General features: G+C 45.0%; 625 protein-coding genes, 11 tRNA genes, 1 other RNA gene and 3 pseudogenes (1 of these 640 running past the window's edge). 330 read left to right on the forward strand and 310 right to left on the reverse strand.

Annotation, left to right across the window (positions count from 1 at the left end):
* From ACFO4O_RS02515 to purF, 9 genes are all read left to right on the forward strand, one after another.
* On the forward strand, window positions 1–93 hold the final stretch of the coding sequence (locus ACFO4O_RS02515; protein WP_382405738.1) for a segregation and condensation protein A. The gene continues 777 nt to the left of window position 1, outside the view; 93 of the gene's 870 nt are visible here — the last part of the coding sequence; its start codon lies beyond the left edge, outside the window; the stop codon is at window positions 91–93.
* On the forward strand, window positions 90–704 hold the full coding sequence (gene scpB / locus ACFO4O_RS02520; RefSeq protein WP_382405739.1) for an SMC-Scp complex subunit ScpB: 615 nt from the start codon (window positions 90–92) through the stop codon (window positions 702–704). Before ACFO4O_RS02515 ends, scpB begins: the two co-directional genes overlap by 4 nt.
* A gap of 1 nt (window position 705) precedes the next feature.
* The gene (gene rluB, locus ACFO4O_RS02525; protein ID WP_382405740.1) at window positions 706–1578 is read left to right on the forward strand and encodes a 23S rRNA pseudouridine(2605) synthase RluB; all 873 of its coding nucleotides are present in this window, start codon (window positions 706–708) and stop codon (window positions 1576–1578) included.
* 12 nt (window positions 1579–1590) lie between these two features.
* Window positions 1591–2376: a tRNA pseudouridine(38-40) synthase TruA gene (gene truA, locus ACFO4O_RS02530; RefSeq protein WP_382405741.1), complete on the forward strand. Its 786-nt coding sequence runs from the start codon at window positions 1591–1593 to the stop codon at window positions 2374–2376.
* Between the two features lie 184 nt (window positions 2377–2560).
* Window positions 2561–3445 carry an acetyl-CoA carboxylase, carboxyltransferase subunit beta gene (gene accD, locus ACFO4O_RS02535; RefSeq protein WP_382405743.1) on the forward strand — a complete coding sequence of 295 codons (885 nt, stop codon included), beginning with the start codon at window positions 2561–2563 and terminating at the stop codon, window positions 3443–3445.
* A 21-nt stretch (window positions 3446–3466) separates the two neighbouring features.
* Window positions 3467–4933, forward strand: a complete 1467-nt coding sequence (folC, locus tag ACFO4O_RS02540; RefSeq protein WP_382405744.1) for a bifunctional tetrahydrofolate synthase/dihydrofolate synthase — start codon at window positions 3467–3469, stop codon at window positions 4931–4933.
* 42 nt (window positions 4934–4975) lie between these two features.
* Window positions 4976–5611, forward strand: coding sequence for an SPOR domain-containing protein (locus ACFO4O_RS02545; protein ID WP_382405746.1), 636 nt, complete (start codon window positions 4976–4978; stop codon window positions 5609–5611).
* A 68-nt stretch (window positions 5612–5679) separates the two neighbouring features.
* A complete protein-coding gene (locus ACFO4O_RS02550; protein WP_382405748.1) occupies window positions 5680–6171 on the forward strand; it encodes a CvpA family protein in 492 nt (163 codons plus the stop codon).
* A 13-nt stretch (window positions 6172–6184) separates the two neighbouring features.
* On the forward strand, window positions 6185–7702 hold the full coding sequence (purF, locus tag ACFO4O_RS02555; RefSeq protein ID WP_382405749.1) for an amidophosphoribosyltransferase: 1518 nt from the start codon (window positions 6185–6187) through the stop codon (window positions 7700–7702).
* Window positions 7703–7905: 203 nt separating this feature from the next.
* Here purF and ACFO4O_RS02560 read toward each other — a convergent pair whose 3' ends face one another.
* The 4 genes and pseudogenes from ACFO4O_RS02560 to ACFO4O_RS02575 form a co-directional block, all read right to left on the reverse strand.
* Window positions 7906–8511, reverse strand: a complete 606-nt coding sequence (locus tag ACFO4O_RS02560; RefSeq protein WP_382405751.1) for a Yip1 family protein — start codon at window positions 8509–8511, stop codon at window positions 7906–7908.
* 342 nt (window positions 8512–8853) lie between these two features.
* On the reverse strand, window positions 8854–12117 hold the full coding sequence (locus tag ACFO4O_RS02565; protein WP_382405753.1) for a S41 family peptidase: 3264 nt from the start codon (window positions 12115–12117) through the stop codon (window positions 8854–8856).
* A 194-nt stretch (window positions 12118–12311) separates the two neighbouring features.
* Window positions 12312–12533, reverse strand: a pseudogene (locus ACFO4O_RS02570) (VF530 family protein); the annotation flags it as partial.
* 95 nt (window positions 12534–12628) lie between these two features.
* Window positions 12629–12907 (reverse strand): RNA recognition motif domain-containing protein, encoded by a 279-nt coding sequence (locus tag ACFO4O_RS02575; RefSeq protein ID WP_382405755.1) that lies wholly within the window; start codon window positions 12905–12907, stop codon window positions 12629–12631.
* Between the two features lie 201 nt (window positions 12908–13108).
* On the opposite strand from ACFO4O_RS02575, the gene miaE reads away from it, so the two are divergent.
* Window positions 13109–13933: a tRNA isopentenyl-2-thiomethyl-A-37 hydroxylase MiaE gene (miaE, locus tag ACFO4O_RS02580; RefSeq protein ID WP_382405756.1), complete on the forward strand. Its 825-nt coding sequence runs from the start codon at window positions 13109–13111 to the stop codon at window positions 13931–13933.
* Between the two features lie 35 nt (window positions 13934–13968).
* On the opposite strand, the gene ACFO4O_RS02585 is transcribed toward miaE, so the two are convergent.
* The 3 genes from ACFO4O_RS02585 to ACFO4O_RS02595 form a co-directional block, all read right to left on the reverse strand.
* Window positions 13969–14841, reverse strand: a complete 873-nt coding sequence (locus tag ACFO4O_RS02585; protein ID WP_382405757.1) for a hypothetical protein — start codon at window positions 14839–14841, stop codon at window positions 13969–13971.
* Window positions 14842–15059: 218 nt separating this feature from the next.
* Window positions 15060–15785 carry a UDP-2,3-diacylglucosamine diphosphatase gene (gene lpxH, locus ACFO4O_RS02590; RefSeq protein ID WP_382405759.1) on the reverse strand — a complete coding sequence of 242 codons (726 nt, stop codon included), beginning with the start codon at window positions 15783–15785 and terminating at the stop codon, window positions 15060–15062.
* 43 nt (window positions 15786–15828) lie between these two features.
* Window positions 15829–16320, reverse strand: coding sequence for a peptidylprolyl isomerase (locus ACFO4O_RS02595; RefSeq protein WP_382405760.1), 492 nt, complete (start codon window positions 16318–16320; stop codon window positions 15829–15831).
* Between the two features lie 135 nt (window positions 16321–16455).
* Between ACFO4O_RS02595 and cysS the strand changes: the two genes are divergently transcribed.
* Window positions 16456–17847 carry a cysteine--tRNA ligase gene (gene cysS / locus ACFO4O_RS02600; RefSeq protein WP_382405761.1) on the forward strand — a complete coding sequence of 464 codons (1392 nt, stop codon included), beginning with the start codon at window positions 16456–16458 and terminating at the stop codon, window positions 17845–17847.
* On the opposite strand, the gene ACFO4O_RS02605 is transcribed toward cysS, so the two are convergent.
* Window positions 17844–19505: a lytic transglycosylase gene (locus ACFO4O_RS02605; protein ID WP_382405762.1), complete on the reverse strand. Its 1662-nt coding sequence runs from the start codon at window positions 19503–19505 to the stop codon at window positions 17844–17846. The genes cysS and ACFO4O_RS02605 overlap by 4 nt on opposite strands.
* Window positions 19506–19557: 52 nt before the next feature.
* Window positions 19558–20334, reverse strand: coding sequence for a hydroxyacylglutathione hydrolase (gene gloB / locus ACFO4O_RS02610; RefSeq protein WP_382405764.1), 777 nt, complete (start codon window positions 20332–20334; stop codon window positions 19558–19560).
* 93 nt (window positions 20335–20427) lie between these two features.
* On the opposite strand from gloB, the gene ACFO4O_RS02615 reads away from it, so the two are divergent.
* Both ACFO4O_RS02615 and ACFO4O_RS02620 read left to right on the forward strand, forming a co-directional pair.
* Window positions 20428–21309, forward strand: a complete 882-nt coding sequence (locus ACFO4O_RS02615; RefSeq protein ID WP_382405765.1) for a methyltransferase domain-containing protein — start codon at window positions 20428–20430, stop codon at window positions 21307–21309.
* Between the two features lie 61 nt (window positions 21310–21370).
* Window positions 21371–21856 carry a hypothetical protein gene (locus tag ACFO4O_RS02620; RefSeq protein ID WP_382405767.1) on the forward strand — a complete coding sequence of 162 codons (486 nt, stop codon included), beginning with the start codon at window positions 21371–21373 and terminating at the stop codon, window positions 21854–21856.
* Between the two features lie 42 nt (window positions 21857–21898).
* Here the strand turns inward: ACFO4O_RS02620 and metG are convergent, their stop codons facing one another.
* Window positions 21899–23941 carry a methionine--tRNA ligase gene (metG, locus tag ACFO4O_RS02625; RefSeq protein ID WP_382405769.1) on the reverse strand — a complete coding sequence of 681 codons (2043 nt, stop codon included), beginning with the start codon at window positions 23939–23941 and terminating at the stop codon, window positions 21899–21901.
* Between the two features lie 109 nt (window positions 23942–24050).
* Between metG and apbC the strand changes: the two genes are divergently transcribed.
* Window positions 24051–25187 (forward strand): iron-sulfur cluster carrier protein ApbC, encoded by a 1137-nt coding sequence (gene apbC / locus ACFO4O_RS02630; RefSeq protein ID WP_382405770.1) that lies wholly within the window; start codon window positions 24051–24053, stop codon window positions 25185–25187.
* 168 nt (window positions 25188–25355) lie between these two features.
* A complete protein-coding gene (dcd, locus tag ACFO4O_RS02635) occupies window positions 25356–25955 on the forward strand; it encodes a dCTP deaminase (protein WP_382405771.1) in 600 nt (199 codons plus the stop codon).
* 9 nt (window positions 25956–25964) lie between these two features.
* Here dcd and ACFO4O_RS02640 read toward each other — a convergent pair whose 3' ends face one another.
* Window positions 25965–26654, reverse strand: coding sequence for a 2OG-Fe(II) oxygenase (locus ACFO4O_RS02640; protein WP_382405773.1), 690 nt, complete (start codon window positions 26652–26654; stop codon window positions 25965–25967).
* A 167-nt stretch (window positions 26655–26821) separates the two neighbouring features.
* The gene (locus ACFO4O_RS02645; protein WP_382405775.1) at window positions 26822–27523 is read right to left on the reverse strand and encodes a hypothetical protein; all 702 of its coding nucleotides are present in this window, start codon (window positions 27521–27523) and stop codon (window positions 26822–26824) included.
* A gap of 426 nt (window positions 27524–27949) precedes the next feature.
* Here ACFO4O_RS02645 and ACFO4O_RS02650 point away from each other — a divergent pair, with 426 nt between their 5' ends.
* The 4 genes from ACFO4O_RS02650 to ACFO4O_RS02665 all read left to right on the forward strand — a co-directional run bounded on the left by ACFO4O_RS02650 (window position 27950) and on the right by ACFO4O_RS02665 (window position 31557).
* Window positions 27950–28588 (forward strand): nucleotidyltransferase family protein, encoded by a 639-nt coding sequence (locus tag ACFO4O_RS02650; protein WP_382405777.1) that lies wholly within the window; start codon window positions 27950–27952, stop codon window positions 28586–28588.
* A gap of 113 nt (window positions 28589–28701) precedes the next feature.
* Window positions 28702–29169: a (2Fe-2S)-binding protein gene (locus ACFO4O_RS02655; protein WP_382405778.1), complete on the forward strand. Its 468-nt coding sequence runs from the start codon at window positions 28702–28704 to the stop codon at window positions 29167–29169.
* 1 nt (window position 29170) lies between these two features.
* Window positions 29171–31360: a xanthine dehydrogenase family protein molybdopterin-binding subunit gene (locus ACFO4O_RS02660; RefSeq protein ID WP_382405779.1), complete on the forward strand. Its 2190-nt coding sequence runs from the start codon at window positions 29171–29173 to the stop codon at window positions 31358–31360.
* Between the two features lie 120 nt (window positions 31361–31480).
* Window positions 31481–31557, forward strand: a tRNA-Pro gene (locus ACFO4O_RS02665).
* Window positions 31558–31673: 116 nt separating this feature from the next.
* On the opposite strand, the gene ACFO4O_RS02670 is transcribed toward ACFO4O_RS02665, so the two are convergent.
* A complete protein-coding gene (locus tag ACFO4O_RS02670) occupies window positions 31674–32075 on the reverse strand; it encodes a CopD family protein (protein WP_382405781.1) in 402 nt (133 codons plus the stop codon).
* On the reverse strand, window positions 32072–32395 hold the full coding sequence (locus ACFO4O_RS02675; protein ID WP_382405782.1) for a DUF3817 domain-containing protein: 324 nt from the start codon (window positions 32393–32395) through the stop codon (window positions 32072–32074). The genes ACFO4O_RS02670 and ACFO4O_RS02675 overlap by 4 nt, the downstream gene beginning before the upstream one ends.
* Before the next feature lie 136 nt (window positions 32396–32531).
* On the opposite strand from ACFO4O_RS02675, the gene ACFO4O_RS02680 reads away from it, so the two are divergent.
* From ACFO4O_RS02680 to ACFO4O_RS02690, 3 genes are all read left to right on the forward strand, one after another.
* Window positions 32532–33542 (forward strand): GlxA family transcriptional regulator, encoded by a 1011-nt coding sequence (locus tag ACFO4O_RS02680; RefSeq protein WP_382408196.1) that lies wholly within the window; start codon window positions 32532–32534, stop codon window positions 33540–33542.
* Window positions 33543–33705: 163 nt separating this feature from the next.
* Complete coding sequence (locus ACFO4O_RS02685) at window positions 33706–34539, forward strand: spondin domain-containing protein (protein ID WP_382405783.1); 834 nt, start codon at window positions 33706–33708, stop codon at window positions 34537–34539.
* Between the two features lie 679 nt (window positions 34540–35218).
* Window positions 35219–35812, forward strand: coding sequence for a DUF4136 domain-containing protein (locus tag ACFO4O_RS02690; RefSeq protein WP_382405785.1), 594 nt, complete (start codon window positions 35219–35221; stop codon window positions 35810–35812).
* On the opposite strand, the gene trhA is transcribed toward ACFO4O_RS02690, so the two are convergent.
* The 3 genes from trhA to ACFO4O_RS02705 all read right to left on the reverse strand — a co-directional run bounded on the left by trhA (window position 35806) and on the right by ACFO4O_RS02705 (window position 38943).
* Entirely contained in the window at window positions 35806–36456 is a 651-nt protein-coding gene (gene trhA, locus ACFO4O_RS02695; RefSeq protein WP_382405786.1) for a PAQR family membrane homeostasis protein TrhA, read from the reverse strand. The two genes, ACFO4O_RS02690 and trhA, sit on opposite strands and share 7 nt — an antisense overlap.
* A 153-nt stretch (window positions 36457–36609) precedes the next feature.
* Window positions 36610–37947 carry a magnesium transporter gene (locus ACFO4O_RS02700; RefSeq protein WP_382405787.1) on the reverse strand — a complete coding sequence of 446 codons (1338 nt, stop codon included), beginning with the start codon at window positions 37945–37947 and terminating at the stop codon, window positions 36610–36612.
* Window positions 37948–38022: 75 nt separating this feature from the next.
* On the reverse strand, window positions 38023–38943 hold the full coding sequence (locus tag ACFO4O_RS02705; protein WP_382405789.1) for a mechanosensitive ion channel family protein: 921 nt from the start codon (window positions 38941–38943) through the stop codon (window positions 38023–38025).
* A gap of 308 nt (window positions 38944–39251) precedes the next feature.
* Between ACFO4O_RS02705 and rimK the strand changes: the two genes are divergently transcribed.
* The 3 genes from rimK to ACFO4O_RS02720 are packed head-to-tail and all read left to right on the forward strand — an operon-like array spanning window position 39252 to window position 41658.
* Window positions 39252–40157 carry a 30S ribosomal protein S6--L-glutamate ligase gene (rimK, locus tag ACFO4O_RS02710; protein WP_382405791.1) on the forward strand — a complete coding sequence of 302 codons (906 nt, stop codon included), beginning with the start codon at window positions 39252–39254 and terminating at the stop codon, window positions 40155–40157.
* Between the two features lie 2 nt (window positions 40158–40159).
* On the forward strand, window positions 40160–41209 hold the full coding sequence (locus tag ACFO4O_RS02715; protein WP_382405792.1) for a succinylglutamate desuccinylase/aspartoacylase family protein: 1050 nt from the start codon (window positions 40160–40162) through the stop codon (window positions 41207–41209).
* On the forward strand, window positions 41206–41658 hold the full coding sequence (locus tag ACFO4O_RS02720; protein ID WP_382405793.1) for an ATP-dependent zinc protease family protein: 453 nt from the start codon (window positions 41206–41208) through the stop codon (window positions 41656–41658). Before ACFO4O_RS02715 ends, ACFO4O_RS02720 begins: the two co-directional genes overlap by 4 nt.
* Before the next feature lie 74 nt (window positions 41659–41732).
* Here the strand turns inward: ACFO4O_RS02720 and lipA are convergent, their stop codons facing one another.
* The 13 genes from lipA to leuS form a co-directional block, all read right to left on the reverse strand.
* The gene (gene lipA, locus ACFO4O_RS02725; protein ID WP_382405794.1) at window positions 41733–42695 is read right to left on the reverse strand and encodes a lipoyl synthase; all 963 of its coding nucleotides are present in this window, start codon (window positions 42693–42695) and stop codon (window positions 41733–41735) included.
* Window positions 42688–43272, reverse strand: a complete 585-nt coding sequence (gene lipB, locus ACFO4O_RS02730; RefSeq protein WP_382408198.1) for a lipoyl(octanoyl) transferase LipB — start codon at window positions 43270–43272, stop codon at window positions 42688–42690. The genes lipA and lipB overlap by 8 nt, the downstream gene beginning before the upstream one ends.
* A 71-nt stretch (window positions 43273–43343) precedes the next feature.
* Window positions 43344–43610, reverse strand: a complete 267-nt coding sequence (gene ybeD / locus ACFO4O_RS02735; protein ID WP_382405795.1) for a DUF493 family protein YbeD — start codon at window positions 43608–43610, stop codon at window positions 43344–43346.
* A complete protein-coding gene (locus tag ACFO4O_RS02740) occupies window positions 43607–44755 on the reverse strand; it encodes a serine hydrolase (RefSeq protein WP_382405797.1) in 1149 nt (382 codons plus the stop codon). The genes ybeD and ACFO4O_RS02740 overlap by 4 nt, the downstream gene beginning before the upstream one ends.
* A 110-nt stretch (window positions 44756–44865) precedes the next feature.
* Window positions 44866–45840, reverse strand: coding sequence for a septal ring lytic transglycosylase RlpA family protein (locus tag ACFO4O_RS02745; protein WP_382405798.1), 975 nt, complete (start codon window positions 45838–45840; stop codon window positions 44866–44868).
* A 28-nt stretch (window positions 45841–45868) separates the two neighbouring features.
* A complete protein-coding gene (gene rodA / locus ACFO4O_RS02750) occupies window positions 45869–46981 on the reverse strand; it encodes a rod shape-determining protein RodA (protein ID WP_382405799.1) in 1113 nt (370 codons plus the stop codon).
* A complete protein-coding gene (gene mrdA / locus ACFO4O_RS02755; protein ID WP_382405800.1) occupies window positions 46978–48906 on the reverse strand; it encodes a penicillin-binding protein 2 in 1929 nt (642 codons plus the stop codon). The genes rodA and mrdA overlap by 4 nt, the downstream gene beginning before the upstream one ends.
* 11 nt (window positions 48907–48917) lie before the next feature.
* Window positions 48918–49388: a 23S rRNA (pseudouridine(1915)-N(3))-methyltransferase RlmH gene (gene rlmH / locus ACFO4O_RS02760; protein WP_382405802.1), complete on the reverse strand. Its 471-nt coding sequence runs from the start codon at window positions 49386–49388 to the stop codon at window positions 48918–48920.
* 13 nt (window positions 49389–49401) lie between these two features.
* Window positions 49402–49719: a ribosome silencing factor gene (gene rsfS, locus ACFO4O_RS02765; protein ID WP_382405804.1), complete on the reverse strand. Its 318-nt coding sequence runs from the start codon at window positions 49717–49719 to the stop codon at window positions 49402–49404.
* Window positions 49716–50480, reverse strand: a complete 765-nt coding sequence (locus tag ACFO4O_RS02770) for a nicotinate-nicotinamide nucleotide adenylyltransferase (RefSeq protein ID WP_382405806.1) — start codon at window positions 50478–50480, stop codon at window positions 49716–49718. The genes rsfS and ACFO4O_RS02770 overlap by 4 nt, the downstream gene beginning before the upstream one ends.
* Window positions 50480–51511 (reverse strand): DNA polymerase III subunit delta, encoded by a 1032-nt coding sequence (gene holA, locus ACFO4O_RS02775; protein ID WP_382405807.1) that lies wholly within the window; start codon window positions 51509–51511, stop codon window positions 50480–50482. The genes ACFO4O_RS02770 and holA overlap by 1 nt, the downstream gene beginning before the upstream one ends.
* On the reverse strand, window positions 51511–52134 hold the full coding sequence (locus ACFO4O_RS02780) for an LPS-assembly lipoprotein LptE (RefSeq protein WP_382405808.1): 624 nt from the start codon (window positions 52132–52134) through the stop codon (window positions 51511–51513). The genes holA and ACFO4O_RS02780 overlap by 1 nt, the downstream gene beginning before the upstream one ends.
* 57 nt (window positions 52135–52191) lie before the next feature.
* Complete coding sequence (gene leuS / locus ACFO4O_RS02785; RefSeq protein ID WP_382405810.1) at window positions 52192–54834, reverse strand: leucine--tRNA ligase; 2643 nt, start codon at window positions 54832–54834, stop codon at window positions 52192–52194.
* Between the two features lie 241 nt (window positions 54835–55075).
* On the opposite strand from leuS, the gene ACFO4O_RS02790 reads away from it, so the two are divergent.
* Window positions 55076–57478, forward strand: coding sequence for a Lon protease family protein (locus ACFO4O_RS02790; RefSeq protein ID WP_382405811.1), 2403 nt, complete (start codon window positions 55076–55078; stop codon window positions 57476–57478).
* Window positions 57479–57511: 33 nt separating this feature from the next.
* On the opposite strand, the gene ACFO4O_RS02795 is transcribed toward ACFO4O_RS02790, so the two are convergent.
* Together ACFO4O_RS02795 and yhbY are read right to left on the reverse strand one after the other, a co-directional pair.
* Complete coding sequence (locus ACFO4O_RS02795; RefSeq protein WP_382405813.1) at window positions 57512–58276, reverse strand: SDR family NAD(P)-dependent oxidoreductase; 765 nt, start codon at window positions 58274–58276, stop codon at window positions 57512–57514.
* A gap of 58 nt (window positions 58277–58334) precedes the next feature.
* Entirely contained in the window at window positions 58335–58631 is a 297-nt protein-coding gene (yhbY, locus tag ACFO4O_RS02800; RefSeq protein ID WP_382405814.1) for a ribosome assembly RNA-binding protein YhbY, read from the reverse strand.
* 489 nt (window positions 58632–59120) lie between these two features.
* On the opposite strand from yhbY, the gene ftsH reads away from it, so the two are divergent.
* The 6 genes from ftsH to ACFO4O_RS02830 all read left to right on the forward strand — a co-directional run bounded on the left by ftsH (window position 59121) and on the right by ACFO4O_RS02830 (window position 64756).
* Window positions 59121–61055: an ATP-dependent zinc metalloprotease FtsH gene (gene ftsH, locus ACFO4O_RS02805; RefSeq protein ID WP_382405816.1), complete on the forward strand. Its 1935-nt coding sequence runs from the start codon at window positions 59121–59123 to the stop codon at window positions 61053–61055.
* A 180-nt stretch (window positions 61056–61235) separates the two neighbouring features.
* Window positions 61236–62069 (forward strand): dihydropteroate synthase, encoded by an 834-nt coding sequence (folP, locus tag ACFO4O_RS02810; RefSeq protein WP_382408200.1) that lies wholly within the window; start codon window positions 61236–61238, stop codon window positions 62067–62069.
* Between the two features lie 14 nt (window positions 62070–62083).
* Window positions 62084–63430 (forward strand): phosphoglucosamine mutase, encoded by a 1347-nt coding sequence (glmM, locus tag ACFO4O_RS02815; protein WP_382405818.1) that lies wholly within the window; start codon window positions 62084–62086, stop codon window positions 63428–63430.
* Between the two features lie 88 nt (window positions 63431–63518).
* Window positions 63519–64253, forward strand: coding sequence for a triose-phosphate isomerase (gene tpiA, locus ACFO4O_RS02820; RefSeq protein WP_382405819.1), 735 nt, complete (start codon window positions 63519–63521; stop codon window positions 64251–64253).
* A 12-nt stretch (window positions 64254–64265) separates the two neighbouring features.
* Window positions 64266–64655, forward strand: a complete 390-nt coding sequence (gene secG / locus ACFO4O_RS02825) for a preprotein translocase subunit SecG (RefSeq protein WP_382405820.1) — start codon at window positions 64266–64268, stop codon at window positions 64653–64655.
* 15 nt (window positions 64656–64670) lie between these two features.
* Window positions 64671–64756 (forward strand) — tRNA-Leu (locus tag ACFO4O_RS02830).
* Window positions 64757–65003: 247 nt separating this feature from the next.
* On the opposite strand, the gene ACFO4O_RS02835 is transcribed toward ACFO4O_RS02830, so the two are convergent.
* Window positions 65004–65342, reverse strand: coding sequence for an HPF/RaiA family ribosome-associated protein (locus tag ACFO4O_RS02835; protein ID WP_382405823.1), 339 nt, complete (start codon window positions 65340–65342; stop codon window positions 65004–65006).
* 268 nt (window positions 65343–65610) lie between these two features.
* On the opposite strand from ACFO4O_RS02835, the gene nhaR reads away from it, so the two are divergent.
* Window positions 65611–66513: a transcriptional activator NhaR gene (nhaR, locus tag ACFO4O_RS02840; protein ID WP_382405824.1), complete on the forward strand. Its 903-nt coding sequence runs from the start codon at window positions 65611–65613 to the stop codon at window positions 66511–66513.
* A gap of 110 nt (window positions 66514–66623) precedes the next feature.
* Here the strand turns inward: nhaR and ACFO4O_RS02845 are convergent, their stop codons facing one another.
* Entirely contained in the window at window positions 66624–66995 is a 372-nt protein-coding gene (locus ACFO4O_RS02845) for a hypothetical protein (RefSeq protein ID WP_382405826.1), read from the reverse strand.
* 459 nt (window positions 66996–67454) lie between these two features.
* Between ACFO4O_RS02845 and pnp the strand changes: the two genes are divergently transcribed.
* From pnp to ACFO4O_RS02865, 4 genes are all read left to right on the forward strand, one after another.
* Window positions 67455–69572 carry a polyribonucleotide nucleotidyltransferase gene (gene pnp, locus ACFO4O_RS02850; protein ID WP_382405827.1) on the forward strand — a complete coding sequence of 706 codons (2118 nt, stop codon included), beginning with the start codon at window positions 67455–67457 and terminating at the stop codon, window positions 69570–69572.
* A gap of 156 nt (window positions 69573–69728) precedes the next feature.
* Window positions 69729–70034 carry a DUF1244 domain-containing protein gene (locus ACFO4O_RS02855; protein WP_382405828.1) on the forward strand — a complete coding sequence of 102 codons (306 nt, stop codon included), beginning with the start codon at window positions 69729–69731 and terminating at the stop codon, window positions 70032–70034.
* A 104-nt stretch (window positions 70035–70138) separates the two neighbouring features.
* A complete protein-coding gene (nlpI, locus tag ACFO4O_RS02860) occupies window positions 70139–71044 on the forward strand; it encodes a lipoprotein NlpI (RefSeq protein ID WP_382408202.1) in 906 nt (301 codons plus the stop codon).
* Between the two features lie 9 nt (window positions 71045–71053).
* The gene (locus tag ACFO4O_RS02865; RefSeq protein WP_382405830.1) at window positions 71054–72901 is read left to right on the forward strand and encodes an SEL1-like repeat protein; all 1848 of its coding nucleotides are present in this window, start codon (window positions 71054–71056) and stop codon (window positions 72899–72901) included.
* Here ACFO4O_RS02865 and cysZ read toward each other — a convergent pair.
* A complete protein-coding gene (gene cysZ / locus ACFO4O_RS02870) occupies window positions 72843–73595 on the reverse strand; it encodes a sulfate transporter CysZ (RefSeq protein ID WP_382405832.1) in 753 nt (250 codons plus the stop codon). The genes ACFO4O_RS02865 and cysZ overlap by 59 nt on opposite strands.
* Before the next feature lie 205 nt (window positions 73596–73800).
* On the opposite strand from cysZ, the gene smc reads away from it, so the two are divergent.
* From smc to ligA, 3 genes are read left to right on the forward strand one after another with little or no spacing between them, the layout of a single operon-like run.
* Entirely contained in the window at window positions 73801–77361 is a 3561-nt protein-coding gene (gene smc / locus ACFO4O_RS02875; RefSeq protein WP_382405833.1) for a chromosome segregation protein SMC, read from the forward strand.
* Between the two features lie 21 nt (window positions 77362–77382).
* Entirely contained in the window at window positions 77383–78966 is a 1584-nt protein-coding gene (gene zipA / locus ACFO4O_RS02880; protein WP_382405834.1) for a cell division protein ZipA, read from the forward strand.
* Between the two features lie 55 nt (window positions 78967–79021).
* Entirely contained in the window at window positions 79022–81046 is a 2025-nt protein-coding gene (ligA, locus tag ACFO4O_RS02885; protein WP_382405835.1) for an NAD-dependent DNA ligase LigA, read from the forward strand.
* A 33-nt stretch (window positions 81047–81079) separates the two neighbouring features.
* On the opposite strand, the gene ACFO4O_RS02890 is transcribed toward ligA, so the two are convergent.
* Entirely contained in the window at window positions 81080–81601 is a 522-nt protein-coding gene (locus tag ACFO4O_RS02890) for a DUF2062 domain-containing protein (RefSeq protein ID WP_382405837.1), read from the reverse strand.
* A gap of 43 nt (window positions 81602–81644) precedes the next feature.
* Here ACFO4O_RS02890 and ACFO4O_RS02895 point away from each other — a divergent pair, with 43 nt between their 5' ends.
* The 5 genes from ACFO4O_RS02895 (at window position 81645) to kdsB (ending at window position 88136) form a co-directional block, all read left to right on the forward strand.
* Complete coding sequence (locus tag ACFO4O_RS02895; protein WP_382408204.1) at window positions 81645–84062, forward strand: DNA internalization-related competence protein ComEC/Rec2; 2418 nt, start codon at window positions 81645–81647, stop codon at window positions 84060–84062.
* A gap of 88 nt (window positions 84063–84150) precedes the next feature.
* Window positions 84151–85914, forward strand: coding sequence for a lipid A export permease/ATP-binding protein MsbA (gene msbA, locus ACFO4O_RS02900; RefSeq protein WP_382405838.1), 1764 nt, complete (start codon window positions 84151–84153; stop codon window positions 85912–85914).
* Window positions 85915–85917: 3 nt separating this feature from the next.
* A complete protein-coding gene (gene lpxK, locus ACFO4O_RS02905; protein WP_382405840.1) occupies window positions 85918–86940 on the forward strand; it encodes a tetraacyldisaccharide 4'-kinase in 1023 nt (340 codons plus the stop codon).
* Between the two features lie 46 nt (window positions 86941–86986).
* Window positions 86987–87343, forward strand: a complete 357-nt coding sequence (locus ACFO4O_RS02910; RefSeq protein WP_382405841.1) for a Trm112 family protein — start codon at window positions 86987–86989, stop codon at window positions 87341–87343.
* Window positions 87336–88136 (forward strand): 3-deoxy-manno-octulosonate cytidylyltransferase, encoded by an 801-nt coding sequence (kdsB, locus tag ACFO4O_RS02915; RefSeq protein WP_382405842.1) that lies wholly within the window; start codon window positions 87336–87338, stop codon window positions 88134–88136. Before ACFO4O_RS02910 ends, kdsB begins: the two co-directional genes overlap by 8 nt.
* Here kdsB and rimO read toward each other — a convergent pair.
* A complete protein-coding gene (gene rimO, locus ACFO4O_RS02920; protein ID WP_382405844.1) occupies window positions 88133–89563 on the reverse strand; it encodes a 30S ribosomal protein S12 methylthiotransferase RimO in 1431 nt (476 codons plus the stop codon). The two genes, kdsB and rimO, sit on opposite strands and share 4 nt — an antisense overlap.
* A 256-nt stretch (window positions 89564–89819) precedes the next feature.
* On the opposite strand from rimO, the gene ACFO4O_RS02925 reads away from it, so the two are divergent.
* Both ACFO4O_RS02925 and ACFO4O_RS02930 read left to right on the forward strand, forming a co-directional pair.
* Window positions 89820–90719 (forward strand): class I SAM-dependent methyltransferase, encoded by a 900-nt coding sequence (locus tag ACFO4O_RS02925; protein WP_382405846.1) that lies wholly within the window; start codon window positions 89820–89822, stop codon window positions 90717–90719.
* A gap of 29 nt (window positions 90720–90748) precedes the next feature.
* Window positions 90749–91219 carry a DUF2919 family protein gene (locus ACFO4O_RS02930; protein ID WP_382405847.1) on the forward strand — a complete coding sequence of 157 codons (471 nt, stop codon included), beginning with the start codon at window positions 90749–90751 and terminating at the stop codon, window positions 91217–91219.
* A gap of 102 nt (window positions 91220–91321) precedes the next feature.
* Here ACFO4O_RS02930 and ACFO4O_RS02935 read toward each other — a convergent pair whose 3' ends face one another.
* The gene (locus ACFO4O_RS02935; protein WP_382405849.1) at window positions 91322–91729 is read right to left on the reverse strand and encodes a hypothetical protein; all 408 of its coding nucleotides are present in this window, start codon (window positions 91727–91729) and stop codon (window positions 91322–91324) included.
* A gap of 22 nt (window positions 91730–91751) precedes the next feature.
* On the reverse strand, window positions 91752–92651 hold the full coding sequence (locus ACFO4O_RS02940) for a LysR family transcriptional regulator (RefSeq protein ID WP_382405850.1): 900 nt from the start codon (window positions 92649–92651) through the stop codon (window positions 91752–91754).
* A 131-nt stretch (window positions 92652–92782) separates the two neighbouring features.
* On the opposite strand from ACFO4O_RS02940, the gene ACFO4O_RS02945 reads away from it, so the two are divergent.
* Window positions 92783–93427, forward strand: a complete 645-nt coding sequence (locus ACFO4O_RS02945) for a DedA family protein (protein ID WP_382405851.1) — start codon at window positions 92783–92785, stop codon at window positions 93425–93427.
* A gap of 218 nt (window positions 93428–93645) precedes the next feature.
* On the opposite strand, the gene ACFO4O_RS02950 is transcribed toward ACFO4O_RS02945, so the two are convergent.
* Both ACFO4O_RS02950 and tcdA read right to left on the reverse strand, forming a co-directional pair.
* Entirely contained in the window at window positions 93646–94065 is a 420-nt protein-coding gene (locus tag ACFO4O_RS02950) for a hypothetical protein (RefSeq protein ID WP_382405852.1), read from the reverse strand.
* Window positions 94066–94272: 207 nt separating this feature from the next.
* Complete coding sequence (gene tcdA / locus ACFO4O_RS02955; protein WP_382405853.1) at window positions 94273–95100, reverse strand: tRNA cyclic N6-threonylcarbamoyladenosine(37) synthase TcdA; 828 nt, start codon at window positions 95098–95100, stop codon at window positions 94273–94275.
* Between the two features lie 115 nt (window positions 95101–95215).
* Here tcdA and ACFO4O_RS02960 point away from each other — a divergent pair, with 115 nt between their 5' ends.
* From ACFO4O_RS02960 to ACFO4O_RS02980, 5 genes are all read left to right on the forward strand, one after another.
* Window positions 95216–96175 carry a glutathione S-transferase family protein gene (locus ACFO4O_RS02960; RefSeq protein ID WP_382405854.1) on the forward strand — a complete coding sequence of 320 codons (960 nt, stop codon included), beginning with the start codon at window positions 95216–95218 and terminating at the stop codon, window positions 96173–96175.
* Window positions 96172–97044, forward strand: a complete 873-nt coding sequence (locus tag ACFO4O_RS02965; protein WP_382405855.1) for a pirin family protein — start codon at window positions 96172–96174, stop codon at window positions 97042–97044. Before ACFO4O_RS02960 ends, ACFO4O_RS02965 begins: the two co-directional genes overlap by 4 nt.
* A gap of 135 nt (window positions 97045–97179) precedes the next feature.
* Window positions 97180–98631 carry a phosphohexomutase domain-containing protein gene (locus ACFO4O_RS02970; RefSeq protein WP_382405856.1) on the forward strand — a complete coding sequence of 484 codons (1452 nt, stop codon included), beginning with the start codon at window positions 97180–97182 and terminating at the stop codon, window positions 98629–98631.
* 216 nt (window positions 98632–98847) lie between these two features.
* Window positions 98848–100917 (forward strand): TonB-dependent receptor, encoded by a 2070-nt coding sequence (locus ACFO4O_RS02975; RefSeq protein WP_382405857.1) that lies wholly within the window; start codon window positions 98848–98850, stop codon window positions 100915–100917.
* A gap of 19 nt (window positions 100918–100936) precedes the next feature.
* Window positions 100937–102064, forward strand: coding sequence for a PepSY-associated TM helix domain-containing protein (locus ACFO4O_RS02980; protein WP_382405858.1), 1128 nt, complete (start codon window positions 100937–100939; stop codon window positions 102062–102064).
* Between the two features lie 64 nt (window positions 102065–102128).
* On the opposite strand, the gene ACFO4O_RS02985 is transcribed toward ACFO4O_RS02980, so the two are convergent.
* Together ACFO4O_RS02985 and gltA are read right to left on the reverse strand one after the other, a co-directional pair.
* The gene (locus ACFO4O_RS02985; protein ID WP_382405859.1) at window positions 102129–102545 is read right to left on the reverse strand and encodes a DUF3429 domain-containing protein; all 417 of its coding nucleotides are present in this window, start codon (window positions 102543–102545) and stop codon (window positions 102129–102131) included.
* A gap of 115 nt (window positions 102546–102660) precedes the next feature.
* Window positions 102661–103938: a citrate synthase gene (gltA, locus tag ACFO4O_RS02990; protein WP_382405860.1), complete on the reverse strand. Its 1278-nt coding sequence runs from the start codon at window positions 103936–103938 to the stop codon at window positions 102661–102663.
* A gap of 429 nt (window positions 103939–104367) precedes the next feature.
* Here gltA and sdhC point away from each other — a divergent pair, with 429 nt between their 5' ends.
* The 14 genes from sdhC (at window position 104368) to ACFO4O_RS03060 (ending at window position 130139) form a co-directional block, all read left to right on the forward strand.
* A complete protein-coding gene (sdhC, locus tag ACFO4O_RS02995) occupies window positions 104368–104742 on the forward strand; it encodes a succinate dehydrogenase, cytochrome b556 subunit (protein WP_382405861.1) in 375 nt (124 codons plus the stop codon).
* On the forward strand, window positions 104736–105083 hold the full coding sequence (gene sdhD, locus ACFO4O_RS03000) for a succinate dehydrogenase, hydrophobic membrane anchor protein (RefSeq protein ID WP_382405862.1): 348 nt from the start codon (window positions 104736–104738) through the stop codon (window positions 105081–105083). The genes sdhC and sdhD overlap by 7 nt, the downstream gene beginning before the upstream one ends.
* 1 nt (window position 105084) lies before the next feature.
* Window positions 105085–106857, forward strand: a complete 1773-nt coding sequence (gene sdhA, locus ACFO4O_RS03005; RefSeq protein ID WP_382405863.1) for a succinate dehydrogenase flavoprotein subunit — start codon at window positions 105085–105087, stop codon at window positions 106855–106857.
* 13 nt (window positions 106858–106870) lie between these two features.
* A complete protein-coding gene (locus ACFO4O_RS03010) occupies window positions 106871–107581 on the forward strand; it encodes a succinate dehydrogenase iron-sulfur subunit (RefSeq protein ID WP_382405864.1) in 711 nt (236 codons plus the stop codon).
* Between the two features lie 178 nt (window positions 107582–107759).
* Window positions 107760–110585, forward strand: a complete 2826-nt coding sequence (locus ACFO4O_RS03015; RefSeq protein WP_382405865.1) for a 2-oxoglutarate dehydrogenase E1 component — start codon at window positions 107760–107762, stop codon at window positions 110583–110585.
* Between the two features lie 9 nt (window positions 110586–110594).
* Window positions 110595–112106 (forward strand): 2-oxoglutarate dehydrogenase complex dihydrolipoyllysine-residue succinyltransferase, encoded by a 1512-nt coding sequence (gene odhB / locus ACFO4O_RS03020; RefSeq protein WP_382405866.1) that lies wholly within the window; start codon window positions 110595–110597, stop codon window positions 112104–112106.
* Between the two features lie 138 nt (window positions 112107–112244).
* The gene (sucC, locus tag ACFO4O_RS03025) at window positions 112245–113411 is read left to right on the forward strand and encodes an ADP-forming succinate--CoA ligase subunit beta (protein WP_382405867.1); all 1167 of its coding nucleotides are present in this window, start codon (window positions 112245–112247) and stop codon (window positions 113409–113411) included.
* Entirely contained in the window at window positions 113411–114283 is an 873-nt protein-coding gene (gene sucD / locus ACFO4O_RS03030; protein WP_382405868.1) for a succinate--CoA ligase subunit alpha, read from the forward strand. Before sucC ends, sucD begins: the two co-directional genes overlap by 1 nt.
* Before the next feature lie 514 nt (window positions 114284–114797).
* Window positions 114798–117740 carry a TonB-dependent receptor gene (locus ACFO4O_RS03035; protein WP_382405869.1) on the forward strand — a complete coding sequence of 981 codons (2943 nt, stop codon included), beginning with the start codon at window positions 114798–114800 and terminating at the stop codon, window positions 117738–117740.
* 115 nt (window positions 117741–117855) lie between these two features.
* Complete coding sequence (locus ACFO4O_RS03040) at window positions 117856–119346, forward strand: tryptophan halogenase family protein (RefSeq protein ID WP_382405870.1); 1491 nt, start codon at window positions 117856–117858, stop codon at window positions 119344–119346.
* Window positions 119347–120831 carry a tryptophan halogenase family protein gene (locus ACFO4O_RS03045; protein ID WP_382405871.1) on the forward strand — a complete coding sequence of 495 codons (1485 nt, stop codon included), beginning with the start codon at window positions 119347–119349 and terminating at the stop codon, window positions 120829–120831.
* Between the two features lie 330 nt (window positions 120832–121161).
* Window positions 121162–124173 carry a TonB-dependent receptor gene (locus tag ACFO4O_RS03050; RefSeq protein ID WP_382405872.1) on the forward strand — a complete coding sequence of 1004 codons (3012 nt, stop codon included), beginning with the start codon at window positions 121162–121164 and terminating at the stop codon, window positions 124171–124173.
* 71 nt (window positions 124174–124244) lie between these two features.
* Window positions 124245–128600, forward strand: coding sequence for an alpha-1,6-glucosidase domain-containing protein (locus ACFO4O_RS03055; protein WP_382408206.1), 4356 nt, complete (start codon window positions 124245–124247; stop codon window positions 128598–128600).
* Window positions 128601–128924: 324 nt separating this feature from the next.
* Window positions 128925–130139 carry an RICIN domain-containing protein gene (locus tag ACFO4O_RS03060; protein ID WP_382405873.1) on the forward strand — a complete coding sequence of 405 codons (1215 nt, stop codon included), beginning with the start codon at window positions 128925–128927 and terminating at the stop codon, window positions 130137–130139.
* 110 nt (window positions 130140–130249) lie between these two features.
* Here the strand turns inward: ACFO4O_RS03060 and ACFO4O_RS03065 are convergent, their stop codons facing one another.
* Together ACFO4O_RS03065 and ACFO4O_RS03070 are read right to left on the reverse strand one after the other, a co-directional pair.
* On the reverse strand, window positions 130250–132127 hold the full coding sequence (locus tag ACFO4O_RS03065; RefSeq protein WP_382405875.1) for a hypothetical protein: 1878 nt from the start codon (window positions 132125–132127) through the stop codon (window positions 130250–130252).
* Entirely contained in the window at window positions 132124–134064 is a 1941-nt protein-coding gene (locus ACFO4O_RS03070) for an SGNH/GDSL hydrolase family protein (RefSeq protein ID WP_382405876.1), read from the reverse strand. The genes ACFO4O_RS03065 and ACFO4O_RS03070 overlap by 4 nt, the downstream gene beginning before the upstream one ends.
* Window positions 134065–134309: 245 nt before the next feature.
* On the opposite strand from ACFO4O_RS03070, the gene ACFO4O_RS03075 reads away from it, so the two are divergent.
* The 6 genes from ACFO4O_RS03075 (at window position 134310) to ACFO4O_RS03100 (ending at window position 142673) form a co-directional block, all read left to right on the forward strand.
* Window positions 134310–136226 carry a carbamoyltransferase family protein gene (locus ACFO4O_RS03075; protein WP_382405877.1) on the forward strand — a complete coding sequence of 639 codons (1917 nt, stop codon included), beginning with the start codon at window positions 134310–134312 and terminating at the stop codon, window positions 136224–136226.
* 1 nt (window position 136227) lies between these two features.
* Window positions 136228–136692, forward strand: coding sequence for an SxtJ family membrane protein (locus ACFO4O_RS03080; RefSeq protein WP_382405878.1), 465 nt, complete (start codon window positions 136228–136230; stop codon window positions 136690–136692).
* 1 nt (window position 136693) lies between these two features.
* Window positions 136694–136846 carry a DUF5989 family protein gene (locus tag ACFO4O_RS03085; protein WP_382405879.1) on the forward strand — a complete coding sequence of 51 codons (153 nt, stop codon included), beginning with the start codon at window positions 136694–136696 and terminating at the stop codon, window positions 136844–136846.
* A 174-nt stretch (window positions 136847–137020) separates the two neighbouring features.
* The gene (locus ACFO4O_RS03090) at window positions 137021–137755 is read left to right on the forward strand and encodes a hypothetical protein (RefSeq protein ID WP_382405880.1); all 735 of its coding nucleotides are present in this window, start codon (window positions 137021–137023) and stop codon (window positions 137753–137755) included.
* 323 nt (window positions 137756–138078) lie between these two features.
* Window positions 138079–140043: an alpha-amylase family glycosyl hydrolase gene (locus ACFO4O_RS03095; protein ID WP_382405881.1), complete on the forward strand. Its 1965-nt coding sequence runs from the start codon at window positions 138079–138081 to the stop codon at window positions 140041–140043.
* Window positions 140040–142673 carry a glycoside hydrolase family 31 protein gene (locus ACFO4O_RS03100; RefSeq protein ID WP_382405882.1) on the forward strand — a complete coding sequence of 878 codons (2634 nt, stop codon included), beginning with the start codon at window positions 140040–140042 and terminating at the stop codon, window positions 142671–142673. Before ACFO4O_RS03095 ends, ACFO4O_RS03100 begins: the two co-directional genes overlap by 4 nt.
* A 184-nt stretch (window positions 142674–142857) precedes the next feature.
* Here ACFO4O_RS03100 and ACFO4O_RS03105 read toward each other — a convergent pair whose 3' ends face one another.
* Together ACFO4O_RS03105 and ACFO4O_RS03110 are read right to left on the reverse strand one after the other, a co-directional pair.
* A complete protein-coding gene (locus tag ACFO4O_RS03105; RefSeq protein WP_382405883.1) occupies window positions 142858–143562 on the reverse strand; it encodes a hypothetical protein in 705 nt (234 codons plus the stop codon).
* Between the two features lie 203 nt (window positions 143563–143765).
* A complete protein-coding gene (locus ACFO4O_RS03110) occupies window positions 143766–145250 on the reverse strand; it encodes a tryptophan halogenase family protein (protein WP_382405884.1) in 1485 nt (494 codons plus the stop codon).
* Between the two features lie 252 nt (window positions 145251–145502).
* Here ACFO4O_RS03110 and ACFO4O_RS03115 point away from each other — a divergent pair, with 252 nt between their 5' ends.
* Window positions 145503–146966, forward strand: coding sequence for an MFS transporter (locus ACFO4O_RS03115; RefSeq protein WP_382405886.1), 1464 nt, complete (start codon window positions 145503–145505; stop codon window positions 146964–146966).
* Between the two features lie 4 nt (window positions 146967–146970).
* On the opposite strand, the gene ACFO4O_RS03120 is transcribed toward ACFO4O_RS03115, so the two are convergent.
* Window positions 146971–147726, reverse strand: a complete 756-nt coding sequence (locus ACFO4O_RS03120) for a TrmH family RNA methyltransferase (RefSeq protein WP_382405887.1) — start codon at window positions 147724–147726, stop codon at window positions 146971–146973.
* Between the two features lie 177 nt (window positions 147727–147903).
* On the opposite strand from ACFO4O_RS03120, the gene rlmE reads away from it, so the two are divergent.
* On the forward strand, window positions 147904–148524 hold the full coding sequence (rlmE, locus tag ACFO4O_RS03125) for a 23S rRNA (uridine(2552)-2'-O)-methyltransferase RlmE (RefSeq protein WP_382405888.1): 621 nt from the start codon (window positions 147904–147906) through the stop codon (window positions 148522–148524).
* Between the two features lie 42 nt (window positions 148525–148566).
* Here rlmE and fdxA read toward each other — a convergent pair whose 3' ends face one another.
* Window positions 148567–148890 (reverse strand): ferredoxin FdxA, encoded by a 324-nt coding sequence (fdxA, locus tag ACFO4O_RS03130; protein WP_382408208.1) that lies wholly within the window; start codon window positions 148888–148890, stop codon window positions 148567–148569.
* Between the two features lie 216 nt (window positions 148891–149106).
* On the opposite strand from fdxA, the gene ACFO4O_RS03135 reads away from it, so the two are divergent.
* Window positions 149107–150747, forward strand: a complete 1641-nt coding sequence (locus ACFO4O_RS03135; RefSeq protein ID WP_382405889.1) for an NAD(P)/FAD-dependent oxidoreductase — start codon at window positions 149107–149109, stop codon at window positions 150745–150747.
* 3 nt (window positions 150748–150750) lie between these two features.
* Here the strand turns inward: ACFO4O_RS03135 and ACFO4O_RS03140 are convergent, their stop codons facing one another.
* Window positions 150751–151797, reverse strand: coding sequence for a LacI family DNA-binding transcriptional regulator (locus tag ACFO4O_RS03140; protein WP_382405890.1), 1047 nt, complete (start codon window positions 151795–151797; stop codon window positions 150751–150753).
* Window positions 151798–152181: 384 nt separating this feature from the next.
* On the opposite strand from ACFO4O_RS03140, the gene glnS reads away from it, so the two are divergent.
* Window positions 152182–153912 carry a glutamine--tRNA ligase gene (glnS, locus tag ACFO4O_RS03145; protein ID WP_382405891.1) on the forward strand — a complete coding sequence of 577 codons (1731 nt, stop codon included), beginning with the start codon at window positions 152182–152184 and terminating at the stop codon, window positions 153910–153912.
* Between the two features lie 109 nt (window positions 153913–154021).
* Here glnS and ACFO4O_RS03150 read toward each other — a convergent pair whose 3' ends face one another.
* Window positions 154022–154783, reverse strand: coding sequence for a YciK family oxidoreductase (locus ACFO4O_RS03150; RefSeq protein ID WP_382405892.1), 762 nt, complete (start codon window positions 154781–154783; stop codon window positions 154022–154024).
* Between the two features lie 260 nt (window positions 154784–155043).
* On the opposite strand from ACFO4O_RS03150, the gene ACFO4O_RS03155 reads away from it, so the two are divergent.
* The 3 genes from ACFO4O_RS03155 (at window position 155044) to sohB (ending at window position 161580) form a co-directional block, all read left to right on the forward strand.
* Window positions 155044–157656, forward strand: coding sequence for a VolA/Pla-1 family phospholipase (locus ACFO4O_RS03155; RefSeq protein ID WP_382405893.1), 2613 nt, complete (start codon window positions 155044–155046; stop codon window positions 157654–157656).
* Window positions 157657–157904: 248 nt separating this feature from the next.
* Window positions 157905–160460 carry an acylase gene (locus ACFO4O_RS03160; protein ID WP_382405895.1) on the forward strand — a complete coding sequence of 852 codons (2556 nt, stop codon included), beginning with the start codon at window positions 157905–157907 and terminating at the stop codon, window positions 160458–160460.
* Between the two features lie 103 nt (window positions 160461–160563).
* The gene (gene sohB, locus ACFO4O_RS03165; RefSeq protein ID WP_382405896.1) at window positions 160564–161580 is read left to right on the forward strand and encodes a protease SohB; all 1017 of its coding nucleotides are present in this window, start codon (window positions 160564–160566) and stop codon (window positions 161578–161580) included.
* A gap of 155 nt (window positions 161581–161735) precedes the next feature.
* Here the strand turns inward: sohB and ACFO4O_RS03170 are convergent, their stop codons facing one another.
* The gene (locus tag ACFO4O_RS03170) at window positions 161736–162125 is read right to left on the reverse strand and encodes a hypothetical protein (RefSeq protein WP_382405898.1); all 390 of its coding nucleotides are present in this window, start codon (window positions 162123–162125) and stop codon (window positions 161736–161738) included.
* 99 nt (window positions 162126–162224) lie between these two features.
* On the opposite strand from ACFO4O_RS03170, the gene ACFO4O_RS03175 reads away from it, so the two are divergent.
* Window positions 162225–162992, forward strand: a complete 768-nt coding sequence (locus tag ACFO4O_RS03175) for a Nif3-like dinuclear metal center hexameric protein (protein ID WP_382405899.1) — start codon at window positions 162225–162227, stop codon at window positions 162990–162992.
* Between the two features lie 84 nt (window positions 162993–163076).
* Window positions 163077–163829 carry a methyltransferase domain-containing protein gene (locus ACFO4O_RS03180; RefSeq protein ID WP_382405901.1) on the forward strand — a complete coding sequence of 251 codons (753 nt, stop codon included), beginning with the start codon at window positions 163077–163079 and terminating at the stop codon, window positions 163827–163829.
* A gap of 71 nt (window positions 163830–163900) precedes the next feature.
* Here ACFO4O_RS03180 and ACFO4O_RS03185 read toward each other — a convergent pair whose 3' ends face one another.
* A complete protein-coding gene (locus tag ACFO4O_RS03185; protein ID WP_382405903.1) occupies window positions 163901–164389 on the reverse strand; it encodes a glutathione peroxidase in 489 nt (162 codons plus the stop codon).
* Window positions 164390–164596: 207 nt separating this feature from the next.
* Window positions 164597–166234, reverse strand: a complete 1638-nt coding sequence (locus ACFO4O_RS03190; RefSeq protein WP_382405904.1) for a response regulator — start codon at window positions 166232–166234, stop codon at window positions 164597–164599.
* Window positions 166235–166666: 432 nt separating this feature from the next.
* Here ACFO4O_RS03190 and ACFO4O_RS03195 point away from each other — a divergent pair, with 432 nt between their 5' ends.
* From ACFO4O_RS03195 to gmhB, 5 genes are all read left to right on the forward strand, one after another.
* On the forward strand, window positions 166667–168157 hold the full coding sequence (locus ACFO4O_RS03195; RefSeq protein WP_382405905.1) for a CoA-acylating methylmalonate-semialdehyde dehydrogenase: 1491 nt from the start codon (window positions 166667–166669) through the stop codon (window positions 168155–168157).
* Window positions 168158–168186: 29 nt separating this feature from the next.
* On the forward strand, window positions 168187–169341 hold the full coding sequence (locus ACFO4O_RS03200; RefSeq protein WP_382405906.1) for an acyl-CoA dehydrogenase family protein: 1155 nt from the start codon (window positions 168187–168189) through the stop codon (window positions 169339–169341).
* A gap of 41 nt (window positions 169342–169382) precedes the next feature.
* Window positions 169383–170624: an enoyl-CoA hydratase/isomerase family protein gene (locus ACFO4O_RS03205; RefSeq protein ID WP_382405907.1), complete on the forward strand. Its 1242-nt coding sequence runs from the start codon at window positions 169383–169385 to the stop codon at window positions 170622–170624.
* Window positions 170625–170676: 52 nt separating this feature from the next.
* On the forward strand, window positions 170677–171579 hold the full coding sequence (mmsB, locus tag ACFO4O_RS03210) for a 3-hydroxyisobutyrate dehydrogenase (RefSeq protein WP_382405908.1): 903 nt from the start codon (window positions 170677–170679) through the stop codon (window positions 171577–171579).
* 83 nt (window positions 171580–171662) lie between these two features.
* The gene (gmhB, locus tag ACFO4O_RS03215; RefSeq protein WP_382405910.1) at window positions 171663–172238 is read left to right on the forward strand and encodes a D-glycero-beta-D-manno-heptose 1,7-bisphosphate 7-phosphatase; all 576 of its coding nucleotides are present in this window, start codon (window positions 171663–171665) and stop codon (window positions 172236–172238) included.
* A 77-nt stretch (window positions 172239–172315) separates the two neighbouring features.
* On the opposite strand, the gene ACFO4O_RS03220 is transcribed toward gmhB, so the two are convergent.
* A complete protein-coding gene (locus tag ACFO4O_RS03220) occupies window positions 172316–173851 on the reverse strand; it encodes a DUF3413 domain-containing protein (protein WP_382405911.1) in 1536 nt (511 codons plus the stop codon).
* A gap of 88 nt (window positions 173852–173939) precedes the next feature.
* Complete coding sequence (locus tag ACFO4O_RS03225) at window positions 173940–174164, reverse strand: YejL family protein (RefSeq protein WP_382405913.1); 225 nt, start codon at window positions 174162–174164, stop codon at window positions 173940–173942.
* A gap of 179 nt (window positions 174165–174343) precedes the next feature.
* Here ACFO4O_RS03225 and yejK point away from each other — a divergent pair, with 179 nt between their 5' ends.
* The 3 genes from yejK to ACFO4O_RS03240 all read left to right on the forward strand — a co-directional run bounded on the left by yejK (window position 174344) and on the right by ACFO4O_RS03240 (window position 177249).
* Window positions 174344–175372, forward strand: coding sequence for a nucleoid-associated protein YejK (gene yejK, locus ACFO4O_RS03230; protein WP_382405915.1), 1029 nt, complete (start codon window positions 174344–174346; stop codon window positions 175370–175372).
* Window positions 175369–176256, forward strand: coding sequence for a 6-carboxytetrahydropterin synthase (locus ACFO4O_RS03235; protein WP_382405917.1), 888 nt, complete (start codon window positions 175369–175371; stop codon window positions 176254–176256). The genes yejK and ACFO4O_RS03235 overlap by 4 nt, the downstream gene beginning before the upstream one ends.
* A gap of 222 nt (window positions 176257–176478) precedes the next feature.
* Window positions 176479–177249, forward strand: coding sequence for a M23 family metallopeptidase (locus ACFO4O_RS03240; RefSeq protein WP_382408210.1), 771 nt, complete (start codon window positions 176479–176481; stop codon window positions 177247–177249).
* Window positions 177250–177323: 74 nt separating this feature from the next.
* On the opposite strand, the gene gnd is transcribed toward ACFO4O_RS03240, so the two are convergent.
* Window positions 177324–178790: a decarboxylating NADP(+)-dependent phosphogluconate dehydrogenase gene (gene gnd / locus ACFO4O_RS03245; protein WP_382405919.1), complete on the reverse strand. Its 1467-nt coding sequence runs from the start codon at window positions 178788–178790 to the stop codon at window positions 177324–177326.
* Window positions 178791–179363: 573 nt separating this feature from the next.
* Here gnd and ACFO4O_RS03250 point away from each other — a divergent pair.
* A complete protein-coding gene (locus ACFO4O_RS03250) occupies window positions 179364–180161 on the forward strand; it encodes a MerR family transcriptional regulator (protein WP_382405921.1) in 798 nt (265 codons plus the stop codon).
* Between the two features lie 510 nt (window positions 180162–180671).
* Window positions 180672–181235: a tail fiber protein gene (locus ACFO4O_RS03255; RefSeq protein ID WP_382405922.1), complete on the forward strand. Its 564-nt coding sequence runs from the start codon at window positions 180672–180674 to the stop codon at window positions 181233–181235.
* A 181-nt stretch (window positions 181236–181416) separates the two neighbouring features.
* Here the strand turns inward: ACFO4O_RS03255 and ACFO4O_RS03260 are convergent, their stop codons facing one another.
* A complete protein-coding gene (locus ACFO4O_RS03260; protein ID WP_382405923.1) occupies window positions 181417–183225 on the reverse strand; it encodes a M61 family metallopeptidase in 1809 nt (602 codons plus the stop codon).
* A 161-nt stretch (window positions 183226–183386) separates the two neighbouring features.
* On the opposite strand from ACFO4O_RS03260, the gene ACFO4O_RS03265 reads away from it, so the two are divergent.
* Complete coding sequence (locus tag ACFO4O_RS03265) at window positions 183387–183848, forward strand: Mpo1 family 2-hydroxy fatty acid dioxygenase (RefSeq protein WP_382405924.1); 462 nt, start codon at window positions 183387–183389, stop codon at window positions 183846–183848.
* A gap of 111 nt (window positions 183849–183959) precedes the next feature.
* Here the strand turns inward: ACFO4O_RS03265 and ACFO4O_RS03270 are convergent, their stop codons facing one another.
* On the reverse strand, window positions 183960–184955 hold the full coding sequence (locus ACFO4O_RS03270; RefSeq protein ID WP_382405926.1) for an ATP-dependent 6-phosphofructokinase: 996 nt from the start codon (window positions 184953–184955) through the stop codon (window positions 183960–183962).
* 67 nt (window positions 184956–185022) lie between these two features.
* Between ACFO4O_RS03270 and ACFO4O_RS03275 the strand changes: the two genes are divergently transcribed.
* The 3 genes from ACFO4O_RS03275 (at window position 185023) to ACFO4O_RS03285 (ending at window position 188189) form a co-directional block, all read left to right on the forward strand.
* The gene (locus tag ACFO4O_RS03275) at window positions 185023–185865 is read left to right on the forward strand and encodes a DUF6279 family lipoprotein (protein ID WP_382405927.1); all 843 of its coding nucleotides are present in this window, start codon (window positions 185023–185025) and stop codon (window positions 185863–185865) included.
* A gap of 172 nt (window positions 185866–186037) precedes the next feature.
* Window positions 186038–187489, forward strand: coding sequence for a choice-of-anchor L domain-containing protein (locus ACFO4O_RS03280; RefSeq protein ID WP_382405928.1), 1452 nt, complete (start codon window positions 186038–186040; stop codon window positions 187487–187489).
* Between the two features lie 16 nt (window positions 187490–187505).
* Window positions 187506–188189, forward strand: coding sequence for a peptidoglycan-binding domain-containing protein (locus ACFO4O_RS03285; protein ID WP_382405929.1), 684 nt, complete (start codon window positions 187506–187508; stop codon window positions 188187–188189).
* 46 nt (window positions 188190–188235) lie between these two features.
* Here the strand turns inward: ACFO4O_RS03285 and ACFO4O_RS03290 are convergent, their stop codons facing one another.
* Window positions 188236–189882 (reverse strand): response regulator, encoded by a 1647-nt coding sequence (locus ACFO4O_RS03290; protein ID WP_382405930.1) that lies wholly within the window; start codon window positions 189880–189882, stop codon window positions 188236–188238.
* A gap of 187 nt (window positions 189883–190069) precedes the next feature.
* On the opposite strand from ACFO4O_RS03290, the gene ACFO4O_RS03295 reads away from it, so the two are divergent.
* The 9 genes from ACFO4O_RS03295 (at window position 190070) to ACFO4O_RS03335 (ending at window position 201520) form a co-directional block, all read left to right on the forward strand.
* Window positions 190070–190885 (forward strand): hypothetical protein, encoded by an 816-nt coding sequence (locus ACFO4O_RS03295; protein ID WP_382405931.1) that lies wholly within the window; start codon window positions 190070–190072, stop codon window positions 190883–190885.
* Between the two features lie 312 nt (window positions 190886–191197).
* Window positions 191198–192193: an oxygen-dependent tRNA uridine(34) hydroxylase TrhO gene (trhO, locus tag ACFO4O_RS03300; protein ID WP_382405933.1), complete on the forward strand. Its 996-nt coding sequence runs from the start codon at window positions 191198–191200 to the stop codon at window positions 192191–192193.
* An 80-nt stretch (window positions 192194–192273) separates the two neighbouring features.
* Window positions 192274–192534, forward strand: coding sequence for an EF-hand domain-containing protein (locus ACFO4O_RS03305; protein ID WP_382405935.1), 261 nt, complete (start codon window positions 192274–192276; stop codon window positions 192532–192534).
* Window positions 192535–193104: 570 nt separating this feature from the next.
* Entirely contained in the window at window positions 193105–194316 is a 1212-nt protein-coding gene (locus tag ACFO4O_RS03310; protein ID WP_382405936.1) for a metallophosphoesterase, read from the forward strand.
* Between the two features lie 124 nt (window positions 194317–194440).
* Window positions 194441–196378 carry a glycoside hydrolase family 2 protein gene (locus tag ACFO4O_RS03315; RefSeq protein WP_382405938.1) on the forward strand — a complete coding sequence of 646 codons (1938 nt, stop codon included), beginning with the start codon at window positions 194441–194443 and terminating at the stop codon, window positions 196376–196378.
* 208 nt (window positions 196379–196586) lie between these two features.
* Window positions 196587–198164 (forward strand): TolC family protein, encoded by a 1578-nt coding sequence (locus ACFO4O_RS03320; RefSeq protein WP_382405939.1) that lies wholly within the window; start codon window positions 196587–196589, stop codon window positions 198162–198164.
* Complete coding sequence (locus tag ACFO4O_RS03325; protein ID WP_382405940.1) at window positions 198154–199128, forward strand: HlyD family secretion protein; 975 nt, start codon at window positions 198154–198156, stop codon at window positions 199126–199128. Before ACFO4O_RS03320 ends, ACFO4O_RS03325 begins: the two co-directional genes overlap by 11 nt.
* Window positions 199129–199190: 62 nt before the next feature.
* Complete coding sequence (locus ACFO4O_RS03330; protein WP_382405941.1) at window positions 199191–200378, forward strand: ABC transporter permease; 1188 nt, start codon at window positions 199191–199193, stop codon at window positions 200376–200378.
* Complete coding sequence (locus ACFO4O_RS03335) at window positions 200375–201520, forward strand: ABC transporter permease (RefSeq protein WP_382405943.1); 1146 nt, start codon at window positions 200375–200377, stop codon at window positions 201518–201520. Before ACFO4O_RS03330 ends, ACFO4O_RS03335 begins: the two co-directional genes overlap by 4 nt.
* A 19-nt stretch (window positions 201521–201539) precedes the next feature.
* On the opposite strand, the gene ACFO4O_RS03340 is transcribed toward ACFO4O_RS03335, so the two are convergent.
* The 3 genes from ACFO4O_RS03340 to ACFO4O_RS03350 form a co-directional block, all read right to left on the reverse strand.
* Window positions 201540–202883, reverse strand: a complete 1344-nt coding sequence (locus tag ACFO4O_RS03340; RefSeq protein ID WP_382408212.1) for a DEAD/DEAH box helicase — start codon at window positions 202881–202883, stop codon at window positions 201540–201542.
* Between the two features lie 165 nt (window positions 202884–203048).
* Complete coding sequence (locus tag ACFO4O_RS03345; RefSeq protein WP_382405945.1) at window positions 203049–203708, reverse strand: 3-oxoacid CoA-transferase subunit B; 660 nt, start codon at window positions 203706–203708, stop codon at window positions 203049–203051.
* Window positions 203708–204415 (reverse strand): CoA transferase subunit A, encoded by a 708-nt coding sequence (locus ACFO4O_RS03350; RefSeq protein ID WP_382405947.1) that lies wholly within the window; start codon window positions 204413–204415, stop codon window positions 203708–203710. Before ACFO4O_RS03350 ends, ACFO4O_RS03345 begins: the two co-directional genes overlap by 1 nt.
* 104 nt (window positions 204416–204519) lie before the next feature.
* On the opposite strand from ACFO4O_RS03350, the gene ACFO4O_RS03355 reads away from it, so the two are divergent.
* From ACFO4O_RS03355 to ACFO4O_RS03365, 3 genes are all read left to right on the forward strand, one after another.
* Window positions 204520–205416, forward strand: coding sequence for a LysR family transcriptional regulator (locus ACFO4O_RS03355; RefSeq protein WP_382405948.1), 897 nt, complete (start codon window positions 204520–204522; stop codon window positions 205414–205416).
* 247 nt (window positions 205417–205663) lie between these two features.
* Window positions 205664–206869: a DEAD/DEAH box helicase gene (locus ACFO4O_RS03360; protein WP_382405949.1), complete on the forward strand. Its 1206-nt coding sequence runs from the start codon at window positions 205664–205666 to the stop codon at window positions 206867–206869.
* A gap of 117 nt (window positions 206870–206986) precedes the next feature.
* Window positions 206987–208345 (forward strand): mechanosensitive ion channel family protein, encoded by a 1359-nt coding sequence (locus ACFO4O_RS03365; protein WP_382408214.1) that lies wholly within the window; start codon window positions 206987–206989, stop codon window positions 208343–208345.
* Here ACFO4O_RS03365 and ACFO4O_RS03370 read toward each other — a convergent pair.
* From ACFO4O_RS03370 to ACFO4O_RS03380, 3 genes are all read right to left on the reverse strand, one after another.
* On the reverse strand, window positions 208342–209925 hold the full coding sequence (locus ACFO4O_RS03370; protein WP_382405950.1) for an ABC-F family ATPase: 1584 nt from the start codon (window positions 209923–209925) through the stop codon (window positions 208342–208344). The genes ACFO4O_RS03365 and ACFO4O_RS03370 overlap by 4 nt on opposite strands.
* Window positions 209926–210232: 307 nt before the next feature.
* Window positions 210233–211003, reverse strand: a complete 771-nt coding sequence (locus ACFO4O_RS03375) for a hypothetical protein (RefSeq protein WP_382405951.1) — start codon at window positions 211001–211003, stop codon at window positions 210233–210235.
* Window positions 211004–211022: 19 nt separating this feature from the next.
* Entirely contained in the window at window positions 211023–211739 is a 717-nt protein-coding gene (locus ACFO4O_RS03380; protein ID WP_382405952.1) for a sensor histidine kinase, read from the reverse strand.
* A 223-nt stretch (window positions 211740–211962) separates the two neighbouring features.
* Here ACFO4O_RS03380 and cysB point away from each other — a divergent pair, with 223 nt between their 5' ends.
* Complete coding sequence (gene cysB, locus ACFO4O_RS03385; protein ID WP_382405953.1) at window positions 211963–212937, forward strand: HTH-type transcriptional regulator CysB; 975 nt, start codon at window positions 211963–211965, stop codon at window positions 212935–212937.
* Window positions 212938–213114: 177 nt separating this feature from the next.
* On the opposite strand, the gene ACFO4O_RS03390 is transcribed toward cysB, so the two are convergent.
* From ACFO4O_RS03390 to pabB, 3 genes are all read right to left on the reverse strand, one after another.
* Window positions 213115–214488, reverse strand: a complete 1374-nt coding sequence (locus ACFO4O_RS03390) for an L-serine ammonia-lyase (protein WP_382405954.1) — start codon at window positions 214486–214488, stop codon at window positions 213115–213117.
* A 138-nt stretch (window positions 214489–214626) separates the two neighbouring features.
* Window positions 214627–215217 carry a CoA pyrophosphatase gene (locus tag ACFO4O_RS03395; RefSeq protein WP_382405955.1) on the reverse strand — a complete coding sequence of 197 codons (591 nt, stop codon included), beginning with the start codon at window positions 215215–215217 and terminating at the stop codon, window positions 214627–214629.
* A complete protein-coding gene (gene pabB / locus ACFO4O_RS03400; protein ID WP_382405956.1) occupies window positions 215217–216707 on the reverse strand; it encodes an aminodeoxychorismate synthase component I in 1491 nt (496 codons plus the stop codon). The genes ACFO4O_RS03395 and pabB overlap by 1 nt, the downstream gene beginning before the upstream one ends.
* Window positions 216708–216821: 114 nt before the next feature.
* On the opposite strand from pabB, the gene ACFO4O_RS03405 reads away from it, so the two are divergent.
* Both ACFO4O_RS03405 and ACFO4O_RS03410 read left to right on the forward strand, forming a co-directional pair.
* Window positions 216822–218351 carry a fumarate hydratase gene (locus ACFO4O_RS03405; protein WP_382405957.1) on the forward strand — a complete coding sequence of 510 codons (1530 nt, stop codon included), beginning with the start codon at window positions 216822–216824 and terminating at the stop codon, window positions 218349–218351.
* A gap of 12 nt (window positions 218352–218363) precedes the next feature.
* Window positions 218364–219920 carry a DNA recombination protein RmuC gene (locus ACFO4O_RS03410; protein ID WP_382405958.1) on the forward strand — a complete coding sequence of 519 codons (1557 nt, stop codon included), beginning with the start codon at window positions 218364–218366 and terminating at the stop codon, window positions 219918–219920.
* Window positions 219921–219935: 15 nt separating this feature from the next.
* On the opposite strand, the gene ACFO4O_RS03415 is transcribed toward ACFO4O_RS03410, so the two are convergent.
* From ACFO4O_RS03415 to ACFO4O_RS03430, 4 genes are all read right to left on the reverse strand, one after another.
* Window positions 219936–220964: a sugar phosphate isomerase/epimerase family protein gene (locus ACFO4O_RS03415; protein WP_382405959.1), complete on the reverse strand. Its 1029-nt coding sequence runs from the start codon at window positions 220962–220964 to the stop codon at window positions 219936–219938.
* 51 nt (window positions 220965–221015) lie between these two features.
* Window positions 221016–222098 (reverse strand): hypothetical protein, encoded by a 1083-nt coding sequence (locus ACFO4O_RS03420; protein WP_382405960.1) that lies wholly within the window; start codon window positions 222096–222098, stop codon window positions 221016–221018.
* A gap of 63 nt (window positions 222099–222161) precedes the next feature.
* Complete coding sequence (locus ACFO4O_RS03425) at window positions 222162–222566, reverse strand: OsmC family protein (RefSeq protein ID WP_382408216.1); 405 nt, start codon at window positions 222564–222566, stop codon at window positions 222162–222164.
* A 24-nt stretch (window positions 222567–222590) separates the two neighbouring features.
* The gene (locus ACFO4O_RS03430) at window positions 222591–223463 is read right to left on the reverse strand and encodes a CvfB family protein (protein WP_382405961.1); all 873 of its coding nucleotides are present in this window, start codon (window positions 223461–223463) and stop codon (window positions 222591–222593) included.
* A 90-nt stretch (window positions 223464–223553) separates the two neighbouring features.
* On the opposite strand from ACFO4O_RS03430, the gene ACFO4O_RS03435 reads away from it, so the two are divergent.
* From ACFO4O_RS03435 to ACFO4O_RS03450, 4 genes are read left to right on the forward strand one after another with little or no spacing between them, the layout of a single operon-like run.
* Window positions 223554–224285 (forward strand): 5-oxoprolinase subunit PxpA, encoded by a 732-nt coding sequence (locus tag ACFO4O_RS03435; protein ID WP_382405962.1) that lies wholly within the window; start codon window positions 223554–223556, stop codon window positions 224283–224285.
* Window positions 224285–225295, forward strand: a complete 1011-nt coding sequence (locus ACFO4O_RS03440) for a 5-oxoprolinase subunit B family protein (RefSeq protein ID WP_382405963.1) — start codon at window positions 224285–224287, stop codon at window positions 225293–225295. Before ACFO4O_RS03435 ends, ACFO4O_RS03440 begins: the two co-directional genes overlap by 1 nt.
* Window positions 225288–226298, forward strand: a complete 1011-nt coding sequence (locus tag ACFO4O_RS03445; RefSeq protein WP_382405964.1) for a 5-oxoprolinase subunit C family protein — start codon at window positions 225288–225290, stop codon at window positions 226296–226298. Before ACFO4O_RS03440 ends, ACFO4O_RS03445 begins: the two co-directional genes overlap by 8 nt.
* 45 nt (window positions 226299–226343) lie before the next feature.
* A complete protein-coding gene (locus ACFO4O_RS03450) occupies window positions 226344–227201 on the forward strand; it encodes an aminotransferase class IV (RefSeq protein WP_382405965.1) in 858 nt (285 codons plus the stop codon).
* 135 nt (window positions 227202–227336) lie between these two features.
* Here the strand turns inward: ACFO4O_RS03450 and fur are convergent, their stop codons facing one another.
* Window positions 227337–227765: a ferric iron uptake transcriptional regulator gene (fur, locus tag ACFO4O_RS03455; protein WP_382405966.1), complete on the reverse strand. Its 429-nt coding sequence runs from the start codon at window positions 227763–227765 to the stop codon at window positions 227337–227339.
* A 138-nt stretch (window positions 227766–227903) separates the two neighbouring features.
* On the opposite strand from fur, the gene ACFO4O_RS03460 reads away from it, so the two are divergent.
* Window positions 227904–229919, forward strand: coding sequence for a methyl-accepting chemotaxis protein (locus tag ACFO4O_RS03460; RefSeq protein ID WP_382405967.1), 2016 nt, complete (start codon window positions 227904–227906; stop codon window positions 229917–229919).
* Window positions 229920–229980: 61 nt separating this feature from the next.
* Here the strand turns inward: ACFO4O_RS03460 and ACFO4O_RS03465 are convergent, their stop codons facing one another.
* From ACFO4O_RS03465 to ACFO4O_RS03485, 5 genes are all read right to left on the reverse strand, one after another.
* Window positions 229981–232875 (reverse strand): M14 family metallopeptidase, encoded by a 2895-nt coding sequence (locus ACFO4O_RS03465; protein WP_382405968.1) that lies wholly within the window; start codon window positions 232873–232875, stop codon window positions 229981–229983.
* 356 nt (window positions 232876–233231) lie between these two features.
* A complete protein-coding gene (gene fldA / locus ACFO4O_RS03470) occupies window positions 233232–233756 on the reverse strand; it encodes a flavodoxin FldA (RefSeq protein WP_382405969.1) in 525 nt (174 codons plus the stop codon).
* A 28-nt stretch (window positions 233757–233784) separates the two neighbouring features.
* Window positions 233785–234003 (reverse strand): DUF2788 domain-containing protein, encoded by a 219-nt coding sequence (locus ACFO4O_RS03475; RefSeq protein ID WP_382405970.1) that lies wholly within the window; start codon window positions 234001–234003, stop codon window positions 233785–233787.
* A 173-nt stretch (window positions 234004–234176) separates the two neighbouring features.
* Window positions 234177–235037: an alpha/beta fold hydrolase gene (locus ACFO4O_RS03480; protein ID WP_382405971.1), complete on the reverse strand. Its 861-nt coding sequence runs from the start codon at window positions 235035–235037 to the stop codon at window positions 234177–234179.
* 7 nt (window positions 235038–235044) lie between these two features.
* Window positions 235045–236688 (reverse strand): electron transfer flavoprotein-ubiquinone oxidoreductase, encoded by a 1644-nt coding sequence (locus ACFO4O_RS03485; protein ID WP_382405972.1) that lies wholly within the window; start codon window positions 236686–236688, stop codon window positions 235045–235047.
* A gap of 680 nt (window positions 236689–237368) precedes the next feature.
* Here ACFO4O_RS03485 and ACFO4O_RS03490 point away from each other — a divergent pair.
* The 4 genes from ACFO4O_RS03490 (at window position 237369) to ACFO4O_RS03505 (ending at window position 241958) form a co-directional block, all read left to right on the forward strand.
* Entirely contained in the window at window positions 237369–238127 is a 759-nt protein-coding gene (locus ACFO4O_RS03490) for an electron transfer flavoprotein subunit beta/FixA family protein (RefSeq protein WP_382405973.1), read from the forward strand.
* The gene (locus ACFO4O_RS03495; RefSeq protein WP_382405974.1) at window positions 238124–239050 is read left to right on the forward strand and encodes an electron transfer flavoprotein subunit alpha/FixB family protein; all 927 of its coding nucleotides are present in this window, start codon (window positions 238124–238126) and stop codon (window positions 239048–239050) included. Before ACFO4O_RS03490 ends, ACFO4O_RS03495 begins: the two co-directional genes overlap by 4 nt.
* Window positions 239051–239235: 185 nt before the next feature.
* Window positions 239236–240747: a RimK family protein gene (locus ACFO4O_RS03500; RefSeq protein WP_382405975.1), complete on the forward strand. Its 1512-nt coding sequence runs from the start codon at window positions 239236–239238 to the stop codon at window positions 240745–240747.
* Between the two features lie 11 nt (window positions 240748–240758).
* Window positions 240759–241958: a GNAT family N-acetyltransferase/peptidase C39 family protein gene (locus tag ACFO4O_RS03505; RefSeq protein WP_382405976.1), complete on the forward strand. Its 1200-nt coding sequence runs from the start codon at window positions 240759–240761 to the stop codon at window positions 241956–241958.
* 134 nt (window positions 241959–242092) lie between these two features.
* On the opposite strand, the gene ACFO4O_RS03510 is transcribed toward ACFO4O_RS03505, so the two are convergent.
* Complete coding sequence (locus ACFO4O_RS03510; RefSeq protein WP_382405977.1) at window positions 242093–243664, reverse strand: protein adenylyltransferase SelO; 1572 nt, start codon at window positions 243662–243664, stop codon at window positions 242093–242095.
* Between the two features lie 226 nt (window positions 243665–243890).
* Between ACFO4O_RS03510 and ACFO4O_RS03515 the strand changes: the two genes are divergently transcribed.
* The gene (locus ACFO4O_RS03515) at window positions 243891–245375 is read left to right on the forward strand and encodes a PepSY domain-containing protein (RefSeq protein ID WP_382405978.1); all 1485 of its coding nucleotides are present in this window, start codon (window positions 243891–243893) and stop codon (window positions 245373–245375) included.
* A 229-nt stretch (window positions 245376–245604) separates the two neighbouring features.
* Here ACFO4O_RS03515 and ACFO4O_RS03520 read toward each other — a convergent pair whose 3' ends face one another.
* The 6 genes from ACFO4O_RS03520 to ACFO4O_RS03545 all read right to left on the reverse strand — a co-directional run bounded on the left by ACFO4O_RS03520 (window position 245605) and on the right by ACFO4O_RS03545 (window position 252390).
* The gene (locus ACFO4O_RS03520) at window positions 245605–247716 is read right to left on the reverse strand and encodes an ATP-binding protein (protein ID WP_382405979.1); all 2112 of its coding nucleotides are present in this window, start codon (window positions 247714–247716) and stop codon (window positions 245605–245607) included.
* Window positions 247713–248726, reverse strand: coding sequence for an ABC transporter substrate-binding protein (locus tag ACFO4O_RS03525; protein WP_382405980.1), 1014 nt, complete (start codon window positions 248724–248726; stop codon window positions 247713–247715). The genes ACFO4O_RS03520 and ACFO4O_RS03525 overlap by 4 nt, the downstream gene beginning before the upstream one ends.
* A 166-nt stretch (window positions 248727–248892) precedes the next feature.
* Window positions 248893–249111, reverse strand: a complete 219-nt coding sequence (locus tag ACFO4O_RS03530) for a DUF6500 family protein (protein ID WP_382405981.1) — start codon at window positions 249109–249111, stop codon at window positions 248893–248895.
* Window positions 249112–249198: 87 nt separating this feature from the next.
* Entirely contained in the window at window positions 249199–250173 is a 975-nt protein-coding gene (locus tag ACFO4O_RS03535) for an alpha/beta fold hydrolase (RefSeq protein ID WP_382405982.1), read from the reverse strand.
* A gap of 203 nt (window positions 250174–250376) precedes the next feature.
* A complete protein-coding gene (locus ACFO4O_RS03540; protein WP_382405983.1) occupies window positions 250377–251654 on the reverse strand; it encodes an aminotransferase class V-fold PLP-dependent enzyme in 1278 nt (425 codons plus the stop codon).
* Window positions 251617–252390 (reverse strand): tryptophan 2,3-dioxygenase family protein, encoded by a 774-nt coding sequence (locus tag ACFO4O_RS03545; protein ID WP_382405984.1) that lies wholly within the window; start codon window positions 252388–252390, stop codon window positions 251617–251619. The genes ACFO4O_RS03540 and ACFO4O_RS03545 overlap by 38 nt, the downstream gene beginning before the upstream one ends.
* Before the next feature lie 281 nt (window positions 252391–252671).
* Here ACFO4O_RS03545 and ACFO4O_RS03550 point away from each other — a divergent pair, with 281 nt between their 5' ends.
* The 4 genes from ACFO4O_RS03550 to ACFO4O_RS03565 all read left to right on the forward strand — a co-directional run bounded on the left by ACFO4O_RS03550 (window position 252672) and on the right by ACFO4O_RS03565 (window position 258069).
* Entirely contained in the window at window positions 252672–253127 is a 456-nt protein-coding gene (locus ACFO4O_RS03550; RefSeq protein ID WP_382405985.1) for an Lrp/AsnC family transcriptional regulator, read from the forward strand.
* A gap of 244 nt (window positions 253128–253371) precedes the next feature.
* Window positions 253372–254559 (forward strand): efflux RND transporter periplasmic adaptor subunit, encoded by a 1188-nt coding sequence (locus ACFO4O_RS03555; RefSeq protein WP_382405986.1) that lies wholly within the window; start codon window positions 253372–253374, stop codon window positions 254557–254559.
* Complete coding sequence (locus ACFO4O_RS03560) at window positions 254556–257747, forward strand: efflux RND transporter permease subunit (protein WP_382405987.1); 3192 nt, start codon at window positions 254556–254558, stop codon at window positions 257745–257747. Before ACFO4O_RS03555 ends, ACFO4O_RS03560 begins: the two co-directional genes overlap by 4 nt.
* Window positions 257748–257775: 28 nt before the next feature.
* Window positions 257776–258069 carry a hypothetical protein gene (locus ACFO4O_RS03565; RefSeq protein WP_382405988.1) on the forward strand — a complete coding sequence of 98 codons (294 nt, stop codon included), beginning with the start codon at window positions 257776–257778 and terminating at the stop codon, window positions 258067–258069.
* Here the strand turns inward: ACFO4O_RS03565 and ACFO4O_RS03570 are convergent.
* From ACFO4O_RS03570 to ACFO4O_RS03580, 3 genes are all read right to left on the reverse strand, one after another.
* On the reverse strand, window positions 258066–258968 hold the full coding sequence (locus ACFO4O_RS03570) for a DMT family transporter (RefSeq protein WP_382405989.1): 903 nt from the start codon (window positions 258966–258968) through the stop codon (window positions 258066–258068). The two genes, ACFO4O_RS03565 and ACFO4O_RS03570, sit on opposite strands and share 4 nt — an antisense overlap.
* A gap of 106 nt (window positions 258969–259074) precedes the next feature.
* Complete coding sequence (locus ACFO4O_RS03575) at window positions 259075–261354, reverse strand: TonB-dependent receptor (protein ID WP_382405990.1); 2280 nt, start codon at window positions 261352–261354, stop codon at window positions 259075–259077.
* 73 nt (window positions 261355–261427) lie between these two features.
* Window positions 261428–262429, reverse strand: a complete 1002-nt coding sequence (locus tag ACFO4O_RS03580) for a GlxA family transcriptional regulator (protein WP_382405991.1) — start codon at window positions 262427–262429, stop codon at window positions 261428–261430.
* Window positions 262430–262567: 138 nt separating this feature from the next.
* Between ACFO4O_RS03580 and ACFO4O_RS03585 the strand changes: the two genes are divergently transcribed.
* The 5 genes from ACFO4O_RS03585 (at window position 262568) to ACFO4O_RS03605 (ending at window position 267308) form a co-directional block, all read left to right on the forward strand.
* The gene (locus ACFO4O_RS03585; RefSeq protein WP_382405992.1) at window positions 262568–264373 is read left to right on the forward strand and encodes an acyl-CoA dehydrogenase; all 1806 of its coding nucleotides are present in this window, start codon (window positions 262568–262570) and stop codon (window positions 264371–264373) included.
* An 11-nt stretch (window positions 264374–264384) separates the two neighbouring features.
* Window positions 264385–265407 (forward strand): NADP-dependent oxidoreductase, encoded by a 1023-nt coding sequence (locus tag ACFO4O_RS03590; protein WP_382405993.1) that lies wholly within the window; start codon window positions 264385–264387, stop codon window positions 265405–265407.
* Complete coding sequence (locus ACFO4O_RS03595; RefSeq protein WP_382405994.1) at window positions 265404–266171, forward strand: SDR family NAD(P)-dependent oxidoreductase; 768 nt, start codon at window positions 265404–265406, stop codon at window positions 266169–266171. Before ACFO4O_RS03590 ends, ACFO4O_RS03595 begins: the two co-directional genes overlap by 4 nt.
* Window positions 266172–266209: 38 nt before the next feature.
* Window positions 266210–266971 carry an SDR family oxidoreductase gene (locus ACFO4O_RS03600; RefSeq protein WP_382405995.1) on the forward strand — a complete coding sequence of 254 codons (762 nt, stop codon included), beginning with the start codon at window positions 266210–266212 and terminating at the stop codon, window positions 266969–266971.
* Between the two features lie 178 nt (window positions 266972–267149).
* Complete coding sequence (locus ACFO4O_RS03605; RefSeq protein WP_382405996.1) at window positions 267150–267308, forward strand: YqaE/Pmp3 family membrane protein; 159 nt, start codon at window positions 267150–267152, stop codon at window positions 267306–267308.
* 139 nt (window positions 267309–267447) lie between these two features.
* Here ACFO4O_RS03605 and ACFO4O_RS03610 read toward each other — a convergent pair whose 3' ends face one another.
* Together ACFO4O_RS03610 and ACFO4O_RS03615 are read right to left on the reverse strand one after the other, a co-directional pair.
* On the reverse strand, window positions 267448–268644 hold the full coding sequence (locus ACFO4O_RS03610; RefSeq protein ID WP_382405997.1) for an amino acid aminotransferase: 1197 nt from the start codon (window positions 268642–268644) through the stop codon (window positions 267448–267450).
* A gap of 135 nt (window positions 268645–268779) precedes the next feature.
* Window positions 268780–269562, reverse strand: coding sequence for an NRDE family protein (locus tag ACFO4O_RS03615; protein ID WP_382408218.1), 783 nt, complete (start codon window positions 269560–269562; stop codon window positions 268780–268782).
* Window positions 269563–269702: 140 nt separating this feature from the next.
* Between ACFO4O_RS03615 and ACFO4O_RS03620 the strand changes: the two genes are divergently transcribed.
* Complete coding sequence (locus tag ACFO4O_RS03620) at window positions 269703–270959, forward strand: cystathionine gamma-synthase family protein (RefSeq protein WP_382405998.1); 1257 nt, start codon at window positions 269703–269705, stop codon at window positions 270957–270959.
* A gap of 224 nt (window positions 270960–271183) precedes the next feature.
* Window positions 271184–271795, forward strand: coding sequence for an FMN-dependent NADH-azoreductase (locus tag ACFO4O_RS03625; RefSeq protein ID WP_382405999.1), 612 nt, complete (start codon window positions 271184–271186; stop codon window positions 271793–271795).
* Between the two features lie 140 nt (window positions 271796–271935).
* Here ACFO4O_RS03625 and ACFO4O_RS03630 read toward each other — a convergent pair whose 3' ends face one another.
* Complete coding sequence (locus ACFO4O_RS03630; RefSeq protein ID WP_382406000.1) at window positions 271936–272487, reverse strand: glutathione peroxidase; 552 nt, start codon at window positions 272485–272487, stop codon at window positions 271936–271938.
* Window positions 272488–272757: 270 nt separating this feature from the next.
* Between ACFO4O_RS03630 and ACFO4O_RS03635 the strand changes: the two genes are divergently transcribed.
* Window positions 272758–275286 carry a S9 family peptidase gene (locus ACFO4O_RS03635; RefSeq protein WP_382406001.1) on the forward strand — a complete coding sequence of 843 codons (2529 nt, stop codon included), beginning with the start codon at window positions 272758–272760 and terminating at the stop codon, window positions 275284–275286.
* Window positions 275287–275331: 45 nt separating this feature from the next.
* Here ACFO4O_RS03635 and rrtA read toward each other — a convergent pair whose 3' ends face one another.
* Window positions 275332–275973, reverse strand: coding sequence for a rhombosortase (gene rrtA / locus ACFO4O_RS03640; protein ID WP_382406002.1), 642 nt, complete (start codon window positions 275971–275973; stop codon window positions 275332–275334).
* 112 nt (window positions 275974–276085) lie between these two features.
* On the opposite strand from rrtA, the gene ACFO4O_RS03645 reads away from it, so the two are divergent.
* Window positions 276086–276853, forward strand: coding sequence for an enoyl-CoA hydratase-related protein (locus tag ACFO4O_RS03645; RefSeq protein WP_382406003.1), 768 nt, complete (start codon window positions 276086–276088; stop codon window positions 276851–276853).
* A gap of 16 nt (window positions 276854–276869) precedes the next feature.
* On the forward strand, window positions 276870–278723 hold the full coding sequence (gene ggt, locus ACFO4O_RS03650) for a gamma-glutamyltransferase (RefSeq protein WP_382406004.1): 1854 nt from the start codon (window positions 276870–276872) through the stop codon (window positions 278721–278723).
* 12 nt (window positions 278724–278735) lie between these two features.
* Here ggt and ACFO4O_RS03655 read toward each other — a convergent pair whose 3' ends face one another.
* Together ACFO4O_RS03655 and cysK are read right to left on the reverse strand one after the other, a co-directional pair.
* Complete coding sequence (locus ACFO4O_RS03655) at window positions 278736–279188, reverse strand: hypothetical protein (protein ID WP_382406005.1); 453 nt, start codon at window positions 279186–279188, stop codon at window positions 278736–278738.
* A gap of 249 nt (window positions 279189–279437) precedes the next feature.
* Complete coding sequence (cysK, locus tag ACFO4O_RS03660; RefSeq protein WP_382406006.1) at window positions 279438–280403, reverse strand: cysteine synthase A; 966 nt, start codon at window positions 280401–280403, stop codon at window positions 279438–279440.
* Between the two features lie 350 nt (window positions 280404–280753).
* Here cysK and ACFO4O_RS03665 point away from each other — a divergent pair, with 350 nt between their 5' ends.
* From ACFO4O_RS03665 to ACFO4O_RS03685, 5 genes are all read left to right on the forward strand, one after another.
* Window positions 280754–281599 carry an AAA family ATPase gene (locus ACFO4O_RS03665; protein ID WP_382406007.1) on the forward strand — a complete coding sequence of 282 codons (846 nt, stop codon included), beginning with the start codon at window positions 280754–280756 and terminating at the stop codon, window positions 281597–281599.
* The gene (locus ACFO4O_RS03670; protein WP_382406008.1) at window positions 281589–282767 is read left to right on the forward strand and encodes a vWA domain-containing protein; all 1179 of its coding nucleotides are present in this window, start codon (window positions 281589–281591) and stop codon (window positions 282765–282767) included. The genes ACFO4O_RS03665 and ACFO4O_RS03670 overlap by 11 nt, the downstream gene beginning before the upstream one ends.
* Before the next feature lie 92 nt (window positions 282768–282859).
* Window positions 282860–283843, forward strand: a complete 984-nt coding sequence (locus ACFO4O_RS03675; RefSeq protein WP_382406009.1) for an alpha/beta hydrolase — start codon at window positions 282860–282862, stop codon at window positions 283841–283843.
* A 152-nt stretch (window positions 283844–283995) separates the two neighbouring features.
* Complete coding sequence (locus tag ACFO4O_RS03680; protein ID WP_382406010.1) at window positions 283996–284721, forward strand: pseudouridine synthase; 726 nt, start codon at window positions 283996–283998, stop codon at window positions 284719–284721.
* Complete coding sequence (locus ACFO4O_RS03685) at window positions 284718–286073, forward strand: MATE family efflux transporter (protein WP_382406011.1); 1356 nt, start codon at window positions 284718–284720, stop codon at window positions 286071–286073. The genes ACFO4O_RS03680 and ACFO4O_RS03685 overlap by 4 nt, the downstream gene beginning before the upstream one ends.
* Here ACFO4O_RS03685 and ACFO4O_RS03690 read toward each other — a convergent pair.
* Window positions 286000–290289, reverse strand: coding sequence for a S8 family serine peptidase (locus ACFO4O_RS03690; protein WP_382406012.1), 4290 nt, complete (start codon window positions 290287–290289; stop codon window positions 286000–286002). The two genes, ACFO4O_RS03685 and ACFO4O_RS03690, sit on opposite strands and share 74 nt — an antisense overlap.
* A 310-nt stretch (window positions 290290–290599) precedes the next feature.
* Here ACFO4O_RS03690 and ACFO4O_RS03695 point away from each other — a divergent pair, with 310 nt between their 5' ends.
* The 8 genes from ACFO4O_RS03695 to ACFO4O_RS03730 all read left to right on the forward strand — a co-directional run bounded on the left by ACFO4O_RS03695 (window position 290600) and on the right by ACFO4O_RS03730 (window position 300750).
* Window positions 290600–291787, forward strand: coding sequence for a thiamine pyrophosphate-dependent dehydrogenase E1 component subunit alpha (locus tag ACFO4O_RS03695; protein ID WP_382406013.1), 1188 nt, complete (start codon window positions 290600–290602; stop codon window positions 291785–291787).
* Window positions 291787–292764 (forward strand): alpha-ketoacid dehydrogenase subunit beta, encoded by a 978-nt coding sequence (locus ACFO4O_RS03700; protein WP_382406014.1) that lies wholly within the window; start codon window positions 291787–291789, stop codon window positions 292762–292764. Before ACFO4O_RS03695 ends, ACFO4O_RS03700 begins: the two co-directional genes overlap by 1 nt.
* Before the next feature lie 10 nt (window positions 292765–292774).
* Window positions 292775–294487 (forward strand): dihydrolipoyllysine-residue acetyltransferase, encoded by a 1713-nt coding sequence (locus ACFO4O_RS03705; RefSeq protein ID WP_382406015.1) that lies wholly within the window; start codon window positions 292775–292777, stop codon window positions 294485–294487.
* A gap of 179 nt (window positions 294488–294666) precedes the next feature.
* Complete coding sequence (gene rlmJ / locus ACFO4O_RS03710) at window positions 294667–295599, forward strand: 23S rRNA (adenine(2030)-N(6))-methyltransferase RlmJ (protein WP_382406016.1); 933 nt, start codon at window positions 294667–294669, stop codon at window positions 295597–295599.
* 37 nt (window positions 295600–295636) lie between these two features.
* Complete coding sequence (locus ACFO4O_RS03715) at window positions 295637–297478, forward strand: serine/threonine protein kinase (RefSeq protein WP_382406017.1); 1842 nt, start codon at window positions 295637–295639, stop codon at window positions 297476–297478.
* Between the two features lie 173 nt (window positions 297479–297651).
* Entirely contained in the window at window positions 297652–298518 is an 867-nt protein-coding gene (locus ACFO4O_RS03720) for an acyl-CoA thioesterase domain-containing protein (RefSeq protein ID WP_382406018.1), read from the forward strand.
* Window positions 298519–298552: 34 nt separating this feature from the next.
* Complete coding sequence (locus tag ACFO4O_RS03725; protein WP_382406019.1) at window positions 298553–299074, forward strand: gamma carbonic anhydrase family protein; 522 nt, start codon at window positions 298553–298555, stop codon at window positions 299072–299074.
* Between the two features lie 446 nt (window positions 299075–299520).
* Window positions 299521–300750 carry a nucleoside recognition domain-containing protein gene (locus tag ACFO4O_RS03730; RefSeq protein WP_382406020.1) on the forward strand — a complete coding sequence of 410 codons (1230 nt, stop codon included), beginning with the start codon at window positions 299521–299523 and terminating at the stop codon, window positions 300748–300750.
* A gap of 33 nt (window positions 300751–300783) precedes the next feature.
* On the opposite strand, the gene ACFO4O_RS03735 is transcribed toward ACFO4O_RS03730, so the two are convergent.
* Window positions 300784–301428: a Maf family protein gene (locus ACFO4O_RS03735; protein WP_382406021.1), complete on the reverse strand. Its 645-nt coding sequence runs from the start codon at window positions 301426–301428 to the stop codon at window positions 300784–300786.
* A 202-nt stretch (window positions 301429–301630) separates the two neighbouring features.
* Here ACFO4O_RS03735 and yceD point away from each other — a divergent pair, with 202 nt between their 5' ends.
* The 14 genes from yceD to ACFO4O_RS03805 all read left to right on the forward strand — a co-directional run bounded on the left by yceD (window position 301631) and on the right by ACFO4O_RS03805 (window position 312984).
* Window positions 301631–302152 (forward strand): 23S rRNA accumulation protein YceD, encoded by a 522-nt coding sequence (yceD, locus tag ACFO4O_RS03740; RefSeq protein ID WP_382406022.1) that lies wholly within the window; start codon window positions 301631–301633, stop codon window positions 302150–302152.
* Between the two features lie 9 nt (window positions 302153–302161).
* Complete coding sequence (gene rpmF / locus ACFO4O_RS03745) at window positions 302162–302332, forward strand: 50S ribosomal protein L32 (protein ID WP_371192983.1); 171 nt, start codon at window positions 302162–302164, stop codon at window positions 302330–302332.
* Window positions 302333–302350: 18 nt separating this feature from the next.
* On the forward strand, window positions 302351–303364 hold the full coding sequence (gene plsX, locus ACFO4O_RS03750; RefSeq protein WP_382406023.1) for a phosphate acyltransferase PlsX: 1014 nt from the start codon (window positions 302351–302353) through the stop codon (window positions 303362–303364).
* A gap of 19 nt (window positions 303365–303383) precedes the next feature.
* On the forward strand, window positions 303384–304343 hold the full coding sequence (locus ACFO4O_RS03755) for a beta-ketoacyl-ACP synthase III (RefSeq protein ID WP_382408219.1): 960 nt from the start codon (window positions 303384–303386) through the stop codon (window positions 304341–304343).
* 101 nt (window positions 304344–304444) lie between these two features.
* On the forward strand, window positions 304445–305362 hold the full coding sequence (fabD, locus tag ACFO4O_RS03760; protein WP_382406024.1) for an ACP S-malonyltransferase: 918 nt from the start codon (window positions 304445–304447) through the stop codon (window positions 305360–305362).
* 9 nt (window positions 305363–305371) lie between these two features.
* Window positions 305372–306109: a 3-oxoacyl-ACP reductase FabG gene (fabG, locus tag ACFO4O_RS03765; RefSeq protein WP_382406025.1), complete on the forward strand. Its 738-nt coding sequence runs from the start codon at window positions 305372–305374 to the stop codon at window positions 306107–306109.
* A gap of 219 nt (window positions 306110–306328) precedes the next feature.
* Window positions 306329–306568, forward strand: coding sequence for an acyl carrier protein (acpP, locus tag ACFO4O_RS03770; protein ID WP_382406026.1), 240 nt, complete (start codon window positions 306329–306331; stop codon window positions 306566–306568).
* A gap of 79 nt (window positions 306569–306647) precedes the next feature.
* Window positions 306648–307886, forward strand: coding sequence for a beta-ketoacyl-ACP synthase II (fabF, locus tag ACFO4O_RS03775; protein WP_382406027.1), 1239 nt, complete (start codon window positions 306648–306650; stop codon window positions 307884–307886).
* An 85-nt stretch (window positions 307887–307971) separates the two neighbouring features.
* Window positions 307972–308817 carry an aminodeoxychorismate lyase gene (gene pabC, locus ACFO4O_RS03780; protein WP_382406028.1) on the forward strand — a complete coding sequence of 282 codons (846 nt, stop codon included), beginning with the start codon at window positions 307972–307974 and terminating at the stop codon, window positions 308815–308817.
* Complete coding sequence (gene mltG / locus ACFO4O_RS03785; protein ID WP_382406029.1) at window positions 308818–309873, forward strand: endolytic transglycosylase MltG; 1056 nt, start codon at window positions 308818–308820, stop codon at window positions 309871–309873.
* A gap of 2 nt (window positions 309874–309875) precedes the next feature.
* Complete coding sequence (tmk, locus tag ACFO4O_RS03790; protein ID WP_382406030.1) at window positions 309876–310508, forward strand: dTMP kinase; 633 nt, start codon at window positions 309876–309878, stop codon at window positions 310506–310508.
* Between the two features lies 1 nt (window position 310509).
* Window positions 310510–311439 carry an AAA family ATPase gene (locus tag ACFO4O_RS03795; protein ID WP_382406031.1) on the forward strand — a complete coding sequence of 310 codons (930 nt, stop codon included), beginning with the start codon at window positions 310510–310512 and terminating at the stop codon, window positions 311437–311439.
* Between the two features lie 7 nt (window positions 311440–311446).
* A complete protein-coding gene (locus ACFO4O_RS03800) occupies window positions 311447–312223 on the forward strand; it encodes a TatD family hydrolase (protein WP_382406032.1) in 777 nt (258 codons plus the stop codon).
* Window positions 312220–312984: a hypothetical protein gene (locus tag ACFO4O_RS03805; protein ID WP_382406033.1), complete on the forward strand. Its 765-nt coding sequence runs from the start codon at window positions 312220–312222 to the stop codon at window positions 312982–312984. The genes ACFO4O_RS03800 and ACFO4O_RS03805 overlap by 4 nt, the downstream gene beginning before the upstream one ends.
* Before the next feature lie 112 nt (window positions 312985–313096).
* Here ACFO4O_RS03805 and ACFO4O_RS03810 read toward each other — a convergent pair whose 3' ends face one another.
* The 6 genes from ACFO4O_RS03810 to ACFO4O_RS03835 all read right to left on the reverse strand — a co-directional run bounded on the left by ACFO4O_RS03810 (window position 313097) and on the right by ACFO4O_RS03835 (window position 318816).
* Window positions 313097–313498, reverse strand: coding sequence for a hypothetical protein (locus ACFO4O_RS03810; protein WP_382406034.1), 402 nt, complete (start codon window positions 313496–313498; stop codon window positions 313097–313099).
* A gap of 180 nt (window positions 313499–313678) precedes the next feature.
* Window positions 313679–314323 carry a protein-methionine-sulfoxide reductase heme-binding subunit MsrQ gene (locus tag ACFO4O_RS03815; RefSeq protein ID WP_382406035.1) on the reverse strand — a complete coding sequence of 215 codons (645 nt, stop codon included), beginning with the start codon at window positions 314321–314323 and terminating at the stop codon, window positions 313679–313681.
* Window positions 314324–314372: 49 nt separating this feature from the next.
* Complete coding sequence (gene msrP / locus ACFO4O_RS03820) at window positions 314373–315374, reverse strand: protein-methionine-sulfoxide reductase catalytic subunit MsrP (RefSeq protein WP_382406036.1); 1002 nt, start codon at window positions 315372–315374, stop codon at window positions 314373–314375.
* 263 nt (window positions 315375–315637) lie between these two features.
* The gene (locus ACFO4O_RS03825; RefSeq protein WP_382406037.1) at window positions 315638–316960 is read right to left on the reverse strand and encodes an anti-phage deoxyguanosine triphosphatase; all 1323 of its coding nucleotides are present in this window, start codon (window positions 316958–316960) and stop codon (window positions 315638–315640) included.
* A 27-nt stretch (window positions 316961–316987) separates the two neighbouring features.
* Window positions 316988–317587 (reverse strand): 5'-deoxynucleotidase, encoded by a 600-nt coding sequence (gene yfbR / locus ACFO4O_RS03830; RefSeq protein WP_382406038.1) that lies wholly within the window; start codon window positions 317585–317587, stop codon window positions 316988–316990.
* 8 nt (window positions 317588–317595) lie between these two features.
* Entirely contained in the window at window positions 317596–318816 is a 1221-nt protein-coding gene (locus tag ACFO4O_RS03835) for a pyridoxal phosphate-dependent aminotransferase (protein ID WP_382406039.1), read from the reverse strand.
* Between the two features lie 224 nt (window positions 318817–319040).
* On the opposite strand from ACFO4O_RS03835, the gene ACFO4O_RS03840 reads away from it, so the two are divergent.
* Together ACFO4O_RS03840 and ACFO4O_RS03845 are read left to right on the forward strand one after the other, a co-directional pair.
* Window positions 319041–319571, forward strand: a complete 531-nt coding sequence (locus ACFO4O_RS03840; RefSeq protein ID WP_382406040.1) for a hypothetical protein — start codon at window positions 319041–319043, stop codon at window positions 319569–319571.
* Window positions 319572–319735: 164 nt separating this feature from the next.
* On the forward strand, window positions 319736–320530 hold the full coding sequence (locus tag ACFO4O_RS03845) for a DUF2189 domain-containing protein (RefSeq protein WP_382406041.1): 795 nt from the start codon (window positions 319736–319738) through the stop codon (window positions 320528–320530).
* Window positions 320531–320635: 105 nt separating this feature from the next.
* On the opposite strand, the gene ACFO4O_RS03850 is transcribed toward ACFO4O_RS03845, so the two are convergent.
* The 6 genes from ACFO4O_RS03850 to cmoA form a co-directional block, all read right to left on the reverse strand.
* Entirely contained in the window at window positions 320636–322435 is a 1800-nt protein-coding gene (locus ACFO4O_RS03850) for a sugar phosphorylase (RefSeq protein WP_382406042.1), read from the reverse strand.
* Window position 322436: 1 nt separating this feature from the next.
* Complete coding sequence (locus ACFO4O_RS03855; protein ID WP_382406043.1) at window positions 322437–323663, reverse strand: glycosyltransferase family protein; 1227 nt, start codon at window positions 323661–323663, stop codon at window positions 322437–322439.
* Window positions 323656–324543, reverse strand: a complete 888-nt coding sequence (locus ACFO4O_RS03860; RefSeq protein WP_382406044.1) for an HAD-IIB family hydrolase — start codon at window positions 324541–324543, stop codon at window positions 323656–323658. Before ACFO4O_RS03860 ends, ACFO4O_RS03855 begins: the two co-directional genes overlap by 8 nt.
* Window positions 324531–325427: a kinase gene (locus ACFO4O_RS03865; RefSeq protein WP_382406045.1), complete on the reverse strand. Its 897-nt coding sequence runs from the start codon at window positions 325425–325427 to the stop codon at window positions 324531–324533. The genes ACFO4O_RS03860 and ACFO4O_RS03865 overlap by 13 nt, the downstream gene beginning before the upstream one ends.
* 270 nt (window positions 325428–325697) lie before the next feature.
* A complete protein-coding gene (gene cmoB, locus ACFO4O_RS03870) occupies window positions 325698–326696 on the reverse strand; it encodes a tRNA 5-methoxyuridine(34)/uridine 5-oxyacetic acid(34) synthase CmoB (RefSeq protein WP_382406046.1) in 999 nt (332 codons plus the stop codon).
* Between the two features lie 2 nt (window positions 326697–326698).
* The gene (gene cmoA, locus ACFO4O_RS03875; protein ID WP_382406047.1) at window positions 326699–327493 is read right to left on the reverse strand and encodes a carboxy-S-adenosyl-L-methionine synthase CmoA; all 795 of its coding nucleotides are present in this window, start codon (window positions 327491–327493) and stop codon (window positions 326699–326701) included.
* Between the two features lie 192 nt (window positions 327494–327685).
* On the opposite strand from cmoA, the gene ACFO4O_RS03880 reads away from it, so the two are divergent.
* Together ACFO4O_RS03880 and add are read left to right on the forward strand one after the other, a co-directional pair.
* On the forward strand, window positions 327686–328321 hold the full coding sequence (locus ACFO4O_RS03880) for a response regulator transcription factor (protein ID WP_382406048.1): 636 nt from the start codon (window positions 327686–327688) through the stop codon (window positions 328319–328321).
* Window positions 328321–329319, forward strand: coding sequence for an adenosine deaminase (gene add / locus ACFO4O_RS03885; RefSeq protein ID WP_382406049.1), 999 nt, complete (start codon window positions 328321–328323; stop codon window positions 329317–329319). The genes ACFO4O_RS03880 and add overlap by 1 nt, the downstream gene beginning before the upstream one ends.
* Window positions 329320–329618: 299 nt before the next feature.
* On the opposite strand, the gene fadE is transcribed toward add, so the two are convergent.
* The 4 genes from fadE to purM all read right to left on the reverse strand — a co-directional run bounded on the left by fadE (window position 329619) and on the right by purM (window position 334804).
* The gene (gene fadE / locus ACFO4O_RS03890; RefSeq protein WP_382406050.1) at window positions 329619–332093 is read right to left on the reverse strand and encodes an acyl-CoA dehydrogenase FadE; all 2475 of its coding nucleotides are present in this window, start codon (window positions 332091–332093) and stop codon (window positions 329619–329621) included.
* Window positions 332094–332221: 128 nt separating this feature from the next.
* Window positions 332222–333103, reverse strand: coding sequence for a DUF3108 domain-containing protein (locus ACFO4O_RS03895; RefSeq protein WP_382406051.1), 882 nt, complete (start codon window positions 333101–333103; stop codon window positions 332222–332224).
* The gene (gene purN, locus ACFO4O_RS03900; RefSeq protein ID WP_382406052.1) at window positions 333090–333737 is read right to left on the reverse strand and encodes a phosphoribosylglycinamide formyltransferase; all 648 of its coding nucleotides are present in this window, start codon (window positions 333735–333737) and stop codon (window positions 333090–333092) included. The genes ACFO4O_RS03895 and purN overlap by 14 nt, the downstream gene beginning before the upstream one ends.
* Window positions 333738–333760: 23 nt before the next feature.
* Entirely contained in the window at window positions 333761–334804 is a 1044-nt protein-coding gene (gene purM / locus ACFO4O_RS03905; RefSeq protein ID WP_382408221.1) for a phosphoribosylformylglycinamidine cyclo-ligase, read from the reverse strand.
* Between the two features lie 144 nt (window positions 334805–334948).
* Here purM and ACFO4O_RS03910 point away from each other — a divergent pair, with 144 nt between their 5' ends.
* The gene (locus ACFO4O_RS03910) at window positions 334949–336166 is read left to right on the forward strand and encodes a DUF2066 domain-containing protein (RefSeq protein ID WP_382406053.1); all 1218 of its coding nucleotides are present in this window, start codon (window positions 334949–334951) and stop codon (window positions 336164–336166) included.
* A gap of 10 nt (window positions 336167–336176) precedes the next feature.
* The gene (gene hda, locus ACFO4O_RS03915; protein WP_382406054.1) at window positions 336177–336902 is read left to right on the forward strand and encodes a DnaA regulatory inactivator Hda; all 726 of its coding nucleotides are present in this window, start codon (window positions 336177–336179) and stop codon (window positions 336900–336902) included.
* Window positions 336903–336905: 3 nt separating this feature from the next.
* Here the strand turns inward: hda and ACFO4O_RS03920 are convergent, their stop codons facing one another.
* From ACFO4O_RS03920 to arsC, 4 genes are read right to left on the reverse strand one after another with little or no spacing between them, the layout of a single operon-like run.
* On the reverse strand, window positions 336906–338879 hold the full coding sequence (locus ACFO4O_RS03920) for a hypothetical protein (protein ID WP_382406055.1): 1974 nt from the start codon (window positions 338877–338879) through the stop codon (window positions 336906–336908).
* A gap of 1 nt (window position 338880) precedes the next feature.
* Window positions 338881–339363 (reverse strand): DUF2069 domain-containing protein, encoded by a 483-nt coding sequence (locus ACFO4O_RS03925; RefSeq protein ID WP_382406056.1) that lies wholly within the window; start codon window positions 339361–339363, stop codon window positions 338881–338883.
* A 26-nt stretch (window positions 339364–339389) separates the two neighbouring features.
* Complete coding sequence (wrbA, locus tag ACFO4O_RS03930) at window positions 339390–339977, reverse strand: NAD(P)H:quinone oxidoreductase (protein WP_382406057.1); 588 nt, start codon at window positions 339975–339977, stop codon at window positions 339390–339392.
* Window positions 339970–340326, reverse strand: a complete 357-nt coding sequence (gene arsC / locus ACFO4O_RS03935) for an arsenate reductase (glutaredoxin) (RefSeq protein ID WP_382406058.1) — start codon at window positions 340324–340326, stop codon at window positions 339970–339972. Before arsC ends, wrbA begins: the two co-directional genes overlap by 8 nt.
* Window positions 340327–340360: 34 nt before the next feature.
* Between arsC and ACFO4O_RS03940 the strand changes: the two genes are divergently transcribed.
* The gene (locus ACFO4O_RS03940; RefSeq protein WP_382406059.1) at window positions 340361–340834 is read left to right on the forward strand and encodes a TlpA family protein disulfide reductase; all 474 of its coding nucleotides are present in this window, start codon (window positions 340361–340363) and stop codon (window positions 340832–340834) included.
* 126 nt (window positions 340835–340960) lie between these two features.
* Here ACFO4O_RS03940 and bepA read toward each other — a convergent pair whose 3' ends face one another.
* The gene (gene bepA, locus ACFO4O_RS03945; protein WP_382406060.1) at window positions 340961–342421 is read right to left on the reverse strand and encodes a beta-barrel assembly-enhancing protease; all 1461 of its coding nucleotides are present in this window, start codon (window positions 342419–342421) and stop codon (window positions 340961–340963) included.
* A 171-nt stretch (window positions 342422–342592) separates the two neighbouring features.
* On the opposite strand from bepA, the gene ACFO4O_RS03950 reads away from it, so the two are divergent.
* Complete coding sequence (locus tag ACFO4O_RS03950) at window positions 342593–343675, forward strand: AI-2E family transporter (RefSeq protein ID WP_382406061.1); 1083 nt, start codon at window positions 342593–342595, stop codon at window positions 343673–343675.
* A gap of 79 nt (window positions 343676–343754) precedes the next feature.
* Here ACFO4O_RS03950 and bcp read toward each other — a convergent pair whose 3' ends face one another.
* Window positions 343755–344222: a thioredoxin-dependent thiol peroxidase gene (gene bcp / locus ACFO4O_RS03955; RefSeq protein WP_382406062.1), complete on the reverse strand. Its 468-nt coding sequence runs from the start codon at window positions 344220–344222 to the stop codon at window positions 343755–343757.
* The gene (locus ACFO4O_RS03960; protein ID WP_382406063.1) at window positions 344200–344799 is read right to left on the reverse strand and encodes a glycine cleavage system transcriptional repressor; all 600 of its coding nucleotides are present in this window, start codon (window positions 344797–344799) and stop codon (window positions 344200–344202) included. Before ACFO4O_RS03960 ends, bcp begins: the two co-directional genes overlap by 23 nt.
* 69 nt (window positions 344800–344868) lie before the next feature.
* Here ACFO4O_RS03960 and dapA point away from each other — a divergent pair, with 69 nt between their 5' ends.
* From dapA to purC, 3 genes are read left to right on the forward strand one after another with little or no spacing between them, the layout of a single operon-like run.
* Window positions 344869–345750 carry a 4-hydroxy-tetrahydrodipicolinate synthase gene (gene dapA / locus ACFO4O_RS03965; protein WP_382406064.1) on the forward strand — a complete coding sequence of 294 codons (882 nt, stop codon included), beginning with the start codon at window positions 344869–344871 and terminating at the stop codon, window positions 345748–345750.
* A 2-nt stretch (window positions 345751–345752) separates the two neighbouring features.
* Window positions 345753–346844 (forward strand): outer membrane protein assembly factor BamC, encoded by a 1092-nt coding sequence (gene bamC, locus ACFO4O_RS03970; protein ID WP_382406065.1) that lies wholly within the window; start codon window positions 345753–345755, stop codon window positions 346842–346844.
* Window positions 346845–346856: 12 nt separating this feature from the next.
* Complete coding sequence (gene purC, locus ACFO4O_RS03975) at window positions 346857–347570, forward strand: phosphoribosylaminoimidazolesuccinocarboxamide synthase (protein ID WP_382406066.1); 714 nt, start codon at window positions 346857–346859, stop codon at window positions 347568–347570.
* Window positions 347571–347629: 59 nt separating this feature from the next.
* On the opposite strand, the gene yfaE is transcribed toward purC, so the two are convergent.
* The 4 genes from yfaE to ubiG form a co-directional block, all read right to left on the reverse strand.
* Complete coding sequence (yfaE, locus tag ACFO4O_RS03980) at window positions 347630–347872, reverse strand: class I ribonucleotide reductase maintenance protein YfaE (RefSeq protein WP_382408223.1); 243 nt, start codon at window positions 347870–347872, stop codon at window positions 347630–347632.
* A gap of 36 nt (window positions 347873–347908) precedes the next feature.
* Window positions 347909–349039: a class Ia ribonucleoside-diphosphate reductase subunit beta gene (gene nrdB, locus ACFO4O_RS03985; protein WP_382406067.1), complete on the reverse strand. Its 1131-nt coding sequence runs from the start codon at window positions 349037–349039 to the stop codon at window positions 347909–347911.
* Window positions 349040–349067: 28 nt separating this feature from the next.
* On the reverse strand, window positions 349068–351389 hold the full coding sequence (gene nrdA, locus ACFO4O_RS03990) for a class 1a ribonucleoside-diphosphate reductase subunit alpha (protein WP_382406068.1): 2322 nt from the start codon (window positions 351387–351389) through the stop codon (window positions 349068–349070).
* A gap of 384 nt (window positions 351390–351773) precedes the next feature.
* Window positions 351774–352493, reverse strand: coding sequence for a bifunctional 2-polyprenyl-6-hydroxyphenol methylase/3-demethylubiquinol 3-O-methyltransferase UbiG (gene ubiG / locus ACFO4O_RS03995; protein ID WP_382406069.1), 720 nt, complete (start codon window positions 352491–352493; stop codon window positions 351774–351776).
* Window positions 352494–352771: 278 nt separating this feature from the next.
* Between ubiG and gyrA the strand changes: the two genes are divergently transcribed.
* From gyrA to pyrF, 9 genes are all read left to right on the forward strand, one after another.
* Window positions 352772–355438, forward strand: a complete 2667-nt coding sequence (gene gyrA, locus ACFO4O_RS04000; protein ID WP_382406070.1) for a DNA topoisomerase (ATP-hydrolyzing) subunit A — start codon at window positions 352772–352774, stop codon at window positions 355436–355438.
* A 182-nt stretch (window positions 355439–355620) separates the two neighbouring features.
* Window positions 355621–356706: a 3-phosphoserine/phosphohydroxythreonine transaminase gene (gene serC, locus ACFO4O_RS04005; protein WP_382406071.1), complete on the forward strand. Its 1086-nt coding sequence runs from the start codon at window positions 355621–355623 to the stop codon at window positions 356704–356706.
* Between the two features lies 1 nt (window position 356707).
* Window positions 356708–357991 carry a 3-phosphoshikimate 1-carboxyvinyltransferase gene (gene aroA, locus ACFO4O_RS04010; RefSeq protein ID WP_382406072.1) on the forward strand — a complete coding sequence of 428 codons (1284 nt, stop codon included), beginning with the start codon at window positions 356708–356710 and terminating at the stop codon, window positions 357989–357991.
* Window positions 357992–358064: 73 nt separating this feature from the next.
* Window positions 358065–358745: a (d)CMP kinase gene (cmk, locus tag ACFO4O_RS04015; RefSeq protein WP_382406073.1), complete on the forward strand. Its 681-nt coding sequence runs from the start codon at window positions 358065–358067 to the stop codon at window positions 358743–358745.
* Window positions 358746–358868: 123 nt separating this feature from the next.
* Window positions 358869–360539, forward strand: a complete 1671-nt coding sequence (rpsA, locus tag ACFO4O_RS04020) for a 30S ribosomal protein S1 (RefSeq protein WP_382406074.1) — start codon at window positions 358869–358871, stop codon at window positions 360537–360539.
* Window positions 360540–360628: 89 nt separating this feature from the next.
* A complete protein-coding gene (ihfB, locus tag ACFO4O_RS04025; RefSeq protein ID WP_382406075.1) occupies window positions 360629–360907 on the forward strand; it encodes an integration host factor subunit beta in 279 nt (92 codons plus the stop codon).
* A 61-nt stretch (window positions 360908–360968) separates the two neighbouring features.
* Window positions 360969–361229, forward strand: coding sequence for a lipopolysaccharide assembly protein LapA domain-containing protein (locus ACFO4O_RS04030; RefSeq protein WP_382406076.1), 261 nt, complete (start codon window positions 360969–360971; stop codon window positions 361227–361229).
* Complete coding sequence (lapB, locus tag ACFO4O_RS04035) at window positions 361230–362399, forward strand: lipopolysaccharide assembly protein LapB (protein WP_382406077.1); 1170 nt, start codon at window positions 361230–361232, stop codon at window positions 362397–362399.
* Window positions 362400–362469: 70 nt separating this feature from the next.
* Window positions 362470–363210 carry an orotidine-5'-phosphate decarboxylase gene (gene pyrF, locus ACFO4O_RS04040; RefSeq protein WP_382406078.1) on the forward strand — a complete coding sequence of 247 codons (741 nt, stop codon included), beginning with the start codon at window positions 362470–362472 and terminating at the stop codon, window positions 363208–363210.
* Window positions 363211–363310: 100 nt separating this feature from the next.
* Here the strand turns inward: pyrF and ald are convergent, their stop codons facing one another.
* A complete protein-coding gene (gene ald / locus ACFO4O_RS04045) occupies window positions 363311–364441 on the reverse strand; it encodes an alanine dehydrogenase (RefSeq protein WP_382406079.1) in 1131 nt (376 codons plus the stop codon).
* Between the two features lie 125 nt (window positions 364442–364566).
* Here ald and lrp point away from each other — a divergent pair, with 125 nt between their 5' ends.
* The 6 genes from lrp (at window position 364567) to serS (ending at window position 371311) form a co-directional block, all read left to right on the forward strand.
* On the forward strand, window positions 364567–365052 hold the full coding sequence (gene lrp, locus ACFO4O_RS04050) for a leucine-responsive transcriptional regulator Lrp (RefSeq protein ID WP_382406080.1): 486 nt from the start codon (window positions 364567–364569) through the stop codon (window positions 365050–365052).
* Window positions 365053–365206: 154 nt separating this feature from the next.
* Window positions 365207–367654, forward strand: coding sequence for a DNA translocase FtsK (locus ACFO4O_RS04055; RefSeq protein ID WP_382406081.1), 2448 nt, complete (start codon window positions 365207–365209; stop codon window positions 367652–367654).
* 1 nt (window position 367655) lies between these two features.
* A complete protein-coding gene (gene lolA, locus ACFO4O_RS04060) occupies window positions 367656–368306 on the forward strand; it encodes an outer membrane lipoprotein periplasmic chaperone LolA (protein ID WP_382406082.1) in 651 nt (216 codons plus the stop codon).
* A gap of 4 nt (window positions 368307–368310) precedes the next feature.
* Window positions 368311–369627 (forward strand): replication-associated recombination protein A, encoded by a 1317-nt coding sequence (locus ACFO4O_RS04065; RefSeq protein ID WP_382406083.1) that lies wholly within the window; start codon window positions 368311–368313, stop codon window positions 369625–369627.
* Window positions 369624–370007 (forward strand): fluoride efflux transporter CrcB, encoded by a 384-nt coding sequence (gene crcB, locus ACFO4O_RS04070; protein ID WP_382406084.1) that lies wholly within the window; start codon window positions 369624–369626, stop codon window positions 370005–370007. The genes ACFO4O_RS04065 and crcB overlap by 4 nt, the downstream gene beginning before the upstream one ends.
* A gap of 8 nt (window positions 370008–370015) precedes the next feature.
* Entirely contained in the window at window positions 370016–371311 is a 1296-nt protein-coding gene (gene serS / locus ACFO4O_RS04075) for a serine--tRNA ligase (protein ID WP_382406085.1), read from the forward strand.
* A gap of 149 nt (window positions 371312–371460) precedes the next feature.
* Here serS and ACFO4O_RS04080 read toward each other — a convergent pair whose 3' ends face one another.
* The 5 genes from ACFO4O_RS04080 to ACFO4O_RS04100 form a co-directional block, all read right to left on the reverse strand.
* Complete coding sequence (locus tag ACFO4O_RS04080) at window positions 371461–371826, reverse strand: TusE/DsrC/DsvC family sulfur relay protein (RefSeq protein WP_382406086.1); 366 nt, start codon at window positions 371824–371826, stop codon at window positions 371461–371463.
* Window positions 371827–371828: 2 nt separating this feature from the next.
* Window positions 371829–372194, reverse strand: coding sequence for a DsrH/TusB family sulfur metabolism protein (locus ACFO4O_RS04085; protein ID WP_382406087.1), 366 nt, complete (start codon window positions 372192–372194; stop codon window positions 371829–371831).
* Between the two features lies 1 nt (window position 372195).
* A complete protein-coding gene (tusC, locus tag ACFO4O_RS04090; RefSeq protein WP_382406088.1) occupies window positions 372196–372564 on the reverse strand; it encodes a sulfurtransferase complex subunit TusC in 369 nt (122 codons plus the stop codon).
* Window positions 372561–372932, reverse strand: coding sequence for a sulfurtransferase complex subunit TusD (gene tusD, locus ACFO4O_RS04095; protein ID WP_382406089.1), 372 nt, complete (start codon window positions 372930–372932; stop codon window positions 372561–372563). The genes tusC and tusD overlap by 4 nt, the downstream gene beginning before the upstream one ends.
* Before the next feature lie 114 nt (window positions 372933–373046).
* Window positions 373047–373706 carry a Bax inhibitor-1/YccA family protein gene (locus ACFO4O_RS04100; RefSeq protein ID WP_382406090.1) on the reverse strand — a complete coding sequence of 220 codons (660 nt, stop codon included), beginning with the start codon at window positions 373704–373706 and terminating at the stop codon, window positions 373047–373049.
* 255 nt (window positions 373707–373961) lie between these two features.
* Here ACFO4O_RS04100 and ACFO4O_RS04105 point away from each other — a divergent pair.
* A tRNA-Ser gene (locus tag ACFO4O_RS04105) sits at window positions 373962–374053 on the forward strand.
* Window positions 374054–374182: 129 nt separating this feature from the next.
* Here ACFO4O_RS04105 and ACFO4O_RS04110 read toward each other — a convergent pair.
* The 19 genes and pseudogenes from ACFO4O_RS04110 to ACFO4O_RS04200 all read right to left on the reverse strand — a co-directional run bounded on the left by ACFO4O_RS04110 (window position 374183) and on the right by ACFO4O_RS04200 (window position 385082).
* On the reverse strand, window positions 374183–375190 hold the full coding sequence (locus ACFO4O_RS04110) for a tyrosine-type recombinase/integrase (protein WP_382406091.1): 1008 nt from the start codon (window positions 375188–375190) through the stop codon (window positions 374183–374185).
* The gene (locus tag ACFO4O_RS04115; protein ID WP_382406092.1) at window positions 375180–375389 is read right to left on the reverse strand and encodes a DUF4224 domain-containing protein; all 210 of its coding nucleotides are present in this window, start codon (window positions 375387–375389) and stop codon (window positions 375180–375182) included. The genes ACFO4O_RS04110 and ACFO4O_RS04115 overlap by 11 nt, the downstream gene beginning before the upstream one ends.
* Window positions 375390–375392: 3 nt before the next feature.
* Entirely contained in the window at window positions 375393–375932 is a 540-nt protein-coding gene (locus ACFO4O_RS04120) for a hypothetical protein (protein ID WP_382406093.1), read from the reverse strand.
* Window positions 375929–376084 carry a hypothetical protein gene (locus ACFO4O_RS04125; protein ID WP_382406094.1) on the reverse strand — a complete coding sequence of 52 codons (156 nt, stop codon included), beginning with the start codon at window positions 376082–376084 and terminating at the stop codon, window positions 375929–375931. Before ACFO4O_RS04125 ends, ACFO4O_RS04120 begins: the two co-directional genes overlap by 4 nt.
* Window positions 376081–376554 (reverse strand): hypothetical protein, encoded by a 474-nt coding sequence (locus ACFO4O_RS04130; RefSeq protein ID WP_382406095.1) that lies wholly within the window; start codon window positions 376552–376554, stop codon window positions 376081–376083. Before ACFO4O_RS04130 ends, ACFO4O_RS04125 begins: the two co-directional genes overlap by 4 nt.
* Window positions 376547–376840: a hypothetical protein gene (locus ACFO4O_RS04135; RefSeq protein WP_382406096.1), complete on the reverse strand. Its 294-nt coding sequence runs from the start codon at window positions 376838–376840 to the stop codon at window positions 376547–376549. The genes ACFO4O_RS04130 and ACFO4O_RS04135 overlap by 8 nt, the downstream gene beginning before the upstream one ends.
* Window positions 376837–378321 (reverse strand): DNA cytosine methyltransferase, encoded by a 1485-nt coding sequence (locus ACFO4O_RS04140; protein ID WP_382408225.1) that lies wholly within the window; start codon window positions 378319–378321, stop codon window positions 376837–376839. Before ACFO4O_RS04140 ends, ACFO4O_RS04135 begins: the two co-directional genes overlap by 4 nt.
* Window positions 378321–378902: a hypothetical protein gene (locus tag ACFO4O_RS04145; protein ID WP_382406097.1), complete on the reverse strand. Its 582-nt coding sequence runs from the start codon at window positions 378900–378902 to the stop codon at window positions 378321–378323. The genes ACFO4O_RS04140 and ACFO4O_RS04145 overlap by 1 nt, the downstream gene beginning before the upstream one ends.
* A gap of 82 nt (window positions 378903–378984) precedes the next feature.
* Window positions 378985–379362 carry a transglutaminase-like cysteine peptidase gene (locus ACFO4O_RS04150; protein ID WP_382406098.1) on the reverse strand — a complete coding sequence of 126 codons (378 nt, stop codon included), beginning with the start codon at window positions 379360–379362 and terminating at the stop codon, window positions 378985–378987.
* Window positions 379359–379922, reverse strand: a complete 564-nt coding sequence (locus ACFO4O_RS04155) for a DNA N-6-adenine-methyltransferase (RefSeq protein WP_382406099.1) — start codon at window positions 379920–379922, stop codon at window positions 379359–379361. The genes ACFO4O_RS04150 and ACFO4O_RS04155 overlap by 4 nt, the downstream gene beginning before the upstream one ends.
* Before the next feature lie 101 nt (window positions 379923–380023).
* Entirely contained in the window at window positions 380024–380212 is a 189-nt protein-coding gene (locus tag ACFO4O_RS04160) for a hypothetical protein (protein WP_382406100.1), read from the reverse strand.
* 92 nt (window positions 380213–380304) lie between these two features.
* Window positions 380305–380670 (reverse strand): annotated as a pseudogene (gene ssb, locus ACFO4O_RS04165) (single-stranded DNA-binding protein); the annotation flags it as partial.
* The gene (locus ACFO4O_RS04170; protein ID WP_382406101.1) at window positions 380670–381068 is read right to left on the reverse strand and encodes a hypothetical protein; all 399 of its coding nucleotides are present in this window, start codon (window positions 381066–381068) and stop codon (window positions 380670–380672) included. The pseudogene ssb and the gene ACFO4O_RS04170, both read right to left, overlap by 1 nt.
* Window positions 381069–381094: 26 nt before the next feature.
* On the reverse strand, window positions 381095–381334 hold the full coding sequence (locus ACFO4O_RS04175; RefSeq protein WP_382406102.1) for a hypothetical protein: 240 nt from the start codon (window positions 381332–381334) through the stop codon (window positions 381095–381097).
* A gap of 287 nt (window positions 381335–381621) precedes the next feature.
* Window positions 381622–382050, reverse strand: coding sequence for a hypothetical protein (locus ACFO4O_RS04180; protein WP_382406103.1), 429 nt, complete (start codon window positions 382048–382050; stop codon window positions 381622–381624).
* A gap of 362 nt (window positions 382051–382412) precedes the next feature.
* Window positions 382413–382991: a hypothetical protein gene (locus tag ACFO4O_RS04185; RefSeq protein ID WP_382406104.1), complete on the reverse strand. Its 579-nt coding sequence runs from the start codon at window positions 382989–382991 to the stop codon at window positions 382413–382415.
* A 10-nt stretch (window positions 382992–383001) separates the two neighbouring features.
* Window positions 383002–383850: a DUF3037 domain-containing protein gene (locus tag ACFO4O_RS04190; protein ID WP_382406105.1), complete on the reverse strand. Its 849-nt coding sequence runs from the start codon at window positions 383848–383850 to the stop codon at window positions 383002–383004.
* On the reverse strand, window positions 383844–384641 hold the full coding sequence (locus tag ACFO4O_RS04195; protein ID WP_382406106.1) for a HipA family kinase: 798 nt from the start codon (window positions 384639–384641) through the stop codon (window positions 383844–383846). Before ACFO4O_RS04195 ends, ACFO4O_RS04190 begins: the two co-directional genes overlap by 7 nt.
* A gap of 24 nt (window positions 384642–384665) precedes the next feature.
* Window positions 384666–385082, reverse strand: coding sequence for a helix-turn-helix domain-containing protein (locus ACFO4O_RS04200; protein WP_382406107.1), 417 nt, complete (start codon window positions 385080–385082; stop codon window positions 384666–384668).
* A gap of 89 nt (window positions 385083–385171) precedes the next feature.
* On the opposite strand from ACFO4O_RS04200, the gene ACFO4O_RS04205 reads away from it, so the two are divergent.
* From ACFO4O_RS04205 to ACFO4O_RS04535, 67 genes are all read left to right on the forward strand, one after another.
* A complete protein-coding gene (locus ACFO4O_RS04205; RefSeq protein ID WP_382406108.1) occupies window positions 385172–385393 on the forward strand; it encodes a transcriptional regulator in 222 nt (73 codons plus the stop codon).
* A gap of 51 nt (window positions 385394–385444) precedes the next feature.
* Window positions 385445–385921 (forward strand): phage regulatory CII family protein, encoded by a 477-nt coding sequence (locus ACFO4O_RS04210; RefSeq protein ID WP_382406109.1) that lies wholly within the window; start codon window positions 385445–385447, stop codon window positions 385919–385921.
* Window positions 385921–386271 carry a hypothetical protein gene (locus ACFO4O_RS04215; RefSeq protein WP_382406110.1) on the forward strand — a complete coding sequence of 117 codons (351 nt, stop codon included), beginning with the start codon at window positions 385921–385923 and terminating at the stop codon, window positions 386269–386271. Before ACFO4O_RS04210 ends, ACFO4O_RS04215 begins: the two co-directional genes overlap by 1 nt.
* Window positions 386272–386540: 269 nt before the next feature.
* The gene (locus ACFO4O_RS04220) at window positions 386541–386840 is read left to right on the forward strand and encodes a hypothetical protein (protein WP_382406111.1); all 300 of its coding nucleotides are present in this window, start codon (window positions 386541–386543) and stop codon (window positions 386838–386840) included.
* A gap of 412 nt (window positions 386841–387252) precedes the next feature.
* A complete protein-coding gene (locus ACFO4O_RS04225) occupies window positions 387253–388101 on the forward strand; it encodes a replication protein (protein ID WP_382406112.1) in 849 nt (282 codons plus the stop codon).
* Between the two features lie 2 nt (window positions 388102–388103).
* The gene (locus ACFO4O_RS04230) at window positions 388104–388892 is read left to right on the forward strand and encodes an ATP-binding protein (RefSeq protein WP_382406113.1); all 789 of its coding nucleotides are present in this window, start codon (window positions 388104–388106) and stop codon (window positions 388890–388892) included.
* A gap of 153 nt (window positions 388893–389045) precedes the next feature.
* Complete coding sequence (locus tag ACFO4O_RS04235) at window positions 389046–389318, forward strand: Ref family recombination enhancement nuclease (RefSeq protein WP_382406114.1); 273 nt, start codon at window positions 389046–389048, stop codon at window positions 389316–389318.
* Window positions 389315–389761, forward strand: coding sequence for a hypothetical protein (locus ACFO4O_RS04240; protein ID WP_382406115.1), 447 nt, complete (start codon window positions 389315–389317; stop codon window positions 389759–389761). The genes ACFO4O_RS04235 and ACFO4O_RS04240 overlap by 4 nt, the downstream gene beginning before the upstream one ends.
* Window positions 389758–389985, forward strand: a complete 228-nt coding sequence (locus ACFO4O_RS04245; protein WP_382406116.1) for a helix-turn-helix domain-containing protein — start codon at window positions 389758–389760, stop codon at window positions 389983–389985. The genes ACFO4O_RS04240 and ACFO4O_RS04245 overlap by 4 nt, the downstream gene beginning before the upstream one ends.
* Window positions 389966–390343 carry a hypothetical protein gene (locus tag ACFO4O_RS04250; protein ID WP_382406117.1) on the forward strand — a complete coding sequence of 126 codons (378 nt, stop codon included), beginning with the start codon at window positions 389966–389968 and terminating at the stop codon, window positions 390341–390343. The genes ACFO4O_RS04245 and ACFO4O_RS04250 overlap by 20 nt, the downstream gene beginning before the upstream one ends.
* A 116-nt stretch (window positions 390344–390459) precedes the next feature.
* Window positions 390460–390939, forward strand: coding sequence for a hypothetical protein (locus tag ACFO4O_RS04255; protein WP_382406118.1), 480 nt, complete (start codon window positions 390460–390462; stop codon window positions 390937–390939).
* Window positions 390940–391214: 275 nt separating this feature from the next.
* On the forward strand, window positions 391215–391412 hold the full coding sequence (locus tag ACFO4O_RS04260) for a type II toxin-antitoxin system TacA family antitoxin (RefSeq protein WP_382406119.1): 198 nt from the start codon (window positions 391215–391217) through the stop codon (window positions 391410–391412).
* A 196-nt stretch (window positions 391413–391608) separates the two neighbouring features.
* Window positions 391609–391839 (forward strand): hypothetical protein, encoded by a 231-nt coding sequence (locus ACFO4O_RS04265; RefSeq protein WP_382406120.1) that lies wholly within the window; start codon window positions 391609–391611, stop codon window positions 391837–391839.
* Window positions 391840–391845: 6 nt separating this feature from the next.
* The gene (locus ACFO4O_RS04270; RefSeq protein WP_382406121.1) at window positions 391846–392235 is read left to right on the forward strand and encodes a DUF5675 family protein; all 390 of its coding nucleotides are present in this window, start codon (window positions 391846–391848) and stop codon (window positions 392233–392235) included.
* A 5-nt stretch (window positions 392236–392240) separates the two neighbouring features.
* Window positions 392241–392747, forward strand: a complete 507-nt coding sequence (locus ACFO4O_RS04275; RefSeq protein ID WP_382406122.1) for a hypothetical protein — start codon at window positions 392241–392243, stop codon at window positions 392745–392747.
* Window positions 392738–392953: a hypothetical protein gene (locus ACFO4O_RS04280; protein WP_382406123.1), complete on the forward strand. Its 216-nt coding sequence runs from the start codon at window positions 392738–392740 to the stop codon at window positions 392951–392953. The genes ACFO4O_RS04275 and ACFO4O_RS04280 overlap by 10 nt, the downstream gene beginning before the upstream one ends.
* Window positions 392954–392961: 8 nt before the next feature.
* Window positions 392962–393294 carry a hypothetical protein gene (locus ACFO4O_RS04285; protein ID WP_382406124.1) on the forward strand — a complete coding sequence of 111 codons (333 nt, stop codon included), beginning with the start codon at window positions 392962–392964 and terminating at the stop codon, window positions 393292–393294.
* Window positions 393291–393734, forward strand: a complete 444-nt coding sequence (locus ACFO4O_RS04290) for a response regulator (protein WP_382406125.1) — start codon at window positions 393291–393293, stop codon at window positions 393732–393734. The genes ACFO4O_RS04285 and ACFO4O_RS04290 overlap by 4 nt, the downstream gene beginning before the upstream one ends.
* Window positions 393735–394313, forward strand: a complete 579-nt coding sequence (locus tag ACFO4O_RS04295) for a hypothetical protein (RefSeq protein ID WP_382406126.1) — start codon at window positions 393735–393737, stop codon at window positions 394311–394313.
* 171 nt (window positions 394314–394484) lie between these two features.
* Window positions 394485–395006, forward strand: coding sequence for a terminase small subunit (locus tag ACFO4O_RS04300; RefSeq protein WP_382406127.1), 522 nt, complete (start codon window positions 394485–394487; stop codon window positions 395004–395006).
* 82 nt (window positions 395007–395088) lie between these two features.
* On the forward strand, window positions 395089–396921 hold the full coding sequence (locus ACFO4O_RS04305) for a phage terminase large subunit family protein (RefSeq protein WP_382406128.1): 1833 nt from the start codon (window positions 395089–395091) through the stop codon (window positions 396919–396921).
* The gene (gene gpW, locus ACFO4O_RS04310) at window positions 396911–397123 is read left to right on the forward strand and encodes a gpW family head-tail joining protein (RefSeq protein WP_382406129.1); all 213 of its coding nucleotides are present in this window, start codon (window positions 396911–396913) and stop codon (window positions 397121–397123) included. The genes ACFO4O_RS04305 and gpW overlap by 11 nt, the downstream gene beginning before the upstream one ends.
* Window positions 397123–398712, forward strand: a complete 1590-nt coding sequence (locus tag ACFO4O_RS04315; RefSeq protein WP_382406130.1) for a phage portal protein — start codon at window positions 397123–397125, stop codon at window positions 398710–398712. The genes gpW and ACFO4O_RS04315 overlap by 1 nt, the downstream gene beginning before the upstream one ends.
* Window positions 398687–400012 (forward strand): S49 family peptidase, encoded by a 1326-nt coding sequence (locus tag ACFO4O_RS04320; RefSeq protein ID WP_382406131.1) that lies wholly within the window; start codon window positions 398687–398689, stop codon window positions 400010–400012. Before ACFO4O_RS04315 ends, ACFO4O_RS04320 begins: the two co-directional genes overlap by 26 nt.
* A 1-nt stretch (window position 400013) precedes the next feature.
* Entirely contained in the window at window positions 400014–400373 is a 360-nt protein-coding gene (locus tag ACFO4O_RS04325) for a head decoration protein (protein WP_382406132.1), read from the forward strand.
* Between the two features lie 13 nt (window positions 400374–400386).
* Window positions 400387–401418 carry a major capsid protein gene (locus tag ACFO4O_RS04330; RefSeq protein ID WP_382406133.1) on the forward strand — a complete coding sequence of 344 codons (1032 nt, stop codon included), beginning with the start codon at window positions 400387–400389 and terminating at the stop codon, window positions 401416–401418.
* A 51-nt stretch (window positions 401419–401469) separates the two neighbouring features.
* Complete coding sequence (locus tag ACFO4O_RS04335) at window positions 401470–401706, forward strand: hypothetical protein (protein ID WP_382406134.1); 237 nt, start codon at window positions 401470–401472, stop codon at window positions 401704–401706.
* Window positions 401706–401996, forward strand: a complete 291-nt coding sequence (locus ACFO4O_RS04340) for a hypothetical protein (RefSeq protein ID WP_382406135.1) — start codon at window positions 401706–401708, stop codon at window positions 401994–401996. Before ACFO4O_RS04335 ends, ACFO4O_RS04340 begins: the two co-directional genes overlap by 1 nt.
* Window positions 401989–402417: a hypothetical protein gene (locus tag ACFO4O_RS04345; RefSeq protein ID WP_382406136.1), complete on the forward strand. Its 429-nt coding sequence runs from the start codon at window positions 401989–401991 to the stop codon at window positions 402415–402417. The genes ACFO4O_RS04340 and ACFO4O_RS04345 overlap by 8 nt, the downstream gene beginning before the upstream one ends.
* Before the next feature lie 62 nt (window positions 402418–402479).
* Window positions 402480–402902, forward strand: a complete 423-nt coding sequence (locus tag ACFO4O_RS04350; protein ID WP_382406137.1) for a hypothetical protein — start codon at window positions 402480–402482, stop codon at window positions 402900–402902.
* Window positions 402902–403252 (forward strand): hypothetical protein, encoded by a 351-nt coding sequence (locus ACFO4O_RS04355; RefSeq protein ID WP_382406138.1) that lies wholly within the window; start codon window positions 402902–402904, stop codon window positions 403250–403252. Before ACFO4O_RS04350 ends, ACFO4O_RS04355 begins: the two co-directional genes overlap by 1 nt.
* A 148-nt stretch (window positions 403253–403400) precedes the next feature.
* Window positions 403401–405395, forward strand: coding sequence for a hypothetical protein (locus tag ACFO4O_RS04360; RefSeq protein WP_382406139.1), 1995 nt, complete (start codon window positions 403401–403403; stop codon window positions 405393–405395).
* Complete coding sequence (locus ACFO4O_RS04365) at window positions 405392–406012, forward strand: hypothetical protein (protein WP_382406140.1); 621 nt, start codon at window positions 405392–405394, stop codon at window positions 406010–406012. The genes ACFO4O_RS04360 and ACFO4O_RS04365 overlap by 4 nt, the downstream gene beginning before the upstream one ends.
* Window positions 406012–406632, forward strand: a complete 621-nt coding sequence (locus ACFO4O_RS04370) for a KH domain-containing protein (RefSeq protein ID WP_382406141.1) — start codon at window positions 406012–406014, stop codon at window positions 406630–406632. The genes ACFO4O_RS04365 and ACFO4O_RS04370 overlap by 1 nt, the downstream gene beginning before the upstream one ends.
* Window positions 406629–410306 carry a hypothetical protein gene (locus ACFO4O_RS04375; protein WP_382406142.1) on the forward strand — a complete coding sequence of 1226 codons (3678 nt, stop codon included), beginning with the start codon at window positions 406629–406631 and terminating at the stop codon, window positions 410304–410306. The genes ACFO4O_RS04370 and ACFO4O_RS04375 overlap by 4 nt, the downstream gene beginning before the upstream one ends.
* Window positions 410306–410983 carry a hypothetical protein gene (locus ACFO4O_RS04380; protein WP_382406143.1) on the forward strand — a complete coding sequence of 226 codons (678 nt, stop codon included), beginning with the start codon at window positions 410306–410308 and terminating at the stop codon, window positions 410981–410983. Before ACFO4O_RS04375 ends, ACFO4O_RS04380 begins: the two co-directional genes overlap by 1 nt.
* Window positions 410980–413067, forward strand: a complete 2088-nt coding sequence (locus tag ACFO4O_RS04385; protein WP_382406144.1) for a hypothetical protein — start codon at window positions 410980–410982, stop codon at window positions 413065–413067. The genes ACFO4O_RS04380 and ACFO4O_RS04385 overlap by 4 nt, the downstream gene beginning before the upstream one ends.
* 49 nt (window positions 413068–413116) lie before the next feature.
* Window positions 413117–413923, forward strand: a complete 807-nt coding sequence (locus ACFO4O_RS04390) for a hypothetical protein (RefSeq protein ID WP_382406145.1) — start codon at window positions 413117–413119, stop codon at window positions 413921–413923.
* Window positions 413923–416373 (forward strand): hypothetical protein, encoded by a 2451-nt coding sequence (locus ACFO4O_RS04395; RefSeq protein ID WP_382406146.1) that lies wholly within the window; start codon window positions 413923–413925, stop codon window positions 416371–416373. Before ACFO4O_RS04390 ends, ACFO4O_RS04395 begins: the two co-directional genes overlap by 1 nt.
* The gene (locus ACFO4O_RS04400) at window positions 416367–416726 is read left to right on the forward strand and encodes a hypothetical protein (protein WP_382406147.1); all 360 of its coding nucleotides are present in this window, start codon (window positions 416367–416369) and stop codon (window positions 416724–416726) included. The genes ACFO4O_RS04395 and ACFO4O_RS04400 overlap by 7 nt, the downstream gene beginning before the upstream one ends.
* Window positions 416713–417363: a hypothetical protein gene (locus tag ACFO4O_RS04405; RefSeq protein WP_382406148.1), complete on the forward strand. Its 651-nt coding sequence runs from the start codon at window positions 416713–416715 to the stop codon at window positions 417361–417363. Before ACFO4O_RS04400 ends, ACFO4O_RS04405 begins: the two co-directional genes overlap by 14 nt.
* On the forward strand, window positions 417363–420041 hold the full coding sequence (locus ACFO4O_RS04410) for a hypothetical protein (RefSeq protein WP_382406149.1): 2679 nt from the start codon (window positions 417363–417365) through the stop codon (window positions 420039–420041). The genes ACFO4O_RS04405 and ACFO4O_RS04410 overlap by 1 nt, the downstream gene beginning before the upstream one ends.
* Before the next feature lie 14 nt (window positions 420042–420055).
* Window positions 420056–420310, forward strand: a complete 255-nt coding sequence (locus ACFO4O_RS04415; protein ID WP_382406150.1) for a hypothetical protein — start codon at window positions 420056–420058, stop codon at window positions 420308–420310.
* Between the two features lie 761 nt (window positions 420311–421071).
* Window positions 421072–421956 carry a hydroxypyruvate isomerase family protein gene (locus tag ACFO4O_RS04420; protein WP_382406151.1) on the forward strand — a complete coding sequence of 295 codons (885 nt, stop codon included), beginning with the start codon at window positions 421072–421074 and terminating at the stop codon, window positions 421954–421956.
* Between the two features lie 58 nt (window positions 421957–422014).
* Window positions 422015–423652, forward strand: a complete 1638-nt coding sequence (locus tag ACFO4O_RS04425) for a sulfatase-like hydrolase/transferase (protein WP_382406152.1) — start codon at window positions 422015–422017, stop codon at window positions 423650–423652.
* A complete protein-coding gene (locus tag ACFO4O_RS04430; RefSeq protein WP_382406153.1) occupies window positions 423649–424605 on the forward strand; it encodes a sugar phosphate isomerase/epimerase family protein in 957 nt (318 codons plus the stop codon). Before ACFO4O_RS04425 ends, ACFO4O_RS04430 begins: the two co-directional genes overlap by 4 nt.
* A 98-nt stretch (window positions 424606–424703) precedes the next feature.
* The gene (gene uvrY / locus ACFO4O_RS04435) at window positions 424704–425348 is read left to right on the forward strand and encodes a UvrY/SirA/GacA family response regulator transcription factor (protein ID WP_382406154.1); all 645 of its coding nucleotides are present in this window, start codon (window positions 424704–424706) and stop codon (window positions 425346–425348) included.
* 6 nt (window positions 425349–425354) lie between these two features.
* The gene (gene uvrC, locus ACFO4O_RS04440) at window positions 425355–427184 is read left to right on the forward strand and encodes an excinuclease ABC subunit UvrC (RefSeq protein ID WP_382406155.1); all 1830 of its coding nucleotides are present in this window, start codon (window positions 425355–425357) and stop codon (window positions 427182–427184) included.
* Between the two features lie 524 nt (window positions 427185–427708).
* Entirely contained in the window at window positions 427709–428143 is a 435-nt protein-coding gene (locus ACFO4O_RS04445) for a hypothetical protein (RefSeq protein ID WP_382406156.1), read from the forward strand.
* Between the two features lie 179 nt (window positions 428144–428322).
* Window positions 428323–428586, forward strand: a complete 264-nt coding sequence (locus ACFO4O_RS04450) for a BrnT family toxin (protein ID WP_382406157.1) — start codon at window positions 428323–428325, stop codon at window positions 428584–428586.
* Window positions 428576–428842, forward strand: coding sequence for a type II toxin-antitoxin system BrnA family antitoxin (gene brnA, locus ACFO4O_RS04455; RefSeq protein ID WP_382406158.1), 267 nt, complete (start codon window positions 428576–428578; stop codon window positions 428840–428842). The genes ACFO4O_RS04450 and brnA overlap by 11 nt, the downstream gene beginning before the upstream one ends.
* 31 nt (window positions 428843–428873) lie before the next feature.
* Complete coding sequence (locus ACFO4O_RS04460) at window positions 428874–429308, forward strand: hypothetical protein (protein ID WP_382406159.1); 435 nt, start codon at window positions 428874–428876, stop codon at window positions 429306–429308.
* Window positions 429309–429465: 157 nt separating this feature from the next.
* A complete protein-coding gene (locus tag ACFO4O_RS04465; RefSeq protein ID WP_382406160.1) occupies window positions 429466–429750 on the forward strand; it encodes a BrnT family toxin in 285 nt (94 codons plus the stop codon).
* The gene (locus tag ACFO4O_RS04470; protein ID WP_382406161.1) at window positions 429747–429980 is read left to right on the forward strand and encodes a BrnA antitoxin family protein; all 234 of its coding nucleotides are present in this window, start codon (window positions 429747–429749) and stop codon (window positions 429978–429980) included. Before ACFO4O_RS04465 ends, ACFO4O_RS04470 begins: the two co-directional genes overlap by 4 nt.
* A 544-nt stretch (window positions 429981–430524) precedes the next feature.
* Complete coding sequence (gene pgsA / locus ACFO4O_RS04475) at window positions 430525–431094, forward strand: CDP-diacylglycerol--glycerol-3-phosphate 3-phosphatidyltransferase (protein ID WP_382406162.1); 570 nt, start codon at window positions 430525–430527, stop codon at window positions 431092–431094.
* A 146-nt stretch (window positions 431095–431240) separates the two neighbouring features.
* A tRNA-Gly gene (locus ACFO4O_RS04480) sits at window positions 431241–431316 on the forward strand.
* Window positions 431317–431384: 68 nt separating this feature from the next.
* Window positions 431385–431458, forward strand: a tRNA-Cys gene (locus tag ACFO4O_RS04485).
* A 15-nt stretch (window positions 431459–431473) separates the two neighbouring features.
* Window positions 431474–431560 (forward strand) — tRNA-Leu (locus ACFO4O_RS04490).
* A gap of 210 nt (window positions 431561–431770) precedes the next feature.
* Window positions 431771–434137, forward strand: coding sequence for an Ig-like domain-containing protein (locus ACFO4O_RS04495; RefSeq protein ID WP_382406163.1), 2367 nt, complete (start codon window positions 431771–431773; stop codon window positions 434135–434137).
* A gap of 164 nt (window positions 434138–434301) precedes the next feature.
* Window positions 434302–434772, forward strand: a complete 471-nt coding sequence (locus ACFO4O_RS04500; RefSeq protein WP_382406164.1) for a hypothetical protein — start codon at window positions 434302–434304, stop codon at window positions 434770–434772.
* Between the two features lie 83 nt (window positions 434773–434855).
* Window positions 434856–435914, forward strand: coding sequence for a glycosyltransferase family 2 protein (locus tag ACFO4O_RS04505; protein ID WP_382406165.1), 1059 nt, complete (start codon window positions 434856–434858; stop codon window positions 435912–435914).
* A 124-nt stretch (window positions 435915–436038) separates the two neighbouring features.
* Window positions 436039–437346 (forward strand): hypothetical protein, encoded by a 1308-nt coding sequence (locus tag ACFO4O_RS04510; RefSeq protein ID WP_382406166.1) that lies wholly within the window; start codon window positions 436039–436041, stop codon window positions 437344–437346.
* Between the two features lie 32 nt (window positions 437347–437378).
* Window positions 437379–438275 (forward strand): sulfurtransferase, encoded by an 897-nt coding sequence (locus ACFO4O_RS04515; RefSeq protein ID WP_382406167.1) that lies wholly within the window; start codon window positions 437379–437381, stop codon window positions 438273–438275.
* Window positions 438276–438315: 40 nt separating this feature from the next.
* Complete coding sequence (locus tag ACFO4O_RS04520; RefSeq protein ID WP_382408227.1) at window positions 438316–438903, forward strand: LysE family translocator; 588 nt, start codon at window positions 438316–438318, stop codon at window positions 438901–438903.
* 96 nt (window positions 438904–438999) lie between these two features.
* Window positions 439000–439728 carry a DUF975 family protein gene (locus ACFO4O_RS04525; RefSeq protein WP_382406168.1) on the forward strand — a complete coding sequence of 243 codons (729 nt, stop codon included), beginning with the start codon at window positions 439000–439002 and terminating at the stop codon, window positions 439726–439728.
* Complete coding sequence (locus tag ACFO4O_RS04530) at window positions 439721–440491, forward strand: glucosaminidase domain-containing protein (protein ID WP_382406169.1); 771 nt, start codon at window positions 439721–439723, stop codon at window positions 440489–440491. The genes ACFO4O_RS04525 and ACFO4O_RS04530 overlap by 8 nt, the downstream gene beginning before the upstream one ends.
* A 74-nt stretch (window positions 440492–440565) precedes the next feature.
* A complete protein-coding gene (locus ACFO4O_RS04535) occupies window positions 440566–441222 on the forward strand; it encodes a DUF2987 domain-containing protein (RefSeq protein ID WP_382406170.1) in 657 nt (218 codons plus the stop codon).
* Window positions 441223–441229: 7 nt separating this feature from the next.
* On the opposite strand, the gene rssA is transcribed toward ACFO4O_RS04535, so the two are convergent.
* From rssA to ccoN, 12 genes are all read right to left on the reverse strand, one after another.
* Entirely contained in the window at window positions 441230–442150 is a 921-nt protein-coding gene (rssA, locus tag ACFO4O_RS04540; RefSeq protein WP_382406171.1) for a patatin-like phospholipase RssA, read from the reverse strand.
* 35 nt (window positions 442151–442185) lie between these two features.
* Window positions 442186–443055, reverse strand: a complete 870-nt coding sequence (gene ttcA / locus ACFO4O_RS04545; protein ID WP_382408229.1) for a tRNA 2-thiocytidine(32) synthetase TtcA — start codon at window positions 443053–443055, stop codon at window positions 442186–442188.
* Between the two features lie 148 nt (window positions 443056–443203).
* Window positions 443204–444106, reverse strand: a complete 903-nt coding sequence (uspE, locus tag ACFO4O_RS04550; protein WP_382406172.1) for a universal stress protein UspE — start codon at window positions 444104–444106, stop codon at window positions 443204–443206.
* Between the two features lie 89 nt (window positions 444107–444195).
* The gene (fnr, locus tag ACFO4O_RS04555; protein ID WP_382406173.1) at window positions 444196–444933 is read right to left on the reverse strand and encodes a fumarate/nitrate reduction transcriptional regulator Fnr; all 738 of its coding nucleotides are present in this window, start codon (window positions 444931–444933) and stop codon (window positions 444196–444198) included.
* 27 nt (window positions 444934–444960) lie between these two features.
* On the reverse strand, window positions 444961–445629 hold the full coding sequence (locus tag ACFO4O_RS04560; protein WP_382406174.1) for a sulfite exporter TauE/SafE family protein: 669 nt from the start codon (window positions 445627–445629) through the stop codon (window positions 444961–444963).
* Window positions 445622–445921, reverse strand: a complete 300-nt coding sequence (gene ccoS, locus ACFO4O_RS04565; RefSeq protein WP_382406175.1) for a cbb3-type cytochrome oxidase assembly protein CcoS — start codon at window positions 445919–445921, stop codon at window positions 445622–445624. The genes ACFO4O_RS04560 and ccoS overlap by 8 nt, the downstream gene beginning before the upstream one ends.
* A gap of 7 nt (window positions 445922–445928) precedes the next feature.
* The gene (locus tag ACFO4O_RS04570; protein WP_382406176.1) at window positions 445929–448388 is read right to left on the reverse strand and encodes a heavy metal translocating P-type ATPase; all 2460 of its coding nucleotides are present in this window, start codon (window positions 448386–448388) and stop codon (window positions 445929–445931) included.
* 5 nt (window positions 448389–448393) lie between these two features.
* The gene (locus ACFO4O_RS04575) at window positions 448394–448885 is read right to left on the reverse strand and encodes a FixH family protein (protein ID WP_382406177.1); all 492 of its coding nucleotides are present in this window, start codon (window positions 448883–448885) and stop codon (window positions 448394–448396) included.
* A 132-nt stretch (window positions 448886–449017) separates the two neighbouring features.
* Entirely contained in the window at window positions 449018–449971 is a 954-nt protein-coding gene (gene ccoP, locus ACFO4O_RS04580) for a cytochrome-c oxidase, cbb3-type subunit III (RefSeq protein WP_382406178.1), read from the reverse strand.
* Window positions 449972–449974: 3 nt separating this feature from the next.
* Window positions 449975–450148 carry a cbb3-type cytochrome oxidase subunit 3 gene (locus ACFO4O_RS04585; protein ID WP_382406179.1) on the reverse strand — a complete coding sequence of 58 codons (174 nt, stop codon included), beginning with the start codon at window positions 450146–450148 and terminating at the stop codon, window positions 449975–449977.
* A gap of 25 nt (window positions 450149–450173) precedes the next feature.
* Entirely contained in the window at window positions 450174–450779 is a 606-nt protein-coding gene (gene ccoO, locus ACFO4O_RS04590) for a cytochrome-c oxidase, cbb3-type subunit II (protein ID WP_382406180.1), read from the reverse strand.
* Window positions 450776–452224 carry a cytochrome-c oxidase, cbb3-type subunit I gene (gene ccoN / locus ACFO4O_RS04595; protein ID WP_382406181.1) on the reverse strand — a complete coding sequence of 483 codons (1449 nt, stop codon included), beginning with the start codon at window positions 452222–452224 and terminating at the stop codon, window positions 450776–450778. Before ccoN ends, ccoO begins: the two co-directional genes overlap by 4 nt.
* A 213-nt stretch (window positions 452225–452437) precedes the next feature.
* On the opposite strand from ccoN, the gene ACFO4O_RS04600 reads away from it, so the two are divergent.
* Window positions 452438–452887 carry a hypothetical protein gene (locus ACFO4O_RS04600; protein ID WP_382406182.1) on the forward strand — a complete coding sequence of 150 codons (450 nt, stop codon included), beginning with the start codon at window positions 452438–452440 and terminating at the stop codon, window positions 452885–452887.
* A gap of 38 nt (window positions 452888–452925) precedes the next feature.
* Here ACFO4O_RS04600 and bfr (ACFO4O_RS04605) read toward each other — a convergent pair whose 3' ends face one another.
* The 3 genes from bfr (ACFO4O_RS04605) to ACFO4O_RS04615 all read right to left on the reverse strand — a co-directional run bounded on the left by bfr (ACFO4O_RS04605) (window position 452926) and on the right by ACFO4O_RS04615 (window position 455708).
* Window positions 452926–453393, reverse strand: a complete 468-nt coding sequence (bfr, locus tag ACFO4O_RS04605; protein WP_382406183.1) for a bacterioferritin — start codon at window positions 453391–453393, stop codon at window positions 452926–452928.
* 2 nt (window positions 453394–453395) lie between these two features.
* On the reverse strand, window positions 453396–453866 hold the full coding sequence (gene bfr / locus ACFO4O_RS04610; protein WP_382406184.1) for a bacterioferritin: 471 nt from the start codon (window positions 453864–453866) through the stop codon (window positions 453396–453398).
* A 222-nt stretch (window positions 453867–454088) separates the two neighbouring features.
* Window positions 454089–455708 carry a cation:proton antiporter domain-containing protein gene (locus ACFO4O_RS04615; RefSeq protein WP_382406185.1) on the reverse strand — a complete coding sequence of 540 codons (1620 nt, stop codon included), beginning with the start codon at window positions 455706–455708 and terminating at the stop codon, window positions 454089–454091.
* A 182-nt stretch (window positions 455709–455890) separates the two neighbouring features.
* On the opposite strand from ACFO4O_RS04615, the gene ACFO4O_RS04620 reads away from it, so the two are divergent.
* Window positions 455891–456688: a YiiX/YebB-like N1pC/P60 family cysteine hydrolase gene (locus tag ACFO4O_RS04620; RefSeq protein WP_382406186.1), complete on the forward strand. Its 798-nt coding sequence runs from the start codon at window positions 455891–455893 to the stop codon at window positions 456686–456688.
* On the opposite strand, the gene ACFO4O_RS04625 is transcribed toward ACFO4O_RS04620, so the two are convergent.
* From ACFO4O_RS04625 to ACFO4O_RS04635, 3 genes are all read right to left on the reverse strand, one after another.
* Window positions 456689–456889 carry a tetraspanin family protein gene (locus ACFO4O_RS04625; RefSeq protein WP_382406187.1) on the reverse strand — a complete coding sequence of 67 codons (201 nt, stop codon included), beginning with the start codon at window positions 456887–456889 and terminating at the stop codon, window positions 456689–456691. It abuts the gene before it with no gap.
* Window positions 456890–456994: 105 nt separating this feature from the next.
* Window positions 456995–457978 carry an alpha/beta fold hydrolase gene (locus ACFO4O_RS04630; RefSeq protein WP_382406188.1) on the reverse strand — a complete coding sequence of 328 codons (984 nt, stop codon included), beginning with the start codon at window positions 457976–457978 and terminating at the stop codon, window positions 456995–456997.
* Window positions 457975–459432 carry a flavin-containing monooxygenase gene (locus ACFO4O_RS04635; RefSeq protein ID WP_382406189.1) on the reverse strand — a complete coding sequence of 486 codons (1458 nt, stop codon included), beginning with the start codon at window positions 459430–459432 and terminating at the stop codon, window positions 457975–457977. Before ACFO4O_RS04635 ends, ACFO4O_RS04630 begins: the two co-directional genes overlap by 4 nt.
* A 195-nt stretch (window positions 459433–459627) precedes the next feature.
* Here ACFO4O_RS04635 and ACFO4O_RS04640 point away from each other — a divergent pair, with 195 nt between their 5' ends.
* On the forward strand, window positions 459628–460617 hold the full coding sequence (locus ACFO4O_RS04640) for a DUF481 domain-containing protein (RefSeq protein WP_382406190.1): 990 nt from the start codon (window positions 459628–459630) through the stop codon (window positions 460615–460617).
* 200 nt (window positions 460618–460817) lie between these two features.
* Here ACFO4O_RS04640 and ACFO4O_RS04645 read toward each other — a convergent pair.
* The 3 genes and pseudogenes from ACFO4O_RS04645 to ACFO4O_RS04655 all read right to left on the reverse strand — a co-directional run.
* Window positions 460818–461081: pseudogene (locus ACFO4O_RS04645) on the reverse strand (glutaredoxin family protein); the annotation flags it as partial.
* Window positions 461082–461370: 289 nt separating this feature from the next.
* Window positions 461371–463065, reverse strand: coding sequence for a GMC oxidoreductase (locus tag ACFO4O_RS04650; RefSeq protein ID WP_382406191.1), 1695 nt, complete (start codon window positions 463063–463065; stop codon window positions 461371–461373).
* Between the two features lie 9 nt (window positions 463066–463074).
* The gene (locus ACFO4O_RS04655) at window positions 463075–463650 is read right to left on the reverse strand and encodes a gluconate 2-dehydrogenase subunit 3 family protein (RefSeq protein ID WP_382406192.1); all 576 of its coding nucleotides are present in this window, start codon (window positions 463648–463650) and stop codon (window positions 463075–463077) included.
* Window positions 463651–463919: 269 nt separating this feature from the next.
* On the opposite strand from ACFO4O_RS04655, the gene ACFO4O_RS04660 reads away from it, so the two are divergent.
* A complete protein-coding gene (locus ACFO4O_RS04660; RefSeq protein ID WP_382406193.1) occupies window positions 463920–464861 on the forward strand; it encodes a LamG domain-containing protein in 942 nt (313 codons plus the stop codon).
* Between the two features lie 45 nt (window positions 464862–464906).
* Window positions 464907–465767 carry an NAD(P)-dependent oxidoreductase gene (locus ACFO4O_RS04665; protein WP_382406194.1) on the forward strand — a complete coding sequence of 287 codons (861 nt, stop codon included), beginning with the start codon at window positions 464907–464909 and terminating at the stop codon, window positions 465765–465767.
* On the opposite strand, the gene ACFO4O_RS04670 is transcribed toward ACFO4O_RS04665, so the two are convergent.
* Both ACFO4O_RS04670 and ACFO4O_RS04675 read right to left on the reverse strand, forming a co-directional pair.
* A complete protein-coding gene (locus tag ACFO4O_RS04670) occupies window positions 465759–466208 on the reverse strand; it encodes a YaiI/YqxD family protein (protein WP_382406195.1) in 450 nt (149 codons plus the stop codon). The two genes, ACFO4O_RS04665 and ACFO4O_RS04670, sit on opposite strands and share 9 nt — an antisense overlap.
* A gap of 53 nt (window positions 466209–466261) precedes the next feature.
* Window positions 466262–467656, reverse strand: a complete 1395-nt coding sequence (locus tag ACFO4O_RS04675; protein ID WP_382406196.1) for an SLC13 family permease — start codon at window positions 467654–467656, stop codon at window positions 466262–466264.
* 131 nt (window positions 467657–467787) lie between these two features.
* Here ACFO4O_RS04675 and ACFO4O_RS04680 point away from each other — a divergent pair, with 131 nt between their 5' ends.
* Together ACFO4O_RS04680 and ACFO4O_RS04685 are read left to right on the forward strand one after the other, a co-directional pair.
* Complete coding sequence (locus ACFO4O_RS04680; RefSeq protein WP_382406197.1) at window positions 467788–468414, forward strand: hypothetical protein; 627 nt, start codon at window positions 467788–467790, stop codon at window positions 468412–468414.
* Window positions 468411–469163, forward strand: a complete 753-nt coding sequence (locus tag ACFO4O_RS04685) for a DUF3307 domain-containing protein (protein WP_382406198.1) — start codon at window positions 468411–468413, stop codon at window positions 469161–469163. Before ACFO4O_RS04680 ends, ACFO4O_RS04685 begins: the two co-directional genes overlap by 4 nt.
* Here ACFO4O_RS04685 and ACFO4O_RS04690 read toward each other — a convergent pair.
* From ACFO4O_RS04690 to ACFO4O_RS04705, 4 genes are all read right to left on the reverse strand, one after another.
* Window positions 469160–471478, reverse strand: coding sequence for a putative bifunctional diguanylate cyclase/phosphodiesterase (locus ACFO4O_RS04690; RefSeq protein WP_382406199.1), 2319 nt, complete (start codon window positions 471476–471478; stop codon window positions 469160–469162). The two genes, ACFO4O_RS04685 and ACFO4O_RS04690, sit on opposite strands and share 4 nt — an antisense overlap.
* A gap of 506 nt (window positions 471479–471984) precedes the next feature.
* Entirely contained in the window at window positions 471985–472131 is a 147-nt protein-coding gene (locus ACFO4O_RS04695; RefSeq protein ID WP_382406200.1) for a DUF2256 domain-containing protein, read from the reverse strand.
* Window positions 472118–473656 (reverse strand): cryptochrome/photolyase family protein, encoded by a 1539-nt coding sequence (locus tag ACFO4O_RS04700; protein ID WP_382406201.1) that lies wholly within the window; start codon window positions 473654–473656, stop codon window positions 472118–472120. The genes ACFO4O_RS04695 and ACFO4O_RS04700 overlap by 14 nt, the downstream gene beginning before the upstream one ends.
* Before the next feature lie 5 nt (window positions 473657–473661).
* A complete protein-coding gene (locus ACFO4O_RS04705) occupies window positions 473662–475107 on the reverse strand; it encodes a cryptochrome/photolyase family protein (RefSeq protein ID WP_382406202.1) in 1446 nt (481 codons plus the stop codon).
* Between the two features lie 145 nt (window positions 475108–475252).
* Between ACFO4O_RS04705 and ACFO4O_RS04710 the strand changes: the two genes are divergently transcribed.
* Window positions 475253–476563: a DASH family cryptochrome gene (locus ACFO4O_RS04710; RefSeq protein ID WP_382406203.1), complete on the forward strand. Its 1311-nt coding sequence runs from the start codon at window positions 475253–475255 to the stop codon at window positions 476561–476563.
* 33 nt (window positions 476564–476596) lie between these two features.
* Window positions 476597–478087, forward strand: a complete 1491-nt coding sequence (locus ACFO4O_RS04715; RefSeq protein ID WP_382406204.1) for a cryptochrome/deoxyribodipyrimidine photo-lyase family protein — start codon at window positions 476597–476599, stop codon at window positions 478085–478087.
* 134 nt (window positions 478088–478221) lie between these two features.
* On the opposite strand, the gene ACFO4O_RS04720 is transcribed toward ACFO4O_RS04715, so the two are convergent.
* Window positions 478222–478572, reverse strand: coding sequence for a hypothetical protein (locus tag ACFO4O_RS04720; protein WP_382406205.1), 351 nt, complete (start codon window positions 478570–478572; stop codon window positions 478222–478224).
* 224 nt (window positions 478573–478796) lie between these two features.
* Here ACFO4O_RS04720 and fabA point away from each other — a divergent pair, with 224 nt between their 5' ends.
* Window positions 478797–479315 carry a bifunctional 3-hydroxydecanoyl-ACP dehydratase/trans-2-decenoyl-ACP isomerase gene (fabA, locus tag ACFO4O_RS04725; RefSeq protein ID WP_382406206.1) on the forward strand — a complete coding sequence of 173 codons (519 nt, stop codon included), beginning with the start codon at window positions 478797–478799 and terminating at the stop codon, window positions 479313–479315.
* Window positions 479316–479435: 120 nt separating this feature from the next.
* Here the strand turns inward: fabA and rmf are convergent, their stop codons facing one another.
* From rmf to rluC, 22 genes are all read right to left on the reverse strand, one after another.
* Window positions 479436–479612 (reverse strand): ribosome modulation factor, encoded by a 177-nt coding sequence (gene rmf / locus ACFO4O_RS04730; RefSeq protein ID WP_382406207.1) that lies wholly within the window; start codon window positions 479610–479612, stop codon window positions 479436–479438.
* 293 nt (window positions 479613–479905) lie between these two features.
* The gene (locus ACFO4O_RS04735; protein ID WP_382406208.1) at window positions 479906–481555 is read right to left on the reverse strand and encodes a DUF3466 family protein; all 1650 of its coding nucleotides are present in this window, start codon (window positions 481553–481555) and stop codon (window positions 479906–479908) included.
* 14 nt (window positions 481556–481569) lie between these two features.
* Complete coding sequence (gene uup, locus ACFO4O_RS04740; protein ID WP_382406209.1) at window positions 481570–483531, reverse strand: ATP-binding cassette ATPase Uup; 1962 nt, start codon at window positions 483529–483531, stop codon at window positions 481570–481572.
* Window positions 483528–483779 carry a glutaredoxin family protein gene (locus ACFO4O_RS04745; RefSeq protein WP_382406210.1) on the reverse strand — a complete coding sequence of 84 codons (252 nt, stop codon included), beginning with the start codon at window positions 483777–483779 and terminating at the stop codon, window positions 483528–483530. Before ACFO4O_RS04745 ends, uup begins: the two co-directional genes overlap by 4 nt.
* Complete coding sequence (gene rlmKL / locus ACFO4O_RS04750) at window positions 483776–485893, reverse strand: bifunctional 23S rRNA (guanine(2069)-N(7))-methyltransferase RlmK/23S rRNA (guanine(2445)-N(2))-methyltransferase RlmL (protein ID WP_382406211.1); 2118 nt, start codon at window positions 485891–485893, stop codon at window positions 483776–483778. Before rlmKL ends, ACFO4O_RS04745 begins: the two co-directional genes overlap by 4 nt.
* A complete protein-coding gene (pyrD, locus tag ACFO4O_RS04755; RefSeq protein ID WP_382406212.1) occupies window positions 485886–486890 on the reverse strand; it encodes a quinone-dependent dihydroorotate dehydrogenase in 1005 nt (334 codons plus the stop codon). Before pyrD ends, rlmKL begins: the two co-directional genes overlap by 8 nt.
* Before the next feature lie 110 nt (window positions 486891–487000).
* Window positions 487001–491839, reverse strand: a complete 4839-nt coding sequence (locus tag ACFO4O_RS04760) for an NAD-glutamate dehydrogenase (protein ID WP_382406213.1) — start codon at window positions 491837–491839, stop codon at window positions 487001–487003.
* 319 nt (window positions 491840–492158) lie between these two features.
* Window positions 492159–494477, reverse strand: a complete 2319-nt coding sequence (locus tag ACFO4O_RS04765; RefSeq protein ID WP_382406214.1) for an efflux RND transporter permease subunit — start codon at window positions 494475–494477, stop codon at window positions 492159–492161.
* 11 nt (window positions 494478–494488) lie between these two features.
* Window positions 494489–495514 carry a sialidase gene (locus ACFO4O_RS04770; protein ID WP_382406215.1) on the reverse strand — a complete coding sequence of 342 codons (1026 nt, stop codon included), beginning with the start codon at window positions 495512–495514 and terminating at the stop codon, window positions 494489–494491.
* Window positions 495515–495571: 57 nt separating this feature from the next.
* The gene (locus tag ACFO4O_RS04775) at window positions 495572–496939 is read right to left on the reverse strand and encodes a DUF1329 domain-containing protein (RefSeq protein ID WP_382406216.1); all 1368 of its coding nucleotides are present in this window, start codon (window positions 496937–496939) and stop codon (window positions 495572–495574) included.
* A 10-nt stretch (window positions 496940–496949) separates the two neighbouring features.
* Window positions 496950–499019, reverse strand: a complete 2070-nt coding sequence (locus tag ACFO4O_RS04780) for a DUF1302 domain-containing protein (protein WP_382406217.1) — start codon at window positions 499017–499019, stop codon at window positions 496950–496952.
* Window positions 499020–499163: 144 nt separating this feature from the next.
* Window positions 499164–499391 carry a DUF2835 family protein gene (locus tag ACFO4O_RS04785; protein ID WP_382406218.1) on the reverse strand — a complete coding sequence of 76 codons (228 nt, stop codon included), beginning with the start codon at window positions 499389–499391 and terminating at the stop codon, window positions 499164–499166.
* Window positions 499392–499408: 17 nt separating this feature from the next.
* Window positions 499409–502054 (reverse strand): aminopeptidase N, encoded by a 2646-nt coding sequence (pepN, locus tag ACFO4O_RS04790; RefSeq protein ID WP_382406219.1) that lies wholly within the window; start codon window positions 502052–502054, stop codon window positions 499409–499411.
* Between the two features lie 80 nt (window positions 502055–502134).
* Window positions 502135–503616: a Na+/H+ antiporter NhaC gene (nhaC, locus tag ACFO4O_RS04795; protein ID WP_382406220.1), complete on the reverse strand. Its 1482-nt coding sequence runs from the start codon at window positions 503614–503616 to the stop codon at window positions 502135–502137.
* 29 nt (window positions 503617–503645) lie between these two features.
* Window positions 503646–504971, reverse strand: coding sequence for a sodium-dependent transporter (locus ACFO4O_RS04800; protein ID WP_382406221.1), 1326 nt, complete (start codon window positions 504969–504971; stop codon window positions 503646–503648).
* Between the two features lie 50 nt (window positions 504972–505021).
* On the reverse strand, window positions 505022–507100 hold the full coding sequence (prc, locus tag ACFO4O_RS04805; protein WP_382408231.1) for a carboxy terminal-processing peptidase: 2079 nt from the start codon (window positions 507098–507100) through the stop codon (window positions 505022–505024).
* Window positions 507101–507146: 46 nt separating this feature from the next.
* Window positions 507147–507794 carry an RNA chaperone ProQ gene (gene proQ, locus ACFO4O_RS04810; protein WP_382406222.1) on the reverse strand — a complete coding sequence of 216 codons (648 nt, stop codon included), beginning with the start codon at window positions 507792–507794 and terminating at the stop codon, window positions 507147–507149.
* Between the two features lie 33 nt (window positions 507795–507827).
* A complete protein-coding gene (locus ACFO4O_RS04815; RefSeq protein ID WP_382406223.1) occupies window positions 507828–508103 on the reverse strand; it encodes a hypothetical protein in 276 nt (91 codons plus the stop codon).
* Window positions 508100–508552 carry a GAF domain-containing protein gene (locus ACFO4O_RS04820; protein ID WP_382408233.1) on the reverse strand — a complete coding sequence of 151 codons (453 nt, stop codon included), beginning with the start codon at window positions 508550–508552 and terminating at the stop codon, window positions 508100–508102. The genes ACFO4O_RS04815 and ACFO4O_RS04820 overlap by 4 nt, the downstream gene beginning before the upstream one ends.
* Window positions 508553–508587: 35 nt before the next feature.
* Entirely contained in the window at window positions 508588–509331 is a 744-nt protein-coding gene (locus ACFO4O_RS04825; protein ID WP_382406224.1) for an SIMPL domain-containing protein, read from the reverse strand.
* Window positions 509332–509510: 179 nt separating this feature from the next.
* Window positions 509511–510146, reverse strand: a complete 636-nt coding sequence (locus ACFO4O_RS04830; RefSeq protein WP_382406225.1) for an HAD-IA family hydrolase — start codon at window positions 510144–510146, stop codon at window positions 509511–509513.
* Window positions 510136–511080, reverse strand: a complete 945-nt coding sequence (rluC, locus tag ACFO4O_RS04835; RefSeq protein ID WP_382406226.1) for a 23S rRNA pseudouridine(955/2504/2580) synthase RluC — start codon at window positions 511078–511080, stop codon at window positions 510136–510138. The genes ACFO4O_RS04830 and rluC overlap by 11 nt, the downstream gene beginning before the upstream one ends.
* 528 nt (window positions 511081–511608) lie before the next feature.
* Here rluC and rne point away from each other — a divergent pair.
* Entirely contained in the window at window positions 511609–514788 is a 3180-nt protein-coding gene (gene rne, locus ACFO4O_RS04840) for a ribonuclease E (protein WP_382406227.1), read from the forward strand.
* A gap of 140 nt (window positions 514789–514928) precedes the next feature.
* Here rne and ACFO4O_RS04845 read toward each other — a convergent pair whose 3' ends face one another.
* On the reverse strand, window positions 514929–515489 hold the full coding sequence (locus ACFO4O_RS04845; protein ID WP_382406228.1) for a DUF2058 domain-containing protein: 561 nt from the start codon (window positions 515487–515489) through the stop codon (window positions 514929–514931).
* Between the two features lie 5 nt (window positions 515490–515494).
* A complete protein-coding gene (gene topA / locus ACFO4O_RS04850; protein ID WP_382406229.1) occupies window positions 515495–518140 on the reverse strand; it encodes a type I DNA topoisomerase in 2646 nt (881 codons plus the stop codon).
* 327 nt (window positions 518141–518467) lie between these two features.
* Between topA and astB the strand changes: the two genes are divergently transcribed.
* A complete protein-coding gene (astB, locus tag ACFO4O_RS04855) occupies window positions 518468–519808 on the forward strand; it encodes an N-succinylarginine dihydrolase (RefSeq protein ID WP_382406230.1) in 1341 nt (446 codons plus the stop codon).
* A gap of 93 nt (window positions 519809–519901) precedes the next feature.
* Here the strand turns inward: astB and ACFO4O_RS04860 are convergent, their stop codons facing one another.
* Window positions 519902–522505, reverse strand: a complete 2604-nt coding sequence (locus ACFO4O_RS04860) for a beta strand repeat-containing protein (protein WP_382406231.1) — start codon at window positions 522503–522505, stop codon at window positions 519902–519904.
* 143 nt (window positions 522506–522648) lie between these two features.
* Between ACFO4O_RS04860 and ACFO4O_RS04865 the strand changes: the two genes are divergently transcribed.
* Entirely contained in the window at window positions 522649–524001 is a 1353-nt protein-coding gene (locus ACFO4O_RS04865) for a dicarboxylate/amino acid:cation symporter (protein WP_382406232.1), read from the forward strand.
* A gap of 166 nt (window positions 524002–524167) precedes the next feature.
* Here ACFO4O_RS04865 and ACFO4O_RS04870 read toward each other — a convergent pair whose 3' ends face one another.
* From ACFO4O_RS04870 to dnaQ, 7 genes are all read right to left on the reverse strand, one after another.
* Window positions 524168–525397, reverse strand: coding sequence for an FtsX-like permease family protein (locus ACFO4O_RS04870; protein ID WP_382406233.1), 1230 nt, complete (start codon window positions 525395–525397; stop codon window positions 524168–524170).
* Window positions 525397–526074 (reverse strand): lipoprotein-releasing ABC transporter ATP-binding protein LolD, encoded by a 678-nt coding sequence (lolD, locus tag ACFO4O_RS04875; protein WP_382406234.1) that lies wholly within the window; start codon window positions 526072–526074, stop codon window positions 525397–525399. Before lolD ends, ACFO4O_RS04870 begins: the two co-directional genes overlap by 1 nt.
* 101 nt (window positions 526075–526175) lie before the next feature.
* Window positions 526176–526252 (reverse strand) — tRNA-Asp (locus ACFO4O_RS04880).
* A gap of 22 nt (window positions 526253–526274) precedes the next feature.
* Window positions 526275–526351 (reverse strand) — tRNA-Asp (locus ACFO4O_RS04885).
* Window positions 526352–526381: 30 nt separating this feature from the next.
* Window positions 526382–526458: transfer RNA gene (locus tag ACFO4O_RS04890), tRNA-Asp, on the reverse strand.
* Window positions 526459–526648: 190 nt separating this feature from the next.
* The gene (locus ACFO4O_RS04895; protein ID WP_382406235.1) at window positions 526649–528052 is read right to left on the reverse strand and encodes a TIGR03503 family protein; all 1404 of its coding nucleotides are present in this window, start codon (window positions 528050–528052) and stop codon (window positions 526649–526651) included.
* Window positions 528053–528071: 19 nt separating this feature from the next.
* Window positions 528072–528782 (reverse strand): DNA polymerase III subunit epsilon, encoded by a 711-nt coding sequence (gene dnaQ / locus ACFO4O_RS04900; protein ID WP_382406236.1) that lies wholly within the window; start codon window positions 528780–528782, stop codon window positions 528072–528074.
* Between the two features lie 84 nt (window positions 528783–528866).
* Between dnaQ and rnhA the strand changes: the two genes are divergently transcribed.
* Both rnhA and ACFO4O_RS04910 read left to right on the forward strand, forming a co-directional pair.
* Window positions 528867–529337 carry a ribonuclease HI gene (gene rnhA, locus ACFO4O_RS04905; RefSeq protein ID WP_382406237.1) on the forward strand — a complete coding sequence of 157 codons (471 nt, stop codon included), beginning with the start codon at window positions 528867–528869 and terminating at the stop codon, window positions 529335–529337.
* On the forward strand, window positions 529334–530593 hold the full coding sequence (locus ACFO4O_RS04910; RefSeq protein ID WP_382406238.1) for a class I SAM-dependent rRNA methyltransferase: 1260 nt from the start codon (window positions 529334–529336) through the stop codon (window positions 530591–530593). The genes rnhA and ACFO4O_RS04910 overlap by 4 nt, the downstream gene beginning before the upstream one ends.
* Before the next feature lie 52 nt (window positions 530594–530645).
* Here the strand turns inward: ACFO4O_RS04910 and ACFO4O_RS04915 are convergent, their stop codons facing one another.
* The 4 genes from ACFO4O_RS04915 to ACFO4O_RS04930 form a co-directional block, all read right to left on the reverse strand.
* Window positions 530646–530948 (reverse strand): PilZ domain-containing protein, encoded by a 303-nt coding sequence (locus tag ACFO4O_RS04915; RefSeq protein ID WP_382406239.1) that lies wholly within the window; start codon window positions 530946–530948, stop codon window positions 530646–530648.
* 79 nt (window positions 530949–531027) lie between these two features.
* A complete protein-coding gene (hrpA, locus tag ACFO4O_RS04920; protein WP_382406240.1) occupies window positions 531028–534918 on the reverse strand; it encodes an ATP-dependent RNA helicase HrpA in 3891 nt (1296 codons plus the stop codon).
* Between the two features lie 57 nt (window positions 534919–534975).
* Complete coding sequence (locus ACFO4O_RS04925; protein WP_382408235.1) at window positions 534976–535983, reverse strand: isoaspartyl peptidase/L-asparaginase family protein; 1008 nt, start codon at window positions 535981–535983, stop codon at window positions 534976–534978.
* A gap of 256 nt (window positions 535984–536239) precedes the next feature.
* Window positions 536240–536491 (reverse strand): hypothetical protein, encoded by a 252-nt coding sequence (locus ACFO4O_RS04930; protein ID WP_382406241.1) that lies wholly within the window; start codon window positions 536489–536491, stop codon window positions 536240–536242.
* 408 nt (window positions 536492–536899) lie between these two features.
* Here ACFO4O_RS04930 and sbcB point away from each other — a divergent pair, with 408 nt between their 5' ends.
* The 3 genes from sbcB (at window position 536900) to ACFO4O_RS04945 (ending at window position 540232) form a co-directional block, all read left to right on the forward strand.
* Window positions 536900–538318 carry an exodeoxyribonuclease I gene (gene sbcB, locus ACFO4O_RS04935; protein WP_382406242.1) on the forward strand — a complete coding sequence of 473 codons (1419 nt, stop codon included), beginning with the start codon at window positions 536900–536902 and terminating at the stop codon, window positions 538316–538318.
* Between the two features lie 26 nt (window positions 538319–538344).
* Window positions 538345–539991, forward strand: coding sequence for a DUF342 domain-containing protein (locus ACFO4O_RS04940; RefSeq protein ID WP_382406243.1), 1647 nt, complete (start codon window positions 538345–538347; stop codon window positions 539989–539991).
* Window positions 539992–540085: 94 nt separating this feature from the next.
* A complete protein-coding gene (locus ACFO4O_RS04945) occupies window positions 540086–540232 on the forward strand; it encodes a hypothetical protein (protein WP_382406244.1) in 147 nt (48 codons plus the stop codon).
* Between the two features lie 78 nt (window positions 540233–540310).
* Here the strand turns inward: ACFO4O_RS04945 and ACFO4O_RS04950 are convergent, their stop codons facing one another.
* A complete protein-coding gene (locus tag ACFO4O_RS04950) occupies window positions 540311–541483 on the reverse strand; it encodes a thiolase family protein (protein ID WP_382406245.1) in 1173 nt (390 codons plus the stop codon).
* A gap of 251 nt (window positions 541484–541734) precedes the next feature.
* Between ACFO4O_RS04950 and ACFO4O_RS04955 the strand changes: the two genes are divergently transcribed.
* The 6 genes from ACFO4O_RS04955 to ACFO4O_RS04980 all read left to right on the forward strand — a co-directional run bounded on the left by ACFO4O_RS04955 (window position 541735) and on the right by ACFO4O_RS04980 (window position 548905).
* The gene (locus ACFO4O_RS04955) at window positions 541735–542130 is read left to right on the forward strand and encodes a MerR family transcriptional regulator (RefSeq protein WP_382406246.1); all 396 of its coding nucleotides are present in this window, start codon (window positions 541735–541737) and stop codon (window positions 542128–542130) included.
* Window positions 542130–543299, forward strand: a complete 1170-nt coding sequence (locus ACFO4O_RS04960) for an isovaleryl-CoA dehydrogenase (protein WP_382408237.1) — start codon at window positions 542130–542132, stop codon at window positions 543297–543299. Before ACFO4O_RS04955 ends, ACFO4O_RS04960 begins: the two co-directional genes overlap by 1 nt.
* Window positions 543300–543504: 205 nt before the next feature.
* Window positions 543505–545112 (forward strand): carboxyl transferase domain-containing protein, encoded by a 1608-nt coding sequence (locus tag ACFO4O_RS04965; RefSeq protein WP_382406247.1) that lies wholly within the window; start codon window positions 543505–543507, stop codon window positions 545110–545112.
* A gap of 13 nt (window positions 545113–545125) precedes the next feature.
* A complete protein-coding gene (locus ACFO4O_RS04970; RefSeq protein ID WP_382406248.1) occupies window positions 545126–545932 on the forward strand; it encodes an enoyl-CoA hydratase/isomerase family protein in 807 nt (268 codons plus the stop codon).
* The gene (locus ACFO4O_RS04975) at window positions 545922–547997 is read left to right on the forward strand and encodes an acetyl/propionyl/methylcrotonyl-CoA carboxylase subunit alpha (RefSeq protein WP_382406249.1); all 2076 of its coding nucleotides are present in this window, start codon (window positions 545922–545924) and stop codon (window positions 547995–547997) included. Before ACFO4O_RS04970 ends, ACFO4O_RS04975 begins: the two co-directional genes overlap by 11 nt.
* Window positions 547997–548905 carry a hydroxymethylglutaryl-CoA lyase gene (locus ACFO4O_RS04980; RefSeq protein ID WP_382406250.1) on the forward strand — a complete coding sequence of 303 codons (909 nt, stop codon included), beginning with the start codon at window positions 547997–547999 and terminating at the stop codon, window positions 548903–548905. The genes ACFO4O_RS04975 and ACFO4O_RS04980 overlap by 1 nt, the downstream gene beginning before the upstream one ends.
* Window positions 548906–549016: 111 nt before the next feature.
* On the opposite strand, the gene ACFO4O_RS04985 is transcribed toward ACFO4O_RS04980, so the two are convergent.
* A complete protein-coding gene (locus tag ACFO4O_RS04985) occupies window positions 549017–550186 on the reverse strand; it encodes an MFS transporter (protein ID WP_382406251.1) in 1170 nt (389 codons plus the stop codon).
* Window positions 550187–550549: 363 nt separating this feature from the next.
* On the opposite strand from ACFO4O_RS04985, the gene ACFO4O_RS04990 reads away from it, so the two are divergent.
* Window positions 550550–551425 carry a mechanosensitive ion channel family protein gene (locus tag ACFO4O_RS04990; RefSeq protein ID WP_382406252.1) on the forward strand — a complete coding sequence of 292 codons (876 nt, stop codon included), beginning with the start codon at window positions 550550–550552 and terminating at the stop codon, window positions 551423–551425.
* Between the two features lie 131 nt (window positions 551426–551556).
* Complete coding sequence (gene glgC, locus ACFO4O_RS04995) at window positions 551557–552810, forward strand: glucose-1-phosphate adenylyltransferase (protein ID WP_382406253.1); 1254 nt, start codon at window positions 551557–551559, stop codon at window positions 552808–552810.
* On the opposite strand, the gene ACFO4O_RS05000 is transcribed toward glgC, so the two are convergent.
* Window positions 552796–553662, reverse strand: a complete 867-nt coding sequence (locus ACFO4O_RS05000; protein ID WP_382406254.1) for an alpha/beta fold hydrolase — start codon at window positions 553660–553662, stop codon at window positions 552796–552798. The two genes, glgC and ACFO4O_RS05000, sit on opposite strands and share 15 nt — an antisense overlap.
* A 2-nt stretch (window positions 553663–553664) precedes the next feature.
* On the reverse strand, window positions 553665–554687 hold the full coding sequence (locus ACFO4O_RS05005; protein WP_382406255.1) for a helix-turn-helix transcriptional regulator: 1023 nt from the start codon (window positions 554685–554687) through the stop codon (window positions 553665–553667).
* Window positions 554688–554820: 133 nt separating this feature from the next.
* Between ACFO4O_RS05005 and ACFO4O_RS05010 the strand changes: the two genes are divergently transcribed.
* Window positions 554821–556005, forward strand: coding sequence for an alkane 1-monooxygenase (locus tag ACFO4O_RS05010; protein ID WP_382406256.1), 1185 nt, complete (start codon window positions 554821–554823; stop codon window positions 556003–556005).
* A 274-nt stretch (window positions 556006–556279) separates the two neighbouring features.
* Window positions 556280–557083, forward strand: coding sequence for an acyl-CoA thioesterase (locus ACFO4O_RS05015; protein WP_382406257.1), 804 nt, complete (start codon window positions 556280–556282; stop codon window positions 557081–557083).
* A gap of 12 nt (window positions 557084–557095) precedes the next feature.
* Here the strand turns inward: ACFO4O_RS05015 and ACFO4O_RS05020 are convergent, their stop codons facing one another.
* Together ACFO4O_RS05020 and ACFO4O_RS05025 are read right to left on the reverse strand one after the other, a co-directional pair.
* Entirely contained in the window at window positions 557096–557989 is an 894-nt protein-coding gene (locus ACFO4O_RS05020; protein ID WP_382406258.1) for an HDOD domain-containing protein, read from the reverse strand.
* A complete protein-coding gene (locus ACFO4O_RS05025) occupies window positions 557986–559053 on the reverse strand; it encodes a 2-dehydropantoate 2-reductase (RefSeq protein WP_382406259.1) in 1068 nt (355 codons plus the stop codon). The genes ACFO4O_RS05020 and ACFO4O_RS05025 overlap by 4 nt, the downstream gene beginning before the upstream one ends.
* A 159-nt stretch (window positions 559054–559212) precedes the next feature.
* On the opposite strand from ACFO4O_RS05025, the gene ACFO4O_RS05030 reads away from it, so the two are divergent.
* Window positions 559213–560508 carry a glycosyltransferase gene (locus tag ACFO4O_RS05030; protein ID WP_382406260.1) on the forward strand — a complete coding sequence of 432 codons (1296 nt, stop codon included), beginning with the start codon at window positions 559213–559215 and terminating at the stop codon, window positions 560506–560508.
* Here ACFO4O_RS05030 and ACFO4O_RS05035 read toward each other — a convergent pair.
* Entirely contained in the window at window positions 560505–562169 is a 1665-nt protein-coding gene (locus tag ACFO4O_RS05035; protein WP_382406261.1) for an aminotransferase class V-fold PLP-dependent enzyme, read from the reverse strand. The two genes, ACFO4O_RS05030 and ACFO4O_RS05035, sit on opposite strands and share 4 nt — an antisense overlap.
* 194 nt (window positions 562170–562363) lie before the next feature.
* Here ACFO4O_RS05035 and ACFO4O_RS05040 point away from each other — a divergent pair, with 194 nt between their 5' ends.
* On the forward strand, window positions 562364–563014 hold the full coding sequence (locus ACFO4O_RS05040) for an energy-coupling factor ABC transporter permease (RefSeq protein ID WP_382406262.1): 651 nt from the start codon (window positions 562364–562366) through the stop codon (window positions 563012–563014).
* 198 nt (window positions 563015–563212) lie between these two features.
* On the opposite strand, the gene ACFO4O_RS05045 is transcribed toward ACFO4O_RS05040, so the two are convergent.
* Window positions 563213–563782 (reverse strand): phosphoribosyltransferase, encoded by a 570-nt coding sequence (locus ACFO4O_RS05045; protein ID WP_382406263.1) that lies wholly within the window; start codon window positions 563780–563782, stop codon window positions 563213–563215.
* Window positions 563783–563833: 51 nt separating this feature from the next.
* On the reverse strand, window positions 563834–565060 hold the full coding sequence (locus ACFO4O_RS05050) for a lipoprotein-releasing ABC transporter permease subunit (protein ID WP_382406264.1): 1227 nt from the start codon (window positions 565058–565060) through the stop codon (window positions 563834–563836).
* Between the two features lie 110 nt (window positions 565061–565170).
* Here ACFO4O_RS05050 and ACFO4O_RS05055 point away from each other — a divergent pair, with 110 nt between their 5' ends.
* The 5 genes from ACFO4O_RS05055 to ACFO4O_RS05075 are packed head-to-tail and all read left to right on the forward strand — an operon-like array spanning window position 565171 to window position 573699.
* The gene (locus ACFO4O_RS05055) at window positions 565171–565758 is read left to right on the forward strand and encodes a PilZ domain-containing protein (protein ID WP_382406265.1); all 588 of its coding nucleotides are present in this window, start codon (window positions 565171–565173) and stop codon (window positions 565756–565758) included.
* Between the two features lie 38 nt (window positions 565759–565796).
* On the forward strand, window positions 565797–569300 hold the full coding sequence (mfd, locus tag ACFO4O_RS05060; protein ID WP_382406266.1) for a transcription-repair coupling factor: 3504 nt from the start codon (window positions 565797–565799) through the stop codon (window positions 569298–569300).
* The gene (locus ACFO4O_RS05065) at window positions 569293–570759 is read left to right on the forward strand and encodes a CsiV family protein (protein WP_382406267.1); all 1467 of its coding nucleotides are present in this window, start codon (window positions 569293–569295) and stop codon (window positions 570757–570759) included. Before mfd ends, ACFO4O_RS05065 begins: the two co-directional genes overlap by 8 nt.
* A gap of 23 nt (window positions 570760–570782) precedes the next feature.
* The gene (locus ACFO4O_RS05070) at window positions 570783–571340 is read left to right on the forward strand and encodes a cob(I)yrinic acid a,c-diamide adenosyltransferase (protein ID WP_382406268.1); all 558 of its coding nucleotides are present in this window, start codon (window positions 570783–570785) and stop codon (window positions 571338–571340) included.
* Window position 571341: 1 nt separating this feature from the next.
* Window positions 571342–573699, forward strand: a complete 2358-nt coding sequence (locus ACFO4O_RS05075; protein WP_382406269.1) for a penicillin acylase family protein — start codon at window positions 571342–571344, stop codon at window positions 573697–573699.
* A gap of 71 nt (window positions 573700–573770) precedes the next feature.
* Here the strand turns inward: ACFO4O_RS05075 and ACFO4O_RS05080 are convergent, their stop codons facing one another.
* The 8 genes from ACFO4O_RS05080 to iadA form a co-directional block, all read right to left on the reverse strand.
* Complete coding sequence (locus ACFO4O_RS05080) at window positions 573771–574373, reverse strand: hypothetical protein (RefSeq protein WP_382406270.1); 603 nt, start codon at window positions 574371–574373, stop codon at window positions 573771–573773.
* Window positions 574374–574383: 10 nt separating this feature from the next.
* Window positions 574384–574680, reverse strand: coding sequence for an integration host factor subunit alpha (locus ACFO4O_RS05085; RefSeq protein ID WP_382406271.1), 297 nt, complete (start codon window positions 574678–574680; stop codon window positions 574384–574386).
* 4 nt (window positions 574681–574684) lie between these two features.
* Window positions 574685–577072 carry a phenylalanine--tRNA ligase subunit beta gene (gene pheT, locus ACFO4O_RS05090; RefSeq protein WP_382406272.1) on the reverse strand — a complete coding sequence of 796 codons (2388 nt, stop codon included), beginning with the start codon at window positions 577070–577072 and terminating at the stop codon, window positions 574685–574687.
* Window positions 577073–577084: 12 nt separating this feature from the next.
* On the reverse strand, window positions 577085–578065 hold the full coding sequence (pheS, locus tag ACFO4O_RS05095; protein ID WP_382406273.1) for a phenylalanine--tRNA ligase subunit alpha: 981 nt from the start codon (window positions 578063–578065) through the stop codon (window positions 577085–577087).
* Window positions 578066–578179: 114 nt separating this feature from the next.
* Complete coding sequence (locus ACFO4O_RS05100) at window positions 578180–579964, reverse strand: Mur ligase family protein (RefSeq protein WP_382406274.1); 1785 nt, start codon at window positions 579962–579964, stop codon at window positions 578180–578182.
* A gap of 66 nt (window positions 579965–580030) precedes the next feature.
* Complete coding sequence (gene cphA / locus ACFO4O_RS05105; protein WP_382406275.1) at window positions 580031–582853, reverse strand: cyanophycin synthetase; 2823 nt, start codon at window positions 582851–582853, stop codon at window positions 580031–580033.
* A gap of 163 nt (window positions 582854–583016) precedes the next feature.
* Entirely contained in the window at window positions 583017–583835 is an 819-nt protein-coding gene (locus ACFO4O_RS05110; RefSeq protein ID WP_382406276.1) for a cyanophycinase, read from the reverse strand.
* Between the two features lie 5 nt (window positions 583836–583840).
* Window positions 583841–584989 (reverse strand): beta-aspartyl-peptidase, encoded by a 1149-nt coding sequence (iadA, locus tag ACFO4O_RS05115; protein WP_382406277.1) that lies wholly within the window; start codon window positions 584987–584989, stop codon window positions 583841–583843.
* 247 nt (window positions 584990–585236) lie between these two features.
* Here iadA and ACFO4O_RS05120 point away from each other — a divergent pair, with 247 nt between their 5' ends.
* Window positions 585237–586091 carry a PA4780 family RIO1-like protein kinase gene (locus ACFO4O_RS05120; protein ID WP_382406278.1) on the forward strand — a complete coding sequence of 285 codons (855 nt, stop codon included), beginning with the start codon at window positions 585237–585239 and terminating at the stop codon, window positions 586089–586091.
* A gap of 8 nt (window positions 586092–586099) precedes the next feature.
* On the opposite strand, the gene ACFO4O_RS05125 is transcribed toward ACFO4O_RS05120, so the two are convergent.
* The 5 genes from ACFO4O_RS05125 to thrS form a co-directional block, all read right to left on the reverse strand.
* Complete coding sequence (locus ACFO4O_RS05125; RefSeq protein WP_382406279.1) at window positions 586100–586870, reverse strand: polysaccharide deacetylase family protein; 771 nt, start codon at window positions 586868–586870, stop codon at window positions 586100–586102.
* A gap of 118 nt (window positions 586871–586988) precedes the next feature.
* On the reverse strand, window positions 586989–587345 hold the full coding sequence (gene rplT / locus ACFO4O_RS05130) for a 50S ribosomal protein L20 (protein WP_382406280.1): 357 nt from the start codon (window positions 587343–587345) through the stop codon (window positions 586989–586991).
* 23 nt (window positions 587346–587368) lie between these two features.
* Entirely contained in the window at window positions 587369–587566 is a 198-nt protein-coding gene (rpmI, locus tag ACFO4O_RS05135) for a 50S ribosomal protein L35 (protein ID WP_382406281.1), read from the reverse strand.
* A 112-nt stretch (window positions 587567–587678) separates the two neighbouring features.
* Window positions 587679–588239, reverse strand: coding sequence for a translation initiation factor IF-3 (infC, locus tag ACFO4O_RS05140; protein WP_382406282.1), 561 nt, complete (start codon window positions 588237–588239; stop codon window positions 587679–587681).
* Window positions 588240–588318: 79 nt separating this feature from the next.
* Window positions 588319–590235, reverse strand: a complete 1917-nt coding sequence (thrS, locus tag ACFO4O_RS05145; protein WP_382406283.1) for a threonine--tRNA ligase — start codon at window positions 590233–590235, stop codon at window positions 588319–588321.
* 259 nt (window positions 590236–590494) lie between these two features.
* Between thrS and ACFO4O_RS05150 the strand changes: the two genes are divergently transcribed.
* The 3 genes from ACFO4O_RS05150 (at window position 590495) to ACFO4O_RS05160 (ending at window position 593725) form a co-directional block, all read left to right on the forward strand.
* Entirely contained in the window at window positions 590495–591535 is a 1041-nt protein-coding gene (locus tag ACFO4O_RS05150; RefSeq protein WP_382406284.1) for a DUF3080 family protein, read from the forward strand.
* A gap of 165 nt (window positions 591536–591700) precedes the next feature.
* A complete protein-coding gene (locus tag ACFO4O_RS05155; protein WP_382406285.1) occupies window positions 591701–592471 on the forward strand; it encodes a class II aldolase/adducin family protein in 771 nt (256 codons plus the stop codon).
* A 78-nt stretch (window positions 592472–592549) separates the two neighbouring features.
* The gene (locus ACFO4O_RS05160) at window positions 592550–593725 is read left to right on the forward strand and encodes a mandelate racemase/muconate lactonizing enzyme family protein (protein WP_382406286.1); all 1176 of its coding nucleotides are present in this window, start codon (window positions 592550–592552) and stop codon (window positions 593723–593725) included.
* 216 nt (window positions 593726–593941) lie between these two features.
* On the opposite strand, the gene ACFO4O_RS05165 is transcribed toward ACFO4O_RS05160, so the two are convergent.
* The 3 genes from ACFO4O_RS05165 to ACFO4O_RS05175 form a co-directional block, all read right to left on the reverse strand.
* Entirely contained in the window at window positions 593942–594706 is a 765-nt protein-coding gene (locus ACFO4O_RS05165) for an exodeoxyribonuclease III (RefSeq protein ID WP_382406287.1), read from the reverse strand.
* Between the two features lie 140 nt (window positions 594707–594846).
* Window positions 594847–595875, reverse strand: a complete 1029-nt coding sequence (locus ACFO4O_RS05170) for an amidohydrolase family protein (protein ID WP_382406288.1) — start codon at window positions 595873–595875, stop codon at window positions 594847–594849.
* Complete coding sequence (locus ACFO4O_RS05175) at window positions 595872–596606, reverse strand: SDR family oxidoreductase (protein WP_382406289.1); 735 nt, start codon at window positions 596604–596606, stop codon at window positions 595872–595874. Before ACFO4O_RS05175 ends, ACFO4O_RS05170 begins: the two co-directional genes overlap by 4 nt.
* A 242-nt stretch (window positions 596607–596848) precedes the next feature.
* On the opposite strand from ACFO4O_RS05175, the gene ACFO4O_RS05180 reads away from it, so the two are divergent.
* On the forward strand, window positions 596849–599008 hold the full coding sequence (locus tag ACFO4O_RS05180; RefSeq protein ID WP_382406290.1) for a TonB-dependent receptor: 2160 nt from the start codon (window positions 596849–596851) through the stop codon (window positions 599006–599008).
* 155 nt (window positions 599009–599163) lie between these two features.
* On the opposite strand, the gene ACFO4O_RS05185 is transcribed toward ACFO4O_RS05180, so the two are convergent.
* Window positions 599164–599565 (reverse strand): hypothetical protein, encoded by a 402-nt coding sequence (locus tag ACFO4O_RS05185; RefSeq protein ID WP_382406291.1) that lies wholly within the window; start codon window positions 599563–599565, stop codon window positions 599164–599166.
* A gap of 302 nt (window positions 599566–599867) precedes the next feature.
* Here ACFO4O_RS05185 and ACFO4O_RS05190 point away from each other — a divergent pair, with 302 nt between their 5' ends.
* From ACFO4O_RS05190 to ACFO4O_RS05205, 4 genes are read left to right on the forward strand one after another with little or no spacing between them, the layout of a single operon-like run.
* Window positions 599868–601448, forward strand: a complete 1581-nt coding sequence (locus ACFO4O_RS05190; RefSeq protein ID WP_382406292.1) for an ABC transporter transmembrane domain-containing protein — start codon at window positions 599868–599870, stop codon at window positions 601446–601448.
* A complete protein-coding gene (locus ACFO4O_RS05195) occupies window positions 601441–603582 on the forward strand; it encodes an ATP-binding cassette domain-containing protein (protein ID WP_382406293.1) in 2142 nt (713 codons plus the stop codon). The genes ACFO4O_RS05190 and ACFO4O_RS05195 overlap by 8 nt, the downstream gene beginning before the upstream one ends.
* The gene (locus tag ACFO4O_RS05200) at window positions 603572–604873 is read left to right on the forward strand and encodes an HlyD family type I secretion periplasmic adaptor subunit (RefSeq protein WP_382406294.1); all 1302 of its coding nucleotides are present in this window, start codon (window positions 603572–603574) and stop codon (window positions 604871–604873) included. Before ACFO4O_RS05195 ends, ACFO4O_RS05200 begins: the two co-directional genes overlap by 11 nt.
* 28 nt (window positions 604874–604901) lie before the next feature.
* On the forward strand, window positions 604902–612632 hold the full coding sequence (locus ACFO4O_RS05205; RefSeq protein WP_382406295.1) for a VCBS domain-containing protein: 7731 nt from the start codon (window positions 604902–604904) through the stop codon (window positions 612630–612632).
* Between the two features lie 132 nt (window positions 612633–612764).
* On the opposite strand, the gene ACFO4O_RS05210 is transcribed toward ACFO4O_RS05205, so the two are convergent.
* The gene (locus ACFO4O_RS05210) at window positions 612765–613574 is read right to left on the reverse strand and encodes a ferredoxin--NADP reductase (RefSeq protein WP_382406296.1); all 810 of its coding nucleotides are present in this window, start codon (window positions 613572–613574) and stop codon (window positions 612765–612767) included.
* 179 nt (window positions 613575–613753) lie between these two features.
* Between ACFO4O_RS05210 and ACFO4O_RS05215 the strand changes: the two genes are divergently transcribed.
* The gene (locus ACFO4O_RS05215) at window positions 613754–614866 is read left to right on the forward strand and encodes a cystathionine gamma-lyase (protein ID WP_382406297.1); all 1113 of its coding nucleotides are present in this window, start codon (window positions 613754–613756) and stop codon (window positions 614864–614866) included.
* Window positions 614867–614931: 65 nt separating this feature from the next.
* Here the strand turns inward: ACFO4O_RS05215 and ACFO4O_RS05220 are convergent, their stop codons facing one another.
* From ACFO4O_RS05220 to ACFO4O_RS05230, 3 genes are all read right to left on the reverse strand, one after another.
* Window positions 614932–617304, reverse strand: coding sequence for a DNA polymerase II (locus ACFO4O_RS05220; RefSeq protein ID WP_382408239.1), 2373 nt, complete (start codon window positions 617302–617304; stop codon window positions 614932–614934).
* A 245-nt stretch (window positions 617305–617549) separates the two neighbouring features.
* Window positions 617550–617626 (reverse strand) — tRNA-Val (locus tag ACFO4O_RS05225).
* Between the two features lie 101 nt (window positions 617627–617727).
* A complete protein-coding gene (locus ACFO4O_RS05230) occupies window positions 617728–618795 on the reverse strand; it encodes a patatin-like phospholipase family protein (RefSeq protein ID WP_382406298.1) in 1068 nt (355 codons plus the stop codon).
* Window positions 618796–619103: 308 nt separating this feature from the next.
* Between ACFO4O_RS05230 and ACFO4O_RS05235 the strand changes: the two genes are divergently transcribed.
* The 3 genes from ACFO4O_RS05235 (at window position 619104) to ACFO4O_RS05245 (ending at window position 620416) form a co-directional block, all read left to right on the forward strand.
* Window positions 619104–619487, forward strand: coding sequence for an arsenate reductase (locus ACFO4O_RS05235; protein ID WP_382406299.1), 384 nt, complete (start codon window positions 619104–619106; stop codon window positions 619485–619487).
* A 90-nt stretch (window positions 619488–619577) separates the two neighbouring features.
* Window positions 619578–620258, forward strand: coding sequence for a M15 family metallopeptidase (locus ACFO4O_RS05240; protein WP_382406300.1), 681 nt, complete (start codon window positions 619578–619580; stop codon window positions 620256–620258).
* Window positions 620255–620416 carry a DUF2897 family protein gene (locus ACFO4O_RS05245; protein ID WP_382406301.1) on the forward strand — a complete coding sequence of 54 codons (162 nt, stop codon included), beginning with the start codon at window positions 620255–620257 and terminating at the stop codon, window positions 620414–620416. Before ACFO4O_RS05240 ends, ACFO4O_RS05245 begins: the two co-directional genes overlap by 4 nt.
* Before the next feature lie 72 nt (window positions 620417–620488).
* Here ACFO4O_RS05245 and ACFO4O_RS05250 read toward each other — a convergent pair whose 3' ends face one another.
* The 6 genes from ACFO4O_RS05250 to pgm form a co-directional block, all read right to left on the reverse strand.
* Window positions 620489–620809, reverse strand: coding sequence for a heavy metal-binding domain-containing protein (locus tag ACFO4O_RS05250; RefSeq protein ID WP_382406302.1), 321 nt, complete (start codon window positions 620807–620809; stop codon window positions 620489–620491).
* A gap of 35 nt (window positions 620810–620844) precedes the next feature.
* On the reverse strand, window positions 620845–621279 hold the full coding sequence (locus ACFO4O_RS05255; protein ID WP_382406303.1) for an HIT domain-containing protein: 435 nt from the start codon (window positions 621277–621279) through the stop codon (window positions 620845–620847).
* Window positions 621269–622267, reverse strand: coding sequence for a succinylglutamate desuccinylase (gene astE / locus ACFO4O_RS05260; protein WP_382406304.1), 999 nt, complete (start codon window positions 622265–622267; stop codon window positions 621269–621271). Before astE ends, ACFO4O_RS05255 begins: the two co-directional genes overlap by 11 nt.
* A gap of 44 nt (window positions 622268–622311) precedes the next feature.
* Window positions 622312–623628, reverse strand: coding sequence for a putative bifunctional diguanylate cyclase/phosphodiesterase (locus ACFO4O_RS05265; RefSeq protein ID WP_382406305.1), 1317 nt, complete (start codon window positions 623626–623628; stop codon window positions 622312–622314).
* Between the two features lie 201 nt (window positions 623629–623829).
* A complete protein-coding gene (locus tag ACFO4O_RS05270) occupies window positions 623830–626379 on the reverse strand; it encodes a glycogen/starch/alpha-glucan phosphorylase (RefSeq protein WP_382406306.1) in 2550 nt (849 codons plus the stop codon).
* Between the two features lie 245 nt (window positions 626380–626624).
* Entirely contained in the window at window positions 626625–628262 is a 1638-nt protein-coding gene (gene pgm, locus ACFO4O_RS05275; protein WP_382406307.1) for a phosphoglucomutase (alpha-D-glucose-1,6-bisphosphate-dependent), read from the reverse strand.
* A gap of 289 nt (window positions 628263–628551) precedes the next feature.
* Between pgm and ACFO4O_RS05280 the strand changes: the two genes are divergently transcribed.
* The 3 genes from ACFO4O_RS05280 to ACFO4O_RS05290 are packed head-to-tail and all read left to right on the forward strand — an operon-like array spanning window position 628552 to window position 632464.
* A complete protein-coding gene (locus tag ACFO4O_RS05280) occupies window positions 628552–629460 on the forward strand; it encodes an AAA family ATPase (protein WP_382406308.1) in 909 nt (302 codons plus the stop codon).
* Window positions 629460–630470, forward strand: a complete 1011-nt coding sequence (locus ACFO4O_RS05285; protein WP_382406309.1) for a DUF58 domain-containing protein — start codon at window positions 629460–629462, stop codon at window positions 630468–630470. Before ACFO4O_RS05280 ends, ACFO4O_RS05285 begins: the two co-directional genes overlap by 1 nt.
* A 5-nt stretch (window positions 630471–630475) precedes the next feature.
* A complete protein-coding gene (locus ACFO4O_RS05290; protein WP_382406310.1) occupies window positions 630476–632464 on the forward strand; it encodes a transglutaminase TgpA family protein in 1989 nt (662 codons plus the stop codon).
* A 68-nt stretch (window positions 632465–632532) separates the two neighbouring features.
* Here the strand turns inward: ACFO4O_RS05290 and fusA are convergent, their stop codons facing one another.
* The 4 genes from fusA to ACFO4O_RS05310 all read right to left on the reverse strand — a co-directional run bounded on the left by fusA (window position 632533) and on the right by ACFO4O_RS05310 (window position 637239).
* Entirely contained in the window at window positions 632533–634623 is a 2091-nt protein-coding gene (gene fusA / locus ACFO4O_RS05295) for an elongation factor G (RefSeq protein ID WP_382406311.1), read from the reverse strand.
* Between the two features lie 118 nt (window positions 634624–634741).
* A complete protein-coding gene (rlmM, locus tag ACFO4O_RS05300) occupies window positions 634742–635893 on the reverse strand; it encodes a 23S rRNA (cytidine(2498)-2'-O)-methyltransferase RlmM (protein WP_382406312.1) in 1152 nt (383 codons plus the stop codon).
* Complete coding sequence (locus ACFO4O_RS05305; RefSeq protein ID WP_382406313.1) at window positions 635883–636344, reverse strand: DUF423 domain-containing protein; 462 nt, start codon at window positions 636342–636344, stop codon at window positions 635883–635885. The genes rlmM and ACFO4O_RS05305 overlap by 11 nt, the downstream gene beginning before the upstream one ends.
* Window positions 636337–637239 (reverse strand): transcriptional regulator GcvA, encoded by a 903-nt coding sequence (locus ACFO4O_RS05310; RefSeq protein ID WP_382406314.1) that lies wholly within the window; start codon window positions 637237–637239, stop codon window positions 636337–636339. The genes ACFO4O_RS05305 and ACFO4O_RS05310 overlap by 8 nt, the downstream gene beginning before the upstream one ends.
* Before the next feature lie 217 nt (window positions 637240–637456).
* Here ACFO4O_RS05310 and ACFO4O_RS05315 point away from each other — a divergent pair, with 217 nt between their 5' ends.
* Window positions 637457–637723, forward strand: a complete 267-nt coding sequence (locus ACFO4O_RS05315) for a hypothetical protein (RefSeq protein WP_382406315.1) — start codon at window positions 637457–637459, stop codon at window positions 637721–637723.
* Between the two features lie 54 nt (window positions 637724–637777).
* On the opposite strand, the gene ACFO4O_RS05320 is transcribed toward ACFO4O_RS05315, so the two are convergent.
* Window positions 637778–638182: a DUF4826 family protein gene (locus ACFO4O_RS05320; protein ID WP_382406316.1), complete on the reverse strand. Its 405-nt coding sequence runs from the start codon at window positions 638180–638182 to the stop codon at window positions 637778–637780.
* 20 nt (window positions 638183–638202) lie between these two features.
* A complete protein-coding gene (gene ydiJ / locus ACFO4O_RS05325; RefSeq protein WP_382406317.1) occupies window positions 638203–641235 on the reverse strand; it encodes a D-2-hydroxyglutarate dehydrogenase YdiJ in 3033 nt (1010 codons plus the stop codon).
* A 266-nt stretch (window positions 641236–641501) separates the two neighbouring features.
* Here ydiJ and ACFO4O_RS05330 point away from each other — a divergent pair, with 266 nt between their 5' ends.
* Window positions 641502–641666: a hypothetical protein gene (locus tag ACFO4O_RS05330; RefSeq protein ID WP_382406318.1), complete on the forward strand. Its 165-nt coding sequence runs from the start codon at window positions 641502–641504 to the stop codon at window positions 641664–641666.
* A 242-nt stretch (window positions 641667–641908) separates the two neighbouring features.
* On the opposite strand, the gene ppsA is transcribed toward ACFO4O_RS05330, so the two are convergent.
* A complete protein-coding gene (gene ppsA, locus ACFO4O_RS05335) occupies window positions 641909–644284 on the reverse strand; it encodes a phosphoenolpyruvate synthase (protein WP_382406319.1) in 2376 nt (791 codons plus the stop codon).
* A gap of 179 nt (window positions 644285–644463) precedes the next feature.
* Here ppsA and ppsR point away from each other — a divergent pair, with 179 nt between their 5' ends.
* Window positions 644464–645276 (forward strand): posphoenolpyruvate synthetase regulatory kinase/phosphorylase PpsR, encoded by an 813-nt coding sequence (gene ppsR, locus ACFO4O_RS05340; RefSeq protein ID WP_382406320.1) that lies wholly within the window; start codon window positions 644464–644466, stop codon window positions 645274–645276.
* 74 nt (window positions 645277–645350) lie between these two features.
* Here the strand turns inward: ppsR and ACFO4O_RS05345 are convergent, their stop codons facing one another.
* Together ACFO4O_RS05345 and ACFO4O_RS05350 are read right to left on the reverse strand one after the other, a co-directional pair.
* Entirely contained in the window at window positions 645351–645710 is a 360-nt protein-coding gene (locus ACFO4O_RS05345; RefSeq protein ID WP_382406321.1) for an RnfH family protein, read from the reverse strand.
* Complete coding sequence (locus tag ACFO4O_RS05350; RefSeq protein ID WP_382406322.1) at window positions 645710–646141, reverse strand: SRPBCC family protein; 432 nt, start codon at window positions 646139–646141, stop codon at window positions 645710–645712. Before ACFO4O_RS05350 ends, ACFO4O_RS05345 begins: the two co-directional genes overlap by 1 nt.
* A 103-nt stretch (window positions 646142–646244) precedes the next feature.
* Here ACFO4O_RS05350 and smpB point away from each other — a divergent pair, with 103 nt between their 5' ends.
* The 3 genes from smpB (at window position 646245) to ACFO4O_RS05365 (ending at window position 647480) form a co-directional block, all read left to right on the forward strand.
* Complete coding sequence (gene smpB / locus ACFO4O_RS05355) at window positions 646245–646712, forward strand: SsrA-binding protein SmpB (RefSeq protein ID WP_382406323.1); 468 nt, start codon at window positions 646245–646247, stop codon at window positions 646710–646712.
* A 79-nt stretch (window positions 646713–646791) separates the two neighbouring features.
* Window positions 646792–647150: a transfer-messenger RNA gene (ssrA, locus tag ACFO4O_RS05360) on the forward strand.
* Window positions 647151–647228: 78 nt separating this feature from the next.
* The gene (locus tag ACFO4O_RS05365) at window positions 647229–647480 is read left to right on the forward strand and encodes a hypothetical protein (RefSeq protein WP_382406324.1); all 252 of its coding nucleotides are present in this window, start codon (window positions 647229–647231) and stop codon (window positions 647478–647480) included.
* A 102-nt stretch (window positions 647481–647582) separates the two neighbouring features.
* Here ACFO4O_RS05365 and ACFO4O_RS05370 read toward each other — a convergent pair whose 3' ends face one another.
* From ACFO4O_RS05370 to ACFO4O_RS05380, 3 genes are all read right to left on the reverse strand, one after another.
* On the reverse strand, window positions 647583–648917 hold the full coding sequence (locus ACFO4O_RS05370; RefSeq protein ID WP_382406325.1) for a DUF2254 domain-containing protein: 1335 nt from the start codon (window positions 648915–648917) through the stop codon (window positions 647583–647585).
* Between the two features lie 82 nt (window positions 648918–648999).
* Entirely contained in the window at window positions 649000–649914 is a 915-nt protein-coding gene (locus ACFO4O_RS05375) for a hypothetical protein (protein ID WP_382406326.1), read from the reverse strand.
* Window positions 649904–652261 (reverse strand): putative bifunctional diguanylate cyclase/phosphodiesterase, encoded by a 2358-nt coding sequence (locus tag ACFO4O_RS05380; protein WP_382406327.1) that lies wholly within the window; start codon window positions 652259–652261, stop codon window positions 649904–649906. The genes ACFO4O_RS05375 and ACFO4O_RS05380 overlap by 11 nt, the downstream gene beginning before the upstream one ends.
* Before the next feature lie 254 nt (window positions 652262–652515).
* On the opposite strand from ACFO4O_RS05380, the gene ACFO4O_RS05385 reads away from it, so the two are divergent.
* Complete coding sequence (locus ACFO4O_RS05385; protein ID WP_382406328.1) at window positions 652516–653250, forward strand: hypothetical protein; 735 nt, start codon at window positions 652516–652518, stop codon at window positions 653248–653250.
* A 121-nt stretch (window positions 653251–653371) separates the two neighbouring features.
* Here ACFO4O_RS05385 and rpsO read toward each other — a convergent pair whose 3' ends face one another.
* The 7 genes from rpsO to ACFO4O_RS05420 form a co-directional block, all read right to left on the reverse strand.
* Window positions 653372–653641, reverse strand: a complete 270-nt coding sequence (gene rpsO / locus ACFO4O_RS05390; RefSeq protein ID WP_382406329.1) for a 30S ribosomal protein S15 — start codon at window positions 653639–653641, stop codon at window positions 653372–653374.
* Window positions 653642–653845: 204 nt separating this feature from the next.
* Window positions 653846–654826 carry a tRNA pseudouridine(55) synthase TruB gene (gene truB / locus ACFO4O_RS05395; protein WP_382406330.1) on the reverse strand — a complete coding sequence of 327 codons (981 nt, stop codon included), beginning with the start codon at window positions 654824–654826 and terminating at the stop codon, window positions 653846–653848.
* A complete protein-coding gene (rbfA, locus tag ACFO4O_RS05400) occupies window positions 654826–655215 on the reverse strand; it encodes a 30S ribosome-binding factor RbfA (RefSeq protein ID WP_382406331.1) in 390 nt (129 codons plus the stop codon). The genes truB and rbfA overlap by 1 nt, the downstream gene beginning before the upstream one ends.
* A gap of 69 nt (window positions 655216–655284) precedes the next feature.
* Complete coding sequence (gene infB / locus ACFO4O_RS05405; protein WP_382406332.1) at window positions 655285–657894, reverse strand: translation initiation factor IF-2; 2610 nt, start codon at window positions 657892–657894, stop codon at window positions 655285–655287.
* A gap of 23 nt (window positions 657895–657917) precedes the next feature.
* A complete protein-coding gene (nusA, locus tag ACFO4O_RS05410; RefSeq protein ID WP_382406333.1) occupies window positions 657918–659411 on the reverse strand; it encodes a transcription termination factor NusA in 1494 nt (497 codons plus the stop codon).
* Window positions 659412–659450: 39 nt separating this feature from the next.
* Complete coding sequence (gene rimP, locus ACFO4O_RS05415; RefSeq protein WP_382406334.1) at window positions 659451–659909, reverse strand: ribosome maturation factor RimP; 459 nt, start codon at window positions 659907–659909, stop codon at window positions 659451–659453.
* A gap of 309 nt (window positions 659910–660218) precedes the next feature.
* Complete coding sequence (locus ACFO4O_RS05420; protein WP_382406335.1) at window positions 660219–663146, reverse strand: methyl-accepting chemotaxis protein; 2928 nt, start codon at window positions 663144–663146, stop codon at window positions 660219–660221.
* A 493-nt stretch (window positions 663147–663639) separates the two neighbouring features.
* On the opposite strand from ACFO4O_RS05420, the gene ACFO4O_RS05425 reads away from it, so the two are divergent.
* Together ACFO4O_RS05425 and ACFO4O_RS05430 are read left to right on the forward strand one after the other, a co-directional pair.
* A complete protein-coding gene (locus ACFO4O_RS05425; protein ID WP_382406336.1) occupies window positions 663640–668079 on the forward strand; it encodes a PKD domain-containing protein in 4440 nt (1479 codons plus the stop codon).
* 60 nt (window positions 668080–668139) lie between these two features.
* A complete protein-coding gene (locus ACFO4O_RS05430; RefSeq protein WP_382406337.1) occupies window positions 668140–668679 on the forward strand; it encodes an outer membrane beta-barrel protein in 540 nt (179 codons plus the stop codon).
* Between the two features lie 60 nt (window positions 668680–668739).
* Here the strand turns inward: ACFO4O_RS05430 and ACFO4O_RS05435 are convergent.
* From ACFO4O_RS05435 to ACFO4O_RS05450, 4 genes are all read right to left on the reverse strand, one after another.
* Window positions 668740–668816: transfer RNA gene (locus ACFO4O_RS05435), tRNA-Met, on the reverse strand.
* Window positions 668817–668948: 132 nt separating this feature from the next.
* Window positions 668949–669248, reverse strand: a complete 300-nt coding sequence (locus ACFO4O_RS05440) for a 4a-hydroxytetrahydrobiopterin dehydratase (RefSeq protein WP_382406338.1) — start codon at window positions 669246–669248, stop codon at window positions 668949–668951.
* 162 nt (window positions 669249–669410) lie between these two features.
* Window positions 669411–672059: a TonB-dependent receptor domain-containing protein gene (locus tag ACFO4O_RS05445; RefSeq protein ID WP_382408240.1), complete on the reverse strand. Its 2649-nt coding sequence runs from the start codon at window positions 672057–672059 to the stop codon at window positions 669411–669413.
* Between the two features lie 300 nt (window positions 672060–672359).
* The gene (locus tag ACFO4O_RS05450) at window positions 672360–672803 is read right to left on the reverse strand and encodes a MaoC family dehydratase (protein WP_382406339.1); all 444 of its coding nucleotides are present in this window, start codon (window positions 672801–672803) and stop codon (window positions 672360–672362) included.
* Between the two features lie 124 nt (window positions 672804–672927).
* Here ACFO4O_RS05450 and ACFO4O_RS05455 point away from each other — a divergent pair, with 124 nt between their 5' ends.
* Entirely contained in the window at window positions 672928–673830 is a 903-nt protein-coding gene (locus ACFO4O_RS05455; RefSeq protein WP_382406340.1) for a LysR family transcriptional regulator, read from the forward strand.
* A 140-nt stretch (window positions 673831–673970) separates the two neighbouring features.
* Window positions 673971–674366: a DUF3718 domain-containing protein gene (locus ACFO4O_RS05460; protein WP_382406341.1), complete on the forward strand. Its 396-nt coding sequence runs from the start codon at window positions 673971–673973 to the stop codon at window positions 674364–674366.
* A 53-nt stretch (window positions 674367–674419) separates the two neighbouring features.
* On the opposite strand, the gene ACFO4O_RS05465 is transcribed toward ACFO4O_RS05460, so the two are convergent.
* The 3 genes from ACFO4O_RS05465 to ACFO4O_RS05475 all read right to left on the reverse strand — a co-directional run bounded on the left by ACFO4O_RS05465 (window position 674420) and on the right by ACFO4O_RS05475 (window position 679338).
* Complete coding sequence (locus tag ACFO4O_RS05465; RefSeq protein WP_382406342.1) at window positions 674420–675325, reverse strand: alpha/beta fold hydrolase; 906 nt, start codon at window positions 675323–675325, stop codon at window positions 674420–674422.
* An 85-nt stretch (window positions 675326–675410) separates the two neighbouring features.
* Complete coding sequence (locus ACFO4O_RS05470) at window positions 675411–677213, reverse strand: acyl-CoA dehydrogenase C-terminal domain-containing protein (protein ID WP_382406343.1); 1803 nt, start codon at window positions 677211–677213, stop codon at window positions 675411–675413.
* Window positions 677214–677226: 13 nt separating this feature from the next.
* The gene (locus tag ACFO4O_RS05475; protein ID WP_382406344.1) at window positions 677227–679338 is read right to left on the reverse strand and encodes a 3-hydroxyacyl-CoA dehydrogenase NAD-binding domain-containing protein; all 2112 of its coding nucleotides are present in this window, start codon (window positions 679336–679338) and stop codon (window positions 677227–677229) included.
* Between the two features lie 284 nt (window positions 679339–679622).
* On the opposite strand from ACFO4O_RS05475, the gene ACFO4O_RS05480 reads away from it, so the two are divergent.
* From ACFO4O_RS05480 to ACFO4O_RS05490, 3 genes are all read left to right on the forward strand, one after another.
* Window positions 679623–680531, forward strand: coding sequence for a haloalkane dehalogenase (locus ACFO4O_RS05480; RefSeq protein WP_382406345.1), 909 nt, complete (start codon window positions 679623–679625; stop codon window positions 680529–680531).
* An 18-nt stretch (window positions 680532–680549) separates the two neighbouring features.
* Window positions 680550–681314 carry an SDR family NAD(P)-dependent oxidoreductase gene (locus tag ACFO4O_RS05485; protein WP_382406346.1) on the forward strand — a complete coding sequence of 255 codons (765 nt, stop codon included), beginning with the start codon at window positions 680550–680552 and terminating at the stop codon, window positions 681312–681314.
* A gap of 249 nt (window positions 681315–681563) precedes the next feature.
* Window positions 681564–681956 (forward strand): DUF3718 domain-containing protein, encoded by a 393-nt coding sequence (locus ACFO4O_RS05490; protein WP_382406347.1) that lies wholly within the window; start codon window positions 681564–681566, stop codon window positions 681954–681956.
* 206 nt (window positions 681957–682162) lie between these two features.
* Here the strand turns inward: ACFO4O_RS05490 and ACFO4O_RS05495 are convergent, their stop codons facing one another.
* The 3 genes from ACFO4O_RS05495 to ACFO4O_RS05505 are packed head-to-tail and all read right to left on the reverse strand — an operon-like array spanning window position 682163 to window position 685069.
* Window positions 682163–683137, reverse strand: a complete 975-nt coding sequence (locus ACFO4O_RS05495) for an NADPH:quinone oxidoreductase family protein (protein WP_382406348.1) — start codon at window positions 683135–683137, stop codon at window positions 682163–682165.
* 27 nt (window positions 683138–683164) lie between these two features.
* Window positions 683165–684379: an acyl-CoA dehydrogenase family protein gene (locus tag ACFO4O_RS05500; protein WP_382406349.1), complete on the reverse strand. Its 1215-nt coding sequence runs from the start codon at window positions 684377–684379 to the stop codon at window positions 683165–683167.
* A 15-nt stretch (window positions 684380–684394) separates the two neighbouring features.
* On the reverse strand, window positions 684395–685069 hold the full coding sequence (locus ACFO4O_RS05505) for a histidine phosphatase family protein (protein WP_382406350.1): 675 nt from the start codon (window positions 685067–685069) through the stop codon (window positions 684395–684397).
* A 228-nt stretch (window positions 685070–685297) separates the two neighbouring features.
* Between ACFO4O_RS05505 and hemN the strand changes: the two genes are divergently transcribed.
* Window positions 685298–686686: an oxygen-independent coproporphyrinogen III oxidase gene (gene hemN / locus ACFO4O_RS05510; protein WP_382406351.1), complete on the forward strand. Its 1389-nt coding sequence runs from the start codon at window positions 685298–685300 to the stop codon at window positions 686684–686686.
* A gap of 47 nt (window positions 686687–686733) precedes the next feature.
* Here the strand turns inward: hemN and ACFO4O_RS05515 are convergent, their stop codons facing one another.
* On the reverse strand, window positions 686734–689082 hold the full coding sequence (locus ACFO4O_RS05515; RefSeq protein ID WP_382408242.1) for a zinc-dependent metalloprotease: 2349 nt from the start codon (window positions 689080–689082) through the stop codon (window positions 686734–686736).
* Between the two features lie 191 nt (window positions 689083–689273).
* On the opposite strand from ACFO4O_RS05515, the gene ACFO4O_RS05520 reads away from it, so the two are divergent.
* Both ACFO4O_RS05520 and dut read left to right on the forward strand, forming a co-directional pair.
* The gene (locus ACFO4O_RS05520; RefSeq protein ID WP_382406352.1) at window positions 689274–689699 is read left to right on the forward strand and encodes a hypothetical protein; all 426 of its coding nucleotides are present in this window, start codon (window positions 689274–689276) and stop codon (window positions 689697–689699) included.
* A 519-nt stretch (window positions 689700–690218) separates the two neighbouring features.
* Window positions 690219–690674, forward strand: a complete 456-nt coding sequence (dut, locus tag ACFO4O_RS05525; RefSeq protein ID WP_382406353.1) for a dUTP diphosphatase — start codon at window positions 690219–690221, stop codon at window positions 690672–690674.
* A gap of 88 nt (window positions 690675–690762) precedes the next feature.
* On the opposite strand, the gene ACFO4O_RS05530 is transcribed toward dut, so the two are convergent.
* The 3 genes from ACFO4O_RS05530 to ACFO4O_RS05540 form a co-directional block, all read right to left on the reverse strand.
* Window positions 690763–692445, reverse strand: a complete 1683-nt coding sequence (locus ACFO4O_RS05530; protein WP_382406354.1) for an AMP-binding protein — start codon at window positions 692443–692445, stop codon at window positions 690763–690765.
* Window positions 692446–692616: 171 nt separating this feature from the next.
* The gene (locus ACFO4O_RS05535) at window positions 692617–697260 is read right to left on the reverse strand and encodes an EAL domain-containing protein (RefSeq protein WP_382406355.1); all 4644 of its coding nucleotides are present in this window, start codon (window positions 697258–697260) and stop codon (window positions 692617–692619) included.
* A gap of 451 nt (window positions 697261–697711) precedes the next feature.
* Window positions 697712–699079, reverse strand: a complete 1368-nt coding sequence (locus ACFO4O_RS05540) for a ribonuclease J (protein ID WP_382406356.1) — start codon at window positions 699077–699079, stop codon at window positions 697712–697714.
* 221 nt (window positions 699080–699300) lie between these two features.
* On the opposite strand from ACFO4O_RS05540, the gene ACFO4O_RS05545 reads away from it, so the two are divergent.
* Window positions 699301–700035 (forward strand): heparan-alpha-glucosaminide N-acetyltransferase, encoded by a 735-nt coding sequence (locus tag ACFO4O_RS05545; RefSeq protein WP_382406357.1) that lies wholly within the window; start codon window positions 699301–699303, stop codon window positions 700033–700035.
* A gap of 33 nt (window positions 700036–700068) precedes the next feature.
* Here ACFO4O_RS05545 and ACFO4O_RS05550 read toward each other — a convergent pair whose 3' ends face one another.
* From ACFO4O_RS05550 to ACFO4O_RS05610, 13 genes are all read right to left on the reverse strand, one after another.
* Window positions 700069–700434 (reverse strand): hypothetical protein, encoded by a 366-nt coding sequence (locus tag ACFO4O_RS05550; protein WP_382406358.1) that lies wholly within the window; start codon window positions 700432–700434, stop codon window positions 700069–700071.
* Window positions 700435–700519: 85 nt separating this feature from the next.
* On the reverse strand, window positions 700520–701410 hold the full coding sequence (locus tag ACFO4O_RS05555) for a hypothetical protein (protein ID WP_382406359.1): 891 nt from the start codon (window positions 701408–701410) through the stop codon (window positions 700520–700522).
* Window positions 701411–701480: 70 nt separating this feature from the next.
* Window positions 701481–702056: a hypothetical protein gene (locus ACFO4O_RS05560; RefSeq protein WP_382406360.1), complete on the reverse strand. Its 576-nt coding sequence runs from the start codon at window positions 702054–702056 to the stop codon at window positions 701481–701483.
* 93 nt (window positions 702057–702149) lie between these two features.
* Window positions 702150–702677 (reverse strand): hypothetical protein, encoded by a 528-nt coding sequence (locus ACFO4O_RS05565; RefSeq protein WP_382406361.1) that lies wholly within the window; start codon window positions 702675–702677, stop codon window positions 702150–702152.
* Complete coding sequence (locus ACFO4O_RS05570) at window positions 702677–703084, reverse strand: hypothetical protein (RefSeq protein WP_382406362.1); 408 nt, start codon at window positions 703082–703084, stop codon at window positions 702677–702679. The genes ACFO4O_RS05565 and ACFO4O_RS05570 overlap by 1 nt, the downstream gene beginning before the upstream one ends.
* A gap of 82 nt (window positions 703085–703166) precedes the next feature.
* Window positions 703167–704096, reverse strand: coding sequence for a hypothetical protein (locus ACFO4O_RS05575; protein ID WP_382406363.1), 930 nt, complete (start codon window positions 704094–704096; stop codon window positions 703167–703169).
* A gap of 16 nt (window positions 704097–704112) precedes the next feature.
* Complete coding sequence (locus ACFO4O_RS05580; RefSeq protein WP_382406364.1) at window positions 704113–704646, reverse strand: hypothetical protein; 534 nt, start codon at window positions 704644–704646, stop codon at window positions 704113–704115.
* A gap of 103 nt (window positions 704647–704749) precedes the next feature.
* A complete protein-coding gene (locus tag ACFO4O_RS05585) occupies window positions 704750–706213 on the reverse strand; it encodes a hypothetical protein (RefSeq protein WP_382406365.1) in 1464 nt (487 codons plus the stop codon).
* Complete coding sequence (locus ACFO4O_RS05590) at window positions 706214–706870, reverse strand: hypothetical protein (RefSeq protein WP_382406366.1); 657 nt, start codon at window positions 706868–706870, stop codon at window positions 706214–706216.
* Entirely contained in the window at window positions 706867–708450 is a 1584-nt protein-coding gene (locus tag ACFO4O_RS05595; RefSeq protein WP_382406367.1) for a hypothetical protein, read from the reverse strand. The genes ACFO4O_RS05590 and ACFO4O_RS05595 overlap by 4 nt, the downstream gene beginning before the upstream one ends.
* Window positions 708447–710966, reverse strand: coding sequence for an FHA domain-containing protein (locus tag ACFO4O_RS05600; protein WP_382406368.1), 2520 nt, complete (start codon window positions 710964–710966; stop codon window positions 708447–708449). Before ACFO4O_RS05600 ends, ACFO4O_RS05595 begins: the two co-directional genes overlap by 4 nt.
* Complete coding sequence (locus ACFO4O_RS05605) at window positions 710959–713427, reverse strand: SUMF1/EgtB/PvdO family nonheme iron enzyme (protein WP_382406369.1); 2469 nt, start codon at window positions 713425–713427, stop codon at window positions 710959–710961. The genes ACFO4O_RS05600 and ACFO4O_RS05605 overlap by 8 nt, the downstream gene beginning before the upstream one ends.
* 161 nt (window positions 713428–713588) lie before the next feature.
* Window positions 713589–713996 (reverse strand): ACT domain-containing protein, encoded by a 408-nt coding sequence (locus ACFO4O_RS05610; protein WP_382406370.1) that lies wholly within the window; start codon window positions 713994–713996, stop codon window positions 713589–713591.
* 223 nt (window positions 713997–714219) lie between these two features.
* Between ACFO4O_RS05610 and ACFO4O_RS05615 the strand changes: the two genes are divergently transcribed.
* The gene (locus tag ACFO4O_RS05615; protein ID WP_382406371.1) at window positions 714220–718290 is read left to right on the forward strand and encodes an EAL domain-containing protein; all 4071 of its coding nucleotides are present in this window, start codon (window positions 714220–714222) and stop codon (window positions 718288–718290) included.
* A 208-nt stretch (window positions 718291–718498) separates the two neighbouring features.
* Here ACFO4O_RS05615 and ACFO4O_RS05620 read toward each other — a convergent pair whose 3' ends face one another.
* The 3 genes from ACFO4O_RS05620 to ACFO4O_RS05630 form a co-directional block, all read right to left on the reverse strand.
* The gene (locus ACFO4O_RS05620; RefSeq protein WP_382406372.1) at window positions 718499–718882 is read right to left on the reverse strand and encodes a hypothetical protein; all 384 of its coding nucleotides are present in this window, start codon (window positions 718880–718882) and stop codon (window positions 718499–718501) included.
* Between the two features lie 131 nt (window positions 718883–719013).
* Complete coding sequence (locus tag ACFO4O_RS05625) at window positions 719014–719604, reverse strand: hypothetical protein (protein ID WP_382406373.1); 591 nt, start codon at window positions 719602–719604, stop codon at window positions 719014–719016.
* A gap of 1 nt (window position 719605) precedes the next feature.
* Window positions 719606–720235, reverse strand: coding sequence for a hypothetical protein (locus ACFO4O_RS05630; protein WP_382406374.1), 630 nt, complete (start codon window positions 720233–720235; stop codon window positions 719606–719608).
* Window positions 720236–720908: 673 nt separating this feature from the next.
* On the opposite strand from ACFO4O_RS05630, the gene ACFO4O_RS05635 reads away from it, so the two are divergent.
* The gene (locus ACFO4O_RS05635; RefSeq protein ID WP_382406375.1) at window positions 720909–723038 is read left to right on the forward strand and encodes a S9 family peptidase; all 2130 of its coding nucleotides are present in this window, start codon (window positions 720909–720911) and stop codon (window positions 723036–723038) included.
* A 140-nt stretch (window positions 723039–723178) separates the two neighbouring features.
* Here the strand turns inward: ACFO4O_RS05635 and ACFO4O_RS05640 are convergent, their stop codons facing one another.
* The 9 genes from ACFO4O_RS05640 to ACFO4O_RS05680 all read right to left on the reverse strand — a co-directional run bounded on the left by ACFO4O_RS05640 (window position 723179) and on the right by ACFO4O_RS05680 (window position 736061).
* Window positions 723179–726742: an ABC transporter permease/M1 family aminopeptidase gene (locus ACFO4O_RS05640; protein WP_382406376.1), complete on the reverse strand. Its 3564-nt coding sequence runs from the start codon at window positions 726740–726742 to the stop codon at window positions 723179–723181.
* Between the two features lie 10 nt (window positions 726743–726752).
* The gene (locus ACFO4O_RS05645) at window positions 726753–727643 is read right to left on the reverse strand and encodes an ABC transporter ATP-binding protein (RefSeq protein WP_382406377.1); all 891 of its coding nucleotides are present in this window, start codon (window positions 727641–727643) and stop codon (window positions 726753–726755) included.
* 141 nt (window positions 727644–727784) lie between these two features.
* Window positions 727785–728399 carry a lytic transglycosylase domain-containing protein gene (locus ACFO4O_RS05650; protein ID WP_382406378.1) on the reverse strand — a complete coding sequence of 205 codons (615 nt, stop codon included), beginning with the start codon at window positions 728397–728399 and terminating at the stop codon, window positions 727785–727787.
* An 8-nt stretch (window positions 728400–728407) separates the two neighbouring features.
* Complete coding sequence (ansA, locus tag ACFO4O_RS05655; protein ID WP_382406379.1) at window positions 728408–729436, reverse strand: asparaginase; 1029 nt, start codon at window positions 729434–729436, stop codon at window positions 728408–728410.
* On the reverse strand, window positions 729437–732412 hold the full coding sequence (locus ACFO4O_RS05660) for a DUF349 domain-containing protein (RefSeq protein WP_382406380.1): 2976 nt from the start codon (window positions 732410–732412) through the stop codon (window positions 729437–729439).
* Window positions 732402–732695 (reverse strand): YeaC family protein, encoded by a 294-nt coding sequence (locus ACFO4O_RS05665; protein ID WP_382406381.1) that lies wholly within the window; start codon window positions 732693–732695, stop codon window positions 732402–732404. The genes ACFO4O_RS05660 and ACFO4O_RS05665 overlap by 11 nt, the downstream gene beginning before the upstream one ends.
* Before the next feature lie 4 nt (window positions 732696–732699).
* On the reverse strand, window positions 732700–733032 hold the full coding sequence (locus ACFO4O_RS05670) for a hypothetical protein (protein WP_382406382.1): 333 nt from the start codon (window positions 733030–733032) through the stop codon (window positions 732700–732702).
* 102 nt (window positions 733033–733134) lie between these two features.
* Window positions 733135–734769 carry an alanine/glycine:cation symporter family protein gene (locus ACFO4O_RS05675; protein WP_382408243.1) on the reverse strand — a complete coding sequence of 545 codons (1635 nt, stop codon included), beginning with the start codon at window positions 734767–734769 and terminating at the stop codon, window positions 733135–733137.
* A 164-nt stretch (window positions 734770–734933) separates the two neighbouring features.
* A complete protein-coding gene (locus tag ACFO4O_RS05680; protein WP_382406383.1) occupies window positions 734934–736061 on the reverse strand; it encodes a M14 family metallopeptidase in 1128 nt (375 codons plus the stop codon).
* Window positions 736062–736405: 344 nt separating this feature from the next.
* Between ACFO4O_RS05680 and ACFO4O_RS05685 the strand changes: the two genes are divergently transcribed.
* Window positions 736406–738874 (forward strand): EAL domain-containing protein, encoded by a 2469-nt coding sequence (locus ACFO4O_RS05685; RefSeq protein ID WP_382406384.1) that lies wholly within the window; start codon window positions 736406–736408, stop codon window positions 738872–738874.
* Window positions 738875–738893: 19 nt separating this feature from the next.
* Here the strand turns inward: ACFO4O_RS05685 and ACFO4O_RS05690 are convergent, their stop codons facing one another.
* Window positions 738894–740636 carry a PAS domain S-box protein gene (locus tag ACFO4O_RS05690; RefSeq protein WP_382406385.1) on the reverse strand — a complete coding sequence of 581 codons (1743 nt, stop codon included), beginning with the start codon at window positions 740634–740636 and terminating at the stop codon, window positions 738894–738896.
* A gap of 275 nt (window positions 740637–740911) precedes the next feature.
* On the opposite strand from ACFO4O_RS05690, the gene ACFO4O_RS05695 reads away from it, so the two are divergent.
* The gene (locus ACFO4O_RS05695; RefSeq protein ID WP_382406386.1) at window positions 740912–742060 is read left to right on the forward strand and encodes a polysaccharide pyruvyl transferase family protein; all 1149 of its coding nucleotides are present in this window, start codon (window positions 740912–740914) and stop codon (window positions 742058–742060) included.
* Window positions 742061–742112: 52 nt separating this feature from the next.
* Here ACFO4O_RS05695 and ACFO4O_RS05700 read toward each other — a convergent pair whose 3' ends face one another.
* Complete coding sequence (locus ACFO4O_RS05700) at window positions 742113–746903, reverse strand: S8 family serine peptidase (RefSeq protein ID WP_382406387.1); 4791 nt, start codon at window positions 746901–746903, stop codon at window positions 742113–742115.
* A 283-nt stretch (window positions 746904–747186) separates the two neighbouring features.
* Here ACFO4O_RS05700 and ACFO4O_RS05705 point away from each other — a divergent pair, with 283 nt between their 5' ends.
* On the forward strand, window positions 747187–748080 hold the full coding sequence (locus ACFO4O_RS05705) for a sensor domain-containing diguanylate cyclase (protein ID WP_382406388.1): 894 nt from the start codon (window positions 747187–747189) through the stop codon (window positions 748078–748080).
* Here ACFO4O_RS05705 and ACFO4O_RS05710 read toward each other — a convergent pair.
* Entirely contained in the window at window positions 748077–749546 is a 1470-nt protein-coding gene (locus ACFO4O_RS05710; RefSeq protein ID WP_382406389.1) for a glyceraldehyde-3-phosphate dehydrogenase, read from the reverse strand. The two genes, ACFO4O_RS05705 and ACFO4O_RS05710, sit on opposite strands and share 4 nt — an antisense overlap.
* Between the last annotated feature and the right edge of the window lie 719 nt (window positions 749547–750265).

Raw genomic sequence — 750265 nt, forward strand, 5'->3', positions numbered from 1 at the left:
GCAAGCCCTTACAGCAACATCCATGTTAAACTCGCCGCCGACGAGATTGACGATGCCACAGACTTTGGGCAAACGGACGATATACCCGCATGAGTAAAGTGAATGATGCCCAGTTAAAGCAGCTTATTGAGGCCGCTATTTTTGTTGCAGACGGCCCTTTATCTACAGATAAAATGCGAGCGACTATTTTGAGCGAGTTTGACGTATCAACGCGCCAGCTAAACAAAGCACTCAATGAGTTAGAATTAGACTATGCTCCGCGCGGCATTCAGCTTGTAAAAGTAGCTTCAGGTTATCGCTTTCAATCTAACTCAGGCTTAGCTCAGATATTGAGCCGTCTTTGGCAAGAAACCGTGCCTAAGTATTCGCGTGCGATGCTCGAAACCCTTTCGCTAATTGCTTATAAGCAACCGATTACCCGAGGCGAAATAGAGGACATCAGAGGCGTAGCGGTAAGCAGCCATATTATTAAGTCGCTGAGCGAACGTCAGTGGATAAAAGTAATCGGTCGTAAAGAAGTCCCAGGACGTCCGGCTTTATTTGCGACCACCCAAACATTTTTAGATTATTTCGCGCTATCGTCGCTATCTGAGCTTCCGTCGGCCGATTTGTTTAATGAGTCTTTAGATGCAGCCGAGGCTGCCGCGCTCAGTCCGTCAATTGATAATAATGACGATGAGAACAACACTGGAACCCTGCACTAACATGAGTGAAAAACTGCAAAAAGTCTTAGCTAACAATGGCGTTGGCTCAAGACGAGAGATGGAAAAATGGATTGAACAAGGTCGCATATCGGTAAACGGCAAGGTCGCTACCTTAGGCGATAGGGTGGAGCCGACCGATCAACTCAGGGTAGATGGCAACGCGCTTTCTCGCAACAAAGAAAAGTCGCCTTGTCGAGTACTCATGTATAACAAGCCAGAGGGTGAATTGTGCTCTAGAACTGACCCAGAAGGGCGCCCGACCGTATTCGACCGTCTTCCCATTATTACCGGAGAGCGCTGGATAGCAGTAGGTAGACTTGACATCAATACCAGTGGATTACTCCTTTTTACCAACGATGGTGAGCTTGCCAATCGCTTAATGCATCCTTCTCATGAAGTAGAGCGTGAGTATGCAGTACGCGTCTTTGGTGAGGTGACGCCGGCCATATTGCGTAATCTCAGTAATGGCGTTGAACTAGAAGACGGCAAGGCAAAATTCAACCATATTCATGTGCGTCCCACCGACGATGAGTCGCAAAATCAGTGGTTTAACGTCACGCTATCTGAAGGGCGCAACAGAGAAGTGCGCAGGCTTTGGGAGTCTCAAGGCTTACAGGTAAGTCGCCTGATTCGAGTGCGCTACGGTAATTTAGAGATGTTTAAACGCCTGCCGCAAGGCGCTTGGATTGAGCTCGACTTAGAGAATGTCAATGCGATACGCAATATGGTGAAACTGCCAAATGAAACCGAAACAAAGGTGCACACGCTAGATAAGCTTGATCACACAAAATTGAGCCGCATGCGCCGCTCTGTGCGCAAGCACAAAACCAATAAAGTGGCGAGTCATCGCCAGCGAGTAAAACCAAAACGATAAGACAGTAACACTATGCGAATTGCTTTAGGCATCGAATATCAAGGCGGTGCATATCGGGGATGGCAACGCCAGTCACACGTACCGAGCGTGCAACACGAAATAGAACTTGCCTTGGAAAAAATTCTTCGGCACGAGGTTGAGGTGACCTGTGCTGGTCGTACTGATGCAGGCGTTAATGCCACCGGCCAAATTGTTCACTTTGACACCGACGTAGAGCGCCCACTAAAGGCCTATCATAGAGGCATGAATACCTTGCTCCCCCATGATATTGCGATTACGTGGGCCCAGCCAGTAAGTGATGACTTTCATGCGCGATTCAGTGCATTTTCGCGCCGCTATCGCTATATTATTTACAATAATGCACTTCGCCCAGGCCTGCTTAACAGCGGCCTTACCCACTGTTTTCAAGACCTCGATGCAGAGTTGATGCACGAGGCGGCTCAGGCGCTGGTGGGTGAACATGATTTCACGAGTTTTAGAGCATCTTTATGCCAATCTAAGTCGCCATTTAGAACCGTGCAAAAAGTGAGTGTTGAGCGTCAGGGGCGCTTCATCGTGGTAGACATTCAAGCCAATGCATTTTTGCATCATATGGTAAGAAACATCGTAGGCTCATTGCTACTGATAGGCCAAAAGCTTGAGCCGGTTGACTGGATGGCGCACTTGCTCACGCTTAAAGACAGGACAAAAGCGGCGGCAACAGCAAAGCCAAACGGCTTGTATTTGGTCAAAGTGTTTTATCCAGAGCAATTTGCAATTCCAGATATCCCGGTTGGTCCGCTGTTTTTGGCCGACTGACGGAGCTATGTACTTTAAGACTCATCAGAGGTGTGCCGGATTTATCGTTTTTAGTTTTGCCGGTGCGTTGAATATGGTTTAATACTACAAATTTATGACACCACGATGACGTAAGATTTTTTACGCTCGCGCTATTAGAAGCGCGTTTCATTTGTCGCATTAAATGAACAATAGGACTAACTAAATGAGTTGGATTGAAAAGATACTGCCTAAGACACAATCCTCAATTAAGAGCAATGTTCCCGAGGGGATTTGGACTAAATGCAGTGGCTGCAACTCGGTGTTGTACAAAACGGAATTAGAAAAGCTCCTAGAGGTTTGTCCGAAGTGCGACCATCACATGCGTATTACGGCACGAGCACGAATTAATTCAATTCTCGACAGTGCCGACCGAGAAGAGATTGGCACGCAGTTTGAGCCGCAAGACGTGCTCAAGTTTAAAGATTCCAAGAAGTACAAAGACCGCTTAAGCGCAGCCCAAAAAGCAACCAATGAAAAAGATGCATTAGTGGTGATGAGAGGCAAGATGAATGGTATGCCTGTTGTTGTCGCAGCATTTGAGTTTGCGTTTTTAGGTGGTTCTATGGCGTCGGTGGTAGGGGCGCGTTTTGTCGCTGCCGTAAACGCTTGCTTGGAACACAATATTCCCCTTGTTTGTTTCTCTACAAGTGGTGGCGCGCGTATGCAGGAAGCTTTGCTGTCGCTCATGCAAATGGCAAAAACGAGCGCAGCACTGGCTAAATTAAGCGACAAGGGACTGCCGTACATATCAGTGTTAACCGACCCGACAATGGGTGGGGTGTCGGCTAGTTTAGCGATGCTGGGCGATATCAATATTGCAGAGCCAAAAGCCCTTATTGGTTTTGCAGGTCCGCGCGTGATTGAACAAACCGTCCGTGAAAAGCTCCCTGAAGGCTTTCAGCGCAGTGAGTTTTTGTTAGAGAAAGGTGCAATTGATATGATTGTGGATCGCCGTGAAATGCGTGACACGCTGTATCGCATTTTAAGCAAACTACAAAACGGCGCCGCTGCAAATCGAGCTGCCGACGAGCCCCTTAAAATAGAATAATACAACTGGACGTTTAGCATCATGCCAGCATTGGCAACATCTCTGACCAACTGGCTTACAAAAATAGAAGCAGGCCACCCTGTTGACATCGATATGGGGCTGGAGCGTGTTTCTGAGGTGGCTAAGCGACTTGATATACACTTTTCTGATGCGACTGTGATCACTGTTGCTGGCACTAACGGAAAAGGCACGACCTGCCGCCTGATAGAGCAAAGCTGCCTGCATGCTGGCTTGTCTGTAGCGGTGTATAGCTCCCCTCATATTCTGCAGTTTAATGAGCGTATTCGTATCAACGGCGCGGACGCAGTTGACGATGATATTTGTGACGCTTTTGAGCAGATTGAAGATGCAAAAGCAGAAATTAGCCTGACTTACTTTGAATACGCTACGCTGGCGGCACTGTATTTATTCGTTAAAGCGAAAACCGATGTTGTGATTCTTGAGGTGGGTTTAGGCGGACGCCTCGACGCAACCAATATAATAGATGCAGACATCAATGTGCTGACCAGTATTGGACTGGACCATCAAGACTATTTAGGCCACACATTAGACGACATAGCCGCTGAAAAGGCCGGGATAATTAAACCGAACAAAAATACGGTGATTGGCTTTGACCAGAAATATGAAAAAGCTGAAACATGGTTAGCTCAGCAGAACAATACTGTTTTAAGGCGAGGTCGAGACTTTGATCTGCTTGCCTCGCAGGCAAGCTCAGTTCAGGCGCAAGGCTCTATGCAAGCGCAAGGCTCTGGGCAAGCCCTAGCTCAGACTAATGCTCCAGCGCCAGAGCAAAAACAAGAAGCGGACGCGTCAGGTACGAATGAAATACTTAGTGAAGGCTTTATTCGACTTGGTGAAACAAGACAACTTTATCAGTGGCGCAAATGTGCAATCCCGAATCAAAACGTCATGACTGCCTTAGCTACTTTGTGGTCTTTGCACGCTCACTTAAAAACATTTAGCGATAGTGCTTGGGCTAAAGCGAAGGCCTTGGAGGGTATGCTTGCATCGTCAAAAGAGATGCAACGCGTCATAGAAAGCACCTCACTGGCAGGAAGAGCCCAAGTAATTGGACACTCGCCCACCATATTATTGGATGTTGCTCATAACGAGGCTTCTGCTGAACTCTTGCTCGATAAAATCCGCACCTTTGAGACAAATGAATGTCATATTGTGGTTGGCATGCTTAAAGATAAAAATATTGAAGCGACACTTAATGCATTGAGCTCGCTTAGCGCGCATTGGTATTGCGCGAGTTTGCCCGGTAAACGGGGAGAAAGTTATGAGCGCCTAGTAAGCGCAGTGCCTCAAGCAAATGCGCTGAGTATCAGTGGATATGTTGATATTGCGAGTGCTTTAGCAAAGGCTATTAACAAGGCGTCAAATACTGATATGATTGTGGTGTTTGGTTCGTTTGTCACCGCGGCGCAAACCATACATTATATTGACGAAAATAAACTTGACGAAAAAAAACTTAACGCAAAATAAACGCAAACCGTTAATTTGTTCACCTAAGATGGCCCTAATCACATGAATGCAGCTTTACAAAATAGATTGGTAGGCACCATTATTGTGGTCGCACTGGTGGTAATTTTACTGCCCGAGGTACTCGACGGTGAAAAAAGCGAGAATACCCAAGAGTTTGTAGAAATTCCTCAGGCGCCCAACGCGCTCGTGATAGAGCAAGCAGAACCTTTCCCTCAGGAGCAACTGTCTCAACAAACGTTGCAAAACGCTGAGATAGTTGATGAAACTGCGCTAGATGATATTGATGGTTCTCAAATTGTTGCCAACGAGGCTAAAGAAGACCAGCCGGCCAATTTATCGGATACATCGTCGGCAAGTGAAGTACCTCAAGCGCCAGCACAAACTCAAACGACGCCAGCACAAGCCCAAGAAGTTGAGATAGACGTGAAAGATTCAGGCTACGTAGTACAATTGGGCAGCTTCCGTTACGAGAAAAACGTCAATGAGCTTATTACAACATTGAAGCAAGCGGGATATCGTGCATATAGCCAACCAGTGAGAACCAGTGTAGGCGTGCTAAACAAAGTGTTTGTGGGACCCGAGTTAGAACGAGAGCGTCTAGAACAAGCATTGCCGCACCTTCAAGAGCTGACGAATCTAAAGGGTAAAATAACTGCATTTGAGGTTAGCGCTGAATAAGTTAATTTGCTAAACTTCGCGCCAAATTTGTTAGTCCGCTTTCATCTGTATTGGAACACTTGTCACATATGAATTGGTTTGACTTTACCATCTTAGGTATCATCGTATTCTCAGCGGTCATTAGCGTTGTGAGAGGATTCGTAAAAGAGGCGGTCTCTCTTGTGGTTTGGCTAGCCGCCTTTTTTGTTGCCAGCCAATTTTATCCAAATCTCGCCCAATTTCTTACTCAAATTGATGACACCATGGTGCGTAACGGTGTTGCCATCGCCATTTTGTTTATTGGCACCTTAATTGCCGGTGCGCTCATCAATTACGTAATTTCACAACTGGTAAAAGCGACCGGGCTTTCTGGCACCGACCGCGTCTTAGGAGCAGTCTTTGGCGCCCTGAGAGGCGTGCTGATTGTCAGCGCTGCACTATTTTTCTTAGATACTTTCACCCCTGCGTCGTCGTCTGTGTGGTGGTCTGAATCAATTTTAATCCCAGAATTTTCACTGATTATCGAATGGTTTTTTGAGTACGTAAAAGATAGCTCAAGCTTCCTCAACGACACTATATAAGGGCGTAATAAGTATGTGTGGCATTGTTGGCATAGTGGGTAAAGACGCGGTTAACCAATCGCTATACGATGCATTAATTGTATTGCAGCATCGTGGGCAAGATGCCGCGGGTATAATGACCATTGAAGATAACATGTTTAATTTGCGCAAAGACAATGGCTTGGTGCGCGATGTGTTTCATACACGTCATATGAAGCGACTAACCGGTAAGGTGGGTATTGGCCACTGTCGATATCCCACAGCGGGCAGTTCAAGTTCGGCAGAGGCACAACCCTTTTACGTAAATTCGCCCTTTGGTATTGCCTTTGCCCATAATGGCAATTTGACCAATTCTCACCAGCTTCAAGACGAAGTGTTTCAGATTGCGCGTCGGCATATCAACACGACCTCAGATTCTGAGCTCTTGCTGAATATTTTTGCTCATGCGCTGCATGAAACAACCGGAATGACCATTCAGCCGGATGAGATATTTACTGGCGTTGAAAAAGTGCATAAAAACATTAAAGGTGCTTATGCTGTTGTGGCAGCGATTATCGGGCAGGGCATGGTTGCATTTAGAGATCCGCACGGTATTCGTCCTTTAGTACTCGGTAAGCGCATTACCGAGAAAGGCGATGAATACATGGTTGCATCGGAAAGTGTCGCCCTCGATGCAGTTGGCTTTACGTTTATACGCGACGTGGCGCCCGGTGAGGCGATTTACATTACCGAGCAAGGTGAATTATTTACAAAGCAGTGCGCTGACAAACCGATTTGTAATCCGTGTATCTTTGAGTTTGTGTATTTTGCGCGCCCAGATTCTTTTATTGATGGCATATCGGTTTATGCGTCTCGCGTAAATATGGGGCGTAAACTAGGCGAAAAAATCAAGCGAGAATGGGACGATGTTGATATTGACGTGGTGATTCCTATTCCTGAAACCTCAATGGATGTTGCCCTACAGATTGCCAATACGCTAAATTTGCCGTACCGCCAAGGCTTTGTGAAAAATCGCTATATCGGTCGTACGTTTATTATGCCGGGCCAAAAAATGCGTCGTAAATCTGTGCGCCGTAAGCTAAACGCTATTTCGTCTGAATTTAAAGGTAAGAATGTACTGCTAGTTGATGACAGTATTGTGCGTGGAACAACCTCTGAGCAAATAATTGAAATGGCAAGGGAGTCGGGCGCAAATAAAGTTTACTTCGCATCTGCGGCTCCTGAGATTCGATTCCCTAACGTATACGGCATTGATATGCCATCTGCGAATGAGCTTATTGCTTACGGTCGCGAAATCGAACAAATTTGTGAATGCATCAAAGCCGACGGGCTGATATTCCAAGATTTAAAAGACTTGGTAGATGCAGTGTCACAAGAGAATCCGGTGATAACACAGTTTGAGACATCGGTGTTTGATGGGAATTACGTGACAGGTGATGTTAATCAAGATTATTTAGAACGCATAGACAAAGCGCGCTCAGAAACCTCTAAAGCGCCGCTGCGCATTCAGGCTGAACTTAGTAATTTAGAAATGCATAATATGACTAACTAAATATGACTATCTGGATAGGGCCATCTAAATTTGCAATGTTTTTAAATGGCCAACTAGACAACCGGCTAAATACCAGTAGCTAAGCATCGCTAGATTGGACAACAAATAAGCTAAGAAGCTCATAAAAAAAGGCCATCAACATGATGGCCTTTTTAATTTTTAGAACTATTCAGAAAGGGGCGTTGTCTTTACTTGTGCTGCTTTTACATGTGCTGCGGGCCAAGTCCGTAGCTCCATAAGATCACCGAGGCTGCCATCAAGATCACCATCAATACTAATCCGCAGGTCACTACAGAGCTCGAAAATATAAAGCCTTTTTCCTCTGGAATATGCAGCATGATGGGGACACCGGTATATAGCAGGTATACAGAGTAGGAGATACCTACTAAGACCACTGACATGATAAACCATAACTCTGGATAGAAAGCGCTAAAGCCGGCCATAAAAAGAGGTGTTGCTGTATAGGCAGCAATTTCTAAACTTTGCGTGTAGTTTGGATATACCTCAAAGGATTTTGCTAGCTCATGTATAAGTACCGCAAGGGCGATCACGCCAAACACTAAGCCAAAATACATGGCCACTGCCATCGACAGTGCACTTTGTTGCGTGAGTTTGATTGTTTCGGCGGTAACACCTGCACCTATATCCCATCCAAGATAAGCCGAGGCGTAATAGGCCATCGCTGAGGGGATCATCGCGATGATGAGTATATGACTTAAGGCATAAAAATAATTTTCGTGTTTGCGGTCTATATTTTGCCATTCTTCTTTTGGGGCAGTATATATTCCCCACAGATGGTTAAGTATCACTGTTTGTGCTCCTGATTATTGCCGATGAGTAGTTTCAAATCCTGCTGGGGGCGCTCTGGCGATAACAACAATATGAGCAAACCAGCAAATCAAAACAAGACAAAACGATATGTCTAAATTTACAAATAATATAAATCATTAACAAAGCCTTAACAAGCATGCACTTAAGTAAAACCTGATAATATTTAAATATCATCAGGTTTTTATATGCAATATCGTGTTTTGAGCCGAGATTCGATCAGGAAGTACAGTTTTTGCGCTAAGTTTTTTCTCGCGAAGTCAGCAAAAAAAAGTGTGGCATGCATGCACTGCATACCACACTAGCTGAATCAGAATCGCAACTTAGAGCTCGTTGAGCAACTCGTTAATAGAGCGCTCGAGCTGTTGATCGCGGCCTTCGGCCATTAGAGATGGTGAATTTTTAATGATGATGTCGGGAGTGGTTTGATTGTTTTCCATCCATTCACCCGCTTTGTTTTTTGCACTCACAGGCACAACACCCCAATAGCCTCCGCCAGGTAGCGATTCCCACCCGGCAAAACTGCAAGTGCCGGGAACCGGCATGCCAATTGACTTACCTAATTTAAGATCGGTATAGCCGCTGGCATAGCAATGTCCGTCGCTATACATTGCCTCGTTAAATATCGAGACGATGGGCTTGGTATAGCGAGAAGTGGGTTCTGTGCCCACTACTTGGTCAGCTCGTGCATAGGTAATAAACGCTTCGCCGGTAAAAAACATCGCTAGGTCTGCAACTAAGTCTCCGCCTCGGTTAAAACGGGCGTCTACCACAATGCCTTTTTTATCGAAAAAGCGTCCCATTATGTCATCATAAATGCTACGGTAAGGGCCGTCAGACATGCTCGGAATATGCACATAGCCCAATTGACCTTGGCTGGATTCGAGTACTTCTTGTTCGTTGGTTTTCACAAAACGCTGATAAAGCAAGTCATTCTGCTGAGCGCTAGAGATAGGCTTAACGGTAATTTGTACCGTTTTATCGGTGCTCGGTTTATAAATATCGAGCAGCACGAATTTATCAACCGTTCGGTTTAATAGTGCACTCCAATCAAAGCTAACATCAACGCTTACGCCGTTAATTTTTTGAATGATATCACCAGATGAAAGGTCAAATGCGGCTTTATCTAGCGGTCCGTCTTTAATCACTTCAACAATCTTAATGCCGTTACCGTTGCCGTTGTGGCTAAAATCGTAGAAAATACCCAGCTCTCCGGTATTGTCTGCATTGCTCATTTCGCTTCTGTATCCTGCTCCCGCGTGAGACACGTTGAGCTCACCGAGCATTTCGCTCAGCAACTCAGTAAATTCATGTCCATTGGCAACATGAGCCACTTTGCCTCGATACTCTTCGCGCATGAGGTTCCAATCAATACCGTGGAATGTGGGTTCATAGAATATTTTTGAGGTTCGTAGCCATACATGCTCAAACGATTTTTGACGAATCGCGTCGTGGTCAACTAGCATTTGTTCACTAATGTTGATGTTCTCGCGAGACTCATTTTCTAAATCGAGCTTCGCAATACTGCCGCCGCTCAACAAATAAAGATTCTCCATATCAGGGTCCCACATTAAGCTCCCGCCGCGAGCGCCCAAATTCATCACTTTTCTGGTTTCTTGCGTGCGCAGATTGGTTTCCCACAAATCATGTTTATCTTCAAACTCAGATAAGTAATAAAGCGTATCGGCCTCTTTATTTAGCACAGCATCTGCCAGTAAAGACGAATGAATTGTTAGGCGAGCGATTCGTCGGTCAAGCCCATCCCATTCAATATTTAGCGGCGAGACGCTAGTGTCTTCCTCTGAGGCATCTTCGTCGTCACTGGCAGATTCCTCGCCGTTTTCTTCGTCTTCAGCTTCCTTTTCGGCCTCTTCAATCGCTTGCACTAGTGCAAAGTCATCTTCGCTCAGATTAAATTTGTCCCATAATTCCTTTGTAAAGAACATGGTATACACATCACTTTGACTGCGACCACTTGTGGCATAACTGCGTAAACCTTCGCGGTTACTAAACCAAATGATTTGTTGCCCACCATTCACCCATTTCGGTTCAAAGTCGTAGTAGCCACTGGGTACCAATACCTGCTTTGTTTGTTCGCCAGATGCATCAACAATTGCAATATCTGCATTATTAAGAAGCTTATCGTGCTGCAGGAGTATCCACTGGCTGTCTGGACTCCAACTGAAATTCTGATCGCCGTCTCTAAAGTGAATGGTGTTATTTTTGTCTAAAACAGTCACGCTTTCGTTGTTGCTTAAATCGAGTACTTTAATGGTGCGGCGGTCTTCAACGTAAGCGAGTTTCTTGCCATCAGGTGAGAGCTTAGGTTGGTAATTGTCACGCTCGTTGCTAAGCAAAACACTTTCATTGATGAGCGTTGCCGCATAAAAGAAGGGCTCTTGCGCACGCTGTTTTTCAGCTTTGTAAATGCTCCATTTACCGTCGCGCTCGGAGCTGTAGAGCACATAATCACCCTCAGGCGAGAAGCTCACCGACGCCTCGGTGTCGGCGGTGTGCGTAATTTGCTTCGTAAACGTACCATCTGTATTGCTCACAAACACATCGCCGCGCGCGATAAAGGCTATCTCTTTGCCGTTTGGAGAAATGGACATGTCTGATATTTCGCCGTTAACGGCTAACAGCTCTTGCGAATTTTCTACGTCTTGGGTGCGAATGCTCAACTTAATTTTTGTGGGCGTGCCATTAACATCCATGGTGTACAGTTCACCATGATGCGTGAACGCTAGCGTATTGTTGGCATGCGATAGAAAACGCACCGGATGAAGGTTAAAATTGGTAAGCTGTTTAGGCGTATCTGTATTCTCGAGATTAAGCTGATACACATTAAACGTACCGTTCTGCTCACTTAAGTAGTACACGCTGCTTTCGTCTTCAGCGTATACTGGGTCTCGGTCTTCACCTATAAAAGTGGTAATCTGCCGATGCGTTTTGCGTGCAACATCATACGACCATACATCTCGGGTAGCGGCGCTCTTGTGGTGCTTGCGCCAGGGGTTTTCAGTGCCTTTGTCATCTTGATAAATAAACTGTGTACCATCGCTGTTTACCTGCAGCGCTTGAGCTGTGTGGGTAAATACCTGAGAGATGGCACCGCCGCTGCGAGGAACAGAATAAAGCTCTCCTAATCTAGCACTTGGAAACTGTCGATGCGCGGCCGTATCCATTCGCGCGCCTTCAAACAATATCTGGGTATTATCATGGCTAAAGGTGCTGGGAATTTCATTAGTTGAATGGAAGGTCAACCGCTCGGCTTGACCACCTTTTGCATCCATCACAAAAACGTCAAAATTACCAAAACGGTCGGAAGCAAAGGCAATCTGGGAGCCATCTTTGCTCCACACCGGTTTAAAATCGTGACTTTTATGAAAAGTGAGGCGCTGAGCCTGTCCGCCCGATGCCGCTACTGAATAAATATCACCTTTATAAGTAAATGCAATCGTACTGGCATCTGGAGAGATAGCAGGGTATCTAACCCACTGCGGCTCAACTTCGGCTATAGCAGGCAGACTGGGGGATAAGATACTCATACAGAGCATAAAAAATGCGGTGCGACGCAAAATATTCATAAGGTCCCTTCTTTTTGGTTAATGGAGCGGCTGATTTCTCAGCCAATCCTTCATATATTTTTACCCTGTGTTTTCGGTTCAGGTCTTGTCTGCGCATCTACAGCGCATCCACAGCTCCTAAATCCTGATACACATTTTTCAGACTACACACATTTTAGCCCACAAACGGCGTTTTCTTATTATGTGTGAGCTTTAGATTGTAAATAAAAATCTTCTACTTTTTTACGCGCCCACGGGGTTTTGCGTAAGAACTTAAGGCTTGATTTAACGCTTGGGTCGTGGGTAAAGCAACGAATATTGATGCGTTGCCCTAGCTCTTCAAAGCCATAGCGCTCAACCAGGTATTCGAGCAAAGCTTTCAGCGTGATGCCGTGCATTGGGTCATTGCTGCCTGCGTTATTTTTTATGTCTGTCATATCAATCGTTCGTTTGTCACTTTCGAGCAGCTTCTGTAAGTATCTGCTTAAGTATTCGCCTAAGTATCTGTTTAGTTATCTGTTTAGTTATCTGTTTAGTTATCATCGTCACTGGGAATTGCAGTATTGTTGCTCTTTGGCTCTACCTTTTTGACCCTTATTTTATTACCATCGATTTTTTTATAATTGAGCGCTTGAATCGCCGCCTTTGCCTCGCTAGCTTTTGGCATATCAACAAAACCAAAACCTTTAGAAGTGCCGGTATCTGTATCCATCACAAGGTTGCATGCCTGCACTGAACCAAATTCTGCAAAGGCAGCCTCAAGTGCTGCTTCGCCTGTAGTGCGTGCTAAATTTCGTACAAGAATTTTCATGAATACCTTATATTGAACGTATGTTGATTGCTAGGTGTGTGAATGATGGGTAAATAAAAAATCGAAACTTGTACAAGTGTATCGCCAAGCTAGGCTTTAATCCAATAAAAGCCACAAAAACGCGCATGAAATACCTTGCGCGCGCCCTCTCAATACGCATAATACCTGCTGATTACATGGTTTTACTACGGGCTTAAGAATATGACAGATGAACTGGAACCCATACGCCGCTTTTTATTGTGCGAAACTCCGCAGGCGTGGGTGGAGCAAGCCATCAAGCCAGAGAATTTAAGTGTACTGCTTACCGATCACCTTATTTGTGAACTCAAAGCTGCGCAATCTGCCATGTTTTTGATTCGTCGTTATGCGGTGGATGAACAAAGCGCAAAGGCGCTATTAGAGTGGCTGTCGCCCTACGAAAAGTTTGCCTACAGAAAAGAGGGAGACTGGCAGGCATTGAAACAGCACCAGCGCCTGAGCAAGTCGATGATAGCAAAGTCAGGTTCACCCTACGGACAAGAGCTAGTCGATAAAATGGTACTGCTAATAAAAGAGGAGCTTCATCACTTTTATCAGGTGCTCGAGGTGATGCAGCAATACAATATTGAATATGAAAACATCTCGTCGAGCCGCTATGCCAAAGGAATGCTTCGCCATGTTCGCACCCATGAACCTGCGGCACTGATTGATAAGCTTATATGTGGCGCATTTATTGAGGCTCGCTCATGTGAGCGTTTTGCAAAGCTAGCGCCGCATTTAGATGAAACCCTAGCAGCATTTTACACGTCTTTACTGCGCTCAGAAGCGCGACACTTTGAGGACTATCTGAGCCTAGCAAGAAGTATCGCAAGTGCAGATAGTCGATTAAGCACGCGAGAGGAAGTGGACGAGCGCATTGCTTTTTTTGCAGAATGTGAAGCGCAATTGATTCAGAGTAAAGATGAAGACTTCAAGTTTCATTCCGGTATACCAAACGCCGCTACCGAGGAGTTTGAGACCAACGCTCTTGCAGCTGGTCAAAATTAAGGGGCTAAGACAATGACCGGACTGAATAAGCGGGCTTAGTGAACTATCGTATGGCCTTGTGTTTCTAAGAGCTCTCCTTCAACCTCAAAGGTGGCCCTAAAATCGCCTGCGATGACCTCGCGGCCTCGCCCCATAGGAAACCGATAGAGCTGTGCGCGTTTTGATACAAATGATGATTTGGCTAATACTTCATTGTTAGGAGCGTAAATCGTCACAGCCACTTCGCTAGTGGGCGCTTTGCTAAATTTTGGTCTAACTAAAAACTCTTGGATGCACACTAATTCATCAAACTGGGGCTTTTCGCACTTGCGGCCCGACAGGTACACACTCTTGAGATAAATTGGATCTTCAATATCCGACTTAAGCTGCTCATTTTCAATCTTCAATTGCTCAATCTCTTTAATTAGCTCTGGGGCATTATCGGTCTGCGATGTCTGCGCGATAAGCTTCTCAAGCTCTGCAAGCTTAATTTTTTGCTCCTCTACTTGCACTTGCGCGGAGGCGAGCTCTCTTCGAGCTAATAGAAGTCTGGCGGCTTGCGCTTCACAGTTTGGTGCGGCCTGTGGTTTTGATACTACATCTAATTGCGCGGCCTGTTCCTTCAGCAGGCCTTCAGTGCTCAAGCGTTTCTCCTCGCAGCGTAGTAAAGATTGATTCACCGCTGTTTTATCGGAACTGAGACTTATAATGTCATCTTCAAACTGCTGTTGTGCTTTTTCAAGCTCCAATACAGCCATCTCTAAGTCAATAACAGAAGACTGCAAGTCGTCACGCTCTTCAAGCAAGCCAATCACAAATTGTGTGTCAAATACGCCTGTGTCTTCTGGCGCTTGATGCGCATAAAGCGTAAATAAAACGACGATATTAATAATCAACAATAATATGTATTTAATGCTGCGATTGAACAAGCGAAAGTCCTTTTCGTAGTGAAATAAAAGACATGATTTGTAAAATGTTACGACCTAAACGCTGTTCAATTATTCAGCATTTACGCAATGTTTCAAGCTATATTTATGAGAAAGGCGAAGTAAAAGGTAAGTGCTACCTAAAAAGATAAGTAAGAGACCTAATTTAGCAATATGATGCGTTAAACCAGTATGCGAATTTGTTAGGCCCAAAATCGCCGCTAACTAAAGGGGCGAATTTGTAATGAGAGCTCCTGTGGACTGGCAAATAAAATGGAGCCTTGATCATACCAATCGCCCAGCACAATGCGCTGGGCGGCTTTGCCATCAATGCTGATGTCATGCACAGCAGGGCGATGTGTGTGACCGTGAATAAACAGCTCAACGTCAAAGTCACGCATCACGCGTTCCACCTCTGACGGCGTAACGTCCATAATCTCAGCAGTAAGCGCTTTGTGATTATCTTGGCTGGTTTTTCTGCCATTTTCAGCGATTTTACGGCGTATGCTAAGGGGCAGGGCAAGCATCAATTTAGGCCACCACCAGCCTCGCGCTTTTTTACGAAACTTCATGTACTCAATATCGCGTGTACATAACTCATCGCCATGACTAATAAGCGTTTTACGTCCATACAGGTCAATCAGCGCTTGTTCAGGTAGTAGCTGCATACCGCTACGTTTAGCGAAGCGCTTGCCGATTGCAAAATCTCGGTTGCCATGAATAAAGTACACCGGCATGCGCTCGGAGACGCTTTTGATTGCGCGTGCAACGGTATCGTTAAAATCATTGACGTCGTCGTCGCCAATCCATACTTCAAATAAATCACCTAAAATATAGAGCGCTTCGGCCTCTAGCGCTTCGCTTTGCATAAAGCGCAAAAAGCACGCAGTGATATCTTCTCGCTGCGCGCTTAGGTGTAAGTCTGAAATAAAATAGGTGATTGGCATTAGCGTTTTAGGCGGCGCTTGTATTTGTTTAGCGCGCGTTGCATTAGGCTATGCGTGCACTTTTGATAATGATATCTTCAAGCGGAACGTCTTGATGATAGCCAGAGTTGCCAGTTTTCACGCCTCTAATTTGTTCAACCACATCCATACCGTCGGTCACTTCGCCGAACACACAATATCCATAGCCTTGTGAGTTGGCTGCGCTAAAATCTAAAAAGGTGTTGTCTTTTACATTAATAAAAAACTGTGCAGTCGCTGAATGCGGATCGTTAGTACGAGCCATAGCAAGTGTGCCTGTTTTATTGCTAAGGCCGTTATCTGCCTCGTTCTCAATTGGCTCGCGGGTGGTTTTTTCCTGCATGCCTGGCTCCATCCCGCCGCCTTGGATCATAAAGTCTTTAATGACGCGATGAAAAATGGTGTTGGTATAAAAGCCATCTTCAACATATTGTTTAAAGTTTGCGGTGGTTTTTGGTGCTTTATCTTCAAAAAGATTGATGGTGATATCACCGAAGTTTGTTTCTAAAATAACCATGCTGTTCTCATATTGATTGAATTGGAGGCAAGGGCGTATCTACACCCTCGATAAACACCGCGTAATGGTAGCCTAAAAGGGCTATCAGATGCTAGAATTCGGCCACTTTAAGTTAGCAAAGAATGTAATAAGAGCATGACCGAACTGCGCATATACAATACCTTAAGCCGTAAAAAAGAAGCATTTAAGCCCCTCCAGCCGAATAAAGTCGGTTTGTACGTGTGCGGCATTACGATTTACGACCTTTGCCATATGGGTCATGCACGCACCTATTTAAGCTTTGATATTATTGTGCGGTATTTACGCCACCTTGGATATGCGGTTGACTATGTGCGTAATATTACCGACGTAGACGATAAGATTATCCAGCGCGCGATAGAAAATGGTGAAACGCACAGCGAGTTAACCACGCGCACGATTGCCATGATGCATGAAGATTTTGCAGCATTAAACTTGCTCTTACCTGATATTGAACCGAAAGTCACAGAGCATATGCCAGAAATTATCGCTGTCATTGAGCGACTGATAGACAAGCAGTTTGCATACGTGTCGGAATCGGGAGACGTACTTTTTGATGTAAGTGCGTATGAGCAATACGGCAAACTGTCAAAGCAAGACCTTTCACAACTCGAGGCAGGTATCCGCGTGCAGACCACCTCTGACAAACAAGACCCATTAGACTTTGTGCTTTGGAAGCGCGCCAAGCCCTCTGAGCCAAGTTGGACATCTCCATGGGGCGAAGGACGACCGGGCTGGCATATTGAGTGCTCAGCAATGAATCATAAGCATTTAGGGGCGCATTTTGATATTCACGGCGGTGGCTCTGATCTTATTTTTCCGCATCATGAAAACGAAATTGCACAGTCATGCTGCGCCTTTGACACGCCTTATGTAAATACTTGGATGCACACTGGCATGGTGCAAGTCGACAATGAAAAAATGTCAAAGTCTCTGGGTAACTTTTTTACCTTAAGAGACGTGCTCAACAAGCATGACCCTGAAACCTTGCGCTTCTTTTTAATGTCGGCCCATTACCGCAGTCAGCTTAGTTACTCTCAAGATAATATTGCTCAGGCGAGGGCTTCTTTAGAGCGTCTTTATACCGCGTTAAGAGATGTGAAAGTAGATGGCGATGTTGCCTTAAGCTATGGCGGATATCTTGAGCGATTCGAAGCCGCAATGAACGACGACTTTAATATGCCCATTGCGTTTTCGGTATTGTTTGACGTGGCAAAAGAAATAAACAAAGAAGATGTATTCAGCGAGCATGCGCAGAAATTAGCAGGCGTGCTGAAGGGTCTAGGGGCGATCCTTGGTATTTTGCAGAGCGATCCGGCGAGTTATTTACAGGGCGGGGCTGAGCAAGATGAAGGCTTTGCCCAGCAGGTTGAAGCACTCATTACAAAACGCAATCAAGCTAGGCAGAATAAAGATTGGGCCAACGCCGATGCGGCTCGCGACGAGCTAACCGCGCTTGGTGTCGTACTTGAGGACGGTGCCGGCGGCACGACTTGGCGCAGGGTTTAGCTTTTGGTGATATCCACCAAAAGCTTTAGGCGCTGTCCGATTTGTAAGTACTGATTTTTACTCAATGCATTCCATTTCAGAATGTCGTTAACTTTGACGTTAAACTTGCTCGCAATAAGTGAGAGCGAATCGCCGCTTCTCACCGAGTAAGTGAGTGAGCGTGTATTTGCTCTTTGGTCATCGCCCACGTAAATGACCAGTTTTTTACCGAGACGCAGGGTGTCGTTCTTTTTCATCCGATTCCATTTGCTAATTTGCTGCACGCTGACATCGTAGACTTTAGCAATGTCCCATAGCGTATCACCCGCCCGCACGGTGTGGTTAAGCTTGATTTTACCTCGCTTGCTGGCGCTTGAATGATAGCTGTTCTGTGCTTCGGTTAGTGCATAAGAGTCAAGTTCGTTAAGTGACACCGGCACTAGTAAATGGTCTCCTGCGTATATCGTATTGTCTTTTAGCTCATTTACTTTCTTAATAACGTCAACGTTTGTATTGTACAGTTTGGCGATTTTGCCAATGCTGTCGCCTCGTCTAACCTGGTGACGCTCCCAGTTGAGGCGGTCTTTTTCTTCGGTTTCTGCCAAGGCTAAGGTAAATTGCTGAGCCTTATCAAGCGGCAATATTAGCAAATGCGGACCGGAAGGTGAGGTGGCCCATTTGTTAAATCCAGGGTTTAATGCCTGCAGTTCAGCGAGGGTTAAGCCAGACATCTTTGCCGCCATAGCAAGATCAATCTGCGAACCTACATCAACCACTTCAATTACGGGTGCGTTGTCTATTTTAGGCCAACTGAAATTATAGGAATCGCTGTTCTTTAATATGTCTGCGAGTGCCAAAAGCTTAGGCACATATGCGCGCGTTTCTTTCGGTAAATCAAGAGACCAAAAGTCGGTTTTTTTTCCAGCGCGTTTGTTTTTGCGAATGGCGCGCATAACGCGTCCTTCGCCGCTATTGTATGCCGCAAGTGCATGCATCCAGTTGCCGTCAAACATCTTATTTAAATACTGTAAATACGCAATAGCGCCCTTCGTTGACGCTACGACATCACGTCGTCCGTCGTACCACCAGTTTTGCTCCATGCCAAAGCGTTTGCCAGTACCGGGTATAAATTGCCACATGCCGGCGGCCCGGCCCGACGAATAGGCGAATGGGTCAAATGAGCTTTCAACAATGGGGAGCAGCGCAAGGTCCACTGGCATATCGTTTTGTTCTAGCTGCTCTACTATGTAATACAAAAACGGTCGGGCACGTTTAGCAACACGTGACATATAATCAGGATGTTTTAAGTACCATTTCTTTTGTGAATCGAGTCGCTGTTGGTTTTTAGGAATGGTAAATGCGAGCTGGTCGGCAATGCGCATCCACACATCATCTATCTCAGTTGTTTGGTCAACTTCGGGCGCTTGTGGTAGGGGCACCTCTACCGTTTGGACTGGATGAATAACGTCAAGAACGCCGTCTTGCTCGCTAGCACATGCTTGCGTATTGTGGCCGTTTGCACCATCGCCTCTGGTGATTGCGAGATTTTCATCGCTAAATTCGCATTGTTCTAAGGTAGCGAGCTGCTTGTTTTGCGCGTTAGCCTGTGTTTTCTCAGCAGAAGTCAATGCACAGCCGCTGAGAAAAACCGGCAGGCAAACCAACAATAAATACTTCATAACATCCTAATTCTTATTATTCGCGACAAATTGTACGTGAACCAAGACCGATTTAAAAATTATCCTTGGCCAAGCGAAGCGCTGCGAATGTATCGACAGCGCCGTGCAGCGTTTGTTGCAATTTTTCTGCCATTAAGCTCTGAAAGTCTGCATCATGGCAAAATAAGAAAGGATTAATACGTTTTTGTTCATCAATGCTTGAGGGGAGGGTGATGGCATCTTGCGCGCGCTGGCGCTTTGCCCACTGCTCGTAGTCTTTTAGTGCAGTATGCTCTGGCAAAAGCTCCCGTGCAAATTTGAGGTTGGCGAGGGTGTATTCGTGAGTGCAGTATATTTTTGTGTCTGCGTTGAGCGCCGAAAGCTTATCAAGCGAAGATAAAAAAACCTCAGGCGTGCCTTCAAACATACGGCCGCAGCCAGCAGAAAACAGCGTATCGCCGCAAAATAGCCATTGCGTATTATAAAAGGCAATATGATCCATGGTATGCCCTGGTGTTTCGAGCACCTCTAATGCTAGGGTTTTGTCGAACAACGACACGCTATCACCTTGAGCCACCTTTTCATTGATGCCTTTTATTTTTTCGTTATAAGGACCTATCACGCGAAGGTGAGGGATTGCCTGTTGCAGATTTAAAATACCGCCAGTGTGATCAAAGTGGTGATGGGTAATTAAAATTGCAGACAAATGCAGATTTTGACTAGATAAGAAGTCTAACACTGGCTCGGCGTCGCCTGGGTCAACCACCACAGCGGATTGTCCGTCGTGTAAGCACCAAATATAATTGTCGGTAAATGCTTTAATTGCCGTAATTTGAATTGCTTGGGACATGCTGCTCCTGTCGGAAAATGGTTGACCTTTATCGATATTCCGATAACTTTAAGAAGATTCAGGCTCACTTGCAAGTAAAGGAGATAAACGATTATGCTGATGCGCGAAGCGCGAACCGTTAAGCGCCTTAGTTATCCTGAGCAATGGCAAGCGTTGAGCCAAGGGCAAAACGTGCGAGATGAACTTGAGCGGGCTTTAGCACCCATTATGGAACGCATTTTTGGCTATTACTTAGTCAAACTTGGAAACTTAAGCTCGCAGTTGACGGTTAACTCGTGCCCAATAAAGCAAAAATTTAACCTTTCGCAAACGAGGATTGAGCAGTCGCATGTGAAGTCACAGTCATCTCGTTTGCCCTTGCAAAACAACAGTGTTGATGCATTTTTATTGGTGGCAGAATTAGATTTTGCGCAAGACCCCCACCAAATTATTCGAGAAATCGACCGCGCTATTACGTCCAACGGGCATGTGGTGATTGCAGGGTTTAACCCATTTAGCCTCGCGGGGGTTATGAAGTATTTGCCAATCAATAGAAAAAACATATTACATCAAGGCCGTTTTTTCACTGCTGCGCGCATAAAAGATTGGTTGCAACTGCTCGATTTTGAAATCATTCAGCAAGAACAAGTGATGTATTCAGGCTTGTTTATGCGACGAAGATTAAATCAGCGCAGTCGCATCCAAAAATGGTGCAAACGCTATCTGCCTTGGTTTTCGTCCATGTATATTATTGTTGCTCGTAAACGCGAGGTGCCGCTGTCGCCTATTAAGCCTAAGTGGCAGTTGTCGCCAAAGTTTTCGTCGAGTGCGGCGGGCGCGAGCATGAGGACGCGCGCCGAATCCATTACAAAGAATCTGACAAAGAATCTTACAAAGAACCTGACAAAAGACATAACAACAGACCTAGCAAAAGCCGCGACAAAAGACATCGCTCAGAGTGCGACGATTAACAAAGCGCGTGGGCTTGAGGTATAGTAAGGTATATTAAAGCGCCGTGGGTAAATACGGCTGACCTTACAAGCAAGGAAGTATTTTCATGACACTATCAAAATTTATGGTAAGTAAGCGCGTTTGCGCGTCGGTATTGGCACTCTCACTAGCGTTATTAAGCGGGTGCTCATCAACCGAAGAGAAGCAAGGTATACAAGATACCAATACCATGCTGATTATTGAGAAAACGGCCGAGATGGCGCCTCAGAGTATAGAAGGGGAGTTTATTTTACGCATCAAAAATACCGCAACGGTTAATCGTGATGTGATGCTAAATACGCAAAAAGACTATCGCGACCAGCGCAGCGTAACGGTTAAAATACCGCGTAATTTTGTATTAGCAATGACGCAAATGCACGGAGAGCATCCAGAGAAGTTTTTTGACAACAAGCGAATCAGGGTTAGAGGCACCGCTAAGCGCCAACGAATTGTGTTTTTTGATACGAATGGCCAAGCGACTGATAAATATTACTACCAAACCCACATTATCCCGGAACGACCTGAAACCATCGAGGTGATTCCGGGAATTTAGTCCACGCGCCTTAATCAAGGCGCTTGATTTAACTAATGCGCTTTATTTAACGCGCATGCCAGCTTTTGCTCCCTCATCGGGATTTAGGATGTATAGGTCTTTACCGCCAGGGCCGGCCGCTAGCACCATGCCCTCGGATATGCCAAAGCGCATCTTCCGCGGCGCTAAGTTGGCCACCATTACGGTATGTTTACCAATCAGGTCTTTTGGGTCATAAGCTGATTTAATGCCAGCAAAGACTTGACGCGTTTCGCCGTCTAGGTCGAGCTCTAAACGCAGAAGTTTGTCTGCTTTTTCTACGGCTTCGGCGTGCACAATCTTTACCACCCGTAAATCAACCTTTGCAAAATCCTCAAAGCTAATCGTTTCGCTGATAGGGTCATCTGCCAATGGACCTTCCGATTTAGCTGCATCAGCAGGTGCGTTTTTAGTTTCTTGCAGGTTTTCTTTACTTGCTTCTACCATCGCTTCAATCTTGTCCATTTCTACTCGCTGCATCATGGCTTTAAATTTATTAATGCTATGCCCGGTTTTAATATCTTTCACGCTGGCCCACGTAAACTCGTCTTGTAAAAAGACTTGCGCCTGCTCAGCAAGCTTAGGCAGCACGGGAGATAAATAAATCATCAGCGCTCTGAACATATGAATGCCCATCGAACACACATCGTGGGTAAGGCTTTGCAAGTCATCATTTTTGATAGTGACCCAGGGGGCTTGAGCGTCAATGTACTGATTTGCCTTATCGGCAAGGGCCATTATGTCACGAATGGCCTTGTGGTATTGACGAGACTCGTAGGCCACAGCAATGTCATTTTCTGCATCATGAAACTCCTGCAATAATGCTGGGTTTTCAATGTTGCTAGACAATTTGCCGTCAAATCGTTTAGTGATAAAGCCTGCACAACGCGAGGCAATATTGACGACTTTACCCACCAAGTCGGCATTTACCTTTTGTGCCAAGTCGGGCAGGTTGAGGTCGATGTCGGTGACGCTATCGTTCAGTTTACTGGCATAATAATAGCGCAAATACTCAGGGTTTAGGTGGTCGAGGTAAGTACGACCTTTAATAAATGTGCCTTTGGATTTTGACATTTTTGCGCCATTGACGGTGACAAAACCGTGAATGTTCACGCCTGTTGGCTTTCTAAATCCAGCACCCTCTAGCATCGCTGGCCAAAACAAGCAGTGGAAATAACTGATATCTTTGCCCACAAAATGATAAAGCTCGGTGTCGTTGCCGGGAGTCCAGTAGGGAGTGTCGTCTATGCCTTGTGCGTCGCAGTAGTTTTTAAAACTCGCCATATAGCCAACAGGTGCATCTACCCACACATAAAAGAATTTGTTTGGTGCGCCGGGAATTTCAAAGCCAAAGTAGGGCGCATCGCGGCTAATGTCCCACTGCTGAAGGCCCTGCTCAAACCATTCGTTGAACTTATTGGCCATTTCTTTTTGCACAGCACCATCGGCAATCCATTTTTTCAACATGGACTCAAATTGTGGCAGATCAAAAAAGTAGTGCTCCGACTCCTTCATCACAGGCTCAGCGCCTGACACCACTGATCGCGGGTTTTTAAGCTCGGTGGGCGAATAAGTAGCGCCGCATACATCGCAATTGTCGCCGTTTTGATCGGGCGCGGCGCAACTCGGACAAGTACCTTTCACAAAGCGGTCTGGTAGGAACATCTCCTTTTCAGGGTCGTACAACTGATTGATTGAGCGTTTTGAGATATAGCCGGCCTCATCTAAGCGCTTATAGATAAGTTCGCAGAAAGCCTTGTTTTCTGGTGAATGAGTCACATAATAATTGTTGTATTCAACGTGAAAATCGAGCAGGTCTTGATGGTGCTCTGCGCGAGTTTGCGCGACCATTTCTTCTGGCGTGATACCGAGCTCTTGTGCCTTAAGCATCACCGGTGTACCGTGCGCATCATCAGCACATACACTGTAGCAAGTATGACCGCGCAAACGCTGAAAGCGCACCCAAATATCGGTTTGGATGTGTTCAAGTAAATGGCCTAAATGAATAGAGCCATTCGCATAAGGTAGAGCACTGGTGACCAAAATACGGCGCTGAGCTTGTTGCATGTAAGGTGTAGCCTTGCTTGTTAGAATACTAATACTGGGCGCGGATTTTAGCCTAAAGCACGTTTTTTTGCACCCGTAATTCCATGCTATTTCGCATTTTAGGAGCACTATGTTTTTTCGTTCGAAACAAAAGAAAGCAGATGAACAGATGTGCCTGAGCGTAAAGCAAAGCTGTTGTGACTTTTTTGGGCACAATGTCTCTGAGCATGTCCACGTTGAGCGAGTAAGCGATGACGCTGTTAATATTCGTTTAGGCTTTGTGTGTGACACCGAAAAATCATCACTCATAGCGCACCTAAACGAACATTTTTCCGCTGCATCTCAGCCAGATCAATCTAAAGCAAATATAAATAAGGCGCTATCGAAAGCCCCGCTTGAATTTAACGTAAGGTATAACGTGCCGATCTTCGATAGCAAGCAGCCACCGGTTCGCAACGTTAAGAATATTATCGCGGTATCTTCTGGTAAAGGCGGCGTAGGAAAGTCGGCGACGGCTGTAAATTTGGCCCTCGCCCTTAAAGCGCAAGGGGCACGGGTAGGAATACTAGACGCCGATATTTATGGGCCGAGCATTCCGCTAATGTTGGGTACTGAAAATGCGTCCCCGATGAGTCCAGATAACAAGCACATGATGCCTATTGTTGCGCATGGGCTAGTGTCAAATTCCATTGGCTACTTGGTAAAAAACGAGCATGCGTCAATTTGGCGTGGACCCATGGCGAGCAAAGCGCTAACGCAACTTGTCACTGAAACAAACTGGCCTTTGTTAGATTACTTAATTGTAGATATGCCGCCGGGTACCGGAGACATCCAGTTAACCATGGCGCAGCAATTACCGCTTACCGCTGCGGTGGTGGTAACCACGCCACAAGATATTGCCCTGTCGGACGCTCAAAAGGGCATTGCCATGTTTAATAAGCTGCAAGTGCCCGTATTAGGCTTAGTTGAAAATATGAGCTTTTTTGAATGCCCTGCGTGTCATCATCAAAGCCATATATTTTCGAGCAAAGGCGCGCAAAAATTATCTGCAAAATATTCACTGCCAATCTTGGCAGAAGTGCCCTTGGCACCTCTAATTCGCGAGTACGCCGATGCTGGAGATTCGTTGTTTGAGCAAGCACCAGAGCACAGTCTATGTGCTATTTATTTACGAGGCGCTTATTTGCTGTCAAGACAAATGGCAAGTCAGTTGGTCATCTCACCATTGGCTCAGACCTCAAAGATTGAGGTGACGCAGCTAAACTAAGGGTGATTAGCGGTTGATTAGCCGTGCAAGAGTGCGCATAATTCGCGCACGTTTTAGGCATTGAGTTTTGATAACGGTAGACTGTGTTTTATACGCGGTTATTTGCGGCTAGGCAGCAGTTTTGTGGTATCAAAACAATTATTACATAACAAGGATAAAAGGTTTCTCATGCGCTTATGTGACAAAGATATCGTGCAATATTTGCAAGACGGGCTAATTAAAATTGAGCCAGCACCAGAGCATGATCAAATCAGCGGCGTGACAGTTGATGTGAGGTTGGGGAGCAAGTTTCGAACGTTTCAGGCTCATGCCGCGCCATACATTGATTTGAGCGGCCCTAAAGCAGAAGTACAGGCAGCATTAGACCGCGTGATGAGCGATGAAATTGCCATTGCAGACGATGAGTCGTTTTTTCTGCATCCTGGGGAGTTGGCAATAGCGGTTACGCATGAATCAGTAAGTCTACCCTCTAATATAGTTGGCTGGCTTGATGGGCGCTCGTCACTCGCGCGCTTAGGTCTTATGGTGCACGTGACGGCGCACCGAATTGACCCAGGCTGGTCGGGCAATATCGTGCTTGAATTTTTTAACTCAGGAAAGCTGCCGCTTGCGCTCAAGCCCGGAATGAAGATTGGGGCGATTAGTTTTGAAATGTTGAGTGGTCATGCTGAGCGCCCTTACAATTCACGGGTTGATGCGAAGTATCGCAACCAAGACGGCGCCATAGCGAGTCGCATCAGTGGAGACGGTGACAGCGACAAAAAGTAATCTTGGCAGTTATGACGGTGGGTCTACACGCTCTGCCGTGCTGCTATTTAGCCTGAACCACCCTGCAATTGAATAGCGGTCGCGCTTGGCAGGTTTTACTTCGTGAGGATATTGCTCACTCAAAAAAAACGTGAGCGTGCCGTATTCTGGATATACCGTAATACCTGATTTGTCTTTGTCGTTTTGATAAATAACAAGCTCGCCACCGTCTGCATCATTCCAGTCCTTATTAAGATAGGTAACTAAGGATAAGACGCGATTAGCCTCTCCCTTAAAGGCATCAACATGACGTTTGTAAAAACGACCTGGCGCATAGTGCGCAAAATGACTCTCAAATGAAAATAGACCCAAAAATAAACGCCGATTTAAATAAATCTGAAGTTCGCTGGTAAATTTTAGCCACTGCGTGCCGGCTGGACTGTCACCATTTATCCACGCGATCTCGTCACTACGAATACTCGTATTTTGCTGCTGAGCCAGCTGTCGACCGATGGCGGCGTCGCTGAATTTGTTATCTGGCATATTCGTTAAGTGATAGTGCAGAATGTCGGCAAGAGGCAAGGGAAGCGCTTTCTTTTGCACACTAAAGCCTTGATGCAAGATATCTTGAGCAATACATTCAAATAAGTGCTCAATACCATCGTATTCACAGGCGTATGTATTGCTGTTAGCTTTTTGCGATTTAAGTAGAGCTGTCAAGGTGAGGGGCATCCAAGAATTTCGTGCGTTTTACGCTGTTTTTTCTGTGGATGCAACAACTATTCTTTAGATAAATAATACTTGTCTAGGCACAAGCATTAGTTTGAGCCTTTAATTGCAAAAGGCGCGTAAGCGCGCCTTTTAGGTCATAGCGAGATAGGCATATGTTATGCGGCGTTTACGCGGCGCATTAGCAGCAATAAACCGCCGAGCAATGCAATTGTGAATGCGCCGGGCGAGGATACTTCTACACTCGACAAACGGTCTGATGCTAAAGACCATTGTGCATAAACGTTGGCCGGGCTATTGGTGGTTTCAAAAAGCGAATCGCCTCTATATTGAAAAGAATCATCTACTTCAAACGCGTTGGGGTTGTAGTTTTCGGTTCGTGCTCCTAATAGCATTAACCCCGATGGTGCGTTGAAATAACTAAGGCTTGTATCGCTTGTTGAACCGTAAAGCGTAATTACAAGACACGCATAAATGTTACCGCTAATGGTGTCGCAGCCGTAGGTAAGCTCTGGACGGGAGTCAAAGTCGTAATTTGGAACATCAAGAAACACTTGGTCGCTAAGTGCTACACTAAATCTAAATGCACTACTTAAATCATTGGCAAAAAACGTGGGATTGTCGCCAAAGATACTTTGATATGTGCCCTCAATAAACTGAACATCATAAGCAGTTCCCTCTACCATGACATTGTAAGCACCTGATAAAAGTTCGCTATCGTTGATGTCGAGCACCACGCCTGACGCATTAGATAGATCACTTACCAAACTTCCATCACTGGCTAAAATTAATTTTGCATGAGAAGCAAAGCTGCTCCCTAATAATAACGCCAATACTAGCAGTACGTTATATTTTTTCATTGGGTAAAATCCTTTGAGTTTATATTTGAAATTTTGAAAAGCGAAGCACTTCCGTGAGCGCCCAAACAGTTTTAGAAGGCGCAGATTGAGCAATGGTAATTGGGCTTTACTCTTAGTTGTTCACTCGTAATTAAACAGTAACAAGCAAATGGGTTTAGCAAGTCGTATACCATTAAATTACCTGTTTTAAATCATGGGTTTACCAGAATTGTTTTTATGAAGTGTAAATAATTTCGACACCCCAATGCACATTTTTTCATCTGTTGAAAGTTTTCTTTGTTTGTGTGCATGACGTGATTAAGCATAATGGTATTAAGATTTGCCAGATGTGCTTTACGCCCCTTTACAATTGTGCACATAAACGCGTTTATGCATAAGAGTAGCCATGAAAGGCTGCTAACAAGACAACAAAAGGTTTTATTATCAATGAGCGTTATGCAAGCCCCCACATTTTGCCTCCATGCGCTGTTGCTCGCTGGCGGACAGAGCAAACGCTTCGGCGCTATAAAGCAATTGCTTAACATAGGTTCTACAACCATGCTCGCGCATGCTGTTGATCAAATCAGTCATAATGACTTGCACGCATTGACCGTTGTGCACGGCGCGCACAGCAAAAGTGTTGCAAGAGAGTTAGTGGCGATTGAGCGCGTCTGGCCGCATCAAGACATTTGCCTGAATGTTGTCTTCAATGAGCATTGGCATACTGGGATGGGCTCAAGTATTGCAAGCGGTATAGCATCTATGCCTCGCCATATCAGTCACGTCATGATTTGTTTAGTCGACCAAGTTGCGCTCTCATCATCCGATTATGCCCGCCTCATAGCGTTTGCTAAGCAAGCTCCCGAAAACGTTGTTTGTGCTGTTTACAGCGGTATTTATGGCGTGCCTGCAATATTTCCACGAGCGTATTTTGAAGATTTGGCGCAAATTTCTGGTGACAAGGGGGCCAAATTGCTTTTACAAGCACTGCAAGCAGATGACGCGGCTATATCTGGTGTAGATATGCCCAAAGCAAGCATTGATATTGATACGCCAGAGGACTACCAAAATTGGCTAAGGCGTTAAGCTATTCACGTTTTATTTCTGTTTCTACTTCGGGCTGCATACTGTTGTATAAGTGTTTAATTTTGACTATGGTAAGTTAATGATCAATCAGCACCTGCACACAGGATATTCCGATGGCTAAAACGCTTACGATTAATGGCGAAAAGTATGAAATTACAGTAGATGAGGCAATGCCCCTGCTGTGGTTTTTACGAGATAAATTAGCGCTTACCGGCACTAAGTTTGGGTGCGGCATGGCATTGTGTGGTGCGTGCACTGTGCATGTTGACGGTGAAGCCGTGCGCTCTTGTGTTATGCCGGTATCGGCGGTAGCGGGAAAAACCATCACCACCATTGAAGGATTGGCTGAGAATAACGACCACCCTCTGCAAAAAGCATGGCTTAAGCATAAAGTGCCTCAGTGCGGCTATTGTCAGGCAGGCCAAATTATGAATGCAGCCAGCTTTTTGGAAAAAAATCCCAAGCCTACGCCACAAGAGATTGATTCTGCCATGCAGGGAAATATCTGTAGATGCGGAACATATCAGCGCATTAAAATTGCGATATCGGATGCTGCCCTTGAACTTGGGAAAGAGGTGTAAGATGACAATTGAAAATGTAAGCAGACGCAAGTTCATCAAGCAATCGGGCGCTATGGCAGGCGGTTTGTGCTTAGGCTTTATGTTGCCCAATGCAGCCATGGCTAAGTTGGGTTTAGATCAACACGCTGATAGTGCCGTGTTCAATCCTAATGCGTTCATTCATATTGCTGAAAATGGCGATACCCTTATTTATTGCGGTCGCTGTGAGATGGGTCAAGGTATCAGTACAGCTCTGCCCGCAGCAGTTGCCGATGAATTAGAAGCCGATTGGACGCGAGTAAGGGTTAAACAAGCAGATGGTAACGAAGCGCTATATGGCCCGCAGTCAACGGGCGGTTCAGCCAGTATTCGGACAATGTACATTCCCATGCGCGAAGCAGGGGCGGCGGCCAAAGTCATGCTTATTGCTGCTGCCGCGAAAAAATGGCAAGTAGCGGCGGAAGACTGCTATGCGCAATCGCATTTTGTGATAAATCGCAACACACAGCAAAAACTTGGGTTTGGGGAGCTAGCATCACTGGCTTCAGACGTGGACGTGCCAAAACAAGTTACCTTGAAATCCAAGCCCGACTATAAATATATCGGCAAAAACATAGCACGTCATAATCAAGGTGAAATAGTGAATGGCAGTTTGACCTATGGCGCAGATACTAAGGTAGCCGGTTTAAAATATGGTGCGGTGGTGCATTGCCCTGTATTTGAGGGGAAATTACTCAGTGTTGATAAAAGTGCGGCGCTTGCGATGCAAGGCGTGTTCGCGGTGGTTGAAATTCCGCGTATGGACGTGCCCTTTGGTTCAATAGGGGCAGTGGGCGTGGTGGCTAATAATACTTGGACCGCGCAACAAGCTGCTAAGAAGCTGAACATTGAGTGGGATTTAGGCCCAAATAAAACCTATGACTCTCAAGCATACAAAGCGCAACTTGTTAAAAATGTAGAGGCACCCGCAGAGAAAACCGCGCAGCGAGGTGATGTTGAGAAGGCCTTTGCAAGTGCTGCTGGCATTCACAGCGCCACCTACACCGGTGGACATCTTTCTCATTCTCCGATGGAGCCCAATGCAAGTGTAGTGTGGGTTCAAGATGACAGTTGCGAAGTATGGGCTGCCACGCAGAGCCCTGGCGATATTCAAAAAGTACTCGCGCAATATTTAGAGCGGGACCCTAAAGACATTCTCGTGCACGTGAACATGGCAGGTGGCGCGTTTGGCCGCAAATTCAAATGCGATTATGTGCAAGAAGCAGCAGCGCTATCAAAAGCGGTGAAAGCGCCGGTCCAGCTTACTTGGTCGCGCGAAGAAGATACACGTACAGGCTATTATCATTCGATAAACGCGCAGCATATTCAAGCGGCGTTAGATGAACAAGGTCATGTCACCGCATGGCTCCACCGAGCCGCTTTTATGCCTATTGCCTCGTTGTTTGACTCGAGCGTAGAGCGTGCACCTGCAGGCAGTTTAAATGACGTATTTAACCATCCATTCGGCATAGCGAATATGCGCACCGAATCAGGCGAAGCTAAGCGCCATACACGGATTGGCTGGTATCGAGCGGTATACGCGATTTTTTATGGATTCGCGTTTGGCGCTTTTGCCGATGAGCTCGCCATCAAAACCGGTAAAGATACGCTAAGCTTTCTCAATAATTTATACGACAGCAACAAAAATCCCGAGCAAGCAGAGCAGGTAAGGCGGTCTAAAGGTGCGCTTGCACTCGCTGCCGAAAAGTCAAAATGGCATTCTCGTGACAAACTACCAAAAAACCAAGGAATTGGTATTGCGGTGCACTATAGTTTTCAGTCTTATGTAGCCATGGCCGTGTTAGTCGAAGTGCAGGGTGATGAGATTAAAGTATTAGAGGTAGACTGCGCGGTAGACTGCGGACAAGTACTCAACACCGACAGTGCTGCTGCGCAGATGGAAGGGGCGGTGGTAATGTCGATTGGATTGTCACTGCGCACTGAAATCGTGTTTAGAGAAGGCGCGGTAGTAAACTCTAACTTTCATGACTATCCGGTACTGCGAATAAACGAGATGCCAATAGTGCGCTCTCACTTCATTGATAACGGCGACGAACCCACAGGACTCGGTGAACCTGGCTTAGGGCCATTTCCCGCAGCGCTTAGCAATGCTGTATTTGCAGCATCAGGAAAACGCTACCGAGACTTACCGTTTCAGCCAACAAAGGTGTGAGTGGATGTTACTACGTTCAAGTACGTCGTCGAGAAGTGCTTGAACATTCAACACTTAGATGAAATTCTTAGCAAAAGAGTAGATTTTTAGGCGTTTATCCATATAATGCTCAACTTCGGTCGGTGTGTGGCGCAGCTTGGTAGCGCACTTCGCTGGGGGTGAAGGGGTCGTAGGTTCGAATCCTATCACACCGACCAATTCTGCATCTGCTCAAAGCTAGCTCAATCATCTCTTTACAGAGCTTCTTCTATCTACAAGTTAAACAAAACGATATGCGTCTTCGAGCCATTGTTGCTACCTGGATTAATGGTCACTAGCGATTGACCACCGTATAAACAATCAAGATAAGCAATGGTGCTATTGCGTAGGCCGCTTTACTGAAGTGGATGACGGCAACGTCCGCAGAAGATGCTATTGAGGCTCTGCGCAACTTACCGGTAATTACGCCGTGAATGCCTGATAGCACCAACACCAGCACTATCTTTAATGATAGCCAACCGGTGCCAAATGCGCCGGTTAAATAGGCCAAACCCATTCCAAATATCCATACTGTGAGCATCGCTGGCGTAAAAAATGCTCTGTCGATCTGGCGTACTTTACTTAAAGTTTTAGCGTTGAGGTTCAAATACAAACTTAAGGCCACAAATATCATGCCTGCTAGCCAAAATACCACAGCCGATATATGTACGGTTTTAATTAATACGTACCAATTCATATTGCATCCTTTGCCTGTAGCTCTCGTTTGAGCCAGCGCTCATTTACAAAGCCACCGAAGGGGATCATGGCGCCAATCATGAGTCTTGTTGCGTGTTCACCTTTTAATAATCCCTCTGACCAAGTGCGCAAAACAATGTAATTAAAAAATATGAAGGCGATACCATGCACAGGCCCCATTACCTTGGTGAGTAGAGCATAATCTAGTAAATATTTAATAGGCACTGCTGCACATACCAGAACGACTAAGGTAATGGCTTCAAATAAAGTGGCTACTCTGAGCGTTTTACCAGAGCTTTTATGTGAAAGTTGTTGGTTCATAATGGTCTATAGAATGCTTTGCGAAACGCGCAGGCGTATATCGAAAAGCGAGGCTTCCTTAATCAATTCATTTTGAGTGAACTAGCGAACGTATCAACAGTATACCGATGCATGTCAGATGATGTGAGTGGCAGAAATGACTATTACCGATATATTTCTGCCAAAGTATTGCGATATACTAAGGCATGTTGATGTAGAAATAGGGCTTTACATGCACCAAATAGCGGTCTTAGCACTTCCCGAATTTGTTCCTTTTGATTTAAGTATCCCTTGCGAAATATTCGCTTATACCAGCTTACATAATAGCCAAGCGTTATATAACGTAAAAGTCTGTTCGCACGCACCCCAAGTAACAAGTAAGGCATTCAGTATCACTACTAACGCAGGCTTACATGCACTTGAGACCGCTGATACCGTGATTATCCCCGGTGTTGAAAACATGGGACAGCCGGTATCGGATGCTGTACTGGAGTCAATAAGGCGAGCTCACCGCAGAGGTGTGCGTATCGCTTCCATTTGCACAGGTGCTTTTGTACTTGCGCAAACGGGCTTACTTGACGGCTTGCGCGTCACCACGCATTGGGCCGCTGGAGCTGAACTAGCGAAACAGTATCCCAAGGTTGAGGTAGATGAAAATGTTTTATATGTCGACCAAGGACAGATAATCACATCGGCGGGTGCAGCAGCCGGGATAGATATGTGTTTGCACTTAGTTCGTAAAGACTATGGTGCGGCTGTTGCGGCTAATACAGCACGGATATTGGTGGTGCCGCTAGAGCGAGCAGGGGGGCAACAGCAATTTATTAAGCACGGTGTTGACCCGTCAAGCGACGCAATGGCTTACATATTAGATTGGATAGTAAAGCATATCCATACCGATATTACCGTTGACAGACTTGCCAAACAGGCAAATATGAGTCCTCGCACCTTTGCTAGAAAGTTTATGCAACAAACCGGAATAAGCCCCATGAAATGGATAAATCAAACACGTATTTTTCGCGCACGAGAACTGCTCGAAACCACCGACCTGTCGATGGAGCATATCTCAAATACGGTTGGCTTCAATAGTGCGGTGAGCTTTCGTACAAGCTTCAAGAAACATGTGGGTACTAGCCCCAGTCATTATCAGTCCTTATATAGAAAATAAGACTTAGAAAATAAGATATAGAAAACACGACAATCAAATCTCAATATTTGCGTGATACTTTTGTGATAACTCGAACATAAGGTGACAGTTGGGCGATGTTTGCCCATCAAGTCTTTACAACAAAAATACCTTAAACCATGTTCAACAGTAGGGAATACTCACAGTGAAAAAATACTCAAAAATATTGGGTGTAACGCTTACCATGGCCTGTTTATTGGGCACACAAGCACACGCAACAAAAGTAGAAGTAGAAGTCAGTAATTTATTTGCCGAAGGTGGCTTAGCATTAACGCCGCTCTGGGCAGGGTTCCACGATGGTAGCTTTGATACCTTCAATGCCGGTGAGACGGCATCTGCTTCATTACAAGCTTTAGCCGAAGAAGGTAACGCTGCCGGCATCATCGCAGACTTTAACGCATCAAGCTCCAACGGTGTGACTGGACTGGTATTCGGTCCTGAAGGCTTTGCTGGCGCGCCTGTAATAGAGCCGGGCGAAGTAACATCGGCGATGTTTAATATCGATGCGGTGAACAATGGCTATTTTAGCTTTCTTTCTATGCTGATACCCACTAACGATGCTTTTATTGGCAATGACGCACCTGATGCATATTCATTGTTTGATTCTTTAGGAAATTTTGTGGGCCTCGATATCATTGTGGTTGGTGCCAACGTATGGGATTCAGGTACTGAATTAAACCGAGGTTTTGGCTCTCCATTTTTGATTGGAGCAGGGGCTGAGCCTCGTCAAGACGAAAACGGTGTTGTGGGCTTGAGCAACGGACTTGGCGTATTGCCGGGCGGCTTCAGTATCATCGGTGGTATGACCCCCGCAGGATATTCTATTGACGCTTTAGCGGCTGATTTTACGGCTCAAGGTTTTGAAGTAGCGCGTATATCCGTTAGCGAAGTATCCGCACCCGCTGCTATGAGTGGCTTTGGCGCCATTGCGCTTCTTTTAATTGGTATGAGACGCAAACTCTTCGGTCACAAGGCCTAAGTTTCTATGATATTACGCACTCGTAAAGCTTGATGCGAGTGCGTTTACGGCACCTTCGCTATGGCAGTCTTTAAGCTGCATGCGAGTCTACTTAGCAATCAGCATGCTATATTCGACGCAAAGTCGAGGATGTACCTGTACCTCTACTCATTCCTCTTTTCAATAAAGTACTCATAGTGTGCCGACCTCGCGAGCAGCTTTTTGTTGATGCCGTGCTTACCTAGTCGAGATTCAGGATTGCTTGGTGTTTGTCTCTGTTAAATAAACGAATAGGGGTGGCATAAACCTTAGGTAAACACGTAATGTTGGTGTTTTTGTCTATCTTTTCTTGATCAGAATACGCTACATAGCAGTGGCGATAAACGATAGCAGCATTAGGAATAAAGACAGGGTCAATACTAGAGGTAGTGCCGTCTTCCCATTTGATAGTGACGAAGCATTCATTGTTATAACAAATTTGCTCACCGGTGACCCGACCGGTTTAAGTAAAGGTGGTGTTAGTGCATCCACTACATAAGACGAAAGAAACAGTGCTAATAAGGATATAATTATGCGTAATAATCATTGTGTTACCCACTACCTAATTTAAGCATGTCTGCTACTATATAGGCAAAAGGGATAGATTACTGCCCTGTTTAGTTCCTCCATTATTACAATGTCTAAAAACCGGAGAATATGCATGAGTGTATTAACAAGATTTTGTGTGGCTGCGTTAGTTGTAATGCTGTCGGCCTGCGCTTCGCAGCCTAAGGTGTTCACTGATTTTGACCCAGCGCAGGATTTTTCAGCTTACAAAACGTTTAGCTGGGTATCTGAAAGACCAATGATGGTGCAAAGTGAGTACATTATTAGTCCGCTGGTTGAGCAACGTTTAATGATGGCCATTCGCACTAACATGGAACAAAAAGGCTACGTATTTGTAGAGAATATCGGTAACGCTGACATGGGGATTGGTTTTACCATAGGCGCTCGGGATAAAATGCGAGTCACGCAAGAGCCTACCTTCATGATGAATTCAGGATGGGTGTGGGGCCGTCAATATTGGGGATTAACGCCAGCATTTACAGAGTCTACACGAGTATACTCTCAGGGCACGCTCGCCATCGATGTAATGGACATGGCGCGCAAAGCGCCGGTATGGCATGGAGTATCTGCAAAAACGCTATCTAATGCAGAGAAAACTGCATCTGGTGAATTTGTAGAGTCGGCAGTAGCGGTTACCTTGGCAAGCTTTCCGTCAAAAACGGCAACAGCCCAGAGCGAAAATCAATAAACAAAGAAGTAAATCGTCACAAAGTGACAAACAGCGCCACCTAGTACAAATAGGTGCCATAGAGCATGCGAGAAGTGCCGGCTTTTAAGTAAATACAGCGGAATGCCGGCGCTGTAGCATAACCCTCCTGCGATTAGCCACAAAAAACCTTGGTCACTGAGTGCCAAATAAATAGGGTAAATCATAAACAGCGCCATCCAGCCCATTACTGCATAAGTAATGATGCTAATTTTAGGATATTTATGTCCTAAAATTAGTTTGAACAAAATCCCAGCCAGCGCAATAAACCAAATTATTATTGTCCCAATACGGGCGACATAAGTGTCTACCGCAATCAAGAGGATGGGCGTGTATGAGCCTGCTATGAGCAGATAAATGGCAATATGATCAATTTTTCGCAGCAGTATGCGTCGCGCAGGAGCTTTAGTTAGGTGATACGACGACGACGACAAAAACATTGCCACCAAGCTGACACCATATACCCAAGCTGAAAATAGACCCATATTGGTTTGCGCGGCTTGTACCAGAAGGATTAATCCTACGATGGCCATAACAGCACCTAAAGCGTGGGTCGCGCTGCTCAGCCACTCCTCATGATTAGAATAAGCGCTTGGGTCCATTGAAGCGGGTTTCAGCGGGAGCATGTCTGAGCGATCCTCCAAATTTTATGTAATTTCATTAATTCCATTAGATACGATACATGTTAGATAGTTGTGATACGAGCCCAAAAGCTCCCTTTAGGTTCAAGCATTCTATTATTGGCTTTATTACGCCAGTAACAAAGAGCGTTACCATTGCTACAGAAGCAACAGTGTGCCTAAACCTAGAAAGGCAACAAAGCCTACGATGTCGGTTACCGTTGTGAGTATGACAGAACCGGCAAGTGCTGGGTCAATTTTTAGTTTATTGAGCAACACTGGCAAGGTAACGCCAGCAATCGCCGCCGCGATAATGTTAAGCAATATTGCCAGTGCAATCACCAAACCTAGCGTTGGGTCAGAAAACCAGAAATAAGCCACCAGACCAATTACAACGGCCCAAACCGCGCCGTTCAGACCGCCCACCCGAAGCTCTTTTTGCAGCAAAGCTTTGCGGTTGGCCCCGGTCACCTGTCCAAGTGCGAGACCGCGCACGATGAGGGTCAAGGTTTGACTACCTGCGATGCCGCCCATACTGGCAACCACAGGCATCAATACAGCTAGAGCAACAACCTGTTGTAGCGTCGCTTCAAATAAACCAATGAACCATGAAGCTAAAAATGCAGTGACTAAGTTTATCCCCAGCCACACCGCACGATTTTTGGCGCTCTTTCGCACCGGTGAAAACAAATCCTCTTCTTCGTCCATACCCGCGCCAGCCATGACTTGGCGTTCGTAGAACTCATTTACCAGTTCACTGGCAATGAGCATATCAACGCGGCCCAAAAACTGATTGTTATCATCTATTACCGGCAGCGAGGCAAAGCCAGATTTTTGTACAATGCGCGCAGCTAGCGTGCAGTCCTCGTCAGCTTTGATGACATCAATTTCTTCCTCACTCAAATCCACTAAGGGTAAATGTTCAGGCGCACCAAATACCTTGGTAAGCTTTACCGCTTCTGAAAATTGACCTGCACGGTTGAGCAAAAAGATACAGTCGGTGTAATCGGGTACTTCGCGACGAATAAGTCGAAGCGCGTCGCGCACTTTGGCGTTTAATGGCAGCACCAGCACGTCGTGACTTAACCAGTGACCAATTTGCGAATCGGTGTATTGACTGGCATCTTTAAAATATTGACGCTGTTGCTTGTCCATTGCCGCATAAGCACGGTCAACCAACTTATTTGGAAGCGTGTCGGATAATTCAAGTAGCTGTTCGGCGTCTACATCGGCAAACAGCGCTTCCCATTCCTGAGAGTCAATTTCATCGATAAGTGGTTCACGTGCATCTGCTCGCATTTCAACCAAAACGTCGAGCTTTTTATGTCTGGGGATGTCACGAAAAACAGCGAGTCGTTGCTCGTAAGGAATTGACTCAAGCAGCAGGGCGATATCATCTTCATCTTGACTAATAATAACGTTAGTTATTGCTTCGACCCGCTGCTGATCAGGAGCAGATACAATCTCGTCGATTAAATCAGGTAACTGTTCAGACATATTGACTCCTTATCAAATACGCAGGCGTTCATGAAGAAAATGGGCGTTATCTACCTTTGTTACGCCCTAGGCTTATTATTTTGGAGCGCTAATGTCGTTTGGACCATTTGCTTGGTCCTCAGCCTTTATCGTCAGCGCGCCGTCTATGTGAATGTCACGTTGTGGGAACGAAATCACAATGTCGTTTTCTGCAAACAGCTCATCAATACGATATCGGACGTTGCTACGAATGACCCGTAAGTCTCGTTCTACCGTTGCATTTACCCAAAAATATATTTCAAACACCAGAGCACTATCGCCAAAATCTTCAAACAATACTAGCGGAAGCGGGTCGGTCATTATATCGGGCTGCTCTTTTGCCGCTTGCTCAATAAGGGTAGACACTTTTTTAGCCGGTGAACCATAGGCAACACCTACTTTTACGGACGTGCGCATCATATTGTCCACTAATGTCCAGTTTACTACGGTGTTTTCGAGCAGTTTACTATTGGGAATCAGCATGTGGACACCATCAACTCGTCTGATGCGTGTAGAGCGCGTGTTGATTGCTTCTACTTTACCGCGCGCGACATTATCAATCTCTAAAAAATCATTGATGCGGATAGGGCGCTCCCACATGAGTATCCAGCCGCTAATAAAGTTGTTAATTATGTTTTGCGCACCAAAACCCACACCGATTGCGATAGCGCCCGAGACAAAAGCAAAGGCGGTAAGTGGCACATCCATTAGTTCTAAGGTGGTGATGAATAAAACGATGAGCGCTGCGACGTTGTAAATACGTTTAAATAGGTGCGCTACGTCGGGCTCAACCTTGTTTGCCATTAAGCGATTGAATATAAATCTGCCCAGCCATTTAATCACAAAAATACTAACAATGAGGTAGGTGGGCACAATAAGTATTTCGCCCACGGTAACCTCGTATTCGCCATAAGAAAAAGCCACGAAGTTAATTAGTGAATACAGTTGTTCTATCAGGTGATTAAACTCTTCTTTCATATAAATAAGCACTCTTTGTGCGTAAAAATGGCAAATTAATCAAAGCTTAATAGCAACAAGCCTCGCTGGTTAACATGATAGCTGAAAAAAATGTGTTTTCGAATGAAAGAATTTGTTTATCTATGCTGAAAAATCAAGTAAAAAGCGACAATTAAAATTTCTTAGTCAAACAGCCAACTATGTTCCATCCGTTTATATGGCCCTGCCTTGATTCGCTAATCAATACTACCTTTGTTATGGTAATTAAACGTGGTCAGCCTAATTCTGTTTTGATGCGGACCGCAAAACAACTTATAAAGGTTTAATATATGAAAATCGCAATACTATCTCGAAATAAGAACTTGTACTCAACTCGCCGCTTAAAAGAGGCGGGTGAGGCAAGAGGACACGAGGTGGACGTGATAGACACCTTGCATTGCTATATGGATATCACAAGCGCTAAACCTATGGTGAGATTTAAGGGCGAATCTCTACCACATTATGATGCGGTGATCCCGCGCATTGGTGCATCGGTTACTTTTTACGGCACCGCTGTTGTGCGTCAATTTGAAATGACAGGGTCGTTCAGTGTCAATGAGTCTGTTGCGATTTCTCGTTCGCGCGACAAATTGCGCTCGCTTCAGCTTTTATCACGCAAGGGCATTGGTTTGCCGCGTACGGGTTTTGCCCACAGTCCCGACAATATAAAAGACTTGATCAAAAACGTTGGCGGCGCGCCTCTTGTTATAAAACTGCTTGAGGGGACTCAAGGGGTGGGCGTGGTGCTTGCAGAAACGAGCAAGGCAGCAGAGAGTGTTATTGAGGCCTTTATGGGCATCAACACGAATATCTTGGTGCAAGAGTTCATTAAAGAGGCTGGAGGTGCTGACATCCGCTGCTTGGTAGTAGGCCAAAAAGTGGTTGCCGCTATGAAGCGTCAGGGCCAAGAGGGTGAATTCCGCTCAAATTTACATCGCGGCGGCTCAGCGCAAATCGTTAAAATTTCAGCAGCAGAGCGCGCAACCGCGGTGGCGGCAGCTAAAGCCATGGGGTTAAACGTATGCGGTGTTGACTTACTGCGCTCAAATCGAGGACCTGTGGTCATGGAAGTTAACTCATCTCCGGGCCTTGAGGGCATAGAAAATGCGACCGGCAAAGATATTGCCAGCATGATTTTTCAGTTTATTGAAACTAACCAAAAACCGCACAATACGCGCACTAAAGGAAAAGGGTAGAGATGAGCGCAGGCGCTAAACAATTGCTTACCATAGGCGACACAAGCATTAAACCTGGCATCAGAGTAAAATTACAGTTACCCGTTGCTAGCCTGTATACCGATACCGAAGTGTCGATTCCGGTTGAGGTGATACGAGCTAAAAAGCCAGGGCCAACCGTTTTTATTAGCGCGGCCATTCATGGGGATGAGCTAAACGGAATTGAAATTATTCGACGTTTGCTCACCATGAAGTCATTTCGATTATTGAGCGGTACATTAATTGCGGTGCCGATTGTGAATGTTTACGGCATGCTAAACCAATCGCGATATATGCCCGACCGACGCGACCTTAATCGCTGTTTTCCTGGCTCGCCAAAAGGCTCTTTGGCAGGGCGAGTGGCGCATTTGTTTTTGGAGGAAATTGTGAGCAAGTGTGACTACGGGATTGATTTGCACACCGGAGCCATTCATCGCAGTAATTTTCCGCAGGTGCGAGCAAACCTCAAAGACGAAGAAACCGAAGCGATGGCAAGAGCGTTTGGCGTGCCTGTACTGCTTAACTCGAGCTTACGCGATGGCTCGCTGCGCGAGGCAGCCTCAGAGCATGGCGTTAAGGTATTGCTATACGAGGCCGGACAAGCACTGCGTTTTGATGAGCTCTCTATTCGTGCGGGTTTAAAGGGCGTGCTCAATGTGCTTGCTCATCTTGGGGTTATTCGCAAACGACGCTCAAAATCAGCGCCGGTAGACCCTTTCATTGCTAACCACTCAAGCTGGGTAAGGGCCAGTGCCAGCGGCACTGTGCGCGACTTAAAACGCTTGGGTGATTATGTAAAAGCAGGCGAAGTCCTCGCAGAGATATGTAGCCCCGTGGGCTCATTTGTTGAGAAGTTAAAAGCGCCGAAATCTGGCGTTATTATTGGACGCCAGAATATTCCCCTTGTACAGGAGGGTGATGCGATGTACCACATTGCAAACTTTGAAGAGCATGGTGAGGTAGCTGATAATATTGAATTGTTGCAAGAAAGCCTTGTGCCGGAGCCAGACAGAGCGGAGACAATTTATTCATGAGTGAGTCAGCGCTGAACTATGTCAACGATAGAGTGATGGTAGGGGTGGTCGAAAGTATCGATTTGCCCTTAGTGGGTTTAAGTAGCATCAATACTCGCATCGACACCGGCGCGCAAACCTCTGCGCTGCATGTTGATCATATCGTTGTGCACAAAGAAGACAAACAGGTTAGTTTTGAATTTCATCCAGACTTTCACGATATTGATAAAACGATTCGTTGTAGGGCGCCCATCCATGACCGGCGCTGGATCAAGTCATCAAATGGTGAGCGAGAGCGTCGCTACGTGATTAAAACCCAAGCGATGATGTCGGGTATTTCATGGGATATTGAGTTGACCCTAACGGACCGCTCTTCAATGACGCACTTGATGCTATTAGGCCGAGAAGCTCTGAGTGGCATGTTCATAGTCGACCCAGGCGCTGACTATGTTGCATCAAATCGCACGTAAGAATAGGCAGGCCTAAGCAAGCGAAAGCAAGCCAAAGCGCTGCCCATGAGCCAATGGCTTAATCCGAGTCCTTGTTATTTAACTTCTTCGCCCATTGCTTGCTTGTCGGCATGGTAGCTAGAGCGCACCATAGGACCGCATGCAGCGTGCGTAAATCCGATTTTCTTGGCGTATTCACCTAGTGCATCAAACTCCGCTGGCGGCACGTATCGTTTTACCGGGAAGTGATGGCGACTCGGTTGCAAATACTGCCCTAGCGTAAGCATATTTACATTGTGAGCGCGCAGGTCGTCTAGTACCGTCTGCATTTCTTCACTGGTTTCGCCCATGCCCATCATGAGTCCTGATTTGGTAGGAACATCAGGATGCTGTTCTTTAAACTTACGCAACAATTCCAACGACCACTTGTAGTTTGCACCAGGACGACATTCTCTATAGAGGCGTGGGATAGTTTCTAGGTTGTGATTAAATACGTCTGGTACACCGTTTTTCAATATTTCTAAGGCTCTGTCCATACGGCCACGAAAATCTGGAACGAGTACTTCAATGGTTGTGTTAGGGCTGTGCTCGCGGATCGCATTGATACAATCAACAAAATGTTGTGCACCGCCATCTCTAAGGTCGTCACGGTCTACCGACGTGATAACCACATAGTTCAGTCCCATTTCGGCAATGGTTTTGGCGAGTTTTTCTGGCTCTTCAGCACTCGGTGGTAACGGTTTGCCGTGGGCAACATCGCAAAATGGACAGCGCCGCGTGCAAATGTCGCCCAAAATCATGAACGTAGCGGTACCCTTATTAAAGCATTCGGCTAAATTAGGGCAGCTTGCTTCCTCGCAGACTGAGTGCAGTTTGTTTTTACGCAAGGTCTGCTTGATGTGGTCTATGCGGTCGGTAGTGCGTGGTAGCTTAATCTTGATCCACTCAGGCTTACGCAGCATCTCGGCCTTTTCAGTCGGAACGATGGTGATGGGAATGTGTTTTACTTTATCCTCATCTCTAAGTTTAACGCCTGCTTGTGCTCGTGAATTACTCATCAAAACCTTCTTTAAACACCAGTTGATTAATCTTTAGGGCTTCGCAAAAATGCTTAACGACCGCGTTTTTCGCTTCGCGCATTGTTTGTGGGCCTTGTATTTGCGTGCAATCTATCATTTCAAGCCCGGCATATCCACATGGGTTAATACGATTAAACGGACTTAAGTCCATATCCACATTAAACGCTAAACCGTGAAATGATGCGCCTTTTCGGATACGCAGGCCAACAGAACATATCTTTTTTTCGTCAACATACACGCCTGGTGCATCTTTTTTAGGGTAGGCGTACGTGCCGTGCTCGGATAAGGTCGCCACAATACTCTGTTCGAGTGCAGAAACCAAATCACGCACACCCCATTTAGCGCGCCGAATGTCCAATAGAATGTACATCATTAGCTGACCGGGGCCGTGGTAGGTTACTTGTCCGCCTCTATCGACATCAACTATAGGAATATCGCCGGCGTTGAGAATATGTTCGGCTTTACCTGCTTGCCCTTGAGTAAAAACAGGACTGTGCTCGGTTAGCCAAATTTCATCTTGTGTTTGACTATCGCGGCAGTCGGTAAACGACTGCATTTTGTGCCAAATAGGCAAGTAGTCTTGTTGTCCTAAATCTCGAACAATCACGTCAGAAGATGCACTCAAACCTAAAGCACTACCTTTACAATGTCTATATTCGAAAGTTCCGTGTAAAGCGTTTCCATATGTTCTTTACTGGTAACGATTACGCTAATTGAAACGGCGTGATAGGTACCTTTACTGCTAGGCTTTACATTCGGAGAGTAATCTCCAGGTGCATGCACCTGAAGGCACTCAATAATCTTATCCGGCAAACTTGGATGCGCTAGCCCCATTACCTTAAAGGTTTGGGTACATGGAAAATCCAGCAGTTCGTCAAATCGTGTTTCCATCAATCTTCTAGCCCTAATTTAATGCTTACCCAATCCATCGCGCGGTCAAATATTCCGCCTTCTTGCACTTCTTCAAGCGTAACAAGCGGATAGCTTGCAATTGTTTCGTCTTCTAGTTTTAAACTCAAAACACCCACTTCTTTACCTTTACTAATGGGTGCTTCTAGTTTTTCTGAAAGCTCAAAATGCGCTTTTAACTGCGCGGCTTGTCCACGGGGAATAGTTATGGGGGTATCTACGTTAATTCCAAGCTCTACGGTGTCTTTATCACCCATGAAAATGCGATGGGCTACAAAACTCTGCCCCGCTTTGTAAGGTGTAAGTGATTCAAAAAATCTAAAGCCGTAGCGCAACAGCTTTTTGTTTTCAGCTTTTCGTGCTCGCTCACTTTCAGTGCCCATAACCACTGAAATAAGTCGCATATCGCCTTGAGTTGCTGAAGTTATTAGGCTGTAGCCAGAGTCTGATGTATGACCGGTTTTAATACCGTCTACGTTTAGGCTTTTATCCCATAATAAGCTGTTACGGTTAAATTGCTTTATGCCGTTGTATGTAAACTCGCGCTGGCTGTAATAAGCGTAGACCTGCGGCAGTTCGGCGATTAGAGCTTTTGACAACAGGGCCATATCGCGCGGTGATGTGTAGTGGTCAGGGTCGTGTAAACCATGGCTGTTAACAAAGTTTGTGTTGGTCATGCCAAGACTTTGCGCATGTGCGTTCATCATGCTGGCAAAGGCTGATTCAGAGCCTGCCACATGTTCAGCGATGGCCACGCACGCATCATTTCCAGATTGCACCATAATGCCTTGAAGCAATTCATCTACGCTAACGCGCGTGCCAACTTCAATAAACATTTTTGATGAGTCAGGGAAGTTTTTCGCCCATGCGTTCTCAGATATGAGCACTTCGTCGGTCAGCGAAATATTGCCGGCTTTTAGTTCTTTACCCACTACGTAAACCGTCATGATCTTGGTTAGGCTTGCCGGAGCGAGGCGCTGGTCAATGTTCTTTTCAGCAATGATGTGACCAGTATGGTGGTCCATCAATAAAAAGCCGCCCGCTGCTACCGTGGGGGCGGGGGGGATAACAACCGCAGCGTTCGCTAGGCTAACGGTTAACATAGTGATAATGAAGATAAATAAGCGCATGGTTTTAAAGCTACCTTTTTAGTGGTCTTTTTATTATCGAAATAACTCGGAATTTTAGCGTATTGCCGTGGCTAACAACAGTGTTTTACGGACTTTCTCAGCATTTAGCGCTACTGAGGATTAAATTCAACTTGGAATGCATTTTCAAATCCAATCTTCTGTAGGTCTTGGATAAGTTTTTGCGCACTTTGTTCATTTTCCATTGGGCCTAAATGCAGGCGATAGATATCATTAAGCTTAGGGATGCTGTTGGTGACTTGTAGTAAGTTTGACAAGCCGGTGGCAAGCTCTCTTACTTTTGATTCGTTCGAACTCGCCGTGACTTGCACAAACAAAAGCGTATCTTGCAAAGACTCCTCATTGATGTCGGGACTATTCTCAGCGTTAATGCGCATTTCTGTGGTGCTTAAAGACTGATTTATTTTGCTAGCGGCCGTACTGGTAACCACTTGGTTTTTTGCATTTACTGTGTTTGTTGCAGTCGTTTTTTGTGTGCTGGCAAGCATACTGTTGGTGGGGGCCGATTTCCCAATTGTTACCACACCGGAGGGACTAACATGTATTACCTCTATTTTTACTTTGGTGACGCCCTTACTGTGAAAGCCCAGTTTTTTCGCCGCGCCGTAGGATAAATCTAGAATTCTATCGTCATGAAAGGGCCCTCTATCGTTGACTCTAACAGTGGCAGTTTTGTTATTTTCTAGGTTAGTCACGCGTAAAAAAGAGGGAAGGGGGAGGGTTTTATGAGCAGCGGTTAGGGCAAACATATCAAAGGTTTCACCGTTTGCAGTGGTATGCCCATGAAATTTCTGCCCGTACCACGACGCATAGCCGGTATCTTCAAAGCCTTTAGCGTCTAACATTGGGGTGTAGTAACCGCCTAAAACGGTATATGGCCGGCTGGTCCAAACGCTGTAAGGTTCATAAACCGGAATTGGCTCCACAAAGCTGAGTTCGCCATACTCAAACTGAGGCGCAGAATCTTGTTTTTGTGTATAGCGACCGGTGGGCGCAGTTGAACAGGCCTGCATGAATATGAGGCAGGCTGACAGAATTAAAACACGCTTAAATTCAAGCCTAAACATAGCGTCAAGCACCTATTTTAAAAGAGAATTATCGCGATAGCAGGCGTTTTTGCGTGCTAATCGACATTAATATGCCAAAACCGGCAAGCAATGTCACCATCGATGTCCCGCCGTAACTGATTAAGGGTAAGGGGACGCCAACCACGGGCAAAAGCCCCGACACCATCCCCATATTTACAAACACATATACAAAGAATGTTAAGGTAATACTGCCGGCTACTAATTTGCTAAATGCGTCTTGCGCTCGGTTGGCAATGTAAAGTCCACGTAAAATAATGCACAAATACATGATGAGCAGGCCAATCACGCCTATTAAGCCAAACTCTTCGCTATACACTGCAAAAATAAAATCGGTATGTCTCTCTGGCAAAAATTCTAACTGCGATTGCGTCCCTTGAAGCCATCCTTTCCCTTCTACGCCGCCTGAACCAATGGCAATTTTCGATTGAATAATGTGATAACCCGAGCCAAGTGGATCACTCTCTGGATTAAGGAATGTGGTTACTCGTTGCTTTTGATACTCCTCCATCAAAAAGAACCACATTATGGGCGCAAAAGCGCCTCCAAGAAGTGCAATAAATCCTATGAGTTTCCACGCCATGCCCGATAAAAACAGCACAAAAATACCAGAGCTTGCAATGAGTAGCGAGGTTCCTAAATCAGGTTGCTTTGCAATCAATATAGTGGGTATAAAAACGAGTATGAAGCCTGCAAAAATGTCGCGGTAACGCGGGGGAAGATTGCCCTTGCTAATGTACCAGGCCACCATTAGCGGCACTGCAAGCTTCATGATTTCTGATGGTTGAAAGCGAATAAATCCAAAGTCGAGCCATCGCTGCGCCCCTTTTCCCATATCGCCAAAGAGCAAAACACCCACTAGCATTAAAATGCCGCCCGCATAAAAATATACTGCGATGCGCTGATAGAACATCATCGGTATTTGCGCAAGGATTACCATAACCGTCATAGCAAGCCCGAGGCGTACAAACTGTCTGTTCACTAATTCCCAGTCTTGGCCGCCAGAAGAATAGATGGTCAAAAGACCCACTACCATGAGTGACACTAGTGAAAAAAGTAAAAAACCATCAATATGGACTTTCTCTAATAAAGAACGTCTAGCGGGTGTAAATGCCTTGCTCATTGGCTCGCATCCGCAGCGTTTTTAGGTGTGTTTTGCATCGCATCACTGGTGGCTACCGCAATACGATTGTCGGGTCGATTTTCAAAATAAAAATCCATCACTTCACGCGCTAGAGGCGCTGCATTTGAGCCTCCACCGCCAGCGTTTTCTATGGTTACTGCGATACTTATTTCGGGGGCATCATAGGGGGCATAGCCAACGTACATGGCGTTGTCACGCAAATATTCTGATATGGCGTCTTCGTCATATTCAGCGTCTTGGGCAACCGTGAAGAGCTGCGCGGTTCCCGTTTTTCCCGCCGAGATGTAGCTTGTACCCTCAAATGCCTTCTTAGCAGTTCCGTCCTCGCGGTTAACAGTGCCATACAGAGCATCTAACACAATGTCCCAGTTTGCCTCGTCTTTTATTTGCATAGGTGGCTTCATTTCAATGGGAATATCTTGAATGTCGCCTTCAACCATGAAGCCTTTTAACAAACGCGGCACGTGTCTCTCGCCTTTGTTCACTAAAAAGTTCACAGACTGAGCGAGCTGCAGCGGGGTAGCATTCCAATACCCTTGTCCAATACCAACCGAAATCGTGTCACCCATGTACCACGCTTCGTTAAATCGAGCGCGTTTCCAGCCTCGTGAGGGCATAATAGCCTGAGATTCTTCGTATAAATCTACACCCGTAAATTCGCCAAAACCAAATTCAGTCATAGTTTCATGTAGGCGGTCAATGCCCAATTTAACCGCTAAATCGTAGTAAAATGTGTCGCACGACACTTCTATGGACTTGGTGACATCAACGTCGCCATGCCCCCACTTTTTCCAATCCCGCCAAACGTGAGATACATTCGGCAAGCGGTAAGTCCCGGTGTCTTTTATCTCGGTATCCGAATCAATTATGCCTTCTTCTAATCCCACTAATGCCAAATGCGGCTTAATGGTGGAGGCGGGCGGATAGCGTCCTTGAGTGGCTCGGTTGAGCAGTGGGCTGTATTTGGAGTTAAGCAATTTAGAATATTCTTTTTGGCTTATGCCGTGAACAAACAAATTTGGGTCGTAGCTTGGGCTGCTGTATAAAGCTAAAATACCGCCGGTGCGGGTATCGGTGATCACAACAGAACCTCTGCGACCGGCAAGTTGTGCCTGTGCTTTTTGTTGTAGCGTTATATCGATGTTTAATGCAATATCGCGTCCGGGGATGGGCGGCTGCACATCGAGCACGCGAATTATCCGCCCTTGGTTGTTTACCTCTACTTGCTGATAACCAACGGTACCGTGCAGTACGCGCTCGTGATATTTTTCAACTCCCTGTTTACCAATGTCATAGGTAGCCGCATAGTTTGCTGCTTCGCCGTTCTTCTCTAGCTTGTTTAGGTCACGTTTGTTAATGCGGGCCACATAGCCTAGCATGTGCGTAAGCGTATCTTTAAACGGGTAGTATCGCGACAGCCTGGCCTCTATGGTCACTCCATCAAAGCGGTGCTGGTTTGCGGCAAATAAGGCAACCTCTTCTTGACTTAGCTGATTACGAAGCACCACCGGCTTAAATCGGCGCTGGCGCTTTCGCTCTTTCTCAAAATTTTCGATTTCATCAGGGCTGAGCGACATTAATTCGCTCAGTTGAGCCAATGTTTCGCTTAAATCGTCGACTTCTTCCGGGATAATCTCAAGGCTGAAAACGGGTTTGTTTTCTGCCAATATCACCCCATTACGGTCGTAAATGAGACCGCGATTAGGTGGAATGGGCAAGACCTTTATGCGATTGCCATTTGAGCGTGTTTGATAATCCTCAAACTGATTAACCTGAAGATGGTAAAGATTAATGACAATCAGACTTAAAAAAGCGACCACCAGCAGCATTGACACAAACGCTCTGCGAGCAAAAAGATTTGCCTCAGCGGAATGGTCGCGGATGGTTTGACGTTTTTTCATCATTTTTTACTATACTACTCTCTATGGTAAGGGTGATTTTGCGTGACCGACCAAGCTCGATACAGCGCCTCGGCTACAATGACTCTTACCATAGGATGTGGAAGAGTAAGCTTTGACAATGACCACGTTTGCTCGGCTGCCTCTTTACACGCTTTCGACAAACCTTCTGGGCCGCCAATCAGCAGGCTCACATCGCGACCGTCCATTTTCCATCGTTCGATTTGTTGTGCCAATTGAGGCGTTGACCACGCCTTGCCGTCAACTTCGAGAGCGACGATGCGATTACCTTTGGCGATACTTTGCAGGCAGCGATGACCCTCATCAAAAATCGTTTTATCGATGTTGGTGGTTTTACCCCGTTTTCCGGGCGCAATTTCTGTAAAGTTTACTCGGCAGTCGATAGGAAAGCGCTTCACGTATTCATTGACGCCTTCGACCACCCATTTTGGCATTTTGTTCCCAACTGCAACAATTTGAATATGCATGTAGAGCGGTAGTCTATTGCCAGAGTTTTTCTAACTGGAAGAAGTCTCGGGTTTCATCTTGCATAACATGTGCAACGCAGTCACCTAAGTCTACCAATACCCATTCGCCAACGTCTTTACCCTCTACGCTTAACGGGGGATGTCCGGCAAGCTTGCTTTCTTTAATAAGGTTCTCAGCAATGGACGATACATGACGCTTTGAATTACCAGAGCAAATAACTAAAGTGTCGGTGACAGTGCTTTTACCGACCACGTCGATAACGACAACGTCACGGGCTTTCATGTCTTCAATTTTGTCGATAATAAACTGTGTTAATGTAGTATCTTTCAATCTTCTGCCTTTGTTTTATAAATAGAATGTTCCTGAATGTAATCAGCTACTTCAGGTAATAAATAGTGTTTAATTGAGTCACCGCGCGCCAATGCGTGCCTGACCTGAGTTGACGACACTTCATGAACCTTGTTCATAAAGAACACCACCTCGCCATGTTTTGATGCACGTAGTATACCGTTTATGTGTTGATTTTGCGCTTTTTGTCCTTGCTCGGCGCACAAATAAATGGTTTCTGGCAGTAAGGCTTGCAAAGAAGCCGGTAAATACCTAAGTGAGCTCGAATTTACGCCAATCGAAGCATCGGAATAGCCATCACCTGTAAGTTCATTTGCAAGATCACTATCTTCGTCTCTCATCATTACAATAAAGTGGCATTGCTTAAATAGAACCTCCGATTTATGCCATGAGGCGAGCCCTAAAAATGCGTCGAGACCTAAAATAAAACAAATGCTAGTGTTTGGGTGAGTTTGGGCAAGCTCAGCTAGCGTGTTTGAAGAGAAGCTCGGTCTATCATGTTTTATTTCAATATCGTTAACCTGCAAGCGAGAGTCTGCCTGAGCAAAATACCCGCACATTTTCAGTCTATGAGCGGCTGCAGTTTGAGTCTGTTTATGCACAGGGATATGGCTAGGCACGATATCGCAATGATCTAAATTAAGCGTGTCGAGCAAACTTAACAAGGGTCTTAGGTGCCCTAGATGAGGTGGGTCGAAGGTACCTCCAAATATAGCTTTGAGCGAATAGGGCGGTAAGCTCATTATGCGCTAAGCGAAAAGTGTTCGAGAGGAGCGGGTAAAAACAAGAGCGCTAAATGACTCAACATCACATACGGCTTATGTAAGGTCTCCGATTTTAATAAAGCGTCGGCTTGCTGCAGATGCCCAATGAGCACACTTAGATGACCGGCGCTTAAACGCATCAGGGCTGCGTTATACAGCGCCTGTTTGTTTTGCCATATACGCATTTTAGCAAATGGAATGCTCTCTCCGCGCTGACGAAAACTTTGACATTGTTCAAGGAGCTGGGCCTCTTTAATCAGCGACCATAAAATAATATTTGGCTCTAATCCTTCGCTTTCTAAGCGATAGAGTATTTTTATTGCTCGGCGCATATTGCCGCTTAACACTTCATCGGTAAATTGAAATACCGTAAAGCGAGACTGATCCACGCTCGACCTAGCCACATGACTTGCATCAATACTTGTTTCATTCACAAACAACAGAGCCAGTTTCTCAAGCTCTTGGTTGGCGGCAAGCAAGTTACCTTCGTTCATATCGGCAATCAGGCTAATTGCGTCTTGCGTAAGTGGAAGCTTGGCTTGAGCGGCTCTCTGTTTGACCCATTGCTGCAACTGTCCACCCTGAAGTTCATAACAGTGACAAAACCAAGCATGTGATAAGAGCTGTTTAAACCACTTTGTGTTTTGCACATCCTTTCCAATCTTGGGCCCCTGTATGAGCAAAAGCGTATCTTCGGTCAAGCTTGTGCTTAACTCGCTTAACACGGCAGCACCTTGTGTACCTGGTTTGCCGGTGGGCAAGGTAAGCTCAATATATTGCTTGTCAGAAAATAGAGACATGGCTTGGGTAGCATCGATTAGTTGCTGCCATGAAAAGTCGCCATCTGCCACTAATGTTTGACGTTCCTCGAAGCCGGCGAGCTTTGCTTGTTTACGTAAGGCGTCAATCACATCTTGCTTCTGCTGCGGCTCATCACCGAATAACAGCACGATAGAGGGCAGGGGGTTGCGACTTAAGTGCGCCTCAAATTGATTAGGCTTGAGCTGCATTAGTTCTGAACCGCATTATTGGTGTTTGCATTGCTTTGTGCCAAGGTATATTGGCTTGATAAAAGACGAATGATTCGGTCGGCTGTTTCGGCGCGCATTTCATTCATTACCAGCTCGAGCTCTCTGGATTTCGCTAATATTTGCTGCGGATCATCCTGATATTCTCTTGATACCGACATCGTATTGTTGATAGGAGCGGCATTCGGGAAGGTGACCTGATAGTCCACTGAATATATTAACTCGTACTCGGCAACCTGACCGCTTGAAAATACCGACAGCAGTCTTCTCTCAAGCGATTCGGGCTGCATACTCAACAGTACTACCTTGCTTGGGTCAAGGCTTTCAAGCTCGTTTGAGTCAGCGTTAATGCTGTTTAATTGATACACCGGCAAACGCCTGCTAAGGGCACGAGTCAGCGGGTTGTACTGTATCGAAGCGTTAATAACCACCGTATCGAGGGTGGGCGGCAGTGCTTGGGAGCCACGCAAAGTAAAGCCGCATGCGCCTAGCATTAAGGCAAGGCTTAGCAGAGCCGTTAAACATAAGCTTCGATACGCTTTTTGACTAACAAACGCACGAGACGCTTGATTGCCCCTCGGTTTAATTATTTGCTTGATATGCATTAGGCTTTTCCAGTATTGCTGCTTATGTCAGTGATTAAAGCCATGTTTTGTCCGGTATTAGTTTGCAACAATGTTTACGAGCTTGCCGGGCACAACAATTACTTTACGAAGCGTTTTACCCTCAGTGAAGCTTTTAACATTTTCGTGAGCCAGAGCCATTGCCTCTAACGAGGCTTTGTCGATATCAGCTGCTACGGTAAGTTTAGCGCGCAGTTTGCCGTTTACCTGAACAATGATCAATTTTTCATCTTCAACTAATGCGGCTTTGTCTACTTGAGGCCAAGCTGCCGTTTGCAGGGCTTCGGTTTGCCCGAGTAATTGCCACAAAGACTCACAAATATGCGGTGTGTAAGGGTTTAGCATTTTCACAAGCGCAATAAGACCCTCAGCATATATGGAGGCGTCCTGCTCATCTGCAATCTCATATTTTTGCAGAGCGTTGAGCAACTCCATCATTTTTGCTACCGCGGTATTGAAGGTCTGACGACGCTCAATATCATCGGTGATGGTTTCAATTTTGCTGTGTATCTCTTTTCTAAGCGCTTTTTGAGACTTAGACAGCGAGATTTTATCGATACTTTGCGCTTGGCTCTGAGCACATTGTTTCAAATGTGTTTGAGCAAACTCATTCACCAATCGCCACAACCTGCGTAAAAAGCGATTTGCTCCCTCTACACCCGACTCAATCCACTCCAAATCTTGCTCAGGTGGCGCAGCAAACATGGTATATAAGCGGATGGTGTCAGCGCCATAAATATCAATCACTTTTTGTGGGTCAATGCCGTTATTTTTTGATTTAGACATTTTGATCATGCCGGCGTATTCCACCTTCTCACCGCTTTCGCTAAGTGTGCCACCTATGATTCTGCCTTTGTCGTCTTTAATGGGTGTGACGGTGTCTGGTGCGTGCCAAATTTCTTTGCCGTTATCGGCTTTTGAATAAAACGCATTGGCCAGGACCATGCCTTGGCAAAGTAAACGATTGAAAGGTTCATCTGATGAAACCAAACCTTCATCGCGTAAAAGCTTATGAAAAAATCGCGCGTATAAAAGGTGCAATATCGCGTGTTCGATACCGCCTATGTATTGGTCTACCGGCAGCCAGTAGTTTGCTTCGGATGGGTTGAGCATTGCGTTTTTTGGCGCTGATGCATAGCGTGCGTAATACCACGAAGATTCCATGAAGGTATCAAAGGTGTCTGTTTCACGCTGCATAGCAACGCCATTGTGTTCGGTTTGAGCCCATTGTGGGTCAGCTTTTATAGGTGATGTTACGCCATCCATGACAACATCGGTGGGCAATACAACCGGTAGGTCGTCGGCGCTAACTGCATGCGAATTACCGTGCTCGTCGTTAACAATAGGGATGGGTGCGCCCCAATAACGTTGACGCGATACACCCCAATCACGTAAGCGGTAATTCACGGTTTTTTTGCCTTTATCCATACTGGCCAGTTTATTTGCGATGGCGTCAAATGCTTCTTCAAACGGAAGACCAGAGTATTCACCAGAATTAATAACAGTATGTTTTTCGCAATATGCCGCTTTCGATAAATCAGCGTCTGCATCTTCGCTCTTAAATTCAACAACTTGCTTAATTGGCAAACTGTACTTTGTTGCAAACTCCCAATCTCGTTGGTCGTGCGCAGGTACCGACATCACAGCGCCAGAGCCGTATCCCATTAATACAAAATTGGCAATCCAAATAGGCACTGTTTCGCCCGTTAGGGGATGGATAGCAGTAAGTCCGGTATCTATGCCAAGCTTTTCCATTGTGGCAAGTTCGGCTTCGGCGGTTTTGGTGTTTTTACACTTTTCGATAAATTCGCTAATGTCGTTGTTGTGCTCACCGAGTCCTAGAGCAATAGGGTGTTGTGCCGCAATCGCAAGATAGGTAGCACCATAGAGCGTATCTGGACGGGTAGTGTACACCTCAATTTCACTGTAACCCGCACTCTCTTGGCTTAGGCTAAAGCTTATTTCAACGCCTTCAGAACGGCCTATCCAGTTGCGCTGCGCGGTTTTTACTTGCTGCGGCCAGTCGGGTAATTTATCTAGGTCGTTTAGCAGTTGGTCGGCGTAGTCGGTAATTTTGATGAACCATTGCGGAATTTCTTTTTGCTCAACTAACGCACCAGAGCGCCAGCCACGTCCGTCAATCACTTGCTCGTTGGCTAATACGGTTTGGTCAACTGGATCCCAGTTAACCGTGGCGTTTTTCTTATACACCAAGCCTTTTTCAAACAAACGGGTAAAAAACCATTGCTCCCAGCGATAATATTCAGGGTCGCAGGTAGTCACTTCACGGCGCCAATCGTAGCCAAAACCTAAGGCATTTAACTGCCCCTTCATGTATTCGATGTTTTGCAATGTCCATTTGCTGGGCGCGGTTTTATTTTCAATCGCCGCGTTTTCTGCCGGCAGACCAAAGGCATCCCAGCCAATGGGTTGAAGCACGTTTTTACCGAGCATGCGCTGAAAACGACTTACCACATCACCGATAGTATAGTTGCGAACATGACCCATGTGCAGACGACCACTGGGATAGGGGAACATTGACATGCAGTAATATTTCTCTTTACTGTCGTCTTGGTTCGCATCAAACACTTTGGTGTTTAACCAATGCTGTTGTGCGTGTGATTCTATCGTTTGTGGGTCGTATTGGTGCGCGTTGTCTGCATTTTCGTCGTAACTGGACATGTAGCTTGCGATTCTCGTTTTTTTGTTAGCAATAGCCCTATAGAATAACTTGCCGCGTTGGTATATCACAAGCTTTTATGAGCCTTGTTGTGAGCGTTTTTTATCACTGCTATGCCTTCACATTTGTTATTGACCGATAATCAGATGGTAAAGCGGCGCAAAAAGTTGCAGTCTAGCCATTCATATTGCGATACACTCTTAATCGAAATGACCACTTTTTATAAAGCCTAAAAGCGAGAATATGACAATAAAAGATGTTGCACAAAGCACACGCCTAACCCACCTTCAGCTATCTGCCAATGTATCGCTAAAAGATATTACTGAGGCATCGCCAACACAAAGTCCAACGCCCGACTTATTGATAGGTCAGGAGCGGGCAAAGCGCGCCTTTGAATTTGGCCTTGGCGTTCGCTCCACTGGCTACAACATGTATGTAATGGGTGAGCAAGCAACCGGTCGTTTTACGCTGATAAAAGAACATATTCAGCAACATCAGTCTGCTCATTTAGAATTGTTCGACTGGCTTTATCTAAACAATTTAGAAAATGAACGCGAGCCGAAGGTGCTCAAAATGGCGGCAGGCGAGAGCGCCGCATTTGTCAAAGACATTGAAACCTTTATTGACGAGGTGCTTGCTACTTTTCCGGCGTCTTATGAAAACCCCGGATACCAGCGACGTAAGGCGGCCATTACTCGTCATTTTGAACAAAAGTACGACAAGGCGATTGATGAAGTTGAAAAACTCGCCTTTCAAAAAGGCATTGCATTAGTCGAAGAGGGCAATAGCGTGAGTTTTGCCCCCATCGTCGAAGGACAACCGGTCAGTGATGCAGATTTTTCAGCACAATCTGACCAAACGCGCGCGCATTATTATCAACTTATTGACGAACTAGAAGTAACGCTAACAGAAGCCTTGCTTGAATTGCCCGGTTGGCAGCGTGAGGCTGCGGAGCAGCAAAAAGCCTTGAAAGTACAGTTGGCAGAGCAGGGTGTTAAGCCACTCATTAAAGAGCTTGAGCAAAAATATAGCAGCGACATCTCAATTCTGATGTACCTCAAGCAGCTCAAAACGCATATCGTTGAAACGATTGTAGATATGCTTTGCGAGGAGAATAAAGACGAAAAACAAGACGAGTTTGACCGTCGAGCGATGCTGGTGGATATTTATTTACCGAACTGCTTGGTGAGCAATAAACAGAATGCTTCAGCACCTTTAGTGTACGAGGCCAACCCTAATTACCAAAACTTGTTTGGCAAGATTGAATATACGAGCGTGCAGGGGTCGGTCTATACCAACTACAGAATGATTACCGCTGGTGCACTGCATCGTGCAAATGGCGGCTATCTGGTTTTAGATGCCGATAAACTGCTGTCGCAGTCATATGTGTGGGAGGCGCTAAAACTCGCGTTAAAATTTGGAAGAATAAAGCTTGAACTGCCTCAGCAAGAGGCGGGTATGGTCAACTCTATTACGCAAAACCCTGAGCCAATTTCACTCGACTGTAAACTGATTTTGCTTGGGTCCCGTGATTTGTATTATACCCTACAAGACTACGATCACGAGTTTCCTGAGCTGTTTAGAGTGTTGGTGGATTTTGAGAATGAAATTGACGTCAATCAGCAAAACTTGGCGCATTTTGTTGCTAGAGTGAACAAAGAGGTTAGCGCCTTAGGGCTCGCGTCGATTGAGCTTAAAGCCAGTGAAAAGCTCGTGCAGCATAGCCTTCGCCTCTCTGAGCATCAGTCGAAGCTGAGCGCGCGTTTTGCTGATATTCTAGAGCTATTGCACGAAGCCAAATATTTTTGTGATATCGCGCAGCGCGATCATCTTTTAGTGGAAGATATAAATGCTGCGCTAAGCGCGAAGAAAATGCGTACGGGGCGAGTTGCAGACAACTTTTTGCAAGACATTCAAGAAGGGCACGTGTTAATTACCACCAGCGGCGATGCGGTGGGTACCTTAAACGGATTGACGGTGCTTGAGATAGGCGACACATCCTTTGGTACACCCGCACGGGTCACCGCCACAGTATATGCCGGAAGCAGCGGGGTGGTAGATATTGAGCGTGAAGTGGAGCTTGGACAGTCTATTCACTCAAAGGGCGTGCTCTTGATGACAGGCTACTTGGGTAATAAATATGCACAAGATTTTCCGCTGACCTTGTCAGCAAACATTGCCCTAGAACAATCTTATGGCTACATCGACGGTGACAGTGCATCGCTTGGTGAGCTACTGGCCTTAATATCTGCCCTTACCGATATTCCGCTTAAACAAAGCATTGCAGTTACCGGCTCTATCAACCAGTTAGGTGAGGTTCAAGCTGTTGGCGGCATCAATGAAAAAATCGAAGGGTATTTTGAACTGTGCAAAAATCGCGGCCTCACAGGTGAGCAAGGCGTGATGATCCCCTATTCAAATCGGGTTAATCTGATGCTCAGTGATGAGGTGATTGCTGCGGTCGAAAAAGGTGATTTTCATGTGTATACAATCGATAATGTTGACCAAGCGATTACAATAATGACAGGAAAAGCGGCAGGCGCACTAAATACCAGAGGACGCTTCCCTAAGCATTCGGTTCATCAGCGAGCGGTTCAGCGATTGTTCTCTATTTATGCGACGGTAAACGGGGGGCACGACGACTAAGCGTCGCCGCGGTTTATTGATTCAGCGTTGACCTTATTTAGGCGGCATGCGAAGGCCGCCGTCAAGGCGTATTGTCTCTGCGTTTATATATTTATTTTCAAATACATGTAGAACGAGTTTGGCAAATTCTTCAGGCAGGCCCAAGCGTTTTGGAAACTGCACATTTGCTGAGAGCGCATCCTGCACTTTATCGGGCATTGCAAGCAACATTGGCGTTCCCATAACGCCCGGCGCAATGGTATTGACCCTTATGCCCAGTGGCGCGAGGTCTCTTGCCATTGGTAAACACAGCCCGATGATGCCGCCTTTACTAGCTGCATAGGCAGTCTGGCCAATTTGCCCTTCATAACCTGCTACCGATGCGGTATTGATAATGACGCCACGTTCCCCGTCGGTATCCGCATTTTTTGCAAAATAAGACGCCACCACTCTGGCCACGTTGAAGCTTCCGATGAGATTTATTTGGATAACAGATGCAAAGTTATCGAGCGGCATTGGGGCGCTGTCTCTGTCGAGCATGCGCTTGGCTGGCGCAATGCCTGCACAATTTACGCATAGCCTTACATTTTCATTGTCTGCAAAAACCTTGGCGATAACCTCTTCAACCCCTTTCTCATGGGTTACGTCGGTTTTATAAAATCGACAGTGTTGCTCACCAAATTCTTCAATGCGGGCCTGTCCGGCCTCTTCATTCATATCGAGTATGGCAACGCGCCACCCTGCGCTGATTAATAACGCGGCTGTTGCATGGCCTAAGCCTGAGCAAGCGCCTGTAACAATTGCAGTGTGTTGAGTCATAGTATCCCCTGAAGGTATTCGCTAAATCTAAACAAAAAGCCTGTAGTAGTCGTGTAGCTTATTTACGCGGCAGGCTAATTTTAGGTTCGTCACTGGCCTTGTAAATAACAAGGGTATGGCCAATGGTTTGGACTTTGTGAGCTTTTGTCTCACCTACAATAGCGTCCATGATTAAAGCTTTTTCTTCACGATCGTCTGAGGGCACTTTTATTTTGATTAACTCATGATGGTTAAGCGCGTTTTCGATTTCAGCAACAACGCCTTCGGTAAGCCCGTTCGCGCCAAGCTGCACTACCGGCCTGAGTGTGTGGGCAAGCCCTTTTAAAAATTGTTTTTGTTTTGTTGTTAAATGCATGTACCTAACTAATCTGTTGTCTAAAGTTTTACACGACGGGCGTATAGTAGTTGTTGTAATGTTGAGCTATCACGAATCGCAAGCTCACTAATTATCAGGTTACTAATCGTCGGTTGTGCCTTGATTTTCTGCATTCTACCTTCACTTATACATCAATGCGACTATTGCAGACGGTAAAGGTACAAAAACATCTTAGTTCGCGTGATTTATGTAAGCTGTTAACATCGTGTTTGGGCTCGATAGGTGGGGGTGGATTAAATTTTTTACACTTTACCTAGCCCTTCGGTTTTTTGGTCGTTGTAGAATGAGCGAAAACCTAATGAACTGCGTAAGCATTGTGAGGTCGTAAGAATCCAAGCGTCAACTTGGCTGAGGCGATGTGCAGGTAGCGTAACTAGCGAAAGTATAGTAGTCTTTACGGCAGGTAAAACAAGTGATATGCCTGCATCCCAAATTTGAATTAGGCTTATTGATTAGAGGTAAGTAGCGTTGAGCGACATGGCAAAAAATCTTATTTTGTGGTTATTCATAGCGGTAGTGCTGATGATGGTGTTCAAGAATTTTTCTGGACAGCAGTCTGTTAGCCCGCAAACTGACTACACCACATTTCTAGCTGAAGTGCAGCGCGGAGACATTCGCGAAGTGACTATCAGCCAAAACGAAATAAAGGGCGTAAAACGCAATGGCGAGCCCTTTGTAACCTATATTCCATATCGCGACGACCAGCTGATGTCTGATTTGGCTAAGAACGATGTGAAGGCGTTTGGACAAGCGCCCGAACAGCCGAATTGGCTGGCTCAAATCTTTATATCGTGGTTCCCGATGCTGTTATTAATAGGCGTGTGGATTTTCTTTATGCGTCAGATGCAGGGTGGTGGCGGCCGCGGAGCAATGTCGTTTGGTAAGAGTAAGGCAAGATTGCTGAGCGAAGATCAAATTAAAACGACATTCGCGGATGTTGCAGGGTGTGATGAAGCAAAAGAAGATGTTTCTGAGCTAGTTGACTTTTTACGCGACCCGAGCAAATTTCAAAAGTTAGGCGGTAAGATTCCTAAGGGCGTGCTAATGGTAGGTCCGCCAGGAACCGGTAAAACATTGCTTGCGAAAGCGATTGCGGGCGAAGCGAAAGTTCCGTTTTTCACAATATCTGGTTCTGATTTTGTTGAAATGTTTGTGGGTGTTGGCGCGTCTCGCGTGCGAGACATGTTTGAGCAAGCCAAAAAGTCCTCGCCATGTATTATCTTCATCGACGAAATTGATGCAGTAGGGCGTCAGCGTGGCGCTGGTTTAGGCGGTGGACACGATGAACGTGAGCAAACGCTTAACCAAATGCTTGTTGAGATGGACGGTTTTGAAGGGCACGAAGGTATTATCGTGATAGCTGCAACTAACCGTCCGGATGTACTCGACCCTGCGTTATTGCGTCCTGGACGTTTTGACCGTCAAGTCGTAGTAGGATTGCCGGATATTCGTGGCCGTGAACAGATTCTTAAAGTGCATATGCGAAAAGTGCCTATTGACGACGATGTGCAGCCAGCCGTTATCGCACGTGGTACACCTGGATTTTCAGGGGCTGATTTGGCCAATCTAGTAAACGAAGCGGCGTTGTTCGCAGCGCGAACTAACCGACGTGTTGTATCGATGGAAGAATTCGATAAAGCCAAAGACAAAATCATGATGGGCGCTGAGCGCAAGTCAATGGTTATGACTGAAGAAGAAAAAACCATGACTGCTTATCATGAGGCTGGTCATGCAATTGTAGGTCGACTCGTGCCGGAGCATGACCCTGTGTATAAGGTATCTATTATCCCGCGCGGTAGAGCACTCGGTGTGACCATGTATCTGCCTGAACAAGACCGCGTGAGCTACACCAAACGTCACCTCGAAAGCATGATCTCAAGTTTGTATGGTGGTCGTCTCGCGGAAGAAATTATTTATGGCGAAGACATGGTAACCACCGGCGCATCAAACGATATAGAGCGCGCAACAGACATTGCTAAAAAGATGGTGACGCAATGGGGCTTGTCTAGCAAACTAGGTGCCCAGCTTTATGCGGAAGAAGAGGGTGAGGTGTTTTTAGGACGCTCAGTGAGCAAATCAGCAAGTGTGTCTGATGAAACCGCACGAGCGATAGACGCTGAAATTAAAAGCTTGATTGACCGCAATTATAAGCGCGCCGAGCAGATGCTTCGTGACAATATGGATATTTTGCATGCAATGAAAGATGCATTGATGAAATATGAAACCATTGATGCCCGTCAAATCGATGATTTGATGGCACGCCGCGAAGTTCGTCAGCCTGCTGATTGGGACAAAGACAATCGTTCTGATTCGACTCCTCCGTCGGGTGGTGCGAAACTAGATGTTGGGCGTCAAGATGAGCCAAAAGCAGACGGCGAAGGTGAGACGAATCCGTCGAGCTAAACGCTAAAACAGCTTACTACATTAGAAAACACCGGCATTTGTCGGTGTTTTTTTATTTGGCATGCTCCTTCCCGACCTGCAAAAATATTTTGCTAGGATTTTCAATTTGGTACTGTCAAAATTCCTGACAAGTACGGTATGATATACGTTAAGCAATACTGCTGAGGTGCTCTAACAATGATGACGTTTCGTGATAAAACCGTGTTGTTTAACGCGCCCAAAATCATGGGCGTATTAAATGTTACCCCCGACTCGTTTTCAGACGGTGGTAAATACAATCAACTCGACGCAGCGCTTCTGCAAACTGAGCGCATGATAAGCCAAGGTGCCACGTTTATTGACGTTGGCGGAGAGTCGACTCGACCCGGCGCAGAGCCAGTGGCCCTTGAGCAGGAACTAAAAAGAGTCATCCCCGTTATTGAAGCAATCGCAAAGCGTTTTGATGTTATTATTTCAATAGATACCAGCAAAGCAGAGGTTATGCGCCAAGCCGCCAACGCCGGTGCATCCCTGATTAATGATGTACGTGCCTTGAGCGAGCCAGGCGCGTTGGAGGTGGCAGCAGACCTAGCCGATCGATTCAATATACCTAGTTGCATAATGCATATGCAGGGCAGCCCTAGCACGATGCAGTTAGCGCCAGAATATGAATCTGTTGTAGATGAAATAATCGCCTTTTTTCGGCAACGCATCGATATCATGAGTAAGGCTGGTTTTAAGTATCATCAAATCATGCTGGACCCCGGGTTTGGTTTTGGAAAAACCTTGGATCATAATTATTCGATGTTAAAGAACTTTGTAGAATTCACCCAGTTTGACCTGCCGGTGCTTGCGGGTATGTCTCGTAAATCAATGATCAGTAAGCTGCTCAATGTTGATGTGAATGACACCCTAGCCGGAGGCATCTGTGTAAACACCGTTGCCGCACTCGCTGGCGCAAGCGTATTAAGGGTGCACGATGTAAAAGAAGCCATGGATGTGGCTGTAATTATTGAAAAATTAAACCAATTATAATAAAAGGACGACACATGTCGATAAGACAATATTTTGGAACAGACGGTATCCGCGGCAAAGTGGGTGAAAGTGTTATCAACCCTGAGTTTGTTACCAAGTTAGGATGGGCAGCGGGTAAAGTCCTAGCAGGCGCCGGAACCAACAAAGTATTGATAGGCAAAGATACCAGAATTAGTGGCTACATGCTTGAATCTGCCTTGGAAGCGGGTTTGTCGGCCGCAGGTATCAATATTGGTCTGCTAGGGCCAATGCCCACGCCGGCAATCGCTTACTTAACTAAGACATTTCGTTCAGAGGCTGGCATTGTAATTAGCGCCTCACATAATCCGTACTACGACAACGGCATTAAGTTCTTTTCATCTAATGGTCAAAAGCTAGACGACGACATTGAGCTAGCCATAGAGCAGCAAATGGAAAAACCCATGACCTGCGTTGCCAGTGATAAATTAGGGAAGGCCACCAGAGTAAACGACGCTGCCGGACGTTATATTGAATATTGTAAAGGCACATTTCCGTCAGACTTATCGCTTAAAGGCTTAAAAATAGTAGTGGACTGCGCGCATGGGGCAACCTATCACATCGCCCCTAACGTACTTTCTGAACTTGGCGCAAAGGTAATTGAAATCGGTACCGACCCAGACGGTTTAAACATAAACCACCAAGTGGGGGCAACCGCTCTCAGAGCCACCATTGATGCTGTAAAAGAGCACAAGGCAGACTTTGGGTTTGCATTAGACGGTGATGGTGACCGTATCATGATGATAGATGAAAATGGAAGCGTGATAGATGGCGACCAAATCATTTTTATCATTGCACGAGATGCGCTTAAATCAGGCAACTTAAAAGGCGGGGTGGTAGGCACTAAAATGTCTAATTTGGGCATGCAGTTAGCGCTTGAGCAGTTGGGCGTGCCGTTTCAACGTGCCGATGTGGGTGACCGCTATGTGCTTGAATTACTTAATCGTCACGACTGGTGCATAGGTGGAGAAAATTCTGGTCACGTACTTAACCTAAACTATGCCTCTACCGGAGACGGGATTGTGGCGGGACTGCAGGTCATTGCAGCAATGTTGCGTGCACATATGACATTAAGCGAAATATCGTCAGGTTTTAAAAAGTTTCCGCAAAAACTCATCAATGTAAAGTATGCCGAGTCTGAAAGTAATCCTCTAGACTCCGAGCAAGTACAAAACGCCGTGTCTGATGCCGAAAAGAGTATGGGCAGCACAGGCAGAGTATTGCTAAGAAAAAGCGGTACCGAGCCCTTGATACGCGTCATGGTAGAGGCAGAAGATAAGGATGTGTCTGAAAATTGGGCAAACAAAATTGCAGATGAGGTGAGAGCGCTTACCAAAGCGTAAAAAGTTGCATTCCTTGCTTGTATATTTGGCCTTGGTTGGTTAATATCACCGCCGCTTTTTGCACCGCAAGATTCAAAGGAGTCATCGCATGAGTACAGAACGTAAATATATGGTTGCTGGAAATTGGAAAATGAACGGCAATCGTGCGTTAGTCGATGACTTTAAGAAGAACTTGGCAGTACCGAGCGCGGTAGACGTGTTAATATGCCCACCTGCGCCGTATTTGTCTTTATTCGATGGTGCAGAATTTTTAGTGGGTGCGCAAACCATCAGCGAGTTTGAAAAAGGCGCTCACACGGGCGACGTTTCTGCCTCGATGCTGGCCGATTTGGGCGTAAACCACGTGATTTTAGGTCACTCTGAGCGACGTCAAGATCACGGTGAGAGCAACGAGCAAGTTGCAGCGAAAGTGAAACTTGCCTTGGATTCTGGATTAACGCCCATACTTTGTGTTGGTGAGCCATTATCGGTAAGAGAAGCTGGTGAGGTTAACGCCTACGTTCAGCAACAAATAGATGCAGTGCTTGACGTATGCGGAGATCGCTTTTTTGATAAAGCCGTTATAGCTTATGAGCCAATTTGGGCCATTGGTACCGGCAAGACAGCGTCTCCTGAGCAAGCTCAGGATGTTCACGCATTTATTCGTGCGCATTTGCTCAAAAGCAGCAGTGCGGCGCAGCAAATGCGGATTTTATATGGCGGTAGTGTTAACGCGCAGAACGCCAAAGAGCTATTTGCTCAAGCAGACATAGATGGCGGCTTAATTGGCGGTGCCAGTCTGAAAGTAGATGATTTTAATATAATTTGCCAAGCGGCGAGTTAACAAGGAAAAACAATGTTATACGAAGTGTTGTTGGTGTCTTATCTTATCGTAGCCTTATTGCTTATTGGCTTTGTACTGATTCAGCAGGGTAAGGGCGCAGATATGGGCGCATCTTTTGGAGCAGGTGGTTCGAACACGGTATTCGGTTCTAGTGGTTCGGGGAACTTTATGACTCGCACAACTGCAATTTTAGCAACCTTATTTTTCTTCATTTCATTAGTGATTGGTAGTATTTCGGCCAACAGAGATAAAGAAGTTGATGGGTTTCAGAATATTGACGTTCCGGTTGAAGAAGTGATTCCGGCAGTCACGCCTGAAAACGCAAGCGACATCCCAGGCACAGAAGTGGCGCCGATTGAGTTAGACGAGCCAAAAGCCGAAGAGTCTGATATACCTAACTAATAATTTAACGAATATGCGGAAGTGGTGGAATTGGTAGACACGCCATCTTGAGGGGGTGGTGAGCTATGCTCGTGCGGGTTCAAGTCCCGCTTTCCGCACCAATTTAAAAAGCGCTTACTCTTTTGGGTCAGCGCTTTTTTTACGCCCATGCGAAATCATATTAGCCTGGCTTAAAATATTATCGATATGCCTTTTTCTTGGTGCTTGAGAAAATTTACGTTGCAAGAAACGCTTCAGGCAAAATTATCTCAGCACAGTTTGATTGTGTTGCAAGCCTCGGCGTTGGAAAAGATCAGATAGTTACTAGCGAAGCAACGGTATGTAAAGGTAAAAATGCATATGGCAATACTAGGTTCGTGTCGTCATACTAGAGCCCAGCCTCGGCCCTCTATGATGTTTTAGATGCCGTTCAATTGAGCGCTTTGCCCTTGCGACCGCTTGACTAAAGCATAACTCGAGCTCTCTTGCATGATCTTCTATTTCAATCTCGTGCCCTGCATGAAGCAAAATGTGTATTTTGCATTTAACCGGCAGGTCTGGCTCTTGTTGCGTGTTGTTGGTAAATGTCAGGTCGCATTTTGCAATCAAATTAGCAAACCGCGACAGGCTCAAGCCCATTCGGGTGTCGATAATGTCTGTTTGATGGGGGCTTAACGAGAAGTCACTCTCTGTAATGTTGTAATCCATTGCTTCATCATCATCGCTTTCTTTTTTCAGTAATTTGAGATTATCAATTAAAAGTGAACGATTAAATTCGATTATATGTATAAGAGTTAGTCGGAAAAAGTGAGCTATTCATGTGGCAACCTTCCTTTACCAATTGAGGATTAGCGCCTATGTTTAGTGAAGAGCAGGCGCATTAATCGTATATCACTCGTAAACTATTCGTACAGTGCGCCCACGTGCGATGCATCACGGTCATGCATTCTACAGTTGAGGCGGTCATCAGACACTTATGGCAGAAAATTTGAATTATAAACACCTGCATTATTTTTGGGTAGTTGCCACAGAAGGAAGTATAGCGAGAGCGGCAGACAAACTGTTTATTACGCCTCAGACCATTAGCGGCCAGCTCAGCATGCTGGAAGAGCGCATTGGCCAGCCCTTGTTTGATAGGGTAGGCCGTCGGCTTCGCTTAACTGAAACTGGCCGTTTGGTACTGCGTTACGCAGACGACATTTTCGAACTTGGAAAAGAGCTGACCGATGTATTGCGTGGGGCACCTTTGGTAGGTACTTCTGAATTCATTGTGAGCGCCGCCAGCGCACTTCCCAAAACCATTGTGTATAAAATTATTGAACCTGCGCTTAGTTTGTCGCAAGAAGTAAGCTTAATGTGCCGCGAAGGTCCGGTTGAAACCATTTTAGGTGAGCTTGCAGTGCACGAGGTGGACATGGTGCTCACAGATACTCCGCTATCAAGCGCGTTTAGTATCAAAGCCTATAATCATTATTTGGGTCAGTCTGACTTGTCATTCTTTGCTTCGCCTGCGCTGGCTGCCAAATTAAGTGGTCCTTTTCCAGCTTGCCTGAATGAAGCGCCCATTTTGCTTCCTACCAAGCAATATGCTATTCGGCAGTTGTTCGATAAATGGTGTCACGATTCAAACATTTACCCATTAATACGCGGGCAATACGACGACAGTGCCCTGATGAAGTCGTTTGGTAAGGCAGGCTTTGGTATATTTTTCATGCCCAGTATTATTGAGCAAGAAGTAAAAGACAGCTTTGGGCTCACTGTAATTGGACGACTATCAGACATAAAACAAAAGTTTTACGCGATATCCGCTGAAAGAAAAGTTACCCATCCCGCCGTTGCAGCGGTATGCAGTACCGCCAGAGATATAATTTTTAAGTAGTCGTTTTCGCGAATACGCTGGAGCGCTTGCACTTGGCGTAACTGCGGCAGTGATACGAGGATGCCGGTCAGATAATGCGGCTCAGGCAAAAATGTTAAAGGCAATTACGCTTAGGTAAGCGCACTCACAATATGCGTTTCACGGCTTTGCGGTCTGAGTCGATGTTTAAGCTCTTCGATTTCCTGGTTGCTTAAGCCTTGCAGCCATTGTTGATAAAATTGTGCGGCGCGAGCATGTCTTTTATAACGACACTGTAGCAAAAACGCGCCACAGGCGGCAAAAAATACCGTGTTGCCTACCATCCATATTCCGCTTATTTGCCCAAATAAGGTCGCCGCAAGCATGATGATAAAACTGCTGCTTGCCAAATAAAGCATCAAATACTCGAAGGTACAGGGGCGGGCTCTAAAATCTTCAATCGTCATTAAGGTCATGTTTACTGCTCCTGCGGCCTTGCTAGGCTCGCTCATGATATTGTTCATCGCATTTTGTCCTGATTACAAAGACTATCGACCTATATTTCGCGCTTAGTTTATTGCATCGAATACTTGCGTATAAAAAATGCACACTTGCTGGCATTAGCTGGTATTAGCTGGCATTAGCTGGTATCAGCTGGCATCAGTAAAAGCGGTTCGGTCAAAAGCTCAGTCAAAATTTGTAGGGTAAAAACGCATAAGCAAAAACTGCGCCTATACGTATGTTGTGCTTAATGTTGCTCGTTTTATTTCAAATTAGCCTTTTTAAACTTGGTGGCTCGTAATAAGTAACTCACTTTTGAGATGTTTCAGTGGGGTATTTAGAGCAGTGAACAGGGCATAAGAGGGTGGGGTTTGGCGTTTTAAATGATTTATAAGCTTAATAATGGCATTGATAGTCACTTATCGGTATACTGTGCGCGCGATAAAAAGCATAAAAATCATAGATTAAATAAAGGATAGAGTGTGACTCCTATTACAAAAACATTTCAGTATGGTCAGCATACTGTCACCTTGGAAACAGGTGTAATCGCCAGACAGGCGACAGCAGCCGTTATGGCAAGCATGGACGATACAGCAGTACTGGTTACTGTTGTTGGTAAAAAAGAAGCAAATCCAGATCAGAGCTTCTTTCCGTTAACAGTAAATTATCAAGAGAAGACCTACGCCGCGGGTAAAATCCCAGGTGGGTTTTTCAAACGTGAGGGGCGTCCTTCAGAGAGTGAAACGCTTACATCACGCCTAATCGACCGTCCTATTCGTCCATTGTTCCCTGATGGTTTCATGAACGAAGTGCAAATTATTATCACGGTAGTATCGTCTAACCCCGATATTCCCACCGACATCATTGCACTTATTGGTACATCTGCTGCGTTGGCTATTTCAGGCATTCCGTTTAACGGTCCTGTAGGTGCCGCGCGTGTTGGTTACATAAACGATCAGTACGTATTAAACACTCGCACGTCAGAAGCCGCCGACAGCCAGTTAGATTTGGTTGTTGCGGGTACAGAAGGCGCAGTATTAATGGTTGAATCAGAAGCCAACATATTGTCTGAAGACGTTATGTTAGGCGCTGTAGTATACGGCCACGAACAATCACAAACGGTAGTTAACGCAATAAAAGAATTTGCAAGCGACGTTAACACGCCGGCTTGGGATTGGGTTGCGCCAGCAGAAAATACGGCACTTAAAGACAAAGTAAAAGCAGCTGCGCTAGACGGCATGTTAGCCGCTTACCAAATTTCAGATAAATTAGAACGAAAAGATGCGGTTAATGCCGTTACCGAAAAAACCGTCGCTGATTTAGTCGCTGAAGACGAAACGCTTGACCCGAAAGAAATCAGCAGCCTTTGCCACGACTTAGAGAGTGACGTGGTGCGCTCGCGTATATTAGCCGGTGAAAAACGCATTGATGGCCGCGATCCGCAAACGATTCGTGCGCTAGATATGGCGACCGGTTTGTTGCCACGTACACACGGCTCGGCTGTATTTACACGCGGTGAGACACAAGCAATTGTAGTGGCCACCTTGGGTACTGAAAGAGATGCTCAGATGATTGATGCACTTGGCGGTCGTGAAGACAGCCGCTTTATGTTGCACTACAACTTCCCTCCATACTGCGTGGGTGAAACCGGTTTTGTAGGTTCTCCTAAGCGCCGTGAAATCGGCCACGGTCGTTTAGCGAAGCGCGGTATTCAAGCAGTTATGCCTTCTGCGGACGAGTTCCCGTACGTTGTGCGTGTTGTTTCAGAAATTACTGAATCAAATGGTTCATCGTCTATGGCATCTGTGTGCGGTACTTCACTTGCACTTATGGACGCCGGCGTGCCAATCAAAGCCTCTGTTGCTGGTATAGCGATGGGCTTAGTAAAATCTGATGACAATTTCGTTGTACTTTCAGACATCTTAGGCGATGAAGATCACCTAGGTGACATGGACTTTAAAGTAGCCGGTACTACCAATGGTATTACTGCGCTTCAAATGGACATTAAAATTGAAGGTATTACCAAAGAAATCATGCAAATCGCGCTTAAGCAAGCTAAAGAAGCGCGCTTACACATTTTAGGCGTGATGGATAAGGCAATTTCTGGCCACCGCGATGAAATGTCAGAATATGCTCCACGAATTTACAAGATGAAAGTTGATCAAGACAAGATTCGTGACGTAATTGGTAAAGGTGGTGCGACGATTCGCTCAATCACCGAAGCCTCAGACACCAACATTGAAATTGAAGATGACGGCACAATCAAAATCTTTGCTACTGAAAAGGCCAAAGCGGATGTTGCCATTGAGCGCATCAAGCAGGTAACCGCTGAAATTGAAGTGGGCACTGTGTATAACGGTAAAGTCATGCGCATTGTTGATTTTGGTGCATTTGTTGAAGTATTACCTGGCAAAGAAGGCCTAGTGCATATTTCACAAATTGCTCATGAGCGTGTAAATAAAGTTACCGATCACCTGTCAGAAGGACAGATGGTAGACGTTAAGGTAATGGAGATTGACCGCCAAAATCGCGTTCGCTTGAGCATGAAAGAACTACTTGAAAAACCACAGGCATCAGATGCCGAAGGTGATAGCGAGTAATCTAACGCGAAAATTAACGCGTAATAGCTATTAAAAGGAGCCTAAGGGCTCCTTTTTTATACTTAAAAAAGGGGAGCACAGAACGCATCGGCTCACAACAAAGCGAGCGATTAACGAAACATATGTGCCCAACGATCAATATAACAAGGAATCATGATGGACAGTACTAAACAAACTGAAATCGAAGCGGCCACATTACGACGCTTACTTAATCATTTAGATAACAACAAAGATGTGCAAAACATTGATTTAATGATTGTGGCTGACTTTTGCCGCAATTGCTTATCGCGTTGGTATATGGAAGAAGCGCAAAAGCACGGAGAGGATGTCAGCGATGCTCAGGCGCGCGAGCACATTTATAAAATGCCCTACAGTGAGTGGAAAGAAAAACATCAAACCGCTGCAAGCGAAGAGCAGTTGGCCGCATTTAACGCGCGGGCTAAAAGTAAGCAGGCGCGATAAAAATTCGTGGATTGCTAGGCAAGGTTTGCATATTTGAGTACACTGATTATATAGATTGGCAGCACCTTAGTGAGTGTTGCTTGCCGACATTTTGCGTGAGACGCATACACAGAGGTATTAGCTTGATAGTAAAACACTGGCGTAAATTCTCAATTTTGCTCGTTATAATGCTGTTTGCGTCCGGCTGTACATCTGTGCGTCAAGGTCCATCGGTGAATTCTCTGCTGTTGGCAGAGCCTGAGCCAGTCAGTCAACGAGCGCAACTTGTAATTGCGCGGTATACCCATATTCTTTATCAAGCCCCTTTAAGTGATGAAGAGCGCGCTGAGCTTGTATTTCAGCGCGGTATTGCTTACGACTCTATTGGCTTAAACAGCCTAGCGCGGCTGGATTATGCCGAAGCGCTGCGTCTCAAACCAGACATGGCCGAAGCTTATAATTCGGTTGGCGTACACTACACCCAAGAAGGGCAGTTTTTGCAGGCCTATGAGGCCTTTGACTCGACGTTAGAAATCAATCCAGATTATCATTTCGCCTTGCTTAACAGAGGGATTGCGCTTTATTACGGAGGACGCAATGAGCTGGCGGCAAGAGACACATTGGCATTCTTGTCACAAGATGAAAGCGATCCGATTCGCGTGGTTTGGCACTATATTGCAGCGAGTAAGGTCGATAACGAAGCGGCGCTTGCTAATTTGCGTCAGCGCCGTGAAACCTTAGATGAGAATATTTGGTCAACGAGTTTGGTTGATTTTTATTTGGGCAAAGTCGACGAAGCGGCAGTAGTTGCAGCACTCATTCGTGATGTGCAGTCTCAGGCACAGCTGAACAATCGCCTTTGCGAGGCATATTTTTATTTGGGTAAATATCATGCTCAGCGCGGCAACAAAGTGACCGCAGCAAATTATTTCAAGCTGTCATTGAGCACCAACGTGCATGAGTACGTAGAACACAAATATGCTCGCATTGAGCTTGCAAATATCAGGGCAGCAGCGCGCGCTCAGGATTAAGCGCTGTATATGCGAGTTACATTTCAATTTGTTAGTCTGCTGCTTATCACTCTTTTACTGCTTCGCTACAGCAGCAACCATTCCGGTGAGCTTCTATTCAAGCAGGCCTTGGCCCTTTTTGACGAAAGACCATACGAAAGATCATACGAAAAGCCAGATGAAAAGCCGCATAGCCAAGCAAATAAACAATCAAATAAACAAGTAAATAAGCACACGAGTAAAACCGCCAGTGAAATCGTCAGTAAATCAGCCAGCGAAATACCAAACGATACTCAAAGCCAGCATGCACACTATCTTCTTTATGTGAGCGCCTCACAGGGGCATATCGGCGCCGCTACCATGCTACTAGAGGAGGCTCAAGCTCAATACGCCGCCAGTCAATCACTCTATTGGCATAAGGAGCTGGCAACGCTCGCTGAAAAAACGCTCATGACAAATGCTGAAGGCCCGCTTGCACGGCAGCAAAATCCTACTTCTGCCACCTTAGAAAGCTCAGCGGTGAGCACTGTCAATTCAGTGCTTGCTGATGCTGCTTTTAATTATGCCTTAAATTTACCCGGTAAAGGTTTAAAGCGGTATTGGCTTGGTGTTGCTTCTAAGCTATCCCACGCGCCAGCAAGTTTTGAGTTAGCACTATTATTGAGTGATAGCGGTGTAAGCAATGATAAAACACGTTTGTCATTGCTCAAAAAAGCGGGCGAGCAAGGCCACGTGCAGGCGCTTCGCACATTAGCCTCCTACTATTTTAATCGTCTAGATGCATCCACAGTGGCAGCATTTTTACAGCGTGATCGGCTCGCCAGCAATACACGCGCATATTCAGAGCTTGAAAACGCGCTTTATTGGCTCGAAAAAGCCGCATCCTTTGATGGCGCTAGTGCATTTACCTTGGCAGGTATGTATTGGGAGGCAGAGAAACCAGAGCACGCAATGAAGTACTACCGCATAGCCGAAGCGGCGAACCATGCCCTTGCTGCCGAGTACGTAAAAGTGATAAGTGAATACAATATTGTGCCGCTTGAGCATCTTTTCGGCGCAAACCGCAACAGCGCTAACACCTGTCTTCAAACGCTTCAGTTTGTTGCCAATGACCTACATTCAGTAGCGCAAGCGCGGCGTTTTAAACAACTGTTTGAGCAAGATGCCCGGTTTTCTAACCTCCCCATATGTGTCAACGACATTGCCTGGTTGTCATCTACCGAACTTCAATGCAAAACGGCTCAGCAAAGCCATCGTATTGACTGCGATTTGCGGCCGCTCGCAAATATGCTCGAAGCACCACAGTTTACCCATTTGATTGTATTTGCTGAACAGGGGAGGGCTTATGTTCAGCGCGGGGTTATGTATTTAGACAGGCAAGATGAATACTCGGTATTTGTGCATGAATTGGCGCACTTTGCCCACTTTGTGGATGAATATGCGCTAAGCCCTGCATTTGCACAGCAACAATGCAGGCTCGCTGATGCACCTAACCTGCTTATCGCACAAGCAAACCAGTCACTAGACAAACAGAAGCTAGCGTACTGGAATGAACTGTCGGGTGAATTAAGTGCTGCAAATACGCTAGAAATAAGCAAGAGTCGAACATGTGAAAATGCGGCAGTGACAAGCTATAAACCCAGTGCTGACATAACGTTTTTGGAACATCACGATACCCATTATATTCCGGCAATCTATTTGGATTTATGGCATCAAGAATTACGTAAAGATGGCGCTAAGACGGCGGTTGCACAGGAATTTATGCACTTGGCCATTCAAAACCAGTCATCAAGTGCGATACAGCATTGGCAAACTCAGCTTAAACGGTCGTCTCAGCTAATGCCTGCTCTCGAAAGCGCTCAGTCCACATCGCCGTAGCGCCGCAAATCGCAACCGGCATGACTAAAAAGTTCAGAATGGGCACCAGAGAGAATAAGCTGACCATAATACCAAACCCAAAGCAGCGACTCTTTTGTTCCAACAAGTGCATGCGCATAGGTTTGAAGCCAATTTTGTGATTATCAAAAGGATAGTCACAATACTGCACCGCCATCATCCATGCGTTGAACAAAAACCACAGGATTTGTCCAACGAGTGGAAGTATAAAAAACAGAATAAGAAAACCTAGGGCTCGCGGTAAAAAATATACGAGTTTAGACAGTTCGCGGCCTAGCGTGCGAGGGACATCTTTAAGCGCATCGAGCAAACCTTCATTGCCCATGTCTTGGTTAAGTAAATGACGCTCTACTTTTTCGCTTAACAAACCGTTGAAGGGCGCGGCAATCCAGTTGGCGAAGGTGCCAAAAATAAGTGCAAATACCAGCAAGACGGTAACAACAGCGATTGGCCACAATATGTAAATCAGGGCCTCTTTTAACCAACCGAGAAAGTCAGGGATGAAACCGATGATATAGTCCACACCGTATTGGATGTAATCTAGCACAAAGTAAAATGCGGTTGAAAATAACACAATATTGATAAACAAAGGCACAAATACAAAGCGCTTCAGTCCTTTCGTGCGAATGAGTTCAAAGCCTTGAAAAAAATAACTGCTGCCGCCGCGTTCTGACATTTACGCTCCTTATATCGGTGATGTTAGGTATTATATAGGGCTGAATATAAAAAGATATTTTCAATTGTTACGAAGTTTTTCTATTATCTTGATGACACATATTTTTAGCCTCACATTACCTATGTTTTTGTGAAGGGTAGTTGTTAAAAGGTGACTCGAATTACAGCTCAATCAAACGCTAAAAAAAAGAGAATATTATCACTACATGCGCTTAAAAAAGATTCGGCTGGCGGGCTTTAAGTCCTTTGTCGACCCCACCAACATTCCATTTCCCGGTGACATGACCGCGGTAGTGGGACCCAACGGCTGCGGCAAATCCAATGTGATTGATGCCGTGCGCTGGGTATTGGGTGAAAGTTCTGCGAAGAACTTGCGCGGAGATGCGATGACCGATGTTATTTTTAACGGTTCAAGCGCTCGCAAAGCGGTATCTCAATGCTCTGTGGAATTAGTTTTTGATAACTCCTCAGGACGCATCGGCGGTGAGTATGCCGGTTATAATGAGCTGTCGGTAAAGCGTATTGTGACCAAAGATGCCGTTTCTAGCTATCAACTTAACGCCAGCAAATGTCGACGGCGCGATATAACCGACCTGTTTTTAGGCACGGGTTTAGGACCTCGCAGTTACGCCATCATCGAACAAGGAATGATTTCAAAGCTTATTGAATCTAAGCCGCAAGAACTCAGAGTGTTTATAGAAGAAGCTGCCGGCATATCTAAGTACAAAGAGCGGCGTAAAGAAACCCTCAACCGCATTAGTCATACTAAAGATAATCTCACTCGTTTGGATGACGTACGCCAAGAACTTTCTGACCAATTAGCCAAGCTTAAGCGCCAAGCCACGGCAGCTACTCGGTACAAAGAATTAAAGGCGCAAGAACGTGAGCTTAAAGGTCAGTTAGCGACGGTGCGCTGGCTAGGGCAAAGCGAGCTGCTGCGTAAATCTGACGAGGTTATTGAGCAATACCAGCAAGAGCTCAACACCTTAGTGTCAGGTAAACAGGGCGATGAATCTGGCTTACAGGCACTTAAAAACGACCAGTCGGTATCTAAGCAAAAAATAAGCGACTTACAGCAGTTGATTTATCAGATGGGTAATGACATTACCAAGCTAGAGCAATCACAGCTTTTTGCCAAAAAACGTAGCGCGCAAATACAATCAGAAGTCTCTCAGATTATGCAGCAGCAACAAGATATACAACTGCAGGTTAACAGTATCGCAAAAGAAATAGAGCAAAGCGAAGCGCAGATACTGAGCCAAGAACCTGATATGCATATTCTTGAGGAGCAGCTGCATGAATTAGAAGATACCGTCGAGCGCTTTCAAGAACAGCAAAGCACGCTTGCAAAATCGCTTAAAGAGATAGAGCAAGACTACTATCAGCAAAAACAAAGCTTGCAGCAAAAGCATAGCCAACTGCAGCAGACATTGAGCCTGCAACAGCGCACCGAAGCACGGATTAATGAGTTAAACCAAGAGCTTGCAGAGCTTGAACGCTTCGACAGCAGTCGACAAGATGAGCTTGAGACACAGCTACGGTCGCTTGAGGCGCAGTACGATACCCTACACGCTGATCACGAAAAGATAGTTTTGTGCACAGAGGAGCTCAAAAGCAAGCAAAACGACATGGCACACGAGCGCCAGGTTGCGAGCACGCAATGCATTAAGTTGCGGGCTGAAATAGATGCTTTGAGCGCGTTGCAGCAAAGCGATGAATTAAGCCTTCCCGCCTATGCTGGCGGCGCACACAATGCAAATGCTACGGGTGATGCAAATGCTGCAGATGTTCCTAACCAAGACTCTGATAAAAAAGCAGTGCCGGTATGGCAAGCCTTGAGTCCAAAACCTGGCTTTGAGAAAGTATTGGAAAGCGCTCTGAGCCTGTTTGAAAATGCGCTGGTGGTGTCAGGTTTGGATATTGCTGAAGTACTTAAGTACGCAGATACGCAAGCCCATGGTCAGCACGCACTTTTATTTGAATCAAATTTCACTGAAAACAGCGATGAACATGATCGCTCTGAATACAAAAAACCCAGCAGCCTAGCCCAATTTGTGGAGCAGTCTCGCGTACCCTCATATTTTAATGATATTTTTGTTGCACAAAACGAGGCAGAGCTGGCCCATTTGTTAACGCACCTTGGCAGTTCGCAATATGTGATAACCAAGGGTGGTGAGCTATATGGAAAGAGCTTAATAGTGCCATACACAAAGTTAGGTGATGGCAAGGTAGTGCGCTCTGCTCGCATCGCTGCATTAAAAGAAAGCCTTGAGCAAGCAGAGCATGACCATAGTGCCTTGGAAGAGGAATTTGCTGTGCTCAGCGAACAGGTAAAACGCAGTGAACACGATGTCCAAGTGAGCGATGCCAAGCTTAACGAGAACCGAAACATGCGCACGCTCATCGCGCGCGATATTGATAACCTTAAAGCTTTGCAGTCGCAGCAGGAGGGGCGATTAGCACGCTTGAAGCAAGACCTTACTCAACAGCAAGAAACGCTTAGCCAAGAGCAAATGAGCTCTGAAATACTCAGTGAAGAAATTGAAGATGCCAGTATTGAGTTAGCGGAAATTGAAGCAAAAAAATATGATGTAGAGTCTGATCAACAGGGCGCACAAGTGCAGCTTGTTGGGGCGCAAACGCAATATCAACAGCTTCAGCACAAACTGCATGAGGGACGCCTATCGACTCAGCGTTTACAAAACAGTTACCAAATTTTGCAGGAGCAACGAAAGAATAAGGCCAATCAGCTACAAGACAACCAAGATAAGATTGAACTATTAAAAGAAGAAGCCGAGACCTTGCTAATGCCTGCCGAAGACCAGCAGGATAAACTACAAGACATGCTTGCCCAAAAGGAAACCTTAGAAGCGCAATTAGCAGAGCATCAGCAAGAGCTAGATGAGATTGAAGAAAAGATATCTACCTTAGAAAAAGGCCAGGTGGGGATAAATCAGAAAATCGATGCTATTAAACAACGCATTGAGAGTGAACGTTTGAGCGCACAAACGTCAAAGGTAAAGGCACAGTCGTTTGTTGAACAACTCGCTGAAATGAAACTTAATGTGCGTGACGTGCTCGAGACGCTTCCAGAGGACGCAAAAGAAAATGAATATCAGAGCAATTTAGATGCGGTACAGGCAAGTTTGTCGCGTTTAGGTGCAGTCAACTTAGCTGCTGTTGAAGAGTATGAAGAGCAGGCGGTGCGCAAACAACATTTAGACGATCAAAATGCAGATTTGACCCAAGCGCTCGATACGCTCGAAAGCGCTATGCGAAAAATCGATAAAGAGACTCGCGCTCGTTTTAAACATACCTTTGACCAAGTAAACGATGACCTAAAAATGCTGTTTCCGAAAGTATTTGGGGGCGGGTCAGCTTACTTGGCGCTTACTGACGACGATTTATTGGACACTGGCGTGACCATCATGGCGCGACCTCCTGGAAAGAAAAACAGTACCATTCACCTATTATCTGGTGGTGAAAAGGCACTAACCGCTTTATCATTAGTGTTTGCTATATTTAGATTGAATCCTGCACCGTTTTGTTTATTAGACGAGGTAGACGCACCATTAGATGATGCAAACGTGGGGCGTTTCTGTAAACTAGTCTCAGAGATGTCTAAAACCGTACAATTTATATACATTACTCATAATAAAGTAGCGATGGAAATGGCAAGTCATTTAACTGGCGTTACCATGGCAGAACCCGGCGTATCACGCATGGTGTCTGTTGATATGGAAGAAGCCTTGGCCATTGCACAATAACAACGAGACGAAAGGACTGTAATGCAAGAAGAACTCCGTATTGCTTTTTTTGTGATTGGCATTGTATTTATCGTGGGTATTTTACTGCACGGCGCGTGGACTATCAGAAAAAATAAAAAACAGAACCGTCCAAATACATTTCAGGCTGCTAGGGCCTCTGAACCTCGTTTTGAGCGAGCATCCGATAGCGAACTTGACGACGTAGATGATTTTGCTGAAGCTGGCGATGCAGACGATATTTACGACGACGTTGGCGTAGGACAGGCTCGAGTTATCAGTCGTACTGAATCTGTGCACGGTGATAAGGATGTTGCGTTTGGTGCAAATCCAAATGTTAATTTAGATACAGGCTACGAGAGCAATTCAGACCTCAGTACTGACAAAAGCGAAACTAAATCTGTTCCTATTTTGTCGGCGCAAGACCTTGTTCATTCGCCACTGTCGCCATCAGTTGATGACTCAAGCGAAGCTGACCACGTAAACAAAACCGCCATAGAGCCTGACATAAAAGACTTGAACGACAAACATGAGCCGGTGAGCTCATCTAATCTTACTGCTGAAGACGGCCGCCAGTCACCGGTTTATTCAGGCGTGGTTACCCAGCCCAAACCCGGATTCAGTAAACCTACAAAACCTATTGATGAAGGACTTGATAGCCAAAAAATTCCGGAACCACCGGGTTTTTTATTGAAAAAAGGCGAACTCGGAGCAAGTGTTGGCGCGGCTGATACGTCTGGCGATCAGAATATAAAAGCTCAAACGAGCGATGATGATACAGATGTTCATCTTGATACTCGCCCTGATACTAACGCTCACCCTGATCCTCAGACCCAGCCGCAAGCACAATTAGAGCCAGCCCCAGATTTTGCGCTTGACGTGCAGGAGGGTCCTGACAAACCGAAAGACAATGTTGACGCTAGCGACACGCCAAAAGGGGTTGAGAAGGAGCTTAGTTTTGCTGAACAAGCCAAGCGTTTTGTAACGCGGCGTAAAAAAACAGTGGCGGAAAAAATCCGCAAAGAGCCAGTGGTAAAAGCGAACGCTAAAAACAGCGAAGACCAAATGCGCATCGATTTTGAATCGGCCAGTCGCGTAGAAAATACGCGAGAGGAGCCCCGCCTTGACAAAGAAACTGTCTTAGAAGACAAGCCAAGCAGCAACACTAATGAGGCCGCTCCTCAAAATGATGTTTTGGTATTGAACGTGCGTGCGAGTAACGACAACCCCATAAGCGGCGCAGCTTTACTGCCTATGCTGCTTACCTTAGGGTTTAAGTTTGGTGAGCATGATATTTTTCATCGACATGTAAACACCAATGGTAAAGGGCCTATCTTATTTAGCCTTACCAATATGTTTAAACCTGGCGTGTTCGACATCGACAATATCGAAAATTTCACGACCTATGGGGTGTCATTGTTTATGATGCTGCCTATTGAGGGCGACGCACAGCAAGTCTTTAATATGATGCATAACGCGGCACGTAAAATCGCCGAAGAATTTGACTGCAAAATTTTAGACGCCAACAAGGTACTAATTTCAAAGCAGAGCTTGCAGCAATATTCAGAGCGCATTCGTGAGTTTGAGCGTCGTCGTTTAAGTCGATAACCCTAATTTTGAAAACATAGGGGCTTTAGCCCCTTTTTTGTGAGTATTTTTGGACATGTCAGACACTTCCTTAGCCAAGCAGCATCAAACGATAAAGCAGCAGTTAGAAACCTTTGCTCATCAATATTATGTGTTAGATGAACCCAGTGTTCCAGATGCAGAGTACGACCGACTAATGCAGGCATTGATTGCGCTTGAGAAGCAGGACCCAAGCCTCAGAACGCCAGATTCTCCCTCGCAAAAAGTGGGTGGAGCGGTACTCAGCAAGTTTGAGACAGTGGCCCATGAAATACCCATGCTAAGTCTTGATAATGGGTTTGCGGATGATGACCTATTGGCGTTTGAACAGAGAATTCTAGACCGCTTAAACATGACTTCAGAGATTGAGTTTGCCTGCGAACCAAAGCTAGACGGCCTTGCTGTATCAATTATGTATGAAAATGGCGTGCTTACACGAGCTGCAACCCGTGGCGATGGTCAAAGCGGAGAGAATATTACGGAAAATGTGAAAACCATTGCTAACGTTCCCCTTCGCCTGCGTGGCGATAAGCTGCCAGAACGTTTAGAGGTGAGAGGCGAGGTCTTTATGCCCAAGGAGGGTTTTGAAGCCCTCAACGCTGCGCAAAAACAAAAGCAAGCTAAAACCTTTGTGAATCCGCGCAACGCAGCAGCAGGTAGCCTTCGCCAGCTAGATTCAAAAATTACGGCTTCACGACCGCTACGCCTATATGCATATTCTGTGGGAGTGATTGAAGGCGGTGCAATCGAACAGGCAAGCACGCACAGTGAGCGCCTTGAGGCATTAGCTGAAATGGGCCTGCCGCTATGCAAAGAAACCGACACGGTTAAAGGTGCGCAGGCCTGTATAGACTACTTCAACAAGATTGGCCGCATGCGTGCAAATTTAAGTTACGACATCGACGGTGTGGTATTCAAAGTGAACAATATTGAGCTACAAACGCGGTTAGGCTTTGTTTCTAAAGCGCCGCGTTGGGCACTGGCGCAAAAATTTCCTGCACAGGAAGAAATGACGCGCTTGATGGCGGTTGAATTTCAGGTGGGTCGTACCGGCGCGATTACGCCTGTAGCGCGCCTGGAACCTGTTTTTGTTGGCGGCGTGACGGTGTCTAATGCCACTTTACATAATCAAGATGAAATAGAGCGCCTTGGCGTGAGGGTGGGCGATACGGTTATTATTCGCCGAGCCGGAGACGTTATCCCGCAAGTGGTTTCGGTTGTGCTTGATAAACGCCCTGACGACGCAGAAGAAATAGTATTTCCTAGTCATTGTCCTATTTGTGAATCGCATGTTGAAAAAATAGCCTCAGAGGCGGTTGCCCGCTGCACTGGCGGCTTGGTGTGCTCTGCCCAGCGTAAAGAGGCGATCAAACACTTTGCGTCTCGCAAAGCACTGGATATTGATGGCTTAGGCGATAAACTCGTGGAACAACTAGTAGAGCAAAAGTTGATTGAAAATCCAGCCGATCTTTTTCATTTAAGTTTACCTCAACTTACCTCTCTTGACCGTTTTGGTGATAAGTCGGCGGTCAATCTTTTGCGTGCGCTTGACGCGGCGAAAGAAACCACGCTGCCGCGTTTTTTATATGCCCTTGGTATTCGAGAAGTAGGGGAAGCAACGGCTAGAAATCTCGCTCTCCACTTTCTAAGCCTAGAAGAGGTGATTAAAGCTAGCTTTGAAGCCTTGGTAGAGGTGCAAGATGTGGGGGAAGTGGTTGCCCGCCACATATTTGAGTTCATGCATGAGCCAAGCAATCAAAGCATAATACAAAAGCTTCAAGAGGCTGGCGTTCACTGGCCTGTTATCGAACTTGCGCCTATTGAGCAGCAGCCTTTTGCCGGTAAAACCATTGTGCTTACCGGCACCTTATCGCAGATGGGGCGCAGTGAGGCTAAAGCGAAGCTTCAAGAGTTAGGTGCGAAGGTCTCATCAAGTGTATCTGCAAAAACAGATTTGTTGATTGCGGGCGAAAAAGCGGGATCAAAATTGGCAAAGGCTAGCGAGCTTGGCATTGAAACGTGGGACGAGCAAGCCTTGGTAGATTTTTTAGCGTCTCGTTAGCTAACTGCGGTGGGGACAGACCTTGAAAAAGGCCTAGGCCTGGGGTTTCTCGCCTCTGCGAGTGCGCCAGGCTTTGTTAACTGACCATCGCCATATGCCGTCTAGGCCAAAGTAACCTATAGCGCCTGCAACCACTGAACAGATTAAACAACCGAGTAAAAATGCCGGCCCTATGGTATTGATTGACTCAATTACCCAGCTCCAACTTAATTCGAAATGAAAGTTTGTCATTTCAGTCCCAAGTACAGTACTCCCCACCAAATATGCCCCGTAGAATATAGGCGGCATAGTCAGAGGATTGGTTATCCATACCGTAGCAATTGACAGCGGCAAATTAACCCTGAGTACGATTGCAGCCGCAGCCGACAGTACCATTTGAAACGGAACCGGCCAAAACGCGAAGAATAAGCCTAAGCCAAATGCGCCTTTGGCTGAACGACGATTTAGATGCCATAGATTGGGATCGTGCAACAGCGTACCGAACACTCTTAACGATTTGTTGGCTTTTACCGAATTATGATCGGGCAAAAATCGTTGAATAAATTTTCTTGGCATAAATTACTACAACCCTGGACTCGCCTTGACCACATCAGACAGAGTGCTGTTAACATTTATCATAATATTCGTCAGTAGCGCATTATGGCCTAAATTACCCCATCTTTCACTGCTAATTATTGGGACGATAGCTCTCATACTGTTGTGCGTAATTAAACATCGCTCGCATAATTGCTTATCGGCAATATCGCTAGGTGCATTACTAGGCTTTGTTTGGGCGGGTTTTACAGGCCATATGTATATTAGTTGGCAAATCGACCCTCAATTACATAATCAAAACCTAGTAATTGAGGGAAGGGTAAGTTCAGTAGTGATGACCAATGATGAGCCTGAAGATGCCTCATCACAGGGCGACCCAAGCGCAATTCGATTCAATATCCGCTTAACTCGAGCAGGAAAATCAGCTCTTTATACTTATCCGAAAGTGCGCCTTGCTTGGTACCGGCCCTCGTTTACACCTAAGCAAGGACAAAGTCTGCGCCTGCTGATAAATATGCGTGCGCCAAATGGTTTGGCTAATCCACATAGTTTTAATTATCAAACATGGTTAGTCAGTCGCAACATTGTTGCCACCGGCTATGTTTTAGATAGTCCCACAAACAAGGTGATTAAGAGCGAAGTGAGTCTTCGGCAATGGGGCATCGATGAGCTGCGTAACATCGGTTTATCAAACGATGCTTGGCTGCAAGCGTTAAGCTTTGGCTTTCGCGCTTTGCTCACCGATGATGACTGGTCACTTATGCAGGCAAGCGGTACCGCGCATTTATTTGCTATCTCTGGACTGCATGTGGGCATTGTATTTTCTTACGTGCTTTTTGCTGTGGCTAAACCCTTGGGATTTCTGCTAACGGTCGTGACTCGTTGGCAGAGCAATTATGCGATGCTCACGGGAATAATTGCTTGCAGTGCATGTGTGCTATACGCATATTTAGCCGGCTTTGAAGTACCGGTGCTCCGAGCCTTATTTGCCTTGGTGCTGTGGACCTATTTGAGCATAACCCAGTCTCACTGGCGTCTGTCGAGCATCATACTAAGCCTTTTGGCTACTTTTTTTGTGCTTTTTCCTTACGCCATTTTAGGTGTGAGCTTTTGGTTTAGTTTTATTGCGGTCTTTAGCATATGGCTATTTGTGTGGCGATTTTGGCCAAAGAAAACCCTCAGTCGCTTCGAGACATTTAAATGGGGAATTTACCTACAGATATGGTTGTCATTTATCACCCTTCCTTTAACGTTCTATGTATTTGGACAGGTGCCGATTTTTGCGTTATTTGCTAATCTTGTGCTCGTACCATGGGTGAGTATTGTGTTGGTGCCTATTTGTGTCTTAGGCACCTTGGCGCTTCTTTTGTCTTTGCCTGCCAGCATATATCAAACGTGTTTTTACCTTGCCGATGCTGCGATGAATTTTACCTTGTGGGTAATGCAGCTCACGCACACGCTCAATAGTGATGCTAAACAAGTTGCGGCAAGTCTATACGACCAGTTTTTCGTCCGCGGTATTGTCGCGCCTGACGCTTTTGTAAGCGTTTTATTAATTAGCTCGATATTGTTGATGTTATCAGTGTTGCTGCCATTTTGGAGGGGAAAGTACTGGGTGCTCAGTGCGGCAATGCTCTGTTTGATTACGCTTCATTTTACTGATGGCGCTTATGATAAAAGTAGCAACGGTGTGTCTAGAGCGCGGCTTGCAGTATTTGATGTGGGTCAGGGCAGTGCATCTTTGTTTGAGTTTACCGACTCAGAAAATGAAGCTAAGCTCTGGCTCTTTGATACTGGGGGCAGTTATCGTACGGGATTTTCCATGGCACAAAGCGTTATTGTGCCCTTTATCGACAGTGAGCTTGGCCCAAAACGCAACATTGACCATTTGTTCATTAGCCATCTTGATAACGACCATGCAGGCGGTATCAATTTTTTGTTGCAAGCACGACGAGTCGTAAAGCTCTCAAGCCCACAACATCGTTGCTCTCTGAGCACATTTACACCTCCCTCGACTTTGCCTAACAATATAAAAGTAGAAGTATTATGGCCCCTTAAACCAAGGCTAGGTGACATAAATGCAGACAGTTGCGTACTTATGCTTCATGTAAATCGCACTCGCATTTTATTTGCCGGTGACATTGAACATCAGCAGGAGCAAGCGCTGCTAGAGCTATATGACACGCGCAACAAGCTAAGCGCAGACATCTTAATTGCGCCTCACCATGGTAGCCGCACATCTTCAAGTAAGCCCTTTGTTACTGCGGTGTCGCCCAGTATTGTTGTATTTACCGCCGCTAAACCGAATCGCTGGGGGTTTCCAGATGAACATGTGCTCAAGCGTTATCAAAAACTGGGCACTGCGGTTTTGCAAACAGGCAAGCATGGCTTTATTGAATTTGATTTAAGCCAAAAGACGCTTGAATACAAAAGCTATCGCGAGCATCACTATCCTCGCTGGTATTTTAAAGCACCAATGTAAAGCGTCAAAGTAGCCTTAATACTCAGGCTTCGGGTATACTCACAGCATCAGTTACGAATAAGCCACGCTCAGCCTTATAAGGAGCATAATGGAACTTTCGGCGCATCAGCCTTTGAACAAACCTATCAGCAAGTCGATTATTCGACGTTTTGTTACTTATCTTAAGCCATTCAGAGGCCTTTTCTTGATTGCTATTGTGGGAATGGTGGGTTATTCAGCCATCGATACTTTTGTGTTGATGCAGCTACAACCCCTTATTGACGACAGCCTCAACAGTGGTAATTACCTTTATTTAAAGCTCGCAGCTTATTTTATTGTGCCTTTGTTTATTTTGCGGGGAGTGTTCAATTTTATGGGCACCTACACGCTTGAGTATGTCGGTACTAAAATCGTCATGACAATGCGCCAACAGTTATTTGAAAAATACATTCACTTGCCAATTGAATTTCATGACCACAATAGCAGCGGCACACTGATTTCAAAAATTATTTACGATACCGAACAGGTACGCAATGCCGCGGGTAAAGCTTTTTTAACGCTCATCCGAGAGGGCGCCTTGGTACTTGGCTTGTTAACTGCCATGTTTTATTACTCTTGGCAGCTATCGGTTATCTTTTTGTTGATTGGTCCACTGGTGGCGGTGATTGTTACCTTTGTGAGCAAACGTTTTCGCAAGGTAAGTAAAGCAATTCAGCAAGCGATGGGTTCGCTTACTTCGTCAATCGAACAAGCAGTAAAGGGTCATAAAGTTGTGCTTATGCACGATGGACAAGCTTTGGAGTCAGAGCGTTTTAACCAGCGTAACAATCAAAATCGTCAGCAAAATATGAAACTGGTGACATCGCAAATTTTATCTGTATCGAGCATACAAATCATTGCATCCATCGCATTAGCGGTTGTAATGTTCGTTGCCAGTATGCCGGTAATGGTGGAGCAGTTAACAGCCGGTATATTCATTAACGTGCTTGTATGTATGGTGATGCTGCTAAAGCCATTGAAGCTGCTGACGACCGTCAATACTGAATTTCAAAAGGGCATGGCCGCATGCGTCAGTATATTTGAGATATTAGATCATGAAAACGAAGCAGACACCGGAACTCATGAAATAGATAGGGCCAGCGGGCAATTAAGTTTCAATAATGTGAGTTTCACTTACCCAACAAAAACGAGCCCAGCAATTAAAAACGTAAGCTTTGAGGTAAAACCGGGTCAAACAGTAGCGCTAGTGGGGCGCTCGGGAAGCGGCAAATCGACAATATCAAACCTGCTCACGCGATTTTACTGCCCTGATTCGGGTACCATCAGCCTAGATGGCAAAAACATTCAAGACATCAAGTTGCGCTCTTTACGCAAGCAATTCGCCTTAGTGTCACAACAGGTGACCCTATTTAACGATACCATTGCAAATAATATTGCGTACGGCAAGCAAGATGAGGTGAGCCGTGAGGATATTATTCGAGCTGCTGATATTGCTTATGTGACCGATTTTGTGTCGAAGCAGTCAGACGGTTTTGATACTTTGGTAGGTGAGAACGGGCTTATGTTATCGGGTGGGCAGCGCCAGCGTATCGCGATAGCGCGCGCTATTTTGGCCGATGCACCCATTTTAATCCTCGACGAGGCGACCTCAGCCCTTGATACTGAATCAGAGAAGTTTATTCAGCGGGCACTCGACGAGTTACAAAAATCTCGCACCAGCATTGTTGTTGCACATCGCTTGTCGACGATAGAGGCTGCTGACATTATTTTGGTGGTAGAAGACGGCGAGATAATTGAGTCTGGCTCTCACGACACACTTCTCAATGCACAAGGCATGTATGCGCAGCTCCATAAAATGCAGTTTTCAGGATAATTGATGACCCTGCAAAAGGCGTGGTATCAGTCTGCAAAAGATGCTCCATGGTGGCTCTGTGTGCTTGCCCCCTTGCGTCTCTTATTCGCTATAGTCTCTGGGCTTCGCCGCAGGATGTTTCGTGTGGGTTTGCTCAGTTCATATCAGGCGGCTTTGCCGGTTGTTATCGTGGGAAATATCAGTGTTGGCGGTAACGGTAAAACGCCCTTTGTGTTGGGTTTAGCGGCATTTCTTGCAGGTAAGGGCATTAAAAGCGCAGTCCTGTCGAGAGGATATGGCGGCGAACAAAAGCACTTTCCATATTTAGTTAAGGCTGATGATAGCGCAAGAATAGTTGGCGATGAGCCAGCGTTGATGTGTCAGCGTTTGGGTGTACCTGTGGTGCTAGACCCAGTGCGCGCCCGCGGTGCACGCTTTATTAAAGAGCATACCGACGCTCAAATTATTTTATGTGATGATGGTCTGCAACACTATGCCCTGAAACGTGATATCGAGTTATGCGTAACAGATTCGCGCGGACTGGGGAATGGAATGTTGCTCCCCCAAGGGCCGCTAAGAGAAAGTAAAAGTCGTTTAAATACCGTTGACTGGATTATTTACAACGGCGCTGATAGTAAGCCGCAAGAAGTATTGCTGTCATCCTCCACACCTCTAGTTAACATGCATCTTAGGCCCGCATGTTGGATTAACCTAAGTAGCGGCAAAAAATTAGCAATAAGCGATGGTATTGATGCTTTTGCTCAAGCTCAGGATGTTACTGCGCTAGCTGGCATTGGCAGTCCTAAACGATTTTTTGATACGCTTGATACGCTTGGAATAAAATTATCGAAAACGATTTCATTTGACGATCACCACCAATTTATTGCAGATGATATCCCAAGCTCAGATGTCGTGCTAATGACTGAAAAAGACGCGGTTAAATGCCGCGCCTTTGCACATGAAAAATGCTGGTACTTGCAGGTTGATGCAATACTGGATGATGGCTTTTACGAGCAGCTTTTAAAAAAGCTAGCAATTGAAAACTGAAATGACCAAACAGCTCATATAAAAATAACGAAGCAGGTGGATACATATGACCTTTAATAAGAAGTTGCTAGATATTGTCGCTTGCCCGGTTTGCAAAGGGCGCTTAGTGCTGCATGAACAAAGCTGCCCGCTTTCTCAAACACACGACGCTCAAACACACGGCGCTCAAACACACGATGCTCAAACAAAGCAAACCGACCAAAAACAAGGCACATCGGTAAAGGCTAGCCTACAAAATAGTTCAGAACCTAACGTTGGAGGCACTGAAAGCTTAACTCAAAGTTTAGTTTGCCGCTTTGACCGTCTTTCATATCCAATAGAGGACGGCATCCCCGTTCTGCTTGAGAGCGATGCAAAGGTACTTAGCTTAGAAGAGTTAGAAAAGGTAAAAGCGCATGACTGATTTTACGGTGGTCATACCTGCTCGTTTTGCCTCTACACGTTTTCCGGGCAAACCCCTAGCGCTTATTGGCGGCAAAACTATGTTAGAGCATGTGCATCAGCGCGCCTTAGAGGCTGGTGCAAGTCAGGTGATTATTGCAACTGACGACTCCCGTATTGAAAACGCTGCCCAGCAGTTTTCAGCAGACGTATGCATGACCGATGACACCCATCAATCAGGTACCACTCGCATTGCTCAAGTCATTGCATTAAGAGGCATATCTGACGACGAAATTGTGATAAATGTTCAGGGAGACGAGCCGTTTATTCCCCCCGAAAATATACGCCAAGTGGCGCTTAATTTGGCACAAAATCCGCAATATCCGATGGCAACACTCTGCTATCCTATTGATAATGCTGAGGATGCAATCAATCCTAACGTTGTTAAGGTGGTCAAGAGCGACAGCGGCAGTGCGCTGTACTTTTCTCGTGCGCCTATTCCCTTTGGTAGAGGGCATATTGTGCAAGATAGTCAAGGTCGACTGACAATCGAAAACTGGCCAGCAAAAGGTATGCTAGAGCAAACTCCTATGTATTTCCGTCATATTGGGATTTATGGTTACAGGGCAAATTTTGTGACGCGTTTTAGTGAGATGCAAGACAGTAAGCTAGAGCAATTTGAATCGTTAGAGCAGTTACGAGTGTTAGAAAGGGGGCACCGTATTCATATTGAAGTTGCCACTGGCGCACCGCCCCATGGGGTCGATACGCCGGAAGATTTAGACCGGTTAAATGAGCAACTGAATAGGTCTTAGTCTTGGTCAGCGCTTGGCACCGCCCACATGTCATGCTCACCGGTATGAATGATTTCTACCCATAGCCTTTGACCTACGCTTAAGTCATGCACATCGTTGATATGGATAACACCGTCAATTTCTGGCGCTTCTCCAAAGCTGCGCGCGATGGCGCCTTCACTGTCTACGCTATCCACAATAACGTTGTACTCATTTCCAATTTTGGCTTGAAGGCGTTGATAGCTTATCTCAGATTGAACCTGCATAAAGCGCTTAAGACGTTGCTCTTTGACTTCTTCACTTACCGGATCAGGTAAGTCGTTTGCTCGTGCACCTTCAACGGGTGAGTATTTGAAACAGCCAACGCGGTCGAGCTGTGCTTCTTTTAAGAAGGTGAGCAACTCCTCAAACTCCTCTTCGGTTTCACCAGGGAAGCCTACAATAAATGTTGAGCGAATCACTAAATCAGGACACGTTTCTCGCCATTTTTGAATGCGCTCAACGGTGCGCTCGGCGCTCCCCGGTCGCTTCATTAAGCGCAGTATACGTTTGTTTGCATGCTGAAATGGAATGTCTAGATAGGGCAATATCTTACCTTCCGCCATCAGCGGTATTAAGTCGTCAACATGAGGATAGGGATAGACATAATGCAGCCTTACCCACATGTCCATATTGCCAAGCTGTTCACACAACTGCTGCATGTGGGTTTTTACCGGCATACCATCCCAAAAGCCGGTTTTGTATTTAACGTCTACGCCGTAGGCGCTCGTGTCTTGGGAAATAACCAATAATTCATTTACCCCAGCGGCCTTTAATCGTTTTGCTTCGCTTAATACTTCGCCAATTGGGCGACTAACTAAATCGCCACGCATGGAAGGAATGATGCAAAACGTACAGCGATGGTTGCAGCCCTCTGATATTTTCAAGTAGGCAAAGTGCTTCGGGGTAAGTTTAATACCGTGGTCGGGCACTAAATGCAGAAAAGGATTGTGCTTAGGCTTTGGTAAATGCTCATGCACTTGTGCTACCACAGACTCATAAGCGTGAGGGCCTGTTATCGACAGTACATTAGGATGCACCTCACGGATTTCATCCTCTTTCACGCCCAAACAGCCGGTTACAATCACTTTGCCATTTTCTGCTAATGCCTCGCCTATTGTGTCTAGAGACTCCTGCACCGCCGAATCAATAAATCCGCAGGTATTCACAATAACAAGTTCTGCATCGTGGTAGGTAGGCACAACATCATAGCCTTCAGTTCTCAACTGCGTGAGAATGCGCTCAGAGTCTACAAGGTTCTTCGGGCAGCCAAGGGATACAAATCCGATTTTAGCGCCTTGCTGCGTATTCATGTCTTGTTGGGAGGTGAGGACTTTTACAGGCGTTTCTAAGGTGGTCGACTGCTTTATTTTTACATCCTCTGATGGACGGTATTGCTCTACGCTCATTTCATGTTTCCGGATAATTTGGAATATGCATAGATTATATCGCAATTGCGCCGGCACAACACTCAACAAATGCCCAGCCACATAGATATAGCGTAAATAAAGCATGAGGAATGAAAGATATTTGAGTATGATTTGGTCTGTATTGTTTTGCTACGCATAAAACACTGGGCTACGCAAAAAAACACTAACCCAGACCGAAAATATCTAAGTGGGAACACTCCCAAATAGTGTATTACTTAACTAGGACGCAACTAATATGTTTTTATCTCAGTCATTGTTTATACGCCTCGCTACGAGCATCCTAATCGCAGCCATGGGGCTCACAAGCGCTTTATTTTACGCAAAAGCTCACGACGGCAATGAACAGTTAGCGGGTGTGGTGCTCGATAGAGCCGCTGACAAACGCGCCAGAGATGCGAGCCGTCATCCTGTTCAAACTCTTTCGTTCTTTCACCTTGAGCCGTCTATGCGCGTTGCTGAAGCGCTGCCAGGCACTGGCTGGTACTCAGAAATTATTGCTAACTACCTAGGTGAGAATGGAGCGCTTTATGGTATCAATTACAATGAGAGCATGTGGCCACTGTTTGGCTTTTTCACGCCTGAGCGCATCGAACAAATGTCGGCCCGCACAGCAGCCTTTCCTGAGTTAGTGGCCAATTTAGCCGACAATGGCATTACGGCAGGAGGCTTTACCTTTGATACTGCGCCAAAAAACCTTAACTCCACCCTTGACCGAGTGCTCTTTGTAAGAGCCTTGCACAATTTAGCGCGTTTTGAGTCTGAAGCTGGCACCCTTTCGCAGGCTCTTAAAGTTACTTATGAGCTACTAAAAGATGACGGTCTGGTTGGTGTAGTGCAGCATAGAGCGCCGGCCAATGCAGATGATAAATGGGCAGACGGTAGCGCTGGATATTTAAAAGAAAGTTTTGTAATTGAGCGTTTTGAAGATGCCGGTTTTGAGCTGGTAGCAAAAAGCGAAATTAATGCCAACAGCAAAGATAAACCCACCACTGACGATATTGTTTGGCGCTTACCACCGAGCTTTAACGGCACCGGCGATGATCCAGCAAAACGTGCGGCGGTTGAAGCAATAGGTGAGAGTGATCGTATGACGCTTTTATTTAAGAAGAAGGGCGCTAAGGTAAGACTTCATTAAACCGAGTATTCAGAGCATCGAGCACTCTCGTGCCGCTTAAATTTCCACTGCATCATTATGACGAAGCCGGGCGGCTAAAACCGCCCCTGTTGCTATATGCATTCTTATTGTTTCTATGCAGGGGATTTTTATTACTCATCATCTCATTATCGTTTAGAGAGGATAGTAGTCGCATGATGTCACTGTTTTTTCCAAACAAATGGGATTTTTATTTATCCTTATTACCCAGTATTCCCGCGCTTATCATTCTTATTTTATTTGCTCAGCGCAGCAAAATCTGGCTAAACGAACGTCAGTCATGGTTCAAGGTAGTGCCCATTCTATTTGTAATAGCCCTTGTTGGCGATATTGCCATACAGCTCAACATTCTATCTAGATTGGACTTTCGTTTTTCACTTACCCACGGTCTGTCGATACTGCTCGCATTGATTGGTTTGATATACGCGCATAAAAGTCGACATGTGAGAGAACTTCCAATAGATTGGGCGAAAGCAAATTGAGTGCGCGAATATAGCGCCAATACTAGGGGCGAACCCTTAGCCGAATCCCTGTCCGATTCTGAGGCTAACGCTAACGCAAGTTATAGCAATCCCTTGAATGGTTTAGTTGGTGTTAGCCATTAGCGCTTTGTCAAAATAGTCTTTTATTTTAACGTCGGGGTTTCGCACTAGTTTTTCAAAACATATTCCGGCAAAGGCATATGAGCGGTCTTTTATGACTAAGAAGATGGTGGGAGCATCAGGCGCGCTTGTGTCGTAATGCCATTGACCACCTGCAAGTGATTTAAACACCTCGCCGATATAAGCGCCATACATATTGCACAGCGTAAATACTGCTTTATCTTCTAAGGTTTCATTAGGAAAAGTGCGAATAAATTGTTCAATCGTCTCGTCAACCGACGAGATGCTATCTGCGCTTCTGTCTAATGTAATATCAAATTCTTCTTTGGCTGCTTGCACAGCGTCTTTCGCTGTTTCAACCATGAGTTCATCGAGTTCTTTTTGGAGCATTATCTTGCCAATCTGATTGATATTACGCTGACGGTAAATCAATTTTTCGATGTTGTAAAATAAGTTTTTCAAGAAGCGACGTGCCAGGGCCTTTGTCGTCAGGAGTGGGGCATATCAAAAATGCCGTCATTTGTTTAAATTCGCTGCCTTTGACGCTAATTCGCTGAAGCTTTTTTTCTGCCAGTAGCGTTTTTACCTTGTAAAGGGGCAACCAACAAAAGCCAATGTTATGCGTCAGCAAGTCTATGGCCGTATCGAACTGACTGACCGTCCAGCGGTTTTCTGATTTTAACCAACCTTGTTTTTCATCTGGCTTATCAGACGAGTCGGCAATGACAATTTGTAAATGCTGCGCTAAGGCGGTGGGTTCAACGCTGTTTAGCTGCGCCAACTCATGTTGTGGATGACATACCAATACAAACTCGACATGACACAGCGGTTCGCCTAAAAAACCTTTAGGAATAGACATGTGAATGGCTAAATCGGCCTCATGTTTTTTAATTGCATCGTCAGTGCCGGTAAGCACGGTATCTTTAATCTTGATGCGGCTACCACGTGATTCAGGTAAAAATGCCTGCAGCACCGGGTAGAGCGCTTCTCGAGGGTAGGCTAAGTCAACCGCTAATATAATTTCAGGTTCCCAATCTTGATGGATATTATGCGCAAGTAACTCCAAGGATTCGACATTTTGTGTCAGGTCACGAGAACGACGAAGCATCACTTCACCGGCTTCCGTAAGCACGGCCTTACGACCGATAACCTCAAGTAATTGAACACCCAACATAGTTTGTAACTTGGCAACGGCATGATTCAGCGATGACTGTGACTTATTAAGGGCGTCTGCCGCTTGCGCATAGCCTCCAAAATCTACCACCGCCTGCAGAATACGCCATTGTTCTAGAGTTGTTTTAGGTCTGTACATTTAACTACTCGCAAAGATGAGACATACAGTTTAGACCTTATTTTTAAGGTTAAATATTCGTAATTATAAAAATTAAACTATTCTTTATATTTACATGTAAATTTTGTTAGTACATCACAATAAGACATTTTATGAAATATGCTTCGTTTTTACCGCTCTCTGCCCTCGTTGCCCTAGGGCTAATCAATCTGCTCGTGCACTACGACGTCATTCCTCCAGGTATGAGTATATTAGAAAACTTACAGGGAGCCCTCGACCAAGGTTTTTACGCTGTGATATTTCTTATCATTCTTTTAGAGTCGATTATTTACGTCGGTTTTTACTTTCCCGGTCAATTTTTTGCGGTGCTGCTTGTGATAGGAGCCAAACCTACGCCGCTAGATGTGTTGTATTTAACATTAGCAATGGTGCTAGCGGCAACCATTGGTTCAATGATCAATTATTATCTAGGAAAAACCACAAAAGAAGAGAGCGAAGGGGAGTCGCAGACTAAACTAAAGCACCTTCTGCTCGCAATGATACACATTAATTCGTTGGCATTTTTTATGTTCAGTCAAGGTGCAAACAACAAGTCTTTTCGCGTAGTGTGGTTAGCGGGGTTATTGAATTTACCGTATTACCTACTGTTAATAGCAGGCACCGCCGTGCTTAGCGAAGAGGTGATGGCGATGGCTGAAAATACAGCCTTATTGTTTACTATCATTGGCATATGGCTAGCGGCATCACTGATTTATGATGTAAGAAAACATCAACAAAAAGATGAATGCGCCTCTTAGTTGGGTCGCTAGTTAAATTGCTAGTTAGTTTAGTCGCTGAGTCGCAAACAGCGTAGGCTGTATTGCAACTCAGCAGACTGACAAAAGCCGCGCGTATTTTCGGTGTTGGGTTTATACACCTATAATAAGCACTTCGTTGTGCGCCTAATTAAGAGCATTATTTCGATGTTATGTCGTCAATGCTATGTCGCGACCCGCACAGTAAAACGAACACTATGTTAGCTTAATTGATGACCTAACTTGTGTTTGTTGCCATGTTCGTCATGTTCCCAGCCTTCGGCTTTTTCGGGTTGTTTTTCAACAATATCAGCAACAAACTTGCCGCTCACGTCGAACAACCATGCGCGGTTTTCTTTATAAAAATACTTATACGACTGAATATCTCCCCAAACGGGTAGTGTATTACCTTTTGCATTGTAATGCGTTGCGCAAACCTCACCAATAATGATTTTTTTGACATTGTCAGCTTGCATAGCAGTATCGTTTGATAAGTGCAGACGACGTTGATTTTCGCACATGGCCAAGACGATTATCATTTCACGCTTGTGAACAAAGTGTGTTTCAACAAATAGAAAGGGTTTGAAGTTTTTTTCTCGTTGCGCAGAGATAAAGGCAAGATTATTACAGGTATGTTCCATTTTGATTCTCCATCAAGGTTTAAATGGAGAAAGTAACCATTCCAACAAAGCGTTAGGGCACTGCTGGCGCATTCTGTATTGCTACAGCGACCACCTTACTCATGCGCTTAATCATCAAAGCATAAGCAGGTTGGTGAAGTCTGGTGACTTTCTCTTAATGTCAGAACGGAGTATACAATCCTTTCAAGTAGATGTCTAGACGTCTATTTATTTTGTGATGTGCGCAATGGCGCGACTTGCGGCAATAAAACCAAAGGTGGCGGTTACACCAACAAAAGCACCAAAGCCTGTGCTGCAATCCATTTTCGATGCCCCTTGTGAATTTGATTTTTCAAACGAAACTTGTCCATCTGACGTCGGGTAGCGAAGCTGTTCGGTGGAATAGATTGCCTCAATTGAGAATCTTCGCTGGGGATTTGATGAAAATCTATGCTTACGCCTTAATTCACTTCTAACTTTGGCAAGCAGTGGGTCCTGCTTAGTTTTAGCTAGGTCGCCCGAAGTAATTTGTAGAGGATTTATCTGACCGCCAGCGCCTCCCACCGTCACGAGCTTAATTTTTTGCCGCTTACAGTGAGCGATTATCGCTACCTTTGCGCTTACGCTATCTATTGCATCAATCACGACGTCAAATGCTTGCGTTAAATATTCAGAAACATTGTCGGGCGTTACAAAGTCCTCAATCGCTTCTACTTGGCAGTCTGGGTTAATGTCGTTAATCCGAGTTTGCATTACCTCTACCTTGCCTTGGTCTATGGTTGAACTCATGGCATGTAATTGACGATTGATATTGCTTGTTGCAATGTCGTCGAGGTCAATTAGCGTGATGTTGTTGATACCAGAGCGTGCCAGCGCCTCTGCCGCCCATACTCCCACTCCGCCAATGCCGATAACCGCCACCGACGCGTTGGCTAATGCATGTAAGCCGTCTTCACCAAACAGCCGTAGTAAACCTGAGAACCGCTGTAAATAGTTCGCAGACAAAGATGTTTGTTTTGCAGGTTGCGTTGGGTGTCCGTTCTTGGCTTGTGTCATAGGTCTGTCACGTTACCTTTCTATTAAATAGGATGAATTTAGCAATTTAAGTCAATATTCATTCGGTTAAATCAATGTTTTAATGTGCTTATCAAAATCAAACAGGAGAAGCGTTATGGGATTATTAGTTGACGGACAATGGAAAGACCAATGGTACGACACAAAAAACAACGATGGCAAATTTGTTCGCCAAGATTCTAAGTTCAGAGACGTGATTGAAGCAAGCTCAGATGCCAAGTATCCAGCAGAATCTGGTAGATACCATTTGTATGTATCGCTGGCCTGTCCGTGGGCTCATCGTACGCTTATATTTCGAGCGTTGAAGGGCTTAGAAGAACATATAAGTGTATCGGTAGTGAGTCCCAATATGTTGGAAAATGGGTGGGAGTTTGGTGACTATGCTGGTGCTACACAAGACCATATATTTGGCTTTGACTACATGCATCAGGTCTATACTAAGGTTAAGCCTGATATCACTACGCGCGTGACCGTGCCGGTGCTTTTCGATAAAAAAACGCAGCAGATTATTAATAATGAGTCGGCTGATATCATTCGCATATTGAATACGGCATTTAACGACATCACTGGTAATGACGTGGATTACTATCCGAGCGATTTGCACGATCAAATCGACCTGATTAATTCTTTTGTATACGACAATATTAATAACGGCGTATACAAATCAGGCTTTGCCACAACCCAAGAAGCTTACCAAGAGGCTGTTACAAACTTATTTGATGCGCTCGATAAGGTTGAAGATATATTGGCAAAAAATCGTTATTTAGTAGGAAGTCGCTTAACCGAGGCTGATTGGCGCTTGTTTACTACATTGATTCGATTTGACCCTGTTTATGTCGGGCATTTTAAGTGCAATTTGAAGCGTATTTTCGACTATCCAAATATTTATAACTACATGAAAGAGCTATACCAAAATGAGGGCGTAGCCGAGACTACAAACTTTGATCATATTAAGCAGCACTACTACTACAGTCATACCATGATTAACCCTACGCAAGTAGTGCCAGCAGGCCCTGTGCAAGACTTAAAGAGCCCACACACACGAGGAGCGCTATGATGAATACGAACACAAATACGGAGCGTTTTGCGGATGCTAACATCACAGATACTAAAATTGTGCGCAAAGCTCAAGGCATGCCAGCGTCAGACGGTGCCGGTGTAAAGCTCTCGCGTATTATTGGCCAGCCCAGTCTAAAGCGCCTAGACCCGTTTCTCATGCTCGATGAATTTGGTTCCCACGAAGCTCAAGATTACATAGCGGGATTTCCAAAACACCCGCACCGAGGCTTTCAAACGGTGACCTACATGCTTGAAGGAAAAATGGGGCATAAAGATTCGGTTGGCAACGAAGGGGTAATAGAAGACGGTGGTTTGCAGTGGATGAATGCAGGTAAGGGGATTATCCATGAAGAAATGCCGCAACAAACACAAGGTAGAATGCGCGGATTTCAGCTGTGGGTAAATTTGCCGGCCAAAGACAAACTCTCAGAGCCTGGCTACCAAGACATTCCAACAGCCGACATTCCAGAGGTGGAGTTAAATGGCGCAAAAGTGAGAGTGCTGGCGGGTGAGTTTAATGGAGTGCAAGGTCCGGTAAAAACCCAAGCCATACAGCCGCAGTTTTTAGATTTGCATTTAACGAGTAACAGCACCCTTAGCATTGATACAGACTTGTCTCACGCAGGATTTATCTACGCATATGAAGGTAAGATAGAAATAGGCGAGCAATATCTGGAGAAGGGGCAGTTAGGTGTGCTTGAGTTCGGAAATAGGCTTTTGGTTAGGGCCTCAAACGACGCTCGTGCTATTTTTGTGAGCGGGAGCCCCATCAATGAGCCCATCGCGCAATACGGTCCATTTGTGATGAATACCGAGGCAGAAATTCAACAAGCCTTGCGTGATTATCAATCAGGTGTATTGGCCTAAAAATCAAGTGACTATTAATTGTCCCACTCGTTTTATAATCTTAAAGCGATATTCGCAGCAGGCATAATATAAGCCATTGAAATAGGGAAGGGATTTCCCTACTATCTATCAAAACCGAGCATTAAAAGGACGTTCATGAAAAAAATCACCTGTTTTAAAGCCTACGATATCCGCGGCGAACTCATTGAGCAATTAGACGAATCAGTTGCCTATCGTGTGGGGCGAGCGTTTGCCAGTTACCTTGAAGCAAAATCGGTGGTGGTAGGATCTGATGTGCGCCATACCGCAAAACCTTTGAAGTTGGCGTTGAGTGCGGGTTTGATTGACGGTGGTACAAAGGTGCTTGACTTAGGAATGGCGGGTACAGAAGAAATTTATTTTGCCACCAAGCACCTAGGTGTTGACGGCGGAATAGAAGTTACCGCAAGTCATAATCCGATTAACTATAACGGTATGAAGTTAGTCAAAGCAGGATCGGTGCCTATAAGCGGTGATAGTGGACTCAACGCAATTAAAGAGATTGCTGAAACATATTCAGAGGAACTGGTTGAATCTCGCTTAGGCTTTTATGGCGATAACGTCAGTGAACAGGATTTTTTAGCAGGTCACGCGAGTGTTCAAGAACTTAAGCTACTTGAAACCAAAGCCTATGAGCGCATTAGCTGCGTAAACGACTATATTTTGCACTTGTGTGAATATCTTAACGTGAAAAAGCTAAAACCGCTCAAACTAGTGGTAAACGCTGGTAATGGTGCTGCCGGGCATATTATCGACGCTTTGGAGCTTTTGTTTTCTCATCAAGGTGTGCCAGTTGAGTTTATCAAAGTGCATCATTTAGCAGATGGTGATTTCCCTAACGGCATTCCCAATCCATTATTAGTAGAAAACAGAGCCGACACATCTGACGCCGTTATTGCGCATAAAGCGGATATGGGAATTGCATGGGACGGCGATTTTGACCGCTGTTTCCTGTTCGACGAAAATGGCGATTTTATTGAGGGTTATTACATCGTTGGTCTGCTCGCTAAAGCATTTTTGAGCAAAGAGCAGGGTGCTAGTATTATCTACGACCCGCGAGTGTTTTGGAACACGGAAGACATCGTGAAAAAGGCAGGTGGCAAACCGATTAAATCAAAAACTGGGCATGCCTTTATTAAAGAGCGCATGCGCAAAGAAGATGCCGTTTATGGTGGTGAAATGAGCGCTCATCACTACTTCCGCGACTTCGCATACTGCGATTCAGGCATGATACCGTGGCTGCTTGTCGCAGAATTGCTATCCTCATCGGGTAAACCCTTATCGTCTTTGGTAAAAGAACGAATTGCGCTTTATCCCTCGTCAGGAGAAATTAACTACAAGGTTGAAGATGCGGGTAAAACAATAAAACGCATCATTGAAAAGTTCGAGTCGCAAGCTGAATTTATTGATAAAACCGACGGTATTGGAATGGAATTTTCAAACTGGCGGTTTAATTTGCGCAAATCAAACACAGAGCCGGTTATTCGATTAAACGTTGAATCGAGGGGCGATATAGCATTAATGCAAGAGAAGACCGAGCTGCTAGAGGCTATGATAAAGCAGTCGTAGTCGGGATAGTTAAAAAATCAAATGGCGATGGAGCGCTGTAATGGCGCAGTTCGGCAGTATCTATACTAGCGAAAGTGTCAGAGTAAGCCGGTAAGGCAAGGCGTTTTAAAAGCACATATCATTCACTATATTATTTAATAATACGAATAATTATCATTTACATAGCTCTTCGTGTTCATTATTATGGGGCAATCTTCATATGAGGCCCTATAACTTATGCCGACTCGTTCTTATATCAGTCTTTGCTTATTAGTCAGTTTATATTCAACTTCTCACGGTCAAGTCTTCGCACAAGACCAAGTTAAATCAATCGATGAGATGCCCACTGGCATGGAAAGTATCATCGTTAAGGGGGAACGTAGCGATAGGACTCTGCTCGATACTGCCTCTTCGGTAAAAGTTTTTCAGAGTGAAGATTTGGATTTTTTTGCTGGCGCTGACACATTAGCAACATTGTTTTACCAAACGCCCAACGTGACTCTCACTGGTGAAGGTAATCAAGGACCCACTATCAGAGGGGTCAATACAAGCGGCATATTAACCAGTTTAGAATCGTTTTTTGGTGGCTCACAGCCAAGAACGACGGTGCAAATAGATGGTCGCCAGCTTACGTTTAATGAATTTGTGTATAGCGGTGAATCTGCGTGGGACATTGAGCAGGTTGAGATTTTTCGTGGACCTCAAACCACTACCCAAGGTCGAAACGCGATATCGGGCGCTGTATTTATTAGAACCGCCAATCCTAACCATGTTGAGGCGGAGGGGCGGCTAAGACTGATAGCGGGGCAAGACAATACTCAGCAGATATCTGGCGTGTACTCAGCGCCCATTGGCGAGGGTGATTTTGCCTATAGAGTGTCGGCCGACTATCGCAAAACTGACAGTTACATTTCAATCTTAGGCGTGCCGGATGATTTTACCGAAGATGTAGATTTAAAAGAGACGCTTAACATACGCGCTAAGTTAGCTTATCAGCCACAGGCTAATGATGCGTTTAAAGCACTGCTTACCTATACACATACTGATACTCGTAGGCCTCAAACAGACAGTGTTGATGCGCCTTTTGAGTCACTCACCAGAACCAACCCTGGTATATCAATTTTTGAAACCTCAGCCAATAGCGCCATTGCAGATGTGAGTTATGAGCTTTCAGATAGCTTTGTTCTGTCAAACATATTCACCGTGACGAATGTTTCAGCAGAACGTTTGGTCACTCTAGGGCAGGGTAATGCACTTATTGATAACCAAGAACTCACAAATGAGCTATTGCTGCACTATAATAACAACGATTCGTTTACGATCTTTAGCGGTATTTACTTATCTCATATCGATACCGACGAGAGTTTAAATTTAAATGCATTTGGCTTGGGTATTGGTGACTTTACTGATGCACGCAAAAGTGCGGGCGTTTTTACAGAGGCGGCTTATACCCTTAATGATTTCGTTTTAACCATCGGCGGCCGGTACCAGCGAGACAGCCAAAACAGAAACGGTGGGTTTGCTGATATTATTCCCGTTGACTTTGATGAAAGCTTCGACGCATTTTTACCAAAACTAGAACTAACTTATGTTGTAGACAATGATCAACGCGTAGGTGTATCAGTAGAAAAAGGATTCAATGCTGGCGGTTTTACATTCAATTTCGATACTTTTTCTACAGAAACTTTCAACGAAGAATCTTTGAACAATGTTGAAGTGTTTTATCGAGGGGTGTTACTTAACAATAAGTTAAATGTAAACGCTAACGTGTTTTACAATGACTTTGACGATATGCAAATTGCCACTCTGGTTGATTTGGGTGATGACTTTTTCGCCAATGTGTTTAGTAATGTGAAAAGTGCGAAAAGCACAGGATTAGAAATTGACATAAGCTATCAAGCGAGCGACAACTTGCGATGGAATGTTGGACTTGGATTAACCAATACTGAAATTCTGGATGATTCAAATGCAGGAGCTCCCATCAAAGGAAATGATTTTCAGCGCTCTCCGGACCTTACGGCGATTACGGGGGTTATTTGGCAGCCTATCGATAAACTTTCACTGAGCGCATTTGCTCGATATAGCGATGGATACTTCAGTGATGATGCAAACTTGGCGGTTAACCGCACGGATAACTCTACAATAGTGGATTTGCAAGCGAGCTATCAGTGGGACAGTGTCCGACTATTCTTAGACGTGACTAACGCATTTGACGAGTTTTACACTGTTTCTGTGTTTGATGACGGTATGCTAGCAAGCATCGGTCAGCCACGGCATGTTAGCGCAGGTGTAGAGTGGGCTTTTTAGGTCAGGGATGTTTTTCAACATGCTGAATAAGTTTATTTTTCATGCCCATGCTTGGTTGGGCTTTATTTGTAGTTTATTTTTACTTGCGGTGGCGATTACAGGTATCGCATTCGCTTTATCAGGTCCATTACTTCATATAGAAACGGGCGCTTTCCCAAGTGAAGAGGCGCGTTCACCTGATTCTCCGGTAAATATCGAGCGACATGTCGAGGCTGCCAAAAAAGCCACATCCGCCGCTTTTATCCCGTTAGGATATATCGGTGGTTTTGCGGAAATAGAAACGCCCATAGAAATGGTTTATGGCCTGTCGAGCTTGCCAGAGCAGGGTGGCGAGGTACAGATAGTTACGTTTAATCCAAATACCGACGATATTATTGACAGCTTTTATCTAGACCGTACTATTACGCATCATATTATTGACTTTCATTATACACTTCTGCTCGGGAATATCGGCTTATTGGTAATGGCCGTTGTAGGCATTTTAATGGCGATAATGGCCGTGCTGGGTATTGTCATGTGGTGGCCAAGGCGCTTTACGTTTTTGGTATTTAAGCGTAAAGCACTTTATCTCAATCTAAGGGCATCGCTCACACAAATAAATTTCAATTTGCATAGCGTTATCGGTTTTTGGGGAGCGACTGCTATCATAGTCTGGGGGCTTACTGGTGCGTTTTGGTCAAAACCAGATTGGCAGCCAAGTTGGATGCTGCCCAATACCGACAGTTTACCCGCTGATAAACAAGCACGCCTAGAAACAATGACGTGCGAGGCTACAGTAACTATTTCAGACGCGGTTGCCATTGCGCGAGAAAAATTCCCAAATGCAGTTGTGCTGGAGGCAGAGTTTCCGGTACCTTGGCAGCCATATCATATACTGTATTTAAGCAATGGGAATGATGTAGATACGAAGGATGGCGACACTAGGGTATGGGTATCGGCAAGTTGTAAAGATATTGTGCATGTCGAGGAAAACGAAGGGCTTCATCTGGTTGGGGCCGCGAACAATAGTGTACATGCGGGCACATCATTTGGGATTATGCGTTTGCCTATCATTCTATCGGTAGGCTTAGCGCTAATATTTTTATCTGTTACGGGCTTGGTTTTATGGTGGAGACGATATATCAAGAGCCGTGTTATACCGTTATAATTTAAGTCGCAATAAATCTCCAGATTAGGTCGCAAGTACCGCAAACTTTATCTGCACAAACGCGCTAAATAGACGCCATGAACAAATGGCTTATCACAACAATCGTGGTAAGCATTGTGCGCATAAATGTATAGGGTAGTAGGATATCTTTTTCCAGTGCCAATACATATTTGTCGTACATTAACATACCGATATAGGCGATAGACAATACGCTTAAGAGTAAGTAGCCATCTAAAAATACCAATGATGTCCAGCCGACAATGCTTGGGAGCATAGATACATAAAGTTGATGGTTGCTTCGCCTATTTTGAATAGCATCTAGGTAGTGCATGCCGCCAAAAAAAGAAAGAATGATTGCAGAGTACTGCACAAAATACGTATAGGCCTGAAAATAATGGAGCTGGCCGGTGAGTGCCAGTACGGGTAAACCTACAAAGGGAATTAATCCGGCGTAACCTAATAAAATTGCAGTGCGAGGCATAGGTGTCTCTTTTATTTAATTTGAATCGGTGATAGTCAACTAACTGAGCATCAAAGTTACCATAAAAAAAGCGCGATATATCGCGCTTTTTCATCTGTTAGAACTTTCTAAATCACTACTTTACTGGTGTGTAGTCGCGTTTGCTATGACCAGTGTAAAGTTGGCGAGGGCGTCCAATTTTTTGCCCCGGCTGACTCATCATTTCATGCCAATGAGAAATCCAACCCACGGTTCTTGCCAAAGCAAAAATACAGGTAAACATGTTGGTTGGAATGCCAATAGCGCTTAGCACGATACCAGAATAAAAATCGACATTCGGGAAGAGCTTTTTCTCTGCAAAGTAGGGGTCGCTAAGGGCAATGCGTTCAAGCTCCATAGCCACTTCTAAGAGCGGGTTTTTCACGTCTAATTCTGCTAAAACTTCATGGCAGCTTTCGCGCATGACCGTTGCGCGTGGGTCGTAATTTTTATAAACGCGATGACCAAAGCCCATAAGGCGGAAGGGATCATTTTTATCCTTCGCTCGCTCAATGAACTCAGGGATGCGGTCTACCGAACCGATTTCTTCGAGCATGTTCAAGCATGCTTCGTTGGCGCCGCCGTGAGCTGGGCCCCATAAAGAAGCGACGCCTGCCGCAATACATGCGTAAGGGTTAGCGCCAGAAGAACCCGCTAATCTTACTGTAGAGGTAGATGCGTTTTGTTCATGATCGGCATGTAGTATGAAGATGCGGTCCATTGCGCGTTCAACCGCAGGGCTTATAACGTAGTCTTCTGCAGGCACTGAGAACATCATATTCAAAAAGTTACCGGCATAGCTTAAATCATTGCGAGGATAAACAAAGGGTTGCCCAACGTTGTACTTGTAACACATTGCTACGAGTGTTGGCATCTTAGCGATGAGGCGATGTGCAGAGCGTTTACGCTGCTCGGGGTCGCCCACGTCTAAGTCACTGTGGTAAAACGATGACATCGCACCAACGGTTCCGCAAAGCATCGCCATTGGGTGAGCGTCGTTTCTGAAGCCGTGGAAGAACATGTTTAACTGCTCATGCACCATGGTGTGGCGCGTGATGGTTTTACTAAACTCTTCGTATTCTTCTTTTGTGGGTTGGTCACCGTGTAGCAACATGTGACACACTTCTAAATAATCGGAGTCGCGAGCTAAATCTTCGATTGAAAATCCACGATGCAACAATATTCCTTTTGCGCCATCAATGAAGGTGATTGAAGACTCACACGAACCAGTCGCCATAAAGCCCGGGTCAAATGTGAAGTACCCCTTGCCGCCCAACGCTCTTACGTCTATTACGGGCTGCCCTTCTGTGCCTTCTAAAATGGGTAATTCGACTTCAATATCGCCGGCTTTTAACGTGGCTGATTTGTCTGACATGAAATACTCTCCTAAGTTGAGGTTCCCGCATTAAACGGAAAAAACACGCAAATTGTTCACAATGAGCAACAATTTGCTTATATCTGGCCGAAAAGTGCCGATATTCTTAACCTAATGGTGGGTGAAGTCAATTTAAATGCAAATATGCTCAATATATATTCTGCATAATTACGATAGATAAAGGCCTATAAACAATTGTTTACGACCAAAGTCCTAACATAGAACATTTCATTGCTATTAGAAACGCGGATTGCTATATTCAAACCCACTGAATTTAAAGGGTTATTTCTGTAATAACTTTATAATATTCGATTCACAAGTAGTTAACATTTGTTTGCGCTTCTGCGCACAAACACACACAACCAAAGTTGCATATCACAAGGCTTTAAGAGGTGATATCAATAGGAAAACAACAACAGGCGTTTAATTGTGAAAAAACAAAGACCAGTTAATCTCGATCTCACAACCATCAAACTACCCTCAGCAGGAAAAGCATCTATTTTGCATCGCGTAACCGGTGTTGCGATGTTTTTTGCGTTGATATTCGTTATCTGGGCATGGGCTACATCGGTCAGTTCTGCCGACGGTTTTGCGTTAGTCAAAGATATTATGCAGGGCGCATTTGGCTATGTAATTGCCTTAGGTACCCTGTCTGCACTTTCTTACCATTTCATTGGCGGCGTTCGTCACGTGGTTATGGATATGGGACATTGGGAAGAACTTAAATCGGGCAATACGAGCGCAAACGTGGCAATTGGCCTGTGGATTGTGGTCACTATCACATTGGGAGTAGTGTTATGGTAACGAATCAAGCGTCTATCAAACGAAACGGCATTCAAGATTACGTCACATTGCGGGCGTCTGCCGCGATTATCTCGGCCTTTTCCATTTATATGGTGTACTTCTTTATTGCCACCGAAGAGATAACTTTTGAGGTGTGGCAAGGTTTATTTGCATCAGTTTATATGAAAGCATTCACGTTAATCACATTAATCGCGATACTAATGCATGTCCGAATTGGTTTGTGGCAAGTATTAACCGATTATGTAAAGGCACATAAATTAAGAATCGTATTACAGTTTGGCCTAAATCTGCTGGCGTTCGTATATGTAGCGATTGGTTTATTCGTATTGTGGGGTGTATAAAATGACGTTACCAGTTCATGAATTTGATGCGGTAGTAATTGGAGCAGGTGGCGCGGGCATGCGAGCGGCCTTGCAAATTTCTCAGTCGGGGCGTTCGTGCGCATTATTGTCTAAAGTTTTTCCTACCCGTTCGCACACTGTGTCTGCTCAAGGCGGCATAACTGTTGCGCTTGGTAATTCCCACGAAGACAACTGGGAATGGCACATGTATGACACGGTCAAAGGGTCGGACTACATCGGCGACCAAGAAGCTATTGAGTATATGTGTAAAACTGGTCCCGAAGCCATTATTGAAATGGAAAATATGGGCTTACCGTTTTCAAGGTTTGAAAATGGCAAGGTATATCAACGCCCGTTTGGTGGACAATCAAGAAACTTTGGCGGTGAGCAAGCAGCGCGAACAGCAGCGGCTGCAGACAGAACAGGGCATGCTTTGTTGCACCTGCTATATCAGCAAAATGTTAAAAACAAAACCAAAGTATTCAGTGAGTGGTACGCGCTTGATTTGGTTAAGAATCAACATGGTCAAGTAGTAGGTTGTACAGCCATAGATATTGAAACAGGCGAAGTCGTGTATTTCAAATCTAAAGCGGTTGTGTTGGCAACAGGTGGTGCGGGCCGTATTTACGCTTCAACAACCAATGCACACATCAATACTGGCGACGGTATTGGTATGGCGCTCAGAGCGGGAGCACCGGCGCAAGACATGGAAATGTGGCAGTTCCACCCAACCGGTATCGCCGGCGCAGGTACACTGGTTACTGAAGGCTGTCGAGGAGAAGGTGGTTATCTTCTTAATAAAGATGGCGAGCGCTTCATGGAGCGTTATGCACCTAATGCAAAAGACTTAGCAGGTCGAGATGTTGTAGCGCGCTCAATGATGACAGAGATTCGAGAAGGTCGCGGTTGCGAGGGGCCTTGGGGCACGCACATCAAACTTAAGCTAGATCACTTAGGTAAAGACGTCCTTGAATCACGCTTACCGGGCATTTTGGAGCTATCGAGAACTTTCGCTCACGTTGACCCGGTAAAAGAACCTATACCCGTTATCCCAACTTGTCATTATATGATGGGCGGTATTCCTACCAACGTTGATGGCCAAGTGATTGGTATTGATAAAGACGGTAACGAGTCACAAATAGACGGTTTGTTTGCGTGTGGTGAGATTGCTTGTGTATCGGTCCATGGAGCAAATCGCTTAGGCGGAAACTCTTTACTTGACTTGGTGGTGTTTGGTCGTGCGACAGGATTGCATTTAGGCAAGAGCATGGATGAAATTGACGTTAAATCCGATGCGAGCACCTCAGACATCGACGCCGCTATGGCGCGCTTTAACCGCTGGGAAAGCTCAGAGAAAGGCAAAGGCGAAGACCCAGTGCAAATCAAAAAAGATATGCAAAAGTGTATGCAGCTTAACTTCTCTGTATTCCGCGAAGGCGAGGCGATGGCCGAAGGTCTTAAAGAACTTGGAGAGATACGTGAACGTTTAGCGCATGCGCGTTTAGATGACAAGAGCAGCGACTTCAATACGCAGCGTATCGAATGTTTAGAACTAGACAATTTAATGGAAACAGCTTACAGCACTGCTGTTGCTGCAAACTTTAGAACGGAAAGTCGTGGTGCACACAGCCGCTTTGACTTTACCGAGCGTGATGATGAAAACTGGTTATGTCACTCTGTTTATCTACCTGAATCTGATTCAATGAGAAAGCGTGACGTAAACATGGCACCGAAGTTGAGGGAAGCTTTTCCTCCTAAAGTGCGTTCGTATTAATAGGAGCAGTCTGATGCAACTTACTTTTTCAATATATCGTTACAACCCCGAAGTGGACGATGCGCCTCGCATGGAAGACTATCAACTTGAGGTAGAAGAAGGCCAAGATATGATGGTGCTTGACGCGTTAATTGCGTTGAAAGAAAAAGACCCATCATTATCGTTCCGCCGGTCATGCCGAGAGGGTGTGTGCGGCTCTGACGGTATGAATATGAACGGCAAAAATGGTTTAGCATGCATAACCCCGCTGTCAGCCTTAGGAAAGGGCAAAATTGTTGTTCGTCCGTTACCAGGTCTGCCTGTTGTGCGTGATTTGGTTGTTGATATGACACAGTTCTACACGCAATACGAAAAGATTAAGCCTTTCTTAATCAATGACGATAAACAACCACCGGCAAGAGAACATTTGCAAAGCCCTGAAGAGCGCGCGAAGCTCGACGGTTTATACGAGTGTATTTTGTGTGCATGTTGTTCTACATCGTGTCCATCTTTTTGGTGGAATCCCGATAAGTTTATCGGTCCTGCGGGCCTGTTACACGCCTATCGCTTTTTGATTGATACGCGCGATACAGCCACCGATGAAAGGTTGAACGATTTGGATGACGCGTTTAGCGTGTTCAGATGCCACGGCATCATGAATTGTGTGAGCGTTTGTCCGAAGGGCTTAAATCCGACGAAAGCAATCGGTCAAATTAAGTCGATGTTATTGCAAAGAGCTGTATAATTGCTGCGCGTCTGCGGTAAATAATGAAGTTTGTAATAGCCGTCCAGCAGTGGATGGCTATTTTTTTATCAATTTAGCGACTTTTTTTAGATTTTACTTACCACTATAGTGTTAGGCGATTTAAAAAGAAATTAACTTAGAATACAATACGGTTAACAACGGATATCAAGGCTAAACGATGCAAAATAGCGTGATGAAAGCATGGTGGGACTCTTCTCATATGGCCGGCGGCAATGCCGCTTATATAGAAGAGCTCTATGAAGCGTATCTCGAAGACCCTCAAAGCATACCTGAAAACTGGAAGTCTATTTTTGATGAGCTTCCCAGCATTGAAGGGGTGGCAGTTGAAACAAACCACACCTCTATTCGCGAAGAATTTAAAAAAATGGCGAGTCTCGGGCCAGCGGCTAGAGTTGGCTCAGCCGGTATCGCGCCCAGCGATGCCCCTAGCGACGAGCGCCAAGTTAAGGTATTGCAGCTAATAAATGCCTATCGCTTCCGTGGTCATCAGCACGCTAACCTAGACCCTCTTGGTTTGTGGCAGCAACCGCGGGTTCGTGACTTAGAGCTATCGCACCATAATCTTACTGAAAGCGATTTTGAGACCATGTTTAATTTGGGCTCATATGCGGTCGATGCTGAAAAGATGAAGTTGGGCGACCTGTTCAAGTCACTTAACCGCACATATTGTGGTTCGATTGGCTCAGAATATATGCATATTACAGATACTGAGCAAAAACGGTGGCTACAGCAACGCATAGAATCGGTAGAAGCGCGCCCGGTTATTGAGCGCGACGAAAAAATTAAGATTTTGAAAGGTCTGATTGCCGCAGACGGCATGGAGAAGTACCTTGGTTCGAAGTTCACTGGCGCAAAGCGATTCTCACTTGAGGGCGGTGATGCATTAATTCCCATGCTTAAGGGACTTATTTCAGAAGCTGGTGCAAAGGGCGCAAAAGAAGTCGTGCTTGGAATGGCTCACCGTGGACGCCTAAATGTATTGGTTAACGTGCTGGGCAAAAACCCGTCTGTGCTGTTTGATGAGTTCGCAGGTAAGCATGACGACACGCTCGGCGCAGGCGATGTGAAATATCACGCTGGATTCTCTTCTGACTTTGCCACGCCAGGCGGCAACGTCCATTTGGCCTTGGCCTTTAACCCCTCGCATCTTGAGATTGTTAATCCGGTGGTAATGGGGTCGGTTCGCGCACGTTTAATGCGCAGAAAATGCAAAGACGGTTCAGCAGTCTTGCCCATTACCATTCACGGCGACTCAGCCATTGCCGGGCAGGGCGTTGTACAAGAAACGTTTAATATGTCGCAAACCAGAGGTTTCTCGGTTGGCGGAACGGTTCGCATCGTGATTAACAACCAAGTTGGCTTTACTACCTCTAAAACAGAAGATACGCGTTCAACGCAATACTGTACCGACATCGCGAAAATGGTACAGGCACCTATTTTTCATGTGAACGCCGACGATCCAGAAGCGGTACTGTTTGTTACCAAGTTGGCCTTAGACTATCGCAACTTATTCAAGAAAGACGTGGTGATTGACCTTGTTTGTTATCGCCGCCACGGGCATAACGAGGCGGATGAGCCAAATGCAACTCAGCCTTTGATGTACCAGAAAATCAAAAAGCATCCTGTACCGCGTGAAATATACGCCAATCAACTTATGGCTGAAGGTTCGATTGAAAAGCATGAAGTTGAAAGACTGATGTCCGAATATCGTTCGGCATTAGATCATGGTGCTTGTGTGGTTGAAGAGTGGCGTCCAATGACGGAGCACTCTGTGGATTGGTCTCCTTATTTAGGTCACGACTGGGACGTAAAATACGATGCTAGCCTCAGCAACGACGAACTTGTCTCGTTAGGGCGAGCACTAACCACTATTCCTGAATCGCATCGTTTGCAATCGCGCGTGAAAAAGCTATATGCAGATCGCGTATCAATGATTGAGGGCGAGCGCCTGCTTGATTGGGGAATGGCTGAAAATTTGGCATATGCCGCAATATTGAAAGAGGGCACACATATTCGCCTAACCGGTCAGGATTCTGGTCGAGGCACCTTCTTTCACCGCCATGCTGTATTGCATGGCCAGGATGCCGGCGAAGAATATATGCCCCTTCGTCATATTGCTGACGAGCAAGGAAACATTGAAATATACGACTCGGTATTGTCTGAAGAGGCAGTGATGGCCTTTGAATATGGCTATGCAACTGCTGAACCGGCAACGATGACAATTTGGGAAGCTCAGTTTGGTGATTTTGCCAACGGTGCACAAGTAGTGTTCGACCAATTTTTGTCTTCTGGTGAGGCAAAATGGGGAAGATTATGCGGACTCACAGTACTGCTTCCTCATGGTTACGAAGGACAAGGCCCGGAGCATAGTTCAGCGCGCCTTGAGCGCTTCTTGCAGCTTTGTGCAGATCATAACTGGCAGGTGTGCGTGCCTTCAACGCCGGCGCAGGTATACAACATGCTGCGACGTCAGTCTGTGCGACCCATGCGCCGCCCATTGATAGTAATGTCACCTAAGTCTTTATTGCGTCATCCCTTAGCGGTAAGTAGCCTTGATGAACTCGCCAGTGGCGTGTTCCACAATGTAATTGACGAGCTTGATGAGCTTGAAACTAAGAACATAAAACGCGTGGTAATGTGTTCGGGTAAGGTGTACTACGACCTACTCGACCAGCGTCGTAAAAATGAACAAACTGACGTGGCAATTATTCGAATTGAACAGTTGTATCCTTTCCCATCTGAAGAGATGGCAAAAGTGGTTGAAAAATATCAGCACGTTAAAGATTGGGTTTGGTGCCAAGAAGAGCCGCAGAATCAGGGCGCTTGGTATTGTTCTCAACACCATTTTTGGCAGTCTGTACCAGACGATGCCAAGTTATCATATGCAGGTCGTTTAGCCTCTGCCTCGCCGGCAGTTGGGTATGTATCTGTTCACAATCAGCAACAAAAAGCGTTGGTTGAAGACGCACTTACAATTAAATAAGGAACCCAAATGGCACATGAAATAAAAGTTCCAGTTCTTCCAGAGTCGGTTGCAGACGCAACCATCGCTACGTGGCATGTAAAAGCGGGTGACAAAGTCACGCGTGATCAAAATCTGGTGGATATTGAAACTGACAAAGTTGTTCTTGAAGTCGTAGCACCGGCCGACGGTGTGATTGCAGACATCAGCGCAGAAGAAGGCGCTACGGTTTTAGGAGAGCAGGTCATTGGGACATTAGAAGCGGGTGATTCAGCAGATGCTCCTGCCGCTAAATCTGATAATAAATCGGACGACGCGCCTAAAGAAGAAAAGAAACCGGCTAGCGCTGCGAAAGACGATTCAAGCGGTGCGCAAAGCGACATTAAAGTACCGGTACTACCTGAGTCTGTCGCCGATGCTACTATTGCTACCTGGCATGTGCAGCCTGGTGAACAGGTGTCTAGAGACCAAAACTTAGTTGACATCGAAACAGATAAAGTTGTACTTGAGGTGGTTGCGCCAGCCGACGGTTCAATTAAAGAAATTCTTGCCAGCGAAGGCGAGACTGTTACCGCAGAAGCGGTAATTGCCACCTTCGTTGAAGGAGCTTCATCCGGTGCGCCAGCAGCGAAACAAAGCGAAGAAAGTGCCGATGCCAGTGAATCGGATGCATTATCTCCCTCTGTTAGACGCTTACTGGGCGAGAAAGATATTGACCCCAGCCAAGTTAAAGGCACGGGCAAAGGCGGTCGCATCACCAAAGAAGATGTTGAGAAGCATCTGAAGGGTGCAACGAAAGCTGCGCCGGCCGAGAGTTCAGAGCCGTCAGTGGCGGCGGGCAATCGTACTGAAAAACGTGTTCCAATGACGCGCTTGCGTAAGACAATCGCTAAGCGATTGTTGGAAGCAAAAAATTCAACGGCCATGTTGACTACGTTTAATGAAGTTAACATGAAACCTATCATGGATTTGCGCAAGCAATACCAAGAAAGTTTTGAAAAACGCCACGGCATTCGTTTAGGCTTTATGTCTTTTTATGTGAAAGCGGTTACAGAGGCGCTTAAGCGCTTCCCAGAGGTGAACGCATCGCTTGACGGTGATGATATTTGCTATCACAACTATTTTGATATTTCGATTGCGGTATCAACGCCACGCGGTCTGGTCACGCCGATATTAAGAGACTGCGATGCATTGGGCATGGCCGGTGTTGAAAAAGGCATTAAAGACTTAGCGCTTAAAGGTCGAGATGGCAAACTGTCGATGGACGACTTACAGGGTGGTAATTTTACTATCACTAACGGCGGTGTATTCGGTTCGCTTATGTCGACCCCAATTATTAATCCTCCGCAAAGTGCTATTTTAGGTATGCATAAAATTCAAGACCGTCCAATGGCGGTTAACGGTAAGGTCGAAATATTGCCGATGATGTACTTAGCGCTATCTTACGATCACCGTATTATTGACGGCAAAGAATCGGTTGGATTCTTGGTAACTGTTAAAGAAATGTTAGAAGAACCTACACGTTTGTTACTAGACGTTTGATACTTTGGTCTGAAAGCTAAATCTTAGATGATACGTCGTGTATCATCTGTAATTCCGCAGGATTCGTGATAGAATCCTGCGCTGTTTAAACAGGTCGCTTCTAGCGGCTTTTCACTCAACAAAATCGGATAAATCACCATGAATTTGCATGAATATCAGGGTAAACAGTTATTCAAAGAATACGGCTTGCCCGTTTCTGAAGGGTATGCTGCTGATACTCCTCAAGCTGCTGTTGAAGCGGCTGACCGCATCGGCGGTAACGAGTGGGTAGTAAAATGTCAGGTCCACGCAGGCGGCCGCGGTAAAGCGGGCGGCGTAAAACTGGTTAAGAACAAAGACGAAATAAAAGCCTTTGCACAAAACTGGTTGGGTAAAAACCTAGTCACCTACCAAACTGACGAAAACGGTCAACCGGTAAGCCGTATACTTGTTGAGTCACTGACTGACATCGACCAAGAGCTTTACTTAGGCGCCGTGGTAGACAGAACATCTCGCAAAATCGTATTTATGGCTTCTACAGAAGGCGGCGTCGAGATTGAAACCGTTGCTGAAGAAACGCCTGAAAAAATCCTAAAAGCTGAAATTGACCCATTGGTTGGCGCGCAGCCATATCAAGCTCGTCAAATCGCATTCGAACTTGGTTTGTCTGGCGTTCAAGTGAAGCAATTTACGCAAATATTCTTAGGTCTTGCTAAGATGTTTGAAGACTTGGATTTGGCCCTGATTGAAATCAATCCTCTTGTTATCAAAACAGACGGAAATCTACACTGCCTAGACGCTAAATTGGGCGTTGACAGTAACGCATTATACCGCCAGCCAAAAGTCCGTGATATGCACGATCCGTCGCAAGAAGATGCGCGCGAAGCTGACGCTGCTAAGTGGGAGCTAAACTACGTTGCTCTTGACGGAAACGTTGGCTGCATGGTTAACGGTGCAGGTCTAGCAATGGGTACTATGGATATTGTGAATTTGCACGGTGGCAACCCTGCTAACTTCTTGGACGTTGGTGGCGGCGCGACAAAAGAGCGCGTGGCAGAAGCATTCAAAATCATCTTGTCAGACAGCAACGTTAAAGCCGTATTGGTTAACATCTTTGGCGGCATCGTGCGTTGTGACATGATTGCTGAAGGTATTATTGGCGCGGTCAAAGAAGTAGGCGTTGAAGTACCTGTTGTTGTTCGCCTCGAGGGAACCAATGCAGAGCTTGGCCGTGAAGTCCTAGCCAATTCAGGTCTTGATATCATTGCAGCCGAGTCGCTAACAGACGCAGCGCAAAAAGTTGTTGCAGCAGCGGAGGGTAAATAATGTCGATTCTTATTAATAAAGATACTAAGGTAATTTGCCAAGGCTTTACTGGTGGTCAAGGTACCTTTCACTCTGAGCAGGCTATTGCTTATGGCACGCAAATGGTTGGCGGTGTTACGCCAGGCAAAGGCGGTACTACGCATCTAGGTTTACCGGTATTTAATACAGTTAAAGATGCGGTTGAAGCAACCGGCGCGACTGCGACTGTTATTTATGTACCTGCACCATTTTGTAAAGACTCTATTGTAGAGGCTGCAGATGCTGGTATCGAGTTGATTGTATGTATTACCGAAGGTATTCCAACAATCGATATGCTGTACGTAAAAGAATACGTCACGCACAAAGGCGTGCGTATGATTGGACCGAACTGCCCAGGTGTAATAACACCAGACGAATGTAAAATTGGGATCATGCCTGGTCACATTCATAAGAAAGGTAAAGTCGGCATTGTATCTCGCTCTGGTACGCTAACGTATGAAGCAGTAAAGCAGACCACTGATGAAGGTTTTGGCCAGTCTACTTGTGTGGGCATCGGTGGCGACCCAATTCCAGGCTCCAACTTTATTGACATCTTAGGTATGTTCGAAAAAGACCCAGAAACAGAAGCTATTGTGATGATTGGTGAAATAGGCGGAACTGCTGAAGAAGAAGCGGCTGAGTTTATTAAGGCGAATGTCACTAAGCCAGTTGTTTCTTACATTGCAGGCGTAACAGCGCCCGCTGGTAAGCGTATGGGTCATGCCGGCGCAATTATCGCTGGCGGAAAAGGTACGGCTGACGAGAAGTTCAAAGCCCTTGAAGCAGCGGGTGTTAAAACGGTTCGTTCTCTTGCCGAAATTGGAAAAGGCCTACGTGAAATTACAGGCTGGTAATACGCTGTAATTCACAAATTTGAAATTAAAAAATCCGCGATAAACGCGGATTTTTTTTTATTAGCTTAGTAATTAAATTCTTAAATTTTACTTAACACTTTTTTTTCGTTTTATCTGCGCTTTCTTAAAATTATCTTAAGGTCATATTCCCTCATAAGTTTACAGATTCTAGTAATCATCTTTACTTAATCGATTAAGGAAAATGTTGCAAAAATATTAAAAATCTGCGACATTAACGCTCGGTACTGTTAATTTAATGTATCGTCTTGGTTGGCGGACGGTAAATTAAGACTACCGTGATGGAACAAAATCGGCTTTCGCTATGGTAAAAAAAGGTGGTTTTGACATCATTTGCAGCAAAATTACGCTAATGCATTGTTTTTATTACGGTTGAATACGTATGCAGTAGTTAGCAAGATAACACGCATCTGAGTATGATGCGGAATGTTAAAAAACAGGTTGTAAATTGTTAGCAAGTTTTAACAATGCGAACCAATAATCTCAGGGCACACAGATGATAAAAAAACAACTATTCAAACCAGCGCTTCTGTCTATTGCAGTTTCTAGCGCACTTTACTCAGGGGCGGGTATCGCGCAGCAAGATGCGAATTCGGCTCTTCAAGACGAAAACACTGAAATCATTGCAGTAACGGGTATTCGCGGGTCGCTGATTCGTGCCCAAGCAGTGAAACAAGACAACTCATCTATTGTAGAAGCACTTTCTGCAGAAGACATCGGTAAGTTGCCAGACTCTTCTATCGCAGAATCATTGTCACGTCTACCAGGCCTTGCCGGTGAGCGTAGCGGCGGTCGTACTGCTGGTATCTCGGTTCGTGGATTTAAAGAAGATTTCACGGGCACAACCTTGAACGGTCGTGAAGTTCTTGGTATTGGCGATAACCGTGGTGTTGAATACGACTTGTACCCAGCAGAAATCATGACTGGTGCAACCATATATAAAACGACTGATGCATTGTTAATGACAACAGGCATTGGTGGTACGGTTGATTTGCAGACCGTTCGTCCTTTGCAAGCACAAGAAACCTTAACGGTTAATGCTGTATATGACATGACTGCAAACGATTCTGACAACCCTGAGTTTGACGACAACGGATTTAGAGTTGCCGGCGCTTGGGTAGGTAAGTTTATGGATGACACACTAGGCGTTGCACTTGCAGTGGCTAGCACAGAGTCGCCCACTAACCAACGTAAATATGGCGTTTGGGGTTATAGTGAAGATGACGCCGGAATCATCACTCCAACTGGTTTAGATATTTTCGCGATTTCAAAAGAATTGAAGCGTGATACCATTTCAGGTGTTGTGCAGTGGCAACCAACAGACGATTTAGACATCGTTGTAGATTATCTTACGATTGATTACGAAGACTCAGGTATTTTGCGTGGATTCATCGAACCATTCGCATCTGTAAATATTTCAGGTAGCGGCGCAAACAACACCGGTCGTCAGGTAGGCGCAAACCCTGTGTTGCGTACTGACCCTGAAAACACTGAGGGCACATTAGACGTGCTTGGCCTAAACTTAGAGTATGCGCTTAACGACGAGTGGACTGCATCATTTGATGTGGCTTACAACGAGTCAGAAAAGACGTATTTGCGCGCTGAGTCTTACGCGGGTATCGGTCGTTCAGGTTCACTTACTGCTGACCAACTTGGTTCTCGTGAGTTTACTATGAGCCCGAGCGGCATCTTCTTTACCGGCACATCAGGTATGGACTTTGGTGATTTTAACTCAATTAAATTAACCGGTCCTCAAGTATGGGGCGGCGGTTTGGCTTCACAGGCCGATTTGTTTGCATCTAACGTCCTGCAAGGAAACGGTTCAGGTAACACATATAGCTTCTTGAATGCGCAAGACGGCTTTATTAACTACGCTGATTTCACAGAAGAGCTAACCACCGCGCGCTTCGACATCGAAGGTTTAGTAGAGTGGGGCGTGTTTAATAAAATTACATTCGGCGCGTTTTATAGCGACCGAACTAAAACCAAAGACAACAACGGTGACTTTGTTACTACACCAGATTATCCTTTTGGTAATGGTAATCCAGATGGCAGCGTAGATAGCCTCATTCCTGAGCAGTATCGCTTTGGTTTAGCTGATTTATCTTGGGCTGGTTTAGGCAACGTTGTAGCTTACGACGGTTTTGGTCCTTACAACGATGGCACCTACACTCGAGTACAAGCAGAAACACTTGAGCCAGACCGTTTAGGTGATACTTACGAAATCAATGAAGAAGTGATGACCTTGTTTGTTCGCGGTGATTTTGAAACTGACATTGGTGATATGACCTTATTCGGTAACGTAGGTTTGCAATTTATTGATACTGACCAATCGTCAAACGGCTTTATCGCGATTGTTGAGTCTGATGCAACTGTATGCTTAGACGACGCTACTGGCACAGTTGATCAAGCATGTGCTGTTACTGACGGTGCAGATTATTCAATGGTATTGCCAAGCTTAAATATGTCTTTGCAATTGACCGATGAGCAGTTTATTCGTTTTGCAGCGTCTAAAACAATCAGTCGTGCACGTATAGACCAAATGAGCGCATCAGGTTTTGTTAAGTTTAACCAAAACATTGAGCTTATTGCGACTCCAGACACTGAAGCCGCTGTACGTGAGTTTGGTACGCCATGGTCTAAGCAGCAAGGTTCGCCAACATTGCGTCCGCTTGAGTCAAACAACTTTGATATCTCATACGAAAACTACTTTGCACCAGACGGCTATATCGCTGTGGCCTTGTTCTACAAAGACTTGGTTAACTGGACAGAGAATCGTAATGAGTTAATTGACTTTACGAATGATGCGACAAACGGCGGTGCTGATTATTTCATTCCTGGTTTCCACGACAGAATAATCGACGTAGCGGGAACGTATGGTCCATTAGACACTTTCTACAACGTGGGTGATTTGGTAACTCCACCAAGATTTGGTTTCTTTGATTCTTTCCAAGACGGTTTGACCGGCTCGGTAAGTGGTGTTGAGCTAACGGCTAACGTTCCACTTAACGTTTTCGCAGATGCGCTGGAAGGTTTCGGTGTTGCGGCCACAGCATCATTTATCGATGCTGAGCTAGACAATGGTTCCGCCATTCCTGGTCAGTCAGATACAACTTACGGATTAACAGCTTACTATGAAATGAGTGGTTGGGAATTCCGTGTTGCAGGTACTAAGCGTTCTGAGTTCCTAACGTATCAGCGTGGTGGTTCGAACAAAATTGCTGAAGCGACTCGTGATGGCGTAACCATCGTCGATGCGCAAATCAGTTATGACTTCGATCAATCAAACTTTGATGCTTTGGAAGGTCTGCGTATTTCACTACAGGGTCAAAACTTGACTGATGTAGAGGAAGAAACAGTTGATGGAAATGGCCTTGTAACCGAACGTCGTTCGTTCGGTCCACGTTACATGGTTAACTTCAACTACTCGTTCTATTAATAGTTAGTGTGTCAAAGGCCTCTAACCTTCGGGTTAGGGGTCTTTTTTTTGACTTTTTACGTATAGAACAAGGTAGTATTGGGCTATACGTAACAGGTTATTACAGGCGACATAGATGCAAAACCAAATTAAAAAAGTGGTGATTGCTGGCGGCGGAACCGCTGGATGGATGACAGCAGCATTGATGCAAAAAGTACTGCATCAACAAGTTGAAATAGAGCTTGTAGAGTCCGAAGACATCGGCATTGTTGGTGTAGGAGAGGCGACTATTCCGCCTATCCAAATATTCAATCAGTTTTTGGGTTTGGATGAAAAAGAATTTCTCAAAGAAACAAACGGCACCATTAAGTTAGCGATACAGTTTGATAATTGGAAGCATGAGGGGCATAGCTACTTTCATACCTTTGGCGCACCCGGTGCTAATCTTGGATTCTGTAATTTCCAGCACTATTGGTTAAGAGCGCAGAAACAAGGGTTTACCCAATCCTTGTGGGATTTTGACTTAAATTACCTGTGTTGTAAAAATGAGGTGTTTAATAAAATAAACACCCAAAACCCTGTTTACGAGGTGCCCTATGCCTATCATTTTGATTCGGCGCTTTATGGAAGATATCTTCGTAAAATAGCTGAAAAAGCCGGCGTAAAACGCACCGAGGGAATTATCGACCATATTGCTACTGACAAAGACAATGGTCACATTACGGGTATGCAACTTAAAGATGGGAGCCAAATAAAAGGTGACTTCTTTATTGACTGCACGGGCACCCGCGCTTTGCTTATTCAAAAGACTTTAGGCGTTGACTATTTGGATTGGTCACATTTATTACCCGCAAACCGAGCCTTGGCAGTACAGACTAATCGTTTTGATAAAACCTTGCCCTACACGCGCAGTATTGCGCACAAAGCGGGATGGCAGTGGCGTATTCCCTTAACACACCGTAACGGAAACGGGATTGTATATAGTTCGGACTACTTGAGCGATGACGAGGCTGAGCAGACTTTATTGGGTAATTTGCAATCTCAACCGGTTAATGATGTTCGCAAGATCACGTTTAAAACGGGTCGCACGCAGCATCAGTGGCACAAAAACGTGGTCGCAATTGGTTTATCAAGCGGTTTTTTGGAGCCGCTTGAGTCCACGAGTATTCATTTGATCCAGTCAGCGATAGTACGCCTGCTTAAACTTTTCCCGCATGACGGCATTAAAGAGGCTGCGGTGAGCGTGTACAACGAAGAGTCGGTGATTGAATACGAAACTATTCGCGATTTTATTGTTCTGCATTATGCAGTGAACGAGCGAACCGATTCTGACTTTTGGCATGACATGAGAAATCTGACCTTGCCGCATCGCTTGCAGCAAAAGATTGATGTGTTCAAAGAAGTGGGCGCTATCTTTAATGATCAGCACGATATTTTCAAAGACGCGTCGTGGCTACAGGTTATGATGGGGCAAGGCTTAATGCCTCAAGACTATCATCCAGCAGCCAATATATTGTCCGACCAGCAATTAATGGATACCATGCAGAAAATTGCGCATGCAAAGCAACAGCCGATGAGTAAAATGCTCCCGCACGATGAGTTTATTAAGCAATATGTGGGTGCGTAAATGACGTCTCAAGCTCATCGAATCGTTATCGCTGGTGGTGGCACTGCCGGTTGGATGGCCGCCAATTTATTACAGCATTATTGGCAACAATTAGACGTAGAAGTGCATCTGGTTGAGTCTGCGCAAATTGGTATCATCGGAGTGGGAGAAGGCTCCACTCCGTCACTAAAGCGCTTCTTTCAGACCTTAGAGATACCTGAATCTGAGTGGATGGAACAATGCAACGCGACTTATAAGGTGTCTATCCAGTTTAATGACTGGAGTCCCAAAGCAAAATACAACAGCTATCAACATCCGTTTATCTCTCAGGTTGATACATTTTCTGAACGTCGCTTTTATGTGAATTGTTATACCCGTCGTCTGGGTTTAGATGTTGAAACTCGTCCAGAAAAGTTTTTACTAAATGGCTGGTTAGCTAATCAAGGTAAGTCGCCGCTTGTGCCGCCAAACTTTCCTTTTGACGTTGAATATGGCTACCATTTTGATTCGGGCCTGCTAGGTCAGTTTCTTGCCGGTAGAGCCAAACAAAAAGGCGTAAAACATACCGAGGGCAATATTGCACAGGTACAAACATCTGCTAGTGGTGATATTTGTGCGCTTGTTCTGCAAGATGGTCAGCGTATCGAAGGTGATTTATTTATTGATTGCACAGGTTTTGATAGCCTGCTGCTGCAAAAAACACTTGGCGTAAAATTTAACTCATTTAAGTCCAATTTATTCAATGATGCAGCAGTGGCGATGCCGTCAGCTGCCATAACACCATTACAAAATCAGACGCATGCTAGCGCCTTATCGCATGGATGGGCGTGGCAAATTCCACTCACGCATCGCACAGGCAACGGCTATGTGTATTCGTCAGATTATATTAACGCTGAGCAAGCAGAGCACGAATTAAGAGCCAAACTTGGTTTATTAGATGCTGACGTACCGGTTAAGCATCTGAAGATGAAAGTAGGGCAGGTGGAGCAACATTGGGCGAAGAATTGCTTAGCGCTCGGTCTCTCACAAGGTTTTATTGAACCCTTGGAAGCAACTGCACTGCACCTAGTGCAAACGGCCATTGAAAGCTTTGCAGATGCCTACGGAAAGGGCAAATTTACTACACAGCATCAACAAAGCTATAACCAGCAGATGACCGAAAATTTTGAAGCTGTGCGCAATTATATCGTGGCGCATTATAAGCTTAACTCTAGAGACGATAGTCAGTATTGGAAAGATAATCGCGCAAATAACGCGATTTCAGATTCATTGAAACATATTCTGCAGGTTTGGTTTAATAACGGCGATTTACAACAAGAAATTAAGCGACAAAATTTAAGTTCTCATTTTGGTACTGCCTCTTGGCATTGCTTGCTGGCAGGATATGGCACCTTCCCTAATTTAGCGCCTAACCAACCGGGTAAAGGTGACTTGTATAAAGACTATAAGTTAGAAGAATTCTTCAGTGGCTGTATGCTTAACTTTTCAAAGGTGGCTAGCGTTTAACCTCATTTAAGCGCAGCCTCCTATCCCTCTATATTTTATTTCGTCTTGCCTTTGCATCGATAAAATCTAACGTTTTGCCGTCACTCACAGGCAATTTCTATACTTAATCGTTTTAGTTGTGCAGCACAGTGTTTACATAGCCTGCATGAATACGTATGCAGTGCTATGTTAAATTTGTTAGCAAAAATGTAACATTTCATAAGCGGTGGGTAATTTTTAATAATAGCGGCGTCAGTCCATTTATAGACCTCGTGCTTAAATCACATTGACGCTAAAACAACGATAAATACCTTCACCTTATGCACTTTTATAAAGTTACGGGACACTCATATGAACAAATTCAAGCCCAATCTGATCACTAGCGCACTTATTGCCAGTGGTTTGTTAATTGGAAGCTTCCCTCTCTATGCTCAGGAAGACTCGCCTACACCTGATGACGAAATTGAGGTTATTGAAGTACGAAGCTTTGGTACCAGTTTAATAAAATCACTAAATCAGAAACGTTTTAGCGATACGGTTACCGAACAGCTTTCTGCTGACGATTTAGGCGGTTTGCCTGATGTATCTATTGCCGATGCACTGACACGACTACCCGGTATTTCTGCGGTAAGAACCGGCGGGCAAGCGGCTGAAATCAATATTCGTGGTTTGTCTGGCGACTTTGTATTTTCGACCTTAAACGGCCGAGAACAGGTTTCTACCAGCGGCAGTCGCTCAATTGAATTTGATCAATACCCCTCTGAACTTATTTATTCTGGTGCGGTTTATAAATCTCCCAAAGCATCGCTTATTGAAGGCGGCGTTGCGGGTACCGTCGAACTGACAACGGCAAATCCACTGTCGAACACAGAAGAGCATAAATTTAATGCTAATGTGCGCGGTATGTACAACGACCGGGCCAGCGAAGTGCCTGATGCTGATGAGTTTGGGCATCGTATTAGTTTTTCATATCAAGGTCAGTTTTTAGACCGTACCTTGGGCGTCGCCTTAGGTTATGCTCGATTGTATCAGCCAAGTGTATCGACACAGTTTATAGGTTTGTCTTATAACCGAGAGGCTGACGTTGATGGTCTTCCCGGAGATACTGAAAACTTTAATCCAAATGCACCTGAGGCAGGGCAGTGCGTTGAATGCGAGCGTATTGGCGAAGGCTTTGAAATGCAGCATAAAGGCGGTGCAGAAACCCGTGATGGTTATGTCGCAACCGTAGAATGGGCACCTGTTGATAACTTTACGCTCAAGGGCGACATTTTTTATTCGACCTTTGATTCAGAAGAGTTCGCCCGTGGTTTTCGAGTAAAGCTTGAAGCGCCTAACGTTGGCATTACCAACCCTGTAGTCGTAGATAACCACGTAATCGGTGGAAACTTTGCGCGCTCCGGTACTGGCTTTACCCGCGTTGAGCTCGTTAACGATGATAACCAAGACTTTGATGAAATTAGAAATTACGGTCTAAATGGTGACTGGCAGATGACCGACAACTGGTCATTGAATTTTGACATCTCGCATTCGGCTGCCGAAAGTGACTTCCGTAACGGTCTTCTTTGGTCGCTAGTATCGGAAGATGCAAACGCGGTTAACCCTCAGCTTGATACAAATATTTCAATTTCATACCTACTTAACGGCCTTGACTTACCCGATCTTGGGTTTAATCAATCGGATGCATTTTCTGATATCAACCGAGTGTTGGTTTCAAAATACGGTATTTATCCATTCCAAAACTCAGACGAACTTGACGCATATCGCCTAGACTTTAAGTATGAGTTAGACAACGATTATTTCTCGAGCATAGAATTTGGTGCACGTTATTCAGACCGTACTTATACTAATGACAGAAGTGTGTTTGAGTATGGTAGTGACTCGGATTTTTCTACTACTCAGCCGCCACTGCGCTTAACCCAAGACATGGTTGAAGTGGTTAACTGGGAAGGTGATTTCGGCTATTTCCCTAGCTATTTATCAATTGATTTAGACGCTGCCCTGAATGCGTGGTTCCCGGGCGGTGCGCCGCAGCCTCGTCAAACTTGGGGCACCGGATTTGATGGCCTAGTCAATCCTGTTGACGGCGTAATTGTTGGTCCCGATACATCTTGGTCAGTGCTACAGAGCGGCGAGGTATACGAAGAAGTCACCTCAGCTTATGTCATGGCCAATATTGATACCGCCATAGGAGATATCGGTATTACCGGTAATATTGGCGTAAGGATGGTTGATTCAAAACAAGCGTCTACCTTCTTGCAAGATGTTGACGGCGATGTAGATGCCGGCGCACAGTTGATTGCTGATGAAGTTGGCTTGGTAACCGACCAGTACCGTTCAGTGATACTAGAAGACACCTATACCGATTATCTGCCGTCGCTTAACCTTAACTTTCGTGTCACTGACAATAGCTATGTGCGCGTAGCGGCGGCGAAAGTAATGGGGCGGGCACCGATTAACGAAATGTTTGCGAACTCTCGCGTAGATGTATTTAGACCGATTGCTGAGCGAGATATCGACACCGGAATTGTTACCGTGAGGGGCGAAGCGACTGTGTCTGGTCAATCAGACAATAGCCCGTATTTACGTCCTTTCTATGCAACCCAATATGATATTTCGTTTGAGCACTACTTTACAGAAACCGATGGTGCGGTGGTGCTAGCCTTATTTTACAAGGACATTGAGTCGTTCGTAGACCGCAATACCACAGACCCTTACGACTTTAGAGCAAACGGTTTTAATGTACCTGAGGAAGTTGACTTAGTAGTGCAAGAAGACGACGGTAACGGCACGTTGATACCGGTACTTGATGCTAATGGACTGCCGCTCACAGTAACTGTTCCGGTTGAAAATGGTGCCTACACCACAGCGATTAACAACTCCGAAGGTGGCTATATTCGCGGTGTTGAGATTGCATATACGCAGGTATTTAGCTTCTTGCCAGACTTATGGTCAGGTTTAGGCGTTAACGCGAGCTTTTCGCATACCGAGACAGAAATTATCCGTATTGCCGATCCAAACCAAGGCGTATTCTCATCTGACTTGCCCGGTTTATCACCAAATGTACTCAGCGGTACCTTGTTTTGGGAATATGAAGGCTTTGAGACTCGCGTAAATGCGCGTTATCGAGATGAGTTTGTTTCTCAACAAGTGGCGGTAAACTCACAGGTAGTGAACTTTGACTCAGAACTTGTGGTTGATTTTCAAGCGTCATATCAAATTAACGATAACGTAGGCATTTTGTTCCAAGCTAACAACATTACCGACGAACCTACCAAAAGCTTCTTTGGCAGCCAGTCTCGAACAGGCACCATTCAATACTTTGGTACACAATACTTCCTCGGGGTGACTTACTCATTATGAAACATTTTAATTTAAGCAATATTTGTCAATTAGCGGTTGGTAACAGCCGCCAGACATTGGAGTCATCAACCATGATCAATTTACGAAAAGCAGCTGGCGCGATATTTGTTATATTAAGCGCACTTATGCTCAGCGCTTGCGGAGGCTCGAGCGTAGAGTCAGGTGAGGTTGCGCTAACGTGTAGCGTACCAAACGTACCTAATGCTGCGGGCACGGCTTGTGTTCCGCCGCCGCCGATTCAGTGTACGCCACCAACGGTACCGAATCCTACTAACGATGCATGTATTGTGGGGGTTAATCCAGACCTTCCCGATCCTGTATTTTTCCCAGCAGCTGACCAAGCCGTGTTGTATTACAACCGAGGCGATGTCGACGCTGACAACAGCCCTAACGACGATGCCTATGAAGGCTGGCGCTTGCATACTTGGAGTAATGATGCATGCGATGCCTACGCAGATGCCGATACGCCTTGGGCCGATGGACGCATACACGATGGCATAGACCCTACCTATGGTGCGTATTGGATTTTAGACTTGAAACCCGGTTATGCGGGAACGCCTGGTGCCTGCCATAACTTTATTATTCACATCGGTACAGAAGACTCTGGTAAAGAGCTTGGCGGTGCCGACTTTAAAGGTAATTTGTCACAGGATGATCCGCGCTTTGCACGCATGAACTTTACCCTGTCGGGTGTACCGGAAGTGTATGAATTTCCGATTGATTCTTTGGGCGAACAACCTGTTTCGGTTGAAGGGGCTCAGGCTCATTGGTTAGATGCACAAACTGTTTTGTGGGACGTAGATTTTGCGCTCGTCAAAAACGTCAAACTGCATTACTCTGCTGACGCAAGTATTGATATAACGCTAGAGGACGGAGTACTCAACAGCACAACCGCGCCGCTTACCGAAGTTGATTTAACTGATGCGCAAAAAGCAATTGCTCCGCATCTTGATTCACTACCTGCCTTTGCTGGCGACTGGTCGGTAGATGACGCTAAAGCAGTATTGAAAACACAAGCAATATTGGGCGCTTACGACTCAGAAGATAAGCTTGTGGCTGCCACACGCTTACAAATTCCAAACGTTCTCGACCAAATATACACTGCCGGTGACAACGACGCTGACGAGCAAATGCTCGGACCGATTTACACTGATAGTGGCATAAGCTCTCGTGTTTGGGCGCCTACCGCGCAAAACGTTGCGCTCAAGCTATACAACCCGAATAAAACACTTGCCTCTACCAATGCAATGACCCTAGACCCTGCTACAGGTATTTGGTCGTATGAAGGTGATATGGGACTCGATCGCCAGTTATATCGCTTTGAGGTAACGGTTTATCATCCGGCGAGCGACACGATTGAAATATTGGATGTGACCGACCCATATTCGGTAAGTTTATCGTTAAACGGGCGTTTCTCTCAGTTTGTGAATTTAGATGATGAAGATTTGAAACCCGAAGGTTGGGACACGCACACTATTCCTACCATCGGGAACTTTGAAGATGCAGTCATTTATGAAGGCCACATCCGTGAGTTCAGTGCCAGAGATGAAAGCACAAGTGAAGCTAATCGCGGTAAGTATTTAGCATTCACTGAAAAAGACTCTGCGCCTATGCAGCATTTAGCCACATTAGCAGAAAAGGGGCTTACGCATTTCCATATCTTGCCTGCAAATGATATTGCAACAATTAACGAAGATGTAAACCGCACGGTTGATTGGACAAGCACTATACAAGAGTTTTGTGCCCTTGCACCGGCTTCTGACGTGTGTAATGACGGCACCGACCGAAATAGCACAATTAAAGAAGTGTATGAGTCGTTCAACGTGTTAACTGAGCCGGGTGCAGCGCAAGCCTTTGCCCAACAGTTGCGCGGTTTTGACCAGTTTAACTGGGGTTACGATCCTAAGCACTTCAACGCGCCCGAGGGCAGTTACTCTTCAGATCCCGATAGCGTTGTTCGTATCAAAGAAATGCGCGCAATGAATCAGGCTTTGCATGAAATTGGTCTGCGTGTGGCGCTAGACGTGGTGTATAACCATACTAACGCGTCTGGACTGTTTCAAAATTCAGTGTTCGATAAAGTGGTGCCGGGATACTATCATCGCTATAACATCGAAACTGGTGACATCATTCGTGAAACGTGCTGCGACGATACGGAGCCGCGCAATCGCATGATGGAAAAATTCATGGAAGATTCACTGTTGATGTGGGCTGAGCAATATAAATTTGATTCATTCCGTTTTGACATCATGTCGCAAGCATCAAAAACAACGATGGTAAATTTGTTTGAATCGGTAAAAACGGTTGACCCAGATACCTATTTCTACGGAGAAGGTTGGGGCAAAAATACCGCGCCATACGGAGACTTTGAAATTGCTAGCCAAGTCAATATGGCGGGCACTGAAATTGGTACTTTCAACGACCGTATTCGAGAAGCGATTCGACAGGGCCAGATATTTTCATCAGAAGAAGGTAGCGAAGCGGCGCTTGCTGCGCAAGACCGAGTGAAGATGGGCCTTTCAGGCACATTGACCGACTTTGTATTGAAAACAGCTGGTGGTGCTGATGCCAATACTTCTGCCCTAGGCGGCTATGCAAAAGATCCCGCAGACATAATCAACTACGTTTCAAAACACGATAATGAAACACTGTGGGATCAATTTAACTATGTGCTTCCGGCTGACCTTAGCTTAGAGCAACGCGTTCGCGCTCAAAACATCGGTATTACCTTACCGCTAATGTCACAAGGTATTCCGTTCTTGCAAATTGGTGGCGACTTCCTTCGCTCTAAGTCAATGGACAGAAACACCTATGATGCGGGCGACTGGTTCACCTACACTGATTTCACGCTTGCGAGCAACAACTGGAATGTGGGTCTGCCCTTAGCAGAAGACAACCAGAATCGTTGGTCTGAAATCTCGCAGTTTATGAACTCTCCAGACAGAGCAGCAGCGATGACTGATATTGAGTTTGCGGCTGAAGTGTTCCAAGAGTTTTTGTCTATCCGCTCAAGTAGCCCATTGTTTAGGCTAACCAGCGCTGATGATATAAAGGCACGCGTAGGTTTCCATAACCTAGGTGAGCGCCAGCAGCAGGGCCTAATTGTGATGAGCTTAGATGATGGCGTAGTTGAAGGGGCCGAAACGCAGTTGGCAGACCTTGACCCGATGTACGACGCTGTTGTGGTGGTTATGAACTCGGGTTACAACGAAAAGTCTATTGACGTTGCTACCGCAGCGGGTTTTGAGCTTCATAGCATCCATGCAAATTCAGTTGACCCACTCGTGCGCGGCGCAAGCTTTAGCGATAGCTCTGAGGGCGATAATGTTAAAGGTACATTTACCGTACCGGCGCTTACCATGGCTGTGTTTGTTAAAAACCAAGGTAGCGAACGCGCTTATGGATTATCTGCATTTGCCACTGCCGGTGCGCCAGATATTGTTCCTTACGGCGATACAACAGTATTTGTACGCGGCGAAATGAACGGCTGGGGTGAGGCTGACCCAATGACCTATAAGGGCAATGGTGTGTACGAAACCACAATTGCACTTGAAGGCGGTACAACCTATAACTTCAAAGTAGCTTCATCTGATTGGTCTACCGTAGATTTTGGTAACGACGACGCGCTTGTTGAAGAAGATGTGCCAAAAACCTTGATTCGTGGCAATGGCAACATGACCATCACGCCAAGTGTCTCAGCGAGCTTCATCTTCTCATTAGATGCAAACGAAGCAGAGTCGCCAGTGCTTACGGTAAGCAATGAAGAACCTTATGTGGGCATGCCAATCTACGTTCGCGGCAGTATGAACGGCTGGGGCACAGATAACGAGCTCTCATACGACGGTGGACGTATTTACCGAGCAACGCTTGATTTAGCGGCCCAAGGGCACGAGTTCAAGATAGCGAATGCCGACTGGGCTATGCCGAATCTAGGTGCAGTATCAGGTGCAGATGAAGATGCGATTGTTAACTTGGCTGAAAATACCGCGCTGGCGGAAAACGGTGATAACTTAAAACTTGATATCACCGAAGCGGGTAAGTACATCTTTGTATTTGATACCGTTGACTTAGATGCACCGAAGGTACGCGTATTTGCTGAAGAGTTCTTTGGCGCAACTACCGTATATGTGCGCGGCAGTCTAAACGGGTGGGGCGAATCTGACCCACTTGTTTACCAAGGCGATGGCGTATATTCGGTGAACATTGACCTAACAGGTGCTGATGTTGCCTTTAAAGTAGCAAGCTCTGACTGGTCGACTGTTAACTTAGGTGCCTTCTCTGATGCTGAGGCGGGAGTGCCGCTCGAAACGCTCAAACACCTAAATCAGGATGGTAACAGCGGTAATCTAACAATTGCCGGACCTGAGGCCGGCAATTATGAGTTTAGAGTGATTGGACGAGACGTTAAGGTTATCCGAAACGACTAAATAAAATCTAAGAAAGACCTCAAAACCGCCAGCAAGACTTGCTTTTGCTGGCGGTTTTTTTATGCGTAAAGATCAACACGGCCTAAGTGTAATTACTAAATCTAGTTATGAAATATAGTTAATAAATTAAATAACCAAAAATATGAATAGTAAATAACGTAATAAAATAGTTAAATTTAACAATCTGTTTTCATTAAATTAACACTTTAGTGGGGTATACATTCGCCGCATATCAGCCTAGTCTAATTTTGTTCAAATTTTGAACCACACTCGCACGACGACATACACACCAACTTATCGTTAATTTAAATAGGAACACATATTATGTTGAATTGTTTTAACGCAAAACGCATATCGCGGAAATCTGTCGTGGGATTTTCAGTTTTATTAACAACTTTCACACTTGGCTTATCGTCTGCCCATGCAGCTACTTCTTCAGGTGTCGACACCATCTACTCTGGTAACTATGCAAGTTCAGCGTGGCAAAGCGCTGAATTTAACGGCAGTAAATATCGAGATTTAAACAATAATCGAGTTACCATCAGTGTTGACCACAGCAAAGGCGGCTTTGATGCCAGCTTTGCGGGCACCTTCAGCATAGGCAAAGTAGATGATGTGTCATCAAAATTTGCAGTAAATGCCTCATTTAGCGTGAGTGGTTCTGGCAGCGGCTCTTGGTGGTATGGCCCTAAAGTGTCGGTTAACTGGATTTCTGGCAATCCAGACGGCTTAGCCGGATGGTACGAAAACTACATCATCGATAAAGCGAGCAGAACGCCTAAACAAATGCATGATTGGCTGCTGAACGATTGGGACAGTGGTAATCCACAAAACAAATATATTGGTGAGACTACCCATGACGGCGCTACCTATAAGCACTATGTGTTCTATTTTAGTGATTGGGTGCAGTACTGGGCCGTGCGTCAAACCTATCGAAACAGCGGTACTACCACATTAAAGCCTATTTTAAATAAATGGCGTCAAAATGGTTTGCCTAACAAACGTGTAGACGGCGTAAAATTTAACGTTGAAACACATGGCGAAAACTATCGCGACTTCACAATCACCCGTAAGTGTATTCCCGCCAGCTTTACTGACGGTTCGTGTGAAAATAAAAACACTGACTCGATTGCTGGAAATAAGCGCATAAAAGGCGGATGGAAAGGTCGTTACCTGCACGCCGGTAATAACTGGAATTGGGCGGGTGTTGAGGTGCTTAATCTCAATACCAACTGGTCATCACAAAAATGGGTCCTTGAGAAGGTCTCTAACAACGTGTACCGCATTAAAAACCGCCACACCAATAGATATCTTACTGCAGGCTCTACAAATCAATGGGACGTGGTGAAAGTGGCAAATTTAAATGTTAATTGGGGTTCACAAAAGTGGCGCTTTGAGAAGGTAGGCGATAAGTACCGCATTAAAAACCAGTGGTCTAAACTCTATTTACATGAAAATGCAGACAATGGCAGTCAGCTCGTGCAGGCACCATTAAACACCGGCTGGAGCTCACAGAAGTGGAAACTGACGGGCTACTAGCAATTAACGTTAGCACTCTATAACGGTCATCAAAAACGCACTGCAAACCGGGCATCTTTTGAACGGTTTGCAGCTTTTTTATTTCAAGATATGCCCATGGTGTCCACAGCCTACATATTCAGTCGACGTCGAATGCCTTCTATCTTATTATCAATATCTTTTCCCACAGCGCCTGCCATCCTTGCTCTTTTGTAATAATGTAAGGCCTCATTAAGTCGCGCCTGTTTGTACATAATATCGGCTACTTGCACATTATATAAGCCGTTATGGGGCAGGGCGTCAGCAAGAATTTGCAGTGTTTTGAACGTCATGTCTGCGTTGTTTTTAGCCCGATAGCGCTTGAGACTTTCTTCCATCATGAATAGCCAATTAATTTGCTTTTCGAAAAGGTCTTTCCCAAGCTCTTGTTGCCAGTCTGCTGGAGCAGGAAGCTTTAGCGCTATTGGTGAATCGACGAAAGGATAGTCAGACTTTAACTTTTGAATGGTGGCAAAAGCATAATACTCTTCGCTGGGCAGCACTAAGCGTTGTTGCCATGCCTTTTCGATAGGCACGTTCTGCCATGGCTGAAACAAACCACTCCCTTTGAGTGACTGATAAAAGCTTTCAGAAAGCACAAAGTAACCTTGTAGATTTGGATGCAGATGCTCCAACATCAAATTTTGACCCACTATCCCATGAGGACTGCGCTGCTCAAAAGCTTCAAGGGTGTCGACTAAATATACATCAGGAGAGCTTTCACTGAGTTCTTCTATATGCTGGTTAATGGCAGCAGGGGCGCGAAAGCGCAGTAAGTCGTGTTCAATGGCCAGCATGTAATGTTGTTTTGCCAGGCTATACAGCGATAAGGCTTCAAGGTGTTTGGCCACTTTAAAGTGTAACTCAGCGGACTGAGAAGAGATTAACGCGCTACTTGTTTTTTGCCATTCCCCTAATGCTGCTTTACGGGCAGAGTCGGTGGAATTATCGAGCGAAGTTGCCCGCATTTTATCAAAGAGGGCCTGATGCTGAGGACTTGCTGGTAAACTCGAAAAAGGCGTTTGATCTCGCTGATTGCTGGCGACAGTTCCGATAAATACAGGAATGCCAGCGTCTTTATATTTATTGATAAGCAAAGCCATATTACGTGCGAATTGCTCAATACCCGCGTTAAACATCTCGCTTTGATATTCGATGCGCTTATGCTTAGCGACTTGCGACATTACCGTCCTTGAGCTTGCCATTTTTTCGGCTGATGTTTTTACATGAGCATTTGCAGAGTGCTCTGCGTCGGCATCTTGAAGGGTGTTTTGGGCATTGCTTTCATCAGTGCTCAGCTTTCCGTTAAGCAGGTTCGCGTTAAAAAACAGATTTTGTATGAGCTGAAACACACGCCATTGTCTTAGATATAAAAACCACAAGGTGGTGCGGTTCGCGCCGGTAAAGGTGAAATTGCTTCCTACGCCCAGAATGCCCAAATACTCATTGTGGCCGGCATAAATAAGCACCGCATCCGGTTGTTGTGCAATAATTTCATCTGCAAAATCAAGCAGGGTATAGCTGTTGACCGCTGACAGGGCCGTGCCGATCACTTCGACATGTCGACCGGGCAGGGTTTGCTTTAAACGTTGATCAAGAGTTGCGGCAAGTGACGCGCCTAAACCATAGGGAAAGCCAGCAGCGGTACTGCCGCCCTGTACAAAAATTCGCAGGCCGTTGTCAGGTTTTTGCGCCAATAAAAAATTGGCCTCCAGGCTTAAGTTAGGTTGGGCAGCATTATCTGAAAAGTATCGTTTCATGATATCCGGCCGAGGCAGTAAATACTGAGGGTTAGCCGGATTTTCAATGAACAACGGCACGTCTTTGCCAAAGCCAATAAGCCTTAATCCGCCTTCAAGCAGCAAAAAAAACACGAAGGGGATAGCGCACGCAATTACATAAAACGCAAAGCGCCTGTTCGCTTGGGGCTTAACTTTGGTCTGCTTGTTACGAGTGTTTGCCTTATTCATGGCTTTATGGCTCTTAATATTTGTTTGGCTCTAAGATTTGCTGGGTCTTGGGCAATAACTTTGTTCAAGCGCTCTATTGCTCCATTAATATCACCGAGTTTAAATATTATCTCCGCCAGTGTGAGTTGATAATTTGTATCTCGAGGATTTAAGGTGACTGCTTTTTGCGCATAGTACTGGGCCAGCGGTAAGGCGTTTGCTCTAAGCAGCAGCAGTGAGGAAATGCGGGCAACCTGATGCTGGTTCGGTAGGGCGTCAAAGAGCACGCCTGCCCCGATACCCGCTTCTAAATATCGACCTTCTTGTTGCAAGACTTCAATCAGCTTTTGCTGAATATCAACAAAACTACCACCTTCGATTCGCTCTTTGAGTAAGCGATACTCGGCGTTTGACAGCACGGACCTATCTATATCATTAATTGACACATTTTTAGGCGTGTCGGTAAATGGATAGTCTGACATCAGCTGCATGATTTTATATTGCGCAAATACAAGGTCAATCTTCGACAGCGGTTGCCAGGCTAATGCTTGGGTTTTGCTTATTTTATGCAGTGGTGCAGGCAGTAATTTAGCCTTTAGCAACGACTGATAAAACGCCTCGGCAATTTCAAAATAACCTCGATTGTTAGGGTGTAAATGCTCAAGCATTAAGGTATTGCCAATAACCCCATACTCGCTTGCCTGTCGTAAAGCGCTAGCGCTATCGACGAACCTCGCCTCATGCGTGGCACTGACCGACTTAATAATCTGGTTAAATTCGCTAGGTGCTCTAAACCTAAGCAAATCGTAGTCTCGTGCATTTTCAAAATGTATCCTAGCTTGTACAGGCTTGTGTAAAAACATGACCAAGGCTAGGGCGTACTCAAAATCAGCATGAAAGCGGTTTTTATTTTGCTCGATGAGCGGCTCATACTCGTTAATCAACTGCGTTGGAGCATTTGCGCGCTGGCCACTTCCATAAGCATTTTCAAGAACATCCCCTAGATCATAACCAAGAACCTCACCAAGAAGGTTATTGAGGTTAGCCGCTGCGCTGTCAAACTCTGTATCTACAAGAGAATTAAAGGGTGCTTGGTCCTTTTCGTTTGAAGCAATGCTACTGACAAATGCGGGCACCTTCGCACTAGAGAATGCATTGAGGATGAGCGATAAATTTTGTCTAAACTGCTCTTTGCCAGTGTTATACAGTGCACTGTTATAGGCAATGTTCTTTTCTTTGGCGACGCTAGCCATTAATGTTCTAGCACTTGATGATGCTTGCTCTTCTTGGTTAGGCGTAACGCTTTCTATAAATATGCTGGCATATATTTTTTGAAGTAATTGATAAAGTCGCCATTCTTTAAAGCGCAAGAAGAGCAGGTTTGCGTTATAGCTGCCTTTGCCAGCGTAACTTGAGCCAACGCCCATTACGCCGAGGTATTCATTGTGGCCGGCATATATAAGCACTGCGTCGGGCTCGATGGAAACTATCTCATCGGTAAAATCAAGCAGGCTAAAACTATTGATGCTCGACATCGCAACTGAAATAACTTCAACATTAAGGTTTGGATGAGAAGCATTAATTCGCTGTTGCAACATGCCCGCAGGTGAGCCAAACCGTCCGTAAGGAAAGCCGGCCATTGTTGAGCCACCCAATGTAACGATTCGAAGGGTATTAGGTGCTTTTTGTTTTGGAAACAAGTAAGTATCAGGCGCGACATCAGGTGCATGTGCAGCGGGATAAAAAAACCGCTTAATAATATCTGGATTGGGCTGTAGATATCCCGATATTTGCGCAGAGGGGATGAACAAAGGATAACTTTGACCAAAGCCGCTTAAACGCAGCGCTCCCTCGAGTAGGCCAAAAAAAATAAATGGTAGCATCACCGCAATGACGTAAAATGCAGCTTTGCGTTTGTAATTTGAATGCATAGCCCGTGGGCTCGATTTAGGGCTCATTTATCTCACTTTTTACATGGCGATAGCATTTAACGCTCATCAAATGGATGAATATGATAGCCACTAAGTGTAACCACAAGGCGCGAGTACTTCATTATAATTTTGCTATCAATAAAGATTAAACAGATAGAGGCTTTTTTTGACGCCCACACAAATAATGAATAAAGATAAACACGCGCTAGTAACATCTTGTGAATAATTTAAGTACACTCACATTTATTTAATACACACTCAAATTCGTATATATGACGGCCATTTTAGGAATATCAGCGTTTTATCACGATAGTGCCGCTGCAATTGTGGTAAACGGAAAGGTGATTGCTGCGGCGCAGCAAGAACGCTATTCACGCATTAAACACGATGCGTCCTTTCCGAAAGAGGCCATTTCGTATTGCTTGATACAAGCTAACATGAGTATAAAAGACCTGGACGCAGTGGTGTTTTACGACAAGCCTTTGCTCAAATTTGAGCGTCTGCTTGAGACATTTTTAGGCAACGCTCCGAGAGGTTTTAGAGCATTTGCTCGTGCAATGCCCATTTGGCTCAAAGAAAAGCTCTATCTCAAGAGCCTATTGCGAAGAGAGCTACGTGCGCTGTTATTTGAGCAAATAAAAACCTCAGAGAACCTAGAGCAAGTAGATGTATCGGTAATTAAAAAGCGAGTGAAGGCGACTAAACTGCCGCAGCTTTATTTCACTGAGCATCATCAATCGCATGCAGCGGCGGCTTTTTATCCTAGCCCGTTTACAAGCGCAGCGGTGGTTTGCCTTGATGGTGTGGGTGAATGGGCTAGTTCATCTATTTGGCGCGGTGAAAACAGCGAACTGGTGCCGCTGGCAGAAATTCACTTTCCTCATAGCTTAGGCTTGTTGTATTCCGCTTTTACCTATTTTTGTGGCTTTAAAGTAAACTCGGGCGAATATAAGCTCATGGGTTTGGCTCCTTACGGCAAACCTAAGTATGTTGACATCATCAAAGAGAAACTCGTGCATATTCGTGATGATGGTAGTTTTACACTTGATATGCAGTATTTTGATTTTGCGGTTGGCTCTCGAATGACCAACGCAAAATTTGCAGCCTTGTTCAATACTGACCCTCATCCCTTTGACGCGCCGATTACCCAAGTCCAAATGGACTTGGCGTCTAGCATTCAGGTTATAACCGAAGAAATTGTGCTGAAAATTGCGGCTCATGCTAAAGCGCTTACAGCGTGCTCAAACCTTTGTTTAGCAGGCGGCGTAGCCCTTAACTGCGTTGCTAATGGTAAGCTGTTAGCGTCTGGCATGTTCGAAAATATTTGGGTGCAGCCAGCAGCAGGTGATGCTGGAAGCGCGCTAGGAGGGGCACTGCAGGTTTGGCACAGTGTATTTAAAGATAAGCATCAAGACACCGCCGTGCAAGACGAGCAATGCGATGGAATGCAAGGCGCTTATTTGGGTGACGAATTTAATGATGAAGCCATTATAAAAGCGTGTGAATCGCAGGATTTACCGTTTGAGCTCTTGAATGACCAAGCGCTTTACAGTCACATTAGCGAACAGCTTGCACAAGACAAAGTGGTGGGATGGTTTCAAGGGCGAATGGAATTTGGACCGCGAGCGCTTGGCAATCGCTCTATTCTGGGCGATCCACGAAGCGCAAACATGCAGTCACAAATGAATTTAAAAATAAAACAACGAGAGTCGTTCAGGCCTTTTGCTCCAGCGGTGCTTGCTGAAGACGCTGCAAAGTGGTTTGATTTGAGCGCTACTAGCCCTTACATGCTGATGGTTGCAAACGTGCGTGAAGAGCATCGGTTAGTGCAAGAAACATCCGCATCTGCGCTAACAGGCTTAGAACAGGTGAATAATATTCGCAGCAAGCTGCCAGCAATCACGCATGTTGACTATAGCGCGAGGGTGCAAACAGTCCATGAAAACATCAATCCTCGCTTTTATGCGCTGCTTAGTGAATTTAAACGCCTTACCAATATCGGCATGTTAATTAATACGTCGTTTAACGTTCGCGGCGAACCGCCTGTGCGCAGTCCGCAAGATGCTATTCGATGTTTTTTAGCCACTGACATGGATATTTTGGTGATGTGCAACACGGTGTTATACAAAACGCAGCAGCCAGCACTCGCTATTGAACGCGCTAAACGTGTTCGATTCGCAAAAGACTGATATGAGAAGTTCATTTATGTACAAATTTGTTTTAGCCTTATCCAAACCCTTCGACAGTATCATGCTGCCCCTTGCACAACCTGAAGATAAAGACACGCTGCAGAGTTTTGCCTTGACTATGGCAGTCGCGTTTCCAGTAGTTTTCATGTTGGCGGTTCCATGGTTGTTCGCGACGTCAGTGCCCATGTGGCCTGCAGTTGTGTCTCTTTTGCTTATGGTCCTGTATATTTTTAATGCGAAAATGCTTTATGTTCCTTATGTCCTTTGGATGATTGTTGCTTCAATCCTTGGGTGGTTAAATACCAAGTTAATTTTAGCGCTAGCCTACTTTTTATTAATTGTGCCGATGGGCATATGTATGCGCTTGTTGGGTAAACTCCAATACAAATCAATAGAAAGGCAAAAGAGCGCGTGGCAAGCGCGCTCCGCACCCATTACTAAGCAAAATCTCAAGGAGCCGTTTTAAGATGATGGAGTTTATTCAAGACCTGTGGCAGTTTCTAAAGGTAAGAAAAAAGATTTGGCTGTTACCGATCATTGTAGTGCTTGCGCTACTTGGAGCGGTTGTTGTGGCTACTCAGCAAAGTGCCCTAGCGACCTTTATTTATACGCTTTTCTAATATGTTGTTTAGCTTAAATTGTCTATTTTTTTTACACTTATCAAGGTGTCTTTTTGTAAGTGCATGAATCTAATGTAAAAAATTAGGGGCATGATTTATGCAAACCCTTCTGTAAGGGCGAACAGCTACGCTGTTACGCACATACCTTTTTTATAACTCTTACAGGATATACTCATGAAAAAATTGCTAATTGCACTTTGCGCAGCAGGCGCTTTATTGGCAGGTCAGGCACACGCGGCACCTATTACGGCGACAGCGGGTGTGTTTGCCAGCGGTAATATTCAATACGATGATACCAACGGATTTGACGGAACGATGTTCTTTTCTGTGTTTGGTCCTGATGTAATGCCTCCAGCGTTTGACCAGCAAGCACAATGGTCTTTAGGTCTTGCCGCTGAGAGCTTCCTAGTTGTTAATGATGCAGATGACCAAACTAACATCATCGATGAAATCACAAACTCAGAAACGCTGGTTGATTTAGGTACTTTCGCAATGGTTGACCAATTCAACTCTGGCTTTGGTATCGCCGATTACCCAGACGTATTTACGGCATTCACCTCATTGTTAACTACGTCTACCCCCACCATTGCTGAAGTTTTTGGTGCGGTAGAGGCAATTACCACAGCCGATTTATTTACACTTGCTAGCAACTTAGTAAACGACCCACAGCTTTTGGGTTTATTAACCGCTGCTGCTAACACTGTTACCTTTGAGTTAATAGGTTTTGACGGCGTTAATGGCGAAGTAGCCATTGGTGGTGGAGCGTTCCCTATGCCTTTAGGTGCACTTGACATTGAGTTTGGCGGTTCTGCTTTCTTGCAGGCTACTTACGAAGAAGTCAATGCTCCTGCACTTGCTGGTTTATTAACACTGGTGATTGGTGGCTTGCTCCTGCGTCGCAGAGCATAATTCGGTTAAATATGAACATCAGCTTAATTATAGCTGAGCAGTCTGGGTGCAACGTGTGTAAAAACAATCGTCCATAAAAACAATAATATGCGCCAACACGACTGAAAATATAAGAATGTAACTCGCACAAATTAGGAGCTTCGGCTCCTTTTTTGTGTCTACTGCTTTATCAATGAGATGTATGTAAGGCATATTTGCCCCCAATTTCGTCAAACTTTACACCTGCCGAATAACACCTGAATACGTATGCATCTGTTTTAACAAGCTGTTAACGGTTATCCTTATCCAAAGTTTCTGATTGTTTGGGGTTTATGCATACTGTTATGGTCAAACACACATTTAAATCATCTTTAAAGTTGTCATTAATCGCGCTAAGCCTAGCGGCGTTCATAAGTGCATGTAGCGACAAGTCATCACTAAGCGAAGACGGTAATGAGCAGGAGGCAGCGCCGATGGCAGTCCAAACACAGACTAAAAACGCGCTTGGGCACCATACACTTGGGCAGGGTAAGCCGGTCATTTATCAGGTGTTTACTCGTTTGTTTGGCAACACCAACACAACAAATAAACCATGGGGCACAATCGAAGAAAATGGGGTGGGTAAGTTTGATGACTTTACTGACGAGGCGCTTCAGGGTATTCGCGAACTTGGCACCTCTTATATTTGGTATACCGGCGTTCCTCATCACGCTGTTATAAACGATTATACCGACTATGGCATCAGCTTAGATGACCCTGACGTAGTTAAAGGGCGAGCGGGTTCGCCTTACGCGGTTAAAGACTATTACAACGTAAACCCGGATCTCGCGAACGACGTTGAGCAACGCTTACAAGAGTTTGAAGGACTGATTGCGCGTACTCATGAAAACGGCATGAAGGTGATTATAGACATCGTGCCAAATCATGTGGCGCGAGATTATGACTCATTGAGCAAACCATCAGGTGAAGATAACTTTGGTGCAAATGATGATAGCTCGGTTGAATATGCACGGGACAATAATTTTTATTACATCCCCAATCAATCGTTTGCTGTGCCGCAATCAGATAGCTATCAGGTGCTAGGCGGTGATTCACATCCACTTGCCGACGGAAAATTTGAAGAAGTGCCGGCCAAATGGACCGGAAACGGCTCGCGAGAGCCACAGCCTGATATTAATGACTGGTATGAGACTGTAAAGGTGAACTACGGGGTCAAACCCGATGGGACGTATGATTTTGAACGTTTGCCGGATGAATTCAGAGTGCTAGATTACCAGGCGCATCACGCGTTTTGGGCAGACAAATCCTTGCCTGATTCATGGTATAAATTTGAGAGTATTGTGCACTATTGGCTAGATAAAGGAGTAGATGGTTTTCGCTTTGATATGGCTGAAATGGTGCCGGTAGAGTTTTGGTCGTTTTTGAATTCGTCGATTAAGACCAAGCGCCCCGATGCGCTGTTGTTAGCGGAGGTCTATCAGCCACATCTATATCGAGATTATATTGAATTAGGCAAGATGGACTACTTATACGACAAGGTTGAGTTTTACGATGCCCTCAAACCGGTTATGCAAGGTAGTGCTGGCATGTCAGCAATAGCTGATATTCAAGCAAGCATGAGTGATATTGAAGCGCATATGCTTCACTTTTTAGAAAATCATGATGAACAGCGCATCGCCAGCCCAGAGTTTGCGGGAAGTGCAGAAAAAGGTAAGCCTGCGTTAGTAGTGTCAGCATTAATAAGTCGCTCGCCTACGATGATATACTTTGGTCAAGAGGTGGGAGAGGACGGAAGTGAAGAAACCGGATTTGGAGACCCTAGCAGAACCACAATTTTCGATTATGCTGGCGTGCCAGCTCATCAACGTTGGATGAACGAGGGTAAGTTTGACGGTGCCTTGTTAAGTGATAAAGAAAAGGAGCTGCGCCAGTACTATATCGATGTTCTTAACATTTCTGCCTATCATCGTCTGATGCGGGGTGCATACGACAATATTCATGCTTTGAATATAAATGCGCAAACATCCTACTCACAGCAACAGTTTGCTTTTGTGCGCCACGACAACACTGGCGCGCTACTAATTGTGAGCAATTTTAGTAAGCAAAGTGTCAGCACACCTGTGCAATTGCCAATTGACTTGATTGTGCAGTGGGGGCTGGATGAGGGCCAGTATGTGGTTAACGACCTCATCAGCGACGAAGAAAATTATTTACAGGTTGATAGAAAGCGCAGCGCAGCTGCCATAGATGTTAATTTAGCACCCTTAGAATCGAAAGTGTATGAGCTAAGTTTTGAGGCTACCCGATGAGTCATCTATCAGTTTTCACTCTTACAAAGCGACCTGCTTTATCGGCAAAAATAATTGCACGAACACTCGCAGCAATCATTGTCAGTATTGGTCTTTTATTTGCTGCTTTTGTTAATGCGAGTACAGCAATTAGCGAAGGCGGTGCTCAAACACTTACTCAAGCAGGTGAACCCGCCTTTAACGCTACAAGGCTACATTCAGCGAAACTGTCAGGTAACGTTCTTAATTTAGAAGTTGACGGTGCAAGTGTTAGCATTAGCGCCTTAGGTGAGCAAAGTGTTGAAGTGTTTTATCAACCAGACGGGCTCAAACAGTTGCCCTCGTTTGCGTTAGCAGATGGCATTCGCTCTGGTTCAGATGTACAAGCTTCGTTGAGCAGGCAAGGCGATGATTATGTATTTTCACTTAAATCGCTGGATGTTTTTATTCAGGCAAATCCCTTTAAACTGAGGTTTAAAAAAGGCGATACCGTGCTCACAGAAGAAGAGGCCGGATTATTTGTCTTTGATACTGTAAGAGGGTTTCGATTTGCGCTAGATGACACTGAACAAATTCTAGGTGGAGGCCAGCGAGTTTTAGGCATGGACCGCAGAGGTCACAGATTGCCCCTGTATAACAAAGCGCACTATGGGTATAGCACGCAATCGAATCAAATGTATTATAGCCTTCCGGCCATTATGTCGAGCAAAAACTACATTATTGCCTTTGATAACAGCGCCAATGGTTTTTTAGATATTGGACATACTGAGAACAAGGTGTTGCAGTTTGAGGCTGATGCTGGACGCACGTCTTATATTTTCACTAGCGGTGAAAATCCTGCAGATCTCGTTAGGAATTTTGTGCAAGTCACAGGAAAGCAGCCAATGGTGCCGCGATGGGCATTAGGTAACTATGCATCTCGATTTGGATATAAAACTCAGCAGCAGACCCTCGATACGATAAACGCATTTATTGACCAAGACTTTCCTGTTGATGCAGTGGTGCTCGATCTTTATTGGTTTGGCCCCGACATTAAAGGCCATATGGGTAATTTAAATTGGCACAAACCATCCTTTCCCGAGCCTGAAAAAATGATTGCTGAATTAAAAGAGAAGGGGGTGAAGACGATTATGATCACCGAACCTTTTATTTTATCTACCTCCTCTCAATGGCAAAGTGCAGTAGACAATAAGGCGCTTGCAAAAAACCTAGCCGGCAAGCCCAGACGTTTTGATTTTTATTTTGGCAACACAGGCTTAGTAGATGTATTTGATACAAACGCGCAAGATTGGTTTTGGCAGTACTATCAGGCCTTAAATGAGCAAGGTGTTGCCGGGTGGTGGGGCGACCTAGGAGAACCTGAGGTGCACCCAGGCGACAGCCTTCATCACTTTGATGGCGACTGGGTAACCGGTGATGAAATTCACAATGTTTACGGACATAAGTGGGCGCAAATGGTGTTTGAGCGCCAGCAGCGAGCAAGACCAAACGAGCGTCCGTTCATAATGATGCGGTCGGGATTTTTAGGCTCTCAGCGTTACGGCATGATCCCCTGGACCGGAGACGTGGAACGCTCATGGAATGGCTTGAAGCCGCAAGTTGAGCTGTCGTTGCAGATGAGTCTATTTGGTTTGGCTTACACACACTCAGATTTAGGCGGTTTTGCCGGCGGTGAAAGCTTTGATGCAGAGCTTTACACGCGCTGGATGCAGTACGGCGTATTTCAACCTGTGTACCGACCTCATGCACAAGACAATATTGCCCCTGAGCCGGTTTTTCACGACCAAACCACACAAGACTTAGTGCGTCCGTTCGTAAAACTTCGTTACCAGCTTTTGCCGTATAATTATTCTTTATCGATGGAAAATAGTCTTAGCGGTTTACCTATGATGCGTCCGCTTTTTTTATCATTTCCAGATGCGGATATTTCTCGTACAGACGCTTATATGTGGGGTGATGCTTTATTGGTGTCTCCAGTAGTGTCTAAAGATGTGCGTGAGCAATCAATTGCGCTACCAAAAGGCGTATGGTTTAACTTTTTTGGTTCGCACGAGCAATCTCGTCCACGCAGTTACACAGGTGGTAAAACCGTAACCGTGCCCGCGCCGATTGATGAACTGCCGGTGCTTGTAAAAGCAGGTGCTTTTGTGCCTATGGTAGATGCCATGCAAAATACGCAGAACTACTCAACTGAGCGCTTGCACGTACGCCATTATACAGATGCGTCGGTGCGCCAGAGTAAGTACACCATGTATGAAGACGATGGCGAAAACCCAGAAAGTTTGAGTAAAGGTGAATATCAGCGCATTGAGTTTAGCAGTGAGCGTTCAGATGATCTGCTTTCATTAAAAATGACGGTGAATGGTGCCTACACCGGGGCACCGGATGCGCGCAGAGTGATGTTTAAGATTTACGGTTTAGATGTTAAGCCGAGCACGGTAAATGTAAACGCGCTCGACCATGAGTTTACCCAAAAAGCCAAAGCCACTGACAAAAACACAGACATAAATGCTCTATTGATTAACGATAGCGATGGTGTTGATGAAGCGATGCTCGCAAAGCGTGACGGTGCGGTGTGGGATCAAGCCAGCCAAACCCTATTAATATCAAGTGAAGTGAATTCGTCACTTAGCGTAGATATAGGCTTGTAGTTTTAGGCTTGAGGTAAAGCTGTGCCCACGGTTTTATGGGCCGAGTTATTTGTGATGATATTCGCAGCCTTAGTCGCTGGGCTAAACGCTGCGTTGTGTGCCAAGGCCATACTCTGCTGATAAATACTATGGGTAAACCCCAAGTGCTAATCCCAAGTACAAGCCCTAAGTACAAGCCAAGCGCTTAGAATTGATAAACAAGACCAAGCGTCAAGTCGATACCAGTGTATTTATTGATATCAAGTGCTATGCCATCAAACTGCGGGCCAAAGGTTAATTTTCCTAAATCGGCTCGCTGTAGCGCCAGACTCCACGTAAACGTGTCTGACCAATGATATTGAATGTCGGTTTTAATATGCCATGTGAAACTTCTATCGCTATAGTTAAGCGTGTAGTCTTCATTTCTGTCAAAGGTGCGCAGGTCAATGTCATGTAGTGAAATGCCTGCTGCTAGTGAAACCCCCCATTGCCATTTGTCGGCCTGATACAACGAGCGTCCAATCGATAGCATAAGTCGCTGAGTATTAATATTTGTGCGTAAATGAGCCACTCTTATTGTGTCACCGAGATGACCGTTTATATCAAAGCGATATCGATACTCGTAATATCCTTGCAGCAGCCATTCATGCCAATGCCTGCCTGCGCTAAAATATACGCCGCTAACAAAGTCCTCTGAGCTATCGTGATCGTGAGATGAAAACTGATCGCTATAAATAAAAAGCTGCTCTTGCGATGCGCCACTCAATTGGGTTTTCTCTATGCTGGTATAACTAAGCAATATGCCAGACTCAATATGCAAGCGGGTATCGTCTGCTTTAGATGGACTGCAAAATAAGACTAGCATCAGTGATATACACAAAGTTAAGACAGGGGAGGTGTGTGACGTCATTTTATTGACCAATAAGCGTAAAATTTGCGTGTGGTCAAAGAGTTGCAAGGAGTAAGCCAAAGCGGGAAAAACTGAGCCAAGGCGTGGTAAAAAAGAAGCCTTATCAAGCAGCAAGCTAAAACAAGCAAGCAAAGAGCAAGTAATACACCTCAAACAACAGGCCGCTAGAAAGCGAGCGTATTCATTTGTTTTTTAGGTCTTTTTTAAGCATGCGTAAGGGCCGTAGCGTGGCTCATAAACTGTGCGCTGCTTTGAGCGATGTAAGCTTGAACCTGCTTCAGTGTATGCTTTGCTTGCGCACTAGGAGCGCGCGTTTGCTTATTAAATCTGCCATAGCCTGCCAATAAGCAATACCAAGAAACGGCCGGATAGTATTTATCCATTTCCTGCGCCTGTAAAGTCGGCGTTATGTCCTGACCGGCATCCCATGCATCAATCACAGCGCGCAAGTTATCCGATATTGGCACAGAGCGCTTTACTTCTTGCCAGTAGGGGGTGTCGCTGCGAGTATTTATTTTGTAATGGCATACTATATAGTCGCGTATGCCTTGATAGCGTCTCGACATATGTTGATTAAAGGCCTTTCTGTCGGCGTCTACACATTCACCTTGCTTGAAGTTTGCAATAAAGCTAATCAAGGTCTCAAGTACGAGATGCAGGGCAGTGGCCTCCAAAGGCTCTATAAAGCCCTGAGAGAGCCCAAGTGCAATCGTGTTTTTGTGCCAATGTTCCTGCACTTGTCCAACCTTCATGTGAATATGCCGAGCATCTTCACCGCTAGCGTCATCACCTATGTGGGCTCTAAGTTCGGCCTCCGCCTGCGTGAAATCACAATGCGCTCGGCTAAATACATATCCGTTTCCTACCCGATTAGTAAGCGGAATACGCCATGCCCAGCCATTATTTAAAGCAGTGGCCGTAGTTTCAGAGCTAATGGGACTTATATCGTGAGAGGCTAGTGCAATAGCGCTGTCGTTTATTAAGTTATCGCTGAACGATTCAAATCCCACCTGCAAAGTTTGCTGCATCAACTGACTTCTAAAGCCCGATGCATCAACAAACCAATCGCCGTTTACTACCCCACCGTCTTCAAATAACAAGCTAGCTATGCGGCCGTCAGGATGTTGGGCAACATCTTGTACTTTATTACTAATGTGCGTTACGCCCTCTTTGCAGGCAATGTTCTGCAAATATTTCCCAAGTAGTGTCGAATCAAAATGATAAGCATAGTTAAGGGGGGCTCCGGTTTTGCCAGGCGCGACTTTCGGGCTTAGATGATGCTGAGAAAGATAAGAGGATAAAAAGTATTGGTCAGGGTTAGTGGGTGCATCAATGCCCTTAAACTTTAAATGGCAGTGGGTTAAAAAGGCAGCCGCGGTTTGTCTGTCGGTGAAAGAGGGAAAAGGGTGGAAATAGCGATTTGATTCAAGATGAGATGTCCAGTTAACAAAGCTTATTCCATTTTTGTAGGTTGCATTACATGCTGCCATCCACTGCGATTCTGGAATGTTTAGCTCATCAAAAAAGACCTTTAAATGCGGTGTAGAACCCTCACCAACGCCAATTGTTCCAATATCGGGGCTTTCTACGAGCGTGATGTCAAAGCGATGCGCGTCGAGATGACGCCTAAGCAGGTTAGCCGCCATCCATCCTGACGTGCCGCCGCCTAATATAACGACCCTTTGCATGCTATACCTCTCAATAGTTTAATGTTTCAGATTTTGTTTGCTGAGTCTTGACTGTATTTGAATACGTATGCATTCAAATAGTGTTTATGCGCCTCTCAAGGTACAATCCATTCACTTAATACAACATAATGTGTTACAAGTATTTCACAATTATGCCTGAGCCTTAGGCTTACCGCATCATTAACATAGTCTTGTTAAAACGATAATACGGTGCAGTTAATCGCACAACAACAAAAATAAAGAGCAATTTTCATGGGAAAACAACAACCGCAGTTAAGCTTTTGGCAAGTATGGAACGTAAGTTTTGGCTTTTTAGGTGTGCAGTTTGGATTTGCCTTACAAAACGCAAACGTGAGCCGTATTTTATCTGACTTAGGCGCTGACCCTCACCAACTTTCATTTTTCTGGATTGTAGCGCCGTTGATGGGCTTAATTGTGCAACCTTTTGTAGGCGCCGCATCTGATCGCACATGGAATCGAATGGGCCGGCGCACGCCGTTTATTTTCGCTGGCGCTATTGCCGCAGCAATCGGTATGTTCTTAATGCCGAATGCGCCTTTATTCGTTGCATTTGTTGCCCCGATGATTTTTGGCGTGCTTATGTTGGCGCTAATGGATGCCTCGTTCAATGTATGTTTTCAGCCATTTAGAGCGCTAGTATCAGACATGGTGCCTGCCAGTCAGCGCAATGTCGGTTACTCTGTACAGTCTTTGCTGATTAACATTGGTGCAGTAGTGGGGTCACTTCTGCCGTTTTTACTGACCAATGTCATCGGCCTCGATAATACCGCGCAACAGGGCGAAGTGGCACAAAGTGTTATGTGGGCCTTCTACATCGGCGCTACGGTGTTGCTCGGCACCGTACTTTGGACGGTGTTTCGTACTAAAGAGTATCCACCTGAGCAATATTACGCCTACAAAGGTATGGATGCTGCCCAAGTAGCCAAGCAAAACGCAGAAAGCAAACCTGTGCTAGAGCGTTTAAAAAACTTCTTCGCCTTAGTCATTCACATGCCAGTTACCATGCGCGGATTAGCGGTTACGCAGTTTTTCTCGTGGTTTTCGCTCTTTATCATGTGGGTATACACCACCAATGCGATTACCCAGCATATTTGGGGTGTGGATAAGAAATGGTTTGATCAGTCATTTTTATCCTCGCTAGATGCAATCCCGCTAGAGATTGTCGCTGCAAAAGGCGCTGCTGGTGACTGGGTAGGTATTATTTTTGCGGCGTATTCATTGTTTGCCGCAATTTTCTCCATCTTTTTGGCAAAGTTAGCAGACAAAATTGGCCGCAAAGTGGTGTATGCCTCAGCCCTCGCACTTGGTGGTATAAGCTACATAAGCTTTATGTTCTTCCAAGATTTAACACCAGTAGACGTTAATTTGCTCTTTACCCAAGTTACCGTGCCAATGGGTGCTCTTTATCTGTTGTTGCCAATGGTTGGGGTAGGTATTGCATGGGCCGCTATTTTAGCAATGCCTTACGCTATGCTAGCAGGCTCATTACCCGCGGATAAAACGGGTATTTATATGGGGATATTCAATTTTACGATTGCTGCGCCACAGATTTTAAGCGCATTAACGGCAGGGCTTATTTTAAAGTATGTGTTTGACAACGTGGCCATTAATATTATTGCGCTGGCAGGAGTTCTGATGCTGTGTGCGGCTATCTCTGTTTTCTTTGTAAAGGAAACTGAGCGCCAAGAGGCTTAAGAAGTTAGTTAGAAAGTGACAGCTGGTAGGCGCAGATATTCACTGCGCTTGCCAAATTCAAAGAATCAATCGCCCCAGCCCCGTTTATGGTAAAAGCATCGGCATTGAGATTCGTCAACGCCTGTGTGGGTACGCCGCGAGCTTCATTGCCAAAAAGATAGCATTCGTACTTTGCAAAGTCGCTGCTAGATATCTCACTGCCGCGCATATCCAAATAAGCAAAGCGCTTGAAGCGTGTCGTTAAGTCTTCAAGCTCAAGTTCCAGTTCTATTGGTACATGAAATATGGCGCCCATGCTGGCACGAACGACTTTTGGGTTAAATGGGTCAACGCAGTTTTTACTCAACAACAGCGTAAAATCCCCAAACCAGGCCAATGACCGCAGTATTGTGCCGAGATTCCCTGGGTCTTGAATTTCATGTAAATACACGTTGCGATGAGCAGCCGGCTGCTGGTGCAAATCTTGAGGTTTAGGCAAAGGAAGCCTCGCGACGATACCTTGCGGGCTTTTAGTATCGCTGAGCTGCGTCATTTGCTTTGCAGACAGCACCTGTATATTAGCTTGTGTATTGCGCATATTTAGCTTATGCGCCCAACTCTCATGCTCTTCGCTGATGTAGATGCTTATATCGTTAAGGTCGTTTCGTATGTGCGTCGCCTTCGCTAACTCAAGCACCAGATGCTCGCCCTCAACCAAATAATAGCCAAACTTTGCTCGGTACTTTTTTTGATGGAGCTTTTTTACATCATCTAATTTCATCAATGCTTGTTGTCCGTTCGTGCGCATTAGAGCGAGTATTATGCAAAAGGTTGAGCGTAATTAGTAGTCCTTAATTTTGGTAAGCGCTATCACTGCTTTAGCATGAAAGGCGTTTGCAAATAACAACGCTGCCTTTACAATACGCCCGCGACTTACTTTCAATTAAACGGCAGATATATGGCTCGCTCAAAGACCAGCAAAAAATGGATGGAAGAACACGTAAACGACCCTTATGTGCAAAAAGCCAAGGCTGACGGTTACCGCTCTCGAGCAAGCTATAAACTAATCGAAATAAATGAAAAAGATAAACTTATACGCAGTGGCGATACCGTTATGGATTTAGGCTCTGCCCCCGGCGGTTGGTCGCAAATTGTTGCGCGTATCGTAGGGGAGCGAGGTAGAGTTATCGCTTCGGATATTCTGCATATGGACAGCATTGTTGGTGTCACGTTTATCCAAGGCGATTTTACCAGCGATGAAGTTTACGAGCAGTTACTGCAAAGCTTAGATTCACAGCAGGTTGACACCGTCATTTCTGATATGGCGCCTAATTTGAGTGGAGTGAATACCACCGATCAATACGCGTCTATTCATTTGGTTGAGTTAGCGCTTGATATGGCGCGCAATGTCCTTAAACCAGGAGGGAATTTTTGCGCCAAAGTGTTTCAGGGCGTTGGATATGAGGAGTATGTCAAAGACATGCGGTCCTCCTTTGCCAAAGTCCTTGTGCGTAAGCCCGCCGCCTCACGACCGCGCTCACGAGAGGTATACGTGGTTGGCAAAGGATTTAAAGGGTAAACGTTAAGCAGAATGTTGATGTACTCAGATTGTTTAGCGTTCTTAGCGCTCAAGCAGTTCGAGCTTGTTAGCTACGCCGTTCCACTCATCAGCGTCTTGCGGCGGCGCTTTAACTTCTCTGATATTAGGCCAGCTTTCGCAAAGCTTTGCATTGAGCGCCAAATATTCACGTTGCTCTGATGGCAGCTCGGTATCTTGATAAATTGCGTCAGCGGGGCATTCAGGTACGCACAATGCACAGTCAATACAGATATTAGGATCAATTGCTAAAAAATTAGGTCCTTCAAAAAATGCATCCACAGGACATACAGCAACGCAGTCGGTATACTTACATTTAATACAATTATCGGTTACCACAAAGGTCATTAGCATGGCTGTCCAAGCGTTAAGTTGCGCTAAGTGTAATCAAGCCAAACCAAAACTCAAGCGCTGTGTGCGCGTGTAATGGTAATTGATGTTTAATGTGGCTATCTATGACAGGCTAAGTCATTTAAAATGCGCTTATACTCAAAGGGAAGTAACCCTCATACTGGCTATGCTTGCTTAGGCAAACTGGCGCAACTTCAAAGAGATTAACAAGCAATGCTGCGGCTAACTGATATAAAACTTCCGTTAAATCATAATGAGCAAGCGCTAGAGCTCGCAATTTTAGGTAAGTTAGCGATTGCAAAAGAGCAGCTGATTGCTTTTTCAATGTTCAAACGTGGCTATGACGCGCGCAACAACAGAGACATTCAGCTCATCTATACCCTTGATGTTGAACTTAGCAATCAAGACCAACTGCTAGAGAAGTTCGCGGGGGATCCGCATGTTCGACTCACCCCAGATATGACTTATAAGTTTGTAACCCAAGCCCCTAAAAATTTGCAGCATCGTCCCGTTGTTGTAGGTTTAGGACCATGTGGTTTATTTGCGGCTCTCATCTTGGCCCAGATGGGATTTAAGCCCATTGTATTAGAGCGAGGTAAGGCGGTGCGAGAACGCACCAAAGACACCTTTGGTTTTTGGCGTAAGCAGCCCTTAAATCCCGAGTCAAATGTGCAGTTTGGTGAGGGTGGGGCTGGCACATTTTCTGACGGTAAACTCTATAGCCAAGTTAAAGATCGCAAACACTACGGCAGAAAAGTGCTGCACGAATTTGTTGCTGCCGGCGCTCCAGATGAAATCATGTACGTGAGCAAACCCCATATTGGTACCTTTAAGTTGGTAAATATGGTTGAAAAGATGCGTGAGCAAATTATTAGTTTAGGCGGCGAAATCCGCTTCAGTACCCGCGTAGAAAAGCTCGACTTAGTGGCAAAAGGAAAGGGGTTTGCATTAAAAGGACTGCATCTCTCAGATGATAAATATCTTGAGGCCAAACAAGTTATATTAGCGGTAGGACACAGCGCGAGAGATACCTTTGCGTCGTTATATGAGCAAGGCGTATACATCGAAGCAAAACCTTTTTCAGTGGGCTTTCGCATCGAACACGAACAAAGCATGATTGACCAATGCCGTTTTGGTGAAAATGCGGGTAATCCTATCCTTGGTGCAGCAGACTACAAGCTGGTGCATCATTGTAAAAGCGGACGCACGGTTTACAGCTTTTGCATGTGTCCGGGCGGAACCGTAGTTGCCGCGGCATCTGAACCTGGTCGAGTAGTGACCAACGGCATGAGCCAATATTCGCGTCATGAGCGAAACGCAAACAGTGCCATTGTTGTCGGTATCACACCAGAAAAAGATTATCCCGGGCACCCTCTGGCGGGTATAGACCTTCAGCGTAGCTTAGAAGAAATGGCATTTTCGGCGGGCGGTGAAAATTATCACGCGCCCGCGCAATTGATTGGCGACTTTTTAGCCGGCAAATCCAGTGAAGCACTCGGTGAGGTCAACCCCTCTTATACGCCCGGTGTCACGTTAACTGACTTAAGTAAAGTAGTGCCAGATTTTGTGAGCGAGGCAATTCGCGAGGCAATCCCAGCGTTTAATCGCCAAATAAAAGGCTTTGCTAAATCAGATGGCCTGTTAACCGGAGTTGAAACACGCACGTCGTCGCCTATTTGTATAAAACGCAGCGGCGACTATCAGAGCGTAAACGTTGAGGGTTTGTATCCTGCCGGTGAAGGCGCGGGCTATGCGGGCGGTATATGGTCAGCAGGAATAGACGGTATTCGTGTGGCCGAAGCCTTGGCATTGGCTTATGAGCAATCGCAAGAAGCAAAGAATGCTGGTGTATAGCCCTTAAGGCTTTAGTTTACACCCACAGGATTCGCGCACAACTAACTGCGGCTTCATCAGCATATCTTCAACGGTTTCGTTTCGTATCAGTTTAAGTAGGTTACTGACTAAGAGCTCACCGGCTAATAAAGTGTCTTGCAGGACAGTCGTTAATGGAGGAGTGGCAAATTGACTTATTTGAATATTGTCATAACCCACCACAGCGATATCCTCAGGCACGTTCATGCCTTGTGAACGTAGAGCGCGAATACATCCCATTGCGATGAGGTCTGAGGCGCAGAATATGGCGTCAGGAAAATCGCTCGGTGATGAGTATTGCTGCATGAGACGCTGCGCAGCCTCAAAACCCGCAGCCTCGGTTGAAATGGCGTCTGCCTGAGCTACACCGGTAGTGTCAAGTGATGCCTCGCTCATGGCTCGTTTAAGTCCACGCAGCCTTCCTAAAAATTCTGGCGCCCCCACATTGGCTTCGCCTAAAAATGCAAAGCGCTTGTGCCCTAAACTCACCAAATGTTGGCCCATCAAGTAACCGCCAATTTCATTATCCGAGCCTATAGAAACGCCGGGGTGCTTTTTGTCTGGCGCTCCCCATCGCAAAAATCGAGTGCCTTGCTCTTCAAGTTGACTGAGTTTGTATTCATAGTCGGTATAGCTGCCGTAACCCAACAAAATGAGACCATCGGCCTTATTCGTGTCCTCGTATAAATTATGCCAATCGTCGTTCATGTTTTGAAATGACACTAGCAAATCATAACCGGCGGTTGCGGTTGCTTTGGTGATGCTAGCTAACATGCTAATAAAGAAGGGGTTGATGAGAGAATCATCGTTGGTGGGGTCTTCAAACAAAAGCAAGGCGAGGGTCTGGCTATGTTGTCGGCGCAGATTACTCGCGTTTTTATCAACTTTGTAATTGAGCTCTTGGGCGATTTTTTTTATGCGCTCTCTGGTTTCCTGATTCACCAAAGGGCTATCGCTCAAAGCGCGTGATACCGTGCTTTGCGAAACGCCTGCCATATGTGCAATATCAAATGAAGTCGCTTTGCTTTTCATAATTCACTAAGGTTGCATTACTCTATGTATGTATACACTAGGCACAAACAAACGTTCAACTATATTATTCAAAAGCCCTCATTAACACAATCATGGCGCAGTATGAATTGCTCTAAAAACGTTTTATTAAGATAACTGCACGAAAAATACACAGCTGCCCAACCCCTTGTCGTGGCAATTCCTTGGTTTGTAAATATTCATTGTGATTTGATGCTAATTCAATCTGCATCATTTTGTTAGGGCATATCGTTAGGGCATATTGGTCAATGGCATTATCAAATAAAACGCGTGATGAAATTCCTTTGGCGATGTTATACTTGCCTGCACTAAACTAGCTTTCATTAAACTGCATTTTCAGTAGTAACATAAAAGGAAAGAAATGATATGGCCGAGACTCCGCCACGTCCGACCAACTTTATTCGTCAAATAATTGATAAAGACCTTGCCTCTGGCTTGCATAGCACTGTGTCAACCCGATTCCCGCCTGAGCCCAATGGCTATTTACATATGGGACATGCTAAGGCTATTTGCTTGAATTTTGGCATTGCACAAGACTACCAAGGTAGCTGCAACTTGCGCTTTGACGATACCAATCCTGAAAAAGAAAATATCGATTTTGTGAATTCGATAAAAAATGATGTGCATTGGCTGGGTTTTACATGGCAGGGAAAAGAGCGCTATTCATCAGATTATTTTGACCAACTTTATGGCTTTGCAGTAGAGCTTATTGAGAAAGGTCTGGCCTATGTCGACTTTAGCTCGCCTGACGAAGTGCGTGAAATGCGAGGTACCTTAAAAGAACCTGGCAAAAACAGCCCGTACAGAGACACGAGCGTGCAAGAAAACCTCAAGCATTTTGAAAAAATGAAAGCAGGGGAGTACAAAGAAGGAACCTGCAGTCTGCGCGCTAAAATTGATATGAGCTCGTCGTTTATGTGCATGCGCGACCCTGTGATTTATAGGGTGAAGTTTGCGCATCACCATCAAACCTCAGATAAATGGTGCATTTATCCGATGTATGATTTTACCCACTGCATCTCTGATGCGATTGAGGGGATTACACATTCTCTTTGCACGCTCGAGTTTCAAGATAATCGTCGTTTATACGATTGGGTGATTGAAAACATTAGTATTGACTGCACTCCTCGTCAATATGAATTTAGTCGTTTAAATCTTGAATATACCGTGTTGAGTAAACGTAAACTGATTCAACTGGTAGATGATAAACACGTAAGTGGATGGGACGACCCGCGAATGCCCACGATCGCCGGGATTCGCCGCAGAGGGTACACACCCGCCTCAATCCGCGAGTTTTGTCAGCGTATTGGCGTGACAAAAATGGACAATATGGTTGAGATGGGCATGCTCGAGGCGTGTATACGAGATGAGCTGAACGCAAGTGCGCCTCGCCGTATGGCAGTACTAGACCCTGTTAAAGTCGTTATCGAGAATTATCCAGAGGAACAAATAGAGTGGCTGGATGCACCTAATCATCCTAGCGATGACTCCATGGGTTCACGTAAAGTGCCGTTTAGCAAAGAGCTTTGGATAGAAAAAGAAGATTTCAGAGAACAAGCAAACAAAAAGTTTAAGCGCTTAGTGATTGATAAAGAGGTGCGTTTACGAAATGCATACTTTTTAAAAGCACAGCGCGTTGAAAAAGACGCCGATGGGAAAGTAACGACAATCTATTGTACCTATGATCCCGATACACTTGGCAAAGACCCAGTGGACGGACGCAAAGCGAAAGGCGTTATTCATTGGGTGAGTGCTGCCGAGGGCAGAGCGGCTCAATTTAACTTGTACGACCGCTTATTTACTCACGCAAACCCAGCGGCTCAAGAGGATTTTGCAAGCACGATTAATCCTCAGTCTTTAGTTATTAAGCATGGCTTTGTTGAGCCGTCGCTAGCACAAAGTGCCTTGCATAACGCAGACGACAATGCAGACGACAATGCTGCGAGTGATGCTTTGATAAGCGATGCAAGCGATACCAAGCGATTTCAGTTTGAACGCACAGGATACTTCTGTATTGACAGTCACAGCACGCAAAGCAAACTCGTGTTTAACCGCACGGTAGAGCTTAGGGATACATGGGCGAAAATGGGAGAGTAAGATTTAGTACCCGGCAATACGCTGACTTTTCCAGCCCATAAAAAGCCCGTTTAACGTCGTAACACGCGTACACGGGCTTTTTATTGCGTTGCTATTTACTATTTTTTGACTATTTTGGCTGGCAATCTAAGCTTTGACCATTCACGCCGCGAGATACGTCAGACATCAAGTAGACGTAGCTCGGCATGATTTGTTTTGGTGTTTTAAGCGTTTTCGGGTCTTCACCTGGATAGGCTTTGGCGCGCATGTCAGTGCGGGTGGCACCTGGGTTAATGCAGTTAAAACGTATGTTTTTCTTTTTATGTTCGTCGGCCAATATTTGCATCATGCCTTCTGTGGCAAATTTACTCATGCTATAAGTGCCCCAAAACGCGCGCCCTTGGCGCCCGACGCTAGAGGTGGTAAACACCACTGAGGCAGTGTCATTTTGCTTTATTAATGGCAGCGCCGCTTGCACTAATAAATATTGCGCCTTCACATTGATTTGCATGACCTGATCAAACTCTTTCTCTTTGATTTCAGAGAAGGGGCAAAGGGCCCCTAACACACTTGCGTTCAGCAAAATGCCGTCTAGCTTGCCATACTCGCCGGCGATAGTGTCGATTAAACCCTGATAATGCGCCGCACTTGCTCCTTCATGGTCGAGGGGGACAATGCTTGGCTCAGCGCTACCCTGAGCGACTATTTCATCAAAGGTTTGTTCAAGCTTTTTTAGTGTACGACCTAGCAAAATAACGGTGGCCCCGCACTCGGCGTAAGTTAACGCTGCTTGTTTCCCAATCCCGTCTCCCGCGCCGGTGACTAAAATCACTTTATTGGCTAAACATTGTTCATGTGCTTCAAATGCTAAGTGCGGCAGTGTATCGGTCATATTGTCTATACTTGCGTAAAAAAAGAGCGCGAATATTAGCGCAGAATTTGAATTACCTAAAGTATCCGCTAATACTTATTGGCATATTCAGTTTTTTTATTACATTACGTTTACAAACACTTTGCAAAGTCAACGTAAAGTCAATACTATAGGCGGAATGAAACTGGTCATACTAGTTATCACGGCGCTAACTGGCGATGATCGATAATAATTAGTCACTCAACATATATACGCATCTACATATTGAGTAGGGAGAAAGAATGAAAAAACTGTTAGTAAGCACAAGTATCATAGCAGCATTGGGGCTTGCCGGCTGTGGTGGTGATGAAACCATTTCAGACATACGCGAAGAAACTCAGGTACAAACACCTGTTTCTCGAATCGTGTTTGATCCAGCAAACGGTGATTTAAACATCCCTAACGACCTATTGATGCTACCAGGCGATGACGGTTTCTTTGATTACACCTTAAACATTCCGGTTGCTGATCCGAGCGATTTCAGTGACCCACAAAATGCACTCAATGTGCTAGATGGTTGGTCAACAAATACCCCTTTTACTATTGACGTACAAACGCCAAGTGGCGTGTCGATTGCGCGCGATACGCTTTCCAGCGGCATTCGAATTTTTGAGGCAACGCTTGGCTTGGATCAGAGCGACCCTGATTGTGCCGCGATTAGCATTCCTAGCGCAGGCTGTAAGGTAGGCGATGAGCTAAGCTTTGGTGTAGATTATACTCTACAGTTGCTCGACAGCGACACTGTGAGCGTGATTCCGCTGCGTCCACTTAAAGAAGCGCAAGGCTACGTGCTGGTTATGACAACAGCGCTACGAGACACAACGGGTAAGTCTATTCAAGGTTCTACAACTTGGGATTTGGTAAGACAAGACATCAACACAAATCCATTGGCAACTGAATCGCAGCTTTCTTTACAAGGCCTGATTAATACACACATAAACGCATTGGAGCCGGTTGGTTTTACTCGCGATGAACTGACTTACGTGTCTGCGTTTACCACACAGTCTATCACGCCAGTGATGTCGACTATTAAACAGCTCTACGTAAGCGAGTTTGCTCAGCGCAGCGCTGCCGGAGACCCAACTGCTGGACAGGCCCTACCTGCAATTGTTGTTAATACGCCAGCAGGCAATGTGATGGAAGCGCTTGGTGTGGTCTCGCAAGAAGCAGTTAACGGCGCGGTTGCGCTAGCCTTACAAAATCCTGCTGCTGCGCCACTGGCACCATTGTTTGAAGATAAAGACTTTTCAGCACTGACCTCATGTAATGGTCTTTTAGCTGCCGCTGGCGGTCAATTTGGTCCAGCAACAGGACAAAGTTTTGCACCCTTCGATGCCGAAGCAAACGGCGTAATTGCGCAAATTGGCGCTGGTATTCTCGGTCAAGGCGCAGGTCCATTATGCGCTGCTAACTTGTACCAAGGCAGTATTTCCCTACCTTATTACTCAGCGATTCCTCGCGCAGAAAACCCTGCAGCTCCAGCTAACGAATTTTGGGAAGCTGCCTGCGATTCAGGTATTGTACTTGCTGGCGCAGGCGCCGCTTTAGCGAATGCGACACCAGGCCCGAATGATGCTTTTTGCTCTGCATTAGGTTTACGCGATTTGCGTATCAACGGACAAAAAGTGGACCGCGATAGAAACCTGACTAAATTCAATCCTATTCCGCAGATGAAAGGCGGCAATATGGGTCGTGAAACGCTTCAAGTGCAGGTAACAGTACCTAACCCAGCGGTAGCAGCAGGCCTTGGTTTTAACATCAGCATGCCCGAGGGCGGTTGGCCGGTAGTGATGTTGGTACACGGCATCACCTCCAAAAAAGAAGACATGCTGTCAATCTCTGGTGCCTTGTCGTTAGCTGGCTTTGCGACAGTAGCAATTGATCAGCCGCTTCATGGTACCCGTGGTTTCGATGTTGACCCAACTAACCCAGGTGACGAAATTAACGCAACCACCGTCAGCGCAACTGCATTTCTAAACCTTGGTAGCTTGCCAACGGCGCGCGATAACTCGCGTCAAGCGGTATCTGATTTATTAGGGGTGCGTTTAGGACTAAATGCGTTTGTAAATGCAACGGGCGACAGTTCGGTGAGCATTAACGGCACCAATGTTTCATTAATGGGTGTATCTTTAGGCGCAATCACCGGGGGCAACTTTGCATCTCTTGCAAATACCCCATTTGATGGACAGCTTGCACCTTTGAGCGGTCTGTTTAACGTTAGAGCGGTCTCTTTAGAGTCTCCGGGCGGCGGTTTGGCGCAATTCCTACTGGAATCTGCCGCATTCGGTCCGCTTATTAAAGGGTTCTTATTGTCGTCTGCATCAGAAGATTTCCAAAACTTTTTGATAGCGACATTCGGCACGCTTGATGTGGATGAAGGACAGTTAGTACAGGGCACCAATGCGTTTTTAGGTGCGCTTAATGCAGAACAAGCGGCTGCGGTAAATGCAGTGTTTGCACAATTTGCCTTTGCTGCTCAAACGGTAAGCGACCAGTCAGACCCAATTAATTTTTATGAAACCTTGGGGCAGAATACCAACGTTCATATGCTGACAGTCATTGGCGATGGTGGCGACAACTTACCTGACCAAGTCATTCCTGTATCTACCTCGGTCCCGTTGTCTGGACAACTTCCACTGGCAACCTTGATGGATTTGGAGATGATTTCATCTACGGTGTCGTCTGCTGACCCACTTAGCGGTATCGTTAAATACACCGCGGGCGCGCACGCCAGCAGTATTAACCCGGCTCCCAACGCTGCGGTTACCGCTGAAATGCAAACGCAAATTGCAACCTATTTAGGTTCGGGTGGCCGCGTAATCCAAGTAACAAATCCAGGCATTACGGCTAACTAAGCTAGAAAGCTTGCATAGCAAATAACAGAGCCCGCGGTATTGAGTGAAACAAGGCATCTTCACTCTCATACCGCGGGCTTTTTTGTTTGCAGCACACAAACCTTTTTACGATATTCCCATTAAAAAATTTTCACTGCTTTTATTATGTAAATATAAGTTTAATAAATAGTTAATTCTATGTAATTAATCGTTTTAATATTCTATGCTTAAGTCTAACGCTCTATAGTAATGAACTTAAAGGTAGAATAATGAAAATAAACACATTTGATTCAGTTATAAAGCCACTTTCGTTTTGTGCCGTTGCGCTGGCGCTTATGGCATGCGGCGACGATAAGAATGATTTTTCCGATATTGAACGCCCTCAACCACCTGTTGTTCAGCCTCCACAGCCTGTGCCTCCTCAGGTGCCAAATTTTGACCCTGATGGCGTTCTTGAAGCGGATATTCGCTGGACCGAATTTGGCGTGCCGCACGTTAAAGCCGATAATCTAGAAAGCATGTCATATGGTGTTGGCTATGCTTTTGCACGTGATAACTTATGCATTCTGGCCGACCAAATTGTTAAATATAACTCTGAGCGCTCAAAATATTTAGGGCCCGACAGAGTCCCTGGCTCTGGTGATTCAGAGCATCTTATAAATGATTTTGGATTTTTAACGGTAGGCATTCGCGAACAAGCCGAACAAGGCTTTGCAAGACTGAGCGCTAATTCGCGTGCGCTGTATCAAGGCTATGTGCAAGGATATAATAAGTATCTTGAGGATACAGGTGTTGCCAACATTGACCCCCAATGCGCGGGTCAAGCTTGGATTCGGCCAATCGACGAAATTGACTTACTTACCTATGCCCTTGGCGTTGCGCTACTGCCGGGTAATGCGAATTTCTTAGGCGCAATGTTTATTGCCGCGCCACAAGGAGTAAATCCCTTACCTCGTATGGTGAGCAGCGCATCTGCAGAGCCCACAAATGCGGCTAATGCTGCTCCTATAAAGATGTCGCCTGTTGTAAAGATGCCAGAGCGTAACCCGCAAGAGATGGGCTCTAATGGCTGGGGCTTAGGCTCACAAAGAACAGAGAATGGCATGGGAATGGTATTGGGTAACCCGCATTTTCCTCACACCGGGAACCTACGTTTTTGGCAGTTTCAAACCACCATTCCTGGATTTTTAAATGTTATCGGTGGCTCATTGATGGGTATTCCGGGCGTAGTAAATATTGGCTATAACGATAATGTGGCTTGGACCCACACATTTTCTACCGCAGAACACTTTGTGGTTTATCAATTGCAGCTAGACGATGATGATGCGAGCAGTCTCACTCACATTGTTGATGGCGCTAAACGAACAATTTTTAAGAAAACCTATACGATTGACGTAGCCGTTGCTCCGGGTCAAACCATTAAGCTTGAAAAAGACAGCTACTTTACAAATTATGGACCGATGATAAACGTTCCCGGCAATTTTGAATGGGGGCCAGACGGAAATGCCTTTGCTATTAAAGATGCGAACTTACCTAACTTCGATATCGTGGACCATTGGTTAGCGATGAATCTAGCAAAAGACATGGACGAATTTAAGCAAGCATTTGTTGATTATGATGGCGTGATATTTAATAACACTATGGCGGCATCTAAATCAGGCGAGGTGTTTTATATAGATGATTCTACGGTTCCGAATTTGACGCCCACGGCAATTGACCAGCTCACTAACAATCCGCTCTTAGCAGGCATTAGAGAGGCGGCAGGTTTTACCGTATTGCCTGGATTTGCATCGGTATTTGACTATGACCGTGCAGTGCCTTATGAAAACGCACCTAAGTATGAAGGGCTAGACTATGTGCAAAACTCAAATGATAGCTTTTGGTTAACTAACTTAGAGAACCCAATTACCGGCGTAAATCCCCTTTACGGTAAGGTGGGGAATGAGCAAAGTTTACGCTCGCGTATGGCTCACGTCTTGTTAAATGACGCTGCAGGAAGCGATGGAAAATTTTCACCAAGCGAAGTAGAAGAGGCCTTGCTGAATAATCGAAGCTTTTTAGCAGATGCTGTATTGCCAGACCTATTGCAACTATGCCAAGCAAATCGAGAGAGTGTTGTGGTGCTCGACTCGGGAGAACAGGTGAGCAATTTAGGGCAAGCTTGTGATGCCTTATCTGCTTGGGATGGTCTAATGAACGCAGATAGCACTGGTGCACATGTATTTAGAGAGTTTGCATTTCAGTTTAATCGCAACCCTCAGTGGTTGGTGCCCTTTGATGTGGAGCAGCCGGTCACTACGCCGCGAGGACTCGCGCTTAATGATCTTACGCTCAAACAACTTGCCACAGCGGTAGATAAAATTAATCAGGCGGGTATTGCGTTTGATGCAAGCCTAGGCGAGGTACAATTTGTGGAAAAAAGCACGGTTAATGGTATGCCAAGCGGTGAGCGTTTTGCTTGGGGCGGTGCCCATAATGCTGAAGGTGGCTTTAACGTGTTTGATGTTAGAACGGGCAATAATGGTACCGAATTACCCCGGCATACATATCCTGTGATTGATTCGTCAACACGCTTGAGTGCACAGGCGAAGGGCTATCACATTACCTATGGCTCAAGCTGGATGATGGTGGTGAATTTTACCGAAGATGGACCAGTTGGTCGCGGCTTATTGTCTTATTCACAATCGAATGTAGTAGGTGCCGAGAGCTTTGATGATCAAACGCAATTGTATTCATCGCAACCCACGCTGCGCCCATTACGTTTTACTGAGGCAGAAATTGCAGAAGCATTAGTGGAGGAAATTTCAATTTCTAGTAATCCGTAAACGAACAAGCGATAATAAAAGCAAGAAAAAGGACCCTGGCGTCCTTTTTCTTTTTGTATTTGACCTTATATATAAAAAAGCTGAGTAAACTAGGAGCAGGTTTTTGGAGTTTTTATTTGAATATGGGCTATTTTTAGCCAAGGCGTTCACATTGGTGGTTGCGATCTTAGTAGTGGTGGGGTTTGTTCTTGCCATGGCGAGCCGCCAAAAGCAGAGTCCAGGTAATTTAGAATTCGACTCCGTATCAGACGTTTATGACGATTTAAAGCGTCAAGCAGAATCGGTACTGCTCGATAAGACCGAGTTAAAAGAAAAGCAAAAAGCCGAGAAGAAGGCGAAGAAAAAGAAAGAACCCGAAAAGGACAAAAAGCCTAATTTATTTGTGATTAATTTTGAAGGTTCGCCTATGGCGAAAGAAGTGGATTCTCTGCGCAAAGAAATCACAGCAGTGCTGTGTGTTGCTAAAGAGGGTGACGAGGTATTAGTTAACGTTGAGAGTGGCGGCGGTGTAGTGCATGGCTATGGCCTTGCTGCATCTCAACTGCAGAGAATTAAAGACAAGGGTCTAAATTTAACCATCAGCGTTGATAAAGTAGCCGCGAGTGGTGGTTATATGATGGCCTGTGTTGCAGATAAAATCATAAGCGCGCCTTTCGCCATTATTGGTTCAATTGGCGTTGTTGCCCAGCTACCTAACTTCAACAAGCTCTTGAAGAAAAACGATATTGATTTTGAAATGCATACATCAGGTGAATTTAAGCGAACGTTAACCGTGTTTGGTGAAAACACGGACGAAGGACGCGATAAATTTAAGCACGAGCTTCAAGAAGTGCACGATATGTTCAAAGATTTCGTTTTAAAGCATCGCCCTGACTTAGATATTGAAAAAGTCGCGACGGGTGAATATTGGCTTGGTCAGAAGGCCTTAGAATTGAAATTAGTCGACGCAATTCAAACGTCTGACGACTATCTGTTACAGGCGAATGACACCCATAAACTTTATCGCTTAAAGTATGCAACGAAGAAAACACTTGCACAAAAGCTGGGTATCGCAGCGTCAGAAGGTGTTGAAAGCGCCGTCTCTAAATTACTCACAGCAGCGAAAACCGCTTGGATGTAATGCGTAACCTAAATCCTGTAAGCTGAGGTTATTCAAGTGAAAAAATAAAAACAGCACCAAAGGGTGCTGTTTTTTTGTCTTTGATTTTTAAAAGCATGCTTCTATAACTAAGCCTTATGCTTCGAGTTCCTATACCTTGATGGGAAATCCTAAGCCTATCGAGGTGCTTTGCTACCTGGGTTGGCTTCCAAAATTTGTTGAGTATAAAAGTCTTTAACAGAGAAACTACCGGGCGCTTTTTTAGGCTTTTTCGCCGCCTTTTTGGGTGCTGGCTTTTTCTCTTTCGCAGCAGGTGCTGCTTTAGGTTCGGCCGCTTTGGCTGCAGGCTTTTTGGCTGCTTTTTTCTCAGCAGGCGCCGCTTTTGCTTTGCCAGCGCTCTTACCAAGCTCGTCAGCCATTTCGTCTAGCTGCGCAAGACGAATGTTCTTACCGCCGTCTACGCTATACCAGCCGCCTTTTGCCTCAATAGATGGAGCTTTGCCATTCGCGTCTTTATAAGCTGCGGTGAATTTTTCGATAACGCTGTCTTTATCTAGTTTGCTCATTGAGTAAAATCAACCTTTATTGTTTTAATAATGTTAATATTTATAAGTTTATACATAAACTTACGTAAAAGTCTAATTTCTTAACAAAAGGAGCTAAAATTGCTTCGTGAACAGCTTTTAAATGCCCTAAATTCAATATTGTCGCCGCAATCACAACGAGATTATTGTCCAAATGGTCTGCAGGTAGAGGGCAAAGAGAATATTGCTCATATCGTGACAGGTGTAACTGCGAGTCAGGCGCTTATTGATAAAGCGGTAGAACTCAGTGCCGATGCTCTATTGGTTCATCACGGTTACTTTTGGAAAAATGAAGACTACCCGATTGTTGGCATTAAAAAGCGTCGTATTGCAACACTATTGAAGCACGACATTAACCTCATTGCCTATCATCTTCCTTTAGATGTGCATGAAACACTCGGTAACAACGCTCAACTTGGCGCGCTGCTAGGCTTAGAGTCAATTACTGCTGTTGATAATATCGCGCCGACGGGAATAGTTATGCGCGGCGAGCTAGCCACGCCTTTGTCTCATGATGAATTAAGCGAGCGGCTCTTTGAACGCTTAGGGCGTACGGTAATAAGTGTTGGGTCAAAACAATCGATAAAATCGCTGGCGTGGTGCACAGGTGGAGGGCAGGGCTATATCGACCAAGTAGCCGCATCGAGAGCTAGCAGTTTGCCCATTGATGCTTTTATCAGCGGTGAAATATCCGAGCAAACAACTCACAGCGCTAGAGAGCTTGATTTAGACTTTTTTGCGGCAGGTCACCACGCTACTGAACGCTATGGCGTAAAAGCCCTAGGTGAGTATTTAGCTAAACACTATAACCTACAGGTTACTTTTGTGGATGTTGATAATCCTGCCTAGCTACTGATATGTGTTTATACCTAGGCTGAGCATCAGCTTATCAATAGACGGTAATTCGTCATACCATGATGGACAACAGGGTTTATGAAAAAAGGCAGTTTTGACGGTATCGCCAATAAATTTGACCAAAATATTTATGGCACGTCGAAGGGTAAAATTCGCCAGCTGTTGCTTGAGCATTACTTGCATAATGAGATTGAATCAACACAACCGTGCAAAGTCTTAGATGCTGGCGGCGGAACAGGCATGATGGCAGAAGTATTTGCCAGAGCCGGGCACAGCGTTGATATTATGGATGTTTCTCAAGAAGCTTTAGATATCGCAAAAAAACGTCTTGCACCATACAAAAACACGCAGTTTTTTTGTCAAGAGCTATCAAGCGTAAATAAGCAGTACGACCTCATATTATGTCATGCGGTGCTAGAGTGGTTAGAAAACCCAATGCAAGCCATTGAGCATCTTGCGCAACAACTGCTTCCGGGTGGCCTTTTGAGTTTAAGCTTCTTCAATAAAGATGCGATGTTGTTTAATAACGCAATCTACGGCAATTTTGATTATATTGAAAAAGGCATGAAGGTGCGCAATGTGGTGCGTCTCAACCCGCATAATCCACAATCACCCAGCGAAGTGCTTGAATTTATAAGGTCATTGAAAGACGTAAACCTCGAATTTAGCGCAGGCATTCGGTGCTTTCATGACTACATGCGAGATGTAAGTATGCAGAACACGCATTTTGACAGCATTCTTGCTCTTGAAAAGTCACACGGGGCGCAAGCGCCATTTAAATATCTCGGTAAATACTTTTATATAAAGGTAAGAAGGCTCACCGCGAGTTGATGTATCCTAGCTTGCCGGTAAAGATAAGGGCTTAGGCATGACCCAGAGCTTGCGGGCAAGGGCCCTTCAAATTAGGCCTGAAGAGCGCTTTCAATATCGCTAATCAATTCACTCGGTTTAGTGGTGGGTGCGTAGCGTTTTATCACTTCCCCATTTTTGCCCACTAAAAATTTAGTAAAGTTCCACTTAATTCGTTTAGATCCGAGTATTCCTGGCGCTTGCTCTTTAAGCGTTTTAAACAGAGGAGAGGCAGCTTCTCCGTTCACGTCAATTTTTTCAGATAACGCAAATTTCACGTCATAGTTGAGGCTGCAAAACTTAGCGATTTCCTCATTGTTACCGGGCTCCTGATGACCAAATTGGTCGCACGGAAAGCCCATAACAACTAATCCTTTGTCTGCATACTGCTCGTGAAGCTTTTCTAAGCCCTCATATTGCGGCGTAAATCCACATTTGCTAGCCGTGTTTACCAGCAATAACACCTTTCCACTATGTTGAGATAGTGAAAGCGTCTCGCCAGTATTTAAAGTAACGGTATGAGGGTGGATGCTCGCTGACATAAGTACTCCATAAAATAATGCGCGACAGTGCGCTCTTCTTTACAAAGAGTATCAGCTTGTTAAAAAATTGCTAGATCAACAGGCCCCGGCAATATTTTGAATGTGTTTCCATAAGCATATTTTTTGCACGGAACATTGCACGGAACATTGCACGGAATATTGCACCGATCATTAACCACTTTACATCGTATTGATAACTGAACTGGGTTACGCAATTTTTTTAAGTTTTTGGCGGATTGAATCCATGCGCTTTAAGTTTTTATCAGACAAAGAGATTGAGCCAAGTTCGTCAACGAGTTTATCGATACTGACATTTTTATACTCAGTTTGCTGCGCGTCGCTTAAACACTGCAGTAAATTCAAAGAAAAGGCAGGCACGCCGGGAAACATATTGTAAGCCCTATAAAAATACGACAAAGCACTTTGAAATTTATGCTGTTGATATTCAGCTAAGCCTTTTTCGTTAATCGCGAGTGCGCGCTCTTTGCCTATACCGAGGGATTTTTCGGTGGTAATTAATAAATCTGATGCAATCAAACTTTCAATGTGATTTTCGTGCGTCATTAACTGTTCATCACATTCATCTAGGAGGGCTCTTGCCTTTTCGGTATGACCTAGGCCAAACCAGACCCTTACAGCGTCGATCATGGTAGGAATATTTGCTTTGGTAAACTGATTGGTATGCGCGCTTTCGGCAATAATACGTTGGGCACGAGGTTTGTCATCATCGAGTAAATAGGCGAGGGCCAACATCGTATCTTTTTGCATTTGCGACTGACGGTCTGCAATACCTTTAGACGCTTTACCTAGCATTACCTTAGCTGCTGACAGACTCTCATCAGCGTGTTTTTCGCTAAAATGCTCCGCTAGATGCAGGTGGTAGCGAGCAAGTTCCATTGCATAATCGACTAAACGCTCTTTTACAGACAGATTGCTTTGCACCTTCTTCTCAAGCAAACATAATGCTTCTTCGCTTTTACCTTGGATTTTATAACATAGCGTTTTTAAACGCGTAGCTTGAATGGTGAGTTCGCTGTCTTTGATGTTGTCGAGAAGCTGTTCGGCGAGCACGTAATTTTGTTTGCCAATTTCAACGCTGGCTAACCACTCGTATGCTTTGTCTTTGGTTAAGCTCTCGTCAATTAATCGGTCGAGCATTTTTTTACAGTGCTGCCACTTGCCGGTAAAGAACTCACTCTTGATTAGCCCCCAATGTGCCCACAGCACACCATTAGAGCGCTCTAAAACGGACGAATAAAGCTGCGTGGCTTCTTCATAGCGTTTGTCTGATAAAAGTAAGCGGCCTTTGAGTTTTATAAAATCGGCCTCCACGCGCTTGGCAACGCCGTTGGATAAACGCTCATTAACAAACGCCAATGCATTTTCATTTTTCTTAGCGTCCATATATTGCAGGGCAGGGAGTAGCTGCTGGCGTGCATGAAGATAATGCTTAACGTTGGTAGTTAAGCCTTTAATAGTGTACGGCTTGATAACGATAACATCGGGATAAAGGTCTAATATTTGCCCAATCGTTTGCGGCAAACTGTCTGATGTGACAAAAAACAAACCCATAGATGGCCTGAAAGCACCAGTGTCTATAAGTTGCTGAATCCATTCCACCCCATTTTTTGCCTGACCTAAATGAAAGTCGATAAACACCATGTCAAAATTAGCGATACGCATGCCGTTACGCAGTTCCTTACCATTGCTGTAGCTGGCAATGTCGAAGTTATCGATGCTCATAAGGTGGCTTCGTAAGTTCATCCGCGCGGTAGCATTGTCTTCTACAATGGCAACACGTAGGCTTGATTTTGCGGGTGGCTTGTAACCTTCTAACTTAATCATAACGATACTTACACGCTCTTACTCAATTTACTTTCAACATGGATGACTTGCAGCTTTTACTCAAAGTAACATAGTCCTTTGGTTAAAAAATGCTCTGTTTACATACCTAAGCTTTATCTGAAATAAGAAACGTGTACGGTGGCGTAAGAGCGATGTGCTGCCATCTTACTTTTTCAATTTTTAAAATTGTTTGTCGCGCCCTTCATTTCAAACTTATTAATCAATGATTCTCATAGGCTATCGGCACAGCCGAAAAAATACTTATTTAATATCGTTTGTTGACCGACTTTGCCTGCGTATATGTGAATTATCAGTGCTAGAGCCACATAGACCACATAGACTTAACAAATGATTTACAAGACATACTACGATCATTTATAGTTTACGTTAACGTAAAGGTAAGATGGCGCGAAGGCGAACAAGAGAGTGTTTATGCAAAAAATTCAGCAGCTAATTAACGGTAAATTTGATCATTCTGAGGCCACAGAGATGATTGAGGTCACAAATCCTGCTAATAATCAGGTCATTGCGCATTTACCGGTGTCTACCGAAAATGAGATTGAACGTGCGATTGCCTGCGCAAAGGAAGCGTTTTTGACGTGGAAAAAAGTGCCGGTGTCGGAGCGCGCTAGAGTGATGTTGCGCTATCAACATCTTTTAAAAGCCCACCATGATGAAATTGCGACCATACTGTCTAAAGAAACTGGCAAAACCTTTGAAGATGCAAAAGGAGACGTCTGGCGTGGGATTGAGGTAGTTGAGCAGGCTGCCAACATCGCGTCAATGATGATGGGTGAAACGGTTGAAAATGTCGCCACCGATATTGATACCTATTCGATGATACAGCCTCTCGGTGTTTGTTTGGGTATCACCCCGTTTAATTTCCCCGCGATGATACCCCTGTGGATGTTTCCTATGGCGATTGCTGCGGGCAATACCTTTGTGCTTAAACCATCAGAGCAGGACCCTGCGACGCCGATGCGCTTAGCGGAGTTATTCATGCAGGCGGGTGCACCAGAGGGCGTGTTGAACGTTGTTCATGGTGGCAAAGACCAAGTAAATCATTTGCTAGAACACCCTGATATTAAAGCCGTGTCGTTTGTAGGCAGTGTGCCAGTTGGGCAGCACATATACCGAACCGCTACGCAAAACATGAAACGAGCACAGTGCTTCGCCGGCGCAAAAAATCATTCAGTGATAATGCCCGATGCGAACAAAAGCAAAGTCCTAAACAATTTAGTTGGCGCGTCAGTAGGCGCTGCTGGTCAGCGATGTATGGCTATATCGGTAGCGGTTTTTGTGGGGGACAGTGCAAATTGGATCCCCGAACTAGCAACAAAAATCGCAGAGGTTAAACCTGGCCTTTGGGATGATAAGGATGCGGGTTTTGGACCCTTAATAAGTCCTCAAGCAAAAGCCCGAGTACTCGACCTTATCGCACAAGGGAAAGCGCAGGGCGCAAGCTGTTTAGTTGACGGAAGTGAGTTTACCGTAGAGGGCTATGAGCAAGGCAACTGGATTGGCCCTACCGTATTTGCGGGCGTCACAGCGGATATGCGCATATACCAAGAGGAGATATTTGGCCCGGTTTTATGCTGTATGCAGGTAGATACCCTAGAGGAGGCAATTGAGCTTGTGAATGCCAACCCCTTTGGAAACGGAACCAGTATATTTACATCAAGCGGTGCAGCCGCTCGTAATTACCAGAGCAATGTAGAAGTAGGGCAGGTTGGCATTAATGTGCCCATTCCGGTGCCCTTGCCCTTCTTCTCATTCACCGGCTGGAAAAATTCTTTTTATGGCGATTTACATGCCTACGGCAAACAAGCCATTCGTTTTTATACCGAGACAAAAACAATCACTGCACGTTGGTTTGATGACGAAACCGACAGCGGACCCAATATGACGATTAACCTACGCTAAGTGCTATTTATCAAGCTACGGGATTGACCATGAATTTTGAGTTAACAGAAGACCAACAAGCATTTGCGCAAACTGCTAAGCAATTTGCAGAGACAGAGCTGGCACCTTTTGCCGCACAGTGGGACAAAGAGCATCATTTTCCTGTTGAAGTTATCAAGAAGGCCGGGGAATTGGGTTTTTGCAGTCTTTATACGCCTGAAGAGGCCGGTGGCTTAGGGTTAAGTCGCTTAGATTCGTCTATTGTTTTTGAGCAATTATCCATGGGCTGTACTACAACCACAGCGATGTTGACCATTCATAATATGGCGACTTGGATGATAGCAACATGGGGCAGTGAGCATGTGAAAAACGATTGGATGGACAAGCTAGTGACGGGCGACGCCATTGCTAGCTATTGTTTAACTGAACCGGGCGCAGGCTCGGATGCCGCTTCGCTTCGAACATCTGCACAATTAATTGATGGCAAGTATCACTTAAATGGCTCGAAGGTATTTATCTCCGGAGCTGGGGCAACACAAGTACTCGTGGTCATGGCGCGCACAGGCGATAAGGGTGCAGGGGGCGTAAGCGCTTTTGTCGTGCCTGCAAACGCCAAAGGTGTTAGCTACGGTAAGGCCGAAGAAAAAATGGGATGGAACGCACAGCCCACTCGCATGGTGACATTTGATGATGTTAAAGTAGACGCGAGTCATCGTTTAGGAGAAGAGGGTGAAGGTTTTAAGTTTGCCATGCAGGGGCTAGATGGCGGTCGCATAAATATCGCAACATGCTCAATTGGCACCGCGCAGCAGGCACTCAATACCGCAAGGGCCTATATGCATGAGCGCGCTCAATTCGGAAAACCTTTGGCTAGCTTTCAAGCTTTGCAGTTTAAGCTTGCCGATATGGCGACAGAGCTTGTTGCAGCCCGCCAAATGGTTAGGCTTGCGGCCAGCAAAATTGATAATAATCATCCAGATAAAACTACCTATGCTGCCATGGCAAAGCGCTTTGCTACTGACGTAGGTTTTGAAGTGTGCAATCAAGCCTTACAAATCCATGGCGGCTATGGTTATATCAAAGAGTACCCGTTAGAACGGCATGTTCGTGATGTGCGTGTCCACCAAATTCTAGAGGGAACAAATGAAATCATGCGAGTCATTATAGGGCGCAGATTATTAAGTGATGAAATCGAGGTGCTCTAGCAGCATTTGCTCATTAGCATTGATAAATGAAGGGATAAGCTATGCCAGCAGAATTGAAACAAGAGGGTGAGCAGAACGTTGATAAAGTCCTGATCACTTATTTGCCCTTGCAGTCGGTCACATTACCGAAGGGTGCTCGCATCGCGCACATTATGTTGAACAAGCCGAAGGCTCTGAATGCGCTCGACCTTGATATGGTAGAGATAATGCTCGACGCACTGGCAAAAATACGCGAAGACGACTCAGTAGTAGCGGTTTTGTTAGATAGCCATCATGAAAAAGCGTTTTGCGCAGGCGGCGACATTGTTTCTATGTATCAAGCAATGAAACACAACATTGCTACGAAGACTAATCCGCAGCATGGTTCGTTACCTGAAGACGACATTAATGCCTACACATGCCCTGCATTTTTACGCTCCTTTTTTACCCAAGAGTACCGCTTAGATTACTGTATTCACCGATTTCCTAAGCCTATCATTGTGTGGGGAAACGGCATCATTATGGGCGGTGGATTAGGTTTGTTCATGGGCTCACATATTCGCCTCGTTACCGAAACATCGCGCATCGCTATGCCTGAAATTACCATTGGCTTATTTCCTGATGTGGGCGGCAGTTACTTCCTCAATAAGCTACCGCCAGGCGTAGGTTTATTTCTAGGACTAACCGCGGCCAATTTAAACGCCAGAGACACTCATCACCTTGGCATGGCAGATGCCATCGTGGCTAACTCGTCAAAAGCACAGTTTATTGATGCCCTTTGTGCGCTCTCACACATAAGTAAAGACAGCGTGCTCGACCTAGCAAATAGCTTTGCCCCTGCAGATGGTGATTTACGTGAATCGAATATTGAGCGCAATCTTAAGTTATTTGAACGTCTTTCATCGTGCAGCGATATACGGGATGTACAAGCATCACTTGAAGCGCTTGCAGAAGAGCAAGCTGACAACGCGTTTATTATTAAAGCGCTCAAGAGTTTTAAACAAGGCAGCCCAATTACCGCGCATCTAGTGTTTGAGCAATTAGCTCGCGCAAAACACTTATCGCTTGCTCAATGTTTTGAAATGGAGCTGAGCATGGCGCATACCTGCGGTACTTTAGGTGAGTTTCAAGAGGGAGTGCGGGCACTGTTAATTGATAAAGACAATGACGCAAAATGGCTTTATCCGTCGATAGATGATGTGCCAAAGGCTGTTATTAACGCGCACTTTAATTATTTTACGCAATCGAATGCGCAAGCATCTGCGCCCCATCCTTTAGCGAAACTTGAACAAGAATTTGGCTAGGTTGAGTGCTGCGCTTTAACAATAACACTTACAAATAAACGTGGGGAATAACATGCTACACATCGCATTTTTTGGTTTAGGTAATATGGGCGCTGGTATGGCGGCAAACTTACTTAAAGCGGGCTACAAAGTAAGTGTGTTTGATTTAGTTCAGGCCCAAGTCGATAAGCTGTGTGCCCTTGGTGCAAGTGCCGGCGACACGCCCGCTGACACCGTAAAAAATGCCGATATTATTATCAGTATGTTGCCGGCTGGCCGCCACGTTGAGCAGCTTTATTTTGGAACGGCAGATGCAACTATGGGGATTGTGGCTCGTGCCCGTGCAGGCGCGATTTTTATTGATTGTTCAACCATAGAAGCGCAAACCGCACGCTCCATGTCGAGCTTGCTAAAAGAACGTGGACACAGCTTTGTCGATGCGCCTGTTTCTGGTGGTGTCGCAGGGGCGGCGGCCGGTACGCTTACGTTTATTGTTGGCGGCAGCGCTCAGACTGTGGAGGCTGTAAACCCTGTGCTGCAAGCTATGGGTAAGAATATCTTTCATGCGGGCGAGGCCGGCGCTGGGCAAGTGGCAAAAATTTGCAATAATATGTTGTTGGCGGTGCTAATGGCGGGTACGAGCGAAGCGCTCCAGCTTGCAATCGACAACGGCATCGACGCAGCCGTGATGTCGGACATCATGAAAAAGAGCTCGGGAAACAATTGGACGCTGCAAACCTATAATCCCTGTCCCGGCGTAATGGAAAATGTTCCCTCATCTAATCAGTATCAGGGTGGCTTTATGGTTGATTTGATGAATAAAGACTTAGGCCTTGCTATGGCAACCGCTGCCACTCACCAGTCGGCGGTGCCGATGGGGTCTCTGGCGCAATCGCTTTATCAGCTTCATGGCATGCAGGGGAATGGCAAGAAAGACTTCTCGAGTATTTTTCAGGCGTTTCGGCCTAAAGGCTAGCGGGCCTTGCCTTTGCCCATGGTTTTAATGATGTATATGCAAAATATTTTGTATACTCTTGCTTTTGACAGCGCGAGTTAATCTTGAAGAAAGCTCCTAACAAAGCCTTGTTTTTAGACCGTGATGGCGTGATTAACGTCAATCACGGCTATGTGTATAAACAAGAAAATTTCGATTGGATTGATGGAATATTTAGTCTGATCAGGCAGGCGAACTCGGCCGGTTATTTAGTGATTGTGGTCACAAATCAGTCGGGCATCGGCCGCGGGTACTACAGCGAAGCTGAGTTTCTGTCCTTAAGTGAATGGATGAAGAAGCGCGTGATGCAAGAGGGCGGGAACATTGATGATGTTTTTTACTGTCCTCACCACCCTCAAAGCGCAATAGGCGACTATTTGACCCACTGCCAGTGCAGAAAGCCCAGTATTGGTATGTTAAAAAAGGCTGCTGATAAATGGGATGTTGATTTATCAAACAGCATGTTGCTTGGCGATAAAGCCAGTGATATGCAGTGCGCAATAAATGCAGGTCTTGCGCGCGGCGTATGGCTAGTGACTGATATCGAGGATAGATCAGAAATGCTAACAAGTTTGGGTAATAAGACAAGCAATATAGAGATGATTACAGACCTGTCACAGCTCACTAAAAATCTCGTATAAACAGACGCACTCAGTCGCAAGCCGGCGGGCTCGGGCAGACTAGCCAAAGCTCGCATGCCATAGCACGTAAGCGGAAGCTATTTACTAAAATTTTCTAGATGTTTAATCGAACGACTCAGCATGTTGGTATCGATATCAACTAATACTTCACTTTGGTCACGAATGTCGGTGACCTGATAGCTGCCATCTTTTGCCACCTCAGTTAAATAGGGGGCTTTAAAATAAACAATATTCTCACCAACAGTGCTTACCAGCCAGTCGCGGCTTGGTTGTTGCAGTGCTTGTCCGGTTGAAAAGCGATATACCTCGGCAAAACACTCAAACTCATGCATGACCGTAGGCGCAATATCTTCATTGGTCGAGGCTTGCTCAGATTCTATAAAGTTAGAATAAAGCTTATACATTTTGCTCTCGCTGTCTTGTGCCATCACCAACACACTGGCTTTACTACTGAGTTCATCAAGGGCTAGGGCTGCGAGTTGGTCAGCACTCAATAGGCCCAAATACAAGCCTGAGGGTGCATCCATAGCCGAATCTTTGAAGTTGGTCCACTGCGCTGTTGCATCATCTCCCTCAACAGGGTTCTGTTCTGAGCCTGCAGAGGCATTCACATTGTAGGTCTGGTTGGGTACTTCAAAAGCGTTAAGTAAATCAAGCATCACTGGCGGTGAGGAGGTACGCAAAATTAAGTTTGCTGGAATACCGTACTGAAGCTGAGCAAAAAAGCGAGTTGGAGATGTTTGTGTGTTTAAGTGAAAAACATTAGGCTTTAAATCAGCCAGCAGCTCACTGCTGACTAACTCTGTCGTTGCAAGCACAACGACTTTTTTCTCACTATTGACGCTGCAAAATACGTTCTTCGGCGGATAAGTAAAACGACTGCTGACGCCCTGTAATTGTAGCTCTTCACGCTGCTGACGGTCTTCTAAATCTAAAAAACCATAGCGTGCCATAAGCGTCTTGGCGGTTGCCGGATAGCTCAAGGGAAACATATTGTCTTGTTTCAGCACCGGCGTGTACAGCTTTGCGTCTGCCCACACATGAATAGCGTGACTTGATACAAAGCACACCACAAACAGGGCAGTAATATAGGGGCCGATTCGCAAGCGCTGCAGACGGTTCATTCGTTTGTAAATCGCGTTTGCAATGACCAACTGAAACATTAGCCAAATAATAAACAGCAGGCTAAGGTAAAACCATTGCAGCCAGCTAAATGCACCAACCTGCACCTGAGTTTCGCTTCGCAGTAAAGCCGCAGAGCTAAAGCTAATATGAAAGCCAGTGTTGTTGTAAATAAGCGCGTCAAACGCAAGTAAAGCGAGTCCTACCGCGGAAACGACAGAACCTACCGCGCGCAACACACGCATATTGGTAATTTGGTAACAAAGCGGTAGCAGCACCACCACAAATACCAAGAAGGTCACAAAACTCATATGGCCAAACCATGTGGCGATCATATAAACAAAACTAAGGGGGGTATCTGCGACAGCGGTAGAAAATAAATAAATCGAAGAAATAATGATTGCCATAAAAATATTGGCAAGTGCAAACCAATGGCCCCAAGCAACCTGTTGAGTAATTTGTTTGCGTCTAGGAGATTCGGTATAAATCATAGGGTAACTTTATTCTTATTTTGTTTACGAGCGCTTGTGCGCAAAGTACATGGCTTGAGACTAAAGAGTCGAGTATGTGCCAAAGCCACTAAGCTTTTGCCTCAGTGGTACTTTTTTTCAAAACCTTACAAAACTGTTCAACCATTACTTCTCGGTCTGCAGCCTTTACTTGGCTGGTAAATATGGTTGCAAGCGTATTTCCTAGGGCCATGACAGCAAGGTCACGGTCTGCTTTGTTTTTTTCAATGGCAACAAATATATCTTGCATCAGTGCTTCAAATTCTTCATTGCTATACTTCGACTGAATGGGCATACATTTGTCCTATGATTTTTGTGCGAAAACTCGGTACAATTACGCAAAACCTCGCGTTGATTGCGTCAAAGTATAAAGGCAGTTACCGCGAACACCAACTTTTGTTGTTCTGAGCGTCAATATAGCCTTAATTCGGTGAAATGTCAGACAACCCCAAACCAAAAGGTTCTTTTAATTTTATGAGTGCGAACGTTCAGCAGTTTGTTGTGCACAGAATATTGCTTACTAACGACGGTAAATTAAATTTTTTACCACGCGGTAGCTGTTTTGAAGTCAATAGCGAAATCACCAGTCTTGGTGCTCAGCTTCATACAACCTTTAATACTAAGCCAGGTAAAGGTGTTGGCGGATTCAACGATGAGCAAGAAAATCCTGTTAAAGACCTGTTGCCCGACGTTATAAGCGGTGATCTTGATTTTCATGAATTCAGTTTAATCGCGGGTAAGCATTTACTCGATACCATCGTGAATGAAGCGATGCTTGAAACCGGCTTTGTTATTTTTAATCGATATGAGTACCTTGCTACCGATTACCTAATGATTGCCATGCTCGATACTAAAGAGCATGTTGAAGTTAACCACCATTTAGAAATCAGTCAAAGCCAGCATTTAGATTTGTCTAAAATGCAGATTGCGGTGCGTATAGACCTAACGCAGTTTGATATAAACAAAGAGCAAAATCGCTATATCAGCTTTCTAAAAGGACGAATGGGGCGCAAAGTCGGCGACTTTTTCATGCAATTTATTGGTTGTGAAGAAAAGGTAGACATTAAGCAGCAAAATAAACGGCTTTTGCATGAGGTAGATGAGTATTTATCAGCAGAGCAGCTAGACGCGTCTGAAAAGCAAGAGCATCGTCAAGCATTGGCAGAATACTACAAACAAAAAGTAGACCTTGGCGAAGAAGTGCAAATTACTGACTTAGATAATGTATTGCCCCGCCAAGGCGCTACTGAAGATGGCTTTTCAACGTATAACGCATCGCTACCACAGCCAATCGAAGCCCAGTTTCAGCCCGACCGCAGTATGATGACGGCAATGAAAAAATTCTCCGGCGCGGGCAATGGCGTATCCGTTAGCTTCGATAGAAAGCTTCTTGGTGAGCGTGTGCAGTATGATGTACACACCGATACTCTTACAATAAAAGGCGTTCCACCAAACTTAAAAGACCAGCTGACGAAGTCTGACAACAGCGGGTCTGGGCAATGAAGTTATTTGTAAATGACCTTACGGTCATGGATTTTTCTTACCTTTGTCCAAAGCGTGGCATGGTGGGAGAGAGCTGGATAGTCGATATCGTGCTCGACGGCGGTTTAAACGAAGAAAGCATGGTGCAAGACTTTGGGATTGTGAAAAAGCAGCTTAAACGCTTAATAGACGACTACGTAGACCACAAACTTGTTGTGCCCGCTGAGTGTGAACGGGTAAGGATTGCTAAAGATCAAACCCAAGGACGCGTCCAAGTCGATTTTAGCTTTGGCGCAGATTCGCTTCATAATGCTAAAACAATTCACCTATTGTGCCCACCTGAAGCTTACGCATTTGTGTATGACACCAGTGTGAATATGGCCTCGGTTACCGCCTATTTAAAAGATATTATCAAAACTCATTTGCCAGACAATGTGCAGGGCATAGACATATTTCTGCGTGAAGAAGTTATCAACTCTGCGTTTTATCATTACACTCATGGTTTGAAAAAGCACGATGGTAACTGCCAGCGTATTGCGCATGGGCATCGCTCGAAGGTCGTAATTATAGAAAATGGTGAGCGTAGCGAGCAGCGCGAACAGTTTTGGGCCAAGCGCTGGGCTGATATTTACATTGGAACGCGAGAGGACTTGGTAAAGGCGTCTGAGCTTAAACTAAGTGCTGATATAAGCGACGATACCCACTATTGCTTTGCATACGAATCTTCGCAAGGTGAGTTTGAAATGGCCATTGTGAAAAGCTCGTGCGAAATAATTGAATATGACTCAACAGTTGAGTGCCTCGCACAATTTATGCTTGAACGCCTAACCGAGATGTCTGATTCAAGCTTTATGGTAAGCGCGTTTGAAGGTGTAGGTAAAGGCGCAATAATTTCTAACGATTAGGGCAAGGCTGTAGGTACTGAACGCGTTTACGAGCACGGCTTTGATCTCGAATTTGAGCAACAGAGGTGTAAGCACATGACGGTTGCGGCGGTTATGACACAGGCGAGCAGACTAAAAAACATCGCTGTGACGATGGTTATTCAACATTTCGCAAATTTTCAGCTAAAGCGTACTGCGTTTCATCGCTATTTATTACTATGCGCATTGTTGATTGCATCTTGCATGTTTTCACATGGCGCGCATGCGCAAACGCCACCTGTGCTCATAGGCGAAATGACGCAGGGTAGTTTGATTCGAGGTAAAACTCAGCCGAATACTAGCGTGTGGCTTAACGGTGAGTCGCTTGACGTTTCAAGCGACGGTCATTTTGTGTTCGGTTTTGGTCGCGACGCAAACCTGTCACACACGCTCGAGTGGGAGTTCATGGGCAAAAAAGCGTCTTTGCCTCTTACCCTAGCGCAACGAGAGTACAACATCGACCGAATCGAAGGCGTAGAACAAAAATACGTGAGTCCACCTGATGAGGTGCTTGCCCGTATCAGGCAAGACAACCGTAAAATCGCAAAGGCTAGGGCGGTCAGCTCAAATCTACAAGACTTTCTAGATGATTTCATTATTCCTGCCAAAGGGCGTATATCTGGCGTTTATGGCTCACAACGCGTGTTTAATGGACAGCCCAAAAGGCCACATTTTGGCCTAGATGTCGCCAATAGTGTTGGTACTCCCGTAATTGCACCGGCAGGTGGCGTCATTAGCCTTGCAGATGATGATATGTATTATTCAGGCGGTACTCTTATTATGGACCATGGCTTTGGCGTATCTTCGACCTTTATACACTTAAGTAAAATTCATGTGGTAGAGGGGCAGAGAGTTGAAAAAGGCGAATTGATTGCAGAGATTGGTGCAACAGGCAGAGTAACTGGCCCACATCTAGACTGGCGCATAAACTGGTATAAAGAACGTCTCGACCCAGCTTTGCTATTAAGAGAATAATAAAATAATAGTAAAAAAATAGTTATGTAGCGTCTATGGTGCTGCATAACGAGCACCATAGACGCTAGTAAACGCTATACGTCGTAGGTGGTAGACGCCGTGTTACCGCCGCGGCCTGTCCAATTTGTATGGAAAAACTGGCCTCTTGGTTTGTCTTTACGCTCGTATGTATGCGCACCAAAATAGTCGCGCTGCGCCTGTAGCAAATTGGCCGGTAAGTGTTCTGTTCGGTAGCCGTCAAAATAGCTTAGCGCTGCTGAGATACACGGCATTGCTACGCCGTTTAGTGTGGCTGTAGCCACCACATTACGCCATCCCGGCTGAGCGCTAGCCAACATATCCTTGAAGTAATTGTCGAGCATCAAGTTATCTAGCTTCGGATTATTGTCGTAAGCTTGCTTGATATTGTCTAAAAATACCGAGCGGATGATGCATCCTTCACGCCACATCATAGCAATCGAACCATAATCTAAATGCCAGTTATATTCGCTGGCAGCCTCTTGGATAAGGGCAAACCCTTGTGCATAAGATACGATTTTTGCGGCTAAAAGCGCTTGCTTGATATCGTCAATGAACGCGGCTTTATCGCCAGTGAATGATACTTCAGGGCCCTTAATTGCTTGCGCTGCAATTACTCGCTGTGGCTTAAGCGCTGACAAACAGCGAGCAAACACCGCCTCACCAATTAAGGTAAGTGGAACGCCTAAGTGAAGAGCCGTTACGCCTGTCCACTTGCCGGTGCCTTTTTGCCCAGCAGTGTCTAAAATTTTCTCAACTAATGGTTCACCATCCTCTTTGAAGGCAAGAATGTCAGCGGTAATGTCAATTAAATAGCTAGACAGTTCTGTTTCTTTCCATTGTGCAAATACTGCTTGGATTTCATCGGCCGACATACCCAAGACATCGCGCATCAATAGATAGCCTTCGCAAATAATTTGCATATCGCCATATTCAATGCCGTTGTGCACCATTTTAACAAAATGGCCTGCACCGGCCTCACCAACCCAATCGCAACAAGGAATAGTAAGTTCACCGTTTTCATCCTTTACTTTCGCTGAAATTGCTTGAAAGATAGGTTTAACGTGTGGCCATGCCTCAGGATTACCGCCCGGCATAATCGACGGGCCCAATAGTGCACCTTCTTCACCGCCTGATACACCCGTGCCCACATATAAAATGCCTTTTGCGGCAAGGTCTGCGGTACGGCGATTCGAATCTTCAAACTGACTGTTGCCGCCATCTATAACAATATCACCTTCGCTAAGGTGAGGAAGCAGCAGGGCGATAAAATCGTCTACCGGTTGCCCTGACTTAACCATTAACATGATTTTACGCGGCGAGCTCAGCGAGGCCACCAAAGACTCGATTGAGTCGGCACCGCGAATGCTTTTTCCTTGAGCGCGTCCGGATAGAAAGCTTTCAACTTTATGATAAGAGCGATTATAAGCGGTAACGGTAAAGCCCTTACTCGCCATATTGAGAATTAAGTTCTCGCCCATTACGGCTAGTCCAACTACAGCAATATCTGACTGTTCTTTCATAAAGTTCCTTGATTACGTGATGCCCTTAAAATTAAGCGCTTGTTCTTAGCGCCTGTATAAACGACAAAATAAAAGTTGTGCTTATATTGTAAGTTCAACCGTGCTTATGACAACTACTTATTCTGTTAGCCCGTTATTTTATTTACTAATAATTAAGCTGAGCAATAAATACAGTAATAGTTACAGTAATAGTTACATTAATAAATAAAGGGCTATTTGCATTTTAGGATTGGAAACAGCTATTTTAAAACCGTTCTGACACGTCTGTTTTTTGCAAACCTTGGTTGGGTAGTTAAAAAACGATATTAAGCGCCATTAACGAGCGCATTGCACAAGCTTATCTTTAATTACTGCTGCAGGGAATTCGCTTTTACACAGAGGGATTGAGATACTTCGATGAATAGGAGAGAACACCTGCAGTGAATAACTGTTTCTGCAAAGTTCAGTGTTTATGCAGATTTGTTTAATTTATTGTTTTGAAGAGCTTGACTCTCACCTAAGGTAATACTTCAAGCTGTTGATGTTGGTAATTAAGAAGTAAGAAGTAAGAAGTAAGAAGAACGGATAATTCAAATGGCGGCTAAAAACCTATATACCGTTGGACAGTTGAGTAAGCTGATGGGAGTAAGCGTGCGTACATTGCATGTTTATGACCAGAAAGGAATTCTGATGGCCAAACGGGGCGGCAATGGCTACCGATTTTATACCAGCTATGATGCTGCCTTGTTGCAACAAATCATTGTCTATCGTCAGATGGACATGAGCTTGCAAGAAATTGCGACAATCGTTCACGATGAAAACTTCGATCTTCTTCGCGCGCTAGAGAAACAGCGCAGATTACTAATCGAGCGTCGGGATAATACCGACAATATGATTAAGCAAATTGAGGTATCAATCAAAATGGCTAAAGGTGAAGAAAATTTCGAAACAATTCTTGCGGGACTACCACAAGATAAAATAGAAGAGTGGAAAGCAGACCTTAAAAATGATGAGTTTGGCGATGCGGTCTTTGAGGCTTATGGAAAAATATCCGAGGACGACATCAAAGACTTAAAAACAGAGGCCGACGACTGGACTGAGAAGTACTTAGCCGTAACGCATCTTCCAGTAAGTGACGAACAGGTTCAAAAACTGATGAAAGATGCCTATGTGATAATGAATCGCATGTATTACGACACTGTCGACGACTTTGCAGGGGCGAACTATGAGTTTGTCAAACTCGCTTGCGAAAACGGAAGAGTAGACAAAGTGGTTGTCGATATTTATGAAAGCTATCAAAAAGGCATGGCAAAGCATTATTTCGATGCACTAGAGTATTTTGCAGAGCATACTCTTCAACATGATGAAGAAGCGTTTGTCCATTTAAGATAGTTTCTGAATGTGGCTCTAAGAAACTAAATCTCAATATAATCGCTAAGCCGATGTGGTGGTCTCAAAACTACCACCTTTAGCTGCGAGACATCAAAATAAACAGAACAAATAGAATTAAAGACGTTACATTCAGTGTAGGTTCTGCACGTCGCCTTCTCTTCATGCTTCGTATCATATCCTACACATTCCGACGCTAGTCGCCGAATTTGTTTATTTTTAACTTACTTACACCATGCATCGATGTGGAAAACTCAATATTCGATTTTAAAAAAGCGCGTGTTTTCGGTTTAAACCCCGTTTTCAGAGTTTACGATCAAACCTAAAACAGATGATGACCTTCGGGTGGCTTAGCTTGAGGCTAAAAAGTTAGCGAGTTCAATTCAAAAAGTGATGCCAACGAATGGCGAATTTATAAACAAGATGGTATCTTTCCTTAGATCGTGAATAGTAAAACGGGCATCAGCCCTGCGCCATTTCAGTTTATTGCAGCGGCAACTTAGGACACTCTTAATGAATAGAACTACCACCCGTAATATGTTTTCAGTTTTGTTCGCTACGCTAATGCTCGTGAAAAACTTCGCACAAGCGCAACAGCAACAGGTCCAGCGTGCAGTTGGCGATAGAGTCATGATGGCTGGTAGTTTTTGCCCATTAGGCTCGTGGCCAGCTGAAGGACAATGGTATGATTATGATGTAAATGATAATGCTGAGCTTTTTCAAAAGTTCTATGATCCTAGCGAGCACAGGCGAAACGGATTCTACCTGCCAGATTTGCGCGGCGGTCCACTCACTCAATGCATCGTATTTTCTCGGGATTTCGAAGGTCAACGTTATCTTGGAGAAGTTTATGAAAGTGAAGGTACCTGCCCCTTAGGTTCAGTCGCGACCGACGGCAAGAGCTTGAGTATTGGGGAAGCGCTTAATTTATATGGGCTAATTGGTGCATCTTATGGCGGAGACGGTGTCAGCAACTTTAAGCTACCAAGTTTAAACAATCTCGACCCATTCTACTGTATATCCATAAATGGGCTGTATCCTAAAAAAAATTCACAAAGCAGACCGATATCGAGTTAATAAGAGCTGTAGTTTAGTTACTTAACTGACAGAGCTATTATTTATAAATAACGCTATTCATTGACTTTCGATTGCTATATCTTTGATTTTATTTAATTTTTTCGCCCTAAAGGGACGCAAATAGTCAAATTAAGTAATAAATACTGAAACAAGCAGCGAGGGTGAGGGTCGCCTATTCTCGCTAACCCTCGAGTCCGAGCCACCGCATAAATGCGCTTTCATCTTCAATGGTAAAAAAGCAGGTATCTAATTGTGCAGGGCGTGCTTTTAGTTTCACTTCAATTAGCTGCTCATCTCGCATGATATGCAGGGTAACGGTATCCTCTAGCGCCGTTGCTTGTAGCATTCTATTGAGTTTTGAAGGACTTGCTTTGAAGCCATTGCACGCAACAATGATGTCATTTAATTGTATGCCGGCTTGAGCAGATGCGCTAGAGGCTAAAACTTGCGTTACTTTCATGCCCAATGATTGCTCTGCAAACATCAAACCTAAATCTCGGGTTTGCGGCAGTTTTGCAGGTTTGCCGCCTTTATCCGTAAAGGTTTCTCTGCTTCGCATATTAAGACTCAAACCAATGCTGTTAACCATACTAGATAAAGGTAAATCCATTACCGAGTCTACCGCAACGTGTAAAAAGCTCGACACATCGATGCCTAAGCTATGCTTACAAATATCGGCAACAACGTTATCTAATGTGCCGCTTTCTTGTTGACCAAACTGTTTCCATAGCTCACGCATTACATCATCTAACGAATACTTGTTGTCGCTCTGCTGGCGAAGTGTAATATCAAGTGCAAGCGCAACAATAGAGCCTTTCAAGTAATAACTTACAATATGATTTACCGAAGATGCGTCTTGCTTATAAAATCGTGTCCAAGCATCAAAACTCGATTCTGAAATACTCTGTAAATGCCTCCCGGGGTTTCGCATTAGGCGCGTGACGCTTTGTCCTAAGATTTGGCAATACTCCAAAGGCGATATCAACTGGGCCCTAGCCAGCGTGAGGTCGTCATATAAAGACGTGAACCCTTCATATATCCAAAGCTGAGGCGTGTAGGTTTCTTGACTTAAGTCTGGCTTTAGCATGACTTTCGGGCGAATACGTTTTACATGCCAAGTATGAAAAAGTTCGTGCGAGCACAGGCTTAAAAACTGTTGATAGCTCTCGCTTTTCTCCTCGCTGTCGCCAAGCATAGGCAGGTCAAACCGAGCGTATTGAAGCACGGTAGACGATTTATGCTCCAATCCGCCAAAGCCGTTTTCACATAAAAGAGTCATAAACCAATATTCGTCTACCGGACATTCACCAAACAAACGAATATGGTGCTCACAAATTGGTTTTAAATCATCGCATATGCGGTCTAAATCCATAGTTTCTCTGCCGGTAAACACCACATGAAAGGTCACGCCGCTTACCACAAAACTGCGCTTGCAAAGATCGCCACTAAGTACCGGATGGTCTATGAGTATGTCGTAGCTTTCACTTGCGTATACTGGGTAATCGCGGTGTAAAGTGTGCGGATAGTTTTCGCTTAGCGGCATCGCAGTTTGAGTTTGCCAGTGGGCGACTTGTTCGTTTGGCAGTACTTGCAAATAGTGAGTAAGATGCTCATGCCCGACTACATTTAAAAGGGTGCTGGTTCCGTTAAAAAAAGCAAATTCGTGATTGATGTAAGCGCTTCTTACCGATAGGTCAAAGGCAAAAATGCGATAGGTTATATCAAGTTGTTGAAAAAGCGCATCGTTGCGAGCCCTTATCTGCCACGTTTGCTTATCTGTTTTTTGAATGACAAGGTCGTTATGCTGACTTTGAATTTGCAACACATTGCGAGCAAAGTCTCTGATCATATAGCTACCGGGGATCCAAGCGGGCAATGTTAGCTCAATCCTATTTAGCGGCTCAGGCAGATGCGCTTTGAGACCAACCTCAAACAGATGTTCAGATAAATTAATCGCAGATATTTGATAACTTATAAAGGCTTGATGCATGTAAACTCGTGAATAACAAAAATTTCGCGTTATGGTAGCAAGAGCGATGCGCAAAACATAGGGCAGGGCGCTCATGCCTTGTTTAAACCTTGTTGAATGATGAGACTCGATGTAAACTTTGCTTTAACAAGTCGTCAACAAGTCAACAACAAGAGTGATGTATGCGCGAAATAGAAAGACTCATTAGCCACTATGGTGAAAGCCATCAGAATAAAACCAATATTCTCATTCACGCAGTTGCTGTTCCAAGCATCTACTTTGTCACAATAGGCTTAATTTGGTCCATTCCTGTACCCGAGATACTTGCGCAGATGCAGGTAACCTGGGCGCATGTGTTGGCAGTCCCCACGCTGTATTATTACTTTAAGCTGTCTGGCCCTATTGGTGCGGCCATGACTTTACTTACGCTAGCCTCCTTTGGCGGAATTAAACTGCTGGTGATGATGAATATCAGCGTTTGGCAGTTTTGTTTAGCCCTGTTTGTAGTGATGTGGGTCTTACAGTTTGTAGGGCACAAAGTTGAAGGCAAGAAACCCTCGTTTTTTGAAGACCTTCGGTATTTACTCGTCGGTCCAGCGTGGTGGTGGGTACACTGGCTAAAACGCATGAACATTCAATATTGATATTTATATTGCTACAGTCTTACATCGTAAACCTTTAGAAATAGACGTTAGAAGTAGGTTCACGTTACAGAAGGTAGCGTCTTGGTAAGAGGCTACATTCACAAGTGCCCCCTAACCAAGCAGGGTGATTTTATCTAGCATGCTCATTGAATAATGATTAAGAGGTTTACGGTCTTCTCTGCTCGTGCCTAAGGGAACAGACTCGGGATAGCGATGGCGTATGCCCGCCATCCGGCCGCGTTCATCATTTATCACCATTTCAACTGCAAAAGCACCCAGCTTTGAGGCCAAAATACGGTCTTGCCACACCGGAGAACCGCCCCGTTGAACGTGTCCTAACGTTAAAATGCGCGTATCTATGCCCGTCTCCGTCTGAAGAGAATCGCATAGAATATTGAGACCACCGGGCCATAGGTTTTCGGTTATTACAATAATGTGGCTGCTATTTGCATGATTTTTACGGCGTTGGTCAAGCTTATCTAAAATGCGTACCAGCTCATCGGCAGCAGATTCAAAGGTTTCGGGCAATACCACGTGGTCAGCGCCGCCGGCGATTGCAGAGTTTAGTGCAATAAAACCCGCTTCTCTTCCCATTACATCAACAATAAAAATTCGCTCAAATGCATCAGCGGTATCGCGCACTTTGTCTATGCTCTCGACCGCGGTTTGAATGGCGGTATGGTAGCCAATCGTGTAGTCAGTTCCCGCAATATCGTTATCAATCGTACCTGGCACACCTATAACAGGTTTGTCCCATATATCTTGGAGTAGTTCAGCGCCTTTAAAAGAGCCGTTGCCTCCAATCACAATTAAACCATCTATGCCGGCTTCATCGAGATTTGCAGCAGCTTTAATCCGGTGTTCTTCTTTAGTAAATTTTTCGCAACGCGCGCTGTACAAAACCGTGCCGCCACGCTGTATTAAATTTCTGATATCTCTATGCTCAAACTCAACAAAATCTTGCTTTAAAAGGCCATTGTACCCATGTTGATAACCAATGACCTCGATACCTTCGTTGCGTGCGGCTAAATACGCTGCGCGTATGCAAGCGTTCATGCCCGGTGCGTCGCCACCAGATGTCAAAATTGCAATTTTCTTTATGCTCATTGGAAACCTTTTTGGGTTTTATTGTCGTATCTAGCATAACAAATTCGTGTTAAAGGAAAACAACTGCATGAAGAAAATTATCGTTTTATTTGCAGTACTGCTCATAACAGGATGTTCAGCAAAGTTTGCGTATAAAAATCTCGATTGGTTGGTTTACTGGTATGTAGATGATTATGTTGAACTCAATAACGAACAAGAAGATAAATTTGATGCCTATATTGCCCAGTGGCAGGCCTGGCATATTCAATCGGAACTTCCCAAATATAAAGCGCACTTAGAAGAGCTTAGCAACGATATTTACACGCAAAATATAAGTATTGAGCGCATGAGCTATCATCAACAAAAAGCCCGAGACCATTGGTATCGACTGCGGGCACACATCGCGCCCGGTATGGCAGATATGGCAACCACCTTGAGCGAAGAGCAAATCACTTATTTTTTTGCAGCGCTTGAAAAAGAAAATGTTGAAGACGAAAAGGAAAGAGCCAAGCGCGAAGAAAAAAGCGCTCAAGAGCGGAAAGAGGCATGGATTGAGCGTAATCTTGATAATCTAAGTGACTGGCTTGGCAAACTTAACGATGAGCAAAAATCATTTGTAGAAAATAGTTACGGTCGATTTCGGTCAAACTCTAGCAACTGGGTAAGCTACAAGCGTGCCTACCAGCAAGCGATGCGCAGCGAATTTGCATCACCCGACCGTGGTGAGCGTTTTAAGCAAAGAATGATCGCGTTAATAAATAACCCTGAGGCGTATCGCAGTTCAGAAATGATTGAAGTGAGTGAGCATAATGAACGCGAGACTAAACTTTACATGTTGAGCTTATTCACGTTGAGTGATGAAAAGCAGCGTCGACATTTAATTGGAGAAATTGAAGATTTAAGAGACGATGTAGTGGACTTGGCGCAGTAGCTACAGCCTCATGTCAGCATTTTTTACACTTACAATACCCATTCGAACCGGGGCGGGCATTTGTTATTGGAAATCAATGCTTTATATGAGGGTTTTTAATGGCATGTTACTTGCTCCTTGCATGTGAATCCTGAAATAGATGCTTTCAGGTTAGTATTTCTAAGGACGAAACATGCTAATTGCAAACAAATTTTCAAGATTAACATTCTTATCAGCGGCTATTTCAACAGCTTTGGTAGTATCAACTGCTAATGCTATTGAGATTGTTACTTCTGAAGACCCAGCCGTACTGGCAAATTCACTCATTATCCCTGACTCGGGCGTTACGGTTACCAGCTCAGCGCTCAGTTTTGGTGTTGTTGGGGAGGGTGGTGGCCCAATCATTCCTGAATTCGAAGGTTTGGATGGCGTTTTGACAAGTCTAGATGATGGCCCACTTGAGACGGGTCCTTTCGAAGATGGTCCAACGCCCAACGAAACCATAGAAAGTCAAGCCGGTGTGTTTACCAACAATACAGGCACTTACGGTTTACCTAGTCAAGGCGGGCTAGTGTTCAGTACCGGCGACGTGAATGATTATGGCGATGGTGAAAACACAGCAAACGGCAATTCAACTAGCTTTGGTAATATTGCAACCGGCGGTCAAAACGATATCTTAAGTTCAATTACCGGTCAGTCAGAGCATTTTGACCCTGTTGTTTTGGATTTAACGTTTGACGTTAGCGAAGATGTAAGCGTCATTTCTTTTATTGCGGCATTTGGCTCCGAAGAATTTCCTAACTTCGTCAATTCAGGCTTTATTGACGGATTTGGCATGTTCTTGAACGGTGTAAATGTTGCTGGTGCTCTGCCAACAGGCGGTGTTGCAGGTGACCCGCTTCTGCCTATTAATATCAATCACCCAGACTTCGCTGCCATAGAAGGTACTGAGTTAAACGGTGTAATCGCTCCAAACGGTGTTCCGTTAGTGCGATTTGATGTGCCCGTAGAGCCGGGTAGCACGGGTAACACCTTTCAGCTCATTCTTGCTGATGCGGGAGACTCTGCGTACGATTCAACAATATATCTAAGCAGTTTCGGTAACTTTGACAGCGAAAGCGGAAACTCTGAGTTTACGCCAATTTTACCTGACCCAAGCAACCCTACTAATGAAGATGGCGCTTTTGTATTTGTATTACCTGAAGTGGATGCTGGCCAAACGATTTGGATTGATCCAGACATTGCCACTGGTTACACCTACGCTGTAGAAGATGGCGGACTGTTTGCAAGCGTTACGGCTCCATCACCATTGAGCGTTAATGATACAAACGGCTATACACTGTCGTTCATGGAAAATGGCGTTATGCAGATGGTTGACCTCGCTGCAGGCGGCACTTACTTATTTGGTACGCCGGTAGATATGTTTACTATCAGCGGTATTGATGTTGATTTGATGCTTAATCCTAATGACCCAACCGTTTTTGTTACTGGTGTGTCGTTTGCTGAAGCAGGTACATATACTGTTACGCAACTACCCATTACAACGTTTGTGCCAGATTCAACAGAAGTTTCTGCGCCAGGCACACTTGCTCTAATCAGCTTGAGCTTGTTCGGTTTAATGGTATTTAGAAAAAAACGCGCTTAATTTAGACGCGTAAATAATGCTAGACTCAAACCCGAGCGGGATTAACCGCTCGGGTTTTTTTATTTATAAAATCGTTATTGAGTATTACTTGATGAAAAAATTAGTAAACATCGTACTTACGCTTATGTTATTGAGCGCAGCTTCAATAAGCGCTGCTGCAGACGCCGACGGTAAATTTGCCGTGAAGGGTGCAGGTAAACGTTTATGTTCAAACTTTATTGTCGCGGCAAATGAAAAAACAACCGACTATTATTTATATGGGGGGTGGTTGGAGGGTTATTTGAGTTCATATAACAGCTTCCAAAGCGATAATTACGACATTACGCCTTGGCAAACAACAGAACTGATGCTGGCTTTTTTGCTGCAGCACTGCCACTCAAATCCTGATACGCATTTTTTGTCAGCGGTGAATTCCCTCATTAAAACGCTCTTTCCAATCAGGCTTACTAAAGAGTCGGAGTTGGTATCAATTAACGTCAATAATGCTACAAGCTACTATTACACCGAGATAATGACCCGTGCGAAAGAGAGACTCAAACATTTGGGTTTTATAGAGGGTAATATCACCAGCGGATATAATGAAGACGACATTAAAGCGTTTACTGCTTTTCAGAAGTCGATAGGCTTAAAGCCAACCGGCGTGCCGGATCAACAGACGCTCGCTAGTTTGTTTTTGCGTCCAACTAACAATAAAAACTAGATATGCTTGTGCGGGGTGTGAGAGGGTATTTGTTGGGTGTGCGCTCTTAGGAGATAACTTTTTCTACTTCCTCGCGCATATTGGCGAATTTTGTATGGTGCACATCCTTCAGCGGCATGCCCTCTATAAAACGATAAAGCTCTCTACCTTGCACAATATGCTGACCTTCGGGCTTTTTGGTTTTTGCAATAAGCTTCACTAGGCACTGCAAAAGGTTTAAGTTGACGTTGATATTCAGTGGGCACACTTTTTTAGCGGTAGTAAATTCTTCGTATGCTTCCTGGTAGCTACCGGAGCCATACAACTGCACCCCTTTTTTGTTATGTTTTAGATATTTTTCGTAAGTGTCAGCAGCATTGGCCGTTTCGCGCTCAATCAAATATAAAATAGACTCGTCCACTTTATCTTCGTTATTACGCAGCACTTTTATCAGTTTGTTTGCCTCTTCAAAATCGCCGAGGTCAAACATCAGCTTTAAGCTGTCTGCGGCTATTGCCACAGGATATTCCGAAAAGCTTTTCTCAATTTGGATTTGTGTCTGCTCGAAGCTCTTTTTCGCTTCAGACTGCTTGCCTTCAATGAGGAGCATGCGCGCATGGATCACCGATTCAAATATGTCAAAGTCAAAGTCATCTGGACTTTGATGAATAGTTTCATCAGTTTGCAGTCGCTGCATAGTCATTGATGTTTCTTGTAAATATCTATTTTTCACACTTTTATGCTCCGAGTTTTCCGCAATATCGAGCACAGAGCGAATGTATCCGCAGATATGGTTGATATTTTTATGCACGGAGCGTTGAGAGAGTTCGTAAATTGAACGGGCGCTGTGCATCGCGAGCTCAAAATGGCCGTTTTCTCGCGCAATCTCGCATACTCTGAAGTGTCGGTCTATAGACAGCGGCGATAGCTCTAAGGCCTCTAGAATATACTTCAAAGCCTCTGGCTTTTTATTATCCTGCAAATAAGCATCAGCAATAATATCGTAGGCCTCTACCGTGTTAACCGAGCTCTCAATGACGCACTTTGCCAGCTCAATGGCTTTGCCAAAATCTTTTTTCAGTAGGTGGGTTTTTGCCATCGAGCACACAGCCCAGTGCAAAGCACGCTCGTCGAGTACTTTGCTTAAGACTTTTTCAGCGGCGTCATATTGCTCAGTCTTCCAATAAAGCTTTACTAAAAGCTGCAGCAAATGATTAGTGTATCGAGGTTCGGTTTGTAAAAAATGCTTACATGTTTCAATACTCAAGGTATATTTTTGATGATCAATTTGACTGTAAAGCGCTGCTAATGTTACTCGGCGCTGAGTCGCTCGCGTGATTCGGGCATTGAGCTGAGCTTGCGAAAATGGTTTGACCAAATAATCGTCTGGTTGCTTTTCGAGCGAGCCAAGTACCATACTGCGTGCACTGTCGCCGCTTATCATGATAAATACGGTAGAGGGTTTCACAAGATGACACTTTCGAATTTCTTCTAAAAATTCAAAACCGTTTTTGCGGTTAGTGCCTAAATGCAAATCACTGACGATGATGTCGTATTTATTTAACTTACACGCTTTTAAGCCTGCTTCAGCAGATAGCTCAGTATTGACCTTTTTTGCGCCAAGCGCATTTAACAAGCCGCGCAAAAGCATCAGAAACGGGCGTCTGTCCTCAACTACTAAACATCGCTTGTCTGAATAATCTAGCTTTTCCATCGGTTACCGCAAATACTCATGTCCTGCTATTTACCTAAAATTAAATGACTGCTCGCATTCGTTATAGTTAACGTATCGCGTATTTTGAAAAAGCCTTGAGCTATTTCGACCCTTTGCCGATAGATTACTTATTGAATGCTTTATTTTTAATCAGTTATTTAACTGGCACGCCATGGTTTGTGTTTTTTTGAATATAACCATGGTCATCAACTCGGGTATCGACGTGAACATTAACGATTACATCCGTACGCAAAATACAATTAACGAGGCCCTTCATTCAGACGCATCATCGAAGGCTGGCTTTGCTTTGTTTGCGTCGATGTTAAGTGAACAGCTCGAAATATTTCGCGAACATATTGTTGACCCGGGTGGTGAACATAGCGCTACGTGTACAAAATTTCCATTCTCAGAAACGCTTGAAGGTATTGAGAGAAATACCCGACGAACTTGGCATTTAAAGGTTGAGGCTGATGATTATGCAAGGGCGAATAAATTAAATCGTACCATTATGCGAGCGTTTAATCCTGGGGGCGATAGTTCATGCAATAGTAACTCGGAGCAACGAGCTGATTGTAATCAGCGTTCTTCGCTTTATGATTTTAGAATGTTGGCATGCGCCCATTCTTATCCCTTGTCTATGCACAATGACCCAACTTATATACCTGCTGATGTTATCGCTAATTGCCCTTCGCATATTCAAAGCGTACTTTCCCATGAACAAAGAAGCCATAACCAAAGCACCCAGAGCCAAAGCACCCAGCGCCAAAGCACCCAGAGCCACGGAACTGAGCACGAACAACAAGCCTATCAGGAGTTTGTTGGCGGCAGTGGAGAAGAGGGTATCGACACCGATAACGGCACTTATTACACCAATGGCAACAACAATGATTTGAACAGTTACGACAGCCTGAACCCTATGGGAAAACACACTAACGAAGAGCGACCAGAGTGGCTTTTTGATATTATTCAGCAGTCAAAAATACAAAGCGAGTCATTGTCGTAAAAGATAGGGTACTCAACGATACAGTACTTTAATATAAAGCACTTTCCGATAGAGCACTTACCGATATAGCACTTACTAACGAAGTACTTATTGACGAAGTACTCATCATAGAAGCAACTCATTGCTCCGTACTTACGCTCTTTATGCCTATACCTCAACTTATGCCTATACCCATGCTCTTGCTATGGCCTTACAGTTATTGATCTGGCGCAAGCAATTGGCAAGTCACCTTCATTTTATTGCTGCTGTGTGCTAGCATGCGCGCCGCAATTTTGCATTGGTTTTACGTTCCAACATCGCAAAGGTAAAAAGATGAAACAATACTTAGTGTGCGCGTTATACAAGTTCGTGACGCTCGAAAACTACAAAGAAATGCGTGAACCTCTTCGCGCGCTCATGGAATCTCTCGACATTAAAGGCACAATCCTCTTGGCAAAAGAAGGTCTGAACGGCACGGTGTCAGGTCCTGAAAAGAGCATCAAAGCCCTATTAGCACATTTTAATTCAGATGAGCGAATAGCACCGGTATCGCATAAAGAATCGTGGCACGACGAACAGCCTTTTTACCGCACAAAGGTAAAACTTAAAAACGAAATCGTTACGATGGGAGTAGAAGGAATCGACCCGCGCCAAACGGTGGGTACCTATGTGAAACCGAAAGATTGGAATGCACTTATATCTGACCCAAACGTGACGGTAATAGATACGCGCAATGACTATGAAATTGAAATCGGTACGTTTAAACACGCAATAAATCCGCATACCGAATCATTTAGAGAGTTTCCTGACTACGTAGCCAAAACGCTTGACCCAAAAGAGCATAAAAAGGTGGCCATGTTTTGTACCGGCGGAATACGCTGTGAAAAATCTACTGCGTATTTAAAAGAACAGGGCTTTGATGAGGTGTACCATTTAGAAGGCGGCATACTCCAATATTTAGAAGATGTACCCGAGCAAGATTCTTTATGGGAAGGGGATTGTTTTGTGTTTGACAATCGTGTTGCCGTAAACCATAAGCTTGAAAAAAGTGATTATGACCAGTGTTATGGCTGCCGATTGCCAATAACCGATGAAGATAAAGAAAGTGATAAGTATGAGGCGGGCGTGACATGCCCAAAATGCTACGGAACTCACACAGATGAACAACTCGCGCGTTTTAGAGAGCGAGAAAAGCAAGTAAATTTGGCAAAGCAACGTGAGCACGAGCATGTAGGCACAGGGGCAAGAGACTTAATGCGTCAAAAGCGACTGGCAAAAGCCGAGGCTCAGCGCCAAAGAGCGCTCGCTCAAAAACAGGCTCAACAATAAATCATCAGGTTTTTTCCTAGACAGTAGTGAAGTTATCAGAGTAAACTTGATATTAAAGATGCACAAACAGGGCAATACCCATGAGTGATACTCAAACTTCACCTAATAAAATGACTGCCGAGCAAATCGCAGACATTAGAAAAGACTTCGATTTTTTTGATAGAGACCAGAACGGCCAAATAGATTTGCATGAGTTCATTGATTTGCTGACGATTTTATCGCCAAAAACAAAAATCAATCACGTACAAGAAGGCTTCGACCTTATTGACGGTAATGGCGATGGCTTTATTGATTTTGAAGAGTTTTTGTCGTGGTGGCAAGAATGCTGGTGGGAATACTAAGCCTCAAGCTTATAAAGTGTATGGCAGCAAGCGAGTAAAGTGACCTTGAATATTGCCGTGTTTCTTGCCAAATAGTTTGCCATGCAATTTGCCATGCCTCCTGCTAAACAAGGGCGCTCCGATGAGCGCTTTTTTTGTGTCTATAATTTGCTTAGTTTCTGGTTTTTTCATTTTTAGAGTAATAAAAATGTGTGAAAATACTATAAAAGAGGTGATTTTGACTCGTTTTATACTTTTCTATAAATGCATCTAAAAGTGTTGTATTGCTTTAAATATATCTAAAATTCATCAAAATTCGAATAAATTAAATTTAATTTGTTTGCTTTTAAAATTCATTAAAATAGGCATAAAGCTGCTAAAATCATTTAAAAGTAGTTAAATCATATAATATTCATTTTCTTATGTTTTAAATTTATGAACCTAGTCGATAATATGTATTACCATGTAATTTGCTGATACATAGTGATAATACTGCATTAGACTTGTTACCCTCATTCTCTCAGTTATTATAGTATTTCGAGCGATCCCTATCGTCATTATTTACCTATCGCATCATTTAAGGATATAAAGATGCTTAAAAAGTTTTTCATTATCGGTGCTTCGCTTTTTGTTCTGTTGATCATCACGGCCCTTTTAGTATCTCGGTTAGGATATGGCGGCATTAAGTTTTCAAATGGTACATACCTAGGCTATTCCTCAAACTTACAGCAGTGGTATTTTGCAGAATATCGAAATATGCCAGTCGGGATAGATGGACCGTATGTGAATCGCCAAGGCGATCATTATCTTGTTCAATACGTTGAGAGCGATGCCGACAACAATAATGTTGTTATAAACGAGACGTCTTCCGGCCGCGTGCGAGTCCGCGTAGATAACGATGATAAGACTGAGTTTTTCGTAAACATTCAACCAACACACTCGCGCTCTAAGCTAGTTTTTGAACAACCAGAGAAATTGCTTGCGCTCTCCGATATTGAAGGGAATTTTGAGGCCTTTACAAAGCTGCTTATTGCAAATAATGTGATTGATAGACAATTTAATTGGATATACGGCAGAGCCCATTTGATTTTACTCGGCGATATGGTGGATAGAGGGCAAAATGTGCTTCCCGTACTTTGGCTTATTTATAAGCTAGAAGCCGAGGCGAGAGCAGTTGGTGGGGATGTGCATTTTGTTTTGGGCAATCACGAGAGATACTTAATTGATGGAAGAATGAAGTCGGCACAAAGAAAATACGAAGGAACATATAGCGCACTTAATACCAACGGCGAAGAACTGTATTCAGATGCAACGGAGATTGGCCGTTGGATAAGAAGCAAGCCGGTTGTTGTGAAAATTGGCGAAACGCTTTTTATGCACGCGGGAATATCACCTAGTGTGCTTGCTTTAAGACCAAGCATTGAGACGATCGATACCGAAGCGACTGAGAATATTTCGATCGGTAATTCTATCATGCGCAATCATCCTGACAGTCTATTGCACGGTGCTGCGGGTATTTTGTTTTACCGAGGCTTCGCCGACGATATGTCGCAACATTCACTTGGTCCTAAAGCAAGCGAAGAGCATGTTGATGCTGTGCTAGCGCATTTTGACGTGAATAAAATAGCGATAGGGCATACTCTCGTGCCCACCATTAGCTACGATTATAATCAAAAAATTTTAAGGGTGGATGTACCTCACTCGCGCGGTGTGAGTGAGGCGCTACTCTATGATTCGGGAGATTGGTTCAAGGCAGATGACCTAGGCAATATTGAAAAAATAAAACAAATAGCGCCGCAATAAACCAAAGCCGTTTGGTGTAGCGGCGTGTTTAGAAACCTTCATTTGAACACCATTTACCATAGACAGTTGCATGATTTTTATCCATGATTAGATTATCTATACAAGCGGCTTCTGCAAACAATTCATGCTGAAACATAACTACGTACTTATCTTTATCGCGTTGACTATGTCCATTGTGAGCGCTTCCTGCCTCGCAAAATGGCAAAAACCTGTCGGTGTCATGTACACCTCGTGGGGCGAACAGGTGACGCCTGAGAATTCATGGACTGAATATCCGCGTCCTCAAATGGAACGCGAAAACTGGACTAACCTTAACGGCTTGTGGCAGTTTGCGACGGTTGATGCGAGTAAATTTGCACAAACAATCGTTTATGATCAAGATATTTTAGTGCCCTTTGTGATGGAATCGCCTCTGTCTGGTATTGGAGAGCGTTTACCCCAAGGGCATGTAATGTGGTATCAAAAACGGTTTGAATATGCGCCTAATCAACAAGGTCGCACATTGCTTAATTTCGAAGGTGTTGATTATAGCTGCAGAGTATGGGTAAACGGTATACACGTGGGCACGCACACCGGCGGTAATCTGCCCTTTAGTTTTGATGTTACTCACGCCATAAAGCAAGGGCAAAACACAATAAAGTTGCGAGTAATAGACGAAACAGACGCCGCTGACCGTTATCAGCTTCGCGGCAAGCAAAAAGTAGATAATCATAGTATTTGGTATACGCCCTCATCGGGCATCTGGCAGACGGTGTGGCTTGAAGACGTGCCAAACACTTATATTGAGTCTTTGCGCATGCAGGCTGATATGAATGGGCAATTTTTTCTTTCGGCTGAGCTAGGTGGGGCAGATTTATCTCAATACCATATTGCGCTTGAGCTTTTGCTGGCAGACAAAACTGTTCACAAAAGCATGTCTACTCACTCTCAAATGCAAATCACGCTAGACAATGTTGAGCTTTGGTCTGTGAAATCTCCTACCTTATATACGGTTAAAGTTACCTTGCAAGACAAAGCCGGTAACGTTTTAGACGAGGTGCAGTCTTACGCTGGATTTAGGCGTTTAGGAAAAGAAAAAGATGAGGCCGGAGACTGGCGGTTTACTCTAAATGGTGAGCAAGTATTTCATTGGGGACCATTAGACCAAGGCTGGTGGCCCGACGGGCTACTCAACCCACCGTCAGACGAAGCCATGGTGTTTGACTTGCAATACCTTAAGGCCGCGGGCTTTAACATGGTGCGCAAGCATAAAAAAGTAGAACCAAGGCGCTATTATTATCATACCGACCGCCTAGGCTTGTTGGTGTGGCAAGATCACGTATCAGGCGGCCGCGGCGAGACCGATTTTTCTTCTTCGGTGGAGGGCGAGGCCGAATGGCCGCAATGGAAGCGTTTGGAGTCCTTGAGCGAAAGCTGGAAGCCTCGCCCTCACTATCCTGTGCTGTATGCAAATCGAGAAACTGACATTGTTGAGGCGCACTGGCCCGATTGGGCGCATGCCCAATTTATGCTTGAATTGAAAACTATGATAGATACCCTCTATAACCATCCTAGCGTAGTGCTATGGACAACGTTTAATGAACGCTGGGGTCAACATCGCACGATGGAAGTAGGCAGATGGGTGGAACAATATGATCCAAGCCGTTATTTAAATATTGCTAGCGGCGGTAACTTTTTCCCAATTGGCGATGTGGCCGACCAGCATGATTATCCAAACCCTAGCTTTCCTTTAGACGTGCCACTTTATAACGACTACGTGAAAGTGGTGGGCGAGTTTGGTGGTCATGGGTGGCAAGTTGAAGGGCATCAGTGGGATACGAATAAAGACATTATGGTGTACGGCGGCACGCCTAAAAACAACGCTGATTTTAAACAACGTTATAAGAATACCATTGAGATGCTTGCCGATTTAAAAGCCAAGGGCATTGCCGCTGGCGTGTATACTCAAACGAGCGATGTTGAAATTGAACTGAATGGATTGATGACCTACGACCGTAAGTATTTAAAATTTACGGCACAAGAGCTCAAAACAATTCATCAAAATGCAGGCCTATCGAAATAAGCTCAGCTCTGGATAAGATACAGCGCCTCGGCCTGCTAAAAACGCGAATCACTGAATGTGAAAATTAAATAATAGTGTTTAATATCATGGATTTGCACTATTTCATATTCAGAGCTAAGGTTAACTAGACTGTTAATTTCGCCTATAGTTAAGCGGCAATAACCGAAGTTAGACGATAATAACCGATACGTAAGCAGATGAATAATCAATGCAAAATACACAAGTACCTCATTTTAAACCCTACCGAATAGCTTGCGTGCATGTAGCCGTGGCGCTTCGTTCGTTGCGCCTAAGCAAAGTGGCTAGTCGCTTATCAGCTATTGGCACGTCCATTATTAGCATAAGCGCTTTCTGTATAAGCTCAGCGCACGCAGCAACAGCGCTATCTTATAGCGAAGCGAAGGCATTGTTGAGCCAACAGTCAGATGCTATTCAAGCGGCGCAGTATCAAGTGGACAGTCAGCAAGATAAGCTTGCCTCACTTGACCGCTTGCATTTGCCAACGCTGAGTATTCTCGGGGGTGTTCACGCGTATGAGTCTAAACGAGAGCTTGATATTGAACCCATCAGAGATGCGGCTGGAGATCTTATTCCTGGCAGCGAGCAGTTTATTCGCAGCTCCATCGACGTCAACTTTAACGGTGTGCTACCCACTGCTGTGTTGATGTCGACATGGGAGTTATATGCAGGCGGGCGCATAGATGCAGCTCGACGGGCCGCCGATGCAGCAATAGCTGAGGCCAAGGCAGAGCAGTCAGGCACGTTCGAGGAACAAGAGAAGCTATTGGCAACGGTGTATTTTGGACAATTGTTGGCTAAACAAATATTACACATACGTGAAGAGGTGGCCAAAGATATTGCGCAACATGTTCATCAAGCTACGCGTTTTGAAGAAAATGGGCTTATTTCAAAAGTAGAGCGCCTTCATGCCCAAGTAGCCTATGACGAAGCTTTGCGAAATCTAGAGCAAGCTAAAGCCGACCTTGGGATGGCAAATAACGCATTGCAACGCTTGTTGCGCGTTAACACCAATATTCAGCCGCGCAATAAACTCTTTGTTATTAGTCAGCCTTTGCCGCCACTTGATTCCTTTTTGGCACAAGGCCTTCAAAATCACAGTCAGTTAACGCTCATCAGAGCAAAGCGTGAGCGTGCAGAGCAGGGTCAAGTTATAGAAGAGGCTCGCTTTAAGCCAAATGTATTCGCGTTTGGTAGCTACAATTTAGCGCCACAAGAGGCAGACTTTTCAGATCCTCTGCCGCTTCTAGAGCCCGACTGGATAGTAGGGATAAACGTGTCGTATAAACTTTTCGATAGCATTAATCGCAACAAAGCGATAAGCGCGGCAAGGTTACAAGTTGACCGCGTAGGGGCCTTAGAACGTGAATTTTCTATGCGTTTGGGCACCTACATTGAAAATAGTTATCGCTCGCTTGAAAAGGCGCGAAATCAATATGCTTTATTAGCCTCCAGCATAGACCTTGCTCAAGAAACCCTTAAATTGCGAGTGCGCTTATTTGAGGAGGGAATGGGGACTTCTCTGGACGTTGTAGACGCACGCTTGTCGGCCGCAAAGGCAGAAACCGAGAAAGCAGCAGCAGCGTATAATTTTGTTGTCGCGTTAGTTGACTTGTTAATAGGTGCCGGGCAACTGCATGAGTTTGAACGCTATATGACGCAGGCCGACATTTTAGTAAGCACCGATACTCTTTCTTTTATCCCGAGCACAGAGCAAATACCCGCGACTGCGCATGCCAGCATACAAGGAACGCAAAATGAAAACTAAGGTAGTTTTAGCCGCTGTATTTATCGCGCTTGCTGCATTTATCGCCGTCTCGCTTTACCTAATTGCTGCGCCAACGCCTCTGGTGTTTCAAGGGCAGGTAGAGGCTAGAGAGGTGGACGTTGCCGCAAAAGTGCCAGGCAGAGTAAGTGCTTTGTTAGTAAGGGTGGGCGATAGCGTGCAGGTGGGCGACAGTCTATTTGAAATGGATAGTCCAGAGATAGACGCCAAGATGCAGCAAGCGAGTTCGGGACGCGATGCGGCCATTGCGGTGAGCAATAAAGCCGATACTGGCGCGCGAGTCGAGGAAATTGAAATGGCTCGTTTTGCTTGGGACGGTGCTAAGTCAGCCGCAGAGCTTGCTGAGAAAACCCGCTCACGCCTCGAGTCATTGTACAATGAGGGGCTCGTTTCAGAACAAAAATACGATGAAGCAGTGACCATGGCACGCGCCTCGCAAGATGCCGCTAATGCAGCAAAAGCGCAATATGATATGGCGCTAAATGGCGCACGCGAGGAAGATAAGGCCGCTGCCGCTGCCGTGGTGGGGCAAGCAGAGGGCGTAGTTGCGGAGGTGTCAGCCTTTGCCGAAGAAACTCGCCTAAGTGCCCCTATATCAGGTGAAGTGACCGAAATTTTAGTTGATGTAGGTGAGCTTGCTCCCACCGGCTTCCCGGTTGTTACCTTGGTAGACCTAAACGACTCTTGGGTCATACTCAAAGTAAGAGAAGATCATTTGATGCATTTTAAAAAAGATGCGCAATTAGCGGCGACAGTGCCGGCGCTGGATAACGAGAACATTGTTCTTTCCGTATTTCATATTGCGGCTCAGGCTGACTTTGCTACGTGGCGGGCAACTCGCTATTCGTCAGGCTACGATGTTAAAACTTTTGAAGTCCATTTACGTCCAAGCAAAGCCATTGAAGGGCTGCGCCCAGGCATGAGCGTTTTGATAGATGTTGATTGAGCATTGATAGTGGATGTCGTTTACATTAGTTTGAGCACATTTACTCATGCTGTGAGCTTGGCATGAGTCACTCTGAACCTGCAGGTCCGGGGTTTTTTAACGCGCTTACAAGGGAGCTGCGTTACTATCGAAGCTGTTATGGCGATATTTGCATATCGCTTAGCATCCTTATTGGCAGCATGGTGGTTGTTGCTTGGATATTTTCTTCTGCCACCTTGACCAATTTACCTATTGCGGTTGTTGATACGGATAACTCAAGCCTGTCGCGCACCTATATTCGTATGCTCGAAGCGGCACCCGAGCTACACATTGCTGAAAAACTTAACTCCGTTGCTGAGGCCAGAGAGCGCCTAGAGCAGGCATCAATTTACGCATTTGTAGTCATCCCTAACGATTTTAGCAAGCAAATAAAAACTGGCGGGCAAACCACCGTTGTGGCCTGGCACAGTGGGCAGTTTCTTACTATTTCGGGTATGATATCTAAAAGTTTAAAAGTAGTCACCGGCACCATGTCGGCGGGGGTAAAGCTGACGTCATTGGAAAAACGAGGTGATAGTCAAGTTAAGGCTGCTGTTGACTTTATGCCGATTAAACCCGAGCTTCGCACCTTGTTTAATCCCTTTCAGAACTATCAATTTTTTTTAGTCGGTAGCGTACTGCCCGCTATGCTGCAGGTGTTTGTGATGGTGTGGACGGTTTTTGTCGTCGGACGCGAATACTCTCAAAACACCCAAGCTGTTTGGCTAAGCTCGGGTAAAGACGTGTTTCGGGCAGTAGCCGCGAAGGTACTTCCCATATTTATTATCTCAACGGTTATTGGCCTTAGCTGTTTAACATGGCTTTATGCGGTGCAAGGATGGCCGATAGAAGGCAGCGTAACCATGTTGTTTATAGGCTGGCTGGTAATGATTGCGAGCTACATTTCCTTGGGCCTATTGTTTGTTGCGTTTTCGCCACAGCTCGCAACCGCGTTGTCGTTAACGGTATTTTTTACCGCGCCCGCATTCGCCTATGCCGGTATTACTTTTCCGCAATTGGGCATGCCTTATTTAGCGCAGCTTTGGTCATATATACTGCCAATTCGCACGCTGTTGCGTTTGCAAATTGAACAGGTCGAAATTGCCGCACCTGTTACGCAATCTTTGCCAGAGCTTCTTATTTTAGTAGCCTTTGTCGTTGTGCCGCTGCCGTTTGCTCTGTATCGGATCCACACGCGCTGTAAAAGTAATAATGCTGAGGAGCCAGCATGAGGGCGTTTTTGCAAGCGTACGTTGCTAGCATTATGGCGGTTTTGCGAGACCGAAATATTCTGCTGTTGGTGATGGTTGGTCCAATTGTGTATTCCATATATTACCCATTTCCTTATAGCGCAGAGCAAGTGCGAGAAATACCCGTGGCGGTAGTGGATTTAGATAACTCTAGCGCCAGCCGTGAACTTATTCGCCTGGCCGACGCGAGCCCAGAAATAAAGGTGATGCAGGTGCTTAGCGACCCGTATGCGCTCAAGCAGGCGATGTGGAGCAATGACGTTGAGGGCGGATTAATTATTCCGCATGGCTTTAGGCGTAATATTTTGCGTAATGAAAGCTCTACGGTTATTGCCCTTGGCAATGGCGCGTATTTTCTCTTCAATAGAGGGGATTTATTTGGCTTTGCTGGGGCGGCGCAAACCTTATCGGCAAAGCTTGAAATAAAACACGAGCGTATTAATTCGTTTTCAGGCATCGAAGCCAAACAGCGCAGTAATCCGCTTCATTTGGAGCTAAGAGCTGCATCTAACCCGGGTGGTGGCTATTCAACGTATGTGGTGCCGGCAGTCGCGATAGCGGTACTGCAGCAAACTTTATTGCTCGGTGTGAGTATGTTACTCGCTACATGGCGTCAAACTAGCGCGCCTTTTGACATGAATGTGCCCACCAATCGACTTGCTCTAATGCTTGCTGCGGCTAGCTTTTGTATGGTCAATACGCTTTATTACCTAGGCATTGTTTATTGGCGTGAAGACTATCCGCATATGGGGCAATTAGGCGACCTATTAGTGCTCGTTTTCGTCTTTTCCCTCACTTTAGCGGCGTGGTCGCTCGTGATTGCATCTTGGTTTCGATACCGAGAGCAGGCGATTATCCATTTAATTCCTACTTCCATTCCTACCATTTTTGTCGCTGGCTTTGCATGGCCTATTGAGGCTATTCCTCAGCCCATTGTTGCTCTGAGCGCTCTACTGCCAAGCACCGCAGCGATTCAGGCCTTTCTAAACGTTGATCAAATGGGGGCATCGTTAACGCAGGTCATGCCCGAGGTGCTAAGTTTATTGGTGTTGCTCAGCGCGGCTATTGCTTACATCGTGTTTAAGCCGAAATGGTTGGTAGTGCCATCACATCGCAATAAATAAGATAAGCGCCAAATCGGCCTTAGTCTTCCTCTGTGCTGTCGATGTCGTCTTCTGGGGCCGCTCGAGGTTTGCGTTTTACCGGCGCAAAACCCATATCCTCAGACGATTCTAGTGGATTGAAACGTTTAGTGGCTTTTGGTTTGGCGGCAGTGGGTTTTGTTTTAGTGCGAGGCTCAACAACATTTTTTTGTTCGCTCTTCGGCTTGGTGCCTAAGCCTTTAAACTTAGCGACTAAGCCCTCTATTTCAGTAAATTCAAAGCGTCGCTCCAGGCGCGACTGAATAGCCAAAAAGCTACGCCAGTCTTTTCTGCTCACAAACGATACTGCGGCGCCTTTTTTACCGGCTCTCCCTGTGCGTCCAATCCGATGCACATACTCATCAGCGAACCTCGGTAAATCGTAATTAATCACCTTTGCGATATTCGCAATATCTAGGCCGCGCGAGGCTAGGTCGGTGGTTACCAATACGCCTATTTTTCCGCGGCCAAAGTCGTTGATAATCGCCGAGCGTTGGTTTTGCAGTAGGTCGCCATGCAAGAAAGCTGCGCTTATGTCGCTCTCTTTTAGCTGTTTTGCGAGGCGTTCGGTATCCTCGCGCGTGGCTGTAAACACCAAGGCTTGCTCACGTCCTTCAATATCAATTGCCTTCAATAAAAGCTTATTTTTGTGTGTAACACCATCGGCAAAATAAAAGGCTTGGCTGATATCCTCGTGAGGCGTGGCGACTTTATCGATGTTTATTTTAACCGGAGTCTTGAGCATTAGCTGGGTAACGTAGTTGACCTCAGCACTGTCGATAGTTGCTGAGAACATCATGGTTTGGCGTTTACGATGATCGGCGCTGCTGTGGATATTTTCGAGGGCTTTTTCAAAGCCCAGTTCTAACATGCGGTCAGCTTCGTCGAGCACCAACAGCTCCAAACCGTTTAAAAATAGATGTCGCGCAGCTAAATGATCGCTGATGCGACCTGCCGTTCCCACTACTATTTGTGGATTACGGCGCAAAGCTTTAGCTTGGTCGTTGTAGTTTTCGCCGCCCACAATCAAGGTGCACTGCAACGACATTTTTTGTGTCAGCGTTTTTGCTACCGAAAATACCTGCTTAGCAAGTTCTCTGGTTGGCGCTAGAATGAGGGCGCGGGCATCTCGTTTAGATAAGGCCTTTTGGGTGAGCAGGCGGTTAACTACGGGCACTAAAAACGCCAGCGTTTTACCAGAGCCGGTTTTAGAAGAGGCTAGCAAGTCTTTTCCCATCAATCCATGGGGAATAGCTTGTTGCTGAATGTCTGTTACATCACTTAACTGCATAGTGCTCAAAGCAGTAAGTAAACGGTTATCTAATGCGAGATCGGTAAATTGCAAAATGGCGCTCATTTATTCAAACGAGCGCCATTATAAAGGTTTACGCGGTTAAGCTAAATGTTTAATACCGCCATTTAGCACTTAATGTTGCAGCGCCGCCGGCGAGCGTCATTAATATAAGGTACATACACCGCCGGTTGTTAATTTGCTCCTACTAATGCGCTCCTACGCAAAGGTCATCTCAGGTACGTCACCCTCAATAACGAGCTTGCCTGCGGTTTTCGCTTCAATTTCTTCGATACTTACGCCGGGCGCACGCTCTCGCAGATAAAAAGCTTGGTTTTTCACTTCTAATACTGCTAAGTCGGTAATTATGCGCGTGATGCAGTTAACGCCAGTTAAGGGCAGGGTGCATGCTTGCAAGAGCTTTGAATTGCCATGTTTGTCAGCGTGGGTCATTGTTACAATGATATTTTTTGCGCCAGCCACTAGGTCCATCGCGCCGCCCATACCTTTAATCAGTTTCCCGGGTATCATCCAAGAAGCGATGCTGCCGCTTACGTCCACCTCAAAAGCACCGAGCACGGTAAAATCTACGTGCCCGCCGCGTATCATGGCAAAGCTTTCGGCAGAGTTAAAAATAGACGCGCCGGTGGATGCGGTGACGGTTTCTTTGCCTGCGTTAATCATGTCAGCGTCCACTTGGTCTTCGGTGGGGTAAGGGCCCATGCCGAGCAGGCCATTTTCCGATTGCAGCATCACGCTGATGCCGTTTGGCACGTAATTCGCTGCCAGGGTCGGGATACCAATGCCCAAATTAACATAGTTTCCGTCTTGAAATTCCTGCGCTACGCGCATTGCGATTTGGTCTCTACTTAATGCCATTAGCTTGCCTCCTTCGCGAGTACTTTGCGCTCAATGCGTTTTTCAAAGCTGCCTTTAATGACTCTGTTCACATATATGCCAGGTGTGTGTATTTGACTTGGTTCAAGCTCGCCCGGCTCCACAATTTCCTCTACTTCCACCACGGTAATTTTGCCAGCAGTAGCGGCCATTGGATTAAAATTCATAGCCGTGTGGCGATACATGCAGTTACCAAAGCGGTCAGCTTTCCACGCTTTCACAATAGCAAAGTCACCGGTGATACTCTCTTCCATGATGTAGGGGCGACCGTTGAACTCTTTGACTTCCTTACCTTCGCCAACAGGCGTACCGTATCCAGTTGCCGTATAAAATGCAGGAATACCTGCACCGCCAGCGCGCATTTTTTCCGCTAATGTACCTTGCGGAGTAAGCTCTACTTCAAGCTCGCCGTTTAACAGTTGTTTCTCAAAAAGTGCGTTTTCGCCCACATAAGACGACACCATTTTTTTGATTTGCTTGTCTTCGAGCAATAAACCCAATCCAAAGCCGTCTACACCGCAGTTATTCGACACTACCGTAAGACCACGCGTGCCCATGTTTTTAATTTGTGCAATCAGGCCCTCTGGAATGCCGCATAAACCAAAGCCCCCAGCTATTACGGTCATATTATCTTCAAGGCCCTGCATGGCCTCCTCATAGCTCGACACTACTTTATTAAATCCTGCCATTACATACTCTCCGTTACGTAAATTACTTAATCAGTATTTACGACTTGCCTTATTTTGTAAAATTAAATTATTATTGGTATTAATAGATTTAATGGAAGAATCCCATGTCAGTTTCTTATAAAAATATGTGTGCCTTTGTGAGCGTAGCGCAGTCAAACACTTTTGCTGAGGCGGCTGAAAAACTCTGCTTGTCGCAGCCCGCCCTTTCTACGTCTATCAAAAACATGGAGACTCAGTTAGGTGGGCCGCTTTTTATACGCTCCACAAGACGTGTCACGCTCACCCCAGAGGGCGAGGTATTCTTACCCGTGGCAAAGCGCCTCATCAATGATTGGGACAGTGCTCTTAACGACGTGAAAGACTTATTTAGTATACAAAAAGGGCGTTTAGCGGTGGCAAGTATGCCATCTTTCGCAGAAGGACATCTTGCGCATTTGCTTCAGCATTATCATGAAACCTACCCCAAAATTACCTTAAGAGTACTCGACGTAGTAATGGAGCGCGTCATTGATGCAGTGCAAACCGGGCGCGCGGATATTGGTTTTGTGTTTGAACCTGAATCCCTGCAAGGATTAAGTTTTGCGCCGCTATTAGAAGATAGTTTTTGCGCAGTAATGCCCGCTCAGCATGAGCTAGTAGGCTTAAGTGCGATTTCACTAAGCGATATCAAACCATATCCATTAGTGGCTATGAATACAGGGTCGTCTATTCGATTATGGGTAGATAAAGCCTTTAATCAGGCCAATATCACGCAGGAGATTGTGGCAGAGGCCTCACAACTTGGTACGCTCGGTCAGTTAGTTAAAACTGGATTGGGCCTCGCTATCGTGCCACAGTTATGTAAACAGCAAATGCTCAATAAGTCTCTGCGCTGTGTCCCTTTAAAAGACAGTGGTTTAAAAAAACGAGTGGGGATGATTGCGCGCTCTCCCGGTGCTCTATCAAACGCTGGGCAAAGTTTGTGGCAAATGGCTCTAAAAACGGTGAAGGACGTGAAGTAAGCTTATTTATTACTGTAGCTGTGCTTTTTGTATCTATGCTTAAGAGAGTTACGCTATACTATGCACCGCTGGCCTTGGCCTCACCTTTAAAACTTTTTAGCGTGCTGCAGTTCAATGCCTATCAATTCTTCCTTTCTACGTATTCCATAGGATATTTAATGGCATTAGCCCATATTTTACTTAGCTTCACTTTCATCCATTCGTACAGCCTAATTACGCATTCAATCAACGACGGGGAGGTGTGCTAATGACAACATCTTTTCAGTCTTTAGGTCTTTCTCAAGCCGTACTCAAAGCCGTTGAAGACCAAGGTTTTACTACGCCATCACCTATTCAAGCACAGGCGATTGGTCCTGTTTTAAGCGGCAAAGATATCATGGCCGCCGCGCAAACAGGCACTGGAAAAACAGGCGCATTCGCGCTGCCGATTGTACATATGCTTGAGGCACATGATCAGCGACCAAAATCAAATCATATCAAGGCACTTATTTTAACGCCAACGCGCGAGTTGGCAGCCCAAGTGGCACAAAGTGTAGAGCAAAGCCATAAGCATACGCAATTACACTCAGCAGTGGCCTTTGGTGGTGTATCAATTAACCCGCAAATGAAGGCCCTGCGCCGCGGCGTAGACGTGCTAGTTGCTACCCCTGGTCGTTTGCTCGACCTGTATTCGCAAAACGCTGTAAAATTCAATCAGTTGAGCATCTTAGTATTAGACGAAGCCGATAGAATGCTAGACATGGGCTTTATTCATGATATTAAACGCATTATTAAGCTGCTTCCGCCTAAACGACAGAACTTACTTTTTTCTGCAACCTTTTCAGATGAGATTCGTGCACTTGCCAAACAGTTTATCAATGATCCTGTTGAGATTTCAGTCACGCCTAAAAACACAACAGCCACCACAGTGGAACAGGCTATTGTGCACGTTGAAAAATCAAACAAAAGCAAGCTACTGGCTAAGCTCATTAGCGATAACGATTGGCAGCAAGTGCTCGTGTTTTCTCGCACTAAGCATGGTGCTAATCGTATTGCCAAACAATTAAGTGCCAAAGGCTTAAACGCTCTCGCTATTCATGGCAATAAGAGTCAAGGAGCGCGTACCAAAGCCCTTGCCGATTTTAAAGCGGCAAAGCTGCGCGTGCTTGTTGCTACTGATATTGCTGCGCGAGGCATTGATATAGATTTACTGCCAAATGTGATCAACTACGATTTACCAAATGTAGCTGAGGACTATGTGCATCGCATTGGCCGCACTGGCAGGGCGGGTGCAAGTGGTAATGCAGTATCATTTGTTACAGACGAGGATGGCAAGCAGCTCAAGGCTATTCAAAATCTGATTGGTCAGCATATTCCCGTGCTTGAAGTATCTGGCCTGTCGATAAAGCCAATGGCACAAGCGCCTATAAGAGCGCCTAAACCAAAGCGACCTAAACGAGTAAAAAGCGATTAATAGTTGCTAAATTTTCACTAGCTCCCTAACATCGTGCATTGATGAACTCATCAATGCATCTTTCTTCATTCAGGCAAGTTCTGCCCAATGGTTGATGCGCTTGAACATGGGATATTTATGAATCTGGAAGCGCTTTACGCCCATATTGTCGCGGCGTCAGAAAAAGTACTGACGGCTCTTAGCGACCCGCACACCTATATTCAACTAGTGGTTGTGCTTGTTATTTATCTGCTTGCCTTTGCACTGGCAAAAAAACTACGAGCAAGCAATCGACTGACTTTTCAGCCGCCTGATGATACATCACACCCTGTTGTGCGCCTTATCTATAGAGCAGGAGCGCTGCTGTTTCCGCTATTGGTGTTGATATTCTTACTCATTTCCACCGAATTTGCCGACCAACTCTCAAAAGAACTCGCTTATTCTCCGTGGCTGATTAAAACAGCATTTGCCGTGGCTGCGCTGATGTTCTTCAATGCTCTGATTAACGTTTCTGTGACTAATCCTGTGGCCGCTTCCGCGTTTAAGTGGGTAGGTTTACCACTGGTATTTTTAAAATTAGTGGGCTTGTTGCCGCTGCTGATATCGTCACTGCAAGAAATATCCATTGAAGTTGGCAATATTGAAGTGTCGGCCTATGGCATTGCCCGCGTTATTATTTTTGGTGGCTTTTTGTTCTGGCTAGGCCGCGCTTCAAACAACTTTGGTCAGTCGGTCATTAAGCGTCAAGAGTCACTTGATATTCCCACTCGTGAGGTATTTGCCAAGCTCTTTGAAGTAACGCTATTTTGCGTGATTGCGCTTCTCCTGCTCAACGTAATGGGTATTAATTTAACGACCCTTGCGGTATTTGGTGGGGCGCTCGGTGTAGGTATTGGCTTAGGATTGCAAACGATCGCATCGAACTTTATCTCGGGCATCATCATTTTGTTAGACAAGTCTTTAACGGTAGGCGATTTCGTAGAGCTTGAAGACGGTCAAAAAGGCTTTGTGCGCGAGTTTAGAATGCGCTACGCCGTCCTTGAAACCTACGACGGTAAAGACATTCTAGTGCCCAATGAGAAATTTATTTCTACCTTTTTGGTAAATTGGACGCACAAAGACCCTAAGCAGCGCTACCGAGTCGACTTTTCAGTGGCGTATGCCACCGACATTAGAGCGATGGTAGAGCTTGTAAAAGAAGCGGTAGCCACGCATCCACAGGTGATAAGCGGTGAAGATATTCCGTTTGAAGAACGCCCCGACTGTGAAATCGATAGTTTTGGTGATTCTGGCGTCAATATGTTTGTTGAATTTTGGATGGAAGGAATTGATGACGGTAAAAACCGCGTGGGCGGCGATTTGCTGCTCATTATTTTTGAAACGCTCAAAGCACACAACATCTCAATTCCTTTCCCTCAGCGAGAGGTCAGGGTGTTAAACGATGCCGATGCGTTTACTGCGAACATTAAAATGAGCAAAGTGAATCCAGCTGATTAGCGGTCGCTCATATACTCGTCGTAAGTGCCTTGGAAGTAGCGCAATTTGTTGTCTTTAATCTCAATGATGGAGCTGGCTAGCGTCGAAACAAACTCTCTATCGTGACTAACAAATATCAGCGTACCGTCAAAGTCTTTTAAGGCTTTATTGAGTGCCTCAATAGCTTCCATGTCCATATGATTGGTGGGCTCATCCATAATAATGACGTTAATTTCTTGCATCATCAGCTTGCCAAACATCAGACGATTTTTTTCGCCCCCAGAACACACTTTAACGTCTTTCTCTATATCGTCTGCACTGAACAGCAAACGCCCTAGAATAGCTCGTACGGCAAGATCATCATGCTTAGGCGTGCGCCACTGCGACATCCAGTCAAACAAGCGCATAGACGTACCAAAATCGTTACTAACATCTTGCGCTAAATAGCCAATGCTGGCATTTTCAGACCATTTGATTGTGCCGCCGTTTGCCTGAAGCTCTCCAATAAGGCATCGCAAAAATGTGGTTTTACCTGCGCCATTTTCGCCTATAACCGCCAACTTAGCGCCAGCCTCTAATAAAATGTCCTTGCCGGTAAAAAGTGTTTCACCGTCAAAGCCATGGGTGACATTATGCATTTCAAGGGCAAGGCGATGTAGCTTTTTATGCTGCTTGTAGGTAATAAAAGGCGTTTGGCGAGATGATGGAATTACCTCGTCTAGCTCAATTTTTTCCATGCGACGAGCACGAGAGGTGGCTTGTTTTGCCTTTGATGCATTAGCCGAAAAGCGCGCAACAAAGCTTTGTAGTTCTTTAATTTCAGCCGTCTTTTTTGCGTTTTCAGAATGAAGCTGCTCCTGCACCAAACTTGAAGCGGCCATGTATGCTTCATAGTTGCCAGGATAAATACGTAGTTCACCGTAGTCGATGTCGGCCATATGCGTACACACAGAATTCAGGAAATGGCGGTCATGCGAGATTATTACCATGGTGCTTTTGCGCTGATTAAGCACGTCTTCTAGCCATTTGATGGTGTAAATATCAAGGTTGTTTGTTGGCTCGTCTAATAGGAGGATATCTGGCTCTGCAAAAAGCGCCTGTGCTATCAATACGCGAAGTTTCAAACCCGGTGCCACTTCCGACATTAAGCCAAAATGATAGGATTCGTCGATGCCGGCTTCAACAAGGAGTTCAATTGCACGAGTCTCTGCGGTGTAACCGTCCATTTCTGCAAACTCAGATTCGAGATCGGCAACCTTCATGCCGTCTGCTTCCGACATTTCAGGCAAAGAATAGATGCGGTCGCGTTCTTTCTTGACCTCCCATAAGTGGGCATCTCCCATAATTACAGCGTCTACTACTGAGTATTCTTCAAAGGCAAATTGGTTCTGATTCAAGGTTCCAATTCGCTCGCCCGGCGATACCGATACATTGCCAGAGGTAGGTGCAAGTTCACCGCTCATTATTTTCATTAGCGTTGATTTTCCGCAGCCGTTTGCGCCAATTAGCCCATAGCGGTTACCGTTGCCGAATTTAGCTGAGATATTTTCGAACAATGGCTTAGCGCCAAACTGCATAGTAATGTTTGCGGTGGTAATCAAGAAGATGTGTCCTTTGGATAAAATGTTCAGATAGTGAGAGAGCCGAAAGCGCGCGCACTATACCCGAAATACATCATTAATTAAACTAAAGCTGGGTGATAAATGAAGGCAATGTCAGTATTGCGCAGGCTTGGGTCGCTTAGCGTTAGCGGGAAATAGAAAAGGTAGGGGCACATGCGAATTTAAAAGCATGCGCGCACATGGATGTGCGCGCCTGAGCGGCCAGGATGGCGAATAGCGTCTTTTAAATTCGCGTGTGCCCCTGCCTAGTTTCCTGCTAATGCTAAGCGAACCAGGTCAACAAGGTTTACCACTTCTTTTTCGGGGCAAAGAGAGTGTCGATATCTTCTTTCTCTTTGGCCTTGTCGGCCAAGATATTCTGTACGTTGCGGTCTTTTACATTGCTCTCTAAATTGTTGAGCATGTCTTGCAGTTCACGTGTTTTTGATACTGTATAATCGCTTTGTGTTTTTTGCTTGGCAATAGCGGCTAATGCCTTCTCAAGATACTGTCGGGCTGAGCCTTGCATGTTATGCGTAACCGCATCATTAGCCCGTTTATGGAGGGTTTCAATGTTTATACGAAGCTGCAGCTTTTCGAGCGCTTGGTCCTCCGCCTGAAACCAATCGAGGCTGATTGCGCCTTTTTTATATTCGCTGCGCACAATGATGCGAAGTTTTTTGATGGCCTGAATATACTTAATAATTACCTTGTCGCTTTCGGGTAATTGAAATGTATTTTGGTCTGGCGTGGGTTCGTCTACGTTGATTTCGCGAATCGACTTTTGTAACTCTTCGACTTTGTTTTTCAAATCGGGACTGGGATTTTGTTCGTAAATTTCAATAAGCGCGCCTAGCGTTCGCTTGCGCAAAATCATAATGAGTCGTTTTGACAAGGGCATGCGAAGGGCCGCGCTTACCGCCATTTCAGTGTCGTCTAAAATGGTGCGGTGTTTGCCAATCTCCTCGCGCTTTTTAGAAGCTTTTCGTTCGTTATGCTGCTGCACTGCACTTGCTGCGATGCCTGCTACGATGAGTGCCGCGATAAGAATGATAATAATAATATAGGTCTGATTCATTGGCTTAATACTTTCAGGCTTAGGGCAAAGTAAGGGTAAACACGCTACCGCCAGTTGTTGCATCATTTGCCAACTGTATGCTGCCGCGTTCGCTTTGGTTTTTATGCGTATGAGCAATGAGCCTAGCAAAGAACAAACCAAGTCCTGTGCGGCCTTCGCTTATGCAATGCTGGTCAAGCACTTTGCTCGACATCTCTAACATTCTGCTAGGGTAGCCCGGTCCATCATCTTGCACGGTCATGGTAAGTTTATTTTGTTTAACTTGTGCTTTTAAAGCTATACGTTTGCAACCGTAACGAACGGCATTTATCAGCACGTCGTGCAACAATAGATAAATTAGCTCTCGGTCGAGATACCACGAGAGGTCTTCATCAGCTTCAAAGCTCACGGTAATGCCTTGTTGCTCGGTATATAGTTTGTTGGATTCGATAATTTCGTCAAATAGTTCCCCAATAAACACTTCGTCGATGTTAACGGGCAGGGCATCCATTTCAGCGCGATATAGCGATAGCACCTGTACCAAGGTGGTATTCATTCTATTAGCTTCGTAGTGTACGCTATTGAGGCTTGTATGCGCTTGCTCTACCTCTTTAGGAATCACATTCGACATATGCTCTATAGACTGCATAAGTAAGCTTAGAGAATTTTTCATATCGTGGATGGCGACGGCTATCACCGATGAGAAATCGACCAGCTCTTTAGTTTCGCTCGGTTTGTCACTACGATTATTAGACACTATGGCGACCTAGCTATGATGAATTAATACCAAAAGTTACTTGCAATAAGCCCTAAAATACGGTTTCTTATGCATATAAGTTCGAATTGCGCGGTTCTTCCACGCATTTTTACATAAGATGTATCGGCTGACATTCAGATTGCTGAAGCCTTGAGGTTAATCAAAGGCAAAAGGCTCTGTATACACTCGCTGCACGTCACTCGCTTAACGCCCAAGGTCCTGAATGAAACTACAACAATTGCGCTATATTGTAGAAGTGCTCAACAACAACTTAAACGTGTCAGCCACCGCTGAAAACTTGTACACCTCACAGCCTGGTATCAGCAAACAGGTAAGAATGTTAGAAGATGAGCTCGGCATACAAATTTTTGGACGCAGTGGAAAGCACTTAACCCATGTGACCGAAGCCGGTAAAGAAGTGATCAATATTTCTAGAGAAATATTAGCAAAAGTTGAGAGCATTAAAGCCGTTGCCCGTGAGCATACGCTGCCTGACCAAGGTAAATTAAATATTGCCACAACCCATACTCAGGCTCGCTATGCACTGCCAGATGTTATTCAAGGCTTTATGTCTAAATACCCGAAAGTGTCTTTGCATATGCATCAAGGTACGCCTTCTCAAATTAGTGACTTGGCAGCTAAGGGCGAGGCCGATTTTGCCATTGCCACAGAGTCTTTGCATTTGTATAACGATTTAGTCATGTTGCCTTGTTACCACTGGAATCGCTCGGTCATTGTCAATAAAGCGCATCCTCTTGCCAAGAAAACGAGCATCACCATTGAAGATATCGCTAAATACTCATTAGTTACCTATGTCTTCGGTTTTACCGGCCGCTCTGAATTAGATAGAGCATTTACTGAGGCTGGGCTTGAGCCAAAAATCGTGTTTACCGCCACCGATGCTGATGTCATCAAGACTTACGTGCGATTAGGGGTAGGAGTGGGTGTGATTGCTTCTATGGCAATCGACGATAAGCTCGACTCAGATTTAGTCAAAATCGATGCTAGTCATTTGTTCGATTATAGCACTACAAAAATTGGCTTCAGAAAAGGCTCGTTTTTGCGTAACTATATGTATGAGTTTATTGAACGTTTTGCCCCACACCTAACTAAAGATGTAGTAGAGCGGGCCATGATGCAAAAAAACAACGACGAGGTCGAACGCATGTTTAAGGGCTTAACGCTTCCGGTGAAATAATATACGGCATTTTTGTAGTTCATGTAGATGACGCCATATCAACTAGCTTGCTTTGTCTAAACAACGCGCAAATTGATGTAAACAAGTTGATGTAACTTAGTTGATGTAACAACTAAAAAGCCAACATCAACGCGCCTTTGTGACTACTTGCAAGCTCAGGTAGTCACGCGTAAGCCATCAGCATTCAATTATGTTTACAGCAAGGCCGCCTCGGGCGGTTTCTTTGTATTTCTTCTTCATATCATTGCCGGTATCCCACATTGTTTTGATGACTTTGTCTAACGATACCTTTTGTGTGCCGGTACCGCGAAGCGCCAAGCGCGATGCGTTAATCGCTTTGATAGCGCCCATGGCGTTTCTTTCAATGCAGGGCACTTGTACAAGACCACCCACCGGGTCGCATGTAAGCCCAAGGTTGTGCTCCATGCCAATTTCAGCGGCATTTTCAACTGAGTCTACAGAGCCACCCAAAATTTCAGTAAGTGCGCCAGCAGCCATTGAACACGCTACACCAACTTCGCCTTGGCAACCGACCTCAGCACCTGAAATAGACGCATTTTTTTTATATAAAATGGCAATTGCCCCGGCGGTAAGTAAAAAGCGACATGCGGTATCATCGTCCATAGGACGAATAAAGCGATTATAATAGCTCATTACCGCTGGAATGATGCCGGCAGCGCCGTTGGTAGGGGCGGTTACTACCCGGCCGCCTGCCGCATTTTCTTCATTAACGGCGAGCGCATACATATTCACCCAGTCCATTACCTGCATGGGGTCATCGTTACGCTCGTTTTGCAAGCGATGATAGAGAGCGGGTGCGCGTCGGTGCACCTTTAAGCCACCCGGCAATACTCCCTCGGTATTGATGCCGCGTTCAATACACGCCTGCATGACTCGCCAAATATTGACTAGCTGTTTGCGGGTGGTGGCCTCATCACGCAGGATAGCTTCGTTTTTAAACATCAACGAACTAATCCGAAAACTGTTTTCCTTGCAGTGAACAAGCAGTTCAGCCGCTTTAGAAAAGGGATAGGGCGCGTCCATTTGCTGCTCTGCGATTTTCTCTTGTTTTTGCGCATCAAACTCAGACTCTTCAACGATAAAACCACCGCCAATAGAGTAGTAGGTGCGTTCAAATACACACTGGCCATCTTTTTCGGCGAATAGGGTCATGCCGTTGGCATGCCGAGATAGCGTTTTGCGACGATGAAACACAATCGCGCCTTCACTGGGAAATGCGATATCTTTTTTTAACATCAACTGCAGGCGCTGCGTGCTAGCAACGTCTGCCAACATTTTATCGATGTCTTCAACCGGAACAGTATCTGGCGTATAACCGAGTAGGCCTAGAATAACGGCTTTTCCGGTGCCGTGTCCTTTGCCAGTTTGTCCAAGTGAGCCGTATAATTCTGTGCGAATGGTGTCTACGGAATCTAGCAGCGATTGTGCAGCTAGGTCCAGTCCAAACTGACGAGCAGCACGCATAGGACCAACAGTATGAGAACTTGAAGGGCCTATCCCTACCTTAAACATATCGAACACACTGATCATACAACACTCCTAAACTAGACTCGTTAGTGTTACACAAATGAGACGCTTAACAAGTTAGTTTTCCTAATGCTAGATATTAGTAATGTTAATTATTTGTTGCAAATTTTGTGGGCAAAAAAGCGTAAATTACAGGTAATCTTAACTGTGATAGAGAATATGATCGCGTAGCAAGGCCATCATGCCTGCGGTTGCACCCCATATAACGTGCTGTTGATAGGTAATATAATAAACGGGGAACTGCAGTTCTCCGCGATTTATTTGGTGAATAAAATAATTGTTTTTATCCATTAAGAAAGATAATGGAACCTGAAAAGCTTCACCCACCTCATTTGCGTCAATAATCAAATCGTTGGGCACCTTAACGCCACTGCGGTGTTTGGCCACAATGGGGGTTACAGCAAAGCCGCTGATGGTCCGATAGGGAGGCAGACGGCCAATTAGCTTGAGCTGCTCAGGTGCCAAACCAATCTCTTCTTGCGCTTCTCTGTATGCGGTATGTACAAGCCCCATGTCGTTATCTTCAGCCTTTCCGCCAGGAAAGCTTATTTGGCCTGCGTGATGTTTTAGGTGACCAGCGCGCTGGGTAAAGATAACACAAAGGCCTTGGGGGGTTGGATTCAAGCAAATTAACACCGCTGCCGGACGCTGTGAACCTGGAAAGGGCTCGCCAGCATCTCGCTCTACATGCCAAGGCTGATTAAATGCGGCTAAAAAGTCGAGCTCTTTCACTAGCTCGCCTTTTTATTTTTCGGGTTTGTGAGTGACGCTTCTAACACCGGTAAAATTTTTGCAACTTTATGAAATGATTCATGATATTCGTCATTTGCTTCAGAGTCGAGCACGATGCCACCCCCTGCCCAACAGTGCATGACCCCATTCTCTGCTAGCAAGGTGCGTATACAAATATTGGTGTCCATATCGCTGCGTACCCCTACATAGCCGATGCTACCGCAATATATGCTGCGCTTGTCAGGTTCGAGTTCGGCAATAATTTGCATTGCTCGCACCTTTGGCGCACCGGTAATTGAGCCGCCTGGAAAGGCGCCCGCAAGCAGATCAAACGGACTAGCATCGTCTTTTAGTTCACCGGTAACGGTGCTGACCATGTGATGCACCGCAGGATAACTCTCTAGAGCGAATAGATGCGGCACCTTTACTGAATGCGGTTTGCAGTGCTTGCTCAAATCGTTGCGAAGTAAATCTACAATCATGAGGTTTTCGGCGCGGTCTTTTTCCGAATTAAGTAGGGCATCGGCCAGCGCTTTGTCGGTCATCGGGTCGTCTGAACGCTTGCGGGTACCCTTGATAGGTTTGGTGCTAACCTGACGATTTTTCACAGAAATAAACCGTTCGGGAGATACGCAGATGACGGTGCTGTTTTGTAAACGAATAAAGCTTGAAAAAGGCGCTTTGTTAACAGCAGTGAGTTGCTCGTATGCTTGCCATTCACTGCCTTCATATGGCGCGCTAAAACGCTGTGCAAAATTAATCTGGTAGCAGTCGCCGGCTTTGAGATATTCACTGATAGCCGTCATGCTGTCGTGATATTCACGCTCATTCATATTGGCTTGCCAGGGCGCGAGCAGTTTAAATGCGATTTCGGACTTATGATTTTCTGACTTATGAATTTCTGGCTTATGACTTTCTGGCTCATGACTTTCTGGCCCGTGAACGGAGCCGAGCAACTCATCTAGCCAAGCTTCATCAGCACCTTCAACATAAACGTGAAAAACCTCACCGGTATAGTTATCAAAAATCAATGACTGCTCATACACGCCAACCGCAATATCGTCTAATTGATACTGCTGCGGTTTGATGTCATCAATAGCGTCGGTTTGAATATTTATGTCGTAGCCAAACAGACCCATGCAACCAATCAAAAACGGAAGGGGGTGGTCTTGATAGGCTGCAAAATTAACTTTGGCCGCGAAGGCCTGATGAATGCGGCTCAAATCTTGGAAAGGCGAATTGGTCATCACCAGCGACGACAGGTCTGCGAATCCTTCGCTATTGACGCTAAGGTGCGACTTTTTATTGTGATATCGATAAGTTGCTGCTGGTCGATGGACAATTATATCGTAGCGACCATCGCTCAAGCGATTATTACAAGTATCGAGTAACATGGCGAAAGGTTGAGCTTGTACGCGCGCAAAAACCGATCGCGCATTGACTCCTTTCAATTGTTCGAGCGCTTTAATTTCAATAGCTAATAACGACATATAGACTTAATACCCCACCAAAGTATGGGCGGGAATAATTGGTGAATTTGCATTTTAACGTTAGTATACGTGCCAAAATACACCGGCAACACCTTTTTTTATGCGAGGAACGATATGACCACCATTCGTCAACAAGACTTTATTGACAGTATTGAAGATGCCCTACAGTTTATTTCTTATTACCATCCACTTGACTATATCAAGGCTGTTGAGGCTGCGTACCATAAAGAAAAGAGCCAAGCGGCAAAAGATGCGATGGCGCAAATATTGATCAACTCAAGAATGTCGGCCGAGGGCAAGCGTCCAATCTGTCAAGATACAGGTATTGTTACCTGCTTCGTAAAAATAGGCATGCAGGTTGCGTGGGATAAATCGGATATGACGGTGCAAGAAATGGTAGATGAGGGTACTCGTCGAGCCTATATGAACCCAGACAATCCGCTTCGCGCTTCAATTGTAAGTGACCCAGCAGGTGCACGTAAAAATACGAAGGATAATACGCCAGCGGTTGTGCATATTGACATGGTGGCGGGTAATAAAATTGAGGTCATGATCGCTGCCAAAGGTGGCGGCTCAGAAAATAAATCAAAAATGGTGATGCTCAATCCAAACGACAGCATTGCCGACTGGGTAGTGAAAACGCTGCCTACTATGGGGGCGGGTTGGTGTCCACCGGGTATGTTAGGTATAGGCATTGGCGGTACCGCTGAAAAAGCGGCCGTGCTAGCGAAAGAGAGTTTGATGGACCCGGTTGATATGCCTGAGCTTGTAGAGCGCGGTGCACAGACAACCGAAGAAAAACTAAGAATCGATATTTTCAATAAAGTGAATGCGCTGGGTATAGGCGCACAAGGTCTGGGCGGTTTAACCACGGTTGTGGATATTAAAATTAAATCAGTGCCTACCCATGCCGCTTCCTTACCGATTGCCATGATCCCCAACTGCGCAGCAACACGTCATGCGCATTTTTATTTAGACGGCAGCGGTCCTGCTGAGCTGGCGCAACCAAAACTTGAGGACTGGCCTGAGATTACATGGGAAGTAGGTGAAAACACACGACGTGTCAATTTAGATAAGGTAAGCAAAGCCGACGTAGCCGACTGGAAAGTAGGCGAAACACTGTTGCTAAGCGGCAAAATGCTGACCGGCCGCGATGCCGCGCACAAGCGTTTGCAAACAATGTTTGATAATGGAGAAGGGCTTCCAGAGGGTGTTGATTTAGACGGCAAGTTTATTTATTACGTAGGTCCGGTCGATGCCGTCGGCAATGAAGCGGTTGGGCCTGCCGGTCCGACAACGGCTACCCGCATGGATAAATTCACCGACATGATGTTAGAGAAGACCGGTATTCTGGGCACCATTGGTAAGGCAGAGCGAGGACCAGAAACCGTGAAAAGCATTGCTAAGCATAAATCTGTGTATTTGATGGCAGTAGGCGGCGCGGCGTATTTAGTATCCAAGGCAATTAAAAAAGCCAAAGTAGTGGCCTTTGAAGACTTAGGTATGGAAGCGATATATGAATTTGAAGTTGAAGATATGCCGGTAACTGTGGCGGTAGACAGCAGCGGCGCAAACGCACACGAAACGGGGCCGGCTATTTGGAAGGCAAATATTGCAGATTTAGACGCTGCGCTATCTAAATAAGGAGAGTCTTACTTGCCGTTGTGGAATGTGATTTCATCAAGCCCGCTGTACCTAATTGCGTGTACAGCGGCACTTTGTTTTTTTGTTGCCGTCATTGCGGTCTTACTTTTGAACAAACGTCAACAGGGTAGGTTATTTGCGCTTGAGCAGAGTCAGCAGCAAGAGGTGCAGGCTTTAAGGCATCAAGCGCAACTGCTGCAACAAAGCTTATCCCAAAGCGAGCAGCAGTTGGTGAAGCAGTCTGCGCAACATGAAGCCCAACAAGAGAAGCTTCAGCAACAGCTAAGAGAATATCAAGAGAAGCTCTATGTGAGCGAGCGCCAAGTAGGGGAGTCGAGACAGCAGCAGGTGCAGTTGAGTGAAGCGAAAGCGCAGTATGCGGCACTCAAAGACGAGCTACAGGCGCTGCAAACACAACATTCTGATCTGCTTGCACGATTTGAGGGCCTACAGTCCAGCGTAGCGCAGGAGCGAAAAGGCTTTGATGAAAAGCTCAGTTTGCTCGAAAACGCAGAAGCAAAGCTCAACACACAATTTGAAAACTTAGCCAATAAAATCTTTGAACAGAAGTCAGAGAAATTCACCAAAACCAGTGAGTCTGGCATTAACCAAATTCTCTCTCCTTTGAAACAGCAAATTGACGATTTTAAGCGCCAAATCACTGAGCAATATACCCGAGAGGGGCAGGAAAGAGCGTCTTTAAAAACAGAGATTTTGGGATTAAAAGAGCTTAACAAGCAAATTACCGAAGAAGCCGCTGCTTTAACCAACGCGCTCAAAGGCGATAATAAACAGCAAGGAAACTGGGGCGAACTGGTGCTAGAGCGGATTTTGTCAGAGTCTGGTTTGCGAAAAGGCCATGAGTACGAAGTGCAAATGAGCGTAACAAACGACGACGGCAAGCGCTATCAGCCTGACGTAGTGGTACATTTGCCAAACAATAAAGACATAGTGATTGATTCGAAAGTGTCGTTAACCGCTCATGAAAAGGTGGTAAATGCGGCGAACAAAGAAGACCGTCAGCGCGCACTGCGCGAGCACGTTAGCTCTCTAAAAGGCCATATCAAAGGATTGTCGTTAAAAGACTATCAAAATTTACCTGGTGTTACCTCACTTGACTATGTACTGATGTTTATCCCTATAGAGTCAGCTTTCATCAACGCAGTAGAAGAAGAGCCCGACTTGATAAAACTGGCCCTCGACAATCAAATCATGCTGGTAAGTCCCACTAATTTGTTGGTGGCGCTGCGCACCATCAATAATATTTGGCAGTACGAATACCAAAATCAAAATGCCAAAGTCATTGCTGATAAGGCATCTAAAATGTACGACAAATTTGCCAATTTTGTTACTGATATGGAGAAGATTGGAAAGAATATGGATACATTACGCAATAGTTACGACGGCGCAATGAACAAGCTATCAACAGGCCGCGGAAATTTGATAAAGCAGGCAGAGGACTTTAAAGCGTTAGGGGTATCCACAACAAAGCAGCTAGACAGCAAATATAGTCAAGATGACGATGAGCAGGATGATGCGCCAGAAAATCCTCAAAAGCAAAGCGAATAATTATGGTTAACGCGCCTAGTAGGCGCGTAGCAATAGATCTCGTGTTTGCTTGATACCAGTTACTGGATCGCCCTTATGCCCCTCAAACTCGACGCTATGATAGCCTGCAAAGTTATTGCGTTTTGCAATCTCTAACATGCGCGGTACGTCAATGGTCGTCTCGTTTCCAGCTTCGTCGAACTCATAGGTTTTTACACTCACCGAATGTGTGTATGGCATGAGCTTTTCAACCCCTTCGTATCGGTCGTAGACCTGCTCAGTTTGCCAAATTTCTGTTTCAGACCATTTAAAATTGTCGTAGTCTAAAAATACCTGTAGCGCGGGGTGATTTGCCTGTTCCATTAATGCCACTAACCAGTCTGCATTACTCGAGAGTCCACCGTGGTTTTCAACCAATAACACAATATTGTTCGCCTTGGCATAGTCGGCTAAGGCCGTGCAGCTTTCTAAGGCGCTTTCTAGCTGACTATTCCAGTCACCGATGCCGTGAGCGTTTACCCGCACCGACGCACAATTGAGTTTGGCGGCGATATCAATCCATTTTTTGTGATTTTCAACCGCTTGTAAGCGCTCTGCCGCGTTGTTGTGTCCTAGGTAACCCTCTTGGTCTAGCATAATATTGTTCGCGACAATATTGTTATCGCTACAGCGTTGTCTGAGTTCAGCCCAATATGCATCGTTAGACACCTGATCAAAGTAAAAGGTGTTAACAAAATCTACCGCGTCTATGGCGAAGGTTTGTTGCACGTATTCAGGAAATAGCATAGGAGACAGCTCCCCCTGTAGCACTTTAGCAGGGTCGGTCTTCAGCCACATTTGCCACTGCTCATAATTATCGTTAAACGTTGAACCAAATTGAGCCGTTTGCAGAGCCCATTGCGCTAGCGATAGTTTCAAAGGCGGGTAGGTAGCGCTTGCGGTGTCTGCTGTGGTGTCCAATCCTGCGCTAGTATTGTCACTACAGCCACTAAGGGCTAATGCGGCAGAGCCGTATAGCAAGGCACTGTTGAACTGTCTACGTGTAAAACCTTTTGGCGCACTCATGCTTGTCATCCTTATATTTAGCGTTTTAAAAAATGTATCTTATGAGTAAATTCAGTCTTTAATTTGCTGGTATTCCTGATTAGTAATATCAAATCCATACATTAAAGCATGTTTTGCTTGGTCATTCAGCGGGTCTGACCGGTCGGTAGCAATGATTAACAACTCTTCTTTGAGCCTTGCTGTGCGCGGCACGGTACCAGAATGTATGCCGTCTAAAATGCTGTAGCGCAACTCCACGTCATTACGGCTGCCAATGTATTTAGATGCCATGCTTTCGCGCTGCTCGCTATTGCTGAATCTAAGCACATGGTTTGCCAGTTCGTTCTTGTTTTCGCTATTCTCATCATCCAGCATCTGCTCTAAGCGGCCTAAAATTTGTTCTCTCTCAACGGTGTTTATCTGAAAGGGCATCAAAAGGTCTAACGCGTCTAATTGTGTTTCTACAGAAGCATCTGAGTACAAAGCAATGTCTACCAAAGCGCTAAGTATTTCGCTATTGTCAGCGGCATTAAAGGTGTTGGATACTAAATGTAAAAACTGCTGACGTGAACCTGTATCGCCTCTAAGACTAAGCTCCAGGGCAACGCGCTGCATCGCTTCATGGCCTTTGTTGTCAGGCAGTCCTTGAAGTATGGCGGTGATGTAATTAAATTCTCTAGACTCAACGCTAAGTCCCTGCATGTGTTCTACCAAAATCGCTAACTGCGTAGGCGACTGCGCAAGTGCTAGGCGCAACTGGTCTATGGCAATACCGAAATTATCCACATCTTGTTCGGTACCGGGCTTTGACATATCTATGAGCTGATTAAACATAGCAATAATGTCGCCGGGGCTATCCCAATCAAACGCTGACGATACCGCCGGAGTGTCTTCATCGTTAAGTTCTGTATTTTCTTGCTCGCTGTTAGTGCTGAGTATTGGCGAGTTTGCTTTGGCCTTATCGCTAGGGTCGACTTTTAAGGTTAACCACGGATTTGTTGGCGCGATTGGGGGAGTAGAGCTTGAAGAGACTTGCGCTTTTGTAGCGAGTGGTGTGCGCTTAGATTCATCGGTTTGTGCATTGCCAATAAAATAACCAAGATAAAAACTAGCCCCTACAAGCAGTGCAAGGTTAAGCAAATTTCGCCAATTCATGGTGTGATGCATCCTTAGCTAAAAACAGCGCATGTAAAGCGCACAATCGAGGCCGGAAAGCTGTTATGGCTTTATTTCGTAGCTTGTACGAATATCCACGTTTTGATTGAGCATTAGCATAACCGAGCAATACTTTTCTGTCGACAAAGCTACCGCTCGTGCTAGGTGTTTCTCGTTTACATTAGTGCCTGTTACCACATAATGCGCATGGATATGGGTAAACACGCGCGGTGGCTCATCGGCTCTTTGTGCGCTGAGTTCACACTCACAGCTTTCAAGGCCTTGGCGAGCTTTTCGCATGATTTCAACAACGTCTACCGACGAGCAAGCACCCACGCTCAGCAATACCGCCTGCATTGGTGAGAGGTCTTTTCCGTTGCCGTCTAAATGCAGTGTTTCACCGCTGTCCATTTTGCCGACAAACCCAAGGTCGTGCTCAGAGGGTTCCCAACTTACCGTTGCCTTCATTGCTTGGCTTTTTGTATCTGCCATTTATTTAGTCTCCTCATTGCGTTTTATATGAGTGGGGCTGATAACGATTTTCTTGTCTTTGTAGAGCTGGCCTATGGCCTTTTTATACGCGCCTTTGCTTACGTTAAATCTGAGCTGAATTTCATCGGCACTGCTTTTGTCAGTGAGAGTAGACAGCCCCCCATGAGCGTCTAAATCGCTCAGTATTTGTTCAGCAAGACTTTGCCTTTGGGCTTTATCATGGCGCTGTAGGCTAACATCAATTTTTCCGTCTTCGCGAATGCGGCTAATATAGCCACGATGTGTTTCGCCTATGTGCACTGTTTTGAATAAATCGCTTTTATACAACAGTCCAGCGTATTTATTATCAATAATTACTTTGTACCCCAAAGGGCTTTGCGCATAAATAAGAAGCTCAACCGACTGTGTCATATCCCATTTGCTAGGGGCGTCGAGCAAAAACTGCTCTATTTTGGCACTGGCATACAGTCTATTTTGCTTTGGCTCATGGATTAGCGTGACCACCGCTGGAACGCCCATAGCTACCTCGCTATGTATGTGCTGCTTGGGCGCGAATAGGTCTCTGGGCAGCCCCCAGTCGAGAAATGCGCCTGCATCGGTAAGTCCCACCACATTGAGTGCTTTAAATTCTCCCATACTGATGAGTGCGGTGTGCATGCTGGCATGCACGCTTTTATCTTGACCATAATATAAAAATACGTCTACCAACTGGCCTTCATTCAATTCAACATCACTGACGGGCAGCAGCACATCTTTTTGATTTTCGGTCCAAGGGCTATCGATTTGCTGAGTTTTGTTTGGGTCAGCCAGTACGTAGCCTACCGGAGAGGCTTCTTTTACGATTAAGCGGTTGATTTTTCCTATAGATAGCATATGTTTACTTTTTATTTTGGCGCAAATAAGCAGCGCAACGTGAGCGTTGTTTGAGTATATCAATAACCACAATAGGATGTATCGGCTTTGATGAAACTTAATGCGGATTTAGGGGAAAGCTTTGGGCGTTGGCAGTCGACCACCGACGCAGATGTTATGCCATATATTGACCAAGCTAATGTCGCCTGTGGGTATCATGCCGGCGACCCTAAAGTGCTAGCGCACACTATTGGATTGGTTAAGCAGTACGGCGTGAGTTTGGGGGCACACCCGTCTTACCCCGACTTACAAGGCTTTGGCCGGCGCAGTATGCGTATGCCTGCCGACGAATTAATTCCGCTCATTCACGCGCAAATTGCCATTGTTGAGGGCATGGCCAAATGTCAGCACCTTGCACTCGATTACGTAAAGCCACATGGCGCTTTGTATAACGATATGATGCTCTATCCACAGGTCTATGAAGATGTAGTCACTGCCATATCACAATATCATGCGCCGTTGCCACTTATGATTCAAGCCCTCGCTAACAATGATTTTCATATTGAACTGGCTAAAAAACAAGGCGTTACACTACTGTTTGAGGCCTTTGCCGATAGACGATATACGGCAAATGGCTATTTAATGGCGCGCACCAATGAGGGCGCAGTGCTAGATGCTGACCATGCCCTCGCTCAAGCTAAAGCTTTAATTGATGACGGGTGTGTTATTGCGGATGATGGTAAGCGCATTGCACTAAGGGCAGATACCCTGTGTGTGCATGGTGATACGCCAAGTGCACTATCGATGCTCACGCAAATACGCGATTACTTGGATAGTCGATAATGCTTTCCGAAGGGGCTGAACATCTTGATGTTGCCACCGAGAGCTTAGGCGCTTATGCCACCTTGCAGTGGGTAAGCGAGAATGCCTGTTTGATTCAGGTGCAGCCTAACACCAACACCAACACCAATAGCAATAGCAATAGCAATAGCAACAACCAAACAAAACAAACTGTGCATACAACAAATACAGAGACTCAGGCAGCCTTACTCACTTGCAATGCCTTGGTGATGCTGTGGGTAGAGCACTTGCTGGCCTCTTCTTTACCGAAAGAGCCATCACCAAAAGAGTCCCCACCGAAATGGCTACGTCAATATGTACCCTCCTATACTAGCTTGCTGCTTGAATATGACCTCGAATATATTGATAGCTTTGCTCTGCGCTCGATACTCAAGCGTGCAGCAACTAATATCGACCCAAAAGCCCTAGTCTTATTTGATAAAGATGCCTCCAAACAAGCTCCAAGCCTTAGCAAAAATGCGTCGCATCATGTTATCGAAGTGTGTTACGACCCGCAGTTAAGTCATGCCTTGCCAGATACACAAAGACCCAATGATTTAGATGCAGTAAGCCAATACACTAAGCTTACAAGTAAAGAGATAATAAGCTTGCACAGCGAACGCGAATATCGTGTGTTCAGTGTCGGTTTTTTGCCTAATTTTGCGTATATGGGGCTTACCTCTAGTGCGCTTAACATGCCTCGTCTAGCATCTGCGCGAAAGGCCGTGCCTGCTGGCGCGGTGGCGATTGCAGATAATCAAACCGCAATCTACCCTCAGCAGTCACCCGGCGGATGGCATATTCTTGGTTATACGCCCGAGCCTTTATTTTTCTTAAATGACCAAGCGAATAAAAAAGCTCAAAGCCATATTGAATTTGCCAGTGGTGACACGGTGCGTTTTGTATCTATTAGCCTTGAGCAGTACCTAGCAAAATACTCGCTATACACAGCGAGCGAGTCGGACACAAGCAGCGTTAATCACATCGACCCTAAGTTAACATCCGATGCTTAGTATCCAAAAAATTGGCTTTTACGCCCAGCTAGTAGATGAAGGACGCCGTTTATCTATGCATCGCGGCTACACTAGTTCAGGTGCTATCGATTGGCAATCGTATGATTTGGCCAATGCCTTAGTTGGCAATGCAAACTCACTGGTAAACATTGAAATAACGCTTGGCGATTTTGAAGCGGTGTTTACTGCAAACGCCATTATTGCAATTGCTGGGGCTAATTGCCTTATCTCCCTCGACGGACAAATGCATGAAATGTATCGGCCAATTGCGGTTAATAAAGGTCAACGTTTACTTATTTCAAACATCGGTAAAGATGGTGCAGGCTTGCGCGTCTATATAGCACTGCGGGGTGGCTTTGAGGCAAAGATGCTGTTCGGCTCTGCTGCCAATGTAAAACGAGAGCGCTCTGGTGGCATTAATGAAAATGGCGAGGGTTTAAAGGCAGGTGACACACTCAGGTTTTTATCTAGTGCTGCACTCGAGCTTTCATCAAGAACTACCTGCGCAAGTATCAATATGCAAAGTGTGCACGCTAGATTTATTAAGGCGCAAAAACGCCAAACTACGGATGACCAAATATTACGTTTAGGCTGCGTGCCTGGCTACCAATGGAATGACTTTACAATAGGCGCACGTTCGCAGTTTTTATCGCAAAGGTTTGAGCTAACGCCACTTAGCGACCGCATGGGGATGCGCTTACGCGGCGATAAAATTACAAGCGGCGTTTCCCAACTTTACTCTCAAGGCTTATGTAATGGCGCAATACAGTGTTCTGGTGACGGACAACTTATTGTGATGCTTAACGACCGACAAACTATTGGTGGTTATCCGGTATTAGGGGCGGTTGATGCTTTTTCGAGGTCCAGACTTGCACAAGCAAAAGCGCCGCAAACCGTTCAATTTTCTCTTGTTAATGCACTAAACCAAGCCGCACGCATTTCAATGTGGCGACAACAAATTAAAAAGTTGAGTGAGTATATAGACCAGTGCCTGCGTTCGTGATTCAATTAGGGTCACTGTTCAGGTAGCTAGGTAGGATCACGCCCTATGGCAAAGGTATTGCTCAATCACGCTTTTGTAGATGAAACCGAAGCAAAAATCTCCCCAATGGACCGAGGTTTTTTGTTCGGAGACGGTATTTATGAAGTTATCCCTTGTTATGGCGGTAAGCCAGTTGGCTTAAAGCTGCACCTAGCTAGAATGAACGCAGGTCTTCGTGAAATTGGCATCGAATATGTTGCTGATGAGCAGCAGTGGTTAGACCATATTCAGCGTTTGCTAAGCCAATATGATGCACCAAGCATGGGCGTTTATATTCATATAAGCCGCGGCGCTGACACTAAACGTTTTCATGCCTATCCTAAAGGCGTGCAGCCTACCGTATTTGCCTATGCGTTTAATATACCGCCTTCACAAGACTTAAACAGAGATACTGCAAAAGGCTTTAAAGTGCGCACTGCAGAGGATTTGCGGTGGCAGAGGTGTCATATTAAGTCAACATCACTGCTCGGAAACGTTATGCATTTTCAGCAGGGGCAAGATGCCGGAAAAGATGAAGTAATCTTGTATAATAAGCGCAGAGAAATCACAGAAGCAGCAGCGTGCAATGTGTTCGTGGTTAAAGATGATGTTATTTATACGCCGCCGCTCGATAATCAGCTTTTGCCGGGAATCACGCGCCGTATTTTACTCGACAGCCTTGCTCATGCAGGTGGCTTTGACGTGAGGGAACAAACCATTGAGTTAAGCATCTTGGATGAGTGTGACGAGGCTTGGCTTAGCTCTTCAAGCAAGGAGATTGGCGCTATTGTAGAAATTGATGGAAGAATGATTGGTGATGGTCGTCCGGGGCCAATGTGGTTAGCGGCGCAGCGAGCCTACAATGAATACAAGTTTAGTTGTTAACAGTGTGGACTGCACCCTGAAAAGCATAAATGATAAACGAACGAGCATAGAGCATACGACTAGGAGGAAGGGCGCGCTTGTTATCGTTGAGGCAACAATCAAGCGCTAGCGGTACCGAGGCGTGGCAGTCAGCTCTTAATCGTCGTCTTCAAGACAGGTCCCGTCTTTGCACTCGCCATACAGGTAAAGGCTATGATGGGTGAGTGTCATGTTGTTAGCCATGGCCACTTCTTCTTGTCGTTTTTCAATAATATTATCTTCAAATTCAATCACTTTACCGCACTTTAAGCATACAAGATGGTCGTGATGCGCTTTGTGACTAATTTCAAATACTGACTTTCCGCCTTCAAAATGATGACGGTTTAGAATGCCAGCATCGTCAAACTGGTTAAGAACACGGTACACCGTGGCTAAACCAATTTCTTCACCCATATCAATTAACAGCTTATATACGTCTTCCGCGCTGATGTGTTGGTTGCTGGGTTCTTGCAAAATCTCAAGGATTTTCAATCGAGGAAGCGTGACTTTCAGGCCCGCTTTTTTTAATTCTTTATTTTGGTCCATGAGCATCCTAGCACTAAAAATATTGTTGTCATTATAAGTAAGAATTCAAGATTTAACAGCTTTTGCCGAACAATAAGATAACAAATATATTTTTAGCATTATAACCGCATTCATTTGCGGCAAAAATTAAGGCGTTTTATGCAGTTAACAGTTGTGCGGAAGATGGTAATTGGCTTTACAAGCCTTGCGCTTCTCTTGGTTATTACCAGCGTGCTTTCATATATTGGCTTAGCAGACATTAAAGATAGCGCAGAAGAAGTTGCGCGTGAAAAAATGCCTATCCAGAGAGTAGTCACTGATTTAAACGTGAGCATCTTGCGTTTGGGCACAATTACTACCAATGCGTATTTTGAAGACGACAAAGCAGGCCTTGATGACCTAAAAGCACAATTTGATGTGGGGTATACGCATTATTCTGAGGCGCTTACACAATTGTCGGTGCTTGTTGCTAGCGACAATCAAGAAATGCTAGAGCGCATCATTGCAAATTCTAATGCCTACCTTAATGCAAGCAACGCCATGTTCGACGCTAAGTTTACCACCATTAATACCAGCGAAGCGCTGACCGCAAAGGCACAGAGCGCCCTAAATCATGCTGACGAAGCAAGCGCGCTAATGCTTGATTTGTCGTATCTTGAAAGCGACTCTCCCGACTTAGATACCTTAATCGGCATGACGACTAATATTGATAATAAGTTAGGATTAATGCTCACCAACATCAAAGAGCTGGTGTCTTTACTTGACCCAGAGGCCGTTGAGCAAACGATTGGTAATATTGAGTACAATACTAGCAATGTGGGTGTTGATGCAGATTATGCCAAACGAATTGGCGAGTCTATTGATGACCAAGGTATCTTTGACATCTTTGATGAAGAGTATGCCAGTATGCGCTCAGCGCTCGAGGCTGAAGACGGAGCGTTCGCTTTAAAGCGTCAGCAGCTTGCCTTACTTGCGGCAGCCTCAGACAAGCGAACACTTTCAAACCAGAGCATTAAAAAGGCGATTGACGATTTAACCCAGCTGTCGGAACAGGCCAACACGGCCGCGCTTGATGGACAAGAAGACATTCTTTCGGCAGTGCAAGCTAACGTTATTAAAAGCTTCGCGGTATCGTTTATTGGCATCGTGGCCACCATTGTCTTAGCCTTTATTGCAACACGCAGCATTGCTAAACCCTTAGCTTATGTAAACGAAAAGCTCAGAATATTGAGCGGCGGCGACCTTACCCAAAGCTTGCGACAAGATGGTCAGGATGAGTTTTCGGAACTCGCAAAAAGTGTTAATCAACTGATTGCAGGTCTGCGTGACTTAATCGGCAGTATTCGCGAGAAAGAACAAGCATTAAACACTGCCATGCTAAAAAGTGTTGAAATGGGCGACCGCTCGCTTGCGCAAGTAGCCCAGCAGCAAGGGCAAATTGACACAACCAGTGATAATACCCGTCAAGTTAAAGATACTAGTCAGTCAAATTTGCAGCAAATTCAGGCTGCAGATAGTCAGATTGAGTCAGCCATTGAACAAAGCGAAACAGTGGTTTCGTTAGTTGAAGCCTCAAGGCGTCAGGTTAATGAGCAAGCTCAGCAGGCTGCTCACTCTGTTGAAATTGTGAATCGTTTAGGTGAGAACAGTAACAAAATTGGCAGTATCTTGGACGTCATTAAAACCATCGCCGAACAAACTAATTTACTCGCGCTTAATGCTGCAATTGAAGCTGCGCGCGCAGGTGAGCAGGGCAGAGGTTTCGCGGTTGTCGCCGATGAAGTAAGAACACTAGCAACGCGCACCCACGACTCTACCGAAGAGATAGAAATGATGATAGGGACCTTACAGCAAGACTCACAGCGCGCTGTAGAGGCTATGAATAAGGGTTCTGAGCAGGTTCAAAAAGGCGTTGAGATAACCGACCAAGTAACGTCACAAGTGCAAACAATCAAGCAATTGATTCAGGGTTTAGCAGATTTTAATCAGCAAATTGTGCAAGATACGCACAAACAAGATGGACTGCTTGACGATGTAGTGAGTCGTCTAAATACGATTGTTGAGCTAAGCCGTGAGAGTGAACAGAGCACGCGCGCTTCAAACGAAGCCACCCACGAAATTGAACTACATATGGAAGGATTAAGCGCAGCGGTCAAACAATTTAGAATGGAATAACAGCCTTGCTGCAAAATAGAGCAACAAGGCTGAAACGTCGTTTCACAATATAAGATAAAGTTTACAACACAATATTGGGGCGAGTCCCGAAGCCCGCGCCATACACAATTGCATTTAACAGCAGGCGATTCGTCCCACGTGCCGCTCCTCTAAAGTTAGGCTGGCCTGAAAACATAATCAATTGACCTTTGCCAATAGACTCACGAGTTAAGTAGCTAGAGTTGGCAATGCGCTGTGCGGCTTCCGGCCAAATCAAACCACTCATGCGCACGTGTAAGTCTTTGCCGTTTGGCAAAGAATACCAGCCCAGTGCAGATTCATACTCAGTGTCTTTATTTTCAGTATATACACCCATAGACACAACCGATTCTGCCTCTTGGGGAGCGACTAAAACGGCTTGGTCCATGTACAGCACGGGCAACTGCTCGTTCACGCCAAAACTTAACCAATGCTCTTGGTCAACATGCCCCACAGCCATTGCGCCTGCAGGCATAAACAGTTTTTGCCATTCGTTGCGCTGTTTAAGCACATCAGCTTTTAGTGCTTCGGCTTTATCGTCCCATGGATAAGTCACAGAGGCATTAAGTACAGATGAGTTTAAGCCAGGACTCACTTCATATTCACTTTGCGCAAGCAGTCGCCGTTGAAGCGCAATATCAAACGGTTTTGGATCATCAAATATATCGTCAACTACTTTTACCGCACCGAAGTCTTTCATTTTACTTACGATGGCGCTTGCGTTGTCATGCGTAATTAGCGTTCCGCCTTGCTTAACCCACTGTGCCAAGGCCGCTAGGTTTGCGTCACTCATGCGCCAGCGCTGCGGCAATATGATGGTGTTGTATCTACGCAGGTCAGTCATAGCTAGGGCATTAGAATCGAGGTGGCTATGGCGAATGCCTAAATTAGTATCTATGCTCCACCATACGGTGCCTACATCGTTGCTGCGGGTACCTGCTTGTGACGCAATCGCTATTTGAGGCTGTCGCAACAATACAAAATGCTCACCACCCCAGTCGGGCAATTCACCCTTACCATATCCGCTTGATGTACTTAATACCTCTACATTTAGGTCGTCGGCGGTTTGTTTGATGACTTGGGTTAACTGAGCATTTTTCAGATTGTCGGTAATGGTAACTGCTACCGAGCCTCTGTTGAGCACTACATCATTAAACTGCGCGGCTTTGTCGATAACACGAACATTGACTCCTTGCTCCATCAATCGTGCTGCAAAAGCAACAGATGCATCGTCAGCACCGTCAACAAACCAAGCGATGGCGTTTGCATCAATTTGGTTACTGATTTTTTCAGGTGGTGTGTAAGCCGTAAGGTGTTTAGTCAGCTCGTCTTGCACGGTCAAGGCTTCTAAGCCATACATCATGGTGAGGTTCCAAGCCGATGTATCGTACATAATGGATTCGCCTTTCTTCAGCACTCGCTTCCGCTCGGCTTGCAATACCTCAGGCTTTAAGGCTGAATCAAACTCCATGATTGCTGCAAGCAATCTTGCTTCTGGTTGGCGGGCATTGATCACCAAGCTGCCTGCAGGCACCTCAATGTCGTCTTTTTCAAGGCCCAAATGATTCGTGGCGTTGTCGACGCTAAAGGCTTTATCTACCCGTTTAATCTCAATATCTTGCGCAAGGAGTTTCTCGGCAAGTAAATGCGTTCGGCTGTGATTATCGTTAGCTAACACTATGTACGATTTATCGGCGTAAGGACTCTTACTGGATACCACCAGCTTGCGGTCTTGCCAATAATCCTGATACATCTGATCGGAATATTTATCCAGCGATTGCAGATTAGCAAGCGTGCTCACATATTGATGATGCACCGACTCTTTGTAGGTTTGTATTGTGCCTTCTGGGCGTTTAACACCATCTTCAGCCATACGAGACTGCTCATACAGAATGTGCATGCTGCCTCTGTATTCTGCATAATTTGAGTACCCCGGATACCAGTTTTCAAACCATTCACCGGTGTAGTAGCGCCATCCTTTCTCATCAAACGCCGCGCCTTGGTCTTCAGAGAAAGTCACGGCCCACTTTTGCACACTCGGTGCAATATTAAAATTTAGCGGCTGACGAGGCGGCCCCATCAAATAAGTGTCTTGCGGGCCCATTTCGTGACCATCAATCATTAGCTGTGGTCGCCATTTATTGATAAGTGCAACGCGGCCCTTGGTTTCAGGCTGTGTGAGGTAGAAAAAGTCGCGGTTTAAATCAAATAAATAATGATTGGTGCGTCCATAAGGCCAATCACCACGATGTAGCAGAGACTGGTCGTCGACGTTTGGCGCTGCGCCGCGATACTGCTCTAAAGACTTGGCAAACCTTGCACGCCCGTCGGGATTCATGACCGGATCGATGACCACTACCATATCGTCAAGCAGTTCACTTGTTGCCGAATCGGTGCTCGCGGCTAGGTGATATATGGCCGCTAGGGCAGCATCAGCCCCAGAGGTTTCATTGCCATGAATTGAATATGCCATCCAAGCGACAGCGGGCAGGCGCTCAATAATGGCCTTTGCTTGTGCATCGTTAGTTTTGCGTGGGTATGACAAGGCGTCTAAATCTTGTTTAATGTCATCAAGTTTTGCGAGGTTTTCTGGACTTGATATAAAGACTGCAAAAAGCGGTCTGCCTTCATGGCTAGTCGCGTATTCAAGGACCTTAACGCGATCACTTTGTCCCTTCCAGGTATTAATGGCCTGCGTAATTTGTGCTGGGTCTGCAACGCGCTGACCTATCTCAAACCCAAGTAAGTCGTCAGGGTGAGTAACATCTTTAGTATAATTACCCTCTAAAATAGGAGCGCTATAGTCTAAATCGGGATGATAGGTGGGCTTCATAACCAAGCTGGCGTGTGCCATTGTGCTTACTTGTGCTAAACACAGTGACGCACACACCGCCGCGCATCGTGTTGCATGCGCGAGCTTTAAAAGTTTCTTCTGCATGGGTAGGTTCCTTCGCTTTTTATTTATTGTTGTAAGCGAGCTGCTGCATACAATAGCAGTGTTCGCTTATGGCGAGTGCAACTGTCAAAACAAAGATTAGCACTAAAGTCTAAAAGTGTTCAACGACTTGGAAATGCTAGCTCCCTTCTTTGAGGGCTAAAAGACTTGTAGGCTAAAACAAAAGAGAAGCCGAAGAGTCAAGTGAGGCTTTATATTTTTTTGGACAGATGATGTTTGGGAAAACTACCGTAATCAGGCTTGTGTGTATCAGACTTGCCATGACGCAGACTGCTGTGAAACTCATAAAAAGGCGCGGTTTTTGAGTGTATATTTGCGCGCCTTTGCATTACTAGGATTTATTCAAGTTCAGCGAGGCACATTTCTTCTTTGATTTGGGCGCACCACGCTTTAACGCGCTCTTCGGTAAGCTCTGGCTGACGGTCTTCGTCGATGCCTAGGCCTACAAAGTGATCATCGTCGGCCATGCCTTTAGAGGCTTCAAATTCATAGCCTTCAGTTGGCCAGCGACCAATTAAAATGGCACCTTTAGGCTCCACGATGTCTCGAATCATGCCCATGGCGTCTAAAAAGTATTCTGCATAGTCCTCTTGGTCTCCACAGCCAAAAATAGCGACCAACTTATCTTGAAAATCTATTTCTTCCAATTCAGGGAAAAAGTCGTCCCAGTCGCACTGAGCTTCGCCATAGTACCAAGTTGGGATGCCAAACAATAATAAATCGAATTCGGCAATTTCTTCTTTGCTGCTCTTCGCAATATCTTTTACATCTATTAAATGCTTGCCCAATTCTTTTTGGATCATCTTTGCAATGTGTTCGGTGTTGCCTGTGTCGCTACCGAAAAAAAGACCTACACTTGCCATTTATACATCTCTCCCAATCAGTTTAGTATCAGATACCTTGCGCCATCCAAAAAATTTCAATTATGCCTTTCATGACAAATCCCAGAGCGCCCAGCCCTAACACGCCGTATACAACAAAACGGCCGGCCTTTGGCACGTCATTTTTTTTCAATACATCGTGCACCGCAAAAAACATGAGGGCAAACAACACCACTAGTGCCATATTAAGTGCAGCAGACTCTAGCGTTTGAAACATCTCTGGCGTCATGTAAATACCTGCTTCGCAACCGGTTATATATTAAAAATTCGCGACCGATGCCGCAGCCAAAAGCAAACTAGCTTTCGTTGCGATTTCTAAGGCGAATTAACTGCACGGATATTAGCACAAATTATTTTGAAAATTGAACGAAACAGGCATAAATAGGGCTGAAAGTGTTCACTTTACTCACCACGTAAAAACTTTGTAATTAAGGCGTTAACGACTTGTGGTTTTTGCGCATGAAGCCAATGCCCAGCCTGCACAATTTTAGCACTGGCATTTGGGAACTGTTCAACAATAGTAGCTTGATGCTTTGGCAAGATATAGTCTGACTCAGCGCCTTTAATAAAAAGGGTAGGGCCGGCGTAACATAGTCCCGTCAAAGGCCACGCACTCAGCAGTGCGTAGTCTCGTACAATTAGCGGTAAATTAAATCGCCATTGCCACTGTCCATTTGCATCTTGAAATAAACTCTTTAACAAAAACGCCTGCGTGCCTGGGTCCTGAACGTATTCGGCTAACTGCGTTTTTGCCTCGCTGCGTGAACTTATCAGTGAGAGGTCGACATTATTTAGTCCATTAAATACATTATGGTGGCGTGCAGAATACTCAATAGGCGCAATGTCCATAATCACTAGTTTTGATATGAGTTCAGCGGCATGCTTTGCCACCAGCATGGAAACCTTCCCGCCTAAAGAGTGGCCCACTAATACATAGCTTGCAATTTGCAAAGGAGCCGCAAGCTCTCGTAGAAGCTGAGTGATATGACTCGCGCAGTCATCAAAACTGAATAGCTCAGTTCTAAGTGACTTTCCATGGTTAGGTAAATCAATGCTAATAACGATACGTTCATGTTCAAAAGCCCGGCGAATCACCGATAAATTATCCGAATTACCGAACAAACCATGGATGAGTACAAGGGCAGGCAAAGAGCTACCTACCGTATCATTAGCGCTTTGCAGCGTCGGCCCATGTACTTGATAAAACAGACCTTGCGCCGAGGTACCATCGCTCGGGACGCTTATAGTATGCATATTGGTCATTTACGGCCTACATATTTGGATAATTTGGCCCGCCACCACCTTCTGGCACAACCCATACAATGTTTTGAGACGGGTCTTTGATATCACAGGTTTTGCAGTGCACGCAGTTTTGCGCGTTTATTTGAAATCTTTTGTCACCTTGGTCAGTGTCGACGACCTCATATACACCGGCAGGGCAGTAACGTTGCGCTGGCTCATGATACTTTGGCAAATTTACCTGAATCGGAATGCTTGGGTCTTTCAACTTAAGATGACACGGCTGGTCTTCTTCATGATTGGTATTTGACAAATACACCGACGACAGCTTATCAAAGCTCAACACGCCATCGGGTTTAGCATAATCAATTGCGGGCATGTCGCTGGCGGCTTTCAATGTTGCATAGTCGGGTGTGGAGTCGGTAATAGTAAAAGGTAGCTTTCCTGCAAAAAAGTTTTGGTCGAGCGTATTGTATGCGCCGCCAAAAAAATTTCCAAACTTATGGATCGCAGAACCAAAATTTCGTGAGCGATACAGTTCGTCGTAAAGCCAAGAGGCCTTGAAGCGCTCTGTGTACTCAACAGGGTCTTTTATTTCATCGCTTTGACTGAGTCCGAATAGGGCTTCGGCCGCTAATATGCCCGACTTCATCGCGGTATGATTACCTTTGATTTTTGCAAAGTTAAGCGTGCCCGCATTACAGCCGACCATCAGACCGCCGGGGAAGGTCATTTTCGGTAAAGACTGAAATCCACCCTTAGCAATCGCTCGAGCGCCATAACTTACACGCGTGCCGCCTTTTAGGGTATTGGCAATTACCGGATGATGCTTTAAACGCTGAAATTCATCAAAGGGTGATAGGTGAGGGTTATCGTAATTAAGGTCAACAATCAGCCCCACGAATACTTGGTTGTTTTCAGCGTGATACAAGTAGCTTCCACCCGTCGCTTTTTCAAGCGGCCAACCCGCGGTATGCACTACCAGTCCCTGTTGATGTTGCTCGGCGGGGATGTCCCAAATTTCTTTAAAGCCTATGGCGTAGTGTTGAGGCGAACTGTCTTTGTCTAAATCAAATTTTGCGATGAGTTCTTTGCCTAAATGGCCTCTACAACCCTCAGCAAATACGGTGTACTTGCCTTTGAGTAACATGCCAGGTACGTAACCATCTTTTTCACCACCGTCTGCAGATAGCCCTAAACTGCCGGTGATAATGCCTGCGACATTGCCGTTTTCATCGTAATGAATTTCACTGCCGGTAAAACCTGGATACACTTCAACGCCTAAATTTTCGGCTTGTTCACCTAACCAGCGACACATATTGGCCATACTCAGTATGTAGTTACCGTCGTTATGCATTGTTTTTGGCGTGATAAAATTCGGAAGCTTGGTCGCTTTAGTGTCGCTGTTGAGCAAATAAATGTCGTCTGATGTTACCTCTGTGCCCATTGGTGCACCGAGTTCTTTATAATTTGGGAAAAGTTCTTCAAGTGCACGAGGCTCAAATACTGCACCCGATAGAATGTGTGCGCCGAGCTCAGACCCCTTTTCAAGCACGCAAACGTTAAGCTCTTTGCCTTTTTCATTGGCTAATTGCTTGAGTTTTATCGCTGTAGATAAGCCGGAAGGACCTGCGCCTACAATTACGACATCAAACTCCATTACTTCTCGTTCCATTGCCATCTCCAAATATTCGCTCGCGTTAAATCGTTGTGTGAGTCTGCGTGAAGGGCACCTTTATTTCGTGGCGCAACGTCTAGCAGGCGCATGTAGTGGGTGAAAGGTAATGCAGCTTGACGTTAACGTCAACCGTTGAAACGATTGCGTTTCGTGATCAGGCGCTGTTACCGCGTAAACTCATCGTTAAAGTTTTTGTAAACGCATGAATTTACTTTCCATCTACCCCTAACTATGAGCGAATAGCGAAAGTTATCAACTTATTAATATTTGTGTGGCCAGATAAGTCCGATTAATAACTAACGCGTATTAACAAACATGGCAGCGCCTATATTTGTGCGCATACATTGTTTGGCACATAGTTGCATCTTATGTCTTTGATAATGGATATCTTAGACTGGCGATATCTCTTGTTAGGGACATCTTTAATTGGGGGCATCCTTGTTTACGAAGAACAAAGAAGCTTCAGATAGACCGAATGTCATGGCTCTTTTTGTATTTTGCGGGGCGAGCATAGGTGAGTTGACAGCTTATAGAGGTGTATTCGTTAAACGAATATTATTAAGTGTCAAAACATTGTAAAATCCAGACATTCGCTAGCGATAGTTGACGTTTACGTAAACTGCCGTAAAATTTTTAAGTATTCGAACATTTCTACTTACACGCCACTAGGGGTATATATGAAGGTATTAGTGCCGGTGAAACGCGCCATTGACTATAATGTCAAAGTGCGAGTGAAGCCTGATAATTCTGGGGTTGACCTAAATAACGTGAAGATGGCGATTAATCCATTTTGTGAAATCGCGGTTGAAGAGGCCATACGGCTTAAAGAAAAAGGTGATGCCACCGAAATTGTTGTCGTATCCATCGGCGATAAGGCTTGCCAAGAACAAATCAGAACAGGCCTGGCCCTTGGGGCCGACCGTGGAATTCATATTGAAACAGACGCTGGGGTGAGCTTGGAGTCGCTTCAAGTCGCTAAGCTTCTGCAAAAAGTTGTTGAGGCCGAATCGCCCGATTTGGTGATTTTGGGCAAACAGGCCATCGACTCAGATAACAATCAAACCGGGCAAATGCTCGCAGCACTTACCGGCATGCCGCAAGGCACATTCGCCTCAGAGGTGAAGGTAGTCGATGGGAAGCTCGTAGTAACCCGAGAAATTGACGGTGGTTTACAAACCGTTGAGTTAAGTTTGCCGGCAGTAGTCACAACCGATTTGCGTTTAAACGAACCGCGCTATGCCTCTTTGCCAAATATCATGAAAGCAAAACGCAAGCCCATTGATGTTCAATCTGCAGCCGATTTAGGCGTAGATTTATCGTCAAACGTTAAAATACTTAAAGTAACGCCGCCGCCACAACGGCAAGGTGGCATCAAAGTCGCGAGCGTTGAAGAGCTAGTAGAAAAGTTAAAAAATGAAGCGAAGGTGATCTCATGACAGTATTAGTATATGCAGAGCACGATAATGAAGTGCTTAAGCCTGAAACAAACAAGCTGGTCACTGCCGCCAAAGCCGTTGGTGCCGATATAACCGTACTCGTCGCTGGACAGCAGTGCGAAGCCGTTGCCGATGCTGCTGCTAAGCTTTCTGGTGTCAGTAAAGTTCTGCTGGCAAATAATGCGGTATATGGCCATCAACTGCCTGAAAATATCGCTGAGTTGGTGGTAGAACTGTCTAGCGGTTATACGCATATTTTTGCAGCGGCAACGACCACCGGCAAAAACTTTATGCCGCGCGTGGCGGCCTTATTAGGTGTCGCTCAAATTTCTGATGCCATTGCCGTGGAGTCTGCAGATACCTTTGTACGCCCTATTTATGCAGGAAATGCCATCGCGACCGTGCAAAGCAGTGATTCAGTGAAAGTCGTCACGGTGCGAGCATCCGCCTTTGATGCTGTAGCAGATGATGGTGATGCGGGTATTGAAGCGGTTGATATTGTTAAAACATCAGAGAAATCGGCTTATTTAAGCGCTGAACTCACCAAGTCTGAGCGTCCAGAGCTTACCGCAGCAAACGTGATTATTTCTGGTGGACGCGGTATGCAGAACGGCGATAACTTTGCTTTATTAAATGGTATTGCAGATAAACTGGGTGCGGCCATCGGTGCATCGCGCGCGGCCGTTGACGCTGGGTTTGTACCCAATGATATGCAGGTAGGACAAACTGGCAAAATCGTTGCCCCAGACCTATACATTGCGGTCGGTATTTCGGGTGCCATTCAGCATTTGGCTGGCATGAAAGACTCCAAGGTCATTGTTGCCATTAATAAGGACGAAGAAGCACCGATATTCCAAGTGGCTGACTATGGTTTAGTCGGAGATTTGTTTGAGGTGTTGCCTCAGTTAGAGTCAACCCTCTAGCGCTTTTTACCAAAAAAGATTGATTCTAAAATACCAGCTAATACGCTGGTATTTTTTTGCCTAAAAATAATTCAATTTTGTTTTAAAAAAACACTTGCGTAATTGCAAAATGCGACTATATTTCGCTCACTTTTTCGATGCCCACGCGCCTTGCTTAGGCATCACATTTTTACAAGGGTAAACACATGATCCACACTATTGTTGTGGTAGATTCAGCCAGCAATTTTGCTGACGCCATCCCAGACTTGGGCGTACCGGTAATCGACTTTAATCAGTACCTGTCGGACTATCCAAAAAAGGGCGAACCGAAAACGCGGGTAATTAACCTGTGCGCGACCGATTTGTATTTGAGCAGAGGTTACTATTGCTCATTGTTATCGGAAGCACGTCAGCATCGAGTATTACCCAGCGTAAACGCCATTAACGATTTGATTATTCGTAGTGAAGATGCGCAATTTGACAGTCATCAGATTACCTTGCCACAGCATATATGTTCTGGTTTGTTTGACCAGACGGCGGACGGAAAAAGTGCAAATGAGTCAGATGCGCTTACCGATAAAACCGTACTTGCCTACTTCGGGCATACCGAAGACAGCGCATATCAGCGCATTGCAAAATACGCCTTTGAGCGCTTTCCTGTGCCTATATTATCGCTTAGCGTTACTGTGCATCATAACGTCACGTCGCTCAGCGTTAAGCTGGTAAGCATCGAGAGCCTAGCGCCTGCACAGCAAAGTATTTTGTTTAGCCGAACTCAACAGTTTATTGCGACTAACTGGCGTAAAACATCGCCTAAAAAACGTGCGCGTTGGGACATGGTGATCCTTTACAATCCAGACGAAAAAACACCACCGAGCGATCGTAAATCTCTTAAAAACTTTGTGAAAGCTGCGCAGCAGGTGGGTATACATGCAGAATTAATTACGCCAAAACAGCTTGGTCTTATTAGCCAGTATGACGCCTTGTTTATTCGTGAAACTACCCGGATTGATCACCACACCTATCATGCAGCGCGTAAAGCGGAGCAAGAAGGTTTGGTGGTGATGGATGATGCCACGTCAATTTTGCGCTGTTGTAACAAGGTGTTTTTACAAGATGCATTTACCTACAACAAGGTGCCAGCGCCAAAAAGCGCCTTTGTGTCGGTGAATGATGAGGGCTCGCGTGCTCGCTTAATAGAGCAATTTGGCTTTCCGATGGTGCTTAAATTACCTGAAAGCTCGTTTTCGATTGGTGTTTTTAAAGTCGACGATGAAGCTCAGCTAAAAGACAAGTTAGATTTGATGTTGGCGCAGTCAGCCTTGGTGCTTATTCAAGAATTTATCTTTACCGAGTACGACTGGCGAATTGGTGTGCTTAACGGCCGTGCTATTTATGCCTGCCGTTATTATATGGCGCGTAATCATTGGCAAATTTATAACCACAGCTCCAAAAAGAACTTCTCTGGTACCTTTGAGACCTTACCTACTTTTGAAGTGCCAAAACCGGTGCTCGATGCTGCTATTAAGGCCAGCGCGATTGTTGGACGCGGTTTGTATGGCGTAGATGTTAAGCAAAGCAATAACCAAGTGTATGTAATTGAGGTTAACGACAACCCTAGCTTAGAGTCTAAAGTGGAAGACCTTTATTTGGGTAAAGAGCTTTATATGATCATCATGCAAGAGTTTGCCAATCGTTTAGAAGCGCGCGGGCGTTAGGCATAAGACATATGAACACAAACCGTTCGTTCAGTATCCGCTTGGCAAAGCAAGCCGATGTGGATGCCTTGTACGCATTAGAAAATGCCAGTTTTGCGTTTGATAAACTTAGTAAGCGCCGTCTTCGCCACTGGGTCAGTGCTGCGAATGCTATTTTGTTAGCCGCATTCGAGCATCCAACAACACACTTAGGGGCAAACTCAGAACTAAGCCAAAAACAAGCGCAACAATCGCCTGTAAAACTTACCGAAACGGGCACATTAATGGGCTATGCCTTAGTGATTATGCGAAAGGGCTCTCGAAGCGCTCGGCTTTACTCAATTGCCACTGATACTCGAGCTCGAGGTCATAAATTGGGTGAACAGCTCTTATCGAAAGCGGAGTCGCTTGCGGTTGAAAAAGGCGTGTTGTTTATGCGCTTAGAAGTTGCCATAGACAACACACATGCTATTTCTCTTTATGAAGCAATGGGCTATAAACAGTTTGGTATTTATCATCAATACTATGAAAACAGCATGGACGCCTTGCGTATGCAAAAGCCCATTAAGCAGCTGTATTCTAAAACGTCATTACCGCAATACCCTTGGTATCAGCAAACCACAGAGTTTACCTGCGGCGCTGCGTCTTTGATGATGGCAAGCAGCGCGTTAAACGCGCCGCTCGAACTTGATCAATTCACAGAGCTTGATATTTGGCGTCAGGCGACCAGTATTTACATGACTTCAGGCCATGGCGGCAGTCATCCGATAGGTCTAGCATTGGCGGCTAAGAGTCTAGGTTTACAAAGCGAAGTGTTTATCAATATCGAGCAAACGCCTTTTATTGATGGGGTGCGCAGCACTCACAAAAAGCAGCTTTTGTCTTCGGTACACGAGCAGTTTTGCATGAAAGCAAGTAAGGCCGGCATTGAGGTGCATTATGCTGAGCCCGATATAGCAGATTTAAAAGACGCGCTGCAAAAAGATAGCGCGGTAATTTGTTTAATTAGCACTTATCAATTTGACGGTAAAAAAATACCGCATTGGGTTGCGATCACGCACATAGATGATACATGCCTGTACATACACGACCCAGATATTGAAGAGAATGATAACCCGATGGATTTTCAGCATATCCCTATTGCAATAGAAGACTTTACGGCAATGGCGACTTACGGCAAACAGAAATTACGCACCTGTTTGGTCATTTCAAAGGCCCAGAGTGTCGCTTAGTCACTCAGGGCCTATCACTTGCATAAATCACTAAAAGATAATCACTCGGAGCTAATCACTCGGCGCTAATCACTGATAACTGGTAACGCAGAATCGATATCGGAAAACCAATACAGCACCTTACGTACCGCAACTTAAGTACCGCAAAACGTCATAAACTCATCATTAAATTTTTGCCCTGCCGGCTGCGTGTATTTTATATCGCTTGGCCACTCAAAGGGCGACTGTAAATTAGTGAGTAAAGCATTAAAAGCGGATAGGTCACCTTGTTTTTGTGCTAACTGCAGCGCCTCTTCCACCAAATGATTGCGCGGAATAATCGCAGGATTTACCTTTTTCATTTGCTCAACAGTCTTAGAACTGTGGGTTTGGCGCATAGTTAACCACTCCTTCATTGCGGCTTTGTTTGAGCAGGCTGACAAAAGCTTGTTAGCCGCATCAACTGCGTTGCTTTTAACCGCAGTAGCATCCTCGCTCACTTTATCACTTGCATGCGTATTCACATGCTCTGTCAAATAGTAGTGAGAAAGCGTCCAGTCTAATTTTTGCTCAAACAGCATTTGCTGCCACTGGTCTATAATCAGATTTGCAGTATCCACATCCAAACTCTGATCAATACCTAATTTATCGCACATGAGCAGCCTAAACGTTTGCTCATATTGCGGAATAAAGCTCTGCACCGCTTGTGTCGCCAGTTCAATGGCTTGTTCTTTTAAGCTGTCCTCGTCGCGATTGCCTCCATCGTCGATTCCATCGGCAATAAGAGGAAGTAAGGTTTCGGCAAAACGCGACAAATTCCATTGCGTCACCGAAGGCTGATTCATATAGGCGTAGCGGCTATTGCGGTCGATAGAACTAAACACGGTTTTAGGATCGTAGGTGTCCATGAATGCACAAGGCCCATAGTCAATCGTTTCGGCTCCAATGAGCATGTTGTCAGTATTCATCACGCCATGAATAAAGCCCAAGCCCATCCACTGCGCGATAAGTTTTGCCTGCGCACTGATACAGACGTTTAAAAACGCCAACGCTGTATTAGTTTGGTGTTGCATCAAAGGTAGTAATAGCTCGGGGAAATGCCGTTCAATACTGAAGTCGACGAGCTTTTTTATTACGTCATATTGGTCGCGTGCCGCAAAAAACTGAAAGGTTCCAATACGTATTTGGCTGGCCGAGGTTCTTGCCAGGACAGCACCCGCCTGAGGAGGATCGCGATAAACAGTCTCGCCGGTGCTCACTACTGCTAACGAGCGCGTGCTAGGCACTGAATATGCGGCCATGGCTTCTGATATTAGTACTTCGCGCAGCATCGGGCCGAGTGCTGCTTTGCCATCCCCGCCACGTGAAAATACAGTTGGTCCGCTGCCCTTTAAATCAAGCTCAAATAGCTTGCCATCGTTATTTTTCAGCTCACCTAACACCATAGCTCGTCCATCGCCTAGCTGAGGATTAAAATGACCAAATTGATGGCCCGCATACGCTTGAGCGATGGGTTTAGCGTCTGTAGGTATTTCTTGGCCAGAAAACAGCGCTGCTAGCGCATCGTCCGAGCGAGGAAAATTAGCGTCAAACTGCGATGCTAGCTTTTCATTAAAATACAAAAGTTGTGGCTTCGGGTACTTGAGGGCTTCAGCCTCAACACAGCACTCGGCTAGCCTGCTGGAAAACTGCTGATTTAAGCCAAGCTGGTAGGGGGGATGTGTCATGCTACTTCTCATTAATTGCGCTTTTGATTGATATATACGGCTTACGCTTGCATTTAGAGTCGATTAAATATCATATTTTTGTGTATGATTACGACACGGCAATGTGGTCAGAAAATTCCGTCCAAACAAATTGTTAATAGACAATTGTTTTTGGAGAGCACCGTTTTGACAAACCCGTTTTTTTAGAAGAATTTTCAAACTATTATAAACAAAAAGTTAAGCATATTTGAGCCAACGTAAATTTTCACTCTCAGCCAATGCCCATAAGTGGCATAAGAGACTCATGCATGTAGTGGGCATTCAGCTCCTAATTTGGGCTATCTCTGGCTTATATATGGTTAGCATCAACATCCACTCCATTCATGGAGATGACAGAGTGCGTAGCGCAGCACCCGTTGATGTTGAAAAAGCGATTTATCCTATCGATGAGGTGTTTAAGCGCTATCCTGAGCTTCTAGGTATAAAACTCAAACAAATTTTGAATCAGCCCTATCTTGAGGTAAGGCTTGCCGATATGCCATACCGAGCTCTATTACAAAACGCCGAAACCGGCCAGGCCCTTCAGTCATTATCAAAAGCGCAGATTGAGCAAATCGCACTTAACCGCATTGTGACTGACGAAGGACAAGCGCCGCAGAAGATTAAAAGTATCGAATTACTAAATACCTTGCCAGATTATGTTGGCTCGCTCAAATTATCGGGAAAGGGCGCTGCATACGAAGTATCTTTTGATACATGGGATAATCTACAGTTTTATATACAAGCACAAACGGGAGAAATCATTACAAAACGCCATAGCCTGTGGCATGTATTCGACTGGATGTGGCGCTTGCATATCATGGATTATGACGATGGCGAAAATGTTGATAATTGGCTACTTCAAGCATCATCGGTGGTAGCGCTGGTGGCCTTATGTGCAGGAGTGGTATTGCTTTGGCATAGAAAACGGTTTTTAAAGCAATCTTCCCTTGAAAGTACGCCTACTTTGAAACGTATTTTAATGCTGCATAAATACTTAGCGCTTATTGTGTTTGCCCAGCTTTTTATTTGGTTAGCCTCTGGCTTGTATTTATCTGCAATGAGTAAACCTGATACGCCGACACTGGTGCCGCCTAAAATTGATTGGCAAGCACACATGCGGGCACACACGACTTTTGCTCAAATGCTTCAAGACCATCGGGAGTTTCTTAGCGCTGAGTTACACAATGTATTTGCTAGGCCTTATATATTGCTTACCGAAGAGGAGGGTTATCATCGCAATTTTGCAAGCACCAAGTATCTTGTTAGCTTGTTGGATGGGCGTTCGGTCAGCATTAGTCAAAGTGATATATCCGCATTTTTTGCCCAAAATGGTCTCAAAATACAGGACGCTAAGATAATAGAGGGCGGCGAGTCTGAACTACGTGGTGAACAAAATCGTGTATGGAAAGTGAATGAAGCCAGCGATGTTTATACTTATTATTTTGATGCGCAATCCGGACAAGCGCTCAATACCCTCAGCACTGAAAAGCGTATTTATGACTTTATGTTGCGTCTGCACTTTATGGATTATTGGGGAGCGGGGCACTTTAACCATTTCTGGAATATTGTATTTAGCGCAGCAAGCTTATTGCTCGCTCTTAGCGCCTTCATAACGTTTATTCTGCGCTTAAACAAGCGAAGAACTTATAAACGAAGGTTTATGAGCAATACGTTGATGAGCAATAAATAAAACGCGGATTAAAATTAAGAACACAACTAAGAAAATAGCGAAGGACATAACTAGGGAAATAACTAAGGAAATAACTAAAAAATGAAACAATTAAAAAGCAAATAATAACGTTTGCTTTTTTGTTGTGCTACTAATTATAGTTGCTTGTTTGTGCGCAATGCATGCTCTAGTTTCCCGCCACCGCATTTCTGCCTAACTTTCTTGCGCTAGCTTACCTGCGCTAAGCTTCTTACGCCAAGTTTCTAGCGCCAAGTTCCTTGCGCAGGGATTCACGCAAGACCTCTCGCGTGATGGGTTTATGTAGGTAGTCATTCATACCGGCAGCAAAAGCGTCTTGTCGGTCTTGCTCCGATACATTGGCGCTCAATCCGATAATAGGAAGTTGCAAGCCTTGCTCTCGAATACGAACAGTTGCCTCGATGCCGTCCATAATCGGCATTTGAATGTCCATAATGATTGCATCAAACGCGTGCTTTTTAATAAGCGCTAGGGCTTCTTTTCCATTTATGGCCACGCTAACTTTGTGGCCCATGTCAGTTAGCATGGTCGTGGCAACAACCGCATTGATTTCGTTGTCTTCTACCAAGAGTATATGCAGTTCCTTGCATGCAGAAACGTCATCACCGTGAGCATTTATTTTACTTTGCGACATCTCTACAAGGCGCTTAAGTGCCGATGCGTCATCGAACACAAAAGGGGCGTTTTGGTGAGATGATGTTACCTCGTTGATATGAAAGCGCATTGGCATATTGGTCACAGCGTTAATTGTCTCGCAAAAACGCACAACGCACGCCGGCGCATCGTCATCATAGCTAAGCCCCGGCAGATCAATATCATTATATTTTAAGGCCAAATATTTACTTAACGCCACGGCATGGCACGGCAAGCTTATACTAAACGTAGAGCCTTGATTTGGCACGGAGCTTACCGCTATCTCACCGCCCATCAAACCAATAAGTTCTTTGCAAATAGCGAGCCCGAGGCCACTGCCGCCGTATTTGCGAGAAATGCTGGTGTCAGCTTGTTCAAAGGCATCGAAAATAAAGGGTTTATGTTCAGGCTTAATGCCAATACCGGTATCTTGCACCGTAAATCTAAGCTGTCCACTTGATGGGTTTTCCCATAAAAAATCGACCTTCAGCGTAACACTGCCGCTTGCGGTAAATTTTACTGCGTTTTTCAATAAATGCTGCAAAATCTGTTTTATGCGAGCTGCGTCAATATTAACGATAAAGGGGCAGTCGTGAGCAAGGTCCACATTGAACATGAGCAATTTATCGTCTGTCATCACGCGAGCGAGTTTGGCTATTTTTACCGTCATACTCGCTAGTTCAACGGCTTCGCTCTGCAGTTCAACTTCTTCGTTATTTAAACGAGAAAAATCAAGTACATCGTCAACGGTTGCTAAGAGCAAGCGAGAAGAGTGCATAAGCTGCGCAAGATACTGCTTTAACTCATTGGTGCTTTTTGCATTCTCACAAAGCTGAGTGAGCCCTAAAATACCGTTAATTGGCGTGCGAAGCTCATGGCTCATATTCGCTACAAATTGAGCTTTTTTATCAGCAAGCATTTGTGCTTCTTGCGTTGCCGCTTTTGCTTTTAGTAAGCTTTGTTCTTCGGCTTTTAGCATCTGGTTGTACGCGTTTGCGATATCTTCAAACTCGTCTTTTGAATCAATGTTAATTTGGTCAAAACCTGAATGCTCTGTTTCTCGTTTTATCGCCTGCTCAAATATCTTTAATGGACGTTTTACGCAAATGCTGATCACTGCATACAACACAAGAATGAGCACAACAAAAAATATGCCTGTGATGCTTGTTAGTCTGCGTTGATATCCCCTGAATTGTTCATCTAAAAGATGGGTGTCGTATTGCGTTACGATAACTAAATCTAGCGTATCGATTTTATCAGTGCTCGGCGCGGCAACTGGATAGGCCATTGCATAGTGATGATCATCGAGCGAAGTGAAGTGCGCACGCTTTGTGGTTTTTGCACTATGATAGGCAGTGCGCATCTGCTCTGTCATGTCAGCTAGAGTATGATTGGCATAACGATAATAACTCGTTGCTAATACCTCGTCTTGGTCTGCGGCAATAATTGCGGTACGTTCAACATTGTTATTCAGCGCGATGATGGTCGTAATTCGCTTCATCATTTCGGGGGTGGTATTGACGTCTAAAAGCATCGAAGTTTGGCTTGCGGTAGCTATCGCATTGCGCTGAGCCGTACGAAGTTGTTCAGTCTCAAACATATTCAAAAGTACAGACGTGACCCCATATACGAGCGCGGCGAATGCTAAGCAAACGGGAAGAATAATTTTGGGGACAAGACTGATTCTCACTGGCTAACCTGCTTCGAGCCGGCATACACTTCATTAAACAAGGTTTTGAAGGTCTCACATTTGTCATGTTTAGCCACTTTGCATGCGTTTACTAAGCTGGCACTTAATGCCATCCCATCTTTATGGAGCCTTCGGTTGATATCACTATCAACTAAAATAATACCATCCATTGCCTCGCTTACGGTCTCTTTAGGTACGTTGGCAATTGCAGCGACAAACTGATAAAAATTTTCAGGGTCTTTTTTAATGACGTCTATTGCTTCAAGCCACATATTAACAAGCTTTGCCTTGGTATCCGCGCCAACATGTGGTTTTGCCCAAAGCAAGTCAAATATCTGATTAGGAAACGCTTCGCTGCTGGTAACAAGATGAAGGTTATCGTTTGCAAGTAAATGCGTAGATAAGGGTGGATAGGTAACGCAGGCATCTATTTGCTCGTGTTGAAAAGCCTGTTCGCATTCTGTTTCAGGGATGATAATTTGTGTAAAGTATTTAAAGGGATCTGAGTCTTCAAAGGTTAAAGACATGAAATATGACCCAATTCCTTGAGAAGGGACGGCGATGCGTTTTCCTCTCAACGCATCGGCATTTTTTAATGATTTATGGGCAACAATGACGTCGCCGCCTGCTGAAAAGTCGGTGATGATTACCGGCGATAGTGCTTGGTTCGATAAAATATTAGCATTGCTAAACTCCAACATCGACGTTGCTGCAGCATCGACTTCGTCACGCAAATAGCTACGTCGAAGATTAAATATGTTAGAGGGTTCAAGAATCTTTAGCCTGAGCTGATGCTTGTGGTCGAGCCCTTGCTCAATTGCATAATATAGAGGATAGAAACCGTACCAGCTCCCTACCACTATCGTAAGAGGGGTGGGGGGCTTATTTGACTCACAGCTAGTGAAGGACAGGATGCAAAACATACACACGAGCAAGCGCGAGCAACTGCTTTTGCAGCAGGCCCCAAAATTACCTGCTCCTGCTTTAGCTTGTGTACTGTTGTTGAACACTCAATTGCCTTTAAATACCCATATAATAAGGTATCGGCAATAAAGGCATTTTTTTTACGAAACCAAGGCTTTAAAAAACCAAATCTGCTCGATGTTGTTTACAACATTAATGGCATCGAATGATAAAAAAGTTCGTGATGAGACGGCGACTTTTTGTAATTTGCTTCTACAGCCCGTCCTGTATCATTTTCTTTATAATTCTAGCTTTTACAAAATGATCCAATTTATGCGTTTGAATCCACCAAGTCGCAGCTTCCATAAGTAACTCCGGATCATCATTTCTGTTTGCGAAAAAAGCATAGAATGACAAACCAACACCATCCCCTTTTACTCGATATTTTTTGTCGCAAACAGCTAGCATCTTATGTCGTAGTTCAGTTCTCACTTTCCAATTCCATATACAGGCTTATGGTATACAACACCGTACGTAACAAGCAGCGGCGGTTCATGCCACTATCCGGTTAATGTATTTTTAATCGTCCGATTTCTGAGAAACAATATCTACAGTTTCAATAATCTTGCTTATCACCACCTCTGGAGCATCGGCTGGGATGTTATGAGTGGCCCCTTTTACAACGATATGCTCAGAGTTATTAGAAAGCTGCGCAATACTCTTTTGCATTTCTGCCCACTTATCTCCTACGTTATAGAAACGAGGTGATGCTTTGTAAGCTTCTCTGTCATGACTCATTACCACCAGTTTTAAGTTACCGAAGTCATAATTGAAGTCTTTTAAAGGCGTGAAGAAGCCTCCTTCGTTTCGGTAAGCTGACATTACGCGTGCGTATCGAAAACTGGAATAGTATTGGTCTAGCCGTTGAGCCAATGAAGAGTCATATCTCTTAAAGAGATTCTTGATGGCTGATACCCCCAGAATCGGGTCAGCATATTGCCAAACTTGCACATGCCTTGCGATGGGTGAGAAGGTGCCGCGCAGGATTTCATGCTGATTCTCGTGTGCCGAGTCTAACAATATCAGCGCTACCAAATTAATGTTGGCTCTTGCGGCAGTGTGTCTTGCGATGATACCGCCGTATGAACGTGCAACTATAACAACTGGACTGTCACCCGCAACATGTTGAATAAGAGACGCTTGAAGTTGAGCCTTTTGCTCTCTTGTAAAATCCGTTGGAATATCACCACTGCCACCATGACCTAATCGGTCGTAATAACATGACTTGAATGTGTCGGGCAATTGTTCGGAAATTGATGACCAAACTTGTTCCGAGTCATCGCCAAAACCAGATTCAAAAAAAACAAAAGGGTTTCCGCTTCCTTTACAGACATACCTCACTTGTTTGCCGTCAAACAAGAAGTAGTCGCCGGAAAGCGCAATAGGCTGATGAACAAAAAACGCAATAACACGAAGTAATAGATAAATACTGAATATTATTAGAATCGCTATGGTTATCTTGCTCGATAAAAAACGTTGATAAGCCCAAGACATATAAATCCCTTAATGTATGTACGCAAAGTCCCTTTAAGTATGCAACCCTTTGTAAGCGGCGAGTCTGCTCTTTGCGAAAGTTCGTTTTAATAGATTTGCTACAAAAGTTTTAATAGCCTCATCGACTATTCAATTTATCGCTTACAGTAAGTTTTGACAAACGTTTTATCGGGTTACGGATTTTGTTTACCCTTTAAACAAGGCTACAAGCAAGATAAAACCTGCTCAATATCGTTCACATCATTAATAACACTGAACGACAAGCGAATAAGCTGCTCTCTTTGATCAAACTTAACGCCTGCTTGCGTAAGCTTCTGCGCGGTGTCGTTGGCCGGCAATGGCAAACATAAAGTCCCTGAACACGCTATGTTTTGAGATGAACGCGAGGGGGTTTTGCTCAGCAAGTCACAGTAGTGAGCGGGAATTGCTTGAGGACTCGTCTGTAACAATTCCTGCAAAAAATGCCGCATCAGCATAAGGTTATGTTCTCTATAAACGCTCGTGCTAATTGAAACGTGTTGTTCGATGGCGCTTGCTGCCAATATAAATGGCGCAATGCTAGGGGTTCCGCCAAAAAAGCGCGTAACGCCTTTGGCCGGCGCAAAGTGCGTAATGTCAAACTCGAATGGATTTTCATGAGAAAACCATGCTAGATGATCGGGAGCTAATTCTTCTGCGTGCTCGCTCGCTAAGCACAAAAATGCTGCTCCCGGCCCACCACTTAGCCACTTTACGCTAGAGCCGACCACGCAGTCTACCGACCACTGAGTGATATCTATGGGAATGATACCCACAGACTGCGCGATATCAACGCCGCACCAAACATTGTGCGCGTGCGCCAGTGCGCTCAACTGCGCAATATTGCTCAACTCGCCGGTATTAGAGTGCGCATGAGTCAGTAAGCAGGCAAATGCGTCTGCTTGCGACAGCTGCGCTTCCCACTCACTCAAATCGTTAGCGCTACCGTCTATCAGGCAAAGCTCTAGGTGGTAAGTCTCGCAAAGGCCTTTCACTGCAAAACCCAAAGAGGCAAAAGCATCTTTATGCATAATGACCTTTTTTGGGGAGGAGGGGGATGGTGGTTTTGTACTGTTTTTACGTTTATTTCGTTTGGCAAGGGCTGCCAGCCATTGCGAAAAGGCGATGCTAACCGATGGCTGAGGGCAAATGTCAGCGCTGTTTGTATTTAGCAAAACGCTTAGAGCGTTTCTAAACCTGTCGATTTGCGACATCCAATGCGGCCATGCATCCCCACCGGTGGTTTGCCATGGCTCAAGATAATGCTCATTCAATTGTGATGTTGCGGTCTTGCACAGCGGACCAACGGAGTGAGCAAGGGCATATACACCCACTGGCCTATGATAAATCGAGGCAAATGACGGTGCGTCTTTTTCAAGCTTGTGCGTGTTTTTACTGTCTTGTTCGTTTGCCATTTTTTGCTCGCTATGACTTGCCGCTAATTGACGGGCGAACCTTACCATACTCGCTTCCCCAACGGTCGGTCATGGTACAGCGAATGTCCCACAATTGAGGAAAAAAGCGCTTGCGTGCACCTTGTTGCAATAAATCAACAGGCCTGCCTTTGAGAGAATCTGAGCCGAGCCCAATAGACCGATGGATTAAAAATAAATGCCGCCATCTAAATAGTTGAAACAGCTCGTCATATTCAATAAGCGCCTCAGCTATTGCGTATTTCTCATCGTGCGTATACTGCTCGTCATAAATGGAATCAATGCTGATTGCACCATTCTCCAAATAGCTTTCTTCAAACGCCTGCCATAAATCATTAGGCAGTTTAAGCAGCATTCTAAAGCCTGGAGACTCTTGGCCGCTGCCATTGCCTAACTGCAAACGAATTTGCTGATATTCTTTTGGCGACATGGTCTCGAGCACGCCAAGTTGGTCTATCATCATGCGCTGGATGCGATGCACTCTTGAAAAAAGCGTAATAACGCGATGGCTTTGGCGTTTACGCATATACTCAATTATTTCAACCAGTGTAAAGGTCATCAACTTCATCCAAAGCTCTTCTACCTGATGGACAATTTGAAATTGCAGTTCGTCGCTAGTTGAAAGTTCAGCAAGAGGCTTTTGGCAGCTTAGTAGCTTATCGCATTTCAGATATACACCGTAATCGAGCATGTCAGGGTTTTCAATCATGGCGTAGTATTTTTGTCGCATGGCATCATTATCGTGTGACGTTGTCTGTTTCGACATATTTTTACTCACATATTGGGCTCGCATCATTCCTAGTAACAGTATCGACGAAATACTTAAAAACATTGTTGTTATTATTCTATATACTGCGGGATAAATAAGAACGATGGTTTTTACATTGGCATTTAAATGGAGTAATGTTCTCGCATTTTAGGTGTTCATGTGAGCGTTTGTTTTATGAAGGGCATCAATACGCGTATAAACAAGTGCATTAATTCGAGTGTATACAAGAGCATTATCACGAGCATCAAAAGAAGCATCAACATGAGTGTGGGCAGAATATGAACTTAAGCGAACAAGACAAACGAATATTACGCTTGCTTGAGCAAGACGGCAGAATGTCTTTTGCCGAATTAGCAAGCACCGTAGGCCTATCAAAAACGCCTTGTTGGAACCGAGTAAAGGCACTGCAAAAGCAAGGTTTCATCAAAGGCTACCGCGCGCAGCTTGACGGCAGTCTTCTTGGCTTAGAGATAAGAGCCTTTGTGCATGTAATTGTAAATTTTAACGAGTCAGCTCAGTTTGAGGCGAGCGTAAATGCAAATGACAATATTTTGCGCTGTGAGGCGGTGACCGGCGACTTTGATTATTTACTCGAGGTGGCCGCACCAGATATGCCTCGGTTTGACGTTTTGCTGCGTCACGAATTATCTAAGTTGCCCGGCGTCATGCGCTTTAGTACGTCTATTTCAACCCGAGAAATTAAGCACGCCCATGCCTACATGCCTCTGATTTGAAAATAACTTAGGTAAAAATGACGTCATAAAATAATCAAGTAATTAAACAATTACACGCAAATACACTTCTTGCGTTATCTGTAGCGTTAGCGCTGAAACAATTAGATACACTTTAAGCGCGTATTACAGTGAGTGTTAAGCAAATGACGTTAGGCTAAATGCACTAAAGCTTAGTATAATAATATGAGTAATATCATATTGATGCCGTTGCTCGGCGTAAAAATAACACCAAAAAGGCTTATTCATGGCAAGTGGCTTAAAGAAAGTTGGCATTCCTATTTTTATTTTAGTTGGCGCGATTGTAATTATGGCGATTTTAATCGCCAGTAAACCCGAGCCTGAGAAAAAAGAAGTTGAAAAGGCCGAGTTTTTAGTCGACGTCTCACCCATTGAATTCAACGATATCGAATTTTTAGTTTATGCCCAAGGCTCGGTCCAGCCGAAAAACCAAACCATGCTCAGCTCACAAGTCAGTGGAAAAGTCATCGCTATCGCTGACAACTTTATCGAAGGCGGTTTTTTTAGTGAGGGAGACGTTTTAGTTGAGCTCGAAAGTGTTGATTATCAAACTGACCTCTTGCTCGCCGAGGCTGAGCTGGCAAGAGCTCAGGCCGCATTAGATGAAGAAATTGCACGCGGTAGGGTTGCAGCTAAAGAATGGAGTTCATTTAACTCAGGCACACCACCCGAGTTAGGCCTTCGTAAGCCACAGTTAGCCAGAGAACAAGCAAATTTAAAAGCCGCTCAAGCAAATTATCAGCGTGCTTTACGCAATTTAGAACGCACCAAAATAAAGGCGCCTTATGACGGTTTGGTCAAAAGCCGCGGAGTAGACTTAGGCCAATTCTTACCCCTAGGCGGTCAGGTAGGAGAGATATTTTCAACTGACACTGCCCAAATTCGCTTACCGCTTACCGACGATGATGTTGCCTTTATTGGCGATGTTCAAAATCAACAGCCTATTGTGACCTTAAGCGCCGAAGTCGCGGGTAAAAAACAATTCTGGCAAGGGCGTTTGGTAAGAGACGAGGCGGTACTAGATGACGCTCGCCGCGTGATTTACGGCGTTGTTGAGGTTAACGACCCGTACTTACGTCAAGATACACAGGTTAATCAGTCAGCATTGAAGTTTGGGCGTTTTGTTGAGGCGCAAATTACTGGCGTTCAAGCCAGTGGCATTGTTAAGCTTCCTCGCTTTGTGCTGCGATTAGACGGCACGGTGTTAACCGTTGATGACAATTCTCAATTACAAATTAATGATGTTGAAGTGATACGTACCGACGAAGACTTTGTATACATTGGTGGTGGCTTAGACCCTTCGCATCAGGTAGTCATGAGTGCGGTATCTAACCCCTATAACGGCATGCCGGTACGGATACTAGATACACCACCTACGGGCTCTGAGCAGTCTGTGCAAGAGGTAAGTTTATGAGTGAGCATATCGATACCAAGTCAGGCTTAATTGCTTGGTTTGCGCGCAACAGCGTAGCAGCAAATCTCCTTATGTGGTCGATTATACTTGGCGGTATATTCGGTATCATCCAAGTACAAAAAAAGATTTTTCCTCAGTTTATTATTAACCAAGTGATTGTGCAGGTGCCATACTTAGGAGCGGCTCCGCAAGAGGTGGAAGAGGGCGTTATTCTCAAGATTGAGGAAGCGGTTAAGAATTTAGAGGGGATTAAAAAAATCACGTCGACCGCTCGCGAGGGCCTTGGCACCGTCAGTATTGAGGTGGAAGATGGTTACGACGTGCAAAATATGCTCGATGAGGTAAAAGTACAGGTCGATGCTATTCCGACGTTTCCTGCTAATACTGAAAAGCCTGTGGTTTACAGAGTAAAAGTCCCGCAAGACGTGCTATGGGTGTCGGTCTACGGCACGGTAAGCGAGCGTAGTCTTAAAGAAATCACCAAAGATATGCGAGACGATATTGCGAATTTGCCGGGCGTATCCGACGTTTCGGTATTTGGTGCGCGCGATTATGAGGTATCGGTAGAAATATCAGAAAACGACCTACAGGCCTATAACCTTACCTTTGACGAAGTCGTGCGGGCGATTAGAGCTACGAGCATTGATATTCCAGGTGGGTCTATTAAGAGCGAAAATGGCGATATTTTGCTTCGCGCAAAGGGCCAAGCGTATACCGCCTATGAATTTGCAAGTATTCCGCTCATAAACCGACAAGACGGCACACGCTTGCTGCTAGGTGACATTGCCAGTATCAACGACGGCTTCATTGAAGACAATCAGTTTGCCTTATTTGATGGCAAACCTGCTATGAGTATTAGAGTGCGAGCGGTGGGCGATCAAAATGCACTTGAAATCTCAAAGCAGGTTAATCGTTATCTCGATGAACAACGCGACATTCTGCCGCCAAACGTGAGCGCTGATTCGTGGGGCGATAGCTCGTTTTATTTAGCAGACCGCCTCAATATGATGCTCTCGAATATGTTTTTTGGGGCACTGCTTGTTTTCTTAGTGCTGTCTCTATTCTTAAAAATTAAATTGGCGTTTTGGGTAATTGTTGGCTTGCCGGTTTGTTTTTTAGGCACGCTGATGTTGATGCCGATTCAATACATCGATGTTTCTATAAATCTTTTGAGTTTGTTTGGCTTTATTCTGGTGCTGGGGATAGTCGTTGACGACGCCATTATTATGGGAGAGTCGGCGTACAGTGAGATGGACAAACACGGCCACAGTATGGACAACATCATACGCGGCGTTAAACGCGTCGCCATGCCGGCCACCTTCGGGGTTTTAACCACAATAGCCGCCTTTTCGCCGATGTTAATGGTGAGTGGTACCTTTGGCGTGATCTGGAAAACCATCGGCATGGTGGTGATTTTGTGCTTAGTCTTTTCACTGATTGAATCAAAACTAATATTGCCGGCGCACTTGGCGCACATGAAGGTAAAACCATACGATCCTGACACTGCAAACTGGTTTCAGCGCAAGCGAGAGGCTTTTAATGAGCTTGTGAAAGGGTTTATTGCCAATAAATATGCGCCATTTTTAGTCAAAGCGGTGAAATACCGCTATACCACGTTAGCAACCTTTGTGGCCATGTTAATCCTCACCATAGGCTTGTTTGGCAGTGGACTCGTGCGATTTGTATTTTTCCCTGATATCCCGTCAGACTTCATGGTTGCGACTATTGAAATGGAAGCGGGCAGTTCTCTTAAACAGCGAGACCAAGCCATTACCAATGTAATGAATGGCGCGCTAGCAATGGAAAACCAAATTAGCGAGGAAACCGGTGCCGGCGTAATAAAACACTTTTTAGCTTTTGATACCGGTGCGCTTTCGGGTCAGTTTTTTATTGAGCTCACCAAAGGCGAAACGCGCGATTTAACCGACAAACAGATTCAAGAAGTATGGCGCGAAAAAATTCCTGAAATGGCAGGCGTACGCTCATTTAGTATCGGTGGCGGCGGTGGCCCTGGTGGCGGCTCAGACTTGGATTTTGAGTTTAGCTCAAATAATCTGCAGGAGCTCACCAATGTAACCGCCGAGCTTAGAAGCTATTTAGAAGCTTACGAAGGGGTAAGTGAGATTAACGACACCTTCAGTGGCGGTAGCGACGAAATTCAGTTAGCGGTGAAACCTCAAGCAGAGGCATTGGGGATTTCATTGTCGCAACTTGCTCAGCAAGTGAGATATGGCTTTTTTGGAGCAGAAGCTCAGCGCATTCAGCGTCAAGATGAAGAAGTTAAAGTCATGGTCAGATATCCGCAAGAGCAGCGAAACTCTGTCGGTAATCTTGAAAACATGCGCGTTCGAGCGCCTAACGGTGACGACATCCCATTTAGTCAGGTGGCCGATATTGAATTGGCTAAAGGCTACTCGAGTATTATACGAGTAGACGGTGCTCGCTCCATTACCGTCACCGGTAAGGTAAATAAAGATTTAATCGACCCAGGTGAAGTAGTATCTGAGGTCACTAATGAAGTTATCCCCGAAATACTCTCACGCTATCCGCAGGTAAGTTTTAAACTACAAGGAAACTCAAGAGAGCAGGGCGAGGCTATGCTGTCGTTGGCGCAGGGTTTCTTGTTCGCGCTGCTGGCAATATTTGCATTGATGGCTATTCCGCTTAAGTCTTATTCACAACCGTTAATAATTATGTCGGTTATTCCCTTCGGCGTAGTTGGGGCAATCATTGGACATTTGTTATTAGGTAAGGCGGTAAGTGTTCTCTCGATTTGCGGGATCATTGCCTTGTCTGGCGTAGTGGTAAACGACTCACTCATCATGGTGGATTTTGTCAATCGCGCTCGTCGAGAAGGTTACCGAATGATTGATGCGGTTGTTAACGCGGGTACTCAACGTTTCAGAGCCATTGTACTGACCTCACTCACAACATTTATGGGATTAATGCCTATTGTGTTTGAACGCAGCCTACAAGCCCAAATTGTAATCCCTATGGCGATTTCGTTGGCCTTCGGGATATTGTTTGCCACAGTTATTACACTGCTGCTTGTCCCGTCGCTTTATTTGATTTTAGATGATTTTAAAACGGCATTTAGAGGCAAGAAGGGAAAGCGTGTTGATGCAAGCAAATCGCAAGATGATAATCCAAATGAAGCGAACGGCGATTTTGCCGCTGAGGGTAAATAGCATTTAATTGCAATAAGCAGGAGCACAAATGAAATACTTTTTTTGGCTTAGCGGCTTGGCTTATGTGTTTGTCTATTTTTACGCCGCTTGGATATACGACGGGTTTAGCATGCCCGTGGCAATTATTGTATTTTTGCTGAGCGCTGCCTTTGTGTACTGGCGTTATAAACGCCATTTAGCCGATGAAGCTCAGTTGCAGTCACAAATTCAAAATCGTGCTGTTGACCAAGCTAGCCGTAAGCCTATGTCAATTTGGCGTTCGCCCTTCCCATATGTAGGGATTATTGCGCTTATTGCCATTGTGGTGGGCTTTCAGATTTAGTCGGTCCATCGGCTTAAAAGCCGGTTTGCCTTGCCCATAGCAACGGCGTTGCCAATGATCACGAAGACAACGCCAACAATTGAGTATTGTGTCCATAGATAGGCTTCAAAAAAAGTCGATATAATCAGCGCTACCACGGGGTATACCAGCACCACATAGGCTGCTTTGTCTGAGCCTATTTGCTTTAGCAACTTCATATAAGAGCCGAACGCGAGCACCGAACCAAACACCGACAGATAAACCAAAGAGTAGTAATAAGACGGTTGGTCTGGAAGTGAAAATTCCATTCCACTAAAAAGTGCAATAAGACTCGTGCAGGCAACACCGTAGCTCATGGCCCAAAAATTCATTGGGATGACGCCAGTCTGCCGATCTAAAATACGCTCAGAGGTAATATTTCCAAATGCGGCCGACAAAAACGAAGCGGTTGCGAATAATAGTCCAAGGCTAATTCCTTCGGTGAGAGACATTTTTTCAAATTCGGGAGCAAAAATCAGCGCAATACCAAGCAGACCTATGGTCGCGCCAATGATCACTTCTAAGCGAATAGCCTTGCCCAATATAATGCGGCGCAGCACCACATTAAAATAAATTACGCTGCTGCTAAGGACTGCCAGCAGGGCGCTTATCATGTGTTGTTCAGCCGCATACAAAAACGAATAATCCATGCAGTACAAAAAGACGCCAGCGGCAAATAGGTATTTATGTTGTCCGGGCGCTATGCGCAGCGAAATGCTGCGGATTTTGCACCAAATACCCAGTAATACGGCGGCAATTGCAAAACGCAGAGCAACCGAGACCATAACCGGAGTTTCACCGGTTTGAAAGGTAATGGCTATCCAAGTAGAGCCCCAAATAAGCACACAGGTGCTAAACAAAAATACGTTAGAATTGAGCATTGACGACTCTTTAAGTATTAAAACGAAGGAGTAAAAGGCGGTAAAACCAGTATATTAAAAATAAAAAGGCCGGCGCTATGACCGGCCTTGTTTACATAGTCGAGACTTAATAGAAAGTAAACTTAGCTTCAATCCCGATAATGCGAGGCTCGTTAACAATACCCGTTAGGTTATTGAAATCGATAGCTCCTTTCACATTGTCTTCATTTGTGATGTTACGACCAAATAAGGCAACGGTGTAGCCATGATAAAAGTTCTCATAGCCTAAGCGTAAACCGCCCTCAACATTATCATCGGTTTGAAATTCAACTGACTCATATAAAAACAAGTTGGTCTCGCCTTGAAATGCCCAATCGGTGTAGGCAAATAATTCGCCATTGTCACCCGCAGGGATGGCATAACGCGCTGTAAAATTGAAGATAGTTTCAGGCGCTTGTGGGAATGGATTGCCGTCCACAGCGGCTAAACCATTAACGACAGGGTCGAGCACGGTGCAGTTTGCGCCACAAGGCGCAACAAGCAAATCGTCATCTTGTAATTCGGTATCGTTCAAGCTAAAACCCGCTGTGATAACAAAATTCTCTGTTACCAAATATTGCGCGTCTACTTCAAAGCCAAATGCTCGGCCTTTGTCGGCATTCAACAAAGAGTTACCGTTATTAGCACCGCCAATGGCTGATAGCTGAATATCATCAACCTCATAAGCGAATACAGCCGCATTTACGCGAAGGGTGTTGTCAATTAAATCAGCTTTGAAACCGGCCTCAATGGAGTTAATTGTTTCGGCATCGGCAACCGAAGGGGCACCTTCAAATGCGATGTCTCGACCCTGAATAGACTGCGCTCTGAAGCCGTTTGCATAACGGGCAAACAATGACACATTGTCGCTTAGACTGTAGTTTGCACTAAGCTCAAAGCTTGTCTGTCCGTCATCTACATTAATTGGATCATACTCTTGTATAGATGCGGCACCTATCACAAGGGCAAAACCGTTGACATTCTGCTCACCCACTTCAAGAGATTTTTCATCGTCGGTATAACGCACACCACCAGTAAGTGTGAGTTTTTCAGTGAGTTCATAGCTTGCTTGGCCAAATACTGCCCAAGTTGTATTGTCGTGAAACACTGTTGTGGCACCAAAGAAACCGTCTGTTGACGTGACGTTAAACGATGAGTCGAAGTAAAATGCACCAACCTGCCACGACAGCGCTTCGTCGGTATCGCTGGCGAAGCGAATTTCTTGCGTAACTTGTTCCAGATCGTCAAGATTGTCTTGGGTTACAGCATCAAACGGAATAAAGCCGGGGCGTGAAGGCGGCGTAAAGTCTGCTGCGCTGCCAAAACCTCCGTCTATATCACCTAAGCTGAAACCTTCGGCCTCTTCATATGCGGTGATTGAAGTAAGGGTGAAATCGCCAAAGTCGTAATCTACTTTAAACGAAGCACCAAAGCCTTCATATTCTTGTGGGTTATTATCGAACCCACTGCCGTTTAAGTTACCGTCGTAGATAACTTCATCACGTTTATAATTTTCGTTTAGGTCGTTCGAGCCTTTGGTAAATACGTTAGCTCTAAATACCGATGCAGTGCCGGTTAGCTCTCTACCGTGAACATTTGCTAAAATGCTCAAATCATCACTGGGGGTATAGAGTAACTGTCCGCGCCACGCTTGCTCACGAAAACCACCGATAGCGTTGCCTTCTTCAGAAGCGATGTTGTCTATGTAATCCTCGCGCGACTGCGATAAGACTGAAATACGCCCAGCCAAATCACCGCCTAAACTGCCACCCACAGCACCCTCTAGATTGAAGGTGTTTAAGCTGCCATACGAGGCTTTTACGTAGGCGTCGAAGTCTTCGCTAGGCTTAACAGAATCAAATTTGATGATGCCTGCTGTTGTGTTGCGCCCAAATAGCGTGCCTTGTGGGCCGCGAAGCACTTCCACTTGCTGAACATCAAACAATGGAAAGCTCTTTAACACCACGTTTTCCATTACCACATCGTCCATTATGATGGATACCGGCTGCGAAGCTGCTAAATCAAAATCGGTATTGCCTAAGCCGCGAATGTAAAAGCGCGGTGCAACCCTGCCGTTAGACGTTTCTGCGTATAAACCCGGAACGCGTACCGCCAGTTCGAGTATATCGCCACCACCTGAAAACAAATTTTCAAACTCTTCACCGCTTAGGGTTGCGATCGAAATAGGGACATCCTGAATACTTTGCGTTCTTTTTTGCGCTGTTACGGTAATGCGCTCAAGGCCGGCTGCCTGTTGAACAGCTTGGTCTTCATCATTTTCAGTTTGTGTTTGTGCCTGAGCGAGCGTAGGTAACGTAAAGGCAACAGCCATCGCTAGCGCTAATGTCGAGTGCTTAAAGGTTTTCATGTGTTGGTTCCGAATATTAAGGAGGAGTGGTTAAAACTGCGACAAGTTTACCAAACAATGCTGATAAAATCCGCTAAAAATCAAAATCTCGATGAAATTTTATTTTGTATTGTGCAGGCGTATAGCCTGTGGTTTTTTTAAACAATTTGGCAAAGGATGCTGCATCCTCATAGCCCACTTCTAAGGCTAAAGACTGAATGTGTTTATGACCGCCTTCAAGCAGGCGCTTTGCTTGCTCAACGCGTATTGTTTGAATGTATTCGATGGGTCGCATATTGACCCACTGCTGAAACTGACGGTTAAGCGTGCGAGAAGTAACATGTACCATCTTCGCTAACTCACTTACCTTTAACGGAAGTTGATAATTATCTTCTATAAATTCCTGTACTTTTACAATTTGCGGCTGTTGATGCTGTTTGAGCTGACGAATGTTGGTAAAAGCGCTTTGATTGGTGCGGTGGGTGTCAATAACATGTGCCTTGGCAACCTGATTGGCTACTTCTCTGCCGCAGTAACGTTCAATTAGCAACAAGCATAAATTATGAAAGGCCACGCCGCCGCCAGCACAATACACATTGTCTGACTGCGTGATCATTTGTTTAATATCTAAATTTACATCGCTAAACATGTTCGCAAACAGTGACGCGTAACCCCAATGCGTGGTGGCTGTGCGGTCATTTAATAAACCTGCCTTGGCGAGTAAAAACGCGCCAGAGCAATTACCTAGCACGTCGCAGCCCGACTGACTGATGCGCACAAGGTGAGGAAGCAAAGCTTGGTTTTGCTCGAGCACCTTATGAATTGACCCCCCAATGGTGGGAATGAGCAGGATATCTGTGCTGTTTATATCTTCGATGGCTTGGTGCGCGTTAAGCGTTAAACGATTTATGCACTCCACTGGACGCTGATTAAGGCTAGCAAGACTCACGGTAAAGCGCGGCTCAGGCGGCAAATGATTAAAACGCTGCCAAGACACGCCAGCAAAGGAAAATATATCCATGGCACCCGTAATTGCCGAGGCCAAAGCGCCGTCAAATCCTACTATGGTGACTTTGTATTTCTTAAAGTACGGCATATATATTCACTAGCAAAATAGTTGTCTTTATTGACCATAAGAATGGCATAAATGACACTAAAAGAAAACCTTCCACAGCGTTAGTATAAAACTATCGCAACCAAGGGCATGCCCGAGTTTTATTAAGTTGAGGAAGTAATGGCAGCAGATACTCTCATTCACGACATGGAACTCCCGTTCCAACTTTATGATGTGCTTAACGCTGAGTCGCTATGTAAGCATGAAAAGTTTGCAGACCACAGCCGCGAAACATTCGACGCGGTATTAGATACCGCGCACAAAATGGCAGCCAAGCTATTTTTACCCCATAACCATATTGCAGATAAGCAAGAGCCCACCTTTGACGGTAAAAAAGTCAGTATGCTGGGCGACGTAAAAGTCGCATTTGATGCCTTTAGAGAGGCTGGGTTTATTGCTGGTCGTTATGCGTTTGAAGATGGCGGTATGCAATTACCTGAGTCAGTAATGACCGCAGTATCCGGTTATTTTATGGCCGCTAATCCCTCTACCACAGCCTATCCGTTTTTAACCTCTGCTGCGATTAATGTAATTAGCCATTTCGCCAGCGATGAACTCAAAGCGCAGTTTATGCCAAAAATGCTTACGGGTGATTTCACAGGCACCATGGCCCTAACTGAGCCGCATGCGGGCAGCTCGCTTGCCGATATTCGCACCACTGCGGTGAAGCAAGACGACGGCACATATCGCATTAAAGGGTCAAAAATTTATATATCGGGAGGCGAGCATGAGCTTTCTGACAACATTGTGCATTTGGTGTTGGCAAAAGTGCCAGGCGGTCCCGCCGGGGTAAAAGGGATTTCTTTGATGGTTGTACCTAAATACCGCTTAGATGAAAACGGTGACCCTAGTGAGCGTAACGATGTTCAGCTTGCAGGTTTACTGCACAAGCTTGGTTATCGCGGCACCACATCAACAGCTTTAACCTTTGGCGAGAACGATGATTGTCATGGCTATTTGGTGGGTGAGGAGCATTTTGGCTTGCGCTATATGTTCATGATGATGAATGAGGCGCGTATTGGCGTAGGTTTTGGTGCCGCGATGATTGGCTATCGTGGGTATCAGTATGCGCTCGATTTCGCTAAAGACCGAACACAGGGTCGAGTCGCACCTAACAATAAACCAGAAGATGCGCCAGCCCCGATTATTTTTCATGGCGACGTGAAGCGCATGCTCTTAGCACAAAAAGCCTACAGCGAGGGCGGCATGGCCTTGTGCTTGTATGGCTCTAATTTGATTGATCGCATTAATACCTGCGCTGATGCCGAAGAAAAACAAGGGCTGCAAGAATTACTAGACCTATTGACGCCGGTGTTAAAAGCATGGCCCTCTGAATTTGGGCCTAAGGCTAATGACTTAGGCATTCAGGTGCTGGGCGGCTCAGGCTACACGCGAGAATATTTGTCAGAACAGTTTTGGCGCGATAACCGCCTTAACCCTATTCATGAAGGAACGAATGGCATTCAGGCGCTTGATTTAACCTTCCGCAAGCTATGGCAGAAAAATGGTCTTGGCTTAAAAATACTGCAAAAAGAAATTCAAAGTCATTTAGGCGCGATTACCACCGGTGAGTCTTCACAAATGGCGAAGAAATTAGGGGGCTATTTAGCGAAGCTGCATGAGCTATTAACACATGTTGCCGGCGCAATACAAAGCGATAAGCAAATAACCCTAAGTGCCAACGCGCAAGCGATGATGAATGCGTTTGCGACCATTGTGGTGAGCTGGATATGGATTCGCCAGGCCAGCGTGGCAGAAAAGCTGCTCGTTGACGCACAGAGTGAGTCGGCCAAAGCTTTCTATTTAGGAAAAGTGCAAGCAGCTAAATATTTTATAGACTGGGAGTTGCCATTAATTGAGCGTGACTTACAACTTTTACACAACAATAACGACGTCTGTGCGCAAATGCAGCCAGACTGGTTTTAAGGAGACTTATTTTGACTACCCACACAAACCTAAACAAACAGTGGAAACTAAAAGCGCGTCCAGTAGGTGAGCCCACCCTAGAAAATTGGGATTATAACGAAGCAGAAGTGCCGAGCATCGGTGACGGTGAATTGTTAGTAAAAGTATTGTACGTATCTTTAGACCCCGCGATGCGCGGCTGGTTAAATGACGCAAAATCGTATATTGAGCCCGTGCAAATAGGCGATGTAATGCGAGCCGGCACCGTTGGTCAGGTCATTGAAAGCAAACACGATGGATTTTCTGAAGGTGACTTTGTAGTGGGTTATGCAGGCGTGCAGCAATATGCAGTGAGCGACGGCAAGGGCCTTCATAAGGTTGACCCAGCCCTAGCACCACTGTCGACCTACCTCGGTGTATTGGGTATGCCTGGCATGACAGGTTACTTTGGTCTGCTTAAGTCTGGCGAGCCAAAAAGCGGTGAAACCGTTGTGGTATCGGGAGCTGCGGGAGCTGTGGGTGGCTTGGTTGGACAAATTGCCAAAATTAAAGGGTGCAGAGTCGTTGGTATTGCCGGTGGTGAAGATAAGTGCAAGTTTCTAATAGATGAGCTTGGCTTTGATGCCGCCATTGATTATAAAAATGAGAACGTTAAAAAAGCACTCAAAGAGGCGTGTCCAAAAGGCGTTGACGTGTTTTTTGACAATGTAGGCGGGCAGATACTCGACGACGTGCTAACACAAATTAATTTCAAAGCGCGGATTGTGATTTGCGGTGCCATTAGTCAATACAACAATACTACGCCGGTAAAAGGCCCATCGAACTATTTATCACTATTGGTTAATAGGGCACGTATGGAGGGTATTGTGGTATTTGACAACGTAAAAGAATATCCCATTGCCATGAAGGAGATTGGTGGGTGGATTCAGTCAGGCCAATTAAAGGTTAAAGAGCATATTGTAGAGGGTATTGAGACCTTCCCAGACACGCTGATGATGCTGTTTAAAGGCGAGAATTTTGGCAAGCTTATTCTGAAAGTGGGGGAACAACAATGAGCTACCCAGCGGCAGATGTAAGCGGTAAAAATATATTAATTACCGGCGGTGCCTCTGGCATTGGCGCTTCTAGTGCAGAACTGTTAGCGCAGCGCGGGGCAAATGTTGTGATTGCTGATTTGGCCGAGCAGGCAGGTAATGAGATAGCACAAAAAGCAAAGGAGCAAGGTTACAACATTAGCTTTCATAAGGTGGATGTAGCCGATGGTGATTCGGTAAAAGCATTGTTTGCTTTTGCAATGAAAACGCTAGGGTCTTTAGATGTGGTGATTAACAATGCCGGTATTGACCATAAGCCTGCTCCTTTGCACGAAGTCAGCGATGACGATTTCGACCGCAATATTGCTGTTAATTTGAAAGGTGTATGGCACTGCATGCGAGCGGCCATCCCTTGTATGGTCGGCAAAGGGGGGCACGTGATAAACGTTGCATCTGTCGCCGGTTTGCGTTCATCGCCTATGATTTCTGCTTACAGCGCAGCAAAGCATGGCGTAATGGGTTTAACCAAATCTGCGGCATTGGAGTACGCAAAAGCCAATATTCGCTTCAACGCCGTTTGCCCTAGCTTTATCGATACGCCGATGGTCCAAAACACCTTGGCTACGCTGGATGAGCGTGGCCAGCAAGCAATCATAAAAGCCAGCCCACTGCGTCGACTAGGCAAGGTAGAAGAAGTCTCTGGCGCAGTCGCCTGGCTATGCAGTAACGAAAGTACTTTTATGAATGGTCATGCATTTACCATTGACGGCGGCATGTTGGCTTAATGTGGCAAATGGGTGAATATGAAAGCGGAGAAATATAGATGAAAGATTTGTTTGATTTAAGCGGTAAAATTGCGGTTGTGACGGGAGCGAGTCGCGGCATTGGTGAGTCTATTGCTCGCTTATTGGCATCAAGAGGCGCTCACGTATTAGTTTCTAGTCGCAAAATTGAGGCTTGCGAAAAAGTGGCTAAAAGTATTCGAGACAACGGCGGGAAGGCTTCTGCTTTTGCTTGCCATGTGGGCGAAATGTCGCAGATCACAGCCTTGTTTGAGCATGTTAAGAGTGAATTTGGCAAGATAGATATCTTGGTAAACAACGCTGCCGCCAATCCTTATTTTGGCCACATTCTCGACACCGATTTAGCTGCTTACAGTAAAACCGTTGACGTAAACGTAAGAGGTTACTTCTTCATGTCTATTGAAGCAGGCAAAATGATGCGAGAGCAGGGCAGTGGCGTGATTTTAAATACAGCGTCGGTAAATGGTGTAACCCCAGGTGACATGCAAGGCATCTACAGTATTACAAAAGCCGCAGTTATTAGTATGACCAAGGCTTTCGCCAAAGAGTGTGGTAAGCACAACATTAGGGTGAACGCCTTACTACCGGGCTTAACCGACACCAAGTTTGCCTCTGCACTAACAACGAATGACAGCATCTTAAAAACAGCGCTTAAAGTCATTCCGCTTGGACGTGTCGCTGACCCCGATGAAATGGCCGGCACCGTGTTATACCTAGTATCTGAGGCCTCTAGTTACACAACCGGCGCATGCGTCATCGTAGACGGCGGCATGCTGGCTTAAGTGCTAAGAGTCGTCATCGTGGTATTCACCACGATGACGATACTCATCGGTAGGCACCGCAAAAATGTACCAAAAATTTTAAATAAGGAATTTGGTGTGAGGGTAGTGTATCGTTAGTAAAGGCTCAAGGGCTTGGGCTTGTTTAACCATTCACTTTAATAATTATAAGAGTTTAACCATGAATAAATTACTGCTCATCATACTAGCAATTCTATTGCCCCCAATCGCTGTGTTTTTGAAGGCCGGCGCAGGTAAACATCTCATCATTAACATCATTTTGTGTTTGTTCTTTTACGTGCCTGGCATCATACATTCTTTATACGTTGTTACCCGATAACGAAATAGGTTTAGTATAGAACAGGATGTCATAGAACAGGACGTTACAGAACAAAATATCAGGCGCTTTAGATTGCTGAATTATGCTTTTATCATTCAACAACATGAAGCGCCTGGTGTAGCTATGGCTTATTTGATGTTTATGCTTTTAAGGTGTCAGCGATGGCTTTGGCCAGCACCTCAACGTTAGCTAAACTAATGCCCGCGATATTTACGCGGCTAGAATCCACAAAATAAACGCTGTGCTCTTGTCGTAAATGCTGAACCTGCTCTGGGGCGATACACAAAAATGAGAACATGCCTTTTTGTTGGTTTACAAAGCTAAAGTCTTTATCTACGCCCTGATTCACCAAATTGTCTACCAGCAGCTTGCGCAGCGTTATCATGCGGTCGCGCATTTCTGCTACTTCGGTTTGCCAAACATTTCGAAGTGCTTCGTCTGCCAAAATGATGTCAACTAATGCGCCACCATAAGAGGGGGGCATAGAATAAATACCGCGCGCTACTGATTGGATTTGCGATTGCGCAATACTCGCGGTCTTTTCATCTTTTGTAAGAATTGCCGCTAAGCCAACCCGCTCTCGATAAAGTCCAAAGTTTTTGCTGCACGAGGCAGCCACAACGAGCTCATCTACGCTTTCGGCAAGCAGGCGCAAACCGTATGCGTCTTCTTCAAGACCGTCACCAAAACCTTGATAGGCAACATCAACAAAGGGTAAAAAGCCATTTTTAACAGCAAGAGCGGCTAAGGCATCCCATTGTTCGTTAGTTAAGTCTGCGCCAGTAGGGTTATGACAGCATCCATGGAGCAATACCACGTCACCTTTTTTAACGCCCTTTAGGCAATCCATCATTTCATCAAACTTGATAGAGGCGCTATCTTTGTCAAAATACGGATATGTTTTGAGTGTTAAGCCTGCATCGCCTAAAAGTGGCATGTGGTTGGCCCACGTGGGGTCGCTTACCCACACAACGGTGTCTTTATTTACGCGCACTAATAACTCAGCAAGGATGCGCAAAGCACCACAACCACCAGGCGCCTGTACTGCAGCCACGCGCTTATCTTTGAGAACCGAGCTGCCTTCACCTAGTAGCAGGTTTAACATGCCGTCTATATAGCCTTGATGCCCTTGAGGCGTAATGTATACCTTGGAGCTTTCACGCTCTTGCAATACCGCTTGAGCTTGGCTTACCGCCTTTAAAATGGGTGTGTTGCCATGTTCATCTTTATAAACGCCTACACCTAAGTCGATTTTTTTAGGATTGTTATCCAATTTAAATGCTGCTGAAAGTCCTAGAATGGGATCGGGAGAGAGTGCAGGTAAGGTTTCGAACACGAGCGGGTTTCCTCATATGGTTTTGCAAGTTGATAAGAAAGCTGCCATTGCTTACAGCTAGAAGGCCACATTATGCCTGAATTTACTCAGATTTCGAGCGATTGTTTAGTGATATTTTATCAATTCACAACGCACTTATTTTTCACTCATGTCTTGTAACTTAAACAAATAAGTTTGCTGGTCGATGAGTTCGGCGCGAGGGTTAAAACTGCGCTCCTGCCAAAATACTTGTTTATAGCTATCGAGCAATAACACTGTGCTGGAGCGCGTGCCGTAATCGGGTGATTCAATGAATATTGAAGACAGTTTGCGCTCCCATTCAATCGGCACGCCGGTTTGCGGAAGAACCTCGTCATCAGCCTTGGTGCTATTGCCCAACAAATCAAATAAATGTTCTATGTTAAGTTCACCTGGTTGCTGACAGTATTTTGCTAACTCACTGCGTCCCAAATCAAGCTTGGGCCATGGAGAGTTCAAGTTAGCATTAGACAGACCGTACACGCCTTTGCTCAAACTATATACCGAATCTTCAAAGTTATTGTAAACCTGTAAGTTGTCCAGCGACCCAAACAGTAAATTATATCCGTTGTACTGCTGGGCAGTTTTCGACAAACGATGAAGATAAGCGTCGCCAGTAAAGTCTTGGGTTAAAAAATCCATGACTAATTCACCGCGACTTACGGCATCGCTGCGTTCTTTACCCGGCGCTCTTATGTTGGTCAGGGCTGCTAATCTACCGTGTTTAGACACGCCCATCCAGCTGCCACCCGCCTGCATGTCTTTACCAGCAAGCACATGAGAATGTTCTGGCCAAAATTGAGATGGCAGAGTGTTTCGTGCATGAAACTCGTCACGATTAGCCGCAACAATTAGCGGAAAGTTTGGGTGCTGCTGAACAGCGATAAATAAAATACACATGAATAAGAATACGGCGATTAGCGATAGATAAGGCTTTCTATATACAATAGAGAGTAGTTTCGCTAACATCAAACAAATTATGAATTTTCCTTATTCAGCCCAATCGTTTAACACCAAAACCAGTATAAGTGCCTAATACCGTGAATAAACCCTCCGACCGTTCAAACAACACCCAGCTAGTGCATGCTGACCGCTTAATTAACCGACCACAAAATGGTGCTGTGCACGAACCTACTAATAATTCGGTGCTATTTGAGTTTGAGGACGTGGCCGACCTTGAGGCGGTTTTTCAAGGCAAGCAGGCAGGGCATGTTTATTCTAGAAGTTCATCTGGTTCGGCGGTGGCATTGCAAAACATGCTCAATCATATAGAGGGTGGAGTAGGCGCAGTTGTGTTTGCCACCGGTATGGCCGCTATCAGCAGTAGCTTGTTTTCGTTACTAAAAGCGGGAGACCATATTATTGTGAGCCAGTATTTGTTTGGCAATACCCTGAGTTTTTTCAAAACACTGGCAAATTTCGCAATTGAGGTAAGCTACATAGACGTGACCGATGTAGACAAAGTAGCCGGTGCATGTAAAGCCAATACCAAAATGGTGTTTTGCGAATCTATTGCCAATCCTGGTACTCAAATAAGCGATCTTGATGGCATAAGTGCGCTCTGTAGGGAGCAAAACATTGTGTTTGCCATTGATAATACAATGACCCCCGCACCGATGCTCGATGCAAAAGCTATTGGTGCATCCTTAGTGTTGACCTCATTAACAAAATACATTGGTGGACATGGCAACGTGCTGGGCGGTGTTGTAGTTGATTTAGGTAATTTTGATTGGCAGTCTTTTGAGAATATATCAGATACTTATAAGGTGGCGGACCCTCAGCAATGGGGACTTACTCAAATTCGCAAACGTGGTTTGCGTGATATGGGGGCAACGCTCGCGCCAAGTGCTGCTCATCAGGTTGCGGTGGGGCTAGAAACCTTGAACATGCGCATGCAAAAAACCTGTGAAAACGCGCTGTGCCTAGCTGAATTTTTTGAGAAGCACGATGCCATTACCAAAGTGTTTTACCCCGGCCTACAAGCCCACCCACAGCATGAGCGCGCTTCTCATTTATTTAATCGTCGTTTTGGCGGGATCCTAAGTATTGAACTTGCCGAACATATTGATGTGCGCCACTTCTTAAATGCCTTAAACCTCGTAATTTGTGCCACGCATCTTGGCGATACACGCACTCTAGCTTTACCTGTCGCGACCACCATTTTTCATGAAAATGGCGCGCAGCAGAGAAGCGCTATGGGTATCGCCGATGGTTTAATTCGATTAAGTATAGGGATTGAAGAAACTAAGGACCTTATTGACGACATCACTCAGGCTCTTGATGCAGTACGCCCATAGTCTAAAAAAAACAAGCACCCAAGCCGGTGAAAAGTCTGTGTTGTATAAATATACCTAATTCGTGCTCGTCATATTAATACCCTGTGTTCGGCACACAGGCCACTGCTTTAACATCAGGATAAAATCTTTCTAATTTTTAGAATGAATTAGGCCAATTAATTCGCTATTTATCAATAATATTGTTGTATATGCTGTATCCATGCTTAAAAAAGGATAGATAAACAATGACACATGTATTAGTAATTAACAGTTCTCTTCAAGGTAAACAAGGCAATAGCGCAAAGGCAGCAGAGCTTTATGTTGCTTCACTACAGGCCCAGCAATCGATTGAGCTTAGCGAAATAGACTTAAATGAGATTAATTTGCCTCATTTGACTGCGTCAGAGATGCAGGCGTGGTCAACTCCGGTTGAATCACGTACTGATGAGCAAAAGCAGTTAGCGTCGTTCACCGAGAGCTTTATTGAACAAATTCAGCGCGCAGACCACATCGTGTTTGCAATTCCGATGTACAATTTTGGTATCCCTTCAACGCTCAAGGCGTTTTTCGACCGCATAGCAAGAGCGGGTATTACCTTTTCATATACTGAAAATGGACCAGAGGGTCTAATTACGGGTAAACAAGTCACCGTGCTTGCGGCTCGTGGTGGAAAATATCAAGGCACACCCATGGATACGCAAACTGAATATGTAAAAAACTTTTTGGCGTTTTTAGGCATGAAAGAAGTAAATTTCTTTTACATTGAAGGGCTTGCGATGGGAGAGGAGTCTGCCACCTCAGCATGGGATAAATTTTCTGAGGAAATAAGTGAACCAAAAGCATCGTCAAAAGACTAATAATATAACTACTGATTGGTGAGTCTTTACCGATTGATAGTGTGTTCCTAGTTGAGTGTGTTAAGAGCCCTGCAATCGCAGGGCTTTTTTTTACCTTTACATTGCTACCTTCACACCAATGCCTTCACATGAATAAGTAATTATTCGCCGCTGGCATTTAGTGCACTTGTTAAGTCTTTGATAAAGTCTTCGTCATCAGGCTTGGTGCGCGACCCATAGTGCGCAACAACTTTGCCGTTTTTATCCATCAAGTATTTATTAAAATTCCACTTTGGTGATTTACCTGTCTCTTCTGCAAGTTTAGCGTAAAGCGGATCGGCGTTATCGCCTCTCACAGAAATTGGCTCAAACATAGGGAAATTAACACCATAGGTCAGCTCACATACCTCAGCGGTCTTGCTTTCATCTGCATATTCTTGAGCAAAATCATTAGATGGAAAGCCAAGTACCACAAAGCCGTCGTCTTTGTAGTTGGTATATAGTGCTTCTAGGCCCTCAAACTGCGGAGTAAAACCGCATTTACTCGCGGTGTTAACAAACAACACTGCTTTGCCGCTGTAGGCCTCGCATAAATTTACCACTTCTTGTGAGTTAAGTTTGCGCTTCATGTGTTTAAGCACGTCTGGGCAATCGTTGGCTGAAGCACTCATCGCCGCTATTAACAATGCAGCACCGCTAATTAATTTTTTCATTTTTATTTATCCTTACTCTCAAAGAGTAATAATTAAGGCGCAAAAGATGCAGACCATATGCACATTTGCGTCGTATCTAGTTGTCTATCAGGCGTCTATTAATAATGCCAGTGATTTTATTTAGATCACAAGCGTGTAAACTAGCAGGTGCCAAAGACTAAATCATTTATCTTCTTCTTAGTTGGCTTTTAAAGTGATTAAACCAAGTGAAGAATATAGATGCTAGTATGTCCCAGAAATCGACACTTACAATAACAAGATGAAAGGCTTATGAAAACGACAAAACTAAGCGCCATAGTGCTCGCAATAGCACTGGCAAGCGGATGCACCGCAACACAATCTAACTCAGATAGCGCTGCGCCGCGCAATACAGCAAGCACATCCAGTAATTTCCCGACTGCCACTGTTACTCAAGAGAAAAACGTAGCGCTAGTTACGAGTGCAAATAGTGGCGAGCAGGCAAGCCTTACGCTGGAACAAATAATGGCTGACCCAGACTGGTTAGGGCGCCAGCCTGAGCGGGTTGCCTTTGCGCCCGGTTCGAACGCCATCGTTTACCGACAAAAACAAGAAGGCTCGATTTTGCGAGATGTTTTTGTAACGCAAGCAGATGCTGCTAGTGGTGAAGGCAATGGAACAAAAGTGCCTTTAAGCCAATTGCATGAAATGACCTATTCACAATACATTGATGATATTGATTACGATTTTGTAGCATGGATTTACGAGGGCGATGTTTTTGCGAAAAAACGCGGGCAGCAAAACTCCATCCAACTTACCCGAGATAGCGCACAAGCTAGAAACCTGTCGTACTACAAAAATGATGGTGTGTCGTTTCAAGTCGGCAACAGTTTTTACAGCATTAGCGCCAATGGTGACAACTACCAGCAGATCATGGAATGGGATTTTAGCGAAGCGCCTCAAGCCGTTAAACCGGCTGCTGACTATTTGGCTCAAGAGCAACTAAAACTCATTGAATATGTCAATGTAGATCGCAAAAACCGACAAGATAGGGAGGCATTGGCTCACGCAATTAAGCGTGAAAATGATGCTGTAATGTCTGCGCAGTTTTACTTCGACAAAGAACACACCAACGTCACGGCAAGTTTATCGCCGAATGGAAAGTACGCTATCGTAGTGACCCGAGAAAATAGGGCTACCCGTGACGACAGCGATATTATGCCAGACTACATTGAAGAGAGCGGGCGTATTGTTGCCAAGCCGGTGCGCCAGCGAGTAGCCGACGCGAAACCTATCAGTCACGATATTTATTTGCTCGATATTGAGGCCAATACGCAACGTAAAATTAGCTATGTGAATTTGCCGGGCTACAACGAAGACGTGCTGGAGGCTGAAAAGCGAGAAAATGCCGAGGCAAGAGGAGAGAAATATGTCGCAAACCGTTTGCCACGCGACATAGGTTTGTTGTTTGGCGGTTACGCCACCGAAGCACCCATTGCATGGCATGAAGACGGACAGGTAGCGGCTTTGATGCTTGAAGCGTGGGACAACAAAGACAGGTGGATTGTTACGCTAGATGCTGCAAACGATACATCATTTGAGACGCAACACCGGATGCATGACGACGCATGGGTAAACTATCGCTTTAATCAATTTGGTTGGATTGAAGATAGTAAGGCGCTGTACTTGCTGTCGGAAGAATCAGGTTATTCTCATCTTTACGTTAAGCCAATCGATGGCAAGTTGAAGCAAATTACCTCAGGTAATTATGTTGTGGATACAGTAAAAGTGTCGAAAGATGGAACGCACGCCTACTACAAAGCCAATAAAAAACACCCCGGAATATTTGAAGTATACCAAACTGAACTTGCAACGGGCGATACGCAGGCTCTGACTGACTTAAATGGCATGACCGATTTTGTATTAAGTCCTGACGAGTCACTATTGGTGCTCACGCACAGCAAACTTACCATGCCGCCTGAGTTGTATGTTAAGTCCGTTGATTCTGATACTGAGGCGGCGCGATTAACTAATACGATTAGCGATGCGTTTTTATCCATAGACTGGAAGGCACCCTCTATTGTTGCGGTGCCCTCAAGCCATACAGAGCAACCCATTTACTCAAGGGTTTATTTACCTGAAAATCTAAATGCGCAAAAGCGCCGCGCAGTTGTGTTTAATCATGGCGCGGGATATCTACAAAACGCACATTTAGGCTGGTCTGCTTATTTTAGAGAGTTCATGTTTCATAACCTGCTTATTTCACAGGGCTATGTTGTTCTAGATATGGACTTTCGTGCGTCTGCTGGTTATGGGCGAGATTGGCGCACTGCCATTTACCGTCAAATGGGGACACCAGAAGTGCAAGACCTCAAAGATGGCGTAAATTGGCTGGTAGACAATGCGAATGTCGACAGAAACCGTATTGGCACCTACGGTGGGTCTTACGGAGGCTTTTTAACCTTTATGGCCTTGTTTAACGAGCCAGATTTGTTTCAAGCAGGCGCTGCTCTGCGTCCGGTATCAGACTGGGCCCATTACAATTTGCCTTACACATCAAACATTCTCAACACGCCCGACGTTGACCCGCTTGCGTATGAGCGAAGCTCGCCCATTTATTTTGCAGAAGGGCTTAACAAACCCTTGTTGATGAATGCGCCGATGGTTGACGATAACGTGTTTTTTGTTGATGTGGTGCGTTTAGTACAGCGTTTAATTGAGCTAGAAAAAGAAGATTTTGAAACGGCAATTTATCCGGTAGAACCCCACGGTTTTGTTCAGCCGAGTTCATGGTTAGACGAATACCGCCGCATTCATAAGCTGTTTGAAACACACCTGTAGCCCTTCATAAAATAAGTTGCTACTACAGGCGCTATGCACAATAAGCTAGCGCCTTTTTTGTGTCTTGTGTTTCACCAAGTTGATGGTTAATACTATCACTGCGCAAAAAACGCCCAGAACTGCTCCCCATAAGTGCGCGTCGATGGCCACGTTCGCGCCAATGAGGTCAGCGGTGTCCTGCGTCGAGCCACCTAACTGCTCATAGCTTAGTTTGAAGCAGCCTAGGCCAATAAGCACAAAGGTTGATAAGCGTTTATGCTTTAATTCGAGCGCGACGGCAAAAGCAAACAGACCGTGCAAAGTGCCAGAGAGCCCGGCATACCATAGGATGTCGCTAAGACCATTGGTAATGATTAGTAGAACAGACAAACCTGCCGTGCATATCGCGACGGTAAAGAGCGTGTAGCGCCAGCTTAACTGCTCAATGAACAATAGCCATATTAGGGCAAGCCCAACAAGATTAAGTCCTAGGTGCCATAGGTTGGTGTGAGTAAAGTGAGCCGTAATCAGTCGCCATAACTGCCACTTAGATATACCGGCGTCAGATAGTACAAAGTAAGCTTGAATATGCGCAGGCAGCAATGCTACCGCGATGCACAATAAACCAATACATATAGCAAGGACAGATGAAGGTACAAGCATTTTACGCGGCGCACCAGCAAGCTCAGGTGGCGCGTTCTTATTCATGTATCATTTCCTTTGTGCGCAAACTATCACCTGATTAAATATGCCCTGTGGTTTATAAATCTTGAGCTTAATTGTAGACTAAGCTTATGTATTGTTTTGTTATAAGTTAAGTATGATAAATTCTCAAGCAGTTGATCACATTCTTACCATTCAGATACACCGCCCTGATAAGAAAAATGCGCTTAGTCCGAGCATGTATGAACAAATGGCTATCGCGATTGAAGGGGCTAGTGACAAGGCCTCAGAAGATGATATTAAAGCGATTTTAATTGAGGGCAGCGAAGGTTGTTTTACATCGGGAAACGATGTGAGCGAATTTGTTGCCTCATCAAGCAAGGTAGGTGAAATTAACGAAACCTATCGGTTTATGTTAGCGCTGCTTAATTGTCCACTTCCGGTGGTTGCAAAGGTAGAGGGACTAGCTATTGGCATAGGCACTACCTTGTTGCTGCACTGCGACTTTGTGTTGGCCCATGAGAACACCAAGTTTGCGATGCCGTTTATCAATTTAGGGCTTGTACCAGAATATGCGTCAAGCTATATCATTCCAAGAGCAGGTGGTCATCTTTTGGCCGCCGAATTGTTGATGCTTGGTGATGTGTTTAGTGCAGCAAAGGCAGAAAAGGCCGGTATTGTTAGCAGCATTCACGGTGACGACCTTGATAAGGCAACGCAGCATTTATTGAAAAACCTTAGCCTTAAACCTAAACAAGCCCTGCAGCAAACCAAGGCTTTGCTAAAGCATAATCACGCTGAGGTAAAAACGCATATCGATGAAGAATTAAAATGGTTTGTTGAGGCAATGAACAGCGATGTTGCAAAAGAGGCATTTTCAGCCTTTATGGAAAAACGCGCTGTAAATCGTGATGTATATAAATAGGATGTTGAAATAGATAATGCCCGTAATGAATCCCCAAGCCACAGAGCTTCCCAAAGAGCTGGCCAAACCTAATGCGATTAAAATCAAGGTGGCATCCACTTTATTGTCTGCCGCCTTTTTTATTATCACCAGCGCAGCGAGCGCACAGGTCCCCGCACCCCAACTAAACGATACGGGCCAGTCAACATCGCCGGTTCAGTGGGAAGACAGGGAGCCTGAGGCCGCTACCGGACGCAATAAAAAGCAGGCCGTGGTAGGTGAACACTACATGGTTGCAGCGGCAAACCCCCATGCATCGCAAGCGGGCAAGCGAATACTGGAGCAGGGCGGTTCAGCGATTGATGCGGCCATTGCTGTTCAAGCTATGCTGACCTTAGTCGAGCCGCAGTCTTCTGGTATTGGCGGTGGTGCGTTTATTTTATATTGGGACAACACTGCAAAACAATTGTATACCTTTGACGGCCGTGAAGTTGCGCCTGCAAACACCCCTGAGGACGTGTTTTTCAAAAACGGTGAGCAAATGTCGTGGCGTGACTCAGTGGTGGGCGGAAAGTCCGTGGGCGTTCCTGGCGTGCTTAAAGCCCTTGATATGGCGCATAAAAAACACGGGAAGTTACCTTGGGAGCAGTTATTCAACGATACCATTTATTTGGCTAAAAAGGGCTTTGAGGTATCTCCTCGTTTAGCGGGTTTGTTAGCCCGTGACTTGCATCCTGCGCTTAATCATTTTGAGGCGGCTAATGCATACTTCAAACCGGGCGGCGAATGGCTAAAGGCAGGCCAAATAAGAACAAACGAGGCGCTTGCTAATAATCTCGAAAAGATAGCTAAACAGGGCGTTGAGTACTTTTACAGCGGTGCACTGGCTGAACAAATTGCTGAGGCAGTGCGATTAGCGCCGATTAATCCTTCAAGAATGAGTACGCGAGATTTAAGAAACTACCAAGCGATTGAACGTTTACCTATGTGCGGCGATTATCGCTCATATAAGGTGTGCGGTATGGCCCCGCCAAGTTCCGGTGGCGTGAGCGTTTATCAAATACTTAATGGCTTAGAGCAGTTTGAACTTTCAAATTGGACTGCGCAGAGTACCGAACTGGTGCACGCGTTTAGTCAGGCCAGCGCATTAGCCTTTGCAGATCGTGCCGTTTATTTAGCCGATTTAGACTTTATGGGCTTATCTGCGAAACCACTTGTTGCGCCCGATTACCTAGCCTCTCGTCGGGCGCTAATTTCCCTTTATAAACCTTTTGAGAAGGCCACTGAAGGCAAGCCTTACGCAGAATATGCATTTGCTCAAGACGACGCATATGAGCTAAATAGTACGAGTCATATAGCGATTGTTGACAAACATGGCAACGCCGTTTCTATGACCAGCAGCATAGAGTTTATGTTTGGCTCAGGCGTGATGGTAGGTGGATTTTTATTAAATAATCAATTAACAGACTTCGCGCTGTCTCCTGAACGAGATGGGCTGCCTGTTTTAAACCGCGTTGAAGCCTTTAAACGTCCTCGTAGCAGCATGTCACCGACCATGGTGTTTGATGAACAAGGTGAGCTATCAATGGTGGTGGGGTCTCCCGGCGGCAGTCGCATAATCAACTACGTAGCACAGGCCTTAATTAACGTCATTGATTTTGATATGGATATGCAGGAAGCCATTAGTGCGCCAAGATTCACTAATCGCAATGACTATACCGCGCTTGAAAAAGGCACATCAATTGAGTCCTTAGCACCTCAACTTAAAGCGCTAGGGCACGACGTTCGAATCATCGATTTAAACAGCGGCATACATGGTATTCAAATAAAGGATAAGAAACTGATTGGAGGTGCTGACCCACGACGCGAGGGTTTAGTCACTGGGCGTTAGACGGCAATATTGTTAGGGAATGGTGTTAGTAATATCTTCTATCAGCCATTTCCCGCCTTTTCTTACCATCGAAATTGTTTTCAAATCAACGATTTGGTCGCCGTCGTATTGACCTACAATTTTGACCTCTATATCCGCTTCTTTTTGTTTATCCGATAGTATGAGCGTGCCACCCGATACCGGGTCTACCTGCATTGTATCGAGTCGTAAATTGAGTAAATGACGTTGCACATTTTTATTAGTGTGATGATTTTGCATGATACGGGCAAAGCGCTCAGTTGACATGGTAAGCGCTTTATCGAGGGTGGGTTCGTTGTATATAGCGCGCATAAACACTATGGCAGTGTACTGCGGCGTGTCGGTGCTCATCATGCCGTAGCGACCGGCCGAAATTTCTTCTTTATTATCACCTGAGCAGGCCGTTAAGAATAACGCTGACAACAAACTTACTAATACGTATCTCATCGATTTTATCACTTCTATCTCACCTATTTATAAGGTATCGACGTGCCAGCCATTTTCATAAGTGACTGTGACCAATAAATTACTCAGTGACATGCGTTTTTAGCACTGCTGGCGATGTTCCTTATCTACAACTAAGCTTATTTAAGCTGTTAAGCGCATAAAAAAGAGAGCCGAAGCTCTCTTTCATGTTTGCTAACTGTTAAGAAGCGTATTAGCAGTTTGTTTGGCGGCTTGTTTAGCGGCGCGAGTCTACTGAACCTCTTCTAAATCCGAGAATTCACCCGCAAACAGTGGGCTGCTTAGGTAACGTTCTGTGCCGCTCGCTAGCAACACCACAATTGTTTTATCTTTATTTTCAGGGCGCTCTGCATAGCGTTTTGCTGCAACAGCGGCGGCACCCGACGAAATACCGGCCAAAATGCCTTCTTCTTTCATCAAGCGTCGGCACATTTCAAAGCATTCTTCGTTGCTAACACGTTCAACTTCATCAATTAAGCTTAAGTCGAGGTTGCCAGGAATAAAACCAGCACCTATGCCCTGAATTTTGTGAGGAGCAGGGGTGAGGTCTTCACCAGCGAGCGCTTGGGTAATAACCGGTGAATCTGCAGGCTCAACGGCTACCGTAGTAATGGCTTTGCCTTGCGTTTTCTTAAGATAGCGAGACGTGCCGGTAAGCGTACCGCCTGTTCCTACGCCAACGATAAACGCATCAATTTTTCCGTCGGTTGCTTTCCAAATTTCAGGACCCGTAGTTTGCTCGTGGATTTCAGGGTTGGCGGGGTTTTCAAACTGATGCATGGGCACATACTTACCCGGGTTTGCATCCATTAGTTCTTGTACTTTTGCAACTGCGCCTTTCATGCCTTTGGGCGGCTCAGTGAGTACTAAATTTGCGCCGAGCGCTTTAAGTAACTTTCTGCGCTCAAGAGACATGCTGCTTGGCATAGTAAGCGTTATTTTATAACCTCTCGATGCGGCCACAAACGCAAGGGCAATACCGGTATTTCCGCTGGTCGCTTCAATGATTTCTTTATCAGGGGTAAGAATGCCCTTTTTTTCAGCATCCCAGATCATATTGGCACCAATGCGGCACTTTACGCTGAAGCTGGGGTTTCGACTTTCGATTTTAGCGTAAACGTTGCCAGAAACGATGCGGTTTAGTTTTACCAGTGGAGTATTACCAATGGCAAGTGAACTGTCGTCAAATACATTCATGCTGCGAGGTCCTTGTTATCTTATTTGTTTATTAGGGCGTATCAATAAACTTAAGTATTGTGTAATGCGTAAAACGTTTACATTACCGACACTTGGTGTTTGTTTAGACGCGGCTGTTTAGCATAGTACAAGCTTATGCTTTAATAAAAAAATTCAAAGTGTTTTTTTGCTATATCTTATTAGAGTCTGTTGATCTTTGTTGTATGATTTTGCGGATGCTTGTGAAACTTGCTACTGGAACATTCTGGGCCGCGCATGCATGAGGCTTGCTATTACTAGACGCGCTAATACCTCAAAGCTAATACCGAAAAGTAACACCTTAAATTAATACCTTAATAAAGAGAGAGAACATGGGATTTACAGGTACTGAAAACTATATCGCCAGCAAGGAGCTGCAGCTTGCAGTTAACGCCGCAATCACCCTTGAAAAACCCCTGTTAATAAAAGGTGAGCCCGGCACAGGTAAAACGATGTTGGCAGAAGAGTTAGCCGATGCATTGGGCACTGATCTTTTGCAATGGCATATAAAATCGACTACCAAGGCTCAGCAAGGCCTGTATGAATACGATGCGGTATCTCGCCTACGCGACTCACAACTCGGTGATGAACGCGTTAAAGACATAAGCAACTATATTGTAAAAGGGAAATTATGGCAGGCCTTTACAGCGCAAAAACGCCCGGTGCTGTTAATAGATGAAATTGACAAAGCGGACATCGAATTTCCAAACGACTTGCTCTTAGAACTCGACAAAATGGAGTTTTTTGTCTACGAAACCCAAGAGCGCGTGGTGGCTAAACAGCGTCCGATTGTCATTATTACCTCAAATAATGAAAAAGAACTGCCTGATGCCTTCTTACGTCGCTGCTTTTTCCATTATATCCAGTTTCCGAATGAAGACGATATGCGCAAAATTGTTGATGTGCATTTTCCTAGCCTCAAAAAGAACTTGCTCGACACTGCGCTCAGCAGCTTTTTTCAACTGCGCGAGATAAACGGCTTAAAGAAAAAGCCGTCAACGTCTGAGCTGATTGATTGGTTAAAACTTTTGGTTGCAGATGATATTCCACCCGAGGCAATTGCAGATAAAGATGCAAAAAATGCGCTACCGCCTCTGTATGGTGCGCTGCTTAAGAATGAGCAAGATATTCATCTCTTTGAAAAACTGATGTTCATGGCGCGGCGCAATGCTAACTAAGTTTTTTTTCACGCTCAGAAAGCATAAAGTAAAGACCAGTATCACCGAATACCTAGACTTAATGCGGGCGCTAAAAGGGCAGGTGGTATATGCCGACATGGACGGTTTTTATTATTTGGCGCGTTCCATCTTAATTAAAGATGAAAGCCAATATGATAAGTTTGATAGAGCTTTTGCAGAGTATTTCAAGGGCGTTGCCCAGATAGATTTGTTTGACCAGAGCATTCCCGATGAATGGCTTAGAAAGCAGTTTGAAAAAGTGCTTAGCGACGATGAGAAAAAACAAATCGAAGCAATGGGCGGTCTTGATAAACTCATGGAAACGCTTCAAGAGCGATTAAAGGAGCAAGAAAAACGCCATCAAGGCGGTAATAAGTGGATTGGCACGGGTGGTACGTCACCATTTGGCGCATATGGATACAATCCTGAGGGCGTGCGCATAGGGCAAGACAACAACCGTAATTTTTCTGCCGTGAAAGTGTGGGACAAACGGGAATATAAGAATTTATCTTCGGATGTGGAGCTTGGCACCCGCAACATAAAAGTAGCACTAAGACGCCTGCGGCGTTTTGCTCGCACCGGTGCAAGCGAAACCTTGGATGTGCCTGACACGATTGCCTCTACCGCGAGAAATGCGGGTTACCTCGACATTAAAATGGCACCTGAACGGCGTAATGCGATAAAGCTATTATTGTTTTTTGATATTGGTGGCTCGATGGACGCGCATATTAAGCTGTGTGAAGAGCTTTTCTCTGCGGCGCATACCGAATTTAAGCATATTGAGCTTTTTTACTTCCATAACTGCATATATGAAGGGGTGTGGCAAGATAACCAGCGCCGTGGGTACGGCGACATTGACACTTATCAGATCATGCACAAATACGGCAGTGACTATAAAGTGATTTTTGTAGGAGATGCCACGATGGGACCCTATGAAATTACCTATCCGGGCGGCAGTGTGGAGCATTGGAACGAGGAACCCGGTAGCGTATGGATGCAGCGTTTACTCAATCATTTTGAATATTGTGTATGGTTAAATCCTCAGCCAAAAGAATATTGGAATTACCATGCGTCTTTGCAAATTATGAAAGAAATAATGAATGATAAGATGTATCCACTTAGCTTAGAGGGCATAAGCGACGCGATAAAGGCGCTTTTGAAAAAATAGAAGGAATCAATAAGTAGCTTTGCTACCATACCGTTGTTTTTACAGGTAGCTAAGGCAAACATACGCCCACGCATCAAAACAGGAAATACCCTATGCGCTCACGTGTAAATAAGCCGCTGCTTGCAGCCTTTTTTGTGTTGTGTCTTACAGGCTGTGAGAGTTTGGTAATGCATCAACTTCTTAGCTCATCTAGCTATTCTGCAGTTGCCAGCGTGACTGCGAAGCTCAAGTCTGAATTTGATATACAGACACGCGAGTTTTGCGACACCGAGCTTGGATGCTATCGCTATTATTTTGCGGCTAATAAGTCAGATATGTCGAAGCTTGAGCTCAATACCCGCGTACAGTTCCATGAGGGCGAATACGCGAGTGAACTGGCGTTAGAGCGCAAAGACCTACCTGACTTTCACGGCAGTGTTGTCATTGTTCATGGGTTTAGAGCAAGCAAAGACTGGAGCCTGCTCAGCGCCGCTTATTTTCAGTTTTTAGGCTTTGATGTATATGTGCTCGATTTGCTGGGGCATGGCGAACTCGACGCACCGATAGGCTTTGGTGTAAAAGACGCCGATTATATTCAGCGTTTTATTGAGGCGCAGGTGCCAAAAGATAAGCCGATCATTGCGCTTGGCAATTCTATTGGCGGCTTAGTTGCGACGTACTTGGCCAACCGAGACACGGTTGATGCTGCGATTTTACAGGCCCCGATGACGCAACTTGGTTCATCACTTCAAGGCTATGTAAGGGATACAAAACCTTGGTTTGGTTTTTTGCTGTCGGATGAAACATTAAATAATGGGGCCACTAAAGCGCTTGCTGAGCGTAATTTGCGCCCTCAGCAAACCGACACGGTGGCCTTGTTAAAGCAAAGCCATTCGCCGTTTCTTATTTTTGCATCTAATATTGACAGCGGTTCACCCTACAGTGTGTTTGCAGACATACGGGCCAACAACATCAAGGTGATTGAGGTCGACGGCGTAGAGCATGCTTATATGTCTTTAATCGGCCAGTCTGAGCATGATGCGATTGTTTCTTGGCTTGGATCTATCGAGCCCTTTAAAGAGCTTGAGTTGCAATAAGTGCTGGCACTACTTACTGGCAATAATTACTGGCAATTGCGCAATCGCGTATAAAACATATCTGTAAATGTGTAGAATCTCGGCAAATATCATTGTTGAGCAATGCAGCAAGCTCATATAGCGTATACAACATCAACTAATAGTGACACACCTTGAAAAGACTCAATAAATACATTAGTGATACCGGTTTTTGCTCTCGCCGAGAAGCCGACAAACTCATTGAGCAAAAGCGCGTAAGCGTAAATGGTAGAGCGCCTGAATTGGGCACAAAGATTTCAGATAGCGACGTGGTTAGCGTTGACGGTAAATTGATTAGTGCAGTGCCAGACAATAAGAGCGACAGGGTGTATCTGGCATATCATAAGCCAGTGGGCATAACGTGTACGACAGAGCGCAAGGTTGCTGGAAACATTATAGATGCGATTAAGTATAAGCAGAGAATATTTCCAATCGGCCGGCTCGATAAACCCTCAGAAGGTCTTATTTTATTGACGAATGATGGCGACATCGTGAATAAAATTTTGCGTGCTGAAAACGCCCATGAAAAACAATATCGAGTGAATGTAGATAAGCCCATCACGCCCCAGTTTTTGCACAAAATGAGCAGTGGCGTGCCTATTTTAAACACACAAACATTGCCGTGTGAGGTTAAGCAGATTGGTAAAATGAGCTTTGATATTGTGCTTACGCAAGGGCTCAATAGGCAAATACGTCGGATGTGTGAATATCTTGGCTATTCGGTGACGCGTTTAGTCAGAAATCGCATCATGCACATTCGATTAGGCGGCCTAAAAGCCGGGCAATATCGCACGCTCAGTGACGATGAACTAAACATCTTAAACAAGCAAGTCCAAGACTCTAGCAGTACGCACTCATGAATGATTTTCGGCGCGAGTTTTCTCAGCTCAGTAAAATAGCGTGGCCTTTATTGCTCGCGCAGCTAATGCAAACCATGATGGGGGTGTCGGATACCATCATGGCTGGGCGCTATGATTCACTCGACATGGCCTCTGTTGCAATAGGCCACAGCGTAGTTATGCCGATTCTGATTTTCATGCAAGGCGTATGCTTGGCGCTATCTCCTATTGTGGCACGTTTCCATGGCGCGAAGGAGCCCCATCAGGTTGCCTATCCGGTCTGGCAAACGCTTTATTTATCTCTATCAATTGCTGCACTGGTTATGCTGAGTATTTTTGTAATGCCTAACTTGCTGCATTTGCTAGAGATGGATGCGCAAATGCGCTCAGAAACTCTCGAATATGTCAGCTTTGTGCTAATGAGTGCGCCTGCCTTTGCGATTTATCAAACCTTGAGAAACTACTGCGAGGGACTGTCTAAAACACGTCCCACCATGGTCATTATGTTTGCCGGCTTGATGGTAAACATTCCCGCAAACTACATCTTTATTAACGGCCTGTACGGCATGCCGGAAATGGGCGGGGCAGGTTGCGGTTTAGCCACTATGCTGGTGTTTTACGTGATGGCCTTTGCTACGTGGGTTTATACGCTCATTGCGAAATCTTTATCGAGTTATGCCCTATATACCCATATTTCATGGCCCGATATTAAGTTTATGGGGGCGGTTGCGAAGCAGGGTGTACCCATCGCGCTTACGTTTTTAGCTGAGGTGAGTTTGTTTGCCGTTGTAGCGATATTACTGGCTCCCTTGGGGTACTTAACCGTTGCCTCGCATCAGGTGGCCTTAAACTTTTCATCCTTAATTTTTATGATCCCATTGAGTATAGGGTTAGCGGTAGCTATTCGTATTGGACATGTTATTGGTGAGCAGCGCACCCCAATGGCAAAAACGGCATATCATGCGGCCCTTGTGCTAGCGATTAGCTCTGTTACCGTTACTGCCACGGGCACCATATTCGGTAGTCACGCCATCGCTAGTCTCTACTCAAACGAAACCGCCGTCATTGAGTACGCAAGTGCCTTACTCCTGTTTGCGGCCGTTTTTCAATTTTCAGACGCAATTCAGGTCGTTTCAGCCAATGCCCTAAGAGGATATAAAGATACCCAAGCCATGCTTATTATTAGCGTGTTCTGCTATTGGGTTATTGGCTTTCCAACCGGCATTTTACTTGGCTTGAGTGACCTAATTGTCCCCGCAATGGCAGCCAAGGGATTCTGGATTGGCTTCATCGTTGGTCTCAGTAGCGCGGCGATTTTAATGACTTTGCGAGTCCGCGTGGTGCAGGCGCGGCTAGCCCGACTCGCCCCGTAAGACAGCGAAGTCCGGCAATCAGCGAAATGGCAAGCAACCACCAAACAGGCAACGAACCGCCGCCATCTGAACCGCTGTTTATGGGTGCTTGAGTCAAACTCACCGTAACCTGATCGGTAACAGTATTGATACCATCACTTACCGAGATGTTGTAAGTAACGCTATTTCCACTTCTCGGCGTGTTGGTACTGAAATTTGCTCCCTGAACGCCGTTTATCGTAATTTCCAAAGCATCACTTTCAGGGTCGCTCGCGCTCACGCTGATGGTTATCCGTTGACCGCCGCTAGCGCTCGCTGGCGCACTGATTTCATCGATGCTTGGCGGCTGATTGACAATAACGTTTACACTAAAGTCAGCACTAACAAGATTACCGTTCCCATCATCTGCGGTTACGGTATAAATGAGCTGCACGTCCTCGTCGACGCGCGGTGCAGTGAGATTTATTGAATCTGTGCTTTGGTTGATAATTGTGTCAGGCCCTGCAGTTTGGGTGAAGGTCAAAGTCACATCATCATTATTCGGGTCGTTAAGCTGCAAGGGGATAGTTAAGGTCTGGCCGCCAAACACATTTAGCGTAATTGTCGTTTCCCCGTTGAAGCTAATTGAAGGCGCGCCTTCTATTTGTATTTGCTCAAATACAGGACTGCGCTGCACGGTGTTGCCCGGTTTGTTAATTACCTCACTTGTCAATACTATAGGGAGCGGGCCGGGCGTGCTGCTGTCGTTTATCCTTAAACCAAAAGCGATGGCTGAGGCTCGAGCATCACCTGCCTCTTTGACCACTTCATACTGTAATATACCGTTGTTAACGCTACCGTTTATGGTGCGATTAATGTTGACAAATTCAGTGCCCTGAGGGGCTTGAATGTTAATCTCGTAGCGGCGTCGTTCATTTGTAGTATTTGCAGCAACTACTACCGAAATGTCAACCGTGTCACCCACATCTACCCTTGAGGACGCTGCGTTTATTGCTACGTCGTTGGCCACGCGCTCAATCTCTACGTCAATTAAACCAAGATTGTCGCGTCGTTGTTCACTGGTGCCCATTTCGATTGCCCCGTAAAAGAGACTGCCGATTTCTGCATCGCCGAGTTCATAAAACACGCGCATATTAAAGGGTTGTTCACTTGATGTTGAGCTTGGTGCGTCAACACTCAATGAATCGTCTTGCTCTGCACCCACTACTGCGTAGCGTAAATCAAACTCATCCGATGGTGCGCTGCTGCCTCTAAAACTTTGTAAAATAATAAAGTAGCGCCCAGCGTCGGGATAATTTAGCGCTATCTCTTCAACCGAATTGCTAGATGTACTCTGTGCAATTTCCTCAAAGCCAGACAAAATCCCGTCATTATTGCGATCATATGCGAGAAATAAATCTAAATCAGGCGCAGTGGATGAGAGGATTTCTACCACCAATCTTTTAGCACCTGGCGCTGCGGTGATTTCAGTAATCAGCACGCCATCATTACGGTCGTCTAAATAGTCTGATGTGTCTGAGTCTTCCTGAATGGTCCCTGAAACTTTATTCGCTTTTACCAGTGCGTACGGACTTAGCACAAAGCTATCTAAGGTGATCGCATCAATGTCTTCAATCAATACGCTATCGTTATCTCGCGTGGCTTGTGTGTTAACTTGTGTTGGAATATCGCCAATGGACGAGACGATACTCACCGGTAAATGCAAATCGGGCGAGTTTGCTGCACTTAAATCTACACGGCCGAATACATATCTATTTTTATCCGCCTCAATTCCGTTGATGCTCACCTCGATTGTTTGGCTTTGCCCCGCGAGAATTGAAAATTGTTGAGGCTGAACACTTATGCTCAAGCCGTCGTCAAATGACTGAGCGCTTACATCCCAAACGCCATCTTTTGTGGCTGTGAACGTGCGCGTCCATGTGCATATAGCAACGCATTGATTATCTGTGATGCTCGGTAAGTTAAGCTGCCTAGGGTCGCCCCCTCTGGCGGGCTCAGCGCTAATGTAATTGCTCGGCGTTTCATTGAGTAATAGTCCTGTTTGTGCAGCTCTGTCAACTTGGATACGGCCAGAACCCATATCAAAGTAATTGGCAGAGGTGCTTGCATCTTGACGCAGCACACTGGTAACAGCCGTCATAGCTAAAGCACTGCGAATATTGTCTGGTGTCCAAGTGGGATTAAGCGCTTTAAGTAAGGCTGCCGCGCCAGCAACGTGAGGGCTAGACATCGAGGAGCCCGACAAGTAATTGAAGTCGCCAGCCGACGCTACGTGGCCATCGTGTCCAAAACGCTGATCGGCATATGCCGAATAAATATCTACGCCCGGTGCGGTAAGCGTAGGGGCTAGGGTGCTGATAGTGGTGTTCGGTCCCCTTGAAGAAGAACTCGCCAGCACATCGACTCTTGCCTCATCAATGTTTTGTGCGGCAACGCCAGCCGTTATGCTCGCACGATGATTCGCGCCAGAGGCTAGCCATGTTTTTAGGCGGTCCCCGCTATCGGCATTAATATGAATGCCCGGTACGGCGTACACATCGTTTGCCAAAAAGGTCTCGCCGCCCTGCACATTTGCGAGCACATAACCACCTGCGCCGCCAGATGCGACGTTAGCAGCTTTTTCTACGCGAGCAATTTCACCTCTGTCGCAAACTACAATTTGACCGCTAAAAGTATTTGCTGGAAACGGCTGTAAGCATTGCGCTGAATCACCGCTCGGGTCATTAGGGTTAGTAAAGTCTCCCGCATAAACAATCGGCGCGGTAATTGCTCCGGTGTTGCTTTGGCCGGTTATTGCGCTTGGAGGATTGTTTCCACCAGAAAAGTTAGTCAGCTGTTTTACGAAGGCGTTTTGCCGGCCGTGTTCGCTGTACGCGACGGTGGTGTACCACGGGGAGTGTTTTTCAGATGACGATGCGCGCGGTCCGCTATTGCCGGCAGATGTTGCTACAAATATTCCCGCACCGCGTGCAGAGAGAAATGCGCGTTCGGTGCTGTCGCGCCAAGGGTCACCACCGCCGCTTATTGAAAAGTTAATCACATCTACGCCGTCTTGAATCGCATCTTCAATGCTGGCGATAATGGCCGAGCCGGGACAGTCAGCGTAGGTATCGTCTTGGTCTGAGCGTCCGCCGAAACACGCTTGGTAAGAAATAATATTAGCGCGAGGAGCAACCCCAGATATTTGCTCAAAGGTAAACCCAGTAGGGGTGCCATCAGACTCTATTTGCCCTGGCGTTGGCAACGTTTCTGGCACGTTATTTAATACATTGCCCGCTGCGATTGCCGCAACATGAGAACCGTGACCACCATAGTCTTCGCCATTTCGCGCGAGATTAGGTGGAAACACCTCTGTGTCTGAATAGTTGCTAGTGATGGTTGAGTAGCTGTAAACGCCAATCAATTTATTGTTACAAAGCTGAGGAAACCCGCGGGCGCAGTCGCCCAAATACACGCCATCACCAAGTGGATTAGTATGCACATACCCATCACCGCTAATTTCAGCAAAGGAAGGGTGGTCGGTATTGACGCCTGAATCAATAATACCAATGACCATTCCCTCACCTTGGGTTTGCGACAGATTGCCAATTTCGCCTTGCCATAAACGCGGCGCGCCAATAAGCGTTGGTCCTTGATCAGTCGTCGTTGTATAAATGGTTTCGCGAGATATTTTTTTAACCTGCTTAGCATCGGCAAGGCGAGCGGCTTGGTCTTGGCTGAGTCGAAGCGCCATACCGTTAAGCGCAAACTGATACTGCATTATTGGCTGAGCGCTTTGTGCATCAATCATAGATGATGCGTTTGCAATAAATTCCTGCTGATATCGCTTTAAATAGGATAAATGTTCTTTTAAGTCTTTTTGCGAGCGCTCGGTGCTTATATTAAGCCGCCTCCCGGCGTACTGATTTAAGGCTGACTTCAGCTCTGGTTTATCAACTACCGACGGTGCATGCAGCTCAACGATATAGGTGTACAGACCGGGTGCAAGATTAGGCTCGTATACAAACTGCGAGCGCGTTCGCTGCTGGTTTTTTTCTTCGTTTATCGTTTGTTGTACTACTGCTGCACTGCTCGTTTGCGCCTGCTGCAGTGATGGAGAAAATTGAGGTGAGATGGCATCCGATGCGCTAGTAATGCCTGGTGTCTCTTTTCGACCTGCATCCTCATGGGTAGACTCATGGGCAGAGCTAATGCCGACGCAAAGTGCAAGTGAAATGGCTAGGGCCATTTTATTCATATACATCTCCAAATATTGTTACCCTACATACAAGTCTAGATGCGCACATCTTAACTCTAGGAATTGCTAAACAGTGTAATACAAGAGTAAGACCACAAAAAAAAGCTAATACGCTTTTCTTTAATAAAATGTACGTTAAAAGATACAAATTCGTTACAAATAGGATGCTCGTTCTAATTTAGCGTTTTTTTTAGCATGCATGTATCTTTTAATTTGCGCACCGATTCAATAATAGCAATACCAAATGAACTAAGCTTGGCTACTATAGTAACAATCCCATTACATTAACGTGTTTACTCTGGAATAAGCTATGCAAGATAGAAACCATCTTTCTCATGTGAAACTTACTCACAAAGCAAAGGTTATTACAAACGGTCTTATCGACATTCCGATGCTGCAAGTGCTAGATGAGACGGGTAAGGCAAACAAAAATTCCGATATCCCTGAACTAAGCGAACAAACAGCGCAGCGAATATTGGAAGCTATGCATTACACCCGCCTGTTAGACGAGCGCATGATTGGGGCGCAGCGCCAAGGGCGTATCAGCTTTTATTTGGCCAGCCGCGGAGAAGAGGCGTCGACCGTTGCTTCAGCCGCAGCGCTTTCGTTAAACGATATGATCATGTCGCAATACCGAGAGCAGGGTGCACTTGTGTATCGAGGCTATACCACAGAACAGTTTATGAACCAGATGTTCAGTAATAAGCTCGACCCGAACAAAGGTCGTCAAATGCCAATCCACTACGGCGATAAAGCGCTAAACTTCATGACCATATCATCGCCCTTAGGTACACAAATACCACAGGCATCAGGATACGCTTACGGTCAGAAAATGGCAGGTCAGGAAGCTATTACTATTTGCTATTTTGGCGAGGGCGCAGCCTCGGAAGGGGACTTTCATGCCGGCTTGAATATGGCCGCTGTGCTCAACTGCCCGTGTATTTTCTTTTGTCGAAACAACGGTTACGCCATTTCAACACCATCAGCAGAGCAATTTGCAGGGGACGGCATCGCCTCTCGAGGATTAGGCTATGGCGTTAAAACCATTCGTATAGACGGCAATGATGTACTTGCGGTATATCAAGCCACCGAAATGGCGCGCGAAATCGCCTTAAAAGAAAACTGCCCGGTTCTCATTGAAGCGATGACATATCGCCTATCTGCCCATTCTACTTCTGACGACCCAAGTGGATACCGCAGCAAAGAAGAAGAAGAGCAGTGGGCCAAAAAAGACCCTATTTTACGCTTTGAGGCGTGGATGCAGAGCAAGAAATGGTTTGACCAAGAAGCGATTGATGCGTTTAAAGACAAAACACGTACTGATATTCTTAACGCCCTTAAGGTTGCTGAGAAAGTCGCGATTAACCCCATCGAAGACATCGTAGAGGATGTTTATGATACCCCGCCGTGGCATCTGCAAAAGCAGTTGAAAGAACTTAAAGCACATATCGATAAATATCCTCAAGCTTATCCTCGTACATCAGGGAGGGATGCATAATGGCGCAAATGAATTTATTACAAGCCATCAACAACGCGCTGATTACTGCAATGGAAGAAGACGAGCGCGTCATGGTGTTTGGGGAAGACGTAGGGCACTTTGGCGGGGTGTTTCGTGCCACTTCAAACTTACAGCAAAAATTTGGCAAGGGCCGATGTTTTAACACGCCACTCACCGAGCAAGGGATAATTGGTTTTGCAAATGGCTTAGCATCACAAGGTTCGGTGCCTGTGGCAGAGATTCAGTTTGGCGATTATATCTTTCCCGCGTTTGATCAGATAGTAAATGAAACTGCAAAATGGCGTTATCGCTCGGGCGGACAATTCTCTTGCGGCACGCTGACTATTCGTACACCTTACGGCGGCGGTATCGCTGGCGGTCATTATCATTCTCAGTCACCGGAAGCGTTTTTTGCCCACATCCCCGGCATGAAAGTGGTCATTCCGCGTAATCCATATCAGGCTAAAGGGCTACTGCTTGCCGCTGTTCGAGATGACAATCCCGTATTATTCATGGAGCCAAAACGCTTGTATCGCGCCGCGGTCGGTGAGGTACCCGAAAACGATTACACCTTGCCTTTGGGCAAGGCCGACAAAGTAAAAGACGGTAGTGACATCACGCTGTTGGCTTGGGGCGCTCAGGTTGAAATTGTCGAGAAAGCTGCCGCAATGGCGGAAGAAGACGGCATTTCTTGTGAAATTATTGATTTGCAGTCAATCCTGCCTTGGGACGCAGAGTCAGTATGTGAGTCGGTATACAAAACAGGACGTTTGTTGATAAATCATGAAGCACCCTTAACCGGAGGCTTTGCCAGTGAAATTGCGGCTACGATTCAGCAAGAGTGTTTTTTATATCTTGAAGCACCAATTGCGCGAGTCTGTGGTTTAGATACGCCTTATCCTTTAGCGCATGAAAAAGAATATATGCCGGATCACTTAAAAACCTACGAAGCTATTAAACGAACCATGGATTATTAGGAGGATGGCGATGACTGATTTTATCTTACCTGATATTGGTGAAGGAATTGTTGAGTGTGAACTTCTAAAGTGGTTGGTGGCTGAAGGGGATGTAATACAAGAAGACCAAGCTGTCGCAGAAGTCATGACTGACAAAGCCACGGTTGAAATTCCGGCTATGTACAACGGCGTGGTGAAAAAGCTTTACTATAAAGAGGGCGACATAGCTAAGGTTCATGCACCTTTATTTGCAATGAGTTTGGAGGAGGACGCAAATGCTTCATCCAAGCCGGGACCTGACTTGCATGGCTCAAACGATCACTCCGAACATATCTCAGGCAATAGCTCAGGCAGTAGCTCTGAAAATGGCTCAGACTCGCCAAGTAGCCCCGTTCAAACATCCCAAACAGAGTCGTTTTTATTGCCTGATATTGGCGAAGGCATCGTAGAATGCGAAATTGTGAAGTGGAGCATTGCCGAAGGCGATGAGGTTGAAGAAGACCAAGTTGTGGTTGAGGTAATGACGGATAAAGCAGTGGTTGAAATTCCAGCCAAGTATCGCGGCAGGATAAGTAAACTGCATTATCAGCAGGGTGATATTGCAAAAGTGCACTCTCCTTTGTTCGACCAAACCATTGATGCCGCTTCAGCAGGTAAATCTACTGTTGATAAACCAGCACAGCAAACACCACAGCCCTCACAGCAGAGCTCGCAACAGCAAAGTTCGCAACAGAAAAGCCCTTTGGCAGATGCAGTGTCTAAGCAGGGCGAAAATTTTGAAGCTCCTGTAGTATCAGAGCGCCCGCTAGCAAGCCCCGCGGTGCGAAGACTTGCCCGTGAGTTAAACCTCAACCTGAATAAGGTGAGCGGCTCAGGTAAAAAAGGGCGTATCCTTAAAAACGACTTGATGGCGGTTTGTAAGGAGTCGAATACCTCTGCAGATAAAAGCTTACATCAGTCGCAATCTGCACATGCAAGACCTAATCAGCATGATGGACTCGGCGCTGCTGAAAGTTCTCAAGGTTCTCCTTACAAAGAGCCTGATAGAACGGAAGCGATTAAGGGTATTCGCGCGGCGATGGCGAAACAAATGGTGGCAAGTGTCAGTACTATTCCGCATTTCACGGTGTCTGATGAACTTGTCATGGACAACTTGATTGCGCTAAGAGCCCGGTTAAAGCCAGAGTTTGAAAAACAAGGCATTAAATTGAGTTTTATGCCGTTTTTTATCAAGGCATTATCCTTAGCGATGCTCGAATTCCCCATTATTAATAGTCGTTTGAATGCTGATGCGACAGAGCTCACATACTTGGGCAGTCACAACATTGGCATGGCGGTTGACTCAAAAATTGGCTTACTAGTGCCTAATATCAAAGATGTACAGCAACTTTCTTTGAAAGAAGTTGCGCTTGAGGTTAACCGCCTTATAGACAGTGCTAGAGAGGGTAAATTGTCTAACACCGACTTGTCGGGCGGCACTATCAGCATCTCAAATATTGGTGCAATCGGGGGTATCACCGCTACGCCCGTGATCAATAAACCCGACGTCGCAATTGTGGCTTTAGGGAAAACACAAAAGCTGCCGCGCTTTGCACAAGATGGCAGCGTGTTCGCTCAGCACATTATGATGGTGAATTGGTCGGGCGATCATCGAGTGATTGACGGTGCTACCATGGTCAAGTTCAACAATACATGGATGGACTATTTGGCCCATCCTGAAAAAATGCTAGTGAACTTAAGATGAGTTTAATTTGCCGTACTCATTTAATCTGCCGTATTAGCTAGAAGCGACAGGAAGTATAAGCAGTAGAGTATAAGCGAGAGAAAAGCGCCGCATAATTAATGTGGCGTTTTTGTGTTAAAACGCCGGCGTGGGTATTACACTGGCAGTCCGGTTAGCGGGCCATTTTAGAGAGTATTTATTTGTTAAGTTATCAACATGCATTTCATGCTGGCAATCATGCCGACGTCCTTAAACACATCACGCTGATTGCCTGCCTGCAAAGACTAAATAAAAAGCAAAAACCGTATTTTGCTCTCGACACACACGCCGGCACTGGACTTTACGCGCTAGAGAAAACATCGTCTAAACGGGATGCGTTTGCATTTGAAGCCTTGCTCACCGGTCTTTACAACAATGACGCTGTTAGCGCTAATGAGCAAATTAACAATGAGGCATTGCGCGCCTATGCGGGCCTTTTGCAAACGCTTGCTGGTAAGTCGCTGTATCCCGGTTCGCCTGCGATATTGTCTTACTTTTCGCGCCCGCACGACAATGTGCACGCCAATGAACTTGCAAGCCAAATGTACGCTGAGTTAGATAAGGCCAATCGCACATTCGGTGATATTGGCAACACAGTCCATCTGCATAACCGAGATGCATTTGAATTAATAAACGCCATGATGCCTCCTAAGCCAAATCGAGGACTGGTGTTGATTGACCCACCGTATGAGCAAGCAATAGAATATCAAGCTGTAGCACAATCGCTAAGCTCAGCGCTAAAAAAATGGTCCAACGGCTTGTATATGCTTTGGTATCCTTTGCTATCACCCACGCGAATAAACCGTCAAACAAAGGCGCTGGAGTCAAATCCCAAAGCAGGGCAAAGTGAAAATATGCTTGAACGTCTAAAGGTAGACGTGGGGCAGCATTGCACGGGCGGTATGTTAAGCATCGAATTTGCAAATCAAGCGCCGTCTTCTCAGGTTGGTATGTATGGCTCAGGCGTATGCCTGATAAATCCCCCTTTTCAAATTGATGCATGTTTGGATGAGGTTTTGGCGCTCCTAGTTAAGCATGTTAGTCTCGATGAGAATGCCTTAAGCAACACCAAATGGCATATTAAGCCGAGTTAAGCGCTGTTATGGACATGCTTTGTGAGTGCAAAATAATATGACTGAATTAGCCCTAAAGCACTTTTATATACCCGATGATCAGTCGGTATATTTGCTGTCTCACAAAGATGCTAAACGCCTGAAAGACTGGTTTAAGCTTTGCGAATCGCAGTTGAGAAAGTTAGGCTACGCACAAATAAGCTTGGTAGGAAAGGGCGCCTTTGGTTTTGCGTTTAGCGGTGTTTCGCCGCTCGGAGAAGCACACGTATTTAAGTTTTCTAAAATCACCTTACCTCAGCATATTCAAGACCGTCTAGAAGAAGAGGCCTACATGCTGTCAAAAGTGCAGCATCCGCGGGTGCCGCAACTAATCCAATTTCAAAAAATCAAACGCCAGTCAATTTTAGTGATGCAGCGCGCACCTGGGCTCGATTTAGAACAATATTCACTGCAGCAAGGCCCTTTGCCACCTGAAGAACTGATGCATATTTTAGTGCAGCTATGCGATATCTTAATTGCCCTAAGAGAACACAAGGAAAACGCGAGCAGCAAGCCGATTGTGCATGGTGATGTAAAGCCGTCGAATCTCGTGTGGGAACCAAAGCAGAAAATTCTTTCGCTCATTGATTGGGGCTCATGCGTTTTTGCTCAGCTTGACCAATATCATCAATATGTGGGCGAGAGCGTTATGGACCTGATGTCGGGCGACTTGCAACAAACCAATGCACGTTTGGGCGACGTTTATTTTATTGGCGATGATCAGCTTGACGGAAAATTGTCTTCACCGCGCTTTGATGAGCAAGGTTTGGCGAGTACCTTGTATGCCCTAGCGTCGGGGCAGTCCTCACGATTTGGCCGAAAGGCTATCACGCCGCTTAGCTTGGGCTTGCCGCAAGCGCTAGGTGAGTGTTTACAGGCCATGATGAGCGACGATCGGGCAACGCGCGAACGCGGCGGAGACTGGTTGTTTGCTAATTATCAACACTTCAAGCGCTTAGTGTTTACCCCTCCCGCGCCAGATAAATCAGTATGCCTATTGCCGACTTGGATTAGCAATACTAAAAGAGACATCGAAACAGTAGTCTACAGCTCCAGAAAATCCTTCTTACGTCAGCAGTCTGGGGTCAATATTGATGAGCTAAACTACTTAAATGATGCACAGTTTGAACGTTATTATAAAAACTACCTTCAAGGCATGGGGGAGACTGAAAAAGGCTTTATCTCAGCAGTAAGTCGTCTAGGTAAATATCCTGTAGTGGGCGGCTTGGCGATTCGATGGGAGGATAAGGGCATTTTTGTTGATTCTAGCCTTAAACTGTACGACCCAAGTTTGCAGGTGTCATTTGACCGTTCGGTAGACAACATGATTGATTTGGCGCGGGCAATCAATCGAAATGGTATATTCAAAAGCTGCATGTTTAACGCAAAAAACACGCTCCATTTTGAGCGAAATGATGAACAAACACCCTTTAAACCCTCATCAACGGTGAGCATCCCTTACGAATTGAGCAAAAAATCAATTAGAGAAAACGAAACACGCATGCACTCCTATTTTGAGGATGGTGACGACCCAGATGAGCTTTTGAAGTTACCGCCTACTTTATTGGCTTGCATCAAACAGCTTAATTCTATTCATCATACAGGCTGCATTATTTTTGAGGCATTGCCTAAACACCTGAAAATCCACAATTACTACACCTTGCTCGACCATGAGCAAGAAGCAAGTTTTAAGCAGATTTTAAAAGAGATCATTGCTCAAGTGCCTCATATTAACGGATTGGGAATTTCAGGCTTTATGAAGCTACCTTACAAAGACACTCGAAGTTTTAGTTATCAAGACAAACGGCCCGTGCGCTTTTACCCGCGTAACCCGCATCAACCGGGCGGTTTTGACGCATAGGTTTGACGCATAGATTCGATGTATAAAGGAAGCGCAGAACACAATCCCTGCACAAGGAAAAAACAAAGCAAAAGCCGAAGTAAATAGATAAACTAAGGACACGAACAAATAACGCTTTGAGCGTGGTAATAGATAATGGCTGGTTTACGCAGCCTATCAATTGGAGAATTATCTTGTCAGATGCGAGACTTGCACATTTATTTGACCTTGAGCCGCTAGAAGCTGGTCTATATCGCGGTGACTCATGGGACTTAGGATTCAGAGCGCTGTATGGCGGACAGGTGCTTGGTCAGTCTGTCATGGCTGCCTACAAAACCGTGCCAGAAGACCGCGTTATCCACTCTTTTCACTCGTACTTTCTTTTACCGGGAGACGCAAGCAAACCTGTGGTTTACGATGTCGAAGACGTGCGTGATGGACGTAGTTTTTCAACTAGACGCGTGAAAGCGATTCAAAACGGACGGAATATTTTTTATATGACCGCATCTTTTCAATTGCCGGAAACGGGATTGACCCATCAATATGCACAGATGCCAGAAGCGCCAGATGCGGAAGATGTCACGCAAGATATTCAATATTATGATGATAACATCGATAAACTCTCACAACGCATGAAGCAGGCGCTTAGCTATCACCGACCGGTTGATATTCGCACCGTTGGTGGCGCTCACTCGTTTAGAGCAGTAAAGCGAGAACCTAAACGTACGCTTTGGTTAAGAGGCCGCGACAAACTTGACGACAGTCTAGCGGTCAACCAAGCATCTTTAGCTTATGCTTCTGACTATCATTTTTTATCAACCGCACTGCAGGCACATGGACTTGCTGCCCAAGATAAAAGCTTACGCATGGCAACGATTGACCACGCCATGTGGTTTCATAAAGCCTTTCGGTTTGACGATTGGTTATTGTACGAAATGGAAAGTCCTTTTAGTGGCAATGCTCGCGCGCTGGTACAAGGTAAAATATTTAATAAGCAAGGCGAATTAGTTGCGACATCGGTACAAGAGGGCCTAATGCGGCAAATTAGCGAGGCAGATTAACAAAGGCTAATGACAACTATAGATAGGAGTGTCGATGTTATATTCACTTGATACAGATACCGTTGAGGCGCACGAGTCTGCTTACGTCGCACCAGGTGCGCATGTAATGGGAAAGGTGATACTTAAAAAAGGTGCAAGCGTATGGTTTAACGCTGTGCTGAGAGGCGACTGTGATGTAATCACTGTAGGCGAGGGCAGTAATATACAAGACCTCTCAGTACTGCATACCGATTTTGGGTTTCCCCTTGATATAGGCAAGGGCGTTACCATTGGGCATAAAGTGATGCTGCATGGCTGCAAAATTGGCGATTATTCGCTTATCGGTATCAATGCGGTAGTGTTAAATGGTGCAAAGATTGGTAAAAATTGCGTCGTTGGTGCTAATAGTTTGGTAACCGAGAACATGGAAATTCCCGACAATTCTCTTGTACTAGGCAGTCCCGCGAAAGTAGTGCGTCAAATATCTAATGAGCAGTCGGCTCAGTTGAAAGCATCGGCTGAGCATTATGAGCAAAATGCTCAACGCTTCAAAAACGGTCTGAAAAAACAAATGTAGAAAAGAAAAAGGCCCGGAACAAACGTTCCAGGCTTAGGGGAATGGCTCATTGCTGAGCCGTGCGCTAACTTAAAACTACGTCAGATTATAGAGTCCCGCTCAAGACCCCAACTGCTATCGTCCGTCTATCACATCCATGATAAGGGAGAAGCGTTTACAAATTCTGTCTCGGGTCGATTACTATAGCGCATAAACAAAGCAAAAATAAATAGGTTTCTGATAAATTTAATAAAATTCCTACTTTTGCGTCAAAATCTTTATGTGCTACATGCTTAAATTGTTATAGAAAACAATGAAATACAAAAGGGTTTACCCACAGGTTTTACCAGTTTCCCCACGGTATTTTCACAGAGATATCCACAGCGCAGCAATCACTTGTTACTACCAAGCCTTATAACGTAGACTTAGGGAATAAGCCTCGTATAAAAAGAAGAGAAAGAGGGCACATGCTACATAAAATTTGGCTGGGTTTTATTTTAAGTGCGTTCGTTGCGACGTGTTACAACGTATTTGTAAACGATAACTTTGGATCGTTTCAAGAGGTTATGCAGGCAGTCAACGCTATGGCGCGCACCAGCGTCGATATCGCCATAGGCCTTATTGGTTTGCTTGCTTTTTGGTTGGGCATTTTTAAAGTGGCTGAAAACTCAGGGCTAATCGCTAAATTTTCGCGCCTGCTTGCCCCTCTGCTTTGTCGTATAATGCCAGATATTCCAAAAGACCACCCCGCCTTAGGCAGCATTACCATGAATATGTCTGCCAACGTACTAGGGTTAGATAATGCCGCCACACCCTTTGGGATTAAGGCAATGCAGGATATGCAGACGCTATCCCCGGTCAAAGATACGCTAACTAATTCGCAAATTTTATTCTTGGTCCTTAATACTTCCTCAGTAACCTTATTTCCTATTGCGGTGTTTTTATATAGGGCTGAGCAAGGCGCTGCCAATCCAACCGACGTGTTTATTCCTATTTTGTTAGCAACGAGTTGTTCAACCTTGGCCGGTTTGTTTGTGACCTGCGCCATTCAGCGGGTAAATTTGTTTAATAAAGTGGTGTTGACCTACCTTATTGGAATATTCAGCTTTTTGGCGGCGGTGATATTGTATTTTTCAAAGCTTGCGTCTGACCAGCTTGCCGAACAGTCGAGCTTAATCGCGAATTTTGCCTTGTTCTCATTTATCGTGATTGTGCTGATTGCGGGGTATCGTAAAAAGCAAAACACTTATGAGCAGTTTGTTGAGGGAGCAAAGCAGGGATTTGAAGTGGCCATCGGCATCATTCCTTACCTTGTGGCAATGCTTTTTGCCATTGGTATGCTCAGAGCTTCAGGCGTGATGGATTTAGTGACTACGGGTGTTGCATCAGTGGTTGCAATGGCGGGCTTTGATACAATGTTTGTAGATGCACTGCCAAACGCCCTCATGAAACCGCTGAGTGGATCTGGTGCAAGGGCCTTGATGATTGAAACGATGCAGTTCCACGGCGCTGACTCTTTTGCTGGACGGCTCGCGTCGGTTCTTCAAGGGTCCACCGAAACCACCTTTTATGTGTTAGCGGTTTACCTTGGGGCTGTTGGTATTAAGCATAGTCGCTATGCAGTGGGTTGTTGCCTAGCTGCTGACTTAGCTGGAATTGTAGCGGCCATATTTGTGAGCTACTGGTTTTTTGCTTGATTTGCATAAGGTTAAATACTCATTGCTCAATATTTATTTATCTTCTTTGGTTTTTTGGGTGTTTAAAATATCGATACCAAAACCCAGTAAAATATCAATTAAGGCCATCAGCGGCAGGCCAATAAGCGTGTTGTAGTCGCGACCATCAAAAGACTCAAACAAACGAATGCCCAATCCCTCTGCCTTAAAGCTACCGGCGCATTGCAGGGGCTGCTCAATGTCGATATAACGACAAATCTGGGCGTGATCAAGCGCTCTAAATTTTACACTAAATGTTTCTACCATCGATACATCGGCATTTTGATTACGCGCTTTTGCGATATGCTCTGGCGCAGTAACGCATAACCCTGTATGAAAATAAACCTGCTTAGCGCTGCAGGCCTGCAACTGGGCCCTCGCTTTGCTTACGCTGCCAGGTTTTGTGATGGGTGTTAGTTCGCCCTCTATGCATGCAACCTGATCGCTGGCAATAACAATATGCTCAGGGAATTGCGCCCGCAGTGCTTGGGCTTTTTGCTTGCTTAATCGTTGTGCCATATCGCGCGGCAGCTCCCCTGCAAGCGGAGCCTCATCAATGTCTGGCGCACACTGTTCAAATGCTATCCCGAGTTGAGCGAGCATTTTCGCGCGATAAGGTGAGGATGATGCTAACAAAAATTTAATTGTTGATGACTTCATATGCGCGCCATTTGCTGTTTCTTTAAGTAAGGTTATGAGCCGAGCGCTTTCCAGTTTCGTAAAGCGCTCACCAGCAATATTATGCAAGCAAGGGGTAGCAATAAGACCTCCTGACACATAGAGGATAAGTATGATTGATATACTACAAAATGAAAGGAAATACTTTGACTATAACGGCTTAAGCCTTTAAACTGCGCGCGCTATGACAAATGTGAAACTACCTAAACGTCTTGATCCCATCAAAAGCGCGCAGAAACGGTCCTCGTATGAGGGGGTTTATGTGGCCTCTGAGATGCTTCGATTCAATGAGAGTGTAGATTCGGTGTTATCTGATGTATCTGTGAAAGTTGAGTTTTTAAAAGACGCGCAGAGTCTTACTTACTTTCAAGGTACGCTAGCAGTGCAGGTAATGTTAGTTTGTCAAAGGTGTAACCAAACGTATCCATATAACGTAGATACCGAGTTTTGTTTTTCGCCCGTGCAGGGGAGTGAACAAGCGCAAACGTTACCCGACGCTTATGAACCGGTAGAGGTTGATGACCATGGAGAAGTCAATCTGTTCCAGCTTTTGGAAGATGAAGTGATTTTGTCTTTGCCTATTGTAGCGCTTCACGCAGAAGAAGATTGCAGCGTAGGAAAAGATGATATGAGCTTTGGAAAGATTGAACCGGAACCTGAGCGAGAAAACCCATTTGCGGTTTTAAAAGAACTTAAGCGAGATTAGGAGTAACCTATGGCTGTACAGAAAAGTAAAAAATCCAGAGCAAAGCGCGGCACACGTCGTTCGCACGACTCATTAACAGCAAAAACAATGTCTGTTGATTCGACTTCTGGTGAAACGCATCTTCGTCATCACGTGACGGCTGATGGTTTTTACAAAGGTAAGAAAGTTATCGAAATCTAGGACTTAGGTCTTTCGATAATGATTATTGCATTAGATATCATGGGGGGCGATCGCGGCCCCCATGTTTTTTTGCCCGCAATAAAACGCTGTCTATCTGATCACAGCGACCTCTCATTCATTTTATGCGGTGAGCAGGACCCCCTCAATACAATTTTTTCAAAGCTATCTCAAAGCCATCAAAGTCGCGTGCATCTGCGTGTTTGTTCGCAGGTAGTCGACATGCACACAAAGCCTACGACTGCGCTTCGAAAGTTAAAAGATTCGTCCATGCGCGTCGCGCTCAATACAGTTAAAGAAGGCGAGGCCGACGCCTGTGTTAGCAGCGGTAACACCGGTGCATTGATGGCCATGGCCTATTATGTACTCAAAACCATACCGGGTATTTCAAGACCGGCCTTGGTCTCTGCACTGCCGACGGTTACCAAACAAAAAGTCTTGCTGCTCGATTTAGGTGCCTCTATCAACTACGACGCTGAAAGCCTGCTGCAATATGCGGTCATGGGCTCAGTGTTAATGCAGCAAGTAGAGGGCATTGCGTCACCGCGCGTTGCTCTATTAAACGTGGGCGAAGAAGATATAAAAGGCCACTCGCTAATAAAACATGCCGACTTGCTCATAAGTCAGTGCGAAAGCGTTAACTATGTGGGCTACGTTGAGGGAGACACCATGTTTTCCGGCAACGTAGATGTGGTCGTTACCGACGGATTTACTGGCAACGTGGCGCTTAAGGCCAGTGAGGGTATCGCTAAACTAGTGATAAGCGAGATTAAAGCCATTACTCAAGAGACATGGTTTGCGCGTTTAATCAGCAAACTCACCCTTCCGCTCTTAAAAAGTCTCTACCAAAGAATGAACCCCGACCAGTATAACGGGGCGAGTCTGATAGGATTGCGCGGCACGGTGGTCAAAAGCCACGGTAATGCATCTGAAGATGCTTGCTTTTATGCAATAGAACAAGCGATATCAGAACTTAGCCAAGGCGTGCCCGAGAAAATAAAAACAATAATAGAACAAGAATTAATGGAGCATTAATTTCATGCAAAAAGCGCCTGTGTATTCTCGCATCAACGGTACCGGAAGCTACTTTCCCAGTGAAGTGCGCAGCAATGCTGATTTAGAAATGATGGTCGATACCTCCGATGAGTGGATTACCGACCGTACTGGCATTAAAGAAAGACGCATCATTGGTAAAGATGAAACTGCCGCTACCATGGGCGCTGAGGCCGCCAAACAAGCCCTTGACGCTGCGGGGCTAAATGCTCAAGACCTTGACATGATTGTATGTGCCACCACCAGTGGGCGTTATGCACTGCCCAGTTCCGCCTGCGAAATTCAGCGTATATTAGGCGTAGACAACATTCCTGCCTTTGATGTAGCGGCTGCTTGCGCCGGATATTGCTATGCCCTTAGTGTGGCCGACCAGTATATAAAAAGTGGAATGGTAAAGCGCATTCTAGTGGTGGGAACCGACTGCTTGAGCCGCATGATAGACCCTGCAGATCGCAGTATGATCATATTGTTCGGTGACGGGGCGGGTGCCACCATTATTGAGGCGAGCGAGGAGCCCGGTATTTTATCGACCCATATCAACGCAGCGGGCTCTTACGGCGACCTTTTGCAGATTGGTCATGTTCAACATGGCGACGAAGCCTCACTGCACGAGAATTGGGGCTCTATGAAAGGCAACGAAGTGTTTAAAGTGGCGGTAAACAAACTCAGTTTGATTGTTGAGCAAACCTTGAGCGCTAACAATTTGCTAAAATCTGACATCGACTGGCTAGTGCCTCATCAAGCTAATTTTAGAATTATTAAAGCGACGGCAAAGAAGCTAAATATGTCGTTAGACCAAGTCGTAATTACCTTACAAAACTATGGCAATACGTCTGCCGCGACCGTGCCTACTGCGCTCGATACCGCCGTCAGAGATGGTAGAATACAGCGCGGCCAACATTTACTGCTGGAAGCCTTTGGTGGCGGTTTTGCGTGGGCTTCTGCATTGGTAAAATACTGATGTAGGAAGGTTATAAGATGCTTTAGACCATTCCAAACATATCGCGACAAAACATAATACAAACAATACAACAATAATCACCGTGTAAAAGGATACTAAACATGAGCAAATTAGCCTGTGTATTTCCAGGGCAGGGCTCTCAATCGGTAGGCATGTTAGCCGACCTTGCCGCTAATTTTTCAAGTGTTAACGCTACGTTTGAAGAAGCATCAGACACCCTAGGTTATGATTTGTGGGAAGTGGCGCAAACCGATAAACAAGCGCGCATTAATCAAACGCAAGTGACTCAACCGGTTTTGCTTACCGCAAGTATCGCAGCATGGCGCGTGCTATGCGCTGAAAAGCCAATAGAGGCCCTGTTTTTAGCGGGGCATAGTCTTGGCGAATACACAGCCTTAGTTGCCGCTGGTGTACTGTCGCTTACAGATGCAGTAAAACTCGTGGAGTCTCGCGGTAAATTTATGCAGTCTGCTGTGCCTGAGGGAACAGGAGCGATGTATGCAATTATTGGCTTAGATGACGACAAGATAAAAGATACTTGCGTAAAGATTGCAAACGAGACCTCACAAGTGGTGGCACCGGTTAACTTTAATTCACCAGGACAAATCGTTATTGCTGGAGATAAAGAGGCCACTGACCTTGCTGGCGCGGCGTGCAAAGAAGCTGGCGCAAAGCGAGCACTGCCTTTAGCCGTAAGTGTGCCGTCGCACTGTGCATTGATGAAACCAGCAGCAGAACAATTAGCTACCGCGTTAGCGCAATTGTCCTTTAATGTTCCGAGGATTTCGGTTGTTAATAACGCCGACGTGTGCGTGGAAAATACGCCGGATGCCATTAAGCAAGCCTTGGTCAAACAACTATATAGTCCGGTGCGCTGGACCGAATCAATTGAGTTCTTAAGGGAACAGGGCATCGATACTATTATAGAAGTAGGGCCTGGCAAGGTGCTTAGCGGCTTAAATAAACGTATTGATAAGACGCTCAATCTTTCTTCTTTCAGTTCACCAGCAGATTTATAAGGCTATAAGATGTTTGATTTAACAGGAAAAGTTGCATTAGTTACCGGCGCTAGCCGCGGTATAGGTAAAGCCATCGCATTGCAGTTGGTGTCTCAGGGAGCGACCGTTGTTGGCACGGCTACCTCAGATGCCGGCGCGCAAGCTATTTCAGAATATTTAGGTGATAAGGGCAAAGGGCTAACCTTAAACGTTACCAGTGACGAATCTATCGCTCAGGTGGTCAGCAGTATTGCTGAAACCTTTGGTGCACCCGACATATTAGTTAACAATGCGGGGATAACTCGTGATAACCTGCTAATGCGTATGAAAGATGCCGAGTGGGATGATATTATTCAAACCAACTTAACGTCGGTCTTTAAATTATCAAAAGCCTTAATGCGCGGTATGATGAAAAAGAAAAACGGGCGCATTATCTCAGTAGGCTCTGTTGTTGGCTCTACAGGCAACGCTGGGCAAGCGAACTACGCAGCGGCGAAAGCAGCTGTTATCGGGTTTAGTAAATCTATGGCCCGCGAAATTGCGTCACGCGGCATTACCGTTAATGTAGTTTCTCCGGGTTTTATCGATACTGATATGACAAGAAGTTTGACGGACGAGCAAAAACAGGCAATATTTAACGATATTCCTGCAAATCGCCTCGGTCAGCCCGAGGAAATTGCAGCGGCTGTTGGATTTTTGTGCTCTGACGCTGCAGCTTATATCACTGGCGAGACAATTCATGTCAATGGCGGCATGCATATGGGCTAAGTTGCCGTTTTTGCTAGCAAATCGTTTGCTCTGCAATTAAAAAAGCTTGATGCATAAGTGCGATACAAAAGTGATTAACGCTTATTAATTAAGCGTTTCGAGCGGTTTTGTGGTTTGACCACCGATTAAATTGGTGGTTTGGCTTGCATGGTCACGGTTAGGGCAATAAACTAGTCGGGATAATTTTAAAAACAAGGTATGTAAAGGAAACCTGTCATTATGAGTAACATCGAAGAACGCGTTAAAAAGATCATTGTTGAGCAGTTGGGCGTTAAAGAAGACGAAGTTAAGTCAGAAGCCTCATTTGTAGATGATTTAGGAGCTGATTCTTTAGACACTGTTGAGCTAGTAATGGCTCTTGAGGAAGAATTCGATACAGAAATCCCTGATGAAGAAGCTGAGAAGATCACTACGGTTCAGTCAGCCATTGACTATATCAACGCTAATAAAGACGCGTAAGCAGAATTATTAGAAAACGGCTCTTTTGAGCCGTTTTTTCGTTTCTATAACAAAATAAAAAAATTTTTAGGAGGCCGTGGTGGCAAAACGTCGCGTAGTAGTGACCGGGCTTGGCATGCTATCACCTTTAGGTAATGACATAGATACCACTTGGACAAACATATTGGCCGGTAAAAGCGGTATCGGGCCTATTACCCACTTTGACCCATCTGAATTTAACACCAAATTCGCAGGGGAAGTTATCGACTTTGACGTTGAAGCTTACATCCCGAAAAAAGAAACAAAAAAAATGGATCGCTTTATTCAATTAGGCATCGCTGCGGGCATTCAAGCTTTGCGTGATTCAGGCCTAGTTATCGATGCAAGCAACGCGAAACGCGTTGGTGTAACGATAGGCTCTGGTATAGGCGGTTTATCGTTAATTGAAGAAAATCATAAAAAATTACTCGAAAGCGGCGCAAAACGCGTTTCGCCTTTCTTTGTGCCCTCAACCATTACCAACATGATTTCTGGCTTCCTATCTATAATGGAAGGCTTGAAGGGACCTAATTTAAACGTTGTCACTGCATGTACAACAGGCGTTCATAATATCGGTATTGCTGCCAGAACCATTGCATACGGCGACGCTGATGCCATGTTAGCAGGGGGAGCAGAGTCTAGTATTACGCCTTTGGCGATTGCCGGTTTTGGTTCTGCGCGAGCTTTATCGACGCGCAACGATGAACCACAAAAAGCAAGTCGCCCTTGGGACAAAGACCGAGACGGTTTTGTTATGGGCGAAGGTGCTGGCGTTGTCATGCTCGAAGAATACGAAGCGGCCAAAGCTCGCGGCGCGAAAATCTATGGCGAGGTAGTTGGCTTTGGAATGAGCGGAGACGCACATCATATGACATCTCCGCCTAGTGACGGTGAGGGCGCTGCTGACGCTATGGCAAATGCGCTTAATGATGCCAGCGTTGCCGCTAAAGATGTGGTGTATGTAAATGCTCATGGCACTTCAACACCTGCTGGCGATATTGCCGAAGTCAGTGCAATTAAAACCATATTTGGTGAAAGTGCGAAAGACGTTAAAGTGAGCTCCACTAAGTCTATGATTGGACACTTACTTGGCGCTGCTGGGTCTGTAGAGGCCATTTTCACGATATTAGCCTTGCGTGACCAAAAAGCCCCGCCCACGATTAATTTAGATGTGCCGGGTGAAGGTTGTGACCTAGATTTTGTGCCGCATACCGCTGCCGATATCAAAGGGGATTATGCATTGTGTAATTCATTTGGATTTGGTGGAACCAACGGTTCACTTTTGTTTAAACGGCTTTAGCTCAGGTGTCCGTAAGGTAAAATTCGTCGTCAAGTAATGTTGATTATGCGTTTTCTTGACGACGGTTTGACGTTAAACTAATTCGATGCCAAATTCTGAAATTCTCATTAACCCTGCCAATATTACACTTTCTGACCGTAGCGTCCAGTATGGTGACGCCTCGTTTACAAGCGCGTATGCGCAAAATGGGCAAGTTGTTTTGTTTGACGAACACATGCAGCGCTTAAAACATGCCTGCGAGGTATTAAACATTGAATTTGACGATTGGACGGGCCTGCAGCGTGTACTCAAAGAGTTAGCTAGTTCAGGCGAACAAATACAAGTGCTCAAGGTATTGATCAGCAGAGGTAGCGGCGGGAGAGGCTATGAGGCACCAAAACCTCAGCAAACGCGCTGCATTATCACGCGTTTTAGCGGTGAACCCATGCATGGCCTTGCCGATGTTGAAACTTTGGGGGTAAGTGATGTTCCACTTCCTTCCCATATTGGCATGACAGAAATAAAGCACAATAATCGTTTGGCGCAAGTGATAGCGCGCTCGCGCTCAACAAATATGGGATGCGAAGAAGTGCTAATGTGCAATGAGAGCGGCCAAGTAATTGAAGCAAGCTCGGCCAATATTTTTTATCGCTTGAATGGCGCATGGCACACACCTCCTTTACATCGGTATGGCGTGAGAGGCGTGATGCGCGATGCGTTTATCGCACACTTATCACAGCAGGGCATATATGTGAACCAAGCCACCCATCATATTCGGCAGTTTTCGGATGTTGAATGCGTATTGTTGAGCAATGCAGTAAAAGGCATTCGCGCGGTGAAAACGCTGGTGCTAAATAGTAAAAAACACGCACTTAATGTGAATGCAGACGAACTGATTAAGCCCTTTCTCACCAAGATATTAGCTAGTCCTGCTCAGGAGTGCTTAGCCTAAATGCCAAAGTACCTAAAGGTAAGCCTAATTTGTACTATCGCGCTTGGTTTGATTGTGATGGTCGCAGGCATTTATGCGTGGCAGTATATAAATGCGCTGTCGGATGTAAAGCTAAGTTCAACTAAACCGATTGTTGTTCACGTAAAAGCCGGTGAATCTGCCCCTAGCATTTATCGCGATCTTGTGGATGTTAGTAAAAAGCTCGACGATTATCGTTTTAGGGCTTGGCTTAAGTTGAATCCAAACATGAGTCAGGTAAAAGTTGGATATTACGAGTTTCCAGTAAATACTACTGTCAGTGATTTGTTTACCCGGCTCAGTAGCGGAAAAGAAACACAATTTAGTATCGCGTTGGTAGAGGGCCAAACAATTGCCCAATGGCTTGAGCTGATTCGTTCACAAGCTAACCTGAAGCAAGATATTCCGGATGCATCTTCGCTTTACAAGATACTGGTTGAAGATAGTTCGCTTGATGCAAGCGGTAGCGCTGGTTTTTGCCGTAATGAACTTAGGACCGTGGAAGGGTGTTTACTGGCTGATACATACTTTTATAACTATCAGGACTCAGCCCTCTCTGTTATTCAGCGAGCCTATCAAGCGATGAAGAAAACGCTTGAGGCGGCCTGGCAGTCTCGCTATATAGATATTCCGCTCAATTCGCCTTATGAAGCCTTGATTTTAGCGTCGATCATCGAAAAAGAAACGGCTGTTGCAAGCGAACGTGGGCTTATTGCAGGCGTGTTTAGTAATCGTTTAGAGCTCAATATGCGTTTGCAAACCGACCCAACGGTTATTTACGGCATCGGCCCAGAATTTGACGGCAACATTACGCGCAAGCATTTGCGCACAACAACGCCATATAATACCTATCGAATAAAGGGACTGCCGCCTACGCCAATTGCGATGGCAGGACGCGAGTCACTAAACGCCGCGGTAATGCCTCAGATAACGGACTACTTGTATTTTGTTGCTAAAGGCGATGGAAGTCATCAGTTTTCAACCACACTTGCTCAGCACAATGACGCGGTAGCAAAGTATCAGCTAAATAGGAATTAAATATGGCTCTAGGCGCGTTCATTGTAATAGAAGGGCTTGAGGGAGCAGGCAAAAGCAGCGTTATGGGCGCACTCAAGTCACGGCTTGAAGAACATGCTATCCGTGTAGTTACCACTAGAGAACCTGGCGGAACGCCAATGGCGGAGGCGATAAGAGACTGCGTTAAGCAAGCTTGGCCTGACGAAACAGTCACTCAACAAACCGAGCTTTTATTAATGTATGCAGCGCGCAGCCAACTGGTTGAAAATGTAATAAAACCGGCTTTAGATGATGGAGCGTGGGTGTTAGGCGACCGCCACGACCTGTCATCCGTAGCCTATCAGGGCGGTGGGCGAGGTGTATCGTTAGCAACACTGTCCACGTTACGTCAAATGACCTTAGGCACCTTTGCACCTGATTTTACGCTATATTTAGATATTGCCCCCGAGCTTGGCCTGAGCCGCGCACGAGGGCGAGGTGAGCTTGACAGAATTGAACAGGCCGGTTTAGCGTTTTTTGAAAGGGCTCGGGAAACCTACCTACAGCAAATAGAGGCACTCCCGAATGCAGTAACAGTCGATGCGTCTCAGGCGATTGAGAAGGTGCAGGCAGATGCGCTAATCGCGCTGCAACAGTTTATAGATAATAGGGCCTAAGATGCTTTACCCATGGTTACTTACCACGTTTACAAAACTTGCTGAGCGCTTGGCGCAAGATAAGTTGCATCATGGTGTACTCTTAGTTGGCGAAAAAGGCTGCGGTGAATCTCAGCTTGCCCATACGCTTGCAAAGCGTATTTTATGTGCATCAGATGCTGTGTTGCCATGTGGTTCCTGTAAGCCATGCTTGTTGTTTCAAGCTCAGTCTCACCCTGATTTTCATGAGGTGCTCACTGAAAAAACGCAAATTGGCGTGGATGCCGTCAGGGCGGCCATCGAGCAAGTTAACAAGACAGCCCAGATGAGTGCAAATAAGGTAGTTTTGATTGAGCATATTGAGACGATGAGCGAATCGGCCAGTAATGCTTTGCTAAAAACGCTAGAAGAGCCCACTAATCATACTTATTTGATACTGACGACAAACGCACCGCAATATTTATTGGCGACCATTAAGAGCCGATGTGAAAAAATACGTGCTGTGATGCCTAGCTATCAGCAAAGTGTTGACTATTTAATGGAGCAAGCTGTTGATAAGCAAGCAGTAGCATTACCCACCGAGTTAGAACTAGCGGCCTACAAACATAGCCCTTTGCTTTTTTTGGCAAAATCTAACAGCAGTGACATGAGTTTTTCCGAATTTGAAACAGATTTTACGTCTTTATTAGATAAAGTCGAAAGCGCTGAAAGTATTGCCGCTAAATGGAAAGAGCAAGCTGCAGATGTGGTGCACTGGACCGCACAATTAAGTTTGCAATATTTTGCTAAAGGTGTGCAGCAAAGCACTGATCAAAGTCGTGCTGTGGTGGATACACAGTGGATGAAGATTTATGACAGCGCCTCACACGCGAGTAAAAAACTTCGGCAGGCAGGTTTAAATAAGGTGCTTATTTTGTCTGCATTATTAGCCCAAGTGCATCAACTAGATTAGGAGCAGCATGTTTGTAGACTCACATTGTCATTTAGATAGGCTTAAAAACGCAGATAGCGAGCTAGATAGTATCGTATCTGAGGCCACTGAGCATAAGGTTGAACATATGCTTTGTGTTGCGGTCTCGGTGAAAGAGTTTGAGCAGATGCGAGAGCGAGTGGCGCATTATCCCAATGTTTCTATGAGCTGCGGCGTACACCCACTGCATCAAGAAGATGCTTGCGATTACGCGGCCTTACTTGCGCATGGTCAACGTAATGACGTTGTTGCCATAGGTGAAACAGGACTCGATTACCATTACAGCGCCGACACTAAAGCTGTGCAGTTACAGTCCTTTAAAGATCATATTCGCGTTGCAAATGAAGTACAAAAGCCGCTGATTATACACACTCGAGATGCACAAGAAGATACGCTGCAGCTGCTTGAAAAATATTATGAGCAGAGTACTGGAGCTGTGCTGCATTGCTTCACTGAATCCCTTGAAATGGCAAAAGCGGCCATTGACATGGGCATTTACATTTCAATATCGGGCATTGTTACCTTTAAGTCTGCTGCAGAACTACAAGAAACGGTAAAACAACTACCACTAGATAAACTACTGATTGAGACTGATTCACCTTGGTTAGCACCCATACCTCACCGTGGTAAAGAGAATCAACCAAAATACGTGGTAAACGTGGCTGAGTGTATAGCTGAGCTAAAAGGCATAAGCCTTGATGAGCTGGCGAGCATTACCACTCAAAATTTTTATCAATTGTTTAATCGAATTCAGCGTTCATCATGATTTACCCAGAATGGCGACAGCAACTCTCACGCAGTTTACACTTAAGCCGAAGCAAGCCTGAAGCCAAATATTTTCAGGTGGCAAGCATAACAACTGACGGCGCCCCAGCGTTAAGAACCATGGTATTTCGTGATCATGCACCTCGCAGTAATAGCTTGCTCAGCGTAACAGACATAAGAAGCGAGAAATGCGAGCAGTGGAAAGCACTGGCTGAAGCCGCGCTGCATTGGTACTTTGTAAAATCTAGAGAGCAATACCGACTCAGGTGCCGGGTGTCGCTTATACATCATAATGAAGCCGGTAGAATAGTTTGTTCAGGTCATGAACTGCTTCAGAATATTCACCAAGACGGTGTGATAGAGGCATCAGAAAGCGCGTGTGCTGGAGAAACACTGAAACTGGCATCGTCCATTTTTAAAGCGCGTTGGGAAGGTTTATCATCAAGCGCTAAGGCTAGCTTTTACTGTCCTGCGCCTAAGAGCGCCAAGTTAAGTGGCGAGGGTGACAAAATCAATAGTGACAAAATCAATAGTGACGAAATCAATAGTGACGAGGCTAGTAAAAAAAGTAGTGAGGGAGCAGGGACAAAACGTGAAGGCGACCAAGCACAAAACGAACAAGACACAATTAGTCCGCACTTTGCGGTTGTTGTGTTTCATCCTTTCGAGGTGGACTATTTAGACCTTAAGTCGAGACCACATACAAGAAACCTCTATAGCTTAGAGCAAACTAAGTGGCTCAAACAAAGCGTCAACCCATGAGCGTATAGCTTGCACACGCATAATCTGCATACTCATAAGGTGCTCACTCACAGCGCTAGTATCGTCACATAAACAGAAGAGCAGGGCGATTGAATAAGCTATTCGATTTAAGTTATCCGATTGCTCTGTCAAACTGCATGGCGAGCCTCGAATGCACTAGTTCTGTGTTTGAAAATACTTGAAGCATCTTCAAAATACCAATCTGGCTCGCACTCAGTGAACAGTTAAAATAAATGACATCACAGGTTTCTGCCTTCAATAGCTTTACCATAAGCTCGTATTGAGAATACTTTCCGGAGCTATCAATATTAAGACCGTTTTCAACGTTTTTGCTTAAACGAAGGCCCTCAGACACATTACATAACCAACGCTTCTTTTTGCTTTTCGCTTCGGTAATTGGGCTAACGTTTGCAAATAATTCACTCTGTACGGGGAGGCTTGCACTTGCTTTTATTGCGACAGTCTTTTGAGTACTGCTTGCTAAGAATCCAATTGTTTGTGTTGATAATGTCATGATGTACCTCGTTATATGTAGTTACAGGCATGTCATACTTCACTTGAACCTTTATCAAAGAATGCTTATCCTCAAACCATTCATATTTACGGCGTAAGTCAGTGAAATATACAAGCTGTATAAGTACACAGTAATACTGTATGGGTGAACAGTACTACTGTATAAATAAACAATCAAGGACTATTTGAATATTTTTTGTAGTTTTTTTCGGCGAAGGCTGATTAGAATGAGTGCAGTTATGAGATAGGCAGTAGGCTCGTACCAGTTTGACTTAACTGACCACAAAAAATGAATGCAGCCCAGTATGGTCGCCAGATATACCCAATTGTGAAGCTTTTGCCATGCAGTGCCCATACGAGCTTTTATGGCTTGCAGTGAGGTGATTAATAAAACGCTTAAAATGCTAAGAGCAAGCATGCCCACGGTAATATAGGGCCGCTTAATTATCTCTTCGGCTATCAAAAGCCATTCGTATTGCAATTCATAGGCAATAAAAACATACAGGTGAAACAGCGCATAAACCGCAGCATAAACGCCCAGCGTTTTGCGCAGCCGTACAAGTTGTCCAAATTTAAATGTTTGCGCCATTGGACTTATTAGCAGGCTCATTATCAACAAATGTAGCGTACCGATACCGCTAAAATCGAGTAAATACTGCACCGGATCGCCAGGTAACTCACCACTAAGCGCGTCTAGATACACAACTGATAGCCAAGCTATAGATATGATATGTATCAAGGCTCGGCCGGCATTTATCCAGCCCTTCGAAATTCGAATTGGGCGCATTGAGTTCAAGCTATTCTGCATCTTTTTTACGGTTTGCATAGTAAGCGGGCCGCGTTCATTAATACGCGTTCATTTAATAGGTGTTCATCTAGTAAAAACGCCGTAAATCCATGTTGCTATATAGGGAAGCAACCTCGCTGTAACCATTAAACATTTGAGTATCAATGCGTCGTTGAGTGTTTAAACCCGAGCCCAGTATTCTGCGTTCACGACCTTGAGACCATCTTGGATGGTCGACTTTAGGATTAACGTTTGCGTAAAACCCGTATTCATCAGGAGCAAGAATGTTCCATGTAGTAGGGGGTTCTTTGTCGGTTAATACAATTTTTACCACCGATTTTATACTCTTAAAACCGTATTTCCACGGTACAACTAAGCGGATAGGCGCACCGTTTTGTGGGGGAAGAGTTTTACCGTACATTCCTACGCTCATTAATGTTAAATCATGCATCGCTTCGTCTAATCGCAGACCTTCAACGTAGGGATAATCAACGCCGCCTCCGGTAAAGCGACTGCGCTGTCCAGGCATTTGCTCAGGACTGTATAGCGTTTCAAAGGCAACATATTTTGCGCTGCTTAGGGGCTTGGCTGCTTTTAAAAGCTCAGCCAAAGTAAAGCCTATCCATGGTATTACCATCGACCATGCCTCAACGCATCTTAGCCGGTAGATTCGCTCCTGCAGCTCAAATCTTTTAAAAAGGTCTTCATAATTGAGGGTAATGGGCGTTTCAACTAGGCCACTTACTTCTAGTTTCCATGGGTCTACAACAAACGACTGCGCATTTTCTTTAGGGTCGCTTTTACTCGTACCAAACTCATAAAAGTTGTTGTAACTGCTTGCAACACTTTCATCGGTAAGCGGCCTTACCGATTCAGGTGCTTTTTTAAACCTTAACTCAGATGTCTTGAAAGTTGGCTTCTCATCTTTGCTAAACCAGTCGAATGGCCCTGCCATAGCGCTTTGAGACAAAAGCGTCATTGCACCTGTGAACCCCAATTTTTTTAAGAGGTCACGGCGTCCATGGTAAACCTGCTCGTCGGTGACGTCGTTTTCGGTTAAATGGTTTTGTTTAGGTGACTTAATAATCACAGTACTGCCTCTTGTTTATGGAACCGCATGCAAACATGCTCTGCGTGAAGTACATACAAAGCCTAACTCTCAAGGTATAGACCGGCAAAACAGTCAAACAGTTTCAAATATCGAAGCGCGCTTCTCTATGCGTTAATTCATTACGTACAAATTATTGCAATATTGTGATGCGAAGCCATGCCGCGCAGTGATGCCGCAACGTTTTACTGCAAAGTCATGCCGAAAAGTCATGCAGCAAAGTCACAAGCAATGCTCGTCACGCCTCAACGGTCTGTAATGCGATGAGATTTAGGAAGGAACAGATTGGCGTAGACTCGATTAGCATATTCATCGGTCATACCCGATATGTAGTCAGCAATAACACGCATTCCCAGTGCATTGCCCTCGCTTTGGGCCTGTTCCCAGCGCAGTGCGGTATTGCGTGGTAGTAATCTGGCTGGGTCACTCGCAAATGCTTCAAACAAGGCCATTACAATCTGTTGCCCTTTATATTCTAATAGTTGAATTTCAGGCTTTTTGATCACGAAAGTAAACACAAAAGCCTTAAAAATTAGTAAAGCATCATGATAGCTTTGCGGAAGTTTAGCGCTATTGTCGAGAAGGGCTTCGTCAAATTGCCCTAAATTCACAATTTCAATTGCGGTAATGAAACAATTTACCAGTGCGCCAATGGCGTTTTTTCGTTTATAAGCCTCTCGATGAAAAAGCTGCGCCTCAATATCATGCGCTTGCTCCGACAGCCATGGAATACTTAGGCTTGCTAACTTGTTTGTGACCTGCTCATTGAACATATCACGATTTACCAAGCCCATCACAATGGCATCTTCTAAATCATGAATACCATAAGCGATGTCATCTGCAAGCTCCATAATGGCGCAATCAATCGACTTATATAGGGTCTTGCTGTGCTGAGTGCCGTTGGATTTTGCCTGCATGTATTGTTGTTTGTCTTGTTCGTTAAGTGGCGCAACTACCCAATCAAAAGCTTCTTTATCGCAGTCGAACAAGGCTTTAGGAGGATGCCACATGCTGGCTTTCACCTGAGCAACTTTGTCTGACTTAGGCGGGTGATAATTTGGGTTGCTTAACTCACTAATGAAATTGGGATATTTGATAATGCCCAGCAAGGAACGCCGAGCTAGATTCATGCCGTCGTTCTGTGAATAAGATTCTAGCTTTGTGAGAATCCGAAAGGTTTGGCCATTTCCCTCAAATCCTCCATGGTCGCTCATCATGTAATGCAGCGCAATCTCGCCGCCGTGACCAAAGGGTGGGTGACCAATGTCGTGAGCTAAACAAATGGATTCAATCAAATGTTCATCTAGTCTGAGTGCATTCGCCGCTTCTGGGTATTTCTGACTTAACTGTGCGGTAATGCCAGTACCAATTTGCGCGGCTTCTAAAGAATGCGTTAAGCGGGTGCGATAAAAGTCACTGATACCAACGCCCACCACCTGTGTTTTAGCCTGCAGTCGTCTGAAGGCGGCACAATGCATGATGCGTGCTTTGTCACGCTGATAAGGACTACGATGATCGCCATCGCGTTGTGCACTGCGCGCCTGTTTGCGTTGTTCCCAAAGATTCATGCCGCTTCTCTTAAAAGTGAAATTGGTTTAGGTGGTTTTTGATAGCTCATCAACGTTAACAAAACACTTTTCTTCAAACAGATCGAAAAACATTTTTATCTCAGGCATATCCTCTGCATATTTTGCTAGCATGCTGTCGAGGCGCGATTTAACGTGAGCAAACTCTTTGTTCTTGAAACTCAGCTCGTCGGAGGCTTTTAAATAGGCCGAGATTAAATCTGCTGCTTTCACTATTTTTTTGTATTCAGGCTCAACATTTTTTTGCACCAATAAACCTGAAAACTGCGCTTGAAGTTCTTCTGGTAAAGTGTGCAAACACTCAATTTCAGCCATTTCTTCAATTTTTTTAAATTCACGCGTCAAATCAGGATTATGATACTTAGTGACGTGATTGATGTCCTGAAGCTTTGTTTCAGACACCTCGTGATAAAGCGCTACGGTAGCCGCTCGCTCTGGGTTAATGTTACCTTGAAAATACGTATTCCGAATACTGGCTAAAAGGTGGGCAATTACCGCAACTTGATGACTGTGCTCAGCAACATTCTCGCGTTTCACCGCATGCATCAGCGCCCAACGTTTTATTAAGGGCATACGCAGCATCCAAGCTAAAAATGGACTACTTTTCACAGGCAACATTATCCTTCTCTCTTATAGTGTTCAAAAAAATCGTGCATGCTGTCTAAAGCGGGCGTAAGGATGTCTTTGTGAGGCAAAAAGACTAGTCGAAAATAGGTACCCTCGTGCAGGTTAAACGCACTGCCGTGTACCAGTAAAATTTTTCGGTCGCGCAATAGGTCTAAAATTAGGTCAACGTCATGCTTGATATTAAAACGTTTTGCATCCACTTTCGCAAAGCAGTACATCGCGCCTTGTGGTTTTACACAACTTACGCCGGGCATTGCATTGAGTCGCTCATATGCTAAATCGCGCTGAGTCACCAAGCGTCCATCGTGGCTTACCAAATCATTAATGCTTTGGTAACCGCCTAGAGCAGTTTGTATGGCATGTTGACAAGGAACATTTGCGCACATGCGCATAGAAGAGAGGATAGTGAGCCCTTCTATATAGCTGCTAGCCGCCTTTTTATTCCCACTTACTAACAGCCACCCAGCTCTAAAGCCGGCAACGCGATAATTTTTAGATAAACCACTGAAGGTCACGCACACAAGGTCCGGGGCTAATGAAGCGATACAGGTGTGCTGAGCATCGTCGTAGAGGACTTTGTCGTATATTTCGTCGCTGAATATAACTAAGTTATGCTGGCGCGCCACTTTAACCACTTGGTTCAATAACTCAGGTGAATAGACTGCACCGGTTGGGTTATTTGGGTTAATTAACACTATGGCTTTAGTATTTGGCGTAATTTTTGATTTGATATCGTCAATATCGGGAAACCAATGGGCCTTTTCGTCGCATCGATAATGAACTGCCGTGCCTGACGAGAGATTGACCGCAGCAGTCCATAAAGGGTAGTCAGGGGCAGGTATGAGCACTTCGTCGCCTGAATTGAGCAATGCCTGCATTGACATCGTGATCATTTCACTCACACCATTGCCCAAGTAAACATCTTCAATGGCGATATTTTCTATGCCTTTTTGTTGGTAGTACTGCATGACGGCAACACGTGCACTATAAATACCTTGTGCATCAGAATAGCCTTGCGCCGTAGGTAACTGACGAATAACGTCTTTGAGGATGTCGTCAGGTGCATCAAAGCCAAATGGGGCAGGGTTGCCTATGTTGAGCTTTAATATGCGCTCACCAGCTTCCTCCATGCGATTGGCTTGGGCTAAAATGGGACCACGGATGTCGTAACATACGTTTTCAAGTTTTTTTGACTGTAGAATGCGGTGCATGAGGTAAAAGTGAACTGAAACGAGAATAGATGCTCTTAGAGTAAAGCATAGATTGCAGTGTGTTAAGTCCTAATGACACCTTTTGTCACACTTTAAAACACTTATTTACCTTTAGGTTTTGTATCATTCGATATGCGTCTACCTCACGGAGTGTTTTTACTAACACTGTGTGGTGCGCTAATACGATAAACTCAATCGCGCGATTGATATCAGGAGACATAATTATGCCAGCCCCTTTGTTATGGTTAGGTGCCGCGGCAATATCAATTTACGCCGGCAATAAACTCAACGTTGCACACTTGCGTGAGCAAAATATCGTGAGCAGGCTGCCTGGAGACTGCAATAGCGCAATCGTTCCGGTAAACGGGAGCATCGTAACCTGCGGTATTTACGAGGTCTTAGACCACACTGGCATTTGGGTCGATGGCAATATTTACGAACTTAACGGCAGTGGCTTGGTACGCTGCGTGAGCCCTAAACGCTTTATTGAAAATCGCAGTGGCGACGACATATATGTTGCCTGCAATATGCTTGATACCCCGCTAAGCGAGAGTGCGAGCGTTGAAAGGGCGAAGTCGCAGTTATATTCGTTATATAAATACCATTTGCTAAGGCAAAACTGTCACAAGTTTGTCGCGGAAATGATTGCTGGCTATCCCTGTGAGGTGACGAGTTTTAGCGACCTTAACGAATTTTTAAGTGAATATTTTTCAAGCCCAATCGATTGGAGACTGACCCAGATCAACAAGTCGTGATCAAATTTTGACCTTGCGAATTAATTTACCTAGTATGCAGTAGAGTCTGGGATTTAATGGTGTTAATGTAATGTTAATCTATTTGCACTATTGCATCGTAGAATCCAATAGCATAATTTTATGCGCTAAGCCTTACACACTGCTACGCCAATTAAGGGGCCATCATGTCTCAAGAAATAGAACAAACCGCTGAAAATGCCATTGAAAAGAGCGGTATCGCACGCGTTATTCCTTGTAAAACACTAGATAAGTTTGCCTGTTTTCGCTGGATTGCGTTGGCTATAAATGACTTTAAACAAGCAAAGCTGATAAGTTTCACTTACGGATTTATATTTACCATTTTGCCACTTTCGATTTACTTTTTAGTTTATGCAACAGAATGGCATCTGGTCATATTTCCTGCCATGGTTTGTTTTATGCTGATTGGTCCTTTCCTAGCGGCCGGTTTGTACGATGTTGCGTGGCAGTTTGAAAAGCAACACAAGCCATCGCTCAGACATTCCTTGAAAGCCATGTCGCGAAATGCGGTTAATGAGTGGGGATTTGGTCTTTTCCTCATGATACTGATGATATTTTGGTTACGCGTAGCGTCGCTAATCCACGCCCTATACCCTGAATACCTAGAATTCACGTTTGCAAATGCATGGCCGTTTTTAGCCTTAGGTACCATCGTTGGTGCTGGTTTTACGGTTTTAGTATTTTTTATCAGCGCCTTTACCCAGCCTATTTTATTGGAGCGCAAGGTAGACTTAGCAACAGCGGTTCTCACCAGTATGAACGCAGTATGGCGTAATAAAGTCCCGATGTTTGTATGGTCGTGCGTGATATTGTTTTCAGTGTTTTTGGGATTTGTCACCTTTTTCGCCGCCTTCTTGGTCATCATGCCTATCTTAGGCTATGCATCATGGCACGGTTACATTGCTACAATTGAAACCAAGCGCACGCGTAAGTTCGAATAATTCGCTTTTAACAATTAACCCTTTTCAAAACCACGGGCAATGCATAAATGTTTGCATCCCGTGGTTTTTTATTGTGTGGTGAGGCCCTATAAAGCTGGCTGCTTCTTAGTCAGCATCAAATTGATTGGTTAGCCACAGAGTTTGATAAGGCTGCAGGGTATGTTCAAGTTCTTCTGCATCTATTTGGTTTTGAGAAATTAAGTCTGTCCACTGCTCAGTTCCAATTAGATTAATGTCTGATAGATGCAAAGTTTGTGGCTCATCGGTAATGTTGGATATACAAAATATGCTCTGCTTTCTATCAATGCTTTGTCGCCAATAACCAAATAGTTCGTTTCTTAACTGCAGTGTGAACTGTGTTGCATTCGGGTGAAACGCACGCTGCGCTTTACGAATGTGCAACAGTTGCGTGATTTGCGTCAACACTTGATGATGCAAAGAATGTACGTCATCGAGCTCTTTTATTAAGGCCGTATCAATCCAGCGGTGACGGTTTATTGAACGGTTTTGTCCGGTATGAACAACCCGTTCCTCGTCGTTAGTTGTACCAATGAGTGAATGAATATAAATGCCCGGAACGCCTTCAAGGCCAAACATGATGGCGTGTGCACAAATAAAGCGCTCAATCTGCCATTGGTCTTCACCTTTTAACGTGCCTTTTAATGCATCAATTAGCGCGATATTCAACTCGTAAGGCTTTTGTTTTCCGTTGTCGCCTGTACGCCAGCCAACGCGCCCTCCAAATTTAAGAATGCAGTTAACCAAGTCATTAATTTCAGTATCGCTCAGTAAACCTTCGGCAGGGCGCAAACCGATGCCGTCATGAGAGGCGATGAAATTAAAATAGAATGTGCCGTTTTGTGCTGGCGGCATGCTCATCAGCCAGTTTTTTAAATATTGGCTTGAGCCACTTAGCAAGGTATTCACCAACAACGGCGGCAGCGAAAAATTATAAATGGCGTGCGCTTCATTGGCATTGCCAAAGTAGGTGAGGTTCTCTCTATTGGGTATGTTGGTTTCAGTAATAATTAATGCGTTTGGGTCTGCATGCTCAATGAGGGTGCGCAGTAGTCTAACCACCTCGTGTGTTTGTGGTAAGTTAATGCAGCTAGTGCCGGGAATTTTCCATAAAAATGCGATGGCATCTAGGCGGAAGATACGTGTACCTTTATCCAAATAAAGCCGAATAATATTAGCAAACGCGATGAGTACTTCAGGGTTTCTGAAATCAAAGTCGACTTGGTCATGAGAGAAGGTACACCAAACTTCTTTGACGCCGGTCGCCGTTGTGGTTTCTCTCAATAAAGGTGACGTTCGCGGCCTTACCACCTCAGATATGTCATCGGTTAATTCGGCAGTGAAGAAAAAGTCTTTGCCAGGCGATTTTTGCTCAACAAATTGCATAAACCATGCACTACGGGCAGAGCAGTGATTAATAACCAAGTCGACCATTAAGCCGAAATCTTCAGATATCGCCTCAATATCGTCCCACGTTCCTAAGGCCTCATTTACAGTTGAATAGTCAATGACCGAAAAGCCATCATCAGAACTGTAGGGGAAGAAGGGCAAAATATGCACATGATTGATGGTATGAGAACAATAGCGCTTAAGAAAGCCGTGCAGAGTCTGTAACGGCGCAGGAACAGAGTCATCGCTACCATGCGCGGCCTGCTGGTAGATGCTATCGCCGTAAGTAATGAGAATAACATCTTGCTCTGACCATAGATTTGTATGGGGGCACGGCGCTGTAATATTACAGTCATCTCCCTCAGTATCGGCCAAGCCCATTGACGCCATTAAACGCTCTGCGATTGTGGGCAGTGGGTCATCTAGGCTTACGTCAGCATAGATAAAGGCAAGCTGGTGAATTAACCGGTCTTTGAGAAGGCTTGCTACATCGCTCATTTTATTTTCCTTTAAATTCCTCAAAATCGGCTTCAACCGCATTTTTCAAGCACTCAAGCACATCTGGCTTGGCACTCGCTACGCGGTTCCAACTTGGGATAAACGGTGTTTCCATTGGGTTGTCTAGAAAGCTGCTGCCCGCTTTCATGATGTTCTGCGCAAACAGTTCAACTGCGCGTTCTTCTGAATCAATGTCTAATTTAAGTCCGTTCATCACGGCGTCGTTGTGATACGTTTCAATAAAATCGAGCGCGATGCGGAAGTAGGTAGCTTTAATCGTTCTAAAGGTTTCAGTATTGAACACCGTACCTTGGGTCGCTAGTTTGCGAAATAGTGCTTTGGTGATATCAATCGACATTTTCGACAAACCACCTTGATCATTGTTTAACGATAAGTCTTGATGTTTATGATCGTAGTTATGCGCGATATCGGCCTGACACAAACGGTTATGTGAATAGTTTCTGTGCATTTCAGACAAAACCCCAATTTCGAGGCCCCAATCACTAGGAATGCGGATGTCGTTGAGCACATCCCGTCTGAATGAAAACTCGCCCGCTAATGGATACCGAAAGCTATCCATATATTCTAAATAATCGTTGTGGCCCACAGCATGCTTTAGCGCTCGTAAAAGCGGTGTAACTAGCAAGCGCGATACTCGGCCGTTAATTTTTCCATCCGCTACTCGCGCATAAAAGCCTTTGCAAAACTCGTAATTAAACTGAGGATTTGCTACCGGATATATCAACCTTGCGAGCAATGAGCGTTCGTAGGTGAGTATGTCGCAATCGTGCAATGCAACGCTCTCTACACGGTTTGAGGCTAATACATAGCCCATGCAATACCACACGTTTCGACCTTTACCCATTTCTTTTGGAGCAAGTCCTAGCGCTTGCAATTCTTCATCTAGCGCTTTTAATCTAGGGCCATCGTTCCATAAAATACGATGACGCTGAGGTAGGCGGTCAAAAAATGAAAGGGCATGCTTAAACTCGTCCTGATTTGCTCTGTCGAGTCCGATGACAATTTCGCTTAAGTAAGGCACCTTTGCGATATGGTCTATGATATCTGGCAGTGCTTTTCCCTCGAGTTCTGAAAACAAAGAAGGGAGAATTAAACCCATGGGGCGGCGGTCGGAAAAACTGCGAAGCTCTGACTCTAAATCATCAATGTCTCGTGATTCTAAGTTGTGAAGAGTCGTAATGATGCCATTTTGATAAAAATCAGCCATGTCCGTGTCCTGTATTTGTATTGTTGTTTTTTAATTCGGGAATGATATTTTCGATACTTTCACGCCAACCGCTCGGTCCGTATTGTGTGCTAGTGTAAACGCCGTCTTGCCGAGTAAGCGGGGGAGGCGGATTAACCGGAGATTTGATACGCACGGCAATGGTGGCAGCCTCTAGCATGGCAATATCGTTATTGCCGTCTCCGAGCGCGATAGTGCTGAGCTTAGTCGTGAGACCTTTGTTTACTCGCTGGCGGGCATACTCTTTGCTGAGCCAAGTGAGTGCTTTGCCTTTATTTGAATCTCCACAAATGTGAATGAAACGACCGCCCACCAAGGGAAATGCGCCAAGTTTTCGCGCCTCTTCAATAAATAGAGTCTTATTGGCATCTGTGCCAGTCCACAAAACTGGCTCACCATACAAACGCTTAGCCGCTGCGGCCGCATCGGTATTACTCAAACCGGTAACCTCGCTGATGCGCTCAAGACTCATATTAGAAAAGCCTTCAAATTGACCGGCAAAGCGCTCTTTTAGTTTTGCCACAATACCTAACCAGTGACTTCGCTTAGATGCAAAGGTTTTTACCCAATAACCGTCTTGCCATATGGCTTCTTTAGGTTTAGCCGCAAATGCATTTTTGGGCATGTAAATAGCGGCACCATTTTCAATAATAAAGGGAGTAGCAAGGCCTAATTCCTTATGAATAACTTTTACCTCAGCGGCCGTTTTACTGGTGTTAAGAATAACCGGCACATTCATCTTTGCGAGCGTTTGCAAGGTGCTAAGTGCAGCCTCATAAGAATAAGAATGATGATCCAATAAAGTACCGTCTAAATCGCTAAAAATAAGCGCAGAAGAGGCGTCTTGAATTAATAGCGACATGAAACAATACTGCGTTGTGTGTTCAGTTCAAATACTTCGTTACAGCGTTTGGGTAATTCATATAAACCAAATTCGGTGATACGTTGATAGTGCTGAATAAAGTTAGCGATATCTGCGGGCGACATTCCGCCGGCGCTATTTCCGTTGTCAATATTTCTCTGCTGCATTTTACGCTCTTGCTCCAATCTCCATTGATAAATTTGCTCGAAAGAGGGGGCTTTCAACATGATTAAGTAGTTAAGCTTTTCAAATACGCCTTGGTAGTCTTCTTTTAAAGCATTATTGACATAATTTCGCCATATATGTGCGCTGTCGTGAGTTGATTCCAATGCGTTTGCGTCTACTGCCAATTGCTCAGGCGACTGCGGCGCAGCGCCAACGCACCAACCTTCCAATATGATAATATCAACCGAGTGAGTTATTTTATCCCAAGTGGCTTCGTTGGCTCTATCGTCAGAGGCTTTATCAAATTTTGGAATAGCGCAAGGCTGCGCTTGCAATAATGCGTGCAAGGTTTGTTGCATGAGCGCAAGGTCATGGGTGCCAGGAACACCTCGTGTTTGCAGCAAAGGGTGAATAGTCTTGGCCAGATGTGTTCGCTGGCTTTTTGTAAGATAAAAATCATCCAGTGACATGCTCACGGCGTTCATTTTATGAACTTGCCTAAATAAAGTGACCAATAATGCGGAAAGCGTACTTTTGCCACTTCCCTGCGCACCATTAATGCCCACAAACAAGGGAAGTCTTGCACCTTCTTGGTGCGAATTGTGCAAATCGCACAAGCGCGCTAACAGAGGAAGGTACCATTTCTTAGCTTCATGAATAAAGCTTACGGGCAGGCGCTCGTCCTCGATAAAGCGATTTAAGCAGTCGTTGATTATCAAGCTAGTGCCTTAGACGCGCTATGGCCTGCATAACGCGGTATAGATGAAGGTTTTTCAAATAAACGTGGGGGAAAAAAATAGAGTTCGCTAGTGCTTTGCATCGTTTATAGTCTCCAAAACTCAACATCATAGTTATGTTTAAAACAACATAAAAAAAGCAGGTGCTTTATGCTTATTATGCATAATACAGTCTGGTGCCTAAGCATGTATTACACAATGCGTGCCAACGCAGATGCTGCTCATCAATACCCAATCGACTCGATGTAAGCCTTATTTGCTCGCAATGAAGGTAGCCCGTCGTGGTGCGCTATACCCTTCAATGGTTTTGGTGGCGTCTTTAGGGTCTAGAAAATCTTGTAAAGAGTGATTCGTCATCCATTCGGTTGTGCGCTGCTCATCAATACTCGTAATGCAGTCATCAACCAGACGCACGTCTTTAAAGCCGACTTTGTTCAGCCAAAGGGTCAGGGCTGCACTGCTCGGGAGAAAATACACATTACGCATTTGCGCATAACGTCCAGACGGCATGAACACGGTATTTTCGTCGCCCTCAACAATAAGCGTTTCTAATACCAGTTGCCCATTTGCCTTCAACTGTTGTTTTAGCTGTTTCAAAAACTGCAGTGGGTCAGGGCGATGATATAGCACACCCATTGAAAATACGCTGTCAAACGCTTCGCATTGCGGCATTTGTTCAATGCCAACAGGCAAATAATGAATATTATTATTGGCTGCGTATTTTTTCATGCAATGAAATTGGTAAAAAAACAATATGGTAGGGTCTATGCCTATCACTTGGTGTGCGCCGTGCTCGTGCATTCTAAAAAGGTGGTAGCCGCTGCCACAGCCAACGTCTAGCACGCGAGCGCCTTGAAGACTGCGAATGTGCGGGGCAATGCGGTCCCATTTCCAATCCGAACGCCACTCGGTGTCAATATCAACACCAAAGAAAGAAAAAGGGCCTTTTCGCCATGGCATGTATTGTTTTAATACATTAACGAGTGCTTGTTTCTTGCCGTCTGATAGTGGTGGTGAGCATTCAACTGACACCACATTTGATACATCAAGCTTGAAATCGTCGGGTTCTGGAAGCCCTTTCAGCTGTTTCTCCCACTTTTTAGCATCTGCGTGCAGCTGACTGGTATTGATAGCGTTAAGCAGGGGTAAAAGTTCGCTCAATGCAGCCTGCAGAGGCGTTCCCATGCAAGCAGTAAAAAAATCTGTTTTCCATTGGTCAAACTGCGAAAAGCGAATATCAGCACGACTCATAATTATGACTCTGTTAATTGGGGGGCGTTGAGCAAATCGTTTGCGATATCCTGTTTGATAGCGATAAGCGACATGAAGTTAAAATGCTGAAACCAGACGCTTGGGTGCTCAAAGCCAGCCTGCTCAAGTCGCTGCTTATGTTGCTTGAGTGTATCTAATATCATGACGTTCTCGAGCGCTGTGCGCTTTTGGCTTATTTCTAGGTCTGAATAGCCATTTTCACGCTTGAATTCATGGTGCAGGTCAATTAACAGACTGTCCATAGAATCACTCGAGGCGCTAATTTTCTCAGACAAGATAAGGGCACCTCCTGGCTCGAGTGACGCATAAATTTTATCGATAATGGCTTGGCGCAAACTCGGATTTATAAACTGAAGTGTGAAGTTAATGACCACAAGTGAGCAAGCCTGAAACTCAAGCGCGGTTATATCTGCATGCTGTACCTGAATGAACGCATCATAATTGTAGGCGCCAACATGCTCTTTACATCGAGTTACCATGGCAGGAGAGTTGTCAATCGCTTCTATCGTCAACGCCTTCCCCACGTTGTATTTTGCAATCGATAGGCTGACATTGCCTAAAGAACAACCAAGATCATAGACCCTCGATGATGTATCTGTAAAGCGACGCGAAACACGCCCAATACCGTCTACAATCGTTGTGTAGCCTGGGACTGAGCGGTTTATCATGTCGGGGAAAACGTCAACAACCGACTGATTGAACTTAAATGGAAAAAGGTCTTGTTTACTCTCTTTAAACAGCCTGTCTACCTTGTTTTTCTCTGTTTTGTTGCTCATTTAATATACTTATGGTTAATAGTAATGCAGTGGTGAGTTGACGTATGATTTTATAATATATCAGAGCTCTATTCTTAATCCATTAAGCGAACACATTGACGCTGCTTATCAATTCGTCAATACTGAACAACGATTGAAAGCTTAACGTTGATGGAAGTGAGCCATTATAGTGAAAAGGGATTAAATTTACACATGTTGAAGTTTTTAATTGCTGACGATCATCCTTTGTATCGCGAAGCACTAATAGCAGCTCTGAACACCGATTTTGAAAAAGTAAAATATTTTGAATCCGATTGTCTAAACACCACGTTAAGCACATTAAATAAACACCGGGCGATGTCGCTTGTACTGCTCGACCTAAACATGCCAGGGTGCGAAAACTTTTATGGTTTGCTCAGAGTAAGGCAACGATTTCCTGATATTCCGGTGGCAATCATTTCTGCGACCGAAACACTAAGCGTGGTCTCGCAGTCGATGGAATTTGGCGCGACTGCCTACATCCCAAAAACAACGCCAACCTCTCAAATCATCGAGGCTGTTAAGGCAGTCATTAAAGGCGATACGTGGTTGCCAGCTGAGCTAAAGGATAGAGTTGCGGAAGTGCAGGGTGACATTTTAGATATTGCCGAGCAAGTGCGCCGTCTCACACCAAAGCAATTTCGCGTCTTACGCTTATTGCGAAAAGGTTTAATGAATAAGCAAATTGCATCTCAATTAAATGTTACTGAAGCCACGGTGAAGGCTCATATAAGTTCTATCTTTAAACAATTTAACGTAAGATCACGTACTCAAATACTCGTGAAAATTGAAAAACTACAGTTGGAATAATGACGCCGAACATATTGCCATTGATTGACCTGCATCGACATCTTGATGGCAATGTTCGTGTTTCAACCATCCTTTCCCTCGCCCAACAATATGATCTTCCCCTACCTGCGAATACCCAAGAAGCACTAGAAAAGGCAGTATATATCCAAGACCGAACCAGCGATTTGATGGCCTTCTTGCAAAAGCTTGATTATGGTGTGTCGGTATTGGCCAGCTTAGATGCGTGTGAACGCATCGCTTTTGAAAACGTTGAGGACGCTTTTAAGGAAGGTTTGGCGTATGTTGAGCTTCGTTTTTCTCCGTACTATATGTCGCTTGCACACAAACTGCCTCTATCTGAGGTGGTGGCTGCGGTAGTGCAGGGCACGGCCAGAGGGATGAGAGCGTATAAGGTGAAGGCCAAGTTGATTGGTATATTGAGCCGAACTTATGGGCAAGATGCCTGTATGGAGGAACTTAAAGCGCTACTCGCTCACAAAGACGCGATAGCAGGGCTCGATTTAGCCGGTGATGAAGCAAATTTTCCTGCTGCCATGTTTGTTGAACATTTTAATAAGGCAAAAGCGAATACCGACTGGCAATTCACAATCCATGCGGGGGAGGCGTCTGATGCTCAAAGTGTATGGGATGCCATTAATCTGTTGAAGGCAACCCGCATCGGTCATGGCGTGCGCGCTATTTTTGATGAGTCGCTAATGCAGTATATGACCGAACATCGTATCGGCATAGAAAGCTGTGTTACCTCAAATTATCAAACCGGTACATGGCTCGACATTGATAATCATCCAGTGAAACAGTTTTTAGCGCACGGTATTCCCGTATGTCTCAACACTGATGATCCCGGCGTATCAAATATTAAGCTTGCAGATGAATTCAAACTTGCGCGAGAACGTCTGAACTTAAGTGATAGTGAAATTGATACACTAAAAAGCAATGCGATTGATATCTCGTTTGCTTCGAATGATGAAAAGCAGACCTTGCGCGGGCTGTATTTATAATGAAATTATGAGTCGCAGGCGAATTGCGTGGACTTCGGCAGCTATTTGTTTAGCCTTAGTTTGAAGCTCACCAGAAAGCGTTAATACGCAAACAACTTCACACAAAAATTAAAATCCCAGAATCAAGAATCAAGAATCAAGAATCAAAAATCAAAAACAAAAAAGCCGAGTGTTAAATAACATCTCGGCTTTTTACATTTAGCTAATGCGCTGCAGTGTCATCTAGTGGGCTCTGACGCGCTTAACCCTAGCTAAACCTTACTTTTATTAAAAGTAAACTAGGAGTGCCCAATCACGCACTAAGCGGCCTTAGCGGCTTTTTTACGCGGACTGGCTTTCTTTTTCAGCTTTTCACTCGTTGACATCAGCAATTCTTCTGGGCTGAAGTCATCCACGTTAATGGTGCGCAAGCGACCGGCTTCGGTTTCGCGCAGTAAGCTTGCCTCTTCATCGCTAATCAAATTAGCTGCTAAGGCTTTATCTGCCAGTTTATCGAGCTGCGTCATCGGAAGCTTTTCGCCCAAAGCCTTACAAATGCGGTCGAAGATTGGCTCAGTCTTGATCACGTTATCAAGCGTTTGCTCTAAATCTCCGAATAAACTGCCCTCTACACGAGTGAGATACTGACCGTCACCTATGCGACTTCTAGCGCTGCATGGATTCTGCAGAATATGCGCAATCTCATGCTCAATTTCATCAGATGGCTTGTCAAATCTCTTACCGAAAGGTTGAACCAACACGCGCAATGTCCACGCTACTGGGGCAACAGGGAAGTTGCGAATGAAGTCGTCTATCGCCACATCGATTTGGTGCAAACTGTCTTGCATGGCCCAATGAACAAAAGGTAAATCCTCTTGCAGGCGACCCTGCTCATCATAGCGTTTGAGCACTGCACTACACAGATACAAATGGCTTAAGATATCGCCTAAGCGAGCAGACAGTCGTTCGCGGCGTTTTAGAGAACCACCTAATACACCCATGCTAATATCAGTTAGCAGTGCAAGGTTCGCTGAGTAGCCTTGCAGTGCGCGATAATATTTTGAGGTCTCGTCTTTAAACGGTGTCGCACTCAAGCGGTTTTTGCTTAGTCCGAACCATAATGAACGCAGCGTATTACCGAACGCGAAGCCAATATGACCCCATACTGCCTTGTCAAACGCGTCTAGTTGTTCGTTTTTGTCTTCTTTCTGAGCTGCGTATATTTCATCTAACACGTACGGGTGACAGCGCATTGCGCCTTGCCCAAAAATCATCATGTTGCGGGTGAGAATATTTGCACCTTCTACGGTAATCGAAATAGGCGTGCCCTGATAAGCACGTCCCAAATAGTTATTTGGGCCTAAACAAATACCTTTACCGCCATGCACATCCATTGAGTCATTCACAGCTGTGCGCATTTTTTCAGTTAAATGATACTTACAGATGGCAGATATAACCGAAGGTTTTTCACCGAGGTCCACGCCAGCCGTTGAGAAGGAAGTTACCGCGTCCATTAAATAAGCGTTGCCGCCGATGCGCGCTAGCATCTCTTCCACACCTTCCATTTGCCCAATGGGCAATCTGAATTGACGGCGAATGCGAGCGTAAGCGCCCGTTGCCATCGCTAATTGTTTTGCGCCACCTGCTGCGGACGAGGGAAGAGTTATGCAGCGACCAACTGATAAACACTCCATCAGCATACGCCAGCCTTTACCCGCCATTTCTTCACCACCTATGATATAACTTAGCGGTACAAAAACATCTTCACCTTTTACCGGTCCATTGTGGAAGGGCACATTCAGAGGGAAGTGTCGGCGTCCTATTTGCAAGCCTTTCGTGTCACGCGGAATAAGTGCGCAAGTAATGCCTAAATCTTTTTTGTCAGACAGCAAGCCATCTGGGTCATACAGTTTAAACGCAAGACCTACAACTGTGGCAACCGGTGCAAGCGTGATGTAGCGCTTGTTGAAGGTAAGCGACATACCTAGCACTTCTTTACCTTCAAACATTCCCTTTTTGATAATCCCTTGGTCGGGGATAGCGCCTGCATCAGACCCAGCTTCAGGACTGGTGAGTGCAAAACAGGGAATTTCATCACCTGCGGCAAGACGAGGTAAGTAATAATCGCGTTGTTCAGGTGTACCATAGTGCTGCAGAAGCTCACCTGGGCCTAGGGAATTGGGCACGCCAACGGTGCTTGACAACACGGCGCTCACGCCTGCGAGTTTTTGCAACACGCGAGACTGAGCATAAGCAGAATACTCAAGACCACCGTATTTTTTTTCTATTATCATCGCAAAGAACTTGTGCTCTTTTAGATAGTTCCATATTTCATCAGGTAAATCAGCGTCTACGTGATTGATTTGCCATTCGTCAACCATGGCACAAACCGTTTCACAAGGGCCGTCAAGAAAGGCTTGTTCCTCAGCGCTTAATTTTGGTTGCGCTATGGCATGAAGTTTCTGCCAGTCGGGTTTACCACTAAACAGCTCTCCATCCCACCAAACCGTACCTGCATCAATTGCCTCTTGTTCGGTTTGAGACATTTCTGGAGATACCTTTTTGTAAAAAGCTAAGAGCTTTTTGGTGATGATATCTTTGCGGATGGGCTCGTATGCCAGCGGCACCGCAATAATGGCGAACACTAACCAGCTAATAATGCCAAGGGAGCCAAAAATGGTAGCAATCACGAGGGATGCAGCCACAATGGCTAAACTATTTTGTAAACTATAACGCTTATACGCAACTACGCAAACGGTAGCTAAAACAATAAGCACCCAAACTAAATCGGACATAATATCTCCAAAGGTCTGACCAGATGTGTTACGTTATGATCAATGACGTCAAATATCAAGTTTTGAACGAAAAAGAGGACATACGTCCTCTTATAAATATTTACGGATGAGTCTTAAAAAATGACCAACTATTCGCGAGAAAAGCTCTGTAACTTTATATCGCCTTGTTCTTTGCCATTTTTAAATTGCTGGAGTCTAACGAGCGTGTAGTCAAGATCGGGGGCAAACCATGCAAAGGTCACTCGCTTTTTTGAATCGCGATTTATTTTTACTTTGAGTGCATTTATTTTGCCATAAGGCAGTGTTAAAGAATCTGCACCGATTACCTGTAACTGATAGTTACGACGCTCACCACGATAATTAATAAAGTCATAGCTAACGTCGGTTTCACCCGCTTGTAATTTTCTTGATAAATCAACTCGGAATAACTGATTATCCATTTCATCATTCCAATCATACTGCGCTTCGTCATTCACCCATATTTTATCCGAATCTTTATCGAAGCTAACGCGCAATGACTTATTTGAGCCGGTTCCTTCGCGTTTATATTGATATGTAATGGGTATGAGTTGATTATCTTGTAATTCAAAAACGCTGGTTTCGTAACGCCGATCAGAGAGAAAAAACTTTGATACGGTTGATGCGTAATTTAATTCGTACTTTGACGAGTGCGAGGTGTTCTCGCTGATTGCCTCTAGTGTTTTGAGACTAAGTTTCGCTTCACCAACGTCATCTCCATCATAATAAGCAATAAAGGTCGACGTAAAAGGGGATATTATTTCAGCTGCTGACTGAGCTTTTGGTTGAGTTTCTGCTTCGGGTGCTATTGCATTAGATTGCGCACTAGATTGCTCACTAGATTGTGAAGTGGCTTGTGCTTGCGCGGATGCAGCATGAGTTAGGCTTGAACAAAGCGCAAAAACAATACATAGCATTACCTTGCTCAGAAAAAGCGAATCACAGATGCTAGATGAGCGATTGTGTAACCTTGTAATCTTACTGATGTCCATAATTCACTCCGCCTATAGGCACTTCACTACCATCAAAGCTTAGGTGCTTGCCATCAAATACCAAACGCCCATCGCAGAACCATTCTACAACCCTAGGATAAATTTGCCACTCTGTTTGCGCAAGGCGCTGAGCCAGTGTCTGAGCGGTATCATGTGGATGTATCGCAACTTTGGATTGTAAGACCACTGGACCACCGTCTAGTTCAGCGGTGACAAAGTGGACGCTGCTGCCATGCTCGGTATCGCCGTTTTCAATAGCTCGTTGATGCGTATTTAGTCCCGGATATTTAGGCAGTAGAGAAGGGTGTATGTTTAATAGTTTAGTGCTTAACGCGTCAACAAAGGCGGGGCTTAAGATGCGCATAAAACCTGCCAGCACCACTAAGTCTGGACGGAATTCTTGTACTTTATGCAGTAAAAAGGCGTCGAATGCTTCTCTTGATACAAAGTCTTGGTGAGGAATGCAAACCGCTTCAATATGGTGCGCCTGCGCGCGCTTAAGGGCAAAGGCCGATGCCTTATTCGACACCACAGCGACCACTTCGCCGTTAATCTTCCCCTGCTCACACTGGTCAATAATTGCTTGCGCGTTACTGCCATTGCCAGACACTAAAATAACAATTCGTTTTGTCATGCCAAAAGCCAAATTTGTGGCTATTATCGGTGAATAATGACGTTGCGCTCGTCAGTTTTGTCTTGTACTTCGCCTATTATCCAAGCTGTTTCGCCGAGTGCGTTTAAACACTCCACGCAGGCGTCTGCGGTTTCGCTGTCAACCACTAGCATCAAGCCAACACCGCAATTAAAGGTACGGTACATTTCGTCGGTTTCGACATTGCCGTGCTCTTGCAAATAGTTAAAGATAGAGGGCCACTGCCATGTATTTTCTTGAATATGTGCGCACAGCGTGTCTGGCAAAACGCGAGGAATATTTTCCCAAAAACCACCACCGGTGATGTGCGATATTGCATTTACGCGTTGAGTTTCAAGTAATTTAAGAATCGACTTAACATAGATGCGTGTTGGCTCAAGTAGGTGCTTGTGTAGCGGTTTAGCGTCAAGGGTTTCATTAAGGTCGAGCTCGGCAACTTCAATAATTTTTCTAATCAATGAATAGCCGTTAGAGTGGGGACCAGAAGAGGCCAGTGCAATAATTTTATCTGTGGCTTTAACTTTGCTACCATCGATTACATCAGCGGCCTCGACTACGCCAACACAAAATCCGGCGACATCATAGTCTTCGCCATGATACATGCCAGGCATTTCAGCTGTTTCACCACCAATTAATGCGCATCCTGCCAATTCACAGCCGGCTCCTATCGATGTAATAACGCTCGCTGCGGTATCTACGTCTAATTTACCCGTTGCATAATAATCAAGGAAAAATAGAGGTTCTGCGCCTTGTACAATAAGGTCGTTTACGCACATAGCGACTAAATCTATCCCAATGCCATCGTGCTTTTTTAAGTCCATGGCGAGGCGCAGCTTAGTGCCAACGCCGTCAGTTCCTGATACCAAAAGCGGTTCTTTATATTTTGTTGGGAGCGAACATAGGGCCCCGAAACCACCTAGACCACCTTTAACTTCTGGGCGCGCAGTTGCTTTACTGACTGACTTTATACGCTCAACCAAGCGATTACCTGCATCGATATCAACACCGGCATCTTTGTAACTTAAAGGCGAATTCTTGTTTTCCACGATATTCCTACACTTAACGACCACCACAAAGTGTAAATGTTACCAGTAACCAACTTGCTTTTGTATCAAAAACTTATGCGAAATTAGTGATGCAAAACGCTGATAAATATCAGACAATACAGTCATGGCTTGATGAGGACTTTGCTTTTGCCGCATTTCAAATATTTGATTGTTTTTTTAGCACTTGTTTGCTGCACCACCGCCGATGCTTCATCGGTTTCGGATATTGCGGTGGGGCGAGTGATAATTGAAAACCAATCTAGCGAAACGCAAAAGCGCGCAGGACAAGCGGCGCTGCGCCAGGTTTTTGTGAAATTAAGTGGCTCAGAAGAAACCTTAAATAATCAAATAATCCGGCGCGCATTAAATAACTACGAGCAATATTTGATTGCCAGTTCGTATATTCAGCGCGACGAAGCGCTTTTGTTTGAAGCGCGCTTTAATCAAGAAAAACTCACCAACTTACTGAAAACAAGCGGTTTACCTGTATGGGCGAATTTGCGCCCGAGCGCAACATTGTGGTTGGCATCCCAAACGCCATCGCGCGACTTGCTGTGGTTAAATCAGAATACCGCGTTTGCCTTTAATAATAATTTGCAACAGCAGGCCTTCGAAAGAGGTGTCAATATCGTTCTGCCCTTAGGTGATTTAACTGATTCTATGTCGGTGTCGGCGTTTGATGTGTGGACGCAAAATACAAATAAGTTAAAGCTACAAACGACGCGTTACAACACGCCGTTTACCATAAGCGCATCACTCCAGCCATTGAGCGATGCGGCTCGCGAGCAATACCAAGAAGAAGCGCAGTTTATGGCGCAGCAAGCGGCCTTAGAGGCATTGTTGAACTCGCCAACGGAGCTTGAGTCAGAATCGTCCTCGGGTTCACAAGTGTCAAATAGCGGCCAGAACGTCAACGACGCACCTGTATTGCCCTCACCACAAGACCAATATCAATTAGACTGGATTATTAGCGGTCCTGAGCAGTTGCATATTGGTAAGACCTTTTTGAGCGACAATAACACGGTGGCGCAGACTTTAGTGAGGCTATATGCTGATTTACTGGCGTCTCAATATGCGAGCGATGCCAGTATGAAAGGCGAAAAAGCCAGTGGCACATTGGTCATGGCAAACATTTTATCGCTAATCGATTACAATCAAGCTCTTGCATTAATTAATAGCATGCCGCAAATCGATAATGTGAGTCTCAACAGTATTGAAGGTAATACCGCCAGTTTCAGTGTTTCATTATTAGGCTCGGCCAACGACCTTGTTAATTTACTTACATTAGACAAACGGGTGAAAGTAAATAATCAAGACATCAGTCGCGCTAACAGCGAATTTATTAGCCTGACTTGGGGTCAATAGTGCCTAAACCATGCAGTTAGTTTTACCCGTTCTTCAAACCCACGACTTCAGCCTTGATAATTTTGTAGCAGGCAGCAATCAGGGCGTTGTTCAGCATTTACAAAACAGTGTCTGCCACAGCGCCGATAAGGCCTCTGGTGTAAATACCTCTGCAGGTGCTGCCCCTATTACCTATCTTTACGGTTGTTCAGGCGTTGGCAAAACACACCTTTTGCTCGCCATGCATCAACATGCTGAAGCACAGGGCTTTTCGGCACGATATGTGGATATCGAACAGGTGCGTAAGCTTCCCGCTCAGCTTATTCAAGGGCTTGGGCAACATGATGTGATTTGTATCGATAATATTCATCTTATTGCTGAGGACAGGGAATGGCAGATTGCGTTATTTGATACGCTCAATCAATTTTTGGAACAAAACCCTTGTCATTGCATCGTCAGTGCGAAGTCAGCGGTAAAGTATATCGAATTTAGTTTGGCTGACTTGGCGTCGCGACTTCAGTGGGGAACAAGTTTTCAACTGCGCGACATGGAAGAAGGTGACAAAATAGAAGCCTTGAGACTGCACTTTAGTGAGCGGGGCGTGAGCGTCCAAAACGAACTTCTTGTGTTTTTATTGAGACGCTGTGAGCGGGACATGCATAAACTGGTCGAATTAGTCAGCACGCTTGATTCAATGTCTTTACAACAGCACAGAAAGCTTACCATCCCGTTTGTGAAAGAGGCACTCGGTCTTTAAGTATCAAGGCTCTGGAACACGAAGCTTAATAGTATGCGCCTGCTGCTGGTCTTTAAGGGCCTGTGCCTGCATTTGCGCTGCATCCATTGCTCGCCTTTTTTGACCTTCATTAATCGCATCTTGTGTCTCTTGTGCTGCCGATAGCGTTAAATTTTCAAACCAGCCTTTGTTTGGGTCCATTAATATCGGCGAGGGCAGCGCATCGATTAATGCAGGGATATTGCCTAATTCCGGATAAACGCGAGCAACGGCAAACGCCGCTCGGTCTGCTAAGTCCGGGTCGCTTATTCTGTTGCGCTGCCCCCACACAACGTTAAAGTCATTGCCTTGCTCTCCCTCAATAATCGCAAGGTCTGCTTCGGCACCAAGGCGGTATAGCATCAAAAATCGTTCGGCCAATGTGGCAAAATCTTCTCGTTCGGTGAGATACGAGTAATAAGAAGATGCACGGTCAGGACTGAAAAAACCTTCAATGTCTGTCCCCGTGTAATTTCGCTGACTTGCAGTGGGCGTTTGCCCGGCAAAACTGACCTGCGCTAATGCATGAAGTTCAGACGAGCGCAGGGGATACTGGCGTTGTAATACGTCAGAGTTTGCGCCGTTGGCTTGAAAATATGCGAGCGGGGTGGTCGTTCTTGATATTTGTTGCCATCTACTAGGCGGGAAAAAGTCATTGGCATGCGCTAGTTCATGGTACATCAGCCACGAAATACTGGCCTCAACATCTTCAAAGCGTCTTTGGATACGCTCATTTTTAGGGTAGTTGCCCTGCGGATAATATTCGTTATTTTTTGTGTAGCGCCAAAACACAGAAAAATTTAAATCGTTACCGAAGTCGCGCCTAAAGTCCGCTTGATCGTTTAAAGTATCTCGCTGTGCAGGAGTCTGCCAGAAATTATTCGCGTCTAGGTAAATAGCGCCGGTGGCAGACCAATAAAAGGAAGGGCGAACGTCATAAGAAATAACGATGGCTGTCACGCCTCTTAACAAGCTAAGCATGTCGAGCCCAGCCTCGGAACGCTCTAGATATTCTTTAAAGCTATCGCCCATCCATTGATGAGAGATCAAGGTGCGGTTCAGCACATCCTCTACGCTTGGCGTGTCTGTCATCATTCCAATCAATGGGAGACGTTCAAAATTGCAAGTTGGACGGCTTGGAATAAGGTTGTTGTAAACGCATGACTCTATCGCGTCTTTAAATGGACTGCTAGCGCGATATGCATGCATATCTTGGCTAATAATGAAGTTATTTGCATAAAACAAACCCGAGGTATCAAATTCGGTGTTGCTTACGGCCAATAAGACCCTATCGCTCGCCGTCGTTCCATCGTCAAAATCAATATCTGCTCGATATTCAATCAGGGTGTCTTGCGACACGGCAGGTATATCAATAAATAAAAAAGCATCTTGCTGTGATGGACTGAGAATCTGAGGACCAGACAGCTGAGTCCATCGAATGGCAGTGGGCGTTTTATCTTGGGGAAGCTGAATATGGAATGAGGCTTTGCCAAGCTCGGTTACCGCATGGTCTAGCCGAATATTGGCAGAAACGTCTGCCGCAGAACTGGCAGAAAAATCAAGTGTATGCCGTTGCTGCCCACCATTATCAAAGCGAAGGACTAATTCGAGCGAGTAATCGCCGGGGGCAGGAACGTCAAAACCGATAGCCTTTGAGGTATTAGCCAAAAAGCTTAATGCAGGACCGCTCGTCTGTTCCCAGCTTATTTCAAATGCCTGCGCTTTTGAGAGCACAGCAAAACCAATCGACTCACCCACCAAAGCAGAACTCGTTCCGTAAATGGCAATATCGGCGTTTTCGATGATGGGAGTGGCTTGTCCCGCTGAACTACCCGGGGTGCTTGGGTTAGGAGAAGGGGGAGGCGCGTTGTTATTGCCTGCATTATTAGCACTATTACCATCTGAGCCGCCACAAGCACACAGCAGCAATGTTAACAACAGCAACAACGCATGTTTCATTTTACTGACCTCGGCCTTCAAACCTGTTTTTTTCATCTTCCATTACTTTGCTGAGCTTCTCAAGGTTGGTTCCCAGTTCTTGGCCTCTTAGCCTTGCAAACATCATGCATCCAACAAACATTGCACTTGCTAATACAAGTTCAGCACCAGCATGAAATAGATAGACGGGCTCAGCATAGATGACCGTTATCGCATGTAAAAAATAGAGTAAAACGATAAAACACGCCCATGCATGGGTGTAAGGCTTTGCCTGTATAATGCCTTTGAGCGGGAGCAGAAGTGGCAAAATATAAAACAGCAAAATAAAGGTAATAGAATAGTCAGCTTTCGTATCTAGCGCCAAATACCATATGCTCATCCACGCCAGGAGCAAGACATGGGAAACTAAGGCCAAATAGCGATAGCGCACCACTGTTTTTGACATCATAACGTTTGCCGGCTCTTCAGGCTTGCCAGATGCTGCTACGGATGACTCGATGCTCATTACATAATTCCTTTCTGATTCACTGTTTATTTAGCCTGCAAGTGGGCGAACTGGCCGAGGCGTTTTCCCATTGCTTTTGCTAAGGCTTGCTCGTCTGACGATAAACCGGAAAACCGCTCTCCGGATACACATGTTACGCCATAAGGAGTGCCGCCGGTCATTGTTGTATGTAGTTTGTCTTCACTATATGGCAAGCCAACAATACACATTCCGTGATGCATAAGAGGGAGCATCATTGATAACAAAGTACTTTCCTGACCGCCGTGCATGCTCGACGTCGAGGTAAATACACAGGCTGGCTTGTCGACCAATGCGCCTTTTAGCCACAGGTCGCTTAAGCTATCAATAAAATATTTGAGGGGAGCGGCCATATTCCCGAAATGAGTAGGGCTTCCCATCGCAAGGGCATCACAATCCATTAAATCTTGTTTACTGACATACAAGTGACCCGTCTTTGGAATGGGCGATTCAAGCGCCTCAAGGTTATTACTAACAGGAGCCACACAGCGCAGCAACACCTCGCAGCCAGCGCTCTGGCCGCCTAAAGCAATATGTTGAGCTAGCGCTTCGGTTGCACCATGCTTTGAATAAAATAGAACGAGAATTTTAGGCATGTAAAAGCGCCACAATGTGATCTAAGGGACGGCCAATTGCCGCTCGCGAACCATACATCATAATGGGGCGCTCCAAAAGCTTGGGGTATTTTGCAACAGCATCTAATACTTCGTCGTTGCTGGCATCTTGATTGAGTCCGGCCAATTGATATTCCGCTTCTTTAGAACGAATCATTTGATGGGCGTTTTGCACATCTAAGGCTTTGAAAATTGCATCTAGGTCTTGGCGCGTAGGCGGCTGTTTTAAATATTCAATCACGACTAGATCATCGATTTGCTGCTGAACATAGGCCAGCGCTTCACGACTTTTTGAGCATCGAGGGTTGTGATAAAGAATGGCTTTAGGCATTATTTGCCCCCTGTGTTGTTTGAAGGATTTATGTGTGCAACAAAAAGCTTTGTACTTTCTCATTGCGGTGTGTGCGATTGCCGCAGGCCTCGCACTTTATATGGTTCAGCAGTACGATTTTACCACGCTTGATGGGGCAAAACACAAGCATTCTGACTTTCACGGTCGCTACGTAATTGTTAATTACTTTGCCGAGTGGTGCGCCCCTTGTTTAAAAGAAGTACCTGAGCTGAGTAAACTTAACCACATTAAACCTGAGAACGTTGCTTTATTCGCAGTCAGTTACGACAATCTAACGGACGAGAAGCTTGTGGAGATCAAAGAGAAGTACGACATGCGCTTTTCGCTTATCAATCATATCGAAAATCCATTTCCCTTTGAGCGCCCGCAATATTTGCCCGCGACTTATATTATTAATCCTGACGGAAGTTTAAAAGGGCAGTTATTCGGCGAACAAACCGCGGAGAATCTGCTAAGCATCGTGTCTGGGCCAGTGCTTACCGAATGACGGTTTACTGAATGACCAAGTTACTAAATGACTAGTTATTAAATTCTAGTTACTCATCAAAAAGCTATCGAAATCAAACAAAGCGCCAAAGCTCACAAAACAAGGCAATTGCACACTCATTGCCATTTATAAGCTTAGGCGCTGGGCGTTAGCCTGAGCTGAGCGTAATTGGTCTATTCGCCCTAAAATACGCTGTTTTTCTATATTGTCTTCCTTCGCATAATTATAGGCAAACTGCAGTTCATCGATTGCAAGAGGATAAGCCAATATCAGAGCATAAATTTCCGCCTGAGTTTTGTGCGCCTCTTTTTTCTGCTGAGTGCGCTCATAGGCATCGTTCAGCAGTTGATACGATAGAATATTGTTGCTGTCTACAAGCAATAAGTCGCGCAATATTTCTATAGCTGAGTCATAGTCTGCGGCCTTTAAATAACTGTTCGCTAAATTCAAAGCTAGCACTTGATTATGTGGCTTGTGTCGACGCAAGGGTTTTAATAGGTTAATTGCCTCGTCAAAGCGCTGCTGTTCAAGCAATACGTCGGTTTTAACGTCGAGATAAAACAAATTTTCAGGGTCGTCTTTGAGTAGGGCGTTAATGACCTCTTCGGCAGATGAGTACTGCTCTAATTCAAATAGACTTATTGCCAAGCCGTATTTAGCAGCACTGAGTTTTACGCCCTGTAGCTGACGAACTTGCGACTCATAAAAGCTCAAGTTTCGCTCAGGGTTACTCATATATCGCGCTTGAATACGGGCTCTCGCAAGATGAAACGGTAGGCTATCAGGCAGGTTAACTTCACCGTATGCGCGCGCTCGGGTAATGGTTTCGGCTACGCGGTCTTGGGGCAGGGGGTGAGTTTGTAAAAATGCAAGTTGGCTTGAGCGAGAACCTGACTGCGCCGCTAAACGTCCGAAGAAGCTCGGCGCGCCTTTAGGGTCAAACCCCGCTCTGTACAATATATTTATCCCTATATTATCGGCCTCTTGCTCATTATTACGGGTAAAGTTGATATTGGCTTGTTGACCGCCTGCCATTGTGGCAGATACGGCGGCCATGCCGGCCCTAGGGTCAGCCATCGCAACCAATAAACTACCAATCATGCTGGCAATTTGCAGAGGGGAAGAACGCTGTTGAGATTCCAATCGCCGGGCCAAATGTCGCTGCGTTACGTGCGCGATTTCGTGAGCAAGCACCGATGCTAACTCGCTTTCACTTTCAGACTCGGCAATAAGACCGGTGTGCACGCCGATATGGCCGCCATAAAAGGCAAAGGCGTTTAATACCGGGTTGTTGATCATAAAAAATGTAAACGGAAATTTTGTGTTGTCGGCATGCACTACTAGGCGATTACCGAGGTCTTGAATGTATTCTTGTAAAACGGGGTCTTGTACCAATGGTGCTTGACCACGCAGTTGACGCATAATGGTGTCACCCACGATTTTTTCTTTATCGATGGTAATAGCAGAAGAAGCGACCACGCCAATTTCGGGAAGTTGGTTACGATTGCCATTTGTTTGTGCATTTGCGGTTAAAGCACTTGCTAGTGCGCTCATCACAATAAATAGTCGAATAATTAAAAACTGCATGAGAAGCTTATATGTACCCCAACAAAATATAATATACTGTGGATAGACCGTCTTAGGTCACGATAGTTTCACGCAAGCGATTCTCAGCTAAGCCTTAATATGCTAGTTTGCGCTTCGTTTGTGCATTAGCGTTAAGATAACGCATTTTTAAAATATTAAAAGGGTTATGCAATGCTTGGAGTTTTAGGTAACTGGTATAAACGCAAATTTTCAGATCCGAATGCGTTGATGCTTCTGCTGTTAATCCTATTTTCTTGCGCCATTTTGTACTTATTTGGCGGCATTCTTATGCCGGTTTTAGTTGCGCTTGTTATCGCATATTTACTTGACGTGCCTGTGACAAAACTCGAAAACGCCGGTATCAGGCGCTCGCTAGCCACTACCTTTACGCTAATTGTATTTTTATGCGTGTGTTTTGTTACCGCCATCGCACTGATACCCATCATTTCTAAGCAAAGCGTGAATTTAATAAAAGAAGTGCCCTTAATTTGGGAGTCGGCACAGGCATGGCTCGCTACGCTGCCTCAAAAATATCCAAGCGTCATCGAAGTTGGCTATATAAAGTCAATGATGGAGGGAGTGAACGAGCGGGTTGTAAGCGTGGGTGAGCAGGTGCTATCGGCATCTTTTAGTTCATTAGGGAATATTGCAGCCATACTGATATACATCATTTTAGTGCCCTTAATGGTGTTTTTTATGCTCAACGACAAAGGCTTTTTTGTTGCGAGCATTTCCAAAATACTGCCCAAAGAGCGGGTTCTCATCACGCAAGTCGGTGAAGAAATGAACACCCAAATTGCAAATTATATCCGCGGGAAAGTCATTGAAATCGTGATTGTGGGGGCAGTGACCAGTATCGCGTTCAGCATTTTAGACTTGCGGTTCGCGCTATTGTTAGGTGTGTTGGTCGGGTTTTCAGTGCTGATACCCTACATAGGCGCTGCGGTTGTTACCATTCCGGTTGCTATTGTGGCGCTTTTTCAGTTTGGTTTTACGGCAGAGTTTGGCTATATCATGCTGGTGTATTTTATTATCCAAGCGCTTGACGGAAACCTGCTGGTGCCGATTTTGTTCTCAGAGGCGGTGAGTTTGCATCCGCTCTACATTATTATTGCTGTGCTGTTGTTTGGTGGATTATGGGGGTTTTGGGGCGTGTTTTTTGCTATCCCGCTTGCAACCTTGGTAAAAGCGCTCATTACGGCATGGTCAACGCCTAAGCTTGCCAACGATACGAATGACGCTCAGATTGCATAAATGAAATAAAAACGCTTAACAAAAAATGCCCCATACTAAAAGTATGAGGCATTTTTTTGCAAAGCTTAGCATGCAAACCTTAGCCTTTAGCTATAGCCTCAAGTACCGCTTGATGATGCTCTTTTGTTTTAAACTTATCTAAGACATCACTGACGTTACCTAGCTCATCAATGACGAATGTAATGCGGTGAATACCATCGTACTCTTTGCCCATAAATTTCTTTAATCCCCATACGCCAAAGGCGTCGGCCACGGCGTGGTCTTCATCACTGAGTAAGGTGAAATTAAGCGATTCTTTATCGGCAAACTTCTTAAGTTTAGCAACAGGGTCGGGGCTAATACCCAATACAACCGCACCTGCGCTATGGAGTTGGTCACTATGGTCACGCAGACCTTGCGCCTGAACCGTACATCCTGGGGTCATTGCTTTTGGATAAAAATATACAATGACCTTACTTCCTTTGAAGTCTCCCAAATTTACAGTGTTGCCGTTTTGGTCTTGCAATGAAAATGACGGTGCTTTATCACCAGCTTTCAATGTGTTCATTATCTTCCTTTATCTGTTGATGACTAATTCGGCCTGATAAACCCAGACCATTTAGGGCTGCCTTTACTTTTTTATCGAATTCGACCAAATCTAGATCAGCGGGAGCGGATAAAATCATTTTACACTCAACAAAACACACATCATTTTTTGTTTTTACTTTCTGACGTACCGCACTGATGCTGACGTGTTCGCCAGCCAAAAGTTTGGTAACTCTTTGCATTAAACCAGCAGAGTCCTGACCAGCAAACTTTAAGCTTATTAGTTGCTCGATATTTTGTTTTATATGTCCACTTGTTCGCTTCATCATACAAAGCAGTTCATGCTCCACACATAAGCTTGATAAGCCAATTTCTAAGCGTGTAATATCGTGTTCACTGCCGCTAGCAATCATCGTTACTGAAAAATCTTGACCATAAATGGCATGTCTTGAGTCGAGAATATTGCAGCTATGGTCGCTGATGCAGCCCGATATAGTGCTTAAAATTCCAAGTTTATCGGCGCCTAAAATATTGACGATCAGTTGGGTTTTCATTCTTTGGTGTTTCCTGCACAGTCCAAGGCTGATTAATACGCTCAATATAAGGTTTTCTACTTGTTTTTACTAGCGCGGAACACTACTATTGCCAATCGCTAAAAAGGGGGGTAAATGTTTAAGGGAAGCTACGTAGCATTAGTCACGCCATTATTGGCAAACGGCGACATCGATAACGCAAGTTTAGAGGCGCTGGTACAATGGCACATTGAGTCTGGAACGCACGGTATAGTCGCTGTTGGCACTACAGGCGAGTCTGCCACTTTGCCTATGGACGAGCATATCGATGTAGTGAGACAAATTGTTCATTATGCAGATGGTCAAGTTCCTATAATTGCCGGTAGCGGTGCTAATTCAACTGAAGAGGCTATTTTCTTAACCAAAGAAATGGCGAAGTTGTCGGTGGATGGTTTTTTAAGTGTTGTACCTTATTATAACAAACCTCAGCAGCGCGGCATCATTGCTCATTTTGAAGCAATCGCCGAGGCCAGTGATTTACCCACGATTTTATACAACGTACCGTCGCGTACCGTTACCGATATGTCTACCGACACAGTGGCGGCACTTGCAAAACATCCAAACATTGTCGGCTTAAAAGACGCAACGGGTGATTTATCTCGCTTGGCTGAAACTAAACAGGCGGTCCACGGTGAGTTTGTCAACTTTAGCGGAGACGACGCCAGCGGTTGTGAGTTTATGTGTAATGGTGGGGACGGAGTCATATCGGTATCGGCTAATATTGCACCCCATTCTATGGCACAGATGTGCAAGCACGCACTCGCGGGGGATTTATCTCAAGCAAGAGAGTTTGATGCTGTGTTGACAGAACTCCATCACGATTTATTTATTGAACCCAATCCGGTTATACCCAAGTGGGCGCTTTTTAAAATGGGCCGAATAAACTCGCCAATGTTACGATTGCCGATGGTATTGCCTGAACTTAACAGCCAAAAACAAATCGAACAAAGGTTGTTCCAATTAGGATTAATTAGATAGTAATGAAAAAAACCATTCTTTTGTCGATACTCGCAGTGGCCGTCACTGCCGGATGCACAAGTTCTGAAACCCGCAAGCGGGCCTCGGGTAATTTTGACTACTTAGAGGTTACTGAAGCCCAGATGCTTAAAGTACCGGATGATTTGAAAAGACCGCCCTTGTCAAATCGCTACGAATTACCCGAAGCGCAGTCGCCTCATAAAATTCTTGGAAGCGACGTTTTAATTGACTCTCCGCGTTTAGTACTGCCGCTGGTAAATGGGTCGCATGTTGAAGAAGGCTCGGAAAAAGCCACTGTGTTGTTCGACCAGATAGACGACAGCAAGCCACTGGATACGACCATCTGGGATACCGTGTTAGGCTATTTAGAGGTAAACAATATTGCGGTTGAATCATTTGACAGAGAAAACAATACTCTGGTTACCGATTGGGTCATTTCTCGCAAAAATATTGATAGCAGTTGGTATGAATTTAATGAAGAGGTTACCGAGCAAGCGCGCAAGTTCAAACTTACCGTAGATGTTGCTCCCCATGGTCGAACTGCAAAACTCAATGTTGAGAACGTTGCATTTGTTGATGAAAATGGCGATAGCCAACTGGCGAATATCAGCCCCTTCGAGCTCAGAGAAAACGAAGTTAATTTTTTGAATTACATCATTCAAGAATATGATTTTGGTATACGTCTGGCCCAAAACGAACGTATCGCGTTGATTCGTGACGGCTTTCAGTCGGAACTTGGGTTTAATCCAGATGGAGACGCAGCGTTTGTTGTAGATGCTGCATACGAGAACGCATGGCCGCGCTTGTTGTTGGTGTTAAGAAAAATGGGCTTTGATGTCATTGACCTTGACCAGTCGTCTGGTTTGATGTTTTTAAAATACAACGGAGAGGACCGTCCATGGTATAGCGGTATCTTTAGCGATGAAAAACTCGATTTAGATAAAGTGAATTATCGCTTGCTGGTTCAAGCAGTTGGGGATAAAACCGCTGTTACCTTTAAAGATAGTGACAATAAGGCATTTGAAGTTAAACAAGCGACAAACCTATTTACCGTATTTTCTGAGTACATGGCTGAAGAAAACTTAGATATTTAATTGAGGCGGCACATGCAAAAAGGCACCGAACTTTACCGAGGTAAAGCAAAAACCGTGTTTACAACCGACAGTGAACACCTATTGATATTAGAGTTTAGAAATGACACCTCTGCATTTGACGGCGAGAAGATAGAGCAGCTCGACCGTAAAGGGGAGGTTAACAACAAGTTCAACCACTTCATCATGCAAAAACTAGAAGAGGCTGGCGTTAAAACGCAAGTGCAAGAGTTACTTAGCGACACCGAAAGCTTGGTGAAAAAGTTAGATATGATCCCTGTTGAGTGTGTAGTTCGAAATTTTGCTGCTGGTTCTTTATGCAGACGCCTAGGCGTAGAAGAGGGGCTGGAACTCAAGCCGCCGACATTTGAATTCTTCCTTAAGAACGATGCACTTCACGACCCGATGGTCAACGAGTCGCACATTACAGGCTTTAAGTGGGCGACTGAGCAGCAAATTGAAAAAATGAAGTCGCTAAGTCATGCGGTCAACGGAATCTTGAGCCCCTTATTCGCAACGGGCGGTATGTTGCTTGTAGATTTTAAACTAGAATTTGGTGTGGATGAAAACGGCGACATTATCCTAGGTGACGAATTTACGCCCGATGGCTGTCGATTATGGGATAGCAATACGCGTAAAAAGCTCGATAAAGACCGTTTTAGACAAGGTTTAGGCTCAGTTGTTGAGTCATATATTGAAGTTGCCAATCGCATCGGTTTAGAGCTGTAGATTATTCAAGTCTGCTAGCGAGGTGATATTGAGACTTAAGTGCCGCTAGAGGAGGGCATTTAGTAAGTTTCTATCTCAATATCACTGAGCGGTATGCAGCAACAGGCGAGAATTTCGTCATCATCAATACAGGCAAGCGGATCGACTTTGTACTCCACTTCACCGCTTAGCAACTTGGTCCTGCATGCCCCGCAAAAACCCTCACGACAATGATAGTGCACGTCGATTTTCTGTTTTTCCATAGCAATTAACAAACTGTCGTCTTGCTCAAACAAAAAGCGTGTGGTCTTGTTGACACACACGCTTAACTTTCCATCTTTAACAATCACAAGTGCGTTCTATAATTCGAATGCTTCGAATTCACTTGACCCAACTTCACTATCGATTTGACCGACCAAGTAAGAGCTGATCTCAGTTTCTTGGGGCGCTACCTGCACGTTGTCTGACGTAAGGTAGTTGTTCATCCAAGGCAGAGGGTTTCCTTTGACATTAAAGGGCTGCCCCATGCCTATTGCCGCCATGCGCTGATTAGCAATGTATTCTACATACTGACTAAGGATCTCTTCATTTAATCCGAGCATAGAACCATCTTTAAACAAATAGCGCGCCCATTCCTTTTCTTGCTCAACAGCCAATAAGAAAATATCCTTAGCCTCTTGCTCACACTCTTTCGCAATTTCTGCCATTTCAGGGTCGTCTTTCCCTTTGATCCACAAATTTAGAATGTGCTGTGTAGAGGTTAAGTGAATATTTTCATCGCGGGCGATTAAGCGGATGATTTTGGAATTACCTTCCATCAGCTCGCGCTCTGCAAATGCGAATGTACACGCAAACGACACATAAAAACGTATCGCTTCAAGCGCGTTTACTGAATTCATACATAAAAAGAGTTTCTTTTTAAGTGAGCGCATATTGACGTCGTAAGTTTCACCGTCAACCGTGAAAATACCGAGACCGCGTGTTTGATACATCTGAGTGTAAAAAATGAGGTCGTCGTAATATTTTGAAATGTCGGTCGCTCTGCGCTTGATCTCTTCGTTAACCACGATATCGTCGAAGATTTCGCTAGGGTCAGAAAACAAGTTTCGCAGTATGTGAGTGTAAGAGCGTGAATGGATAGTCTCAAAAAATGACCATGTCTCAACCCAAGTTTCGAGTTCCGGCAATGAGATAATCGGTAAAAATGCAATATTCGGGCTTCTACCCTGTACCGAATCTAAAAGGGTTTGATACTTTAGATTAGACGTGAATATGTGCTTTTCAGCATCGGTCAGTTTATGAAAATCAACACGATCTTTGCTTACGTCAACTTCTTCAGGACGCCAGAAGAAGGAAATCTGCTTCTCAATGAGCTTCTCAAAAATAGGATGTTTTTGTTGGTCATAGCGAGCAACATTAACAGGCGCACCGAAAAACATCGGCTCATTCATCGTGTCCGTAGTTTCTTGATTAAACGTTGTATATTTCATGTATTACTTCCTGATCCTATTATAATTCTTATATTTTACAGGCACCACCGGCGCAATCGTCATCATCTTCTATTATCGCTGTTTGCGCTTGTGGCTCTTGTACATTACCCGCAAGCTCGGTGTCTGACTTATCAGAAGCACCATCACGAGTGTTATGATAATAAAGCGTCTTCACACCGAGTTTGTATGTAGTTAGCAAATCTTTTAGTAATAGCTTCATAGGCACTTTATTGCCTTCGTACTTGCCTGGGTCATAGCTCGTGTTTGCAGAAATCGTTTGGTCAATAAATTTCTGCATGATTGCGACTAACTGCAAATACCCATCATTCGAAGGAATGTCCCATAGTAGTTCGTAGGCATTTTTCAATGCCTTATACTCAGGTACAACTTGTTTTAAAACGCCGTCCTTACTGGTTTTTATACTTATATGACCTCGTGGTGGTTCAATGCCGTTGGTGGCGTTTGAAATTTGTGAGGAGGTCTCAGAAGGCATTAGCGCAGACAGCGTAGAGTTGCGTAATCCGTGCTCTACAACGTCTTTTCTCAAAGCATCCCAATCGTAGTGTAAAGGTTCGTTGCAAATCGCATCCAAATCTTTTTTGTACGAATCAATCGGCATGATCCCTTGAGCATAGGTTGTTTCATTGAATTTAGGGCAAGCGCCTTTTTCTTTTGCAAGGTTGTTAGAGGCTTTGAGAAGGTAATACTGCATTGCCTCAAAAGTACGGTGAATTAAACCGTTTGCGCTATGATCTGAGTATTTAACGCCATGCTTTGCAAGATAATAAGCAAAGTTGATTACGCCTATTCCCAATGTTCTGCGTCCCATTGTTGCGGTAAGGGCAGCAGGGACGGGGTAGTCTTGATAGTCGAGAAGGCTATCAAGGGCCCTAACAGACAAATCAGCCAACTCTTCAAAATCATCTAAACTGTTGATTGCGCCAAGATTAAATGCAGAGAGTGTACACAGGGCAATCTCGCCTTCAGCATCGTCTACATTACGTAAGGGTTTAGTAGGCAGGGCGATTTCTAAACATAAATTGCTTTGACGAACCGGAGCAACTTTTGGATCGAATGGACTATGCGTATTGCAGTGGTCTACGTTTTGCAGATAGATGCGTCCGGTGCTCGCTCGCTCTTGCATAAACTGACTAAACAAATCGATCGCCTTCACACGTTTTTTGCGAATGCTGTCGTCGTTTTCATATTGCACATAAAGTCGTTCAAACTCTACTTGGTCGGCAAAAAAGGCGTCGTACAGACCCGGTACATCAGAAGGGCTAAACAAAGTAATGTAATCGTCTTTTATCATACGCGTGTACATCAGTTTGTTGCACTGCACACCATAATCAAGGTGACGCACGCGGTTTTCTTCAACGCCGCGGTTGTTTTTAAGTACTAACAATGATTCTACTTCAAGATGCCACATTGGGTAAAACAAGGTGGCTGCACCGCCTCGCACGCCGCCCTGTGAGCAGCTTTTCACAGCGGTTTGGAAATACTTATAAAACGGAACGCATCCTGTATGGAAGGCCTCACCGCCGCGGATAGGGCTGCCCAAGGCTCTTATACGACCCGCGTTTATTCCAATGCCTGCGCGCTGACTAACGTATTTTACTATCGCGCTTGCGGTGGCGTTAATTGAGTCAAGGCTGTCACCCGCTTCGATTAATACACACGAGCTGAATTGACGGGTAGGGGTTCGCACTCCCGCCATAATGGGGGTTGGTAAAGACAACTTAAAGGTAGAGGCGGCATCGTAAAAGCGCTTGATGTAGCTCATGCGAGTGTCACTTGGATACTTTGCGAACAAACATGCTGCAACTAATACATAGAGAAACTGAGCGCTTTCGTAAATCTCGCCACTCACTCGGTTCTGCACAAGGTACTTGCCTTCTAGCTGTTTAACAGCGGCATAACTAAAGTTCATGTCTCGCGAGTGGTCGATGAAGGCATCCATTTGTGCAAACTCTTCAGCGCTATAGTCTTCCACTATGTGTTTGTCGTATTTGCCCTGCTCAACGAGGGATTTAACGTGATCGTAAAGGGCAGGCGGCTCAAACTGCCCGTAGGCTTTTTTACGCAAATGAAAAATCGCAAGGCGAGCAGCCATGTATTGATAGTCTGGCACGTCAGTAGAGATTAGGTCAGCGGCTGACTTAATTAATGTTTCGTGTATCTCTGCGGTTTTGATTCCGTTGTAAAACTGGATTTGAGCTTTAATTTCGACCTGAGAGACGGAAACATCTTCAAGGCCTTTAGCGGCCCATGTCACGACTTTATGGATTTTGTCTAAATCGATGGCTTCTTGAGAACCATCACGTTTGGTTACCAAAAGATCATTTTTCATTTTAGTTATACTCTTGTTTTTGCTGGAATCTGAGCCCAGCTTGATGTGTTTCTTAGCGCGTAAAAGATTGAGTATTTGAAATTCCGCCAGCAGGTACGTCTGATATCCATGTAATGGACGAATAAACTCAACAGACACAAGATAGTGAGTCTTGAGTGGTATTGCAACCACTATATCTAGTGTTTAGGTGTCAAGAATCATTAACAGTGGATTTAGGTTAGTAGGAGCTAACCGATAAGATTAATGTGAAAGGGCTCTTTATTTCTTGCAAGTGTTTTTACGGTAAAAACAAAAAAATATTAAATTCTAACATCCATTTTATTAGTCCAAAATGTGATAACGAAATGATGATCCTTTCATCAATATACTGCGCTTTTTATTCAATCACTTTTGTGTAGATAGTTCCGGCGCAGCGCACACCACAAAATAGTTTACATCGACGTTTTTATCCGACAGATAATATTTTTGCAGCAAGGGCTGAAAATGCAAACCGGTCATCTCTTTGGCCTGTAGGCCGCTGCGCTCAATCATAGGAATAAGTTCTGCCGGCTGGATAAATTTACTGTGGTCATGGGTACCTTTAGGCACCATACGAAACACAAATTCAGCAGCAACGATGGCCATCAGATAGGACTTCATGTTGCGATTGAGTGTAGAAAAAACAACGGTACCGCCAGGCTTCACCATTTCACTACAAGCGCGCACAATTGCCTCTGGGTCAGGTACATGTTCTAACATTTCTAAACAACAAATTAAGTCGTATTGACGCGCTTTTTGTTGCGCCCAGTCTTCAGCAGTGGTGAGGTGATAGTCGATGTTGAGTTCCGACTCCAATCGATGCAGTTGGGCAACATCCAATGAAGCTTGAACCATATCAATACCAGTCACTTTAGCTCCCCGTTCGGCGAGCGCCTCCGATAAAATTCCGCCACCGCAACCAACATCTAGCACGGTTTTATCAAACAACCCTTCACAAGCGTTTTCAATATATTCAACGCGTAGGGGATTGATGTCATGAAGTGATTTGAATTCACCGTTGCGATCCCACCAATGACTTGCTAAATCTGCAAATTTTGACAGCTCTTGAGCATCTATGTTTGACATTACCCTTATCCAGTTTATTGCGTTTATAAGCGATAGTGCGATTATTGCACCTTTTATCTTGCCTTTATAGGGGCTTGATAAGTCACAAAATAAATTCAAAATATCGCGCACAATGCGCTACATTTTTTACGCCTATAGTGCTAGTATCGGGAGTTGAAAATACGATGATAAAACAAAGTGGTGACGCGCACATCCTCAATGGATTTTCAGACTAAGGCTCATTTTTGGAATGAGTAGGGTCAGAACAACTCTCCACAACAATAAGGATCATTCAGTTCATGACTGACAATGCCAAAAGTATCTCCCCGATTAATATAGAAGAAGAGCTTAAAAATTCCTACCTTGATTACGCAATGAGCGTGATTGTAGGACGTGCTCTACCAGATGTACGAGATGGCTTAAAGCCTGTTCATCGCCGCGTTTTGTTTGCGATGAATGAACTCAAAAATGACTTTAATAAACCCTATAAAAAATCTGCTCGCGTCGTAGGTGACGTAATCGGTAAGTACCATCCTCACGGTGACTCAGCAGTATACGACACTATTGTCCGCATGGCGCAGCCCTTCTCGCTACGCTACATGTTGGTAGATGGCCAAGGTAACTTCGGCTCGGTTGACGGTGATTCGGCTGCAGCTATGCGTTACACCGAAGTCAGAATGGCAAAAATTGCCCACGAATTACTCGCTGATCTTGAAAAAGAGACGGTGAATTTTGTGCCAAACTACGACGGTACGGAATTCATACCCGAGGTTCTGCCTACCAAAGTGCCCAATTTATTGGTGAATGGTTCATCCGGCATTGCTGTGGGCATGGCGACAAACATCCCGCCGCATAACTTAACAGAAGTGGTGAACGGGTGTTTAGCGCTGATTGAAAACCCAGACATTACATTCGAAGAATTATTAGAACATATACCTGGCCCAGATTTCCCAACAGCTGCAATGATAAGCGGCCGTGCAGGTATTATCAGCGCTTATAAGACTGGACGGGGTAAAATATATTTACGAGCAAAAGCTGAAATTGAGCAAGAAGAAAATGGTAAAGAGACCATTATTGTTCATGAAATACCGTATCAGGTAAACAAGGCGCGTCTGATTGAAAAGATTGCCGAGCTGGTAAAAGAAAAACGCGTTGAAGGTATTTCGGCGCTGCGCGATGAGTCTGATAAAGACGGCATGCGCATCGTGATTGAAGTTAAGCGAAATGAGTCAGCTGAAGTTTTACTTAACCATTTATACGCAAATACGCAGTTACAAACGGTATTTGGCATCAATATGGTTGCCCTTGACCGCAACCAACCAAAAGTATTCAACCTTAAAGAAATTCTTGAGCTGTTTGTATTACACCGTCGCGAAGTCGTTACGCGCAGAACGGTGTTTGAGCTTAGAAAAGCTCGCGACCGTGCACACATCTTAGAAGGCTTGGCCATTGCCCTTGTCAACATAGACCCAATCATTGAAATGATTAAACGGTCGAACAGCCCAGCGGACGCGAAAAAAGCGCTTATCGCTCAAGCTTGGGAATTAGGTGATGTAGCGGAAATGCTATCACGAGCGGGTAACGATGCCGCTCGTCCCGACTGGCTTGCTCCAGAGTATGGAATACGTGATGGAAGCTACTATCTTACCGAAGAGCAAGCGCAAGCCATTCTTGATTTGCGTTTGAACAAATTAACCGGACTTGAGCACGACAAAATTCTTGAGGAATATCGCGGCTTACTAGACGTCATTGCCGAGTTATTGCGTATTCTTGCAAGCTCAGAGCGTTTAATGGAAGTCATCGCGGAAGAATTAGTCGCCATTCGTGACGAATATGGCGATGAGCGGCGCACCGAAATAACCGCGGCCTCACATGATATCGATATTGAAGATTTGATTGAGCGTGAAGAAGTTGTTGTTACTCTCTCGCGTGAGGGATATGTCAAGTATCAGAAACTGTCTGATTATGAAGCGCAGCGTCGCGGTGGCAAGGGTAAGTCAGCCACTAAGATGAAAAATGAAGACTTCATTGAGAAGCTACTGGTTGCCAACACACATGATCATATTCTTTGTTTTTCTACCCGAGGCCGCTTGTATTGGTTAAAGGTGTATAACCTACCACTGGCCAGTAGAAATGCGCGCGGACGACCTATTGTTAATATCTTACCGCTTGAAGAAGGTGAAAGAATCACCGCCATATTGCCTATAAAAGAATTTGAGGCAGGGTATTATGTATTTATGGCGACTCGTAAGGGCACTGTGAAGAAAACTGAGCTTACGCAATATTCGCGTCCTCGAGCAAACGGCATTATTGCAGTTAATCTTACCGAGGGCGACGAGCTAATAGGGGTTGATTTGACCGACGGTAGTTCAGAAATTATGCTGTTCTCTGATGCCGGTAAAGTCGTTCGCTTCAGTGAAGATCACGTTCGCCCCATGGGTCGAACAGCAACGGGGGTTCGTGGTATCAGAATCGCTGATAACGAAGCTGTCGTATCGTTGATTGTACCAAATCAAGAGGGCGACATTCTAACCGCTACCGAAAATGGTTACGGCAAGCGCACTCCAATTGGCGAATACCCAACTAAAAGCCGAGCAACAAAAGGCGTTGTTTCTATAAAGGTATCTGAACGCAATGGTGCAGTAGTAGGCGCCGTTCAGGTAGACGAAACTAACGAGATTATGCTGATTTCTGACCAAGGTACGCTCGTGAGAACCCGTGCCGCTGAAGTATCAACGGTGGGTCGAAATACGCAGGGCGTGCGCTTAATTCGAACTGTTGAAGGTGAGCGGGTAGTTGGCCTACAGCGGATTGAAGAAGTAGAGGAAGTTATCGAACTAGATGAAGATGGCAACCCTATTGTGACGGAGACCGCTGAGGAAGCTACCATGGCAGGTGAGTCTAATGATTCTCAGGCTAATGCTGAAGCAAATGGAGATACCGATGACGACACCCCCGACGCATAACAGCGCTCGGTAGTAAGGTCTGATGGTAAGCTCTGATAGTAAAAGTTAGTAAGACACATAAAAAGTGAAACAAGCGACTCAGTTAGGTCGCTTGTTTTGTGTTTGTACAGGTGTGTTTGGAAGTGGACGGTTTTACTTACTTGCCCTTCTTTGCGCACTTTTGAAATATATTGAGACACGATATGCATAGTAAGTTTAATTTTAGCGCCGGGCCAGCAGCCTTACCGCAGCCAGTACTCAAACGAGCACAGGCTGAACTTCTTGATTGGAATGGCCAAGGTACGTCCGTCATGGAAGTTAGCCATCGAGGCAAACCTTTTATGGCAGTGGCTGAAAAGGCCGAGCGTGACCTGCGTGACATCATGCATATTCCAGACAACTATAAGGTTTTGTTTTTGCAGGGCGGTGGGCGCGGTCAGTTTTTTTCGGTGCCAATGAACCTTGCTCAGCGAGGAGATTTATCTCAACACTTAGTCTCAGGACAGTGGTCGCAAATTGCGGTAGCCGAAGCTGAAAAGTACATGAGCGCTGAGGTGGTAGCAAAAACACAAACACGCGATAATATGTTATGGGTGCCGAATCAAGAGCATTGGGATATCAATCCCGAAGCCGCTTATTTTCATTATTGTCCAAACGAGACCGTTGACGGTATTGAAATTAACTGGGTGCCAAAATCACAGGACGTACCCATCGTGGCTGATATGTCATCCAATATATTAAGCAAGGCTATCGATGTATCTGACTACGGCATTATATACGCCGGTGCACAAAAAAATATCGGTCCGTCGGGTTTGGCAGTGGTTATTATTCGAGATGATTTGTTAGGTTTTGCAAGAAAAGACACCCCTGCGGTTTTTGACTATCAGCAGCAAGTGAATAACGACAGCATGTACAATACACCGCCCACATTTTCATGGTATTTAGCCGGTTTGGTATTTGAGTGGTTAAAAGAGCAGGGCGGCGTGCAAGCCATAGAAAAGATAAATACGCAAAAAGCGAAGCTGCTTTATTCATGTATTGATGCTTCTGATTTTTATGGAAATAAAATCGACCCCTCAAACCGCTCTAAAATGAACGTTACGTTTCAATTAGCTGACAGCAGCTTGGATAGTTTATTCTTAGAAAAAGCCGAAGAAGCGGGGCTCGTTGCTTTAAAAGGACATCGTTTTGTTGGCGGAATGCGCGCCAGTATATACAACGCAATGCCGCTTGAAGGTGTTGAGGCCTTAGTGTCGTTTATGCAAGAATTTGAAAGGACGAATGCCTAGCATGGAAAGCTTATATCTATCTCCCATTTCAAAAGTAGAAGGCGAGGTGAGATTGCCTGGCTCAAAAAGTCTGTCGAACCGAGCGTTATTATTGGCAGCGCTTGCCCATGGTGAAACTCAGCTAAATAACCTACTCGACAGTGATGATATCCGTCACATGCTAAACGCTTTAACGCAGCTTGGGGTGAAGTACGCCTTGTCGGACGATAAAACACAGTGCACGATTGTTGGAATTGGCGGTAAATTTGTTTGCGATAACCCACTGGAATTGTTTTTAGGAAATGCCGGTACTGCGATGCGACCGCTCTGTGCAGCACTCGCGTTTTCAGACGTGAACGTGATACTCACCGGAGAGCCAAGGATGGAAGAGCGTCCTATTGGCGATTTGGCGGATGCCTTGATTGAGGCCGGTGCAGATATTCGCTATCTTAAAAACAACGGGTTTCCTCCCGTTGCTATTCAAAGCGCGAACATTCATACACACCACTTTAGTGTTGATGGCTCGGTTTCAAGCCAATTTCTAACGGCCTTGCTGATGGCTGCTCCTTTGCTAGATGAAAAAGTGACGATAGATATAAAAGGAACTTTGGTGTCTAAACCCTACATCGATATTACGCTCGATAGTATGACTAAATTTGGTGTGCAGGTTGAAAATCAGGACTATCAACGCTTTGTGATTGCAGCAAACCAGCAGTATCGCTCACCCGGCAGCTTTTGGGTAGAGGGTGATGCGAGCTCCGCCTCATACTTTTTAGCCGCCGCTGCAATAAAGGGCGGTTCAATTAAGGTGGTAGGTGTTGGCAGTCAATCGGTACAGGGGGACATTAAATTCGCCAATGTGCTAGAGGATATGGGGGCAACTATTACTTGGGATGATCACGCTATTACCGCAAGTGTGGGAGAGCTTCGTGGCATCAATCAAGACCTTAACCATATTCCTGACGCTGCAATGACCATTGCCACCACCGCATTATTTGCGTCGGGCACAACGACTATTCGAAATATCTACAACTGGCGGGTAAAAGAGACCGACAGACTGCACGCCATGGCCACTGAACTACGAAAAGTTGGTGCGAGCGTTGATGAGGGGGAGGATTATATTAGCGTAACGCCACCCCAGCAAATCAATCACGCATGCATTGATACCTATGACGATCATCGCATGGCCATGTGTTTTGCTCTTCTCGCCCTTGATGACCAGTGCGGAATCACAATTAACGACCCTAAATGCACCTCCAAAACCTTTCCAAACTTTTTTGACGTATTTGCCTCGGTGAGTAAATAAAGGTAGTGAACGCGCGTTGCACTTCTGTTGCATGCGCGTATAATTGCCGCGTTTTTAGCAACGAGCAATTCCCATGCCCCAACAAATACCGATTATTACGGTAGATGGACCAAGTGGTGCCGGTAAAGGCACTTTGAGCGCAATGCTCGCCGAAGCTTACCAAATGCACTTCTTAGACAGCGGTGCGATATATCGAGTGTTAGCCGTTGCCGCGCTTCATCACGGCATATCCTTAGACGACCAAGACGCGTTGGTGCCCTTAGCTACTGGTTTGGACGTATCGTTTATTACCCAAGACAAGATTACCCGAGTGGTACTGGAGGGCGAAGACGTCAGCGATGACATACGCACCGAAGAGGTGGGTTCCGCTGCTTCGCAAGTTGCAGCCATTCCCGTTGTAAGAGAAGCTTTGCTGCGTCGCCAAAGAGGGTTTGCCCAGATGCCCGGCTTAGTCGCAGACGGTCGTGATATGGGTACGGTGGTTTTTCAGAATGCCAACGCCAAGATTTTCCTAACGGCTTCCGCCCAAGCCCGCGCAGAACGTAGATATGAACAGTTGAAAGATAAGGGGCATGATGTTAAGATCTCGCGCCTTTTGATTGATATACAAGCAAGAGATGAGCGTGATGCAAACAGAACGACTGCGCCGCTTGTTGCTGCTGAAGATGCTTTTGAGATTGATTCAACTGATTTAAACATCACTCAAGTATTTGAAAAAGCGAAACAATTTATAGATAGTAAATTGTTTCCTTAAGATCAAAATTGCAATTTAAGTGCATTTTTTTGCACGCTAGCGACCGATTTTAGGATGAAAAAGGTCTTATTAATAACCCCGTAATTCTGGATTGAATTGGCGGACTAAACATTGAATGTGAATATGACTGAAAATTTTGCAGAACTTTTTGAAGAAAGCTTACTCCAGCTAGAAACGCGTCCAGGCGCAATCGTTAAAGGTACCGTGGTTTCAATAGACAAGGACATTGTGCTTGTTGATGCTGGCCTTAAATCAGAAAGTGCTATTCCAGTTGAGCAGTTCAAAGCAGCTGATGGAACATTAGAAATCGCAGTGGGTGACACGGTAGACGTGGCACTAGACGCAGTAGAAGACGGTTTCGGTGAAACAATTCTCTCTCGTGAAAAAGCCAAGCGCCACGAAGCTTGGGTTGAGCTTGAAAAAGCATACGATGAAAAAGCAACGATCATTGGTGTGATTAACGGTAAGGTCAAAGGCGGCTTTACGGTTGAAGTGAACACAGTTCGTGCATTCCTACCTGGTTCACTAGTTGACGTTCGCCCTGTACGCGAAACCACTCACCTAGAAGGTAAAGAGTTAGAATTTAAAGTTATTAAGCTAGATGCTAAGCGCAACAACGTAGTTGTATCTCGTCGTGCGGTAATCGAAGCAGAAAGCAGCGCAGAGCGTGATCAATTGCTTCAAAACCTTGAAGAAGGTGATGAAGTTAAAGGTATCGTTAAGAACCTAACAGATTACGGCGCATTCGTTGATTTAGGCGGTGTAGACGGTCTTCTTCACATTACCGATATGGCTTGGAAACGTGTTAAACACCCAAGCGAAATTGTGAATGTTGGCGACGAAATCAACGTTAAAGTATTGAAATTCGATAAAGAAAAGTCTCGCGTATCACTTGGTATGAAGCAGATGGGCAACGATCCATGGCAAGAAATTGCTGAACGTTATCCTGAAGGTTCACGTTTGAGCGGTGCAGTGACTAACCTGACTGACTACGGTTGCTTCGTTGAGATTGAAGATGGCGTAGAGGGTCTAGTTCACGTATCTGAAATGGATTGGACCAACAAAAACATTCACCCGTCAAAAGTGGTTAATTTAGGCGATGTGGTAAATGTTATGGTACTTGAGATTGACGAAGAACGTCGTCGTATTTCTCTTGGCCTTAAGCAATGTATCGATAATCCTTGGGAAACGTTTGCTAAGTCGCACGAAAAAGGCGACAAGGTATCTGGTAAGATCAAGTCAATCACTGACTTTGGCATCTTTATTGGCTTAGACGGTGGTATCGACGGTCTTGTTCACTTATCTGACATTTCTTGGCAGAAAGCGGGTGAAGAAGCAGTTCGCGACTATAAGAAAGGCGATGAGATTTCAGCAGTCGTATTACAAGTTGATCCAGAGCGTGAGCGTATCTCACTCGGCGTTAAGCAAATCGACGAAGACCCATTCAATAAGTATCTGACAGATAATAAAAAAGGTGCTATTGTTAATGGAACAGTCATCGAGGCCGATGCTAAGGGTGTAACGGTACAACTTATTGAAGAAGTTGTTGGTTATATTCGTATTGGTGACCTTGCACGTGATAGAGTGGAAGACGCAAATGACGTCGTGAAAGTGGGTGATACCATTGAAGCGAAATTCATGGGTGTTGACCGTAAAAACCGAATCGTTAACCTGTCTGTTAAAGCTAAAGATCAAGCGGATGAAAAAGAAGCCCTTGATACAGTTAACAAACAAGACGATGCCGGATTTGCGAACGCAATGGCAGAAGCATTTAAAGCTGCAAAAGGCGAGTAATCGTACTATCAGGAGCGGCTTCTCTGCCGCTCCTTTTTTATCACCTGCATTTAGGTTACCTCTCATAAGATTTACTTAGGAGATTATCTGTGACCAAATCTGAACTCATTGAACGTCTAGGCGATAAGGTTCAACACCTTCAAGGCAAAGAGCTCGAATCTGCTGTAAAAGAATTACTAGAACAAATGGCACAAACGCTTCAGCGCGGTGATCGTATTGAGATCCGAGGCTTTGGCAGTTTTTCGCTACATTACCGTGCTCCACGTGTTGGCCGAAATCCAAAAACTGGCGATACGGTTGAATTAAGTGGTAAGCATGTACCTCATTTCAAAGCAGGCAAAGAACTACGAGACCGAGTCGACCTGTAACTTAATCACAAATGGGCCTTGTCTTAGCCAACTTGTATTAGCAAATTAGTAAGGAAGCTTAATGAAAGCGATTCTCGTCATCATCATTGTCATTTTATTGGTGTTGCTTGCTATAGTCGTAGGCTCTCGTAACGCTGAAATTATCAGTGTCAATTATCTTCTTGCGCAAGTAGACATGCGCGTTTCTACATTTATGGTATGGTCGATGAGTGCAGGCTTTATTGTCGGCATTTGCACAATATTGACCAAATACCTCGCCCTCAGAGTAAAAGTAACGCTGCTTACCCGAAAGCTCAACAAACTCGCCAAAGTCGATACCTAAATGATTGAGTTTTTGTTTTTGCTCTTGCCCGTGGCAGCTGCTTATGGCTGGGTAATGGGCCGTAACAGTTTGCGCCGTGCCCAGCGCAAACAGTCCTCTATACTGTCTAATCACTATTATAAAGGTCTCAATCTGCTGTTGTCTGACCAAGCCGACAAGGCGGTAGACACCTTTATGAAGATGATAAGTGTAAACAACGATACCGTTGAAACCCATATCGCAATGGGTAATTTTTTCCGCCACCGCGGCGAATTAGACAGGGCTATCCGAGTACACCAAAATCTGATTAGCCGTGATGAAATCAATAAACGTCAAGAGGCCTTAGCCTTAGTTGAGTTGGGCACTGACTATCTGCTGGCCGGTTTTCTAGAGCGAGCAGAAGGGGTGTTTATTCAGCTTTTAGAAGATGAAAAACACTTTAACACCGCTCAGGGCAAACTTTTCAGTATTTATCAGGTAACCAAAGAGTGGCACAAAGCCGTTGAGCTTGCGAGCCGAAGCTTAAAAATTACCCCTAACGATGAATTTATGTACTTGCTGCTGGCCCACTTTTATTGCGAACAGGCAATAGAGCAGATACAAGAAAAAGATCTAGAGGCCGCCGAGCTTACTCTTAAGAAAGCCATTATGGTTGAGGGCAAAGAGGTACGCGCTTGGTTGGAATTAGGTAAGTTGTGCATACAAAAAGAAGAGTACGCGCAAGCAATGGACTACTTAGCAGAGGTGCCTAAGCGAGACCTTGACTGGCTCAGCGAGGCTATCCCGCATCTAGAGACCTGTGCAGCCAAAATTGATGGCTGGGATAAGCTTGAAAAGCTGTTAGAGCCTTATTGGCAAAAATGTGCGTCATCATACATCTCAAAAGTGAAAATACTCGCACGCAAAGGCAATACAGACGAGGCTATTGAAACGCTTAACCGTCAGCTAGACCGCCATCCTACCATGCGTGGGTTTGAGTCTTTATTGAGCCTTTATCAAGAAGCCCTACCTGATACACGCACACAGCAAAGCTTAGGGCAAATGCAGACGCTGATTGTTAAGCAAATCAAACAGCGACCAAAATATCGTTGCCATAGCTGCGGGTTCTCGGGTCGTCAGCTTTATTGGTTATGCCCATCATGCAAAAAATGGTCTGTGATCAAGCCGATTAAAGGCTTGGATGGCGAATAAATTCTGCGTTACTTTCTATATTGCGGTAAAATTAAAACATCGTGTTTTAAGTTTTTAATGGGTAGGCGCCGTGAGCCAGTCTTCAAACCTTTCTTCTTTATCTTACGCTAAATCTCCTGTCGTCATTGCGCTTGATTTTGACGATATCGACCGAGCGAAATCCCTCGTTAACCAGCTCTCACCCGAACAATGCCGCCTCAAGGTAGGCAAAGAGATGTTCACGCTATTTGGACCAGATTGGGTTAGGTATTTAGTAGAACGCGATTTTGATGTGTTTTTGGATTTAAAATTTCACGATATCCCCAACACGGTTGCAAAAGCAGTGAGCGCCGCGGCCAAATTGGGCGTTTGGATGACCAACGTACACGCCTGCGGTGGTCAGGATATGATTCAAGCCGCAAAAGAGGCGGCACATTCATCTCAGTCGCAAGCTGGAGTAAGCCCCCCAATACTTACTGCGGTGACTGTACTGACAAGTATGGACGAGCGTCAATTTTCAGCGATTTACCAAAGTAATGATATAGCGGCAAAAGTCCTTGAATTGGCCTTACTTGCGCAAAATTCTGGGGCAGATGGCGTTGTGTGTTCAGCAAAAGAGGCTGTTATGCTAAGAGAACGAGTTAACAAGAATTTTTGCTTAGTTACTCCCGGTATCCGTCCTGCTGGAAGCGCGCTAGACGACCAAAAGCGCGTGATGACGCCAAATCAAGCTATACAGGCAGGTGTTGACTACTTGGTGATTGGCAGACCTATTACAAACGCACCGTCTCCGGTTGAGGCCCTTGCGCAAATCAACGCTTCGTTAACATAAGCAAACCCTTGAGTAAGGGAAGGGCGACGCGTGTAAACAATGCGTTGCCCCTCTTTTGCGATTTTTAGCGCCGCTGCGCTTTTCTTATCAAGGGCTGAGCTTATTTATTTAGTGCCTCAACAGCGTCGCAATAAGTCAAATTAAGCTGCTTGCCAAGTGCATCAACGACTGCTTTATATGTTACCAGTCCTTTATGAACGTTTAAGCCATTAAGTAGGTTTTTGTCATCTAACATAGCTTGCTTCGCCCCTTTATTAGCCAGTGCCAAACCAAACGGCAAGGTAGCATTATTTAAGGCTATAGTTGAAGTGCGAGCAACGCCGCCAGGCATGTTTGCTACACAGTAATGAACGACATCGTCTATGATATAAACAGGGTCCTGATGAGTGGTTGCTTTTGACGTTTCAAAGCAACCGCCTTGATCAATCGCTACATCGACCAATACAGAACCGGGCCTCATTGCTTTAATATGCTCTGCGTTAAGAAGCTTCGGCGCAGCTGCACCGGGTATTAAAACCGCACCAACGACTAAATCAGCGCGCGATGAATAATGTTCTATTGCTTCTTCAGTTGAATACACAGTATGAATGCGACCTAAAAAGATATCGTCTAGCTCTCTAAGACGAGGGAGTGAACGGTCTAAAATAACAACTTCTGCGCCAAGGCCTACGGCCATCTTCGCAGCTTGCGTACCCACAACACCACCGCCAATGATGAGGACTTTACCAGGAGCAACGCCCGGCACGCCGCCTAACAATGTGCCGCTGCCACCATGCGCTTTTTCTAAGTAATGTGCGCCGGCTTGAATAGACATACGTCCAGCGACCTCAGACATCGGTGCAAGCAAAGGCAAGCCACCTTTATTATCGGTGACGGTTTCATAAGCAACGCAGGTAGCGCCCGATGCAACTAACAGCTCGGTTTGCGTTGCATCCGGTGCAAGGTGCAAATAAGTATATAAAATTTGACCTTCTTTTAGCATCAAACATTCGTTAGGCTGCGGCTCTTTTACCTTTACTATCATTTCTGCTTCGGCAAAGATTTCTTGTGCAGTTTCAATAATGCGAGCGCCAGCATTTTCATACATTTCGTCAAGAAAGCCGATGGATGTGCCCGCATCTTTTTCTACAATTACAGAGTGTCCGTGTGCAACGAACTCTTTGACCGCTGCCGGCGTTAGGCCAACGCGATACTCATGATTTTTTATCTCTTTAGGTACACCCACTAACATATTTAATTGCTCTTTGATAATGATGAAAGCGCGCATTGTAGCGAATAAAAAGAAAATAATAATTTCGTATTTTGCTTATTTACAGAGTATTATTCGGTAAATAGACAAAAAATTAACATTATATTATGCTCGTAAAAACACCTAAGCACATCGACCGTATCGACCGCCGTATAATGGCTGAGCTACAAAACAACGGAAAAATATCGAACGTAGAATTAGCAAAGATTGTGGGTTTGAGTCCAAGTCCTTGTTTAGAGCGAGTAAGGCGGCTTGAGTCGCAGGGCTATATAGAAAGCTATCACGCGAGATTAAATCCCGAAAAACTTGGTGCGGCAATGCTGGTGTTTGTCGAAATTACCTTAACAAAGACCTCAGTTGACATATTTGCCGAATTTTCTGCGGCAGTGCAAGAACATGAAGATATACAAGAATGTCACTTGGTATCGGGCAATTTTGATTTTTTGTTGAAAACCCGAGTGGCCGATATGTCTAGCTACAGAAAACTCCTCGGCGATACTTTACTTAGGCTTCCGGGTGTAAGCGAGTCACGCACCTATGTAGTGATGGAAGAAGTAAAACACACCGCTAAGATAAAAATTAACTTAAAGTAAATAAGCTTTGAATATGAGTAGCTATTATATTTGCTTGCCGTTTCAAAGATGTCGTTTACAGCAGAAAACAAGCTCTTATAGGTGATATATGACAGTTAAATATGCTAATCTTTTACCCTTAAATTTTCTTCAAGCATAAGATAACAATAACAATATGGCTCGATTGTCAGGCATACAGCGCATAATGGAAGTGGGCATGATTATATCATGTGCATTTGCATTGTTTTTATTGGTTGCGCTAGCCTCTTTTAATCCAAGCGATCCTGGCTGGTCGCAAGCCGGCATTAGCTCTCAAGTACAAAACATGATGGGAGCGGTAGGCGCATATTGTGCAGATATCTTACTATTCACTTTTGGCATCACAGCCTATTTAGTGCCTTTTGCCTTAGCGTTTGTGGGATGGTTTATTTTTCTGCACTTTCGCAACCTAAAAGAACTCGATTATTTAACCATTAGTCTGCGCCTCATTGGCGTACTGCTTTTAGTATTTGGTTTCACGGGTATCGCCAGCATTAACTTCGACGATTTTTATAGTGTATCTGCTGGCGGTGCGATGGGTGACATAATAAGCGCTGCGCTGATGCCGCATTTCAGCTTTGTTGGTTCTGTATTACTGCTGCTTTGCTTTTTTTGTACAGGCTTTACCTTGGCTACAGGTATTTCATGGATGAGTATTGTAGACACGATAGGTAGCCTGACCATCGCCTCTACTAAGCAAATTATTGCCCTACCAAACAAGGTAAGCCAATTATCGCTGCCCAGCCCTAAGCGCGGCGAAGGCGACGAGGATAAACCTGAACCGGCTGCAAAAGCCAAGGTGACCATTACCAGTTTGCGCGCAGAGCCACCCGCGCCGCGTCAAGTGGAGCCTACCTTTGATATACCCGACGAGATATTTGATGACGAACTGCCGCCATTTAGTGCATCAGATAAGAATGATGTTGACTTAGGCCCTCGCTTTAACGCAAATGACTCCTCTGAAGATATAAGCCAAACATCTATAAATGCTAGTAAAAACAACGATTCGGTACTAGCAAAGAAAACCATGAAGCAGCAGGGTGGGGCACAAGCAGACGCCATTCATGCATCAGCACCTGTAACAGAGTCGACGCCTATGCCGTCGTTCGACTTGTTAGAACGGGCCAATAAAAAAGAGAATCCTATCTCCCAAGAAGAGCTTGACCAAGTCTCTCGTTTGTTAGAGGCAAAACTTGCTGATTTTAATATTCAAGCTGAGGTAGTAGACGTGTTGCCCGGTCCGGTCATTACGCGCTTTGAACTTGATTTAGCGCCGGGCGTAAAAGTGAGTCGTATTACAGCATTGGCGAAAGACCTAGCGCGCGCGATGTCAGCTATTTCGGTGCGCGTAGTAGAGGTTATCCCGGGTAAATCAGTCATTGGCTTGGAGCTTCCAAATAAGCATAGGGAGATGGTGCGATTAAGCGAAGTCATAGGCTGCGATGAGTTTCAAAATAATGATTCGCCACTCACCATGGTATTAGGCGCTGATATCTCTGGTAATCCAGTGGTTGTTGACCTCGGTAAAATGCCCCACTTATTAGTTGCTGGTACAACCGGCTCTGGTAAATCTGTGGGCGTAAACGTCATGATCCTAAGTTTACTCTATAAATCAACGCCCGAAGATGTTCGTCTCATTATGATTGACCCGAAAATGCTCGAGTTATCGGTTTATGAAGGTATTCCCCATCTGCTTGCAGAGGTGGTTACCGATATGAAAGAGGCGTCGAATGCACTGCGCTGGTGTGTAGGTGAAATGGAGCGTCGCTATCGTTTAATGTCTGCGTTAGGGGTACGAAACCTCAAAGGTTACAATAAGAAGATTGCAGAAGCGGCAGCTAATGGCGAACAGATTTTTGATCCGCTATGGCAACCTAGTCAAAGCATGGAGCCCAGTGCCCCCGCGCTTGAAAAATTACCCTCCATAGTGGTTATTGTAGATGAGTTTGCCGACATGATGATGATTGTCGGGAAAAAGGTGGAAGAGCTGATTGCGCGTATTGCACAAAAGGCAAGGGCTGCTGGCATTCACCTAATTTTAGCTACCCAGCGTCCGTCGGTAGATGTCATTACCGGCTTAATTAAAGCGAATATTCCCACCCGCATTGCCTTTCAGGTTTCCAGTAAAATTGATTCACGCACGATTTTAGATCAGCAGGGCGCAGAATCCTTACTCGGTATGGGTGATATGCTCTATAATCCACCAGGTACAAGCATTACCACGCGCGTACATGGTGCATTTGTGGACGACCATGAAGTGCATGCAGTAGTAGCCGACTGGAAAGCTCGCGGGGAGCCTCAGTACATCGACGAGATACTCAATGGCGATAGTGGTGGTGAAATTCTTTTGCCCGGTGAACAAGGAGAGTCTGGCGGTGAAGATTATGACGCGTTTTACGATGAAGCCATTGCCTTTATTACCGAAGCTAGGAAAGTTTCGGTATCGAGTATCCAGCGTAAGTTTCGTATTGGCTATAACCGTGCCGCACGAATTGTTGAACAAATGGAAATGGACGGCGTCATAAGTTCTGCCGGTCATAACGGAAACCGCGAAGTCCTCGCGCCGCCACCACCTAAGGATTAATATGCATATGTTTTCTGTTCGCCATCTTTGTCGTCAGGGCTTGGTGCTCTTATTCGCTTGCACGATGAGTTTTTCATCATTGGCGCAACAAAGCGAGGCACAGGCTTCGTTAAAGAAAATACTGGGTGAGCTCACCAGCTACAAAGCAGATTTTGTGCAAAAAATTGTAGACGCTCAAGGCGAAGTCTTGCAGCAAAGCGAAGGGAAAATTTGGCTGAATAAGCCTAAGCAACTTCGCTGGGAAGTGAGTAAGCCAGATGAATCTCTGTTTGTTGCAGACGGTGAAGTAATTTTCAATGTTGATCATTTTGTTGAGCAGGTAAGTTTGATTGACCAAGAGAGCATCGTCGATAATAACCCGTTGATGCTGCTAATTTCAGACGATGAAAGTGCTTGGCAAGGGATTACCGTGTCGCAAGCCGGTACAGATTATGTACTTGATTCGAAAGACGTAAATACCAATATTGTGCAATTACGACTCAGTTTTGAAAACAAGGTGTTGGCCGCTTTAGTATCGGTGGACCGTCAGCAGCAACGCAACGAAATCACTTTTTTAAATCGGGTGTTAAACCCCGAAATCCCGCAAAATACCTTTGTGCCAAATTACCCGAATAGCTATTTGATAGACGACCAGCGCAAGGCTAATCCATAGCCGCATGAGCGAACACGGCCCTCTCGCTAGTTTACTTCGACCGCAAGGTTTTGATGACTTTGTAGGTAATGAGGCGCTGACTGGTGAGCAGGGCGTTTTACGGCGCCTTGCTGATGCACAGGATACCCCATCCATGATTTTATGGGGTCCTCCTGGTTGCGGAAAAACCAGTCTTGTACACATATTTGAGAATACCTTAGATGCCGAGGTAATTGTTTTATCTGCTATTAGTGCCGGTGTAAAAGACATCAAACAAATTGCGCACGATGCGCAAGCGCAGCAAAGTGGTATGTTTGCCAAAACCACCATCGTTTTTGTTGATGAGATTCACCGCTTCAATAAATCTCAGCAGGATGCATTTTTGCCTTATGTTGAAAGCGGTGTAATAAAGCTTATTGGGGCCACCACCGAAAACCCCGCGTTTTCAATCAATCGTGCGTTGTTATCTCGCATGCGAGTATTTACCCTCAATGCAATAGACTCAGCGGCGATGCAGCGACTTTGCACTCGAGCGCTCAACTACTTAAGTGCCCAGCCTAATTACCTTAGCAGCAAGCTTACGATTAGTAAGGATGCCCTTGATGCGCTTGTGCTGTACGCAGACGGAGATGCAAGAAAATGCCTTAACAGCATTGAGATTGCCGCCAAATTAGCGCAGGCGAACGAAGATGGCGAACGCGTGATAGAACACGCAATATTGGAAGCTGCAGTGGGTGAGTCAATCGCAGCTTTTGATAAACAAGGCGATCATTACTATGACTTATTGTCAGCCTTTCACAAGTCTATACGCGGAAGCAGTGTAGATGCATCATTATATTGGTATGCTCGGATGTTGGTGGCAAACACCGATGTAACGCCTATTTGCCGACGATTGCTTGCCATTGCTTCAGAGGATATCGGGAATGCCGACCCGAAGGCGCTTCAGATATGCTTAAACGCATGGGATATCTATCATCGGGTGGGAAGCGCTGAGGGCGAGCGTGCAATTGCTCAAGCCGTTATTTACTGCGCATTAGCACCAAAAAGTAATGCCGTTTATAATGCTTTTAAGGCGGCAAAACGTGATGCCTTGAGGTATAATAAACACGCTGTCCCTTTGCATTTGCGTAATGCGCCAACGTCTTTAGCAAAAGAAGCGGGACACGGTAAACACTATGAGTATCCGCACAACAATGAGCAGGCCTATGCTGTTGGCGTAAATTATTTTCCTGAAGGTATGGAGGCCACGCAATATTATGCTCCCAACCCGCGTGGCTTTGAAAAGCAACTTATGCAAAAAATAGCATACTTAAAAAGTTTAGAAGACGGAGGTACTCAATGAGCATTACGTGGGTTTCCTATTTATACGTTGCCCTTGGCGGCGCACTTGGCGCGTCGCTGCGCCTTTTTACCAATAGTATTGTGACAAATTTATTGGGCAAAGGCTTTCCTTTTGCTACCCTTAGCGTAAATGTGGTGGGGTCGTTTTTTTTAGGCATTGCTTATGCGTGGTTTTTGCATAACACACAGGCAAATAGCGATATAAAGCTGTTTGTTATGGTCGGCTTTTTTGGTGCCTTAACCACGTTTTCGACGTTTTCGATGGAAGTGTTTCTGCAGATGCAACAAGGCGAGTGGCTCAAAGCAGGATTAACCGTAATACTTAATGTGTGCCTGTGCTTGTTAGCGGTATGGTGTGCAATGACAATAATGAAAGGATAGTAAGAGATATGTTAGACCCACGTTTGCTTCGAAATGATATTGAAAAAACAGCCGAAGCATTAGCCCGTCGCGGTTTTACCCTAGATGTAGCGGCATATAATGAATTGGAAGAGCGTAGAAAAAACCTTCAGACGCAAACACAAGAATTGCAAAATGAACGCAATACACGTTCCAAAGCGATAGGTAAAGCTAAGGCCGCAGGGGAAGATATCGCTCCACTTTTAGCCCATGTAGGTGAGCTAGGTGAAAAGCTAGAACAAGCAAAGTCAGCATTAGAGCATGTACAAAGCGCGTTAAACATTTTTTATCAAGAAACGCCAAACTTACCCGCTGAAGATGTACCTGTGGGCACGAACGAAGACGAGAACGTTGAAATTTTAAAGTGGGGAACACCCGCCAGCTTCGATTTCAAAGTAAAAGATCATGTTGATTTAGCTCAAAATTTAGGCAAAGGACTAGACTTTGAAACTGCAGCAAAGCTTTCTGGGTCTCGGTTTGTGGTTATGAATGGGCTTGTGGCGCGCCTACACAGAGCGCTAGCTCAGTTTATGATTGACCAACATACTTTATTTCATGGTTATGAAGAGGTTTATGTTCCGTATCTGGTAAATTCCGATAGCCTCTATGGTACTGGTCAGTTGCCAAAGTTCGGGGAAGACTTATTTCATACAAAGCCGGCCACCGAAGAAGGCCAAGGCATGTCGCTTATTCCTACCGCTGAGGTGCCTCTAACTAACATCGCGCGCGACCATATTTTTAACATTGACGAACTACCGCTTAAAATGACGGCTCATACGCCATGTTTTAGAAGCGAGGCAGGAAGCTATGGCAGAGATACGCGAGGGCTTATTCGTCAGCATCAATTTGACAAGGTTGAAATGGTGCAGTTGGTTGAACCTAGCACATCAATGACGGCATTAGAGGAGCTAACGGGGCACGCTGAGTCAATTCTACAAAAGCTGGAGTTGCCTTATCGTAAAGTGGTCTTATGCACCGGAGATATGGGCTTTGGCGCGTGTAAAACTTACGATTTGGAAGTGTGGTTGCCGGCGCAAGATACCTACAGAGAAATCAGCTCATGTTCAAATATGGGGGATTTTCAGGCTCGCAGAATGCAGGCTCGCTACAAGTCTGCTGATATGAAAAAGCCAGAATTTATCCATACCTTGAATGGCTCTGGCCTCGCTGTGGGGAGAACTTTGGTCGCAGTACTGGAAAATAATCAGCGCGAAGACGGCAGCATAAAGGTACCCGAAGCTTTGGTGCCTTACATGAAAGGTGTTACTGAAATTCCTGCCGCTTAATCGTGCCAAGCAAGTAACGAGTATTGATGAACGATAAACACTATCGAAAACGCCTTGTTAACCAAGGCGTTTTTTGTTTTTGGTGTTAGATAGCGCAACTATGTCACTTATATGTAAATATATAGCTAAACTTATATCTAAACGTATATCTACAAGCATTTAGCGGGCTTGGGTAAACCTGCTAATTTACTGGCAAGTTTTGCCGGGCCGTCAGGAAACAGCCTTTGCAAGTATCTACTGTTACCAACTTGTGGTCCAAATTTGATTTTCATCGCATTAACAAGGGCTCGAATAGCGGGGCTGGTGTCATAGGTCTGATAGAATTCGCGCACAAAATAAATGATTTCCCAGTGGGCCTCATTAAGCTCAATCCCTTCCTGCTTTGCAAAGGCTTTTGCAACATTATCGTTCCATTGATTAATATCGAGTAAGTAGCCGTGCTTGTCTAAGGCAAGGGGTTCGCCGTTGACAATTAGCGTATTGCTCGATTGATCGTTATTTTGTTCTGTTGTCATGTTTATACCTGAATACTGACAATCGGCTGATGTTTAACGCATAAGTCTACCCACTGCGTATGGTTGATAACTTCAACATTCTCGCGCTCACCTAAACAACTTACGTATGAGGGTTGACCAGCCAGCCCTGAGGCTAAATAGTCTGGCTCAAGCACATAAATTGACAGATTATCTGCATCGTTTACGTGCGATAGCGATGAGATATAAGCAATAGTCTTAGGCAGAAGATACACCGCGTCTTGTAGCAGCACTATAGATAAGGTTTTGGCTGTGTTGGTTTGCACCTTTGCATCTTCATAGACCTGCAAATGAGTCTCAACATATGGCTGTAAAAGCTCAAATTGATTGCAAAATACTTGTAATAACATGCTAAAACACCAATACGTTTGACGCTGACTGGATGAGCGCAACAACCGCAGCCTTATCTAACATTTGCCAATTTAAAGTCGAATCGTCTGGGGCAGCAAGCACAATGTCTCGTTCACGCACGCTATGGTGGCACACAAAAATGTCGCTAACGTCAAATAAGGGAAGGGCGCTCAATTTTTTGAAAGTGTTTTTATGATGGATGTGCTCAGGCGCTTGGCTTGGTAATAACTGTAAAATTCCGTCGTCTTTAAACAAGAACTTTACCTCTAGGCCCACATTGCTTGCAGCAAGCGCGGCTTCAAACGCGTCGATGTCGCTGCTGCTGTGATAGGGCGGCCGGCAAGTAATGATAAGCAAATACGGATTCAAAACTGAATACTCTTAATAGCACTATTATGCAGGGCGGCGAAGTATTCGCTCATTCCCACCATCTCAAACCCGTCAGCCACATTAATCTGTTTGTCGATATCGATTCCTCGGCGGGCTCCGGCGGTTACGCATACATAAAGCGGTACATTGTAATGTTGCTTAATTGACTGCCAGTTTTGCTTCATCGACACCTCATCGGTATTGGTACTGAGCAATGATGAAGCGTTATTCACGCCTGACTGATAAAAGAAAATATGTTTGATACGATGCCCCGCAGCCAGTGCAGCAACGCAAAAAGCATAGGCAGACTCAGCATTGCGTGAGTCATAAGGGCTTTTGCTTACAAATAAGGTAAAAGACTGAGGCATGTAGAAGGCTTACTCATATAACTAAAGAAGGGCTGGAATACGCTTAGTATAGCGCCTTCCACCTGAAACGAAAACGCCCCTTAAAAGGGGCGTTGTTTACATATAAACTATATTCTAGTCTTCGCTCATGCCTAACAGTGCCAGCATGTGAACAAACAGCTGCCAAATATTGAGATATAAAGAGCACGTGGCGCGAATGTAGTTGGTTTCTCCGCCGTTTACGATGCGGCTAGTATCAAACAATATTAAGCCCGACATAATAAATACCACTAGTGCACTTATTGCCATGCTCATTGCAGGGATTTGCAAGAACAAGTTTGCCAGCATTCCCACAATAACTACCACCAAACCTACCGTCAAAAATCCGCCTAAAAAGCTAAAATCTTTTTTGGTAACCAGAGCATATCCAGACAGTGCAAAAAACACCACGGCGGTCGCGGCTAATGCTTGCATCACGATATGTCCAGCACCGGCATTTAAATACACATTAAGAATCGGGCCTAGTGCACCGCCAAGTAAGCCGGTGAACACAAATACCCAAATAAGACCCGATGCAGAGTCTGCTTTTTTGTTTACAATGAACAAGCTAATTAATGCACCGATGATCATGGCAAAATAGCCTACGAACCCGATGTTTAGCATTGTTGAGAACGTTGCTGTTACGGCACTAAACGCGACGGTGAGTGCGAGTAACATATAAGTATTGCGAAGTACTTTATTAATTTCAATCGCTGGTCGGTCTGCCGCGCTTGAATACATAGTACGCCTGTCCATTTCTTTCTCCAAAATTGTGCTTGAGTGTTGTTATGCTTAAGTTAGCTAATAACTTGGGCAATTAACCTGAGCAAATTGCCCAGTAATTGTTAGGCTATTAGTAGGGTGTTTGGTTCACTTTTTCAAGTGATTTCGATTATAACTCACTCAAAAATGTAAACATGTCGGAAAATTGTGCGATCGACACAGGTTTTTACGATAATTTTCTTTTTGCACTTTACATTACAGCCGTTCGCTTTTAATATTCGCACCACTGGAGAGTTGGCAGAGCCCGGTTGAATGCACCTGACTTGAAATCAGACGAACGGTTAAACGTTCCGGGGGTTCGAATCCCTCACTCTCCGCCAAATATAAGGGGTTGCATAATTGCAGCCCCTTTCTATTTTAGGCCTGTGTAATATATGTGTAATATTATTTTGTAATATACAGACTGTGTTTTTATACAATTGGTGGATTAGGAAGCGGCATCCAGTGGGTCACTTAACACTCCTTACGTGTTTTATTTTACGATCATACTTCTGCGTCATAGCTGAATTGCTATGGCCTGCAGCATCTTGCTTTTCTTGTAGCGTTCCTTCGAAGTCAGATATTGCCTTACTCTTAAGGTCATGAAGCGTGACACCCTCAACACCAGCCAACACGCATGCCTTTTTGTACTGGGCTTGTATTGCTCGAACCGCATAGCGTGAGCCGTCTGGTTTGTTGAATAGAAACATCGTGAACATGCCCGGTTTGCAGGGCAGGGCTTTCGCATCATCTACAGCTTTGCGTAAACGTTCTGACCATAACTTGATTTGTTTCTTGCCTGTTTTACCTTGTTCGATATAAATACCTTCATCAAGTATGTTATTCATTTTAAGGTTAACAACGTCAGAAATACGTGCCATGCAAAGGTAGCTTATTTCCATAGCTACCCGGCACGAAGGCACTGCGGCATCATAAATAGCTTCGTATTCTTTATCTGTGATATAACGACTGCGTGATTGCTCGTGCAGCTTAACGACACCGACACAGGGGTTTATTTTAATCTTGCCGCGCTCATACGCCCAAGAGCATATTTTTTGCATTAGTGCTTTGTGTCGATTTGCGGTTGCGTTAGCAGGTTTTGCTACTGTTCCTTTGCTCTTTGCTAACTTATCCATAAATAAGCGGACATGATGCGGCTGAATAGCGTTAGGGCGCATTTTACCGAACGCAGACACAATAACAGGTCGATATACCTCATAATCCTTTCTAGTGCGCACAGAAAGCCTTTTAAACGCATCACTGGCAAAGAATAAATCAATGACACGTTTAAATAGCTTTCTATCATCCATTGATTCAACCACTTGTTCATATCGCTTAATACATGCGAGCTTACCTTCACTTATTTTGCATAGCGTTATTTTTCCACCAGATTTAGGCTGATACACATACTTATCACGCTGAATGTAAACACGTGCAGGCATCCATGCCAATGATGAGTCTATTCGTCTACGAGGCATCTTCTAAGAACTCCATATTAAATCCATCGTCATTGCTGGCGTATTTGTCTTTGCCATTCATCCAGTCGTCAGTAGTCCAAAGCTCTCCTTTGCCGTTTATCTGGTATGTATAGCCTTTTTCATTAAACCACTTCTGTTGATATGCAGTTTTTGAGTAGCCAGTCATAATGGCTATATCTTCGCCCTTGAGTATTTTCACCCTTCACCCCCTTAGCGCTTCGGCTTTTTCGCGTAGTTTGTTTGCGTATTCAGCCATTGAATGTATAGCGCCATTAGGAAACTTATTAAGTGCATATTGTGACGCACTTTCTACGCCCAATGCCTGTTGCTCAAGGTCGCGTATTGCTAACGCCGACTTATATTCAGGGCTTGTAAATAGCTCATCCCAAGGCGCTAAATCACCATTAAGGTGATAGCCAGCAACACCTTCTGATTCTTCCATAATCATTCCTGTGTAAACAACCATTGAGTGATATTCGTCTCGCTCTTGCTCTAACTCCGCAATGCGCTTTGCTTGCTTTTCGTTTTCTTCTATAGCCGCCAGCATTTTTTGACTTTGCTCACGATACGCAGGCAAATTTTTTGAAGCGGCTTTTTGAATCATTACCGAAATGTCGTTTTTCAGCTTTTCTATCTCATCAGCCGCTTTAAACATCAACGATGTTTCGCTGCCAAATGAAATGCGCTCGCCCATTTCGATAACGCCAGCTTTGATTCGTAGTTGCTTTACTAGGTCATTCATTGGCCTTGCTCCTGTTCTAGTCTCGAAATTAACTCGAATATTCCATCACGTATTTCATGTGTTTCTGATGCACTTACGAACTGCGCCTTTGCGCCTGATTGAATTAATCTATCAGCCAACTCTTTTAATCTTTCTAATTCACCTTTATTCATTCGCCTTGCTCCAATTTGTCAGCGTATTCATTAACTTTTTGTGTTTCGATTTGCCAAAGCTTACTTTTACCTATTTGAATTCTAGGCTCTAACGAATCAAAAAATTCACGAACCGCATCGGCTTTTATTCTATTAACTTCGCCGTTGGTTAAACAAAGTTGGCTCATTTCGTTTATAGTTTCCGCTTGAGCTATGATTGTTTTCAACATTTCGGGTTTTATAAGTTCCTCACCTATTTCCAATGTAGTTGGTGACCATTCAAAACCCGTCCAATATAGCCATTCTTGACTTTCACCACATTGAAACAACGGTACGTAATCGCCACCAAACGTAACACCAAACATCTGAGTACTATCCGGCGAATCATCCACAATCTTCTTGAGTTGTTGCAATTCTTCGTTAGTCACTGCCGACGATGGTCGCGAAAGCTCCAACGCTACAGCGCTCGCTACTTGTTTTTTATCAAGCATCTCCACTCTCCTTACGCGCTATTGCGGCGTTCCAGAAATATTTAGCCACATCAAAAAGTGACAAATCAGATTCTCTATTAGGGAAATTATTTATGAATATTTTCCATTGCTCATCAAAAGCATCAGGCTTTACGCGCCAGTGCAAAGCTAATCCGTCTTTTGTAAACAAAAAGTGAGGATGCTTTAAGTGCCAGTCTTTTGCGTTAGCGCTCCACTGCAACTGCTTTCCTTCTATAACCGCCTTGCACATTTCTTCAAGATTATTTGATGCGTTTTGTAGTTTCATTCTGCCCCTGCCGCGAGTTTTGATTGATAATCTGTTCCTGCATAACTGGCATTGTGCAAAGCGAGCTCGGGCAGATTTGCTTGCACCAGGTTCCTAGCTAATGGAGGGCAGACAGAATTACCACATCTTGCTACTTGGTCCTTTTTGGTGATTTGCTTTCCATACTTATCAACATCAATTATATAATCGGTAGGGAACCCTTGAGCCAAGAAGAGCTCACGCGGTTGAAGCATGCGCATGGCGATATCGGTAATTCGATAAAGGCAGCCTTTCACCATTACCAAACCGAACTTATCCTTTGTCGTGATGGTATGAAGTGGCTCGTTCAAAGAGCACCCATCTTTTTCGCTACCGTAATACTTAACTAAGAAAGCGCGAACTTCACCGATATGGTTACCGCCTGCTGATATTGTGTGAATAGGTTCATCAGTTCCATGGCCTATGTTTGTTCCGCGTAGCTTAATCATATGGCTGGTCACTAATCCATAACGATTGGCGGTGGTTACCGTGCACAAAGGACTTTCTAAGCTTTGCCCTCTAAACTCACTTCCTTCGGTTTCTGTGTAGTATTGAGTAAGAAAAGCAACAACTAGAGCATTATGATCAACCGTTGTAACTGTAGGAAGTGGTTCCGTTGCCTGGCTGCCCGTGACACCGCCATAATATTTCATTATGAAAGGCGCATGGCCTTTAACAATAAACGGCTCATCAGCGTCAATGACGTAACGCTTGATTCCCTTAGCAATTCTTCGCATGGTATTTTCAGCAAGTGGACGCTTACGGTTAAAGATTGATTTGCATGGTATTGACCAATCAATACAATCTGCAGCGGTTGGCCATGGCATTAACTTGCCCGACTTAACTTCTTTTGATTTAGGGTCACCGTGCGTTGGTTTGGGCCATACTATTTTGTTACCGTCACGCCGCGCTATCATGAAAAGACGTTTTCTTATCGTTGGTGTGCCATAGTCGCATGCTCGCAGCTCTTTGAACTCAACCTTATACCCTTGTCGCTCAAGTGCCCGGATAAATGAATCAAATGTTTTGCCCTTTCTGTCGGGGCAAGGCATCCCGTTCTCAAGAACTGGCCCCCAAGTCTTAAACTCTTCTACATTTTCAAGCATGATCACGCGGGGTTTGACTGTTGCTGCCCATCGTAATGCAACCCAAGCTAAACCGCGTATGTTCTTACTCACTGGCTTGCTACCTTTGGCCTTACTGAAATGTTTACAGTCTGGGCTAAACCAAGCTAGAGAAATAGGGCGCCCCTTTATAATTTCTTTGGGGTTGATATCCCAAACAGACTCGCAATAGTGCTTAGTTGCAGGGTGATTCATTTCATGCATGCCGATAGCAGCTTGATCATGGTTTATCGCAATATCAACGTGTATACCAGTCGCCTCATAAATTCCTTGGCTGGCGCCGCCGCCACCTGCGAAGTTATCAACTATAAGCTCTCTAAATAGAATTGGCTGATTCATCAATAACTCTCCAGTTCTCTAGCCAACGCAATATCTTCTTTCAGCTTTTCGGTTTTGCGTCTTGCTTCAGCTTGTCGCTTTGCATCTTCACTTACGCGCACCTTTGGCTTAACTGGCTGCTGTTGAACTGGCATTTCAACCTTAACGGTTTGCACTGACTTGGCAGGCGAAGTAGTTCCGTTTTGCTTTTGTTCAAACTCTTTTTTACGCATGCAGCCACAGCCGATTGTTTTACCCAAGTCCGTGCGGAACACTTCTTTCTCTTTCCCGCATACACACCTACACAGAGCTTTATAATTTTCGGTTAGCTTAATAATCGTCCAGTTATTAAATCGCTTACCGGGCTTTTTACTTGGCTTGCGTCCAGCTTTTGGTTTATTTGGCATGTCGGGCTTGGTGGCAGTTTCCGTTTTGGAAATAGCCACAGGTTTATCGTTGCTAACCTCTTTGCCAAATATCTCAGGGTATTCAGCATGCGCATTCTTAATTTCAGCTATGGCCGCTTGCTTGAGTTCGGGCAGCTTGGCCGTTAAGTGAATGATTATCTGCCGAGCCTTTACGTATTTTGTGTATGCGTTCATGCAAACTCCTTTATATTTAAATATTCAGCGCTAAATCTGAAAGAATGCAGCAGAGCGATGCAAATAGTGATAATTGTGTAACTTATAAAGCCGTCCACTTTCCGCCTCCACTGAATTGTCTAACGGCCACCCAATCGTAAGCTAGGTCATCGCGTGCCATCACTTGTGCTTGCCGACAATCTAATATCCAACCGCCAACCTCAAAAACACAGTGCATACTTCCGCCACAATCAATACACATCACCATTTGTCCATGTAGAATCTCAGCGTCGCGGCATAACTTCCTGCACGCTAGAGCAAAGTCCTCACAGTCACCGACCAAGTATTGAGTGCCATCATAGGTATTTTCTGGCAGGGTCCCGCGAACGTTGAACGTTTTTTGGTCCGCGTTATACTCAAAATTATTCAACACAAGTCTGTGAATAGATTTGATTTGATTGAACAGATATTCACTCGTCACCCTGCGCTCTCCGCAGTTTCTATCTCATTTCGACCGATATTCATTGCGGTGATAAGCGGTAAATATTTAACCGTTGGGCTTTGGCCGTATCTAACGAATGGCGGTATGATGAAAGCGATTTGGCCTTTTGGATTAAGACTGACGGGTGAGTCTTGTTCATTAAGGAAAGCCATACGCCCACCATGATATGTTTTGGCTTTTTTATTGCCACAAGCAGTAAATACAATGTGCTTACAGCCAATAATGGTGAGTAAATATGACCACTCAACTGACATGTCGTTGTTTAACAACAAGACCGAACCTATACCGTTAAAGTAACTTTCATCGATTGCTTTTTTAACAAAGGGCAAAGGTCTAGAGTAGGGTGGATTTAGCCAAACATATTCACCTGGCATTACTCCAAAAGACAGCCAATCAGTTTTAAGGGTGTCCATTTCTTCGGTAATGTACTTATCGCATAAGTGATTATTTTCATCAGCTGCCACATCACACTTAAAATTATATTCTGCATCGAAATATGCGAATATTTCTGGCGGCGTTTTCCAGTTGTTGTTAGACATAAACTATCCCTTGAGGAAAATAACTGTCATCAATGCCGAACAGAAGATGACGAATAAAAATAGCGTGAACATAAACGCTTTGATTAATGTTCTCTTAAAAGTCATGCAGCCCCATCCAATTCCATTTCTTCTATCGCTTCACACACCTTGCCCATCACTTCATAAACCGCTTCGATATCAGTCTTAATAAAATAGTGAGTGCGCAGGTTATCTTCACCGATGATTTTGAATATGCGGTTTAACTGAACGAGCTCGTTATGTGTCAAAAATATGCCTGTTTCATCAATCATACATTTCTCCATTAAAAAGGGGCGCCATTATCGGGTTTAGCGCGTTCCGCCGCCAGCTGCTGGGGTGACTTGGCACTGCCGTCTGGATTTAAATTGCTTTTGTTAGCTGATTGGCGTTCTGGTTTTCCACCCAACATCTGCAGGGAATCCACAATTACTTCGGTAGTGTATTTGTCGTTGCCTACTTGATCTTGCCACTTCCGTGTTTGCAACTTGCCTTCAATGTATATTTGCGAGCCTTTTTTAAGATACTGCCCCGCAATTTCAGCAAGCTTTCTATAAATGGTTAGCCGATGCCATTCAGTCTTCTCCATTGGATTACCTTGCTGGTTTTTCCAACTTTCGCTTGTCGCCAAACTAACGTTCGCCACTGCATCGCCATTGGGCATATATCTAACTTCTGGGTCTGCGCCCAAGTTCCCGACTAAAATTACTTTATTAACACCTTTACTTGCCATTACGCTGCCACCCTGTTTTCACCGGAGTACTGAACCCAAACTTTTAAAGGCTTGCCTGTTTTCTCATGCCTCATAGGAGTTCTGTTTTTATCCAATTTATCAGCGTGAATATAAACACTGAGGTTTCTGTAATCGTCTGGCGCCTGAGTGCGTTTCATCAATTCTATGAATTCATAAGCTAAAGATGGAGTGCTAAAGGCTTGGCTCAGCGGCACTGGACCCATCGTCTTAAAATTTTCAGCGCACCGCTTATCGAGCTCTGCTGCATACTCATCTTGAGTGGGCTGCCTTTTATCAACTTTAAACGAGATCATTGTTTTGGCTACGATCTGCTTTACGGCAACTTTGTTGACGCCATAAACCTTAAAAATCCCTGGTACTTTTGTTATTTTAGGCATTGTTATTTTCTCCTTATCTAATAGCTTTAACCCAAAGACATTTTCGTTTGCATTTCTATGATGCAATTCTTAAGGGTTTCTAATTCATCTTTGCAAGACGCTAACTTTTTGTTTAACTTGTGATTATCTTGGCTCAGCTCATCGTTGACGGTATTGAGGTGGTAAACCTCTTGCTCCAACTCTTTCAATTGTTCGCTGCAAAGCTGGGCGGGAACAGGCTTGTCGTAATGAATTAACTCTTCAAGCGTGAAATTATGTACTTCCATCATCCATCCTTATCGCGTCCATTAATTCTTTTCTATGTAGCCCAAACAAAACTAATCGAACCAACTTCTCTTTGAATGTGTAGTGATTGGCAGGCAGTACGCGTAACAACTTCCGTTGTCCTATATATTTCACTTCTGTCTTGAATTGGGGTGTACTGACGATTCGATTTATCAGTGAATGCGCGCTTGAATTGTTTAGGTCAAACTTTTTCATTATCCGCTTAGCGTCGTACCATTCACCGTTTATGGCCATTTGTTCAGCTGCAACATCCATCAAGCGCTCCATGTTACTCACCTATATTCAATGATTGAGACATAAGAGATTTGATGATTCGCATACGCTTAAGGCTTTCAGTTTCACCTCGTTTAAATGATTCAACCCACAAGCCATCAACCAATTCATGGCGTACTGTCATATCATGCTCAGTTCGAATAACGACAATCCAGTGACCGTCCATGCGAAGTGAATAGCTCATATTTTCAATAGAAGCGGCTAAACGATCGTAACGGTACTCAATTAGGTGCTGAGGTAGGAGCTGCTCGTTTTCAACTGGAATGATTTTAGTGTCCACGAGGCGCCATCCTTTTTTGTTAATGCCAGGTTTAATAAGCACATTGACGCCATTAGCTTTGAGCTGGTCTTTACGCAACTTCGCATCGATGTATAAGGGATAAGGTTTTATTGCCGGTGATGTAATACTTATTTGTGGGTTCATGGTGGCGCCTTAATAACAACATTTGCTATAGATTATATAGCTTAAGTTGTGGTGTCAACAACAAAAGCTATATTTTAGGCAATAAAAAACCCGCCGGGGTAGGGCGGGTTCAGGTTGTGCAAGTAACAAGCTTTATGTCTGCTCTACACTATCATCCGAGGAATCTAAAAAGTCTTGTTTCGTGAAATACCAAGCAGGCAAAAACATTGCGCCGTATAAACTCCTAGACGTAATTGAAGCTATTTGCTCTCGCATCGATGCATAAAGAACAGAAGCTGCGTTGTGAAAAGCGATTGCATCTAGGAGTTTATACATATAACCCATAAGATAGTGTATTAAACTGTAAGCACCGACATTGGCCATTATCTGTATTTGTTTATAGCAGCTAGGTAATCATCCATGTATAGGCGTGTGTATTTGGTTAGCCCATACTCTTTGTAACTATAGAACATATCATCAATGTAATCAGATGAGCTTATTCGAAGTCTTACGTCTTCGAGTTCGTTCATCTTTTCGAAAATTTCAAACGGAATAGTCACCGATGAGGTGGATGAGGTATAAATCGTGTTACTTACGTTGTTGTAGCCAGAATCAGTAAGGTTTGTGAATCGTCGAGCGGGGTATCGATATTGGCGACCATCCATGTTTACTGCTACATATTCAAACGATGTGTAGGCTTTAGAGTGCACCGATGAGTCAAAATGCAGTGTCATTATAATATCTTCCGGCCTATTCGATGACCAGATGAAGCCATATTTAAAAATAGGAACGTCAGACATCGTGAAGCCAGTTGGTGAAAAGCATTTGGTGAACGTTACGGTGTTAGCATCATCAAACGTCTCAACGCTTTCTTGTATTTGGCATAGACCCGCAAATTTATAACCAACAGAAGTGCATCCGGAAAGCGCTATAATTAGCACTGCTAAAATTGCGTGTTTCATAAATTTCCTTTTAGTGTTCTAGCGCCCACTCGAACGCATCTTTGGTTAAGTCATCTCTATCGACGTGCGAAATAACTTTGATACCACTAGATTTCATATCAATATAAAAACGCTCAATAGTGCTATCAAACGAAAAATCTAATTCTTCGTCATACTCTGGAGTAAGTATTACAACGCCGTGCTTTCTATTTTGCCTTTCTACATTCTTTAAAATATGAATATCCATAGCACCTTTGCTTAGGTTTTTTTCTACTGTTGCTTTTGTTTTTTGATTGGCTTGAATGACAGTCGCAACCGCGAACCGACTCCTTATCGGCGCTTTAACTCTTGTTGAGTGCTTCTCAAAGGTTACAAGTGTTTCAGGCTCAGGTGCAAAAACATCTTCTGCTTTTTCACCAAACATACGCTTGGCTGAATTAATCATATAAGTTATTAGGGGGTCAGTTCTTGGTGCCTTACGCTTAAGGACTTTCTGCAACTGTTCGTTTGTAGGTCTATCCAATGGAACCGTGGTTTTAAAAAGGTATTCCAAAAGCATTTCTACGGATTGGCCGGCCGCTGGGTGTTTCGGAACAAAGTATATGTGATTACTATTTACCAGTGATCCCTCTTCTGCGTTTTGCCAAGCCGCTTCAACAAGTAACTTGGCAGTTGGCACGTAGTCCTCTCCATATAAACAGGCAACTCTGTCAAAATTGGATAGCAGCTTAGATTGAAAGTCACCTTTATACTCTATTACCACACCGACGTTGAAGCGCTCGCCGGTAGTTATGTCTGGCATTATTTGTATTTGGTACCACTTAGCTGTTACGTTATTAACACTCGATGATTTTATTATTTTCTTTTCAAGGGTTAGCATAATAGATTCATTTTTTTCATTAAGTTTTGCTCGTGAAACTGAGCGCGTTTAGTGTAAAAGTCTTTTAGATGTTCTACTTCATGCCTTGCCAACAAGGCTTCCCACCAAGGAAGCGCCTGCTTTATAAATTCATTTATTACATACGAGTGTTCAGATGATGCGTGTACTATTCCTGATCTTATTTCTCTGGGTAACTTATTGCTCCAAAGCATATCAGATAATTTACACACTGTATGTTTGTCATGAACTAAATCGTCAGCATTCCAATTGGGTTCAAATGGCGCCTGGTCATGATCAATAAGGACATATGACTTTAGATTGCTTGATAGCATTATATTACCAGCATTACGGTCCTCATTAGCTATCAAACTATCAAATGCAAGCGCGTTGGTTATTGAGGGAATTGCTCTGAGGTGAGCTAATGCTAAATTCCATTCATAAGAATTATAAACGTAGGTGTTGGGCGTCGGACCTGATACAACAGACGTTGCCCAAGCGTAAGGCACAACATCGCCGGCATTGCCGTTTGATAATAATTCTATAATCGAAGACGGAACTTTTATCACGCACGCATGCTCAGCGACTGGCTCTTTTATAGTTTTTGCCGCAAGGTAAGCTGTTATTTCATTGCATAGTTGTTTGTGTGTTGCGAACAACTTTAGATAAAACTGTTGGATTTTACCGTTGTAAAATATGTTGGCAATGTGGGTAAGGGCGCTTCTACCATCGGTAACTTTTTCTGCTGCGGGATTGACGTAAGCCGAACCGTCCAGTACGAGTATATCTTCCATGACAAGGGCCTGTTTTAAATTAGATTATTTATTGATTTTCTGTTCTAACTTTTGGTTTATTTTATCGGTTGTATCTTTATCTTTATCGTTCGTCAATGGCGCGAACCCTGAATCAAGTATTGTTGATATTGCAACGCAAACAGAATCTGGCAATGTTCCCCGAACGCTAAGGCTTTTTATTTTTTTAATTAATTGATTAGCTTTATGGCTTCCGTAGGTACCTTCACTCTCATTTATTTGAAAATCGGAATCTCCATCGCTTAGATATTCAACGCTCACATTCAAAGCCTTCGCTATCGCTACAATATCCTTTGGCTTTCTTGTAGTTCCATTCTCTATTTTTGATATGGCGTTTTGGGATACGCCGGCTTTGTCTGCTAATTCAGCCTGTGTAAGTCCGGCGGCAACCCTAGCTGCCTTAGTTCGCTTTTGTATTGTCATAGAAAGACTATTACAACATTTGTTTTTGTTTGCAAACAACAAAAGCTATGATACTCTACAACATAAGCTATATTATGAGGGTTTATTTGATGTCGGTTAGTGCTTTTGAAAGAGCAATTATTCAAGCAGGTGGCCAAACTAGTTTGGGCAGAAAAATAGGTAAGTCGCAAGGACAGATATCTATTTGGCTGAACAGAGATAAGAAACTTCCTGCTGAGTTTGTAATCGCTGTGGAAAAAGTTTCTGGTGTTCCTCGTCACGAGCTCCGGCCAGATATTTATCCACCTGACGAATATAAAAAAGCTGGTTAATACGTCCATGTATTTATTTCTCCGTTTTTCAACAATATCAGGATACAACCCATGAAAACTAAAAACACGTTCATAGAAATCAAAGATTCACATTGTCTGGAAGATGCAATGCGGTCGTTTTCAAAGTATCAACGCTTGGACATATTGGCGCCTAAAATAGGGTGTAGTCCTAACGTGCTGAGAAACAAGCTAAATCCAGATCAAGAGTTTCATAAACTGACCGCACTAGAAGTCATTCTCCTAACTCATATCACAGGTGACGAAACACTTTTATCGGCCATGGGCCGGATGATTGGTTTCACCATGTATAGGCCAGCTACAGAAAAAAGCGCCATATCAGACTTAATGCACGGTGTGTTGAAAACTCAAGGCGCCGCCGGGCACATATGTGATATTTACCAACAGGCCATCGAGGATAAGGTAATCACATCTAATGAGCGTGATGAACTTCTTGAAGCAATCAATAAAGCGCAACGCCACCTAAGTGAATTAGCTAGCGGTTTAAATTCTTATAAGGTTCATGGGTAATGAATATTCCAATGCAACCCGGCATTGAATCTAAAGAACGGATTACGTTGCTATGCGCGTTAGTGGGAAAATTTAGTCCTAATACAGTCGATGCCCTGATTCGTTACTTTACTGGTGGCGCCACTCTAGACCTCTGCTGTTGCATCTACGACATCAAATTGCCAAATCTTACACGTTCAATCAATCGCCTTAACGAGATAAACGGCATCGTTGAGCAAATCAAGCAAATAGACCTAAATCACTTAAGTGATAAGTACAGCAAAACGATTGAAGTGAATTTGTCTGCGGTACCAGGTAATAGCCAAGAGTATTGGAATAAACAAGCAGCTTTAATTAAAAGGCCGCAATGACATTAAAACCATCTGACATATGTGGAGCCCTTGCGTTTGCTAATTAGTGTAATTCTGAGAGGTGCACGCGCGCAAGACCAGCTGAATATGTAAGCCAAGGTTGTATGCACTGCCTTCATGCGTGGTAGCCCGCCGCGGGCAAAGTAGGGCATTAATTTTAGTTAAATCGTGACGTGAGCATGTAACACGTAAAACATGCGCTACGCCCCTTAATTGGGGTTTTTGGGTGAAACAATATGTTGTTTCGATTAACTAACTGGAGAACGAAAATGCGTAAATCTTTTTTCAAGATTGCCATAGCAGCGTTTATATCGATTTCCTTTTCAATAATTGCAGTAGCGGGTGAACCGACCCTTGGTTACAACGCTGCAGATGTTGAATTGGTAAAGGCTTTTGACATCAAGAGTGACCCACCAGTCATCTTTAATGCTGCTCGTGTAGCCGAGATAAATACTGATACTCAATTAACTCACCAACACAAACAAAGCGTTTTAATAGCGTTATATGTGAGAGGTGATAACCGAAAGCCATCTGATGAGGTCGGCTGGCGAAATTACATCAAAGCATAAATAGAATAATTTAAGCGATAAAAAGTAAAACCCTGCTGCTGAGCGGGGTTTTAAGATGAAAGCTAATTAAGAATGGCTATTGGAGAGATGCGCTTGCCGACAGAGTGCTCGTTGTCGGACGGTATCCAGTAGCCATTCTAATGAGTTTGCAGTAATTGAACTATGAGGTTGCGTGTAACGTGGTCGCTTGTGCTAGCTAGTCAGTTCAATTGCATTTGCATCCTACTTGGTCGCGGAAGACAAGGTTTCCGCTATAAACATCGCGTTATAGATACGCCTTAGGCAAGGGACCAAGCGAACGTTCGGGATAGTACTAGGACCCGGCAGCTCATTACTTAAACTTAGGCAATAAAAAAGCCCCATCAAAGCGCAGCAACGCTAGGGGCTTAATTACTATTTAACGAGGCGAATTATGAGTAATACCGCACAAGTTGTCAACTTAGAGGAGCATCGGCCAGTTGTGAAAGCAGATATTGAAAACGGTTACGATCGGTTGGCTCATGAACTCACCAACGCTCTTGCTGTTAATGAGCCAAAACTAAGTGGGTGTGAGTTTCAAGTAGTTCACGCGATTATAAGTAAAACGTATCGATATCATAAAAAGACTGACTGGATAGCTTCTACGCAGTTGAGTGAAATAACTGGTATGAGCAAAGCTCACACATCTAAAACCCTCAAATCACTTTTGCTCAAGAAAGTCATAGTAAAAAACGGCAAGAATATTGGTGTCAATACAACTGTCAGTGAGTGGAAAAAAATTGCCTCATGCAAAAAGCAAAAGTTAACTAATCAAGCAACAAAAGTTAACCGATTAGACAACTCTAAAAAGTTAACTAATCAGTCAGCAAAAGTTAACCAATCGGTAAAAGCAGTTAACCAATCAGTTAACAAAAGTTGTCCAATTAGACCCCCACAAAAGAAAACTACTATTACAAAAGAAATATATACAAAAGAAAGGCCGCGCGAGAAAACCATCGCGCTCCCAGAACTTCCTGATTTTATCCCTGAATCATCGCTTCTTGAATTTCTTGAGCATCGAAAACAAATGAAAAAACCAATGACGGAGTTGGCCGTTAAAAAGTTTATTGCAAAACTGACTCGAGAGCATGCGCAAGGGTTTGATATCGAATTAGCAATTGATGAAGCTATCGCCAATGGCCACCAAACCACATATCCCAAAAACTTTCATCAGAACAAGCGAACAGCAAGAGCAGAGAACTTTGCTGGCCGAGATTATGGCGAAGCGGATGTGAGGTTTTGATTATGACGACCCAAACTGAAACGGAAACTGAAACTGAAACTGGAACTTGTGAAGAACATGGTGAATACGAGATTAAAGTGTTTGCCTTGGGTGGACTATCAAACCATCGAGCTGCTATTGGCGGCGCCAAATGCCCAACTTGTGAGTCCATTTACCAAGCAAAACTTTCGAAAGCCCATGAGCTGCAGCGTGAAGAGAAAAGAAAGCTAAAAATTAAGGAGTGCATTGAGCAGTTCGAGCGGCAGATACCCAAGCGTTTTAATTCAGCTTCGCTAAAAAGCTACGTGATTCAAAACGAAGGGCAGCGCAAGGCTATGAATATTTGTCACAAGTACCTAACCGGATTTGATACAGCTATCAAAAACACAGGCGGCGGTTTAATTTTCTCCGGAACGGTTGGAACCGGTAAGACTCACTTGGCGATTGCCATTGGTCGTGAGCTTTCAAAGAGAGGGGTAGATGTAGATTACGCTAACTTAACGGACCTCATAAGGCGAGTTCGTGCAACTTGGTCGGGCGAAGGTAATGAGCGTGATGTGATTGGGCAACTACAAAAATGTGGACTATTAATTATAGACGAGGTTGGTGTTCAGGCTGGAAGCGAAAATGAGCGCAACATGCTTTTCGAAATCATCGACGGGCGCTATCAAAACATACTCCCCACTATCATCATATCTAATCTTGAAAGGGCAAAAATATCAGAGTTAATTAGTGAACGTTCTGTAGACAGAATTACTCAGGGTGGCGCCGTTATCCCGTTTAATTGGAATTCCGAAAGGAGCGTCAAGTGAGTAGCTATATGAGCACATTATCCATGGCAGTGGATTTGTTCATATCCGGTGTTTTTGGAACCGTTAGTGGTTTGATTATATTGCTAGCCGCCGTTTTCCTAGTGTTGTGCGTTCTAGTGTCAACACCACTCTGGCTAATTTGGAAAATATGCTTTGAAAAAGGCTGAAAAAGCTCACTTGAAGCGTGTCGCAGAAATGGGGTGCATTGCCTGTGAGCGGATTAATTATTTCGATACACCAAGCGAAATTCATCATATTAGGACTGGCATGGGCATGGGCCAGCGTAACGATCATTATCACGTGATACCGCTTTGCCCAAATCATCATCGTCATTTACCTAACGCAATACACCAGAGCAAACGAAAATTTGAAGCGCACTTTGGCACTGAGGTTGAATTGTTAAACATTATCAGAGGTAGATTATGAACAGAGTTATTATAGGTGTTGACCCAGATGCTCAAAAGCATGGTGTTGCGGTGTATAGAAATAAGCAGCTGCGAGAGCTTAGTACGCTCACACTTGTCGATATTATGAAAAAAATTGTGGCGCCGGCGGTAGAAGATGAAAGTATTGAGTTGTTTTTTGCAATAGAGGACGTATGCGCAAATACTTTCATTTATTCTCGAAACATGAAAAAGAATTTATCCCTCCAATCTAGAGTAGCTAGGAACGTTGGCGCCTGTCAGCAAAGCCAAGTTGAATTGATGCGCTTTCTTGATGATTTAAAAATATCGTACGCACTATATAAACCTACATCAGGTAATTGGGCAAAGAACAAAAAGCGTTTTGAATTGCTTACCGGGTGGAATCAAAGAAGCAACGAAGACACTAGAAGTGCTGCTTACTTTGGCTATCTCGCTGCAAGATGAAAACAACTGAGGGCGGTCGAGTTATCGCCATTATTAAGGCGAAGCTTGCCTTAACCAATCAAACAATCGCAGATGATTATGGCGTCCACGTAAACACGGTTAGCGGTTGGATATCGGGTAAAAACCGACCTCATTACGACGATATTGTTCAAATAGTAGATATGTATAGCCAAGACCTAAATGACCTTAGAGAGATTATTAAGCATGAATCTATCAAATTATGATGTTGTTGAACTATTAAAAGAGTGGGGCGCTTGGTCATCTACGGGAATAGGCAAGGGGTCGCTAGAAACACCGTTATATGATAATTCGCATTGGATTAGCGACGATATAGGTCTAGCGATTGATTCGGCGGTCGGTAAGCTAAGGCTGGCAGATGAATCGAAAAAACGGCTTGATGCATCGCGTAAGATTAAAAGACACTCACCGCGTTACGCTGCTATCACATTTTATTACAAACGCAGATATAACATTCCAATGGTAGCCAATGCGCTTAAATGCGGTGATGATAAAGCAGCGCTGATACTCAAATCAGGTGAGGCATTCATTGAGTCGGCGTTAGGCTTGCATGAAGTTGCATAAAAAGTTAAGGTTATTTGTATTGACAAACAAATAAGCACTTGCTATTATAGCTACACAGTCAAGCGAGACTGTACCGACCAAGCGGAACTTGGAAAAGCAAATCAAGGTAAATCAAAATGAATACTAAAGACCTTTTAAACCAAACCTTCTACAACATCAAAACAAAAAATAGCTACAAAATCGTTAAGGTTTTAAAAACTGTTGTTCAGACCGAAAAAGGTAAAAAGTTTCAGCGCTCGTTGCTAGAAGATGCAATCAAAAACGGTGAGGTTGTAAATCAAGATGAAATAATTGCAAAGTTGGAAAGTGAGTTTGCTGAAATAGTGAATAAAGTTCTACCGGAAATAGAAACAAAATTCGGCGCTGAAAAATCTGAAATTTTCGCAAACTTTGCAGAAAGCTATCAAGCAAAAATGTTTAATATCCAGGATAAGGATAACGGCAATGCCATGTTCCCTGCACATAGCGCTAACAAGATCGACGAAGCACAGAGAGCGGTAAGATATATAAGTGGTAGATATAGCCTATTAGTTGAAGCTGAAAATCAAGAACAGAGTGATGCTATCTTCGAAAAGCTTTTAAAGAAAACTAAGTAGAGGTCAGTTATGAGAATTTGCAGAAATAAAAAATGCCCGCTGAGCAGAGATTGCGCTACGTATAACGCAAAAATAAAAGAAAACCAAAAATATGCAATTTATTACTTTAAAAGGACAGATGAAGGCGTTCAGTGCAATCACTTTGATAGGGTAAGTAGCCCCGACTAAGGGGCCACTTTCGCCTATGCGGCGAGTAAAGAAATGCATAATAAAAAATCATATATTTCTAAATCACCTATGCGGTGAGCATTTAAAATAGCAAAAGAGAAACGTACATGCAAAATAAAAATCACGGTAACACTGGAAATACCAATGCAATGAAAGGTGATATCAAAAAATCATCATTCATTCAAATACGTTGCACACAAGAAGAAAAAGCGTTAATTGTGCGCAACTTAAAGAACGGTGAAAAACTCTCAGACTTTATGCTTAATTTAGCATTAACAGAAGCAAAGTCGCGGAAATTGAGTTAACACACAACAAACTGTGTGTACTATCCCCCGGTCATAAGTTTACAATAACCGCTATTCTGTCGAACTCTTACTCGATAGAACCGTGCTAACGTACAGCTATAAGTTTATCTACGACATTATAAGCTACAAGCTCTTTCGGATACGACGTAAACGCTGTCCGCCTGAGCATTCAGCCCTCTTAACGGAGGGCTTTTTTATGCGAGAAACAAAAATGAACGGATGGAAATTGTTAGGCGAAATGCGAGATATGGACGGCAACGCGTTATCCCCAGGCGATAGAGTGCTGTTTAAAGCTTGGTTCAGCATGATTCGTTTCGCTCGCGTCAGTCACGCAGTCAACGGCAAAGTGGCAGTAATTACCGAAGCGCATGGCTCAGAAGTGCTATTTAGCTCTGATCGTTTAGTTAAAGTGTTTCGGCAAGAATAATTTATCGTGCAAATTCTCTACCGGCGCCAATATGAAAAATATTGTTTAGGTACGATGATTTTGCCTGACGCTAAGGAAATATACATACTAGAAAGACCATGGATAGATAACGTTCCTTTCATTTCATGCATACCATCAGGTAATTACATCGCCAAGCCTGATGACTCCGGACGGTTTAGGTATTACGAATTACAAAACGTGCCAGGCCGAACTCATATAGAAATACATCCAGCTAACAAGGTTGAGCAGTTAGAAGGATGTTTGGCGCCTTGTATGAATTTTGATAGGCGAACAATTACTGCAATTGAAAGCCGCAAGGCATGCGAGTTACTTAAGAAGTGGTTCGGTAACTTTGAATGGCATCTTAAAATCATAAATGTGAACACAGGGGAGTAGCGATCATGGAATTGATATTGGAGTTGCTTGGCAGCGCAGGTTTTGGCGGTTTATTGGGCGGTGTATTTGGCTATCTTAATAAGCGAGAAGAAAATAAAGTAATCGACCGTAAGCTTTCCCATGAAAAAGATATGCTTGAGGCCAATACTCGTTCGAAAATTGAACTAGCCGATAAAGGCATTGAGTTGGAAGAAATCAAAGGTCGTGTTTCAGTTAATAAGACTGAGGCGCTAGCATTCAGAGCAAGCCAAGTCACAAACGAGATAGGTAATACTATTAAAGCTTGCGTTCGTCCTATAATTTTAGCGGTACTTATGTACATGACTTGGCGGTTAATCATTGCGCTAGAACAATTGACAGGCGGCATCATAAACATGCCATCTACAGACGCGTTCGCCTTATATAAAATTGTAGTGCTCATGGTAACAAGCCTAACTGCAATGGCAGTAGGCTGGTACTTTGCACAAAGAAGTTCAAAGCAATTCGATAAGTTGATTGATAAATGGGGTTGAGTTTCCCCCGCACACTTTCAATTGCCGTGATGATTTTTACAGGCTCATTAATGGTATGGGCGTTCAACTGGACCACTAGCCTGCCTAGTGAAAGTTTAGGTATGCATCACGCAGGTATAATTGCCGCGGTATTTGCTCCGGTAGCGGGGATATTTAAGTTTGCGTTCGACTTCGCCGGTGATGGCAAAATAGATATTAAGCAGTAGGACGCGAAATGCCAGAGTTAAAAGATTGGATAGAATGGGCCATTACTATTTTTGGCATACTTACACCTGTTGTAGCAGGTGCAATTTGGTTTGTTTATAACAAGATTAATAAGCTCAGTGAGCAAATGGCGGTCATCGCCGAGCAAACCAGAGAGCAAGACAAAAAGCTTGAGTCTGTCTTAACAGAAGCTCACGTGCAGCGAATAGTCAAAACAGAATTGGCAGATATGAGGGCAGATATGAAATCAATGACCGATAGCTTATTAACAGCTATATCAACACTTGATTCAAGACTTAACAGCGTCATGCTTTCTATGATAACTGGCGGCAAAAAAGAATGAATAAAGTCATGGTAGTAGATGACAGCACTACCGAACTACTAATGCTAAGCACTGCCCTTGATAATAACGGCTATACAGTTATTCCGGTTGCAGATTCAATGAATGCAGTGCAAATCGCCATTGAGACACAGCCAAGCTTTATCGTTCTCGACATATTCATGCCTAACAAGTCAGGGCTTGAATTGTGCGAAGAGTTAAAAACAAACCCGCAAACTGAATCAATTCCGATTCTTTTTCTTACATCATCTAACGACATAAACGACATAAGACGTTCTATACATATGGGTTGCGTCGATTACATTCCAAAAGAAGTCGCTATTGATGATGTGGTAAGCGTAATACGCGCATACGACTGTGCCGAGCAACTAAAGCAAGCGTGGGAGCCAGCAAGATGCGAGCTAAAACGCCTCAGTCAAAAATATACAGATGATGTTGCTTAAGTGATACTTAGCACCACCGGTACCAAAGAGCTACAAGCCAAGATAAACGACATAGTTAAAAAGCAATTACCTTTTGCCGCATCGGTAGCGCTTAACAACACAGCGGTTGATGTTAAGAAGGGAGTAGAGCGTCAACTGCAGCAAGACATTGATAAGCCCACACCGTTCACACAGAAAGCATTTGCTATACATAGGTCTAGTAAGAGCCGGCTAATGTCAGCAGTCTACATCAAACCTATTCAGGCAGCTTACCTTAAGCCACAGATACTAGGTGGTAGACGTGTTGCTGCTAAGGGAAAGCCCATACTTATACCAGGCAATGCCACGAGAAAAGATAAGCATGGCAACCTGCCTCGTGGAAAGATTGCTAGGTTGCAATCCCAAGGTAAGATATTTAAAGACGGGCGCTTGATACTTGAGAAGATGGCCAGAAAGAACCGAGGCCTAGCATACTCTGCAAAGGACGCATCATATAAGCCACGCTTTAAGTTCTATGAAAGAGCTAAGAGCACGGCAATCAAAGTGTTCGAACGACACTTACAGAAGTCTTTAACTCATGCAATTAAGACCGCTAGATAGGTTATGCACATGGTTTTCAACAGAGTTATCCACATTATAATAAAAAAGGTACTTCCCAGCGATCTTAATTCTCGGGGGTAATTCGCACCGCGACTTCACTTTATTTACGAACCATTTTGAGTTGGAGTTGTTGTTTAGTAATCAAAATTAGCAAGGTTTTCGAGAGCCAGTATGGAGCCACATTTACTTAATAAAAAGAATATGGCTGCCTCGTGTGGTATTTCCGTGCAAGGCTTTGATAAATGGAACGTCCGCCCATTTAAGAAAAAAGGTAGAGAGCAGTTTTATCGAGTTGAAGACGTAATTGAAAATCGGGTTAATAACGAACTCACAAAAAACAACAACCGGACTAACCCCGAACATCACGGCCAGTTCATTGATATTGAGATGGAAAGGGCGCTTCTTACTCAGCAACAGCGCATCACACAAGAAATAAAAAACGAGATATTAGAGGGCCGCGCTATTCCGGTTGAGTTTGTGCGAGATGTACTTGCAAAGATACTTGCTCAAGTCGGTTCAACATTAGATTCCTTGGCGCCTAATATCAAAAGACGTCATCCAGAAATAGAGAAACGAATCATTGACTTCATTAAATCAGAAACGATTAAACATCAAAATGAAGCGGCAAACCTTGATTCACACATAGACGACATTATCGATGAAGTTGTCAATCAGGCAGAGGCGAAAATTTAAGAACTGTCTCAGAGAAGGGGCACGTGTACTTTATCGAGAACCCCCCCTTACGGGCGTTGAATGGGCCGACCAGTATTTTTACATGTCGTCCGAATCCTCTTACATAGAGGGTGACTGGAAGACGGCTCCGAGCCAAATCGCCATACTCAACTCAATGTGTAATGACGATATCCAAGAGGTTAACTGGCTAAAGTCTGCTCGAGTTGGGTATACAAAGCTTATTTGCGCTGCCATCGCTTATTTTGCGGAGCATAAAAAACGTAACACTGGCGTTTGGCAGCCAGATGATGGCGCCCGAGATGCGTTTAGTAAGAAGCATATAGATCCAATGCTTCGAGACGTTGGCCCATTGCGTAAAATATTTCCCTGGTTAAATAAGAAGTGCAAGCAAAATACCATCGAAAACAAATCGTTCTCGAATGGCCGAGAGCTATTTCTCTTAGGTGGTAAAGCCGCAAAGAACTATCGTGAAAAATCACTTGATGTATCAATCTATGACGAACTTTCAAAGTTCGATAGAGACATTGAGGGTGAGGGTTCATCAACCTTCTTGGGCGACAAACGCTTGGAAGGTTCAGCGTTCGGTAAGTCTATTCGAGGTTCAACCCCAACTATAAAGGGTGAATGTCAGATAACTGAAGTTGCCGAAGAAGCGGAACATCGCTTTTGGCGTTATATACCCTGCAAGCACTGCAACACTTTTCAAACATTGGTTTTTGGTGGCAAAGGCGCTGAGTTTGGCTTGGAATGGGATAAATCATTAGAAGGGCCTTCAAGAGCTAAGTCGGCAAGGTATCGCTGCAAAAGTTGTAAAGATACCTTTTCATACGCTGACTTCATAGACGCTGATGAGCTTGGATACTGGATAAGTGAGCAGGGCTTGGCTACGCATGACGGCATAACGTTTTATGAAGCTAAAGACTTTCCATCTAAGAAAAGAATAGCACCTACTCCTGAGTCAGTAGCTTGGATGCTTTGGTCTGTCTACTCGAATTTTTCGCCATGGTCTCGGATTGTGAGTGATTGGTACAAAGCCCAAGGCAGCAAGATGAAGCTTAAATCCTTCGTCAATACTACGCTGGGTGAAGCGTTCGAAGAGGTTGAAGGTGTCAAAACTTCAGCTGAAGAACTGCTTAATCGACGCGAGCAATACAACGCAGAAGTACCTGAGGAAGTGGTTTACATCACTCTTGGCGGTGACATGCAAGATCACTGGGCTGAATTTATGGTCACAGGATGGACAAAAGATGAAGAGTCTTTTGTGATTGACCACCTTGAAGTACATGGAGACCCATCTAGGCCGGAGTTTTGGGACCAATTAGAGGTAAGGCTTCGCAAGTCTTGGATAAAAGAGACGGGTGAGGTTCTTGATTGGGGTATAGGTACTTTTGACTCTGGTGGCCACTACACGGATGAGGTGTACAAATTCTGTAAACGAATGGGTGTTATGCGTTTATTCCCGGTTAAAGGGGCAAGCGAATACGGAAAACCTATTGCGACCAAGCCTAAAAAGAAAAATAGCCACGGTGTTTTTTTGGTTATGGTCGGCACTGATAACGCCAAAGACATTTTGTATGACCGCATCACTATTACGCCACCAGAAAAAGGCTTGGCTCGTTCAGGTGCAATTCACTTTCCGGTAAAAGAATGGTGCGACTTAGCCTATTTTGAACAAGTGTTGGCTGAAATAAAGAAGCCAGTGTTCATAAAAGGAAATCAGGTGTATCGGTGGGTGAATCCGCCTGGTAAGCGTAACGAGAAAATTGATTGCATGGTTTATAGCTTGGCAGCATTGCGAATCGCTCAACAATACTATGGGCTGGATCTAAATTATTTGTCAGAGCAAAACAATCGCCAAGCAAGCACTAAAACTAACAGTATTGAAGATATAGGGCGTTTATTAAATGGCAGTTAATCAATCAGCACAATTAGATGAAGCAATCAGCGCCCGTCACAAGCTACTTACTGGCGGCACTGTTGCCAAAGTAACCAAAGACGGTACGACAGTTGAGTACACTAGAGCCTCTTTACCTGAGTTGAGTCGTTATATTGAATCGCTTTCTCAATCAGTAAATGGCAGAAGTAATCGCCGAGCGCCTGCAGGAGTAAGATTCTAATGGATGTTCAAATCCTTGATTCACGCGGACAGCCTATGGCTAGCTCATATCAAGGCGCCACATCTGGCTTTGGTAATCAGCTGCAAGATTGGAATCCGACTTTACAAACTGCAGACGCTGCGCTTTTACCCACGTTGGATATGGGCAATGCTCGCGCAGATGACTTAGTAAAAAATCACGGTTATGCAAACGGCTCCATACAACTGCATGTAGATAATGTTGTAGGCAGTTTATTTCGGCTTAGCTACAAACCAAATTGGCGAACACTTGGTATTAGTGAAGCAGATGCCAGGGATATGGCTATTGATGTTGAATCAGCCTTTAGAGAGCATGCTGAAGACCCCGTTAACTGCTATTTCGATGCTGAGAGAAAGCGCACATTTACCATGATGGTAAGGGAAGTCGTTGCAACTCACGCAACGTTTGGCGAAGCAATGTCTGCAGCTGAATGGATTACTCGTTCTGGAAGCCTATACAAAACCGCGATAAAGATGGTTTCGCCAAAACGTGTTTCAAATCCTCATCGCGTTAGAGACTCTAGGTTCCTAAGGGGTGGTGTAGAACAAGATATTCACTCATCTGCTATTGCATACCATGTAATCAATCCGAATTACGGATTCGGTGAAAGCATTTCAAACCTTAGTTATGGCGAATGGAAGCGCATTCCACGCGAAACTTCATGGGGTAGACAGCAATTCATTCATGCCTTTGAGCCGCGAGAAGATGGCCAAACTCGTGGAGCAAACCAGTTCCTGTCAGTAATGGAACAATTATTTATGGTTGATAAGCTGCAAATGACGAAATTGCAGAACTCAGTCGTAAACGCGATGTATGCTGCAGTAATTGAGTCTGACTTGGACAGCGAAACAGCTCAACAAATGATCTTGGGCTCAGGCGAACAATCTCAGAAAAAGCTTACTGATTGGTTAGCATTTACGGGCGCTTATCATCAAGGTGCTAACGTCAAGATGAATGGCGCCAAAATACCTCACCTTTTCCCTGGCGAATCTCTTAACCTTAAAACACCGGGCAATGCTGATAACGGTTTTGCGTCTTTAGAGTCGGCCATCCTTCGTTATATCGCAGCAGGTCAGGGCGTAAGTTACGAGCAGCTAGCAAGAGACTATTCAAAAGTAAATTACTCGAGTGCTCGTGCTTCAATGATGGAAAGCTGGCGCTACTTTATGGGCCGGCGCAAAGTTATCGCGTCTCGATGGGCATCTAATTGTTTCGCATTGTGGTTAGAAGAGGCTTTTAGCCGAAAAATATTAACCATGCCCAAAGGTGCAAAATACAATTTCTATGAGAGAAAAGCAGCTTGGTGCAACTCGGAGTGGATTGGTTCAGGCCGATTAGCCATTGATGGGCTGAAAGAAGTGAAAGAGGCGGTGCTAAGAATTGAATCTGGCTTGTCTACTTACGAAAAAGAGCTAGCAGTCATGGGTGAGGACTATCAAGAAGTCTTTAATCAGCAAGTAAGAGAAACCGAAGAACGCAAACGAGCAGGGCTACCACCGCCGAGCTGGATGCAAGTAACTGCGCTGAACGAGCAAACCGAAAGCGTTGAAACAACAGGAGAGACCGCGTAAAGCGGTTTTTTATTGGATGATAGAAAACTTCGAAAATAAAATGTTAGCGATGGAGCCTAAAGCGGCTACCACCATGATTAATTCGTTAGCTAAATCAAAGAATGTATCTCTTAAGCTATTCAACGAAGGTGGCCAGATAGAAAATATCGACAAACCTAGAATTGTCCAGGGCCTGCATTCTTATTATGGCGCTGATAATAGCTACAGTTCCAAACCATTTTTATTTGTTGATGGGATTGCAATAGTGCCAGTGAATGGCGCCTTAATTCATCGATTGGGTTATGTAGGAAGCTATTACTCGGGTTATGACGCTATCGTCAATATGTTTGATGCTGCCAATAACGACGCCGATGTTAAGGGCATCTTACTGCTCGTGAATTCGCCCGGTGGAACAGTAGCCGGATGCTTTGATGCTTGTGATCATATGTATGAAGCAAAAGGAGCCAAACCAGTCTGGTCTCTTTATGATGATATGGCCTGCAGCGGCGCAATGTGTATAGGCAGCATTGCAGATAGACGGTTTACAACTCAAACCGCAATCTCTGGCTCCATCGGCGTTGTTCAGATTCACGCCAGTTACGAAAACATGCTCGATGAAGTTGGTATGAAAGTAACTTTGATTTATGCCGGCGAAAATAAAGTTGACGGCAACCCATATAAAAATCTTCCTCAAGAAGTCTATGACGAATTTAAAGGGCAGTGCGATGCCCTTCGCGTTCAGTTCGCAGAGAAAGTATCCCGCAATATTGGCATCCCATTAGAGGATGTATTGGCTACTGAGGCGAAAACTTACACGGGTCAAGAAGCTGTAGATGCTGGCTTGGCTGATGAAGTAGTCAATTCCAATAATATTATCCAGATTTTTAAACAGTCGCTATCAGAACTTGGCAGCGACAACAACCGGAGTGTCACTATGAGTGATCTACAACCTAGTGTGACATCTGAATCGGCCATTACCGAGCCAGATGCTCAAGTAACACAAACCGATGATAGTCAATCACATGAAGTTGAGCGCGAGAGTGAGCAACAGCGTTGTGAGTCTATTATCACGTCACCGGAAGCAAGCGGTAAGTCTAAACTGGCTAACCATCTAGCTTTCAAAACCAACATGTCTGCTCAAGATGCTATTGCCACTTTACAGGCATCAGCATCTGAAACAGATGTAAACGCAAGCGTTAATCCGCTTGACTCTGCAATGGCTGCTACTGAGCAACCTAACATTGCGGCAATGGGTGAGGATCAGGAAGTGTCTGAAGCTCAGCAAATTGTCGGTGCATACAAACAAGTTGTAGGAGAATAATATGACAACTGAAACTTACAATTATGATGATGTAACCACCGGCAGCGATCAAATCGCCACCACGTTGGTCACGGTTTCATCTGGTCAAAATTTGGCTAAGTACACCCCAATTGGTCAAGTGACTTCTACTGGTGAATTTGTTGCATCGGTACGAACTGCAACAAATGGTAGTCAAAACCCTGTGTATATCACTGCTCAAGCCGTGGATGCGACAGGTGGAGATACCGCAGCTCAAGTATTTAAAGCAGGTACGTTCGACCCTGAAATGCTTGCTTGGGATGCTAGTCACAATGCCGTTTCTAAGCTTTTAGCTTTTGTCGGTACCCCCATCAGCCTGCAAAAACCTGCAGCAGTACTTTAAGGAGTAACGGATAATGTTTAACGCATTAAGCACTAGCACTATGCTAGAAGTAGTACGCACAGTTGGTAAATTCGAACCGTTTTTACTTAACGTATTTTTCCCTAACGTCATCACGTCGCCTGATGAAAGCATTCATTTCGATAGCATTTCAGAAGACGTAATTATGGCGCCATTCGTTGCCCCAGTAGTAGCTGGTAAGGTCCACAAAGAGCGCGGCGGTAAATTGATGAGCTTTAAGCCCGCTTACTTAAAACCTAAGCATGCGGTCAAGCCATCTAAAAACCTCCAGCGCCGCCCAGGTGAATCGTATTTAGGTGATTTAACCCCTGCACAGCGCAAGAATGCAGCTATTGCTGATTACTTGATGCGTCAGGACAAAGCCATCACTTATCGTGAGGAGTGGATGGCAGCACAAGCCGTTCTTACTGGTAGCGTCACGGTAAAAGGCGAGGATTATCCTGAGCAAGTAGTGGATTTTGAGCGTTCAGCTGCAAACAACATTGCTCTTACTGGGGCTGCAAAATGGGATTCTGTTGATAAAGCCACCTACGATCCTACTGATGACTTAACCGAGTGGGCCAATAACGCCTCTGGCGCTATTAACCTAATTATCATGGGTAAGGCGGCTTGGGCTAACTTCTCAAGCTTCCAGTCTGTAAAAGATAAGCTTGATACACGCCGTGGCAGTTCATCTACCATGGAGACCGCTACCAGAGACCTTGGGATGGTTACCAGTTATAAAGGTTTCTTCGGTGATGTTGAGGTATGGGTTTATACCGGCCAATCGACAGACCCTGAGACTGGTACAAAGTCATACTATTTACCTGAGAACGTTATTATTCTTGGTAATAGTGGCTACCAAGGCGTTCGAGCGTATGGTGCCATTCAAGATGTACGTGCAAATGATGAAGGTATCGTTGCAACTTCTCGCTGGCCTAAGAACTGGCAGCAGGAAGATCCATCTGTTGAATACATTATGACGCAATCAGCGCCATTGATGGTTACTCCTGACCCAGATGCGTTCGTAGTTGTCACAACTGCATAACCATTAACAAGGGGCCTAGTGCCCCTTTTATCTATTTTAGGATTTATCAAAATGGCTAGAGCTAAAAAAGCAGAAAACCCAGCTGAAACACCTGAAGCTGATATTGAAACCCAAAACCCAGCTGAAACACCTGAAGCTGATGACGTTTTGGTAAATATTAGATTTACTGTGCAATTGGAACCTAATTCCGCTGGCATAACTGGTGAGCAAACACTGCCTAAAAGTGTTGCTGATGATTTAATATCATCAGGCTTTGCCGTAGCGGTTGAAAAGAAGCCGGCTAACTAATGTCATCAATCGAAGAAATCCTAAATGCTGCCTGCAATGATGTGTTACAGCATTTAGGTGTTTTTGTCTTCATTAATGGCAAACGGTATTCAGCTGTTATTGAAGATGATGAATTTGAAGATGAAGCTGGGTACAGGCGTTTTATTGCGCTTTCTTTTAGTCGAGAAGATGCAAAATACGTGCAAGAGAATGACACGATTGTTTTTGATGATAATCACTACGTTGTAAGGCGTAAACCGCCTCATAATGCCATTGACCCTTTCGTTAGAGTGGAATTAAAACGTGCATAAAGTAAGAGAGATTTTAGACGAGTTTGAAACTGCTCTAAAGCCTTTAGTATTTAAAGGCCGTTCGATCACTGTTCAAAGAATAAACCCCAATACAGTTGATACTTTTCCAACTGTTCGCGTTGGTTTAGGCCCTGATGTTAGCGAGGGCGACTCTTTTGATAGCGACCAACAGAATTTAACGGTTTTCACCGACATTCACTTTGAGAGTTCATCATTAGATATTGAAAATGATGCTATTGATGCGCGTGAACAGGTTGAAAATCTAATTAATATGGATGGCAGATTTGCTATCGCTGATGTCCTTTATGTGAGATTCCAAGAAGCCGAAACGCTTGATTGGAACGACCAAAAGGCAGATATGTACGCTGTTAAACAGAGGCTTATCTGGCAAGTATCGTACGTAAAACCCCCTAGTTACTAACCACCCAAACTACTTTTTTGACCCGCTTAATTGCGGGTTTTTTCGTTTATGAGGAAATAAAAATGGCAGATACATCGATTTTAGCCGGTTCGAAGTTTGAATACTCCGTTGACGATGGCACTACTTACGTTGAGCTCTATGGAATAACAGAATGGCCGGAGTTTAAGAACGAAACCGAAGATGAAGAAGTGACAGAGGTTCGCCATGAAACTCGTCAATATGCCCCTGGGCTCGATTCACCCACTGAGCTGGCATTAACAGCCAATTATTACAAAAACAATGCTGACCAATTAGCGTTTCGCACGTTAGCGAGAAATAACGGCTCTTGTAAGGTGAAAATGACTTACAAGGACGGTGACACGGCTGAGGCTGAAGTTGATTTGCGTAATTACGGTATTGCAGGCGGTGGCGCTGCAGAGCGTAAAAAGTGGATGTGCACACTTCGCCGCACAACCGACATTGATTTTACTGAGAGTGCATCTTAATGACTTTAATCAGTCAGTTGGATTCGATTAGAAAGAAAGTCAAAACGGTTGAAGTTGAGACGAATAAGCTAGGCAAGGTCACTTTAATGGCCTTGTTTACCCGCCACCGTCTTGAGTTTCATAAGTTAAGTGAAAATCACAGAGACCCAATTCTATTGATGGTTGCCATGTCGGTATGTGAGAACGGCCGGCGCTTAGTCGATTCATTAGATATTGATGAAGTGATGGATATGCTCGACCCGCTGGGCAGCACAGCAGAAGGTCTTGAAGATATTCACAGCCTTTATGAATCTGCAAATGACCTATCAAAAGTCACTGTTGATGATGTAGAGGAAGCCGCAAAAAACTAACGAGCGCTGAGGGTTTGTATTTCGCGTACACCTTGGCGCATGACTTAGGGAAAACAATGGATGAATTAGGCGAAATGCCTAGCGAAGAGTTCACCCATTGGATGGCTTTTTATCACGTCCGCAATAAAACCTTAGAGAAATCGAGAAAATGAGCAAAACGCAGATAGCAGAACTAGTCACCAAGATGACGGTTGACAATGCGCAGTTTGAAAGACAGATGCGCAAGTCACAAACCACCACTGGTGCACTGGCTAAAACGCAAAAGCGCGCTGCAAATGAAAGTGTTTTTGGCTCAAATCGAATGTCTCAAGGGTTTCGTCAAGCTGCCAACTCTGCTGCCACTTTATCCGGTCCAATGGGCGGTATTGCTTCACGACTTGGAACGGTTGCAACTGGCTTTTCTACTGTTGGTATTGCTGCTACTGGCGTAGGTTTAGCGATAAGTGGCTTAGCAGTTATAGTAGGCTTGGCAGCGGCTAAATTTGCTGAACTTGAAAAGCGAACACTAAGAACCGAGGCTTTGTTTAAAGCAACATCGGGGTCGGCAGGGTTAACTACCAAAGAGCTATCAGGTTTAGCGACTACTGTTGCTGAAAACACATTGGCATCAGTGGCCGGCACTACGCAAGCTATAAACGTGTTGCAAACGTTTAAGTCTGTGTCTGGTGATGCGTTCACAAGAACTATTACCTTGTCGCAAGACTTAGCGGCTGTAATGGGTTCGGATATAAAAAGTTCAGCATTGCAATTAGGTAAAGCGCTTGAGGACCCAATTACAGGTCTGAATTCGCTTCGCCGCTCTGGTGTAAGTTTCTCAGCCGCTCAAAAAGAGGTTATCCGTAACCTAGTAGAAACCGGAAGAGTCGCAGAAGCGCAAAAAATTATCCTAGATACATTAGAGAAGCAAGTGGGCGGCGCTGGAGCGGCCGAAGGTGCGGGATTATCAGGCGCGGCTGATTTGTTAGGCCAGCGTTGGGATGAAATGCTTGAAAGCTTCGCTGAAACAACATCAATAGGTCAAGCTACCACATCATCATTAAACGCTATCGCGGGAGCGTTAGAGTCGGTAACGGGCTTTATATCTGGCCCTCAATCATTAGAAGAATACCGTGAAAAGCTTGTTGAGCTACGAGCAGAGCAAGCTAAATTTGGCAACTCAGGCAGAGGCGTAGCTGCCAGCGTAAGCCGCCAAGCAGAAATAGAAGAAATTGAACGAACCATTCAAAAGCTTGAAGAAAAGCAGCAAAAAGAAGCTTCACTAATCGAAGAAGGTAAGCGGTTAAGAAAAGAGGCCGAGGAAGAAGCTGCAGAGCAACGACTAAGGCAGGCTCAGAAGCAAGGCGCAGCCGAACTTGGTGCATTAGAAAAGAGCCTATCGAGTCAACGAGAACTTTATCTTATCCAATGGGAAGAGCGAAACGCTCAAATAGAAGCGCTAGTACTTTCACAAGAAGAAATAGAATCGCAAGGCTATGAAAACTTACTTGAGCTGCAGCGCGGTTACTTAGCCGAAAATAATAAATTATATGCGCAAAGTGTCTTTGAGTTTGACGAGCGCAAGCGTAAAGAAGTTGAAATAGTACAAGCGGCTGAAAAGGCAAAAGCCAAAGCCGAACGCGACAAAATACAACGTGAACGTGAGATGACAGGCAATCAGTTTGTTCAGAATCTTGCCGACTTAGCCCAATATAACTCTCGCTATGCCGGAATGGCAAAAGCTGCAGCAATCGCTCAAGCCACAATCAAGACTTATGAAAGTGCCACCGGTGCGTTTAACTCACTTGCAAATATACCCATTGTTGGCCCTGTTTTGGGCGCAGCAGCAGCGGCGGCAGCGATTGCGGCCGGACTTGCCAATGTAGCAGCGATAAAAGCCCAACCAGTAGCCGGTGCAAGAGAGCTTGGTGGCCCTGTTGCTGGCGGAAAAACTTACCTAGTCGGGGAGAAGGGCCCAGAGTTGTTTCAACCAGGCGCAGCGGGTCAGATTACCAGTAACACCAATCTGCAACGTGCAGGCCTTGGCGGTGGCTCAAGCCAAACTATTCAAGTCAATCTCACAGCCATGGGCGGCGGAGACCAAAGATATTGGAATCAGCAGGCGCGTTACATCACTAAAGCACTAGCAAGGGAAGAGCGCCGATGATTTTACCTGACGTTTTTACCGCTTCAACCGTATCGCTTTCAAAAACCGAATCAGTACAGCGTTCAGTAAGTCGGGGCGGAGTCATTCAGCTTGGCAGACGCACCGCGCATGAAACTGAGGTAAAAATCACAAGCCCACTAATCAAGCAAAAAGATGTAGGTGCATTAATTGCGTTTCTGGATGATGTTGGCACATCAACGCCGTTTGATGTTGAACTTCCCCTGATAAGCAAATTAAAGGGTAGCGCCACAGCAAACATGAGAACGAGAGCTGCGGCAACGGCCGGTAGCAAAACGCTCCTAATTGATGGCGCCCAAGCAAATCTTATGAATATTGTTAAGCCCAACGATATGTTCAATGTATCGGGTCACTCCAAAGCGTATTTTGTCGGCGTTAACATGACAGGCAACCAAGTGAATGCGTTTAATTCAAATGGTACCGGTCAGTTTACGCTGCGTTCGTCACAGCCACTTATAAAAAATGTTGCAAATAACGAAACGGTAAATTTCCTTACACCCAAAATCACAGTGGTGAGAACGTCTGATGTTGACTTGGTGATATCTGTTAAGCGCTCGAATTTCGTCACCGTTTCATTTGATGCAGTGGAGTTTGTTTGATGCCTAGATTACAAAGTGCAGCAGTTCTCAAAGCTAAGCGATTGGGTAGACGTTTTGACATGATACGCATCGACTTAGCAACGCCTATCTATCTCACTGACAACAAATTTAATTACACCTACCAGAGCAATGAATATCTAGCTAATGGATTACTGTTAGACGTTGATGTAGGCGCAATGACGGCTGGTGTTGAGGCAAATGATTGGGAAGTGACCTTATCTGGCGTGCTTGACTCTGTTTACCCTAATGTTTTGGCGGCTGAATACAGAAACCGCTGGGTTTATCACTATTCAGCTTATTTCGATGAAGATGCAACGGGGATAAATATTGTTGGCGTGGAAGATAAAAAGCACGGCCAAATTATTTCTATTACTGATGAAGATGACGATGAGTCAGGTGAGATTGTACTAACTATAACCGGACCATTGGGAAATGTAGATCAAGCCAACCAAGTTAAAACAAACAACGTTTCACAAGAGCGCCGATGGGGTCCTGATAGATTCTTTCAGTTTGCTCACGAAACGGACTTTACCATCCCAAACAATAAAAATTCATCTTCCTTTGTAGGTGTCCGCTTTGGCGGTACCGCCGTTTCATCTGTTCCGAGTGTATCTGAATGAGTTTTTTTAGCAGTTTATTTGGCATAGAAGAGCCAGCGCCGCCGTTACTTTCTGTCAGCGAAAAACCAAAGACAGACTCGGCCTTAGATTTTGTTGTAGGCAGTGATTACGTAAAGATTGAAGGTGTGCCAATTTTCAAGCGCCTAAATGAAGAGTTTAACGAGGTTGGCTTGGTGATGGCTTGGTGCACAGGCCCTATCCTTGGCACGGGCAATAGTGTCGCGGGCAATCCTGGACGACCTAACCCCAATGACCCAGCGGCTGGCATATATGTTGGTGATAGGTTTGGCTATGATTCCGATTTTAGATTTAACCCCGGCTCGGCTGAGGTATCAGAGTTAGCCTTTATTACACCACAAGGCACGCCAAGCGGATTTACAAGCAACTGGACTGATTTTATAAACCGTTTCGGTTGGCAGCCTAATACAATGAAAGGCAAAGGCATCTGCCATTCTTTCGTCAAGTACACGCGTAACGTTGATGTGTTTCAGACTGACCCATCAACGAACATGTGGCTTAAGGCGCGTAAAAAGAATGTAAGAGACACCGCTGGCCGCCCGAACGGGCTGAATGACGCATGGGCAAACAACCCCTTTGCAGTAATTAAGTGGTATATCTTCGACAGCATTGTGGGTATGAATAAGCCGCTCACAATGTTCGGCTCATCATTTCAAGAGTCCATAGACTGGCTCGAAGATAACCTTGTCACCCAAGACGGTGAGCAACGAAAACGATTTACGGTAAACGGTACATTAAGCACCGCCGAAGAATATAAGAAGATACTAGAAGAGTTTGAAAACCACTGCTTTAGTAAAATATCGTTTATCGAGGGCAAGTTTGAAATAAGAACAAAGGGGCGCACAACAACCCCGTTTATTGATTTTAATAGCAGTAACTTGGTTGGTACTGTTGAAGTTAAGCCTGCAAGTGCCTTTGATGCGTTTACTCAAGTTGAGGTTAGCTGGATAAATCCTGACAAGAACTTTGAGAAAGACTTTGTTATTTTCCCTGAGACTGATTCAGTCGAGCACTTAGCCGCTTTGCAGCGCGCAAACTATATTGAAAATATAGAAGACTTTAAGCTACCACTTTGCAACAACCACTTTGAAGCGTATGAATATGCGCGAATTAAATACTTTGAGTCAGTCGATAAGGTAGACGTTAGGTTTACTGCACATGCAGAAGCATCTCAAGTATTGCCTTATGATGTTATTTCTATCACCGACCCAAAACGAACGTGGAACGGAAAATTATTCTTAGTTGAGAAAATTGAGGAAAAGGACAGTAACGGGGTAGAGCTTTATGAGATTGAAGCCACCGCATTTAATCCGACAATATACAACTGGTCTGGTGCCGGAGTATATACGCCTATTCCTACTTATGACGGGCGCATAGCAAAAATACCCGCTCCGCAAAATCTAACGTGGAATAACGCACAGCGCGCTCTTACTTGGGATAAACCAGCAACAACATCAGAAGTGATAAAGTATCACGTTTACGTTAATGATAAGTTTGTTGGTGAAACGGTATCGACAAATTATCAACTTGATTTGCCTGACAGTTCTTATGCTGTTGCTGTTTTTCCGCTCAACCTTTTCAATCAAGGTATTTCGGCCACTTTAAACTTAACGATTGGCCCATTAGTCACGCCGGACTACACACCAATTGTTAGCCCCGGTTACATCACTATTACGCCACCCGAACTAGTATTTGGTTTTTATGAGTATCGCCATGGCGTGCTAGATGATTTTGCAGAGTCAGAGGCGGGAAGTCCTGACGGTCAATTTAGGTTATTCAATACTGCGCAAGATCAAACATATTATTTTTGGGTTCGGTACAACACTGGTTCAAAAGCTTCACCTTGGTTAAAAAAATCAGCCGTTGGTAAAGCTAACAATGCTGAGGTTTGGCAGATATTCGCAGACGACGACCAAGCCACAAACCCGAGCCTAACCGATGCCAATAAACCATACATTGGTTTGGCGTTCGGCTTCTCTGTTCCGCTTACGTCACTATCGCAAATAAGCGATTACACAATATTTAAGACGTGGATAACAAACAGCGCAAGTAGATGGTTAATTGGAACTGGCGCCCCAGCTGCAGCGTTAGGTTCTGTTGGTCAATCTTATGTAGATGATGATACCAGTGATGTTTATATCAAAACAGATACTGGCTGGGTTTTGGTCGGTAACTTCGGCACCGGTGATGGTGATACATTCTTATCGGGTACAACAGACCCAGTAGACTCACTCGGCCTAAATGGTGCTACCTATTTAAACCTTACTAGCAAAGAGCTATTTAAAAAGATAGGTGGCACTTGGGTTACTCAGGGCAACTTGCGAGGGCCTCAAGGGCCGCAGGGCATCCCAGGTGCAAAAGGCGAGAACGGTGTTCAGCTTTTCACTTGGATTAAATATGCCGATAATGCGAATGGTGCCGGTTTAAGCAACTTTCCGGCAGGTAAGGAATACATTGGTTTTGCCTACAATAAAACAACTGCAACCGAATCAAATAATGCGGCAGATTATCTTTTCAGCAAGATAGTTGGCGAAGAGGGTGTTCAAGGCAATACAGGTGTACAAGGTCCACCGGGGCCAAACGGCGAAAGTCTTTATACGTGGATAAAATACAGCGCCAACTCGGACGGTACTGGATTAACTGATCTGCCTCAATCAAATAGCATATATATTGGAATTGCTGTCAACAAAACAGTTGCGAGCGAAAGCAATAACAAGGCCGATTATGTTTGGTCTAGGTACAGGGGTGAAGCGGGTCCTCAAGGTGTAGCAGGCCCTCAAGGGCCAAGCGGAACGACAACATACACTTGGATACGTTACGCGACCAGCTCTACTGGCGCAAATAGCAGCAACAATCCAACAGGAAAGACTCACATCGGTTTTGCTTACAACAAGACAAGCCCAATCGAATCAACCGACCCATCGCAATACACATGGTCTTTAATGCAAGGCCCAACTGGTAGCACTGGCCCTCAAGGGCCGCAGGGTCCACAAGGCAATACTGGTGTACAAGGGCCTGATGGACCTGACGGCCGCCCGAGCTACACATGGATTAAATATTCGGCTAATGCAGACGGAACAGGTTTAACTGACAGCCCCCAAGCTAACACTAAATACATTGGCATATCACCTAATCAAACGCTAGCAGCAGAGAGTAACAATAAAGCCGATTACACATGGTCCTTATTCGTGGGTGAGGACGGTGCGCAAGGGCCTCAAGGACCAATTGGCCCTCCCGGCGCACCCGGTGCAGATTCACCTACACAGAATGACGATGATGATAGCGGAAGCGGGTCGGGCAATTCAAACAACCAATGGAATGTTATTGCGGCAGTAAATGTTCCGAGCGGGTTGGGTAACTTTACTGTTTCAGTTAGTGCTAGCGCCAGTTCTTATGCGCAAACAGGCGGAGCAGAGCCGTTAGACCGCCCAACCACTACAACCTTACAGGCCATTCGCACTACGGGCGGTGACTCGCTTATAGCAAGTAATTCGCAAGCTGTGGATTCTGGACTTTTCTCAGGTGTTTCACTAAGCGGAAGTTGGACTGTTGGTAGTGGTACTTATTTAATTAGAGCAAAATTTCAATGGACTGCTGGTGATGTTTCCACACGCGGTATCACTTACTCGGGCTCAATTAGGTCAAGGAGGCAGTAATGAAATTTACAGTAACAGACGACCTTACAAACAAAATAGTAGGGCACATTCGACTTTCTGCTTGGCAGCTTAGAGCAGCGGAGGACGAACCCGCTTTTATTAGTGCGTTTATTGAAAGTGAAACAACGCTAAGTCAAACCGCGCATAAAGGGTATTACCCAAATAACCAGTATAGCTTTGATGGTGTTGACTTCAATGAGATTGAACATACTAGACCAACACTTTCGAAAGAGCCTAGAGACTTGCTCGTTACGCTAGTAAAGCAACTTCTTGATGCTGGTTATTCCTTGCCTTTGCATGTTGATTTTATCCGCAACAAAAAACAAGCCCGTGACCTAATCGACCAAGCCGCCGGACGCGCACGCATGAGATTTGTTTCTCAAGGCCTGTTAATCGACCAAGAGTATTTAATCGCTGAACAAGAAGCAAAGGAATGGATTGCGGCAGGCTCTGATGTGAACAACGTGCCAGAAACCTTAGATTCTTGGGTAGCAGCAAGCGGTATGACTGAAACAGCGGCGGCTAGCAATATCACAAGTACTTCAGCGCAATTCAGAGGGGCGATTAAGTCAATCAGACGCATTAGGCTGACAGGCAAAAAAGCAGTAACCGATGCAAGCTTAGAGACGTTTAAAGCGATTGCGCAAACTTATATAAATCAATTGGACGCACTATGAACAACCCTAAAATTGACATTTCAGCTATGCCCGACAGATTACCGGATATGAAAGCCGGTGAGCTGGTAGTATTAGACCCACGCGAGATTATTAAAACCGAAGATGGTTTGCAGTCGGCACGATGGTTTTTAAACCCTCAACTGCCGAGTAATTCTGTCAAGGTTGAAATGGAAAGAATTAACGGTCGCGGCTTGTGGACGGTCTGGGCATTTACCGCGCCAGCCCTGCTTGAAGATAAGGAATTGGTGTTTGACTTTGAAGCGCAATCAAAACCCGACGAGAATAAGAAAAAGCATATCGCTAAAAAACAAATCCGCGTTCTTATTAAGGCGGGGGAAAACTCGGTTGTCGCAAAAACTAATAACTTTCAAAACGTCAAAGAGGGTCAGAGCCTAACGCTAACGGCGAACGGTTCATCTAGCCCGAACGGCAAACTTGTATCGTATCACTGGCAACAAACCGAAGGGCCGCAAATACCGAACTTCGATGCGTATGGCAAAGAGTTAAATGTTACCGTGCCAAGCTTTGATGATGTGAAGATATACACGCAAGACCGAGCGTATGGCGTACCTATCTCAACACCTACCGATGTGCATATTCCGCATGGCCTGCAAAACCTTTTCGATATTGAATACCTAGGCGCGTTCACGGCAAACGACGCTGAAGGTGATGCGACGGTTGATTTTGGTAGTCAACGCATTGGGCTATCTCAAGATGGTGAAAGCCTTTTTATTACTGGCGCAAAAGAAAGTATTGCTGAATTAAAAATACCAGAAGCGTTCGGTTTTGAAGCTGATATTGCAGATGTGCCGAAAGCCGAAGTCATACAAGAGTTTGAGTCATTCCGTAAACGTAGCTCTATCGAAGGGAATAATCGTGTCCGCATTGTTAACTCAATGCTTGAGTACAACTCATCACTCATTGTTAGTAGTGAGATTGCGTACGACACGCAGAATAGTCGCTACAACTTAGAGCGCGTCATTGATTCAAGTAACTTGGGCCAAGGGTATGCCGACTTTATTAAGCTAGAGGGTAGAACTTACCCAAGCGGTTGGATGTGTGAAATTGCAGACGATATGAAAGATGAACTAGGCGCAACGCATTTAAGCGGTAATGCTTCAAATAGCTCTATCGATAACCGTCATTCAATTGGCCCAAGTCTGCTTACATGGAATGCTGACGATGTGTTGCGCGCTCCGGTCGATACCGATGTGCCAAGTACTCCACTCATGATATTTACCATACGAAACCAGATGGATGCTGGCGCGAACGACAAAGAGCCGATACCTGCAAATCCGGTTTGGAGTCTAATGTCACGCGCTCACTTTGGTTTTATCGTACCCAATACTCGCAAGTATGTGTGCTTTGGCGCTCATGCTGGTTTGCAAGGCGGTAATGGTTATAAGATTTATCAAGAGGTCGGCGGCACTCAAGACTCTGGCGGTAGAACCTATCTCAAAGAAGATACCTATCCGTATTTTTGGGTATTTGATATGGATGAAATATTAAACGCTGAAAATGTGCATGATGTTCGCCCCGAGACTTACGGCAAATGGCGCGTGCCTTATTGGGAAGGTGAGGATACGTTCTTTGTGGGCGGCGCATGGGATAAGAATACCAACACGCTTTATTTGTCACTGAAAGACGGCGGTATTACGCGTAAGAATCAGCGCAGACCAGCAATATTAGCATTCAACTTTGAGCCTAAAAAACCCAACAGCCAAAAAGCAGTTGTGCCGCGTCGCTTGACGTTTGAATGCACGGTCACTGACGAAATGGGGTACAAGGCTAAAACGCAGTCTAGCGTGTATCTTGAAGGGCAAGCTAAGTTTGACTTGCCAACAATGGCTCCGCTTCCCGCAATTCCAGTATGGGGTGATGATGCGGTCGAACCGCTACCAACGCCCGAGCCAGTTGAGCCACCAACACCGCCTGCGCCTATTGAGCCAATCGACCCGCCAACTGAACCAATCGAACCGCCAGTAATCGAGCCAACGCCGCCAAAAGAGCCGGTAACGCCAGATCTGCCAGAAACTATCAATATAAACATCATCGGCACTATCACAGTGCGATTTGAAGAATAAACCACGTTGCCGCTGCGCAATTTAATAAGATTAAGAAGAGGATTGAATAATGGCTTTTCAGTTTGACGGCGTAGGCTATATTGCAATAAATGGTGCATTAAACACCAGTGGCGCTTTCAGAATTAGACTACCTGATTTTGAGTATCGAAACGGCAATTATATCATCATGCGCCGCGGCAGTACGGCAGGCGTTAACATATCTATAGAAACTGGTGGTAAAGTTGTAGCCCGAAACAGTTCGGCAAGGTTGGAAGTTGTTATACCCAACATCCAAGAAGGCGACTTAATCACCGGTTTTGATTTTGAACGAGCCGCAAACGACACTGCCACGTTAACCGCAAACGGTGTAAGCGCATCGGGCGCTTTTGCAGGTACTTACATATTGCAAGGGTTTGGCGGATGGTCTAGCTCGTCAACTGAGTTGGTCTATGACGGGAAGTTTGAGGGCGGTCAAGCAATCATCACTGCTGCGGACGGGTATTCAAAGACGTTTGATTTTACACCCGAGTCGGGCACAAACGTACAAGACGGGCAGGGCAACCAAACAGGCACGCTAGAGGGTTTTACAACGGGTGGTTTTGTCGCAAATAGTTCGGTCGTTCCGCCTGCAACCACTTCATCACTTATTCTTGATATTGACAATGACTTGCCTGCAAGTGGCAGTTTTCAAGTGTATGCGGTGAAGGTGTCTGATAAAACCACTCTATACCAAAGCACTGCATCATTTAATAACGGACAGGCAACATTAACTTTACCTATCACAAATTTCCCTGTTGGCACGCAAGTGGATTGGTTTGTTATTGATGCCACTAATCAAAAGTGCGCAGGGGCTAGGCAGGCAACGGTGGCAAGCTAATGGGATATAATTCATTCGGAGCGACAAACACCTTTGAGGGTGCAGTGGGTCAAACGCCGCAACAGCCAAGCGGCACTCGGTATTTTCCTCGCGGTGGCAGTGTTGCGGGTTTAAATATCACGTTGGCCGCAGGCGAGAAACTAACGTTTCAGTTTATGGTCACGCATACTGATTCATTCTTAGAATTACTATCGGGCACAAACACGTCAATTCAAATCAATAAAGGTGATAGGACAGATGCCGCCGTGCGCTTTGTGGTTGGCGGAAATAGTACTTTTTTCCCTGCTGCGCAATTCTATTCACATGGTTGTTTTAATACGCTTGAGTTAACCGCCGGAACAGATCCAACTGATATTACCGTCACAATGAACGGTAACTCGCTTGGTACTAAATCAATTGGCAGCACAGGCATTTCAGTCAACAATCTTGGTACTGGTGTTTATTTTGTACGCAGGCTTGCTTACTCGAATGCCAGTAATGTCGAGGTATTAGCATATGAATTTACTGAGTCGAGCGGCACAACTGCAAGCCCTTCTGTTGGTTCGGGCAACTTAACGTTTGCCACTGCACCAACGCGATATGAATTTACGCTGACAAATGGTGTGTGGGAATCAGACCCCAGCGGCTTTCCTGACGATGTGCGAATTAGAATACCAGACGATGCCGCGAAGTATCGCTCGGCACCATTGGGATTATCGGGCAACGTGACCTTTATTTGGGGCTACGGTCAATCGCTCGGCAAAAATTTCTTAAACGGTGCGAACAATGAAAGGCGAGTGTTTTCAACCGTTCCTGATAGTTTTGCTTATTCCGGTGTTAACCCGCCACAGATGGCAAAGTATGCGCCGCGAATAGATTTAGCCGGAGCGGGTCATGCAGAGTTGACCATGCTCACTGATGCAACGACAAAACAATTTGTCTATGCCAATACCGCCAAATCTAGCTCTAGCCTTTTAGAGTTAAGCAAGGGTACAGATAGCTATGATGATTTTCTAGGGTCTACTGGTGAATTATCTAGCGCGGACGGTGTTTTGCCTACTGGTTCGAATATAGAAGAGTTGTATTTCTTCTTTACCCACGGCGAAAAAGATACATCGGGCGAAACGTCATTATCTAATTATAAGCAACAAGCGTTGACGTTATTTGATGATGTCGTGTCGGATGCACGGACAGTGCTTAATAACGCTTCACTTTCTGTTACGATGATTTATACACAGGTAGGCAGAGCGACAAGCTACCGCGATATACAGCAAGCGCATTATGATTTAGCCAATAAGGACAACTTTATTTTTGCGGGTCCTCGATGGCCTTTAAATCAATACTACAATGACAAATTAGACACCCCGCCGGACGGTGTTCATTTATCGCCGCTTGGATATGCCGTGCTTTCTGAAATGCACGCACAAGCGATTATTGATAGCAACTGGCAACCGCTTACCACGAGTGCAGCAGTATCAGATATAGCGAACCAATCTCAAGTAGTAACGGTTTCGTGCAACGTGCAGACTTTGCCACTGAGAAAATACGATGATGTGACCGACCCTTCACTCGGTGTTTATTATGTAAACGCAACGGGTACAGAGTTTGGTGTTTCTGGAGTATCTTTTTCCGGCTCTAACATAATTGTTGATACTGGTCGCACCGTTGAAGCGGGTGCAAAGATTCGCTTTGGTAGTACGAGCAGAAGTTCATCATTGCCGCTAATCAATATCATGGATTCTACCGAATGGCTTGGCGCTGATTCACGCCTTACGCTTTCACATGTTATGCCTATTCACGATGTCGTAATAGCACAGCAAGGTGAGAACACGCAGCCCACTGTTAACCTATCAGGCCCCACAACTGCAACAAGCGGTCAGGTGCTCACCTTTACGGTTACGACTAATGACATTGACGGTGATGCGGTATCAGTTGCGCTGTCTGCGTCTAGCGGCGTTGTGCTATCTGCGATTACTAATGGCACGTTTACAGCGACGATGCCGACTGTATCTAGCGGTAATCAAAGCGTGACCATCACAGCTACACCGAATGATGGTACTGAAAACGGTACGCCAGTTGAGCGAGCTGTTTTGGTGAGTGCTGTGGTCACTCCCTCTCAACCCCAGCAAGAATTTAATGTTGCAGCATCAACAAATGGAGAGATGGACTTGTTTTATCAGAATGTAGATAACGCCTTTGCTAGCGGCGTATTGGATAAAAACGGCGAATATGTAGACCTTTCAATCTATGTTGGCGCTGAATACTGCATCTATGACCGATTAGGAAATAAGGATGTAGAGCTAACGCTTGGTAATGGGATTGTAAAGCAGGGTACAGACTTTGTTATTCAAATATCAGACACCGCCATGGACTTTGCAGGACTTCGGCAGCATCAGTTGATAGCTGTCCGCGCTAACGGTCAGCGTGACCTGATATTTAAGCGTAGGTTAACGGTGGTGGAAACATGTTGAGTTGGTTTAAGGCAAAGCTTTTACTTTTATCTGTGGCGCTCATTTGGGCGCTTTTTATTGTCTTTATGTCACCGCTGCAATTACCCGTGACGCTGCTTGCTATTCGTTACAAGAAAATGCGCAGGTATCGATATGGATTATGGATAGCTCAAGACCAGTTAGTGAACGCTATTCATGCAGGCAACCCCGACGTAACCATATCGAGTAAGGTCGGCTACATGGCTCGCAAGGGAAGTAAAACAGCTTACGCAATGGCGAAGGTAATAGACGGTTTGTTCTACCTAGCGATAGGGCAGAAAAATCATTGTGATATATCAATTGAGACGGATGAAGAGCACTATGAGTTTAAGTAAATTTGTAAAAAGCAAAACAGGCACACACGCACAGCTATTAGCGTTAGCGAAGGCTGAAACGGTCACTAACGGTAAGTTAATTCACCGCGATACGATGAACAGTCTATTGGCTAGTGCGGGTCTGTACGTTGCGTTCAAAGCTATGGCAGAAGATAGCACTAATCCATTTCAGAATTTGATTGCCGCATTTCTCGACTCGCAAGATTTTAACTTTATTCAGTCAAGCGCAACAGGTCAGCGACAGATTGCCGCACTTGACCAAATGATTTCTACAGGTGGTGATTTAGGTACCGCGTTAGGCGCATTAAAACCAGTGATTATTAAGTTAGCTAACCCAACAGTGCCCGCCTTTCCTAGTGTCACATTGCATGACATACGCATTGCGCTAGGTGACGAGACACGTTTAAAACAGATTGGCGTGTTCGACGGCATTGCTAATATTACCGTAGACACAACCAAGAACGCAGGCTTTGAAGAGCATAGACCACAAGTGTATTTCAAGATTAACGGCATTTACGAGCGTCGCGCAGGGTTTGCACTAGTCGAAGAAAGTGGCGTGTATAACGCACAATGCCCTACGCCTAGTCGCAGTGTTGACGGTGTGTTTGTAGATGATAGCTACGGTGTGGTGCTGTAATGAGCGTTAAAGAGTTTATTCGCTTTGACGGAGTAGACGACCGCATAGATTTCCCTGCTTACACTATGCCTACGTCTGGTGTTTGGTTTGTTGAGTTTTCGTTTGTACCGTCTGATTTGCAGAAACGTTACGAGTCGATGCTTTACTTAAATCTAAACACTTTGCGTATATCTTCTAACTATGATTTTGCAGGCGATAAAGGGTATATAAGTTTTAGTGCGCGTTCTACTTCGCCTGTAGACGAAAACGTAAACATGAACAGCTTTAATCTACCTAGCATTCAAGCAGGTAAACTGTGTTCCGCTAGGTTAGAATTTAACTTAGACACAGGCGTAATGAGCCTTACTGTAGATGGTGTTTTTGCGACGAGTGAAACATTTGATAGACCAGAAGATTTAAGAGGTCTTGAATTTCCTGTAGGTAAGGCTGATTTTGGTCGCGGATTCAATATCAGTGATAGATTTTTTGCCAGTGACCTCAAACATATCAACATAAACAATCAACACGTTTACGATGCTAACGACTCACGCAACACTGACACGCTGTTATTCGATAGTGTTGGCGGTCAACATGCTACGTTAGTAAATGAGCCTACGTATGTGGATTATCAGGATGCTTGGTATTTAGAAGCAACATCAAATAATCAGTATATTTCAATTTCAAATGGCGTTGACATACTTACTGATGTTGGCGATTACCTAGAGTTGACAATACAACCTAATGCAGATGCAGACATCCTTTTAACAGGGGTGGATACAAATAGTTTTGTTGTTTCGTTTCCTGCCAATAATAGCAGTAGACTTTTAGTTAGAGCGAACGGCACTGCTAACACCATAAATAACTCAGTGTCAGCCGACGATATTCTTATCACTATACGATTAGAAAAAAAATCTTCTACTGTTTTAAGTGTTAGTTCTACCGAATTACAAATGAGCCAAGATGTTACTTTTGCAGATTTAAGCTCTTTAAAGTTAAATCGTATTTTTAATGTCAGCTTCGGCTACACTGGCAAATTTTACAAGCTTGTAAACTACAACCAAGGCGCGATTCAGAATAGATACAACCCTACACTATCAAACGGCACAGGTTTAATACTAGAGGACGAGATAGGCGGCAATGACGGTACGCTTGTTAATTTTCCCACTGACAACAGCCAGTGGGTTTATAGTCCTGTTGAGGTTCCCGATACACCGTCAACACCTACGTCTAGCGGTCTAACAGCGACGGTAGGCGGTGCAATCAGTTCAGTCTTACGCCCTGCGATAAGCAGTGTCATACAAAATGCTATCGGTGGGTCGGTGTCGGCAGTAGCACAAGCTGTACGTAGATACTTTACCTCGTTCAACCAGAATGCACAGTCACACATTACGCTGTCTAGTCCTATAGAGCTTGATGGGGATTTTGAGATAGAAGTTCTGATTTACACACCGAATGTAATAGATGCACAAATGGTGCTTGGTAATTCTGGTGGAACTAATAATTGTATATTTATTGCTAACGGTGATGTTCATTCGCGAGATACTACAGGCAGTACGTTAGTTACGAGTTCACCTGAGATATTACCTAATAAACTGACTAAAATTAAAGCAGTCAAAACAAACGGAAACATTGAGGTTTTTATTAATGATACTTCTGGTGCAAGCGGTTCGTTCGGCTCTTTAATTCTTAATCGGGTAGGTATTAGGCAAGCAACGTTTTTTCCATTCAAGGGCATCATAGCTGACCTTAAAATCTGGAAAGGCGGCGATAGAAACACAGGCATGCTCGTACTCGATATGCCGATTGATAAGCAGTACGAAAACTTAGGGTTGGTTGAGAATAAGAGTGCGGTATTGACTACTGTGCCTACCAACTTTTTTTCTTCGACTAGTCAAAGTACTTCTTTGGCTATCTCAGGCACGGCTAACTCTATTTCTATTAGTGCTGATGGTACAGAAAATTACCCTAGAGTTGCGTATGACGGTGTGTTAGAAGCGGGTAAAACTTACTTAATTACAGCCACCGTGGATTTGCGACAAACAGGTAATCGTGTTTTCTTTACTGGCTCGAAACCAAGTACTCAAGACTTGCGTTTTAAGTTCCACAACGTAGGTACGATAGAAACAAAAACTGAAATTATCCGCGCTAATCAGACTGAATTGCTTGTTTTTATAGACGAAAACATTGCCGACACAGAGCCGAACACTGCGGCTTTGGTAACTAATGTGAGCATCAAAGAAATCCCCGCATTAACCCCAATCGGCACATTCAACAACATCACATTAGCTGACTCGCAAGAGTATACGCAAGACAGTGATGGAAATTGGTTAGGTACGACTAACTATTGGGATGAAGATAATGTTGTTTCTCAAGGTTTAGAAACAGAAAAAGACGTACCAATTAAAGGTACTTATCGTATAAAAACACCTGACAGTGACATTTCTTTAGTAGAAGTTCCTAACGGAATGCCTGATATGAATTCGTCCTATAAGTTTGAAGTTACTATCATAGAAAATAACGGCGGCTCTTTTTCTGTATCTGACACAATCAGCGGTGTAGCTGAGAACGGATTTACAGGTAAATTTGAAAAAGTTTTTATCCCTGCTTTTTACCCTACTATTAAGCTTAAACGACAAGCCCCGCCAGTAGACATTCAATTTAAGGGCGTATCAGTACGCGATTACCTCGAAGTTAATTAACATAGGAAAATACAATGAAAGAACTAAGTCATTTAGAAGAATTTGCAACGCTAGTTCAAACTCGGCCTGAAACTATATTTCTGGAGCCTAATGGCGCCACTATAGATTTGCAAATTCACACTACCGGTGAAAGTTGGCGCACCTTCAAGAGTTATACAGAAAATGATCTTGTCGAATTTAAACTTTCAAACAGCCTAAAAGTTAGAGCGTCATTTAGCGACAGTGGCGCAGCGGCGAAAGCCTTTATTACCAACGGGCAATATAAATAGTGTCGCTCTCGCTCCGCTGTTATGGATAATGGCGGGGTATTGTATCGGCAGAGGTGTATGCGCTCCATTTAATTTCTGCTATTGCTATCTCCGATTCTATAATAAGACTAGCGATCCGAGTGGCGCGTTCAATTGGCGAAAGGTGCTTCATTTCATGAATAGAGAACGCATGCTCAAGCGCGTTCTTTCTTGCTAAATCTTCCATATTCATAAATTAAACCTCAGTCCGAATCTTTACTTGATAATTGAACTGTTGAACATATGAGCGAATGCTAGTTGTTTCAAATTTTTCTATCTCAATCCTTGAGATGATTAAATCATTATATTTTTTTATAACAGCATATATTGCGTCATTAATCTCAATCTCGGCCTGTTCCTTGCGTTTTATATAATCGTGTATTGCGCTCATAATTCACCTATTTTGTTGTGTAATATACACATGGCTTACTTACGTAAATAAAGGCTTTAAAACTATACACGTATTACTCAATGTGTATACAAAGCCATGTTTTTTATATGTTATCGTCCTGACTTGAAATCAGACGAACGGTTAAACGTTCCGGGGGTTCGAATCCCTCACTCTCCGCCAAACAATGAAAGCCCGCCTCGTGCGGGTTTTTTTGTGCTTTGTTTTTTCTCCATTACTATCTTTCTTTTTTCCAGTCCAAATTTGTATTGCTTTGTTGTACCGGCCTTTCTATTTACTTACACTCTTTTACAAACATTTAACATGCATTACCGTAATAAAAGGTGAGTGAACAATGGATAAACATCGTCGTAATTGGTTAAAAGGGCTTGCTGTTACCAGCGCGGTGGCAGCATCTGGCATGGTCGGCGCTGCGAGTGAGCTAAAGCCGGCAAGTGCTAAGAAGCTAAAAGGTAATATTAACCATGCAGTCAGTAGTTGGACCTACGGACATTTATCGATTGAAGAACTTTGTATCTTGGTTAAATCATTGGGTTTTTCTGCCATCGACTTAGTTGGCCCAAAAGACTGGCCCACTTTGAAAAAATACGGCATTGACTCTTCTATGTGCAATGGCGCAGAGCCAAATCTAGAAGATGGCTTTATTCACCCCGAACATCACGACGACCTTGAGAAACGCTATTTGCGTCACATCGACTTAGTTGCTGAGGCAGGTTATAAAAACCTTGTTTGCTTCAGCGGAAATGCTCGCGGCATGAGTCCTGATGTGGGTCTTGAAAATGCTATAGCGGGCTTACGGCGCGTTGTTCCCCATGCTGAAAAACGCGGCGTGATTTTACAGCTAGAGCTGTTTAACAGCAAAATCGACCATCCCGATTATATGGCAGACAACTCGGCGTGGGGCATAGAGCTTTGCAAAGCCATCGACTCGCCAAACTTCAAATTACTCTATGATATTTACCACATGCAGATTGAAGAGGGCGATATTATTCGCACCATTACCAACAATCACCAGTATTTTGGTCACTATCATACAGCGGGTGTGCCTGGACGAAACGAAATAGATGATACTCAAGAGTTATTTTACCCAGCCATCGCCAAAGCGATTGTGAAAACTGGGTTTAAAGGATACTTGGCCCAAGAGTTTATTCCTACTCCCGACACTGCACAGGGCAAAGCAATGTCATTGAAAAACGCTATTGATATCTGCGATGTGTAACGCTCGGCTGAGCACCTTTACTAAGCCGCGTAACATAAAAACTGTAGGCTGCTTATCATTGGGGCTTTTAAAAGCGCTTCTGCTAATGTGCGCTGCGAATACGTCTTTTGTTCACGCCGCGACTCAGCCAAACAAAGCTGATATTGCAGCAGCCCGAAAGCCTAATTTTGTTTTCATTCTAACAGACGATCAGCGTCATACTGCCGTAGGCTATGCCCAACAAGAAGCGGTGTTAACGCCTACCTTAGATGCGCTTAGTCAGCAGTCGCTTGTATTTACCAACGCGCACATTATGGGAGCAATGAGCGCAGCGGTGTGTGCGCCTAGTAGAGCAATGCTCATGACAGGGCGTAATTTATTTGAGATAAGTCAAACGGGTGAAGATATTCCAGCATGGCAAATTACGCTGCCGCAATGGTTTAAACAACATGGCTATCACACTTTTCATACCGGAAAATGGCACAACGGCAAAAGCGCATTTGCTCGCAGCTTTACCAGCGCACAAAGCATATTTTTTGGCGGTATGAGCGACCAATATCAGGTTCCTTTGCATGGTTTTGATGCGAGCGGTAAGTACGACTGTGAGCCCACCATACAAGGCGTTGAGCATTCTACCGATATTTATGCAGACGCGGCGCTTAACTTTATTGAACACTATGACAGCTCGCAGCCCTTTTTCGCTTTTGTAGCTTTTCAAGCGCCGCATGATCCTAAGCAAGTGAGCCAACAATATTACTCACAATATGCTGATACAGACATACCCGACATTGTTAATTTGCTGCCAGAACATCCCTTCGACAATGGTGAGCTAGACGTAAGAGATGAATGGCTAAGTCCAACACCGAGAACTCAAACCGACGTAAAGGCCCATTTAAAGGCTTACTATGCAATGATTACCCACATAGATAAGCGAATTGGTGACATTATAAAGGTGCTTGAGCGCAAAGGCTTAATGGACAACACATACATAATTTTTACTTCAGATAACGGCATCGCCATGGGCCAGCACGGACTGCTTGGAAAACAGTCTTTATACGACCACAGTTTGCGTGTTCCATTATTGATTGCAGGACCGGGTATCGAGCAAGGCCTTACCATCGACTCACCGCTTTATCTGTCAAACCTATTCGCCAGTATTTCTGATTTGGCGGGATTTGATATTCCTGATTCAGTTACTCAGAGTAAGGTGGCGCAAATTAGCGCTAGCATGCCGAAACTTCCTCATGAGAGCAAAAGCTTGCCGCTTAATGAAAGTGACAACACCGCCAGTATTTACGCGTACAAGAGCTATCAGCGAGCAATCAAGCAGGGGAGTTTGAAGCTTATTGAATATCAAGTAAAAGGCAAAAAGCACACGCAACTGTTCGACCTAGCAACAGACCCACTTGAGATGCACAATTTAGCGAATCAAGCGGCTTATCAGCATACCGTGGGCAAATTAAGAGCTAGGCTTCAAGCAGAACTGAGCCTTGCGGGAGATGCGGCAAAGCTTCAGGCTGTCGATTGGGCAATTCCAGATTTACCGCAGTGGGGCGAGTTTAATTTAACCCCCGAGCGCCGAGATGGCTACTTTAAAATGAAAGCCATGGCCGCAGAAGAGCATAAAATGGTGCTTGAATATTTTGCCCCCACAAAACTGCAAGATATCGAAGCCAGCGTCGACCATAAAGACCGCCAAGATAAGACCACACGATGACAAAGCATCACCAGCCTTCACGCCGTAAATTTTTGATGCAGGGTGCATCTGTTGTATCACTCGCAATGCTGCCAGCACATGTGCGCAGCTTCGCTAACAGTGAGACACAAAGACTTGCGACCACCCGCATCGCATGTCAGCAATACCCCTGGATGACGCTAATGGCGCGCGATGGTGCAAGCTGGGACAACAGCTTAACGCGCTCTTTGCAAATGGTCGTTGACAGTGGTTGCCTTGATTTTGAACCCATGCTGGAAACACCAAAACAAGCCTCTCACCTTCTAGCGGCGTTAAAAAGCAAACAAATAAACAGCTATTCTGTTTACGTTAACTCAATTTTACATGACGCACGCAAGGTACCTGAGCAACTCGATAATATTTTAGCTGTTGCCGACGCAATACAACCCTATGGCGTAAAGATAATCACTACTAATCCTGCGCCAATTTCATGGGATACTCCAAAAGATAAAAGCGATGATGAACTAGCAACTCAGGTAGCTGCGTTAAATGAACTCGGCGGTGCGCTTAAACAAAAAGGTATTGTTCTCGCCTATCATAATCACGATGCTGAAATGCGACATGGCGCGAGGGAGTTTCATCATATGATGCGCGCCTCGTCTGCTGATAAAGTTAAACTTTGCCTTGATGCTCAGTGGATTTATCGCGGAGTCGGTAATTCTTCACTTGCACTAATGGATATCGTTGATATGTATGCCGCAAGAGTGGTCTCTGTGCATTTACGCCAGTCATTTCGAGGGACTTGGTCTGAAACCTTCTCACAGGGGGATATCGATTATGCATCAATACTACAACGCCTGCGAGCAGAACATAGACCCATGCACTTTGTGTTAGAGCAAGCGGTAGAAGCAACTAGCCCACATACACTCAATGCAATACAGGCGCATAGACAAAGCCTTGCGTATGCCTCAACACTTATTGGAAGTGAGCAGTAAAAAAACGGTTCCCAAATTACTGGCTTTGTATGATACTAATGCACCTAAAGTAATAGCTTTAGCATATTTTTATAATAACAATTAGGCTGAATTACTACGTGATCAAAATATTAGTAGTGGATGACCATGAGCTAGTAAGGACAGGGATAAGCCGAATTCTTAACGACGTAAAAGATTTCTCAGTGGTAGCACAAGTGGGCTGCGGTGAAGATGCCGTTGCCTACTGCAGAAAGCACACACCCGACATTGTATTAATGGATGTGGGCATGCCAGGCATTGGTGGCTTAGAGGCTACCAAAAAGGTAATGCGTGTTTGCGACAGCACGCGCGTGATTTGTTTGTCGATGCACAAAGAAAACCCGATACCCGCTAAAATTATGCAGGCAGGTGCTTATGGTTTTTTAACCAAAGATGCCGAACACAGCGAGATGATAAATGCTATCTATAAAGTTGCATCTGGTCAAAAGTACATCTCGCCTGAGATAGCTCAAAAAATAGCAATTGGCGCATTAGACCTTAATCAAAGCAATCCTTTTGAGGCCCTTACCGAGAGAGAGTTAGAAATAACGCTCATGATAACCCGCGGTGTCAAAGTGACCGAAATTGCCCGTTCGCTGAGCTTAAGCGCTAAAACCGTGAATACCTATCGGTATAGAACCTTCGACAAGCTAGGTATTGATTCGGATGTTGAACTAACTCATTTAGCTCTGCGCCACGATCTCATTCAAACTTCTACTCATTAAGGCATTATGTCAGAGCGAGAAACGGGCTTTGATGCCAAGCAGTTTTTAAAAAATGTGTCGGGTGCACCGGGCGTTTATCGCATGTACAATGCGGCAAAAGACGTAATATACGTAGGAAAAGCCAAAAACTTAAAAAAGCGTTTAACTAGCTACTTTCGGACCAATGTAGACAGCACAAAAACGCAAACGCTCGTTTCTCACATTGCACACATCGACGTGACGCTCGTTAGCAGTGAAACTGAAGCGTTCTTACTCGAAAACAACTACATCAAAAAATATCGGCCTCGGTATAACGTGGTGTTGCGAGACGATAAATCGTATCCATTCATATTTTTGTCTGAACATAAGCATCCTAAATTAGGTATTCACCGCGGTGCTAAAAAAGCCAAGGGCGAATACTTTGGTCCGTATCCAAGCGCTTGGTCGGTGCGTGAGAGCCTGCGTTCTATGCAGCGCTTGTTCCCAGTTCGTCAGTGTGACGACAGTTATTATCGCAATCGCACGCGCCCCTGCCTGCAATATCAGCTCGAACGATGCAGTGCACCCTGTGTAGAGGGTTTTGTATCTGATGAGGAGTATGCGGAGCAGGTGAGGTTGGCGGTTTTGTTTTTACGAGGTAAAAACTCAGAGGTTATTCAAAGTCTCGTGACTAAAATGGAGGCTGCCAGCGTTAATTTAAATTTTGAGGCCGCTGCGAAGTATCGCGACCAAATAAGCGCGCTTAGAAAAGTGCAAGAGCAGCAGCTTATTAGTGGCTCGCAACAAGAAATGGATGTGTTTGGCTTTTCGTTCAAACACGGCATGGCCTGCGTATACGGCATGTTTATACGAGACAATCAATTACTGGGAAGCAAATCGTTTTTTCCAAAAATACCCAAAGGCGCAAGCGCAGAAGAAATTTTTGAGTCATTTTTGCTGCAATTTTATTTGGCGGGAAACAAGCTCATCCCGAAACAAATTGTAGTGCCATTTAAGTTTAACGAAATGCCTGAGGTTGAAAATGTGCTATCGCTTGAGGCAAACCGTAAAGTTGCCTTTTATGAAGGGGTAAGAGACGAAAAACGAAAGTATTTAAAACTCGCCAACACCAATGCAGAAAATGCGCTTGAAACGCAGCAAAACCAGCAAAAGTCGATGTTTGCTCGCTTCAAAGACCTAGAGCAGCTATTAAGTGTAGATTCGCCCATAAAGCGAATGGAGTGTTTCGATATATCGCATACATCCGGTCAACAAACGGTTGCTTCATGCGTGGTGTTTGACCGAAACGGACCATTAAAAAGTGATTATCGCACCTTTAATATCGACGGCATTACCCCAGGGGACGATTACGCGGCAATGGCGCAAGCCTTGAAACGCCGATACAAAAAAATTGCAGACGATGCAAAACTGCCTGATGTACTGTTAATCGACGGCGGGAAAGGGCAACTCTCGCAGGCTGAAAAGCATTTTGCAAAGTGGCCGGCTGAATATAAGCCCTTAATTGTGGGCGTAGCAAAAGGCACCACTCGAAAGCCCGGCCTTGAGACTCTCATCCTTGCCGATTCGCATGAAACCATTCCGGTGCAACCCGATGCACCTGGCTTGCACTTGGTGCAGCATATTCGCGATGAGTCGCACCGCTTTGCTATTACCGGGCATCGGGCACGTCGCCAAAAAGCAAAAAATCAATCGGTGTTGCAAGAAATTCCTGGAGTAGGGGCTAAGCGCAGACAAGCCCTACTAAAATATACTGGCGGCATTCAGGGGCTCAAAAAAGCGAGTCGAGAAGAAATTGCGAAAGTGCCGGGTATAAGCGATGACTTAGCCGATACAATATATGATTATTTACACGCTTGACCTTACGAGTCTAAAGGTTTGCCATAATATTCGTATAACATTTTAGCCGATCTCGGGTCTAATAAGCTTCAACATGTTCTTCTCGCAATGTTGACCAGTATTGATAGAGTAAACCCGAATTTAACTTTTTATCCACTTAATGTGAAACTTCTCTGCTTTAATGCTTTATCGTTTGATGCGCATAAAGAGCACAATTTGATTTAAAAATGCAGACACACTACCTCCCTATGTATGTTTAGAAACATGTTCTTGCTAAGTGACATCCGATGTCTTTATAAAAGTTGTTCGCTCACTTTGCTAACTATCTGAAAAAGTGAGATTTATCCCAAAACATTAATTTATCAAGAGGCTCGCTAAAAACTGGCGTGCTAAAAACGTGTGTTTTGTGCAAGTATCGCGCTTGATAACTTCATAAATACCAAGTAAAACAGTGATAACCAAGAAATGAGGATTTAAAATATGAAACTGAACTTCGGTATTTATTTAAAATTCTCGATAATAAGTTTTTGGTGCAAAGGGAGAGTATGCAGCCTTCAATCAAGTTTGAAAAAATATGGAGTGACGAAGACATTACTGAATTAAGAATTACAGTTAGTAATGGCCGTTCCTTCTTTTCAAATAGTGTTTATATCGGCAATGATCACTTAGCAACCATGTTTAAAGATATAGATTCTTTTAAAAGCAATTATTATGGTGGTATACGAGATATTGAATTAGGTACTTTTGGTCGTGAATATGCGAATGGTGCTTTTCACGCAAGACTTCATTTCCCTAAGCCCGGGAATTTGTTCATATCAACCACTCAGCAGTCTGAATTTTTCGATTTTAAAGGGCTGGAAGTAGCGAGTGAGGCAAAAATGTATCTGTCGACTGAACCTGGTTTGCTCGATAATTTTCTAATCGAGCTTAAGAGTATGAGTAATGATAATTCAACAACGGCTGAGCTAATTTGCACCTAACAAAACACTCATGGCGGTCACTGTCGCTCCCTCGGACACACAATTTGTTGAGTAATTTGCATTACGCTTCGCTACATTGTTGCAAATTACTCAACAAACCGTGCGCCGCTTAGTTTGGCGTTAGCTTCCCTTCAAATTTATCTTGCTGTTCTGTCTAAATAGGTATAATTTCTATACCTATGAAAAGTTTTGAATATGATGAACAGAAAAGTATATCCAACTTATCAAAGCACGGTATCGATTTTGAGGATGCTCAAAAGATATGGATGGACGATTATCACATTGAAGTGAAGGTGCAGTTTGTTGAGGAACCGAGATATATCATTGTTGGTCTTATTGATGACAAATTTTGGACCGCAGTGATAACGTATCGTAATGAAGTGATACGCATTATTTCAGTGCGACGCTCAAGAAAGGCAGAGGTGGCGCTTTATGAAAGCTAGTGAATTCGACAAGAAGTTTGACGACAATAACGACGACATTATAGATGACTTAGATTTATCTACTTTGCGTCGACCCAATCAACCGCTGAAACGTGTAAATGTAGATTTTCCTAGCTGGATGGTCAAATCTCTGGACAGGGAGGCTTCAAGAATTGGTGTTACGCGCCAATCAATCATTAAGGTCTGGTTAGCCGAGAGATTAGAGGCTGGGGAAGCTAACAAAAACATTAAGACGGACCATTTACAAGAGCGGTAAATGGCCGCTCATGCAAGGTGTTAGGTTGCCGATGATGAACCGATTTCTACTGGTTGTTTTAATTTTCTCAATAGTGGGTTGCTCATCCGGACCTACAGATGAAGCTGTTGAAGTCATGTGGCATGGCGGCGCACCGGCGAGACAATATTCGTTCGAATTTTTAGATATCAATAAGTCTCCACTTTCGGGAGTGTCATTTAAATGTTTCGGAGATGAAGGATCTATAGCTGCTTATGTCGCCTCTGATTTAAATCAGTCCTCAACTATCTCTGACAAGTTTGGCGCCCTCACTATTTCTCATCAGGGGTTTCAAACTCATGGAACATACATGCAGAAGGGAAACGAACGTTGGGCATTTACGACGCTTGAATTACCTAGGTGCGAATTCTATTATCTTGGTGATACCGTCTTTTCTGGTAACTTAAAATCGTTCAATACAAAAGAATTGGTGGTTGTAAGTGAATAAGCAACCTAACAAAGCATAAACGCACTCCCGTCGGTCGCTGGGACAACTTTAAGTGCGGCCTTCGCTTCGCTCAAAACGTCCACACATAAACCTGCCCGTTATGCGGGGTGTTATCTCTCAATTTGACGAAAAGCTTTTTTGTACATACACTGTATGTATGATTAAATTCGAGTGGAATGAAGCTAAAGCAGCTTCCAATCAAGTAAAACATGGAATCTCGTTCAAGGAAGCTAAGACTGCATTTTTTGACGAGAGAGCTTTGCAGTTTTTTGATAAAACAAATTCAATATTAGACGAAGACCGTTTTCTTCTATTAGGAATGAGTAATTCTTCAAAACTCCTTCTGATTTGTCATTGTGAAAGAAAAGATGGAGAAGTCATTCGTATAATCTCAGCAAGGAAGGCTACAAAATCCGAATCAAAACTTTATGGTGATTTATGAAAGCCGAATATGACCTTACAAAACTTGAATCTCGCAAAAACCCTTATGCAAATAAGCTCAAAAAGTCAGTTACGATAAGACTAAGCGAAGACATAATTGGCTATTTTAAAGGGATGTCTGATGAAACCGGTGTTCCGTATCAAAGTCTGATAAATTTATATCTCAAAGACTGCGTCCAACAGCATCGCAAGGTCGATATTAGCTGGCAAACTGAGATAACAAAACCATGAACCGGATTTGTGGAAGAGCGCCACAAACCGGTTATGGTAAGTGTTATACATCGAACAGCATCAAGGATGATTCTTAATACATTCATGAGAGTATCCAAAGAAACGAAAGGGATGCCAAAGTTATTCCGGTTTCGGCATATGCTCAACTCAATTACAAATTCACCTTGATTCAGGCGCACAGTGTTTTCCCGCTCACAAATTTTATCTAAGGGAGGGCTTTAATATTGCAAGTCATCTTTTTTCTATAGTGGATGTAAAGGATGGCTAAAAAGGCGCTGAACACCTTCACTCCGTTCACCGAGACAGTAACGCAGCGGCGCTTCGCATTTTACCACTGCATTTGTGCCCATAAGCTTAGCTTAAGGCAATCTCAATTTTGCGATAAAGGTAAGATTTAAATATGAACTGGAATCGAGAAGAAATTGCGAAAGTGTCTGGTACAAGTGATGACTTAGCCGATACTATATATGATTATTTACACGCTTGACCTTCGATTCTGGTATTATCACGGCATTAAAATTAGATAAATACATAGTAGTTAATCATGTGGACTGTTCCGAATATCATCACAATCATCCGAGTGATGTTGATACCCATCTTTGTTACGGTTTATTTCTTGGATTGGAAATGGGCTCATGAAGCGGGCGCCTTTATTTTTTGGTTGGCAGCCATCACCGATTGGTTCGATGGATATTTAGCACGCAAGCTCAAGCAATCGAGCGCTTTTGGCGCATTTTTAGACCCTGTTGCCGACAAATTAATTGTGGCCGCCGCATTGCTCATGATTACGCACACTTATGCCACTCTATGGATTACCGTACCTGCGATTGTTTTGTTGATGCGCGAAATTTTTGTTTCAGCATTGCGCGAATGGATGAGCCAGCAAGGCGCCTCAGATGCAGTGAAAGTTAGTTTTATGGGTAAAGCGAAAACCATGGCGCAGATGCTTGCGCTGATTGGCTTATTGTCGGGCCTCGAATACTTTATGGGCTTTCCAATTTATTGGGTTACCCTTGGGTATATTTTACTTTGGTTTGCTGCTGTACTCTCGCTGTGGTCTATGTTTATTTATGCCGTGTCTGGTTATAAGGCTTTGAAAGGCACAGTAAATTAGCTGTATTTATAGCTAGCTGTATGAATTTAGCTCACATTGATGGGCATTTGTGCGAAGTGTTTAAAAATTAGCTAAACAGTGCGCTATCCTTCGATTTGTAGTTGACACAATATGTTTTGCAGGTAGAATGCACCGCACATTTCAGAGCGGGAATAGCTCAGTTGGTAGAGCACGACCTTGCCAAGGTCGGGGTCGCGAGTTCGAATCTCGTTTCCCGCTCCAATTCTTTTATAAAGATGGTTCTGAAATGATTTGCTTTTCCAACAAGTAGCATACGTAAAGCAAAGTGCGGCGGAATGGCAGAATGGCTATGCAGCGGATTGCAAATCCGTGGATCTCGGTTCGACTCCGGGTTCCGCCTCCATACCGCAAAATCAGTGCCCGGGTGGTGAAATTGGTAGACACAAGGGATTTAAAATCCCTCGCCAGTAATGGTGTGCCGGTTCAAGTCCGGCCCCGGGCACCATATTCCTCTAGTACGTCCACGAATACTCCGTTTTTTATGTCAAATATGTGGCAACCCGCCTTAAATGGTCAAATAAATTTGAGCCCGAGCGCAGTTTTTCGCGCGCCATTGAGGCCATTGAACTTCAAAGTTGGGTAACTAGAAAATTACGTGCAATTATGGATCAAAGCGATGTATGCTTTGACAATATAAGCAAGGGACTGTGCTGCCATGAATAAAAATTTAACCTTTATAGTTTGTTTCGCTTTCTTAAGCCCAATTGGCTTATTTGCCTGCTCCGGCGGCTCGGATTCAGACAACGCCGATAGAGCCCCCATCACCGTCACTAACGTACCACCAGTCGCAATGAATGATGCCGCTGAAACGAGCGACGACAATAGCGTTCTTGTAGATGTCCTAAGTAATGACTCCGACCCAGATGGCGGTCCACTCTCTATTACATCCATTAGCTCAGCACCAACTAAAGGCAGCGCTGTGATAGAAGACGGAAAAATTAGATACACGCCAAATTCGGGCTCGGTTGGTGAGGATACTCTTACTTATCAAATAACGGATGGGGAGGCTAGTAACAGTGCCGTAGTTTCAATTATGCTGACGCAAACTATTACCCTAAAAACACAGGTACTCGAGAGTTCCGTGCAGGTAGGTAGTGTCAGTATAGAAAACGAGAATGTAAGTCTTATTGACATAAATATCTCTGGTTCCCAGATAGAGATGGATATAGCATTCAATCAGGCAGTAGATTTTAGCATCCGTGTTAACCCTCAATCTGAGACCGCAAATTACAGTCTATTTAGCAGAACAATAAGCTTCGATGACGTTATACAAGGCTCCGATGCCAATCGCACAATCAGTTCAGAAACTTTACCCGAGCTAAACTTAAGTTTTATGTCTAGCGCCGCGCACATATTGGTATCTCGCAACACAAATACCGCCAACTCATTGTCTACAGGTCAATTCATAGATACCTTAAAAACAATAAATCCTGACTCACTTATATATTTAGCAGGCTTTTTAAAGATGCTAGTAGAGGAAAATGAACTTGCTCTTTCGCTAAATGGCGTATTGGACGCGCTATCGAACACATCAAACAAAGACTCCGTAATGTCACTTATATCCCAACTGGCGAAAGAAAATGGTATCGATTTGTTTGAGTTTGAGCCAGCCATCGATAATGCGCAGCAAGCCATTTTAGAAAATGCTAACGGTTTTAGTGCACCAAGTATTGAAACACTATCTGCAAACTGGATCGCTGCTTTAGAACCGTCGAGAGAGGGTTTGCTTCCAGATTTTGCTAATATTTACCAATTTAAAGTAAATGGCACCGTCACCGCTAATAACGAACTTGCGGCGCCTGAAACTTTCACTTGGACATCAAATGAACAAGGTTTAACAATTAATCAAGAGCGAGAGCAGAGGACTTTGCGTTTTCTCAATCCTGATATTATCTTCGGCGAGATTTACGATATTTTTGGTAACGACACAGCTTTTTTACTATTTAATATCCTTCAGGAAAACTCTCTGCAATTTATTTCGTTTGAGCTTGTAGAAAACCAAGAAGATACGCAACTCGATTTCTATCGCATAGATGATAAGACATCACACATTCTTAAATCGACCAGCATCGAGTATAGCCTTGCATTTAATGAACTATATGTCGCTGATTATCCTGAACTAGCGAACGTCATCGCAAATAAAAAAATTATCACTGCAGAAACTTGGTATTTAAAACCGGAGAGTTTGATCACCCGAGATAATATAAATTCTATGTTCGGTAAATGGGTAATGCCAGCCTTAGCGAAACTATCGCCAACCTTAATCGCGCATCGTGCAAACGAATACCTTGTTTACGCTGATCAGGTAAGTTTTTTTGAATCTCAAGGCCTAAGCAGATTTGAGCAAGCAAACTTTAATTTTGAATGGTCATTTATTCAAAACAAACTCTCTTTTACGTTTGCTAATTTCCGCTTGGATATCACGCCGTTCAAGAGAAATGGCAAGGAGCTGCTCACCCGTTTCGCATTATACGAAGATGAACAGCTCTATAAACAATATGCGGGCAAAATGATTAAATTCGATGACTCAGGCGTTACCTTTGCGCAAGATATAGGGGCACAGTTACCAAGCGCTGTTGCAGCACTAGCAGGGCGTTATAGCCCTGAGCATTGGGAAGGAGACAAGTTAAAACTAGACAGCATAAGGGCTTACGCTTTGCTACCTGATAACACATCACTTTTTGCGATTAGGGCTAACTCTCCGCTTGATGAAAGTGACCCAGGACGAGGCTTTCATGCGCAAAATGATAGGCGCTGGCGAAATGCCGTTAATTCGCACACGCTGTGGCTCGAAACATCTATAGATTCCGAACCACAGAAGGTAAGAACGTGGGAAATTATTGCGACCGAAAGCGATGGGCGTGTTCATATTTTGGAAGAAGAGAACTGGTATACGCCTATTGCCGATGAAAATAATTTATATATAAATGGACGAAGACTTTTCCTTTATCCGCGCCTAAACACCCATTTATCCGTTGACTTATCTGAGTGGGAATCAGCTTGGTTAGAGAGAGAGTTTTAGCGCAAAACGTTGCAAACCCCTAAACACGCAGCAAATATAATCACTTTGCATATGCGCTTGTTTTAATAAATAATCAGGCATTCATACAGCCTTTATAGTAGGAAGAGATGAGATACCTTTGCGTCTTACTTTTATCATGTTTATTAACTGCGTGCGGCAGCACTATGAAGGTAAGCGACACCTTTGCTAACACACAATATGAGCGTATTTTATTCACCCATTTGAGTGGCGACACTGCAAACTATGTCTATAAGCGCCTGCTGGATGAACTCGGCGGTTCAACACAAATAGAACTCATTAATCATGAGCAAGCGCTTATGGCAGCAAAGGCATTACAATTAGGCTCGCAGCTATCAACTTTGAGACCAAATGAGCTTGCTGCAGTAGCAAAATATTTAAATGCACAAGCCTATTTTACGGGCCAGGTGCGTTCTGGCGCTATGGCCATCACCGAAAGCACGACCATTCATTCCAGCATACAGCTAGACCTCGTTGACGTGCAGTCGGGTAAAACAATGACCAGCAGTTTTGTTGAGCAAACCAGTGTGTCACGCATGATGCTTGAAAGCCAAAGTTTAAAAGACGCCGCCACCAAAACCGCTCAAAGATATGCTAAGACGCTGCAGAGCTTGTAGGGCATTTTGCAAAAAATGTCTGGTGTATATTTTAAGTTTATTCGAACTCAGCTTACTTGGTATATGCAAACGGGGAGCGTGTAATGTTTCTGAAAAAGTTGTTTGCCGGTAAGCAAAGCAAGCCTACAAAGATTTTGCTCGCGGGTATTGCTAAAAACGAGGCCGCTTATCTTCCTGAATGGCTATTGCATCATCTTTATTTTGGTCTCGATCACATTGACGTATTTGTAAATCGCACTAGCGATAACACGGATGAAATCTCGAGGCAGTTCGCCAGCAACAACCAGGTAAGTTTTATTAACGCAGATCATATCTTTACCGAAGGGGCAGTAAATCCACAAAAAGTCGCATATTTTAGTGCGCTTAAAACAGCTTCTGAACGCGAATTTTCGCATGTGTTGTTTTTAGATATAGATGAGTTTTGGACCCCAAAAGATTTACGTTCTTCCATCAAAGAGCTAGTTCAAACGTCAATTGATGCCGACAGCATTAGTTTTGAATGGATAAACAAATTTAAGCCCGAGCGCAATTTTGCGCGCGCCATTGAGCCTCAGATGCGAGTTATACGTGCGCCGCAGGTAAAGTCCCTTCTTAAAACTCGCGCTAAGTTGCCTCGAGGGATGAATCCACATAATGTTGTAGACCCTAGCTTTAAATACAAGTTGGCGAATGGTGAAAACTTTGTTTGCGATGACAACCGCATGTCGAGAGTGCAGCAACATGAGTTAAGTAAACCGGTAAAAGAAGCGTTCATTGTACATCGGCCATATCGTAGCCAAATGGAGTACATCGCAAACTTAGGAAAGTTCAATCCAGAACAACAAGCAGACAACGAAGTCCCCATTAAAAGTAATCGGCGAAAGGGCTATCCAGCTGCTGATGACACTGAGCATTTGAGCTTTAATCAGGAAGCATTTGAGCGCTATGATGCATTTATGCATGCGCAAATGAGCAATTACGATGATGCGATAAAACGGGCACAAATATTTATTCAAGCCGAATATGAGCGAGTGTTGAATATAGTTGCCGAAGCGAACCCACTGGCGAGTAAGGTGATTGAGGCATCGTTTAAAAATATCGATTTAGTTGATGCCAAAAAAGCACTGGAGCAATTTCGTGAGCGGACAGAGGCTATCTCTTAGTTTCCAATTGTTAATAGTGTTGCTTACATATGCCAGCAAGGCACAGTTTTTTCATGCTTTCGAGGGTGTTTGATGTATACTTTAGGCCTTAAATAAACTGCGACCATCAGAAGAATAGGTATTAATGCCAGCAAGTACTGTATCCCAATATGACGTGATCGTGCATATTGGCCTTCCGAAAACAGGTTCCTCCGCCATCCAAAAATTTTGCCTTGATAATCAACGCTGGTTGAGCAAGCAGGGGGCGCATTATCCTCGTCATGGCTTAGACAAAAACGGTGTGTCGGGTGGCCATGATAAATTTTATAAGCTCATTCATGCGAATGACTTAACGGGCGCACAAGACTATCTTAGGACTCACTTAGCAAAAGCCAAGAAAAAGCAGCAACAACTGATTATTTCCAGTGAAGGTCTGCACCTGCATGCAGAGGCGATGGCGCATGTGTTACAGGGTGTTTCAGCAGCTATCGTAGGTTTTGTAAGGCATCCTTTCGACTCTCTTTTTTCAGGCTACAATCAAATGGTTAAGCGTCATTATCAGACGCAGCCACTCGACGACTATGTATATGCTGCGACGAAGGTTGCAAAGCCTATTTTAGAAGGGCGTACGTTATTTGAGTTTGCCGAAAAGTTTTCAGAACATTTTATTACGCTGCCTTATCATTCCGACTTAACTGGTCCATCTTCTGTATTGCATCAGTTTTTTAATTTATTAGGGTTTGATACTCAGTATGTCACCAAAAATACCGAAGCAAAAAAAATCAATAGCGGCTACAGCGCATCGGCACTTGAGTTTAAGCGCCTGCTTAATTATGTGCTGAGTGAAGAAGATAGGCGACTTAATTCACAAGTCGATCATGAGCTGCAGGCGCTGTGTGATGATGGGCGATTTTCTTCTGCATCACTGCGCGATACCTTAGCAGCAGAAAGCTTTGTTGCGCTTGATAAAAAATTCTCTGTTTCGGTAGACAAAATACAGTCAAGCTTTGGGATTTTGCTACCAAAACCTAAGCTCGACGAGACACGCCATTTTTCGTCCCTCGACATGCTCTGTGAAATCACGGATATCGTTAAACATTTTAAATCAAAGCAAAAACGGCTCTATGAGACTTTGAAGGACAGGGTGGTAAGCAATAGTTGGAAACATATAGACGCTGATAAGCAAAAACTTTGTGATTTATTTGACCACAGTGTCAAGCAGTCGCAAAAAGAAAAAACTGCGTTTTTTCATCCAAATGTTATCAAAGGAATGCCGAATTTCGATGCCTGCGATTTTTATCGCGAGACCGCTCGTTTGTTTTGGCAAAGAGGGGATATAAACACCGCCTACAGCTTAATTTGCCGAGCCCTTGAGCTTCGAAAAGGCCCTGTGATCAAAAAAATGCATGCCGACATTGAGGCCGAGTATCAAGCCAGCCAGTCTGGCAATTAAGGCTGGGCATTTTTATCTAAGAGGACATTCTCATGACGAATAATCTTAGCCAATCCATTGCGTCGCAAATTAGCATAGATGAGTACGTGGCTCTGTCTGCCTCGCCTGTTCTTCTCTATACGACGATGGTGGATGCACCCGCAGATAAGCCTGATATTGTAAAACAGCGCCCTGATGCCTTAATCCCGAACTCACTTTTGTTTGATTTTCAATCTGTTATACGAGATACCGCTTCAAGCCTGAGTAATATGATGCCATCTGTCGATGTGTTTGAACGAGAGGTGAGGCGCCTTGGCATTAATATAGGCGATGAGATTGTCGTTTATGACGATTTTGGCAACTTTTGTGCGTCAAGAGTGTGGTTTATGTTCAAGAGTATGGGACATGACAACATTCGAGTGCTCGAAGGCGGCTTGCCTCAATGGCATTCAAGAGGTTTGAATACGCAAGCATTGGCGGCTAAGCCAATAAAAAAGGGGAGCTTTGTTGCCACGCCAAATCCACAATACCAATTTGTAGACAGTGATTTTATTGCTAAGTCGGTAGTTAAGTCGGTAGCGCAGGCAACAGGCACACATTTGCCACTGCTAGACGCCAGAAGTCAGGCAAGATTCAGCGGTAAAGAGAAGCTTGACGCTCCGAATATGCGCAGCGGCCATATTCCTAATTCAGTTAATATTCCTTACCGGCACTTACAGTGTAATAACGGTGGATTTTTGCCCATTGATGCTCTAAAACATGTCTTTACGACTGCACTCACTAATTACGAATCGCAATCAGCCATGGCGTTTACCTGTGGCAGTGGCGTCACGGCCTGCATATTGGCGCAAGCAGCAGACGCGTTAGGGCATAGTCCATTATATGTTTACGACGGTTCTTGGTCTGACTGGGGTGCGCAACATCATTTGCCAATAAGCACGGGAGAGTGAAGTGGGATTAGACTGGACGGTATGGTTAAGCATTGCGCTTATGCACGCGTTTGCAGTGGCAAGTCCTGGGCCTGACTTTGCGGTGGTGATGAAGCAAAGTCTGCAACAAGGACGTCGAGTGGGCATTATTACCAGCATAGGGGTAGGGGCAGGGATTTTGCTTCACGTTGCATACTCTATTTTAGGTGTTAGCTTGCTGATAAAAACAACTGACTGGCTTTATCAAACCCTAATATACGCAGCCGCGCTTTATTTAGTATGGATGGGAATAGGGGCCCTAAGAAGTCGAGCCAATACAATAGATGACGCCCCGCCGAGTGAAATAAACGCGCACTCTAGTATTAAGGCATTTATGGTCGGGTTTATCACCAATGGCCTTAATCCAAAAGCGACGCTGTTTTTTCTAACCTTATATACTTTGGCAATCCCCGCGACTTCGAGTTTATTAGCTAAATTAACCTACGGCGTATATCTCGCATTTGCCACCGCATGCTGGTTTATTTTCGTTAGTTTTTTAGTCAGCCATAAACGCGTGCGGCTAGCATATGTATCACATGGATACATTTTTGACCGCTTAATGGGCGCTGTATTGGTAATAATGGCAATTATATTAGTGGTGGCCCAATAATTGGTGGTAACATTATTGGGTTCATGGCTGTATATATGGCTAAACGGTGCAGTAAAGCCGTGCTTACCACGTGCACGCAATTATTCTTAGGTCACGATGAAAAACGATGCTCACATTCAGCAAATGCTGGCAAAACAATATGATTTTGATGTAAAAAACGTGTTGGTACGGGCACGCGATCTCAGTGCGCAAAATAACTGGGTGTTAGTGCAGGGCATACTTACTATCATTTCAGTGGCCATCGTCCTTGGTTTCATATTTGTGATTGCCTTTGGCATCGAAACAATTGAGCAGGCGGGGAATTTAGACAATACCCAAAATGCCATTGCGAGTCTTGTTATTAATGTGATTCTAGCGCCACTTATCGGTGGGGTCACTATGCTTGCAATAACCAGCGTCAGAAGACTTGAAGCTAAAGCGGTCAATATGTTTGCTTACTTCGGTTATATTTTGCCTCTTGGCGTGGCGACTTTACTCATCTCTATTGCCAGCGACATCGGGCTGATGCTTATGGTCTTGCCGGGCCTATACATCGCTGTTGCGACTGTTTTTGCAACACCTCTGATTATCGACAAACACCTCACGCCAATATCCGCCATCATATTATCAATGCGCATGTGTAACGCTTATTTATTTCAAATGACGGTAATGTTTTTGATTTTCGTGGCCTTAATGGTGGGCGTTTTTATCACCTTTGGTTTTGCGCTTATCTGGGTAGGCCCGTATTACCTAAATGTGAAAGCGATTCTGTATCATGATTTATTTTGTGGTGAGCAGCCAGAAGAGTCTTTAGAAAACCAAAACACAGGAGTGTTCGATGCATAAATCTAAAGCCCTTTTGGGCGCAGTGCTCGTTATTTTGATAGGGTTACTTATATGGTTTCGGCCACAGCCATCGCTTGTTGAGACCATTCCCGCTGTAGAGCATGCTGACGACCCAGTACCAGACTTTAAACAATATGAAGATGTGCGCGACAAAAAACAGGCCTTTTTCGAGTATCTAAAACCAGCGGTGGTGGCACAAAACGATTACTTTAGAGAGGTGCGCCAATTTCTCAAAGAGTTGCAAGCCAAAGTAGATGGCGGAAATGGCCTAAGTAGCGACGAACAAGAACAGTTAAACTGGCTGATTGATGAGTATCGAGTTGAGACAGATCAAGACTTAGATGCAGCATTTACGACATTATTACGCCGCGTTGATATTATTCCTGTTGAGCTTGTATTGGTACAAAGTGCGAATGAATCAGCATGGGGCACAAGCCGCTTCGCGGTTGAAGGCTACAATTTTTTTGGTATGTGGTGCTTTGTTGAAGATTGCGGGTTTGTGCCTAAACGCAGAAACGAAGGCGCAATACATGAGGTGGCTAAATATGATGACTTGTCGGCCGCAATGTATTCATATATGCGAAATCTTAACCGTCATCCGGCGTACAAAGAGTTAAGAGCAATTAGAGCTGAGCTAAGAGCAAGCAATAAACCTATTACCGCAATGAAGCTAGCTGAAGGATTGGTGCAATACTCTGAGCGTGGTGAAGAGTATATTGAAGAGCTTCAGCAAATGATTCGAGTGAACAGAGAGCTTATATAAGGTTGTTTTTAGCCTCGGCACATATACCAAAGCAGGCACCAAAGTACATACAACATTAGTGAGAACCCCTTAAAATGAAAACGAAACTGCTAAACAACACGCTTTGCGCGCTCATTATATGTATGCTGAGCGGCGTAAATGGGGTGTATGCAGACGAAATACAGGTTGCGTATAAGACCTTTTACTCACACGTTCGCAAACTAAATAACGATGATACCCAAGCATTGCAATTTGCTTTTGGCTTTGTACACGTTCAAAGCAAACAGTTGTGCCAAATAAACAGTGCACGCATCAGTACGCAGAAACAGCAAATCCCTTTAGACGTTAGCAACGAGAACCGCTTTACTGTGCCCTCAGAAAGGGCTTTGAGAATGGCTGATGCAGTCATCTATATTGACTTTGAAGAGCAAAGTAATCAGTGCGATATATCCGTTCAGCTTGAAACCAAGCCCGAATATGTTAAACAAAGCTACAGCTATGATGAATTGATGTTTATACATCAACAATACGAAGCCTTTTTTAATGAAATGGGTAGCTTTATGTCATTCATGATGCCAACGGTGAAGGGCTTAGTATTTCAATTTGAAGACGAAAGCTACACCGTTGATTTAGACAATGGCGAAAAAATCATTCAAGGCACTTTACGTTTAGATGAGGCGTTCTTCGAGAAAGAAAAGGCCTTAGAGCTACCCACAAAACCGTTACGCATAACCGCTCTAGCTAGCAAATAAAAAAGGCTTAGTCTTTGATGTCTTCTCCAGTCCGTAGACTGAGCTGGTAGCTGATTTGGTCAGCTAAACGCCCAACACTTCGATGGCCCTTTTCAGCAAGCTCCTTTGCGCGATGAAATTCTAATAAGCCAACATCCCGCAACTGCGGCTCTATGAGAATATCGGGCGGATCACCGGCAAGGCGTGAGCGCGTCACCCTTGCTTGGAGTATTTCTAAAGAACTGCTCATCACGCCCATAATACCCGGCGCTGTCTTTTTATTGGGTTTCGGATCAGGTGAGAACCATTGTTTCATGAAGCCATTTGCGCTCTTACCAATCATTTCATCGGTTTTCTTCTGCGATGCTCTGTGCTCATCTTCAAACTTTTCAATTAACTGAGGCCGAAAGTCTGCGCTTAAATTCACCGCAATAACAAAATCAGCACCCAGTTGACGACATTGATTCACTGGCACTGGATTAACCACAGCACCGTCGACTAACCATCGTCCTTCATGTTCAATTGGGGCGAACAGTGCCGGAATGGCGCACGAGGCTTGAATGGCGTCGTTAATATCGCCTTTATTAAATACTACCTCTTTACCTGAATAAAGGTCTGTAGCAACGGCGGTAAAAGGTTTGAGCATTTTTTCAAATGATTCGGCGCAAAAGTCTTTTTTGTGTTTTTCAAATACCTTTTGACCGCTAGCGAGACCGCCTCTGCGAAAGCCTACGCCCAGCAAACCGAAAACCTGCCATTCGGTTAAGCTATTGGCCCATTGTTCGAGCTCGTCTAGATGTCCACTTGCGTAGGCCGCACCAACATACGCGCCGATTGAACAGCCTGCGACAACGTCTATTTTTACGCCTATTTCCTCTAGCGCTTTAATAATACCAATATGTGCCCAACCGCGCGCAGCGCCTGCGCCCAAAGCCAAACCAATTTTCACATTTTCTCCTAGTTGTTAAGCTTCTATTCAGCCTTCTATTCGTAGCTTACGCTCAAATCAATTAAATTTGAATATGCTACTTCTGGACCGCTATGCTCATACGCTTTGCGCGGGGCAGTGCGGTCGATAGTAAGGTCTGTAAAATTAAAAATTCCGCCGTCAGCTAACTGACTCGGACTCACGTTCTTTAAACTCGTGAATATATTTTCAACACGACCGGGACTTTGTTTATCCCAATTGCTTAGCATCTCTTTGACTACTTTACGCTGAAGATTTTCTTGAGAGCCACACAGATTACACGGAATAATTGGAAACTCTTTGATTTCAGCGTATTTCGCAATGTCTTTTTCACGACAAAACGCAAGTGGTCTAATGACGATATTGCGTTTATCATCGCTCAATAGTTTGGGCGGCATCGCTTTTAAGCTACCGTTGTTGAACATGTTTAAAAATAATGTCTCAACCATATCATCCATATGGTGACCGAGGGCAATTTTGTGAGCACCAATCTCATCAGCAAAGGTATACAGCGTACCTCTTCGTAGACGTGAGCATAGCGAACAGGTTGTTTTCCCTTCAGGAACCTTTTGCTTAACAATAGAATAGGTGTCTTTATCGATAATGTAATAATCGATGCCGTGATGCTCGAGGTAGTCCGGAAGAATATGTTCTGGGAATCCTGGCTGTTTTTGGTCGAGGTTGACGGCAACCACATCAAATTTTATCGGCGCTACTTTTTTCAAATGTAGCAGGCAGTCAAGCATGACAAAGCTATCTTTGCCTCCGCTTATAGCGCACATAACCAAGTCGCCATCTTCTATCATATTGTATTCAATTACCGCTTTAGCACATTGGCTTCTAAGCTGCTTTTGAAGTTTTTTTGAGTTGTTTGACCCTTGCATCATCACTAAAACATGTCCTTAACGCTTTGCGAGTTGATGATCTAATGAATTAATGAGGCATCAACCTGCAAAAGCGAACAGATAAATAAAAACGGGGCAAGTATACGTAACTTGCCCCGTGGTTTCACCTGTTGCTTTTAAGCAAAGATAACTATTGGATATTTGGCTTGATGACTAAGGTATCACAGTTTATTTTATCAATAATGTGTTCTGCGGTGTTGCCTAACAGCGCCGCGGATATGCCTCGCCGCCCAACAGACCCGAGAACAAGCAGTTCAGCGTCTAATTGCTCGCAAAGCTTGGGGATTACATCTTCTGGCAAGCCTTCAGACACGTGCACGTGATTCGAAGGCAAATCATGCTGCTTTGCAATCGCATTTATCTCTTCTAAATGCCGAGCCTGCACATCTTCGTTATATGCTTGAGCGTTAAAGCTAGGCACTTCAATGGCGATATGAACAGGTGCCCCTGCGAAGGTATTCGCCAAATGAACGTTTGCGTCTATAACTTTCGCTAAATCACAACTAACTTTACAGACTCGGTCGCTTAACAGATTATGCACACTGTCGTTGGTGTCGATGCTAACAGCAGACACAATGTTGCCGTTTTCAGGCCAGCTATGCTCTTTTACCATTAATACATTTATTGGGCTTACCCTTAATAAATGCCAGTCGTTCGGCGTAAAGACTTTTTGCGCCAACTTATTGTGTTGTTTGCAGCTTTTCACAATCAGATCACAGTGCTCATGGGTGGCAACGTCGACAATACCGCGATAAAGCGATTTGTTCCAAATTGCTTTTGTTTGCACCTGAGCATCACAACGACTTACATAGGCTTGCATGGCTTTGCTTTGCCCATTGAGCAAGGCCGCTTTCATATCAACACGCTGCTCGGTGGTCAAAAAGTTAGTCATGTCGTAGGTTTCATCGAATATACAGCTTACTAGCAGGATACTCGCGTTGGTCTTCTCAGCGAGATAGCACGCGCGTTGAAACGCAGACTGTTCTTTATGGTAGGGGTCAAATACGACTAAGATGCGTGAACAGTTGAACATGTACGTTCTCCGTTATTTCAGACACCCTTAGTATAAGAAAAGGCGCGAGCATATGCATGCAGGCGCCTTGTGCTGGATCAATGAATATCTTAATTTATTGCAGAAATCGAAATCTCGTTCTCCGGCATGCGCTGCTGAACGCCCGCAAAATCTAAGATGGTAATGAGCTTACCGTCAACTTCTATTAAGCCTTCTTTCTGAAAACGGGTGAGTAAGCGGCTAATGGTCTCTACAGTGAGGCCGAGGTAATTTCCAATTTCATTGCGGGTCATCGACAAATTAAACTGTTTAGCTGAATAACCGCGCTCATCGAAGCGCTGCGATAAATGACTAATAAAATGCAGTAAGCGCTCTTCAGCACTGCGTTTGCTTAACAGCATCATTAATTCGTGATCGTGCTTTATTTCTGCGCTCATGAAGCGCATTATTTGCTGACGCAACTTAGGATAGCGCTCCGACACTTTATCTAGCGTATCGTAAGGAAGTTCACATACCATGGCTGTTTCAAGTGCTTGAGAATAACTTTGGTGCTTATTGTCTTTTAATGCGTCAAAGCCAATTATATCGCCAGGAAAATGAAAGCCTGTGATTTGTTCAACACCGTCTTTATCGCTGATGTAAGACTTAAAAGAACCAGACCGCACTGCATACAAGGAGTGAAAGGGTTGACCGCTTTGCACGAGCTTGTCATGTTTGTGCAAGGGACGTTTTCTTTCGATAATATCGTCGAGTGATTCAAGCTCTGTTTTACTTAGACTTACGGGTAAACAGAGGTGACTGAAGCTGCAGCTTTGGCAGTGAATGGAGAGCTCAGGACTAGATGCCATGAATTACATCCTTTAAGAGAATTCAGATCACTTTATACCTTGAATAATCGGTAAAATCAAAACAAAAGCAGAGATAATTAGACCAAAGGCTAGAGTTTTGCGAGTAAGACTGTGTTGTAAAAAGGGCAAAATAAAATTTGCGCCCAGGCTCATTGCAATTAAAGCAGGAAACGTACCTGCGCCGAACATCATCATAAACGCTGCGCCATTAAGCGCACTGCCCGATGCCATCGACCACGTCAGCGCTGTATACACTAAACCACATGGCAACCATCCCCAAACCATGCCATAGCCAAGCGCATATCCTGGATGCTTAAATGGCAGCATTTTTTTTGATAATGGCTGTAGGTAGCGCCATAGATGAGAGCCTAGTTTCTCAAAATATGAAAGGCCTTTGTACCAGTCGCTAATATAAAGTGCCAATAGGATCAAAAAGACCGCGCTGATAATGGTGAGAATGGGGATGGTGGTATGGATGGCGTTGCTTGCAATAGCGCCTAAATAGCCGCTTAATGCACCCGCTAAGCTGTAAGAAAGCACTCGCCCAACGTTGTAGGCCAGAATATAAAAAGAAGGAGAGGCCTGCTTGGGAATAGCAAAGGTAAATGCGCTGGCAATACCGCCGCACATACCTACACAATGCACGCCACCGGCCAGGCCCATTAAAAATGCGGAAAAAAGACCGATTTCAATCATGCTTAGCGGAAGATGCCTTCGTTACGCCGTGTGCATCTGGGCTATCTGAGATGGCCTTATCTTCTAATGTATCTGCGCTTATTGGGCGATTTGCGCCGCCTTCTATAAGCTGCGTTGAAGTGTTAAGCTTTTCTTTTTCGTTAGGCTTTTTTATGTCGTCGTCAAACAAAATGCTGTATCCCTGACGCTCTAGATCATCAAACTGATTCGACTTTACCGCCCAAAAAAACACACCAACCGCAATTGAAACAATGATAATCGCCAGCGGAATTAACACAAATATAATACTCATGGTGCAATTATCTCATTAAACGTGTGGAGTTATATACCACTATTATAGAACTTAAAGACATGCCAAGCGCTGCCTGCCATGGCGTTAATACGCCGCTTACTGCAAACGGTAGAACCAGTAAATTATATCCAAGTGCCCAAGCAATATTTTGTTTTATTTTTCGTTTCGTGCGGACGGCCATTTCTATCACATCGCTAAGTGCGTTCAGTTTTGGGTTCAGTAGCACAATATCAGCGGCGTTCTTTGCTAAATCAGATGCATTGCCAACTGCAATAGACACATCGGCAGCCGCTAGCACCGGCGCATCATTTATGCCGTCGCCAAGCATAATGATCGACTTAGCCTGCTGTTGCTGGGCATGAATGTGGTCAAGTTTAGCCTCGGGTGGGCAGCCACCAAAACCATGCGTGATATTGAGCTGTGAAGCAATGGCATCAACATTTTCTTGAGCATCGCCACTTAAAATCGATAAATCATAGGTGTGCAAGGAATCGAGTACTGATTTAACGTCCTCTTTGATTGTGTCGGTCACCCAAAATGCCGCAGCTACTTTCCCATTTATCGCCATTAATACGTTTGCACCGGGCCAAATATCTGCCTGCTGACTGTTCGACAACACGTACTTCTTAGACCCGATATAGCATTTTTGTCCATTCACTGATGCGCAAATACCTTTACCAATTTCAACGTCGTAGCTTTCTATATTAAATGACGACATGCTCTTTACCTTTAACGCTTCTGCACTAAAGGCTTTAGCAATGGGGTGTTCAGAGCGAGACTCGAGCAAACAGGCTAACGAAGACAAATGTTCCTCTACATGCTTGTTTACAGAAACACCTGCAGGCGCGCTAGTAGTTTCAATAAGAGAAGCATCAGGCATGTATACCGCGCGGTTAATCGAAAACTTGCCTTGGGTAAGCGTGCCGGTTTTATCAAATACAATGTCTGTTGCATGCGTGATTTGCTCAAGCGCGTCGGCTCGTTTTAATAAAATACCAAGCTTATTGAGTTTGGCCATAGCGCAGGTTAACGCTGATGGTGTGGCTAGCCCAAGTGCACAAGGGCAGGTTGCTACTAAGACCGAAATAGTAATCCAAAATGCATGAGGGTCATTTTGTGACCACCAATACCAATAAGTCAACGCACTTACCACGAGCACAACGCTCACAAAGTATCGCGACAGTCTATCGGCAATTAGAGCAACCTTGGGTTTGCTGCCCATAGCGACTTCCTGCAGTCGTAATATTTGGTTCATCATGGCAAATTTAAGGCTGCTGCTAACCTGCAGGGTAATGCTCCCTTGCTGATTAAGCGAACCGGCATATACGCGGTCGCCCTTGCGTTTTTTCACAGGTTCAAACTCACCGGTAAGCATCGATTCATCTGCACTTGATTCACCTTCAGTAATTACGCCGTCGATAGGAATCGATTCGCCCGCTTTTACCAACACTGTATCGCCAGCAAGCAGCTGCTTTGCAAGTACAGATACCCACTGACCATCTTGCAAACGCGAGGCGGTAACCGGTATGAGTTTTAACATGTTTGATGAAATTTCAGAGGCGCGATGGCGGCTGCGATGTTCCAAAAACCGGCTGATAAGCAAAAAGAAAATGAACATGCAGATAGATTCAAAATATACCTCACCGGTGCTTTTATTAACCGCGAGCACCCCAGCGACATACGTTGCGGCAATGGCAATGGTGATGGGCACATCCATATTTACTGTTTTGGCCATCATGGCTTTAATAGCGCTCACGTAAAAAATACTGCCCGAATATAAGACCACAGGTGTGGTTAGTAAAAGGCTGACGGCATTGAAATATCCGATGGCTTCAGCGTCAATATTGCCGAACATATCAAAGTATTGACCCATCGCAAGCATCATCACCTGCATGGTCATGATGCCGGCAAGTCCTAATTTTTTTAAATACGACTTTTGTTCTTTTTTATATGAGGCTTCATGGTTATCGGGCTGAAAGGGAAGAGATTCATAGCCGATAGACTTCATGCGGCTTAATACGCCAGAAAGCTTAATTTGCTCGTTATTCCACGTTACCAAAGCCCGGCGAGCCGACACATTGACCGATACTTGCTTGATCCCTTCCAACTTAGCGAGCTGCTTTTCTATTAACCAGCCGCAGGCGGCGCAGGTGATGCCTTCAACGGTCAGCTGAATTTGTTTATCTTTGCCTTGATCAAATACAAACTCTTCCTGAAGCTCAGGCTCATCGTACACTGCCAGTTTAGACATCGTATTATCAAGCGCCGCATCACCGCGGGCAGCCGGCTCGGTTCTAAATTCGTAGTAGCTTTCCAGCCCATTATCAACAATGGCTGACGCTACAGCTTGACAGCCAGGGCAGCACATAAAGTGTGTTTGCCCAATTATACTTACGGGGTAGGTGTCACCTTCAGTGTTTGGTAAACCGCAGTGAAAACAGGCGCCCGGTGCAATCGTTATACTCATTTATATTATGGCTCGAACACAAATGCCTTGGTTTGGGGCAGGTTAACAACGTCTTGTACTTTCCAGTTTTCATCAAGAGGCATAAGGCGTATGCGCCATTTACCCTTGATGTCGTTTTCAGCATTGCTGCGATACGTGCCGTTGGCGTCTCGTGTCAGCAATACATCAAAGTCTTTTGCTTCTTGCGTAACATGAAAAAACTCAAGTTTTAAGGCCTCACCGGTTTGTGGCGCACCGCTGGTAAACTCAAGCTCAATATTGCCTTGTTTAACGTTCAAGAGGGTAGTAATACCAAGTTCTTTTGCCCTATCTATTTTTTCCAAACGCGCGTTAATCGCTTTTCCCTCTTTATAATAGTCATCTACTACCATTGCGTTTGTACCATCGGTAGCAAAGTGTATCACCACACTGCCGACCATCATCGATGACAAGGGAATGGCAATTAAAAACCAAGGCCAAAACTGTTTATACCAAGCTGTTGTGTCTTTCTCTTGCATGATTTGCCTAAAATTAGCTCACCAATACTACCTAAGCGATTGATGAAAGTTACACAAAAAAGCCTCGTAAAACGAGGCTTTTCATCAACGAATTAACTTGTCTACAGACCTTATAATTCGCGAATCTTTCGCTTACTCTTGCGACAAACTGTACACGTAAGCCGCTACCACGTGCACTTTGTCTTCGCCTAAGGTTTCATTAAACGCCGGCATTACACCGTTTCGGCCATAGTATAGAGTTTCAGTGACTGCTCTCTCGCTTCCGCCGTACAACCAGATGTTGTCAGTAAGGTTTGGCGCGCCAATCATTTGATTGCCTTTACCGTCCATACCGTGACACGCTGCACATGCAGCAAAACGTGCTTTGCCTGCGTTGGCTAAATCTGTGTCCACATCTCTGCCGCTTAAGCTAAGTGTGTAGGCCACAACTTCATCTACGCCTTGCTCGCCGAAGCTTGCTAACCATCCTGGCATTGCGCCGATGCGCCCTTTAATCAAGGTTTCTTTGATTTTTTCACCGCTTCCGCCATACAGCCAATCGTTATCGGTAAGGTTAGGGAACCCGCCGCGCTGGCCTCTAGCATCAGAGCCGTGGCACTGTGCGCAGTTTTGAATAAACAAACGTTTACCTACTTGTAAGGCCTCTTCATCTTTAGCAAGGGTTTCAATGGGCACTTTCGCGTAGGCCTCAAAGATTGGGTCGAAGCGTTCTTCTGCAATCTTTATTTGCGTCGCGTACTCATTGAGTGTACCGGCCTCAATATCAGCTCTTAAGGCCTGCTCTGACTCTTCTAAGCTCAATACATGAAGGTTTGCACTCTTCCAGCCCAAAAGCCCTTTGAAACCACCTAAACCGGGGTAGGCGATAAGATATAGCACGCCCCACACCATGGTGATGTAAAATAGAATGGTCCACCAGCGTGGAAGCTGATTGTTAATTTCCTCAATGCCGTCAAACTCATGACCCATTGATTCGCCTTCTTCAACACCTGTATTATTTGCAAGTGTCCAGCGCATTAACAAATAGCAACCTAAGATGGTGCCTAAGCTTATAACGCTGATCCAAATTGTCCAAAACATAGTCATTGCTTATGACTCCTGATCTTTCTTTATTGACTGGGGTTTCTCTTCATCCGCAAAGGGGAGGTTAGCTGCTTCATCAAAACTCTTTTTATTGCGGCTGCTAAACGCCCATATGATTGCGCCCACAAAGGAAACGAACACGATGACAGTAAATATGCTGCCAATAATTCCTTGATCCATTACGCATTACTCATTTCGTTATGCCTTACTGCAAATGCGTGCCGAGAGACTGAAGGTAAGCAATAAGCGCTTCCATTTCAGTTTTACCCTCAACCGCGGCTTTTGCGCCAGCAATGTCTTCATCAGTGTATGGCACGCCGAGCATACGATTCACTTCTAGCTTTTTCGCTGTATCTTCACCCGTTAACTTATTTTCAGCCAACCATGGATAACCAGGCATGTTAGATTCAGGCACAACATTACGCGGATTAATTAAATGAACGCGGTGCCATTCGTCTGAGTAGCGTCCACCTACACGGGCCAAATCTGGACCTGTGCGTTTTGAACCCCATAAAAACGGGCGTTCCCACACAGATTCACCTGATACTGAATAGTGCCCATAGCGTTCTGTTTCTGCACGGAAAGGTCGGATCATTTGGCTATGACAACCTACACAACCCTCACGGATGTAAATATCGCGACCTTCCATTTCTAACGCAGTGTAAGGACGCAGTCCTTTCACCGGCTCAAGTACACTTTGCTGAAACATCAGCGGCAGAATCTGCGCCATCGCGCCAAAGCTGATGGCCACTAAAATCAGAACCGTTAATAAGCCAACATTTTTTTCAATTAACTCATGTGGATTTTTCATTTCGCTGCTCCTAATGCCGCAACATCTGCATCACTGCCCAGTGTTTCTTCTTTTGGCGCTCTAATAGTCTTGTAGCAGTTGTAAGCCATTAACAGCATGCCGGCTACCACGAACAAACCACCAATAAAGCGAACAACATAAAACGGTTTTGAAGCTTCTAAAGACTCAACAAATGAGTAGGCGAGGGTGCCGTCAGCGTTAATTGCGCGCCACATAAGACCCTGTAGAACACCTGATATCCACATGGCGACGATGTATAACACTACGCCTATAGTCGCTAACCAGAAATGTATGTTAATCAAGCGTGTGCTATACATTTTTGGCTGCCCGAATAAGATAGGCACAAGATGATATATCGAACCAATTGATACCATTGCCACCCAACCTAAAGCACCAGAGTGAACGTGACCTACTGTCCAGTCAGTGTAATGAGATAAGGCATTTACGGTTTTTATTGCCATCATCGGACCTTCAAAGGTAGACATGCCGTAAAAACTTAGCGATACAATGAGGAATCGAAGAATAGGGTCGGTACGAAGTTTATGCCATGCCCCTGAAAGGGTCATTATTCCGTTAATCATGCCTCCCCACGACGGTACAAACAAGATGATTGACATCACCATGCCTAATGACTGCGTCCAATCAGGTAGCGCTGTATAGTGTAAGTGATGCGGACCGGCCCAGATATAGAGCGATACCAACGCCCAGAAGTGAACAATAGATAAACGGTAGGAATAAACCGGGCGGCCAGCTTGTTTAGGCACAAAATAATACATCATGCCCAAAAATCCCGCGGTTAAGAAAAACCCTACCGCGTTATGCCCATACCACCACTGCATCATGGCATCTACCGCACCTGCATAAATTGAATATGATTTAAAGAAGGTCACGGGAATAGCCATACTGTTGCCGATATGCAAAACCGCAACGGTCAGCATGAAGGCGCCTAAGAACCAGTTTGCTACGTAGATATGAGAGGTTTTTCGAATGACCAAGGTACCAAAGAAGTTGATACAGTATGCGACCCAAACCAAAGCAATCAAAATGTCAATTGGCCACTCTAGCTCAGCGTACTCTTTAGAGCCTGTAATCCCTAAAGGCAGTGTTATTACCGCTGACAATATAACCGCTTGCCATCCCCAAAAGGTAAAAGCAGCTAATTTGTCGCTGAACAAGCGAACCTGACAAGTGCGCTGAACAATGTAATAGGACGTTGCAAATAATGCACACCCACCAAACGCAAAAATTACGGCGTTTGTATGAAGAGGTCGAAGACGGGAGTATGTGAGCCATGGAATATCAAAATTCAGCGCGGGTGCAAAAAGCTGTGCGGCTAATAGCACGCCCACCGCCATTCCAATGATGCCCCATATTACTGTCATGACTGTAAACTGCCTAACTACTTTATAGTTGTAATCAGGATGTACTTGGCTTGTTTCGCTCATAACTAAAAATTTCCGTGTATAGAAATAAAATGGAACCGATGAAACGAGTGTAAACTTACTTTTATTTCTAACGTCCTAGTTGAGTGGGGCGCGCAAGAAAAGTAAACTCGGCACTAGTCGAGGGGAATCATAAAGTTTTTAAATACAAAAAGATACCATATCAAACTAAGGTTTGATCAAGGTCAATAAAGGAATGTTTACGGTTAATTATTTGTGAAAAATTCATTACCCATTAGTCGAATAATTTTGTTTATAGCCCTGCTGTGCGCGGCTATCTACGGGGTGTCAGTAAGTTATGTAAATGAATCGTTAATTAAAAACAATGATTGTGATATCACCGCTAGCGAATGCGTATTTTCCGCGTTTAATCGCCCTGTTAGTGTAAAGTTTGAACAAGCCCCCGTGGCTGAAGAAGAACTCTTCATTCGCTTTGAATTAAGCGACGACATTGTGGTTCAAAATTCATGGATAGAAGGGGTGAATATGTATATGGGCAAAACGCCCGTTTTGTTTGAAAGTGCTCAGGATAATAATAGAGCAGTGACGTTTTTAGGCAGTTGCAATTTGTCGGAAATGCATTGGGTGATGTTTATCGAACTAAAAAATAACGCCACTGGTGAAGTGGCGTTAAAGCAGGCTACATTTTCAAGCTATCAACCGTAATTTTAAACCACGATTGAAGACTTAATATGCTTGCGTTGTTACATCTGCGACTGAAGATAGTTTGGAAGGCCCAAACGCTTAATCAGACCAAGCTGTTGCTCAAGCCAATGTGCATGGTCCATTTCTGTATCGTCTAGCAGAATCATTAACATATCGCGGGTCACAAAATCGTGCTCCGATTCGCAGATTGCAATGACCTCTTTTAGTTTAGCAGCGACTTCGTACTCAACACGTAAATCGCTCTGCAGCATGTCGGGTACTTCTTTACCAATCATTAAACCTGTGCGAGTGACCATATCGGGCGTTCCACCCAAAAACAGCATGCGCTCAATTAATTTCGTCGCATGTCCTTTTTCGTCGTCAAACTCATGATTGATGCGCTCATAGAGTTTATTTAACCCCCAGTCCAAATACATTTGAGAATGCACAAAATACTGGTCCATAGCAGCGAGTTCATATCCGAGAAGGCTGTTTAAGCCTGCGATCACGTTTTCTTTGCCTTGCATGATTAATCCTCCAGTTGTGCTTGTAGATAGTTCTCAATGCCCATCTGTTCAATTTGTAAAAGCTGAGTTTCAAGCCAATCTAAATACTCTTCTTCATCGTCAAGCAACTTAGATAGCAGATCACGACTAACATAGTCTTGGTGTTGCTCGCAAAGCGCTATAGCCTGCTTAAGCTGCGGAATTTGAGCCTGTTCAAAGGTCATATCGCACTTTAAACACTCAGGGGTATCTTCGCCAATGTACAGCTTTCCGAGCGCTTGAAGATTAGGCAAGCCTTCTAAGAACAAAATGCGTTCAATGAGCTTATCGGCTTGTTTCATATCTAAAATTGACTTTTTGTAAGCCGCGCTGTTGAGTTTTTCCAAACCCCAATTTTTATGCATACGCGCATGTAAAAAATACTGATTGATGGATGTAAGCTCCACCGTCAGCATTTCATTTAATGCTTTAATAACGGGTAACTGGCCCTGCATGGATATCTCCAAACAAAAATGAGGAAATGAGTGTAACAACTTTGCTTACTCAAAGCAAAGCGGAAAACATAAAAATACTATATATTTCAGCTATTTAGAAAGTATAATCATTCTCATTAAGGATACGGTTTCGTTTCAAACCTTAGTTTAAACGCATGCTTCAACGTATGCTTCACTGTATGGTTAATCGCTGTGGAGCGATAAGCCGCAGATGCGCCAACCTCAGTTTGATTGTAGTGCACGCTCTGCCGCTGCGGCCTCACTTGCACGTAAATTACCATGTTGCAATATTGCCAAGCTTTCTTCGGCAAAGCCTAAACCAGCATCAGTAAAGAAGTTGAATACTTGGTCAACGCCTTTATCGAGTAAGGGCTGCACTTCGTCCTCATAACGCGCGATCGCCACAATTTTGCCTTCAAACTGTGCGTTTCGAAGCTGACGGGTAATGTTTGAAGAGTCCTCAATTGAGGGAAGCGCAAGCAATACAAGCTTCAAGTTGGCAATATCGAGATTTTCCCACAAGTCGATGTTCTCACCATCGCCCACAATGGCGTTGTAGCCATCACTGTTTAAGCGTTCAATTTTCTCTTGGTCTGCATCCATGCCGCAAACCGCTTGTCCCATCACCTTAGATAGCGCACTAAACGCACCTTTTCCTACACGCCCCATACCAATCACTAAAACATCTACATCATTAAAGCTGGGATATACGTCTTCAGGAAGCGCGCGCGGTTTTTGAAAGCGGCGTAAAGGTTCTTTCAAGCGGCGATATTGATTATGCGACTGTTTGTATAGAACACTGGTGATTACAAAGGAAAATGAAACGCTCATGGCAATAATTACCAACCATTGGTCGCTGATCATGCCCATTTGTACAGCAACGGCCGCCACAATAAGGCCAAACTCACTGTAGTTTGACATGACTAAACTTGCCAAGTAAGACGTGCGAGCGCGCAGCCTTAGCTGTGAGAATAATCCAAAAAACAAAGCAAATTTAAAGGGAATAAGTAAGGTTAATAGAAGCGCGATAAGGGTCATTTCTAGGTCAGGCAGGGCGGTTAAGCCTATCGACAAGAAAAATCCAATTAGAAAAATATCTTTGAAACTCAATAAGGATTTAGAAAGTTCGGTAGATTTAGCGTTACCCGCCAGCAATATGCCGAAGATAAGGGCTCCTAAGTCGCCCTTTATGCCCACTAACTCAAATAAGTGATATCCACCCAATGCAAACACAAACCCGCAAAGGGGGAGCAGCTCACCGTGCCCAGCTTCAAACAAGAGTCTTTTTAAAACTGGCGTAAGCGGAATAAGCACAAATAAGGCGAGTGCATAAATAGATGGGATTTGACCGGTCGCCAGAACTAAAAAAAGCACTGCAAAAATATCTTGCATTACTAATATGCCAATGGCGACTTTGCCATGACGCGTCCGGCTCTCACCGCTTTCTTCTAATACCTTTACCACACAAACCGTTGAACTAAAACTAAAAGCAAAGGCGATGAGTGCTAGCTGTTCAAGCCTCAGTTCGGCAAAATGCGCAAGCGGCACCAGACTCAATAAAAACAGAATACCCGCACAGCACAATATCCAAATTGTGCTGTGAGCGATGCTGGCAAAAAACACCTCATGCTTTAATAGGTCGCGAATATTGAGTTTGAGACCAATCGTAAACAGCATCACGGTAATGCCTAAATTTGCAATGGTCACGAGGGCAGGATTGGTAGAAAACCCTAAGGCATTGAGCACGAAACCTGCGATAAGATAACCAACAAGGGGAGGGAGGCTCACAAATTTACACAAAAAACCGCAAACAAAGGCGACGAGTAAGAGCAAAAATTCCATGCTAATCAATAGTACCCATATTTGTTATTTGACAGAACAATAGCCTAAATACCCTAGTGTTAGCAATTTTGTTCTTCTTTAAAGTAGCACCTCGCATGCATATTGCAACTCGACTACTCACATCAGTCCGTATAGACTTTAGCCCTTTTTAACTGGCGCGAATAGGTCAATAAGGTGTAGACATGCCACAGCCTCAAGAAGAACAAGACAGCGGAATAGTGTCTCGGATAGGTGCTTATTGCGGCGCTACCTTGGCTAAATTTCTGTCTCAGCCGCGCCCTAATTATCGCACCTTTAGCACCTTGAGCGAGCATGATTTGCGCGCATGTCTGCAGCCTGGCGATTTGATTCTAGTGGAAGGCAACAGCCGTATTAGTACTGCTATTAAATATCTCACGCAGTCCACTTGGTCGCATGTGTGCCTCTATATTGGAGAGCAAGATGGGCTTGAACCTATCTTGGAAGCTGACTTAGTAGAGGGGGTGATTACCGTTGGGCTAAATAAATATGAGGGCTTTAATCTTCGTATCTGCCGACCTATAAGTATTGAGGAGGAGGATGTAAAGGCATTGCTCGATTTTGCTATCTCACGCTTAGGCCATCAGTACGACAAAAAAAATGTATTTGATTTGATGCGTTATCTATTGCCAATTCCGCCTGTACCTAATCGCTATCGGCGCAAGCTGCTGGAATTTGGCAGTGGCGACCCGACCAAAGCAATATGCTCAACCCTTGTTGCGCAGGCTTTTCAGTCAATTCGTTACCCCATACTCCCTTTGGCAGATGGCCCTTTGGCAGACGAACCTTCAACAGATAAACCATCGACAGACAGGGCATTTAGCAAACAAAAAAGAGCTTATTCAGCGAGACATTTTAGCCACTTTACGCCACGCGACTTTGACTTATCTCCGTATTTTGAGGTCATTAAGCCAACGCTCAGACGTGGTTTTAACTACAAAGATATTCAATGGAGAGACTGATTAGTGAGCGAGAGCTAGCATGTCGGACTCAGTCAAAGAACTGTGAAAAGCGTTTACAAAACGAAATACATAGTGTTTTGGCACCTTTTCAGCACGCTCAAGGGCTTTCAAGGTACTTAGCTGGCAGTCTAATTTATTGGCGATGCAGCTCAGAGGAATGCCACGTTTGGCGACAAGCCGTATAAATGCTCTTCCGGTCATACTAAATTCTCCACTGCTTACAACTATTGCGGTTGAGGAGTGCAAAATATAGCAAAAATACACCGTTTATCTAGCAGTCCATCTATACCTTTATATGGAATATGTTTAACGCACTGGTTTTTCTAGAAATTCTTTGCAGTCTCGATAACATTTTTGCGGAATCTCAATCATTGGCATGTGCCCGACATTTGCATAAATAAGAGGTTTGCAAGCGGTTAACTCCGTCCAGTAGGCTGCATCAGACACTGGCACTAGACCATCCTCTTCGCCCCATACAAGCATTAATGCGTTGCTATCCACTTTAATGGGCTTATCAAAAAAATCGTTGAGGTTAAAAAAGTCACGAAACATATGGGATAGCTGCCTGTCTTTCTGCAGATATTCATGATGACCAATATAGTGCAGTACACAAGGTGGAAAAAAGGGCGGTGCGGCCATTGTGCGATTGTACATATTGAAAAAATGCTGCATGTTTTTATGCAAAAATGGATTTGCACCCGTCGCCTGCATGCCAAGCGCAAAATCTGTTTTTGCGCCAGCGGGATCAAGTAATATAGCTTTAATAAAACGCATCGGCTGACGCTGCATTAGCTTCATGGCAATCATGCCACCCATAGAGTTTCCAATTACCATGCACTTATCAACTAAAAGCATGTCCAATAAGGCTTGCAACATATCAGCTTGTTGTTCAGTAGAGTAAGACTGTGAGGCACTATATGGGGTGTCGCCGTGTCCAAGCATGTCTGGAATAATTAACCGATAATCTTTTTTGGCCTGCATTGCAAAGCGATGCCAAATACACTTATTCGCACTGAATCCATGTAGCAACAATAACACCGGCCTTTTATCAGCCTTGGTGGGAGTGTTATTTTGGGAATCGCTGAGACTGAAATTCGCATAACAAGAGATAGGCACACCGTTTATTGTGTGGGTAGATGTGCTAAGACCAGCTTTTGTTCGTTCCAAGGACATTGCCCGCGTGTATAAAAAACGACCGATGCGTTTTGAGCGAGAGATGAATAAGACATACACAACACCCCCCAAACATACCAATAACAACATGAGTATGTACATGGTTTGAGATGTCATTTTGCTGTGTCCTCAAGTAAATGATGTTCGGGGCGAAACTTCTTGCATAATCGCCTAAAGGTAAAGCTAAACCCAGGAAACATCGCTATCACCTTACCCGAAGCATTTTGATACCACGACTGACAGCCCCCATAGTACCAAACAGTTTTAGTCATTTCACTATGAACCATATTTGAGTATTCATTTTCGGCGTATTCGGTGGGTTCAATGCTCAGAGTAGGGTGATCGTGCAGCAATTGCATACACTGTGCGATGTAGCGCATTTGAGACTCAATCACAAAAATGGCGCTTGTATGGCCAATGCCGGTATTTGGGCCGGTTACTACAAAAAAGTTAGGAAAATTCGGCATAGTCGTGCCCAAATATGCTCTAGGATAATCCTTCCACTGCTCATTCAGCGGCAAGTTATGCCTTCCTATCACTAAATACGAAATCATGCTGTCTGCAGCGTTATAGCCAGTGGCATACACAATAACATCAAGGTCAATCTGCTCACCTTGCGTCGTAACAATACCGTCTTCATTAATTTCATCAATACCCTGCGTTTTATCGTGCAAAACAACCGCCTCTGACTGCAAGGCAGGATAATAGGTGTTTGACATTAAGATGCGTTTACATCCAATTAAAAAATCGGGCGTCAGGCGATCGCGCATCTCAGGGTCTTTAACTTGCTTGGCAATGTGTCGTTCAGCAGGCTTTTGGGCAACTAATTTAAGCAAGGTTTTGGAGTATTTAAACGCAAGGACCCGTAACTCATGATGCACATAAATAGACCATTTAATGAGGCCATAAAGCCACTTGTTAGGGAGACATTTTTTAAACCACCCGGGAAACACAATATCAGGACGCGATAAAACCCAATGCGGTGTACGTTGAAATACATGCAGTTTAGCAACATCTTTGGCAATAGCCGGAATGATTTGTACAGCACTTGCGCCAGAACCGATGATGGCGACTCGTTTATTACTAATATCGAGGTCTGCCGGCCAGTCATTGCAATGAAAACTGCGTCCTTTAAACCGCTCCTTCCCCTTAAAGTTTGGTATGACCGGCGTGCTTAAAGGCCCTGTCGCGTTAATAATGCTGCTTGCTTCTAAGGTTTCACCGTTTGTCAGGCTCACTTGCCAATGTCCATCCTTCCAGCGGGCCTCGACCACCTGAGCATTGAGCTTGATGCGCTCCTCTAGGCTGTGCTTTTGAATTAAACCACGCGTGTATTGTTCAAGCTGGTCACGCTTTGCGAACAATTGGGACCATGCAAAGGGTTCGTTCTCAAGGCTGTATAAGGGCGAGGGTACATCAACCGCCGCTCCGGGATAGCGATTCTGCATCCAGGTGCCACCGTAAAAACTGCGGCGCTCTAACATGATAAAATTATCAATCCCTAGCGCCTTCATTTTTATCGCGGCACTCAAGCCGCCAAAACCGGTTCCAATAATTATCGTGCTATACATGCTTGAGGGGTCTTTTCATTATATTTATGCCTAAAACAGATACTATGGGAATATATTAAACGGCGCAATTGCATTTAAGTTTTGCACCTCGCTTGTGTGTAAAAACTGGATAAATTGCGGTTTTTCATGACAAATCGGATAAATTAACGTTTAATTAACGCACGTATATATGCCCAAAGAACCCACTTAGAATTCATGAAACCTATTGCCATGCTTTTTGCATTAATGTTGAGTCAACATTGCCTTGCATCTAACAACGAAACAAAGCAAAGCATTGCCAATACCTTAGGCGAGGGGCACTTAACATTTAATAATGGTGATACGCTTGTTGGTGAACTAATGTCGCTTAGCGAAACGGGCGGCATTTTTAAATCTACCCGATTTGGAGAAATTCAGTTTACCAATGCAGAGGCACAATTTACCGCACTTACACCGCAAGCAAATGCCCAAGATACGTCTCGTTCTGTGGATATTAATGAAATCTCAGGCGTGAATTCTGAAGAAACGCTGATTTTACATGTTCTCAGGCCCGATGCTTGGTCGATTGGAGGCGGACTTGAGTATGACAAAGGTAAAAATAACGACGAGCTAAAGTTTAATGTAGATTTGACTGCTAAGTGGCGTCGAAGCTCCAATAACATCAATTTCAACGCCCGCTCTGATTTAAAGCTTAAAGATGGCGTAAGAGACACCGACAAGCAGCGCCTCAGAGCTAATTGGATTCATCTGTTTTCAAGCAATAACTTCTTCACCGAAACTAACACTTATTTAGAGCGTGACACCATTAGCATAGACGACACCAAGCTTGACTATTTGTTAAGCCAAATAGGAGTAGGGCTAGGCTATAACTTTAAATGGGCAGACAAGTACAACACAAAGCTATCGGTTTTACATAATAGACTGCGCTTAGACTTTTTAGATTTTAACGATAATGTTTATACATCTGCCGAGTCTATCGTGATTGCCAATGAGTTCGCATTTACCGATAACTTTAGCGTTTCGCAATGGGTGCATATTTATTTTTGGGAAAGCGGAGAACGTGGTTACGATGGAGAAGCCGATTTTACGTATGCGTTTGATAACAATCTGAGTCTTATTTTACGCTACACGTATCGTGATAACGCATTTACCCTAGATGATAATTTTAGAAACCAATTAAAAGTGTTGATTAGATATCATTTTTAATCACCAAAACAAATATTAACCTGCGACTAAATATTTAGAAGTCATAGGTACCTTATCACGGTGGTAAGCCAACACAGATAAGTAATAGGGCGATATAACCTTAGATTCGCGATCCCATCTGAGAGGGCATCAACCAAGCATTCACTATCAATCATCAATCATCGAGCCAAACTTGACGTCAACGCATTGAATATCAGCAGTTAACCATAAATTGCGCTAGCCACCATCCACAGACCCGCTGAAATCATAAATAAGTTTTCGGTCACGGAGATAAAACCGAGAGGCACATTGCTATCGCCTCCCACACAAGCGCATTTTAACTCACGTTTGTCGATGTAAACGGCCTTGAAAACGGAAATAGCGCCAACGCTACCTATAAATAGCGACACTGGGCCAACCAAGAAACCGCTTAAACCTGCAATCATACCAATACCGACAAAAGCTTCAGCAAACGGAAAAGTAAACATACACAAAGAAGGGGATATGCCTTGTGAATATGTCTTGTGAATGTGCCTCATAAATATTACTTGTGAATAACTTTGGGATAATATTTAATTTAACATAATATACATTATACGCAATTATATAATATGTGGATAAATATAAATGCGCTCTGAAAACTTGCATTGAGCTGTGTAAGCTTCTGATTTAATGAAATAAAATGAATCTTTTCAGATTTTTGATGTGTCGCTACGTTGCTGATATGTACACCTACCACCAAAGACATTTCGTTCACGTAGGATAACGTTGTTATTAAATGTTTAAGCGCTTGAGCTCGTCTACAGCAAAGTCTACTGCTCTTGCAGTCAATGCCATATAAGTTACTGACGGATTTTTACAGGAGCCCGAAGCCATCGATGCACCATCGGTTACAAACAGATTTGGAATATCGTGTGATTGATTCCATTCATTAAGTACTGAGGTAGTTTTATCTTTTCCCATTCTTGCAGTGCCCATCTCATGAATGCAGTCGCCAGGAATATATGCGTGCCCGTGATCATAAGGCTTGATATTAACCGCGCCGGCCGCCTCAAGCATATCAACAGCCGACTGGCGCATGTCCTTTCGCATCTTTTTCTCATTTTCGCCAAATTCTGCGCTGATATACAGCGTTGATAAGCCGTGTACGTCTTTCTTATCGCTATTTAAACGAACATGGTTGTTCGGATTGGGCAAGCTTTCGCCAAAGCTCAAAAACTCCATTGTCCAGTCGCCCGGCGTGCGTAAAGCATCTTTGAAATCAGCGCCAATTCCTTTCTGAGATTGACCTCTGCGCCAGTCGGCTCTGCTTGCCCAGCCTTGGTAATTAAATCCTCGAAGGTAGTCAGTTTCTTGTTTTTCTAGGTTTCTAAAACGAGGAACAATTATTCCCGTTGGTCGGCTTCCGTAGTAATAGCTTTTATCAAAACCCTTAATTTGACCTGATGCCCCAACTCGATAATGTTGGTCAATAAGGTTTTTCCCTAGCTCACCACTTCCATTGGCAAGCCCATTTGGAAAGCTTGAATTTGCTGAGTTGAGTAGTAACCACGTTGAGTTAAGCGTTGATGCACATACAAAAATAAGCTTGGCGGTATATGAATGTAGCGCGCCCGTGCTTGTATCGAGAACCTCTACACCACTTACTCTGTTTTTATGCTCATTATAGGTAATTCGGGTAACAACAGAGTTAGCTCTAAGAGTAAGATTTCCCGTTGCGTGTGCTGCAGGGAGTGTGCTGCTCAAGCTTGAAAAATACGCTGAGAACGGACATCCTCTGGCGCATAAATTGCGATATTGACAAGGTCCCCTTCCCTTGTGAGCTTCGCTTAAATTTGCAACGCGCCCAATGGTTAATACTCTATCTTTCCATTTTTTTGCCATCGCCTTTTTAACATGCAGTTCAACGTCATTCATTTGCATCGGCGCTAAAAACTGACCATCAGGTAATTGGGCGAGCCCTTCTTTTTTGCCGCTCACGCCGATAAAGCGTTCTACGTAATCATACCACGGTGCAATATCTGCGTAGCGAATAGGCCAGTCTATTCCGTGACCGTCTTTCGCATTAGCTTCAAAATCAATTTCTGCCCAACGAGAGCATTGTCTGCCCCAAGTGATGCTTCTTCCGCCTACTTGATAGCCCCTAAACCAATGAAAAGGTTTATTATCTGGTGTTGTGTAAGGATGCTCAGAGTCTTTTACCCAAAACGGCTTAGTGCCCTCATTAAACGCATACACTTTTGATTGAATAGGATAGTCTTTAAGTGTATCTGCATCGACTTTACCGCGTCCGTCAAAGCCCCATGGTGGTGTCATGGCACTCGAATAGTCTTTGACATGCTGAACGTCTTCGCCTCGCTCTAAAACAAGCGTTTTAAGCCCTTTTTCGCTTAGCTCTTTTGCCGCCCAGCCTCCGCTAATACCAGAGCCGATGACAATAGCATCATACTGTGAGTTTTCACTTTTCATGACTACCTCTTAATTGGTAACAAAGAGCAAGCTCGATTCATTCACTATTACCTTTGGGTCATATCTTCCAGGTACGGGATGATAGTTCAAAAAGCCTGTCATGACGGATTCGCTGGTAAAATAGCCTAATAATAGACACTGCTTAAATAAGGTGTAGAAGCGTAAAATATCGCTTGGATTTTCACTATTGGCTGGTTTAAAAGCATCACCGTCAATATGCGTAATGATGTTCTTTTGAGTAGGTCCGTCAGACATAATGAAAGCGGTGTACATATTGTCAAACGTCATGAGCCCTTTCAGGAAGTGTTCTTGATCATCTTCTGAGAACAATTGATTGACAGCATACTCAACAAAATGGTCTGCACCTACCTCACTTGCACTCGGGGAATCGCTGACCGGTAGTACTATGTCAGCTAGTGTTTTTAACAGACGCTTTTGTTTATTAGATAATAAAGATGCCGTCTTTTGGCCATTCACAAAGTCTCTTGAGTTCGCATCAGCGTCGTAATTAGTTAGGGTAACTAGGCGAGTAAACGCAGATTTACTGAGTGTCAAGCCCAGGCTTATTGCAAGTGATTTAATCATTTGTCGTCTGTTCAATGGGTTCTACTCACTTTATTGTTCTCTGACCGACAACCTATCTTTATTTTTAACAAAGCGCCAAAAGAAGTATGAAGCATCATGGCTAGCCGCGCTATAAGCATCTCTGAGTTACATATTAGCCAAGTATTAGCCAGATATTACTTATAGCCAACTAATTTACCCCTAAACAATAGTTGAGTATATTTAACTTAACCAGAGCTGAGGTTAATTTAACTCGGTTTAATGCAAGTGCTTATGTATGGATAGCAAAGATGAGTAAAACTAAAATGGGCAAAACAAAATATAGATGTTTGTTTGGTTTACTTCTGACCACTGTTGGTTTTATTTCAGTTGCCGCAGGCGATACAGAGCCTAAAAGTCAGGCGGCTTTAACGGATAACACCCTACCGAATAACACTTTGCCAATAAACACTTCACCGAATAAGAAGGGACTATTGTTTTACGCTAGTTTTGACGAACACCCTGATGCTGATATTGCTATGGGTGATGCTAAGGTCTATACCGCGCAGAGTATGAGCAAGCGTTTTGACCTGCGATCTGGCATTGAATCAAAAAATATAGAGCAGCAAACCCATGGTGGTGTTTTTGGAGGCGCGTTAGTCTTTTCTGAGCACGCGAGTGAGTTTTTAGTATTTAAAGGAGATAGTAATCTTCCATCTAGTGATGACATATTTTCTGTCACCGTGTCTTTATGGCTCAAAACCTCACCACTTAAACAGCTTCCTAATGAGTATGTCGACCCCATTATGATATTAGATGATGCATGGAACGATGGCTCCATATTCGTTGATTTTGATAAATCAGAAACAAAAGATTTTAGGCTCGGGGTATTCTCTGAGTATGTATTTTGGAATCCAATGGATATCGACTTTAACGACTTCCCAATTAGCGAGCGACCTATGGTGGGTGTAAAATCAGATATCTTTGCAAGCCATGAGTGGACGCATGTGGCGTTAACCATCAACGATATAAATGCAAACAGCCCAAGTGTTGCTAAACTATATATAAACGGTGAGTTACAAAATTCTTTTAAGCGGCCCCTAAAAATAGCGTGGAACCCGGCGAATCTGCGCATTGTGTTAGGTTTAAATTATGTCGGCGCAATTGACGAACTTGCCATTTTCGACAGGCCGCTAGCGCACAATGAAATCGCGCAGCTTTATCTTCATTCGCCCTTGATGCCCCTGCCCTAATACCGTTAGTATTGCTACCACCTAGTTTATCAAAGAGATGTATTCATGCGTGTAGCGTTTATAGGCTTAGGAGCGATGGGCTTTCCCATGGCCGGCCATGTGGCAAGGGCTGGACATGAAGTACTTGTATTTAATCGAAGTAAAGACAAAGCGCTTTCTTGGGCCAGCCAATATAATGGTCAGGTAGCTGATACCCCTCGTATGGCAGCTAACAATGCCGACATTGTGTTGGTATGCGTGGGTAACGATGACGATGTTCGCTCAGTAGTTTATGGGGACGATGGTGCGCTTAGTGCTATGAAGCCTAACAGTATCTTGGTAGACCATACCACCACGTCGGCCCACTTAGCGCGTGAGCTTTCTGAGGCTTGTTCAAAACAACACCTTGGCTTTATGGATGCGCCAGTATCAGGCGGTCAGGCGGGTGCTGAAAACGGAAAACTTACCGTTATGTGCGGTGCAGCAGAGACTGTTTATAAGCAAACATGCGAGGTGTTAAACTGCTATGCACAAAAGCACGCACTGCTAGGTACTGTGGGTAGCGGTCAGCTGTGTAAAATGGTGAATCAAATCTGTATTGCAGGTATTGTGCAAGGACTCTCTGAGGCGCTGCATTTTGCCCAAAACGCAGGCTTAAATACAGAGCAAGTCATCGATGTTATAAGCAAGGGTGCTGCGCAATCTTGGCAAATGGAGAATCGCTCACATACGATGGTAAAACAAGAGTTTGACTTTGGCTTTGCAGTTGATTGGATGCGCAAAGACTTAGGTATTGTGCTTGATGAAGCCAAACGTAATAAAAGTACGCTTCCAATTACCGCCTTGGTCGACCAATTTTACGCGCAGGTCCAGAAAAATGGCGGTGGTCGTTTTGATACCTCTAGCTTAATAAGTTTACTAAAATGAGCGTTTAGCCAGTAGCCGGTCGAGATGGTCGGCAAAGGCTTTTCTGTCTTTATTGTTGAGCGGGGCTTGGCCCGAGCTGTGTATGCCGCTTGCTCGCATCGTTTCCATAAAATCGCGGGTGACTAAGCGGCTTTTAATGGTTTGTTTATCAAACAACTCTCCGCGTGAGGAAAGCGCATCACCCCCCTTCTCTATTATCTCGGCAGCCAGTGGAATATCAGACGTAATAACTAAGTCTCCGGCTTCACAGCGACGTACAACCTCATGATCAGCTACATCGAAACCCGCGGGAACGCTTATATTGCTGAGATAAGATGATGCCGGCAGGCGTATGGCATGGTTTGCAATAAACATGGCATGCACGTGAGTGCGCTGGGCAGCCTTGCAAATAATCTCTTTAATGGCAACCGGACAAGCGTCGGCATCGACAATAATCTTCATGGTATTACCTTAATTTTTTAAATGCCCTCGAGCTATGCATGGCTTATTCATAACTACAATGCTATGTCTAATACGACGTAACAAACCAAGGCGAGCATACTTGACACCCCAAAGCTAAGCACCGCGCCTTCTTTTACCATATCTTTGATGTCTATTTCGCCGGTGCCATAAGCAATCGCGTTCGGCGCTGTGGCAACCGGTAGCATAAACGCACAGCTTGCTGCCATTGCCGCGGGGATCATAAATATGGCGGGGTCTACTCCGTAGTTTATTCCGACCAAATACAATATTGGCATTAATAGCGTTGCAGTGGCGGTATTGCTGGTTATTTCAGTTAAGTAGGTCACGCTTAAACACAACAGCAATAAGGTGATTAAAAGTGGAAACTCAGTAAAACGACTTAAACCATCCCCTATCAGCGTGCTTAAGCCAGATGCGGTAAAACCGGTCGCAAGCGCAATGCCTCCGGCAAACAATAACAGCATTCCCCAAGGAATAGCCACCGCAGTTTCCCAGTCTAACAAGCGCGAGCCTTTTCCATTAGGCACAATAAACATCACTATCACCGCTGCAAGCGCTACCGTGCTATCTCCCGCACCATTTACGCCAAACAACTCACTCCACCCACCAAATGGTGCGTTACGCGTAATCCATGCAAGCACCGCCAGTCCGAATACGCTCAGCGTTCTGATCTCTTCACTTTGCCAAGGGCCTAATGTTGGCAAATTCACCTGAAGCGGTCCACTTAAATGACGCGTTAGCCATATTGCCATCATTGGAATGGCGATAATCACGCATGGGATCCCCACCATCATCCAAGTGACAAAGCCAAATTCTTGACCCGACTGCTGTTCGTATAGGCCTGCAAAAATCACGTTTGGCGGCGTTCCGATTAAAGTGCCAACCCCTCCTACACTGGCCGCATAGGCAATGCCAAGAATAAGTGCGACTTTTAACGGACGCTCTTCGACGGATGCAAGCACTGCCAACGCGATTGGCAGCATAATTAAAACCGTAGCGGTATTTGATATCCACATACTGAGTACTGCTGTGGCTATCATAAATCCTAATACTAATCGTTTTTTACTATTCGAACCGATTGCGTTAATCATAATAATCGCAAGTCGTTTATGTACGCCTGCTTTTTCAAGGCTCTTAGAGAGCATAAATGCCCCCATCAGCAATAAAATTACGTGGCTGCCAAATGCCGCACTGACTTCTCGATGCCCAACAACATTGAATAAAGGAAGTAATGCGAAGGGCAATAAAGATGTGATGGGTATTGGAAGCGCTTCGGTCACCCACCAAGTGACGGTGAGCACAGTAATAGCCGCTGTGATAGCCGCAACTGATTCAAATCCAAAGCTCAAATAACATAAATAGTAAGTAGCTATGGCAAGAGCAGGACCAAGAATTAAATACACACTGGCCTGGGGTCTAGTTATCATGAAACACGCCTGTTGATGAATATTTAAGCAATTTAATTAATTTGCTAATACAAGAAGCAAACATAATAATTTGCGGAATATCTTTTTTTATGACATAGTTTCAAGTGTTCCCTTTTGACTAGGTACTGTCAATGTTTATAGCGGTAGAAACAAGTGACTTAGTTCACTCTACTAAAATGTCAGAACAGACGTACAAACAAGCCATGGATGCGCTGAGAACAGAACTACAGCGACATAATGACGCGTTTAACGCTCGCTTTGATATTTTCAGGGGTGATGCCTTCCAAGTGGCATACTCCAATCCCATTTATGCCTTTAAAGCGAGTTTGCTCACGCGTTTGAGGCTGATGCACTGCGTCAGCAAACACCCCATCAAACTGACTCAGGCCCTAGTATTTGGGCATCAGGATAAAATTGAACCGGCATTCTCACAAAGCATGGGAGAGGTCTTTGTTCAATCGGGGCGACTACTTGAGCGCACAAATAGACGTGATTTAAGCCTCAGTTTACCCAACAATATGCAGGCTATCTCGCTTATTCAGCAATACTTAAACTACTACCTAAGCGGCCTTACACAAAAGCAGTGTGAGGTGCTCTATTATTATATTGCCGAAGATTTTCCTGAGCAGCACGTTATTGCCGAACAACTGCAGATGACCCGTCAAAACGTCGCGGCGCATTTAAAGCGCGGCGGCGCTGATTTGTTAAAACAAAGCATCTTATTTTTTGAGTCAACCATTGAGGATTATGCACAATGACCCTGTTTCTTCTCTTACTACTTGTGCACCTAGTGGCCGATTTTTACTTACAGCGTAAATCTTGGATTGATAGTAAAATTAAGCACAAAGAAAAATCAGTTGGCTTATTCAAGCATGTCTTGACTCATCTGGCGCTAAACGCCATTGTGCTTTATTCATTTCTAGGTCTGACTGCCACGTTTTTTGTAGTGCTGTTCACAATTGTGTTAACTCACTATGCCATTGATATATGGAAAACGTATCAGGGCTTTTATTTGAAGTCATTCTTAATTGACCAGTGTGCTCATATCACCATCCTAGCATTGATTTGCGCTTACATTGCTCAGCCTGATGTTAGCCTTTGGCATGATATTGCGTCTGAATACACGCAGGCCCAGCATTTGATTATTCTCGCGACGTTTTTGTTTGCATGGAAACCGCTTTCATTAATAATCCAGTTAATTTTGACACCTTTTACCAAAGACATGAATGCAAATGCGAGTCAGGAGCAAGATAATCCCGGTTTACCTTACGCGGGTGAATGGATTGGCATACTAGAACGATTTTTGGTGATTATATTTGTCATGCTCGGGCAATACGCCGGCATTGGGTTTTTATTAGCCGCAAAAAGTGTTTTTCGTTTTGGTGATATGCGCAGAGAGCAAGACAGGAAGCTAACAGAATACATCATGCTTGGCACACTATTTAGCGTGACCTTGGCCATAGCGCTGGGTTTGTTTGCAATTTATGCTCTTAAGCTCGTAGCCTAGTGAATGCGATTTCCTTGGTGTGTTAACGCAAAGTCTTTAAAGGCCGTTGGCATACCGAGTAAAAAACCCTGAAACTTTGTCACCCCTGATTCGGTAAGCATCTCAAATTGCTGTTCGGTCTCTATTCCTTCTACCACGGTTTCAATATCTAATGCCTTGCATAAATTGAGTATCGCTAAAAACAGCTTTTGCGCTTTGGCATTATCGGCCAAATCAATAATAAACTGGCGGTCAATTTTGACCACGTCAAAATGATATTTAGATAAATATGACAGCGACGAGTAGCCCGTTCCAAAATCATCTAGCGATATTCTAAAACCTAAGGCCCTGACGCGATCAAAGTTTTGAGTTGCAAGCTGTTCATCCACCATGAACACCGATTCGGTTATCTCTAGTTCGATTAATCGCGGGTCGATTTGATGTTTGCCAACAAGCGATTTAACAAGCTCTACAAAACTTGCTTGTAGAAACTGACTCGATGATATATTTACCGAAATTGGAATGCGTATACCTTGCTTCTCGAGTAAATAAATAAAGCTCATCGCATTTTCCAGCGCAAGTTCACCAAGCTGATACTCCATTCCATGCTTTTCAATCAAAGGAACAAATACGCCTGGCGATACATGCCCATGTTTTGGGCTATGCCATCGGCACAACACTTCGGCCCCTATTAGCTCGCGCTCCTGATTAAACTTACCTTGCAATACAAAGCTCAATTCTTTGGCATTGAGTGCCTCTCTAAGGTCGTTCACAAAGGTAATACGTTTGACCTTGTCGTCGGTCATCCCTTGCGTATACATTTTGTAAGTACAATCTTCCTCAGATTTAGCATAAAACAAAGCCGCGTCGGCATTTCGAATTAACTCGCTACTGCCAAGCGCATTGTCTGGGAAGCAGGCTACACCAATATGTGCACGCAAGGTAAATCTCTGACCGTTCATCACTATCTTTTGTGATGCTACGATATCAACAATGTCTTGCACGTATTTAGACAGCGTCTCTTCGTCAGTTTCGTAAAACGTCGCGATAAGTTCGTCACCACCCCAGCGACATAGCTGCGCTGCTTTTGTGAGGGACTGCTGCATGCTTGCGCCGATATTTTCCAACACAGAGTCGCCAAATTCGTGGCCAAAAGCTTCATTAATTTGCTTAAACCCTTCTAAATCTATATAGCATAATGCAAACGGTCTTTGGGCATCGGTAAGCTCGGTTAAGCTCTCTTGAAGCGCTCGACGATTTAACAAACCGGTTAACGAGTCATAATGCGCTAAACGATGAAGCGTTGCTTCATTTTGCAATCGACTGGTTAAGTTAGTTAATGCAACAATGTAATAGTCTTGGTTGAGCTCGTTCATATGAAAGAGATTGAATGCAAGCTCTACCGGAATGGCCTGTTTAACAGAACCGTTGCTATTGGCACGGAAATACTCAGTCTGCACCTGCAAAAATCCGTGTTGTTCAAGAGACTCAATATCGCCTTTTGCAATCGCCACGCTGCTCGCGAAACTGGTATTGTTAAGAGGAGCAAAGCTAGGGTCGATTTGATTGAAAAAAGCGGTATTCACATCAACAATCGTGAGATTTTTTTCTAAGATGAGCATGGGCTGTGAAGTCTGTGCAAGCGCATAACTCATAATATTTGATTGGGTTTCGTTGCTCTTCTGTTCGCTTATATCTTGGAAGGTACCCACTAACGTATTCACGCCGACATCGTCTAGCGCGGTCACACGCCCTTTTAACTGAAGCCAGCGATATTCGTCTTTGAATAAAAACCTAAATTGATAATCAAATACAATTAAGCTCTCGTCTAATATAGCAGCCCACTTGCGCTTGAGCTCGTTTACATCGTCAGCATGGACACATTCCCAAAAGGCACTAAACGATGGATAAACACTTTGACGACGATATTGACCGTTTTGAAAGGCTTTTATTTCAATTTCATCACTCTCTCGATACCACGACCACACCGATAAACCAGAGCCCCACAGGGCAAACTCCATCATGCGATGGTCGTCTGGTACGTCACTTTGATAAATGGCATAGTCATCATCGCCCGCAGTTTCGAACAAGCTCTGCTCCGCCCTATGATCATGACTGACGCTATTTTGATTGAGGTTGTCTTGCATGGTTTTTTGTGGGGAAGGTGCAGTTGTTTGAGATATAGGCGTGTTAGATGCAGGCGTGTTAGTTGTAGGCGTAGCTACGTCACAAGGGTCCTGGTGCTCGTTCTCACGTTCTTCACGAGAGCTTTCCCTGTCATCAAATAGGTAAACGGTTTGGTTTTGAGAAGCTTTTGACTCTTTGTTATCTGACATTCAACGCCTTAATACATCTGCGCGGTCCAAAGCCGCTTTATGTGTAGATACAAACAGGAAATTATGAAGTAATTATAACAAAGCATGCGAATACTGTCGCATTTGTCATGCTCTCAAAGGAAGGATGGCGTATTTTGTGTTAATTTTTATACCTATTTAACCTGAATCCTGCTTATTTAATATTATATAAAAAGCGCGTATATTTTTTACCGATGCAGCATCAGGCGATGTTAATCGCGCATTTATTAACTATGAGCTATTCGATATTTGAATAGAAGATAAAAAGCGTTGGCGCGGATTTACCTGCATTGAGAGTATAAAACCAAATAACCTGCTCACGTACAAAATGAACGAAAATATAAAGAATTGCGCGATATTTGTTTAATGATTGAACGTATAAGGCTCTAGCAAGGCGTAAATAAAAATTATGACCTAGTAGATTCTCTATGTCGCTATTATTTGGCGGGTATAAGTTGCTGAGCATACGTTGCTTGGTATGGGGCCGGCTATGAGGTGCCGGCGCTGCGCTTATTGCGGCGACAGCGCTCAGAACAATAACGAATATCGGGCCAGTTTCGTTCCCATTTTTTTCGCCACGTAAAGGGTAACTCGCATACCGGACATACCTTTGTAGGTAAATTAGACTTCTTCATTCTTTGATAATCGCTCGAAAAAGCTCGCCGCATCGTCGAGCATATGGTCAATTTTTTTGCCGTCCATCTTTTCTAATGTTCGATAAATCATGCCCATGCGGGGATTTTTTTGCAGCGTATCTCTGTGCCGTATCAAAAAATCCCAATATAAGTAGTTAAACGGACAAGCTTGATGGCCGGTTTTTTCTTTAACGCTGTACTCACAGTGCTGACAGTAATTAGACATCTTATTAATGTATGACCCGCTTGCAGCATAGGGTTTGCTTGCGAGTAAACCACCGTCGGTGAATAAAATCATACCGCTCACATTCGGCAGTTCTACCCACTCGTATGCATCTGCATATACAATTAAATACCATTCGTTTACCTGCTCTGGGTCTAATCCGGCAAGCAGAGCAAAATTACCCAAGATCATTAAACGCTGAATATGATGGGCGTATGCATTTTCTTTCGTTTCTTTCACGCACTGCTTAAGGCAGTTCATTTTAGTATCGCTGCCCCAAAACAGCTCAGGCAAATCGCGCGTGGCATTGAGATAATTCTTTTCTTTGTAATCGGGCATCAAATGCCAATAAAACCCTTTAACATACTCTCGCCACCCCAATATTTGACGAATGAAACCTTCTACCGAATTGAGCGGTGCTTGACCAGATACGTAGGCTTGTTCAGCAGCGTCCATACATTCTTGTGCCGACAGCATGCCCACGTTAATGTAAAAGCTAATGTGAGAATGATACATCCACGGTTCGTCTTGTATCATGGCGTCCTGATATTGACCAAAATGCTCAAGACGTTGTTCAATAAACTCATCAAGTACCTTCAAGGCCTGCGTACGGTTAACTGCATAATGGAAATCATTTAAATCACCGAAGTGATCGTCAAACTCTTTGGCTACTAATTCGAGGACTTCATTGGTAATGTCGTCGGGTGTAAATTTAGTAGGCTCAGGCACATCGAGGTCTTTCGGCGGCTTTTCTCGGTTTTGACTGTCGTAATTCCATTTTCCTCCCGCTGGTTCTTTACCCTCCATTAGATAGTTATGATTCCGTCGCATCTCTCTGTAAAAGTATTCCATGCGCAGCTGCTTTCGCCCATTTGCCCATTCATCAAAAAATGACTGTTCGGCCACAAAGCGGTTATCACGACAAACCGTCACCTCAATATTCAGCTTGCCCTGCCAGCTATCGATATCTTGCTGTAATCGGTATTCACCGGCGTGAGCAATAACGATTTCGTCAATAGGATGTTGTTCACAAAACGCTTTGACTTGCTCAAACAGGCTGCCTTTATTATTGCTATCTGAGTAGGCTGTATAATCTATCCGATAATCGTTTTCTTTGAGTTCTTGCGCAAAATGACGCATAGCACTAAATACAAACGCGACTTTTTTCTTATGGTGCTTTACGTACGTTGCTTCAGATTTAACCTCCGCCATGAGAACATAGTCTTGAGACTTATCGATTTGTTGCAACGACTCAGTGTTGAGACTCAGTTGGTCGCCTAGTATCACGCAAAGCTTGGTCATTGAGCTCACTCTCCTTTTATTTCAGCAAAGGCGTCGAGAGCCCGCTTGCGAGATTCTTTAAGGTCCACAATCGGCTCAGGGTATTGTTCTCCCAGGGTCACACCCGCCTTCTCTAAGACTTCACTGGATGCCTCCCACGGTTTGTGAATATATTTTTTAGGCAAATTACTCAGTTCAGGACAGTAGGTTTTTATATACTCCCCTTCTTTATCAAATTTTTCGCTTTGCAGTACAGGGTTAAAAATTCTGAAATACGGGGCTGCATCTGCACCAGAACCGGCCACCCACTGCCAGCCTGCTGAGTTACTGGCGGTATCTGCATCAACTAAGCAGTCCCAAAACCAGCGCTCGCCCTCGCGCCAGTCAATCAGCAGGTTCTTAACTAAAAACGAACCGACAATCATGCGCACGCGATTGTGCATGTAACCGGTTTGGTAAAGCTCACGCATCCCAGCATCAACAATAGGTATGCCGGTTTTACCGCGCTGCCAAGCCGTCAAATCGGTCTTAGACGTACGCCAAGGAAACTTATCAAACTTTTCATTGAAATTACGTTTTTGAATATCATTAAAGTGGTAGAGCAGATAATATGAAAATTCCCGCCAGCCGATTTCACTTAAATAAGTATCAACGCCCTCACCTGATGTATTGCCATGAAATGCATCTTTGATTGCATACCAAACCTGGTTAGGTGAAATTTGGCCAAAGTGTAAGTACGGAGACAACTGCGATGTACCGCGTACCGCGGGCAAATTGCGGTCATCTTTATAAGCTTTAATCGCGTTATCAATAAACCAATGAAGCTTGCTGCCAGCGGCGCGCTCACTCACTGTCCACATCTCTTTTAAGCCACCGTCCCAATCAATGTTTGGCAATAATCCAAGGGCATCAATATCTGCTGCCGCATTATTGGTCACAGAGGATGCAATGTTTAGTTCAGGGCGAGGCAAAGGATAACGAGGGTCGTCTTGATTTAAACAACCATTTCGATAGTAAGGGGTATACACTTTATAAGGAGTGTCATCCTTTTTAAGCACTTCCCAGGGCTCCCATAGCAAAGAGCCGTTTAAGCTTTTTGCAGCAACGCCGGAGTCTTTAAAATGCGCCTTTATTTCTGCATCGCGCTTTCGAGCCCAAGGTTCATACATGCGGTGCCATAAAATATGTGTCGCTTGGTGTTCATCGGCAAGTTTTTCTAGAATTTGCTTAGCGTTTCCTGATTTTACGACGAGCCGGTTATCAAAAGATTTAGCAAGGTCGTGTAAGGCATGATGCAGCCACCATGAACTTGCGCCGCCAAGGGTGGCTTTATCAGGAATTGCATCATCAAGAATATAAACAGGAACAACCTCGCCATTATCACATGCAGCTTTAAGCGCTGGGTTGTCATTTATTCGTAAATCCTGTCTAAACCAAACGATAGTTTTTATTGGGTTTTCACTATTGCTCATAAAAGCAGCACTTCCTTATTCTGTGACTAGGCCGCAACGGGCGCTGTGACTATCTTGATGAGTTTTCTACTAAAAAAGCCCCTAAACCGATCGATTTATATTGCTTAGGAGTACTCATTTTACCGAGCATTTTTAGGAAATTATTATGCCCTCATCCTCGTCAGGACTGCATTGGTTTAGACATGATTTACGCGTTAGCGGCAACGAAGCGCTAAGCCAGTTAATCGCATCTTGCGCTTCGGTGGCCGCTGTCTACGTTTTCGATCCCAAATGGGAAGAGCCCAACCAATATGATTGTTTGCACCTTGGCCAGCATAGGCGCTGGTTTATTGAAAGTGCATTATCTGACTTAAGCCGCCAGCTACAAGCAATCGGCATTGAGCTTTATGTGCTCTACGGTAAGCCCGTTGAAGTGGTAAATCGATTGTTAGCGCAAAATTCCATCACCCATATATCGTATGAAGAGCATCATGGGGTCTATGAGCGGCGTGAAATCGAAAATATTCAAGGTGAACTAAGCCACATCAAGGGTGGAAGCAACTATTTATACGAACAAGAAGACTTTCCATTTGCACTTGAAAACATGCCCGATACCTTCTCGCCCTTCCGACGTAAAGTAGAGAAATACGCCAAACCCCGAAGCAACAGTCCATCAGAAAATAAGGTGTTGACCGGTGGTAAAAAAATAGAAAGCAAGGTCCAGCATTTAGCGCTTGATTGCGATGGCATCACAACTTATAAGCTAAGCCTAGCTGACAACAAGCCAAAATATGATAACGAGTACTATCAGGGCGGCCAAAGCGCTGGTCTACAACGAATTGAGGCCTACTTTTTTGGCAGCGACCAAATAGCCCGTTACAAAGAAACTCGAAACGGGCTTGATGGGTGGGATTTTTCAAGCCGCCTTTCTGCATTCTTGGCACACGGATGTGTGTCGCCACGCGAGGTTTTGCAGAAGCTTAGTGAATATGAACGTGAGCGCGTTGCTAACGACAGCACCTACTGGCTATTTTTTGAGTTGCTCTGGCGAGAGTTTTTTCATTGGCAGCACAAAAAACACGGTGTCGCTTTTTTTGCCTACCAAGGCATCCAAGATAAATCGCCAAACACGCGCCTAGACACTGAAAAATATCAGCAGTGGTGTCAAGGTGAAACGGGCTACGACATTGTTGATGCATGTATGCGCCAGCTCAATGCGACGGGCTTTATTTCTAACAGAGGGCGTCAACTCGTCGCGAGTTGTTTTGTGCACGAGCTAGCACTCGACTGGCGCTACGGCGCAGCTTACTTCGAGCAACAGTTAATTGATTTTGACGTAGCAAGCAATTGGGGAAACTGGCAGTACTTAGCGGGTGTGGGAAGCGACCCTCGTGGACACCGTCAGTTTAATTTGCAAAAGCAAACCGATACCTACGATCCCCAGCGCAAGTTTATAAATAAGTGGCTTGCCCGTTGATGATGCGCAGCAATTAGTGCTTAGGCTTTAGCAATGAAAAATAAAACTGCATCATCGGCTCAATTTAACGTAGTTTGGTTAAAACGCGATCTTCGCCTGCGCGACCACGAGCCCTTGCTCAGGGCGCAGCAAGCCGGCTTACCTCTGATGCTTGTCTATATTGTTGAACCTTCACAGCTCAATGATCCTCATATGGACATCCGCCACTGGCGTTTTATTTATCAATCACTTTGTGATTTGAATGAACAGCTCATTGCACAAGGGCACAATTTGCTGCAGGTACATTGTCTAAAGGGCAATCCAATAGATATTTTTGCCCGCTTGGCAGACGCCGGTATGCAGGCCATTTATAGCCATCAGGAAATTGGTCTGGCGCATACCTTTGAACGCGACAAAGCGCTCAGCAAATGGGTTAAAAGCAAAAACATATCATGGTATGAATTTGCACATGGGGCAGTGCTGCGCCCCCTAGCCCATCGTTTTAAGTGGCGTAGCCATTGGCATGGATTAATGAATGGGCAGATGTATGACGTAGATTTAACAAGCCTAGTACCCGCTAGCCACCCCTCCTCGCTTGAGGCCTATACATTTAACGTGCCCGATGCATGGAAAGAAAAAGCGCCTTTGTTTCAATTAGGGGGTGAAAAACGTGCATGGCATGTTATGTATGATTTTTACAAAGGGCGCGGAAAGGCATATTTTGGCAATATCGGCAAACCAGAAACAGCGCGCCGCACCTGCTCCCGCATATCCCCATATTTAGCCTGGGGCAATTTAAGTATTCGTCAGGTATATCAATTTAGTCAGCGCTATCAAGACAAAAGCGGATGGCGACGCTCCGTAAATGCCTTTCAAGCTCGCATTAGCTGGCATTGCCACTTTATTCAAAAGTTTGAATCAGAGTCACAAATGCAGTTTCGACCGGTAAATAAAGCGTACACAGATTACCCTTACTGCACCGGAGAATTAAAAGAGCAAAGGTTAAAAGCGTGGAAAGAAGGCAACACTGGTATTCCGATTATTGACGCATCGATGCGAGCGGTCATCAGCACCGGATATTTGAACTTCAGGATGCGCGCGATGCTGGTGAGCTTTCTGTGCCATCATTTAGATATAGACTGGCAAGCCGGTGTTGTGCACTTAGGTCGACAATTTTTAGATTTTGAACCCGGGATACACTATCCACAGTTTCAAATGCAGGCTGGGGTAACGGGCACCAATACAATCCGTTTGTATAATCCGATTAAGCAGTCAGAAGATAAAGACCCCGACGGTATATTTATTAAAAAGTGGGTCCCCGAACTTAAAAACCTCCCTAAAGAACTCATACATACGCCTTGGGCTATTCCTGGGCTTGAGGCTGCGATGTATGACTTTAATTTGGAAAAGGACTATGTTGCGCCGATTGTTGACGTCGACAAGGCCGCCAGTGAGGCCCGTAAAAAATTGTGGGATTACCGTAAGCGAGACGATGTGCAGCAAGAGGCAAAGCGCGTGCTGTATCAGCACTCGGTGCTTAGTTAGTTCAGCACTCGGTGCTTAGTTAGTTCAGCACTCGGTGCTTAGTTAATTCTGCGCTCCTTTTCAGTACTGGGTACTTAGGCTTTTCAGTACTGGGTGCTTAGGCTTTTAATGAAGTTGTATAGATTTTAAGTAGCTCAACCGAGCTCATCGGGCTTTGTCGGTGTTTGTTGAGTGGCGGCAACATCTGCATTAGCGCCCTGTTTTGCCGCTTGTTTTTGCCTCTGCAGTAGCTTTTTGCGGTCGTCATCTTGCAGCCACTTGTTTAAAAATCTAATTTGCCCGTTGCGGTATGCCGCATAGGTGATGCGCAGCGAATTTGACAAAATATCACTGTCCGTCCAATTCGTTTTTTCTACAATTTCTTTGTAATTCTCCATTGCTTCAGGCGTGATATAGCCTCGCACCATTTTTTTGCCGAGCTGTTTTTGTCGTTCTCTGTAACGCTTTTGCTTTTCAGCATTGGCCTGCATTTTTTTGTTTCTCATGCCTACGACGAACTCTCTGACTTAACCTAGTGCAATTGTAGAGTAAATCTCCTTAGCTGTTGACCCCTAATTGTAAAAAGCTCAACTACTCTGCTCATAATTTAAACATTTTTGGCACAAAGTAGCGGTTTCTCCCTTCTTTTTTGCATTATTTCACTGTTCAGAGTTGTTTAGCGTACAAGTGTTCGCTAAATTACTCCCTGTTTTCAAAAATAAGAAATAATATGACTGATAAACAACACCAATTTACTAGAGAAGACTTACTCAAATGCAGTACCGGCGAGATGTTTGGTCCTGGCAACAGCCAGCTCCCCGCGCCAAATATGCTGATGATGGACAGAATCAACATGATCACTGAGCAAGGCGGTGAGCACGGTAAGGGATATATTGAGGCTGAGCTTGATATTCACCCTGACCTTTGGTTTTTTGCGTGTCATTTCCCTGGCGACCCAGTCATGCCGGGCTGCCTTGGCTTAGACGCCATGTGGCAGCTTGTTGGGTTTTTCTTGGGTTGGTCAGGAGGTCCTGGTAAAGGACGAGCCTTGGGCGTAGGCGAAGTTAAATTTACAGGCCAAATACTTCCAACTGCAAAAAAAGTCACCTACCGTATAGATTTTAAACGTGTCATTAAGCGTAAATTATTTATGGGTATGGCAGATGGTTCTGTAGCCGTCGATGGTCGCGTCATATATACCGCGAAAGACTTGAAAGTTGGCTTATTTCAGGACACTTCCTCATTTTAATGTCATAAGTGTTGAGCAAGCTTGCTATCATGCGGCTTGTTGTTAATTCGCTTAGACTAAAACCAAAACGCCGAGCATATATAAGCTCGGCGTTTTCGTATTAATTAAGTACTGTAGACCTTACCTGGGGTTAATGCCTAGTTGTCTGTCACCGGTCGCTTCTCGCCACCCGCCTAACCAGTGAGAACGTGCGTCAAATGCTTGAAATGGACAATTTTCCTTCGAGCGTCCTGCAATGCCTGCTTGATACCCTTTCGAATGCGCTCTGCTTAGCTTATCTCTTTTTTGTCTCTTCATTACTTACCTCTCTTGATTGAAAGAAATGACATCTCACGCAAGGTCGATAGTTTTATCGTGATGCGTGTAACAGAAATGTCACATATATAGAGATACGTTAATAAAGCGAATAGTTCAATGCAAAATACCACCAAATTTAGGATGAATATTCTAACCTGTTGAAAACTGGCGATTTGATTATTGGACCATTTTCATCTAAAGAAAGCGCTGTTTATTTGCCTAGGTTATTAAAAAATTAGGCCAATAAAAAAGGCCACTAATGACGTGGCCTTCAGGTAATTTACACAAAACTACTAACGGTTTTTGCTAAATCGCTTCCGTCTAAATACAGCAAGACCTAAAAGTGCAATAATGATTAGCGTATTAGTACTAGCCCCTTGACGCTCTAAATCAGGGTTTTCTGCATCGGGTACAGAACAATCGGGCGCTTCTTGGCCGGTCGGAGTGAGCTTAAGTGCCACAACAGCCGTTTCAAAAATTTCATTACCGTCTGCATCTAGCAATGCCTCGCCGCGCACATTCTTTTGACTGCGAAAAACCGTAGCGTCTGCAACAATCTCATTGCTGTCGTTGATGCTATTAGCCGACACGATGTCGTAGGGAGAGTCGCACGCAATCAAATCGTTAAGATTAACAAACTCACCTGACTGCATATCGTACATAAAGGCTGCACGGCGTCTTTGACTCTGCGAGGCCTCGATTTCACCGTCCCCCACCACAATACCGTTATTATTGATATCGCGCGGGATAGTAGACGAGCTGACAAAAAAGTCGTCAGGAAACACTAACTCGCCGCTGTTTAAATCGTAAGTGAATAACTTGGCACGGCCCTGATTATTAATCGCCTGAATCTGATATCCGGCAACAATGCCAGCATCGTTAATGCCAATCGCGAAGTTTGGCAACATATCGTCATCTTCAATTAATCGCGTGGTGGTGCCATTTTCATAAACCATGGCCGCAGATACGCCCACGTTATTTCGAAGCACAGTACCACTGCCCACTGCAACACCCGCGTTATTTATGTCTAGAGCGTCGTTCACAAAGTTACGCGTATCGTCTGCTTCTGGCGTAAAGCTTAAGGGATAGAACTCAGACGATATAACCTCTCCTTGGGCGTCAAGCTGCCAAACGGTGGCCCGTCTAATAAATTGTTCTTGTACTCTGGTTTTAAGCTCGTACAAACAAATATCTAGTGGGAAGGTGTTTTCTTCTGAATTACAGGTTTCAATACCGGTGGTAATGGCGTCTCTTACCCCAACAGATGATGCACCTGCAACTTGCAGGTTCTCATTTATTGCATTGGCCTGACTGCGACCTTCCAGTGTGGTGTCTATGGGCAGAAGTGGCGTCGTGTTGCCATCAAACTGCACAAAGCCGCGCTGAAAAAAATCTGCAATGACCGCCGTAAACTCATCGCCAGCGTCAGTCACAAAATCCACGGGTCTAAAGAGCGATGTGCTATTTCCAGCGATATATGCCCCATTTGCAGAGCCTGCTACATTTGAATTTAAGGCAAACGTAAATCCATTGGTATTGTCTTGCTCTTGGTCAAACCCAAACACATATTGAGCATCGGTTCCGTCGGTTTGGTATATCACTCTGCTTGCTAACTTTTGACCAAATGTTGAGAAGCTCACCGCATTATTTCGAAATGCATTAACTACCAGCGTATAATCGCTTGTATTGAAGTTTCCTTGGGCGGCTGCGTCTGGGTCGCTCAACGATGGAAAATTAGCCACATCAAACAAACTCATATCAATGGGCGGGTTAAAAGGGTTAGTCAAGGTGGTTAAAATTAAGCCCGAGTTATCAATAGATGAGCCAAATTGATTGGCCGAAAGACTCGTTACGGGTAATTCCTGCACACTATATGCGGCGGCATTTACAATAGCTGGTGCAGCGCCTAAGGCAACTGCTACCATCAACAAATTCAATTTCATTAAAGGTCCTGTTACTACTCGTTATTTTTTAATTCTTCTAATGCTTCCCAACGCTCAAAGGCATTTTCTAGCGCGGTCTCATGCTTTTGCAACTCATCTAATACTGGCTGCGTTTTTTCTGAAGGCTGTAAGAAAAAATCCGCTTCATTTATGCGCGCCTGAACGGCCTCAATATCAGATTCAAGCCTCTCTATCTGTTTAGGCAACTGCTCTAACTCGCGTCTATCATTGTATGATAGCTTGTTCGCCTTTTTTTGAGTAGCGCTGTTGTCTCTTTTTACCGCATCTGGGGCCGGCTCATGCTTTGCCTGTGTGCTGACTGAGCTAGCTGGCGCGGACTGCTTTTTTGCTTTTGCACTACTGGCATGTTGAGCGTCTTGCTGCGCATACCATGCAAGGGTATCAGAATAACCGCCAACGAACTGATTTATGTTGCCAGCGCCCTCAAATACTAGGCTCGATGTTACCACATTATCAATAAATTCACGGTCGTGACTCACTAAAAGCACCGTACCTTGATACTCAACTAACAGTGACTCCAGCAATTCCAGCGTTTCGACATCAAGGTCGTTAGTTGGTTCATCCAAAATCAGGAGGTTGCTCGGTTTTAACATTAGTTTCGCGAGCATAAGACGATTTTTTTCACCGCCTGATAATGTCGACACTGGCGCATTCACACGCTCGGGGCTGAACAAATAGTCTTGCAGGTAGCTTATAACGTGACGCGGATTGCCGTTTACCATAACTTCACGCTTGCCGTCTGCAATTACGTCTATCAGCGGCTTGTCGAGCTCTAATTGACTTCTATGCTGGTCAAAATACGCAACTTCTAGGTTTACGCCTCGCATCACCTCACCGACATCTGGCTCAAGCTCTCCTAATAAAAGCTTGATTAGCGATGACTTTCCGCATCCGTTTGGACCAATCAAGGCCAGCTTGTCGCCACGATTAATCAACAAATTGAAATCTTTGAGAATAAGCTGCTGTTCATATGCAAAGCTTACATTCGTCAATTCAAATACGCGCTTACCAGAACGCTGCCCCTCACCGCCTGTAATAACGGCGCTGCCCAATACTTTGCGCCTCGCTTGATATTCCTCTCGTAGCGCTTTCAATGCGCGCACTCGGCCTTCATTGCGCGTGCGTCTGGCCTTAATACCTTGACGAATCCATACTTCTTCTTTGGCGAGCTTTTTATCAAATTCTTTTTGGTGGGTCGCTTCCACCTCTAAGTCATGCGCTTTTTGTTCTAGATACTTATCGTAGTTTACCGGATATGAGGTCACCTGCCCTCGGTCAATATCTACAATTCGCGTGGCTAAATTTCTAATAAAACTTCTGTCGTGACTAATAAATACCAAACTGCCCGAAAAAGCCATTAAGGTCTTTTCAAGCCACTTCACCATTTCAATATCAAGATGGTTAGTGGGCTCATCGAGTAAAAGCACGTCAGGCTGGCTCACCAAGGCTCTCGCAAGGGCGGCCTTTCTGCGCCAACCACCCGACAGGTCGCTTAATAATTTATCTGCAGTTAGGTTTAGCTGCGTTAACACATTTTCAATGCGCTGTTCTAACTGCCATGCGTTGTTTGCATCTAGTTGCTCTTGCAGCGCCTGCAGCTTATTCATGGCTTGTTCACTGTGATCAGTAGCAATTAAGTTAGCCTGCTCGTGATAGGCTTTGATAAGTGCAGCACTTTGACCTAAGCCTTCTGCAACATAGTCAAAAATTCGGGTTTCTGTGTTAGCGGGCGGGTCTTGCGGTAGTCGAGATATGACCGTTTCACCCGCAACGACACGCTGACCATCATCGAGCTTCAACTCCCCGCTTATCACCTGCAGGAGCGTAGATTTGCCGCTGCCGTTGCGTCCGAGTATGCATACGCGTTCTTGGCTTTGGATATTTAGATCAGCACTGTCAATCAGCGCAGGCTGACCAAATAAAATAGAGGCATTTTTTAACTGTACAAGATTCATGCTAAGAACTGTTCCAACATATCAATATCAAAGGGCCATCCTAGCTCGGCGCCGGTATCTGAGCGTTTGAGAACCGGAATACGAAGAGCATAAAGATGATACAAGTCGGAGTGGTCACGAATATTCACTTTGTGTAACACTGTGTTTTTAGGCGACAACTGCTCATAAACGGCTTGTGCATGCTCACAAAGCTCACAGTGCGGCCCAGTATATAAAGTGAGTGACAAGCCTGTTGACGACTTGCTCATAGCCGAGAAATCTCCCAACAATGGTGTATTTTAGGGTTGCGAATAAAGTCTTCTGGTAAGGTTTTATGGCCAATGTTGACTGCTTTTACGCCCAAGGCCTCAATAGCCTCTTGGTCGAGACTAAACTTACGTAGGTTATTACTAAAATAAATGAAGCCGTCAGGCTGCAAACACGCTAGCGCATTTTTGATTAAACCCACGTGGTCGCGCTGTACATCCCACGTACCATCCATCCGTTTTGAATTAGAAAAAGACGGCGGGTCAATAAATATGGCATCAAACTTTGGTAGATGCGTTTGTGCACGACCATTGAGCCACTCTAGGCAATCAGCTTGTTCAAACACATGATTTCCCTGAATGCCATTGAGTTCAAAATTATCTTTAGCCCAATTAATGTATGTCCGTGACATATCCACGCTTGTTACCGACTTTGCGCCGTGCAGCGCGGCATGCACCGATACGCTGCCGGTATAACAGAATAAATTTAATACGTGCTTTTGTTTGGCTTTGGCTGCAAACATTTGGCGGGTAGTTCGATGGTCTAAAAATAGGCCAACGTCTAAATAATCTGCTGGGTTAATATAAAATTTTGCGCCGTATTCAGTCACTGTGACGCGTTTGCCGCTGTTACTGTGTTTTTGATACTGGCTGCTACCACTTTGTTTGACGCGTTGTTTTACTACCACTTGCTGAGTTGGGCACTTCAATATAGTAGGAATACGAAGCAAAGCCTGTTGTAAACGTTCTTTGGCAACCGCCTCTGGCAAACTTTTAGGCGCCGCATACTCTTGCACAATTACCCAAGCGCCATACACATCAATAGCAAAGTTATAATGCGGTAAATCTGCATCATAAATTCGGTAGGCCTCTATGTTTTCTCGCTTGAGCCACTTTTGCAGACGCTTTTGATTTTTTACAAGCCTATTGGCAAATTCCTCTGCAGGTAGGGTCCCTACTGCATCGAAACTGGCCAGATTATCTTCGTTGAGCTCATAGTTAGCCAATACACATTCTAGCTTTCCATTGTTCATCGCATAACGTTTGTGCGCGCGCAGTTTAATGGCCTTGAGCAACTGCTGGTCTGACGACAATAAAGATACTCGCCAGTTAGCAAAATGCGTTTTGAGGTGTTTTCCAAATGCATCAAACAGTGGCAATAAGCCCACATATTCACCCAAACGCTCGCCATATGGAGGGTTACTCACAATATAGCCTTTATCTTCTTTTACCTGTGCTTGACGAGCATCACATTGTTTAAATTCAATGTAGGCAGACATCCCTGAGGCTTGTGCATTTTCTCGCGCCATATCGAGCACGGGCGTACTGATATCAAAGGCGTATATTTTTGCCGCGGGTTCATCAATCGCCTCGACTGCACGAGCCTTAACCTGTTGCCAAAGCGCCTTATCGTGTCCCAAGAAATGCTCAAAACCCCAGTGAAAACGGTGTAAATTTGGGGGTGTATTACTGGCAATCAGTGCCGCTTCAATGGCAATGGTGCCAGAGCCGCACATGGGATCAAGTAAACATAAGTCAGTATTATCTGCCCATCCACTGCGCATTAGCACTGCTGCCGCAACCTGTTCTTTTAACGGTGCTTCACCGCTTGCCTCTCGATAGCCTCGCTGATGCAGGCTCGTGCCCGAAAAATCTATGCAAATATCAAGTTTTTCGCGTCTAAGACGCCCATGAATTTGCACGTCAGGGTCTTGTCTTGATACGTCTGGTCTGCGTCCGGTTAGCTCGACAAATTGATCAACCACCGCATCTTTAATTTTAAGTCCGCCAAACTGTGTGTTGCGAATTTCACGGTTTACCCCATTAAATCTAACGGCAAAGGCCGAATTAACGTCAAATTGTTCTGGCCATTTAACTGATTGGGTAAGCGTGTAGATATCTTCTGCATCTTTGACCGTGCCGCTAGCGAGCACCAGAAGCACGCGGTTAGCCAATCGCGTATGCAAATTTAGCGTGTAAAGCTCTTCTAAGGTAACCGTTAAACGGCACTGCCCAGGCGTGAGCGCAATGGCTCTCTCTTCACCCAGTATTTTCTGTATTTCGAGCTTGAGTAACTCATCTAGCCCTTTGGCTGCGATTAACAAACATTCAAGCATTCACGAGTGCCTTAATAAGTGGAGGGCCTTGATAAATAAAAGACGAATAAACTTGGAGTAAACTAGCGCCCGCATCATACCGCGCTTTAGCATCGTCCGCACTGCTTATACCGCCAACGCCAACAATTGGTAATTTTCCATCAAGGGCGGTATGCAGCGCTTTGGTCACACTTTCGCTTTTTTGGCACAGCACTTTACCACTGAGTCCGCCCATCTCGTTGGCGTGAATATGTCCGGCAACGCTATCGCGTGCTAGAGTAGTGTTTGTTGCTATTACTCCATCCATACCGCTTTCAATAAGCGTTTGCGCTATTTGCTCAATAGCAGCTTGATCTAGGTCGGGCGCGATTTTTACAAGCAAAGGTACGTGCTTACCATTTGCCACCTTCAGAGCCTCAGTTTCGGCTCTAAGACCACCTAAGAGTTGTTTTAAAGAGTCGCCGTATTGTAAATTGCGCAGGCCTGGCGTATTTGGAGATGATATATTAATCGTCACGTATGAAGCGTGCTCATGGACCTTTTTGAGGCAGCTTATATAGTCAGACAGCGCATTTTCTTCTGGCGTTTGCTTATTTTTGCCAATGTTTATGCCCAACACACCCTTATAGTTAGCGCGTTTGACCTGCTCAACTAAATAATCAACGCCTTTGTTGTTAAACCCCATGCGGTTTATAATGGCTTGATGCTCAGGTAGGCGAAACAAACGAGGCTTATCGTTACCCGCTTGCGCTAGCGGCGTGACGGTGCCGACCTCTACAAAACCAAATCCCATCGCCTCAAATGCGTCAATACATTCACCATTTTTGTCGAGCCCTGCAGCCAGACCAATTGGGTTTTTAAATTCTAAACCAAAGCAAGTAACGGGTTTAGGCGGTAAGTTCTGTGAATACAGTGCATTGAGCAAATTTCCACCTGAACGTTTTAAAAATCCTATTGAAACGTCATGACTCCATTCAGGGTCGCATGAGAGCAGTAGCTTTTGAATAATCGCGTACACGGGTTTCCTTGCTTAGTCCAGATGCGCAGCGCGTTAAATAAAGCGTGACGCGCACATATAAAAACACCCTGCTAGCAGGGTGTTTACGTTAAACCTCTAATGCCGATAGTTTAATGGTTTGCGCTTATGCTTAACAGCATCAATTCACGCAAAGCAACAGAAAACTTCGCAAACTCGTGATTATCTGACGTTTTAAACTCTGTCATCATATGATGCCAACGTTCGAGTTTGACCTTATTTTCTTCTATCCACTTGGCTAGAATGGCGTCGGCATCTTTACTCTTCGGTGCTGAATTTAGTAACACGGTGGTTAATGCACGTTGTTGCCAGTCGAGTTCCTCGCGATAAGAAGCGCGAGCAAGAGCCTGCCAATGATTGCCAACGTTCTGCAAATTGATTTGCTCCAAAAACCAGTGCAGTTCAAATTTACTGCCCAATTGGTAATACAAACGAGACACAACATCCACTGGACGTTTCTCACTTTCAGCAATTTGCACCAAGTCCATACTTGAGAACATATTGCTCAAACTCGCCACTCGGTAGGCATGCTCCTCGGGGAGATTTTGCGCAATTAACTGTTCAGTGCGTCTTTCGACCTCTTTTAGTTCAGAGGCAACTAGGTAATTCGGCAAGTTTTTGCTAATTACAGCAAACGACGCGCGGTACTTATCAATGGCGCTTTGAATATCTGCAAGCTTATCACCATGACGTAAATACCATCTGGCAGCTCTGCGCAGCGAACGGCGCATGTCGTCTAAAACTTGTAGCTGAACATTTGCATCAATTTCGTTATCCAGTTGCTCAACTTCGTTCCACAGCGTTCCCATATCAAACACGCCTTTGACGATGCTATAGGCATGGGCAATTTCTGACTCGCTTGCGCCGGTTTCTTCTTGTAAGCGGAAAACAAAATTAAGCCCCATGTCATTAACGATTTCATTCGTTAATTTAGTTGCAATAATCTCGCCTTGAAGCGGATGCTCCTGCATCTGCTTACGATATTTATCGCGCAATACCGGAGGAAATGCGTTAATCAGATGTTTTTCGTAATACGGATTACCCGTGATTGCTTTGATGTTAAAGGCCTCTTTGAGCACCATTTTGCCGTATGCAATTAACACTGAAAGCTCAGGACGCGTTAAGCCCTGTCCGGTAATTACGCGCTCAGAAATCTCATCGTCTGACGGAATAAACTCCAGCTCTCGATTCAGCGCACCCTCGCGCTCTAGGCCATGAATAAAACGCAACTGCTCTTTTAACTGTTTAACCCCTGCTAGGTGAGTAATGGAGATTGATTGCGTTTGTCGGTAACAGTCTGCAATCACTATCTCACCAACATCATCGGTCATATCAAACAATAATTTGTTGCGCTGTTTTAAGGTGAGTTCACCGTCGGCCACTAGGCTGTTGAGCAAAATCTTGATGTTGACTTCATTATCCGAACAATCAACCCCGCCCACATTGTCAATGAAGTCAGTATTGACCCGACCGCCATTAGCTGCAAACTCAATTCTACCGAGCTGCGTGAGCCCAAGATTACCGCCCTCTCCTATGATTTTTGCTTTAACATCTTTGCCGTTCACGCGAAGGCTGTCGTTTGCACGGTCGCCTACATCGCTGTGGCTTTCTTTGCTGCTCTTGATATACGTACCGATACCGCCATTCCAGATGAGGTCTACCGGCATTTTCAATACATTATGAATAAGTTCGTTAGGCGTCATCGAGGCTTGCTTGGTGCCTAAACAAGCCTTCATTTCGCTCGTCAGTTTAATAGACTTCTCGCTGCGTTTAAAAATACCACCGCCTTTAGAAATCAACTCACGATTGTAGTCATCCCAAGTCAGACTCGGGTCTGCAAATAAACGCTCACGTTCTTTGTAGCTCGTTGCTGGGTCTGGGTTGGGATCAAAGAAAATATGCATATGGTTAAATGCGCACACAATTTTAGTTTGCTTAGACAGCAACATCCCGTTACCGAATACATCGCCTGACATATCGCCAATCCCCACGCAGGTAAATGGCGTGGTTTGGCAGTCAATGCCAATCTCTCTAAAGTGACGCTTAACCGATTCCCAAGCTCCCTTAGCGGTAATACCCATTTTTTTGTGGTCGTAGCCTACGCTTCCGCCCGAAGCAAATGCGTCTCCTAGCCAGAAAGAAAACTCATCTGAAATACTGTTGGCAATATCTGAGAAGGTTGCAGTGCCTTTGTCGGCGGCCACGACCAAATAAGGGTCGTCTTCGTCTAAGCGCACGACCTGCTTGGGTGGCACAATTTTACCGTCGATAATATTGTCGGTAATATCCAACAAGCTGCGAATAAATATACGGTAACACGCTTGTCCTTCAGCCTGCATGGTCGCCCTATCGGCATCTTTTGGCATGCGTTTACATACAAAGCCACCTTTTGCGCCCACCGGCACAATCACGGTATTTTTAACCTGTTGTGCTTTAACCAAGCCTAAGATTTCGGTTCTAAAGTCTTCCATTCTGTCAGACCAACGCAGTCCTCCACGAGCGACTTTACCGCCTCTCAAATGCACACCTTCCACGCGCGGTGAGTAAACAAATATTTCAAACTTAGGCAGCGGAAGCGGCATTTCAGGAATGCGCGCTGGTAAAAGTTTAAACGACACATAATGCTTCGCGTCACCATCGGCGTCATTCTGGTAAAAATTGGTTCTAAGCGTGGCGTTAATGAGGTCTAAATAACGACGGATAATTCTGTCATCATCTAGATTTGATACCGCATCAAGCTTTTTACTGATCCCCTGCTCAATACTTTCGAGTTTCTTGGAATTACGTTTTCGGTTTGGACAAAATTTCTGGTCAAAAAAGGCAATCAAATCCTCAGCAATATCAGGATACGATGCAAGCGTATTGGCAATATAATCGATACTAAACGAGGAACCAATTTGGCGCATGTACTTAGCATAGGCCCGAACAATCGTGACCATGCGGCCGGGGATTTGCCCGCCTAAAATCAGTCGATTAAATCCGTCATCTTCAAGCTGTCCACTCCATACGTCAGAAAAAGCGTCTTGGAACAGGGCCTGGGCGCGCTCCATATCAAAGCCATGACTCTGCTTGTGCAGCATAGTGAAGTCCATCACCCAGCTCACTTTACCGTTTTCATTTGTTACGCGATATGGGCTTTCATCAACAACTCGCAAACCAAAATTTTCGAGCATCGGTAGCACATCAGATAAGTGAATAGGCTCATTCGCATGATAGAGTTTGAGTTTAACAATATCTGACTCTTTGCTTTCTTCTTGCGGACGATAGAACAATATATCCAGTGGCGACTGCTCGTTTAGCGACTCAATGTATTGAATGTCAACTAGCGCAGCGCTGGGCAGATTTTGTTCGGCGTAGCTACGTGAAAACGCGTTATCGTACTTACGCACGATAGCCTTACCGCTTTCTTCGCCATAAAAGGCAACAATTTTTGCGTTGAGCTTGTCTTGCCACGACTTGGTTAATTCAATGAGATTCTTTTCGATTTCTTTCACATCGAACTCCAAATTGTTATTTGTTACGCGGGCAATGTAATGTGTGCGTGCATAAACGCTTTCAGAAAAGTAAGTATTAAATTCCACTTCTCCTTGGGCATTAAACGAGCGTTTCAATAAGGCTTGCGTGTCTTTTCTTAGTTGCGTGTTATAACGCTCTCTTGGCACGTAAACCATGCACGAGAAAAAGCGCCCAAAGGTATCTCGGCGTACGAAAAGCTTTGACATGCCCCGTTCTTGCATCTGAAAAATACCCAAGATAATTTGCGCAAGCTCTTCGTCTGAAGTTTGCAATAGCTCATCGCGAGGGTATGTTTCAACAATGTTTACAAATGCTTTATAGGCGTGGGTTCCCAGCTCAAAGCCTGATAGTTTGCACATGCGGTTTATTTTTTCTTTTAGCATGGGCAGTTCAGCGGCACTGCTGTTATAAAAAGACGCTGAATATAAACCTAAGAAGCGATGTTCGCCGCATACATTGCCCTTATCATCAAATTCTTTGATGCCAATGTAATCCATATAAGCAGGACGATGAACCCGTGAATGCGTGTTGGTCTTTGTCAGTATTAAGGGATTTTCAGATAAAGCTTCATCGCGGGCCGTAGCCGGCATTTGCGACAGTAAACGTTCTTTATCGCTTACCGAGTTTTTCATAAGACCTAAGCTGCTGTCGTTGTCAGGTATCCAGCGATGGTCGCCCTCGATCGCAGTCACTTTATAATATCGATAACCCATGAGGGTAAAGTTATGATCGTTAAGCCAGTTCAAAAAGGTTTTGCTTTGTGCCTTTACATCGTCTGGCGACTTACTCACGGTCTTATCGACCTGCTTTGTAATAGCGGCAAGCTTCTCTCGCATTGGCTGCCAATCAGACACTGACAATGACACCTCTGACACCACAGAGTGCAGTTCGTCTGTGAGCTGTTTGATATATTCAGCCTTAGACTGACGGTCAACTTCAATAAAAAATACCGTCTCAGAGCGATGCTCTTGCTCACGAGAGCCTTGTTCCACAAATTCGACGACCCGATTGCTTTGGTCTCGTTTGAAATGCATGGGCGTATGCAAAATTAAATGGGAGGTGATATGCAAACGGTTGATTGCCATGCGAATTGAATCAACCAAAAATGGCATGTCATCTACTATAATTTGAATAATAGTATGCGAGGACTGCCAGCCATGCTTTGCAATTTCTGGATTGATGACTTTGATCAGAGGCGTGCCAGCCTGTTTTTCTTGCAACTGCTGCCACAGACTCAAAATGGTGCCGTAAAGGTCACTGTCACTGCGGCCATTGAGGTCGTCAAATGACATGTTCTTGAAGAGTAATTGACCGAACTGCCCAATAAGATGCGCATCTTTTGCTTTGTTTTTTTCATTAATAAGTGAAAAAACTTGCTCCAGCAGCACAGAGTGTTGATGGTGTGTAACCGTCATATGCAATCTCGATAGTATTTGTTAATTAGGATTTCCTATGTTGTTAACGGTATTTTCCTAAAAAAATTAATAGTTTACTAGCAATTATTAACTAGATTTTTACAACTTGAATAAGCATTTCAATTTTTTGCATAATTTGTACAAGCCGCTAATAAACAAAAAAGGAGCCTAATGACTCCTTTTTTAATATTTATGACGTTCTTTCATGAACGAGCAGCATCTTGTGTGGTACTTACGCCAAATAAAGCGTAAAACTGCTAGTATTTTGTACGCCTGAACTCTTTTGTACCCTGCCTCAGCTTAGCATAAATATGTACAATTATTTTTCACCCGATTTAAACCACAACAGGCGTGCGATAGCGGGAAGCACGATAATCGCGCCAAGCATGTTCACCACGAACATAAATGTTAATAGAATGCCCATGTCCATTTGGAATTTCAGACTTGAAAATACCCAAGTGCTTACCCCGATAGCAAGCGTGATACCAGTAAACAACACGGCACTGCCTCGTTCCTGTAGCGCGGCATAATACGCCTGCTTAACACTCTCGCCATTACGCAGTCGGCTGTTCATCGTCGACAGTATGTAAATACCATAGTCAACACCAATACCCACACCTAGCGCAATGACGGGTAGCGTTGATACAGTCAGACCAATTTGTAAATAGGTCATTAGTGCCTGCGCAAGCACCGACACAACATATAAAGGTACCACTACCGCTAAAGTAGCCCGTAGTGACCTAAAGCTAATTAAACACAGTGCGATTACCGCACCAAACACATAGTAAAGCATTGGGTCTTGTGACGATTCTACCGCTTCGTTAGTAGCAGCCATCACGCCAACCGGCCCAGAAGCAAGTTTGAACGAAAGTTCATTATTGTTGTAAGAGTCGCGAATTTCCTTAACCGCGTTTACCACCGTATTAATCGTCTCTGCTTTATGGTCTTCCATGAACAATATAACCGGCATCGCAGAACAATCGGCATTGAGTAAGCCTGATGAGGTAGGTACTCTTGATACGGCTTGAACCATCGTCGCTTGGTTTCTAGGTAATACCTGCCATTTTGGATTACCCTCGTTATAACCAGCATTCACCTGTTTGGCAACGGATGCCAAGGATATTGCTGACTGGACGCCATCAATATTGCGCATTCGCCACTGAAAATCGTCAATCGCGCTCATAAAATTAAAGTCAGTACACGCAGATTCTGGGCCTTCGACAATTACCGAAATATAATCAACCGTAATTTCATACTTATCGGTAATTAAAAACGTGTCTTGGTTATAGCGCGAGTCCTCATGCAGTGCAGGTGCGCCAGCATGTAAGTCTCCAATTTTTAACGATTGCGCCTGATTAAAGCCCCATACGAACAAGACAGTCGTAATGCCAACAATAACCAAAGCCGTTTTACCTGAGGCGCAATTTGCCACCCATTGCCACATTGCAGAGTCTTTATTTTTGGCTTGATATCTTGCCTTATTGTTGTCAGTAAGCGTCACATATGACATCAACACAGGTAATAACAATAAGTTAGTGAGGATTATTACCGCTACACCCATACTCGCGGTGATAGCCAGTTCTCGAATGATGCCAATATCGATGACCAAAAGGGTCATAAACCCAACCGTGTCAGACAGTAATGCAATGCCGCCGGGAATGAGTAAGGTTCTAAATGCGTGCTGAGCGGCGACCTTTACATCCATCCCCTGTGCTGCGCGCTTGCCAACTGAATTGATCATTTGCACACCATGGCTTACACCAATGGCGAAGACTAAAAACGGCACCAAAATCGACATGGGATCCATGCCAAAACCAAACACCGTTAGCAGACCTAATTGCCAAACCACCGCAATGAATGAACACGCTAGGGGAAGCACCGTCAACATAATAGAGCGACAAAAGAAGAACACCATAATGGCCGTTATTGCTATGGCGATTGCAAAAAACATGACAACGTCTTTTGCGCCGTTAGCCACATCACCAATCATTTTGGCAAAGCCGATAATGTGTATGCTGATGCGGTCGGTTTCGTATTGTCCGCGTAATTGCGTCTCAAGTTCCTGTGCGATCGCAAGCGTATCGAGCGGTTCGCCCGTTTCAGGGTCAATATCCAGAAGCTGTGCGGTTACCATGGCGCAGGTGAAGTCATTTGAGACTTGACGACCAACAATGCCGGCCTTATCAATATTTTTTCTGACTAACTCAAGCGCAGCAGGATTGTTCGAATTGAAGTCGGCAGGTATCACTGGGCCACCAGAAAAGCCGCCCTCCACAATTTCAGTAAAGCGAGTAGACGGTGCAAACAAAGACACCACCAAGGAGCGGTTTACGCCGTTAATAAAAAATACTTGGTCATGAACGTTTTTTAGCGTGTCAAAAAAGGAGGTATTAAAAATATCAGACTCGGTATCACATACCGATACGAGTATATTATTGGCCCCGCCAAAGTTTTCTTTGTGCTTGATGTAGGTTTGCATATATTCGTGATTGAGCGGAATATTTTTAGTAAAACCAGCATCTAATTTAAGCTGTGAGGCTTGATATGCTAGAAAAAACGTAATCACGGTAAATATGGATATGAGCACTGCGCGGTTACGAAACACGCCTTTTTCTAAAGTGTTAATAAATGCATTCATGGAAAATATATTTACTCGACAGGTTGAAGGCCATTTGCACTCACCGCGGTGAGCACGTTGCCTGATAGAAAGGCATTACTGATACTAGACGATATATCGCTATCGACCTGCGTTAACCCTGCATGGCGTGCACAGCCTTCGCTGTTAGGGCTTTGATATTGCTCACTGAGCAATACCTCAGGCTCAAGTGCTAGCACTACGCCGTTGTTACCCACAACAAATAGGCCTACGTCGGTATTCACAATTGAATTCAATGATGTGGTTACACATGTGGTGAGTGATAACCATTGCTGGTCGTCGTTTTGAATGAACATATTGCCACGAAGACCTACCGCCAGCTCTGCACCAGTAGATAAGCGCTGAACATCAAAAAACGAGCCCGCATAATCAATATCGAAGCGTTCCCACGACCTGCCGCGATCGCTGCTTTTGGCTACTAAGCCCGCCTCGCCTACAAGATATAAGGTGTCGCCCGCTTTGCTGAGTCGGTTAAAATGAGGAAAAATATAATTGAGCTCTTCGGCTAAAAACTCAGGATCGTCTGCAATACTTTCAAGGTACTCGTTATCATCATCCGACAGTAGCGATACTTGCTGCTCTTGCGTCCAGCTCAAACCAGCGTCTGTGCTTCTATAAAATAAACCATAACCGCCGATAGCGATTGCTTCGTTTTGGTCTAAAAATATTACATCTAAAAAAGGACGGTCGAGCTCGACTGCACTGAAAACTTCTTCCCAGCTTGCGCCGGCATCACTTGAACGCAAAATAGTGGCATCATGCCCCACCGCCAAATAGGTATTCCCTATTCCGTCAACCGCGGTCAGGGTAACCGTTGATGGCACGTTTACTTGCGATAATTGCTCGCTATCACCCACAAGTATGTGGCCGCGCTCACCCACAACGATAGTTTTGTCGGCATGGGCAACGTCTAGCAGCATCGATTCTTTAACGAGCGGCGCGAGATACGCCTGCTCTGCGTTTGCAGTAGCGCACAGGCCACTGACTAATAATATAGAAACTGCAAACTTGTTAATCACAAACATCCTATACAATCTACGTAAAAAAAAACGGTTGGCAAAGCCAACCGTCACTTATTAACGCTTGCCTTCACGCCGCAGCGCTTGAGGAGTGAAATCAGTGTCACTCGGGCGAACAGTAAAGTCGTACATTCTCTCTTCGTTATCTAAGCCTACGGCTAAATAGCGGCGAGAGTTCAAATCATGATATACATCTAAGGTAGACCAATGCGTCGGAACGTCATAGTAGTTTACACCATACGCAAGCGCAACACGATATAACTCACCACGATTATCATACATGTCAGCCACATGAATCTGCCAGCTATCCTCGTCTATGTAGAAAACGCGCTTTTCATAAACATGGCGGAACTCATCTTTAAGCGTCGCTTCTACTACCCATACGCGGTGCTTCTGAAAGCGCGTAAGCTCAGGGTTAATGTGGCCCGGCATCAGGATGTCTGAATAACTGACTTTGTCACTGTGAAGCTTGTAGTTATTATAGGCAATATAAAGCTCTTGTTTGCCCTTTAACTCCCAGTCATAGCGGTTTGGTGAACCATTAAACATATCGAAATCATCTGTGGTACGCAAGCCATCTGCCGCTGTCCCAGGTGCATCATACGCGATGTTTGGCGCACGACGAACACGACGTTGACCTGTGTTGTAAGTCCACGCTTGGCGAGGCTCTTTGATTTGGTCAAGCGTTTCGTGCACCAATAATGCAGTCCCTGCTAAACGAGCCGGATTGGTTACTGACTGCTTAAATTTAAACAGCATGTTCTCTTCAAGCAATGCCTCTGGCGTTACACCCGGCTCTGCGTACTTAATCATAAGCGTTTCGTCAAAACCAATAACGTTATAATCACCACCGGCCGTAACCGCTGCCTGACCGCCGTATCGCTGCACAGCTTGTCCACGATAACGCAAAATATGATTCCATATCGCTTCTAAACCATTTTGTGGAATTGGGAATGGAACACCGATTGAGGCTCCTTTTAACCCGTTACCGCCTTCTAGCAGTTCAGCACGCGTTGCGTTTGCTTTGGTTGCATCGTAAACCTCTTGTGGGTTCGAGGCGGTACGACGTGTTTGATACACAGGCATTTTATAAGTGTCTGGGTAGGTCTCAAACAAAGCACGCTGGCCAACACTTAAAAAATCGGCATATTCCTGATAGTTTGCTGCGGTGATAGTAAATAATGGTTTGTCGTCGGGAAATGGGTCAACATGAAAACCGCCCGGCTCAAAGCCAGCCGGAATAGTCGTAATACCGCCAGTGTAAGCAGGAATACTTCCGTCAGCATTTCCTGCTTTTTCTCCACCTAAGGGCGTTAGCTCTGCACCAAGTTTTGCGGCCTCAGCCTCAGATACTTTTGCAAGCGCTGAATGACTGGCAACTGCTATTGCAATACTCGCTGCAATTACACCGAATTTCTTTATCATTTTAACGTCCTTAAATTGCGTATTTAATATTAAATGAAACAAAGTCTCTATCGCTCAGCGCGTTAGTCGTGCCAATACCACCCCAGAACGAGTTGTATGATGCACTTAGCGACCATCTGCTCAAATAATCAAATGTAAATGTCACGTTGGCTGATTTTCTATCTTCAAGAAACAAAAACAGCGGGTCGGGAGTTGTGCCATTCACATCGTGCGAAAACGTCGCTCGAGCACGTAAATTCACGCCAGAGAATACGTTATTGAAATCTGCAACCGCCAGTAAACGATAGCCCCATGCACTTTGAGATGCGAAAGGATTAGTTTCTGGACCGTTAGACAGACCTTGATGTAGACCCTCGCGATTGTTATCAGTTCCCGGAACCGGCTCTAAAGATGGTGTTCGGTTAGTACCAGGGGCGTTAAGTCTAATAATATTTGGGTCTGGAAAATCAACAATATTCACGTAGCCTGCTTCGCCTAGTAAAATAAAGTTATCTGTTCCGAACGCGGGCCCAAAAACATGTGACGCGGTCGCTTGTGCCTGCCAAGTATCAGACAATAAAAAACCTTCGGCAGTCTGACCGGGCCCCACGCCTCTACCAATGTTATTGAGCTGAGAAATACCGGCTAAATCTGGACGTAAGCCCGCATTCGCAAGCTGTTCAGGCATCGCCGTATACAGTAGCTCTACATCATCAATTTGCAGAGGTTCATCTACGCGGTAAGCAAATTCACCGGCTAACGCTGTGGCACCCACATTGGTGTTAAAGCTTACGCCATAGAGTTTGATGTCTTCTGGATAAGCAAAACGTGACTCTGTAAATGCACCTAAAGAGGTAAGGTTATCGCGAGTAATCAAAGTAGTGGCAAGCGTATTTAAATCGCTTTGGATACTTTGTGCAGTAAAATCAGACGTTCTCCCTGACACTAACGGACGCTGCGAATGATAGTTTATATGATAAAACCCAAATTCTGTTTCGTTGAGGTCTTCTGCAAACCACCCAAGCTTCACGCCGTATTGACCAGAGTCGCTCGCTTCATCATGCGCCGCATCGCTTGGTGCTCGCACAGCTACTTTTGTAGGATAAGCTAAATAGAGCTGACCAGCAGTAGCAGGGTCAACCGCACCGGCTCTCAAAGCATTGCCTATTTCGTTAAGCTGAGTTACCAAGGTATCTGCGTCAATATCTGGGTTGCCAGTAAACCCTAATTGGACCAAGTTGAATGAACCGCCCTCACCTGCGAAGTCATTTGTGGCAAAGTAGCTTCCAGCCACCGGTAAAAGTGAACGCTCGTATTCATACTGATAATAGCCTTCAAGACTCACTGTGTCGGTTAAGCCTATCGAGCCGTACACCATGCCCACGGGAATAAATACTTCTTTTAGCTCGGCGCCGGGCGCAAGCGCCCGCGTCACGTCAACAGGGTTGGTCGTATTAATACCGTGCTGAATAAAAGTGCTCTCACCCCATGACACTACTTGATCGCCTAAACGCAAGCTAACGGGCATATCGCCTGCGTAAAAATCAGCATAAATAAAATAGTCGAGCATACGCGCGTCTCGACATAGCTCGTCTCGCGCTTCAGGGTCGCGACATGGGTCTACCGTTGTACCCGTGATTGGATTTGCCCAGTCACGGTCGTTATCCATTAATTCAAAATCGTAAAAATAAAAGCCACGCGCAAAGAAGCCGAAGTCACCGTAGCGAACATCGAGTTCATGCAAACCCACAAACTGTGTAGAAAATGCAGAGCCAGGATCAAAGCTCAGATTTCCTAAGTCGCCATTACTAGAATAACCACCATCAGCCAATGCCCACACGTCAGCGCTAGGATAAATAACGTTAGTTGCTGCGTTATAACCTGACCAATCAAACTGAGGATGATTACTGTTACCAATTTGGCTAAAGTCACGGTCTTCAACACGGATGCTGGTTGCAAGCGTAAAGTTAGAATCGAATGTGACCTCTACGTCGCCAAAGTTCCAATTCGCAGCGCTTGCACTATAGGGCGCAGCAGCCAAAACAGCAGCAACACCTATTGCTATTGTCGACTTCTTATATGCACTAGGCTTGTTTATCATGCGGTTACCTTCTCCAATACAATCGTTTATACGATTAGTGTAGACATAAGTGTTCAATTAACAAAATGATTACATCATTTTACATCATTCGCAAGAACAAATCGTACCAGTTAACGATTAAAGCCCTTATTTATCACCCTTTGCCTATAAAATGTGCAATTTTTGTAAAGAAATTATTTTATTTTGAGCGTTTACTTTGAGCTCGAAGTGCCCCACTAAACCATTCGGTAAAAGAAAGCGTTTTAGATTTTCTTTTGGCAACTGTAGCTTTTCACCAGTATGGGCACGCACAATAACAAACCTTATTTGTTCGGCATATAAGTCTTGGCATTCGGCGTAAGGCATATTGAGTGTAAAGGTATATGTTTTCATATAAAGCGAACACAGAATTAAGCGCTCTGCGCCAAGGTTTTTGAGAGCTTTTCGAACAAGTCTTTACTCAGGTTTTTTTGCGTAAACAAACGACTTAACTGCGACTCGATAAGCGATTTGTAGGTGCTTTCATAACGATTCATTTGTAAAAGTGGCGTAATGATTCGGGACGCTACCTGCGGATTAATTGCGTCGAGTTTCATTAAAAAATCCACTACGTATTTATAGCCACTGCCGTCAGCGGCATGAAAACCTTGCGTATTATAAAATGCGAAGCTGCCAATCAGCGCTCTGACCTTGTTAGGATTTTTGACTGAATACTGACTGTGCGCCTGCAATAAGTCTAAGCGCGACAAAATGTCGTCTCGCGGGGCAGTAGCATGCAATGCAAACCACTTATCCATCACCACAGCATCGTGACCAAATTCCTCTTCAAAATCTATCATAAGTGCATCAAATGCATTAATATCAGCCTGCTGAGCAGCCTTTAGCAAGGCGAGTTTGTCGGTCATGTTATCTGCTTGCGCATACGCAGACAGTAAATCATTGCCCTTTCCTTCTTGAGATAAAGCAAGAACATGGAGCCTGATACACACTGCAAAAAGCGTTCGGCGATTGACTTCACTCTGTTCATAACGATACGGCAGTACCCTTTGTTCTTTGAGCCTGCGCTCGCAGCAATCTTTAGCCGTGCGTGCAAGCAACAAGGTAAGCTCTTGATGAGCGCTCTGTAAGCGACTTGGATTGAGTTGTGTATACTCAATAGCAAGCGTTTCAAAACTTGGGATGCAAAGTATCTGAGCCACTACATCGTCTGGCAACGTTGCTTGTTCTAAGTACTCTATAAGGTTTGTAAGTGATTGAATCTGCCCAGCGTTATACTTGTTGTTGTCATTGTTGTTGTCACTGTTGTTGTCATTATCATTGTCTTCGTTGCTGTCGTAGGCTAAACGAATCAACCGGCTGTACAACATTTGACTGGCGTCCCATTTCGCGTAATGACTTTGGGCAAAACGTAATACATGCAAGATTTCATCTAGTGTATATTGATAGTCTATTTTTACGGGTGCAGAGAAGTCGGTCAATATTACAGGAACGCCGTGCTGTAAACGCTCTGGCAAACTGATTGTTGCTGCTTCTTGACTCAATACAAAGGTGCCGAGGTGCTCTTCATCCACGGTGTGCTCAAGCCCTTTCTCATCCAGCATACTAAGCTTAATTGGAATGTACAGTGCTTGTTTTACTGCTTGGTCTGGCGTAGGTTTATTCGTCTGTGTCAGTCGTAATTGATTTTGCTCTAGTGCCAATTTGACCTCTGGCGTGCCAGACTGCGAGTACCATAATTTAAACTGAGAAAGGTTGGCATCATTCGCATCTTCCATCGCTTGTACAAAATCATCGCAGGTTACAGCTTGTCCATCGTGCCGAGCAAAATACAAATCCATTCCGCGCCTAAATCCTGCGGGCGTGAGCAATGTATGTAGCATTCGAATAACCTCGGCTCCCTTGTCATACACGGTAACCGTATAAAAATTATTCATTTCAAGCACTTCATCAGGGCGAATGGGATGACTCATAGGACCTGCGTCTTCAGCAAACTGATGCTCGCGCATCACTTTAACTTGCTTAATCCGGCAGCCCAATGCGCTGCTCATATCCTCAGAAAACCGCTGATCGCGAAAAACGGTGAGCCCTTCTTTTAAACTCAGTTGAAACCAATCTCGACAGGTAACTCTATTGCCCGTCCAATTGTGAAAGTATTCGTGGGCAATTATGGATTCAATATTGAAATAGTCTTCATCGGTAGCACTTTTCGGCTCAGCCAAAACGAATTTTGAATTAAACACATTCAGGCCTTTGTTTTCCATCGCTCCCATATTAAAAAAGTCAACTGCGACAATCATGTAGCGGTCTAGGTCATAGGCTAGACCAAAGGTATCTTCGTCCCATTTCATTGCTTTTTTTAGCGAACTCATCGCATGCCCAGCTTGATGTAAGCGGCCCGAGTCAACAAATACTTCAAGAAGGACCTCGCGTCCCTCACTGGTTGTAAAACTATCTTCTAAGCGGTCAAAATGCCCGGCCACGAGAGCAAACAAATATGCGGGTTTGCGATGCGGGTCTTCCCATACAACTTTTCGTCTGCCGTCTTCAAGGAGTGTATCTTCGAGTTTATTCCCGTTGCTGAGCAGGTAGGTTAGTTCTGGCCTGTCACAGATAATCGTGACGCGATATTTTGACAGCACGTCGGGTCTATCAAGAAAGTAAGTTATTTTACGAAAGCCCTCTGCTTCACACTGCGTACAATATGCACCACTGACATAATACAAACCTTCTAATGAGGTATTGTTTATGGGGGAAATCGTGTTTTTAATTTCGAGTGTCGCATGGTCTACATCTAAGTTGATATCTAGACCGTTTTCATGAAGTGTATAGTCGATGTTTTCTTTCGCGAGGCGGCCATTGATCATTAATGAAACGAAGTTAAGCTGCTCACCATCAAGCTTTAATATATCGCAGCCAGAGATGTTACGCGTTACCTCCATGATATTGCATACTTCAGTATTTTCTGGAGATAGAATAAAGCTGATATCTACTGTATCAATAAAGAAATCACTGGGACGATAATCGTCTCTGCGTTTAGCAACTAAAATCGATGACATAGATAATTCCTACTAGGTAAGAGAATACATTTAAACGGAGTCCGCGGCGACGCTAGGCATTTCTCACACTAGGAACAAAATTACGCGCGTGACTCTGGATGACGAAGCTCAACTTTCGGTGGTTCAAGGCGTAATATCTTAATACCAAAGTACGCATAAATCACCGCTAAAATTGGATTGATCAGGTTAAAGAAGGCATAGAATATATACGTAAATGGATGAACGCCCAAAACGCTTTGCATATAGGCACCACAGGTATTCCATGGGATCAATGGTGACGTAATGGTGCCGCCATCTTCCAAACTTCTGGAAAGATTAAGTTGATGTAAGCCGCGTTTTTCGAATTCTTCTTTATACATGCGCCCCGGCATTACAATGCTGATATATTGATCTGCAGTAACAAGGTTTGTACCAATACAGGTTAAAATGGTGCGCGAGACCATGTCTCCGGCTGACGTAGCGCCTTTTAGCGCTGCAGACACAATTGCTTTGAGCAAGCCAATGCGCTCAAGAACGGCTCCAAACGACATGGCACAAATGATTAACCATATAGTGTTTAGCATGCTCGACATGCCACCGCGAGACAGCAAAGAATTAAGATTATCGTCGGGCGTAGTAAAAACAACGCCGTCAAACATTGCTGTCCACACCACCATTAAACTGGTAATCGAATCATGAAATTCACTCGTGAGCATGCCGCTGACAACATCGTTTTGAAATAGTAATGCCCAAATACCGCCAACGAGCGCACCAATAGACACCGCTGGAAAGGCTGGCATTTTATTGATGGCGAGAGCCAGCAACACGACTAAGGGCACTAAGTTATACCACGCAATATTAAACTCTTGATTAAGCAATATTTGCATTTGCTCTATACGACCGCTGACCGCACCGGTGTCTTCTTGAAATCCTAAAATTGAAAACAGAATCAACGCAATGCAGAAGCTTGGTACCGTTGTCCAGAGCATATATTTTATATGTTCAAACAGGTCGGTACCGGCGATGGCGGGCGCTAGATTCGTGGTTTCTGATAAGGGCGAGAGTTTATCGCCGAAATATGCGCCCGACACAATCGCCCCAGCGGTAATCGCTAAGCTCATTTCCATGCCGGTGGCAACACCAATCAAGGCGACACCAATGGTGGCAGCGGTTGTCCAAGAGCTGCCGATACTCATCGCAACAATCGCACAAATAAGCGCTGACGCGGCATAGAAAAAAGTGGGGTTGAGCATTGAAAGACCATAATATATCAGCGTTGGAACCGTACCCGACAGCATCCAAGTACCAATGAGGGAGCCTACTGCGAGTAAAATAAGACACGCACCCAAAGACATCGAAATCCCTTTAACAATCCCCTCTTCTATTGACTTCCACGTGTGCCCGTTTTTTAAACCAACAATGGCGGCGAGAAACATACCAACAAGAAGTGCTATCTGATTTGGACCATAAGACGACGCATCCCCAAATAAATAGACAGCACTGCCCATTAAAATAATCAGCGTTACAATAGGAATAAGCGCATCGAGTAAACTGGGGTCTTTAATGGTGTTAGGCTGATTCATAATATATCCGTAGTTAAATTAGGTATTCCCTAAAGCACAGAGCGATAGAACATGGCAGCAATCACTACTGGGCACACAAATTTAACGTACCACGGCCAGATTTTCCAAAACAAGGTATTTTCAACCTGATCATTACCTTGCTTTAATTCTGCAAGAATCTCATTGCGACGCCATATCCATCCAGCAAAAATACATAAGACTAATCCAAGTAAAGGCTGGCTATATTCGGTAGTGAGAGATATGACAAGGCCAAACAGCGCATCAAAGTTAAGCACAATAATAGTGCTGAGCACAAACACGAAGGTGCTCAATAGAATTGTCGCTTTTCGTCGATGCATGCCTTTATTATCAACCAAAAAGGCCACAGGAACCTCAAGCATAGAAATAGAAGACGTTAATGCTGCGATGACCATTAATGCAAAAAATGCAGTGCCTATGAGCGTGCCAACATAGCCCATGGTGTCAAACAATGACGGAAGCACTTGAAAAATAAGCGTTGGCCCTTCAATTAATTTACCCTCTGAGAAAATTTCCACGCCATTATGCAAGGCAACATACATCGCAGGAATGATTAACATGCCCGCCAAAATCGCTACCCCGATGTCAACCAAGGCAACGGAGGCGCCGAGCTTGGGTAAATTTTCATTTTTTTGCACATAAGAGCCATAGACTAACATCGTCCCTACGCCAAGCGACATAGAGAAAAACGCTTGCCCCATTGCATCAATGAGCAGGCCGGGCTCCAGAGCGCGCTGAATATCGGGAATCAAAAACGCGCGCCATCCGTCCATCGCACCTGACTGCGTGCTCACATAAACAATAAGCGCGATTATTAACACAAGTAAGGTGGGCATCAAACGTACTGACCATCTTTCAATTCCGTTGCTAACGCCGCCAATCACGACAAAGCAAGTGAATACCAAAAAGATTGCCATAAAAATTATATTTCTTGAAATTGAACTGTCGGTGAGCCAGGGAGACTCAAATGCGGCAATGCTGAATACAGAATCAATTAAATGAGAAATCATCCAGCCAGCAACGATGCTGTAAAAGGCGAGAATAAGAATAACGGTAACTGCACCAACGCTGCCTACTGCAGCGCCGATGTTATTGCCAGATATGCTGCGAAGAGCATCAATCATATTGGCGCGTTTAGCACGCCCTATAATTAGCTCTGCCATCAGTACAGGATAGGCCAACAAAAAGGCCATGCATAGATACATAGCCACAAATGCCGCGCCGCCGTTTTCCGCTACTTTGGTCGGAAAACCCCAGATATTACCTAAGCCAACTGCTGACCCAGCTGCCGCCAGTACAAACCCGAGCCGCGATGAAAACAGGCCTCTTGCTGCCATAACTACCTCTTTTTATTATTATTCTCGGCGTCTTTGGCGCACCGAGTATTTTATGTACGGGTATTAAACGCGTAGCTACCTGTTGCAATCATATCAAATGTAATGTTTGCCGCCTCTGTTAAGAACGGGTCAATTTTTTCGATTTCTTCAGGTAAATCATCTTCCAATGATTCTATTTTTGGCAGGCCTAAACGCATTAAGCGCTCATTAGTCCGTGCTAACTGCTTCGCTTCGTTTTCTTCTTTTTCGGCAATTCGTTCTGCCTCAACCAATGAGATGTAGTTTTTATCTTTGTTGATATTGTATTCTTCGATGTCTTTAAAAATATACTGAAATTCAGGGTCTTTCATTGTTCTTGCGGCATGTTTAGCTGCAAGAACATCAATCGTATTGCCGCTCGCGGGTAATTGCGTGTAATTAGCCTTTTTAATGCTATCCCATGGCAGCGCATTTTCTTCTCTGCTCTCGCCCCACTCTTGAGGGTCTACTGCAGAAGGATACAAAATATCAGGTAAAACGCCCTTATGCTGGGTACTACCACCACTAATGCGGTAGAATTTCGCCATGGTAAATTGCACAGCACCTAACTTATTTTCGAAAAAGTCATATACTCTGCTCAAAGAGCGATGCTGCTGCACAGTACCTTTACCAAAAGTTTGTTCGCCAATAATAATCGCTCGGTTAAAATCCTGCATGGCGGCTGCAAAAATTTCACTGGCTGAGGCGCTAAAACGGTCTACCAACACGGTTAATGGACCGTCGTAACTCACCATACCGTCTTTATCGCGGTTCACTTCAATATGACCGCTTTCATGCCTGATTTGAACTACCGGGCCTTTGTCGATAAACAGACCGCTTAAAGCAACTGCTTCAGGCAAAGAACCGCCACCGTTTCCGCGTAAATCAACAATTAAGCCCTCGATGTTTTGCGCTTTTAATTCGTCGAGCAGCTTCACAACGTCAGTATGGAGCTTATGGTAGAACGAGGGAATTTCAATCACGCCAATTTTCTTACCGGCATTCTCGCCTGTAGTCGGCTCAATTATCTCTGATTTTGCAGCGCGATCCTCTAGCTTAATTTTGTCACGCGTGATTGCGACCTCAACCACATTTTTAGTACTTGTACCGCCTTTTTGTACCTGTAACTTAACCTGACTTCCTTTCGGACCTTTAATTAACTCTACCACTTCGTCTAATCGCCAACCCACTACGTCGGTGTAAGCATCTTCGTCTTCTTGGGCAACGCCAATGATTTTATCTTCCGGCTTAATAACGCCCGATTTATCGGCTGGTCCACCGGCTACCACACTCATAATAGTAGTATGGTCTTCTTCTATTCGAAGTACCGCACCGATGCCCTCAAACGATAAGTTCATATCCATTTGAAAGCGCTCAGTACGCTGCGGCGAGAGATAACTTGTGTGCGCCTCGATGCTGCGTGCAAAGGAATTCATCACTGCTTGGAACACGTCTTCGCTTTTGGTTTGTGTTAAACGTTTTTCAGCGCGCTCGTAGCGCTTGCGCAACAATTCTTGGGTTTCTTCCCACGTTTTGTCCGCCAGTTTCAAGTTGAGAGCGTCGTATTTCACTCGCTGACGCCACAACTCGTTTAATTCTGCTTCATTCGCCGGCCAAGACGCATCTTCTCTGTCGTAAAAAAACTTATCGTCTTTTTTCGTAAAGTCAAAAGGCTCGTTAAGCAGCGTTTGCGCATACTGAAACCTTTCCTGACGGCGCTCTAAATTGCGTTTATACATGTCATAGGCAATTTTTAAATCACCTATGCGTATAGCTTCATCAAATTTGTCTCGGTAGTCATTGAAAGCATTAACATCAGAGGCAAGAAAGAAATGCTTACTGCTGTCGAGAGAGTCTAAGTAACGTTCAAATACTTTTTCCGATAACTCATCGTTAATTTCGATTTTTTTGTAATGTGCTCGGGTAAAGAGGTCAGATATGCGTTTAGCAGAAATGGAATGCTGCTTCTCTTGCTCTAAGGTTGGAATAATAACCTTTTCGCTTGTGACCTTTGCTTGCGAAGCGTTGAACGCCAAAACCACAGAAACCGCAACAGACGTAGCTAATATACTCGCTGCTTTGCATGTCTTCTTTATTTGGCTGTTCTGCATAAGACTTTTCTGCATGAATGACACCTTATCAATAGTCTGTTTGTTGCTAATCAACTAACGCTCTTAGCTGTTGTTGTTGCACTTTGACTGTCATCCCTGAGTTTAGTTGCACAAACACGCCATCCTTTCCAACTTCGGTAACAGTAGCCGGCATAGGCTGTTGCCCTACCTTTACAGATACCTTTAAACCAACCTTCAAGCCGTCTGCTTGGATAGGGGCAACTTTCATTTTTGGTTCGGATACTGGCTTAGGTTTGCGCGCTTGAGTCGCCGCGCCGGGCTTTTTGTTGCGTTCGGGCACTTTGGCTCTGGCGGCTTTGCGCGGTGGTGCTTTGCGCGGTGGCTTTTGCTTTTCTCTGATCTCGGCCGCTTTTTGCTTACTAAGCTGTAGCTGCTCTTGAGCATGCTGAGCGTGCTCCGCCTCGACTGTATCACCCGCTTCGCCGTTTAAATCGATACGAGCTACCCCTTCTTTCACCGAGGCTAAATATTTCCATCCGCTGGTGTAGTGACGCAAAGACATGCGTAAAAGGCGTTTACTAACGAGTTCTGTGGTATCGAGCTCCTGCGCCAAGTCTTGAAATATACCTATTTTAAGTGGCTGAACTTTTGCGTCCAAAACGAAGCATTTAGGAAATCGCTCAGCTAGAAACGCCAAGGTTTCTTTCACGTTCGTTAATTTTTGTTGTTCCATCAAATCGTCTTATATGTGAGTGTATATCGCCATTTATTCGGCATTATTCCAAGTATTGTAGAGATGATCCACCCAATCAAGCAAATCGTCAACCTCAATATCGACTAAATATTTATCCTGATGCCAATATTCCCACGTATTTGCTAGCAATTCCTCTAGCTTACCTGTGGCAATATCTTCGTCTGCTTTGTCATACACCATATGCAAAGCCATATTTAATTTTTCGCTCGCCAACTCAGGGTCGTCATGAAAATCGTCCATATCCTCACTGGTGCACAACACCATATGAATGTCGACCAAATGCTTCATGGTTGCCCCTCGTAATGTTTAACGACTAGGGCAACAAGCGCCTCCAAGCCCTTTTTATCTTGCTCGTCAAACCTTGCCACTAACGGGCTGTCAATATCCAGTACGCCCACTAAAGCTTTATTAATTACGATAGGAATAACAATTTCTGAATTCGATGCTGCATCGCATGCGATATGTCCTGCAAATTCATGAACGTCATCAACAAGTTGTGTCTGCAGGCTTGCCGCGGCAGTCCCGCATACGCCCTTACCCATGGGAATGCGGATACAGGCAACCTGACCTTGAAAGGGACCCAGCACAAGCTCGTTATCTTTGTATATGTAAAAACCAGCCCAATTGACGTTTTCGAGCTGATTGAATAAAAGTGCACTGATATTTGCGAAATTTGCAATTTGGTCAAATTCGCCGTCAATTATCGCTTTCGCTTGCTGACACAGCAGCGTGTACATTTCGGATTTTTCGGTATTCAATTCCTGATATCACTCTAGTTTTGTTGTTTACGGCTTAAGGTATGGACTTCAAATACAACTTCAACGGTACTTTCGATAGTATTTTGCCCTGGCAGTGAAGCCGGTGCATCGGCAGCCTGCGACATCAACATGCGTCCGTTGCGCTCAAACATGTGTTCGGGCGGCTTGGTGCCATCGCTCATGAACAATACATGCCCTACCTCCATACCCATCTCATCTGCCATATCAATGGCCTTTTCGCGGGCGTTGTTCAGTGCCGCTTTAGTCAGCGCACGTTTGAGCGTATCTAAGTTCTGATTAATGAGTGAAAACTGACCGATACTGGATGGCGAAAGCGTGGCAATTTTTTTAATTAAAGCGTCGAATGCTTCAATATTGTCGTGAGTAAAATAAAGCGTACGCCTGTATACAAAGCCCTTGTTAACCTGCTCTCGCTGTTGATTTCCCATGCTCGTTTGAGTTTCAATCCATGGATATAGCGTCACATCCATCGAACGGATGTTATTTTCATTGACGTCATTGTCGATGAGCATTTTGCTTGCTTTGTTGATGCGGGCATCTACCGCGTTCTTGATGATAACTAAATCGTGTCCGCGTTCTTCAAAGGTAAAGTCCATATTAAACGCGTCGGGGGTAAACTGCTGTTTAGCATGACCACTTACAGCGAGAGTCCGCACGGTTTGAGCAACAGCGTAGCTAGTGGCAATTAAACACCCCGCAACTAAGCACATTACTGCAGTGAGCTGTCTCAAATTCATTTGTCGTCTCCTATGGCCTAACAGTGGCCAAACAATGGCCAAATAAGTTTTTTAAAAGCGTACCTACCAGCATAAGCATACACACAGGCATAAGCACAAAGTATTCATATACAGCCTGATTTACCTGTTAACGCCTAAGCTTTAAGCTAACTAAGTCCATATTGCCTGCGCAACATCGATTAAACGTGTTTGGTAATATCTACAAATCTATCGATGACAGCCACAGGCGCGTGTTCTTTCAGCATATCGGGTGCATGTACCCCATACGACACTGCTAGGCGCGGCATACCTATCGTCTCTGCCATTTGCATATCATATACAGTGTCACCCACCATGAGAACATTTTTAGCCTCCACTTGCCACGTATCAAGCAATTGAAGCAGCATGTCTGGTGATGGTTTTGATTCTGCTTCATCGGCACAGCGTGACGCATCAAAAAAATGCGCGCTCTTAGTATGCTGCCAAGCACGCTCCAATCCCCTCCTCGCTTTTCCTGTAGCTACCCCTAAGCAATGCGTCTGTTGCAGGCATGAAAGGGTTTCGATGGCACCTTCAAACAGCGGGCTGGGCGTTTGGTCTTTTTCTATGAAGATGCGTTTGTAATGTTCGGCAACCTGTTCTGCCTGAGCAAGAGGAATATTAAACAACTGTGCAATGGCAGGACGCAAACTTATGCCAATAATATGTTTAACAGCATTCTCACTAGGAATAGGCAGCTTTGCGTCTGCTGCAGCCAACTGCATGCATGATACAATTTTGGCAGCTGAATCCATCACCGTGCCGTCCCAATCAAAAATAATATGGCTATAGCGCATTGAGTTTGTCCATTAACTTAGATAATTTACTGTCGTAGGGTGCGCGAAAAGACACTTGTTCGTCTGTGCGCGGATGGATAAACCGAATCTGCGCGGCATGCAAGAATAGTCTGCTGCCCCCAAGGGTCTTGATATGCTTGTCAAATTCAGCGTCACCGTATTTATTGTCGCACGCAATAGGATGCCCTGCATGTAGGCAGTGCACCCGTATTTGATGAGTGCGGCCGGTAATCGGTTTTGCTTCTACCAGCGTACTGTGGGGAAACGACTGGAGTATGCGAAATTTAGTTTCGCTGGGCTTACCCATGTCTGACACCTGCACCATTCTCTCGCCACTTTGCAGGGTATTTTTATGCAGCGGCGCTTTTACTTTGTGGCGTTTTTCAGGCCAAGCGCCTGCCACCAAAGCATGGTAGATTTTATCAACCTGATTGTTTCGTAGTTGCTCATGCAGATGGCGCAATGCCGAGCGTTTTTTTGCAATCAACAAACACCCTGACGTTTCTCGGTCGAGCCTGTGCACAAGTTCTAAAAATGGTGCATCTGGCCGCAAAACGCGCAGCCCCTCAATCACGCCAAACTGCAGCCCACTGCCGCCATGCACCGCAATGCCTGAAGGTTTGTTCAATACAATAAAGCGTTCGTCTTCATATAAGATGGCATCTTGTAAATAGGCGACGCGTTCAACTTTAATGACGGACGGCTCTGGTGCGTCTAAGCGAATAGGCGGCAGGCGAATTTCATCCCCCGTTTGTAGCTTGTATTCAGGCTTAATCCGCTTTTTATTCACCCGCACCTCGCCCTTACGTAAGATGCGGTAAATCTTACTTTTTGGTACGCCTTTTAGTATTCGAATCAGATAGTTATCAATTCTTTGGGATTGTTCATCTTCACTGATGCTAATGAACTGCACTTTATCAAAGGATTCTGTCATAAGACCTTGCATTAATTGTAAAATTTCTCGACATTTACATATCTCAGAAAAAATTTGTGTGATAGTATCACGACTTGTGTAATTTGGTTGCTTGATTGAAGGGCAAACAACCCGAGACCAAGTGAAAAGACTTGGCGCAACCAAAAGTATGACTCATTAGCCTTAAACTACATAATGAGATAAACACAAAATAGAAACAACAGAAATAGTTTAGAGATGTTCAAATGCCTTTCGCATGATCGCAGGCGCTAAACGCGGCCTCGACACTTTCGCACCCTCCATCATGATAAGGCGCGACGAAAACACAAGCATTTGAGCCGATATAATAAGTCACAAAGACTGACGTAGCAGATAAATAAAGCCCCAAGCATCCTTATGGCGCTTGGTGTAGAACGAATACAAAATAAACATTATCACTCGCGCGGTAAAACTACTGTGTACAATTTGATAGCGCTTTAAGCACAATCGAGAGATTCTGCAGACAATTTGTTTGCTACTAGGTCTGGACAAATAACAGAGCTAGTTAATATGAAACGTATGTTAATCAACGCCACTCAACAAGAAGAGTTGCGAGTTGCCTTAGTAGATGGCCAAAAACTCTACGACCTAGACATTGAAAGCCCCGGCCACGAGCAAAAGAAGGCCAATATATACAAAGGCACCATCACTCGCGTAGAGCCGAGTTTAGAGGCAGCCTTTGTTGACTACGGCGCTGACCGCCACGGGTTCCTCCCCCTAAAAGAAATTGCAAAGACCTACTTTCCAAAAGGCTATCGCTTTGAGGGCCGTCCAAACATAAAAGAAGTCATCAGTGAAGGGACTGAGGTCATTGTACAGATCGATAAAGAAGAGCGCGGCCAAAAAGGCGCGGCGCTCACTACCTTTATTTCTCTTGCCGGAAGTTATCTAGTATTAATGCCCAACAATCCTCGCGCCGGTGGTATCTCACGCCGTATTGAGGGGGATGAACGAAGCGAATTAAAATCTGCTCTCAGTGAACTAGATATGCCAAGCGGCATGGGATTAATTGTTCGCACCGCAGGCGTAGGAAAATCAGCTGCTGAATTGAAGTGGGACTTAAGTGTACTGCTGCATTACTGGGAGAAGATTTCAGACGCCGCTGAGTCGCGCCCTGCTCCATTCCTCATTCACCAAGAAAGTAACGTGATTGTACGAGCGATTCGAGATTATTTGCGTCGCGATATTGGTGAAATACTGATAGATAGCCCAACAATTTATAAGCAAGCGCTTGAACATATTGAAGTGGTTCGCCCCGATTTTGTGAGTCGTGTGAAGCAGTATCAAGGCTCCGTGCCGCTGTTCTCTCACTATCAAATAGAAAGCCAGATTGAGTCAGCGTTTCAGCGTGAAGTGCGCCTGCCTTCTGGCGGTTCAATCGTAATCGACCCAACAGAGGCCCTGACCTCTATTGATATTAACTCTGCTCGCGCAACAAAAGGCGGAGATATTGAAGAGACCGCTTATAACACCAACCTAGAAGCAGCCGACGAAATTGCGCGTCAACTGCGATTGCGTGATTTAGGTGGACTGGTTGTTATCGATTTTATTGATATGTCTCCGGTCAAGCATCAGCGCGAAGTTGAGAACCGAATGAAAGCGGCAGTTGAAAGTGACCGCGCGCGCATTCAATTAGGCAAAATTTCACGATTTGGTTTACTTGAGATGTCGCGACAGCGCTTGCGCCCGTCGTTGGGTGAATCAGCCCACAATGTGTGTCCACGTTGTGACGGACACGGCACCATTCGTGGTAATGAGTCATTAGCCTTATCCGTTTTGCGCATTATCGAAGAAGAATGCATTAAAGATAATACTGGCCAAATTGAAGCACAACTGCCTGTAGCGGTCGCCACTTACTTATTAAATGAAAAGCGTGACGCTATTGTTAGCCTGCAAAAAAACCACACGGTACAGCTGCTGATAATCCCTAACCCTAATCTCGATACGCCGCGCTATCAAATATTGCGTCGTAAGAGTGCTGAGATCATCAATGACATCAGCTATAACGTTGAACTAGTAAAAGAACCAGACGCAGAACAAAACGCGACAGCAACGCAAGTTGTTAAGCGTGAAGAGCCTGCACTACAAGGAATGAGTGCACCCACGCAAGCGCCAAATACGCCCGAGGTGAAAGCACCTGCACAAGATGCAAGCGCAGAACCAGGCTTATTAAGTAAGTTAGGTGCTTGGCTGTCGGGTTTATTTGCGACTGAAGAGGCGCCGAAAACGCCAGCGAAGAAACCACAACAAAAACGCGGACAAAATCGAAACGGTAAGCGTCGTCAGGGCGGCAATCGCAATGAACGCGGCGAACGTAACGAACGAAATAAAGAGCGTGGCGACAAGTCTACTGAACGCGGCGAAAAACGCACCGAGCGTAGCGACCGTAATGACAGTCGTGGCGAGCGCGGTGGTGATAGAAATCGTCAACGAAATAGACGCCCTAACAACGATAATAAACGTGACGCAAGTCTAGATACAGAAGCGCCAGTAAGCGCAACTTCTAGCGACACTGAAGTATCGAATGGCGCTCAAGCCACGCCAAAAGCAGCTGCACAGAAAAAGGTGCCGACCCAGCGAAGAGCCAGACGCCCGGCTCGCCAGAGCGTTAGAGTAGAGGACGAAAGTAAGACCTCTGCAACTTCCGCCAATGCAGACACATTGACTGCCCCAGAGCCGAAACTCGCAAGTGATAAGGCTGTTGCTGTCGATGTTGACACAACAAGTACTTTGGAAACATCAAATGCAAGTACTGAGGCCATAACGGCGCAGACAAGCGCTGATGAACAACCTAACGAGCTATCAAGCGAGCAAGTGGGTGAATCAACAGACACCAGCGCCGCATCTGCTGACGCATCGGCCCACTCGCCTACCGACGAGAGAGCGAATAATGTTGATACTGATGAAGGCGCGGCGAGTGCAGCGAGTTCGGAAAGCGAAGCAAGCCCCGAGAGTACAGAAAGCGCAGGCGAAGAACCGAAAGACGGCTCACGCAGCCGCGCACGACGCTCTCCTCGTCATACCCGCGCTGCTGGTCAAAAGCGTAAGCAAGCGAGCAAAGAACTTGACACTGACGAGCAGGCCATACAGCCCGAACTTGCTTTTGACGCTGAGCAAAACACTGATGCAAGCGCAAAAAGTGAGAATGCTGACGAGGCAAACCTCTCTGCTGATACCCCATCTACTGATGCCCCATCTGCTAATGAAGTCTCGCGCAGCGAAGATGCGCAGGTAGAAGGTAAAACAGCAGAGCTTGATAGCAGCAAAGCGGATACTCCACAGACAGCATCGCAAAGTATTGTAGAGCGCGCTGCCGAAAAAGCAGAGCCAGTGCAAGCTGAAATAGCGTTAAACGCTGAAAACGCTAAGGACGCTGAAGATGCAAAAACAGTAAACGTTGCACAGCCTGATGCACCATCCGAAGATGCAGTCGCGCCAACTGCAAAGGCACCAGCGAAACCAAAGGCCAAAGCTAGCGCTAAAAAAGCACCTGCAAAAGACAAAGCAGCCATGATTCGCGTATCGCACCCTATGGCAAATCCAAAAGCTGTGGAAATGCCTGAATCGCAAACCTACACTGCAATGGACGACGATACTCGTGGCAAGTTTGCACAAGCCGGCAAACCTGCTTTGGTAGCCAATGCATCATCAAGTGCAAGCGCGCCTATGGCAACGCCGCCTAGCGTTTAAAAGCCTGGCGTATAGAAGCTACGAATCAAAACCAAGAAAGCCCTCAACTTTGAGGGCTTTTTTTTGTCTTCATTTCTGAAACTAAGCCTGAGCTTTTAGTTGCTCTCAGGCTAGCATGCTAACGACCTTTTAAGAGGCAATTACCACATTAAATCATCTGGAATGTCGTAGTCAGCGTACCAGTCGTCGTTATCGTCAGCTTTACTGCGAGCTTCGGCTGCCGTGTCAGCAATATAAATAACGGCTTCAGGCATTCGCGTTTGGATTTTATCTGCTACCGGTAAAGGCACCAATTCATATTCATTCGCTTGATAAGATACCACGGCGAGCCGCGCTTGGGTCACGTCTTTGTGGGTACGTTCGCTAACGTACATGCGCTTTACAAGCTTGTTATGTGTAAAGTTTAGGGCCACATCGCCATTGTTTTTGGGCTGCGCATTTACCTTAATCAAGTTAGCAACCTGTGCAGCAAGCTCTTTTTGTTGGGCCACTGCTTTTTGCGCTAGGGCAAGCTCTTTATCTTTAGCCCGTTTTGCAGCTAAGGCCTGTTCGGCAGCAATTTTAGCCTCATCTTCGATGACCGCTTTTTTATTGCTTTGCTTTGCCTTTACTTTTTTGTGGCGTTCTTTTTTGGCTTTTTGTACCTGCTTTTTGTCAGCGAGGCCAGCCTTCAAAAGTTGATCTTGTAATGAACCACCCATGTTAGTTACTTCTTCTTCGCTGTTTTACGTTTATCATCTACCACCCACTTGCCGTTTTGATACCACGCTGACCAGCCCGTGGCTTTCTGTTTGCCGTCTTCTGACATCACATATTGCTGTTTCGTTTTACGACTGTAGCGAACAATAGTTGGGTTACCGTCAGGATCTTTTTGAGGCGCATCTGCCAGATAATAGAACTTTGGCGATATACGGTCTCTAAACCTCGCTAATTCAGCCACGAGCGGCGCGCGTGTTTCCCTTGATTTAGGGAAGGTAGAAGCTGCCAAAAAGATGCCAGAGGCACCATCACGCAGCACAAAATGCGCGTCTGAATTTTCGCACTCAAGCTCAGGCAAAAATACGGGGTCTTCTTTAGGTGGCGCAGGCTCGCCGCTTCTGAGCAGCTTACGAGTGTTTTTGCAATCTTCATTCGTGCAGCCAAAATACTTACCAAAGCGTCCGTTTTTAAGCTCCATATCACTTTGGCATTTATCACACTCAATGAGCGGGCCGTCGTAACCTTTAAGCTTAAACGTACCTTTTTCAATTTCATAGCCAGGGCAGCTCGGTGTGTTGCCGCACACATGTAGTTTGCGCTGTTCGTCAACGAGGTAGCTGTCCATAGCGGTAGAACAGATAGGGCAACGACGCTTAGCCCGCAACACTTCGGTTTCAAGTTCCTCATCATCCGACACCTTAACCACCTCATCTCCGGGGGTAAGATTCATCGTTTGTGTACAACGCTCTTTAGGAGGCAAGTTGTATCCAGAGCAGCCCAAAAACACGCCAGTGCTGGCTGTACGAACGTTCATGTGACGTTGGCACTTTGTGCACTCAATATCAATCGGCACCGCCTGATTAGGCTGCATGCCGCCCTCTTCTGTGGGCAGTTCGGCTTTTTCAAGCTGTTCGGAAAACTCGCTGTAGAAGCTGTCTAACACGCGTTTCCATTCAAGTTCACCGTGCGCTATATCATCAAGGCGCTGTTCCATATTCGCGGTAAAGTCATAGCTAATGAGGTCGGCAAAATTGCTGACTAAGCGGTCGTTAACAATCTCACCCATTTTTTCTGCATAAAAACGCTTATTCTCAAGCCTTACGTAACCTCTATCTTGAATAGTGCCGATAATGTTTGCATAGGTGGATGGACGTCCAACGCCGCGCTTCTCGAGCTCCTTAACTAAGGAGGCTTCGTTGAAACGCGCAATGGGCTTAGTAAAGTGCTGCTTAGGCTCAAGTTTTTGCAAGCTAAGTACGTCGCCCTGCTGCACATTTGGTAACTCGCCATCATTATCGTCTTTGCGTTTAACTTGGTTAAGCACCTCAGTCCAACCGGCAAATACTAACACACGCCCTTTTACGGTAAGCTCATAATCTCCGGCGGCCACTTTTACCGTTGTGGCATCATATTTTGCGTTTGTCATCTGGCAGGCAACAAACTGACGCCAGATAAGCTCATATAAACGCTGTGCGTCTCGTTCCATCTCAGTTAGGCTAGCGGCCTTAACTTTAACATTCGAAGGCCGTATGGCTTCGTGTGCTTCTTGTGCGCCCTCTTTGCTTCCATAGAGTATTGGCTTGCTAGGCAAATACTTATCGCCAAACTGTTTTTGAATATATTCGCGACAATTGTCTACCGCTTCACTGCTAAGGTTAGTTGAGTCGGTTCTCATATAGGTGATATGGCCGGCCTCATATAGACGCTGCGCCATGGTCATGGTTTTTTTAACCCCAAATCCTAAGCGGGTGCTGGCAGCTTGTTGCAGTGTAGAGGTAATAAATGGCGCCGATGGTTTACTTTGCGTAGGCTTTGACTCACGGCTCACTACTTTGTACTGAGCATCTTCAAGGGCTTTGAGCGCCGTATCGGTTTGCGCTTTGTTAGTGGGTTTGAAGTTCTCGCCTTTGTATTTTTGCACCATCATGCGCAATTGTTCAGCCTTTTGCGTTGCTAAATCGGCATGCACGTCCCAAAACTCCTCGGGCACGAAAGCCTTTATTTCACGCTCACGCTCTACTACTAAACGCGTTGCCACAGACTGTACACGCCCTGCTGACAACCCTCGGGCAACTTTTTTCCATAACAAAGGCGAAAGCATGAAGCCAACAATGCGGTCTAGAAATCGCCTTGCTTGCTGCGCATTAACCCGCGCAATATTCAATTCCGAAGGATGCGCAAAGGCCTCTTTGATGGCAGATTGCGTTATTTCATTGAACACGACGCGCTGAAATTTTTTATCTTTGCCTTTTAATAGCTCTTGCAGATGCCATGCAATGGCCTCTCCTTCCCTATCCAAATCCGTTGCGAGATAAATCATGTCTGCATCTTTGGCGAGCTTTTTCAATTCGCTGACGACTTTTTCTTTACCCTGCAAGATTTGATAATGTGCTTCCCAATCTTGTTTGGGATCAACGCCCATGCGATCAACTAGCTTGTTGTACTCATACTGCTTTAAATATTGTTCTTTCTTTTTATCGGTCCAAGTATTGAGCTCTTTTGCTGGTTTTTTAGTCTCAATTTTACCCAATGCTTTAGTGGGCAGGTCACGAACGTGCCCGACACTGGATTTAACAATAAAATCTTTGCCTAGATATTTATTTATTGTTTTAGCTTTTGCTGGTGACTCGACTATTACTAGTGATTTGCCCATTAAATAAGAAAACCTTATGTTTTATAGATGCTTAATATAAATGTAAGCGCATCTAATGCGGTGTTGTGTGCTTCATTCCTTTTTAACATATATCTACAAAGTGAATAGAAAACAAGTTGTTATATATATTTATCTACAACGATATGGGTAAAGCCTTTGTTTTTATTGATGTTTTCTTGTTTCGCCCATTGGCAAACAAAAATTACTCCGTATAATCTTGGCTAAATTACATGCGCTCTACACTTTACTTGAACTTACTCTATTGCGTGCGATAGGGTGTATCACGAGGTTGAGCGCACTAGCACATTGAGGCTCGGAGAGTACGTGATGAAAACAGTAGAAGCAAATTTTGATGGATTAGTGGGCCCGACTCACAACTACGCAGGCTTATCGTTTGGCAATATTGCATCTAAGTCTAATGCTAATGCGGTGAGTAATCCTAAGCAGGCAGCACTGCAAGGCCTAGACAAAATGAAAGCGCTTGCGGATATGGGAATGATTCAGGGGATCCTCGCGCCGCAAGAGCGCCCAGATGTTTATGCTCTGCGCCGATTAGGGTTTAACGGGACCGACGCAGCCGTCATGAAAAATGCCTACGCACAAGCACCGCATATTTTTTTAGCGTGTTGCTCTGCATCAAGCATGTGGACTGCAAATGCTGCTACAGTCTCTCCTAGCGCCGACACTGCAGACAAACGCATTCACTTTACACCTGCTAATTTAACCAATAAATTCCATCGTTCGATTGAGCCAGAGGTAACAGGTAATGTGCTCAAAGCGGTGTTTAATAACGACGCGTTTTTTGCGCATCATAAGCACCTGCCCGACAACGATCACTTTGGGGATGAAGGTGCAGCCAATCACACGCGCCTTTGCACTGAATACGAACAACCGGGGGTTGAGTTATTTGTATATGGCAAGCATGCCTTTGACGACAGTCAGGTAAAACCCACTAAGTTTCCTGCGCGGCAAACCATTGAAGCCAGCCAAGCAGTGGCTCGACTGCATCAACTCGATGAAACTAAGACGGTATTTGCCCAGCAGCACCCAGATGTAATTGATGCAGGCGTATTTCATAATGATGTAATTGCCGTGGGTAATAAAGACGTACTGTTTTATCATCAGGATGCATTTTTACATACCGAGAAAGTGCGCCAACAAATACAACAAGGCTTGGGGGATGCAGCCTTTCATTTTATTGAAGTGCCCCGCGATAAGGTCAGCGTACAAGATGCAATAAAAAGCTATTTATTTAACACGCAGCTTATTAGTCTGCCTAGTGGTGAAATGGTGATAATTGCGCCGATGGAATGTGAACAAAATACCGCAGTGAAAACTTATCTAGATTGGTTGCTTACTCAAAATAATCCTATAAAACGCGTGCTGTTTTTTGATGTAAAACAAAGCATGCAAAATGGCGGTGGTCCCGCTTGTTTGCGCCTTCGGGTGGTGCTAAATCAACATGAGCAGCAAGCCGTAAACTCTGCATGTTTGATGAACGAAATGAAATATGGTCAGCTCCAAACTTGGGTGAACAAACACTATCGAGACCGTCTGCACGCAGACGACCTCATTGACCCTCAACTGTTAAACGAATCTAGAACGGCACTGGATGAACTCACCCAGCTTCTTGGCCTCGGCTCGGTATATCCGTTTCAACAAATTTAAGTGATATTGTAGATAGTTTATATAGATAGCTTATAAAAAAGGGCCCGATTATGTTCGGGCCCTTTTTAGTTACTTTACATGCTTTACGACGTGTTAATTTCTCAAGCTACAGTCTGGAAGCACGCCAAAGGGATTGGCTGGTGGCGGATTAGTTTCTTCCGTCAAATCGCTTGCAGCAGCACCCAGACCGTAGAGCTGCGTCTCAGAAGACTCAGTACCTGCTGACTGTCCAAATACCGTTAACGAGGTTGATACCCAACCACCAAACTGTTTGGCATATCGCACTTCCAAGTAGGCTTGACCATTTGCATCAGTTACGGCAACGCCATCTCTGAAGCTAACCACCGCTACGTTTCCTGGTGTAAGTTGGCCGTCTCTGTTGGTGTCCTCACCAATGTCTAGTACGCCATCTCCATTAGCATCTTCGCCTGGGTCGAGTTCACCGTTACGGTTTAAATCTTCAACAATGTCCAAACGACCGTTACCATTTGCATCTTCACTGTTACAAGAGAAAGGTGCAGAATATTCGACTGGGTCAGTATTAGGTATTTCTAGGCCTGCAGTAAAATAGACCTGTGCATCACCATCCCATACCCATTGCCCCTTTCTGTAAGCATTAAGGACCGGCGGCGTTGCGCTGGCGGTAAGTGTCGCTCCCTCAATTGGACGACCTGCAGCATCGGTAACAAATACAGAGAATTCTTTGATATATGACGATTGGTCAGGAGATTCAACTGCATTACCTGTACCGATTGAAATATCAAAGGCTCTATCGCCTACTGTTAGCTGAGTAATGCCTGTTTCGCCATCACTTTCCGCCTCAATGGTCACACCTTCAAACTGACTGACCGCGTTCGACGTAAATACCGTTGACGCAATGCCGTTGCTGTCGGTAATGGCAGTATTAGGCGAAATGCTACCGCCTGTGGCGTCAGCTAAAATGCTGAAATTAACGGTTTTACCTGTAACCAAGTTACCTCTAGAGTCGCGCACTACCGCGGTAATTGTGGCGGTTTGCCCTTCTGGCCCGATTACGTCGGGCGTTGAGTCAACAAAAATACTGGCTACTTCGCTGGCAATAAAGTCGATATTCGCACGAGCACTCACTTGAGAATTAGTCGCAACATCAGTACCGACCGCTGAAATTGAAGCAGGACCCGCAAACTGTGAAGTAATATTCACTGTTGCGATACCGTTAGCATCCGTTCGCGCAACATTGGCTGACACGTTACCGCCAAGTACCTCACCTCTAGACGTGGTGACAGTTACGTTGCCATTAGCAAAAGGCTGACCATTTTTGAACCATCGTAATCTAATTGGCTCGTTGGTATTGAGCGGTACGCCTGCGGTATTCAATGACACAAAGCTAAAATCATCTTGCTGTACCGTTACCGGGAAGCTTCGCGTGGCATTAAGCGCAGACGCAGTAATTACGTCTTCGCCAGATTCGGTCGCCGTATACAGTACAGTGACTTGACCATTAGCATTGGTCACAGGTGTTTCGTTGTCAATACTGCCATTGCTTGCCGTTACTGAGACTTGCTGATTGGCGATGCCGTTGCCATCTGAGTTTGATAATACGATGGTGATTGGCGCTGAATCGCCCAAGATAACTGAACTTGCACCGTTTAGGTTTACTTCTGTTCCCACAACGCGCACCACAACAGACGCACTCAATGTGCCCGAAGTCGCTGTCACTGATACTTCGCGGTTTTCAGGGTTGTTAATAGTGCTGAGTAAGGCTCTTGCTGTACCGTCTTCTCCGGATACCGAGTCAACAATGGTCAAAGATGCATTTTGGTCAGCAGAAAATGAAACTGGAATATCCGCTAACAACACATTGTCTTGACTTTTTAGCACAGCAATTAATTCAATTTGGTCAGTGCCGCTAGACGCAAGTTGCGTGGTGCTGGCAAATAAATCTAAGGAAAACGCGCCTTGTTGAGGTGCACCCGCTGATTCAAACCCAATGGTTTCACTCACATCACCAAATGTTGCGGTAACCGTACCGCTACCAGATGCAGTGCCTACAAATAATTGAATGCTGGCAACACCATCATCGCCGGTTAGGGCTGTACCGGTATCATTTTCAAAACTTGCTAAGTCGGCTTGGCTTAATGTAAAACTAACCACCTGATTGCTTACTGGCGCGCCCGATGCGTCAGTGATGGTTGCCGATAGCGTAATAGGTTGAGCGTCGCTTAAGGCTGTGCTGCTTGCACTCAAACTCAACTGCAGCGCCGTGGCGTCTGGTGCGCCAGAAGAGTTGAAACCAACCGAAACACTGACATCTTCGCTGTAAGTGGCTGTAATAGTACCGCTACCGGATAACTCACCCGCGGTGAGACTAATTTCGGCAATCCCTTCAGCATTAGTCAGCGCTGTGCCCGTATCATTGTCAAAATTGGCCAAGCCTGGGTCGCTCAATGAAAAGGTAATTACGGCGCCGGCAAGTGCACTACCATCAGATGTTGCCGTAACGCGCACGGTTAATGGCGTATCTGCGTCTAACTCCGATTGTGCTTCGCCAGCCGCATTGAAAATGCCAATTGACAGGGCAACCACCTCAGTAGTCGGATTTGATGGTGTTGTAGGAGGCGTACCGTCCTGCGTTCGCTCCAGAGAACCCCCACCGCCACAGGCCATTAATAACCATGTCAGTGAGAATAACCAAAATATGCGTGTTACCTGTTTCATGTTGCTACCTTGTCTTTAAAAAGTTGACAGTGCTGCGCGTAAGCAAAGCTGATATTTGAAAATAAAAATCGGTTTAGCTTTTGCGTCATCCTTGTTAGTCTTTCGTATCTAGGACACATAATCAGAACAAAAAAGGTCGTCTTATGTCGCAAGACACAAAAAAATCAAACTTAACCTTAAGAATTCTTATCGGCATGATTGCCGGAATCGTTATAGGCGCTTTGCTACAAATGTCGTTCGATGATAGCGGAGATCGCGTTATCAATATATTTTCAACGTCATTTTCTACGTATGGTTTTTTCGTCGATGGTATATTTAACATCGGCGGAACCATTTTTATAAACAGCTTAAAAATGCTCGTTGTACCGTTAGTCTTTGTATCGTTAGTTTGTGGCGTAAGCAGTTTGTCCGATCCGTCTAAACTAGGTCGTCTTGGCGGAAAGTCTGTCGGATTATACGTATTAACCACTTGTATTGCAGTAACTTTTGCCCTAATTATGGCCTTAATTGTAAAACCGGGCGAAGGTTTTATTATTCAGACAGACGCGACATTTGCGCCAAGTCAAGCGCCAAGCCTTGCGCAAGTGATTATAGACATGTTTCCGTCAAACCCAATTAATGCTATGGCAGAAGGAAATATGCTGCAAATTATTGTATTTGCTGTATTAGTTGGCATCGCAATGTCTAAATGCGGTGAGAATGGCCTAAAAGTACAAAAAGCGTTTGAAACCATAAACGACGTGATCATGAAAATCGTCCTTATTATAATGGCCTTAGCGCCTTACGGGGTGTTCTTTCTAATGGCTAAGTTAGCCGCCACTACTGACTTGGCCGCCTTCGGCAGCATTCTAAAATATTTCTTCTTAGTCTTCTTTTTATTAATTGCCCACGCGCTCATCACTTATCCTACACTGCTTGTGTTGCTGGCCAGACTCAACCCAGTTACTTTGCTGATTAAAATGAAAGATACCGCCATTTTTGCGTTCAGCTCATCAAGTAGCAGTGCCACGCTTCCCATTACCTTAACTACCGCACAAAAGAAGCTTGGTGTAGACCGCAGCGTGGCATCATTTACCATTCCCCTAGGCGCCACTATAAATATGGACGGCACAGCAATTATGCAGGGCGTTGCCACGGTATTTATTGCACAAGTCTATGGCGTAGACTTGTCGACCGGTGACTTACTCATGGTAGTGCTAACAGCGACCTTGGCATCAATCGGCACCGCGGGGGTTCCGGGAGTTGGTCTTATTATGCTCGCCATGGTGTTACAGCAGGTCAACTTGCCCGTTGAGGGTATCGCGCTAATAATCGGCATAGACCGATTGTTAGATATGACGCGCACCGTGGTTAACGTCACCGGTGACTGCACCGTAGCAACTATTGTCGCCAAATCAGAAGGCGTGCTCAACGAGGATATCTACAACGCAGACCCCTTCTCAGATGAAATGACTGAAGCTGCAAAGGTTAGCGGGCATAACACCCAGGAAAACTAGCTATTCATTGCGCCTTTGATGTGTGTTTTGTAAGGTGCTGTTTTGTGAATTGCGGTATAGTTGTGTGCAGTGCAGTGCAGTGATGCGCTAATTTAATAGCAAAAGCGCTAAGAGTTAAAAGTTAAGAATTAAGAGCATAAAGCCTATGGCTTATCAAAGTATAAACTTAATGAAGATGTTCGCCGGGCAGCACAGCGCCAGCTTTAGCGGAAGGATAAAGCGTCGCCAAGACGCTTATAACCACCGCTAAGCTATACGTTATCGCCACGTCTGTTAGCATTAGCTCAGACGGAATACTGCTGGTGAAATAAACACCGGCATCAAGCAACTCAACAGACAGCACATCTTCGATAAAGTCTATAATTTGCGGCAAATAAGCGCCTAACACACAACCTATGATGCTGCCCAAGGTAGCACCGAATAAACCGCTGTATAAACCTTTAGTAATGAAAATTCGTTTTATTTGAGACTGGCTTGCACCCATTGTTTTTAAAATGGCGATTTCACGGCTTTTCTCTCTTACTGACATCACCAAAGACGACACAATGTTAAAGCTCGCAACGCATATCACCAAAACGAGCACAATATAGATAACCGTGCGGACCAGTTTTATATCTTGATACAGGTGTCCGTGCGTGCGTGTCCAATCTGACATATACACGGCTTGATTGAAATCCCACCCGTATTTTCTCACGATCTCATACGCGTCAAAGGGATCATGCATTTGCAGTTCAAGATGCGTCACTGCATCATCAAGATTTAACATGCTCGCTAGAGTGACGTGATTAGTAATGCCTATAAAGCTATCTATCTCGCCGCCAATGTTTACCTCCCCCACTACGGTCAACCACGTGGCCACTGAAGTCTGAAAAGATAAGTCCTCAGTTACCTTAGGTAGAAGTACTTGAACGCTGTCGCCTATATTCAACGACAAGGCCTGCATGATGCCCTTTCCTAACACTATGCTGTTTGATGTGTTGCTGAGGATTTGATAATCAAAATAGGCCGACAGTTTGTGTTGGTGATAGTCTTTATCAACACCTATGAGCTCTATCGATTTTATTTGCTTGCCTTTTTGCAGCAAGCCCGACGCTTTATTAAGGGCAAATACGTGCGCAATCTTTGCGTCCTTTCGCATGCGTTCAAGGTAGTTGGCATTAGGAGTTATGCCGCTAGGTGAGGCATTGATCAGTTCAGCGTGGGGCACGATGCTGAGCAAATTATCCCGTAGCTCCCTTTCAAACCCGTTCATAACCGAAAGCAGCAAAATAAGAGCGGCGCAACCTAAGCCCACACCAAAGGTGGAGGAACTAGAGACAAAAGAAATATAGCCGTCTTGCTGCTTAGACTGCTGAAATCGCCATGCAACAAAACGTATGAAGGAAGTAAACACCACTAAACTAGCGCCTCAAGTTTTCCTTTCTTCAAAAACAAGGTTCTATCCAGCTTCTGAGCGAGACTTTGATCGTGGGTAACAATTATAAATGCGGTGTTTAGCTCTTTGTTGATAGACTGAATTAGCTCAAAAATATGTTCAGAGTTATCGGCATCTAAATTGCCGGTAGGCTCATCAGCCATAATTATTTTGGGAGAATTAACAAGCGCACGCGCAATCGCTACTCGTTGCCGCTCTCCGCCTGAGAGCTGACTGGGTTTATGCGCTAGACGATGAGACAAACCTACGCGATGCAGTCCTTCTTTGGCTTTTGCCAAGGCTGTCCGCTTATCCATATCGCCAATGAGTAAAGGCATCGCCACATTTTCTTGCGCCGTAAATTCCGGCAATAAATGATGGAATTGATATACAAAGCCTAAATTTTTGTTTCTAAATGCGGCCTGTTTTTTTTGGTTCAGGCTATTTAAGCGAACATCTTCGAAGAAAATTTCACCCCTGTCGGGCGAATCTAAGGTGGCTAAAATATGTAGCAAGGTACTTTTACCCGACCCAGAGCTGCCTAATATTGCGAGCGTCTCCCCATCAAAAACATCAATACTCACGTCTTGAAGGATATTGACCTCAGATTCAGCATCTTTAAATGACTTAGATATAGATTCACAGCGGAGCAATGACACGGGGTAACATAACCAATTAGATAAAAGACGTCTTAGTTTACACTGAAGCGAGCGATTGCCCAATAGATTGCGTAAAAACGTGAGGAAAAACAATAAGGAAATGGCGGAGTGGACGGGACTCGAACCCGCGACCCCCGGCGTGACAGGCCGGTATTCTAACCAACTGAACTACCACTCCACATGGTAGATTAAACAAAAAATGGCGGAGTGGACGGGACTCGAACCCGCGACCCCCGGCGTGACAGGCCGGTATTCTAACCAACTGAACTACCACTCCGCATTTTCATGCTTAAAAGTCGTGTGTAAATGGCGGAGTGGACGGGACTCGAACCCGCGACCCCCGGCGTGACAGGCCGGTATTCTAACCAACTGAACTACCACTCCGCATCTATACACTGCCCCTGATAATTATGACCAAAGCTAGCCACCATCCTCAAGTGCGGCGCAGATAATACGGTGCGGGTACGCTATAGTCAACTGCTTTTTTGCCAACTTAAGACTGCCTGCCTATTTAACAAGCAAGCCAGGGTGAATATCTGTTTTGTTCTAAAAAACGATTGTTAAAATTCGCGCTTTATTCGGACGCTTCGCCCTTATCCGCTGGCGCCGCTTTTTTCAATCGTATGTTGCGAAGGCTTTTTATATTAAGTAAGGCTTTTAAAGCAAGATGCGAATCTGGATGTTTGCGTTTATCGGCAATCAAGTAAATCACCAAGGCACCTAACAGCAGCACAAACACGTTGACGGCGATAACAATGGGCAAAACACTCGGTGATTCGACCTTTTCAGGTAATTTAGCTGGCTCACGCTCTGCTACTTTAGCCTGCTGTGATGCGGTATCTTCTTGCACCGCAGGCTCAATAACGGGTTCTGATGTAACAAAACTATACTCAGGAACGCGGATTTTGAGCTCTCTGCCGCTGTGAGTTTTGGCAAAAGCCGTCATTTTAAATCGGTACATGCCATAGCCCGCGTTAACTAAACTAACTTCACGCTGATATTCACCTAAGTCGGTAATTGTAAATCGTTCTGCATCGCTTTGTGGCGTCCTCGCTACGCCGTCTATCAACAGACTGGCCGGGTCGATGTGCTCACTGTCTACCGAAATTTGGAGCGTATGAAAACCTTCCTCCCCTGCTGCGGCAACGTGCGTTACCACAATAGGATTAGGCAGTAGCAGAATATTTTCGCCAATCTGCTCGCGGCTAAAAAGTGGCGTACGCACACTTATTACCGGTTGCCATTCACCGTTACTAATATTTAAATCAAATTCTCCGGTGAAGGTGCCGTCTCCGGGAGTTTCATCAAGTCCTATACCGTCGTCATCAAAGCGCGCAATATTTTTTGTACCCAAGCCAAAATTTTCATGATCAGGGTGATTGGTACTCATAAAATCAATCGACAAGGACACTACGTCACGAAATTCTGCAAAGTTAACTCTTTCGCCTGCATTTTTTAGATAAGCGGTGTGTTTGATAGTTTCGCCCGAAAACACTGGCGAGGGAATGGCATCAGATTCAAGCACTAAATCGGCGATTACCATGACTTGACTGTTCGGCAGTATTTCGCCAAGGGCCTGCCACGGCCCTGCCATGGGTTTATCAAGCTCAATCATGTCGTAGGTATCTGACTCATACCAATGATAGCTGTCGTCATTTGGGTCGTTATCAAGAAACAACTTGCTGCCGTCGGGCTGCACAAGCACGACAGGTTTCGCCCCAAACTGCCTGAAAAAAACCAAGATGACCTTGTCGACATCCGAGTCAATTCTAAAGCGATTATTTAACAGTGAAATACTGTTTTGATAAGCGCTACCAATGGGTCGTATTTTTTCAACGACGCTTTTGGCATCGAGCTTTGTTACGTCTTCTTGGGCTGGCGTCTCACTCGCTGAGTCTGCTTGCTGAGCCTTTACTGTGCCTGCTGCACCCGCAAGAGCGACACAAAAACACGCCACAATCCACGCACGAGCCCACATTGGGCTATGCGCCATACCTTTAATGCAGCGATTTTCGCCAAATAACCTGCTCTGATTTCTTTTCAATGCCGTCTAAATACAATTGGTGCTTTGCTAATTCATCGGCATTAGCACGAATAACCTTTAGCTGAGGTTTGTTTGCTATTTTAATGATGGCTGTCTCGCCCGCTTCGTTGCCGCTTTCATCACCATGGGCAAGCTTCAAGGCGCCCTGACCGCCGGTCATGTAGAGATAAACGTCAGCAAGTATCTCACTATCTAATAATGCACCGTGAAAAGTACGGTGACTGTTATCAACAAAATACGCTCTACATAAGGCGTCTAGGCTGTTTTTCTTGCCTGGTCTAATCTTGCGAGCAAGCTCAAGGGTATCGAGAACAGTGCATATATCATTGGTAACAGGAAGATTGCGTCCAACTAGCTTAAACTCATGGTCCATAAATCCCACATCAAACGGTGCGTTATGTATAACAAGTTCAGCCCCTTTGATGTATTCAATGAATGAATCTGCAATATCAGCAAATTTGGGTTTATCCACCAAAAATTCATTGGTAATCCCGTGCACGTCAATAGCTTCTTGTTCAACCTCCCGCTGCGGGTTGATGTACACATGGAAATTGTTACCCGTGAGCTTGCGGTCAATCATCTCAACGCAGCCGATTTCAATGATGCGGTGACCATCTAGCGGATTAATCCCGGTGGTTTCTGTGTCTAGTACGATTTGTCGCATTAATTTTTCCTTTTTGCTGTGGGGTAAGTATACTGCGCCTCAATCTTGCTGAACACCGTTAGCAACAGGAAAACCGTTTTATATATGAAAAAAGTGACAATTTACACCGATGGCTCTTGCTTGGGAAATCCGGGACCTGGGGGTTATGGCGCGCTGTTAATATTCGGCGAACACCGCAAAACGCTCTCCCAAGGCTTTGTTCACACCACGAACAACCGCATGGAATTACTCGCACCTATCGAGGCATTGAACGCGCTAAGCGAACCCTGCGAGATAGATATTTATACCGATAGCCAATATGTAAAAAACGGCATTAATCAGTGGATAGCCTCATGGAAACGCAATAATTGGAAAACATCTGCAAAAAAGCCCGTTAAGAACGTCGATTTATGGCAACGCCTCGATGAGGCATGTAAGCGTCACACCATGCAGTGGCATTGGGTAAAAGGTCATTCAGGCCAAGTCGAAAATGAGTTAGTAGACGATTTGGCGCGCGCTGCGGCAGAATCGGGTGAGCATATAGTAGATGAAGGTTTTAGCGAGGGCATAAAATGAACCCCAGCGTGGTATTAAAAGCAAGTCGAGAAAAGTCACTACTGCGTCGCCATCCGTGGGTGTTTGAGGGCGCAATCGAAAAAGTCATCGGCAAGCCACACAGCGGTGCTACGGTTGACATACTTGATGCAAAAGGCGCGTGGCTTGCAAAAGGCGCGTTCTCTCCCGAGTCGCAGATACGCGTTAGAGTATGGAGTTTTCAACAAGACGAACCCATAGACGATGCCTTTTTTAAACGCAAAGTACAAAGTGCGCTGGCGCTGCGGGAGATGTGGCTAGAGCACACTATGCATTCTGCTCTATTCAATGCTGATAACACTTCTCACGATACTAAAGGCAGCACTGCAATCACGAATGCTTATCGTCTTGTGGCAGGAGAATCAGACGGTCTTCCGGGCATTACCATAGACAAGTATGATAATGTTTTGGTGATGCAGGTAGTAAGCGCAGGCGGTGAAAAACACAAGAAAAAACTAATTAACGCGCTTACAAGTTTATTTCCTGACCATGTTATTCATGAGCGCAGCGACGTTGAAGTGCGCAAAAAAGAAGGACTCGATCTTGTTGTACAGACTCATGTTGGTGACTTGCCAGATGCCGTTATCATTTACGAGCATGGCGTCAAAATTGAGGTAGACCTCATAGCAGGTCATAAAACGGGATTTTACCTAGACCAGCGCAAAAACCGGCAAATTGCAGGTAGTTTTTGCGCAGGAAAACGTGTTTTAAACTGTTTCAGCTATACCGGCACTTTCGCCCTTTATGCACTTGCAGGCGGCGCTGAAGAAGTAATCAATGCAGATGTATCGCAATCTGCTTTAGATACGTCTGCTAAAAACTTAGCGCTTAATTTCAATACTGAGCAGCAAGCAAAGGTCAAGCATGTTAAAGAGGATGTATTTGAGCTACTCAGACGCTACAAAGAAAAAGGTGAACGCTTTGACGTCATTGTAATGGACCCGCCAAAGTTTGTTGAAAACAAGCGGCATTTGGAGCGTGCTGCACGCGGATACAAAGATATCAACCGCATTGCATGCGAGCTTTTGAGCGATAATGGCGTGTTGCTTACATTCAGTTGCTCAGGATTAGTCAGCCAAGATTTGTTTAATAAAATAGTGGCTGATGCCGCGTTAGATGCCAATACACAGCTTAGCTATATACAAAAACTTGAGCAAGATAGCGACCACGTGATCGCCAGTAGTTTTCCGGAAGGCGCATATTTAAAAGGCTTGGTGTGTGTTAAACGCCAAGCCTAATCAAAATGTCTGCAATAATTAGCTACTAATGTTGTTAAGCGACCAAGGTCGCTTATTTCATCTCACTGATTTCTACGCCCACTAAACAGGTATTTTCACCCTCAGCGTCACAGCGTACCACTTTCGCTTTTGCTTCTAGCGATGGGATTTGGTCATTGTTTGAGTCAATCGTAATATCGAGTAAAGTGCCAAGCTCAATGCTTGGCATCTCAACTTCTAAAGACATACCCGTTGCGCTAATGTCGCGACAAACTGCTGCGAAAGGTGTAGCCGAAGGATTGTCTAGCAAAGAAACTTCGCAGGGTGAATTTACCATCATTCGGTAGAAATTCCGTTTATCGTCATAGCCCAACATAGTAATACCTCTTCAATTCAAAAATGTTGTTGTCACTTTATAGGGAGTTGTTCAGTCAGTGTCAACCGTTTATTGTGATTTAATATTCTGCGATTTTGTTCATGATACGCTTTAAAGAAATCGGATATTTTGTTCCAAGCTGTTGCGCGAACAACGACACCCTTAATTCCTCTATCATCCAGCGTATTTCCTCAATTTCATCGGTATTCTGATGTTTATTTTTGAAGTCAGATTTTAAGCTTGCAAAGGCCGCCTCCGCCTTATCAATTTCAATCTGATTTATACAATCGCGATTACTGTCTACCTTTAATTTTTCACTTCGATGCAGTAATGCTTTTAAATAACGGTTCCAATCAGCGAGTCGCTGTTCACCGACTTCATAAACAAAGCCTTTAAATACTAGGGTGCTTAAGTGCCCATGAATATGCTTTACGTTGTTTATCATATTCAATGGAATATTGCCTTTGGTCTGCTTGCTAATTTGATTGGCCACTGCCAAGCCCTGCTCCACCTGTTGAGCAATAAGCAAGGCTCTATCATTAATGTTGGCGCGCACCTTATCACAAAGCGCTTTAAAATTAGCTTGATCGCGCACCTCTTTTGCGGTGCCGTTCTCAGTCACAAGTGCGTCGATACTGGCCAGTATAATATCGTCTATCAGCGGCTTTATTTGACCAAAGGGGTTAAAATACAGGCTGAGCTTTGCCTTATTTGGCAGTTTCTCCTGCAAAAACTTAACGGGCGACGGCACGTTCATTTTTATCAATTCATACAAGCCGCGCTGATGCGCTTTGTCAGCAGTAGCCGGGTTGTCAATCAGAGCTAATTTCACTTTGTTACGTTCATATACCAAGGCCGGAAACGCTTTTACTTCATAACCTGCCTGTTTCTGCGTAAATTGCTCGGGCAAATCGCCAAAGTCCCACTGCGTAACATCATCACGCTCTAACTGGGGCGTTGCTACCTTTTCAATCGTACTTTTCAGCTCACTTTTCAGCGATGCTTTAAGGCTGTTTAATGACTTACCTGAACCAAGGTGTTTGCCGTTTGCGTCCTCAATAATGAAATTAAAACGAAGATGCGTTGGCAAACTTTCTGAGTCGAAGTCTTGCGGCTCTACTTTTATGCCCGACATTTTAAACAAACGCATCGACAGAGCGTCAGTGAGGCTTATGGGCGCATCGCTGTCTTGCACGGCAACCATTCCCTCTAGCGCCGCTTTTGCATAATCAGGTGCTGGCACAAAATTTCGCCTCAAACGCTTGGGCAAAGATTTTATTAACTGAGTCACGAGTTCTAAGCGCATCCCTGGCACCAAGTAATCAAAACCATGGTCATGCACTTGGTTTAACAAACCTAAGGGAATGTGGATCGCCACTCCGTCAAGAGTTTGGTGAGGCTCAAAATGATAGCTCAGAGGCAGGTGAAAGTTGCCCTGATGCCACGTATCTGGAAAGTCGCTAGCAGACACCTCATTTGGATCGCGCTTTAACAGCGCCTCATAACTGAATTTGAGTAAATCAGGCGATTTTCGCGCGGTGTTTTGCCACCATTTTTTAAAAGCCGCTTCGCTGTTGATGTCTTCCGGCACATGTTGAGCATAAAACTCACACAGCATGTCTTCGTCAATCAAAATATCGCGGCGGCGGGCCTTTTTTTCGAGCAATTCAACCTGTTCAACTTGCTGTTGATTGTAGCGCAAGAACTCATAATTAAGATTAGTCTGCCCCTGCACGAGCCCCTCTCGTATGAACATCTCCCGGCAAAGATGAGGGTCAACCTTGCTATACTGACATATTCGCCGTGTAACAATGGGTAAGCCAAACAAGGTAATCGTTTGGTACGCTAATACCGCGCCCCGTTTTTTACTCCAATGCGGTTCAGCGTAGCTATGTTTAGCAAGATGCTCACTTAAAGGCTCTAGCCATTTCACATCAATTTTTGCCACCGAGCGTGCAAATAATCGTGATGTTTCTACCAATTCGGATGCCATCAGCCACTTAGGCTGTGTTTTTGCCACGTTAGATCCAGGAAAAATCATAAACTGCGTATTACGACTTCCTAAGTATTGGCGGTTTGCATCTTTTAAGCCTAATTGCGACAGCAAGCCCACAGCGATGGCGGTGTGAATGGCTTGATAGTCTGCGGGGGTGCTATTGATACGAAGGTTCACCGAAACCAAGGACTGTTTGATTTGACTAACGATGTCTTGCCATTCTCGCATGCGCTGAAAATGAATAAAGTGTTGCTTACACCACTTTCTCAGTTGACTGTTACTAAGGGATTTTTGCTGGGTTTTAAAGGCTTCCCACAAATTGAGCAGACTTATAAAGTCTGAGTCTTTGTCGGCAAATTCACTGTGCGCTTGGTCTGCTTGCTGCTGTTTATCTTGAGGTCGCTCGCGTGGGTCTTGTACCGATAAACCTGAGGTGATCACAATCAGCTCATACACAGCGTCCACAACACCTGCGTGAATAATCATTCTTGCATAGCGTGGGTCGAGGGGCAGAGGCGACATTTGACGGCCGATTTTGGTTAGGCGTAACCGCCCTCGGTCTCGTTCTACGGCTTGTAGTTCTTCAAGGAGCTTTACGCCATCATTTATGTTTTTATCATCTGGCGCCTGCACAAAGGGGAAGCGATTTATTTCACCTAGCCCCAGAGCGAGCATCTGAATGATCACGCTCGATAGATGCGTACGCACAATTTCTGGGTCTGTAAATTCTGGTCGCGATTGATAGTCTTGTTCGGTGTATAGTCGAATACAAATACCGTCTGATACGCGCCCACAACGCCCCGCTCGTTGATTTGCGGATGCTTGCGAAATAGGTTCAATGGGCAGGCGTTGAATTTTGCTTCGCTGGGAATAACGCGATATTCTTGCCACGCCAGTATCGACCACGTACTTAATCCCCGGCACAGTCAATGAGGTTTCTGCTACATTGGTTGCCAATACAATTCGTCTGCCGCTATGAGAACTAAAAATACGATTTTGTTCACTGGCTGACAATCGAGCATAAAGCGGCACTATTTCTGTGTTGCGATATTGACGCCTCGCTAGGCTGTCTTGCGCATCTTTGATGTCGCGCTCGCCGCTCAGAAACACCAATATATCGCCAGATGATTCTCGCATCAATTCGTCTACGGCATCGCTTAGCATTTGAGCGCTGTCGCCCTCTTCCTTGTCGGTGCCTCCGTAGTCTACCGGGTCTTTGTATCGAATCTCTACCGGAAAAGTACGCCCGCTTACTTCGATAATTGGCGCATCATTAAAGTGTTTCGAAAAACGTTCAGGGTCGATGGTAGCCGATGTAATGATGAGTTTTAAATCAGGTCGTTTGGGCAACAGTTGCTTTAAATAGCCCAACAGAAAATCGATGTTCAGGCTGCGTTCATGCGCCTCATCAATAATAATGGTGTCGTATTGATTCAAGTAGCGGTCTTGCTGAATTTCAGCCAACAATATGCCGTCGGTCATGAGTTTTACTAGGCTTGTATCACCAACTTGGTCGCTAAAGCGCACTTTAAAGCCCACTGCTTGCCCAATTTCAGTGTCTAGTTCTTCAGCAATCCTGCTCGCAACACTTCGCGCAGCAAGGCGTCTAGGCTGCGTATGGCCGATGAATCCGGCCACTCCGCGCCCTAGCTCCAAGCACATCTTAGGAATTTGTGTCGTTTTTCCAGACCCGGTTTCCCCAGCAATAATGACTACCTGATGCTTATCAATCAGCGCTTTGATATCGTCTTTTTTCTGCGCAACCGGTAAATCAGGATAGTGAATACGAGGAAGAGCGGATGCTCTTTGCTCCCTGAGATGCGCAGATGCAGTAATATCATTGGTAAGTTGTGCTAACTTATCATGCTTTACTTGCTTATCTTTAACACGCTCAATGTCGTGCAAGCGGCGCTTAAAAGTGAATTGATGCTTTTGTAGACAGCGTTTTATCGCAATATCTAAATTCAATGACATGTTATCTATAGTCGTCCGCTTTAAAAATATACGTTGTGATGGTGCGATGCCCTAAAGCTACTCGTCTTTGTAGATAAGTACGGTTTTATTGCCGTTTGTATCAATACTGCCTCTGTACATGCCCTCTGAATTAAACGGCATGGCGATGTTGCCTGCGGCATCAATGGCAATCACGCCGCCGTCACCACCGGCTGGCAGTAGTACGCCATGAATAACCGTGTTGGCAGCAGTTTCTAAACTTAGCCCTTGGTATTTCATGCGGGCACAGATATCTGCCGCCACATTGTAGCGAATAAAATATTCACCATGGCCGGTCGCCGATACCGCGCACGAACGGTTGTCTGCGTAAGTACCTGCGCCAATGATCGGAGAATCACCAACACGACCATACCGTTTGGCTGTCATGCCGCCGGTGGAGGTTCCGGCGGCGATGTTTCCGTTAGCATCAAGCACCACTACGCCCACAGTACCGAACTTAAAATCGTTAAATTCAGCATTATCTAAAAAAGCATTTTTGTTCTCATTTTCATCAATGCGTTTTTTGGCGCGTTGAAGCGCCTCTAGTCTGCGCTGGGTATTAAACACTGAGTTATCGACCGGTACTAGTCCCTGCTCATCCGCAAACTGTTCTGCTCCCTTTCCAGATAGCATCACGTGTACTGAATTCTCGAGCACTAAGCGCGCCGCTTTTATTGGATTTTTAACATTAGTGACGCTTGATATTGCGCCAGCCTGTAGCGTATCTCCACGCATCACTGATGCGTCGAGTTCGTGCATGCCATCATAGGTGTAAACAGCCCCGATACCTGCATTGAACAAAGGAGAGTCTTCTAAATACACGATGGCGGCTTCAATCGCATCTAAACCATCATTGCCTGCTTTCAACTGCGCATAACCTAAGTCGAGCGCAGCAGAAATAGCATTTTTATAAGCAGCCTCTTGTTCTTCGGTTAAATTCGCGCGAGTGATTGTGCCTGCGCCGCCATGGATGGCAATCGCAATTTTATTTTGAACGTTGGTTTGTGCCACAGCCATCGTTGTTAAGCTAGATGCTGCCAAACACATCAGCCCAAGCAGATAACACGGGCGGTAAATATGGGTGTAAAAAGAGCGAGACCGAAGAGCATTTGAAGACGTGCGACTTATAAACATACCGATTTATCCTGTTAAAATTACGATGACTGACGCTATGTCTGCCCACTGAAAAAAACACACAAGCGGGCTTAGCCATATCATTGTTGGATACAGTATGTTGAATCGTTAAAAATGTCTAGGTTCGCCTATCCCTTCTGATAGCAAATCTCTTACAAAACTGTCGGTCTTATCGACGCGATGCAATCGCTTGCCACTTACCTAGCTCTAACTGCGGAGCAACCGAAGACAAAACGTGATGCTTAAAAGCGTCGAAGTCGTTGAACTCAAAATCGTTTCGGATACTGAGTTCATTATAGATTAAACGCAGTTTGCGCATTGAAAAAAACGGGACTACTTGTGCGTAGCCATGTGTAAATGTGGGATGAGGTGAGGTGTACGCATGCAATAACGCCGCTTCACCGTGATTAGATTCTCTCATAAGGACCTTTCCTTACTCGTCAAACACAGTACAAGCTTATCGCTTATATGCAGCTTAGATTTAGCATTAGAAGTTATAAAAACTCTGTTTTATATACTATAAATGAAGTTGATTTTTTCAATGCCAAGCCGCGTTTTGACTGCGGCTTTGCGTCAATCTTTTGACTAAGGTGCGATTGAATAATTTAGTCTAAAAACCAGCGTTTGAGGGGCAAATGGGAATAAATTGTGAAAACAATCTCTTAGCCATTATCGATTTTGCAGGTCTTTGTTTCAAATAACATTCTTTGATTTAAGGGCAGAGTCAAAAATTAAGCATTGATTGCGCTCTTGGCGCTCTATACACTTGCGCGTAACAAATATAACGTCTAGGCAACGACTCGCGCTTACACATTGGTCAAGGAATACTATGGCTGCAAGCATTTTATGGCATGATTATGAAACTTGGGGAGTCAATCCGAAGCACGATTTTCCGGTGCAGTTTGCTGCCATCCGCACCGATCTTGATTTGAACGTAATAGATAAGCCCATCAATTATTTCTGTCAAATACCGAATGACTATCTTCCCCACCCTCAAGCCTGCTTGGTTACCGGTATTACGCCGCAACAAAGCCTCAGAGACGGTTTTATTGAATGTGAGTTTGCCAGCAAAGTGCTGCAGCATATTAAACATCCCGAAACTTGCACAGCTGGTTATAACAGCATCAAGTTTGATGAAGAGGTCACCCGAAATTTACTCTATCGTAATTTTTACTCTGTGTATGAACGTGAGTATGAAAATGGCAACTCTCGTTGGGACATTATTGATTTAGTTCGGGCAGCCTATGCACTCAGACCTGAGGGCATAAACTGGTCTTATTACGAAAATGGTAAACCTTGCTTTAAACTTGAAGTGCTGAGTCAGGAAAACGGCTTAGAGCATGAGTCTGCCCATGATGCACTAAGCGACGTCTACGCAACTATTGCTGTAGCAAAGTTAATCAAACAAAAACAACCCAAACTGTATGATTACTACTGGCAGTTAAGAGACAAACGCAAAGTGCTTGCAGAAATTGACGTGGTCAATCAAACACCCTTTTTACACATTTCAGGCTATATCAACAGCATACATGGTTGCTGCGCTTGGCTGATGCCTATATGTCAGCACCCGGTCAACAAGAACGTCATCATTGCAGTAAACTTGGCAAAAGATATTGATGGCTTGGCTTCATTGTCACTTGATGACTTAGATGATGACGGTTTTATTGAGCAACTTTACCAAAACAAACAGTTGCCATTGATGCAAATATCTATCAACAAAGTGCCGTTTGTCGCCCACGCTAAAACACTCACCGAAGAGAATGCCAATCGTTTGAACATTGACCGCGAAGGGTGCTTGGCAAATTATCGCCGCCTAAAACAAATGAGCGACCTTGCTGCAAAATGTGAACGTCTGAGTCAACGCAGCTTTGCAGACTCAAGCGATTTAGATATAGATGCCCAACTCTATACTAGAGAATTCCCAAGTCCTGCCGATAAGCAGTTGATGAACCAAATACGAGACACTGATCCAGAAGCACTCAGTAGCTTGTATCAACAGCTAGAAAGCTCCCTATACAAGCGGCAGCTTTTTCGTTATTTAGGTCGTAACTTTCCTGATTTAATGAACGAACAGCAGTTGAATAATTGGCAAATGCATCGAAGAGAACGATTTGTTCACGGTGCGAGCGGTTATTTATCAATGGCGTCTTATCAACAGCAAATTGAGATGCTAGTGCAACAACACGCTCAAGATACAAAGAAAATGGCGCTGTTGAAGCAACTTGAGCTATACGCGAGCGGCCTGTAACGAAAAGATAGGAATACGACAAAGCGATGAGCGGCATTAGTTTTTTTACAAAGGCAGATACCAACGAGCTGATAGCAAGCATCGATCCCTTGTTATGGGAGGGCGTATGTAGCGAAGAGATCATTGCTGCCCATGCAAGAGAAGCAGGCTATACAGGCTATGCGTTTAATGCCGGTGAAATCGTACACCTTTCAAAGGTCATTATTGATGCTAAGAACAGCGGCAATATGGACGTCATCGAACATAGCGTTGCGGTGGAGCCTGAATCTAGTGCTACCATCAGCTTAGCAACCGACCAAATGTCTGCCAGCCTGACTGTTGTCGCAAATCCCGACGCCCCCCAGGCTACTTATCAAGAAATTAAAGCGCTGCTGCATCGCAAAGGAATTGTTCGCGGCATCAGCAAAAAACGCATTCAACATTTGCTCAACAGTGCACTTGAAGGTGACGCTGGAAAAGAATATACCGACGTCATCGCCATTGGGCTTCCGCCCAGAGACGGCAAACCCTCTCGCGTTGTCCCCTTAGTACCCAACGCACTTGACCGTATACTGCGCCCGCAAGAATCAGGGGACGACAAGGTAGATATGCGTAATTTAGGCGACGTGCTTTGCGTGAGCGCAAATAAACCGGTCGCAAAACGAATATCTCCCTCAAAAGGTCGTATTGGTTACACAGTAACCAATAAACCCCTCAGCCCCAATAAGGGTGAATGGCAAGAAGTAAAACTGGGCAATAACACGCAACTTGCAGAGCACGACGAAAACCTAATATTGTCATCACTTGCAGGTCAGCCTAAGTTTGAAAATAATGTCATGACCATTGACGATACTTTTGTGACCAAAGGCGTGAATGTCGGAACAGGTAATGTCAACTATGAAGGCGCGGTAATTGTTAACGGCGATGTTACCGAAAACATGCAAATCATTGCTCAGGGTGACGTTACGATTAACGGCTTTGTGGAATCAGCCTACATCAAAGCTGGCGGCGACATCATTATTACCCAAGGCGCTACAGGCAAAATGAACGATGAAGACTGTCGCCTGATTGCCGATGGCAGCGTATTTATTCAACACGGACAAGGCTTGGACGTTAGCACCGGTAAAGACCTGAACGTTAAACGGCAGCTCGCCTACTCGCGCGTATTATGCAAAGGTCATTTATACGTTGGCGACCCCGACAATCCAACGGGCAATCTTTTTGCCAGTAAAATCACCGCCTATAACAGTGTGCGTGCAGGGAGTGTGGGGGCAGTTTCTGGCAGCTCACTAGAAATTGATTATTCTGATGCATACAACGGCCTAATTAAGCGTTTAGACGCTATTTCAGAGCTTTTAGATGGTTTAGCGTCGGTCAATGCCGACCATGAGATTAAACTCAGCAAAATGAACGCAAAAGAGTTTCCAAAATACTTGCACAAAAAGCTACGCAAACTTGATAAAACCATCGGCAAAGAGCGCTCATTGCTGACGTGGCTTCGCAAAGTACAAGGCGATTTGGAGCAAGCCAAAAAAGACTTTGAAAATAATGCACGCGTTATTGCCAACAAAGAGCTCTTTCCGGGGGTTGTGGTGAGGCTAAATAAGCGTATTTTCCGCCAACAAAAAGAAACCATGAAATCACGCATTGTGCTGGTAGGCGGGAACTGGGAATACCAACCCATCATCAAATAAGCCTTCATAATAGGTATGCTTGGACAGGTGCCGCGCATTAAAGAGTTAGAAGCACTTTACGAGCAGGGAGACTGCGTTTGAAAACGTCGAAATCATGGATGATTTCGCCGAGCGCCCATGGATGGGTTCACAGCGTTTTTCAAACGCAGTCTCCCTGCTCGTAGTTGCTATATCGATGCATTTAATGCGCGGCACCTGTCCAAGCATACTTGATACGATTTGGCGCTCAAATAATCCCTAGCGTATACGCAAAAAAAGCAGGCATCGCCTGCTTTTTTGCTGTAAATATTTGTTATGAGTAAGGCATTGAAACAAACGCTTAAAGCATCTCTACCGCCAATGCAGTGCCCTCACCGCCGCCAATACATAAAGCCGCGACGCCTTTGCTCAAACCTTTTTGCTTAAGCGCATGTAAAAGCGTTACCACAATTCGTGCACCTGATGCACCAATGGGGTGACCTAAAGCGCATGCACCGCCTTTGATATTGACCTTGCTAACATCCAGTCCAAGTTTATTTATGCCCAGCATTGTAACCATGGCAAAGGCTTCATTGATTTCATATAAATCCACGTCTGCGCTGTTCCATCCTGCCTTTTCAAGGACTTTTTCGACTGCACCAACCGGTGCCACCGTAAAATCTTCTGGTTTAATTGCGTTGGTAGCGTGGGCGACAACGCGTGCAAGTGGCGTCAGTCCAAGGGCTTTGGCCTTTGCTTCTGACATCACCAACAAGGCAGCGGCGCCGTCAGAAATTGAACTTGAATTGGCAGCCGTTACGGTTCCGTCTTTTTTAAAGGCTGGTCGTAAACTTGGTATTTTATCGATTTTTGCGTTGCCGGGGCCTTCATCGGTGTCAACGGTTACATCACCGCGCCGTGAACGGTAAGTCACCGGGACAATCTCATCTTTAAACGCACCTGAGGCAATAGCATCTTGTGCTTTTGTAAGCGAACCTACTGCAAATTCGTCCATCTGCTCTCGTGTAATGCCTTCGCTGTCTGCGGTGTCTTGAGCAAAACAGCCCATGGCTTTGCCGTCATACGCATTTTCAAGGCCGTCCATCATCATATGGTCAAATGTTTGGCCGTGCCCCATTCGGTAACCTGCCCGCGCTTTGCTCAGTAAATAAGGTGCGCTCGACATATTTTCCATTCCTCCAGCAACAACGGCTGAAGCGCTACCGGCTTTAATCAAATCGTGAGCCATCATAATCGCCTTCATACCAGACCCGCACACTTTATTGATAGTGGTGGCACCTGTTGAAAGAGGCAAGTCAGCGCCTAAAGTAGCTTGGCGAGCAGGTGCTTGACCAAGACCGGCGGGCAAAACACAGCCCATTATCACCTCGTCTATCGCGTCGTTGGGCACGCCTTCTACAGCCGCTTTTATCGCGGCCGCGCCAAGCACTGGCGAAGCGACATCACTCAATGCGCCCATAAATCCCCCCATGGGCGTGCGTTTTGCTGCAACAATAACAACCGAATCACTCATATTAAATTTTCCTGTAGGTTTAGTATCCTTTTGGGTCAGTGTACTACTATAACCAAAGCGTGCTTAGGTGGAACACTACTTTGGTGGTATTTGCGCAAATACTCAGCACAAACCACGCGACATTTATCACTGACGACGTTGAAATCTTTATAACGTGACGCAAAAAGCGTTTCACATTACGTTTACGTTAACTTGACTTTACGTAAACGTAAAGTGCATTATTAGCACATTGCAATCAATCAAGTAACATTATGGCTGACAATTCCACCTACACCATTGGTGAATTATCAAAAAGTTTTGATATCACCCCGCGCTCCATTCGCTTTTACGAAGAACAAGGTCTGCTTGAGCCGGTTCGTCAGGGGCAGTCACGGATTTACCACACTAAAGACAAAGTAAGGCTTAAACTTATTTTGCGCGGCAAACGATTGGGGTTTTCGCTCGCAGAAATTAGCAAATTGTTTGAACTGTACGATACTAATCCAAACTCTGCAGCACAATTGCAAACCATGTTACAACTTACTGAACAAAAACGAGCCGTGCTTTCACAGCAGCTTAACGACATTCAGATGCTAATGAATGAGTTAGACGATGTAGAGGCACGCTGTAAAGAAGAACTTAACGACTTAACAAGAGGTGTTGCATGATAAACGCGCCCTATCCTACGCTTAACTTCGGTCTTGGCGATGATATAGATATGCTCCGAGACCATGTGTATAACTTTGCACAAAATGAAATTGCGCCGCTGGCCGAAAAGTCGGACGAGAACAACGCCTTCCCAAATGAGCTTTGGCCGAAGCTCGGAGAAATGGGTTTGCTGGGGGTAACCGTCAGCGAAGAGTTTGGGGGCTCAGACATGGGCTATTTGGCACATACCGTGGCAATGGAAGAAATTAGCCGCGCAAGCGCGGGTATTGGCTTGAGCTATGGTGCGCACTCAAATCTCTGTGTTAACCAGTTACATAAAAATGGTAGCCAAGCGCAAAAAGAAAAGTATTTACCAAAACTGGTGTCGGGCGAGCACATTGGCGCACTCGCGATGAGCGAACCAAACGCCGGTTCTGACGTGGTAAGCATGAAGCTGCGCGCCGACAAAAAAGGCGATAGGTACATTTTAAACGGTAACAAAATGTGGATCACCAACGGCCCAGACGCCCACACCTTTATTATTTATGCTAAAACAGATGTAAACGGCGGCTCAAAAGGTATCACCGCGTTTATTGTTGAAAAAGACACTCCGGGATTTAGTCAAGCACAAAAGCTAGACAAACTTGGCATGCGTTCGTCAAACACTTGCGAGTTGGTGTTTGAAGACGCTGAGGTGCCCGCTGAGAATATTTTGGGTAATGAAGGCGGTGGCGTGCGCGTACTCATGAGTGGCTTGGACTATGAGCGATTGGTTCTTTCCGGCGGTCCGCTGGGCATTATGCAAGCGTGCATGGATGTGGTTGTTCCATATATCCACGACAGAACACAATTTGGCAAGTCGATTGGAGAGTTTCAATTGGTGCAAGGTAAAGTTGCCGACATGTATACGCAAATGAACGCTGCGCGTGCTTACGTTTATGCCGTTGCGCGCTCTTGCGACCGCGGTGAAACTACGCGAAAAGATGCTGCCGGAGCAATCCTGTATTCAGCCGAGCTTGCCACCAAAATGGCCCTAGACGCTATCCAGTTGCTTGGGGGTAACGGCTATATTAATGAATATTCAACAGGTCGTTTATTAAGAGATGCAAAGCTTTACGAAATAGGCGCCGGCACCTCTGAAATCAGACGTATGTTGATTGGTAGAGAATTGTTTAACGAATCGGCCTAGGCTCGATGTGTGACCTTGACTGCTGTCATGTGCACAGGTCAAGGTTTGATTTGCCAAAGTTCGATTGCCAGTTTTCGATTGCTAGGGAAACGGCTGCCAAGGTTTAGGTTGCGAAGGTTTAGGTTGCCAAGGAAGCGCCTTACGTAAGCATCGGCGTTTTGGTGTGTTGGATATCATAGAAGCTACTCAATAATACGGAGTCTTTGTGCCGGTAATTAAGACAACAGTTAATTCAAACAGCGAAGCATTTGCGCTCAATGAAGCCCACATGCAGGCGCAAGTCGACGATTTGCACGCTTTAGTGCAAAACATCATGCTTGGCGGCGGAGAAAAAAGCCGCGAGCGTCACACTTCGCGTGGCAAACTGCTCCCGCGCGACCGCATAGAAACCTTGCTCGACCCCAATACCGCATTTTTAGAAATTGGTCAGCTTGCCGCTCATGAAGTATATGATGACTATGTGCCTTGTGCGGGTGTGGTCGCGGGTATCGGTCAGGTAGCCGGCACCTTGTGCATGATAGTGGCTAACGACGCCACGGTAAAAGGCGGAACTTACTACCCACTTACCGTTAAAAAGCACTTGAGAGCGCAAACAATCGCCGAGCAAAATCATTTGCCCTGTATTTATTTGGTTGATTCTGGCGGCGCTAATCTCCCCCGCCAAGAAGAGGTCTTTCCTGATAAGGAACACTTTGGCCGTATTTTCTTTAATCAGGCCAATATGTCGGCGCAAAATATACCGCAAATCGCCGTTGTGATGGGATCATGCACCGCAGGCGGTGCTTACGTGCCGGCAATGGCAGACGAGTCGATTATTGTAAAAGAACAGGGCACAATATTTTTGGGCGGTCCACCTTTAGTGCAAGCTGCGACTGGCGAAATCGTCAGCGCTGAAGAGCTTGGCGGCGGTGACGTGCACTGCCGCACCTCTGGTGTGGTTGACCATTTAGCAAATAACGACGCTCACGCCCTACAGATTGCAAAAGACGCTGTGAGCCGCTTAAACAGACCGAGCACTTCCACCGTAGTGCGCCAAGCAAGCAAAGCCCCTTTGTATGACGAACAAGAGATATACGGAATCATCCCAAAAGATACCAAGCAGCCCTATGACGTGCGAGAAGTCATTGCGCGCATTGTAGATGGTAGCGAGTTTGATGAATTTAAAAAGCTCTACGGCGAGACACTGGTGTGTGGATTTGCGCATATTGACGGGTACCCTGTGGGAATTTTGGCGAACAACGGTATATTGTTTTCAGAATCCGCACAAAAAGGGGCACACTTTATTGAGCTGTGCTGTCAGCGCAAAATACCGCTGGTTTTTCTGCAAAACATCACCGGGTTTATGGTGGGCAAACAATATGAGGCCGGCGGCATCGCCAAGCACGGGGCTAAAATGGTGACTGCTGTGGCCTGTGCAAAAGTACCCAAGATCACAATTTTGATTGGCGGGAGTTTTGGTGCAGGTAATTATGGTATGTGCGGGCGTGCTTACGACCCACGTTTCTTGTTTATGTGGCCCAATGCTCGTATTTCAGTAATGGGCGGCGAACAAGCGGCGGGAGTGCTCACGCAAGTGAAAAAATCGCAAGCCGAGCGCTCAGGCAAGGCGTTTACCGCTGAGCAAGAAAATGCGATTAAGCAACCCGTCATTGAAACCTACGAAAAACAGGGGCACCCCTACTTTGCTTCAGCCAGACTATGGGATGACGGCGTGATTGACCCTGCCGACACCCGAAAAGTCATTGCCTTATCACTAGCGGCAGCCTTAAACAAACCCATTGAAGACACGCAGTTTGGCGTGTTTAGAATGTAATTGAGGGCCTTTTATGTCTAATGTTACCCAACACGTAGAGCTCGATATCGACGAGCAAGGCGTGGCTCGCGTCAGTTTAAATCGTCCAGAGGTGCATAACGCCTTTGACGAAACCGTGATTCAATCTCTTCTCGATATCTTTGCCAGCATTAACAAAAATCCAGACGTGCGCGTGATGATTTTACAGGCACGCGGGAAGTCATTCAGTGCGGGAGCCGATTTAAACTGGATGAAAAAAATGGCGACCTACTCCTTTGAGGAAAACAAAAAGGATGCAGGCCAATTGGCGCAAATGCTTAACGCTTTATACACCCTGAACAAGCCCACCATTGCCAGAGTGCAGGGAGCGGCGTTTGGCGGTGCAGTAGGCTTAGTCGCTTGTTGCGACATCGCCATCGGTTCAAAGTTAAGTAAATTTTGTTTAAGTGAAGTAAAACTTGGTCTCGTCCCTGCTACCATTTCACCTTATGTAATTGGCGCGATAGGCCTTCGCGAAGCAAAGCGTTTATTCATGACCGCCGAGGTTATTTCGTCGCGTCGAGCAAGACGTTTAGGACTGTTAAGTGAATCGGTAAGTGAGCAAGATTTAGACAGTACCATTGAGACCATCGTCAACGCCATTTTGAAAAATGGACCTTATGCGGTCAGGCAGGCGAAGGAACTTGCAAGTGCAGTGGCTAACCGCCCTATTGATAATGCATTAATGAATGAAACCAGCGAAGTCATTGCAAATATCAGAGTGTCTGCTGAGGGACAAGAAGGTCTTAGCGCTTTTTTAGATAAACGTAAACCTACGTGGATAGTGAATAATGATAAATAAAATATTAATCGCCAACCGAGGCGAGATAGCATGCCGGGTGATTCGCACCGCCAAGCGCCTCGGGCTATCAACGGTAGCGGTTTATTCGCAGGTTGACGCAAATGCACAGCACGTACAAATGGCTGATGAAGCTGTTTTGCTTGGTCCTGCTCAAGCGACATTGAGCTATTTGAAAGCCGACGTGATTTTAGATATTGCGCGCAATTTGAATGTAGATGCCATTCATCCGGGCTACGGTTTTTTGTCAGAAAACGCCGATTTTTCTCAAGCCTGTAAAGACAATGACATTGTATTTATTGGACCAGGACCCGATGCTATTCGTGCAATGGGATCTAAATCTGCGGCCAAAACCATTATGGAAAAGGCCAATGTGCCATTAGTGCCCGGATACCACGGCGATAATCAAGACCCTGATTTCTTGCATGAGCAAGCCAAGAAAATGGGCTATCCAGTATTGCTCAAAGCCGCGGCTGGCGGCGGCGGAAAAGGAATGCGTCAGGTCTGGGAGGACGCTGATTTTTATGCTGCATTAGAGGCTGCAAAACGCGAAGCACAAGCAGGCTTTGGCGATCAGCACATGTTAATTGAAAAATACCTGACACAACCTCGTCATGTAGAAATTCAAGTCTTCTGTGATAATCAGGGTAACGGCGTTTACTTATTTGAGCGCGACTGCAGTGTCCAAAGACGCCATCAAAAAATCATAGAAGAGGCCCCTGCTCCGAATATGCCGACAGACATACGTCATAAGATGGGTGAGGCAGCACTCAAGGCAGCCAAAGCCATTGGCTACTCGGGCGCTGGCACTGTTGAGTTTTTGCTAGACTCGGACGGTCGCTTTTATTTTATGGAGATGAATACCCGTTTGCAGGTTGAACATCCTGTGACCGAAATGGTGACAGGTGAAGATTTAGTTGAGTGGCAAATTCATGTTGCTAACGATATGCCCCTGCCGAAAAGCCAAGATGAGCTCAGCTTAAACGGGCATGCCCTAGAAGCTCGCATCTACGCAGAAGACCCAGACAATGACTTTTTGCCGCAAACGGGCTTGTTAAGCTATTTACAGCCGCCACAAGGTGATGGCATTAGAGTCGATACCGGCGTAGAACAAGGCGATGAAGTATCGATTTATTACGACCCTATGATTGCAAAGCTCATCGTACACGGTAAAGACCGTCAGCAGGCGCTGGCAAAGCTTGTGAGTGCACTACACAGCTATCATATTGTAGGTGTGAATACGAATATCGAGTACTTATTGAGAGTCGCCCAGAGCGAGGCTTTTGTACTGGCAAATTTGACCACCGATTTTGTTGAACGCCACAGCGAAGCGCTTGAGGCCGATAACGATCCCCTTGAAACGCACATCCAGGCCCTTATTGGCTTTATGGCATTGCAATCCAAATTAGCGCATCGTGATACATCAAACGCAGCCATGCAAAGCACTGCCTTTTCTGACTTCAGCGGATTTCGCTTGAATCATCACGAAAAGCAAGCCATCAGTTTTGCTCACAGAGATACTCAATATTCGCTGAGCGCCATGCGAGTCGATGCTAACACCTGGTCAATGCAGGTAGATGATGAATCACTCTTGTGTACAGGACTTATTCACTCAAGCTCGCTTAATCCTGTGGGGGATGCTGCAACAGTCCTAAAAGCCAGTGTGCAAGTCGGTATATTGCAAATGCAAGTAAGCGCAGTTTTGAGTGATAGCGGTAAGAATATCAATATCTACACCCACGACCAACGCTTTGATATACAGCTAGCGCAATCAGATTTTGGCGATGACGAGCATGCTTCATCGGCTGGCGGTATTTTAGCGCCAATGAATGGCACGCTAGTAGGCATGTTGGTAAAACCTGGGGACAAAGTCAGTAAAGGAGATGCTGTCGCCATTGTTGAAGCTATGAAAATGGAACACGCGCTAAAAGCCCCTTTTGATGCGCGTGTCAAAGCGTGTTTCTTTGCAGCGGGCGAGCGCGTAGACGGCGGCGTGGTGTTATTAGAGCTTGAAAAAGACAGCCACGACGAAGGTCATGGCAAAGGTCATCGCGAAGGAAATCACTAATGAGCTTTCACCTAGATACCCCTTCAAAAGTCAGTATCGTTGAGGTAGGCCCTCGCGATGGTCTACAAAATGAGAAGACACCGCTGACCGTTCAAGATAAGGTGACCTTAATTGATGCCTTGTCGAACACTGGATTGCGGCGAATAGAAGCGGGCAGCTTTGTTTCGCCAAAGTGGGTGCCGCAAATGGCCAACTCTGATGCTGTGCTGACGAGCATCGCCCGCCAACAAGGTATTAGTTATAGCGCGCTCACTCCCAACATGCGCGGATTAACTGACGCCCTTGCAGCAAAAGCTGATGAGGTAGCGGTATTTGGTGCAGCCTCCGAATCGTTTTCACAAAAGAACATTAACTGCTCTATCGAACAAAGTATCGAACGTTTTATCCCCGTTATTGACGCTGCCAAAGCGGCTTCTGTGCCGGTGAGGGCCTACATATCATGTGTTTTAGGATGCCCATATGAAGGTGAGGTATCACCACAGGCTGTGCTTGATGTGAGTAAGACCCTGCTTTCTTTAGGCTGTTATGAAGTATCGTTAGGCGATACGATTGGCGTGGGCACACCGAAAAAGACATCCGCCCTACTTTCATTGTTGCTCAGTCAACTGCCAGCAAACAAGCTAGCCTTGCACATGCATGATACTTATGGGCAGGCCCTTGCGAATGTATTGATAGGATTGCAGCATGGGATTGCTAGCTTTGATGCGTCAGTTGCTGGTCTCGGTGGCTGCCCTTACGCCAAAGGCGCTTCAGGTAACCTAGCCAGCGAAGATTTACTTTATATGCTTGAAAATATGGACATTGACACCGGCATCGATTTACAAAAATTGATTAAAGTAGGTCACCATATCAGCGTTAAACTCGACAGACAAAACGGGGCGAAAGCCGGTCGAGCCCTGTTGGCGTGATGTTTCTGCTCTGAGCACAGCACTCAGAGCAAAGGCTCACTTTCAAACGTCAATTATAAAAACATCAAAAGCGGTTTACACCCACTACACGATTAAATGGTCGCTGCGGCCTTATTTTTCCGCCTTTAAAAACAAAGAACCCAGTAGACCTAACGTGAGCCCTATGAGCATTAGGCTCAAACTTAAGTCTCTAGAGTAAGCGTTAATGGCTGCATAGATACCGCCTAAAAGCATGATACACGCCCCTACCACGGTATTAGACGTCGCAATAAATTCTGTTCTGTGTTGTTCGTCGGCAATGTCGACACCGTATATTTTACGTCCGGTGCGCACGCCTTGATGCCCTATTCCTAAAATAAAAAACAAGCCCACGACAAACCAAATGCTGCTGGCTAAATTTGGGTAATAATGAGGCAGCACTAAAAGAGTAAAGGTCGCAGCTATGGCGACCGCACTGCCAGCTCGCATGCAGGCCAATGCGCTTTTGTCTGATAAACTGCCCCATAAGTACGATGAAAAGAAGTTTGCCAAGCCTTGAGCTATAATCAAATACGCTAAGATATTGATCATGTCGCCATCGTAGGTGAGCACAAATAGTGGTGCCAGCAGCGCCGTATGGGCGAACAAAGAGCGTACGGTGACAAATTTGGCCAAGGTACTATCAAAATACAGACCTTTGCTAACCGCTCGTGCTTGAGTGTCGACCTCAGTTTTCAAAGGTCGCATTAACCACATACAAATAAGTTTACTGCCCAGCGCAATGGCCGCAATAACAATTAATTTATCGCTGCCAATACGGCCTGAACCAATTAGCGCAAGCACAGCAATAGAGATGCTGATTAAACTCGAAACTGTTGATGCACTGCCTAGCAAGCGCCCTCTGCTACCTTTATCAACATGTTGTCCTTGAATATCCTTTGTTGTCAGCGACGATAGCGCACGAGACAGGCTCATCAATACCAACGACGCTAAAATGACATAACCGGCCGCATGCCCATCGAGCGTTAATCCCAAACCAATCATCAAGCAACCAGACACAAATTGTAGAAACATACTCAACTGCCATGCTAAGTCTCGGTGAGGATATTTGCGCATAACATAAGCAAATGCCATTTGCGGCAATAGCGCGCCTGACTCGCGTATGGGCACGAGGAGCTGTGCCATCCAAGGCGGCGCGCCAGCACTGCTTAGTAAGGTAGGCAAGGTGGTTTTAGCCGAAAGCAGTAAGTCGCTTAGCTTATTGCCTACCAATATTATCCCTAGACGTGTTTCTGTTTTCATAGATGTGATTTCATAGTTGTGTTGTCAAAGGTACTTTAATTGCTCTTTTTCATGGGTATGTTTTTGCATCAATCGCCTTGTTTAGCTAAAACTTTTCATGCTCGTTGTGTATCAAATCCGGTGTTTTCACGTTAGGATCGTTACCGTATTGTCGTTAGCGATGTTTCGTTAGCCATATATTATCGCCATATCGGCCATTTAACTGGTAGTCAATTCGTCGATTTAACACTTGATTTGTCAATGTATTACTTGCTAGCGTAACTCAAAAGAATTAGACAATATTAGCGCTAAGCATTTAATTTAAAAGTGTTTTTTATTGCGTTACTCATTTATTAGAACGTTCGCGGGCAAAAAAGGATCGATATGATCGTCTTTGAAGAATATTTAGCCGACCCAACAATCGGCAAAGGCGTGATCAGTATTGCGCTGATCATCATCGTAGCACTCATTAAATCGGTTCTCGGCCGCAGCATAATAAAGCGCAGCAAAAAGAAAAAGACTGGCTATCGCTCCAAAGTAAATACCATGCGCAATACCCTTAATATTAGCCTGGTGTTTATCCTTATTGTTCTATGGGCCGGCGAAATTCAGGCTTTCACCTTTTCTATAGCGGCCTTTATGGTAGCTATCGTATTTGCCACCAAAGAGTATTTACAGTGTTACCTTGGGTATTTTTATTACGTAAGCGCCCGCCCTTTTCGTATTGGTGACTGGATACAAATTAACGAGGGCGTTGGCGAAGTTATTGCTGCAGATTGGACTAAAATCACAATGTTGGAGGTTGACCAACACACCAATAGCTATACTGGAAAACACTTATTTATTCCAAATCACCAAATACTGCTTAAACCTGTGCGCAATCTCAATTTCTTGCGACGTTACACGCTCAGTAGTTTTACCATTACCTGTGAACCTACAATTGATGTATTTCCGGTAGTTGAAGAATTACGCAACCATGCTTTGGATTTCTGCAAAGACTTTATTGATGTTGCAGAAAGATATAAAGGCGTAATTGAGAAGCGCTTAGACGTAGAGTTCATCCCTATCGAACCTCACTTTTCGGTTGATACCAATCAGTTTGCTAAAATTTGCATTGGCGTAGACATATTTTGCCCAATAGAAGAAAGTATTCCATTAAGACAAAAGATTACTCAGCAGTTTTTTAAACTTTGGCATGAGAAAGTCGGAGAAACGCCCTCTATAGAGCGCAGAAGAACTGCAAACATAGAGTCAGATTAATACTATTTGTTAGTTTGATTAAATGGGCACTGCCTGATTAAATTGTAAATACTTTGTTACTTTTTGCTGGATTTACAGGTAATCTGTAACTACGTAAAGAAGTATTCCAATTATCAGACAAAGGAAGAAACATGTCTCGAATTAACAATCGTTATATCAGTAACTTAACACGCGACACCTACGCGCTAGTGTTAGCAGGAGGTCGCGGCTCACGATTGTATGAGCTCACAAACTGGCGGGCTAAGCCGGCGCTTTATTTTGGCGGCAAGTTCCGCATCATCGACTTCCCTTTGTCTAACTGCGTAAATTCGGGCATCCGTAATGTGGGTGTTTTAACGCAATATAAATCACACTCCCTCATTCGCCACTTAGTTCGAGGATGGGGACATTTCAAAAAAGAATTGGGCGAGTCAATAGAGGTACTGCCAGCATCACAGCGGTTTTCAGAGGATTGGTATCAGGGCACTGCCGATGCGGTTTACCAAAACATTGACATTATTCGAGACGAACTGCCTAAGTATGTCATGATTTTGTCTGGCGACCATATTTACCAAATGGACTATGGGCCAATGCTTGCCCAACACGTTGAATCAGGCGCACAAATGACCGTAAGCTGTATTTCGGTGCCCATTGAGCAAGCACGCAATGCCTTTGGCGTAATCTCAGTAGACGACCAAAACAAAGTCTGCGATTTTATTGAAAAACCAGCAGAGCCTACGCCGCTAAAAAATGAGCCATCTCACTGTTTAGCCTCCATGGGCAATTACGTTTTTGATACCGAGTTTTTATTTGAGCAGCTCGAAAAAGACGGCGCTAATCCAGATTCAGATCATGACTTTGGCAAAGATATTATTCCCAGCATCATAGATAACTATAAAGTGTTTGCCTTTGATTTTAGAAAAAGTGCCAAAAACGACGCTTACTGGCGCGATGTTGGAACACTCGACAGCTATTGGGATGCAAACATGGAGTTGGTTGCTCCCATACCTGAGCTGAACCTATACGATAAAAACTGGCCTATCTGGACCTATCAAGAACAATTACCGCCCGCCAAATTTGTATGGGAACAAGAGGATCGCCGCGGCGAGGCACTTAATTCAGTGGTATCAGGAGGATGCATAATATCAGGGGCGACGCTAAGACGTACCATATGTTTTTCTAACGTACGGGTAAAATCATATAGCTTAATGGAAGAAACCGTCGCGCTACCGGGCGTAGAAGTCGGGCAAAACTGCCATATCCGTAAAGCCATATTAGACCGCGGTTGCCATGTCCCTGATAACATGCAAATTGGAATTAATCATGATGACGACCGTGCAAGAGGATTCAGAGTATCTCCGGGCGGGGTTGTTTTGGTGACCAGAGAAATGTTACAAGCCCTGTAGATGCCATGCCTGCAGCTCGTTTATCACGGCCTCTGCTACAAGCTTAGGGTGCTCTAAAGGAAACATATGACCTCCGGTGTGAAGCTCTAGATGTTTTACACCGGGGTTATGTTTTAAAAAAGGCTTCCTTAAACGCTCAGTGCATACATCAGTATAACGGGCGGTAATGAGCGTGGCCGGGCACTGCAGTTGACCAAAATAATCATGAAGATTATGCGGTAGCGTCCTAAATATCTGCGCTTCGATGTCACGTTTAAACATTAAATGTCTGTAGTCTCCCTTAACGGCTGTGACACTGTTGATATAGTCGAGCACGCAGCGCTCATCCATATTTTTAAACAAGGCCCGTGCTTTGAAATAGGCGAGCAAATCATCATCCTTATGCCATGACTGTTTTCTCATTTGTGTTTTTGCCGCTGGTGTGACCTTATTGATAAGCCGATTACTCTTTGCAAACCGGAAAATATGACGTGCAAAACCGGTGGCAAGCGGTGGGTCTAACATAAGCAGTCCGCTGAATAGGTCTGGGCGCTTACAACAGGCAATATAAGAAATTACCGCACCAAAGGAATGGCCTAGCGCCACAACTTTCTCGCTCTGCTTGTTGTGCTCAACAAAATCAATCAGCTCATCTACCTGATGCACCCAATTGTCGACCAGTGGATACTGCGGATTGTGGGCAAATTTATCTAGGGCAAAGACCTGAAGATGCTTCTCTAAATACTTGAATAACTGTTGATAGCTGCCGGCAGGAAAACCGTTAGCATGCGCGAAATGCGCCTCGGGCAAATGGGCGTTTAAGCTTTCAGTGTGCTCCACAGCACAAATCTTTGGCGTACGAGCTTCCCTCATATTCACATGCCCCCTGCTGCGTGTTTGTCAAGGTATTCGGAGGGCGTTAGCTGATACCACCGCTTAAATGCTCGTCTAAAATTAGCGGTATCTGAATAGCCAAGCAACATCGCAGTCTTACTCACCGAGTAGCCGTAGGCAAGCAAATATTCCCGTGCTTTTTTTGCCTGATATTGCTCTAATAACTCTTTGAAGCTAGTGCCCTCTCGCGAGAGCTCTCTGTGCAAGGTGCGCGCACTCATATGTAACTCACTGGCGACTGATTGCAAGGTGGGCAACTCCCCTTCTTTGCTTACCACACATTGCCTTACGCGACCGGCCACGCTCATGTGTTCACTTAGCTTGCGCTTTTCAAGATCGCACATAATTTTGGCTTGCTCAAAACTCATAGGGTCCACGTCTTTGAGCACAAAGTCAGCCCATTTCATATCAAAGGCGAGCCCACAAAAGCCATGGTTAAACTCAATTTGAGCGGGCGCAAACATTTGATATTTACTGTGATACTGAGGTTTATCAAAGTCAAAAAATAAGCGATTAATATTGATATCCGGATGTCTTTGTTTTAGTGCAAGAAATAGATTTAACATGGCCAAACTGACCACTTCAATCACAAAACGATGCATCGCGCCCTGCCAATGTACGTCGTTGGCGAGGATCACAATCTCATCGTTTTCCTCATAGGCGGATATTTCGATAAAGGGAATGCGCGTAATCAAATACGCTTGCACAAAATCAACAATTTGACGAATGCTCGAGCAATTAAGTATGCCAAGCCCAAAAGCCCCATGATGCGCGATCTGCAGACGCTGGCCTACGAGTAAGCCCAAGTGTTGCAACTCGGTTTTCATCAGCACCGTATGAATCAATGCATCGAATTGGGCAGTACTGATATTTGCACCCGGCTGCATAAGTTTTGCTTTATCCAAACGATGCTCAGCAAGCCACTTATCGAGCGGGACTGCATGGTCATTAAGCACGTTAAATAAATGCCCAAAATAAAATACTGGAAGCTCTTTTATTGTCATTATCGCCGTCTTTATTTGTATCATTGATATCAAATTACTGCTGTACACTAAGTTAAAAAATACAAATTGGCAACAAATGACCCCTTATTGTCATTTTTTGCACTCACTGCTTGATTAAGGAGGTGGCATTCTGATGCCATCAAAACAAGGAGTTGCAGTGATGTTCCATTACATAAAATTTTTCCATTATTTTCTCACCATCTTAATCGGGTGCGTGTGTTTGTTGTTTGGTGGTCATTTTATTTGGCTAGGTTTTTTACTTTTTGTTGGTATCTACGTTCTAGGTGATGCGTTTTTAGGGGATGACTTGTCTACGCCAGAACTTATTCACACTGGCTTACTCAATGCCCTACTCTATAGTGCTTTGCCCATCGCGATATTCATGCTCGCCATTGCAATGTGGCTAGTCACGCCCTACCAATGGGCGTTTATGGACAGTTTATCGGCGATGATAGGCTATGATTTTGTGGCAGCGAAACAAAATACTACCCTATGGCAACTGCTGGTCGCGGTGTTCTTTTGCGGATTTTTATTAAGCGGGGCGGCTACCGTGGTTGGACACGAACTAGTGCATCGTCTTCGCAGCAAAGTAGCTGTGTGTACAGGTCGCTGGTTGATGTCTTTGAGCTTTGACGCAAACTTCTCTATTGAGCATGTTTATAATCACCATGCAAAAGTGGCTACCGAAGAAGATCCGGTAACCGCGCCGCGTGGCAGAAATGTGTATTCACATGTTATTCGCGCCGTTGTGGGTACCAACATGTCGGCATGGAAAATTGAACAGAAGCGTTTAGCCCGAAAAGAACAATCAGTTTTTAGTTTGCACAACCGCTATTTACGTGGCTGGCTCATGACGTTATGCTGTTTGCTGGTTGCCTTTGCGCTTGCTAGTTGGCAAGGAGCGCTTTTCTTTACCGCCATTGGAATAATGGCAAAGCTCATCTTAGAAGTGGTCAACTACATGGAGCACTACGGTTTGGTGAGACACCCTCGCCAGCCGGTTAAACCTAAGCATTCATGGAATTCAAACCGCAAAATTAGCTGTTGGGCGATGTTTAACTTGCCGCGTCATAGCCATCATCATGCTCAAGGTGCGGTTCCTTTTGAAAAGCTACAGCCCATGGAAGATGCGCCTGTCATGATTAGTGGCTATATCTCTACCATTGGTGTGGTGCTTATTCCGCCGCTGTGGTTTAAATTGATGGAGCCTAAACTAGCGCATTGGGATGCTCATTTTGCAAACGATGAAGAGCGCGAAATACTTCGTCAGCAGGCAAGAAAACAGCCGACTAACTTTATTCAATCCCTGCTATATTAATTAACCTCAGCTCTGGTTAATTAGTTCAGCAACACGCTGCGCAGGCTATCTCTAGCCTGCGCTTCATTTTTCCGTAACAGCTTTCCGTATCAGCTATCCACATCAGCAGTTGCCGCTTAACGCTCAGCTCTAGCTTAGCTCTGTTCTAACTTGCTTCTAAACATCTAAGCCCTACAGTACGCTTATATCAAGCATCCCATACGATGAACCGCTTGCACTTAGCGCCCGTATCCTATTAAATGTAACTACTCCGACCACTTGCATTAGGAACAACATGGATTTTGACGCATTAATTGAGCAGGCTGCCACACAAAGGCAACAGCCCGAGGTTGAATTCACCATACCCAAAGACTGGTCGCAGGGTCGCACTGTATTTGGGGGCCTATCTGCTGCCATGCTTTATGCAGCAACAAAAGAATATGTAGAAGCTGCTCGTGAATTACGCTCAATGACGACTAACTTTGTGGGGCCACTTGCTGCACAAGCCCCGTTTAGCATACACGTAGAAATTATTCGCGAAGGAAAGAACGTTTCTCAACTTCAGGCTAGAGCAATACAAGATGGTAAGAACTGCGTTGTGACTCAGTTTTGCTTTGCAAAGGGAAGGCAATCCAAAACTTTTGTAGAAAATACCGATTCACACAATATGGCGTTGCCTACAAAAGCCAAGTTTATCCCTCAAATACCAAAAGTGACCCCTAAATTTTTACGCCATTATGAGCTTTCCATCGAATCTGGCGGCATGCCGTTTACCGGCAAAAAAAGCAGCCACTATTACGGCTGGATGCGCTTTAAAAAAGCGCCTAAACAGATTACACAAGCGCATGTCATCAGCATGTTAGACACTTGGCCCCCTACCCTTATCCAGCAGTTGCGCTGGCCTGCGCCGGCAAGTACTGTGAGTTGGAATTTGGAGTTTATTTATCCGCACAAAGCGGTATCGCCAAGCGATTGGTTTGCTTATAAAGAAGATACGCGCCAGGCAGCTGATGGCTATGGTCATACCGAGGCGAGTGTTTGGGACATACACGGTCAGCTCATCGCGTTATCACGACAAACCATTGCGGTGTTTGATTGAGCAAAAAGGCAGCTAAGCTGCCTGAGACTGGCTCTTATTAAAAAGCTTCATGGTATCATCGCATTCTTGTGCCACAACATCACGTAGTTCAACAAGTTGCTCTGCCGATATATCTAAACTCTGATACAAAAAGGCTGGGACATGTGTATCTAGGCTGTAATAGTCGGGGTAGGTCATCACCAGCGCTAGCTCATATGCTAACTGCATGATTTGCGACTCCATCGTTACCGACGGCGCATCATCGTGATGCTGCATGGCAATGGTAGAGACGATGGAATCCGGTAAGAGCCAGCGCTGCATTAAAGACGCAGAGATTTCAGCGAAGCTGAAACCAAGGATATCCTGCTGACTTTGCTTAGGTTTAACGCTCTGACCGAAGCGATTGCAATCTCTTACAATGCTAGGGTTAACACGCAGCACGGCAAGCTCGCCCACGTTGTGCAATAAACCACTGGTCACAACGCGGTGGACGTCTTTTTCACCGCATAGCTTGGCAATATGCTTGCCCATAAAGGCACTTGCCAGACTCTGCATCCAATACTTATCCACATTAATATAGCGACCTTGCTCTTTACTCAGTATGTTAGAAACGCTAAATACCAATGCATAGTCGTACACTGCTCGCACGCCAATCACTTGAATGGCGCGTTCAACCGTCTCTATTTTACGTGAAAATCGGTAAATTGAGCTGTTCGATAATTTTAGGATTTGTGCCGCGAGCCCTGGGTCGAGCATAACAATGCTAGCAATATCTTGAACACTCGCCTTTCCAGAATCTGACATACGCTTAATTTGCGATGCCGTTTCAGGAATAGCAAACAGTTCAGCAGCTTTTTGTGAGTATTCAATCGCATTCATAAAAGGCCTACTTGCTCCATTATCGACTACTGTGAGTGTGTGGTTCATGTATTGTTCTCTTGCTCAAATTGCAATAAGGCGGCTTTGAATTCTTTTGCAGTCAAGCGCTTAGAGCTTTGCGCTTGATGAATCAAAGAAACCATCCATTCGTTAGCAGGTGCAGTCATATCTAATTTTTTTGCCTGACTGACCACTTTCCCATTAATAAAGTCTATTTCAGTTGTTCTTTGATTATGCAAATCCCACCACATAGAGGTTTTTGCCTGCGGATCAATCGCTAGCATCTTTTTCGCTACTAGCTTAAACAACAGATTAGGCAGCTTTAATACGCTTGGTATCCATGTATTCGGCAAATTTGCAATTTTCGGTAGTTTTATTTTTTGTTTTTCAGTCACTTTGAGTAATTCGTTCATTAGCCGAGCAATAAAAAAACGATATTCACGTGTCTCTAGCATCGCCTTGACTGGAATATCGGCCAAGGCATTGACAGCGTTACCCAAATTAAGCTGGAGCTTGGCCCACTGCAAATCAGTCATGTGATAGCTTATATCAACAGGAAGCATCTCAGTGTTCATCTGCCTTGATAGCCATTTAATTGAATCATTCAGTGCAGGTGATACCTCTAAAATCATAGAACCCTCAGTACCGCGATGAAATACGCCTGGTTCATCATTAACAACGTTAAAAGGCACCATTGCCCGTATGACGTGATTATGTGGAAATGCATTTTCGATGACGTGATGGGTGCCCACACCATTTTGACAACAAATAATAATCGTATTTTTAGTCACCAACTCCCGCATATCGGCCGCGGCACTCTCTAGTGCGGTGCATTTTACGCAAAGCCACAAAATATCGACGGCCTCTACTTTGGCGAGCTCATCGAGCAAAAAGCCCTGACCTTGCCCATCAAGCTCACAGCGATTACCGCTGTAGTCTGATAGTGTAAACCTTGCGCTTATCTGCGAGATAAAATGCTTTCGACCCACAAACGATACCCGTTGCTGCGCCCTGATCAATGCGCCACCTAAGTAACTTCCTATAAGCCCAGTCCCAAAAATCAAATGATGTGCATGATTATTGGCTTTGACCTGTGCTATCTTTGCGCTCATAAATGGGGTCCAAATGCTATACGTAGATTTCACATAGATATTTAACGTAGATGTTTAACGTAGATGTTTAACGTAGATGCTAAACGTCATTAATCAACGTCGATTGATAATGTCGTGATGTAAGAGCCACGCCTAAGTTCTAAGACACAAGCGAGCAATATGCAAGTTATTGAGCAAAATAATCGGTCTGTACTGTTCATCGGCTTTGTTTGGCCCGAACAAACTGCAACAGCAGCCAGCCAAAACATATTGAGCTATGTACGCGCGCTGAAACATGCTGGATTTACCGTTCATTTTGCCTGTGCGGCACAACGGTCTTTATTATCGACCCCACTCGAGGCACACGATATCGTGGCCCATCAAATTGCACTAAACTGCGATAGCTTCGACACCTTCGTACAAGATTTAGCGCCTGATATTGTGGTATTCGACCGTTTTTTGACCGAAGAACAGTTTGGCTGGCGAGTCATTAAGAGCGCGCCGGAGGCATTACGAGTTCTCGATTTGGAAGATTTACACTTCTTACGGCAGGGCCGCCATATGCTTTACAAGGCAATGGGTTATCAGCCTCGTCAGGCTCATTATTTAAATACAAACGCGATTTTTGAGCCCGGACATGAGCAATATGCTTACAATGCGCTTACTACCCGTGAACTCGCCTGTGTTTATCGCTGTGACTTAAATATAAGCTTGTCTGAGCCCGAGCGAGATATTTTAATCAAGCACTTTCATGTGCCCAGCGAAAATATTGCGCATGTTCCCTACCTGCTAAATGAAGATATCGCTGCATCAGCCATGAAAAACCCCTCGACTTCGTCAATGCCGCGCACTGATTTTGTGAGCATTGGCAATTTTCGACATGCGCCAAATATAGATGCAGTCAATGTGTTATTACAGCATATCTGGCCGAGCATATTTGCGCGCCTGCCTCGAGCAAAATGCCGGATATACGGTGCTTATCTTCCGCCCAAAATACAACAATTGCACCAGCCAAAGCGCGGCATTTATATCCACGGGCATATTCCTGATCATCTGCATATGCTGTCGAGTGCAAAAGTACTGCTGGCACCTATTCAATTTGGCGCAGGGGTTAAGGGTAAAATTGTGGACGCGCTTCGCTGCGCCTTGCCCAGCATCACTACATCCATAGGAGTTGAGGGAATTACCTACTCACAATGGCCAGGCGCTGTGGTAAACACGCGTGATGAATTTATTGAGGCCGCAATTAATACCTACAACTGCGAACAAGACTTTACCGCCCTAGCCCATGACATTCTGCACACTAACTTTATTGCTACGCAACCGCAGCAAAAGTTCGTCGAAGCCGTTGAGACTGCGCTAGACCATAAAGCTAAACGACGCATCGGTAATTTTATGCAGCAAATGCTGAGTCATCACACAGTACAAACACATCAATACATGAGCCAGTGGATACAGGCCAAAAACGCCGACTAAGTCAGTTGCCCTAAGCGTTCAGCAACGCGTGTCATCCCGTCTTTTCTGCCGCTGCTAAAATAATCAGACAAGCCTATGTCGTCCAAAAATTTCAGGTAATCACTTGCCTTAGATGCGCGCCCTTGTTGTTTGTCGCTCGCATATTTGTGCAGCATCAAGGTCAACAATCCACGCACTACTTTGGAATCGCCGTATGCCAACACGGCATTTGTTTGCTGGTCTTTGGCTATCCATACACGCGCCTCACAGCCATGTACCTCGTTATTCTCATTGCGCTGGGGCTCTGAAAGCAACGGCAGTTGTTGACTTATTAGCAAAAGCTGACGATGTTTTTGTGGCCATCCTGATGCGCTTTTAATAGCAGTAGCCACAGAGTCTGCGTGGACTGTTTTAAGGTCACTCCTTGCGTCAATATACTGTTTATCTTCAATGCTATCTTCTGCGCTATCTGCCAGCGCCTCCTTAAGCGCGCTAACGAAAGTATCAACATCTTCGCGGTTGTTATAACAGCCTAACGACACGCGCAAACATGCTGAGATGCCCATGGATGACAAAAGCGGCATCGCGCAGTGCTGACCAAACCGAAGTGCAATGCCTTTTTGATAAAGCTTAAGGGCAAGGCTATGATTGTCTGCGTTTGGCGCATAAAAGCTCACAATACCAATGCTTGCAGACTCATTTCCAAGCATTGTAATCTCATGAATTGCCTGCATTTTATGACATAAATGCCGATATAGGGCTGCTTCCTGACGCTCGATGTCATGCAAATGTTGCGCTAAAAAATCACATGCTTGGGCTAGGCCTAGAGCGCCCATAATATTCGGTGTACCTGCTTCAAACTTTAAAGGTGGGGCAACAGCAGTGTAAGCCTCAAAGCTAACCGCTTGCACCATTTCTCCGCCCAGCTTACTAGGACGCAGCTTCTCAAGCATCACGGCTCGCCCCCAACAAACGCCAATACCCGTAGGACCATACATTTTGTGCCCACTGAACACGTAAAAATCACAATGCAGTGCAGCAACATCGGTCTTTATGTGGGCAACCGCCTGTGTACCGTCTATGACGCTGATTGCATTGTGCTCTTGCGCCTTTTTGCAAAGGCTTGCAACAGGATAAATATTACCCAACACATTAGATACATGCGCACATGCCAAAATGGCAACATCGTCGTTTATTTCATTAAGCCAATGAGCGTGCGTTTGCTCGTTAAACACACCGTTTTCGGCCAGTGGAAGCACCTTTATGTTAAGCGAAAAGGCCTCAGCAAGGGCTTGCCAAGGTAGGATGTTAGCGTGGTGCTCACTCTGGACAATAAGAATTGTGGAGCCATTAAGCATCGACTGGCTTAACCCCTTAGCAATCATATTGATGCTTTCGGTGGCACCACTGGTAAACACAATATCGTCACTATTAGCATTGATAAAACGAGCGAGGCTCTTTCTTGCCTCTTCATAACGCGCGGTAGCGGCGCTGGCGATCGTATATGCACTTCTGTGAACGCTAGCATATTGATGACGAGCAAAGGCATCAGTGTAATCTAAAGCCGCACTTAATTTTTGCGTGCTCGCCGCACTATCAAGGTAAGTGCACAAGTGCTGATTGTTGTTATCAAAAAAATCGAAACAACTTCTCAAGGACGGCGCGTTTTGTTTATCGGTCATGCTTTTGTCGGCCATGCTTTTTGTTGGTCAAGGCGTTACCTTTAAAATATCGCGCAAGTGTACTCGATTTCCATATACACCAGCAAACTATGAAGGTGTAAAGCTTATTAAAGGCGCGAAATAAATTAAAACTATGTTTGTTAAAAGTCATTTTGTTACACTTCTGGCTTGTTTGAAAATCAAACCACATTGAGGTGCACTTGACCGGCATACAAATAGGCAGTCTGCTGTTATTTTTGGGGGTTTTGGGTTTTATTTGCTCGAGAACCGATTTTACACAGCTGGCAAAAGATAAAGCATTTCAGCACCGTTTTTTCGGTGCTATTACCTGCGTATTTGTATTATGGCTGTTTAGAGTCAGTATTTACGACGGTTTAGTCATGCACTTTCTATGGCTTACCACGCTAACGTTAGTGCTAGGACTACGCTGGGCTATTTTAGGCGCTACCGTCGTACTCATCGGCAGCACCATTATTGGGCAAGAAAGCGCTAGCATGTTTGGCGTAAATGCGCTTCTTGGAGTCGTACTGCCCATCGGATTTACCTACCTTGTGTATATGTTGACCTTTCACAAAATATCTCGGAATTTGTTCATCTATATATTTTTATGTGCGTTTTTTCCTGGTGCCATTACGATGGTGCTAAAAATGCTCGCCATGAGCGGGTATTTTTACATTGAAGGCATGTATCCGTGGGACGTCATTGAATATAACTACACGCAAATGACCATTCTGATGATGTTTCCCGAAGCCTTCTTCAACGGCATGACAATCACTTGTTTAATCGTGTATAAGCCCGATTTGGTGTATACCTTTGAGGATAAGTTTTATATTGACGGAAAGTGATGACGTGAGGAGATAATGAGCTAATGACGTGAAAAACATCGCTAGTTGACATGTTAGAAAGCCGTACTAACGTGCCGCGATGCCTCAGCATCTCCGGTGCATTAGTATGTATAACCCCAGCTTTAGATAAGAAACAATGCTGAGGTTATGTATGTAATATGGGGCTCTTTGTGCAATAAACTCTACATGTAAAGCTATTTACTGTTTATCATCCAACAAGATATCAAAAATATCTGAAAGCTCGCCTTTACCCTCTCGTATTTCGTCGTCACTTAAGCCAGAAAGCTCGTGCGGAAATACTAGCCAGTCTGCGCTCTCATGCACAAAATAATCGGGGACAAGCTCCGTTTTATTGTTGCTAGGCTTAAACCAAGGGGTTGCAATGCGGATATCTTGAGGAGCATTTAGACGCATGAGCGCATGAACCTGATTGATGAGCGCTTCAACACTTCGCCCAGAATCAAATACGTCATCAACAATTAGGAGTTTATCGTTTGCGTTGGCATTCTCGATAAGATAGTGCAAGCCATGCACCTTAATCTCTTTCGATTGTTGATTAATACCGTAATACGACGAGGTACGAACTGCTATATGATCGGTTGGCGCATTTTTAAACTCAAAAAATTCCTGCACCGCAATGCCAATAGGGGCTCCGCCGCGCCAGATACCCACTATAAAGTCGGGACGAAATCCGTCCTTAAAGGCCATAGCTGCCACTCTAAACGAGTCTCTGAGAAGTTCTGCGCTGCTGATATATACTTTATTCACTGCTGTATGTGTACCTGTAATTGAGGACTGATTCTTTGGTAATTGTAGCGTTTATTCACTGCGCAGGCTATTCGCCGGACGAATAGATGCTGCTTTGAACGCTGGATAAAGCGATACAATGGCGCATAGGACCATGCTTGCACATGCAATAAATGCGATTTGTATCCACTGTATATCGATGGGTAGACCTTGACCATTTTCACCAAAGGCGAGGCCTGTATCGAAAAAGCTCAACACATTATTAAGTTGCCAGGCACATAGTAAACCGAGCGCCACGCCGCCGAGCGCGCCCTTTAATCCATTGATAACGCCGTTATATAAGAATATCTTCATTATATCGCTGCGCAATAGACCTTGCGTTTGCAAAATCGCGATATCAGAGCGTTTTTCCGCCACCACCATCACCAAAGCGGATATTACATTAAACGCAGCCACCGCAATCACCAACATTAACATCAATATCATCATATTTTTTTCCATTTTGACCGCGTCAAAAAGTGCGCCTTGACGCTCTCGCCATGTTCTAAAACTAAGGCCTTTTTCTTTTAACATCGCAGCCGTATCGGCATAAGCAAAAGCGTCGTTTAAATACAAGCGGGTATTGGCAATGTCGGCACTTTTTTGTCGAAGCAAACGCGCAGCATCGTCGATATGCATCAAAATGACTTTATTATCCATGTCTGAATTTACGTTAAACAAACCAGCTACCGTCACCATACGCTGCGACGGCACTCTGCCAAGAGGAGTATAAATACTCGCCTCTGTAGATATTACGCGTAACCTCTGGCCAACCCTCACATTGAGCTGAGAGGCTAAAATCTGGCTGATAATTACGTTGAAGGTGCCGGGGCGCAAGTCTTGATAATCGCCTCTCACCATGCGCTCAGCAATAATCGAATAAGGCGCGCTAGCTTGCGCATCTACCCCTTGTAGAATTAATCCCTTGAGTTGACTGCGCGATTGCACAATCACCTCTCTCTCAAGATACGGCACTGTAGATAAAACACCTCTTAATTTACCAGCCGTGTTGTTATGCTCACTCGATTGCAATGCGTCGTCGAAGGCTAACGGGCTTTGCGCCACTACAATATGAGGAAGGATGCCTAAAATACGATTTTTCAATTGGGCCTCAAGACCATTCATCACAGAAAGCACAATAATAAGCGCAGCGATGCCTAGTGTGATCCCAACCACTGAAAAACGATTAATAAAGGCGACAAAACTTCTGTTTGCCCCTGAGCGAGAATAGCGCCAAGCAATAAAGTGAGAAACCGACATAAATAATGATAAAATCCTGTAATTGCGCTAAGTTTACTACCAATTAACGCGCCATGTGTGACAAAATTGGCTTCGCAGTTTGTTACAACAATAATAAGACTGAGACTACTTTGAATAATCTAATTGAAAAGCTAGAACAATTTAACGCGTTTTTCTTAATTGCTCATCCTATAAAGGTTAATTTAAAGCCAGCAAGCGCCGCGGATGCAGAGCAGTCGATGGCTGAATTTGAACAATCTATGCCTTATGCGTTTCGCATCTCTTCACATATGTCAGACATAGAATCTAAAGCTCTTCGTCCGTTTCGTAGCATGGGTGAAAAGTTTGACGAACTGGTGGAGTATCTTCAGTTACAAGCTCAAAAAATGGACTTAATGATGTCGTATATCTTGCAGCAGCAAGACGAAGAAGCCTATCGGCACACAGCCGTTAAGTTTGGCGGCGGCGGCGTTGTGGTTCAGCAGTCCCATGCGGTCGAAATCGGCGAATATGCCATTATTAAACTCTTTTTAGAAAATGAAGCGGCTGCCATTTATTGTATCGCTCAAGCGATTGTGTGCGAGCAAACGCAAGATAATGAGGCGCTTTTTGAGGTGAGCTATGCCTACGTGCGCATTCGCGAAGAAGACCAAGAACTGCTGGTACGCGCCAGCCTGCACCTACAAACGGCTCAGTTGAGAAAAAACCAGAACACATAAGCCATCCCTTATAAAATTATCTGAGAACTAAACAATACATGTCTTTATTTGAACCGCGTTTAGCGATAACAAACAGCAATAGCAATATTGTTGACCATATTCGCTGGACAGGCCTACATGGCGCAAGCCGCAGTCTCGCATTGGCAAATGCCGCTGCAGCACACAATGGTCCCTTAGTGATCATCACTCAAGATACCTCTCATGCATTAATGCTTGAAAAAGAAATTAGGTTTTTCAGTGATGCAAAAGCCTTAGATGTACATCTGTTTCCCGATTGGGAGACACTGCCCTACGACGCATTTTCACCACATCAAGACATCGTATCAAAGCGACTAGAAACACTTTATTTGCTAAGTAAAAAGCAAGCCGGCGTGTTTCTCATTCCCATCAATACCTTTTTGCAGCGTCAGGCACCTGTTGAATATGTTGGGCAACATCTACTGTATTTAAATAAAGGCCAGCAGTTAGACCCTGCAGAATTTAGACGAACCCTTGAAAAAGCTGGCTATTTGCATGTGAGCCAAGTGATGTCTCACAGCGAGTTTAGCGTGCGTGGCAGCATAATCGATTTATACCCGATGGGTAGCGACCACCCTTTTCGTATCGATATGTTTGACGATGAAATAGACTCAATTCGGTATTTTGACCCCTCTTCTCAGCGCTCACTTGACGCCATTGACGAAATTCGCTTACTTCCTGCAAGAGAGTTTCCCACCGATAAAGATGCTATAAGCCGTTTTAGAAGCCAGTACCTTGACCTCTTTCCAAATGCGAATAATGCTGACCAAGAGTCTATCTTTTATCAAGTCAGTCGAGGCACAATGCCCGGCGGCGTTGAATATTATTTACCGCTATTTTTTGAGCAAACCGCCACAATATTCGATTATTTACATGAAGATAGTTTGTTTGTGTTTGATGAGCAGCTTTCTGAGGCGTCAGAGAAGTTCTGGCGGGACTTGCGCAATCGTCATGAACAGTATCAATTTAACCTTGCCCGCCCCCTACTCGCCCCCGACACTCTGTATCAACCAACCGAAGATATGCTACGCACGTTAAAAACTTGGCCGAGCATGCAATTTTCAACGAAAACCGGCAGCCCGAGCAAAGGCTTTGCCAATTATAAGTGCAATCCGATAGAAAATATCGGGATAGACATGACGGCAACGAATCCTTATCAGGCGATTCAAGCAGAGGTGAAAAAAGCCACTGCAGCCAAGGTGCCGGTATTGTTTGTTGCTGAATCAACCGGCCATAAACAAGCCTTACTCGACATTTTAGCCAAAGCAAAGATTCGCCCTCAATCTCACGCAAGCTTTGCTGCTATAAAAGATGCTAGCAACAGCGAAAGCAATATCTCCATTGTAATTGGCAGTGTAGAAGACAGTTTCATTTGCACAGATAAGGCCTCTCCTTTACTGCTGGTCACCGAAAAACAGCTTCTCGGGCATAAAGTCGCCAAACGTAAACAAAGCAAGCGCTCTGCGTCTATTGATGAAAGTGCCATTATCCGCAACCTTGCTGAGTTGTCAGAGGGTTCGCCGGTGGTTCATTTTGAACATGGCGTTGGACGCTTTATTGGACTGCAAACCTTAGATGCTGGCGGTATTACCACTGAGTACTTAACCATTGAGTACGCCAAACAAGCTAAGCTCTACGTGCCGGTGTCATCCCTGCACTTAATCAGTCGATATAGTGGTGGTGACGCTGAGCACGCTCCCTTGCACAACCTTGGGAACGATACGTGGTCTAAGGCTAAGAAAAAGGCGGCAGAAAAAGTACGGGATGTCGCCGCCCAGCTTCTTGATATTTACGCAAAGCGCGCGGCTAAGCCCGGATTCGCCTATCCTATTGACTGGAAGGAGTATCAAAGTTTTGCCGATAGTTTCCCTTACAAAGAAACCGATGATCAGGCCAGAGCCATCAATGCTGTCCTACAAGATATGGGCTCGCCAAACGCGATGGACCGCTTGGTATGCGGAGACGTTGGCTTCGGCAAAACCGAAGTAGCAATGCGCGCAGCCTACATCGCCGCCACCCATGGAAAGCAAGTTGCGATTTTAGTGCCGACCACCTTGCTCGCGCAGCAGCATTTTGAGAATTTTAAAAATCGTTTCTCTCAGTTTCCTTTGACCATTGAGGTCATGTCGCGCTTTGTGAGCGCTAAAGACCAAAAGCTGACTGCCGAACGCATTAGCGAGGGCAAGGCAGATATTGTGGTCGGAACCCATAAGCTGCTGCAAGATGATATTCAATTTAAAGACCTTGGCTTGGTGATCATTGACGAAGAGCACCGATTTGGTGTGAGACAAAAAGAGAAATTCAAAGCGCTGAGAGCCGATGTAGACATCCTTACCCTAACGGCAACCCCCATCCCGCGGACGCTGAATATGGCGCTTAGCGGCATGCGCGACTTGTCTATTATTGCCACGCCTCCTGCTAAGCGTTTGGCGGTCAAAACCTTTGTGCAAAAACGCCATGATGACGTTATAAGAGAAGCCATCATGCGTGAAATTCTGCGTGGTGGTCAGGTTTATTTTCTGCATAACGAAGTTAAAACGATTGAAAAAACCGCCCGCGAGATTGAAGAGATTGTGCCTGAAGCGCGTATCGCTATTGGCCACGGGCAAATGCGTGAGCGAGAGCTAGAAAACGTCATGAATGACTTTTACCACCAGCGTTACAATGTTTTGGTGTGCTCTACCATTATTGAAACGGGCATTGATGTGGCAACCGCCAACACCATTATTATGGACCGCGCCGATCATTTAGGCCTTGCTCAACTGCATCAATTAAGGGGTCGCGTGGGGCGTTCGCATCATCAAGCCTACGCATATTTACTCACGCCTCATCCCAAACGCATGACAAAAGACTCGGTCAAACGCTTGGAGGCGATTGCTTCACTGGAAGATTTAGGTGCAGGCTTTGCGCTTGCCACACACGACCTTGAAATACGCGGAGCGGGCGAATTATTAGGTGACGACCAATCCGGGCAAATTAATGCGGTTGGCTTTTCTTTGTATATGGAAATGCTAGAAAAGGCCGTTGAATCACTCAAAGAAGGTAAAGAGCCAAGCCTTAATGATGCCCTAGGCAAGCAAACAGAGATTGAACTGCGACTGCCTGCGCTCATCCCAGAAGATTATATTGGTGATGTGAATGTGCGTTTATCGCTTTATAAAAAATTGGCCAGTTGCCAAAATCAAGAAGATATAGATGAATATCAAATTGAACTCATAGACCGCTTTGGGCTTTTGCCTGAGCCCGCTAAAAATCTTGTTAGCTTAGCGTCGATGAAGCTTATCGCCGCGCAAATCGGCATCAGTAAAATAGAGTTTACCGAGCTAGGCGGCACCTTTGAGTTTACCCAAGACACGAAAGTTGACCCTGGTTTCTTGATTGCATTAATTCAGAAAAAGCCTCAACACTATCGTTTTGACGGGCCTCACCGCCTGCGTATTAACAAAAAAACTTCTGCTAACAAGGAACGTTTAGAATTGGTACAATCGATGTTAGAGAGACTGTTAAAGGAATGTCATGCTTAAGCCCTTTCATCAAGGTTTGAAGCGCTTTGGACTGGTATGTTCAGCAATAAGCCTGTTGCCCTTATCACTTGCTATGGCTCAAGACACGCAGTCTGACTGGTGGTTTGATGTGGAATTTATTGCCTTTAAGCGCGACCTTTTGCCTAACCACGCCGAAGACTTTGATGAAAGTGACAAAGACTTTTTCAAAGGCAAGTCTTTTGACTTATTCACCCTTGCACTTTACAAAGCTGCAAATCCGCAGCTTAATCTATTTGCCGGACTAGAGGAATGCGCACAGTTGCAACAGCCCGAACAGCCAACCGAACAGTTGCCCAGCCTGCAAATGGAGATAGCCGCAAGCACAGTGGATACGCTGACAATTGACCTTGAACGTGAACAAATAGATAGCGACAAGCCTGAACCTGCACTCGAATTCTTTATTGAGCAACAGCAGTCATGGCTTAATTTGCGACCACGAATTCCTGCACTTACCTGCATTGAATCACCCGACCAGCTTCATTATGCGGATTTTGATCGCGTGCCTACCCGCTTTTTTGCTAGCGGCCCCTCTCCTTTGGCATTTCATGGGCTGTTGAATGAAGAGCAACTTTATTTGCAGGACTTTGCTAAAAGAGTATTTGCACAACGCGATGTAAGCCCTATTTTATATACGGCTTGGCGACAGCCGGTTGTGTTTGGCGAAAACAACGCTGACTATTACCGAATATATGGTGGTGAGAAACTAGTGATAGCCTCTGAAACGCAAGATGAGGCGTCTGAGCGCGAGCTCGAGATCACCCAAACCATCACTGCTGATACTATAAATAAAAAGCTAAAAGCATTAGAAAAAGACCTAGCAGCACTCGAACAAACTAAACGAGCAAGCGATGAAGCTGAGGCTAATACTGAAGCTAAAAGTAGGAGCTCAAACGCGACCGAAGCAGAGGGTTTAATAGACCAGAACCTTATACAGGATGCTAACAAAGCGTCTGCTGGCGACACATCTGCTGATATCAACAACAGCGCACTTAATTCATCCTCAGTGCCGGCGTCCGTTGAGACTCTCATCAACAAAGCGCTGCTCGCGCAATCGCAGGTCGATAGCGGTAATGCCAGTCCAGAGACTAGTGCTCGCGCAGGCTCTCAGCTTAACGCTGCAGCGCAAGGAAATGTTGAAGGTAACAGTAGTATTGAAGATAAATCAGTGCAGTGGGAACTTGACGGTTTGTTCAAAGTGTATCTTGATTATGTGAATCGTGTACCCTACCTGCATATAGACTCAGAGTTTATGCACAAGCGAATACAGTTAGACATTGATGGCTCAGCAAGCTTACAAAGCTACCCCTCGAAACAGCGTCGCCGTATTATCAGCAAGCAGATTCATTATTTTGACCACCCCGCTTTTGGCATCATTGTAAGACTCAATCGTTACGCCCTTGAAAGACCCAACATTGATATTCAAAAAGAAGAACAGTGATATAAAACAAACGAAAGGCTGTTATGAAAATATACACGAAGCAAGGTGATGCAGGACAAACGCAAGTTTATGCAAAAGAAGTGATCAGGCTTGATAAAGACGATGCGATTTTGCAGTGCTACGGCACCTTAGATGAGCTAAATGCATGGATTGGCCTAGTCGCGGCGCAGGTAAATGAGACTGTCACCAACAATACCAACAATAATAGCCCTGCCCTAGCGCCATTTTGCGCAGAGCTTCAGCTCATTCAGCAACATATTTTCTCTATTGGCTTTGCCATTTCTGACCAAGCTAATTTAAGCGCTGATATGGTAGAGCAACTGGAGGCAAGCATTGACAACATGCAGCAACAGTTAAGGCCTCAAACTAAGTTCATCCTGCCAGGAGGGAGCATTACCGCCTCGCATGTGCATGTTGCTCGAACGGTAGCAAGACGCGCTGAACGATGCATAGTGAGCTTGTCAAAAGTGCATGATACTCAGCCCCTCGCACTTGCGTTTATCAATCGCTTGTCTGATTACCTTTTTGTATTCGCACGTTTAGTTAATCATTTGAGCGACATACCTGATGTGGAAGTTTAAAATGCGTATGCTTAAAATTTCAGTGCTTAGCATACTTGGCCTAGCACTTCTTACCGTGCTTGCAATGTACTTATACTTAGCAAGCAGTCTTCCAGACCTCGATGGACAAAAACACTCTGCACATTTATCAGCGCCGGCCAGTATTGAGCGTGACAGCCTTGGAATGGCGGTGATAAACGCTCAGTCTCAGGAAGATGCGTCGTTTCTGCTAGGATATGCCCATGCCCAAGACCGCCTTTTTCAGATGGATTTACTCAGAAAAAGTGCAGCGGGTGAGCTTTCAAGCATTGTAGGAAAAGCCGCACTAGCACGCGACAAACGAGCACGGTTTTTTCAGTTTAAGCAACGTGCGCGTATTATTGCGGATGCCCTACCTGAACATGAAAAGACGCTGCTTGAGCAATACGCAAAAGGTGTTAACACCTACATTGATGAATATGGTTCACCGGGTTTTGAGTTTGCGCTAACAGGCACGAGTATGCAGCCTTGGTCTCCTGCCGACACAATCTTGACCACATTTAGCATGTACATCGATTTGCAAAGCTCTCAAGTAGAGCGAGACTTTGAAAATACCGCCATTCGCCATGCTTTCGGGCAACAAATGCTCGACTTTATGTATCAGCCAAGTGCGTTTCAAGCCGCTATCGATTTGAGCATTGAAGAAGCACCTCGAGCAGATATCCCCATTTTGGAGCCGCGCGTATATTCGCAGGATGAAAACGCAAAGGATGAAAACGCAAAGCTTGAAAACGACAGCTACGCCAGTGACGACTTGAGCTTACCAAGCCAAGAAGAGCTGCAAGATATTGGTAGCAACAATTGGGCGGTCGCTGGCAGCTTAACCGATAGCGCAAGCGCCATGCTCAGCAGCGACATGCATCTAGGTCTTAATGTCCCGATAATTTGGTATAAAGCGCAGCTCAACTATCGTCATCAAGCAAAAGATGTATCGGTAAGTGGAGTGTCTTTACCCGGAACGCCTTTGGTCATTGCCGGCAGTAACACCCACATTGCGTGGGGCTTTACTAACTCAAATGTTGATAACGTTGATTGGGTTGAATTACCAAGTGATGAAAAAACAGAGACCGTCATCGAACGCATCGCCGTAAAAGACGGTGAAGATGAGCAATTGAGCATTGAGGTCAGTAAATATGGTCCAGTTCGCACACTAGCAGGCAAAAAGTATGCGCTTAGCTGGGTCGCTCTTCAGCGCTATGCTGTTAACATGCAGATTGCAGATATGCCTTTGCAAACAAGCACCGAAGAGGCCTTGGCGCTTGCTAAATCGGTAGCCATTCCGGTACAGAACATGGTTGTTGCCGATGCAAATGGCGATATTGCATGGCAGCTAACAGGGGCAATCACATCGCGTACTACACCTAGTTTAGCTGCGATTGAAGCACCACAATACGATAGCGCGTGGCAAGTGCAGGATGTAAAGCCCGCTTTTGTCTATCAACCTGAAATTGCGCGAGTATGGAGCGCCAATGCCCGCGTGATAAGTACAAAAGACCTAGAACGTTACGGTGACGGTGGATACGCACTTGGCGCGCGTCAACGGCAAATAGCAGACGCCCTGCTTGAGAAAAATCAGTTTAATGAGCAAGATTTTAATCAGCTTCAGCTTGATAATCGGGCTTTATTTTTGATGCCTTGGCACAATTTGCTCACTAGAACGCTAGCAGAGCAGCCACAAAAATATGCGAAAGATATCGAATTGCTCAACAAATGGCAGGCCTGTGCCTGCGCTGACTCAATTGGGTATACCTTGGTTCGTCGCTTTCGCAGTACGGTTATTAATGAGCTCATGCGCCCTATTAAAAACGAGCTTCAGCGCTATGGCGTGCCGCTTCGACATTCTATGCGTTTAATCGAAACACCGGTTTGGCAAATTATTAAAGAAAGACCAAGCGCGTGGCTACCGACTGACCAGAACAATTACACTGATTTTTTACTAGACGCCTATCAGAGCACAAAAAGCAGATTGATTGAACGCTATGACGCAAACCCAGATACATTGGCAGGCCTGGAATGGGGCACTGTAAATGCCTTAACGATTACGCATCCATTTGCATCTGCCCTAGGCCCGCTCGATTCAGTATTAAATATGGATGTTGTACCGAGCTTTGGCGATAGTTTTATGCCAGCGGTACAGGGACGCAGCTTTGGTGCATCTCAACGCCTGATTGTGCGACCTGGTAACTTAGATAAAGCAATTTTGACGATCCCGGGAGGACAGTCCATGCATCCCTTATCTAAATATTACCGTGCCGGATTTGATGAATATGCCGAGGGAGGCCTCACGCCACTTCTACCCCAAGAGATTGAGCATTCATTGTCCTTTTCACCAACTAAGTAAGGCTCAAATAATTAATGACGGGAAGTTTTGAAACCTCACAAGACGGCAATACAGTGAGGTAGGTTTTTGGCTTAACGAGAAGCCGCCATCATTTTTTGCCATTGACTCCTAGCCTGTTGCATGGCTTGTTCTTGAGTAAGCCCTTCGTCTTGTAAGCTGCGTGCGGCGGTGTCGATAAGTGCATCTCGCTTTTCTACCAACTCTTTTGACTGCTGATGAAGGCTCTCGAAAGCCGGGTAGCGAGCATATACCTGATCAACATCTCCAAACTCAAAAAATGCTTTTTCAAAATCGTTTTGATAATTAGTTTTCATGCCTTGAAAGGATAAAAACACAAGCCCCTGCTCACCTTTGAGTAAATTCATTTCAGAAGACTTTAAATTAACCTGCTCGCCTGCGTCTATCAAACGCGACTGCCACATAACAAGCGCCTCCTGGTCTTGCGCTAAAGAAGCTTGTGCCAGTGCGAGTTTTACATCATCGGCGCTAAGCAGCTCGTTTAAGCTAAGTAATGGCTGAACCTCAGATGCAGCTTGCGCTTGGCTTGAGGTTTCATGCGGCTCTGTGGATGGCTTTGAACATGCACTTAACAAACAAAAAACGCCCACTAAGAGTGAGCGTTTTGCAATGTAAAAACCATTGTGTGTAAAGCGAAGCTTGCTGATTAGACCCATTCGCACCGGCTTATTTTTCAAGCGGCACGTTTTCGACCCGACTTTTCAATTTTTGGCCGGGTCTGAAAGTTACTACCCTGCGCGCTTTAATTGGGATATCTTCGCCGGTTTTTGGATTTCTACCGGGACGCTCGTTTTTGGTACGCAAATCAAAATTACCAAAGCCGGACAACTTAACCTGCTCGCCTGCCTCTAAGCATTCTTTAATCTCTTCAAAAAAGAGTTCAACAAGGTCTTTTGCGTCTTTCTTATTTATGCCTAACTTTTCGAACAAGTGTTCAGCCATATCAGCTTTGGTTAATGCCATTTGATTAGTCTCTTAATGTTGCACTAAAGCGTTCCTGTAAATGTCTAACTACTATATCGACAGAGCTTTGGATATCTGAATCTTCTAGTGTCTTTTCAGTGCTTTGTAGCCATATTGAAATAGCCAAGCTTTTATACCCCGGTTCTATCCCTTGACCTTGATACACGTCGAATAAGTTTATGTCAACTAAATCAGATATTCCAATTTTTTCAATACTTTTTAATAGTTTACCTGTTTCTACGCTCTCAGCTACCGTAACAGCAATGTCTCGACGGTTAATTGGATACTTAGAAACTGGGCTTGCCCACGGCAATTTACGTTCAGCAATGGCAGATAACGCTAGCTCAAATGCAAACACTTGACCGCTTAGCCCTAAGCCTTTTGCATGCTGAGGATGCACAGCCCCGACAGTGCCTACACGCTCACCGTTTAACATGACATCTGCGCATTGACCTGGGTGATAGGCACTATGTTTTGCGCTTACAAAATCAAACTCGCCGGCGTTTCCAGTAAATCCAAGCAACTGCTCAACGGCTGCCTTCGCGTGGAAAAAATCGAGCGGTGTGTCGCTAATAGTCCAATGCTCTTGGTGGGTATTACCACAGAGGACACCGCCTATCATTGGCGTTTGCACGACACCTGTCGCTTCATTCGCGTTGGGCGTAAACACCAGTCCAGTCTCAAACAGTTTTATATTTAACTGCTGTCTTTTTTGATTGTATGACAGTGCATTTAACAAACCCGGCAATAAGCTCAAGCGCATAGTCGACATGTCGCTCGATATAGGATTCGGCAGCTCAAGGCCTGATACATCAGGAAACAATAAAGCCTGCTTTTTAGGGTCTACAAACGAATAAGTTATTGCCTCTACAAAGCCCTGTTGAAGCAAGGATTGCTTAATATTCGCCAGTGGTACGTCTTTCTCGACATGATCATTCATGCTTAAACGTGCAAGTGGCGCGATATTTTCAATATTGTTATATCCATAAATGCGAGCGACTTCTTCGATTAAATCCTCTTCAATCGCAATATCAAACCGATAAGAAGGTGCTTCCACGGTAAAAGTCGTATCTGTTGCCTCGACCTGCATGCCTAAGCGTTCAAGCATGTCTTTAACGCGCTTTGCCTCTATCTCTTTACCCAACACTTTTGTAAGACGCTTATGCCTCAACGTAATTTTATTTCTAAGAGGCAAATCTTCAGTCGACACGGCTTCAACCACAGGCCCGGCCTTACCGCCAACTATGCTCAATAACAAAGAGGTAGCGCGCTCCATTGCTTTTCGCTGTAAATCGGGATCAACACCACGCTCGTAGCGATGAGACGCGTCGGTGTGCAGGCTGTACTGACGAGATTTGCCTAAAATATCATCAGGATTAAAAAATGCGGACTCCAAAAATATATTCTTAGAATGTTTCGTCACGCCCGACACCAAACCACCGAAGATACCGGCCAAAGCAAGAGCTTTCGTCTCATCTGCAATAACGAGAGTGTCTGCGTTTACCTTAATGTCGTTGCCATCAAGTAAGGTAAGCGGCTCGTCTTGCTCTGCAAAGCGCACCTGAATACTTCCCTCAAGCGCGTCGTTATCAAAGGCATGCATAGGGTGTCCAAGCTCTAAAAGCACATAATTGGTGACGTCAACAACAGGGTCGATGCTGCGAACACCGCTTCTGCGCAGCTTTTCTTTCATCCACAACGGTGATGCAGCGCTCATGTCAACGCCTTCAATCACTCTTCCGAGATATCGAGGACAGGCCTTTGGAGCAAGTACATCAATATCGCGTTTAGTATCAATGCTGACATCACTGTCACTGATCACAGGCTCTGTCACATCTAATTGATTCAGCACACCAAGTTCGCGCGCCACGCCCTTCATACCAAGACAGTCTGCCCGGTTCGGGGTCAGATCAATCTCAATAATCTGATCGTTTAAATCTAAATACTCACGGAGGTCAGTGCCTATCGGTGCATCAGTCGGTAGCTCAAGAATACCTGAGTGATCCTCGCCCATACCGAGCTCAGAAAAACTGCACAACATGCCATGAGAGGGCTGACCGCGTAGTTTTGCTTTCTTAATTTTAAAATCACCCGGCAAAACTGCACCGACGACCGCAACCGCTACTTTCAGGCCTTGACGGCAGTTCGGTGCGCCGCAAACTATGTCGAGCAGCTCTTCGTCGCCTACATCGACCTTTGTTACCTGCAGTTTATCAGCATCAGGATGGGGCCCACATTCAACCACTTCTCCTACTTTTACTGAGCTAAATGCAGCGGCTACTGGTTCAACACCGTCTACTTCAAGGCCCGCCATGCTTAGCTGTTCACACAGGGCGTTTGTATCTAAAGCTGGGTTAACCCACTCTCTTAACCAAGATTCACTGAATTTCATGTCTAACTCTAATTAATTAAATTGCTTGAGAAAACGAAGGTCGTTTTCGAAAAAGGCGCGCAAATCATTTACGCCATAGCGAAGCATAGTCAAGCGTTCAACGCCCATGCCAAATGCAAAACCAGTGTAGGTTTCTGGGTCTATGTGTACGGCACGAAGTACATTCGGATGCACCATACCGCAGCCAAGCACTTCAAGCCATTGACCATTTTTTCCCATTACGTCCACCTCTGCCGACGGCTCAGTGAACGGGAAATAGGATGGACGAAAACGCACTTTCAGGTCCTCTTCAAAAAAGTGATGCAGAAAATCATGCAGAACACCTTTAAGCTCGGCAAAGCTAACGTCTGTGTCGACCATTAGCCCTTCAACCTGGTGAAACATCGGGGTATGGGTTTGGTCATAATCATTTCGATAAACACGCCCCGGTGAAATGATCCGAAGTGGTGGCTTTTGAGCTTCCATGGTACGAATTTGCACGCCAGATGTTTGTGTGCGCAGCATCACATCAGGGTTGAAATAAAACGTATCATGGTCGGCGCGAGCAGGATGATTTTTAGGAATGTTCAGAGCGTCGAAATTGTGAAAGCCATCTTCTACTTCTGGACCTGTTTTTACCGAAAATCCGATGTCGGCAAAATAAGCCTCTATTCTCTCAATGGTGCGACTTACAGGATGAAGATTGCCCGGTGTAATTGCTCTACCGGGTAAGGTAACATCTACAGATTCGGCGGCTAATTTGGCGTTTAACTCGGCTTCTTTTAATGCCTTGATTTTTCCGTTAACAAGCGTTTGTATTTCTTGTTTAACCACGTTAATTTTTTGCCCCGCAGCAGGCCTTTCCTCTGCAGAAAGCTGACCAAGCCCTTTCATTAAATCGGTCACTTTTCCTTTTTTACCCATAAAAGCGACACGTACTGCGTCTAGTTCAGCGGGCGTCTGAGCGTTGTCGACAGCCACTTGGGCTTCGCGAATTATGGCTTCTAAGTCCATCCTATCCTCTTATTTCGGGCAATATACTAACTGAATTGGCATGCTTATGATGATAAAGCGTGTGAACCGCGTATTTTACACAAGTTTTACTGCTTTTAGATAGGTTTCTGCAAATTAATCTAACAGCGCTCGGACCTGCTCTCGCTCGTCAAGTACAAATAAGAGCGCTAAATCTCCCGGCACAAGACGCGAAATAGTGGCTTGAGCGCCAGCCTCTGGGCTCGATGCAGACACTATTTGGGTCTTGTCTATGCCTCTAGACAATAGAGCATCTGTCACAATGGTCGATACCTCGCCTAATTGCCTACCGCGCAAATAATGCTCAATCTCAGCAAGCACATAACGATTGGCACTGAAAGCTGTCACCGCATGAGTAACATCAATGATGTCTTGATTTGAACGGTCTCCGGCATGACTAAACATCACATGCTTTTGCATATTTGGATGCTCGTGCTGCATTTGAGCGGCCAGCTTATTCGCCATGTCGATAACCGCCTGCATACTGTGAGTGTTATGCGCAAAATCGACTATCACAGTTGCGCCATTATACTGGTATAGGTTGCCTCGCCCGGGGTTGTCGCTTGCGTCTTTAGCAAACTCTTTCAGCCCCTTTTCAACGGCCTCATCGGCTATAGACATTGCCTTACATAGGCCAATTACGCCTAAGGCGTTTTGCACATTGTGCAGCGCACTGCCCATTAGCGTCATGGGCATATCTTGGATGTGCCCGAAATGTGTTATCTGATGATTATGAGCATAGTGCAAACAATCGTTTTGAAGATATACACAAGGCTCTCCTTGCGCCAAGGCGTTTACAATAGATGGATGGTGAGCGTCAGTACTAAACCAACAAATATTGAGCTCTTGTGTCAGCGCCTGACCTGCGGCCAGTAAGCGTTCATCATCCGCATTTAGCACCAACACCGAGGTCAATGCCTCATCATTTCTGCCCTTATCAGAAACACAGCTTTCATGCTTATTTTTAGCACGCATCGCTTTTGCGACGAGCATTTTTACCTGCGTTATATCGTCAAGCGTATTAATACCATACTGACCTAGGTGGTCACTAGCAATGTTCGTAATCAAGGCCGCGTTGGCATAATTAAGGGGTAAGCCCCTACGCAGTAAGCCACCTCTGGCCACCTCTAAAAAGGCAATGTCGGCGCGGGGGTCACGCAGTAACATTCGCGCACCGCCGGGACCGGAATAGTCGCCTTGGTCAATAACATCATCTCCGACTTTTATGAAGTCAGTGGATGTGAGCCCCGCCGTCAAGCCTGCTGATGACGCTATCTGAGCGGCCAAGCGCACGCTAGTTGACTTACCATTGGTACCTGTTATTAAAGCGACGGGGATTTTTGAAAACCCATCATAGTCAATCGATTGCGGCGATGGTAAGGAATCTAGCGGCCAGCATTGAGTGCTTTTCCCACTGCCAAGACTCAGGTCATCATCATCGACTAAACACAACACAGAATGTTGTGCGGCGCGCTGCATTAAGCTTAGCAGTTCGGGCCTTCTTTCAGTTTTAATCTGCATGTTTATTTGCGCAATTCGTGCGCTAAAATCAACCGGATTCGATTTTTGTTGTTCGTCGGTTAGCATCAAATTTTCAACGCAAAGCTCCCATGCCAACTCAAGTAAATCACATGTACCATAGAGCATATCAACACTTGCAGGCACCGCAAAGCTTGCGCCTCCTTGATAAAACCGACAGTAGCTTGTCGCTGAGACTTCGATATCTAGATGTTCAACACAACGACGCAAGTGATGCTGCCACTGACCGTACACGAGTTGTGGGTCTGCATCATCAAATAACACGTCGATGATGGCACCGGCGCTGTCCATCAATAAATTAGGACCGGTAAGTCTTCTCACATCGTCTAAGTGAAACGCCATATTCATTGCCCGTTAAATGTATATTTCTATCTTTTAGCTTCATAAATTCACAGAAACTAAAAACGTCTAATCAGACTCTTCATCACGTTCCACTACGATGTGAACGCCGCGCTCATCATGCACAATTCTTTGCCCTTCACCTAGCTCAAATTTATTTTCAACTGGGGCGTATAGTTTTTCAGGGAAGTCTTGTGAGGGCTGGATATCAGCGGTATCGGGATCAGCAGAGTGGTCACTGTTAAAGTGCACAATTTGCTTCCAACAGCGCGTGATGTTGTCGCCTAAAATAATCAGCAAATCGCCGGGCATACAGCTTTTGAGCCCTGCCTCTACAGCGTCTCTTTCACTGGGAATAAGCATAATGTCATCTTCAGCGACGCCTTTGGCCATCAGCGTTTCTTTTAAGAGCCTTGGCACTTCATCGTGCTCACGCCCGCGCCTATCGTCGTCCGCTTTACAAATGTAGCTGTCAAACGTGCCCGCAACAATGCTAGCAGCCTGTTGAATATCCTCATCGCGCCTATCTCCAGGCATTGCCATCACTATGCGCCGCTTTCCCTTTACCTCTAGGCGTGAGGCAAGACTAGCAATCGTGCTAATTGCAGCAGGATTGTGTGCATAGTCTAAAATCACTTTAAAAGGATGTTCGTCGAAAATATTTAAGCGCCCTGGGGCTTGATAAAAAGAGGTATTAAATATTCTCAGCCCCTGTCGAATATCTTCAAGGGACGTGTCAAAGCTATACGCTATGGCTGTTGCGAACATCGCATTTTGTACGTTATGCGTGGCTTTACCTTCTATCGTTGCAGGAATGAGATGCGTCCACAGTAAGGGAATGTGCGCGCCTTTGTCGTAAATCGTGATCATGTCGCCGTTAATGCCCTTTTCTAACACAACGGCCATTCCGCCTTCACGAATGTGCGCGCGCACTAAGCCATGGCCAGGGTCGGTGGTGACATAACAGATTTGTTTCGCCTGACAAAACTCGGCCATTTGCAAACAGTGAATGTCATCTGCATTTAACACCACACAGTCTGTTGCCACCTCTACGACCACGCGCTTAATTTGCGCTAGTTGTTCTAGCGTGTCTATGCCGCGCTGCCCTAAATGGTCGGCCGAAATATTTAAGCAAGCTCCGACATTACACGAGGTATAACCAAGACCACGTTTAACAATACCGCCACGGGCGGTTTCCATAATCGCAAAGTCTACACTTGGGTCTCGCAGCACAATTTGTGCAGAAGTCGGGCCGGTCATATCGCCTTTTACAGTCAAGTGTCCGTCAATATAAACACCGTCAGTTGACGTCATTCCGGTCGTAAAACCCGCTGATTTCATAATGCTAGCCAACATACGCGACGTTGTTGTTTTACCGTTGGTACCGGTAATGCCCGCAACCGGTATGCGAGCCTTGCTGCCAGCAGGAAATAACATATCCATGACTTTTCCGGCTACGTCTCTAGGCTTACCCTCACTTGGAGATACGTGCATTCTGAAACCTGGCGCGGCATTGCATTCGCAAATACCGCCGCCGATTTCTTTATACGATTTGCTAATATCTTCGGTCAAAAAGTCAACGCCGCCGATATCCAAACCAATCGCCTTGATAGCCCTGACTGCCATTGCTCTATTATCTGGATGAACGATATCGGTTACATCAATCGCAGTGCCGCCCGTCGACAGATTCGCTGTTGAGCGAAGATAGAATATCTGGCCATCTTCCAGCACGCTATCTTCGTCAAGCTCGGCTTCATCCATTAGACGTTTTGCCTGATGATCTAACTCTAAGCGCGTTAGCACCTTTTCGTGTCCTACGCCGCGCCGCGGGTCTTGGTTTACCTGTTCGACGAGCTGTGCGATAGTGCTTCTTCCATCGCCCACCACATGACCAGGTACGCGTTTAGCTACGGCTACTAGTTCATCATTGACTACCAGCATGCGGTGGTCGTAACCGCTTAAAAAACTCTCTACTAATACTGCTCGGCTTGTACCGTGCTTTTGCGCTTCATGAAACGCGGTAATCACCTCATCATCACTCATTAAATTTATGCTTACGCCCCGACCATGATTCGCATTAAGTGGCTTAAGCACAACCGGATAGCCAATGCGTTTTGCTGCTCTAACTGCTTGTTTATCGCTATAAATCATGAGCTGCTGGGGAACAGGTAAACCCAAATCATTGAGCAAATTATGCGTATCTTCTTTATCGCAGGATATTTCGACCGCGATATGTTTGGTTTCACTGGTAATGGTCGCTTGTATTCGCTGCTGATACTTACCGTGACCAAACTGAACGAGACTGTAGTTGTTTAAACGCAGCCATGGTATGTCGCGCTCCTCGGCAGCCGCCACTAAGGAAGCAGTGCTCGGTCCGAATTCCTTGCGCTGCGCCATTTTAATAAAGTCAGTGAGCTCTTGTGCAAAATCAAATTCTGCATCTATGTCAGCGCCTATCGCTTTTTGCACACTCTCTGGCATCAAATGCGTTAACAGTTTGAGCCCTAATGTGCCGGCCTCTAACCCGACATCACGCTGATGGTATTGGTAAACGACGTAATAACAGCCTTTATCTTGCAAGCTACGCGTGCGGCCAAACGTAACGGAGGAGCCGGCTAAGTTTTGTAACTCAATGGCAACGTGCTCCCAAATATGACCTATCCAAGTGCCCTCGTCTTCCAACAATCGCCTAACAAAGCCGCCTTCTTCTCCATACGAGCAACCATGTTTTTGTAATGATGGGATGGCCTTAAGCAGTCCGTCTGTAAACCCTTTGCCAAGCTTTACCGAAGGCCAGTTTTCTAGCTCGCCAATGTCAATTTGGTAGCAAATTACCGGAAAGTTTGCGTAGACGTTCGGTCCTACATAGACGTTTTTGCTTAAAATTTTCATGTACATGCACCAATATTGTGATTATTTTGGATTGAGAATATCTTGTATAGTTACCCGCGTGTGCTGCTTTGCTTGTTATGCTTTAGTTGTTCTGCTTTAGTCGTTCTGACTTTATCGTTTTGATTTTATCGTTCTGCGTTAACTGCGTCTTGGCGCTGATGCTCTATTTGACGTAGGCTTTACGCTCTGAAATATCAAAACGTCCGCCGCTTGCCAATATATGCAGCTTAACGTTGAGCAGCGTAAGCGCGTCGCCTGTCCGTGCTTCGGCCATAGATGAATACTCTATATCGCTTGGGTCTACCACTGTTATTGCGCCACTACCTACAGTCGTAAATACATTATTATGATCAATAAACGCTGCGGTATCTTCATCTAGCCCGATGCCAATTAAAAACGGATTGTAGCTTACTGCCGAGAGCAAGCGCGCCAAACGATTACGCTGATTAAAGTGTTGGTCAACCACAATCGTGTTGATTAAGCCCATACCGGGTGCAAGGTTAACGCCGTCTTCTGTTGGCACGATACCGGTATTGCCACCTGTGATCATATGTTGCGACACAATCGCTGCACCTGCTGATGTGCCAGCATAATGGACGCCCTGTGCATTGAGTTGACGAATAGCCCTTGCGATTGGGGTTCCGCCAAGTATGGTAGATAATCTTAGCTGATTCCCGCCAGTGACAAAAATGCCCGTGCTTTTTTCAAGTGTTTTTACATAACTCGGATTTTGTGCGTCTGCTCGCTCAGTAATGGGCAAAGAAAAGGATTTTTTTACGCCAATATCGTCAAAGATTTTTTGATAACGCGCCCCGGTATCATCGAGTTGAGATGCAGTTGGAATCACAGTAATCACTCCGTCTTCACCACCACACAGTGCTACAAATTTCGCCAGTATTTCTGGATTGTCTAATTTTTCTTCGGCGCCGCCAATGGGGATGACATACCCGCGTTGGGTCCCTGCTATATTCGGTGATGGCATAATAGTTACTCGAACGTTCCTTTTATAATCTGTTTTTGATGACGAACATGCCACTGCCCCATGGCCATAACATGTTCAATTCGTTTTTCTTTGTTAAAAATGAGTAGGTCGGCGTCAGCGCCTTTACACAAGCGTCCTTTTTGATGAAAGTTCATTAATTGAGCAACGTTGCGTGTAAAAAATGGCAAGAAGGCATCAAGTTTCTCTCCTGCATCAAGCAAGGCATAAAACACCTCAGTTAAAGACGAAGAATCAGCGAAGCTCATGTGTTTGAGGCTGCCATCTTGATGAAAATCCGGTAGGCATCCGCCGCCGTCAGAACTGATAGTTAACTTGTCTTGAGGAAGGTCTTGATGCATATATCTTAGCAATGCCTCAGGTGGCTCATAACCTACATCACCGGTTTCAAAAGCGGTAACGTCGACCCAACAACCGCGCTTTGCTAGCTCACACGCCTCTTCAAATAGGGGTTTACGGCGGTTTATATGCGTAGGATTGTAGGTGCGCGCTGGAATTTCAGCGGTTTGTAATGCCTCTGTGACCAAACTCAAGCCACGCTCACCGTCACCTAAATGTAAGTGCAACATACCCGCCTTACCCGTCATTAAACGAGCAACGTGTGCCTCAGAAGCAATTTTTAACAATTCATTTAAGGTGGGCTGACTAGAGCGATGGTCGCTTATAGCAAGCTCGCCCACCCCGATTATCGGCTCAATAAATACGATGTCTGATTTCACAGAGCCCGTTAGGGTGGTAAGCGGCAAATGATAACCACCGGTATAGCAATACGCTGAGAAACCTTCTTCTCTTAAACCATAAACCTGAGCAACCATCGATTCAGTGTTTTTAGTCAAATCATCAGTGCCGAGCAAACCAACCGCAGTTGTTACTCCTGCTCGGGTAAATCTACTCAAAGGCACTGGAGGCACTCGCGTAGAAAATCCGGCCTCCCCGCCGCCGCCCGTTAGGTGGGTATGACCATCAATAAAACCCGGCGTCACGATGCAACCGTCGGCATCTATTACGTCGTGCTCGACGCTCAGTTCTGGTACTTCAGTGCCAACATATACAATTTTGTCGCCGGCAACGAGTAAATGTTGAAAGCCCTCTTTTTGTGGACTGTAAAGGTCTGCATTTTTAATTATGGTGATCAAATCTATATTGCTCTATTTAAAATTGATTAGCATCGCGCACGATTTTCTTGTCACTCTATCATCTTATTGCGTAACTCATATCAAATTATGCGCTATTATGTACCGAGGTAAAACAGGATATGTGAATTACGCCTTGAGTGTTAACAAAATAGCAGATTGCTCGCGTGGTGACTTGCAAAATTGCTTCAGACCATGCCGATTAAAGGAGATTTCTCAAGTTTATGCTAGATGTGCGCGCGGTTAGTCAATGAAAATACCCAAACAGCTTCAACCATTGTTAGAGGACGGCTTAATTGACGAGGTACTCTATCAATTAATGAGCGGAAAAGAAGCGACCGTGTATGTGGTGAAGAGCCAAGGCAGTATATGTTGTGCCAAAGCCTATAAAGACGTAATGAAGCGAAGCTTCAAAAAAGCTGCGCAGTACCAAGAAGGACGCAAAGTAAAAAACTCTCGCCGAGCAAGAGCAATGGAGAAAGGCTCAAGCTTTGGCCGCAAGCAATTAGAAGATGCATGGCAAAACGCCGAAGTGGATGCCCTATTCACTTTGGCAAAGGCAGGCGTACGAGTACCCCAACCATACGGCTGCTATGATGGTGTGCTGTTAATGGAATTAATCACCAACGAAGAAGGCGATGTTGCGCCGCGTTTAAACGATGTAGAAATGTCGAGTGAGCAAGCCCTTGATGACCACGCACAAATGATGCACTACGTGAAGCTTATGCTGTGTGCCGGAATTGTGCATGGCGATTTATCGGAATTTAACGTGCTCGTAGATGATTACGGCCCTGTCATCATCGACCTGCCGCAAGCAGTGAATGCTGCCGCTAACAACAATGCTTTTGAGATGTTGCAGCGCGATGTTCGCAACATCACCGACTATTATGCCCAATTTGCCGACGAACTTAAGCAAACGCTGTATGCAGAAGAAATGTGGGCACTGTTTGAAGCTGCCAAATTAAGCCCTGAAACCGAATTGACCGGCTATTTTGAGGTAGACACCCGCGAGGCCGATGTTGACACGGTATTAGAAGAAATCAAAGCCGCCTTTGCCGAAGAGCAAGCAAGGCAGGAGCGCATGCGAGAGGCAGGTGACGAATAGTAAACAAATTATTTTGTTAGCTGCTCTGCTTTGCGCAGCATAATATTGCGGTAGGTATCTACCCAATATCTGCCTTTATTTGCCACCAAGTAGTCTAATAACTTGGCATGTTCGGCCTTGGTAACTGATAAATAGTCGCCCCCAACACCGTGGAACAACACGTTAATCAGCTTTACGTTGGCCGGCTGCTGCTCAATAAATCTTATGATGTCTTCTGCATTTATCTCAGAGGGCGCAATCAATGCAGCAAAGCTGGCGGCATCAGTGCTCTTTACGCCCAAAAATAAGTCTTTTACCGCATCTACGTAGTTACCATCGTTGGCGAGTTGATCAAAACATGGTGGCGTGAATGTTCTTTGCTTTTGGCCGTCTAGTGCCATTAGCAAAGTATTGGCGACTTTCACTTCTTTGACCATATCGTGAACCGTTTTACTGTCTAGCGCATTCATGGGGCTTACCCAATCTCTATCGGGTTTTGACCTTGAACAGGCATGATGCAAAGTATGATTGCCCAGTTCGTGTCCTTGCGCAGCCAACATACGCCATTCGTCTAATCGATTGGTGAAAGCGTCAGACGTGGGTACAACATAGAAAGAAGCTTTGAGACCGCGCTGGTTTAATGCAGGTAATGCAGTGTCTAATTGACTATCAAGCGCATCGTCATAAGAAAGGCTAATGGCTATTGTTTCGCCCTGTGGCCATATTTGCGTGTCGTCTCCTATGCAAAAGAAGCTACAGCTAAACACTATCACCGAAAAAAACACTTTTGAGCATTTCATAAACTAAGTTCGTCCTTTAAGCAATCTTCGCCGCTATGCCTTGATGCTAACAACAAAAACCAAAAAAGCGAGCTTCCTGCTCGCTTTTTCGAAAAGAACTTAAACTATTGTTGATAGTTTACGCTAACGCGCCTTTTGCTGCTTCTACTAATGCAGTAAAAGCGGCTTTGTCGTGTACTGCGATGTCAGCAAGGATTTTACGATCGATTTCAACAGAGGCTTTTTTCAAGCCGTTGATGAAACGCGAATAGCTCATTCCATTTTGACGTGCAGCCGCGTTAATACGTGCAATCCATAATTGACGGAATTGACGCTTACGCTGACGACGGTCGCGATATGCATATTGACCTGCTTTAGTTACCGCCTGGACCGCTACGCGATACACACGACTACGAGCACCGTAGTAACCTTTAGCTTGTTTTAATACTTTTTTATGACGTGCGCGTGCTACCACGCCGCGTTTTACTCTAGCCATTTTTCAGTCTCCTAAGTCTAAGGTTATACGTATGGCAACATACGTTGGATAAGGGCGGTATCATTTACATGAACCAACTTCTTACCACGTAGATGACGCTTACGCTTAGTGCTTTTCTTGGTCAAAATGTGACGCAAGTGAGACTGTTTGCTTTTAAAACGACCAGAACCCGTTTTGCGAAAACGCTTAAGGGCACCGCTGTTTGATTTCATTTTAGGCATTGCTAAAACTCCGCATTGTTAATAAACCCCAAACCATTTGCAGTAAGTGTGGGTGTTAAAATTTGCAGCAAGGTGTTTTAAGTTGTGCAGACTTAAAAACTTTAGACCGTTACTACTTCTTATGTGGGGCGAGCACCATGATCATCTGTCTGCCTTCTACCCTATGTGGGAAAGACTCGCAGTTAGCAATGTCTTCTAAGTCGCCTTTAACGCGATTTAAAAGTTCAATGCCAATCTCTTGGTGAGCCATTTCACGACCACGAAAACGTATCGTTACTTTAGCTTTATCTCCACCCTCTAGAAAGCGACGCAGGTTGCGCAGTTTTACCTGGTAATCGCCTTCATCAGTGCCAGGGCGAAACTTAATCTCCTTGACCTGAATTTGCTTTTGTTTCTTTTTCTGCTCTTTTTGGGCCTTGCTCTTTTCGAACAAGAATTTCCCATAGTCCATGATTTTACAGACCGGGGGAGCCGCATTAGGGCTAACTTCAACGAGATCTACACCAGCGGCTTCAGCCTGTGCCAGTGCCTCGGTGATGGATACCACTCCAGCTTGTGAGCCATCTGCAGCGACCAATCGTACTTCATTTACCGTAATTTCTTCGTTAATCCGAGCTTTATCGCTCTGAGCTTTATTAGCAGCGCCTTTAATTTGACATTCCTCCAAGAACATTAAAATGTGTCGTGAATGCGTGCCTAACCATTAGACCGCTCCACGAATCGCAGTATTATACCTATTCTTACGCGCAGTGCTATTGAATTTTTTTAGATTTAATATCATCTAGCACATGTGCTGTAAAATCATTGATACTCATTACGCCTAAATCGACGCCTTTTCGAGTACGCACGGCCACTTCACCGGATTCTTTTTCTTTATCGCCCACCACGAGCAAATACGGGACTTTTTTCATGGTGTGTTCACGAATCTTAAAGCCGATTTTTTCATTTCGAACGTCTGCTTTAACGCGCACCCCCGCCGCTTTAAGGCTTTTTACTACCGAAGCAACGTACGCAGACTGGCTGTCAGTAATATTCGCTACCACCACTTGGGTGGGCGCAAGCCAAGTCGGGAAGGCGCCAGCAAATTCTTCTGTGAGTATGCCGATAAAACGCTCTAATGAGCCCAAAATAGCTCGGTGAATCATCACCGGCACTTTTCGTTCACCGTCTTCGGCTACATATGTTGAACCTAGGCGGCCTGGCATCGAAAAGTCAAGCTGCACGGTGCCGCACTGCCACGCGCGGTCAAGGCAATCATGCAGAGTAAATTCAATTTTAGGCCCGTAAAATGCGCCCTCACCCGGCAAATATTGAAATTCGATATCACTGGCTTTTAAGGCATCTGCGAGGGCTTTTTCAGATTTATCCCAAATTTCGTCTGAGCCAACACGCTTTTCTGGGCGCGTTGATAATTTCACTGCGATTTTGTCAAACCCAAAGGTTGAGTAGGTATCGTAAACCATCTTAATGCAGTCACTGACTTCATCAAGAATCTGTTCTTCTGTACAAAATACGTGTGCATCGTCTTGAGTGAATCCGCGAACGCGCATCAATCCGTGCAGCGCACCGGAGGGTTCATTTCTGTGACAACAGCCAAACTCCGCCATTTTAAGAGGCAGGTCGCGGTAAGACTTCAAACCTTGGTTAAATATCTGAACATGCCCAGGACAGTTCATAGGTTTAATGGCGTACTCACGCTTCTCAGACTCGGTGGTAAACATGTTTTCGGCATATTTATCCCAATGCCCCGACTTCTCCCACAACGAACGGTCCATCATCAATGGACCCTTTACCTCATCGTATTCATAGTCGTGTAGCTTGGAGCGAATAAACTGTTCCAATTCGGTATAAATCGTCCAGCCGTCGTTATGCCAAAACACCATGCCCGGCGCTTCTTCTTGCCAATGGAACAAATCAAGCGTTTTACCAATTTTTCGATGATCTCGCTTTTCTGCTTCTTCCAGTCGATTTAAGTAAGCTTTAAGCTGTTTTTTATCTGCCCATGCAGTACCGTAAATTCGTTGAAGCATTTTGTTATCTGAATCGCCGCGCCAGTATGCACCGGCTACCTTCATTAATTTAAAATGCTGACAAAAACGCATGTTCGGTACGTGCGGGCCGCGGCACATATCTATATATTCTTCGTGATGATATAAACCTGGCTTATCGTCTTTTGCGATATTCTCATCTAAAATTTGAATTTTATAGCTCTCACCGCGGGCAACAAATGCCTCACGAGCCTCTTCCCAGCTCACTTTCTTTTTTACGACGTCGTAATTAGTTTTTGCAAGTTCTAACATGCGCTTTTCAATTTTTGCCAGCGCGTCTTCGTTTAATGGCTCGTCTAGGTCTACGTCATAATAAAACCCATTATCGATAGTAGGGCCAATGGCCATTTTTACGTCGGGATATAGCTGCTTTATTGCATGCCCAATAAGGTGAGCACAGCTATGACGAATAATCTCCAAGCCTTCTTCATCTCTGGCAGTAATGATTTGCAAGCTGGCGTCGTCGTCAATCATATCGACGGCGTCTGCTAATTCACCGTTGATTTTTCCGGCGATAGTCGCTTTTGCAAGTCCAGGACCAATGTCGTTGGCCACATCTAAAATGCTAACAGGATTGTCGAAAGTACGTTGACTTCCGTCAGGGAGTGTAATTACAGGCATGATGTTCCTTTATTCAGTGGTGACACAAACCAAGCGCCACTTGATATTTTTTTGGATAAAGTGCGTAGATAAACTTAGGCGTTAAAAACTGAGTGAATTATAACGATATGGGATAAGCACTTGCAATGCTTAAGCCAAGAGATTGCCAGATAAATACCGCCTAAGTTTTATTCAGCAGCAATTTGCGCAACATAACTCACTAAAAATGGACAATATGCCGTACTCAATATACACATGCCCATCCCGCTCAAAAAGCTTCATGACAATACAAATGCGTGCGACGCGCACAGCTGCTTTCTTATTCATGTTCATTGCTGTGTTATTTACGCAGGCGTGTACCCAGCATGAGCAAGTTAAAAACGACATCAATAAGCTATCTGAACGCTTAGAAAGCTTCACCGAGCTTTCGATTGACGGCCCTCAATTAACTGACCATACACTCAAAGCGCCCGCCAAATCGAGTTTAGAACAAGTAATACCCGACTTACAGATTGCAATGCGGGAGTTCTATGCCATTGACGACTGCCCCCTCGGACAATTTATCGCAGAGCGAAACACCGCCTTGGGTAAAACGCAGCTCCCCTCTACTCGGTTTTTGTATGAAAAGCGCCTGTTAAATACACTTCATGATTGCATGCAACAATTGCAAAATGAGCATCCTATGCATGAAAAACTCGCATCGTGGATAGCGCAAAAGCAAGACAATCTGCCTCTGGTTTGGGTAAACATGCTGACGCAATCAGACGAGCTCTATTTGGCGTTTACCACATCTGGTGGATTTATTGCGGGCACCAGTGAAGACGGGCTACAAGAAACCAAGCTAGCGCTTAATTATTTGCTTGAAGCTTTGGAGGCAAATTCACTAAATAGCGAGCAACTCGAACTTCATATGCGCGATTTAACCGACACCCGTCTTCCTGCTCGCATGTGGCGTACACAAAACCTTATTGTCAATTCGCTCCCAGCGATTAGCAAACTATTGGAGCGCTACATCGATGAACACGCAAACCAATGTGCGACGGCAAAGCTGGAGGAAGAATTAACAATCATGCGTAATATTTTTACGCTGTTTTTTGCCGACACTATTCAGCCCCTTGCAAGTCAACTAAATCATTATCAATATCAGCTCAACCCGAGCTTTGAGCTGCTCGCTAACAATCAATATATGCCTCCTCAGTGGTCTCAATTTATCCGGGAGCAATATGTGGAATCTGCTGATGAATATAAACAAACGATGAAAAAACATATTGAGCTTTGGCAAGCAATATTTCGACTTTGCGATGATAAGGACGAAGCTTAATTAAAATTTGCTCGAGCAACTGTAGTTTAAACAAACACAATTTAAACAAACATAATTTAAACAAACATAATGTACGCAAACATAAGTTGGGCAAACATCATCAAAAAGCTGATATGCTTAAGTTTTATTATTTATGTAAAGAACGTTTTAGCCATCGGATAATCAATGTACGACATACCTACTCTCAACTTAAAGAACCAAGTTTCAAAGACAGAATGGCATACGCGTGTTGAGCTGGCAGCAGCTTATCGTTTATTAGTGATGCACGGATGGGATGACCTTATCCATACGCACATTTCTGCACGCATTCCCGATACAGAGGAGCTTTTAATAAACGCATTTGGTTTAGCGTTTGAGGAGGTGACTGCCTCGAATTTGGTTAAAATTGATATTGAGGGCAACATTATTCAAGACGACTGCCCGTTTGATATCAACCCAGCAGGCTTTACCATTCACAGCGCAGTGCATATTGCCCGCCCTGAAGCTCAGTGCGCTTTGCATCTGCATCACCCTGATGCCATCGCAGTGGCGAGCACCGAAAAGGGCCTTCGTCCTTACAGCCAGTATTCGGCTTTTGCGCTTGCAAGCATGAGCTATCATCGCTACGAAGGTTTAGCGGTTAATCATGATGAAATACAACGTTTGCAAACCGATTTGGGCTCCGCTAATTTTATGCTCTTGCGCAATCATGGCGCCCTAACCATGGGCGTAACCATTGGCGATGCATTTATGCATATGTATGACCTACTGCGTGCTTGTGAGGTGCAAGTAAAAATGCAGCAGTCAGGTGATACGCCAATAGAAGTAGACCCCAACATAATTGCCTCAATAAAAGCGCAGGCTGATATTGTGCATACCGGCCAAACAGGCGGTCAAAAAGCATGGCCGGCGATGATGCGACGTGTTAAACGCCAGTACCCAAACTTTGATATTTAATGCACTTGCAAAAACCTTTTAAGATAAAAACACGTTCATCGTTATTGTTAACACTATTATTCGCGAGCATCACATTTTATGAAAATTACCCACGTTGAAATTTTTGATATTCACTGCCCAGAAAGACCGCCATGGAACCCTATTTTTGTTCGCATTCACACCGATGAAGGGATACACGGCGTGGGTGAAGCTGGATTAGCTTATGATTGGGGGCATAGCGCCGCGGCAGCCATGATAAAAGAGATTGCCGAGGCGGTATTAATTGGTTTTGACCCATTTAAAACAGAGCTATTGTGGTCGCGCATGCTGCGAGAAAGCTTTTGGGGGCTTGGCGGCGGCCCAGTGCTCTATTCTGCAATGAGCGCTATCGACACCGCACTTTGGGATATTAAAGGCAAAGCACTTGGCGTGCCGGTGTATCAGCTCTTAGGCGGAAAAACCAATGATGACTTGCGTACTTATGCCAGTCAGCTTCAGTTTGATTGGAGCCAAGACTGCGTAAAAATGCTGACACCCGATGACTACGCTCGCTCAGCCGCAAAAGCCATGGCAGAGGGTTATGACGCAGTAAAAGTGGACCCCATCGTGTATGACGAAAACGGGGATTCGAGCTTTGATAGAACCAAATTATTTACGCCCAAACAAATGAAACTGTTTGGTGATCGCCTACGCGCTATTCGCAAAGAAGTAGGCGATGAAGTCGATATTATCTTTGAGGCACATTCACTCATGGGCTGCGCCTCTGCGATTCAAATGGGGTCAGTGATAGAAGAAGTAGGCTGCATGATGTTTGAAGAGCCGGTGAATTATCTTAATGCCGCCGTGCATAAAAAGGTGTCTGAGCGCGTGAATGTGCCAATAGCGGGGGGTGAGCGGCTTTACCATCGTTGGGATGTGCGCCCCTATTTTGAAGATCAAAGTATTGATGTACTGCAGCCCGACGTAGGCCTTTGCGGCGGATTTACCGAAGCAAAAAAAGTCTGTGATTATGCTGATGTGTATGATATTCGCATTCAGGCGCACGTATGCGGCGGACCGGTTGCGACCGCAGCGGCTCTGCAGTTAGAGGCCGCTATTCCTAACTTTTTAATTCACGAGCACCACACATATGCAATTAAATCGTGGAATCGAGAGCTTTGCATTCAAGATTATCAGCCCGTTAACGGCAAGTTTAAGGTACCAGACCTTCCGGGTATTGGTATAGAGCTAAACGATGACATCGTAAAACGCTCGCCAAATGTGGTCGTCAAATAGCTTTGAGGTCACTGTTTATTAGGAAATTGTTTACGAATAAATTGTTTACGAATAAATTGTTTACGAATAAATAGTTACGAGGAAATCATCGCACTGGCGGTGATTTTCTTATAACTTTCTACACAAGCTTCAAATTAAACTGTATGTACATCCGAATGATCAAAAAAAACTAGCGCTGGCTTCGCTTCATTCCCGCTTAACACCAATGACCTAACGCTATAAACTCAGTTCAAGACTCACTGGGCAGTGATCAGAACCATAGATATCGTTATGAATATCTGCGTTTTTAATCGTGTTCTCCAGTTTACTCGACACTAAAAAGTAATCAATTCTCCACCCTACGTTTCGCTCCCTTGCGCCTGCTCGATAGCTAAACCAACTGTATTTCACCGCGTCACTATTGACATGACGAAAGCTATCAATAAAGCCGCTCGCGAGTAAGTTATCAATCCCATCTATTTCTTGTTGCGTGTAGCCTGCGCTTTTATTGTAGTTTGCCTTCGGTCTGGCTAAGTCAATGTCTTTATGCGCTACGTTTAAATCCCCACATACTATTACCGGCTTATTTTGCTCGAGGGCTTTTACATAGTCCAAAAACGCAGCGTCCCATTGCTGTCGATACGGCAGACGCTTAAGGTCATTCTGTGAATTGGGCGTATACACAGTAACAAGATAAAACTGTTCATACTCGGCGCAAAGCACTCGCCCTTCTTGGTCATGTTCCTCGATGCCCAAATCAACGCTGACATCAAGAGGTTTTGCGCGACTAATAATGCTGGTACCTGAATATCCTTTTTTAATCGCTGAGTTAGTATAAATATGATATCCCTCGAGAGCTTCTAAAGCCTCTAACACTTGTTCATCTTGTGCTTTGGTCTCTTGCAGGCAAATAACGTCGCAGTTCAAGCTCGCTAAAGACGTTAAAAAGTCTTTCTTCATGACTGCGCGTACGCCATTTACATTCCAACTCACTAACTTCATTCACTTCTCCGGTGTTTACTTTATTGTTGTAAAAGCCGTTTTGTTTCCTTGCACAAAACGGCTTTTTGTTTAACTTTTAACCTTTAACTTTTAACTTCAAACCTTCGCAATTATGCGATTTTTACAATTGCTAAACTGCGTCAAAGCGCAATGTTGTAAATGCGTTTAGCATTTTCAAAGCATACTTGTTCAACATCCAAATTGCATCTTCTTGCAAGGCGGCTCATCATCATCCAATAAGCTTGATATTCATACTCATAGCGAACCAGCGGAAAATTGCTGGCAAACATGATTCTTTGAGCACCAAAGCAGGCGATAACATGTTGAATCACGCTCACTAGGTCTGAATCATTGTACGATGGCGTGCTTTGACCATTGCTTGTCATCTCCCACCCTGAGCATTTAATAAACAGGTTTGGCAAAGCACTTAAACGCGCAAGATTTAGCTGCCACTGCATTTTATTAAGCAGGCCTAGATTAGCATGCCCGCCACCTATGGGTGCAAATCCGGCATGATTTAATACCACCTCTAGATTGGGCAAACGATAAAGAATACCCACTAATGCATCAACCGCATGACTGTCGGATACGTTCATTTGTAGTTCAAACAACAAGCCGCTTTCAATACCTTGCTTTCGAACACACGTTTTACTATTGCTCAACTGCGCTAAATTGCTAAGAGTATTTGGATGCTGCAGCGTCGCAACAGCATCATCATCGAGAATGTGTCTTAGCGCTGCGAGCGAGCGATGGTTTAACAGCTTAGTCAGAGTGCGGGCAAAAACGGCAGGTCTTTCAGTTAAATCAATACAGCCTGCAGACTTAAGCGCAATGCGCTGTGGCGCGAGACCTTGGTTGTGAGTTTTTGCGCTAAGCGGACTAAGCTCAAGGGGTTTATTGCAAGAAGCATCTGCAGAAATTGTGCTGTGCGCATACGTGGCGAGTTTCCGCTCAATGTTTTCTAGCTCACGCCATGGTCGCTCGTTGTCAAACCCCGCCTCAATATGTACAAGCGCCTCTAATTTAAACGGCGCTTTTAGCTGGATGTCTGCGGGGCCAAAGTCTCGCGCTATCTTGCGTGCATGTTCTGTGGGTAAGCATTTAAGCCATGCATATTCACCGTGGCTGCGGTCAAATAAATGGATATGTGGGTCTATTATAGATATCACTGTGCGCAGTAACCACCATCTATTAACTGAAGTGAACCGGTCACAAAGCTGGCCTCAGCGCTAGCCAAAAATGCCACCATGGCGGCCACTTCTTGAGGTTGTCCAATGCGCCCTAAGGGCTGCATTTTTGCCTCATCGGCGACAACGCTCGCTTTGTCTTGTCCAGAACTTGCGCAATAGCGCTCAATAGCACTGTGGAACAGCGGTGTTTCAATGGTTCCGGGACACACTGCATTTGCGCGAATATTGAATGCAGCATAATCAAGGGCTGTAGTCTTTGCCATAGATGCTAAGGCATGCTTTGTTAGGTTGTAGGCAAATGAATTTTGCTTTGCAACAATGGCTTGGTCGGAGGCGACATAAATGATACTCCCGCCCTGACTTTTCATGTGCGCTAATGATGCCTGCGTCAATGAATAGGCCCCTTTTACGTTCAGGTTGAACAAACGCAGCAAGCTTGCCTCGTCAGTCTGCTCAATATTTGCCGACATATGTGCGCCAGCGTTGCAGACAAGGACATCAATATTGCCGTCTTTCGCAATCTCATCTATGCATGCTTTTACCACTTCATGATCGGTAACATCACATTGCACGTCACAATGCATTAAAGTTTTGTTTGAAGAAGGCTGGATATCTAAGTTAAATACCTGATGTCCGCTATTCACAAAGCGCTCAACAATGGCCAAGCCAATGCCTGAACTCCCGCCGCTAATCACAACTCGCTGCTGCATAAAGTAATTTTCCGTTAATTAACTATCCAGAATGTTCTATCGTTAAATCCTTGAATTACACCTACTTGATTGCTCACAACCGAGCTTAATAGGTAGTTCTTGTCAGACATCTTACAAGAATATGACCTTTTTAGTGTACATATTGAAATAAAATTACCTTCTAAACGCAAATGAGATTGACTCGCATTTACATAAGCAATAAACTTAGCGCACCACTTAAGGACTAGGAACGATTTTTATTAATGATTAAGTCACTTTCTTGCACACGTATGCCAAAGACCGCCATTAGCGCTGCGTTAGCCATTGCTTTTTCGAGCATTAGTACAACAAGCCTTGCGGCAAACACCAATGTTGCAAAGCTCGCTTCAGTAGCCGCTGCTGCTGATATTGAGCGCATTACCGTGCGCGGCGCGTATTTTGGTCAGCAAAACGCTGATGCATTAAAAACCCCTACTCTTTTAGTCGACGTTCCTCAGTCACTTTCAGTGATTTCTAGTGAGCAAATTCAAGAGCAAGGCTTTGTGTCTATTGCTGACATCTTGCAATACACACCTGGCGCGTCTATCGGACAAGGCGAAGGCCACAGAGACCAAATGACAATTCGCGGACAAAATACCACCGCCGACTTTTTTATTGATGGTCTTCGCGACGACGTACAGTATTTTCGTCCTTTATATAATTTAGATCGCGTTGAAATTTTACGCGGTTCTAACGCCCTTTTATTTGGCCGAGGGGGCGGCGGCGGCATTGTAAACCGAGTAACCAAAACTGCATCGACCAACGACACATTTACCGCTTTGAATGCCAACATCGACACCTTTGCCAACACCTTGGTGGCAGTTGACCACAACAATGTCTTATCGGGCAGTGAGGCAATTAGGCTAAACGCTTATTATGAGCACTTAGATAATCACCGCGATGAATATGACGGCGACCGATTCGCCATTAATCCAACCTATACCAACAACATCAGCGACGTCACTCAGTTAGTCTTGTCTTATGAGTACATTGACGACGATAGAGTGGTAGACCGCGGTGTCCCCTCTTTAAACGGCAAGCCGCTTGAAGGTGTGGAAGATACGTTTTTTGGCTCACCTGAACTAAATTTCACTACCTTACAAGCGCATGTTTTCAGGGGCCGACTAGACCATCAACTGTCTGAAACGTGGTCAATCAACACCACGGTTCAGTATGCAGATTTCGACAAGCTTTACCAAAATCTCTATCCCATTGGTTTTGACGACACGGCAAATACAGTTAGCCTTGATGGGTACAAAGACGCGACTGAACGAGAAAATTTGATTATTCAGTTCAATGCGGTAGGTCAGTTTGACACTGGCAGTTTAGAGCACACGCTTTTGATTGGCGCCGAATATGGTAAGCAAGATACCGATAACAGCAGACGCGATACGCTGTTTACTGACAGTAACGACGATCAAATCACGTTTACATTTAGCGATCCGCTCATTATTCCTGCGGTTGGCTTTACGGATTTTGTTAGAGACAGAACGTCAGAGGTAAGTTTTAGCTCAATCTTCTTGCAAGATGAGGTCAAAATTACTGAGCAGTTTATTTTAGTTGCTGGACTGCGTTACGACCAATTTGATATTGACGTAACAGATAGAATTGAAATAGCAAACGGAAGCACAGATGGCAATAACGGTCTGTTAGGTCGCAAAGATACAGAAACATCGCCTCGTGTGGGCGCTATTTACAAACCAAATGACGACATCTCTTTTTATGTGAGCTTAAGCCGTTCATTCTTGCCCCGTTCTGGCGATCAGTTTCTATCACTGTCTCTAAGCACGCAAGCATTAGAGCCTGAAGAGTTCGAAAACCGCGAGGTCGGACTAAAATGGAATGTGACCGACAAACTAAGCTTCACAACCGCCTTATTTGAGGTAACACGAGAAAACGGCACCGTTACCGACCCGTTTAATCCTGAAAACAGCTTAATCACCGGCACAGAAACAAAGGGATTTGAAATGCAGTTGGTGGGTTATCTTACCGACAGTTGGCAAATAAACGCCGGTTACAGCAACCTAGACGCGGATGAAACCGGGCGAGTTGTACAGGGAGCACTCGGTAACCGCGCGCTTTCGCAAGTGCCTGAGAATATGCTCACGGTATGGAATCGTTATCAGGTAAACAGTCAGTGGGCCGTTGCGCTTGGCGTTATTTATCAGTCGGAGCAGTTTGCATCCCTTAGCAATAATGTTGAGCTACCAGATTTTACTCGCGTGGATGCAGCGGTATATTACGATGTAAGCGAAGACCTGCAAGTCCAGCTCAACGTCGAAAATTTATTTGATGAAGATTACTTTCCATCTGCTCATAACGACAACAATATCACCATTGGTGAGCCGCTTAATGCACGTTTGAGCATGTCTTATCAATTTTAAGGTATATATACTTGCATCGCAGGGGCAGTAAGTAACAAGCGCCTGCGATGCTCTGATAGATGTATATCTAAGTTGTCGCCTTCTCATATATACACTGAGCGTAATTGCACCAATCGTCAAAGCGCCAATAAAAACGCCTCAGTGCTTATTTGACTTCACTCTTTGCCGAAGTTCTCAAGTCCACTTGTGTCGACGCCTCTAAGCACTTCGCGCTCTAAACGATACTTCTCTTCACGATCATTTTCTTTGCGTTGCTCGTTAAGTCTTTGCTGTTCAATGGCCATTCTTGTTTGGCGCTGCAATGCCTCTTGCTCACTTTCGCACTGACGAAAAGCATCAGACCAACCTTGCGCGTACTGCATATCAGCGTTGAATCGATTAATGTCCTTGCGAAACTCATCGAACATGCTTCCGCCAGCTTTATTGCCGCTATGGCAGCCATCGTCAAACCCTTCAGCATAGGCCACTGGATATCCTTTTGAAATCAAATCATCTTTAGTGCTAACGCAGGCTGATGTTAGCGCGATAGCAAAAGCGATAAACAATAATCGTGTCATAAACTTTGTCCTTTTTAAGGTAGATTCATACAGGTAGTTTTAGAAATTCCTTGTCAGTATAGGCAGTCATATAGATGCAATCAACAAAGTTCTAGCAGCACAGTATTAGCAATAAAACATAAGCTCTTCAGTTACCTGCGAATTTTAAACATGCTACATCGTTGTTTACATCTGCTATCAAAATGTAAAAGCCAAACTGGTTTTTTCTAAATAAATGTTTTATAACTAAAAAGAAAATTTCTCTTTGCAAAATGCCAGTCTCAACATTGTTGTAAAGCCGAGACCTAATATAGGAAGTTGAGATGTCTTCAAGCAAACTCATCGCTTCAATCAGTCCAAAAATACTCATCATATCACTTGCTATAATGTTGCTATCACTGGCACTGCCTGTAGCACTTCTACAGACTTACGACCGCATCATTCCCAACCAAAGCTACGGTACCGCATGGGTGATAGCCTTGGGAGTTATCATTGCTATTTTACTTGAAGGTTGTTTGCGTTACGGCCGCGCGTGGATACTGAATCGACAGGGTATGCGATTTGAGGCATGGTCGGCGGTAAAGGGTGTCGAATCAGTTCTAGCCTCAAAACGTGCAGTATCAAATGCCGATAAAGTCGAACTCTTAGACGGTTTCGCTGCCTTAAAACGCTATCAAGACTACCATTCAGGCCAAGCGCTTCTTGCGCTATATGATGCGCCGTTTGTCGTAGTTTTTCTCATTATGATTGCCTATATCGGCGGGAATCTTGTTTTTATACCCATCACAATTCTATGCATTGCTTTTATCACCGTCTATATCCTGAGTCTTGAGGCGAAAAGTTCCTTACAACGCGCAGAAACATCTCAATTAGCGGTTAATCACTTACTAAATCATATATTTCAACATATCTTTTCGCTCCGCGCGAAGGCTAGCCAGCGGAAAATCGTATCGCAGTTTAATCGCCAGCAATCGGTTCAGTCAGAAGCCCAAGCTAAAACAGATAAATTTTTTATGCATATGCAACTAACAACCACTTTTTTCTCTCAGGCAACAACCGTGCTTATAGTGATGTTAAGCGCGCATTATGTTATTGAAGGGCAAATGACAAGCGGCGCGTTGGCTGCCTGTACCCTTCTTGCAGGACGAACAATGGCACCGGTAAGCGCCTTGTTTTCATTTTGGGGACAATTACAAAAAGCCACTAGCGTAAAAGTACGGGCGCAAGCGATGCTTGAAACGGAGTCAGATTCACCAGCAAGTATTGATAATAATGCGGTCAATGTCGGCGTTATCGCTGAAAGTGCTGTTCCACGTTTTAGTGATAAAGCCATATCATTTCGTGTTAAACCAGGCAGCATCGTTAGGTTTGAGGAACCTGGCGACCTTCGTATTGGCTCGCTGTTCCACCATTTGGCGCGCCAACAAGCCATGCAACAGGGAGAACTGTATTGTGCCGATGAAGCTGGCAAACGAGTGTCAGGCAGGGTCTGCTATGTTGGTTCTAGCACAAGCTTATTTGAGGGGAGCGTTCTAGAAAACTTGACGCTTTTTAATAGTGATCTTGAAAACGAAGCGATGACATTGTCGCGCGAAGTCGGGCTATATTCAAAAGTGGTTGCCTTATCGCAAGGTTTCGACACTAAAATCGGCATGCATAAACTCAGCGGTCTTGAAAAAGGCATGGAGCAACAGATTGCAATCGTCAGGGCATTCATTGCAAAACCTCACCTGCTTGTTTTAGACCATGCCGACGCAGGACTAGATTTCAAAGCGCAACAAGCATTGGCGAACTATCTTCAAAGCAAAACCTTCGAATCGACCGTGATCGTAACTACTTTTTCAGAGCCTCTCAAGGAAAGCGTTTCAGCCACAAATATGCAAATAGGAGAGCGCCATGAGTGAGCTATCACAGAGTCGGCCTTCCTCGTCGAACGAAAAATCAAGTTTAGTGGCTGAAGTCGATAAGCATTGTCCCGCCTATCTTGCTCTTGCAAAGATACTGCAGCAAAACAATTGGCAAGGTTCATTTAAAGACTTTCTTTCATACATCAGCGACCTTAGCACCAAGCCAACACTCGAAGAAATACGTGAAATTTTGTTTAACATTGGGTATCGCACGGAAAGAAAACATACCGCGATATCTATGATATCTTTATACGATTTGCCAACCATAATTCAGCACCGCGACGACGTATATTTTGCAGACCAAGACAATGATGGGGAATTGCTTATATCGAGCGCTGAAGCGAACAGTGTAGACCTAAACGGTGAAAAAGTGCATTGGTTAGTCATTCATGAACTTTCCACTCAGGCACCTAAGAAAGGCACATGGTTCAGCAGTCTTTCACGACAGTACAATCGTTATTTTCTGTCTGTGCTCATACTAAGCTTAGCAAATGCCCTACTCGGTCTCGCATTACCCTTGTTCACGATGTCGGTTTATGACTTCCTCATACCTGCGGGTTCTATTAATGGCTTGCTTGCAGTGGGTAGCGGCGCGCTAATTGCCCTAGTTTGGGTGATTTCGAATAACCGCTTACGCGCTAAGTTTCTCTCAAACATGAGCGCCAACCTTTATTTTCATTCAACTCAACAAGCGCTTAAACGCATTATGTCAATGCCGACTAACATATTGATGCAGTCATCAATTAGCACTAACAGTAATCGCATAAGGAGCCTTGAACGCATACGCGAGTTTGTCAGTGGTACGATGGCAATAAGTTTGTTTGATGCGCCATTTATCATAATCGCTATCATCGCAATCGCAATCTTATCTGGTTATTTGGTTTTGGTACCCATAATTGGTGTACTTATTTATGCAGGGCTTGCTATTTTTTTCGAAAATCGAATGCATCAAAAAGCAGAGCAATCAGGCTCAGTTAATCAACTGCTACAATCAAGTATTAAACAGGCTATTGAGGGCGCAGGCGAACTGGGCCAAGCACGCTCTATTGTCCCCTGGCTAGACAAGCTAAAGAAGAGAAGCGTAAGGGCTGCGCGCGCTAATTTCGACTACAAGATGGTTTCTGCTATGCAGCAGTCTGTCGGAAAAATGCTGAATATGAGCATTGCGCTTACAACACTGGTCGTAGGTATACAGATGGTAATGGCTGGCGTAATGAGTTCAGGTGGTTTGATTGCTGCGATGATGCTTATATGGCGGGTCACGGGCCCGCTTCAAGTCGCGTTTTTCTCAACCGCTCGCTATCATCAATTTAAAAATGCGGTCGCGCAAGTGAACACGCTTGTTGACAGCTCAGGCATGAATGCTCAACAAAATCGAGCCAATATAGAAGAGTGTCAGGCCAGCATTAACGCATCAAAACTCGTATTTCGTTACAGCGCCGATAGAGACGTAGCGCTTAACGGTCTTTCGTTCCAGTCTAAACCAGGTCAAAAGATTGCATTAGTTGGAGAAAATGGCGCAGGCAAAACAACCCTGCTTAATATACTTGCTGGTGCGTACCCACCCCAAGCAGGTTCGGTTCAGCTTGACGGACATGACATTAGACAGTTTAGCAATGTTGACTATGCATCAAAAGTGGTTCTGGTCAATGGTGAAAGCTTCTTTATAGATGGCACCATTTTAGAAAACTTAACATTTTTTGCGCCTCTAGCAACGGATTCAGAGATTAGCGGTGCACTTGAGATGTTCGCGATCAACGCCTGTCTGAACGATCGTTATGCTGGGCTGAGTAACGTGCTAAGTAAAGATGGTCAAATACAGGTTGATGCAATGACCGCGCTTGGCATACAGCTTGTCATTGCAAAGCTTAATAATCCTTCCGTATATCTATTAGATGACGTATATGACGGCAGCGATCATCCAGTGAGCATAGCTATTAAACGATTCATCCAAAATGTCCCCGCTGATGTAAGCATTATTTATGCTACACACAACAAAGCTTTGATGCTGCTTGCTGATATCGCTGTGGTACTAAGCGAAGGTAGCGTTGAACGCGTGGCTGAATTAAATAAAGACGACACTAGCGACCAACCACATCAAGTTCCTGCGGAGAATAGTCATGGACAATAGTTTTATAAATCGGGCATTTCCTGATACCAGCAGAGATCGAACATTGATGCTCACGCTTATTTCGTTAGCCGTGTTCATTGCTTTGCTTGGCGTATGGTCATCCTTTGCAACGGTTCCAGAGGTCGCAAAAACTCGAGGCGAAGTGCTGCCTCAGGGGGGTGATGTACAATTAGTTCAGAGCCTTAGCGGAGGTAAAATACTTCGCGTATTGGTTGCCGAAGGCGATTTGGTATCTGCAGGCGACCCTATCGCCGAGCTTGACCAGTCGGTTAGCGAGGCAGACATTAGACAGCTCGACGTTGAACATGCAGATTTAACCATGCGCATAGAACGCTTGCGCGCATTGGAGCAAGAGCGTAATCCAGACTTTGGCGCTGAGGGTTCACAATTTCCCGGCATGGCGCGAGAACAACAAGACCTTTATGCCAGTCAACTAGCATTTATGCGCTCACAACTAAGCGTAATTGAAGACCAGAAGGTGTCGAAACAAGCGTCTTTGGCGACTACTTTAAATCAGATTACATTCATTCAAAATCAATTGGATGCGGTGCAAAAAGAGGTCGACCTTTTTACTGAGGCCGCTAGCAAAGGTCTTACATCTCAGCGTGAGTTTCTCGAAAAGCAAGAAGCATTAGCCTCGCTACAAAAAGACTCCGAGCAACTCACCGGACAAGCCAAAGTATTGCAGAATGAATTAGCGACGATTGACGAACAACAGCGTTCTAAAAAATTGGAGTTGAAAACACAGTATCGCACTGAGCGTTCGGAGCTTGCTCTTAAACTGCGCGAACTTGAAGAAGAGCTGATTCAAGCGCATGCGTCGTTGGGACAAAACGCACTTATTGCTCCCTCAGATGGGATTATTAAGGCTCTACCGAATGCACAAGTAGGTTCAGTATTACAACCCGGGGGGGTTGTTGCCGAGCTTGTTCCTAGCGATCAGCCTTTAAACGTAGAGGTAAGAGTCTCTCCCAAAGATATTGGTTTCATTTCAGTGGGTCAGAGTGTTTTGATAAAAGTCGATGCGTACGATTATTCTCGTTTTGGTGCTATAGAGGGGGCTGTTGTTAGAGTTTCACCAGCCACATTTAACGATGATCGCACCGGGCAGCCCTACTTTAAAGCGATTATCAAGCCTAACACCGAGTTTGTCGGTAACAAAGACAAAGGCCGGAGAATAAGAGTCGGCATGACGACTGAAGCTGATATCACAACCGGCCAAAAAACGATATTTCAGTATCTGCTTAAACCGGTATACACAACAGTCGATACGGCACTCTCCGAAAGATAATTGATACGAATTTCAAGTGGACAGCAAGATGAAAAGTCAAACTGAACGTGGCAAAAAAGACAGCGGTTCAAGTTCTGCTCCTCAAAAAAATGCTGCAGGTAAGCATGATTCCAATCGCAGCGAAACGATATCATCCTCGAAAGCTAAAAAAAGAAAAGACAGGCTAGCGAAAATTGTTGGTGCGTCCCTAGCTGGAGAGTCCTCAATTGGACATTCAGAGGCCACAATAGGCATTGCTAAAGAAAATGATATTGGCCTAAACGGGCTCGAATCTAACAAGTTATTTGACTCATCTGCTCAGTTCCCTGCTTCAACCCATCCTGCGTTGGAAAATGAGACTGTTCGTGATGCAAACGACACTGAAGAGCTGGCAAGTCAAAATAATGCACCCACAGATGCGCCAGTCGAGCTTGCTAACATGGAAAGCATCAATGCTGATTTAGCTATTCTAAGGCAGGGGCATCGAGGGGGTATTGAACAACTACCTGACGTAGATATAAAAGCCCCTGAAAACAATTCACCCGCTACGAACCTAGCTCTTCAGACCATCTCACTGGACAAAATTTCTATAGAAGGCCTATCCGCAAACGGTGAGTTGAACCTTGCTTCACACTTTACTGCTCCGCTTGTATTTACGCCGTCGATGACAAGGCCCCTCCCCTCGGTTACACCCACTGCCACAACGCAGCCCTCTAAGACAGACACAACATCATCATTGGGTCAAACAACAGAGCCCACGCAGCCGCAAACTACCGGACCAACAACGCCTCCGGTCGCTCAAACAACAGAGCCCACGCAACCGCAAACTACCGGACCAACAACGCCTCCGGTCGCTCAAACAATTGAGCCCACGCAGCCGCAAACTACCGGATCAACAACGCCTCAGGTCGGTCAAACAACAGAGCCCACGCAGCCGCAAACTACCGGACCAACAACGCCTCCGGTCGCTCAAACAATAGAGTCTACGCAAACGAAACCCGATTTCACGACGGGCGCTACCTTTACGCAAACGACGATTAAAGATGCACTAGGTGAGTTCACCATAAATGAGCATGGTAAATGGCAGTTTCATGCGAATGAAGCTACCCCTCAAATTCGCCACTTAGGGCTAGGAGATAAACTCGAGCATATCGTTAAAGTAACCGACACAAACGGTGTTGAGCATTCAATACAAGTGGAGATAGCTGGCAAAAATAGTGGGCCGTCGATTAGTCGCGTCAATTCTTTTACTATTGAGGAAGGAAGCCCGCCCTTATCTGGCAAACTTCATGCAACTGATCCCGATCAGCACGACCTACTCTCTTATAGCACCGTTTCACATGTCAAAGGATTCAATCTGAATACAGACGGAACCTATAGTTTTGCTGCTGAACATACTGATTATGCGCACCTTTTTGAAGGTGAAGTAAAGGTCATTCACATTCCGATAATCGTCTCAGATAATCATGGTGCGCAGGCAAAAAGCATACTTGAGATTAAGGTTGTAGGCACTAATGATTTACCCACGGCAAGCGCGACCAATCTTCAAACGATAAAAGAGGACGGGCTTGTTCAGGGACAGATTCAAATAGGTGATGTCGATAACAATGCTCAACTTTCTTCAACGATAGATATGCCTGTAGCCGGCCTCGTCATGAACACCGACGGACACTATACCTTCGACGCTTCACATACTGCGTATCAAAGCCTAGCGGAAGGTGAAACGCTCGATCTACACGTCCCTGTGACGGTTACTGACGAACATGGAGCTACCGCGCATACCCAACTTAATATCCAAGTTATTGGCACTAACGATAAAGCAATTGTGGTTGGGCTAGACTACGCGATAAATACGGTTTCAGAGTCAAACGCTCAATCGATAAATGTTTCTGGAAAACTTTCTGTGCTAGATATTGACTCTGGTGAAGCTGCATTTTCATCACAGCTATTGCAAGGAACATATGGCACTTTGTCAATTGATGAATCTGGCGCTTGGCGATATTCAGCTGACAGATATCAGAGTGCACTCACTAGCCTAACGTCATCCGAGCGGGTTGATGAAACTTTTACAGTCAAAACCGCTGACGGAACTGAACACAATATTCACATCGCTCTGAAAGGCGCAAATCAAGCTGCCGCAATTGCCGGTGTGTCAAGCGCGATGATGAAAGAGGATATGACGCAAAGCGTTAATGGGCAGTTGCTGATATCTGACCCTAACGCGGGCGAAGATATCTTTGTCGCCATGGATATAGACACTGAGCACGGTCATTTTTCGATAGACGAATCCGGCCAATGGCAATTTGCCTTGAACAATCAACACCCCGATATTCAGGCACTGCCTGAAAATGGTTCAATCACCGAGAAGATTTTAGTCGGCAGTATCGACGGTACGCCTAAAGTCATACATATCAAGATAATTGGTACTAACGATAAACCCATCGTAGTCAATAACCCTGCTGTCTACGTTGATGAAGACAAACAAGTGTCTGGCACGATACAGACTACCGATATCGATACTGGCGACGGCGTGAAAGTTACCTTAGATATGCCTGTGGCTGGGCTCACTATGCACGAAGACGGTAGCTATACCTTTGACTCTACTCATACTGATTATCAGCATCTTGCGGAGGGTGAAAAACTCAAGCTGCAGGTGCCTATCACCCTTACTGATAATGTTGGGGGACAAACACATTCGCAGCTCACCATTCAAATCCAAGGCTCCAACGACAAACCTATTATCGTGGGTGTGGATTATGCGCTAGCAACCGAGAGTGACGCAAAAAATGGCTATATCACCGCAAGCGGCGATCTTGACGTTTTAGACTTAGACCAAGGTGAATCCAACTTCTCCACGCAATTGTTATCGGGCAATTATGGCGCACTATCTATAGATGAAAACGGCCATTGGTCATATATCGCCGATGCCACGCAAAAGAGCTTAGTATCATTAACTGACGGCAAACACGTTGACGAAGCCTTTGTTGTGCGCACTGTTGACGGCACTGAGCACACTATTAATATCCGCATAAAAGGCACAAATCAAGCCGCTGTGATTGGTGGTGTAACGAGTGCCATGTTGAAGGAAGATACTGCTCTAGACACGGCGAAAGGCGCTCTGAGCATATTTGACCCTGACACCGGTGAACAAGGCTTCATCGCGCAAGATAAAGACACTGAGCACGGTCATTTTTCGATAGACGAATCCGGCCAATGGCAATTTGCCTTAAATAATCAACACCCTGACATTCAGGCACTGCCTGAAAATGGGTCAATCACCGAGAAGATCGTAGTAGGCAGCATCGACGGTACTCCACAGATCATTAGCATTAATATTGTTGGTAAAAATGACGCCCCCGTCATCTCAGGAATTGCTACAGGAGAGATACACGAAGATAGTACAAATGCGATCTCAGGCAGATTAACCGTACAAGATATTGATACTAATGCGAGCCACCAATTCGACATAATTGGTGCTCACAAGGGTACCTACGGAAGTCTAGATATTGATAGTAGAACCGGTGATTGGGTTTATCATTTGGACAACACAAAAGCGCAAACGCAGGCATTAGTAAAAGACCAAGTCGCGCACGAGCAATTCACCGTAGTCGCTACAGATGAGTTTGGTGCAAAAGTACAACATCAAATATCGGTAACCGTTCTTGGAACAAATGACATTCCAACCATTAGTCCAATCAGTGACATAACTACCAAAGAAGGAGATGGCGTCGTATCAGGACAGATAAATGGTTTTGACGCCGACTTAAACGCCGTTTTGAGTTTTTCTACAGATACTAGCGTAGACGGATTCTCATTAGATAGTGATGGAAGCTACACGTTTAATCCTTCAGCAAGCGTTTATCATTCACTCGCAGAGGGCGAAAGCAAACAAATTAGCATTCCTGTTACCGTTACAGATGAACAAGGCGCTTCATCTAGCCAAACGCTTTCAATTACCGTTGTCGGCATAAACAATGCGCCAAGCGTAACGGCCACAAAGCTTAGTCCTGCAAACCTCGGTAACACTTTGGAAGATACCAGTAAACGCTTTACCGAGTCTGAGTTACTTAAGCTTGTGGGCGCGAGTGACCATGAAAGTACCGGTTCTTTATCAATAAGTGCTGTAAATGCTGAACATGGCACTTTTACCAAAGAGTCTGATGGAACCTGGCTATTTTCTCCTGCACAAAATTTTGGTGGAGAAAGCACAAAGGTCGGGATCACAGTGACAGATGGCAAGGAGCAGACTCAAGCGTTTGGTGAGTTAGCCATAGAAGCTGTCGCAGACAGGCCACGCTCATCGATGGCAGAGTCAGTGCATACCAGTTTTAGCAACCACGACCCCGACCATCAATATAGTGGTACCTATGGTTATGTATCGCCGACACAATGGGGCTGGCAAACCGACAATCCCGACGGCCTCGTAGAACAAGGTGAAGGTGCTCCATATGGCGATACCTCGGGTGGTAATGTGGGCATCGTAGAATTAGAGGGAAAAGCAAACACGCCATCAAACATGTATCGCGATATCAAAACACAGGTTGGCGCTCAATATCACTTAGGATTTGACCTCACCGGTAGAACAGGCACAAGCTCAGAGGGTTCAGCGGTGCAGGTAATTTGGGAAGGTAAAGTGATTGATACCATCAGACCCACCGCCCATACATTCAAGTTTGTTCGTCATGAATACGATTTGACAGCAAGCGGGGAGAACTCGCGAATTGAAATAAGAGCGGTCGACCACGACGGCACTGGTGGCGTCATCGATAATCTCGATTTGGACTTTGAAGGTTTAACAGGAAAAGAGGATACCGACTTACCAATAGCATTAAATTTAGAACTGACTGACACAGATGGGTCTGAAATAGAAACCGCCATAGTAGAAGGTTTGCCGCTGGGTTTCAGTATTACAGACGGTACGCATTCAAAAACGGTCACCCAAGCAGGTGAATCGGTATCGGCCGACGGCTGGGATTTAGACCATCTGGTCATAAGACCAGCGCCAAATTTTAATGGTGAGGTGACGGTTGTCGTCAAAGCTGGCTCGCAAGAATTAAGTAATCAAGATACCGCTCATGTCTCCTACCCAATAAAGCTGACATTTACACCCGTAGATGACAAGCCCGAATTACAAAATGAGCAGGTGTCGGCCACCGAAGGAGGCGCGTTGATAACGGGTCACCTTGATGCGACGAGCGTTGATAGTGGTGTTAGCTTAAGCTATACATTGGGCAGTGCTGTTGAAGGCCTTACGCTGAACAGCGACGGCTCTTATTCTTTTGACCCAAGTAACAGTGCTTATTCTGGTTTGGCAGACGGCCAGAACAAACAAATGTCAGTGCCAATAACCGTAACTGATAGCAATGGCTTAAGTGATACAAAGGCACTTGTCATAAATATGACTGGCACCAATAATTCGCCTACTATTCAATCTATTTCACCCCTTTCGTTTAAAGAAGATGCTGCGATTGCCACCGGTACAATTACTGCAACCGACCAGGATACCGGAGATACCCTTCATTTCAGTACCAGCGCACGAATAGAAGGCTTTACTATCGACGAACAAGGTAATTGGCAGTTTGATCCAAGCCATGAAGGGTATGAAAGACTGGCAGAAGGAGAATTAAACAATTTAGTTATCCCGATTACAGTGACTGACGGCCACGGTGGAACCGATACGCAAGAGCTCCACATCCAGGTCATTGGAACTAACGATATCCCTACAGTGCGAGCAACTCAGCGGCGTCCGGTTGATATGGGACAGTTAGACGAGGACCAAACAAAAACCTTCAGTGAATCTGAGCTCTTACACCAAGCCGGTGTCAGAGATTATGATCGCTCGGATACGCACCATATTACCGATATCACAAGTAGCGCAGGCGATTTTACAAAGCAAAGTAATAGAGATTGGCTGTTCACGCCTCACAAAGATGCGCACGGTAACGACTTACCCGTCTCAATCAAAATAAGTGACGGTATAGCTGAGGTGTCGGCCAATGCTAAACTGAGTATTGAATCGGTAACCGACACCGCCACACCCGATTTAATAGTATCTGCTAAGCAACATGTAATGGAGTTTCCGCACGGGCAACCCTCTGCTGTTGTTAGTTCTTCTGCTGTTCAAGCTGGCAGCGGTTTATCTGAAATGACGGTTGATATGACCGTCTTAGGCGGAAAACAAGTGACAACTGAGGGCGTCCACGGTGCCACACTTATTAGCTACGGCACGCCCTCTGACGCAAACACCTTTTATATTTGGAAACCGGAAGATTTAACCATAAGGCTTGGCGGTCACGAATATGCAACGGGTGTTGCGATGCTCAACGATGGGCAAGACCATCGATACAGTTTTTCATGGGATGGCAATAGCGGAAAACTGGACGTACTTATTGATGGTGTGCTAGCCAAGCACATGGACAACGTTGCAAAGGGCGTTACGATCCCTTCTGGCGGAAAACTCGCATTGGGCAACGATCAAGATTCATTTGGTGGGGGGTTTAGTTCGAGTGATGCTTTTACCGGCAAAATGTTTAATGTATCAATAGCCACCAGAGCACTAGATACCGATGAGTTAGCCAAAACACCAATGGCAAACACACTAAGGGGTGACAGTCATTTAGAAACAGACGTAACAGCATCAGCGCATGGCATAGTTGATTCAACGGGCAAACATAGCTACACCGCCGTCGCTGGGGTCACGCAAACAGTTGTAGAGGTAGATACTCGAATTGCCTCTCCAAATGCAGGAGCCAGCTTAATGATAAAGCTTAATGCTGGCGCACCCTCTGATGCTGATGATCATATAAATCAAGAAAAGCTTACTGGCTTGCCTGCCGGTACCGTACTTAAAGACAATCAAGGGCACACCTATACAGTAACAAGTCCAACTGAGCAGATAGACGTTAGCACGTGGGATCACAATGATATAGAAGCAAAGCTACCTCAGGATTTTCACAGCAACACCTTTGTGAGTTATTTGGTGACAACAAAGGGACCTGACGGCGTTCAAGAGCTTAGTTTTGATAACTCTCCAGTGATACTGGATAAATCGCAAGACATTGGCACAGCACCTGATTTTAACGCGCAAAGCGATCTCGAGTCCACGAGCACGGTTGATACAAGTGTTGTTCAAAGCACGTCTGAAGCCGTCGTTAATGAGGGAGATATTCAAGCGACTGACCCATTGGCTACCGATGCTAGCACTAGTATCGACACCAGCACTGGTACCGACACTAGCAATGGCGCTGATACCAAAACAGAAGTTCTAAAGGATGAAACGCCGGAATCAACCAGCGCGTCTCCTGAAATTAATAGCAATAAAGTCCAAGCTGAACATGAGGCACTTAGTAGTGTCGACAAGACTGATGTTCAAGAAACGTCTGAAGCACTTCCAGAATCGCTTGAAGAAACATCGAGGGAGGAAACACAGGCAACATCAGTGAGTGAGGAGTTGATACAAACTTTGACAGATGCAAATGCTGAACTACATCCTTCTTTTGAGTCATTAGCTGAAAACAATGGAGATGGAGATGCAGATGCCGGAAATAGTGACCTCGCCTTGCCCGTCGAAATAGACAGCAGTGGCTCAGAAAATACGCCAGACAGCACCAGTACATCACTAGATGCCGCGGTAATTGCCGACCTGTTAGATAATCAAGTATCGCCGGACAGCACTTTAGGCGAACGCTTGGATAATGAACCGCCCTCAGACCTTGATGAAAATACACCTGACCTGCCAGACGACCCAACGCTTGCTCAGCGTGACGATGATCATTACTAAAGCCGGCAGAGGGGAAAGAGCTTAAATGGCAACCCGAAGGTCTACAATGAACAAAAAGATGCTGAGGATTGGGCAATAAGCATCGATGCTTTTGCCCTACTTTTTACGCTGTTTTTCGTTTTATTTTTCGCTCTATTTTTCAATGAAGGCCTGTTCGATAACGTACTCCCCGAGTGACCGCGAGTTGGCCTTGGTAAACCCATGATCATCTAATATGTTCATTAAATCTTGCAGCATGTCGTTGTTGCCACAGATCATAAAGCGGTCAAACTCTGGGTCGATTTCTGGTAGGCCTATGTCGTCGGTTAAGCGATTGGTCGTTAGCAGCGTTGTAATTCGCTCATGATGGCTACTGCGATTATCCTGCTCATCCACACTTTGATACTGAAAGTTCTCACGCGTAACGGTAGGATAGTAAATCAGCTTCTTTTTCACCTCTTCTCCAAAATATTCATTTTTGGGAAGTACATTTTCAATTTCATTTTTATAGGCAAGCTCAGACACATATCTAACGCTATGCACCAATACAACATGCTCGTATGCATCATAAATAAACGGGTCTTTAATGATGCTCATGAATGGCGCTAGGCCGGTGCCAGAAGACAGCAAATAGAGTCGCTTGCCCGGTTTCAAATAACCCGGTACTAGCGTACCTGTTGCGCGGGTGCTGAGAATAAGCTCATCACCAGGTTTTATTTTTTGCAGGCGCGAGGTCAGCGCGCCATCAGGCACTTTTATACTAAAAAACTCGAGTTCTTCTTCATAATTTGCGCTTGCGATACTATAGGCTCGCAGCAAGGGCCTACCGTCAACCTCTAAACCAATCATCACAAACTGACCATTTTCAAAGGTAAAGCTATTACCCCGCGTGGTATTAAAGCTAAATAAAGTGTCGTTCCAATGATGCACTTTGGTGACTGTTTCGCTAATGGTATTGCGCATGCTACTTCCTATAAAACTTAGCTCTATTTGATATATTTAATTTCAGCTTAGCTTAACGTAATTATGCTATTTGCAGATCACCAAGCGTGCCAATCAAGCACAGTATTTTATCTGTTTTTGTATGCTTTATGCTACTCTAGCGTCACTTTATATTCGCTAAACACTCGTTAAGAGTCCATATGTCAAAGTCACCTTCGCTATCATCAATTAGCATCAACTCGGGCGCGCCTGCTCCTAAAAATGGTCAAGCTTTCCGCTCAGGGCCAGTATTTGCCAGTACCTTTCACCTATCTGGGGATGTTGACCCGAACGTGTATCAGTACGGGCGTTTTGGACACCCCACTTGGAGTGATTTGGAAGACGGGCTAGCAAGCCTTGAGGGCGGCGAAACAACCGTTTTTCCCTCAGGCATGTCGGCAGCAGCCGCAATATTAACTAGTTTAGCAGCGCCAGGAGACACAATACTGCTGCCTAGCGACGGCTATGGACCCGTTCGCCATTATGCTAAACAGTATCTCGAAAAATTTGGCGTGAATATACAAACAATTGCCACCCGCGAGATAGACGCATTTGATTTTAAAGGTATTTCGCTGGCGTTATTAGAAACCCCAAGCAATCCCATGCTAGACACCTTTGACATCTCATTAGCTGCACAAAAGCTGCACGCACTAGGCGGCTTATTAGCAATAGATAACACCACCCTTACCTGTTTGGGTCAGCATGTATTGAGTCTTGGTGCTGACATATCAATGAGCGCCGACACAAAAGCCCTTAATGGACACAGCGATGTGGTGTTTGGGCATGTATCGAGCACAAACAATGAAATAAATGCCAAAATAAGAGAATGGCGAAAGTACTCGGGTAATATTCCTGGGCCAATGGAGACATGGCTAGTGCACAGAAGCCTTTCTACCCTAGACGTGCGCCTTGAGCGCATGTGTCGAAATGCGCTAGCCCTCGCAGAGACTCTGAGCCAGCATGAGAAGGTAAAGGCCATTAGATACCCTGGGTTGCCTCAAGACCCATCTCATGAAACAGCCAAAAAGCAACAGCAGCTTTTTGGCTTTATTATTAGTTTTGAACTTGCAGATAAACGCAGCGCTGAGCAGTTTTTAAGCGCATGTAGTTTGGTTTACGAGGCAACGAGTTTTGGCGGCGTGCATAGTAGTGCAGAACGCCGCGCTCGCTGGGGAACAGACGATATTCCCGAAGGAACCATTCGTTTTAGCGTAGGCTGTGAAAAAGAAATTGATATCATTGCAGACGTGCTAAATGCCTTAGAAATGCTTTAACGCTTATAATGCGTCTGGCTGCGTTGTGAGCGCATTTATGTTAGTGGCAATAAACGTAAAATGCCTTAAAACAAGCCGATTTGCTGACTACTGATACTGTCAAACGATACATCGATGAACGGTAATATACCCTCTGCTACAGGTTTAATTTGTTTATCAATGTAATGCTCATAGTCAATTTGGCTTTGCACATAGTCGAGTGGCTCGGGGCCGTTGATGGTGATCAAATAGGCAATGGTACCCTTATGCTGGTATTTAAGTGTTTTACCTAAGGCTGCATTTTGTTGGTCAGCAAGCCTTGCAGCCTTAACGTGCGGTGGTACGTTTTTAACGTACAAGTGCAAACTGCGGCGAATACGCTTATGGTAAATCAGTTTTTCATCGAGCTTGCCTGCTCGCGTATCGTCTATAATTTGCCTGATATATGCTTTTACATCTTGTTGTGCAAACACCATTTTGTACAAGGTAGTTTGAAATTCCTTTGCCAGTTGTGTCCAGTCTGAGCGCACGGTTTCAAGACCTTTGAATATCAGTTCGTCAACGTCTTTACTTGTTTTCAATCCCGCGTAACGTTTTTTACTGCCTAAGTGAGAGCCGCGAATTGTTGGCATTAAAAAATGGCTGAAATGCGTTTCAAATTCAATTTCCAAGTCACATTCTAATTGATGGGATTGCCAAATGCTGTCTTGCCATTTTGCGTTTATTTTACGCGCAAGTGATTCACCAATCTTCACGGCCTGCTCATTCGTGTGTTCACCGTTTAGCCACACAAATGTAGAATCGGTGTCGCCATAAATAACTTCAAACCCGTCCTGTTCAATCCATTTTGCTGTTGTTTGCATAATGTCATGACCACGCATCGTGATGGAACTGGCTAAACGCGTGTCGTAGAACGGACATCCCCCCGAACCCAACACCCCATAGAATGAATTCATCAAAATTTTGATTGCTTGACTGCGAGCAGCGTCTTTGTTTTTCTTGGCCTCATCGCGCTGACGCCACAGAGAAGTGATGATATCAGGTAGAAAATGCTTATCGCGGCTAAATTTTGCGCCTTTGAAACCCTCAATGGCAGTGTCTGCAGAGACTAAGCCTTCTACTAGGCCGAGAGGGTCTATTTTGAAGGTGCGAATAATAGATGGATACAGGCTCTTAAAATCTAATACCAGCACATGCTTATATAATCCCGGTTTTGAGCTCATTACATATCCGCCCGGACTGGCTAGCCCTCCATCTTCCGGCCTGTTGGGTGACACATACCCTGCTCTATGCAGCTTGGGCAGATATAAATTAACAAATGCTGCCACCGAGCCCCCCATACGGTCTAGCTCAAGACCCGTGAGTTGACTTCGTAGTGTCAAAAAATCAAGTACCTTGGTGTGCGCAAAAATATCTAACACGAGCTGGCAGTCTTGTAGATTGTATTGCGCCAACTTAATTTTATTGTGCACAAAATCATGTTCAATTTGCGCTAGCCTGTCGTCGACGTTTTCTGTGTCTTTCCCTTTGTTTAATAAGGTTTGCGCAACATTTTCTAGACTAAAACTGTCGAATTGATACGTGGCAGTTTTCAATGCATCTATACCGTCGACCACCACTCTGCCGGGCATAGACACAAAGCCTTGATTGACTTCGTTTCGAGCATCTCGCCATAAAACAGCTTGATTATCACGACCTATCGCCAAGGTTACCCTATGCAGCGAGGCGCGTTGAATTAACAAACGAAAATCGAAATTAACGACATTCCAACCAATAATCACATCTGGATCAAGGCGCTGAATCTGTGCAACAAGTTCCTGCAGTAAGGCCTTTTCATCGGCCACCCAAGTGATCCAGTGCTCACCCGCTTGAGCCTCACCAATCATAATCACGCATTTTTGCTCGTCGCTGGCGAGCCCTACAGAGAAAAGCTCACCTTGTTCACTGCACTCAATGTCAATTGACAGCACCTTGAACTTAGGCACGTAGCGACTGGGCTTGCAGTGCATGTTTGTAACTTCAATCGTTTTCGCCTGATTTGCGTGATTGACTCGCTCAATTTTCATGCCCGTGAAAATAGCGCTGCCATAAACGAAGCGTTCCATAAAATAACGCTCCGTTAAACGCACATCATCTTCAAAACGCGTAACCTGATGTTGGTTTAATAGCGTCTTCGCTTTGTAGAGAGCGCTATTTTTATCAAAGTAAAGCGCACCTACAGGTTCATGAGCAAAGGTTTTCATTGGCAGTACCTGGAAGCGATGCTTTAGCCCGTTATCGTTAAGCAATTGACCTACGTGAGGAGCATTGTGTTGAAGGATAAAAAAGACTGCTTGCTGGGGCTGGGTAAGCGCTTTGATTGCGCCATCATCGGTTAAAAACCACGTTTCAATAAACGTTTTATTCGCGCGTTCAATGCTGCGTGTTGTTAAGATAAATCCTTCGGATGTCATCTGCATATCTTGCATATTCTAAGGCCTAGCGCTTTTTACTTGAGCCACCAGCGACTGATTTATTACTACTAGAGGAGCGCTGGCCAAAATCGTTTACTCATTTATGTCTACGTCGATTATGTTAACCGAGAAACGTTTGCTACTGCTTATTTATTTGTTTATGAAGAGTTGTTTATGAAGATGTTTTATTTGCGTTTGCGTGTCTAGATATGAACTGTTAGTAAACACTTCGGCTTGAAGCCTTTTAAGGATGGTACGACTACCCAGACTCGAACTGGGGACCTCTACCATGTCAAGGTAGCGCTCTAACCAACTGAGCTATAGTCGTATTTTACAAAATTTTCGCGTGGTTAAAAGCGACACGGCTTGTTAACCAACGGCGCGTATAATAGCCATGCACCTTTCATTTCGCAAGCGCTTTTTACGGCTTTAACGCTGTAGACGAATTGCTTGTACATTTTTTGACGGATTAGAGCTGCCTACCCATTCAACAAAGGCCTGCGCCAAGCGTTCCGATTCGGCCATCACCTTATGCCAATAAGGAATACGCTGTTCAGGACTCATCTTACTGAAGTCTTTTCTGTCAGGGATTTTTTGATACGGCAAGCTGGCGATAAATTCATCTGAGGGAACCAGCATTACCACGTTGTCGTAGCTTGACGGATGGCACTGTCGCCTTTTCAAACCCTTATCAAACCAGCCGGGAATGGGCGTCTTGGCAAAATGTGGGTAAAGCACTAAGCCCGGCGTATTAAGCTTTATATCAAAATGGTAATCAATTATACCGCCATCGCGATACATACCACGCCCTGCTCCAGGAATATCGGGCACGCCCTGAATGACCATAGGAATTGAGCCGGTGGCCATAAGCGCCATCAGCGTATTGCTAGCGGATAAAGGCACATGCTCTGTTTGCAATGCAATTTGTTCATCAAAATCTAGCAAGGTATTGGTATTTGAGAACACCACCCGTGTGAAGCTCTTTTGTAACTTTGACCGCCCTATTGCGTTGCGTGCTGCGGCCAAGCCAAGCGCTGTGCCCTGTTGCCATTTGCGTTCTTTTGCCGCCAAGCCGCGACTTTTAGCTACCACTATGTGAAGGCGTTTAATTTGTTGATTCAATACGTTATCAACGCCGGTATCGCCCATCATATAGTCCAGTAATGCCACACCTTTACTGGTAATTTCTTGCACACTCGGACGCTCTGAATACACGGTATTACTGTATTTATCTGCCAGTCGCTCTATCGCTGCTTTTGTATCCTGTTGCGTAAAGCAAGCCGAGCGAAAAGCGCCGATAGACGAACCGATGATGTCAACCGGCTGGGTGCGTTTATCCATGAACTCACTAAACAGCACTTTATCTAAGCCATAGAGCACAAACCATTTTGGCCCGCCCGATGCCCCTAAAACTGCACTGAACGTATCTGCACTTATCCCTTCACGCTCTATGGTTTCACGCGCCTTCGGGCCGGCATATATTGAAAGTGCTTCCATGACAATCCTTGTGATTAATATGAAACAAAATGTCTACACTCACTATTATGCAAATTATTGCCTAAGGTGAACAATAATAAATTGTAATTCACCTTAATCGACTTAACTTTAATTGGCGTGGGCAGGAGCGACGTTCTAAATCAAATTTATTGACCTTGTGTGTATTCTGACCATAATTTTTTTGCTATAGTTTTCATGTATTTATTGATTAACCCCAATGTACTACACAAACTTATCCACAGATATCTTGGATAAACTTTAAAGCGAAGTTTGTGTGATTAAATTTTCAAAAATAAATGGGTAACGCTATGACCATCATGTACGGCATCGCAAACTGCGACACAGTAAAAAAAGCAAAAACTTGGCTCAGCAGCAATAACATAAACTACAGTTTTCACGATTACAAAAAAGCCGGTGTTGAAATCGATTTTATAGCATCGATGATAAACGCTCATGGTGTCCAGACCGTGGTAAACAAACGCGGTACTACTTATCGCAAGCTTAGCGATGATCAAAAAGCGGTGCTCGAGGCGGCGAATGAAAACGAGGCATCGAAAACCGCGGCGCTTGCTTTAATACAAGAAAACACATCAATGATTAAGCGCCCCATCCTCGTGCACCAAGGTGATTCTTACATCGGGTTTACACCCGACTTGTACTCATCAATTTTTAAAACAAAAGCGGGCGTTTGACCATAAAGTAAAAACAACATTTGCTCTCAGAGCTGGCCTTTAGATTAAGGCATTACCATAAGCCCTCAAGATAAGCGGAGTACAGTTCATATGATCAACAAGCAACAGATTATGGGCTTTGACAGCGGGCATGTCTGCCCCGTAGACGCTCAGCATGTGTTAATGCCTGAGGTGCGAGAAGCCTTTTTAGCTATGCAGAGCGACGCGCATGAGCAAGGACTCGATTTGCAAATTTGCAGCAGCTTTAGAAGTTTTGAAAAACAGCTTTCTATTTGGAACCGCAAGTGGCTGGGAGAGCTTCCGCTGTTTAGTCTTGATGGTGACTTGCTTGAGCTAGACACACTCAGCGATATAGACAAAATCCATGCGATTATGCTGTGGTCGGCATTACCCGGTGCTAGTCGGCACCACTGGGGTACGGATTTTGATTTTTACGATAAAACTCGCGTAGAAGCGAGCGGCCATCCTTTTAAATTAGTCACCGATGAATACGAAACCGACGGTCCTTGCGCCGCCCTTGCTACTTGGGTTCATGCTAATGCTGCACGTTTTGGGTTTTATTTACCCTATGCTAACTATGTGGGAGGCGTAGCTCGCGAGCCTTGGCATTTAAGCTATAAAAAAACTGCTGAGCATATTCAGCAACACTTTGATTTGAGTTTACTAACAACCTTACTGACTGAGAGCAATATACAGGGCAAAGATGCTGTGCTGGCTATCTTGCCGGAGCTTGTAGAGCGCTATACTTACAATCGAGGTTGCGCCTTATGAGCACGTTTTGGGTAGTTGTCATTATTGTATTTGTGCTAGGCATTATCTTAGGTAATATCATGCTACTGAGATATAGCAGTAAGTTTAAGATCCCTAAGGACTTTAAAAAGCGCCCAGATTCGGACTACGACAAAGATGACGATGCAGACAAGTGGTAATGCACACTGCATCACCACTATTTTGACCGCTGTATTAAAACCTTTGAGTTAGATCGGGCGCGAATGCTAACGTTATGCCAATTTGACCGCTGTGCCGCTGATGCTAACCATCAACATACTGCCATTTTGCCCAACCACTTCATAATCTAAATCAACGCCAATGACGGCATCTGCACCAAGCATATGTGCCTCTCGTTCAATTTCTTGAAAGGCAATCTGTCGAGCCTTGGTGAGTTCAGCCTCATATGCGCCTGAGCGGCCGCCTACAATGTCGCGGATAGAAGCGAATAAGTCTTTAAACACGTTTGCACCCATAATCGCCTCGCCGATAACGACGCCGCAATATTGGGTGACTGATTTGCCTTCAATTGAATTAGTGGTGGTAATAATCATGTTTTTATCCTCGCTGTGGTATGAGCAATCTTGTATTAAATGCTGCCTTTATTTGCCTTAAGGCAAGTATGCATGGACTCAATGCGTTCCGAGAGTTGCCCTTGTTCATAAGGCTTTGCTTCAAATAGTCCCCACACTGGCTTGGGCCATGCAAGGTCTGTTTTAAAGCGAGCAATATGATGCACATGTAATTGCGACACCATATTACCGATACTGGCAACGTTTAGCTTATCGGGCGCAAAACAGTTTATAATGGCTCCCGACAGCAATCGACTTTCAATTGTAAGCAATTGTTGCTCATCAAGCGTCAAGTCATGCAGTTCAACCAAACCATTACGCTGGGGCACTAATAAAAACCAAGGATAATTAGCGTCGTTTATTATTCTGACCTCGCATAAATCGAGGCGCGCAAGGTGCATACTGTCTGCGATTAGCTGTGGATGCAGCTTAAAATCCATCTCAGAGCTCACACGGCACCACCGTCAATAAAGCCCGCTGACCAATGGCAACGTTTTCATTTGGAAACACAATGGCTTCCCCATCTTGCTGAGCGTAGTATTTGGCACCACTCTCACTAGCAAGCAAAGTACCCGCACAATAATCAGTAAAATTCGCCGTATCCTCCGAAAAATGCAGTTTAAAATCGGCATGATGCTTATTAATCACCTGATTTACTTTGTAAATTTCTAGAGGGCAATCTTCGTAAGCGCTTAAGGTAAGTTCTCTATCGGCAATCAAATGTCGCAGCATTTTGTCTGCTTGGACAAAGTCATTCATATTATTCTGGCCGAAAGCTTTTACCTTACCAAGCTCTACAGTAAATGCATGTGCATCATGATAGCGAGAGCTATAGTAGCTGAAGGTGGTCGTAGCAGACTGAGACAACAAAATCGTATTCACGCCGCAATCTGACATAAATTGCAGCTCAGTTTTACTGTGGGCTTTACCGTGTAGATGCGGATACACGGCAAATTTTTCATTTTTTGAGGCACGGATGGCAGTGTGCAAATCATAGTGATATCGCTCGCCGGTGGCATCTTTGAAAAAAGCGCTGACCTGTTGCATCAACGCTTTTGCTCGTGGTACCTCTAACGAGTCACCCTCAATATTTGGGGCAAACAAGCGATTTAAGTTTTCTTCAATAAATCTCGTCTGCTGTTTTATCGCCGGTAGGTTTCCGAATATAAACATAAGCGCATGTGAAATTTTTAGCTTACCGCTAGCGATATCCGCAATGAGTTGGTTGCATATTTCCATGGGCGCAGTTTCATTTCCATGAATGCCGCTTGAAAGCACAATATGTTTTTGCTGCGGTAGATTGCCGGTGGGCCTAAAAATTAACACGCCCTCGAGCGGCGATTCAACATACACATCTGCATTAAGCTGGGCTGAGAATGATTGCCACTTTATGGATTCGTCGACACTATGAGATAAAAAATTTTGCAGGGTGAGGAGCACTCGATTTGCCTTATAGGATGAAACCGAGGAGATTTTATCAATACCTAGCCGTGATTTCGAGTATTACCATCAAGCAGGTGCGAAAAATCATTCAGACCAATAAGACTAATAAATTGCGTGATCGGCACAGCTTGAGAGAACAAAAAGCCCTGCCCCTTGGTGATACCCATATCCTTCAACAGGGCTAACTGCTCGAGGTTTTCTATACCTTCAGCATAGGTCTCGCATCCTTTGGCGTCACAAATTATTTTAGTTGCTTTTACTATCGCGCTATTGACTGGTGATTCGCTGAGCTCTAGCACAAAGGCCTTATCAATTTTGATGGCAGATAGTTCTAAATCGCGAATAAAGCTCAGATTTGAGTAGCCTTTACCAAAATCGTCCATTGATATTGCGATCCCCAGCTTTTTCAATTCGTCTAGCTGGCGTTTAACTAACAATGAATTAGTTAACGCGACATCTTCGGTTAGCTCTATTTCAATCAATTCAGGCGTAATGTCGTATTTTTGAATAAGTTTGCGTATTTTCGGCAATAAACGCGGGTCATAAAGCTGAGTTGGCGATATATTCACAGAAATTGGGATTCGATAGCCCTGTGCACACAGCACTGCGATTGAGCTAAAGGCACTTTCGAGTGTCCAATAACCTAACTCGTTCATCATGTTGTATGACTCAGCGGCCTTTAAAAGCGTCCCCGGAAAAACCACTCCATCGAGCGGATGATTCCAGCGCAACAGACACTCTGCCCCAATTATCTCAAAGGTGTTTAAATCTACTTTTGGCTGAAAGTACAGTTCAAGCTCTTGATTGTGTAGGGCGCGCGTTAAATCGGCTTTGAGCGCAAGGCCTTTGCCTGTTACCTCTTGATTTTCATCAGTCAGCAGAGCAAAGTTTACGTGCCGATTAGATTTTGCTTTTTTAAGCGCACTTTCAGCAAGTGAAATAACCGTATTAGAATCGGTATCTTTGCTTTTACGAATCGCCACACCGACGTTAAAATCAGCGATAAAAGCGGTTTCGTTAACCATTAAAGGCGTTTTAAAATGCGATATCAAATGCGCGTTCTTATCGCGCATAGCAAGCGGCGTACTTGCGTCGGTAAACACAACGCCAAAAATATCACCGCTCAAGCGCCCAATGGCAGCCGCGTCTTTGAATAATCGACAAATATGATTGGCAATTTGCAGCAGCACCAGGTCGCCTGATTTGTGATCAAAAGCTGCAGATACATCAGAAAAGCGCATCACGTCCATTAGCATTAAACTATAACGGTCATGGGTGCGCGCAATTTCTTCCACAATCTCAATAAAGTGATAACGATTGGGAATGTTGTTGATGTGCTGATGCTGCTCTAAGGTCATAAAAGTATGTGTGTTCCCAAATTGAAGGCGATGAGGTTTGCATGGCTACGCAATAACCACACCGATAAATAATGTATCGTTTACTTCTGAAATTTCTTTACCAAAATACCAATAAAAACGCCCCTTTCAGACAAAAAAGCCAGCTAGATGCTGGCTTTTTATACAATTTAAGAAATTGTGGAATTAATCACTCATAAAATGCTATTCAATCCCGCATTTTTCTAGCTTCCAAATCTTACTGACATAATCTTCAATAGACCGGTCTGACGTGAACTTACCCATTTTTGCGGTATTTAAGATTGCCATCTTGGCCCAGCGCGTCTTATCTTTATAAGCCTCATCTAGCCTGATGTTTGCCTCGCTGTAAGACTCAAAATCGGCAAGCACTAAATATGGGTCTCCTCCATCTAGCATACTTTGTTTAAGTGGCGATAATTCACCTGGCTGACCTGGCGTAAAATAATCGCTATCTAACCAATCGAGCACTGCCTTAATCTCTTTATTGTTATAGTAATAATCGTAAGGGTTGTAGCCTCTTGCCGTTAGCGCTTCAACCTGTTCGACGGTATTACCGAAAATAAAGATATTGTCGTCGCCTACTTCTTCCGCTATTTCAATATTTGCGCCGTCAAGCGTGCCAATAGTCAGCGCGCCGTTTAGAGCCAGCTTCATGTTTCCAGTACCAGATGCCTCTTTCCCAGCTGTAGAGATTTGCTGCGATACATCGGCAGCCGGTATCATTTTTTCAGCTAATGACACGCGGTAATTAGGCAAAAATACCACTTTAATCTTTTGATTAACGCGTACATCAGCATTAATTTTATCAGCGACTTTGTTTATCGCGTAAATAATGGTTTTTGCTAGTGCGTAACCCGGTGCGGCCTTCGCGCCAAAAATAAACACGCGAGGATGCATCTCATAATCTGGGTTTTCAAGTAAACGACGGTAGAGCGCTAAAATATGCAAAAGATTAAGATGCTGGCGCTTATATTCATGCAAACGCTTTATTTGAATATCGAAAATCGCTTTGGTGTCTACCGATATTCCGGTGAGCTGCTTAATCTCCTTTGCTAAAGCGTCTTTGTTTTTTTGCTTCACGCGCATGAAGGCATTTTGAAACGTTTTGTTGTCGGCTAAGGTTGACAAATCATCCAGCTTGCTCAGGTGCAGCGGCCAGTCGTTCCCTATTTTTTTAGAAATCAGGTCAGATAAAAGCGGGTTACAGGCCTTAAGCCATCTGCGCGGCGTAATGCCGTTGGTCACATTGGTAAGCTTACCCGGATAAAGCGCATCAAACTCAGGGAATAGATTTTGTTTCACTAAGCGTGAATGAATCTCAGCCACGCCATTTACAGCGAAGGCACCAATAACGCTCAAATTGCCCATACGCACCATTTTTTCGTTACTTTCTTCAATGATGGAGAGCTTTGCCTTCATAAGATTATCACCTGGCCACTTTTTCTCTACCTCAGACAAAAAGCGATGGTTGATTTCGTATATGATCTCCAAATGTCGCGGCAAGACTTTTTCAATCATGCGAGCAGGCCATTTTTCCAATGCCTCTGGAAGCAAAGTGTGATTAGTGTATGCAAAGGTGTTTTGACAAATTTCCCACGCACTGTCCCAATCTAATTCTGCGCGGTCAACTAAAATACGCATCAATTCAGGGATTGCAATGGCAGGGTGCGTATCGTTAAGCTGAATCACTACTTGGTCGGTAAAGCGTGACCAATCGTCGCCATGAGCTCTTTTGTATCTGCGAATAATGTCTTTCAGCGAGCATGCACTAAAGAAATACTGCTGTATGAGCCTGAGTTCTTTACCCGCCTCGGTTTCATCGTTTGGATAGAGCACTTTAGATATGGTTTCTGCTTCAACGTTTTCTCGCTCAGCATCAACATATCCGCCGGCATTAAACACATCCCAATTGAAGTAACCTGAAGCCTGACTTTCCCATAAACGCAGTACGTTTACCGTTTTACCGCCGTAGCCAACAACAGGAATGTCCCAAGGCAAGCCTTTCACAATAGCCCCTGGATGCCATTCTTTTTGTATCTGTCCTTTTTTACCGTATTTAGTTTCCACATATCCGTATAAGGAAATCTCTTGAATAGATTCAGGTCTACAAATCTCCCACGGATTACCATAGTCGCGCCAGTTATCCGGGCGTTCAATTTGCGCGCCGTTTTTGATTTCCTGTCTGAATAAGCCATATTCGTAGTGAATACCGTAGCCTATTGCCGGATAGTCCATGGTTGCCAATGAATCGATATAACATGCCGCCAAACGCCCTAATCCGCCGTTACCAAGGGCCATATCCGGTTCTTCTTCCAATACGTCAGTCAAATCTACGCCGAGTTCTTGCAGTGCGGCTTGCGCGGTTTCAAATAAGCCAAAATTATGCATGTTGTTTGACAACAAACGGCCCATCAAAAACTCTGCAGAAAAATAATGAACGGCGCGCGTATCATTTAAATAATGACTTTTTTGCGTCTTCCTTAAACGATTAAGCACCAGCTCCTGAATGGCTGCACTTGCCGCTTTAAACCACGCATGATTGTTGGCTTTGTTTTCGTCAGTGCCAAGCGTGCTGTGCAGATGACGCACTACCGCCTCTTTAAATGCTTTTTTAGATAAGTCTAACTCGGGTATGGTGCTCACAGGGTTATTCGCCGATTGTTGGCTTGATGAGGCACTTTTTGTTTGGGTACGCTTTTTACTGGGCGCACTTGCTTTTTTTGCTACTGTCATAAAGATTCTCGATACTTGAAAAGTGTTTACGTTGTGTCTCAAGCGAGATTGCGCTTGAGCATATTCAAATTAGTGAAATTTTATTACAACAACAGTATCAAAAGTACGAGAAATCTCCTAATAAATACGTATGCATGTTAAATTTTAGTTAACAAAAGCAAATTATTGACAGATTCCCTTTAAAATTCGTTTTTAATTTACATTTTTGCAACATAAATATTCATATGAATTTACATTTAGGCATTTTAAAGCACGCTAGCTACGAGTGCTTCCGCATCTTTTATAATTTCTTGTAAGTGACTTTCACCCGTAAAGCTTTCAGCATATATTTTATATACATTTTCAGTACCCGATGGACGCGCAGCAAACCAACCATTCTCGGTACTGACTTTTACACCGCCTATTGCAGCACCATTGCCCGGTGCGTGTGTTTGAATTTGCGTGATGCGTTCGCCCGCCATGGTATCTGCTTTTATATCGTCAGCACTCAAATTCGACAGGCTTTGTTTTTGCTCGAGCGTGGCGGCAACATCTATTCTTGTATACTTAGGCGCGCCGTACGCCTGAGTAAGGGCTTGATAATGCTCACCTGGGTCTTTGCCAGTGGTGGCGGTTATCTCGGCTGCGAGCAGGCTCATAATAAATCCGTCTTTGTCGGTTGCCCAAGTATCACCATTTTGCTGTAAAAAGATGCCTCCGGCTGATTCTTCTCCAGCAAAGGCAATGTCTCCATCACACAAGCCCTGAACGAACCACTTAAAGCCTACTGGCATTTCAAGTAAATTGCGTCCGAGCTTGTTAGCGACGCGGTCAATCATACTGCTCGACACCAGTGTTTTTCCGATCGCACGAGATGCATCCCATTGAGGACGATTTTGATACAAATAGTCAATGGCCACTGCCAAATAATGATTTGGGTTCATCAGCCCTGCCGATGGACATACGATTCCATGGCGATCAAAGTCTGGATCGTTTCCAAATGCTATATCAAACTTGTCTTTGAGTTGAATAAGGCCCGACATCGCAAATGCTGACGAACAGTCCATGCGTATCTTTCCATCTCGGTCACAGTGCATAAATGCGAACCGTTGGTCCACCTGTGAATTAACAACACTGATGTCTAGATTATACCGGTGAGCAATTTTGTCCCAGTAGCCAATGCCAGAACCACCAAGGGGGTCAGTTCCGAGCCTTAGCTTAGCGTCAGAAATAGCCTGCATATTGATAACGTCTGATAAACTTTCAATATAATCGTTGGCAAAGTCTACTTGACTCAAATTATCGTGCGCCATCGCTTTAGACAGATTCATTCGTTTTACATCGACCGAGCCCTTCGCGATAATTGCATTTGCTCGCGTTTGAATTTGTCCGGTGGCGGCACCATCGGCCGGGCCGCCATGAGTTTGATTGTATTTAAAGCCACCATCTGTAGGCGGATTGTGTGAGGGCGTAATAACAACGCCGTCAGCCAGATGCGAAGTACGCCCTCTGTTGTAGCTCACAATGCGCTGAGAAATGACGGGAGTGGGGGTAAATTCATTATTTTGCTGAATCACTACCTGCACATCGTTGGCCACAAGCACCTCTATGGCTGTAATTAATGCAGGCTCAGACAAAGCATGCGTATCTTTGCCAATAAAAAGTGGGCCGTCGATACCCTGGGTTTTTCTGTATTCTGCTAAAGCCTGACAAATAGCCGCTATGTGGGCGTCATTAAATGAGCACAACGCAGAACAGCCTCTATGTCCTGACGTGCCAAAACTAACCGCTTGCTCAGCCACCGCCACATCGGGACGATATGAATAGTAATCGGCCGTAAGCCGTGCCACGTTGATAAGCTGTGACTGCTGTGGTGTTTTTCCTGCTTGCGGGTGAATTGCCATGCGTAATCCTTTCTTATGTAAATGCTGATTTAATGCGTGTAGCATGTGATAGTTATCAGCGCGCTATGCGTATGATATGGCTAACAAATGCTGCGTATCTATCCCGAATTTGTAAATAATACACAAATATGATGCGAGGCGGCATAAATATGCGCTTTTAATATTTGCCAATCACTGTTCAAAATATGATTATGAGCATAACAAACGCATACATTAGTATCTAATACGATAAGCGATTAGGTCGATACATCCTTTATGATTTAACGCGATAAAAACAAAGATGAGTACCATGCGAAACGACATTAAATCTTGCATTGACAGCATAGGACAAGTTATACGAGGCAAACATTCGCAAATTGAGTTGTCTTTAATTTGCCTTTTGGCGCGCGGACACCTTTTATTAGAAGATTTGCCCGGCATGGGCAAAACTACCCTCTCCCATTCTTTATCGAAGGTACTTGGTCTTGAGTTTGCTAGGATACAGTTTACCTCAGACCTACTGCCCGCCGATATGCTCGGAATCAATATTTACGACCAAAGCAGCGGCGAGTTTACCTTCCACGCTGGCCCTATTTTTAACCATGTTATTTTGGCCGACGAAATCAATCGAGCAAGCCCTAAAACGCAGAGCGCATTGCTAGAGGCGATGGCAGAACGTCAAGTCACAATAGATGGCAACACACGGGACTTACCGCATCCCTTTTTTGTGATTGCGACACAAAATCCACTGCATCAATCGGGCACGCATCCATTGCCTGAGTCCCAATTAGACCGCTTCAATATGCAGCTATCGTTAGGGTTTCCTGATTACGAATCGGAAAAAGCAATGTTGCTAAACAATAATGAAGCCTCGGCCCTTGATACCATCATAGATATTCAAACTCTCATTGGCTTACAAAACGAAGTAGACAAAATAGATGTAAGCGATGCGGTTGTTAACTACGTGCTTAATTTGGTTAATCACACTCGAAAATCCACTGAATTCCCAAATGCACTGTCGCCGCGAGCAGCAAAGGCATTACTCAATACCGCAAAAGCTGCAGCATTTGTGCATGAGCGAAGCTTTGTTACGCCAGAGGATGTCCAATTTGTATTAAGTGGGGTATGCGAACATCGCCTGCGAGGCCACCTCGTGACTAAAACAGCATCCTCTTATGCTGAGCACTTATTGCAACAGGTAGACCCGCTGGCGGCCTGATGAAACGCTCAATTAATGCGTTCAGAAAAACTTGGTTAAGCCGACGCAATCACTGGCTGGACAAACGCATACCGGCCGAGAACGAAAGCCGTTTTAATTTAACCAACACCTTTATTCTGCCCTCAAGTTTTGGGTGGGCGATGATTGCTATTGTGGTCTTTCTGTTTATTTTAGGCACCAACTATCAAAACAATATTGTGCTGGGTATGAGCTATTTTACTTCCGCACTGTTAATTCTGTCGCTGTTTCATAGTTACCGTTACTTCACGCAACACACTTTGGTGTTTATGCCCTTTACACCTGAGTTTGACAATCGAGATATTCTGCTTAGATGTGAGCTAAAAAGTACCCAACAATATACCGGTGGTGAGTTCATTCTCAGCGCGCACAAACGCAGCGTGGAATCACCATTGGATAGCGAGGCAGAAGCTACTCCAATATCATTGCATCTACCGCCGTTCAAACGTGGTTTACATATGTCGCCGCGCATTAAAGTTGAATGCTTTTTCGGCTTCGGCTTGTTTCGCTGTTGGAGTTATCTTCAGCCCAAACACAAAATATTGGTATATCCAAGCGCACAAAAATCCTCCATTAACCTTCATCAGATCAACAAAGACGACAACGATGTACCCTCTCAAGCCAGCGCTAAGCAACAATCTGACAACTTACAAGGCATTCGTAATTTTGTTGAGACCGATCCCCTGCATCATGTTTCATGGAAACATGTGGCAAAAGGTCAAGGCATGCTGACCAAAGACTTTGGTGAAACTTCTGGCGTAAGCGGATGGTTGCGTCTTAACGATGTCATGCAGGGAAATCTTGAAGAAAGCTTAAGAATAATGAGTTATCAGGTACAGCATTTGTCGCAAGAGCAGGTTGAGTTTGGGTTTGATTTAGGCACAAATCAAATCTTGCCACAAAGCGGTATGGGGCACTTGCAAAATTGTTTATTTCAATTAGCCACCTACGGCCAAAGCCATCAAATGGATAGGCGTAAAAACGATGAGTGATGGCCATGCGTAAACTTACCCATGAACAGCTTAAAGTCCCCGGCACTTTGGTAAGTGTTTGCTTTGCGCTAGCTATATTGCCACTCTCTCCCACTATGATGAGCTGGGTTTGGATTTTATTCTTATGCGCACTTGGTGTGGTATGGGCCAAGGTTGTTAAAAAGATAAGGCCGCTGAACAACGCAACGCTCAACCTTTTAGCCATATTTTGCATGCTGCTGCTCGTGTTCTTTTCCGGCAAATTCGGCTTGCTCTCAACCATGATTAATTTGTTAATTGTTGCTGGCTGTTTAAAGCTTATTACGATGCGCTCGTTCGCTGATTTTCATTTGATTATAGTCGTTGTTGTGTTTTTGGTGGCCTGTGGCTTTATTCATCATCAAGACCTGTTGCTCAGTAGCTATTACACCATCGTACTTTTTGCGACGCTCTCTAGCGCTTACTTCCTCAATAGCGGCAAACTAAAGCACGCTGCAAGTATTAAACAGTCCATGAAGCTGATTGCGCAAACCATTCCAATAACCGTTATCTTATTTATTATGGTACCGAGATTACCGCCCCTCTGGGAGGCAGCGTCAAAAAATTCGTCGAGCACAGGACTATCGGAGAACCTTACACCCGGTGACATTGCGAATCTTGCACAATCCGGCGATTTGGCTTTTCGTGCCGAGTTTACCGACACCATCCCCGCCCCTGAAGAGCGCTACTGGCGAGCAATCGTGCTGGATTACTTTAATGGCACCACATGGTCAATGAGCGAAGAAATGTCGACCTTTGAAAATACGCCCGATGTGACCCCATTTGGCGAAGCGACACGTTATCTTATTATTGCCGAGCCTAACGACTTAAGATGGCAATATTCTCTAGACTATCCGATTGTCGAGGAGGTTATGAGCGATAGAGCCATTCAACGAAATTCTTCCTATCAGCTTTTTACTGCCAAGGACAATACCAAGGCTAGCCTCTATATCGTGAACTCCTACATGGATATGCCGCTTAATCAGTATATGAGTCAGTATGAGCGTCAACGCCATTTACAAACGCCAAGAGAAGGCAATCCTCGTACTAGAGCTTATATAGCAGACACAATAGATGCGAGCATGGACACCTCGGCTCGCGTTAGTGCGATTGTCGATATGTTTAAAAGCTCGCAGTTTGCCTACACTTTAAAACCACCGCTGATGACGGTGGACCCCGTTGACCAATTTTTATTTGAGTATCAAAGAGGCTTTTGCTCACACTATGCAACATCCCTTGCTTACATGTTGAGACTGGCAGATGTTCCGGCTCGCGTCGTTACCGGATATCAAGGAGGTGAGCTACAGAATAAAAACATACTCACCGTTCGCCAGTACGACGCACACGCATGGGTTGAGTATTGGGCAGAAAATGAAGGGTGGAAGCGAATTGACCCCACCGCCATGGTTGCGCCTAACCGCTTAATGAGTGGGTTGTTTTCAAGTATTACGGAAGAAGAGGGTGACCTAGTTGAGCGCCCGTTTAATTTATCAGAGTTTAATGACGCGGCAATAATTCGCCAAATTAGAGACTTTCTGGTTCTGATTGATCATCAGTGGACGCAATCAGTTTTACGCTTTGATCAAGACTCACAGCGTGACCTGATCAAAAAGCTCTTTGGTGATTTTAATGCAAAGAATATGACCACGTTTATGTTCGTTGCCTTGGGCATCATTGTTTTGTTTATCGCTCTGGTTTTTCTACCCTATAAAAGTTGGTTTTCACGCACCGCCCCTTCAGCCTTAAGTACCCTGCTCGCTTTCCTTGAGCAACACGGCATGCAAAAAAAGCCACATGAAACGCTTAAACAGTTTTCTACCCGCATTTCGCCTAAGCTCAACAGTAGGCAGCAAAAGGAACTTACGCGCTTTGTGAATCGCTTCTATCGGGCGCAATACGCAAACAAAGACGCTGAACCGAAAGAATTTGAACGTTTGCTCTACTCCTTAAAATTAAGCTTTAAAAGTAAACGTTAAACAATAATCGCGCCCATAAAAAAACCGGCTATTTCAGCCGGTTTTTGTTTTATGCATATTGCCGATACTTATTTTTTCTCAGCTTTACGTGCTCTTACTTCTTCGATTACTTTCTCAGATACGTTTTGCGGACAAGGCGTATAGTGTGAGAATTCCATCGAGAACTGACCACGGCCAGACGTCATGGTACGTAGCGAACCAATATAACCGAACATCTCAGATAACGGTACGTCAGCCTTAACGCGAACGCCTGTAGCGCCAGCTTCTTGGTCTTTAATCATGCCGCGACGACGGTTCAAGTCACCGATTACGTCACCTACATGATCGTCTGGCGTGAATACGTCAACTTTCATGATTGGTTCAATAAGCTGTGGACCCGCTTTTGGAATCGACTGACGGAAAGCACCTTTCGCTGCAATTTCAAAGGCAATTGCAGATGAGTCAACCGCGTGGAAACCACCGTCGTAAAGCTCAACTTCAACGTCTAACACTGGGAAGCCAGCTAGTACGCCCTCTTCCATCATGCTTTTAAAGCCCTTTTCAATCGCTGGGAAGAATTCTTTTGGAACGTTACCACCCACAACAATAGACTTAAAGGTAAAGCCTGAATTTGGCTCGCCAGGACGGATGCGGTAATCAATTTTACCAAATTGACCAGAACCACCAGACTGCTTCTTGTGCGTGTACGAATCTTCAACCGCTTGCGTAATAGTTTCACGGTAAGCAACCTGTGGTTGACCCACCTGCAGTTCAACGCCGTAAGTACGCTTAAGAATATCTACTTTAATATCTAAGTGAAGCTCACCCATTCCTTTCAAAATGGTTTCGCCTGAATCTTCGTCAGTCTCAACTTGGAACGTTGGGTCTTCAGCAACCATTTTACCGATGGCAATACCCATTTTCTCAGTTGAACCTTTATCTTTAGGTGCAACAGCGATTGAGATTACAGGCTCAGGGAAAATCATAGGCTCAAGCGTGCACTCATGCTTAGGATCGCAAAGTGTGTGACCTGTTTTAACGTTTTTCATGCCAACAATCGCTAAGATATCACCCGCTTGCGCAGAGCTTAGTTCGGTGCGGTCATCAGCATTCATTTCAACCATTCGGCCTACACGCTCAGTTTTACCGGTTGCTGAGTTCAATATGGTATCGCCTTTATTCAGCTTACCAGAATAAATACGGATAAAGGTCAATGCACCAAAACGGTCATCCATAATTTTAAACGCTAGTGCGCGGAATGGTTCATCAACGGTAACGATTGCTTTTTCGCCAGTTGCTTCACCGGTTTCTGGGTCGCATAGATCCTGTGGCTCAACTTCTGTTGGGCTTGGCAAGTAGTCTACAACGGCGTCTAGTACGTTTTGTACACCTTTGTTTTTAAATGCAGAACCACAATATGTTGGGAAGAAAGCTAGGTCGCGAGTACCTTTACGAATACAACGCTTTAGGTCTTCAATAGAAGGTTCTTCGCCGTCCATGTAAGCCATCATTAGGTCATCGTCTTGCTCTACTGCTGTTTCAATCAGCATTTCACGGTACTCTGCCGCTTTGTCTACCATATCAGCAGGAATGTCTTCAACTTTGTAATTTTCAGGTAAACCCGTGTCGTCCCAGATGTAGGCTTTTTGCTCTAGCAAATCAACAACACCACAGAACTCGTCTTCAATACCGATTGGCAAAACCATCACTAATGGGTTAGCACCCAATACAGTTTTAACCTGCTTAACAACGCGATAGAAATCAGCGCCCATACGGTCAAGCTTGTTCACGAAGATAATACGAGATACTTCTGAGTCGTTTGCGTAGCGCCAGTTAGTTTCTGACTGCGGCTCAACACCACCAGAACCACAGAATACACCCACACCGCCGTCTAGTACTTTAAGTGAACGGTATACTTCAACAGTAAAGTCAACGTGTCCTGGAGTATCGATAACGTTAAAACGGTGGCCTTTCCAAAAACAGGTTACCGCTGCAGACTGGATAGTAATCCCGCGCTCAGCTTCTTGTTCCATGAAGTCGGTCGTTGATTCGCCGTCATGTACTTCACCGGTTTTATGGATTTTTCCGGTGAGTTTTAAAATTCGTTCGGTAGTGGTCGTTTTGCCCGCATCAACGTGAGCAAAAATACCTATATTTCTGTAATGTGCTAAATCTGACATATTTCCACTTCATAGGTTTGAGAAAAATTTGGCGCGGATTATATAGATTATTGAGCAGAAATTACACCACTTTCATGCTTATTTTTGTAGATAGATGCGTAAAAAGCGAAAATACCGACTAAAGCACCTGTTTTGACGCAAATTCTGCAACCATTTGAGAATTTTTGATAATCATAAAGGTCACCTCATCACGATTATGATACAAATGTTTGGCACACATCAAAAAGTCTTGCTCACCTGATTTATGTGCGGCTTCAAACTCTTCAATCAGTGGAGCAAGCGTTAAATAACGCTTTTTCATGGGTAATTTTAAATTGAAGATAGCCGCGCTGGCTAAACGAGACGTGAGCCAGTGCGTCATCAGTTTTGCGACTCTGTCGGGTTTCTCAATCATATCGCAAACTAACCAGTCTACATGCTTGTCTTTGGGTGTGTAGGTGAAGCCGTCAGCCGCATGGTAACTCACTAAGCCGCTTTGCATGAGCTTATCGTCCATCGCTCCATTATCGACCGCCTCAACTCGCAAGCCTCGGCTCACAAGCTGATAGGTCCATCCTCCTGGGCATGCACCAAGGTCTACCGCACTCATTCCTGTTTGAAATAGCGCTTGTTCCTGTTGTTTAGTGCAAAACAGCGTTATCGCTTCCTCGAGCTTTAAGGTAGAACGAGATGGCGCATCAGCAGGAAACTTTAAGCGTTTAATGCCCAATAAATCTTCACTGCGATCGCCCGGCATCGATATGGCTAAAATACATGCGTCTCCTTGCTCGAAGAACACATGAAGATACGGCAGACTATGAGATTGTTGCTTACTTAACACACCATTTTTGCGCAGCGCACTTCTAAGCGGCACCGTAAATTTTTTGGAAAACTTGGCAATTTCTTTGCCCGATTCGGTATCTGGATACTCTACGCGAACATCACCGAAGAGGATGGCTTGCGCGTTTTCTGACATCCAAGCTTGTAGTCCTTCGACCACCTCGCCAACTCGATCGCGCATGTTGCTGAAGCTCAACTCGCTTATTATGAGGGTTTTCTGCCTCGCGAAAATAATCGACGACAAGCGAGGCATAGCATCGCATTGACTTTGAATGCTTACATCTTGTTTTTGCACTTTTCCAGAGGGCGTGATTTGAAAACGTAAAAAGCCTTTGTCTTTACTAAAACGGCCATAGCCAAATCTGTTCTGTCGAGCGAGCTTATGTTCAAGTTCGCTCGATAAATCAGCCTCGTATCCGCTGCGGCAGTAAAACAGAAACTCATGCGTCATTACATGTCTCGCTGTTTAATCCCTTTGCGGCCTTGGTATGTTTATATACTTGAAAAATAAAGCCGCCCCACCCTAATAACAACATCAGTCCGCCTAAAGGCGTAATAAATGCGACAAAAGAAAAACCACCGCTGGCCAACAAATACAAGCTACCGCTAAAACAGACTATCCCTAGTGTGAAGCACATCGCTACGAAGCGAGATGCCATATTCGGCAAGCTTAATTGTAAAACGCCAATCAGAATAAGCGCTATACCATGATACATTTGATAGCGAGCACCCGTTTCAACCACGCTTAAGTGATATTCGCTCAACACAGCTTTTAAACCATGGGCTGCAAATGCGCCAATCATAACGCTGAGTAAGCAAAACGCCGCGCCCGTTATCAAGGCAAACCGAGCATTAGCTAGCGCTGTAGAATTATTCGATGCTGCATGAAGCGTTTTACTCAATGTTTTCACCATATCCTTCAATTTGCGTGAGCATCCAATCACGAAACACCTTTATCTTGCTTTTATCGGCTTGTGATTCTCTGCACACCAAGTAGTAACTTTGTTTACTTTCAATCTTTTCAACAAAGGGGCAAACCAAACGCCCACTATCGATATCGGGTTTTGCCAGCACAGTATCTGATAAAGCAATGCCTTGACCAATTGCAGCTGCTTGCAAAACTAACATCGTATGACTGAATATAGGCCCTTGGTTCACATTGATACCCTTGACCGAAAAAGCCTGCAGCCAGTTTTTCCATGCGCTGCGCGTATTATCATGAAGCAAAGTGTGGTGGCTTAAGTCATCGAGTGAATTAAGAGGCTTGCCTCGCTGCAGGAGCAGCGGCGAGCACATGGGGGTTAAGTACTCCGCAATTAGCTTTGTGGCGTGCAGTCCTGTCCACGACCCCTTGCCGTAATAAACAGCGATATCGACCGAGTCATCTAAAAATCCATCGTCTAAGTCAACGGCTTTGATGCGCACGTCGATGTCGGTATGAGCGGCAGAGAACTGATATATCTTTGGCACTAACCACTGACTTGCAAAACTTGGCGGGGTTGCAACGGTGATTGCGCCTTTTGCACCCATCGCTAGCAAACGATCGGTGGCTTCCTGAACTTGTGTGAATATGTCTCGTAAATCTTGAAAATAAGCCTGCCCCTCTTCGGTTAACAACAGCGAGCGATTCTTCCGATGAAATAGTTTTGTCGACAGATAGCTTTCTAGCGATTTAATTTGATGGCTCACAGCCGCTTGGGTCACAAACAGCTCATCAGCCGCTTTAGTAAAGCTTAAATGGCGGGCAGCAGACTCAAACGCTTTTAGAGCATTTAAAGGCGGCAGACGTTTAGGCATAAATTCTCGCGTATTGATTAAGACAAATATACATTAGATTTTCTAATGATATCACACAATTAATGTTGTTCATCTTTTGTTCGTTTTAGCCGTAATATATATGGCGAAAAGTGAAATAAAATTTATTTATTTCAATCAGTTAAACTTGTAAAAACAATGTTAGCTAAAGCGTACTTTTTATTACAAATATTACATTAACATTAATTAGGAGAATCAAATGAAATCTTTCACACTAGCTGTTTTGACTGCTGGTATTTTAAACACCGCATCGGCTGCTCAACCCGCAGACGGATACGTATCTAGCAATGCACTGTCTAAAAGCGAAATTACCGCTATATTAGATGTTAAAACCAAGCAAAGCATCGATATTGCTCCGCTTGTTATCACGCCGATTTCAGTTTCAAACGAATTTGTCTTACTTGCGCGCGACACCAGAAGCAAGCGCACACAAGTGAGCCCCGTTAAAACATTAGGTGATGAGTAAGTTCAAGTCGGCAAGACCAATAACAGCTTATTGCGCAGCTTTCACTGCTTAAGCCTAGTCTTGCCAAACCTTTTTATCACTCGCGATTGCGTACAGCATATCGGCTTTGTTGTCTAACAAGGTAGCGAATGCTTGCTGGTCTTTATCCAGTGTATTACTTCTACGAATATTTTCAGCCTGCATACGCCAAGAGTAAGAAAAGCGTTTCATTGCCTCTCTGGCAGTTTCAGCAGCCTCTACAGGCACAGCGTCGGCAGGAACGTCACCACTGATTACCCAAAACGATTTTTTGTCCTGACTTCTAATCCTCCAAACCGCGGCATAAGGCGCTAAATAGCGACTTTCTTCGGTCACTACCGATTCAAACAAAATGCCCTTCTCAGCGAGATGTTTATTCGCTCGTTGAAATTGCTCTCGCACCCATTTTGATAGCGACTCTTGGTCGTTTATTTCTGTCATTATTTTTCCAATTCAATATTTTAATTTACTAGCGCTTCTATGGGGTGCCGTGGTCGAAATCTCGCCAGACGCTTAACTTGACTGCGACAGGAATAGCCGGTAGCCAAGACCCGTGAGGCATCATACTGCTCAATTTTACGACGCCAACTCAAATCATAAATGCCAATGGAGTTTTCTAAGTGTTCCGTTTCATGCCCGTAAGTTCCCGCCATGCCGCAACACCCCACAGGAATGATCTCAAGGGTCAGACCTAAACGCTTAAATATGCCCTGCCAGTCTTTTTCAGAACTTGGCAGTGCCGTTTTTTCTGTGCAGTGCGCGAACAAATAAAAAGGCTTATTGTCGTTCACTCGTATATTGTCAAAACACTGTTCTGGCACATCGCTTAGCCATTCGGTGAGCGTGTTAACAGCAAAGTTGCCCCGCTGAGCACCCAATATTTTATCGTATTCGTCGCGGTAACACAGCACCAATGACGCATCGACGCCAATTAATGGAATACCTAAATCGCCAACGGCATTTAAAAACCCAGCAGTGCTGCGTGCTGTGTGCTCAAACTCTTTCAAGAACCCCTTTACATGCTGCGGCTTTCCATTTGGAGAAAACGGCAGTAGAACGCCGTGATAACCTAATCCTTGAATAAACGCTAAGGTTTTATCAACCGCATCTGCGTCGTAAAAGCTGGTAAAGGGGTCTTGCACCACAAGCACATATTTGGCCTTTTGTTCATCAGGCAATGCTTTTAGGGCGTTTAAATCATATTGACTGCTCAGTGCGCTTAAGCGCTTCGTCAAAGGTGGATAAGACAGTAGCGGCGCATCTACATAACCCACCCATTGTTTGAGAACATACTTAACTAAACGGTTGTCAAGAAAGGCGTTGGCCAGTCTCGGGATGCGCGCAAGCATGGGTGCCAAGCGCTCAACGTTTGCAACAAAATAGTCTTTTAAAGGCCGCGCATATTTGGTGTAGTAAATCGCCAAAAATTTTGCTCGAAAATCAGGTACGTCTACGTTCACAGGACACTGATTGGTGCACGACTTACATGCTAAGCACCCATTCATCGCCTCAAAGACTTCGTGAGAAAAGTCAGACGCGTCAGGCTGTTTGGCCGATGTAACGCGACTGAACATACTCAATGGCGTAAAGCTCTTATAGGATAAGTCTGTGGTGTTCACCCCATGACGCTGCAACTGATATAGCCATTCACGAATTAAGCCCGCTCGTCCTTTGGGGCTGTGACGGCGGTCTCGCGTAATCTTACTAGACGGGCACATCGGCGAGGTGGTGTCGTAGTTATAGCAAAGTCCGTTCCCGTTACAGCTCATCGCAGGCGCGAATGCCTCTCTGAGGGTAATCGGTATTTGTCGGTCGTAGGTGGCACGCTTTACATCATCTACTTTAACCAACTGTGCGCCCGACTGATAAGGCGTACAAATTTTACCGGGGTTCATTTTATTATGAGGGTCAAAGGCCGCTTTAATCTTGCATATTTCGTCATACAGCTCTTCTCCAAAAAAGGCAGGCGCGTATTCACTACGATAGCCCTTGCCATGCTCACCCCACATCAATCCGCCGTATTTGGCCACCAGCGCAACAACTTGGTCAGATATCGTTTTAACGAGTTTTTCTTGGTCTTCATCATATAAATTCAGCGCCGGGCGCACATGTAAAACGCCAGCATCAACATGACCAAACATACCGTATTGCAGTCCGTGACTGTCTAACAGCGCTCTAAACTCCATAATGAAATCGGCAAGTTTCTCTGGCGGAACTGCGGTGTCTTCGGCAAACGCAATGGGCTTTTTATCGCCCTTGGTTTTACCTAATAAACCAACCGCTTTTTTACGCATACCGTAAATCTTTTTAATCTCAGCGGTATCGTAGGTAATTTGATAACCAATGACACCAGAGCGCTCATTCGCTATTTCGGAGTCGAGCCGTTCGCTCAGCAGCTTGATTTTTTGTTCAATAGCGTCCTTATCGTCGCTGTTGTACTCAACCATATTCAAGCCGTCCATCACTTTACCAGGCACATCTTGAATGAGCTCCGATACGCTGTGCCAAACAATGTCAGCCCGCGCCAGCCCAAGCACTCGGCTGTCGACGGTTTCTACAGAGGTGGCGTTAGCGGCAATCATCGATGGCGCGTGGCGCAGCGCTGACTCAAAATCATTGTATTTAATATTTACCAACGCAGTATGGCTTGGAATTTTGGTAATATTGAGTTTGGCTTCTGCGATAAAGGCTAACGACCCCTCAGAGCCTGCAAGCAGTCGACTCACATCTATCGTATCGTTAAGCTGGTCGTAGGCGTGTTCTAGGTCGTAGCCGGTTAAGAAACGATTTAACCGAGGAAACTTATCTAAAATAGCTTGGCGTTTACCGACGCAGCTCATCAATACTTGCTGCAAAATTTTAGCGTAATCGGTATTTTCGGTTGCCATTGCTTTTGCATCATCCATGCTCAATGGCGCTGTATGCAATACTTCTCCGCTAGCGGTAACCGACGTTAAACCTAACACATGATCGCTGGTTTTCCCGTAAACTAACGAGCCTTGCCCAGAAGCATCGGTGTTGATCATGCCGCCAATGGTTGCACGATTACTGGTAGAGAGGTCGGGCGAAAAGAAGTATTTGTGAGGGCGTAAGTAATCATTTAACGCGTCTTTGATGACCCCGCACTGCACTCTTACCCACTGCTGTTCGAGGTTCAGCTCTAAAATCTCACGCATGTGCTTGGAGGTGTCAATAACAATACCTGGCGTCAGCGATTGACCATTCGTGCCTGTGCCGCCGCCCCTTGCACTAAAGCTTACATTTGCAAAGTCTTTTCCCACCGCTGCGATTGTGGCGAGGTCATCTACATTTTTGGGAAACACCACGGCTTGAGGAATGCGCTGATAAATAGAATTATCAGTAGCGACTGCCATACGGCTTGAATAAGACACTTCAATTTCGCCGCTAAAGCTACTTTCCTGTAACTTAGCCAAATATGCTTGAGTATCCGCTTTTACGGTGTCTTGTGGCGCTAGTGTAGGTAGTACGCTCAATGTCCCCTCCTTTTTCTGAACGCTGAGTATACTGATTTCAACACCAACGCTCTAGGACTAATAGCTACCAAAGCCTTTATTTATATTCACGAGCGCAAAAACTTCTTGCCATCAGCGATTGTGTTCAGACAGTCCAGCAAATATTAAAATAAGCACGAGTATTATAAGATTTTATTCATGTATTTTTATATTCCGCCGAGTTATATATCAGCGACTTTTACTTTTAAGCTTGTATTTGTTACACTTACGCGGAATTTGGAGGAATTATGAGTAATTTTTTAAAGAAAATATTTAAACCTAAACACCCTTATGCACCGGTTGCCTACTTAGGCAGAAAAACCGTTGAACGGTCGTTAGACTGCAAAGTAACCAAACGCAAAGCGCTTGAAAAACAAATGCGTGAAGAAGGCCACAAAACCGAAGCGGCATAAGGTGCAGCACATCTTCGCGTCATCTCGATAGTAAACGTTCTGACTTAGCGTTAGTTAAACGCGGTTTTAACAGTGCCGAGCGCGCAGGCCGACAGCATAGACTGATAACATTGGCTATTGGAATTAGCTATAAAAATTGGTCAGCAGCATTAACTAATAGTACTGAAAAAGATTTACAAAAAAGGCGTCACTTAGACGCCTTTTTTGCATGTTAAATAATGCTTAGCATTTAGCCCCAGTAATTAAGCATTATGCTGTTCAGCTAAATAAAGCCATGTTTCTACTACGGTATCTGGATTTAAAGAGACACTATCAATACCTTGCTCAACTAACCATGCTGCAAAATCTTCATGGTCAGAAGGTCCTTGACCACAAATACCCACGTACTTTCCTCGCGCTTTCGCTGCTTTAATTGCCATTGACAGCAGAGCCTTAACCGCATCATTACGCTCATCAAATAAATGCGCTATTAAGCCTGAATCACGGTCTAAACCTAAGGTAAGCTGAGTTAAGTCATTTGAACCAATAGAGAAACCGTCAAACAAATCTAAAAACTGATCTGCCAACAAGGCATTAGACGGAAGCTCGCACATCATAATAATGCGTAAGCCGTTCTCTCCCTGCACGAGTCCTTGGTCTTTGAGCAAATCAATAACTTGACGTCCCTCTTCAACCGTCCGAATAAAGGGGATCATGATTTCAACATTAACCAAACCCATTTTATTGCGAACGCGTTTAATCGCCTCACACTCCAGCGCAAAGCAGTCTCTGAAATCTTCAGAAATATACCGGCTCGCACCTCTAAAACCTAGCATCGGGTTTTCTTCATCAGGTTCGTACTGATAGCCGCCCACCAAATTGTAATATTCGTTAGATTTGAAATCAGACATACGAACAATCACTTTCTTTGGAGAAAACGCAGCACCAATGCTGGCGATACCCTCAACAAGTTTTTCAATATAAAACTCCACCGGAGATTCATAGCCAGCAATCATGTCGGTGATTTCATCTTTTAAGTCTTGCGGCTGGTCATCAAAATTTAACAGCGCCTTCGGATGCACCCCAATCATGCGGTTGATGATAAATTCCAAACGCGCTAAACCAACGCCTTCGTGAGGTAAACGCGCGAAATCAAAGGCGCGGTCTGGATTACCCACATTCATCATCACTTTAAGCGGTAAATCGGGCATGGCGTCAACCCGAGACGTGGTAACGTCAAAATCGAGTACTTTATTGTAGATGTAGCCCGTATCGCCCTCGGCACACGACACAGTGACTTCATCTCCAGTAGCAATTGAGTCAGTCGCATTGCCGCATCCCACAACCGCAGGAATACCCATTTCACGCGCGATAATAGCGGCGTGACACGTGCGACCGCCGCGATTAGTCACAATAGCAGAGGCCTTTTTCATGATCGGCTCCCAGTCTGGGTCGGTCATGTCAGTTACCAGCACATCGCCTTGTTCAATTTTGTCCATCTCAGCGATAGAGCCAAGCACCTTTGCCTTACCCGCACCAATTTTATGGCCAATCGCTCGCCCTTCGCATACTAATGTCGCACTATCTTTTAATTGAAAACGCTCAATTACCTGCATGTCTTCGCGGCTTCGAACCGTTTCAGGACGCGCTTGCACAATATAAAGCTTTCCATCAATGCCGTCTTTGGCCCATTCAATGTCCATAGGGCGCTGATAGTGCTTTTCGATAATTAGGGCTTGTTTGGCAAGCTCCATAACCTCATCGTCGTTAATTGAAAAACGTTTTGAATCGTGGGCATCTATGTCGACAATCGAGACTTGTTTACCGTGCTCTAAGTCTTCAGAGTAAATCATTTTGGTTAACTTGCTACCAATATTGCGGCGCAGCACTGCCGGCCTATCAGAAGCTAACGTAGGTTTGTGTACATAAAATTCGTCTGGATTTACCGCGCCCTGCACTACCATTTCGCCAAGCCCGTATGAGCTGGTGATAAACACAACATCTTCAAAACCCGATTCAGTATCGATGGTAAACATCACGCCAGACGCAGCAACATCACTACGAACCATGCGCTGAATACCGGCAGAGAGCGCCACCCCTTTATGGTCATAGCCCTGATGCACTCGGTAAGAGATTGCGCGGTCGTTAAATAGCGATGCGAACACATGCTTGATTGCTACGAGCACCGACTCATAGCCTTTCACGTTCAAAAATGTTTCTTGCTGCCCGGCAAACGAGGCATCTGGCATATCTTCGGCAGTAGCCGACGAACGCACTGCGAACGAAGCTTGCTCACCGGCATCGGCGCAGAGGGTTTCAAAGGCATTTTTTATTTCACGCTCAAGTTCTTCTTGAAATGGCGTATCGAGTATCCACTGCCTTATCTGTTCGCCTGCTTTAGCAAGCGCGTTTACATCCTCAACATCTAATGCGTCGAGTACTTCGTGAATACGTGCCTCAACTCCGCTTTGCACCAAAAACTCATTAAAAGCATGCGCTGTTGTTGCAAAACCGCCAGGCACTTGCACACCCGCGTTTGATAGGTTTGATATCATTTCCCCTAATGATGCGTTTTTACCGCCAACGCGATTTACATCGTCCATGCCCAACTGTTGATACCAAAGAACGTAATCCTGCACTATAGTGGCCTCCATCAAACCCCGAAACTTAAAAATAAGAAGTGAAAGATTTCACTTACTATTACAAAACGAATTAAACGTGCTAGCGTAAAGCACTGCACGATTTTAAATTGGGTTTTATTGCAAAGTAAAATTTAATTTTTTTCGTAATTAAATTACAACAATGTTAAGGAGATGTTGTGCGCGCTGCATTTTATATATCTGACGGTACAGCTATAACAGCAGAGGTATTTGGTCACGCTTTATTGTCTTTATTTCCAATGGAATTTGATCACATCACGGTGCCATTTGTTGAAACCGAACAACATGCAAAAGAGGTGCTTTATCAGATAGAACAATCATTTAAGGAAAGTGGGCAGCGACCTTTGGTCTTTTTTACGATGGTAAACGCAGAAGTCGGGAAGCTAATAAGTCAATCGGTAGGCATTAATTACAATTTTCTAGACCAGTTTGTCGCGCCGCTTGAAAAAGTCATTGGGGTTCCATCAAAACCTGTTAAGCATCGAACGCACAGCATGCACGAACAAACGTATGACATTCGCATTGAAGCCGTCAACTACGCCCTAGCAAACGATGACGGTTCAAATTTAAAAGACTATGAAGAGGCGGATATCATTTTAGTTGGCGTATCACGCTCAGGCAAAACACCCACCAGCCTATATTTAGCCCTGCAATACGGCATCAAAGCGGCTAACTACCCATTTACAGAAGAAGATATGGGAGATATCTTAAAACTGCCGCCCATTCTAAAACGATTTAAACAAAAACTATTTGGTTTAACCATTAGCGCAGATAGGCTACATGCCATCCGCTCAGAACGCCGTGCTAACAGTCGCTACGCATCTATACAGCAATGCAGAATGGAGTTGCGTGAAGTAGAAAATCTCTATCGGAAAGAAAAAATTCCATGCCTAAACAGCACTAAGTTTTCAGTAGAAGAGATCTCGGCCAAGATACTCGCCCAAACAGGCTTGAAACGCAGAAAGTACTAAGTTTTGTGTTAAAGGGGTGAGTTCGATTGCAATAGATACGCAGCATGATAGGCCTTTAAAGGCCTACGCTTTTCTTACTCATTGTTTGATGATTTTGCTGACGACTCACGCTTTTGCTTGGCACCTGTAATCTTGTTCGCCCGTCCCTCTTCTTTCGCTTTTTGAGCACGTAACTTACGAATTTCTTTAGGGTCGGCAATCAGTGGGCGATAAATTTCAATGCGATCGCCGTCTTTTATCTCATCGCTTAAACGACACGTACGATTCCAAACGCCTACTTTGTTTTCAGACAGATTTATCTCAGTGTAAATATCCAGCACGCCAGACAGCACGATTGCCTGTTCTACGGTAGTTGACGGGGGTACAGTAAGACTTATAAGAGACTGCTTATTAGGCAGTCCGTATGTGACCTCAATTGCCAAATGCTCGGACATTAACCGTACACCCTTTTAGCGCGCTCGGTAAATGCATGCACCATATTGTTTGTCAGAGCCTTAAATACTTTGCCGAAAGCAAATTCAACCAGCTTGCTTGTAAAGGTAAAATCAAGTTCTAGCTCTATTTTGCAGGCCTCGTCAGACAGCGGTGTAAAACGCCAGCCCCCGCTTAAGGACTTAAAAGGACCGTCGGCTAAATCCATATCGATTTGCCGCCCCGGAGTGAGACTATTGCGAGTAACAAGTTCTTGATTGACGCCTGCTTTGCTGAGCAGCATTTTAGCCAACATATGGTGTTCACTTTGCTCAAGGACTTCGCTTCTGCGGCAACCAGGCAGAAACTTGTCGTATGCGTTGACGTCGTTCACTAAATCGTACATTTGCATGGCACTGTAAGCGACTAATGCGCTCTTTTTAATTTTAGGCATTGCATCCAATAACTACTGGGTAATATTTCCTAGTTGTTGGGTTGAAATCACTCAAATTCAACCTAATAAAGACAATTCTCGCAACATAGGTATAATACGCGTCATGAAAAAGAATAAAGCTAATAATAACACTATTGCCTTAAATAAAAAGGCGCGGCACGAGTATTCCTTATTGGATAAATTCGAGGCGGGTATGCAGTTACAGGGCTGGGAAGTGAAGTCAATTCGCGCTGGCAAAGTTAACCTTACTGATGCTTACGTATTTATCAAAGATGGTGAAGCCTATGTGACCAATATCGGCATTACGCCGCTCAATCAAGCCTCTAGTCACGTGGTTTGCGACCCAACCCGCACGCGAAAGCTATTGCTGCATCAACGTGAAATCGATCACCTCATGGGCGGACTCGACCGACAGGGTTTGACCATTGTAGCAACGGCCATGTACTGGAAAGCTAGCTGGGTAAAGCTCGAAATGTGGCTGGCCAAAGGTAAGCAAGAACATGATAAGCGCGACAGCATTAAAGACCGAGACTGGGCGCGCCAAAAAGAGAGAATGATGAAGCACAGCTAAAAGCAGAGATTTATTTCTGCTTCAGATAGATGGCGCTATGTCATTAAAATCTCTTGTGTTATACTACGTAATCACGCTCGGGGCTGCTCTGGATTCGACAGGATTCAATGATGCTGGAGGTGCATGCAGAGGTGCGGTTTGCCTCTTTAAAAAGCCGCAAAAAAATAGTCGCAAACGACGAAAACTACGCACTAGCAGCTTAATAACCTGTATAGGCCCTTCCACTTCAGCCGTTGTTCATTCGTGAAGGTTTGGAAGGTCATACTAATGAACTAGCGAGGGAAACTTGTCTAAGGTTGAACCGCGAAACAGTATTAGGCCAGCCCGACGAAATCCTGTTTGCCGGAGTTCATAGGGTTAAATAAATGACAAACTAAGCATGTAGTACCAAAAGTTGACGCTTTCTGGACGCGGGTTCAATTCCCGCCAGCTCCACCAATTTTTAAAAGCCCCTTTTTCGGGGCTTTTTTATTAGCTTTTTGCTTTGATTATACTAGGTATCACAGGGAATTTATCATGGATAAAGTGTTGCACATCGCCTTTTTATGTTGTCTGAGTTTGCTGACGGTCTCGATTAAAGCACATGCAAAACAAGCCTTTACACCCTCCGAATATGCTTGCAATGGCATCGATAAAAAGATTGAGAATATCAACAGCTCAATGCGTAAGGGGTACACCGCATCTCAGGGCGAGCGCTATCGAGAAGCGCTACGCACGCTCAAAAAGAAACGGTTTTCATGCAAGAAAAAAGGCTATTCGGTTAAATAACAAGGTAATTGCAGCACATGCGAAGCGCAAGCAAAATGACGTCAAGATAAATCGACTTTGCTTAGCTCATTAAGCTTATGAGCATTTTAAATGCCACTAAGCCTACGACGGGATTTGCGCTAAATAAGCTTCGATTTGCTGAATGCGATTGCCAATATCGCTAGCATCGCCCTTAGCGTGTGTTTCCTTGCCCTGCTGCTCAACTATCATCTCAAGCTGCCCTCGTACAAACTGATATTGCTGTTCGCTGCAGGCCTGCATTGCAACTTTTTGCAGCGATTCTAACAAGCGTATCGTGACCGACACATTGCTTTGCGCCTGCTGACGTATCTGATCAAATGCAGCGCTGCCTAAATCTTGATAGCACAGGGCTTTGCGATGAATACGTACCTGCCCAGCCTTATCTTTTAGTTCAACGCTGGGAAATTGCCGCGTCGTGATATCACACAGTATTGAGCTGAGTTTGTCGATGCACGTAATAGCGGTGTAAGGGTCATTTATACTTGGCGAAAGCGCCCTTAGCGCAATTTCAACCAGTTGATGTATAGCAAACTCTGGGTCTTGAACAGGAGTGCGCGTAGAACCTAAAACTATGTGCTTTTCAATATTAGATGCAGTGTTTTGTGCTTGAGTATCAGTGCTGTATAAACAACCAATAATGCTACCTTTCGGGATATAGTCGCCCGCAGAAAACGCCAGTTTCAAACGCTGGTCATGTTTGGCTAAATGCTCAATCAACGCGCTTGTATCTATTAACTGAACGTAACCAGAGCGTGAAGAGCGCAGCGCTGTTTCGTTACAATATTGTTCATCTTTGAGCTCAACTGTCGGCACTTGGGGACGCCATTTCTCGTCATCAACGTAACGCGGGAAGAACTTTGCAACACTTGCTTTGAGTTCGCAATATACATCGTTCACCACATTGTCTGCCTGTATAGACTTAGCAACATGGTGGATAAAGTGAATCAAAAAGCCCAAGCAAATGAGGGTCATTAACATGGCCCATAAAAAGCTCGTTGCAGGAATGATTTGATAAGGGGGGGCTAGACTGATTGCGCAATACACGAGCACGCAGTATAAAAAATTCGACGTGAATACACCCAGTACTATCTGTGTTGTTTTATCCATCATAAAATTACGCATGAGGCGCGGGCCAAACTGCGAAGAGGCCATGGTAAGGCTAACAATGGTGATGGAAAACGCGATGCTCGTTACGGTGATCATAGAGGCAGCGATGGTAGCCAGTATCGAGCGTGCAGCACTTAGGTTCATACTGTAAATAAATGGCAACATCTCTTGCAGCAAAACAGATGCACGAGCGTCTACCGTTACTGTGAGCACTGCCATCAGTATGGTTAACAACAGAATAATACTCGGTACAAACCAGAAGTTGGCCTGCACGCTTTCAATAAGGGGCGCTAATTTGCGTTTAAACATCCATGCCTGCCAAAGTGATAAGCACCTAAAAACTTAAGTGTTTAAGATATAGATTAACCATATCCACTATTTTGCTGTGTATTCAGTTGACAGCGTATTTATCAACCTCATTTAATTGAAACCAAAGCTCTGGGTCGTTGTGCGGGACATTTTCAGGTAGATAAGGGTTTTCGATTTCTATAATTAAACGGTCGGCCATTTTGATTTTACGAATGTAATCGGCATAAAAGCCGTAAAACAAAGTATTAAAACGACCGCTCCGGTGCAGTTTATCAAGGCCAGAGCGAATCCGAGCAGCGAGCTCTTTGTTGTTTTTACCCACGTAAAAAAAGTCTACCTGCGGGTAACGAAGCGCCAAGTTAGGCTCTATCACAATATCGGGATGCGACTTTCTGCGTAGAATAGTTTCGTCAAATGCCTCATAAACGCTACGAGAAAGAAAATCAAAGCGCTTATAATTTAGCATCTCAAACAAAGAGTCATAGTTGCTGCTGGTAATAACTCGCGCAAAATTATGCTGCATCACGGGTAAATCACCCCAATCACTGCCGTAACCGGCGGTAAATACATTTAAATCATTGAGCGTTTTTACGTCATCAAACCTGTCTAAATTGTTTTTGTTTATCAGCAGTACTCGCCAACCTAGTAGGCCTTTGCGAATGGGAAAAGGAATGGCGTTGAGGACTTCATTGGTTTGATTGCTAGCAGGCAACCACGCAACGTCTAGCTGTCCATCTTGTGCTTGTAACCACATAATCTGGCGTCTTTGACTCAAGCCACCAACATCAACGAGCTTACATTTTCCGTACTCAGCTTCGGTAACCTTTAAGATTTGTTGCAATAATTGCCGAGGGTATTCATGTCTTGCATCTGCGAACTCCTGTTTACCAGGATGGCGTATTTCGCACGCTACCGCAGTATTGCTTATAAAGCCGCTTAGGCTTGTTATGACGAGGGCTATAATCAAGGTTCGCCACAAAGAAAATTTACTTAGCATGGGCACTCGTCGCTTCTAATAAATAGGTTTTTTCAAAATCTTCGATATCTAAGGGGCGGCTGAAGTAATACCCTTGGAAAAGTAATTCACCATTGAGCATCAACCACTCAACTTGTGCCTGCGTTTCTACGCCTTCAGCAACGGTCACAAGGCCTAAGTTCCTCGACAATTGTATAATTGAACGAACTAGGTTTTCGTCTTGTTTATCAACGGTAATATCATTGATAAACGAACGGTCGATTTTCAGCTTATCTACCGGCAAGTCTTTTAAGTGACTTAAAGAGCTGTAGCCTGTGCCAAAATCATCAAGTGAAAAGCTAATCCCCATTTTCTTGAGGCTGATGATCTTTTTGATAGTATCAGCCATGTTATTCAAAGCAACGCTTTCGGTAATCTCAAATTCTAGCTTATCGCCCGCTACTTTATGTTTGAGGAGCACTCGCGACACAGTTTCAATAAAGTCGTGTTTTGCCAGCTGTTTGGCGCTAATGTTAACCGCAATTTTGAAGCCTTTAGGCAGCAGTTTGCGCTCATCTAGTTCGCAGATATAGCGGCAAACTGAATTTAAAATTCGTTCACCCACATCCACAATCAGCGAACTATCTTCTAGAAACGGAATAAATTCAGCCGGATTGATGGTCTCTCCATCTTTCTTCCAGCGCATTAAGGCTTCAGCGCCTTTCAATGTGTGCGTTTCGGAATCAACCAGCGGCTGCAACACAAAGTAAAACTCATCTCGGAACATCGCCTTCATGATGTCACGCTCAAGCTTAAGTAATTCAGCAGCTTGAGTTGCCATCTCATTTTTAAACAGCGTGACTTTGTTTCTTCCGGTTCGCTTAGACTCATACATCGCGGTGTCGGCGAATTGCAATATTTCATCCGCGGTGGCTTGGCCTTTGCGAAATACAATTACGCCAATACTAGCGGTAAGTGCGTAGCTATGAAGGCCAATATCGATTTCTTTATTAATGCACGCTCGTAAACGTTCACCGAGCACCTCAGCGCCGCTTGTGGCGGTTTTGAGGCTGTCTGAAACATTCTCTTCGATACATAAAAACTCATCTGCACCGAGTCGTGCAATAAGGTCAGAAAAGGAAAACTCTTTTTGCAGGCGTCTTGCGAGTTTTACAATGAGCTGGTCGCCCACGCTATGGCTTAATGTATCATTAATACGTTTAAACTGGTCTAAATCAGCTATGGCGGCAATGCCATACATCCCTTTTTCACCGTCGTTTGAGCGGTTTAGCACTTCATAGACTTTATTTCGATTAGGCAGCGAAGTGAGGGTATCGTAATACGCTAAGGACTCTATCTTCTCTTCTGCTTTTACCCGTTTAGTTACGTCAGATGACGTCGCAAGAATGCTGTGACCATCTGGCGTTTTAAATTTGACTAAGGTCATTTCCATGTAACATTCGTTACCGGTCGCATCCTTCATAGGCATGATATTACTGACCTGACGTTTTGCCGAAGCAATAAAACTCTGCATGTATTCCAGCAAGTCTGGGTCAAAGGGCTTGATTACGTCTTCGGCACTGCGTCCTTTCAACTCATAAATCGAGTAACCGTAAAATGACGCGGTCGCCTTGTTCGCGAAAACAAAGTCAAGATTATTATCAATTGAATAAATGAGTGCAGGTGCAGTGTCTAATATCAGCCTAAAGCGCTGGGAGCGCTCAGTAAGTAAAACTTGACCAGATGAGATGCGCGACAGCATGTCGTTTGCGGCATTTACAATGAGACTAAACTCATTTCGTTCGTGGCCCACTAAATGGCTGATTTTTTGAGTAGCGATTGATTTTGTATTGACTCTTTGAAACCGATTAGACAATCGCGTTAATGGCCCAGCAAGCGTGTAGTGGTACAAAATACTTAACGCAAGGGTTAACAAGATATAGCCGGCTACCGCGATAGCAAAGGCGCGTATCGCGCGGTCGTATACGCCAGATAAGGCAATGTGGTTATCAACTCTCAGCACCATTTCGCCATAAATCTGCGGACGACCATCGGCTAAAGTCTGTCCTGTTAACAACACAGACTCTTTACTAAAGTTCTCAATCACTAGCGATAAAATAGGGTTGTAGGAGGTATTGATAACGACGTTACCGTCTGTCTCTTGCCTAGAGAAGTCAGCCATTACGTTACCATGATCGTCTATTATGGCCACGTAACTAAAAAAGTCGAAGTATGAAAGTCCGTCAATAACCTGCTGTGCCATTGGGTTATCGAGCAAATATACCGCATTGCTTGCGGACCCACTGGCGGAGGTAACAATTGAGCTAATTAATTGTTTTACTTCTTGTTGTCGCTCTCTAAAGTCAAAAAACGTTTGTAAAAACGCCATGACCAACCCTAGACTCAATAGGAGCACAAGACTCCGAATGCCTAAAGTAAAAGAAAGCTTTCGCGTTAGCTTCATAAAATCTAGTAATCTCTTGGTTTCAAGCAATCATATATGATGTTAATTGAGTTTGGCAATTAATTAGCCTTGTAAGCGAAGTAATCGGCACTAAATAACAAAATGATTAGCAGTTAACTGAACTTATTGTATCATGAGCCCTATAACTGTGTGTGCATAAAATAAACAAGCGAGTAACCATGTCGTCAAACTCAAAAGATACTGATTTTGCCCCTATTAATATAGATGTGAGCGATCGTATACCCGCAGGCACGAAACGGTCTGCGCCGTCAAAGCAAGCACCACCTACGTCAGGTGCAGGCAAGTCATTGTTTGTTATTGCATTAATTATTGCATTGGGCGCTAGTGCAGGTTGCGCTTATTTATATACCGAATTAGAAAAAAGCAAAGAAACCATCGCTGCTAATGAAAATCGCTTACAGACCTTAGAAAATAGACTTTTTGCCACCGGCGAAGAAATGGGCAACTCCACCGTTGAACTGCAGGTTAAGGTGGGTGAACTTTCCGAAAAAACTGAAGAGCTATGGGAGCAAATGGACCGTTTGTGGGCATCTGCATGGCGCAGAAACCAAGAAGAAATCAAAACCCTAAACAGCGATTTAGCTTCAACAAAAGCAAACTTAGATAAAACGGTTGCCGATGTAAACAAAAAGGTCAATTCGGCGCAAAGCGGTACGCAGCAGCTAATGGCGCGTATCGATAGCCTAAACAGCAAAATCTCTGAACAAGCGAATAACCTTCTCGCGGTTAAAGTAGAGTCTGAAGGGTTTACCAACACCAATGCGTCGCAAAGCTCCGATATACGTGAGTTAAAAGAGAAAATACTGCTATTGGAAAAGCGCAATACATCACTGCTTCAAAAACTTAACGAAGTTGAGACCCAAGTAAAAGAGCTTACGGTTAAAACTATTTAGCGGCGCGTAGCACTTAAAAACAAAGAGACAGACAAAGGCCTCTAGAACCAAACGCTGTCTTTGTATTACCAGACACAAAAAAGCCACTCAATCGAGTGGCTTTTTGTTTAAAACTATTTGACTAGCGACGTAGACCTAAGCTAGAAATAAGACCTTGATATCGCTCAACATTCTTGCCCTTGAGGTAATCAAGCAATTTACGACGCTGTGATACCATGCGTAACAAGCCACGACGTGAGTGATGATCTTTTTTATGGTCTTTGAAGTGACCCTGCAGTTTGTTGATATTGTGCGTTAAAAGGGCAACTTGCACTTCAGGTGAACCCGTGTCGCCTTCTTTAACGCCGTATTTTGCAATGATATCTGCAGTTTCTTGTGTACTTAGTGACATAATAATCTCCAATATGAGTAAACGATGGCCCAATCACTAATTCAGTGCCATCAAAAGAGCGCGTAGTATACTGACCTTGCGAGAAACTTCAAGTCGTTTTGCTACTGAGTTTACGCTATGTAATACAGTACTACTGTGAATAGGTTTTTTTAGTATGGTTTGCGAATATAGCTCACTAAGGCAAGCATGACTCAATAAGCTGTTCTACACGTGTTCGTAAACTACCAAGCGCTTGGGCTGAAAGGTGTCTTGCTCTGTATATTCAACCATGCCTAAAAATACATCATCCGGGCCGTACACACGCAAACCTTGGCCTACATGCAAAGAGTTAAAAGCCTCACTTCCACTTTGCCCAGATAAACGCACGGTGCTTTGTTCACGGGGAATGGCCTGTCCTAGCTGTAGGGCTTTCATCCCTTTTGCATCTAAGCTAAGCGCAGCCAAACTAAGTACCGGCGTATCCATTGGCAGCAACAGTGCGTCCAGAATTCGCTGCTGTGCTTCTGCTGGCGCTGTCTCATCAATAAGAGCGCGATACTGCTCAACACTTTGCATTGTTGCGGGAAAATCCGCTACTTGGGTGCGACGTAACTCTCGTACATGTGCACCACAGCCTAAGAGCTCCCCCAAATCATCAATGATGGTTCGAATGTATGTTCCTTTTGAACAGTGGATACGCAGACGCAGTGAGTCATTTTCAAATGACAGTAACTCGTTACTAAACACCTCTATCTGCCTAGGTTCACGCTCAATGGTAATGCCTTGGCGTGCATAATAATACAAGGGGTGACCGTCATGTTTAAGTGCACTATACATAGAAGGAACCTGCTTAATAGGTCCTCTAAACTGCTCTAGGGCATGATTAAGCGCTGATAGACTTACATCAACATCGCGTGTTTGAACGACACTGCCGTCGGCGTCTGAGGTATCAGTGCGCACACCAAGCTGCGCTTCAACCTCATATGTTTTGTCTGCATCGAGCAAAAATTGCGAAAACTTAGTGGCCTCACCCAGGCAAACTGGCAACATGCCAGTGGCGAGAGGGTCTAAAGCGCCGGTGTGACCGGCTTTTGCTGCACCATACAAACGCTTAACTTGCTGCACAATCGCATTTGACGACTCACCTTGATGCTTGTCGACTAGCAAAATACCGTTTACTGAACGGCCTTTACGACGTCTTGCCACTATTGGTCTTCTTCTTTATGCTTCGCTTTATCAGACGCTACCGCTTCGTTAACTAAAGCAGATATCCGCGCCCCTTCTACTATCGACGTGTCTCGGAAAAAGTGGATCGCCGGCACGTTGCGCATTCTAACGCGTCGGCCTAACAAGCCTCTTACAAACCCTTTTGCATCAATAAGTTTCGCTAGATCTTGCTCAATTTTGTCTTCATCAGTGCCATAAAAAGTGATGAACACCTTGGCGTGTCCTAAGTCACGAGACACTTCTACGCCAGACACAGTAATCATCCCAACTTCTGGCTCTCTATGCTTAAATTCTTGCTGTAAAATACTCGCCACTTCTTTGTGAATTTGCTGCGCAACACGGTCGGTTCGCGAAAATTCTCTAGCCATAAATCCTCTCTTAGTTAGATGGAAAAAAACGGAGGCACAAGGCCTCCGTTGTTTCAATCTTACTTAATTTTATAATTGACGCTGAACTTCAACAATCTCAAATACTTCGATTTGGTCGCCTACTTTCACATCGTTATAGTTTTTCACGCCAATCCCGCACTCAATGCCTTTTTTCACATCTTGTACGTCATCTTTAAAGCGGCGCAGAGATTCTAGCTCGCCTTCGTAAATAACAACATTATCTCGCAGTACGCGAATAGGATTGCTGCGCTTAATCACGCCCTCTGTCACCATACATCCGGCAATTGCACCAATCTTAGGTGACTTAAACACGTCACGTACTTCAGCTAAACCAATAATTTCCTGTTTAAACTCTGGCGCAAGCATACCGCTCATTGCCTGTTTAACTTCATCAATTAGTTCATAAATAATGCTGTAGTAACGAAGGTCAATTTCTTCTGCTTCGACCATCTTACGCGCGGTAGCGTCTGCACGAACGTTAAAGCCAACAATGATAGCGTTCGATGCGGCTGCAAGCGAGGCATCCGTTTCAGTAATACCGCCAACTCCGGTTCCAATAATATTCACTTTTACTTCGTCGGTAGACAGCTTCGTTAAGCTTTCAGATATCGCTTCAATCGAACCTTGTACATCCGCTTTCAATACAACGTTAAGGTCTGAGACATCGCCGCTTTCCATGTTAGCAAACATATTCTCAAGCTTAGCTTTTTGCTGTTTCGCCAGTTTCAACTCACGCTGTTTAGTGTGACGTTTGGCAGCTACTTCGCGCGCTTTTCGCTCGTCTGCGACAACTAGGGCATCTTCGCCAGCAATGGGTACGCCAGATAAACCAAGTACCTCTACTGGGGTTGACGGACCAGCCACTTTTATATCGGTGCCGTTTTCATCGCGCATCGCACGGATTCTTCCATACTCTTCGCCGCACAAAAATATATCGCCTGGTTTAAGTTCACCTTCTTGCACCAATACAGATGCCACCGGACCACGGCCCTTATCAAGACGCGATTCAATCACAATCCCGCGAGCAGGACCGCTTGCTGCTGCTTTAAGGTCAAGTACTTCCGCCTGTAGGCTGATTGCTTCTAGCAATTCTTCAACACCCAAACCGGTTTTAGCCGATACATTAACAAACTGATGATCACCACCCCACTCTTCTGAAATAACTTCAATCTGAGACAGTTCAGTTTTTACTCGGTCAGGGTCAGCCGATTCTTTATCCATTTTATTAACAGCTACAATAAGAGGAACACCGGCTGCCTTTGCATGCTGCACGGCCTCTTTAGTTTGTGGCATAACGCCATCGTCTGCGGCCACTACCAAGATAACGATATCGGTTGCGGTTGCACCACGTGCACGCATTGCTGTAAATGCGGCGTGTCCGGGTGTATCTAAAAACGCAATACGACCGTTGTCAGTTTCAACGCTATATGCACCGATATGCTGGGTAATACCACCAGCCTCACCGTCAGCCACTTTGGCTCGGCGAATATAATCGAGTAATGACGTTTTACCGTGGTCAACGTGTCCCATAATGGTCACAACAGGTGCACGAGTGACCTTTTCGCTGTCTGAATTATTGGCAACCAATTCGTCTTCTAGCGCATTTTCGTTAACAATCTCGTACTTATGATTCATTTCCTCAATCACTAGGATTGCGGTCTCTTGGTCGAGCACTTGATTGATAGTAGCCATCTCACCCATTTTCATCATGGTTTTGATAACCTCAGTGCCCTTCACTGCCATTCGGCTCGCTAGCTCACCTACACTTATTGTTTCGCCTAATTTTACCACTCTCTCCACCGGAGTTACGGGCTTTGTAAAGCCCTGTTTTAAATGTTCGCCTGCATTTTTCTTCGATTTTTTGCGACGACGGCTGCCGCGCTCAACCTGCATATCTTCTTCATCTTCCGCTTCTTGTGCGTAGCGATTAGAATGCAAATGCACTTCTTTGGCTTCTTCTTTTTTGCGCTGCTCCTCTTCTTCTTTCCAGCGGCGCTCATTTTCTAATGCAAGCTTACGTGCTTCGTCAGCGGCTTTCTTCGCGTCTTCTTCAAGCTTGCGCTGCACTTCTTCTTCTTGCTGCTTTTTCAAACGCTCTTCTTCAGCGCGGCTTTCTTCAAGCGCCTTTTTCTCTTCGTCTGTTAGTTTAGACTCAGAGGCCTTGCGCTCTTCCGCTTCTTTCTTCGCTTTTTCTGCGCGAGCCTGACGTTCCGCTTCTTGCGCACGGCGCGCTTCTTCAGCCTTCTTCTGTTTCTCTAATGCTGCTTTTTTGGCTTCTTCTTGCGCCTTTTGTTCAGCTTCTCGCTTCACGCGGGCTTCTTCGTCGCGACGCTGCGCTTCTTCTTCGGCAAGACGCTTCTCTTCTATATCACTGCGCTTGACGTAGGTACGCTTTTTCCGCACTTCTACTTTTACCGCTCGCGACTTACCTAAATTCAAGGTGCTGGTCGTTTTACGCTGTAGCGTCATTTTCTTTGGCGCTTGTGCACCAGCACCGCCATGTTGTTTACTTAAGTGATCGAGCAGCTTTTGTTTTTCTTCTTCTGTCACGTTATCGGTTGCGGTTTTTACTACGCCCGAATCTTTAAACTGCTGCACTAAACGGTCAACCGAGGTTCCAATATCACTCGCTAACTTTTCGATGGATACTTCTGCCATAGTGTTACTTACTCCCCTTGACCCTATTCTTCGTTAAACCAAACGATGTTGCGTGCCGCCATAATTAATGCGCCGGCTTGCTCTTCACTTAGTTCCTCAATGTCGCTGATTTCGTCGGTACCTTGCTCTGCCAAGGACTCCAAATCAGTGATGCCACGACTTGCTAGGATATATGCAACATGTCTGTCCAATCCTTCAAGGTCTAGTAGCTCTTGTTTCGGCTCTGCGGCCTCTAGCGATTCTTCATTCGCTAAGGCTTGCGTAGTTAACGCTGCTTTTGCACGACCGCGTAATTCCTCAACAATATCCTCATCTAAACCATCAATCTCTAAAAGTTCAGACGCGGGCACGTAGGCCACTTCTTCTATCGTTGTAAAGCCTTCTTCTACCAATACAAGTGCAAAGTCTTCGTCTATTTCTAGATATTTGGTAAACAAGGCCAGTACTTTTTCGTTTTCCGCTTGGTGCTTATTATTCATGTCCTCGATGGTCATGACATTAAGCTCCCACTCGGTTAGCTGGCCGGCTAATCGAACGTTCTGTCCGTTACGGCCAATGGCCTGCGCTAAGTTGTCACTTTCTACAGCAACGTCCATAGTGCGCGAGTCTTCATCTACTATAATTTGGGCCACCTCAGCAGGTGCCATAGCATTGATAACATACTGAGCTGGGTTTTCATCCCAAAGCACAATATCCACACGCTCGCCGCCAAGCTCACTTGATACCGCTTGAACGCGTGAACCACGCATCCCAACGCATGCACCAACTGGGTCTAAACGTTTATCGTTAGTTTTAACCGCAATTTTTGCTCGTGCGCCCGGATCGCGAGCCGCCGCCTTAATTTCTAGCGTTTCTTCGGCAATTTCTGGCACTTCCAGTCTGAATAATTCAACTAACATGTCTGGGTGGGTGCGGCTAATGAATAGCTGAGCGCCTCGCGCTTCTGGGCGAATCACGTACAACAAACCTCTAACACGGTCGCCCGGTCTGAAGGTCTCTCGCGGAAGCATGTCGTCTCTGAAAATAACGCCTTCAGCGTTATTACCTAAATCTACAATGACGTTATCACGGTTGACCTTTTTCACCGTTCCGGTAACCAACTCGCCAACTTTATCTTCATATTCGGCAATCATTTGTGCGCGTTCGGCTTCGCGGACTTTTTGCACAATGACTTGCTTTGCGGTTTGTGTAGTAATACGGTCAAAGGCAATTGAATCAATTTGATCTTCTATATAATCGCCCAATTGAATATCTGGCTCGTCAACTTGCGCCGCAGAAAAGGTAATTTCCGCATACGGATTTTCTTGCTCTTGATCATCTGCAATCACCAGCCAACGACGGAAGGTATCAAAATCGCCCGTCTCACGGTCTATTGCAACGCGTACTTCAATTTCGCCGCTGTTCTTCTTTTTGGTTGCACTGGCGAGAGCAAACTCTAGCGCTTCGAAGATTTTCTCTCTTGGCACTTGTTTTTCATTTGATACCGCTTCTGCAACTAATAATATTTCTTTGCTCATATTTTCTTATTTGCTTGCCAATCGGCAAACATCCCCATATTAATCAAAATTAGGCACTAAATTCGCTTTACTGATATTACTGATAGGCAACACAAAGGACTCACCATCCACATCTATATGGATATGGGTATCGGTACTTTGAGTTAGCTTCCCTTTAAAATTACGACGATTGTCTTGCGGTAAGTTAAGCTTTACCGTTATCTCTTCTCCCACTACGCTGGCATAATGACTGGCCTTAAATAGCGGACGGTCCATACCGGGGGAAGATACTTCTAAGTTGTATTCGGTTGTGATTGGGTCTTCAACATCTAATACCGCGCTGACTTGATGACTAACATTGGCGCAGTCATCAACATCAACACCGTTCTCGCTGTCGATGTAAACCCGCAGGGTCGAATGCTTGCCGGCACGGATAAACTCTACCCCCACCAATTCAAAGCCCGTAGCCTCGACTGGCGCGTTCAACATGTCAGTTAACTTTTGTTCTAACTGAGACAATACTCTCTCCGATTAAATAAAATCTTTTCAACACTCGCACAAAAAACGCATATAAAAAAAGGGCATATCGCCCAATTCATATTTCAACGCGTAAAGCGCAAAAACAAAAAAGCCCCGGACAAGCGGAGCCTTATAAGAATTCTTTTCACCAAAGCCATGGTGGACACATTTTTAACTATACCTTAGCACTCAAGGGACGCTTAAAAATGCCGCTCGTCTGATAGCCCACTACTCGTTGAAAACGACCGATGCTCTATCAATGGGCGTAGTATAACGACTTGATTGATGTTTCGCAAACCTAATTTATCCTTATCCTACTTTTGCTAAACGCATTTGCTGCTTTGCATCCTCAGCTTCAAAGAAGTTCATCAATTCGCTCATGCCGTTGGCCTGACTACCGAGCTCTTCGCTTGCGGCTGCGGCCTCTTCGACCATCGCCGTGTTTTGTTGGGTCAACATTTGCAGCGACTCAATCGCTCGGTGTATTTCACTAATACCCGTACTTTGCTCTTCTGCTGCGGTTGATATTTCGCTAACAATACTGCTAACGTTTTCAACTTGACGAATAATATCTTCCAAGGTTTTACCTGATTCGTTTACCAGCGCCGAGCCGGCCTCTACTTTTTTGACACTGTCTTCAATCAATCGCTTGATTTCCTTCGCAGCGTTAGCGCTTCGTCCGGCGAGGTTTCTTACTTCACTTGCTACAACGGCAAAGCCTTTACCTTGCTCTCCAGCGCGAGCAGCTTCAACCGCGGCATTAAGCGCAAGTAAATTCGTTTGAAAGGCAATCGAATCAATCACACTAATTATGTCGCCAATACGACCGCTTGCCTGGTTTATTTCGCCCATTGCGCCAACCGCCTGCTTCACAACATCGCCGCCCACTTGCGCTTGTGCTTTTGCCTCTGATGCTATTTTATTGGCATGACCGGCATTTTGAGCGGTGTGCTTAACTGTTGATGTGATTTCATCCATACTCGCAGCGGTTTCTTCTAAATTGCTCGCTTGCTGCTCAGTCCGCGCACTTAAACTACTGTTGCCAGTGGCAATGTCTTGCGCTCCGGCATTAACAGTGACCGCCGCTAGTTTAATTTCTTTAACCACTTCGTTTAGCTTGTCAACGGTCGCGTTAGTGTTAGTTTTCAGTGTATTAAAGCGTCCCGGGAACTCAGCACTAATCGTCTGGTTAAGTTTGCCCTGTGATAATGCTTTAAGCACGCTTTCTGTTTCTTCAAACACGCCTTCTATCGCTTCAACCGACGTATTGAGTTTGACTTTAATGTCATCAAGCTGCCCTGGGAGCTCGGCATTTACTCGCGCCTCTAGCTGTCCTTTTGCAACTGCCGCCATAACCGAATCCACTTCACCGAGGGCCACATCAATCGATGTCATGGCAGAGTCTGCCTGCTCAGCAAGCTTGGCATACTCACCCACCAATTCGCCTTGTGCTCGGTATTTAAAGTCGCCTTTACTCATGGCAAACATTGTGCTTCGAATAGTGGCGATTGCACTCTCAATTGCATCGGCTGAATTGTTAACACCAGATTTTAGCAAGGCTAGTTCGCCCTTCATGTCAGCACTGATGCGCTGTTCAAACTCGCCCTTAGCAAGTGCATCAACCACTTTATTAGCTTCTTTAATCGATTCTCCCATGGCTTCAGCAGAGGTATTTACGCCCTGTTTCAACACGAGCAGGTCACCTTTAAAGTCGGATTTCACGCGCCCAGAAAAATCGCCCGCAGACATTGCAGTTACCACAGCATTCGTTTCTTTAATAGAGGATTCCACATTCTCCAATAAGGTATTGAAGCTTGTAACTGTCTGCCCTACTTCGTCATCTCTTTCTACTACCACTCGTTCAGAAAAATCTGTGCTCGATGCGATGCTTGCCATCGCCGCCTTCATTTTCTCAACCGGTCGCAGTATTTTGTCGCTTGTGCGCATGGCAACATAAACAATTGCCGCAAACACCAACACACATATGGTAATAACAAACCAACGCAAACTTGTTACTGCTGCGTATGCTTCACCTTTTTCTATTTCTGCAAGCATGACCCAATCTAGTGAGCCAAATTTGACGGGGATGTAGCCAGAAAGCACGCTTTCATCTTGATAGTTACGCGTTTCGATTACCCCTGATTCGCCCTTAAGGCCCAAAGAAACAGACTCTGTATCAACTGCCAATTGGTTTCTAAACGATGCGTCAACGCTATATTGCTCTGGAAACTTATGTGAGTCTGAGCGCATTAACTTATCGCTCCCTACCAAATATGACTCGCCCGTCTGACCTAAACCTCTACGCTCCGACATTACGGTGGTTATGGCATCTAAGGGCATTTGAAAGACAAGTGAACCAATGCGCTCACGTCCATTAAAAATCGGCGAAGCAATAAAGCTTGCAGGTGCCTCATAAGAGGGTGTGTATTGTGCATAATCGAGCAACACAAAATCACCGGCGTCGCTCAAATTTAACGATGCTTGAAAGGCTTTTCCGAGTCCACTACTTGCATACGCGCCGTTTAGTAGGTTCGTTGCGTAGTCGAGTTCTTTGTACACCGAATACACAACACGGCCTTTTGTGTCGACTAGAAATATATCGTAGTAGCCAAAACGTTCTAAAAAGTCTTTGTAGGTTTGATGCACTAATGAATGAGATGCATCATATTGAACATTTAAGTCTGAACTAAACATTTCATGTTTAGAGCCTAGCGGCGACGGATTCTTTTCAATATATGCGTGTTGCAGGATTACCGCTTCATTGCTTAGTGCGTTGAGCAAGGCTTGTGTGTTAATCGATGCACCGTCGTTGACCGACTGATATTGAGGTAAAAACTCATTGTTATAATAGCGTGCCAGTTCGCTTCTCATTTGCTCGATTTGCGCACTCGACACTTGCCCATCCGTGCCAGCGACCTCAAGCGCAACAGTATCAAAACCTGTCACTATATCAGCAAGGTTTGAGGCAAGATTTGGGTCATTCGATGCGGTGATTACCTGACTAACAATGGTTTTGCCATACTCTTGAATCGCCACGACCTTATTATATTTTAGCGCCTCTAGATTCTGAGTCACCATGTTTGTTGCCATGTTGCTGGTAAGCCACAGGGCCAAAACACTTATTACGAGCAATGGCACGAGCCCTACTATTAAGAGTGTTTTTGTTAAATCCTGCTTCAATGTGTCTTTATTACCGAGAATTTGACTGATATCGAGTGCTTGTATCTTTGCAAACATGGTTGGCGTGCCCGTTTTTAAGGTTTATCTTGGCGCACCATGTAAGTGACTTACCTACATGATACTCATAACTTAAAATGTGTATCGGTTAAAAGCCGGATAAACTTTAAGTGATATGAGTATCTTTTGCGGTTGAGCGGAATATAGCTTGGTGCAGCTAACAAAAAAGCGCTTTAGGAGGATTTATCATAAATATTTAACGTGAGTATTTAAGGAAATGAGGGCATGTTGAACCTTGTATTGTGACCATTGAATGTGACGATTATCAAAACGTAAATCATTAAGTCACTAAAAATTGCGCTCGTAACTGTACTTTTTTATAAATTCCATATAAATTTTCAAAGTATTTGATTACATATTAGCGATGGATGTACTTCTAAAATCTGTAATATTTATAAATATTTACTTGAAGACACTGTCCAGTAGCTCGCTTGAGTTAAACAAATATTCGCAACACTAAATGAACAACTGAATATTACGGGGAGCGAGCGCTTTGAATCACCAGCACAATCAACATTTTGCCAATACATCTGCATCTAACTTTTACACAAAACTAAGTTGTTTATTATGCCTTCTAGTCGTTTTTGCACTCACGGGGTGTGATGTCTCTAAAAGAGATATCAAGCAAGACAGACCAGATGCCGTAGTGATTGAGCGCCTGCCGCCTGAAATTAGCATCTCGGCCCCAACGCTTATATATTCTGGTGATGTCGCCAGTCTAACGGCCACAGTTGTTGACCCAGATGGCGTGCCGTCTAAACTAAGCTGGGTACAAACATCAGGAACGCCGGTTGAACTCTCTAGCACACGGGCTGAGAGTATTTCATTTACTGCGCCCATGGTGCTAAACAGCTCTGAAAGTTTAACATTTGAGCTTACCGCCACCCCCATTGACCAAGAAGGTTTTACAACCACCGAATCCGTTTCAATTGACCTCTACCCATTTCCACTTACCGTCACAGCAGAAGATAAGCGCGTTACAGCAGGCGATTCGGTTATACTATTTGGTGCCTCCAACGTTGGCGAAAATCATCCTCAAAGCATTCAATGGGAGCAAATCAGCGGAACATCGGTTGCACTTAGCGAGGCAAACACCTACACGCCAAGCTTTACAGCACCTGAGGTGTTAAGCCCCGATACGCTCGTTTTTAACCTCACAGTCTCAACAGAAGGTATTGAGCGTAGCACGCAAGCTACCGTGTCTGTTGCTCCTTCTCCGGACGCACTTGAACTGCTTAATTCTTTTGCTCAACTTGGCAACGCTACCCCAGTTTTGACAGAAAAAACATTCTCCGCAACCCCCGGTTCAGTGGTGCGCTTGGTGAGCGTTACGCCACTGCCAGCAGGAACAAGCATTCAATGGGATCAAGTTTCCGGAGCACCCGTTGTTATAAATGGTGCAAACAGTGACTCTGCGTCTTTTACGATGCCATTTGGCCAAAGCTCTCCTCTTGTTTTTCAGTTGAGCGCTACCGAAGCCTCTGGTATTACCAAAGTCGTTAATCAAAAAGTCTTTTCAGGACCGATATCTAACACGCCAAACACCATTACTGCATTGGCGGGTTCTCCAGTGTCTGTTCATGCAACCACCACTAGTCCCGATACTGCTTCAAAAAACTGGGTACAGATATCTGGGCCTGCTGTAACACTAACGGGCAACCAAACGTCTACAGTAACATTTACTGCACCGCAGAAGGTCTCTACAGATAACCACACCATAACCCTTGAGCATACAGTGACGCCCAGCACTGGAGCGCCCATAGTCACTATGCATAAGGTTAATCTGGCGCCTAAAGAAGTGATTGTGCAGCGTGAGATTAATGCTTTTACAGGGTCAACGGTCACCCTTCATGCAGACACAACAGGCAGTGAGAGCTTTGAATGGTCTCAGTTATCTGGTCCTTCTGTCTCTTTGACCGATATTACATCGCAAACCACTCAGTTTACTGCGCCTGATTCTACCTCTGGTGGACAAACAATCACGGTTCAAAATGTGGCTACTACCGGCGGTACACCATTATTGCTAAATAAAACGGTCTACACCGTGCACCTCGTTTCTCCCCCACCGCCATTGACATTAAGCGTCACAACCGGCGCACCTCAGCTTGCTGAGGGAAGTCTAGGCGTTTTACATTCAAGCGCTGCCGGTGGCACGCCTCCCTATTCGTATGCATGGACCCAAGAGTCTGGTCCAGCGGTTAGCCTCGACCTTAGCAATGTGGAAGCACCAACCTTTATCGCTCCAGTTGTTTCAGCGTCAACGCCGCTCGAATTTTCCCTTACTATTACTGATGCTGATGGCGTATCACAAACTGCGCCAGCATCATTTAACGTTGAGCCATCTCTCATTGCTTTAAATCTAAGTCCTAGCCCTGACGTTTTGTCAGGTGCACGAGCTTTCCTTCATGCGTCAGCCTCTTCAACAAACGGTGCAGTTGCTCTGACGTGGACGCAAGTGTCAGGTCCGAGCGTAACGCTCGATACCAGCATTGAATACTCGCCGGTTTTCACTGCGCCCACTGTGATATCAAGCACCTTACTCGAGTTTGAAGTAACTGCCACAGATGCATCTGGCGCTCAGACTGATTCTGTGTTTGTAAGAGTCACGCCGAATGCACCGATGACCATTCCCCCGCTTGAGATAACACCAACGCCACAATTGAGCTTAAATGAAGGCAAGCGCGCAAGCTTAAATGTGAGCGTGGCGGGCGGAGATGGCAACTACACATATAGCTGGCTAGCTAAGACGCCAGGCCTAAGTATTGTTGACGCGACGATACCCACGCCTGAAATCATAGCGCCGCTTGTTAGCGCCGACGAAACTGCAAGTTTAGTAGTCACCGTTACAGACACTAGCGGTAATTCGGTGTCAGCTCCAGTGAGCATACTGGTGCGTAACGTCCCTCTTTTGGTGGATGCTGGATCAGATATCAAAATAAATGATGACGTCGAGACAAGTCTTCACGCTAGGGTTACACAAAAAACCAGTGCTCCCTATAGCTACAACTGGACACAGGTTTCAGGCGGCTCGGTTGCACAAATTACGGGAGATAACACTGCAAACCCAGTCATTGGATTACCAGCGGATATATCTGAAACATATGAATTTGAGCTAGAGGTTACAGACGCTAACGGCGAAACCGCAACAGACAGCATTTTGGTAACGGCTACGTTTGATTTAGGCGCTGATGCTGGCGTGGACCAAACCGTGACTGAAGCTACCACTGTATCTTTGCACGGGACAGACGTTGGTGGGCTTGGTGCGACATCGGTAAGTTGGGCTCAGCTTGAAGGTCAGACGGTTTCTTTGCTTAACGCAACTACTCTCAATCCTTCATTTACGGCACCGATAACGCAAACTAATAGCCCTGAAAAGCTGGTTTTTGAAATTACTGCCACTGACGCACAAGGACGAATTGCCAAAGATACCGTCGTTGTTGATGTTGAGCCTCGCCTACCCGCAGTCAGCGTTGCCGGCGCTGACAGATTTCCCGAATTATCTGCGAGCACATTGTTAGCTTCGGTTTCTGGCGGTACACCGCCTTACACCTACAGCTGGACACAAAGCGGTGACTTTTCTGCAGTCATTACCTCTGCAGATAACGAACAAAACATATCATTTACCACTCCGACCTTTAACGCACAAACAGATAAAGCAATCTTTCAAGTCGAGGTAACCGACGCGCGCGGTCATACCGCGGTTGGCACGCACGGATTTTTGCTTTATGCCACGCCGAGCGCGCCAGACCTTACCCTGGTTGAGAGTATTGCTGGCACTATGGTGTCAGGCTCCAGTGCGCCCGCTACCGTAGAAGTGACGGCCGGTACATCACCTTATTCATTTGATTGGAGTGATGACTCTACTGGCACATTTGCACCTGACAATACGGTACAAAATCCCGGCTATACCGCGCCAGTCGTTGCTGCTGATAAAACGGTAAATGTGAGAGTGAATGTGAGCGATAGCGTTAATGCCAGCGATACGGCGGTGCAACCGGTACTTGTGACGGCGGTGCCCTTGGAAGTGAAAATAAATTCCAATACAACGGTTGTGCGCGGTCAGCAGGTGCAGTTAAACGCCGATATCAGTGGCGGCATTCAACCATACTTAATTAAAGCATGGCGTGACAACACGACAAAAAGTGATATTGGTACTGGCCAAAGCATAGCACTCGATACCTCAGACCTTGAGGCGGGCGATTATACTATTTCGTTTATTACACGAAGTAGCCCACCGGCGCTATCACTCACTACTCGCCAATTTATTTTGAGCGTTAAGAATCCACCTCGCACCTTGACTGTACCAGGGGCGGCAAGTCTTAAGGCAGGTGATTCGTTTACTGGGACAGTCTCGGTAAGTCCTACCTTTGCAGGTGAGGCATTTACGTTCGATGTAACCCCAGCAGGGAGTGGTCCAGCAATAAGCCTATCTTCAATAAGCGGCATTAGCAGTAACTTGAGCGCAGACTCGTTGGCAGCCGGCGTCAACGAAACATATACCGTTACCGCCACGCAAGGCAGTGAAATACTGACGGCTAGCTTTACGCTGAAAACGCCTGCGGCGGCGCCAGCACAAGCCCCGCTTAAGGGAGTCGCAACATGTGTGCCGCCTCTATGTGGCGTTGGTATTCCAGGCACAGAAACCATAGTAAATTGCCCAACCGATAAGCCCTATGCATTAAATACTGTTGAACGCACGGGAGATGGATTTATTAATGTTACTAAGTCCTGTGGGTCTACAAATGATTGCCAAGCAAAATGGTGGCGAGAGACTTCAGATGTTGTGCTTTGTACAGAGGCTATTGGTACATCTGATTATTTTGAACAAAGCTTTACATTTCCCTTTAGTTGCAGCTATTGCTGCGTGACAGACGGTTGTAACGTGCCTACGGTGCCGGCACGGAATACTTTATTCAAAGGCACAGCTGACTAAGGGGATATGATGAATCTTTTCGGATTATTTGGACGCAGAATCAATAAATATGGAAACAGAATGATGAGCCTTACACGCCTTAGTATACTTTTTACGATATTGTTATTTCCCGCCCTATCACAAGCAAGTAATGTTGATAAGGCAGACCTATTAATTACGGGGGGAATCTCCTACTATCCCGACTTTGACGACTCGGCGGCGAAGGAAGGTATTGGTACCTCAGTAGATGTTGGCTATGCAATATCACCGAAATGGCTTGTATCGATGAGGTATTCCTATTTTGAGATAGACACACCATCAGCTTTACCCATAAGTGGTAGTTCAGATGTGTTTCGACTAGGGCTGATGTATGCATTCACCGAAACGCATTCAGTGAAGCCCTTTTTATCTTTAAATATAGGTCTTGCAGATGAGATTTCTTTTACAAGTGACGTCGACGAAAACGAGTTTCGTGACAAGCAGCTTGGTTTAGGTGGAGGCCTGCTCTATTCACTTACCGACAATTTGGCTTTGAGGGGAGACTTACATTTGACCTATAGCTTCGAGTATCAAGAAGCTAAGCCAACGGCACTTTTAGGAGTAACTTACCGTTTTGATTAAGAAGTATACCAACTAAGCTTAAAACAAAAAAACCCGCTAAATATAGCGGGTTTTTTAATGTGGTTGCGGGAGCTGGATTTGAACCAACGACCTTCGGGTTATGAGCCCGACGAGCTACCAGACTGCTCCATCCCGCGTCCGAAACTGGTAATCAGCGTGCTTGCTGAAGAGATGCGTATTATACATAGCCTTTAATGGGTTGCAAGCGCGATTATGCGATAAATACTAAATAAGGTCTGTTTGCATATTTTTCGCTCGCAGGGCGCGTATTATTTGAACGTTTCCATTTTTGTTGCCAACTGAAAATCAAGTTCACTCAGCCCGTTTACGTCGTGAGTCACAAGCTGTACTTCAACGGTATTATACACATTGAACCATTCTGGATGATGTTTAAGCTTTTCCGCCCATATAGCGATTTGACTCATCCAACCGAAGGCTCGAATAAAGCTTTTAAACTTAAACGTTTTACTCAGCTTCCCCTCTTTTATTATCCAAGGTGTATCGCCCGCGATTTCGTTCAAATCGTCAAGCGACTTTGCTATTTCAGCTTCTTCTAATCGTGTTGCCATATGTATCTCCTGTCAGGCTGTTTGCGCACACGGTTTGCATCTATCTATATCACCAATAAGTTGCTAAGCCGCACACCAAGCCATTTTTGATTATCACCTCATATAAAAATAAAGCCCCTTACGGAGCTTTATCGTTTATCGCTAAGATGTGGTTATAAATTATTAAAATTCAACCGCTAAGCGAACATATAGCTGACGTCCTCGAGGGTCATGCACTTTTGAATCAAAGCCTGAATTGGTAAAGACCTGCGGAGGTTCTTCATCAGTCAGATTGATACCGCCAAGCGTCATTACATAACTTGTCTGAGTATCAAATACAGTTCCTAAGTCGACGCTAAATTGCGCATCATAGGTCACATGGCTATCGATTTCTTGCAAGCCTGCAGTTCCACAACCGGCAGCAATGGCGCTGCCATCAGCACAGTTTTGGTCGTCATCGTAGCTACTAACATACCGCACAAACACATTTGCACTGTATGCCTCGTTTCGCCAACCCAACCCTAGATTTGCGCGAAGCTCTGGCGATGAAACCCCAACATTTGTAAAGTTACGGCGACCTGCTCCGTCTATCTGACCTGCCTGTGGATCATCAAGATCATAGGTCAGGATATACGTTGCCGTTAAATTTGGCACAAAGGTACCAATGTCGGTGTCAATTTTATAGCTCGTAACAAAGTCTACACCGTTGGTGTTAAGCTCCGACGCATTCACAAAGGTATTGTTTACCTGCACCAAGGGTCCATTCAACGGGTCACCAGCACGAATAATACGATTAGGGTCCTGTGGGTTTGCCGATAAAATTGCCTGAGCACTTTCCTGAATAATCAGCTCTTCAAAATCAAAGTTCCAATAGTCGAGCTCTAAAGATAAATCATCTATAGGCTCAAATGAAAACCCAATGTTGTAAGCAGTTGACTCTTCTGGCGTTAAGTCTTCATTGCCCGAGGTTCTCACTGCCGCGAAAGCATTCGCACCAATTAGAGGGTCGTTAAGTTGTTGTAGGGTGGTTGCGCCACCATTTCTCATGAACACTGAAGGCGCTCTAAAAGATGATGAATGCGACGCCCTGATGGAAAAATCATCGGTCGCGCGGAAATTAAACGCTACCTTATGATCTAGGGTATCCCCAACGGTATCGCCATAGTCTTCGTATCTCAGCGCAAGCTGAATGTCGAGCTTATCGTTAAACGGTAAGGCAAGTTCAGCAAAGGCGCCCCAAACATCTAAACTATCTTTGAAGTCAGGGTTACCAATAACAAAGGTGAACGAGTCTTGATTCGATAGTGCATCATAATCTTGCTCTAATGACTCATCTCTGTATTGCAGGCCAAAGGCAAGGCCGGCAATGCCGCCATCTAATTCAAACACGTCAACCGAAGCAAAGGCCTCATATACTTCTAAGTTCGATTTAGAATCAATTCTCTGCAGGCCAGAAAAGGAATCAATCACGTTTTGACTATTCGGTGAGGTGGTGTAGCTGCTTGCGAAAGGATTGAAATACTCACACGCGCCCTGCCCCGGAACGCCGGTGATAGGGTCGCAGCCCTTGCCGCCTAAACCGTTTAACGCTAACGAAAACTCAGAGCGAATAACATCTTCAACGCTAAATAAGAAGTCATTGGTAGCATTGGTATAGCTCACTTCCCAAAAACCAGCGTCTAACTCGCCCTGTAGAGAGGTGCTAAATCTGAACGTATCTGACTCGGTGTTGGCCGGGTCTGCGTCAAAGCCATTACCCTCGGCACGACCGAAAAAGACAACTGCCTGTCCAAATGGATTGTTCGGATGCGTAGCCGGCACGAGCGGACCGGTGAGTATGGGGAAGCTCGGCGCACCGCCACGTTCGGCGCGGTTGCGGGCATAAGATAACTCTGAGTTCCACATGATACTGTCGGTAACTTCATAGTTCGCTTTAACATACGCGTTCACGCGGGTTTCATCTGGAACGTACGAATACCCTGGGCCAAAGTCAAATCCGCACAAACCGATATCTAAGCCAGGTACAGTACCTGGAGGTGCCAAAAGTTGTGGAAATCCACCGAACTCAGCGCAACCGAATGGGTCAATAACCGGTGTACCTGCTAGCGGGCCCTGTGTGAAGAAATATGCACCGGGGTTACCTAGTGCACTGGTGTCATCTTGCGGGCGCGAAAGACGTCGGTCTGAGAGGAACAAAGGTGAGCGGTTGGTATAGCTAACCGCCGCCATAATATTGCCTTTATCAAAATTTGCGCCCCACAAGCCCTGCAAAATATATTCTTTGTTGTTGCCGTGGGCACCGTCTTGATAATCAACGGTGACTTTAGCGCCCTCGTAATTTCGCTTAGTGATGAAGTTAACTACACCTGCCACCGCGTCAGACCCATATAAGGCCGAGGCACCGTCTTTGATAACCTCCATACGATCGATAGCAATCATTGGAACCAATGACGATGTATCGACAAAGTTGAGACCCTCATTGGTTTGCTGCGCGTTAACTACTTGTCGTTTGTTATTTAACAATACCAAGGTGGAGGCAACGCCTAAACCACGTAAATTAATATTTGATGTACCCGCTGTCGCGTTTTGGGTAAACGCATCGGGCGTATTTTCTGACCCGGTGTTAATTGTGAGCGTTTGCGTAATGTCCGCAATGTTTTTTGCACCAATTGCGTCAATTGACACACTGTCAACGACAGCAAGCGGTGAAGGCGATTCAAAATTTTCACTTCGGCGCACAAAGCTACCGGTGACCATGATGAGTTCAACTTCAGACGATGCAGCATCATCGTCTTGCGCAGATTGTGCAATCGATACCGCTGGCACCGCCATAAGTTGCGTAGCAACGAAGGCTGCGAGCGCTGTTTTTTTAGCAGTAAACTTCATATTTCATCCCCTAAGTGGAAGAGCGCCGTGTTTATCACGACGTTATTATTGTGCAGATGTATAACATCTACGATTGATATTAGGAAATGATCAGGCTTTTGTAAATTTTTTGTTACTTATGTGTGAGTATATTAAATCTCCATGGTCTGACCAGTGTTTAACGCATCAATACAAATCGAATGCAAAATCGCATAGAGTGTAGAGCTTCTAATTCAAGGCCGAACGAGACTCGCTAGGTATTTAAGCTTATTTTGCTATCACCAGCATTAGAAAATCGCCGATTAAAGCAGGCTTTTCTCTGCCTTCAATTTCGACACTGGTGTTAAACTTATGTAAATTTCCCATTGGTTTTTTTTCAATATCAGACAATGAAAATACAAAGCGGATTTTATCGTTTACCCTCACTGGCTCTAAATAACGCAAAGTATCAATACCGTAATTCAGCATCGTGACTTTGCTGTCGTCTATGCTCACGCACTGTGCAAACATTTTAGGCATAAGGGCAGCGGTCAGAAAACCGTGTGCGATGGTCGTTTTAAACGGGCTTTGCTGTTTGCATCGCTCATTGTCTAAATGAATCCATTGAAAATCACCCGTAGCATGTGCGAAGTCATTGATTGTTTGCTGTTTAAGCTGAAACCATTCGGGCGAGGTAAGTGTGTCACCAACATTTAGTTGCGAAATATCCATATTAGTCCTAATTTATTACTACATTTAATTTAAATCCTCTTATACTATTAACCACAGTGATAATTCAATTGATAATGTGAATAACAAAATATTGAATGTATGAATGATAAGGACACACAGATAAATGAATCTACATCGTATTGACTTAAATCTATTTGCTGTATTCGACGCTATTTATACCGCAGGGAGCTTAACCAAAGCGGCAGACGTGCTGTGTATTACGCAGCCAGCGGTGAGTAACTCACTCGCAAGGCTTCGAGACATGCTAAATGACCCATTATTTGTGAGGACAGGTCATTCAATGACGCCAACACCCGTTGCACAAAATATCATTGTGCCCGCGCGCGAAGCGCTTGGTTTGTTGCGAAAAAGTGTGCAGCAGAGTCATGTATTTGAACCTGAAAGCTCTACCAAAGCCTTTCATTTTTCAAGTAGAGACTTACTTGAAGTCAGCATTATGCCGCGCCTGATGGCGCGATTACAAAACTTAGCGCCTAACATTACCATCACCAACTATGAAGTGGCCCGTACCAACGTTGTATCAGCCATGGCAAGCGGAAACCTAGATTTTTTTGCGGATGCCTCTACGTTTACCGACCCTCACCTCAAAAAACAGCAAATTGCGAAAGATAGGTTTGTGGTGCTAGCGCGCAAGAACCATCCTTTATTGCAAAAGGGGCTCAGTCTTGAAGCCTTTTTGAAACTAGGTCATATCAATGTGTCACATCGACGCACGGGCGCAGGCCCAGTTGATATTGCGCTGGATAAAATCGGCGAAAAACGTAAGGTCGTGATGCGCAGCCAGCATTTTTTAACGGTGCCAAGCGCCATTGTTAAAACTGATATGATTGCATGTATTCCATACCATTTGGCCAAACATTATGACTTGGCGATGTATGAGATCCCCTTTGATATTCCACCCATCGAATATTACTTGTATTGGCATTTGAGCGCAGACCATGACAGCGCGCATCAATGGATGCGAGAGCAAATAGCAGAGGTCGCAAAAGCCTATAATCCTGATTAGGCAATAATGCCAAGTTGGCCAAGGCTCCAGATATTTTAGGTATTTTTTTTCACACCTTATTATAGGCAACAGCATTGTAGCACTGTGTATAAAACATACACTGAGCGCGTAAATCAATTACCCTATAAAAGGTCAATACCATGAAGAAGCTTCACCAATTATTTGTTATTTCGGCTTGTGCTGCCAGCGTACTAAGTTTCAATGCAAGTGCCAACGTAGAGGCGGCCCTAGCAAACATTTGTACTATTGTTCAAAGTGACGATAAATCTGAACTGCGAAAAAAAATGCGTAATGTTCAGTCCAATTATTCGCTAAAATTAAGCGACTACTATGACGGGATAAGCTGTAACGGTAACAGCCTTATACGCACCGCCATACTTAATAACGCGGTAGAAGCAGGTACCCTGCTCGTGAAGAAAATGCCAAAGTCAAAGTTAGGCGAACCTGAGAAAGACGGCATGCTGCTGACAGACTGGATTGCTAGCAACAATTTGCAAAGCAACGAAATTGCAGCGGTCGTTCAAGACCGTATGTAGGTCTCCAGATTCCATTTCATTGTCAGCGCGGTTAGCTGTTTTATGCATCAACGCTAGGAATGATAAGCGATAAGTTTCCTGAGAACGATGTCACGCTCTTGATGATGCAGCCAATGGTCTGCATCATCAAATTCCACTAAGGTCAAATCTTCTACCCATTCTTGCATTCCTTGCAACACCTCGGGTACAAATGCTGTATCACGCAAGCCCCAGAGCACCTGTGTGGGCAGTTTTATCATGATATTCGGAAGCTTTACTTCAGTGTTCGCTCGCACGCGTTTAGTGACCAATTGAGGCATATTTTTATAATACGCAAAAGCTTGCTGCATACTGTGCTGATTTTCCCACTGCTTCTGATATGCGCTTCGCTGTTGCTCGCTTAGGTCAAAATACGCTTTTGCGTAAAGACGCCTGAGCATTTTGTGATCATCTGCGCTCGTAATTGCATAAGCCCTGTCGCTTATCAAATCACTGATATAGTCACTATTTGCCTGTTGCTTCGGGTTATTTGCCATCTCACGGGTAAAGCCTGTGGGATGTGCTGCATTTAAAATCGTCAGCTTAATAAAAAGTTCACGGTGAAACGCGACCAGCGGCCACGCAATAACGCCTCCCCAATCGTGCGCGACCAAATGCACAGCTTGCCCCTTAGTAAGGGTTGTTACAAAACTAGCGAGGGTGTCAACCAAGTGGGCAATATTGTAATCAGACTCGCGTGCAAAGCCTGCAGAACCGTTGTAGCCCGGAAGGTCTGGTGCAATAACGCAAAAATGTGCAGATAAGGGCTCAATGTAAGCCTCCCACGTCCAGCTGTTTTCAGGAAAACCATGTAAGAGCACAATAATGGGTTTGTCTATCGCGTTTACTAATGGGTCTTGCCCATCTACACACAGATATTGCAGTGTGGTTTGAGTGAGCTGGACATTACACTGCTTGATGATTTTGAGCTTGCTAGACATTTCAAACGCACCTATAAAAAAGTCGCCGCAGATGTTCTAACGACGACTTTGTTGCTGAGATTGAGCCTGATGGCTATTTTTTGGCTTACTTTCCTACCGAAAACAGCGCCTCTTCCATCTGCATCAGGTTTTCACTACCTGAATGAATAGCCGACACAAGCGAGCGGGTGCGCGTCAACATGCGGTCAAAATAAAATTTAGCCGTCATAATTTTAGCACGGTAAAAATCATCTTCACTGCTCCCTTCATCAAGCTTTTGCTGTGCAGTCACCGCCATTTGCAACCAAAAGTAACCAACCGTGATATAGCCTGCGTACATCAAGTAATCTACCGCAGCGGCGCCCAGTTCATCGGGGTTTGATTGTGCAGATACTGCGATGTCGGTGCTAATTTGAATCCATTCATCAACGTGTGAATCAATCGCATTAGCCCATGCATTAAACTGAGACTGACCGCGCAAGCCGGCGCAGTAGGTTTTGATTTCAGTGGCAAATACCTTTAGCAGTTCACCATTAGAGCCAATTACTTTGCGCGCCAGCAAATCGATTGCCTGAATACCCGTGGTACCTTCATACATAGTACAAATGCGTGTATCGCGAGCAAGTTGCTCCATGCCCCACTCTTTTATATACCCATGCCCACCATAAATCTGCATGCCATAGCTTGTGGCTTCTTGCGCGGTTTCAGTTAAAAAGGCCTTCACGATAGGCGTTAACAAAGCGAGTTTTGCTTCAGCGGTTTTCTTCGCTTCAATATCATCAGAATATAAGGTGGTGTCTACCATTTTCATGCAGTATACCGCCATTGCACGCTTGCCCTCAGCGAGAGACTTCTGGGTGAGAAGCATACGACGCACGTCTGGATGCACGATAATGGGATCGGCTGGCCCATCTGGGTTTTTCTTGCCTGTTAAAGAACGAAACTGCAAACGGTCTTTAGCATACGCCAATGCACCTTGATAAGACGCTTCAGTGGCCGACAGCCCTTCCATACCAGTGCCGATACGGGCGATGTTCATAAAAGTAAACATGCACGCTAAACCGCGATTAGGTTCACCTACTAAAAAGCCTTTGGCCTCATCAAAATTCATTACGCAGGTTGCGCTGCCTTTAATCCCCATTTTATGTTCAATAGAACCGCATTTAACGGTGTTACGATCGAGGATGTTGCCGCTGCCATCGACATTAAATTTGGGGACTAAAAATAACGAAATACCTTTGGTACCTTGTGGTGCATCGGGCAAACGGGCTAGTACTAAGTGAATGATGTTGTCAGACATATCGTGCTCACCAGCCGATATAAAGATTTTAGTACCGGTAAGTTTGTACGCGCCGTTATCTGTTGGCTCAGCCTTGCACTTTAGCATTCCTAAATCTGACCCGCAGTGAGGCTCAGTCAAGCACATGGTGCCGGTCCAAGACCCTTCAATTAATTTAGTGAGGTATACCTCTTGTTGCTCTGGTGTACCGTTTGCCTTTAGTGTTTCCATGCAGCCTTGGCTCAGGCCAGGGTACATTGCCCACGAGTGGTTCGCGCCCGAAAACCATTCAGCCATAGTGGTGGCCAGTGAATACGGTAGTCCTTGCCCGCCAAACTCCACTGGATGCGCCATCGAAGGCCAACCACCGTCTACATATTGTTTATAGGCCTCTTTGAACCCGGTGGGCGTAGTCACAACGCCGTCGTTGAAGGTACAGCCCTCGTCATCTCCAACTTGATTAAGTGGCGCAAGCACGTTTTCAGCAAATTTAGCCGCCTCTCCATAAATTGCACGAATAAGGTCGTCGGTAGCATCCTCGAAACCAAGGGCTTGATAATGTGCTTCCATACCCAGCAATTCTTGGGTAACAAATAAGGTATCTCGCTGTGTGGCTTTATAGTTTTCCATCGTACATTCTCACTTAGTTGTTTAATGACGAAAACGTTTTGTTTTGGTCAGCTAATTCAATTAGTAGCTCGGAAGGGGCAAACCACTGTTTCCCGTACTCACCCAAACTGCTTTGATAATGGCGCATGCGTGCTAGTACGTTTTTCAGACCAACTTCGTCTGCGTACTGCATCGGACCACCTCTGAAAACGGGGAATCCATAGCCGTACACATAAATAACGTCTATATCGCTGGCACGCCCAGCAATCCCCTCGCGCAAAATATCCGCACCTTCATTAATCAGAGGATAGATACAGCGCTCGAGTATCTCTTGGTCGCTGATTTCGCGCTGCTCAATGCCCAGTTCTTTTGCCTTGCGCGCGGCAATCTCCATTACCTCAGGGTCAGCAATAGGCTTGCGACTTCCTGCTTCGTATAGATAAACGCCCTTACCTGCTTTGAGGCCAACGCGTCCGGCCTCAACTAATTCATCTGCAACAACGCAATAGCTAGGGTCATGTTCAATAAATGCTTTTCGCGACTGTCGAACAAAATAACCAATGTCTAAACCGGCCATATCGCCCATGGTAAAAGGTCCCATTGGCATCCCTAACTGCATGATTACGCGGTCGACTTGCTCTGGCGTTGCGCCCTCAAGCATTAAGCGATTTGCCTCGCGCCCATACACCTCAATCATACGGTTACCAACAAACCCAAAGCATACGCCTACCAATACGCCCACTTTGCGGATGGTTTTAGCCAGTTTCATAGCGGTTTTAATAACCTCATCAGAGGTTTTATCTGCACGCACGATTTCGAGTAGTTTCATGACGTTTGCAGGCGAGAAGAAATGTAAACCAATCACATCTTGCGGGCGCGAGGTTGCCTCTGCAATTTCGTTAATATCGAGGGTTGAGGTATTAGTGGCAAGTATCGCGCCCGGTTTACACACTCGGTCGAGCGCTGAAAACACCTCTTTTTTAACCGACATTTTTTCAAATACCGCTTCAATTACCAAGTCAACATCGCTAAGCGCATCATAGTCAGTCACGCCAGTGAGCAAAGACATGCGCTGTTCAACCTGCTCGCTTGTTAACTTGCCTTTTTTCGCCGAATTTTCGTAGTTCCGACGAATTAGCGCCAAACCTTTGTCTAGCGCTTCTTGTTTTAACTCAAGCATGACCACAGGAATACCCGCGTTGGCAAAGTTCATCGCGATGCCACCGCCCATGGTACCTGCACCAATTATGGCTACTTTGCTAATGCTGCGAGCCTGCGCATTTTTGTCTAAACCGGGAACATGATTTGCCGCTCTCTCAGCAAAGAAAAAGTGCTGCTGCGCACGGGCCTGCGGCGTTTCCATGCACTGCATAAACAAACGTGCTTCTTCAGCTAAGCCATCGTTGAACGGCATCGTATATGCAGCCTTAACCGCTTCTATACACTTTAAAGGCGCAAAAAAGCCTTTTGATTTTTGCGTCACTTGCTCGCTATATGCATTAAATACTGCGTTTGTATCATCATCTAAGCTAAGGTTGATTTCACTAACAGGGCGAGGGCCTTGTGCAATTGCATTCAGTGCAACTTGCTGAGCGTCAGCGGCAAGTGTTTCAACTGACGCCGTTAGCTTATCGAACACACCACTTAATTTTGTAACCGGCGTTGGTGCTCCGCTCACAATCATATCTAGTGCCGTTTTCGCGTCGCTCAATCGAGGTAGTCGCTGCGTACCACCTGCCCCTGGCAGAATACCTAAATGCACTTCCGGCAAGCCCACTTTATTAGATTCGACACTCACGCGATAATGACAGGCCAGGGCAAGTTCAAGCCCACCACCAAAGGCAGCGCCGTTGAGCGCAGCGACCACCGGTTTAGACGCAGATTCGATGAAATTAAGTACTTCTGGCAACATTGGTTCAAGATTGCCACCCGAGAACTCGCTTATATCAGCACCCGCACTGAACAGTGGCAGTGCGCTGGTAATCACAATTGCTTCCACGCCGTCATTCGATAGTGCGGCCTGCATTGCCGTCATTACACCCTGCCGGACTGCTTTAGAAAGCGCATTCACCGGCGCGTTGTTCAAGGTAATAAGAGCAATGTTGTCTTTTTGCTCCACCGATACCACTTTGCTGTCAATTTGCATAATTTTGCTCTTCACGTGTGATAAGTTAACGTAAGGTTAACTGATGCTAGGTATATCAGCCCAATTTATTGATTTAATACTAACGGATAACGATTGATAATAGAGATTTCGGGCGCACTTGCCTCTTGTCTGCTGTATATTTAACTTTGTCGATGACTCGCCACACCCTTCTATTAATACCCTTGCCCCATACATCTTATTAATAAACTATTGTTCATTTAATGAATTGTTGCTCATACTGACTTTACTTATATACTGTTAAAAAAATGTAAATAAAATAAATTATGAATATCCTTAAAACTGCACAATCTCGCTTTAATAAACTACCTGGATACAGTTTTCAGGCAAATTTTGTTGATGTAGGTGATGGTGAACACCCTCTAAACATGCATTATGTTGACTACGGTGACGCTGATGCGCCTATCATTCTTATGTTGCATGGGCAACCCACTTGGAGCTATTTATACCGCACGATGATTTGCTATGCTGAGAATGCTGGATACCGCGTACTTGCGCCCGACCTAATTGGCTTTGGCAAATCTGACAAGTTTGACACGCAAGATGCCTATACTTATGCCTCTCATTTGCTCTGGCTAGAACGGTTTTTAGAAAGCGTTAACCCCAGCTCCATTCGACTGATATGTCAGGATTGGGGAGGCCTCTTAGGCTTGAGGCTACTGGCTAAATTTCCAGAAAAGTTTGCAGGCGTTGTTGCCGCTAACACAATGCTTCCTACTGGCGATCATCCCCCCGGTGAGGCGTTTAAAAAGTGGCAGCATTTTTCACAAACCGTCGAACATTTTAACGTGGGTGGCGTAATTCAAAACGCGACGGTTAACGAGCTTATTCCAGAGGTGATAGACGCCTACAACGCGCCCTTTCCTACCGAAGCGCACAAGTGCGCTGTGCGCAAGTTCCCCATGCTTGTGCCCACTACGCCAGATAATGTTGAATCAGAAAATAACCGTGAAGCTTGGAAATCGCTGAGCGCCTTTAAAAAGCCGTTTTTGACCGCTTTCAGTGATTCGGATCCCATCACGGCGGGCGGCGATCGAATCATGCAAAAACTCATTGCCGGATGCGCCGGGCAGCCCCACGTCACGATCAAGGGCGCAGGTCATTTTTTGCAAGAAGATGCCGGCGACAGGCTCATTGAAACAGCCGTAAATTTTTTCAACTCAATACCCAAATAAACGATAAGGAGTATCACGATGGATAAATTGCTCGATTTTTCAGAGTCAGTGGGCATTATCACCGGCGCGTCAAGCGGGTTTGGTCGCGCCTTGGCGCTTGCCTTGAATCAGCGAGGCGCACGATTGGTCTTAAGCGATATCAACCAAGCGGGCTTAGAACAGACTATCGCGGCACTGCCTCAAAAACAACGCGCGACACCACTAATAGCAGATGTTGCCAAAGAACAAAGCGCCATCGATGCTGTAACACTGGCGCAGGATACATTTTCAGGCCTGAGTTTTGCTGTCAACAATGCTGGTATTGCCCATCCACAGGGCGCTATTCACGAAATGACAGACGAAATTTATGACAGTCAATTTGCTGTGAACGTTAAGGGTGTTGGCTTTGGTATGAAACATCAAGTAAAGGCAATGCTGGCGAATAAAAACGGGCATATTCTCAATGTAAGCTCCTTAGCGGGTTTGGGCGGAGCACCCAAAGGCGGCGCATACAGCGCAGCTAAACACGCCGTCATTGGATTAACCCGTACCGCTGCCGTGGAATATGCGCGTTATGGCGTGAGAGTAAATGCAATTTGTCCCTTTTTTAGCCCCACCGACATTATGAATATAGAGGGTCTGCAAAGCGAACAAGACAAGCATAAGCTAGGCCTTGGCTCCCCAATGAAGCGAATAAGCACGATAGACGAAATCGTTAACGTAATGGTGCTTATGCTTTCACCACATAATACTTACATGAACGGACAATGTATTGCTGTTGATGGCGGCGTAAGCGCTTGGTAGCACCTACACGCTAAGGCTATACAGACACTTGGCCTCTGCCTTCGCCTTTTTTGCCTGACAGGTCTCTATCGGCTTAGCCATATACGCCTGCTGCTTAAACAAGTCGCGCCAGCGTGTTTTTGCATCGCTTTTCCTGTCGATTTAAGGGTATGCATCAGCATACTCAAGTATCAAAGCAAGGCCTTTTACCTCCAACAATATGTTCTAGTATCTGTATCGAGTTTAAAAAATCGAATCGGAGCAAACATCATGTTGAAAAAGATAGTTATACCGTTTCTTGCAGTTGTACCACTAACATTTTCAATGCCGGCCAGCGCAGACATTGAAACTGCTTTAGCGAATATTTGTGAAATCGTGAAAACCGATGACAAAGGCGAGCTACGCAAGAAAATGAAAAACGTACGTTCTAATTACCAGTTGCAGTTACGTGACTATTACACCGGGATTACGTGCAGCGGCAACAGCCTGATTAAATTAGCCATACTCAATAACGCTGTTGATGCGGGTACTTTGTTGGTTAAAAAGATGCCAAAAAAGCTTTTAGCCGAGCCGGAAAAAGACGGGAAAACCCTGCAGGCATGGATTAATGAACAAGGCTTGAATGACAACCCCGTAGCGAAAGAGTTGTTAGACCGAATATAAAGAATATCACATGTGTTGATAAACAGTTCAACATGGTAGGCGAAGGTAACTTTGCCATTGGTGGCCCCTCTGGGGCCACTTTTTTTTGTGCGCTAATTTTTGCTAGCCAACTTTTTATTGGTTTGAATATCGCATTGAAGCTTCAAGCTATACGAGCATGCTTTAATGCTTCAACATTTCAATCTAGAGGCCCTTAGAACGACAGCTTAGGGTTTTAGTACAACCTTCCCCTTCACCGCTCGACTCGTCACTTTATCCAGTGCGTCCACCGCATTAGCAAGGGCAAACGCTTCGTCAATATGCACTTTTACTTTTCCTTGAGTATACCAAGTAATAAGCTCTTTCATGTTCTCCATGAATTCCTGACCTTGATGTGCCACAAACGAACCCCAAAATACGCCGACCACCGAATAACCTTTAACTAAGGCCAAGTTAACGGGGAATTTAGGGATCTCACCTCCCGCAAAGCCTATCACAAGCAAACGACCAGCCCATGCCATAGAACGAGAGCAAGCATGGAATATATCACCACCAACGCACTCATAAGCAACATCAACTCCCTTGTTGTTGGTTAACGCTTTGACTGCGTCTTTCAAGTCTTGGTTTGAATAATTTATGCACATATCTGCGCCATTTTGTTTGGCAAGCTCGCACTTCTCGTCGCTGGAACACGCAGCGATAACTGTGGCTCCCATCAATTTGGCTATTTGCACTGCAGCTAGCCCCGTGCCACCGGCAGCCCCAGTAACCAGCAAGGTCTCCCCCGCTTTAAGCTGCGCTCGTTGCTTTAAAGCATGATGGGCGGTAGCGTGCGCGGTTACTAAGCCAGCAGCTTCGTCGAGCGGGATACTGTCGGGTATCGGCATGACCTGCATGGCAGGAACGCTAACCTTTTCTGCATATCCTCCCAAGCGGCAAACACCAATTACCTTCATCCCCACTTTCAAATGCGGCACGCCTTCGCCGACCGCACTAATCGTTCCAGCAACTTCGCTGCCCGGAATAAAAGGCAATTCGGGTTTTAATTGATACAAACCCTGAACAAGTAAACTATCCGGAAAGTTAACGCCAGCGGCTGCAACATCCACAACCACCTCACCGGGTTTAGCAATCGGGTCAGCGATATCTTCATAAACTAAGTCTGACACCGCCGAAAATTCATGGCATACAATCGCTTTCATTTTATTGTCCTTTTCTTGTTATGGTTATTAGCTAGCTTTGGCCTGAATAAGATTACGCCCTAACTGCATCATATGCACTTGGTCAGGGCCGTCGGCCAGGCGAATGGTTCTGGCGTACGCTAGGGTTGCTGAGAGTATCGTATCTTGCGACGTACCTGCGGCCCCATGCAGCTGAATTGCCTCATCAATCACTTCACAGGCCATTTTCGGCGCAACAATTTTAATTGCCGCGATGATGTTTTTTGCCACCTTATTGCCATATTTGTCCATATGGTCTGCTGCCTTTAGCGTTAGCAAGCGAGCTTGTTCTATTTTACAGTACATCTTGGCAATGCTCTCGCGAACGCTTTGTTGCTTAGCAAGCGGTTGGCCAAAGGCAACGCGCTGATCAACTCGTTCACACGCCATGTCCAGAGCACGCTGGGCACAGCCAATTAATCGCATACAGTGATGAATTCGCCCTGGACCTAAGCGACCTTGCGCAATCTCGAAGCCTCGGCCCTCTCCTAATATTAAGTTACTAGCAGGTACTCGCACATTATCGAAAACGACCTCGGCATGACCAATCGGCTCATCTAAATAGCCCATGGCAGACATGGCTCTTACAACATTTACTCCTTTTGTATCAAGCGGTACCAAAATTTGAGACTGCTGTTCGTGCCGCGCAGCACGTGGGTCTGTTTTACCCATTACAATGAGGATTTTACAGTTGGTGTTCATTGCGCCGCTGGTGTACCACTTGCGACCATTTATTACGTATTCATCGCCGTCTTTTTCAATCGACGTTTCAATATTCGTTGCATCAGACGAGGCAACCTCAGGCTCCGTCATCGCAAAACCTGACCTAATTTTGCCCTCTAGCAAGGGCATCAGCCATTCTTGCTTCTGTGCTTCACTCCCATATTTTGAGAGCACTTCCATATTACCGGTATCAGGGGCACTACAATTGAAAATTTCGCCGCTAAAGAGGACCTTTCCCATTTCTTCGCAAAGTGGCGCATACTCAAGATTACTTAAACCAGCCCCTAAAGGTAAGTATTCTTTGGGTAAAAATAGATTCCAAAGCCCCGCCGCTTTCGCTTTCGTTTTAAGCGCCTCCATCATCGACGGTGTTTGCCAAATATTGGGGTTGTTTGCCACTAAGTCATGGTATTCATGCTCGTTTGGATAAACATGTTCGTCCATAAAGGCCTTGAGCTTTTCTAATAGGTCTAGGGTCTTTTCGCTGTAATCAAAATTCATGGTTAACAACCTTATCTAACTGTAAGTAACTAAATGTGGGAGCTCTGGCTCGTCTAAGTGGGGGACGTTGTTAAAACTGCTAAGCTGTGCGTTATGTTGATTAAAAAACACATGGTGCACGCTGGTATTTTTTATTTGTAGATTTAGGTCGATTGCTTTGGCAACACTTACGCCTAATAAATGCATGAGAGTAAGGGCAATTGCACCGCCTGAACTTACTACCAAGACTCGCGAATGCCTTGATTCTAATACCGCCTGTCCAGCACTTTTAACGCGAGACTGAAAACCTTCCCAGTCTTCGTTTTTGACTGAAATATTCTTTTCTGACCATGCAACCATTGCTGATTTGAGCACACGATACCAATCGCTGCGCGGTGCGGTTTCGGCAGGTTTTTGCTCTGGATACATCTGCAAATATGCGCCTACTACCGCGTTAAAATCAAATTCGTTCCACCGATGGTCCACCGCCATGGCAAATTCACCTTGATGATTTGCGCCTCGCAATATTCCTTGTGCGGTCTCTTTATGGCGCACCATGTCTCCGGTAATGATATGGTCAAAATGCAGCTGACGCTCTGCAAAATAACGGCCAAGGCGCTCACTTTGTTCATGCCCGAGCGCACTGAGCTTGTCGTAATTTTCACTACCAAAGGAAGCCTGTCCGTGCCTAATTAAGTAAAGTTCTGCCATAAAATACTATACGTTGAAGTGTTAATTTGAGGTTAATGGTTTTTAGTGCCCTTGGGTAATTGATTGTGTTGATATAGCCACATTCACGCAAAATATAAGAAAACATTAATCGAGATCAACAAGCCATACTTTAATTTGCGTAAACTTCTTTTTATACACATTTGCGCGATGTCACCCTAAGTATTGTCGGCAGCGCACGCAGTAACTAAAAATTAAGAAGGTACGCCTTTGTCAGATACCATCGCTCAACTATTCGACCAAAAGGTCATGCGCAAATACAACACCGCAGGACCGCGATATACATCCTACCCGACCGCGGTTGCCTTTGAAGATATGCAAGATGAAGGCCTTTTGGCGCATGCGTTAAAAACACTATCGCGCAGCGAAGATGCCGAAAAACTGTCTTTGTACATGCACATTCCCTTTTGTCACTCCCTTTGTTACTACTGCGGCTGCAATAAAATCGTGACTCGACACGCTCATAAGGCCGACATTTATCTCGACTTCCTGATTAAAGAAATTAGGCAGCAAGGCAGTAAAGCGCAAGGATGCATGGTCAACAGCGTGCATTTAGGTGGCGGTACACCGAGCTTTTTGAGCATTGAGCAAATGAAACGCCTTGTAGATGCCACGCGTGAAGTGTTTGCCTTTGCGCAAAAAGTTGAAATGAGTATTGAAATAGACCCGCGCGAAATTGAGCTTAGCTATATCAACCAACTAGCTGAACTTGGATTCACCCGCCTGAGTATTGGCGTTCAAGATATTGACACTCAGGTGCAAAAAGCCATTAATCGAGTGCAGAGCACTGTGTTTATTCGCCAACTGATTGAGCGTGCTAGAGAGTGTGGGTTTACATCAATAAATGTCGATTTGATTTACGGTCTGCCGCTGCAAACCCAAAAAAGCTTTCAAAGAACCCTAGACGAAATGCAGTTTATGAATCCCGACCGGATTTCTTTATTCAGCTATGCGCATATGCCGCAACTTTTTGCCTCGCAGCGTAAAATAAAGAATGCGTGTATGCCAACGCCAAATGAAAAGTTTGCTTTGTTTCGTCAAGCAATCTCTGAGCTTAGCCGTCAAGGTTACGATTTTATTGGAATGGATCATTTTGCCTTACCCAGTGATGAGCTAAGTAAGGCCAAAGCGGAAAAGCGTCTTTATCGAAACTTTCAAGGGTATACAACCAGCCAAGCTAACAGCACGCTTGGTCTGGGCGTATCTGCGATAAGCAGTATCGGCAAGCTGTATACGCAAAACCACAAGCAGTTAAAAGACTATTATCGTGCCATTGATGCAAAGCAAACACCTTTGGCTAAAGGCGTACAGCTAAGCGATGATGACACTATTCGCCGCGCGCTAATACATAGCCTGATGTGCAATTTTCATGTCGACAAAACGCAGTTTTCAAGCCTTTACGGCATAGACTTCGACGAGTACTTTGCCGACAGCTTAGATAACCTTTCGCCTTTTATTGAAGACAACTTGGTCAGCAATACCGCTCGCAAAATTAGTATTCACGAGCGTGGTCGATTAATCGTAAGAAATATTTGTATGAGCTTCGACCAATATCTCAATGAGCCTTTGCATCAAACACGCTACTCAAGAGTGATTTAGCGCAACCCGCTGCAAGGGCTGCAATGCAGCGAACAAGTTCGCTCACCCTAAATGGGTGAGCCCGGCGGTAGAGGAATCAACTTAATCGAAAGAGGCCATTTCCCATGGTCCCAATAATGTTGAATATGTCGGTTCATAACGCGCGCTTCTGGCTCTCGCTTACTCTTAGACAGTTCATTTTGATACTCCATGAGTTGACTTTGCATCGTAAGTTTTACCTCTGGCGCTAGGATATCGTTACTCAATGTATCAAAGAAAACGCTCAAAGCGACCAATCGTATGCGCTCAGCGATTGCGCTGTCGGCACTTGTATCAATTAATTGTGCAAATACTTTCGACACAATCTCAGACACGCTAGGAATTTCTGAGTCGATACTGTGTTGATAGGCCACACGATTTAATCGCTCTGCGCTCAGCAAGACGTTAAGAGAATACGCTGCGGCTGACTCGGCCGCCGTCACAGGGTCAAACGCTATGCCCATGCGCGAGCCCATACTCTCGCGATTGCGCGAAAAACCGTAGGCTTTTGGCGGTATTAAGCTCAATAACTCGGGCGAAAGCGATAAATAGTCGGGGCTAGCACTTAGGAGCATTAAATCTAGGGCTTCACGCTGTGTATCAGCGTCTACAGGCTCTACTTTTCTGGGGACTTCCCATGAGGATTTCACCGCGTAATCGTACTGCAGCCCTGATATTTGCTTTACCAAGGCATCAAGTTGATAGCGATGAGCATAATAAATCGGCACTAAGCGCTCTTCGAGCTGCGAATACGCCTCGTTAAACGGCAATGAGTTAATACCAAAATTACTCAACGCGAAATCACGAAGCTCGCTAACCCGCTTAAACTCCTCAATTGGGTCGGCGCCGTTATCCCATAAATGACCATCCGATGAGGCTCGTTTTGGTATGCGCGCGTCGGGATCTGATTTGTATAAAAAACCCGCGTCTTTGGCATCAGCCACAAGACTTTGAAGCTCTGCGGATTCATCAACGCCCTCCGGAAAATCTTGATAGCCATAAGTAACAACGTACTTATCCCAATCTCCAATCCCCTTATCGTAGGCATTTTGTAAATTAACAGTATCACCGTCTAAGGTAACAAGGGGATGAGGATAGTCCATCACCGACGCTCGATTGTTCTCACTGGCAGCAAAATTATGAGCAATACCAATAGTATGACCTACCTCATGGGCAGAAAGCTGGCGAATGCGGTCAAGCGCAAGATTTAGCTGCGCTGAAGTATCCGCATTTTCTGAATCAAAGGGACTGGTTAGCCCAAGGGCAATTAAATAGTCTTGGCGCACGCGCAAGGAGCCCAAAGTGACGTGGCCTTTGATGATTTCACCGGTACGAGGGTCTATGACCGAGCTACCGTAAGACCAACCGCGGGTTGCTCGATGCACCCACTGGATCACGTTATAGCGAACATCCATCGGATCGGCATCCTCTGGCAGTACTTTCACCTGAAATGCATCTTTATAACCTGCCGCAGCAAAAGCATCATTCCACCACAACGCGCCTTCTCGCAGGGCGGTCATAACGGGTTCAGGAATACCTGGGTCAAGATAGTAAACAATAGGCTCCACCGCTTCGCTAATCTCGGCTGTAGGCTCTTTCTTTTGCAAACGATGGCGCGGAATATATCTGACTTCCATATCAGACTGAATGGGCGCGCTATAGTCTTTAAAACTATGTTTCCAGAAGCCTGAGAAAGGATGAAATTCACGAGGTGTGTAGTTATTATCTGGGAGCTCGATGAATGAATGATGCAAGTGCACCGTCACGCTTTTTGCATCGGGCGTCACATCTTTGATGTATTGGCCTTTGGGGGCGCCGGCAAAGGTTACTAGGGCCTCAAGCTCTGTGTTTTTCACAAATGCTTTTGTGCGACTCAAATATATGCCGCTGCGGCTTTTATCTACCGAATATCCGCCCTGCCCACTTGCGCTAAGGCGCTCGCCAATGCCATGAATATCGCTTAACAAAAAGTCGGTGTAGTCAAAGCTGATGCTATTCTTACTTTGCTCGCTTATGGTAAATCCTGCAATCACAGAATCGGCAAAAGCTTCATCTATACTCAGGCGCTCGGCAAGGTTGCTTGAAGAAGCTCGATACTCGGTATTCACTTGCTGAAGCAGAATTTTATTACCAAAACGGACGAATTTAACGATTCGCGTATCCCCTAATTGACCTCTATCCAAACCAATATCGTTTGAACCGATACCTCTTGGCAAGCTGCTCTGAAACAGCATCTCTTTGTTCAATTGACTGTTATCAATACGCAGGTGAACGGCGTCATTTTCCCCATCATAGACAATATCTACAAACCCTTCTTGGACTTGCTTAGAGGCCTGTTGGGCAAATGCCGTTGACGAAAATATGGAAACAAGTGCCATTAAAACGAAAAGTGCCGCACCGATGCGCGCATGGTGAATATTGTGTATCAAAAGAACTCCCCTATTTTATAATAAATATATCGCACAAAGCTTTGATCTGAATCAGCGCCGAAGCTTCGCCTTTAGACTATATTAGGCTAAGGCGATTGGTAAATACCAGTGCTTAATCTTTTAAAAGGCGGTTTTGTTTTATGTCAGACCTAACTACAGCAAGCAATCTCTCGACGCAACATGCGCATACCTCGCCTATACTCACGCTTGTGCTTGATGAACACACCGATGTTGCTATGTCTGACCGCCCCATTTTCGGCACCACTGTCACTATCCGAGACGATATTGAAGATTTAATTGGGCATGTTTTACAGGCTGGTTTAATTATTGGATGGTTAAATTATATTGATATGGCCAAATTTGCCTGCCTGTCAGATAACAAACACTATCGTGAGGCCGGTGTCTATTTTAAGGCAGAGTCTAATCAGTTAATGCTGGCTAAGTCTATTATGTTACATGGCGTTGACAGAAACATGAGCCATTCAAAACACCTTTTTACCTTTTCTGCACGCCAATCCAAGGTATGCGCCATTAATGCGAACCGCACAAGTCACCAAAATTCGTAAAACCCATCTTTTTAGGTCATGTTAGTAATTGAAAACGAGTAATTGTAATTGAAAACGAGTAATCGAAAACGAGCATTTGAGCCTTAACCTTTGAGCGCATGGGCAGGCGAAGGGGAACTGAGAACGACCTTGAAGATAGAAGAATAAAACTGGAATGAGAAGGAAAGTTCGGCGTTAACTGGACACGCGCTAACGCCGAACTAAAAACTTCGATGTGAAAACTAAATCCATGTCTTCTTGCATCAAAGCACACACAACGCTAGAGCATTTGCAATTTAGTTGCCAACATGAAAACTCGTTAATAATCAAACACCTAACAAAACTTCGACCGCTGTCAATTGAGCGTTCTCCACCAATATGGTGCAAAGGCGGTATGCATTGGTGCAACAAACAGATGCGATACGCCCTCAAGGTGCGCAGAGTCATCGCTAGATTTTACGATTAGGTTTATGGCATCATGCGCCATCAAAGCGGTGTCTTTGTAAGAACCAAAACAGACAACTACCAAGGAATGACAGCATGCAGCAAGTAGAAGTAAAAATACTCAGTGATAAAATTGGTAAAGACATCCCTTTGCCCACTTATGCTACCGAAGGGTCTGCGGGTATCGATTTGCGAGCGTGCATCGACGACAATCTCACTTTGCTGCCAGGTCAAACTGAGTTAATTCCAACTGGCATTGCCATTCACATGAAAAATAAAAGCATGGCGGCGACGATATTACCGCGCTCTGGTCTGGGTCATAAGAAGGGCATTGTGCTGGGTAATTTGGTCGGACTTATCGATTCTGATTATCAGGGTCAACTGTTTATTTCGTGCTGGAATCGAGGTAGCGAGAGTTACACCATCGAGCCTGCAGAGCGCATCGCACAATTAGTTTTCTTGCCGATTATTCAACCTCGATTTGTCGTGGTAGACGAATTTGAAGATAGTGACCGCGGCGAAGGCGGCTTTGGTTCTTCAGGCACAAAATAAGTTACGCTAATTTTGCTATCGCTAGCCCCCAGGCTAGCGATAGCGCAGATGAACAATGTCTTAAGCTCAGAACGATAACATTCCTAAGCTATTCGTGGTGCCATACAATTTTGTCGTCGTAATCGCCTAAGATAACCGACTTAAATCGCTCTTCAATCACGTGCCGTTTTACTTTTAGCGTGGGCGTTAGCAAGTCATTTTCAATAGACCACTCTTGTGAAAATACCACAATACGATCGAGCTTTTGATGGCTCTCAAGCTTGGCGTTTACCGACGCAAGCGTGGCGCTTAAAGACGCAGATATCTCATCTTTGTTTTGACGACGCGCATCTTCAGAGAGCACGAGCAATGCAATGGGCTGAGGTAAATTAGTACCAGTCACGCAAACCTGCTCAACAATGGGGTTTTCCATTATCTTCGCTTCAATGGGTGCGGGCGTGACGTACTTGCCTTTTTCGGTTTTAAAAATATCCTTCAATCGTCCGGTAATGCGAACATAACCCTCGGCATCTATTTCGCCTTTGTCACCGGTTCTAAGATAACCGTCATTAGTAAACACTCCGCTGGTTTTTTCTTGGTCTTTGTAATAGCCAATCATATTACAAGGTGACTTCACTTGAATCTCACCGTCTGATGCAATACGCAGATCAACGCCGTCGTACGCGCGCCCAATGCTGCCAATCTTGTCTTTCCTAAAAGGAACGCTGCTGGTGCCGTACGCTGAGTTTTCGGTCATCCCCCAACCTTCTGAGATATTTACCCCAATGCGGGTAAACCACTCAATAGTCGCAGGCGCCAGCGGTGCAGAACCTGAGGCCCATAAACGCGCAGCGCCTAAGCCCATTTCTTCGCGAATTTTAGCCGCGACTTTTTTTCCGACAAAGGGAATACTCAACAGAAAATTTAGTTTCTTTTGAGGAATTTTTCCTAGCACGCCCATTTGAAATTTAGTCCATAAGCGCGGCACCGAAATAAACAGCGTAGGTTGGCATGCCTTTACATCCCGCGTAAAGGTATCTAAAGACTCCACAAAACGCAGCGTCATGCCTGAGTAGAAGCTCGCTAGCTCTACCAGCACTCGTTCGGTAATATGCGCCAGCGGTAAGTAGCTCATAATGCGGTCTTGGTCGGTAACGGTCAGCGCGTTTAAGGAATTTTGCGCCGCCCAACAAATGCTCTGATAGGTGTGCACGACGCCTTTAGGCTGACCGGTGCTGCCCGACGTATAAATGATCGTCATAATGTCATTCATATCAGGCACTGGACTCTCTTGCATCGGCTCTACATTTATAAAATCATCCCACTCGTGCGCACCGGGCAAATCAGGAAACGGAAAGTTTACGCTGACCAAGTCTTTTTTTGCCAATACCTCTTTTATAGCGTCGGTGCTGTCGAGCTTACCAATGAACATTAATGGGCATTGTGCATGGTCAAGCACATATGAGATGGTATCACTGCCTGCGGTTGCAAAAATTGGCACAGAGACGTAACCGGCCATCATGATGCCTAAATCGGTAATAATCCAATCGGCTGTATTTTTTGCCAAAATCGCGATACGGGTGCCCGGCTCATATCCAAACCCTTTGAGTTTGGCCGCCACTTTTCTGGCTTGTTCGGCAGTTTGCGCCCAAGTGTAGGTGCGCTCCTCAGCATTCGCGACTGGCTGAGTCATGTAGTGCTGCTCGGGGTGGTGTTGTTCCCAGTGATACAGTTTGCTTAATGGGGAGGTTACGAGTACGGGGTTTGCTATGTTGGGATTATCTAAAGGCATGACCATTCCAAAAAATTCTCACTAATTTTACATTACATTCACATACGCATGATAATGCAAGATTGGTCAATATTAACAACTGATTTTTTGTGATGATTACGCAGTTTTTTCAGTGATATAGCATTCGATGCTCGCCAAATAGCGAGCACAAGGTGGCGAGCATAGTCACAGTTAAGTCTGAGACGATGAACCAATACTGAATATATTTGTGTTATCGTTACTGACTTGTTCAAACCATGAGCGATTTAGCATGTCGTAAGTTTGCTCAACGGGGATGGGTCTGGAGAAATAGTAACCTTGCAACATTCGGCATTTACTCGCTTGAAAATATCTAAACTGCTGTTCGCTTTCAATGCCCTCGGCCACCGTATCTAAGGCCAAGAGTTCGGCCATAATTAAGGTTGAATACACTATCGAAGATGTGGCTTTATCCTCTAGCACGTCTTTAACAAATGACTTATCGAGTTTTAGTACGTCAATTGGGAAGTCTTTGAGATACTTGAGCGACGAGTATCCTGTGCCGAAATCGTCTAGCGATATTTTAAAGCCAAGTTCACGCAGCTCATTCATATACGTCACGCTTTTATGACTGTTCTCCATTAACAAGCTTTCAGTTATTTCAAAGCGAATCGTATGCGGCGGAAGGTTATATTTTGCTAGCAGGCCCATTAGCGAATCGGCATTAAAGGCACGATTAAAATGCTTGGCAGACAAATTAATGGCTACATAACCTGTAAAGCCCTGTTGATACCACTGTGCTAAATCTGCCACTGCACGATAGATTGCTTGCTCGGTCATCTCAACAATGCAACCAATCTGCTCTGCCACTGGAATAAACACGTCAGGCGGTATCATTTTGTCTTCATCAAACCAGCGCATCAGCAGCTCGAAACCGGCGGTCTTGGCAGTGGTAATATCGATAATAGGCTGATAAAAATTGATAAATTCATTTTGTGCCAGCGCAACTTTGATCTTATTTTCTAGCAACATGTCGGCATGGACTTTGTCGTTCATAGAAGGAACAAAATAAGAAAAGGCGTTTTTACCCTGCTGTTTGGCACTGTACATCGCAATGTCAGCATTTCTGACTAAATGCTCAGCATCGTTAGCATGGTCAGGGTATAAGGCAACGCCAATGCTCGCAGAAATATTCACAGCTTGATGACCAATAGACACCGGCTTTTCAATTATTTTAAGCACATCGCGACATATTTTATCAATCGCTTCTTTATCTTTTACTTCGCTCAGCACGATAATAAATTCATCACCGCCAATGCGGGCGACACTGTCTTGACCTCTAAATTTACTTGCAAGCCTGCGCGCCACTTCCATCAGCACTTGGTCGCCAGCTTCATGACCAAAACTATCATTGATGGGTTTAAATCTGTCTAAGTCCACAAACAATACAGCTAGCTTTTCAAGATGACGTTTAGAGTAATGAATACCCTGTTTTAACCTTTCTATTAATAAAGATCGGTTTATCAAACCGGTTAACACGTCATAATTAGCCAGCTTTTGTAAGGCTCGCTGAGCCTCAATTTGGTCAGTAATATCGGTGAAGATGCATAAATAATGATCAATTTCAAAACGGTTACTCTGTTTCTCAATCGCCTTTACGTCGGCCAGCAGGGTTAATTTATTTTGCAAAACGTGTACGTTAGCTTCAGTTTTATATCTGTCCCCTGCTTTTAAACTTTTTAAATGATTGTGTAATAACTTCAATTCATCTTCGTGCTCTTGATTAATGCGTTGAATCTGCACGTCTAAAGGGCGACGGGAGTCAATGCCAAAAGCTTGCATAAAGGAAGGATTAGCCGCGATAGGTCGTAGTTTGCTGTCGAATATTAATACCCAATCTCGAGTATGATTAAAGGCTTCGCCAAACACTTTCAGCTTCTCTTTTGCCGCGACCGATTCGGTCAAATTTGTGTAGGTTCCGCTAACCGACCGTATCCCCTCTCCCAAGGTTTTTAGGCTTCCTACATCTCTATACCAGAGGCTTTTACCCGACAAACCAATCAGGCGATAGGTCACGTCAAGCTGCGTATCTTGCTGCGCTATAAATTGCGCCCAGTTTTTTAAGTATTCTTGCTTGTCTTCTGGGTGAATTAATGCTGTGAATTCATCAAAATCAAGTGATTCGTAGGGCAGCTCTAAATCATATACTAGGCGCTTTCCTGAAATGGTATTTGTATCGCTTTGCCACTGCCAAATATCAGCATTACTTGCTTTGAGCGCATCGGTTAACTGAATATTGTATTGGGCCACTTTTTTATTTGCGGCATTAATGACTCTTTGTACTTTATGTCTGCGCCAAACAATCATTAAAAATACCGTCGCTGCCAGCACGCAGTAGGCGACAACCGCCCAAGGCGAAGCCCAAGGCTGATGCTTAACAGATACCATTATAAAGGCTGCAAGATTAGCATCAGCGGGCCCCGTCGCCGGTCGCACTTCAATCTTGTAGTCACCCGGCTCTAGTGTAGGCAGTAATATCTGGTTACTGTTAACTGGAGGATAGTTAGTCGTGCGCCCTGCCCTGGTAATACTGTACTGAAAACGATTTGCGCCATATTGCGCGAAATTAAGCATGCTGAATTTAAGCGTCAAGCCAATATCATCTGGCTCTAGCACAATAGCTTGACCATGTAAGTCGGTGAAAGGCAGGGCAAGCTCTCGGTTGGCCACAGATACAGAGGTAATAACCGGTTGCGCAAGGCCTTCTGAGTCTTTTGATTTTAGGCTCAAGGGATTAAATATGCTAAAGCCTAAATTACCGCCGTAGGCAAGACGACCGTCGGCAAGGTGTAGATGAGCACCCTCGTTAAATTCGGCCGATGCAAGACCGCTCGCAAACCCAAAGCTTTGCACGGTAAAATCACTTGTAGACAGTGAATGAATACCGGAATGTGAAGAAAACCAGATATCGCCTTCACCATCCAAGGCCAATCCGTAAATTACCGTTGTGGATAACTGGTTACTTTTATTAAAAAGGGCAAGTTCAGAAAATGTTCGACCGTCGAGCTGATATAAACCAAGTCCCGTATAGGCTAGCCAAACATTGTTGTTTGTATCTCGGATAAAGCTACTGGGCTTGGTCATCATGTTGGCGCCATCATCTGCGGCAGAATGCAGTAAGCTTGGCGCTAGAGACGCTTGATCAATCCCCCACAGCTGCGCTGTACCCGATACCAATATTTGTCCAGAGACTGCATCGAAACCTAAAAAATGCATGTAGTTTGCCGCGGCATTATGGAAAGAGTTGCTACTAGTCTCTACTGAGCGAACCGTTTGAGACACAAAATCAATACGATGGATGCCCTGCTCGTTGCTCACCCAAAGTATCTCGCGCCCTTGGGGCAGGATAGAAAACGCGTACTGGTTAAGCACGGTTGCTATTTCATCTGAGAATCTCGCATTATCGAGAAGCTGTCCGCTTTGCGTGTCAAATTGTGTGACGCCTTCGCCGTGTGCGACCCAAAACACGTCGCGTGAATAAGGCTCGATTTCCAATATAGATGCAGAGGTATAATCGGGCTGGTCATCATCACTTACTAAGTATTGAGTTAACGACTGACTGTTTAAATCCAGCCGATTTAACCCATTCTCGGTGCCAATCCACATCTCACTACTGCTGTTTTGAAATAGCGCTTGAACGGAGTTATGGCTCAGATTCGCCTTGGCCTTTGCGTTAGTCGACGCGAATATGTTGGTAAATGCTAAACTTCTGGGTGACCACAACATCGCGCCACTTACGTAGGTAGCCATCCAAATGTTTCCGGCTCTATCAAATGCTAAGTCCATCACATCTGGATGCGACAAAACCTCAAACTGTTTATTTAACTCAAACAAGAGCTTAAATTCACTAGCGTCCGCAGAGGTTAAAAACAGTCCTAAATCGGTTGCCACATAGATTTTATCCGGTGAGCGATACGCGACTTGCCATATGTTTCTGTTCGCTTCCAACACCTTGATTTGCGGAGCAGTCCAATCTGCGTATAAGTGATTCATAAGCTGGGCAATATCAAGCTCATATAGCCCTTGCACCGTCCCCACCCACAATTTTTTTCCCGTCGGCGAAGATAAGTGTTTTACATTGTGCGCGTTAACATTATCGCTAGGGGTATGCGGAACAAGTTGCAGCACCCCGCTTGTGGTATTGAAGGCCCACAAATGCAGCGTTGTTCCAATAAAATAGGTGTTTTTGTGGACGTAAAACGCCCTAATACTTTCACCCGCATCTATTTGCGCATCGTTTAACGCAAAAACGCTTTGCGTTTTATTCGTCGCCATATCAATGCTGTGTATTGATTCATTTAGCGCCACCAACACTCTGTTCTCATCAATATTCATCATCGCATCTGAGTATTGCGGCCAGTCCGCATCATCGCGATAAGGTAAATTAAGCAGTTCAGTGACCGAGCCATCTGTTTTATCAAACTTCAGAATGCCATTTAAACCCGTTGATAATATCAAGTAGCGCTGGTCAAACTCATGAATATAGTACACGGGGTTGTTATCTAGCATGTTGTTTTGACCAGAGACTTTTACTACCTCGTGGCCATCATAGCGGTCTAGCCCATCTTCTGTGCCAAGCCATAAGAAGCCCTCAGAGTCGACTAAAATTGCTTCAACGGTATCTTGCGAAAGTCCAGTTGTGGTGTCTAAGTAAGTCAGGCGTGGAGAAACAACTTCAGGTGTGTAAGCGAGGGAAGGACCGTCAGCATGGGCTGAAAAAGATAACAGACAAGATAAGCCTATCGCAAAAACAACAAACGCACATAGGCGGTAAAGAACATAGACGAGATTCGTCATAACGAGCACCAACAAACAACCTTAAAATGCCAATATTGCGCTACGTCCTTGTCTCTTGGCTTGAGACATATTAGTAACACAGTGATATGTGCAAATCTATAGGGTTTTTGCGCGACTCGTTTTTACATTAATCTAGTAAAAACAGTATTTTATGAAAAACTAGACCCACTGGTAGTTGAAGAAACATTATTTGTCAATATTGCTTTAATTTTTTTTAATGCAGAAGCATTTGAATATCTTAGAGTTTTTTAAAAATAGCAATGAACTGCGTTCAGGTTTACATTCATGAATAAAAAACTCGACATAAGTCTAAAATGATATTGACAAAAAAATAAAACTTTTGTTTAAAAAATTGATGTCAATCCATGCTACTTCAATGGCCTTTTCACATCATTTGTACGTTTTTTGTTCAATTTTGACATAGCAACACATAAACGAGCATAAGGCTTTGCTAGTTCTCGATTGCAATGCGTCCTGACGATACATAGTTTCGTTTAATTGAGACATTTTGCCTCAGAATAAATAAATCGCCGTTTTTTCCAAGCAATTGTTTTGTCACGCCTGCGGCCTTAGCTACCTCCGCATTCGCTCGCATGTGCTCAGCCTCGCCGTGCACGGGTATAGCTATCTGCGGTTTAACAAATTGGTACATATCATGTAAATCGCCTTGGTTAGGATGACCAGATGCATGAATCACTTCGTCACAGTGTTCAGATTGAAATACCTCAATATTTCGCGACTTTAATTTGCTGACAATATTCGCAATGGGTTTTTCGTTACCGGGGATCACAATGCTGCTGAATATCACAGTATCACCCTCGTCCAGATCGCAATCTCTGTGCTCATTGGCAGCAAGTTTAGCAAGACCTGCTCGAGGTTCGCCCTGACTCCCAGTGGCAATAATCATAACTTCATGAGGCGGTAAATAACCAATATGTCGGCGATGTGTCAGTTTAAGATCGTCCGGCCAGTAGCCACAGCGGCGCGCCACGCTAACCATGTTCTCAAGCGAGCGGCCGAAAAGCGCAGCATAACGGTTCGAATTATTAGCGATTTTTACCAGCGTAATTAATCTGGCAACATTACTTGCAAAACAGCTCACCACCACCCGCCCTTTTGCACGGCTTATAATGTTACCTAAGCCCTTTTCGCAGGCTTTTTCAGACCGAGAATATCCGGGTTTTAAGGCATTGGTTGAATCGCAAACCATTGCAATAATATTATCCGCTGCCATATTTTTGAATATGTCGCGGTTAAAGGGCTTGCCAATCACCGGCTGACTATCAATCTTCCAATCAGCCGTGTGAAAGATACTGCCAAGAGCGGTCGTAATTTTTATCGCCTGGGGCTCGGGAAGCGAATGGGTAATGTCAAGCCAGCTAACAGTAAATGGGCCAATATCTAAGGTCGTGTTTTGCTCTATTATGACAATGGGTAGATTCTCATATCGGCCTTTTTGGTAAAATTTACGTTTAAGGACCTCCGCGGTAAACGCAGTAGCGTAAATCGGGCAACCTAGAGACGGCCACAAGGCCGTTACCGCGCCAATATGATCCTCGTGAGCGTGGGTAAGCACTAAACCGCACAGACTGTCTTTGCGGTTCTCTATAAAACTGGGGTCGGGCGCGACAACATCATGGAGCTTCGCTCCGGGGCGATTATCGTCATCCGGATTGAGAGGACTCTGGAAGGTTGCCCCGCAGTCAACCATTAACCACGACTGGCTATGCCCATATAAATTCATGTTCATGCCGATTTCGCCCGTGCCTCCTAGCGGCAAAAACCAGAGTTCTTGTGCGTTTGGTAATGCTAAATCCATAGTACTTCGCAACTTATGTGTGTTGAGTAAGGTGATGCTAATGTATTGTGTATTGGTACACACAAAGCTGCGGAGTCGATCTGTAGTATTTTGTACAAATAAGATTAATCTGCTCACTTATTGTGATTTCAGTGGCATACTATCGTATGTTTATCTTTGTTCATTTATCGTGCTGGCCTTAAAAATATGCACCTTACATTTATATTTTCTATACTTTCAATATGACTAAACATATTGGGCATCCCACTAAACAAAACAGCCAGCGCAACATAACGCTAGATATGACGCGTACGCTTGCGATTGTCCTGATGGTGATTTTTCACTTTATTTACGATTTGAAGCTATTTGGATGGATTGACTGGGATATTCCAGACGGTCAGGGTTGGCAGCAATTTAGGTGGGTAATTGTCAGCCTGTTTTTTTTGGCGTTGGGGTCAAGCTTACATTTTGCCTATGCCAGTAGCATCAACTACTCTAAATTTTTAAAACGCGTGCTGCAAATTAGCGCAGGCGCCTTACTCATATCTATTGCCAGCTATATTGCCATACCCAGTAACTGGATATTTTTTGGCGTCTTACATTTTTTAGCACTGGCAAGCATCATATGCGTGGGCTTTGCCAACTGGCCTAAACTGAGCTTTATCATCGGTATATCGTTTTTCATTTTAGCTGCGAGCGACGTGCTTATCTCTCGATGGCCCTTTCATCTTTTGTTTGATGGTTTACCTGACTATACCAATGATTTTGTTGCACCCGTACCGTGGCTCGGTATGGTGTTCTTAGGCATCAGCTTGGGTCACACTCAATGGCTTAAACGTGACCCACTGCAAGGTAAAATTAATCCGGCTGTGCTCCGGTTTGCGGTGTGGCCTGGACAACATGGCTTAATGATATATTTACTGCATCAGCCCATCATGATAGCGCTATTGTACGGCTTATCTCTTGTTATCAGTTGATATGCTCGCCCAAATGTAAGAAATGAAACAATACTACCAAATGCCGAAGGGCAAAGGTTTAGGTATTTCGCGCACAAACGTAAATTGATATTGATTCCCCTGCTGCTGGGCAATTACCTCCCACTGAAGCGCCTCAAAGGTTTGCGTGAAATTATGCGAGAGCAGAGGACCTTTAATACGCGACTGATAATGCAAGCGCGTATCTGAACTACGCTGAGACAGTATTTCATATTGTTCATACCCGCTGAATCGCGTTGCGTAAACCAGCACCTGATTTACCTGCTCGGGCGAAAAATTATCATAAACAATGATGTAATCGTCATCGGCATGACTCTTATTGGGAAGACCCATAAAAACAAGCGCGCAAAATACGGCAAGCCATCTTAGGTAAATTTGCAACACATCTCCTTGGGGCGTTACTGTAGCGGGCTAAAGACTACTGTGCCTAAGCAACATACAAACACAAGCTATCCATAGCACAAAATTATAAACGGCAGGACTGTGTATAGCCATCAAATAATTGCCAGCTTCCAGCAAGCTGTACATCATTTAATGAAAGATTTTTGATGTACAGTCGGTTGTTCTTAAGATGATACATTGCACTGAACTGTTCTAGCGAAGCACCATTTAAGGCCTGTGCAATAAATTGAGACAGCACCACGTCAAAGGACATTGGGTAGACTCGCAATAAGCGTTCTCCGGGTGCGTAGGCGCGCTGTAAGCGTCGTTCTGAAACACTAACCTCACCAGAAACGCTGCGCAACAAACCACTGGGCTGACTAGGTAAGTTAGTTAGCGGCATGAGTCCGCTTTTAGCATCAGCCTTAGCATTTTTATTTGGTGAAGATGCTTCGACCGCCAATCCAATTCCCACACAATGATACAAAAAATCGGTCACTTGCTGCCTCTTACGCGCATTGTTTGGCATAGAGATACGCATCTGACTGCGCGCAAACCCCTCTCTCACCTCTGCAGCGGTCGCCGCAAGTATTTTAGCTGCTAGCTCTGATGATGCTTGCGTCTGCTCCTGCTCACTAGACTGCGGTGATGGCCTTTGAACACTCGGTTTTGTAGGTGCTGGCGCTGGATTATCTGCTGCTTGCGCTTGCGGGAGAGTGTTTTGTGCATGTTCGCCTGGCACGGGTGGCAAGGCAATCGACACCATCTTCATGGAAGACACGCTAGGCGCATGCGATGGCGTTTGTGCTTGCTTTTGCATGTGCGTTTGAAGATCGAGAGCCTCTTTTTTATTACGCGTAACGCCTTCAGAGTCTTCTTTTACTGACTTTTCGCCTTCGATATAAAAAACGAGACTTGCTACTATCAGCAACATGAGCACATTCGCCAGTGCCCACCTTTTTTGCGCTAATCGCATTTTTCCCTTTCCTTTTTGCATCGGCGAGTGCCGCTTCAGTCGCGATGTAGTCGCGCCTTACAATGCCAATTTATTTAGAACGCGAGTGCAAAGCGTCAATGGCGGCAAACTGACGTTTTTGTGCGAGGTCACGAAGTAAGGCCTGCTGCTGCAACCTTTTTAGCTGATCAGACTGCCCCTCATCAGCGCCTATATTCGACTGTGGGTAAGCAAAGGTTTTAACCGAGTTCTTTGCCTGTATGGATGCCTGCATAGCTTCAGGGATGCCCGATGCCTCGTTCTCTGTAGTGTCTGTCGGGTTCTGGTCTATTTTCTGGTCTATGTTCTGCTGTAAGTTTTGTTGTAGGTTCGGGGCTACGACCTGCTGCGTGTTTTGCTCTATCGCCTGTTGCATAGACTTTTGCATGTCAATTAACTGCGTGATTTTACGGTTAATGTCATTTAACTCAGTCTCATGTTCAAAGGCAGTCTTGCTTTTGGCGTTTTGGGCAGGCTCTGGGCTTGTTTGCAAAGCAGGCTCTCTTTGCTGCGCCGATGTTGAATCTAAAGCATCAAGCTTGTCAAGGCTAAACATGTCGTTGCTCATTGACGAATAAACCAAATAGGCAAAGCCACTGAGGCTAATTATAAAAAACAAAATCTTCATGCTTTCTCCTAGTTTGATGCTGATTGCACCATCATTGCGAAGGGCGTCAGTCATATTTTAATAAGACGGTCTCAGCTAATTTAAACACTGGCTTTATTGCGGCGAAGGCGCTGAGTTAGAACCTTCGTTTACCGGCATTTGTTTAACACACATCACGCTAATGACTGCTCTAAACAAAGTAGCCGTTGGTAGCCCAATAACAGTTGTCATAAACGCCATCGAAAACTGAGCGGTGAGCTCACCAATAATGTGTTGCACGGTATCGGGCGTTAAGGCTTGTGTTGATAAACTCCCAATGCCTAAACTGATTCCTAACAGAGTAAAGGTCAGTGCTAGCGTAGATATCCCGTTTGCCGCTTGCAGTCCTACTTCCGCCCAAAGCGCGCTTCCGCTATTTTGATGAAGCTGCACAATTGAAAATGCAGCGAGCGCAACAAGAACTGAAAATAGCACTACAAAGCTAACACCAAATAACTCTTCAATATGGGCCATCAAATCTTGTAGGGTCATTTGCGTGCAGTAGCTAACAAGCGCTAGCAAAATAACAGCCGCACCCAATATCCAGTACCCGGCTCTTACCACTGAACTCAAGCGCTGGGGTAAGATAGCTAAACTTGACATTAGCGATAACCAGCAGACGCGTTAAGCACAGTTGATGAGCTAAAATTGACCTGTTCTAGCCATTGTGAACTTGCACTTAAGTTCTTTTCTGCCCCGGCATGTACTAAAAAGGTAAGCTCATAGTCGTTAAATGCTCGCTTAACCTGACTATTTTGCGATGACAACAAACGCTCATCTCTTATGACCATGCGCTCCATGTCGGTTAACTGGCGCTGGCGTTTTTGTATCTTTGCCAGACGCTCATCAAAGGCCAAAGAAGGGTCGAGCATATCCGTGAGCAATGCAGAACGCTCGCGCTCAAGGTTACTCAAAGACAAAATATTGTCCTTGGCAAATGCTGGCGAGCTTGCGCTAAAAAAAGCGCTAGCTAAACACAGGCTCAATAAAACAGGTTTGATTTTCTTCATTTTTGTATCTCCAAGCGTTTGTTTATGCACTTGCACTCACAACTGGCAAACCAATGTTGAGAGGCAAGCGCAATTAGCAATATTATAAAAACAAGTCCACCGACTTTGCGGGCGTAGTCATGGGCTGCGCGAGCACGTCTGAATCACCCTCTAAGTCGCTGATGGCATACTCTAAGGCCTGTGCATCAAGAGCGACTAGCTTCGACATATAGCTGAGCATCAATCCCTCTTGGTCGAGCAATGACTGCTCGCTTGACGCTTGAATCAACAACTGACGAATATATTCCTCTGTACTCACTTCCATGCCATCGACCTTTGCAGCCATAGTGGCTTGATGCTCATTAATGGCGGCTTTCAACTGCTCGATTTTGGATAAATTTTTAGCAAACTCGTCCGCATACGGACTTTGATTGGTATAGCCTTGTGCTGACATGGTCTCGTCTACCTGTGCCATGACCTTTTCCATGCGCTGACGTGCGGCTTCTTGCTGCTGTTTTAATACAAATTTACTGTCGTTTTGTAGACGGTTTGACGCTTGATACATTTTTTCTAGCACGTTTTGGTAGACATCGATTTTTTGGTCCAATGCCTCTTGACGCAGCTCATGACCGGCCTGCATGTCGTCTAAAAAATTTGACTTGAGCTGCACAAGACTCACCTTCTCATCGATTAAATCATCATCTGCGGCATCTGCTAGCAGTGCTTGAACCGCCTGAATTTGACTGCTTTGCTCGGCAATTGACTGCTCTAAAGCTAGCAATTCAGTGGCCATAGGGGACATATTAAAGTCTTGCTGTATGCGCTTTTCAATGAGATTGGCGGGCAGTTCTATCAAAGACTCGGCCGACACCGGTTGCCACTGTGAGTCTGTTGCATAAACCGGATTCATGCTTCCTAACATCAAGGTAAGACTAAAGGCGGCTGCTACCGAGATTGATGCCGCGCGAAACTTGCCCTTGCCAGAGGCTTGGGCATTTTTAATAATGACTGTATTGATAGGTGTGTTTGACATGATTGGCTCCAAGCTTTTATTGCAAGGCCCACTGCCGCGCTCGAGTTAACTCGCCGCGAAGCACTGGGTTTATGTTTAACATAGCGAGCTGACGGCTCGATAAATCTGGCTCAAGTAGGGCCGTAGCGGTATCAATAAACGAGGTGTAATCGTCAAATACCAAGTCTTGTTGGGCAAAACGTCGTTTAAATTGTGCTAAAGAATCTTTAGCTGCAGTAATGTCGCCACTCTTAACAAAATTAACCACCGCTAGAGCGTTAAAGCGCATCGCTAACTGCTTGTCTGGATGAGATGGAAAAAAACGAATATTTTCAATACAGCGAGTAGCCTGATTGGCTAGCGCCATAAACTGTGCAGGGCTATTTGAGGCCTGAACGGCCTGCTCACGCTCAGTAACTTGCGTGATGCAGTTGGTGTCAATGCGTTGCCCGATTGCATAGGCATTATCCACCTTCGCTGGTATTTGTGCTGTAGTGCTTGAGCAGCCAGACGCGATGGCAAAGCATGCAAGAACAAAAGTGATTTGTTTAACATGATGTTTAGTGAACATATTCATCCCCATTTGTTTCAATTTTAAGTGCTAATTAGCGGCTTACTTTTAGCTATGAAACGCTTAGGGCAAAAATTTTTGAGGACGTGAAAATTTTTTTAAATTAAACACCTAGCTCGTGGGTAATAAAACGCACTCCCATGCTCTGCTTGCTCGCCCATAGCGATAAATTTTCAAGGCTTGGCGGGCGCTGCTGGCTATGCAAATCAGAAAGATAGGCTTGTAGACTTTGCTGTGAACTCTCATCGAGCGCTTCTTCAAACGCCAGAATAATATATTGGCGAGAGCGCTGACGATATGTGGGCAGCGGTATTGACCACACCGAGCTGGCATCTTTATCAACAGCAATAGCGTCGGCAAAATGAGTATTGAAGTATGCAGCATCGACTTCATTTAAAGAAAGCAAGGCATACGAGTCGGCCACTAGCCATAGTTGACTGGGCGGAGTACCGACATCGATAAATGCTATATTCAGCGCGCACAGGGCATCAAGCGTCAAAGGTTCAAAGCGTACGATGGGATTGGGCGTTTGCACCATATTTAGTGATGCTTCGGTGCGCTCACTCTGCGCAGATTTATCTGGCGCGCTGCGGCACTGTCCGAGCGTTTTTATATCGTAATGTAGGCTCACCTGAGGTGTCTTGCGGGTTTGTTCTAGCGCATTAAATGCAAACAAAAACACGGTAAACACCAGCAGCACAGTAGCGCTCAACAGAACAAACTTTGATCGAGTGCCGGGCAGATGTTTGCCCAAGGCGAGTAGATTTGTAGCACGCTCGCTTACTGCAGAGCCACGCTCTTTGTGTGCACTAAAATCAACGGCAGAACGCAATCGCGATAGCAGGCCTGCTCCGTTGTTAGTCCCTAAACGTCTTAGACCGGCTGACTTTTGCCTAGCAGATGAGTTGGTTAATGCTAAATTTGTTGCCAAGTGTTCTGATGTTGCATTGGCGGCTGTTGAATGAGCAGTTGTTGAGGCAACACAGTCTTTTATCCATGCTTTTTTGTAAAGCCACTGCTCAACATCATCAATATTACCCACTGGGAAAAGCTCAAACGGAATATCCGGTAAGGGCTGGCGATAGTTTTCTTCTGGTATCACAAAGTTAACATCGCAATGCTGCGCCTGCCATTTGGCTATTTGCTGCTGCGCGTTTAGGCATTTTTGGCCTAAATGCGTGACTAATTTGATATCGCCGCGAGAAAACTCAATGGCGCCAGTGGCAATAATGACCGCGTCGGTGGGATTCACTTCACTACTTGCTTCGCGGGTATATTTACCGTGTGCATATAGCATGTGCGCTATCGCCGTCCCTAGTTGCCAGCTTTCGCCTTGGTCAATCTCAGATTCCAGCACCATATGATAACTATTGTGCTCAAAATAAGCCGCGAGGGGACTGATGCTTTTATCGGCTAAATGTCGGTATTGCGTTGTAATTGCAGATACCCTAGAACCTGAACTTACCGTTACAAATGATGCCAGAGACTCAGCATTACGATGCGTGATCCCTCTTATTTTTACTAAGCCTGCGGTGGTTGCAATAAAAACGTGAACAGGCTGCGTCATTTAGAGGGTCACAAAAATATGGCTGTCAACGCTGCTGAGCGCCATAAACTGAGGGCTATTCTGCGGTATTACCGCTGCGAAGCTGATACTTTCGCTTGTCATGCTCTCTGTAGACTTACTCATTTTTCGGCGCTCTAAACCAAGGACTTCAATGGACAGGTCATCTATTTCAGCGCCTGACTTTTTGTTGGCTGTACAGTGCAAATAAGCTCGCGAAATAGCGGCCGCACTATCATAGCCTGGCACCGCGATGCTCTTAATTTCACTATCGCTTAAGCTTAGCTCAATCAGGGCATAGTCATCATCTTGCAAGGAAAGAGTAAGCGTAAAATCTTCATTGGTTCTTACGAGCAACTGCTCTATTGAGCTTGCCGCTCGCTGCTGCGGACTTTGCATAATGCTAAGTTGCTGTAAAGCAAATCGGTATTTACGTCTGGCGTCTAAAGACTGATTGACGCGTTTGAGTATTTTCTGTGAACTTTGTGCATAAGGCTGACGCACGCAATGAACAATTTCTGTAAACGATAAACGCACATTTCGTTCACCTCCATGTATATCGTTTTGTTGCTTAAGCGCCAGCGCTGCACGTTTTAGTTCTTCGTAAGCCTGCAAGGCAACAAACACTTGTTCGTCTAAGGGCGCGTTTTCTAAGTTCATGGCATCATCCTCTGTTTTAACTCATCACAGAATATGGAACTATCAGAGCGATATTTTTTCTCGAGTATATCATCTGAGAAAAAAACCGCTTTATTACGCCGAATAAATTGCGCTAATACCTGCGATAACTTCACGAGCATTTGCGCGCTGTTAATATAACGCTGCTCATCATCGAGCAGCGTAGATGGTGTAAAGCCTTGACGATTGTTTTGCTGAAATGCGTGCTTACAAGCCTCGAGCAGTGAGTCCTGTCGCAAAATATGGCCAATAAGTGATGAAGCATCTAAGCCCGTAAGCTTATCGAGATTTGCATACTGATTTAGCACATCGTTATTGGCCGCCAATAGCTCGGCAGCAACATCGTCGCCAGACGTATTTTGCTGACGCAAAAAAATATGCATTAGTGCTAAATAATTTAACTCGTTCAGTTTTAACTGCGCTGCCAGCTTGTGCACAAGTTCGCTGTATTGATTGTTTTCATCAGGGGTGAAATGCTGGGGCGATAGGCGTTTGTTTCTCAGCGCCTGAATGCAAACAGACTGCAGTGAGCCAAGTACCTCATACCGCAAATAGCTCAAGGGAAATTGCGCACACTGCAAAGGATACGCAGCGAGTAAGGTCAAGCGTTGTGCTTGCTGTTTACTCAGTAACTTAGGCGCGTCAATGAGTAAATCTAAGTCGAGGCGGCTTTCAAAATACTGATTGAGTGTTAAGGCGTATTCATCATCATTGGCATCCATAAAATCGAGCATATCGCTGTCTTTAACAAAGCTAGCATCTTTGGCGCTTTGAGCACTCTCTACAGCTTGTTCAAATTGAAACACATCGGCAATCAGGGTCGTGAGTTTATCAACCCCCTCTTTTAATACTGACTCTCGCCACAAACAAAACACCGCGTCGTCATCAAAGTGCGACAATCCGCGCTGCTGTAACCACTGTGACATTGCATGATATTTAGCTTGTGCTTTAGCCGGCGGAAGATGCTCAGACAGGTAATCATATATATCTTTTTGCAGCATTGATGCATAGCTTTGTATTGCATTGAGCCCCTTCCCTACAAGTGCGTCAAAGGTGTTTTCGAGCACGTTTGGCAATACGCCCATCAACCATTCCATAAATGCAGCTAAAATATTAGCGCGTTGCATATGCAGCACAAACTGATGCTGATGAATCTGTATAAACAGTTTATGCCGAGCTTCGGCGTCTTCGCTATTGCCAAGTGTAATGCTCGCGGCGCCAAGTTTGCAGGGCTTGTTACGGCGCTCATCAAAAAATTTTCTCATGCGCTGAGCACTCACCGCTTCGTCTACATAAAAATAGGTAAACAGCCCACCATGGTCATCTACATTTACAATCGCCCAACATAGGTGGGCGAACTCATAGCTTAACTTCGCATAATTTCGACAAGCAATACTCTGGGAGAGTTGATCTACTGTTTTTGCATTAAATTTAGCTTTTGCGGAGGCTTTTGAGTCGGGTAAATGATAAAACGGTGTTTCTCTTAGCATCGCAAAATCAGCCGCAAGCTCTTCACTGATTTCAATTGCAAAGGGCGACGACACGCTCATCGGCAAATTCACGAGGGCGCACCACTATCTGACTTCGGTGAGAGGCTTGAGCGGCTAAGCGCTGTGTCCATAGCAGAACGCGCCCCGAGGATGTCGATATGTTTATTTGCGCCTGACATCATGGCGTCGCTGAGGGCTATATGATGATGCTTAAACTTCAGTTCGCAGGGTAAAATTAAGGGGACCTGCCCTAGCAAGGGCTCGTTGTTATAATACACATGGTGCTTCTTAAAACAGTTCTCATCCTTATGCGCTTGAGCATTTTCTTGTAACGCTAAGACCGCGCCATTTACATCGTTTTGCTGCTCTTCAACTAGGGGGCACACGTTGGCAAACTCCGACAGCGAAAGCCTGACCAAGGCGCGATAATTGGCGTTATTTTGGCAACTTAGCTCAGTCGTAATCACTAAGGCATCGTTTTGAATATCTAATGCAAGCACACAGCTAGAATGCAGCATCACCAGCGACGAGCGCATTGTGCGAACATAGTCCGGCCACATGCGCGCCAAACTCGCCATATCGAGCGTATGCTGTAGCTGCTTATCAATACGCAGGTGCATGAGCGTCTGCATACTGTCTATTGCGACATGAAGTTTCACAGCGGTAAGCTCTGAGCTTGCACCTAAATAAACACTGTCGTTGTCTAGCAAAGCGCGCGGTCCGTTTTCATGCTTGACTTGTTCACTGCCAACAAAGGTGCCGTTGGTGCTTCCTAGGTCTTCAATGAAAAAGCCATTTTCGTTGGCAGTGAGTTTGCAATGCTTACCCATTCGAGACAAGGCTTTGTAATTGAGCTGAAAATCTAGGCTATTATCTAACGATAGAAGTCGCGTTTCTTGGTCGGCGTCTATACCCGCGGCCCGGCCAATGTTCACGGCGCCACCGGCTGTCAGCACGCATGTTTCACCGGTGTTTAAGTCAGTCAATTCAAGGTGGTAGATAGCGCTTGCAAAGTCTTGGCTGATTTTCTGAATGAGTCGTTTAATGGCCTTGTGCTGTCGGCGCAGTTTTTTCTCACCCGCACTTGCATGCAGAGCTTGATATGTTTGACGTAAGGCTTTAATCGCTTGTTTACCGCGATAGCTATTCATCGCTTTTGCGATTTTATTGCGCACGCGCTGCTCTTTTTCACTCAGCTCTTTTTGATTGGATTCTTGCTCGGCAATTTTTTTCACCAGCGCATTGGCAAGTGCTGCATCGCTATTAATATTCAGTGTTTTACTAATAAATAATTTGGCCGAGATCACGTCACCCGCTTCAAAAAACAAGCTTGCTTGTTTCTCAAGGTCGCTCGATTCTCGCGACAACCTAAGCCAATATGAATGCTGATTATGCCACTTGTTCTGCAGCAGAAACCAAGGTCGTTTTGCTTTTTTGTAGACCTCAAGCCATCTCTGTACAGCTTTTGATTGGGCATATTGCTCTAGCTTGTAATGATAAATTTGTCGTTTTACCAAAATCACGCCAAGCAATATGCACAAACAAACTGCAAACAGCGTAGAGACTAAAGAAGGCATATAGGGGTTGCCTATTCGAGCAACGTCAAAACGGTTGCTTTCGCGCCCATACTCACTTATCACGCGTATATCTTGTTGTTCAAAAAAACGCTGCATCAAATGACTAAACTGAGACTGCGTAAGACTCGACGACACTCGGAACTGAATATTCATGGTTGGCAAATAGCTAATTAAACTTTCCGCCTGTTTTTCACTTTTTGTTAAAGTTAAGCGAGTGTCAAGCGCTTGAGAGAGTATAAATGTTGAGAAAGGCGTTATCTCTTCCAATAAAAATCCGCGCAGATTCAAGTCAAATTCACTGCGTTTTTTGCTTTGCTGCAAACTTGTATTCACCAAGCCGCCAATATCTTGAGCGAGACTTCTGAGTTGAGCGGTCTGCATCCCCTCTTCGCTGCCCAAAATATTGAGGCTAAAAGACTCGTATTGTTGATAAGAGACCGGATCAATAAGAGTAACATTTAACACCGTGGTGCTTACGTTGCTTTCAACACTGCTTTTTAAGGACAGGTTTTCGAAGCTAGGGTTTTGGAGGTTAGCAGTTTGCGGGCTTTTCTCTTGCTGGCTATTGTTCTTCATAAAACGCTTTTGCAAGCTGTAAAACAACACTAATTCAACTTCAGGGGCTTTTAAAGCAACAGCTTTCAGCGATTCTTGAGCATTAGCGTGACCACAAAACTCAAGTCGACAGTCTGCAAAAACGCGTTCACTGGCAACAACGGTGTGAAGCTCTTGCACAAGGCGACGTGAGATACCTTGCTCAATCGTGGTATAAAAGTCAGAAAAACCAGCGGAGGGCTCTGTTCTATCGTCGGTGTTATCTACGGTGTTATCTACGGTGTTATCTACGGTGTTATCTACGGTGATCAAGTCTTTAGCATGAGAATAAGAATGACTACCCGGCAATAGCATTAATTGCCATTTTTTTGCATGCGCGGCAGGCGACAAAAACAGGCATAAGCACACAGCCATGATTAGAAGTGCAAAGGCATGTTTAACAGATGGTCTAGTCAATGCTCTCTCGCTGCACCAGTCTAAATCCGGTGCTTGTTGAACGGGCGGTTTTTAATAAGCGCACGTATGGCTGTTGCAGTATGTCTCGTTTGCTGCTTTGCCAAGACCCACCCACCGCAGCCGCTTGGTCGCAACGTTCTAACCCAAGCCTGACGTCTTGCCAACAATCTTGCAGCCATTCTTGCGCGTTTCCATACACATGATAAAGGCCCTTGTCGGATAATGATAAACTTTTCACGGGTAAAGTACTTCGTGCCGTCTGCATGCTTAATATCTGGTCTGTATTTGTTACGCCAATGGTAGACCCATTAGCGCAGTTTTTGCAATGCATTGCCTTAGGATAAGCCGCCTCACCATTACTGTTAAATCCGTATGTCATCCATTCGGCCATTGTGGGCAAGGCAAAATTAGCGTTGAGAGCATTATTTACAAATGCAATAAAGTCTTCACTTATATCAAACCAGCTAACGCCCACCACCGGATGATTAGGCTTGTACAAGCGCTTACGCGCTTCATTGGTGCTCATGCTTTTTTTGTAACGACATTGCCCTGCATCCACGCAAGCTTGCCATAACGCTTGCGTTACCTCAGTATTCATTACATATAAGTTATACGCCTCACCCTCTACGTTTTGCGCCGGCATCACAGCCACGTGTTCAAAACGCATGGTATGTACGGTATTCGATTTTTTATTTACAAGCTGATAAACCTTACTTCGATTAACAGCAAGCGCCTTGCCACTGTGCTTTTGCAGATTAGCAGACGAGTCCTTAATTACAGGCGTTTTGCTGGCTAGACTATCACTATTTGAAAAGTTAGCTTGCTTGAGTGCCTCGATGGTAGTGATGCTCTCAGTGCTGGCCGCAGTGCTACTCTCGGTGATTTTTTCGGGGCTTTTTTCGGTAATTTTTTCGACGCTGGTCTCATCGATGACCTTAGAGCTATTTTCGGGGCTTTGCGTGCTTATTGTAAAGGTCTCTTTGCTTGTATCTGGAGACTCTGCATCAGATGTAACATCTGATATTTCATCTGATACATCGTTGACGCTCGTAAAATAAGGTTTTGTGATAAACACCAGCACAATGACGACAAATGCAACGGCAAGTGCCCTCCTTATCTTTTGTGCATTCGACCTTGGTAAAACAAAGTGTCGCTTAAGCCACTGGTGCAGGCGCTCTTCGTCACCCGCATTTTGAGCAAGCCCGCGCGAAATAAACTGTTGATACTCGCTGTGACTTAAGCCCGTTAAAGAGCGTTTTCGTGTTGGTGGGTAACTAGGCCCTAGATAGCGCTGCTGATAACGCAGTACCTCAGACACCCAATCTAAAAAAGCGCCCTCATTTAGGGTGCTCCTTACATGCTCAAGCGCTTCATCTTTTAAGGCTGCAATGACAAGCTCGGGAGACGAAATACTGCCTTGCAAATCAAAGCGCTTTGCTAAGTCTTGTTCATCATCTACGCTTATGTATCCGTCTAGCAATAACATATCCACTAGCGATTGCTTGAGCGTATTGAGCGGCTGGTTTATCTTTGCTAGTGGTTCAAGCGCTTCGGTGATGACCTCTTCATGGCGACTGTTAGCCTTAGCGCTAGCCTCATCACTGGCGCTAGCCGCAACATTGGTATTTTTAAGCGGTGTTGCAAAGCTTTCATTAGCTTGCGCTAAGGCCTCTGTAAACGCGTTTAGCCAGTCAGGTATTGAGCTATAACGTGACTTTGGGTCGTTATTGAGTGCTTTTAAGAAAAACGCTTTAAGCCCTGCTGTCAGCTTAGTATCAAGGCTATCTATGGGGCGATGTCTATCAAATGGCTGCTGAGTGATAAGCGCTAACAACACCGCACTTGCGCTATAGATATCGCTTTGAATTTGCGGTTTTACTAAGCCGTCTAATTGCTCTGGGCTCGCATATTGCTGCGACGCGTAGCTTGTTTCTCTTGTGTGTTTAAAGCTAACGCTGTTTTGCTCAAATGCTGATGCAAGGTCAATAAGCACCAAATGCACGGGCGATGCGCTATCGGTAATGTTACTGCAGAGAATATTATTTGGATGCACATCTGTATGCAAAACGCCAAGCTCATGCAGGTCATTGAGGGCACTGCCTAGCTGGCGCGCAATCTGAACTATTTGTTCGCTGTGTAGCAAAAAGTTAGTAGACAATAGCAAGGCTTGTATAGAAAGCGGGAAATATGCTGACACAAAAAACGGCATAGGCTCGGTATCAGCGCAACGAGTGTATACACCGCTGTCTATACAGCTTATTAAATGAGAGCTCGCCTGAAGCTTGCTTAGTAAAGAGATTTCGTTTTTAAGACGTGCAGCGCCAACAGGCGTGCGCGCAAGCTTGAGCGCGAATGTGTGCGCGCAGTCATGCTTTTTTACCTGCAGCACGCAAGCATGCTCATGTTCACTCAAGCATGCTAATACATCATATTCAGAAATCTTTGTGAGTGAAGAATCCATATCGCCCAATGGTCAACTATTTGGCATATTCTTAGTAACATCGCCTTGCATAAATTACATTTTTTATACATGCAATTAGCTTGCCTAAGCTAGCTATGCAAATCGCTCGCCTACATCCACTGCGCTATATGTTTATTATGCACTTTGTCAAAGGTCAGCACCTAAGCGCCGGTTTTGCTCAAATCATTGAGCGTATTTAACGCCTTTTGCGCATCACACGCTGCCACAAAAATATGGTCGTGATAGTAGGCGGCAATCACATTCGCGCTGATCTTAGCCTGCGTGAGCTTGGTTGAGACCGCGGCGGTCAAGCCCACGGCGTCTAAACTCGAATGTATATTCAGCGTAATGCATTTAAATGTGCCGGAATACGAAATACCTTGCTCATCGGCGGTTGCTTTTAATAGCACTGCACTTAAGCCTTCTGCTTCTCGAAAGGTGCTCAGCGGACTGAGCGCAGCAACATCTTGCATATTCCCTTGCGGCAGCGTTACAAACACAAACTCCCGATCATCAAGCCTTGCCTGCATTGACGAAATCAGTGTGGCTAGGTGTTTTTCACCCGACATAGTTAGTATTCCTTGCGTTAATCTTGGCAGCAAATTATGCGCGGTTGATATTACTAAATTTTAAGATTATATTCAGTGACTTAATTAGCGAGTTAGTCAGTTTCCTTGCAAGCGATGATGCGAACAAATGCAGTCACGCTGACGTCTTATTTTATCAATTTAAGCTTATTGGTCCTGGGCCGATAATTCCTTTACGGCGTTTTTCCAATAAAAAGGAACTTGAGTGTTAAAATCTGCAAATTCCCTTATGTTTATTTGCTTAGTTGCAGTTTTTTTGTGCTTCAGTTTTATATCGCCCGCATCTTCACTAGCATTTAATGCTTTGGAAGCCACCTCTATCAAACACTTCCGTGCGTATCCTATGCTCGTTCCTGAGGGGCAAGGCGCACCATTCGCACGTCATTCACAACAAGACGCTCAGGGCTTTATATGGATTACTTCTGGCCCTACTGTGCAGCGCTTTGACGGCTACGACACAACACCTTTTGACCTTCCCTACTTTGATGAAAACGTAAGAGGAACCAACCCGTATTTGTATCGCGACAAAAACAATCGTTTTTGGGTAGGTCAAGGTGGCCTTTTTTATTTTGATGTAAACCGCCAACAATTCACCTCCGTAACATCAACCCAGCACATACATGTCGATAGCATTATAGAAGACAAAAACGGCTTTTTGTGGCTGGCCGGCAATGGCTATGGTATCTATCAGTATGACTCGCAGGCAATGGAAATTGTAGCTAGCTTCAATACTGACCCGAACGATAGCGTCAGTATAAATACGAGCGGCAGCGCAAACAATAGCCCCGCAAGCTCAAAAATCAAAGGGGTATCCAACATCTATGACGTGCAGTCGCTTAACTATGACCCTAAACATCATGCACTTTGGATTGTGGCCGCCCAAGGCGTATTTCGATTTGACATCAGCACTGAACGCGTTAGCAAAATTTCTACGCCGCTCGATAGCGTCTTTGAATCCTTACTCATTAGGGACGCCGCGCTAGACACCACCAACAATACACTGTGGGTTGGCAGTTTTAGAGGCTTGTTAAAAATAGATACCCAAACTTACGCGTCACGTTTATACACTGTCAACGATGATAACAATACACTTCCAGATAACCATGTCACCACCAGCTTCATCGATTCAAATAATAATGCATGGTTTGGCTTTGAGAAGGCGGGAATGTGCGCGTATCAGGTCACTACCGATACGTTTTTATGCATGCGCGCGGCTTTTGATGAAGACGGCAAAATTCCCTTTGCTACGGTTGAAGATATTAATGAAGACGATAGCGGTAACTTATGGTTGTCGATGAATAGTCAAGGATTGTTCAGAGTAAGCCCCGACTTAGAGAAATTCATCGATATTAAACGGCTTTATACAAAGCAATTAGATGACTTTATTCCACATGTATTTGATGGACAATACACAGAGCAGCAAGAACTATGGATGGCTACAGACGGCGGCGGCATTGCCATTTTTGATTTAAAAAATGAAGCGTTCCGGACGCTCAAACATGACCCTAGCGATGTAAATAGCATTGGCGCAAACTCCGTAATTTCTCTCACCCAAGATGAATTTGGCCATATTTGGGCAGGCATGTGGTCGGGTGGACTGGCGCGCATCAATCCATCAACCATGGAAGTGAAATCTTTTTACGAGCAGCCCGATGCGCCCGCTGACCAGACGCTTGGGGGCAATAATGTATTTGTGGTAGAGGCCGACCTCCAGGGTGGCCTGTGGATGTCTATTTGGGGTCATGGTGTTCAGTACTATCATTTTGAAACGCAGCGCTTTACCAACTTTTTTAGCCGTTTGAAAGGCGGAAACAGCGATATATATAATATCGGCGTGGTCGATATGGCGCTGACCGGTGACTATCTCTATATCGCTGGTCGATATGGACTTGAACAACTGCATATCCCTACCGGAAAGGTAGAGCGTGTATTAGAGGAAGCGTTTGGGGGCATTTCCCATGTTTATCCTGCTGCAAATAACACGCTTTGGCTAGGTACTTCGTCAGGCTTGGTGCAACTCGACTTAAGCACCAAAGAATATAGGGTGCTTACAGAACAAGATGGCCTTGCAAATAACGAAGTGAACTTTGTCGCTGAAGATGATAACGGGCGAATCTGGGCTGCGACCCTCAACGGTTTATCGGTTTATGATAAAGACGAACGCGTTTTCCGTAACTTTTACGAGCAAAATGGTTTAGTCAGCAACTACACCAGTACTCATGGGGAATTTACCTTTGTTGAAGGAAAAATCATTGTCCCTACTAATTTGGGGGCTAACATTATCAATCCTGTTGATTTCCCAGAGCCTTTACAAGCGCCTAAGACCTATATCAAAAGCGTAGACGTGCTCCATACCGATGAGTCCACGACTCAAGGTTTTGACTATGCCAATATACTGTCATCTGACATTACTCGCGAGCTGCCCTACCACAATAATAGCATTTCAATTAGCTTCTCAGCACTGGGCTACGTGTTTCCCGAAAAGATGCGTTATCGCTATCGCTTGCTGGGATGGCAATCGGAGCTTATTGAGCTTGAGCCAAGCAATCGCTCGGTTAGCTTTACGAATTTGCCCGCAGGAGAATATGTGTTTGAAGTGTATGCTGCCAACAGCGATGATGTATGGGATGAAACTGGCTCGCAATTTACATTCAGAATTCTCACGCCATGGTGGTTAACTTGGTGGTTTATTGCGGCGGTATTCTTATCTAGCCTGCTGTTGATATACGCGGCGTTTAGATGGCGAATGGCCGCAAGCAAGCGCAGTCAAGCAGCGCTCAAAACTCAAGTTTCCGAAAAAACACAACAGCTCCAAGAATATGCAAAAAATTTAGAACAAACCTCTAACTCACTGGCCGACTTAAATAGCGATCTTGAGGCAAGAGTTCAGCAACGCACACAAGAGTTAGAAAAGCAGGTCAATGAAAGACGAGAGGCTGAATTAAAGCTGTTTCACATGGCTTTTCATGATTCGCTCACTGGCTTACCCAACCGTGAATGGTTGGTGCAGTTAATAGAAAAGCTCATTGCGCAAGCATCTAAAGACAAAGACCTGATATATGCAGTAATGTTTTTAGACGGTGATCGCTTTAAACAAATTAACGACACAATGGGTCATAGCTTTGGCGATAAGCTACTTATTGCCTGCGCCGAGCGCCTTAAATGCCTGATGAATGACGCTCAGCATGTGGCAAGGCTCGGCGGCGACGAGTTCACCGTAGTCACAGAAGGGATGAGTGTAAGCGCCATCGAAGCGCTTGCCGGCAGTATTGTGCAGGCCTTTGAGGAGCCCTTCTTAATAGAGAGCGCCACGGTATACTTCAATGTAAGTGTGGGCGTTGTGTGCTGCGATTCGGACTATAAAAATGTGCCGTCGGTACTAAAGAATGCAGATATAGCAATGTATCATGCAAAGGCATCCGGACGGTCGGTATACAAAGTATTCGACGACAAAATGCAGGAGCAGGCACTAAACAATATAGAAATTGAACAGGGCCTGCGTGATGCCGTGTTAAAACAAGAGTTTGAACTAGTATACCAGCCAGTGTTTTCAATAAAAGACGGTGTCTTGAGAGGATTTGAAGCCCTGTTGCGCTGGCATCATCCAGAAAAGGGGCTGATTTCTCCAGCAGACTTTATTCCCATTGCCGAAGAAACGGGGCTGATTTGGGATATTGGCGCTTGGGTGCTTCGAGAGGCTTGCATGCAAGGCGCTCATTGGCATGCGCAAACAAATAAACTCAAACCCAGCATCGCCATTAATTTATCGAGCAATCAACTGCGCAACACGCAATTTTTGTCTTTGCTTGATAAAACCACCTCTGAATCTGGCATTGATTCACGCCGGATAAAGCTTGAGCTTACCGAATCACTGCTTATCGAAAATAGCCATCAGCTAGAAACCTTGTATAACTGTTTGCAAGCTCGCCATATAGACTTAGCCATAGACGATTTCGGCACAGGCTACAGCTCGCTGGCATACCTTAATAATATCCCGGTTCAATTTTTGAAAATCGACCGAAGTTTTGTGGCGGCCATTGATAATAATTCGAATGAATTAGTTGATAAGAATGCCTTAAAAATCCTCAAAGCCATTGTGTCTCTTGGAAAGAGCTTAGGCAAACAGATTGTGGCTGAGGGCATTGAAACCGAACTACAGCTCAATTATTTGAAACGTTTTGGCTGCGATATGGGCCAAGGCTTTTATCTGTCTCGTCCTTTATCTAAACAGGCGGCAAGTGATTTATTGATGAGCCATGATGAACAACAGCTCTAGCACCGCGTGAACGCGGGATTTGTGGGATTTCTGTGAAGAATAATGAGCTTAGGCTTGCGATAATCTGCAGTGCTAACGATGGATATCTGTTAACACTGCAGAGGCAGGTTTTGTGTTGGCATTTCTTGCTAGCATTTCTTGTTAGTAAGTGCATCGTGTATTAGCGAATACGCACTGTTGCTAACAAGAAAGTCTTAATAAGAAGAATCTAGCAATCTTCGGTGCTTTGACCTAGTTTTTTCTTAGTTGCAATGCACGCTTCTTTTAACTTCGCTTTAGCATCGTCTTTTGCCGTCTCTGCTTTATCGCTCAGCTCATCTACCGCTTCACTTGCATCACTTTTCACATCTTCATATGCGTCGCTTGCCTGCTCTTTTACATCTTCATAAGCATCTGCCGCATCGTCTTTAAGTTCCATAGCCGCATCTTTGGCATCTGCCGCCATATCACCTGCATTTTCTTTTAGGTCTTGTGCAGTTTCTACCGTTTCTTGCTTCGCTTCTTCAATGGCATCTTCGTCTTTTTGAGAACACGCACTCAAAGCAAGCGTAGAGGCCAGTAATGCAAATATGAGTTTGTTTTTGATTGACATAGTAAATTTCCTTTTTATATATATGATGTTTGGACTCAATACTATACCGCATACACCGCACTATAGTTAGCGCAATGTATACAGATACCCGTAAATGCTACAGATGTATTGTGCAATTGCAATACGCATATCTAAAGATTCCGCGCTAAAAAAGCAGCCTCCCAGTGCCTCACTGTGCTTGCGATGTCTTTATCTTGCTCGCACTTCGTTCCACTGGCGCATTTTCTATGTTGGTTATAGCTCTGCTGGTTAGTGCTGTGATGGTTAATGCTGTGATGGTTAGTGCTGTGATGGTTAGCGCTGTGAGCATGGCTTGGCTTTTCATTGTCTCGCTTAAGGGCAACCTGCGCATTTGTAAATCGCATTGCGTTATGCATTTTTAAATCTGACAGCAGCGCGAGGGAATTAACCGCATGCGGGCTTTCTTTACTTTTTTGTGCGCTCTGGGCTATTTCAGGCCTTGGCTCACCTCGAACGAATGCCCACTGATTAGTCTGCAAAGACGAATACTCGTCAAACACCTCCTGCTCTGGCAGCTGATGTAACAAGTAAGATAGTATAAGTGCAGTGAGCGCACTCACAACAATCAACGCCAATAATAATAAGCCTTTGTGTAATGTGCTGCGCTCATTATACCCGTCGCTAAGTATGCTCTTCGCGTGATTCGCGCGATTCGCATAATGCGCATAACGCGCGCAATTGGCGCAATCTGATGACTTCATATTAGCGACCTGAATGTGTTGTTTTTACTGCCGCAAGCGACCTCATTTCAAGGGTATTGTTCTGCGTTGAATTTGCTTCCACCATTTTACGAAACGCTCGCTGCCAATTTTCGTCCATCGCAGTGATTTGAATCTCTTGCTGACTAAAATCTTGATGCACCTTCATTACCTGCGAAAACGACATATCTGGCATTACCGCTACAACTGTCGGCAACTGTGAATCGCTGGTGTCGGGTGTTATTTTATTTAACTGCGCATCAAAATATTGGCGTTTATAATAAAAGACGAACCTTATTTTTGCTTGCTCACTAAGCTCACTATTTTGTTCTGTTTGAGCATTAGACTCACGCGTCGATTCAACGGCTTGCTCTGACAAAGATAAACGGTGTTGCGCCTCAAGTGATTCAAGCGCAGCGCGCACGGCCTCAGATTCAAGCGCGTCTTTTCGGGCAGCGTCTTGTTGTTCGCTACTTGCACCGCTACTTTCACCTTGGCTTTGAGTTGATGTGCCCGCCGACATCGATAGCAAGGCGATAATTAATAGCGAAAAAAACGCCATAGAAAGGCCAAGTGCCACCTCCGTCATCGCTTGAGTATTTGTATCTGAGCCTGTATTAATCTGTTTTATCATGGCAGCCGTAACCTCAATGATGTACAAAAAGAGCGTTTAATTACAACGCTCACCTAATGAGGCTATGAAACTGCTAGGCTGTTTTTTTTCTTGCAAGGCAGCTTTTAAGTGAAAGCTATACATGCTTAGCCCTGCCCTAAGATATTGTTGCGTTATCTACAGAAAATAAAGCTTACTACTATAGAGCAATGAATTAGAGGAATTATCAAGAGGAGTTATGCAGAGGAATCCTACTAGGGTCTGTTGACCTTTGCTGTATGATTTTGCGGCAGTTTGTGCGCTATTTAGGCAAAGAATCGTTATTGAAGTGTAGTCATCTACATAAAGTAACGATGATGCAGAATAAATAGTGCACAAGCGCCGCCCGGAGGGTTCGTTCCATGTGCATCCCGCTCTTTGTTACGTGCTCTTGATGCAGAATAACTGCACCTGCAAGCACGTGCCGCGATCGGAGAGCACATGAAACGAACAAAATTCATACAGCAAAGGTCAACAGACCCTAGTTAGGTCCGCATAAATTTCAACTTAAAGAGAGATTTGCTTGTGCCTCTATCCATTGTATTTTGTTTTTATAACTGGCCTCGACAAGCCAATATCATATTGGCCTAGAGCAACACTTCGTGCGAATATGACGATGAAACTTACGCGCTTTTAGCGCCAAATAAGGATGAACATGTTGAAAATAAAACTGAAGAAGGCTCTGCTATCTTTAAGCTGTATTGCGATGTGCGCCGGGTTTAGCGCGAGCAATCAAGCTGTTGAGCAAGGCGACGGCAATCAAGAACACATCTCTACCTTGCGTTATCAAGACGTATTCAATCTCGAAGTTGCGGCAAGCCCGCTGTTCACAGCAGACAGTAAAAGCATCATTTATGAACGCGTGAGCATGGACATCATGACCGATTCCAGACGCATCGCTTTATGGCAAATCGATATTGACTCGGGCAAACATTCCCCTCTGTTTAATGTAAATCCTAGCGTCAAAAACCCGCGTCAAGCCTCCCTATCTCCAGATGGCGAGAGAGTCGCCTTTATTGCCAATGACGCGAATGGAGCGCAAATATTCACCTACGACTTACGCACCGCAAGCATCACTCAACTAAGTTATCTGCAAGATTCACCGAGCAATCTTACATGGTCGCCTGATGGCAAGCACATCGCATTTACGATGTTTACCCCCGGAAAAACTGACGCGATATTTAAAGACATGCCCAACAAACCCGAGCAAGCGCAGTGGGCAGGCGGGGCAAAAGTGATTGACAAAACACTCTACCGAAGAGACGGCAGTGGCTATGTTGCAGCGGGTTTTGATCATATTTACATTATCCCAACTGATGGCGGGACCCCTCGCCAGTTAACCAACGGCGATTATCATCATCGCGGTCAAATGGCATGGCATCCAAAACAAGACCTTATTTATTTTTCCGCAAATCGCAGCGATAACTGGGAGCTAGAGCCCTACGAATCAAATATTTATAGTGTAAGCACACAAAGCGCTGAAATTCGTGAGGTAACCAGCTACCCCGGTCCTGAGAGCGCACCAATGCTCAGCGAAAACGGAAATACATTAGTATTTCAGTGGGTAAACGACCGCAAGTTATCTTATCAAGTCAATCAAATTATGGCGGTAGACCTAGATGATACTAGTACGCCTCGCTCACTCACCCCTGAACTTGACCGCCAAATCCAAGATGCAAAATGGCAAGACGACGATATTGTGTTTAGCTATATCGACGGCGGTGAAACCCGGTTGGCTAAGGTCACGTTGGGCGGTAAATTTACTAAGCTTCCTCTTGAAATTGGCGGTCAGTCGGTGGGTCGGCCTTACACCAGCGGCGATTTTGCCACCGCTGAGAATGGAAGCCTGGTGATAGTGCAAGATGAGAGCAACCGCCCTGGGGACCTTGTGTTAGTAAAAGGCAAAAAGAAAAGCGTTTTAAGTGACTTAAACTCAGACGTGTTTGGGCACATCAACACTGCCGTCATTGAGCCTATAAACGTGCGTTCAAGCATTGACGATTTGCCTATCGATGCATGGATTGCATATCCCCCTGGCTTTGACAGCAATAGCACCGAGAAATTACCCTTAATTATTGAAATCCACGGCGGTCCGCACGCCGCTTATGGCGACACCTTTTCAATGGAAGTGCAGCTTATGGCAGCACAAGGCTATGCGGTTGTTTGGTCTAATCCAAGAGGCAGCTCTTCATATGGGGAGGACTTTGCTAATACCATTCACCACAATTATCCCTCAAACGATTATCAAGACCTAATGGACGTGGTAGATGCCAGCATTGCAACAGGTCGAATAGATGAGAACAATCTATTCATTACCGGGGGCTCAGGGGGCGGCGTCCTGACCGCGTGGAGCATTGGTAAAACCGACCGTTTTGCCGCGGCCGTTGTTGCCAAACCCGTCATTAATTGGCTTAGCTTTGCCCTTACGGCTGATGCTTATCCATTTTTCACGCAATACTGGATGTCAGATATGCCGTGGAATATTCACGATAAGTTGTGGGCTCATTCGCCACTATCCTTAGTGGGTAACGTAAAAACGCCAACGATGCTGTTAACAGGTGAGGCAGATTACCGCACCCCAATTAGCGAGACTGAGCAGTACTATCACGCACTGCGCTTACAAAAAATTCCGTCAGTGATGGTGCGCATACCGGGTGCTTCTCATGGCATTGCCGCACGCCCGAGCCACCTTATTCAGAAAGTGGGTAATATCGTAAGCTGGTTTGACCGCTACAACAGCCAAAAGCGTCAAGGCGAAACGCAAAATAAACACGAAACAAAATAAGCTGAGTTCTGTGTAAGAATTAGCGCTCAGCATAGATTGCGTCTTAATAACAAACGGCGCGCGTGATTTTAAGCTCACACGCGCCGTTTTCTTTTTTGCGCTTGTTTTTATTTACTAGGCTTTGTTTACTTTTTTATTTGTTACAAAGCAGGCACGGGCATTATATTGTCGCGCGTTTCTCTATCGATATAACGAACAAAGGGGTCAACACCTGCATAAGCAGGCAAGCTTTCTAGCTCAACCCTTACTTGATTATCTCCCTGCTTCAGCAGATGCTTCTTACGATATAGTATTTCGTTCTCACCTGAGAAATCATCTGGATCATTGGCAAAAAGCACAATATCCACATAATCCTCAAAGCGCTCCTCGTTTTCCTCGCCCTTGCCGTCAGCACTAAACTGTGCGGCACTGATATCGAATGTCACTTGATAGCGGTTATCTTCACTTTTTGCAATTTGAACGTCTTTTAAACGTAAATCATAAATACTGATTTGTTCAAACTGCTGCTCAATAAACTTGTGATGTTCGCTTGGCGACTGCGCTTTTATTGCCGCGAGTAAATCTAAGGTAGTTGGTTGGCGGCCTCTTGAGAACTTAAATCGCTCAATTAATCCCCTCAGCGCTTCATTCATCGACGCTATACCAATCCTGTCGGCAATCGCCATCATGACAACTGAGCCTTTGTTGTAATGAATGTACTGCTGATTTTCAGCGCGCATGAGCGGCATTTCATCGAGGGCCTCTTGTGTTCGGCCTTGCAGATAAGTGTCGAGTTCAAAGCTAAGAAACTCACGAATCTTACTCTCACCATATTTTTGCTGCATAACCAACAGCGCGGCATATTGCGACAGCGATTCAGACAAAATCGCACTACCCTGCACATTCGCGGCGTTTAACTGATGCCCAAACCACTGGTGCGCCACCTCATGTGCGGTGATGTAGTACACAGGGTCAATATTGTCTGGATCACGTAAATCGGTGATAAAGCCAATGCGTTCAGAATACGGCACGGTGTTTGCGAAACTCTGCGCGAAAGTCCGATAACCCGGAAATTCTATGACTCTGAGCTGCTTGTGCTGATATGGGCCGAATGCTTCGGAGAACAAATCTATTGAATCACGCACCGACTCAATCATTCTGTCTACGTTCCATGCGTGAGTTCGATGATAATATACACTTATCTCAACGCCGTTGTGCACCTGTGTTTTTAGCTCTAAGTCAGCAGACATCACGTTATAAAAATTGATCATGGGAGAATCCATTTCATAGCGAAAATAATTACGCTCTCCCTCAGTCCAATATTTCGCCAAGTAGCCCGGCGCTATTGCAATTTGATTTGCGCTAGTTGACAAAGTCGCAGAAAAATCAATTAGGCCGATGTGCGCCCCAAAGAAACTTTCGTTATATCGCGATTCGTCCTCAAGCGGATGCGCACGGCGCGGTGGCGGCAAGTCGCGTTTGCGGCGCTCGTGACGATCTGAAATAAAATAGCTTTGATTAACACCAAAGGTAGGCAGGAGCTCAAAATTATTTATAAAGGTGCCGTTTTTAACCAAGGTGGTATCTTCACCTCGGTCTTTGAAGCCAAAATGCTGACGAACAAGCGAAATTTCCCCTTCAATTTCAGCGCCCACAGGAAGCGGTGTTTCAAACTCTAGCCACGCCGTATCAAAACGTTCGTCTAATGCTGATAGCTTACCGCCTTCTATGTTTATCCGAATATCAGATGAATATTGGGGCAGATTAATTAAAAATCGTTCAATAGGCTTTTCACTTCGATTAACCATTTTGAGTTTGGCAATGGTTTCGAGTCGGCGTGATTCCGGGAATATCGCAACATTTATATCAACAGCGCTAACCATCGGCACAGGCGCATCCTCAAATTGTGCAAAGGTGTTCTCGTACTCAGCTTGTAAGTCCATGCGCGCCTCTGAGTTCATAAACTCATTGGTCACCGTAGTATTATAATGAATAATTGTGCCGCTCCCTACAAACAATAAGGTTGCCACAACGACCATCGCACGCCCTGTGCCGCCTAGCTGATATCCAAGCATAGCAAAGCGCTCTTTAATGCTCGACTGAGGCCCGCGCTGCCATAGTCCGAAACTCAGCGCACTAAATACAAGCGCAAGCGCTCCCCAATAAAACATATAATAATGTTGCGTAGTGAGCGCCCAACCATAGCCGTTCATGTCGGAGTACTGCATGCTAGGAGAAAATCTATATCTGAACATATTATGCTCAAGACCAAGCTCTCTAAAAGTTAGTGATATGAAAAAGAAGCCTACAAATGCGAGCATACCCACATATTTGTTAGGACTCAGCGCTTGGAATAGAAACGCTAACACCACGAGCAAAATCCACGGCAGCGCTTGAAAGTAAAGCAAAGAAATAAAATACTGACTAAAGTCAAAATAGGCGTAGCCTTTGGCGGCTTGATTAAGCACCGTTGCCGCCATACCCACAAAGTGCACCGCAACTATGACTAAGCTAACCGCTATGATTTTTGATAACCAAAACGTGAGGTTACTCACCGGCATACTATCGACGATATCGCCCATGCCTACAGTACGCTCTCGCCAAACAACCTCTGCGCTGTAATAAGTGATGATGATAATGATAGCCAGCCCAAACGCGCCCTGAATTAGCTCAACCATATATTGAGTTAAAGGCCAATTAGGCGCGCCATAAATGCCTTGAGGGTCTATTAATATTGAAATAAGCGAAAATCCGCAAAACAGCATTAAAAAACCAAAGGCAGGAGAAAAGAAAACCTGTTTAAGCTCAAAACGTAAGCGGGCAAAAAACTGCGCGCCTGCCTTATTGTTTGAATAAGTTGCATCTATGGCGTTATTCAGGGGCGGCGCGATTTTTGGCCCGCTTTTTTTCAGTTTCAGGTTTTTATTGGGCAAGGCCAAACCTGCAAACAAACGGCCCATGGTCAATAAAATGACCACACCTAAGGACAACCAAAGCGCACGATTTAACAACACCGCATCAGTTAAACCCACAATCTGAGTATTTCGCTCTGAAGGCGTCCAGTAACGGATAATATCGTCAAAGGTGTTTAGCGCGAAAGGGTCGAGTAAAGACACCCATTCACGCTGTCCTGGGTCGGAAAACACTTGACCGGAGATGACGTAGAGCATAAATATGCCAAGGGCGACCAAATATACTGCCATCATACTGCGAAAGCGCAACGCGGCTGCGTAAAACACAGTGGATAAGAAAAACAAAGTGGTTATGGAAAACACCACAAAAGGCGCCACATAAGCCATCAGTGAGAATGCACCTACTCGCTCTTGGTCGAGCCAAGGCATCATTGAGCCGACAATAAGGGCAAGGGGTATCATAGAAAAGACGGTCAAGCATACCGCATAAGCGCCCAAAAACCGGCCTAGTTGATACTTAAACGCCGACAGAGGCTTGGTAATAATAATTTCATTCATCGCGCTTACGTCATTGCGAATGGCGGTATTGGCAACAAAGTTCACCACTAAAAACATGCCAAATATGCCGAATACCAGCAGCGTTTGAGCAATCGCGACTGGACTGTTTATATTGACGTTAGACGATGCCCCTATTTGCACGTTGTCGATAGTGACAGCCAAAAACGGCAGTAAAAAGAACACCAAACTGGTTACAATGAAAGAAGGTTGACGAGTAAAATAGCGCCATTCAAAGCGCATCATGTTAGCAATCATCTCAACTCTCCTATGCTGCGTTGCTTGCAGCGGGCGTGCGCGCTTGGCTCAGCGTATTAAAGTATACGTCTTCAAGCGTAGCAGGCGATGATTCAAAGCCCTCTGGCTTTGCATCAGCAATCACGTGAACCACCGTACGACCGGCAAACAATCGCGTTGACAGCACTGCTAAATCATCGCTGATGTCGTCGAGTTCGTAAGGCTGAATAGTTTTACGCCATATTTTTCCTTGCAGGCTCTCAGTAACGCTGATTGGGTTACCTTGGAGCAAAATTTGCCCACTCCCCAATACGGCCATGTCCTCACACAGCTCTGATACATCATCAACAATGTGGGTAGATAAAATAATGACTTTTTCACGGCCTAAGCTTACTAGTAGATTATGAAAACGGTTACGTTCTTCTGGGTCGAGGCCCGCAGTTGGCTCATCTACAATGAGTAAATCTGGGTCGCCCAGCAGTGCTTGAGCAATACCAAAGCGCTGGCGCATGCCTCCAGAAAATCCGCTGACTGCGCGTTTGCGATGCTCAAACAGATTAGTATGAGCAAGTAGGCCATTAACCGTTTCAATGCGCTCAGCTTTATTTTCAATGCCTTTAAGAATGGCCAAGTGCTCAAGTAAATCAAAAGCACTGATGCGTGGATAAACCCCGAAGTCCTGAGGTAAATACCCTAAGCGTTTTCTTAGTTCATTCGGTTGATTAACAACATCGATGCCGTCGAAAGTAATGCTGCCCGAATCGGGTTGCTGAAGCGTTGCAATCGTGCGCATTAGGCTTGATTTGCCCGCTCCGTTAGGTCCTAACAAACCAAAAAGGCCTTTATCAATATTAAGCTCAACATCTTTTAATGCGTGCACGCCGTTAGCGTAGGTCTTTGAAATTTTGTTAATTTTAAGCATCACAACCTCATTCCTTAAGTTTTATACGACAAGTATGTAAGGATCCAAATTAGCAAGCTTCAGCGCAAATGAAAATATGCGACGCAGTAATTCGCACGCTTTAAATGTTAGGAAATGTTACAACTTGTGCCGACTGAGATACTAGGGTACCAGCTGATATCGACTATGGAGGATTTTAACGCGCCGCAGATATTCGCGCGTTTCATTAAAAGGAGGAATGCCTTGGTAGCGTTTAACGGCATTTTCACCCGCATTATAAGCAGCAATAACACGGTCTATGTCTTGGTCAAACTCAGTCAATAGCCAAGCAAGATATTGCGTGCCCGCTTGAATATTTTGCCGCGGGTCGTAAACGTCGGTAACCTCAAATCGCGTTTGCGTTGCCGGCATAAGCTGCATCAGGCCCTGCGCGCCCGCGTGCGATAAAGCTTGTGTTTCAAACCAAGACTCAGCATGCATAATCGCTCTCACCAAGGCTTTATCTACGCCGTACTGAGCAGATGCCGCGTTCACCTCACTGGCGTACGCGTCATGATTCAAAGGCGTATCGTGCCAGTTTATGCCTGTGCGGCACATACCAAAACATCCATGTTCAGTCACAGTGTATTTATTCGCGTCGGGCTTACGACTGGTAAGCACTTTTATGCCGTCTTCATTCACATACTCATATACTTGGGCATGCGTACTTATGCTTAATAGATTGAATACAAATACAGCACTAAACATCACGAAAAAGCTAGATAGTCGCGCTCTCATAGCTCCCCTTATGGCGTCATTTCACCGCGCAGATTATCACTCATCATTTGCTGCTGTTGCTTAAAACTCAAATGATCTTGACTGAGCACATAGTGCAGTTTTGCAAGCGCTGCCTCCGGCGTCATATCTTTACCCGAAACCACTTGGGTTTGCTGTACTAGCTTACCGTTAGCATAGCCCGACATATCAACTCGCCCGCGCATACATTGCGTACAGTTAACAACCAGTATTTCTTTTTCTCTGGCCTGTTTCAACTGATCTAAAAGGGCTGGATTTGAGGGAGCGTTACCCACGCCATAGGTAAGCAAAATCAAGGCTTTAACCGGCTGACGCAGCACATTCTCCAGTAACTCGGTACTCATTCCAGGATACAGCGTAAGCATGCCTACCGCCTGACTTTGAATATTTGCGACCTTTAAATCATCAAATGATGTTGGGCTAGGCGCAATACTCACGTGCGACTGAATATGAATACCGGCGTCTAACAGACTTGGATGGTTAGGAGAATCGAACGCATGAAATCCATCAGCATTGACCTTGCGAGCGCGATTCCCTCTAAACAGACTGTTGTTAAAAAATAAGGTGACTTCTCGGATGGCGTAATTCGCGGCAATGTATAGTGCGTTAAGCAAATTTGCCTGACCGTCTGAACGCAGCTGCGCCAAAGGGATTTGCGAGCCCGTGATGATCACCGGTTTGGCTAAATTTTCGAACATGAACGACAGGGCTGATGCGGTGTATGCCATCGTATCGGTGCCATGCAAAATAATAAACCCATCGTAATCGTGATAGTTGGCCTGTATATCATTTGCAATAAGCTGCCAGTCGGCAGGCACCATATCGCTAGAGTCAATCAAGGTGTCGTATTCGTGCAGCGTAAACTGCGGCATTTCAGGCCGATGAAACTCTGGCAAATGTGCCAGCGTATCGGTCAAAAAACCCGCCACTGGCACAAAGCCCTTTTCAGAAGCCTGCATACCAATCGTGCCACCGGTATAGGCAATGTATATGCGCTTTTTATCGCTTAACGTATGCATTTACGATTCAGTTGGGTCTGACAGACCAAAAAGTGATTTGAGGATATTAAGCTGGGCAAAGTCATTAGCTTGCAAACGACCTTTACTGATCCATTCTATTAATAAACCATCGGCGTCGCGCAAACTTTGGCCCTCAAGCTTGGCAGCCATCAAACTGAGCTGAACGCGCTTTTTATCCGCAGAATCTGGTGTAATTTTGCCGTCATGGAGCAATATATCTGCCGCATGAGTAATATCGGCTCTCGTAAAATCGGCAAAAATGTCTCCCTGCTCGGTAGACTTGTCAGCATTATTACTTTCATCCTCATTCACAAACTGACTAGCGTAGTCGAAGGCCTGACGAAACTGAGCTGACATTGACGCTAACGAAGTACTCACATCTTCTTGCGAGGCTGTTTGAGAAGCTTGCATATAGCCTGATTCAAGTACACTGAATATGGCATTTAAACGCTGGGCGCTTTTATCTTGTTCAAAGCGTTTATTTTTATCCGCTAGCGCCGATTCCATCGATTTGCATTTAGCAGCAATGCGACTTTTCTTATCAGTAGGCAAGCTTGCAACACTTGCTTTAAGTTCATCAACTTTACTCTCAAGCCCCTTTAAATCGCTAAAACTCTCTGCTTTGGCAATCTGCTCGTTGACGCCTTTAATGCTCAACTCAATATCATTTGCCTGCTCATTATCGACTTGTTTTTGTGCGTTTATGCTTTGTGAAAGGCGCGCAAATACAGCATCGTTAGCCTGCCTAAACTGCTGCCATAGTGCTTGGTCTTGCTGTCGGCCCGCATATGCTATGTTTTTCCATTTTGTTTGCAGCGCCTTTGCTTGGCTTGCTGCTTCATCTACATTTTCGTGGCTTGACAATGCTAATGCAGCATCAAGCAATTTCTGCTTGGCTGCTGCGTTGGCTTGATAAAACGCGTCGACCTTCGCCTGAAGTGGTCTTAGCTTCGCTAAATATTGTTTATGCAGTTGACTCCGAGCTTTTTGCTGCATATTACCGAGCTTTCGATACTGCCCTCCAATCGACGCGAGCTGCTTACTTAAAATCTGTGCATCGTCGAGTGTTGCGATTGCATCAAGGGCTTCTAAGATTTGTTTACCCTTGCTGAGGTTTTGTTCTCGTGCTTTGTCAAGCTCTGCAAAATACTCACGGCATGGCGCAAATGCACGCTCTATTGCCTCCTCAAAGGCCGTATTGAGCTTATCGTCATCTGGCGTATTCAGTTTTCCTAAGGAACTATATTCACCTCGATATTGCTTCACAAGGGCAGCGCGCTGGTCTATATCAATATCAGAATTATTAGCAAGCTCGCTGACCGCACTTATAATTTCAGGCTTGCGGGGAGTGGCTATATACGACTGCCAGTCTTTTAGTTCAGATACCTTTTGCTGCACTTGCTCAAAGCGGTGCGTCAAGGATGCTGATGCTTCAGTATTAAGCTCATCATACAAAGCGGCGGCTGCTGAATAGGTCGCCATCGCCGCCTTAAACTTGCCCTGCTCTATCATGTTCGAGCAAGCCTTGAGTTTGGCAAAGCAGCGCTTTTCGGCACTGATAAGCTGCGCTTTTTCATTGGCTTGCGCCTTAGCATGCTCTTGTTTGATGGCGTCCCAACTTGCTTTATGCCTTGCGCTACATCCGAGCCTCACGAGCGCCTCAATTTGCACCGATAAGCGCTCAAACTCATGCCCTTCGTCTGTTTGTTTTATCTGCGACAATAAACGCTCAAGCTCGCCGTTTCGCGCAATACGCTCAGGCAACGCGTTTAAATCACGTTCGGCAGAATCGAATTTGCGTACCAGTGCAGACAAGCTTGCCTTGTTTGATGCGACGCCAGATTGGCTTTGCCCTGGGTTTTGTTCAATACTGCGCTCAATATCGTTGAGCTCAAGGCGAAGATCTTCTACAGCGCGAGATAATAGCTCTACCTGACTATCTAACTGCGTGGATTCATCTGTATTGTTCAATATATTAATTTGCTGAAAAATCGTCTTTGCTCGTAACTCCACGTCAGAAATTGCATCAGCAGTTGCATTTAGATGTTTTTGCGCCATGTAGGCAGGCTCAAGCGATGCTTGGCGTTTTTCTACTTTCTCTTTCAGCTTGAGGTATTTAGCACTTATTTCCCCCGCCTCTGCCTCGCTTAAATATATGAAGTCTGGTTTTAGAGCGTCAAACTCATTAAACAGTGCCTGCTTTTGGCCTTCTATACTTTCGTAATCTACCATATCAGACAGCGCTAACAATCGGCTGTTAAGCAAGGTAGCGGTTGCTTTTACTTTGCTAGGCATCGCAGCTCGTTGCTCTAACTCATACAACTTTTCTTCAATGTATACGGCTAAATCAGGCGAGTTTTCTAATTTCTTAAAACGCTTAATGGCTTTAATATCAGCTGAGATAGTGTGGTTTGAGGTAGCATGGTTTGAGGTGGCGTGATTTGAGGTAGCATGGTTTGATGTGTCGCGCGCTGCGCCGCTTTTGTCATCACAAAAGGCATTTATTATGCTTCTGCGCTGCTCGTCATTGGCAATCTGAATATAATACTGGCGTAATTCATTTTCTGCACAGAGTTTTAGCGCCAAGTTGACGGCAAGTTGTGCATGATGCTGCAGGCGCGCGCTGTTAAACAGCATCTCTTTGAGCAAGGCACTGTGCTTGCCTTGTTTTACAATATCGGTAAATAGCACATCGTCAACTGACTGCGGCTGCTCTATAAGGGCAAGCACCTGAGTTTTGGCGCGTTGCTGCACCTTCGGGTTTAGATGCGCCTCAAAAGCCTTTAGCCAGAGGGTGAATGAGTCTAATGCGTGCAGTGCGCGAATACTGACCGAGGCAGCATCGTCATTAAAGGCAAGCTCATGTAATATTTGTTTGTCACGCTCGTCAGATACGTTTAGCTTACCAACGGCTTCTTCTCGCTTGGCTGGGTCAGGATGCGCGTGCGCTTTTTGAAATAGGCGTTTAAATATCATCTTGTTTAAATCGAGCGATTGGGGTTTCGTTGCTGCTGGCTTGTTTCAGTTCTTGCTGTAACTCTTGGCGACTTTTTTGCACCACCTCGCCGTCTTTACCTATGGTCATGTGCTCACCAGACTGTTGAACCTTAGCTTGATAAAGCAGCACTGCCTGCATCGCGTTTTCTTTTTGCTCATCGCTAAGCGCTTTACCGTCTGGCCACTTGCCTGTCTCTACCGCCTGCCTTAAGTTGTTAAAAACTTGAGGAGTCATGGCGGCCACTAGCTGTTCAACTTGCACGTATTTAGCTCCTTTTCGCTAAGGTAATTCTCACACGATTAACGGCGTACCAAATAAAGCCAAGTGCGGCAACGCCAACGGCGATATTGTACATCAACACACCCTTTTCTGTGTCAGGAAAATCCCCCATAAACACAAAATAAATCCCCACAATAAATATCAGTATTGCCATCATCGACTGGTTCTGGATTCGGTGTAATTTTTGAAAGCGCTCCATGCTGAGTTTTCGCTGAATATCCTCAGGACTCGCCCCGCCCATATTCAAAGAACAATGCGGACACACTTGCGCTTTGTCTGAGATAGGTTTTGAACACGCTGGGCAGTTAGTAATAGCCATCAAGGACTCCCTATTTTGATTGTGTTAATACTTATGGCCATATAAACGCCACATGAAAAAAAAGGCTAACCCAAGGGTTAACCTTTTTATGTGCTTTAGACTTTATTTGTTCACTTTTTCCCAGTAGTCGTTGACCGACTGCTTCATTTCTTTGCGAAGCATCATGATCCCAAACAAATTAGGCAGCGTCATCACTACAATGGCGACTGCCGATAGCGCCCAAACAAGCGTGGTATCTGAAATAGCTGCCCAAAAGAAGCCAGCAACATACAGCACTCGATAAGGCATAACCGATGCAGGACCTAACAAATAGGTCATTGCTCGGTCGCCATAATATGACCATGCTATCGCCGTGGAAAACGCAAACAGCAACAATCCAACCGACACTATGTATTTGCCGAACTCGCCAAAGTAACCCTTGGTAAAAGCGATGGCGGTTAAACTGGCCGAATGCACCAGAGACTTACCCGTCACCACAATATTGTCACGCGCAATTTCACCATCTGCAATTTTCAAGGTACCGGTAAATGGATCATCTGGCGAGCCCACGTGGTAGACCACATCTTCGGCAAATGAACGTGCGTTAATCAGCGTATAACCGCCGCTTATTGCCACACCATTTACCACCTGAATCTCACCGGTGAAAGTCTCTACCGACGCGCCTTTATAGTCGTTTAAAAACTCATAAAGCGCGGTAACGTCTGCCTGCTCTGACTCGGCGTACTCGCCGGCAATAAACTGCATATCGGAGCGGTCAAAAATGTTCTCATGCTTTTGATTCCAAACACCCGACGACAAAATAACCAGTCCGGTGATGGTACAAATAATGATGGTGTCAATAAAGGGCTCTAAAATCGATACCATACCTTCAGACACTGGCTCTTTGGTTTTTGCCGCTGCGTGCGCAATAGGCGCTGAACCTTGCCCAGCTTCGTTTGAAAACAGACCTCTGTTTACACCGCGATTAAAGGCATACGCCAAAGATGCGCCCAAGAACCCGCCGGCAGCAGCAGAACCGGTGAAGGCATCGCTGATGATGGCCACAAAAGCTGGACCGATGTTTGAGAAATTAGCAAAAATAACAGCAAAGGCGCCAATCATGTAAATCGCGGCCATAAACGGCACTATTTTTGACGTTACCGCGGCGATACGTTTTATCCCGCCTAAAATCACTAGGCCTAGTAAAATAGCAAGCACGCCGCCTACATAGGCAGGGTCAAAGCCAAAAGTCGATTCGATGCTGGTGGCAATGCCGTTACTTTGCGGAAGATTACCGGTGCCAAATGAGCTAATCACCGTTGCCACAGCAAATGCTACGGCTAACCACTTCATATTTAAACCACGGTCCATATAGTACATCGGACCGCCGGCCATAGTACCGTCATCGGTTTTCACTCGGTATTTATGAGATAAGGTCACTTCCACAAATTTGGTGGTCATGCCCAAAAACGCGGTTGCCCACATCCAAAACAGAGCCGCAGGCCCGCCCAAAAAAATAGCAAAAGCAACGCCACTGATGTTCCCCGTCCCTACAGTGCCGGAGAGCGCGGTAGTTAAACTTTGAAAATGCGTGGTATCACCTGGCTCATCGCCTTTATCGAATTTACCGGTGACTACGCGCCACGCATGTTTGAAAAACCGGATTTGCGGAAACTTCAAATAAATCGTAAAAAATGCGCCCACGCCTAACAAAACGAACGGAAACCATTTGGCCCCGCCAAGATAGCCGTCAAGCATGTTAAAAAAATCTAGTATGGCATCCACTGTCTCTTCCTTATTATTTTTTTATGTATCACGTTTTTGTCACAGGTTTTTTGTTGCAGTTTTTCAAAGGTACTGCATGTTCTTTTCTTGTTTAACGATATTTGTTCAAAGCTTGTTTGTTTGTTTGTTTAACGAGACTAGCGCAAATTTTCGCTCACAGCTCTTATGGCAATCAGTAAATCTTCGCCTAACTGTTGACAGCGAATGGGCGACCATCCGTAGCTCACATCAGGCAGATCTGCATTATCTTTAAACGGCATTTCAAGTGTGTACGACAAACAGTCAAATCGATGACCGACTGCATTACATGCCACTGTCATATTTGCTTTTCCGGGTGAGTCTTTATCGTAGCCATAAGTATCTTGAAACTCTGGCGTACACGCCATGAGACTTTGTTTAAAGGCTGATTCTAGCTCGGCAATACGCGCATTGTAATTTGGATTACCTTCTGTGCCAGCTACAAAGTTGTATGGCAGCGCTTCGTCACCATGAATATCGAGAAACAAATCTACGCCGGTTTCCTGCATTTTATTGAGCACATGAAACACCTCAGGGCTTTTCTCTAGGCTAGGCGCCGCCCACTCCCTATTGAGGTTTGTGCCAACAGCGTTTGTACGCAAATGCCCTCGCACACTGCCGTCGGGATTCATATTTGGCACAATATAAAAAACATTATCTTGCAGCAGCGTTTTTGCCGTGCCGTCGTCTTCGTTTAACAATCGACGAAGCAGCCCCTCAACAAGCCATTGTGCCATTGACTCACCCGGATGCTGACGAGCGGTAATCCATATCTTATTTTTTACATTTGCTGCGTCGCCTACTATCAACAGGTTTAGCTCTCGCCCGTCGAGCGTATGGCCAAGCAGCTCGTGCTTACAGTCAAACGACATTTGTGCATCGGCAATAAGGTCAAGGTGGCGCTCATAACTATAAGGGGCAAAATACGCGAAATAAATACTGCTGTGTTCGGGGGTAAAATCTATGCTAAGCGTGTCGCCATCAAAACTGCTGTCGACTCTAAACCACTCGTCGCGATCGTAGGACGCAACAGCTTGGTAGTCTTTCCAACCGTCTGGGTAAGCTGACTTTGCTAGGTCGTTAATATGGATACGATGGTTTACAAATGCCTGAGTATGTAACTTAAAGTGAAACCATTGATAAAATTCTGATTGCGCATCTTTATTGATGCTGAGTTGAATATCGTCAGGAGCGTCTGCTCGCAGCACCTTAATATTGCCGCTGTCAAACTGGCTATTTATTATCATTTTTGAATGCCTGTTTACTGCTGGGGAGCACATTAGCCTGCCCCACGCCTTATTAGTAAAAAAAGTGTACCACAAGCGACGCGCATCGGAGAAGTAAGATATTTACCTTAGGGTTTTTAAGCGCTTTTTGTATTAATCACTCAACGCCAAGTCAAATCTCTCTCAAATTATGATTGCTGAACCATGGCATATTGAGATATTCTAGATAAATTATACTTTAGTATAAAATAAGATTGAGGTATCAGTTAGCATAGTCATTTGCTACAACGTAGTTAATGCATGTAGGTGAATCCTGATAAGCGGAACATTAGAACGCTTAAATTCAACAGCGCAAGAGGTGGAATTTGCAGGGCAACTTTACACAAAGCTCACAGCAGCTTACCGTATTGGTAGTAGACGATTCTCCTACCAGCATTCATGTTATCGGTGAAGCTATAAAGTCGCTGGCAAAAGTGCTGGTGGCGGGCAACGGCTCGTTGGCGCTATCACTAGTAAAGCGCGAACGGCCTGATTTAATATTGCTCGACATACAAATGCCGAACCTTAATGGCCTAGAGGTCTGTAGAGCGATTAAATCTGATCCAGAAACCTTCGATACGCAAATTATCTTTGTTACCGGACAGACCAATCCGAGCACCGAGCTAGAAGCGCTGGGTCTCGGAGGCATCGATTTTATTAGCAAACCGATCAATTCAGCGATTTTGCGTACACGCGTCAAGGCTCAGTTAACCGCAATAAAACGCACAAAAGAGCTTATCTCTGCTCGCAGTGAGCTACATCGACTGCTTGCTACCCTTCCGGTGTTTGTATCGCATTGGTCTTGCGATTTGGTCAATACATTTTGCAATGATATTGAAGGAAAATGGTTTGGTTTTAAGCCGCATGAGCTGTCTGAACTATTTATATCCACTTTATTTTTACCGGAAGAATACTCGCGCATCGAATCCAATATTGAGCGCGTTAAGCAAGGCGAAAATAGTGTGGTAGAGGTTACCCTCAGCCCGCCTCGCGGAGCGAAACGATATGCGCAGCTGTCATTTATAGCCAACCAAGCGTTTAACAATGTCGACGGTTTTGTATTGGTAATTACCGATGTTACCGACCGAAAAACGGGAGAGATACAGCTAACGCGCGACAAAGACCTAGCGGATGTTACCTTACGCTCCATTGGCGACGGCGTAATAGCGACAGACGTAAACGGTAAAATTACGTTTATTAACCCGGTTGCCGAAGAGATGACCGGTTATGTCAACAATTCTGCAGTGGGCAAAAACATTGAAGATGTCATGATTATTCATGATGCATTTACTCACGAAAAGGTCATAAACCCCATCCGCACTGCCTTAAAAGAAGACCGCGTTGTTGAGATGCCGCTTGACACCACATTGCTCACAAAGCAAAAAGAAGTACTTTACATTGAAGACTCAGCGGCGCCCATCCATGACAAAGTCGGACATTTGATTGGCGCAATTTTAGTGTTTCACGATGTTTCTGCGGCAAAAGCTGAATCAGAGCGCATTGTAAAAATGGCGACACACGATAGCCTAACCGGTCTGCCTAATCGCGCTCTGTTGCTAGATAGAACCGCACAGGCAATAAAACAAGCACAGTTTGATAACTCACATTGCTGTTTGTTAATGATAGACGTAGACGACTTTGAAAGCATCAACAACCTTCACGGCTACTTAGCCGGAGATGCGTTAATGGCGCAGATCGCGGCACGCTTACAAGAGTTTGCTGAGCCAAACGTTACCTTAAGCAGACCCAACGGCGATGAGTTTGTTGTGTTGTTAAACGACATTACTGACCTATCGTTGGTGTCGCAATACTGCACGAATCTATTAGAGGCAATGGAGCAAGCCTGGACAGTAGAAGGCACGCAAATAAATTTAACGGTTAGCATAGGTGTGGCGGTATATCCGAATGACACCGACGACGCCTATGTATTGTATAGACGTGCCGACACCGCCATGCGCGAATGTAAGCGCAAAGGAAAGAATCACTTCAGATTTTTCTCAAACGAGATTGAGGCACGTCTAGCAAGCGAATTTAAGGATGAAAAAGCGCTAAGACAGGCGATAGAGAGCCATGAACTAGAGGTGTATTATCAGCCGAAAATTGACGGTTTAACCAATAAGATGGTCGGTGCTGAGGCCTTACTAAGATGGCCTCAGAATGACGGCTCTATCCGCTTCCCCGATGCGTTTATTGGCCTGGCAGAATCGACAAAGCTGATTATTCCTTTAGGTAAACAGGTGCTTTACACCGCGTGTAAACAATTGCGAGAGTGGCAGCTCACTCAGCCTGATATGAGCCTATCGGTTAATATTTCTGCGATACAGTTTAAGCCGAGCTTGGTGGCTACCGTCTCAGCGGTACTGGCCGACGTTGAGATACCCGCACACAGTTTAGAGCTAGAAATCACTGAGTCGGTGTTAATTAATGACGCCCACGCCATTGATACGTTTATGCAGCTCAAAGCGCTGGGGGTAAAGATTTCTTTGGATGACTTTGGAAAAGGATTTTCTAGCTTGTCTTATATTAAAGAATATCCCATTGACGTGCTCAAAATAGACCAAAGCTTTGTGAGAAAAATGCTGAATAACCATACTGATACGTGCATTTGTCGGACGATCATCAGCCTAGCAGCTTGCTTAGGCCTGGATCTGGTGGCCGAAGGGGTTGAAACCGACGCGCACGCCAACAAGCTCATTGAGATGGGCTGTACACGATTCCAAGGTTATCTTTACAGTAAGCCCATCACTGCCAGTGAAATAACCGAGCGATTTTTAAACAGGATTCAGGTTAAATAGCTAAACGCTTGTAAAAAGCTTAGCTTCCCTGAATATAGCTCGCCAGTTTATCTACGTGCTGCTTTGTCTCTCCGATTAGACTGCCAATTTCGTTCGCAGATTCTGTTGTGCTACCCGCGAGGTTCCTTACTTCATCAGCCACTACCGCGAAGCCACGCCCTGCCTCCCCTGCTCTGGCTGACTCAATAGCGGCGTTTAAGGCAAGAAGATTAGTTTGGGATGAAATAGTATTAATGGTTTGGATGATTGAGCCAATTTTCTCAAGCACCTGCGTCATTGCCTCATGGGTTTCGTTCAACACAGCGTTGCGCTGTGATACATCCGAACCATACATTAATATTTTTGCGACCTTACCGGTTTCATCTGCGACAGGACTTAGTACCACCGATAGCAAGACCTGACGTCCGCCTGCGCCAACAAATTTAAGCTCTTGCTGCATAGATTGCCCAGACAACAAGGCCTCTTTTTGCTCTTGAGACAAACACTGAAACAAGTTTGCAAGCGTAGACTGCAGTTCGTGTACGTTTTGCACCGAAAAGGTCGTTAGGCAAAGCTCATTTGCCAACATCAGCTCACCGTTGTTTGACCATTCAATCACAATATTCGCTTTATTAAGCGCCTCAATTTTTACATCGTTTTCTAAGGCACGCTTCTTAGTTGAATCGATGTTGGCCTGAATAGACACATATTTCGCCACTTTGCCGTTTTCATCGAACACGGGCGACACGCTTAAGCTTATCCAGTATGACTGGCCTGCTTTGTTGTAATTTAGTATTTCTTCGTAAAAATGCCGACCTTGTTTTATGTGCTCTGAAATTCTTGCGACCGTGGCTTTGTCTGTATGCGGGCCTTGCAGAAAACTGCCAGGCTTTTTGCCCACTACTTCATCAAACTCATATCCGGTAAAATCAGTAAAGCCATTATTAGTGTATTCAATCTGGCCATTAGCATTACAGATGATCACAGAATTCTTGGTACCGTCGGCAACTAAAGAGAGCAGCTTAACGCGCTCACGATTCGCCCGCTCTTCGGTAATATCTTTTACAAACGCCGTGTAGTAAACGCTGTGGTCGAGCTGCACTTTTGAAAGCGATAAATTTGCCCAAATCTCTTTACCGCTAAAGGTTTTAAAGCTTACGTCTCGAGATTTGCCTACTATTTTGTCGGCACCACCATTACGATTGCTGTTGACCATTTGATCGTGCTGGCTTTTGATGGCGTCGGGCACCAATATATTCACGTTTTTACCCAGCACGTCGCTGCGGTCGCATTCCCACAAAGCCTCAGCAGCTTTATTAAAAAACACCACATTGTTGCTATCGTCGATGGTAACAACTGCATCAAGACATTGCTCTAAGGTTTGGTCTATTCGGGCAAGGGATTCGCGCTGCTCGGTAATATCTTTTAGAAACGCGGTATAGTGAAAGCCTTTTTTTGTAGGCACCTTTGATATCGACAGATTGCACCATACTTTCTGACCATGCTTGGTTTCTACCTCGACGTCTCTCGAAATACCTACGATCACATCAACATTGGTTTCCCGGTTTTTGTTCACGTAACCGTCATGCTGCGACCTATGCATACTCGGCACCAGCATTTTTACGTTCTGGTTCATAACTTCTTCGCGAGTGTAGCCCCACAAATTTTCTGCAGCATTATTGTAAAAAATAACGCAATTGTTCTCGTCAATGCTAACTACTGCATCAACCGCCTGCATTAAAATAGCGTTTTCGTTGTTCGTGTTTTTAGTAAACAAAGACATCAATACTCTCCAGATATGTGCTTTCTTATCGGAGCAATCAGGTTTTTTCTAAATGGCTAACAGAGAATATTTTCATCGGATTTTGTTACCTGACTCTACTTTAGTATGGAATTTCATCGACATTTGTTGATATGTATATCAAACACAAAGGGTTACAAACAGACCTCGAATGGGCACAAACGCAACAACATCGCTGACGAGAATAACGCATTGCGATACACTTAGACGCGATCAGAAATAAATATAAAACCATCTAGAGAAATATAGGATAAGACTTGAAAATACCGAGCATTTTTTGCGTGAGCGCCAGCGACCGATATAATTATGGCGATTTGCTTTTTCCCATCGTTGCTAAATGGCAATTAGAGCAATGCGGCCCCCTAAGCTTTCATAATGTCGCCACGGTAGAAAGCAATCTATCAGAGGTAGGTGCTCTGCCCACCACCGGCTACGATATTTTTATTGACTCAGACAAACACCCTAGTGACGCAACAATATTGATAGCGGGCGGGCAAGTGTTAAACAGTGATTGGATGAAACTTCTATCTTTTATCAAACCTCGATGGTTTCGTTTATATGGAAAATATGACCAGCATCGTTTAAAGCGCCATGTGTTTCGTCAATTTAAGCTCAATAATGAACCCTTGCCGTTTATGCCAAGTAACGGCGAACTGCTCAAAAACAATCGCATTATGTATCACGCAGTGGGCGGCTCTGTGCCCTCGATGCCGCATAAACTCGGCCCATTTACACAGGCATTAAAAGCAGCAAAATATGTGAGTGTGCGCGATCTTGCAACGCGCAGAGCACTCAATAACCGAGCCAAGCAGGCATCACAACTAGTGCCAGATTCGGTAATAAGCTATAGCGATTTAAAACCTAAAGCATCGCTTCCTCGACAATGCGACGAACCCTATATTTGCGTGCAGTTTGGTTATCAAAAATCCAAACACAAGCTAGTGATGATACTCAAGCAATTGCAGCGTGTATACGACGAGCACGGCGTGAAAATTGGCTTACTGAGTATTGGCAATTGCCCAGGTCACGATGATATTAAGGCCGCCAAGTGGATTAAAAGGCATGCCGCATTTCCATGCTTTCATTTAAAGCATGATCATATCGACGACATTACATCGGCGTTAGCGCACGCAAAACTCTTTATCGGAACAAGTTTGCACGGCGCCATATTGTCAATGACTTACAACAACCCTTTCGTGGCAGTAGATAAACAAATTAACAAACTCGATGCTTACACCAAAACGTGGGCACCAGAGTTTTTAAAAGGCTGCGTCGCTTATATAGAAATTGCACGTGCGGTTAGCCAACGATTAAATGACTATCATGACTATTCAGATCTTGTGGCAGAGCAAAAAGCACAAGTAAAAAAGTCTTTTGAGCATATATACGCACTCAGTCTGCGCTAAGTCAGACTGGGTGTGTACAGCAAAATCACAATGACAGGGATAGGCATACTGTCTACAAACCGTAATGGTCAGCTTCGAAGTCTAGAAAACGGCTTTGTTTTATCATTATAGGAGGCGCTTGCACATCTAGTTCAGCTCGCAGTTGCGCCTCGCCTGCCGCAGACGGCTTGCTTGGCTTAGCGATAAGCGACATTTTAGTTTGCGCGTCGGTAGAAAAAGGAATGTCTGAGGCGTCTTTGCCAAAATTCACTGTTTTAAGTCCTTCATCCATAGATGACATGTAATAATGCATCCCGCTGTTAATATCACGAAAAGCAATATCGTTAATACCATCGCCGTCAAAATCGCCAGTTAAAGGAATATAAGAAGCACCGAAGTTCTCTATACTCACGCTATGAATTTCCATGCTGCTGGAGTGACGGATAAACCAGCGGTATTCACTCGCCGATTCACGAAAGATAGCTAAGTCGCTTATGCCGTCACCGTCGTAATCTCCCACTACGGCTTTATCACTAGGCAAACGGCCAAATCTTATTTTGTGCGTTTGATTATCACTCGAATGTAAAATAATAAACTCACCTGTGCTCGGTCGGCGGATAGCAATATCGGCTCGTCCGTCTCCATCATAATCCGCTGGGACGGCTATATCCGTGCTTTTTATGCCAAATTTTTTCTGATATGTCTTGCCGCTTGAGGACTGAAGAACATACCACATCCCCGTTTGCGGGCGTCGTATAGCCAAGTCAGTTTTTCCGTCACCGTCGTAATCAGCCAGCACCGGGATGTCGCTCGCTAAGCGCCCAAATGAGCGACTCGCCACTTTCCCACTCCGCGATTTTTTGACATAAAAGTGTCCATTTGACGGTCGTCGAATCACTAGGTCAGTAATACCGTCTCCATCAAACTCTCCGTACAGTGGGATGTCAGCTGCCTGCTGCCCAAAATTATCCGAACGATTTTTTGTGCCACTCGACAAGCGAATGTAAGTATGACGGTTAGACAAGCGCCGGATGGTAAAGTCATCGCGACCATCATTATCAAAATCGATGTTCATGCGATTTAACCTAAGCAGAGGGTTTGCACCTCGAGACCATTCATCAAAATCAGATATTTTGTCGCCATCGCTATCCATAAGTAGAGGCGATGTACCTATCGTGACCTCTTCACCATCTGCCAATAAATCGCCATCGCTATCGGCATTTTGCGGGTCAGTACCGTATTGGGCTTCAAGCTCATCTGCTAAGCCGTCTTTGTCGCTATCGGTGGTATAACGAGCGTCCGTTGGAAAATCGTCATGGATATCAAGCACCCCATCATTGTCATCATCTTCATCTAATTTATTGCCTATCCCATCGCCGTCAGTGTCGTAAGCCTCTTCTGGGTCAAAGGGACTAAAATCTTCACTATCGGGCACGCCGTCATTATCATCGTCTGGGTCATTTACATTTGCTAAGCCGTCGTTGTCTATGTCACTGCTCTCGTCAAAGCCCAACATAAAGAAATTAGTGAACTCATACACACCATCATATTCTTCTATTTTAATTGAAGCGGCTTGTTTTCCCTCAAAAAATGGCAATGCAACATACACGTATCCGCCGCTGAGCTTATCTGAACTATTTTGATTTTCATTTTCTTGATTTTCATTATCTTGATTGTCACTGACGTTGAGCGTTTCTAGAAGACGCCACTCGCCATCATTGAGTTTCACAGACACCGCTATTGGACTGTATTTATCGAGAAAATTGCGTTCAATTCGAAGGCCAGGGAGAATTTTATCGAGAGTCGACGTAGCCATCGGCGTATCGCCAGAGGTCAACAATATTCTTTCGATACTGTTTGAGTGAACTACGTCACCATTATCTCGCTCTGAATCTAGCGAACGGTAGGTCGAACTGGCCGCAATATTACCCAAACGACTTGAGAATGACTGGTGCAGGGTGACTGGTGCGCACGACGGTGCCCATTCACTTAAGCTAAAGTCATAAGGCAGTGGTAGCTTGCCTTTAAATACACTCTGTTGGTCACAGAACAGCTCTAACACAACGTCTTTATTGTTTTGCAATATACTACCGAAAGTATCGCTGACCACTTCATGCCCGTCAGAACCATAATTAGAACCATGTATATACAGCGTATCGTCCCATTGAGAAACAGACTGTGCAAAGTATGTACCTTGCCCCACCGCAAGCGCTTGACCCTTTGGAATAAGCGCCTGCAACGACAAGTCCTGATTAAGAATGACCGGTCCATGTTGTTTGTTAAAACTGATAAAGCCAGTTCGCGCTGTTTGTTGCTCAGATCCCCCAACTCGATTAGCAAAGGTTACGGCAAGCCCCGACTCATAATGCTGGGTCTCAATCATTTCTACTCTATCACCATTAATTTGTCCTAAGGGCACTGCCACATAATCTGACACCCACGCGTGAGCCTGTAAACGTTGAGGTGAATCGTTATTGCTAACATTCGGTGAGGAAAAATCAACGACTAAAGCAGTAGCGTGTTTATCAATTGGGTCAATAAAGTTTGTACTCTCATTAAACTCGCTATGCACAACTGGATTTAGAGAAAACTGGGTAAGCTCATTTCCCGAATCTGACGCGTGAATTTGTGGGAATGCCATTTTCACGCTAACATCGGGTGAAATTTGGTTTATCACATAATAAGTCGGTGTGCTGACCGATCTCCCGCTGTAATAGGTCAACGAATTACCATAATCAAGAGATAATACCTGTCGGAAGAATTCATCTTTTCCTAAACCAACGGTTTCAATATATTGAGGACTGAGGCCGTATACCCACGGTTGATCAACACCGACCAATTCGAAGTCCATATCCCCGTTGATATTCAGATTAGCTTGAGATACCTCAAATACATTTGCGTCGCTGGGGAGTTTGAGTCTCAAAGCATCTTCCCCCGGGTAACTAAAGGTATACAGAATGGAGGCTTTTCCTGAAGGCGCCCTTACTTGTTCAGAGCCGTTCGCCGGGACCGTCACACGGATAGACGACAAACCTTGCCCTTCAAAATTAAGCGTTACTTCCGACTCAATGGATGAACGATTTGAAAGTGTTAAAATATTACTGTTGCTCAAGGCCACTGGGAATTGCAGCGTTTCTGTACTCGAACTCACGCTAACTTTTGCAAGATAACTGCTTATTGCGTTGTCGGGAAGTGCGAGTTTTGATGGCGCATCTACACTTAAGCTCACTGAAAATGTAGCCTGTCCATTCGCCGGTATCTGAATTCGTGAATCAGAAAAGCTTAGGGAGATTGGCGCTGAAAATGCCTCATCAACCGTGACATCTAGCTCCATATCTTGCGCGCTGTCGTTATATAAGGTGATGCTCTGAGTGTCAGAAAATCGAGCTTGGCGCTTATCTAACGCGCCAAATAAAAATGCACCTTTGCTCGCGCTCAGATTGCGCTGCAAGATATCGCTAAGGTCTAAACGGCCGCTACCTTGCACAAACGGGTCTAGACCGATGTCTTTACTGGTGCTGGTTAATCTTCGCTTTATTCGGTCGGGCGTATCATCAGGGAAGGCTTGAATGAGCAATGCCGCTGCGCCTGCGACGTGAGGCGCGGCCATACTCGTTCCGCTCAGTGCCGCAGTGCTATTGTCTACATAGCTTGAAGTAATCGATGAACCGGGGGCGATTATTTCTGGCTTAAAAGCACCCGGTAAATCGGGACTACCTTTTGACGTAAAACTTGATGCACGGTCGTTGTTGTCGCTTGAAGCCACTGTGATCGACAATCTTGATGATGCGGGCGAGGCCTTAGTAATCTCGCCATAATTATAGCTATTGCCCGCAGCCACTACCATGACAATACCGGCTTCTACGGCTCTGTCAGCAGCTTGGCTTAACAGAGAGTTTGCATCGCCCGGCCCAGATAAACTAAGGTTCATCACGTCCACAGCATCATCAGTTGATGGGTCTTGGTCTGGGTCCATCGCCCGCTCGATACCTAAAATTATCTTAGAGGTCCAGCCAAAGCCTTCATCGCCCAACACCTTATAAGCGTATAATAAAGCATCGGGTGCGACTCCCTTCAGTTCACTTGAGTTAGCAGCCACAATGCCTGCAACGTGGGTTCCATGACCATCAACATCCATCGGGTCTGCATCTTCATAATGAAAATCATAACCGTCCACCACTTTACATCCCTCGCCAAAACAACCGCCTAAGGCTTCATGGGTGTAATCGATACCGGTATCTAGAATGGCGACTTTGACCCCTTGACCACTAAGCGCATCAATTTGTCCTTCGTAACCATTCCAAGCCGCAGGGGCATTAATTACGCGAGTCGATTCGTCTAAGCTAGAGCGGACCAAAACATCGTCGTGCACCGCCGTCACGCTCTCGTGAGCACGAAGTTTTTCAGCTTGCTCGTGAGTCGCATCGACTGCAAGCGCGTAAATGCTGCGGGTATAGGTGCTTTTGACGCGTTTAAGCAAGCGCATTGCTTGAAACTCTTGAATCACTTCAACCTGATGTTGCTGATAGGCCTGTAAACTGCTTTTGCTGTGGCCATTGCTCGTAAGGCCTCTGAGACCTTTCTTTGGCGGGCGCAGCTCAATAATATAAGGCTTAATGGCACTGTTTGAATAGTCGACTTGATAGCCATCGATAGCAGAAGAGTAGCTTATCGTGACATCATTATACCCTTGCTCCGCAAGCATATTTTTAATCATCAGAGCATCTTGCGCTCTTACTGCCTCGGCATTTGATGGCTCGGCTTTTGATGGACCAGATAGGAAAGGCTCTTTTACCTCTTGCTCTGCCACAGCAGCACTCGATAGCATCATCGTGAACGTAATGGTTATTAGTCGGATCAACATGGTTTTCCTGACAAACTATTTTTTCTAAGCCTATCAAAGCATTGCCTAGCTTTAGGGGCATTTACTTATAAGTAGATATGAATTTTTATACATATGCTCACTGAGGCTAGGGTCTGTTGAACTCACGCTAACTTTATACTTTGGTATAGCGCTATTTTCGAAACAAACCGGACAGGACTGAAAAGGGTTTAAGTATGTGTAAATAAAAAGGATTAAGGCACTAAAGAAGCCACCTTACTGGCCGATAAATGCTAATAACAAACATGCTTATCTGGAGAGATGCTTGAGCGAATTAAGACATGCACTAAACAACATATTGGCTGTGCTTAAACACCAAGTAGACTTCGACTTATGGATGATCACCAGAACCGTAAACGATGACTGGATCATGCTTTCGACCACGGACAGTAGCTACGGTGTTAAACCAGACGACGTAAAGGTATGGTCAGACAGTGTTTGCAGCAGAATGGTAACCGGAGCTGGACCGAACATTGTGCCTAATATGAAAGATGTTGAAGCCTATGCACAAGCACCTATTTATGGTCAGATTGATTTCGAATCGTATGTTGGCTATCCGCTAAAATCCTCATCCGGGGAATTACTCGGTACCCTCTGCGGCATTGACCCTAAGCCAAAAAGCGACGACCTCGAAGAGCAATCTGCTCTTATCCAAAACTTTGTAGTAGTGGTTGAGAACTTACTGCGTCAGAGCAAAGAAATCGACCGCTTAAATACATTACTACGAGACTTCACCCACAGCGACCCGTCTACAGAAGTACTCGGTTTGCCAAATCAAAGTGCATTTATGGAATTTGCCGAGTCTCAAAAACAGCGAATGAACAACACCGGTACTCCCCTCGGGATTATCCTCATTGACATTCAACATTTTGCACCCGAGTTTCAAAAGCCTGAAGAGCGCTGCGACGGCCTAATGGCCGCCAAAGAGCTTTTGCTATCGGCTAAGCGTGATGTCGATGTCTTGTGCAAATTGAACAACGACAGCTTTGGAATGCTGATGATAGATGCAGACAATAAAATGCTGACCTCGCAAGTTGTTGAGCTGCTCAAATTATTGCGCAAGCACCATTTCAAAGTCTCGGTTGGCGCACATGTATGCCGCCAACAAGAAACCATTGACCAAGCGGTGGAAAATGCAAAGCAGCGGCGTTTTGGCTAAGGAACACTCAGCATATTTACGCCAGCCATATCCCGCACTACCCTGAGAACTTGGCAGCTATAGCCAAATTCGTTGTCATACCACACATACAAAGTAGCCCGATTGCCGGCGACAATAGTCGCCTGTGAATCTACTACCGCAGCAGCTCGTGTCCCCACCAAATCGCTAGATACAATCTCTTTAGACGCCGTGTAATCAATTTGATGCTGCAGCTCAGAAAATAAAGATGCGTCTCGCAAAAACTCATTAAGCGAGTCCTTGTTAAAACGGTCTTGCGCGTCGTTTACACTCAAATTCAAATTCAAAATCGCCATCGACACATTGGGAGTGGGTACGCGGATAGCATTACCGGTGAGCTTACCCTCAAGCGCTGGATAGGCCTTTGATACAGCTTTGGCCGCGCCGGTTTCAGTGATCACCATATTTAGCGGCGCCGCTCTGCCGCGTCTGTCGGCCTTATGATAATTATCAATAAGGTGTTGATCATTAGTAAACGAATGCACGGTTTCAACATGCCCGTTTTCAATGCCATAGCGTTTATCCAGCGCTTGGAGCACGGGCGTAATTGCATTTGTAGTGCAGCTCGCCGCTGACAATATAGTATCAGTGCTATCAATATCGCCATGATTCACACCATGAACAATATTTTTAATATCGCCCTTACCAGGTGCGGTTAACAACACTTTTGCAACGCCCTTCGCTTTAAGATGCTCAGATAAGCCGTCACGGTCGCGCCACATGCCGGTGTTATCGACAACAATCGCATCAGATATTCCATACTTTGTATAGTCCAGCTCGCTCGGATGATTAGCGTATATGACCTGAATATAGCTGCCATTAGCTTTAATAGCGTTGCGCTGGGTATCAACGGTAATGCTGCCATTAAAAGGGCCATGAACTGAATCTCGGCGCAATAAACTTGCGCGTTTTTCCAAATCGCCCTCACGCCCACCGCGCACCACAATTGCGCGCAAGCGCAGCTTATTCGCCTGCCCTTGTCGCTCAATCATGAGCCTTGCAAGCAATCGCCCTATCCGACCAAAACCATAGAGCACAACGTCCTTGGGTGCTTGTACATCATCTTTATCAAGTACTTGCTGCAGGGCTTTGCGTAAAAAAGCGTCCAAGTCTAGACAATCGCTATTAGGCGAGGTGCTTTGCTGAGCGTAAAACTCTACCGCTAATTTACCAATATCAATTTCGCAGTTTGAAAGCTGCATCTTACTAACCGCCTCGAGTAGAGGCCAGCTTTCCCGCAAACGTAACTTTTCACCTGCAAACAAACGTACAGAGCGATGCGCTTTAATAATGTCTATCGCGCTGGCGTTTAACAGTGTTCTGCCATAAAGCATTATTTCAACTGCGTGATTTCTGTAGAGACTGCCAATAAGAGGCAGCATGCGCTCTGCAAAATCTTGACGCTCTTGCCAACTGCTCGTAAGTACCTGTTCAAACTGCTGATTCATTCAATTAACCTTGCTGTTGTAATCCAAAAAGGGCGGGTGTAAAACTCGCGCGCATTCTAAGCAAAAGCAGGTTAAATTCCAAACTGGTGAAAACTTTCAGAAAAATGTAAGCAATTACAAAAAGTCATCAAAACGACGTAAACATCCTTCATTACTGATATACATGCATATTTTAAATAGTGAAAGCGAGATATTATTGAATAATAAGCGATCAAACATGTGAATTTTTGAAATAAACTTTCATAAATTATTTTAAAATGGTGGTCATCTGAACGCTAAATCATCTTTGAGCGGCCAGGATGGCACAAAGCGTCTTCCAAATTTGCACATGCGCCTGACTTGAAATCAGCCGAAGGCTTTACATTAAAAAAAGCGTAGGAGTTGGGCGCATATGTAAGTTTGAAAGCGTGCGCGCACATGGATGTGCGCGTCCGAGCGGCCAGGATGGCGCAAAGCGTCTTTCAAATTTGCATATGCGTCTGACTTACAATCAGAAGGAGGCTTTAGATTTTAAAAAAAGCGTAGGAGTTAGGCGCGTGTAAGTTTGAAAGCGTCCGCGCACATAGATGTGCGCGTCCGAGCGGCCAGGATGGCGCAAAGCGCCTTTCAAATTTGCATATGCGCCTGACTTACAATCAGAAGGAGGCTTTAGATTTTAAAAAAAGCGTAGGAGTTAGGCGCATGTGTAAGTTTGAAAGCGTGCGCGCACATGGATGTGC

This window comes from Glaciecola siphonariae (genome assembly GCF_042652645.1).
Taxonomy (GTDB): domain Bacteria; phylum Pseudomonadota; class Gammaproteobacteria; order Enterobacterales; family Alteromonadaceae; genus Glaciecola; species Glaciecola siphonariae.

Bases quoted from the DNA above. Each gene is read 5' to 3' on its own strand.
- serS (WP_382406085.1), top strand. From the start codon at position 370,016: ATGTTAGACCCACGTTTGCTTCGAAATGATATTGAAAAAACAGCCGAA.
- ACFO4O_RS04170 (WP_382406101.1), bottom strand. From the start codon at position 381,068: ATGCCTAAAATAACAAAAGTACCAGGGATTTTTAAGGTTTATGGCGTC.
- lapB (WP_382406077.1), top strand. From the start codon at position 361,230: ATGATTGAGTTTTTGTTTTTGCTCTTGCCCGTGGCAGCTGCTTATGGC.
- ACFO4O_RS03070 (WP_382405876.1), bottom strand. From the start codon at position 134,064: ATGAGCCCTAAATCGAGCCCACGGGCTATGCATTCAAATTACAAACGC.
- prc (WP_382408231.1), bottom strand. From the start codon at position 507,100: ATGCAGAACAGCCAAATAAAGAAGACATGCAAAGCAGCGAGTATATTA.
- pgm (WP_382406307.1), bottom strand. From the start codon at position 628,262: ATGGCAATTCACCCGCAAGCAGGAAAAACACCACAGCAGTCACAGCTT.
- ACFO4O_RS05535 (WP_382406355.1), bottom strand. From the start codon at position 697,260: ATGACGAATCTCGTCTATGTTCTTTACCGCCTATGTGCGTTTGTTGTT.
- ACFO4O_RS05010 (WP_382406256.1), top strand. From the start codon at position 554,821: ATGCCATCAAAACAAGGAGTTGCAGTGATGTTCCATTACATAAAATTT.
- ACFO4O_RS05450 (WP_382406339.1), bottom strand. From the start codon at position 672,803: ATGGATATTTCGCAACTAAATGTTGGTGACACACTTACCTCGCCCGAA.
- ACFO4O_RS03540 (WP_382405983.1), bottom strand. From the start codon at position 251,654: ATGGTAAGGTTCGCCCGTCAATTAGCGGCAAGTCATAGCGAGCAAAAA.
- ACFO4O_RS05520 (WP_382406352.1), top strand. From the start codon at position 689,274: ATGTCAGACCTAACTACAGCAAGCAATCTCTCGACGCAACATGCGCAT.
- ACFO4O_RS03795 (WP_382406031.1), top strand. From the start codon at position 310,510: ATGCTTTACCCATGGTTACTTACCACGTTTACAAAACTTGCTGAGCGC.
- ansA (WP_382406379.1), bottom strand. From the start codon at position 729,436: ATGCATACGTTAAGCGATAAAAAGCGCATATACATTGCCTATACCGGT.
- rpsA (WP_382406074.1), top strand. From the start codon at position 358,869: ATGACTGAAAATTTTGCAGAACTTTTTGAAGAAAGCTTACTCCAGCTA.
- ACFO4O_RS05675 (WP_382408243.1), bottom strand. From the start codon at position 734,769: ATGCTTGACGGCTATCTTGGCGGGGCCAAATGGTTTCCGTTCGTTTTG.
- ACFO4O_RS03495 (WP_382405974.1), top strand. From the start codon at position 238,124: ATGACAGTATTAGTATATGCAGAGCACGATAATGAAGTGCTTAAGCCT.
- ACFO4O_RS04240 (WP_382406115.1), top strand. From the start codon at position 389,315: ATGAACAGAGTTATTATAGGTGTTGACCCAGATGCTCAAAAGCATGGT.
- ACFO4O_RS03675 (WP_382406009.1), top strand. From the start codon at position 282,860: ATGCGCTCACGTGTAAATAAGCCGCTGCTTGCAGCCTTTTTTGTGTTG.
- ACFO4O_RS03140 (WP_382405890.1), bottom strand. From the start codon at position 151,797: ATGAAAAGCAAAGCGACTTCATTTGATATTGCACATATGGCAGGCGTT.
- ACFO4O_RS04340 (WP_382406135.1), top strand. From the start codon at position 401,706: ATGTCATCAATCGAAGAAATCCTAAATGCTGCCTGCAATGATGTGTTA.
- ACFO4O_RS04745 (WP_382406210.1), bottom strand. From the start codon at position 483,779: ATGAGCAAGTCGTCAACAGGCTTGTCACTCACTTTATATACTGGGCCG.
- ACFO4O_RS04700 (WP_382406201.1), bottom strand. From the start codon at position 473,656: ATGACCAAGCTTTGCGTGATACTAGGCGACCAACTGAGTCTCAACACT.
- ACFO4O_RS04375 (WP_382406142.1), top strand. From the start codon at position 406,629: ATGAGTTTTTTTAGCAGTTTATTTGGCATAGAAGAGCCAGCGCCGCCG.
- fnr (WP_382406173.1), bottom strand. From the start codon at position 444,933: ATGGCATCTAGTCCTGAGCTCTCCATTCACTGCCAAAGCTGCAGCTTC.
- ACFO4O_RS03670 (WP_382406008.1), top strand. From the start codon at position 281,589: ATGCTAACTAAGTTTTTTTTCACGCTCAGAAAGCATAAAGTAAAGACC.
- ACFO4O_RS05605 (WP_382406369.1), bottom strand. From the start codon at position 713,427: ATGGATTCTTCACTCACAAAGATTTCTGAATATGATGTATTAGCATGC.
- ACFO4O_RS04815 (WP_382406223.1), bottom strand. From the start codon at position 508,103: ATGAAGCATTTGGTCGACATTCATATGGTGTTGTGCACCAGTGAGGAT.
- ACFO4O_RS04140 (WP_382408225.1), bottom strand. From the start codon at position 378,321: ATGAATCAGCCAATTCTATTTAGAGAGCTTATAGTTGATAACTTCGCA.
- thrS (WP_382406283.1), bottom strand. From the start codon at position 590,235: ATGCCTGTAATTACACTCCCTGACGGAAGTCAACGTACTTTCGACAAT.
- ACFO4O_RS03200 (WP_382405906.1), top strand. From the start codon at position 168,187: ATGAATTTTGAGTTAACAGAAGACCAACAAGCATTTGCGCAAACTGCT.
- ACFO4O_RS02605 (WP_382405762.1), bottom strand. From the start codon at position 19,505: ATGAAGTATTTATTGTTGGTTTGCCTGCCGGTTTTTCTCAGCGGCTGT.
- bepA (WP_382406060.1), bottom strand. From the start codon at position 342,421: ATGCAGTTTTTAATTATTCGACTATTTATTGTGATGAGCGCACTAGCA.
- nrdB (WP_382406067.1), bottom strand. From the start codon at position 349,039: ATGAAATATACAACGTTTAATCAAGAAACTACGGACACGATGAATGAG.
- fadE (WP_382406050.1), bottom strand. From the start codon at position 332,093: ATGTCCGATTTAGTTTGGGTGCTTATTGTTTTAGCTACCGTTTGCGTA.
- ACFO4O_RS04635 (WP_382406189.1), bottom strand. From the start codon at position 459,432: ATGTATAGCACGATAATTATTGGAACCGGTTTTGGCGGCTTGAGTGCC.
- fdxA (WP_382408208.1), bottom strand. From the start codon at position 148,890: ATGACCTTTGTGGTAACCGATAATTGTATTAAATGTAAGTATACCGAC.
- ACFO4O_RS05160 (WP_382406286.1), top strand. From the start codon at position 592,550: ATGAAAATTACCCACGTTGAAATTTTTGATATTCACTGCCCAGAAAGA.
- yhbY (WP_382405814.1), bottom strand. From the start codon at position 58,631: ATGCATTTAACAACAAAACAAAAACAATTTTTAAAAGGGCTTGCCCAC.
- ACFO4O_RS05645 (WP_382406377.1), bottom strand. From the start codon at position 727,643: ATGCTTAAAATTAACAAAATTTCAAAGACCTACGCTAACGGCGTGCAC.
- ACFO4O_RS03325 (WP_382405940.1), top strand. From the start codon at position 198,154: ATGAAAACTAAGGTAGTTTTAGCCGCTGTATTTATCGCGCTTGCTGCA.
- ACFO4O_RS05190 (WP_382406292.1), top strand. From the start codon at position 599,868: ATGTCTTCAAGCAAACTCATCGCTTCAATCAGTCCAAAAATACTCATC.
- lipA (WP_382405794.1), bottom strand. From the start codon at position 42,695: ATGAGTAATTCACGAGCACAAGCAGGCGTTAAACTTAGAGATGAGGAT.
- ACFO4O_RS04710 (WP_382406203.1), top strand. From the start codon at position 475,253: ATGCCCTCATCCTCGTCAGGACTGCATTGGTTTAGACATGATTTACGC.
- mltG (WP_382406029.1), top strand. From the start codon at position 308,818: ATGCCAAAGTACCTAAAGGTAAGCCTAATTTGTACTATCGCGCTTGGT.
- ACFO4O_RS05285 (WP_382406309.1), top strand. From the start codon at position 629,460: ATGAAACGCTCAATTAATGCGTTCAGAAAAACTTGGTTAAGCCGACGC.
- ACFO4O_RS03655 (WP_382406005.1), bottom strand. From the start codon at position 279,188: ATGAGATACGTATTAGTAAGTTTGTTGTCAGCGTTATTCTTAACGGCC.
- ACFO4O_RS05210 (WP_382406296.1), bottom strand. From the start codon at position 613,574: ATGCGCAATACCATTAGCGAAACAGTCACCAAAGTGCATCATTGGAAC.
- ACFO4O_RS04255 (WP_382406118.1), top strand. From the start codon at position 390,460: ATGAATACTAAAGACCTTTTAAACCAAACCTTCTACAACATCAAAACA.
- pgsA (WP_382406162.1), top strand. From the start codon at position 430,525: ATGTGGACTGTTCCGAATATCATCACAATCATCCGAGTGATGTTGATA.
- purC (WP_382406066.1), top strand. From the start codon at position 346,857: ATGCAAAAAGGCACCGAACTTTACCGAGGTAAAGCAAAAACCGTGTTT.
- ACFO4O_RS04820 (WP_382408233.1), bottom strand. From the start codon at position 508,552: ATGTACACGCTGCTGTGTCAGCAAGCGAAAGCGATAATTGACGGCGAA.
- ACFO4O_RS04205 (WP_382406108.1), top strand. From the start codon at position 385,172: ATGTCGGTTAGTGCTTTTGAAAGAGCAATTATTCAAGCAGGTGGCCAA.
- ACFO4O_RS03625 (WP_382405999.1), top strand. From the start codon at position 271,184: ATGACACATGTATTAGTAATTAACAGTTCTCTTCAAGGTAAACAAGGC.
- ACFO4O_RS05185 (WP_382406291.1), bottom strand. From the start codon at position 599,565: ATGACACGATTATTGTTTATCGCTTTTGCTATCGCGCTAACATCAGCC.
- ACFO4O_RS04925 (WP_382408235.1), bottom strand. From the start codon at position 535,983: ATGTGTTTGGCAGCATCTAGCTTAACAACGATGGCTGTGGCACAAACC.
- sucD (WP_382405868.1), top strand. From the start codon at position 113,411: ATGTCGATTCTTATTAATAAAGATACTAAGGTAATTTGCCAAGGCTTT.
- ACFO4O_RS04220 (WP_382406111.1), top strand. From the start codon at position 386,541: ATGCGTAAATCTTTTTTCAAGATTGCCATAGCAGCGTTTATATCGATT.
- lpxK (WP_382405840.1), top strand. From the start codon at position 85,918: ATGACCCTGCAAAAGGCGTGGTATCAGTCTGCAAAAGATGCTCCATGG.
- mfd (WP_382406266.1), top strand. From the start codon at position 565,797: ATGTCTTTATTTGAACCGCGTTTAGCGATAACAAACAGCAATAGCAAT.
- ACFO4O_RS05310 (WP_382406314.1), bottom strand. From the start codon at position 637,239: ATGCCTAAACGTCTGCCGCCTTTAAATGCTCTAAAAGCGTTTGAGTCT.
- ACFO4O_RS02550 (WP_382405748.1), top strand. From the start codon at position 5,680: ATGAATTGGTTTGACTTTACCATCTTAGGTATCATCGTATTCTCAGCG.
- rplT (WP_382406280.1), bottom strand. From the start codon at position 587,345: ATGGCTAGAGTAAAACGCGGCGTGGTAGCACGCGCACGTCATAAAAAA.
- dnaQ (WP_382406236.1), bottom strand. From the start codon at position 528,782: ATGCGACAAATCGTACTAGACACAGAAACCACCGGGATTAATCCGCTA.
- fusA (WP_382406311.1), bottom strand. From the start codon at position 634,623: ATGTCAGATTTAGCACATTACAGAAATATAGGTATTTTTGCTCACGTT.
- ACFO4O_RS05065 (WP_382406267.1), top strand. From the start codon at position 569,293: ATGCTTAAGCCCTTTCATCAAGGTTTGAAGCGCTTTGGACTGGTATGT.
- ACFO4O_RS03450 (WP_382405965.1), top strand. From the start codon at position 226,344: ATGGCAAAGGTATTGCTCAATCACGCTTTTGTAGATGAAACCGAAGCA.
- ACFO4O_RS03015 (WP_382405865.1), top strand. From the start codon at position 107,760: ATGCAAAATAGCGTGATGAAAGCATGGTGGGACTCTTCTCATATGGCC.
- ACFO4O_RS03480 (WP_382405971.1), bottom strand. From the start codon at position 235,037: ATGACCAATATGCATACTATAAGCGTCCCGAGCGATGGTACCTCGGCG.
- ACFO4O_RS05155 (WP_382406285.1), top strand. From the start codon at position 591,701: ATGTACGACATACCTACTCTCAACTTAAAGAACCAAGTTTCAAAGACA.
- ACFO4O_RS03815 (WP_382406035.1), bottom strand. From the start codon at position 314,323: ATGCAAACCGTAAAAAAGATGCAGAATAGCTTGAACTCAATGCGCCCA.
- ACFO4O_RS04245 (WP_382406116.1), top strand. From the start codon at position 389,758: ATGAAAACAACTGAGGGCGGTCGAGTTATCGCCATTATTAAGGCGAAG.
- ACFO4O_RS05560 (WP_382406360.1), bottom strand. From the start codon at position 702,056: ATGAAGATTTTGTTTTTTATAATTAGCCTCAGTGGCTTTGCCTATTTG.
- ACFO4O_RS03445 (WP_382405964.1), top strand. From the start codon at position 225,288: ATGCTTAGTATCCAAAAAATTGGCTTTTACGCCCAGCTAGTAGATGAA.
- ACFO4O_RS03195 (WP_382405905.1), top strand. From the start codon at position 166,667: ATGCAAAAAATTCAGCAGCTAATTAACGGTAAATTTGATCATTCTGAG.
- rimO (WP_382405844.1), bottom strand. From the start codon at position 89,563: ATGAGCGTAGAGCAATACCGTCCATCAGAGGATGTAAAAATAAAGCAG.
- ACFO4O_RS03555 (WP_382405986.1), top strand. From the start codon at position 253,372: ATGGCAAGTGGCTTAAAGAAAGTTGGCATTCCTATTTTTATTTTAGTT.
- fabA (WP_382406206.1), top strand. From the start codon at position 478,797: ATGACTGATAAACAACACCAATTTACTAGAGAAGACTTACTCAAATGC.
- ACFO4O_RS03090 (WP_382405880.1), top strand. From the start codon at position 137,021: ATGAAAAAATTGCTAATTGCACTTTGCGCAGCAGGCGCTTTATTGGCA.
- cysB (WP_382405953.1), top strand. From the start codon at position 211,963: ATGAAACTACAACAATTGCGCTATATTGTAGAAGTGCTCAACAACAAC.
- ACFO4O_RS03345 (WP_382405945.1), bottom strand. From the start codon at position 203,708: ATGGCATTAAGTAGAGACCAAATCGCAATGCGCGTAGCGCAGGAATTT.
- ACFO4O_RS02965 (WP_382405855.1), top strand. From the start codon at position 96,172: ATGATGAATACGAACACAAATACGGAGCGTTTTGCGGATGCTAACATC.
- ACFO4O_RS04715 (WP_382406204.1), top strand. From the start codon at position 476,597: ATGAAAAATAAAACTGCATCATCGGCTCAATTTAACGTAGTTTGGTTA.
- rluC (WP_382406226.1), bottom strand. From the start codon at position 511,080: ATGACAGAATCCTTTGATAAAGTGCAGTTCATTAGCATCAGTGAAGAT.
- ACFO4O_RS03805 (WP_382406033.1), top strand. From the start codon at position 312,220: ATGATTTACCCAGAATGGCGACAGCAACTCTCACGCAGTTTACACTTA.
- ACFO4O_RS04450 (WP_382406157.1), top strand. From the start codon at position 428,323: ATGAAAAGTTTTGAATATGATGAACAGAAAAGTATATCCAACTTATCA.
- ACFO4O_RS03305 (WP_382405935.1), top strand. From the start codon at position 192,274: ATGAGTGATACTCAAACTTCACCTAATAAAATGACTGCCGAGCAAATC.
- ACFO4O_RS04085 (WP_382406087.1), bottom strand. From the start codon at position 372,194: ATGTTATTACAAGTATTTTGCAATCAATTTGAGCTTTTACAGCCATAT.
- lolA (WP_382406082.1), top strand. From the start codon at position 367,656: ATGCATATGTTTTCTGTTCGCCATCTTTGTCGTCAGGGCTTGGTGCTC.
- ACFO4O_RS03185 (WP_382405903.1), bottom strand. From the start codon at position 164,389: ATGTCAGCGAGCATCCACCCTCATACCGTTACTTTAAATACTGGCGAG.
- rlmH (WP_382405802.1), bottom strand. From the start codon at position 49,388: ATGCATATTCAAATTGTTGCAGTTGGGAACAAAATGCCAAAATGGGTG.
- ACFO4O_RS04720 (WP_382406205.1), bottom strand. From the start codon at position 478,572: ATGAGAAACAAAAAAATGCAGGCCAATGCTGAAAAGCAAAAGCGTTAC.
- ACFO4O_RS05555 (WP_382406359.1), bottom strand. From the start codon at position 701,410: ATGCGATTAGCGCAAAAAAGGTGGGCACTGGCGAATGTGCTCATGTTG.
- ACFO4O_RS04065 (WP_382406083.1), top strand. From the start codon at position 368,311: ATGAGCGAACACGGCCCTCTCGCTAGTTTACTTCGACCGCAAGGTTTT.
- rpmI (WP_382406281.1), bottom strand. From the start codon at position 587,566: ATGCCTAAAATGAAATCAAACAGCGGTGCCCTTAAGCGTTTTCGCAAA.
- rnhA (WP_382406237.1), top strand. From the start codon at position 528,867: ATGAAAAAAGTGACAATTTACACCGATGGCTCTTGCTTGGGAAATCCG.
- ACFO4O_RS03045 (WP_382405871.1), top strand. From the start codon at position 119,347: ATGACGTCTCAAGCTCATCGAATCGTTATCGCTGGTGGTGGCACTGCC.
- fldA (WP_382405969.1), bottom strand. From the start codon at position 233,756: ATGGCAAGTGTAGGTCTTTTTTTCGGTAGCGACACAGGCAACACCGAA.
- ACFO4O_RS03100 (WP_382405882.1), top strand. From the start codon at position 140,040: ATGAGTCATCTATCAGTTTTCACTCTTACAAAGCGACCTGCTTTATCG.
- ACFO4O_RS04530 (WP_382406169.1), top strand. From the start codon at position 439,721: ATGCATAAATCTAAAGCCCTTTTGGGCGCAGTGCTCGTTATTTTGATA.
- ACFO4O_RS03730 (WP_382406020.1), top strand. From the start codon at position 299,521: ATGCTACATAAAATTTGGCTGGGTTTTATTTTAAGTGCGTTCGTTGCG.
- accD (WP_382405743.1), top strand. From the start codon at position 2,561: ATGAGTTGGATTGAAAAGATACTGCCTAAGACACAATCCTCAATTAAG.
- ACFO4O_RS04315 (WP_382406130.1), top strand. From the start codon at position 397,123: ATGGATGTTCAAATCCTTGATTCACGCGGACAGCCTATGGCTAGCTCA.
- ACFO4O_RS03415 (WP_382405959.1), bottom strand. From the start codon at position 220,964: ATGAGTGCGCCAAAAGGTTTTACACGTAGACAGTTCAACAGTGCCTTG.
- ACFO4O_RS05370 (WP_382406325.1), bottom strand. From the start codon at position 648,917: ATGTTTAAACGCAAATTAGCGCCCCTTATTGAAAGCGTGCAGGCCAAC.
- ACFO4O_RS03335 (WP_382405943.1), top strand. From the start codon at position 200,375: ATGAGGGCGTTTTTGCAAGCGTACGTTGCTAGCATTATGGCGGTTTTG.
- gltA (WP_382405860.1), bottom strand. From the start codon at position 103,938: ATGTCAGACAAATCAGCCACGTTAAAAGCCGGCGATATTGAAGTCGAA.
- ACFO4O_RS04685 (WP_382406198.1), top strand. From the start codon at position 468,411: ATGACCCTGTTTCTTCTCTTACTACTTGTGCACCTAGTGGCCGATTTT.
- ACFO4O_RS05680 (WP_382406383.1), bottom strand. From the start codon at position 736,061: ATGATAATAAATAGCCAGTTTGACAGCGGCAATATTAAGGTGCTGCGA.
- ACFO4O_RS05000 (WP_382406254.1), bottom strand. From the start codon at position 553,662: ATGAGGGAAGCTCGTACGCCAAAGATTTGTGCTGTGGAGCACACTGAA.
- ACFO4O_RS05460 (WP_382406341.1), top strand. From the start codon at position 673,971: ATGAAGAAGCTTCACCAATTATTTGTTATTTCGGCTTGTGCTGCCAGC.
- ACFO4O_RS05020 (WP_382406258.1), bottom strand. From the start codon at position 557,989: ATGAACCACACACTCACAGTAGTCGATAATGGAGCAAGTAGGCCTTTT.
- gloB (WP_382405764.1), bottom strand. From the start codon at position 20,334: ATGTCCCAAGCAATTCAAATTACGGCAATTAAAGCATTTACCGACAAT.
- ACFO4O_RS03310 (WP_382405936.1), top strand. From the start codon at position 193,105: ATGCTTAAAAAGTTTTTCATTATCGGTGCTTCGCTTTTTGTTCTGTTG.
- ACFO4O_RS04940 (WP_382406243.1), top strand. From the start codon at position 538,345: ATGAGCGGCATTAGTTTTTTTACAAAGGCAGATACCAACGAGCTGATA.
- pheS (WP_382406273.1), bottom strand. From the start codon at position 578,065: ATGGACTTAGAAGCCATAATTCGCGAAGCCCAAGTGGCTGTCGACAAC.
- rne (WP_382406227.1), top strand. From the start codon at position 511,609: ATGAAACGTATGTTAATCAACGCCACTCAACAAGAAGAGTTGCGAGTT.
- uvrC (WP_382406155.1), top strand. From the start codon at position 425,355: ATGTCAGAGCGAGAAACGGGCTTTGATGCCAAGCAGTTTTTAAAAAAT.
- ACFO4O_RS05100 (WP_382406274.1), bottom strand. From the start codon at position 579,964: ATGGCGTTTCACTTAGACGATGTGAGAAGACTTACCGGTCCTAATTTA.
- ccoP (WP_382406178.1), bottom strand. From the start codon at position 449,971: ATGACTATGTTTTGGACAATTTGGATCAGCGTTATAAGCTTAGGCACC.
- ACFO4O_RS04080 (WP_382406086.1), bottom strand. From the start codon at position 371,826: ATGACAACAGAACAAAATAACGATCAATCGAGCAATACGCTAATTGTC.
- msbA (WP_382405838.1), top strand. From the start codon at position 84,151: ATGGAACTTTCGGCGCATCAGCCTTTGAACAAACCTATCAGCAAGTCG.
- sdhA (WP_382405863.1), top strand. From the start codon at position 105,085: ATGACGTTACCAGTTCATGAATTTGATGCGGTAGTAATTGGAGCAGGT.
- ACFO4O_RS05230 (WP_382406298.1), bottom strand. From the start codon at position 618,795: ATGGAAGCACTTTCAATATATGCCGGCCCGAAGGCGCGTGAAACCATA.
- ACFO4O_RS04145 (WP_382406097.1), bottom strand. From the start codon at position 378,902: ATGAACGCATACACAAAATACGTAAAGGCTCGGCAGATAATCATTCAC.
- ACFO4O_RS04535 (WP_382406170.1), top strand. From the start codon at position 440,566: ATGAAAACGAAACTGCTAAACAACACGCTTTGCGCGCTCATTATATGT.
- ACFO4O_RS04735 (WP_382406208.1), bottom strand. From the start codon at position 481,555: ATGAAATTGAATTTGTTGATGGTAGCAGTTGCCTTAGGCGCTGCACCA.
- ttcA (WP_382408229.1), bottom strand. From the start codon at position 443,055: ATGATGCAAGGGTCAAACAACTCAAAAAAACTTCAAAAGCAGCTTAGA.
- ACFO4O_RS04470 (WP_382406161.1), top strand. From the start codon at position 429,747: ATGAAAGCCGAATATGACCTTACAAAACTTGAATCTCGCAAAAACCCT.
- topA (WP_382406229.1), bottom strand. From the start codon at position 518,140: ATGGGCAAATCACTAGTAATAGTCGAGTCACCAGCAAAAGCTAAAACA.
- ACFO4O_RS05440 (WP_382406338.1), bottom strand. From the start codon at position 669,248: ATGGCAACACGATTAGAAGAAGCTGAAATAGCAAAGTCGCTTGACGAT.
- ACFO4O_RS03275 (WP_382405927.1), top strand. From the start codon at position 185,023: ATGAAGAAAATTATCGTTTTATTTGCAGTACTGCTCATAACAGGATGT.
- ACFO4O_RS03160 (WP_382405895.1), top strand. From the start codon at position 157,905: ATGAAAATAAACACATTTGATTCAGTTATAAAGCCACTTTCGTTTTGT.
- ACFO4O_RS03435 (WP_382405962.1), top strand. From the start codon at position 223,554: ATGAAACTTAATGCGGATTTAGGGGAAAGCTTTGGGCGTTGGCAGTCG.
- ACFO4O_RS04300 (WP_382406127.1), top strand. From the start codon at position 394,485: ATGGAGCCACATTTACTTAATAAAAAGAATATGGCTGCCTCGTGTGGT.
- ACFO4O_RS04420 (WP_382406151.1), top strand. From the start codon at position 421,072: ATGGATAAACATCGTCGTAATTGGTTAAAAGGGCTTGCTGTTACCAGC.
- ACFO4O_RS03570 (WP_382405989.1), bottom strand. From the start codon at position 258,968: ATGCTCAATTCTAACGTATTTTTGTTTAGCACCTGTGTGCTTATTTGG.
- ACFO4O_RS02935 (WP_382405849.1), bottom strand. From the start codon at position 91,729: ATGCTCCAAAAAGAACTCGATGAACTCATGGTTGAAACAGCGAAAGAC.
- ACFO4O_RS04705 (WP_382406202.1), bottom strand. From the start codon at position 475,107: ATGAGCAATAGTGAAAACCCAATAAAAACTATCGTTTGGTTTAGACAG.
- ACFO4O_RS03350 (WP_382405947.1), bottom strand. From the start codon at position 204,415: ATGGCAGGATTTAATAAAGTAGTGTCGAGCTATGAGGAGGCCATGCAG.
- ACFO4O_RS03060 (WP_382405873.1), top strand. From the start codon at position 128,925: ATGTTGAATTGTTTTAACGCAAAACGCATATCGCGGAAATCTGTCGTG.
- ACFO4O_RS04185 (WP_382406104.1), bottom strand. From the start codon at position 382,991: ATGAAACACGCAATTTTAGCAGTGCTAATTATAGCGCTTTCCGGATGC.
- ACFO4O_RS05500 (WP_382406349.1), bottom strand. From the start codon at position 684,379: ATGAATTTTGATTACAGCGAAAAGACCCTAGACCTATTAGAAAAGCTC.
- ACFO4O_RS04845 (WP_382406228.1), bottom strand. From the start codon at position 515,489: ATGGGTGGTTCATTACAAGATCAACTTTTGAAGGCTGGCCTCGCTGAC.
- ACFO4O_RS04410 (WP_382406149.1), top strand. From the start codon at position 417,363: ATGAGCGTTAAAGAGTTTATTCGCTTTGACGGAGTAGACGACCGCATA.
- ACFO4O_RS02700 (WP_382405787.1), bottom strand. From the start codon at position 37,947: ATGTCTGAACAGTTACCTGATTTAATCGACGAGATTGTATCTGCTCCT.
- ACFO4O_RS03605 (WP_382405996.1), top strand. From the start codon at position 267,150: ATGAATAAATTACTGCTCATCATACTAGCAATTCTATTGCCCCCAATC.
- ACFO4O_RS04675 (WP_382406196.1), bottom strand. From the start codon at position 467,656: ATGATAACTAGACCCCAGGCCAGTGTGTATTTAATTCTTGGTCCTGCT.
- ACFO4O_RS04655 (WP_382406192.1), bottom strand. From the start codon at position 463,650: ATGATTAAATCACTTGCAATAAGCCTGGGCTTGACACTCAGTAAATCT.
- ACFO4O_RS02940 (WP_382405850.1), bottom strand. From the start codon at position 92,651: ATGTACAGACCTAAAACAACTCTAGAACAATGGCGTATTCTGCAGGCG.
- ACFO4O_RS04180 (WP_382406103.1), bottom strand. From the start codon at position 382,050: ATGAACCCACAAATAAGTATTACATCACCGGCAATAAAACCTTATCCC.
- ACFO4O_RS03315 (WP_382405938.1), top strand. From the start codon at position 194,441: ATGCTGAAACATAACTACGTACTTATCTTTATCGCGTTGACTATGTCC.
- ACFO4O_RS05375 (WP_382406326.1), bottom strand. From the start codon at position 649,914: ATGCTAAGTAAATTTTCTTTGTGGCGAACCTTGATTATAGCCCTCGTC.
- ACFO4O_RS03430 (WP_382405961.1), bottom strand. From the start codon at position 223,463: ATGCTATCTATAGGAAAAATCAACCGCTTAATCGTAAAAGAAGCCTCT.
- lrp (WP_382406080.1), top strand. From the start codon at position 364,567: ATGCTCGTAAAAACACCTAAGCACATCGACCGTATCGACCGCCGTATA.
- ACFO4O_RS04110 (WP_382406091.1), bottom strand. From the start codon at position 375,190: ATGCCTCGTAGACGAATAGACTCATCATTGGCATGGATGCCTGCACGT.
- ACFO4O_RS03505 (WP_382405976.1), top strand. From the start codon at position 240,759: ATGAACACAAACCGTTCGTTCAGTATCCGCTTGGCAAAGCAAGCCGAT.
- ACFO4O_RS03575 (WP_382405990.1), bottom strand. From the start codon at position 261,354: ATGAAAACCTTTAAGCACTCGACATTAGCGCTAGCGATGGCTGTTGCC.
- ACFO4O_RS05495 (WP_382406348.1), bottom strand. From the start codon at position 683,137: ATGAAAGCGATTGTATGCCATGAATTTTCGGCGGTGTCAGACTTAGTT.
- ACFO4O_RS05485 (WP_382406346.1), top strand. From the start codon at position 680,550: ATGGATAAATTGCTCGATTTTTCAGAGTCAGTGGGCATTATCACCGGC.
- nusA (WP_382406333.1), bottom strand. From the start codon at position 659,411: ATGAGCAAAGAAATATTATTAGTTGCAGAAGCGGTATCAAATGAAAAA.
- dut (WP_382406353.1), top strand. From the start codon at position 690,219: ATGCAGCAAGTAGAAGTAAAAATACTCAGTGATAAAATTGGTAAAGAC.
- ACFO4O_RS05455 (WP_382406340.1), top strand. From the start codon at position 672,928: ATGAATCTACATCGTATTGACTTAAATCTATTTGCTGTATTCGACGCT.
- ACFO4O_RS03510 (WP_382405977.1), bottom strand. From the start codon at position 243,664: ATGACACATCCCCCCTACCAGCTTGGCTTAAATCAGCAGTTTTCCAGC.
- nhaR (WP_382405824.1), top strand. From the start codon at position 65,611: ATGGCAGAAAATTTGAATTATAAACACCTGCATTATTTTTGGGTAGTT.
- ACFO4O_RS04405 (WP_382406148.1), top strand. From the start codon at position 416,713: ATGAGTTTAAGTAAATTTGTAAAAAGCAAAACAGGCACACACGCACAG.
- ACFO4O_RS03105 (WP_382405883.1), bottom strand. From the start codon at position 143,562: ATGACGTCACACACCTCCCCTGTCTTAACTTTGTGTATATCACTGATG.
- ACFO4O_RS03040 (WP_382405870.1), top strand. From the start codon at position 117,856: ATGCAAAACCAAATTAAAAAAGTGGTGATTGCTGGCGGCGGAACCGCT.
- ACFO4O_RS03360 (WP_382405949.1), top strand. From the start codon at position 205,664: ATGACAACATCTTTTCAGTCTTTAGGTCTTTCTCAAGCCGTACTCAAA.
- ACFO4O_RS05515 (WP_382408242.1), bottom strand. From the start codon at position 689,082: ATGGCACTTGTTTCCATATTTTCGTCAACGGCATTTGCCCAACAGGCC.
- ACFO4O_RS05380 (WP_382406327.1), bottom strand. From the start codon at position 652,261: ATGGCGTTTTTACAAACGTTTTTTGACTTTAGAGAGCGACAACAAGAA.
- ACFO4O_RS04415 (WP_382406150.1), top strand. From the start codon at position 420,056: ATGAAAGAACTAAGTCATTTAGAAGAATTTGCAACGCTAGTTCAAACT.
- ACFO4O_RS05290 (WP_382406310.1), top strand. From the start codon at position 630,476: ATGCGTAAACTTACCCATGAACAGCTTAAAGTCCCCGGCACTTTGGTA.
- ACFO4O_RS02620 (WP_382405767.1), top strand. From the start codon at position 21,371: ATGACACTATCAAAATTTATGGTAAGTAAGCGCGTTTGCGCGTCGGTA.
- gpW (WP_382406129.1), top strand. From the start codon at position 396,911: ATGGCAGTTAATCAATCAGCACAATTAGATGAAGCAATCAGCGCCCGT.
- ACFO4O_RS03255 (WP_382405922.1), top strand. From the start codon at position 180,672: ATGAATAGAACTACCACCCGTAATATGTTTTCAGTTTTGTTCGCTACG.
- acpP (WP_382406026.1), top strand. From the start codon at position 306,329: ATGAGTAACATCGAAGAACGCGTTAAAAAGATCATTGTTGAGCAGTTG.
- ACFO4O_RS04330 (WP_382406133.1), top strand. From the start codon at position 400,387: ATGTTTAACGCATTAAGCACTAGCACTATGCTAGAAGTAGTACGCACA.
- ACFO4O_RS03630 (WP_382406000.1), bottom strand. From the start codon at position 272,487: ATGAAAAAATTAATTAGCGGTGCTGCATTGTTAATAGCGGCGATGAGT.
- ACFO4O_RS03355 (WP_382405948.1), top strand. From the start codon at position 204,520: ATGTCAGTTTCTTATAAAAATATGTGTGCCTTTGTGAGCGTAGCGCAG.
- ACFO4O_RS05025 (WP_382406259.1), bottom strand. From the start codon at position 559,053: ATGAGCGCAAAGATAGCACAGGTCAAAGCCAATAATCATGCACATCAT.
- ACFO4O_RS04985 (WP_382406251.1), bottom strand. From the start codon at position 550,186: ATGAAAACAGAAACACGTCTAGGGATAATATTGGTAGGCAATAAGCTA.
- ACFO4O_RS04830 (WP_382406225.1), bottom strand. From the start codon at position 510,146: ATGCGCTATAGCCATATTATTTTTGATTGGGACGGCACGGTGATGGAT.
- glnS (WP_382405891.1), top strand. From the start codon at position 152,182: ATGGCCGAGACTCCGCCACGTCCGACCAACTTTATTCGTCAAATAATT.
- ACFO4O_RS05475 (WP_382406344.1), bottom strand. From the start codon at position 679,338: ATGCAAATTGACAGCAAAGTGGTATCGGTGGAGCAAAAAGACAACATT.
- ACFO4O_RS05610 (WP_382406370.1), bottom strand. From the start codon at position 713,996: ATGTCGGGTGAAAAACACCTAGCCACACTGATTTCGTCAATGCAGGCA.
- ACFO4O_RS05150 (WP_382406284.1), top strand. From the start codon at position 590,495: ATGACAATACAAATGCGTGCGACGCGCACAGCTGCTTTCTTATTCATG.
- ACFO4O_RS02865 (WP_382405830.1), top strand. From the start codon at position 71,054: ATGCGAGTTACATTTCAATTTGTTAGTCTGCTGCTTATCACTCTTTTA.
- ACFO4O_RS05465 (WP_382406342.1), bottom strand. From the start codon at position 675,325: ATGTCTAGCAAGCTCAAAATCATCAAGCAGTGTAATGTCCAGCTCACT.
- ACFO4O_RS05575 (WP_382406363.1), bottom strand. From the start codon at position 704,096: ATGTCAAACACACCTATCAATACAGTCATTATTAAAAATGCCCAAGCC.
- infC (WP_382406282.1), bottom strand. From the start codon at position 588,239: ATGTTCTTGGAGGAATGTCAAATTAAAGGCGCTGCTAATAAAGCTCAG.
- ACFO4O_RS05250 (WP_382406302.1), bottom strand. From the start codon at position 620,809: ATGATTATTACCACCACTAATTCAATTGAAGGCAAATCAGTCACCCAA.
- ACFO4O_RS03545 (WP_382405984.1), bottom strand. From the start codon at position 252,390: ATGTCGAAACAGACAACGTCACACGATAATGATGCCATGCGACAAAAA.
- rpmF (WP_371192983.1), top strand. From the start codon at position 302,162: ATGGCTGTACAGAAAAGTAAAAAATCCAGAGCAAAGCGCGGCACACGT.
- ACFO4O_RS04160 (WP_382406100.1), bottom strand. From the start codon at position 380,212: ATGATTGATGAAACAGGCATATTTTTGACACATAACGAGCTCGTTCAG.
- ACFO4O_RS05030 (WP_382406260.1), top strand. From the start codon at position 559,213: ATGCAAGTTATTGAGCAAAATAATCGGTCTGTACTGTTCATCGGCTTT.
- proQ (WP_382406222.1), bottom strand. From the start codon at position 507,794: ATGGAACAACAAAAATTAACGAACGTGAAAGAAACCTTGGCGTTTCTA.
- ACFO4O_RS04865 (WP_382406232.1), top strand. From the start codon at position 522,649: ATGTCGCAAGACACAAAAAAATCAAACTTAACCTTAAGAATTCTTATC.
- glmM (WP_382405818.1), top strand. From the start codon at position 62,084: ATGTCGATAAGACAATATTTTGGAACAGACGGTATCCGCGGCAAAGTG.
- ACFO4O_RS03810 (WP_382406034.1), bottom strand. From the start codon at position 313,498: ATGACATTATCAACACAAACAATTGGATTCTTAGCAAGCAGTACTCAA.
- ACFO4O_RS05430 (WP_382406337.1), top strand. From the start codon at position 668,140: ATGATGAGCCTTACACGCCTTAGTATACTTTTTACGATATTGTTATTT.
- ACFO4O_RS03075 (WP_382405877.1), top strand. From the start codon at position 134,310: ATGACGGCCATTTTAGGAATATCAGCGTTTTATCACGATAGTGCCGCT.
- ACFO4O_RS05205 (WP_382406295.1), top strand. From the start codon at position 604,902: ATGAAAAGTCAAACTGAACGTGGCAAAAAAGACAGCGGTTCAAGTTCT.
- ACFO4O_RS05070 (WP_382406268.1), top strand. From the start codon at position 570,783: ATGAAAATATACACGAAGCAAGGTGATGCAGGACAAACGCAAGTTTAT.
- yceD (WP_382406022.1), top strand. From the start codon at position 301,631: ATGACAAATGTGAAACTACCTAAACGTCTTGATCCCATCAAAAGCGCG.
- rodA (WP_382405799.1), bottom strand. From the start codon at position 46,981: ATGAGCAAGGCATTTACACCCGCTAGACGTTCTTTATTAGAGAAAGTC.
- ACFO4O_RS04650 (WP_382406191.1), bottom strand. From the start codon at position 463,065: ATGAAAAGTGAAAACTCACAGTATGATGCTATTGTCATCGGCTCTGGT.
- ACFO4O_RS05590 (WP_382406366.1), bottom strand. From the start codon at position 706,870: ATGAACTTAGAAAACGCGCCCTTAGACGAACAAGTGTTTGTTGCCTTG.
- ACFO4O_RS03425 (WP_382408216.1), bottom strand. From the start codon at position 222,566: ATGAAGGCAACGGTAAGTTGGGAACCCTCTGAGCACGACCTTGGGTTT.
- ACFO4O_RS05085 (WP_382406271.1), bottom strand. From the start codon at position 574,680: ATGGCATTAACCAAAGCTGATATGGCTGAACACTTGTTCGAAAAGTTA.
- ACFO4O_RS04785 (WP_382406218.1), bottom strand. From the start codon at position 499,391: ATGAAAACATATACCTTTACACTCAATATGCCTTACGCCGAATGCCAA.
- ACFO4O_RS04775 (WP_382406216.1), bottom strand. From the start codon at position 496,939: ATGATAAAGAAATTCGGTGTAATTGCAGCGAGTATTGCAATAGCAGTT.
- ACFO4O_RS04325 (WP_382406132.1), top strand. From the start codon at position 400,014: ATGACAACTGAAACTTACAATTATGATGATGTAACCACCGGCAGCGAT.
- sbcB (WP_382406242.1), top strand. From the start codon at position 536,900: ATGGCTGCAAGCATTTTATGGCATGATTATGAAACTTGGGGAGTCAAT.
- ACFO4O_RS03735 (WP_382406021.1), bottom strand. From the start codon at position 301,428: ATGAAGTCATCAACAATTAAATTTTTGTTAGCATCATCCTCACCTTAT.
- ACFO4O_RS02795 (WP_382405813.1), bottom strand. From the start codon at position 58,276: ATGACTCAACACACTGCAATTGTTACAGGCGCTTGCTCAGGCTTAGGC.
- ACFO4O_RS05035 (WP_382406261.1), bottom strand. From the start codon at position 562,169: ATGACCGATAAACAAAACGCGCCGTCCTTGAGAAGTTGTTTCGATTTT.
- ACFO4O_RS02980 (WP_382405858.1), top strand. From the start codon at position 100,937: ATGCTGAATAAGTTTATTTTTCATGCCCATGCTTGGTTGGGCTTTATT.
- ACFO4O_RS05480 (WP_382406345.1), top strand. From the start codon at position 679,623: ATGAATATCCTTAAAACTGCACAATCTCGCTTTAATAAACTACCTGGA.
- ubiG (WP_382406069.1), bottom strand. From the start codon at position 352,493: ATGTCAAACATAGATGCTCAAGAGCTGTCAAAATTTGCAGATTTAGCA.
- ACFO4O_RS04970 (WP_382406248.1), top strand. From the start codon at position 545,126: ATGTCTAATGTTACCCAACACGTAGAGCTCGATATCGACGAGCAAGGC.
- ACFO4O_RS03405 (WP_382405957.1), top strand. From the start codon at position 216,822: ATGACCACCATTCGTCAACAAGACTTTATTGACAGTATTGAAGATGCC.
- ACFO4O_RS05420 (WP_382406335.1), bottom strand. From the start codon at position 663,146: ATGTTTGCAAAGATACAAGCACTCGATATCAGTCAAATTCTCGGTAAT.
- ACFO4O_RS04400 (WP_382406147.1), top strand. From the start codon at position 416,367: ATGTTGAGTTGGTTTAAGGCAAAGCTTTTACTTTTATCTGTGGCGCTC.
- ACFO4O_RS04210 (WP_382406109.1), top strand. From the start codon at position 385,445: ATGAAAACTAAAAACACGTTCATAGAAATCAAAGATTCACATTGTCTG.
- ACFO4O_RS05570 (WP_382406362.1), bottom strand. From the start codon at position 703,084: ATGAAGAAAATCAAACCTGTTTTATTGAGCCTGTGTTTAGCTAGCGCT.
- ACFO4O_RS03880 (WP_382406048.1), top strand. From the start codon at position 327,686: ATGTTGAAGTTTTTAATTGCTGACGATCATCCTTTGTATCGCGAAGCA.
- ACFO4O_RS03465 (WP_382405968.1), bottom strand. From the start codon at position 232,875: ATGCAGAAGAAACTTTTAAAGCTCGCGCATGCAACACGATGCGCGGCG.
- ACFO4O_RS05345 (WP_382406321.1), bottom strand. From the start codon at position 645,710: ATGTCCGAGCATTTGGCAATTGAGGTCACATACGGACTGCCTAATAAG.
- ACFO4O_RS05015 (WP_382406257.1), top strand. From the start codon at position 556,280: ATGGATTTTGACGCATTAATTGAGCAGGCTGCCACACAAAGGCAACAG.
- rluB (WP_382405740.1), top strand. From the start codon at position 706: ATGAGTGAAAAACTGCAAAAAGTCTTAGCTAACAATGGCGTTGGCTCA.
- ACFO4O_RS05265 (WP_382406305.1), bottom strand. From the start codon at position 623,628: ATGACCTTAGAGCAGCATCAGCACATCAACAACATTCCCAATCGTTAT.
- ACFO4O_RS04990 (WP_382406252.1), top strand. From the start codon at position 550,550: ATGATCGTCTTTGAAGAATATTTAGCCGACCCAACAATCGGCAAAGGC.
- plsX (WP_382406023.1), top strand. From the start codon at position 302,351: ATGATTATTGCATTAGATATCATGGGGGGCGATCGCGGCCCCCATGTT.
- ACFO4O_RS02545 (WP_382405746.1), top strand. From the start codon at position 4,976: ATGAATGCAGCTTTACAAAATAGATTGGTAGGCACCATTATTGTGGTC.
- ACFO4O_RS03375 (WP_382405951.1), bottom strand. From the start codon at position 211,003: ATGAATCAGACCTATATTATTATTATCATTCTTATCGCGGCACTCATC.
- ACFO4O_RS02565 (WP_382405753.1), bottom strand. From the start codon at position 12,117: ATGAATATTTTGCGTCGCACCGCATTTTTTATGCTCTGTATGAGTATC.
- ACFO4O_RS04370 (WP_382406141.1), top strand. From the start codon at position 406,012: ATGCCTAGATTACAAAGTGCAGCAGTTCTCAAAGCTAAGCGATTGGGT.
- ACFO4O_RS05165 (WP_382406287.1), bottom strand. From the start codon at position 594,706: ATGAAGTTAGTGAGTTGGAATGTAAATGGCGTACGCGCAGTCATGAAG.
- ACFO4O_RS04305 (WP_382406128.1), top strand. From the start codon at position 395,089: ATGTCGTCCGAATCCTCTTACATAGAGGGTGACTGGAAGACGGCTCCG.
- ccoO (WP_382406180.1), bottom strand. From the start codon at position 450,779: ATGAAAAATCCACATGAGTTAATTGAAAAAAATGTTGGCTTATTAACG.
- yejK (WP_382405915.1), top strand. From the start codon at position 174,344: ATGAGTGCGAACGTTCAGCAGTTTGTTGTGCACAGAATATTGCTTACT.
- ACFO4O_RS03250 (WP_382405921.1), top strand. From the start codon at position 179,364: ATGGCGGCTAAAAACCTATATACCGTTGGACAGTTGAGTAAGCTGATG.
- ACFO4O_RS04695 (WP_382406200.1), bottom strand. From the start codon at position 472,131: ATGAAGAAGTCTAATTTACCTACAAAGGTATGTCCGGTATGCGAGTTA.
- ACFO4O_RS03320 (WP_382405939.1), top strand. From the start codon at position 196,587: ATGCAAAATACACAAGTACCTCATTTTAAACCCTACCGAATAGCTTGC.
- lpxH (WP_382405759.1), bottom strand. From the start codon at position 15,785: ATGCCAATCACCTATTTTATTTCAGACTTACACCTAAGCGCGCAGCGA.
- ACFO4O_RS03420 (WP_382405960.1), bottom strand. From the start codon at position 222,098: ATGAATTGGCGAAATTTGCTTAACCTTGCACTGCTTGTAGGGGCTAGT.
- ACFO4O_RS02720 (WP_382405793.1), top strand. From the start codon at position 41,206: ATGAGTGAGTCAGCGCTGAACTATGTCAACGATAGAGTGATGGTAGGG.
- ACFO4O_RS04260 (WP_382406119.1), top strand. From the start codon at position 391,215: ATGCAAAATAAAAATCACGGTAACACTGGAAATACCAATGCAATGAAA.
- ACFO4O_RS02690 (WP_382405785.1), top strand. From the start codon at position 35,219: ATGAGTGTATTAACAAGATTTTGTGTGGCTGCGTTAGTTGTAATGCTG.
- ACFO4O_RS04670 (WP_382406195.1), bottom strand. From the start codon at position 466,208: ATGAAGATTATTGTCGATGCCGACGCTTGTCCGGTTGCCATTAAAGAG.
- cmoA (WP_382406047.1), bottom strand. From the start codon at position 327,493: ATGAGCAACAAAACAGAGAAAAACAAGGTAGACAGGCTGTTTAAAGAG.
- trhO (WP_382405933.1), top strand. From the start codon at position 191,198: ATGAAACAATACTTAGTGTGCGCGTTATACAAGTTCGTGACGCTCGAA.
- ACFO4O_RS04285 (WP_382406124.1), top strand. From the start codon at position 392,962: ATGCCAGAGTTAAAAGATTGGATAGAATGGGCCATTACTATTTTTGGC.
- fur (WP_382405966.1), bottom strand. From the start codon at position 227,765: ATGGACCAAAATAAAGAATTAAAAAAAGCGGGCCTGAAAGTCACGCTT.
- serC (WP_382406071.1), top strand. From the start codon at position 355,621: ATGCATAGTAAGTTTAATTTTAGCGCCGGGCCAGCAGCCTTACCGCAG.
- mmsB (WP_382405908.1), top strand. From the start codon at position 170,677: ATGCTACACATCGCATTTTTTGGTTTAGGTAATATGGGCGCTGGTATG.
- ACFO4O_RS04575 (WP_382406177.1), bottom strand. From the start codon at position 448,885: ATGCAAGAGAAAGACACAACAGCTTGGTATAAACAGTTTTGGCCTTGG.
- ACFO4O_RS03065 (WP_382405875.1), bottom strand. From the start codon at position 132,127: ATGAATAAGGCAAACACTCGTAACAAGCAGACCAAAGTTAAGCCCCAA.
- ACFO4O_RS04615 (WP_382406185.1), bottom strand. From the start codon at position 455,708: ATGGAATTTTTGCTCTTACTCGTCGCCTTTGTTTGCGGTTTTTTGTGT.
- cysK (WP_382406006.1), bottom strand. From the start codon at position 280,403: ATGAATGTATTTGACGACAGTTCACTTGCCATTGGTAATACTCCACTG.
- ACFO4O_RS04430 (WP_382406153.1), top strand. From the start codon at position 423,649: ATGACAAAGCATCACCAGCCTTCACGCCGTAAATTTTTGATGCAGGGT.
- ACFO4O_RS03225 (WP_382405913.1), bottom strand. From the start codon at position 174,164: ATGCCCATTCAGTCGAAGTATAGCAATGAAGAATTTGAAGCACTGATG.
- ACFO4O_RS03500 (WP_382405975.1), top strand. From the start codon at position 239,236: ATGATCCACACTATTGTTGTGGTAGATTCAGCCAGCAATTTTGCTGAC.
- ACFO4O_RS03440 (WP_382405963.1), top strand. From the start codon at position 224,285: ATGCTTTCCGAAGGGGCTGAACATCTTGATGTTGCCACCGAGAGCTTA.
- ggt (WP_382406004.1), top strand. From the start codon at position 276,870: ATGCCCGTAATGAATCCCCAAGCCACAGAGCTTCCCAAAGAGCTGGCC.
- ACFO4O_RS03190 (WP_382405904.1), bottom strand. From the start codon at position 166,234: ATGATTAAGTTAGAAGGTTACAAGCCACCCGCAAAATCAAGCCTACGT.
- ACFO4O_RS04515 (WP_382406167.1), top strand. From the start codon at position 437,379: ATGACGAATAATCTTAGCCAATCCATTGCGTCGCAAATTAGCATAGAT.
- ACFO4O_RS03690 (WP_382406012.1), bottom strand. From the start codon at position 290,289: ATGAATAAAATGGCCCTAGCCATTTCACTTGCACTTTGCGTCGGCATT.
- ACFO4O_RS03260 (WP_382405923.1), bottom strand. From the start codon at position 183,225: ATGCATCAAGCCTTTATAAGTTATCAAATATCTGCGATTAATTTATCT.
- ACFO4O_RS03585 (WP_382405992.1), top strand. From the start codon at position 262,568: ATGGCAGCAGATACTCTCATTCACGACATGGAACTCCCGTTCCAACTT.
- bfr (WP_382406184.1), bottom strand. From the start codon at position 453,866: ATGCAGGGCCAGTTACCCGTTATTAAAGCATTAAATGAAATGCTGACG.
- tmk (WP_382406030.1), top strand. From the start codon at position 309,876: ATGGCTCTAGGCGCGTTCATTGTAATAGAAGGGCTTGAGGGAGCAGGC.
- lipB (WP_382408198.1), bottom strand. From the start codon at position 43,272: ATGCAGTCGTTTACCGACTGCCGCGATAGTCAAACACAAGATGAAATT.
- ald (WP_382406079.1), bottom strand. From the start codon at position 364,441: ATGTTAGTGGGTGTACCTAAAGAGATAAAAAATCATGAGTATCGCGTT.
- ACFO4O_RS05245 (WP_382406301.1), top strand. From the start codon at position 620,255: ATGAGCACGTTTTGGGTAGTTGTCATTATTGTATTTGTGCTAGGCATT.
- ACFO4O_RS03010 (WP_382405864.1), top strand. From the start codon at position 106,871: ATGCAACTTACTTTTTCAATATATCGTTACAACCCCGAAGTGGACGAT.
- ACFO4O_RS05470 (WP_382406343.1), bottom strand. From the start codon at position 677,213: ATGGAAAACTATAAAGCCACACAGCGAGATACCTTATTTGTTACCCAA.
- purF (WP_382405749.1), top strand. From the start codon at position 6,185: ATGTGTGGCATTGTTGGCATAGTGGGTAAAGACGCGGTTAACCAATCG.
- ACFO4O_RS04945 (WP_382406244.1), top strand. From the start codon at position 540,086: ATGGATGATTTCGCCGAGCGCCCATGGATGGGTTCACAGCGTTTTTCA.
- ACFO4O_RS03895 (WP_382406051.1), bottom strand. From the start codon at position 333,103: ATGGACATCAGTAAGATTACAAGGTTACACAATCGCTCATCTAGCATC.
- ACFO4O_RS04290 (WP_382406125.1), top strand. From the start codon at position 393,291: ATGAATAAAGTCATGGTAGTAGATGACAGCACTACCGAACTACTAATG.
- ACFO4O_RS03220 (WP_382405911.1), bottom strand. From the start codon at position 173,851: ATGATTTATACCGAATCTCCTAGACGCAAACAAATTACTCAACAGGTT.
- fabG (WP_382406025.1), top strand. From the start codon at position 305,372: ATGTTTGATTTAACAGGAAAAGTTGCATTAGTTACCGGCGCTAGCCGC.
- ACFO4O_RS04360 (WP_382406139.1), top strand. From the start codon at position 403,401: ATGAGCAAAACGCAGATAGCAGAACTAGTCACCAAGATGACGGTTGAC.
- add (WP_382406049.1), top strand. From the start codon at position 328,321: ATGACGCCGAACATATTGCCATTGATTGACCTGCATCGACATCTTGAT.
- hda (WP_382406054.1), top strand. From the start codon at position 336,177: ATGCAGTTAGTTTTACCCGTTCTTCAAACCCACGACTTCAGCCTTGAT.
- ACFO4O_RS04200 (WP_382406107.1), bottom strand. From the start codon at position 385,082: ATGACAATACAAAAGCGAACTAAGGCAGCTAGGGTTGCCGCCGGACTT.
- kdsB (WP_382405842.1), top strand. From the start codon at position 87,336: ATGACTGATTTTACGGTGGTCATACCTGCTCGTTTTGCCTCTACACGT.
- ACFO4O_RS03135 (WP_382405889.1), top strand. From the start codon at position 149,107: ATGCTGCGGCTAACTGATATAAAACTTCCGTTAAATCATAATGAGCAA.
- ACFO4O_RS03155 (WP_382405893.1), top strand. From the start codon at position 155,044: ATGAAAAAACTGTTAGTAAGCACAAGTATCATAGCAGCATTGGGGCTT.
- ACFO4O_RS04195 (WP_382406106.1), bottom strand. From the start codon at position 384,641: ATGGAAGATATACTCGTACTGGACGGTTCGGCTTACGTCAATCCCGCA.
- bfr (WP_382406183.1), bottom strand. From the start codon at position 453,393: ATGCAAGGCAAAGAAAACGTGATCGCAGGCTTAAACAGCCTTCTCGGA.
- ACFO4O_RS04380 (WP_382406143.1), top strand. From the start codon at position 410,306: ATGAAATTTACAGTAACAGACGACCTTACAAACAAAATAGTAGGGCAC.
- ACFO4O_RS05690 (WP_382406385.1), bottom strand. From the start codon at position 740,636: ATGTCTTTGTTTACTAAAAACACGAACAACGAAAACGCTATTTTAATG.
- ACFO4O_RS04950 (WP_382406245.1), bottom strand. From the start codon at position 541,483: ATGAGTGATTCGGTTGTTATTGTTGCAGCAAAACGCACGCCCATGGGG.
- secG (WP_382405820.1), top strand. From the start codon at position 64,266: ATGTTATACGAAGTGTTGTTGGTGTCTTATCTTATCGTAGCCTTATTG.
- ACFO4O_RS05050 (WP_382406264.1), bottom strand. From the start codon at position 565,060: ATGTCGGTTTCTCACTTTATTGCTTGGCGCTATTCTCGCTCAGGGGCA.
- rlmKL (WP_382406211.1), bottom strand. From the start codon at position 485,893: ATGCTTGAATGTTTGTTAATCGCAGCCAAAGGGCTAGATGAGTTACTC.
- ACFO4O_RS03240 (WP_382408210.1), top strand. From the start codon at position 176,479: ATGTTTTCACATGGCGCGCATGCGCAAACGCCACCTGTGCTCATAGGC.
- ACFO4O_RS04225 (WP_382406112.1), top strand. From the start codon at position 387,253: ATGAGTAATACCGCACAAGTTGTCAACTTAGAGGAGCATCGGCCAGTT.
- ACFO4O_RS04570 (WP_382406176.1), bottom strand. From the start codon at position 448,388: ATGAGTATAACGATTGCACCGGGCGCCTGTTTTCACTGCGGTTTACCA.
- ACFO4O_RS04275 (WP_382406122.1), top strand. From the start codon at position 392,241: ATGGAATTGATATTGGAGTTGCTTGGCAGCGCAGGTTTTGGCGGTTTA.
- ACFO4O_RS05075 (WP_382406269.1), top strand. From the start codon at position 571,342: ATGCGTATGCTTAAAATTTCAGTGCTTAGCATACTTGGCCTAGCACTT.
- ACFO4O_RS04125 (WP_382406094.1), bottom strand. From the start codon at position 376,084: ATGAATAAAGGTGAATTAGAAAGATTAAAAGAGTTGGCTGATAGATTA.
- ACFO4O_RS03950 (WP_382406061.1), top strand. From the start codon at position 342,593: ATGCTTGGAGTTTTAGGTAACTGGTATAAACGCAAATTTTCAGATCCG.
- ACFO4O_RS03800 (WP_382406032.1), top strand. From the start codon at position 311,447: ATGTTTGTAGACTCACATTGTCATTTAGATAGGCTTAAAAACGCAGAT.
- ACFO4O_RS05110 (WP_382406276.1), bottom strand. From the start codon at position 583,835: ATGCCATCACCGAATATAGCAGGGACCCAACGCGGGTATGTCATCCCC.
- rlmE (WP_382405888.1), top strand. From the start codon at position 147,904: ATGGCTCGCTCAAAGACCAGCAAAAAATGGATGGAAGAACACGTAAAC.
- ACFO4O_RS04460 (WP_382406159.1), top strand. From the start codon at position 428,874: ATGATGAACCGATTTCTACTGGTTGTTTTAATTTTCTCAATAGTGGGT.
- mrdA (WP_382405800.1), bottom strand. From the start codon at position 48,906: ATGATGAAAAAACGTCAAACCATCCGCGACCATTCCGCTGAGGCAAAT.
- ACFO4O_RS05175 (WP_382406289.1), bottom strand. From the start codon at position 596,606: ATGCAGCAGCGAGTTGTGATTAGCGGCGGGAGTTCAGGCATTGGCTTG.
- apbC (WP_382405770.1), top strand. From the start codon at position 24,051: ATGTTTTTTCGTTCGAAACAAAAGAAAGCAGATGAACAGATGTGCCTG.
- ACFO4O_RS04100 (WP_382406090.1), bottom strand. From the start codon at position 373,706: ATGGACAGGCGTACTATGTATTCAAGCGCGGCAGACCGACCAGCGATT.
- ACFO4O_RS02910 (WP_382405841.1), top strand. From the start codon at position 86,987: ATGACCTTTAATAAGAAGTTGCTAGATATTGTCGCTTGCCCGGTTTGC.
- ACFO4O_RS05630 (WP_382406374.1), bottom strand. From the start codon at position 720,235: ATGATAAAACAGATTAATACAGGCTCAGATACAAATACTCAAGCGATG.
- tusD (WP_382406089.1), bottom strand. From the start codon at position 372,932: ATGCCTCAGTCTTTTACCTTATTTGTAAGCAAAAGCCCTTATGACTCA.
- ACFO4O_RS05580 (WP_382406364.1), bottom strand. From the start codon at position 704,646: ATGTTCACTAAACATCATGTTAAACAAATCACTTTTGTTCTTGCATGC.
- ACFO4O_RS04500 (WP_382406164.1), top strand. From the start codon at position 434,302: ATGAAGGTAAGCGACACCTTTGCTAACACACAATATGAGCGTATTTTA.
- ACFO4O_RS05490 (WP_382406347.1), top strand. From the start codon at position 681,564: ATGTTGAAAAAGATAGTTATACCGTTTCTTGCAGTTGTACCACTAACA.
- ACFO4O_RS03180 (WP_382405901.1), top strand. From the start codon at position 163,077: ATGAAAAAAGGCAGTTTTGACGGTATCGCCAATAAATTTGACCAAAAT.
- ACFO4O_RS04510 (WP_382406166.1), top strand. From the start codon at position 436,039: ATGCCAGCAAGTACTGTATCCCAATATGACGTGATCGTGCATATTGGC.
- ACFO4O_RS04930 (WP_382406241.1), bottom strand. From the start codon at position 536,491: ATGAGAGAATCTAATCACGGTGAAGCGGCGTTATTGCATGCGTACACC.
- truA (WP_382405741.1), top strand. From the start codon at position 1,591: ATGCGAATTGCTTTAGGCATCGAATATCAAGGCGGTGCATATCGGGGA.
- ACFO4O_RS04465 (WP_382406160.1), top strand. From the start codon at position 429,466: ATGATTAAATTCGAGTGGAATGAAGCTAAAGCAGCTTCCAATCAAGTA.
- ACFO4O_RS05315 (WP_382406315.1), top strand. From the start codon at position 637,457: ATGAAATCTTTCACACTAGCTGTTTTGACTGCTGGTATTTTAAACACC.
- rlmM (WP_382406312.1), bottom strand. From the start codon at position 635,893: ATGACGCATGAGTTTCTGTTTTACTGCCGCAGCGGATACGAGGCTGAT.
- ACFO4O_RS03920 (WP_382406055.1), bottom strand. From the start codon at position 338,879: ATGAAACATGCGTTGTTGCTGTTGTTAACATTGCTGCTGTGTGCTTGT.
- ACFO4O_RS02740 (WP_382405797.1), bottom strand. From the start codon at position 44,755: ATGCGCTTATTTATCTTCATTATCACTATGTTAACCGTTAGCCTAGCG.
- bcp (WP_382406062.1), bottom strand. From the start codon at position 344,222: ATGAACACATTGAAAGCTGGTGATAAAGCACCGTCATTTTCATTGCAA.
- ACFO4O_RS04190 (WP_382406105.1), bottom strand. From the start codon at position 383,850: ATGCTAACCCTTGAAAAGAAAATAATAAAATCATCGAGTGTTAATAAC.
- ACFO4O_RS02645 (WP_382405775.1), bottom strand. From the start codon at position 27,523: ATGAAAAAATATAACGTACTGCTAGTATTGGCGTTATTATTAGGGAGC.
- pepN (WP_382406219.1), bottom strand. From the start codon at position 502,054: ATGTCATCGATTTTAGTTGCTAAACGCAGAGACGATTATCGTCCCAGT.
- ACFO4O_RS04630 (WP_382406188.1), bottom strand. From the start codon at position 457,978: ATGACATCTCAAACCATGTACATACTCATGTTGTTATTGGTATGTTTG.
- ACFO4O_RS04155 (WP_382406099.1), bottom strand. From the start codon at position 379,922: ATGTCTAACAACAACTGGAAAACGCCGCCAGAAATATTCGCATATTTC.
- ACFO4O_RS02950 (WP_382405852.1), bottom strand. From the start codon at position 94,065: ATGGAACATACCTGTAATAATCTTGCCTTTATCTCTGCGCAACGAGAA.
- bamC (WP_382406065.1), top strand. From the start codon at position 345,753: ATGAAAAAAACCATTCTTTTGTCGATACTCGCAGTGGCCGTCACTGCC.
- ACFO4O_RS03265 (WP_382405924.1), top strand. From the start codon at position 183,387: ATGCGCGAAATAGAAAGACTCATTAGCCACTATGGTGAAAGCCATCAG.
- ACFO4O_RS03725 (WP_382406019.1), top strand. From the start codon at position 298,553: ATGTTATATTCACTTGATACAGATACCGTTGAGGCGCACGAGTCTGCT.
- ACFO4O_RS04585 (WP_382406179.1), bottom strand. From the start codon at position 450,148: ATGGATCAAGGAATTATTGGCAGCATATTTACTGTCATCGTGTTCGTT.
- ACFO4O_RS04030 (WP_382406076.1), top strand. From the start codon at position 360,969: ATGAAAGCGATTCTCGTCATCATCATTGTCATTTTATTGGTGTTGCTT.
- ACFO4O_RS03550 (WP_382405985.1), top strand. From the start codon at position 252,672: ATGAACTTAAGCGAACAAGACAAACGAATATTACGCTTGCTTGAGCAA.
- ACFO4O_RS05365 (WP_382406324.1), top strand. From the start codon at position 647,229: ATGGATAAAGTGTTGCACATCGCCTTTTTATGTTGTCTGAGTTTGCTG.
- ACFO4O_RS04760 (WP_382406213.1), bottom strand. From the start codon at position 491,839: ATGACGGTTACACACCATCAACACTCTGTGCTGCTGGAGCAAGTTTTT.
- ACFO4O_RS03285 (WP_382405929.1), top strand. From the start codon at position 187,506: ATGCTAGACTCAAACCCGAGCGGGATTAACCGCTCGGGTTTTTTTATT.
- ACFO4O_RS04765 (WP_382406214.1), bottom strand. From the start codon at position 494,477: ATGAATGCATTTATTAACACTTTAGAAAAAGGCGTGTTTCGTAACCGC.
- wrbA (WP_382406057.1), bottom strand. From the start codon at position 339,977: ATGCCTAAAATTCTCGTTCTATTTTATTCAAAGCATGGTGCAACCGAA.
- ACFO4O_RS03850 (WP_382406042.1), bottom strand. From the start codon at position 322,435: ATGAGCGATGTAGCAAGCCTTCTCAAAGACCGGTTAATTCACCAGCTT.
- ACFO4O_RS03600 (WP_382405995.1), top strand. From the start codon at position 266,210: ATGAAAGATTTGTTTGATTTAAGCGGTAAAATTGCGGTTGTGACGGGA.
- cysZ (WP_382405832.1), bottom strand. From the start codon at position 73,595: ATGTCAGAACGCGGCGGCAGCAGTTATTTTTTTCAAGGCTTTGAACTC.
- pabC (WP_382406028.1), top strand. From the start codon at position 307,972: ATGCCAAATTCTGAAATTCTCATTAACCCTGCCAATATTACACTTTCT.
- ACFO4O_RS04520 (WP_382408227.1), top strand. From the start codon at position 438,316: ATGCACGCGTTTGCAGTGGCAAGTCCTGGGCCTGACTTTGCGGTGGTG.
- ACFO4O_RS03715 (WP_382406017.1), top strand. From the start codon at position 295,637: ATGACTGAATTAGCCCTAAAGCACTTTTATATACCCGATGATCAGTCG.
- ACFO4O_RS03485 (WP_382405972.1), bottom strand. From the start codon at position 236,688: ATGGAACGAGAAGTAATGGAGTTTGATGTCGTAATTGTAGGCGCAGGT.
- ACFO4O_RS03845 (WP_382406041.1), top strand. From the start codon at position 319,736: ATGTCTCAAGAAATAGAACAAACCGCTGAAAATGCCATTGAAAAGAGC.
- ACFO4O_RS03635 (WP_382406001.1), top strand. From the start codon at position 272,758: ATGAAAACGACAAAACTAAGCGCCATAGTGCTCGCAATAGCACTGGCA.
- cphA (WP_382406275.1), bottom strand. From the start codon at position 582,853: ATGAAAATTTTAAGCAAAAACGTCTATGTAGGACCGAACGTCTACGCA.
- ACFO4O_RS04800 (WP_382406221.1), bottom strand. From the start codon at position 504,971: ATGGCAGCAAGAGGCCTGTTTTCATCGCGGCTCGGGTTTGTACTGGCG.
- pheT (WP_382406272.1), bottom strand. From the start codon at position 577,072: ATGAAATTCAGTGAATCTTGGTTAAGAGAGTGGGTTAACCCAGCTTTA.
- ACFO4O_RS05235 (WP_382406299.1), top strand. From the start codon at position 619,104: ATGACCATCATGTACGGCATCGCAAACTGCGACACAGTAAAAAAAGCA.
- tpiA (WP_382405819.1), top strand. From the start codon at position 63,519: ATGAGTACAGAACGTAAATATATGGTTGCTGGAAATTGGAAAATGAAC.
- ACFO4O_RS03330 (WP_382405941.1), top strand. From the start codon at position 199,191: ATGAGTCACTCTGAACCTGCAGGTCCGGGGTTTTTTAACGCGCTTACA.
- ACFO4O_RS03085 (WP_382405879.1), top strand. From the start codon at position 136,694: ATGATGGAGTTTATTCAAGACCTGTGGCAGTTTCTAAAGGTAAGAAAA.
- dcd (WP_382405771.1), top strand. From the start codon at position 25,356: ATGCGCTTATGTGACAAAGATATCGTGCAATATTTGCAAGACGGGCTA.
- ACFO4O_RS04620 (WP_382406186.1), top strand. From the start codon at position 455,891: ATGCCACAGCCTCAAGAAGAACAAGACAGCGGAATAGTGTCTCGGATA.
- ACFO4O_RS02985 (WP_382405859.1), bottom strand. From the start codon at position 102,545: ATGCCTCGCACTGCAATTTTATTAGGTTACGCCGGATTAATTCCCTTT.
- cysS (WP_382405761.1), top strand. From the start codon at position 16,456: ATGACCGAACTGCGCATATACAATACCTTAAGCCGTAAAAAAGAAGCA.
- ACFO4O_RS03835 (WP_382406039.1), bottom strand. From the start codon at position 318,816: ATGCACCGCATTCTACAGTCAAAAAAACTTGAAAACGTATGTTACGAC.
- rpsO (WP_382406329.1), bottom strand. From the start codon at position 653,641: ATGTCACTAAGTACACAAGAAACTGCAGATATCATTGCAAAATACGGC.
- ACFO4O_RS04495 (WP_382406163.1), top strand. From the start codon at position 431,771: ATGAATAAAAATTTAACCTTTATAGTTTGTTTCGCTTTCTTAAGCCCA.
- ACFO4O_RS05320 (WP_382406316.1), bottom strand. From the start codon at position 638,182: ATGACAGAAATAAACGACCAAGAGTCGCTATCAAAATGGGTGCGAGAG.
- ACFO4O_RS04910 (WP_382406238.1), top strand. From the start codon at position 529,334: ATGAACCCCAGCGTGGTATTAAAAGCAAGTCGAGAAAAGTCACTACTG.
- arsC (WP_382406058.1), bottom strand. From the start codon at position 340,326: ATGCCTAAAGCCATTCTTTATCACAACCCTCGATGCTCAAAAAGTCGT.
- ACFO4O_RS04265 (WP_382406120.1), top strand. From the start codon at position 391,609: ATGCGAGAAACAAAAATGAACGGATGGAAATTGTTAGGCGAAATGCGA.
- ACFO4O_RS05385 (WP_382406328.1), top strand. From the start codon at position 652,516: ATGTCGTCAAACTCAAAAGATACTGATTTTGCCCCTATTAATATAGAT.
- ACFO4O_RS05080 (WP_382406270.1), bottom strand. From the start codon at position 574,373: ATGGGTCTAATCAGCAAGCTTCGCTTTACACACAATGGTTTTTACATT.
- ACFO4O_RS05120 (WP_382406278.1), top strand. From the start codon at position 585,237: ATGAAAATACCCAAACAGCTTCAACCATTGTTAGAGGACGGCTTAATT.
- dapA (WP_382406064.1), top strand. From the start codon at position 344,869: ATGTTTAAGGGAAGCTACGTAGCATTAGTCACGCCATTATTGGCAAAC.
- ACFO4O_RS02970 (WP_382405856.1), top strand. From the start codon at position 97,180: ATGAAAAAAATCACCTGTTTTAAAGCCTACGATATCCGCGGCGAACTC.
- ACFO4O_RS03580 (WP_382405991.1), bottom strand. From the start codon at position 262,429: ATGCCGTACTTTAAGAAATACAAAGTCACCATAGTAGGATTTGACGGC.
- ACFO4O_RS03110 (WP_382405884.1), bottom strand. From the start codon at position 145,250: ATGCAAAGGGTCGTTATATTAGGCGGCGGCACGTCAGGATGGATGGCG.
- ACFO4O_RS04640 (WP_382406190.1), top strand. From the start codon at position 459,628: ATGAAACCTATTGCCATGCTTTTTGCATTAATGTTGAGTCAACATTGC.
- uup (WP_382406209.1), bottom strand. From the start codon at position 483,531: ATGAATCTTGTACAGTTAAAAAATGCCTCTATTTTATTTGGTCAGCCT.
- nhaC (WP_382406220.1), bottom strand. From the start codon at position 503,616: ATGAATCAGCCTAACACCATTAAAGACCCCAGTTTACTCGATGCGCTT.
- smc (WP_382405833.1), top strand. From the start codon at position 73,801: ATGCGCTTAAAAAAGATTCGGCTGGCGGGCTTTAAGTCCTTTGTCGAC.
- ACFO4O_RS02675 (WP_382405782.1), bottom strand. From the start codon at position 32,395: ATGAACCAACAACTTTCACATAAAAGCTCTGGTAAAACGCTCAGAGTA.
- glgC (WP_382406253.1), top strand. From the start codon at position 551,557: ATGTCTCGAATTAACAATCGTTATATCAGTAACTTAACACGCGACACC.
- ACFO4O_RS04660 (WP_382406193.1), top strand. From the start codon at position 463,920: ATGAGTAAAACTAAAATGGGCAAAACAAAATATAGATGTTTGTTTGGT.
- ACFO4O_RS03705 (WP_382406015.1), top strand. From the start codon at position 292,775: ATGACTGATTTTATCTTACCTGATATTGGTGAAGGAATTGTTGAGTGT.
- ACFO4O_RS02595 (WP_382405760.1), bottom strand. From the start codon at position 16,320: ATGGTTATTTTAGAAACAAACTTCGGTGATATCACCATCAATCTTTTT.
- ACFO4O_RS02770 (WP_382405806.1), bottom strand. From the start codon at position 50,480: ATGAGCTTACCGCCCTATTCGCTCAAAGCTATATTTGGAGGTACCTTC.
- ACFO4O_RS04690 (WP_382406199.1), bottom strand. From the start codon at position 471,478: ATGTCAGATAACAAAGAGTCAAAAGCTTCTCAAAACCAAACCGTTTAC.
- ACFO4O_RS03170 (WP_382405898.1), bottom strand. From the start codon at position 162,125: ATGAGCAAACTAGATAAAGACAGCGTTATCGAAAAATTCACCGCAGCT.
- infB (WP_382406332.1), bottom strand. From the start codon at position 657,894: ATGGCAGAAGTATCCATCGAAAAGTTAGCGAGTGATATTGGAACCTCG.
- ACFO4O_RS03050 (WP_382405872.1), top strand. From the start codon at position 121,162: ATGAACAAATTCAAGCCCAATCTGATCACTAGCGCACTTATTGCCAGT.
- ACFO4O_RS03115 (WP_382405886.1), top strand. From the start codon at position 145,503: ATGGGAAAACAACAACCGCAGTTAAGCTTTTGGCAAGTATGGAACGTA.
- ACFO4O_RS05280 (WP_382406308.1), top strand. From the start codon at position 628,552: ATGCGAAACGACATTAAATCTTGCATTGACAGCATAGGACAAGTTATA.
- ACFO4O_RS05005 (WP_382406255.1), bottom strand. From the start codon at position 554,687: ATGACAATAAAAGAGCTTCCAGTATTTTATTTTGGGCATTTATTTAAC.
- ACFO4O_RS04975 (WP_382406249.1), top strand. From the start codon at position 545,922: ATGATAAATAAAATATTAATCGCCAACCGAGGCGAGATAGCATGCCGG.
- ACFO4O_RS03565 (WP_382405988.1), top strand. From the start codon at position 257,776: ATGAAATACTTTTTTTGGCTTAGCGGCTTGGCTTATGTGTTTGTCTAT.
- ACFO4O_RS04665 (WP_382406194.1), top strand. From the start codon at position 464,907: ATGCGTGTAGCGTTTATAGGCTTAGGAGCGATGGGCTTTCCCATGGCC.
- rrtA (WP_382406002.1), bottom strand. From the start codon at position 275,973: ATGAATAAGAACGCGCCACCTGAGCTTGCTGGTGCGCCGCGTAAAATG.
- ACFO4O_RS04825 (WP_382406224.1), bottom strand. From the start codon at position 509,331: ATGAATTTGAGACAGCTCACTGCAGTAATGTGCTTAGTTGCGGGGTGT.
- ACFO4O_RS05710 (WP_382406389.1), bottom strand. From the start codon at position 749,546: ATGAATCAGCAGTTTGAACAGGTACTTACGAGCAGTTGGCAAGAGCGT.
- ACFO4O_RS02975 (WP_382405857.1), top strand. From the start codon at position 98,848: ATGCCGACTCGTTCTTATATCAGTCTTTGCTTATTAGTCAGTTTATAT.
- ACFO4O_RS03665 (WP_382406007.1), top strand. From the start codon at position 280,754: ATGGGATTTACAGGTACTGAAAACTATATCGCCAGCAAGGAGCTGCAG.
- astB (WP_382406230.1), top strand. From the start codon at position 518,468: ATGAAAACAGTAGAAGCAAATTTTGATGGATTAGTGGGCCCGACTCAC.
- ACFO4O_RS02575 (WP_382405755.1), bottom strand. From the start codon at position 12,907: ATGAAAATTCTTGTACGAAATTTAGCACGCACTACAGGCGAAGCAGCA.
- ACFO4O_RS04175 (WP_382406102.1), bottom strand. From the start codon at position 381,334: ATGGAAGTACATAATTTCACGCTTGAAGAGTTAATTCATTACGACAAG.
- ACFO4O_RS03475 (WP_382405970.1), bottom strand. From the start codon at position 234,003: ATGACGCCAGAGATGTTTCAAACGCTAGAGTCTGCTGCACTTAATATG.
- ACFO4O_RS02855 (WP_382405828.1), top strand. From the start codon at position 69,729: ATGGACAGTACTAAACAAACTGAAATCGAAGCGGCCACATTACGACGC.
- scpB (WP_382405739.1), top strand. From the start codon at position 90: ATGAGTAAAGTGAATGATGCCCAGTTAAAGCAGCTTATTGAGGCCGCT.
- leuS (WP_382405810.1), bottom strand. From the start codon at position 54,834: ATGTCCAGTTACGACGAAAATGCAGACAACGCGCACCAATACGACCCA.
- ACFO4O_RS04395 (WP_382406146.1), top strand. From the start codon at position 413,923: ATGGGATATAATTCATTCGGAGCGACAAACACCTTTGAGGGTGCAGTG.
- ACFO4O_RS05125 (WP_382406279.1), bottom strand. From the start codon at position 586,870: ATGAAATGCTCAAAAGTGTTTTTTTCGGTGATAGTGTTTAGCTGTAGC.
- ccoS (WP_382406175.1), bottom strand. From the start codon at position 445,921: ATGAGTATTATATTTGTGTTAATTCCGCTGGCGATTATCATTGTTTCA.
- ACFO4O_RS05640 (WP_382406376.1), bottom strand. From the start codon at position 726,742: ATGATTGCTAACATGATGCGCTTTGAATGGCGCTATTTTACTCGTCAA.
- ACFO4O_RS02960 (WP_382405854.1), top strand. From the start codon at position 95,216: ATGGGATTATTAGTTGACGGACAATGGAAAGACCAATGGTACGACACA.
- rmf (WP_382406207.1), bottom strand. From the start codon at position 479,612: ATGAAGAGACAAAAAAGAGATAAGCTAAGCAGAGCGCATTCGAAAGGG.
- ACFO4O_RS03080 (WP_382405878.1), top strand. From the start codon at position 136,228: ATGAGAAGTTCATTTATGTACAAATTTGTTTTAGCCTTATCCAAACCC.
- crcB (WP_382406084.1), top strand. From the start codon at position 369,624: ATGAGCATTACGTGGGTTTCCTATTTATACGTTGCCCTTGGCGGCGCA.
- ACFO4O_RS04980 (WP_382406250.1), top strand. From the start codon at position 547,997: ATGAGCTTTCACCTAGATACCCCTTCAAAAGTCAGTATCGTTGAGGTA.
- ACFO4O_RS05660 (WP_382406380.1), bottom strand. From the start codon at position 732,412: ATGATATTTAAACGCCTATTTCAAAAAGCGCACGCGCATCCTGACCCA.
- ACFO4O_RS05445 (WP_382408240.1), bottom strand. From the start codon at position 672,059: ATGGCGGTGCCAGCGGTATCGATTGCACAATCTGCGCAAGACGATGAT.
- ACFO4O_RS04130 (WP_382406095.1), bottom strand. From the start codon at position 376,554: ATGCTTGATAAAAAACAAGTAGCGAGCGCTGTAGCGTTGGAGCTTTCG.
- ACFO4O_RS02670 (WP_382405781.1), bottom strand. From the start codon at position 32,075: ATGAATTGGTACGTATTAATTAAAACCGTACATATATCGGCTGTGGTA.
- ACFO4O_RS04860 (WP_382406231.1), bottom strand. From the start codon at position 522,505: ATGAAACAGGTAACACGCATATTTTGGTTATTCTCACTGACATGGTTA.
- ACFO4O_RS05650 (WP_382406378.1), bottom strand. From the start codon at position 728,399: ATGAGAGCGCGACTATCTAGCTTTTTCGTGATGTTTAGTGCTGTATTT.
- ACFO4O_RS03280 (WP_382405928.1), top strand. From the start codon at position 186,038: ATGCTAATTGCAAACAAATTTTCAAGATTAACATTCTTATCAGCGGCT.
- ACFO4O_RS03535 (WP_382405982.1), bottom strand. From the start codon at position 250,173: ATGTCTTGGGCTTATCAACGTTTTTTATCGAGCAAGATAACCATAGCG.
- ACFO4O_RS04525 (WP_382406168.1), top strand. From the start codon at position 439,000: ATGAAAAACGATGCTCACATTCAGCAAATGCTGGCAAAACAATATGAT.
- ACFO4O_RS02615 (WP_382405765.1), top strand. From the start codon at position 20,428: ATGCTGATGCGCGAAGCGCGAACCGTTAAGCGCCTTAGTTATCCTGAG.
- cmk (WP_382406073.1), top strand. From the start codon at position 358,065: ATGCCCCAACAAATACCGATTATTACGGTAGATGGACCAAGTGGTGCC.
- ACFO4O_RS04625 (WP_382406187.1), bottom strand. From the start codon at position 456,889: ATGACCGGAAGAGCATTTATACGGCTTGTCGCCAAACGTGGCATTCCT.
- rimK (WP_382405791.1), top strand. From the start codon at position 39,252: ATGAAAATCGCAATACTATCTCGAAATAAGAACTTGTACTCAACTCGC.
- ACFO4O_RS03235 (WP_382405917.1), top strand. From the start codon at position 175,369: ATGAAGTTATTTGTAAATGACCTTACGGTCATGGATTTTTCTTACCTT.
- ACFO4O_RS05545 (WP_382406357.1), top strand. From the start codon at position 699,301: ATGACTAAACATATTGGGCATCCCACTAAACAAAACAGCCAGCGCAAC.
- ACFO4O_RS05585 (WP_382406365.1), bottom strand. From the start codon at position 706,213: ATGACGCAGCCTGTTCACGTTTTTATTGCAACCACCGCAGGCTTAGTA.
- ACFO4O_RS02780 (WP_382405808.1), bottom strand. From the start codon at position 52,134: ATGCATATCAAGCAAATAATTAAACCGAGGGGCAATCAAGCGTCTCGT.
- ACFO4O_RS04955 (WP_382406246.1), top strand. From the start codon at position 541,735: ATGGCTGACAATTCCACCTACACCATTGGTGAATTATCAAAAAGTTTT.
- pabB (WP_382405956.1), bottom strand. From the start codon at position 216,707: ATGTCGTTATTAGCTATTGAAATTAAAGCGCTCGAACAATTGAAAGGA.
- ACFO4O_RS02655 (WP_382405778.1), top strand. From the start codon at position 28,702: ATGGCTAAAACGCTTACGATTAATGGCGAAAAGTATGAAATTACAGTA.
- ACFO4O_RS04230 (WP_382406113.1), top strand. From the start codon at position 388,104: ATGACGACCCAAACTGAAACGGAAACTGAAACTGAAACTGGAACTTGT.
- ACFO4O_RS05625 (WP_382406373.1), bottom strand. From the start codon at position 719,604: ATGAAGTCATCAGATTGCGCCAATTGCGCGCGTTATGCGCATTATGCG.
- folP (WP_382408200.1), top strand. From the start codon at position 61,236: ATGACGTTTCGTGATAAAACCGTGTTGTTTAACGCGCCCAAAATCATG.
- ACFO4O_RS04915 (WP_382406239.1), bottom strand. From the start codon at position 530,948: ATGTTGGGCTATGACGATAAACGGAATTTCTACCGAATGATGGTAAAT.
- ACFO4O_RS02680 (WP_382408196.1), top strand. From the start codon at position 32,532: ATGACTATTACCGATATATTTCTGCCAAAGTATTGCGATATACTAAGG.
- metG (WP_382405769.1), bottom strand. From the start codon at position 23,941: ATGCAACAAGCTCAGCGCCGTATTTTGGTCACCAGTGCTCTACCTTAT.
- trhA (WP_382405786.1), bottom strand. From the start codon at position 36,456: ATGCTCCCGCTGAAACCCGCTTCAATGGACCCAAGCGCTTATTCTAAT.
- ACFO4O_RS03490 (WP_382405973.1), top strand. From the start codon at position 237,369: ATGAAGGTATTAGTGCCGGTGAAACGCGCCATTGACTATAATGTCAAA.
- sdhD (WP_382405862.1), top strand. From the start codon at position 104,736: ATGGTAACGAATCAAGCGTCTATCAAACGAAACGGCATTCAAGATTAC.
- ACFO4O_RS05700 (WP_382406387.1), bottom strand. From the start codon at position 746,903: ATGTTGATCCGACTAATAACCATTACGTTCACGATGATGCTATCGAGT.
- ACFO4O_RS04445 (WP_382406156.1), top strand. From the start codon at position 427,709: ATGCAGCCTTCAATCAAGTTTGAAAAAATATGGAGTGACGAAGACATT.
- ACFO4O_RS05180 (WP_382406290.1), top strand. From the start codon at position 596,849: ATGATTAAGTCACTTTCTTGCACACGTATGCCAAAGACCGCCATTAGC.
- ACFO4O_RS05620 (WP_382406372.1), bottom strand. From the start codon at position 718,882: ATGTCAATCAAAAACAAACTCATATTTGCATTACTGGCCTCTACGCTT.
- ACFO4O_RS03290 (WP_382405930.1), bottom strand. From the start codon at position 189,882: ATGGAAAAGCTAGATTATTCAGACAAGCGATGTTTAGTAGTTGAGGAC.
- ACFO4O_RS03055 (WP_382408206.1), top strand. From the start codon at position 124,245: ATGATCAATTTACGAAAAGCAGCTGGCGCGATATTTGTTATATTAAGC.
- ACFO4O_RS04250 (WP_382406117.1), top strand. From the start codon at position 389,966: ATGAATCTATCAAATTATGATGTTGTTGAACTATTAAAAGAGTGGGGC.
- ACFO4O_RS03270 (WP_382405926.1), bottom strand. From the start codon at position 184,955: ATGAGCATAAAGAAAATTGCAATTTTGACATCTGGTGGCGACGCACCG.
- tcdA (WP_382405853.1), bottom strand. From the start codon at position 95,100: ATGACACAAGCCAAGAACGGACACCCAACGCAACCTGCAAAACAAACA.
- ACFO4O_RS03150 (WP_382405892.1), bottom strand. From the start codon at position 154,783: ATGACCGATACACTGCCGCACTTAGCATTTGAAGCACATGAACAATGT.
- holA (WP_382405807.1), bottom strand. From the start codon at position 51,511: ATGCAGCTCAAGCCTAATCAATTTGAGGCGCACTTAAGTCGCAACCCC.
- ACFO4O_RS04215 (WP_382406110.1), top strand. From the start codon at position 385,921: ATGAATATTCCAATGCAACCCGGCATTGAATCTAAAGAACGGATTACG.
- ACFO4O_RS03460 (WP_382405967.1), top strand. From the start codon at position 227,904: ATGCAGTTAACAGTTGTGCGGAAGATGGTAATTGGCTTTACAAGCCTT.
- ACFO4O_RS03925 (WP_382406056.1), bottom strand. From the start codon at position 339,363: ATGAGCATCGAGTCATCCGTAGCAGCATCTGGCAAGCCTGAAGAGCCG.
- ACFO4O_RS03695 (WP_382406013.1), top strand. From the start codon at position 290,600: ATGCAAGATAGAAACCATCTTTCTCATGTGAAACTTACTCACAAAGCA.
- ACFO4O_RS02745 (WP_382405798.1), bottom strand. From the start codon at position 45,840: ATGTTTAGGCTTGAATTTAAGCGTGTTTTAATTCTGTCAGCCTGCCTC.
- ACFO4O_RS04385 (WP_382406144.1), top strand. From the start codon at position 410,980: ATGAACAACCCTAAAATTGACATTTCAGCTATGCCCGACAGATTACCG.
- ACFO4O_RS04355 (WP_382406138.1), top strand. From the start codon at position 402,902: ATGACTTTAATCAGTCAGTTGGATTCGATTAGAAAGAAAGTCAAAACG.
- ACFO4O_RS04055 (WP_382406081.1), top strand. From the start codon at position 365,207: ATGGCTCGATTGTCAGGCATACAGCGCATAATGGAAGTGGGCATGATT.
- ACFO4O_RS04365 (WP_382406140.1), top strand. From the start codon at position 405,392: ATGATTTTACCTGACGTTTTTACCGCTTCAACCGTATCGCTTTCAAAA.
- ACFO4O_RS03390 (WP_382405954.1), bottom strand. From the start codon at position 214,488: ATGATCAGTGTGTTCGATATGTTTAAGGTAGGGATAGGCCCTTCAAGT.
- ACFO4O_RS03645 (WP_382406003.1), top strand. From the start codon at position 276,086: ATGATAAATTCTCAAGCAGTTGATCACATTCTTACCATTCAGATACAC.
- ACFO4O_RS03560 (WP_382405987.1), top strand. From the start codon at position 254,556: ATGAGTGAGCATATCGATACCAAGTCAGGCTTAATTGCTTGGTTTGCG.
- ACFO4O_RS03840 (WP_382406040.1), top strand. From the start codon at position 319,041: ATGCCAGCCCCTTTGTTATGGTTAGGTGCCGCGGCAATATCAATTTAC.
- ACFO4O_RS04350 (WP_382406137.1), top strand. From the start codon at position 402,480: ATGGCAGATACATCGATTTTAGCCGGTTCGAAGTTTGAATACTCCGTT.
- ACFO4O_RS04680 (WP_382406197.1), top strand. From the start codon at position 467,788: ATGTTTATAGCGGTAGAAACAAGTGACTTAGTTCACTCTACTAAAATG.
- ACFO4O_RS04895 (WP_382406235.1), bottom strand. From the start codon at position 528,052: ATGTGGGCTCGTGCGTGGATTGTGGCGTGTTTTTGTGTCGCTCTTGCG.
- ACFO4O_RS04780 (WP_382406217.1), bottom strand. From the start codon at position 499,019: ATGATAAACAAGCCTAGTGCATATAAGAAGTCGACAATAGCAATAGGT.
- hrpA (WP_382406240.1), bottom strand. From the start codon at position 534,918: ATGTCATTGAATTTAGATATTGCGATAAAACGCTGTCTACAAAAGCAT.
- ACFO4O_RS03095 (WP_382405881.1), top strand. From the start codon at position 138,079: ATGGTCAAACACACATTTAAATCATCTTTAAAGTTGTCATTAATCGCG.
- ACFO4O_RS05565 (WP_382406361.1), bottom strand. From the start codon at position 702,677: ATGTCAAGTTTAGCTATCTTACCCCAGCGCTTGAGTTCAGTGGTAAGA.
- ACFO4O_RS05540 (WP_382406356.1), bottom strand. From the start codon at position 699,079: ATGGATTTAGCATTACCAAACGCACAAGAACTCTGGTTTTTGCCGCTA.
- ACFO4O_RS05505 (WP_382406350.1), bottom strand. From the start codon at position 685,069: ATGGCAGAACTTTACTTAATTAGGCACGGACAGGCTTCCTTTGGTAGT.
- ACFO4O_RS03615 (WP_382408218.1), bottom strand. From the start codon at position 269,562: ATGTGTATTTTATTTATCGCTGTTCAGCAGCACCCAAACTTTCCGCTA.
- odhB (WP_382405866.1), top strand. From the start codon at position 110,595: ATGGCACATGAAATAAAAGTTCCAGTTCTTCCAGAGTCGGTTGCAGAC.
- fabD (WP_382406024.1), top strand. From the start codon at position 304,445: ATGAGCAAATTAGCCTGTGTATTTCCAGGGCAGGGCTCTCAATCGGTA.
- ACFO4O_RS03035 (WP_382405869.1), top strand. From the start codon at position 114,798: ATGATAAAAAAACAACTATTCAAACCAGCGCTTCTGTCTATTGCAGTT.
- ACFO4O_RS05350 (WP_382406322.1), bottom strand. From the start codon at position 646,141: ATGCCTAAAATTAAAAAGAGCGCATTAGTCGCTTACAGTGCCATGCAA.
- nrdA (WP_382406068.1), bottom strand. From the start codon at position 351,389: ATGAAAAATGATCTTTTGGTAACCAAACGTGATGGTTCTCAAGAAGCC.
- ACFO4O_RS03685 (WP_382406011.1), top strand. From the start codon at position 284,718: ATGAATGATTTTCGGCGCGAGTTTTCTCAGCTCAGTAAAATAGCGTGG.
- ACFO4O_RS05330 (WP_382406318.1), top strand. From the start codon at position 641,502: ATGAGTAATTTTTTAAAGAAAATATTTAAACCTAAACACCCTTATGCA.
- ACFO4O_RS03365 (WP_382408214.1), top strand. From the start codon at position 206,987: ATGAATCTGGAAGCGCTTTACGCCCATATTGTCGCGGCGTCAGAAAAA.
- miaE (WP_382405756.1), top strand. From the start codon at position 13,109: ATGACAGATGAACTGGAACCCATACGCCGCTTTTTATTGTGCGAAACT.
- ACFO4O_RS02660 (WP_382405779.1), top strand. From the start codon at position 29,171: ATGACAATTGAAAATGTAAGCAGACGCAAGTTCATCAAGCAATCGGGC.
- ACFO4O_RS02715 (WP_382405792.1), top strand. From the start codon at position 40,160: ATGAGCGCAGGCGCTAAACAATTGCTTACCATAGGCGACACAAGCATT.
- ACFO4O_RS03205 (WP_382405907.1), top strand. From the start codon at position 169,383: ATGCCAGCAGAATTGAAACAAGAGGGTGAGCAGAACGTTGATAAAGTC.
- ACFO4O_RS02790 (WP_382405811.1), top strand. From the start codon at position 55,076: ATGACAATAAAAGATGTTGCACAAAGCACACGCCTAACCCACCTTCAG.
- ACFO4O_RS02650 (WP_382405777.1), top strand. From the start codon at position 27,950: ATGAGCGTTATGCAAGCCCCCACATTTTGCCTCCATGCGCTGTTGCTC.
- ACFO4O_RS02945 (WP_382405851.1), top strand. From the start codon at position 92,783: ATGAAATATGCTTCGTTTTTACCGCTCTCTGCCCTCGTTGCCCTAGGG.
- ACFO4O_RS04280 (WP_382406123.1), top strand. From the start codon at position 392,738: ATGGGGTTGAGTTTCCCCCGCACACTTTCAATTGCCGTGATGATTTTT.
- ACFO4O_RS05220 (WP_382408239.1), bottom strand. From the start codon at position 617,304: ATGCAGATGACATCCGAAGGATTTATCTTAACAACACGCAGCATTGAA.
- ACFO4O_RS02925 (WP_382405846.1), top strand. From the start codon at position 89,820: ATGTTTTTATCTCAGTCATTGTTTATACGCCTCGCTACGAGCATCCTA.
- ligA (WP_382405835.1), top strand. From the start codon at position 79,022: ATGTCAGACACTTCCTTAGCCAAGCAGCATCAAACGATAAAGCAGCAG.
- ACFO4O_RS05240 (WP_382406300.1), top strand. From the start codon at position 619,578: ATGATCAACAAGCAACAGATTATGGGCTTTGACAGCGGGCATGTCTGC.
- ACFO4O_RS02890 (WP_382405837.1), bottom strand. From the start codon at position 81,601: ATGCCAAGAAAATTTATTCAACGATTTTTGCCCGATCATAATTCGGTA.
- ACFO4O_RS03855 (WP_382406043.1), bottom strand. From the start codon at position 323,663: ATGGCTGATTTTTATCAAAATGGCATCATTACGACTCTTCACAACTTA.
- ACFO4O_RS05215 (WP_382406297.1), top strand. From the start codon at position 613,754: ATGTCAAAGTCACCTTCGCTATCATCAATTAGCATCAACTCGGGCGCG.
- ACFO4O_RS05270 (WP_382406306.1), bottom strand. From the start codon at position 626,379: ATGACAGTAGCAAAAAAAGCAAGTGCGCCCAGTAAAAAGCGTACCCAA.
- ACFO4O_RS03860 (WP_382406044.1), bottom strand. From the start codon at position 324,543: ATGTCGCTATTAATTCAAGACGCCTCTTCTGCGCTTATTTTTAGCGAT.
- ACFO4O_RS02835 (WP_382405823.1), bottom strand. From the start codon at position 65,342: ATGGATTACAACATTACAGAGAGTGACTTCTCGTTAAGCCCCCATCAA.
- uspE (WP_382406172.1), bottom strand. From the start codon at position 444,106: ATGTTCAACTGTTCACGCATCTTAGTCGTATTTGACCCCTACCATAAA.
- ACFO4O_RS05195 (WP_382406293.1), top strand. From the start codon at position 601,441: ATGAGTGAGCTATCACAGAGTCGGCCTTCCTCGTCGAACGAAAAATCA.
- ACFO4O_RS04390 (WP_382406145.1), top strand. From the start codon at position 413,117: ATGGCTTTTCAGTTTGACGGCGTAGGCTATATTGCAATAAATGGTGCA.
- ACFO4O_RS04120 (WP_382406093.1), bottom strand. From the start codon at position 375,932: ATGAATGACCTAGTAAAGCAACTACGAATCAAAGCTGGCGTTATCGAA.
- ACFO4O_RS03700 (WP_382406014.1), top strand. From the start codon at position 291,787: ATGGCGCAAATGAATTTATTACAAGCCATCAACAACGCGCTGATTACT.
- purN (WP_382406052.1), bottom strand. From the start codon at position 333,737: ATGACAAAACGAATTGTTATTTTAGTGTCTGGCAATGGCAGTAACGCG.
- ACFO4O_RS04505 (WP_382406165.1), top strand. From the start codon at position 434,856: ATGTTTCTGAAAAAGTTGTTTGCCGGTAAGCAAAGCAAGCCTACAAAG.
- ACFO4O_RS04335 (WP_382406134.1), top strand. From the start codon at position 401,470: ATGGCTAGAGCTAAAAAAGCAGAAAACCCAGCTGAAACACCTGAAGCT.
- ACFO4O_RS02705 (WP_382405789.1), bottom strand. From the start codon at position 38,943: ATGAAAGAAGAGTTTAATCACCTGATAGAACAACTGTATTCACTAATT.
- ACFO4O_RS05530 (WP_382406354.1), bottom strand. From the start codon at position 692,445: ATGCCTTTAGATAATCCCAACATAGCAAACCCCGTACTCGTAACCTCC.
- smpB (WP_382406323.1), top strand. From the start codon at position 646,245: ATGAAAAAGAATAAAGCTAATAATAACACTATTGCCTTAAATAAAAAG.
- folC (WP_382405744.1), top strand. From the start codon at position 3,467: ATGCCAGCATTGGCAACATCTCTGACCAACTGGCTTACAAAAATAGAA.
- rbfA (WP_382406331.1), bottom strand. From the start codon at position 655,215: ATGGCTAGAGAATTTTCGCGAACCGACCGTGTTGCGCAGCAAATTCAC.
- gnd (WP_382405919.1), bottom strand. From the start codon at position 178,790: ATGAAAGAACAGTCAGATATTGCTGTAGTTGGACTAGCCGTAATGGGC.
- ACFO4O_RS03825 (WP_382406037.1), bottom strand. From the start codon at position 316,960: ATGAATCTTTGGGAACAACGCAAACAGGCGCGCAGTGCACAACGCGAT.
- aroA (WP_382406072.1), top strand. From the start codon at position 356,708: ATGGAAAGCTTATATCTATCTCCCATTTCAAAAGTAGAAGGCGAGGTG.
- gyrA (WP_382406070.1), top strand. From the start codon at position 352,772: ATGACTGACAATGCCAAAAGTATCTCCCCGATTAATATAGAAGAAGAG.
- ACFO4O_RS04135 (WP_382406096.1), bottom strand. From the start codon at position 376,840: ATGAAACTACAAAACGCATCAAATAATCTTGAAGAAATGTGCAAGGCG.
- brnA (WP_382406158.1), top strand. From the start codon at position 428,576: ATGAAAGCTAGTGAATTCGACAAGAAGTTTGACGACAATAACGACGAC.
- ACFO4O_RS03595 (WP_382405994.1), top strand. From the start codon at position 265,404: ATGAGCTACCCAGCGGCAGATGTAAGCGGTAAAAATATATTAATTACC.
- ACFO4O_RS03120 (WP_382405887.1), bottom strand. From the start codon at position 147,726: ATGAAATTAGATGATGTAAAAAAGCTCCATCAAAAAAAGTACCGAGCA.
- cmoB (WP_382406046.1), bottom strand. From the start codon at position 326,696: ATGAGTCGTGCTGATATTCGCTTTTCGCAGTTTGACCAATGGAAAACA.
- ACFO4O_RS05200 (WP_382406294.1), top strand. From the start codon at position 603,572: ATGGACAATAGTTTTATAAATCGGGCATTTCCTGATACCAGCAGAGAT.
- ACFO4O_RS02845 (WP_382405826.1), bottom strand. From the start codon at position 66,995: ATGAACAATATCATGAGCGAGCCTAGCAAGGCCGCAGGAGCAGTAAAC.
- sucC (WP_382405867.1), top strand. From the start codon at position 112,245: ATGAATTTGCATGAATATCAGGGTAAACAGTTATTCAAAGAATACGGC.
- ACFO4O_RS05670 (WP_382406382.1), bottom strand. From the start codon at position 733,032: ATGGCTATTACTAACTGCCCAGCGTGTTCAAAACCTATCTCAGACAAA.
- ACFO4O_RS04560 (WP_382406174.1), bottom strand. From the start codon at position 445,629: ATGATTGAAATCGGTCTTTTTTCCGCATTTTTAATGGGCCTGGCCGGT.
- ccoN (WP_382406181.1), bottom strand. From the start codon at position 452,224: ATGAGCGAAACAAGCCAAGTACATCCTGATTACAACTATAAAGTAGTT.
- zipA (WP_382405834.1), top strand. From the start codon at position 77,383: ATGCAAGAAGAACTCCGTATTGCTTTTTTTGTGATTGGCATTGTATTT.
- ACFO4O_RS05635 (WP_382406375.1), top strand. From the start codon at position 720,909: ATGTTGAAAATAAAACTGAAGAAGGCTCTGCTATCTTTAAGCTGTATT.